Annotated in this window: 791 protein-coding genes, 3 tRNA genes, 1 other RNA gene, 5 pseudogenes and 1 riboswitch (1 of these 801 only partly in view); of the genes and pseudogenes, 404 read left to right on the forward strand and 396 right to left on the reverse strand. The window is 45.4% G+C overall.

The window, feature by feature from the left end; translation table 11 throughout:
• The 10 genes from FOT42_RS00230 to FOT42_RS17985 all read right to left on the reverse strand — a co-directional run.
• Positions 1-101, reverse strand: the 5' portion of a protein-coding gene (locus tag FOT42_RS00230; RefSeq protein WP_151888568.1) for a DUF6175 family protein. It extends 835 nt beyond the left edge of the window; 101 of the gene's 936 nt are visible here — the first part of the coding sequence; its start codon is at positions 99-101; its stop codon lies off the left edge, out of view.
• Entirely contained in the window at positions 98-559 is a 462-nt protein-coding gene (locus FOT42_RS00235) for a hypothetical protein (protein ID WP_151888569.1), read from the reverse strand. The genes FOT42_RS00230 and FOT42_RS00235 overlap by 4 nt, the downstream gene beginning before the upstream one ends.
• A 1-nt stretch (position 560) precedes the next feature.
• The gene (locus FOT42_RS00240; RefSeq protein WP_192938282.1) at positions 561-1,418 is read right to left on the reverse strand and encodes a CsgG/HfaB family protein; all 858 of its coding nucleotides are present in this window, start codon (positions 1,416-1,418) and stop codon (positions 561-563) included.
• A 57-nt stretch (positions 1,419-1,475) separates the two neighbouring features.
• On the reverse strand, positions 1,476-2,408 hold the full coding sequence (locus FOT42_RS00245) for a WG repeat-containing protein (RefSeq protein ID WP_151888571.1): 933 nt from the start codon (positions 2,406-2,408) through the stop codon (positions 1,476-1,478).
• A 2-nt stretch (positions 2,409-2,410) separates the two neighbouring features.
• On the reverse strand, positions 2,411-3,370 hold the full coding sequence (locus FOT42_RS00250; RefSeq protein WP_151888572.1) for a hypothetical protein: 960 nt from the start codon (positions 3,368-3,370) through the stop codon (positions 2,411-2,413).
• Entirely contained in the window at positions 3,367-5,127 is a 1,761-nt protein-coding gene (locus tag FOT42_RS00255; RefSeq protein ID WP_151888573.1) for an ABC transporter ATP-binding protein/permease, read from the reverse strand. The genes FOT42_RS00250 and FOT42_RS00255 overlap by 4 nt, the downstream gene beginning before the upstream one ends.
• Before the next feature lie 6 nt (positions 5,128-5,133).
• Complete coding sequence (locus FOT42_RS00260; protein WP_151888574.1) at positions 5,134-5,952, reverse strand: M48 family metallopeptidase; 819 nt, start codon at positions 5,950-5,952, stop codon at positions 5,134-5,136.
• A 201-nt stretch (positions 5,953-6,153) separates the two neighbouring features.
• Positions 6,154-6,822 (reverse strand): response regulator, encoded by a 669-nt coding sequence (locus FOT42_RS00265; RefSeq protein ID WP_151888575.1) that lies wholly within the window; start codon positions 6,820-6,822, stop codon positions 6,154-6,156.
• Positions 6,823-6,831: 9 nt separating this feature from the next.
• On the reverse strand, positions 6,832-8,502 hold the full coding sequence (locus FOT42_RS00270; protein ID WP_151888576.1) for a tetratricopeptide repeat-containing sensor histidine kinase: 1,671 nt from the start codon (positions 8,500-8,502) through the stop codon (positions 6,832-6,834).
• 317 nt (positions 8,503-8,819) lie between these two features.
• A complete protein-coding gene (locus FOT42_RS17985) occupies positions 8,820-8,978 on the reverse strand; it encodes a hypothetical protein (protein ID WP_192938283.1) in 159 nt (52 codons plus the stop codon).
• A 135-nt stretch (positions 8,979-9,113) separates the two neighbouring features.
• On the opposite strand from FOT42_RS17985, the gene FOT42_RS00275 reads away from it, so the two are divergent.
• The gene (locus FOT42_RS00275; RefSeq protein ID WP_151888577.1) at positions 9,114-9,893 is read left to right on the forward strand and encodes a hypothetical protein; all 780 of its coding nucleotides are present in this window, start codon (positions 9,114-9,116) and stop codon (positions 9,891-9,893) included.
• Between the two features lie 6 nt (positions 9,894-9,899).
• On the opposite strand, the gene FOT42_RS00280 is transcribed toward FOT42_RS00275, so the two are convergent.
• Positions 9,900-13,412: a glycerophosphodiester phosphodiesterase family protein gene (locus tag FOT42_RS00280; RefSeq protein WP_151888578.1), complete on the reverse strand. Its 3,513-nt coding sequence runs from the start codon at positions 13,410-13,412 to the stop codon at positions 9,900-9,902.
• 232 nt (positions 13,413-13,644) lie between these two features.
• Here FOT42_RS00280 and FOT42_RS00285 point away from each other — a divergent pair, with 232 nt between their 5' ends.
• The 6 genes from FOT42_RS00285 to FOT42_RS00310 all read left to right on the forward strand — a co-directional run bounded on the left by FOT42_RS00285 (position 13,645) and on the right by FOT42_RS00310 (position 16,980).
• On the forward strand, positions 13,645-13,944 hold the full coding sequence (locus tag FOT42_RS00285; RefSeq protein WP_151888579.1) for a hypothetical protein: 300 nt from the start codon (positions 13,645-13,647) through the stop codon (positions 13,942-13,944).
• Complete coding sequence (locus FOT42_RS00290) at positions 13,941-14,357, forward strand: hypothetical protein (RefSeq protein WP_151888580.1); 417 nt, start codon at positions 13,941-13,943, stop codon at positions 14,355-14,357. The genes FOT42_RS00285 and FOT42_RS00290 overlap by 4 nt, the downstream gene beginning before the upstream one ends.
• 370 nt (positions 14,358-14,727) lie before the next feature.
• Positions 14,728-15,009: a hypothetical protein gene (locus tag FOT42_RS00295; RefSeq protein WP_151888581.1), complete on the forward strand. Its 282-nt coding sequence runs from the start codon at positions 14,728-14,730 to the stop codon at positions 15,007-15,009.
• Positions 15,010-15,160: 151 nt separating this feature from the next.
• A complete protein-coding gene (locus FOT42_RS00300) occupies positions 15,161-15,481 on the forward strand; it encodes a hypothetical protein (protein WP_192938284.1) in 321 nt (106 codons plus the stop codon).
• A gap of 17 nt (positions 15,482-15,498) precedes the next feature.
• Entirely contained in the window at positions 15,499-15,861 is a 363-nt protein-coding gene (locus tag FOT42_RS00305; protein ID WP_151888583.1) for a hypothetical protein, read from the forward strand.
• Between the two features lie 144 nt (positions 15,862-16,005).
• On the forward strand, positions 16,006-16,980 hold the full coding sequence (locus FOT42_RS00310; RefSeq protein ID WP_151888584.1) for a Kelch repeat-containing protein: 975 nt from the start codon (positions 16,006-16,008) through the stop codon (positions 16,978-16,980).
• A 574-nt stretch (positions 16,981-17,554) separates the two neighbouring features.
• On the opposite strand, the gene FOT42_RS00315 is transcribed toward FOT42_RS00310, so the two are convergent.
• From FOT42_RS00315 to FOT42_RS00325, 3 genes are all read right to left on the reverse strand, one after another.
• Positions 17,555-18,451: an alpha/beta fold hydrolase gene (locus FOT42_RS00315; protein WP_192938285.1), complete on the reverse strand. Its 897-nt coding sequence runs from the start codon at positions 18,449-18,451 to the stop codon at positions 17,555-17,557.
• 153 nt (positions 18,452-18,604) lie between these two features.
• Complete coding sequence (locus FOT42_RS00320) at positions 18,605-18,991, reverse strand: DoxX family membrane protein (protein ID WP_151888586.1); 387 nt, start codon at positions 18,989-18,991, stop codon at positions 18,605-18,607.
• A complete protein-coding gene (locus tag FOT42_RS00325) occupies positions 18,988-19,266 on the reverse strand; it encodes a VOC family protein (RefSeq protein WP_226789754.1) in 279 nt (92 codons plus the stop codon). The genes FOT42_RS00320 and FOT42_RS00325 overlap by 4 nt, the downstream gene beginning before the upstream one ends.
• A 90-nt stretch (positions 19,267-19,356) precedes the next feature.
• Between FOT42_RS00325 and FOT42_RS00330 the strand changes: the two genes are divergently transcribed.
• Positions 19,357-19,569: a DoxX family protein gene (locus tag FOT42_RS00330; protein WP_417937523.1), complete on the forward strand. Its 213-nt coding sequence runs from the start codon at positions 19,357-19,359 to the stop codon at positions 19,567-19,569.
• A gap of 8 nt (positions 19,570-19,577) precedes the next feature.
• Positions 19,578-20,183: an FMN-dependent NADH-azoreductase gene (locus FOT42_RS00335; protein ID WP_151888588.1), complete on the forward strand. Its 606-nt coding sequence runs from the start codon at positions 19,578-19,580 to the stop codon at positions 20,181-20,183.
• Positions 20,184-20,328: 145 nt separating this feature from the next.
• Here FOT42_RS00335 and FOT42_RS00340 read toward each other — a convergent pair whose 3' ends face one another.
• Complete coding sequence (locus FOT42_RS00340) at positions 20,329-21,297, reverse strand: hydrogen peroxide-inducible genes activator (RefSeq protein WP_151888589.1); 969 nt, start codon at positions 21,295-21,297, stop codon at positions 20,329-20,331.
• 144 nt (positions 21,298-21,441) lie between these two features.
• On the opposite strand from FOT42_RS00340, the gene FOT42_RS00345 reads away from it, so the two are divergent.
• Entirely contained in the window at positions 21,442-22,431 is a 990-nt protein-coding gene (locus tag FOT42_RS00345; protein WP_226789755.1) for an alpha/beta hydrolase, read from the forward strand.
• 279 nt (positions 22,432-22,710) lie between these two features.
• Entirely contained in the window at positions 22,711-22,938 is a 228-nt protein-coding gene (locus FOT42_RS00350; protein WP_151888591.1) for a hypothetical protein, read from the forward strand.
• 107 nt (positions 22,939-23,045) lie between these two features.
• Here FOT42_RS00350 and FOT42_RS00355 read toward each other — a convergent pair whose 3' ends face one another.
• Both FOT42_RS00355 and FOT42_RS00360 read right to left on the reverse strand, forming a co-directional pair.
• Positions 23,046-24,179, reverse strand: coding sequence for a zinc-binding dehydrogenase (locus FOT42_RS00355; protein WP_151888592.1), 1,134 nt, complete (start codon positions 24,177-24,179; stop codon positions 23,046-23,048).
• Between the two features lie 3 nt (positions 24,180-24,182).
• Complete coding sequence (locus FOT42_RS00360; RefSeq protein ID WP_151888593.1) at positions 24,183-24,767, reverse strand: helix-turn-helix domain-containing protein; 585 nt, start codon at positions 24,765-24,767, stop codon at positions 24,183-24,185.
• A gap of 191 nt (positions 24,768-24,958) precedes the next feature.
• Here FOT42_RS00360 and FOT42_RS00365 point away from each other — a divergent pair, with 191 nt between their 5' ends.
• Positions 24,959-26,248, forward strand: a complete 1,290-nt coding sequence (locus FOT42_RS00365; protein ID WP_151888594.1) for a DUF5690 family protein — start codon at positions 24,959-24,961, stop codon at positions 26,246-26,248.
• 8 nt (positions 26,249-26,256) lie between these two features.
• Here FOT42_RS00365 and FOT42_RS00370 read toward each other — a convergent pair whose 3' ends face one another.
• The 5 genes from FOT42_RS00370 to FOT42_RS00390 form a co-directional block, all read right to left on the reverse strand.
• Positions 26,257-26,820 (reverse strand): RNA polymerase sigma factor, encoded by a 564-nt coding sequence (locus FOT42_RS00370; RefSeq protein WP_151888595.1) that lies wholly within the window; start codon positions 26,818-26,820, stop codon positions 26,257-26,259.
• 147 nt (positions 26,821-26,967) lie between these two features.
• Positions 26,968-28,713 carry a RagB/SusD family nutrient uptake outer membrane protein gene (locus FOT42_RS00375; protein ID WP_151888596.1) on the reverse strand — a complete coding sequence of 582 codons (1,746 nt, stop codon included), beginning with the start codon at positions 28,711-28,713 and terminating at the stop codon, positions 26,968-26,970.
• 13 nt (positions 28,714-28,726) lie between these two features.
• A complete protein-coding gene (locus tag FOT42_RS00380) occupies positions 28,727-32,206 on the reverse strand; it encodes a TonB-dependent receptor (protein WP_192938288.1) in 3,480 nt (1,159 codons plus the stop codon).
• A 146-nt stretch (positions 32,207-32,352) separates the two neighbouring features.
• Positions 32,353-33,285 (reverse strand): FecR family protein, encoded by a 933-nt coding sequence (locus FOT42_RS00385; RefSeq protein WP_151888598.1) that lies wholly within the window; start codon positions 33,283-33,285, stop codon positions 32,353-32,355.
• Between the two features lie 155 nt (positions 33,286-33,440).
• Complete coding sequence (locus FOT42_RS00390; protein WP_151888599.1) at positions 33,441-34,880, reverse strand: calcineurin-like phosphoesterase C-terminal domain-containing protein; 1,440 nt, start codon at positions 34,878-34,880, stop codon at positions 33,441-33,443.
• A 111-nt stretch (positions 34,881-34,991) separates the two neighbouring features.
• Here FOT42_RS00390 and FOT42_RS18235 point away from each other — a divergent pair, with 111 nt between their 5' ends.
• Positions 34,992-35,126 carry a multidrug resistance efflux transporter family protein gene (locus tag FOT42_RS18235; RefSeq protein ID WP_226789756.1) on the forward strand — a complete coding sequence of 45 codons (135 nt, stop codon included), beginning with the start codon at positions 34,992-34,994 and terminating at the stop codon, positions 35,124-35,126.
• A 4-nt stretch (positions 35,127-35,130) separates the two neighbouring features.
• On the opposite strand, the gene FOT42_RS00395 is transcribed toward FOT42_RS18235, so the two are convergent.
• The 5 genes and pseudogenes from FOT42_RS00395 to FOT42_RS00415 form a co-directional block, all read right to left on the reverse strand.
• Positions 35,131-35,697, reverse strand: a complete 567-nt coding sequence (locus FOT42_RS00395; protein ID WP_151888600.1) for a hypothetical protein — start codon at positions 35,695-35,697, stop codon at positions 35,131-35,133.
• A 169-nt stretch (positions 35,698-35,866) separates the two neighbouring features.
• A complete protein-coding gene (locus FOT42_RS00400; RefSeq protein ID WP_151888601.1) occupies positions 35,867-36,715 on the reverse strand; it encodes a DUF4249 domain-containing protein in 849 nt (282 codons plus the stop codon).
• 4 nt (positions 36,716-36,719) lie between these two features.
• Positions 36,720-39,128 (reverse strand): TonB-dependent receptor, encoded by a 2,409-nt coding sequence (locus FOT42_RS00405; protein WP_151888602.1) that lies wholly within the window; start codon positions 39,126-39,128, stop codon positions 36,720-36,722.
• Positions 39,129-39,623: 495 nt separating this feature from the next.
• Positions 39,624-40,646: a helix-turn-helix domain-containing protein gene (locus tag FOT42_RS00410; RefSeq protein WP_151888603.1), complete on the reverse strand. Its 1,023-nt coding sequence runs from the start codon at positions 40,644-40,646 to the stop codon at positions 39,624-39,626.
• A 1,133-nt stretch (positions 40,647-41,779) separates the two neighbouring features.
• A pseudogene (locus FOT42_RS00415) lies at positions 41,780-42,103 on the reverse strand (tyrosine-type recombinase/integrase); the annotation flags it as partial.
• A 219-nt stretch (positions 42,104-42,322) separates the two neighbouring features.
• Here FOT42_RS00415 and FOT42_RS00420 point away from each other — a divergent pair.
• Positions 42,323-42,955 carry a response regulator transcription factor gene (locus tag FOT42_RS00420; RefSeq protein WP_192938289.1) on the forward strand — a complete coding sequence of 211 codons (633 nt, stop codon included), beginning with the start codon at positions 42,323-42,325 and terminating at the stop codon, positions 42,953-42,955.
• Here FOT42_RS00420 and FOT42_RS00425 read toward each other — a convergent pair.
• Positions 42,945-45,806: a sensor histidine kinase gene (locus FOT42_RS00425; RefSeq protein WP_151888606.1), complete on the reverse strand. Its 2,862-nt coding sequence runs from the start codon at positions 45,804-45,806 to the stop codon at positions 42,945-42,947. The two genes, FOT42_RS00420 and FOT42_RS00425, sit on opposite strands and share 11 nt — an antisense overlap.
• A gap of 416 nt (positions 45,807-46,222) precedes the next feature.
• Here FOT42_RS00425 and FOT42_RS00430 point away from each other — a divergent pair, with 416 nt between their 5' ends.
• The 10 genes from FOT42_RS00430 (at position 46,223) to FOT42_RS00475 (ending at position 61,698) form a co-directional block, all read left to right on the forward strand.
• Entirely contained in the window at positions 46,223-48,916 is a 2,694-nt protein-coding gene (locus tag FOT42_RS00430; RefSeq protein ID WP_151888607.1) for a beta strand repeat-containing protein, read from the forward strand.
• 75 nt (positions 48,917-48,991) lie between these two features.
• Entirely contained in the window at positions 48,992-53,065 is a 4,074-nt protein-coding gene (locus FOT42_RS00435; protein ID WP_192938290.1) for a DUF8202 domain-containing protein, read from the forward strand.
• 125 nt (positions 53,066-53,190) lie between these two features.
• Entirely contained in the window at positions 53,191-54,426 is a 1,236-nt protein-coding gene (locus tag FOT42_RS00440) for a gliding motility-associated C-terminal domain-containing protein (RefSeq protein WP_151888609.1), read from the forward strand.
• Between the two features lie 10 nt (positions 54,427-54,436).
• Positions 54,437-55,351 (forward strand): PorP/SprF family type IX secretion system membrane protein, encoded by a 915-nt coding sequence (locus FOT42_RS00445; RefSeq protein ID WP_151888610.1) that lies wholly within the window; start codon positions 54,437-54,439, stop codon positions 55,349-55,351.
• Positions 55,352-55,366: 15 nt separating this feature from the next.
• Positions 55,367-57,583 (forward strand): OmpA family protein, encoded by a 2,217-nt coding sequence (locus FOT42_RS00450; RefSeq protein WP_151888611.1) that lies wholly within the window; start codon positions 55,367-55,369, stop codon positions 57,581-57,583.
• 92 nt (positions 57,584-57,675) lie between these two features.
• Positions 57,676-58,272: a nicotinamide riboside transporter PnuC gene (pnuC, locus tag FOT42_RS18465; RefSeq protein ID WP_151888612.1), complete on the forward strand. Its 597-nt coding sequence runs from the start codon at positions 57,676-57,678 to the stop codon at positions 58,270-58,272.
• Positions 58,273-58,620: 348 nt separating this feature from the next.
• Positions 58,621-59,001 (forward strand): DUF2116 family Zn-ribbon domain-containing protein, encoded by a 381-nt coding sequence (locus FOT42_RS00460; RefSeq protein WP_151888613.1) that lies wholly within the window; start codon positions 58,621-58,623, stop codon positions 58,999-59,001.
• Positions 59,002-59,108: 107 nt separating this feature from the next.
• A complete protein-coding gene (locus FOT42_RS00465; protein WP_151888614.1) occupies positions 59,109-60,245 on the forward strand; it encodes a TlpA disulfide reductase family protein in 1,137 nt (378 codons plus the stop codon).
• Between the two features lie 482 nt (positions 60,246-60,727).
• Positions 60,728-61,456: a hypothetical protein gene (locus FOT42_RS00470; protein ID WP_226789758.1), complete on the forward strand. Its 729-nt coding sequence runs from the start codon at positions 60,728-60,730 to the stop codon at positions 61,454-61,456.
• A gap of 2 nt (positions 61,457-61,458) precedes the next feature.
• The gene (locus FOT42_RS00475) at positions 61,459-61,698 is read left to right on the forward strand and encodes a hypothetical protein (protein ID WP_151888616.1); all 240 of its coding nucleotides are present in this window, start codon (positions 61,459-61,461) and stop codon (positions 61,696-61,698) included.
• A gap of 72 nt (positions 61,699-61,770) precedes the next feature.
• Here FOT42_RS00475 and FOT42_RS18240 read toward each other — a convergent pair.
• Positions 61,771-62,021: pseudogene (locus FOT42_RS18240) on the reverse strand (transcriptional regulator); the annotation flags it as partial.
• Here FOT42_RS18240 and FOT42_RS00485 point away from each other — a divergent pair.
• A pseudogene (locus tag FOT42_RS00485) lies at positions 62,020-62,271 on the forward strand (transposase); the annotation flags it as partial. The pseudogenes FOT42_RS18240 and FOT42_RS00485 sit on opposite strands and share 2 nt — an antisense overlap.
• 221 nt (positions 62,272-62,492) lie before the next feature.
• Here the strand turns inward: FOT42_RS00485 and FOT42_RS00490 are convergent.
• The 11 genes from FOT42_RS00490 to FOT42_RS00540 all read right to left on the reverse strand — a co-directional run bounded on the left by FOT42_RS00490 (position 62,493) and on the right by FOT42_RS00540 (position 75,223).
• Entirely contained in the window at positions 62,493-63,950 is a 1,458-nt protein-coding gene (locus FOT42_RS00490) for an NAD(P)/FAD-dependent oxidoreductase (RefSeq protein WP_151888617.1), read from the reverse strand.
• Between the two features lie 173 nt (positions 63,951-64,123).
• Positions 64,124-65,161 (reverse strand): cytochrome d ubiquinol oxidase subunit II, encoded by a 1,038-nt coding sequence (cydB, locus tag FOT42_RS00495; protein ID WP_151888618.1) that lies wholly within the window; start codon positions 65,159-65,161, stop codon positions 64,124-64,126.
• 12 nt (positions 65,162-65,173) lie between these two features.
• Positions 65,174-66,520: a cytochrome ubiquinol oxidase subunit I gene (locus FOT42_RS00500; protein WP_151888619.1), complete on the reverse strand. Its 1,347-nt coding sequence runs from the start codon at positions 66,518-66,520 to the stop codon at positions 65,174-65,176.
• An 86-nt stretch (positions 66,521-66,606) separates the two neighbouring features.
• The gene (locus FOT42_RS00505; RefSeq protein ID WP_151888620.1) at positions 66,607-67,935 is read right to left on the reverse strand and encodes an MBL fold metallo-hydrolase; all 1,329 of its coding nucleotides are present in this window, start codon (positions 67,933-67,935) and stop codon (positions 66,607-66,609) included.
• A 53-nt stretch (positions 67,936-67,988) separates the two neighbouring features.
• Positions 67,989-68,654: a peroxiredoxin gene (locus FOT42_RS00510; RefSeq protein ID WP_151888621.1), complete on the reverse strand. Its 666-nt coding sequence runs from the start codon at positions 68,652-68,654 to the stop codon at positions 67,989-67,991.
• A gap of 611 nt (positions 68,655-69,265) precedes the next feature.
• The gene (locus FOT42_RS00515; RefSeq protein ID WP_151888622.1) at positions 69,266-70,291 is read right to left on the reverse strand and encodes a cytochrome-c peroxidase; all 1,026 of its coding nucleotides are present in this window, start codon (positions 70,289-70,291) and stop codon (positions 69,266-69,268) included.
• A 55-nt stretch (positions 70,292-70,346) separates the two neighbouring features.
• Complete coding sequence (locus FOT42_RS00520) at positions 70,347-71,207, reverse strand: MbnP family protein (protein WP_151888623.1); 861 nt, start codon at positions 71,205-71,207, stop codon at positions 70,347-70,349.
• A 32-nt stretch (positions 71,208-71,239) separates the two neighbouring features.
• Positions 71,240-73,222: a TonB-dependent receptor plug domain-containing protein gene (locus FOT42_RS00525; RefSeq protein WP_417937760.1), complete on the reverse strand. Its 1,983-nt coding sequence runs from the start codon at positions 73,220-73,222 to the stop codon at positions 71,240-71,242.
• A gap of 4 nt (positions 73,223-73,226) precedes the next feature.
• Positions 73,227-74,153 (reverse strand): hypothetical protein, encoded by a 927-nt coding sequence (locus FOT42_RS00530; protein ID WP_151888625.1) that lies wholly within the window; start codon positions 74,151-74,153, stop codon positions 73,227-73,229.
• A gap of 142 nt (positions 74,154-74,295) precedes the next feature.
• The gene (locus FOT42_RS00535) at positions 74,296-74,637 is read right to left on the reverse strand and encodes a hypothetical protein (RefSeq protein WP_151888626.1); all 342 of its coding nucleotides are present in this window, start codon (positions 74,635-74,637) and stop codon (positions 74,296-74,298) included.
• A gap of 256 nt (positions 74,638-74,893) precedes the next feature.
• A complete protein-coding gene (locus tag FOT42_RS00540) occupies positions 74,894-75,223 on the reverse strand; it encodes a hypothetical protein (protein ID WP_192938291.1) in 330 nt (109 codons plus the stop codon).
• Between the two features lie 343 nt (positions 75,224-75,566).
• Between FOT42_RS00540 and pnuC (FOT42_RS00545) the strand changes: the two genes are divergently transcribed.
• The 3 genes from pnuC (FOT42_RS00545) to FOT42_RS00555 all read left to right on the forward strand — a co-directional run bounded on the left by pnuC (FOT42_RS00545) (position 75,567) and on the right by FOT42_RS00555 (position 79,005).
• Positions 75,567-76,160, forward strand: a complete 594-nt coding sequence (gene pnuC / locus FOT42_RS00545) for a nicotinamide riboside transporter PnuC (RefSeq protein ID WP_192938292.1) — start codon at positions 75,567-75,569, stop codon at positions 76,158-76,160.
• On the forward strand, positions 76,141-77,160 hold the full coding sequence (locus tag FOT42_RS00550; RefSeq protein WP_226789759.1) for an acyl-CoA dehydrogenase family protein: 1,020 nt from the start codon (positions 76,141-76,143) through the stop codon (positions 77,158-77,160). Before pnuC (FOT42_RS00545) ends, FOT42_RS00550 begins: the two co-directional genes overlap by 20 nt.
• 261 nt (positions 77,161-77,421) lie before the next feature.
• Positions 77,422-79,005, forward strand: coding sequence for an amidohydrolase family protein (locus FOT42_RS00555; RefSeq protein ID WP_151888628.1), 1,584 nt, complete (start codon positions 77,422-77,424; stop codon positions 79,003-79,005).
• A gap of 126 nt (positions 79,006-79,131) precedes the next feature.
• On the opposite strand, the gene FOT42_RS00560 is transcribed toward FOT42_RS00555, so the two are convergent.
• The 5 genes from FOT42_RS00560 to FOT42_RS00580 form a co-directional block, all read right to left on the reverse strand.
• On the reverse strand, positions 79,132-80,424 hold the full coding sequence (locus tag FOT42_RS00560; protein ID WP_151888629.1) for a M20/M25/M40 family metallo-hydrolase: 1,293 nt from the start codon (positions 80,422-80,424) through the stop codon (positions 79,132-79,134).
• A 143-nt stretch (positions 80,425-80,567) separates the two neighbouring features.
• Positions 80,568-82,514, reverse strand: a complete 1,947-nt coding sequence (locus FOT42_RS00565; protein WP_151888630.1) for an OmpA family protein — start codon at positions 82,512-82,514, stop codon at positions 80,568-80,570.
• A gap of 35 nt (positions 82,515-82,549) precedes the next feature.
• On the reverse strand, positions 82,550-83,479 hold the full coding sequence (locus tag FOT42_RS00570) for a PorP/SprF family type IX secretion system membrane protein (RefSeq protein WP_151888631.1): 930 nt from the start codon (positions 83,477-83,479) through the stop codon (positions 82,550-82,552).
• 35 nt (positions 83,480-83,514) lie between these two features.
• Positions 83,515-86,643: an Ig-like domain-containing protein gene (locus FOT42_RS00575; RefSeq protein ID WP_226789760.1), complete on the reverse strand. Its 3,129-nt coding sequence runs from the start codon at positions 86,641-86,643 to the stop codon at positions 83,515-83,517.
• Positions 86,644-86,968: 325 nt separating this feature from the next.
• Complete coding sequence (locus FOT42_RS00580; RefSeq protein WP_226789761.1) at positions 86,969-87,451, reverse strand: CAP domain-containing protein; 483 nt, start codon at positions 87,449-87,451, stop codon at positions 86,969-86,971.
• A 262-nt stretch (positions 87,452-87,713) separates the two neighbouring features.
• Here FOT42_RS00580 and FOT42_RS00585 point away from each other — a divergent pair, with 262 nt between their 5' ends.
• The 4 genes from FOT42_RS00585 to FOT42_RS00600 are packed head-to-tail and all read left to right on the forward strand — an operon-like array spanning position 87,714 to position 90,638.
• The gene (locus FOT42_RS00585) at positions 87,714-88,235 is read left to right on the forward strand and encodes a 5' nucleotidase, NT5C type (RefSeq protein ID WP_151888634.1); all 522 of its coding nucleotides are present in this window, start codon (positions 87,714-87,716) and stop codon (positions 88,233-88,235) included.
• Positions 88,236-88,257: 22 nt separating this feature from the next.
• The gene (locus FOT42_RS00590) at positions 88,258-88,971 is read left to right on the forward strand and encodes a carboxylesterase family protein (protein WP_151888635.1); all 714 of its coding nucleotides are present in this window, start codon (positions 88,258-88,260) and stop codon (positions 88,969-88,971) included.
• Positions 88,971-89,696, forward strand: coding sequence for a M15 family metallopeptidase (locus FOT42_RS00595; RefSeq protein ID WP_226789762.1), 726 nt, complete (start codon positions 88,971-88,973; stop codon positions 89,694-89,696). The genes FOT42_RS00590 and FOT42_RS00595 overlap by 1 nt, the downstream gene beginning before the upstream one ends.
• A gap of 15 nt (positions 89,697-89,711) precedes the next feature.
• Positions 89,712-90,638, forward strand: a complete 927-nt coding sequence (locus tag FOT42_RS00600) for an alpha/beta hydrolase (protein WP_151888636.1) — start codon at positions 89,712-89,714, stop codon at positions 90,636-90,638.
• Here FOT42_RS00600 and FOT42_RS00605 read toward each other — a convergent pair.
• The 5 genes from FOT42_RS00605 to tsaD all read right to left on the reverse strand — a co-directional run bounded on the left by FOT42_RS00605 (position 90,635) and on the right by tsaD (position 95,412).
• Positions 90,635-91,819 carry a class I SAM-dependent methyltransferase gene (locus tag FOT42_RS00605; protein ID WP_151888637.1) on the reverse strand — a complete coding sequence of 395 codons (1,185 nt, stop codon included), beginning with the start codon at positions 91,817-91,819 and terminating at the stop codon, positions 90,635-90,637. The genes FOT42_RS00600 and FOT42_RS00605 overlap by 4 nt on opposite strands.
• Positions 91,820-91,826: 7 nt before the next feature.
• Positions 91,827-92,927, reverse strand: a complete 1,101-nt coding sequence (locus FOT42_RS00610) for an AI-2E family transporter (RefSeq protein ID WP_151888638.1) — start codon at positions 92,925-92,927, stop codon at positions 91,827-91,829.
• A gap of 6 nt (positions 92,928-92,933) precedes the next feature.
• The gene (locus FOT42_RS00615) at positions 92,934-93,581 is read right to left on the reverse strand and encodes a DUF4159 domain-containing protein (protein ID WP_151888639.1); all 648 of its coding nucleotides are present in this window, start codon (positions 93,579-93,581) and stop codon (positions 92,934-92,936) included.
• Positions 93,582-93,650: 69 nt separating this feature from the next.
• Entirely contained in the window at positions 93,651-94,355 is a 705-nt protein-coding gene (locus FOT42_RS00620) for a 16S rRNA (uracil(1498)-N(3))-methyltransferase (protein WP_151888640.1), read from the reverse strand.
• A 28-nt stretch (positions 94,356-94,383) separates the two neighbouring features.
• Complete coding sequence (gene tsaD / locus FOT42_RS00625; protein WP_151888641.1) at positions 94,384-95,412, reverse strand: tRNA (adenosine(37)-N6)-threonylcarbamoyltransferase complex transferase subunit TsaD; 1,029 nt, start codon at positions 95,410-95,412, stop codon at positions 94,384-94,386.
• Between the two features lie 129 nt (positions 95,413-95,541).
• Here tsaD and FOT42_RS00630 point away from each other — a divergent pair, with 129 nt between their 5' ends.
• The 4 genes from FOT42_RS00630 to FOT42_RS00645 all read left to right on the forward strand — a co-directional run bounded on the left by FOT42_RS00630 (position 95,542) and on the right by FOT42_RS00645 (position 103,011).
• Positions 95,542-99,939 carry a translocation/assembly module TamB domain-containing protein gene (locus FOT42_RS00630; RefSeq protein WP_192938316.1) on the forward strand — a complete coding sequence of 1,466 codons (4,398 nt, stop codon included), beginning with the start codon at positions 95,542-95,544 and terminating at the stop codon, positions 99,937-99,939.
• 131 nt (positions 99,940-100,070) lie between these two features.
• Positions 100,071-101,057 (forward strand): 6-phosphofructokinase, encoded by a 987-nt coding sequence (gene pfkA / locus FOT42_RS00635; protein WP_151888643.1) that lies wholly within the window; start codon positions 100,071-100,073, stop codon positions 101,055-101,057.
• 24 nt (positions 101,058-101,081) lie between these two features.
• Positions 101,082-102,083, forward strand: coding sequence for a type I glyceraldehyde-3-phosphate dehydrogenase (gene gap / locus FOT42_RS00640; protein WP_151888644.1), 1,002 nt, complete (start codon positions 101,082-101,084; stop codon positions 102,081-102,083).
• 76 nt (positions 102,084-102,159) lie between these two features.
• On the forward strand, positions 102,160-103,011 hold the full coding sequence (locus tag FOT42_RS00645; RefSeq protein WP_151888645.1) for an N-acetylglucosamine kinase: 852 nt from the start codon (positions 102,160-102,162) through the stop codon (positions 103,009-103,011).
• On the opposite strand, the gene FOT42_RS00650 is transcribed toward FOT42_RS00645, so the two are convergent.
• Positions 103,004-103,384 carry a RidA family protein gene (locus FOT42_RS00650; RefSeq protein ID WP_151888646.1) on the reverse strand — a complete coding sequence of 127 codons (381 nt, stop codon included), beginning with the start codon at positions 103,382-103,384 and terminating at the stop codon, positions 103,004-103,006. The genes FOT42_RS00645 and FOT42_RS00650 overlap by 8 nt on opposite strands.
• A gap of 41 nt (positions 103,385-103,425) precedes the next feature.
• Positions 103,426-106,116, reverse strand: coding sequence for a putative LPS assembly protein LptD (locus FOT42_RS00655; RefSeq protein ID WP_151888647.1), 2,691 nt, complete (start codon positions 106,114-106,116; stop codon positions 103,426-103,428).
• A 130-nt stretch (positions 106,117-106,246) separates the two neighbouring features.
• Here FOT42_RS00655 and FOT42_RS00660 point away from each other — a divergent pair, with 130 nt between their 5' ends.
• The 9 genes from FOT42_RS00660 (at position 106,247) to FOT42_RS00700 (ending at position 117,092) form a co-directional block, all read left to right on the forward strand.
• Positions 106,247-107,458: an N-acetylmuramoyl-L-alanine amidase family protein gene (locus FOT42_RS00660; RefSeq protein ID WP_151888648.1), complete on the forward strand. Its 1,212-nt coding sequence runs from the start codon at positions 106,247-106,249 to the stop codon at positions 107,456-107,458.
• Positions 107,459-107,527: 69 nt separating this feature from the next.
• Entirely contained in the window at positions 107,528-108,496 is a 969-nt protein-coding gene (locus FOT42_RS00665) for an MlaD family protein (RefSeq protein WP_151888649.1), read from the forward strand.
• Complete coding sequence (locus FOT42_RS00670; RefSeq protein ID WP_151888650.1) at positions 108,497-109,822, forward strand: (Fe-S)-binding protein; 1,326 nt, start codon at positions 108,497-108,499, stop codon at positions 109,820-109,822. It begins immediately after the preceding gene.
• Between the two features lie 10 nt (positions 109,823-109,832).
• On the forward strand, positions 109,833-110,618 hold the full coding sequence (locus tag FOT42_RS00675; RefSeq protein WP_192938293.1) for a (Fe-S)-binding protein: 786 nt from the start codon (positions 109,833-109,835) through the stop codon (positions 110,616-110,618).
• 1 nt (position 110,619) lies between these two features.
• Positions 110,620-111,102, forward strand: a complete 483-nt coding sequence (locus FOT42_RS00680; RefSeq protein WP_151888651.1) for an ABC transporter ATPase — start codon at positions 110,620-110,622, stop codon at positions 111,100-111,102.
• 91 nt (positions 111,103-111,193) lie between these two features.
• Positions 111,194-114,106, forward strand: a complete 2,913-nt coding sequence (locus FOT42_RS00685; protein WP_151888652.1) for a glycoside hydrolase family 3 N-terminal domain-containing protein — start codon at positions 111,194-111,196, stop codon at positions 114,104-114,106.
• A 118-nt stretch (positions 114,107-114,224) separates the two neighbouring features.
• Positions 114,225-115,367, forward strand: coding sequence for an N-acetyl-alpha-D-glucosaminyl L-malate synthase BshA (gene bshA, locus FOT42_RS00690; protein WP_151888653.1), 1,143 nt, complete (start codon positions 114,225-114,227; stop codon positions 115,365-115,367).
• 2 nt (positions 115,368-115,369) lie between these two features.
• Positions 115,370-115,804: a hypothetical protein gene (locus FOT42_RS00695; RefSeq protein ID WP_151888654.1), complete on the forward strand. Its 435-nt coding sequence runs from the start codon at positions 115,370-115,372 to the stop codon at positions 115,802-115,804.
• Between the two features lie 118 nt (positions 115,805-115,922).
• Positions 115,923-117,092 carry an OmpA family protein gene (locus tag FOT42_RS00700; protein WP_151888655.1) on the forward strand — a complete coding sequence of 390 codons (1,170 nt, stop codon included), beginning with the start codon at positions 115,923-115,925 and terminating at the stop codon, positions 117,090-117,092.
• Between the two features lie 90 nt (positions 117,093-117,182).
• Here FOT42_RS00700 and FOT42_RS00705 read toward each other — a convergent pair whose 3' ends face one another.
• From FOT42_RS00705 to FOT42_RS00725, 5 genes are all read right to left on the reverse strand, one after another.
• Positions 117,183-118,568: an AMP-binding protein gene (locus tag FOT42_RS00705; RefSeq protein WP_151888656.1), complete on the reverse strand. Its 1,386-nt coding sequence runs from the start codon at positions 118,566-118,568 to the stop codon at positions 117,183-117,185.
• 21 nt (positions 118,569-118,589) lie between these two features.
• Complete coding sequence (locus tag FOT42_RS00710; protein ID WP_151888657.1) at positions 118,590-118,829, reverse strand: acyl carrier protein; 240 nt, start codon at positions 118,827-118,829, stop codon at positions 118,590-118,592.
• Between the two features lie 9 nt (positions 118,830-118,838).
• Complete coding sequence (locus FOT42_RS00715; RefSeq protein ID WP_151888658.1) at positions 118,839-119,495, reverse strand: acetyltransferase; 657 nt, start codon at positions 119,493-119,495, stop codon at positions 118,839-118,841.
• Positions 119,496-119,538: 43 nt separating this feature from the next.
• On the reverse strand, positions 119,539-120,144 hold the full coding sequence (locus FOT42_RS00720) for a sugar transferase (RefSeq protein ID WP_108424742.1): 606 nt from the start codon (positions 120,142-120,144) through the stop codon (positions 119,539-119,541).
• Between the two features lie 159 nt (positions 120,145-120,303).
• Positions 120,304-121,638, reverse strand: a complete 1,335-nt coding sequence (locus FOT42_RS00725) for a phenylacetate--CoA ligase family protein (protein WP_151888659.1) — start codon at positions 121,636-121,638, stop codon at positions 120,304-120,306.
• Positions 121,639-122,039: 401 nt separating this feature from the next.
• Between FOT42_RS00725 and FOT42_RS00730 the strand changes: the two genes are divergently transcribed.
• Positions 122,040-124,121: a fibronectin type III domain-containing protein gene (locus tag FOT42_RS00730; protein WP_151888660.1), complete on the forward strand. Its 2,082-nt coding sequence runs from the start codon at positions 122,040-122,042 to the stop codon at positions 124,119-124,121.
• A 74-nt stretch (positions 124,122-124,195) separates the two neighbouring features.
• Complete coding sequence (locus tag FOT42_RS00735) at positions 124,196-125,584, forward strand: tyrosinase family protein (protein WP_226789764.1); 1,389 nt, start codon at positions 124,196-124,198, stop codon at positions 125,582-125,584.
• Between the two features lie 75 nt (positions 125,585-125,659).
• On the opposite strand, the gene FOT42_RS00740 is transcribed toward FOT42_RS00735, so the two are convergent.
• Together FOT42_RS00740 and FOT42_RS00745 are read right to left on the reverse strand one after the other, a co-directional pair.
• Positions 125,660-126,022, reverse strand: a complete 363-nt coding sequence (locus FOT42_RS00740) for a heavy-metal-associated domain-containing protein (protein WP_151888661.1) — start codon at positions 126,020-126,022, stop codon at positions 125,660-125,662.
• Positions 126,023-126,032: 10 nt separating this feature from the next.
• On the reverse strand, positions 126,033-128,270 hold the full coding sequence (locus FOT42_RS00745; RefSeq protein WP_151888662.1) for a TonB-dependent receptor: 2,238 nt from the start codon (positions 128,268-128,270) through the stop codon (positions 126,033-126,035).
• A gap of 308 nt (positions 128,271-128,578) precedes the next feature.
• On the opposite strand from FOT42_RS00745, the gene FOT42_RS00750 reads away from it, so the two are divergent.
• Positions 128,579-128,821: a hypothetical protein gene (locus tag FOT42_RS00750; RefSeq protein WP_151888663.1), complete on the forward strand. Its 243-nt coding sequence runs from the start codon at positions 128,579-128,581 to the stop codon at positions 128,819-128,821.
• 45 nt (positions 128,822-128,866) lie between these two features.
• The gene (locus tag FOT42_RS00755) at positions 128,867-130,243 is read left to right on the forward strand and encodes a phenylacetate--CoA ligase family protein (RefSeq protein WP_151888664.1); all 1,377 of its coding nucleotides are present in this window, start codon (positions 128,867-128,869) and stop codon (positions 130,241-130,243) included.
• A gap of 23 nt (positions 130,244-130,266) precedes the next feature.
• Here the strand turns inward: FOT42_RS00755 and FOT42_RS00760 are convergent, their stop codons facing one another.
• Together FOT42_RS00760 and FOT42_RS00765 are read right to left on the reverse strand one after the other, a co-directional pair.
• A complete protein-coding gene (locus tag FOT42_RS00760; protein ID WP_192938294.1) occupies positions 130,267-131,400 on the reverse strand; it encodes a glycosyltransferase family 4 protein in 1,134 nt (377 codons plus the stop codon).
• A gap of 128 nt (positions 131,401-131,528) precedes the next feature.
• On the reverse strand, positions 131,529-133,148 hold the full coding sequence (locus FOT42_RS00765) for a hypothetical protein (RefSeq protein ID WP_151888666.1): 1,620 nt from the start codon (positions 133,146-133,148) through the stop codon (positions 131,529-131,531).
• Between the two features lie 525 nt (positions 133,149-133,673).
• Between FOT42_RS00765 and FOT42_RS00770 the strand changes: the two genes are divergently transcribed.
• Together FOT42_RS00770 and FOT42_RS00775 are read left to right on the forward strand one after the other, a co-directional pair.
• Positions 133,674-134,951, forward strand: a complete 1,278-nt coding sequence (locus FOT42_RS00770; protein WP_151888667.1) for a nucleotide sugar dehydrogenase — start codon at positions 133,674-133,676, stop codon at positions 134,949-134,951.
• Between the two features lie 11 nt (positions 134,952-134,962).
• On the forward strand, positions 134,963-135,544 hold the full coding sequence (locus tag FOT42_RS00775; protein WP_151888668.1) for a serine O-acetyltransferase: 582 nt from the start codon (positions 134,963-134,965) through the stop codon (positions 135,542-135,544).
• Here the strand turns inward: FOT42_RS00775 and FOT42_RS00780 are convergent.
• On the reverse strand, positions 135,537-136,829 hold the full coding sequence (locus FOT42_RS00780) for an O-antigen ligase family protein (protein ID WP_151888669.1): 1,293 nt from the start codon (positions 136,827-136,829) through the stop codon (positions 135,537-135,539). The genes FOT42_RS00775 and FOT42_RS00780 overlap by 8 nt on opposite strands.
• Positions 136,826-138,361, reverse strand: coding sequence for a lipopolysaccharide biosynthesis protein (locus FOT42_RS00785; protein WP_151888670.1), 1,536 nt, complete (start codon positions 138,359-138,361; stop codon positions 136,826-136,828). Before FOT42_RS00785 ends, FOT42_RS00780 begins: the two co-directional genes overlap by 4 nt.
• Positions 138,362-138,481: 120 nt before the next feature.
• Between FOT42_RS00785 and FOT42_RS18440 the strand changes: the two genes are divergently transcribed.
• The 3 genes from FOT42_RS18440 (at position 138,482) to FOT42_RS00800 (ending at position 141,172) form a co-directional block, all read left to right on the forward strand.
• On the forward strand, positions 138,482-139,018 hold the full coding sequence (locus FOT42_RS18440; protein WP_151888671.1) for an acyltransferase: 537 nt from the start codon (positions 138,482-138,484) through the stop codon (positions 139,016-139,018).
• A 14-nt stretch (positions 139,019-139,032) separates the two neighbouring features.
• A complete protein-coding gene (locus tag FOT42_RS00795; protein WP_151888672.1) occupies positions 139,033-140,103 on the forward strand; it encodes a glycosyltransferase in 1,071 nt (356 codons plus the stop codon).
• 73 nt (positions 140,104-140,176) lie between these two features.
• Entirely contained in the window at positions 140,177-141,172 is a 996-nt protein-coding gene (locus FOT42_RS00800; RefSeq protein ID WP_192938295.1) for a glycosyltransferase family 4 protein, read from the forward strand.
• 12 nt (positions 141,173-141,184) lie between these two features.
• Here FOT42_RS00800 and FOT42_RS00805 read toward each other — a convergent pair whose 3' ends face one another.
• The 4 genes from FOT42_RS00805 to FOT42_RS00820 form a co-directional block, all read right to left on the reverse strand.
• Positions 141,185-142,849: a glucosamine inositolphosphorylceramide transferase family protein gene (locus FOT42_RS00805; protein WP_151888674.1), complete on the reverse strand. Its 1,665-nt coding sequence runs from the start codon at positions 142,847-142,849 to the stop codon at positions 141,185-141,187.
• A 38-nt stretch (positions 142,850-142,887) separates the two neighbouring features.
• Positions 142,888-144,222: a UDP-glucose dehydrogenase family protein gene (locus tag FOT42_RS00810; RefSeq protein WP_151888675.1), complete on the reverse strand. Its 1,335-nt coding sequence runs from the start codon at positions 144,220-144,222 to the stop codon at positions 142,888-142,890.
• 36 nt (positions 144,223-144,258) lie between these two features.
• Positions 144,259-145,260: an SDR family oxidoreductase gene (locus tag FOT42_RS00815; RefSeq protein ID WP_151888676.1), complete on the reverse strand. Its 1,002-nt coding sequence runs from the start codon at positions 145,258-145,260 to the stop codon at positions 144,259-144,261.
• Between the two features lie 132 nt (positions 145,261-145,392).
• Complete coding sequence (locus tag FOT42_RS00820; protein WP_151888677.1) at positions 145,393-146,421, reverse strand: NAD-dependent epimerase; 1,029 nt, start codon at positions 146,419-146,421, stop codon at positions 145,393-145,395.
• A 355-nt stretch (positions 146,422-146,776) separates the two neighbouring features.
• Here FOT42_RS00820 and FOT42_RS00825 point away from each other — a divergent pair, with 355 nt between their 5' ends.
• From FOT42_RS00825 to FOT42_RS00840, 4 genes are read left to right on the forward strand one after another with little or no spacing between them, the layout of a single operon-like run.
• Positions 146,777-147,910, forward strand: a complete 1,134-nt coding sequence (locus tag FOT42_RS00825) for a DegT/DnrJ/EryC1/StrS family aminotransferase (RefSeq protein WP_151888678.1) — start codon at positions 146,777-146,779, stop codon at positions 147,908-147,910.
• Positions 147,907-149,847: a polysaccharide biosynthesis protein gene (locus tag FOT42_RS00830; protein WP_151888679.1), complete on the forward strand. Its 1,941-nt coding sequence runs from the start codon at positions 147,907-147,909 to the stop codon at positions 149,845-149,847. Before FOT42_RS00825 ends, FOT42_RS00830 begins: the two co-directional genes overlap by 4 nt.
• Positions 149,848-149,856: 9 nt before the next feature.
• A complete protein-coding gene (locus FOT42_RS00835; protein ID WP_151888680.1) occupies positions 149,857-150,633 on the forward strand; it encodes a polysaccharide biosynthesis/export family protein in 777 nt (258 codons plus the stop codon).
• A gap of 52 nt (positions 150,634-150,685) precedes the next feature.
• Positions 150,686-153,043 carry a GumC family protein gene (locus FOT42_RS00840; RefSeq protein ID WP_151888681.1) on the forward strand — a complete coding sequence of 786 codons (2,358 nt, stop codon included), beginning with the start codon at positions 150,686-150,688 and terminating at the stop codon, positions 153,041-153,043.
• On the opposite strand, the gene FOT42_RS00845 is transcribed toward FOT42_RS00840, so the two are convergent.
• Entirely contained in the window at positions 153,044-153,787 is a 744-nt protein-coding gene (locus FOT42_RS00845; protein WP_151888682.1) for a tyrosine-protein phosphatase, read from the reverse strand.
• A gap of 262 nt (positions 153,788-154,049) precedes the next feature.
• Between FOT42_RS00845 and FOT42_RS00850 the strand changes: the two genes are divergently transcribed.
• The 8 genes from FOT42_RS00850 (at position 154,050) to FOT42_RS00885 (ending at position 160,532) form a co-directional block, all read left to right on the forward strand.
• Positions 154,050-155,324 (forward strand): sensor histidine kinase, encoded by a 1,275-nt coding sequence (locus FOT42_RS00850; RefSeq protein WP_151888683.1) that lies wholly within the window; start codon positions 154,050-154,052, stop codon positions 155,322-155,324.
• Positions 155,317-156,018 (forward strand): response regulator transcription factor, encoded by a 702-nt coding sequence (locus FOT42_RS00855; protein WP_151888684.1) that lies wholly within the window; start codon positions 155,317-155,319, stop codon positions 156,016-156,018. Before FOT42_RS00850 ends, FOT42_RS00855 begins: the two co-directional genes overlap by 8 nt.
• Before the next feature lie 65 nt (positions 156,019-156,083).
• Positions 156,084-156,317 carry a hypothetical protein gene (locus FOT42_RS00860; RefSeq protein WP_151888685.1) on the forward strand — a complete coding sequence of 78 codons (234 nt, stop codon included), beginning with the start codon at positions 156,084-156,086 and terminating at the stop codon, positions 156,315-156,317.
• 63 nt (positions 156,318-156,380) lie between these two features.
• Positions 156,381-157,475, forward strand: a complete 1,095-nt coding sequence (locus tag FOT42_RS00865) for a sensor histidine kinase (RefSeq protein WP_151888686.1) — start codon at positions 156,381-156,383, stop codon at positions 157,473-157,475.
• A 5-nt stretch (positions 157,476-157,480) separates the two neighbouring features.
• Positions 157,481-158,800, forward strand: coding sequence for a sigma-54-dependent transcriptional regulator (locus FOT42_RS00870; protein WP_151888687.1), 1,320 nt, complete (start codon positions 157,481-157,483; stop codon positions 158,798-158,800).
• 166 nt (positions 158,801-158,966) lie between these two features.
• Entirely contained in the window at positions 158,967-159,392 is a 426-nt protein-coding gene (locus FOT42_RS00875) for a GreA/GreB family elongation factor (protein ID WP_151888688.1), read from the forward strand.
• Between the two features lie 41 nt (positions 159,393-159,433).
• Positions 159,434-159,778, forward strand: a complete 345-nt coding sequence (locus FOT42_RS00880; RefSeq protein ID WP_151888689.1) for a hypothetical protein — start codon at positions 159,434-159,436, stop codon at positions 159,776-159,778.
• 115 nt (positions 159,779-159,893) lie between these two features.
• Positions 159,894-160,532 carry an MCP four helix bundle domain-containing protein gene (locus FOT42_RS00885; RefSeq protein ID WP_151888690.1) on the forward strand — a complete coding sequence of 213 codons (639 nt, stop codon included), beginning with the start codon at positions 159,894-159,896 and terminating at the stop codon, positions 160,530-160,532.
• Positions 160,533-160,534: 2 nt separating this feature from the next.
• On the opposite strand, the gene FOT42_RS00890 is transcribed toward FOT42_RS00885, so the two are convergent.
• Positions 160,535-161,017, reverse strand: a complete 483-nt coding sequence (locus FOT42_RS00890; RefSeq protein WP_151888691.1) for a DinB family protein — start codon at positions 161,015-161,017, stop codon at positions 160,535-160,537.
• Between the two features lie 14 nt (positions 161,018-161,031).
• The gene (locus FOT42_RS00895) at positions 161,032-161,853 is read right to left on the reverse strand and encodes an alpha/beta fold hydrolase (protein WP_226789765.1); all 822 of its coding nucleotides are present in this window, start codon (positions 161,851-161,853) and stop codon (positions 161,032-161,034) included.
• Positions 161,854-162,142: 289 nt separating this feature from the next.
• Between FOT42_RS00895 and FOT42_RS00900 the strand changes: the two genes are divergently transcribed.
• Both FOT42_RS00900 and FOT42_RS00905 read left to right on the forward strand, forming a co-directional pair.
• Entirely contained in the window at positions 162,143-162,904 is a 762-nt protein-coding gene (locus FOT42_RS00900) for a hypothetical protein (RefSeq protein ID WP_151888693.1), read from the forward strand.
• Between the two features lie 43 nt (positions 162,905-162,947).
• Positions 162,948-165,506 (forward strand): M1 family metallopeptidase, encoded by a 2,559-nt coding sequence (locus FOT42_RS00905; RefSeq protein WP_151888694.1) that lies wholly within the window; start codon positions 162,948-162,950, stop codon positions 165,504-165,506.
• 9 nt (positions 165,507-165,515) lie between these two features.
• Here FOT42_RS00905 and mnmE read toward each other — a convergent pair whose 3' ends face one another.
• Positions 165,516-166,886 (reverse strand): tRNA uridine-5-carboxymethylaminomethyl(34) synthesis GTPase MnmE, encoded by a 1,371-nt coding sequence (mnmE, locus tag FOT42_RS00910; RefSeq protein WP_151888695.1) that lies wholly within the window; start codon positions 166,884-166,886, stop codon positions 165,516-165,518.
• A gap of 86 nt (positions 166,887-166,972) precedes the next feature.
• Here mnmE and FOT42_RS00915 point away from each other — a divergent pair, with 86 nt between their 5' ends.
• Complete coding sequence (locus FOT42_RS00915; protein ID WP_151888696.1) at positions 166,973-167,332, forward strand: DUF4870 domain-containing protein; 360 nt, start codon at positions 166,973-166,975, stop codon at positions 167,330-167,332.
• 56 nt (positions 167,333-167,388) lie between these two features.
• Here FOT42_RS00915 and dnaN read toward each other — a convergent pair whose 3' ends face one another.
• The 5 genes from dnaN to FOT42_RS00940 form a co-directional block, all read right to left on the reverse strand.
• On the reverse strand, positions 167,389-168,507 hold the full coding sequence (gene dnaN, locus FOT42_RS00920) for a DNA polymerase III subunit beta (protein ID WP_072879164.1): 1,119 nt from the start codon (positions 168,505-168,507) through the stop codon (positions 167,389-167,391).
• Between the two features lie 119 nt (positions 168,508-168,626).
• A complete protein-coding gene (gene gldG / locus FOT42_RS00925; protein WP_151888697.1) occupies positions 168,627-170,291 on the reverse strand; it encodes a gliding motility-associated ABC transporter substrate-binding protein GldG in 1,665 nt (554 codons plus the stop codon).
• Positions 170,288-171,019, reverse strand: a complete 732-nt coding sequence (gene gldF / locus FOT42_RS00930; RefSeq protein WP_151888698.1) for a gliding motility-associated ABC transporter permease subunit GldF — start codon at positions 171,017-171,019, stop codon at positions 170,288-170,290. Before gldF ends, gldG begins: the two co-directional genes overlap by 4 nt.
• On the reverse strand, positions 171,019-171,321 hold the full coding sequence (locus FOT42_RS00935) for a putative quinol monooxygenase (RefSeq protein ID WP_151888699.1): 303 nt from the start codon (positions 171,319-171,321) through the stop codon (positions 171,019-171,021). The genes gldF and FOT42_RS00935 overlap by 1 nt, the downstream gene beginning before the upstream one ends.
• On the reverse strand, positions 171,322-172,152 hold the full coding sequence (locus FOT42_RS00940; protein WP_151888700.1) for an SAM hydrolase/SAM-dependent halogenase family protein: 831 nt from the start codon (positions 172,150-172,152) through the stop codon (positions 171,322-171,324). It abuts the gene before it with no gap.
• Between the two features lie 119 nt (positions 172,153-172,271).
• Here FOT42_RS00940 and FOT42_RS00945 point away from each other — a divergent pair, with 119 nt between their 5' ends.
• From FOT42_RS00945 to acs, 5 genes are all read left to right on the forward strand, one after another.
• On the forward strand, positions 172,272-173,231 hold the full coding sequence (locus FOT42_RS00945; RefSeq protein ID WP_072879408.1) for a PhoH family protein: 960 nt from the start codon (positions 172,272-172,274) through the stop codon (positions 173,229-173,231).
• A 1-nt stretch (position 173,232) separates the two neighbouring features.
• The gene (locus FOT42_RS00950) at positions 173,233-174,192 is read left to right on the forward strand and encodes a phosphoribosylaminoimidazolesuccinocarboxamide synthase (protein WP_151888701.1); all 960 of its coding nucleotides are present in this window, start codon (positions 173,233-173,235) and stop codon (positions 174,190-174,192) included.
• Between the two features lie 73 nt (positions 174,193-174,265).
• A complete protein-coding gene (locus FOT42_RS00955; RefSeq protein ID WP_151888702.1) occupies positions 174,266-174,520 on the forward strand; it encodes a DUF4212 domain-containing protein in 255 nt (84 codons plus the stop codon).
• Complete coding sequence (locus FOT42_RS00960; protein WP_151888703.1) at positions 174,520-176,295, forward strand: sodium:solute symporter family protein; 1,776 nt, start codon at positions 174,520-174,522, stop codon at positions 176,293-176,295. Before FOT42_RS00955 ends, FOT42_RS00960 begins: the two co-directional genes overlap by 1 nt.
• Positions 176,296-176,356: 61 nt before the next feature.
• Positions 176,357-178,264, forward strand: a complete 1,908-nt coding sequence (acs, locus tag FOT42_RS00965; RefSeq protein WP_151888704.1) for an acetate--CoA ligase — start codon at positions 176,357-176,359, stop codon at positions 178,262-178,264.
• 1 nt (position 178,265) lies between these two features.
• Here acs and FOT42_RS00970 read toward each other — a convergent pair whose 3' ends face one another.
• The 3 genes from FOT42_RS00970 to FOT42_RS00980 all read right to left on the reverse strand — a co-directional run bounded on the left by FOT42_RS00970 (position 178,266) and on the right by FOT42_RS00980 (position 181,020).
• The gene (locus FOT42_RS00970; RefSeq protein ID WP_151888705.1) at positions 178,266-178,943 is read right to left on the reverse strand and encodes a 3'-5' exonuclease; all 678 of its coding nucleotides are present in this window, start codon (positions 178,941-178,943) and stop codon (positions 178,266-178,268) included.
• Positions 178,943-180,868, reverse strand: a complete 1,926-nt coding sequence (locus FOT42_RS00975) for a DUF294 nucleotidyltransferase-like domain-containing protein (protein ID WP_151888706.1) — start codon at positions 180,866-180,868, stop codon at positions 178,943-178,945. Before FOT42_RS00975 ends, FOT42_RS00970 begins: the two co-directional genes overlap by 1 nt.
• Before the next feature lie 78 nt (positions 180,869-180,946).
• Positions 180,947-181,020: transfer RNA gene (locus FOT42_RS00980), tRNA-Met, on the reverse strand.
• Positions 181,021-181,158: 138 nt separating this feature from the next.
• On the opposite strand from FOT42_RS00980, the gene FOT42_RS00985 reads away from it, so the two are divergent.
• Entirely contained in the window at positions 181,159-181,542 is a 384-nt protein-coding gene (locus FOT42_RS00985; protein WP_151888707.1) for an START-like domain-containing protein, read from the forward strand.
• 54 nt (positions 181,543-181,596) lie between these two features.
• On the forward strand, positions 181,597-182,451 hold the full coding sequence (locus FOT42_RS00990; RefSeq protein ID WP_151888708.1) for an aminotransferase class IV: 855 nt from the start codon (positions 181,597-181,599) through the stop codon (positions 182,449-182,451).
• On the opposite strand, the gene FOT42_RS00995 is transcribed toward FOT42_RS00990, so the two are convergent.
• The 5 genes from FOT42_RS00995 to FOT42_RS01015 form a co-directional block, all read right to left on the reverse strand.
• Complete coding sequence (locus tag FOT42_RS00995; RefSeq protein WP_151889306.1) at positions 182,444-183,004, reverse strand: YqgE/AlgH family protein; 561 nt, start codon at positions 183,002-183,004, stop codon at positions 182,444-182,446. The two genes, FOT42_RS00990 and FOT42_RS00995, sit on opposite strands and share 8 nt — an antisense overlap.
• A 124-nt stretch (positions 183,005-183,128) precedes the next feature.
• The gene (locus FOT42_RS01000; RefSeq protein WP_072879184.1) at positions 183,129-183,401 is read right to left on the reverse strand and encodes an HU family DNA-binding protein; all 273 of its coding nucleotides are present in this window, start codon (positions 183,399-183,401) and stop codon (positions 183,129-183,131) included.
• 177 nt (positions 183,402-183,578) lie between these two features.
• Positions 183,579-184,544 carry a methionyl-tRNA formyltransferase gene (gene fmt / locus FOT42_RS01005; protein ID WP_151888709.1) on the reverse strand — a complete coding sequence of 322 codons (966 nt, stop codon included), beginning with the start codon at positions 184,542-184,544 and terminating at the stop codon, positions 183,579-183,581.
• Positions 184,522-186,417 carry a RecQ family ATP-dependent DNA helicase gene (locus tag FOT42_RS01010; protein ID WP_151888710.1) on the reverse strand — a complete coding sequence of 632 codons (1,896 nt, stop codon included), beginning with the start codon at positions 186,415-186,417 and terminating at the stop codon, positions 184,522-184,524. The genes fmt and FOT42_RS01010 overlap by 23 nt, the downstream gene beginning before the upstream one ends.
• Complete coding sequence (locus FOT42_RS01015; RefSeq protein ID WP_151888711.1) at positions 186,417-186,980, reverse strand: AAA family ATPase; 564 nt, start codon at positions 186,978-186,980, stop codon at positions 186,417-186,419. Before FOT42_RS01015 ends, FOT42_RS01010 begins: the two co-directional genes overlap by 1 nt.
• Before the next feature lie 88 nt (positions 186,981-187,068).
• Here FOT42_RS01015 and FOT42_RS01020 point away from each other — a divergent pair, with 88 nt between their 5' ends.
• The 3 genes from FOT42_RS01020 to murA all read left to right on the forward strand — a co-directional run bounded on the left by FOT42_RS01020 (position 187,069) and on the right by murA (position 189,418).
• A complete protein-coding gene (locus FOT42_RS01020; RefSeq protein WP_119619264.1) occupies positions 187,069-187,356 on the forward strand; it encodes a DUF493 family protein in 288 nt (95 codons plus the stop codon).
• An 86-nt stretch (positions 187,357-187,442) separates the two neighbouring features.
• Positions 187,443-188,096, forward strand: a complete 654-nt coding sequence (locus tag FOT42_RS01025) for a DUF4290 domain-containing protein (RefSeq protein WP_072879194.1) — start codon at positions 187,443-187,445, stop codon at positions 188,094-188,096.
• A gap of 14 nt (positions 188,097-188,110) precedes the next feature.
• Positions 188,111-189,418 (forward strand): UDP-N-acetylglucosamine 1-carboxyvinyltransferase, encoded by a 1,308-nt coding sequence (gene murA / locus FOT42_RS01030; protein WP_151888712.1) that lies wholly within the window; start codon positions 188,111-188,113, stop codon positions 189,416-189,418.
• A 49-nt stretch (positions 189,419-189,467) separates the two neighbouring features.
• On the opposite strand, the gene FOT42_RS01035 is transcribed toward murA, so the two are convergent.
• The 5 genes from FOT42_RS01035 to FOT42_RS01055 all read right to left on the reverse strand — a co-directional run bounded on the left by FOT42_RS01035 (position 189,468) and on the right by FOT42_RS01055 (position 196,086).
• Complete coding sequence (locus FOT42_RS01035; RefSeq protein WP_151888713.1) at positions 189,468-191,474, reverse strand: tetratricopeptide repeat-containing sensor histidine kinase; 2,007 nt, start codon at positions 191,472-191,474, stop codon at positions 189,468-189,470.
• A 140-nt stretch (positions 191,475-191,614) separates the two neighbouring features.
• Positions 191,615-192,619, reverse strand: coding sequence for a pirin family protein (locus FOT42_RS01040; protein WP_151888714.1), 1,005 nt, complete (start codon positions 192,617-192,619; stop codon positions 191,615-191,617).
• A gap of 132 nt (positions 192,620-192,751) precedes the next feature.
• Positions 192,752-194,179, reverse strand: coding sequence for an amidohydrolase (locus tag FOT42_RS01045; protein WP_151888715.1), 1,428 nt, complete (start codon positions 194,177-194,179; stop codon positions 192,752-192,754).
• Positions 194,180-194,269: 90 nt separating this feature from the next.
• On the reverse strand, positions 194,270-195,583 hold the full coding sequence (locus FOT42_RS01050) for a cryptochrome/photolyase family protein (protein ID WP_151888716.1): 1,314 nt from the start codon (positions 195,581-195,583) through the stop codon (positions 194,270-194,272).
• Positions 195,584-195,588: 5 nt separating this feature from the next.
• The gene (locus FOT42_RS01055) at positions 195,589-196,086 is read right to left on the reverse strand and encodes an SRPBCC family protein (RefSeq protein ID WP_151888717.1); all 498 of its coding nucleotides are present in this window, start codon (positions 196,084-196,086) and stop codon (positions 195,589-195,591) included.
• A 177-nt stretch (positions 196,087-196,263) separates the two neighbouring features.
• Here FOT42_RS01055 and FOT42_RS01060 point away from each other — a divergent pair, with 177 nt between their 5' ends.
• Positions 196,264-197,115: a DUF2911 domain-containing protein gene (locus FOT42_RS01060; protein ID WP_151888718.1), complete on the forward strand. Its 852-nt coding sequence runs from the start codon at positions 196,264-196,266 to the stop codon at positions 197,113-197,115.
• 49 nt (positions 197,116-197,164) lie between these two features.
• On the opposite strand, the gene FOT42_RS01065 is transcribed toward FOT42_RS01060, so the two are convergent.
• The 5 genes from FOT42_RS01065 to FOT42_RS01085 form a co-directional block, all read right to left on the reverse strand.
• Positions 197,165-198,874, reverse strand: coding sequence for a sodium:solute symporter family protein (locus tag FOT42_RS01065; protein ID WP_151888719.1), 1,710 nt, complete (start codon positions 198,872-198,874; stop codon positions 197,165-197,167).
• 111 nt (positions 198,875-198,985) lie between these two features.
• Complete coding sequence (locus FOT42_RS01070) at positions 198,986-201,517, reverse strand: PIG-L family deacetylase (RefSeq protein ID WP_151888720.1); 2,532 nt, start codon at positions 201,515-201,517, stop codon at positions 198,986-198,988.
• Between the two features lie 234 nt (positions 201,518-201,751).
• Complete coding sequence (locus FOT42_RS01075) at positions 201,752-202,351, reverse strand: Maf-like protein (protein ID WP_151888721.1); 600 nt, start codon at positions 202,349-202,351, stop codon at positions 201,752-201,754.
• Positions 202,344-202,871 carry a KdsC family phosphatase gene (locus tag FOT42_RS01080; protein WP_151888722.1) on the reverse strand — a complete coding sequence of 176 codons (528 nt, stop codon included), beginning with the start codon at positions 202,869-202,871 and terminating at the stop codon, positions 202,344-202,346. Before FOT42_RS01080 ends, FOT42_RS01075 begins: the two co-directional genes overlap by 8 nt.
• On the reverse strand, positions 202,855-203,616 hold the full coding sequence (locus FOT42_RS01085; RefSeq protein WP_151888723.1) for a Rossmann-like and DUF2520 domain-containing protein: 762 nt from the start codon (positions 203,614-203,616) through the stop codon (positions 202,855-202,857). Before FOT42_RS01085 ends, FOT42_RS01080 begins: the two co-directional genes overlap by 17 nt.
• Before the next feature lie 135 nt (positions 203,617-203,751).
• Here FOT42_RS01085 and FOT42_RS01090 point away from each other — a divergent pair, with 135 nt between their 5' ends.
• The 4 genes from FOT42_RS01090 (at position 203,752) to bshB1 (ending at position 210,492) form a co-directional block, all read left to right on the forward strand.
• A complete protein-coding gene (locus tag FOT42_RS01090) occupies positions 203,752-206,919 on the forward strand; it encodes a cytochrome c biogenesis protein (RefSeq protein WP_151888724.1) in 3,168 nt (1,055 codons plus the stop codon).
• Between the two features lie 226 nt (positions 206,920-207,145).
• Entirely contained in the window at positions 207,146-208,558 is a 1,413-nt protein-coding gene (locus tag FOT42_RS01095) for an MATE family efflux transporter (RefSeq protein ID WP_151888725.1), read from the forward strand.
• A 36-nt stretch (positions 208,559-208,594) separates the two neighbouring features.
• Positions 208,595-209,764: a trans-sulfuration enzyme family protein gene (locus FOT42_RS01100; protein ID WP_151888726.1), complete on the forward strand. Its 1,170-nt coding sequence runs from the start codon at positions 208,595-208,597 to the stop codon at positions 209,762-209,764.
• Positions 209,765-209,769: 5 nt separating this feature from the next.
• Positions 209,770-210,492: a bacillithiol biosynthesis deacetylase BshB1 gene (bshB1, locus tag FOT42_RS01105; RefSeq protein ID WP_151888727.1), complete on the forward strand. Its 723-nt coding sequence runs from the start codon at positions 209,770-209,772 to the stop codon at positions 210,490-210,492.
• Here the strand turns inward: bshB1 and FOT42_RS01110 are convergent, their stop codons facing one another.
• Positions 210,493-212,583 carry a tetratricopeptide repeat-containing sensor histidine kinase gene (locus tag FOT42_RS01110; protein WP_151888728.1) on the reverse strand — a complete coding sequence of 697 codons (2,091 nt, stop codon included), beginning with the start codon at positions 212,581-212,583 and terminating at the stop codon, positions 210,493-210,495.
• 260 nt (positions 212,584-212,843) lie between these two features.
• On the opposite strand from FOT42_RS01110, the gene FOT42_RS01115 reads away from it, so the two are divergent.
• From FOT42_RS01115 to FOT42_RS01125, 3 genes are all read left to right on the forward strand, one after another.
• Positions 212,844-212,919 (forward strand) — tRNA-His (locus FOT42_RS01115).
• Positions 212,920-213,124: 205 nt separating this feature from the next.
• On the forward strand, positions 213,125-217,843 hold the full coding sequence (locus tag FOT42_RS01120) for a hypothetical protein (RefSeq protein ID WP_151888729.1): 4,719 nt from the start codon (positions 213,125-213,127) through the stop codon (positions 217,841-217,843).
• Between the two features lie 131 nt (positions 217,844-217,974).
• Positions 217,975-220,017: a fibronectin type III domain-containing protein gene (locus FOT42_RS01125; protein WP_151888730.1), complete on the forward strand. Its 2,043-nt coding sequence runs from the start codon at positions 217,975-217,977 to the stop codon at positions 220,015-220,017.
• 374 nt (positions 220,018-220,391) lie between these two features.
• Here FOT42_RS01125 and FOT42_RS17990 read toward each other — a convergent pair whose 3' ends face one another.
• Entirely contained in the window at positions 220,392-220,643 is a 252-nt protein-coding gene (locus FOT42_RS17990; protein WP_192938296.1) for a hypothetical protein, read from the reverse strand.
• Between the two features lie 2 nt (positions 220,644-220,645).
• Between FOT42_RS17990 and FOT42_RS01130 the strand changes: the two genes are divergently transcribed.
• Together FOT42_RS01130 and FOT42_RS01135 are read left to right on the forward strand one after the other, a co-directional pair.
• Positions 220,646-224,107 carry a T9SS type A sorting domain-containing protein gene (locus FOT42_RS01130; protein WP_192938297.1) on the forward strand — a complete coding sequence of 1,154 codons (3,462 nt, stop codon included), beginning with the start codon at positions 220,646-220,648 and terminating at the stop codon, positions 224,105-224,107.
• Positions 224,107-226,305, forward strand: coding sequence for a TonB-dependent receptor (locus tag FOT42_RS01135; protein WP_151888732.1), 2,199 nt, complete (start codon positions 224,107-224,109; stop codon positions 226,303-226,305). Before FOT42_RS01130 ends, FOT42_RS01135 begins: the two co-directional genes overlap by 1 nt.
• Positions 226,306-226,366: 61 nt before the next feature.
• Here the strand turns inward: FOT42_RS01135 and FOT42_RS01140 are convergent, their stop codons facing one another.
• On the reverse strand, positions 226,367-227,932 hold the full coding sequence (locus tag FOT42_RS01140) for a M28 family peptidase (RefSeq protein ID WP_151888733.1): 1,566 nt from the start codon (positions 227,930-227,932) through the stop codon (positions 226,367-226,369).
• Positions 227,933-228,196: 264 nt separating this feature from the next.
• Between FOT42_RS01140 and FOT42_RS01145 the strand changes: the two genes are divergently transcribed.
• Together FOT42_RS01145 and FOT42_RS01150 are read left to right on the forward strand one after the other, a co-directional pair.
• Positions 228,197-229,453, forward strand: a complete 1,257-nt coding sequence (locus tag FOT42_RS01145; RefSeq protein WP_151888734.1) for an NAD(P)/FAD-dependent oxidoreductase — start codon at positions 228,197-228,199, stop codon at positions 229,451-229,453.
• A gap of 86 nt (positions 229,454-229,539) precedes the next feature.
• Positions 229,540-230,460: a hypothetical protein gene (locus FOT42_RS01150; protein WP_151888735.1), complete on the forward strand. Its 921-nt coding sequence runs from the start codon at positions 229,540-229,542 to the stop codon at positions 230,458-230,460.
• A 26-nt stretch (positions 230,461-230,486) separates the two neighbouring features.
• Here the strand turns inward: FOT42_RS01150 and FOT42_RS01155 are convergent, their stop codons facing one another.
• Positions 230,487-231,131, reverse strand: a complete 645-nt coding sequence (locus tag FOT42_RS01155) for an alpha/beta hydrolase (protein ID WP_151888736.1) — start codon at positions 231,129-231,131, stop codon at positions 230,487-230,489.
• Positions 231,132-231,191: 60 nt separating this feature from the next.
• Between FOT42_RS01155 and FOT42_RS01160 the strand changes: the two genes are divergently transcribed.
• The 14 genes from FOT42_RS01160 (at position 231,192) to FOT42_RS01225 (ending at position 246,790) form a co-directional block, all read left to right on the forward strand.
• Positions 231,192-231,614 (forward strand): PaaI family thioesterase, encoded by a 423-nt coding sequence (locus tag FOT42_RS01160; protein ID WP_151888737.1) that lies wholly within the window; start codon positions 231,192-231,194, stop codon positions 231,612-231,614.
• Positions 231,595-232,653 (forward strand): chorismate-binding protein, encoded by a 1,059-nt coding sequence (locus FOT42_RS01165; protein ID WP_151888738.1) that lies wholly within the window; start codon positions 231,595-231,597, stop codon positions 232,651-232,653. Before FOT42_RS01160 ends, FOT42_RS01165 begins: the two co-directional genes overlap by 20 nt.
• Before the next feature lie 54 nt (positions 232,654-232,707).
• Complete coding sequence (gene menD / locus FOT42_RS01170) at positions 232,708-234,444, forward strand: 2-succinyl-5-enolpyruvyl-6-hydroxy-3-cyclohexene-1-carboxylic-acid synthase (RefSeq protein ID WP_151888739.1); 1,737 nt, start codon at positions 232,708-232,710, stop codon at positions 234,442-234,444.
• A 38-nt stretch (positions 234,445-234,482) separates the two neighbouring features.
• Positions 234,483-234,824 carry a DUF2853 family protein gene (locus tag FOT42_RS01175; protein WP_151888740.1) on the forward strand — a complete coding sequence of 114 codons (342 nt, stop codon included), beginning with the start codon at positions 234,483-234,485 and terminating at the stop codon, positions 234,822-234,824.
• A gap of 81 nt (positions 234,825-234,905) precedes the next feature.
• On the forward strand, positions 234,906-235,736 hold the full coding sequence (locus FOT42_RS01180; RefSeq protein WP_151888741.1) for a CvfB family protein: 831 nt from the start codon (positions 234,906-234,908) through the stop codon (positions 235,734-235,736).
• Between the two features lie 155 nt (positions 235,737-235,891).
• Positions 235,892-236,491, forward strand: coding sequence for an SPOR domain-containing protein (locus FOT42_RS01185; RefSeq protein WP_151888742.1), 600 nt, complete (start codon positions 235,892-235,894; stop codon positions 236,489-236,491).
• Positions 236,492-237,400 (forward strand): 1,4-dihydroxy-2-naphthoate octaprenyltransferase, encoded by a 909-nt coding sequence (gene menA / locus FOT42_RS01190; RefSeq protein WP_151888743.1) that lies wholly within the window; start codon positions 236,492-236,494, stop codon positions 237,398-237,400.
• 33 nt (positions 237,401-237,433) lie between these two features.
• Positions 237,434-238,186: a LytR/AlgR family response regulator transcription factor gene (locus tag FOT42_RS01195; protein WP_108424654.1), complete on the forward strand. Its 753-nt coding sequence runs from the start codon at positions 237,434-237,436 to the stop codon at positions 238,184-238,186.
• Between the two features lie 547 nt (positions 238,187-238,733).
• Positions 238,734-240,695: a sensor histidine kinase gene (locus FOT42_RS01200; RefSeq protein WP_151888744.1), complete on the forward strand. Its 1,962-nt coding sequence runs from the start codon at positions 238,734-238,736 to the stop codon at positions 240,693-240,695.
• 80 nt (positions 240,696-240,775) lie between these two features.
• A complete protein-coding gene (locus FOT42_RS01205; RefSeq protein WP_151888745.1) occupies positions 240,776-241,828 on the forward strand; it encodes an o-succinylbenzoate synthase in 1,053 nt (350 codons plus the stop codon).
• Positions 241,819-242,757: a CPBP family intramembrane glutamic endopeptidase gene (locus FOT42_RS01210; RefSeq protein WP_151888746.1), complete on the forward strand. Its 939-nt coding sequence runs from the start codon at positions 241,819-241,821 to the stop codon at positions 242,755-242,757. The genes FOT42_RS01205 and FOT42_RS01210 overlap by 10 nt, the downstream gene beginning before the upstream one ends.
• Complete coding sequence (locus FOT42_RS01215; RefSeq protein ID WP_151888747.1) at positions 242,735-243,817, forward strand: AMP-binding protein; 1,083 nt, start codon at positions 242,735-242,737, stop codon at positions 243,815-243,817. Before FOT42_RS01210 ends, FOT42_RS01215 begins: the two co-directional genes overlap by 23 nt.
• 111 nt (positions 243,818-243,928) lie before the next feature.
• Positions 243,929-245,377: a carboxypeptidase-like regulatory domain-containing protein gene (locus FOT42_RS01220; protein ID WP_192938298.1), complete on the forward strand. Its 1,449-nt coding sequence runs from the start codon at positions 243,929-243,931 to the stop codon at positions 245,375-245,377.
• Between the two features lie 66 nt (positions 245,378-245,443).
• Positions 245,444-246,790: a M24 family metallopeptidase gene (locus tag FOT42_RS01225; RefSeq protein WP_151888749.1), complete on the forward strand. Its 1,347-nt coding sequence runs from the start codon at positions 245,444-245,446 to the stop codon at positions 246,788-246,790.
• A gap of 6 nt (positions 246,791-246,796) precedes the next feature.
• On the opposite strand, the gene FOT42_RS01230 is transcribed toward FOT42_RS01225, so the two are convergent.
• Positions 246,797-248,425, reverse strand: a complete 1,629-nt coding sequence (locus tag FOT42_RS01230; RefSeq protein WP_151888750.1) for an acyl-CoA carboxylase subunit beta — start codon at positions 248,423-248,425, stop codon at positions 246,797-246,799.
• A 62-nt stretch (positions 248,426-248,487) separates the two neighbouring features.
• Here FOT42_RS01230 and FOT42_RS01235 point away from each other — a divergent pair, with 62 nt between their 5' ends.
• The 3 genes from FOT42_RS01235 to ettA all read left to right on the forward strand — a co-directional run bounded on the left by FOT42_RS01235 (position 248,488) and on the right by ettA (position 251,446).
• Positions 248,488-249,471 (forward strand): Gfo/Idh/MocA family protein, encoded by a 984-nt coding sequence (locus tag FOT42_RS01235; RefSeq protein WP_151888751.1) that lies wholly within the window; start codon positions 248,488-248,490, stop codon positions 249,469-249,471.
• Between the two features lie 72 nt (positions 249,472-249,543).
• On the forward strand, positions 249,544-249,720 hold the full coding sequence (locus FOT42_RS17995) for a CAL67264 family membrane protein (protein ID WP_164731607.1): 177 nt from the start codon (positions 249,544-249,546) through the stop codon (positions 249,718-249,720).
• A gap of 34 nt (positions 249,721-249,754) precedes the next feature.
• A complete protein-coding gene (ettA, locus tag FOT42_RS01240; RefSeq protein ID WP_151888752.1) occupies positions 249,755-251,446 on the forward strand; it encodes an energy-dependent translational throttle protein EttA in 1,692 nt (563 codons plus the stop codon).
• A gap of 9 nt (positions 251,447-251,455) precedes the next feature.
• On the opposite strand, the gene FOT42_RS01245 is transcribed toward ettA, so the two are convergent.
• Both FOT42_RS01245 and FOT42_RS01250 read right to left on the reverse strand, forming a co-directional pair.
• Complete coding sequence (locus FOT42_RS01245) at positions 251,456-252,124, reverse strand: hypothetical protein (RefSeq protein ID WP_151888753.1); 669 nt, start codon at positions 252,122-252,124, stop codon at positions 251,456-251,458.
• A gap of 68 nt (positions 252,125-252,192) precedes the next feature.
• Entirely contained in the window at positions 252,193-252,984 is a 792-nt protein-coding gene (locus tag FOT42_RS01250; protein ID WP_151888754.1) for an MBL fold metallo-hydrolase, read from the reverse strand.
• Positions 252,985-253,152: 168 nt separating this feature from the next.
• Here FOT42_RS01250 and FOT42_RS01255 point away from each other — a divergent pair, with 168 nt between their 5' ends.
• Complete coding sequence (locus FOT42_RS01255; RefSeq protein ID WP_151888755.1) at positions 253,153-254,040, forward strand: hypothetical protein; 888 nt, start codon at positions 253,153-253,155, stop codon at positions 254,038-254,040.
• Positions 254,041-254,317: 277 nt separating this feature from the next.
• On the opposite strand, the gene fumC is transcribed toward FOT42_RS01255, so the two are convergent.
• The 5 genes from fumC to prfB form a co-directional block, all read right to left on the reverse strand.
• Positions 254,318-255,715, reverse strand: a complete 1,398-nt coding sequence (gene fumC / locus FOT42_RS01260; protein ID WP_151888756.1) for a class II fumarate hydratase — start codon at positions 255,713-255,715, stop codon at positions 254,318-254,320.
• A 516-nt stretch (positions 255,716-256,231) separates the two neighbouring features.
• Positions 256,232-258,718 carry a TonB-dependent receptor gene (locus FOT42_RS01265; RefSeq protein WP_151888757.1) on the reverse strand — a complete coding sequence of 829 codons (2,487 nt, stop codon included), beginning with the start codon at positions 258,716-258,718 and terminating at the stop codon, positions 256,232-256,234.
• A 100-nt stretch (positions 258,719-258,818) separates the two neighbouring features.
• On the reverse strand, positions 258,819-259,298 hold the full coding sequence (locus FOT42_RS01270) for a hypothetical protein (protein ID WP_151888758.1): 480 nt from the start codon (positions 259,296-259,298) through the stop codon (positions 258,819-258,821).
• 66 nt (positions 259,299-259,364) lie between these two features.
• The gene (gene arsC, locus FOT42_RS01275; RefSeq protein ID WP_151888759.1) at positions 259,365-259,706 is read right to left on the reverse strand and encodes an arsenate reductase (glutaredoxin); all 342 of its coding nucleotides are present in this window, start codon (positions 259,704-259,706) and stop codon (positions 259,365-259,367) included.
• Position 259,707: 1 nt separating this feature from the next.
• Positions 259,708-260,803, reverse strand: a protein-coding gene (gene prfB / locus FOT42_RS01280) for a peptide chain release factor 2 (RefSeq protein ID WP_151888760.1) whose coding sequence is annotated in 2 segments (ribosomal slippage) — positions 259,708-260,739 and positions 260,741-260,803 — 1,095 coding nt in all. Because the reading frame shifts where the segments join, the coding sequence is not laid out codon by codon here.
• 382 nt (positions 260,804-261,185) lie between these two features.
• On the opposite strand from prfB, the gene FOT42_RS01285 reads away from it, so the two are divergent.
• Both FOT42_RS01285 and FOT42_RS01290 read left to right on the forward strand, forming a co-directional pair.
• Entirely contained in the window at positions 261,186-263,588 is a 2,403-nt protein-coding gene (locus FOT42_RS01285) for a zinc-dependent metalloprotease (protein WP_151888761.1), read from the forward strand.
• A gap of 16 nt (positions 263,589-263,604) precedes the next feature.
• Entirely contained in the window at positions 263,605-264,630 is a 1,026-nt protein-coding gene (locus FOT42_RS01290) for a threonine aldolase family protein (RefSeq protein ID WP_151888762.1), read from the forward strand.
• 130 nt (positions 264,631-264,760) lie between these two features.
• On the opposite strand, the gene FOT42_RS01295 is transcribed toward FOT42_RS01290, so the two are convergent.
• Positions 264,761-265,087 (reverse strand): YbaB/EbfC family nucleoid-associated protein, encoded by a 327-nt coding sequence (locus tag FOT42_RS01295; RefSeq protein WP_151888763.1) that lies wholly within the window; start codon positions 265,085-265,087, stop codon positions 264,761-264,763.
• A gap of 143 nt (positions 265,088-265,230) precedes the next feature.
• Between FOT42_RS01295 and FOT42_RS01300 the strand changes: the two genes are divergently transcribed.
• The 3 genes from FOT42_RS01300 to FOT42_RS01310 all read left to right on the forward strand — a co-directional run bounded on the left by FOT42_RS01300 (position 265,231) and on the right by FOT42_RS01310 (position 269,783).
• The gene (locus FOT42_RS01300) at positions 265,231-267,291 is read left to right on the forward strand and encodes a S9 family peptidase (RefSeq protein ID WP_417937583.1); all 2,061 of its coding nucleotides are present in this window, start codon (positions 265,231-265,233) and stop codon (positions 267,289-267,291) included.
• A 66-nt stretch (positions 267,292-267,357) separates the two neighbouring features.
• Positions 267,358-268,398, forward strand: coding sequence for a cysteate synthase (locus FOT42_RS01305; RefSeq protein WP_151888765.1), 1,041 nt, complete (start codon positions 267,358-267,360; stop codon positions 268,396-268,398).
• Positions 268,399-268,523: 125 nt separating this feature from the next.
• Complete coding sequence (locus tag FOT42_RS01310) at positions 268,524-269,783, forward strand: cysteate-C-fatty acyltransferase (RefSeq protein ID WP_151888766.1); 1,260 nt, start codon at positions 268,524-268,526, stop codon at positions 269,781-269,783.
• Between the two features lie 137 nt (positions 269,784-269,920).
• On the opposite strand, the gene FOT42_RS01315 is transcribed toward FOT42_RS01310, so the two are convergent.
• The 3 genes from FOT42_RS01315 to FOT42_RS01325 form a co-directional block, all read right to left on the reverse strand.
• Positions 269,921-270,340 (reverse strand): DoxX family protein, encoded by a 420-nt coding sequence (locus FOT42_RS01315; protein WP_151888767.1) that lies wholly within the window; start codon positions 270,338-270,340, stop codon positions 269,921-269,923.
• Positions 270,341-270,352: 12 nt separating this feature from the next.
• On the reverse strand, positions 270,353-271,471 hold the full coding sequence (locus FOT42_RS01320) for a GTP cyclohydrolase (protein WP_151888768.1): 1,119 nt from the start codon (positions 271,469-271,471) through the stop codon (positions 270,353-270,355).
• 68 nt (positions 271,472-271,539) lie between these two features.
• Entirely contained in the window at positions 271,540-272,523 is a 984-nt protein-coding gene (locus FOT42_RS01325) for a transporter (protein ID WP_151888769.1), read from the reverse strand.
• Between the two features lie 85 nt (positions 272,524-272,608).
• Here FOT42_RS01325 and FOT42_RS01330 point away from each other — a divergent pair, with 85 nt between their 5' ends.
• Genes FOT42_RS01330 through FOT42_RS01345 form a run of 4 tightly spaced genes read left to right on the forward strand, consistent with a single transcriptional unit; the run spans position 272,609 to position 278,057 of the window.
• Positions 272,609-272,869 carry a DUF4834 family protein gene (locus FOT42_RS01330; RefSeq protein ID WP_151888770.1) on the forward strand — a complete coding sequence of 87 codons (261 nt, stop codon included), beginning with the start codon at positions 272,609-272,611 and terminating at the stop codon, positions 272,867-272,869.
• 24 nt (positions 272,870-272,893) lie between these two features.
• The gene (locus FOT42_RS01335; RefSeq protein ID WP_151888771.1) at positions 272,894-275,329 is read left to right on the forward strand and encodes a YfhO family protein; all 2,436 of its coding nucleotides are present in this window, start codon (positions 272,894-272,896) and stop codon (positions 275,327-275,329) included.
• Positions 275,329-276,597 carry a glycosyltransferase family 4 protein gene (locus tag FOT42_RS01340; RefSeq protein WP_151888772.1) on the forward strand — a complete coding sequence of 423 codons (1,269 nt, stop codon included), beginning with the start codon at positions 275,329-275,331 and terminating at the stop codon, positions 276,595-276,597. The genes FOT42_RS01335 and FOT42_RS01340 overlap by 1 nt, the downstream gene beginning before the upstream one ends.
• Positions 276,597-278,057, forward strand: coding sequence for an oligosaccharide flippase family protein (locus tag FOT42_RS01345; protein ID WP_151888773.1), 1,461 nt, complete (start codon positions 276,597-276,599; stop codon positions 278,055-278,057). Before FOT42_RS01340 ends, FOT42_RS01345 begins: the two co-directional genes overlap by 1 nt.
• 50 nt (positions 278,058-278,107) lie before the next feature.
• Here the strand turns inward: FOT42_RS01345 and FOT42_RS01350 are convergent, their stop codons facing one another.
• From FOT42_RS01350 to uvrA (FOT42_RS01370), 5 genes are all read right to left on the reverse strand, one after another.
• Positions 278,108-279,283 carry a hypothetical protein gene (locus FOT42_RS01350; protein WP_151888774.1) on the reverse strand — a complete coding sequence of 392 codons (1,176 nt, stop codon included), beginning with the start codon at positions 279,281-279,283 and terminating at the stop codon, positions 278,108-278,110.
• Between the two features lie 128 nt (positions 279,284-279,411).
• Positions 279,412-281,352: an OmpA family protein gene (locus FOT42_RS01355; RefSeq protein ID WP_151888775.1), complete on the reverse strand. Its 1,941-nt coding sequence runs from the start codon at positions 281,350-281,352 to the stop codon at positions 279,412-279,414.
• 12 nt (positions 281,353-281,364) lie between these two features.
• Complete coding sequence (locus tag FOT42_RS01360; RefSeq protein ID WP_151888776.1) at positions 281,365-282,318, reverse strand: PorP/SprF family type IX secretion system membrane protein; 954 nt, start codon at positions 282,316-282,318, stop codon at positions 281,365-281,367.
• 50 nt (positions 282,319-282,368) lie between these two features.
• A complete protein-coding gene (locus FOT42_RS01365) occupies positions 282,369-287,198 on the reverse strand; it encodes a gliding motility-associated C-terminal domain-containing protein (protein WP_151888777.1) in 4,830 nt (1,609 codons plus the stop codon).
• 576 nt (positions 287,199-287,774) lie between these two features.
• Positions 287,775-290,552, reverse strand: a complete 2,778-nt coding sequence (gene uvrA, locus FOT42_RS01370) for an excinuclease ABC subunit UvrA (protein ID WP_151888778.1) — start codon at positions 290,550-290,552, stop codon at positions 287,775-287,777.
• Between the two features lie 250 nt (positions 290,553-290,802).
• Between uvrA (FOT42_RS01370) and FOT42_RS01375 the strand changes: the two genes are divergently transcribed.
• Positions 290,803-291,384, forward strand: coding sequence for an RNA polymerase sigma factor (locus tag FOT42_RS01375; RefSeq protein ID WP_151888779.1), 582 nt, complete (start codon positions 290,803-290,805; stop codon positions 291,382-291,384).
• 249 nt (positions 291,385-291,633) lie between these two features.
• On the opposite strand, the gene FOT42_RS01380 is transcribed toward FOT42_RS01375, so the two are convergent.
• Positions 291,634-292,296: an endonuclease III domain-containing protein gene (locus FOT42_RS01380; protein WP_151888780.1), complete on the reverse strand. Its 663-nt coding sequence runs from the start codon at positions 292,294-292,296 to the stop codon at positions 291,634-291,636.
• A gap of 55 nt (positions 292,297-292,351) precedes the next feature.
• Between FOT42_RS01380 and bcp the strand changes: the two genes are divergently transcribed.
• The gene (gene bcp, locus FOT42_RS01385) at positions 292,352-292,804 is read left to right on the forward strand and encodes a thioredoxin-dependent thiol peroxidase (RefSeq protein ID WP_151888781.1); all 453 of its coding nucleotides are present in this window, start codon (positions 292,352-292,354) and stop codon (positions 292,802-292,804) included.
• A 212-nt stretch (positions 292,805-293,016) separates the two neighbouring features.
• On the opposite strand, the gene FOT42_RS01390 is transcribed toward bcp, so the two are convergent.
• A complete protein-coding gene (locus FOT42_RS01390; protein ID WP_151888782.1) occupies positions 293,017-294,468 on the reverse strand; it encodes a TonB-dependent receptor in 1,452 nt (483 codons plus the stop codon).
• An 89-nt stretch (positions 294,469-294,557) separates the two neighbouring features.
• On the opposite strand from FOT42_RS01390, the gene FOT42_RS01395 reads away from it, so the two are divergent.
• The gene (locus tag FOT42_RS01395; RefSeq protein ID WP_151889307.1) at positions 294,558-295,322 is read left to right on the forward strand and encodes an MBL fold metallo-hydrolase; all 765 of its coding nucleotides are present in this window, start codon (positions 294,558-294,560) and stop codon (positions 295,320-295,322) included.
• Positions 295,323-295,484: 162 nt separating this feature from the next.
• Positions 295,485-295,988 (forward strand): hydrolase, encoded by a 504-nt coding sequence (locus FOT42_RS01400; protein WP_151888783.1) that lies wholly within the window; start codon positions 295,485-295,487, stop codon positions 295,986-295,988.
• Between the two features lie 613 nt (positions 295,989-296,601).
• Here FOT42_RS01400 and FOT42_RS01405 read toward each other — a convergent pair.
• The 11 genes from FOT42_RS01405 to FOT42_RS01455 form a co-directional block, all read right to left on the reverse strand.
• Positions 296,602-298,338 carry a BspA family leucine-rich repeat surface protein gene (locus FOT42_RS01405; protein WP_151888784.1) on the reverse strand — a complete coding sequence of 579 codons (1,737 nt, stop codon included), beginning with the start codon at positions 298,336-298,338 and terminating at the stop codon, positions 296,602-296,604.
• A gap of 1,281 nt (positions 298,339-299,619) precedes the next feature.
• Positions 299,620-301,455, reverse strand: coding sequence for a BspA family leucine-rich repeat surface protein (locus tag FOT42_RS01410; protein WP_151888785.1), 1,836 nt, complete (start codon positions 301,453-301,455; stop codon positions 299,620-299,622).
• A 1,752-nt stretch (positions 301,456-303,207) separates the two neighbouring features.
• Positions 303,208-303,867, reverse strand: coding sequence for an alpha/beta hydrolase (locus FOT42_RS01415; protein ID WP_151888786.1), 660 nt, complete (start codon positions 303,865-303,867; stop codon positions 303,208-303,210).
• A 10-nt stretch (positions 303,868-303,877) separates the two neighbouring features.
• Positions 303,878-304,201 carry a DUF4870 domain-containing protein gene (locus tag FOT42_RS01420; protein WP_151888787.1) on the reverse strand — a complete coding sequence of 108 codons (324 nt, stop codon included), beginning with the start codon at positions 304,199-304,201 and terminating at the stop codon, positions 303,878-303,880.
• The gene (locus FOT42_RS01425; protein WP_151888788.1) at positions 304,188-305,453 is read right to left on the reverse strand and encodes a dihydroorotase; all 1,266 of its coding nucleotides are present in this window, start codon (positions 305,451-305,453) and stop codon (positions 304,188-304,190) included. The genes FOT42_RS01420 and FOT42_RS01425 overlap by 14 nt, the downstream gene beginning before the upstream one ends.
• Positions 305,450-307,372, reverse strand: coding sequence for a BatA domain-containing protein (locus FOT42_RS01430; RefSeq protein ID WP_226789766.1), 1,923 nt, complete (start codon positions 307,370-307,372; stop codon positions 305,450-305,452). Before FOT42_RS01430 ends, FOT42_RS01425 begins: the two co-directional genes overlap by 4 nt.
• Before the next feature lie 128 nt (positions 307,373-307,500).
• The gene (locus tag FOT42_RS01435) at positions 307,501-308,508 is read right to left on the reverse strand and encodes a glycosyltransferase family 2 protein (protein WP_151888789.1); all 1,008 of its coding nucleotides are present in this window, start codon (positions 308,506-308,508) and stop codon (positions 307,501-307,503) included.
• Between the two features lie 42 nt (positions 308,509-308,550).
• Positions 308,551-308,943 carry a hypothetical protein gene (locus tag FOT42_RS01440; protein ID WP_151888790.1) on the reverse strand — a complete coding sequence of 131 codons (393 nt, stop codon included), beginning with the start codon at positions 308,941-308,943 and terminating at the stop codon, positions 308,551-308,553.
• A complete protein-coding gene (locus FOT42_RS01445; protein WP_151888791.1) occupies positions 308,940-309,638 on the reverse strand; it encodes an SGNH/GDSL hydrolase family protein in 699 nt (232 codons plus the stop codon). The genes FOT42_RS01440 and FOT42_RS01445 overlap by 4 nt, the downstream gene beginning before the upstream one ends.
• Positions 309,639-309,668: 30 nt before the next feature.
• Complete coding sequence (locus tag FOT42_RS01450) at positions 309,669-309,935, reverse strand: hypothetical protein (RefSeq protein WP_151888792.1); 267 nt, start codon at positions 309,933-309,935, stop codon at positions 309,669-309,671.
• Between the two features lie 133 nt (positions 309,936-310,068).
• Positions 310,069-311,553, reverse strand: coding sequence for a S10 family peptidase (locus FOT42_RS01455; RefSeq protein ID WP_151888793.1), 1,485 nt, complete (start codon positions 311,551-311,553; stop codon positions 310,069-310,071).
• A 144-nt stretch (positions 311,554-311,697) separates the two neighbouring features.
• Between FOT42_RS01455 and FOT42_RS01460 the strand changes: the two genes are divergently transcribed.
• Together FOT42_RS01460 and FOT42_RS01465 are read left to right on the forward strand one after the other, a co-directional pair.
• Entirely contained in the window at positions 311,698-312,837 is a 1,140-nt protein-coding gene (locus tag FOT42_RS01460) for a Gfo/Idh/MocA family protein (RefSeq protein ID WP_151888794.1), read from the forward strand.
• Positions 312,838-312,995: 158 nt separating this feature from the next.
• On the forward strand, positions 312,996-313,811 hold the full coding sequence (locus tag FOT42_RS01465; RefSeq protein ID WP_151888795.1) for a hypothetical protein: 816 nt from the start codon (positions 312,996-312,998) through the stop codon (positions 313,809-313,811).
• Between the two features lie 69 nt (positions 313,812-313,880).
• Here the strand turns inward: FOT42_RS01465 and FOT42_RS01470 are convergent, their stop codons facing one another.
• Together FOT42_RS01470 and FOT42_RS01475 are read right to left on the reverse strand one after the other, a co-directional pair.
• Complete coding sequence (locus tag FOT42_RS01470; protein WP_151888796.1) at positions 313,881-314,645, reverse strand: TIGR02757 family protein; 765 nt, start codon at positions 314,643-314,645, stop codon at positions 313,881-313,883.
• 1 nt (position 314,646) lies between these two features.
• On the reverse strand, positions 314,647-315,315 hold the full coding sequence (locus FOT42_RS01475) for an ABC transporter ATP-binding protein (protein ID WP_151888797.1): 669 nt from the start codon (positions 315,313-315,315) through the stop codon (positions 314,647-314,649).
• A 159-nt stretch (positions 315,316-315,474) separates the two neighbouring features.
• Here FOT42_RS01475 and msrA point away from each other — a divergent pair, with 159 nt between their 5' ends.
• Genes msrA through FOT42_RS01490 form a run of 3 tightly spaced genes read left to right on the forward strand, consistent with a single transcriptional unit; the run spans position 315,475 to position 316,955 of the window.
• Positions 315,475-316,026: a peptide-methionine (S)-S-oxide reductase MsrA gene (gene msrA / locus FOT42_RS01480; RefSeq protein WP_151888798.1), complete on the forward strand. Its 552-nt coding sequence runs from the start codon at positions 315,475-315,477 to the stop codon at positions 316,024-316,026.
• Positions 316,026-316,625, forward strand: a complete 600-nt coding sequence (folE, locus tag FOT42_RS01485; RefSeq protein WP_151888799.1) for a GTP cyclohydrolase I FolE — start codon at positions 316,026-316,028, stop codon at positions 316,623-316,625. The genes msrA and folE overlap by 1 nt, the downstream gene beginning before the upstream one ends.
• 42 nt (positions 316,626-316,667) lie before the next feature.
• Positions 316,668-316,955: a hypothetical protein gene (locus FOT42_RS01490; protein WP_151888800.1), complete on the forward strand. Its 288-nt coding sequence runs from the start codon at positions 316,668-316,670 to the stop codon at positions 316,953-316,955.
• Between the two features lie 48 nt (positions 316,956-317,003).
• Here FOT42_RS01490 and FOT42_RS01495 read toward each other — a convergent pair whose 3' ends face one another.
• The 9 genes from FOT42_RS01495 to FOT42_RS01535 all read right to left on the reverse strand — a co-directional run bounded on the left by FOT42_RS01495 (position 317,004) and on the right by FOT42_RS01535 (position 325,359).
• Positions 317,004-317,558, reverse strand: a complete 555-nt coding sequence (locus FOT42_RS01495) for a type 1 periplasmic binding fold superfamily protein (protein ID WP_151888801.1) — start codon at positions 317,556-317,558, stop codon at positions 317,004-317,006.
• A gap of 15 nt (positions 317,559-317,573) precedes the next feature.
• On the reverse strand, positions 317,574-319,964 hold the full coding sequence (locus tag FOT42_RS01500) for a TonB-dependent receptor (protein WP_151888802.1): 2,391 nt from the start codon (positions 319,962-319,964) through the stop codon (positions 317,574-317,576).
• Positions 319,965-320,057: 93 nt separating this feature from the next.
• Entirely contained in the window at positions 320,058-320,393 is a 336-nt protein-coding gene (locus tag FOT42_RS18250; protein WP_151888803.1) for a hypothetical protein, read from the reverse strand.
• A 52-nt stretch (positions 320,394-320,445) separates the two neighbouring features.
• Entirely contained in the window at positions 320,446-320,961 is a 516-nt protein-coding gene (locus FOT42_RS01510) for a DUF6787 family protein (protein WP_151888804.1), read from the reverse strand.
• A 32-nt stretch (positions 320,962-320,993) separates the two neighbouring features.
• Complete coding sequence (locus FOT42_RS01515) at positions 320,994-321,452, reverse strand: DUF6146 family protein (protein WP_151888805.1); 459 nt, start codon at positions 321,450-321,452, stop codon at positions 320,994-320,996.
• Positions 321,453-321,519: 67 nt separating this feature from the next.
• Positions 321,520-322,161, reverse strand: a complete 642-nt coding sequence (locus FOT42_RS01520) for a DUF937 domain-containing protein (RefSeq protein ID WP_151888806.1) — start codon at positions 322,159-322,161, stop codon at positions 321,520-321,522.
• A 78-nt stretch (positions 322,162-322,239) separates the two neighbouring features.
• The gene (locus FOT42_RS01525) at positions 322,240-323,190 is read right to left on the reverse strand and encodes a D-2-hydroxyacid dehydrogenase (RefSeq protein ID WP_151889309.1); all 951 of its coding nucleotides are present in this window, start codon (positions 323,188-323,190) and stop codon (positions 322,240-322,242) included.
• Positions 323,191-323,197: 7 nt separating this feature from the next.
• Positions 323,198-324,262 carry a 3-phosphoserine/phosphohydroxythreonine transaminase gene (serC, locus tag FOT42_RS01530; RefSeq protein WP_151888807.1) on the reverse strand — a complete coding sequence of 355 codons (1,065 nt, stop codon included), beginning with the start codon at positions 324,260-324,262 and terminating at the stop codon, positions 323,198-323,200.
• A 71-nt stretch (positions 324,263-324,333) separates the two neighbouring features.
• Entirely contained in the window at positions 324,334-325,359 is a 1,026-nt protein-coding gene (locus FOT42_RS01535) for an acyl-CoA reductase (protein ID WP_226789767.1), read from the reverse strand.
• 97 nt (positions 325,360-325,456) lie between these two features.
• Between FOT42_RS01535 and FOT42_RS01540 the strand changes: the two genes are divergently transcribed.
• The 7 genes from FOT42_RS01540 (at position 325,457) to FOT42_RS01565 (ending at position 333,757) form a co-directional block, all read left to right on the forward strand.
• Positions 325,457-325,810 carry a 4Fe-4S dicluster domain-containing protein gene (locus FOT42_RS01540; RefSeq protein ID WP_151888809.1) on the forward strand — a complete coding sequence of 118 codons (354 nt, stop codon included), beginning with the start codon at positions 325,457-325,459 and terminating at the stop codon, positions 325,808-325,810.
• A 49-nt stretch (positions 325,811-325,859) separates the two neighbouring features.
• Positions 325,860-325,988 (forward strand): hypothetical protein, encoded by a 129-nt coding sequence (locus FOT42_RS18385; protein WP_262884001.1) that lies wholly within the window; start codon positions 325,860-325,862, stop codon positions 325,986-325,988.
• A gap of 57 nt (positions 325,989-326,045) precedes the next feature.
• A complete protein-coding gene (gene ychF / locus FOT42_RS01545) occupies positions 326,046-327,140 on the forward strand; it encodes a redox-regulated ATPase YchF (RefSeq protein WP_151888810.1) in 1,095 nt (364 codons plus the stop codon).
• Positions 327,141-327,207: 67 nt separating this feature from the next.
• Complete coding sequence (locus FOT42_RS01550; protein WP_151888811.1) at positions 327,208-328,110, forward strand: DMT family transporter; 903 nt, start codon at positions 327,208-327,210, stop codon at positions 328,108-328,110.
• A gap of 107 nt (positions 328,111-328,217) precedes the next feature.
• Positions 328,218-330,077, forward strand: a complete 1,860-nt coding sequence (locus FOT42_RS01555; protein ID WP_151888812.1) for a DNA topoisomerase IV subunit B — start codon at positions 328,218-328,220, stop codon at positions 330,075-330,077.
• A 25-nt stretch (positions 330,078-330,102) separates the two neighbouring features.
• Positions 330,103-332,730 (forward strand): DNA gyrase/topoisomerase IV subunit A, encoded by a 2,628-nt coding sequence (locus tag FOT42_RS01560; RefSeq protein WP_151888813.1) that lies wholly within the window; start codon positions 330,103-330,105, stop codon positions 332,728-332,730.
• A 70-nt stretch (positions 332,731-332,800) separates the two neighbouring features.
• Positions 332,801-333,757, forward strand: a complete 957-nt coding sequence (locus FOT42_RS01565) for a sterol desaturase family protein (RefSeq protein WP_151888814.1) — start codon at positions 332,801-332,803, stop codon at positions 333,755-333,757.
• A 13-nt stretch (positions 333,758-333,770) separates the two neighbouring features.
• On the opposite strand, the gene FOT42_RS01570 is transcribed toward FOT42_RS01565, so the two are convergent.
• Positions 333,771-334,148 (reverse strand): DNA topoisomerase IV, encoded by a 378-nt coding sequence (locus FOT42_RS01570; protein WP_151888815.1) that lies wholly within the window; start codon positions 334,146-334,148, stop codon positions 333,771-333,773.
• A gap of 31 nt (positions 334,149-334,179) precedes the next feature.
• Positions 334,180-334,575, reverse strand: coding sequence for a helix-turn-helix domain-containing protein (locus FOT42_RS01575; protein ID WP_151888816.1), 396 nt, complete (start codon positions 334,573-334,575; stop codon positions 334,180-334,182).
• A gap of 280 nt (positions 334,576-334,855) precedes the next feature.
• Here FOT42_RS01575 and FOT42_RS01580 point away from each other — a divergent pair, with 280 nt between their 5' ends.
• The 3 genes from FOT42_RS01580 (at position 334,856) to FOT42_RS01590 (ending at position 337,076) form a co-directional block, all read left to right on the forward strand.
• On the forward strand, positions 334,856-335,959 hold the full coding sequence (locus FOT42_RS01580; protein WP_151888817.1) for a M14 family metallopeptidase: 1,104 nt from the start codon (positions 334,856-334,858) through the stop codon (positions 335,957-335,959).
• Positions 335,960-336,059: 100 nt separating this feature from the next.
• Complete coding sequence (locus tag FOT42_RS01585; RefSeq protein ID WP_108425583.1) at positions 336,060-336,539, forward strand: Lrp/AsnC family transcriptional regulator; 480 nt, start codon at positions 336,060-336,062, stop codon at positions 336,537-336,539.
• 18 nt (positions 336,540-336,557) lie between these two features.
• Entirely contained in the window at positions 336,558-337,076 is a 519-nt protein-coding gene (locus tag FOT42_RS01590) for a DinB family protein (protein ID WP_151888818.1), read from the forward strand.
• A 1-nt stretch (position 337,077) separates the two neighbouring features.
• Here FOT42_RS01590 and FOT42_RS01595 read toward each other — a convergent pair whose 3' ends face one another.
• Positions 337,078-337,410, reverse strand: coding sequence for a hypothetical protein (locus FOT42_RS01595; RefSeq protein ID WP_151888819.1), 333 nt, complete (start codon positions 337,408-337,410; stop codon positions 337,078-337,080).
• A gap of 93 nt (positions 337,411-337,503) precedes the next feature.
• Positions 337,504-338,559 (reverse strand): 3-dehydroquinate synthase, encoded by a 1,056-nt coding sequence (gene aroB, locus FOT42_RS01600; RefSeq protein ID WP_151888820.1) that lies wholly within the window; start codon positions 338,557-338,559, stop codon positions 337,504-337,506.
• Between the two features lie 91 nt (positions 338,560-338,650).
• Between aroB and FOT42_RS01605 the strand changes: the two genes are divergently transcribed.
• Entirely contained in the window at positions 338,651-339,823 is a 1,173-nt protein-coding gene (locus FOT42_RS01605) for a proline dehydrogenase family protein (protein WP_151888821.1), read from the forward strand.
• Here the strand turns inward: FOT42_RS01605 and FOT42_RS01610 are convergent.
• The 5 genes from FOT42_RS01610 to porX form a co-directional block, all read right to left on the reverse strand.
• Entirely contained in the window at positions 339,820-340,194 is a 375-nt protein-coding gene (locus tag FOT42_RS01610; protein ID WP_151888822.1) for a DUF4258 domain-containing protein, read from the reverse strand. The genes FOT42_RS01605 and FOT42_RS01610 overlap by 4 nt on opposite strands.
• A 6-nt stretch (positions 340,195-340,200) precedes the next feature.
• On the reverse strand, positions 340,201-341,400 hold the full coding sequence (locus FOT42_RS01615; RefSeq protein WP_151888823.1) for an alanine dehydrogenase: 1,200 nt from the start codon (positions 341,398-341,400) through the stop codon (positions 340,201-340,203).
• Between the two features lie 43 nt (positions 341,401-341,443).
• Entirely contained in the window at positions 341,444-341,779 is a 336-nt protein-coding gene (locus FOT42_RS18255; RefSeq protein ID WP_226789768.1) for a hypothetical protein, read from the reverse strand.
• A 608-nt stretch (positions 341,780-342,387) separates the two neighbouring features.
• Positions 342,388-342,804, reverse strand: a complete 417-nt coding sequence (gene tsaE, locus FOT42_RS01625; protein ID WP_151888825.1) for a tRNA (adenosine(37)-N6)-threonylcarbamoyltransferase complex ATPase subunit type 1 TsaE — start codon at positions 342,802-342,804, stop codon at positions 342,388-342,390.
• 7 nt (positions 342,805-342,811) lie between these two features.
• Complete coding sequence (porX, locus tag FOT42_RS01630; protein ID WP_151888826.1) at positions 342,812-344,356, reverse strand: T9SS response regulator signal transducer PorX; 1,545 nt, start codon at positions 344,354-344,356, stop codon at positions 342,812-342,814.
• A 36-nt stretch (positions 344,357-344,392) separates the two neighbouring features.
• Here porX and FOT42_RS01635 point away from each other — a divergent pair, with 36 nt between their 5' ends.
• The 22 genes from FOT42_RS01635 (at position 344,393) to hisIE (ending at position 364,065) form a co-directional block, all read left to right on the forward strand.
• Positions 344,393-345,619: an HD domain-containing protein gene (locus FOT42_RS01635; protein WP_151888827.1), complete on the forward strand. Its 1,227-nt coding sequence runs from the start codon at positions 344,393-344,395 to the stop codon at positions 345,617-345,619.
• A gap of 23 nt (positions 345,620-345,642) precedes the next feature.
• Positions 345,643-346,683 (forward strand): UDP-3-O-(3-hydroxymyristoyl)glucosamine N-acyltransferase, encoded by a 1,041-nt coding sequence (gene lpxD, locus FOT42_RS01640; RefSeq protein WP_151888828.1) that lies wholly within the window; start codon positions 345,643-345,645, stop codon positions 346,681-346,683.
• Positions 346,664-348,076 (forward strand): bifunctional UDP-3-O-[3-hydroxymyristoyl] N-acetylglucosamine deacetylase/3-hydroxyacyl-ACP dehydratase, encoded by a 1,413-nt coding sequence (locus FOT42_RS01645; RefSeq protein ID WP_151888829.1) that lies wholly within the window; start codon positions 346,664-346,666, stop codon positions 348,074-348,076. The genes lpxD and FOT42_RS01645 overlap by 20 nt, the downstream gene beginning before the upstream one ends.
• On the forward strand, positions 348,077-348,862 hold the full coding sequence (gene lpxA, locus FOT42_RS01650) for an acyl-ACP--UDP-N-acetylglucosamine O-acyltransferase (RefSeq protein WP_108425573.1): 786 nt from the start codon (positions 348,077-348,079) through the stop codon (positions 348,860-348,862).
• 4 nt (positions 348,863-348,866) lie between these two features.
• Positions 348,867-349,433 (forward strand): elongation factor P, encoded by a 567-nt coding sequence (efp, locus tag FOT42_RS01655; protein ID WP_072881962.1) that lies wholly within the window; start codon positions 348,867-348,869, stop codon positions 349,431-349,433.
• Between the two features lie 3 nt (positions 349,434-349,436).
• On the forward strand, positions 349,437-350,372 hold the full coding sequence (locus FOT42_RS01660) for a UDP-3-O-(3-hydroxymyristoyl)glucosamine N-acyltransferase (RefSeq protein ID WP_151888830.1): 936 nt from the start codon (positions 349,437-349,439) through the stop codon (positions 350,370-350,372).
• A 61-nt stretch (positions 350,373-350,433) separates the two neighbouring features.
• Positions 350,434-351,306: a succinate--CoA ligase subunit alpha gene (gene sucD, locus FOT42_RS01665; protein ID WP_151888831.1), complete on the forward strand. Its 873-nt coding sequence runs from the start codon at positions 350,434-350,436 to the stop codon at positions 351,304-351,306.
• A gap of 107 nt (positions 351,307-351,413) precedes the next feature.
• Complete coding sequence (gene fabG / locus FOT42_RS01670) at positions 351,414-352,163, forward strand: 3-oxoacyl-[acyl-carrier-protein] reductase (protein WP_151888832.1); 750 nt, start codon at positions 351,414-351,416, stop codon at positions 352,161-352,163.
• Between the two features lie 5 nt (positions 352,164-352,168).
• Positions 352,169-354,199 carry a vWA domain-containing protein gene (locus tag FOT42_RS01675; RefSeq protein ID WP_151888833.1) on the forward strand — a complete coding sequence of 677 codons (2,031 nt, stop codon included), beginning with the start codon at positions 352,169-352,171 and terminating at the stop codon, positions 354,197-354,199.
• 11 nt (positions 354,200-354,210) lie between these two features.
• Complete coding sequence (locus FOT42_RS01680) at positions 354,211-355,026, forward strand: prohibitin family protein (protein WP_151888834.1); 816 nt, start codon at positions 354,211-354,213, stop codon at positions 355,024-355,026.
• A 203-nt stretch (positions 355,027-355,229) separates the two neighbouring features.
• Positions 355,230-356,087: an ATP phosphoribosyltransferase gene (hisG, locus tag FOT42_RS01685; protein ID WP_151888835.1), complete on the forward strand. Its 858-nt coding sequence runs from the start codon at positions 355,230-355,232 to the stop codon at positions 356,085-356,087.
• 9 nt (positions 356,088-356,096) lie between these two features.
• Entirely contained in the window at positions 356,097-356,534 is a 438-nt protein-coding gene (locus FOT42_RS01690) for a GNAT family N-acetyltransferase (protein ID WP_151888836.1), read from the forward strand.
• On the forward strand, positions 356,531-357,820 hold the full coding sequence (gene hisD, locus FOT42_RS01695) for a histidinol dehydrogenase (RefSeq protein WP_151888837.1): 1,290 nt from the start codon (positions 356,531-356,533) through the stop codon (positions 357,818-357,820). Before FOT42_RS01690 ends, hisD begins: the two co-directional genes overlap by 4 nt.
• A 34-nt stretch (positions 357,821-357,854) precedes the next feature.
• Entirely contained in the window at positions 357,855-358,901 is a 1,047-nt protein-coding gene (gene hisC, locus FOT42_RS01700) for a histidinol-phosphate transaminase (RefSeq protein ID WP_151888838.1), read from the forward strand.
• Between the two features lie 2 nt (positions 358,902-358,903).
• The gene (hisB, locus tag FOT42_RS01705; protein WP_151888839.1) at positions 358,904-360,040 is read left to right on the forward strand and encodes a bifunctional histidinol-phosphatase/imidazoleglycerol-phosphate dehydratase HisB; all 1,137 of its coding nucleotides are present in this window, start codon (positions 358,904-358,906) and stop codon (positions 360,038-360,040) included.
• Positions 360,040-360,624 carry an imidazole glycerol phosphate synthase subunit HisH gene (gene hisH, locus FOT42_RS01710; protein ID WP_151888840.1) on the forward strand — a complete coding sequence of 195 codons (585 nt, stop codon included), beginning with the start codon at positions 360,040-360,042 and terminating at the stop codon, positions 360,622-360,624. The genes hisB and hisH overlap by 1 nt, the downstream gene beginning before the upstream one ends.
• On the forward strand, positions 360,625-361,041 hold the full coding sequence (locus FOT42_RS01715) for a GNAT family N-acetyltransferase (RefSeq protein WP_151888841.1): 417 nt from the start codon (positions 360,625-360,627) through the stop codon (positions 361,039-361,041). It begins immediately after the preceding gene.
• Between the two features lie 3 nt (positions 361,042-361,044).
• Entirely contained in the window at positions 361,045-361,791 is a 747-nt protein-coding gene (hisA, locus tag FOT42_RS01720) for a 1-(5-phosphoribosyl)-5-[(5-phosphoribosylamino)methylideneamino]imidazole-4-carboxamide isomerase (protein ID WP_151888842.1), read from the forward strand.
• The gene (locus FOT42_RS01725) at positions 361,769-362,284 is read left to right on the forward strand and encodes a DinB family protein (protein ID WP_151888843.1); all 516 of its coding nucleotides are present in this window, start codon (positions 361,769-361,771) and stop codon (positions 362,282-362,284) included. The genes hisA and FOT42_RS01725 overlap by 23 nt, the downstream gene beginning before the upstream one ends.
• A 34-nt stretch (positions 362,285-362,318) precedes the next feature.
• Complete coding sequence (locus tag FOT42_RS01730; RefSeq protein WP_151888844.1) at positions 362,319-362,597, forward strand: GIY-YIG nuclease family protein; 279 nt, start codon at positions 362,319-362,321, stop codon at positions 362,595-362,597.
• A gap of 38 nt (positions 362,598-362,635) precedes the next feature.
• A complete protein-coding gene (gene hisF / locus FOT42_RS01735; RefSeq protein ID WP_151888845.1) occupies positions 362,636-363,391 on the forward strand; it encodes an imidazole glycerol phosphate synthase subunit HisF in 756 nt (251 codons plus the stop codon).
• Positions 363,392-363,468: 77 nt separating this feature from the next.
• Positions 363,469-364,065: a bifunctional phosphoribosyl-AMP cyclohydrolase/phosphoribosyl-ATP diphosphatase HisIE gene (gene hisIE / locus FOT42_RS01740; RefSeq protein ID WP_151888846.1), complete on the forward strand. Its 597-nt coding sequence runs from the start codon at positions 363,469-363,471 to the stop codon at positions 364,063-364,065.
• A gap of 13 nt (positions 364,066-364,078) precedes the next feature.
• Here hisIE and FOT42_RS01745 read toward each other — a convergent pair whose 3' ends face one another.
• The 5 genes from FOT42_RS01745 to FOT42_RS01765 all read right to left on the reverse strand — a co-directional run bounded on the left by FOT42_RS01745 (position 364,079) and on the right by FOT42_RS01765 (position 367,871).
• A complete protein-coding gene (locus FOT42_RS01745) occupies positions 364,079-364,801 on the reverse strand; it encodes a head GIN domain-containing protein (protein ID WP_192938299.1) in 723 nt (240 codons plus the stop codon).
• 184 nt (positions 364,802-364,985) lie between these two features.
• The gene (locus FOT42_RS01750) at positions 364,986-365,651 is read right to left on the reverse strand and encodes a hypothetical protein (protein ID WP_151888848.1); all 666 of its coding nucleotides are present in this window, start codon (positions 365,649-365,651) and stop codon (positions 364,986-364,988) included.
• A gap of 72 nt (positions 365,652-365,723) precedes the next feature.
• Positions 365,724-366,809, reverse strand: a complete 1,086-nt coding sequence (locus tag FOT42_RS01755; RefSeq protein ID WP_192938300.1) for a DUF4097 family beta strand repeat-containing protein — start codon at positions 366,807-366,809, stop codon at positions 365,724-365,726.
• Positions 366,793-367,332 carry a hypothetical protein gene (locus FOT42_RS01760; protein WP_151888850.1) on the reverse strand — a complete coding sequence of 180 codons (540 nt, stop codon included), beginning with the start codon at positions 367,330-367,332 and terminating at the stop codon, positions 366,793-366,795. Before FOT42_RS01760 ends, FOT42_RS01755 begins: the two co-directional genes overlap by 17 nt.
• Positions 367,332-367,871, reverse strand: a complete 540-nt coding sequence (locus FOT42_RS01765) for an RNA polymerase sigma factor (protein ID WP_262884002.1) — start codon at positions 367,869-367,871, stop codon at positions 367,332-367,334. Before FOT42_RS01765 ends, FOT42_RS01760 begins: the two co-directional genes overlap by 1 nt.
• A gap of 183 nt (positions 367,872-368,054) precedes the next feature.
• On the opposite strand from FOT42_RS01765, the gene FOT42_RS01770 reads away from it, so the two are divergent.
• From FOT42_RS01770 to FOT42_RS01785, 4 genes are all read left to right on the forward strand, one after another.
• Positions 368,055-370,460 carry a TonB-dependent receptor gene (locus tag FOT42_RS01770; protein WP_192938301.1) on the forward strand — a complete coding sequence of 802 codons (2,406 nt, stop codon included), beginning with the start codon at positions 368,055-368,057 and terminating at the stop codon, positions 370,458-370,460.
• Between the two features lie 3 nt (positions 370,461-370,463).
• Positions 370,464-371,312, forward strand: a complete 849-nt coding sequence (locus FOT42_RS01775) for a DUF4249 domain-containing protein (RefSeq protein WP_151888851.1) — start codon at positions 370,464-370,466, stop codon at positions 371,310-371,312.
• Between the two features lie 124 nt (positions 371,313-371,436).
• Positions 371,437-372,600, forward strand: a complete 1,164-nt coding sequence (locus tag FOT42_RS01780; protein WP_108425548.1) for a vWA domain-containing protein — start codon at positions 371,437-371,439, stop codon at positions 372,598-372,600.
• 7 nt (positions 372,601-372,607) lie between these two features.
• Complete coding sequence (locus tag FOT42_RS01785) at positions 372,608-374,077, forward strand: MoxR family ATPase (RefSeq protein WP_151888852.1); 1,470 nt, start codon at positions 372,608-372,610, stop codon at positions 374,075-374,077.
• An 8-nt stretch (positions 374,078-374,085) separates the two neighbouring features.
• Here the strand turns inward: FOT42_RS01785 and FOT42_RS01790 are convergent, their stop codons facing one another.
• The 3 genes from FOT42_RS01790 to epsC all read right to left on the reverse strand — a co-directional run bounded on the left by FOT42_RS01790 (position 374,086) and on the right by epsC (position 376,392).
• The gene (locus FOT42_RS01790; protein ID WP_151888853.1) at positions 374,086-374,568 is read right to left on the reverse strand and encodes a hypothetical protein; all 483 of its coding nucleotides are present in this window, start codon (positions 374,566-374,568) and stop codon (positions 374,086-374,088) included.
• A gap of 155 nt (positions 374,569-374,723) precedes the next feature.
• Positions 374,724-375,608: a cysteine synthase CysM gene (gene cysM / locus FOT42_RS01795; RefSeq protein ID WP_151888854.1), complete on the reverse strand. Its 885-nt coding sequence runs from the start codon at positions 375,606-375,608 to the stop codon at positions 374,724-374,726.
• Positions 375,601-376,392 carry a serine O-acetyltransferase EpsC gene (gene epsC, locus FOT42_RS01800; RefSeq protein WP_151888855.1) on the reverse strand — a complete coding sequence of 264 codons (792 nt, stop codon included), beginning with the start codon at positions 376,390-376,392 and terminating at the stop codon, positions 375,601-375,603. The genes cysM and epsC overlap by 8 nt, the downstream gene beginning before the upstream one ends.
• A gap of 92 nt (positions 376,393-376,484) precedes the next feature.
• Here epsC and FOT42_RS01805 point away from each other — a divergent pair, with 92 nt between their 5' ends.
• Entirely contained in the window at positions 376,485-377,165 is a 681-nt protein-coding gene (locus tag FOT42_RS01805) for a DUF2461 domain-containing protein (RefSeq protein ID WP_151888856.1), read from the forward strand.
• Here the strand turns inward: FOT42_RS01805 and FOT42_RS01810 are convergent.
• Positions 377,154-377,567, reverse strand: a complete 414-nt coding sequence (locus FOT42_RS01810) for a glyoxalase (protein WP_151888857.1) — start codon at positions 377,565-377,567, stop codon at positions 377,154-377,156. The genes FOT42_RS01805 and FOT42_RS01810 overlap by 12 nt on opposite strands.
• A 164-nt stretch (positions 377,568-377,731) precedes the next feature.
• On the opposite strand from FOT42_RS01810, the gene FOT42_RS01815 reads away from it, so the two are divergent.
• From FOT42_RS01815 to FOT42_RS01835, 5 genes are all read left to right on the forward strand, one after another.
• A complete protein-coding gene (locus FOT42_RS01815) occupies positions 377,732-378,496 on the forward strand; it encodes a 3-keto-disaccharide hydrolase (protein ID WP_151888858.1) in 765 nt (254 codons plus the stop codon).
• Positions 378,497-378,598: 102 nt separating this feature from the next.
• Complete coding sequence (locus tag FOT42_RS01820; protein ID WP_151888859.1) at positions 378,599-379,048, forward strand: hypothetical protein; 450 nt, start codon at positions 378,599-378,601, stop codon at positions 379,046-379,048.
• 219 nt (positions 379,049-379,267) lie between these two features.
• On the forward strand, positions 379,268-379,720 hold the full coding sequence (locus FOT42_RS01825) for a hypothetical protein (RefSeq protein WP_226789769.1): 453 nt from the start codon (positions 379,268-379,270) through the stop codon (positions 379,718-379,720).
• A 38-nt stretch (positions 379,721-379,758) separates the two neighbouring features.
• Entirely contained in the window at positions 379,759-380,658 is a 900-nt protein-coding gene (locus FOT42_RS01830) for a DUF72 domain-containing protein (RefSeq protein ID WP_151888861.1), read from the forward strand.
• Between the two features lie 166 nt (positions 380,659-380,824).
• Positions 380,825-381,235, forward strand: coding sequence for an acyl-CoA thioesterase (locus FOT42_RS01835; protein ID WP_151888862.1), 411 nt, complete (start codon positions 380,825-380,827; stop codon positions 381,233-381,235).
• A gap of 3 nt (positions 381,236-381,238) precedes the next feature.
• Here FOT42_RS01835 and FOT42_RS01840 read toward each other — a convergent pair whose 3' ends face one another.
• Complete coding sequence (locus FOT42_RS01840; protein ID WP_151888863.1) at positions 381,239-382,522, reverse strand: dipeptidase; 1,284 nt, start codon at positions 382,520-382,522, stop codon at positions 381,239-381,241.
• Positions 382,523-382,651: 129 nt separating this feature from the next.
• Between FOT42_RS01840 and FOT42_RS01845 the strand changes: the two genes are divergently transcribed.
• Complete coding sequence (locus FOT42_RS01845) at positions 382,652-383,428, forward strand: hypothetical protein (RefSeq protein ID WP_151888864.1); 777 nt, start codon at positions 382,652-382,654, stop codon at positions 383,426-383,428.
• A 13-nt stretch (positions 383,429-383,441) separates the two neighbouring features.
• The gene (locus FOT42_RS01850) at positions 383,442-383,795 is read left to right on the forward strand and encodes a hypothetical protein (RefSeq protein ID WP_151888865.1); all 354 of its coding nucleotides are present in this window, start codon (positions 383,442-383,444) and stop codon (positions 383,793-383,795) included.
• Between the two features lie 398 nt (positions 383,796-384,193).
• On the opposite strand, the gene FOT42_RS01855 is transcribed toward FOT42_RS01850, so the two are convergent.
• The gene (locus FOT42_RS01855) at positions 384,194-385,057 is read right to left on the reverse strand and encodes a sigma-70 family RNA polymerase sigma factor (RefSeq protein ID WP_151888866.1); all 864 of its coding nucleotides are present in this window, start codon (positions 385,055-385,057) and stop codon (positions 384,194-384,196) included.
• A 247-nt stretch (positions 385,058-385,304) separates the two neighbouring features.
• On the opposite strand from FOT42_RS01855, the gene FOT42_RS01860 reads away from it, so the two are divergent.
• Positions 385,305-386,816, forward strand: coding sequence for a DEAD/DEAH box helicase (locus tag FOT42_RS01860; RefSeq protein WP_151888867.1), 1,512 nt, complete (start codon positions 385,305-385,307; stop codon positions 386,814-386,816).
• 178 nt (positions 386,817-386,994) lie between these two features.
• The gene (locus FOT42_RS01865; protein ID WP_151888868.1) at positions 386,995-388,233 is read left to right on the forward strand and encodes a glycosyltransferase; all 1,239 of its coding nucleotides are present in this window, start codon (positions 386,995-386,997) and stop codon (positions 388,231-388,233) included.
• 50 nt (positions 388,234-388,283) lie between these two features.
• On the opposite strand, the gene FOT42_RS01870 is transcribed toward FOT42_RS01865, so the two are convergent.
• The 6 genes from FOT42_RS01870 to FOT42_RS01895 all read right to left on the reverse strand — a co-directional run bounded on the left by FOT42_RS01870 (position 388,284) and on the right by FOT42_RS01895 (position 395,924).
• Positions 388,284-389,324: an agmatine deiminase family protein gene (locus FOT42_RS01870; protein WP_151888869.1), complete on the reverse strand. Its 1,041-nt coding sequence runs from the start codon at positions 389,322-389,324 to the stop codon at positions 388,284-388,286.
• On the reverse strand, positions 389,324-390,211 hold the full coding sequence (locus FOT42_RS01875) for a carbon-nitrogen hydrolase (RefSeq protein ID WP_151888870.1): 888 nt from the start codon (positions 390,209-390,211) through the stop codon (positions 389,324-389,326). The genes FOT42_RS01870 and FOT42_RS01875 overlap by 1 nt, the downstream gene beginning before the upstream one ends.
• Positions 390,212-390,392: 181 nt before the next feature.
• Positions 390,393-390,977, reverse strand: a complete 585-nt coding sequence (locus FOT42_RS01880; RefSeq protein WP_151888871.1) for a porin family protein — start codon at positions 390,975-390,977, stop codon at positions 390,393-390,395.
• 277 nt (positions 390,978-391,254) lie between these two features.
• Positions 391,255-392,709, reverse strand: a complete 1,455-nt coding sequence (locus FOT42_RS01885; protein ID WP_151888872.1) for a Gfo/Idh/MocA family protein — start codon at positions 392,707-392,709, stop codon at positions 391,255-391,257.
• A 525-nt stretch (positions 392,710-393,234) separates the two neighbouring features.
• Entirely contained in the window at positions 393,235-393,567 is a 333-nt protein-coding gene (locus tag FOT42_RS01890; RefSeq protein ID WP_151888873.1) for a hypothetical protein, read from the reverse strand.
• 185 nt (positions 393,568-393,752) lie between these two features.
• The gene (locus FOT42_RS01895; RefSeq protein ID WP_151888874.1) at positions 393,753-395,924 is read right to left on the reverse strand and encodes an endonuclease MutS2; all 2,172 of its coding nucleotides are present in this window, start codon (positions 395,922-395,924) and stop codon (positions 393,753-393,755) included.
• Between the two features lie 228 nt (positions 395,925-396,152).
• Here FOT42_RS01895 and FOT42_RS01900 point away from each other — a divergent pair, with 228 nt between their 5' ends.
• The gene (locus tag FOT42_RS01900) at positions 396,153-396,818 is read left to right on the forward strand and encodes a uracil-DNA glycosylase (protein WP_151888875.1); all 666 of its coding nucleotides are present in this window, start codon (positions 396,153-396,155) and stop codon (positions 396,816-396,818) included.
• A gap of 2 nt (positions 396,819-396,820) precedes the next feature.
• On the opposite strand, the gene FOT42_RS01905 is transcribed toward FOT42_RS01900, so the two are convergent.
• The 5 genes from FOT42_RS01905 to FOT42_RS01925 all read right to left on the reverse strand — a co-directional run bounded on the left by FOT42_RS01905 (position 396,821) and on the right by FOT42_RS01925 (position 400,964).
• A complete protein-coding gene (locus FOT42_RS01905) occupies positions 396,821-397,669 on the reverse strand; it encodes a substrate-binding domain-containing protein (protein WP_151888876.1) in 849 nt (282 codons plus the stop codon).
• A 44-nt stretch (positions 397,670-397,713) separates the two neighbouring features.
• Positions 397,714-398,598, reverse strand: coding sequence for a nucleoside phosphorylase (locus FOT42_RS01910; RefSeq protein ID WP_151888877.1), 885 nt, complete (start codon positions 398,596-398,598; stop codon positions 397,714-397,716).
• 4 nt (positions 398,599-398,602) lie between these two features.
• Positions 398,603-399,535: a DUF1835 domain-containing protein gene (locus FOT42_RS01915; RefSeq protein ID WP_151888878.1), complete on the reverse strand. Its 933-nt coding sequence runs from the start codon at positions 399,533-399,535 to the stop codon at positions 398,603-398,605.
• 143 nt (positions 399,536-399,678) lie between these two features.
• Positions 399,679-400,008: a translation initiation factor gene (locus FOT42_RS01920; RefSeq protein WP_151888879.1), complete on the reverse strand. Its 330-nt coding sequence runs from the start codon at positions 400,006-400,008 to the stop codon at positions 399,679-399,681.
• Between the two features lie 5 nt (positions 400,009-400,013).
• Positions 400,014-400,964, reverse strand: coding sequence for an isopenicillin N synthase family dioxygenase (locus FOT42_RS01925; RefSeq protein ID WP_151888880.1), 951 nt, complete (start codon positions 400,962-400,964; stop codon positions 400,014-400,016).
• A gap of 110 nt (positions 400,965-401,074) precedes the next feature.
• Here FOT42_RS01925 and FOT42_RS01930 point away from each other — a divergent pair, with 110 nt between their 5' ends.
• The 7 genes from FOT42_RS01930 to FOT42_RS01960 all read left to right on the forward strand — a co-directional run bounded on the left by FOT42_RS01930 (position 401,075) and on the right by FOT42_RS01960 (position 408,110).
• Positions 401,075-403,051, forward strand: coding sequence for an alpha-ketoacid dehydrogenase subunit alpha/beta (locus FOT42_RS01930; protein WP_151888881.1), 1,977 nt, complete (start codon positions 401,075-401,077; stop codon positions 403,049-403,051).
• A 132-nt stretch (positions 403,052-403,183) separates the two neighbouring features.
• Positions 403,184-403,627, forward strand: a complete 444-nt coding sequence (locus FOT42_RS01935) for a lipocalin-like domain-containing protein (protein WP_226789770.1) — start codon at positions 403,184-403,186, stop codon at positions 403,625-403,627.
• Positions 403,628-403,737: 110 nt separating this feature from the next.
• Positions 403,738-404,430, forward strand: a complete 693-nt coding sequence (locus tag FOT42_RS01940) for a YiaD family glycine zipper/OmpA-like lipoprotein (RefSeq protein ID WP_151888883.1) — start codon at positions 403,738-403,740, stop codon at positions 404,428-404,430.
• Positions 404,431-404,599: 169 nt separating this feature from the next.
• A complete protein-coding gene (locus tag FOT42_RS01945; RefSeq protein WP_151888884.1) occupies positions 404,600-404,932 on the forward strand; it encodes a hypothetical protein in 333 nt (110 codons plus the stop codon).
• Between the two features lie 115 nt (positions 404,933-405,047).
• The gene (locus FOT42_RS01950) at positions 405,048-405,965 is read left to right on the forward strand and encodes an EamA family transporter (protein WP_151888885.1); all 918 of its coding nucleotides are present in this window, start codon (positions 405,048-405,050) and stop codon (positions 405,963-405,965) included.
• 67 nt (positions 405,966-406,032) lie between these two features.
• Positions 406,033-406,593, forward strand: a complete 561-nt coding sequence (locus FOT42_RS01955; protein WP_192938302.1) for a DUF4251 domain-containing protein — start codon at positions 406,033-406,035, stop codon at positions 406,591-406,593.
• Positions 406,594-406,910: 317 nt separating this feature from the next.
• Complete coding sequence (locus FOT42_RS01960; protein WP_151888887.1) at positions 406,911-408,110, forward strand: PQQ-dependent sugar dehydrogenase; 1,200 nt, start codon at positions 406,911-406,913, stop codon at positions 408,108-408,110.
• A 5-nt stretch (positions 408,111-408,115) separates the two neighbouring features.
• On the opposite strand, the gene FOT42_RS01965 is transcribed toward FOT42_RS01960, so the two are convergent.
• Positions 408,116-408,568 (reverse strand): hypothetical protein, encoded by a 453-nt coding sequence (locus tag FOT42_RS01965; protein WP_151888888.1) that lies wholly within the window; start codon positions 408,566-408,568, stop codon positions 408,116-408,118.
• A gap of 309 nt (positions 408,569-408,877) precedes the next feature.
• Here FOT42_RS01965 and FOT42_RS01970 point away from each other — a divergent pair, with 309 nt between their 5' ends.
• The gene (locus FOT42_RS01970; protein WP_151888889.1) at positions 408,878-409,255 is read left to right on the forward strand and encodes a hypothetical protein; all 378 of its coding nucleotides are present in this window, start codon (positions 408,878-408,880) and stop codon (positions 409,253-409,255) included.
• 21 nt (positions 409,256-409,276) lie between these two features.
• Positions 409,277-409,726 carry an HAD domain-containing protein gene (locus tag FOT42_RS01975; RefSeq protein WP_151888890.1) on the forward strand — a complete coding sequence of 150 codons (450 nt, stop codon included), beginning with the start codon at positions 409,277-409,279 and terminating at the stop codon, positions 409,724-409,726.
• A 222-nt stretch (positions 409,727-409,948) separates the two neighbouring features.
• On the opposite strand, the gene FOT42_RS01980 is transcribed toward FOT42_RS01975, so the two are convergent.
• From FOT42_RS01980 to FOT42_RS01995, 4 genes are all read right to left on the reverse strand, one after another.
• The gene (locus FOT42_RS01980; protein WP_151888891.1) at positions 409,949-410,419 is read right to left on the reverse strand and encodes a hypothetical protein; all 471 of its coding nucleotides are present in this window, start codon (positions 410,417-410,419) and stop codon (positions 409,949-409,951) included.
• Entirely contained in the window at positions 410,409-410,948 is a 540-nt protein-coding gene (locus FOT42_RS01985) for a helix-turn-helix domain-containing protein (protein WP_151888892.1), read from the reverse strand. The genes FOT42_RS01980 and FOT42_RS01985 overlap by 11 nt, the downstream gene beginning before the upstream one ends.
• A 3-nt stretch (positions 410,949-410,951) precedes the next feature.
• Positions 410,952-411,443: a hypothetical protein gene (locus FOT42_RS01990; RefSeq protein WP_151888893.1), complete on the reverse strand. Its 492-nt coding sequence runs from the start codon at positions 411,441-411,443 to the stop codon at positions 410,952-410,954.
• A 190-nt stretch (positions 411,444-411,633) separates the two neighbouring features.
• On the reverse strand, positions 411,634-412,254 hold the full coding sequence (locus tag FOT42_RS01995) for a JAB domain-containing protein (RefSeq protein ID WP_151888894.1): 621 nt from the start codon (positions 412,252-412,254) through the stop codon (positions 411,634-411,636).
• Positions 412,255-412,642: 388 nt separating this feature from the next.
• On the opposite strand from FOT42_RS01995, the gene FOT42_RS02000 reads away from it, so the two are divergent.
• From FOT42_RS02000 to FOT42_RS02070, 15 genes are all read left to right on the forward strand, one after another.
• Positions 412,643-413,188 (forward strand): carboxymuconolactone decarboxylase family protein, encoded by a 546-nt coding sequence (locus tag FOT42_RS02000; protein ID WP_151888895.1) that lies wholly within the window; start codon positions 412,643-412,645, stop codon positions 413,186-413,188.
• Positions 413,189-413,226: 38 nt separating this feature from the next.
• Positions 413,227-413,685, forward strand: coding sequence for a YHS domain-containing (seleno)protein (locus FOT42_RS02005; protein WP_151888896.1), 459 nt, complete (start codon positions 413,227-413,229; stop codon positions 413,683-413,685).
• A gap of 59 nt (positions 413,686-413,744) precedes the next feature.
• Positions 413,745-414,161 (forward strand): nuclear transport factor 2 family protein, encoded by a 417-nt coding sequence (locus FOT42_RS02010; protein ID WP_226789771.1) that lies wholly within the window; start codon positions 413,745-413,747, stop codon positions 414,159-414,161.
• 157 nt (positions 414,162-414,318) lie between these two features.
• Positions 414,319-415,200: a helix-turn-helix domain-containing protein gene (locus FOT42_RS02015; RefSeq protein WP_151888897.1), complete on the forward strand. Its 882-nt coding sequence runs from the start codon at positions 414,319-414,321 to the stop codon at positions 415,198-415,200.
• 83 nt (positions 415,201-415,283) lie between these two features.
• Complete coding sequence (locus FOT42_RS02020) at positions 415,284-415,607, forward strand: ArsR/SmtB family transcription factor (protein ID WP_151888898.1); 324 nt, start codon at positions 415,284-415,286, stop codon at positions 415,605-415,607.
• A 2-nt stretch (positions 415,608-415,609) separates the two neighbouring features.
• Positions 415,610-416,074 (forward strand): SRPBCC domain-containing protein, encoded by a 465-nt coding sequence (locus FOT42_RS02025; RefSeq protein WP_151888899.1) that lies wholly within the window; start codon positions 415,610-415,612, stop codon positions 416,072-416,074.
• A 92-nt stretch (positions 416,075-416,166) separates the two neighbouring features.
• A complete protein-coding gene (locus FOT42_RS02030; RefSeq protein WP_151888900.1) occupies positions 416,167-416,544 on the forward strand; it encodes a DoxX family protein in 378 nt (125 codons plus the stop codon).
• 48 nt (positions 416,545-416,592) lie between these two features.
• Positions 416,593-417,081, forward strand: coding sequence for a hypothetical protein (locus tag FOT42_RS02035; RefSeq protein WP_151888901.1), 489 nt, complete (start codon positions 416,593-416,595; stop codon positions 417,079-417,081).
• Positions 417,082-417,085: 4 nt separating this feature from the next.
• Positions 417,086-417,667, forward strand: a complete 582-nt coding sequence (locus FOT42_RS02040) for a YdeI/OmpD-associated family protein (protein ID WP_151888902.1) — start codon at positions 417,086-417,088, stop codon at positions 417,665-417,667.
• Between the two features lie 21 nt (positions 417,668-417,688).
• Positions 417,689-418,042, forward strand: a complete 354-nt coding sequence (locus tag FOT42_RS02045) for a VOC family protein (protein ID WP_151888903.1) — start codon at positions 417,689-417,691, stop codon at positions 418,040-418,042.
• A complete protein-coding gene (locus FOT42_RS02050) occupies positions 418,039-418,662 on the forward strand; it encodes a YdeI/OmpD-associated family protein (protein ID WP_151888904.1) in 624 nt (207 codons plus the stop codon). Before FOT42_RS02045 ends, FOT42_RS02050 begins: the two co-directional genes overlap by 4 nt.
• Positions 418,663-418,723: 61 nt before the next feature.
• A complete protein-coding gene (locus FOT42_RS02055; protein ID WP_151888905.1) occupies positions 418,724-420,001 on the forward strand; it encodes an aminotransferase class V-fold PLP-dependent enzyme in 1,278 nt (425 codons plus the stop codon).
• 50 nt (positions 420,002-420,051) lie between these two features.
• On the forward strand, positions 420,052-422,064 hold the full coding sequence (locus FOT42_RS02060) for a M13 family metallopeptidase (protein WP_151888906.1): 2,013 nt from the start codon (positions 420,052-420,054) through the stop codon (positions 422,062-422,064).
• Positions 422,065-422,195: 131 nt separating this feature from the next.
• Positions 422,196-422,798, forward strand: a complete 603-nt coding sequence (locus tag FOT42_RS02065) for a YkgJ family cysteine cluster protein (RefSeq protein WP_151888907.1) — start codon at positions 422,196-422,198, stop codon at positions 422,796-422,798.
• Positions 422,799-422,953: 155 nt separating this feature from the next.
• Positions 422,954-423,382 carry an FKBP-type peptidyl-prolyl cis-trans isomerase gene (locus FOT42_RS02070; RefSeq protein WP_151888908.1) on the forward strand — a complete coding sequence of 143 codons (429 nt, stop codon included), beginning with the start codon at positions 422,954-422,956 and terminating at the stop codon, positions 423,380-423,382.
• A 60-nt stretch (positions 423,383-423,442) separates the two neighbouring features.
• Here FOT42_RS02070 and FOT42_RS02075 read toward each other — a convergent pair whose 3' ends face one another.
• Entirely contained in the window at positions 423,443-423,685 is a 243-nt protein-coding gene (locus tag FOT42_RS02075; RefSeq protein ID WP_151888909.1) for a hypothetical protein, read from the reverse strand.
• 200 nt (positions 423,686-423,885) lie between these two features.
• On the opposite strand from FOT42_RS02075, the gene FOT42_RS02080 reads away from it, so the two are divergent.
• Positions 423,886-424,092, forward strand: a complete 207-nt coding sequence (locus FOT42_RS02080) for a helix-turn-helix transcriptional regulator (protein ID WP_151888910.1) — start codon at positions 423,886-423,888, stop codon at positions 424,090-424,092.
• A 43-nt stretch (positions 424,093-424,135) separates the two neighbouring features.
• Here the strand turns inward: FOT42_RS02080 and FOT42_RS02085 are convergent, their stop codons facing one another.
• The 5 genes from FOT42_RS02085 to FOT42_RS02105 form a co-directional block, all read right to left on the reverse strand.
• Complete coding sequence (locus FOT42_RS02085) at positions 424,136-424,966, reverse strand: hypothetical protein (RefSeq protein WP_151888911.1); 831 nt, start codon at positions 424,964-424,966, stop codon at positions 424,136-424,138.
• Between the two features lie 57 nt (positions 424,967-425,023).
• Positions 425,024-425,536 (reverse strand): hypothetical protein, encoded by a 513-nt coding sequence (locus FOT42_RS02090; protein ID WP_151888912.1) that lies wholly within the window; start codon positions 425,534-425,536, stop codon positions 425,024-425,026.
• A 183-nt stretch (positions 425,537-425,719) separates the two neighbouring features.
• A complete protein-coding gene (locus FOT42_RS02095) occupies positions 425,720-426,478 on the reverse strand; it encodes a universal stress protein (protein WP_151888913.1) in 759 nt (252 codons plus the stop codon).
• 138 nt (positions 426,479-426,616) lie between these two features.
• Positions 426,617-427,987, reverse strand: coding sequence for an aldehyde dehydrogenase (locus tag FOT42_RS02100; RefSeq protein WP_151888914.1), 1,371 nt, complete (start codon positions 427,985-427,987; stop codon positions 426,617-426,619).
• Positions 427,988-428,191: 204 nt separating this feature from the next.
• The gene (locus FOT42_RS02105) at positions 428,192-428,980 is read right to left on the reverse strand and encodes a hypothetical protein (RefSeq protein WP_151888915.1); all 789 of its coding nucleotides are present in this window, start codon (positions 428,978-428,980) and stop codon (positions 428,192-428,194) included.
• 157 nt (positions 428,981-429,137) lie between these two features.
• Between FOT42_RS02105 and FOT42_RS18000 the strand changes: the two genes are divergently transcribed.
• Positions 429,138-429,281, forward strand: coding sequence for a hypothetical protein (locus tag FOT42_RS18000; protein ID WP_192938303.1), 144 nt, complete (start codon positions 429,138-429,140; stop codon positions 429,279-429,281).
• 54 nt (positions 429,282-429,335) lie between these two features.
• Here FOT42_RS18000 and FOT42_RS02110 read toward each other — a convergent pair whose 3' ends face one another.
• Positions 429,336-429,590: a MoaD/ThiS family protein gene (locus FOT42_RS02110; RefSeq protein ID WP_151888916.1), complete on the reverse strand. Its 255-nt coding sequence runs from the start codon at positions 429,588-429,590 to the stop codon at positions 429,336-429,338.
• A gap of 214 nt (positions 429,591-429,804) precedes the next feature.
• Between FOT42_RS02110 and FOT42_RS02115 the strand changes: the two genes are divergently transcribed.
• Complete coding sequence (locus FOT42_RS02115; protein WP_151888917.1) at positions 429,805-430,887, forward strand: vWA domain-containing protein; 1,083 nt, start codon at positions 429,805-429,807, stop codon at positions 430,885-430,887.
• Positions 430,888-430,957: 70 nt separating this feature from the next.
• Complete coding sequence (locus FOT42_RS02120) at positions 430,958-431,905, forward strand: 3-keto-disaccharide hydrolase (protein WP_151888918.1); 948 nt, start codon at positions 430,958-430,960, stop codon at positions 431,903-431,905.
• A gap of 53 nt (positions 431,906-431,958) precedes the next feature.
• Here the strand turns inward: FOT42_RS02120 and FOT42_RS02125 are convergent, their stop codons facing one another.
• Positions 431,959-432,570 (reverse strand): 3-keto-disaccharide hydrolase, encoded by a 612-nt coding sequence (locus tag FOT42_RS02125; protein ID WP_151888919.1) that lies wholly within the window; start codon positions 432,568-432,570, stop codon positions 431,959-431,961.
• 151 nt (positions 432,571-432,721) lie between these two features.
• On the opposite strand from FOT42_RS02125, the gene FOT42_RS18005 reads away from it, so the two are divergent.
• Positions 432,722-432,889, forward strand: coding sequence for a hypothetical protein (locus FOT42_RS18005; protein WP_192938304.1), 168 nt, complete (start codon positions 432,722-432,724; stop codon positions 432,887-432,889).
• Positions 432,890-432,987: 98 nt separating this feature from the next.
• Here the strand turns inward: FOT42_RS18005 and FOT42_RS02130 are convergent, their stop codons facing one another.
• From FOT42_RS02130 to FOT42_RS02150, 5 genes are all read right to left on the reverse strand, one after another.
• Positions 432,988-433,452: a hypothetical protein gene (locus FOT42_RS02130; RefSeq protein WP_151888920.1), complete on the reverse strand. Its 465-nt coding sequence runs from the start codon at positions 433,450-433,452 to the stop codon at positions 432,988-432,990.
• A gap of 14 nt (positions 433,453-433,466) precedes the next feature.
• On the reverse strand, positions 433,467-434,912 hold the full coding sequence (locus FOT42_RS02135) for a M14 family zinc carboxypeptidase (protein ID WP_151888921.1): 1,446 nt from the start codon (positions 434,910-434,912) through the stop codon (positions 433,467-433,469).
• Between the two features lie 106 nt (positions 434,913-435,018).
• The gene (locus FOT42_RS02140; protein ID WP_151888922.1) at positions 435,019-435,678 is read right to left on the reverse strand and encodes a peptidoglycan recognition protein family protein; all 660 of its coding nucleotides are present in this window, start codon (positions 435,676-435,678) and stop codon (positions 435,019-435,021) included.
• Entirely contained in the window at positions 435,675-436,109 is a 435-nt protein-coding gene (locus FOT42_RS02145) for a 3D domain-containing protein (RefSeq protein ID WP_226789772.1), read from the reverse strand. Before FOT42_RS02145 ends, FOT42_RS02140 begins: the two co-directional genes overlap by 4 nt.
• A 40-nt stretch (positions 436,110-436,149) precedes the next feature.
• Positions 436,150-437,022, reverse strand: a complete 873-nt coding sequence (locus FOT42_RS02150) for a pirin family protein (protein WP_151888923.1) — start codon at positions 437,020-437,022, stop codon at positions 436,150-436,152.
• A 51-nt stretch (positions 437,023-437,073) separates the two neighbouring features.
• Between FOT42_RS02150 and FOT42_RS02155 the strand changes: the two genes are divergently transcribed.
• Positions 437,074-438,408 carry a serine hydrolase domain-containing protein gene (locus FOT42_RS02155; protein ID WP_151888924.1) on the forward strand — a complete coding sequence of 445 codons (1,335 nt, stop codon included), beginning with the start codon at positions 437,074-437,076 and terminating at the stop codon, positions 438,406-438,408.
• 753 nt (positions 438,409-439,161) lie between these two features.
• Here the strand turns inward: FOT42_RS02155 and FOT42_RS02160 are convergent.
• Positions 439,162-440,004, reverse strand: coding sequence for a 1,4-dihydroxy-2-naphthoyl-CoA synthase (locus FOT42_RS02160; RefSeq protein WP_119620429.1), 843 nt, complete (start codon positions 440,002-440,004; stop codon positions 439,162-439,164).
• A 310-nt stretch (positions 440,005-440,314) separates the two neighbouring features.
• Between FOT42_RS02160 and FOT42_RS02165 the strand changes: the two genes are divergently transcribed.
• On the forward strand, positions 440,315-441,058 hold the full coding sequence (locus FOT42_RS02165; protein WP_151888925.1) for a DUF2268 domain-containing putative Zn-dependent protease: 744 nt from the start codon (positions 440,315-440,317) through the stop codon (positions 441,056-441,058).
• A gap of 142 nt (positions 441,059-441,200) precedes the next feature.
• A complete protein-coding gene (locus FOT42_RS02170; protein ID WP_151888926.1) occupies positions 441,201-441,605 on the forward strand; it encodes a thiol-disulfide oxidoreductase DCC family protein in 405 nt (134 codons plus the stop codon).
• A 126-nt stretch (positions 441,606-441,731) separates the two neighbouring features.
• Here FOT42_RS02170 and FOT42_RS02175 read toward each other — a convergent pair whose 3' ends face one another.
• The 3 genes from FOT42_RS02175 to aroC form a co-directional block, all read right to left on the reverse strand.
• The gene (locus tag FOT42_RS02175) at positions 441,732-442,904 is read right to left on the reverse strand and encodes a flavohemoglobin expression-modulating QEGLA motif protein (protein WP_151888927.1); all 1,173 of its coding nucleotides are present in this window, start codon (positions 442,902-442,904) and stop codon (positions 441,732-441,734) included.
• Between the two features lie 86 nt (positions 442,905-442,990).
• Complete coding sequence (locus FOT42_RS02180; RefSeq protein ID WP_151888928.1) at positions 442,991-444,310, reverse strand: dicarboxylate/amino acid:cation symporter; 1,320 nt, start codon at positions 444,308-444,310, stop codon at positions 442,991-442,993.
• A gap of 56 nt (positions 444,311-444,366) precedes the next feature.
• Complete coding sequence (aroC, locus tag FOT42_RS02185) at positions 444,367-445,431, reverse strand: chorismate synthase (protein ID WP_151888929.1); 1,065 nt, start codon at positions 445,429-445,431, stop codon at positions 444,367-444,369.
• 194 nt (positions 445,432-445,625) lie between these two features.
• On the opposite strand from aroC, the gene FOT42_RS02190 reads away from it, so the two are divergent.
• A complete protein-coding gene (locus FOT42_RS02190) occupies positions 445,626-446,543 on the forward strand; it encodes a UDP-2,3-diacylglucosamine diphosphatase (RefSeq protein WP_151888930.1) in 918 nt (305 codons plus the stop codon).
• On the opposite strand, the gene FOT42_RS02195 is transcribed toward FOT42_RS02190, so the two are convergent.
• A complete protein-coding gene (locus FOT42_RS02195) occupies positions 446,514-449,420 on the reverse strand; it encodes an FAD-binding and (Fe-S)-binding domain-containing protein (protein WP_151888931.1) in 2,907 nt (968 codons plus the stop codon). The two genes, FOT42_RS02190 and FOT42_RS02195, sit on opposite strands and share 30 nt — an antisense overlap.
• Before the next feature lie 89 nt (positions 449,421-449,509).
• Here FOT42_RS02195 and FOT42_RS02200 point away from each other — a divergent pair, with 89 nt between their 5' ends.
• On the forward strand, positions 449,510-450,010 hold the full coding sequence (locus FOT42_RS02200; RefSeq protein WP_151888932.1) for a hypothetical protein: 501 nt from the start codon (positions 449,510-449,512) through the stop codon (positions 450,008-450,010).
• A 103-nt stretch (positions 450,011-450,113) separates the two neighbouring features.
• Entirely contained in the window at positions 450,114-451,229 is a 1,116-nt protein-coding gene (locus FOT42_RS02205) for a DUF4369 domain-containing protein (protein WP_151888933.1), read from the forward strand.
• Between the two features lie 70 nt (positions 451,230-451,299).
• Here the strand turns inward: FOT42_RS02205 and FOT42_RS02210 are convergent, their stop codons facing one another.
• On the reverse strand, positions 451,300-451,950 hold the full coding sequence (locus FOT42_RS02210; protein ID WP_151888934.1) for a rhomboid family intramembrane serine protease: 651 nt from the start codon (positions 451,948-451,950) through the stop codon (positions 451,300-451,302).
• A 52-nt stretch (positions 451,951-452,002) separates the two neighbouring features.
• Here FOT42_RS02210 and FOT42_RS02215 point away from each other — a divergent pair, with 52 nt between their 5' ends.
• The 3 genes from FOT42_RS02215 (at position 452,003) to FOT42_RS02225 (ending at position 454,584) form a co-directional block, all read left to right on the forward strand.
• Positions 452,003-452,899, forward strand: coding sequence for a lysophospholipid acyltransferase family protein (locus FOT42_RS02215; RefSeq protein ID WP_151888935.1), 897 nt, complete (start codon positions 452,003-452,005; stop codon positions 452,897-452,899).
• Positions 452,900-453,015: 116 nt separating this feature from the next.
• Positions 453,016-453,999 (forward strand): sterol desaturase family protein, encoded by a 984-nt coding sequence (locus FOT42_RS02220; RefSeq protein ID WP_151888936.1) that lies wholly within the window; start codon positions 453,016-453,018, stop codon positions 453,997-453,999.
• 72 nt (positions 454,000-454,071) lie between these two features.
• Positions 454,072-454,584: a YybH family protein gene (locus FOT42_RS02225; RefSeq protein WP_151888937.1), complete on the forward strand. Its 513-nt coding sequence runs from the start codon at positions 454,072-454,074 to the stop codon at positions 454,582-454,584.
• On the opposite strand, the gene glmM is transcribed toward FOT42_RS02225, so the two are convergent.
• Complete coding sequence (gene glmM / locus FOT42_RS02230; protein WP_151888938.1) at positions 454,581-455,972, reverse strand: phosphoglucosamine mutase; 1,392 nt, start codon at positions 455,970-455,972, stop codon at positions 454,581-454,583. The genes FOT42_RS02225 and glmM overlap by 4 nt on opposite strands.
• Positions 455,973-456,063: 91 nt before the next feature.
• On the opposite strand from glmM, the gene FOT42_RS02235 reads away from it, so the two are divergent.
• Genes FOT42_RS02235 through FOT42_RS02250 form a run of 4 tightly spaced genes read left to right on the forward strand, consistent with a single transcriptional unit; the run spans position 456,064 to position 460,297 of the window.
• Positions 456,064-456,657, forward strand: a complete 594-nt coding sequence (locus FOT42_RS02235; RefSeq protein WP_151888939.1) for an acyl carrier protein phosphodiesterase — start codon at positions 456,064-456,066, stop codon at positions 456,655-456,657.
• On the forward strand, positions 456,645-458,327 hold the full coding sequence (ggt, locus tag FOT42_RS02240; protein WP_151888940.1) for a gamma-glutamyltransferase: 1,683 nt from the start codon (positions 456,645-456,647) through the stop codon (positions 458,325-458,327). Before FOT42_RS02235 ends, ggt begins: the two co-directional genes overlap by 13 nt.
• An 11-nt stretch (positions 458,328-458,338) precedes the next feature.
• On the forward strand, positions 458,339-459,265 hold the full coding sequence (locus tag FOT42_RS02245) for an ATP-grasp domain-containing protein (RefSeq protein ID WP_151888941.1): 927 nt from the start codon (positions 458,339-458,341) through the stop codon (positions 459,263-459,265).
• A gap of 36 nt (positions 459,266-459,301) precedes the next feature.
• Positions 459,302-460,297, forward strand: coding sequence for an SMP-30/gluconolactonase/LRE family protein (locus FOT42_RS02250; RefSeq protein ID WP_151888942.1), 996 nt, complete (start codon positions 459,302-459,304; stop codon positions 460,295-460,297).
• Positions 460,298-460,302: 5 nt separating this feature from the next.
• Here FOT42_RS02250 and FOT42_RS02255 read toward each other — a convergent pair whose 3' ends face one another.
• Complete coding sequence (locus tag FOT42_RS02255; protein ID WP_151888943.1) at positions 460,303-461,055, reverse strand: XRE family transcriptional regulator; 753 nt, start codon at positions 461,053-461,055, stop codon at positions 460,303-460,305.
• Positions 461,056-461,274: 219 nt separating this feature from the next.
• On the opposite strand from FOT42_RS02255, the gene FOT42_RS02260 reads away from it, so the two are divergent.
• The 3 genes from FOT42_RS02260 (at position 461,275) to FOT42_RS02270 (ending at position 464,380) form a co-directional block, all read left to right on the forward strand.
• Positions 461,275-462,537 (forward strand): putative DNA modification/repair radical SAM protein, encoded by a 1,263-nt coding sequence (locus FOT42_RS02260; protein ID WP_151888944.1) that lies wholly within the window; start codon positions 461,275-461,277, stop codon positions 462,535-462,537.
• 111 nt (positions 462,538-462,648) lie between these two features.
• Positions 462,649-463,422 carry a TIGR03915 family putative DNA repair protein gene (locus FOT42_RS02265; protein WP_151888945.1) on the forward strand — a complete coding sequence of 258 codons (774 nt, stop codon included), beginning with the start codon at positions 462,649-462,651 and terminating at the stop codon, positions 463,420-463,422.
• 124 nt (positions 463,423-463,546) lie between these two features.
• Positions 463,547-464,380 carry a hypothetical protein gene (locus tag FOT42_RS02270; protein ID WP_151888946.1) on the forward strand — a complete coding sequence of 278 codons (834 nt, stop codon included), beginning with the start codon at positions 463,547-463,549 and terminating at the stop codon, positions 464,378-464,380.
• Between the two features lie 2 nt (positions 464,381-464,382).
• Here the strand turns inward: FOT42_RS02270 and FOT42_RS02275 are convergent, their stop codons facing one another.
• Positions 464,383-464,904: a hypothetical protein gene (locus tag FOT42_RS02275; protein ID WP_151888947.1), complete on the reverse strand. Its 522-nt coding sequence runs from the start codon at positions 464,902-464,904 to the stop codon at positions 464,383-464,385.
• 180 nt (positions 464,905-465,084) lie between these two features.
• On the opposite strand from FOT42_RS02275, the gene uvrA (FOT42_RS02280) reads away from it, so the two are divergent.
• From uvrA (FOT42_RS02280) to FOT42_RS02300, 5 genes are all read left to right on the forward strand, one after another.
• Entirely contained in the window at positions 465,085-467,946 is a 2,862-nt protein-coding gene (gene uvrA / locus FOT42_RS02280) for an excinuclease ABC subunit UvrA (RefSeq protein ID WP_151889314.1), read from the forward strand.
• A gap of 18 nt (positions 467,947-467,964) precedes the next feature.
• Positions 467,965-468,651 (forward strand): LOG family protein, encoded by a 687-nt coding sequence (locus tag FOT42_RS02285; protein ID WP_151888948.1) that lies wholly within the window; start codon positions 467,965-467,967, stop codon positions 468,649-468,651.
• 11 nt (positions 468,652-468,662) lie between these two features.
• The gene (locus FOT42_RS02290) at positions 468,663-471,500 is read left to right on the forward strand and encodes a gluzincin family metallopeptidase (protein WP_151888949.1); all 2,838 of its coding nucleotides are present in this window, start codon (positions 468,663-468,665) and stop codon (positions 471,498-471,500) included.
• A 159-nt stretch (positions 471,501-471,659) separates the two neighbouring features.
• A complete protein-coding gene (locus FOT42_RS02295; RefSeq protein ID WP_151888950.1) occupies positions 471,660-474,071 on the forward strand; it encodes an alpha-ketoacid dehydrogenase subunit alpha/beta in 2,412 nt (803 codons plus the stop codon).
• Between the two features lie 99 nt (positions 474,072-474,170).
• The gene (locus FOT42_RS02300) at positions 474,171-474,548 is read left to right on the forward strand and encodes a DoxX family protein (RefSeq protein ID WP_151888951.1); all 378 of its coding nucleotides are present in this window, start codon (positions 474,171-474,173) and stop codon (positions 474,546-474,548) included.
• Positions 474,549-474,550: 2 nt separating this feature from the next.
• Here FOT42_RS02300 and holA read toward each other — a convergent pair whose 3' ends face one another.
• Positions 474,551-475,552, reverse strand: a complete 1,002-nt coding sequence (gene holA, locus FOT42_RS02305) for a DNA polymerase III subunit delta (RefSeq protein WP_151888952.1) — start codon at positions 475,550-475,552, stop codon at positions 474,551-474,553.
• Positions 475,553-475,578: 26 nt separating this feature from the next.
• On the opposite strand from holA, the gene FOT42_RS02310 reads away from it, so the two are divergent.
• The 3 genes from FOT42_RS02310 to FOT42_RS02320 all read left to right on the forward strand — a co-directional run bounded on the left by FOT42_RS02310 (position 475,579) and on the right by FOT42_RS02320 (position 478,008).
• Positions 475,579-476,025: a type I restriction enzyme HsdR N-terminal domain-containing protein gene (locus tag FOT42_RS02310; RefSeq protein ID WP_151888953.1), complete on the forward strand. Its 447-nt coding sequence runs from the start codon at positions 475,579-475,581 to the stop codon at positions 476,023-476,025.
• 12 nt (positions 476,026-476,037) lie between these two features.
• Positions 476,038-477,039 carry a glycosyltransferase family 2 protein gene (locus FOT42_RS02315; RefSeq protein WP_151888954.1) on the forward strand — a complete coding sequence of 334 codons (1,002 nt, stop codon included), beginning with the start codon at positions 476,038-476,040 and terminating at the stop codon, positions 477,037-477,039.
• A gap of 96 nt (positions 477,040-477,135) precedes the next feature.
• Positions 477,136-478,008 carry an OmpA family protein gene (locus FOT42_RS02320; RefSeq protein ID WP_151888955.1) on the forward strand — a complete coding sequence of 291 codons (873 nt, stop codon included), beginning with the start codon at positions 477,136-477,138 and terminating at the stop codon, positions 478,006-478,008.
• Between the two features lie 52 nt (positions 478,009-478,060).
• On the opposite strand, the gene FOT42_RS02325 is transcribed toward FOT42_RS02320, so the two are convergent.
• A complete protein-coding gene (locus FOT42_RS02325) occupies positions 478,061-478,681 on the reverse strand; it encodes an L-threonylcarbamoyladenylate synthase (protein ID WP_151888956.1) in 621 nt (206 codons plus the stop codon).
• 230 nt (positions 478,682-478,911) lie between these two features.
• Between FOT42_RS02325 and FOT42_RS02330 the strand changes: the two genes are divergently transcribed.
• Complete coding sequence (locus tag FOT42_RS02330; RefSeq protein WP_151888957.1) at positions 478,912-479,676, forward strand: hypothetical protein; 765 nt, start codon at positions 478,912-478,914, stop codon at positions 479,674-479,676.
• Here FOT42_RS02330 and FOT42_RS02335 read toward each other — a convergent pair.
• Positions 479,673-482,003: an ATP-dependent helicase gene (locus FOT42_RS02335; protein WP_151888958.1), complete on the reverse strand. Its 2,331-nt coding sequence runs from the start codon at positions 482,001-482,003 to the stop codon at positions 479,673-479,675. The two genes, FOT42_RS02330 and FOT42_RS02335, sit on opposite strands and share 4 nt — an antisense overlap.
• Before the next feature lie 141 nt (positions 482,004-482,144).
• On the opposite strand from FOT42_RS02335, the gene FOT42_RS02340 reads away from it, so the two are divergent.
• From FOT42_RS02340 to FOT42_RS02360, 5 genes are all read left to right on the forward strand, one after another.
• Positions 482,145-482,684, forward strand: a complete 540-nt coding sequence (locus tag FOT42_RS02340; RefSeq protein WP_151888959.1) for a DsrE family protein — start codon at positions 482,145-482,147, stop codon at positions 482,682-482,684.
• Positions 482,685-482,695: 11 nt separating this feature from the next.
• Positions 482,696-483,982, forward strand: a complete 1,287-nt coding sequence (locus tag FOT42_RS02345) for an amidohydrolase (RefSeq protein ID WP_151888960.1) — start codon at positions 482,696-482,698, stop codon at positions 483,980-483,982.
• Positions 483,983-484,093: 111 nt separating this feature from the next.
• Positions 484,094-485,668, forward strand: coding sequence for an FMN-binding glutamate synthase family protein (locus FOT42_RS02350; RefSeq protein WP_151888961.1), 1,575 nt, complete (start codon positions 484,094-484,096; stop codon positions 485,666-485,668).
• Positions 485,669-485,694: 26 nt separating this feature from the next.
• Entirely contained in the window at positions 485,695-486,468 is a 774-nt protein-coding gene (locus FOT42_RS02355; RefSeq protein WP_151888962.1) for a coiled-coil domain-containing protein, read from the forward strand.
• Positions 486,469-486,541: 73 nt separating this feature from the next.
• Positions 486,542-487,063, forward strand: a complete 522-nt coding sequence (locus FOT42_RS02360) for a DUF7935 family protein (RefSeq protein WP_151888963.1) — start codon at positions 486,542-486,544, stop codon at positions 487,061-487,063.
• Between the two features lie 89 nt (positions 487,064-487,152).
• Here the strand turns inward: FOT42_RS02360 and FOT42_RS02365 are convergent, their stop codons facing one another.
• Positions 487,153-488,067 carry a patatin-like phospholipase family protein gene (locus tag FOT42_RS02365; RefSeq protein WP_151888964.1) on the reverse strand — a complete coding sequence of 305 codons (915 nt, stop codon included), beginning with the start codon at positions 488,065-488,067 and terminating at the stop codon, positions 487,153-487,155.
• Entirely contained in the window at positions 488,064-490,151 is a 2,088-nt protein-coding gene (locus FOT42_RS02370; protein WP_151888965.1) for a M1 family metallopeptidase, read from the reverse strand. Before FOT42_RS02370 ends, FOT42_RS02365 begins: the two co-directional genes overlap by 4 nt.
• Before the next feature lie 46 nt (positions 490,152-490,197).
• Here FOT42_RS02370 and recG point away from each other — a divergent pair, with 46 nt between their 5' ends.
• Positions 490,198-492,303: an ATP-dependent DNA helicase RecG gene (gene recG, locus FOT42_RS02375; RefSeq protein ID WP_151888966.1), complete on the forward strand. Its 2,106-nt coding sequence runs from the start codon at positions 490,198-490,200 to the stop codon at positions 492,301-492,303.
• 29 nt (positions 492,304-492,332) lie between these two features.
• Here the strand turns inward: recG and FOT42_RS02380 are convergent, their stop codons facing one another.
• Genes FOT42_RS02380 through FOT42_RS02390 form a run of 3 tightly spaced genes read right to left on the reverse strand, consistent with a single transcriptional unit; the run spans position 492,333 to position 494,158 of the window.
• Complete coding sequence (locus FOT42_RS02380) at positions 492,333-492,704, reverse strand: nuclear transport factor 2 family protein (protein WP_151888967.1); 372 nt, start codon at positions 492,702-492,704, stop codon at positions 492,333-492,335.
• On the reverse strand, positions 492,701-493,288 hold the full coding sequence (locus tag FOT42_RS02385) for an FMN-dependent NADH-azoreductase (protein WP_226789773.1): 588 nt from the start codon (positions 493,286-493,288) through the stop codon (positions 492,701-492,703). Before FOT42_RS02385 ends, FOT42_RS02380 begins: the two co-directional genes overlap by 4 nt.
• A 45-nt stretch (positions 493,289-493,333) precedes the next feature.
• Positions 493,334-494,158, reverse strand: a complete 825-nt coding sequence (locus FOT42_RS02390) for a sigma factor-like helix-turn-helix DNA-binding protein (protein ID WP_151888969.1) — start codon at positions 494,156-494,158, stop codon at positions 493,334-493,336.
• A gap of 261 nt (positions 494,159-494,419) precedes the next feature.
• Here FOT42_RS02390 and leuC point away from each other — a divergent pair, with 261 nt between their 5' ends.
• The 4 genes from leuC to leuB (FOT42_RS02410) all read left to right on the forward strand — a co-directional run bounded on the left by leuC (position 494,420) and on the right by leuB (FOT42_RS02410) (position 499,202).
• Positions 494,420-495,829: a 3-isopropylmalate dehydratase large subunit gene (gene leuC, locus FOT42_RS02395; protein WP_151888970.1), complete on the forward strand. Its 1,410-nt coding sequence runs from the start codon at positions 494,420-494,422 to the stop codon at positions 495,827-495,829.
• 87 nt (positions 495,830-495,916) lie between these two features.
• Complete coding sequence (gene leuD / locus FOT42_RS02400) at positions 495,917-496,513, forward strand: 3-isopropylmalate dehydratase small subunit (RefSeq protein ID WP_151888971.1); 597 nt, start codon at positions 495,917-495,919, stop codon at positions 496,511-496,513.
• Positions 496,514-496,534: 21 nt separating this feature from the next.
• Positions 496,535-498,052, forward strand: coding sequence for an alpha-isopropylmalate synthase regulatory domain-containing protein (locus FOT42_RS02405; RefSeq protein WP_151888972.1), 1,518 nt, complete (start codon positions 496,535-496,537; stop codon positions 498,050-498,052).
• Positions 498,053-498,143: 91 nt separating this feature from the next.
• A complete protein-coding gene (gene leuB / locus FOT42_RS02410; RefSeq protein ID WP_151888973.1) occupies positions 498,144-499,202 on the forward strand; it encodes a 3-isopropylmalate dehydrogenase in 1,059 nt (352 codons plus the stop codon).
• A 74-nt stretch (positions 499,203-499,276) separates the two neighbouring features.
• Here leuB (FOT42_RS02410) and FOT42_RS02415 read toward each other — a convergent pair whose 3' ends face one another.
• The 11 genes from FOT42_RS02415 to FOT42_RS02465 form a co-directional block, all read right to left on the reverse strand.
• Positions 499,277-500,869, reverse strand: a complete 1,593-nt coding sequence (locus tag FOT42_RS02415; protein ID WP_151888974.1) for an NADP-dependent glyceraldehyde-3-phosphate dehydrogenase — start codon at positions 500,867-500,869, stop codon at positions 499,277-499,279.
• Positions 500,870-501,030: 161 nt separating this feature from the next.
• The gene (gene ilvA, locus FOT42_RS02420; protein ID WP_151888975.1) at positions 501,031-502,296 is read right to left on the reverse strand and encodes a threonine ammonia-lyase; all 1,266 of its coding nucleotides are present in this window, start codon (positions 502,294-502,296) and stop codon (positions 501,031-501,033) included.
• 16 nt (positions 502,297-502,312) lie between these two features.
• Positions 502,313-503,788, reverse strand: coding sequence for a ketol-acid reductoisomerase (gene ilvC / locus FOT42_RS02425; protein ID WP_151888976.1), 1,476 nt, complete (start codon positions 503,786-503,788; stop codon positions 502,313-502,315).
• A 22-nt stretch (positions 503,789-503,810) separates the two neighbouring features.
• Positions 503,811-504,338: an acetolactate synthase small subunit gene (ilvN, locus tag FOT42_RS02430; RefSeq protein ID WP_151888977.1), complete on the reverse strand. Its 528-nt coding sequence runs from the start codon at positions 504,336-504,338 to the stop codon at positions 503,811-503,813.
• Between the two features lies 1 nt (position 504,339).
• On the reverse strand, positions 504,340-504,897 hold the full coding sequence (locus FOT42_RS02435) for an O-methyltransferase (RefSeq protein ID WP_226789774.1): 558 nt from the start codon (positions 504,895-504,897) through the stop codon (positions 504,340-504,342).
• Positions 504,898-504,922: 25 nt separating this feature from the next.
• Positions 504,923-506,656 carry a biosynthetic-type acetolactate synthase large subunit gene (gene ilvB, locus FOT42_RS02440; protein WP_151888979.1) on the reverse strand — a complete coding sequence of 578 codons (1,734 nt, stop codon included), beginning with the start codon at positions 506,654-506,656 and terminating at the stop codon, positions 504,923-504,925.
• 48 nt (positions 506,657-506,704) lie between these two features.
• Entirely contained in the window at positions 506,705-508,381 is a 1,677-nt protein-coding gene (gene ilvD / locus FOT42_RS02445) for a dihydroxy-acid dehydratase (protein WP_151888980.1), read from the reverse strand.
• 371 nt (positions 508,382-508,752) lie between these two features.
• Positions 508,753-509,592 carry a 5-oxoprolinase subunit C family protein gene (locus FOT42_RS02450; RefSeq protein ID WP_151888981.1) on the reverse strand — a complete coding sequence of 280 codons (840 nt, stop codon included), beginning with the start codon at positions 509,590-509,592 and terminating at the stop codon, positions 508,753-508,755.
• Positions 509,585-510,319 (reverse strand): 5-oxoprolinase subunit PxpB, encoded by a 735-nt coding sequence (pxpB, locus tag FOT42_RS02455; RefSeq protein WP_151888982.1) that lies wholly within the window; start codon positions 510,317-510,319, stop codon positions 509,585-509,587. The genes FOT42_RS02450 and pxpB overlap by 8 nt, the downstream gene beginning before the upstream one ends.
• Positions 510,316-511,059 (reverse strand): 5-oxoprolinase subunit PxpA, encoded by a 744-nt coding sequence (pxpA, locus tag FOT42_RS02460; protein WP_151888983.1) that lies wholly within the window; start codon positions 511,057-511,059, stop codon positions 510,316-510,318. Before pxpA ends, pxpB begins: the two co-directional genes overlap by 4 nt.
• Positions 511,060-511,177: 118 nt before the next feature.
• The gene (locus FOT42_RS02465; RefSeq protein WP_151888984.1) at positions 511,178-512,374 is read right to left on the reverse strand and encodes an Nramp family divalent metal transporter; all 1,197 of its coding nucleotides are present in this window, start codon (positions 512,372-512,374) and stop codon (positions 511,178-511,180) included.
• Between the two features lie 169 nt (positions 512,375-512,543).
• Between FOT42_RS02465 and FOT42_RS02470 the strand changes: the two genes are divergently transcribed.
• Positions 512,544-513,002, forward strand: coding sequence for a hypothetical protein (locus FOT42_RS02470; RefSeq protein ID WP_313788411.1), 459 nt, complete (start codon positions 512,544-512,546; stop codon positions 513,000-513,002).
• On the opposite strand, the gene FOT42_RS02475 is transcribed toward FOT42_RS02470, so the two are convergent.
• The 7 genes from FOT42_RS02475 to FOT42_RS02505 form a co-directional block, all read right to left on the reverse strand.
• On the reverse strand, positions 512,999-513,409 hold the full coding sequence (locus tag FOT42_RS02475; protein WP_151888985.1) for a hypothetical protein: 411 nt from the start codon (positions 513,407-513,409) through the stop codon (positions 512,999-513,001). The genes FOT42_RS02470 and FOT42_RS02475 overlap by 4 nt on opposite strands.
• Positions 513,410-513,573: 164 nt before the next feature.
• A complete protein-coding gene (locus FOT42_RS02480; RefSeq protein WP_151888986.1) occupies positions 513,574-515,109 on the reverse strand; it encodes a YifB family Mg chelatase-like AAA ATPase in 1,536 nt (511 codons plus the stop codon).
• Positions 515,110-515,229: 120 nt separating this feature from the next.
• A complete protein-coding gene (locus FOT42_RS02485) occupies positions 515,230-517,623 on the reverse strand; it encodes a penicillin acylase family protein (RefSeq protein ID WP_151888987.1) in 2,394 nt (797 codons plus the stop codon).
• Positions 517,624-517,705: 82 nt separating this feature from the next.
• The gene (locus FOT42_RS02490; protein ID WP_151888988.1) at positions 517,706-519,685 is read right to left on the reverse strand and encodes a protein-disulfide reductase DsbD family protein; all 1,980 of its coding nucleotides are present in this window, start codon (positions 519,683-519,685) and stop codon (positions 517,706-517,708) included.
• A complete protein-coding gene (gene tilS, locus FOT42_RS02495) occupies positions 519,682-520,989 on the reverse strand; it encodes a tRNA lysidine(34) synthetase TilS (RefSeq protein WP_151888989.1) in 1,308 nt (435 codons plus the stop codon). Before tilS ends, FOT42_RS02490 begins: the two co-directional genes overlap by 4 nt.
• Positions 520,990-521,209: 220 nt before the next feature.
• A complete protein-coding gene (locus FOT42_RS02500; protein WP_151888990.1) occupies positions 521,210-522,499 on the reverse strand; it encodes an anthranilate synthase component I family protein in 1,290 nt (429 codons plus the stop codon).
• Positions 522,500-522,506: 7 nt separating this feature from the next.
• A complete protein-coding gene (locus tag FOT42_RS02505) occupies positions 522,507-523,040 on the reverse strand; it encodes an NADPH-dependent FMN reductase (protein ID WP_151888991.1) in 534 nt (177 codons plus the stop codon).
• Positions 523,041-523,170: 130 nt separating this feature from the next.
• On the opposite strand from FOT42_RS02505, the gene FOT42_RS02510 reads away from it, so the two are divergent.
• Positions 523,171-524,367: an acyltransferase family protein gene (locus FOT42_RS02510; protein ID WP_151888992.1), complete on the forward strand. Its 1,197-nt coding sequence runs from the start codon at positions 523,171-523,173 to the stop codon at positions 524,365-524,367.
• A gap of 64 nt (positions 524,368-524,431) precedes the next feature.
• Here the strand turns inward: FOT42_RS02510 and lpdA are convergent, their stop codons facing one another.
• The 4 genes from lpdA to FOT42_RS02530 form a co-directional block, all read right to left on the reverse strand.
• Positions 524,432-525,835, reverse strand: a complete 1,404-nt coding sequence (gene lpdA, locus FOT42_RS02515) for a dihydrolipoyl dehydrogenase (protein WP_151888993.1) — start codon at positions 525,833-525,835, stop codon at positions 524,432-524,434.
• A gap of 255 nt (positions 525,836-526,090) precedes the next feature.
• Positions 526,091-527,977, reverse strand: coding sequence for a BspA family leucine-rich repeat surface protein (locus FOT42_RS02520; RefSeq protein WP_151888994.1), 1,887 nt, complete (start codon positions 527,975-527,977; stop codon positions 526,091-526,093).
• Positions 527,978-528,584: 607 nt separating this feature from the next.
• Positions 528,585-529,796: a BspA family leucine-rich repeat surface protein gene (locus tag FOT42_RS02525; protein ID WP_151888995.1), complete on the reverse strand. Its 1,212-nt coding sequence runs from the start codon at positions 529,794-529,796 to the stop codon at positions 528,585-528,587.
• Positions 529,797-530,027: 231 nt separating this feature from the next.
• Positions 530,028-530,489 (reverse strand): Lrp/AsnC family transcriptional regulator, encoded by a 462-nt coding sequence (locus tag FOT42_RS02530; RefSeq protein ID WP_151888996.1) that lies wholly within the window; start codon positions 530,487-530,489, stop codon positions 530,028-530,030.
• Between the two features lie 149 nt (positions 530,490-530,638).
• On the opposite strand from FOT42_RS02530, the gene FOT42_RS02535 reads away from it, so the two are divergent.
• From FOT42_RS02535 to ribB, 8 genes are all read left to right on the forward strand, one after another.
• The gene (locus FOT42_RS02535; RefSeq protein ID WP_151888997.1) at positions 530,639-531,838 is read left to right on the forward strand and encodes an aminotransferase class I/II-fold pyridoxal phosphate-dependent enzyme; all 1,200 of its coding nucleotides are present in this window, start codon (positions 530,639-530,641) and stop codon (positions 531,836-531,838) included.
• 228 nt (positions 531,839-532,066) lie between these two features.
• Complete coding sequence (gene nhaC / locus FOT42_RS02540) at positions 532,067-533,545, forward strand: Na+/H+ antiporter NhaC (protein ID WP_151888998.1); 1,479 nt, start codon at positions 532,067-532,069, stop codon at positions 533,543-533,545.
• A 115-nt stretch (positions 533,546-533,660) separates the two neighbouring features.
• Complete coding sequence (gene tpx / locus FOT42_RS02545) at positions 533,661-534,167, forward strand: thiol peroxidase (protein WP_151888999.1); 507 nt, start codon at positions 533,661-533,663, stop codon at positions 534,165-534,167.
• Positions 534,160-534,525 carry a diacylglycerol kinase gene (locus FOT42_RS02550; RefSeq protein WP_151889000.1) on the forward strand — a complete coding sequence of 122 codons (366 nt, stop codon included), beginning with the start codon at positions 534,160-534,162 and terminating at the stop codon, positions 534,523-534,525. Before tpx ends, FOT42_RS02550 begins: the two co-directional genes overlap by 8 nt.
• A gap of 62 nt (positions 534,526-534,587) precedes the next feature.
• Complete coding sequence (locus FOT42_RS02555) at positions 534,588-536,969, forward strand: DNA translocase FtsK (protein WP_151889001.1); 2,382 nt, start codon at positions 534,588-534,590, stop codon at positions 536,967-536,969.
• 4 nt (positions 536,970-536,973) lie between these two features.
• The gene (gene lolA1 / locus FOT42_RS02560; RefSeq protein ID WP_151889002.1) at positions 536,974-537,621 is read left to right on the forward strand and encodes an outer membrane lipoprotein periplasmic chaperone LolA1; all 648 of its coding nucleotides are present in this window, start codon (positions 536,974-536,976) and stop codon (positions 537,619-537,621) included.
• Between the two features lie 3 nt (positions 537,622-537,624).
• On the forward strand, positions 537,625-539,136 hold the full coding sequence (locus tag FOT42_RS02565; RefSeq protein ID WP_151889003.1) for an LptF/LptG family permease: 1,512 nt from the start codon (positions 537,625-537,627) through the stop codon (positions 539,134-539,136).
• Positions 539,136-540,275 carry a 3,4-dihydroxy-2-butanone-4-phosphate synthase gene (ribB, locus tag FOT42_RS02570; RefSeq protein ID WP_151889316.1) on the forward strand — a complete coding sequence of 380 codons (1,140 nt, stop codon included), beginning with the start codon at positions 539,136-539,138 and terminating at the stop codon, positions 540,273-540,275. The genes FOT42_RS02565 and ribB overlap by 1 nt, the downstream gene beginning before the upstream one ends.
• A gap of 244 nt (positions 540,276-540,519) precedes the next feature.
• On the opposite strand, the gene FOT42_RS02575 is transcribed toward ribB, so the two are convergent.
• Positions 540,520-541,713, reverse strand: a complete 1,194-nt coding sequence (locus FOT42_RS02575) for a DegT/DnrJ/EryC1/StrS family aminotransferase (protein WP_151889004.1) — start codon at positions 541,711-541,713, stop codon at positions 540,520-540,522.
• 11 nt (positions 541,714-541,724) lie between these two features.
• Positions 541,725-542,483: a sulfite exporter TauE/SafE family protein gene (locus FOT42_RS02580; RefSeq protein WP_151889005.1), complete on the reverse strand. Its 759-nt coding sequence runs from the start codon at positions 542,481-542,483 to the stop codon at positions 541,725-541,727.
• Positions 542,484-542,584: 101 nt separating this feature from the next.
• On the opposite strand from FOT42_RS02580, the gene FOT42_RS02585 reads away from it, so the two are divergent.
• Positions 542,585-542,669: transfer RNA gene (locus FOT42_RS02585), tRNA-Ser, on the forward strand.
• Between the two features lie 62 nt (positions 542,670-542,731).
• On the opposite strand, the gene FOT42_RS02590 is transcribed toward FOT42_RS02585, so the two are convergent.
• A complete protein-coding gene (locus FOT42_RS02590; RefSeq protein ID WP_151889006.1) occupies positions 542,732-543,931 on the reverse strand; it encodes a TlpA family protein disulfide reductase in 1,200 nt (399 codons plus the stop codon).
• Positions 543,932-544,054: 123 nt separating this feature from the next.
• Between FOT42_RS02590 and FOT42_RS02595 the strand changes: the two genes are divergently transcribed.
• Both FOT42_RS02595 and FOT42_RS02600 read left to right on the forward strand, forming a co-directional pair.
• Positions 544,055-544,438: a DoxX family protein gene (locus FOT42_RS02595; RefSeq protein WP_151889007.1), complete on the forward strand. Its 384-nt coding sequence runs from the start codon at positions 544,055-544,057 to the stop codon at positions 544,436-544,438.
• Between the two features lie 63 nt (positions 544,439-544,501).
• Positions 544,502-544,840, forward strand: coding sequence for a tRNA-binding protein (locus tag FOT42_RS02600; RefSeq protein ID WP_151889008.1), 339 nt, complete (start codon positions 544,502-544,504; stop codon positions 544,838-544,840).
• A gap of 9 nt (positions 544,841-544,849) precedes the next feature.
• Here FOT42_RS02600 and FOT42_RS02605 read toward each other — a convergent pair whose 3' ends face one another.
• Complete coding sequence (locus FOT42_RS02605; RefSeq protein WP_151889009.1) at positions 544,850-546,334, reverse strand: potassium/proton antiporter; 1,485 nt, start codon at positions 546,332-546,334, stop codon at positions 544,850-544,852.
• Positions 546,335-546,660: 326 nt separating this feature from the next.
• Here FOT42_RS02605 and FOT42_RS02610 point away from each other — a divergent pair, with 326 nt between their 5' ends.
• A complete protein-coding gene (locus FOT42_RS02610; protein ID WP_151889010.1) occupies positions 546,661-547,509 on the forward strand; it encodes a TolB-like translocation protein in 849 nt (282 codons plus the stop codon).
• 691 nt (positions 547,510-548,200) lie between these two features.
• Positions 548,201-548,845: a response regulator transcription factor gene (locus FOT42_RS02615; RefSeq protein ID WP_151889011.1), complete on the forward strand. Its 645-nt coding sequence runs from the start codon at positions 548,201-548,203 to the stop codon at positions 548,843-548,845.
• Positions 548,846-548,922: 77 nt separating this feature from the next.
• Here the strand turns inward: FOT42_RS02615 and dnaK are convergent, their stop codons facing one another.
• The gene (gene dnaK, locus FOT42_RS02620; protein WP_151889012.1) at positions 548,923-550,842 is read right to left on the reverse strand and encodes a molecular chaperone DnaK; all 1,920 of its coding nucleotides are present in this window, start codon (positions 550,840-550,842) and stop codon (positions 548,923-548,925) included.
• 233 nt (positions 550,843-551,075) lie between these two features.
• On the opposite strand from dnaK, the gene FOT42_RS02625 reads away from it, so the two are divergent.
• The gene (locus FOT42_RS02625) at positions 551,076-552,500 is read left to right on the forward strand and encodes an L-serine ammonia-lyase (protein ID WP_151889013.1); all 1,425 of its coding nucleotides are present in this window, start codon (positions 551,076-551,078) and stop codon (positions 552,498-552,500) included.
• Here FOT42_RS02625 and FOT42_RS02630 read toward each other — a convergent pair.
• The gene (locus FOT42_RS02630; protein ID WP_226789775.1) at positions 552,497-552,976 is read right to left on the reverse strand and encodes a nuclear transport factor 2 family protein; all 480 of its coding nucleotides are present in this window, start codon (positions 552,974-552,976) and stop codon (positions 552,497-552,499) included. The two genes, FOT42_RS02625 and FOT42_RS02630, sit on opposite strands and share 4 nt — an antisense overlap.
• Positions 552,977-553,046: 70 nt before the next feature.
• On the opposite strand from FOT42_RS02630, the gene panB reads away from it, so the two are divergent.
• Positions 553,047-553,865 carry a 3-methyl-2-oxobutanoate hydroxymethyltransferase gene (gene panB, locus FOT42_RS02635; protein WP_151889014.1) on the forward strand — a complete coding sequence of 273 codons (819 nt, stop codon included), beginning with the start codon at positions 553,047-553,049 and terminating at the stop codon, positions 553,863-553,865.
• A gap of 26 nt (positions 553,866-553,891) precedes the next feature.
• The gene (locus tag FOT42_RS02640; protein ID WP_151889015.1) at positions 553,892-554,593 is read left to right on the forward strand and encodes an RluA family pseudouridine synthase; all 702 of its coding nucleotides are present in this window, start codon (positions 553,892-553,894) and stop codon (positions 554,591-554,593) included.
• Here the strand turns inward: FOT42_RS02640 and FOT42_RS02645 are convergent.
• Positions 554,590-556,134: a hypothetical protein gene (locus FOT42_RS02645; RefSeq protein ID WP_151889016.1), complete on the reverse strand. Its 1,545-nt coding sequence runs from the start codon at positions 556,132-556,134 to the stop codon at positions 554,590-554,592. The two genes, FOT42_RS02640 and FOT42_RS02645, sit on opposite strands and share 4 nt — an antisense overlap.
• 146 nt (positions 556,135-556,280) lie before the next feature.
• Between FOT42_RS02645 and FOT42_RS02650 the strand changes: the two genes are divergently transcribed.
• Positions 556,281-557,453, forward strand: coding sequence for a 2-isopropylmalate synthase (locus tag FOT42_RS02650; protein ID WP_151889017.1), 1,173 nt, complete (start codon positions 556,281-556,283; stop codon positions 557,451-557,453).
• A gap of 48 nt (positions 557,454-557,501) precedes the next feature.
• Positions 557,502-558,620 (forward strand): 3-isopropylmalate dehydrogenase, encoded by a 1,119-nt coding sequence (gene leuB, locus FOT42_RS02655; protein ID WP_151889018.1) that lies wholly within the window; start codon positions 557,502-557,504, stop codon positions 558,618-558,620.
• A 105-nt stretch (positions 558,621-558,725) separates the two neighbouring features.
• Here leuB (FOT42_RS02655) and FOT42_RS02660 read toward each other — a convergent pair whose 3' ends face one another.
• The gene (locus tag FOT42_RS02660) at positions 558,726-559,949 is read right to left on the reverse strand and encodes a peroxiredoxin family protein (RefSeq protein ID WP_151889019.1); all 1,224 of its coding nucleotides are present in this window, start codon (positions 559,947-559,949) and stop codon (positions 558,726-558,728) included.
• Between the two features lie 130 nt (positions 559,950-560,079).
• On the opposite strand from FOT42_RS02660, the gene pheT reads away from it, so the two are divergent.
• A complete protein-coding gene (gene pheT / locus FOT42_RS02665; RefSeq protein WP_151889020.1) occupies positions 560,080-562,494 on the forward strand; it encodes a phenylalanine--tRNA ligase subunit beta in 2,415 nt (804 codons plus the stop codon).
• 7 nt (positions 562,495-562,501) lie between these two features.
• Here the strand turns inward: pheT and FOT42_RS02670 are convergent, their stop codons facing one another.
• A complete protein-coding gene (locus FOT42_RS02670; protein WP_151889021.1) occupies positions 562,502-563,038 on the reverse strand; it encodes a fasciclin domain-containing protein in 537 nt (178 codons plus the stop codon).
• A gap of 212 nt (positions 563,039-563,250) precedes the next feature.
• On the opposite strand from FOT42_RS02670, the gene FOT42_RS02675 reads away from it, so the two are divergent.
• Positions 563,251-563,970: a hypothetical protein gene (locus tag FOT42_RS02675; protein ID WP_151889022.1), complete on the forward strand. Its 720-nt coding sequence runs from the start codon at positions 563,251-563,253 to the stop codon at positions 563,968-563,970.
• Here FOT42_RS02675 and FOT42_RS02680 read toward each other — a convergent pair.
• On the reverse strand, positions 563,967-565,595 hold the full coding sequence (locus FOT42_RS02680; protein WP_151889023.1) for an ABC-F family ATP-binding cassette domain-containing protein: 1,629 nt from the start codon (positions 565,593-565,595) through the stop codon (positions 563,967-563,969). The two genes, FOT42_RS02675 and FOT42_RS02680, sit on opposite strands and share 4 nt — an antisense overlap.
• Before the next feature lie 314 nt (positions 565,596-565,909).
• On the opposite strand from FOT42_RS02680, the gene FOT42_RS02685 reads away from it, so the two are divergent.
• The gene (locus tag FOT42_RS02685) at positions 565,910-567,157 is read left to right on the forward strand and encodes a TlpA family protein disulfide reductase (RefSeq protein WP_226789776.1); all 1,248 of its coding nucleotides are present in this window, start codon (positions 565,910-565,912) and stop codon (positions 567,155-567,157) included.
• A gap of 129 nt (positions 567,158-567,286) precedes the next feature.
• Here FOT42_RS02685 and fsa read toward each other — a convergent pair whose 3' ends face one another.
• The 3 genes from fsa to ffs form a co-directional block, all read right to left on the reverse strand.
• Positions 567,287-567,943 carry a fructose-6-phosphate aldolase gene (fsa, locus tag FOT42_RS02690; RefSeq protein ID WP_151889025.1) on the reverse strand — a complete coding sequence of 219 codons (657 nt, stop codon included), beginning with the start codon at positions 567,941-567,943 and terminating at the stop codon, positions 567,287-567,289.
• Between the two features lie 39 nt (positions 567,944-567,982).
• Positions 567,983-568,792, reverse strand: a complete 810-nt coding sequence (locus FOT42_RS02695) for an SDR family oxidoreductase (protein ID WP_151889026.1) — start codon at positions 568,790-568,792, stop codon at positions 567,983-567,985.
• Between the two features lie 23 nt (positions 568,793-568,815).
• Positions 568,816-568,914: signal recognition particle sRNA small type (gene ffs / locus FOT42_RS02700), an RNA gene on the reverse strand.
• Positions 568,915-568,989: 75 nt separating this feature from the next.
• Here ffs and FOT42_RS02705 point away from each other — a divergent pair.
• The 8 genes from FOT42_RS02705 to FOT42_RS02740 all read left to right on the forward strand — a co-directional run bounded on the left by FOT42_RS02705 (position 568,990) and on the right by FOT42_RS02740 (position 575,859).
• Complete coding sequence (locus FOT42_RS02705) at positions 568,990-570,054, forward strand: glutaminyl-peptide cyclotransferase (protein WP_226789777.1); 1,065 nt, start codon at positions 568,990-568,992, stop codon at positions 570,052-570,054.
• Positions 570,054-570,443, forward strand: coding sequence for an acyl-CoA thioesterase (locus tag FOT42_RS02710; protein ID WP_151889027.1), 390 nt, complete (start codon positions 570,054-570,056; stop codon positions 570,441-570,443). Before FOT42_RS02705 ends, FOT42_RS02710 begins: the two co-directional genes overlap by 1 nt.
• Positions 570,444-570,859: 416 nt before the next feature.
• Positions 570,860-571,594 (forward strand): LytR/AlgR family response regulator transcription factor, encoded by a 735-nt coding sequence (locus tag FOT42_RS02715; protein WP_151889028.1) that lies wholly within the window; start codon positions 570,860-570,862, stop codon positions 571,592-571,594.
• Between the two features lie 143 nt (positions 571,595-571,737).
• Complete coding sequence (locus FOT42_RS02720) at positions 571,738-571,920, forward strand: hypothetical protein (protein ID WP_151889029.1); 183 nt, start codon at positions 571,738-571,740, stop codon at positions 571,918-571,920.
• Positions 571,921-571,941: 21 nt separating this feature from the next.
• Entirely contained in the window at positions 571,942-572,151 is a 210-nt protein-coding gene (locus FOT42_RS02725; RefSeq protein WP_151889030.1) for a hypothetical protein, read from the forward strand.
• 208 nt (positions 572,152-572,359) lie between these two features.
• Positions 572,360-574,339: a tetratricopeptide repeat-containing sensor histidine kinase gene (locus tag FOT42_RS02730; RefSeq protein ID WP_151889031.1), complete on the forward strand. Its 1,980-nt coding sequence runs from the start codon at positions 572,360-572,362 to the stop codon at positions 574,337-574,339.
• A gap of 22 nt (positions 574,340-574,361) precedes the next feature.
• The gene (locus tag FOT42_RS02735) at positions 574,362-575,030 is read left to right on the forward strand and encodes a response regulator transcription factor (RefSeq protein WP_151889032.1); all 669 of its coding nucleotides are present in this window, start codon (positions 574,362-574,364) and stop codon (positions 575,028-575,030) included.
• 175 nt (positions 575,031-575,205) lie between these two features.
• Positions 575,206-575,859 carry a hypothetical protein gene (locus FOT42_RS02740; protein ID WP_151889033.1) on the forward strand — a complete coding sequence of 218 codons (654 nt, stop codon included), beginning with the start codon at positions 575,206-575,208 and terminating at the stop codon, positions 575,857-575,859.
• Positions 575,860-575,883: 24 nt separating this feature from the next.
• On the opposite strand, the gene glyA is transcribed toward FOT42_RS02740, so the two are convergent.
• Positions 575,884-577,158, reverse strand: coding sequence for a serine hydroxymethyltransferase (gene glyA, locus FOT42_RS02745; protein ID WP_151889034.1), 1,275 nt, complete (start codon positions 577,156-577,158; stop codon positions 575,884-575,886).
• A 238-nt stretch (positions 577,159-577,396) separates the two neighbouring features.
• Here glyA and FOT42_RS02750 point away from each other — a divergent pair, with 238 nt between their 5' ends.
• Positions 577,397-578,581 (forward strand): hypothetical protein, encoded by a 1,185-nt coding sequence (locus tag FOT42_RS02750; protein WP_151889035.1) that lies wholly within the window; start codon positions 577,397-577,399, stop codon positions 578,579-578,581.
• 36 nt (positions 578,582-578,617) lie between these two features.
• On the opposite strand, the gene ytxJ is transcribed toward FOT42_RS02750, so the two are convergent.
• A complete protein-coding gene (gene ytxJ / locus FOT42_RS02755) occupies positions 578,618-579,007 on the reverse strand; it encodes a bacillithiol system redox-active protein YtxJ (RefSeq protein WP_151889036.1) in 390 nt (129 codons plus the stop codon).
• 143 nt (positions 579,008-579,150) lie between these two features.
• Here ytxJ and clpB point away from each other — a divergent pair, with 143 nt between their 5' ends.
• The 5 genes from clpB to FOT42_RS02780 all read left to right on the forward strand — a co-directional run bounded on the left by clpB (position 579,151) and on the right by FOT42_RS02780 (position 585,505).
• Positions 579,151-581,751, forward strand: a complete 2,601-nt coding sequence (gene clpB / locus FOT42_RS02760) for an ATP-dependent chaperone ClpB (RefSeq protein ID WP_151889037.1) — start codon at positions 579,151-579,153, stop codon at positions 581,749-581,751.
• A 151-nt stretch (positions 581,752-581,902) separates the two neighbouring features.
• Positions 581,903-583,216, forward strand: a complete 1,314-nt coding sequence (locus FOT42_RS02765; RefSeq protein ID WP_151889038.1) for a gluconate:H+ symporter — start codon at positions 581,903-581,905, stop codon at positions 583,214-583,216.
• Between the two features lie 4 nt (positions 583,217-583,220).
• Positions 583,221-583,688, forward strand: a complete 468-nt coding sequence (locus FOT42_RS02770; RefSeq protein WP_151889039.1) for a RidA family protein — start codon at positions 583,221-583,223, stop codon at positions 583,686-583,688.
• Positions 583,689-583,692: 4 nt separating this feature from the next.
• A complete protein-coding gene (locus FOT42_RS02775) occupies positions 583,693-584,757 on the forward strand; it encodes a dipeptidase (RefSeq protein WP_151889040.1) in 1,065 nt (354 codons plus the stop codon).
• A gap of 151 nt (positions 584,758-584,908) precedes the next feature.
• Complete coding sequence (locus tag FOT42_RS02780) at positions 584,909-585,505, forward strand: TetR/AcrR family transcriptional regulator (protein WP_151889041.1); 597 nt, start codon at positions 584,909-584,911, stop codon at positions 585,503-585,505.
• Positions 585,506-585,509: 4 nt separating this feature from the next.
• Here FOT42_RS02780 and FOT42_RS02785 read toward each other — a convergent pair whose 3' ends face one another.
• The gene (locus tag FOT42_RS02785; RefSeq protein WP_226789778.1) at positions 585,510-586,907 is read right to left on the reverse strand and encodes a PorP/SprF family type IX secretion system membrane protein; all 1,398 of its coding nucleotides are present in this window, start codon (positions 586,905-586,907) and stop codon (positions 585,510-585,512) included.
• A 117-nt stretch (positions 586,908-587,024) separates the two neighbouring features.
• Here FOT42_RS02785 and FOT42_RS02790 point away from each other — a divergent pair, with 117 nt between their 5' ends.
• Positions 587,025-587,549, forward strand: coding sequence for a SixA phosphatase family protein (locus tag FOT42_RS02790; RefSeq protein WP_151889043.1), 525 nt, complete (start codon positions 587,025-587,027; stop codon positions 587,547-587,549).
• Here the strand turns inward: FOT42_RS02790 and FOT42_RS02795 are convergent.
• On the reverse strand, positions 587,546-588,289 hold the full coding sequence (locus FOT42_RS02795; protein WP_151889044.1) for a DUF6503 family protein: 744 nt from the start codon (positions 588,287-588,289) through the stop codon (positions 587,546-587,548). The two genes, FOT42_RS02790 and FOT42_RS02795, sit on opposite strands and share 4 nt — an antisense overlap.
• Before the next feature lie 81 nt (positions 588,290-588,370).
• Here FOT42_RS02795 and smpB point away from each other — a divergent pair, with 81 nt between their 5' ends.
• Positions 588,371-588,832: an SsrA-binding protein SmpB gene (gene smpB / locus FOT42_RS02800; protein ID WP_151889045.1), complete on the forward strand. Its 462-nt coding sequence runs from the start codon at positions 588,371-588,373 to the stop codon at positions 588,830-588,832.
• A 176-nt stretch (positions 588,833-589,008) separates the two neighbouring features.
• On the opposite strand, the gene FOT42_RS02805 is transcribed toward smpB, so the two are convergent.
• The gene (locus tag FOT42_RS02805) at positions 589,009-589,650 is read right to left on the reverse strand and encodes a protein-L-isoaspartate(D-aspartate) O-methyltransferase (RefSeq protein ID WP_151889046.1); all 642 of its coding nucleotides are present in this window, start codon (positions 589,648-589,650) and stop codon (positions 589,009-589,011) included.
• A gap of 114 nt (positions 589,651-589,764) precedes the next feature.
• Between FOT42_RS02805 and FOT42_RS02810 the strand changes: the two genes are divergently transcribed.
• The 8 genes from FOT42_RS02810 (at position 589,765) to FOT42_RS02845 (ending at position 597,213) form a co-directional block, all read left to right on the forward strand.
• Positions 589,765-590,733 (forward strand): Gfo/Idh/MocA family protein, encoded by a 969-nt coding sequence (locus FOT42_RS02810; protein WP_151889047.1) that lies wholly within the window; start codon positions 589,765-589,767, stop codon positions 590,731-590,733.
• Between the two features lie 92 nt (positions 590,734-590,825).
• Positions 590,826-591,713: a 3-hydroxyacyl-CoA dehydrogenase family protein gene (locus FOT42_RS02815; protein WP_151889048.1), complete on the forward strand. Its 888-nt coding sequence runs from the start codon at positions 590,826-590,828 to the stop codon at positions 591,711-591,713.
• A gap of 5 nt (positions 591,714-591,718) precedes the next feature.
• The gene (locus FOT42_RS02820; protein WP_151889049.1) at positions 591,719-592,954 is read left to right on the forward strand and encodes a DUF1015 domain-containing protein; all 1,236 of its coding nucleotides are present in this window, start codon (positions 591,719-591,721) and stop codon (positions 592,952-592,954) included.
• 3 nt (positions 592,955-592,957) lie between these two features.
• Positions 592,958-593,617: a YggS family pyridoxal phosphate-dependent enzyme gene (locus tag FOT42_RS02825; protein ID WP_151889050.1), complete on the forward strand. Its 660-nt coding sequence runs from the start codon at positions 592,958-592,960 to the stop codon at positions 593,615-593,617.
• Positions 593,618-593,632: 15 nt separating this feature from the next.
• Positions 593,633-594,964, forward strand: a complete 1,332-nt coding sequence (locus FOT42_RS02830) for an exonuclease domain-containing protein (protein ID WP_151889051.1) — start codon at positions 593,633-593,635, stop codon at positions 594,962-594,964.
• Positions 594,961-595,803, forward strand: a complete 843-nt coding sequence (locus FOT42_RS02835; RefSeq protein ID WP_151889052.1) for an ion transporter — start codon at positions 594,961-594,963, stop codon at positions 595,801-595,803. The genes FOT42_RS02830 and FOT42_RS02835 overlap by 4 nt, the downstream gene beginning before the upstream one ends.
• Positions 595,800-596,723, forward strand: a complete 924-nt coding sequence (miaA, locus tag FOT42_RS02840; protein WP_151889053.1) for a tRNA (adenosine(37)-N6)-dimethylallyltransferase MiaA — start codon at positions 595,800-595,802, stop codon at positions 596,721-596,723. Before FOT42_RS02835 ends, miaA begins: the two co-directional genes overlap by 4 nt.
• Positions 596,716-597,213 (forward strand): gluconokinase, encoded by a 498-nt coding sequence (locus FOT42_RS02845; protein ID WP_226789779.1) that lies wholly within the window; start codon positions 596,716-596,718, stop codon positions 597,211-597,213. Before miaA ends, FOT42_RS02845 begins: the two co-directional genes overlap by 8 nt.
• A 68-nt stretch (positions 597,214-597,281) precedes the next feature.
• On the opposite strand, the gene FOT42_RS02850 is transcribed toward FOT42_RS02845, so the two are convergent.
• The 13 genes from FOT42_RS02850 to FOT42_RS02910 form a co-directional block, all read right to left on the reverse strand.
• Positions 597,282-597,995, reverse strand: coding sequence for a response regulator transcription factor (locus tag FOT42_RS02850; RefSeq protein ID WP_151889054.1), 714 nt, complete (start codon positions 597,993-597,995; stop codon positions 597,282-597,284).
• Between the two features lie 9 nt (positions 597,996-598,004).
• The gene (locus FOT42_RS02855; protein WP_151889055.1) at positions 598,005-599,585 is read right to left on the reverse strand and encodes a sensor histidine kinase; all 1,581 of its coding nucleotides are present in this window, start codon (positions 599,583-599,585) and stop codon (positions 598,005-598,007) included.
• Positions 599,586-599,655: 70 nt separating this feature from the next.
• The gene (coaE, locus tag FOT42_RS02860) at positions 599,656-600,243 is read right to left on the reverse strand and encodes a dephospho-CoA kinase (RefSeq protein ID WP_151889056.1); all 588 of its coding nucleotides are present in this window, start codon (positions 600,241-600,243) and stop codon (positions 599,656-599,658) included.
• A complete protein-coding gene (locus FOT42_RS02865) occupies positions 600,240-601,199 on the reverse strand; it encodes a CdaR family protein (protein ID WP_151889057.1) in 960 nt (319 codons plus the stop codon). Before FOT42_RS02865 ends, coaE begins: the two co-directional genes overlap by 4 nt.
• On the reverse strand, positions 601,199-602,206 hold the full coding sequence (locus FOT42_RS02870; RefSeq protein ID WP_151889058.1) for a glycosyltransferase family 2 protein: 1,008 nt from the start codon (positions 602,204-602,206) through the stop codon (positions 601,199-601,201). The genes FOT42_RS02865 and FOT42_RS02870 overlap by 1 nt, the downstream gene beginning before the upstream one ends.
• Before the next feature lie 145 nt (positions 602,207-602,351).
• Positions 602,352-603,164, reverse strand: a complete 813-nt coding sequence (locus FOT42_RS02875) for an enoyl-ACP reductase FabI (protein WP_072882617.1) — start codon at positions 603,162-603,164, stop codon at positions 602,352-602,354.
• Positions 603,165-603,311: 147 nt separating this feature from the next.
• On the reverse strand, positions 603,312-604,964 hold the full coding sequence (gene recN / locus FOT42_RS02880) for a DNA repair protein RecN (protein WP_151889059.1): 1,653 nt from the start codon (positions 604,962-604,964) through the stop codon (positions 603,312-603,314).
• Between the two features lie 46 nt (positions 604,965-605,010).
• The gene (gene porD / locus FOT42_RS02885) at positions 605,011-605,901 is read right to left on the reverse strand and encodes a type IX secretion system protein PorD (RefSeq protein WP_151889060.1); all 891 of its coding nucleotides are present in this window, start codon (positions 605,899-605,901) and stop codon (positions 605,011-605,013) included.
• Positions 605,894-607,099, reverse strand: coding sequence for a bifunctional phosphopantothenoylcysteine decarboxylase/phosphopantothenate--cysteine ligase CoaBC (gene coaBC / locus FOT42_RS02890; RefSeq protein WP_151889061.1), 1,206 nt, complete (start codon positions 607,097-607,099; stop codon positions 605,894-605,896). Before coaBC ends, porD begins: the two co-directional genes overlap by 8 nt.
• A gap of 3 nt (positions 607,100-607,102) precedes the next feature.
• Positions 607,103-607,429, reverse strand: a complete 327-nt coding sequence (locus FOT42_RS02895) for a DNA-directed RNA polymerase subunit omega (RefSeq protein ID WP_151889062.1) — start codon at positions 607,427-607,429, stop codon at positions 607,103-607,105.
• 24 nt (positions 607,430-607,453) lie between these two features.
• The gene (locus FOT42_RS02900; protein WP_151889063.1) at positions 607,454-608,287 is read right to left on the reverse strand and encodes an outer membrane protein assembly factor BamD; all 834 of its coding nucleotides are present in this window, start codon (positions 608,285-608,287) and stop codon (positions 607,454-607,456) included.
• A 107-nt stretch (positions 608,288-608,394) separates the two neighbouring features.
• The gene (gene dapA / locus FOT42_RS02905) at positions 608,395-609,285 is read right to left on the reverse strand and encodes a 4-hydroxy-tetrahydrodipicolinate synthase (protein WP_151889064.1); all 891 of its coding nucleotides are present in this window, start codon (positions 609,283-609,285) and stop codon (positions 608,395-608,397) included.
• Positions 609,286-609,831 (reverse strand): DUF6913 domain-containing protein, encoded by a 546-nt coding sequence (locus FOT42_RS02910; protein ID WP_417937686.1) that lies wholly within the window; start codon positions 609,829-609,831, stop codon positions 609,286-609,288.
• Between the two features lie 49 nt (positions 609,832-609,880).
• Between FOT42_RS02910 and FOT42_RS02915 the strand changes: the two genes are divergently transcribed.
• Both FOT42_RS02915 and FOT42_RS02920 read left to right on the forward strand, forming a co-directional pair.
• On the forward strand, positions 609,881-610,651 hold the full coding sequence (locus FOT42_RS02915) for a 5'-nucleotidase C-terminal domain-containing protein (protein WP_226789780.1): 771 nt from the start codon (positions 609,881-609,883) through the stop codon (positions 610,649-610,651).
• Between the two features lie 154 nt (positions 610,652-610,805).
• Positions 610,806-611,717, forward strand: coding sequence for a metallophosphatase (locus FOT42_RS02920; protein ID WP_151889067.1), 912 nt, complete (start codon positions 610,806-610,808; stop codon positions 611,715-611,717).
• A gap of 233 nt (positions 611,718-611,950) precedes the next feature.
• Here FOT42_RS02920 and FOT42_RS02925 read toward each other — a convergent pair whose 3' ends face one another.
• The 4 genes from FOT42_RS02925 to FOT42_RS02940 are packed head-to-tail and all read right to left on the reverse strand — an operon-like array spanning position 611,951 to position 615,703.
• Positions 611,951-612,244 carry a hypothetical protein gene (locus FOT42_RS02925; RefSeq protein WP_151889068.1) on the reverse strand — a complete coding sequence of 98 codons (294 nt, stop codon included), beginning with the start codon at positions 612,242-612,244 and terminating at the stop codon, positions 611,951-611,953.
• A complete protein-coding gene (gene ligA, locus FOT42_RS02930) occupies positions 612,241-614,241 on the reverse strand; it encodes an NAD-dependent DNA ligase LigA (RefSeq protein WP_151889069.1) in 2,001 nt (666 codons plus the stop codon). The genes FOT42_RS02925 and ligA overlap by 4 nt, the downstream gene beginning before the upstream one ends.
• 29 nt (positions 614,242-614,270) lie before the next feature.
• A complete protein-coding gene (prmC, locus tag FOT42_RS02935; protein ID WP_151889070.1) occupies positions 614,271-615,218 on the reverse strand; it encodes a peptide chain release factor N(5)-glutamine methyltransferase in 948 nt (315 codons plus the stop codon).
• Positions 615,218-615,703, reverse strand: a complete 486-nt coding sequence (locus tag FOT42_RS02940; RefSeq protein WP_151889071.1) for a GNAT family N-acetyltransferase — start codon at positions 615,701-615,703, stop codon at positions 615,218-615,220. Before FOT42_RS02940 ends, prmC begins: the two co-directional genes overlap by 1 nt.
• Positions 615,704-615,732: 29 nt before the next feature.
• Between FOT42_RS02940 and ribD the strand changes: the two genes are divergently transcribed.
• From ribD to FOT42_RS02965, 5 genes are all read left to right on the forward strand, one after another.
• Positions 615,733-616,782, forward strand: coding sequence for a bifunctional diaminohydroxyphosphoribosylaminopyrimidine deaminase/5-amino-6-(5-phosphoribosylamino)uracil reductase RibD (ribD, locus tag FOT42_RS02945; RefSeq protein ID WP_151889072.1), 1,050 nt, complete (start codon positions 615,733-615,735; stop codon positions 616,780-616,782).
• The gene (locus FOT42_RS02950) at positions 616,779-617,381 is read left to right on the forward strand and encodes an HAD family hydrolase (protein ID WP_151889073.1); all 603 of its coding nucleotides are present in this window, start codon (positions 616,779-616,781) and stop codon (positions 617,379-617,381) included. Before ribD ends, FOT42_RS02950 begins: the two co-directional genes overlap by 4 nt.
• Positions 617,382-618,245 carry an EamA family transporter gene (locus FOT42_RS02955; protein WP_151889074.1) on the forward strand — a complete coding sequence of 288 codons (864 nt, stop codon included), beginning with the start codon at positions 617,382-617,384 and terminating at the stop codon, positions 618,243-618,245.
• A 186-nt stretch (positions 618,246-618,431) separates the two neighbouring features.
• Positions 618,432-620,498 carry a BspA family leucine-rich repeat surface protein gene (locus FOT42_RS02960; RefSeq protein WP_151889075.1) on the forward strand — a complete coding sequence of 689 codons (2,067 nt, stop codon included), beginning with the start codon at positions 618,432-618,434 and terminating at the stop codon, positions 620,496-620,498.
• 30 nt (positions 620,499-620,528) lie between these two features.
• Positions 620,529-621,137 carry an IMPACT family protein gene (locus FOT42_RS02965; RefSeq protein WP_151889076.1) on the forward strand — a complete coding sequence of 203 codons (609 nt, stop codon included), beginning with the start codon at positions 620,529-620,531 and terminating at the stop codon, positions 621,135-621,137.
• Between the two features lie 278 nt (positions 621,138-621,415).
• Here the strand turns inward: FOT42_RS02965 and FOT42_RS02970 are convergent, their stop codons facing one another.
• On the reverse strand, positions 621,416-621,814 hold the full coding sequence (locus FOT42_RS02970) for an acyl-CoA thioesterase (RefSeq protein WP_151889077.1): 399 nt from the start codon (positions 621,812-621,814) through the stop codon (positions 621,416-621,418).
• Between the two features lie 203 nt (positions 621,815-622,017).
• Between FOT42_RS02970 and dnaA the strand changes: the two genes are divergently transcribed.
• The 3 genes from dnaA to FOT42_RS02985 are packed head-to-tail and all read left to right on the forward strand — an operon-like array spanning position 622,018 to position 624,646.
• Positions 622,018-623,442, forward strand: coding sequence for a chromosomal replication initiator protein DnaA (gene dnaA / locus FOT42_RS02975; RefSeq protein ID WP_072882584.1), 1,425 nt, complete (start codon positions 622,018-622,020; stop codon positions 623,440-623,442).
• Between the two features lie 18 nt (positions 623,443-623,460).
• Complete coding sequence (locus FOT42_RS02980; RefSeq protein WP_151889078.1) at positions 623,461-623,913, forward strand: low molecular weight protein-tyrosine-phosphatase; 453 nt, start codon at positions 623,461-623,463, stop codon at positions 623,911-623,913.
• A 4-nt stretch (positions 623,914-623,917) separates the two neighbouring features.
• Entirely contained in the window at positions 623,918-624,646 is a 729-nt protein-coding gene (locus FOT42_RS02985; RefSeq protein ID WP_151889079.1) for an SAM-dependent methyltransferase, read from the forward strand.
• A 48-nt stretch (positions 624,647-624,694) separates the two neighbouring features.
• Here the strand turns inward: FOT42_RS02985 and FOT42_RS02990 are convergent, their stop codons facing one another.
• The 4 genes from FOT42_RS02990 to dapF all read right to left on the reverse strand — a co-directional run bounded on the left by FOT42_RS02990 (position 624,695) and on the right by dapF (position 627,836).
• Complete coding sequence (locus FOT42_RS02990) at positions 624,695-625,339, reverse strand: lysozyme family protein (RefSeq protein WP_151889080.1); 645 nt, start codon at positions 625,337-625,339, stop codon at positions 624,695-624,697.
• Positions 625,340-625,499: 160 nt separating this feature from the next.
• Positions 625,500-626,543 (reverse strand): endolytic transglycosylase MltG, encoded by a 1,044-nt coding sequence (gene mltG / locus FOT42_RS02995; RefSeq protein ID WP_151889081.1) that lies wholly within the window; start codon positions 626,541-626,543, stop codon positions 625,500-625,502.
• Positions 626,533-627,066, reverse strand: coding sequence for a GNAT family N-acetyltransferase (locus tag FOT42_RS03000; protein ID WP_151889082.1), 534 nt, complete (start codon positions 627,064-627,066; stop codon positions 626,533-626,535). Before FOT42_RS03000 ends, mltG begins: the two co-directional genes overlap by 11 nt.
• A complete protein-coding gene (gene dapF / locus FOT42_RS03005; RefSeq protein WP_151889083.1) occupies positions 627,054-627,836 on the reverse strand; it encodes a diaminopimelate epimerase in 783 nt (260 codons plus the stop codon). Before dapF ends, FOT42_RS03000 begins: the two co-directional genes overlap by 13 nt.
• Before the next feature lie 134 nt (positions 627,837-627,970).
• Here dapF and FOT42_RS03010 point away from each other — a divergent pair, with 134 nt between their 5' ends.
• From FOT42_RS03010 to FOT42_RS03045, 8 genes are all read left to right on the forward strand, one after another.
• The gene (locus FOT42_RS03010) at positions 627,971-629,365 is read left to right on the forward strand and encodes a S1C family serine protease (RefSeq protein ID WP_151889084.1); all 1,395 of its coding nucleotides are present in this window, start codon (positions 627,971-627,973) and stop codon (positions 629,363-629,365) included.
• Positions 629,366-629,498: 133 nt separating this feature from the next.
• Positions 629,499-630,947 carry a glyceraldehyde-3-phosphate dehydrogenase gene (locus tag FOT42_RS03015; protein ID WP_151889085.1) on the forward strand — a complete coding sequence of 483 codons (1,449 nt, stop codon included), beginning with the start codon at positions 629,499-629,501 and terminating at the stop codon, positions 630,945-630,947.
• Positions 630,948-631,062: 115 nt separating this feature from the next.
• Positions 631,063-631,671, forward strand: a complete 609-nt coding sequence (locus FOT42_RS03020; protein ID WP_151889086.1) for a tRNA (guanine-N1)-methyltransferase — start codon at positions 631,063-631,065, stop codon at positions 631,669-631,671.
• A 102-nt stretch (positions 631,672-631,773) separates the two neighbouring features.
• Entirely contained in the window at positions 631,774-632,448 is a 675-nt protein-coding gene (gene trmD / locus FOT42_RS03025; protein ID WP_151889087.1) for a tRNA (guanosine(37)-N1)-methyltransferase TrmD, read from the forward strand.
• 138 nt (positions 632,449-632,586) lie between these two features.
• Complete coding sequence (rplS, locus tag FOT42_RS03030) at positions 632,587-632,937, forward strand: 50S ribosomal protein L19 (RefSeq protein ID WP_151889088.1); 351 nt, start codon at positions 632,587-632,589, stop codon at positions 632,935-632,937.
• 616 nt (positions 632,938-633,553) lie between these two features.
• Positions 633,554-635,776, forward strand: a complete 2,223-nt coding sequence (locus tag FOT42_RS03035; RefSeq protein WP_151889089.1) for an NADP-dependent isocitrate dehydrogenase — start codon at positions 633,554-633,556, stop codon at positions 635,774-635,776.
• 116 nt (positions 635,777-635,892) lie between these two features.
• Entirely contained in the window at positions 635,893-638,292 is a 2,400-nt protein-coding gene (locus tag FOT42_RS03040) for a TonB-dependent receptor (protein WP_151889090.1), read from the forward strand.
• Positions 638,293-638,296: 4 nt separating this feature from the next.
• Positions 638,297-639,190, forward strand: a complete 894-nt coding sequence (locus FOT42_RS03045) for a DUF4249 family protein (RefSeq protein WP_151889091.1) — start codon at positions 638,297-638,299, stop codon at positions 639,188-639,190.
• Here the strand turns inward: FOT42_RS03045 and FOT42_RS03050 are convergent, their stop codons facing one another.
• Positions 639,191-640,510, reverse strand: coding sequence for a GntP family permease (locus FOT42_RS03050; RefSeq protein WP_151889092.1), 1,320 nt, complete (start codon positions 640,508-640,510; stop codon positions 639,191-639,193).
• A 56-nt stretch (positions 640,511-640,566) separates the two neighbouring features.
• Here FOT42_RS03050 and FOT42_RS03055 point away from each other — a divergent pair, with 56 nt between their 5' ends.
• Positions 640,567-640,803 carry a DUF6095 family protein gene (locus FOT42_RS03055; protein ID WP_151889093.1) on the forward strand — a complete coding sequence of 79 codons (237 nt, stop codon included), beginning with the start codon at positions 640,567-640,569 and terminating at the stop codon, positions 640,801-640,803.
• Here the strand turns inward: FOT42_RS03055 and FOT42_RS03060 are convergent.
• On the reverse strand, positions 640,800-641,504 hold the full coding sequence (locus tag FOT42_RS03060; protein WP_151889094.1) for a DUF4294 domain-containing protein: 705 nt from the start codon (positions 641,502-641,504) through the stop codon (positions 640,800-640,802). The two genes, FOT42_RS03055 and FOT42_RS03060, sit on opposite strands and share 4 nt — an antisense overlap.
• A gap of 291 nt (positions 641,505-641,795) precedes the next feature.
• On the opposite strand from FOT42_RS03060, the gene FOT42_RS03065 reads away from it, so the two are divergent.
• Both FOT42_RS03065 and FOT42_RS03070 read left to right on the forward strand, forming a co-directional pair.
• A complete protein-coding gene (locus FOT42_RS03065; protein ID WP_151889095.1) occupies positions 641,796-642,884 on the forward strand; it encodes a M42 family metallopeptidase in 1,089 nt (362 codons plus the stop codon).
• Positions 642,885-643,079: 195 nt separating this feature from the next.
• Positions 643,080-643,628, forward strand: a complete 549-nt coding sequence (locus tag FOT42_RS03070) for an NUDIX hydrolase (protein WP_151889096.1) — start codon at positions 643,080-643,082, stop codon at positions 643,626-643,628.
• Here FOT42_RS03070 and hisS read toward each other — a convergent pair.
• The 5 genes from hisS to rpsF all read right to left on the reverse strand — a co-directional run bounded on the left by hisS (position 643,612) and on the right by rpsF (position 647,094).
• A complete protein-coding gene (gene hisS / locus FOT42_RS03075) occupies positions 643,612-645,213 on the reverse strand; it encodes a histidine--tRNA ligase (protein WP_151889097.1) in 1,602 nt (533 codons plus the stop codon). The genes FOT42_RS03070 and hisS overlap by 17 nt on opposite strands.
• A gap of 205 nt (positions 645,214-645,418) precedes the next feature.
• Positions 645,419-645,889 carry a DUF6495 family protein gene (locus FOT42_RS03080; protein WP_151889098.1) on the reverse strand — a complete coding sequence of 157 codons (471 nt, stop codon included), beginning with the start codon at positions 645,887-645,889 and terminating at the stop codon, positions 645,419-645,421.
• A 99-nt stretch (positions 645,890-645,988) separates the two neighbouring features.
• On the reverse strand, positions 645,989-646,441 hold the full coding sequence (gene rplI, locus FOT42_RS03085) for a 50S ribosomal protein L9 (protein WP_151889099.1): 453 nt from the start codon (positions 646,439-646,441) through the stop codon (positions 645,989-645,991).
• 13 nt (positions 646,442-646,454) lie between these two features.
• The gene (rpsR, locus tag FOT42_RS03090) at positions 646,455-646,751 is read right to left on the reverse strand and encodes a 30S ribosomal protein S18 (RefSeq protein WP_072882551.1); all 297 of its coding nucleotides are present in this window, start codon (positions 646,749-646,751) and stop codon (positions 646,455-646,457) included.
• A gap of 4 nt (positions 646,752-646,755) precedes the next feature.
• The gene (rpsF, locus tag FOT42_RS03095; protein ID WP_151889100.1) at positions 646,756-647,094 is read right to left on the reverse strand and encodes a 30S ribosomal protein S6; all 339 of its coding nucleotides are present in this window, start codon (positions 647,092-647,094) and stop codon (positions 646,756-646,758) included.
• 236 nt (positions 647,095-647,330) lie between these two features.
• Here rpsF and FOT42_RS03100 point away from each other — a divergent pair, with 236 nt between their 5' ends.
• The gene (locus FOT42_RS03100; RefSeq protein WP_072882548.1) at positions 647,331-648,023 is read left to right on the forward strand and encodes a LytR/AlgR family response regulator transcription factor; all 693 of its coding nucleotides are present in this window, start codon (positions 647,331-647,333) and stop codon (positions 648,021-648,023) included.
• 7 nt (positions 648,024-648,030) lie between these two features.
• Here FOT42_RS03100 and priA read toward each other — a convergent pair whose 3' ends face one another.
• Genes priA through nadC form a run of 4 tightly spaced genes read right to left on the reverse strand, consistent with a single transcriptional unit; the run spans position 648,031 to position 652,754 of the window.
• A complete protein-coding gene (priA, locus tag FOT42_RS03105) occupies positions 648,031-650,487 on the reverse strand; it encodes a replication restart helicase PriA (RefSeq protein WP_151889101.1) in 2,457 nt (818 codons plus the stop codon).
• Positions 650,488-650,490: 3 nt separating this feature from the next.
• Positions 650,491-650,901, reverse strand: a complete 411-nt coding sequence (locus FOT42_RS03110; RefSeq protein ID WP_226789781.1) for a DUF2147 domain-containing protein — start codon at positions 650,899-650,901, stop codon at positions 650,491-650,493.
• A 13-nt stretch (positions 650,902-650,914) separates the two neighbouring features.
• On the reverse strand, positions 650,915-651,895 hold the full coding sequence (locus FOT42_RS03115; RefSeq protein WP_151889103.1) for a YihY/virulence factor BrkB family protein: 981 nt from the start codon (positions 651,893-651,895) through the stop codon (positions 650,915-650,917).
• 1 nt (position 651,896) lies between these two features.
• A complete protein-coding gene (gene nadC / locus FOT42_RS03120; RefSeq protein ID WP_151889320.1) occupies positions 651,897-652,754 on the reverse strand; it encodes a carboxylating nicotinate-nucleotide diphosphorylase in 858 nt (285 codons plus the stop codon).
• Between the two features lie 651 nt (positions 652,755-653,405).
• Between nadC and FOT42_RS03125 the strand changes: the two genes are divergently transcribed.
• Complete coding sequence (locus FOT42_RS03125; RefSeq protein ID WP_192938307.1) at positions 653,406-655,193, forward strand: BspA family leucine-rich repeat surface protein; 1,788 nt, start codon at positions 653,406-653,408, stop codon at positions 655,191-655,193.
• A 322-nt stretch (positions 655,194-655,515) separates the two neighbouring features.
• Positions 655,516-655,989 carry a 23S rRNA (pseudouridine(1915)-N(3))-methyltransferase RlmH gene (gene rlmH, locus FOT42_RS03130; protein ID WP_151889105.1) on the forward strand — a complete coding sequence of 158 codons (474 nt, stop codon included), beginning with the start codon at positions 655,516-655,518 and terminating at the stop codon, positions 655,987-655,989.
• 96 nt (positions 655,990-656,085) lie between these two features.
• On the opposite strand, the gene serA is transcribed toward rlmH, so the two are convergent.
• Together serA and FOT42_RS03140 are read right to left on the reverse strand one after the other, a co-directional pair.
• Entirely contained in the window at positions 656,086-657,978 is a 1,893-nt protein-coding gene (gene serA, locus FOT42_RS03135; protein WP_151889321.1) for a phosphoglycerate dehydrogenase, read from the reverse strand.
• A gap of 393 nt (positions 657,979-658,371) precedes the next feature.
• Positions 658,372-658,824 (reverse strand): methyltransferase family protein, encoded by a 453-nt coding sequence (locus FOT42_RS03140; protein ID WP_151889106.1) that lies wholly within the window; start codon positions 658,822-658,824, stop codon positions 658,372-658,374.
• 59 nt (positions 658,825-658,883) lie between these two features.
• On the opposite strand from FOT42_RS03140, the gene FOT42_RS03145 reads away from it, so the two are divergent.
• The 4 genes from FOT42_RS03145 (at position 658,884) to FOT42_RS03160 (ending at position 663,996) form a co-directional block, all read left to right on the forward strand.
• On the forward strand, positions 658,884-659,465 hold the full coding sequence (locus tag FOT42_RS03145; RefSeq protein ID WP_151889107.1) for a non-canonical purine NTP diphosphatase: 582 nt from the start codon (positions 658,884-658,886) through the stop codon (positions 659,463-659,465).
• Between the two features lie 142 nt (positions 659,466-659,607).
• Positions 659,608-661,371 carry a DEAD/DEAH box helicase gene (locus tag FOT42_RS03150; protein ID WP_151889108.1) on the forward strand — a complete coding sequence of 588 codons (1,764 nt, stop codon included), beginning with the start codon at positions 659,608-659,610 and terminating at the stop codon, positions 661,369-661,371.
• Positions 661,372-661,446: 75 nt separating this feature from the next.
• Positions 661,447-662,226: a carboxypeptidase-like regulatory domain-containing protein gene (locus FOT42_RS03155; protein ID WP_151889109.1), complete on the forward strand. Its 780-nt coding sequence runs from the start codon at positions 661,447-661,449 to the stop codon at positions 662,224-662,226.
• Between the two features lie 87 nt (positions 662,227-662,313).
• Positions 662,314-663,996: an alpha-amylase family glycosyl hydrolase gene (locus tag FOT42_RS03160; RefSeq protein WP_151889110.1), complete on the forward strand. Its 1,683-nt coding sequence runs from the start codon at positions 662,314-662,316 to the stop codon at positions 663,994-663,996.
• A 3-nt stretch (positions 663,997-663,999) separates the two neighbouring features.
• Here FOT42_RS03160 and FOT42_RS03165 read toward each other — a convergent pair whose 3' ends face one another.
• The 3 genes from FOT42_RS03165 to FOT42_RS03175 are packed head-to-tail and all read right to left on the reverse strand — an operon-like array spanning position 664,000 to position 665,609.
• Positions 664,000-664,380 carry a VOC family protein gene (locus FOT42_RS03165; protein WP_226789782.1) on the reverse strand — a complete coding sequence of 127 codons (381 nt, stop codon included), beginning with the start codon at positions 664,378-664,380 and terminating at the stop codon, positions 664,000-664,002.
• Positions 664,381-664,385: 5 nt separating this feature from the next.
• Entirely contained in the window at positions 664,386-664,910 is a 525-nt protein-coding gene (locus FOT42_RS03170) for an SRPBCC family protein (RefSeq protein ID WP_151889323.1), read from the reverse strand.
• Between the two features lie 45 nt (positions 664,911-664,955).
• Complete coding sequence (locus FOT42_RS03175; RefSeq protein WP_151889111.1) at positions 664,956-665,609, reverse strand: TrmH family RNA methyltransferase; 654 nt, start codon at positions 665,607-665,609, stop codon at positions 664,956-664,958.
• A 205-nt stretch (positions 665,610-665,814) separates the two neighbouring features.
• On the opposite strand from FOT42_RS03175, the gene nhaA reads away from it, so the two are divergent.
• Positions 665,815-667,176 (forward strand): Na+/H+ antiporter NhaA, encoded by a 1,362-nt coding sequence (gene nhaA / locus FOT42_RS03180; protein ID WP_226789783.1) that lies wholly within the window; start codon positions 665,815-665,817, stop codon positions 667,174-667,176.
• Between the two features lie 12 nt (positions 667,177-667,188).
• Positions 667,189-667,887, forward strand: coding sequence for an SIR2 family NAD-dependent protein deacylase (locus FOT42_RS03185; RefSeq protein ID WP_151889112.1), 699 nt, complete (start codon positions 667,189-667,191; stop codon positions 667,885-667,887).
• On the opposite strand, the gene FOT42_RS03190 is transcribed toward FOT42_RS03185, so the two are convergent.
• Positions 667,871-668,323 carry a heme-binding domain-containing protein gene (locus FOT42_RS03190; protein WP_151889113.1) on the reverse strand — a complete coding sequence of 151 codons (453 nt, stop codon included), beginning with the start codon at positions 668,321-668,323 and terminating at the stop codon, positions 667,871-667,873. The genes FOT42_RS03185 and FOT42_RS03190 overlap by 17 nt on opposite strands.
• 33 nt (positions 668,324-668,356) lie before the next feature.
• Between FOT42_RS03190 and FOT42_RS03195 the strand changes: the two genes are divergently transcribed.
• Together FOT42_RS03195 and purB are read left to right on the forward strand one after the other, a co-directional pair.
• Positions 668,357-668,929 (forward strand): hypothetical protein, encoded by a 573-nt coding sequence (locus tag FOT42_RS03195; protein ID WP_151889114.1) that lies wholly within the window; start codon positions 668,357-668,359, stop codon positions 668,927-668,929.
• A 47-nt stretch (positions 668,930-668,976) separates the two neighbouring features.
• Positions 668,977-670,320: an adenylosuccinate lyase gene (gene purB / locus FOT42_RS03200; protein WP_151889115.1), complete on the forward strand. Its 1,344-nt coding sequence runs from the start codon at positions 668,977-668,979 to the stop codon at positions 670,318-670,320.
• 230 nt (positions 670,321-670,550) lie between these two features.
• Here purB and FOT42_RS03205 read toward each other — a convergent pair whose 3' ends face one another.
• The 6 genes from FOT42_RS03205 to FOT42_RS03230 form a co-directional block, all read right to left on the reverse strand.
• The gene (locus FOT42_RS03205; protein WP_151889116.1) at positions 670,551-672,116 is read right to left on the reverse strand and encodes a poly(ethylene terephthalate) hydrolase family protein; all 1,566 of its coding nucleotides are present in this window, start codon (positions 672,114-672,116) and stop codon (positions 670,551-670,553) included.
• A gap of 187 nt (positions 672,117-672,303) precedes the next feature.
• Positions 672,304-673,119 carry a mechanosensitive ion channel family protein gene (locus FOT42_RS03210; RefSeq protein WP_151889117.1) on the reverse strand — a complete coding sequence of 272 codons (816 nt, stop codon included), beginning with the start codon at positions 673,117-673,119 and terminating at the stop codon, positions 672,304-672,306.
• Between the two features lie 135 nt (positions 673,120-673,254).
• On the reverse strand, positions 673,255-673,794 hold the full coding sequence (locus FOT42_RS03215) for a DUF4252 domain-containing protein (protein WP_151889118.1): 540 nt from the start codon (positions 673,792-673,794) through the stop codon (positions 673,255-673,257).
• Between the two features lie 113 nt (positions 673,795-673,907).
• Positions 673,908-674,447, reverse strand: a complete 540-nt coding sequence (locus FOT42_RS03220) for a DUF4252 domain-containing protein (protein ID WP_151889119.1) — start codon at positions 674,445-674,447, stop codon at positions 673,908-673,910.
• Between the two features lie 12 nt (positions 674,448-674,459).
• A complete protein-coding gene (locus FOT42_RS03225) occupies positions 674,460-674,894 on the reverse strand; it encodes a hypothetical protein (RefSeq protein WP_151889120.1) in 435 nt (144 codons plus the stop codon).
• Positions 674,881-675,390: an RNA polymerase sigma factor gene (locus tag FOT42_RS03230; RefSeq protein ID WP_151889121.1), complete on the reverse strand. Its 510-nt coding sequence runs from the start codon at positions 675,388-675,390 to the stop codon at positions 674,881-674,883. Before FOT42_RS03230 ends, FOT42_RS03225 begins: the two co-directional genes overlap by 14 nt.
• A 207-nt stretch (positions 675,391-675,597) precedes the next feature.
• Here FOT42_RS03230 and FOT42_RS03235 point away from each other — a divergent pair, with 207 nt between their 5' ends.
• Positions 675,598-677,091: a S41 family peptidase gene (locus FOT42_RS03235; RefSeq protein WP_151889122.1), complete on the forward strand. Its 1,494-nt coding sequence runs from the start codon at positions 675,598-675,600 to the stop codon at positions 677,089-677,091.
• A gap of 32 nt (positions 677,092-677,123) precedes the next feature.
• On the opposite strand, the gene FOT42_RS03240 is transcribed toward FOT42_RS03235, so the two are convergent.
• Positions 677,124-678,986 carry a TonB-dependent receptor plug domain-containing protein gene (locus tag FOT42_RS03240; RefSeq protein ID WP_151889123.1) on the reverse strand — a complete coding sequence of 621 codons (1,863 nt, stop codon included), beginning with the start codon at positions 678,984-678,986 and terminating at the stop codon, positions 677,124-677,126.
• A 69-nt stretch (positions 678,987-679,055) separates the two neighbouring features.
• Positions 679,056-679,275: riboswitch (cobalamin riboswitch) on the reverse strand.
• Between the two features lie 55 nt (positions 679,276-679,330).
• Here FOT42_RS03240 and FOT42_RS03245 point away from each other — a divergent pair.
• Genes FOT42_RS03245 through FOT42_RS03265 form a run of 5 tightly spaced genes read left to right on the forward strand, consistent with a single transcriptional unit; the run spans position 679,331 to position 684,015 of the window.
• Complete coding sequence (locus tag FOT42_RS03245; protein WP_151889124.1) at positions 679,331-680,482, forward strand: ABC transporter substrate-binding protein; 1,152 nt, start codon at positions 679,331-679,333, stop codon at positions 680,480-680,482.
• On the forward strand, positions 680,483-681,514 hold the full coding sequence (locus FOT42_RS03250; RefSeq protein WP_151889125.1) for an iron ABC transporter permease: 1,032 nt from the start codon (positions 680,483-680,485) through the stop codon (positions 681,512-681,514).
• Positions 681,514-682,293 (forward strand): ABC transporter ATP-binding protein, encoded by a 780-nt coding sequence (locus FOT42_RS03255; protein WP_151889126.1) that lies wholly within the window; start codon positions 681,514-681,516, stop codon positions 682,291-682,293. The genes FOT42_RS03250 and FOT42_RS03255 overlap by 1 nt, the downstream gene beginning before the upstream one ends.
• Positions 682,294-682,333: 40 nt before the next feature.
• Positions 682,334-683,638 carry a DNA recombination protein RmuC gene (locus tag FOT42_RS03260; RefSeq protein ID WP_151889127.1) on the forward strand — a complete coding sequence of 435 codons (1,305 nt, stop codon included), beginning with the start codon at positions 682,334-682,336 and terminating at the stop codon, positions 683,636-683,638.
• Between the two features lie 11 nt (positions 683,639-683,649).
• Entirely contained in the window at positions 683,650-684,015 is a 366-nt protein-coding gene (locus tag FOT42_RS03265; RefSeq protein ID WP_151889128.1) for a 6-phosphogluconate dehydrogenase, read from the forward strand.
• Positions 684,016-684,346: 331 nt separating this feature from the next.
• Here the strand turns inward: FOT42_RS03265 and FOT42_RS03280 are convergent, their stop codons facing one another.
• A complete protein-coding gene (locus FOT42_RS03280) occupies positions 684,347-684,745 on the reverse strand; it encodes an endonuclease domain-containing protein (RefSeq protein WP_151889129.1) in 399 nt (132 codons plus the stop codon).
• Positions 684,746-684,794: 49 nt separating this feature from the next.
• On the opposite strand from FOT42_RS03280, the gene FOT42_RS03285 reads away from it, so the two are divergent.
• Positions 684,795-685,340 (forward strand): acyl-CoA thioesterase, encoded by a 546-nt coding sequence (locus FOT42_RS03285; protein WP_151889130.1) that lies wholly within the window; start codon positions 684,795-684,797, stop codon positions 685,338-685,340.
• Here the strand turns inward: FOT42_RS03285 and pgl are convergent.
• On the reverse strand, positions 685,321-686,046 hold the full coding sequence (pgl, locus tag FOT42_RS03290; RefSeq protein WP_151889131.1) for a 6-phosphogluconolactonase: 726 nt from the start codon (positions 686,044-686,046) through the stop codon (positions 685,321-685,323). The genes FOT42_RS03285 and pgl overlap by 20 nt on opposite strands.
• Before the next feature lie 48 nt (positions 686,047-686,094).
• Positions 686,095-687,627: a glucose-6-phosphate dehydrogenase gene (gene zwf / locus FOT42_RS03295; protein ID WP_151889325.1), complete on the reverse strand. Its 1,533-nt coding sequence runs from the start codon at positions 687,625-687,627 to the stop codon at positions 686,095-686,097.
• A gap of 167 nt (positions 687,628-687,794) precedes the next feature.
• Between zwf and gndA the strand changes: the two genes are divergently transcribed.
• From gndA to arr, 4 genes are all read left to right on the forward strand, one after another.
• Positions 687,795-689,207: an NADP-dependent phosphogluconate dehydrogenase gene (gene gndA, locus FOT42_RS03300; RefSeq protein WP_151889132.1), complete on the forward strand. Its 1,413-nt coding sequence runs from the start codon at positions 687,795-687,797 to the stop codon at positions 689,205-689,207.
• Positions 689,208-689,236: 29 nt separating this feature from the next.
• Positions 689,237-690,091 carry a ChaN family lipoprotein gene (locus tag FOT42_RS03305; RefSeq protein ID WP_151889133.1) on the forward strand — a complete coding sequence of 285 codons (855 nt, stop codon included), beginning with the start codon at positions 689,237-689,239 and terminating at the stop codon, positions 690,089-690,091.
• Between the two features lie 135 nt (positions 690,092-690,226).
• The gene (locus FOT42_RS03310) at positions 690,227-690,592 is read left to right on the forward strand and encodes a VOC family protein (protein WP_151889134.1); all 366 of its coding nucleotides are present in this window, start codon (positions 690,227-690,229) and stop codon (positions 690,590-690,592) included.
• Positions 690,593-690,602: 10 nt separating this feature from the next.
• Positions 690,603-691,043 carry an NAD(+)--rifampin ADP-ribosyltransferase gene (arr, locus tag FOT42_RS03315; protein WP_151889135.1) on the forward strand — a complete coding sequence of 147 codons (441 nt, stop codon included), beginning with the start codon at positions 690,603-690,605 and terminating at the stop codon, positions 691,041-691,043.
• 108 nt (positions 691,044-691,151) lie between these two features.
• On the opposite strand, the gene FOT42_RS03320 is transcribed toward arr, so the two are convergent.
• From FOT42_RS03320 to FOT42_RS03335, 4 genes are all read right to left on the reverse strand, one after another.
• Complete coding sequence (locus FOT42_RS03320) at positions 691,152-692,579, reverse strand: TolC family protein (RefSeq protein WP_226789784.1); 1,428 nt, start codon at positions 692,577-692,579, stop codon at positions 691,152-691,154.
• Complete coding sequence (locus tag FOT42_RS03325; protein WP_151889137.1) at positions 692,569-695,826, reverse strand: efflux RND transporter permease subunit; 3,258 nt, start codon at positions 695,824-695,826, stop codon at positions 692,569-692,571. Before FOT42_RS03325 ends, FOT42_RS03320 begins: the two co-directional genes overlap by 11 nt.
• A gap of 23 nt (positions 695,827-695,849) precedes the next feature.
• Entirely contained in the window at positions 695,850-696,932 is a 1,083-nt protein-coding gene (locus FOT42_RS03330; RefSeq protein ID WP_151889138.1) for an efflux RND transporter periplasmic adaptor subunit, read from the reverse strand.
• Between the two features lie 147 nt (positions 696,933-697,079).
• On the reverse strand, positions 697,080-697,484 hold the full coding sequence (locus FOT42_RS03335) for a hypothetical protein (protein ID WP_151889139.1): 405 nt from the start codon (positions 697,482-697,484) through the stop codon (positions 697,080-697,082).
• 230 nt (positions 697,485-697,714) lie between these two features.
• On the opposite strand from FOT42_RS03335, the gene FOT42_RS03340 reads away from it, so the two are divergent.
• From FOT42_RS03340 to FOT42_RS03360, 5 genes are all read left to right on the forward strand, one after another.
• A complete protein-coding gene (locus FOT42_RS03340) occupies positions 697,715-698,302 on the forward strand; it encodes a Crp/Fnr family transcriptional regulator (RefSeq protein ID WP_151889140.1) in 588 nt (195 codons plus the stop codon).
• A gap of 66 nt (positions 698,303-698,368) precedes the next feature.
• Positions 698,369-698,809, forward strand: a complete 441-nt coding sequence (locus FOT42_RS03345; protein WP_151889141.1) for a carboxymuconolactone decarboxylase family protein — start codon at positions 698,369-698,371, stop codon at positions 698,807-698,809.
• Between the two features lie 107 nt (positions 698,810-698,916).
• Positions 698,917-699,498 carry a hypothetical protein gene (locus FOT42_RS03350; RefSeq protein ID WP_151889142.1) on the forward strand — a complete coding sequence of 194 codons (582 nt, stop codon included), beginning with the start codon at positions 698,917-698,919 and terminating at the stop codon, positions 699,496-699,498.
• 148 nt (positions 699,499-699,646) lie between these two features.
• Positions 699,647-700,432: a DUF7151 family protein gene (locus tag FOT42_RS03355; RefSeq protein WP_151889143.1), complete on the forward strand. Its 786-nt coding sequence runs from the start codon at positions 699,647-699,649 to the stop codon at positions 700,430-700,432.
• Between the two features lie 52 nt (positions 700,433-700,484).
• On the forward strand, positions 700,485-701,738 hold the full coding sequence (locus FOT42_RS03360) for a hypothetical protein (protein WP_151889144.1): 1,254 nt from the start codon (positions 700,485-700,487) through the stop codon (positions 701,736-701,738).
• 49 nt (positions 701,739-701,787) lie between these two features.
• On the opposite strand, the gene carB is transcribed toward FOT42_RS03360, so the two are convergent.
• Positions 701,788-704,640, reverse strand: a complete 2,853-nt coding sequence (gene carB, locus FOT42_RS03365; RefSeq protein WP_151889145.1) for a carbamoyl-phosphate synthase large subunit — start codon at positions 704,638-704,640, stop codon at positions 701,788-701,790.
• 95 nt (positions 704,641-704,735) lie between these two features.
• Positions 704,736-704,894, reverse strand: a complete 159-nt coding sequence (gene rpmH, locus FOT42_RS03370) for a 50S ribosomal protein L34 (RefSeq protein WP_072882462.1) — start codon at positions 704,892-704,894, stop codon at positions 704,736-704,738.
• A gap of 164 nt (positions 704,895-705,058) precedes the next feature.
• Here rpmH and FOT42_RS03375 point away from each other — a divergent pair, with 164 nt between their 5' ends.
• Positions 705,059-705,574, forward strand: a complete 516-nt coding sequence (locus FOT42_RS03375; protein WP_151889146.1) for a DUF2892 domain-containing protein — start codon at positions 705,059-705,061, stop codon at positions 705,572-705,574.
• Positions 705,575-705,696: 122 nt separating this feature from the next.
• Positions 705,697-706,299: a zinc-ribbon domain-containing protein gene (locus FOT42_RS03380; protein ID WP_151889147.1), complete on the forward strand. Its 603-nt coding sequence runs from the start codon at positions 705,697-705,699 to the stop codon at positions 706,297-706,299.
• Between the two features lie 82 nt (positions 706,300-706,381).
• On the opposite strand, the gene FOT42_RS03385 is transcribed toward FOT42_RS03380, so the two are convergent.
• Together FOT42_RS03385 and FOT42_RS03390 are read right to left on the reverse strand one after the other, a co-directional pair.
• The gene (locus FOT42_RS03385) at positions 706,382-707,347 is read right to left on the reverse strand and encodes a lytic transglycosylase domain-containing protein (RefSeq protein ID WP_151889148.1); all 966 of its coding nucleotides are present in this window, start codon (positions 707,345-707,347) and stop codon (positions 706,382-706,384) included.
• Between the two features lie 46 nt (positions 707,348-707,393).
• Positions 707,394-708,056, reverse strand: coding sequence for an alpha/beta fold hydrolase (locus FOT42_RS03390; protein ID WP_151889149.1), 663 nt, complete (start codon positions 708,054-708,056; stop codon positions 707,394-707,396).
• A gap of 163 nt (positions 708,057-708,219) precedes the next feature.
• On the opposite strand from FOT42_RS03390, the gene FOT42_RS03395 reads away from it, so the two are divergent.
• On the forward strand, positions 708,220-708,513 hold the full coding sequence (locus tag FOT42_RS03395) for a GNAT family N-acetyltransferase (protein WP_151889150.1): 294 nt from the start codon (positions 708,220-708,222) through the stop codon (positions 708,511-708,513).
• A gap of 52 nt (positions 708,514-708,565) precedes the next feature.
• Here FOT42_RS03395 and mtaB read toward each other — a convergent pair whose 3' ends face one another.
• On the reverse strand, positions 708,566-709,909 hold the full coding sequence (mtaB, locus tag FOT42_RS03400) for a tRNA (N(6)-L-threonylcarbamoyladenosine(37)-C(2))-methylthiotransferase MtaB (RefSeq protein ID WP_151889151.1): 1,344 nt from the start codon (positions 709,907-709,909) through the stop codon (positions 708,566-708,568).
• Between the two features lie 187 nt (positions 709,910-710,096).
• Here mtaB and FOT42_RS03405 point away from each other — a divergent pair, with 187 nt between their 5' ends.
• The 4 genes from FOT42_RS03405 to FOT42_RS03420 all read left to right on the forward strand — a co-directional run bounded on the left by FOT42_RS03405 (position 710,097) and on the right by FOT42_RS03420 (position 715,082).
• Positions 710,097-712,142 carry an amidohydrolase family protein gene (locus tag FOT42_RS03405; protein ID WP_151889152.1) on the forward strand — a complete coding sequence of 682 codons (2,046 nt, stop codon included), beginning with the start codon at positions 710,097-710,099 and terminating at the stop codon, positions 712,140-712,142.
• 106 nt (positions 712,143-712,248) lie between these two features.
• On the forward strand, positions 712,249-713,124 hold the full coding sequence (locus FOT42_RS03410) for a polysaccharide deacetylase family protein (RefSeq protein ID WP_151889153.1): 876 nt from the start codon (positions 712,249-712,251) through the stop codon (positions 713,122-713,124).
• A gap of 198 nt (positions 713,125-713,322) precedes the next feature.
• A complete protein-coding gene (locus tag FOT42_RS03415; protein ID WP_151889154.1) occupies positions 713,323-714,291 on the forward strand; it encodes a hypothetical protein in 969 nt (322 codons plus the stop codon).
• A 383-nt stretch (positions 714,292-714,674) separates the two neighbouring features.
• A complete protein-coding gene (locus FOT42_RS03420; RefSeq protein ID WP_192938308.1) occupies positions 714,675-715,082 on the forward strand; it encodes a lipocalin-like domain-containing protein in 408 nt (135 codons plus the stop codon).
• A gap of 136 nt (positions 715,083-715,218) precedes the next feature.
• Here the strand turns inward: FOT42_RS03420 and FOT42_RS03425 are convergent, their stop codons facing one another.
• Together FOT42_RS03425 and FOT42_RS03430 are read right to left on the reverse strand one after the other, a co-directional pair.
• Positions 715,219-716,394 carry a GlmU family protein gene (locus FOT42_RS03425; RefSeq protein WP_151889156.1) on the reverse strand — a complete coding sequence of 392 codons (1,176 nt, stop codon included), beginning with the start codon at positions 716,392-716,394 and terminating at the stop codon, positions 715,219-715,221.
• Positions 716,395-716,488: 94 nt separating this feature from the next.
• A complete protein-coding gene (locus FOT42_RS03430; RefSeq protein WP_151889157.1) occupies positions 716,489-716,749 on the reverse strand; it encodes a type B 50S ribosomal protein L31 in 261 nt (86 codons plus the stop codon).
• A gap of 158 nt (positions 716,750-716,907) precedes the next feature.
• On the opposite strand from FOT42_RS03430, the gene FOT42_RS03435 reads away from it, so the two are divergent.
• From FOT42_RS03435 to FOT42_RS03465, 7 genes are all read left to right on the forward strand, one after another.
• Complete coding sequence (locus FOT42_RS03435; protein WP_151889158.1) at positions 716,908-717,429, forward strand: DUF4199 domain-containing protein; 522 nt, start codon at positions 716,908-716,910, stop codon at positions 717,427-717,429.
• A gap of 42 nt (positions 717,430-717,471) precedes the next feature.
• The gene (locus FOT42_RS03440; protein ID WP_151889159.1) at positions 717,472-718,419 is read left to right on the forward strand and encodes a glycosyltransferase family 2 protein; all 948 of its coding nucleotides are present in this window, start codon (positions 717,472-717,474) and stop codon (positions 718,417-718,419) included.
• Between the two features lie 53 nt (positions 718,420-718,472).
• Positions 718,473-720,179, forward strand: coding sequence for a phospho-sugar mutase (locus FOT42_RS03445; protein ID WP_151889160.1), 1,707 nt, complete (start codon positions 718,473-718,475; stop codon positions 720,177-720,179).
• Between the two features lie 4 nt (positions 720,180-720,183).
• The gene (locus tag FOT42_RS03450) at positions 720,184-722,010 is read left to right on the forward strand and encodes an ABC transporter ATP-binding protein (RefSeq protein ID WP_151889161.1); all 1,827 of its coding nucleotides are present in this window, start codon (positions 720,184-720,186) and stop codon (positions 722,008-722,010) included.
• Positions 722,011-722,158: 148 nt separating this feature from the next.
• On the forward strand, positions 722,159-722,701 hold the full coding sequence (locus FOT42_RS03455) for an RNA polymerase sigma factor (protein WP_151889162.1): 543 nt from the start codon (positions 722,159-722,161) through the stop codon (positions 722,699-722,701).
• Between the two features lie 33 nt (positions 722,702-722,734).
• Positions 722,735-723,265: a hypothetical protein gene (locus FOT42_RS03460; RefSeq protein ID WP_151889163.1), complete on the forward strand. Its 531-nt coding sequence runs from the start codon at positions 722,735-722,737 to the stop codon at positions 723,263-723,265.
• Complete coding sequence (locus FOT42_RS03465; RefSeq protein ID WP_151889164.1) at positions 723,258-723,698, forward strand: hypothetical protein; 441 nt, start codon at positions 723,258-723,260, stop codon at positions 723,696-723,698. Before FOT42_RS03460 ends, FOT42_RS03465 begins: the two co-directional genes overlap by 8 nt.
• Before the next feature lie 16 nt (positions 723,699-723,714).
• Here the strand turns inward: FOT42_RS03465 and FOT42_RS03470 are convergent, their stop codons facing one another.
• Entirely contained in the window at positions 723,715-724,746 is a 1,032-nt protein-coding gene (locus tag FOT42_RS03470) for a WD40/YVTN/BNR-like repeat-containing protein (RefSeq protein WP_151889165.1), read from the reverse strand.
• Between the two features lie 59 nt (positions 724,747-724,805).
• On the opposite strand from FOT42_RS03470, the gene FOT42_RS03475 reads away from it, so the two are divergent.
• The 5 genes from FOT42_RS03475 to FOT42_RS03495 all read left to right on the forward strand — a co-directional run bounded on the left by FOT42_RS03475 (position 724,806) and on the right by FOT42_RS03495 (position 732,477).
• Positions 724,806-726,017, forward strand: a complete 1,212-nt coding sequence (locus FOT42_RS03475) for an RsmB/NOP family class I SAM-dependent RNA methyltransferase (protein WP_151889166.1) — start codon at positions 724,806-724,808, stop codon at positions 726,015-726,017.
• A 128-nt stretch (positions 726,018-726,145) separates the two neighbouring features.
• On the forward strand, positions 726,146-726,988 hold the full coding sequence (locus FOT42_RS03480) for an SDR family NAD(P)-dependent oxidoreductase (RefSeq protein WP_151889167.1): 843 nt from the start codon (positions 726,146-726,148) through the stop codon (positions 726,986-726,988).
• A 56-nt stretch (positions 726,989-727,044) separates the two neighbouring features.
• Positions 727,045-727,947, forward strand: a complete 903-nt coding sequence (locus FOT42_RS03485; protein ID WP_151889168.1) for a helix-turn-helix domain-containing protein — start codon at positions 727,045-727,047, stop codon at positions 727,945-727,947.
• Positions 727,948-728,351: 404 nt separating this feature from the next.
• On the forward strand, positions 728,352-732,032 hold the full coding sequence (purL, locus tag FOT42_RS03490; RefSeq protein WP_151889169.1) for a phosphoribosylformylglycinamidine synthase: 3,681 nt from the start codon (positions 728,352-728,354) through the stop codon (positions 732,030-732,032).
• Positions 732,022-732,477, forward strand: a complete 456-nt coding sequence (locus FOT42_RS03495; RefSeq protein ID WP_151889170.1) for a GNAT family N-acetyltransferase — start codon at positions 732,022-732,024, stop codon at positions 732,475-732,477. Before purL ends, FOT42_RS03495 begins: the two co-directional genes overlap by 11 nt.
• 16 nt (positions 732,478-732,493) lie before the next feature.
• On the opposite strand, the gene FOT42_RS03500 is transcribed toward FOT42_RS03495, so the two are convergent.
• Positions 732,494-732,781, reverse strand: a complete 288-nt coding sequence (locus FOT42_RS03500; protein ID WP_151889171.1) for a type II toxin-antitoxin system RelE/ParE family toxin — start codon at positions 732,779-732,781, stop codon at positions 732,494-732,496.
• A complete protein-coding gene (locus FOT42_RS03505; RefSeq protein WP_151889172.1) occupies positions 732,768-733,013 on the reverse strand; it encodes a ribbon-helix-helix domain-containing protein in 246 nt (81 codons plus the stop codon). Before FOT42_RS03505 ends, FOT42_RS03500 begins: the two co-directional genes overlap by 14 nt.
• A gap of 207 nt (positions 733,014-733,220) precedes the next feature.
• Between FOT42_RS03505 and FOT42_RS03510 the strand changes: the two genes are divergently transcribed.
• From FOT42_RS03510 to FOT42_RS03540, 7 genes are all read left to right on the forward strand, one after another.
• On the forward strand, positions 733,221-734,990 hold the full coding sequence (locus tag FOT42_RS03510; protein WP_151889173.1) for an AMP-dependent synthetase/ligase: 1,770 nt from the start codon (positions 733,221-733,223) through the stop codon (positions 734,988-734,990).
• 136 nt (positions 734,991-735,126) lie between these two features.
• Positions 735,127-735,573 (forward strand): MarR family winged helix-turn-helix transcriptional regulator, encoded by a 447-nt coding sequence (locus FOT42_RS03515; protein WP_151889174.1) that lies wholly within the window; start codon positions 735,127-735,129, stop codon positions 735,571-735,573.
• Between the two features lie 19 nt (positions 735,574-735,592).
• Positions 735,593-737,998: a 3-hydroxyacyl-CoA dehydrogenase/enoyl-CoA hydratase family protein gene (locus FOT42_RS03520; RefSeq protein ID WP_151889175.1), complete on the forward strand. Its 2,406-nt coding sequence runs from the start codon at positions 735,593-735,595 to the stop codon at positions 737,996-737,998.
• 31 nt (positions 737,999-738,029) lie between these two features.
• Positions 738,030-738,395 (forward strand): four helix bundle protein, encoded by a 366-nt coding sequence (locus tag FOT42_RS03525; RefSeq protein WP_151889176.1) that lies wholly within the window; start codon positions 738,030-738,032, stop codon positions 738,393-738,395.
• Positions 738,396-738,439: 44 nt separating this feature from the next.
• Positions 738,440-739,630, forward strand: coding sequence for an acetyl-CoA C-acyltransferase (locus FOT42_RS03530; protein WP_151889177.1), 1,191 nt, complete (start codon positions 738,440-738,442; stop codon positions 739,628-739,630).
• A gap of 38 nt (positions 739,631-739,668) precedes the next feature.
• Positions 739,669-740,025, forward strand: a complete 357-nt coding sequence (locus tag FOT42_RS03535; protein WP_151889178.1) for a four helix bundle protein — start codon at positions 739,669-739,671, stop codon at positions 740,023-740,025.
• A gap of 40 nt (positions 740,026-740,065) precedes the next feature.
• Positions 740,066-741,877, forward strand: a complete 1,812-nt coding sequence (locus tag FOT42_RS03540) for an acyl-CoA dehydrogenase family protein (RefSeq protein WP_151889179.1) — start codon at positions 740,066-740,068, stop codon at positions 741,875-741,877.
• A 57-nt stretch (positions 741,878-741,934) separates the two neighbouring features.
• Here the strand turns inward: FOT42_RS03540 and FOT42_RS03545 are convergent, their stop codons facing one another.
• A complete protein-coding gene (locus FOT42_RS03545) occupies positions 741,935-743,734 on the reverse strand; it encodes a glycoside hydrolase family 15 protein (protein ID WP_151889180.1) in 1,800 nt (599 codons plus the stop codon).
• Positions 743,735-743,837: 103 nt separating this feature from the next.
• On the opposite strand from FOT42_RS03545, the gene FOT42_RS03550 reads away from it, so the two are divergent.
• The 13 genes from FOT42_RS03550 to FOT42_RS03610 all read left to right on the forward strand — a co-directional run bounded on the left by FOT42_RS03550 (position 743,838) and on the right by FOT42_RS03610 (position 757,970).
• Positions 743,838-746,048, forward strand: a complete 2,211-nt coding sequence (locus FOT42_RS03550; RefSeq protein WP_151889181.1) for a bifunctional alpha,alpha-trehalose-phosphate synthase (UDP-forming)/trehalose-phosphatase — start codon at positions 743,838-743,840, stop codon at positions 746,046-746,048.
• Positions 746,045-747,568 (forward strand): nuclear transport factor 2 family protein, encoded by a 1,524-nt coding sequence (locus FOT42_RS03555; RefSeq protein ID WP_151889182.1) that lies wholly within the window; start codon positions 746,045-746,047, stop codon positions 747,566-747,568. The genes FOT42_RS03550 and FOT42_RS03555 overlap by 4 nt, the downstream gene beginning before the upstream one ends.
• Positions 747,569-747,609: 41 nt before the next feature.
• Entirely contained in the window at positions 747,610-748,941 is a 1,332-nt protein-coding gene (locus FOT42_RS03560) for a M28 family peptidase (RefSeq protein WP_151889183.1), read from the forward strand.
• A gap of 25 nt (positions 748,942-748,966) precedes the next feature.
• Complete coding sequence (locus tag FOT42_RS03565) at positions 748,967-750,580, forward strand: M1 family metallopeptidase (protein WP_151889184.1); 1,614 nt, start codon at positions 748,967-748,969, stop codon at positions 750,578-750,580.
• Position 750,581: 1 nt separating this feature from the next.
• The gene (locus FOT42_RS03570) at positions 750,582-751,154 is read left to right on the forward strand and encodes a YdeI/OmpD-associated family protein (RefSeq protein ID WP_151889185.1); all 573 of its coding nucleotides are present in this window, start codon (positions 750,582-750,584) and stop codon (positions 751,152-751,154) included.
• A 5-nt stretch (positions 751,155-751,159) separates the two neighbouring features.
• Entirely contained in the window at positions 751,160-752,581 is a 1,422-nt protein-coding gene (locus FOT42_RS03575; RefSeq protein WP_226789785.1) for an amidohydrolase family protein, read from the forward strand.
• Between the two features lie 161 nt (positions 752,582-752,742).
• Complete coding sequence (locus FOT42_RS03580; protein ID WP_151889187.1) at positions 752,743-754,665, forward strand: S9 family peptidase; 1,923 nt, start codon at positions 752,743-752,745, stop codon at positions 754,663-754,665.
• Positions 754,662-755,354, forward strand: a complete 693-nt coding sequence (locus FOT42_RS03585) for a DUF2490 domain-containing protein (protein WP_151889188.1) — start codon at positions 754,662-754,664, stop codon at positions 755,352-755,354. The genes FOT42_RS03580 and FOT42_RS03585 overlap by 4 nt, the downstream gene beginning before the upstream one ends.
• Before the next feature lie 75 nt (positions 755,355-755,429).
• Positions 755,430-756,014 carry a superoxide dismutase family protein gene (locus FOT42_RS03590; RefSeq protein ID WP_151889189.1) on the forward strand — a complete coding sequence of 195 codons (585 nt, stop codon included), beginning with the start codon at positions 755,430-755,432 and terminating at the stop codon, positions 756,012-756,014.
• Between the two features lie 70 nt (positions 756,015-756,084).
• On the forward strand, positions 756,085-756,282 hold the full coding sequence (locus tag FOT42_RS03595) for a (4Fe-4S)-binding protein (protein WP_226789786.1): 198 nt from the start codon (positions 756,085-756,087) through the stop codon (positions 756,280-756,282).
• 19 nt (positions 756,283-756,301) lie between these two features.
• Positions 756,302-756,604, forward strand: a complete 303-nt coding sequence (locus tag FOT42_RS03600; RefSeq protein WP_151889191.1) for a GNAT family N-acetyltransferase — start codon at positions 756,302-756,304, stop codon at positions 756,602-756,604.
• A 40-nt stretch (positions 756,605-756,644) separates the two neighbouring features.
• Positions 756,645-757,172: an RNA polymerase sigma factor gene (locus FOT42_RS03605; RefSeq protein ID WP_151889192.1), complete on the forward strand. Its 528-nt coding sequence runs from the start codon at positions 756,645-756,647 to the stop codon at positions 757,170-757,172.
• 3 nt (positions 757,173-757,175) lie between these two features.
• Positions 757,176-757,970, forward strand: coding sequence for an anti-sigma factor (locus FOT42_RS03610; RefSeq protein WP_151889193.1), 795 nt, complete (start codon positions 757,176-757,178; stop codon positions 757,968-757,970).
• Between the two features lie 75 nt (positions 757,971-758,045).
• Here the strand turns inward: FOT42_RS03610 and FOT42_RS03615 are convergent, their stop codons facing one another.
• Both FOT42_RS03615 and FOT42_RS03620 read right to left on the reverse strand, forming a co-directional pair.
• Entirely contained in the window at positions 758,046-758,693 is a 648-nt protein-coding gene (locus tag FOT42_RS03615) for an OmpW/AlkL family protein (RefSeq protein WP_151889194.1), read from the reverse strand.
• Between the two features lie 137 nt (positions 758,694-758,830).
• Positions 758,831-759,811, reverse strand: a complete 981-nt coding sequence (locus tag FOT42_RS03620) for a CorA family divalent cation transporter (protein ID WP_151889195.1) — start codon at positions 759,809-759,811, stop codon at positions 758,831-758,833.
• 82 nt (positions 759,812-759,893) lie between these two features.
• On the opposite strand from FOT42_RS03620, the gene FOT42_RS03625 reads away from it, so the two are divergent.
• Entirely contained in the window at positions 759,894-760,424 is a 531-nt protein-coding gene (locus tag FOT42_RS03625) for a mechanosensitive ion channel family protein (protein ID WP_226789787.1), read from the forward strand.
• 87 nt (positions 760,425-760,511) lie between these two features.
• On the opposite strand, the gene FOT42_RS03630 is transcribed toward FOT42_RS03625, so the two are convergent.
• Positions 760,512-761,795 (reverse strand): tetratricopeptide repeat protein, encoded by a 1,284-nt coding sequence (locus FOT42_RS03630; RefSeq protein ID WP_151889197.1) that lies wholly within the window; start codon positions 761,793-761,795, stop codon positions 760,512-760,514.
• Between the two features lie 341 nt (positions 761,796-762,136).
• Here FOT42_RS03630 and FOT42_RS03635 point away from each other — a divergent pair, with 341 nt between their 5' ends.
• On the forward strand, positions 762,137-763,327 hold the full coding sequence (locus FOT42_RS03635) for an LETM1-related biofilm-associated protein (protein ID WP_151889198.1): 1,191 nt from the start codon (positions 762,137-762,139) through the stop codon (positions 763,325-763,327).
• 91 nt (positions 763,328-763,418) lie between these two features.
• On the opposite strand, the gene FOT42_RS03640 is transcribed toward FOT42_RS03635, so the two are convergent.
• The 7 genes from FOT42_RS03640 to FOT42_RS03670 all read right to left on the reverse strand — a co-directional run bounded on the left by FOT42_RS03640 (position 763,419) and on the right by FOT42_RS03670 (position 767,750).
• On the reverse strand, positions 763,419-764,174 hold the full coding sequence (locus tag FOT42_RS03640) for a LytR/AlgR family response regulator transcription factor (protein WP_151889199.1): 756 nt from the start codon (positions 764,172-764,174) through the stop codon (positions 763,419-763,421).
• 66 nt (positions 764,175-764,240) lie between these two features.
• Positions 764,241-764,573 (reverse strand): 2TM domain-containing protein, encoded by a 333-nt coding sequence (locus tag FOT42_RS03645; protein ID WP_192938309.1) that lies wholly within the window; start codon positions 764,571-764,573, stop codon positions 764,241-764,243.
• 2 nt (positions 764,574-764,575) lie between these two features.
• Positions 764,576-764,893, reverse strand: coding sequence for a 2TM domain-containing protein (locus FOT42_RS03650; protein ID WP_226789788.1), 318 nt, complete (start codon positions 764,891-764,893; stop codon positions 764,576-764,578).
• A complete protein-coding gene (locus tag FOT42_RS03655) occupies positions 764,884-765,186 on the reverse strand; it encodes a 2TM domain-containing protein (RefSeq protein ID WP_192938310.1) in 303 nt (100 codons plus the stop codon). The genes FOT42_RS03650 and FOT42_RS03655 overlap by 10 nt, the downstream gene beginning before the upstream one ends.
• Before the next feature lie 44 nt (positions 765,187-765,230).
• Positions 765,231-765,509, reverse strand: a complete 279-nt coding sequence (locus FOT42_RS03660) for a 2TM domain-containing protein (protein WP_151889202.1) — start codon at positions 765,507-765,509, stop codon at positions 765,231-765,233.
• A gap of 285 nt (positions 765,510-765,794) precedes the next feature.
• Positions 765,795-767,123, reverse strand: coding sequence for a 2TM domain-containing protein (locus FOT42_RS03665; protein WP_151889203.1), 1,329 nt, complete (start codon positions 767,121-767,123; stop codon positions 765,795-765,797).
• A gap of 6 nt (positions 767,124-767,129) precedes the next feature.
• Positions 767,130-767,750, reverse strand: coding sequence for a tetratricopeptide repeat protein (locus FOT42_RS03670; protein WP_151889204.1), 621 nt, complete (start codon positions 767,748-767,750; stop codon positions 767,130-767,132).
• Between the two features lie 197 nt (positions 767,751-767,947).
• Between FOT42_RS03670 and FOT42_RS03675 the strand changes: the two genes are divergently transcribed.
• Positions 767,948-768,556 carry an FMN-binding negative transcriptional regulator gene (locus FOT42_RS03675; protein ID WP_151889205.1) on the forward strand — a complete coding sequence of 203 codons (609 nt, stop codon included), beginning with the start codon at positions 767,948-767,950 and terminating at the stop codon, positions 768,554-768,556.
• 3 nt (positions 768,557-768,559) lie between these two features.
• On the opposite strand, the gene FOT42_RS03680 is transcribed toward FOT42_RS03675, so the two are convergent.
• A complete protein-coding gene (locus tag FOT42_RS03680; RefSeq protein WP_151889206.1) occupies positions 768,560-770,359 on the reverse strand; it encodes a PorP/SprF family type IX secretion system membrane protein in 1,800 nt (599 codons plus the stop codon).
• Between the two features lie 267 nt (positions 770,360-770,626).
• Here FOT42_RS03680 and FOT42_RS03685 point away from each other — a divergent pair, with 267 nt between their 5' ends.
• Positions 770,627-771,130, forward strand: coding sequence for a GNAT family N-acetyltransferase (locus FOT42_RS03685; RefSeq protein ID WP_151889207.1), 504 nt, complete (start codon positions 770,627-770,629; stop codon positions 771,128-771,130).
• A gap of 100 nt (positions 771,131-771,230) precedes the next feature.
• Positions 771,231-771,653 (forward strand): DoxX family protein, encoded by a 423-nt coding sequence (locus tag FOT42_RS03690; RefSeq protein ID WP_151889208.1) that lies wholly within the window; start codon positions 771,231-771,233, stop codon positions 771,651-771,653.
• A gap of 1 nt (position 771,654) precedes the next feature.
• On the opposite strand, the gene FOT42_RS03695 is transcribed toward FOT42_RS03690, so the two are convergent.
• Complete coding sequence (locus tag FOT42_RS03695) at positions 771,655-773,817, reverse strand: TonB-dependent receptor (protein WP_151889209.1); 2,163 nt, start codon at positions 773,815-773,817, stop codon at positions 771,655-771,657.
• Positions 773,818-774,029: 212 nt separating this feature from the next.
• On the opposite strand from FOT42_RS03695, the gene FOT42_RS03700 reads away from it, so the two are divergent.
• Both FOT42_RS03700 and FOT42_RS03705 read left to right on the forward strand, forming a co-directional pair.
• Complete coding sequence (locus FOT42_RS03700) at positions 774,030-774,449, forward strand: DUF2141 domain-containing protein (protein ID WP_151889210.1); 420 nt, start codon at positions 774,030-774,032, stop codon at positions 774,447-774,449.
• Between the two features lie 122 nt (positions 774,450-774,571).
• A complete protein-coding gene (locus tag FOT42_RS03705; RefSeq protein WP_151889211.1) occupies positions 774,572-775,513 on the forward strand; it encodes a LysR substrate-binding domain-containing protein in 942 nt (313 codons plus the stop codon).
• Between the two features lie 27 nt (positions 775,514-775,540).
• Here the strand turns inward: FOT42_RS03705 and FOT42_RS03710 are convergent, their stop codons facing one another.
• Complete coding sequence (locus tag FOT42_RS03710; protein ID WP_151889212.1) at positions 775,541-775,738, reverse strand: hypothetical protein; 198 nt, start codon at positions 775,736-775,738, stop codon at positions 775,541-775,543.
• Between the two features lie 216 nt (positions 775,739-775,954).
• On the opposite strand from FOT42_RS03710, the gene FOT42_RS03715 reads away from it, so the two are divergent.
• Positions 775,955-777,142 (forward strand): D-alanyl-D-alanine carboxypeptidase, encoded by a 1,188-nt coding sequence (locus tag FOT42_RS03715; protein ID WP_226789789.1) that lies wholly within the window; start codon positions 775,955-775,957, stop codon positions 777,140-777,142.
• Here the strand turns inward: FOT42_RS03715 and nudK are convergent.
• The 5 genes from nudK to FOT42_RS03740 form a co-directional block, all read right to left on the reverse strand.
• Positions 777,136-777,723: a GDP-mannose pyrophosphatase NudK gene (gene nudK / locus FOT42_RS03720; protein ID WP_151889214.1), complete on the reverse strand. Its 588-nt coding sequence runs from the start codon at positions 777,721-777,723 to the stop codon at positions 777,136-777,138. The genes FOT42_RS03715 and nudK overlap by 7 nt on opposite strands.
• Positions 777,724-777,731: 8 nt before the next feature.
• Entirely contained in the window at positions 777,732-778,385 is a 654-nt protein-coding gene (locus FOT42_RS03725) for a DUF2461 domain-containing protein (RefSeq protein ID WP_151889215.1), read from the reverse strand.
• Between the two features lie 46 nt (positions 778,386-778,431).
• Entirely contained in the window at positions 778,432-779,940 is a 1,509-nt protein-coding gene (locus tag FOT42_RS03730; RefSeq protein ID WP_151889216.1) for a S41 family peptidase, read from the reverse strand.
• Between the two features lie 108 nt (positions 779,941-780,048).
• A complete protein-coding gene (locus FOT42_RS03735; protein WP_151889217.1) occupies positions 780,049-780,849 on the reverse strand; it encodes a TIGR00266 family protein in 801 nt (266 codons plus the stop codon).
• Positions 780,850-780,964: 115 nt separating this feature from the next.
• The gene (locus tag FOT42_RS03740; protein WP_151889218.1) at positions 780,965-781,420 is read right to left on the reverse strand and encodes a DUF4442 domain-containing protein; all 456 of its coding nucleotides are present in this window, start codon (positions 781,418-781,420) and stop codon (positions 780,965-780,967) included.
• Between the two features lie 167 nt (positions 781,421-781,587).
• Here FOT42_RS03740 and FOT42_RS03745 point away from each other — a divergent pair, with 167 nt between their 5' ends.
• From FOT42_RS03745 to FOT42_RS03780, 8 genes are all read left to right on the forward strand, one after another.
• The gene (locus FOT42_RS03745; protein WP_151889219.1) at positions 781,588-782,070 is read left to right on the forward strand and encodes a DUF4870 domain-containing protein; all 483 of its coding nucleotides are present in this window, start codon (positions 781,588-781,590) and stop codon (positions 782,068-782,070) included.
• 26 nt (positions 782,071-782,096) lie between these two features.
• The gene (locus FOT42_RS03750) at positions 782,097-782,522 is read left to right on the forward strand and encodes a nuclear transport factor 2 family protein (RefSeq protein ID WP_226789790.1); all 426 of its coding nucleotides are present in this window, start codon (positions 782,097-782,099) and stop codon (positions 782,520-782,522) included.
• Between the two features lie 207 nt (positions 782,523-782,729).
• Positions 782,730-783,059: a PadR family transcriptional regulator gene (locus FOT42_RS03755; protein ID WP_072882137.1), complete on the forward strand. Its 330-nt coding sequence runs from the start codon at positions 782,730-782,732 to the stop codon at positions 783,057-783,059.
• Positions 783,060-783,068: 9 nt separating this feature from the next.
• The gene (locus FOT42_RS03760; RefSeq protein ID WP_151889220.1) at positions 783,069-784,793 is read left to right on the forward strand and encodes a PspC domain-containing protein; all 1,725 of its coding nucleotides are present in this window, start codon (positions 783,069-783,071) and stop codon (positions 784,791-784,793) included.
• 158 nt (positions 784,794-784,951) lie between these two features.
• Positions 784,952-785,674: a head GIN domain-containing protein gene (locus tag FOT42_RS03765; protein ID WP_151889221.1), complete on the forward strand. Its 723-nt coding sequence runs from the start codon at positions 784,952-784,954 to the stop codon at positions 785,672-785,674.
• Positions 785,675-785,785: 111 nt separating this feature from the next.
• The gene (locus FOT42_RS03770) at positions 785,786-786,796 is read left to right on the forward strand and encodes a dipeptide epimerase (protein WP_151889222.1); all 1,011 of its coding nucleotides are present in this window, start codon (positions 785,786-785,788) and stop codon (positions 786,794-786,796) included.
• The gene (locus FOT42_RS03775; protein ID WP_151889223.1) at positions 786,796-787,842 is read left to right on the forward strand and encodes a pyridoxal phosphate-dependent aminotransferase family protein; all 1,047 of its coding nucleotides are present in this window, start codon (positions 786,796-786,798) and stop codon (positions 787,840-787,842) included. The genes FOT42_RS03770 and FOT42_RS03775 overlap by 1 nt, the downstream gene beginning before the upstream one ends.
• A gap of 103 nt (positions 787,843-787,945) precedes the next feature.
• The gene (locus FOT42_RS03780; RefSeq protein WP_226789791.1) at positions 787,946-789,085 is read left to right on the forward strand and encodes a C40 family peptidase; all 1,140 of its coding nucleotides are present in this window, start codon (positions 787,946-787,948) and stop codon (positions 789,083-789,085) included.
• Between the two features lie 74 nt (positions 789,086-789,159).
• Here FOT42_RS03780 and FOT42_RS03785 read toward each other — a convergent pair whose 3' ends face one another.
• Both FOT42_RS03785 and FOT42_RS03790 read right to left on the reverse strand, forming a co-directional pair.
• The gene (locus FOT42_RS03785) at positions 789,160-790,641 is read right to left on the reverse strand and encodes a SusD/RagB family nutrient-binding outer membrane lipoprotein (protein ID WP_151889225.1); all 1,482 of its coding nucleotides are present in this window, start codon (positions 790,639-790,641) and stop codon (positions 789,160-789,162) included.
• 10 nt (positions 790,642-790,651) lie between these two features.
• Positions 790,652-793,774, reverse strand: coding sequence for a SusC/RagA family TonB-linked outer membrane protein (locus tag FOT42_RS03790; RefSeq protein WP_151889226.1), 3,123 nt, complete (start codon positions 793,772-793,774; stop codon positions 790,652-790,654).
• Between the two features lie 294 nt (positions 793,775-794,068).
• On the opposite strand from FOT42_RS03790, the gene FOT42_RS03795 reads away from it, so the two are divergent.
• Positions 794,069-794,512 carry a hypothetical protein gene (locus FOT42_RS03795; RefSeq protein WP_108423076.1) on the forward strand — a complete coding sequence of 148 codons (444 nt, stop codon included), beginning with the start codon at positions 794,069-794,071 and terminating at the stop codon, positions 794,510-794,512.
• A 69-nt stretch (positions 794,513-794,581) separates the two neighbouring features.
• Here FOT42_RS03795 and trxB read toward each other — a convergent pair whose 3' ends face one another.
• The 22 genes from trxB to FOT42_RS03905 form a co-directional block, all read right to left on the reverse strand.
• Positions 794,582-795,553, reverse strand: coding sequence for a thioredoxin-disulfide reductase (gene trxB, locus FOT42_RS03800; protein WP_151889227.1), 972 nt, complete (start codon positions 795,551-795,553; stop codon positions 794,582-794,584).
• Positions 795,554-796,060: 507 nt separating this feature from the next.
• Positions 796,061-797,434, reverse strand: a complete 1,374-nt coding sequence (gene rimK / locus FOT42_RS03805; RefSeq protein WP_417937766.1) for a 30S ribosomal protein S6--L-glutamate ligase — start codon at positions 797,432-797,434, stop codon at positions 796,061-796,063.
• Between the two features lie 9 nt (positions 797,435-797,443).
• Positions 797,444-798,229, reverse strand: a complete 786-nt coding sequence (locus FOT42_RS03810; protein WP_151889229.1) for an RMD1 family protein — start codon at positions 798,227-798,229, stop codon at positions 797,444-797,446.
• An 8-nt stretch (positions 798,230-798,237) separates the two neighbouring features.
• Positions 798,238-798,651, reverse strand: coding sequence for a VOC family protein (locus tag FOT42_RS03815; protein ID WP_151889230.1), 414 nt, complete (start codon positions 798,649-798,651; stop codon positions 798,238-798,240).
• A complete protein-coding gene (locus tag FOT42_RS03820; protein WP_151889231.1) occupies positions 798,617-799,063 on the reverse strand; it encodes an NUDIX hydrolase in 447 nt (148 codons plus the stop codon). Before FOT42_RS03820 ends, FOT42_RS03815 begins: the two co-directional genes overlap by 35 nt.
• Before the next feature lie 115 nt (positions 799,064-799,178).
• The gene (locus FOT42_RS03825) at positions 799,179-799,478 is read right to left on the reverse strand and encodes a hypothetical protein (RefSeq protein ID WP_313788413.1); all 300 of its coding nucleotides are present in this window, start codon (positions 799,476-799,478) and stop codon (positions 799,179-799,181) included.
• A gap of 20 nt (positions 799,479-799,498) precedes the next feature.
• Positions 799,499-800,473: a deoxyhypusine synthase family protein gene (locus tag FOT42_RS03830; RefSeq protein WP_151889232.1), complete on the reverse strand. Its 975-nt coding sequence runs from the start codon at positions 800,471-800,473 to the stop codon at positions 799,499-799,501.
• On the reverse strand, positions 800,463-801,404 hold the full coding sequence (gene speB / locus FOT42_RS03835; protein ID WP_151889233.1) for an agmatinase: 942 nt from the start codon (positions 801,402-801,404) through the stop codon (positions 800,463-800,465). The genes FOT42_RS03830 and speB overlap by 11 nt, the downstream gene beginning before the upstream one ends.
• A gap of 18 nt (positions 801,405-801,422) precedes the next feature.
• Positions 801,423-802,877 (reverse strand): arginine decarboxylase, encoded by a 1,455-nt coding sequence (locus tag FOT42_RS03840; RefSeq protein ID WP_151889234.1) that lies wholly within the window; start codon positions 802,875-802,877, stop codon positions 801,423-801,425.
• A gap of 454 nt (positions 802,878-803,331) precedes the next feature.
• Positions 803,332-805,533 (reverse strand): xanthine dehydrogenase family protein molybdopterin-binding subunit, encoded by a 2,202-nt coding sequence (locus FOT42_RS03845; protein WP_151889235.1) that lies wholly within the window; start codon positions 805,531-805,533, stop codon positions 803,332-803,334.
• Positions 805,534-805,557: 24 nt separating this feature from the next.
• On the reverse strand, positions 805,558-806,013 hold the full coding sequence (locus tag FOT42_RS03850; protein WP_151889236.1) for a (2Fe-2S)-binding protein: 456 nt from the start codon (positions 806,011-806,013) through the stop codon (positions 805,558-805,560).
• Between the two features lie 174 nt (positions 806,014-806,187).
• Positions 806,188-807,021 carry an endonuclease/exonuclease/phosphatase family protein gene (locus FOT42_RS03855; RefSeq protein ID WP_151889237.1) on the reverse strand — a complete coding sequence of 278 codons (834 nt, stop codon included), beginning with the start codon at positions 807,019-807,021 and terminating at the stop codon, positions 806,188-806,190.
• Entirely contained in the window at positions 807,018-808,646 is a 1,629-nt protein-coding gene (locus FOT42_RS03860; protein ID WP_151889329.1) for a sulfatase family protein, read from the reverse strand. Before FOT42_RS03860 ends, FOT42_RS03855 begins: the two co-directional genes overlap by 4 nt.
• Before the next feature lie 6 nt (positions 808,647-808,652).
• Positions 808,653-810,920 carry a beta-glucosidase BglX gene (bglX, locus tag FOT42_RS03865; protein ID WP_151889238.1) on the reverse strand — a complete coding sequence of 756 codons (2,268 nt, stop codon included), beginning with the start codon at positions 810,918-810,920 and terminating at the stop codon, positions 808,653-808,655.
• A 25-nt stretch (positions 810,921-810,945) separates the two neighbouring features.
• A complete protein-coding gene (locus tag FOT42_RS03870) occupies positions 810,946-812,709 on the reverse strand; it encodes a discoidin domain-containing protein (RefSeq protein WP_151889239.1) in 1,764 nt (587 codons plus the stop codon).
• A gap of 3 nt (positions 812,710-812,712) precedes the next feature.
• Complete coding sequence (locus tag FOT42_RS03875) at positions 812,713-813,501, reverse strand: carboxylesterase family protein (protein ID WP_151889240.1); 789 nt, start codon at positions 813,499-813,501, stop codon at positions 812,713-812,715.
• 80 nt (positions 813,502-813,581) lie between these two features.
• Complete coding sequence (locus FOT42_RS03880; RefSeq protein ID WP_417937740.1) at positions 813,582-814,958, reverse strand: glucoamylase family protein; 1,377 nt, start codon at positions 814,956-814,958, stop codon at positions 813,582-813,584.
• Entirely contained in the window at positions 814,948-816,318 is a 1,371-nt protein-coding gene (locus FOT42_RS03885) for a glucoamylase family protein (RefSeq protein WP_151889241.1), read from the reverse strand. Before FOT42_RS03885 ends, FOT42_RS03880 begins: the two co-directional genes overlap by 11 nt.
• Positions 816,319-816,348: 30 nt before the next feature.
• On the reverse strand, positions 816,349-818,061 hold the full coding sequence (locus tag FOT42_RS03890; protein ID WP_151889242.1) for a LamG domain-containing protein: 1,713 nt from the start codon (positions 818,059-818,061) through the stop codon (positions 816,349-816,351).
• A 24-nt stretch (positions 818,062-818,085) separates the two neighbouring features.
• Complete coding sequence (locus tag FOT42_RS03895; protein WP_151889243.1) at positions 818,086-819,630, reverse strand: RagB/SusD family nutrient uptake outer membrane protein; 1,545 nt, start codon at positions 819,628-819,630, stop codon at positions 818,086-818,088.
• A gap of 10 nt (positions 819,631-819,640) precedes the next feature.
• Positions 819,641-822,679: a SusC/RagA family TonB-linked outer membrane protein gene (locus FOT42_RS03900; RefSeq protein ID WP_151889244.1), complete on the reverse strand. Its 3,039-nt coding sequence runs from the start codon at positions 822,677-822,679 to the stop codon at positions 819,641-819,643.
• A 231-nt stretch (positions 822,680-822,910) separates the two neighbouring features.
• A complete protein-coding gene (locus tag FOT42_RS03905) occupies positions 822,911-825,664 on the reverse strand; it encodes a helix-turn-helix and ligand-binding sensor domain-containing protein (protein WP_151889245.1) in 2,754 nt (917 codons plus the stop codon).
• A gap of 351 nt (positions 825,665-826,015) precedes the next feature.
• Between FOT42_RS03905 and FOT42_RS03910 the strand changes: the two genes are divergently transcribed.
• Entirely contained in the window at positions 826,016-827,014 is a 999-nt protein-coding gene (locus FOT42_RS03910) for a transporter (protein ID WP_226789792.1), read from the forward strand.
• Positions 827,004-828,545, forward strand: coding sequence for a vanadium-dependent haloperoxidase (locus FOT42_RS03915; RefSeq protein WP_151889246.1), 1,542 nt, complete (start codon positions 827,004-827,006; stop codon positions 828,543-828,545). Before FOT42_RS03910 ends, FOT42_RS03915 begins: the two co-directional genes overlap by 11 nt.
• A 6-nt stretch (positions 828,546-828,551) precedes the next feature.
• On the opposite strand, the gene FOT42_RS03920 is transcribed toward FOT42_RS03915, so the two are convergent.
• The 5 genes and pseudogenes from FOT42_RS03920 to FOT42_RS03940 form a co-directional block, all read right to left on the reverse strand.
• Entirely contained in the window at positions 828,552-829,163 is a 612-nt protein-coding gene (locus tag FOT42_RS03920; protein ID WP_151889247.1) for an alpha-ketoglutarate-dependent dioxygenase AlkB family protein, read from the reverse strand.
• Complete coding sequence (locus tag FOT42_RS03925; protein ID WP_151889248.1) at positions 829,144-829,395, reverse strand: Ada metal-binding domain-containing protein; 252 nt, start codon at positions 829,393-829,395, stop codon at positions 829,144-829,146. The genes FOT42_RS03920 and FOT42_RS03925 overlap by 20 nt, the downstream gene beginning before the upstream one ends.
• A 3-nt stretch (positions 829,396-829,398) precedes the next feature.
• Complete coding sequence (locus tag FOT42_RS03930) at positions 829,399-830,112, reverse strand: 2OG-Fe(II) oxygenase (RefSeq protein ID WP_226789793.1); 714 nt, start codon at positions 830,110-830,112, stop codon at positions 829,399-829,401.
• A gap of 59 nt (positions 830,113-830,171) precedes the next feature.
• Positions 830,172-831,019, reverse strand: a pseudogene (locus FOT42_RS03935) (bifunctional helix-turn-helix domain-containing protein/methylated-DNA--[protein]-cysteine S-methyltransferase).
• An 80-nt stretch (positions 831,020-831,099) separates the two neighbouring features.
• Positions 831,100-832,062 carry a helix-turn-helix transcriptional regulator gene (locus FOT42_RS03940; RefSeq protein ID WP_226789800.1) on the reverse strand — a complete coding sequence of 321 codons (963 nt, stop codon included), beginning with the start codon at positions 832,060-832,062 and terminating at the stop codon, positions 831,100-831,102.
• A gap of 233 nt (positions 832,063-832,295) precedes the next feature.
• On the opposite strand from FOT42_RS03940, the gene FOT42_RS03945 reads away from it, so the two are divergent.
• Positions 832,296-832,790: a DinB family protein gene (locus FOT42_RS03945; protein WP_151889250.1), complete on the forward strand. Its 495-nt coding sequence runs from the start codon at positions 832,296-832,298 to the stop codon at positions 832,788-832,790.
• An 11-nt stretch (positions 832,791-832,801) separates the two neighbouring features.
• Positions 832,802-833,020, forward strand: a complete 219-nt coding sequence (locus FOT42_RS03950) for a hypothetical protein (protein ID WP_151889251.1) — start codon at positions 832,802-832,804, stop codon at positions 833,018-833,020.
• A 133-nt stretch (positions 833,021-833,153) separates the two neighbouring features.
• Here the strand turns inward: FOT42_RS03950 and FOT42_RS03955 are convergent, their stop codons facing one another.
• Positions 833,154-836,168 (reverse strand): hypothetical protein, encoded by a 3,015-nt coding sequence (locus FOT42_RS03955; RefSeq protein ID WP_151889252.1) that lies wholly within the window; start codon positions 836,166-836,168, stop codon positions 833,154-833,156.
• Between the two features lie 270 nt (positions 836,169-836,438).
• On the opposite strand from FOT42_RS03955, the gene FOT42_RS03960 reads away from it, so the two are divergent.
• Positions 836,439-838,838, forward strand: coding sequence for a hybrid sensor histidine kinase/response regulator (locus FOT42_RS03960; protein ID WP_151889253.1), 2,400 nt, complete (start codon positions 836,439-836,441; stop codon positions 838,836-838,838).
• Between the two features lie 6 nt (positions 838,839-838,844).
• The gene (locus tag FOT42_RS18010) at positions 838,845-839,000 is read left to right on the forward strand and encodes a hypothetical protein (protein ID WP_192938311.1); all 156 of its coding nucleotides are present in this window, start codon (positions 838,845-838,847) and stop codon (positions 838,998-839,000) included.
• Between the two features lie 25 nt (positions 839,001-839,025).
• Here the strand turns inward: FOT42_RS18010 and FOT42_RS03965 are convergent, their stop codons facing one another.
• From FOT42_RS03965 to FOT42_RS03985, 5 genes are all read right to left on the reverse strand, one after another.
• Positions 839,026-839,685 (reverse strand): SDR family NAD(P)-dependent oxidoreductase, encoded by a 660-nt coding sequence (locus FOT42_RS03965; RefSeq protein ID WP_151889254.1) that lies wholly within the window; start codon positions 839,683-839,685, stop codon positions 839,026-839,028.
• Between the two features lie 103 nt (positions 839,686-839,788).
• Positions 839,789-840,688, reverse strand: a complete 900-nt coding sequence (locus FOT42_RS03970; protein ID WP_226789794.1) for a helix-turn-helix domain-containing protein — start codon at positions 840,686-840,688, stop codon at positions 839,789-839,791.
• 54 nt (positions 840,689-840,742) lie between these two features.
• A complete protein-coding gene (locus FOT42_RS03975; protein WP_151889255.1) occupies positions 840,743-842,212 on the reverse strand; it encodes an efflux transporter outer membrane subunit in 1,470 nt (489 codons plus the stop codon).
• A 10-nt stretch (positions 842,213-842,222) separates the two neighbouring features.
• Complete coding sequence (locus FOT42_RS03980; protein ID WP_151889256.1) at positions 842,223-845,396, reverse strand: efflux RND transporter permease subunit; 3,174 nt, start codon at positions 845,394-845,396, stop codon at positions 842,223-842,225.
• A gap of 138 nt (positions 845,397-845,534) precedes the next feature.
• Entirely contained in the window at positions 845,535-846,740 is a 1,206-nt protein-coding gene (locus FOT42_RS03985) for an efflux RND transporter periplasmic adaptor subunit (protein WP_151889257.1), read from the reverse strand.
• 405 nt (positions 846,741-847,145) lie between these two features.
• Between FOT42_RS03985 and FOT42_RS03990 the strand changes: the two genes are divergently transcribed.
• Positions 847,146-848,804, forward strand: a complete 1,659-nt coding sequence (locus tag FOT42_RS03990) for a sulfatase family protein (protein ID WP_151889258.1) — start codon at positions 847,146-847,148, stop codon at positions 848,802-848,804.
• A 187-nt stretch (positions 848,805-848,991) separates the two neighbouring features.
• Here the strand turns inward: FOT42_RS03990 and FOT42_RS03995 are convergent, their stop codons facing one another.
• Positions 848,992-849,177, reverse strand: coding sequence for a CsbD family protein (locus FOT42_RS03995; RefSeq protein ID WP_151889259.1), 186 nt, complete (start codon positions 849,175-849,177; stop codon positions 848,992-848,994).
• 234 nt (positions 849,178-849,411) lie between these two features.
• On the opposite strand from FOT42_RS03995, the gene FOT42_RS04000 reads away from it, so the two are divergent.
• The 3 genes from FOT42_RS04000 (at position 849,412) to rpiA (ending at position 851,515) form a co-directional block, all read left to right on the forward strand.
• On the forward strand, positions 849,412-849,651 hold the full coding sequence (locus FOT42_RS04000; protein ID WP_151889260.1) for a Rho termination factor N-terminal domain-containing protein: 240 nt from the start codon (positions 849,412-849,414) through the stop codon (positions 849,649-849,651).
• A gap of 63 nt (positions 849,652-849,714) precedes the next feature.
• Positions 849,715-850,737 carry an AI-2E family transporter gene (locus tag FOT42_RS04005; protein ID WP_151889261.1) on the forward strand — a complete coding sequence of 341 codons (1,023 nt, stop codon included), beginning with the start codon at positions 849,715-849,717 and terminating at the stop codon, positions 850,735-850,737.
• Between the two features lie 103 nt (positions 850,738-850,840).
• Positions 850,841-851,515: a ribose-5-phosphate isomerase RpiA gene (gene rpiA / locus FOT42_RS04010; protein ID WP_151889262.1), complete on the forward strand. Its 675-nt coding sequence runs from the start codon at positions 850,841-850,843 to the stop codon at positions 851,513-851,515.
• A 362-nt stretch (positions 851,516-851,877) separates the two neighbouring features.
• Here rpiA and FOT42_RS04015 read toward each other — a convergent pair whose 3' ends face one another.
• From FOT42_RS04015 to FOT42_RS04065, 11 genes are all read right to left on the reverse strand, one after another.
• Positions 851,878-852,945, reverse strand: coding sequence for a DUF3137 domain-containing protein (locus FOT42_RS04015; RefSeq protein ID WP_151889263.1), 1,068 nt, complete (start codon positions 852,943-852,945; stop codon positions 851,878-851,880).
• A gap of 4 nt (positions 852,946-852,949) precedes the next feature.
• Positions 852,950-853,753 carry a DUF1266 domain-containing protein gene (locus FOT42_RS04020; RefSeq protein ID WP_192938312.1) on the reverse strand — a complete coding sequence of 268 codons (804 nt, stop codon included), beginning with the start codon at positions 853,751-853,753 and terminating at the stop codon, positions 852,950-852,952.
• A gap of 9 nt (positions 853,754-853,762) precedes the next feature.
• Entirely contained in the window at positions 853,763-854,326 is a 564-nt protein-coding gene (locus FOT42_RS04025) for a LemA family protein (RefSeq protein WP_151889265.1), read from the reverse strand.
• A gap of 2 nt (positions 854,327-854,328) precedes the next feature.
• Complete coding sequence (locus tag FOT42_RS04030) at positions 854,329-855,639, reverse strand: PA3715 family protein (RefSeq protein WP_151889266.1); 1,311 nt, start codon at positions 855,637-855,639, stop codon at positions 854,329-854,331.
• A gap of 20 nt (positions 855,640-855,659) precedes the next feature.
• The gene (locus tag FOT42_RS04035; protein WP_151889267.1) at positions 855,660-856,028 is read right to left on the reverse strand and encodes a hypothetical protein; all 369 of its coding nucleotides are present in this window, start codon (positions 856,026-856,028) and stop codon (positions 855,660-855,662) included.
• Between the two features lie 4 nt (positions 856,029-856,032).
• Entirely contained in the window at positions 856,033-856,611 is a 579-nt protein-coding gene (locus FOT42_RS04040; RefSeq protein ID WP_151889268.1) for a hypothetical protein, read from the reverse strand.
• A 24-nt stretch (positions 856,612-856,635) separates the two neighbouring features.
• The gene (locus tag FOT42_RS04045) at positions 856,636-857,412 is read right to left on the reverse strand and encodes a hypothetical protein (protein WP_151889269.1); all 777 of its coding nucleotides are present in this window, start codon (positions 857,410-857,412) and stop codon (positions 856,636-856,638) included.
• A 1-nt stretch (position 857,413) separates the two neighbouring features.
• Positions 857,414-858,277 carry a hypothetical protein gene (locus FOT42_RS04050; RefSeq protein WP_151889270.1) on the reverse strand — a complete coding sequence of 288 codons (864 nt, stop codon included), beginning with the start codon at positions 858,275-858,277 and terminating at the stop codon, positions 857,414-857,416.
• Between the two features lie 265 nt (positions 858,278-858,542).
• A complete protein-coding gene (locus FOT42_RS04055; RefSeq protein WP_151889271.1) occupies positions 858,543-860,243 on the reverse strand; it encodes a cadherin domain-containing protein in 1,701 nt (566 codons plus the stop codon).
• A 260-nt stretch (positions 860,244-860,503) separates the two neighbouring features.
• Positions 860,504-861,241 (reverse strand): LytR/AlgR family response regulator transcription factor, encoded by a 738-nt coding sequence (locus FOT42_RS04060; RefSeq protein ID WP_151889272.1) that lies wholly within the window; start codon positions 861,239-861,241, stop codon positions 860,504-860,506.
• Positions 861,238-863,292 (reverse strand): tetratricopeptide repeat-containing sensor histidine kinase, encoded by a 2,055-nt coding sequence (locus tag FOT42_RS04065; protein WP_192938313.1) that lies wholly within the window; start codon positions 863,290-863,292, stop codon positions 861,238-861,240. Before FOT42_RS04065 ends, FOT42_RS04060 begins: the two co-directional genes overlap by 4 nt.
• Positions 863,293-863,890: 598 nt before the next feature.
• Between FOT42_RS04065 and FOT42_RS04070 the strand changes: the two genes are divergently transcribed.
• Positions 863,891-864,271, forward strand: a complete 381-nt coding sequence (locus FOT42_RS04070) for an integrase core domain-containing protein (protein WP_151889274.1) — start codon at positions 863,891-863,893, stop codon at positions 864,269-864,271.
• Positions 864,272-864,299: 28 nt separating this feature from the next.
• Here the strand turns inward: FOT42_RS04070 and FOT42_RS04075 are convergent, their stop codons facing one another.
• From FOT42_RS04075 to FOT42_RS04100, 6 genes are read right to left on the reverse strand one after another with little or no spacing between them, the layout of a single operon-like run.
• On the reverse strand, positions 864,300-865,193 hold the full coding sequence (locus FOT42_RS04075; RefSeq protein ID WP_151889275.1) for a diacylglycerol/lipid kinase family protein: 894 nt from the start codon (positions 865,191-865,193) through the stop codon (positions 864,300-864,302).
• Positions 865,190-867,157 (reverse strand): LTA synthase family protein, encoded by a 1,968-nt coding sequence (locus tag FOT42_RS04080; protein ID WP_151889276.1) that lies wholly within the window; start codon positions 867,155-867,157, stop codon positions 865,190-865,192. The genes FOT42_RS04075 and FOT42_RS04080 overlap by 4 nt, the downstream gene beginning before the upstream one ends.
• 53 nt (positions 867,158-867,210) lie before the next feature.
• Complete coding sequence (locus FOT42_RS04085) at positions 867,211-868,704, reverse strand: DUF3570 domain-containing protein (RefSeq protein WP_192938314.1); 1,494 nt, start codon at positions 868,702-868,704, stop codon at positions 867,211-867,213.
• 7 nt (positions 868,705-868,711) lie between these two features.
• Complete coding sequence (locus FOT42_RS04090) at positions 868,712-868,921, reverse strand: DUF4266 domain-containing protein (RefSeq protein ID WP_151889278.1); 210 nt, start codon at positions 868,919-868,921, stop codon at positions 868,712-868,714.
• Between the two features lie 8 nt (positions 868,922-868,929).
• A complete protein-coding gene (locus FOT42_RS04095) occupies positions 868,930-869,961 on the reverse strand; it encodes an FAD:protein FMN transferase (protein ID WP_151889279.1) in 1,032 nt (343 codons plus the stop codon).
• A 7-nt stretch (positions 869,962-869,968) separates the two neighbouring features.
• The gene (locus FOT42_RS04100) at positions 869,969-870,415 is read right to left on the reverse strand and encodes a thioredoxin family protein (RefSeq protein WP_226789795.1); all 447 of its coding nucleotides are present in this window, start codon (positions 870,413-870,415) and stop codon (positions 869,969-869,971) included.
• A gap of 110 nt (positions 870,416-870,525) precedes the next feature.
• On the opposite strand from FOT42_RS04100, the gene FOT42_RS04105 reads away from it, so the two are divergent.
• Genes FOT42_RS04105 through FOT42_RS04115 form a run of 3 tightly spaced genes read left to right on the forward strand, consistent with a single transcriptional unit; the run spans position 870,526 to position 874,576 of the window.
• Positions 870,526-871,047: an RNA polymerase sigma factor gene (locus FOT42_RS04105; protein ID WP_151889280.1), complete on the forward strand. Its 522-nt coding sequence runs from the start codon at positions 870,526-870,528 to the stop codon at positions 871,045-871,047.
• Positions 871,048-871,096: 49 nt separating this feature from the next.
• On the forward strand, positions 871,097-872,008 hold the full coding sequence (locus FOT42_RS04110) for a FecR family protein (protein ID WP_226789796.1): 912 nt from the start codon (positions 871,097-871,099) through the stop codon (positions 872,006-872,008).
• Positions 872,009-874,576 carry a TonB-dependent receptor plug domain-containing protein gene (locus FOT42_RS04115; RefSeq protein WP_151889282.1) on the forward strand — a complete coding sequence of 856 codons (2,568 nt, stop codon included), beginning with the start codon at positions 872,009-872,011 and terminating at the stop codon, positions 874,574-874,576.
• Position 874,577: 1 nt separating this feature from the next.
• Here the strand turns inward: FOT42_RS04115 and FOT42_RS04120 are convergent, their stop codons facing one another.
• The 16 genes and pseudogenes from FOT42_RS04120 to FOT42_RS18015 form a co-directional block, all read right to left on the reverse strand.
• Complete coding sequence (locus FOT42_RS04120) at positions 874,578-874,853, reverse strand: Arm DNA-binding domain-containing protein (RefSeq protein WP_151889283.1); 276 nt, start codon at positions 874,851-874,853, stop codon at positions 874,578-874,580.
• A gap of 432 nt (positions 874,854-875,285) precedes the next feature.
• Positions 875,286-876,425 (reverse strand): type II secretion system F family protein, encoded by a 1,140-nt coding sequence (locus FOT42_RS04125; protein WP_151889284.1) that lies wholly within the window; start codon positions 876,423-876,425, stop codon positions 875,286-875,288.
• Entirely contained in the window at positions 876,425-876,895 is a 471-nt protein-coding gene (locus FOT42_RS04130) for a prepilin-type N-terminal cleavage/methylation domain-containing protein (RefSeq protein WP_192938315.1), read from the reverse strand. The genes FOT42_RS04125 and FOT42_RS04130 overlap by 1 nt, the downstream gene beginning before the upstream one ends.
• Positions 876,873-877,217, reverse strand: coding sequence for a hypothetical protein (locus FOT42_RS04135; RefSeq protein WP_417937755.1), 345 nt, complete (start codon positions 877,215-877,217; stop codon positions 876,873-876,875). The genes FOT42_RS04130 and FOT42_RS04135 overlap by 23 nt, the downstream gene beginning before the upstream one ends.
• Entirely contained in the window at positions 877,205-878,467 is a 1,263-nt protein-coding gene (locus FOT42_RS04140; protein ID WP_151889287.1) for a bactofilin family protein, read from the reverse strand. The genes FOT42_RS04135 and FOT42_RS04140 overlap by 13 nt, the downstream gene beginning before the upstream one ends.
• Entirely contained in the window at positions 878,454-878,924 is a 471-nt protein-coding gene (locus FOT42_RS04145) for a hypothetical protein (protein WP_151889288.1), read from the reverse strand. The genes FOT42_RS04140 and FOT42_RS04145 overlap by 14 nt, the downstream gene beginning before the upstream one ends.
• Complete coding sequence (locus tag FOT42_RS04150; protein ID WP_151889289.1) at positions 878,921-879,616, reverse strand: hypothetical protein; 696 nt, start codon at positions 879,614-879,616, stop codon at positions 878,921-878,923. Before FOT42_RS04150 ends, FOT42_RS04145 begins: the two co-directional genes overlap by 4 nt.
• A 3-nt stretch (positions 879,617-879,619) precedes the next feature.
• Positions 879,620-880,318, reverse strand: a complete 699-nt coding sequence (locus tag FOT42_RS04155; RefSeq protein WP_151889290.1) for a hypothetical protein — start codon at positions 880,316-880,318, stop codon at positions 879,620-879,622.
• A 183-nt stretch (positions 880,319-880,501) separates the two neighbouring features.
• Positions 880,502-881,071, reverse strand: coding sequence for a hypothetical protein (locus tag FOT42_RS04160; RefSeq protein WP_151889291.1), 570 nt, complete (start codon positions 881,069-881,071; stop codon positions 880,502-880,504).
• 43 nt (positions 881,072-881,114) lie between these two features.
• The gene (locus tag FOT42_RS04165; protein WP_151889292.1) at positions 881,115-881,480 is read right to left on the reverse strand and encodes a hypothetical protein; all 366 of its coding nucleotides are present in this window, start codon (positions 881,478-881,480) and stop codon (positions 881,115-881,117) included.
• Between the two features lie 343 nt (positions 881,481-881,823).
• Positions 881,824-882,120: a DUF1493 family protein gene (locus tag FOT42_RS04170; RefSeq protein ID WP_151889293.1), complete on the reverse strand. Its 297-nt coding sequence runs from the start codon at positions 882,118-882,120 to the stop codon at positions 881,824-881,826.
• Between the two features lie 2 nt (positions 882,121-882,122).
• Entirely contained in the window at positions 882,123-885,962 is a 3,840-nt protein-coding gene (locus FOT42_RS04175; protein WP_151889294.1) for an RHS repeat domain-containing protein, read from the reverse strand.
• Between the two features lie 12 nt (positions 885,963-885,974).
• Positions 885,975-891,383: a PKD domain-containing protein gene (locus tag FOT42_RS04180; protein WP_151889295.1), complete on the reverse strand. Its 5,409-nt coding sequence runs from the start codon at positions 891,381-891,383 to the stop codon at positions 885,975-885,977.
• Position 891,384: 1 nt separating this feature from the next.
• Positions 891,385-892,008, reverse strand: a complete 624-nt coding sequence (locus tag FOT42_RS04185) for a hypothetical protein (protein WP_151889296.1) — start codon at positions 892,006-892,008, stop codon at positions 891,385-891,387.
• A 12-nt stretch (positions 892,009-892,020) separates the two neighbouring features.
• On the reverse strand, positions 892,021-892,461 hold the full coding sequence (locus FOT42_RS04190) for an OmpH/Skp family outer membrane protein (protein WP_262884003.1): 441 nt from the start codon (positions 892,459-892,461) through the stop codon (positions 892,021-892,023).
• Positions 892,462-892,558: 97 nt separating this feature from the next.
• Positions 892,559-892,826: pseudogene (locus FOT42_RS18015) on the reverse strand (hypothetical protein); the annotation flags it as partial.

Raw genomic sequence — 892,826 nt, forward strand, 5'->3', positions numbered from 1 at the left:
CTCGGTTGAACGGTAAGTACGTCGCAGTCGCTTTGTGCAGTCAACTTTTGAAAGGAGCATAGGGCAAGCACTGTTATCGTGAATAGCTGTATTGTTTTCATAGTCCAAATTTTTTGATTACCTGTTTATCCTCAAGATCTTGCCTCAATGCCCTTAGATTTACGGTAAGGGTTATATTGGCTTTTCTCTGACCACCTTTTACCTTCTCAACTTTTTCCCTTGAGTTCAATATGAATGACTCCATTCGGTTTTGATAAAAATCAGATAGGTAATCTTTGTGTTTCTTATATTCTTCTTGCTCATTTATACCAATCAAGGGGTCATTAAAGGGCGAACCAGCCACGCCCCTAAAAAACAGATTTTGAAACGTTAACCTTTTTGCATTGTAGATGGCCTCTTCATTATTGCTGCCATAATCCATACTATTGACCGTAATGGTGTTTCTTGCCTCATTGCCCATGTACCTGACCCTTGCCGAAGCTACCTGTGCATTCTGGTTTGTGCTTTTGCACGATCCAGCAATTAGGGCCAAAAGAACTAATCCTACTAATTTTTTCATCTTAATCGATTTTACAGATTAGTTTTGCACCGGACTCATAAAGTTCCTTTAGCTCCTTGCCACCTTTGTCCACTTTGGCCGTAGACAACTTTTCACCTTCGACAGCTGCTACCTTAAGGTCCGCAATCCACTTTTCCCGAATGACATCCTCTCCATCTACGTTTAGCGTGGATATTTCATAAACTTTTAATTTGTCATTCTTTTTGGTATTGGTGGCGGAACCGGAATTGATGAGTACCATCGAGGCTTCATCCCCCTTTTCTTCCTCAATGGAAACAAGCTTGATGGAACCGCCACCGGATTTGTTCAAAAAGTCACTCAGCTTGTTATTGAGCGACTTGGAATTCAATGCTGCGCTAAAGGCTTCATCTTCTGTTATGCCACCAACATTGTCTGAAATTGTACCTATGGAGAATTTTTCAGAATTGACCGTCGCACCCGTTTCGGTATCCAAAATGTCCACCGAGAAACTGAATATGGCACGTTGCATGCCCTCTTTCTTTGAACTGTCGCCCAAACCAGGTATTTTGAAACCAATTGTTTTATAGGTGACATTGAATAGCTTGCTCGCTACTATAAATTCCGCTCCTTTGATCCTGCCTTGTTCAACAACCTCCGCATTAATGGAGGTGATCTGTTTTTGTACCTCTTGTTCATTGATGACATAGCCCAAGGCTTCCCGATCCAGAACCTCATAGGTCCCGGTGCTCAATATCAGTTCTTTGATCTTTTGGCAAACTTGCTCGGCCTCCACAGCTTCATCAATGCTCAATGCTTGCGTTGATTGCAGTCCAATGGTCGATTGTTGCCCATGGACCAATGAAGAAGCAAATAATAAGATGGATAAATACTTTTTCATTTTCATAATTTTCATTTTTGTGTATAGTTGTGTTAAGGTTTTAATTTTTGGCCCTTCTTAGTCGATGTCATAAAAAGCATCCACATAATCGTATTTGAACTTTATGATAATTTCTTGATCCTTGTTGATAAACCCTTGTTGGCCATCAACTTTTACCGGAGCCAAGCCGTTTAAGAATACAAATGCATCCTCATAGGTGGGGCCGATGACCTCTTCACCTTTTCTATTGATAAAACCCCATTTCCCATCAATCTTTACTGGGGCCAAATCTTCAGAAAAACCCCAGGTCTGTTCATATTTTGGTTCCACGATGACTTTTCCGTTCTTGGCGATGAACCCCCATTTCCCGTCTTTGCTCACGGGTGCCAACCCTTCGGCAAAGGGCAGGACAAAGTCGAATCTGGGCGGTACTACCATTATATTGTCCTTGTTTATAAAGCCTTCCTGCCCATTTACCCCGACTGGGGCCAATTTTTCAGAGAACAGATAGGCACTGGAATAGGTGAAGGGGATCACAACTTCTCCAGATTTGTTGATGAATCCCCATTTCCTATCTTTTTTTACAGCGGCCAAGCCTTCTGAAAATGAAGTGGCATCGTCATATTCTGCTGCTATGATCATATTGGCATTGTGGTCAATGAACCCCCATTTTCCATCCCTCTTGATGGCGGCCAAACTATCGGTAAAGGGCAGGGCATCCTCATACAAAAGGGGAATTTTTTTAAGATTCTTTTTGTCTATGAACCCCCATTTGCCATTTTTTTTCACCAAGGCCAACCCTTCGGACATTTTCCAGGCCATTTCATATGTAAATGGAATGATCTCTTTGCCCTCTTTGTTGATAAAGCCCCAATTTTTTCCTTCTCGTGCCAAGGCAAGCGCTTCGACGCGGTTGCTGATGGAGAAATACAAATAACCGCTGACAAGGAGCAGCAGTACTGCTGAGAGTATCAGAACAGGAATTTTCTTTTTTCTTTTTTTGGATTTCATTTTTACCGGTGGTGTGTTTTGTATCCGTAGGGTTGTCCATTCGCTGTCCACTTAGGTTGACCATTAAGGAAACCAGGACCAAGCTCAAGACTACCAAAAGGATAGCCGTTGATATCAAATTCTTTTGAAAAGGGGATTTGAAAACCATATTTTTCTATCCGGATCATCACATATCCCGAACCTATATATTTGTTGGTTTCATCATTGAAAAGACCACCGCTCAAATTGTGGAGCAGGTTAAGATTGTCAGTTTCTACATCCAAAGGAACTTTGACGGTCTTAAGGCTTGGTGAGTCAATGATGCTGTCCAAGACACCTTTTAGGACCACCCTGTTGGTCCGTTTGGATTTTAGTGAAAGCTGGATTTTTTCGATCTTATAATCAAAGGATTGTTTGTTTTGAATTGTCACCGTGACGCGCATGGTCGAGTTGGTGGGATTGCCCAGGGAAAATGGGTTGATACGTTCAATTTCTATTTGATCAAAGAACACATCGTTGTCCAAAAGATGCTCACCGATAAAATTCTTTATGTTGTACGGAATCTTAATCTCAAACGCCCTTTTAATCTTTTTAATGGGGTGTACAGCAAATGCTTCTCCGACAAAATAAAAATCAACGGTTTCCCCAGCTAGGATCTTCCCATGCTTTTTTTGGAGTTGGGCCAAACTAAGATTACACTGAAATGGCAATGAAGTGGTATCTTTTGGAGTCAACTGTTTTGGAACGACCAAGTTTCCGTTTCCCATCATTTCATTATCGTAGTTGATATCAAACACCAACTCTTTCAGTTGGTACTTGAAATGGGTTGGGTTGTACACCCTTGCATCGACTGAAAACAGAAAAGTGGAGTCGCTTACGCCTTTGAATTGTAGGTTATCATTGGAAACGAACACGGGTTCGGCCATACTGCAGGCACCAAGCATGAGGGTAATGATCAATATAGCAAGCATACACTTCTTCATATACTGTCTTTTTTGTTCAGTGAAATAAAGATCAACAGATACATGATCAGGCTCAGTATCACTACTGCAATGGCATTGGCCGTAAAGTTGTTGAAAGCATTGCCGATCAGTACACCTTTGTCAATCAGGTTTTCGTCGTAGAGCCCCAATTGGTCCAATGCACTTGCGGCTTCACATTTGCAATCGTTTTTATGGTAACCATCCGGATTGAATTCGGGAATCAAGACGCTTTCTGTCGCGATGTCCATATTTTTAAAATAATCATCCTGTAACCGGGCAAATCCTTCGGTGCCCCATCTTCCTAGTGTAAAAAAGCTCAAAATTTCGATAAGGCGGGTGTCCAGTTTTGTCATTACCCCCGCCAGCATGATCTGCGGCATAAGGGTTATGGGCACAACGGTCATTACCTTTTCGGTGGTACTGAAATATGATGATAGGAAGAGTCCTATTAAAGTGGCAGAACATGAGACCATAAAAAGGAACCCAATACTTTCCCAAAAAGGCCTTAAATAGGTTTCAGGAAATTCTGGAATGGCATTGAGTTTAAAATTTATATGGATGATGGCTACAAAGACCACAACTTGGACCAATGCTATCAAGGAAAGGACCAACAGTTTCGAAATGATGTAGGTGTTGATATTCAGGTTGAACATACGCTCCCGCTTGTATATGGCCATTTCACCCACAATCTCCTTTGCAGAATTGCTCACGCCAAACCAAATAGCCGAAATGGCGGTCAGAAAAATGACCCCTATCCTGAACTCCGTAAAAACAAGACTGACCAGCCCTCCTATGATAATTGGCTGTAAAAGCAATAACAAAAGGTTGTTGAAATCGTTGAGTTTTATGTTTAGGTACCGGTTCGCCAGCCAATACAGTTGGCGAATACTGGAGTCTGGTTTGGTTTTTTTCAGTTTTGGATTTACCCTTGCAGAAACGGAACCATCTTTTGGTGCGGTGTAATAGTTTTTCACTTCATCCAGGTGACTCATCTTGCTATACACCTCAATGATGGTATCCACCCTAAAATGCTCCGTTATTTTTTGGGGTGCCCCTTTGTATACCAAATGCCCCTTCACCCCCAGAAACACAATCTCATCAACATAATTGAGGTCTTCTGGTTTGTGGGTTACCATGACAATGGAAGTGCCTCCTTCGGCCAATTCCCTTAGGCTTTTTAAAAAACTGTCAATGGTCTCGGGATCCAATGGTGAGGTGGGTTCGTCCAAAAACAAGATGGACGGTTCGGTCAACAATTCAACGGCAATTGAAATTCTTTTGCGCTGCCCTCCCGACAATTCCTTTACTTTTTTGTCCTTTATATCCTTTTGTCCTTTTGGGTTGCCCTGGTCGTGCTGGTCCAGCTTAAGGCTCTTCAAGACCTTGTTGATACGCTGGTCAATTTCCTTCTTTGTGGTATCATCCGGTAATCTCAGCTTTGCGGCATAATAGAGCGTTTTATAAACGCTCAGTTCCCTATGGATGATATCGTCTTGGGGCACATAACCAATATCCTTTTTGACCAGATCATAGTTCTCGATCAACGAAAGCCCATTGATAAAGACTTCACCTGAAGTTGCAGGATTGTCCCCGTTCAAGCATTTGAGCAAGGTGGATTTTCCACAACCTGATGGCCCCATTAAAGCGACGAAGCTCTTGGGTTTTATTTCCAAGGACATGGGCTGTAGCCCAATTTTGTTCTTCGGGTATTTTTTGGTGATCCCAATAGCCTGTATGGATAGCTCTTTTTCTTTCATGGGGTCTTAATTGGCTATGTAATTTTCCAAACACCTTATTCGGTCACTGGAAAAGGGATGGGTAGAGTTCAACTTTGTCAGGATGGATTTGTTTTCGCTTTTTTCAAGTTTTTTGAAAAAATCAGCAAACCGGTTGACATCATATCCGGCATTCTTTGCAATTTCAAAGCCATATTCATCGGATTCATACTCATTTATTTGATCGAAGGGAGCGGAAAACTTGTTGTTCAAATCCACGGCAATCTTTGTAAAATCCTCCACGCCTGTTTTCCCAAAAAATGAAGAGGTAGCCATGATTTTTTTGATCTTTCGCTCTAAATGGAGTTTTTCATGGTGACCAATTTCATGTCCAAGGATAAAAGCCAGTTCGTCCATGGAATCTATGTAGTCCAATAGACCCGATGTAAGGTAAATATGCCCTCCGATCATCGTAAAGGCATTAATGTCGGTTGAGGCTATGACATGCAATTTGAACTTTGTGGGGCTATGGGCCGTATTTTTGATGTTGGCAAAGGTTTGAAGCACACTTTCCTTATGCCGGAAGTCGTCCATTAGTTTATATTTTTTCAGAACCTGTTCATAATTGGCCTTGCCGATTTCCCGTTTTTGTTCTTTGGTCAGGGAGAACATATTGTCCAGCGATTTGTTCTCCAACTGTTTGATGTAATAGGAAGGTCCATCAAAAAGATGTCCGCAGTTCACAATATGCCCACTCGGGTTGAATTGGTCAGCATTGGTTGGATATGGGGCTGTTTGACCATGTATTGCACCTATGTAAAACACAAGGCATAGGGGAGCCCATAAATGGATTTCCTGAATTTTCATTGGTGTTGTCGTTGGTGTTGTCAATGCAAGGGCGTGCGGCTACATAGTTTCGTGTCATACGACTTTCAATAGACCAAATGCCTTGTTGAACAAACCTAGCACCCATTACCAAGTTACCCTTACGGGAAACCGTAATCAGAAGCGGATAAAATCTAAATTCGCCTAAATGTCAAAAAGATCGTTTAATGGAATTTCGTATTGTCAGATTAATCCTAAATCTTTGGCATTTGCCACAAGTTGAATGGTATTTTTGGCCTTTAGTTCATCCTTTAATCTGTTGATTCTTTTTTCGATGGAACTTAGGCTGCAGGGGGATATGTCGCTTTGGTTAAAGATGCGGGCTATTTCTTCTTGGGTGAGCCCATTGGATAAATGTGACAGGAGCATTACATCGTAATCCTCAATCTCAAACAACTCTTTTTTTGTGTTTATATTGGACACTTGTGGGGAAAGGTATTTATCCCCTTCATAAATGGATTCAACAGCTTCCCTTAGGTATCTCAGCCCATTTCTACTTTTGACGACGTAACCTGAAATATCATGGGTCTGTACCATTTTTTTTACGGCAGTAGGCTTTTCCTCTACCGAAAAGACAATGATGGGTGTCCGGTACCCCAAACCCCTGATTTTATTGATGAACTGTTTTCCATTGGCAATTTTTTCAATGCGATGGTCCTCATTGAAGGATAGGTCTGTAATGAGCAGGTCATAGGGAGTCTGGTCATGTACGGACTTGATGTACTTCAAATAGGCATCCCCACAATATTGGGAAAGTACAACTTCCTGCACACCAAGTTCTTGTTTTAGCATTATCGATATGCCATATCCAATACTGTCCAGATCCTCAACGACCAAAACTTTTTTAAACATATTCTTTGCTTAGATGGGAACTGTAATTTCTATGGCAGCCCCGATTCTTCTATTCGGAATAAATTTAATCGTGCCGCCACAACCGTGGATACGGGAAACCGTATTTTGCAATCCGACCCCATATTTTATATCCAGGGGAAAACCGATTCCATTGTCATTGTAATTGATTCGAATCACATTTTTTCCGTACGAAAATCTCAGCCCAAGCAATGTTGCCTTACTGTGCTTTTTTAAATTGACCAACAATTCATTGAGGGACCTGTGGAGTGCCACACATTTTTCTTCACTCAAGACCTCCCAATCGATATCATCGAGGCCTTTGGTCACAATGGTCACCCCACTCCCTTGAAATGTCCGTATCAAGTTTTTCAATTCCTCCAAAAATTCCGTTCCAATGCGAATGGGGCTGTTCTCATGGGAAATTTCCCTTGTCCGGGAATAGATGTTTTCAAGACCATCCAAAAGTTCATTTTTATGGAAATCCCCCTTGTTTTCGATTCCTGTCATAAGACTAAAGATGTCATTCGCCAAACCATCGTGCAAACGCTGACTGATTCGTTTTTCTGTATTGTAAACTTCCCGTAACTTTTCCCTTTTATGCCTTTGACGCATTAAAAAGTAAAGGGAGGTGCCAGCGATCAGAAGGATGGAACTTAATGATAGCAATAAAACACTCTGGGTCTTCTCCTGCGCCAATTGTACCTCTTTTTGGGCCGTTTCAGCTTCCAATCGCAATACGTTCGCCTTTTCCTGTTCATCGTCGTATTTCATTTTGGCGAACTGTGTCTTTACCTTTAGTTCCTGTTGGGATAGGCTGTCCTTTAGAAAGATATAGCGGTCCCGTATCATTGCATTATCGGGTTCAAGTCTATGTAGCGTCTTTAGCGCATCGATTTCACCCCCGGGCATTTTTATCTTTTTAGAAATCCATATGGACGAATCCAAGTATTTTTTGGCCATGGTGGGTTTGGTACGGGAATAGAATTCCCCCATGGAAGAATAACTGGATACCAATCCTCTTTGGTCCTGATTCTTTTTTCGAAGCCTGATGGCATACAATAGCATGGGCTCAACGTTCTCATCCCCATTTTTCCATTTGACATAGGCCAAATTGTGCATGATTCTGGCGTAGCGATTGGAGTTGCGGCCTAAAATGGAGTCCTGCAATACTGCTTCCAGAATTTCTATTGCTTTGGGAAAATCGGCTATGTCCCGGTAAGCAAGGGCAAGATTGTTCTTGTAACCTGTTATGGCCACGTCATCCTTGGATATCCCAATCGCTGTCCTATGGTAATCGATCGCATCCTCAAAATTCAATAATAGCCGGTTCAAGGTTCCTAAAATATCATTGGCACGTGATATTTGTGACGTATTATTTGAATTTTCAAGGTATTCCAATGCTTCTACAACAGTTTCCTTTGCACCAAAATGGTCATTGAAATCACTTTGTATGTGTGCCATGCTCAGTAACCTTCTAGCAGCCCTTAGGCTGTCCCCCGACTCAAGGGCGTACTTTTTTGATAGGTTGAAATAATGAAAAGCGCTGTCGTATTGCTGTTTGCCATCCAAGTCAAGACCAATGTTGTTACTGGAAGTTGACATATAAAGCGCATTATTGGATTTGGTGGCCATACGCAAAAGCAGTCTATCGTAGTATGCAGCACTGTCTTTTTCACCCAAATTGTACAGTAAGTTGCTTTTTTTTAAGATTAGCTTTAATAGGAAGGTGTCAACTGATTTCCCAGTTCGACTTTGTAGTGCACTATCCAACAAATCCAATTTCACTTCGGACGCAATTTGCGCTGATTGTAGTTTTTCAAAGAAAATGAGCTCGTTTTGGGAAAGAGCATTGCCAGCCTGTTTTTTTCTGGAACAACACAGGAGGATGATACAGACTGAAACTAATGGAATTAACTTTTTCAAGGGTTGATTGGTTTGGTAGGAAATATAAACAATCCACCTGGAAAACAGGTGGATTGTCCATCCAAATTCAGGTGTTATTCTCCTTCATCCCTCTTATCGGGATCTTTTTCATCATCCCCTGTATTTGCAAGTTGGATGCTAAGTTCCGTATCGTCATCAACGGAATCCCGTGTACAGGAGAAAATTGAGAGTGAAGTCAATAACAGCATCAAATAAATCATTTTTGTTCTCATAATATCTGGTGTTTTTAAGATTATGAATCAAAAGTGATTGATGTTCAATGACTTATATTGACATGTCCAGACATGTCCGGACACAAAACGGAAAGCATATGTGAAATGGCCGTGTCATTTTTATACTTTTACAGTATGGGCTTTACAAAACTTACTGAAGATTACCTGCCGGGCTTTATATATGTAGTGGACCGTATTATAGAGGAGGAGTATGATTTGGACTACAAGGAGATTGCTGATAAGGAAACCAAAAATGGGGAGATTGTGGTCCCCCGCTCCATAGACAGGGCATTTGAACTCCGCCGAAAATTGGTCGATGGTTGGGAGGGAATTGAACAAAGACCGGGACGCCCTCAAAAGAAAACCTTGGATGTGCTTGTTGCTTTTTTGGAAAATAGCCCGAAACTATCTTTTTTGGAGTATTGTATTGAATATAAAGACAATATTGAGGCCCATTTTGTCTTGAACAGACCAGATAAAAATTGGGTAGACGCACTCTTTGGTAAAAGCAGGGGAAGGGTAAGGGAGAAAATCGCTGCTATGGAGGACAAAAGGGAAGAACTTATGGATGTTCTGGACAACTATACGCTTGAGGAGCTTAAGCAAGTTTTGGGTCCAAGGGCAAAAGAGCAGCTTGCATTGCTTTTGGAAGAATGGAAAAGCGATGAATTGGCGCCTTTTTTTGAAAATATATTGGAACAACGAATCAAGAAATTGGAAAACAAGATATCGGCTTCCAAGAGATTGCAAAGACGGTTGGGCATCCTGTCCTTGTTGTTTTTGCCTCAGGATGATGAATTGAACTTTGAAGATGACTTCTTTACGGCTATTGAGGAATATCAGTTAGATGTCTCCAATGGGACAGGGATGGAAGAGCCCCTTATGGATATCATTTCCAAATTCAGCGGTCAATAGATCCATTTATTGCTCAAGCAATGTTTTGAGCATTTTTGGATCATCGGTAATGATACCGTCGATATTTTTTGCGGTAAGCCGTTGCATCGAGCTTCGTACATTGACGTTCCATGTATAAACGATGCCAAACTTTCTTTTCAACCTTTCATAATAGGATTCCAAAAATAATATGCTGTGGTATTCCACTCCTACGGCATCTACTTTTGGGAGGTTGTTCACAGCGGGGAAACCATAAATGAAGACACCAACGGTAAGTTCGGGAAACCTGACCTTTAGTTCGTCGCAAAAGGACTTGTTGAAGGAAAAGACCATTACCTGCTCTTCCATATTCCGTTTCTTAATACTCTCGGTCAAACTTTTAAGAAGGCGGTCATAGTTTTTATCGGTTTTTACTTCAATGAGCAATTTGGTCTCGTGAGGCGATATCAGTTCCAAAACCTCGTCAAGGGTGGGAACGGTTTCGATTTTGGTACAATTCTTTAAGCGCAATTTTTTTATTTCATCCAAATCAAGATTGCCCACCTTGCCTTTTCCATCTGTGGTTCTATCAACACGCCTATCATGCATGACCACTAGATGACCATCTCTCGACATTTGTATGTCTATCTCCACCATGTCCACCCCCAATTGTAGCGCATTTTTGATGGCCTCCATTGAATTCTCAGCGGAGAGGACCGCCCCACCCCGATGTGCCACAATCTTTGGTGTTTTCATTGCGTTGTCCATATCTTCAAAAGTAATATTAAATCGTCCTGAATTGTTTTCCCACTCGATATCGTTGACGGCGGTTTCCAGGACATCCCCATTTTTTACAATAAAGTTCAAATAATACGCATTGTTACCCAAATGGATAAGGTCATTTTCTGGAAAACTGATCCAAGCTCCATCGTTCTTTCTAAAGGCAAGACTACCGTGGTTTAGATTTTCCATGCCCGGAATGTTCCAGGTGTCGCCCAGACTCATGCCCAAGAAGCCGGAATTTGTGCCACTGGGAGGAACGAAACCAATGAAGGAGCCTAATTTTACTTTTCCATTTGCATTGATCCTTATTGTCTGTGTGGAATCTTTGGCTATACCTCGTATCACAAACTTGTTCTTTGATCCCTTTTCATGTCTTACGTACTCACTTTGAATGTCCACGTTGAACCCTTTTTCATTTTGCCAATGGGATTGGTTCTGGAATCTGTTGGTCAATTTAAGTAAAATCGGGACAGCGAGTAACAGTACCAATGCTGTGGGGAGCAGGACCAGCATAGGGTGTTTTGTTGTTTTTTGTAGAGGCGTCCCTTTATAATAATCACGCAAGGAAGGGTGGATGAATTCAAAACCCGAACCAACGGGTCTTACAAAACCTACTTCGGAGAGCTGAAGCATAAAAGAACTTATTCGAAGGGGGAAACCTTGTTCAATGGCCATGACCATGCGGAGCAGCCAATGACATATGGCATCCAGCCCACCAAACCAAGCAAAGGCCAGAACCCCGAAACCCAATGCGGTCTTAAGTGCCTTGAAGACAGCATTCGCCTCCATTTCGGTCAGACCTATATAGCTGCCCAGAACAGCGCCGATGACCAAACAGGAAACTAGGGCGGATTTCAACCCATTCACAAAAGATTTTGTGATGGGGCTTCTTTTGGAGAACGCCAGTTTTTCCCGTTGTTCCAGAATGACCTTGTTGCCGTGCAGAAAACCAAAGAGCCCAAAAAAAAGATAGCCCAAAAAGAAACTGGCAAATCCCGCGAACAAGTATTTGTTTTCCACATAAAGATTTTGGTTCAGCCAGGCATTGATGGTTGAGGCGTCCTTTGTGAAGATATTAAAAAGGTAAAAAATCGGAACCACGATGATGGCCAATAAGAGCCCTCCCATAAAACCTGAAATAAAATAGTTCTTTAGGCTTCCTTTAATGCGTTCCACTGGTTTAATGTCAAAATTGTTTTTTTGCCAATTGCTGCGAATGCCAAAAAATATGGAGAGCAGAAGGCCTACAATGATGCCCACCAGTGCTTCGGATGTGGAAAAAAGCCCGTAGATCAACATTTCCCCACCATATTTTGGAGATCTTGGCGTGGTAAACCCGTAGTAGATTCCCAATATGACTATTAATGGAATGGTTCGATTGATGATCTTTGAAATTGGAGGAAGCTGTCTATGCCCCGTGGCTCTAAATAACCATTTCCTGGTGACGGGTACGGAAGTTAAGTAATGCTTGAGAAGATCGATCGTAGCTATGGCCAACCCGCCTATGATGGCAGCGTCCCAAAAATTGAAAGGCCCTGCGAGAAACAAACCTGCTGCCATGGAAACCAACAGGGAGGCGGATAACCTGGATCCGAGGTAATAGAGTGCAATCGACCATTTGGTATCCAAATAGGAGGGTTGGAGTTCTTCAGGGAAGAACAACCCGGAATTTAGGGCCATTTTTCGCAACCAGATTTTTAGATTTTCCTTTTTCTTGCTAATTGGGAAGTTTGGGGAACCAAACATTTTTAATTCGTACCATTTCCATATTTGATTGAAAAACTGTTCGTGGGAGACTTTATGCGTTCCTAAGTTCTCTTTAATGAATTTTGAATCCATCCCTGCAAGAAGGTTCAAGAAAATAGGGTATCTGCACAGAAATTTAAACTTGGGGTTGGAACGGAAAATCTCGAGTTTTTGATGATCGCCATTTTCCGTAAGTATGGATTCGACCAATTTGGGTTTCAAGGTCTTCAGTTCGATAAGATGAAAGGGAAGTTTCCAAAATGCATCCACATCCGTGTATTCCCTATGTAGCTTCTGGTAGGTTTCGGTCTTCATAACGATGGCCATGGGTGTTCTTGAGGCCATTTTCATCAAACTTTCAAATAACGGTAAGATGTGCTCATCCTTGACGCGGTCCAACCCATCGAATATGGGGAAGAAAATTCCTTTGTCCAGTCCGGTCCCCAGGTGGTCCTTGTCCAAATGGTAAATTTTGGAAGCTTTGTTCACGGTCCAATTGGTCAGTGATTTCTGCGGGATCCAATCCGATAGGGCAATGAATATGGGTGTGAAATCGGCATCGGCTTCGATTCGTTTATGGATGTAATCGAACACGGCGAATGTTTTCCCAACCCCGGATTCGCCAAAAATGATGAAATTGTTCTTTTGTTTGGGCTTTACTGCCGATAGAAGATCAAAGAGCGTTCCCTGGTGTCTCTCCAATTGGCCGTGGTCGTTATGCAATTGCCAATTGAGACGTTCTATATAATCCAGATTGTTGTTCCCCGAAACCCTGAGCATGTTTTTGCTTTGGGCCATGGCTTGGCTTCGAATGGTATCCTTTATGAAATTCTTTTTTGTGGGAGTAAAAATGTGATCATCCAGACTGGTTTTCTTTTTTAGGGAAAAGAATTTTTTTTTCAGAAAGCTTGCCAAAAGGAAACTCACGATCCATAGAAGAATCGATAGAAATTCTTCGTTCAAGAGATAATATTTAACAAAAAACAATGTCAGTACCGCAATGGCAACAACCCATGTGTTTTTAATTTTCATTCCAATGTTCCCGGTTTATTCTTATGCTATGGTATCGGTTGCCTAAGTCAAAAACAAGGTCAGTAGGGAAGATTGTGGAAAAGTGTTTCCGATCGTACTCAATTCAATCAGAGGTTTTTCCTGTTGGGGAATTGCCAATTTCCATCAATTTGTAAAGATATGCAAGTAATTACGGAAAGCCGTAAAGACTTTCTGGTCGATCAGGCTAGGTTTGTTGACAAACGATACCGATATGATGAAATATAAAACGACCCTTTACACTATTCTTGCCGTAATGCTTGTGTCGTGCTCTTCCATGGAAAGCGACGCGGAAAGAATGGCAGAACTACAATGTGAATCAATGCGAATAACCATGGATAACACCTTGGGAGCCATTGAGAATGGAAATATTGATACCAAATCCATTGAGGAACACGGGGAAAAGGTCCAGAAATTTGCTGAAAAGATGATGGAAAAATACCAAAGTTCCGAAGAGATGCAGAAGTTTCAAGCATTGGTCGTGAAAAAATCAATGGAAATTTGTAGGGAATGATGGAGGCAATACAAAAAGATTTCAAAAAAATAGACTGGGGAAAGGCATTATTGCGTGTTTTGGAATTGTTGATCATTAAACCGTTTACATTACCCCTCAAAATCTATATGAATTCATTGAAAAATCTATCAAACGCCAAACTTGAAAATGGTGAAGTGACTCAATTGTCAGATGACTTTCCATTATATGTGTGGCTGATCAGCATTTTTGATGCTTTGATTTTTTTGATTTATCCAATCGGGGTTATTGTTGCCATAAAAAGTGCCAATAGCTATTTTGGTGGTTTTGGTGTTTTCATGGGGGTGTTGTCGATCACCTATTTTTGTCCCTTGTATCTAAGTTTGATCCGCGAGTTTGCCCAAATTTCACTTAAGGTTCTGTTGTTTTTGAAAATTATGGCTTCAAAAAAGTGAATCAAATCAAGATTATAATGGATGATTGAATGATTGTCGAAATATCATATTTCGGAGAAACAACATTTGATGGCAGGGCCTTGAAGATATACTTCTTACGAACATGTAACGTAAAAGGCAATTTCCTATCGTAAAATGTACACCTTGAACGGGCGGTAACTAGAACAATGGTTATAATATCTTTTTCCTAATACCAAAGGTTTAAATTTTAGTTTCTAAACCATACGCTAATTGCAGGAATCCAGTAATTTGATGTTCGTTTGAAATTGGATTTGTTTATCCTCACTCTATTTGATAGGCAACATCCAGGTTTATTCTTTGGGACATCTGCTTAGATAGTTAGAACTGATACGTTAGTTGAAAAGCGGTTATGCGTGTAAATGACATGAACAATCTTAAAGGGCTACTGATCGGATTATTTCTGTTGGGATTGATTTTATATATCATTTCAGGAAAGATGAAGTATAGGGCGAGCAAATACGAATTTGAAAACAGGACCGGTGGAGGGGTCGTTGAATTCGATAGTTTTGAAAGTGCCAACAAACATCAAAACAAAGGGTGTTTTGCACAGTTGTTGGGCGTATTGGGAATGTTGCTCATGGGTGGAAGCGGTGTTCTTTTGGCCCTGATCTTTGCAATGGAGGGTAATTGAGCACAGCACAGAGTATGGAAATCGTTACGAAGTGCTTGGTCATGGTAAGATACTTTTTTTATCGGGTTCCGATCATCAGAGGGAAGATGGGTGTATCCGAAGAGGCAACAATTTATAGAAGGACATTCAGCTGTAATTTCAAACGCATATGATGCAATATCTTTTTTTTACATTTTTCGTGCTCCTACCGCTAATGTCTTGCAGTTCGGATGGCTACAAGGAAGAATTCATCGGAACATGGAAAAAGGAAAATTCATCCAATAAACTTCACTTTTCCAAAGCCGACAATGATCAATTGAGATTGGAATATGAAAAGTTCAGTGGGAACAGCGGGCATATGATGATGGAATTTGAAGATGGAACTACGGTCAAAAGTACCATGGGGGAAGCCCATGCATCGTATTATACTTACAAGCTTATAAAGGAAGTTGGCATTACCGATATTGTTCACTATACCACCAACGACAAATAGTTTAAAATCAATTGAGCATGGAATTTTTTACAATCATCATCATTGTAGTGCTGGGAATCATTGGCTATCTATTTTTGAAGGGCTTTTTAAATACAAGATATACAGTGAACGAGAGCGAATTCAAACAAGGCGGGGTCACGGTCAATTTCAAAGATCGGACAATCAATATCAATGGCCACTCCTTTGGTGTCGACCAAGTTACCGGGATGAGGTACAGGTCCTTTAGCTCTAACAGTAAGGCAAAAAATGTCATTATAGAAATCGATGATTTTAAAAGACCAAGACATAAGATTGTATTTCTTACCAGTGGCCAATCTGAAAAATTCATGCAGCGCTTATCCACAGCATTGCGAAAAGCCGGGGGACCGAGTTTTAAATAAAATACGGATAACCGTTATGTGGGTCAAAAACCGGCTTAGGCTACTTGTAAAATCCCTATCGCATTTCAACCGGCCCGTATTACCAATATTAGTAACCGATTGCAGCTCACTTGATGTCAGTGCTGCTATACTTTTAGTCAAACCATGAAAATTACAAAGTGCCTGATCAAAGCTTTCCTAGTGTCCATTTTGTTCACAACGTCCTGTGAACCGACCGATTCCAATGAAGATGTTGGGCCTCCCCAATCGTCGCAATGTTCCTTTATCAATAGGCTCGATAATGCTCAATTCCCAAAAATCCATGACCATACCACAACTTTTTTTAAAGGAAAGATATGGTTGATCGGTGGACGAACGTTCACCCAAGGTGCGGATATGGTCTATAACGATGTTTGGAGTTCGGATAATGGTATTGATTGGAGTTTGGTAAACGATGATCCAGGTTTTGATGAAAGGTTTGGGCATTCGACCATTGTATTCAATGATAAATTATGGGTGATCGGAGGATTGCCGGGTGACATTTGGAGCTCATCCAACGGCGAGGATTGGATTCAGGAGACGGATAATTCCAACACTCCTCCCATATTCAATTTTACCGCGGTTTCATTTAACGGTAAAATTTGGTTGTTCGATGTTGGACAAAGCAACATACCAAATATTACTCGGACATGGAGCTCCCCAGATGGTCAAACTTGGACCAAAGAGGGGGATATTGCAAATCACCCGCAAAGATTTGGTGGTTCAACCACAATATTCAACAATAAAATATGGATAATTGGAGGTTCGGGACCGCTTTCCAGTAAGAGTCTGAATGATGTTTGGTCAAGTGAGGATGGTTTGAACTGGACAATGGAATTAGCGAGTGCCCCTTTCTTGCCAAGACGGGACCATTCATCGGTTGTATATGAAAATACGTTATGGTTGATTGCCGGGTCAGGTGATTCCAGTGATTTAACCGATGTTTGGAGCAGCGAGGATGGGATTGATTGGCAATTGTACTGTGAAGATGGAATGCCCAAACGCTCTGACCATACGAGCATTTCATTCAATGGGAACCTATGGAACATTGGAGGTTCTGAAGTCTTGGAACCTTTCAATGATATCTGGACAATTAAATAATACGGCAAATACCATGTGTAAATGATTGTCATGTACCTGGCTACTTGGGAAACTGAAGGATTTTCATTTGTTTCATGCCGTGTATTGTGGGATAGTTTCAATACATATGCCATCTTGTTTGTAAAGGATGGCCATAGTGCCATGTTCTGATATAAGTTTCCTGGTCTGGAGTTCAGTGCAGGAGGTGGATGGCTGATCTGGGTTGGAGGGTTGTCTTTGGGGCGTGTCCCAAAGGTCCGGGCTTTCCGTTGCAAGGCCTGCCCAAGGGAGGGCTTTTCACTGCAATCCCTCACGCGGGGGAGTGTACTTATAAAGGTCTGAGCATATAGAAGTGATATTCCATAGCAAAGGGGGAATCGATTTCTATTTTCGGAAAGACAGTGAGTTCGGTATTTTCAAACGTATCAAAGCATTTTCTGATATTGGTCTTCCAAGCATCCGATTTGGAAACAAACCTTGATAGATTGGAATCTATTCCCCAGTGTTTGTCAAATTCAATTTTCTTTTGGATGTCCCAATGGGCTATAATTAAAATGAACAGGTCGCTTTTTCGTTCCTCAAGGGCCCTCTACCCTTACCGTGCCCCTTTTTCCATGATCGATCCAATGGCCTTTTCCAAAAGGGCATTGAACCGTTTGCTGTTTTCGATCATGGGATAATGGCCGGTAGTGCCCATGTTCAACAGGTGATAGTCGATATGGTTTTGCTTAAAGGCCAGGGTGTCCGTGGGCTGGTAATCACTGTTGATCAGGTAAAGGGGCTGTTCCAGGGACTGTAACTTTTGTGCAAAGGGATATTTGTCCAGGTTTTTGAGACTGGCCACGGCAATGGCGGGATCGGCGCTGGAAATGTCCCTGAGGACCCTTTTTTGTACCGCAGGGTCCGTGGTGGGGGAGAACAGGAACTTGCCCTCCTCGGCCACACTCCGTTCAAAGTGCTTTTCCATGGTGGCATAATGGGTATCCCATTCCCTTTCCATTTCAGGGGTCATGGCAAAGCCGATGGCCTTCATGTTATCGACCCCGACGAGACCGATGATGCCCGAGGGATGGGCCCTTGCCGCTTCAACGACTATCGAACCGCTCATGGAGTGCCCTATGAGGATGACCTTTTTGAGTTCCAGTGCTTCCATGACCGCTTTGATATCCCGGGCATACGCCTCCACGGTCCAGGAGGTCCTGTTCCTCCCGGAGGTGCCAAAACCGGGCAGGTCGATGGTGACCACGCGGTAGGCCTTGGAAAAATAACTGGTTTGGCTGTCCCAATAGGTGTGGTCGATGCCCCATCCATGGACGAAAAAAAGGACGGTTTCACCTGCCTTGCTGTCCGTATAGTGGATGTCGACCCCGTTGTTGTCCACGGTTCCCTTTGTCATTTGCGAAATGGTCGTTGGGTTTGTTCCACGGTCCCTGCAAGCTGCAAATTGTAGCAACAGCAGGAACAGTAGGATAGGTTTTGAGGGTCTTTGCATGGACATGGTTCAGGAGGGTATACAGCTTGTCCATCCGTTGGACGCTGTTCAGCATAGGCCGGTGTCAAACCGTATTTTTGCTTCTCCTTTTATTTCATATCAAATGTAACGCATAATCCCCTTGTTTTCTAGGTAGGAGTTACCTCTTTTGACTCAAGATTTAGGGGTAATCAAGGGTACATATTTTGCTCTATGTTCAACGATCACCCATAGGTTGATCAGAAAAAGTGTCGCTGCAAGGGGAAGACCTGATGGTACATGTACAATACTTGTGAGCAGAATGCCCACCATTATGGGAAGGATGACGATGGCACCCAATGCCCTGGTTTTGGGGATTATGAAAAGTATACCACCGATCACTTCGAACAGACCTACCAAGGGCATCAACCAACCAATGGTGGTAAAGGCTTCGGTCACCTTGAGCATACTTTCGGGGAGGTCATCCGGTAGGGGCAGATACTGGAAGAATTTGTTCAAACCGGCATTGACGAACATTAAGCCAAAAAGTAGGCTTAGGACAAACATTATTTTAGTTTTCATTGGTTTCTGTTTTGAAAGTTAATCATCCAGTTGATACCATATTTGTCCGTAAAACTTCCGTAATACGCACCCCAAAACATATCTTGAATTGGCATTTCTATTTTGCCATCAATTGAAAGTTCATCAAACAGCCGTTGTGCTTCTTCTTTTGAATCGGGTTCGAGTTGGATGTGCATCGTATTGCCTTGTGTCAGAGTGAACCCCATTTCTTTAGGTGCGTCAGTCCCCATTAAAATGTGTCCGCCCAATAATGGTAGTTCAATATGTAAGACCATTTTTTTTACGGGTTCTGCAATGGGTGGGTGGCTGGGGTCGGCAGGAAGGTCCCCAAAACGTTTGATACCATTGCCAAAATCATTGGTGCTGTGCTGCTGATTGCACCGGTGAAGGACCGGATCAAGGATTGGGCATATGCCGGGTTTGCCTTTACGTTTGTGTCTGCTGCCTTGGCGCACATCTCGGTCGGAGACCCGATTGCTCTTTGGCTTGCCCCATTGGTGTTCTTGGTCCTACTTACCATCTCCTATGCCCTTTTTGTTAAAGGGGTACACCGCATCAAGAAATCGAACAATCAATAAATCCAAATATGAAAAGAGTATTGCATATCAAATCAAGCATTAATGGCAATCAATCCTATAGCTCAAGATTGGGTTGTGGACTGGTGCATAGACTTAGGGACCTTTATACGGATATGTATGTGGTGACAAAGGATTTGTCCGAAGAGGATTTTCCGCATTTGGGAGGGGATACCTTTGCCGCTTTTTTTGTGCCCAAGGAAGAATTGTCCCCGGAACAGGAAATCCTACTGATGGCATCCGACAAGGCCATAAAGGAAGTAATGGAAGCGGATATCCTGATCATAGATGCCCCTATGTATAATTTCGGGATTCCATCCCAGCTCAAGGCATGGTTAGATCATATCAGCCGTGCGGGCATAACCTTCGAATATGGGAAGGATGGACCTAAAGGGTTGATAAAGAATACTAAAGCCTATATTTCCATGGCCTCGGGAGGGATTTATTCCAAGGGTCTGGCCAAACAAATGGATTTTGTGTCCCCATATCTAAAGACCATTTTTGGCTTTTTGGGAATTACCGATATCGAAATTGTAAGGGCCGAGGGTACCGCCATGGTCGAAACCAAAGAAGCATCCATTGAAATGGCCCTTGGGCAACTCCAATTGATGGATTAGCAAAAATACTGTGCCAACCTTGGAGGACAGTGGAGATTTAAAGCCTTAGGTCAGAGGATAAGTTCTTTCTTGACATTGGTTTCCCCATTTTCCCCAAAAATTGAAATTGTCCATCAAGGTTGTTTTTCCATTACCCTTGAATAATCTATTGTTTGATTTTCTTTGAGAAATACGGGGAATCGTCCCATCTCACCTTTTTATATGTCGTATTCCCTTTAAAACTATCCGGTAGACTGGTCCATATCGCTTGGCTCATTTTTTCCACCAATAGTTTTTTTGAAAACGTATCCGAAGTCACCAGACTGATCTCACGTGCGGGTTGTGGTGCACTAAATGGGATGCTTCGAGCCTTTGTTTCTCCGTTTTGCCCAATGGTGGACAATAGGGGGACAATGGCAAATCCAAAACCTTGCCTGACCATGTTCTTGAGTGTTTCAATGGAGTTGATCTCATAGGAGAAATTGTGGAAGGAATTGGAAGTGTCCAAGCTACAGATATCCAACAATTGGGAGTTGTAACAGAATTCCCCCTCCAAGATGAGCAGATTAGCCCTGTCTTGATCATCCAGTTCATAGGAGTCCTGCTCGGAACTTTTATGTCCCAAGGGCAAATAGGCCATAAAGGGCTCATCAAAAATGGGAAATTCCCTTAAGCTGGGATTGCCCGTGGGCGTGGCCATCAAAGCGACATCCAGTTCCCCAGTCTCCAGGGTTTTCATCAGCCCAACCGTGGAGTCCTCGGAAATGATGAATTCCACTTCGGGCAAGGTTTTTTGAAACTCCCTCAAACAGAGGGGAATCAAGTAAGGGGACAAGGTGGAAACCACGCCCAGATGTACCTTTCCTGATAGAATGTTCTTTTGTTCGATTACAAAGTCGCGAACCGTGTCCACTTCACGTAATATCCTTTTGGCCTTTTCAATGATTTCAAGCCCTAATAGGGTTGGTTCTAACGGAACTTTGGATCGATCAAAGATCTTGATGCCGATTTCCTCTTCCAGTTTTTTCAACTGAATGGTCAGACCAGGCTGCGTGACCAAACATTTTTCGGCAGCCCGAGCAAAATGTCGTTCTTTTTCAAGGGTCACAATGTACCGGAGCTGTTGTATAGTCATACTTATAAATAAAAGTAATTAATACATAAAATTATTAATTTGATTTATATATACCAAATGATAAATCTTTGTGCCATCAAAATGAAATAACCTTTAAAAAGTATCACAATGAAAACAATTTTTAAAACTTTAATTCTAACAGTTATGAGTACAACAGTTAATGCACAGGTACAAGATTATGCCACCGATGCACATCTTGATCAAGGCGTAAAGGATTTTTTAACCGTATTGAACACATCCGGTGGACCAGGTCTTGAAACCCTTTCCAAAGAAGATGCCCGCCAAGTATTGGTAGGAGCCCAACAGGCTTTTGAAGTAGACCTTAGCGGTATCGATGAATCCGAAAAGACCATCCATGCCGATGGGTATGAGGTAAAATTGAATATTGTACGGCCAAGTGGTGTGAAAGGGGAACTTCCTGTATTCGTGTTCATCCATGGTGGTGGATGGATCTTGGGAGATTACCCAACCCACAAAAGATTGGTCAGGGATCTAGTGGTCCGCTCTGGATATGTTGGGGTCTTTGTAAACTATACCCCTTCACCAGAAGCACAATTCCCAGTGGCCATCAACGAGATCTATGCCGCAACCAAGTGGGTAGCCGAGCATGGTAAAGAAATCAATGTGGACGGAAAACGTTTGGCGGTGGTAGGTAACAGTGTTGGTGGAAACATGACCGCTGTGACAGCCCTGAGGGCCAAAGCAGAGAACGGACCTGAGATCAAGGCACAGATTCTTTTGTGGCCTGTGACCGATGCTACTTTTAGTCAGGAGTCCTACCAAAAGTTTGCTTCTGATAGGTTCTTGACCGTACCCATCATGAAATGGATGTGGGATCAATACACCACCGACCCCAAAGAAAGGAAATCTATTTATGCTTCACCATTGCAAGCCAGTATCGATGAATTGAAAGGGTTGCCCCCTGCAGTGATCATGGTCGCTGAGAACGATATCCTTAGGGATGAGGGTGAGGCCTATGGTCGTAAATTGGACCAGGCTGGTGTCGAAGTGACCACGGTTCGCTACAATGGGACCATCCATGACTTTGGATTGTTGAACGCCTTGGCCAATCAACCCTCTACAAAAGCCATGTTGGACCACGCCGCTGCCGAATTGAAAAAATATTTGAAATAACAATTTATAATTGATGTTGGTTGTGATTTTGATTGATGGGGCCGGAGTCTTGATTCCGGCCCTTTTCCATTTATATGCGACAGTACCGCTCAAAAGCTGAAATGGGTCAACACGGAATAAATTAAATTTTACAGGGCCCAAAAAGGATAAATCAAGTCAGAGCGCCGAAAAGCTCAAGATACTTTTTATGACCCCCACGTTTTCAATTTGAAGGCAAGAGCGTTCCAGTGAAACATCAAAAGGGATATATTTTTTGAACCGCATTTGAAATTCTGGGAGTTGTACACCAATTGCCCGGACAAGATCGGTGAAATGGCCGAAAGAGTGTTTACCATGGGCAGCGACCATGCCACTGTTTTACCAATCTATTCCGACCATGCCCAAAATATGCCTATGTACAAGTACCTCGATATGGAATATCGGGCCAATAAGAGAACCGACCTGGGCGAAAATGCTCATGGATTTACCCTTAAGCCCCAGGGATCGATGATTGGTGCGGACAAATAGATATGGAAGCATGAAATTACGATTGATTGGAAGATGGATATAAATGTATGCCGTTCATTGCTCTTTATTTATCTGTTATCCTTACTTCCCTAATTTTTGGGGTACATTTATGCCGAGGTTTCTGTTGACCTTTCAATCGGCATCTTTTTTTTGTTTGTAGGAGTGGGATATATGCCCACTCTATAGGCTTGTCCCTTGTCTGCTAATTCAAATGCTTTGTCCAACTCCTCCAAAGGGTACTCAACGCTAACCAAACTTTCAAAAGGATATTTGTGTTTAGTTGCCAGCATAAACCTGATGGCAATATAGAGGTCTTCAGGGACATAGTTATGTAGCCCTCTAATGGTAAGAATTCTCCGAACAATGGTCTCTGCATCTATGGATAGGTTTCGTTGAGAATAAACAGCACCAACAATGATACAGGAACCCCCGATGTTCAGTAACGAGATTCCGTTTTCAATTACCGTTGGATTACCACTGGTGTCCAAAATTACATCCAGACCTCCAAGTCCTTTAACCGTCAATGCCCATTCTTTTATATCTTTTTGTGAATCGATGGTGGTATTGGCTCCAAATTGAAGGGATTTGGCCAGCCGCTCCGTATTCAAGTCTATGGCCACCACATTTGCGGCACCGTTTTCACGTGCCATGGCGCAAGCGGATAGCCCCAACATTCCGACCCCGATAACCGCGATGTTTTTTCCTTTTACATCACCTGCCATTCGCAACGCACCTACCATTGTGGCATGGGAACAGTTCAATGGAGCCGCTTCCTTGTCACTTATTTTGTCTGGAAGGGAATAGATGCAGGTTCCTTTCTCTAACAAACAGTGGGAAGCGAAACCACCATTGAGATTGTTGTTGGCGCTAAATTTTTCATGTCCGTATTTGTAAAGGTTTTGGGACTTTTGAGGGTACCCTTTTAAAGCTGTTGGGTCATTGTGGTCATATGCATATACCGACCATGTGATCCTATCACCTCTCTTGATTTTTTTTCCCGAAAAATCACTGGCGCCTCCAAGTCCTACCGCAATTACCCTGCCCATGATTTCATGTCCCAAAATACAGGGGCAAGGTGATTCTCTCCTCCCAAAAAAGCTATGAAGATCACTGGTGCAGATAGTGGAAAAGCTGATTTCTACCAATACTTCACCTTCGAGAGGTTTGGGCAATTCTACATGATATGGGGCAAAGGGTATTTCTACGCCTTCAAACACCATGGCCTTGGCGGTATGTTTCATGGTTTAATTGACAGTTAAAAAGTACATCAACAATAAAAAGGCCTCCTCGGCGGTTTTGTTTTCGGGCACATGCTCAATTCCGCCGTCAAAGAAAAGGGAATCTCCTTCCTCAAGTGTCAAGGTTTCCTTGCCTATGTGGTAGACCACCGAACCTTTCACCACAAATAAGAACTGAAAACCATCAGTAGAGACCTTTTCACGGCTTGCTCCGGGACGTAATGTCAATACTGAAATTTCAAGGGCCGACTTTTCAATACTCCTGGTAAGGACAAGTCTATAATCAAAACCTTTGGCCTCTTCCTCTTTTTCAATGGATCGATATTCATTTGATCTGAACAAAAGGTAACCAGAGAATTCATTTTCCTTGGGCAAATCATTGAAAAAGGTGTTCAGGTTAAGGTCCAATGCAGTAAAAATCTGGAGTAAGGAATGCCAAGTGGGAAACACCCTGCCATTTTCAATTTTGGACAGCATGGCAATGCTGATCCCTGTTTGCTGCGAAAGGTCGTTCAATTTTAGGTCCTTGTTCCTTCGGATTTCCTTGATTTTTGAACCTACCCACATCACAATATATTCAGTTTGTCCCATTTGATTCTGGTTTATTGGCTAAACTATAATTTTCTTTATAAGAAACAAATAGTGAATGCTATTGTTTTCATTTTAGTAAAACTTATTTAACCTAATGAAAATTTCTTTATTTGATAACTTTAAATATAGGTGAAAGGCGAAGTACTGTGATATGTTTGTTTTGAAAAGAGGTAATATTAAATTTTCTTTAAATGAAAAAAATAGCAAGGGGGAGAATCTGTGTTTCACGAAACGATATTTATCTCATGATCGCTGCATTTATCTGTTATACCGGAATGTATGCTGTGCGCAAATCATTTCTTGCGGCCCAGTTCAATGAGCAGTTGTTGTTCGGTTTTGATTACAAGACCGTTTTGGTTTTGAGTCAGGTCTTTGGCTATATGCTCTCGAAATTCATTGGGATACGGTTGGTGTCTGAAAGTAAAGGAAGAAAAAGTGAAAGGATGCTGTTGGGCCTGGTTTCTGCTGGCTTGCTTTTTTTGTTACTAATGGTTTATTTGCCCATAGCACTTCGTCCTGTTGCTATGTTTTTCAACGGACTTACCTTAGGGATGATTTTTGGGCTTGTGCTCTCTTTTTTGGAAGGAAGACGAAATACTGAGCTTCTGGTGGCCGCTTTGAGCGCTACTTTCATTTTCTCCACGGGATTTATAAAAACTACCGGGGTTTGGTTGATGCAAGACCTTGGTGTGAGTGAAATTTGGATGCCATTTGTTACAGGTCTTCTGTTTTTTCCGTTGTTCATAGGTTCGGTCTTCTTGTTGGGCGGCACAAAGGCGCCTGATGAGATGGATATCCAATTGAGAACAGAAAGATTGCCTATGGATAAATTGCAGCGAAAAGGCTTTATTAAAAAGCATGGATTACTGTTTTATGGTTTAGTGCTTGTCTATGTTTTTCTTACCGCTTCCCGCGATTTTAGGGATAATTTTACTGTGGAATTTTGGTCAGAGTTGGGCTATGCGGACAAACCTAAACTAATTACATTGACGGAGATTCCCATTGCAATAGTGGTATTGATAATCGCTGCTTTGGCCGTACTGGTCTTCAACAATAAAAAAGCTTTTGTTTGGAGCATGGTGGCCGTATTGGTCGGGGCTTTGCTTTTGTGGGGATCATCAATCTTGCTGGAAAAGGGATCACTTTCCCCTATTTTTTGGATGATTGTCTCCGGCTTTGGCATCTATTTGCCGTATATACTATTTCACTGTGTAGTTTTTGAACGACTGTTGGCCCTACTTCGATATAAGGGTACCATAGGATTTTTGTTTTATGTGGCAGATGCCTTGGGGTACTTGGTAAGTGTTGCGATTCTTTTGGGAAAGGAGCTCTTCGATTATAATGGCAGTTGGTTGGGATTCTTTCTGCAATTGAACACCTATGTTGGGGCTGGAATGGTAATTTTGACAGGATTTGTTATTTGGAAGGTCTACACTATTAAGGATGAAAGTGCTACTGTCGATGCTTTGCCGGCCAAGTGAAAAATTCCCTAATTACAAAAAAGGAATAGCAAAATAGGGAGAAAGCTATTATTAAAATGTATCCTGAACAGACTTAGCGCATTGCTTATATGTGTTTCCACGGTACGAATGGAAATGTTCATTTCTTGGGCAATCTCTCTATTATTGTAACCTTGTACACGACTTAGATAGAATACTCTTCTACATCGATTGGGGAGTTTTTCCATGGTTTTTTGAAAGAGTTCACTGGATTCAAGATAGTCCATATGTTCTTCTGTGCCTTCCTTTATGGGGCGAAGCTTGAGCTCTTCTTCTGCAGATACTTTTCGTTGTTCCAACTTTAAATGGTTAATGGCCCTATATTTTACTCCTCTGAAAAGGTAGGCCTCAATTTGTTCAATGGAAGTGGTCGCAGACTTTTCCCAAAGGCTAATGAAGATTTCCTGAACCAGATCTTCAGCGATTTGATGGTCTCCCGTAAGACTGTGTGCGTAAATGTAGAGACGTTTCCAGTAGCGATCAAAAATAGTTTCGAGTGCTTTTTCCTGTCGGTTTTTCAGCGCTTCCAGCAACAACTTTTCGTTCTCTGCCATTGAGTCCTTCTTGGGGGTTAAAAAAGTCCTTTCCTACAAAACTATTGGGTGAAAGTCAACTGATCGCTTGTAGAATATTATGCTTTTGTTACTAAAAAGTATCCCCGGAAACACCTTGTCTTCCGGGGATACAAAATGGTTTTATTCTTACCAATTGGGGTTTTGCACTAGGTTGGTGTTCAACTGCAATTCTTGGGTTGGAATGGGGAGCAAGTAATCCCTGTCCTCATTAAAAGTTCTGTCGTTGAAACCGGGAAGTGGGTCTATTAGATTATCTGGACTTAAATTAATATCGGTGCCTAGCTGAAAGTATTTGGCCCCTTCAATTTGACCAGATGGAAGCTCACCTTCAAAAACAACCAAATCAATGGCCCCGTTATCGTCCAAATCGTATTCACCGGCACCGGGCAAATAGATTCCACGCAACGGCAACGTGATGGATTGTCCGGCTTTCCAACGTCTAACATCGTTCCAACGATGTCCTTCCATATACATTTCGATCCTTCGCTCTCTTCTGATTTCCAAAATAAGACCTTTGTTGGCCCCACTTACATTAGGATAGAAGGTTTCTTGATAAACATCTGGATTGGCATTTGCCTCAGCAAGGGAAAGCCCAGGCATTCCGACCCTGTTCCTGAGCAATCCTATGGAGTTGTCCATGTCAGTTTGGGTAGCTGTTCCCAGTTCCGCTTTCGCCTCGGCATAGTTCAACAACACCTCTGCAAAACGGAATACGGGCAAATCATTGGTGTTTTGGTTGATACCGTCTGAATTGGCACCTGTGACAAACTTGGTCAAATGGTATCCAGTAATGCTAAAAGAAAGGTCTGGAGCCAACTCCACACTTTGTCCCACCCTTGTGTAGCCAGATGTGCGAATGGTCTGTGACAATCTTGGATCACGATTGGCAGTTTCCATGGCAAAGGGAATGATGTTGTAATCCGGTTGGTCCGTAAAACGGCTGCCATCAGCGTTTAGGTACGAGTTTACCACAGATTTTGGCATACCCGGTGTTCCTTGGGAACCGGTCAAGGTGTAATAATTTGCCCGGTGTCCGTTGGTCAAGGGTTCTGTGTATTCCCTAGCTAGAATGATCTCTGTGGTCTCTGCCGTTTCTGCCCTGAACAAATTGGCATAATCGGCCTCAATATTTCCGGTGTTGTACAATCCGTAAGGACTATTGTCCATCAACTCTTGTGAAGCATCTATGGCGGCTTCCAAGTATTTTTCGTATCCTGGGATACCGTGGTATTTCCCAAAAGTGCCTTCAAAAAGCCCCACTCTGGATTTTAATGCCAAAGCGGTATACTTGCTCACTTCATAGGCATATTGTTGGTCACCCATGTTGGCAATGGCCCAATCGAGGTCTTCCATGATCATGTCCACTACAAACTGTCTGTCGTCACGAGCTTTATACAGATCTTGATCATCGGCCTCCATAGTTTTGTCGTACCATGGTACATCACCAAAATTCATTACCATATTAAAATAGAAATAAGCCCTAAAAAAACGAGCTACCCCACCGTAACGGTTTTTTGCGGTTTCATCACTGCACTTCTCGTAGTTTTCCAAGAAGTAGTTGATGTTACGCAGATTGGTCCAGCTCCACCCACCACCAGTAGTGGGGACAATGCGGGAGCTGTTCATAAGATCACTTACGGTATTAAGGACAATCTCTCCGCACTGACTATCCGTGGTGAAAATCTCATTTCTATTGGAGCTGTTTGGTAGCAATAGGTAGAAACCGTTGGTGTACAGTTCCAGATCTGAAGCAGTTAGAAAAAAACTTTCCTCACTGACATCGGATATGGGATTTTTGTCCAAATAGTCATCACTACAATTCACCAAAAGCAAACTGCTCAAACTTATCAATGCAATATATATTCGTTTCATCATCATAATTGGTTTAAAATTGAACTGAAATACCCAAAGAGTAAGTTTTGGACATTGGGGCTTCCTGTCCTCTGGAGTCGTAGATGTAAGATCCAGAGGGGGAGTTAAGATTTACCTGGTTGCTGGCAATCTCAGGATCAATGTAATCGGTCAGTTTGGTGAAGGTTAGAATGTTCTCCCCACTGAGGTATAGTCTAATCTTATCAAAAGGTGTTCTATCCAATACCGATTTTGGCAGGTTGTACCCAAATGTGAGGTTTTTTAATCGCAGGTAAGAGATATCCTGGAGGTAACGGTCGTTGGTATTGTACAGGGAATTTCTCCCACTTAGGGCGATATATCCAAATCCTCTGGGGTAATAGGCACCTGTATTGTCCGGGGTCCAAATGTTGTTGGCCAAGTCTTTTCGGACAAATGAAGCATACGGACGGCTGTATGGCCCCCAGAACAACTGGGAATTGTAACCGGGATACCAATCTTGCTTGCCCACACCTTGAAAAAAGGCGGATAGGTCAAATCCCTTCCAACTGGTGGACAACCTAAAATTGTATAGGTATTTTGGCGCTACGTTGCCCACGATTTTTTGATCCCCTGGATTATCCAGCGTATTGGTGCCTGCATCCACTACACCGTCCCCATTAATATCGACATATTTTACATCTCCAGGTTGAAGGCCGCCCCGCCCTGAAATTCGTGCACTTACATAGGATTGGTCCACATGGGCGGCGATTTCTTCTTCGGATTGAAAAAGCCCTTCAATTTCATAACCCCATAGGTCGCCAATGACCATACCTTCGTAGAAGGAGTTCAAAAGTTTCTCTGGATTGTCAAATCGGGTAATTACGGTTTCTGAGTTGGAAAGTCCAGCGCTCAAACTAAATTGGAAAGGGGAGCCGCCAAGGGTAAAGTTATCACTGTATCCCAAGGAAAGTTCAAAACCTTTTGTCTCTAAGTCTGCTGCATTTTGCTGTGGTGCAGCTGCTCCTAGGGTTGCAGGAAGTACTTGTCCGGCCGTAAGCATTCCCAATGTCTCTCTTTTGAACCAATCAAAATTGGCGGTCAATTTGTTCCTGAAAAACCCAAGGTCTGCACCAAAATCAAGGGTCCTGACCTCTTCCCAGGTAATATCAACCGGGTTCAAGGCAGGGGAGGAAATATATTCCAATGGACTGCCATTCAATGAAAATGCTTGGTTGACCGACCTTGATAAAACAGGCTGATAGGCATAGGGCGAGATTTGTTGATTCCCTAATGAGCCATATGATGCCCTTAGTTTCAGTTGGCTAAGGGTTGGGTTTAGGCTTTCCATAAACCCTTCATTATGAATGGCCCATGCTGCAGATACTGAAGGAAAGAAACCCCATCTGAAATCTGAAGGAAATCTGGAGGTTCCGTCATATCTACCGTTCAATTCCAAAAAGTACTTGTTGTCAAAATCATAAGAAACCCTTGAAAAAACACCTTGCAGTGCCCATTCGTATGCGCTTCCATTGGCATCGTCAGCAGTTGTGCCCAATCCTAAGGAGTTCAGGTCATCAGAAATCAATCCCTGGGTACTGGCCTGGATGGTCTTGCTATACATGGATTCTTGACCAAAACCAACCATGGCATCAAAATGATGTTTCCCAAAACGTCTGTTGTAATCCGCATAAATGTTGAAGGCATCGTATTCCGCAGCGGTGTTGAATTCCGTCAATCTATCAATTCCCGAGGTCTGGATTTCCCCAACATAAATGCTATAGGGATTTAAGGTAGACCTTTGGTAGATGTTCTGGTTCATTTTCCTAAAAGCGTAGCTTGCCTTTACAGTAAGGCCATCAGTAGGGGTAAGTGTAGCGGTGATGATGTTCGAAAATTCGGAATCCTCTGTTTCTTGTTTGGATTTACCATTTAAAAGGGAAGCATACAGCCCATCACCGGCATCATAGTTGTTCAATTCACTTCTAATAAAAAAAGTGCCGTCGGGGTTGATGGGCGAATACCAGGGCATGGCATGGTTATAAACCAAATAGTTCCAATAGTTTCCGTGCCATCCACCTCTATAACCTCCATATTGAAGGTCGTTATATTTATTGAACTGCATGTTGTCGGTAATAGTGATCCAATCGTTCAACTTGAACTCCAGCTTGGCCCGGTAGTTCTCCTTTTTGAAAAGATCTTCTTGAACCTTAAGGATGCCGATTTCACGATAGTTTCTGTACGAAAAGTAGCCTTTTAATTTTTTGCTGCCACCACTAATCGATGCATTATAGATTTGAGATGGTCTGCTTTTCCTGAAAAAGGTGTCCCACCAATCGGTCTTGGCGTAATGCACATACTGCTCCCGGCCGTTTCTGGTATCTGTGATCACACGAGCCAAAGATGGGTTGGCAGATACTTCTTGCAAGGCAGCAAGATCACTTTCGGTATACCCAGAATAGGAAGCCCCACTACTGGCCTGAAAAAAGCTATCGGCAATTTGTATGGCCTCATAGGGGTCGGTAACAAAATCTGTATTGGTGGTAACCTGATTGATGGCAGTTGTGGCCTCAAAACTTACCTTAAGATCTCCTTCCCTGGCTTGTTTGGTGGTGATCAAAACAACACCAAAGGAAGCGCGGGCACCATAAATGGCTGCGGCACCCGCATCCTTCAAAACACTGATATTCTCTATGTCATTTGGGTTAATGTCGTTGATGTCGCCTTCCACACCATCAATGATAATAAGGGGATCACCACCGTTGATAGAGGTAAATCCACGGATGTTGATGTTTGGGGTATTGGTAGGTCTACCGTTGGATCGTGTAATGGTGAGCCCTGGGGTCAATCCTTGAAGTGCAACCGCGGCATTGCTCACAGGACGTTCTGCCAAGGCACTCACATCTACTTTACTTACTGCGGCACTTAGTGATTCAATGGATTTTTCACCATATCCGATGAGAACAACTTCTTCCAACTGTTCACTATTTACATTTAGTTGAATGTCAATTGTTGTTGTATTTGGAGCAATGGTAAAAGTTTGGGTTTCCATCCCTATGTATGAAAACTCAAGAACTTCCCCGGTATTTGCCTGGATTTGAAAAATTCCATCAAAATCGGTAACAACACCCCGGTCCGTGCCCAACACCATTACGTTGGCGCCTATCAGTGGTTCCCCGTCTACATCTTTTACGGATCCCCTGATAGTTTGCTGAACAGATTGTACGTTCACTTGATTGAGGTAAACTGTAATGTTGTTTTTTTGAATTTTATATCCCAATCCGTATATCTGGGCCAAATGGGCCATAACGGTGTTTAGTGACTCATTGGTGTAATTGACGTCCACTTTACGTTTGAGCTGCTTTACCTCATTGTTGTAAATGAAGCTCACAGCCGCTTGTTCTTCAATCTTATGGAATAGGGTTACTAGATTGATTTGGGTTTGGTGAAGGCTGATATTTGGGGAATTCTCCGTTTCAGCCTGTGCCGGCAAAGCAAAAAACTGCACTGCCCATAACATCATGATGGTTTTCATAACGTTTCCGTTGAAAAAAAATAGTAATTTTGGTTTCATTATTTCATACTATGTATTTGGTGAATATGTAGTTATACCAGCCTTTTCTGTTGGCGCAGAAGAGGCTTTTTTTGTTTGTCTCGTTTTTTATATCATATCTAGAAGTTTTAAGGTTCTACTTGGGTTTCGTAAATGATTTTGGAACCGGTCAACAGTTCCAAACTTTGTATGGTCTCTTCCAGCGTAGGGTCAATGAATCTACCGGTAATGGTTGGAGCATCGGATTTTTTATCGACCACATGGAGTTTCACATTGAACCATCTTTCCACGATTCTAACGGTCTCCTCCAGCGAATGATCATTGAGTTTAATGATATTGTCCAGCCATGAAATATCATTGTTGGTGCTATGGGTCTCAATTACACAGTCTGATGTGGTCTTATTGTAGCGTAATTGCTCATCTGGTTTTAGGGTGGCCATAATCCTATCAGCTTTACTGATTTGTATGGAACCTGTGGCCAGACTAATCTTTATTTCAGGACCATCATCGTAAGCTTTTATGTTGAATGATGTACCCAGCACGCGTGTACTGAGTTTTGATGCTGTGACCAAAAATGGCTTTTGGGGGTCATGGGTTACCTTAAAAAATGCTTCACCGTTCAATTGTACCTCCCGGGTATTCCCATTGAAAGATTCTGGGTAGGTAAAGCTGCTTCCTGCATTCAGGGTGACCAATGAACTGTCTGGTAAAGTAACTTCCTTTTTTTCACCTAAATTGGAAACTACGGTTATAAGCTCAACCTGTTTTTGAGGTAACAACAGTAAGGATGTAATACCAAGAGCAATCAGAATGGAAATGGAAGCTGCAATGCGGAGCATGGTCCTTCGCTTTCGTTTCTGAGCCAAGAGCATGTTTGATTTTTTTATTTGGGCCGAGACGCCTGAATACAACTGCTGTTTGGTTTTTTGTTCCGATGTTTCAACAAACAATAGTTGTCCATACGTTTGGTAATACTCTTCCAATTCAGCCTCTTCTGCTTCAGAGCAGTTATGGTCCAAGTGTTTTTCCACTAGTTCCAGAAATCGTTCCCGATCAATCATAATTTTTATTTTCGGTCCTTGCTGTTAAGTCAATAAAAAAGGCCTTGCCACGTAGTGTGGAAGGCCTGTTCTGGATATTGTTAACGTTTTCTTTATAAGGCTTAAATTGACTTAACGATCAGCTAACAATGTTGGGAGACTATTTGCTCTTTATTTTAATTTGGCGATACGGTCTCAACAAATGTGTTGCCAAAATTATCGGAAACCTCAATGGTGATGTTGTTAATGTCGCTGGGCTCAAAGAAAAACATGTGGTCTGTGATCGCAGGCTCTGCCCAAGGTCTTCGTTCTGGTAATTTATTGCCCAAATGAAGTTCATTGCTCAAGGGATCGGTTGTGTTTACTTTTCTGATATGGGATTTTCGCTCCCCGTTTTCGTACCAACAAACGCTCCAGTTGGGGTCCCAGTTCCAGATATTCAATACACAGGAATTTGGAAATTCTTCATGGGCTCCTCTTTCGTAGAATCTAAATTGATGCGATTTGTCTTTCCCTACAGATTTATAATACCAAGAAAGTTCACTGCCATTGACTTGGTAGACCCCATATCCATTCGGCGTGCCATCAACACAGATGGGGCCGCTCCACCATGCTCCACAAACAGCGCCATGAACGTGTTCATAGCAGTTTTCTTCAACATAATTGTTGGATCTGTGGGTGTGCCCCGAGAGAATATGGGTCTTGTATGGCGACAACAATTCATATAAATGTGCTTTGTTCTTCACATGGAATATTGGAATGTGAACACAAAGCACCACAGTACGACCTGCTTCAATGTATTTTAAATCCTCCTCGAGCCATGCCAATTGGTTTTCGGTGATGTAACCAATATATTCCCTTTCTACTCCAGTAAAAAAAACATCGTCCAATACAACATAATGAATCTCTCCTCGGTTGAAAGAGTAATATGAAGGTCCAAAGAGACGGTTAAAGGTCCTTGTGGTGGCCTCATCGGTACGAGAGTCCAAGTCCATATCATGGTTTCCAATGACTTGGAAGAATGGAATTTCCGTGGCTTTGATGGATTTGTTGTACTCTTCAAAAAGATGGAGTCGATCATAGACTAAATCCCCACATCCTACCCCAAAAGTGTTTGGGTCGTTCAAGTCCTTAATGGTTTGAATAAAATCAGGAGTGGAGGTGCTCAACAATTGCTCTACTTCATATTCATTTTGAATTTGAGGGTCGGCCAACACCAAAAGGCTGTGCTTGTCGTCATTTTGTTGTACTGGTTTCAATTGGAACAAGATTTCATTGCTTGAACTGTTCAAATCCAAAGGCTTAAAGAAAGATGCTGATCCATTGGCGAGTTGATCTATTTGAAACCCGGATGGTATGCTCACAAAAACAAACGGTTGTTTGCTCGTGCTCCAAAAGTCAAAATTTCCGTGCTGGTCAGTCAAAATGACGGTTTCCCCATCTGAAATGGCAACTTTGGTCAATCCCTTTCTTCCGTTGGCCACTTTTCCTTTGACCCTTGTGGGTTTGCGCCATAATAGGGGATTTTGCAATCCCAATACATCGGTTGTGGCCAAAAGCGATAGCGAGCCTGTGGCCAATCCCATTTTCTTTATAAATGCTCTTCGGTTTTCCATGATACGGTTTTTTATGGTTCTTTATACTGAGTCAAAAAAAAGAAGGGTTACACGTAGTACAATTCTCAATTTATTTAAAAATCTCGGAACGTGGACCAAATAAATTTTATAATGATGATACTTGTCGTTTGCAGACCGGATGTATATCAAGGGATACCGGGCATGCTGATCGCGAGTTTGCCATTTTGGCTTTTATTGAGCGAGTATGACCTGATCATTGAGCATAGGGTACAATCTTTACGTTAGTTTATTAAGCACTTTCTTGTTGATGTGGTATAAAGGGAATATCAAACAACAGATTTTTAGACTTTTTGTCTAAGATTGGATGAGCCGGATGGTTGAGCCCACCAAAACCGGAAAATTTGAGCCATTCAATATTGGGTGTTAGTGACTTGAAATTCAGATTTTTGTGTCGTGTTGGAAGGTGCTCAATTTTCTCCGACGAGAATGGTATACGATGTCCAGCGTTTCCACTTCTGAATTGTACAAATGCCCTTATGGACTTTATTGGATTTTTGAAGGGATTCCGCGGAAATGCAATGACTTGATCGACATTCTCATAATTTTGATACAGTTGGGAAGCATAAGATTGGTTCACCAGCAGATCGATCTCGCTGTTCGGGAATGTGGATTCCAACTCTTGGACCAAAGGGGAAAGCAACAGTAAATTTCCCAATCGATGGTTCGGTCTACAAATGAGGATACTTTTTATTTCATCATTATTACCGACCGTTTCACCTATCTTGTTTGTAAAACAACCTGAAAGAAGCCCAAATGCCTTCCTCTTTATGGTGATGATGATTTTTTTCGGATCCATTTCTAAAATTTATGTGTTGAGCTTCCTGCGAGTCCATGGGATTCCCTCGTATTCTTCAAACAAATCTGTCTGCGGAAAGCGGCTGGAAAATAAAGGTGGTTCAGGATGCGTGTACAAATCATCAAAAGTTCCGAATACGCAATTTTGTTCCTTAGAACCACCTTATATCCTATTGCTGTTCAATTGTATATGATGTAGTGTCAAATTGACCCAACCTAAAAAATCCCAATACCTCTTCGTTGGGATCGTTGACATTGGTACAGTTTCCTTTTAGCTGCACCGGGGTAGTTGGAAAAGGCCCGTTTTCATCGCTTCCCGATTGTTGGATAAAAATGCTCAAATAGTCATAATAGCGTTGGGAGACACCGTACAAATTGATAGCTACAGTGGCTCCGGCAACATAGTTTTCATTATCGTTCTCAATGAAATTTTCGTTGCCATCCGTAAACTCATCGCTGATGACCGCAAGGGACGGTATGGGTAGATTGGATGGAATAAATTCGCCCAAATAATAATTTTCAACAGCTCCGAGGTCGTCAAAAAATACTTGAAGCTGAATTTCCTTGTCATCATCGGAACCTTCAACGGTTTGCACAATTCGATTGATATCTGGTGCCGCAATCAAGGTTTCGGTTGCTGTGTAGGAATTGCCGTTGTACAGGATTTCCAAAGTGTACGACGCATTCAATTCCGGAACAAAGTCGGTTGCCGTGTAACTGCCATTGTTCTGGTCGGCAAACACAACTATCGACCCGTCGTTTTGTTTGGTCACCGTTACTTCTGCACCCGTGACAGGGACATCTGGATTCTTATCAAAATAAGCAGTTGATTCCCTGAGATGAATGGTCTGTGTTTCTCCCGAGGTACCTTTTTGCCACTTGATGGACGCATCGACCACCAATCGTGCGCCGGCATTGGGGACATTGACATCTATGACATCGGTACACGAGTTCAAGAATCCCAGTAGTATGAGCAGGGCACCTAATTTGTTGTATATGGTTATAGTTCTATTTTTCATTGTTTTAAAATTTAAAGTTGTAGGTTACTGATGGGACAATGCCGAATATGGCAGTACGTGTGGCTTCATTTACGCCGGTTTCTTGATTTTGGCCAAAGGAAATAGAGGCTGCGTTCATTCTGTTATAGGCATTGTAAATGCCAAATACCCATTCGCCTTGCCATTTCCTATCTTTATTTTTTCGAGGTGTCAGGGTTGCGGAAAGGTCCAATCTGTGGTACGCCGGCAATCGGTCTGCGTTCCTTTCGGAATACGTCGCTACGGATAGTCCATTGAATACAAACTGCCCGTTGGGATAGGTGACAGGTCGCCCGGTCTGGAATACCATATTGGCCCCAAATCGCCATTTTTCGTTGAGTTTGTAACTTCCGGTAAATGAAAAGTCATGGGTTCTGTCCCAGTTGGAGTTATACCATTTCCCGTTGTTGATGCCCAATCCGCCTGCTGCTCCGCCTGGAGTGCGCTGTTGCGATTTTGACAATGTGTACGCCACCCAACCTGTAAAATCGCCTTTGTTCTTTCGCACCAAGAACTCCAGTCCATAGGCACGGGCCTCACCAGATAAAATTTCGGTTTCAATGGTGTTTTGTGCTATGAGTTCAGCGCCATTGATATAATCCACCCGATTGTCTACCGTCTTGTAATAGGCTTCGGCTTCAATGGAAAACATATTTTCCCTGAAATTTCTGAAGTAACCTACAGCATATTGGTCTGCAATCTGTGGTTCAATAAACTTTCCGCTGGGTGCCCAGACATCCAATGGTGTAGCTGATGTGGTGTTGGAAATCAAATGCAGGTATTGGGCCATCCGGTTATAACTTGCTTTCAAGGAAGACTTCTCGTTAAGTTGATAGGAAAGGGCAAACCGAGGTTCCAGATTATTGAAGGTAGCTATGCTTTTTCCCTTGCCGTAATCGGTACTGGAAATTGGGTCGGCACGCTCATAAATACCCAATTCTTCGTTGAAGACCACGGGTAAATTATTGGCGTAATTGTTTAAGGTTTGTTCACCCAATCGATTGAAATAACTGAAACGTAGGCCATATTGGGCGGTGAGCTTATCCGAAATTTTATGTTCCAAACCTGCATACACTCCGGCTTCCAAGGCAAATTTGTCGTCCAATTTCTCTGGGTTGACGCCCGAATCTTCATCCAAAGGGTTGAGCTTGCCCGGATTAAAGTTGTAATAGATACCATTTACCCCAAAATCAAACTTTAATTTTTCGCTGGCATAATATCCTAGGTCATAGCGCACATTATAATTGCTGATATCAGAGGTCCAATCAATTCCCTCAATGGGGATTTCCAGGTTGTAATTATAGCGGCTGTATATTAGGGATACATTGGAAAACAACTTGTTGTTGAAAATATGGTTCCATCGCAAGTTTCCTGAAAGGTTCCCGTAGGAATTCGTGAAAATTCCTGACAAGTTAAAGTTGTCATTACCAAAATAACCGGATAGGTACAGTCGGTTCTTTTCATCAATTTCATAATTTGTTTTCAGGTTCAAATCGTAAAATCCGGCCCTGCTATCTTCGCCGCCCAAGGCCAAGAATATATTGGCATAGGCAGCCCTACCGGCCATTAGGAACGAACCTTTGTTCTTGAACATGGGCCCTTCCGCCGCCAAACGGCTGGAAATGGCACCAATACCGCCAGTGAGTTCAAACTCCTTACTATTTCCGTCTTTTTGACGTATATCCAGAACCGAAGAAGCTCGCCCTCCAAAACGTGCGGGAATGCCCCCTTTATAAAGTTTAACATCCTTAATGGCATCAGCATTGAATACCGAAAAGAAACCAAACAAATGGGAAGCGTTGTAAATAATTGCTTCATCCAAAAGAATTAGGTTTTGGTCTTCCGCACCACCGCGTACGTTGAAGCCCGATGCACCCTCGCCGGCGTTGGCAACACCAGGCAATAGTTGTATGGACTTTATCAAATCCACCTCACCCAAAACAACGGGTATCTGTTTGATCTCGTTGGTCGAGAGCTTTGCCACACTCATCTGTGGTGTCTGAAGGTCTACTTTCTTTGATTCTTCAGCGGTGATGACCACTTCATCCAATTGGGCGGCATCCTCTTTGAGTTCAATGTCGAGATTTTGGTCAGCACTAAGCTGTACACCCTGTTCAAAAGTTGTAAAACCTAAATAGGAAATGGTCAAGGTATAAGTACCTTCAGGCGCCGTGATGGAATAAAAACCATATTCGTTGGTCGTGCTTCCAATGGAAGTGCCTTTTAAAAGGACAGTCGCTCCCAAGAGTGTTTCACCGTTGGCCACATCCTTGACCACACCACTGATGGTATATTTGGTCTGTGCAAAAAAGAATACGGGACACAACAGTATCACCACCAAAAAGGCCTGCCTTTTTTTGGACCTTAAGGGTTTTAATCGCTTTGTTTTTGTCATAATTGTTAGATGTTTTTTGATTAAGGTTTTCGTTCAACCGGGGTAAAATTAGACCTGCATCCAAAGCGTTAAAAGTTAAGTAGGTCTTGAATCCGCCTTCAGTACCTGTTTATGGTGATTATGAATTTAAATAACTGATTTTTAGGTTATTAAAATCAATGTGCAGTGTGGTTTCAAAAGGTTCTAAATGCGTTTTTCGTACTTGGAAAGATGCCAACAGTACCATTTGGGGCTGTTTTTTGTTTTTGGCGAAGTGAAAATTGATAGGTTCAGGTTTTGGCTTAATAACCTTAGGAATGCAAAAAAACCGTTGCAGATTGGACAGTACCATTTGAAGCTATCGATTCCAAATAGCCTTCCTAAACTCTGCTGTACCAATTGTAGGTAAGGGAATAATCCAATTTCTGGAAAAGGAAACTTCTTTAACTTCTTAGAGGCTTTTGAAATCGGATTTGCAATGGCATTCTTCCGAAAAGAATTAGAGGGAGGTTGAATCTAAATTGCCGAAGCCAATGTCTTTTTAAACTCACTGGGTGTAACCCCGTAAATTCTTTTAAAGGTAGTGTTGAAAGAGGACTTGGATTTGAAACCTACTTCGTTGGCAATACCCATGATGGAGTAATTCTTGAACTTTTCATCCTTGAGACATTCTACAAATTCTTCGGCCCTGTACTTGTTCATGTAGTCCTGAAAATTGGATTTTAAGTACACGTTCAAGACTTCGGATAGGTACTGTCTTGGAATACCCATCCGTTGCGCCACTTGGTTGACCGTTAGGTTACTATTGATATAAAGCTTCTCTTTATCCATAAGCTTCAGAAACTCCCCTTTATATGCCTCTGCCTTGGATTTAGTGAGACTTGAAGTTTTATAGGCCTTGATATCGGCCTTTGGAAGTACGGATGTTGGGGAGACGACCAGCTTAAATAGTATCATGTAGAGCAATACCGCAGATATTCCAATAATGCCATAACTTTCCAAGAAGGAAAAATTATCATGGCTGCTTGTTACAATAAATGAAACTTCGTCTATTAAGTTCAGAAAAGCATAGGGCACTATAAAAAACAGCATCCATCTTTCCGTTTTGTTTTTGACGATAGTATAGATGGTATCCCCTAAATAGACCAATAGCGTTACACCTGCCAGAATTTCGCCTATCATTAACCATATGTTCTTACCTAAGCCATTAACGTCATCTATGATTTGAAGCGTGATAAAAAACACATACGGAATAAAATAGAGAAAATCCCTGTTTTGGAACTTATCTTGTTTGGAATGGTGATACTTTATCAGTAAAAAGAACAGTGTAATGATCAATGGGGACTGGAAAAAATACCAGTTCGCGTTGGAAAAAAACAGGTTGAAATCATCATCTCCGACAATGTTCAAAAGCATTGCAATAATGGATCCAAGGAGCAGTATGAAATTTACCCGTTTGTAGCTCTCTTGTTTGACGAGCAGAATACTTAAAAGGAACAAGCCCTGGATAAGGGCGATTATTTGGATTATTTCCAACATAAATAATGGAGCACTTTCTTCGGATAGGCTAAAATAATTCAATAAAAAACGAAAATAGATTGAAAATTTATTAAAAAATACTAAAATTTAACATTCTCCCATTAACCTGATTTCTAATCAATTTTCTTGAACTATTGTACAGATTTTAAAATTCGTACCTATGTTAGGTAACGGAAATTTTGAAGAACAAGTATGATTAGGTATAAATGTTTTTTCGATTTGAACTTAAGGTTTTAATCTGTTTCAGATGGCTGAGTGTCGGTTCCGCTTTTCAGTGTAGATAATCAATGCTTTGAAATAAAGATTGATTTGAGTATTAATAATAAAGCAAATTAAATTGGAAACCAATAACTAGAATATTATCACTATTTTTATTGATAGTTGAGCACAAGAAAATTGTGCCCAAAAGTTGTTTTTTGCTATCCGTGTTCTTAGCGGGAATGCCCTTAAGGTTTAAGCGTTAAAGTATTGATAATTAGATATATATAATCGGATGTGGTTTCTGCCACTCCTAACGAAGACAATCCATTGGATGTATATGCCAAAAATTCTGTGGTAACCTTAGATATTTGTGATGAACAAGGTATCAGAGACAACTACAAAAAGAAGTTTATCATATTAGGCTAATTGATAATTTGAAAAGTTTTAATGATTGCTTAAACGTAGCTGGTTCAATAAGTAATTTAAGTGTTTCTGGAGCAGAAATAATAAGAGAATGGAACGAAACGGGATTACTGAATTTTGAAATTCAATATCCAAAAGTTTTAAACAAGAGGGATTAAACTAAAATTATTGTAACAGCAAATTTTATAGATAGTTTTATTTTAGATAATGAATACTGGGAGACGAAATCTAACAATCATTCAGGTGATAATTTTAAGGTAATTGTGAGATTTCCTAAAAATAGACCACCGAGAAATTGGTATCGTCAAGATAAAATCGGATCAAAATATTTTGACAAAAACAAAGAAGGAATAGAAACATATGTGGAAACTGGTAGACAAATTATCCTTTTTCAATTGGACAACCCCGTTCATCATATGAATTACATACTAAAATGGAATTGGTGAACTAATGCCCATAAAAGGTGTATAATTCGCAATAAACATAAAATCATTGTGAAATTTAAGCTGTCAAATTGTCCTTGCAAACTCCAATAGGGCGGGGTCATTCTTCAATTTTTCCATATCTTCCGAAATTTTACTATCCAATACCTTGGCATAGATTTGGGTCGTCTTCAAAGAGGTATGACCAAGCATTTTGCTCACAGACTCGATTGGTACTCCATTTGAAAATGTCACGGTCGTTGCAAACGTATGTCTGGCCAAATGGGTGGTCAGTGTCTTTTTGATCTTGCATGCCGCGGCAATTTCCTTCAAATAAGAATTGGTACGCTGATTCGTATAAACCGGCAGCAATATCTTTTTTTCGATTACCCTGGGATGTTCTTCGTACTTTCGATAATGACTTCTGATATGGGCAGGTTTTCAAAATTAACTAAATGGGCCGTTATTACGGTACCTATATATTTCCAATTATAAAGCGGTTGAGGAAACCAAATTTTGTATTTTTGGTAACCTGATTGAATGGGAACTTTTAGAGGACCTATTATTCATAAATTAATAGAAAGTAGGATAAGATTTTAGACTTCATTGTTCAATAAGGAAATTAGATTTTTGATTGTAGATGACCATTTTGTGGTCAGGCATGGGACTAGTTTAATCCTGAATCAAGCTTATAAAAAGGCAGCGATAGATCAAGTGGACAACATTTGTGATGCTATTTCCAAAATAAAGGAAACGTCCTATGATATTTTTCTTCTTGATATTGCCTTCCCCAAAGGAACTGTCCAACAGTTGTTGGATCAGATAAAGGTTTTTCAGCCTAGGGCCAAAACACTTATGTTCTCAGGGCTGGACGAAGAAATATATGCCTTACCTTACTTAGATTCCGGAGTGGATGGTTACCTACATAAATTGAGTTCCGAGGAAGAAATCATCCATGCCGTTAATTCAATTCTGAAAGGGAATAAATATCTCAGCGAATCGGTAAAGGGAAAAATAATCAACAGGGCGTTGGGCCAAGAGGTCCACAATCCTTTGAGTCAATTGTCAGGCAGGGAACTGGAAGTTGCAAGATATTTGGCCCAAGGAATGGGGAACCAGGAAATTTGTAATAATCTTAATCTCCAAAAATCAACGGTCAGTACCTACAAGAATAGGATTTTTGAGAAATTGAAAGTCAAAAATGTTGTTGAGTTGATAGCGGTCTTAAATGCAAGTTCTGGGACGCATGGATTTAATGGTTGATGTTGAACGAGATACTTACCAAGGTCCCTTTTCCTACCTCGCTCTTAAGGGTTATGTCTCCTTCAAGTAACATTAGTAACTCCATAACTATGGATAGACCAAACCCTTTTTGTTTAAATTGTTGTTTGTAGGAACCGTTTGCAATGGACATTTTTTTGGCATATAGATATGCTTTGGTTTCTGCTGTCATCCCTGACCCCGTATCTTCAATGTTTAGAGTTAGCCTATCCTCCTCTTTCTGGTGCCAAAAAACGATTTTGCCATCGTAAGTATGTTTGATCGAATTATCAAGTAGATTGTGGATTATTATGGAAAACAGTTGTTGGTTGTATGATAAGGAGAGAGAGCTGGGAACTTGGTTGTCAACCTTTAATTTCCTCGATGCAGATATGTTTTCAAAAAATTTGATTTTTTCTTCGATCAAATCAAATAAAGAGAAAGTGTCCTTGTTCAATTTTTCGCTATCCAAGGAGATAAAGCTGTAGTCAAGAACGTTTTCTATAAAATGGGATAACTGATAGGAGGAAGTATACATTGCCTTTACGGATTCATGGAACTCACCATTGCTCAGTCTTTTAAAATTGTCAAATGAATACTTACTGGTGAGTGTCAGGAACCTTAAGGGCGTTTTTATGTCATGGGTTATTGCGGTAACGAGTTTTCTTTGTTTTGAAACTTGATTCTTCAAATCTTCCTTTGCTTCCCGCAACATATGAACAGTGTGCTGGAGTTGCAACGTGTGTTCATTTATCTTCTTTTTTAAATGGACATTTTTTTTGATGACATAGCGGGTTCTTAATACAATGGTCAAATAGGTGATGGAGCACAATAGTAAAATTAATAGGGCCTTAAAGAAGGTGGATTGCCAAAATGTTGGAGCCACATAGATGCTAATGCCGGTATAGCGATAGCCGGCGTTGAACCCCGCTAATCTTCTGGCGCGAATAAAATGTTGGCCGGGATCTAGGTTTGTATAGGATAAGGTTTGTGAGGTGCCTGTAGGTTCCCAGGCCCCATCATCCATTTGAACCTCGATTTGACTGTTGTACGGGTTGCCGAAAAAAGGACTTGTAACTTTAAAAATGATACGATCCTTTTTTTTCAAAGTAATTGTATCTCCCACAAATTTGTGTTTGCCATCAACAATTATCTCATCGATGTAAAGGTCGTTATCAGGGACTTTCGGGTTTACGCTTGAGGGATTGAAAAAAACCAAACCATCAAGTGAGGGAAAGACAATATCCTGGTTGGGTAATTGAACCCCACAGGGACAGCCGCCCCCGTTGAATTCATTATTGGAGAAACCGGAGATCTTGTCATAGTAATGATAATAGATGGGTTTAGCATTGTTTTCCAAATAAGCAATCAGATCATTTTTATGCACTTGAAAAAGCCCCTTATTGGTGGTGATCCATAAATACCCCTTAATATCTTCGATGATACAATGCGCTGTGGCCAAATATCGATTTTTGTCCAAAGGGAAGGACCATATTTGGGAGTCCCTGTAAAGAAAAAAACCGTCTTCATAAGTGGATATCCAAAGTTCATTTTCTGATGGGTACATACTTCGGATATAAGCTTTCTCCAAACCCTTGACAAGAGACGTCCGATGGTCTTTTTGATTGAACCGATATAGACCTTGGTGGGTTCCCACAAACATGATGGAATCGCTTTCTTTTGCAAGAGAGGTTATCATTTGTGGGGTTCGAAGAATTGGTGTAGGGGCAATTTTTGGGTTATCAAGGTCTTGTACAAACAGTATTCCTTGACCATTTTTGTTTTTTTCCGGCCCGGTGCCTATCCATAAGTTATTCCCTTGGATGAGAGCCGATCTGATTTTTTCGCTTAGTTGAATAGATTCATAGTTGGTATAAGAGCTATTTGCATAAAATTTGCTCAGTGTTTCCCCCTTGGAAATCCATAGGTTTTTTGAGGAATCCAATTGTGCAATATATCGTAGGGAATTTTCGGTTATCATTTCATATTGCACCACCAGCTTACGGTTTAGAATTTCAACCCCAGTGGCAGTCACAAGTGTGCTGTCATTCAGCTTATTGATGCCATACTCAATAGCATCCTTTGTTTTGGTGTTTGTGGGAATGTTTTGAAAATATTGCTTTTTCGCTATGCACAAACCGCGGGTTAAGCTCCCTAGGTAGGTTATTTCATTTTTTTGGTCATAATAAACGGAATAAATCCTTGAGGTATTGAAATCAATTCCTTCGAATATAATTTTTCCTGATACCGTTTTGCCCGTGAATGTAAGATCATATAGTTTGTCATTGGAATACAAGAATACTTGATCGGCAACATTGTTTGCATAAATGAGCGCATTGGAATCGAATGGAAGATCTGCATGGATCGGGACACTCCTGTTTTCTTTGAACATGGTGAACCCGCCACTCTTGTCCAATGCGAATAGGTTATCGTCCTTCGTAAAGAATTGAATGGAATCGGAAAAGGTATTGTTGTGGGTGGATATCAAAGTACCTGACTTGCTATATTTTTTTATCGCGTTATTCCCCACTAAAAAAAAGGATTTATCACGTAGTACGTGACGCATAAAATTATTTTTAACCAATTGGATGGGTTGTGGTGGAGGGGTGTTCCAATAATTTTTGAGTTTTCGAAATAACGGTTGAAAATTGTGCGACTGGTCATTGGTTACAGTTGCCCTCCGATTGTGTATCAATATGACATTCCCTGCATTGTTAACGGAGAATAGACTGTCCGTTTCCATATTTCCTTCAAAGAATTTCATTCTATTGGAGTCCAACCCTTTGATGTTGGTGTCATTGAAGAGCTTAAAATTTTGTCCGTCATACCGGACCAGGCCATTCTCAGTTGACAACCAAATGAATTTATGCTTGTCCGGGAATATGTCTTTAACGCTATTTTGTGGAAGGCCCTCGCTATCGGAAAACCATTTGACACTATAAAAGTTTTGCCCAAGAACAAAATTGGTAAACAATAGGAACGAAAAGAGTTTGATTATTCTTGGTTGGGGCACTTTTTAAACAATCGATTATGTAAACCGCAGTCTAAAATATCACATTTTTTTCCTTTTGCCCGTAATCCCATGTAGAATTAATTCTACATGTAAAAGGAATTTTGTCTACAAAGCATGGTTGGGGAATGTGCTTTCTTCGGTTGGGCTTTTTTTAGATCGGGCCCTTATTGTCCGAATACAGGACAAGTACTAACATAGATAGGATTTTTATGATAAAAAGATTACTCGTTCCAATAGTTATTTTTCTTTTTAGCTACATGTCATACACACAGGTCGGTGTAGGGACACAATCCCCCAATGAATCTGCACAATTGGATGTTGTTGCGGGGGATAGGGGTGTTTTATTGCCTCGTGTACAGTTAACAGGACGAAACGATTTGACAACTATTTCTTCTGGAAATGTGGAGAGCTTATTGGTGTTCAATACAGCTACCACTTCGGATATGATGCCAGGATATTATTACTGGCACAATAATGCGTGGAATAGGATAAGTATTGAAGGAGAGGGAGGTTCTGGCAACATTGAAACTGGATTGGGTTTGCCCAATGATGGTATCGATGACCCAATTGCACCTACCGATGGACAAATTTATATAGATACAGGAACGGGAGATACCTATGTATATGATGAAAGCACGGATTCATGGGATATTGTTACGAGCCATGTGGTTAGTCCAAATATAGATAACCTTATAGTGGAAGACGCCAATGGCCTGGCTTATTTATCAGCTACCGTTGTAAACTCGTTGGAGACGCTGACGAGCTTGGCACAGGACGCCACGGCGGGGACGATCACCTATACGGACGAGGACGGAAATGATACGGTGCTGGCCCTGAACGCACTGGTCTCGGATGCGGAGACCCTGACGAGCTTGGCGCAGGACGCCACTGCGGGGACGATCACCTATACGGACGAGGACGGAAATGATACGGTGCTGGACCTGAACGCACTGGTCTCGGATGCGGAGACCCTGACGAGCCTAGCGCTGAACGCCGACGGTGTGAACCTTGACTATGTGGACGAGGCGGGGAACACCACACAGGTGAACCTCGGCACCCTTGTTGCCGCCCAGGAGACGCTGACCGTAATGATTGATAATGGTGATGGAACTATTAGTTATACAGATGAAGACGGGGTGGCTACCGATATTGACTTGAACACTATCGTTTCGGCTGCCGAGACTCTGACGACCTTGGTTGATAACGGTGATGGAACCATTACCTATACGGACGAGGACGGCGTTGCAACCGACATTGACTTGACAGCAGCTGTCGCGGCAGTGGAGACTTTGACCACCTTGGCCGACAACGGCGACGGCACCATCACCTACACGGACGAGGACGGTGCTGCCACTGATATCAATTTGAATACCATCGTCGCGGTAGCAGAGACTTTGACCACCTTGGCCGACAACGGCGACGGCACCATCACCTATACGGACGAGGACGGTGCTGCCACTGATATCGATTTGAATACCATCGTCGCGGTAGCAGAGACTTTGACCCCCTTGGCCGACAACGGCGACGGCACCATCACCTATACGGACGAGGACGGTGCTGCCACTGATATCGATTTGAATACCATCGTCGCGGTAGCAGAGACTTTGACCACCTTGGCCGACAACGGTGATGGCACCATTACGTATACGGACGAGGATGGAAATGATACAGTCTTGGATTTGAATTTGATGGATATCGATAATCAAGATTTGAGCTTGAGCGGGGTCAATTTGAATATCACGGATGGAACAGGGATCGACCTGACCCAAAAAATAACTCTTCCAATGCTTGCTGCCGGGACGAATCCAAATAATGGAATTTTCTGGGATGGCACACAATGGCTATATCAAAGGAGAGTGAAAACAGTGAACAATATTGTTCCAGATTCAGATGGTAATGTGGCCCTGCCAGTTGGAAATGTTTATACAGGTCCAACCACAACAACGGCTGATATTGATGTAAACGAAATAGGAGGTACACCCAATGAAGGGGATATATATATAGTGAATAGTTCTGCAGCGGATGCTACACAAGTGGGACGCACCTATATTTATGACAGCGATACTTCAAGTTGGGTGGAGATTGACCCGTTCAATGCCGCCTTATATGATCCTCGATATGTAAATATTTCGGGTGATACCATGACCGGGGACTTGGATATGGGTTCCAGTTCCATAACAAACCTTGCAGCTCCAGTTGCTGGATTGGATGCAGTAAACAAATCCTATGTGGATGGTTTCGATATCACTGATTTGATAGTCGGAAATAAAGTAGCGACTGTAACAGAAGCTGATGGAACAAGTTATGATATCAATGAAACGATTACCACGGTATCCCAGGATAATACTACAGGGGTGATCACATTCACTGATGAAGCAGGGGATTCTGATGATGTAGTCAATTCCGGGGAATTATTGAATGTGGTAAGTGAAGAACCTGTCAATGGTAATGCGGTCAAAGTGGGGGCAGATGGTGGTGCTTATATCAATCCATTGGTAAAAGAAGTATATAGTGCGGAGTATGCGGGAGCTACATTATATGCAGATGGAACGGACAATATTGGGGTCTTGACTTCAGATAATACAGGGCCTACTGGCAACTATATGAATTACTATGAATGGTCTAGTGGTGAGGCTACGGTACAGGACTATGATGTTATTTTTCGGTTCACCCTGCCCAATGACTTTACAAATTGGGGGACAATACCCATTGAAATCGATTTTCAGGCACAAGGAAGCGCAACATTCTCAGCAGCAATGTTCCTCGAAGACGGAACACCCCAAGGCTCAATCAGTCCTGCATCTTCTGCAAATTGGACAACGGCTTCGATGAGCCCTACCACCATGAGCGCTGGACAAACAGCCGTCATAGTATTAAAGATGACAAGTGCGGCCAATGACGGGGATCAAAAAGTTAGGATAGGGGACATTACCCTTAACTATCTTAAATAAAATATATCCATGATAATGTGGGATTTTAAGATGAGTATCAAGATAAAACCATTTGGCGTCTTTTTAAAAATCATTATGCTGTGGGTACCAATGGTGGTCTGTAATGCAGCAGTTTTTACAGTCACCAACACCAACGATTCAGGAGTCGGTTCTTTGAGACAAGCTATTTTGGATGCAAATTCTTCTGGAGCGGGACCGCATACCATCAATTTTGATGTGTTGCTGAATGGCCAAACAATCTTTTTGTCATCAAGTCTTCCACAAGTGACCGTTTCTGATGTTACCATAGATGGGGATATTGATGGTGATGGTACTGGTGATATTACCATTGATGCTGGATCTGGCGATAATAACAGAAATATTTTTAGGGCCAACGGAAATGGAAATAATGCTACTTTCAAAGGATTTATATTGCAGGATACGGGTTATGAACCCTTTCGTTTTGATGGTAGTCCATCGGGCATTACCATACAAGATATTGTTTCATTGCACAATGACGGAAATTATTTCAACCAAGCCATATTGTTTGCAGGGAACGCAGTTGGCCTTACTGTGTTGAACTTCACACACAATAATCCACAATCCGGTCAGCACGGTATCCAAATTACAGGGACCGCGGACAACATTTTGATAGATGGGTTCAATTACCAAAATGGATCGGGAGGCACTGCCATAGCCATACGTTTTGTTGGGGCCGCAACCAATGTTACGATTCGTAATTCCTTACTTGACCTTGATCTTTTTGGATCGAACAACGATGGTGATTACGGAATATATTTCCAAAACTCGGCGTCGGACATAACCCTGGAAAATGTAACCATCAATGAGGCCGATGTTGATGGGGTCCGGGTTTTGGATGCCGATAATTTTACCATTGACGGTAGCTCCTTTATCAATTGTTACGATGGGATTGAATTTTACAACAATTATGCCCGTACAAACAATGTAATACAGAACAGTGTTTTTGACAACAATGAGAGGGCTGGCCTAGTAATCAATGTGTCAAATGCGATTACCCAATATGACATATCCGGTAATACCTTTTCCAACCATTCCACTAATGATGGTAATGGTGTTTGGTTGTTCAGTACAGGAGGGGTGAAAGCTATCGAAATAACCACCAATACTTTTTTTAACAACAATGTTGGGATATACAATGAACAAGCCGATGACATTCTCTATTCACAAAACTCCTTTTACAATAATGGGACTGGAATTGATAATGTTGGCAACAATGGAAACAATGGTTATGAACGAGCAGATGGCGAAGTCCCTGTTTTTGTTTCATCAGAGGATGTCGGTGGAGGAAATTATGAGGTTACGTTTACCTTACCTGCGTTCTGTACGGATTGTGATGTCGAATTCTATACAAATGAGTCATCGGATATTGTAGGCAACGCACGCAACTATATTCAAACTGTCAATAGTCTTGTAAGTGGAAGCCATATGGTTACGCTAAATAGTGGAGGAAATACTACAGGTTATTGGACCGCGCTGTTGACTAACAATGACAATGGTTCCACATCAGAATTGAGCGACGCATTTGGTATTGTTCCAATCGGACCTGGAGGTGTTAACACAGGGCTTTCCGCTTGGTATGTTTCAAATTCACTGTCCACGGTTTCATTATGGAAAGACGAAAGTCTGAAGGGGATTGATGTGACTGCCACGGGAATTCCCACCCTCTTAGAATCATCCATCAATTTTAATCGAGCGTTTGATTTTCCTGGAAGCCGATCAGCGTTCTTCAGCAATTCGTCGAAATCCCCCCTCACATCCGGCTCGGACGCAACAGTGTTCTATGTAGGTTCCACACACAGAGTAAATGGAAATTACGATGTAGCGGTAGGGTTTAATGGCTCTGATGCCGAAGATCCATCCATTGGATTATTGAATAACGGTTTTTTTTATTATGACAATAATTCCAATACTTCGATTGCCAATGGCCCCACAGTAGGGGTGGATTCCCCGTACATTCAAGGCCTCTCTTGGTTAAATAATAGTAGTGGTGAATTTCTAATTAATGGGGCAACTTTTCAGCCCATAACACCCTATAATATCACTACAGCGGATGGGGGGTTTAGAATTGGCTCTGATGGGCCAAGTGGTGTCGATGAATCCTATTTCGGTTCAATAGCGGAAGTTATAGTATATAATGAAAAACTGGCTCCGGCAGATGTGCAAAAAATCGAGACTTATCTGGCGATTAAGTTTGGTATTACGCTGTCAAGCGATAATGATAATAATGGTTCATCTTTTGAAGCGTCCAACGGGGATGGGATCAACGAAGGGGACTATGTCGCGGAGGATGGTGTCACGGTAGTGTGGGATGCCAGCGCAAACCAAACCTATCATAATGATATTGCTGGGATTGGCCGGGATGATTTTCAAGCCTTGGGCCAAAAACAATCCAAATCCGTAAATGGGGATGCGATTGTGACCATTGGTTTAGGTGAAATAGCAACAAGCAATATAGCCAATCCCAACAATTTCACAACAGATAAAAGCTTTTTGTTATGGGGAAATGACGATGGCAACACGGCCCTTCAAACTACGGAAATACCGATTGGTGCTTCTGCTGTTTATCGTATGGGTAGGGAATGGAAAGTACAGGAAACGGGAGCTGTTTCCAATCTTGCCCTGACATTTGAAATCAATCCTACCGCATGGGATCCAGAGCTTTATATAGATTCCGATGGCGATGGCGATTTTACCAATGCTACTGTTGTCGGTGGTACGGTTGTCGATGGAAAAGCTGTGTTTTCCGGCGTTGATCTTAATGATGGGGATTTATTTACAATTGGATATTCTGTTGCTTCTCCCGGAGGGGTTGTCAGTAACCTAACAGCATGGTACAAGTTCAATGCCGGGGTTTCGAGTGGGGGGGAAGGAACTGCAGTATCAGCGATAGCAGATATGAGTGGGAATGGGCTTGATCTTTTCGAAAGCAGTGCAGGGTCTCAACCAACTTATGTGGAGAACAGCTTGAATTTTAATCCAGGGGGTGACTTTGACGGTGGGAATGACCGATTGAACGGACAGTATTTGAATTTTGTGGACGAAACGGACCCTGTAACATTGATTTCGGTTTCCGTGCCCACTTCATTTGGAGGTGAACGGCGTACCATTAGTATCGGTGGGGGTTATGACCGTCCAGGACTTGGTTACCAAGGCGCAGGTGGGAACATGCAAATCCGGGTAACCGATGGTAGTCCAGCAACCATTGAACATTCCGTTCCATTGACCTTGAACACACCCTATATTTTATGGAGTTCCATAACCAATGGTTCCAGTCCTGGTGAGGCATTGTTGTCCTACAATGGCATGAACAATGAGGAGTCTACCAATTTGGCAGATGGTATTTACCCACTGGCAAACGCTAGCTCTGAAGGCTATATCGCCCTAGGTAATGAACCTAATACCTATTCTGACGATCATGTGGGGCTTATCAATGAGGGCATCGTTTACAATCGTGTACTTGAACAGTATGAAAAGGAGCGTGTCTATTCCTATCTCGCCATAAAATATGGCATTACCCTGAACCAAGACTATTATGCTGGGGATTGGGACGGATCCACGGGAACCCGACTGTGGGATATGACGTTCAATGCCTTGTACAACAATGATATTGCCGGTATCGGAAGAGATGATAGTTGGGCCTTGAATCAGAAGCAGTCCCAATCAGTCAACGGGGATGCTTTGGTAACAATCGGTTTAGGGGGAATAGAAGCGGATAATGTTTCGAATAGCAATGTGTTCAATACCGAAGAGAGCTTCTTGCTTTGGGGGAATGACGATGGTACCACAACGGTTGTAAATGCCGGAATCCCGCCGGTCTTTGCTGAAAAATTAACCAGGAATTGGTTGATCGCTGAAACGGGGTCGGTCGAGGATGTAATGGTCCGCATACCAAGTACGCTGGCCAGTGGTTTTACCGATGCTTCGGACCTGGCTTTGGTGGTAGCGGATGATGCGAATTTTTCCTCCAATGTACAATCCGTTCCCATGACCTTGAATGGAAGTTATTTGGAAGTGCTTTTCAATTTTGAAGGGACCAAATACTTCTCATTCGGAGTCATAAGCTCAGGGGATTTTATGCGTCATGGGAAATATTTTCAAGGTGGAGTGGAAAAACCAATGAAGTTCTAGCATCTATGTTTCCTTAACTGTTGTTTGGTTGACAATAATTTGACTGTGGTTTTACCAATGCTAGGCGAAAGAGGAGCAAGGGGGAGGGAAACTTCCTTTCCCCACCCTCTTTTAAAACATAAAAAATGAACAAAAAAAGAAATTTACTAATACTTGTTGCATTGTGTACCGGTGTTTTTATCTGGGGTCAAACTTCCAATTCAGGTGTGCTTGCCATTTTGCCGGATACGGAGCTTAGTGTTCTTGATGACCTTGAAAATACTTCTTCAGCAACGCTTTTCAATGATGGACAACTTTACCTCTTCGGAAACATTGGGAATGAAGGGGATTGGACCTATTCATATGATACGGGTACGACCCACTTTGTAGGGTTGCTTGACCAGCATGCTACAGGAGGCCAGATGTATGAATTGTATAATAACGTATTCGATATGGTCGGTGCAGCAAGGAAGATTATTGTTGATGCCACATGGAGTTTAAATGGAAATTCTGATTTTATCAATGGTGTTGTTCAGAATAGATCAGGAGGTGTGATCGTCTTTGAGAATGGTGCCACTCACAATGGGGCCAGTGATGCCAGTTTTTTGGATGGTACGGCATTAAAGGCAGGTAATGAGGCCTTTGATTTTCCTATCGGACACAATCAATATCACCGCAATGCACAGGTTTCTGCGCTGTCAAACATAACGGATTTGGTTTCCGCTACCTATTACTTGGAAAATAGCAACGAAATCCATCCACATGATTTGGCTGTTGGCATCATCGAATTTATAGATGATAAGGAGTATTGGGTCTTGGAACAGGTGGAAGGCAATGCCCCTGTTGTTTTGACCCTTGGTTGGAGCCAAGAGACTACAGCCGACGAATTGTTGGCCGATCCATCGGCCATCCATATTGTTCGTTGGGATCCCGATCAAGGTTTTTGGGTAGATGAAGGGGGTGTTGTGGATGTAAACAGTGAAACCGTTACCACAATCTCCGAGATTTCAGGGTATGGGATGTTCACATTGGCACGAATCAAGAAAGAAGAATTGTTGCCGGAAAATCTGGTGGTGTACAATTCCATTACGGCCAATCAAGATGGAACCAATGACTTTTTCTTCATTGATGGGATTTCCAAATATCCGGATAATGAATTGGTGATATTCAATCGGTGGGGAACCAAAGTGTATGAGGCCAAGGGCTACAATGAAACGCACAACGTGTTTAGAGGTTACTCACAGGCTCCTACCACTTACAAAAGCGAAGAAAAACTGCCGGCAGGGACCTATTTCTATGTATTGAGATATAATTATGGGAATGACGGAGAAATCCGAATAGCCAAAAAGGCCGGTTACTTATACATTAATGCGAATGACTAATCAATTGATAATGAAAATAAAGCGCCATACTGTTCTGGCCCTGTTTTTTTTGATGTTTTTGGGAACAGTAAAGGCTCAGCAGGATATACAGTTCACGCAATACATGTACAATACGGTCCTTGTAAACCCGGCGTATGCGGGAAGTTGGGACGATTTGAGCATAAGCGGCACATATCGTTCCCAATGGGTCGGCCTGGATGGTGCGCCAAGAACGCTCTCATTTTCAGCCCATGGTCCCGTAAGAAATCGTTTGTCTTTGGGAATTTCAGTGCTAAGGGATGAGATTGGCCCCTCTATAGAATCTTCTTATGTGATGGACATGTCCTACACCCTGTATTTGAATAAGGTGCGATTGGCGTTTGGGCTCAAGGCCGGATTGTCCAACTTGGATATCGACTTCGGCCGTTTAAATACCTATGATCCCACGGATGTGGAACTTTCCCAGAACATCAATCAAATATCTCCCCAAATAGGTGCGGGGGCCTACCTCTATTCACAGCGTTGGTATTTAGGTATTTCGTCACCAAATGTACTTGAAACGGACCACTATGATCAAGTGGCAGTTTCCACTGCCATGGAACGGTTACATTTCTACGCCATTACGGGATATGTGTTCGATCTTAATGACCATATCAAGATCAAACCTGCCGCCCTCCTGAAAATGGTTTCTGGAGCACCATTGTCCCTTGATCTTTCAACCAATGTCATGATAGAGGAAAAATTGATTCTGGGAGCATCGTATAGGTGGAACGCATCGGTCAGTGCCCTTGCCGGGTTTCAATTGACCGACGATTTGATGTTGGGCTATGCCTATGATTTTGATACGACAGAAATTTCAAGGTATAATTCAGGCTCCCATGAAATCTTTTTGCGCTTTATCGTTCGAAATAGTAAAAGTGGAAAAGTTTCACCAAGATTTTTCTAAAACCCAGTGAAGCAAATGAAAAAAATATTTCCAGTTGTCCTTATCTTGTTTTCGATGATTTCCATGGGTCAGGAACTTAAGTTGGAGCGAGCCGATGAAGACTTTGATAAGTTAAATTATATCGATGCCGAATCCATTTATCTCAAAGTGGCGAACAAAGGATTTGCCTCCGAAGAACTGTTCAAAAGACTTGGTGACATTTATTATTTCAATGGGAACTATAAAGAAGCCGAAAACTGGTACGAAAAACTCTTTGATGGATTCGAGGTTTCCGACCCGCAATATTTTCTACGGTATTCCCAAACGTTGAAATCCTGCGGGAATGATAGTCTGGCAGCGTCTACTTATGATCTTTTCTTGCAAAAAGCCGGTATACGGGCCAAAGATCTGGCATCCTCATTGGACTATGGACAAATTATAGCCAAAAATGCTGACAGGGTGGATTTGGTGCCAATTTCTTTCAATTCCGATGATATCGATTTTGGGACATTTGTCCAAGGGGATTATATCTATTTTTCATCTTCCAGAAGCAAAGGCCGCACAAGAATGATAGATACATGGAGTAGTTATCCCTTTCTGGATATCTATAAAGTGGAAATAAAGCAAGGGAATTTTGAGTTTGGAACGCCCAGGCCCATCAAAGGTGTGGTGAATGCCAAATATCATGAGTCAAGCCCGGTAATCACCAAAGATGGAAACACCATCTATTTTACAAGGACCAATAGTTCCCCAAAGATGGATAGAAAGAAGCATGAAGTTGACCATTTGAAAATTTATAGAGCAACTATGGTCAAGGGGAAATGGAAAGACGCTGAGGATCTTTCCATCAATGGGGATAATTACTCAACGGCGCATCCAATGCTCTCTCCAGATGGCAATACGCTTTATTTTGTGAGCGATATGCCCGGGGGAATAGGGGAAACAGATATTTATTCCGTAGTTATCAAGGGTGATGGGAGTTTGGGGAAGCCGGTCAATCTTGGACCTTCCATCAATACCAAGGGGAGGGAGTCCTTTCCTTTCATCACCGACGATTATGGGCTTTATTTTGCTTCTGATGGGCATTTTGGCTTGGGAGGCTATGATATTTTTTATGTGGACCTTAAGTCGGACAAAAAAGGATTGTACAATCTAGGTGAACCTACCAATGGCCCGTTTGATGACTATGGCTTTTGGATGGACGATACGACCAAAAAGGGTTATTTCAGTTCCAATAGGGAAGGGGTGGACAATATTTATGGGTTTATCGAAAAAAGACCGGTGACCAATGCTTTTGAACAAGAACTTACAGGAAGGGTTTCGGATATCAAAACAGGGGAACCCATTCAAGGGGCGACCATAACCCTATTGAGTGTAAATAGGAAAGCTTTGGGAACAGACCATACCGATGAAGCGGGAAACTACCACCTGTCAAGAAATTTGATGGAGGATTATACCATTCGAGTGGACAAGGAGGGATATGATACAACGGATAAATATGTGCCCAAAGGCACTGGGTCACCTCTAGACCTTAGTTTGACCAAGAGCGTTATAAAACCTATTGGTGGAGAGAACCAAACTGACCTTTCAGATGTACTTAACTTGAACAAGATATATTTTGATTTTGACGACTATACCTTAACATCTGAGTCTATTGTGGAATTGGAGAAAATTGTTGAGGCCCTTAAACTACATCCTCAAATAAAAATCTCGATTAGATCCCATAGTGATAGTAGGGGAGCGGCATCTTATAATTTGAAGCTGTCGCAGCGGAGGGCAAAGGCCACTTTCAACTACTTGGTGAAGCAGGGGATTTCCCCATCTAGATTGACTTACATTGGATTGGGAGAAAAGTACCTATTGAACGATTGTAACGAAAAAGCAGATTGTACGGAGGAACAACATCTTAGGAATAGGCGCACAGAATTTATTATTGGACATGGAACCAACATTGATCTTGAAAATCGAAAACTGGAAGAAGGTATGGATGGTGATGCCTACGGATGGCAACTCGAGGAAGATGTCATGAAAGGTTTCTATTTGATAGCCAATGTTTTCAAAACGGAAAAGTATTTCAAATCCTTTATGGATGAATTACAGAATAGGGGTCTGCAACCAAAGGTTATTGAAAAAGATCATCTTCTATATGTGTACTTAGGATACTTTAAAACTTTTAAAGAAGCAAAAGGGAAACTGAATCGTTTGAATAACGGAGAATACCGGGAAAAGCTTTGGATTTATGAAGTAGATTAAATTATGGGTAATAATCCGAAGGCAGGTTTGTCAGTATAGACGAGCACCATTTTTTTGGAGAGCAGAGGGATTTGGTCAATAAATCAATAGCAATGGAGCCATACATCGAAATCTCTTTTTTACAGTTTCCTGTATTGCCCTTTCTTATATTCCAAGTACTATTGGCAAGAAAGGTCAGTATATATAACTATCTTTTCGGAATAGGTTCCATTTTGATCTTAGTATGGGAGCTTTGGCAATCTCGATTATATGGGGAGGTTGGAATAAATCTCATCTTTTTGGGCGTAAACATTTACGGTTGGAGTAGTTGGCTCATAAGAAAAAGACAGCCAACATCATTAATTTTGTATTCCACCTGTTTTGAGCACAGGGCATCGAACTTGGTTGTCCTGTGTTGCCTTTTTGGTTTCTCATATCTATTGCGTCATTTTACAAACTCTGGGATGCCATATTGGTGTGCGATGATCTATTCGTTTTCCTTTACAGGAATGTGGTTGATGGCTAAAGGAAAGATAGAGAGTTGGATTTATATTACTATTGGTAACTGCATAGCAATCACGCTTTTTGTATATAGGGAGTTGTATATATGTGCGGGACAGACAATCGTATTATGTGTTATTGGAATTTTAGGGTATCTTAAATGGCAAAGAAAATCATCGATTGTAAAAGATATGGGTTTTGATGTGTAGTGGATGGGACGGATGGGCGAGACCACCAAAAATGGAAAATTTGAGCCATCCAATATTTGGTTGTAGTGTATTGAAAGTCATTTTCTTGTATTTTAAGGACGGGTGCCCAATGTTATTCGGCGAGGGTGGTATACTATGTCCGGCGTTTCCAGTCATGCACGAACCAAAAGACGGTGGCTAGCCGTTAATATCCGGTAAATTTATTTTCATCGCCTAGGCATCCCCTATACACACGCCCGTTAAAGGCAACAGGAGGCACGTTTTCGGGAACTTTACCTTGGAAAACCATCAGATTGCGGGCATTTCCCGACAATTCCCAAAAATCCCTATTTTTGGAAGGAAAGGAAAATGGAAAGGCACTGTCTATATTGCAACGAACCCATTCAGGGCCGCTCGGACAAAAAATTCTGTGACGACCAGTGCCGTAGCACCTACAATTACAACAAAAACAACGAACACTCCCAATTGGTGCGTAGGATCGTGGGTATCCTGAAAAAGAACCGACAGATCATCAAGGAGCTCAATTGGCGGAGTTCCGGAACAACCAAGGTGGGCCGGGAGGAGCTATTGATCAAAGGGTTTGACTTTTCCTACTATACGAACATCTATCGGACCCGGGCAGGGGACGAATATTACTTCTGTTTTGAGATGGGCTACCTGTTTTTGGAGGACGATAAACTATTGCTCGTGATCAAGGACAACCATCCCCTGCAGGAGAAGGAAGATTGAGCTGGCAAAGCTTGGATCTTGATCACAGGATAAAAGTGCCCATGTAAACTGATCACGGCTGTCCAATAGGATAGTCCAACGAAGTAGGTAAAATGTAAAACTGTAAAATGATAAAATCCAACGTATTTCTTGCCATGATGGCAGTGGCCTTGTTCATTTCCTGTAACACCAAGACGAAACAACCGGAACAACACGGTTTCACCATAGATGGAAAGGTACAGGGCTTTCCAAACGGCACAAAGGTCTATTTGACCAATACCACGACCGAAGCCGTTTTTGACAGCACCGAGGTACAGCAAGGTCACTTCAGGTTCGACGGGAAGCTGAGCGCCCCGCCGGAACAACTGTTTTTAAGCGCCACGGTAGAAGGAAAGCTGGTGTATGCATTTCTGTTCATGGGCAATGATTTTGTCAAGATCAGTGGAGACAGATCCGATTTCCCCTGGAGGGTGAAGGTGTCAGGTTCCAAGGTCCAAGAAGGGTTCAACGACCTTGCGGACCTTACCAAGGAATATGATGTCAAAAGGGATTCCATGACCCATGCGTTCATGGCCCTTACCCCAGAAGAGCAGGAGCAAAAAGGAGCGGAGATATGGAAGGAGATCGGAAAGATAGATAGTGTCAGTGACGGGCTAAGGATGCGCTATGTTAAAACGCACAATGATACCTACGCCAGTATCATATACCTGGGGTACCTCAAAAAAATGATGCCCAAGGATTCCGTCCGTGCCATCTATAACCGGTACACCAAGGAAATCAAAGGGAGCAAATATGCAAAGCTGGTCGAGGTCTATTTGACGGAAAACATCCTGGAAGAAGGGGACCGGTACCAGGACTTTGAAGGAATCGACCAAACGGGAAAGAACGTAAAGTTCTCCGAGGAACTGGGGGAGGAATATACCTTGCTGGACTTTACCTCGGCTTTTTGTGGTGCCTGTATCCTTGCCGCGGATGAACTGGAGGAAATCAACAAGACCTATCCGGATATATTGAAGATCGTCGAATTTTCAGGGGACCCCAACAAGGCAAATTGGCAAAAAGCCTTGGAGAGGGACCATGTGGCCTGGACAAGCATTTGGGACGGAAAGGGGAGATATGGTGAGACCTCGATCAAATATGGGGTCAACGCCTTCCCCACCTTCGTATTGATAGGCCCCGATGGTACCATCGTGGACAAATGGATCGGCTATAATAAGGGCAGCCTGAGGGGGAAACTTGGAAAACATTTGGAGCCAGGCCAGTAATGAACCGTTCCAAAGGCTTAGGAACGTACAAGGGTAAAGGATGAGCCACAGCAAATTTATGCACTAATTTTTCGGTTTGGCACAGTCTTAAATTGAATCTACGAAAAAGCCATAGATGAAGTACAAACGCTGCTATGGGCTCATATACAATGTTGGCAACATTCTTTTTATTTCTGCGATTCCAACATCTTCAATTGTTCAATTGCCTGTTCATTTTCAGGGTTTAATTCCAAACTTTTTTTATAATTTTTAATCGCTTCTTCTTTCTGTCCTGCTTGTAGTTGGAAATCAGCCAAAAAACTATAAGGGTACCATTGTGGATGAGTCGAATGGTTGAGACCACCAAAAACGGAAAATTTGAGCCATTCAATATTGGGTGTTAGTGACTTGAAATTCAGATTTTTGTGTCGTGTTGGAAGGTGCTCAATTTTCTCCGACGAGAATGGTATACGATGTCCAGCGTTTCCACACTGGGAAGGTGGATGAAGTTGGATCCCTTGGCGGAGCAGATGAGAAGGCACAGTCCGTACAATTATGCTTTTGATAATCCTAAATTCTTTATTGATCCCGATGGAATGAAACCGAGAGGTTCAAATGGTTCGGGGCCTGGCGATGATTTAATAAAGAAGGCTAAAGAAGCCTCAAATAAAATAGCTAATTCCGTTGCTAACTTTTTTTCCGTATTTACAGGAACCAAGGGTGATCTAAGTAATTTGCGAAGTCAAGGTGATAACTCATCTGTTGGTGGGGATAGTGAAAATGTAGGTTATGGAAGTGATGAGAAAAATGCGATTGCCAATTTGACAATAACAGTAAATGAAAATGCAGGTGATGTTGCTATAGGAGCGGCATATATGATAGGGGAAGAGTTGGATAAAAATGGAGGGGAGGTTGCTAAGAATGCTTCAATGGTAACCTTGGCATCAGGAGGAACAACTTCAGAGGTAACCGTTCCACTTGCCGCTGCTGGAGGAACAACATCAATGATTGGAAAAGGTATAAAGGCGACAGTTCTTTTTACAACTGGTAACAATGAGGCTGGACTAGATGAAACAACAGATTTGGCTGTTGATGCTGCTACAACGTATATAGGAGTCAAGGGAAGTGAAAAGCTTATTCCCACCAAAGCCATTACCAAAGACGATTCAAATATATTGTCTGCAGCATATAATTTAATGATGTCTATATTTACATCAGATAAAGAGGATTAAAAATGAAGGGATTATTGAGGGATTTTTTTCAGTATTGTTTTGATATTCTAAAGAATTATCCGATTCTAACAGGGATTCTTATTTTGATTGCATGTGTCTATTTGATAGGTGTTGCATTGCCAAAAGCATATGGTGGGAATAGAGAATATTTATACCCTTACCACTCAAAATTAGGATTAGGTATAGCTTTAATATTCTTTTTATTACTCATGCTATTGGTGGTTATAGGAAAAATAATTTAATATGAAAAAGTTAATCAGACTAAAAAAAGCCGCCTCTTTGGGCGGTTTTTTAATGCTTTGGTTTGAACGGGATCACTTGCCCATGAGCTTTTCAAGGTAGGCGACCTTGTCCTTCTCCGCCTGCACTAAGCGTTCGTAGAGTTCAACGACCTTGTCCAGAGGGTTGAAGTTGCAGTGGTGTGCGTTGAAGGCCCCGTTGTTGAAGCTGTTGTCGTAAAAGCTGTTGAAATAGTTGATGGCGGGGTCTCCTCGTTGAAGTTCTCGATGGCCTCCTTGGTCACTCCGAGTGCCTTGGCCACCCGTTCGAGCTTCTCCGTCTCCAACTGGGAGGACCTTACCGTGTTCTACGAATTCCCCGTCGAGATACGGAAGATCATATATACCACCAACCTTATAGAGAACCTGAACGGGAAGATCAGGAAGTACACAAAGAACAAGCTTTCCTTCCCCACCAACGATGCGGTGATGAAATCCGTATATTTGGCCACAAGGGAGGCCACAAAGAAGTGGTCCATGCCCATCAGGAACTGGGGCATCATTTTAAACCAGTTCCCAACATCTATGAAAAAAAGGGCAGACTCTAACAAAGTCAAACCCCCGTTATTTTCAACTTACACACTTATTGGGATAGTGTCAAATTAGATAGTTGTTCAATTGATCTCTCGGGTCCCCCCATGTCCACCAGCGACTACAATCATTATTTTGATGCTCAAATAGATGAACTTAAAGAACTGTATTATTGGGTTCATCATTAGAAATCGTTTGTATTTGGATATTCTTCGTGTCATAACTTTCTATTCAGGAATCAACCACCAAAAGGGTTTCATTTTTGCTTTATATATGAAGGCATGGTGCAGGGCCAACTTAAGCCAGTGACCTGCAAGACCTATGGTACCAAAAGTCTTGCCTAGTTTCCTGCCCTGGGTATCTGGATACTTATTGTAATCGGGCACAATGGGATATGTGGTGATGCTCACGCCGCTTCCCTTGGTCATACCAAAACCTGCTGAAGCGATACATGCAGCACCCATGTTGCCCATTGATCCTTTATGATGAAGTTCATTATTAGAGTGTTTGATCATCTCGATGATGTTATCTGCCACCAATTTGGCCGTAATACCCGATGGCATTCCGGTTCTTGGAGGAGCAGGTGTAATATCTGTTCCATTTTTGCTCTGCCGTGGTTTGGAAATGCCGTGAGGCGGTGCAAAGGCAATGCCTGGGGCAAAAATATTAGGATACGATGGATTTTGATAGGTTTCCGGCCAATCCTGTACACTCCATTCCTCGTAGGGTTTGGGTGTATAATCCGCATCCACGATCATGAACCCTTTAAAAAGTTTGTTCGTTATATCTTCGCCACCCTTATTGTAGGCCTTAAAACCATGACCCGAAAATGAAGGGATGAGCATGGCAAAATCATAACTTTCCGTTTTATAGTCGCCTTCCAAGGTTTCGTATTGGGCTACACCATCTTCTATTTTATTGACCCCGGCACCTAAAATCCAAGAAATTCCCCTGTCTTCAAAAATCATTTCTACCATCTCACTGGATTTCATGATATTGCTGCCATAACTCATCAACATGCCATCCATCCCAAAATCTCCCAAATGATATTCATTGGAAATCCAAGTAATCTGGGCCATATCCCTCACTTTGTGCCTTCTCAATTCTTGCTCTACATTTAAAATATATTCAAATGCCGCGCCTTGACAGGTGGCTTTTGGATGACCTGTTCCAATAAGTATTTTAGCTTTTTTCCCCTGTTTCATTTGTTGAATCAGATCATTCAATGCGTTCCAGGCCTCATCGGCATGGGTATAGGTACAGACGGAATGTGTTTTGTTCTTTCCTGGAGAAAGTCCTTCGGTGGCCTCGAAGTTTAGTTTTGGACCGGTGGCATTGATCAGATAGTCATACATCACTTTTTCCGTGGTTCCTTTATTTGCTCCTGCCACGTATTCTGCCAGCACGTAAGGTTTTACCTCCTCTGCATCTCCTTCCGGGTAAAAACTTATGGCTTTGGCCTGTTTATAATCGATATGCTTTTTTGCATACAAAGGTGCCAATGGGAACAAGATGTCCTTTGGTTTCATTCTACCGATTCCTACCCAAATATTGGATGGGATCCATTGGTAATTGCTGTTTGGTGAAACAACGACAACCTCATGCTCTTTGGGTAGTTTTCTGCGTAAGTGGGAAGCGGCTACATGCCCTGCAATACCTGCTCCTAAGATTACAATTCTAGACACTTTTATTCTATTTTTAATAAAATTAGATTAATTGTCCTACTTCTACAGTAACCTTTGTTACCCATGAACAAACTGTTCACAGGGGTTGCTTTGCGGACCAGCTATGCATAATGGAAAACAACAATGGATGTTGTTTATCTTAAGACATACGAGGTGTTGAATTTTGAGCTGTATCAATAGCTTGTATCGTCCAATTTGACCTTACCATGGAAAGTCTTATATAAAAAAAGAAAATACCCAGCCAAAAGCGGTGCTCCAATAAGGACTATGGTCAACATTATACCTAGGGACTTCTGTGAAGAGGCAGCATTGTAAATGGTAACACTATGTGCTGGGTCTATTGTGGAGGGCAGTAAAACCGGGTATAGCTGAAAAGCAACCAACATCAACAAAAAAGCCATGGTCAATGAGGAAAATACCAAGGCGGGTGCATATTTCTTTTTGGATACGAGTCTAGGTACATTGGCAACGGCCAAAAAAGCCAAGATTGGCAATATGAAAAAAACTGGGTTTGCTTTAAAATTATCGGTTACACCAGGAAGATAGATAAGGGTGTAAAATGATGTAAACGCAAAACTAAGTATAAAGAAAATCATGCCTTTTTTAAGTAGAAATGTTAATCTGGCGTGCAAATGTCCTTCGGTTTTCAACAACAAAAAAATAGCGCCTTGCGTCATGAATATTGATAGTGTTGTTAAGCCGACCATAATTGCGTAGGGGTTTAGGAAAGAGAAGAAAATACCACCTTGGTAGCTAAAATTTTCGCCGATTTCAAAACCCTGTAATATATTTCCCAGTACCACACCTAATAAAAAGGCAATGAGTATGTTGGAGGTAAAGTAAATGACATCCCAAGTTTTTCGCCACCATTTCATTTCTTCCGCACTTCGGAATTTTATGGCGGCAGAACGTAGCACCAGCAACATTAAGAAGAGCATAAAGGGAATGTACATGGCAGATAGCATAGTGGCATACATTACGGGAAATCCGGCGAACAACGCACCACCACCAATAATGAGCCATACCTGATTGGCGTCCCATAAAGGTCCAATGGCGTTAATGGCGATACGACGGCTTAAGTCTTTTTTAAAGAACAGGTGCCATGCTCCGGCACCGTAATCAAATCCCTCCAAAATGGCGTATCCGGAAAATAAAAGGCCTACAACTAAGTACCAAAGCGTTGGATAATCTATACCTAAAAAAGTTTCCATATGATTCTCTTATTAAATGATTTCTAATGCATTTTTAGCTTCATCGTAGGGCCCTTGTTTTATTTTTTTGTTCAAAGAATACATAAACAATAGAAAGAGTAAGGTATAGACCACAAGGAACAGTATCAGCGAAAATAGTATTTGATTGGAAGAGACTTCTTGGGAAAAGCCCTCGCTTGTTCTTAAATGTCCGTAGACAATCCATGGCTGTCTGCCCATCTCTGCGGCAAACCATCCCACCTGATTTGCTATTTGGGGCAAGAGCACGGAAAATGCAAAAATTCGCAGTAGCCATTTTTTATCAAATAGTGTTCCTTTCCACCAGAGATAGCTGGCATATAGGGTGAGGCCTATCAAAAACATTCCAATTGAAATCATGATGTGATAAAATTGAAAAACGGCATTCACCTGACTCGGCCTATCTTCCTCAGGGAATGCATTTAAACCCGTCACAGGCTCCTCAAAATCCTGATGCACCAAAAAAGACAGACCGCCTGGCACCTTAATACCTGTCACTTCCTGCGTTTGGTTGTCCACCCACCCAAAGAGGTATAGGTCTGCTGGAGCAGAGGGTTCGTAGTGTCCTTCCATTGCAGCCAATTTTGCTGGCTGGTTCTCTGCAACGCCATCCGCGGAACTATGGCCTGATACCAATTGTGTCAACGAGATTAAGGTTGCCACCCCCAAGGCTATTTTAAATGCCTTCTTGGAGATTTCTATATATCTGCCCTTCAAAAGGTAATACGCATGTACACTTAGGACTAAAAACGCCCCTGCCAAAAAGGCTCCTTGCCACACATGAACAATTCTATCAACACTAGAGGGATTAAAAACCATGGCCCAAAAATCGGTGACCTCTGCTCTTGCATTAAACCCCTCACCAACGATGTGATAGCCTGCTGGAGTCTGTTGCCAGCTATTGGCCACTACAATCCAAACGGCTGAGAACATAGATCCCAAAAACACCCCTATTGCCGATATAAAATGTACTTTGGGAGATACGCGATTCCAACCAAATATCAAAACCCCTAAAAATGCACTTTCCAAACCAAAGGCAAATAATCCCTCAGCAGCTAAGGCACTACCAAAAATATCGCCAACGTACCTAGAGTATACCGCCCAGTTGGTCCCAAATTCAAATTCCATGATAATTCCGGTAGCCACACCGATACCAAAGGTTATGGCAAATATTTTTAGCCAAAAGCGTGTGAGAACCTCATAATGTTTGTTTCCGGTTTTAAGGTAAAGCCCCTCCATAATCACCATAATAAGGCCAATACCAATACTAAGGGGTGGATAGATATAATGAAAAGCTACCGTGAAGGCAAATTGTATCCGAGCGAGGATTTCAGTTTCCATAGTGTTGAAAATTTGACTCAAAGGTATTTGGCATGGTGTTTATATCAAGTAACCCCAGTTACATAAAACAGGTAAAAGTGAACTTTTTAAATGAAATCCTTAACGTTTTCACTGAGGTCAAAAATGGTTGTATTCCTAAGTCCATGCTCTAGAATACTGCTTCCCGCCGCACTCCTGTAGCCACCTGCGCAATGTACCACAATGGGCTTATTTGTAGGTATTTCATTCATCGTATCCCTCAATTCGTTCAAAGGATGTGCAATTGACTGCTCAAAAAACTTTCCATCATTTAACTCACTTTGGTTTCTAATGTCAACAATAGTATAATTAGATGGGTTGTTTTGAAAATCCTCCAGATTCAAAATGGCGCTTTTTACCAAATGTTCCTTGCCCAATGTAATGATGGATTGTAATTGTGTTTCGTACCCAATCTTGGATACTCTTTCCAAGATATTGGATAAATCCTTTGGATTTCCGATAACCAAATGAAACGGCTCTTTAGGCGCTACGATTGAACCCAGCCAAGTTTCAAATTTATCATTTTCGGAAACCGCCATAATGTTGATGCTTCCCTGCAGGTGGCCTTTTTTAAATTGGCTTTCATCCCGTACATCCACTATTAAGCCATCCGTATCGGTATTTAATCGAAGGGGTATTTTGGCTAGGGAGGTTCTCAGATTTTCAGGACCTTGTCTGTTGGTGTCCACATTGAACCCAAAATAGGATGGGATAAAGGGCTGACTGTCCAAAATGGTATGTACGAATTCTTCTTTTGATTGTGGTTTAAATGCCCAGTTGCCCATTCTTTCATTGCCCAGGGTGCTGCTGTTGTCGGAGCTAAGGTTTTTTCCGCACAAGGATCCCGCGCCATGGGCAGGGAATACCAGGGCTTCATCGGGTAAGTCCTTGAATTTATTTTGGATGGTATCGTACATCATTTCGGCCAGTTCTTGACGCTTCGCGGTCATATTACCTGCTTTTTCGCGTAAATCTGGTCTTCCCACATCCCCAATAAAAAGGGTGTCACCAGTAAATAGTGCGGTTTTTCCATCTTTTTCTGCAACAATGGTAATGCTGTCAGGAGAGTGCCCTGGGGTATTCAAGGCCGAGATTTTGATATTACCTACCATAATGCTTTGGCCTTCATCAAAAGGTTCGTGTTCATAGTCGGCACCCAAATCTTTACTGTGATAAATAGGGGCTCCTGTTTCGTTGTGTATTTGTAAATGGGAACTCACAAAATCGGCATGTGGATGGGTTTCTATAACCGCGGTTATTTTGGCATCATGATCCTTCGCAAAAGCATAATACTGCATCGGATTTCTTTCAGGATCTATAACGGCCATTTCACCATTGTCCACGATGGCATAAGAATAGTGGGCCAAGGGTTTGTATTCAAACTGTTTTATTTCCATAGAATAATGTTTTAAAGGGCACCTTAAAAGCAAGATGCCCATGATGAAAGTTATTAAATTGTTTTTTTAGCCAAGTACCAATCCACTTTTTCCAAGGAATCATCTGCCAAACGCGCATTCAGTTCATCCAAGGTTTTTGGAGCGCCCACAATTACCTTGTCTCCTTTTTTCCAATCCAATGGCATAGCGACTTTATGCTCATCAGAAGTTTGAAGGGCCTCCAAAGCTCTGAGAATCTCGTCCATGTTACGTCCAACGTTCAATGGATAGTACATGACCAATCTAATCTTTTTGGATGGGTCGATAAAGAATACCGCCCTTACCGCGGCAGTTTCGCTCTCGTTGGGCTGAAGCATTCCGTATAATTTGGAAACCTTCATGTCCAAATCAGCAATAATCGGAAAATCAAAATAAACACCCGTGTTTTCCCTAACACTATGCACCCAACCCAAATGGGCGTGGATACTGTCGATGCTTAAACCAAGAAGCTCGGTGTTCAAAGCCTCGAATTCAGGTTTTCTTTGTGCAAAGCCACTCATTTCGGTAGTGCATACAGGTGTAAAATCTGCGGGGTGGGAGAACATTACGGTCCATTTATCCTTGGCAAATTCCGAGAACTTGATCTTACCTTTTGTGGTCACGGCTTCAAAATCGGGTGCAAAATCCCCAATCCGTGGCATCTGATTTACTTTTTCCTTTTCTACATAAGAGTTTTCCATAATAATATAAGTATAATTTATTGTAATTATTTTACATGATAAAATTAATCTATTGTTATGGTGGTGGCAGTAACGTATGTTACACAAACTTTTTTCTAATTGTTAATCAATCAGCAAGCAAGATGGAATAGGAACTTAAAAAAAATCACGGGGTAACAGCTCATTTGAGGAAAAGGTTGACATTGCGAAATAACGTTACTGTTTTTAAATGGCAACTTATGTATTTGAGAGTATCTTATTTATGCAATAAATCTCTTAAATCCATTTTTTTAAGAAACGCTTGATAAATATTTCTTTTAATATTTTATGATTAGATTTGTTATTTACGAAAGGAGATTGCTCATAGTGGTCTGTAATTCGGTTAGTAACAAAACATCAGCAAGGTAAAAGCCTAATAAAAATAAGGGGTAGCGAATGGAGTTCAAATCCTTCCGCGATCACTAGTAAATACAAGGCCTTGGAGAGTTTCTCTTTCTGAGGCTTATTTTTTGTGCGGAATTTGAAGGCACATCGATCAACTTTTGATCGATGTTGACACAGAAGCTACATTGATGAAAAGAAGATCTAAAGGTTTGTGACACTTGCAGGGCCCTTAACTATAGATTAGGTGTTTAATCTTGAACGAATTTAGAATCACTCAAGGTTTTCATAAATGCAATCAGATTTTCTTTTTCCGCATCAGATAAAGCAATACGGTTACCATTGCTTTTAAAAGTATCATCCAGATTTTCCGAAAATAAGACACCTTCATCAAAGTAATCCAGAACATCCTTTAAGGTGGCGAATTGTCCAAAACTTCCATAGGGAGCCGTAAATTCCACATTGCGCAAGGAGGGTACCCTAAAACTCATATAATCTTCCATATTTCCAGTGACCCTGGCTCTTCCCGCTTCATTGGAGTCTGTGTTTATGGGAAAGCCAATGTTTCTGTAACTTTGGTCCGTAAACAGTTCTGTGCTGTGGCAACTTGCGCATTTTTGCTGAAAAGTTTCGTAGCCTTGTGCTTCACTTTCGGTAAAAGAAACACCATCATTTCGTATGACCTGGTCATAAACACTGTTGGAAGAGATCAATGTGTATTCGTATTGGGCAAGGCTGGCATAAATCCGATATGGCGTTATTTCGTCGTCTCCAAATGCTTTGCTGAACATTTCCACTATTTCTGAATCCTCTTTCAGTTTGCCCATAACCTCTAAAATGGAAGAATCCATTTCTTCATGTGTAATAATGGGTACCAAAGGTTGATTCTCCAATTCCAGCTTGCTTCCATCCCAATTATAGAAACGCATAAACGCAAGGTTTTGAATGGGCGGTACATTCCGTAGACCAATCCTGCCTTCCACGCCAATGGCCTGGGGCTTGTTATCTGCAAAGGCATTGCTGGGTATATGACAACTCGCACACGAAATGGTATTGTCCGTGCTGAATCGTTTGTCAAAAAACAACTTTTTCCCGAGGGAAACACCATATTGGGTGGGTGCGTTGGCATAAAAAGCATTGTTCACCTCAGGGAAATTCTCTGGTATGGACAATATCACCTCCGGGTTTTCGAAAGGGATGGTTACCGGGTTATCTGTACTACATGAAACAAGGAGTAGGAATCCGATATACCCGATTAAGAATTTAAATGCTTTCATACATCAAACTTTGGGAATAAAGGGCTGCTTTAAGCAAGCAGCCCTCTGTACATTTTTAGTTTTCTACACTTTCAATGGAGAACATTCCCGTTGTATCGGAAGTTCCATTGCCCCCTAGGTTATCCACGAACAATACCATATTGGCAGCTGTGTGGATACTGGGTGTTGCATTGCCCTCTCCCAAAATAATGGTGTTGGTCGCACCACTCAGGAGCATATCAAAATCTGCCTTTATGGTAATAGTGGGTGCACTGCTGCCAACCGTGGCATTTGTGGGCAGGTCCAATGCAATTTCCCGATAGGCATCCACACCCTGTGTATAGGTGGATTCATCATCAATGGTGCCTTCTACGGTACTTCCTGTGTGGATTGAAAGTGTTTTGTCATCAGTGTCATAGAAACCTTCAATTTTGGTGAAACGGTATCCAGTACCCCATTCCCAATGCATTTCGGTATCGTTTTCCCCCGCCAGAGCATAAAAACTAGGGAAACTCACCTGATCTAAAGTATTGAGGTTGCTTCTAACCCCAAGCCCAAATTTGATCTGGTTGTACTCACCCGATGGAATCGTGTTCAACACATAATTCAAGGATGATGGATTTGATAGATTCACCACCGTGGCACCATTGTCCAAATCGTTGATGTTATAGGGGATTTCTGTTCCATCAACTTGGATCAAACGAATGTTGCTGATCACGTACTTCACCTCTGCAAAATGGTGCACCTGTCCTTCGGACGATGTATTTTCAGTTGCCGTTGAAGAGGTGGCATCACCCAAAACAATGGTCTCGTCCCCAAAGGTATTTAGGAATTTCAATGTCACATCGTTTGCGACGGGCGCATCATCACTATCGCTGCAGGATAGCATTGCAATTGAAAACGTGAATAGTAAAAGGATGTTCTTAAAATTTTTCATGATTTAATTAATAGTTTATTTATGGATTCTTTTTAAAAATTGATTTGTAAAGAGGTGAAAAAATTTCTCCCCATTCGTGGTATATTTCCCCAATCCGCATAGGTGCTGTAATATTGGTTCAATACATTTTCTGCTCCTACTTGAAGCACAGTTTTATATGTGTTCAGTGTAAATGAATAATCCGCTGAAAGGTTTAGGATGGTATAAGCGGGCGTTAGGTCTTCACCGTATTCCGGGCTATAGTGTTCTTGCTCAAAATCTCCGTTCAACGTGGTTTGGATCCCCAACGCCCCATTTTGGAAATGCAACGAAGTTTGATAACTTAAGGGTCTGATGAACGGTAGATTTCCCTTGTCATTGTCCATCCCACGCGCATACGCCAAGGTGCCTTTCCAATGCAGATCACTGGTGATGGCATAGGAAGAGTGCAATGAAAAGTTGAACAAGGTGGCATAGTCCAAGGAAGTGTATCCCTTAACGCCTACGGATTGGTAGTTCATGGGACTCCCCAAACTCAAAATCCGACCGATGATATAGTCCTGGATATAGAAATAATTTACGTTGGCCCCCAGACTGAATTTTTCACTTCTAAAGCCCGCGCTGGCGTTCAATTCATAGGAGACCTCATTCTTTAAATCTGGGTTTCCTATATAATCATATCGATCAAAACTATTGTAGATGTAATAGCCGTACCCTTCCGAGACCGATGGCGCCCTATGGCCATAACCAGCTCCAATGGAAAAATCAAATTGATCCAACTTATGTTTATAGCCAGCATATAAACTGGGCAACCAACGTGTTTTTTCCTGGGATGCCCCTGGATAGAAAATCCAATTGAAATCCACATACTTGGAATGGTTGTAGTTCACACCCAAAGACCCACCAAAATCCACGACGCTTTGCTCTGATACTTCCAGTGAGTTGTTCACGGAAAGTCCTGCGTATTGCGTAGTAACCCAAGGCCAGCTGTAGGCGAACATGGTGCGCTCGCTTCTGTCCTGCGGATACATTCGCATTTCGGCAATGGACAGATTATCATAAGCATTCAGCTGAACCTCCGAGCTTAACCTGTTCTTTTGCAGGTGGATTTTGGATAACAATCCGTAGGTCGTACTCCAACCGGGCATGTCCATATGCACCAAATTTTCAGGTCTGGTGGTATCGTCCATGTAATGTTCGATAGCGTTGTAGTAGACTTTGGCATCCCACACCTTTGCTATTCCGTCCTCAAAAAATTGCTTGTAAGTGGCTGAAGCTATAAGCGCACGGGAAAGCCACAGATCCATGGGCAAAGCGGGATATCCCACATCTTTGGCCACATCAAAAATGGCATCTACCCGAACCGATGATAAATCACCTGTCTTATAGGCCAACCCTACGGAAGTATTGAACTTTTGGTATTGGGAATGGTCCACAACCTCGTCATTCCCATCGGTGTAATTTTCTGCCTTGCGGTAGGAAATGCTTCCCTCGGCCACAAAATTCCGACTGGAATAGGCCATATTCCCCTGATTGTAGAACTGTTCATTGTTCAGTTCAAAACCCGTTTGATAGGTGCCCGCCCAGTTGGGTTGCATACTAAAGGGTGTACTCTTCCTTTTTAGGTCCACGCTGCCTGCAATGGTGGCCCCATTGGAACTTCCCTGCTGCCCGGATGTGATGTCCACCGCTGCAAGGTTGTTGCTTTCCACATAGGAGGTAATAGGGTCCATTTTATCGGTACAGGCGCCAAAGATGTGCATACCGTCAATGGTGATGGTAGACCGTTCCATGCCCATGTTGTTCAGCAAAGGTTCCCAAGCATAGGCACCTCTTTTGATAAAACTTATATTATCCGAGGAGGCTAAAAATTCATCGACAGAAACATTCATTTTCATGGCCGTTTCAATCTTCTTTTTTAGGGTTGCCGTAACCTGGACTTCCTTCAGTTCCTGTACACTATCCAAGGGTGTTTCTTGCTCTTGACCCATAATTTTCAGGGTCGCCAGAAGAAAAACTGCTATTGAAAATCGCATCATATTAAAATAGTATATCGATATGAAGTTCACTTTTCTCGCCTTCCACACCTGGGGTAAAATCGGTGGGAACCTCAGTACCTTTGATTACATCGCCATAGGAACTCTGCAACATAAAATTCAGGGTCCAATTGCCGGTCATCGTATAATTGACCACCCCATGGTACAACCCATCCTCACCTTGTATCAGATCTTGATTGTTTGGTGATGAATGATTGCCCATGGAAGGTTCCGGCATTCGTGGATCTAGCAACAACGTCGCATTCTGAACCTTGCTGAAGGAAAACTGCGATGGGTCAGGGAAATCCCCGGCGGCTACTTCAGGCTGATTGTACCTGAATATGCCCGCTATCAATTCATTCTCTGCCACTCCGGGACTCACTGGAGCGATCAACGCGATGTAGTATTGCCCCCCATCATTGCCAGTAAAAGCCGTCATGTTCAGGTTCATGTTGGGCTGCGGCTCCACCGTAATCTCTTGTTGAACCGAAAAGAATTCATCACCAATGGTTATGGTGAGAAAAACCTCCCATCGGGCATCGGCAGCCGTTTCATGGTCAAAAACCGCATATCCCAAATAGTGATCATTGGCAGCCTCATAGGCTAGCTCATACCTGTGCGGACATGAATAGGCCACGTCATCTGCGTCCGTCCGAACAGGCAAGAATGTTATATTGGCATTTGGGACCACCTGATCCGTTGCGGTATCTGTGATGTTGAACCGGAGTTCATTATAGCCCTTGAAAAAAGTGCCGTTCAAAGCCTCCAAGCTAATTTGATACCCATTGCCACTGAGTGATAACGCTTCTTCAAACTCATACTCATCCGTGACAACAGCGCCCAATTCCGCTTCGTAATCTGTTTTGTCAAGCGTACAGGACATCATAGCAGCAATACAAATCACCGTTATGACAAGATTGAAAATCTTCATTATTGATGTATTTAAAACTGTTGGAAATCACCATCTATGCGCTTTGCCAAACACTTTATATGGATGTGGAAAAGTGTAAGGCATAGGCAAAAAGGTGCTTTTAAGTGAATAGCAGTAGGAGCAGCACCATTCACATGATGTTTTAAACCGATCGGATGGGTGGGCGGAGTAAGTTGGCTACTCTTAAGTGATCGTAAAAAAGATCGTAATACCCAGAGATTTTGGATTTTAGGTTGAGAAAATGGTTGTCCACACCTAAGCCTTTTGTGATTTCTTGGCAAAACACAACGGAGGTCTCTATGGAAAAAGTTTTTTTGTCCTTTGTGTCTTTTTCCTTTTCGGAGGCTTTGGCCAATTGTTTGGCCAGATAGCATTTGCCATCACATTTCAATTCTATTTTATCCTTGTTGACGCAAAGTTCATTTTTGATATAATCATAAAACACAATGTATTCCACGATGGGAACCATTGGTTTGAGTAGCATGTACAATGCAAATATGATTATATAGTTTTTCATACAAGTGCGATGCCCAAAACAAAGGTTTTAGGCCATTCTTTTCTTGAACGGTTTGGGATAAATAGTCGGTTATGAAGGCCGTGTGAATTTATTTCATTACATCTAGGCCATTCATAAGTCTATATAGAGGAATCTTTAGCTATACAGTATGAGGAATGTTACATAGGCCCAGCAAAAATGCATGACCAATGGACGTCCTGTAGCTGAAAAGCACGGAGATGACCTATACCAGAGTTGTGGTAACATCTGAAATGGGTGGTTTCAGTAGGTGCTGTGAAAACGAATAGGAATACTCGTTATTTGGAATAACAAAGTTTTTTTTCTCGTGGTTCCCTTGGAAATTGGCAAATGCCACATGTAAGGCTTCCTGAAAATAAAGGGGAATGAACAAGAGATCCAATTGCGCAACAGGTATGCCTTTTTCAGGATTGTTGGTCTCACTTTCGGCAAGCATTTTGGCCAGATAACATTTGCCATCACAGTTCAGTTTCGGTTTTTCCTTGTTTACACATAGAACCGTTGAAATGTAATCGTAGTTAAACGCATATTCCACGTATGGAACAATGGGTTTAAAGGAATGGATTATAAATAATATGGCAAGTGTTGTGTGTTTCACGCCTCCTTTTAAACTATGCAAAAATAATATATAAATCAATCAAGACCTAAAAATTGATTGCGATAAAATCCATGCCCTATACTTTTTCAAAACCCAGACGAATCCATATCTTTGTCAATATATGGGGTGTCCTGTGTTTGCAGGGCTGAGATCATACCCGGAAGTCGACCACTTCGCACCTGATCCAGGTAATACTGGCGTAGGGATTTGGCATGGCCGTTTGGCAGAATTCCATTTTGGGTACCCCATGTTTTTTTGTAACCACGGATACCCAATTGAAATGGAAATCTTTTTACAATTGACTTTTTTGCAATGGCTGGGTACGGCCTTTGGTGTGGTCCAAGTACTTTTGGCCAGACAAAATAATGTCCACAATTATCTTTTTGGTATTGTCGCCATTTTGATCAGTATCTGGGTGATGTACCAATCCCGTCTCTATGCCGATATTTTGCTCAATCTATATTATTTGGTCATGAGCATCTATGGTTGGTTCTATTGGAAAATAGGCAGACAGCGAAAAGAGGCCCCTATTTCATTTGCAACAAAAAAAGAGCAGGGTATCGCATTGGGGATTGTCCTCGGATGCTTTATATTGATGGCCTACTGGCTGTCAGGGCACACGGACACCGATGTTCCTTACTGGGATGCGGTCGTCTGCGCCTTCGCTTGGGCGGGCATGTGGTTGATGGCCAAACGGAAAATAGAGAACTGGATCTACCTGAACATCAGCAATCTGATATCCATACCCCTTTTGATCTATAAGGAACTCTATATCTATGCCGGACTTACTGCATTTCTTTTCGCAGTGGCCGTTTCCGGATATATCAAATGGAAAAAAATACTGAAACGCGAAGATGAATATGCAGGGGCTTAAGGGGCTTTGTTTTGGCCAGGAGGAGTTGCCAAAGGAAGTGTTGGACTGGATTGCCCAACAAAACCTTTGGAATCTTTGGGTGCCCAGATGTTATGGTGGCCTGGAACTGTCACTGACCGAAGGGTTGGAAAAATTGAAGGAACTGGCCCGGATAGATGGAAGTCTTGGATGGACGGTGACCCTTTGCAGTGGGGCCAATTTCTTTATCGGAAATCTACAAAAGGAAGTGGCGGCCGAAATCTTCATGAACGGAAAAAAACCGATTTTTGGAGGCAGTGGGGGTGTGTTCGGTACCGCAGATCGGCAAGGCAATGGTTATGTGGTTTCAGGAAAATGGAAATACGCCACCGGTGCCCGCTACCTGACCCATTTTACGCTCAATGCCAAAATACGGGAAGAAGGCAGGGAGGTGCTTACAGATGATGGGGTCCCCTTGGTGCGTTCTTTTGTCCTTGAACGGGACGACGTTGAAATCTGCAGGGATTGGGATACAATGGGACTGAGGGCCACGACCACGGAATCTTTTACCGTGGAATCCCAATGGGTGGATGGCCGCTATACATTTTTATATGATGAACTGCATCAGCCACATCTGATTTTTAAAGTACCCTTTTCGGCATTTGCAGACCTTACCCTATGGGTAAATTATATTGGGATGGCCCAACATTTTCTGGAAGAGGCGCAAAACATAGTTGGGCCTGAGCCAACCCTGAACAAACTCCTGTCCATCACAGCGAGTGCAGCACAGTTGGCCAATGAACTTGCACAGCGTGTGGAACAACTGGTCCATTCTGGGAAACAAGTGCCAGAAGAAATGGAACTCGAAATCCATCAAGAAGCTTCTGAATCGGTGCGTTTGCTTTCTGGGGCAATGATTGGGGCTTACCCTTTGTTGGGGATTAGGGCATCCAGTATGCAAAACCCCCTGAACCAGATATTCAGGGATTATTTTACCGCTACGCAGCATCATATTTTCAGTGCTGGGGGAAAGAGAAGCTGATCTCAACTTCACCTGTGACATACAGCCAAAATCATGGGACTATCTAACGAGCTCTTGGTTTCCTAAATCTTCAATGGTTTTTGGTGAAAATTAGGGTTTGTTCAAAAAAACCAAACTTTTGTCACCCCTAACAAAGATTTTTACAACTTAAAATTGAGAACCTGATTTTTTTGGATTGGAAAACAAGTTTGAGCAACGCTATTTTCAATCATCCGGATCATGGGGACCAAAACTCAATTAACCAACCTTTAATTCTTTTTTATGAAACATTTTTTATTGACAACCTTCTTGATTGTACCCATGTTGTTGGGTGCTCAAATGATGGGAGGACCTGACCGGAAGCCCGGTGAGGGGGAAGGACCTTTTGACAGGCTCATCATACGTGGCGTAACCTTGATCGATGGGACCGGGGGGCCACCAAGAGGACCAGTGGATATTGTGGTAGAGAAAAACAAGATAGTCGATGTGGTGGGCGTAGGTGCTCCCCATGTACCTATTGATGAGTCCAAACGTCCCAAATTGGGCACGGGCAACACGAAAGAAATCGATGCTACAGGGAAATATCTAATGCCCGGCATCGTAGATCTTCATGTCCATACGGGTGGGGTGCCAAAGGCACCAGAAGCAGAGTACGTGTACAAATTGTGGTTGGCCAATGGGATCACCACCGTGAGGGGAGTCCCTTTTGGAGATTTGGAGTGGTCCCTCAAGGAACGCGAAAGGAGTGCCAAGAACGAAATCGTTGCACCACGAATGGTCTCATTCCATCGCATCGGCAATGGAAAAGAATGGCAAGGCCGCAAGATCTTGACTCCAGAAGTAGCTAGGGAATGGGTACAATATGCCAAGAAGAAAGGGGTTGACGGATTGAAATTGGGTGCACATGAGCCATCCATCATGAAGGCGGTCTTGGAAGAAGCCAATTCTTTGGGAATGGGCAGCACCGCCCACTTGGCACAGAGCGGGGTCGCACAGATGAACGCCATTGATGCTGCCCGACTTGGATTGACCAGCATGACACACTTCTACGGACTGTTCGAGTCCATGTACGAGAACCACGATGTACAACCTTTCCCCATAGATATCAACTATGGCGATGAACAGCACCGTTTTGGACAAGTGGCCCGGCAATGGAACTTGGTGAAACCGGGTGGTGAAAAGTGGAATGCCCTTTTGGACGAATTCCTGAAATTGGATTTCTACATCAACCCGACCATGACCATCTATTCCGCAGGGAGGGACGTGATGCGTGCACGCAACGCCGATTGGCACGAAAAATATACGCTGCCCTCCCAAATGGATTTCTTCGAACCAAGCCGTAAGAACCATGGTGCCTATTGGTTCGACTGGACCACCGAGGATGAGGTGGCATGGAAGAAATACTATCAGGTATGGATGCAGTTCCTGAACGAGTACAAGAACATGGGCGGAAAAGTGACCGTGGGCTCCGACTCCGGGTTTATCTACCAATTGTACGGTTTTGGGACCATTTTGGAATTGGAGATGTTGCAGGAAGCAGGTTTCCATCCCCTTGAAGTGGTCCGTGCCGCCACCATGCACGGTGCCGAGGAGGTGTTCAAGCCCCTCAACAAGCCCATCGAGTTCGGGGTAGTGCGCCCTGGTCTTTTGGCCGATATGATCCTTGTGGACGAAAACCCCCTTCAAAACTTCAAAGTGCTGTATGGCACTGGCGCCATACGTCTGAACGATGAAACCGGAAAACCTGAAAGGGTGGGAGGAATCGAATATACCATCAAGGACGGTATCATATACGACGCCAAGCAATTGCTACGTGATGTGGAAGCCATGGTGGACAAACAAAAGAAAGAAAGAGCAGGAAAATAACCGACCAAACCCTCTGAAGATCACTATTTCTAAGCAGGTGGACATCATGCAAATGATGCCACAAAACAAAACCCCCTTTGTTGGCTAAAGGGGGTTTGTTCTTTTATTTGGGTATGATGGATTCATTTATTTTCTCAATCCGGCTTGTGCCAAGGTGATCAAAAGTGCCAGTTGTATGGATTCATCACCAGGTTCATCATTAAGGAACCATTCGTGCAGTGAGTGCGCTCCGCCTCCCTTTCCGCCCCGGCCGATGCACACGGAAGGTATTCCTTTGGAAACGGGAATATTGATGTTCGTGGACCCACGTCCCAAACTTGGCGTTGCCCCAAAATATTGTGTGGCGGCCATGCTCCTTTGGATGAGGGGCAGGGAAGGGGAAAGCTCTCCAGAGGGCCTATCCCCAATCTTGATGAGTTCGTAAGTCACTTCATCCCGTACACCACTATTATTGTACTCCACAATGGCCTTTTCCACCGATTTTTTGAAAATAGTTTCAATTTCATCCAAATTTTTTGGGTCCACGGCACGCATATCCACTTCCATCCACGATTCGAAGGGAATGGAATTCACCGAGGTTCCCCCACCGATACGGCCCACATTGAAACTGGTCCTTGGAATATCTCCCGAAGTATAGTCCCATGCATCCTTGGAAAAAATAGCAATGACCTTTCCCAGGGCATGGTGCGGGTTGGCAAGCCCAAAGGCACCCCACGAATGCCCGCCAGGACCTTTTATGGTCAGTTTATATCGTTTGGAGCCCAATCCGGCATTGCTTATCCGCCCCAAACTTCCCCCGTCGATAGCTATCCACGAATCGATGTCCAGCCCAGATTCGTTAAAAATGTGCTTCATTCCCCTGAGGTCACCCAAGCCTTCTTCACCGACTGTTCCCACGATAAGAATGTCTTTTTTGGTCTTTATCTCTGCCTTGTTCATGGCCTTCAGCATGCTGATGAGCATGGCCAATCCGCGGGTATCGTCCCCAATGCCGGGAGCCTTCAAGGTGTCCCCGACCTTTTTTACGGTAACATCGGTCCCTTCGGGAAAGACCACATCCAAATGCGCATCAACGCCCACGTAGCCCGATTCGCCAGGACTTCCTTTCCGCAGACCGATCACATTGCCGACCTTGTCGGTCCAGATGCTGTCCACGCCAGCTTCCTGGAGCATTTTGGAGAAAACCTTTCCACGTTCATCCTCCATAAAGGGAGGTGCCGGTACTTCGGTGAGTGTGATCAAATCTTGAGTGGTTTCATCTTTTTGCTCTTTGATAAAATCAAAAGCGGCCTTGACCTGTTTTGTGCTGGCCAAGCGTTCCACTTCCTTGGTATATTTGGCTTCGATTTTTTCTTGGGCCATTGTCGAATATGACAATAATCCGAAGGTCATTAGCAGGCCCCATGCGATTTGTTTCATGATCGGTGTTCTTTTTAGGTTTAGTTTGATGATTGACAGTTTTAAACACAAAAGCGCAAATACATGCGCTTTTGTGACCGTAATCCCTGTGAAGGTAACGGTTTTCCCAAACTAAAACTAAACCAAGCTTTACCTTTCCATGCTTATCGCTGAACGTTTTCCAAGGTTTCCCCTTTTTCCACGATGACAAAGTCGGAACGCCTGTTCACCAAGTGTTCCTGTTCGCTGCACTTCACTCCGTTGGAACATTTGTTCTTCAAGCGATACTCGCCATAACCGTTGGCACTCACGATCCGGTCCGGTTCCACTCCTTTGGAGATCAGATACCACATGGTGGATTTTGCCCTATCGTCCGACAACCTAAAATTATATTGGTCCGATCCCCTGGAATCGGTGTGCGACTCAATCTTTATTTTGATACTGGGGAATTCCTTCATGGCAAAAAGGACTTTTTCCAGCTCGATTTCGGCCCTTGGGGTGATTTCCGATTTGTCATAATCAAAATAAATGGGATCCACCTTGATTTTTTCCACATCGCCATCCTTCACCACCAAACTCTCGAAAGGGGTGAGGTAGACCATGTTCTCTTCTGACGGACTTTGGGGGTCTTCGCCCGTGTTGATCACTATCTCTTTTTTGGTGAACCGTGGTTTGGAGAACACCAGTTTACTTTCCTTGTTGCAGGGCAATGTCACACTGAAGGCCCCATTGTCGTCCGTCTTCATGCCGGTGACAAATCCAGTGGTGGTGTCATAGAGCTCCACATTGGCCAAGGGTAGGGGTTCGTTGGTCTTTTCATTCAGCACATAGCCCGAATAGACCAAACAATTGACGGGTTTGGCTTTTTTGATGCGGTAGATGTCATCATCCCCAACACCGCCAAAACGATTGGAGGCATAGTACCCATTTCCGGTTTCACCGCGTAGGATCATGGAAAAGTCATCCATATTGCCATTGATCGGTGGGCCAATGTTCTCGGGCAACGTATAGCTGTCCTTTGATTGGATGGTGGTGGAAAAAATATCCAATCCCCCAAGACCATAATGACCATCGGATGAGAAGTAAAGGGTGTTCCCATCTACATAGGGGAACATCTCCCTACCTTTGGTATTCACATTGGGCCCCAAGTTTTTGGGAGGGGTGAGGGCATCCCCATCAACACCGAGTTCCACCATATAAAGGTCACTCTCCCCATATCCGCCCGGCATATTGGAGGTGAAATAGAGGTATTTTCCATCTGCACTCAGGGCCGGGTGTCCGCATGAGTAGTCCTTACTGTTGAAGGATAATGAGCTCACGTTCACCAATTCATTGTTGAGGATACTTCCCTTGAGGATTTGCATGTTGGACAGCCCGTCGCTATTGGCGTTCAGCTTGTCCTTTTTCAAATAGTTCCGGGTAAAATAGATGGTCTGAGTCCCGGGTACGGCGGCCACGTTGGCATCGTGGTAGGAGGATGCCAGGTTGTCCAAAAACTTTTCGGGAACAAAACGGGACACATTGGGATTGGTCACATAGAGGTCCAGATAGGGCTGGTTGTTCCATGGATACAGCTTTCCGCTGGATTTTACGGTGTCCCTGGCCGATGCAAAGACCAAAAGGTCCTCATAGAACGAAGGTGCAAAATCCGATTTTTTGCTGTTGAAGGCCAAATTCTGGACTTCAAAGCTGGGATCGTTCATTAAAAGGCTATCCAAGTATGCTTTTTGGGCCATCATCATGTCCAACTTTTTTTGGTCGGAATAAAAGTCTCGGAGCAGCTTGTCCGCCTCCTCGTTTTGCATATCGGCCTTTAGGCACTGCACCAACTTGATGATGTTGCCCTCTCCCGTGTTTTTCCCTTCGGAGGCATAGAGCTTTGCATACCATTCCTTGGCCTTTTGGTATTCGCTCATGTTGAAATAGCTGTCCGCCAATCGTTGCACCACATGTAAGGGTGGGTTTGATTTTTCCGCAGCCAGATCTTTATAGAGGACTATGGCCTTGTCAAACTTAAAGTCATTGAACAGTTCGTCCGCCCTTTCAAGCTTGTTCTGTGCCATTGTACCGATAAAGGAACAGAACGCTATAAGAAGTATCGTTTTTTTCATGGGTATTGAATTTTGTGACATTCAAAGGTTTTTCTTTAGAAAAATCTTGGGGAGAGTGCCCTTTTGTTTACATCAAAAACACTGTATTTCAAGATGATCTCATGGGAGCCATCGTTATAGTTGTCCAAGCCGGTCAAGGAATAGTCATAGGCATAGCCCACGAAGAACCTCTTGGCAAAGTGGAGCCCGGCCAGTATGCTCACGGCATCGTCATATCTATAGGCCACACCAAGGCTTACCTTTTCCTGCAAAAGGAAGTTTGCTGAAACATCCAAAGTGAGCGGCGTCCCTGCAACATGCTTGGTGAGCATGGCCGGCTTGAACTTGACACTGCTGGAAAGGTCCATAACATAGCCTGCCATAAAGTAGTATTGGCTTTTTCTGTCCGTTACCGCTCTGTCATCATCACTATAGATTTCCGAATTCAGAAAATTGTCCGTGGACAGTCCAAGGTACCAACGATCACTATAGAAATAAGCACCCACTCCGAACATGGGCCTGGTCTCATTGAGATTTTCACTGAAAACAGGGTCCAGATCGTCTGAATAGATCCCTTTTGACCAATCAATATTGAGTATGTCCAACCCGGCATTCAACCCAAGTGAGAGCTTGGTCTTTTGACCTGTTGGGAGCTCATAGGCAAAATGGCCGTTCACTTTCACATTGTTGGAGGCACCGATATTGTCGTTCACTGCGGTCAGCCCAAGCCCGATCCTTTTGCCAGTCCTGCCCTGTATGGTGAAGGACTGGGTCTCAGGTGCCCCATCCAGGCCCACCCATTGCGTACGGTAGAGGACATTGGCCTCAAAATTGGCGCTGGTCCCCGTATATCCAGAGTTTAGGACCGTTGTATTGTACATGTATTGTGTGTACTGTGGGGCTTGCTGTCCTTTGACCCCGGTCCATTGCAGCGCCAACGTGAGGCACAGTATAGCTCCTATTCTGTTTTTTATGATCTGTATCATTGCTAAATGGTATTGTTTGATTTTGAAAAGTGCTTTTATCGGGCCAGTTGTAACCAACCTACGAGGTTCCTGTTCAGTTCAGGAATATTGATGACGTAGTAATAGGTGCCGGAGGGCAGGTGCTCCCCTTTGTTGAGGATACCGTTCACGTTGGCTATCCCGTCCCAGTTGTTCTGATAGTCCATGGCCTCAAAGACCTTGTTCCCATTTCTATTGAACACTTTTATGTTATTGGCGTAGTCTTCGATGCACTCTATTTCGAAAAAGTCGTTGAAACCATCATTGTTCGGAGAGAACTCGTTGTAGACCCTCAAGCAGAATTCCTCTCCCAGAACGCACTCCACAACGGCAACATCCAATTGGAATGTTTCAACAGGGTTGCAGCTGGCCGGATCTTCATACCCCACGCTGATGGATGTGCCCTGAAGGCTATCCCAGGTAACGGTCACAAAATCGTCCGTGGCAGTTCCTCCAGCCACAATACTTCCTCCAGTAACAGTCCAAGAGTAACCCTGTTTCCCGGTCTCGGTGGTATAGGTGTATTCTTCCCCATTGCGGCAGGCCTCTTCGGTCTGACCTGTCAGTGTGATGGGTCCACCATCATCAACCACAACCGCAATCTGCAAACGGATGGAGCTTTCACATCCACTGGTTTCCCTTATGACTGCATAGTAATTGCTACCATCCACCAAAGGTAAGGAGGCATCCAGTTCCTGACCTCCGGATGGGCTGTCATAGAAAACGATGTTCGCTTCGTTCACCTGTATATCGGCAATTGTGGGATCTGCATCGGCACAGAAGGCTTGGTTGGCAGACATGGTGGTAGGGGTTTCTCCCTCCACGGCCACAGCTATCTGCAGTCTATTGGTGCTTTCACATCCATCGGAATCCCGGATGGCTCCGTAATAGTTGGTTCCGTTGGCCAAAGCTGTTGATGGTGCCAGTTCTTGGCCCCCAGTTGGACTGTCGTAAAAGATCACATTGGGTTCGCTCACTTGGAGATCTCCCACAGTGGGGTCATCACTTGCACAAAAGGTCTGTGTACTGGATGTGGTAGTAGGTGTTGGAGGATTGATGATGTTCACGGTAATGCCCACTCTGGCCAACACCGATATGGGAACACCCAAAATCCCTGCAAAATAGACCTCTCCGTCCACTAGGGGGGTGTCAAGGTCGAGCTCCACAACACTGTCAAGACTGTCGAAAAGCGAAATGTTACTGTTCACTTCCAAATCGAGTAATGTGGGATTGTCCGAGGCACAGAATATCTGGAGCAGGTCGTCCACGATCAACACAGGAATGTCTATGTCGATGTCGCCAGTCAGTGAGCAAAGCCCCCCGTTGATGAATACCTCAATGGCTGTATCGGGATCGAGTGCCAGATCCGATCCATCAACGTCAATGTCAAAATCCAAATTGGCATCCAGCACCCCATTATAGGTTTGACCATTGATGGTGAGCGTAATGGCATCTCCAACGCTTGCATCACCGGTAACACTACCTGTAACCGCATAAGTTGGTGTTCCCAAAAAGAAGTCGATCAAGTTTTCCAGTGTGATGATGGGAGTGGAAAGAATGCTCACACTGGCTCCTGAATCCACAACTTCAACATTGGCCACTTGAAGGTCACCAGGGGCATTTTCACAGCCCGCTGTGGCTTCGGTGACCCTTACATAATAAGAATATGGGCTGCCCGCTTGGTCCAATCCGTTGATGATGAGCGTTCCATCATCTGGGTCGATGTTGTATGTCACCGATCCCACTACCTGTCCATCCGTGATCTCATTGGTGGCGTTGGCGTCAAAATACCAACTATAAGTGCCATCCACATCACTGGAAGGGATCAATACCACATCATTGGAGGAACAAATGGGATTCTCATCACCAATGATGGTGATGTCGCTGGCAGTTGGAATGTCAACTACGCTCACGAGTACGGGAACTCTAGGAGACTCTTCGGGGCAACCCACTTCTACCGCTGCTACATAATATGTCGTGTTCGTGTTCAAGACAGGGGTTGTATAGGCCACACCGGAGTTTACGGTGGCCAGGAGATTTCCTCCTGTTTCAGCATCGTACCATCGCAATTGGTTGCCCACGGAAGTTGTGGCCGTCAGGTCAACCGATGAGCCATCACAAATGCTTACGTCTTGTGAGTCTGGATCCAATTCAGGCATGGCCGGAGCACGGTATATTTCAAAGAGGTTCAGATTTTGGTCCAAAGAAATGTTGAGTAGGGACGACAGACGGAGTGTGACCCTATCGGCCGGTGCGCCGGGGTCCAATGGGATGGTCACTACTTCCCCGCCTTGCAGAAGACCTAATAGATCAACATTTAAAAGACTGGATATGTTTTGTGTAAAGAAGGGAGACTGGGAACCATTTTGAACGATGGCTTCAATATTGTTCAGGACACCTGCCTGCACCAATTCAGGATCTACTCCAAATCGGATATAAAAATTTTCCCCAACTTCGGAAAGGGTGTCAAAGTAAACGGTCTGTTCAATGCTGGCGGCCACACCCAAGACACCTAGTCCCAATTGGGAAGAAGTCCCCAAGTCCCCATCTATGGCCAGATGGGGATTGGTTACCCCTGCCCCAAGATTCAATAGGTCCAAGGTAAGCCCGCTCCCATCAAATGAAGTATATGTGGGGGTTCCGCACAAAGCGGGATCGGCACCGTGGAAAGCCCCAAAAACACTCAACTCCCTGGTGTTGTTCAGGCCAATCAATGATCCTATGTTGTTGGTGAGCCTCACCCTGTTGTAGTCCGAGTTTGGAGACATGGCCAAAAAGTAATCGTTATCCACATTGGTCACGACCCTTAACATGTCTGTTGTAAAGGGATTGGCATCGCTTGAGGATTCTTCCATCACCGTTGCGGCATTGTTCTTGACAGTGACCGTGAATTCCTGGTTTCCGATAAGTACTGTGCCCAAGATGTCGGATAAAAGCCCTCCAAGATTACCTCCCAATAAAATGGGAAGCAAATCTTCTTCGGTTTCCAGTTTCACGTAGGAAGTGGTGTTCGATGTCAAAGTAGAAGGGAATTCCACTTCCAAATGACCGGTGTAGGCACCGATTCCCAATGCGATGCCGGTACTTGCCCTTACTGTTGCAGATGTGGACAGATTACCATCAATCGCGTTGGCCGAATTGTCCACTTCATCTTCACTTATAATGTTTGTTGCAAAGGATTGTCCATTAACTGAAAAAGCCGATAAAACAAATAAAATAAGGAAAAATGATTTTTTTAAATAATGTAATAATTGATCCATAACAAAAGTCATAATTTTTTATATATAACTTAATTATTTATCAATTATTTTGTTTCGTAGTCTAATTCTGAATAAAAAAGAAAGAAAATATGATTTATATCATATGTAATATCAAATTAAATTTGCATACAAATACTATTATATATAGTTAAAAATATGTATTTAAAGTAGGTATTGGATTATTAATTGGAATATCAAGGCGCAATCAATACTATTTGTAGAAAAGCTGGGTGAAGTAGAGGGTGCCCGATCCATCCGCCTGTACACTCACGGCCGTATAGAGAAAATCCCCTTCCATTACTTTTCTGTGGGTGTCACTTTTGATCCATGCCTGGACTATGGCCTTGGCAGTCGTGTAGTTCTTTCCCACATTTTCGGAAACATAGTCCGCATGGGCATCTTGGGCCAGATTGGAGGACCGTACATCAAAATTATCATGGCTTATTTTGCCTTCCGAGATCATCTCTTCCGTATGCTGGGCCGCATAGTCATAGGCGATACCATCAAACTCCAAAACATTCAATCCTTTGGACAATCGATACTCGTTCACAAGTTCAATGATTTCCAGTTCAATGTCCGTCGCCATATTTTCGGGAGAAAGTACGACCTCATCTTCCAATGACGGGGCACTGCAAGAGGCTATAAACAATACGAATGCAATGAGGGTAAAGAGGGGAAATTTCTGCTTTTTCAAAACCACTTTTTTTAAATTCGGGTGCAAAAGTATCCCGACAATTCCCCTAGTTAAAGACCACAGGGATTCTTTATGTGAAGTGGCCATTATCCTCGATGAAAGACCCGTATTTTGCCCAAATCCACTTTATGTGGGATCGATGTAAAACAGTTATCGGGAAAAGCCTTCACATCATCGTGGCCCTTTGTAAGAGAAAGATTATAGGGTGGGATTTTTTTGAATAACTCACAAGTTTTGACGTACTTCACCAAAAAACAAAAGCATGACCATTTTTGTGGATATGGACGAGGTGATTGCCGATGCATTTGGAGCACACCTTGACCTGTACAATGAGGAATTCAATGCCCAACTCAAAAGGGAGGATTGTTATGGTAGGGAAGCGTGGCAATGTGTACCCGAGGAGCACCAACAATCCATAAGGGACCATACTTGGCGGGACGGCTTTTTCAAAAACTTGCAAGTGATTCCAGATAGCCAAGAAGTTCTGTTTGAACTCAGCAAAAAGCATGACGTCTATATCGCATCTGCCGCCATGGAGTTTCCGCAGTCCCTTCGGGAAAAATCGGATTGGTTGGACGAGTTCTTTCCATTCATCCCTTGGCAATACCGAATCCTGTGCGGTAACAAGCACGTTTTGAAGGGGGATGTCCTGATCGATGACAGAAGTAAAAACCTAGGTCCGTTCGAAGGTAGGTCCATCATGTTCACCTCGCCACACAATACGAATGTCACCCTCTTTGAGCGTGCCAATACTTGGAAGGACATAGCCGACAAACTTTTGTAACTTGTAGGCCAAAACGTTTCAGATGTTATCCCGGATATTTTTTATGGCCACTCTTTTTTTGCTCCAAGCCTGTGCCGCACAATCCCAGTTGGTACAGGATGAACTGGAGACCGTGACCAGGGAGAACCTTAAATACTACCTTTATTATCCTGAAGGATATTCCCCAAATGGAGACAAAGAGTTCGGGATTCTGCTCTTTCTGCATGGTGGTGGAGAATCCGGTGGGGAATTGGGATGGGTAAAAAGAAATGGTCCGCCCAGACTTTTGGCTCAGGGCAAACAATTTCCTTTTTTGATCTTGGCCCCGCAAAATCCCCACGAAAAAAAATGGTGGAATGCCCAGGCCGTGATGCAATTGCTGGACTCTGTCGTCGATAACAGTAATGTAGATAGCAAGCGCATCTATCTGACGGGGCTCAGTAGGGGAGGAAGTGGAGCTTGGGAACTGGCCACGCAATACCCTGATAAGTTTGCGGCCATGGCCGTGGTCTGTGGCATGGCGCCTTTGCCATATGCCCATTGGATTGATAAGGAAATGCCCATATGGGTCTTCCATGGGGACAAAGATGATGTCATTGCCGTGGATGAATCGGACCAAATGGTGAATAAATTAAAGGAAATGGGATATGATGTGCGCTACACCAGATATAAAGGGGTGGGACATAATGCATGGGACAGGGCCTATACCACTGATTCCCTATATACTTGGTTTGCGAAACAAAAACGTTTAGATTGATGACGAAATATATAATGCCCTTTTTGGGTCTTGTAGCCCTTTTGGCCTGTCGTGGGAAACAGGAGGGAGAGAAAAGCATTGAAAAGGAAATTGTTGAAGTAAAAAAAGAGACCACCTTGCCGATCATGGACTCAATTCCCCAAGAACCAAAGCTGAAGACTTTTCAGGGACTGGCCGATACCACTTTTGTCCGTTTGGCCGATTTCAGTGATGATTTTGCCTACGACCTTCGCTATGCCACGGAAAACAACTTTTTAAAGGCCAAGGTCTATGACTGTGCCGAATGTTACACCCGGGTCAAAACGGCCAAGGCACTCATTGCCGCCAACAAGGATTTTTTGAAAAGAGGGGTCAAGATCAAATTCTTTGATTGTTACAGGCCCAATTCCGTGCAGTACAAGATGTGGGAAATTGTGCCCAATCCGCAATACGTGGCCAATCCGGATAAAGGGTCCATCCACAACAAGGGAGGCGCTGTGGACATCACTTTGGTGGATATGGATGGAAACGAACTGGATATGGGTACCGATTTTGACTATTTTGGCAAAAGGGCCTACCACGACAATACAGATTTGCCCAAAGAGATCTTGGAAAACAGAAAACTGTTGAAAGAAACTATGGAATCACATGGGTTTTGGTCCATCCGGACCGAGTGGTGGCACTATAATCTGTCTGCGGCTTCCAATGACAAAGTGGCCAACTTCAAATGGAAATGCAATGACTGACCCTTATTTGGATATATGAAAACAATCGGAAAAACAACTTTGATTTTTACATTGATGACGATTGCAATGTCAGCACAGGATACGATAATGCCCCTATGGCCGAAAGCAATTCCCAACCAGATAGAATCTGAGGAAAAGGAAGTTGTGGAGCATACAGATGATGGGATAACCTGGGTCACCAATGTCCAGACCCCCACATTGGAAGTCTATTTGCCTGCCCCAAAACATGCGAACGGACAGGCCGTGCTTATCTTTCCTGGAGGCGGATACCATGGACTGGCCTACGATTGGGAGGGGACGGACATTGCGAAGGCCCTCACGTTAAAAGGAGTGGCCGGTATCGTGGTAAAATACCGTTTGCCCGGGTCTAAGTCCATAACCAAAGGCAAAAATGTAGTGCCTTTGCAAGATACGCAGCGGGCCATCAGGTTGGTGAGGTCGAAGGCAGCGGAGTGGGGCATCGCACCCGGCAAGATCGGCATCATGGGGTTTTCGGCAGGAGGACATCTGGCCTCTTCATTGGGCACCCACTATAAGAATAAGGTGTATCAGTGGCAGGATGCGGCCGATGATCTCTCCGCACGACCTGATTTTATGGCATTGATCTACCCGGTCATTACGTTGGGGCATCCAAGCACCCATACAGGGTCCAGAGCTTCACTATTGGGTGGGAATCCTACGCAGGAGGAAGTGGACTACCTCTCCAATGAAAAGCATGTTGATGGCGAAACCCCTCCAACATTTCTGCTGCATGCCATGGATGACAAAGCTGTTCCTGTAGAGAACAGCACCTTGTTCTTTGCAGCACTAAGGCAGCATCAGGTACCTGCAACCATGCATGTGTATCCCTCTGGCGGACATGGTTTTTCTATGGCTTTGAACGACGAGCGATTGAAGAATTGGATGGACCTGCTATTCGATTGGCTCGCCAATTTGGATTAGTCCATGGTTTTTGTACACTGTAAAACCAAAAGCGAGTCATTGAGGTCCTTCGTGAAGAAAAGATAGGTCTCACCACCATCCTTGATATTGTGCTTTTTGCGGAGATCGGCCACGGACATCGGAAAATTGCGAGTGGTGATGTTGGCTTTGGTGACGCCTAGTGCTTTTATGGAACTTTTGGAATAGGGAAGAGCCTTTTCAATCACAAATGACCTACCCGGGAAATCCACCAGCGTGGGCGAAGTATATAAATGGGAGTGAGGGTGTAGCTTATGGAACTGGTAGGTGGCACCAATCGATTTGAATCCCCCGGATTTCATGATGGCCGCATTCGGTTCATAGAGATAGGTCGATGGTTCTCCGAATACGACAGCGTTGTTCTGTTCTTCTTCTAGCATGAATCGGAATTTGTCCTCCTTGCCGTTGATGATGTTCACCGCTTGGATGGCAACGTCGCCCACAAAATCTCTTTCAAGCACGAACAGGAGTTCTTTGACCTCATTGTTGAGGGCGACAATATGCACCTCTTTTACATAATTTAGTTCACTGATGCCTTGTTTGATGTCGAGCAGCGGAGAAGTTTTCAATAACACATGCCGGGTTCTCTGAAAAACCAGATCTAGATTTTCCGGTAGATTGGGCAAGCAATCGGCAAGTAAAAAAACCTTTCCCTTTTTGTCGTTCCGTCTTGAGGGGTCGATGTAGATCCAATCAAAATTTTGTGTGGCTGTCTTCAGAAAATCCATCCCATCCGCAGCGATGCATTGTATGTTTTCCCTGCCCAGGACTTTGAAATTATGTGCGGCAATTTCACTCAGTTCCGGATTGATTTCACAATGCACTACGGAGTCCATTTTTCGGGAAAAAAAATAGCTGTCCACACCAAACCCACCCGTAAGGTCGACAAGCGATTTTCCACTCACGATTTGGGCCTTGTACTTCGCGATAGCTTCCGAACTGGTCTGCTCTATATTGAGCTTGTTGGGATAATAGATGTTGGCTGAATGGAACCAAGTGGGCAGTTTGTCTTGGCTCTTTTTTTTTGCTTCAAGCTGGGCAACCAGTTCTTTTTGGGATACCCCTTCAAATAGGGGTTTCTGCAGTAAAACTGACATCATGTCAGTATTGAAATTTTCTGATATAAATGATTGTGGACCAGTATGTAATAGTGATTTATTCAAACCGATACTATAAGCCTTTGGTCAATTTTTTTACAAAGGTGTTTTCGGCCAAAAATTCCTTCAAGATGACCTTAATGGCGGTATATCCAGGTACTGCAACGACCATCCCGACCACCCCAAAAAGCAATCCGGCAATAATGATGATCAAGAAGATTTCCAACGGATGTGATTTCACACTGGTGGAAAAAATAAAGGGTTGGGAAAAGAAATTATCCACCAATTGGCCAATGCCCAGACCGATCAAAACGTAAAGTGTTTTGGACAATATGACAGTGCTGAAATCGGCACCCAAAAAACTGGTCATGGTGAGCGTGACCATGATGGCCCCCCCAATGAGCGGACCTATGTATGGGATAATATTGAAAAGGGCACAAAGGAACGCGATGACGATGGCATTTTCCACGCCCACGACCAAGAGTGCAACGGTATAGATCACAAAAAGGATGAAAAGTTGCAACAATATCCCAGCAAAATATCTGGAGAGCAACCCATTGATCTTATCTATAGTTTTCACCAAATTACTTTCCTTATTGTCGGGCACAAAGGTGAGCATTCCATTTTGGAACAATTTGCTGTCCTTCAAAAAGAAAAAGGAAATGAAAAGCACAGAGAACAGTCCGATGCTAAAATTGCTCAGGGTATTGACGAAGGAGTTGAGAAAATTCGGGATGAACTTCAGGTCGAGGCCCTGCAGCACGCTTTCTTCGATCTTGGAATCCGTTATCAGGTCATCGACACTCCTTGTTGAAGCCCCGAAGTAATCCAAAATTTGAAGGTATAGGGTATTGATGTCCGCTTTGAGCGAGTCAATGTCCAAGAGGGAAAGGTTTTTGCTCTGCTCTGAGATCAAAGGAATGAAAAGGGCCAAGATGCCCAGAAAAATAGAGAGCATGAAAACCATGGTGGCCACCACGGCAAGCATGTTCGGAAATCTCAGTTTCCTTCGTAAAAAAAGCACTATGGGCCGACCCAGCAATGCAATGACGGCCGCTATGGCCAAATAGGCCAATACGGACCGAATCTTATAGACGAAAATGGCCATAAGGGCCACGCCGACCATGATGGCCACTGCACGTAATATTCCGTTGGCAATTGTCTTTGAGTTCATGAAAGATCAGCTTTTAAAAGCATATTCAACTATGTTGGCACCCATTTGGAGCGCTTTCTGTCGGACTTCTTCGGGATCGTTGTGCACGGCGGGGTCTTCCCATCCATCACCAAGGTCACATTCGAAAGTATAGAGCAAAATCAATCTTCCATTGTCAAAAATACCAAACGCCTGGGGCCTTTTTCCATCATGCTCATGGATTTTGGGAAGACCATTGGGAAACTTAAATTTTTGATCAAAGATGGGATGGTCCGCTCCCAATTCCTCCAATTGCTTGTCAGGGAAAAGTTTTAGGAGCTCCCTTTTGAGGTAGGGCTCCATGCCGTAGTTGTCGTCGATGTGCAAAAAACCGCCGGAAAGGAGGTAGGTCTTCAAGTTTTGTACCTCATCATCCGAAAAAAAGACATTTCCGTGTCCCGTCATGTGCAGAAAAGGATATTTGAACAAGGTAACACTGCCGGCCTCTGCGGTCTCGGGTTGTGGATCTATCTTGGTACCAAGATTGATGTTGCAAAACTGTATCAGATTGGGAAGTGCCGTAGGGTTGGAATACCAATCACCACCACCGCCATACTTCAATACGGCAATCTGTTGGGCATTGGAAGAAGCCATGACAAAAATGAAAGCAATGGTCAGCAGGAATGTCCTTTTCATTTAAAATGTACCGATTGACTCAAAAGTAAGGCATTCAGTCCACAAATAGGGAAAAAATCCTTTTTTTGGTCAGCTGTTGATCATGGATACCGTTGAGCAGGCCACAATGGCGGCCGTTTCAGTGCGTAGGCGGTTGTTGCCAAGGGAGATGGGCACAAAGCCTTTTTCTTTGGCCAGATCTACTTCCTCTTTTGAAAAATCCCCTTCTGGCCCAATGAGGATGACGAGGCTCATATCGGCGATCACCCTTCGTTTCAGCTCCATTTTTTCGCCATTGTGGCAATGTGCGATGAACTTGAGCCCCAAAAATTCCTTTTCCATGAATTCATTGTAGGATATGGGTGGGTTGAGTTTGGGCAGAATGGTCTGGAGGGATTGTTTCATGGCGGATTGGATCACGCGTTCCATTCGCTCCGGTTTTATGGTTTTTCGCTCGGAATGTTCACAGATGATAGGGGTGATCTCGTCCACACCTATCTCTGTCGCTTTTTCCAAAAGCCACTCGTACCGATCGTTCATTTTTGTAGGGGCCACGGCCATGTGCAGACTGTACCTCTTCGGGATGGCCTTGGTGCGCGATATGATTTGGGCCACGCATTTTTTTGGGTCTGGAAGCAAAATCTCGGCCTCAAAAAGATGACCCTTGCCGTTGGTGATCTGGAGCAGGTCGCCTTCGGTTTTCCGCAACACTTTCACAATGTGCTTGCTCTCCTCGGGGGAAAAGGTGAACTGCTTAACGCTGTTGTCCAGTGAAGGGTCGTAAAAAAGTTGCATGGCTTCTGTATTTATAAGGTTGAAGGACTTAGCTCCCTATGGCATATCGGGCTTTTGCCGCAACACGCTGGTCCGTGAACTGTCCTTTTTCAAATTTAAGATAACCGACGATACCGATCATGGCGGCATTGTCCGTACAATATTCAAATTTTGGGATATAGGTTTTCCACCCCAAGGTTTCCTCTGCCTCCTTGAGCCTGGCGCGTATGCCCGAATTTGCGGCAACGCCACCTCCAATGGCCACTTCTTTGATGCCGGTCTGCTCCACGGCCATGTGCAGCTTTTCCATAAGGATTTCCAGAATGGTATGCTGTACCGAGGCACAGATATCGTTGATGTTCTCGGCAACGAAATTGGGGTTTTTTTGTGTCTCCCTTTGCAGGAAATACAAAATACTGGTCTTCAATCCGCTGAAACTGAAATTAAGACCATCCACCTTGGGTTTGGGAAAATCGAAGGCAGAAGGGTTGCCCAATCGCGCATGTTTGTCCACCAACGGTCCTCCGGGGTAGGGTAGGCCCATCAGCTTGGCACTTTTGTCAAAAGCTTCGCCTACGGCATCGTCCAAGGTCTCTCCCAACACTTCCATGGTAAAATGATCGGAAACTTTTACAATCTGGGTGTGTCCGCCACTGATGGTCATGCCCAAAAAGGGAAATATTGGTGATGCCCCATTTTCATCATCTATAAAATGCGCCAGGATATGGGCTTCCATGTGGTTCACCTCGATCAAGGGAATGTCCAGCCCCAAGGCCAATGACTTGGCGAAAGAGGTGCCCACGAGCAATGAGCCCATCAATCCCGGGCCTCGGGTAAAAGCTATGGCGGATAGCTCTTTTTTATCGATATTTGCCTTGGCCAAGGCTTGGTGTACCACGGGAACGATATTCTGTTGATGTGCCCTCGATGCCAACTCGGGGACAACACCTCCATATTGCTTGTGGATTTCTTGTGTAGCTACCACATTGCTCAGTACTTTTGCATCACAAAGTACGGCAGCGGAAGTGTCATCGCAGGATGATTCAATGGCAAGGATATATTTTTTTATGTCTGTCACAGGTTTTGGAACAAAAATTGGTCGTCAAAGGTAAAACATAAAAGCCCTATCAAAAAACTTCGCAAAATACTGTTGCGTTCCCTCTTGGCCATCCTAGTGCTATTGGTATTGGTCTCATTGGTACTGTCCATGCCCGTGGTGCAGACCAGATTGGCCAAATACGCCATGGATTCGGTAAACAAGGAGTTCGGCACGAACATGCAGATCGACAGGGTAAGCCTTTCTCTTTTCACGCTGAATGCGGGCATCAAGGGAATTTATGTGGAGGACTACAAAAAGGACACACTTTTTTACATCCATAAACTCAGCACTTCCATTCTCAACCTTAGGAACATGGCCAATGGTAAGATGGAGTTTGGCGATATCGAGGCGGATGGGTTGATCTTTAACCTAAAGACTTACGAAGGCGAAGACGATACCAATCTGGATGTTTTTGTGGCCAAATTGGATGATGGCAAGCCCAGGGACCCGGGAACACCGCCTTTTTTTATGGCCTCTGATGAAATACAGATCAATAATGGAAAGTTCAGGTTGATCGATGAAAACCTCGAATCTGAAAAAATACTGGATTTTAACGATATCAAGATCCTTGCCGAGGATTTTCAGGTTTTGGGACCAGAGGTGACCTTGGACATCTTGGGACTTACCATGGAGGCCAAGCGGGGAATCGTGTTGGAGAAGTTGGCGGCCAAGTTCAAATATACCAAAGAGGAGATGCGATTTGATTCGCTCCTGATCGATACCGAACAATCGGAGCTCAAGGGCAATTTGGTGTTCAAATATAATCGGGAGGACTTTGCCGAGTTTTTGGATAGGGTGAATGTGGAGGCGGATTTTACGGAATCCACCATTTCGCTCAACGAGGTGAATGCATTTTTCGATGAGTTCGGTCAGGATAAGGAAGTCACTTTTACAGGGAATTTCACTGGAGTGCTCAATAAACTTCAGGTAAATGACCTGTTCCTGTTTACGGACAATACGGGGATCAGGGGTGATTTCGAGTTCGATAACCTGTTCAGCGAACAGGCCCCTTTTGTATTACGGGGCGATATCGATAACCTGACCTCGAGCTATTACCAATTAAGGAGCATTCTACCCAACATACTGGGCAAGAACATCCCTGAATCGGTACAAAAATTAGGGCAGTTCACCGTTCGGGGAGATGCCGAGGTGACCGAAACCTCCTTGGATGCCAAGGTCAACCTGAACACTGCCATTGGGAGCAGCTACGTGGACCTTCAAATGACCAATATCCAGACCATAGACGATGCCTCTTATATTGGGTTCATATCGTTGATTGATTTTGATCTTGGCGCTTTCACCAATGATGACCAGTTGGGGCTCACCTCTTTGGACATGAACGTCGAGGGAAAAGGTTTTGTGGCCGAAAGCCTGAACACTGAGGTTATCGGGGAAATCTATAAGTTGGAGTACAACGGTTATGAATACAACAAGATCAAGGTGTCCGGAATTTTGAAGGAGCAGCTGTTTGACGGGACCCTTTTGTGCAACGATGATAACTTTCGGTTCGATTTTAAGGGATTGGCCGATTTCGGGGGAAGGGAGAACAAGTTCAACTTTATCGCCGCCGTGGACTATGCCGATCTGAAAAAACTCAATTTCATTGACGACAGTATCTCCATTTTCAAGGGGTACGTCAATATGGACATCGAAGGCGGGAACCTGGACGATATCGTTGGTCAGATGAATTTCACCAACACCACCTACCAGAACAAGAACGATACCTATTTCTTCGAGGACTTTACCGTGAATTCCTCTTTTGATAAAGATACGGTGCGGACAGTGGAAATCAATTCGCCCGATATCATCACCGGGTACATGCGGGGGAAATTCAAGGTCAATGAAATTGGAAAACTGGTCCAGAATTCCGTAGGGAGCATCTACACCAATTACAAACCATTTAAGATTTCCAAGGGACAGTACCTGGATTTCAATTTCAAGATCTATAACAAGATCGTGGATGTCTTTTTCCCGGATGTGGCCTTTGACCCCAACACCTTTATCAGGGGAAATATTGTGGCCGATGAAGGTGACTTCAAACTTACTTTCAAATCCCCGAGTATCGAGGCTTTTGAAAATAAGTTCGACAACATCGAACTAAAAATAGACAACAAGAACCCGCTTTTCAACACCTTTATTTCCGTGGACGACATGTCCACGGTGTATTATGACATCAAGGACTTCAGCCTGATCAACACCACGCTGAAGGACACCCTGTTCTTTAGAACGGAATTTAAAGGGGGCAGCGAATACAACGATAGCTATAACCTCAATTTCTACCATACCTTCAACGAGAACAACAAGTCTGTCATCGGCCTGAAAAAATCGGAGGTCAGCTTTAAAGGGAGCACATGGGTCCTGAACAAGGACGGGAACAGCAAGAACAAGGTCATCTTCAACAGTGCCCTGGACAGCATTCTGATCGAGGATGTGGTGATGGACAACAACAATAAGGAGCAGATTCGGTTGAGGGGAGAATTTGCGGATTCCACCTACAAAGATCTCGATCTTCAGTTCAAGATCGTCTCCCTGAACAAGATCACTCCGGCCATTGACAGTCTCAAACTCAACGGATCGGTGGACGGTTTTCTCAATATCCTTCAAAAGGACGGGAAGTACCTGCCTACGTCCAGTCTCAATATACGGGACTTTAGTGTGAACGACATCCGCTTAGGTGATTTGGAAGTGGGGATATTTGGCAACAATGACCTTACGGAATTTGGGGTGAGCACTTGGCTGAACGACAACGGGAAGGAAAAATTGAGCGTCAATGGGAAGGTGACCAACTTCAACAACAAACAGAACCTCGATCTGATGGCCAATTTGATGGATTTTGATATGGAACCCTTCAGCCCCTTGGGAGAAGGCGTGGTTTCCAACATAAGGGGCAAGGTGAGTGGGAACGTAAAGATCAGTGGCGGTGTGGAAAACCCCTCCATCAATGGAGATCTTACCCTGAATGAGGCCGGTATAGGCATTCCCTACCTCAATGTGGATTATGATTTTGCACCCTATTCACGGGTACGTCTTTTTGATCAGACTTTCTATTTTGAAAATGTAGGTCTTTCCGATGTGGACGAGGGAACAACGGCTATCTTGGACGGAACGATAAGCCATACGAATTTTGATGATTGGCACCTAGGGTTGGATGTGGATACCAGGAACAATCGGTTCCTGATCCTCAACACGGATTACAATGAGGAGTCGTTGTACTACGGAACAGGCTTCATCAACGGGACAGGGAGTATCTATGGGCCTACGGATGCCCTTACCATTTCGGTGGATGCCACTACGGCGCGGGGAACCTCGTTGAAGATACCGCTGAGCGATGTGACCAGCGTGGGCGACTATTCTTTTATCAATTTTATTGAAAAGGGCGAATCCAATTCTTTTGAGAAGGAAAGGGTGCTGGAGGATTACCAAGGCCTGGAAATGGCCTTCGACCTTGCGGTGACACCTGACGCAGAAGTGGAGATCGTGGTGGACAGGAGCTCTGGAAGCTCCCTGAAAGGAACTGGGGAAGGAATTCTGTTGATAGAGATCAATACCAATGGCAAGTTCAATATGTATGGGGAATTTGTTGCGGTGACAGGGGAGTACAACTTCAAATATGGAGGGGTCATCGATAAGAAATTCAAGGTACGTCCCGGAGGTACCATCCTTTGGGAGCGAGATCCATTGGCGGCCCAATTGAACCTTGAAGCGGTCTATTCCCTCAATGCCAATCCAGGCCCTCTTCTGGACAATGCAGGCTTTACGGGAAGGATCCCCACCGAGGTGGTCGTCCGATTGGATGGGGAACTGGAAAGCCCCAATATTAATTTTGATATTGATTTTCCCGGGACCAATTCCGTGGTACAGTCCGAACTCCAATACAGGTTGCAGGATCCCACGGTCAAGGAACGGAACGCCTTTTTCCTACTTGCCCAAGGCACCTTTGTGAACGCCCAAAGCGGGATCAACCAACAAGCGGTCACTGGGAACCTGATCCAGACGGCTTCGGGGCTGCTCAACCAGATTTTGGGCAGCAACAACGACAAGTTCAATCTGGGGGTATCCTATGAGCAGGGACTTTTGGACCCCAATGCCGATATCCGCACGGAAAACAGGATTGGGGTCACCGTATCCACGCAGATATCCGACCGTATTCTGGTGAATGGAAGGGTAGGGGTCCCAGTGGGTGGGGTGTCCGAGACCGTAGTGGCAGGTGATGTCGAGGTGCAGGTACTCTTGAACGAGGAAGGCACCCTTAGCGCCAAGATATTCAACAGGGAGAACCAAATACAGCAGTTTTTGGCCGAACGTCAAGGCTATACCCAAGGGGTCGGACTTTCCTATCAAGTGGATTTTGACAGCTTCAAGGAATTGATGCGGAAAGTATTCAAGAAGAAGGAAGATAGAGTAGGTCCGGCAACACAAAAACAGGCCTCCGAAGAGGTCATGGGCAAGGATAGTTTGATCCGCTTTTTGCCCAAGACGGTAGATTCTTCAAAATCCATGAATTAAGTTTGTTTTTTTTGACATTTTTTGATTGTTTTTTTACGAAAACGTTTGAGAAATTCCCCGAAAACAAATAAATTATCAAGGCATTCATTAATTGGATAAAGTTTCCTAGTTTTGACCTCTTAAAATTTTTAATGGCTTCAGAAATTAAGAAAATAGGGGTTTTTACCTCAGGTGGGGACTCGCCGGGAATGAATGCTGCCATTCGTTCCGTGGTCCGTACCTGTGCGTATTTGAAGATAGAGTGCGTGGGTATCTACAGAGGATACCAAGGTATGATAGAAGGGGATTTCAAGACCCTCGATGCAAGAAGTGTGAACAATATCATCAATAAGGGAGGGACCATCCTAAAGTCTGCCCGCTGTGAAGAGTTCAGGACAAAGCAAGGAAGACAAAAAGCTTACGACCAATTGATCAAGGAAGGCATCGATGCCTTTGTGGTGATCGGCGGTAATGGAAGCTTTCATGGCGCCATGTTGTTCAACCAAGAATTTGGCTTCCCAGTGATGGGAATCCCTGGCACCATTGACAATGATATTTTGGGAACATCATATACCCTGGGCTTTGACACCGCCATCAACACCGTTGTGGAGGCCGTGGACAAGATCAGGGATACGGCGAGTTCGCACAACCGTCTCTTCTTTGTGGAAGTGATGGGAAGGGACGTGGGACATATCGCCCTCAATGCAGGGGTTGGCGCAGGTGCCGAGGAAATATTGATCCCAGAGCAGAATTTGGGTCTTGAACGCCTTTTGGAATCCCTCAAACGCAGTAAGGCATCTGGAAAATCTTCCAGTATTGTCATTGTGGCCGAAGGGGACAGGACCGGCAAAAATGTGTTCGAGCTCAAGGAATATGTGGAGCAGCATTTGCCCATCTATGATGTCCGGGTATCGGTATTGGGGCACATGCAGCGTGGAGGCAACCCCACCTGCTACGATAGGGTATTGGCCAGTAGGATGGGCGTAAAGGCCGTGGAAAGCCTCTTGGAAGGCAAATCCAACTACATGGTGGGCATCAGGGATACCAAATTGGTGCTTACCCCGATTGCCGATGCCATCAAGGCACATACGGAAATTGACGAGGAACTCTTGAGGGTATCCGATATCATGACAACATAAAACGTAAACATAAATAAAGTAGAAATGTCAAATTTGAAAATAGGGATCAACGGATTCGGTAGAATTGGAAGGTTGGTATTCAGGGCAACCGTAAAAAGAGGCGATGTAGATGTTGTGGCCATCAACGACTTGTTGGATGTGGACCATCTTGCCTACTTGTTGAAGTACGATTCGGTACACGGTGTGTTTGATGGTACCGTGGAAGTAAAGGACGGCCATTTGGTCGTAAACGGAAAAACCATCAGGATCACCGCCGAGCGTGACCCGAAAAATTTGAAATGGGATGCCGTAGGTGCTGAGATCGTTGCGGAATGTACCGGTATCTTCACCACTTTGGAAACTGCGCAATACCATATTGATGGTGGTGCCAAAAAAGTGGTCATCTCCGCTCCTTCAAAAGATGCCCCCATGTTCGTTATGGGTGTGAACCACAAAGAAGTGAAGCCAACCGATACCATCATTTCCAATGCTTCCTGTACCACCAACTGTTTGGCCCCCATCGCAAAGGTGCTCAACGACGAGTTTGGCATTGCAGAGGCCTTGATGACCACGGTACACGCCACAACAGCTACCCAGTTGACAGTGGACGGACCTTCCCGAAAAGATTTCAGGGGTGGTAGAAGTGCCCTTTTGAACATTATTCCAGCCGCCACAGGTGCTGCCAAGGCAGTGACCAAAGTAATCCCATCCTTGGAAGGAAAACTTACCGGTATGGCGTTCAGGGTACCCACAGCGGACGTTTCTGTGGTGGACCTTACCGTGAAATTGGAGAAGGAAACTTCCTATGAAGGTATCAAAAAAGCGATGAAAAAAGCCGCTGATGGCGAATTGAAAGGTATCTTGGGCTACACTGACGAGTTGGTGGTTTCCCAAGATTTCGTGGGTGATGTAAGGACCTCCATTTTTGATGCCGATGCAGGTATCGAATTGAACTCCACGTTCTTCAAGGTGGTTTCTTGGTATGACAACGAAACAGGTTATTCCAACAAATTGGTTGACCTTGCCTTGCATGCGGCAAGCCTTTAATTAAGTAGCTTTTTAAACATATTTATAATCCCAAAGGAGTAAATGCTCCTTTGGGATTCCATAAAAATATCAACCTATGATCTTGATCGTGGATAGTGGCGCCACCAAGTCCGATTGGATTGCCTTGGATGAAAAGGGAGAACAATTGTTCCTTACCCAAACCTTGGGGCTTAGCCCGGAAGTATTGACCAGGGAGGTCATCGAAGACCGATTGGCCAACAACTTTGAGCTTTCCAAAAATAAAAGCGCGGTAACCCAATTATATTTCTACGGGGCAGGTTGCGGCACCGATCGGATGAAAAGGTTTTTGAAGGAGATTTTTAAGGACTTTTTTCCCAATGCCAAGGCTGAGGTTAGGGAAGATACCTATGCGGCCATATATGCCACTACGCAGATTGGACGACAAGGAATCGTTTGTATTTTGGGCACAGGTTCCAACTGCAGTTATTACGACGGCCACCAATTGATCCAAAAAGTGACTTCTTTGGGCTATATTTTGATGGACGATGGCAGTGGCAACTTTTTCGGAAGAAAACTGCTACGGGATTACTACTTCCACAAAATGCCACAAGACCTTGGGATGAAATTTGCCAAGGAGTATGACCTTGATGCGGATGTGATCAAGGAGCATTTGTACAAACAGCCCAACCCCAATACCTATTTGGCCACTTTTGCCCGTTTCATCATAGAGAACAAAGAGCATCCCTATTGCAAAGGCGTCATCGAAAAAGGGTTGCAGCAGTTTGTGAACAACTACATCATGCAGTTTGAGCTGGCCACGAAAGTACCTGTGAGCTTCGTAGGGAGCATAGCACACTTTTTACAAGATGAATTGACAGCTTGTCTGGAACGAAATGATCTGATCCTGGGGGTTATCCGCAGAAGACCCATAGAAGGTTTGGTGGAGTTCCACCGAAAGACTATTTGATCGCTATCATAGAGATTTCGACATTGACAAATCTTGGGAGATTGGCCACTTCAACCGTTTCCCTAGCAGGTGCCGTATCAGCATCAAAATAGCTGCCATATACCTCGTTTATCTGGGAAAATTGATGCATGTCCTTGATGAAGATGGATGCCTTTACCACATCCTCAAAACCCATTCCGGCCTCTTCCAGAATCGCTTTCAGGTTTTCCATGCACTGTTGGGTCTCTTTTTTGATGTCACCTTCCACTAACTTTCCTGATGTTGGGTCCATCGGAACCTGACCGGAGACATATAGGATACCGTTTACGAGTATGGCTTGGTTGTACGGGCCTATTGGGGCCGGGGCCTTGGAGGTATTGATGATTTTTTTCATGGTCTGTACTGAATTTAGGTGCTGAAAATTATACAAAAAAACTATCTGTTGTTCCTAAAAGGCTGGCTCCTGTTTTCCCATTTTAGGTCTTGGAGTATGGAGCTTTTTATACCTACAAAGAAATACCATCTTTCATACCGTCCGAAAGGGGTCCAGTCAAAACTTAGCCTAAAACTTCCCAAATCTCGCTTGAAATTGAATCGGGTGTCGGCAAACCCTTGATTTTTAAGGTCATACCCTGAATTGAAACCGACCTCCCATTTGGGGGACAATTGTATGTTCCCTGAAAACATAAGGGAGTGGTTGGTAATTTCGCCCTGTCTGTTATTGTTGTTATATGTGGCCACATAGGTAAACCGTGCATCCCAGGGTAGACTAGTGTTGTATATGGGATTCTCGACGTCACCGCCTTCGGCATCCCCCTTGTTGAAATGGGGTTCTCCTGTCCGCGCGCCATCCAGTTCAAAAGGGTTGGCCCCATAATCGGGTTCCTCTTGCTCATTGGGGTCTTTTTTCTTCCCTCCCTTTTGGAACATCTCACTGTCCAGTGAAAAACCGGTATTGAATCGGGCCGAGGTCAATCGGGCCAGGCCACCCCCATTTTTGATGTTCAGGGTGTTTATCCTCCGCCCACTATTATCAATGGCATAGGGGTCAAAGGTGGCCGCAAAGTTGATGGGGACATTTTTGATGATTTCGGTGGCACCGCTCATGTTTATGGGGCTCAGCTTGAGGGAGTCGGCCTCTAGGTTATAACTTGCGGAAAACGTGAGGTTACTCAAAATGCTAACCTTTTTGGGTTCCGTTGCGGTCGAATCCTTATCCCGGACCTTGGCCTCCAAGGAGTTCTTCAGAGAGAAGCTAAGAGAACTTCCCTTGTTCAAAGAAGGCCTCGTATAAACACTTGTCTCGAAGGGCGTATACTGGACTTCGTTACCATTTTTATCCAAATAGGTTTCATAGAATTGCTCAAAGGAAGGGGTGTAGTTATAGCTCACCGACGGACTCATAACGTGGCGAAGGGCCTGTATCTTCTTGCCCTCCCCAAAATTCCAGGTACCATACATAGTGGTACCGATACTCGCTCCAAGATTATATCTGTTGAAACGGTCAAATCCTGGGATGGTATCCGTTATCACCCGTTCCTCTTCCATATTATATTGCCTGCGGATGGTCTCCAAGGTCCAAACATCCTCATAGCTCCCGTTCAAGCTCACACTAAAATATTTGGCCACCTTGAAGTTGGTCCCGATGGGAATCCTATGCCGCGCCCCGACCCTTGCATCATCGAACATCTTGCTGGTAAAAAAGTCCTCTTCCGTAGTGGTGATGCTATTCTGGGCGTTTACATCGTATTGAAAGTTCACGTTTTGGATGACCCCCTTTTTGATGCCGTCCCGTTTGGCAAATGGAAAAATACGCTCCATGCTCGCCTGAAAAGTGGGCAGTGACATATTGATCTGTTGCGTCCTGGAGTTCTGGGTATGGCTCAGCGTCAAACTGGTGTTGACCGAAGGATAGGCAGGAAAAGTCTTGGAATAACTAATGGACGAGGCAAAGGTGTTCGTTTGTGTATTGTTTCGGTTTATCTGGTTGAGCGAGTTCGTATAAAATTGGCTACTCCCAAGATTCACAGAAGCTGAGAACCTCGAATTTGGACTTGCCTTTGGGTCTTGGGTGTGCGATATCCGGATGTTATAGTTGCTCGTTCTGCTGTAGTCGCTGAAACCAAGTTGACTCTGGATAAGGTTTTCGTAGCTCACATTGACATTGCCCCTGAACTTGTAACGTTTGGAGTAGATGGACTGTCCCCTGAACCCATAGCTTCCGTTGGTATAGAAATCTCCTGTTACAGCCAAATCCACATAATCGCTGATGGGCAGGTAGTACCCCCCGTTCTGGATAAAATATCCCCTTTGGGGATCGTTCCCGAAAGTGGGGAATATCAGACCCGGTGCACGGCCCGTGGTCAGGGGAAAATAGGCAAAGGGCAGCGCAATGGGCGTGGGTACGTCCACGATGTACATGTTGCTGTATCCGGCAATGATCTTCTTTTTGGGCACAAACTTGGCCTTCCGCACCCTGATGTAATAGTCGGGATCAACGGTATCCTTGGAGGTGGTGAGCTTTCCTTCGTATAAAAAGTACACGGAATCGTTCTCCTTTTTGGTGATTTCCGCATAGACCTTCATGGCATCACTCCCCAATTGGCCCAAGCCGGCTTGCTGTTCGGTCCTGGAGTTCCAGATGAGTGCCTTTTGGGTATCAAAGTTAAAACGGATGGAATCCGGTCTCACCTCGTTTTCCCCCTGTTTGAAATAGGGCAGTTGGGTATAATTGCCCAAGGAGTCCTTCATCCGTCCGGCATAGACCTCATTTTTTACATAATCCATCACAATGACCCCGGCTTTTAATTCGGTGTCCTGATAATAGATTTCTGCCTCATCGTAGAGGTAAATTTTGTTGTCCTTTTGGCTGAGCTTTACATAATCCTTCGCCTTGTATTTGATCTTGTCCAGCAACAAAGGCTGTTTTTTAGGGACGGTATCGGTTTCAACAGAATCGGTGGCAACCGTTTTTTTAAGGAAATCTGCGGGGATAAGGGGAGCGGTCAAGGTATCGCCCACGGCCTGGATGGGCAAAGGTACAATGGGGTTCTCCTGAGCTATTAGCGTTGCCTTGCCACATAGAAGAACAAATAGGAAAACTAAAAGATGTTTATTTGCTTGCAACGTGATAAATCCTATTTTTGTGCTAGTTTGGCCCAGTTTTTGGCCTCAAACTTACATATATTTTTTGGTCTACTTACGGCGGATTACAATATTTTTAACCTTAACGGGACACTATAATTACTCACTTCATATGAATAAAAGTCGGTCTGCATTTCTAGTTTTCATCCTTATGGTACTTCCGTTGCTCTCTTTTACCAAAAATGAAACCGAAGAGCCGCCCCAGGATGAATTTGTGGTGGTACTGGACGCTGGCCATGGCGGCCATGACCCAGGAAATATAGGCAATGGCTATCTGGAGAAGGATATTTCACTCGCCATTGTACTCAAGATTGGGGAAGAGCTCAAAAAACACCCGGGTATCAAAGTGGTGTATACTCGGAAAGATGACACTTTTATTGACCTTTTTGTCCGCGGAAAGATTGCCAATGAGGCAGGGGCCGACCTTTTTGTGTCGGTACATTGCAATGCACACAGTTCGGATGCCTATGGTGCGGAAACCTACGTATTGGGACTGCACGCCAATCGACAAAATTTTGAAGTGGCCAAAAAGGAGAACTCCGTGATCTACCTGGAGGACGACTACGAGCAGCGCTATGCGGAATATGACATCAATTCCCCGGAATCTGTAATCGGGTTGACCATTATGCAAGAGGAATTTCTGGACCAGAGCATACAGTTGGGAAAAAAACTTCAGGACAATTTCACCAAAAAACTCAGCAGAAAGGACCGGAAGGTAAAACAGGCAGGTTTTATCGTGCTGCACCAAACTTTCATGCCCAGTGTTCTGGTGGAAGCTGGGTTCTTGACCAACAAGAGCGAAGGTGGATATCTCAACTCCAAGAAGGGACAGGACGAAATGGGAACGGCCATCGCCGATGCCATATTGGCCTACAAGGCCGAAATGGGCATAGGGGGCGATGCAAGTGTCGGTACCCCGGCGATCAAAGAAGCCAAGACACCCACAACTGTTCCAGAAATTGTTGAACAGAAGGAAGAGACCGCTGCCAAGGAAGTGCAGCAAGAGAAAGAAACCACAGTGGCCACTGTTCCGGTCAAGGAGAAGGAGGGAGTGGCAATCGATTCCAAAACGGACGTCGTGTTCAAGGTACAACTTATGGCCAGCGCGAAGAACATTCCGTTGAAGGGGGAAAATTTCAATGGATTGGACCAACTGTCCAAGGAACCCTACAAGAACCTGTTCCGTTACCTGTACGGCAATGCCAGCACCTTGGAAGATGCCAAACGCTTGAAGGCCAAGGCAGATGCCAAAGGCTATACCACCTCCTATATTGTTGCTTATAAGAACGGTGACCGAGTGCCCTTGGCCCAAGTCCAGGAGTAAGAGAAAAAATATCTGTGGATACCTTGTAAAAAATATTCCTAAATTTGTTTAAATCATAAACCGAATCTTTTGAAACTATCCAGGGAAATTAAAACTGGGATTATCGTGATTGTAGGGATTGTGGCCTTTATTTTTGGGCTTAGCTATCTAAAATCCTCCCCACTTTTCGAGAATAACAAAACATTTTACGCTGTTTATGAGAACGTGGGCGGGTTGCAGGCCGGTACACAGGTTTCCATCAATGGCTATGGCGTTGGCAACGTCACCGGAATCAATTTTAAGGACAGTTCAGGTAAACTTTTGGTCACTTTTACCGTGAGCAACGAATTTGATTTTTCTGAGAATAGCGTGGCGGAACTTTTCGATACGGGTATTATCGGGGGCAAGGGCATACAGATTATCCCTGTTTTTGATCAAGCGCCCAATGCCAAGTCCGGGGATACCCTGCAATCCAAGATCAAACCGGGACTCACCGATCTGGTGCAACAAAAATTGACCCCCTTGCAGCAAAAGGTGGAAGGAGCAGTATCGCATGCCGATTCATTGCTGATGAACGTCAACGATATATTGGACGACCCCACCAAAAGGGAGCTCAAGGAGACCATTGTATCCCTCAACCAGTTGATCGGGGCCTTCAAGGGCAGTGCGGACAAGCTGAACGTGCTTTTGGAGAACAACAAGGAACAGTTGGACAATTCATTGAAGAATGTGGACAACATCACCTCCAACTTTTCAAAACTTTCCGATTCCTTGGCCAATGTGGACCTTGCCGGCACCCTTACCAACTTCCAGACCACAGTGGACAAGCTGAACGGTATCTTGGCAAAAATTGAACAAGGGGAAGGCTCGTTGGGCAAATTGCACAAGGACGATGCACTCTACAACAATTTGGCCGCGGCATCCAGGGAACTGGACCTTTTGTTGCAGGATTTCAGGCTTAATCCCAAGCGATACGTGAACGTGTCCGTATTCGGGAAAAAGCAAAAGGAATACACACTCCCCGAGGACGACCCGGCAGAGGAAAATCAAGAAAATTAAATGGAATATCTTCCCAACATAGTGTTTGCCATAGCCCTTATTGTGGGCATTGGGTTCTTTGTGCGCAACGTGAAGAAGCTCATCAGAAACATCAAGTTGGGCAAAAAGGTCGATGTGGGGGATAACAAACCCCAACGATGGAAGAACATGGCAAAGATTGCCTTGGGGCAGACCAAAATGGTGGTGCGTCCCATTGCGGGTCTTATGCACATCATTGTCTATGTGGGCTTTATCATTATCAATATAGAAGTCCTAGAGATTATTTTGGATGGTATTTTGGGAACCCACAGGTTGTTTTCCCCAATCGGGCTATTGTATAATATTTTGATAGGCTCCTTTGAGATATTGGCCTTTCTCGTCATAGTGGCCGTGACCGTTTTTTGGGTACGAAGGAACATCATCAAGCTACAACGGTTCATCAAACCAGAGATGAAGGGCTGGCCCAAAAAGGATGGGAACATGATCCTTTACATAGAATTTGTATTGATGGTCCTTTTCCTGACCATGAACGCCGCCGATTTTCAATTGCAGCAGATGGGGGCCGATCATTATGATCAAGCCGGGGCTTTCCCCATCAGTCAATTCATAACTCCTTTGTTCGATGGGCTCTCAATATCCACTTTGACAGGAATCGAAAGGACAGCTTGGTGGTTGCACATTTTGGGCATATTGGCCTTTTTGAATTACCTGTACTATTCCAAGCACCTCCATATTCTTTTGGCCTTTCCGAACACCTATTATGGTAAACTGAAACCCCAAGGGCAGTTCAACAATCTGGAATCGGTGACCAATGAGGTGAAATTGATGATGGATCCCAATGCGGACCCCTTTGCAGCCCCGGCCAATCCTGATGCAGCTGCCCCAGAAAAGTTCGGGGCATCCGATGTGATGGACCTGAATTGGGTACAACTGCTCAATGCATATACCTGTACCGAATGTGGTCGGTGCACCTCCGAATGCCCTGCCAACCAGACTGGTAAAAAACTATCGCCCAGAAAGATCATGATGGACACCCGCGACCGTTTGGAGGAAGTTGGGAAAATCATGGATGCCAACAAGGGCGAGTTTGTATCGAATGGCAAACAATTGCTCGACGATTACATCAGCAGGGAAGAGCTTTGGGCCTGTACCACCTGCAATGCATGTGTGGAAGCCTGTCCTGTAAGCATCGACCCCTTGTCCATCATTGTGGAAATGCGAAGGTATTTGGTGATGGAGCAGTCCGCTGCACCCATGGAACTGAACAACATGATGTCCAACATCGAAAACAATGGGGCACCTTGGCCATACAACCAAATGGACCGTTTGAACTGGGTAAACGAATAAAACTGGCACTATGGACGAACAATTGAAGGTGAAGACCATGCAAGAGTTTATGGCGGAAGGCAAACAGCCCGAAATTTTGTTTTGGGTAGGTTCGGCCGGAAGTTATGACGATAGGGCAAAAAAAATATCCAGGGCATTTGTGAGGTTATTGAACAAGGCCAATGTCGATTTTGCCGTGTTGGGCCAGGAAGAAAGCTCAACGGGAGATGTGGCCAAACGGGCAGGCAATGAGTTCTTGTTCCAAATGCAGGCCATGATGAACATTCAATTGTTGAATGGCTACGAGATCAAACGCATAGTGACCTGCGATCCGCATTCCTTCAATACCCTCAAAAATGAATATCCAGGATTAGGAGGTACTTACGAGGTGGTCCATCATACCCAATACCTGAAAGAACTTTTGGATCAGGGCCGTTTGACCTTGCAAGGGGAAACCTATAAGGGAAAACGCATCACGTTTCATGACCCATGCTATCTGGGCAGGGCCAACTCCGTCTATGAGGCTCCCAGAGAGGTTCTCGCCAAGACCAATGCGGAATTGGTGGAAATGAAACGCCACAAGAAAACCGCACTGTGTTGTGGGGCAGGAGGGGCGCAAATGTTCAAGGAACCCGAAAAAGGGGATATGGACATCAATGTTTTGCGCACAAAGGATGCCTTGGAAACGAACCCAAACATTATTGCAACGGGTTGTCCTTACTGCAATACGATGATGACAGATGGTATAAAGGCACATGAAAAAGAAGACAGTGTTACAGTCTTGGACGTGGCCGAACTTTTAGCAAACTCTATTTGATATGTTGGTAGATTTTAATGAATTACCGGAACACTCAAGGATTTGGATCTATCAATCCAATCGTAGTTTCACGGATGCGGAGCAAGAGGAGATCAAGGAAGAACTGGACAGTTTCCTAAAGGAATGGACCGCTCACGGAAGTCATTTGCACGCTGGGTTTGAGATCAAATACAAACGATTTATCGTGATTGGATTGGACCAGACCAATGCCAGCGCATCAGGGTGCTCCATTGATGCATCGGTCCATTTTGTGCAGAGTTTGGAGAAAAAATATAACGTGGAGTTGTTGGACCGCATGAACGTATCCTTCAAACAAGGTGAGTTTATCGCCTACAAACCCTTGAAAGATTTCAAAAAGATGGCCAAGGACAAGTCCGTTTCCCCCAATACCATAGTGTTCAACAATTTGGTGGCCACCAAACAGGAATATCTCGAACATTGGGAGGTGCCCGCCAGCGAAAGTTGGCATTCCCGGTTTGTATAGGACAATCTTAAAGTATCTTAATTTCTGTGCATTTCTCGACCAAATGCAATATTTTTACCAGCTATAAGTTCATGTCCTAGACAAGATATTTATGCGGTCAACCCTATATTTTCCCCTTTTCATATTACTTAGTTTCCAAGTTTTTGGTCAAGAGAATCCTCTACAGACCCAAGATTCCCTTGCCCAAATGGCTTGGGTGGAAAACAGGTACAATAGCATGACCCTGAATGAACGGATCGGTCAATTGTTCATGGTGAGTGTAGCGTCCAATCAAGATAAGACCTCCACGGACAAAATCCAGAAACTTGTGGACGAAGAGGGTATTGGCGGGGTTATTTTCTTGAGCGGAACTCCTGTACGCCAGGCGAAATTGACCAATGAATACCAGTCAAAATCCAAAATTCCATTGTTGATCGGTATGGATGCGGAATGGGGTCTGGCCATGCGTCTGGATTCCACCTATGCATTCCCTTGGAACATGACCCTAGGGGCCATTCAGGATAGCACACTTGTGGAAAAAGTAGGCCATCAGATTGGCAAACATGCCAAACGTCTTGGAGTGCATATTAATTTTGCACCCGATCTGGATGTGAACAACAATCCACAGAACCCCATCATTGGCAACCGCTCCTTTGGTGAAGACCCCATCAATGTAGCGAAAAAGGGAGCGGCCTTTTTGAAGGGAATGGAGGCGGCCGGGGTGCTTTCCTGTGGCAAACATTTTCCCGGCCACGGAGACACTGCCACAGACTCGCACAAGGCACTTCCCATCATCAGTTCTTCCAGGGAAGTATTGGATTCCATCGAACTATATCCCTTCCAAAAAGTAATGGAACATGGGTTGAGTTCCGTGATGATAGCCCATTTGGATGTACCCAGTCTGGAGAGCAGGGAAGGACATCCATCATCCCTTTCCAAAGACATAGTCACTGGGTTGTTGCAAGAAGAAATGGGTTTTGAAGGCTTGATATTCACCGATGCCCTGAACATGAAGGCGGTTTCCCAATTTGCGGAAGAAGGGGAGGTGGAACTGGAGGCCTTTTTAGCAGGAAACGATATGTTGTTGATGCCCGAAAATGTGTCCAAGGCAAAGGACAGGCTCATTTTGGCCTATAATGAGGGTACCATTACCGAAGAAAGATTGGCATTGTCAGTCAAAAAAATATTGATGGCAAAATACAAGGTGGGGCTCAATAACTACCAGCCCGTGAAATTGGAAAATCTATACGATGACCTGAACACTCCAGAAAACGATGTGATCTATGAAGAGGCAATCGAGGGAGCGATGACCGTGGCCAAGAACAATTTTTCCCTGATGCCCATCAGAAAACTGGACAATAAGAAGGTAGCCTATGTCCAGTTTGGGGACGATTCTGGTTCTACCTTTTTGGAAACCATGAACAAGTACTACAAGGTTACCCAGATCAAGGCGAAAGATATTGCAGCATACAAAAATGAACTGTCCCATTACAATCTGGTCATCATCGGTCTGCACAAAAGCAATGAAAGCCCATGGAAGGGCTACAAGTTCTCCAAAAACGAACTCTTCTGGATGGAGGAAATATCCAGGTTACGCACGAGCAATACCATTTTGGCCTTGTTTGCAAAACCCTACGCACTTTTGGATGTGCTCAATTTTGATACCATGGACGGGGTGGTGGTGGCTTATCAAAACAGCAATATTGCCCAAGAGAAAGCGGCAGAGGTCATTTTTGGGGCCATAGGGGCCAATGGCAAGTTGCCCGTATCCGCACATACCGAATTTCCAGTTGGAACAGGGGTCAAGTTGGAAGCCATTCAGCGGTTGGGATATAGCATTCCTGAACGGGTGGGCATGAGTTCCGAGAAACTGGCCCAAGTGGACACCTTGGTACAACAGGGGCTTGATTCCTTGATGTTTCCTGGTGCCCAAGTGTTGGTGGCCAGAAAGGGAAAGGTCATTTATAACAAGAATTTTGGCAAGCCCACGTACAATTCAGACCAAATGATAACGGAAGAATCCGTTTATGACCTTGCATCTTTGACCAAGATCCTGTCCACGCTGCCCATCATCATGAAGATGGAGGAGGAAGGAAAAATTGCGCTCAACGATACGTTTAAAGATTTGATTCCCGGATATGCGGACACCGAGCTGAAAGACGTGACCGTTTTAAAGGCCCTGTCGCATTACGGTAGGCTTCCGGCCTGGATCGCTTTTTACATCGACACCTTGACCAAGGACAGAAAGCCTTCCCCGGAATTTTACAGCAACAATCCTTCGGAGGCTTTTCCGTACAAGGTTGCGGAGCATTTGTACCTTACTAGATCTTACAAAGACTCCATCCATAATCGGATAGGAAGACAAAGTTTAAAATCCAACCGCTATCGGTACAGTGATCTAGCCTATTATGTATTCAAGGAATATATTGAGAACACCTATCAAAGACCGATAAACGAATTGGCGGATGAGTTTTTCTACAAGCCCATGGGACTGCAACGAACCATGTTCAACCCGCTGAAAAAAATTCCAAAAGAAGAGATAGTTCCCTCCGAAGAGGACGACTATTACAGATATCAGACCGTGCAAGGCTATGTCCACGACATGGGAGCGGCCATGCAAGGCGGGGCAGGTGGCCATGCAGGACTTTTCAGTACGGCCAATGAAGTGGCGAAGATCATGCAGATGTACTTGCAGGGTGGATATTATGGAGGAGAACGCTTTTTGAACGAGCGGACCATCAAAAAATTCAACACCTGCTATTTCTGCAACAATGATGTGAGAAGGGGAGTGGGCTTTGATAAGCCCCAACTCGGAAGTAGTGGTCCCACCTGTGGTTGTGTGTCCCGAAAAAGTTTTGGACACAGTGGCTTTACGGGTACGTTCACGTGGGCAGACCCAGACGCGGAACTGGTCTATGTTTTTTTGTCGAACAGGACCTATCCATCGGCGACCAATACATTACTGATAAGCTCTGGATTGCGTACGCGTGTGCAGAAGGCTATTTATGATTCCATTATTAATTAGACAATAAATATTGCCTTAGATTTGTTTCGATAAAAAGCCCTTCCTCATGGAATGGCCTGTTCATAATGGACAATGACATGGCATAGCATTGACCATACCAAAAAATAAAAACTGACAAATGAAAATTGCGATTGTTTGTTACCCCACCTTCGGAGGTAGTGGAGTGGTTGCCACGGAATTGGGCATCGCCTTGGCACAGAGAGGGCATGAAGTACACTTTGTGACCTATAAACAACCGGTCCGTTTGGGACTTTTGGACAACAATATCCATTTTCATGAAGTGCACGTACCCGAATATCCATTGTTCCATTACCAGCCCTATGAACTCGCATTGTCCAGTAAGTTGGTGGATACCATCAAACAATATGATATAGAGTTGTTGCATGTGCATTATGCCATTCCCCATGCCTATGCAGGATATATGGCCAAAAAGATGCTACAGGAATATGGTATTTTCATTCCTATGATCACTACCCTTCACGGTACCGACATCACTTTGGTGGGGAAGCATCCATTCTACAAGCCAGCGGTAACGTTCAGCATCAATAAATCCGATGTGGTGACCTCGGTTTCCGAAGCCCTTAAAAAAAGCACCTTGGAGTTGTTTGACATTGAAAGGGAAATCGAGGTGATCCCCAATTTCATAGAAACCTCTAAGTACAGCCCGGATTATTCCGACTGCCAGCGAAGCTTGATGGCCAAGGCAAATGAACGCATCATCACCCATATCAGTAATTTTAGGAAGGTAAAGCGTATTCCCGATGTAATCAATGTATTCCACCGCATCCAAAAAGAAATTCCAGCAAAACTGATCATGGTGGGCGAGGGACCCGAAAAGGAAAAAGCAGAACAATTGTGCGATAAGCTGGGCTTGAAGGAAAAAGTATTGTTTTTGGGAAATAGTACCGAAATAGACCGTATCCTCTGTTTTTCAGACCTGTTCCTATTGCCTTCCGAGACGGAGAGCTTCGGGTTGGCCGCTTTGGAGGCCATGATCAACAAGGTGGCCGTGGTTTCCAGCAACACAGGAGGTATTCCGGAAGTGAACGTGGATGGGGTATCTGGATACCTGTCCAATGTGGGCGATGTGGAGGACATGGCGGCAAAGGCCTTGCAGATATTGAGGGACGATGCGGTCCTGGAACAATTCAAACAGAATGCCTACAATGTGGCCACTAAGTTTGACATTGTCCATATTTTGCCACTGTATGAGGAAATCTATGAAAAAGCATATAAGTCACGCTTTAAGAACACCTTTTGATCATGAAACGTTTTCTGTTCCTGACCTGCATATGTCTGCTCTCCTGTAATGCCCAGAAAAATATGGGTGAGGAGATTGAAGATTTGGTCTTGGTGGAACAGGATGGTTATTCTGGGATAGAGGTCTTTGAGGCCAAGGAAATACGGGAGACCAAATCACTCAATAGATTTTATTCCCAGATCAACAAGACCCGAAAGCCGGGACTTCCCGTGCCCATGATCGATTTTTCCCAAGAAATGCTACTCTTGATATGCTTGGGCGAACAGCAGGGAAAACCATCGGTACAGCTGTCCAAAATTAAAGAGACTGGTGCCGAAATCTTCATAGGAGTGGTATTGGAAATAAAAGAACAGGACCCATTGGCCACACAAACACCCTTTTACCTGTATAAAATGCCTCTCACCGACAAAACGATTGTTTTTCAATTGGTTGATTGATAGCATAGTAAAATCCTTTACTGCTTCTTGTCGAATAAAACCGCACTTGAAGGTACAAAATTTAGCTTTGTTGGTGCTTCACGTAGATTTGTAGTCGATAAACCTCAAATCGAGCATCATGAATATTTTTAGACCTGCCCTAGTGGCCTTGGCTTTTTGTTTTGTGCTATCAACCTCCGCACAAGAAATTGAACTTACCAAAAAGGACAGTATTGTCCAGAGTTTTTGGTTGGTATCGTTAGGAACCAATATCGTGGACGATTCCGGTGATGAATTTGGAAACCTTTTTGACCTCAAGGAGGGCTGGAACATGGTTCCCTATCCTTCAAGGATCAGTGTGGGACGCTATTTTAAAAATGGCCTTGGACTGGAGGCCATAGGAACCTACAATAAATATAAAGAAGGGAAGATTGTGGATAATGTAGAAAACCCAGAAGATGTGGACTATTTTGGTCTGGATTTTAGGGTGAGCTACGATTTGAACATGATCTTGGGAGAGACCGGTTTCTTCGATCCATACATTGGTATTGGGGCTGGCTACACCGATGCCAATAACCAAGGTAGAGGCACTTACAATGCCATTATCGGTTTCAGGACTTGGTTTTCCGATCATTGGGGATTGGATTTCAACTCTACTGGAAAGTGGGCCATGAGTACCGAGAATGCCACCAACCATATCCAACATGCACTGGGAGTTGCCTATAGGTTCGAGGTAGAAAAGGGACTTTCCAGAAAAGGGGAGGAGAAATTGGCCCTTTTGGAAGAAATGGAGAAAGAGCAGCAAAGGGTACAGGATTCCATAGCCAAGGCGGACGAAGAAGCCCGTTTATTGGCTGAACGCTTGCAAAAAGAAAAGGAGGCTGCTGAGCTTGCCGCTTCCGAAAAAGCCAAAAAAGATGCAGAAGATGCTAGGCGTGCTGCACTTCAGAACAAGATCAACAACTTGGGCAATGTCTATTTCAAGTTGAACTCTTCATATCTTACAACCAAGGATAGGGAATTGTTGGACCAACTAGTGTCCATTATGGAAAGTGAACCCAGTATTGCCATTAAAGTGACGGCACACACAGATTCACGGGGAACGAACCAATATAACCAATGGCTATCTGAGCGTAGGGCAGAACGTACGGTAGAGTATGTAGTGTCCAAAGGAATTACAGAGGACAGGATAAACCATGAAGCTTTTGGGGAGACTCAGTTGGTGAACGAGTGTACGGATGGAGTGTATTGTACTGAAGAAAAGCACGGAAAGAATAGGAGGTCGGAGTTTTTGATCACGAAATTTTAGAAGATAAAACAGCTCTATAATAAATGGGCCCGATCTATTTAGATCGGGCCCATTTATTTATAGTTGCATCGGGACAAGTTGTCCGTGAAATCAGTCTTTGTCAGCAGTTATTTTTTTGTAATCGACTTTGCCATTGCTTGTGAGGGGCATTTCATTGAGCAATTGTACTTTAACCGATGTTTGGTGGATTTTGAACTTCTCGAAAAGGGCTTTCTTGATTTCTGTATCATCCATTTGGTTTTCACAGTGCGAAACCAGTATGAACTGATCTTCAATGCCAATACAAGCTACTAGGCCTATATCCAAGGTGGTTTTTAAGAATCGCTCGATCTCGTCCAAATTAACACGATTTCCAAAAATCTTCACAAACCTTTTCAACCTACCTATGATAAAATAGAAGCCATCTTCATCCATTTTGGCCAAATCGCCGGTCCTTAATACTTCAATGTCCTCCCAATTTGAGAGGTCTTGTTTCTTTTCGCTATAGCCACCAAAAACATTGGGCCCACTATAAAGTAATTCGCCTGTTTCAGGGTCTAAGCTAAGCTTACCATTTTTAATGGGGATTCCAATGGATGTGATTTTGCTTTCCAAGGATTCCGGCGGCACATATGAAATTCTGGCGGAGGCTTCTGTTTGGCCATACATCACATAAAAGTCCATTTCGTTTTGTAGACAGTAGTGGTTGAATTTCTCCTTAACATTGTGGCTTAGATTGCCTCCTGCCTGGGAAATATATCGAAGTGAAGGATATTGCTTTTTTAAGAATCCTATTCTATTGAGCATTTCATAGATAAACGGAACCCCGGCAATGGAAGTGAATCCATGTTTGTCCATTAGATTCCAAAAATCCTTTTGCAAGATATCAGGAAGGCCACAGACCATGGTCCCACCCGAAATAGCATTGGTGTGCAGTACGGAGAGCCCATACGAATAGAATAAAGGGAGATTAAGGGGGGTTATGTCCTCTCTGGTGATCGGTAGATATGCGCAAATGGATTTGGCATTCTCCAAAAGATTGCTCTCGGATAGCTTTACAAATTTTGGTGATCCTGTTGTTCCTGATGTGGACAACAAGACTTTGCAATTTGGATGTACCCGTGTCGGGGAGTGATCACCGATAAAAAGCGTTGTCGTAGACCAGCTGTTCTTCAAAAAATTTTGTTCATATCCATGAATGGCCGGACGTGTTTGATCAAAAATAGCAGAAGGGGTGTATTCCGCTTCCAGACTTTCTTTTAGCGATATGTCAAGACCATTGCTCAGTAATACTGTTGAATGTCCAGTCCCTAAAAAGCTTAGATATATTGCTGTTGATTCAATCTTATTGTCAAGGTATAGAAACACCAAATGCTTGTCAAAGGCACCTATTTCAGGTATTGCAAAAAACATTTCCTCCAAAGAAAACGTATTGCCGGTAACAACATCCAAAAAGTTCAGATGGTCATTATCGGCCATTTGTTTTAAGAGTCCCATCTATTTATTTTATGGTCAATATCAAAGATTATATTTTGAAAGTATTTCCTTCGTTTTTTGAAAACTGTTCATTTCAAGTACATCGTCAGCATCGATTTCAATATGGAAGGTGTTCTCAATTTCACTGATCAAGATCATATGTGTAATGGAATCCCATTGTGGAATCCCTTGATATTCAAGATGGTCGTTGACCATGTTTTTTTCTATTTCCAAGGCATTTGCAAATGCATCAATGAGAAGTTCGGTATTGTTATCGTTCATGAAAGTAAATTAATTTGATGAAATCATTCGTCTTGCAGGGTTGCCAAAGTATGTGCCTGGTTCCAGTATATCTTTGATGACCACGGCCCCAACGCCAATGTGGGTATTGTCCACAACATTGAGGCGGGGGGATATGGTGGCCTTTGTGCCCATAAATATGTTGTCACCGATAATGGACCCTCCACCCACATCTACGTGCGGCATGATGGAATTGTTTTTTCCGATTGTTGAATCATGCCCGATAATGGTGTCAAGGTTGATTATGCAAAATTCCCCAATGGACACATTGGAACCGATTTTTGCGCCAGGACATATGACAGATCCTTCACCCAACTTGACATTTTTTCCGACCAATGCGGTGTCCGATACGTAAGTGAAAAAAGTTACCTTGTTTCTAAGGAGCTCCACAATCTTCATTTTTGCCTTCAGATCGGCAATGGCGATCAAGACCATATCCCCTTCTTGAAAATCGTAGGTATGCACATTTCCAAGTATTTGATAATCTGAGCCCACATTCTCCAAGGCATTGGGATTATCGTCAATATATCCCATCAATTCCCAGTCGACCTTTTCTTTGGGATGTTGGTCCAGATAGCTTTCCAATTGCCTTCCGAAACCACCTGCGCCAATGATGTAGAGCTTTTTCTTTCGTTTATGGTTTTCCATATGCTAAATTATCCTAATATAATTGTTGGTTAAGGGAAGTTGTTTAGGCAGTGCCCTGAAAGCGTTCCATGGTCACTTCCGCCGAAGCAGATATTCCTTCGGATTTGACCACTTTTAGAACCGTAAGCCACATGATTTTCAAGTCCAGTAAAAGCGAAACATGATCTACATACCATACATCCAGTTCAAATTTTTTTTCCCAAGAAATGGCATTCCTTCCATTGACTTGTGCCCAACCGGTAATTCCAGGTCTCACTTCATGGCGTCTGGACTGTTGCGTGGTATATAGCTTGAGATAGTCCACTAGGAGAGGTCGCGGGCCAATAAGGCTCATATCACCCTTGAGGACATTGAATAATTGTGGAATCTCATCAAGAGAGGATTTTCGTACAATGCCACCTATTTTTGTGATCCTGTCCTTGTTGGGGAGCAAGTTGCCTTCACTGTCAGTTCTATCGTTCATTGTCTTGAACTTTATGATCTTGAATACTTTGCCATTCTTCCCAGGTCGATTTTGGAAGAAAAATGGCTTTCCACCATTTGAAAAATAGAGAAGAATGATCAATAAGATCAATATGGGCAAGGAAATACAAATAAGTATAAAAGCTATTATGGCATCGATGAACCGTTTGAAAAAACCAGCGTACATATGTTTAGGATTGGTGTTGTATAAATGTTGACCAAAATTGGCACAAAATTATAAGACAGAAAAACAATATGGATTAAAGTCCAATAAAGGAAGTTAAGATACCATGTTCCAATCTACATGTTCCCTGTTCATAAAAAGCCCATTTGTGTCGGCAAGGGGCTATACGGTCATCATTTTTTCTTTTGATGGCCTATTTTTTTCAACAAGTAAATTTCTGGATATTTTTTGCTTTTTTGAGCTTAACGAAGGTATTTCATCAACATAGTCAACAGTAATGTGGGCATCAGTTCCAACATATGACCTGAGAATCGAGCTAAGTTCAGTTTCTCTGTGAAACTTCCCATCATTGTTCACCTTGACCGTGTACTTGGATATGTCAGTCTGGATTACTTGCAATTGTCTTACTTCGGGAAAATCCAGTACAATACTCATTATCTTAAACGGGCTGACCAATGCTCCCTTGGTGTCAAAAAGAATGTCTGACTGTCTTCCTTCGACTGTGTTCAGGACAGGAAAAGGATGTTCAGGTTTTATGGACATAGACCCTACATCCCCTGTATCGTATCTGATCATCGGGGTAGCCTCGTTGAACAGGTCCGTTATCACGATTCGACCAAGTTCTCCATTTTTCACAGGGCTATCTTCATTGAAATCCAATATCTCTACTATATAGCTTGCCCAATTTATGGTAAAATGGTCACTGCCCATAGGCTGTTGTGCCAATATCCCATTTTCGGTATTCGAGTATCTGGATACCATGGGAACTCCAAAATAATGTCCCATTTTACTTTTGACATGCCTACTCAGGTTTTCCGATATCCCGATTATTGATCCAATGTTACAGTCCAACGGTCCGGAGTTTGTTGAATCAAGATAATCGCATATTTTTTCCAATCCGGAAGGATATCCCAGCCATCCCTTTTTGGAATTATCTTTTTGAAGCCTTTTCAATAAATCTTTTATCTGCTGTTCTTCTAGATTTTCTATATCCAGTTGTACGATATTCTGAAGCGTTGCCAGAAATCTTTTTTTCTTCAATTTTTTTGACCAGAGTCTTAGATAGAGCAGTTTGTCCCCTAATACATATCCGGCCCTACCGGCAAAGTACAAGGTATCGGCAGTATTTCTACTTTTTTTCTTTTGGGTCTGATGCACCATGAAAGGAGTACCAGTGGAGCCACTGGTGAAAACGGTGTGGGACGATGTATCCATCTGTAGGTCATCAAAATTGGCCCTAATGACATTCTTGTCCACAACAGGGAAGTTATGGAGGGATTCTTGCCCCTTTAGATGTGCATAGAATTTAGTTTTTGAAGTGGCTTTTTTCAACAGTCCATGAAGATACTTGTCGTTCTTTTTCTCAAGGGCCTGAAAAGATTCCAAAGCAAAAGACTCTTCAATGTCCTGTAGGTTACTTTTGATTTCCCCACCCTTTATGGCATCTTTTGCCCAAAAAGCAAATTGCCTTATTTGGTTTGAAAGACTAGTCTTCATACTTGAGGTTAATGTTTGGGGTTTGAAAAATAGGGCTTTATTTTTTGTAAAAGTACTCAATAAGCTGGTAATTTCTTAGAAACAATTTCAATGGTAATGTCACATTTTCATCAAATTTTTGATGATAGTACATACCTGCATACATACGATCCAAATTGAACAATGGATTACAAACTCTTTTTACTTCTGATTTTTAGCCATACTTGGACAAGGGTTTCTGTCCTTTGAAAATTTCAGTAAAGGAATATTTCAACCTGGTATGATTTTCTTTTTTTGGTCTGTCACTCAAAGTGTTTTTTTGCGTTTCATCGATATTATCCATCAAAAAAACCTCTCTAGCTGTAGTGTGCTATAAATTTGTTTATGAATAGATATACAACTTGTTAAAAAATCAACCTCCCATGAGTAAAAAGCTACTTTTCTTTTACTTTTTCATATTTAGTGTCACAGGTACATTCGCTCAGAATTTGCACTCACATGCCAATGCGGCATCAATTGGCAATGAGGCCAACTCAACGACGGGATGGTCAGGTACAGGTAATATCACTTCATCGACGACCAATCCTTTTCAAGGTACCTATGCCATAAGTTTGGTAGCTACGCAGGGTAATGCTTCCTCGGGCAGGGATATGTCCTACACTTTCAATGCGGTGGTTGGTCAAGTATACAACATCAGTATTTGGGCCAGACAGGGTAACCTTGCGAATAGTCCTGCATTTGCCAATTGGACTGGTTTTGCAGGCTTTGCGACGACTACAATAAACTCCCCAACTTGGACAGAATACACCTGGTCCCTTACCGCCACTAATGCTAATCCAGTGATAAGTGTTTACTCGTCGCCTAGAAGTGGTAGTCAGGCAGGTAACCAAGTACTTATAGATGCTGTTTCGATCACAACGCCCAATTCAGATACTGAAGCACCCACTGCTGTTGTAGTTTCATCTTCCAATACGACCATGAACGGGACTCAACTTTCATGGACCGCATCTACGGATAATGTTGGGGTAGTGAACTACGAGGTCTTTCAAAATGGGAACAGTATTGCCAACACAGGAACCACTACTGGACTCAACGTGACTGGACTTTCTCCTGGAACAAGCTACAATTTTACCGTTGTTGCCCGCGATGCAGCAGGAAATTCTTCATCCTTAAGTAATGTTGAGACGATAAATACAATCGGGGATGGCCAAGCTCCCACTGCCGTTGTTGTCTCATCATCCAACACTACTTCGACCGGGACCCAGCTTTCTTGGACCGCATCGACTGATAATGTTGGAGTAGTGAACTATGAGGTTTTTCAAGATGGAAACAGTATAGCCAATACGGGTACCACCACTGGTTTTATTGTGACTGGACTAACGCCGAGTACAAGTTATAACTTTACAGTGGTCGCTGAAGATGCTGCAGGAAACCTTTCGCCCGTTAGCAATATTGAAACGATAAATACCTTGAGCCCACCCGATACACAGGCACCAACAGCTGTTGTACTTTCTTCTTCGAATACCACAACAACGAGTACGGAGCTTTCATGGACCGCATCTACCGATAATGTTGGGGTGGTGAACTATGAGGTTTTCAGAAACGGGAACAGCATTGCCAATACGGGTACAACCACAGGTTTAAGTGTGACCGGGCTTGCACCGAGTACAAGCTATAATTTTACAGTAGTGGCCGAGGATGCAGCAGGTAACCTTTCTCCATCAAGTAACATTTTGAGCGTGACCACGGATGGAGTTCCAGACAATGAGTCTCCTACAGCCGTTATTGTCTCCTCATCCAACACTACTTCGACTGGGACACAGCTCTCATGGACCGCATCGACTGATAATGTTGGAGTAGTGAACTATGAGGTCTTCCAGGACGGGAACAGCATTGCCAATACCGGTACCACCACTGGGTTCAATGTAAGTGGACTTGTACCGAGTACAAGCTATGATTTTACGGTGGTGGCCGAGGATGCAGCAGGTAATCTTTCTCCTGTAAGCAATACGGAAACCGTAGTGACTTCTGTTGGTAATGGAATTGTTGACTATACTTCCGAAAATGCCAATATTGAAACAGTGGATTGGACAGCAAGGGACTTATTCGCCGATAGGAACATTGGTATAGGAACAACCGATACTCAAGGATATAGATTGGCAGTGGCAGGGAATGTGATAGCCGAAGGTGTGAAAGTGGAATTGCAAGGGAACTGGCCCGATTTTGTCTTTGAGAACGGATTTGATTTAATGGACCTTTGGAAGGTAAGAGCTTTTATCGCAGAGCATGGACATTTACCCAATATTCCAAGTGCCGAAGAAGTCCAGAAGGAAGGTATAGATCTTGGTCAGATGAATGCCAAATTGTTGCAGAAAATAGAAGAACTCACACTGTACATTCTGTCCCAACAGAATGAAATTGAAATATTGAAAAAAGAGAATTCACAGATCAACGACATTTTGAAAAGAATCGAAGAGTTGGAAAAAGGCCAGCAAAAGAGATGATTTTTGAATCATTTTTTTTAAAGATGAGATTCCAAACCATAACAGAAAAATAAATGCCCAGTATATCTTGCTCTATGATGAAAAAATACTTTTTCTACATCAACGCCATTTGCTACTTGTTCTGTTTGCAAGTAAGTTTCGGACAAAGTATCCGAAAAAGTTTTGACGAAATGACGGACTATGAGATAACAGAATTGGTCAATGCTTTTTACGAATTGAGAAACGGACCGGATCTATTCAACGATTTGGCTCAGTTCCATGCCCAGTTTTTCAATTTTGATGAAACAGCTGATCCTACCCGATTGGATTTACACTTTAATCTTCCCGATGAATCCGAAAGGGAGATTTTCTTAGCTTGGCACAGAAGGCAAATGTTCGAAATGGAACAAGCGGTAAAAGAAATAAATCCTGAGATTAGTCTTGCTTATTGGGATTCTTCGGAGTACCAGTCACCAACAGATGCACTTTGGGATGAAGAACTTTTGGGAAGTTTCAATGTGAATTGGAATTTGAGGAGGAATTTGGCCAGTAATGGACCCTTACCAACAGCGCAAAATATCAGTACCCTCATGGCCATGGATAATTTTTATGAATTCTCCAATGAACTTGAAAGGCGTCCTGTTCACAGGGGTGCTCACGTATGGACCGGTGGTGCCATGCCCACTCCATTATCACCAAGAGACCCTGTGTTTTATTTTCACCATTCATTCGTGGATAAAATATGGAAGGATTGGGAGGACATGCATGGGACTTCATCATATGAAACAACATCCATGTTGAGATATGATGGGACTTATGTGTTTGACGGGGAAACTTTACCTTTGGTCGACCCCAATGATATTACGGATTCCAGGGTATATGGAGTGTTTTATGGGGAGGATGGACTTGCCGAATTGGACAACTATATTGTGAGCAATACGTATAACCCAGAAGAGATTTTCTATTATCAATTCAATATACAAGCAGGTAATAATTTCATTGTGCCTGCCGGTACCGTTGCCAGATTTAAATCTGTGAACGAGATCAATCTTGTTCCCGGTTTTGAAGCGTTGCCCGGATCTTCGTTTGAAGCTATTATTGATACCGAAAACGGAGGTATGATGAATAGATCTTTTTCCAAAGGAGCCATCACCCGTGCCAAGAACCCTTACCCTTATTCGGAGTTAATCAATAAGCCTATTGTCTGGGAAGAAGGAGGAGACCTGTTGGATGACAAACCTATTATCCTTACGGCAGCACCAAACCCGTTTACAGAGAAGATAACCGTAAAGTTGAACAAGCGTACGGATTGTGTGATAGAGGTGTTCAACATGATGGGTATGCTGATCAGGGAAGAGGCCTTCCAAAATACGGATACCATGGTCATCAAAAACCTTTACGGACTGTCTTCAGGATTTTATGTAATCCGGGTAACGGATGCCAATGGGGAGATATTGGTGGTAAAAAGGATAATAAAGATGTAAAAACTGAAATACCGATACAAAAAGGGGAGCAAATTTTGCTCCCCTTTTTTCTGTCTACTCATGAATATTTTATGCTCAATGCTTGCCATGATCCATATGCTGGGTCTCTGGATCACGATACTTACAGCACTCGGGCAGATTGTCGTAAACTTCTTCGGGAGCTGTATATCCATCCGAATCGTGTCCCACTTCAGCGATTCTTTGTTGAATATCGCTGATGCTACATTTCCTTTCGTCAATAACTGCGGTAAACTTTTTGGTTTCAGTGTCCCATGAAGCGAACTTGACTCCTTTCATTTTTATGGCAGCTTTTTCAATGCGGCTCTTGCACATCCCGCAATTGCCTTTTACCTCAAAGCTGACCGACTTGTTCTTTTCCTGGGCATGGCCAATTCCCATTACAACCAGAGCCAAAAGTGTAAGTAGTGTTGTTTTCATTTTATCAGAATTAAATTTTATATCTAAACCCTGCGTAGTAGGTACTCCTTAGAACGGGAGCATACAAAAGGGTACTGTCAAAATAAGTACCAAAGGGATCATTGCTCGACAAAATGGGGGAATCTTGTGTAAAGTTCCCCATGTTCTCACCTCCTACATAGCATTCAAACTTATTGGAGAACACTTTGGTGACCTGTGCGTTCATCAACATATACGAGGATGAGTGGGAGGGGAGCTGAAATTCTTCTGGATTGGCAGTTGTGTTGGGCAATCGCTGTCTGCCCAACCAGTTGGTGGTGAAATCAAAACGCCATTGGCCCCCCTCGCGTATTTTGGGCGTTTCATAGCTGAGATTGACGAAAAAACGATACGATGGTTGTAAGGGCTTGTCCAAGGTGCCACTAGTGTAATCTGTGGCCACATCAAAGAACTTGTAAGTGGATCTCAGGTGAAAATCCTGAAGTACTTCGTAGTTCAGATCTATCTGGAGGCTATTGGAATAGCTTTTTCCTTCGAGATTATAGAATGATATCTCCCTGGGGTTTTCCCAATCGACCACAATCTGGTCTTCGAATTGGGTCCTGTAAAAATCGACGGAGAAATCCAACACCCTGTTCCAAACATACAGTTTTTGGATAAAGCTGACCCCATAGTTCCATGCTTTTTCAGGATCCAGCCCATAATAGTTACCGCCCGATTCATCAATTACGATTTGTCTAGACGAGGCGAAGAGTTGTTGGTTCTCGGTAAAAATATTGGCACCCCGTTTCCCCCTGCCAAAAGAGGCCCTGAAGGTGGCCTTGTCCCAAAGGGAATACCTCAAATGAAACCTAGGGGTCAAGAAATTGCCCAAGTTGTTATGGTGGTCTGCCCGAAGGCCTGCCTCAAAGCCCAAACCCTCCAAGTTGTCAAAGGTATACTCGAAAAAGGCACCTACGGAATTGTCCGTACGGCCATAAGCTGTGGTATTTACCATTTCGCCAAAGGTGTCATGGGTATAACTAACACCTGTTTTGAACTTATGCTGGGTGCTTCCGATGATGCTGTTGAAAATAAGATTGGAATAAAAGGACTTATGGTTGATGTCGTACAGGTTAAGACCGTAATAGGAATCCTGGTCATGTGCACTGTAAGCTGTTTGGAACCCAAAACTTTGATAGGGTAGGTCTGGGAACACATAACCCAATTTGGCCGAAAGATCCAGTCGGGACGTATTGATCTCGCTCCCCCATGCATTTGTGGTGAGTTTATCAGTATCAGGGTCAAAATCCGTTTGCCCCATTTCTTTGTCATCAGCGAGGTACTGGATGTTGGCATAGGCCACCCAACCATTTTCGGGGTTTAGGTATTGCCATCGGTTCATCAAATTGACCTGGTTGGCCAATGGGGTATCCAAGAACGAATCCCCATTGTCATCGATATAGCCATTCCTCAAATTGGCATGGACATATAGGCCTACCCCTAGCTCATCCGTGATATTGTGGTTGAACCGTGAGTTGAATTCATAGCGCTCATAATTGTTGGCATACATGTTCAGGAAGAATCGCTTGTCTATGAGCGGTTTCATGAGTTCGGTATTGATATGACCGGAAATGCTCTCAAAACCGTTCAGCACACTGCCTGCACCTTTGGTGATCTGAATGCTCTCGATCCATGATCCTGGGGTGAACGACAGTCCAAAAACCTGGGAGGCTCCTCTGATGGAAGGCATATTTTCTTGGGTGAACATCAAATAAGGGCTGTTCAGTCCCAGCATCTGTATTTGTTTGGCCCCTAAAATGGCGTCGGAAACATTCACATCCACAGTAGGGTTGGTCTCAAAACTTTCGGAAAGGTTGCAGCAGGCTGCCTTGAGCATTTCCCTGCTATCCACGGCCACCACGTTCTGTACCTTGAACAATGATTTTTGGATGGGGGCCACTTCTTTTTCCACGACCACCTCGTCCAGGACCACATTGGGATAGAGTACAATGTTCCCTAAATTGGGTCGGTTGACCGGAATGGTATCCGAACGGTATCCCATGGAGCTGATGACCAATTGTCTTATGTTCGATTGGTAGGGAGTGTTGAAGTTTCCTTCAAAATCGGTAGTAGTGCCAATCGTACTGGAGAGCCAGTAAACGCTTGCATTGGCCACAGGTATGGTTTTCCCCTTCTCGCTATACTCCAAAACCCTTCCAGAGACCTGGAATTGGGAATAGCATAAGGCATTGATAAAAAGCAGGAAGGTGACCAAGGGAAATCTCATCCTCAGTGGATTATATTTGTCATAAAACTACACTTTTCGTGATTCATAAATCGATTATTTCCACTATTTTAACACTGGATCGCAGTTCATAGATTTTTTTGGCTTTTGGCAGAATTAAAAATCATGATGAGTTGTCAAACAGTAATTTTAGTATCGCATTTTATGGATGGATTATTGTGCTTGAAATGGTAAAAAATTATGCCATTACTTTTTTGGGTGTTGTTTTTTGTTTTCTTTTTGCGTGTAGCGCAATTCCCCCGAAGAATACAAAGACCCAAATTCGGGTAATAAACAACAGCAGTTTTTTCTTGAGCCATGTATCATTGTTTTCAATGACCTTTGGAGATTTAAAACCCAAGGATACATCAGGTTACAAAGAACTCAGTTATGACCCATTAAGGCACGATCCCCTTATCTATTGCATCATTGAAGAAACCAATTATGGTAGATACCTGAAAATCCCGGAGGAAAGTACGAAGTACTACACCTATGTGGTGGACAGTTTGAACAATGGTATAATATATGTCAGCTCTTATGCTGGCGACAAATAATGAACAATTTTTGACAAACTTCTGAGACTTAAAAGTTTACAGTATATGGGAATATTGCACAAACTCCGAAAAAGCGCCTTTTGGTTCGTTGACACTTTGAATGGAGGGAAAATCAGAAAACATTTTGATGAGATCAAATGGGTCTTGGAAAATCCGGAATCTGATATGAGCAAGAAAATCAAGTCACAAAACTTATACAATGTCTTGGAACACTCTGCAACCACGGTACCGTATTATTCCAATATTTCCCACGACTCGTTGAGCCTTCATGATTTTCCAATTATAGACAAGCAAACGGTGAGGGATAATTTTGAACTCTTTAGGAGTCAAACCTATACCAATGCATATGCCCATGAAGTTACTACCAGCGGATCTACCGGAAAGCCGTTCAAGATTTTGCATGACAAGAACAAAAGGAAAAGAAATACGGCCGACACCTGTTTTTTTGCCGAAAAAGCTGGATATGAGTTGGGAAGTCGGCTTTTCTATTTAAGACTGTGGGACAAACAGTACCAAAAGAAGAAGATGTTGGCCAAGATCCAGAATATTGCCGCTTACTCTGTGGATGATCTTACCGAAGAAAATTTGGCCATGATGGTGTCGGAGATGGAAAATTATGGTTCCAGTGTGAACATCATTGCTTATTCCTCTGCCCTGGACACGGTTTGTAAATATATCGAAGAACATTTGGGCAGACCCCTCAACTGTAAGGTTGATTCCATCATATCCATTGCGGAGGGACTAAGTCCGGACTTAAAGGGAAGAACGCGGAAATATTTAGGTGAAGACCCTGTTTCGAGATATTCCAATAGTGAAAATGGCATATTTGCCCAACAAAAGACCAATAGTGATACGGGAAACTTTGAGATCAATTGGGCAAGTTATCATATAGAACTTTTGGATTTTAATGAAGATAAACCGGTAAAGCTTGGAGACAAAGGACGAATAGTCATCACAGATTTTTTCAACTACAGTATGCCTTTGATCAGGTATGATACGGGCGATGTTGGTGTCATGGAAAAGGATTCTGTTACCGGAAGTTTGGTATTCACTAAAATTGAAGGTAGAAAAATGGATATGTTCACCAATACCAAGGGTGAATATGTTTCGTCCCATATCATACATCATATTCTACAATACTCCGGCATTGACCAATTTCAATTTATTGAAGACGAGAAAGGGGAGTACACCATTAAGTTGAAGGTGACACCCTCTTATGATCACAAGGATGAAAAAAATATTCTTGAACAGTACAAAGGATATTTTGGACAAAATGCAATAGTCAATGTTGAATATGTGGACAATATATCCCTATTGCCCTCTGGCAAGCGAAAATTGGTCATCAACAACTACAAGCCCAGTGAAAACAAGCTCAATGAGAAACCGAATGTGCCATCAAAATGCAGTGATGCCTTGATTTAATGGTTTTCTCCCAGAAGAGGTTCTCATTTGAGTTCTTCAGAAAGAAGTGAAATCAATTTGGCATTGATGATCTTAACATCGAATTTTTGCTCGGCCAATTCTCGGCTTTTGGAACCCTTGATCTCAATTTGCTTGGGGTTTTCCAAGAAAAACCGCATGGCTTCCACCAGTGAGTCCAAATCCTGTGGGGCAACCAATATCCCATTTTCTCCTTTCACCACAGTTTCCCTACAACCGGGAGAATCAGTGGTGATTATGGGCATTCCTACAGAAAGTGCCTCCAATATGGAACGGGGCACGCCTTCCCGATAAAATGTGGGCAATACAAAAATATCTGAGTTGAAAAGGAACTCGGCAACATTCTTTTGCCGTCCATGATATACAATGGTGCCTTGTTCATTGAGTTTGTGCAATTGTTCCAAATGAATCGCGGAAGGTGACTGATCCGGTTTTCCTATGACGTGGAATTCCGCATTTGGAAATTCCTTTTTAAGCAAACTTGCCGCCTCGATGAACAAGTGGATACCTTTTTCCCTGATCAACCTGGCCACAAGTATGAAGATTATTTTATCCGTTGTTTTATTGTTGACGCGGGTAGGGTATGAGTTAAGGTTTACTCCGGAACCACTGACAAAATCAACTTTGTTGTCTTCTTTGATAATGTTTCTTTCTAGAAAGAGTTTATGGTCATCCCTGTTTTGAAAAATGACCAGCTTGTTCTTTCTGATGGAAACTTTGTAAAGCAATTCGGTTATTTTTTGCAATGTCCTTGCTTTTTTGGATGTGCCAGTAAAAGTAAAGCCCAAACCGGTAATCAATGAAACAGCAGGTATTTTGGACATATTGGCTGCAATGGACCCATATATTACAGGTTTTATGGTGTAAGGAAAAACCAGGTCAATGTCATGGGCTTTGATTATTTTTTTCAGTTCGAGAATGGATTTAAGATCGTTGAATGGGTTCATGCCAGTCCTTTGTAATTGGTATTCCAGTGGAATGGCTCCCATTTCTGTCAATTTGCTGTGGATTTCCTGGCTCATGTCTGGTGCCGCCCCATACACCATAAAACCGTTCTTCAGTAAATCGGCAATAAAATCTCCCCTAAAATGTATCAAGGAGTTGGCATATGAGCATATGATCAGAATTTTTTTTGGCATAAACGAAAGCAGATTTAAGTTAAAAACCATCCATTTCCAAGATGCGAGCTGGAATTGGATGGTTAAAAATAAACGTTAGTAATGGACAGAATAGTGCCTTACACTAATAATAAATTTACTCTATTTGCTTATTGATTCAAAAATTCTTCGATGTTTGTGTAGCCGTCTTTATCGAAATCTCCATTGTAATCTTGTGACAAGTCTCCAAATTCACGTATTTCCCAAGCATCAGCCATGCCATCATTGTCAGTGTCATAGGAATCAGGTCTTATTATGGAAGGAATTGATGGCAATTGCCAATCATTTATGTTCCCTGTCCTTTTCATGGTGTTGCTCTTTATATCATTTATTCCATCTTCATCAAGAGGGTCCATATAATATTTAATTCTTCCTTCATCATCCATATAGTGACAAGCACCAACATTTCCTTGATTTATCAGGCTTTCAAAAGCGTCGTAAGCAGATAGGCCCGTATCTGAATTGGGAATGCCGTTATGTGGTGATGCTACCAACAAATCCCTGTCAATTGGTGTGTCATTGCCCACACCTCCTAACCTGTAGGTCCAAATGGGTGCATTACTGTCTTTGCCCACCTCGGAACCATTCAGTACAAAACCATTTTTATTTTCATAGACATTTCCTTGGGTATAAAGTCTTAGTTCTGTATATGGGGACCCTTTTGAATTGTATTTCCCATCCGACCTTTGAAATTCATTGGTTTCTGTAGTTCCTGATGGTAATCTGTAATAATTGTCACTCCAGTTAATGTATGCATTGTCTGACCATTGGATGACACCAAATTTAGTCCCAGTGGTTTGTATAACGTTATTTTTTACTTCTACATAACCTCCTGTCCCTCCTATGTTTGGAGTTCTATTTGAGCCTCTCATAAAAACATTGAGAATACATGATATGTAATCTCTTTTATTGAAATTAGCAGGGTTTTGCATTGACATCTGCATGTATGTATGGGAATTGGACACAATACTTCTTTGAACAGTATGCCCCATTTGGCTGACATCTTGATTTGTTCCTACAAGTATGGCTTTGTCGCCACCCCAAGAAGCTGTAACATGGTCTAAGATAATATTGTTACCTCCATTAACCTTGAAGCCATATGTGCTCTGGTCATCAGATATCTCGCCCGATGAATCATAGGAACCCGTAGACCCATTTCTGGAACGGATATATCTCATTATAATGTTGTTCACACCATTGAACTGAATATTATCCCCATGGATAGTGATACCACCTCTAGGTGCAGATTGGCCAAAGACTGTTATATCATCTCTTGAAATTGTTAGGTCGGAACCAGAAATGTCAATATTTCCAGATACATTGAATACTATATATCTCGGGCCAATATTTTGTGATAAGGCAGCCCTTATACCCCCACTATATGTGTTTGAAGACGAGTCATATACCAAAGGAGCTCTACTGTCCAAAGTGTTTACCATGACCAATACCCCACCACGACCGCCAGTTGCATTGGATCCACCTCCATATGCCCCAGGAAAAGCTTTTAGGGTATTGTCATCTAAATCTGGATTTGTGGTTCCAGAATCATCGTCATCTGAACCATCATTATCTGGATTATCGGTACCACCATCGATATCATCATCAGTATTGTCGGCAATGTCATCATTAATAATATCAGTAAACAAGTCATTGTCTTTGGCACAAGACGAATTGAGAATGATAAAAAGTGAGAAAAAGATTATCCGGACCAAGGGCAAAACATTTTTCATGGGGTATCTGATTTGGAAGCTAAAATTATTCAATAAATGTTTGTACTCGTTTAAAAGCAATTTTTTTTCGATGAAATGCATCAATTTAATTAGTTGAAAAGTTAAATTTTGTATCTGCGTCTAGATTTATAACGGCTAATTACGCACTTGGTCGATAAAATGGATTACTTGGACGATTTTTTTAACATAAAAGGGATGATAAATCGATGAAATACCATTTTCTTTAACATCCATACCATCCTGTCTGTCTGTCTGTTGAGAAAAAGTCGATTGTTTTTAGGCCTCCTTTTTAAAGTCGGATAAGGGGTATTGTTATTGGGCATGGCATTCAGCGTACACTTTACCTTTAGAATAAAACTTAGACCAATAAGTTTTACCGTTGTACGATTTTTTTTTGATAATGCCACTGTTATGATGTTCTTTGCACAAGTCTTTAAAAATGGTTTTATAGGGTTCAATACACCACCCATGAATAGTTTTGAAAGATTATATATTATTATAACACTCAACCATGAACTTTAAAAGATGAAGGAACATAAAATTGCCATTATAGGTCTTGGCTATGTAGGACTGCCATTAGCTCGCTTGTTTGCCACCAAGTACAGTGTGGTCGGGTTTGATATCAACCAGAGTAGGGTCATCGAGCTCAAAAAAGGTAACGACAGTACTTTGGAAGTATCTGATGAACTTTTACAGGAGGTTTTGGTGGACAAGCCTGGAAGCAAAGGTCTATTCTGTTCAGCCAATGTCAACGATATCGCAGATTGCAACTATTTTATTATAACTGTTCCTACCCCCGTGGACAATACTAAGCGTCCAGTTTTAAAACCCCTACATATGGCAAGTGAAACTGTGGGGGCGTTACTCAAAAAAGGAGATGTCGTGGTTTACGAGTCTACGGTATATCCGGGAGCTACTGAAGAAGAGTGTGTTCCAAGGCTTGAATTAAAAAGTGGTTTGATATTTAACAAGGATTTTTATGTTGGGTATTCGCCTGAACGAATCAATCCTGGAGACAAGGAGCATACCGTAGAAAAAATATTGAAGGTCACCTCCGGTTCTACTCCGGAAATAGGGAAGGAAGTTGACGAATTGTATTCGTCTGTTATTTCGGCAGGCACGTATTTGGCCCCCACGATTAAAGTAGCAGAGGCAGCAAAGGTCATTGAAAACTCCCAAAGGGATATTAATATAGCATTCGTGAACGAATTGGCTAAAATATTCAACCTCATGGGTATAGATACCAATGAGGTTTTGATGGCCGCGGGCACTAAATGGAATTTTTTACCATTCAAACCAGGGTTGGTCGGTGGGCATTGTATTGGAGTTGACCCCTATTACTTGGCCCAAAAGGCACAGGAATATGGATATCACCCTGAAATTATCCTAGCGGGAAGAAGGTTAAATGATGGAATGGGCAGTTATGTTGCTAGTGAAGTGGTAAAACTCATGATCCAGAAAGATATAAAGGTCAAAGGAGCATCTATTCTTGTTCTTGGTGTTACTTTCAAGGAAAATTGCCCAGATGTAAGAAACACAAAGGCAGTGGATGTCATAGAGGAATTGGAAAGTTATGGAGCAAATGTGACCATTTATGACCCATGGGCCGATCCAGAAGAGGTTATACATGAATATGGCCTTAAAATTGTGGATGAAGAACCTACCCAAAAGTACGATTCTGTAGTGTTGGTCGTCGCTCATAAAGAATTCCAAGATATTGACATATCCTATAAATTGAAGCCCAATGGTGTTGTATATGACGTTAAGGGAATATTGAAACATCAGGTGGACGGTAGATTATAAAGATACCATAGATGATATCATCCAAAGCAGAATATAAAGCATATTTACTGGCCGACAAGAAAGCGCTCAACATTGGTAATGGAAAGCTCATGTGGGCAAAACAGCTGATTGCTCCTGATTATATTTGGAAATTTCAGAAAGGACTCCGTAAATTGGAATATTACAAAAACTGCAGAAAGGATATACTCGGAAAGGTTTATTATGCCCTTATCAAGTTGCGACATAGAAAGTTGGCCCTTAAATTAGGATTTTCAATACCCGAGAATGTTTTTGGGCCAGGGCTATCAATAGCCCATTACGGGACTATAGTGGTTAATTCCAGGGCAAGAGTAGGCAAAAATTGTAGGATACATGTCTGCACCAATATTGGAGCGTCAGGAGGAAGCCTTGAAGCACCAATAATCGGTGATAATGTCTATATAGCACCTGGAGTGAAAATTTTTGGAAACATACAAATAGGGAACAATATTGCTATTGCCGCCAATTCGTCTGTGGGGAAAACGTTTATTGAGGAAAATATATTGATAGCAGGTTCCCCTGCAAAGAGGATAAAAGAGGTAGAGATAAAAAAATTAATCCCCCACGCTAATTAGAGCTTAATTTTTCTTTTCTCGCCCGCTCTTTTATTTCATTGGCATAGCCTATAAGGATCAAAACCATTAGATAAGGGTAATCTGCATATAGTATGAAATTGTTGTGGAAACTTGTATGAACCAAATATCCAAATAGCGACAATAAGAAGAGTATTTTATAGTCCCTAGGAAGTTTTAGCGTGCGTTTAAGAAGAAAGTATACAAAAGCCCCAAAAAGAATATATCCAAAAAAGGTGTATTGGAACCCAACATTGATCAATCCGTTATGTGAGGTCAGATGGAGAATGGATGAATCTCCTGAAACTTCGAACATGGCCTGTCTAGTCTTGTCATAGTCTGTTTTTGTTACACCAAATGGGTTTTCAACAACTGCCAGTATTCCTGTGGCCCAAAGCATAGGTCTGTTATCGGACCCTCCACCAGTTCCATCCGCACTGGTAACCCTGGAGTCTATTGAGGTTATTGAGCTTGAAACTAAAGCCAAAATCAAGATTGAAAACAGTGAGGCTACGAATAAATTGAATTTATACCGCGCATTTTTATTCTGAATGATGAGAAAATACCCTGCCGATATTATGAACAAGCCCAATATCAGTGATCGGGTTTGTGAAAGGAAGGCAGTTACGATCAATAAGCCCAATACCACCAAGTAAAATTTTTTCCTGGTTTTCATGAACAGGTATAGGTTTAAGATAAAACTACTTATTGCGAAATAAGAAAAGGTGATTGCAAATGCAAAAGGACCTGATAACCTAAACCTGTTGGCCAGCCCATGTTCGATATATGTCTCTTCGTTGCTTAAATCTGCTTCACCCATTTGTGAATCGTTAGAGGTTAGTAGGATTTCCTTGAAATCTTGGACCTGGCCGGCAATCGGAGAAAGAGGATGGTGCAGTAAGGAAAATATAAGTATGGCCAAGTGGACCCATGATATTACTCTCAAATATTTAGTGCCTTCTTTGATTATAATCACAAAAAGAAAGGAAAAAATAATGAAAGTGAACCCTTTGAAAAGATCACGGACAATATCCAGCGACTCAATCTCTCCAAGGGCCAAAAACCTTAGGTTCATCAAAAACTTAAGGATGATGAAAACCATTAGAAACTGACAGAACTTTTTAAAGAATGAATTTGTTCTTAATTCATTGAGAAAGCTTTTGAAAAAGAGAATGAATATCATTATTTCCAAAAGGCGGTCTACACTTAAGAAGCCTATCCTTTTGGAAACAAAAACATTGTCCACAGCAATAAGAAAAGCAATCAAGTAGTATATCCAAGTCTTCATTTCTTTGTACTTAATTTGCTGATAATACTTTCAATTTTTCTTTGAGCCTTGTATAGCATTTTGGCTGCTGGTTTTGGAAGATTGGAAACCACTTGATTATACAAAACTTTATTGCTCTCTGTGAGTACCATACTTTGTTTTCTGAACAAAATGAATAGAAAAATGGGCAAGAGAACCATACTGATCAGTAATAGTGTCCAAATAGGTAGATCAAAATAGTATGAAACAGCCCAACAGAACACCAATATAGGAATGTTGAATACAAGGAGGTCCTTGAAAAGAGCCAGATTTAACTTTCTGAACATTTTTAATAGCCTACTCAAATATACATATACAACCATGAAAAAGAGAATGGAAGAGGAGAGTACACCTATTGCCAGCCCTGGCAGTCCATAAAGTTTAACGCCCACAACGCTGAAAATAGCAGTACTTAGAAAAAAGATGACTTCATAGACCACACCTTTATACACAAGTCCAAGTGACTTTAAAAAGGATCGGTTTATGCGATAGCCAAATCTGAATGGAAGGCTCAAAATCAAGATTTGCAGTATAAGAATGGCGTCTTCCCATCCTGGCCCCAATACGATTTTGATTATGAGCTCAGCATTTAGTGCAATGACTACACTCATGGGCATCAAAAAAAGGAGGCAAAGTGAGATACTGAAAAAGTAAAAGTCCCTAAGCTTGGCCTCATCACTTTTTCTTTTGGCAAGAATTGGAAACATGACCGAATCATAAACACCTCCAAAAATACCCGCAGGAATGGCGTACAACTGGTAGGCCTTTGAATAAATACCCAAAGCTTGCGCCCCTATGAACTTGCTGACCACTAAATTATCTATCGTATCCGAGAAATAACCCAAGGTTGTATTGAATGTAAAACCACTGCCAAAGAAAAGAAGTTCGTTCACTTCACTTTTAACCCACTTGAAAGTGAATTTTGGAAAATGGTATATGCTGGCATAGACACATGAAACCACTAGCATGGCCAATTGGCCATACAACAGGGCCCAATATCCATAATCAAAAAAGGCAAAGATGATGGATACCAATGCATATCCGAAAACAAAAGAGCTTAATGTTATTTTCTCTGCCACATCGAATCTTAAGTCTCTGTTCAACAATGCCACGCTAACACTGTTCAAAGATTTCAAGGGAAACATAAAAGCAAAAAAATGAAGGCCATCTATAATCTCTTCCATGTTAAAGAAGATGGCCAAATAAGGAGTGACAAAATAAAACGATACAGCCAAGATTAATCCAAAAAAAAGCGACAGGTTATAACCTGTACGAATCTGTCGGTCCGATACATTGTTCATCTGTATCAATGCACCCCCTATGCCCATTTTGGAAAAAAGATCGGTAAAGCCAACCAAAATCATGATAAAGGCCACATAACCAAAGTCGACCGGCGAAATTAACCTTGCAAGAACCGCTAGCATTATAAATTGGGCGAGTATCTTCAAAAGGGAACCTGAAGTTCTCCATACTGCTCCTTTTATACCCTCTTTGGTCAGGGATTTTTTGCTCATATCGCGATGTTGAAACTATTAATACTTTTTTGGTCTTTGAGACGTTTTGGTCTATGAAAACCTTATATTTCGTGCAAGTTAATCATAGCTTTTGTTAGCTTGCTTCAAAAATAGACCAAAATGAAAAAGATTTTCCACTATCTTAAAACGACAATAAAAAAGATTAAGTATTCCGGGTCTGATTATGCAAGAAGCCTAGGGGTTGAAGTAGGCAAGGATTGTAGAGTGCTCACCACAAACTTTGGTTCTGAGCCATGGCTAATCAAAATTGGGAACAAGGTCACCATTACATCTGGAGTAAAGTTGCTCACGCATGATGGTGCTGCTTGGTTGGTAGAAGATGGTAAAGGGAGAAGGGAGCATTTTGCCAGGGTGAACATAGGCAACAATGTTTTTATTGGTATAAACTCTATTGTGATGCCAGGGGTGACCATTGAGGACAATGTGATAGTGGCTGCAGGAAGCGTAGTGACCAAATCGGTACCCAGTGGCTATATTGTAGGCGGAAACCCTGCAAAAATTATTGGAAAATTTGAAGACTACAAACAAAAAGCTTTGGATACCTTCGTGTCCCGAAATGATATGGACTTTAGTCTAGATTTTAAGGAAAGGATTAACCAAGTTATAGATCCAGAAGTCAAAAAATATCTCCAATAATTCAATCTTTTATTTTGAAAAAAATTTGTTTTGTTCTGCCTTCACTCAGGGCCGGGGGAGCTGAGAGGGTCATTAGCTTTTTGGCGTCCAATTTGGATAAGTCTGAATTTAAGGCCTCATTGATCATTATTGGAAACAAGGTCGATGCAGCATATGATATCAAAGATGTCCCTGTATTTTTTTTGAACAAAGATAGGGTCTTGAAAGGTTCATGGCCACTAATCAGAATATTGGTAAAGGCCAAACCTGACATAGTAATGTCCTCAATAGGCCATTTAAATACACTTTTGGGCTGCTTTTCGATATTCTTCCCAAAAACTAAATTTATAGGTAGGGAGGCTAGTGTTATAAGTGTCTTTAATTCTTTTTCAACAAGAAGGAATCTTTTCAGTAGGGAACCCTTGTATCGTTTTGCGTATAAACAAATGGATATGATAGTTTGCCAGTCCAGGGATATGTACGAAGATTTTAAGAGCACTTATAAGTTGTCGGACAGTCAAATGACAGTCATAGCCAATCCGGCCCCAGAGAACATGCAACTTTCCGATAGGGACATGGCTTCTTCCGAAATTAAAAAACTGATTACCATTGGTAGACTTAGCCCAGAAAAAGGCCATATGAGGTTATTGGTCAGTTTGTCAAAAGTGGATTTTCCATTTGAATATACCATTATAGGAAGTGGTGTGGAAGAAAACAAAATAAAAGACAAGGCAGAACGATTGGGACTATCACCTTACATTAAATACATTCCGTTCACCAAAATGATCAATGAGCAACTTATTGCGCATGATGTATTTCTGCAAGGTTCTTATGTTGAAGGGTTTCCAAATGCAGTGATGGAGAGTTGTGTTTCCGGTATCCCTGTTATTGCCTATAATGTGCCAGGAGGGACAAAAGAAATTTTGGAAGAGGGAATCAATGGTTACATGGTTGAAAGCGACGAGGAGTTTGTGGAAAAACTGAATACTATGGTAGGGATGGATTGGAACCCCACCATGATCAGAGAAAGTGTTTATAAAAAGTTTAGGTCTTCCATTATTATTGGAAAGTATGAGGCTATGTTCAGAAAAATGTTAACAGAATAAGATGAAGGAAATAACAATAGTACACCTGATCACAGGTTTGGGTGGAGGTGGTGCGGAACAAATGGTACTGAAGTTGGGTGTTGAAGCCAAGAAACATAATGCAAAGACCTTGGTTATTCCCATAAGTGACATCAACACCATTGAATCAAAGTTTAAGGATGCCAAACTGGAATACCACTTTTTAAGCATATCATCTTTTTCAAAAATAAGAAAAGGGCTTATAAGACTTAAGGATATTTTGAAAGAAGAGAAAAATCCGGTATTACATTGCCATATGTTCCATGCACTTGTAATCGGAATTTTGTTCAAATTGTTCTTCAGGAGCGTCCCTATTGTATTCACACTTCACAATACAAACGTCAACCATGCCTATAGGGCATATATATTGGGTGTTTCCAAAGGTTTACGTAAGGCGGATATATTGTTTTCCAAAAGTGGTACACAGTGGTTTTTAAAGAACTCAATAATTATTCCCAATGGGCTGGACATTTCAAACTTTGAAGTTGCTGCAAATGTGAGAAGTGCCGATTTGACCAACAAACCTTTTCATTTTTTGTTCTTGGGTAGCCTTACCGAGCAGAAAAATCCATTTATATTGCCAAAACTGGCTAATTTTTTAAGGTCTAAGGGGCTGGAAAACTTTAAAATAGATGTTTTAGGGGATGGTCCTATGCGAGAGCAACTTCAGGAAAAGATAAAAACGGAGGGGCAATCTGATAAAATCATTTTACATGGGTTTTCCAATAAGGTTGTTGAATATTTGAAATCTTCTCATTGTTTGATCATGCCATCCCATTGGGAAGGTATGCCTGTTGTGATATTGGAGGCCGGGGCTGCCAGACTTCCCATTGTTTGTACTCCAGTGGGTTCCATTCCTGACATCGTTTCGGAAGAGAATGGATATGTGGTCGAAATGGAACAGTTTCCTGAAGCCATGGCGAGTGTAATGGAAGATTATGTTCATGCGCTAGAGAAGAGTGATGCATTCTATGAGCATGTTGTTGGAAATTATTCCATCCAAGAAGTCTTTAATCGACATCTTGAATTGTATAGGTCAGTATCCAAATAGGAAGCGGAGACACTATTTTCTCCTTTTTACCAGAGCATCAATAACGGTTAGTTTACCGGTTTGGTTGATGGTATGTGTTGAAACCAGATCTTTTTCCCAATTTGGATAAATGGATTGCAGATTGATTTCCTGATAATCCTCCTTGGTAAGTACTTTTATCATCTGAAGCTGCATACCATGGCCATAATGCTTTGCGCAATTTTGTGACGGTCTTATCAAATGCCCGTTATATTCAAAAATCTTACCGGCAGGTCTAGAAGAACTTACATCAGAAACAATGGGGTTCTTGGGGTGGGGAGTCCAATTATTGGTCACGAGATTGTCCGCGTAAAACAAAAATAATTCATTGGAAGTGGATGAACCTTCGTTTTCTTTGATGTTGCAAAAAAGCCAGTAGGTATTTTCATGGGATATTATTGTGGTATCCACCGCTTGTACATCCTTCATTAACACCTTTTCCAAGCTCCATTTTAAAGGGAGCTGATCACATTTATACAATTCAATCTGTTTGTTCTCTGCTGTTTCAGGAATCATATAAAGGTTGCCATTGTCCTCTATTAAAAAAGGATAGGACAAATGGTAATCCTTTTCCAAAACAATTTTTGGTTCAGAATAATTGCCTTTTTCATCCAATTCCAAAACGGAAATATTGCCCAACCCATTTTTGTAGATCAATTCCTCAAAAAAAACATAATATTTTCCGTCCTTTTCAAAAATGAAGGGGTCTGCCCAGAAACGGTCCTTAGGGGGAACAATTCTTTTAAATCTGAAAAAAGATTTTGACAGTTGCTCCTTCTTTTCGAAGCTGTACATCAAGATCCATTGGTTGAAAAAGAAAATCCTTTTTACCCACCCTTTGAAAACACCGGTATAGATTTTAAGTAGCGCCTTAAGAGCTTCGCCATTTGTCGGAGCAACGAACAAACGGTTGTAATATATCTGCGGTTTGGCATTGTCCCGTAGCACTTCATCCATGAATACCGTACCACCTTTTTTGTGGAGCTCCGCCAGTTTTCTGGTAATTAATGAAGTGGCACTCCAATAATAGTTGTTTTTGTTACGGTTGATACTAACGGAGTCGGTAGAGGCTCGGGTTTTTGCCAAAGTAAGGCCACCATCAAGATCCTCTGTAAGTATTTGAAGAACAGCTCCGGTATTGTGCCATCCTTCATAAACTTCCCAAACGCCAGGAGGGCCACCTCTATTTATATCGTTATCACCATGATGGTAGGACCAAACACCGAATTTAGAGCTTTTAAGGATTTCTCCTCTCAATATCCTAAAACCGAATCGGATGAAGACATCGATATTGTGTTCACGAATTTTAGAGATGTCTTCTGCACCTATAATATCACTGAACTTGGTCTCCTTTGGGGAAACTACTATTTCTGGGCACTCAATTAATTCTTTTAGGTCTTTTGCCTGAAAGGCATTTGGACGCGGTTTAAAGAGTTTGTTTTCCAGTTTGCCGTGCAGAAAGTAAAGAAGACTGTTCCTGACCTTCCACAAGGTTTTTAGTTTACCATCTTTGTTGGTCCCGGCCATACTTTTCTTTCGAACGATAAGGGCAACTTCAGAATGATCGGATGCCAAGATGTTCTGGACCATTCTGTATTCCCAAAGTGGTATTCTGTAATCGTTTATAAGTATCCCGATCTTCAGTTTGTTTGCAGCCATCTATTTCTATGGATATAGAATTTGTTCCCTTGCAAGGATCAATATCTGGTTTTGCCTATTTGATAATATTCAAAACCCATTTCTGACAAGATTTCATCATTGTATTGGTTTCTTCCGTCAAAAATTACAGGTTCCAGCAATTGTTTTTTTATTTCGTGGAAATCTGGGGAACGGAATTCTTTCCATTCGGTAAGAAGGATCATGGCATTTGCCTCTGAAATGGCTTCGTATTTGGAGGAATAATAAGTTACATTTGGCGTGTCTTTCAAGTAAAAATGTTTGGCTTCCTCTATTGCCTTTGGGTCATACGCTTTTATGATGGCACCTCTTTTGACCAATTCGTTTATGATGTAAATGGACGGAGCTTCCCGCATGTCATCGGTTTCGGGTTTGAAGGAGAGACCCCAAACGGCAAATACTTTACCGTTCAGGTCGGCTCCATATTTGGCGATTATCTTATGGGCCACTACCAGTTTTTGTCTATCGTTCACATCTTCAACAGCTTCAATAAGTTGGGGCTGGTATCCATATTGCATGGCCGTTTTTTTCAAGGCTTTTACGTCTTTTGGAAAACAAGAGCCCCCATATCCGCTCCCGGGATAAATAAAGCTATATCCGATTCTGCTGTCGGATCCAATCCCAATTCTTACTTTGTTCACATCGGCTCCAACTAGTTCACAAATGTTGGCAACCTCGTTCATAAACGAAATCTTAGTGGCCAACATGGCATTTGCCACGTACTTTGTCATCTCGGCAGACCTGACATCCATGGTAATCAGGCGGTCCATGCTGCTCCTAAAGAATGGTGCATACAATGAGCGCATTTTTTTTGTCGCTTCCGGATTGTCCGATCCAATTACAACCCTATCGGGTTTCATGAAATCATTGATGGCATCCCCTTCTTTTAAGAACTCGGGGTTAGAAACTACGGTAAAAGGCATGGATGCGCCACGTTTCTGAAGTTCATTGGCAATGGTCTCATGGACTTTATCCGCTGTTCCCACAGGTACAGTGGATTTATCCACAACTATCAACGGGGCGGTCATGTGGGAACCTATTTGTTTGGCAACCTGAAGCACATACTGTAGATCGGCTGAACCGTCTTCCCCCATTGGGGTTCCAACTGCAATAAAGGCAATGTCACAATTGTCAAGGTGACTTTGCAAAGAAGTGCTGAAATGGAGTGTTTTTCCGGCAACATTACGTTTCACCATGGCTTCTAGACCAGGCTCATAAATTGGGATAATGCCATTTTTCAGACCATCTATTTTTTTTTGGTCAATATCTATACATGTTACGTTGTTTCCCATTTCGGCGAAGCAGGTCCCGCTAACAAGGCCCACATATCCGGTTCCGATGATAGTCAGATTCATACGTTTGATTTATTCTATTGATAGTTGTATTTATTCTTAGTTTTTTAGATTTTCCCAATACCAATCCACTGCTTTTTCCAATCCTTTGGAAATATCATATGTTGGGGCATAACCCAGTCTTTCCTTTGCTCTATGGATGGAGGCCAATGAGTGGGGGACATCTCCAAGTCTATTGGGACCATAATTTGGTTCAATTTCAGCAATTTTTGAATCATATTTTGATAGGTTCTTTTTGAGAAGCCCAATCAATTGATTAAGATCAGTTCTTTCCCCAAAGGCTACATTGTAAACTGTATTTACGGCATCTGGATTAGTGGTTGTAATTGCCCTTAAATTCATTTCAATAACATTTTCAATGTAGGTGAAGTCCCTGGAAAAGCTTCCATCACCATTGATTGTTGGTGACTCATGTTTCATCAACTGCATTACAAATTTAGGTATAACGGCCGCATAAGCACCGTTGGGATCTTGTCTTTTTCCGAATACATTAAAATACCTTAGGCCTATTGTTTCGATACCATATGTTTTTGAAAAAACATCGGCATAAAGTTCATTAACATACTTTGTTATGGCATATGGCGAGAGAGGTTTTCCTATATTTTCTTCAATCTTGGGCATCTGTTTGGAGTCACCGTATGTTGAACTGCTTGCAGCATATATAAAACGTTTTACGTTGGCATTTTTGCTGGCTACAAGCATGTTCAAAAATCCTGACACATTGACCATGTTACTGGTGATAGGGTCTTTGATGGACCTGGGAACAGAACCCAATGCTGCTTGGTGCAAAATGAAATCAACGCCATTGCAAGCGTTTTCACATGTCTCCAGATCTCTTATGTCCCCTTCTATGAGTGTAAAATTCTTATTGTCCAGAAAGGGCTTTATGTTCTCTTTTTTACCTGTGGAAAAATTGTCCAAACAGGTTACCCTATTTCCATTTGCAAGTAATGTTTCGCAGAGGTTGGAACCAATGAATCCAGCTCCACCCGTGACTAAAATATGAAGTTCCTTGTTGAGGACAATATCGTTCAGTGCCATATACGGTTATGATTTTCTAGTTTTGGTGGGCAAAATTGATAAAAACTTTCCATTGGCTCAGGAAAACTATGTTAATGACCCATAAAATCGGTTAAAAGGTATTACTGCCCAAAGATGGAGCCAATCTGATTTTTATTGTATTCGATAGTGTTTTTTGTACCAATCCACAAAGTTGGAAATGCCATTTTCGATAGATGTGTTGGGACTATATCCATAATCCCTTATCAAATCATCCACATTTGCCCATGTTTTTTCGACATCTCCAGGTTGCATTTCAAGAAACTGTTTTTCTGCAGTTGTGGAGAGTTTATTTTCCAAAGCGGTCACAAAATCTAGAAGTTTTACGGAATTATTGTTACCTATGTTATAGATGTTATAGTTGCTTCTGGGGGATTCTTGACCTATATATTTGTTTTCGATGATGCGTACAACTCCCTCAACAATATCATCTATATAGGTAAAGTCCCTTTCCATATTTCCCTTATTGAAAACTTTTATTGGCTTTCCCTCCAAAATGGCCTTTGTGAATAAAAACATTGCCATATCAGGTCTGCCCCAAGGACCATAAACTGTAAAAAAACGTAGCCCCGTTGTCTTGAACTTGAACAAATGGCTATAGGTGTGTGCCATCAGCTCGTTACTTTTTTTTGAAGCCGCGTACAGGCTTATGGGATGGTCCACATGGTCTGAGGTCTCAAAAGGGACTTTTTTATTGGACCCGTAAACACTTGAACTACTGGCATAAACCAAGTGTTTTATGTTATTGTGGCGGCAACATTCGAGGACATTCAAAAAGCCAACAATGTTACTATCTATATATGTTTCAGGATTCTCCAAACTATAGCGAACGCCCGCTTGGGCAGCCAAATTACAAACAGCATCAAATTTTTCATTGGAAAATAATTGAGGTAGATGATCTCTGTCTTCTAGGTTCATCCGAACAAAGCTGAATTTATCATGGGAGTTACTCTCAACAATTTGATTGAACTCCTTTGCAGATTCAGTCATGATTCCAAGTTGTTCTAATCTTGAAAACTTTAAGTTTACATCATAATAGTCATTTATGTTATCAAGACCAACTACTATATGTTGGTTTTCCAATAACCTTTTACAAACATGGTATCCAATAAATCCAGCGACACCTGTGACAAGAAATTTCATATTGAAGTTTTAGTGGCTACAAATATTACAAATGTTGACCATATGAAGGCCCAGACACATAAAAAAATAAGTTATGTTGTAGATTGCCCCAATACAAAAGCTTGATGAGCCTTACTTTCTTTGGCTTATCAAAACCTTTTCTTCATACTGTTTGACCAACAACATTTATTTACTTATTGGTCCATCAAATCACTTTAAGGCATTTAGAAGTATTCCTTTTGCATATTTACACTTAATCGATTTTTTTTTGCCTTGGGCGAATAGTGGGTCAAAATAACCTTTGAGGCCAATTTTACTGTTACTTTTACTTTTGAGAACTAAAAATCTCGCCTACTTATATCAACCCAAAACTAAAATGGAAACCACTGTCTTGAAAAAAATTTGGTTATCTCCGCCTCACATGGGAAACAATGAGGAAGTCTATGTGAAGGAAGCCTTCGATACCAATTGGATCGCTCCCTTGGGGCCCAACGTGCAACGATTTGAACAATCCATAGAAGAATTTGTTGGTAATGATGTCCATGCGGCATGCCTAAGCTCAGGGACAGCAGCCATACATTTGGGGCTGCAGTTGCTAGGGGTAAGTGCAGGGGATGAGGTGCTTTGCCAAAGTTTTACTTTTGCAGCATCTGCAAATCCCATTATGTACCTTGGCGCATCTCCCATTTTCATCGATAGTGAGGAAGATACGTGGAACATTTCGCCCATATTGTTGGAACAGGCAATTAAGGATGGATTGGCCAAAGGGAAGAAACCGAAAGCCATAGTGGCGGTCCACTTGTATGGAATGCCCTATAAGGTGGATGAAGTCCACGCCATAGCCCAGCAATATGATATTCCTGTCGTTGAAGATAGTGCGGAAGCCCTGGGAAGTTCTTACAAGGGTTTCAACTGTGGAAGTCTGGGTGACATTGGTATTTTGTCCTTCAACGGGAACAAGATCATTACCACTTCGGGTGGAGGAGCAATGCTGTGCAAGGATAGGGCGCTGAAGGAAAAAGCGGTCTTTTTGGCCACCCAAGCCAGGGACAATGCACCACATTATCAGCATTCGCATATAGGACACAATTACAGGATGAGCAATGTTCTGGCCGGGATCGGCAGAGGGCAGATGGAAGTGCTCCAGGACAGAGTGGATGCAAGGAGAAGCAATTTTGAATATTATATAGAACACTTATCGGGCATTCCGGGCATTACGTTTGCCATGGAACCCAAAGGTAGCTATTCGAATAGATGGCTTACCTGCATTTTGACCCCTTCTTTTGAGGATAGAGAGAGGATCCGAAAGGCTTTGGAGAACGAGAACATAGAGTCAAGGCCTCTGTGGAAACCCATGCATGCACAGCCTGTTTTTGAAGATGTCATATCTTACGTCAACGGCGTGAGTGAGGCACTTTTTGAAAAAGGCCTGTGCTTGCCTAGCGGTTCCAGTTTGATGGAAGAAGATTTGGAAAGGGTTTGCAACATCATAAAAAAAGAGCTTAGATGATCAAAGAATACTTTTTTAGAAGGGGCAGGCGTTACGCATCCAAATGGACGGTACTTTTCATAGACCTATGTATTGTTTCGGTCTCCTTTATTTTGGCTTATTTTATTAGGTTCAACCTCAGCTTTAACTTTGATGTACAGAGCCTGTGGGCCCAGCTTCCAGTGGTAGTGTTCCTGTTTTTGTTGGCTTTCCTTATTTCAGGAAGTTACAAAGGAGTGGTACGGCACACCGGAATCAAAGATGTTTATGCCATATTCAATGCGGTGTGTTTGGCGAGTATCGGGGCTATCGGAACCGTTCTGGCCAACAGATATTTGGAGGTTGTGGATGGGTTTACCATTCCACTATCCATTATTATTATCAATAGTTTGTTGACCTTCATCACTTTGGCGACATCCCGATATGTGTTCAAAATCTGTTACGAAAACTTGATGAACAACAATACAGGCCCTACAAAGAACCTTATTATTTATGGTGCCGGTGAATCGGGTATCATTACATATAATACCTTAACGAACCATTCCCAAATGGGTGTCAAGGTAATAGGTTTTGTGGACAACAACCTTCAAAAGGTCGGAAAGCAGATCAATGGGGTGAAAGTATTCGACAAGAGTATTCTCACCAGGGAATTTGTTAAGTTCCACAATATCTCCGAAGTCATATTTTCCATTCAGACCATCAGTCCCAAACAGTTGAGGACCTTGGTCAACGAGATAGTGGACCTTCCTGTGAAAGTGAAGATTGTTCCACCTGTTGAGGATTGGATCAATGGAGAACTCAAAGTCTCCCAGATCAAAAGGGTACAGATAGAAGACCTTTTGGATAGGCCTCCCATCGAAATCAAGAACAGCAAGGTCATGAAAGACTTTGATGAGAAGGTAATCATGGTGACAGGCGGTGCTGGTTCCATTGGGAGCGAACTGGTAAGGCAGATTTGCAAGTACAATTACCGATCGCTTATTGTGATCGATCAGGCCGAGTCTGCACTTTATGACCTTCAGCAGGAATTGAAACAAGCTGGTTTCTTCAATTTTTTGCCCATTGTTGGCGACATACGGGACAAGAACAAGATGCGCGTACTGTTTGAGGAACATAGACCGGATAGGATTTTCCATGCCGCTGCATACAAGCATGTGCCGCTCATGGAGCAAAACCCATACGAGGCGGTCAAGATCAATGTGGCGGGTACAAAGACCATTGTTGACCTTTCCGTGGAATACAATGTGGAGAAATTTGTCTTTGTCTCTACGGACAAAGCAGTGAACCCTACCAATATTATGGGGGCCACTAAACGAATTGCCGAAATGTACATCAGTTGCAGACAGCAAGAAGGAAAAACCAAATTTATCACCACCCGTTTTGGAAACGTATTGGGATCTAATGGGTCTGTGATACCATTATTCAGAAAACAGATCGAGAAAGGCGGACCTTTGACAGTGACCCACAAGGACATCACCCGTTATTTCATGACCATTCCCGAGGCCTCACAATTGGTACTGGAAGCAGGAGCCATGGGCAAGGGAGGGGAAATCTTCATATTCGATATGGGTGAATCCGTGAAGATCATGGATTTGGCCAAGAACATGATTCGATTATCAGGATTGCACTACCCAGATGATATCGATATCAAGGTAACAGGGCTCAGGCCAGGTGAGAAACTCTATGAAGAGTTGCTGGCCAATGGAGAAAATACTCTGCCAACATACCATGACAAGATCATGATCAGCAAGGTCAGGGAAATAGATTATTCCAAGACCAGGACCATGATCGATGAGCTTTGTATTTCAAACCTGTTCTTCAAGGACAATGTGGTGCAATTGATGAAAAGTATTGTGCCAGAATACATATCCAACAATTCCGATTTTTGTAAATTGGACAACAAAAAGGATCAAGACCTTGGTCAGAAAAAGCCATCAAAGGCTGAATATCTCAACTAAACACTAAAAATGTATACATCAATGTTTCAAAAATTAAAAGTAGCATATTATGTTGCCATAGTATGCCTAGTAGCCTCTTGCTCATCATCCCAAGGCGTTGTTTATTTTCAGGATGCAGACCAGTTTGAAACCTTGGTGGACGATAATAACTTCACGACCAAATTCAAGGTGGACGACTTGGTGAGTATCCACATTTCTACCTTGGATCCAGAGGCCAGTGCCCCGTTTAATCTTTTTAGGGGTTCTGAAGAGGGTGGGATCCGCCCTGAACAAGTTAACTACCTAGTTGATAAAAACGGAGAAATAGATTTCCCTGTCATCGGCAAAGTAAAGATAGAAGGGCTTTCTCCTAGTGAGACACGTGAACTTCTTAGAGAAAGGTTGGCAGATTATCTAAAGGACCCTATCATAAACATCAGGATAAGAAACTTTACGGTAACAGTTTTGGGCGCGGTCAATAGACCAGGAACATATCCCATTAACGGTGAGCAGATCACCATTATGGAAGCGCTCGGATATGCTGGGGATATAAATATAAAGGGTCGCCGCGATAATATCATGGTCATTAGGGATTTTGACGGGACAAAGGTGTATAACCGTATCAACCTCAATCAAAAAGAATCGTTGAAATCTCCGGTATATTATTTGACACAAAATGATGTGGTCTATGTCGAACCCAATAAATCAGGAAAAACCCAATCCAATCTAGACCAAAGGGCTTCAATCGCAGTTTCGATTGCTTCAATCATCATAACTTCTACAGTGATATTGTTAACGAGGAATTAATCAACAATAAGAATAGTTTTTAACAACCTACAATAAGTATTCCCCATATAAAATGAACAACTCAGTATCGGAATTGAAGGATATATTGAATTCTTATTTGAAGCATTGGAAATGGTTTGCGCTTAGCATTTTACTGACAGGTCTGATAGCGTTCATTTATCTTCGCTATACAGTACCAAAATATAGTGCTTCGGCTAAGGTGCAAATATTGGAGAATAAGGGTGCTTCGTCGGAATTGAGTGTTTTGCAGGACCTTGACATTTTTTCAGGTGCAAAGACTCAAATTGAAGATGAGGTTGAACTTCTTAAAGCAAGGGACAATTTCGTTCAGCTTGTAAAAAAGCTGAAATTGAATGTGCGTTATTTTGTAAAGGGGAACATTAGGGATAGTGAACTTTATGGGACCAGTTATCCCTTTAGCATCAATTTTTTATCTGCAGATTCAATTGTCAACAAATCCAAGCATCATTTCTTCATTGACCTAAATTCTGAAACTTCTTTTCAATATGGAGAAGAAGAAGAAGCTCCTTTTAAGTCTTACGATTTTGGATCAAAAATAAAAACTAAGATAGGTGATGTCATTTTGATACCTAGTACAGAAGACTTAAAAGCCTATAAAAACAAAAGGGTTAAAGTTGTTATCGATCCAATACCAGATGTAGCCTCTGGGTATAGGGATAAGATTGTGGTAAGCCCTGCAAATAAGCTTTCAAACATTATTAATATTTCCCTTACAGATCCAATACAAAAAAGAGCTATAGATATTGTCAACGAACTCATATTGGTCAATAATGCAAATGCGGTAGCAGACAAAAAAGCTATTGCAGATCGTACTTCAAAATTTATTGATGATCGAATATCTGAAATTTATACCAATCTTTCCTCTGTCGATGAGAGTGCCGAGTCTTTCAAGGAAAGTAGGGGAATTGCAGATTTGGGCTCCCAATCCAATGTTAATTTTAACCAAAGTGCTGCAAGTGAGCAACAACTGCAAAGTGTCAGTATTCAGTTAAACATAGCGAACTCGATGCAAGATTTGATCAATGATCAAGAAGGATTTGATTACATCCCCACAAACGTTGGGTTAAATGATGCTGGAATAGCAAATGCGGCGCAACGATACAATGAATTGATCGCTCAACGACAACGGTTATTGGAAAGTTCCAATGAGAAAAATCCCGTTATTGTAAAATTGGATCAACAGTTGGACGGTTTGAGGAAAGGTATGCAATCCAGTTTGAACAACGTGACCAACAACTTGGACCTGCAGGTAAACAGCCTAAGCAAGCAGTTGTCCCAAATCAATTCCCGAATATATGCAGCTCCAAGTAATGAAAGGGCTTTGAGGGACATATCAAGACAACAGCAAACTACAGAATCCCTATACTTGTATTTATTGCAAAAAAGGGAGGAATCACAGATCACATTTGCTTCAGCAGCGCCTAAATCAAAGATTGTGGACGCAGCTTATGGATCTTCCCTTCCAATATCACCCAAACCTAAAATTGTATATCTGGCAGCCATAATTTTTGGATTACTCATCCCTTTTTCCATAATTTACGCCAATGACCTTTTGGACAATAAACTGCATAACAAGCTGGAGCTGGAAAAAATTGCTGGTGATATACCCGTGATAGTTGAAATCCCCAAGCTTGGAAAGAAAGAGTCCAAACTGGTTCAGAAGGACGATCGATCGGTATTGGCGGAATCTTTGAGAATACTGAGGACCAATCTCAATTATATACAGCGGTCCAAAAAATCAGAAGGGAACAACCTCATATTTGTCACCTCGAGTGTACCTGGCGAAGGAAAGACATTGGTCTCCTCCAACTTGGCCACTATTTATGCAAATACCGGCCAAAAAGTATTGCTGATAGGAGCGGATATCAGAAATCCGAAATTATACAATTTCTTTTCTGAAGATAAAAATCAGACAGATTTAAAGCCTAAGCGCAGTACCAAGAATGGACTTACCGAATATTTGATAGACTCTAATCTCGAGGTTCGGGATATCATAGTTCCAGCACAGGTGAATGACAATCAAATAGATATCATTTTTTCTGGAAAAATACCACCAAACCCAGCCGAATTATTGATGGGGGACAGGGTAGAGGAATTGTTCTCCAAAGTTACTGGGCTATACGACTACGTGATTGTGGATACCGCTCCCTTGATGGTGGTCACCGACACCTTGTTGATCAGTGAACACGCAAGTCAAATTTTGTATGTGGTCAAAGCAGAGTTTACAGAGACTAAGGTCCTGGAATTCCCCATTAAACTCAAAAACGAAGGCAAGCTCAAGAACCTTTCCTTCGTGGTCAACGGGGTAAAACAATCCAACCTCGGGTATGGCGGAAAGTATGGCTACGGCTATGGAAAGACCATCAAAAAATGGTGGAGCTTTTCTTGATCAATAAAAAGTCTCGATCGTATTTTCGATGACGGGAAGCAAAAGGTTCAAAGTTTTGTTCTGAATCCTGATTTCCTTCAAAAGTTCCAGTTGTCGCACATTGTGCACATCTGAACCCACAAAATCCACCAAATGGTCCTGTAAAAGTTTCAGGGCCATTTTTTGTACACCGCTTCCGTAAGATTCGTGTGTAAGTGATAACAGGTTCAGTTGGAACTGGATGCCATTGGCCTTCATTTTTTCATAAGTCCCATATTTTTGGTGAAAGTACATGTACCGCTCCGGATGGGCTAGGATGGGAAAATATTTGAACTTGGCCATCTTCTCCACGGCAATGTCAAAATTGAACGAAGGCTGTAGGTACGACATTTCGACCAAAAGAAAGGAATCCTTCAATGCTATGACCTGCCCGTTTTCCAGGATCGTCTCGAAATTGTCATCGATCATGTGTTCGGCCGAATAAGCTATGGAAGTCCCGGAAAGGTTACTCTTTTCCAAGGTGGCCATCAGGGTCTTATAAGCCTCTTTGATGGTCTTCGGCGTGTTGTCATAATGGTTGTGCATGATGTGTGGCGTGCAGATAAAATGGGTCACGCCCATTTCACCGAACCCTTTGAGCAGTTCCATGGAGTCATCCACCGTTTTTGCCCCGTCATCAATGCCGGGAAGGATATGGTTGTGCATATCCACAAGACCATGTAGATAATCCACCAGATAGGTTTTCTTCTGAAAAAAACTGAACATGCCTAAAATTTGGAGTGTAAAGATAAACGATAAGAAGTTATATGAACACCCAATGTGGCCAAAGGTACAAACAAAAAACCGACCCTTTAGGGTCGGCTTGATGGATTCGCTACTTTGTATGTATTGTATCTAACTAAACTCAGGGACAAGATAGGATTCTGGGGGATAGGAATGGATTAAGGAAAAGACAAAAAGACTAATGAAAGATTAATACGCTTAACCAAGGCGTAAATAGCTGGTGTTTTTTTGTTTATTTAGCACCATGCTGACCAAGAGAAATCTGTATGTTTTTGTTTTTGCGGTGTCCGTGGTGGGCCTTTTCGTGGTTCAGTACCAATACTTGAGGGTTGGTCTGGGACTGGCCAGGGCACAGTTCTCGGAAAAGATGGATGGGGCCAGGGCAAATATCGGCAAGGAACTCTCCGAGTTCAACTCCTTGACCTACACCATTGGGAACACCATTAGAAAGGACACTTCGGAAGTGAAGATAGGCTTGGACAGCCTCCAGAAGGCATCACGGTTCTATCTCAACGATTACATTTCCTATCAGTTGGGCGTTTCCGGGATAGATGCTCCGTTCACTTATTCACTCTTTACCAGGGATTCCACGGAATATTTTGGCTCGGCCAAACAACACCTTAGAGGGGAGGACATGCTTACCTATCCCATTAAAATCGAGGGGTATCTGCCGGAACTTTTGCAGAAAGAAGTTATTTTGGAACTTGGTTTTCAGGACCTGAACAAGTATTTCTTGGGGCAATTAAAGGGACTCACCATCCCGAGCCTTATTTTTCTTGTTGCAATCATACTGGTCGTGATCTGGGTATTGAGATCCTTTTATTGGCAGAGCAGTCTGATCACCACCACTAACGATTTTATCAACAACTTGACCCATGAACTAAAGACCCCCGTGTTTTCCATAGGATTGGCCAGCAAGATTCTGGAAGAGGATGTCACGGAAGCTAAAAAGCCCGTTGTGGAGCTCATCCGAAGGGAAACAGAACGGTTGAAAGGACATATCGATAAGGTATTGGAACTGTCCAGCCTGGAATCAGGAAGAAAACTCATGCAGTTCACCGAACTTGATTTTAGGCCAGTATTGCTCAAATTATGTGAGGATTTTGCCCTGCTCGCCAAGCACGAGAATGTTGATTTTGGTTATCAACTGCAAGAAGGCCCTTTTTCCCTACGTGCCGAAAAGTTCCATTTGGAAAATGTGATCGGGAACCTATTGGAAAATGCAAAAAAATACTCCGATGACCCTGTGGTGCGATTGGAGGCCTACAAACAAAAAGGAAGGCTGCACATAAGCGTATCGGACAATGGGCAAGGCATTTCGAAGGAGGACAGGAAGAAAATATTTCAGAAATACTACCGGGTGAAAAACGGTAATGTACATAAAGTGAAGGGACATGGACTGGGCCTTTCCTATGTGCAAAAGATAGTGAGGATGCACCGTGGAAAGATCACGGTGGATAGTAAACTGGGAGAAGGCACCACATTTGTCGTTTCCTTAAAATTGACCAACAATGGATAAAAAATACAACCTGATCTTGGTAGAGGACGATGCTTCGCTGGGATATCTACTTTCAGAATATTTGGGAATGAAAGGATTTGTGGTCACCTGGGCAAAAAATGGCCAGGAAGCACTCCTGAAAACCGAGACCAACGTCTTTGACCTTGCCATTTTGGATGTGATGCTGCCGGACATGGATGGTTTTGAACTTTCCCAAAAGATAAAGGGCATCAACCCTGAACTACCTTTCATCTTCCTTACCGCCCGATCGCTCAAAATTGATGTGCTAAAGGGATTTTCGCTTGGTGCAGTGGACTATTTAAAGAAACCCATTGACGAGGAAGAGCTTGTGGTGCGTATCAATGCATTGTTGGCCCGTTTGGTGACGGAGACCGAAGAAGTCCCCCAGCTTTCCCATTATGAGATAGGGGACTATACCCTGAACACGGAGAATTTCGAACTTAGGTACAAAGGGGAGATCGTGAAGTTGACCGGCAAGGAATTTGACCTGCTTGCCCTTTTGGCGATGAATCAGAATCAACTATGCACCCACAAGGAAATCCTAACCACCATTTGGGACAAGAACGATTACTTCAACAAAAAGAGCCTCAACGTTTTCATATCCCATTTGCGGAAACATTTGGGAAGAGATCCCCGATTGAGCATTGTGAATGTCAACCGAAGGGGATTTATGCTTCGTGTGGAAGAAAAATAAACGAATGAACATGGCTTGGTTTTTGTGGCCAATTTGGGTGGCCGAACCAACCTTAGTTTTTTATAATGTTCAATTTTTTTCGAAATAGCTCCAAAAAAACCTCATTGATACAATTGGACCATCTCTATATGAATGCCATATCCAAATTGTCCGTCAATGAGAAGATCGCATACTGTCAAAGGCTGATTGAAAGTTCCGAGTACCAATTGGCACAGTCGTGCCCCAAAAAGGACGTACCCCACCTGAAGAGTCTTATTACGGCCGCAGATGAGGAAATCCATAAGCTGCGATCCCGATAGGTCCTGGCGCCACATTCCATTTAATGGATTGGAATTCGTAATTTTCCATCAAAGAGAATACCCGTGCATACCGTAGAGCAGAAATTAAAGGAACGCATCAAGGAGTTGACCTGTCTTTATGAAGTCACCTCACTGATCGTGAACAGTGATTACGAGCAGATTGAAGAAGTCCTTCGGGCCATAGCAGCATGCATGCAAAGGGCATGGCAGTTCAATGAGGAAACCTATGTGGAGCTAAAAACCCCTTTGACCACCATAAGGACTGAGAAGAAAGCAGAGGAATTCGTATTTCTCCAATCTCCCATAAAAGTGTTCAATGAAGAACGGGGATATATAAAGGTAGGATACCCATCTCCCAAATATACCCCGGACGACTTTTTGGTAGAGGAAAAACAATTGCTGGACAACATATGTCTTGAAGTAGGGAACCTGTTGGAGCGAAAGGAAATCAAAGAAAACCAAGAAGCGATCCGTAGGCAGGTTGAACAGGGCGACCGATTGCGTATTCTTGGTGAGATAACCGCTGGGATTGCCCACGAACTCAATACCCCATTGGCCAACATATTGGGCTTCACGGAATTGCTGAAAGAACGGGTGGAAGGGGATTCAAAGGCCGAAAAGGACTTGGATAAGATCATCACCAATACCATTTTTTCACGGGAAGTGGTCAAAAAGCTCATGTTCTTTGCCTGCGAAATGCCCCAGGAGCGAACCAGCCTGAACATTGTACCCGTAATCGAAGATGCCATAGACCTGTTGCGCACCACATTGCGACAGAACGATATCAACTGTAAACTCAATACCGACAAAAAGGAAATTGTCCTGAAAATGGACAAGATCCAACTCACCCAAGTATTGTTCAACCTTATCGTGAACGCTATTTATTTTTCCCCGCCGCAGAGCACTATTTTGGTCGATGTGAGGGAGAATAACGGAAATGTGGTCCTGAAAATATCCGATGAGGGCAGTGGCATACCCAAGGACAAGGCGGAGACCATTTTTGCCCCTTTCTTCACCACCAAACCCGTAGGGGAGGGGAGCGGATTGGGACTCAGTGTGGTGCACGGCATTGTGAAGAGCCATCAAGGAACAATCGGGCACGCCCCCAATAAGCCCAAAGGCACTATCTTTACCATCAAATTTCCCAAAACCGTTTGACGGCCATGCTCAAAAAGGAGAACATATTGCTGGTGGATGATGATATCCAGATCTTGGAACTCTTGCACCGACACCTAAATTCCATGCATTACCACACCTATAGCGCGGTTTCGGTAAAGGAGGCCCTCTACATCCTCAAGGACACTGAAATTGATTTGCTCATCACCGACATCAATATGCCGGAGATCAACGGGATCCAATTGATCAAATACACGGCCGAGCATTTTCCTGATATGCCCAAGTTGGTCGTCACGGGCTTTCCTTCGATCGACGATGCCATGGACGTTTTCCGATCTGGGGTAACAGAGTATCTGACCAAACCCTTCACCAAGAACGAATTGGCAGATGCAGTGAAGAAATCCTTGGAAAATAGGGCAAAGAAGGCATCTGTTAGGAAAAGTGTACCAAAAGGGAGCACTGGTTATGGGGAAATGATCGGGGCTTCCGAAGCGTTTTCGGAGATTGTTGAGATCATCGAACGGGTAAAGGACAACCACGCCACCATCTTGATCCAAGGGGAAAGTGGAACAGGTAAAGAACTCGTTGCACGATCCATTCATTATTCGGGAAGGTTTGCCCGGGCACCTTTCATCCCGGTCAATTGTGGGGCCATTCCCGAAAACCTCCTGGAAGCCGAGCTTTTTGGCTACACCAAAGGTGCTTTTACCGGGGCCAATGAGACCCGGAAAGGCTTTTTCCAAGCAGCGGACAATGGCACCATTTTTTTGGACGAGATTGGAAATGCATCCTTGGCCGTTCAAGGAAAATTGTTGCGCGTGCTCCAAGAAAAGGAAGTGACCAAAGTGGGGTCACAGAAACCCGAAAAACTCAATGTAAGGGTCATAGCGGCCACGAACAGTAATCTGGAAGAGCTTATCCAAAAAAAACTATTTCGGGAAGACCTGTACTATCGGTTGACGGTGGTCTCCATTGTGGTTCCCCCACTCAGGGAGCGGGTCACGGACATTCACTTACTGGTGGACAGGTTCCTTCAAAAATATGGCGTTGAATATAGGGACCGTTTGGTTCGAATATCACCAGAAGCACTGAAGATCTTGGAACGTTATCCCTGGCCGGGCAACATTCGGGAACTGGAGAATGTCGTACAGCGGGCCGTTATCATGTGCGACGGACAAGTAGAGGTCAAGCATTTGCCGGAACAGGTAAAGTATAAGATCGATTTTTCGGAAGAAACCTTGAGACCTTTGAAAGAGGTCGAAAAGGAACATATCACCAAAGTATTGGCCTCCACAGGAAACAATAAGACCAAGGCTGCCGAAATTCTTGGCATTGACCGCAAGACCCTTCGGGAAAAACTCAAATAATACACCGGGTAAAAACTCCCCATGCGGGTAAAAATTCCCCAGTCCATTTATCACATTTGATTTTTTAATTATTTATAATTAACTGGTTTTCAATTTATTAAAATCAGGTATTCTTTCCTTTCCTTTTTGGGCATACGGTTTGCCTATCTTTTGCCAAAAACCGACCATGAAAAGGAATGATCTGATGATGGAAAAATCGGATTATGTGGCCATAAAAAAGGTATTGAACTTTCACAAGCACTACCAGGACTATGCCCACAAAGAGACCTTGGACGCTCTGAGGGAACAACTGGAAAACACCACGGTATGTAGTGCTTCCGAGCTGCCCAAAGGCGTGGTACGGCTCAAGTCCAAAGTGACAGTGGCCTCCAAGTCGGGCTGGTGGAACACTTTCCAGGTGATGTTGCACGATGATGGAGACAACAAGGAAGGACAAATTTCAGTGAAGAGCACCTTGGGAGCCGCACTGATAGGGAGGAGCATAGGCGATGTTGTGCTGGTGGGTATGCCCAATAGCCCTCTGAGCCTCGAGATCAAGGAAGTGAAATGGGCCATAAATGAAGACGAAGAGCTGGCCATACTCAAGGAATGAACATTTAAATTCAATTATATAAACCTTAAATTCTGTTAGTTATGAAGAAATATCTTTTGTTTTTGGGATTGTTTATAGCAGCCATCAACCTTCAGGCCCAAGATGTGGCCGTGGGGGATACTTTTGAGATAGGAAGACCGGATTCACCTCAATATGCCCATCTGGAATTTCCCAGGGCCAATTTTATCATCAAAAGAGGTGGAATTGCCAACTATAAAAGTGTACAGGGGCAAAAAGTCGTTGTGACTTCCATTAAAGAGAAGAAGGACGGCACCAAGGTCATCAAGATCAAAAGGGCCGATGGAAACCGCTTTTTTGGCAGCCACTGGCAAGTAGCCGCCAATGTTGAGAAAGCTCTGGAATCCGGAGAGTTGCTCAAAGTATAGATGAATTGATGTGATTTACTGTTCCCGGCTCTCCGTTCTCTTTTTGGATTTGCTCAAAGGGGGCCGGGATATACTAACACCTGTTCGGAAAATGATGATTTAAAAAAATGTCGATTTGTTTGAACCCAAGATCATATCGGGAGGATCCAAAAAGCGCCGTTCGAAGTTCGCCATGGTGTTGGGAATCTCCTTTTTGTTGATTTTGGTCGCCAACCTGATCGATTACAAGTATCTCTCCAATGTGCGCCACAATGTAAATTCCGTATATAACGATCGGGTCGTGGCGCAGGACTACATCTATCAGCTCAACAACCTGTTCCACCAAAAGCAGTTGTCCATGGGCAAAAATGGGGGCGACCCATACCGGAACGGTCAAAATGATTCCATCGACCGATTGCTGTTCCGTTTCTCCAAGACCGAACTTACCCGAAGCGAGGCTGGCTTTTTTTTCGACCTTCAAAAGAATTACACCGAACTCACGTCCCTGGAGAAGTTGCTCTCCAATGAACCAAAAGGTCACAAACAGGCTATATGGCAGGACATCAGTCGGGAACTATATGAAATCCGAACGAATTTGGACGACCTGGAAAACGTGCAGTTCAAGGAAGGGGCACAAATGACCCAAAGTTCCAACCGTTCTCTGGGCATGAATGCCTTTTTATCCAAATTGGAGCTCGCCTTTTTGATTGTTAATGGTGTCGTGATCCTTTATATGGTCCTTTTGGGGACCAACCTGATGGGGAAGGTGAATTAAATCTACCTATTGATATCCAGTAGTTTGATCGTAATCCCGATTTGTCCCAAATGGTATAGGTCGTGGTGAACAATCCCTTCTACCAGATATTTCAGTGTGTGACTTGGTTTGTAAGTGTTGTTCTCCAAGTAGTCATCATCCTTATCCGATAGAAAAGCGATCAACTCCGCTTGGCTCTCCCGCAGATCTGTCTTTAGTTTTTTCCATCCGATTTTTTTAAGTTCCTCGTTGCTCTTCCAGTTTTCAGGACTATCCACGCTCAGGTTGGATTCCTGCCCTTGGAGCAATTTGATCCCATGCATGCGCCACACCCAAATGTGGGAAATCAATTCCGCCACACTGTGGACCCCAGGAATAGGTCTTTCAAAGGCCTGTGTTTCCGAAATGGGTTCAATTTTGTTCTCCAAGTTGTCATCGTACCAGGTCTTTCCATTTTGGATGTCCCTTAACTGAAAGATGATGTTTTCTACAATTTTTCTACTCATCTGAATACCTATGTTTATTTTTTGTCCAAAAACTTTTCAATCATGGGAACAACAAGTTGATTTTCTTTGAAATCAGGTTGGATTGTGGTGATTTCACCGATATATTCCCCATGTCCGCCCGGGATGATGGCCAGTTCCGAATGGGCGATCTGTCGGTGGAGTTCTATGGCGTGTTCAGGGGTGATGATGTCCTTGTCGCCAATAATGATCAGTGTAGGAGCTTGAATGGCTTCGATCTGCTCGTCAGGAATGTCCTTGAAATGCACCATCCGTTTGGCGTCCCTATCATGCATCAGCTGCAAGTCAGTGGTATCGGATGCCACTTCTTTGTATGCAGTTTGGAGCTGTTCGGGCATGTGTTCCAGTTTTGACTGCTGCATAAAACCCCAAAACCATTCGGGAACCCCATTGCGTTTGACAAGTGCAGAACCCAGTACCATTTTGTGGACCAATTCCGGATGGCGGATGGCGATCTGCAAAGTCGTTGTCCCACCATTGCTGAAACCGAAAAAGTCGGCTTTGTCCACTTTTAGGTTATGGAGGAGTGTTGCAACATCGTCGGCATCCTGCTCAAAGGACGAGTCCGTACCCCTGTCGTTCGTGCGCCCATGCGCCTGAAGCTCCATGGCGATCACCTGTCTGTTTTTGGCAAATAAAGGGATAACTTTCCCAAAATTGGAGGGGATAGTGGAACCACCCCCATGGATCAGGACAAGGGCTTTTGCCTGCCCACCCGCCTGACCGGCTGGCCGGTAGATCTCATAATACATTTTTAGGCCGTTCACTTCGGAATATCCGCTGGCAAAGTCCAATTCTTTTGTTGCTTTGGGTTCCATTTCTTTGGGTTCTGTTTTGGTGTGGTTACATGTGGTCAAAATGAAAAGCAGGGAACCGAGAAGTTGGAAAGGTTGTTTCATTTTTATCGATGGGTTATTATGCTGTTGGTTGTACTGACCGTTCATAGACCGTTCGAAATTGAAAAAGGGTGAATGAATCTTGGCTCTCTACGTATAAATTATAAAACCCATTCACACCCACCAATTTACCATAAAATCAATAAAAAACACTAAGTTTAAAAAGGGAAAGCCACACACGCTTCCCGTTCCATAAAACCATCATCAACCCATGAAAAAATCCATTCTCCTGATCCTATTATTAGCCTTGAGTTTCACCGTTTCCGCCACCGAGACCAAACTGATGGTCAGGGCCAAGGCCAAGGACGCCAAGTTTATCGGAAGCTCCATTGGTGGGGCCTACGTCATTGTTAGAAACACTGTGAACAACCAAATACTGGCCGAAGGAATTACCACAGGCAGTACCGGGAACACCGACCTCATCATGAAGACCCCCATTGACCGTAACACCCAACTCACAGACGATAAGACGGCGGGCTTTTTGGCGGTAGTTGACATAGACGAACCCACCTTTGTGCGTGTGGAGGTCATTTCACCCTACAACAAGAAAAATGCGCAGGTACGTGCCAGTACCGAACTGTGGCTCATCCCTGGTAAGGACATTTTGGGGGATGGCGTTGTGGTGGAAATCCCAGGTTTTGTCATCGATATCCTTACGCCCAACACCCATCAATACATTTCGAAACAATCCATTGGGGAGGGGTTGGACATTCGTGCCAATATGGTGATGATGTGTGGTTGTCCCATCGAAAAAGGGGGCATTTGGGACTCAACGCCCATGGAAGTGGTGGCCATCCTGAAAAAGGACGGGACCACTGTGGCAACAATACCCATGGACAACCCCTCGCGAAATATTTTTGAGGGTAGGATGCAGGTCACGGAGAACGGGTATTATGAAGTGACGGTGTATGCTTATGATTCCAAAACGGGCAACACGGGGGTGGACAAGGTCAATTATGTGGTAACCGATTGATTGCATATTGCACCAAACCTTTATAAAACAATTGAACCAACAAATGAAGAAGACCATTTTACCGTTCCTCGGAGTTTCTCTTTTCTTGCTGGCCTGTCAGCAGCCCAAGCACATCGATCTATTGGATGTGGGCATACCCCTTGCGATGGCCGAGTATCGCAAGGAACAGGTTACCGATGTGGTCTATGGCCTTTCTTTTGACATTCCAGAAGATAAAACACAGCCAATTCCCTCAAAACTGAAACTGGATCTGGAAATCCATGACCTTTCCCAGCCACTCTACCTTGATTTTAATGCAGATGCCTCGCTGTTGAAACAGCTTACCATTAATGGTAAGCAGCAAGAGATCCACCATGAAAAAGAGCACTTGCTCATCTCAGATGGTCTCCAAAAGGGCAGCAATACTATCGAAATTTTGTTCGATGCAGGCGAGCAGTCCCTGAACCGAAACGAGGACTACCTTTATACCTTGTTGGTGCCGGAACGGGCGAGTACTTTATTTCCCTGTTTTGACCAGCCCAATATTAAGGCGAAATATGTTTTGGACGTGACCGCGCCCAAAGATTGGAAAGTGCTTTGCGGTGCTACTTTGGAAAATAGGACAGAGCAGGCTGGCAAGGTTCACTATCAGTTTGCGAAGAGCGACCCCATGAGCACCTATCTTTTTTCGATGGTCGCGGGCAAGTTTGAATCATCCACGGAGAACCCGGGCATCTTCGATATGACTTTTCTTTTTAGGGAGAGCGATACGGCCAAGGTCAGGCCCAGTTTGCCCATTGTGTACGACCTGCACCAGCGGTCCATTGATTTTTTACAGGGATACACCGAATATGAATTTCCATTCCAAAAATTGGATTTTGCCGCCATTCCTGGTTTTCAATATGGGGGCATGGAGCATGTGGGAGCCATACAGTATCGGGAATCCTCCCTGTTTCTGGATGCGAGTGCCACCGAACGGCAGCACTTAGGTAGGGCCAAACTCATTGCACACGAAACGGCCCATATGTGGTTTGGCGATCTGGTCACCATGGATTGGTTCAACGATGTGTGGATGAAAGAGGTATTTGCCAATTTTATGGCGGACAAGATCATCAACCCGACTTTTCCCGATGTCAACCACCAATTGCAATTCATGACCGCACATTACCGGGGTGCCTATGCGGAGGATAGGACCCGCGGCACCAATCCCATCCGCCAACAACTGGACAACTTGAAGAATGCGGGCAGTCTGTATGGAGGTATCATCTATAACAAGGCCCCTATCATGATGCGGCAACTGGAAGCTGCCATTGGTGAGACAGGGTTTCGGGAAGGCATTCGGGAATATATCTCCAGATTTGCCTATGGCAATGCCACATGGAAAGACCTGGTGGAAATCTTGGACAATCAAACGCCCGACGACTTGAAGAAATGGAGCGAGGTGTGGGTGAACCAATCCGGGAGGCCCATTTTCAATGAGGAGGTTACGTATGAAAATGGAAAAATAAAACAACTAGCCATTTCGCAACGAGCGGAAGATGGCAGTGACAAACTGTGGCCCCAATCCTTTGAGATCACCCTGGTCTACCCGGACAGTGTGCTTGTGTTTCCGGTTACCATTGCGGACAGTACGGTCATCTTGCCCCAAGCTGCCGGAAAACCCAGACCAGAGGCCATTCTCTACAATTCCAACGCTTTTGGCTATGGGGTGTTTCCGATAGCGACCTCGGATTTTCCTATTATCAAAGACTTAGGGGATGAGGTGGCGAGAGGGCATGCCTACCTGAATACGTATGAAAATATCCTTTCGGGCAATATTTCACCCAAGGAAGGATTGGATTTTTTTGCAAAAGGCATTCAGAATGTACAAAATGAATTGATACATGGTATGCTTTGTGGTCAAATCAATGGTCTTTTCTGGAGCTATCTTACAGCAGAAGAGCGCAACAAAGAGCAGCCTTCGTTGGAAAAAATGCTGTGGGAAGAACTGATGAACAGGCAGCATGCACCCAATATCAAGAAAAATCTTTTTGGTCTATGGAAAGGATTGGCCTATTCAGATGTGGCCAAAGCAAAGCTTTTTTCCATTTGGAACAAGGCAGTGACCATACCGGACCTTAAATTGAACGAAGATGATTTTACCGATATGGCGATGACCTTGGCACTTTTTGGACAGAAGGACGCCCAAAAGATCATGGATAGGGCAAGGGCCCAATTGTCCAACCCAGACAAGGTAAGACGTTTTGACTTTTTGAGGCCTACACTCTCCGCTGATGAATCGGAACGGGATGCCTTTTTTGTGTCTTTGAGTGATGCGAGCAACCGTGAAAAGGAATCGTGGGTACTTACCGCCTGTGGTTATATCCACCATCCATTGCGACAGGAGTCAGCCATCAAGCATGTGCCTCTGGCCTTGGAACTGCTCGAAGAAATCCAGAAAACAGGAGATATCTTTTTCCCCAAAGGATGGCTCAGTAACACGGTGGGCCAATACCAATCCCTGGAAGCCTATTCGATGGTGGAACGTTATTTGGCCGAAAATCCAGATTTGAATGAATCACTCCAAGGAAAACTGTTACAGGCCACGGACAATCTGTACCGTTTTGTGGAGATGGGAAAATAAGCTATGCTTTTATTTGCCGATACAGAAATTGGAAAATATATTTCCCAATAGATCATCGGTCGTCACACTTCCTGTAATCTCACCTAGGTGAAAGAGCGCTTGGCGGATGTCGATGGACAAAAGATCGCTGGAAACATCCATGTCCATACCTTCTTTTACTTTTTGGATTTCTTCCAATGCCTTCAGCAGTGCATCATAGTGCCTGCTATTGGTAATGATGGTGCTATCGCCACTCAATGCTCCGGAATCCACAAGGTCAAGCAGCTTCTTTTCGAGCTCCTCGATTCCGATTTTATGTTTAGCGGAAAGGAAGAGCACATTGGGAATCTGCGTTTTCAATAACTGGATCTGTTCCTCGTCCAAGAGGTCCACCTTATTGCAAATGGGTAATAACTGTTTGTTGGGATACCTGTTCTGGATCTGTTCCAATTCTTTCCTATCAAAATCGAGTCGGTCAAAAAGATAGATGATCAGTCGGGCCTTTTCAATTTTGTCAAAAGTCCGTTCGATCCCAATTTTTTCGACCACATCCTGGGTTTCCCTGATTCCTGCGGTATCGATGAACCTAAAATTGATGCCCTTGATGCTGATATGGTCTTCCACGGTATCCCTGGTTGTCCCGGCGATTTCACTGACGATGGCCCGTTCTTCATTCAGCAGCACATTGAGCAGCGTGGATTTCCCCACGTTTGGCTGCCCGACGATGGCCACGGGGATGCCATTTTTGATCACATTGCCCAGTGCAAAGGAATCAATCAGTTTTTTAAGGACTTCGCTGATTTTGGTCAACAATTCATTGAACTGTGTTCTATCGGCAAACTCCACATCCTCTTGGGAAAAATCGAGTTCCAGTTCGATCAATGAAGCAAAGTTCAAAAGTTCTTGTCGCAACTGATGTATCTCATTGCTGAAACCTCCCCTCATTTGCTGCATGGCGATGTCATGGGCCGCTTCACTGTCACTGGCAATAAGGTCGGCAACAGCTTCGGCCTGGCTCAAATCCATCTTGCCATTCAGAAAGGCACGCAGGGTAAACTCCCCAGCGGAAGCGGTGCGGCAACCATTTCGCAGCAAGAGTTGGATGATCTGTTGTTGGATGAAGGGAGAACCGTGGCAGGAAATTTCCACTACGTTTTCGCCCGTGTAGGAATGGGGTCCCTTGAAAATGGACACCAAGGCTTCATCCAACACCTTTTTTCCATCCACGATGTGTCCCAAATGGATGGTATGGGTTTTCTGGTCTTTCAGTTTTTTTCCTTTGATGGACTGGAAGATAATGTCCACCAAAGCGATGGCATCGGGTCCCGAGACCCTAATTATCGCAATGGCTCCCGTTCCCGAAGGAGTTGCCAAGGCCACTATGTTATCTGCGTACGACATGGGCACAAAAGTACGAATAAGTGGAATGCTGTAACATTTTTGGAAATTTACATACTGATAAGTTGAATCATCAAAACAATCAAAAAATGGAAGTCATCAATCACACCACCGTTAGAAAGGACACCACTTTGTTGTCCGTTGCACATCTTACCCAGCTTTTGCACTACGTGACAGGCTTTGGGGGATTCATTGTTCCGCTCATCATTTGGCTGGCATCCAGAAAAAGTGTCGAGGGCATGGACGAACATGGTAGGGCCATCATTAACCTACAATTGAGCTTATTGCTTTACATCATATTGAGCATTCCGGCCATATTATTGCTGGGGTTGGGCATATTGGGCCTGATTGCCGTAGGTATTATGGGATTTGTACTTCCCATTGTCAATGCGGTGAAAGCGGCCAATGGGGAATCACCTTCGTATTTTATGACCATAAAATTTCTCTAAAAGAAAAAGCTGGAAATTGTTTTCCAGCTTTTGTCTTTATATAGTATAGTTTTTTATCAACTATTTAGCATCACGGGCATTACCAACATGGTCACATGCTCTCCTTCATCCAATCCATCGATCGGGGTAAGGATCCCGGCTCGGTTGGGCAGACTCATCTCCAAAGAAACATCATCCGAGGAGAGGTTGTTGAGCATTTCCAACAAGAACCTGGAGTTGAAGCCTATCTGCATATCGTCCCCTTGGTAGGAACAGGAGAGTCTTTCCTCGGCCTTGTTGCTGTAATCCACATCCTCCGCAGAAATATTGAGCTCTGCTCCGGCAATCTTTAAACGGATTTGGTGCGTGGTCTTATTGGAGAAAATGGAAACCCTACGCACCGAGCTCAAGAACTGGTTCCTGGAAATGGTGAGCTTGTTTGGGTTTTCCTTTGGAATTACTGCTTCGTAATTGGGGTATTTTCCATCGATCAACCTACAGATGAGTACCGTGTTGTCAAAAATGAATTTGGCATTGCTGTCGTTGTACTCTATGGTCACTTCGGACTCCGAACCGGCCAAAATTCCCTTCAAAAGGTTCAAAGGCTTTTTGGGCATGATGAACTCGGCGACCTGGGAAGCACTCACATCCTGACGTTGGTATTTTACCAATTTGTGTGCATCTGTAGCCACAAACGTAAGGTTCTCGGGAGAAAACTGGAAAAACACACCGCTCATCACGGGACGAAGGTCATCGTTTCCAGCGGCAAAAATCGTTTTGTTGATGGCCGTCGCCAAAATATCACCCAAAAGGGTAGTGGAGCTTGGATTGCCTACTTCCACTGCTTTGGGGAACTCGGCACCATCGGCATAGGCCAAGGCATATTTACCGTGGTTGGAGCTGATTTCCACTGTATTGTTGTCCTCCACCACAAAGGTGAGGGGCTGCTCGGGAAACGTTTTCAAGGTATCCAGCAACAAGCGTGCGGGCACGGCAATGGCACCTTCGGCATCGGAATCCACTTCCAGCACAGAGCTTATGGTGGTTTCAAGGTCCGATGCGGAAACGGTCAATTGGTTCTTTTTCAGGTCGAACAAAAAATTGTCGAGGATGGGCAGGGTATTGCTATTGTTGATAACTCCTCCCAAAACCTGCAATTGTTTCAATAAATATGTACTGGATACGATAAACTTCATCAAAGAAATTCTTTAGTATTGTTGGCCATCCGGTCGATATTTCCCTGAACAGGCCTTATAAAATAGATAAAAGCAAATATATCCCAAAAGGGATTAGTAAAGAAACAAAATTATTAACATTAAGCGCTGAATTTCCGCTTTCGGTAAAAGCTGAAGAACACGCCAAAAATCAAGGTCAAAACCACTGGAAATCCAATGTTTATCAACTGCCATTTTGTTTTTTGGGCCGCAATTTTTTCAACATCAAGCAGGGGAATGGACACTTTTCGGTTCCTAATGTTTATAAGTCCGGTATCGTCCAAGAGGTAGTTGGTGCTGTTCACCAGGAATTCCTTGTTGCCATAAAAGCTATTGGTCCATTTGTCATAACCCAGTTCCAAGGGTCTGCCGTTCCGCAATTGGTTTTTGATAAGATCACCGTCGGAAATCACCAGCATTTGGTTGGCTGGGCCATCATCCAAAGAGTTCCGGAGATCCAAAGGCTTCACCCTGTTCTTGTACATGGAAGAAAAATTACCTTCGACCAAAACGGCCAAGGGAAGATTGCCATTGTTGTACAGCTCTTTGTTGGGCGGAGTGTTGAGAATGTCCAAACTGACCTGTCTGGGCACACCGTCTGTTTTTGAAAGGGGAGAACTTTGCAACAAGACCGTTTTGCTGTAATCATTTTCCAGTAGCTCAATGGTGCTGGCAAACTGGAAGCGAACGGCCTCGATATTGGTGTTGATGGGATGATCGTTCCTGGAAAAGACCATGGGATAATAATACCAGGGCAATGGGTTGTACTGGGAATCATTGCCTTCGCCTGTTGCCAGAACAATCTGGGTGAAATATAAATCATTGACCAGAACAGGATCTATCCTAATGCCATAGGAAAAGAAAAGATCCTTCAGGTTCAACTCGCGGGGAAGGGCGAAGGCACTGCCACCTCCGGCATAGATGCTGTCCATTTCCATGGCCACCTGATCCATCAACCAAATGGATTTACCGCCCTGCACCATAAATTGGTCCATCACAAATTTTTCCTCATCCGTAAATGCTTGGGTCGGCTTGGCAATCACCACCAAATCAAAACCTTTAAGTTGGTCCAGCACCTTCTGCGGATTGTTGGCCACGGAATCCAAAGTGATGGCCCCAATGTTGTAATAATCCCGAATCGTGGTCAGATAATCGGCCATTTCCACGTCCCGGAGTTCCCCGTTGCCCTTGATGACAGCAATACTTTTCTTCTCGGTGATGCTCAATTTGGTGAACGCATCGGCGAAGGCATATTCCAACTGCTGTACCGAATTGTTGATAAGGTCTTCCGGTGTTGAGCCCAATTTGTTCTTCAACAATGGCACTTTCACGGTCTGATCTTTATAATTGACCATGGCCCAAGGAAAGACCAGTTCGTTGGAGACCTTTCCACTTTCCACTATGTTCACATTGGCAGGTTGCAAACCAAGACCTTGGAGCTCCGCAATGGTCTGTTGTACCCGCTCCTCATCTTCCAGAGGGTCCACCAAGTTGTATTTGATGTTCGCATTCTTTGAAGCGAAGGATTCCAGCAATTGGACGGTCTCAGTTTTGAGTCGGGAAAATTCCGGCGGAATATTTCCATCCAAAAGAATATCAATTATCACTGGGGAATCGAATTTTTGGGCCACATCCACTGCTGGTTGCGAAAGCGTATAACGTTTGTCCTCCGTAAGATCGAAACGGGCGTAGGCATAACGGGCCAAAATGTTCAGGACGACCACTGCAACAATGGCCACAAGCGCTGAAAGGAGTAATTTTTTCATCGGGGCAATTGTTTTAAACGTTGAAAGGTGAGGTACAGGAACAAAGCGGTCAATGATATAAAATAAACCAGGTCACGGGTATCCATCACGCCCCGGGCGATACTGTCAAAATGGGACCTGGCACCAAATCCCTGAACCATTTGTTGGGTCTCTCCATTGGCGAACAAGGAGGAAACGGCATCAAATCCATTAAAGATCAAAAAGCAGAGCAGGATGCCCACAATGAACGCAATGATCTGGTTGTCGGACAGGGTAGAGGCAAAAACGCCGATAGCGGTATAGGCCGCAATCAAAAAAAGCAAGCCAAAATAGGACCCCAACACCACACCCAGATCATAATTTCCCTCGATCACCCCAAGGCTGGAAATGGCAAAAACGTAAACCACCGTAGGAACGATGGCGATGATACAGAGGAGGAAGGCTCCCAAGAACTTGCCCGACACCAATTTTCCGATAGATATGGGTTTGATGAGCAAGAGTTCCAAAGTGCCCATCTTGCGTTCTTCGGAAAAGCTTTTCATGGTGATGGCGGGTACCAGAAATATAAAGATCCATGGGGCCAAAAGGAAAAAATTGCCCAGATCGGCAAAGCCGTAATCAAAAATATTGTAATCGCCCTTGAACACCCATAGGAATAGCCCATTGAGCAAAAGGAACGCACCCACGATCAAATAACCGATGGGCGATGTAAAAAAGGACCTGACCTCTCTCTTAAAAATTGCGAACATCAAGATGGGTTTGTTGGTTGGACTTTGTTGACACTCCAGGCCTCGGCCTTTTCCGAGAACAGTTTTTTGGTATGCGACCAGACTTCCTTGAAAAAATCGGAATTTCGATAGTTTTCCAGATCACCCTCCTTTTCCCACAGGCTATAAGTGAAAAAAATGTTGGGATCATCGATGTCCCGGTACAAATCGACGCTGTTGCAGCCCTCAAATGCCAAGATCCTGTTTTTGGATTCATCAAAGATTTGCTCAAAACTAGGAATATTTTCGGGTTTAAAGGTGAGTTTGACGATGCGTATCAACATTTAAAGGAAATTTACGGTTACGGTGTCCCTGTAATTCAACCCAAGTAGGGAAGAGGCCCCACCCACCGAGTTCAGGTCGCTTTTAAAAATGGCCAGTTCCATATATCCCGCCGAATTGAAAAGTGCGAGGGCATCGCCCGGACCCTTGCGCTGGCTTCTGTCCAGGTCGTAGTTGATGATGCCGTTGTAGCTATGGTGTACCTCCTTTATTTTGGTGGTGCGTGCATTGATCTCAAAGCTCCGCCCATTACGATAGGCTTCAAAAAGGCTCTTTTGGATGTTGGTGACCACATTCCCATAATTGTCGATATAGATGACATTTCCGGAAATGGTCCTTCCTTCATTGAGAATCCTTGGCTCAAATTCGCGCAGTTCCCGAAGCTCATCGAACGGTTTACCAACAACTTCCAGTTTTCCCCCACGGGCAATATGGCAGGCCACTTGGACAAAGACGTTCAGCACGGGAAATGAACCGGGATTGGCATTGGGAAGGCGTATCTCCACTATTTTTTCAGGGGGTATTTCCGAAGTGATCAACGACATGACCCCATTGTTGGAACTTACAAAATAATGTCCGTCCACCTGCACCACAAGATGCTGGTTTTCAGGTGAAAGTTCAGAATCCACCCCAACAATGTGCACGGTTCCCTTTGGGAAGGCTGTATAGGCGTTCTTGAGGATATAGGCACATTCCTGGATGTTGAAAGGGCTTATCGAGTGGGAAATATCAACAATATGGGCATCGGGAAGATTGGTCAGTATGGTCCCTTTTACAGCACCAACAAAGTGATCCTTATGGCCGAAATCTGTAGTTAAGGTTATGATTGCCATGCAATACTGTTGATATGTTTTTCCGTCCTCAAATTGATTTTTGGTTAAGTTTGTGTGTAAAATTAATTAAAAAAGAACGAATACGATTCTTCAAAAACAACCATAACACCTCACTTTTTTTGAACGAACTTATAATAGAACTTACCGACATCAGCCCACAGGATTTTTTTGGGCAACAGAACGAGAACATAGAGCTCCTTAAGAAATATTTCCCCAAACTCAAGATCGTTGCCAGGGGCAACAAGATCAAAGTGTATGGCGATGAGGAACTCTTGGAGGAGTTTGACAAGCGATTTGATATGCTCACCAGCCAGTTTGCCAAGTACAACAAGTTGGACGAGAACATGATCGAACGCGTACTCACCAGCAATGGGCAGGAAGAGTATACATCATCCAGCAGCAGCGGCGATGTTTTGGTACATGGTGTCAGCGGCAGATTGATCAAGGCACAGACCGCCAACCAAAGAAGATTGGTGGATGCCTGCAAAAAGGATGACATGGTCTTTGCCATCGGTCCCGCGGGTACAGGAAAAACCTATACCGGTGTTGCCTTGGCGGTGAAAGCCTTGAAGGAAAAACAGGTCCGACGTATCATTTTGACTCGTCCGGCCGTGGAAGCCGGGGAGAACCTTGGTTTTTTGCCCGGTGACCTCAAGGAAAAGCTAGATCCCTACATGCAACCATTGTACGATGCGCTCAGGGACATGATCCCAACCGAAAAACTGGCCAAGTACATAGAGGACGGTACCATCCAGATCGCACCCATGGCCTTCATGCGAGGGCGTACCCTGGACAATGCCTTCGTGATCTTGGACGAGGCACAGAACACCACCCATGCCCAAATGAAGATGTTCCTGACCCGTATGGGCAAGAATGCCAAGTTCCTGCTGACAGGTGACCCAGGACAGATCGACCTGCCCAGAAGGGTGATCTCTGGACTGAAAGAGGCCCTTTTGATCCTGAAAAACATCGATGGCATCAGCATCATCTATTTGGACGAAAAAGACGTTATCCGGCATAAATTGGTCAAAAAGGTCATAGATGCCTACAAAAACATAGAGCACCAAAATCAATTTTGACATGGGGCAGAACACATTGATGTCCACGGATTTTCATTTTCCGGGACAAAAATCCGTTTATAAAGGGAAGGTAAGGGAAGTCTATACACTACAAAACGACCTATTGGTCATGGTGGCCACCGATCGTCTATCGGCATTTGACGTGGTCATGCCCAAGGGCATCCCGTACAAAGGACAGATCTTGAACCAGATTGCCACCAAGATGATGAAGGACACGGAAGATATCGTGCCCAATTGGTTGTTGGCCACCCCAGACCCCAATGTGGCTGTGGGCAAGGCTTGCGAACCTTTCAAGGTGGAAATGGTAATCCGAGGATATCTTTCCGGTCATGCCGCCAGGGAATACAAAGCAGGGAAAAGAATGCTCTGCGGCGTTCCCATGCCCGAAGGTATGAAGGAAAACGACAAGTTCCCGGAACCCATCATCACCCCGGCCACAAAGGCTGAAAAGGGCGATCACGACGAAGATATTTCCCGGGAAGACATTCTAAAACGTGGTATTGTTTCCCAAGCCGATTACGAGGTATTGGAAAAATATACCCGCGCCCTCTTCCAACGCGGAACCGAAATTGCCGCAAAGCGGGGGTTGATCCTTGTGGACACCAAATATGAATTCGGAAAGACCAAGGAAGGGAAGATCGTGCTCATTGATGAGATCCACACCCCGGATTCCTCAAGGTATTTCTACACGGAAGGATATGAGCAGCGGCAGGCCAAGGGCGAACCCCAAAAACAACTTTCCAAGGAATTTGTGAGGCAATGGCTCATCGCCAATAATTTTCAGGGATTGGAGGGACAGACCGTACCCGAAATGGATGACGCTTATATCGACTCTGTTTCCGAAAGGTATATTGAACTGTATGAGAGCATCACAGGCGATACCTTTGTAAAAGCGGATGTCTCCAATATCCATGAACGCATTGGACAGAACATTTTCAATTATTTGAACAATTTTCAGTAAATACTTTGTATTCTTCTATTTTTTTGATGTTTTTTGTGTTGATATTATATATTTCCCACATCAACCTTGACAAATGGATAGCCAGCATCGAAAAAAATATTGGAAAGAAAACCTGAAATACCTTACCATCCTAATTTTCATATGGTTCGTGGTCTCCTACGGCTTCGGAATCCTTTTTGTGGATGAACTCAATACCATCCGCATGGGAGGTTTCAAACTTGGTTTTTGGTTTGCCCAGCAGGGTTCCATCTACGTTTTCGTCCTTCTCATCTTTGTCTATGTCCGCTTGATGAACAAATTGGACAAAAAATATAAGCTCGACGAATAATGGACATACAAACTTGGACGTTTCTCATCGTCGGCCTCACTTTCGCATTATATATAGGTATCGCCATTTGGACCCGGGCCAAATCCACCAAGGATTTTTACGTGGCCGGGGGCGGAGTTTCCCCATTGGCCAACGGATTGGCCACAGGTGCCGATTGGATGTCCGCAGCCTCCTTTTTGGGCATGGCCGGCATCATTGCCTTTTCGGGCTATGATGGTTCGGTGTACCTGATGGGCTGGACGGGTGGATACGTATTGCTCGCCCTCTTATTGGCTCCTTATCTCCGCAAGTTCGGTAAGTTCACCGTTCCCGATTTCATTGGGGACCGTTACTACAGCAATGTGGCCCGAACGGTGGCCGTGATCGCTGCGCTTTTTGTTTCCTTCACTTATGTTGCCGGACAGATGCGGGGCGTTGGGGTGGTTTTTTCCCGTTTTCTGGATGTTGAAGTGAACACCGGGGTCTATATTGGGATGGCCGTGGTGCTTTTCTATGCCTTTTTAGGTGGTATGAAAGGAATCACCTATACCCAAGTGGCACAATATTGTGTCCTCATCTTCGCCTTTATGGTCCCGGCGATCTTTATTTCGCTCATGGCAACAGGAAACCCGATCCCGCAGATCGGTTTTGGTTCCGCAGGAGAAGATGGGGTCTATCTTTTGGATAAATTGGATGGATTGATGACCGATTTGGGCTTCACGGCATACACCGATGGGACCAAATCCACCATGGATGTCTTCTTTATCACTGCCGCCCTGATGATGGGTACCGCAGGTTTGCCCCATGTGATCATCCGCTTCTTTACGGTGCCCAAAGTTCGAGATGCCCGAAAATCGGCAGGTTACGCCCTGTTGTTCATAGCCATTTTATACACCACGGCCCCTGCCATAGCCGTCTTCGCCCGCACCAATTTGATGGAGACCGTTCAGGATACGCCTTATGAGGAAATCCCGCCCTGGTTCACCAAATGGGAGAGTACAGGGCTTATTGCATGGACCGACAAAAACGGGGATGGAAAGATTCAGTACCTACCCGGTTCGGCCATCGATGGGGGTCAGCCCCAATTTGTGGAAAGTAGAGGCAGTTCGGGCCAACGCATGATCTCCAATGCGAGCACATCGCCCAATGAACTTTATGTGGACAGGGACATCACTGTTCTGGCCAATCCAGAAATTGCGAATTTGCCCAATTGGGTCATTGCCCTCGTGGCGGCAGGCGGTCTGGCAGCAGCATTGTCCACCGCAGCAGGTCTTTTGTTGGTGATTTCCACTTCAATTTCCCACGATTTGATCAAAAAGCAGATAGCTCCCGATATTTCCGACAAGAAAGAATTATGGATAGCCCGTTTTTCGGCCATGTTGGCTGTGATCGTGGCTGGATATTTTGGCATCCATCCTCCCGGATTTGTGGCCTCCGTAGTGGCCCTTGCTTTTGGGCTGGCAGCTTCTTCCTTTTTCCCGGCCATCGTGATGGGTATTTTCAGCAAACGGATGAACCGGGAAGGAGCCATTTCAGGAATGGTGGCAGGCCTCGCCATCACCTGTTACTACATTGCCCGTTTCAAGCTGGGTTGGATAGGAAATCCAGAAACGGCCACAGAAGCCAATTGGTGGTGGGGCATTTCCCCCGAAGGCTTTGGCACGGTGGGCATGTTGGTCAATTTCCTGATAGCCATACTGGTATCCCGATTTACCCCGGCCCCTCCTGAAGACGTTCAGGAAATTGTGGAGAACATCCGCATTCCCAGTGGTGCTGGAGAGGCAATCGGACATTAGGACTGTACTAGGATTGCCCTCTTTTTTCGTATTTTTAAGCACATAAAATTTAATAAGCAGCATGAGTAATTACCACATCAAACATTTGGAGGAATATTTTCAGGTCTATCGTAAATCTGTCAGAAACCCTGAAAGTTTTTGGGAAGAAGTAGCCGAGGAACATTTTCATTGGAGAAAGCGGTGGAACTCTGTTTTGGAGTGGGATTTTACAACGCCGGAAATCAAATGGTTTGATGGGGCCGAGCTCAATATTACCGAAAATTGCATCGATCGCCATTTACGCATTCGTGGGGACAAGACGGCCATCATTTTTGAACCCAATGACCCCAAAGAGGCTGCCGAACATATCACCTATACCCAGTTGCACGAGCGTGTGTGCAAGTTTGCGAACGTGCTGAAGGACCAAGGTGTCAAAAAAGGGGATAGGGTCGTGGTCTATTTGCCCATGATCCCGGAACTGGCCATATCCATATTGGCCTGTGCGCGTATCGGAGCGGTCCATTCCGTGGTTTTTGCCGGATTTTCATCCACCGCTTTGGCCACTAGGATCAATGATTGTGGGGCCAAGATTGTTTTGACCTCTGATGGTTCCTACAGGGGGAACAAGACCATCGACCTCAAAGGTATTGTGGACGATGCCTTGGAACAATGTCCTGGCGTGGACACCGTTTTGGTGAAAAAGCGAACCGGGGAAAAAGTGGAAATGAAAGCGGGACGTGACCAATGGATAGAGCCCTTGTTGGACAAGGCCTATTCCGACTGTGTTCCTGAAATTGTGGATGCCGAACATCCTTTGTTCATATTATACACCTCTGGTTCAACGGGTCGCCCCAAAGGGATGGTCCATACTACTGGTGGATATATGGTGTACACAGCCTATACCTTCAAAAATGTGTTCCAGTATAGGGAAGAGGATGTCTATTGGTGTACGGCCGATATTGGTTGGATAACCGGCCACTCCTATATTGTGTATGGCCCATTGGCCAATGGAGCCACCACGGTCATGTTTGAAGGTGTTCCTTCCTATCCAGACCATGGAAGGTTCTGGGAGGTCGTGGAGAAGCATAAGGTGACCCAATTTTATACCGCCCCAACGGCAATAAGGGCCTTGGCCAAAAAGGACTTGGACTTCGTTACCAAATATGACCTTTCCAGCCTTAAAGTGTTGGGAACTGTGGGAGAACCCATCAATGAGGAAGCATGGCACTGGTACAATGACCACGTAGGGAACAAAAAGTGCCCCATTGTGGACACCTGGTGGCAAACGGAGACAGGAGGTATCCTGATTTCTCCCATCCCATTTTCGACCCCCACAAAACCTACCTATGCCACCTTGCCCATGCCAGGTATACAGCCGGCATTGATGGACGAAAATGGCAAGGAAATCAAAGGCAACCAGGTTGATGGCCGACTGTGCATCAAATTCCCGTGGCCTTCCATTGCGCGTACTATTTGGGGAGACCATAAAAGATATAGGGACACGTACTTTGCTGCTTTCGAGGGCATGTATTTTACAGGTGATGGGGCTTTGAGGGATGAAGTGGGCTATTACCGTATCACCGGAAGGGTCGATGATGTGATCATTGTTTCCGGGCATAATTTGGGTACCGCACCGATCGAGGATGCCATCAATGAGCACCCAGCGGTCGCCGAATCGGCCATTGTTGGTTTCCCACACGATATCAAAGGGAATGCGTTATACGGCTTTGTCATCTTGAAGGAGACTGGGGAAGGACGGAATCGGGAAAACCTTGAAAAGGAGATCAATCAACTCATTACGGAGCATATTGGTCCTATCGCCAAATTGGACAAGATCCAATTTGTGGAAGGCCTGCCCAAGACCCGTAGTGGTAAGATCATGAGGCGTATCCTTCGTAAAATAGCATCCAAGGACACCGATAATTTAGGGGACACTTCAACTTTGTTGAACCCAGAAGTAGTTGAGGGCATTATAAAGGAAAGCAAATGATCTAAAGACCGAATTTTGGAGGGTCTTGTTTTTTAATGAGATCCTTTAAATTTCTTGGGGTCAATTTTTCCACAATCCGTAGAAACGCGATTGCGGTGATGAGTGCATCACCGAGAGCCGTGTGTCTGTCCTTTTTTGAAATGCTGAACTTTTCGGCCAGCTCGTCCAAGGCATATTTTTCTTTTTTCTGGAGCACATTGGAAATGAGGAGGGTCCTTTTGTAGAGCAGTCCTGTGTCCAAGGTTTTGTTTTTTAGTTTGGGAAGCCCGTTTCTTCTGAGTGCCGCATTCACCATGTTTACGTCAAACATCACATGGTGGCCGACCAACACATGGTTTTTTATGTAGCCGAGAAACAGTTTTAGGGCTTCCAACTCGGAAATGCGCTCTCGTTTGCCCTTCCTGAGTATACCATGGATTTCCGCACTTTCGGCATCGTAGTGTTCTTGATGGATATAGACTTCAAAACTGTCCTTCACAGCTATGCTGCCGTTCATCAATTTCACTGCACCGATACACAACATTCGGTCCCTGTCCAAACGGAACCCCGTGGTCTCGGTGTCCCAGACGACAAAGGTATTCTCCTGTACCTTATCTGGAAGTTTTTGATGGAAACCATCCTCATATTCCCACCAAAATGGAGGAAGTTCCAGTTGTTTTTTTGAGGAGAACGGCCACATCACCTTAATAGGGTTTTGACTTGGAACCGTATTTCGATCAACGATTGGATTTCTTTGATGGTCTTGAAGGTCCTTTTCAGTTTGATCTTTTCCTCTTTGTTCAGTTTGTCCAATGCAATGAACCTGCCCGAATCGTTGTGAAGCAAACCATGTTTGGTCCTAAACTTCAAAAGTGCCTTGCTGGCATAGGAGCAGGCGAGATAAACTTCCTTGTTCTGCGGTTCCAGTTCTGCCAGTTTCTCATAACGCTCGGCGGTGTTGTTGATGGATTTCACGGAATGCGAAAGGATCAGTACCCGGGCAGCATCCACCAAAGGCATGAGTGCACGCAGTTTTAGGTCGAAGAAATCCTTGTGGGCACCATCCTGTTCAACCAAAAAATCCCTAAAAAAGCCTGATGGGGAGGGATTTTGCAAGGCACCGCTGGCCAAATGGGTAAGGAACTGGGGGAATTTCTTCACATTGTCAAAAATGTGCAACGAAAGCTGATCGGCCAATGCCTTTTCACCATAGGTGACATTAAAATCAAAAAAGATGGAGGACAGCAGCACTTCATCCGGTCCTGGGTTACCCATCCAATGGGTGGTCACTTCCTTCCATTCATCCAGACTGTGGCACCACAACGGATTGGAGGCCATCATTTCCGCTGGGCAATATTCAAACCCTATCGTGTTCAGTTCCGTGGAGATGATACTACCGAGCTTTAGAAAATAGTCGCGAGTGGCCTCAGACTCTTCATCAGGCACATTTTCATAGAGAATGGCATTGTCTTGGTCGGTGTTCAGCAATTGTTCGCCCCTGCCTTGACTGCCCATGGTGAGCCACGTAAACTTGACAGGCGGTTCCGTTTCCATTTTTTTGATGGAGATGTCGATGACCTGCTTGATGGTGGCATCATTGAGTTCAGAGATGATCTTGGACACCAGCCCAATGGGGATGTTCTCGTCCAAATATCCTTGCAACAAGCTCACGATGTTTTGTCGGATACCTCGCAATCGCTTGGAATCCTTGGCCCTTTTGATGGCCCGTAGCAGTACGGCGGGGTTGTTCCCCATGGCTACCATGACGTCGTGTTTTGAAAGTATCCCGACTGCGGGTGTATCAGTGGTTCCATCCTCGGTGAGCACCAAGTGGCTGATATTGCTCTTCATCATGGCCATTTGTGCCTGCGTCACCGTTAACTCCTTCGGATAAGTGATGGCAGGAGTCGTCATGATGGATTTTGCATTTCCGGTGATGGGAAACAGCCCGGTCGCCACTTTTTCCCGTAGATCTTTATCGGTTATGATGCCCACGGGCAATCCTTCCTTTACCACGAGGATACAACTTACATTGTGCTTGCCCATGGTGTTGGCAATGGTCTTGATCTGGGTGCCCTCGGTACAGGTGACCAAGTCCGAGGAATATCGCACGGGCTGCAGGTCCAACAATTTGGTTTCCGTTCCACCTCCATCCCCCGAGGCAGTGGTGATTCCGTACAGTTTCCCCCGATGCTTTTGCGAGTAGGGATTGCGGGTGTTGGAAGCAAAACTCTCTATCAAAAAGTCTCCGACCCGATGGTTTTGCAAAGCAAGCGGTTTAAATTCCTTGATGGGAATGGCATAGAGGATGGTCTCCTCATGCGCCTTGGCCTCCAGTTTATAGTTTTCGTGGGCCAATAAAGGTCGAAGGCCAAAAATATCGCCCTCGTCACAGATGTCCAAAATCTGGGTTGAACCTTTTTTGGTAAGTGCCACAGCGCCTTTGTGGACCACATAAAAGCAATCGTGGGGAGCTTCTTTTTCCGAAAAAATGATGCTATTGTTTTCCTTGTGCACAATGGTTACCTCATAGGAAAGGGTTTCAAGCTGACCGCTTTCCAATGCACTGAACGGAGGATAGTTTTTTAGGAAATCCGCGACACGTTCGGAAATGGTATTCTTCATGTCACAAATGTATGTCTAAAACCATGAAAGTGAATGGGAGGAAAAGAAAAAAGACCATCAAATTGATGGTCTTTTTTGTAGCGAGAGGGAGACTTGAACTCCCGACCTCAGGGTTATGAATCCTGCGCTCTAACCACCTGAGCTACCTCGCCGTGATTCTGTTAAGCGGGTGCAAATATATAGTTTAATTTTTGCTGAATCAAAATTCGGGATTAATTTATTAATTGACATTTATTTTTTTATCTTCCCAAACTATATCAAATGTTGAAAAGGATAATAAGGACATTATAATGAGCGATAAGGTTAAATTTGAAATTGAATTTGTCATACAAGCATCCCCACAGTTGCTTTACCAATATATCTCCACCCCTTCGGGCCTTTCCGAGTGGTATGCCGACAATGTGAATTCCCGTGGCGAAGTGTTCACCTTTATCTGGGATGGGGCAGAGGAGAAGGCCAAAATGCTGAAACGGAAAAGTGAGGAATTTGTGAAATTTTCATGGGTGGAGAACGAGGATGGTTCCTTTTTTGAAATGCGGATCATCGTGGATGAGATCACCAAGGACGTTTCCCTCTTCATCACCGATTTTGCAGAAGACGATGAAGTGGATGAGGCAAAAATGCTCTGGGAAAACCAAATATCCGACCTGAAACAAGTTCTAGGTTCCAAATAGACCATTTCTCCGTGATACCGTATCTTTGGTCCCGATAAAAACGGGATTTTTTTCATGTTCAATTATAACGGTAAGCTTTTTTCTGACGAGACCCAGGTGCTCTCCCACACCAATAGGGGACTAAAATATGGCGATGCGCTTTTTGAGACGCTCAGATGTGTCCACGGCACCCTCTTTTTCTGGGAGGAACACTATTTTAGGCTGATGGCCTCCATGCGTATCCTCAGAATGGAAATCCCCATGGAGTTCACTTTGGAGTTTTTGGAAGCAGAAATAAAGAAAACCATTGATGGCAACCAGCAGGATAATGCCCCCGTTAGAGTACGGTTGACCATTTTCAGGAACGGGGAAGGTCTCTATGGTCCCGAAACGAACGACATATCTTACCTCATTGAAACCAAAACCTTGGATTCCCCATTCTATCTGGTGAACGAAGGGGAATATGAAGTGGAGCTCTTCAAGGACTATTATGTGAACAAGGATATGTTGTCCAATTTAAAGACCACGAACAAACTGCTGCATGTGGTGGCCAGTGTCTATGCCAAGGAGAATGGGTATGCCAATTGTCTCTTGGTGAACACCGACAAGCTGGTGGTGGAAGGTATCAATGGGAACCTCTTTTTGGTGCAGGGCAATGTGGTAAAGACCCCTCCATTGGCGGATGGTTGCCTGGACGGCATCATCAGGAAAAAAATCATCGAGATTGTTTCAGCGGCCGAAGACATGGAACTGGTGGAAGAATCCATTTCTCCATTCGAACTGCAAAAATCGGACGAGATGTTCTTGACCAACAGCATCGTGGGCATTCAACCCATAAGCAAGTATCGAAAAAAAGAATTTGGGAAAAACATCAGCAAGAGCCTAGTAGGCAAACTGAACGCAAGGGCACGAATGTCCCAGACTAATTAAGGGATGGATTTTCCGGTGCGTTGGACCAAAGAAGATAATCACCGCCCAGTTCGACCATTTTTTCCTTCCAGAACGCTAAGGCCGATTTTTCGAGGATACCGCTTTGATATTCGTTTTGCACCACGATCCAGGATTTTGAGGAAAGTTCTTGATCCAGTTGGCTGGATCCCCATCCAGAATAGCCCAGAAAGAAACGGATGTCCTGTTCGGTAATGACCTTGTTGTTGATCAGTTCTACTGTCTTTTCAAAATTACCGCCCCAAAAAATACCATCGGAAATTTCAACACTATCCTCAATGAGGTGTGGCACTTTATGAATGAAGTAAAGATTGTCCTGTTCCACGGGTCCGCCGTTGAACACTTGGAAGGGAATGGTGATGTCAGAAATGAGGTCGCAAATGGTATAGTCCAAGGGTTTGTTGAGGATAAAGCCCACAGAGCCCTCTTTATTGTGCTCAGCCAGCAGTACCACGGACCTGTTAAAGGATACATCCCCGGTTAGCGAAGGTTCAGCGACTAGCAATTTCCCTTTTTTTGGTTTATGGCCCACCATTTTCATAGGAGTCAAACTTCTTATTTGATGTATAATATACAACATTTATGAAAACTGGAAACCCTATGAACTAAAAAAGCACTTCATTAATGAAGTGCTTTTATATATTAAAAATAATAATTGATTAGTTTACTGCACCGCTCAATTCAGCACCTGCTTTGAACTTTACAACGTTCTTGGCAGCAATCTTGATGGTCTTACCAGTCTGAGGGTTTCTACCTTCTCTGGCACTTCTTTTGGAAACTGACCAAGAACCAAAACCTACCAAGGAAACCCTGTTTCCTTTTTTAAGTGATCCCTCTACATTTCCCAAGAAAGATTCCAATGCCTTTTTTGCTGCTGCCTTAGTGATGCCAGCATCAGCTGCCATAGCATCGATTAATTCTGTTTTGTTCATAATGGAATTAAATTAATTGTTGTTAAAATAATTTTAATGCTAAACAAATTTATACGGATTTGGCAGTAACACAAGTAAAACCTAGGGAAATACAGGTTTTTGTTGATAACTTCAAACGTTTGTTGATAAAGTCGGAAAAAATTGACACTTTTTAGCCAGCCCAATCATAGCAAGGGATTAGCGAAGGTGAGCGCCTTCATCCAGATTCAATCCGTTCAAAACCTCAGTGACCTTCATCCGGCGCTTTCCGGAAAATTGGAGTTCCATCAGATTTAGATAACCATCCTCAACAGCCACTTTCATGGATTTTTTATCTGCAATCAACTTTCCAACCATAAGCCCATGTTGTGCGGGTTCCATTTGGGTCGCATAAATTTTGAGGGGTTCTTCCACACCATTATTGATGATAGTGGTCCACGATCCGGGGTAGGGGCTGAGTCCTCTTATATGGTTATGGATATCTTCTAAAGATGCGTTCCAATCGATTTGGCAGGTTTCCTTATGGATCTTGGGAGCTGGTTTTAGCTCGCCGCTTTCGCTTTGCTTGCTTACGTTGACAGTTCCGGCCGCAATCTGTTTGCAGGTTTCCACGACCAAATTTCCACCAATTTGCATCAATCGGTCGTGCAAGCTCCCCGCATTGTCCTCGGGACTGATTTTTTCCTTGGCCTGAAGGATGATGTTCCCGGTATCTATTTTTTCATCGATAAAAAAAGTGGTGACCCCAGTTTCCGTTTCCCCGTTGATGATGGCCCAGTTGATGGGCGCCGCGCCACGGTATTGGGGCAGGAGCGAGGCATGGAGATTGAACGTGCCGTGTTCCGGCATGTGCCAGACCGCTTTGGGCAGCATCCTAAAAGCCACGACCACCTGCAGGTTGGCATTAAGGCCTTTGAGCTCTTCCAAAAAGCCTTCATTTTTTAAATTGGTGGGCTGCAACACCTTCAATTGGTGCTGTACGGCAAATTCCTTGACAGCGGATTGCTGCACTTTGCGGCCACGTCCAGCGGCCCTGTCCGGTGCAGTGACCACGCCGACCACGTTCAGTCCGGCTTCCAAGATGCGTGCAAGGCTGCCCACCGCAAAATCGGGCGTGCCCATGAACACGATGCGTAGGTCCTTATTTTTTGATACTGTACTCATTTCTTTGGTTTAATTGGACTATCTCGTCCTCAAGTAACCGCTGCAAGGTCTTCAAAAGTGCTTTTTCGTCGGCACCCGTTGCCTTTTCCAACTGTCTTGAAGAACTGGGCGCAATCTGTAACAAGGCCAATACCCGCTCTCCGAGGTTCGGTAACGATCCTTTCTTTTCCTTTCTGGTGCAAATATCGCAAGTGCCACACTTTTCCTTGACGCTTTCGCCAAAATATTTCAACATGTAACTGCTGCGGCATTCCTCTCTGTTGTCTATATACCCCAACATGGCCATCATATTGCTTTGCTTTACCCTGTTGAAATCCCTGATCTTTTTCGCAAATGGATTGATGGTATGATCGTCCTCCCTCGGGACCAAAAAGGTGATTTCGAGATCGCTGGTCGTGTTTTTATAGTCCACCATGCCATCTTCCGCAAGCTGATGCAGTATTTTTTTGAGGCCGGCTTCGCTCTCATTGGTTTTTTTGGAAAGCAGGTACAGGTCAATCTTGGTGTCGTGTTCCGTGATTCCGCCATAAGTACGTAAAATGGTCTGGACCACAGGGGCCGTAGTGCGGTTTTTTCCCAAATAATCAAAAATGGCCGATTTTGGGGCAATGAACCTCAGTATGTTCTTTTCGTTGAAATTGTCTGAGAGCGAAAGCACCGAGTTTTGGTCCAGGATGCGGAATGCATGGAGGGTCATATTGGGATTAAATCCATATCGATGGCAAAACTCATTGAACTTGAATGCCAAGGGTTCTGGGACCAATTCCCCGTAGGAAATCTGGAAAAGGTTGTTCAGTTTGGAATATACTTTTTTCACAAAATCCACATCGGGCAAGGACGATAAAAACTGCTCTTTGGCCCGCTCCTTGTCCTCATTGGAGGTGAGAATGATGGCTGTTGATGGCTTGCCATCCCTGCCGGCCCTTCCGGCTTCCTGAAAATAGCTTTCCAGACTGTCCGGCACTTGATAATGGATAACCAAGCGTACATCTGGCTTGTCCACGCCCATACCAAAGGCATTTGTGGCCACCATCACCCGGATTTCACCACTTAACCAAAGGTTAAGTTTCTGTTCCTTTTCGGACTTGGTGATACCGCCATGGAAAAAAGCGGAGGTGAACCCTTGTTTGATCAAGAAGTTGGAGAGGGACACACACATTTTCCGTGATCGGACATAGACAATGGAGCTGCCCGGTATCTTGCCCATATATTTGTTGAGCTGGTACAGTTTGTCCTCGGTGTGTTTTACTTTGAATGCAATGTTGGACCGGGAAAAAGAATCCTTGAAAACGGTTGCATTGTCCATTCCAAGGTTTTCCAAAATGTCTTCCACTACCTGGGGTGTTGCCGTTGCCGTCAAGGCCATCATGGGAATGCCGGGGGCCAATTCCCTGAGAATGGCACAGCCCAAATAGGCGGGCCTGAAGTCGTTTCCCCATTGCGAGATGCAGTGGGCCTCGTCGATGGCGATGAGGTTTACGTTCATCCCTTGGATACGTTCCTGCACGATGCTCTGCTGCAACCGTTCGGGGGACAGGTACAGGAATTTATAGTTGCCAAAAAGACAATTGTCCAGAAGGTCGTTGAGTTCATCAAATGGGATGCCCCCCGTCAGTGCAATGGCTTTTATGCCTCTTTTTTTCAATTGGGCCACCTGGTCCTGGATGAGGGCCACCAAAGGTGACACCACAATGCAGATACCTTCCTGGGCCAATGTGGGTACTTGGTAACAGATGGATTTTCCTCCACCAGTGGGCATTAGGGCCAAGACGTCCCTTCCAGAAAGCACGGTATCGATAATGGCTTTCTGGGATCCCCGAAAACCATCATGGCCCCAGAACTCTTTCAGAATGGCAGTGGTCTCCTTTTGCACTACATTTTTTTTAGGGTTTCCAGAATAAAGGAAATACGTTCGGGGACAACATCTTTGGGCACTTCGACGGGTTCATAACCATACTGGGAATAGGTGTTCATCAGCGCATGATGGATTTTTTCCGCCTCTTCATAGGTTTCCAGTCGCTCATTGTCCGACACATAGATTTCTTCCCATGGCGGTACAATGAAGACAGAGTCGTATCTATGGTCCTCACAGTATTTCGCGAATTCCTTATCATAGGCCTGTCCGAAGAAATCCATATAGGCAAGTACATCGGGGATGCCCCGATCAAAGAAACTGATGGGCACGTTGGTCTTTAGTGATTCCAGGTAATGAGCCGTCCTACCTTCCAACAGATCCTTGTTGAATTGATGGGCATCATCAACAAAGACCAGCGGATTGGATATGAAGACTTCGGAAAGGCCTTCTCCCTTTGCTTTGGAGGTCATGTCCCTTATGATTTCATGGAAGCAATGGAACCCCTTGTTCTCCAAGCCTTTGATGATGGAAGTTTTTCCCGTTCCGGGAGCTCCTGTAATGACAACTTTGTTCTTGCCCAAATGCAGTATTTTATTCTTTACAAAGTAATGAAATCGCCCGAAGGAAAAAAAATTGTCGGTTAAGCCATATATTTGTAAAAAATACAAGATGGAGAAGGAGAACACGGATGAGTTTTATGCACGGCTCAAGGAGCAATTGCTGGAGAATACCAGTTGGCCCTCCAACTACCTGTACAAGTTCATTGTACCCACGGACGAAGAACGCATCGCGCAGATCCAAGATATTTTTGACAATACGGGTGCGGTCATTGAGTCCAAAAAGTCAAAAAACGGCAACTATACCAGTCTTTCCATTACTGTGAACTTGAAAGACCCTGACGAGGTCATCAAAAAATACAAGGAAGTGGCCGTCGTTGAGGGCGTTATTTCCCTGTAAGCATAAAGATTGCCATAATTTTACTATTTTGCGGACGTTATCGGATAGATACTTCGCCATAACATAACTTCATTAAATCCTTTGATTTGAACCTAGTAGAAAATTTAGAATACAACACCGAACGCCCAAAGCTTTTTATTCCGGAATACGGCCGCCATTTTCAGAAAATGGTGGACCATGCCGTTTCCATAGCGGACAGGGACGAACGCAATAAAGAGGCCAAGGCCATCATCAGCGTAATGGGCAATTTGCAGCCCCATTTGAGGGACGTACCCGACTTTCAGCATAAGTTGTGGGACCAATTGTTCATCATGTCCGATTTTAAATTGGATGTGGACTCCCCATTTCCCATTACTTCCAAGGAAGTTTTGCAACAGCGTCCAGAGCCATTGGAGTACCCACAGAACCATCCCAAATACCGTTTTTATGGCAACAACATCAAACGAATGATCGATGTGGCCGTAAAATGGGAAAAAGGTGACATGCGTTCCGGTCTGGAATATGCCATTGCCAACCACATGAAGAAGTGTTACCTGAACTGGAACAAGGACACTGTTGAGGATTCTGCCATCTTCGTACATTTGAAAGAAATGAGCGATGGACAGATAGATTTGGCCAGAGACGGGGAGAACTTGACCGAGAGCGGACAGTTCCTCAAAAATCGCCCTGCCAAGTCCAATAGGAACAACAACGGTGGAGCAAAAAAGAATCAGCAGCGTAGCCGAAAGAAAAGATACTAAACTCTAGACGGTCCATGGGTACATTTCGAATTGAGGGTGGCCACCAATTACAAGGTGAAATTACGCCCCAAGGTGCAAAGAACGAAGCATTGCAGATTCTTTGTGCCGTATTGCTTTCCGAAGAAAAAATTACCATCAACAACATACCAGACATTGTAGATGTCAACAAATTGATAGCCCTTTTGGAAGATTTGGGTGTCAAGATCCAAAAGAAGGGGAAGGGTTCCTATACCTTCATGGCGGACGATATCAATTTGGAATACCTGCAATCCACCCAGTTCAAGGAAGATGGAAGGGCCCTCAGGGGTTCCATCATGCTGGTCGGGCCGCTGTTGGCCAGGTTTGGCAAAGGATATATTCCCAAACCGGGAGGTGACAAGATCGGAAGACGGAGATTGGATACCCATTTCGAAGGCTTTATCAAACTGGGTGCGAAGTTTCGATATAACAAGGAAGAATCATTTTATGGGGTAGAAGCCGAAAAGCTCACAGGAACCCACATGTTGTTGGATGAAGCCTCGGTAACGGGCACGGCCAACATTGTGATGGCCGCTGTGATGGCCGAGGGCACCACCACCATCTATAATGCAGCTTGCGAGCCCTATTTGCAGCAATTGTGCAAAATGCTGAACCGCATGGGCGCCAAGATTTCAGGGATCGGTTCCAACTTATTGACCATTGAGGGCGTGAAGGTTTTGGGCGGTACCGAGCATACCATGTTGCCCGATATGATCGAAATCGGTAGTTGGATAGGACTGGCGGCCATGACCCGTAGCGAGCTTACCATCAAAAATGTGAGTTGGGACGATTTGGGCCAGATTCCGGCCGTGTTCAGAAAATTAGGTATTACCATCGAGCGTAAGAACGACGATATCTACATTCCAAAGCATGAAAAGGGCTATCAGATCCAGAATTTTATAGACGGTTCCATCTTGACCATTGCCGATGCGCCATGGCCAGGATTTACCCCGGACCTGTTGAGCATCATCCTCGTAGTGGCCACCCAGGCTAAAGGGGAAGTGCTCATCCACCAAAAGATGTTCGAGAGCCGACTGTTCTTTGTGGACAAACTCATAGACATGGGGGCCAAGATCATCCTGTGCGATCCGCATCGTGCCACGGTCATCGGACACGATTTTAAATCGACCTTAAAGGCCACTACCATGACCTCTCCCGATATCAGGGCAGGGATTTCCTTGTTGATAGCGGCCCTTTCGGCCAAGGGAACATCCACTATCCATAATATTGAGCAAATCGATCGTGGGTATGAGAATATCGACGAGCGGTTAAGGGCCATTGGTGCCCATATTGTGAGGGTCTAGTGTAGGCCAAAATCCTATCAATCTTTCCTTGATATTGACAATTGGGGGATTAGGCAGAGGCTTTGTCCTTGTCGCTTGTTTGTTGGTCTTTAGGAATGATAATGGTTACCCGGGTTCCGGTTTCTTTGCCATTGTTGAGGTTCTCTATTTTGATCAACTCTTGATCGGAGAATTTCTTTAGCGCACTGATTCTCTTTTCTGTGATGGACATTCCTCTGGAGATTTTTTTCTCCTTTCCTTCATCGGTCCTCGGATTGAACCCTACACCATTATCCTCTATGGTGCATTCTACAAGGTCATTCCTGTCCATGAACGTGATTTTGAGGTTTTTTTGCCCCTCCTTTGGCATGAGTCCATGGACTATGGCGTTTTCAATGTAAGGTTGTACCAGCAACATGGGGATCTCATTCTGGTATAGATCCAAAGTTTCATCAACATGAAAACTGTAAGTGAAGGAGTGGTCAAACCGAAGTGCCTCGAGCTCCACATAGATTTTCAGCAGCTCTATCTCATCTTTTAATACCAAATTCACATTTACGGAACTTTCCAATACCTGACGGAGCAATTTTGAAAACTTTGACAAGTATTTGAGGGCATTTTCCTTGTCATTCGAGTTGACCAGATGCTTGATGGAGTTCAACGAATTGAAGATGAAATGGGGATTCATTTGAGCGCGGAGCATTCGTTTTTCCAGTTCAACGTTCATGGATTCGATGACCTCGTTCTGATGGGAAATCAACTTGTTCTTGTCCAATAGGGCCTCATTGGATTTTTTCTTTCCCAAGAACAAAAAGTAGAGCAAGCTCGCTGAAAGGAGCGACAACGCGGCAATGATTGTTGTATATACCAGCCTTTTGCTGTTCTGTGAGACTTTGGTGTTGAGCAGGGCCATTTGTAGCTCCCCTTCCTTGATTTCCTTGTCCTTTTGATACACGTCATGCTGTATTTGAAGGTTTTGGATTTCCTTGATCTTGGTTTCGTTTAGGAGACTGTCGCCATAGGCCATGGTCTGCTTCAAGTGATAAATGGCCTCATTGGGTCGCCCTATGGCTTCATGTATCTTGTAGGCCATTTCATGCCCATCACGTTTTAGTAAATAACTGCTCAAGCTGTCCAGCGTAAGCAAGCTTTTGGTGGAATAGTCGAGAGCCTCGTTGAATTTTTTTTGTCGGAACATAAGATCGGCAAGTCTGTACTGGGCTGTGGCAATCTCTTGCTTGATGGAAAGTTGTTCAGCCAAATTCAAGGCCTTTTGGTAATAGTCATTGGCAAGACTCCACTTTTTTAGTTGTGTGTAGCAATTTCCTATGTTTGAATACTGTGCACAAAGTTCAATATTGGTATTTTGCTTTTCGTAATAAGCGCTTGTCTTTAAAAATTTATCCAAGGCAGCTTCGTAATCCTTGTTTTCAAAATCGATTTCGGCCAAATTGGACAAAACCACATTCTTCAACCATGCACGTTCACTTTCATTACCTTTGAAAACATTCAAGGCCATTTCATAGCTTTCGGTGGCTTTTTCATGATTTCCCATCAAACTATACAATACTCCTAAATTGAGATAAGGAGAAGAGATATCTTGATCTAGATTCAAAGAATCTATCAACTTGATTCGCTTGAGGTAATAGTTTTGGCTTTTGGGATAATTCCCAATTCGTTTATAGACAATGCCCATGGAATTGTAGATAAAGTTGATTCTTTCATGGTCTCCATGTTTGGTGGCCAAAACCAGGCACTTGTTCAAATAGTCCAATGATTCTGCATAACTCCCTGTCATGCCATGAGTGAGTCCTAGGGAATAGAGTCCTTTGATTTCACCTTCTAAATAACCAATTTCCTTTGCCTCTTCAACACTTTCAGAAAGAAAGTGTATGGCTTTGTCCTTGTCGAAGGCCCTTAAAAGAATCCCTTTTTTTCTTATAAGATTGACTTTTACGGTGTCACTTGCCGAATTCAATAATTCTTGAAGACTGTCTATTTCCTTGGATTGTCCGAGACAAAAAAAGGTACAGCATAGCAATGCTGGAATGCAAAGAATGGATTGGAACGGTCTCATTGGTTTGGTGGATGATAAACCAATTTATTCTTTTTATCGATTACTTTGTACTTTTGTGATTCTTTTTAGCCACAAAATCAACTATTTATAAGAATTGAATAGCAAGTAGTGTATTATTTTTCTTCAATAGTAATTTCAAATCAATTTTTCTCCACCAATCTTCCATCTGGGTAAAGCGCAAAGCGCCCCCTGTCCTTATCATGGACGTGGTCTGCATAAGGCCAAGGCCATCCTCCAAATTGGGTAAGGCGGTACTCTTCCATGGCCTGTTGGATCTCTTCATCGGTGTTCATCACAAACGGCCCATACTTGGCAACCGGCTCTTCTATGGGCTTTCCTTGCAATAGTATAAAATGCGCCTTTTTATCTCCAATTTTGATGGATACGTCCTGTGCAGGGTCCAATACAATCCCAAAATTTGGATTGATCTTCCGTTCCCCGAAATAAATTTCCGAACCTTCATAAAAATATAGGGAGCGGGTCAGCCCAGAAGTGGCTTCGGGCAAGGTATATTCCGAACCACCATCCACATGGATGTTCCAGATGGCCACATGGTTGTCCGGATCGGCTGCCCACGAATCCGGGGCAGGTGCAGGGGCCACGGTACCCTTATAAGTTCCAGCGATTACCTTTATTTGTGCATGTTCCTCCTGGACAACTGGAATATCCTCATGCCACAACATCTTAAAATGGGGCTCCACGAATTTGCTGGATCGGGGCAGGTTCAACCAAATCTGGAACAGCTCCAAGGGATTGTCCCCATCTTCATTTAGCAAGGGGAACATTTCGGAATGCTGTACACCTCTTCCGGCGGTCATCCATTGCACATCGCCCTCACCAAATCTACCTGCGGCACCCAAGGAATCTGAATGGTCGCAAAATCCCTTGTTCACGATGGTGATGGTCTCGAACCCACGGTGTGGGTGATAGGGAAATCCAGGGATGGTCTGTCCGTGGTACATTCGCCATTTTTCCCTTGGATCAAAATCATTCCCCAAATTCCGTCCATTCAAGAGAGAGGGGTCGGGGCCCATTTCGCCATTTCCTTTGGGAAAGTGGTCCAAATGATATACGCTGAACAGAAAGGGGTCTTTGGTCTGCCATGGTGTACTCAATGGAAAGGTTTGTATTATAGGTGTGCTCATTTTTTAGTGTTTTGATGTATTCATTTCAATCCAAAGCCCTTCTGGATCTTGGATATAGGTTTTTTCGTTGATTTTGAAGTTTGTCGATGAAAAGGTCTAGGCTTTACACTATGTGTTTTCCATTTGCCAAAATCAATTTCCAGGGATGGGTGGGGGACCATCGATCATGGCCTCATATTTTTCATCCCCTTTTTGGGTCTTGAATTCTTCTTTTACTTTTTCCACCAATTTGGGATTCTCAAAAAGGTCCAACATGGTCATTCCCATCGCCTTGGCTGCATATACCATTCCTTTATGACCGATACTCATACCACCACAGGCCACCACGGCCCATGAGTGCCAAGGAGTATCTTTTGGGGCAACGGTAACACCTAGATTGATATTGGGCACGTTCCAACTTACATCGCCTACATCCGTGGAACCACCACCGGGCAGCTCCTCGGTTTCCCGAAGGGGTCTAATTTCAGCATCCATACCCACTTCGGGTTTTCCAGTGGCCTTTTGGATGGCCTTGCCATAGGCAATTTCTTCTTCGGTATAGCTGATAGGTCCCAACAGTTCCAAATTGGCCTGCATGATCTCACCGCCAGCACGGTTCACCAAGGTCTCATAAATACCGGAAACCAGGGATATCTTGTAATCCACATTGGCCATGATGGCGGCCCCTTCGGCCATTTTCTTGACCTGTTCATAGGTGGGCAGCATTACTTTTCGTTTGGGATCACGTACCCTCACCCAAATTTTTGCGTAATCGGGCACTACGTTCACCACTTGGCCACCATCTTGGATATGATAGTGGATGCGGGACGTTGGTCTTATATGTTCCCTATAATAATTAATACCAGTCGTATAGAGTTCCAGTGCATCCGAAGCACTGCGACCGTTCCAGGGATCTGAGGAGGCATGGGCAGCTTGTCCATGGAATTCAACAATGAAATCGATCAATGAAAGCCCGCTTTGCACATCGGCCTCGATTTCTGCGGAAGGATGCCAACTCACATTCACATCCACATCGTCCCAAAGCCCAGCTTGTACCATCCATATCTTTCCAAAGAATTTTTCCTCTGCCGGGGTTCCCAGAAATTTCACGGTTCCTTTGATTTTCCCTGCCTCGATTTGTTCTTTGATGGCAATGGCTGCCCCAAGACTGGCCGCACCAAACATATTGTGTCCACAGCCATGGCCGGGTGCCCCCTCGATTTTTGGGTCTTTGTTGGGCACAGTGTTTTGGGAAAGGCCTGGCAGGGCGTCAAATTCGCCTAAAACACTGATCACGGGTTTCCCAGAACCATATGTGGCAGTGAAAGCCGTGGGGATGTTTGCCACCCCTCGCGTCACTTGTAGTCCATTCTTTTCTGCATAATCGGCCAAAAGCTCGGCAGAAATGGATTCCTCAAAGGCAGTTTCGGCCAAGGACCAAATGGAATCACTGATCTGTATGAGGTTTTCCTTGTGCTTTTCGATGGAGGCAATGACCTCTTTTTTGGTTTTGTTCATCTTTTGGGCTGGAAGGCTCCATACGGTAAGGGCCAAAAGGAACAACATAGAAACAGTTCTCATTTTAAGAAGGTTTGCGTTAATTGGATGATGCAGGGTCGTAGCCAAACGTGGGACGACACGGCAATGGGTATTAAAAATACTTAAAATGCATCAACCAACGGCCTCTTTGTACACTTTTAGGCAGCGTTCCCTGGCCATTTTATGGTCTACCATTGGGCTAGGGTAGGTAAGTTCCTGGAATTCAGGGACCCATTTGCGGATGTATTTCAGTTGTTTGTCAAATTTGTCCGCTTGGGTCATGGGGTTGAATATCCTAAAATAAGGTGCGGCATCCACTCCGCTACCTGCGGCCCATTGCCAGTTGCCCACATTGCTGGAGAGTTCATAATCCAACAGTTTTTCGGCAAAATAGGCCTCTCCCCACCGCCAATCGATCAATAGGTGTTTGCAAAGAAAACTGGCCACCAACATGCGTACCCGGTTGTGCATATAGCCTGTGGCATTGAGTTCCCGCATACCTGCATCCACAAGCACATAGCCTGTGTTCCCTGTTTTCCAGCGTTCGAATTCGTCTTTATTGTTGCGCCATTCGATACGGTCATATTTGGGTTTGAAGGCATGGTTCACCGTTTTTGGGAAATGCCATAGGATCTGCATGAAAAATTCCCTCCAGATCAGTTCATTCTGGAAGGTCCTGTCTTTTTCGGCGATAGCCTTTTGTACCATTTTCCGGATGGATACGGTCCCGAAACGTAGGTGTGGGCCCAATCTGGACGTACCCTGTTGGATGGCGGGATAATCCCTGGTCTCTTTATAATGTTGGATCAGATCGCCCGATACTTTATAATCTGGCACTTTGATGTCGGCAGTTTCAAAACCAATTTCTTTGAGGGTAAGGTTGGGAAAAGATGAAGCAGTGTATAGGTTTTTGCCCATCAGCGAATGGGTGTCATAATCCACCAAATGGATGGAAGGGTTGAATGCTTCCTTCCAGCGTTTCATGTATGGTGTGTACACCACGTAAGGGTCTCCATCATCTTTCACTACTTCATTTCTCTCAAATATGACCTGATCCTTAAAAGTTTGTAGGGCCACCCCGTTTTCCTTGAGATACGCTTTCACCTTGGCATCCCGTTCAAGGGCGTAGGGTTCATAGTCGTGGTTGGTGTACACTTGCTGAACTTGATAGGCTTCCACCAATTTTTTGTAAATGGACAAAGGGTCGCCATGGTACAGTGCTATGCCACTTTGATGGTTGTTCTGAAGTTGGTTGCGCAATTTTTGGAGCTGGAGATGGATGAAGGATACCCTAGGGTCCTTTTTGGGAAGATTGCCCAGAATCTCAGGGTCAAAAATAAAGATGGGCAATACGGGGAAATTGCCTTGGAGCGCTTGGTAGAGTCCCACATTGTCCTCCAACCGTAGGTCGCGTCTAAACCAAAAAATGGAGATCTTTTCCTTCATTATAGTTAGATGGTTTTTATGGTAAGCGAGCTATTCTCACCATGAATTGTACCAAACAACTGGGATAGTTTTCGTTCGCGGTAGCGGAAAATTTCCAAAAGCTGTTTTTTAACAAGTATGGGATGAAACAGAGCCCCTATAAAACCAAGCGGCAATTTGTAATCGATCACATCCTCCATTTCAACACCTTGATCAACCGGTTTCAAAAAATGCTTGTGGTGCCAAAGGGCATATGGTCCAAAGCGTTGTTCATCCACAAAATAACTGCCTTCCCGCACATGGGTAATTTCTGTTACCCAACGGGTTGTCATGAACGGAAATGGTTTCACGATGTATTGTATGATCTGGCCTGCATGCATGCTTTTCTCTGCACCAGATAGAATATGAAAACCCATTTGGCTAGGCGTAATGACCTGCAGATTCTTAGGGTCAGATAAGAATTCCCAAGCTTCCTCGATGGAAATGGGGAGGACTTGTATGGAACGGAGCTGATAGAGTTTCATCAAACACTTTTCATCAAATATACATTTTGTTTAAAAAAATATAAATTAAATTAAACAAAATATTATTTTTGACATATATACTGTCCTTTGAATCAAATTTCTTTTAAGATTTCCTTAACAATTGTAGGATTTCTTTTGGTATAGCTTTGTTGCGCTAAACAATTAAACACTATTCCTATGAAGAAAATTTCACTATTTTTTTTAATTGCGTTGTTGTCGATTTCCGTTGAAGCACAGATTCAGACTCCCGCACCCAGCCCTTTCTCCAAATTGGAGCAAAAAGTGGGCCTTACCGATGTGGTTGTAGAGTATTCCCGACCTTCCATGAGGGGAAGAAAGGTATTCGGGGATTTGGTTCCTTTCGATGCCATTTGGAGAACAGGTGCCAACATGAACACAAAAATCACTTTTAGTGATGATGTTGTAGTGGAGGGAAAAGAACTAAAGGCAGGTACTTATGCCATCTACACCAAACCGAACGAGGCTGTTTGGGAAGTCTTCTTTTACACCGATACCAACAATGGTGGACTACCGCAAGAGTGGGATGCCTCCAAAGTTGCTGCCACGGTGAAGGTAGAAGCTTATCCAATTTCCGAATCCATTGAGACCTTTACCATTACTTTTGATGACCTGCACAATAACGGGGCCACCCTCGGATTGCTTTGGGAAAAAACCTATGCTGGGGTGAAATTCGTCGTTCCAACGGTGGACAAAGCCATCAAGAGCATTCAAGAGACCATGGCAAAACCAGACCTTACTGCCAATGATTACTTTGCTGCAGCATCTTACTACTACAGTGAGGGGATGAACATGGAGCAGGCAAAGGAGTGGGTGGACAAAGCTGTTTCCATGGGCAATGGCACCGAATTTTGGATGATGCGCGCACAATCCTTGATTTATGCCAAACTGGGGGACAAGGAAGGAGCCATCCAAGCGGCCAAAAAATCCTTGGCTGCTGCTCAAGCTGCAGGAAACCAAGATTATGTGAAAATGAACAAGGAGTCCCTACAAGAGTGGGCAGGACTTTAGGATTTTTATTTGATGAAAAGAAAAGGACCCACTATTATAGTGGGTTTTTTTATGCCTCTTCGGGTGAGTTTCCGAGGAAATTGTCAAAAAGCTGTGTGATGATGGACAATCCAATAACCAGCACACAACCAAATGCATTCAGCCATAGGTAGGACATCCAATCAAGGTTATAGCCTATGATGACAATGATCTGCGTGGCGATTGCGGCCACAAACACGGCATTCCCTTTCACGAACTTGAAGAAGAAAGCCAACAGGAAGATACCCAGTACATTGCCATAAAAAATGGAACCTATGATGTTCACCAATTGGATAAGATTGTCAAAAAGGCTGGCCACATTGGCAATGGCAATGGCGAGTATTCCCCAAAGCAGGGTAAACCCTTTGGTGGCTAGAAGGTAGTGTTTTTCGTCGTGCTCCTTTTTGACGTTCCTTTTATAGAGGTCAAGGGCTGTAATCGTTCCCAGTGCGTTCAGCTCGGATGCGGTGGATGACATGGCTGCGGATAGGATCACGGCCAAGAGCAGGCCAATCAGACCCACGGGCAGGTTGTGCAGTATGAAATGGATGAACACATAGTCCTTGTCGTTGGTCTCCACTTTCGTATTGGCTTTGGATATCAAAGCTTTGGCAGCATCCCTGCTGGCGTTTTCCTTCTGGTTGATCTTGATGATGTTCTGCTCCGCCTGTTGTATGGCATTGTACTCTTTAAGTTCCAAAGCAGCGGAAAAAGAATGTTGTGCCATTCGTTTCTCCATCTCCAATTTTTTGTGGTCCTCCTCCAGGGCCTTGTATTCATTCGCGTATTCGGATTTCATCACGGCTTCGGTGGCAGCGGGGTTGAAATTGAGCGGAGAAGTATTGTACTGATAGAAGACAAAGACCATGGCTCCTACCAAAAGAATGAAAAACTGCATCGGAATTTTAAAGATCCCGTTGAATACCAGTCCCAATTGACTTTCGCGTATCGATTTTCCTGAAAGATACCGTTGTACCTGGCTCTGGTCCGTCCCAAAATAGGCGAGTGCCAAGAAAAACCCACCGGTAATACCGCTCCAAAACGTATAACGGTTGTCAGTGTCGAAGGTAAAGTCCAGAATGTTGAGTTTGTTGTTTGCTCCGGCTATCTTCAGTGCCTTTCCAAAGGAAACATCTGAGGGTAGGGCACCGAGGATAAAGAAAAAAGCAAAGAACATGCCCAACATGATGATGAACATTTGCTGTTTTTGGGTAACGCTTACCGCCTTGGTCCCCCCGGATACGGTATAAATGATGACGGAGATCCCTATAATAATATTGAGCGTCCTCAAATCCCAACCCAAAACCGCGGAAAGGATAATGGAAGGGGCAAAAATGGTAATTCCCGCGGCAAGCCCTCTTTGAACCAAGAAAAGTAAGGCAGTGAGGGTCCTTGTTTTCAGGTCAAACCTGCCTTCCAGCATTTCATAGGCCGTAAATACCTTGAGCTTTTTGTAGATGGGGATAAACACCAAACAGATCACGATCATCGCCAAGGGCAGTCCAAAATAAAATTGAACGAAACCCATACCGTCATGGAACGCCTGTCCAGGGGTGGACAAAAAGGTAATGGCACTGGCTTGGGTGGCCATAACGGAGAGGCCTATGGTCCACCATTTTACATCATTGCCACCGCCGCGAACATAATCGTCCACGTTTTTGCTCCCACGGGTTTTCCATACCCCATATGCAACAATGAAGAGCAAGGTACTGCCAAGAATGATCCAATCTAAATAGGCCATTAAGGATTTTAGTTATTAAAAATCATGATCAGGTAAAAAGCCAAAACATAGATGATGTTCAGGAGTAGGACAATGGAGTACTCCTTTTTCCATTCTATTTTTCCGAGCATTTTATCCTTTGACATTACTTTCCTTTTTAACTTCATCTTTTCCTACTGAAAGCATGTTTGCAAACAGTTTGTAGGCTCCGGAGACACCTGCGGGCAGCTCCCTGAAAAAGCTCAACCCGGTGTAAATATAATGACCTTTGCCATATGGCGCCACCAAGAGGCTGCCTTTTGATTGGGGTTCACCTTCATCCCCCATGGAAAGCACTGGGGTGAATTCTTGGCTCCAACGGGTCGGGAAATATAGTCCTCTTTCCTGTATCCAACCCTCAAAATCCTTTTCTGAAATGGTGTTTGGGAAATTGACGAGGGAGTTTTGTGGAGACACTATGCCCACTTTTGAATTTTCATCGGTGACTCGTTCGCTGGAAAGAATTAGGTCATACGGGGCAATGTTTTCAAATTGTGCCGCCCACCTACCTGCGGTATTGTACTGGACGATCATGTTCCCACCGTTTTTCACATAGTCGAACAGGATAGGCTGTTTGAATTTGAGTGACTCCACCACGTTATAAGCACGGATGCCGACAACGACGGCATCGTACTTGTCCAAGGAACCTTTTTCAATTTTATCTGGGTCTATGATGTGCACTTGATAACCTATTTGTTCCAAACTTTCAGGGACCATGTCGCCTGCTCCCATGATGTAACCGATATGCTCCCCGGATTTTCTGATGTCCATGCGTACCACTTTGGCCTTGGAGGGCAACAAAATGGATTGCCTTGGGATATGGTCATAGTTGATCTCCACAAGTTCCTTGCCATAGGTGTTGTTTCCAATGGTGATAATGGGTGAAATTTCACCTTCACTCTCGGTATTGGGTGGGGTGACCATAAAGGTCACCATTTGTTCCTGCCCCTTTTGGACTATGGAAAAAGGTATATTAGAGGGGGTCACCGTCCAACCTGTTGGGTGGCCCAATGCCACATTTCCATTGACATTGTCCTTACCGGCCTTTATTTTGACATGGATTGCCTTGGTCTTTTCATCGGCAAATATCAAAACCTTTTCGTCAATCTTAGAAGTGGCTTCCGGCAAGACGGCGAACGGCTCGTACAATTCCCCTTTTTCAGGTCTGGAAAAGCGGTGGACCACGGGTTGTTCAAAAGCGATTTCCGTTCCGTTGAAATCCAGGATGAACTTCACCTTGAAGGCACTGGTCGTTTCCGGTTGCCCTATCAATTTTTGGTCATTGACCGTGTAGATGCCCAAAGCACCAGGTTCATTCAACCAGTAGGGGCTGGAATATGGAGTGTTTTCGGGAACTGTGAAGCTGATGTCGAATTCCTGTTTTCCATTGTCGGTCAACATTTTGTTCGGAGCTATTATGGCATCGGCCCCTACAATCTGGATTTCTTTTAGAAAAATGTTCTGCGAGCTCCTGTTCAAGGCCTCAATGTTCACTTTTGCCAAACTGCCCGGAGTAGTGGAGGCGCCATCGGAACTTGCTTCGAGGTATAACCCAGCACAGGCCAGGATGATGGATTTCAATTCCTCCGACTTTAACTGTTTCCAGTGCTCATCCTTGATTTTTTGTAAAAGTCCATATGCCATTACTAGGTCTGGGATGTGCTTTGAAGGATTTTTAAAATCAAAATTCTTTTCAATGGCGTACAAAATGTTTCCAACAGCTTCGCCGCCTTCCACTCGGGACCAGGTGGTGTTGATACCATCAAATAAATCGTTCCCTTTTGGAATATCCCCCTTGAGGAGTTCCAAATATTCCTCTGATGTACCTCGTTCCGTCAATCTACCAAATCCTTGGCATAGGTGTTGGCTACGGGCCAGGGCGGCAATCTCGTTATTGGACAGGCCAAGTTCCGGGTAATACACACCTATGTCCACATGCAACATATTGGACTTGTCCGCTTCGTCAAATGCTTCGCGGCTCCCATATTGCCACCAAGAAGTGTTGTAGAACGATTTTTTGGGCTGCCAAACAGATGTAATTTCCAATTGTTCTGGGTAGGCATTGGCATTGTTGGCAAGGTCAAAGGCTTCCATGCTCAAAATGGCCGAAGAGGTATGATGTCCATGGGTGGAGCCTGGCGTCCTATGATCAAAACGGTTGATGATGATGTCCGGTTTAAGTGTACGGATAGCCCAGACCACGTCCCCCAACACCTTATCCTTGTCCCATATCTTGAGGGTTTCGTTCGGGTGTTTGGAAAAACCAAAGTCGTTGGCCCGTGTGAACCGTTGTTCCCCGCCGTCAACACCTCTTGCGGCCAACAGCTCCTGGGTTCGAAGTACACCCAAGAGTTCTTGGAGTTCGGGGCCGATCAAGTTTTGTCCTCCATCCCCACGGGTCAAGGAGAGATATATGGTCCTGGCCTTTTTGTGATTGGACAGATAGGAGATCAAACTGGTATTCTCGTCATCGGGGTGGGCCGCAACGTAGAGTGCCGTTCCCAAAAAGTTCAGTTTTTGCAGCTCATGATGGATCTCGGCAGATGTAGGCTTGGCAGGTTTTTGGGCAAAGGTTTTTGGGAAATACAGGGTTATGGCTACAAAACAAGCCCAAAGGTATCGCATAGTTGGTTTTTTAGTGGCAAGGCCAAATATAGAAAGTTTGTTAGCAGTGCTTACGCTATTTAGAAGAGTTTTAACAAGGCCCATACGCTTCGGTTAAAAGGTTTACAATCCCAAACTGACCCTTAAAAATAAATCATTGTTTCCATGTTGGCCCCAAAACCATTCCCCTGGTTTTTACGTTTCAACTTTCAATGGAATCTGGAATTGATTCCCTCAAAGTTAATCATAGAAAATTTAGGAAACCATATCCATCAACGTCTTGTAGACCAGATGGGTAGGCAACCCCACGACATTGGTGTAGGAACCCTTGATTTTGGAAATCCCGATCATTCCTATCCATTCCTGTATGCCATAGGCACCCGCTTTGTCAAATGGAAGGTAATTGTCCACGTAATATTGGATTTCATCCTCGGAAAGCTTCTTGAGCTTGACCTTGGTGACGGAGCTTACGGTTTTTTGGGAATCCTTCGTTGTAAAACAGACCGAGGTAATCACCTTGTGCCAGTCCCCGGACAGGGTGCGCAGCATTTTGGCGGCCTCTTCCTTGGTTTCCGATTTGGCCAAAGAGGCTCCCTTGTGCCAGACCACCGTATCGGAAGTGATCACGATCTCATTGTGTTGGAGTTCTTCCTTAAAAGGTGTGGCCTTCAATCTGGCCAAATATTCGGATATTTTCTTGCCCCGCAGTCTTTTGGGATAGACTTCGTCCACCGACTTTGGTCGGACCTCAAAATCCAGGCCCAGTTCTTCCAAAAACTGTTTTCGCCGCGGCGAACCGGAACCCAGAATGAGTTTATGGGCTTTCAGGTTTTCCTGCAAGGGGTTTTTAGTCATTTTTGGCACTGAAATTATCGTACCAGTCTCCTCGCACCTTCAATACTTGCTCAATGATATCTCGTACGCAGCCGTCCCCACCATTTTTATGGGAAACATAGTCGGAAATGGTCTTCACTTCCGGCACTGCATTTTGTGGGGAGGTGGCCAATGCTACCAGTTTCATGGGAGGGATGTCCGGAAGGTCGTCCCCCATATATACCACGGTCTGCGGATCAATGTTATAGATGTCCAGATATTCTTTAAGAGGTTCTTCCTTGTGGTGGGCGCCCATGTAAAAATCGGTCACGCCAAGACCTTTTAGCCGCTCTTTGACCCCTTCATTGGTGCCGCCAGTGATGATGCAGACATTGTATCCCTTCTGTATGGCGGTCTTTACGGCATATCCGTCCTTGACGCTCATTTTTCGGAGCAACTGCCCATCGGAAGTGATCAGGACGGACCCGTCCGTGAACACCCCGTCCACGTCAAAGACAAAGGTGGTGATGTTGCTCAAAAGCTCTTTATAATTCTTTTTCATAGACTTGTTTTATGGCCTCGCTCATCAAATTATAGAGCGCAATATGTTTGTCGTTGTTCAAAAGTTTCAAGTGGTCCTGTATGCTTTTTTGATCGTTCCTTCGGGCAGGGCCGGTCTGTGCCTCTTTGGGAGACATGGATTGGATTTTCTCCGCGGTTTCCAAGATCAAGGGTTTCAAAAGGTCAAAGGGTAACCCTTCCTTCTCACAGATCTCTTCACCTATACCATAAAGATGGTTGGTGAAATTGTTCACAAAAACCGCCGCAAGATGCAATTTTTTTCGTTGGTCCGAATTGACCTCATGGACATTTTGGGATAAGGTGAGGGCCAATGACCTCAATAGGGTCAATGACTGCTCTTCTTTGGCCTCGATACAGATGGGCACTTTTCCAAAATCGATGTGCTTACCTTTGGTAAAGGTCTGCAACGGATAGAAAACGCCTCGGTTTTCAGGGGTCAAGGCATCCATTCCGACAGCTCCGGAAGTATGCACCACCACACCATTTTTTTTATTAAGTTGATGGGAAATCCCTGCGATGGCATCATCTTTTACGGCTATGATGTACACGTCGGCATCCTTGATGGAAGTGGTTTCTGTAGTAGTGGCAACCTGCTCGGAAAAGGAGCGCAGACTTTCGGGATTTCTGCCCACGACCTGCACCACCTGTGCCCCAGTGGTTGCTGAAAAAACCCTGAACAAGTGCATGGCCAGGTTTCCGGTTCCCAAAATAACGACGCTGAGCATGTTCAAAATTACAAATTTAAGGGAGAAGCATCACACCGACAATTAACAATTCCATTTGATCTTTTATTATCGATATAAACCAACTAAGTTGTAAAAAGGCCGTATTTTTGCAAGCCGAAAGTAGACCGAATTTCCATGATCGATATCCTAAAGAAAACCTTATTCTCCACAAGACTTATGGCTGTTCTATTTTTGGTCTTTGCAGCGGCATTGGCCATGGGAACTTTTGTGGAAACCTGGTACAGTACCGAAACCGCACGAATTTTCATTTACAACACTACCTGGTTTGAGGTCATCATGGTCTTTTTTGTGATCAACTTCTTCGGAAACATATACAGATACAAACTGCTACAGTGGAAAAAGTGGCCTGTATTGGTGCTCCACCTGTCCTGGATCCTGATCATTTTCGGGGCCTTTGTGACCCGATATATCAGTTATGAGGGAATGATGCCCATTCGTGAAGGGGCCACGGAAAACCAGTTCTATTCGGACAAGACCTATTTGACCGCCTACGTGGACGGTGACATCAACGGGGAAACCAAGCGACGCATTTTGGAAGATGATATCCTTGTGACCCCGGAGGGAAAACGTACCAGCCTGCCTTGGAAATCCGATTTCAACGGACAACCGTTTACCATTTCGTATGTGGATTTCATCAAAGGAGCTGAAAAAGGATTGATTCCTGATGAAAATGGAGCCGAATACCTCCAGATCGTGGAAGCAGGCGATGGCCAGCGTCACGAACATTATCTGGAAAATGGAAAGATCGCCAGCATACACAATGTGCTTTTTGCCCTGAACAACGATACCGAAGGGGCCATCAACATCTACGTCACCGAAGAGGGGGATTACCAAATAAAGACCCCTTTTGAGGGGAATTTTATGCGGATGGCGGACCAATTTCAGGATCAAGTGACCGTGGACAGCATTCAACCCTTACAATTACGGTCGCTTTACTCCATGGCCGGGATGCAATTCGTGGTCCCCGAGCCCATGGTCAAAGGAAAATACGGTATAGTGAAGATTCCTGATGGCGAACCCACCGAAATGGCGCAAGATGCCTTGGTCGTTGCCATCTCTGCAAATGGGGAGACCCAAGAAGTGAAATTGCTCGGCGGCAAGGGCACGACCAATTTTTCAGATAAGATACAAGTGGGGGGGCTGGACTTCTCGCTCAGTTATGGATCCAAGGTCTATGAACTTCCTTTCTCCATTGAACTCAATGACTTTATTGCCGAAAAATACCCCGGAACCGAAGCAGGTTACGCATCGTACATGAGCAAGGTGACCGTGCACGACGAGCGTCCATTCGATTATGATATCTACATGAACCACGTATTGGACCACAAAGGATATCGTTTTTTTCAGGCCAATTTTGACCCTGACGAAAAGGGAACGGGGCTTTCGGTAAGCCACGATTTTTGGGGAACGTGGATCACCTATATTGGTTATTTTCTGCTTTATATTGGTTTGATGGGCATTATGTTCTTTGGTAAAACACGTTTTAGGGATCTACAGACCATGCTCCAAAAAATAAAGGAAAAGAAAGCCGCAATGACCACCATTGCACTGTTCTTTGCATTGGTCTCCGCAAATGCACAAGAAGATGCGCATGGACATTCCGTACTGCCCACTCAGGCACAGATAGACTCCGTGATCCAGGCCACAACAGCAGCAAAGGAACATGCGGAAAAGTTTGGGGCATTGGTCGTACAGGATGAAAACGGTCGTATGAAACCCATCAATACCTTCGCATCCGAATTGCTGCGAAAACTGAGTGGGGATGACAAATACAAAGACCTTTCCGCCAATCAGGTATTCCTTTCAATGATGTTGAACCCTGGGGTTTGGGCCAATACTGACATTATTGCATTGGGTGATAAGGGAAATGATAGTATTCGTAAGGTTGTCGGTGTTCCCGAAGGTACGGAGTTTGTGAAGCTTACCGATTTCTTCGATGCCAAGGGAGAATATAAGCTAAAACCATTTTTGGAGAGGGCTACGTCCAAGGCCAATCCCAATAAATTTGAAAAGGATTTTAAGAAAGTAGGGGAGCGATTGAGTTTGCTCAATATGGCTTTGACCGGAGGTATCGTGAAAATATTTCCCCTATTGGACGATGAGAACAACAAATGGATCTCTGCCGTGGAATACCGGGGCGGGCAATTTCAGGTACAGGATTCGTTGTATTCCAATTTTATCAGAAATGCAATGCCCTTTTACCTGAGCTCCTTGCAACAATCCATCGCTACAGGCGATTATTCACAACCAGACCGACTGTTGGAGGCCTTCAATCAGAACCAACATAACCACGGGGCAGAGGTGCTCCCATCCGACCAAAAGGTCAAAATAGAGATCATCTACAACAAACTGGATCTTTTCAACCGGTTGTACAAGTACTACGCCATGGTTGGTTTGTTGTTGTTCTTTGTGTTGATTGCCAAGATCTTTAAGGAGCGCAAGATTCTTGATGCCATTGCGTATGGATTGAAGGGGACCATCATCTTATTTTTTATATGGCATACCATTGGTCTGATTCTACGTTGGTACATTTCGGGCCATGCACCTTGGAGCGATGCCTATGAAAGTATTCTTTATGTGGCATGGGCTACCATGGGCATAGGTTTGGCCTTGGGCCGAAAAAGTGAATTGACCATAGCCTCCAGTGCTTTTGTGACCTGCATGCTGTTGTGGGTTGCCCATCAAAGTTGGGTGGACCCGGCCATTGCCAACCTGCAGCCGGTATTGGACAGCTACTGGTTGATGATCCACGTGGCCGTCATCGTAGGTAGTTATGGTCCGTTGACCGTCGGGATGATCTTGGGCGTGGTCGCCTTATTGTTGATGGTACTGACGACCAAAAAGAACAAAAAACGGATGGACATCAATATAAAGGAGCTTACCGTAATCAACGAACTCGCACTTACCGCCGGTTTGGTCATGCTCACCATAGGTAACTTTTTAGGTGGCCAATGGGCCAACGAAAGCTGGGGCCGTTATTGGGGCTGGGACCCCAAGGAAACCTGGGCATTGGTCTCTATCATGATCTATGCATTTGTATTGCACATGCGATTGGTGCCGGGTCTTCGTGGCAAATGGATCTACAATTTTGCCAGTATTGTGGCCTATGCCAGCATCATGATGACCTATTTCGGGGTCAATTTTTACCTAGTGGGCCTTCATAGTTACGCGAGCGGTGACCAGGTCATCACACCAACTTTTGTGTGGTACACCGTTCTGGGCGTCTTTGTTCTGGGTGGAATCAGTTTCTGGAGATATCGGGTACACTACGCCAAAGAATAATCGTTTGTTCTATTTGTATGTTTCAATAAGCAAAGTGGATGAAGGGAAAGAAATTGCACAAATTTCATTTTCTTTTTGAAAAAAATTGCATATTTGTCCCATCATGAAGTTATAAGAATTATGTACGCTATAGATGTCACGTTTGGCTTTACGCCAAAAAAGTAACCGAAGACTTTTCGGTTGAGTTGACATTTTCTCTTTTTTCCAAACGTAATTCTTGACAATAATGACACCATCCAATAATACCCTTACTTTCAAAAAACTCATTCAATACTTCTGGATTGCCGTATCTGGAAAAGAAACAGAGTTCACTTCAGGCAGCATCCGAAAGGCCATTTTCATGCTTTCCATCCCCATGATCTTGGAAATGCTTATGGAATCCATTTTTGCTTTGGTCGATATCGCCTACGTTTCCAAAGTGAGCGTGAATGCCGTGGCGACCATAGGTCTTACGGAATCTGTGATCACATTGGTCTATGCGCTCGCCATCGGTCTGAGTATGGCCGCGACCGCTGTTGTGGCTCGACGCATAGGCGAAAAAGATGTGCAAGGCGCACGCGTTGCCGCTGTGCAGGCTATCAGTTTGGGCATCTTGATCTCCATTGTCATTGGTGTAATCGGAATAATCTACGCCAAAGAAATTTTGGCCCTCATGGGTGGAGAACCTGATTTGATTGCCGAAGGATATGGCTACACCCAAGTGATGATAGGAGGCAACATAACGGTTGTGCTACTTTTCTTGATCAATGCTATATTCAGGGGCGCGGGGAATGCTTCCATTGCCATGTGGGCCTTGGTGCTTTCCAACGGGCTCAATATCATTTTGGACCCCATGTTCATCTTCGGATTTGGGCCTATTCCCGAATTTGGGGTGATGGGAGCTGCCATTGCCACCAATATTGGTCGGGGAACAGCCGTTATTTTCCAATTGGCCGTTCTGTTCTTCGGTTGGGGAAAAATCAAATTGGCCCTTCGGGATTTGGCCCTCAATTTCAAAGTGATGATCAATTTGATCAAAGTTTCCTTGGGTGGTATTGCCCAGTTTTTGATCGGCACATCGAGCTGGATTTTCTTGATGCGGATCATGTCCGAGTTCGGTAGCGAAGTGCTCGCAGGCTATACCATCGCCATCCGTGTGATGATGTTCACTTTGATGCCCTCATGGGGAATGAGCAATGCAGCGGCCACTTTGGTGGGGCAGAACCTTGGGGCCAAACAACCGGACAGAGCCGAAATATCGGTCTGGAAAACAGGCAAATACAATGCCATTTTCATGGGCACGGTTTCCTTGGTATATCTCATTTTCGCCAAGAGTATTGTTTCATGGTTCAATACCACTCCGGCAGTGGTCCAAAATGGGGCACTCTGCCTTCAGATCATTGCCTTGGGCTATGTGTTCTATGCCTATGGTATGGTGGTCAGCCAAGCATTTAATGGGGCAGGGGACACCCGGACCCCTACCAAGATCAATCTGGTTTCATTCTGGCTCATCCAATTGCCCTTGGCCTATGTTGCGGCCCTTGTTCTTGGCTGGGGTGCCATGGGTGTTTTTGTGGCCATCACTTTTGCAGAGGTCTTATTGGCCATCATTGCCATGGTGTGGTTCAAAAAAGGAAAATGGAAGCAGGTCCAAGTATGATGGGTTTTGTATCTTTAGCCTAAAGATTTTTTTCTCATGGACAAAGCAAAAAAAGGCATCAACACGGTTTGTACCCACGAAGGGGAGCTTGTGGACAGCCAGTTCAAGGGAGCGGTTTCTCCCTTGTATATGAGCACTTCCTATGAGTTCGAGGACGTGGATGTAAAACGGTATCCCAGATACTTCAACACCCCTAACCAGGAAGCACTGTGCAATAAACTGGCGGCATTGGAACATGCAGAGGCCGCATTGATATTCGGAAGTGGCATGGCCGCTATAAGCACGGCCTTGATGACCTTCTTGAAAGCGGGGGACCATATTGTTTTGCAGCAGACCATATACGGGGGCACATATCACTTTGCCGTGACCCAGTTTGAAAAATTTGGAATCCAGTATTCTTTCACGGACGGATGGTCGGTAGCGGATTTTGAGAAAGAGATCAAACCGAACACTAAGGTGATCTACGTAGAAACCCCATCCAACCCTTTGTTGACGATAACAGATATTGCCGGAGTGGCCCAATTGGCCCAAAAACATGGTATCCTTTCCATGATAGACAACACTTTTGCCAGCCCCATCAACCAAACTCCCATCGATTTTGGGATTGATGTGGTGCTGCACAGTGCTACAAAATATATGGGAGGGCATTCCGATATCTGCGCAGGCGTGGTCGCGGCTTCCAAAGAACACATGGACAAGGTGTTCCAGACCGCCATTTGTTTTGGGGGAAGTTTGAGTGATTATACGGTGTGGTTGCTGGAACGCAGCATCAAGACCATGGCCATACGGGTGAAGGCCCAAAATGACAACGCCATGCAGATGGCACTGTACCTGAAAAAAAACAAGGATGTGGAAAACGTCTATTACCCAGGGTTGGAAGACCATCCGGACTATGCATTGGCCAAAACACAGATGCACGGATTTGGGGGGATGCTCTCTTTTGAAATGGATTCAAATATAGATGTATCCTTGTTCTTCAAACAGTTGAAACTCATCAAACCATCGATGAGTCTTGCTGGGATTGAAAGTACTTTGGTCTCCCCGGTGATGACCTCGCATGCGCTCATGAGTCCGGAGGACAGGGAAAAGCAGGGAATCAAAGATTCGCTGATCCGTCTGTCATTGGGCATAGAAGAAATAGAAGATTTAACAGCAGATATTGAACACGCCATTGCCAAAGTAAAATCAATGACCGTGACCGCATAAAAAGTATGAAATTAGACATTTTAGTATTTGGAGCACATCCCGATGATGCCGAACTGGGCGCTGGGGCCACCATAGCCAAGGAAGTTTCCAAAGGAAAAAAAGTAGGGGTCGTCGACTTGACCCGCGGAGAACTCGGCACACGGGGCACGGCGGAAATCAGGGATCAAGAAGCAACCAAAGCAGCAAATATATTGGGTCTGTCCGTTCGGGAGAATATGGAATTTGCGGATGGATTTTTCACCAATGACAAAGAGCACCAGTTGGAGCTGATCAAGGTCATCCGAAAGTATAGGCCAGAAATCGTGCTGTGCAATGCGGTGGACGATAGACACATCGATCATGCGAGGGGAAGCAAATTGGTGAGCGACGCTTGTTTTTTGAGCGGACTCGTTAAAATTGACACCAAGATGGACGGGGACGATGAATGGCAGGCACCATGGCGACCCAAGGTAGTGTACCGTTACATCCAATGGAAAAATTTGGAACCCGATTTTGTGGTGGATGTCTCAGGGTTTATCGACAAAAAGACCGAAGCCATCATGGCGTACAGTTCCCAGTTCTACGACCCAAAAAGCAAAGAGCCTGAAACTCCGATCAGCAGCAAAAATTTCACCGATAGTGTGATCTATCGAGCCAGGGATTTGGGTAGAATAGTGGGTGTGGAATATGCCGAAGGCTTTACCGTGGAGCGATATGTTGCGGTAGACAATTTGGGAGACCTTATCTGATCAACTCGCTTTCTGGTACCTTTTTTCGGCCTTTGGTAAAGTAAAGTAAAAGGTGGTTCCTTTGCGAAGCATACTTTCCACCCAAATGGAGCCTTTGTTCTTCAACACCATTTCCTTGCATAGGGACAACCCAAGACCGGTTCCCTTTTCGTTATTGGTGCCATAGGTGGTAATGTTCGTATAATCCTCAAAAACCTTTCGTTGCATTTCCTTGTTCATACCAATCCCAGTATCGCGTATCGAAATTTGCCAGGCATTGGGTTTCTCTTCCGCCTCTATGGTGATCAAACCGTCATTGGGGGTAAATTTGATGGCATTGCTGAGCAGGTTCCTTACCACAATATCAACTTGGTTCTGGTCTGCCCAAATTTGTGGATTATCAGGTAGTTGGTTGATGATTTTGATGGACTTGCTCTTGGCCAGTTCGGACAACAATCGGATATTGCTCACCACTATTTTCTCCAAAGAAATCCTTTTAGGTCTTGTCACCGCTCCGTTGAGCTGATTTTGCCCCCAGGACAATAAGTTATTGAGGGTAAATGAAATGTTCTCGACATCGCTCTTGAGCTTGGGGATGAAGGAAATGAATTCGTCTTTTCCTATTTCACCTTCCATGAACAGTTTGAGCAATTCCTGCAAAGCCCCAATAGGTCCTCTAAGATCATGCCCGATGATGGAGAACAGTTTGGTCTTGGTCCTGTTGATCTCGTTCAGCTCCGACTCACGTTCAATGACAGCTATGGATTTTTCCTTCAGTTCCTTGTTCAGTTTTTTCTGGATTTTTTCACTACGCCGTACCACCAAGATGATAATGCTCAGGATGAGCAGCACGATCACGGAAAAGTAAATGTAGTTCCGTTGCTTTGCCAATGCGACTTGATTGGACTCGATGAGTTCCTTTTTTTCCTGCTCATATTGCAATTTGGTCTCCAATAAGGACAAACTTTGTTTGTTCTTGTCCCGGAACAAGGAATCCGAAAGGGACTTGAAGATTTCCAGATATTCCAACGCAGCGGTGTTGTTTTCCTTTTTCTTGTGGAGTTTGTACAAGGTCTCCGAACAATCGATTTGCCCTTGTAGTGATTTTATTTTTTTGGAGAGTTCCAGTCCTTCTTGCGCATGTAGGAACGAAAGACTGTCCTTTTCCAGACCAAGGTACACTTTGGCCATGCCGTTCATCAATTGGATCTTTATCCGATCGTCCTCGATCTGGTGTTTGAAGAGCATATTGCTTTGGTCGAACCAATAAAGGGCCCATTGATATTTTTCCTGCTCAAGGTATATGTTTCCCTTTACTTCGTAGGCATAGGCAAGCCAGTCGTATATCTTGTTTTTTTCAAAAGTGATGATGCTCCTGTTGATGTTGAACATGGCATGCTTGAAATCTTTGGCATCCATATATAAGGAAGCCATATTGCTCTGTGTCTCCGCATCGATGACCTCGTTCCCTAGTTTTCTGTTGATTTTTTGAACGGTATCATAGAACATCAGGGCATTTTTAAAGTCCTTTTGTTCGGCATAGAGGCCGGCTATGTTCTCATTCAATATGGAAAGCATTTTTTGGTCATCGATTTTTTTGGCAAGGTCGATGCCTTTCAGGTTCAGGTTGAGTGCGTCTGCATAATTGCCCTCAAAACTATAGTTTTGTGCCAAGGTGTTGATGATGGAGATCTCGCAACGGATATCGTCCAGTTCTTGTGCCAAATGAAGGGCTTCCTCGAAAAGGGGCATGGATTTTTTCCTGTCACCCTTATCGTAATAATAATTGCCCAACGCATCCAATCCCTTTACTTTGCCATAGCCATAATCAATGGCCTCACTATATTCAAGGGCCCTTTCCGCTATGGAATATAAACTGTCACCATCCAGATATCTGTAGGAAAATGCAAGCCTGATCAACAAATTGATATGGGTTGTGTCCTTTGGATTGAACCGATTGGTGGATTCCAGTCGCTGCAACTTAAAGGCCAAGCTATCATTTTTGCTGGTCTGCGCGGAGAGAGATAGGGACAAAAGGAAAAAATAGGTAAAGACCGTTGCCCCCGCAAGCAGGTTCTTGTAGTTGGATATAGAGGTTTTTTTGGACAGCAAAGACGATATCTATTTAGGTGCTAAAATAATTTTAGGCCAGTTTTTTGGAAATTAAATGTTGTGAAACGCCAAAAAAAGTGTGTTTGGTCCAAATAAAGATGTATTTCATCGATGATTTGTACTAAACACCAAAACAGGTGTTGGATTTTTATTCGGGACAATGGACAGGAAGAAAGCCTCTTATAAATTTTTACAGTTGTAATCCTCAAAATATTTTGGTTGAATCAATACAAAAAAGTATTTTTGCATCCGCTTTAAATGGTGGTTGTAGCTCAGTTGGTTAGAGCGCTGGATTGTGGTTCCAGAGGTCGCCGGTTCGAGCCCGGTCTTCCACCCAAGCATTGACAAATCCCAAGCCGAAAGGTTTGGGATTTTTTTGTTTTCTACATTTCCTTTTTTCAAAGCGTCCATCCAGAATACTCATCCATCAATTCAAAAGGGGCATTCGTCAATTCTGTCACCCATGGCTTGTCTGTTTGCCTTACTTTCCCTCCCAACCTCTACATTTTTTATTTCATCACTTTAAAAGAAGTTGGAATTTATGGGAAAAAGAGTGTTGTGGCTGTGTTTGGTCGGACTCATTTTACATCAATCGGTCTTGGCCAAAAACGGTACGGAAAAGGATTCATTATCCACTGAACAACCTAGCACGGAACAAAAAAGTATCATGAGGCACTTCAAAGGATTGGCCAATGATTTCTCGAATGTTCATTTCCCCCAAACACTTCAAAGCGAGTTTGATGATTCTTATTTCCAGCAAAACTTCTCACTGGATACTACCACGACCCAGATTGTCCAAACTGCAAGGTCGGTCTTCGAAGAGCTGGATTTTAACCAAAACTATGTGAACCTGATTGCACCGAATGACATGGTCACCCTTCCCATCGGGGTCAAGAAGGAAATCGGGACCATTACATATACGCTGGCAATCAGCAAGGCCAAAATTTTTCCGGAACACATGGAAGTCACAGCCTTTGTCCATATCGGTATTCCACAATCCGGTTCAAATGGCGAACCTATTGAACTTTTTTTTGGTGCGGAGGGAATCAAGATTTCCCATAAGGGAGGCATCTATGGCGATGCCAATTTGGTGCTATTGGGGGACATTGGCATTCCCATCAACGGTGGAAATGGCCTTGTTGCCCTTCGTGGAGGTTTCGATATGGGGTCGGGAAATGTTGACAATCTTACCTATGTTACCATTGACTGTGGAGGGTTTAAGGAATTGGGCATCACTGCCGACTTGATGTTTCCGAGAAGCATGTTGGAGCCGGTGGATTCCAATTATAAAGTGATCCAAGATGAAAATGTAAAGGTTGAAGGACATTTCCAGACCATTGTCAGTGATTGGAACGATATCCTTGTGGAAGTGGATCTCCCAACGTTTCAGTTGACCAAACAGGGGAGTGCCGATGGCACAGGGAAAGCGGGTTTGGTCTTTGAACTGAATAAGGCTGTTTTCGATTTCAGCGACCTAAGGAATTCCCCCAATGTTAGATTTCCTGAAGGCTATCAGCAGTATTTGATTCCCGGAAATGAAAAATTGTGGCGGGGGGTCTATGTGGATGCCTTCACGGTCGTCTTGCCAGAACAGTTCAACAAAAGAAGTGGAGGGGAACGTGTTCAATTTCAGGCTTCCCATTTACTGGTGGATGGAATGGGTGTTTCGGGAAATTTCTCCGTGGACAACATTTTGCCGCTCCATGAGGGCAATGCATCCAATTGGCAATTTTCCGTAGATCATATTGAGGCTGAATTCGTGACGAGCAACCTGATAGGGGCCGGCTTCTATGGAAACATCGTACTTCCCGTTTCCAAAGAGGTGACAGCCACAGAACTATCTAATGAAAATGCAGAAACCCTACGACGGAGAACGCTGGCGTATCAAGCCATTATAGACCCTGTCAACAATGAGTATATCTTATCGGCTTCGGCCAATGAAGCTATATCGTTCAATGTGTTCAAGGCAACCGCCACACTCACGGAGAATTCTTATGTGGAACTCAAAGTCAAGGAAAAAAAGTTCAGGCCCAAAGCAGTTTTGCATGGAAGCCTCGAAATACGCGGAGACAATTCCGAATCGGAAATCGATAATCCGCTGATCAATTTTAAAGGAATCACCTTTCAAAACCTTCAATTGCAAACGGAAAGTCCTTATTTCCAAGTAGATTATCTAGGGTATAATGGAGAAGTAAAGTTTGCCGACTTCCCGGTGACCCTTTCACAAATTGGGTTTACTTCCAACGGTTCCATGGCAGCGCTCTCCTTCAACCTCGATGTGAACATGATGGAAAAAGGGTTTGCTGGAAACACCACCCTTTCCATTGTGGGAGGATTTAATGAGGATGTGGGATTGCATCGTTGGCGCTTCCAAAAAATCGAACTCGATCAAATCTATCTGGAAGCCGATTTGGGAACCATCCAGATCAGTGGTATGGTGGACATTAAAAGGGACGACCCCGTTTACGGAAATGGATTTTATGGGGAGTTGGGGGCTACTTTCAATGGGATTGCCGTGGACGCCTCGGCATGGTTTGGAAGAAAAGATTTTAGGTACTGGTTCGTGGATACGTATGTGGATTTATCCAATTCTTTGACCCCCTCTTATATTGGTCCGGCAAAAGTAAATGGAATAGGCGGTGGTGCATATTACAAAATGTCCAAAAAACCAGGCACCTATTCTGCAATGATTCCTTCAGGACAGTCCTATGTGCCAAACCACAACAATGGACTAGGTTTCAGGGCTCTTCTTGGTTTTGCACTCACCAATGAGAAGGCGTTCAACGGAAAGGTGGGCTTTGAAATGGATTTCAATGACCACTATGGATTGAACCGTGTGATGTTCTTTGGTGAAGGCCATATTGTCAAAGCGTTGGATTTTGAGTTTGGCGACAAGTTCAAGCAAAAGTTGAAGGGGATGGAAGAGCAAATCAATTCTTTTGGTGAGAACAATCCCACGATGGAACGTTTGAAGGAAACCAACTTGGTGGATTACAGTAAAGTGAGTTTCCCACAGGATGGATTGACCTTTGATGTGGGCATCGATGCCCATTTTGCCATGGAAATGGATTTTCAGCACAAGACCTTTCATGCCGAGTTGGAAATTTACGTGAACACCCCTGGAGGCTTTTTTCAGGGAGTTGGTCCCAAAGGAAGGGCTGGATGGGCCGTTTTTCACATTGAACCGGATGAATGGTATCTCCATATAGGCACGCCCGAAGATCGTATTGGTCTAAAACTAGGGTTGGGCAGCTTCAATCTAAAAAGTACTTCTTATTTGATGATCGGGGACAATATTCCTGGAAGTCCGCCACCACCTTCCATTGTTGCTGAAATATTGGGGGTTGAGTTGTCGAGTTTGGACTATATGCGTGACCTGAATGCCCTTGAAAGTGGAATGGGCTTTGCCTTTGGCTCCGATTTCAGTATCGATACAGGAGATATGACCTTTTTGATATTCTATGCCCGTTTTCAAGCTGGATTGGGCTTTGACATCATGATAAAGGATTATGGGGAAACGGCCTGTAAGGGAAGTGGACAGATCGGTATTGATGGTTGGTATGCAAATGGTCAAGCCTATGCCTACTTGCAAGGGGGACTAGGCATCAACATCAAACTGTTTTTTGTACGGAAAAAAATACCCATCATCAAAGCAGGTGCTGCGGTATTGTTACAGGCAAAGCTGCCAAATCCAGCTTGGTTCAAGGGATATTTGGGGGGGCATTTCAATCTTTTGGGCGGATTGGTCAAGGGCAGGTTCCGTTTCAAGATAGAGTTAGGCGAGGAATGTGAAGTCATTGGGGGCGCACCATTGGGTGGGTTGAAGGTCATTTCCGATGTGACCCCACGAAACGGGTCCGGAGAAATGGATGTCTTTACCGTTCCCCAGGCCGCTTTCAATATGCGTGTCAACCACCCCTTTGAACTGGAGGATGATGAAGGAGTGAAAACGTATCGCATTCTTTTGGATGAATATAGTGTTACAAAAGACGGCAATGCCATCACTGGGGAACTGAAATGGAACGAAAACAATGATCTGGCCAACTTTGTGTCCCACGATATTTTACCTCCCCATTCTCCCATCCATGTCAAAGTAGCTGTAAGTTTTCAAGAATGGCGGGGTGGTAGGTGGATTACCCTGACAGAAGGCGGCAAACCGGCCAAGGAAATCGAGGAGCGCAATTTTACCACAGGCGAGGCTCCGGATTATATTCCACTTACCAATATTGTGTATTGCTACCCCGTAATCGATCAGCAGTATTTCTATCAAAATGAAAGAAGGTCAGGATATGTGAAATTGGAGAGAGGGCAACCTTATCTGTTCGCACCGGAAACCGATTGGGTACAATATACGAGCTTCATCACGGAAACAGGGGAAGTACAAACTAATGGTGTGTCGTACAACCAAGCAGAAAAGATGGTTCGGTTTGATTTCCCATCGCTAAAGAACCAAAAAGCCTACACTTTTCAGCTACTGAGCAGTTCAACTGAAGAGGCTACGGCAGGAAGCACCAGCGAAAATTACGCTGCCCAAGACACGGGCCAAGAAGGAAACTCCGTAGAGGTCAGGAATAGGGAAATAACAACAACGGCACAAATAGCGGCAGAGACCGAAGTCTTGGTATATGACTTTTCCACAAGCCAATACAACACCTTCAAGGAAAAGATATCGGACAAAAGAGCGGACAAGTATTTATTGGACCCCATTTATTCCAATGTGCATGCATTGCAAGTGGATGTAATACCCTCTGAGCGTTTTGGAAAGGAGGAACTATTGGGGGATAAATACACAGCCGATTTGCCGATGATTACCAGAGAGGCGGTTCTGAGTGACAGCTATTTCCAAGAGGTCATCGATCCCCTCATTTATGAAGGATATCCCTTGGAATCCCGCTTCACTGTCGATAGGGATGTAATGGAGCTTGGCCTGCCCCCAAAAAAGGGAGTGGATATCATGACATGGTACATCTCTTATCTGGAGTCCAATCCCAATTATTCCTTGTTGGATAAAAGAGTTCCCTATCGCTATAATTTACCTTTTTACTACAAACAGGATTTCATCGACATTCAATACAAAGTGGTCAATGAATACCTGCATGAACCTGACAAATTCCAATCACAGATCAGCAGGTACAATTACATTATAAATGGAACAATGCCGCCCATCCGCACAGGGGATTACAAAGTAATGTTCCAATATATGCTTCCTGGAAATATTCCCGGGACCTCCCAAATCTTCATGTATAACAACCCTTATTAATGGTAAGATTAATGAAAAGACCTTCGATTTCAAGAAGTTTCCCCTTTGCTGTTTTATTGGGTTGTTTGTGTGCGATACAAACCTATTCCCAGCAGGATTCATTGATAGTGGACAAGCCACAAATTGTTGTTATGGCCCGTCCGCGACAAGACGGTAAGATCATGCTACGATGGGCGGTGACCACACCCCTTGCATGGCGAAAGCTCAATGAACATGGCTATGAGTTGAAACGCTATACCATAACCCGAAACAACACAACACTTGCCCAGCCCGTTGAAAAATCCATAGGTGTTTTTAGGCCCCGCCCATTGGAGGAGTGGATGCCTTTCGTTGAACAAAACGACAATGCCGCGGTAATGGCCCAATCTCTTTACGGGGAGAGTTTTGATGTGGAAGGCATGGATCAGCTTTCTACCTTTGTCAATTTGGCGGAAGAGCAGGAACAACGGTTCACTTGGGGTCTGTATGCGGCTGATCAAAATTATGAAGTGGCGCAAATGGCAGGTTTGGCGTATGTTGACATGGAGGTGTACCCCAATGAAAAATACTTGTACAAAATCACCTCAATGGTTCCCGAAGATGTTTTGGAAATTCAAGAGGGCGGTGTGTTCACTGGGCTTCAAGATTATGAAGATTTGCCCAAGCCGCTGGATTTGGCCGTCGTTTTCTTTGATGGCAAATCCATGCTCAGTTGGAACTATGCCATACATAACCAAGTTTATAACAGCTATTTCGTGGAGCGTTCAGAAAATGGCATTGATTTTCAGCGATTGAACGATTTGCCCCTAACCACTCTCAACAATAGCGAAAAAACAGACCCTTTGCGGATGTTTTATACGGATTCCATCACCAATGGCAAAACATACCATTATCGAATCAGGGGGAAAACCCCTTTTGGGGAGGTGAGCCCAGTTTCGGAAGTGGTTTCGGGTAGTGGAGAAAAGCAACTGGCCTATGTGCCCCACATTACCTCCAAATATTATGAGGATGATAAAACAGTGTTGTTGGAATGGGAGTTTTTGGAAGAGGGGAATGACCTGATCACGGGCTTTGAGCTCAACAGAGGAGATAATGTGGATGGCCCGTACAAAGTAGTGGTAAAAAACATCCCACCCGAGGCGCGAAAGGTACGTTACGATAGTTTAATGCCCACTAATTATATGACCATTAGTGCACTGGGCAAAAATGGCGGCAGCAGGACTTCCTTTCCTGCTTTGGTGCAACCCGTGGATTCCGTGCCGCCCCATAAACCCAAAGGGTTTCATGGACTCGTGGACAGTCTGGGGGTGGTGACCTTAAGTTGGGAAGCCAATACCGACGAGGATATTCTTGGGTACCGGATTTTTAAGGGACATAACAGGAATGAGGAATACTCACAGATTACGGTCTCACCACACCAAGCGAGTATCTATTACGACAGTGTTTCGGTAAAGAACCTGAACAGTAAGGTGTATTACCAACTCATTGCCGTGGACCAACGGTTCAACATGTCCGAGCCTTCGGATGTTTTGGAGATCAAGAAACCGGACTTTATAAAACCCACCCAACCCGTATTCAAATCGTATGAGATCAAAGAAGGAAAAGTACACCTGACCTGGGCGAATAGCTCTAGCGACGATGTCGTGAAGTATCAAATATACAGACGGGAAAAAGACAGTGAAGGTTGGATGTTGATATATGAAATTGACAATCGGCAGTCGACAGTCGACAGTACGCAAAATGTCGATTCTCTGTCCACTGCCCAACTACCTACTGAAAAACTGCCTACTGCCTACTGGATAGACGAAGACGTAAAAGAAGGACAACAATACAGCTACACCATAATAGCTATCGACGATAGCACCTTGGAGTCCGACCCGGCACCGCCTTTGACAGTCATTGTACCCAAGACCACTTTATACCCACCTTTGGAAGGATTATATGGAGAAGCGGACAGGGAAAAGGGCAGCATCACCATTCGCTGGAAAGCGTATAACGAAACCAACGCCACCAAAATAGCCATTTACAAGGGAACGGAAGGCAAACCGAAAAATTTGTTGAAGGAAATCCCAGTGGATACCAAAGGGATTGTGGACAGCAAATTAAAACCGAACAATACCTATGAATATCTTTTTCAGGTGGTTTTCACCGATGGTGGGGTGAGTGGGGTAGCAGAGTTGAATGTTAAATATTAGATTGATGAAAATTAAAGTTTTATTTATCCTATTTGGATTGTGCTTTTATGTAGGTTCTTCCCAATCAACCCTATTTGTACATTCAAAGAAACCGGAAAATACTTCACCTGCTTATTGGTGTCAAATTGGAGATTATGAATATCATTATTACCTATCTCATGAAATGGGAGTTTTTCCAATAAATGATGTGGAGGTATTGGTCAGCGTGGATTACATAGAAGGATATAATGATGATCCTGGAAATAACTGTAATGGTCCCTGTGGGCAATTCGATTGGGGCTGTGACTTTCCTGACGATATGGAAGAGGAAGTTTTACAACCGTTTGAAACATTGATTGTTGAATATAATGGACCTGATGTGATTGAATGTGGGTCTAGCGGAGATAGCTGTCTCCCAATTGATTACCAAGCAATTTTATTGCCAAACTTAAACCCTGGAGACGACGAACGGTGTTCAACACAACTGCTTTTTGAACAATATGAAGATGGACAAGATCATTTTGTGGAAGGGTTGAGATGGAAATATCTTGGTTTGTTTGGTTGGCAGGATATACCAAACTATACCAATCGTTATCCACTAAATGTAAGTATTGAAGACATTTTTGGGCCTGATTATGAAACTTCATTTATGGGCAATTTACAATTGACTTATGAGGTTACAGCCCCATTCAGCAATATTGTGCTTGAATCAGGAGTATATTTTTCATTTTCTTTGATTGGCTGCTCCCCCGAACTCCTTAACCTAACCCCTCACCAAACTACCTGCCCGGGAGCCGATGACGGCAATTTCACCATGACAGTGAATAGGAATTTGAATGAAGGGGAAGAACTGGTGGTTGCGGTCTATGATGTAAATTTTCCAGATGGAGGGAGTCTGCGGCAAGAACCCACGACAGTTTTATTTGATAATGGAGATACGACCTATTCCTATGTGTTTCCTTATGTTTTAAGTTCAGGAAACTATTTTGTTAAGTATCAAACTCATCCCACAGGCGAAGACATTGAAGATGAGTCTTGGAATAGTCTAGAGTTTTCAGACCCATTCGAAATCTTACCCCCACCTGAGGTAACCTTCACCCTCCAAAAACTTAACGATGCCCGTTGCCACGCCGGTAGCGATGGCCGAATCGAAATCGAAGCTACTGGAGGTACTGGAGCAGGTTATCAATACCGGGTCAACAATGAAGTGGATTGGCATAATTTCAGTAATGGCGACAGCCATGTTTTTGAGGGTTTGCCGGCAGATGACTACGAAATCGAGGTCAGGGACGGTAACGAATGTGAAGGTACAAGTCAGGATAATTCCGAGACCATTGATGAACCATCGGACCCATTGGTGGTTGATGATGCCGTGGAATTTGTGGAACCTACGGCCTACAATTTCACCGATGGAAGCATCACTGTGGATGTATCTGGCGGCACGCCCCATCAAAACAACAGCTACAATTATACGTGGCGTGACGTAAACAATAACATCGTCAACACCACTTCCGCGATATATGAAAATAATCTATACCGCATCACTTTGGAAGACATTGCGGCAGGAACCTACACCTTGACGATAAGGGATGCCAATTACAATCAAGCAGACGATAAAGGTGGCTGTACGCTTATCGAGGAATTTGAGTTGACAGGTCCGCCCGAGCTGCAATTGAGCATTGAGGAAACCATTTCCATATCCTGCAACAGTGCCAATAATTACAGCAATCCGTCCAACGATGGGCAATTGATGGCAGTTGCTTCTGGTGGAGTGCCTTTTGACCCCTTGATCGATGGCCAATATTCATATCTCTATACTTGGAAGAAAAAGATTGGGCCGAACACTTGGCAGGATATTCCCAACAATGGTTCCAATATACTTAGCAATCTGGAAGCGGGCGAATATGCCGTCAATATTGAGGATGCACACGGAATTGTCATCGGAACCTATGTGAACAACCAATTGCAACAGGTCAATGACGTGGTGTACGTCTTGGAAGAGCCCGAACTGCTCACTGTCCAAATAGAAAAAACGGATATCAACTGCTTTGGGGGAACTGATGGAACAGCAACAGCCATAGTCAGTGGAGGGACCCCGCCCTATGAATATATATGGTCAACTGCGGCAACGACTGAAACGGCCGAAGGTCTTTGGTTGGGCAACCATTCCGTTTATGTGGTGGATAGCAGAGGTTGCGAAGCCGAGGCAGAAGTCACCATAGAGCAGCCCGATACACCCGTTTCCATTTCAAACCTGCAATATGTACAACCCACCGCAAATGGTTTTACCAATGGCAGTATCACGGTAGAGGTAAATGGTGGCACGCCCTTTAATAATAATAGCTATAATTACGAATGGCGGGACGAACAGAACAACATTATCAACACCACTTCGGCCCAGAACACGCCCGATGGCTATGCCATACAAGCTCACGATATACCTGCAGGTGCCTATACCATTACCGTGACCGATGCCAATTACGAAAATGCCATCCAGAAAAGCGGGTGTACCTATGTTGCTGAATTCATTTTGGAAGAGCCACCCGCTTTGGAGGTAAGTGTGGAACAGACGATTCCTATCTCTTGCAATGGCGGCAACCAGTTCAATAACCCTTCGGATGACGGTCAACTCGTGGCCATAGCATCAGGCGGGGTGCCTTTTGATCCTTTGATCGATGGGCAATATGCCTACATCTACACTTGGAAAAGGAAAGATGAACAGAACATCTGGCAAATCATACCTAACGTTACAGGAAATGTATTGGACAATGTGGGCGCAGGGGAATATGCTGTAAACATTGAAGATGCAAACGGGATCATTTTGGGGATCTATGTGAACAATATGTTGGATGTGCCCACAGACTATCTCTATCCCGTGCAGGAAACGGACCCCATTATGCTTCAAATCGAAAAGATGGATGTCAGTTGTTTTAATGGCAACGATGGTTTTGCATCAGTATCCATCGAGGGCGGTATGCCGCCTTACGATATTTCGTGGTCATCAGGAGCTTCTGGTGAAATTGCGGAAAACTTGACAGCAGGCAATTATTTGGTCTATGTCAAGGATTTCTATGGTTGCGAGGTAAGTGGCCAAGTGGCCATAGAGCAACCCGAAGAATTGGAAATCAACATAGTTGATACTGTTGTTCCTACTTGTTACGATGTCAACAATGGTAGCTTGATAGTGGAGGTTTCGGGTGGAGTGCCTCCCTATACGTATTTATGGAATACAGGGGAAAACTCGTTGTCGCTGGGCAATCTGGGTGAAGGTGTCTATACTTTCGAAGTGATGGATGCCATTGGATGTTCCATCACAAAGGAAATTGTTTTGGAAGCACCTTACCCCACCCAAGTCGATCTAGGGGAGGACCGAACGCTCTGCAACGGGCAGGAACATTCTTTGGACATTTCGGTGGATGATTCCGCCGCGACCTATTCTTGGACCTCCAATAATGGGTTTTCCAGCAACTCACCGCAGGTCACTTTATCCGAACCAGGAATTTATACCGCTTCGGTGACCAATAGCTTGGGATGCTCTGGGGTCGATACCATTGAGATATTTACCACCGAAGTAGAAATGGATGCCCAATTTTTGATTACATCCCAGGCTTTCGCAGGCGAAGAAGTGGTCTTGGTGAACACAAGCAATCCCATTGGCACCAACGGAGCATGGGTTTTTCCGAATGGCGCTGAGGTTGTGGAGCAGGGGAAGGGTGTGGCAATCCTACGATTTGATGTACCGGGAGCCTACGAAGTCATTCTAAGGAACTATCAGGGTGATTGTTATCAAGATGTGGCCAAGACCATCATTGTGGCGGAGGCAAGGGAGCTTCCCGATGCGGGAGAGGCCATATCACCGTTCATCAAGGATTTCAAGGTCTATCCCAATCCATCCTCGGGATCATTTTCGGTGATGGTCTCGCTTCAAGAAGTATCAGTTGTGTCATTGCGGTTGTTCGGACTCACCACGAACCACATTCACGATGAAAAACAATTGTCAGGGAAAACAATTTATGAAGTGTACTACACCATGAACCTGCCCTCCGGAGTGTATCTCTTATTGTTGGAAACGGCCAAAGGAAGTGAGGTCAGAAAGATTGTGATTTTGTAATGCGTAGCCTAAAAAACATAGCTTTTGGTGGGTTGGTAGGGCTTCTGATGTCTTGTGCTAAAGAAGTGGCATTGCCCATTGATGCGAATTTTGAAGTTGAGGTGGTGGATAACGATTATTCGGTACCGGTCTATGTAAAGATCCATAACCAAACCGAAGGTGCCGATACGTTCCAATGGACTTTTGAAGGCGGGGAACCCTCCCAATCCACCGACAAAAACCCAGGAACGGTACGTTACAGTACCGAAGGGGAATATTCAATTCGTTTGAAAGCGACCAATAGGGATGGAGTAGAGGAAGAGGTGAATCATGGATTGATAATCGATGAAGCCATTGTGCCCGGTTTTATCATCACTATTGAAGGTGATGATTATGCCCCCGTGACCATCAACATTGAGAATACTACAACTGGGGCAACCACATTCGATTGGACGTTTGAAGGGGGAGTTCCATCGAAATCCAAAACACGTACACCGGGAAAAATTGTATTTCAAAAGCCAGGGGGCCATTTGGTAACCCTTGTTGCAGGTAATGGACGGGAAACCCAGATTTTTTCCGATACTATTTCTGTCTTGCAAGATGTTTTGGCCGATTTTGAGATTGAACCCACTTTTGAAGATGATGATTTTCAGGCCCCCGCCACCTTGAACCTAGTGAACAAAAGCGTCAATGCCACAAGTTTTGAATGGACTTTTGAAACGGCGGAACCGACTTTCAGCACAGCAACCGACCCAATGATCACTATAGCTGAACCTGGGATACATCAACTCAAACTCAAAGCTTCCAACAGCAAGCGCAGTCATACCATCATCAAGGAGGTGACCATTTTTGAGGATACCAATCTCAGGGTTTGGGAGAATGTGGAACTGGGCATCGGCTCGGCCCATAATGCCAATCAAAAGGGAGCCCTATATTCAACAATGATGAGACAAGTGTATGATGCCGCCAGTGTTCCTGTGGATGATGGCAACGAACAAACGCTCCCCGCTTTTCGGCGGATGGGGTATGGTTTGAAAGTGGGCTATGAACAAGAACGATATAGCATCGGAGTTACAACTTTCTATGCGGAGGACGACCTCAACTCAATCAACAACGTGCCCGATGAAAAGGAAGTGACCCCCAAGGAAAATATGGTATTGGGCCTGGAAGGCTCCTATAAAATTTTGGAGAACCTACAGCTCAACGCAGAATATGCCACCTCGGCAATGACCCAAGATCTAAGAGTAGTTGAAATTGACAATGCACAAGGAAATTTGGCAGGTCTTGTAATGAACAGTAGGGCGTCCACCGAATATTTCGACGCTATCCGCGCCGGATTGGACTACCGTTTTGAGAAGTCAACCCCTGGCGTTGGTTACGAGCGCATCGCCCCTGGTTACGAAACCCTTGGCGCTTATTTTTTCAACAATGATTTTGAAAACATCACGTTGAATACCGGCACGGTTTTGTTCAACGACAAATTGAACTTGGCATTCAACATCGGATACCAGCGGGACAATCTGAAAAATCAAAAGGAGCGGGCCATGAACAGGACGGTGGGTTCTGTCAATGCCACATATACTGCCTCGGAATCGTTGGCCATAACAGGTTCATATTCCAACTTCACCACATTTACCAATTCCAGATTGGACCAGTTTGAGGTCATCAATGACGACAATCTATTGGACAATGCGGAAGAGGTGTTGAACTATAAACAGCTTTCCCAAAACGCCAATGTGAACATCAATTATATTCTTTCCAAAAAGGAAAGCCTCCAACAGAACCTGAACCTCAATTACGCCTTGGCCGATGTTTCCAACGAGGAGGACGGGGTGGTTCGGTTGGGAAATGCCTCCACGTTCCATAACGGGAATCTTTCCTATACCGTGGGTTTCCCGAACAAGGGCATGAATATCACCACTGCCTTGAACGGAACCATCAACACCATTGGTATGGACAATTCATCCACTTGGGGCCCCACTCTGAACCTCAACAAAAAGTTTTTGGACAACACCCTTAACACCAATCTTGGGGCTTCCCATAATAGCAGTAATTCCAATAGGACCAATACCCATGTCACCAATTTTAGATTCAATGCCACTTATGTTTGGAAAGAGAAGCACAATTTCCATTTCAACCTTATCCAATTGTTCAGAAACCTCTCCACGGGCAGTACCCGGGACCTTACCCTCACTTTTGGACACAGCTATACTTTTTGATAGGGTACGAAAAAAGGCCCTTATAAAATAAGGGCCTTTTACTTTTTATCACGGTTGAATCTTATTCCTCTGTGGCCGGTGCCTTGTCAACCACTAATCGCTTGTCCTTGTTGGCTATCTCCCAAGCGGTGTAGAAAACAAGTCGTGTACGGTTCTCCAAAAGATCATAGTTGATCTTGTCCGGTGTGTCCCCAGGCCGGTGGTAGTCTGCGTGCGTACCGTTGAAGTAGAAGATGATCGGAATGTTGTTCTTGGCAAAATTGTAATGATCGCTTCGGTAATAAAACCTGTTTGGGTCGTTCTCGTCGTTATAGGTGTAGTCGAACTCAATATTGGTGTATTTTTTGTTCACTTCTTCGGAAAGATTATGGAGTTCGGTACTCAATTTGTCCGACCCGATCAAATACAGATAGTTTCTGGCCCCTTTGTAATTGGGATCTATACGTCCGATCATGTCAATGTTCAAGTCCACAACCGTCTGGTCCAATGGGAAAATAGGATCCACGTCAGTATAGTATCGAGATCCCAAAAGTCCCTTTTCCTCACCGGTCACGTGCAGGAATACAATAGATCGTTTAGGTCCATGGCCCGCATCGGCCGCTTTTTTGAATGCTTGGGCAATCTCCAACAACGCCACGCTGCCCGAACCATCATCATCGGCTCCGTTGTTGATCTGTCCATCTGAGGTTACACCAATATGGTCCAAATGGGAAGAGATGATCACATATTCATCGGGTTTTTCAGTTCCCTTTAGTATGGCGACCACGTTTTCAGAGCTTACCTTATCGTTCGCACTGGTGACGTTGAGTGACAGGTTGGTTGCAATGGTTTGGGGTGTATCTTCGGATTCAATGTCGCTGTATATGGCCTTGGCGGAATTTTCGTCAAGAATGATGAGAATGGTTTCTGACTTGTCTTCTGCCAATTGCATCCTTCCACTGTTGTTGGTCTTCATGAAACCGAAATAACCTTTGTACCTTGGAAAGTTTTGGGAATCAAAGTAAAGCACGCCTTTGGCCCCTTTACTTTGTGCCAGTTCACCTTTTTTCCCCATACCCTCTGACATGTTGCTCCAAACAGATTTTTCGGCACTTCCTGAAATCACGTAGTTTCCATTGGCATCAACAGGTTCCCCAGCCTTTATGAGCACCAATTTTTCAGTAACGTCGAGGTTTTTGTAATCTGAATATTCACCTTCCTCAATGCCGTAACCAGCATAGATCACGCTGTCGTAGTTACCTTCGGCAGATGAAAAGGTGACCACATTTTCTCCCAATTCAAATACAGTATTGTTGATGGAAATGCTTCCTTCCGGCACCTTGGACACTTCCAACGGCACTTCTTGAAAATAATCGCCGTCAGCTTTGGCTGCAGGAATTCCCAAGGATACATAGTGTGCCTTAAGATATTCAACGGCTTTTTTCTGGCCTGGCTCCCCAGTTTCCCTTCCTTCAAATTCATCGGAAGCGTAAGTAAATAGATGTGCTTTGAGGTCGTCTTGGGTAATGGATTCCGCATAGACCACAGGATCGGCCACTTTTGCGACCTGTGCAGGCTCCGATACCGCTTTTTGCGAGGAATTGCAAGCAAACACAAGTCCCAGAGCAAGAATGGATAGTTTTCTCATTTGTTAGTTGTTTTTCAAAATCTCCCAAAAGTAGTCAAAAGATTGGTAATGGAATGTGTATATGGATTGAAGGGATTTGAATTTGAAAAAAGTGGCTTTAAGGTTGCATTATGGCTATATAGTCAAGTTTCAGGTTTCAATCTCCAAATTTTAAATAACCCAATAACAAATAACAGAATAACCCATGCTAAAAGTTCAAAAATTCTCATGCCTTTGTTTATCTTGGTCCCTAAATTCAACTTCATATATCGTAAACCACGGAATATGGACAGTAGTAAAAGTGTTGTTGTCGTAGGAGGCGGAATTGTTGGGCTTTCCACGGCATATTTTTTACAGAAAGAAGGTCACCAAGTGACTGTTTTGGACAAATCGGAGATTGATTCCGGTGCATCCTTTGTGAATGCGGGGTATCTTACTCCGAGCCACATCATCCCATTGGCCTCGCCGGGAATGATCACCAAGGGGTTGAAATACATGTTCAATTCGGCCAGCCCCTTCTACATGAAGCCACGATTGGATGTGGAGTTCTTCAAATGGGCCTGGTACTTTAAAAAATCATCCACCAAGGCCAAGGTTGAGAAGGCCATGCCCATCATCAGGGATATCAACTTGTTGAGCAGGGAACTTTACGAGGACATGAAGGCCTCGGGAGACCTTGGAGACTTTCTGATAGGGGACAAGGGACTCTTGATGGTGTACCAGACCGAACAGGCCAGGGACCATGAAATGGAAGTGGTAGAAAAAGCGGGCAAAATGGGACTCATCGGCAAGCATTTGTCCAAGGAAGAATTAAAAAAAATAGAACCCGATGTGGATTTCAATGCCGAAGGAGCCATACTCTGGGAATGTGATAGACATACCACCCCACCACTCATCATGAAAAAGTTGTTGGAACATTTGGCCCAAAGCGGAGTGACCATCAAAAAAGGGGAGGAAGTACACGATATTTCGGTTTCGGACAGAAAAATTACCAAAGTCGCGACCAACAAGTCCAGTTACCAAGCGGATGAAGTGGTCTTGGCGGCGGGATCCTGGACCTCACAATTGTCAAAGAAATTAGGACTTCCATTGCCTTTGCAGGGAGGTAAGGGGTACAGGATCAATGTGGAATCCCCGACCGGAATCACCATGCCCGCCATCTTGATGGAAGCAAAAATGGCCGTGACCCCAATGGAAGGTTTTACCCGTTTTGCGGGGACCATGGAGTTTTCCGGGATCAACCATACCATTAGAAAAGAAAGGGTGGAAGCCATTGCAAGAGGAGCGGAACGGTACTACAAAGGGCTCCAGATATCCGAAGAGGACAAGAGCAATGCCCAGTGTGGTCTGCGCCCAGTGACCCCTGATGGCCTACCGTACATTGGACGGCCCATCAAGTTTGATAACCTGACCATAGCTACAGGACACGCCATGATGGGATGGAGTTTGGGGCCGGCGACGGGCAAACTGATCACCGAGCTGATTTCCGAAAAAAAACCATCCATGGACATCGCTCCTTTTGATCCGGATCGCAAATTTTAGGGAAACCCGCATTTTCTTTAGGTTAATTTGGGCATAGTATGCGCCATAAATTTTTTAATTGCCTTAATTCGAAGTAATTTTGTAGTATGATTAAGCACTACACCACCCTTTTTTCTTTTTTTTATCTCTTTGGCCTTCATTCCCAAGAAGTCCAGATATTTAACGTGGGAGATTTTGACCTGGAAGGTAAGGTCAAGTCGTGTTTGGTCATTACCGATTATGGCAGGGAACTGTTCGAGTTCAACAAAAATGGCATTCTTACCAAAACCATTACCCAATACAACGATTCGGACCAGGACATTACCTACTACAAATACAAGGAAGGTGAATTGTTGGAAAAACGAATGGAAAGTTATAAGAAGAACGTTTTGGACGAATCCACTTCCATGGCGAATTTCTATACCATAGACACTGTGCCAAATAGGAAAGTGGTGGAAAAGATTGTTTCCTATGACAAACAATTCTTGGAACAACAGGTATACCTCTATGGCGAAGAGGGCAAATTGCAGAAAATGGTTTCCTCCAATATAGACGGAGTGGACGAGACCACTTTTGAGTACACACCTTTCAAGGATGGAACCACTGTGAGCACCTATACCAATGGCATTTTGGAGAAATCGGTCAGGACCTCGGAACGAAAAGGGCCCAAGGGAACCCAAAAATCAGTGCTCACCAAGGAATACATTGACGGCGAGCCCAACCGCGCGACCGAGGAGGTCTATAATGATAAAGGTAAACTGGTCACCCATGAGGATTTTATCTACAATGTGGAAGAGAAGGAATTTGTCTCCCAGAAAAAACAGTTCTACCACTACAAGGAAGGCGTCTTGGACAGGGTGGTCACGAAGACCTTGACCACGGAATCCACCAACAACTACATTTTTCAGTTCGACAGCCATACGCCAAAGAACTGGGTGAAGCAGATTGTGACCCCTAACAATACCTATACCACAAGGGTCATTAAATACTATCCCGAAGAAGGAGAAAAAACCGATGTCAACCGATAGATACTTTGTATCTATGGTTTGATGTTCTACACCAAACTTTTGATGATTTTGGGCTTTACCTCGTGTCCGCCAGAAAAAGTTATAATTTCTGCCTTTCCTCTAAATAGCGTATCGATTTTGACTTTTTCGGTCTTCAATCGGTCCGGGGTCAAAAACTCATCCGCATCCCCATAGATGATCTTGACGCTGGTTGCATCGAAATCAAGGAAATCAAAATCTTCCTTGGTCAGTTCGTTGGGAATGCCCCCGGCATAGAGCACCACTGTCTTGTAGGCAATTTTTCTATGGGCCAGCCAACGCATGGCAATGGAAACCCCTTGTGAGAAACCAAAGAGTATAAAATTAAGACCTTTTGGAAGGTTCTCCACTTGCACCACCGCATCGATATAGTTGAGCACGTTGCCAATTTCCATTTGGGTGTTCTCCTTGGTGAGCCAACTGGCCCCCACATACTTGTATTCGTTCCCCAAATAATACTTGGAAGGGGCCTGTGGCACAATGATGTAATTGGTCTCCGGATCTAGTGCATTGAAATATTTTACAAAGTAACGGCTTAGGTATCCGATGCCGTGGAACACCAACCATACATTCTTGGTACTACCGGTGATGGTGTTTTGGGTGAGATAGGAGTTTTCGGTGATGTAGGCGACCGTTTTTTCACTGTGGGGCATAATCATGGAGTTTGATTCGATATTGCCATCGCTTTATGTAATTTTACAAAAAATAAGAGGATGAACGAGCATAAAGAGAAAATTCTGGCTGTCTGCAACGAAATCAGCAAGGGAACTTTGATGGAAACATTGGACATCACCTATATCGATGTGGGCGAGAATTTTCTTCTGGCACGCATGCCCGTTACGCCAAGAGTGTACCAGCCCGATGGAGTTCTGCACGGCGGGGCATCCGTGGCCTTGGCCGAGAGTGTGGGCAGTGCCGCCTCCTATATTTTCTTGGATGGAAAGGAGTTTTTTGTGCGTGGGATAGAGATTGCCGCAAACCATGTGAAATCCGTGAAAGAGGGATATGTGTATGCCCGGGCATCCATCCTTCACAAGGGCCGGACCACCCAACTTTGGGAGATCAAGATCACCAATGAAGAAGGCGATCTCATTTCCAACTGTAAATTGACTACCATTGCATTACCCAGAAAATAAAGAGCTTCAATACCTATTCGGCAAAGTCGAAAACCAGCTGAAAAATGACCTTCCCTTTGCAATCTATCGAAAACCGGAACAGGAAGAACTTGTCGGTGTTTTTCAGATGGACAAAGAACTCCGTTTCACCAATTTTCAGGACAGGGGATTTGTTTTTGCGCCGTTCGATCTCACAAAAGGGGCCGTCCTGATTCGACCTGATGAAATTGTAACAGGAACCCATTCGTTACAAAAGAAATTGGACAGAGCCGAAGTCGCCCTTTCTGATGAGGGAAAAAAGGAACATTTGGAATTGGTTGAAAAGGGGATCCAGGAAATTGGGAAAGGAAACCTGAAAAAAGTGGTCCTTTCCAGAAAAATGGAAGTGGCCTTGACCAAAAGTCCCCTTGCCATTTTTAATGATCTTTTACAACAGTACCCCAACGCATGTTGTTACCTGTTCCACCATCCCGAAGTGGGCACTTGGTGCGGGGCAACACCTGAAACCTTGGTAAAGGTCAAAGGCGGGGAGTTGTGGACCATGTCCTTGGCCGCGACCTTGCCCTTCGAAGGCAACGAAGACCCGACATGGGGCAGTAAAGAGATAGAGGAACAGGATATGGTGTCCGATTACATCCGGGAAAAACTGCACCCTGCCCTGGAACGGTTGGAAATCGATGAGGCAAAATCCGTCAGGGCGGGCAACCTTTGGCACTTGAGGTCCGAGGTAAGGGGAAGGATGAAGCCTGAAACGGACATTCAAAAAGTGATCATCACATTACACCCAACTCCTGCTGTTTGCGGCATACCCACCCAAGATGCCATGGATTTCATCATGCGGAACGAAAATTACCAGCGCACCTTTTACACTGGTTTTTTGGGCGAGCTCAATCTCTTAGGTCCAAATGATGTTTCGCTGTTTGTGAACCTCAGGTGCATGGAACTCAATGGGGACAAGGCCTCCATTTTTGTGGGCGGTGGAATCACTTCGGCCTCCAATCCGTTGAACGAATGGATTGAGACACAGAACAAAAGCAAGACCATGTTGGGCATCCTATAATTTGCTGTCCCGGATTTTGGGGGAATCCCATTTTCAAGCGTATTTTTGTACTCCATGATGTATTCCAATATTCCCGCCGCACAAACATTGGTCCTGTATTTTAAGTCCAAGGGAATCAAACATATAGTGATTTCACCGGGCTCACGGAACGCCCCATTGACCATCGGTTTCACCAAGCATCCATTTTTTACTTGTTATAGTGTTGTGGACGAGCGCTGTGCCGCTTTTTTTGCCCTTGGCATGGCCCAGCAATTGCAGGAACCCGTTGCGGTGGTCTGCACATCGGGGAGTGCCCTGCTCAATTATTATCCGGCAGTGGCCGAGGCTTTTTACAGCGATATTCCCTTGGTTGTCGTTTCTGCGGATAGGCCAAGTTACCGAATCGATATTGGCGATGGCCAGACCATCAGACAGACCAATGTACTGGAAAAGCACATCGGATATGCTGCCAATCTGAAACAGGATATTTCCCATGCAGCAGGTACGGTCTCCACCCTCGGCAAAGACCTTTTGGTGGATACGCAGGAAGACATCCAGGCATTCAATGAAAAAGAATTGGCAAAGGCACTTCGCATGGCATTTGTGGAGAAATCGCCAGTGCATGTCAATATTCCGTTTGAGGAACCGCTATACGGCCTGTTGGACGAACCCACGGTACAGCTCTCGGTGCCTGAAGAGGACACTGAGAAAGTGTCCGAAGGGGTGGATTATGCCAAGTTTGCCTCCATTTGGAACAATAGCCCCAGAAAAATGGTCTTGGTAGGGGTGGACCAGCCCGATACCATAGATCAGGAGGTTTTGGAAGCCTTGGCAAAGGACGGCCATACGCTGGTGTTCACCGAAACGACCTCCAATCTGCACCATCCTGAATTTTTCCCCAGTATTGATAGTATCATTGCCCCGATTGAAAAATCATCGGACAGGGAAGAACTTTTCAAAGCGCTCCGGCCCGATCTGCTCCTTACTTTTGGCGGGATGGTCGTTTCCAAAAAGATCAAGGCATTTTTGCGCAAGTTCCAGCCCAAGGTCCATTGGCATATCGACCCTAAAACCGCATACGATACGTTTTTTTGTCTCACGGAACATGTGAGGGAACAACCCAATACCTTTCTAAAAGATATCCTTACGCCTTCGGAAATGGAAAGTGCCTATAAAAAGAAATGGAAGCAGGCCAAAGCGGCCTACGAGAGTGGTAGGGCCGCTTATTTGGAACAGATTCCCTTCTCGGATTTTATGGTTTTTGACGAAGTTATAACGCACATACCCAAAGGGTATCAGGTACATTTGGCCAATAGTTCCACGGTGCGTTACGCCCAATTGTTCCCCATGCACCCATCGTTAAAAGTGTTTTGCAACAGGGGCACCAGTGGAATTGACGGAAGTACGTCCACGGCCGTAGGGGCCTCTGTTCACAATGAAGGCCCTACGTTGTTGATCACCGGGGATTTGAGCTTTCTGTATGATAGCAATGCCCTTTGGAACAACCATATCCGGCCCGATTTCAGGATCGTCATCGTCAATAATGGGGGAGGGGGTATTTTTAGGATCCTTCCTGGTAAAGAGGATACGGATGAGTTCAATACCTTTTTTGAGACCCAGCACCGACTCAATGCAGAACATTTGGCAAAGATGTATGGGTTTGAATACAATCAAGTTTCGGACAACAAACAATTGAGGGACGGACTGGAAAATTTTTATGCAGTATCTGATAAACCTAAGATTTTGGAAATCAATACCCCACGGGAACTGAACAATAAAATTTTGCTCGACTATTTCGATTTTATATCTTAGACCATAAACTATAAATCCAAAAAAGACACTGATCGATTATGAGCAGAAGAGACGAACTCATCGAAAAATACGCAGACGACATCAAGACCAAATTTGGGGAAACCCCGGACATGGACCTGCTGACCAAGGTAACCATAGGTCTAGGTCCGGCCATATATAATTTGGATGCTTCCAAAGTTTCCGGGTCGGATGAAAAGGAACTGGAGACTGTAAAGAACAATTTTTTGATCAAGAAATTAGGCCTTGCCGATAGTCCAGCGCTCATGGATGCCATAAATAGTGTGATCGATAAATATGGCCAATCTGAGAAAAACAAGCAACGGGCCGTCATTTATTATATGTTGGCGAAACATTTTGGCAAGCAATCCGCTTATAATTAGATAGATATAGTACAAATTGCATTTGGCTGCTCTTTTAGGGCAGCTTTTTTTATACCCACAAATTCCATCTACCTTTGCCTTATGATAGAACTGGGAAATTACAACACCCTAAAAGTCCTTCGCAGTACCAGTGTGGGCCTTTTTTTGGGGGACGATGAGGGGACCGAGATCCTTTTGCCGAACAAATACGTGCCCGAGGATTTTGAGATAGACATGGAAATGGAGGTCTTCTGCTATTTGGACAACAGCGAACGGCCTGTGGCCACTACCCTGAAACCTTATGTGGTCCGTAATGGCTTCGCCTTTTTGAAAGTTGCGGAAGTTGGGGCATATGGTGCGTTTATGGATTGGGGGTTGGAGAAGCACCTGCTTGTTCCTTTTAGGGAACAGACCCAAAAGATGGAACCAGGGAAGAAATATGTGGTGCACTGCTATTTGGATGAAGAGAGCATGCGGTTGACCGGTTCCAGCCGAGTAGAGAAGTTCTTGACGAAGGAAGGGACGGAATATGCGGCCAATACCGAGGTGGATCTGTTGGTGCACCGGAAAACGCCTCTGGGTTGGGAGGTGATCGTGGACAACAAACACAAGGGACTCATTTTTGATAGCGACATCTTCAAACCGATTTCTGTGGGGGACCGTTTGAAGGGGTTTGTGAAAAACGTTCGGGACGACCACAAAATAGATGTTTCCCTACAGCCCATCGGTGCCAAAATGTTGGAACCCACCGCAAAGATCATCCATGATAAACTGCAGGAAAACAATGGTTTTTTGCCTCTCCATGATAAATCTTCGCCAGAGGAAATCCAAAAAACCCTTCATTTGAGCAAAAAGGCATTTAAAAAAGGAGTGGGCATTCTCTACAGGCAACGCAAGATCAATATCCAGGATGATGGGATACATCTGTTGTAAAAGATAGGATAATTGATATTTGTCGCTTTTTGACATTAATTTCATACCGCTAAGTTTTTTTCTTTAACTAAAAATTTTACATTTGTAGATATACCGATTAACTTATTGACAACGACGTTATTAGCATTGCTGATAATTCATAACCCCTTGACAATATGCCTTTTATTGAAGAAAGCGATTTGTTAGATCTACATAAGGACATTGATAAGGCCCAGATCATCAATGAAAGATTGCTGGACCAGATAAAATATAAGAACAAAGATCTGCGAAAACTGAAGTTGCAGCGAAACGTGCTTTTGGGCTTTGTGGGCCTGTTCGTCATCGGTACGTTGGCCATTACCTCATTCACGGCTGGTTTGAGCACCAAGCAATCCTTTGAGAACCAGAACAACCTTTTGGTATCGATAGACAGTTTGGACGCCATAAAGAACAGGATAGACAATCTCAAAGTGCAGAACGAGGAGCTCAGTCTGGTAAAGGAGTTCTACTTGGCCAAGGAATTCCTCAACAAGGAAAAGATCTATTCCGTTCAGGTAAAATCGTTTGTGGACAACAATGTCACCCTCGCTTCAGAGGCACTTACCAACACTCTTTTCGTAAAGACCCATCCTTTTTACGCCTATTCTTTGGGGAATTATGAAACCTTGGAAGAGGCACAAAAATTCAGGGAATTTTTGGTGCAGATGGGTTTCAAGGATGCATTTGTGGCATCGTACAAGGATGGAAAAAGGATTAAGATAGAAGAACCTTTCTAATTGGGAAAAACAAAGACTTGGGTGCAGGCCGCTAGACTGCGGACGTTGCCCCTATCCCTTTCCGGAATTATAGTAGGCACTGCCATGGCAGCCAGACAAGGTTTTTTTGAACTGGATATTTTTATACTTGCACTATTGACCACCGTAGGTTTTCAGGTGACTTCCAATTTTGCCAATGACTATGGCGATGGGGTAAAAGGAACCGATAACGAGGACAGGATAGGCCCGCAAAGGGTACTGCAAAGTGGTCTACTTTCTAGAGCTGAGCTCAAAAAGGGCATCATTGTATCCATAGCCATATCCATGATTTTCGCCATTGTTTTGATTTACAGCGCATTTGGATTGGAGAATCTGGCCTACATCGGTATTTTTTTCCTGCTGGGCGCCATGAGCATTTGGGCCGCCATCAAATATACCATGGGATCCAAACCTTATGGGTATAGAGGATTGGGCGACCTTTACGTATTTCTGTTTTTTGGTTTGTTGGGTGTTTTGGGCAGCATGTTCCTCTATACAAAAGCATTGGATTGGCATTCGATATTGCCCGCAATCGGGCTGGGACTCTTGTGTGTGGGCGTACTCAATCTGAACAACCTCAGGGATGTGGTGTCCGATCAGAAACATGGGAAGATTACCCTGGTGGTGAAAATGGGGTTTGAGAACGGAAAACGATACCATTTTCTGCTCATTGCCATTGCCTTTTTGTGCTTTCTGTACTATATTGTAGTGGAGGGGATGAGTTGGAAACAAGGGTATTTTATGTTGGCCTTTCTACCCATTTTTGCACACCTGGTAAAAGTGCTGAAAACACACGATCCAGGACAGCTTGATGGAGAGCTTAAAAAATTGGCACTCAGTTCTTTTCTGCTTGCCATACTCTTCTTTTCCGCAATCAATATTTTTTCGTAAATTTGATTAACAACCAGATAAACTTTAGGGAGCTTGGAACATCCAATTAGAATTTTGATCGTAGAGGACAATGTCATCATAGCAGATGATATGCAGTCCATGCTTGAGGAAATCGGCTATGAAATCGTGGACAATGTGATTGTGTACGAGCAGGCCGTTGACGTGTTGAAGAACAACCATGTGGATTTGGTGTTGATCGATATCATCTTGGCATCGGACAAGACTGGGATAGACCTTGGAAAGCACATCAGGGAGGCCTACAACATCCCGTTCATATTTGTGACCTCCAACTCCGATAGGGCCACAGTGGAAAATGCGAAGACGGTGAAACCAGATGGTTATTTGGTAAAACCCTTTGAGCAACAGGACCTGTACACTTCCATTGAGATAGCCTTGTCCAATTTCAACTATAACAAAAAGGATGCGAACAGGGACCTTGATGATGTGGGAGAGAGCTTTACTTCCAATTCCGTGCTGAAGGATTCCATCTTCGTAAAAAAACAACATCTGTACTATAGGATCCAGTTCAGTGATATCCAGTTCATCAAAGCGGACAACGTATATCTGGAGGTGAACACAGCCGACAAGAAATTCCTGGTCCGTTCCCCATTGAAGGATTATTTGGAAAAGCTGCCTGGGAACAAGTTCTACAGGGCACACAAGTCCTACATTGTGAATGTGGACCATATTGACGCCATCAATTCCAAGGATGTGGTGATCAACAATAATCTGATCCCGATTTCCAAGGACTTTAAGGAGTTCATCCTTTCATCGATGAACAGTTAGTCCCTTTAAAATCCATAGGACACAAAAACTTAGGAGTGCCCCAAAAGGGGGCACTTTTTTTATGCCGTATATCCAATTCATCCAGATGACCACAACTTTTGTAACGTTCACAACAATGTTTTTGGTCTTGGGGAGGTCGTCTGTACTTTAGCAGTGTAATAATTCAGAAAGTAATTTTTTCATTTTCATATAGTGTTCTCGTAAAAGGGTCTTGTGGTAAAAAGCAGGGCCTTTTTTAGTTTTGGAGGTCTTGATTTTATTGGTCAATTCCATGAAATGCACAAAACATCGGCAAAATACCTCTTCACATACGCAATACGCCTTTTCACAACAGAAAAAGCCTATTTCACAACAATACTGGACAAGTCTTTTGGTTTGGATTTAATTTTGAAGCTAAACTGACGTTCTCTATATACCCCATACTAGTTTTCGGTCGTGCCCAGTGCATTGCTGAAACACTATAGGTTTTAGGGCGAAAGGAGATATAAAAAGGGCACAAATTTATGGGGCCGGGGATTGTCCTTGGGCTTCCGTATCAGTTAAATTAATGGGACGTTACGTAAGACTTTTATTCACCGCGATATATTTTGTTTTTCTTTCCAGTGCATCGGCTCAAAGCTTAACAGGCGGTGAGCAGAGCGCGTTGAAGGAATTTGAAGCTGTTGGCAGTCCTTCACAAAGGTTCGAGGTTTTCTTCAACTCGGTCAATAGGTACAATGTGAATTCGGCCTACGATTGGCTGGATACCGTCAAAATATATTTGGCCAATTCCCAAAAGACCAACGATTCTGTTGCCACAAAGCTCTACAAAGTTATGGAGGCCCAGTTGTACAATGATCTGGGCGAATACGACAAAAGTATTGCACTGGCAAAGGAGCTGCATGAGGACAAGGACTCTTTGGACATAGACCTCCACAAGATAGTTTTGGATGTGTTGGACAACAACTACGCCAACCTACAGATGTACGACAAACAGATAGAGGTCCGTAAAGAAAAACGCGAACTCGGGATCACCGAGAACGTATCTTTCTACGACATCTACAGCAATTTGGGCCTCTACAGAAAAGCGAGGGACCAGTACATCATGGAGGTGAAGCCCACCATTGCTGACAACGAAACCTACAAACTGGCCCAATACCATAGCAAAGTGGGCAACTATTTGCGATTGGACGATTCGGCACCGACCGCATTGAGCGAACTAAAAAAAGCGAAGGCTTACTTGGAGGTGTACCTCAATGACATTTCTGCCCAAAAGAGTGAGCAGGATATTTTTGAGAGCGAACTCCTTAAAGCTGAAATAGAAGGGAATATTGCCAAGTGCCACGTGATGATGGGAGAATACGAAACCGCCATTCCCCTTCTCGAAGAAAGCATTGAGGCCTTGGAAGCATCTTCCAAAAACGGCCATCGAAGCGAAATTATTGATAACACCCTGTGCCTGGCCCAAGCCAATCTGCAATTGGAGCGTTTCAATGCAGCAAAAAAATACCTCGACATTGACTTTGAGGACATCAACATCCTACAGACCATTGAGCGAAACAGTTTGTTGGCCGCATTTTATGATAAGGTGGAGAATTTCAAGAATGCCACCATTTACTACAAACGCAACGAGCGGATAAAGGATTCTTTGGCGCAAAAGCAATCGGCGCTTATCAAACAGCAACTGGTCACCATCGTGGCCAATGAAGACCTTCAGAATTCCCAACGGCTCATTGATGAACAGAAGCGGATAAACGAACAGGTGCGTAGCGATATGAAGGCCAAGGACGAGCGGAACAACCTTGTGTTTGTTTCATTGATATTCACCTTGTTGGGGTTTGTTGGACTGGTCTATGCCTATCTGAAAAGTATCAAGAACCAACGTCTGATCTCGGAGCAAAAGCATATCATTGAGAATGCACTGGTGGAGAAGGACTCTCTTCTGAAGGAAATCCACCATAGAGTGAAAAACAACCTGCAAATGGTGTCCAGTTTGTTGAGCCTTCAGACCAAGAACACTCGGAGCAAGGCGGCCATAGAGGCCTTGGAGGAAGGGAAGAGCCGAGTGAAGGCCATGGCATTGATCCATCAAAAACTGTATCAGAACGACGACCTTTCCGTCATAGAAATGCAGGGGTACATCGAAAGTTTGATCAACAGTGTCCAGTCCGTCTATAAAAAAGGAGGGCACAACATCAGCATCACCATTGATGCGGAGGGCACCGAACTGGACATTGACCGTGCCATTCCCTTCGGACTAATTTTGAACGAACTCGTCTCCAATTCGTTCAAATACGCTTTCCCTGATAATGATGATAATGGAAAGATCTACATCCATTTGCGCAAGAATGGCGACCAAGGCTATTTTGAATACACGGACAATGGGGTGGGACTTCCCGAAGATGCCGAGGAGCGCGCCCACTCCTCCATGGGCATCCGTTTGATGAACCGCTTGGTGAACCAACTCCAATCCAAACTGAACATTGACCGGGATAGCGAGGGTGTGCGCTTCTGGTTCCATTTCAGTTAAGTTCTTTTTTGTTTTCCTGCGTTAACGGGGCCAATGATGGCAGCCAAAATTCAAAATATGGTTACATTTGGTGCCATTCCATGGAAGCAAACTACAAGAAGTACACCCTTAATTTTAAAGTCCCCAGCGGTACTTCCCGTGGCGTATTGACCCAGAAGGAAACCTGGTTCTTGGTGCTTGGGCACAAGGGACGTTTTGGGATAGGGGAATGCGGCATTCTACGCGGACTGAGCATTGACGATGTGCCAGATTATGAGGAAAAACTGGCATGGACCTGCAAGAACATCCATTTGGGCCTTGGACCATTGCTGGACGGATTGACGGAATATCCCTCTATCCAATTTGGGCTGGAGCAGGCATTTCTTTCGGTGGAAGCCAACCATCCCTTTGAACTTTTTCCATCGGATTTTACCCAAAAACAAACACCTATCCTCATAAATGGGCTCATTTGGATGGGCGATGAGGCATACATGCTCCAACAACTGGAACAGAAGATCAAGAATGGGTTCCGGTGCATCAAAATGAAGATCGGGGCCATTGAATTTAAAAAGGAACTTTCCATACTGAGATCTATCCGAAACAACTTTTCACCGGATGAAATTGAACTCCGGATAGATGCCAATGGTGCTTTTTTGGTGGGGGAAGCTATGGAAAAGTTGCAACGATTGTCAGCGTTCAGCATCCATTCCATTGAGCAGCCCATACGGCAAGGACAGTGGGATGCCATGGCAGAACTTTGCCAGAACACACCTTTGCCCATTGCTTTGGATGAAGAATTGATCGGCATTTTTTCTGTAACACAAAAGCAGAAATTGCTACAAACCATACAGCCGCAATATATTATATTGAAGCCCAGTTTGGTTGGTGGTTTTTCTGGGAGCCAACAATGGATACAACTGGCGGAAAAGCAACAAATAGGGTGGTGGGTCACAAGCGCCTTGGAAAGCAACATTGGCCTGAACGCCATTGCACAATGGACATTCACCCAAAACAACAGTATGCCCCAGGGATTGGGAACGGGGAGTTTGTATACCAATAATATCGAAAGCCCATTGCAGGTTGTTGACGGAAAACTGAAATATGAAATCTCCAAGGAATGGAATATGGATTTAATAAAAAAAATATGTACATAGAACAAGGGTATAAGGGAAACGACGGTCTTTGGAAGTACTTGGTGCTTCCATTGGGCTTTATTGGTTTTATGGTGTACAATTATATTGTCACCGTCAATTCAGACATTGATATTGAGGCGATGATGCAGCAGATCATTGACCGATTTGGCTCAAATCTGGTGTTGATTTCCCTTTTGGCACCTTTGGTGGCCGGTTTTTTTGTGGTTTTGGGATGGACAGTATTGGTCCATCAACAATCCATAACTTCTTTGACCACTTCAAGAAAAAAAATTGACTGGAAGCGGATTTTTTTCGCTTTTGGATTATGGAGCATGATCACGATTGTGCTTACAGGGATTGACATCTATTCTTCTCCCGAGGATTATGTACTGAATTTCGATTTGATGAAGTTCATTCCCTTGGCCATCATTGCCATCCTTTTGATTCCGTTGCAGACCAGTTTCGAGGAATACTTGTTCCGCGGACATATGATGCAAGGATTGGGGCTTGCGGTCAAGAACCGATGGTTGCCCTTAATAATCACATCGACTTTGTTCGGGTTGATGCACATCGCCAATCCGGAAGTGGAGAAATTGGGGTATAGCCTACTCATCTATTATATTGGCACAGGATTCTTTTTAGGGATTTTGACACTTATGGACGAAGGTTTGGAGTTGGCTTTGGGCTTTCATGCTGCCAATAATTTGATCACTGCACTCCTGGTCACGGCCGATTGGACCGCTTTTCAGACCAATTCCATCTATAAAGATGTTTCGGAGCCAAATCTTGGGTGGGACGCTCTCATCCCAGTATTTGTTGTTTTCCCCATATTACTGCTTATTTTTTCCAAAAAGTATGGTTGGAAAAACTGGAAGGACAGGCTTTTTGGAAAAGTATTGAGCAAGGAAGAATTTGTGGCCCTCACTGATGGAGAATCCAATCTGGCATAACATCCATCCCGATTTCAGGTTCAACGGGAGTCCCCTGGTTTTTGGGGATCTGCTCGAAATGGGTCATGGTCTGACAAAGGAAGGAGCCCCGTTTGAAGTCCCATTGGGCGAGTTTTTAGTGGACTGGGCATCGGATAAACCTACTTTGGAAGTCAATACTTCAGGCTCAACAGGAAAACCCAAAAAGATTGTCCTCAAAAAAGAACACATGGTCAATTCGGCCTTGGCCACAGCGGCCTATTTTCAATTGCGTCCGAAACAGACCGCCCTGTTATGCCTTCCTTCCACAGGCATTGCCGGAAAGATGATGCTTGTCCGCGCCATGGTGCTCGGCCTGCATTTGGATGTGGTGGAACCCTCGTCCACACCGTTGGCCAACAACGGCAAGCGATATGATTTTGTGGCAATGGTGCCCATGCAGGCCCAGAAGTCGTTGGACCAATTACATCGGGTGAGCACCTTGATCATTGGCGGGGCCCCTGTCGATCTTACATTAAGAAATCAGTTGGAGCTGCTTCCCATCAAGGCTTATGAAACGTATGGCATGACCGAGACCATCACCCATATAGCCGTAAAGGAAATTGCCCCAGGGCCGCGAACTTATTTTGAGACTCTGCCAGACATCGAGATCACTAGCGACAAAAGGGGATGTTTGGTCATCGATGCTCCCAAGATTTCCGAGGAGAAAGTCATCACCAATGATTTGGTGGAACTGGTCGCAGAAAACAAATTTAAATGGTTGGGACGATACGATTCCATCATCAATTCAGGGGGCATCAAGCTGGTTCCCGAAGTCATTGAAGAAAAATTAGCTGCCATCTTGAAAGCCCGCTTTTTTGTTGCCGGAATACCTGATGAAACTTTGGGCCAACAATTGGTGCTGGTCGTGGAAGCCGAGCCTGAACCCTTTGAGGAAAATACCCTTTTGAACCAAATCAAAGGATTGAAAAGTCTCTCCAAATACGAGGTGCCCAAGAAAATTTACTTTGTAAGGGCTTTTTCTGAGACATCCACGAAAAAGATAGATCGTTCCAAAACGCTGGCAACGATTATTCGCTAAACTCACCCAAAAGTTGCGTTCACGTTACAATCGTTGGGGGTAACTCATTCTGGATTTTCCCTTATGGTTTTTCATGATAGGTTAGTGGTAAATCTAAAAACCGTCTCAATTATGAAAAATCAAGTTTTACTTTTTCTGCTGGCGTTTTGCCTACAGGTCACCGCACAAGAGCATCTGGTTTCAGGTGTGGTGACTGATGCTACCAATACCCCGATTCCCGGAGTGAATGTGACCGTGAAAGGAACCTCAAAAGGAACTACAACCAATTTTGATGGTGAGTACAGTATTGTGGCCCAAAAAGACCAGACATTGGTTTTTTCCTTCATCGGTTTCAAAACCTTGGAAGTAAAGATTGGGGAGAGCAAAACAGTCGATGTACAAATGGAAGAGAGCCACGAAGTATTGGAAGAAGTCGTGATTATGGGCTATGGCACGAAAAAAAGCGAAAGATCATTAAGTTATGCTGTTTCAGATGTGGTGGAAGGAAAAGTTGCGGGGGTGTCCGTTACAAGAGGAGGAGACCCAAAAGGATATGGAAATTATAGGTCGGGAACCTTGACGGCCGGGGAGATCAACGATATTGAAAATTTTGATGAATGGCAGGATATCATCCGCGAAAAAGAATTTCAAAAAATCAAGAAGGATTGGGGCTTTTACCTTGAAAATAAATTGATTGTCACCGTAAAGGATAAAAATGGAAATGGTATCAACAATGCCAAGGTTTCCTTGTACTCCGCAAATGAGCTAGCAAACACCCCTGAAATGACCGCAAAAACAGATGTGTTTGGCAAAAGCATATTGTTCAAGGACGCTAAATGCAATGACAACAGTGATTATTACTATGTTCAGGTAATTCACAATGACAAACTGTTCGGAAAAAAGATAAAGTCCAATGTCAAGAAAGTAGACTTTTCAACAGAGGATTTGTCCTCCTGCAACAATTTGGATATTATGTTCACCATTGATGCAACTGGTTCCATGGGGGATGAAATGGAATATCTGAAGGAAGAACTGAGGGACATTATTGGTAGAATTGACAATAATGTTGGTGAAAAAAGGATTGCGATGACCTTTTACAGGGATGAAGGTGATGAGTATGTTGTAAAGGATTTTGATTTTACCTCTAACTTGAATGAAGCCCAGATCAATTTAAACAAACAATATGCCAGTGGAGGCGGGGATTATGAAGAAGCCGTGGAAAAGGCGCTGAAAATGGCCATGTCCAAGTCTTGGAATGAAAATGCCCGTGCACGATTGATGTTTTTGCTTTTGGACGCTCCGCCACATTTGACGGAAGAAAACATTGAAACCATACATCAACAAATAAAAATAGCACAGAAAGACGGTATCAAAATAATCCCTGTGGTGGCAAGCGGTGCAGACAAAACCGTTGAAATGCTAATGAGGTTTTTCAGCATCTCAACCAATGGAACCTATGTTTTTCTGACGGATGATAGTGGTGTGGGAAACCCTCACCTCAAACCCACAACATCCAAGTATGAGGTTGAAAAGCTAAACGACCTGATTGTGCGGTTGATAAAAAAATATGCAAATGTGTGATATAAAGTGCCTCAGGGCACTTTTTTTATGTCTGCCAAAAGCTGTATTTTCAGCTAAAAATCAACCATGCGAAAAACCATTCAACTCATTCTGTTAGTGTTGCCTACTATTATGTTGTCCCAACAAATTCTTCCCGAAGTGGAGCGTGCCAGGGTAGTGGATGAAATCCTGGAAGAACGTTTCAACCATTTGCTCCCAGAGTTGATGGACAGTACCGGCATCGATATGTGGATCGTCATTTCCAGGGAATACAATGAAGACCCAGTCATACGCACCATGCTGCCCGCCACATGGTTGAACGCCAGACGAAGGACCATCCTTCTTTTTTACCGCAACACGGCAACGAATACCATTGATAAGTTGGCCGTGGCCCGTTATGATGTAGGCAAGAGTATCCGTTCTGCTTGGGATAAGGAAAAGGAACCTGACCAATGGAAAAGGTTGATGCAATTGATAGAAGAGCGCAACCCGAAGAAAATCGGCCTTAATTTTTCAAAGGACCATAACATTGCCGATGGTTTGGACAAAACGGATTATGATGAATTCATGGCCAATCTTCCCAAAAAATTCCATTCCAAAGTGGTATCAGCAGAGCAGTTGGCCGTACGTTGGATAGAAACCCGGACCCCAAGGGAAATGGTCATTTATAACCAGTTGGTGGACATTACCCACGACATTATTGCCGAAGCGTTTTCTGAAAAAGTCATCACACCGGGGATTACCACTACCACAGAGGTAGAATGGTGGATGCGTCAAAAAGTGACCGATCTAGGCCTGGAAACCTGGTTCCATCCCACAGTGGATATCCAAAGGACAAGTGAGGAATTGGTCAGCCATCTCTATTCATTTTCTGGGAGGCCGGACAATATGGTGATCCAACCGGGAGACTTGCTGCATTGTGATTTTGGAATCACTTACCTACGGCTCAACACCGATTGCCAGGAATTGGCCTACGTGCTCAAGCCAGAGGAAAAGGAAGCCCCTTCTTTTTTGGTGAATGCCTTGAAGGACGGCAATAGAGTGCAAGATTTTTTGACCCAGAACATGGTCGAAGGGAAAGTGGGGAACGCTATTTTGGCCAAAGCATTGCAAGAAGCAAAGGATGCAGGGCTTCGCCCTTCCATTTATACCCATCCCTTGGGAACTTATGGCCACTCCGCAGGAACAACCATCGGAATGTGGGACGCACAAGGGGGCGTCATGAAGGATGATGGGGAGAATTATCCCCTCAACCCGAACACTGTGTACGCCATAGAACTCAATACCACGGTCCACATCCCCGAATGGAAGCGCGATATCCGCATCATGCTGGAAGAAGCAGGTTTCTTTGGTGAGGACGGGTTCCGCTATGTAAATGGACGACAAAGCGAATTGCTATTGATCCCCCGACCCAAACCGCAATTGGGCAATTAAGCTAGATCAGACCTGCAACACGCCCAAATTGAATTGTTTCTCAATGGGTGCATGGTTGGCCGCTTCGATTCCCATGGAAATCCATTTTCGGGTGTCCAAAGGGTCTATGATGGCATCCGTCCACAATCGGGATGCGGCATAATAGGGTGAAATTTGGTCATCATACCGTTGTTTGATCTTGTCAAAAAGGGCTTTTTCCTTTTCTGGATCTAAAGGCTCCCCATTTTTCTCCAAACTGGCCTTCTCTATTTGCATCAGTACTTTTGCTGCGGAATTACCACTCATTACAGCAAGTTCCGCACTGGGCCAGGCCACGATCAACCGAGGATCATATGCTTTTCCGCACATGGCATAGTTCCCGGCGCCATAGCTGTTGCCGATCACGATGGTAAATTTGGGCACCACGGAATTACTCACGGCATTCACCATTTTTGCGCCATCCTTGATGATGCCGCCATGTTCACTTTTGCTGCCCACCATAAAACCGGTGACATCCTGAAGGAATACCAACGGGATTTTCTTTTGGTTGCAATTGGCAATAAATCGAGTGGCCTTGTCCGCAGAATCGGAATAGATGACCCCGCCAAACTGCATTTCGCCCTGTTTTGTTTTGACTACCTTTCGTTGGTTCGCCACAATGCCCACGGCCCAGCCATCGATGCGGGCATATCCGGTCAAAATGGTCTTGCCATAGCCTTCCTTATATTGTTCAAAGTCGGAATCGTCCACCAGTCGCTTGATGATTTCCAACATATCGTATTGGTCACTTCGCGAAGAGGGCAAGATTCCATAGATGTCCTCTGGGCTTTCCAAAGGCTTTTTGGCCTCTACACGATTGAAACCCGCCTTTTCAAAATCCCCGATCTTGCTGACAATGTTCTTGATCTTATCGAGGGCATCCTTATCGTCCTTGGCCTTGTAATCGGTAACACCACTGATTTCGGAATGTGTCGTGGCACCGCCTAAAGTTTCATTGTCAATACTTTCGCCAATGGCCGCCTTCACCAGATAACTTCCTGCCAAGAAAATACTTCCCGTTTTATCCACGATCAAGGCTTCGTCGCTCATAATGGGCAAATAGGCCCCACCGGCGACACAACTCCCCATGACCGCAGAAATTTGGGTAATGCCCATGCTGCTCATCACCGCATTGTTCCTAAAAATGCGCCCAAAATGTTCCTTATCTGGAAATATTTCATCCTGCATGGGCAGGTAAACCCCAGCACTGTCCACCAAATAGATGATGGGCAACCTGTTCTCAATAGAAATTTCCTGTGCCCTGAGGTTTTTCTTTCCTGTGATGGGGAACCAAGCTCCAGCTTTTACAGTGGCATCGTTGGCCACCACTACACATTGTTTGCCCTTCACATAGCCAATCTTCACCACAACCCCTCCGGAAGGGCAACCACCGTGCTCTACATACATGCCATCACCAGCAAAGGCGCCTATTTCAATGGAAGCAGAATTCTTGTCCAACAAATATTCGATACGCTCCCTGGCCGACATTTTACCTTGGGCATGCAGTTTTTCAATCCGCTTTTTGCCGCCACCGAGTTTCACCTCGGCAAGTCTTCTTCGTAAATCGGAGAGTTTTAGTTTATTATGGTCTTCGTTTTTATTGAAGGTAAGGTCCATTTTTGTCCAAATTCGTTTAGTCGGCTAAAGATAAGGAGTTATAATCATTACTTTTGGGATATATGGAAAGCAAAATCAGATGGGGCGTTGTTGGCCCGGGAAAAATAGCAAGGAAATTTGCATCGGACCTGCAATTGGTTGAAGATGCCATACTCTCAGGAGTTGGGTCGAGAAATTTACAAAGGGCAAAGGAGTTTGCCGATGAATTTGAGGTGCCACACGTTTTTGACAGTTATGAGGAATTGTTTCAATCTCCTGAAGTAGATGTGCTTTATATTGCCACGCCACATAATTTTCATAAAGATTTGGCCATAATGGCCATGGAACACGAGAAACATATTCTGTGTGAAAAGCCATTGGGGATAAGTAGAGCAGAAGTGCAAGAGATGGTGGAAGCTTCTAAACGAAACAATGTTTTCTTGATGGAGGCCTTGTGGTCTCGCTTTAATCCTACCATCCAGAAGGTAAAGCAGATGATTGATGATGGTGAACTGGGCAAGCTTTGCTACCTACACGCAGATTTCGCCTTTTATGCCTTGGACAGGGATGAAAGTTCCAGAATTTGGAATCTAGATCTAGCTTCAAGTTCTTTACTGGACATCGGAATCTATCCCATTTTTCTTTCCTATTTATTATTGGGAATGCCGAAGAAGATTTTGGCCACTTCCAATTTTCATCCCAACGGAACGGAACTACAGACCAGTATGATTTTTGATTACGACGAGGCACACGCGGTATTATATTCTGGATTGACCAGTCGGTCTAGCATGATTGCCGAAATTTCTTGTACCGAAGGAGAGTTGCTTTTAAATTCCAGATGGCACGAAGCAGATGGGTACAGACTGTCCAAAGATGGGGACGAAGAAGAATTTCCAATGCCATTGACCGGGATTGGTTACTATTATGAAATCTTGGAAGTGAACAAATGTCTCAAGGCCAAACAGATTGAAAGTAAGCTCTGGTCGCATCAAAATAGCCTCGATTTATTGGAATTACTCGACACTGTGCGTGAAAAATGTGGAATTACCTTTCCTTTTGAAACATAATCCAAGGCTTAGTCTTTGCATTATTTCATTTTTTACGATATTTGGGCTTCTTCAGAACAATTACTAATGGGAATGAACAAGAACACGGTGCTCGCTTGGGCCACATGGATCATGATTTTTGTAGGACTGGGAATGATTGCACTGGGTGCCTTCAAATATGATGAGGTTGCCGGATATGGCTTCGGAGCGGTAGGTATCGGTTTTTTTGCCATCGCATGGGTATTCAATGCCCTCAAGGGTCGTGTGTGACCTCTGTTTTCACTAATAATTAAAAATACAGCCAATGTCAGACGATAAAAAGGTCATTTTTTCAATGTCCGGGGTCACCAAGACCTATAAAACGGCCAATACACCAGTACTCAAAAATATATACCTGAGCTTTTTCTACGGAGCCAAAATTGGGATCTTGGGTCTCAATGGTTCCGGTAAATCCACTTTGCTCAAGATCATTGCCGGGGTGGACAAAAACTATCAGGGCGATGTGGTCTTCTCCCCAGGATATACTGTGGGCTATTTGGAGCAAGAGCCACAGTTGGATGAGAACAAGACCGTTCTCGAAGTGGTCAAGGAAGGTGTGGCAGACACCGTTGCCATTTTGGACGAGTACAATAAGATCAATGATATGTTCGGTCTGCCCGAGGTCTATGAGGACCCGGACAAGATGCAAAAACTGATGGACAAGCAGGCTGCGCTCCAAGATCAGATCGATGCTTCCAACGCTTGGGAACTTGACACCAAGTTGGAAATAGCGATGGATGCGCTTCGTACCCCCGAATCTGACAAGAAAATCGGTGTTCTGTCCGGAGGGGAAAGAAGAAGGGTGGCCCTATGCCGCTTGCTGTTGCAGGAACCTGATGTTCTTCTGTTGGACGAGCCCACCAACCACTTGGATGCAGAATCCGTGCATTGGTTGGAGCACCACTTGGCACAATATAAAGGAACGGTGATCGCCGTGACCCACGACCGTTACTTTTTGGACAATGTGGCCGGATGGATCTTGGAGTTGGACAGGGGAGAGGGCATTCCATGGAAAGGAAACTATTCGGGCTGGTTGGATCAAAAGGCCAAGCGTTTGGCACAAGAGAACAAGCAAGCTTCCAAACGTCAAAAAACCTTGGAACGCGAGCTGGAATGGGTCAGACAAGGGGCCAAGGGAAGGCAGGCCAAGCAAAAGGCCCGTTTGAGCAACTATGACAAATTGCTCAGCCAGGACCAAAAACAAGTAGAGGAGAAGTTGGAAATCTATATCCCCAACGGACCAAGATTGGGCACCAATGTGATTGAAGCCAAGGGAGTAAGCAAAGCTTATGGCGATAAGTTGCTCTATGAAGACCTGAACTTTAAACTGCCCCAAGCGGGCATTGTGGGAATTATTGGCCCGAATGGTGCCGGTAAGACCACCATTTTTAGGATGATCATGGGAGAGGAAACACCTGATAAGGGAGAGTTCATCGTCGGCGATACTGCCAAGCTGGCCTATGTGGACCAGAGCCATTCCAACATTGACCCGGAGAAATCCATCTGGGAAAATTTCAGTGACGGACAGGAATTGGTGATGATGGGAGGGAAGCAGGTGAATTCCAGGGCCTATCTCAGCCGTTTCAATTTTTCTGGAAGTGAACAGAACAAGAAGGTGAACATGCTTTCAGGAGGGGAAAGAAACCGACTCCATTTGGCGATGACCTTGAAAGAGGAAGGAAACGTATTGCTTCTGGATGAGCCTACCAACGACCTTGATGTGAACACACTTCGGGCTTTGGAAGAAGGTCTGGAGAATTTTGCGGGTTGTGCGGTGATCATCTCCCACGATAGATGGTTCCTGGATAGGATCTGTACGCATATCCTTGCCTTCGAAGGCGATTCACAGGTATATTTCTTTGAAGGTTCTTTCTCTGATTATGAGGAAAACAAAAAGAAACGCTTGGGTGCGGATATTATGCCCAAGCGTATCAAGTACAAAAAACTGACGAGGTAGAGAAGTTATTTATTCCCCACCCATATTTTTCAATCCGGTCTCCAAAAGCTTTTTGGCTTTGTCCAAATAGGCTTTTTGGTGTGCTGAAAGACTATTAGGGTCATTGTTCCCATCTTCGGGGGTTGTTCCAATGGTCTTGGACAGTTCCACGAGGTTTTGAATGGCCTGTTCTGCGGATTGTAACTTATCGCTGGCGTGCTTTTCAAAGACCTTGATCATTTCGAGTTCCATGGAATTGGCACCGCCGTTTTCCTGCACTACACTAGGAGTAGCCTCATCATCCACAGCAACTGTGGTGGTTGACACACCTAAAGTGCACTGATCTATAAAGGTGATGAGTTCAGTAATCTCGGCCATGCCCTTCTTGGTGAAGAAGCGACCGGCTTCCCAGTCGGCAGGCTCTATGGCCTTGTCCAGAGTTTCCATCGCATCGATGGTTTTGTCCTCTGTTTTGGCACAATCACATTCATCCATAAAGGATTTGGCATTTTCCAATGCCTCCCAAGCCCTTTCGGCGTAGTACATCTGATGCTCGAAATTGGTGGCCGTCATTGCTTTTTTGCAATGGTTGAGGGCATAGGTCACCTTGGAATAAAAATTGTCACATTGGTTGGGGTAAGTAGCCTGTATGGCCAAAAAGAAGGCCAAAACTACTAGAACACGGGATTTGGGAGCCATGGTCAAGTATTAGATTTGGTTAATAGTTTGTTATGTAAACGGTAAAATGTTATGATTATTTCGTCCCGTCAAAAATCATCGTTGGGATACCAGTCCAATTGCACCACTTTGATATCGGGATTTCCTTGGTTGACGATTTGCTTGAACTTGGCTACATCGCTTACATCGGGCCTGCCCCTAAAATGATAGGGATAGACCTCTTTGGGTTTGAATTCGAGAACGGCATCGGCTGCACTTTCCACGGTCATGGTATAAGGTAGGTTCATGCACACAAAGGCCTTATCAATATTTTTCAGGGCACGCATTTCTGGAATATCCTCCGTGTCCCCGGAAAAATAGATGCGCTCTTCACCAAAGGCGATCACATAACCGTTGCCTCTGCCTTTGGTGTGGAAGTCCAATGCCTCTTCCCTCAAGTTGTACATAGGGATGGCCTCTATGTCTATTCCGGCAAATTCTTTTTCCTCTCCATTGGCCATTACCTCAAGACTTAAGCCTGAATCCTCGGGAATTTGGTCGGCCACAGCTTGTGGTAGTATAATAATGGCATCGTTTGTATCCAGTTCTTGAAGGGTTTCCAAATTGAAATGGTCGCCATGTATGTCAGTGATCAAAATCAGGTCTGGGGATTTTTGTCCATCAAAAATGGATTTGCCCCCGACAGGATCTATATATAAGGTAATATCCCCCAGTTCCAAAACCGCAGTGGCGTGTTCGATGGGTATGATCTTGGCTTTGGCCATTGTTTCCATTTCTTTTTGGGTTTCCACTTGGGCGGCCTCCTCTTTTTGAGGTTTGTTCTGCTTGCAGGCAAAGCCGAGGCCAACTGTTAGGACCAGTACAATTATTTTTTTCTTCATGATACTACGCTCTTGAGATTACTTTAAAGTTAAGGTATATGTATCACAAGGAAGATTTTTTAATATATTTTTTTTGATGGATGATCCAAATTTTGATCTAAAGCGTATATAAACCAAACACAATTGATTAAAAAACCTTAAACGAGAAATCAATTAACACAAAAAGTTATGACTGAAACAAAGAATAACAACGGATTGAAGGTAATAGCAGGATTGTTGGGTGTGGTTCTTTTGGGAACCATTATCTACACCGTGAGTCTATACCAGGATAAGAAGAAAACTACAGATGCTCTTACACAGGAGAAAGAATTGGTTGTTGCTGACTTGAACAACTTGAAGTCTGAATATGACAAAGCCATTTTGGAGAGCAATGCCACCAATGAGGAATTGGTAGCTGCTCGTGACAACATTGCAAAGTACATTGATTCTGTACAAGGAATGAAAGCGGATATCGCTTCTTTGTCTCGCTACAGAAGGCAAGTTGACGTACTAAAAGCTGAAAGGGAAAAACTATTGAAGCAAGTGGATTCCTTGACACAGTCCAACAGCTTGTTGGCCATGCAACGTGACAGCACGTTCACTGAATTGGAAAAACAGACTGTTTTCAATGATTCCCTAGTAGTACAGAACACCCAATTGGCCGATGCCGTTGAAAGAGGTTCAGCTCTTAGTCTCTCCAGCTTTAGTGTAGATGCAGTTAAGGAAAGAAACAGTGGTAAATTGGTATCCACTTCCAGGGCCAAAGCAACTGACAAGTTCAAAGTATGCTTTACCGTGGCCGATAACGTAATCGCCGAGGCTGGTGATAGGGAATTCTATATCGAGGTTCTTGATCCACAAGGCAACGTTTTGGGAGATAGCTACACCAAATCCACTGAAGAAGGTGCCAATATCACCTACAGCAAAGGAACCAATTTCTACTACGAGAACAGCAACTTGGATGTTTGTGACTACATCAACAAGCCAGGTGATGAGTTCCCTAAAGGAAATTATATGGTAAATGTATATGACAACAAATTGAAGTTGTTGGGCACCTCCAAATTCGAGTTGAAATAATTACACACTATCCATAAATGCCAAAAAGCCCGTCCAATTGAGGACGGGCTTTTTTTGAATATATTTTTGCACAAATGACCTGTTGGGTATTTTGACTGAAATTTGTCAGTTCGAGTGATTTTTCGGAAGAAAAATTTTATCGAGAACCAAATTTTCAGTCTCAAAACCGATTAGCTAAACTGAATTTTCGATTTCTCGATACAAAATTCCTTTTGGAATTTCACTCGAATCGACGGTTTTGACATAAGAAACCTTTCAAAATGCATGCGTGCACAATCTATTTCAGGCTGCCCACCATATCCTCAGGACGCACCCATTCGTCATACTCTTCCGGGGTAACATACCCTAAATTGACAGCCTCCTCACGCAAAGTGGTCCCATTCTTATGGGCCGTGTTGGCAATCTCGGCCGCTTTGTAGTAACCAATTTTGGTATTCAAGGCCGTTACCAACATCAACGAATTGTTCAACAAGGTTTTGATTACTTCATGGTTGGGTTCTATGCCCACTGCACAGTTTTCATCAAAGCTCACAGAAGCGTCGCCCAACAATTCGGCAGATTGTAGGATGTTTGCCGCCATCATGGGTTTGAATACGTTCAACTCATAATGTCCCTGCGTACCACCCACGGCTATGGCCACATCGTTGCCCATCACCTGGGCGCACACCATGGTCAAGGCCTCGCATTGGGTGGGGTTCACTTTTCCGGGCATGATGGAACTCCCCGGTTCATTGGCTGGGATAATGATCTCACCAATTCCCGATCTAGGACCGGAAGCCATCATCCGTATATCGTTCGCAATTTTATTCAGGGAAACTGCCAATTGTTTCAGGGCGCCGTGGCTCTCCACAATGGCATCGTGGGCCGCAAGGGCCTCGAATTTATTTTCAGCAGTGACAAAGGGAAGTCCAGTGAACTCGGCAATATATTTGGCCACAAGCACATCATAGCCTTCAGGGGTGTTGAGGCCAGTACCGACGGCTGTTCCGCCAAGGGCGAGCTCTGCCAGGTGCGGCAAGGTGTTCTTTAGTGCCTTGATTCCATGTTCCAGTTGGGACACATAGCCCGAAAATTCCTGTCCCAAGGTCAGGGGAGTGGCATCCATAAGGTGGGTACGGCCTATTTTGACCACATTCTTGAACTCCTTGGACTTTTTATCCAAGGTGTTCTTGAGTTGCTCCACTCCTGGAATGGTCACTTCCACAATTTTTTTATAGGCCGCAATGTGCATGCCGGTGGGAAAGGTGTCGTTGGAGGATTGGCTCTTGTTCACATCATCGTTGGGTTGGATCGTTTTCTCGCCCTCGCCGATTTTTTTGCCAGCAATTTCGTGGGCCCTGTTAGCGATGACCTCGTTCACGTTCATGTTGCTCTGCGTGCCGGAACCTGTTTGCCAGATGACCAGGGGAAATTGGTCGTCGTGCTTCCCCTCAAGGATTTCATCGCACACTTGGGCGATGAGGTCCCTTTTTTCAACGCCCAGTACGCCCAGTTCATGGTTGGCGTAGGCCGCTGCTTTTTTTAGGTAGGCAAAACCGTAAACAATGTCCAAGGGCATAGATGCAGATGGACCAATTTTAAAATTGTTGCGGGAACGCTCGGTCTGGGCCCCCCAATATTTGTCCGCGGGCACTTTCACCTCGCCCATGGTATCCTTTTCAATCCTAAAACTCATTTTTTCAAAATTTATACCCACAAAGGTAGTGGATAGGGCTTTTATTTGGTAGGAGATTAAGGTAAATGCACTTTTTTTTCATTTGTGATTTGTTTTTTTTCGGAAGAAGAAGGTATCTTTGTTGTACTTAAAGGAAGAAAAATGTTTGAATTTGACCAGTATCTAGGTTTTTTAGCTTTTTTGACAATTTTGACCATTGGTTTTTGGTTGATGATTTTCTTGTTGACCTTTGTGGTCCCTTACTGGTTGATAGGCAACCTACGGGAAATGTATAAAGAACGAAAAGAGGCCAAACGGGCCCAATTGAATAAATAACAAAAAAGAAGCCGATTTGGCTTCTTTTTTGTTTTAGGGCATTTTTGATTATTCTTCACAAAATCAATATCATATGCCATTTTCTGATTTCTTGGAGCAGCAAAATCTTGATGGATGAAAGAAGAACATACGGACACTACCGAATAAAAAAAGAAGCCAAGTTGGCTTCTTTTTTTTGTCTTGGATTGATGGTCTTTCTCTTTAAAACTGCCCTTCACCTTCCTCAAAATCCCCTTGTCTCTCTTGATTCTGACGGTTGTTACGTTCCTTGGCTTGGTTAAACCTATAGATCAAGGAAAGGTTGACCTGTCTTTGTCTCCATTGGAACTCACTGTCCGAAGTAAAGGTAGGTGTTTGAGTAAAAGATCGGCGTTTTCTGGAGTTGAACACATCGCTCACATTCAATGAAAGGGTGGCCTTGTCCTTAAACAGGTCCTTGCTCATGGCAAGGTTCAAGGAGAACATGGCCTTGTCCTTGGTCTGTGCATTCTGCCTCGGACCCATGTAGAACGAATTGGCTTGTAGATCTATCTTGGCCGGAAGGGTAAACTTGGAACTTAACCTAGCGAACCAACTGGAATTCTCCGTACCATAATCCACTCCGTTGAAAAATCCATCGGTCTTGAACGTGAAAAAGTTGAAGCTACTGTTCAAGCGCAACCATTTTACTGGGCTATAGATCATCCCTGCTTCCGCACCGATGCGCTGATTGGTGGAAAGGTTGATGGGTATGGATCGGATGATCTGGATACCATCAGAGGTCAATTCCCCAGTTTCTTCCTGTATGCGCTCGAAGGAATTGGTCTCCCTTTGGTAATATACCGATGAAGTGAAGGTAAGCTCTTTCCATCGTTTCAAGTATCCAATATCAAACGCATTGGCATAGGCGGGGTCCAAATCGGGATTCCCTTGAAAAACATTGGTCCTACTTGATCGGGAAGGGAAGGGGTTGATGAACCAGCCCCTTGGCCTGTTGATCCTTCGGTTGTAGCCAACGGAAACATTGGCGGTTTCTGAAATTTCATAAATAAGGTTGACGGTAGGGAACAGTCCAAGGTAGTTTTTGTCAAAATTCAGGTCCACATCCTCGCCCAAAATCTCTTCCAGTGCCTCACTATCAATTTCAGAATCCACACTACCCTTCATCTGGGTGTTTTCCAAACGGAGACCCAAGAGCATGGAAAATTTGCCATACTTGTTTCCATACTGGGTATAGAGTGCATTTACGTTCTCATGATAGGTGAATACGTTGGTAAGGTCCAAATTGGTCTCAAAATTTCCTGTTCCTTGGTTCAAGGTGTCCAGTTGGTAATCGTTGATCTCTTTTTCAAAAGTACCTCGGTATCCGGCCTCAAATTGGGCTTCGCCCATGGGCAGCACATAATCGATCTGGGCCAGGATGTCATCTTGGGTCTGGATCTCATTGATGTTCTCCAGTGCCAACAAATTTTGGTTGGGCACCACATTGTTTTCCTGGATTTCGGTGAAGACGGATTCATCATCATAGGAATATTGGAAATCCGCGGTCAGTTTATGCCCATCATCATTGAAATTATTGGTATAGTTCAAGGAGACTTGGTAACTGTTGTCATTTTCGCCTTGATCCTCACTCCTGAATGTCCGACTGTTGAGGCTACCGTCAGCAAAACGTTGGTTGTCGTTTTCGGTCAGGTCGTTTTCGTCCGACCATCGATAGAAAAAACTACCGGTAACCGATGATTTTTCCGTGAGGAAGTATTCCATGCCAATGTTCACGTTGAAACCTTCATTCTTTCTGGTAATATCCCTGTCCTCTATAATCCTATCAAATTCGCTGGCATCACTGAGGTAAGTATTGTCAAAACGACCACCTCCAGGGGATTCACTCCGAAAATACCCCAAGGTGTTGAAAATATTGAACTTATCCGTCCTTAGGTTGAAGTTGGTAGTTGTCCTTGCATTGAAGGGCACTCCCACAGTGGCATTGACAGAACCGTTGATGCCCAAGGTCTTTTCCTTTTTAAGGACGATATTCAGGATACCTGCCGTTCCTTCTGCATCATATCGGGCAGAGGGACTGGTGATCACCTCTACTTTTTCGATGGCATCCGCAGGCAGTTGCTGCAGCACATCGGTGGAACCAAACCCGGCAAGGGCAGAGGGTTTGCCATTGATCAAGATTCGAACATTGTCATTTCCCCTAAGGCTTATCCCTCCTTCCACATCCACGGATACGGATGGGATATTGTTCAGGGCATCACTGACATTTCCGCCGCTGGTAGTGATATCTTTTCCAATGTTATATATTTTTTTGTCCAATCGGACCTCCACAGTGGTCTTTTCCCCGACAACTTCCACTTCTTGTAGTTGTGCCACGTCGGGTGACAACCTTATGGAACCAAGATCTATGGACGAGTTATAGGTCTGTCCATCACGGGCATAGGTCTTATAGGAAATGTATTCCACGCGGATATTATAGGTGCCAGGAGCCGTTTCAATCTCAAATGAACCACTAGGGTCGGTGATTCCGCCGGTGACTTGGTTGGGATCGTCCGCTTTTTGCAGTACAAATGTGGCGTACTCCAAGGGCTGCCCGCTATCGGAATCCAATATTTTTCCTGTGATGGTTATATATTTTGGGTTTTGTTGTGCTTGCCCTGTGAATGGAATAAGGGCCAACAGCAACAACGGGATAATAATCCTGTGCATAGTTTGATTTTAGGTGGCAAAAGTGGGTGGAAAAAAAGAGGTGAAGAAATTATTGTCCCCCAACAACGGATTTGGGCCTGTGAATGACCTTAAAGATTTGTTAATCCTTTTTCTTTTTCTTCTTCTTGACTTTTTTGGTGTTGAACCTGTTTTCCTGAAGTTCCAGGAATGCATTGTATTTATCTTCGGGAAGCCCGGCCTTTAGTTCTTCGTTCTGTCTTCTCTCGATTTTTTCGATTTCCTCCTTCATTTGCAAAGGCTCCAGTTGCAAGATCTGAAGTTCTATCCGTTGCTGGACGGATTGCACCAAGGAGGTCCTTACCACTGCCTGTTCAAAGGGATCTAAGCCCAGTGCCTCGGTAATGGAAGGCATTTGATCGTCCACGATTTCATCAGCTGTGGGAGGGGTCTCGTCTTTTTTGGATTCTGTTGGTCCTGCTTGTGGAACCATGTTCCGTTGTCTTCCATACCTACTGCCATAGCCATAGGGCGAACCATAACCATACTGGGCAACCAGATCGTTCATGGAAAGTAGCCCCAACAGAAAGGCAAGAAAAAATATGGTCTGGATTCGTTTCATAATTTTAAAGATAAGATTTTGGCCGTATTTATGGGGCTATCTTGTGTTAAATTCAAGAATATAAAGTCAAAGTAAAGTCTTGATGGTTTCCGGCGGTCGGCCAATAACAGCTTTGTTTCCCTTCACCACTATGGGCCGTTCAATGAGCTTGGGATGTTCAACCATGGCCCGAACTATCTGGTCGTCAGACAGTTTTTTTTCCTTGTAGTTTTCCTTCCAAATGGCTTCGTTTGTCCGTACCAAATCAATGGGGGCAATGCCCAGATAACCGATCAACGACTTGAGCTCTTCTTTCGTGGGAACATCATCCAGGTATTTGACAATCTCAAAATCCTTTCCCGATTTTTCTAAAATTTCCAGTCCTTCCCGCGATTTTGCACATCTGGGGTTGTGGTATATTTTCAACATTTTATTCTTCTTTTTGCCCCATCATCATCAGATAGGCCTTTAAAAATGGATTGATTTCACCGTCCATCACGGCATCCACGTTTCCGGTTTCCTCACCGGTCCGAACGTCTTTCACCAATTTGTAGGGGTGCATCACATAGTTCCGGATCTGCGAACCCCACTCGATCTTCATCTTGGAGGATTCAATTTCCGCCCGGGCTTCCTGTTTTTTCCGCAGTTCTATCTCGTACAACTGGGATTTGAGCATTTTCAAGGCAGTTGCCCTGTTATCGTGCTGGGAACGGGAATCGGAACAGGAAATCTGTATGCCCGTAGGTTTGTGGAACAATTGCACCTTGGTCTCCACCTTGTTCACGTTCTGTCCACCTGCGCCACTGGAGCGTGCGGTGGTGATCTCTATATCCGAAGGGTTGATCTCAATTTCAATGGTATCGTCCACCAGCGGATATACATAGACGGAAGCAAACGAGGTGTGCCGTTTGGCATTGCTGTCAAAAGGGGAGATGCGCACCAACCGGTGCACGCCATTTTCACCCTTGAGCCATCCAAAGGCATATTCCCCATCAATCTCCAAGGTTACCGTCTTTATGCCCGCCACATCACCTTCTTGGTAGTTGAGTTCCTTTACGGTGTAGCCACTTTTTTCGGCCCACATAAGGTACATCCGCATGAGCATGGATGCCCAATCGCAACTTTCCGTACCTCCGGCGCCAGCCGTTATCTGTAGGACCGCAGTGAGTTCGTCACCTTCATCGGAGAGCATGTTCTTGAATTCCAGGTTCTCGATGGCCTCCTTCGATTTTTTGAACTGGTTGGTCACTTCTTCTTCGGAAACCTCCCCTGCCTGTTGGAATTCCACCAGAACTTCGAGGTCCCCGACCAAGGTTTTGGCCTCTTCATAGTCCTCCACCCATTTTTTCTTGAACTTGAGGGATTGCATCTGTTTCTGGGCTTCTTGCGGATTGTCCCAAAAACTGGGAGCGAGGGTCTTTTCTTCCTCGTTCTCTATTTCAATAAGCTTGGCATCGATGTCAAAGATACCTCCTTAACGCACCAAGGCGCTCCATAAGATCTTTCTGCTGATCTGTAGTTACCATGTAATCTATTTTCGGCAAAAATAGGTTTCTTTCGGCACATAGCCTTAAAAATAACCAAAGAGTCAGATTCAAGTATCAAGTGTCAAATTCCAAATTCCAAATCCCAAATCTCAAATCTCAAATTCCAATAACCCAATGACCAACTTCGGATATCAAGCACAATTTCAAGTATCAAATTCCAATAATTTATTAAATCAGCAGGCAGTATGCAGTTGGCAGTTGGCAGGGAATAACCTCACAATAAATAACTCAATAACCGACTTCGGATATCAAGCACAAGTTCAAGTGTCAAGTTCCAGGTTGCAATAACATACTAACTCAATAACAGAGTAACTCAATGTAAAATCATTTACATATTTTTAAGGTCTATTTCAAACCAATTATGAAGAACACCATCAACCTAGTTGCATCATTCCTTTTAGTGGGATCGGCCATGATGGCCCAAACTTTTGAAAAGACCAAGGATTTCCAAAAGTTCAGCGGTTATTTTAATTTCTTTTATGATGATGGGTCGGACAAGATTTATTTGCAAGTGGATGACCTGGACAAAGAATTTTTGTATGTCTATTCCCTGAGCAGCGGTATTGGAAGCAACGATATAGGTCTGGATAGAGGGCAATTGGGGAACGAGCAGGTAGTTTTCTTCAAAAAGGCAGGCAATAAGTTGCTTCTGGTGCAGCCGAACCTCACTTTTAGGGCGATTACCGATAATGAACTGGAAAAAAAATCAGTGGAGCAGGCCTTTGCCAAGTCCGTTTTGCATGGGTTCAAGATCGAAGAGGAGTCCAAAGGAAGCTATCTCATCGATTTCACCGATTTTCTGATGCGTGACGCCCATGGCGTTTCCAATAGACTGAAAAGAAACAAGCAGGGTACCTATAGTTTGGATGCAAGTAAAAGTGCCTTGGCCTTTGACCGAACCAAGGCATTTCCCAAGAACGTGGAGTTTGATGTCACCCTTACGTTCAAGGGCAATCCTGAAGGAGCATGGATCCGATCGGTGACACCGGACCCCAGTTTGGTGACCGTGGCACAACACCATTCATTGGTCGAGTTGCCGGACAATAAATACAAAAAAAGGGCCTTTGACCCTCGTAGCGGATCATTTCCTTTTTCATATTACGATTATGCCACACCCGTTCAGGAACCTATCCTGAAACAATTTGTGAGAAGGCACAGGTTACAGAAGAAAAATCCATCCGCAGCTATCAGTGAAGCGGTGGAGCCCATCATTTATTATTTGGACAATGGCACCCCCGAACCCATCCGTTCCGCATTGTTGGATGGCGGAAAATGGTGGAACCAGGCCTTCGAGGCCATCGGGTACAAGGATGCGTTCCAAGTGAAGATCCTTCCAGATGACGCAGACCCCATGGATGTCCGTTATAATGTGATCCAATGGGTGCACCGTTCCACGAGGGGATGGAGCTACGGCGCCAGTGTCATCGACCCGCGAACAGGGGAGATCATCAAAGGCCATGTGAGTTTGGGAAGTTTGCGGATCCGTCAGGACTTTATGATTGCCCAGGCGCTTATGAACAAGCCTTTTGCGGAGCGGGACGACAATTACCAGCCCATGTTGGACCTTGCTTTGGCCCGCATCCGTCAATTGTCTGCCCACGAAATTGGTCATACCCTTGGTTTCGCTCATAATTTTGCTGCAAGTCCGAACGACAGAGCTTCGGTTATGGACTATCCACACCCGCAATTTGAGTTGAATGGCAACACCATCAGTTTTGCCAATGCCTATGATACGGGCATAGGGGAGTGGGACAAGGTGATCGTTGCCTATTCCTATACCGATTTTCCTTCGGGAACCAACGAGCGGGATGCTCTGAACGGTATCTTGAAAAAGGCACAAGACGACGGACTGCGCTATATCTCGGACCAAGATGCCCGCCCAACCGGAGGAGCCCATTTGCTCGCCCATTTGTGGGACAATGGGAAGAGTCCCAGTCAAGAACTGGAAAGCATGCTGAAGATCAGGGAAAAGGCCATCGCCCAATTTTCCATTGACAATGTCAGAACAGGAGAGGCATATTCCACCTTGGAAGATGTTTTTGTGCCCGTATATTTTTTCCATAGGTACCAGACAGAGGCCGTGTCGAAGGTGATAGGAGGTCTGGATTACAATTATGCCGTAAAAGGGGATGGGCAGACACCTGTGAAACCCGTGAACCAGGCCGTTCAGGAAAAAGCATTGGAATCCATACTGAAAACAGTGGACGCCAAGACCATTGCCGTACCTAAGGACAAACTGGACCTTTTCCCGCCACGTGCCATTGGTTTTTCAAGGTCTAGGGAATCCTTCAAGGGCAGGACCGGGGTAAGTTTTGATGCCCTTTCCGTGGCCGAAACAGCTGCTGATATGACCTTGGGGTTATTGTTGCACCCAGAACGTGCTTCCCGATTGATCCAACAGAAAAGTCTGGACAAAAACCAATTGGGTCTTCAGGAGGTATTAGACGAGACCATCAAGGGTACTTTCGATCTTTCCCACAGGGATGCCTATGAGGAAGAAGTGCAGAACACCATCAACTTCAGGGTGCTGTACCATATCATGAACTTGGCCGCACATGACGATGTACACCCCCAAGTGAACGCCATCGCCAACGAGACCTTGAAAAGTTTGAAGACCCAGTTGTTGGGCAAAGGGAAGAGTGCCATTTCCGCAGAAATGGTGAAGCGTATCGATAATTTTATGGAAGAACCTTCGGAGTTCAAACTGATTCCGGTACCAGATATTCCCGATGGCTCGCCCATTGGAATGGATTGTATGGACTAGCATGACGATTTAGTATATGGAGATAAATTTGATCAGTGACACGGTCACCAAGCCCACTTCCGGCATGTTGGAGGCCATGATGAACGCCAAAGTTGGTGACGACGTTTTTAAAAACGACCCAACAGTGAACGAATTGGAGGCCAAAGTGGCCAACTATTTTGGGATGGAAGCCGCCCTGTTTTTCCCAAGTGGGACCATGACCAACCAAACGGCCATCAAGATACACACACAACCCGGAGATCAATTGATCTGCGATAAATATGCGCACATCTATAATTATGAAGGTGGCGGGGTGAGTTTCAATAGCGGTGTGTCCTGCAGGTTGGTGGACGGCGATAGGGGCATGATGACCGCCAAGCAGGTGGAGGAATCCATCAATCCCCCTGATTTTTACCATAGCCCATTGACCACTTTGGTCTGTATCGAAAACACCACGAACAAAGGGGGAGGGGCCTGTTGGGATTTTACGGAGCTCCAAAAAATCAGGAAAGTCTGTGATGACCACCATTTAAAATACCATTTGGACGGTGCCCGATTGTGGAATGCCTTGGTGAAAAAAGGGGAAGATCCAAAAGCTTATGGAAAACTCTTCGATACCATAAGCGTCTGTTTTAGCAAGGGCATGGGGTGTCCCGTAGGTTCTGTTTTGGTAGGATCAAGGGAACTTATTGACAAGGCACTGCGCATCCGAAAGGTGTTTGGCGGGGGCATGCGCCAATCTGGATATTTGGCGGCGGCCGGGGTCTATGCCATGGACCATCATATTGACCGCTTGGCCGATGATCATCAAAAAGCTGAGGAAATAGGAGCTGTTCTCAATGCTCTGGATTTCATCAAAAAAGTGGAGCCCATCGAGACCAATATCATCATTTTTGAGATCGATGAGTCCCAAATGACCTCCAAGCGATTTCTGGACCAATTGACGGAAAACCAAGTTTCCATTATTGGCATGGGGCAGGGAAAACTGCGCATTGTGACCCATTTGGACTATACCGACGAGATGCACCTACATTTTTTAAAAGTCTTGAAAAGTATAGGATAATTGTCACTTCTATTGGGGTCGATAAGGTCTCGACTGCCTGCCCGTCCGACAGGTGGGTGCCCAACCTGACAGATTCAAAAATGTCCCCTTGAGGCCTGCTTGCCGAAGGCAGGGGACTTTAGGGGTGTTATTACTTCATAAAAGCATCCATCCCCGGGATGTTGGGCATGCCTTCCTTGGCGACGGCCGCCAATTCGGCCTCGTTTACCTTGGTCGCCTTTTCAATGGCCTTGTTCAGGGTGAGTATAAGGTAGTCTTCCAATTGTTCCTTGTCCGTAAGCAAGGAGTTGTCAATGGAAATCGATTTGATCTGCCGATTGGCCGTGAGGGTCACTTTCAACGCCCCATCCGAAGATTGCTCATCGATCATCACGGTGTTCAATCGTTCTTTGGTGGCCTCTACTTTCTTCTGGGTTTCTTTGAGTTTTCCCATCATTCCCATCAAATCTCCAAACATAGTTTCAAATTTTATCGTGTGTAAGGGCAAAAGTAGTAAATTGGCGAAAATCAAAGCGAATGGTACAGTCTGTTTCAAAAATTTGTATTCTGGTTTTATGCCTTACTTTTGCATGCTCTTGCAAAAACAGTAAAGAAGAATCAATGAACATAGTTCCACCAGTGGCGCCCAAACATCCAACAAAGTTGGAAAAGCATGGGGATGTGCGGATAGATGACTATTATTGGATGAACAATAGGGAAGACCAGCAGGTCCTTGACTATTTGAACGCCGAAAACGAGTACTACCAAAAAATGACGGCCCACACGGTCAAGTTCCAAGAAGATCTTTTTCAAGAAATGAAGGGGCGCATCAAGGAAGATGATTCTTCCGTGCCCTATAAACTGGATGGATACTGGTACATCACCCGTTATGAAGAAGGTAAGGAATATCCCATCTATACCCGGAAGAAGGAAAGTCTGGAAGCAGAGGAGGAGCTCATGTTCGACTGTAACCAAATGGCCGAAGGGTTTGAATATTTCAACCTAAGGGGCGTATCCATCAGTCCAGACAATACTCTGGCTGCCTTTGCCACCGATACGGTATCCAGAAGGCAGTACAACATCCAGGTGAAGAACCTCCAAACCGGGGAAATCTATCCGGACATCATTGAAAATACCACGGGAAGTTCTGTTTGGGCCAATGATGGAAAAACCCTGTTCTATACGAAGAAGGATCCGGTTACCCTACGTTCCGACAAGATTTTCAAGCACGTTTTGGGCAAACCCTCTGCAGACGATGAGTTGGTTTTCCATGAAAAGGATTCCACCTATAATACCTTTGTCTATAAGACCAAGTCCAGAAAGTTCATTGTGATAGGTTCCTCCAGTACGCTTACTTCCGAGTATCGTTTCTTGGACGCCAATGATCCCAACGGAGAATTCAAGATATTTTCCCCACGCGAAAAAGGGGTGGAGTATTCCATTTCGCATTACGATGGAAACTTTTACGTGCTGACCAACAAAGATGGGGCCACCAATTTCAAGTTGATGACGACAGGTGAAGATCGTACGACATCGGACAATTGGAAAGAATTTATACCGCATCGGGAAGATGTGTTGTTGGAAGATGTGGAAATTTTCAAGGATTATTATGTGCTTTCCGAACGTGAAAATGGTCTCAACCAAATGAAAATATCCCGTTGGGACGGTTCGGACAGCTATTACTTGCCTTTTGATAGCGAAACCTATGTGGCCGGACCTTCGGTAAACTTGGATTTTGACACCAAAGAGCTTCGTTATTATTACAACGAAATGGGGTCACCCTACGCCATCATTGACTTCAATATGGAAACCAAGACCAAAAAGGTCTTGAAGGAACAGGAAGTCCTCGGGGGCAAGTTCGATAAGAACAATTACAAAACGGAACGGCTTTGGGCCACCGCCCGCGATGGGGTAAAAGTGCCCATTTCCTTGGTGTACCATAAGGATACGCCCTTGGACGGCACCAGTCCCTTGTTGCAATATGGTTATGGGTCGTATGGCGCCACCATTGACCCTTATTTCTCATCCGTGAGGTTGAGTTTGTTGGATCGCGGGTTCATCTATGCCATAGCACACATCCGTGGAGGCGAATATTTGGGAAGACCCTGGTATGAAGACGGTAAACTTTTGACCAAGAAAAATACATTTACCGATTTTATCGACGTTTCCAAATTCCTTATTGAACAAAAATATACCAGTGCCGATCATTTGTATGCCATGGGCGGCTCAGCAGGTGGATTGCTGATGGGGGCCATCATCAACATGGAACCTGAACTGTACCATGGTGTGATAGCTGCAGTACCTTTCGTTGATGTGATCACGACCATGTTGGACGATACCATCCCGCTCACCACGGGCGAGTATGACGAATGGGGCAACCCCAACGATAAGGAGTATTACGATTACATCAAATCCTATTCGCCTTATGACAATGTGGAAAAGAAAGCCTACCCCAATATGTATGTGTCCACCGGATTGCACGATTCCCAAGTACAGTACTGGGAACCAGCCAAATGGGTCGCCAAACTGAGGGAATACAAAACGGACGATAACCTATTGTTCCTGGATACCAACATGGATGCCGGACACGGTGGGGCCTCTGGTCGTTTTGAGGCTTTGAAGGAGACGGCGAAGGAATATGCTTTCATTTTAGATCTGGAAGGAAAAGCCCATTTAAAATAAAATGTTACTTTTGCATGGAGCAATTTTCTAAAACTTTAGTAATTTGCTCCTTACCTAATACCAGTTATGAAGAAACAGATAAATGCGCATAGCAGTATCCTAGACTTAATTGGAAGTACCCCCTTAGTCAAGCTAAACAGAATAGCGGCCCCCCTTACCGGAAACTTCTACGCCAAGTTGGAATCCTTCAATCCAGGGCATTCCTCAAAGGACAGAATTGCAGTCCATATCATTGAAGAAGCGGAACGTCAGGGCATTTTGAAACCGGGCAGCACCATCATTGAGACCACATCGGGCAATACAGGCTTCAGTCTGGCCATGGTAAGTATTATAAAAGGTTACAAGTGCATCTTGGCCGTAAGTTCAAAATCCTCACCGGACAAAATCGACATGCTCCGCTCCATGGGGGCCAAGGTATATGTATGTCCTGCCCACGTGAGTGCGGACGATCCACGATCCTACTATGAAGTGGCCAAGACCTTGCACAGCGAAACACCGAACTCCATCTACATCAACCAATATTTCAACGAACTGAACATTGAGGCCCATTACAAGAGCACTGGTCCCGAAATTTGGGAGCAGACCAATGGACAGATCTCCCATTTGGTGGCCTGTAGTGGAACAGGGGGAACCATTTCAGGGATTGCCCGCTATTTGAAAGAGCAGAATCCAAACGTAAAGGTTTTGGGAGTTGATGCTTACGGTTCCGTTTTGAAAAAATATCACGAGACCGGTGAGTTCGATCACAACGAGGTATATCCCTACCGTATAGAAGGCCTAGGCAAAAACCTTATTCCAGCCGCAACTGATTTTAACTGTATAGACCGCTATGTCAAGGTAACGGATGGTGAAAGTGCCCATATGGCGCGGAAATTGGCCCATACCGAAGGTATTTTTGCAGGCTATACCAGTGGAGCTGCCATGCAGGCCCTCTACCAATTGGATACCGAGGGAGAATTTACCGCAGACAGTAATGTCGTGGTAGTATTCCCGGATCATGGATCAAGGTACATGAGCAAAGTCTATAGCAACGATTGGATGGAAAACCAAGGGTTTTTCGATATCCAGAATGCCGAAGTACCAGAGAAAATAGAATACATTAAGTAAAATGCATACATAGAAATTGAAAGAAACGGCAATGCAAAACATTGTCGTTTTTTTGTACAAAAATTTCGTTGTGTGAGCTACATAAAAATATATACTTTTGCACTTGAATCAAATTTAAAAGGTAGATGAGAGATTTATTTGATAGAATCATTGAGAACAAAGGACCCTTGGGAAAATGGGCCTCACAGGCCGAAGGATATTTCGTGTTCCCGAAATTGGAAGGTCCCATTTCCAACAGAATGAAATTCCAAGGAAAGGATGTCATAACGTGGAGTATCAATGACTATCTGGGTCTCGCCAATCGACCGGAAATCAAAAAAGTGGACGGTGAAGCCGCTATGGAGCATGGTGCCGCCTATCCCATGGGTGCCCGAATGATGAGCGGACATACCGATTTCCACGAGCAGTTGGAAAAGGAACTTGCCGAATTTGCACACAAGCAAGCATCATATCTGCTGAACTTTGGTTATCAGGGATTTATGTCCGTCATAGACGCATTGGTATCCAAGGATGATATCATTGTTTACGATGTGGATTGTCACGCTTGTATCATTGACGGGGTCCGTCTGCACATGGGAAAACGTTTCACTTTCAAGCACAACGATCCCGAAAGCCTTGAAAAGAACCTCGAACGCGCCACAAAAATGGCCAACGAAACTGGAGGGGGCATTTTGGTCATTTCCGAAGGGGTCTTTGGAATGAGGGGAGAACAAGGTATCCTTAAAGAAATCGTGGAGCTGAAGAAAAAATTCAAGTTCAGGTTCTTGGTGGATGATGCACACGGTTTTGGTACGTTGGGAAAAACAGGTGCCGGAGCAGGCGAGGAGCAAGGTGTACAGGATGGTATTGACGTCTATTTGGCCACTTTTGCCAAATCCATGGCAGGAATCGGTGCCTTTGTTGCCGCAGATAAAGAAATCATTGAATATTTAAAATACAACCTCCGTTCGCAAATGTTTGCCAAATCTTTGCCAATGGTCTACGTGAAAGGCGCATTGAAAAGGTTGGATATGTTGCGTACGATGCCTGAACTGAAGGCAAAACTTTGGGAAAACGTGGACGCTTTGCAAAATGGTCTTCGTGAACGTGGATTTGACCTTGGAACAACTTCAAGCTGTGTAACCCCCGTTTATTTGAACGGAAGTATCCCCGAAGCGATGGCCTTGGTAAAGGACCTTCGCGAAAACCATGGTATTTTCTGTTCCATTGTGGTGTATCCTGTAATACCCAAGGGATTGATCCTATTGCGCTTGATTCCTACGGCCACCCACACCATGGAAGATATTGTCGAAACTTTGGATGCCTTCTCATCGATTAGGGAAAGACTTGAAAACGGTACCTACAAGCGACTTTCTGCTGCTGTTGCGGCCGCGATGGGGGAATAAATTATAATCTCACAAATTATATATAGAGTATAGGCATAGGTTCGCTTCGCTCGGACACTGTGCCTTTATTTTATTTTCACGACTTTGGTCGCAAAAACGCTTGGCTCCCTCGTATTGATTTTTTTATATCTACCTCGCTAAAGATAACCGTCCACTTCCAGATATTTCTCCTTTAGGGTGCTTAACGCAAAAGCTGCGGCAGAAGCGGTATAAACAGAAAAGTCCAGCGCACCTTTTATTCCAGTGGAAAAAGTCATGGAAAGTGCAAAAAGCAATAGAAGGAATCCGCTCAATTTGGCGAAGAGTTCAGTTTTAAAGCCAATGAGGATAAAAAGGGCAAAAATAATCTCAGCTCCGGTAGCGATTGTACCAAGTGTAGGGATAAGCAAACTTGGAACCCACGGGTTGATGACCTGCGTGTAGTCCAAAAAATTTTCCCAATTTCCCCATACCGAAACCTCTTTGCCCCACATACCAAATCTATCGGCCACAGCGGATAAAAAACTGATAGAGAGTCCAAGACGTAAAAAGAGCTTAATAGAGATGATGTTGTTCATGTGGGATTGTTTTTATAAATCCTTGCGGTAGGTACGTCTCCGCTTGTGTGTCATGGGATCAAAATGCTTCCACATCTGCCGAATGGCCACATTGTCCTCCAGTTCAGGTGTACGAATGCAGTTCACGATGCCCTTTTTGGTGAAGGTGTGGTAAAACTCGTTGAAGATAATGGCCGTGACCCCTTTGTTCTGATAGTCGGGGTGGATGCCGATCAGGTAAAAAATCACATCCTTGCTGTTCTTCCTAGCGTTCAATAAATGAAAAATGCCAGTAGGGAACAGTTTACCGTTCGCCTTTTGCAATGCTCTGGAAAAAGAGGGCATCACAATGGCAAAAGCCACCAAATTGTCATCCGAGTCCACTACAAATTTGATGTACTCCGGGTTGATGAAACTGATGTACTTTTTCTTGAAATACTCTTTTTGTACATCCGTGATCCGTACAAAAGAAGACAGTTTGGAGTAGGTTTCATTGAACAGGTCGAACATCTTGTCCACCCAGGGCATGATCTCCGAGCTCCTTTCAAAGTTCATCTCCTTCAGCCCGTATCGCTTCTTTATCAAAAGGTTGGCCTTATAGAAAAACTGCGGATCTGCCTTTGCGGCCAAAAACTTGTTTTCCAGATATTCCTTTTCCTTTACAAAACCATGATGTTCATAATGTGACTGATAATAGGGATGGTTGTACCACGTGATCATGGTCCCGATATGGTCAAAACCTTCAATGAGCACTCCCACCTTGTCCAAATTGGAGAAACCCACGGGCCCTTCCATATATTCCAATTGGTGTTGTTGGCCGATTTCCTTCACCTTGTCCAGCAACGCCTTGGACACTTCTAGGTCGTCCACAAAATCGAACCAACCGAAACGCATCTTTTTGAGGTTTTGGTCGTTCACCTCCAGCCAATTGATGATGGCAGCGATTCGCCCGACTATTTTGTTGCCCCTGTAGGCCAAGAAAAAAGAAGCTTCGGCATTTTTGAACACGGGATTGATATCCTTGTCAAAGGAATCCATTTCATCCTTGATGATGGGCGGCACCCAATATGGGGAACCTTTATAGAGCGAGAACGGGAATTTTACAAACTGCTTGAGGTCTGCTTTGGACCGGACCTGTTTTATGGTGACCATACATCAATTTTTGCAAAGCCAATAATAGGGAATATTGGTTACAGTAGAAAAAATGAAACAATCAAAAATTAGAAATCGATATCATCTTTTTCTTTCTTTCTGTCTTTTTTGGATTTTCGCTTGTTGGCGTTCTTTTTGATGCTGCCATTTTGCCCGGAAGGTTGTTCGTCTATGGCCTTCATTTGATCTTTGTGGAAATCCAATCGATAGGAAAATCCCAATACGGCAAAAATGCGGGAAGGTGAATTCTTGAAGCCAGAACCCAAATGAAAATCGGCCTGAAAGTCAGGGTTGATGAGGCGGGCGACACCCGTCCTAAGAATAATATCGGAATAGCGGTCCCCCGAAATACCTTGACCTTCCACAAATATGCTCCATCTGGGATCTCTGAAGGCATGGGTCACGGAAAGGGCGTAGCGCCATTCCGGAAAATCCGTCCCAATCCGGTCATAGGCGATGTTGGAGATCAGCACCACCCTCGGGGACAATCTGCTTTGCGTATTCACACCTCCTCTATACGAAAGACTGGGATCTCCTGGATAAAAAGGGTTATCGCCAAACAAGAAATTGGCCCCACCATACAGGGATACAGCCGGAATCAGGTTTTTCCATTGGAACACATTGTTGGCCCTCCAGCTATACAGGTTGGGCTTGTTGCGCTCCGGATTTTTATAGGGGTCGTACACCAAATATTTCAGGCCCAGACGGTTCCGTGAAAAATTGGTCAGGTTCCCTTCAATGCCAAAATCGGGATAGGTAATGTTCTGGCTCATGAAAGACCCTTCCAAATTGATTTCCAGTTCCTCGAAAAGCAATCCGTATCGAAGGGCGTAATCCGTCCCAAAAATATTGGAATCAGAGTTCAAATCCACATTGTCCTGCTGCTCATAGAAGAGCCCCACCTCTGCCTGCGCCACGCCTTTGCCCACGGCATAGGCACTTACGGCCCTTCCCGGCCTATTGGAATTGATGACGTCCGTGTACTGTGCGCTGAGAAGCGTTGGGAGTAGAACAAAAAAGAAAATTGACCTTTGGGCAATGGAAAAATCCATATAACTGATTTTAATACTATTTTAAGATACGTTTCCGGGGTTTAGTGGACCAACAGTGTAATTTTGTTACAATAACGAGAGCTATATGGTTTTACTACAAACGATTTTAATCATCATATTAGTATATTTTGGGTTGAAATTGCTCCTAAAATGGTTGGCCCCCAAATTGCTCAATTATGCGATCAAGAAAACCAGTGAACGATTTGGGCAGCAGTTTGGAGGTGCTCAGGATTTTAGCGGGGATAGGACGCATGAAGGGGATACCACCATTGTCAAAAAGCCGTTCAGAAGATCTAACCCCTCAAAAAAAGTTGGAGAATACATAGATTTTGAAGAAATTGACTAATATTTGTCTTTTCAAAACCTATCCATGAATCTCTCCCCAAAAGCCATTATCACCCATATTTGTGTAATCGGTTTGTTCGTCCTTGCCTCATTGCTCTATTTTTATCCAGTGTTGCAGGGCAAGGCCATTTTCCAATCGGATATTGCCCAGTACAAGGGCATGGCCAAGGAACGGGATGCCTACAAGGAACTGACAGGGGAGGAGTCTTACTGGACCAACAGTGCGTTTGGCGGAATGCCCACCTATCAATTGGGGGCCAACTACCCGAACGATTATGTAAAAAAACTGGACCGCACCATCCGATTTTTGCCCAGACCTGCGGATTATCTGTTTCTGTATTTTATTGGCTTTTATATTTTGCTGCTCTGCTTGAAGGTCGATTTTAGATTGGCGGCACTGGGGGCTTTGGCCTTTGGTTTTTCCACCTATCTCATCATCATTCTCGGTGTGGGACACAATGCGAAGGCACATGCACTCGGGTATATTCCCATGGTCTTGGGCGGGATTGTGCTTGTTTTCAGAAAGAAATACTTATTGGGGTTCATATTGACGGCTGTGGCCATGGCACTGGAAATCACTGCCAACCACTACCAAATGACCTATTACTTTATGCTTCTGGTGTTGCTTCTGGGTCTTGTGCAACTCATTTATGCCATCAAGGAAAAGCAACTGAAACATTTTTTTGTTTCTGTGGGCATCTTGATTCTGGCCGTTGTACTGGGTGTTGCCACCAATGCTACGGGGATTATGGCCACCAAGGAATATGCGGATTGGAGTACCAGGGGAAAATCGGAACTCACCATCAACCCTGATGGCAGTCCAAAGGAAGCGACCAATGGTCTGGATAAGGAGTACATTACCCAATACAGTTACGGCATCGCGGAATCCCTCGACCTTTTTGCGCCCCGATTGTTCGGGGGAACAGGGCAAGAGAATTTAGGCAAGGATTCCAAAGTTTATCAATATTTTGTGGATCAAGGGCTGCCGCCCAGCCAGGCCCTCGAAGTGTCCGGGCTTTATCTGTACTGGGGCCCACATCCATTCTCCGGTCCTGCAGCACCGGCCTATATTGGGGCGATTATCGTGTTTTTATTCGTTCTTGGGCTGTTTTTGGTCAAGGGAAAGAAAAAATGGTGGTTGTTGGCAGGTGCATTGATGTCGCTTTTGCTTTCATGGGGTAAGAACTTCCCATTGCTCACGGATTTCATGATCGACTATTTCCCGCTCTATAACAAATTCAGGGCGGTATCCTCAATCCAAGTGGTTTTGGAACTCTGTTTTCCCGCATTGGGAATTTTGGGGCTCAGGGAACTGTTCCGGTCAAATGTGGGTCAAAAGGAAAAAGTAGCAGCCTTGAAATGGAGTTTTGTCATCATCCTTGGATTGGTCGCTTTCCTCTTTTTGTTGATGGGCATTTTTGATTTTTCAGGGGCCAATGACGATCAATACCGTCAATATTTCGGCGATGCCGTATTGGAAATCCTCAAAAGCGATCGCAAAGCGGTTTATGTGAACGATACCCTACGATCTTTGATCTATGTGGTGCTGGCCGCGGCCACGCTATGGTTCTTTATCAAGGAAAAAATGGGAAGGAATGCCTTTGTCTTTCTATTGGGCGGATTGATCTTGTTCGATTTGGTGGGCGTGGACCGTCGCTATGTGAACGAGGATAATTTTGTGCGCCAACGTCAAATGAGCGAACCTTTTCAGGCCAGTCAGATAGACCAGATGATCCAGCAGGACGATTCCATTTTCAGGGTGTTCGATCCACAAGAAGGGATAAACGGGGCGCGTACCTCGTATTTCCACAATTCCATTGGGGGCTATCATGCCGCCAAACCCCGCGCGCTTCAAAACCTGTTCGAGTACCATCTGTACCAAAACAACCTTCAGGTGCTGAATATGCTCAACGTAAAATATATTATCCAGCAAGATGAAGAGGGCAATAGTTTTCCCGCCATCAACGACGATGCCAATGGGAACGTTTGGTTTGTTGAACAATTGATTCCGGTTTCCTCTGCCAATGAAGAAATTTTGAAGTTGAAGGATTTCAATTCCAAGACACAGGCCATTGTGAACACCAAAACCTATCCGAAGTTGACCAAACTCCGATACGAGGTGGATTCACTGGCCCAAATCGAGGTAGTGGATTATCGTCCCGATCATATCAAGTACCGTTCTTCCAACCCAAAGGATGGTTTTGCGGTCTTTTCGGAAATGCACTATCCCTCAGGGTGGTATGCCTATGTTGATGGAGAGGAACAACCGCACTACAAGGTGGATTATGCCTTGAGAGGGTTGAAGATACCTGCTGGAACGCATGAAATCGAGTTCAAGTTCCAGCCCAAAGTAGTTGAAACAGGCAGTCAAATTACCTTGATTTCCAGTATTTTATTGGGATTGGTCATTGTGGGCGGCATTGGTTATTCATTCGTGCCCAAAAAATCCAAGGACTCCTGATGCGAAAGGTTTTGGTCATAGCATACTATTGGCCTCCAGCCGGGGGACCAGGAGTGCAGCGATGGCTAAAATTTGTAAAATATCTTCCGGAATTTGGGTTTGAACCGATAGTGTATGTCCCAAAAAATCCGAATTATCCCATTGTGGACGAAAAATTGATGGATGAAGTCCCCAAAGGCGTCAAAATCATCAAACAACCCATCAAGGAGCCTTATGGGTTGGCATCGCTGTTGTCCAAGAAAAAGACCAAGACCATCAGTTCGGGGATCATTCGAGAGAAAGACCCTTCCTTTTTGGAGAAATTGTTGCTGTGGATCCGTGGCAACTTTTTCATCCCCGACGCCCGTAAATTTTGGGTAAAACCATCGATTTCTTTTTTGGCAAAACTCATTGCTGACGAAGGCATCCAAACCATCATCACCACAGGACCGCCCCATAGCCTACACATGATCGGAATGGGGTTGAAGAAAAAATATAATGTCCAATGGATTGCCGATTTTCGGGATCCCTGGACTTCCATTGGCTATCACAGCAAATTGCGTTTGACCCAATTTGCACACAAAAAACACTTAAAACTGGAAAAGGAAGTATTGGTTTCTGCGGATAAAGTGGTAGTGACCAGCCGTACGACCCAAAAGGAATTTGAGGCCATCACGCCCAAGCCCATCAAGGTGATCACCAACGGTTTTGATGATGAACTACGGCCTGTTGACTTGGACTCGGAATTCACGATTTCCTATATCGGGTCGTTGCTGACGGGGAGAAACCCTTTAGGGTTTTGGCAGGCTATCAGCGAAATGGTTCAAGAAAATGCTACGTTCCAAAAACTGGTAAAGATACAGTTGGCCGGAGTAGTGGGCGAGGAAGTCCTACAATCCATCAAGGATTTTGGTTTGGATGCCTATGTGGTGCAAATGGGTTATCTGTCCCATGAAGAGGTATTGGAAGTACAGCAAAAATCGCAGCTACTTTTGTTATTGGAAATAGATTCCGAAGAGACCAAAGGCATCATCCCAGGCAAACTTTTCGAGTACCTGAATGCGAAACGTCCCATTTTGGCCATCGGGCCCGACGGATGGGAAGCGGGCGACATGGTTTTGGAAGCACAAGCCGGTATGGTCTGTTCCCATGCCGATGTCACTTTGTTAAAAAATGTACTTTTGGATAGTTTCACACGCTATCAACAAGGGAATTTGGAATGTGGCTCTGTGGACATTGAAAAGTACCACCGAAGGGCGTTGACGGAATCCTTGGCAAAATTTATCTAATGGGAATTGTTCTCAAACAATCAGTTCAGAACGTTGTGTACACGTATATCGGCTTTTTCATTGCCGCTATCAATACACTTTTCCTCTACACGAAAATATTGCCCGATGCCTATTATGGTCTCGTCACGTTCATTTTAGCTTCGGGTGCCATTTTGATGCCGTTGATGGCCTTTGGGGTACACAATACCATGGTAAAATTTTATAGCAGTTGCCCCGAAGAGGAAAAAGATGGTTTTTTGACCCTCATGGTCCTAGCTCCATTATTTGGGGTGGTTCCTGTGGCATTGCTCATCCTGTTTGGTTATAATCCTTTGGGTGACCTAATTTCCAAGGTGAACCCTATCGTCAAGGACTATTTGTGGTACATCTTTTTGGTTGGGCTTTCCATGGCCTATTTTGAAGTGTTCAATGCCTGGTGCCGGGTACATATGAAATCTGTGTTCGGGAATTTCATGAAAGAGGTTTTTATCAGGGTAGGGGTGTCCATCTTGTTGGCCCTGTTTTATTTTGAGATGATATCCTTGGATACTTTTTTGAAGCTTTTGGTGGCTCTGCACCTGTTGCGGACAGTCATTATCAAAATATATGCGTTTACGCTTCGGTATCCCAAATTGGATTTTCACTTTCCAAAGCATACTAGGGAAATACTGTACTATTCCCTTTTGATTATTCTGGGAGGTTCGGCCGCATTGATCTTATTGGAAATCGACAAGGTGATGCTGAACCAATTTGTCAGCATAGAAAATGTGGCGTATTACAGTGTGGCCGTCTATATTGCCACGGTGATCATTGTCCCTTCGCGGGCGATGCACCAGATCACCTATCCCTTGACAGCGGAACTCTTGAATTTGGGTGATATGGCTGGGTTGAAGAAACTGTACCAACGAAGTTCGCTGACCCTTTTTATCGCTTCGGGGATTTTGTTCGTGCTGATCATACTGAACCTGAACGACCTTTATCTATTGATCCCTGAAAATTATAGGAGTGGCTTTGTCATCGTGTTTTTGATAGGTTTGGCCAAAGTGTTAGATTCCCTTTTGGGGAACAACAATTCCATTTTGTACAATTCGCACTATTATAAGACGGTTTTGGTATTTGGGGTAGGGCTGGCCATCTTGACCATCGTGCTCAATTATTTGTTGATCCCCCGTATGGGACTGGAAGGTGCAGCACTGGCCAGTTTTGTATCGATTTTCATCTTCAATCTGGTAAAGCTTGTTTTTGTACAAATGAAATTTGGCATTCTTCCCTTCACCCAAGGAACTTTTAAAGTGTTGGCTGCATTGATGGTATTGTCAGTGCTGTTTTACTTTGTGCAGTTTCCTTTCCATCCCATTTTGAACATTATCCTAAAATCTGGACTGATCGTACTGATGTATGCGGGGATTTTGTACCGTTTCAACATTTCGGAAGATGTATCCGGTCTGCTATCAAAATGGTTGAAAAAGAATGCCCCGTAGCGGATAAATCCAACCACGGGGCAAACAACTAACCAACCTAAAAACTATTTTTAATTATTTCCTCTTGAGCTTCTGGAGGAAGATGTTCTGGCACTGCTACTTCTCGCTGTATTTCCAGAGCTTCTACTCACTGTGCTCCCAGAACTCCTGGATACTGATGTTCTCTTGGTATCATTTCCCCTGCTCACCGTTGGCCTACTGCTGGATGAACTCCTTGTTTCAGGCTTTTTGTAGGTGGTCGTGGATCGCGATACCGTTTTGCGTTCTGGGGTCGATGTGACCTTTCTTTGGGTAACGCTCCTTGTGTTGGGGGTGCGCTCCACCTGTTTTTGGGTCACTGTCCTGCTACTGTTCACATTGCTCCTTGAAGCACTGCTGCTGCGTTGCACAGTTCTTTGTGATGTAGCCTGCCTTTTCACATTATTGTTAGCATTGTTGGAACGAACGGCCGGGCTTCCATTTCGTTGGCTATTTTGGGCCACGGACCTATTACTTCTACCAGAGTCGGAACGTCTTACAGTGTTGTTGTCACGGACGGCGACCCTACTATCGTTTCGGTAAATGTTCTCCCTTCTGTAACGGTTATCGTTTCTATATACTTTTCCAACATGGGCATAAGCTCTACGTACATTGTTTCTGTATGGGGCATAATAGGTGTATCGAACAGGGGCGTAGTATCTCCTGTAGGGTCTTGTGTACACATTACAGAACCCGATTGCCGGTCTTATAAAGTACCTATGGTAAGGCATGTACACATAGTGCCTGTTATAGATGTTGATATATCCGTTATAGTGGCTGAAAACACCTCCATTGTAGTAAATATGCAATCCACCGATTCTGCGGACCCTACCGTTGTTATACCAAATGTCCACATTTCCTATTTGGGAAACACGTCCGTAATAGTCATAGAATATGGGAATGTTCTCTACTTGGATCACTGCACCATAGTCATCATATTGTACAAACGGGTTATAGTCGTAGCCAGAGTTGAAGGTGATGCCTACATTCCCAATCTGGGCACCGATTCCCACATTCACCCTGTTGTCCATGTAAAAGTCGAACTCACCATCGGGATAAACTGAAAAAGTTACCCCATCTTCCACAAAGATGAATGAGTTACCGTATCCACGGACAAAATTTGTCTCAATCGTGTTTTCTGTCTTTGCTGCTTGGATGTTTGGGATTCCAAGTGCAACCGCTGCTATTATGAGTACTAACTTTTTCATATTACAAGGTTTTAAGTTCCAGATACAATTATTTGTATCCAACCAAGTAATATCAATCAGCGTGCCAAAAAAATGGATAAAACTGCAACCTTCTATTTATCAGAAAGTTGCAGTCTGCTTAGGATGGTTTAATTCTTTATGAGGAACATGGACCGTCTATTGAGTTGATGGTCTTGTTCTGAACAATTTACCCCATTGGAACATTTGTTCATCAATTGTGATTCGCCATATCCCTTGGCGGTCAACCTGTTCCTGTCCACTCCTTTTTTCACCAACCACTCTAATGTGGATTTGGCCCGTCTGTCGGAAAGTTGCATGTTATAACTATCATCTCCTCTGGAATCGGTATGGGATTCTATATGGATGACCAATTGAGGGTATTCTTTCATCGCCTGCAGAATCTTGGCAAGTTCCACTTCGGCATCTGGTCTGATATTGTGCTTGTCAAAGTCAAAATAAATGGGTTGTAGATCCAGTCGGCATCCCAGGTCATTGACCGGACAATCGGGTGGGGTAAGGGCCAGATCTACCTGTGTGGCCATCATTCCAACTGGTGTGGTCAAAGTCTTTTCCTTGGGTTGGTAGTCCATTTCATTGTTGGAGGCCCTAACAGCGTATTGTGTGCCGCAATCGGCTATGCCCTCAAAACTGTAGGCGCCATTGCTTTGAACGGTCTTTTGGGAAACAACCTCATTGTTTTCATCCAAAAGGGTGACCAATGAGCCTTCAAGGGGTCTACCGGTTTTTTCATCAGTGACAATTCCTTTGATGATGACACCACAATTCTCATTGAAGGCATATATATCATCGGAAATACTGCCTTCAATACCTTCCCTATTGGAGGAAAAATAGCCTGTTTTACTGGATTCATCTATGATGAAACCAAAATCATCCTGGCTGGAGTTGATGGGGGCTTTCAGGTTGGTCACTGTTTTGAACTGACCATTGCCGTTCAATGAAACCACAAAAACATCAAGTCCGCCCAGACCCATATGCCCATCACTGGAAAAGTAAAGGTTATCATTTCCACTCACAAAGGGAAAGCTTTCCCGCTCTTCCGTGTTGATTTTTGGCCCAAGATTAACGGGTTGACCATATTGTCCGTTCGCCATGATGTCCACATACCAAAGATCTGATCTTCCAAGGGAACCTTCCATATCCGAAGAGAAATATAATCGGGTCTCATCATTGTTCAGTGCAGGATGGGCCACAGAATATGAATTGCTATTGAATGGCAATTCTTCCACATCTCCCCAAGTATTATCATCTTTTTTAACGGCCTTGTATATTTTCAGGCTGACCAGACGTTTTTTGTCCCTTTTCTTTTTACCATCGATGTAATTGTTCCGCGTAAAGTACATGGTCTTGCCATCTTTGGTGAATGTGGCAGAGGATTCATGGTATGGGGAGTTGATGTCACCATGAAGTGCCACGGGATTTTCCAAAGTTCCATTTTCCCCTATTTCTGCCTCAAAAAGGTCCAAATAGGGGAGACCGTTCCAATCATGGGTCTTGCCTCCTTCGGTATTTTTGGAAGAGGATGCAAACACAATTTTGTTGCCGTGGAAAGTAGGTCCAAAATCTGAACTGGAAAGCCCCTCGGTGATGTTTATGGCCCTATACTTGCCAGCTTTTATATCTGTCAGGTCCTCTAGGGAAACCATGGTGTTCTGCAGGTTTGCAGCCACCTTGCTGTTACCGGACAAGGCTGTATATTTCTCCATCATTTTTTCAGACTCACTATACTCCCCAATGGTTTTCAACGATTGTGCCGTGCGGTAATAATACTCCGGTTCCACCTCATCGGGATAATTTTGCACCAGTTTTTTGTACCATTTTGCCGCTTCGGTATACTCGCTGTTGAAATAATAGGTGTCCCCCAATTTCTTGAACACTTGTGCAGATTCATAGCCATCTTCCACAACGTTGAGATATATCTTTCTGGCATCGATGTAAGCGTAGCTGTCAAACTGCTCATCCGCTTTTTTGACCTTGCCTTCTTGTGCACTCAAAATACTGATGGACAAAAGTGCAATCAGTGTGATGTATCTTATATTTCCTGTTTTCATCCTAAACTATTTTTAAAAGAACCTTGGGGTTACTATCCTGTCCGATCTGTTGAAAATATCGAAGCGGAGAAACACCTCATAGGAGCCGTCACTATACCGTTCGATGTTTGTGGATTGGTAATCGTAGGCCAATCCTGCAAAAAAGGAATCTGTGATTTGAAATCCAGCCATGGCACTTACGGAGGCGCTCCATCTGTAGGATGCTCCCAAAGTGAACTTTTCATTGATCAAGAAATTTGCGGACATGTCCCATTGCAATGGTGAACCACTTACATATTTAAACAATGTAGCAGGTTTGAACTTCAAGTTTTCGTTCAGGTCAAAAACGTAGCCAGCAATCAAGAAATAGTGCAAACGCTCAATGGCAATATCATTTACATTGGCATTTTCCAACGAACTCTCATCATAATGCTTGGAATTCAGAAAATTTGGAACGGATAGCCCTGCGTAGAATTTATCGGTGTAGTAGTACATTCCCGCCCCGACCTGTGGTTGTAGCCTATTATCCACATTGTTTTGGAAATGGGGGTCATTGGCATCAAAGATGTTGAGTTTGCTGTAATCTACATCCAACATGTCCAGACCCGCCTTCAACCCAAGCACCAGTTTGGCTTCATTGAGAAAACGGATGGAATAGGCATAGTCCACCGCCACGTTGGATTCCACTGCGGGGCCTATCCTGTCATAGACTACGGAAAGGCCGAGTCCCATGTTATCATAGAGCCCCACCGGGGAATTGACCGTAAACGTTCCCGTTTCCGGAGAACCTTCAAGGCTTACCCATTGGGTTCGGCCCAGTAATCCAAAGCTTAACGCCTCCCTAGAACCTGCATAGGCAGGGTTTACGACTTGGGTATTGTACATATATTGCGTGTATTGTGGGTCCTGCTGGGCAATACCGGAAAACAGGACAGCAAAGAGGGCAAAGGCAGATAGCCAAAGGTTCCTATGTTTGTTCAAAATCATCTTCTTGTCTAAAAATTCTTGGTTTTTCATTATTGAAATGCTCCGTTGTATTAGTCCCTATTGATATATAGGTATCCTGAGTAGCTATCTTTTCCTGGATTGGTCCCTGTGAAGGTCAATATGTAGAAATAGGTGCCGCTTGGGAGTTCCTTATCCTTTTGGAAAGTGGCCCTACCTTCAGAGATGCCATAGAACAGATTATTGCCTTGGCCATATTGCTCGCTTTCATAGACCAGCACTCCCCAACGGTTGTATATCTTCAATTGGTTATCCGGATAGTTTTCGATGCCGAGTATTCGGAAATAATCATTGGAGCCATCGCCGTTTGGTGTGATACCGTTGAAGATTTCAAACCCTATTGGAGTACCACCATCCGTACAAGCGTCACTTGGAACAATGGTTTCTGTCATCTCGTTTTCAGTATAGCTGTCATTGTCGGACAAATCCATCAACTGAATATCAAATCCAACTGGTTCCCCAGTAACAACGGCTTGGTTCAAAATGTTGCCATTGTCAATATCAGCTTGTACTAGGTAATAGTTGGCTTCGTATGTCCAGGTTTCGTTGGCGGACAGGATACCGTCGTTGTTGTCATCACTTCCAATTACAGGACCTGTGACCTGACCACCCAAGAATGGGTCCATCAGAACTATGTTATCAATTGAAGCACTTGGACTATTATTCGTTACAGTAAAGGTGTAGCGTACTGTTTCGACACAACCATCAGCATTGGTATCCAGAAGTACCCCTTGTTTGATAAGGCCTAGACTGGCACCTCCATTGGTACAGGCATTTGCTGGAACAGGTGTACTAGTGGGTTCATTTTGTGCCAAACTGTCATCATCCGATAGGTCGAAGACTTGGTTATTGGATCCTTCGACGACCGCCGTTACAGTAGCTTGGTTAACCACGACCCCATTATCAATATCATCCTGTGTAATGGCATATACAACTTCATACGTCCATGTCTCTCCTACGGAAAGGATGCCATCCTCGCCCTGATCGCTGCCTGAAATAGGACCTAACACATTATTTCCCAATAATGGATCCTGTAGGGAAACATCCACAAGATTTGTGCTGCCCGTGTTGGTAACTGTGAAGACATAAATGATACTATCAATACAAGCATTTTCATCGAGGTCCACATTGATGAGCGTTCCTTCTTTGATCAATCCAATACCTGCCCCGCCATTGGTGCAGGCATCATTAGGAATTGCTGTGCTGGTCATCTCGTTTTCCAACAAACTATCATTATCCGACAGATCGAAAACCTGATTATCAAAGCCGACAGGTTCCGCAGTCACCGTGGCTTGGTTGTTGATCACGGCATTATCGATATCCTGTTGTGTTATGGCATATAGGGTTTCATAGATCCAAGTCTCCCCTACGGAAAGAATACCATCATCATTTGTATCCGTTCCATTTAGGGGTCCAGGTATTTGACCTCCAAACAATGGATCTTCCAAGGAAACTTGATCCAAGTCGATACCGCCCGTATTGGTCACGGTAAAATTGTAAAGCACACTTTCGACACATCCATCCCCATTGATGTCCATCAAGTTGCCTACTTTGATGAGTCCCAATGTGGCCCCGCCATTGGCGCAAGCATCATTAGGAATTACTGTGCTGGTCATCTCGTTTTCCAACAAACTATCATTGTCAGATAGGTCAAAAACTTGGTTGTTAAAGCCAACAGGTTCAGCGGTCACCGTGGCTTGGTTGTTGATCACGGCATTATTGATATCCTGTTGTGTTATGGCATATAGGGTTTCATAGATCCAAGTCTCCCCTACGGAAAGAATACCATCATCATTTGTATCCGTTCCATTTAGGGGTCCAGGTATTTGACCTCCAAACAATGGATCTTCCAAGGAAACTTGATCCAAGTCGATACCGCCCGTATTGGTCACGGTAAAATTGTAAAGCACACTTTCGACGCATCCATCCCCATTGATATCCACCAATATACCTACTTTGATAAGTCCGATTTGGGGGCCATCGGTGCAGGCATCATTGGGAACAGGCGTCTGTGTTGGAGTGTCCTCCAAAAGACTATCATCATCGGACAGGTCCTCCACCAAGGTGTTCACATTGGTAAATCCTGTTGCTGAGGCTTGGTTGTTGACAAAAGTATTGTTGATGTCTTGTTGCGTAATGGCATAAAGTGCCTCATACGTCCATGTTTCCCCTACGGATAGTACACCATCATCGTTGGCATCCGTTCCATTGACAGGACCGGGTATTTGGCCTCCGAACAAGGGGTCTTCTATAAAGACCCCATAGAGATCCACATCTCCCGTATTGGTCAAGTTGAAGGTGTAGAGTATACTTTCCATACAACCATCGGCGTTCACATCAATGACCAATCCTTCCTTGATCAGTCCCAGTCCTGGATTTTGGCAATGGGCCAAACTTACCACTGTTGGGTCGTCTTCTGTTGGGCTGTCATTATCCGATAGGTCGGATGCTGTTTCGCCAGGTTGGCCTTGAACATCAGCAATCACGTCAGCTTGGTTGATTACCTGTCCATTTATAATATCTGCCGGGGTGATGTTATATGTAGCGTTGTATATCCATATTTCGCCCGGATCGAGGAAAGTATCGTTGTTGTCATCCCCTGAGTCTGGACCTGACAGAGCCCCACCCAAGAGAGGATCATTGAGAACTATATTTTCCAATGTATAGATCCAACTGGAGTTCACCACTTCAAAACTGTATTGGATTACATCACAACCCTGCCCTCCCGATATGGATAATGCTTGTCCTGTCTTGATCACGTACACCCCTGGGTTGCACGGTGACAAATCGACTATGGTAGGTTCATCTTCCAATGGGCTGTCATTATCCGATAGATCGAAAACGGTTTCACCTGGCTGTGCTTGTACATCAGCAGTTACCGTAGCTTGGTTTAGCACCTGCCCGTTTGTAATATCCGCCTCTGTAATATCATAATTGACCGTAAATGTCCATGTTTCGCCTGGGGCCAATATGCCATCATCGCCTACATCCTCGCCTGGATCTGGACCTGTCAAATCTCCGCCCAACAGTGGATCATTGACGACTACATTATCGAGGGAAAAGATCCAACTGGAATTGACAACCTCTATCGTATATCGGATGATATCACAACCTGGGGCCCCTGAGAAATCCAGAGCCTGTCCGGTCTTGATTGCGTAAACACCAGGTTGGCAAGCGGAAAGGTCAACAATGGTCGGGTCGTCTTCCAGAGGGCTGTTATCATCGGAATCATCCGAAACCATGACACCTGGAAGGCCTTGCACATCTGCAGTGACCGTCGCCTGATTGACCACTTGTCCATTTGTAATATCTGCTTCCGTAATATTATATAAGGCAGTATAAATCCAGGTTTCATATGTTTCAAGTATATTATTGTTATTGGTATCACCTGAATCCGGTCCTGGTAATACCCCGCCCAAGAATGGATCATTAAGGACAACAGTGTCCAAGTCATAGAAGATACTGGTATTGTTTACTTCAAAGGTATATTGGATCACATCACAACCAGGGGCCCCTGAAAAGTCCAGAGCTTGTCCCGTTTTGATCAAAGATATACCTGCTTGGCATGCCGAAAGGTCTATTACTGTAGGTTCATCCTGCAACGGACTGTCGTCGTCGGATAGATCAGAGACAATTACATCCAGAAAACCTTGTACATTGGCTGTTGCTGTGGCTTGATTGACCACTTGACCATTGTCAATGTCATCTGGGGTAATGTTATAGATTGCAGAATAGAGCCAAATCTCACCTGGATCAAGAAGTCCATTAGTGTTAAGATCGCCGAAATCAAGGGTGGGGGAGGTATTTCCCAGTAACGGATCCACAACCTCCACATTATCAAGCGCAACATCACCTTCATTGGTTACTGTAAACTGATATATGATAATGTTGCATCCAGGCATACCACCATCAATATCCGCAACGGCTGTTCCAGCTTTTACAATTGAAATGGCTCCTTGGCAAGGGGTAAGATCTAGTACTGTTGGGTCATTTTGCAACGGACTGTCATCGTCGGAAAGATCAGATACCACGATACCCGGAAAATCTTGAGATCGAGCTGTTACCGTAGCTTGGTTGACTACTTGTCCATTTATAATGTCTGTTGATTGAATGTTATAAACCGGAGGTGTATATATCCAAACTTCTCCTGGGTCAAGGAACCCCACGTTATTGTCGTCTCCAGAACTTGGTCCACCCAAGTCACCTCCAAGAAGTGGATCGTTAAGCACCACGTTTTCCAATATTTGAAAGGTTCCTTCATTGGCTACCTGAAAGCTGTATTGCGCAGTGGTACAGTTTGCCCTTCCAAGTATTTTGATGACAGATATTGCTGGTTGGCATGCGGTCATGTCCAATGCCGACTGTACCGAATCAGAGACCGTAACGCCAGGTTGTCCCTGAACATCTGCAATGACATTGGCCTGGCTGACTATCTGTCCATTGATAATGTCATCCTCCAGAACAGTATAGAAAATGGTATAGGTCCACACCTCATTGGGATCCATTTCATTGTCATTGTTGATATCACTTCCTGGGTCTGGCCCTACTATTGGAGGCACACCGAGAAGGTCAACATCTACCATTATGCCACCCAACACTTCAGCATTGGTACTGGTGTTGGTAACGGTAATCGTGTATTCGATACGGTCACAGCCTGGCCCTCCCGACAAGCTTCTTGCAACACCTGTTTTCACAATGGAAATAGAAGGAGCGTAAAGTTCCTCTTCCATATTGAGGTTTGGGGTCTTGTCCCGATTTGCCAAAAGACCCCCAAAGTAGATTGTTGATATCAAGAGGCCCAGTAAGGCCCAAATTTTTTTAGGTTGTCCCAAGGGTAGTTTCTTAAAACCGATTTTTTTCATAATATTTTTTTGGTTTGGAAGAATTACAATTACTCATTGCCCGAACCCCTTTATACTTTTGCATGGAATTGGTTATGAGGCAATAAGCAGTTTATTTACAATTGAATGTTATAGGTCTTTCACACCTTAAAAATTCTGTGCAAATGAAGTGAATTGAAAAATTGGAAAAGGTGTCCAATTGATGGATGGGCTAGCTGGATTGATGGATCTAGGGTTTGGATCCACGGATGAAAAATGGGAAATCGAAATAAAGGGTTGGGCCTTGGAATTTGTAGGACTTTTAATTCAAATACATGAGATCAAGTAGGCAGTAACCTTTCCCATCCATACCAAAAGGAAGAATTCCCTCCCAATATTGAGATTTTTTTGAACATTCCGTGTCTTCAGAATATAAAGTATGGGGCTATGATGTAATCCAAGCGCCAATGATTAGTCAGGACCCAAAAGCTCAAGTCCAAGTTTCAAGTTCAAGGTTAGGCAGATCAGTAGGTAGTTTGCAAAATAACTCAATAACAAATAACTCAATAACAGAATAACCTAGATCTATTCTCTATTGTCTAATTTCTATCGTCTATTTTAGAGCTTCTCCCTCAAATAGCTGGCTGTATGGGAGTCCTTGTTCTGGACAATTTCCTCCGGGGTACCCTCGGCGATAAGGTGTCCACCATCTTCCCCGCCTTCTGGCCCAAGGTCGATGATGTAATCTGCACATTTGATGAGCTCGATGTTGTGCTCGATCACAATGATGGAATGTCCTTTGGCAATCAGTTCATCGAATGATTTCAATAATTTTTTGATATCGTGGAAATGAAGTCCGGTCGTAGGTTCATCAAAGATGAACAGGGCCTTTTCCTTCGTGTTTCCTTTCACCAGAAAAGAGGCCAGTTTGATACGCTGTGCCTCGCCGCCGGAAAGGGTGGAGGAGGACTGCCCCAAGGTAACATACCCCAGTCCCACATCTTGCAGTGGCTGCAATTTGCCCACGACCTTGTCCTGCTTGTGTGCCTCGAAATGGGCAATGGCATCATCAATGGTCATGTTCAGGATATCATCGATGTTTTTACCTTCAAACTGCACTTCCAAAATATCTTTTTTGAAGCGTTTGCCATTGCACACATCACATTCCAAATGCACATCGGCCATAAACTGCATTTCTACGGTGATCTCACCTTCTCCCTTACATTTTTCACAGCGACCTCCGTCCACATTGAATGAGAAATGTTTGGCCTGATAGCCTCGTAATTTGCTCAGCTTCTGCGATGCGAAAAGGTTTCGGATGTCATCGTAGGCCTTTATATAGGTCACAGGATTGGAACGTGAGGAACGCCCGATGGGGTTTTGGTCCACAAATTCCACATGCTTGATGTGCGAATATTTTCCCTCAACGGAAGTAAACTGACCTGCCTTTTCACCATATCCGCCCACTGCCTGAAGGATGGTGGGGTAGAGGATTTTTTTGACCAAGGTACTTTTCCCACTTCCCGAAACCCCAGTGATCACGGTAAGCACATTCAGTAGAAAAGTGACATCTATATTTTTAAGGTTGTTCTCCCGTGCCCCTTTGATCTGGATGTAGTGTTTGGAATTTCTACGCTCTTTGGGCACGGCTATTTCCAAGGTTCCGTTCAGATAGGCAGCGGTAAGCGAACTGGACTTCAAAATGGCTTCCATGTTGCCCGTGGCCACGACCTCACCACCCAAGGTACCCGCTTCAGGGCCTATGTCGATGATTTCGTCCGCAGCTTTCATAATGTCTTCATCGTGTTCCACCACAATGACGGTATTGCCCAAATTCCGAAGGGATTTCAGCACCTCGATGAGATTTTCAGTATCCCGGGGATGAAGGCCAATGCTGGGTTCGTCCAAAATATACATGGAACCCACCAAACTGCTGCCCAGCGAAGTGGCCAGGTTGATCCGCTGGCTTTCCCCTCCGGAAAGGGTATTGGATTTTCGGTTGAGGGTAAGGTAACCTAGCCCCACTTTGTCCAAAAACTCCAATCGGGTGGTGATTTCCTGAAGCAAGCGTTTGGCAACCGTCCTATCGTGTTCCGAAAGTTGAAGCTCCCCAAAAAAGGGCATCAACCGTTTGATGGGCAGTTCAATAAGGTCTGAAATGGATCTTCCGCCCACTTTTACATAATCGGCCTCTTTGCGGAGCCGTTTCCCCTTGCACACGGAACACTTGGTCTTTCCCCTATAACGGGAAAGCATCACACGGTTCTGTATTTTATAACTCTTTTCTTCAAGTTGTGCGAAAAATTCATGGATCCCTGTAAAATGCTCATTCCCGTCCCAGACCAATTGTTTTTGTTCCTCCGAAAGTTCAAACCAAGGTTTGTGAATGGGAAAATCAAAGGTGTAGGCCGAGTTTACCAACTGGTCCCTGTACCAACCCATACTTTCTCCACGCCAAGGAAAAACAGCGTTTTCATATATGGAGAGAGCAGTATTCGGGATCACGAGATCTTCATCGATGCCGATGACATCCCCATAGCCTTCGCACTTGGGACATGCACCATACGGATTGTTGAAGCTGAACAAATGCACATTCGGTTCCAAAAATTTCATGCCGTCCAGTTCAAACTGGTTACTGAAGGATTGGGTTTCCCCGGTTTGAAGGTTCTCAATGGCGCAGACCCCTTTCCCTTCAAAAAAGGCATTGTCCACCGCATTGGCCAATCGGTTATAAAAATCCTCATCGTCCTTTACAATGATCCGGTCCACCACAAGGTCAAACTCCCTTCCAATATCGTTGGGAGCCTGGTCTATCCGTAAGACCTCACCTTTATATTTGATACGGGCATAGCCCTGCTTGGAAAAAAGCTCCAACGATTTGATGGCATCTCTATCCTCTTTAATGGTGACCGGGGCCAAAAGCAATAGTTTGCTTCCCTCTTCCAATGCCTTAATATGGTTGATGACATCCGATACCGTATGCTTCTTCACTTCCTTGCCAGAAATGGGGGAAATGGTCTTGCCGATGCGGGCGTAGAGCAACTTTAGGTAATCATAGATCTCCGTGGTGGTCCCTACCGTTGATCTCGGGTTGGTGGAATTCACCTTTTGCTCAATGGCAATGGCAGGGGCTATACCTTTAATATAATCCACCTTGGGCTTGTCCAGCTTGCCCAAGAACTGGCGGGCATAGGAGGAAAGGCTTTCCACATACCTCCGTTGGCCTTCCGCATAAAGGGTATCGAAGGCCAAGGTGGACTTGCCCGAACCCGATAGCCCGGTGATCACCACCAGTTTGTTCCTGGGGATCACCACATCTATATTTTTCAGGTTGTGCAGTTTGGCACCTTTGATAATGATGTGCTGCTTGGGATCGAGGTCAGTTATGGCCGCCATGTGTTAAAATTAGGGTCTCAAAGATACGATACACAACACTTAATACGTATATTGCACCAGTTAACATATAAAATTTAGCAACTCACAACATAGTTTTTTAGGTCGCCTACCTAAATATCTATATTTGAAGTGTAATTAAAAAACTGAATAGGCCTATACAGCATAATTACTTTTTAAGATTAAAAACTAAATACCTGAAAATCTTTCCTGAAAGGGAAGGGTGATGATTTTAACCAAAAAAGTAATTTGTATGGAACTACAGATTAATGACTCGATTTTAGTAAAGAACTACATTGCCGGAGATGAGAAGGCGTTGGAAATACTCATCAACAGGCACAACCAACGAATCACCAGTTTTATTTATTCAAAGGTCATGGACAGGGATGTTGCAGAGGACATCTTCCAAGATACTTTCATTAAGGTGATCAAGACCCTGAAAAGGGGATCGTACAGTGAAGAGGGCAAATTTCTTCCCTGGGTAATGCGGATCGCCCACAACCTGATCATAGACCACTTCCGTAAGAACAAAAGAATGCCCAAGTTCGAAGGCAGTGATGACTTCAACATCTTTTCCGTGATCAAGGATGAAAAACTGAATGTTGAGAAACAACTCATCAAAGACCAGATCGAGAGCGATCTTACCCTTTTGATCGAGGAATTGCCCGAAGACCAAAAAGAAGTGCTGATCATGAGGATCTACAAGGACATGAGTTTCAAGGAAATCTCCGAAAACACTGGTGTCAGCATCAACACGGCCTTGGGTAGAATGCGCTACGCACTTATCAACTTGAGAAAAATCGTTGATCGCAAGAACATCGTTTTAACGAATTAATAGCGCATTACGTCGAACGTTGCAATATTTCCATTTTACTGGCGTTATCTATTTGAAACATTTACGCTAGAATATGGAAAATATTTACTCTGAAGAACAAAAATCCGTGAAAACGGTACGAGCTAGCCAAAAGACCGTAAATTTTTTGCTTAGCTACTCCAAATCGATTCATGTAGTTGACTACAAAAAGCATCAGTTTGAAGTAACCTTAAATTAATTTAAGGATCAAACTGACAGAAAGAGCCGCAATTAGCGGCTCTTTTTGTTTTTATAATATTCGTCGATCACCGTTTTTCGGCCTATCGTCTTGGTGATGATGTCCTTTTCCAGATCCCAGCCACGGGCCGGGGAATATTCCCTTCCATACCATATGATCTGCAGGTGCAATCTGTTCCAAATTTCCTCTGGGAACAAACGCTTGGCGTCCCGTTCCGTTTGCACCACATTTTTTCCGTTACTGAATCCCCATCGGAACATCAATCTGTGGATATGGGTGTCCACAGGAAATGCCGGAATGCCAAAGGCTTGGGAAACCACTACGCTGGCCGTTTTGTGGCCCACGGCCGGCAGTTCCTCCAATAGTTCAATGTTCCGTGGCACCTCCCCATTGTACTTGTCCACCAGAATATGGGAAAGACCGTGGATTCCTTTCGATTTCATGGGGGAAAGCCCTACGGGTTTTATGATTTCCCGTATCTCTTCCACGGAAAGTTTGATCATATTGTACGGATTGTCCGCCTTTTCAAACAAGAGAGGCGTAATCTGGTTCACCCGAACGTCAGTGCTTTGGGCCGATAACAGCACAGCGATCAAAAGGGTATAAGGGTCTTTGTGGTCCAATGGAACGGGAATGGTAGGGTAAAGCTCATCCAAGGTCTGAATGGTGAAATCAACCTTTTCTTGTTTGGTCATATTTGTTTAACTTTGCATCTAATAAGATTAAACATAAATTCAATACAGAAAGCGCATGAATATATTAAAAGTAGGGGATAAAGTACCTGAATTTTCTGCAAAAGACCAAGATGGCAACACGATTCATCTCAGCGACTACAAAGGAAAGAAACTGATCGTCTTTTTCTATCCAAGGGCCAATACACCGGGTTGCACCCTGGAAGCCTGCAATTTGAGGGACAATTATAAAGAATTGCAAAGTCAAGGTTACGAGCTTTTGGGCGTAAGTGCGGATTCTGTGCGAAAACAGGCCAATTTCAAGAAAAAATATAAATTCCCTTTCCCGTTATTGGCTGATGAAGATCATACCGTGATCAATGCCTTTGGGGTTTGGGGGCCAAAAAAATTCATGGGAAGAACATTCGACGGCATCCATCGCACCACGTTTATGATCGATGGGAATGGAGTTGTGGAAAAAGTCATCGACAAGGTCAAGACTACGGACCACGCTGCGCAGATTCTTGAATAGAGCGGCTTTTTATAGAAGAGACAAGAGGAACATAGACGATAGAGAATAGACTTTATCGTTCGGTTATTCTATTATTGAGTTATTGGTAATTGCTTATTGTAAACGGAATCATTGGAAAAACCTGAAACTTGAAATCTTAAACCCAATACACGCATTCCACAATCCTGTCCAACGCTGAACCTGATTCTTGTACTTGGGCTTAAAACTTTGTTTTACTCTTTCTCCTCAAGCACTTTTCGGGTAAAAAGGTGTTTCTGCTTGATGATCTCGGCAATACCTTCTGGCAACTCGTCCTCCCAGCCCTCTTCGTTGTTGATGATCTTCTTGAGCACATCCCTGGAGAAGATATGCAGCACTTCCGGGTCGTAATCTATGATGTCCATCACCTTCCCGTTGTACTTGAAGAATTTGTACAGCTCCTTCATCCTTGGGTGCACCTTCACATTGTTGCTGGTCAAGATTTGCCCAGTGTTGGGGTCCTTCATGGGGTAGAGGTAGACTTTTAGGTCTTTGAAGAACAATTTTCCAAAGGCCTCCAAAATGCCACCGCTCAAGTGTCGATAGTATTTCTCGTCAAAAACGTCCACTAGGTTGTTCACACCCATGGTAAGCCCGATCTTGGCCTTGGTGTAGTTGTTGAAATATTCCACCAGTTTGTAATATTCCTGGAATTTGGAGATCAATACCGTATGCCCTAATGAACAGAGCAGTTCCGCACGGTCCATAAAATCCTGCTCATCAATTTCCCCCGAAGCCTTCAGGTTGGAAAGCGTGATCTCAAAAACAACGATGGTATTTTCATATTCCACCGTTTGTTCCCTGATGAAAATATCATACGATTTCTGGAACATGTCCATGTTCACCTTGGTGACGGGCCTGAAACTACCCCGAAGTGCCAAAATGCTCTTTTTGTAGAGTACGGCCGCGGGAAGAAGGTTGTTGCCATCCGGCCCGAACATCACCGCATCCGTCATATCGTTCTTGATCAGCTGCAAACTCATCAACCTGTTGTCCACATCGGCAAAGTTGGGCCCGGTAAAGTTCACCATATCAATTTCCAAGGTGTCCTTGTCGATATGGTCATAGAGGTATTTCAACAGTTTTTTGGGCTTATGGAACTTGAAAAAGGCCCCATAGATCAGGTTGACCCCCAAAATGCCCAAGGTTTCCTGCTGCAATCGCGCTTCGTTCTGTTTGAACCGTATGTGGAGCACGATCTCGTCATATTCCTTCTGATCGGGATCCAACTGGAACCGGATACCTACCCATCCATGCCCTTTGTACCTTTTGGAAAAATCGATGGTGGCCACCGTGTTCGCATAGGTAAAAAACAGATAGTTGGGGTTGCTCTCCCTACTGATCCGTTCCTCCACCAGTCGCATTTCATGGTCTAGCATCTTCTTCAATCGGGACTGGGTCACGTACCTTCCGTCTTCCTCAATCCCATAAATGGCATCACTGAAGGACTTGTCATAGGCACTCATGGCCTTGGCAATGGTCCCCGAAGCACCTCCGGCCCTGAAAAAATGCCTCGCGGTCTCCTGTCCGGCCCCGATTTCGGCAAAGGTTCCGTAGATATTTGGGTTTAAGTTGATCCTCAGCGTTTTTGCCTTAATGGAAGGTATGTTTTCGAAAGCATTTTCTTTGCTCGGTACGGTAGGCATATTCGAAAATTTACGATGTCACAAAGTTACACTCTTCGTTCAATCTATTACATAAATATGTTATAATTTTGGTTTTCATGGATGACAGGATGACCATCACTTTTTTGGGAACGGGAACCTCACAAGGTATCCCTGTGATTGGTAGTGACCATCCTGTGTGCAAGAGCAAGGATCCAAAGGACCAAAGGCTGCGGGTCTCCGTGCTGGTTTCTTGGAAATCGTACAACTATGTGATCGATTGCGGCCCCGATTTTCGGCAACAGATGCTGAAAAACCCCATAGAACAACTGGATGGTATCCTCTTTACACACGAACATGCCGACCATACGGCAGGTATAGACGATATTCGCCCCTTTTTTTTCCGACAGGGGGACATTCCCATCTATGCCCACGAGCGGGTCATCCACTCCCTGAAAAGAAGGTTCGATTATATTTTTGCGGATGAAAATCGATATCCTGGAGCTCCTGCGGTACAAGTGTTCCCAGTGGAAAAGGACAGGCCCATCCATTTGGGCGATCTGGATGTGATCCCCATCGAAGCCTACCACAACCGGCTGCAGGTATTTGGCTACCGATTTGGGGACTTTGTGTACCTGACCGACGTGAAACGGGTAGAGGAGGAGGAGGTCAAAAAAATAAAAGGTGCCAAGGTCTTGGTGGTCAATGCACTGCGGGAGGAGCCCCATCATTCCCATTTCAATGTGGAAGAAGCCCTTGCCTTTGCCGAAGAGGTGGGGGCTGAAAAAACCTATTTCACCCACATCAGCCATATGTTGGGTTTCCATGCGGAAGTGGAAAAAAAACTGCCCAAAAATGTACATTTGGCCTACGATAACCTAAAACTGAAAATATAGGCTATCCTTATGCGTTATCCTATCGTGCCCTGTCAGTTCGAGCGCAGTCGAGAACTAGAGCGCAGTCGAAAGATTGACGAAAACACATAAATACGTGATTATCAATAAGTTGTTTTCAATTCAATACTAAGGGAATTATAGACTCACATAACATATAAATTAATGAAGAACAAAATTTTCCTCTACCTGTTCGTATTTGCGGCCCTTTTGGCCCTTTACCAGTTTGTGGCCGGCAACAAAATGCAAGATGCCCTTAATTCAAAAAATGTGGACATTGACCGTTTGCATGCCGAGATGGAATCTCTCAACGATTCCCTCTTGAAGACACAGCTACGGGTCTTGGACATGCAGTATTTCACTTTGGAAAACAATGATGATGCCCTGGCCTATTATGACCATCTCAACTTGGAAAATCCATCGCGCTATATTCAGGATAAATTGTTGGAGACCAATGAAAAATCAGGGGACAATCCTTTAGTGCCCTACGAAGGGATGGAAAGTGATTTTAAGATCAACAAGATCAAGGTGCTGAACCACAAATGGATCTTGGCCGATTTTTCCGATGGTAAATATTGGGGCGACCTGATCATCAAATATGAGCTCAAGGACGACCTGAGTGTGGATTTTACCTTGCTGGACCATCTGCTCTATGCCCGAAATAACTGATGGTTAAGAGTTGAAGGGTTCCAAGTTCCAAGTTTCAAGTTTCAAGTTCCAAGTTTCAACTTCAAGAACAAAGAATAGGGAGAATAGAAAAAAGACACAAGAAACATGAAACCACTTCCGACTCCGAACATCAAGCACCAAATATTTAAATTCTAAATTCCAATAATATAGTTTGCAGTAGGCAGAGATCAATAACAGAATAACCTAAAACCAAAAACCTGAAACCACAACAAACAGAAAAACCAGTCTATCCTCTATGGTCTATATTCTTTAGTCTCTTCCGACTTCCGACTTCCGACTTCGGACTTCTGACTTCCGACCAAATCCCAATAACCTGAAATCAAAAACCTGAAACAACAACAAACAGAAAAAACCAGTCTATCCTCTATGTTCTATCCTCTTTGGTCTCTTCAGACGTTTCGACTGCGCTCAACGTGACACTTCTGACTTCCGACCAAATCCCAATAACCTGAAACCACAGACCTGGAACGGAAGTGGGCAGTACATCTGTCCATGTTCTATCCTCTATTTTCTTTATTCTGTATCCCGAAAAGAAAAAACCGGAAGAACCCAATGGCCCTCCCGGTCTTTATGAAAAAATTGAGTATGAAACTTAGTTACAAGGAGTATCACTAATGGTCCAACTCCTCTCAGCAAGTAGCGTGGCACGTGCATTACTGTGCGCCATATTGTCACAATCTATGGCTAGATTATCTGCACCCAAAGAAATGTTCGAGGGCAAATTGGGTTGACCGGCCCAACCGACCAAGGTAGCGCCGTAGTTGGTCATACTCATCCCAGAATTATTGAGCATACCGGACATATCTGTCACACTGGATATATCCCAGTCCCCCAAACTTTGGTCAAAAGCGGTGGCCCCAATGAACATGAGGGACATACTGGTCACCTTGGAGGTGTCCCAACCGCTAATGTCCTGGTTGAACGCCAAGGCGTTTTGAAAGATTCCGGACATATTGGTCACGTTGGAAGTGTCCCAACCGCTAATGTCCTGGTTGAACGCCAAGGCGTTTTGAAAGATTCCGGACATATTGGTTACGTTGGAAGTGTCCCAGCCACTGATGTCCCCATCAAAAGCTTCGGCATAAAGGAACATAAATGACATATTGGTCACTTGGGAAAGGTCGGGCATGTCCGTGGCATTATATACCATATTGACACAATAATCGAAAGCACTTACCATGCTCTGCCATTGTCCAGTGCCCCATTGTTCGATGGACATGAGTTTCTCTCCCCTATCGTCAATGTCATGGAACATAAAAAGATGTGGAAACTGCCCCTTGATGGCCACGGTATAGGTGCCGGCGGTGGCATAGATATGAGTGGCATCGTCACTGCTGGTGATCTGCTCCACCGTGCCATCGCCCCAGTCAATCATATAATCATAAGTAAGGTTGCTGTTTGTTCCGATGATGATCTCCTCATTGGCCATAGTGGTCTTCCAAGTGGTGACAAAGGAGGCAGGATCGTCTGCCAATCCTTGGCCGCCCTCGTTCACGTTGGTCACCTTGATGGTGATCTGTGCAGTGGCCGTCTTGTCCCCATCACTCACCCGCACGGTGATGCTATGTTGTGTGGCGGTCTCGAAGTCCAGGGCCTTGCCCGTTTCCAGGGTAAGCACGCCTGTGGTGCCGATCTTGAAAAGGTCGTTGTCGTTGGTCACCATAGTGAAGGAAAGGGCGTCATTGTCCACATCGGTGGCCACCACGGTGCCTATGGTCGCGGTGTCGGCAATGTCCTCGGCCACGGTAAACTCCTGTGGCGCCATCACAGGGGCTGAGTTGGTGGGGTCCGTGCCCTCCTTCACCACTTTTATGGTGATGGCGGCCGAGGCACTGTCCTCCCCGTCGCTCACCTCCACGGTGATGCTGTGCTGGGCCTTGGCGTCAAAATCCAGTGCCTTTCCGGCGGCCAGGGAAAGGTCCCCGCCAGCGGTGATCTCAAAAAGTGCGTCGTCGTTGGTCTTGATGCTAAAAGTGAGTGCATCCTTGTCCGCATCGGTGGCGAGCACCGTACCGATCACCTGGGTGTCGGTGATGGCCTCGGAAGCGTTGAACTCCTGGGCGGCGATCACCGGGGCGGTGTTCTTGTCCGCAGGTGGTGTAGTGCCATCGTCCTTGCCACAGGACCAGAGCAGGGCCATGGCGAAAAGGGCGATACCTAATTNGCCGATCACTTCAGTGTCGGTGATGGCCTCGAAGGCGTTGAACTCTTGGGCGGCGATCACGGGAACGGCATTGCCGGAAGGTGTTGGGCCATCGTCCTTGCCACAGGACCATAGCAGGGCCATGGCGAAAAGGGCGATACCTAATTTCTTGATGATGTGCTTCATAATCAATTTGTTTTGTTGTTTAGAATTAATAATGTGGCAATATCGGGTGATCGGGGAAATGCTCTGGGCACGATCTGACGGATGCAGGGTTTGGGTTGACGGATGGGGTGTTTGGGTTGATGGGGGAAGGGGTCAGAAGTCTGAAGTCGGAAGTCAGAAGTCAGAAGTGTCACGTTGAGCGCAGTCGAAACGTCGGAATGTGGGGAAAAGCCCAAGTGCAAGTTTCAAGCTCAACTGGAGGTTGAACTGTGCTTTTCGGGTTACGGGTTACGGGTTTCAGGTTTCAGGTTACGGGTTGGGGGCGGATGGGTCAACGGCCAAAGGTCAAAAGGCAAGGGAAATCCAATTTACAATGACCAATGGTCAACACAGGAACAACCAAAGTCTATTTTCTATGGTCTANAGCTTTGGGTTGACGGATGCAGTGTTTGGGTTGATGGGGGAAGAGGTCAGAAGTCGGAAGTCGGAATGTGGGGAAAAGCCCAAGTGCAAGTTTCAAGCTCAACTGGAGGTTGAACTGTGCTTTTCGGGTTACGGGTTACGGGTTTCAGGTTTCAGGTTACGGGTTGGGGGCGGATGGGTCAACGGCCAAAGGTCAAAAGGCAAGGGAAATCCAATTTACAATGACCAATGGTCAACACAGGAACAACCAAAGTCTATTTTCTATGGTCTATGTTCTTTGGTCTATTCTGACTCCCGACCAAATCCCAAACCTGAAATTCCAAATTCCAGTATACAGTATGCAGCNCAGGTTTCGGGTTGCGGGTTTCAGGTTTCGGGTTGCGGGTTTCAAGTTCCAAGTTCCAAGTTCAAGAACAAAGAATAGGGAGAATAGAAAAAAAGACACAAGAGACAGGAAACATGAAACCACTTCCGACTTCGGACATCAAGCACCAAATATTCAAATTCCAAATTCCAATAATACAGTTTGCAGTAGGCAGAGATCAATAACCGAATAACCAAAGTCCATTTTCTATGGNGAATAACCAAAACAAAGTTCAAGTTTCAAGTTCAAGATCAGACCGTAAACATTCGGCAACGACGAATAACCCAGTAACAGAATAACCAAAGTCCATTTTCTATGGTCTATATTCTTTTGTTTCTTCCGACTCCTGGCTTCCCTACCTGCATTTCGACAAGCTCAATGACCACGGTAGGCAGGCGACAGCCCAATAACAGAATAACCCAGTAACCCGATCCTCAAATAAAAAAAACCACCGAAAGACCTAAAGGCCTCCCGGTGGCAAGATTATGTTTGTGATTTATCCTGTCCTTTTGAGATCAATTGCAGTTTGGATGATATTGCACATTTCCTTGAAAAGTCCAATTCCACATATTGATCAGGTTGCTTCTGGCGGCAGCGGTACCTGGACATGAAGGGACACCATCTACCCCAATAGTTATCCCTGAGGGGCCGCCATTTTGTTCCACAAAGGCGTTCCAAGCCACTATAGTGGCATTGAAACTGGGTACTGACATCCCAGAATTATCGAACATACCGGTCATCGTAATCACACTACCAATATTCCAATTGCCAATGTTTTGGTTAAACGAGTTGGCATCTAAAAACACAGAGGACATAGAGGTTACATTAGAGGTGTCCCAGTTTCCTATATCCTGGTTAAAAGCAATGGCTCGTCTAAATAAACCTGTCATATCGGTCACATTGGAAGTGTCCCAATCCCCAATTGCTCCATTGAAAGCTTCCGCCCTGAGGAACATATAGCTCATGCTGGTCACTTGGGAAAGATCTGGAGTGTCGGTGGCGTTATAGACCATGTTGATACAATAGGCAAACGCATTCTGCATTGTCCTCCAAGCTATGGTGCCCCACTGTTCTATGGACATTAGCTTGGACGATGTGGTCACCCCATTGATATACCGAATGGCAGGAAATACTCCTACTATAGACACGGTATGTGTGCCTGCAGAAGCATAGATATGGCTAATGGGGTCACTGGTGGTAATTTGCTCTGAAGTGCCATCACCCCAATAAATGGTATAGTTATAATCATAGCTGTTATTGGTCCCTATCACGATTTCCTCATTGTCGGCATCCGTCTTCCACGTAGTGATAAAAGCATTGGGGTCGTTTGACAGGTTTTCTTCCTTGTCAGTCACGTTGATTGTGATTGTGGCCGGCACAGTGTCCATACCATCGGTAACGGAAACGGTAATGGAATGTTGTGTCTTTTTCTCAAAGTCGAGAGTTTTTCCAGCTATGAGAGAGAGATTTCCGGTGGTGGCATCAACCTCAAAGAGATTGTCCAAGTCGGTCACAAGTGCAAAGGTCAGCCCGTTCCCATCTGCATCCGTTGCCTCAACAGTACCGATCACTTCAGTGTCGTTGATATCCTCGGCTACTGTAAACTCTTGGTCCATTATCTCTGGGGCACTGTTCTGTTCCACTTTTATGGTGACTGATGCAGATGCTTTGTCCTTTCCGTCACTCACTTCCACAGTGATGTTGTGCTGCACCTTGGAGACAAAATCGGCAGCCTTTAGACTTTTAAGGGAAATCTCCCCAGTGGTTGGATTGATTTCAAAGAGGCCGTCCGCATCGTTCAGGATTGTGAAAGTGAGTTCATCCCCATCTGCATCTGTTGCTTCCACGGTGCCTATTGTAATGGCATCAGGGATTTCCTCTCCTACGAGCACCGTAAATTCCTGATCCGATATCTCAGGGGCAGTGTTCTCAGTAGGGACCACTTCGTCCACATCCTCCACCTTGATGGTGATGGTGGCATCGGTGGTTTCCGTACCGTCGCTCACGCTCACGGTGATGCTGTGCTGCGTCTTGGTCTCAAAGTCCAGTGCCTTGCTCGCTGCCAGGGTCAGTGCCCCGGCGGAACTAATGGAGAAGAGCGCGTTGTCGTTGGCCTTGATGCTGAAGGTAAGGGCATCATTGTCAGCATCCGTGGCCGCCACCGTTCCTATGGCATCGGCAGGGGTGATGTCTTCTTTTGCCGAAAATTCCTGTGCCGCCATCACCGGGGCGGTGTTCTGGTCTTGGGGATCAGGGGGCGGGGGAGTAGTCGGCCCATCGTCCTTGCCACAGGACCATAGCAGGGCCATGGCGAAAAGGGCGATACCTAATTTCTTGATGATGTGCTTCATAGTCAATTTGTTTTGTTGTTAGAATGAATAATATGGCAAGATCGGGTGATCGGGGAAATGTTCTGGGCACGATCTGACGGATACGGGGTTTGGGTTGACGGATGGGGTGTTTGGGTTGATGGGAGAAGGGGTCAGAAGTCCGAAGTCGGAAGTCAGAAGTGTCACGTTGAGCGCAGTCGAAACGTCGGAATGTGGGGAAAAGCCCAAGTGCAAGTTTCAAGCTCAACGGGAGGTTGAACTGTGGTTTTTGGGTTTAAAGTTTCGGGTTACGGGTTTCAGGTTTCAGGTTACAGGTTTCAGGTTACAGGTTTCAGGTTACAGGTTTCGGGTTGGGGGCGGATGGGTCAACGGCCAAAGGGGAAGGGAAATCCAATTTACAATGAACAATGACCAATGGTCAACACAGGAACAACCAAAGTCTATTTTCCATCGTCTATGTTCTTTTGTCCCTTCGGACTTCCGACCAAATCCCAAAGCTGAAAGTCCAAATTCCAGTATGCAGTATGCAGTTTTGCAGTAGGCAGTGGTCAATAACCCAGTAACAGAATAACCAAAACAAAGTTCAAGTTTCAAGTTTCAAGTTCAAGGTCAGACCGTAAACATTGGGCAATGACGAATAACCCAGTAACAGAATAACCTGAAACCACAAACCTGAAACAACAACAAGCAGGAAAAACCAGTCTATTCTCTATTGTCTATATTCTTTAGTCTCTTCCGACGTTTCGACTGCGCTCAACGTGACACTTCCGACTTCCGACTCCGGACACCAAATTCCAGTATGCAGCTTTGCAGTAGGCAGAGATCAATAACCCAATAACCGAATAACCAAAGTCCATTTTCTATGGTCTATATTCTTTAGTCTCTTCCGACGTTTCGACTGCGCTCAACGTGACACTTCCGACTTCCGACTCCGGACACCAAATTCCAGTATGCAGCTTTGCAGTAGGCAGAGATCAATAACCCAATAACCGAATAACCAAAGTCCATTTTCTATGGTCTATATTCTTTAGTCTCTTCCGACGTTCCGACTGCGCTCAACGTGACACTTCCGACTTCCGCCTCCGGACACCAAATTCCAGTATGCAGCTTTGCAGTAGGCAGAGATCAATAACCCAAGAACCGAATAACCAAAGTCCATTTTCTATGGTCTATATTCTTTAGTCTCTTCCGACGTTCCGACTGCGCTCAACGTGACACTCCTGACTTCCGACTTCGGACTTCCGACCAAATCCCAAAAACCTGAAACAACAACAAACAGAAAAAACCAGTCTATTTTCTTTCATCTCTTCCAAACTACCCAATAACAAAATAACCCAGTAACCAAATAACCCAATAATTGAACAAAAAAAACCGGAAGAACCCTATGGCCCTCCCGGTCTTTATGAAAAAATTGAGTATGCTACTTAGTTACACGGAGTATCATTAATGGACCAACCCTTCTCAGCAATTAGAGTGGCACGTGCATCACTATGTGTCATGTCGTTACAATCTATGGATAGATTAGTTGCACCCAAAAAAATGTTCGAGGGCAAATTGGGTTGACCGGCCCANTTTTAGTCTCTTCCGACCTCGAACACTAAGTGCCAAATTCCAAATCCCAATAGTCCAGTTTGCAGTAGGCAGTGATCAATAACCCAATAACTGAATAACCAAATCACCAAAAGGCTAAGTCTATTCTCTATCGTCTATTTTCTATTGTCTTTTGTCTATTCGGACTCCTGACTTCGGACCACCGACTTCAAACTTCTCACATCAAAGTCGCTCCACGAGCCATTTTCGGAAGGAAAAGAAATTTTGTTGGGAGACCCCGTGGCCAATGGGGAATTCTTCATAGGTGTAGGCAATGCCCAGATGTTCCAGAAAATCTGGTGTTTTTTGCGCCCATTCCAAAGGAATGACCTGATCCACCTGTCCGTGCGAGGCATAAAAGTCTAAGTGGCCCAAATCTTTTTCGGCATAGCCGTCCACTAGGATTTTTTCGTTGATATATCCGCTCAGGGCAATCACGTTCTTGACCTTTTCAGGGTAGGAAAGGGCCACGGCATAGCTCAGGATGGTGCCTTGGCTGAAGCCCAAGAGGGTAATGTTTTTCGCATCCAAATTATAGGCTTCAATGGCCTCATCGATGAACTTCACAATCTTGTCCCGGGATTCCCTTGCCTGTGCATCATCACTCCATTTGCCTTGCTCGGCATCAAAATTGATGGCATACCAGGCATGTCCGAAAGGTTCCAGGTCATAGGGTGCACGTACCGAGATCACCATCAATTCCTCAGGAAGTTCCGGGGCAAAGGAAAACAAATCTTCCTCATTGCTGCCATATCCGTGGAAGAGGAAAATGGCCGGAGGTTTTCCGGTTGTCAGTTGGGAGGGGCGTATCAGGTGTTCCAGGGACAGTGGGGTGGGGGACATTGTTTAGTTTTTATGAAATGAAGGTGAACCATTTTTGAAAATAGGAACCAATCACAGGTAAGGGCTTTGTTTTTCCGTTCAGTGCCTGTACGAAGCCCAGCACCCATAGTACCATATATACAATGTAGGCTATGATCGATACATAGGCCAAGCCCGAATAGGTCAACAGTATGGCCAGCGCATGGAAAAGCAAATGTATGCCAAAGGCCTGTCGGATATGGAACCGGGCAAAAGCATTTTTGGGTTCCAAATTCATGGTGATGGCGATGAGACAACCCACAATGGTGATGTAGGCCACAATGGCCGTCGTTTTTCCGGTCTCAATCCCGCTCATGTACAATGATTTGGTCTTTATTGATGGTTCCGTACACTTTTCCCTTCAGTTCCGTGCCCAGAAACATGCTGTTTTTCGAAGTGGACAGGATATTGCTTTGCCCAAAGGTGTAGGTTTCGTCCGGGTTGAACAGGGTGATATTCGCCTTGGCCCCTTCCTTGAACGAAGGATTTTCTATTCCAAACCGGGAGCGACCTTTGGTCATCAAGGCGATGGCTTCCTTGGTGCCGAGCAGTTGGTTGAGGCTGCCAAATGCAGATTCCAGTCCAAGGGTGCCGTCCATGGCATTGTCAAACTCCACACGTTTGTGTTCTATATCGATAGGTACGTGGTCCGAGGTCACCAAATCGATGGTGCCGTCCTTCAAGCCCTTGATGAGGGCCTTGCTGTCCGCTTTGCTGCGAAGGGGAGGGGATACTTTAAAATGGGTATCGAATCCTTTCAATTCCCCATCCGAAAAGAATAGGTTGTGAATGGCCACGCTACAGGTAACGTCCAGTCCCTTCTTTTTCGCATTGGCAATCAGTTTTACCGATCCGGCCGTGGAGATGGTCGGGATATGGAGTTTCCCTCCGGTGTATTCCAGTATAAAAAGATCACGGGCAACCTGAAGTTCCTCGGCAAGGGCGGGAATTCCCTTCAACCCCAGGGTGGTGGACACTTCACCTTCATGGGCGACCCCTGTTCCCTTGATGCTCCCATCTTGGGGAAAGGAAAAGACCAGTCCATCAAAATTTTGGGCATATAGCAAAGCTATTTTGAGTAGATTGGGATTGGATACCTGTTTTTTAAAGTCGAAAAAGGCGACCGCACCGGCGTTTTTCATGTCAAAAAGTTCAGCCAGGTCAACTCCTTCCGAGTTTTTGGTCAATGCCCCCATCGGGTGTATGTTGGTGGGTTTTCCCAGTCCGCGTTCCTTCAAAAAGACCACATCCGAGCTGGTGTCCGGCACGGGATGGGTACTTGGGTATAGCAAAATATCAGTGAAACCGCTGCTTGCCGCTACCCGGAGTCCGTTGGCGATGGTCTCGCGTTCCTCAAAACCGGGCTCACCAAAACTCACACCACTGTCAAACCATCCTACCGATACGTGGAGGTTCTTGAGGTTGATCGATTTTGTGTTGGCAGGAGCTTCGATGGAAGCGGCCATCTTTTCGATCATCCCATTTTTGATGAGGATGTCCCGCTTTTTCAAGTGAAGTTCCTTGTTCTCCGGACAAACAATTTTTGCAGCCTTCAGCAGAATGTTCATGTAACGAATTTTTGAATGATAACCTCTATCAGTGCCAGAAGCAACGCTAAAATAACAAACCATTTCCAATAAGCGGTGATATTGCTGTCCGCTTCCAATCGGTCAAAAAGGGACGCTATGGAGTCTTGGGTGGTCGTATGTGGCAGATTGTCAACATCCAGGTATTGGAGTTGGCTCTCTTCCCGTGGGTAATTGAAGCTGATATTTTTTAAGGAACGCCCATTTTGTTGGATGGCATAAATGCCATCTTCGGTCGGGTTTTGGTCAAAAGTGAGCCGGACCCGATTGGGAAATACCTGTTGCAAAGGAATAAATTCATACCCTTCCTTGGAAACTTTCAGAATATCATCGTTCCCCAGATTTGCGGCAATGTCGATGGAACTGCTGCTCCCCAAAGTATGGTACAATCCGGGTGCCCGTAGGCTTGAATGGGCCATATTGTAGAAGGTGGGGACGATCAACGGGGAGTTTTTAAAATTGGAGTTCTCCTGCTCCAAGGAAGCCGAGAATACATAAAGCCCATCGTCGCCGGATAAAAAGGCATCCCCTCCCTCCAGCGACAGGATCTTGGGCAGCCTTGATTGTATTTTGAAGTGTTCCTTCACGGTGGGGTATTGGAAATTGGCGACCTCACTTTCAAATACGTTCCTGTACAGCGGATGGTCGTATGCTATGGTGGTCACTTGGGAGGCCCTGGTCACCGTGTCCGTGTAGCGCGTAGCCGCCAAACTTGCCAGCAGTGCGTTGTAGGACGGAAAATCACTCTCCAACGAAGGGGCAATGATCAATGTGCCGCCATTGTCCCTAAAGGTGCGGAGCACGCTTTGCAGATTGTTGGGAATGGCCTTCAGGTTGTCCAGGACCACTACATTTTGTCCATCCAGAGCACTGTAATCCAATTGGTTCAAAGTGAATTTCTTCAATTCGAATTCATCATCGGTATAGAGGCGCTCCAAATAGTCACTGTCCGAACCCATTACGGCAACCACTTTGATTTTTTCCTTGGCGTTGATGTTGAAATAGAAGGTGTTATCGTATCCCAGACCATTGTCCAAAATGGACAATCTGCCATTGATTTCTTGGTTCGATGGAATGGAGAAGACCACTTTGGCCGTTCCGTTGGCTGAAAATTTTGCGGCCGTCTTGGCAATCAGGTCCTGGCCATTGTAGAGCGAAATGGGCAAGGTGCCCTCTTCCGCCCCTCCGGATAGCAGCACACCCAGCGATTCTTGGTCCGTTGTGCCATCTTCCATAAAAACGGAGTCTATGGCCACATTCAGGGCTTCCTCGGGCCTCAAGGGCACCAAATAGGTGTTTTGGGTGGAATCCATGGGGCTACTATTGGAAAGCAATCTTTGCTGAAAATCGGAAATGACGATCAGGTTTTTTGTGGTGGTATTGGAGGTGGAAAAAAGGGTATTGGCTTTCAAACCGATCTCATCCAAAGTGAGTTGTTTGGATGAATAAGGGAGCGATAACAATCGATTCTGTATGTCCTTGATGCGAATGTCTGCAAAAGTCCTTTCATTGGTAAAAAGACTGAAATTGGTTTCCGCATCCAGATTTTTGATCAGGTCCTGTACCGCTTTTTCCAAAAGGGTGAGCCCATTGTCCTTGGCCTGCATGCTGAAGGAGTCGTCCAGATAGACCACGGTTTCCTTTTCTTTCAGGGCGGTCACCATTGCGGTAAAAGGTTGCGCAAAAGCAATGATGATGGCGGCCAACAACAGGAGACGGGTGAACAATAGCAACCATTTCTTCAACGAATTGCTTTTTCGGGATTCCGAAACCACTTTTTGGAGCATGGCCACGTTGGTGAACGGGGTCTTGGTAAATCGGCGTAACTGAAAAAGGTGGATGATGACGGGAATGACCAGAAGAAAAAGAGCCCAAAGAATTTCCGGATGTTTAAACTGCATTCCCAACTTTGATTGGACAAATATAGGGATTAAAATAGTTCGGGGTGAAACTTCTGGGGGCAAACTCAAGTTCAAGAGTCAAGTTCAAGTTCAATAATCAAATAACTGAACAACATAATAACTTTCATTCAACAAAAGAAGAAATAATCCGTCATGGGTTCCTGGCCCAAACTTTGAAAAAAGGCCCTGATCTCTTGTTGGGCAGTTTCGTTGGCCACAGTGACAATGCTTTGTGGGTTGTTCAGTTTTTGCAATGCTTCAAAATGGGCGAGTTTTTTCTTGTAGATTTTTTTACCTATCTTTTTGGGATTGTCGCACAGCCATGTAAAATCCAACCCTTTTTTTTGAAGTCCCCTCGCAATCGCCTTCCCTTTGAAACCAGCTCCCCAAACGACCAAAGGTCGATTCTTGTCATGATCCAACTGTAAGAAGTAATGCAGCTTGATGTCCAAAAAATAATTCTGTGCATAGTGCTCGTGTGTCCGCGAGGTGCGGGTGTCATAATCCCGCCATAGGTGCAGTTCTTGCGCACAGGGGATGACTTTCAGCCCTTGTTCGTAAAACCGGAACGTGAGGTCATAATCCTCTGGATAACGATTGGGATGAAAAGCTCCACAGCGTTCAAAATCAGCTCGGTGCACCATCCAACAAGGGGAGGGGATTACACATTCTTTGTAGATTTCACTATAATTCTTCCCGGTCGCCGTCAATTGGTTCAGCCATTTCTCGTAACGGTCGTAGCCATTGCTGATGCCCCTGTCCGAAAAATACCTTACTTGCCCCACGGCAACATGCCCTTCTCCTGTTTTCAACAAAGATTCCACCATGACCTCGAGCCTGTTGGGTTTCATGATGTCATCGGAATCCATCCGCGTCACAAATCCACCAGTACTTTTTGCATATCCTGTCCGCAAGGCAGGAATGATGCCGTTTCCTTCGTTTTGGAATACCTTGATTCTTGGATCTTTTTGGGCATAATTGGAAAGCAGGTCAAAACTATGGTCACTGGAATGATCGTTCACGGCCAGGACTTCCCAATTCCCGTAGGTCTGCGCCAGAATGGAGTCCAAACAATCGGGCAAAAAATGGGCCGTGTCCTTGAACGGAATGATGATGCTGACCTTGTTTTGTTGCATTTTACAAAGTAACTGAAAAACAATGGCTGATCAATAGAACCATCAAAAAGGAAGCAAATCAGGAGCTACATATTCATTTTTTGCCTTTGGGTCGAAAAATAAATCAAAGCCATAATGTTGATTCAACAATTCCTTGAAAGAAGTCTTCAATCTGGGGAATTCCCGGATGAAATCCGCAAATTGATGGGACTTGGACTTTTGCATAAAATGGTTCACCGTCTTGATGGAGGCCACGGTCAGGGTCGTGTGGAACTTACTGCCATCCCCGTGGAGTGCATCAAAATTCCTAATGCTTTGACACACATTTTCAATGGCCTTTTCTTCCCCATACTGTTTCAAGTTGATCCAAGCCAATCGCAAATGGGCCCCATGGTCGAACAAACTGGGAGGAAAGTTTCCCGACTCAAATGCGTTCAAGAATTCCAGATCGTTCATTTTTTCGAAAGGGTTGTTTGGATGGCTTCCTGCACCAATTTCTCCATCACGGCATAGCCGGCCTTGGTCAGGTGTACTTCATCCGTGGTCAATTCTTTGGGAAGTCCGTTGCGGTCATCGGACATGGCTGAAAAATAATCCAGATACATGACTTTTTCTTGGGCAGCCATCTCCTTGATCATACCGTTCAGTTCAGGAATTTTGATATTGGGTTCTTTTCCGGGCCGCCATGGATAATCGTAAGCAGGCAGCACCGAACAGACAATGGGGGATATGTCGTTGGCCTTGGCCAGTTGCACCATGGAAAGGATGTTGTCCCTGATCTGTGCCAGGGTCATGGGGCCGGTATTTCCTGCAATATCGTTGGTTCCCGCCAATATGACCACGATTTTTGGGTCAAGGGCGATGACATCCTGCCGAAAGCGCAATACCATTTGGGGCGTGGTCTGCCCGCTGATTCCGCGGTTAACATAAGGGTTGTCATTGAAAAAATCCGGATTGGCGCCCGACCAGCCCTCGGTGATGGAGTTGCCCATGAAGACAACTCTATTCCCTTCTGCAGTCGGTGCGGGCAGAGCGGCATTGGCCTCCCTGTACTTTTCCAGATTGGGCCAATCTTGGGCCGTGCTCTTCATCGGGTTCAAAAATCCTAACAATGCGGCCATGGTCCAAATCAAGGTTTGTGTTTTCAACATCTTTGTTTTTTGTTAAAAATAGAAAACAATTTAGGATAGAAGGAGATAGATGCCCAAAATAATCAACACTGTCATCAAAAATGAAACCACCTGGATTTTTAGGTTCCGCTGCTTTTGAAGTTGCATATCCTTTTGGACCCTAAGGATATCTTTGGGAGAGGATTTCTTAAAACTGAGGAAAGTGGAGTTCTTTTTTCCAAAAACATCATCCACGGACTTGAACTTTCTTTTTTTAAGAAGTTTTCTGTTTTCCTTTACACTGTTGACGGCATGCATCATGCTTCCTTCTCCTCCCATAGCGATATGTTTTTTGCATTGACACTTGCTATTTTGCTATAGAAGCAAGAATGTCAATATCTTAAAGATATAAAAAAACGATGATATGAAATTTTCACATCACCGTTCTTAGAATTTTAGTGTGATCTAACTATCAATACTTCGCACTTTTGCCATTGGCCTGTGTGCGTAGGATAAAGGCACGAATATCATCATTGGCGGTTTTGAGGTCCTCTTTTCTGAGGTACATCATGTGTCCGGAACGGTATCCTTTGAACTCGAACCTGTCCTTCATGCGTCCGCTGGGGTCCACTTGGGACATGGTATATTTTGCGGCAAAATAGGTACAGGCTCCGTCATAATAACCGGATTGCACCAATACGTTCAGGTATGGGTTCTGCGCCATCGCTTGGCGAAGGTTTTCACGAACATTGTCGTCATCATTGTTCCATGGGTGAACAGGTCCGAACATGTTATATTTGATGTCTGTCTTGAAACCCAACTCTTCCTGTAAATAATAGTTGATGGCGGGGGTGAAGCTATGCAACCATGAGGTCAGCTCGGGGGCATAATCTGGACGCGAACCGAAAAGTTGTTTGTCAAACCCTAGATAGCGGCTGTCCAAACGTCCAATAGTGTAGCCGCCTTCATCTTTCAAGAGATTTTTCCAGAAGAATTGCGTAGGCACATCCAGGTTGTGGTCCAAAATATCTTTTTCGTTCAAACCGGAGTAATAGGCCATTTTCTTTGCGATGGCGGTGCGTTCTGCATCGGGGATAAAACCTCCCTTGGCAATGGCGGGCAACAGCTCATTGATGGTAAAGGCTTCCGCCTCGGGCAAGATTTCCAATAAATCCTTGCTCTGCAATGCAGCAGGCAGTGCTTTGTGGTGCCATGCGGCGGCCGTAAAGTAGGGGAGGTTCAACGCACTGGAAACAGGGTCGTTGTCCCTAAAAACCTTATAATCCGCAGGCGACACCATGATCACCCCGTTCAGGTACATCCATTGCTGGTTCTGAAGCGCCAAGGATAGTCCCATCACCCGGGTACCGCCATAACTTTCCCCTACAATATATTTTGGGGATCTCCAGCGGTTGTTCCGGGTCACAAAGGTGTTCAGCCATTCGGCCAAATATTTGGTATCGGCATTGATGCCGAAGAATTTTTCGCGATCCACTTCCTTCCCAGTCTCGGGAATAGTGCGGGAATATCCGGTGTTGGCCGGGTTTACATAAACAATGTCGGTGACGTCCAACACGGAATAAGGGTTTTCCTTGGCTCCATAAGGCTGCACAGGATATCCTTCATCATCAATCTTCAGAATACGAGGACCTGTGTAGGCCAAGTGCATCCACACCGAACCTGAACCAGGCCCTCCATTGAAAGAAATCAACAAGGGGCGTGCGGCACGGTCCTTCACATCATTTTTGGTGTAGTAGGTGTAGTGCAACGCTGCAATGGGTTTTCCCAGTTCGTCCCAAACAGGCTGTGTTCCCGTTGTTGCGGTATAGTTGATACGTGTCCCGTTGATGGTCACGGCATGTTGCGTGGTCACTGTGGTGTCCACGGGCAATTTTCGTTCTTGGCCAAAAGAAACTGCGGCATAAAGGCATATGCCAAAGAGATAAAGTTTTTTCATTTTAATTTAGGTTGAATCATTACACGTTGCTAAAAATACATATTTTGAAACTTCCCGATTTGTTAAAAGATTCGTAAAAGAAACCGATAGTGCAGAATTAGGAGCTAATGTCTACCTTTAATACCATCACCAAAACCGCAACACATGAAAACCATTACCCGCCGAAATTTCAACACGGTCATCGCCAAAGGAATGGGGGGTGCCGCCCTACTTTCCGCTGCCCCGTTTGCCTGTGCCATGGGCACCAGTCAGGATAAAAAGAAACTGGGCATTGCCTTGGTGGGGCTCGGCAGTTACAGCACCTATCAACTGGCCCCTGCTTTGCAAGATACCCAACACTGCTATTTGGCGGGGATTGTAACAGGAACCCTTGAAAAGGAGAAGGCTTGGGCCGACAAGTATGGCATTCCCGCAAAAAACATCTATAACTACCAAAATTTCGATGACATCGCCAACAATGAGGACATAGACGTGGTTTACGTAGTGCTCCCCAACAGCATGCATGCCGAGTTCAGCATTCGTGCGGCGCAAGCCGGAAAGCATGTCATCTGTGAAAAACCCATGGGCATTAGTGTGGAGGAGTGCGATGCGATTATCGATGCATGTAAAAAGGCCGGTGTAAAACTAGGAATGGGCTACCGTTTGCATTCCGAACCCTATACGCAGCAAGTGAAGAAATTTGTAAAGGGGAAAACTTTTGGCGACATCCAATTTGTTTCTGCTGAAGCGGCCTATCGCTCCACGGGAAATCCGGACCAATGGCGATTGGACAAATCGCTATCGGGTGGCGGTGCATTGATGAACATGGGCGTCTACGCTGTGCAAAGTGCCATTTATGGCACGGGAGAAAATCCCATTTCCGTTTCGGCGCAGGAGTTCAGTACCCGTCCTGAGTATTTTAAGGACACGGACGAGACCATCATGGCCCAATTTGAGTTCCCGAGTGGTGCCGTCGGCAACATTTCCACCTCGCACAATTTCAACGCCAACAGCATGTATGTTTCCGGGACATCGGGTTGGTTCCAGCTTCAGCCTGCCAACAATTATGGCCCTCTGAGCGGACGCACTTCAAAGGATGACGAGATCAAATTTCCACATGAAAGCCAACAAAAATTGCAAATGGACGATTTTGCCAAGCATGTATTGTTCGGCGAACCCAACAAAGCTCCCGGGGACATGGGCAAACGCGATATGATGATCGTGGAGGCCATCTATGAGTCCATTTCCAAAGGAGGCCAAAAAATTCCTTTGGATTTTGCCCCTGGTTTTGGATTTGGTGGCTGATCAATCTATACTCAAAGTATATGGATTAAACCCTTTGTTCAACTTGTTGTCCTACTGTCGAACAGACACAAAAAACCATTCCACCTGGAAAAATAATGCTCCGAACATATACATTATGAGGAATTTAGCGTTATTTGCATCAACAAATCTTATCCATTATGAAAAAACTGATGATACCTACATTGGCCTTACTCTTGTTTGGTTGCGACAAAGAAGATGTGAAAAACGAGACCCCCTCAGATTCTGCCGTTGATGCTTTGGTGGAGTATGTAACGGTAAGCAAAATATTCCAAGATATAGGGAACAACAATGGCGATGCGATATTGACGGCTGAGAATGAGACAAACGCTTCACAGGCCAAATCCATTGAGACCACTTCTGAAAGCCTGCAGATTACCATATCCCCAGCCGATTTTGTCACATTCCCAAAAACCATCAATGTAAATTTTGGAACAGGGGTTCTCGGCAAGGACGGGGTCACCCGCAAAGGCAGTGTGACCATTGTTTCCACAAATTGGTACGGACAGCCCGATAGTGAACACACCGCCACGTTTACCGACTACTACCATAACGAGTACAAAGTGGAAGGAACGCATGTGGTCAAAAATTTGGGCGAAAATGGAGACGGGAATCTAGAGTACAGTGTGGTCATTGAAGATGGAAAAATCACCACACAGGCCGGAGCCGTAATCGAATATCAAGAAAATTCCACAAGGACATGGATAGCGGGCAGCGACACGCCTCTTTACATCTGGGATGATGAATATTTGTTGGAGGGTTCACAAAACGGGACCAGCTCAGCTGGTCTGGATTACACCTTGACCGTTGAGGACCCTTTACATTTTGTACTGTTCCCACGAAACATTGAAGCAGGTGTTTTGGATGTGGACATTGCTGATATCAAAGATATCAAGATCGATTACTCCAATTCCACCATCACGATTTTAGGGACAACCTATCCGTTTACCAAATAAGAAAAACAAGAATACAAAAAGACCTGCTGATAAATGTTGGCGGGTCTTTTCTTTTTAAAAAAGTATGGCTTAAAACTTCTCAAAAACCCCTAGGCCGAACAGGGCAAAATCATATTTTACAGGATCCGTAGCATCGAGCTTTCGCAAACTTTTGTCCAATTCCTGAAGGGCTTTGGCATCGTTCTGTTTGCGTTCGAGCAATTTCAGCTTCCGTGCCACATTGCCAGAATGCACATCCAAAGGACAGGAGAGTTTGGCGGGATCGATCCCTCTCCAAAGCCCAAAATCCACTCCGGTGCTGTTGTCACGTACCATCCATCGCAAAAACATATTGATGCGCTTTGCGGCAGAACCTTTATTGGGATCCGAAATATGTTTTGTGGTTCGCTGTTCATGTTCCAGTTCAAAGAACACTTCCTTAAAATGGAAAATGGCACCCTGCATGGAATCCACAGTTTGGTATTGGGTAAAAACATTTTCCAGGCCACCATGGTTTGTGTAGATATTTTTCAGACTGGTTACAAAGTAACCAAGGTCGAACCCATTAAAAGTACGGTGTACAAAAGGGACGAGTTTTTCAAGATCATTTTCGGAATGGTTCAGCACAAAGTCATAAGGTGCGTTGTCCAAAAGCCCCATCAATTTTGTGGCATTGTTGATGATGCTCTTCCGATTGCCCCACGCAATGGTAGCCGTTAAAAAACCACTGATTTCGATGTCTTCCTTTTTGGAAAATCGGTGTGGCACCTGAAGCGGGTCATCCTCCAAAAATTTGGGATGGTTGTATTCCTGCACTTTGGCATCCAAAAAATCCTTTAGGTCCGCTTTGGTCATATCAATTTTTGGAAACGATCAGACCATCCACCATGGTGAGCTTGCGGTCGGCCATATCCGCCAATTCAAGGTTATGGGTCACCAGAACAAAGGTCTGCCCAAATTCATCCCGAAGTTGAAAGAACAGTTTGTGCAGGTTGTCCGCACTTTCGGAGTCCAGGTTTCCACTGGGTTCGTCCGCAAACACCACAGAAGGATTGTTCATCAGGGATCGTGCCACGGCAACACGTTGCTGTTCACCCCCGGATAGGGCATTGGGCTTATGGTCGTAGCGATCTTTCAACCCCAAAAAATCCAACAGTTCCTTCGCACGTTTTTCAGCTTGCTCTTTTGGTGTTTTTTTGATAAAGGCAGGAATGCAGACATTTTCCAAGGCAGTGAATTCAGGCAACAATTGATGGAACTGAAAAATGAACCCGATATGCTCATTGCGGAATTGGGCCAGGTTCTTGTCATTCAATTGGTTCACGTCGGTATCATTGATCAACAACGTGCTTTCCCCTTTGTTGGTAGGGGAGTCCAAGGTCCCCAAAATCTGCAACAAAGTGGTTTTCCCCGCACCGGAAGCCCCCACAATGGAAACCACTTCCCCTTTTTGGATTTCAATATCGACCCCTTTCAACACCTTGAGGTCGCCATAACTTTTTTGGATATTTGTAGCCTTGATCATGAAAAACTGCTTCGCTGGGTGAAAGTAATGATTACTGCTGATTGGACAAAGATTACATTTTTATAAATAAAGTTTTTGGTTAGGATACCGACTAAGCCTAAAAACATTTTATTTCAAAATAGACAAAGAACAATCTATTTTGTTTAACTTTGACGAATAATGAGTGAACAAAAAAATGATTCAGTCGAGACCGCCATTTTTGCTGGCGGTTGTTTTTGGTGTACCGAAGCTGTTTTTCAACGACTCAACGGTGTAACAGCAATAGTTCCTGGCTACACTGGTGGAAACATTAAAAATCCGGCTTATCGGGAAATTTGTACGGGTAGGACGGGCCATGCCGAAGCCATCAAGATTACTTTTGATCCTTCCCAAGTTTCTTACACGGAACTTCTGGAGGTCTTTTTTGCCACGCATGACCCCACTACGCTGAACAGACAAGGGAACGATGTGGGAACGCAATACCGCAGCGAGATTTTTTATACGACCCAAGAGCAAAGGTATCTTGCGGAGGAATTCATTGCCCTTTTGGAAAAAGAAGGCATCTTTGCATCACCGATCGTGACCGCCATATCCGAAGAAAAACCGTTTTATTTGGCCGAGGAGGAACACCATAATTATTATAATGATCACAGGCAGCAGCTGTATTGTCAGTTCATCATCGACCCAAAGATCAAAAAACTGAATGCCCTATTATCACAAAAAAACACTTGATGGCACCATATAGAAACCTTGAAGAGTACAACATAGAGATTACCAATGAGGTGAAGGACCACTTCGCCAAGATCATGGACGACCTTGGGGAAGATGTGACCCGTGAAGGGTTGCTGAAAACGCCCGAGCGGGCTGCCAAAGCCATGCTTTTCTTGACGCAAGGTTACAAACAAGACGCCGAAGAAATCTTGAAGGGCGCCATGTTTGCCGAGAAATACGACGATATGGTGATCATTAAGGATATTGAGTTGTACTCCCTTTGCGAGCACCATATGTTGCCCTTCTTCGGGAAGGCCCATGTGGCCTACATTCCCAACGGACATATTGTTGGGCTGAGCAAGATTCCCCGTGTAGTGGATGTGTTTGCCCGTAGGCTCCAGGTACAGGAACGATTGACGCACGATATCTTGGAATGCATCAACAGCACATTGAAACCCAAAGGTGTTGCCGTGGTGATAGAGGCCTCGCACATGTGCATGATGATGCGTGGGGTCCAAAAACAGAACTCTGTGACCACAACCTCCGGTTTTAGGGGACAGTTTGAGAAAATAGAGACGCGCAACGAGTTCCTGAAACTGATCAGTGCCGATTTGTCCTAAACTTCATTTTTTCAATTCAAAGGGAATTCCTATTTTTCCTTTATGGCAGAAGAAAAAGACAACAAGTACCGCAACCTTCTTTTAGGGTTGCTGTTCGATGGCATCGGGATGATATCCTACGCCATCCCTGGAATAGGGGAGTTTTCCGATGTAATCTGGGCACCCGTGGCCGGATGGCTGATGACCCGATTGTACAAGGGCAGGGTGGGGCAGGCCGCCGGTCTCATCACCTTTGCCGAGGAGCTCATTCCCGGTTTGGATGTGATTCCCACCTTTACGCTCACTTGGATCTATACTTATCTGTTGAGCAAAAAGAAAAGCAGCAAGTAAATTCAATTACCTGCTGCTCCAATTGTATCATTAAAATATACAGTTGATTTATTCCACTGTCAACATAAATGTTTCAGTAAAATCTGTTTCACCACCCGCATCGGCCAAGGTTCCGTCATTTGGTTTTTTGGGCTCATGGCGCAAGGTTGCTGCCAATGTTGCATCTCCTGCAGCTCCGGTTACAAGGGTGAACTCCAAACCAACAGGATTGCCATCATCATCCTCATCATCATAGGTCACGCTTTCAATACTACCCGTGGTCACATAAAAGAATTGATGCTCTTCATCCTCTTCTTCAACTTCTTCGGTAATGTTCTCTGCTGGTGATTCCGTTTCGTTCAACAAAACAACAGACCCGCTATAAGTGGTGCTTGCTGCCAGGTTTCCAGATACCGTAATCTCGGGAGCGTTGGGGCCATCACCGTCCAAATCTTGGGATTGAAGGGTTATGGTTGTTCCGCCGCCATCGGGAACCAAAGAAATGGTCATGGTTGTGATGGTCTCTTCTTCGTTGATTACTTCAGGAGCGTCATCGTCACTTGAACAAGCCATGAAGGTTGTTCCTGCAAATGCCAAAAGCGATAGGATTTTAATTGTTTTCATGTTCATAGGAATTAATTAATAATTGAGTTTTAATTGTAGTATAAAATTTCGTCCCAAATCGTCGGCAAACAAGCGTTGACGGTTCAGGTAATCTCTATAACTGGTATTCAATAGGTTGTTGATTGTCAGTGAGGTGGTCAGTTTGGTCCTGTCGGAAATCGGGAACTCGATTTTGGACCTAAATCCCAATAAATGGTATGCCGCTGGTGGTGTATTGATTTCCAATACCACATCTTCTTGCTGTTCTGGCGAAAAAACAGTGATATTTTCGGGGGCTTCATTTTGGCGAAACACATATTGGCTCTCCAATGATGCCTCAAAACCGTTCCATTTTGGCCTTGAAAAAGTTATTGAATTCCTCAGATTGGCGGCAGGCATGTTGATAAGGGGCGTTTCGTTTTCCACATCCTGGCCCTTGACCAATGAAAATTTATGGTTCGTTGTCCACTGCTCCGTCCAATACGAATAGGCAGAAAAATCAATCCCCAACAACCGGGCATCGGTCTGTCGGTATTCCCATACAGGAAATGCACCCCTCACGGTATATTCCACACCCGTGGGCTCCAAAACGATGAAATTTTGAACCCAATTGGCATAGGGTTCAACAAGGATGCCCCAATTTGAAAAGTCTTTTTCAAATGTAGTGGTCACTTTATGTGAGGTTTCACTATCGTTTCTCAAATCCCCAAGTTCAATTCTGGCGGCAGAGTGGTGCAGTCCATCACTAAACAGCTCGGATGGATTGGGGCCGCGTTGGGCCAAAGCATAGTTGAACTTGATCGTAGAGCGATTGGAGGTGACATATTTACCGCCAATGGTTGCAGAAACGTTATGGAAATCCAGGACGGGATTCACCAATAGTTGCGTGCCCAGATCTTCTACGATGAAATCCTGAAACTCATCATCATACCCACGTTCTTCCCAACGTGAGGTCTGGTAATATTTTTGTGCGTTCACCCGATTGTAATCATATCGTAGGCCTACATCCACCAAAAACTGATTGCTGACCCTGTATTCCCCAATCAAAAAGCTTCCGAAATCAACTTTCTCATAGTCAGGGATCAAGCGGCGCACCCCGGTATCGGGATTGGCAAAATTATCTTGGTATCTCCCCATAAGGCCAACGAGTATGTTCAAATCATCTTTGGTGTCCCATTTGAAATCTGTGGACAATGTATGGGTGGTCAATTCCAGATCTATGGATGGCGTGTTGTCCCTTTCGCCTCTACGGATATCGTATTCAAATCTTCTATTGCTTTGAAAGTCATATTGAAGATTAAGTTTTCCCAATCCCTCAAAACGTTTGTAAAATTTAAGTTTTCCCAAATGATGGGTCACATCTTGTCTAGGGTTTTGTAGATTGTGGGTAAAGGGTCTTATAACTCCCGGTTCGCCACTATTAATGCTGCGTATCAAATCATCCACATTGCCAATATGCGATGCGCGCAAAATGGCGATTTCGGTGTTAAAATAGGAATACCTTGCATCCCATCCCCATGTAAATGTATGTTTGCCCAATTGTAGCGAGGCCGCTATTTCGCGTACCCCGGTATTGGACAATACATAATCCGGGGCTTCATGGTCACCCATTATTTTATAAGATCCCTGGGCTTTGACAAACCACCCGGAAGCATACGCCTTGGTCAACTCGGAAACAATATTTCCCCCTCTACCGTTCGATACGCCGTTCAAGATTGTTTTCCCATATAGGGTGTCCTTGGAGGGAATCCGAGCTTGTTCGGCCACGATCACCCCTCCAATGGCGTCACCTCCATATTGAAGCGCAGAGGCACCTTTGATCACGGATACGGAACCAGCGGAATTGATATCGATGGTCGGGGCATGTTCGGCCCCCCATTCCATGTCCTGCATCCGAACACCATCGTTCAATACCAATACACGGCTGCCGTTTAACCCATGAATGGCCGGTTTTACAATATTTGCGCCAGTGTTAAGGGTAGAGACCCCTCCGAGCTCTTTAAGGGCATCACCCAAGTTTCCTGCACTATAATTTTCCAAAGTGTTCAACGTGAGTGTTTCTTCTTGTGCGGAATTCGTCTTGTCCCTTAGAATGTTACCCACTACTTTGACTTCATCCAGCTCTTCCAGGTGATGCTCCAATTTTACATCTATTTTGGTGTCCCCATCGACCTGGATATCCATAAGTATGGTCCTACATTCGGGGTGGGACACCTCCAAGGTATAGCTTCCCGGGCAGAGATTCTCAATGCTGAAATTTCCCTTGGCGTCTGTTCGGCTCTCAAGCTTATTTTGAAAGATAAAAAGAGTGGCACCTTCGAGCGGTGTTTTGTTATGGTAATCGATCACCTGTCCCGACAATGTGTTTTTACACTGTTGGGAATGACCATAAAATGAAAATGCCAGAATGAATGCAATGCTGTACATTGCTTTGAATCTAAATACCAATGAGATGTAATTTTGTTGGAACTCCGTTATTCTCTCTAGAGAGAATGAAAATGATTATCGAAGAATCGGATTTTAGCAAGGTGGAGCGCGTAACGTGCGCATGACACCCTCCACGGGCTCAAAAATAAAAGCATATACTGTTGGAATATGCCCAATTTTAGGTGCATTCAATGCAGTATAGTGGAAAGCCGTATTGAAAAATATTTTATTGACAAGGGTAAAATCTTGAAAATCACAATCCAAGACAACATCGTGGATGTGATTGACACCTTGGGCAAGGCATTGCTTTTCTTGGTTATGCCCATGCAAAGCATGTCCTAATTTTATGAAGGAGGGTGCCAATATTGCCACCACCATCAATAGGGAACCTAATGTAAGTATACGCTTGTAAGGGTCAATACTCATCATCTAACAAAAGTAACCAAGGTACTTGCTCCTTATGTGTTAAAAAAAGCATAAACTATGGAAGCAGGAAGCCCAGACCCATTCGTCTGAGCATTTTTTTCTCAAATTCCCAAAAGAATCTGAACTGCCCGAAGAGCCATCCCACGATGACCAGGATGATTTTATAAATGGGAAGGATAAGGACAATCCGTGCGGTCCAATACAAAACGGGATGTGTCATTTCGCGCCCCAGACCCAACAATTCCACCAATGGCCCGGCCAATTTTCCAGATAGGGATCCGGTTATGGCAAAAACAATGAAAATGGCGATCATTTCCCACTTGTAGGTTACTTTCCATCTGTTCTCCAATTTTTTGAAGCACCATAGGAAAAAGCGGACCAAGCCAAAAGATATCATCGTGCAAAAAGCGATAAGAATGACCCATTCATAGCCACTGTTTTCCACACCAAACCATTTGGGGGAATTCCTGACAATAAGAAAAGCAGCTAAAACGGTCAGCATAATGCCAAGAACAGGGAAAAGTAACTGCCAGTTTTTCTGGATTTCCCAACGCTTTTTCAATTTTTCCATTGCCTAGAAATAGTTGGCACAAAAATAAGACATTAAATCCTAGGAAAGAAAGGGCCTAAACGTTGGTTGTATTTTCGTTGGAAATAGACAAAATAGTTGTAAAGCTTGTAGTTGACCTCATACCCATAATCGATATTGGGGTCGTAATTGATCTGCATTTCGTACAGATTCGGATTGTACATGGAGGGTTGCAAAACCCGTTGGTTCCAATTGGTGACCATAATGGCATTCCGGTTTTCCAGAAAACTCTGGGAATAATAGCCTTCTGGCCTTGCAATGGACTGCAGCCATGTGTAAAACCCGGGCTCAATGATGATGATCTCATATTCGGTCTCCTCATCCTTGATTTCCACAGGCTGTTCATCATCGGAATTGAATACGGCCTGTTCCTCATTCGAAACATCCACGGCCTGCTTCTGGGTTGTGCAGGACACTAAAAAAATGGCTGCAAGCAGAGCGCTCGACAAAAGTTTTAAATAGTTCTTTTCCATATCATTAATATACAAAAAAAGCCGTCTGAATCTTCAAACGGCCCTGTTAAATATCGTTAAGTGGGTCTTATTTCCCGAAAAGTCCGCCGAGCATACCACCCAATCCACTTTTCTTGGTATTTCCGCTGTTCAGTACCATTCCGGCCAAATCATCAATGACGCTGCCATCACCATCGGAATCCAAAAAAGTCTCGATAAGGGATTGCTGTTTTGTGGCCTTTTTGTTTCCCCCCATCAAACCACCCAAAAGACCATTGAGGCCATCAGGGCTGTTCACGTTTTGCTGACGGGTCTGTTTGCCCAGATAACCCAATAGGATAGGGGCGGCAATTTTCAATATTTGGGATATGGTTCCCGCATCCAGACCGGATTTACTGCTCAGGGCATTTTCCACTTGTGGCTGTTTGGATCCCAGCACATGGCCAAGTATGCCTGCACCATCGTTCACCACACTTTGGTCCACTCCGCCACCAAAAAGTCCGCCCAGATCGTTCAAAATGCTACCGTCATGTTTGGAAGACAGGGCATCCATCAGTCCCTGTGCGCCACCCGGTGTTGAAGCGTTTTTTTTCATGGCACCCATCAAAAGGGGCATGGCCATGCTCAGAACGTCCGCGGTCTTGCTCTCAGGTTGCCCCGTTTGGTTGGCAACTCCACTGATCATTTGTCTCCCCATGGGGCTGTTCAATAAATCCAATAATCCTGACATCTTTTCTTTACGTTAAGGTTAGAAGGACAATGTACAAAAAACTAGGTTTTGAAGTTCTAATCAGACAATAAAAAGCAGCTATTTTAGCAATTTGATTACCTGTTGGGCCAATTCTACACTTATGCGTTGCTGTGCCTCGACGGTAGAGGCGCCAATGTGCGGGGAAAGGGAAATTTTGGGATTCATCAAGATCTTGATCTCCGGCTTCGGTTCGGATTCGTACACATCCAGCCCGGCAAACGATAGGTGTCCATTGTCCAAGGCATCCACCAAGGCCACTTCGTCCAGCACGCCGCCCCGGGAAGTATTGATGATTCCTGTCCCATGTTTCATTTTTGCAAGCTCCTTTTTCCCGATGATGTATTTTTCCTGTGCGGGCACGTGGATGCTCACAAAATCGGATTGTTTCAGCACGACATCCAGATCCACCGCTTCCAGATTGAAATTTATGGATTGTCCGTCATAAAAAGAGACGTTCAACGTGACCTTGTCGGTATGGTGATCCGTGAAGAGGACCTTCATTCCCAATGCCAGGGCCATCTTTGCCGTAGCTTGTCCAATTTTGCCAAAACCAACAATACCCAACGTTTTGCCCCGCAGTTCAACTCCGCCTGCATAGCTTTTTTTCAATTGTTTGAACATGCTGTCCCCATCCAAGGGCATATTCCGGTTGGAATCGTGCAGGAACCGAACTCCGTTGAATAGGTGTCCGAATACCAGTTCAGCCACCGATTCCGAAGAGGCTTCAGGGGTGTTGATGACATGGATTCCCTTGGATTCGGCATGCTTCACATCAATATTGTCCATACCCACACCACCACGACCGATCAATTTCAGGCCAGGGCATGCATTTATGGTTTTCTTATCGACCTCCGTGGCACTACGGACCAAAAGACCGCTGATTCCGTTCTTATTGATAAAGTTGGCCAGTTGTTCTTGGGCAACATGCGTAAGGTTTACCTCAAAACCAGCTTTTTCAAGCAAAGAAATGCCTTCATTTGCCAACCCATCGTTGGCCAGTATTTTCATCATTATATTATCCTTTCTTTTCCAATTCGCTCATGATATCCACCAAGACCCCAACGCTTTCCATGGGCAGGGCATTGTACATGGAAGCCCTGTAACCGCCTACGGATCGGTGTCCATTGATCCCACTGATTCCAGCCTCTTTACACATGGTATCAAAAGTGTCCTTCAACGCATCGTCGGTAATGTTGAAGGTCGCGTTCATGAGGGAACGGTCTTCCTTGGCTGCATAACCGGAAAACACAGGGTTAAGGTCAATTTCCGAATAGATCAGGTTGGCCTTACGTTCATTGATCTCCTCAATGGCGGCGATCCCACCAAGGTCCTTGAGCCATTGCAGGGTAAGCATGGACACATAGACCGCAAAAACAGGAGGGGTGTTGAACATGCTCTCCTGCTTTACATGGATGGAATAATCCAGCATGGAGGGAATTTTTCGGGATACCTTGCCCAAAATATCTTCCTTCACCACCACCAAAGTGGCCCCGGCAGGACCCATGTTCTTTTGCGCTCCGGCATAGATCAGGTCAAATTTGGAAAAATCGAGCTGACGGGAAAAGATGTCCGAGCTCATATCGCAGACCAATGGCACATTGGTTTTGGGAAATTCCTTGATCTGTGTACCAAAAATAGTATTGTTGGAGGTCAGGTGTAGGTAATCTAGGTCCGACGGCACGGAATATCCCTTTGGGATATGGTTGAAATTTTGTTCCTGTGAGGAAGCGACTTCCACCACATCACCCAACAAACGGGCCTCTTTGATGGCTTTTTGGCTCCACGTTCCCGTGTTCACATAACCCGCTTTTTTGTCCAAAAGATTGTAGGCCGTCATCAAAAACTGCAGACTGGCCCCTCCATGTAGGAAGAGGGCTTGGTACCCTTTTCCCTCAAGACCCAATAGCTCCAATGCCAAGGAACGGGCCTTGTCCATTATGGCCACAAATTCCTTGCTGCGATGCGAGATCTCAATGAGTGAAAGACCGATGCCATCCAGTTCCAGAACGGCCTCGGATGCCTTTTGCATTACCTCTTTTGGCAAAATGCAAGGGCCTGCGCTAAAGTTGTGCTTTTTCATTTCCTTGGTTTAAGGGGTAAAGGTCTAAAAAAAACTTGGATCAAAAAACGAATCCGGTGGTTAGGGTTTCCTTAAAGTTTCAAAAGAAATTCCATGGTGTCCACACCATCGGCATAGTCTTGAAGTTTTGGCTTTTGGGTCTCGCCAAAACCGATGCCTCCTTTTTTGGAAACAATGCACTGGATCTGTTCTTCCTGTGCGTTCAATTCCTGTTCCAACGTTTCTTCCGCATCATAATATGCATAAAAAAGGACCGAAATAGGAGAGGCTTGTCCATCATCTTCCTTCAATATCAAAAAGCCATTGTCCAGGATCTTGAAATTGCTCATCAGATATACCGCCTTGTTGTAATCGTAATTGTTGGCATACTTGTGCTGGTCGACGATGTCCTTATATGAGAAAATGGCATTGAAAAAAGGTTCAAAATCATAGCCCTTCGGCACATAGATCTTGGACACGTTTCTGCAGCCCAGACCATAGTACCTAAAAATATCCTCTCCGAGAGCGGTAAGCTCCTCGGTAGATTCCTTTCCAGTCAATATGGCGACCGAGTTCCGGTTCTTTCGGATGATGTTCGGTTTTTTTCCGAAATAGTATTCAAAATAGCGGCTGGTATTGTTGCTCCCCGTGGCTATGACTACATCAAAACCTTCCATTTTTCCTTCCGTAAACTTAATTCGAGTGGCCAGCGAGGGTTCTTGTTGTATCAGATAATTTGAAAGATAGGGCAACAACACCTTATCGTTGGACGACAGTTTCGCCAATACGTTGTTCCCGGAAAGCAGCACGCACAAAAAATCGTGAAACCCGACCAGTGGGATGTTTCCTGCCATCACAATGCCCACCGTTTTCGGTGAAGATGTTTCCTTAATAGGGTAGTGGGACAGCCAATCCGTAAGGTTTTCTTCGGTCAACAAAGCACCCCATTGCGCCAGTGCATGCAGGATATTGTCTTTGGTGAACCAACCGTTCATCTGCCCGGCCCTTGTGACGACTTCGTTGAAATCCGCATCCAAATTTCCATCATTCGAATAACATTTTTCACAAAAATCCGTTAGGTGTTTTCCGAGTTTAACAAAAGCTTGGATGGTTTCCATATACGGTGTCATTATATTTGTACACTAAATTACTAGGGTTTATTTTTGTCAAAAGTAAGCATGCTGAAAAGAATCAACCCAAAAGGAAAGGAAAATTATGGCGATAATTATAACAGATGAATGCATAAACTGTGGTGCTTGTGAGCCAGAATGCCCAAACACTGCAATTTATGAGGGTGCGGACGAATGGAGGTACAGTGATGGCACTTCCCTCGAGGGAGATGTGGTCCTGCCCAATGGAAAAGCGGTGAACGCCGAAGAGGTGCAAGAGCCCGTCAGTGACGAAATATATTATATTGTTCCCGATAAATGCACAGAGTGCAAGGGTTTCCACGAGGAACCCCAATGTGCGGCGGTCTGCCCGGTGGATTGTTGTGTGCCCGATGAGGACCATGTGGAAAGCGAAGAAGTGTTGCTGGGCAAGCAGCGTTTTATGCACCCGAACGGATAAGCAATAAAAAACATGTAATTTAGCCCCGGACCTTAGTTCGGGGTTTTTTATGGAAGAAACAGAAAAAGAATACGGCGGAATATGGAAACAGGCAGGGTGCATCCTGTCCTTGGTGGCCATTCTGGGGATCATTGTCCTGTTCGGTATAGGCATCTATCTTTTACTGAAAGGATTTTAAGTCCCTATACCAAAACTTCAACTTATATTTGCAGCCTCAAAAATAGAATAGTATCCAATGAAAGCCGGTATTGTAGGATTGCCCAACGTAGGAAAATCAACTTTGTTCAATTGTCTTTCCAATGCAAAGGCACAAAGTGCCAATTTCCCATTTTGTACCATTGAGCCCAATATTGGCGTGGTGAACGTGCCCGACCAGCGTTTGGAGAAACTGGAGGAGTTGGTCCACCCCGAGCGAGTGGTTCCTGCAACGGTAGAGATCGTGGACATTGCCGGATTGGTCAAAGGAGCCAGCAAGGGCGAAGGTTTGGGCAACCAGTTTTTGGGAAATATCCGCGAAACCAATGCCATCCTACATGTGTTGCGCTGTTTTGACAATGACAATATCGTTCACGTGGATGGTTCCGTAAACCCGATCCGTGACAAAGAGACCATCGATATGGAACTCCAACTCAAGGATCTGGAAAGTGTGGACAAAAAACTTGAAAAAGTAAAAAGGGCCGCCAAAACTGGGAACAAGGAAGCCCAAAAGGAAGAGGCGGTGCTCAATGCCATCAAACAAGGCCTGGAGTCTGGAACTTCGGTCCGTGCTATTGAAATCAGTGAAGAAGATCGTGACGAATACGTCAGCCCCATGCAATTGATCACCGACAAACCCGTCATGTACGTGTGCAATGTAGATGAAGGTTCAGCCACTACGGGCAATGCCTATGTGGAAAAGGTGAAGGAGGCCGTGGCCAATGAAAATGCCGAGGTCATCTTCCTGGCCGTAGGGACCGAAGCCGACATCACCGAGTTGGAAACCTACGAAGAGCGCCAGATGTTCTTGGAAGATTTGGGCCTTTCCGAGCCAGGTTCGGCCAAACTCATCCGTGGTGCCTATAAATTGTTGGATCTGGAAACTTATTTCACTGCTGGTGTAAAAGAAGTGAGAGCCTGGACCATTCCCGTTGGTGCCACTGCGCCCCAGGCCGCAGGGGTCATCCATACCGATTTTGAAAAAGGCTTCATCCGAGCCGAGGTCATTTCGTATGATGACTACATCAAATATGGTAGCGAATCCAAAGTAAAGGAAGCTGGCCGTATGCGGGTCGAAGGCAAGGAATACATTGTGAAAGATGGTGATATCATGCACTTTAGGTTCAATGTGTAAGCACTGACCGTTGTAATTCCACCCATTTCCATTCGCCAAAAATTTAGACCAAGCATAGCTTTGATGTATGTCAGTCAAAAGCTTGGGTATTTTCTATGGGATTTTTGGGGTGATTCTCTTTTCCTCCAAGGCCGTTATGGTCAAATTGGCCTACGAATACCATGTGGACACCTTGGACCTGCTCTTGTTTCGAATGCTCTTTTCACTTCCATTTTATCTTTACATTCTCTTTCTGATACGAAAGAAAAAACCATCTGTCGAAATCAAACCAAAGGATTATGCGTGGCTGTTCCTTTTCGGGTTTGTGGGCTATTACCTGGCCAGCTATTTTGATTTTTTGGGACTGAATTACATCAAGGCAGGGTTGGAACGGATCATACTGTTTGTATACCCCACCATTGTCGTATTTCTCTCTTGGCTATTTTTCAAACAGAAAATCACCAAAGTCCAGACCGTCGCCATTATTATCACCTACATTGGCGTGGTCATCACCTTTTGGAACGAATTGGACATCAGCGGTAACGGGGTGTTATGGGGAGGCTTTTTGGTATTGCTGAGTGCCATCACCTATGCTTCTTATTTGGTGGGCAGTGGTTGGCTGATCCCTAAATTTGGGATGTTGCGTTTTACGTGTTACGCCATGATTGTTTCAACCTTTTGCATTATGATCCATTACCTCATTGCAGGAAACTGGCAACTTTTGGAATATCCTTTACCGGTTTACTTATACGGCATTGCCATGGCCATTTTGGCGACTTTGGTCCCTTCTTTTCTGGTCTCGGCATCCATAGAACGCCTGGGAGCCTCCAATTTTTCCATCTTGGGAAGCTTAGGTCCGGTTTCCACCATACTTTTGGCTTTTGTATTTTTGAACGAAAGATTGACGTATGGTCAATTACTTGGAATGATGGTGGTGATTTTTGGGGTCACCTATCTCTCCATACAGCAAAAAAAGAAGGCCAAGGCTTGATGTATATTAACAATTGAAGGTTTTCATTGTTGATTACTTTCTTGGTTCTTCGCCTTAATTTTTGCCCCTAAATTTTATATTAGCAAGGATTAACCCTTATTAGATTCATGGCAGAAACCCAGTATACAGAGGATAATATCCGTTCCCTGGATTGGAAGGAGCATATTCGTATGCGCCCCGGCATGTACATTGGTAAATTGGGCGATGGATCGTCCGCAGATGATGGCATCTACATATTGCTCAAAGAAGTGATAGACAACTGTATCGATGAATTTGTCATGGGTGCAGGAAAGACCATCGAGATCACCATAAAGGACAATTTGGTGAACGTGCGGGATTATGGACGGGGCATTCCTTTGGGCAAAGTGGTGGATGTGGTCTCCAAAATGAACACCGGGGGCAAATACGATACCCGTGCCTTTAAAAAATCTGTCGGATTGAACGGGGTAGGTACCAAGGCCGTAAACGCCCTATCTTCTTTTTTCAAGGTGGAATCCAATAGGGATGGGCAATCCAAGTCTGCGGAATTCAACATAGGAAACCTCGTCAACGAAGAGCTTTTGGATGAGACCTCCAGAAGAAGGGGCACCAAGATCAGCTTTACGCCGGACGATACCATTTTCAAAAATTACAAATATCGGAACGAGTATGTGGAACGCATGCTCAAAAATTACGTTTACCTCAATCCCGGGCTCACCATTATTTTCAATGGAGAAAAATATCAGTCCGAGAATGGGTTGAAGGACCTTTTGGAGGACAACAACAACGAGGACGACTTCCTCTACCCGATCATTCACCTGAAAGGGGAGGATATCGAAGTGGCCATGACCCACAGCAAGACCCAGTACAGCGAGGAGTACCATTCCTTTGTGAACGGGCAGCACACCACACAGGGCGGAACGCACCAAGCTGCTTTCAGGGAAGCCGTGGTAAAGACCATCCGCGATTTTTATGGCAAGAATTATGATGCTTCGGATATTCGAAAATCCATCATTTCCGCCATTTCCATTAAGGTGATGGAACCTGTTTTTGAAAGTCAGACCAAGACCAAACTGGGTTCCACCGACATGGGCGGTGACCTCCCCACGGTCCGCACCTACATCAACGACTTTTTGGGCACCTATCTGGATAACTACCTGCACAAGAATCAACAGACCGCTGAAGCACTTCAGCGAAAAATCGTCCAGGCAGAGCGGGAACGAAAGGAACTGTCCGGAATCCGGAAATTGGCTCGTGAACGCGCCAAAAAGGCCAGCCTGCACAACAAAAAATTACGCGATTGCCGTGTCCACCTTCAGGATATGAAAAGCGACCGACGATTGGAGAGCACCCTTTTCATCACCGAGGGCGATTCCGCATCCGGATCCATCACCAAATCAAGGGACGTGAACACCCAAGCCGTGTTCAGCCTTCGTGGTAAACCGTTGAATTCCTACGGGATGTCCAAAAAAATCGTCTATGAGAACGAGGAGTTCAACCTGCTACAGGCGGCCTTGAACATCGAGGAGTCCATGGAAGACCTGCGATACAACAATATCGTGATCGCTACCGATGCCGATGTGGACGGGATGCATATCCGTTTGTTATTGATCACGTTCTTTCTCCAATTCTTTCCGGAATTGATCAAGGAAAACCACCTCTACATTTTACAGACCCCACTTTTTAGGGTGAGGAACAAAAAAGAGACGATCTACTGCTACAGCGAAGAGGAGAAAAGGAATGCCATCACAAAATTGACCGGAAAACCAGAAATCACAAGGTTCAAGGGATTGGGTGAAATTTCTCCGGATGAGTTCAAGCATTTCATAGGTGACAATATCCGTCTGGAACCTGTAATGCTCGACAAGGCGATGAGCATTGACAATATGTTGGAGTTTTATATGGGAAAAAACACTCCGGACAGGCAGGAATTCATCATAAACAACCTTAAAGTAGAACTTGACCTGATTGAAGAAAACCAACTATAGAACAAATAAATGCACATCCTTCTAAATGGAAGAGAACGAAGAACTGAACGATGAAGGCCTAGGAAACCCCGACAATTCCCAGGACAGCTTGGTGAAGGTGACGGGCATGTACAAAGACTGGTTCTTGGACTATGCCTCCTATGTGATTTTGGAACGCGCCGTGCCCGCTATTGAGGATGGCTTCAAGCCGGTGCAGCGCAGGATCATGCATTCCCTCAAGGAACTGGATGATGGAAGGTATAACAAAGTGGCCAATGTCGTGGGCCACACCATGCAGTACCACCCCCATGGCGATGCCAGTATAGCCGATGCCATGGTGCAGATCGGCCAAAAAGACCTGCTGATCGACACCCAGGGAAACTGGGGAAATATCCTGACAGGAGATGGGGCGGCAGCACCCCGTTACATTGAGGCGAGGCTTTCCAAGTTTGCCTTGGAGGTCATTTACAGTCCCAAGATCACCGAATGGCAACTTTCTTACGATGGCAGAAAAAAGGAACCTGTCAACCTTCCCGTAAAATTTCCGTTGTTATTGGCCCAAGGGGCCGAGGGAATTGCCGTGGGGCTTTCCACCAAAATATTGCCCCACAATTTTGTGGAGTTGATCGATGCTTCCATCAAGCACTTGAAAGGGCAACGTTTTACCTTATATCCCGATTTTCCCACGGCGGGCATTATCGATGTGACCAACTACAACGAAGGATTGAGGGGTGGAAAGGTGCGCGTCCGGGCCAAAATCTCGACCTTGGATAAAAACACGTTGGTCATCAACGAGATACCCTACGGGACCAATACATCAAGTTTGATTGATTCCATCTTGAAGGCCAACGAAAAAGGTAAGATCAAGATCAAGAAAATAGAGGATAACACAGCGGCAGAAGTGGAAATACTGGTCCATCTGCCCCCAGGATTGTCCCCCGACAAGACCATTGATGCCCTCTACGCCTTTACGGCCTGCGAATCGTCCATATCACCATTGGGCTGTATCATCGAGGACAACAAACCTCTGTTCATTGGGGTCAAGGAAATGCTGGAACGCTCCACTGACAATACCGTGGAGTTGCTTAAAGCAGAACTTGAACTACAATTGGATGAACTGGAAGAACAGTGGCACTTTGCATCCCTCGAACGCATTTTTATCGAAAATAGGATCTACCGGGACATAGAAGAAGAGGAAACCTGGGAAGGTGTGATCGCTGCCATCGACAAAGGTCTGAAACCACATACCACACACCTAAAAAGGGCAGTGACCGAGGAAGACATTGTCCGGTTGACCGAGATCCGGATCAAACGGATTTCCAAATTCGATCTGGAAAAGGCCCAACAACTCATCGAGGGCCTCGAAGAAAAGATTGCGCAGACCAAACACCATTTGGCGCATTTGGTGGAGTTTGCGATCGATTACTTCAAGGAACTCAAGAAGAAATATGGTGATGGTAGGGAACGTAAATCAGAGATCAGGATCTTTGACGACATCGAGGCCACCAAAGTGGTCATCCGCAATACCAAACTCTATGTGAACCGGGAAGAGGGATTCATCGGAACTTCCTTGAAACGGGACGAATATGTGGCCGATTGTAGCGACATTGATGATGTCATTGTCTTTACTGAAAAAGGGGAGATGATGGTCACCAAAGTGGACTCCAAGGTCTTTGTGGGCAAAAATATCATCCATGTGGCCGTGTTCAAGAAAAAAGATAAGCGGACGGTGTACAACATGATCTACAAAGAGGGCAAGGGCGGCCCCAGCTACATCAAAAGGTTCAATGTCACCAGCATCACACGGGACAAAATGTACCCCTTGGCGGGCGAAAATGCCTCGTCCGAAGTGTTGTATTTTTCAGCAAACCCCAATGGCGAGGCCGAAGTGGTCACCGTGTTGCTGCGCCAGTCGGGCAGTATAAAAAAATTGAAATGGGACCTCGATTTCGCCGATGTGCTCATCAAAGGAAGGGCATCTAAGGGCAATTTGGTCACCAAATACCCGGTCAAGCGTATCGAACTGAAAGAAAAAGGCGTATCCACCCTTAAACCCAGAAAGATTTGGTTCGATGATATTGTCAGCCGGTTGAACGTGGACGGAAGAGGGGAACTGCTTGGAGAATTCAAGGGCGACGACCTGTTGCTGGTCATTGACCAAAAAGGCACAGTGAAGACCATACCGCCCGATTTGCTCACCCGTTTCAGCGACACCATGGTGGTCCTGGAAAAATGGAATCCCAACAAACCCATTTCCGTTGTGCATTACGAAGGGGAAAAAGAACGCTATTACCTCAAACGCTTTTTGGTGGAAAGCCCCAACAAGGAGGAACTGGTCATCTCGGAACATCCAAAATCCTTTATGGAACTGGTGACCACGGACTGGAGACCCGTTCTGGAGGTTGAATTTATAAAACCTCGTGGAAAAGATGCCAAGCCCAACCTCGAGATCAATGTGGAGGATTTTATATCGGTCAAAGGAATCAAGGCATTGGGGAACCAATTGACCACAGAAAAAGTGAAGAGCATCAACGTAATGGAGCCATTGCCTTTTGAGGAACCTGAGGAGATGCGGACAGAGGACATTGAAGTGGTAGATGAAGAGCGTCTAGACGATCCAGATGACGATATTGAAACAAATAATGACACTTCTGATCAAACCACTTTGTTTTGACGCTTTTTCTACCTATTTTGTCACAAGAGTTACATATACACATCTAAAACAGTTATCTTAAAACCTCTTTATGGATTTCACCAACCCGCTGGTTTACGGCGTACCCGTATTTATTGCCTTTATTTTACTGGAGTTGACATACAGCAAGGCACATGGGGACGACCACATTTACAATTGGAAAGATTTGGCCGCCAGCGGCTTTATGGGAGTAGGGTCCGCCATTTTGGGCCCACTGTTCAAAGTGGCCTTTGCCATAGTCCTGTTCGAAGGCGTCTACGAACTCTGCAACCCTGTGGTCAATGGGACAAGGACCAATTTTTTGGGCTACGAATCCTTTGGCTACGCTTGGTATATCTGGATCATCTGTCAACTTGCGGATGATTTCACCTATTATTGGTTCCACAGGGCCAACCACGAAATCCGCATCCTTTGGGCCGCACATATCGTGCATCACTCTTCGGACAACTTCAATTTGGGAACAGCAGTCAGGAACGGATGGTTCACCATTCTCTACAAACCGTTTTTCTATGCATGGTTGCCCGCCATAGGTTTTCCGCCCGAAATGGTAGTGGTCTGTTTGGGTATCGAAGCCTTGTGGCAGTTCCAGTTACATTCCGTTTATGTGCCCAAATTGGGCTTTTTGGAAAAGTTCATGAACACGCACACCATGCACCAGGTGCACCACGCACAGAATGTGGAATACTTGGACAAGAACCACGGTGGGTTTCTCAGCATTTTTGACAAAATGTTCGGTACGTGGAAAGAACTGGATGATGACATCGATGTGAAATATGGTGTGATCCATTCGCCGGACTCCTATAATCCGATGGTCATTTTGACCCATGAGTTCAAGGATATTTGGAACGATGTGAAAAAAGTGGACAAATTATCGCACAAGTTCATGTATGTTTTTGGCCCTCCAGGTTGGAGCCATGATGGCAGCACCCTTACCGTGAAACAGCAACAACGATTGTGCAAAAAACACAAGGAGGCCAACCCTGAACTTCTGTTCCAACGACCGAATTAGATCCGTTTAAATTTTATTGGATTTTGTGGGCAGTGCCCTTGAATTTCTTAGTGTCCCCAACCACGCCGTATTCGAATGTGTAAGAAGACTCGGTGGTGCTCAATATCTTGATGTGGATGGATTTCTCCTCAGCCTTGTTCTTTGGGTTCAAATTCTTTAGCACATATTCGCAATCATTGATCCATCGGATGGAGGAAGAGTCTTTTTTTCCCTCAAATTCATCCACTTCAATATCCAAAGTCCTATGAAAAGTGGTCATTTTTTCCTCCCCATTGATGGTTGCGGTAAAGATGAACCTGCCTGTTTTAAAATCGGTACAATTGCGTTGGGGAGCTTCTCCACATGCTAAAAGGAACAAAAGGACAAGTCCAGAAAAGAGATATTTTACCATAGCACAAAGAAACGGAAAGAACTCGAACGGGTCAATCTTTTTTGCCCTTGTAGGTTTGAAAAGTCCCGTCCTCAAACAACAGGACAATGGTATGCGGCGTATTGGGGACAATTTCCCTTACGGGTGGTGGCGGAACATCAACCGATTGACCCTCCACCTTTTTCTCAGGCACAGGAATTTTAGGGCTTTCCGGTTTTACATCTTTACTTTCAGGAAAGCTGCCCTCACCCTTTAGTAGCCAATACAGGTTTACTTCAGGGTAGGCGTTGACCAGTTTCATCACAAAATCCAGACTGGGTTTGTTCCTTCCGCTGAGCAAATGTGAAATGCTGGAACGCTGTACCCCGATCTCATCCGCAAAAGCAGAAACCGATAAGCCGTGGTGTGCGATCACAGTCTGAATCCGGGAAATTATTTCATCATCCACAAATGTAAATTTTCGTATTTCAAATGTACAAACCAGATTTCTAAAGTGAGAAATAAATCTTTGAATTATTTTCAAAGACTAAAACAAGTACATCATATAAATTGACACATATGACTGATATTTAAATAATTAGATGTTTTTTGATTTACATTGTTTACAAATGTGGTCAAATCAAGAATATCACTTACCAATAAGTACACATATGTAAATTTTTGAGATATTGAATAATTACAATTGTAAAATAATACATGATTATTTTTGTGGCCAAATAACATAAGAAGTGATTGACCATTCAGTATATAAAGAGCATTCCATAAGCGGCAGGTACATTACCCAAGAGATGTTGGAGGAAAGCTGCTTTTCCAAACTATCCGTTCCTTTGATGGAAATTGGAAATGCTGTCAGCGGCAAAACCCTATATGGCTTCTCCTTGGGGAAAGGCAGCAAAAAGATATTGATGTGGTCCCAAATGCACGGGAACGAGTCCACGACCACAAAAGCAGTTTGGGACATGGTCAACTTTCTACAATCTGATGAGGATGTCGCTGAACACATATTGAAGAAGTGCACGCTCATGATCGTACCCATGCTCAACCCTGACGGTGCCAAGGCTTACACCCGCGTGAACCAAAATGGGATTGACCTTAATAGGGACGCAAAGATGCTCACCCAACCAGAAAGTGTTGCATTGCGCCAACTGTTTGAGGAATTCCAACCTGACTTCTGTTTTAATCTCCACGACCAGCGAACCCTTTTTAGTGCAGGTGCAACGGACAAACCCGCCACGGCCTCCTTTTTATCGCCCGCCAGCAACGAAGCGCGGGAGGTGACCCCCACACGTGAGACGGCCATGAAGATCATTGTGGCCATGGATACCTTCCTCCAAAAGCTCATTCCAGGGCAGGTGGGGAGGTACGATGACGGTTTTAATGATAATTGCGTAGGCGATGCCTTCCAGATGACAGACACACCGACCATCTTGTTCGAGGCGGGGCATTTTCCAAAGGACTATGAAAGGGAAAGGACCCGGCATTTCATTTTTTATGCCCTTATCGAAGCACTGAAAACCATTGCCATGGATCTAGTGGAAAATTTCAGTCCAAAAGATTATTTCAAGATTCCCGAAAACGATAAACTTTTCTTTGATGTTCTGGTCAAGAATCCGAGCGTGCTGAACCCGGAATTGGGCGAAGAAATGGTCGGGATTCGATATAAGGAAGTACTGGAGGGTGAAAAAATCATTTTTGAACCTGAAATCATTGAAATGGGCACGCTTGAAGGATTTTACGGTCATGAAACAATAGAATGTATTGATTTAAAGGATTTTGGACTTGTGCCGGAGCACCATAAAATTGTTAATTTATTGCTCCAAATCAAAAATTAAGTAACTATCCACAAGGCTTTCTTGCATTTTATTTAAAAAAGAACCAATTTTATTACGTAAATTTCCTCAATTCACTAATTTTGCTGAAAATTTCAAGATAATGAACAAAGTTAAGTTAGACGAAGTCGACCACCAGATATTGGACATGTTGATAGACAACACCCGTACACCCTTTACCGACATTGCCAAAAAGTTGTTGATTTCGGCGGGCACGGTCCATGTTAGGGTCAAAAAAATGGAAGAAGCAGGAATCATTCGTGGTTCTTCACTTACCTTGGACTATGTGAAACTGGGCTATTCCTTTATCGCATATGTGGGCATTTTTCTGGAAAAGACCCATCAGACCAAATTTGTGCTCGAAAGGCTCAACCAGATTCCATACGTCACCGTGGCCCACATCACCACAGGAAAGTTCAACATTTTCTGCAAGATCAGGGCCAAGGATACCACCCATGCCAAGAACATCATCTTTAAGATCGATGATATTGATGGTATCAGCAGAACGGAGACCATGATTTCGTTGGAAGAGAGCATCAACGACAAAAAGCGTTTGATGCACACGATCTTTAACGAGATGTAATTTACTTACCAAAGGACCATGTTTCTTTCAGAGTTGCCCACGTCTGAGTACAATCCTTTTTACCATACCTATATCATGGCATTGGGGGAAGTTTCCCTAATGGATGCTTTGATGGATGGAAAAGAGGAATTGTTGTCCCTTTTGGGAAAAATCCCTGAAAGCAAGCTCTCTTTTGCCTATGCGGAAGGAAAATGGACCTTGGCCGAAGTATTGGTACACATCATAGACACCGAGAGGATTTTTCAGTATCGTGCGCTTCGTTTTGCCCGTAACGACAAGGTTGACTTGCCTGGATTTGATCAGGATCTCTTTGTACCCTATTCCAACGCCAATGGCAGGAAGGTTCAGGACTTGATGGCGGAGTACAAGGCCGTTCGGGATTCCACCATCACCCTTTTCAAATCTCTTGATGAAGAGGCGCTTAAGCGCAAAGGGTTTGCCAGTGGCTCACCGATGAGCGTAAGGGCGATGGGGTTCATTATAAGCGGACACCAAGCGCACCACCTTCGGATAATCAGGAAACGATACCTGGTTTAGCTCAATAGTCGTCGTTGTCCATCTCTTCGGATTCGAAGGTCGAATCGGGAAGGGGGTCCTCATCCATATCGGCAACAGGTTCAAGGTCAAATTCCCTGTCCAGTTCCTTTTCGATAGCTTCCTCAAAATTGGCCATGAAATTGGAGAGGCTCTTGCTGATTTTTACCAAGTAAATGGTGTCATCGGTCCTCACTTCCACAGCTTCTATGATTTCCCCATTGGGCTTTTTGATGGTCAGGAGGTCATCGTCCCCATACCCGTGAGGGTAGGAATCAATCAAGGCAGCGGCCACCTTGTGGTCCATCTTTTTGTAGTCGATCAATATTCGTTTCATAATGGTCAGTTATTTATACTGACCTAAACTATGCTTTTTTGTAGTGGGGCAATCAAGAGAGTTGCCAACTGAAAAATTCAGTACATGTAACTATCATTCCGCGTAGTAATCGAACGCCTTACGGAAGAGTTCTTCGGGCACTTTGATGTCCGTGACCGCATCGCCAATGGACTGGAGGAGTACAAAATTGATGTCCCCATGCGAATTTTTCTTGTCGTATTTCAAGAGTTTCAGAATGGAGTCAATATCATCCTTATCAAAAACCACTTTTTCAAAATAGTGTAAAAACGTTTCCTTGATCTCGTCAAGCGCCAATTTTGGCAAACCTTTCAATTCATGGGACAGATAACCTTCCAAGATCATGCCGACGGCGATAGCCTCACCGTGCAGAAGGGTTTTCTTGTTATGATTTTCTAGACAGTAGGATTCAATAGCATGTCCCAAAGTATGGCCAAAATTCAAGATTTTGCGCAATCCCTTCTCAGTGGGGTCGATCAACACCACATCATTCTTGATGAAAATGGATTTTTGAATACTGGAGGCGTCCGTGAAATTGTTTTTCTCCTTTAAATCAGCCCAATATGCAGCATCCCTGATGAGTCCATGCTTTAGCATTTCCGCATACCCGCTCGTGACCTGTCTTGGATCTAGCGTTTGTAAAAATTCAGGGAACACCAATACCATTTGAGGTTGGTTGATGACCCCGATCTGGTTCTTCAAGGCTCCAAGATCAACGCCGTTTTTCCCGCCAATGGACGCATCCACCATGGAAAGCAGGGTAGTGGGAATGTTGATGAAATCGATGCCCCGTTTAAATGTGGAAGCCACAAACCCGCCAAGATCGGTGAGCACACCACCGCCAAGATTGATCAAGAGGCTTTTTCGGTCCCCATCAAAGTTGGAAAGATGTTCCCAGACCTGAAGACAGGTATGGATATGCTTGTTTTCCTCGCCGGGGTCAATTTCGAAAATGGAATCAATGGGCGCACTGAACATTTTCTTGAATGCCGGCAAACAATGTTTCTTGGTGTTGGTATCGACCAGCAAAAAGATCTTGGAGTAATTTTTTTTGGCAATATGCTGGTTCAGGGCCGCTTGCGCCAACTCCCCGATATGTACTTCGTAGGTTTGTGATTTGACCGATTCCATAATTTCAATTTCACCACTAAATAAAGACTATTTTTATAGAAAAGGTTATAGATTCCGTACTTATATTTGGATCTTAAATAGATTACAAATAATGCTGCCGAATTTTGAGAATACCGCAATAGCTTTTGAGCTGAAGACCGACTCCCAATTGGAGCGCGCCTACTTCCTTTTTAAGATGATAGCCAATGAACCCTTGGTGCGCATAGGCACTGCAGTGACCAATTTTGCCATAAAGGCCCACCTACCTGTTGAAGGTCTGATCCGGGCCACGGTATTTGACCATTTTTGCGGTGGGGTAAATGAAGAGGATTGTCTCCCCATTATTGATAAAATGTATGAAAAAGGCGTCTGTTCCATTCTCGATTATTCCGCTGAGGGTAAGGAGGTGGACAACCAGTTCGATTTTGCCATGGAAAAGACCTTGGAGGTGCTCGATTTTGTCAAGGAAAAGGATGCCATTCCCTTTGCGGTGTTCAAACCTACCGGTTTTGGTCGATTCAAACTGTTTGAGAAAGTGAGTGCAGGCCATACGTTGAACGATAGCGAAACAGCGGAATGGGGCCGATTGGTGAACCGGTTTGACAGGGTATGTAAAAAAGCCCATGACCTGGACGTTTCGCTGCTCATCGATGCAGAAGAAAGTTGGATGCAGAATGCCGCCGATGACCTGGTGCTGGAAATGATGCGCAAATACAATAAACAGAAGGCCATTGTGTTCAATACCTTCCAAATGTACCGTTGGGACCGATTGGATTATATCAAAAAACTAAGGGATATTGCCGCTTCGGAACAATTTAGCATCGGCGCCAAGGTGGTGAGAGGAGCCTATATGGAAAAAGAGAACGACAGGGCCAAGGAAAAAGAATACCCAAGCCCCATCTGTGCCTCCAAAAAAGAGACCGATGAAAACTTTGATGCCGCCATTGACTACATGATGGACAATTTAGATCGATTTGTACTCTTTGCAGGGACCCACAATGAGCAGAGCTGCCTCAAATTGATCTCAAAAATGCAGGAAAAGGGCATAGAGCCATCGGACAGTAACATTTGGTTTGGCCAGTTGTTCGGGATGAGCGACCATATAACCTACAATTTGGCCGCACTGGGTTACAATGCGGTGAAATATGTGCCCTATGGCCCGGTACGTGATGTGATGCCTTATCTGATACGCCGGGCAGAGGAAAATACATCGGTAGCCGGGCAAACGTCAAGGGAGTTGGCATTGTTGCAAAAAGAACGAAAGCGCAGGAAGTTGGAGGATTAATCCAAAAGGGCTGTTTCCTCAACAATCAGTTCTTCTTGGCAATTTCTGATCTGTAGTTCCATATTCTGGTCCGCAATCTTTTTTGAAACATAGTAGACCTTACAGGGTTCTGCCTTGGTGTCGCTTTTCCCAAAATCCACATTGCCATCGGTCAAAATGGATTTGACCATGATTGTGTCCCTTAATTCTTGTGGAACGGCATCTCCAAAGGAGATGGGTTTGGAGCGCATGTCTTTCAACACCCTGCAATTGGGAAAATAACAGAAATCCATGCCTTCACCACCTGATTTTTTCTTCAAGAAGAACACCAAAAACACAATTCCAATGGACAGTCCAACTAAATACCATCCCAATCGCCTTAAAAATCCCATGCGTATTTAAAAAATAAGAAAGTTAATATCGCTGTAACTCAGTCCAAACCATTCCCCCACCGATTTATTGGTGAGGATACCGTGATACATGTAAAGCCCGCTACGCAATCCTTTGTCGAAACGTAGCGAATGCTCCAAGCCGCCATCCTCACCAATTTTCAGTAGATAAGGGGTGAAAATATTGCTGATGGATATGGAAGAGGTCCGCGGATAACGGGACGGAATATTGGGCACCCCGTAATGGATGACCCCATATTTTTCAAAAGTAGGTTTGGTGTGCGTGGTCACCTCAGAAGTTTCGAAACAACCGCCCATGTCTATGCTCACATCAATGATCACGGCTCCTTTTTTCATGTTTTCCACCATGGAACTGCTCACCACAACCGGGGAGCGGTCCTTGCCCCTCGTGGCACCGATGGCCACATCGCACCGTTTCAAAGACTTTATCAGGTTTTTGGGTTGGATGGTGGAGGTATAGACGGTACGGTTCAGATTGATCTGTAAATTCCTGAGTTTGCTGATGGAGTTGTCGAACACCTTGATGTTGGCCCCAAGTCCCAAAGCGGAACGGGCGGCAAATTCCCCAACGGTACCTGCTCCTATGATCACTACTTCCACTGGTGGCACCCCACTGATGTTCCCGAACATCAGCCCATTGCCCTTGCCCGTGGCGGCCATCAATTCTGAAGCAATGAGGATGGAGGAAATGCCCGCAATCTCGCTCAGGGAGCGTACGGCCGGGTAGTTGCCATCATCGTCCCGAATGAATTCAAAAGCGATGGCGGTCAGCCTTTTTTTGGCCAAGACCTCAAAATATTCTTTTCGCTGGGTCTTTATCTGCAATGCAGAAATGACAATGGTCTGGGGATTCAGCAAATCGATTTCAGATAGGGTGGGGGGCTCCACTTTTAGGATGATGGGGCACGAAAACACTTTTTTGGTATCCCGTGTGATCTCTGCTCCTGCATTGGTATAGTCAATGTCCGAAAAATTGGCACCATCCCCGGCCCCGGATTCCATGAGTACCCGGTGGCCATGTGCCGTGATGGCATTTACGGCATCGGGGGTAAGGCAGACCCTCTTTTCCTGGTATTGGTTTTCCCTTGGGATTCCTATAAATAGTTCGCCCTTTTGTTTAAGGACTTCCAAAGTTTCTTCTTGGGGCAGCAATTGCTGTTTGCTAAAGGGGGAAGAAGGCTGGTTCATAAGCAGTAAATCTGTTCAGCATACCATCAGGTATTTAACAAATTTACATTTTTTTTGAAAGGGTCTTTTGCCGTTGTTCGAGTTTCTCCCGTTCCTTACGCAATTCCTCTTTTTCCTTCAATATTTGGAGTTCGGTGTCCATGGCATCCAGATCTATGCCATGCACATGTTTGTCCACAAGTTTCAACCTGATGAAATAGACTACGGGTACCACTACCATGGTAACGGCGACAACATACAATATTTCATTTTCATCAATTTTACTTGAACTATAGTTCAGTACGGTAAAAAGTTGAAAACTATACATGGAAATCGGAATCAGTATAGCGTGGTACCACCAGTTCTTGGAGGTGATAAACCATATGACCAAAAGAAGCAAGGGGACAATTTTATTGAAGTAATAATAAAATGCATCGCTTATATCATTAAAACCATTCGAAGTGAATTCTATGCCTAAAAAACTCCAAGACTGGCTGTCAATTGGCAAGTATTTATAAAAATAAAACATCAAAGGAGAAATGGCTATCAAGAGCGATATAATTCCTTCGATAATGAGCTTTTTCCTAATGGTAGTTTTGTCCTTCATTACTCTAGTAAACTAAAAAAATGAAGGAATATTGTGTAAAAAAATAATCCCTTCGCTAAAAGGGATTATCAGATTTGTCGATCGAAAAGAAATCTACAATTTCTTAAGATCCCTTTTCTCGATGCTAACGGTTTGGTTCTTGTCAATCGTTACTGTTGTAGAAACAGCGGTCATTGCCAAAAAAGCAACAGCTAGCAATCCAAAAAAAACTTTTTTAGTGTTCATCGTAAAAGAGTTTTTGGTTAATAAATGAATTCATTCACAGGGCAAATGTAGGAAAATATTTCAACCTCACCTACGTTTCATCGATAAAATTAGTTTTTTAACGCAAAAAATAGTCCTTTTATCGAAAAATGGTTGCTCTGTACAATAATCTGGTTTGAAGATAGATGAATGAGTTGTTAAGAAACATTTAACTCGATTGAGCGTGTGTTTTCATCGACAAAGTGCAGGAATACGCCCACAGCATCTTCAGGGATCAACGACTCGATTTTTTCCGGCCATTCAATGAACACCCATGTATCTTGTGCCAAGTAGTCCTCAAAACCCATGTCCAGTGCTTCCATTTCATCGTTCAACCTATAAAAATCAAAATGAAAGGCGATAAGTTTGTCGTTTTCACCGCGATATTCGTTTACCAATCCAAAAGTGGGGCTATTGGCCTCGTCCATGGCACCGAGTTCTTTAACCATGGCCTTGACCAGTGTGGTTTTTCCCACGCCCATATCCCCATAAAAACAAAGGATCTTTCCCGGTGTGGTCCCAATAATTTCCTTGGCCACTTCCCGGATTTCGTTCAATTGAAAAGTTTTTTTCACCAGTGCATTATTTTGCTTCCAAAACTACGAAAGGAACGATCATTTCTTCCAAGGAAACCCCTCCATGCTGGTAGGTATTCCGGTAATAGCTCACATAATGGTTGTAGTTGTTGGGGTAGGCGAAGAAGAGGTCGTTTTTCGCAAAGATGAAACTGCTGCTCAGGTTGATGTTGGGCAGGTGAATTTCCTGCGGATTTTTGGTGGCCAGCACTTCTTTTTCCTCGTAGGTAAGGCTTTTCCCTGTTTTGTAGCGCAAGTTCAAGCTGGTTTCCCTGTCCCCGATCACTTTTGAGGGCTGTTTCACATTGATGGTACCATGGTCCGTGGTCAGGATAAGCTTCATGCCCAAAACCTGTGCCTGTTGGATGATCTCCAGCAAGGGGGAGTTCTTGAACCAACTCAATGTAAGGGAACGGTAGGCCTTGTCGTTGGATGCCAATTCCTTCACCACCTCCATTTCGGTCTTGGAATGGGACAGCATGTCCACAAAATTATAGACCACCACGGTGAGGTCATTTTCCTTTTGGGATTTGAAGTTTTGGGCCAATTGTTTGCCTTGTTTAAGGTTGTTGATCTTGTGATATTCCCATTTCAGGTCGAGTCCCAATCGCTTTAGTTGCGCCCCGAGGAACTCGGCCTCAAAAAGGTTCTTGCCCCCATCATCCGTGTCGTTTTTCCACCAATTGGGATACTGTTTTTCCATATCCAGCGGCATAAGCCCTGAAAAAAGTGCATTACGGGCATATTGCGTAGCGGTCGGAAGAATACTGAAATAGGCACATTCCTGCTTCTTTTTATAATGTGCGGAAAGAATCTCTTCAAAAGCCATCCATTGGTCGTATCGAAGGTTATCGATGACCACCATCAAGGTTTTGCCTCCTTTCAGTTCGGGCTGTACCTTGCTCCGGAACAGGGTGTGTGACATGATGGGTGCATTCCCTTCCTTGAACCAGCTTTTGTAGTTTTTGTCCACAAATTTGCCGAATTGGGAATTGGCCTCCACTTTTTGCGATTCCAAGATCTCGAACATCCCGGTATCCTCTATATGTTCCAATTGAAGTTCCCAATAGATCAATTTTTTGTACAGATCCACCCATTCCTCATGGGAATTGACCATGGAGAGGTCCATGGCTATCTTTCGGAATTCCTGCTGGTAATTGGAGGTTGTCTTTTCCGAGATCAATCGGGAGTTGTCCAAACTTTTCTTCAGGGAGAGTAAAATCTGGTTGGGGTTCACGGGCTTGATCAGGTAATCTGCAATCTTGGAGCCAATGGCCTCATCCATGATGTACTCCTCCTCGCTCTTGGTGATCATGACCACTGGGATGGAAGCATCATACTTTTTGATCTCGTTCAAGGTTTCCAGACCGGATATGCCCGGCATGTTCTCATCCAGAAAAACAATATCGAAAAATTGTTCCCTGATCTCTTCCAGGGCATCTTGTCCGCTTTGGCTGGTGACCACCTCGTAGCCTTTGTCCTCCAAAAAAAGTATATGTGGTTTGAGCAGATCGATCTCATCATCTACCCAAAGAATTGTAATCTTGTTCATATAGTGATTATCTTTGTGGGATAAAAACAAAAATCCTTGGTAAAAACCAATAAGCTTAACGTTTTTAACGACCCAATTTACGGTTTTATTGGAACTCCCAACGAACTAATTTTTAGACTCATCGCCCATCCTTATTTTCAAAGGTTGCGGAGGATATCCCAAATGGGTCTTTCCTATTTGGTGTATCCAGGGGCCCATCATACCCGATTTCACCATGCTTTGGGAAGCATGCATTTGATGACAAGGGCGATTCAGGTCCTGAAGATGAAAAACGTTGAGATCACGGAGAAGGAAGAAAACGGACTGCTCTGCGCCATACTGTTGCACGACATGGGCCACGGCCCATTTTCACATGCGCTGGAAGGCGTAGTTGCAAAAGACCTGAGCCATGAAAAGCTGTCGCTACAGTTCATGAAAGCCCTCAATGATGAATTTGAGGGTCAACTTGATACCGCTATTTCCATATTCAAGGGCGATTATCCCAAACCTTATATGAACCAACTGGTGTCGAGCCAATTGGACATGGACCGTTTGGATTACCTGAAAAGGGACAGTTTCTATTCGGGGGTCACCGAGGGCAACATCAATTCCGAGCGCCTCATTTCCATGCTCAATGTGGCCAATGGCAATTTGGTGGTGGAGGAGAAGGGAATCTATGCCGTGGAGAAGTTCCTCATGGCCCGAAGGTTCATGTATTGGCAGGTATATCTTCACAAAACGGGTCTGGCTGCAGAGCAGTTGTTGATACGGGTCATGCAGCGTGCCAAGATATTGCTCGCCAAAGGCGAAGAGCTTTCAGCGAGCCAATCGTTGTTGTTTTTTCTGAAACAGGAAGGAGCCATTGCCTTCAACACGGAGATTCTTGAAAAATTTGCCCAACTGGATGATGTGGACATACTGGGTGCCATAAAATCATGGCAGTTCCATGATGATTTTGTGCTTTCGAAAATGTGCCAGATGCTGCTGAACCGAAAACTATTGCACATCAAGATCAAAAACCGTCCCTCCGAACCAGAAAAATTGAACGGAAAATTGGAAAGAATCATGCAAAAACACGATCTTTCACTTGAAGAAGCCTCCAACTTTGTATTTGAGGGAGAAATATCGAACAAGGCCTATAGTATGGAACAACAGGCCATTTACATTCTCAAAAAGAGTGGAAGAATAACCGATGTGCTCAAAGAATCCGATCAGCTCAGCTTGAAGGCACTTTCCAAAACCGTTACCAAATATTACAGCTGCTACCCGAAGGAAGCTGTTTGACAAATTTTGTTACTTTTGCACAAATGAAATTTACAGCTACCCAAATTGCCGGAATCCTAGAGGGGGAAGTTGAGGGAAATCCTCAAATCGCTGTCCATAAATTATCCAAGATCGAAGAAGGCGAAAAAGGGTCGCTGACCTTTTTGGCCAACCCAAAGTACACCTCTTACATCTATTCCACAAAGGCGTCCATAACCATCGTGAACAAAGACTTTGTGCCGGAACAGACCTTGTCCACCACTTTGATAAAAGTGGACGATGCCTATAAGTCGTTCTCCAAATTGCTGGAATATTACAACCAAGTCAAGAAGAACAACAAAGTTGGGATTGAAAACCCGGCTTTTGTGTCTGAAAGTGCGGTCTATGGTGAAGGTTTTTACTTGGGCGCATTTTCCTATTTGGGCGACAATGTGAAGATTGGCGACAATGTGAAGATATATCCCAACGTATATATAGGGGACAATGTGACCATAGGCAACAACGTTGTGGTCTTTGCCGGGGCCAAGATCTATTCGGAATCCTTGATCGGGAACCATTGTGTCATCCACAGTGGAGTGATCATCGGGGCCGACGGTTTTGGTTTCACCCCCAATGCCGATGGGGAGTACAGTAAAGTGCCCCAAACAGGGAACGTGATCCTGGAGGACAATGTCGATGTAGGCGCAGGCACCACCATAGACAGGGCTACTTTAGGCTCTACCATATTACGAAGGGGCGTGAAACTGGACAACCAGATACAGATAGCCCATAATGTTGAAATAGGGGAGCACACAGCCATTGCTGCTCAAACAGGCATAGCAGGTTCCACAAAGATTGGCAAGAACTGTCTCATTGGGGGGCAAGTGGGCATCGTGGGCCATATCACCATAGGTGATAGGGTGAAGATTCAGGCCCAATCGGGAATCGGAAGAAACGTAAAGAATGATGAAGTGCTCCAGGGGTCACCGGCCCTTAGTTATGGGGACTTCAACAAATCATATGTACATTTTAAGAATTTGCCCAAGCTGGTAAATCAAATCTCCAACATAGAAAAAAAGGTTGAAGGTGAGCAAAACAAGCAATAAACAACGCACCATTGCAAAAAAAGTGTCCCTACAGGGCGTGGGCCTGCATACAGGGGAGAATGTGACCATGAGTTTTTTACCTGCAAAGGAAAACCATGGATTCGCATTCAAGAGGATAGATCTGGAAGGAGAACCCATCATTGAGGCCGATGCCAATTACGTGGTCAATACACAGAGAGGCACCAATTTGGAGAAGAACGGAGTGAAGATCCACACTTCGGAGCATGTTCTCGCTGCATTGGTAGGATTGGAAATAGACAATGTCCTTATAGAACTGGATGCTCCAGAGCCCCCGATCATGGACGGTTCCTCAAAATTCTTTGTGAAGGCTTTGGAAGAGGCCGGCATTGTTGAACTGGAAGAAGAAAGGGAAGAATACATCGTGAAAGATGTCATCTCGTACAAGGACGAGGCTACGGGCAGCGAAATCACGGTTATCCCATCCGATGAATACCAGATAACCACCATGGTCGATTTTGGGACCAAAGTATTGGGCACCCAGAATGCGACATTGGAAAAAATGAGCGACTTTAAGGAAGAAATTGCCGAAGCCAGAACCTTTAGTTTCTTGCATGAGCTGGAAATGCTATTGGAGCATGGCCTCATAAAGGGGGGTGACCTCAATAACGCCATTGTATATGTGGACAAGGAAATATCCGAATCCACCATGAAAAAATTGGAAAAGGCTTTTGACAAGAAAAAGCTGTCCGTGAAGCCCAATGGAATACTGGACAACCTTACCCTACATTATCCCAACGAGGCCGCACGCCACAAACTGTTGGATGTGATGGGTGATTTGGCTTTGGTGGGTTCCCGGATAAGAGGAAAGGTCATCGCGAACAAACCCGGCCACTTTGTGAACACCCAGTTTGCAAAGAAACTTTCTAAAATCATCAAGATCGAAAAAAGAAACAAAGTACCCACTTATGATCTGAACCAGACCCCATTGATGGATGTCACCCAGATTATGAACATGTTGCCACACAGACCGCCATTCTTGTTGGTGGACAAAATATTGGAACTTTCCGACTCCCATGTGGTGGGCGTAAAGAACGTGACCATGAACGAACCTTTCTTCGTGGGGCACTTTCCCGGAGCACCTGTAATGCCTGGTGTTCTTCAAGTCGAAGCCATGGCACAGACAGGGGGGATCCTTGTGCTGAGCACGGTCCCCGACCCTGAAAACTACTTGACCTTCTTTATGAAGATTGACAATGTGAAGTTCAAGCAGCAAGTGGTTCCCGGGGATACCTTAATATTTAAATGCGATTTGATTTCCCCTATCCGTAGGGGCATCTGCCACATGCAGGCCTATGCCTATGCCAATGGGAGATTGGTGTCTGAGGCCGAACTGATGGCACAGATCGTTAAAACAAAAAACACAGACTCGTAGATGAACCAACCTTTAGCATACGTTCACCCAGGGGCCAAGATTGCCAAAAACGTGGTCATTGAGCCCTTTACCACTATCCATAACAATGTGACCATTGGAGAGGGGACTTGGATAGGTTCCAACGTGACCATCATGGAAGGCGCGCGGATCGGCAAAAACTGCAACATTTTTCCCGGAGCCATAATTTCAGCCATGCCGCAAGACCTCAAATATCAAGGAGAGGAGACCACGGTTCATATTGGCGACAATACCACGATCAGGGAGTGCGCCACCATCAATAAAGGTACCTCGGACCGCATGAAAACCGTGATAGGCAACAACTGTCTCATCATGGCCTATTGTCACGTCGCCCACGATTGCGTAGTGGGTGATGGTTGCATTTTTAGCAACAACTCCACTTTGGCAGGACATGTCACCATAGGAACCAACGTAGTTTTGGCCGGAATGGTAGCCGTACACCAATTCGTATCCATTGGCAACCATGCCTTTGTGACCGGGGGCTCCTTGGTCAGAAAGGATGTACCCCCTTATGTGAAGGCGGCAAGGGAACCCTTGTCCTATGTGGGGATCAACTCCATAGGGCTACGAAGAAGAGGGTTTGAAGCGGACAAGATCAGGGAAATCCAGAATATCTACCGAATCCTTTATCAAAAAAACTACAACAATTCACAAGCGGCATCCATTATAGAAGCAGAAATGGAAGCCACCCCAGAGCGTGATGAGATCTTACAGTTCATCAAAGACTCGCAAAGGGGCATTATGAAAGGCTATTTCAGTACAAATTAAATATATGGCAAATACTTCTGATATACGAAAAGGGTTGTGCATCCGATACAACCACGATATCTTCAAGATCATCGAGTTTCTTCATGTGAAACCAGGCAAAGGCCCAGCCTTTGTGCGTACAAAACTAAAAAGTGTGACCACGGGAAAGGTCATTGACAACACTTTTTCCGCAGGACATAAAATAGAGGATGTAAGGGTAGAGACACGTACCTACCAATACTTATATCCAGAGGGCGATACCTTTCATTTTATGAACACGGAGGACTATAACCAAATCTCTTTGCCAAAGGATTCACTTGATGCACCAGATTTGCTAAAAGAAGGGGAGGTTGTAACCATTATCTTCAATGCTGAGGATAACAGTCCGCTGTCCGTGGAAATGCCTGCCAGTGTTATTTTGGAAGTGACCCATACCGAACCAGGAGTGAAGGGCAATACAGCGACCAATGCCACAAAACCCGCTACAGTGGAGACCGGGGCCAGGATCAATGTGCCACTTTTCATCAACGAAGGGGACAAGATCAAGATCGACACCGAGAAGGGTGCCTATCTGGAACGTGCTAAAGAATAGGGAATGAAATTTCCCAGGACCCATTCATTAAAGGAGATTGCCGAAATCATCGGTTCCGGATTTGTCGGGGATGAAGCATTTCCGGTTTTGGGGATGAACGAGATCCATGTGGTGGAAGAAGGCGACATTGTGTTTGTGGACCATCCCAAATACTATGACAAGGCCTTGCAGTCCAGAGCTACTGTGGTGCTCATCAACAAAGAGGTGGAATGCCCCGAAGGCAAGGCGCTCTTGGTCTCCGATGATCCCTTTAGGGATTTCAACAAATTGACCAAGCACTTCAAACCCTTCAAAAGGGCGAACAGCAACATTTCGGAAACCGCTGAAATAGGCGAGGGTACCATCATCCAGCCAGGGGCCTTCATTGGCAATCATGTAAAGATTGGCAAGAATTGCGTCATCCATCCCAACGTTACCATTTATGATGGCTGCGTGATCGGGGACAATGTCACCATTCATGCGAACACGGTTTTGGGGGCGGATGCATTCTATTATAAAAATCGACCCGAAGGGTTTGACAAATTATTGTCAGGTGGAAACGTCGTCATTGAAAACAATGTGGATATCGGGGCCTCTTGTACCATAGACAAGGGAGTGACTGCGGCAACGACCATCAAGGAGGGATCTAAACTGGACAACCAGATCCAAGTGGGCCACGATACCATCATCGGGAAAAAATGCCTGATCGCATCCCATGTGGGTATTGCAGGCTGTGTCGTGATCGAGGACGAGGTCACCCTTTGGGGGCAGGTTGGGATTACCAGCGGTGTCACTATCGGAAAAAAAGCCGTCATTCTGGCCCAGAGCGGGGTATCAAAATCCTTGGAAGGAGGAAAGAGCTATTTTGGAAGTCCCGCCGAGGAAGCACGCGAAAAGCTAAAGCAAATGGCCTCCGTGAAAATGATTCCGGAAATCTTTCAAAAACTCAAAAAGAATTAAAAAATCGATAGATAAAAACCATTGCAAACCGTATTTTTGCACCTATTATTAAGTTAAACCTATGAGCGTCTTAGTAAACAAAGATTCAAAAATAATTGTACAAGGATTCACTGGTAGTGAAGGAACCTTCCATGCCGAGCAAATGATCGAATATGGAACCAACGTGGTCGGCGGGGTCACCCCAGGAAAAGGTGGTCAACAACACTTGGGCAAGCCCGTTTTCGATACTGTGGAACAAGCCGTTAAGGAAGTAGGTGCCGACACCACAATTATTTTTGTGCCACCCGCATTTGCTGCGGACGCCATCATGGAAGCCGCCAGTGCTGGTATCAAAGTGATCATTACCATCACTGAAGGTATCCCTGTAGCTGACATGGTAAAGGCCAATGACTATATTAAAGGTATGGACTGTACCTTGATCGGTCCCAACTGTCCGGGTGTCATCACCCCGGGAGAGGCCAAAGTGGGTATCATGCCCGGATTTGTCTTCAAAAAAGGGAAAGTGGGTATCGTATCCAAGTCAGGTACCCTTACCTACGAAGCTGCGGACCAAGTAGTACGCCAAGGTTTGGGCATTACCACCGCCATTGGTATCGGAGGGGATCCCATCATCGGGACCACGACCAAAAAAGCTGTTGAACTTTTGATCAACGATCCTGAGACCGAATGTGTGGTCATGATCGGGGAAATCGGAGGCCAACTGGAAGCAGAAGCCGCTAGATGGTACAAAGAAAGTGGCAGTAAGAAGCCCATTGTTGGTTTCATTGCAGGGGAAACCGCACCTGCCGGACGCACCATGGGACACGCCGGAGCCATTGTGGGAGGAAGTGACGACACGGCACAGGCCAAGAAAAGGATCATGCGTGAATGTGGCATCCATGTAGTGGATTCCCCCGCGGAAATCGGAGCCAAAGTAAAAGAAGTGGTTGGATAACCAACCGTTAAATCCTATACAAATCCCGTTCAATGCGGGATTTTTTTTCGTCTAAACGTAAAACAACAGCTATATTTGGTGGATAACCATTCAAACACAATCATCTTATGAAACTTTTGGAAGGGAAAAATGTGATCATTACCGGGGCAAGCCGGGGAATTGGAAGAGGAATTGCCGAAGTCTTTGCAAAGCACGGGGCCAATGTGGCCTTCACCTATAGTTCCAGCGAGGCACCCGCCTTGGAATTGGAAAAAGAACTTACTGGCATGGGCGTAAAGGCCAAGGCATACAAGAGCAATGCTGCCAGCTATGCAGATTCCGAAGCCCTCGTGGCCCAAGTTTTGGAAGATTTTGACGGACGTATCGATGTATTGATCAACAATGCGGGCATCACCAAGGACAATCTGCTGATGCGCATGGGCGAAGAGGATTTTGATTCCGTGATCGAGATCAACCTGAAATCCGTTTTCAATATGACCAAGGCCGTTCAGCGTACCATGCTGAAACAGCGCAAAGGATCCATCATCAACATGAGCAGTGTGGTAGGGGTGAAGGGTAACGCCGGACAGACCAACTACGCCGCGTCGAAAGCAGGTATGATCGGGTTCACCAAATCCGTGGCACTCGAATTGGGATCTAGGAACATCCGTTGCAATGCCATTGCACCAGGTTTCATAGAGACCGAAATGACCGATAAATTGGACGAGAAAACAGTCCAGGGCTGGAGGGATGCCATTCCGTTGAAGAGAGGTGGATCTCCCGAAGATGTGGCAAATGCCTGTCTGTACTTGGCGTCCGATCTTTCCGACTATGTTACCGGACAGGTGCTGAACGTGGATGGTGGCATGCTAACCTAGAATGAATGGAGCTGTACACGGTGTTCCTTATTGTTCTTGCCGCGATCATCGCGCTAGGCGTTGTATTTTTTCAATACTACTATAGGAACCCGAGAAAAGGTCCGCTTAAGATCATATTGGCCGCATTGAGGTTCATTGCCTTGTTTTGCGGCCTTTTACTTTTGATCAACCCCAAGTTCGTGGACAATGATTACTATCTGGAAAAAGCGAACCTGATCCTGATGGTGGACCATTCCACTTCCATGAAAGAGGCCACAACGGAGAGAAATCTTTCCGAAGTATTGGATAAAATCAAGGGAAATCCACAACTTCAAGATCGTTTTTCCATTCATGGATTTGGTTTTGGCAATGCAGTGGCACAAACCGACTCCATTGTCTTCAACCAACGGAATACGGATATTTCCAACGCCCTTTCCACTACCAATGAGCTTTTTTTGAACGGTGCCAATGCGGTCGTATTGATCACGGACGGCAACCAGACACTGGGAAGGGATTATGAATATCTCAATTTGGGTGGGAATCTATCCGTAAACCCCGTTGTGGTGGGCGACACCACCCAGTATGAGGATATTTCTGTGGGGCTCATCAACACCAACACCTATGCTTTTCTGAAAAATAAGTTCCCTGTGGAAACCACCATTCGCTACCAGGGTTCGGCCGCCGTTTCCAAAACGGTGACCATTTCCATTAATGGAAACAGGGTCCATCAACAGCGTGTGGAACTGGACGCCTTGAAGAACAGCCAGACCCTGAACACCCTTGTGGAGGCCCAAAGCGTGGGGATAAAGACCATCAAAGTAGAGGTTGGGACCTTGGAAAATGAAAAGAACACGACCAACAACGTAAAGGAAGCGGCCATTGAGGTAATCGATGAAAAAACCAATGTGGTGATTGTTTCGGACATGCTCCACCCGGACATCGGGGCACTGAAAAAATCCATTGAGGCCAATGAGCAACGATCGGTCTCCATCACCAAACCCACTGGAACCGCTCAAGAGTTGGAAGAAGCGGATATTCTGATCCTGTACCAACCCAATAGGAATTTCCGTCAGTTATATGAGTTGCTACAAAATTCAAAAGCCAATTATTTCACCATTACAGGAAGTAAAACAGATTGGAATTTTTTGAACGGGGCACAGCAAAGTTTTTCAGTGGAAAATAGCCAATCCGAGGAAATCCTGCCCATTTTGAACAATGCCTTTGGAGTTTTTGGCCTTGGGGATTTCAATGTGGACGATTTTCCGCCTTTGGTGGGTAATCTTGGTGATATCGAACTGAAGAAAAGCGGAGAGACCATCATGTACCAACAGATTCGCGGAGTACATCTGGACAAACCCTTGTTTTCCATCCTTACCGAAGGAAAGCAGCGAGAGGCCGTGTTGTTCGGGGAAAATATGTGGAGATGGCGAGCCCAGACCTATCGGAACGATCAGAGTTTTCAAAAGTTTGATGATTTCATGGGGACCCTAATGGTCTATTTGACCTCCAATGACCAACGGAGCAGGTTGGATGTGGACTACGCGCTCGTGTTTGAAAATGCCAGCATGGCCAAGATCAGGGCCTCCTATTTTGACGAAGGCTATCAGTTTGACCCCAATGCCCGTATTTCCATCCAGATCGTGGGAACGGACAATGGTTTCAACCGCGAATCGCCCATGTTATTGAAAAGCACCTATTACGAAGTGGACCTGGGCGACCTTGCATCTGGTGAATATCGATTTACAGTTTCCGTAGAAGGCGAAAACCATAAACGTTCGGGATCTTTCAGAATCTTGGATTTTGATCCCGAAAAACAGCTTACCTCCGCAGATCATAAAAAATTGGGGCGTTTGGCAGAAAAAACCAATGGAAAATTGTACTATACGGACAATGTGGAGGCATTGGTGAGCGACCTGTCATCATCCGAGCAGTATCTTCCTGTCCAAAAGAGCAGAAAGAATGTGGTATCTTTAATAGATTTCCGTATTTTACTCGGACTGATGGTACTTGTCCTGGCGGTAGAGTGGTTCATCAGAAAATATAATGGATTAATGTAAAAAATATACACATGGATAAATTACCCAAGATTGCATTACCTGCCATTGCAGGTATCATTATTCTCATCATCTTCATCTCAAAATCCGCAGTGACCATAGGCTCTGGTGAAGCCGGCGTGCTCTATAGGACATTTGGAGGAGGGGTGGTCACTGATGGGCCCCCACTGGACGAAGGTTTTCATATTGTGGCCCCATGGAACAAGGTTTTTATCTACGAAGCCCGTCAACAAGAAAGGCTGGAAAAAATGAACGTGCTGTCCTCCAACGGATTGGATATCAAATTGGAAGCTTCGGTATGGTTCCAACCCAAATACAACGAGTTGGGTAAATTGCACCAAGAAAAAAGCGAGCAGTATGTAGATCGTGTGCTGCTTCCTGCCATACGCTCCGCGGCCCGAAGCGTTGTGGGACGATACACCCCGGAACAGCTCTATTCCAGCAAGCGGGATGCCATTCAACAGGAAATTTTTGAGGAGACCCAGAAAATTGTGGAGGACCAATACATCCAACTCAATGAAGTTTTGGTAAGGGATGTGACCCTGCCGCCCACCATCAAGGATGCCATTGAGCGCAAATTGAAGCAGGAACAGGAATCCTTGGAATACGAATTCCGATTGGTGACCGCGCAAAAGGAAGCCGAAAAGGTACGAATCGAAGCCCAAGGTAAAGCGGATGCCAACCAAATATTGAGTGCTTCCCTCACAGACAAAATTCTTCAAGATAAGGGAATTGAGGCGACTTTGAAACTGGCCCAGTCCCCAAATGCCAAAGTGGTCGTGGTAGGATCAGGCGATGATGGGCTTCCCCTTATTTTAGGAAATAACTAAATTCCCCTTTTTTGATAAAAAAATATGTCCTACATTTGACACGTAATGAGAAATAACACAGTACATCATCACCATTTTTATACTTGCCCTCAAGCGAGATAGAAGTGTATTGTTGTATCTAAACTATATTCTAACCCGTTTGAGAAATCAAGCGGGTTTTGTTTTTATGCCCATTTGGTTTTTTGAACAAAACTATTGAACTAATGACAAAAATTCGGATTGCTGTACAAAAGAGCGGTCGCTTGAACGAGGATTCCCTTCAGATCTTGAAGGATTGTGGTATTTCCATCGACAATGGAAAGGACCAATTAAAGGCCACTGCCAGAAACTTTCCTTTGGAAGTTTTCTATCTGCGGAACGGGGACATTCCCCAATATTTAAGGGATGGGGTAGTGGACATTGCCATCATAGGGGAAAATGTATTGGTGGAAAAAGGCAATGACATTGCCGTGGCCGAAAAACTGAATTTCTCCAAATGTCGCGTGTCCCTTGCAGTACCCAAAGGGGTCAAGTACAATTCCGTCAAGGATTTTGAAGGAAAGAAGGTCGCGACCTCTTACCCAAACACGGTGAACGAATACCTCAAATCCAAAGGAGTCACGGCGGAATTGCACATCATCAACGGTTCGGTGGAAATAGCCCCCAACATTGGCTTGGCCTATGGTATTTGCGATATCGTTTCAAGCGGCAGCACCCTGTTCAAGAACAATTTGAAGGAAGTGGAGGTCATTTTGCAAAGCGAGGCCGTACTGGCCGTTTCGCCCACAATATCCGAGGAACGAAGGGAAATCCTGAAGAAAATACAGTTCAGAATCCAATCCGTGCTTCAGGCAAGACAGAACAAATACATCCTGCTGAACGCCCCAAATGACAAACTGGATGAAATCATTTCCATTTTGCCAGGAATGCGCAGCCCCACGGTATTGCCCTTGGCCGAGGAAGGTTGGAGTTCCGTACACTCCGTCATCACTAGGGATACCTTCTGGGAGGTCATCGACGAACTGAAGCAAGCAGGTGCCGAGGGCATTTTGGTCTGCCCCATCGAAAAAATGGTCCTTTAGGTTTGGAAGATGGAAGCGCAGTACACCATAAAATGGATTCCGAAGGAAAAACTCAAGGACATTTTACCGTTGGCGTATATCCTCAACCGAGAAAAAATTCCTCTGGAAGTATTGGAAAAACGATTGACTGAAATGATTCCGATGGGCTATAAATGCATCGGGGTATATGACCAAGAAGAATTGATAGGCATTTGTGGCGTATGGGTACTCAACAAACTCTATGCGGGAAGACACGTAGAGCCCGATAATGTCATGATTTCCCCGAACTATCAAGGGAAAGGTATTGGTCAGCTTATGATGGATTTTTTGTTCAATTATGCCAAAGAAATTGATTGTGAGACTGCTGAAGTCAACTGCTATGTGCAGAATACCAGAGGAAAGAAGTTTTGGGAGACCCATGGATATGTTCCGATGGGCCATCACATGATAAAAAAATTGAAAAAATGAACAGAGTCAATGACCCCAAAAGAGAAGACTGGCCCGAAATACTCAGACGGCCCACACAAACGGTGGCCGATATTGAAAAAATTGTGGAGTCTATTTTTGAGGAGGTAAGAACAAATGGAGATAGAGCCATCAAAAAGTATACAGACCAGTTTGACCGGGCCCAATTGGATACTTTTTTGGTGACGGCAGACGAAATTAAGGAGGCATCCGATTCGGTTCCCTCCGAACTGAAAAAGGCAATTTCCTTGGCGAAATCGAACATTGAAAAATTCCATGCCGCCCAAAAAACGACCAAAGTGGAACTGGAAACCATGCCCGGGGTGATGTGCTGGCAAGAAAAGAGACCCATCCAAAAAGTGGGACTTTACATTCCCGGAGGAACAGCGCCCCTGTTCTCGACCATTTTGATGTTGGCTGTTCCTGCGAAATTGGCGGGTTGCAATGAAATTATATTGTGCACACCGCCGGACAAAAAGGGAAATGTCAATCCGACCATCCTCTACGCTGCCCAACTTTGTGGGGTAACAAAAATATTCAAAGTAGGTGGCATTCAAGCCATTGCAGGAATGACATTCGGAACGGAAACCATTCCCAATGTGTACAAAATATTTGGCCCGGGCAACCAATTTGTGACGGTTGCAAAGCAATTGGCCACCAAATATGGGGTTGCCATTGACATGCCAGCCGGACCAAGTGAGCTTTTGGTCGTGGCTGATGATTCTGCCAACCCAGCCTTTGTAGCTTCGGATTTGTTGAGTCAAGCTGAGCACGGAACCGATAGCCAAGTAATCCTGGTTTCCACTTCGGAAAAGTTGATTAATGCCGTGGAACAAGAAATTGAATCACAGATCAAAGAATTGCCAAGGATGGCCATCGCAGAAAAATCGATCGGGAACAGCAAGCTCATCTTGGTGAAAGATGATGAAACGGCTATGGATTTGATCAATGATTATGGCCCGGAACATTTCATTGTCTGTGTGGAAAACGAGGCGTTTTACCTCCAGAACATTCAGAATGCCAGTTCCGTTTTCATTGGCAACTATACGCCCGAAAGTGCGGGTGACTATGCATCTGGAACCAATCATACTTTGCCCACAAACGGATATGCAAAGCAGTATAGCGGTGTAAATCTGGACAGTTTTATGAAGAGCATGACCTTTCAAAAAATATCCAAAGAAGGAATGGAAGCGATTGGTCCTTCCATCGAATTGATGGCAGAGGCCGAAGGATTACAGGCCCATAAAAACGCGGTGACCCTTCGCCTAAATGCAATAAAATCAAACTAAATGTCAGGTCGAGCGCAGTCGAGACTTCAAGAATATGACTAAAACCTTCAACATAAACAACATCGTCAGGGAATCCGTAAAGACCCTAAAACCGTACTCTTCGGCACGGGACGAATATGTTTCCGATGGATCCACCATGATTTTTTTGGATGCCAACGAAAATCCGTTCGAAAATGGGGTCAACCGTTATCCCGACCCGTACCAAAGGAGCTTGAAAGCGGTGCTTGCCGAACAAAAAGGGGTTTCCGAGAGCAACATGCTTTTGGGCAATGGCAGTGACGAGGTTTTGGATTTGATCTACAGGGCCTTCTGTGAGCCCAACCAAGATAACATCATCACCTTGCCGCCAACGTATGGCATGTACAAGGTTTTGGCCGGAATCAATGCCGTGGAGAACAGGGAGGTTTTGCTTACTTCCGATTTTGAACCGGATGTCCCAGCTATTTTATCGGCTGTGGATGAAAACACCAAACTGATTTTCATTTGTTCCCCCAACAACCCAACGGGTAATTCCTTTAAAAAGGAATATGTGGAAAAACTATTGGAATCCTTCAGCGGGTTGGTGGTCATTGACGAGGCGTATATCGATTTTTCAGAGCAGGAAAGTTGGTTGAGCAGTTTGAACAACTATCCCAACCTGATTGTTACCCAAACCTTGTCCAAAGCCTATGGTTTGGCCGGAATCCGGTTGGGCATTTGCTGCGCATCGGAAGAGATCATTGCCATTTTGAACAAGATCAAACCACCCTACAACGTTAACCAATTGACCCAACAAAAAGCCTTGCAACGTGTTCTGAACGAGGATGCCGTGCAACAGGAAGTGGTCCAAATTTTGGAAGAACGGGCGAATCTGAAACAGGCTTTACAGGAATTGGACTTTGTGGAGCAATTATACCCCTCCAATGCCAATTTTGTGCTCGCCAAGGTTGATGATGCCGACAAACGTTATCAACAATTGCTGAACCAACATGTGGTGGTGCGAAACCGAAGCACCCAACCCCTTTGCGAGAACACGTTACGGTTTACGGTAGGGACTCCAACGGAAAACAAAGCATTGATAGCCATTTTAAAGAAACTATAAATATGGGCAAAAAAGTATTATTCATTGATCGCGATGGGACCATCATCAAAGAAACCGTTGATGAACAGATTGATTCCTTTGAAAAATTGGTCTTCTATCCAAAGGCATTCACGTATTTGGGGAAAATTGCCAAGGAACTGGATTATGAACTGGTGATGATCACCAACCAAGATGGTTTGGGAACCGACATTTTTCCAGAAAACACTTTTTGGCCCGTACACAATTTCATCATCAACTCTTTTGAAGCCGAAGGAGTTATTTTCGATAATGTTTTTATCGACAAAACCTTTGCAAAAGACAATGCCCCGACCCGAAAACCAGGAACCGGAATGCTCACAACCTATTTTTCGGAAGAGTATGATCTTGCCAATTCCTACGTGATCGGGGACCGTTTGACCGATGTGGAGCTGGCCAAAAACCTTGGCGCGAAAGGGATCTACATCAACGATGAAACCCATTTGGGGACGGGTGAGATTACCGTAAAAAGGGAAGAATTGGACCCTTACATCGCCTTGGAGAGCAACGATTGGGAAAAGATCTATGAATTCCTGAAACTGGAAAACCGTGTTGCCGAGATCAGCAGAAAGACCAACGAAACGGATGTCCAAATCAAGTTGAATTTGGATGGTACCGGTAAAAGTGATATCAAAACCGGATTGGCCTTCTTTGATCATATGTTGGACCAGTTGGCCCGTCACGGACAAATGGATTTGACCATTAAGGTAGATGGCGATCTGGAGGTGGACGAACACCATACCATTGAGGATACTGCCATTGCTTTGGGCGAAGTGTTTGCCAAAGCCCTGGGCAACAAATTGGGTATCGAGCGCTATGGGTTTTGCTTGCCCATGGATGATTGCTTGGCACAGGTCGCCATTGATTTTGGAGGAAGGAACTGGCTGGTTTGGGATGCCGATTTCAATAGGGAAAAAATTGGTGAAATGCCCACGGAGATGTTCTTTCATTTCTTCAAATCGTTCACGGATGGGGCCAAGGCCAATTTGAATGTAAAAGCGGAAGGCACTAACGAGCACCATAAAATAGAAGCCATATTCAAGGCCTTTGCCAAATCCATCAAAATGGCGGTAAAGCGGGATGTGGAGAAAATGGTATTGCCATCAACCAAAGGAATGCTCTGATGAAAATAGTAATCATTGATTATGGCGCTGGAAACATCCAAAGCATCATCTTTGCCATTAAACGGCTGGGATATGATGCGGTGCTTTCCCATAATGTCAAGGAAATCCAAGAAGCGGACAAGGTGATTTTTCCAGGAGTGGGAGAGGCCAGTTCGGCCATGGCCAAATTGAGAGCAAGTGGTTTGGACGTCGTCATACCAAAATTGAAACAGCCCGTTTTGGGCATTTGTCTCGGCATGCAGCTCATGTGCCGTTCATCCGAAGAGGGAAACACAGAGGGACTTGGCATTTTTGACCTTGATGTGAAGAAATTTTCAAACCAGGTAAAAGTGCCACAGATTGGCTGGAACCAAATTACCAATCTGAAAACCGATTTGTTCAATGGGATTCCTGAAAAATCCTATATCTATCTGGTGCATAGTTTTTATGCTCCATTGGACACGGAAACCATTGCCAGTGCTGAATACGGATTGAAATATAGCGCCGCCCTTCAAAAAGACAATTTTTATGGGGTACAGTTTCACCCCGAAAAAAGCAGTGAGGCGGGCAGTACCATTTTAAACAATTTTCTAACGGTCATTTAGATGGAATTTTATATTTCAGAAGACAAGGCTAAGTTGGACATCGAAAAAGTCCATAAAGAAATCAAGGCCACTTATTGGGGTGGGTACAGAAGCCCGGAGGAAACCAAACGAACCATTGACAACAGCATTTGCTTTGGCCTTTTCAACTCTGATGACGAGCAGATAGGTTTTGCCAGGGTGCTGACTGATTCCGTGGTATTTGCCTACATCATGGACGTGGTGATATTCGACCCCTACAAAGGTCGGGGATTGGGCAAAATGCTGATCAAGCACATCATGGACAGACCCGATGTGCAAACTGTAAAAACAGTGGCCCTGAAAACCAAGGATGCCCATGCGTTATATGAGGCGTTCGGTTTTGAAAGAGTAGGAAATTCAGAAATGTGGTTGGCCATCGACCGCGCAAAATATGATTAAACTATGAGATTGATTCCGGCCATAGACATTATCGAGGGAAAATGCGTTCGGCTTTCCAAAGGAGATTATGGGACCAAAAAAGTCTATAATGAAAATCCGTTGGAAGTTGCCAAACAGTTTGAATCCCACGGTATCCAACACCTCCATTTGGTGGATCTAGATGGCGCCAAGTCCAAACACATTGTCAACCATAAAGTATTGGAAAGCATAGCTTCCCGAACCAACCTCAAAATTGATTTTGGAGGAGGATTAAAATCGGACGAAGACCTGAAAATCGCCTTTGAAAGTGGAGCTTCGCAAATTACTGGAGGCAGCATAGCTGTTAAGGGCAGGGACACCTTCTTGGGCTGGTTACAGACCTATGGCCCAGAAAAAATCATTTTGGGAGCTGATGCGAACAACGAAAAAGTGGCCGTGTCGGGCTGGTTGGAAGAATCCGAACAGGAATTGGTTCCATTTATCCAACATTATCAGCAGGAAGGCATTCACTATGTGATCTGTACGGATATTAGCAAAGATGGGATGTTGCAAGGACCTTCATTCGATTTGTACCAAAAAATCCTGTCCCGATCGGCAGCAGGGTTGAAATTAATAGCCAGCGGGGGCATTTCTACCTTTGGCGAACTTCCAAAGCTTGCCGAAATTGGGTGCGAGGGAACCATTATTGGCAAGGCCATTTATGAAAATAGAATCAGTTTAAAACAATTGGAACGATACATTCTTGAAAATGGACAAGGAACAAGAGCTTAGGGATGAACTGATCTGGAACACGGGCTATCGAATGAACGAAAGCCTTCGTATGATCAAAATCTGTTTGGATAAATTGCCCGAGGACAAGATTTGGCAGAAGCCCAACGAGTCCAGCAACAGCATTGGCAACCTGATCCTGCATTTGTGTGGCAACATCACCCAATATGGGATTGCTTCCATCAAAAATGAGGAGGACAACCGAAAAAGGGACGAGGAGTTTGAAGCCACATCGGGGTACACCAAAGCGGAACTGATCCAAAAACTGTCCGACACCATTGACGAGGCAAAAAGGGCATTTTATGAAGCTCCCTTGGATGAACTGCTGCGTAAAAGATTTGTGCAGGGATTTAATTTTTCAGGGGTGGGAAACATCATCCATGTCACAGAACACTTGTCCTATCATACGGGGCAGATTGCCCTTTGGACCAAACTATTGGAAAACAAGGATTTGGGCTTTTATGATGGTGTGGATTTAAATGTAAAGAACGAATAACGTCATGCCGAATTTGTTTCGGCATCGCATAGGAATGGAACAAAGCTTTATTTACATCATGACCAATACGTACAGAACAACATTTTATATTGGGATGACTTCAAATTTAACCAAAAGGGTAGTGGAACACCAAGAAGGAAGTGGCTCAAAGTTTACTAAAAAGTATAATCTGACAGATTTGGTGTATTTTGAAGTTTTCTCGGATATCGATCAAGCAATTGCAAGGGAAAAACAATTGAAGAACTGGCACCACGATTGGAAAGTTAATTTGATCAAAGAACAAAATCCAACATTACGAACATTGGATTACTAAAATGAGACCCTGAAGCAAGTTCAGGGTGACGATAAATTATGCTCACAAAACGAATCATACCCTGTCTGGACATCAAAGACGGACGCACCGTGAAGGGTGTCAATTTTGTGGACCTTCGGGATGCCGGAGATCCTGTGGAATTGGCTTCCATTTATGCCAAGGAAGGTGCAGATGAATTGGTCTTTTTGGATATTTCCGCCACAGAGGAAAAGCGAAAGACCTTGGCCGAACTGGTCTATCACGTAGCGGAGACCATCAACATACCATTTACGGTGGGCGGTGGTATTTCTTCGGTGGAAGATGTGGATATTTTGCTCAAAAATGGAGCGGACAAAGTTTCCATCAACTCTTCAGCAGTAAAAAGACCGGAGCTCATCAACGAGCTGGTGGCCAAATTTGGTTCCCAGTGTATTGTGGTCGCCATCGATGCCAAACAGATTGATGGGGTTTGGAAAGTGCACTTGGTGGGAGGAAAAGTTCCAACCGAGATCAATCTATTTGAGTGGGCCAAAGAAGTGGAAGAGCGGGGAGCAGGGGAGATTTTGTTCACTTCCATGGACCACGATGGCACCAAAAATGGGTTTGCCAACGAAGCCTTGGCCAAGTTATCCGAATTGGTGAACATTCCCATCATTGCATCGGGCGGTGCCGGGACCATTTCCCATTTTACCGATACCTTTGTGGAAGGAAAAGCAGATGCCGCCTTGGCAGCCAGTGTCTTCCATTTCAAGGAGATTGAAATACAAGATTTAAAGAACGAATTGAAGAAGGAAGGGATTCCTGTTAGAGTATAGTTGATGGTCACATCTAGATGTCATCCTGAGCGCAGTCGAAGGAGCTGTCGAGATGTGGTTTCAAAAAACAATAGCGTATGAAAATAGATTTCGACAAAAACCCAGAAGGCCTGGTACCGGCCATCATCCAGGATGCGAAGACCAAGAATGTGCTCATGCTGGGCTATATGGACCAAGAAGCATTCGATACTACCCAGAAAACGGGAAAAGTGACCTTTTTCAGTCGGTCCAAGCAACGGCTTTGGACCAAAGGCGAGGAAAGCGGCAATTTTCTGAACCTGGTCGACCTAAAGGTCGATTGCGACAACGATACCCTTTTGGTCAGCGTGAACCCCGTTGGGCCTACCTGTCACACAGGAACAGACACGTGTTGGGCGGAGGACAACGATGAAACCTATGGCTTTTTGTCCACCTTGGAAAACATTATCGAATCCCGAAAAAATGATCCCGACAATCCAGATAGCTACGTGGCATCCTTGTTCCGAAAAGGCATCAACAAAATAGCCCAAAAAGTAGGGGAGGAAGCTGTGGAGACCGTTATTGAGGCCAAGGACAACGACGACGACCTTTTCCTGAATGAAAGTGCCGACCTATTGTTCCACTACCTCATCTTGTTGAAGGCCAAGAACTTTAAGCTCAGTGACGTGGTCAATATTTTGGAGCAGCGACACTGACCACGCCAATGATTCAATTTTTTTTAGTGACATGGGAAGCACCGGACAGCTCACTTTTCAATATGGCCGCATTTCCTTTATAATTTAGGGTACTGGCACCAGAGGCCTTCACCCTGATGGTTTCTTCCACGGAGAGAAAGGCGGTACTGGCACCCGAAAGGTCAATGTCCAAATTGGAAATATCGAGACCAAAATCCAATAGGTCGCTGCTTCCCGAAAGCTCCGCATCCAAGAATGAAACACTTCCGGACACATCGATGGAGGAAGCCCCATCAAGGTCCACCTCCAATCGGTCGGCGATTACCTCCCCGCTGAAATCCGAGGCCCCGGAAACCCCAATTTTACCGTCCTGCACTTCCCATTGATCGTCCAAGGTCAATCTAGACGCCCCGCCAAGACGAAACGCAGAAAGATCTGTGGTGGTAATGTAAGCGTTCATGACTGCCTTACCTTGTATCGAGGTATGGCTTTTCAATCGGATGACCAATTCATCCCCGTCTTTTTCGACCACAATTTTGTCATGCAAGTTGTCATTGGCCGCAATGCGGATGCCTTGGTCAACTTCGGAAAAATGGACATAGACTTGGAATGCATCTGAAACCCGCAACCTAGTATAACCCTCAATGTCGTGGTAAACAGAGGTTACCTCGCCATGGGCATGGATGGTGTCATGATCGCAGGAAGAAAAAAGGGCCAACAGCCCACCGAGCAGTATAGCGCTGATTTGTGTTTTCATTTTGTTCGATTTTTGATTGATGTGATGACTATTTGAAACTACTACTGATTGATGGATGGGACTGAGACCCATTGAAATGGAATGGCCGACCAGTCTTTCTTTCCATTTTGTGTAAATACCTGTTCGTTTTTTGAATAGACCCACAATGTGTTGATCGGATGGTGAAAGCGATTGAAATTCCCCATTAGTCCAGTTGTTTTCGATATCGGTTACGCCCCATGTTGAAGACTCCCAGTTTTACTCCGATTCCTCCGGAAAAACCATTGATGCGTTCTAGCGGACTTTGTGCGAGGTCGATTTTACTGGACATTCTGTATCGTATTCCTGCTTCCAATTGGACATATCGGGATACATTGAACAGAACGTTCATGCCAGGTTCCAATACAAATATGGCGTCGATGTCATCATCGTCGAGGTCCACATTTTCATCCCTTCGCACGGCATCATGGTCCACATAGCCCATACCACCGCCACCGATCAGCAGAGGAAACGACAGACTCACCCTGTTCTTTCCAAAAAGAATGGGTTCCAAATGCAATCCTCCATATACGGCAACAATATCATCGTTGTTGACCGTCCGTGGATTGAAAATATCCTGTTGGGAATAAAGGATGTTGGCCATAAAACCGACCTCGAACTGTCGGTTGGCAACATAGGCCACTTTTAGCCCCCCGATGTAGGTGTCCTCGCCCTCTATTTCCCCAAAATAGGTGGACAGGCCCAAATAGACGCCATGGACCACATTCTTGCGGTCGTTGAACGTGATGTATTCCCCATCATCATCCTGGGCAAAGCCCAATAGGCCCCAGAATAGAAAGAGTAGGGGCAAGGTCGTTTTTTGATTGATCATATGCATGCGATTCTTGATTGATTTTTTTCTAAAGACAATGTATTCACCAAAAGGTTGCACCATTGGTGTTATTTAATCGTTCAATGTTACAATTCCCTTTTGGCCTTGGATGGAAATGCTTCCTTTTTTCTCCGAACCATAAGTGGCTACAATCTTTCGGAGCCTACGTCCCTTGTCTAGCATTTCTGAGTCCACATTCTCAAAGGATTTGGGCAGGCGAACCACTCCTTCCTCTAAAGTAGCGGTGAAACGGTGGGAAAAATTGGCGACCGACAATGTGATATCTGCCGATTCCTGTTCTATGGATATTTCTGCGGAAGGGTTGGTGACCTCGTACACCCTAAAATCCGCAATCTTCATCTTAAGGTCCACTTCTTGGGCCAAACGTTCCAACTTGAATGTGGTGAATTCCAGGCTTCCGTACAAAGTGCCCGCCTCGCTCACCGAAATATGGTCCTTGTTGGAATAGATTTCCAGTGAACTGACCGAATGGATGTTGATTTCGGTTCCATCACTCCGCAAACGCAGACTTTTGGAATCTTCCATGTCCAGTTCTCCATTTTTTAGGTCCAGATCGGCATAATTCAGGTTCTTGGCCCTTACTTTCCCATATTTTAAGATAATGTCCGCTTTGTTCAAATTTTCGCCGATCCACAGATTTCCGTGCTCGATCAAAGCAGTCAAGGGACCATTGCAATTTTCCAGGACCACATCCCCAAAACGGTTGGTGACCTTTATCCCTGCCTTTGCGGGGAGATAAATCTCGTAATCGATCTGCACATGGCTTCGGTCAAAATCGATGGGATTGTTCCGATTGAAAAAGTCGGCGAACCAACCTGTATTCTTATTGGATATTTCGGAAACAATGGAAACATAGCTATTGCTTGCCTTGATCTCGGGATTGATCCGCTGCAACAGATCTTCGGCATTTTCCTTCTTGCGATGGTTCACCTTGATCGAAATAGCTACGGAAACCTTGTTCTGGTTCCATCCTTTTAGGGTAATGTTCCCATATTTGTTCTCCAGTTGCAGTTCACCGGCGTCCGTCAGCGGAAAACTCTTCTCGATGGTCTTTTGTACCCTTTCCTGTGCTTTTGCCACATGTACCGTGAACAGCACCAAGGCCATCCACAGTGCTTTTTTACAATGTGTACCCATAATCATCATCCGGTTTTTTAGAATCGTTCAACTGCCGTAATAAATTCTCAATGAGTTCAATGCGCTTTTTATAATTGCCCACAATGGCTTCCAGCACCTGCTCATTGTCAAGGTTCTTTTGCATTTCTTTTTTTAGGACATCATATTCTGCATCCAACTCATCCATAAAGGACAGGAACTCGGCCTTGTTCTCTTCGGAAAGGCTGGGATTGTTCTTGACCAACTGCACTTGATAGGAGACCAGATCCTGGTAATACATGTCTATCTCCATCAATTCTTCGGAAGCATATGGGTTGTGGTCCGCTCCTTGTCCCAATCCCATCAGCCAGACAAATGAGGTAAGGCCTACCAAGAGCAAAACGGATGCCGCTATGCGGACCATGGGCCTTCTCCAGAGGGGAATCACTTTCGGTTCTTCCTTGTTCAGCTCCGCAGCGATCTTGGCCCACATTTTGGCCCTGTCCGCTCTGTGTTCGTCAAATTGGCCAGCATTCTGCCTGATATGTTTTTCAAAATTGTCCATTACAATTCATTGATGATTTCCAATAATTTTTTCTTGGCCCTGTGGTATTGGGATTTGGATGTACTGGTAGAAATGCCCAAGATTTCCCCGATTTCCACATGATCATATCCTTCAATCAAATACAGATTGATGATCTCCCGATAACCGTCCGGGAGTAGGGCAATGCCCTTTTTCACTTTTTTGATATCCGTTGCCTCGGCCTCTATGGGCTCTTCATCCGCCAAATGGAACTCGTGCCCCTCCATGGGCACTACGGGAATACGTTTGGCTTTCAAATGGTTGATGCTTTTATTGATGACAATGCGCTTGAGCCAGGCACCGAAACTACTTTCGTACTTGAAATTGTCCAGGTTCTTGAAGGCATCCACAAAACTGTCCTGTACAATATCCTCCGCATCTTCCGTATTGCCCAAAAACCGTAGCCCCACGTTGTACATGGCATCCACATAGCGGGAATACAACTCATATTGCGAGCTGGCATTTCCTGCTTTGCACTGTTCCACTATGGATCTATGCGTAAAACGGATGTCTGTTTCCAATGGCTTAGGTTGATGCCTTGTTTGAGCTAAAGACAAATGCAAAAGTAAATGGTTGCACCAGTGTGAAAAAAATTTATCGAATGCTTAAAAAAAAGTGCAAATAAAAGAATCCGTGCAACCCTTCATTTTTTATGCTGTCTATGGCTCTGAACAATAAAAATACAATCATCAAAACATCAAAAAATGAACAGAAGATCACAATTGGGCCCAGTGACCAAAAGCACCGTTTGGTTACTGTGGCTTTTCCTTTTGGGCTGTGCACTGGCCATGGGACAGAACAGCTACACCGTAAGCGGGACCATTACCGACAAAAGCAACGGGGAAACCCTTTTTGGGGCTTCGGTGCTCTTGGCAGGGACCTCAATCGGGGGGATAACCAATGAATATGGTTTTTATTCCATCACGGCCCCGGCCGGAGAATACACCCTACGGATTACGTACATGGGCTACAATGAAGTCCAGATGAAGATCAACTTGGTCCAAGACCTGAAAAACGATGTGGAAGTCTCTGAATTCTCCACCGAATTGGACGAAGTCGTGGTCACCGCAGACGAACCGGAACGTGCCCTATTGGGCAAGCCCGAAATGAGCGTGGTGAAGATGAACATGGGTACAGTCAAGCAAATGCCCGTAGTGCTCGGGGAAGTGGATGTGCTGAAATCCCTGCAAATGCTGCCCGGAGTCACCAACAATGGGGAAGGTACAGGAGGTTTCCATGTTAGGGGAGGGGCCCAGGACCAAAACCTGGTATTGCTCGATGAGGCCATCATCTATAATACTTCGCACATGTTCGGTTTCTTTTCGGTGTTCAATGCAGACGCCATCAAGGACGTGAAACTCTACAAAGGAGGCATCCCGGCCCGCTTTGGGGGTAGGGTCTCCTCGGTATTGGACATCCGTCAAAAGGACGGAAACAACAAAAACTTTGCTCTGACCGGAGGTATTGGTCTCATATCCAGTAGATTGACTGCCGAGGGGCCTCTTTTTGGCGATAAGGGTTCCTTTTTGGTTGCGGGCCGCCGTTCCTATGTAGATCTATTGCTCAAAGCCGCAGGGGAGGACAATAGTGTCAGCTTTTATGACCTGAACCTCAAGACCAATTATGCCATCAATGCCAACAACAGACTTTTCTTGAGTGGCTATTTTGGTCGGGACGCCTTTAAATTGGGGAACAGTTTTGACAGTAGCTACGGCAATGCCTCGGGCAACCTGCGTTGGAACCACATCTTCAACGATCGTTTGTTTTCCAACCTTTCTGCTATTTGGAGTCGATATGACTATGATCTCGAGTTTGCCCAGGATGAATTTGAATGGGTCTCTTCCATCACCAATTACAACCTTAAGTATGATTTCAAATATTATTTGAGTGATGCCTTCAGCTTGGATTTTGGGGCCAATGGCATCTATTATGATTTTGATCCAGGAGAGGTGAACCCAACGGCAGATACATCTCCTGTAAATCCTTTGAAACTGGACCAAAAAAGGGCGTTGGAAAGTGGCATCTATATCAATGCAGAGCATAAACTGACCCCCAGCCTGACCTTACAGTATGGTATGCGGTACAGTGCCTTTTCGCGCTTGGGCGGACAGCCCATCTCCGAATATGCGAACGATCAGCCCGTGGTGTACAATTCCCTATTGGGCATTTATGAGCGGGGCGAGGTCATTGGGGAAAAGGAGTATGCCAAAAATGAGACCATCGAGACTTTTGGCAACCTTGAGCCCCGGGTTTCCTTGGCCTATCTTCTCAATGAAGACTCGTCCATCAAGGCCGGGTATTCTAGAACGGCTCAGTACATTCATCTGCTGTCGAATACTTCTTCGGTGACCCCATTGGATGTCTGGACGCCCAGTGGCCCTTTTATCAAGCCGCAATTGTCCAACCAATATGCAGTGGGTTATTTCCGCAATTTTTTGGACAAGGCCTATTCCTTGGAAGTGGAGACTTATTACAAGACCGTGGACAACCGAATCGATTATATAGACGGGTCTGACCTGATTGGCCAAAATACCATAGAAACCGAAATTTTGAACGGCGAAATGCGGGCCTACGGACTGGAACTCCTACTTCGCAAGAATGAGGGCGATTTCACCGGATGGATTGCCTACACGCTTTCCAAATCTGAACAGCGGACTTTGGGAGGGAACGCAGGTGGTCCGGGCATCAATGATGGCGATTGGTACAATTCCGCTTTTGATAGGACCCACGATGTTTCCGTTTCCGGGGCCTATCAGTTGAACGATCAATGGAGCTTTGGGACCAATTTGGTCTTTCAAACTGGGAGGCCGGTGACCTATCCGAATGGACAATATGTGTATGAAGGTCTGTCCATAGCCAGTTATGCGCCACGAAATTCAGACCGTTTGCCCGCCTATCACCGGATGGACGTTTCGGTGAACTACAAACCCAGAAAATATCAGAACAAACGTTTCAAAGGGGAATGGGTGCTCAGCATCTATAATCTCTACAACCGAAAAAATGCTGCATCAATTTCCTTTGGTCAAAATTTGGAGACCGGGGCCAACCAAGCGACCCGAACGGCCATTTTTGGTATTGTTCCCTCATTGACCTACAACTTTAAATTTTAAACCATGAAAACATTCAAAAAAATTATACTCGCTATTATCGTTATTGCTTTTACGTCGTGCGTGGACGTGGTGGATGTAGAGGTCCAAGATGGTCCCACACGATTGGTGGTGGAGGCATCCTTGAATTGGGAAAAGGGGACCACAGGGAATGAACAGACCATCCGTTTGAGCGAGTCCTCTCCTTTTTTTAGCACGGGTGCCATCACGGAAGTTACTGGTGCCTCCGTGGTCGTGACCAATGATACGAGCGGTGATGAATTTGTTTTTGCGGACCAGGGCAACGGGGAATATCTTTCCACAACTTTTGAGCCTGTTTTAGGGAAATCCTATTCCTTACGCATCGAACATGATGGAGAGGTATATACCGCCATCGAGACGATGACCCCCGTGACCGACATCACCGACATTTTTCAAAAACGGGAAGAGGGGTTCAATGATGAGGAACTTGAAGTCCACATCGTGTTCACCGACCCCGAAGAGGAAGGCAATAACTATCTCTTCAAATTTCAGCGAGAGGGCGATTTGCTGCCAGGTTTGGAAGTGGGCGAGGACAGGTTCCTGAATGGAAATGAGATTGATTGGTGGTACGAAATCGAGGAGGACGAAGATGAAAACATCGAACCCTTTCAGCCTGGAGATGTATTACAGATTGAAATGTACGGGATTTCACGTCCCTATTATGACTACATCAAGATTCTGGTCGAACAATTGGGCGGCACAAGCCTCTTTGATTCCACTCCGGTAGCGGTGAAGGGGAATTGTATCAATGAGACCAACCCTGAAAACTATGCCTTTGGCTATTTCAGGTTGACCCAAGTGGTAAAGGCCAGTTACACTTTTGTGGAAGAATGAAAATGATTTAGGTTGGCTTGATGCCGAAGCGTCGGGTTCCTAGGGCCCGGCGCTTTTTTTATGCCCTGCGTTAAGATTTTTCTAAAGCAACGGCCCTTCCATAGAAATGTCTTAATTTTATGTGATGGCTATGAATACAAGAAAAGGATTTCGTTTTACTACTTACGAAGCTCCCGACCAAACCCCGTTCGAAAAACTCTTCGAGATTTTTCAGGAACTTGTCACACACACCTCGGGCGATGTGGAGGAAGCCTTGGACTGGCTCCGTGAGCTGGACAAGGAATATGAGCTTACCGATGACGATTACACCATCGACGATTTTATAGAAGACCTCAAGGCCAAGGGATACATCCGTGAAGAATTTGACATGGATGGCGAAAAAGGCGGTGATGGGGAAGAAGGTGATGAAAAAGGCGGTGGCGGAAACCTTTCCATAACGGCCAAACTGGAACGCATGTTGCGCCAGCGTGCCTTGGACCAAATCTTTGGGAAAATCAAAAGAAGTGGCTCCGGCAACCACAAGACTGGAAAATCGGGCAGGGGAGATGAGCACACGGGAGAGTTTCGGGAATACCGCTTTGGGGATTCCCTGGAACACATTTCCATGACGGAAAGCCTTCGGAATGCCCAAGTGAACCACGGATTGGACAATTTCTCCTTGAGTGAGGAAGACCTAGTGGTCGAGGACACCCAGTACAAGGCACAGATGAGCACCGTACTGATGATCGATATCAGCCATAGTATGATCTTGTACGGCGAAGACCGCATCACCCCGGCCAAAAAAGTGGCCATGGCCCTGGCAGAGCTCATCACCACCCGTTATCCAAAGGATACCTTGGATATTTTGGTGTTCGGGAACGATGCCTGGCCCATCCCCATAAAAGATTTACCCTACTTGAGGGTGGGGCCCTATCACACCAATACGGTGGCCGGACTTCAATTGGCCATGGACATGCTCCGCAGAAAACGGAACACGAACAAACAGATTTTTATGATCACCGACGGAAAGCCCTCTTGTTTGCGGCTTCCCAACGGGGATTATTACAAGAACAGTGTGGGGCTGGATGACTATATTGTGGAAAAATGCTATGCAATGGCCCAACAGGCCAGGAAACTTCACATCCCCATAACCACGTTTATGATTGCCGAAGACCCTTACCTAATGCAATTTGTGCAGGAATTTACCAAGGCCAATAAAGGCAAGGCCTTTTACACAGGGCTGAAGGGATTGGGCGAAATGATATTTGAAGATTACGAACAGAACAGAAAACGAAGAATTAAAGGATAAAGACCACATGAAATTGGATCATACCAACATAAAGACCTTAGGTGAATTGAAATCTGCTGGATACAAAAGCAGGAGCATCAAGGATGAATTGCGTGAAAACCTATTGGCCAAGATTTCCAAGAAAGAAGAAGTGTTCGAGGGCGTATGGGGTTATGAAAACTCCGTGATCCCAGAGTTAGAACGAGCGATTCTGTCGCGACACAACATCAATCTTTTGGGACTCCGCGGACAGGCCAAAACCCGTTTGGCCCGTTTGATGGTGCAGTTGTTGGACGAATGGATGCCCATTGTGGCCGGTTCCGAAGTGCATGATGACCCTTTGAAGCCCATTTCCAGATTTGCGATGGAACTCATTAAGGAAAAAGGGGACAACACCCCAATTGAATGGGTCCATAGAAACGAGCGTTTCTATGAAAAATTGGCCACGCCGGATGTTACCGTGGCCGACCTGATCGGGGATGTGGATCCCATAAAAGCAGCCAATCTAAAGCTGTCCTATGCCGATGACCGCGTGATCCATTTCGGGATGATCCCCAGGGCCAACCGTTGCATCTTCGTCATCAATGAATTGCCCGATCTACAGGCCAGGATCCAAGTCGCCCTGTTCAATATTTTGCAGGAAGGTGACATACAGATCCGTGGTTTTAAATTGCGATTACCGCTAGATATGCAGTTTGTGTTTACGGCCAACCCTGAAGATTATACTAACAGGGGGAGCATCGTGACCCCATTGAAGGACAGGATCGGTTCACAGATTTTGACGCATTACCCCGAAACTGTGGACATTGCCAAAAAAATCACCAAACAGGAAGCAAAGTTGGATCAACGACAATCAGACAAGATCTATGTGCCAGAGATTGCCATGGATGTGTTGGAACAGATCAGTTTTGAGGCAAGAAAAAGCGAATATGTGGATGCGAAAAGTGGTGTGAGTGCCCGTATGAGCATCACAGCTTTTGAAAACCTGTTGAGCACAGCCGAGCGCAGGGCCGTCTTGGCCGGGGATACCCAAACCGTGGTCCGTCTGAGCGATTTCATGGGGGTGATCCCATCCATCACTGGAAAAATCGAATTGGTGTATGAAGGAGAACAGGAGGGAGCCGGCTTTGTTGCCGAAACCTTGATCGAGGAAGCCATTAAATCACTCTTCTCCGAATATTTCCCCAAGATAGACAAGCTCCAGCGAAAAGATGCACAAACGGAATACGATGAGTTGATCCATTGGTTTTTTGAAGGGGAAGGATTCGATCTTTTGGATGATGACACCGATGCCGCTTACCAAAGTAAATTGGATGGCATTGCCCCGCTCAACAATTTGATCAAAGAATATCGACCTGAAACGTCCAAAGAGGATTCCTATTTCTTGAAAGAGGTATTACTTTGGGGATTGGTGGCCCACAACAAATTGAGCAAACACCGCTTTGTTCAAGGTTTTCAATTCAAGGATATGTACGGAAGCTATATCCGCGGGCTATAAAAGGCTTCTTATTGCCAAATATTGAGGTTGTCGTTGTAATTTTCAAAGTTGTATACGCCAACATACCTTTTTCTGAGCCAGAAGGTGTATATCGTCAATATGGGTAGGATACTGTACAGCACCAATGTAAGGGTTGCCACTGGTTTAAAAGTCATGGGAATGACATGCTCTTCATAATGTTTCACCGAGCCAAGGATTTGGGCACTATCATAGATCTTGAACACATACACGATCATAATGACATAGAGTACATACTCGATGTTCCGCATTTTGGGATCTGGAAGCTCCCCCTCAGAAATTTTGAACCATACCACATACAGGTATAATAAGTGCACGGAGGCCAAAACGGGAAATATATAATTATCGGCTTTTAGGAAATAGAACTTGTTGGTATACACACCATAAAAGTCCAATACGATCAAGACCAACAAAACGGCCAAGGAGGTCAGTATGTTTCTTTTCCAGGTGATGATTTTTGAAATTGTATTCATATCAAACTGAGATTTGGGACTCTAATTTGACATAAAGAACGGGGTTTGAAATGACATTATTTTAAACAAATCGATGAACCGCTGGCAATGTTGGATAATCAGAAAAATCTGATATGAAACCTCGAATATGTGATAGTAAAACGAGTAGGGAACTTTTAATCAAAAAGGTCCGATGAAAGGTATCGGTCCCCCCGGTCACATACAATGGAAACAATGGTTCCACTCTCCAAAGTCTCGGCCAACCTGAAGGCCACTGTGGCTGCACCGCCACTGCTCATCCCTGCAAAAATGCCTTCTTCTTTGGCCAATTTTTTCGCCATTAGCGCGGCATCCGCTTCACTGACTTCCATCACCACATCCACTTTTTGCGGATCAAATATTTTGGGAAGATATTCCTCCGGCCACTTGCGGATTCCAGGGATTTTGGAATCGTCCGTAGGCTGCACGCCCACAATCTGGATGTCCGGATTTTTCTCCTTCAAATAGGTGGAGGTGCCCATAATGGTGCCTGTGGTTCCCATACTCGAGACAAAATGGGTGATTTGTCCTTCCGTATCACGCCAAATTTCGGGTCCGGTGGTCTTGTAGTGGGCCTTCCAGTTGTCCTCATTGGAGAATTGGTTCATCATGATATACCCTTCATTCGCGACTTTGGCCTCGGCATAATCCCTTGCTCCCTCAATGCCCACATCAGCAGGGGTCAGGGTTACTTTGGCGCCATAGGCACGCATGGTCTGCACCCTTTCCTTGGTCGAGTTTTCAGGCATCACCAATTCAATGTTCAATCCAAAAAGGCTGGCGATCATCGCCAATCCAATCCCCGTGTTTCCGCTAGTGGCCTCAATCAATTTGGAATCCTTGTAAAAATCCCCTCGTTCCAGACCGCTCTTGATCATGTTATAAGCGGGCCTATCCTTGACGCTTCCGCCAGGATTGTTGCCCTCAAGCTTAAAAAGTACTTTTACGTTGGGATTGGTGTTCAATACCTTGGCCTCCACCAAAGGTGTGTTGCCAATCAGGTCTAATATGGTTTTAGACATTGGGTGTTGTCTTTATTTTGATTTCGGGGGTATGGTAAACCGTTGAATTGGGGGGCACTGAAGATGTAATCCACGCATTTCCACCTATAATGGAGTTTTCGCCAACCACTGTATCCCCCCCTAGAATTGTGGCGTTGGCATAAATGGTGACATTGCTCTTTATGGTAGGGTGCCTTTTCGTCTTCTCCAAGTTTTTGGCCACGTAGAGCGCACCAAGTGTTACCCCTTGGTAAATTTTTACATTGTCGTGAATAATTGCCGTTTCGCCAATGACCACACCCGTGGCATGATCGATGAAAAACGATTTTCCAATCTTGGCTCCCGGGTTGATGTCCACACCCGTCTGTCTATGCGCATACTCTGTCATCAATCTGGGAATCAACGGTACGCCCTGTACATATAGTTCATGCGCCAAACGGTAGATGGCAATGGCATAAAATCCTGGATAGGCCATATAGATCTCCTGCAGGGACAATGAAGCAGGGTCACAGTTCAAAATTGCCTCTGCATCCAAGTTCAGTTTTTCCAAGATTTCGGGCAAATGGGAAACATATTCGTCCCACAATTCATTGTTGGGCCTTTCAAGTTCCCAGCAGGCCATGTCCAGCAAGTCGTTGAACTTTTTCTCCAACAACTCCAAGTTCACAGCCACAGGGGTGTTGGAGTCGAAGAGGGTATAAAAAAGGGTGTCTGTGAAATCTTCAGTATCTTGTTTCAATCTGAAATCCAGATGGGGCAACTTCTTGTGCCGGTTCAGTTCCGAAATTATTTTTTTCTTGTCCATACTGCACTTTCTAGTCTTAAAATTAGATAAATCCTTACCATACGCAGATAGAAAAAACTAACTTTAGTTTAAAAATAACATATTATAAAAATATGCCGGACAATAATACGGTTTCCAAAGCGACTTTCGATTTTTTGAAGGAACTGGAAAAGAACAATAATAAGGAATGGTTCGAGGCAAACAAGGCCACTTTCAAATCGCACGAGACAGCAGCGAAGTCCTTTTTTGAGATGATTAGTGACAAGTTGAGCCATCATGATGAGATCGAAAAAATGAAAATGTTCCGCATTTACCGCGACGTGCGCTTCTCCAAGGACAAAACGCCGTACAAGACTCATTTGGCCGCTTCCTTTTCCAGATTGGGGGCCCAACTGCGAGGCGGGTATTACATCCACCTAAAGCCTGGTGGGTCTTTTTTGGCCACTGGATTTTGGGACCCGAACAAGGAAGACCTGTTCAGGATACGAAAAGAGTTGGAAATGGATGCCGAAGAATTCAGAAAGACCATCAACCAAAAATCGTTGAAATCCGTCTGGGGAGAGATACAGGGAGATGCCTTAAAGACCATGCCCAAAGGCTTTGACAAGGAACACCCCGACATCGACCTCATCAAGCTCAAGCAGTTCATCTTTGTCCGTAATTTTACGGACAAGGAAGTGTTGTCGGGTTCTTTTTTGGAGGAAGTGGACAAATCATACCGTGCCATACGGCCTTATTTTGACCTGATGAGCAACATCCTCACCACCGACCTTAATGGAGAATCAGTGCTGTAAGAGGACTTCGTGGTCCAAAAGTTGCACTTGGTCCTTCAACCGCTCGATCACCATGTTCATCATCCGCTTGTTCAGTGCCGAGGAATTGGAGATATAGTCCCGGTACTCCTCAACAGTGAACTGGCCAATGACCATTCCTTTGAGCGAGTTCCTGAACTTGATGTCCTTTTGGATGGCCCGTTCAATGTACTGGAGCTTTTTTTCGAGGGGAAGGTCATAAAAAACACCTTTGTGCTTGCCCACATAATTTTTGAAAGCCTCGATCAGCAAATCGTTCTGAATCTTGATCACAGGCCGTAAAGTTTGGTTCTGAAAGCGTTCATCAAAACCCATTTCGCTGTTAAAATGTGATGGTTTAACGTCCGGACGAATGTCCAAAAGACTCTTGGATCGTGAATCCATGGCTGAAGTTTTAATAAAGTTACATATTCAAAAAGGCTATACTTTTTTAATGGACAATAATTGTCAACGATGTTATGAACAGTTTCATTTTCATTACCAGACGAATCGTATGTCCCAATTTGAGTATCTTTAACCTCAACCAAAACAATTAAAAATCAATACCCATGCGTATACATTTTCTTGGCCCAGTCATTTCCATTTTTTTGATCGTGGCCTGCAAGAATGACAAACAGAAACAGGAATCTGAAACTTGGCATACCAAGAAAGTGGCTCTGGAAAACGAAACGCACAACCAACTGCTCGACATCGAAAAGGAGCAGGGGTGGGAGCTGCTTTTTGATGGCAAGACGCTGAATGGATGGCACCTGTACAATGCGCCTGGTGCTGATTTGGCCTGGGAGGTCAAGAATGGGGAACTCTACTGCAACGCCAAGGATGAAAGCAAGCAGCAGGGGGACTTGGTCACGGACAAGGCCTATGAAAACTATGAACTGATCTTGGAATGGAAAATCTCCAGCCGGGGCAACAGTGGCATCTTTATCAATGTACAGGAAAAACCGGAACTCGGCGCAGCTTGGCAGAGTGGACCCGAATATCAGATTCTAGATCCTGACCACATGGACCATGATGTTGCTGTCAAAAAATCAGGGTGTCTCTATGCTTTTTCGCCACAGGAAAATGAGGCCGACACCAAATCTGGGCAATGGAACCAAACACGTATCAAGCAAGTGGATGGGAAAGTGGAGTTCTACCTGAACGGGACACTCACGGCGGTCCAAGACTTTACCACACCGGAATGGCAAGAAAAAGTGGCCGCTACCCATTTTAAGAACCATCCAGAGTTTGGGAAATATACGCAAGGAAAGATAGCCCTTCAGGATTGGTATTTTGAAGTCTGGTTCCGGAATATAAAGATCAGGGAATTATAATGAACTAGGGCTTAGGTACGCCCATTATACAATTGAAATGTATTTTTTGTCACGAACAATACACAACCAAATCCAAAAATTGTGTCTATCTAAAAAGTCTCCATGAAAATTCGAGGTCTCATTTTGCTTATTATACTGAAAACATTCACTTGCTGCCAAAATGATGACGCTTGTACGGACAGAATTCTGAACACGGCTAGCCTTGAATCGGAATACGGGTGTGCAAACACCAAATACCAAATGGAGATTGACTTGGTCGATGAATTTACCATCATCCGTAGCCAGTCGAGTTTTGAGGCATTGGTCACGGGCAGTTGTCAACCTCAAATTGACTTTTCAACCTACGATCTTGTAATCGGCAAAAGATCTCTCTCCAACGGAAATACTTCCATAGATTACAAGTTGGTTGAAGATTGTGAAACCGGGGATCAGGTGCTTATGGTCACTTTTCATCAAAATGATACTACCGAAGCCCCTAATTTGACTTATCACGCACTCATTCCTAAACTTGGGGATGAACAAGGTCTGAGCATTGCCATAACCATTGTTTAAAAATCTTTCTCCAAAGTCATTTTTGAAACATTGGATAGCTTTTTGTTCTGAATCGGACCCGTACTCTGGATATCAATCGCTCTGGTGTTCTTAATTCAGTATATTTACAAAAGTTGACTAATTTAAAGGGCTGTAGAATACCTGATATTGAACATGAAGAAAATTAGTGTCCTTCACTTGTTTATACTGTTCGCAAGTTGTGCGACCAACCCCAAGAAGTTGGTTGAACAGAATAAGTCCCTGGAAAATCAATTGAACGCCGCCACATATACTCTGACATTACCAGAAAATTGGCATCCCTATCTGGACCTTCATAATGAACTTAGCTACAAACCTGTTAAGTATCAAGAAAAGTATCCAGAAGTGGAAATCTATATCCGTAGCACCCCTGCCGATATCCCTTTGAATAAACTGGTGGATGAAAGGATTCAAATATTTGCATCCCTAAGCGACTATTCCAAGAAAATATCTCAGATCCAATCCAAGTTTGGAGAAACTTATATCGTTGACGAAAAGTTCAAACTGAACATGAGAAATTATGTGAACAGAACCACCTACTTTGAATATAAAGGGGAGTATTACCATTACAATTATAGTTCAATCCCGCGATTGTTCAACAAATATATCGATGACTATGCTTCAATATTTGAAAGTTTGGAGTTCAAAGAATAGTCCTAGTTTTGTAGCACAAAAAGAATACTTTCAACATTATGAAATTCGGAAAGGTAGAACATCCAGAGCTTATCGACTTCACCATCCCGGAAGACCATCCCGACACGGCGGCCGTTCTTTCAAAATATAAGGAGGATGGCGATACCCAGGTCTATGTGGGCTGCGCGAAATGGAACCGACAGGACCTGAAGAATTTTTATCCTTGGGGCACCAAGGACGAGTTGGCCTACTATTCCTCCCAGTTCAATTGTATTGAACTCAACGCTACTTTCTACCGTATTTTTCCTCCGGACACCTACGAAAAGTGGTATGAAAAAACTCCGGAAGACTTTAAGTTCTTCCCCAAAATGACCAATGAGGTGAGCCATCTTCGTCGCCTCAATGAGCAAGTATATCCCGTGGTAGACCGCTATTTGGAAGTGACCGCATTGTTGAAGGAAAAACTGGGCACCATTTTTTTGCAGATGCACAACAATTTTGGTCCCAAAAACTGGGACAGGGTAGTGCGGTTTGTGGAATATTGGCCCAAAGAGTTTCCCTTGGCCATGGAATTTCGGCATACGGGATGGTTCAATGACGAAAAAGTGGCACAGGAACTTTACCATTTATTGGAAGAGAACAATATTGCCAATGTGCTTGTGGATACGGCAGGAAGGAGGGACCTCATGCACATGCGCCTTACCAACAATGAGGCCTTTATTCGCTACGTGGGGGCAAACCATCAATCCGATTACCCGCGGTTGGATGACTGGATTGAACGGTTGGCCACATGGAAATCCCAAGGGTTGAAAAACATTCACTTCTTCGTGCACCAGAACATGGAACTCGAATCCCCTTTGCTCTCGGCCTATCTCATCAAGCGGTTGAATCCGGCGCTGGGGTGTGACTTGCACATCCCCAAAAATACCTTGGACACCTTGGGCGATCTGTTCGGTTGACCTCTGAATCATCAATTTTGAGATCTGGAGCTTTCAATTTTATCGACTCCGTACTCTCTGATATTGAAATATTTCAAATTGGCAATTACGGAAAATTCACTCCCTCGCCAAAGAAAACCTTTGCTATATTGCGCTACCTTTGTTCCAAATTTTAAAAGTTTCAACCATGCGGTTTCATACAAGGAAATGGGTAAAACCAGAAGATTTGAACGCCAATGGAACTCTTTTTGGCGGCAGGGTACTGGCCTGGGTGGATGAGGAAGCTGCCCTCTACAGTATCATTCAGTTGGAGAACAAGAAAGTGGTCACCAAATATATGTCCGAAATCAATTTTATGAGTACCGCCGTGGAAGGCGACATCATAGAAATTGGTATCGATGTGATCAAGTTCGGGACGACCTCCATATCCCTGAACTGTGAAGTCAGGAACAAAATGACGCACGAAAGCATTGTTACCGTGGACAACATCATCATGGTCAACCTTGATGAAAAGGGAAATCCCAAGCCCCACGGCAAGACCAAAATTGAGTACGTAAAGGATCGGTTGGCCAAAAAGGAAAAGGAGGAAAACTCCTGATCCTTACTTGAGGGTCTTGGCCACGGCCTGGACTTCGTCCAGCACGCGCAATAGGTTTTCGCCCCACAATTTGGCAATGTCCTCTTCGGAGTAGCCACGTTTCACCAATTCCAAGGTCACGTTGAAGGTCTCGGAAGCATCCGACCAACCTTCAATACCACCGCCTCCGTCAAAATCGGAGCTGATGCCGACATGGTCTATCCCTATCAACTTCACCATGTGGTCGATATGGTCCACAAAGTCTGAAACATTCACGGCAGGCGGTACGTTCGGGTCTTTTTGGGCCAATTCCTCGCCAATCTCACGCACTTTGCCATAATTTTCAAAGAATTCCTGACGTTGTTCAGGAGTCAACGAAGCAAACTGCGAACGTTCGTACCATGCTATCCCTAGGGAATCGGCCACTTTTTGGTACACCCCTTTCATATATTCGGCACGCGCCTCATGCTTTTCTGTATTCAAATAGGAGCTAAAAGCGACTGTTTGAACCACACCACCGTTCTCCTTCAGCATCAAAAGCTGCTCGTCGTCCAGGTTACGGCTATGTCCGCACAACGCGCGTGCGGAGGAGTGGGAGGCAATGATGGGAGCCTTGGAAAGCTCCACCATCTGTACCATGGCCTCTTTGGAAGGGTGCGAAATATCGATCATGATCCCCAATCGGTTCATTTCGGCAACTGCTTGCTTGCCCAGTTCACTGAGTCCATTGTGCAACCAAATGCTGTCCTGCTCTCCCGTATTGGAATCGCTGAACTGGCTATGGCCATTGTGCGCCAATGAAATATAGCGTGCGCCCCGTTTATGGTATTCTTCAAATTTGGACATATCCTCTCCGATCGGATAGGCGTTTTCCACACCGATCATGGCCACTTTTTTTCCTGCGGCAACAATCCGTCTCACATCTGCCGAGTTCAGCGCCAACTCTATCTGGTCAGGGGCGATTTCCTCGCACAGCCTATGGATGGCATCAAACTTGGAGATTGCATTCTCGGATGCCCTGGCATAACCTTCGGCGTTCAGGGAATCCTGTCCGGTGTAAACGATCAACCAGACCACATCCAATCCGCCCTCTTCCATTTTGGGAAGGTTCACCTGGGTATCCAGTCGCTGGGTATAGTTGATGCTGTCCGTGAAATTGTTGATGTTGATATCATCATGCGTGTCAATGGTGATGACGGAATCATGGATCCGTTGTGCTTTTTCTTCCAAGGTTTCAACTTTTTTGGTTTGTTTTTCCCCACAGGAAATGAATAGGATCAGGCTACAGAAAAGATAAAAGTGTTTCATGGTTGGTTTTTTACACCTACAAATAACGCAATTTGACAACAAAATCCGAACCCTACGGAACAATAAATTGCTCTCCCTTGGTTTTATCTGGATTTTTAGTATGAATATTAACTTTTTACCCGTACAACTTTGGGAACACGAGAACTGCTTTCATACTTGGAAAAACTGGAAATAGGATTGAGCTCTTTTTCTTATGAGGAACTGGGCACGGTCGAGGCCGGCGAACTAAAGAAATCCTTTGAAATGTTCAAACATGGACTGGAAGACAAAGTCTTTGGCGTGAGCGAGATCAAACAGCTCGAAGAAATATGTCAAAGAGCGGGCATCCAAGGACTGGGCGCCCCTTCTTCGGACCAACAAAGAATGTCCTCCAAGCAACTAACTTTTATAAAATTGGTCAATGCCTTGGAAAACACCCCACTGAACAATGCGCAACGGGAACTGGTAAAGGCACTGAGGACATTGGCCCACGGCCAAGACAATAAAAAAAATATAGGAAACTCTATGCCAGCATATTTTCAGACCATAGAAAGAAACCTCGATCCCGCGGCAGATCATAGCATAAGCCTGAAATCTGTTTTGCAGGAATGTATGGGCCAAATGGACCTTATGGAAGAATTGGTCCGGATGTTCCGGCAAAATGTACTGGAATTCATTGGCGGTGCGAACGTTCACATCAAAAATGAAGATCACGAATCCTTGGACCTGGCCTGCCAGAAAGTGGTGCCCAACCTTCGGATGATGAAGACCTTCGGGCTGTTGGAAACCGTACAGCAAATGGCCATCCTTTGTCGAACGGACAAGGACATGAAACACCTTTCGTTCCTGTACAACCAGTTTTTGGCGGAGTTCCCGAATGTGGACGAACAAGTGGATTTCGAAATGCAGGTACTCAGAACCATTTAAAGAAATAATCGCCATGACCGAAAACGGACTTCCAACCTATTTGCAAAGCGTTTTTCACCCTTTGTTCCAGCACGCCAAGGACCTGGAGTGCCGATTGATGCTCATGGACGAAATGCTGGAAGTGGGGGACAAAAAGGAAATCCCGTTCCTCACCGAACTGGAGACCCACCAAGATCCCAGAATCAGCAACAAGGCCTTTGAAATCAAATGTGCCCTTTTGTCAAAGTTGGGAATGATCACGGAGAGCGAGCGCAGAAGATTGCCCATGAACCTTTGTTTCATCTATGACGAATTCAGCATTAGGCCGAGCAAGGTAGATCCCGATCTTGACTTTGAAGTGGCACTGGATATTTTGGAAACAAAATGAAAACGAAATTTCACAACCATTGTCCCGCATTTCGCCACAATTTGTTGTCACACCATAATCTTTGAACTAGATTCACGTTATAACCAAAACCCCCATAAACCAACGACAGCGATGTTATACGACACCTACGGAGAAGAATACTTGGCATTCCTTCAAGAACTCAACGAGATACTGAGCATCAATGAACTTGCCGAACTTGATTATTTATAATTGACTTAACCCCAACTGTTGATCTATGAAAAATTACAACCAAGAAAACACCGCCTACATTAACTTTATTAGGGATTTGAACGAAATGCTCATTGATTCTGATATCAATCAACTGAGCCACCCATAAGTGTTTATGGATATCATGGAAAAGGGGATGCAAAACTGCATCCCCTTTTCTATTTTTAGGGTCACCCCAAATACGATTTTAATATTTTGCTCTTGGAGGTATGCCTCAGTTTCCGGATGGCCTTTTCACGTATCTGCCTCACACGCTCCCGGGTCAGGTCAAAAGTGGTCCCGATCTCCTCTAGGGTCATGGAGGGCTGATTCCCGATGCCATAATACAACCGCACCACATCAGCTTCACGGGGCGATAGGGTGTCCAATGCCCTGTTGATCTCCGTGTTCAGGGACTGGTGCATCAGTCCCTTGTCCGGTTTTGGGGAATCCCCGGCCCTGATCACATCATACAGGTTGGACGTTTCCCCTTCCTTGAGCGGGGCATCCATGGACACATGTCTGCCTGTGTTTTTCAAGGATTGTTTCACCTCGGTAACGGTCATGTCCAGTTCCTTGGCGATTTCCTCTGCGGATGGTGGCCGCTCATGGGCCTGCTCCAGATAGGAAAATGTTTTTTTGATCTTATTGATGGAGCCGATTTTGTTCAAGGGAAGCCGGACTACCCTTGATTGCTCCGCAAGGGCCTGAAGAATGGACTGTCTGATCCACCAAACCGCATACGAAATGAACTTGAAGCCCCTGGTCTCATCAAACCGTTTGGCCGCTTTCACCAAGCCCACATTACCCTCATTGATCAGATCGGGCAGCTTGAGCCCTTGGTTCTGGTACTGCTTTGCCACGGATACCACAAAACGGAGATTTGCATTGGTCAGCTTTTCCAGGGCCAATTGGTCTCCGGCCCTGATCTTTTGCGCAAGTTCCACCTCTTCCTGTGCAGTTATCAAATCGATCTTACTGATATCCTGCAAGTATTTGTCAAGTGATTTGGATTCACGGTTGGTGACCTGTTTGATGATTTTTAGCTGCCTCATTCGCGTATATGGTTTCTTAGTGTTATAAGCTTACAGTATACATTTTTATGCCCTATTTTCCAAACCGTAAATGTTATTGTTATCAAAATGTTATACCCAAAATCAATGATTCGGTAAAATCACTTTTCCAAACGCATTGTTGATAGTATCTTGAAAGAAAAGCTAGGTCACCTCTTCCCTGTAGCCCAAAAAACCCCTAATTTTGTAGGGTTTTTTAATTTGGAGCCCATCCACAACCTATTTTCCCTTGGAGGTAAAAAAAGAAGTCAACAAGAAAACCTTATACGATTACCAGCAAGAAGACCTGCGAAAGATCTTCAAGCACTTGGATGAACTCCCGGAGGGAACCAACATTCTGTACCAATTGCCCACGGGCGGTGGCAAAACGGTGGTATTTTCCGAAATTACCCGAAGGTTCATCCAGAATACCGGAAAAAAGGTAATGGTGCTTACCCACCGGATTGAGCTGAGCAAACAGACCTCCCAAATGCTCCACGGCTTTGGTGTAGCGAACAAGATCATCAACAGCGAGGTAAAGGAACTTCAGGACCAAGCGGACTATATGTGTTTTGTGGCCATGGTGGAGACGCTCAACAACCGGCTACAGGAAGAAAAGGTGAAAATTGACAATATAGGCCTTGTCATCATCGATGAAGCACATTACAATTCCTTCCGAAAGCTGTTCAAATACTTCGAGGGATCTACCATCCTCGGGGTGACCGCAACACCTTTGAGTTCCAACATCAAGCTCCCCATGAAGGACCATTACAAACACTTGATCATTGGGGAATCCATAAAATCATTGATCGAAAAGAACTTTTTGGCCAAGGCCAAGCTGTACAACTACGATGTGAGTCTCAAAACCCTCAAACTGGGCATTCACGGGGACTATACCGTTAAATCTTCCGATGAGTTCTATGGCAACCACAGTATGCTGGGCAAACTGCTGTCCGCCTATGAGGAAATCGCAAAGGGAACCAAGACGTTGATCTTCAACAATGGGATCAACACTTCGCTGTATGTGTATGAAACCTTCAAAAAGGCCGGATACAACATCCGTCACTTGGACAACAAGAACACCGCAAATGAAAGGCGGGAGATCTTGGACTGGTTTGCGGAGACCCCAGATGCCATCCTGACCTCTGTGAGCATACTCACCACAGGTTTTGACGAGCCCACGGTGCAGTCCATCATCCTGAACCGGGCCACAAGATCGCTCACCCTATATTTTCAGATGATCGGGCGGGGATCTAGGATACTGCCCAACAAGGATGAGTTCAATGTGGTGGACATGGGGAACAACATTGCCCGCTTCGGGCCCTGGGACTCACCTGTGGACTGGCAGGAAATTTTCCATTTCCCTGATTTCTACTTGGAGAACATCAAGAACGATGAGGACATTGAGCGTGATTTTGTCTATGAAATGCCCGATGAGCTTCGGGCCAAGTTCAGCAAATCCGACAACATCACCTTTGACATCAAGGAAGAATACAAAAAAGTGTTTGCCGAAGGGAAAAAATCCAAATTGGTCCTGGAGCGGAGCATAGAGCAGCATGCCCAGATCTGTGTGGAGAACAGCGAGGATGTGTTCGATGCCCGTCTGTTGGCCAAAGAGCTCAAGGATGAGATTGCCTATCGGGTGAAACAGTATTCCTATTGCATCATGAACAACACCAAAAACTACAAAGAGTGGCTGGAGGAAGACTATGAGCGGAAACTGCGTTCCAGTATCTCCCAGAAATTTGCCGCACGCATGTAGTTGGTTATTGGGTTACTGAGTTACTTAGCTATTGGTATTTCAGGTTTCTACCTTTTGTCCATTCTCTTTATTCTGGTTTCAGGTTTGGTTATTTGGAATTTGAAGCTTGGTGTTTGAGAAAATTTGTGCAATTCGTGTCGATGCGTAGATTTGGCACTTGTAGTGAAAGTCCTTTTGTATGGCAAAAAAACTTCTCGTCATCGGCCATGTCTGGCCAGAACCGAAGACCACAGCTGCCGGTAGCCGCATGCTGCAATTGTTGGAGACCTTCATCAGTTTTGGTTATGAAATCACTTTTGTATCCACTGCGGCAAAAACCGGATTCAGTCTGGATTTGACCAGTTTGGGCATAACTGAGGCAACCATTACCCTTAACCATTCCAGTTTTGATGACTTTTTGGTCAAACTGAAGCCGGATATGGTGATTTTTGACCGCTTTATGGTGGAAGAGCAGTTTGGTTGGCGGGTCGCTGAATTTGCTCCAAAGGCTTTACGCATATTGAACACTGAGGATCTTCACTCCCTTCGAAAGGCTAGGGAAGAGGCCGTGAAAAAAGAACGGGAGTTTACTTTGGACCAATGGAAAAACCATCCGATGACCCTTCGGGAGGCAAGTAGCATTTATCGGAGCGACATCAACCTGTTGATTTCCCCTTATGAAATGGATCTGTTGGAACAGGAATTGAACATACCCAAAGCCCTACTGTTCCATCTGCCATTTATGGTGGACCCCATTTCCCCGGAAACTGTCCAACAATGGCCAAGTTTTGAAGAGCGTAGCGATTTTGTCTGTATCGGCAATGGAAAACATGCGCCGAATATGGATTCCATCAAACTGTTGAAAAACACCATTTGGCCACTCATCCGAAAGGAACTGCCCAGGGCCAATCTCTACATTTATGGGGCTTACCTCCCACAAATGGTCAAGGACATGCACCATTCCAAAACCGGATTTCATGTGAAAGGCTGGGCCGAGAATGTCGGGGAGGTGCTACAAAAGCACCGATCGCTATTGGCTCCCTTACGGTTTGGGGCGGGCATCAAGGGCAAGTTGTTGGACGCGATGATCCATGGCATTCCAAGCGTCACAACCTCCATCGGGTCGGAAGGCATGCACGTTGGGCTACCTTGGAACGGAACCGTTACGGATGATTGGGATGCTTTTGCTCAATCTGCCATACAACTTTATCAACACGAAGAAAATTGGACTGCTGCCCAAGGCAACGGAATTGTTCTGATCAATAGCTTATATCAAAAAGAAATTCTCCAAAATCAACTTATCATACATTTAAACGAGGCGACTGAACACTTAACCGATCACAGAAACCGTAATTTCATAGGGCGACTACTGCACCATGAAACCTTGACCAGTACAAAGTACTTGGCCAAATGGATAGAGGAGAAGCATAGAAAATAAAGAGCATACATCACCGATGCATTTCTTTTATTGTTTAATAAACTTTACATTTATTTTGGTATCTGCTGGCTCAAACAATGTAAGGTCCCAAATCCCCAGATCAAATCTATGGCACTGATACCTATGACCTCCCGATCAGGAAAAACACTCGCCAAGGTGTTCAAGGCCTCGCGATCACGGGAATCATTGAAGGTGGGCATCAGCACGGCCTTGTTGAGCATCAAGAAATTGGCATAACTGGCCGGAAGCGTTATCCCTTCAAAATCGATTCGTTTGGGCATGGGAAGCGTCACCAATTTGGGTCTTTTCCCATTTTCCAAAACAGCTTTCTCCAATCGTTTCAGGTTGTCCTGAAGTGGTGCATAGTTGGCATCCGAGGTGTCCGATTCCACAACGGTGACAATTGTATTTTCATTGACAAACCGCGCCAAATCGTCGATATGCCCATGGGTATCGTCCCCTTTGATGCCATCGCCCAACCAAATCGTGTTGGTAACGCCGAGATATTCTTTGAATATGGTTTCGTAGTCCTCTTTGGTGAACCCTGGGTTCCGGACTTGGATCTTGGGATCCAACAAACATTCTTCGGATGTGATCAGGGTTCCTTTTCCATTCACATCAATGGCCCCGCCTTCAAGTACCACAGGCTTCCCTTTGTAAGTCACCTGTTCCAAAGGAACGTTCAAAAAGTCGGAGACCTTCTGCGGAACGTGTCTATCGAGTTTGTAATTGGAATATTTGGCCCAACCGTTGAAGTTGAAGTTCAAGGCCTTTCGCTGCGTTCCATTCTTTACAATGATGGGGCCGGAGTCCCTCATCCAACTGCGGTTGGTCTTGTGGACAATAAAAGATACCCTATCGGTGTCCACGTGTGCCAACTTGAGCATTTCATGGACCTTTTCCTTGAGTTTTTCAGAGGCGACTACGAGGAAAACCTCTTCAAAAGTGGCCACTTTTTTGATGAATTCCACAAAGGCCCATTGAATGGCTCCATACTTACCGGGCCAGTCGTTTCCATTGTGCGGAAAGCACAGTAAAATGCCGTGTTGTTTTTCCCATTCAGCGGGAAACCGCCAAGATGTTGCCGCCATCAGTCAATAGCTCTTTTGGTGATGGCCCCGTACATATCGATGCGTCTATCGCGAAGGAAAGGCCAGTTTTGGCGAACGTTTTCTTGTAGGTCCAAATCGATTTCTGCCAACAATATTTCTTCTTGATCGGCAGAGGCCTGTGCCAAGATCTCGCCTTGAGGTCCGCAAATGAAGGAAGATCCCCAAAACTCAATGCCATTCGTATCGGGAAGGTATTTTTCCAATCCGATCCGGTTGGCTGCGGCCACATAGACCCCGTTGGCCACGGCATGTCCTTTCATCACGTTCATCCAGGCACCTTGCTGTTTTTCCCCAAATTCCTCTTTTTCCTTCGGATGCCAGCCTATTGCCGTAGGGTAGAAGAGTACCTCCGCACCTTGGAGGGCGGTCAAACGGGCCGCTTCTGGGTACCATTGATCCCAACAGATCAGCGTGCCCACTTTCCCTTTTTGGGTGGGTATGGTCTTGAAACCCAGATCCCCTGGGGTAAAATAGAATTTCTCATAAAAATGAGGGTCGTCGGGAATGTGCATTTTTCGGTACAACCCTGCCTCGGAACCGTCAGAATCAATGATGTAGGCACTGTTATGGTACACCCCGGACATGCGCTTTTCAAAAAAGGGCACTATGATGACCACGCCCAACTCCTTGGCCAGGGCACTGAAAGCTTTGAAAGAAGTGCCGTACAAAGGTTCAGCCAGTGAAAAATTGTCGGTGTCTTCACTTTGGCAGAAATAATGGCTGCTATAGAGTTCGGGGAGTGATATGACCTCGGCACCCTTGGCCGCTGCCTTTTTTACCCACTCCATGCATTTTTTCAGATTGTTCTCGGGGGTATTGTTCAGATTCAGTTGTATGACCGAAATGGTATAGGTATTCTTTGCCATGCTCAATTTTTCGAATGTTCTTAAAAAACCAATGTAAAGATAGTTTTATTGATTTCAAAGAAGAGCCCTTTTTTATTGAAATTGACCTTGTTTTCATATCAATCAATGTAACGTCCTCCCATAAAAAACTCCATCTAAATAGATGGAGTTCCCTCATTTTCTTTTTCTGATTTTATCTTTCTTAGAACATAAATCCAAGTCCAGCGGAAAATACGGAGTTATGGATGTCCACATCCTCAATCATTTCGGAGAAACCGTAGGAATATCGCCCTTGGATAAAAAATCCGGAAGGAAATTTATATTCCACACCTGCAGCTCCCTGAAAGTCGAAGCTATTGATGGAATCCGAATCAAAATCACCGGAATCCTCACCCGGGTTGAAATCCACTTCCTCGTTTACCTTAAAACCAAATTGTGGTCCTGCATGAATGTTCAATCCATCCGCGATGTAGAACTTCAAAAGCACCGGTACTTGGATGTAATCTACCTGGAATTGTGCATCCGGGGTATCGGGTTCGTCAGTGATATCAAAACCTTGTGCCGAATAAAAGACTTCTGGCTGCAGGGAAACATGATCGGACAAAGGAGCCTCGGCCAATAGACCCAAGTAGAAAGAGGTCCTCGAATCCGGGCTATCGAAATCATCCCCCGCCACAGTGGCAAAATTGGCACCACCACGTACACCTAATTGTACATTGTTCGTATTCTGGGCAAAGCAGGTCACTCCTGTGAGAAAAGCCACTATAATCAATACATTCTTTTTCATTTTGTAAAATTTAAGGGTTTCTAAACGGTGACTAAATTAGCGTTTGATATCTGCATGGTTTAATGCGAATCATCTAGATATTGACTCAAAAGAACAGTGCCCATGGTCCAAAACCGGGCCATACATCCAAATGACTGACCTTGCGAAGGGTTTGGGCATTCATTTTCGATAGGAGGGGAATAGATGGAAAATCTATTTTGGTAAAAATCTGTGAACATATAAAAGGGCCGTCAAAGACGGCCCTTATTGTTTATTGCTGGTGTGTAGATTAGAAGTATTACACCTCCCATCCTTCGCGGTAGGTACGGGTAACGAACTGGTTGGCGTCCTCAAAATTGGTGACCTTCATGTTCTCACCATCCCATAGCAGCTTTTTACGGCCATAGAATTCAAAGTTGCCCTCGGCATTCGGTCTGCGCAACATATAACTGCGGATGGCCAAGTTGCCCATGAGAACGGTTTCGGTCATAGGTCCTGCATAATCAAAGGAGGAAGTCAGATCCAAGTGCTCCTGACTGCCAAACCCGGCTTTACAGGCATCCACCCATTTGCGTTGGTGGCCATATTCGGGCTCTGGCATATCCTCTACCTCAGGACCGAACTCTGTGGTGCCATTGTTCAGGTAGAGTTTGGGCGTCAAAGGCGAACTGTCATTGATGTTGGTGGAAATGACTCCATTTTCCCCATGGATAAGTACACCGTTGTAACTACCCGGTCCACCAATGTCGCTGTCCGCAGGAATGATCTCTGGATGGGAGGGACGTATGCCCCCATCGCTCCAAGTCATGATCAATGGTGCGCCTGTTTTTTCGGTCGCTTCGTAGTTCAGGGTGATGAACGATGTGGCCGGACAACCTTCAGGATGGTAATCGGGGTTCCACATTTGGGAGAAAACCGTTCCCACACTACATTCTGCAGCGGTAGGGTAGCCCAGTTTCAAGGTTCGGTACGGAATGTCCACCAAATGGCATCCCACATCGCCCAAAGCCCCGGTTCCATAGTCCCACCAGCCTCGCCAGTTGAACGGATGCAGGTTGGGGATATAGGGTGTCTCGGGGGCAGGGCCCAACCAAAGGTCCCAGAACAGGTCTTCAGGTTTGCTTTCGGGATTGGGTTCGGGCATGGCGTAGCCTTGCGGCCACACAGGACGGTTGGTCCAAATTTCCACTTTGGTGATCCGGCCCAATGCACCGGAATCCACCCATTTCTGTACCAGGCCCAAGAGCGGGTTAGAACCCCCTTGGTTGCCCATTTGGGTCACTACTTTTTTGTCCCTCGCCATCTGGGTCAACACCCGTGCTTCGCGGATGTTGTGGGTGAGGGGTTTTTGGACATACACGTGCTTTCCACGCTGCATGGCATAGGCCGCTGCAGGTCCATGCACATGGTCCGGGGTACTGATGGTCACCGCATCGATGTCCTTTTCCTTATCGAGCATTTCGCGATAGTCGTTGTAGAGCTTGGCCTTGGGGAAAAGCTCCACCGATCGTTTGGCCGATCCGGAAAAATCCACATCGCAAAGGGCCACTACGCGTTCGCGCCCGTTCACGGACGCATTGGCGATATCACTGGCCCCTTTACCGCCCGCACCGATTGCAGCTAGGTTCAAACGGTCGCTGGGGGCCAAAAAGCCCGGCCCGCCCAACACGTGGCGGGGTACGATGAAGATACTGGAAGCCATTGCAGTGTTCTTCACAAAGTTTCTTCTACTTGAGGATGATTTTTTCTTCATTTTTTGTTTACGTTGTTTTGGTCATGAATTGCCAAACAAGATAGGAAAAAAATGGACGGGAAGGTTTATTGGTTGGGCCGGGATAACAAAATGATAAAGAAAAGTGGGGTTTCGTTATCGGTTTTGTGTATGGCTCGTTGCGTGAAAATCCGCGAGGATTTTCCGCCGTAAACCGAAGATAGCAAATTTGCAATGAATTCCGATTAGGAATTCAGCCGCAATGAGCTATACACGGTGTTGTAACACGTTTTTTTTATTTATAAAGTACATAATTCCGCTAACAATAATCAAAGTCAGAATTATGTCTATAATCAGATTGTTTAAATTCCATCCGTAATTTGGATTTGGGCAGTCAATCATAAATTCCTCGTAATATTTAAATGGAAATCCAATTTCTAAAGATTTATATCCGACTGTTTTATTAACAGGCGAAGTCAAATGACTTATTACAGTTAAAAATGACGTTGACAAAAAAGTCAAAATTGATAAAATCAGCGTTATGATTAGTTTCTTTCCCATTTTAATTTACCCGAACATTGCCCAAAGCATTGACATTAATGAGTCAAATGTGCTTTGTTCTTTTTCTGGTTCACAATATTTTTTAGATAAGTATTTCAACGATTTTTTATTCCAATTACTATCAAATATTAAATTCAGTTCAGATTTGTGATTTTGTATTTCTGATTCCGAAAGTTCTTTCCGTTTTATTTTGTATTCAGTTTCTATTAATTCCGTTATTTTCTCAAATTCTCCATTTTGAAATAATTCCTTTTCTTTTTGAGTTCCAACATTTTCTAAAGAAGATTTTTTTCCTTCGTAGGTGTTGTAAATTCCCAAATGTTTTTTAGTTAATTTCAATTTTTCTTGGTTTGGTCAAATGTGTTACAACGTTAGAGATATGATTCGTTTTTAAATGAATTATATCATCCGATAACGAAGTTCACCGAAAAAATTATAAAAAACAATACGGTAAGTTGTTGATTTATGAGTAGTTGTCAACATTCTAAAAAAGGGATTCCGCATCAAGTGCGGAATAAAAGTGCCTACTTCTTCGCTTCCACCAACTCCAACTGCTCCACACCCACATTGGTGGTGAACATCCCGTAGTTCACCACGGCCTTGCCCTTTTCCAGACTGTCGATGCTGCCCACGGCCTTGCCGTCCATCAAACGTACGCGGTCGCCCACCTTAAAGACAGGTCTGGGCTTGTTCTTTTCGGCCTGGACCTCTTTTTTCTTTTTCTCCTTTTTCTCCACCCGCACTTTTTGGATCTTTTGCTCCAGCTCTTGGGCCACCTGTTGCTGTTGTTCCTGCTTTTCCTTCGCTTTTTTGGCCGTGGTCTTTTTCCGCTTGCTGTTCTCGGTCTCCACGATCCGCAGCAGTTCTGAGATCAAGGGACGTTTTTTGTTGTCGATGAAATAGCGCTCCGCAATGGTGTTCACCTTGTTGCCCAATTGGATCATCCGCTGGTTGTGGTCATATAGTTCCTGATAGCTCTCCAGCTTGGATTTGATCTTGGTGTTGAGCTGTTCCAGGCGTTCGGATTCTTCACGGGCCTTGGTTTCCTCTTCTTTGAGCTTGGAGCCGGTCTCCACCATTTTGCTCCGTTCCTTTTGCAACTTGGCAATGGTGGCATCAAACCGGACCTTGCCGCGTTCTATTTTTTTCTTGGCCTTGTTGATGAGGGAGTAGGGGATGCCGTTCTTCTGCGCTACCTCAAATGTAAAGGAGCTTCCCGCTTCGCCTAGCACCAGTTGGAAGGTGGGTTCCAGGGTCTTGGCGTTGAAGAGCATATTCGCATTGGTGGCATGGGGCAGTTCGTTGGCCAACGCCTTCAGGTTGGCGTAGTGGGTGGTGATCACGCCATAGGCCCCACGCTCATAGAACACTTCCAAAAAGGCTTCCGCCAAGGCACCGCCCAGTTCGGGATCACTTCCGGTGCCAAATTCATCGATCAAGAACAGGGTTTCCTCATTGCACTTTTTCAGGAACTGGTTCATGTTCTTTAACCGATAACTGTATGTACTCAGATGATTTTCAATGGATTGATTATCCCCAATATCGGTCAAGACCTTTTCGAACAGACAGACAGAGCTGCGTTCGTGCACGGGAATGAGCATACCGCTCTGGAGCATGACCTGCAGTAGGCCAATGGTCTTCAGGGTGATACTTTTCCCTCCGGCATTGGGGCCAGAAATCACGATAATGCGGTTCTCCTTGTGCAGTTTGATGGTCTGCGGCCACGTTTTTTGCTGTTTTCGCTTGTTGGATAGGTAGAGCAGGGGATGGTAGGCATCCCTTAGGAACAGTTCCCGCTCCCCGTTGATCTCGGGCAAAACGGCATTCATTTCCGAGGCGTATTTGGCCTTGGCCGCCGTAATGTCCGTGTCCACCAAATAGGCCTGGTAGGTTTTTAACAGTTCCAGATAAGGTCTGACCTGGCCTGTCAACTGGTTCAATATTCGTTGGATTTCCTCTTTCTCTTCAAATTCCAGATTGTTCAGCTCGCGGGCATAGGTCAGGGTGGCTTCGGGAACAATATAGACGATGCTGCCTGTTTTTGAGGCACCCATCACACTGCCTTTCACTTTCTTGCGGTGCATGGCCTTCACGGCCAATACCCTTCGGTTTTCCATTACGGATTCCCGGATTTCATCCAGATAGTCCAAGGATTGGCAACGTGCCAATGCAGCACCAAAACTCTGGTTGATCTTGCCCCTGACCTCATTGATCTGGCTACGGATCTGTCTCAAATCGGCAGATGCTGAATCCTTGATTTCCCCAAACTTATCGATAACAGCATCAATGGCTTCCGAAATCTCCGAATTGGGTTCCAGTCCTTCCGATTTTTGGAAGAGCAATGGATAGTATTCCTTGAATTTTTTCAGAAATTTTTGATGGATGGCCACTGTTTTGCAGATGTTCCCGATTTTTCGGAAACCTGTAATCTCCAAAGTGCTGTTGTCTATCTTCAACAGCCCAAGTTCCGGATTGATTTGATCAAAACCATGGTTGGGGATGCGGTTATCGTTGGAAAAAGAGGCCAGATATTCGGAAGTTTGCCCCAAAACGTCCATCAATTCCTCCTTGTCATCGATGGGGACAATGTGCAGGGCATGTTCCTTGCCGAGTTCTGTGTTGCAGCGGGCCGATATTTGGTTCAGGACCGTTGGAAATTCGAGGTCTTGTAGTGTTTTGGGGTGAATGTTGCGCATCTTTTTCCGTTAGCAGGACAAATATAGGATTTTGCAGTTTTTGTTCGGGCCGTAAAAAGTAAAACCATGGCAATGCGTACATTTGACCATATGTCCAATCCTTATCCTAAAAGATAGGCAATGAGAAATGATCATACCTTAATTTATGTGATTGCGGGAGTCATCCTGATTCATTTTATTATTGGGATTGGGTATTTGATCTATAAATTGACCAAAAAGAAATAGCATATGGATGTTGCCATCGAGCCCAGTTGGAAGGCCCATTTACATCAAGAGTTTGAAAAGCCCTATTTTCAACAATTGACCCAATTTGTGAAGCAGGAATATCAACACTATACCTGTTACCCAAAGGGTAAGGATATTTTTGCCGCTTTTGACCATTGTCCGTTCCAAGAGACGAAGGTGGTCATCATTGGCCAAGACCCCTATCATGGTCCCGGCCAGGCGAACGGCCTCTGCTTTTCTGTAAAGGATGGTATTCCCCATCCACCTTCCTTGGTCAATATCTTTAAGGAAATCAAGACGGACGTGGAAAAACCCTATCCGAAGAGCGGCAACCTGGAGCGCTGGGCCGACCAAGGGGTGCTCTTGCTGAACGCCACCTTGACGGTACGGGCGCACCAGGCGGGAAGCCACCAGAACAAAGGTTGGGAAACGTTCACGGATGCAGTTATCCGAACGGTATCGGAACAATTGGAAGGGGTTGTTTTTTTGCTTTGGGGTGGGTTTGCCAAAAAGAAATCAGCTTTGGTCGATCAACGGAAACACCATATCCTGACTTCTGGACATCCCTCGCCCTTGAGTGCCAACCGCGGACTCTGGTTTGGGAACCAACACTTTAGCAAAACCAACGGATTACTGGCCCAAATGGGCAAGACGGGTATTGAGTGGTAGGTTTATCTCCAAAGAAAACGCGAAGACTCTTTGATCTCTTCAATCAAATTGAGTTGAAAGAGACGTGATTGGATGTCTTCCAACGTTTTTGGGGCCATCTGTTCCTGCCCCCAGGTGGTTTTTCCGAGCCACTCCTGAATATCTTGCAATTGTTGCCCATATCGATTGGAAAGGGTCCTGTCGATACTTGGAATCTCCCTGAATTCCAACGTATAGGTGTTGATGATGTCCAGAATGTGACCCAAAATCCCTCTATTGTCTTTCAGGAACGAATCGGTGGCCGCGATCACAAAACAGGGCCAAGGAGTAGGGCAGTCGCCCAATCTTTTAAAGGTCCCATTGTCCACCAAAGGTTTTGTGGTGAAATGTTCCCACATGAAATAGGCATTCGAGCCTTCGGTCAGGTTTTTTACGGCACCATCCAGATTGTCCACGATTTCAAATTGGAGCTTTTCTGTGTCCCAACCCTGGTTTTGGGCATTCACATAGGCCATCAAATGGCTCCCGCTTCCCATTCGGCTTATGGCTACTTTGTCGCGCTGCAATGAAGCTATGGATGTTCTTTCACTGTCCGCCGCCACATGGATGCCCCAGAGCAGGGGCGATGAGACAAATTCTTGGACAATCTTGCTGGGATTCCCTTGGGATATGCTCTTGATGATGCCCTCTGTTAGAATGATGGCCATATCGGCCTCTCCGGTTTCCAGCAACTGGCACATTTTTCCTGTGCCTTCGGGGACATCTGTCCAATCGAGCGATATGCCCCTGTCCTCAAATGCCCCATCTTCCATGGCCAAATGCCAAGGCAGGTTAAAATGTTCCGGTACCCCGATGATGTTCACGTTTTTCATCTCTTCGTTTTGATTAGGCAAAAATAAGGGTTCCGCACGGTATTTTATACCGATGGGTCATTCACAAGCCGTTCCAGGGCGAATTTGATCAAGGAATCGATGGTCTTGCCGCCATCCGTTGAGAATTCCCCGGTGGCCCGATTGGCCAAAATGGCGTTCAACGAAACGGCTTTGTGCTCCATCAATTTGGCAAGTCCATAAATGCCCGCTGTTTCCATTTCCAGATTGGTGATGTGCTGGCCTTCAAAGGAAAAAGAAGCCAATTTGTCCTGAAAATCCATCACTTTTGGAGCTAAGCGGAGTACTCTTCCCTGAGGGCCATAAAACCCTGAATTGGTGACTGTTATTCCTAAATGGACATTGGGGGAAATGAACACTTTTTTCAAATGCTCATCGGAGTCCACTGCATAGGGTACAATGTGGTGTCCGTCCCAATCCAAATGCTTGATGAGCGCCCTTTCCATAGCTTTGTTTCTGGGGTCGGAATTTCCATAGAAATGCAGGAGTCCATCAAGGCCAATGGCCGAAGTGCTTACTAGGAACGAATCAATGGGAATTTCAGGGCGGATGGTGCCCGATGTACCAATCCGTATGATACCAAGTCGTTTTTTTTCGCTCTTGACCTGTCTTGAAGGAAAATCGATATTGGCAAGCGCATCCAATTCGTTCAGCACAATGTCGATATTGTCCGTGCCGATGCCCGTGGAGATCACTGTGAGGCGTTTTCCCGACAAATATCCGGTATGGGTCAGAAACTCACGCTTACCCTTTCGTATTTCGATGCTGTCGAAATATTTGGATACTTCGTGAACGCGTTCTGGGTCACCGACCGTAATAATGGTTTCCGCAATATCCTCGGGCAAAAGATTGAGATGGTAGATGCTGCCATCAGGGTTCAGAATAAGCTCTGAGCTTCCTAATGAAGACATCCACTTAAAGTTTTAAGATGCGGTTGGTGTCAGTATTGTACAGGAAGTTATACTTTAAAGAACCACCTAAATACAATTGATTATCACGTATTTGTGAATAATAATTTGATTTGTTCTCCAGTACTTCCTTCCCTTTTTTGGTCAATTTGACAGGATTGAAGGAATTGAAGAGCGGTTTTAAGGAGGTTATGATGCGTTCGTATTGCGTGTCGCCAAAACCATAATACCCTTGGTCGGACAACAACTGTCCCATGAGGGCGTTCCTTGATTCAGGTTTCTTGGCCACCGCGGTTTTCAACACATGGTTTTCCAGTTCGTTAAGGCCATTTTTTATGGTTGGGAATCGCTTGAGGTGGGTTTTCAGGGCGTCGTTCAGATACTCAAATTGGAAATCGTTGTTGGCCAACTGATTTTCCATGCGTATGGGGTTGTCACTGCAATAGAGTTGCCAGATGTAATCCGCATATTCAATATCATCTTGGGAAAGCAGGGTACGGCTTTCATACAACTGCAGCAACCTTTCATCACTCAGCTCATTGAGTCCGTACAGCTTGCCACTTTCATCTTCCTTGCCACTGCACACCAGTGAAATCTCGGCGTGTCGCCTGTGCTCCTTCAGCCAGCTGAGTACAGCCAGCATATTGATTTGGCAAAAAAGGTCGTATTCAAACCACAAAACGATATGGTCCTGCTGTTTATGGTTACAAAGAGACCGGTATTCCTTGAGTGTCTTTTCTACGAACCAAGACTTGGTGACCTTGTAGTTTTTGTTGAGGAATTCAAAGCGGGTCTTCCAGAAAGATTCGCTTCCCACAGCGCAAAGGGTCTTGCCTTCACATAGCATTTCCCGCCATGTGATGATGTCGCCCTTTAGTTGCAAGGACTGCAATCTGGACGTGAAACTGTCCCCGTTGGTAATGTGCAACAGTGATTTCATTTTCAGCTTTAGTTTTTGTTGGTTAGGAAGAATAAAATTAAAACTTATACCAAGAACACAAAAATTTTTTCACAAAACATTGGTTTTCAGTATCTAATTTTAACACGTAAAAGCCTCGTACTTTCATTTTAGGGAAATTTCCATCATCCCCCGACCCGTTTCACTGAAAAACCATTCTCTTTCAGAAAGGCCATGATCTTATCCCTGTAATCGCCTTGGATAATGATGGTGTCGTTCTTGAAACTGCCGCCAACGCCCAAAAATGTTTTCAGGTCCTTGGCCAGTTTTTTGAAGTCGCTTTCGGCCCCATTGTAGCCTTCCAGAATGGTAATGGGCTTACCCTTACGCTTTTCATATTTGCAGATAATGGGGTCATCCTGCAACCAATAGGATGGGGCATCACTGTTTTTTTTGGGCTCCTCTTCGGGCTCGTGGTCCGGAAAGAGATTTTTGAGCTGGTCGTGTAGATCCACAGTGCTTATTTTTTTACCAATCCGAGTTCGATGAGCCTTTCGTGCAAAAATTCACCTGCGGTAATGTCCTCGTAGGCTTTGGGGTGGTCTTCATCAATACAGTTCTCCAAGCAGTTCAATGGCATTTCGCTGATAGGGTGCATAAAGAACGGAATGGAATATCTGGATGTGCCCCACAATTCCCTTGGAGGGTTTACCACCTGATGGATGGTGGATTTCAATTTGTTGTTGGAGAGACGGGAGAGCATGTCCCCCACATTGATCATCAATTGGTCGGGTCTGGCAATCGCATCCACCCATTCGCCCTGATGGTTCTGCACCTGCAGTCCCTTTCCGTGCGCACCCATGAGCAGTGTGATCAGGTTGATGTCACCATGCGCCGCCGCCCTGACCGCATTTTTGGGCTCCGTAGTGATGGGAGGATAGTGGATGGGCCTCAGAATGGAGTTTCCGTTCTTGATATAGTCATCAAAATAGGTTTCCTCCAGGCCAAGGTGCAGGGCCAGTGCCCGCAACACATATTTGGCCGTTTTTTCCAGCATTTGATAGGTTTCCTTACCTACCGCGTTGAATTTGGGGAGTTCCTTCACCATCACATTGGCCGGATATTCGGCTTCCAGTTTCGGGTTGTCCTCCACATATTGTCCAAAATGCCAAAATTCTTTCAGGTCACCCTCCTTTTTACCTTTGGCGTGCTCCTTTCCAAAGGAAGTGTACCCCCTTTGACCGCCAATACCCTCAATTTCATATTGGTCCTTGACCTCTTGGGGCAGTTGGAAGAATTTTTTGATCTCGGAATAGAGGTCGTCCACCAATTCATCGGATAAAAAATGTCCGCTTAGGGCCACAAAGCCGATGCCTTCAAAAGCGGCACCTATTTCCTTGACAAACTTTTCCTTTCGGGCCGGGTCCCCAGAGATGAAATCCTCTAGGTTCACACTTGGAATCGCACTCATATCTAAATGGTTTGTAATAAGGTCAAAAGTAAGGAATATTGCCGAAGCTTTTTGAAATTTACGGAAAGATGGGGGCGTTTTACTACTTTTAGGCCGTTGAATTTTATCGTATGAGGTATCATATTGGCGACCTGGACCAACAGAAATTGCTTGACCTGTACACCGGGATGCTCAAACCCCGAATGATTGAGGAAAAAATGCTGATCTTGCTGCGACAGGGCAAGGTTTCCAAGTGGTTCAGCGGCATTGGACAAGAAGCCATTTCTGTGGGTGTGACCCAAGCCCTGAAGGAGGATGAATACATTTTGCCCATGCACCGCAACCTTGGGGTCTTCACTTCCAGGAACATCCCCTTGAACCGATTGTTCGCGCAATGGCAAGGAAAGCAGAGCGGTTTCACCAATGGCAGGGACCGTAGTTTCCATTTCGGCACCCAGGAATATAAGATTGTGGGCATGATTTCCCATTTGGGTCCCCAATTAGGGGTGGCAGATGGTATCGCTCTGGCCGATATGCTTCGCAGAAAGAAAAGGGTTACTGCTGTTTTTACGGGAGAAGGGGCCACCAGTGAAGGCGATTTCCACGAAGCGCTCAATGTGGCATCAGTATGGAATCTGCCTGTGCTCTTTTGTATTGAAAACAACGGCTATGGACTTTCCACGCCCACCAACGAACAGTACAATTGTGAGAATTTAGCGGACAGGGCCAAAGGCTATGGCATGGAGTCCCGCATCATAGACGGCAACAACATTTTGGAAGTGTATGCCAAGGTGGACGAGCTCTGTAAGGCCATTCGAAAAAGACCAAGGCCCATACTTTTGGAGTTCAAGACCTTTCGCATGCGCGGGCACGAGGAGGCCAGTGGCACCAAATATGTTCCGGAAAAGTTGATGAAAGAGTGGGAAAAGAAAGATCCCATTGCCAATTATGAAGCTTTTTTGTTGGAAAATGGATCGCTGTCCGAAGAAAATATAGAACAGTTAAAAGGCAGTATTTCAGATGAGATCGATGAAAATTTGAAACTTGCTTTTGACGAACCATCGATTTCATTTAATGAAACCAAAGAGTTAGGTGATATTTACCAACCATTTGACTATCAAGAAACAAAACCAAAAGAAGAGACAAAGAATATCCGCTTTGTTGATGCCATTTCGGAAGGATTGGAGCAATCCATGTACCGCCACAATGAACTGATCCTGATGGGTCAGGACATTGCGGATTACGGTGGTGTCTTCAAGATTACCGAAGGTTTTGTGCCCAAGTTTGGGAGGAGCAGGGTACGTAACACACCCATCTGTGAATCCGTGATTGTTTCCGCGGCCATGGGGCTTTCCATCAACGGTATGAAGGCCGTGGTGGAGATGCAGTTTGCCGATTTTGTGAGCACGGGATTCAACCCCATTGTGAACTATTTGGCCAAATCACATTACCGCTGGAACGAAAAGGCGGATGTGGTGATCCGCATGCCCTGCGGGGCAGGAGTAGGGGCTGGACCCTTCCATTCGCAGACCAACGAGGCCTGGTTCACGAAGACGCCGGGGCTCAAGGTGGTCTATCCTGCTTTTCCCGCAGATGCCAAAGGATTGTTGAACACGGCCATCAACGACCCAAATCCTGTATTGTTCTTTGAACACAAGGGACTGTACCGAAGTGTGTATGGCGAGGTACCTTCCGATTATTACACGCTACCTTTTGGCAAGGCCAATTGGGTACGGAAAGGCGAGGCCATTTCCGTGGTCACCTATGGTGCCGGGGTGCATTGGGCCATCGAAGTATTGGAAAAACATCCAGAAATCGATGCGGATCTCTTAGATTTGCGTACACTTCAACCTCTGGATTTTGATGCCGTCAAGACTTCTCTGAAAAAGACGGGAAAATTGATCATTTTGCAAGAAGACACCCTTTTTGGGGGCATTGCGAGTGACATTTCCGCCATGGTCATGGAAGAATGTTTTGAGTATTTGGATGCCCCCGTAAAGCGCATTGGCAGCCTGGAAACACCGGTTCCCTTTGCGAAGGAACTGGAGGCAAACTATCTGCCCAAGAAGCGGTTCGAGGCAGCTCTATTGGAATTGTACACGTATTGATTTGCAGCCATTTAATCATTTTTTTGATGGATAAAACAACTTTATATTGACCCATTTCGTATCTTTTATTGAACATTAACTTTAAATCTTATGGTAAAACGATCATTATTATTCGTCGCAATAGCAAGCCTTTTGCTTGTTTCCTGCTCCGTATCCAAAAGTGCCCGCTCCCAAAGGGATATTTTCAGCGGTACGTGGAATTTGGACAATGTGTACTACGAAAACAATTCCGGCAATTTCAAGTCGGTCATCTTCAACGATGCAGAGGACATCTGCTTCGAGGACAGTGAATGGTTCTTTAGGGACAACAACAGTACGGGAAGGTACACCATCAAACAGAGTTCCCTCTGCCAAGGTGGCGACCGTTTTTTCCGGTGGTCCGTAGTGGAACCCACAGCCAATTACTCCAGCCAATTACAATTCAAGTTCATCGATGAAAACCGCAAGGACATTTCCGGAGGTTATGGATATCGATTGAACATCGTCAGCCTTACAGAGCAGGCCATGACCCTGAAATCCAACGTATCCGTGGACGGACAGCCCGTGACCGTAGTCTATGAATTTTCAAGAAAATAAAACAATATGAAACCGACATGACCAAAATAATCTTTAGAGGCATAGTGCAATGATTATTTTGGTCATCAAAGGTTCCATGTGACCATTGAAAAAACAATAAAAATAAACACATGAAAAATATCCTATTAAAAAGTACAACCGCATTCTTGGCCCTGAGCCTTATCCTGAGCTGCGATGCCGTGAAAAATGCAAACAACACCCAAAAAGGTGCCGCTATCGGTGCCGGGGGTGGTGCCGTTATTGGCGGTATCATCGGGAACAATGTTGGAAAAGGAAATACGGCCCTAGGCGCCATCATCGGTGCCGTGGTCGGCGGTGCGGCCGGTGGCTATATCGGTAACCGCATGGACCGTCAGGCCGAGCGAATCGAGGAAGAGATCCCCGGTGCAGAAGTGCAACGGGTGGGAGAGGGCATCAACGTGACCTTCAGTGGAGAGAACGGTGTCTATTTCGATACCAACAAAGCTGATATCAAAGGTGCTTCTGCCACTACCTTGGACAAATTGGCCGGAATTTTCAAGGAATATCCAAAGACCAACATTCTGGTGGAGGGCCACACGGATTCCGATGGTGCCGCAGAGTACAATTTAGGACTTTCACAACGCAGGGCACAGGCCGTGACCAACTACTTGGTGAGCAAGGGCATCTCCAGTGGCCGATTCACCACCAAATGGTACGGTGAGGACCAACCCATTGAAAGCAATGATACAGCCGCTGGCAAAGCCAAGAACAGAAGGGTGGAACTGGCCATCGTTGCCAGTGAGGAACTGAAACAAGAGGCCTACGAGGAAACCAACAATTAATGCATCACACCGATGACGTTTGATCTAAAGGCCCGGTGCAAATGCATCGGGCCTTTTTGTTGGTAGAAGTTGACGAAACCATTAAATGAAAGTTAATCCCGATCCAACTATCACCGTTATTTCGTAACTTAATGGACACAAGCAACTTCCTATCCCTAAACACTGCGCCATGGAGCATATCAGTTCAAAGAACACCTACCACAAACAAGAGTTGCTGATCCGCATGGAACGCAACCACGAGGTCATCCAACGGCTGTCCAAAAAGCTATGTTCGTACACCTACGAACCCAAATGCCCCTCCAGCTTTGAGAAATACAACGACCTAAAGCGAAACTTCAAGCTGTTTGAAAAATACCAAAAGAACCTCATGGATATGATCCACAGAAAAAAAGCTGGTGCCGTTCAGGGTCTTGAGCGGGAGGTCCAGCTCCATCTGAAGCGCTTTAGGGAATTGGAAGCGGACATTGCCGCCTATTTACTGGACACCTTGGAACATTCTTGATTATTACTTTCCACTCGAAAAAATGACCAATTATTTTAATGTAAAAGATGCCCGTAAAGTATTTTTTACTCCTACAAACATCCGTAATATTGCAGGGCCATAAACTTGCGCTGGAATGGGAAAATCCTCTACATCCGTCTTGGTCATCCTTGCTTTTTTTGCCATCTACGTGATCTGGGGATCCACCTATCTCCTGAACAAGGTGGCCGTGCAGGAACTGGAGCCTTTTATGCTGGCTTCTTGCCGGTTCACCACGGCCGGAATCTTGATATTTATTCTGGCCAAGATCATGGGCATCCCCTTGAGCATCACCAAAAAACAGCTGTGGAACACGATTATTGCCGGTATCCTTTTTCTCAGCTTCGGGAACGGGGTAGTGGTGTGGGCCCTGAAATATGTGGACAGCGGGTTTGCCGCTTTGGAGATTTCCGCCCAACCGCTCATCATCCTATTGCTGATGCGGGTGCTGCAGGGCAAAAAGATACAGCCCATGTCTGTCATCGGGGTGATCCTGGGCATTGTGGGCATCTATTTGTTGGTGAGCCAGAAACAGATCATCGCCAAGGAAGAATCCATCACCGGTATGGTCATGATCTTCTTTTGTATGTTGAGCTGGGCCTACGGCAGTCTTTTTGTGGCCAAGGCAGACCTCCCCAACAACTATTTTGTGAACACCGGCTACCAAATGTTCACCGCCGGAATCACCTTGGCCCTGATGAGCTTGGCCTTTGGCGAAACCTGGTCGGCACCGCTCAGTTGGAGTGGGGGCGTGCAGCTCTCCATGGTTCTGCTCATCGTTTTCGGGAGTATTTTGGCCTTCACCTCGTTCAATTATCTGTTAAAAGCGGTCTCCCCTGAAAAAGTGGCCACCTCCACCTACGTCAACCCCATTGTGGCCCTTTTGTTGGGCTGGTATTTTTTGGACGAACAGATCACGGCCCAATCCATTATCGCCGCCACCATTCTGCTCACGGGCGTTTATTTCATCAACACCAAAAAGACGCTCGCCATTTTTGAACGCTTCAAACGTTAATGTTTTCGGAGGACTCTGGGAAATGAGCCCGAGAATCCGTATTTTCAACAGGCTTAATCCTTTGATGATGAAAACCCGGACAACATACGGCTTTGCCCTCTTGATGCTGCTTGCCATGGCTTGCGCCTCAGGACCTAGGTCACAGGCCACTCCGGCCGAGTTGGCCGCTTTTGAGAAATTGATCTCCGATAAAAGTTTCCAGATAGATGCCAGTTGGGCGCAGCCCATGGCCAGCCAAGGGCTGAACAGCATTGCCAATGCAGGTCTGTTGCCACGTGGCAGCACGGCCAGCAGAATAGATATTGGCGGTTCCGGGGGATACCTTCGTATCGTGGGAGACAGCGTCATGGCCGATCTTCCCTATTTCGGGGAACGGCAGATGGGTGGGGCCTACAATCCACAGAAAGGCGGTATCCAATTCAATGCCATTCCCAAGGAGTTCACCTTAGAACCCAACAAAAAAGGAGACGGAAAAACAGTACGCTTCAACATCACGCATGACCAGGAGGCCTATCGGGTGATTGCCCAGATCTATCCGTCCAATTTTAGCTCCATCACCATTGCCAGCACCCACCGCACCACAATTTGGTACCAGGGAACCGTTTCCGAATATAAACGGGAGAAGTGAGTAGGTCAAATTACCAAGCACCATATTCTAAATACCAAATTCCCTATTCCTGATATCAAATCCCAATCACCTGAAACCACAGACTTGGAACGGCACTGGGCAAAAAAATACCAGTCTATTTTCTATTTTCTATGTTCTTTCGTCTTTCGGACACGAATGGCACAAATGCTCACGAATAAATGTTCCGACTTCTGACTTCCGACTCCCGACTCCCGACTCCCGACTCCCGACTTCTGACTTCGGACTCCCAACTTCCATCTTCCATCATTTTGTCTTAGCTTTATGGGTTTAGAAACCAAAAACACCTATTCATTCCCATGAAGATGAACCATTTGCCCAAAAGCTCCATTTTTTTACTGATGCTTTCCCTCGCCGTGCTTTCCTGCAACGGCAAAAAGAAAGGGGACAACCAAGAAAATGCCGATGAGAAGACCCAACAGGAAACGGATACGTCACAATATGAGGCCTCCCTGCCCTTGGACCGCCTAAAACTTCCCAAAGGCTTCCAGATTGAGATTTATGCCGAAGGCATTGACGGCGCCCGTTCCATGGCCATGGGCGACAACGGGACGCTTTTTGTGGGCACCCGAAACGAGAACAAGGTCTATGCGCTGCGGGACGAGGACGGTGATTTTTGGGCCGAGAAAGTGTTTGAGGTGGACTCGGACCTGGAGCAGCCCAACGGGGTCGCCTTTCGGGATGGCTCCTTATATGTGGCCGCTGTCAGCCGCTTGTTCAAATACCCAAACATTGAGCAACAATTGGCCAGTCCGCCCGAACCCGAACTGATCTATGACGATTACCCCACAGAGTTCCACCACGGATGGAAATACATTGCCTTTGGCCCGGACAACAAACTGTACGTGCCCGTGGGCGCGCCCTGCAACATCTGCGACCGTACCGATGAGGACGAGCGCTTTGCCACCATCACCCGAATGGATGCCGACGGCAGCAACCGCGAGATCGTGGCCCGTGGCGTGCGGAACACCGTCGGCTTTACATGGCACCCGGACACCAACGAACTATGGTTCACCGATAACGGTAGGGACATGATGGGCGACGATGTGCCCCCCTGCGAACTGAACCGCCTCGCCGAGGTGGGCCAACACTTTGGCTATCCTTTTTGCCACGGGGGCACCATCAAGGATCCCGAATTTGGCGATAAGCGTCCCTGTTCCGACTTTGTGGCTCCCGTGCAGGCCTTGGGCGCGCACGTAGCACCCCTCGCCGTCAAGTTTGATACGGGCAGCATGTTCCCGGAAAGTTACAAGGGCCATGCCTTTATTGCGGAACACGGCTCTTGGAACCGCGCATCCAAATCCGGCTATCGGGTCACTTTGGTGAAACTGGACAACAACAAGGCGGTGAGCTATGAGCCCTTCATTGAAGGATGGTTGGACGAGGAAAGCCAAGAAGCCTTTGGCCGCCCGGTGGACCTGTTGTTCTTGAAAGACGGATCGCTATTGATCTCCGACGATGTGGGCGACGCCATTTACCGCGTCACCTACAAGGGCTAGACCCTTCATAAAAAATCTCCTAAGTACTTGGGAAATGGCCTTTCCTCCATTTTCCAGGTACTTTTTTGATTGTCCCTGTCCGAGACCTCCAAAAAAATATGGGTCGTGCCATGGTCACCTTTCGAGACGATGCGCTCCAGGCTGTAGGTGAGGTCACCATCCTCGAACACATATTCGGTCTTGTCCAAACTGGGACTTTCCGTACACTTTCCATTGCGGATGACCAAGCTGGGCCTTTGCAAGATCCCCCTGGGCTTTTGCCAGCAGAGGTAGCGGATTTCGCCGTCCGTGTGTTCATCCACCCTAATGGTATAATGCTGGTTGTGGCACAGGATCAGAAAGCGTTTTATGCTCGGGTCTTGGGGAAGAATGGCTCTTGTAGGTTTAAGTTTGGTTTGGGCTTTTATTGAAACGGCCCTTACCGTCCCGTATTGTGCTAGATCTTGTTTCTTTTCCACCAGCGGGCCCCGTGGAGGAATCCCAATAGGTAAACAATGAATGCGATGAGCACCAAACAGATTTTCTGTAAGAGGTTTATGGTTTCCAGAGTCGTCATTTTCTTAAGTTTTGGGCTAAACTAATTGTTGCGTAGGATTTTTACGCATCCAATTGACGGATGACGGGTTTGAATTGACGGATGGGGGATTTGGGTTGATGGATGGCGCAAACTCGGTGTGCAGATTTTTCTTTTTTTTTTGGTTCTGGGATTACAACAGCACAATGCGTTGTTTCAAAAAGTATATATTGGAGGCCTTAATTTGTCCCAAATGCAAGAAATTGACCGACTTATTGTTCAAAAATTGTTGAATTCCAATGAATTGGAGTTGACATCGACCCAAAAGGCATTGTGCCTGCCCATCCTACAACGGATATATAAAAAAATGAAACTTGGAATACAGTTTGATGGCGTAAAAGTGAAAAATTCACGAATTGTGGATGGTCACCATAGATACATTTGCGCCCAACTCGCAGGGGTCAAAATCGAGTATATGGAGTGGGAAATCGCAAAAGGTGCCCCTGACCATGAATGGTCCAAAATGAATATAGTGGAGGAAGATTATGAAGATAGTGACCAAATCAAGGAACACCATAAAAGGGATGCCGAGTTGAACGGTGTGGACGAAAGTATTTTCAAGGATTTGTGAAATATGAATTAACTTTGCAATATGTTGATATTATTGGACATAGACGGTGTAATGGTTCCCAACAGCAACTGGAAAAGGCCCGAATTTGAAGATGATGGTTTTCCAAGGTTCAGTAGCAGGGCCACCAACAGCCTTCAGAAAATTATTTCTGAAACAGGCGCAGGGATTCTATTGACCACATCGCACAAGTCCAATTATCCCATAAAAACATGGCGGAACATTTTTTCCACCCGGGGACTGGACAACGTGAGCATCCAAAAACTCAGGACAAACACCTTGCAGATGGACCGAAAGGAAGAGCTGATACGATGGTGGAACAACAGGAACGAAGATCACTTTGTGATCATTGACGATGACAAGACCCTGAACAGCCTGCCGGCCCCCATAAAGGCCAAACTGGTGCAGCCCAGCGCCACGGTGGGGCTTAACGAAGAGCTGGCCGATACTGCCATACAGATTCTAAGATCGTAAAAAGAAAGATCCGTCAGTTCGAGTGCATTTTCACCGCAAGGTGCAGAAAATGTGTATCGAGAACTTTATAGACCCGCTTTTTGGCGGGTTTTTTGTTTCGCCCCAATAAATAACCTGATCAAGACCACTGGGCTACCGGAACTGTATGTACCGTAGGTAATTTATAGTTGTAAGAAGATTAAAAAAGGAGGGGCGAAGGGTCTTCCTTTTTAATATCAAGAATTAATTATCTTCCTTCTTCATTAAGGATAAGTCAAGTAATGGCAGGGTAATATGGCGCATTTCAGTATTAACAAGTTTAGCTGCTAACATTCCTCTTATTCCTCCAATACTAATATTTAATAATTTTTTCATGAATTCATCGGGTGCAGTTACTTTACCGTCATCATTCACAATATCATCAATCTCTGGAGTTTTGAATATAGATGTGCTTTTTATTCCAAATAATCCTTGAGTATCCGCCTCACCATCAATTATCAAGTAGCTATCAAGCTCTAATTCAACTTTAATTAGCTTCTCATCTATATTAGTAGAAGAAACAATATTCAAGCGAAACTCTAAATCTCTTTGTTCAATTTCGGATGGTTCAATCTTATCTAAATCTTGGATATAGAAGCCGCTCGGAGTGCATTCAATAATTTGAACCTTAATGGATTTTTTCTTGGACTTGTTTTTTTTCTTTTTAGCAGTCATTATTTGCATTCATGATTTGTTTGGATATTTTCAAAACGCTAGATGTTTCTGGAGTAATCTCCACAGCGTCCTTATATCCAGATATAATAAAATCCGCTAAATATTCTTCGACTTCATTTTTAACTACAGTTGTCATTGCAATGGAAGAAAAAGAAAAAGATTCTTGAACACGAAAAAGACCATGATAAATTGTGCCTTCAGTTGATTTCATTTTTTCAAGCTCTTCAGTAAGCTCATTTATTTTTTTCTCATATCCTAAAATTTTTAAGGAATAGGGAACAAGAATTTGTCTATCCAAGGCTTTTTCAATCTTGGTAATTGTTTTCAGAGTAAAATTATGAAGGCCGGTTAACCACTTACTTATCTCAGATTCAGACTTGTTGAGCATTTTTGCTAAATCCGCAGGGCGTAAATTTTTCTCTTCCAAAATAAGATGAATTTCATTGGCGATATGCAATGAACTTACAACCTCATCTTGAATATCTTGAGGAATGTTTTTTAATGCATTTAGATATGCTTCAGAAGCCATGTTTTATTTCTTGTATGTTAATTTGAATGATTTACTTCTTTTCAACATTTTACCTTTGATTTGTAGATGTCCATCCGATAACATTTTTTGAATCTGTGAGGCAATGTTGGATGCGAATTGAAACTCTTTCCAACACGACGGGCTATCTCTAGTGGCGTCACTCTCCTTAACACCACCATTTACCAATATAACGATTTCAGGACTTAGTAATATACAGTAAAGGCGTAAATGCATATTTTCTTCGTCGATTTGTTTATCGATACTACGAATTAAGGTAGTGGGTGGGGGTAATGCTTTAGCATTGTCTTCGGGTCTAAAAAATCTTGATTCTGCTCCATATTTCTCTCCGATTTCGGCTAGCCACATTTTAATATAGTTTATACTTTTAGAATGTCCTGGTTGATATTTGTCATAGAACTTTTGTAATTCTTGAATATCATCTTCGAACTTCAAAGTATAATATCTGACTTTGGTGAAGTCTAGATCTTTTCTCATTACTATCTTGACCTCCGACTTCACTTATAAGTTAACTGTGTAAAATTAGTTTTATTTTCCAAACTGGCAAATATATCATAGAAACTATAGCAAATCCTTAACTTTCAGGTGACTGAAAACTTAGTTAATTGTTAAAAATAGTAATTTTTAGGACTTTGAAGAATTTTTTGAATACGGTATCGGAAATAAGCTACAACCCCCCAATCACCTTCAAACTCAACCCCGTAAGTTCTTTAATAGTGGTATCGTCATAACCTTTTGCCTTCATCTTTTTGGCAAACCTTATTCTCTCCTCTTTTATAGCCCGTTTTTTCTCGGTATCAATCTTAAACTGTTCCAATTCCTGCTTTTCGGGGCCCATGATCTCAAACAGTCCACTTTTGCGTAGTTCGTCCATCACGCCCTGGTCCCCAAAACTGGTGTAGTCGGTCTCGGTGATCACCAAATGGTCCAGCACTTCTATCTGTAGCAGTTTGCCCGCCTTTAGCATATGGTCGGTAAAGAGGATGTCGGCATCCGTCACCTTGAGGTTGCCGCTGGGGTGGTTGTGCACCAAAATGAGCTGGGAGGCCAGTTTGTAGATCGCCATGCGGAACACGTCGGGCGGGTCGGCGTTCACCCGGTTGTGCGCGCCCAGGCCAATGAGCTCCACAAACAGCACCTTGTTGGCATGGTTGAGGCCCACCACCCAAAAATGCTCTTGGTTGCGGCGTATCTTGTTCTCCCGCAGCAACACCTGTTGCATGATCGCATAAATGTCCGTGGAGTTCAGCACTTTGATCCGTTGTTCTTTGGTAAGCCGTACGTTCATGGGTAGGTGTTTGTAAATTTTGGGTAGGGGAAAGGTAGTCCAAGCTTTTGAAAAAAACAACAATGGCCTTGGGGTATACAAAAACCGCCCCCACAAATCGCAAGGGACGGTTTCAGACGGCAACAATACCGTATCGCGATGCCATTCAATTTCTGCACCCGGGCCTCAAAGTTTTTGAAGTTTTGGCATGCACGGGAAAAAAGAAAGTGTTTGGAGTGATGGTGGGGGGAAGGACAAGGGTCAAACCAAGGTTTGGCCCTTTGTTTTTTTCGGAATAGGGCCATTTCGGGAAAAATGTCCAAGAGGATGTGACGTTTGTCCATTTTATCCCAGCAGGCCGCACCGCAACTTTGTGCCATCAATTATTTACTAATTAAAAAACAAAATTATGACACGTTTACAAGCACTAGATCCAAAGGAGGCCACCGGACAAGCAAAGGAGTTGTTCAACGGCATCCAGAGCAAATTGGGAATGGTTCCCAACATGATGCGCACCATGGGGAATTCCCCAGCCGTGTTGCAAGGGTACCTCAACCTAAGTGACGCACTGGGCAAAGGTTCCTTGGGTGGTCGATTGGGCGAACTGATCGCCTTGGCCGTGGCCGAAGCCAACAGTTGCAATTACTGTCTGTCCGCCCATTCCTTTATCGGGGAGAAATTGGTCCTCATTGATACCGATACCCTGCACATGGCCCGCGAAGGGAGAAACAAGGACCCTAAAATTGCCGCAGCGCTGTTTTTTGCCCAAACCTTGGTGGAAAAACGTGGAAGGGTAGGTTCCGAAGATGTTGACACCGTTAAAGCTGCCGGCTATACCGACGGCGAAGTGGGTGAGATCGTGGCACATGTGGCCTTGAACGTTTTTACCAACTATTTCAACAACACCGCCAACACCGATATCGATTTTCCGGTAGTTGAAGCGGAAACCGTTTGATCCAGTAATCACAAGTCCAATCCAAAATCATGAAAACAATGAAACAATTATTTCTATTGGCAATGGCCCTGGTGTGGGGAATTGTCGCACAAGCCCAAGTTGATCCCGTTGGCAAGGATGGCGTAGCCATTGGCGGGTATGATGTGGTATCCTATTTCTCTGGCGCGGCCAAACAGGGCAACAAAACCTATGCCGCCAAGCATGATGGGGCAACCTATTACTTTGCCAGCAAGGCCAACAGGGCCAAATTTGCCCAATCGCCCAGCATGTACCTGCCCCAGTTTGACGGGTATTGTGCCTGGGGTGTGGGTGAAAAGCAGGCCAAGTTTCCCATTAACCCAGAAACCTTTGATGTGATCGACGGTAAACTCTATCTGTTTTTCAATGGCGATTTCAATGGGGAGCCTTTTAACACCTTACCCGATTGGAGTGCACGAACTTCCGAATTGAAGAAGGCGGCCCACGCCAATTGGCCAAAGGTCAAAAACAGCAAATAATTTGTTAAGGGCAGGTTGAAGTTTCAGCTTGCCCATTTTTCATCTTAAAAACCAACACAATGGCAATAGAACAGAAATTTCCGCTACCTCCCTTTACCGAGGAAACGGCCCGAGAAAAAGTACAGTTGGCCGAAGATGCCTGGAACAGCCAAGACCCCGAAAAAGTATCCAAAGCCTATACCGTGGACACGGAGTGGCGCAACCGCTCCCAATTTGTGAACGGTAGGGAAGAAGTGGTCGCTTTTTTGTCCGACAAGTGGAAAAAGGAAAAAAACTATAAATTACGAAAGGAACTATGGGCCTTTACCGACAATAGAATAGCGGTTCGTTTTGAATACGAATACCAAAATGCCGAAGGAGCTTGGTTCCGCGCCTATGGAAATGAGAATTGGGAGTTCAACGAGCACGGCCTTATGCAAAAACGTTACGCCAGCATCAACGACTTGCAGATAACCGAAGCCGAAAGACGACTTTAATAAATCAATGTGTCAGGTTGAGCCTGCCTTTGTCAGCAGACAGGCGCAGTCGAGACCTCATTTTTGAGCTGTTGGGATTAATGACTTCCCGATAGCTCCTTCGCCTGCGCTCAGGATGACAGCTCGAAGTGACATATTCAATTCACAAAATCAAAAAATGGACGTATTCAACACCAACACACTCATCAACGAACAGACCGGAAACCTTGCGTTTAAACTTTCCAGTTTTGAGGACGATTGCCAGTTCTGTTCGCTACAACGACTCAATTATTATTCCCTGATCTGGGTTAAAAAGGGGAGTGGTACTGCTAAAATAGATTTTACGGAGTTTGATTTTACGGCGGATACGCTATTTGCCATAACTCCCTACCAACCCTTCAGCCTAATGGAAAAGGAAAAAATAGAGGGTGTGGTGCTGCATTTTCATCCTGATTTTTTCTGTATCCATAAACACCAAGAGCAAGTGGCCTGCAATGGGGTGCTGTTCAACAATATTTACAGACCCCCCTATTTTTGTGTGGACGATGACATCCGCAGCAATTTTGAAATGGTGCTGGAACAGATGCGTACCGAAGTACAAAAAGCGGAGTTGGCCCAATATGAATTGTTGGTGTCCTACCTGAAAATATTCCTGATCATTGCATCACGGGCCAAGGCCAAACAACAACCGGAATCCCTAAAAGACGCTCCAGATGAAAAAGAGCCGTTCATCATCCAAAACCTGAAGGACCTTATTGAAACGCACTTTAAAACCAAGCATTCGGCAGGGGAGTATGCGGATCTATTGAACATCAGTCCCAAAGCTTTGGCCAAGATTACCAAGAACCACTTCAACAAGACCATGACCAATCTCATCTCTGAACGTATCATTATTGAAGCCAAGCGGGAACTGTACCTCACCAACAAATCCGTGAAGGAGATCGCTTTTGATCTTGGGTATGATGATGAACACTATTTCAGCCGTTTTTTTAAGAACAATGCAGATATTTCACCCAAGGTGTATCGTGATACTGTGGGTTTTGCAAGGGCCATGGCTTGATTCTTAAGCCGCTTAAAGTTTTTTGTGATTTTTTTGCGCAGTCAAATAACTGCACGTATATTTGCAGTCAAATAGCTGCATAAATGGAATTGCGTAGAGATGTATTTCAGGCCATTGCCGACCCCACCCGGCGGGCCATTATTGCCATGGTGGCCCTGAACGCCATGACACCGGGGGCCATAGCCGCTGAATTTGATTCGTCCCGGCAAACGATCTCCAAACACATACAGATCCTCACCGAGTGTGAACTACTGACCCAGGAACAGCAGGGGAGGGAGATCCATTACCACTTCAACCCCATCAAAATGAAGGAAATAGCCGATTTTATCGCGCCCTTCCGTGATATGTGGGACGACAGGTTCAACACCTTGGAGGCCATCATGAAAAAACAACCCCCTAAAAAATAACAATGGAACGAAAAACAAAGGTCCACGCGGAAGATGGAAAACAGGAAATCTGGATCACCCGGGAATTTGAGCTGCCGTTGGAATCCCTTTTCAGGGCCTACGAAGACCCGGAAATTGTGTCGCAATGGATGGGCACCCAAGTCCTGAAACTCGAAAACCGCAGACATGGCAGCTATCAGTTCGAAACCACCGACCCCATGGGCAACAAACACCGGTTCAACGGGACCATACACGAATTTGTGCCCAACCAAAAGATCATCCGCACCTTTGAAATGGAAAACGGGCAGTTTCCCGTGCAATTGGAGTTTTTGGAATTTGTGGCCCTGACCGAGACCACGAGCAAGCTCACCATCCATATGGTCCAAAAATCGGTGGAGGACCGGGACCGCATGCTCAAATTGCCCTTTGCACAGGGCATCAACATGGCGCACGACCGCTTGCAAGAGATAATGCACAATATAAGATGACATCCTAAAATCAGAATGTTTTTCCTGTCACATTGAGCGCAGTCGAAATGAAGGGAAAAGGGAGTACAATCACAAAATCAATACAACATATCATGACAAAAAGAAACAAAATCATCTATTGGGTGGCCACGGTTTGGTTGGCCTTGGGAATGGCTTCCACTGGCATTGTGCAACTAATGGGCATGGAAGAGGAAACGGCCATGATGGACCATTTGGGCTATCCCATCTACTTTCTGACCATAATCGGAATCTGGAAACTTTTGGGCGTAGTGGCTGTATTGATCCCCAAGTTCCCCTTGCTCAAGGAATGGGCATACGCTGGGTTTGTCTTCACCATGATAGGGGCGATAGCGTCCCATCTGGCCGTCGGGGACCCTGCAGTTGATCTTTTCGGCCCCACCCTGTTATTGGCATTGTCCATAATTTCTTGGTATTTTAGACCAATCAACAGAAAAGTTGCCCTAATATAATATCAACAAGCGTCAACCTCAAGATCAATGTTAATTTTTAAAAACAGTATGAAGAAGAGGTTCAATGCGTATGACAAGACCACTGATGAGTTTTTGGACAATATCTTGGTCGTTTGCCCGAATTGTGGAAATAAAGCTATTGTCCGTTTGAAAAACACCCATGAAAAAGACACCAAAATGAGTTGTACCTTTTGTGGAGCGAACAAATACTATGTGGATGTCCCCAAAGAAAAATATGTTTCAGAACGAAGCGGTCTTGTGCATGAAATTGAGGACGTAATCCTTGGAAAAAACATAGACCCTTACTTCCATCTTCCCTTATGGCTACAAAAAGAAACATCCAAAGGGATTGTATGGGCCTATAATTACGAGCATTTGGAATATATGGAGAATCATATAGGGGCCGAATTAAGGTATCGGGATGCCACGCACAACCATTTTAGAAGCTTGGGAGCCATACTCCCAAAATGGATGACCGCCCAAAAAAACCGAAAAGAAGTACTCAACACCATCAAAATGTTGAAGCAAAAAAAGTAGAGACATGAACCCAAAAGTCGATTTTTTCTTTGAAAAGCCCTCCCAATGGCAAGATGCCTATCGACAGTTGCGTAAAATTGTTCTGGACACAGGCCTTGCCGAGGAACTGAAATGGGGCGTGCCCTGCTATACCTTTCAGGGCAGCAACATTGTTTTGATCCACGGTTTTAAGGAATACTGCGCGCTCCTGTTCCACAAAGGAGTTCTGCTGAAGGACACCGAGGACATACTCATCCAACAGACCAAGAATGTACAATCGGCCCGCCAGATCAGGTTCACCGATGTAAAGGAAATCCTGGACCTGGAAAAAGTGTTGAGAGCCTATATCCACGAAGCCATTGAAGTGGAAAAAGCTGGCCTGGAAGTGAAAATGAAGAAAACCTCCGAGTTTGACATGCCGGAAGAGCTTCAGGTAAAACTGGATAGTGACGAAGAATTCAAAACTGCCTTTGAAGCCTTGACACCGGGACGCCAACGCGGGTATATGCTCCATATTTCCCAGGCCAAACAATCCAAGACCCGCATATCAAGGATCGAGAAATCCGTTCCCAACATTTTTGAGGGAAAAGGATATAATGAAATGTAAACCGTGACCACACCCTAAACCATGCGAAGAATTGTCCCCAATATCTATTCCGATGACCTAGCAGCGAGCAAATCGTTCTATATCGATTTTTTGGGAATGGATATGGCCATGGACCTAGGGTGGATCGTAACGTTCGCCTCGAAGGAGAACCCAACGGCCCAAATCAACATTTTTCAAAACGAAGAGGGCAAAAACCTGGATAACGCATCCGTTTTCCTTTCCATAGAACTGCCCGATGTGGACAAAATGTACGAACGGGCAAAAGAATTTGGCCATAAGGTGGTTTATGACATCCGAAATGAAAATTGGGGCGTGCGGCGGTTTTTTGTAAAAGACCCGAACGGTGCCACCATCAATCTATTGACGCATTTATGAACCCCGAAATCGATGTTTATCTACTCGAAGGTTGTGGCCGCTGCCCTTTGGGCGGTACTCCGGAATGCAAGGTCCACAGTTGGACAGCGGAGTTGAAATACCTGCGGAGGCTGGTGCTGGAGTGCGGACTTACCGAAGAACAGAAGTGGGGTGTGCCCACCTATACCCATAACGGAACCAACTTGGTCATGGTGGCCGCTTTTAAGGACAATTGCACCCTGAGTTTTTTTAAAGGGGCCCTGCTGAAGGACGACCATCAGATTTTGGAAAAACCAGGGAAGAACACCCAATCGGGCAGGGTGGTCCGGTTTACCGATGTGGCGCAGATCACCAAGCTGGAATCCGTGTTGAAAAGTTACATCTTTGAGGCCATTGAAGTGAAAAAAGCAGGTTTGAAGGTGCAACTAAAGTCGATTTCGGACTACGAAATCCCCGAAGAGTTCCAACAGCGATTGGAGGAAGACCCCGAACTGAAGGAAGCCTTTGAAAACCTTACCCCTGGGAGACAAAAAGGATATCTGCTCTATTTTTCCGGAGCGAAACAATCAAAGACCCGGGAAGACCGCATCGAAAAATACATCCCCAAGATCATGAAGGGTTTGGGGTTCCACGATAGATAACCTACTGGCTAGGGTTTTGTCTCCAATATTCCTTACATTAGGAGGGCCAACCCAAACCGATATGGAACAGCGTAGAAAATTTTTGAAACAAGGTGCCATGGCCATGATGTCCATGCCCTTGCTGTCCTTTGATCCCCAAAAAAATTGGTCCCTTGCACCCCTCAAAAATGCCGCTCCCACGGATGAGGCCTATTGGAAAATGGTCCGAAAGCAATTTCCATTGAAAGAGGGGCAGACCTATTTCAACAATGGCACCATGGGCCCAACTCCTGGCTATGTATTGGACAAAATGTTCGACCATATGATGCACTGGAACGTGGAGGCCGCGACCGTGGACTACAAGAACGGTTCGGGACCAGAACTGCTGACCGGATACTTTCCCTATGAGGAACTGCGGACCAAGTTGTCCAAGATCATCAATTGTGATTTCAAGGAGATTTCGTTGGTCCAAAATGCCACTTTTGGGATGAACTACGTGGGCATGGGCCTCGACCTGAAAAAAGGGGACGAGCTTTTGAACACGAATCAGGAACACGGAGGAGGTTTTGGGGCATGGCAACTCTTGGCCAAACGCAAAGGCTGTATGTACAAGCAGGCCACTATGCCAGAACCCGCCAACGACCCCCAGGCCATTTTTGACGCCATCTTTAAGGAAGTGACCCCAAAGACCAAGGTCATCGCCATACCGCATATCATTTCTGGGTTCGGGACCGTGATGCCGGTCAAGGAAGTCTGTGCCGAGGCCAGAAAACGGGGCATTTTTACCGTTCTGGACGGTGCGCAGTGTGTGGGCCATGTGAAGGTGGACGTGAAGGACATTGGCTGTGATGCCTATTATTCCAGTCTGCACAAATGGCTGTTGGCCCCGGCCGGTAGCGGTTTGTTGTATATCAATAAAGATGTGGTGGGCACTATCTGGTCCACCATTGCCAGCTACAACTGGGACAACCAAGAAGACCCCGGATTCCGGTTGATGCAGAACGGAACGGGCAATGCCGGGCTCATGGCAGGCTATGACGCCGCTGTGGATTTCTTCAACACCATTGGCCACGATGTTTGGATCGGGAGGATCAAGGAATTGGGCATGCACCTTCGGGATGGCCTGAAACAAATGAAACACGTAACTATCTTTTCATCCACCAATGAAGAATTGGCAGCCGGAATCACCACCTATGGGGTGGAAGGCATGTCAGGGCCAGAGCTCCAAAAAACCATGTGGGAACGCGAAAAATTGCAACCCCGATCGGTGGGGGACAAGATGATCCGCCATTCCGTGCACATCTACAATTCAAAAGAAGAAATAAACAGGGCTTTGGAAGTGGTGGGAAGTCTGGGATAACATTAATTTAGAAATTTGAAAATACCATTGTTTATATATTCTACGATCACATGAAAAACCTCTCTCTAACTGTACTTTTCGTCTTGCTCCTGGCTTCCTGTAAAAAAGAAGTAAAGCCGACCGAATCCCCCAAAATAGCCTATACCGGAATCACAGAATCCATCAGACCGGGCGATGATTTCTTTATGCGCGTGAACAAGATCTGGTACGATTCCATCCAAATCGCCGAGGACCAGGTAGGGGTGGGGTCCTATAGTTTTTTGAACATTCCCCAAAAGCAATTGCTTCAAAATATCTTGGAAGAAGTTTCCGCCACGGAACATGAAGCGGGAACGGTAGAGCAGAAGGTGGGCGATTTCTATGCTTCGGGCATGGACACGGCGCAGATCAACAAAAGGGGATATGAGCCCATAAAACCCATCCTTGAAAAAATTGATGGGATTGCGGACACCAAGGCCCTCATGCATTTTGTGACCAGCGAGATGCAATCCGGCAACAATTCGTTCATCGGCCTCAGGGTAGGGCCGGACAACAAGAACAGCAGTGTGAACATCCTCCATGCCGGACAATCGGGACTCGGACTTCCTGATCGGGACTATTACTTCGAAACGGATTCGTCCACCGTGGGCATCCAAAAGGCCTATCAAAAATATCTGGCCACCCTGTTCGAGCTTACAAATCAAGAAAATGGGGCCGAAAAGGCGGAAACGGTATATGCCATCGAAAAACAGTTGGCCGAGGTCCACAAGACCCGTGTCGAACGAAGGGATATTCAGGCGAATTACCACAAACTTTCCGTGGCGGACCTCACCAAGAGCAACCCGAACATCCATTGGGCAACTATGTTGGAACAACTCCAAATGGAAGCTGATTCCCTGAATGTACAGCAACCCGCTTATTATGACCAACTGGACAAAATGCTCTCCTCTGTTTCTCTGGAGGATTGGAAAACCTATCTCAAGGCCCACACCCTGGACAATTATGCAGGTTTTCTGAGCACGCCCTTTGAAATGGCGGTTTTTGAGTACAACAAAATACTGCTGGGACAGTCGGAACAACAGCCCCGTGCCCAGTTGATGGTGCAACAGGTGGACCGCATGCTCGGTTTTGCCTTGGGACAACTCTACGTAAAGCGCTATTTTGACGAAGAGGACAAGAAAAGGGTATCCGATCTAGTGGACAACCTTCAAAAAGCCTTTGAGAACCGGATGTCACAGTTGGACTGGATGAGCGACAGCACCAAGGCCAAGGCCAAGGAAAAACTGTATGCCATCACCAAAAAGATTGGCTACCCCGATGTTTGGAGGGAATATGATGTGACCATGGAACGGGACAACTATTTCGAGAATGTGGTGGCATTGCGCAAAAATGCCTACGAGTATGCCACCAAAGACCTGAACAAGGCCCCCAACAAAGAGGATTGGGGCACCACGCCCTCAACGGTGACGGCCTATTACCGGGCATCGCACAACGAGATCGTGTTTCCTGCCGGGATACTCCAATTTCCCTATTTTGACAAAGAAGCGGACGATGCGGTGAACTATGGCGGCATCGGGATGGTGATCGGGCACGAGCTCACCCATGCCTTTGATGACAACGGCTCCCAATACGACAAGGACGGGAACCTGAAAAACTGGTGGACGAAGGACGACCTGCAAAAATTCAAGGCGAAGACCCAACAGCTCATAGACCGTTACAGCACCTTTACCGTTCTGGACACTGTGCACGTGAAAGGGGCCATGACCATTGGGGAGAACACTGCGGACAACGGAGGCATTGCCATTGCCTACGACGCCTTCAAAATGACCGAACAGGGGCAGGACACCACCCGAATTGGGGGATACACGCCCGATGAACGTTTCTTCATGTCCATAGCCCGTATTTGGAGGGTAAAGGTGAGGGATGAGTTCATGCGCAATTATGTGAACACCAATTCCCATTCCCCGGCCATTTGGCGGGTGAACGGTCCGTTGATGAACTTTACGCCCTTCTACGAAACGTTTGACCTCCAACCAGAGGACAAAAACTTCAAACCCGAGGAAGAACGCATCAAGATTTGGTAGAGAAGATACAATCTAATAAATTGTTTTTCAGTTGATTATAAATTAAATCAAAGGTATTTCAGCAAGCCTGATTTTTCCAAAAGAATTTTGGCCCGCGTGTCCAAATTAGATATACCTTCGGCGAAAAATCTGTGACGTTAGAGCAGAAGGTCCGAAGGGTCGAGGAGCTATTCGGGCAATTGGAAAAGGAAACCGCCCAGTTTCAGCAAAAGTCTGGTTTGGGCTGTGTTTCAGGCTGTGGCAAATGTTGTAACTACCCCCATATAGAGGCCTCTCCCTTGGAGTTTTTACCTTGGGCCTTCCATCTTTTTCTGAAGGGCGAGGCGGAGACCACTTTGGACGCCTTGGGCGGAAACCAAAACCCTACCTGTTTTTTGTTCGCGCCGCTCTCCGTGGTGAACCAGGGCCATTGTGGCACCTACCCGTATCGGGGGCTCATCTGCCGTTTGTTCGGTTTTGCGGCCACCCGCGACAAATATGGCAGCCTGCGCTTGGCCACCTGCAAGATCATAAAAGAAGGCCAGGCCGAGCAGTACCGCTCCGTTTCCGAGGCCATTGCCCAAGGGCTGTACGTCCCCGTTTTCACGGATTACTACATGCAACTGAAACAGATAGACCACCTATTGGGCAACAAAATGATGCCCGTGAACAAGGCGTTGAAAATGGCCCTAGAAGAAGTCTTGCAATACTACACCTACAGGCCCATTCCCGATGCAGGGAAGTGGTGCGTTTAGGTATATGGTGCTTTGTTCCATCATAGGCCGGTCCATTCCTAAAAATTTTCTTAAAAGTTGCGCTTTTGGCAAAAGCAATGCCCATCTCGTTCTTTGAACCATTTTGTACCCTATATATTTGCAACGATTTGATTTTAAATCTATAAACAAATATTATGAGCAAAGTAAAGGAAAACGACACTGTGAAGGTGCATTACACGGGCAAACTGACCAACGGACAGGTTTTTGACAGTTCATTGGAAAGGGAACCATTGGAAGTCGCCTTGGGGCAGGGTCAACTTATCCCTGGATTTGAAAAAGGACTGATAGACATGGCCGTGAACGAAAAGAAGACCATCACCATAGACAAGGAGGAAGCGTATGGCGAGGTGAACGAGCAGCTTTTTCAGAAAATCTCCAAATCGCAGTTGCCGGACGACCTGAAGCCCGAAGTGGGCATGGGCTTGGTGGGTGCCAATGCCGAGGGACAACAGCAGCAGTTCCGTGTTGCCAAAGTGGAAGAAAATGATATTATCCTGGATGCCAACCATCCGTTGGCGGGCCAAGACCTGGTATTTGACCTTGAGGTGGTTGCGATACTGTAACGTAGCAATTACATATACAACAAAGGCGCCCTGTCACCACGACGGGGCGTTTTTTTTGGCCTATGGCCTAAGGGGAAAACATTTTGCCTGCTGTGCCACATGAATGTCCATCACCGCCCCTTTGAGTTCCATAAGCACATGACAGACATTTTGGCGCTCCGTTGCTGAAAAAGCATCCGCAGGAAGGTAATGGAACATATAAATGGCCTTGTCCAACCATTGCGTAAAGGAAAGCAGATCTCCTTCATGGCATTCTTCAAAGTAGGAGAGGAGGGGGAGTAGGTCATTGGGCCGTAAGCTCATTTTGGGACAATTCTATGTGTATTTGGAATATAAATACAGATTATAACAATATAAATATAGGTTTTATTTATAAATCTGAAAATTAAAATCATTGTTTTATTATATACAAATATAGTTTAAAACAATATTTATATAGTTTTCATAAAGAATCTGAAAATCCCAATATTGCCTCAAACATTGATTATGCCTAGTTTTAGGCTATGTCTGAGCGAATAAATAGGATAAAAGAAGTGCTCGTTATTAAAGGAATGAGCCAAAAGGAATTGGCGGTTAAACTTGACCGAAATCCAAATACAATTACTTCAATTTGTAATAACAAATCCCAGCCGCATTTAAAAGATCTAAAGAAGATTGCTGAAATTTTGGATGTGGATATTAGGGAGCTTTTGGTGTCTACAAAAGGATGATTAATTTTTGTGATAAAAGGTGATTTCAATGAAGGGTAATTTTTTAATAGCCCTTATTTTTCTTCTTTTTTTTGCCCTTATTTTTTTGCTCTTCGTTACTTTCAAGAGAATATTTTACAAGAATTGTCCCTAAAAGCAGATAACATATAAGAGGTAGTGCATTTAAAATTTTAGGTATGTTTCTTGCGGGTTTAATATCCCCATATTTAAATCCCATAAAGGCCTCAACCCAAAATTCTGAATACGGTATATCAAAAGTATTCTCTTCTTTAAATTCAATAAGTCTCTGTAAATCTTCAATTTTTCTATCCATGCTATTCAAAATTGAAAATTTTTCAATAGCAGGATCAACCTTTCGGTAAAAAATTTCAGTTTTGAAAGAATCATTTTTTGAGATTACGAATACCCTTTTATCAGTTAATCCTGATGGCGTATTATCAAAATCATATCTTTCTGGAATTTCAATAAACTTTAGAGTATCTATAAATGGTGTAGATTCTAAATAATTCTTTATCCTTCTCAAATCATTTAGAGGTATTTCATTTTTAATATTATCCTCAATATATACTTTTTCATTTTCTAAAAAGGACTCACTAATTTCATAATTCTTCTCATTTTTGAGATATAAAAAATAAGCCAAAGTTGGGTAAACCCAAATCAAAAAAAATAATACCCCTAAGAAGATGGGAAGTTCTTTGTATCTAGACCTAAAACGGATTGCCAAAGCTAAAAAGGAAATAAAAAGTAAAACACCAAAAGTCCAAAATGGCATATGGTAAGCCCCACCTAATGCGGTAACACCAATCAATATCACATAAATCAACAAAACACCCGTTAATCCATATAAAATAACATGTTCAGGCTTTTCTGCCATATCAAACTTAGTGGTTAATAGTAAGCATCAAAAAAAAGTTTTACTTCACAATTACATTTATTTGTCTAAAAAATGTAAAACAGATTTTAGTTCATCAACTATTTTTTGAACTTCTTGTTTATAATATTGAGAGCCATTTGGAGATAAAATGCCCAATGGGCAGTATTCATTATCAAAACGGCCGATAAAAAGTCTAAGTTCAGAATTCAAACTATCATCTTGCTTGAAATGGTCTACATCATATTTTATATGGTAAAACAAGTTAATCATTGTGTTTCTAATATTATATAAATCTCTTATAATGAAAGAGTCTTCAACCCAATTGTCATCATTATAAAAAGCTAAACAATGAGCAATATGCCTAACAAAAACACCACCATACTGTTCATTATCTGATTCTAATAAAAATACATTCAATTTATGATTATAGTTTAATTTTATGTTTGATTTTAATCTTGAATTAAAATCATCTAAATTAAGACTCACAATCTCCAACTGTTTGGTGTGGAATTCAAAGTTAGATTCCTGAACCCCTTTGGAATCATAAATGATATTTTGGCTTAGTTTCATATTGATTGTATTGAACATCAATGTAGGAAAAATTAGCAAGCATCAAACCATAACGGATTTTAAGCTACACTGATTTTATATCAAATAGCACAGCTATACGCAATTTGGTACACCACATATTTGTTCTATAATCCACATTATGTAAAATAGTAAATCAGCAAACCCACTATTACTTCCTATCCGCTACGCTAAAATCATCAACGGGATCTTGGCTTTGTGCAGCACTTCCCGCACCGCATTCCTTTGGAATGCAAAAGTTCGGCTTGGTCCCTTGGGCATGCAGAGCAGTTCCGTCTGCGTCCGGTTCACATAACTGATCAGCGCATCCAAGGCCGTCGCACTTTGCGTAAACACATACGGAATGGTCCGTTGCCACGGATATGCCGGTTTTTCCGTTTCCCCGGTCTGCGGATTAATGTCAAACAAACGCACTGCGCTCAGGCTGTCCCTCTTCAGCTCCATAATAATGGATTTTCCCTTTTCGTTCAGGTTTCGGCCAAATACCCCCAAATGCAGCTCATCAAACGAGCCCAACCGTTGGCCTTCGCCAAAAACAAAGATGTTGGTGGCATTCGTCTGGTCGATCACAAATTCGGTGATGCTCTCCCCCAAGATGCCCATTCTGTTCCGCCGCTTGCCCATCACCAGCACATCGGGCTTCACCAGGGCCAGATAATCCCGGATGCGGTGCTTCACATTGCCATATTCCAGTCTGTGGCCAATGGGTAGCCGTTCCCCATGCTTTTGCTGCTGCGCAATCAGTGTTTCGATCTCCGCAAGCGCATCCGTTGTGCTCTGCCCCGCGGATTTCACATGGAAAACCTCCAAAGTGCCGCCCAGCCGCTTTGTGAGTTGCACCGCATTGTACAGCACGAGCTCTGGGTTGTCCGACAGCTCCAATAAAACGGAAACACGGTAATCCGGGGTGTTTTGGGCCTCCATGACGTTCAATTTTAGGGGTTTACACCTCTTAAGTTAGAACCAAATCCATTAACAATCAGCTATTTAACGTTTCGTTGGCAGAAAAATACGGACTTGTCAAAATCTGGGTGTCAAAATTGGGAAAGGCGCAATTTTCCCCTAGAAAAGATGTTTGAATTTCTTCACCCAACGGATGGGAATCTTGTACGGGGCGTAGCGCATCGGCACATCCAGCCAAGTGCCCCGCCTCACCAGCGATTTTTTGTGTGAGAACAGGTCAAAGGAATGCTTGCCGTGGTACCCGCCTATGCCAGAATTGCCCACACCGCCAAACGGCAGGTCCTTGTTGCTGATATGCACCACCGTGTCGTTGATGGTCCCGCCGCCGAAGGGATATTGCGCCATCATGCGCTTTTGGAACTTTTTGTCGCCGGAAAACACGTAAAATGCCAACGGTTTTTCATAGCGGGACAGGTTTCGGTGCAGTTCTTCCTCGGTTTCGTAGGAAATGATCGGCAATATCGGTCCAAAGATCTCCCCTTCCATCACAGGGCTGCCCCAATCGGGTTCGTCCACCAAAGTGGGCTCCACAAACCGCTGTCCATCATCGCAATGTCCCCCAAAAAGGATCCGTTGCCCTTCAAGCATCGCTTTAAGTCCCTGATAATGCTTTTCCGTGGTAATCCGTGCAAAATCAGCGGATTGTTTGATGTCCTGTCCGTAAAATGCAGTGATTTGAGCCTTCATGGCCTCCACAAAGGCTTCTTTTTGGGTGTTGTGCACCAAAATATAATCCGGGGCGATGCAGGTCTGCCCCGCATTTATGAACTTGCCCCACGCTATCCGCTTTGCGGCCAGGGACACGTTGGCAGTTCCATCCACAATACAGGGATTTTTTCCGCCCAGTTCCAAGGTGACCGGGGTCAGGTGCTCCGCAGCGGCCTTATAAACGATCTTGCCCACCTGTGTGCTGCCAGTGAAAAAAATGTACTCCCATTTTTCGGCCAACAATTGGGTGGACACCTCCACTCCCCCTTCCACCACGGCCACATATTCCGGCGGAAACACCTTTTGGACAATGGCCGATATGATCGCGGACGTATGGGGACTGAGTTCGGACGGTTTCAACACTGCGGTGTTGCCAGCGGCCAAGGCCCCGATGAGGGGTGAAATGGTGAGCATGAAGGGATAGTTCCATGGAGCCATGATCAACACTTTCCCAAAAGGCTCGAGCTGTATCCACTCCTTGGAAGGAAAATTGGTCCACGAAGGGGCAACACTGGTCGGCCGGCTCCACTCCTCCACCTTTTTGATGGCATGCCTCAGCTCGGCAAGGACCAATTGGGTCTCGGTGGCCAGGCTCTCGAACCGCGGTTTTTTGAAATCGGCATAAATGGCATCACAAATGGCATCTTCCTGTGCCAGGATCTCCTGCTGCAACCGTTTCAGGTATTGCTTTCTAAAATGTACCTCCTTTGTCCGCTGTGAGGCAAAAAAGGTGTTCTGGAACTGGACCAATTGTTCGACCATAAACTGATTTTAGATTCGTTTAAAGATAGTCGAACTGGTACAAAATGAAAAACCGTTTAAAAAGCAATAAAATTTCGATTTTGTCAGGTTGAGCGCAGTCGAAACCCATTGATTCTCGACAGGTATTAAGTTTTCGACTGCGCTCAAACTGACAGATAACCAGCTTTTTAAACGGCTTCCATCAACAATATTGCCCCAAAAAGTTTATAAGGTAATTTCCTCACTGGCCCCGTTCGGATAGATCAGCGTGGCCTTGTCATCACATTCGCCGTTGCCAAAGTCCACGGTCACGGCCAGTCCGTTCTTGGAGACCACCATGCTGCCGCTGGACACATATTCGCAAGGTGAGGTCACCTGAAGGTCTTCCAAGGTCTCCACTGCATACACGTTCTCATCGATCTGTACGGCCCAATTTCCTGATAGTGTCAAGGTGAAGCTGCTCAAATCGTCACCGAAAATAAAACCAAAGGTTTTTTCTCCCGTTTCACTTATCGAAGTGCCATCTTCCAGTTCCACCGACATATCGCTGGTCACAGTGAAGGAAACCGAATTTTGGTCGGCACTGGTGTTCACCACAAAGGTGCGGGTACCGTTCATCTTGATGGTCCCTACATAAAAATCAGTAAAAGTTGCCGTGAAGGAGGCACTCCCCTCTCCCACTGCGTAGGTCACGCTCACGGTACCGTCCACATTTTCGGTCCTGTTGAGGACACAATTGTTGAAAGTGGCCACAAACCCGGTATCGGAATATTCGGCCGTATAGCAGTCATTTCCCTTTGCCGTGAAGGATTTGGCGGTATCGCCCATGTACAGTTCCGCAAGGGCACTATCGGCGGCCCCCGCAATGTCATCGGTCATCAGAATCGTCTGTAATTCCTGCGAAGTAAGTGCTTCCCCGTCACCCGGCATACTGTCCTCACTACAGGATTGAAAAGCAATAAAGGCCATACCCAAAACGGCAATGGCTTGAATTTTTTGTGCAAATCTGTTCATTAGTAACTTTAGTTAAGGTTTTGTAGGATTAACGGCTCACCTCTCAATTTAGTGCGTGGGATGGACCGGAGATCGATGAAAGGTTAATTTTTCGATAATGTTCTGATTGTCAAAATAAAAAAGAGGTAACTTTCGTTTAGGAACAAATTGTATTCCCATGCAGTACCTGAACAAACAGATCGAAGCGATGGTCAAGCGGAAAAAATCCAGTTCTCTGATCAAAAGACAGATTTCCTGCGGTATTTTCCAGGATTTGGAAACCGTTGACAACGATTTGAAGAAGACAGAAAACAAGGATTAAGACTCCTTTTTTCCATGGTTTGAACCCCATTCAACCATCTGCCCCCCCCTCCCATTACCTTCCATTCACGGGAGGAATAAGCGCAATTTCGTCATAAGAGTTGATGATTTCATGGTCCTCTGCATAATTATGGTTCACCGCCACGGCCATGGAGGATAATTTATTGAGTTCCGGATAAGTTCCCGATAAGAAAGTCTTCAACTCCCCAACGGTCTTTGGTATTTTTTTTCCCGTTATGCTGGATGTGGGAACCGATAATGTGGGACTGCCCACAATGTCCTTTGCGATTCCGAACAAAAGTATTGTCATATATCAACCTATTTTTCTGTTAGTGGTCTTTGGTTAGATAGGTTGGTATGGTATGTTCAATTGATGGGTTGAAATTACCAAAAATTATAGTGGGCATCCCCATTTTAACAGGAACGGTATATTTTTAACTTTTCTTTAATTTAAATGTACGGCATCGAAATACTTTTAGATAAAATTGAGCGTTGTGCATGAAGAACCTTAACTTCTTTTGAAAATGAAACACACACTTCAATATTTCTTGCTCTTTTCCCTTACGCTTGTTCTTTTCTCTTGTGGCAATGCCGATGATGATGTAAGTTTTGACTTCAACGATAACGAACTGGGCATTGGCAAGGAGCCCGATGATTGTCTGGGTTTTGATGATAATGAACTCCTTTTGTCCATCCAAGATGAATTCACTACCCTGCCGGGCAAGGTTTCCATCCTCTTCAAGGTTTCCGACCTTCAGGGAAATCCGATTTCCGGATTGACCGCGGACCAGTTCACCATATACGAACAAGGTAGGAACGATGACTGTTTCAACCTGATCTCCTCTTCGGAATCACAGGCACGGATTTCACCAAACTCCCAAGTGTTCAACAACAACACCCTTTTGGTATTGGACCTGAGCAACAGTGTATTGGAAAGCAGTTTGGATGAATTGAAGGCCGCTTCCATCAGTTTTGTCAACAATGTGATGCCTTCCCCCGCAACGGAATCCTTCCAAATGGCCATTTATTGGTTTGATGGCGAGGATGAACTACACCTATTGAACCCCCTATCCTTTTCTGCGGAGGAACTAACGGCTTCCATCGAAGGGATTACGGCGGACATCAGCAACGACCCCTCTACGGACCTCTATGGTGCAGTCATCAAATCCACCCAGAAGGCCAAGGAGTTGCTTAAGCAAGATTCGGATGTCATTGGAGCCGCTTCGGTCGTCCTTTTCACCGATGGAACGGACCAAGCATCCCGATACAAGGAATCCGATGCCCTAAAAGCCGTTAGGGAAGCAGATAGGAACATTTCGTATTTCACTATTGGTCTTGGCGCGGAAATCGACACGGAAGTACTGACCGAGATCGGTAAGACCGCCAGTGTCTTTGCCGCCAACAAGGAAGAACTGGAAATCACCTTCAACCAGATATCGCAACGTGTTGCAGAACAAGCAAATAGCTTCTACCTGTTCGAATACTGCACACCCAAAAGGGACGGCAGTGGGGAGAGCAACCTTGTGATCCAACTTACCGATGGCAGTCTCCAAGGTGCGGTACAGACCAAATTCAGCGCCAAAGGATTTATGGGAGGTTGTGAATGATCCGTGTGTTTTGAACGTTCACTTTTTTGGATAAATCCCTATCTTGGGCATCCATTAAACTGAACAAACTATGACATTCTTAAAAAATTCCCTGCGTATTTTTATATGCACCTTGATCATGGGCGCAACACTTGCCCTTCATTCCCAAAAATCATATCCTTTGGAGGGTAGATGGGACTTGGAGATGGATTTTATGGGAAAGACCGCCCCATCGTGGTTGGAAATACGGCATTCGGGCAATGCAACCTTGATCGGGCGGTTTGTGTTCGCATTCGGGAGCGCAAGGCCCATATCGGAGGTCAAGACCTATGGTGACAACAAATTTACCTTTAGTATTCCCAACCAATGGGAGCCCAAGGGAAGTGACATGATCTTTCATGGGGAATTGACCGACGGAAAACTGAAGGGCACCCTAATTTACACCGATGGCTCCGTTCTTAACTGGACCGGGGTGAAGGCACCCGAATTGGCCTACACCGAAAATCCGAAGTGGGACAAACCCAGGAACATTTTCAATGGAAAGGACCTGACCGGATGGCATGTGGATGGCGAAAAGAACCAATGGGTCGTTAAGGATGGTATCTTGACCAGCCCAGAATCCGGTTCCAACCTGATCACTGACGAAAAATTCGAGGATTTTAAACTGCATGTGGAATTCCGCTATCCTAAAGGGAGCAACAGCGGCATCTATCTCCGCGGCCGATATGAACTCCAAATAGAAGATGACAAGGGGTTGGACCCGATGGACATCTATATTGGTGGCGTATATGGCTTCTTGGAACCCAATGAGAATGCGGCCAAGGATGCGGGTGAATGGCAGACGTACGACATTACATTGATCGGTAGAAGGGTCACGGTGACCTTGAACGACAAGACCGTGATCACTGATGCGACCATCCCTGGAATCACTGGTGGGGCTTTGGACAGCAAGGAAGGGGAACCCGGACCGTTCATGATCCAAGGAGACCACGGGCCTATTGAATACAGAAGCTTTGTGGTCACCCCAAGAAAAAAATGATATAAAACTGTTATCAAGCAAAAGCCCGATACTAAAGTATCGGGCTTTGTTTTTTATTCGACTTCCGCAGGTTTGATCTTGATGTTTCTCCATTTCACACGAATGCCGCCGCCGTCGTGAATCTGAAGGGCAATGGCCCCTTCTCCCTTTCCAACGATCTCATCGGTCAGGTGCACCATTTCCACTCCGTTCAACCAAGTGATCACATCTGGGCCGTTCACACGGATTTTCATGGTGTTCCACTCCCCCATTTTCAATACCTTTTCTTTTTCAGGTTCCGGTATGGCAAGCCAATTGCGGCCATAGGATTCGTAGATGCCGCCCGTGTGCAGCCCTGGAGGTGCCACCTCCACTTGCCATCCACTTACGATGTTCCCGTCAAATGTGGAACGGATAAAAACCCCACTGTTGCCGTCAGCTTCTTGTTTGAATTCCAAGGAAAGTTCAAAATCCTTATAGAAATCCTTGGTGGACAAGTAGCCATAGTCCGCTTTTGGACCACTCTCGCAAATAAGTTCGCCATTCTCGACAAACCATTTTTCATCACCATGCTTGACCCAACCGTCCAAATTTTCACCATTGAACAGGTCTTTGGTAGGTGTTTGCGCCCAACTCCATTGAAGGGCCAAGACAAACAGGGTCGTAGATAAAATCAATTTTTTCATAAATATTAGTTTGATTAAGGAAGGTCAAGTTATGTAAATCCCTACAAAACAATCAAAAATATAGGGTTTTTAGCCCAACAGTTGTTCCATATATACAAACGACAACTAATTACCTCTTAACAACCAGAAAAAAATTCAAACTCAAAAGACTATGGATCTTGTAAAGGAAATCATTCAGAACAGTGCCATTGGTCCACTTCACAGCACCTACAAAGGCATCGTGGTGGCGTTGTTCATCAGTATTGTTGCTGCATTATTGATCATGCTGACCTTGTTGCTCTTATATGGATCAACGCTCACTTTTCATTATGGGTATTAGTGATATACTGATTATCTCAAAAAAAAGCCGCCCATTATAGTTGGATGGACGGCATAATCATATGGGCAGAATTTGAAAATTCTTTTATAAATCTACTATTATTGATTCAAAAGAAAGGGAGAATAATCACCCCCCAGTTTTTTAAGCATACTGCTTTGAATGGAAATAATCTTGTTATTTTCCTGAATAATGGGCAAAATTATTTTTCCGTCACAGACTACAAAATAAACATGGTCAAATTTCGAATAATTTTTTTCATATTGGCCAATAGTGTTAATGTTGGATTTTCTAGCCTCATCAAAGGTGAACAATTCATATTCCAAGCTACATCCTTCTTCCATTGTATCCTTTATCGATGCAAAGTTTTCCTTGAAAAAGGCCAAATACTCCGGATTTGATTTGATGTCTTCACCCAAATCGAGGAACTCTTCTATTTTGTCAATTTTTCCCGAGATAACTATTTCATCAACAAAATTTTCAATCAGAGTACTCGATTGGTGATTCGCACATGCACCAATCAGTACATTGGAAATAAAAGTTAAAAAAATCATGATTGTTTTCATATTAACATTATTTATCACCGAAAGATCAACCCATTCCCAAAATGCTGTTCTTCAATGGGCCGGGACAGATCCAATAAGGACCCATTGATGACGGCATGGGTCAGCTTGCCATCCTTTTCCAAAAAGAAGGTGGGGTTTGCCCCGGGCCACAGTCCAAAGGGTCGCAGTTCAAAATCCTGGTCCACCAAAAATAAAGGAGCCTCCGTAAAAGCCTTTTTTTCGGGCAAGGCAGTTTTGACATAGGCCACTCCCTCCTTTAACAATACCAATGGCTTGGCGATGTTGCTCGTTGTGGCCATTTTCGGGGGCACAATTTTATACCCTGTGGCATCAAAGGTCTCGTAGCCATAAAAAGTGGAAAGATCACCTTGGTCACCCACGGAACCCCTATAATAAAAATCGTCATGCCCGTTCAGGTCCACCTCGTTCCTGAAAATCCCGAGGTCGATGATGTAGTCCTTCCCCAAAAGTTCGTAAGTGGCATTCTCGATCTTTAGGTCGAACAATTGACGGTCGTTATGGGGTATTTTTTCATAATCTTCTACTGGAATGTCCTTATAGTTGCCTTTTGCAATGGTATATAACGCTGACAAGATGGACACATAGTTCAGTTTACGGATTTCCTGCTTCTCGGGATCATTGGTGTAGCCCCCGGATTCAATCAGGATGAGGCTGGTACCCCACTTGGCAATGTTGTCCCCAAAGGCCCGTGGTTCAAAATCGTCGCTGTACCTTCCCACCTGCCCTGGCGCATAATTTTGGATGATCTTGTTCATATACACGATTACTTTCATCGCATTGGCCCGCACCTCGTTGATGTCCTTTTCATAGTTATAGGCCGTTGCCAAATAAGAAATGGTGGCCGGTTTTTCGGTGAGTTCCGCGTTATAATATTTGCTCTGGTCGTGCAGGTTGAACCCAAAGCTGGCATCCAGACTGTCCCGGATACGTTTGAGGACCTGCCCCTCGGGCGATTGTAGCCGCAGTGCGTCCCTGTTGATATCGATGCCCAAGGCATTTCTGCGTTGGAAGGTCTCCGCTCCATCTGGATTTACCATAGGTAAAAAATGAAGCTTCAATCGGGAAAGGATCACCTCTTTTTCTTCCTTGAAATCTGGTGCATCCAAAAAATGGAGGATGTCAAAAATCGCCTGTGTCGCCGTGGGCTCGTCCCCGTGCATTTGCGACCATAGGAAAATATTCTCACTGCCCGTTCCCACGCTGATCAAGTGCAGGTCGCGTCCCTGTATGGACTCCCCCACTTTCTGCACTTCAAACTTGGGATTGGCCTTGATCTTTTGGATCAGGGGCTGGATATCACTGTGCTTGATACGTCTATCATTGAGTGAAGGTTCCTTGAACTGCCCATAGGTTTCATATAGTTTGGAGGTGAGTGCATCTTGCGCGCTGACCGATAACGAAAAGAGCGTAATTGCCAGTGATACTATGTTTCTGATCATAATTTATTTGGAGTTGTGTTAGATGATTTTTGAAATCCCATTGGTTATTGGGTTACTGAGATATTGATCTGTTGCATATGGCCAAATAACCTAATAACCAGTATACTTAGATTTTGGGAACAGGTTTAAAGTTATATTTTTTCGTGGCTTTTCGCACTTTCTCCATAAAATCCATTCCGGGGTCGGTCTTGGTCGTGCGGTAACCATCGTCCACTTCCAGCCAGAGCGGGTGTCCTTCAAACTGGGTATATTCCTGATGTCCGATGACATATTCGATATCGTATTTGGAAGCCAGGTATTCCACAAGGAAAATATTGGCCTTTAGCTGCTTTTTGGTCAATGGAAGCTTTTCGCCGCCGCCTACATTCTCGATGCCAATGGCACAGTGGTTCAGGCCGATGGTGTGTCGGGCCATAGTGGTTTCCGGCATCAATCGGTAAATGGTCCCGTCCCGGTCCACCAAAAAATGGGAAGAGACATTGAGACCACTCACATTTTCCAGATCGGGCCGCCAATTGGGCAATGTGGTCCTGTTGAACGCCTGAAAGGATTTTTCCAAGGTAGGAATGGACGTCCAGTGCAACACGACCATTTTGGGAACTATCTGGGTGGAATCATTTTCCAGTCCATAGCGTTGGGCCATATATTCTTCAGTGAGTTCAATGCGTTGGTCATCAAAAATGATAGGGATGTCCACGATGTATTTTTGGGTGCCGCAGGCCCCGAATAGCAATGTTGAAAATGCAATCAGTCCAGTTTTTTTCATTCAAAAGTGTTTAAAGTAATAGTGGTTGAATCCATGGGAACGGCATAGCAGATCATCAGTTTTTTTCGGCCCCATTCCCTGGCTTTTTGTATATCCTTTCCCATATAAATATCTATACGGTTCCGCCATCGCCAATGCATTTTGTCCTTGACATAGAACGTATCCGGAAAAGTATCGATTTTCACCATGGTGTTGTGCGTCAACCCCAGTTTGATGAGGTCCCTTGACACGGCAATACTCTTCATCCCTGGTTTTAGGGTATCGCCCCAAGCGGCCACGGAAGGATTGATGCTGTCCGTTTGCCAAAACACGGAGTTGTATGCCGAAGCCGTGACTTGGTGCCCATACCATTGGTGAGTGGCCGGCTGCGGGGTTTCCAGCTCTTTGGCGCAGGAAACGACAATCATACAACTGAGGAGTACTTTTTTCAATAGGTTCGGTGTTGTACCTAAAGGTACATATTATTGTGGTTTAGGACGGAAGCGGCACATAGGTATCGTCATTTTCCATCATGGGGAACGTTTTGTCCGCCCATGCCTTTTTGGCCTGCTCAATCTTCTCTTGGTTGGATGACACAAAATTCCAATAAATGAACCGCTCTTCCGGGAAGGCCTCTCCACCAAACAGCAACAAATGGGTATTTGGTTCCATGATGATATTGCAGGTATCCTCTACTTTGGAGACCAAGATGTTCCCTTTTTCCACTGTTTCACCACAGGCCTTGATGCTTCCCTCCACGATGCAGATGCCTATTTCCCCTTTCAGGTTGCCGTTGACGTTCAAGGTGTATTCGGCGGTATTTTTTATCTCGACCATAAAAAGATCAGAATGCACGGGAACGGGGGATTTTTTTCCATATCCATCCCCGGCGATCAAGGTGAATGTTGCACTGGCATCGGTCCATTTTGGAAGGTCTTTCCCCTCAATATGGTGGAATTGCGGTTCCATATCCTCCAATTCCTTGGGCAGGGCCACCCAAATCTGGTAACCGTGTGCGGTAAAAGTGTTTCCATTTCTCAGGTCCGGAGGTGTACGCTCGGTATGGGTCACCCCTTTTCCGGCTGTCATCCAGTTTACGGACCCGGGACGTATGCGTTGATGGGTACCCAGACCATCCTCGTGCATGATCTCGCCCTCCAGCATAAAGGTAAGGGTGGAGAGCCCCATGTGCGGATGCTGGTCCACATCCATGTATTTTGAGGGACCCAGTTGTGTTGGACCCATATGATCTATAAAAATGAAGGGGCCAATCATCCGTTTTTTTCGGAACGGGATGAGACGCCCTACCAAAAAGTCACCGATATCCCTACTGCGTTCTTCGATGATCAACCCGATGTTGGACATATGTTTAATGTTTATATTTAGGAGCAGAAAGTTACAAATACATCCAAAACCATGAAACTACTGAAGCGTGTTTTACTGCTCCTTGTCCTGATCATAGGAGTTGTCGTTTATCTAAATTATCCCAAACTGAACATTATTTCCGGTTATGCGGCCAAAAATGTGGCTTCCGGGGTCTATGTGGCCCACCGTTCCGCGGCAAGCATGAACCAATTTGACAACAAGGCCCCTTTGATTGAGCTGGCGTCCACCGAACTGGACGAAAGCAAGCAAGCGGCCTCTTCCACCGTCTATGGGCTGATGAAACGCACTGCGGTGTACCGGGATGGCCTGGGAGCCGTGTTGGTGAATGACGATTATGACTCCACAAAACTCACCATTCGACCCAACCGAAGCAAAACCATGGACACTATCCCCTACCCCTACGGACAGGCAGACCCCTTGGACACCATTTTACCGGAAGTGGACATGGATTTCATCAACAAAGCGGTGGCCATGGCCTTTGCCAACCCGGAAACTCAGAAAACAAGAACCTTTCTTGTGTTGTACAAAGGCCATTTGATCGCGGAGCGTTATATCGATGGGTTTGACAAGGATACCCCTATTTTGGGTTGGTCCATGACCAAGAGTGTGTTGGCCACTTGTTTCGGGGTCTTGGAACACCAAGGCAAACTGGAGATGGATTGGCCGGCCCCCATTGCCGAATGGAAGGATGACGAACGCAAGAACATCACCTTGGACCACCTACTCCGCATGCAGAGCGGACTGGAGTGGGACGAGGACTACAGCTCCATTTCCGATGTGACCCGAATGCTGTTCCTGGACAGCGATATGACGAAGGCCCAAAAAGACAAAAAAGCCATAGCGGAACCTACGGAAATCTGGAACTACTCCTCGGGTACTTCCAACCTACTTTCGGGAATCCTTCGCCAACAGTTCAGGAGCCATCAGGAATATCTGGATTTTCCCTACGCTGCCCTCATCGATAAAATAGGGATGCAGTCCATGGTCCTGGAGGCCGACATCGCTGGGAATTATGTGGGCTCGTCCTACGCGTGGGCCAGTACGCGCGATTGGGCCCGTTTTGGACAATTGTACCTCAATAAGGGCCATTGGAACGGCGAACAGGTCTTTGCCCCGGAATGGGTGGACTACATCACTACGCCAACCATCCATTCAAATGGCACCTATGGGGCCCACTTTTGGTTGAACGCCGAAGGAAAATACCCCGATGTGCCCAAAGATCTCTTTAGTTGCAATGGCTATGAAGGGCAGCATGTGTTCATCATCCCTTCCAAGGATTTGGTGGTGGTGCGGACCGGATTGGCCGAAGAACCCTATTTTGATGTGAACGGCATACTGTCAAACATCGTGAAAGCCGTACCTTAAATCGAGCTGATGGTATAAAAATGGAGCCTAACCACAACAACGGGACAGTTCACAACAATAATTTCATTTGCGGGAACACTGGTGGTACATTTACCGTGTAATTAATTCCGAAAGTAATTTTTTCATTTTCATATAGTGTTCTCGTAAAAGAGTCTTGACCCAAGTGGCAAGGCTCTTTTTGGTTTTGCACATTCCTGATGGACACGAATTGCACGAATGACACGAATCCATTGTCAATTGTTCATTGTGTATTGAGTCCGTTTGTCATTCTGAGCAGAGCGAAGAATCTCTTCACTGTTTATTCAAAAACCAAGAAAAATAGGGATGGATTTCACAAAAATGCGGGATGACCACAATTCCGAGGAACTTCACAACAATAATTTCATTTGTGGGTATATCGGTGGTACATTTACCATGTAATTAATTCTGAAAGTAATTTTTTCATTTTCATATAGTGTTCTCGTAAAAGAGTCTTGACCCAAGTGGCAGGGCTCTTTTTGGTTTTGTACATTCCTGATGGACACGAATTGCACGAATGACACTAATGGCTCTTTTGATTCAGAAGAATGGTCTATTTTCTATCATCCAATCTCTATTGTCTCAGTTGACACGCCCACCTGCCGCGATCATTGAGCCGTCACCATGAGCGCAGTCGAAGGGCTGTCGAAATGCAGGCAGGAATTGTACAAATGTCACAAATCCCTACTCATCAGGAATTAATTGTCAATTGTTCATTATTTATTGAACACTGAATTACGGAATCCACTTATCCTTGCCGAAATCGGGTTTGCGCTTTTCCAAAAAGGCATTGCGACCTTCCTTGGCCTCGTCGGTCATGTAGGCCAAACGGGTCGCTTCCCCTGCAAAGACCTGTTGCCCCACCATACCATCGTCCGTGAGGTTCATGGCGAATTTCAGCATTTTGATGGACGTCGGCGACTTGGCCAAGATCTCCTGCGCCCATTGGTAGGCGGTGTCCTCCAGTTCGTCATGTGGGATCACGGCGTTCACCATGCCCATTTCATAGGCCTCCTGCGCGGAATAGTTTCGTCCCAAAAAGAAGATCTCACGGGCCTTTTTCTGTCCCACCATCTTGGCGAGATAGGCCGAACCGTATCCCCCATCAAAACTGGTGACATCGGCATCGGTCTGTTTAAAAATGGCGTGTTCCTTGCTGGCCAGGGTCATATCGCAGACCACGTGAAGGCTGTGCCCTCCCCCAACGGCCCAACCGGGCACCACGGCGATGACCACTTTGGGCATAAAACGGATGAGGCGCTGCACTTCCAGGATGTTCAGGCGGTGATAGCCATCCTCGCCCACATACCCCTGGTGTCCACGGGCTTTTTGGTCGCCCCCGCTACAGAAGGCCCATTTGCCGTCCTTGGACGAAGGTCCCTCGCCGGAAAGCAGCACCACGCCGATACTGGTGTCCTCCTGCGCATCGTAGAAGGCCTTGTAGAGTTCGCTGGTGGTCTTGGGCCGGAAGGCATTGCGTATATCGGGGCGGTTAAAGGCGATACGGGCCACGCCGTTGCATTTTTTATAGGTGATGTCCTCAAATTCCATGGCGGTCTGCCAGTTGGGTGATTCCATAGGTGTATGTTTTGTTGGATTACAAAATAACGGAAAATCTGTATTATGCGGGTTTTGAAGGGAGCAGCAACTGCAAACTCATCTGTACCAACAGGTTAGAGTTAACAAAAATGATTATGAACATGTTTAATTTAAAAGGATTTTTGAAGGAAATTTCAGCGAACTTCATTATCGGTCGATACAATTCGGTAAAACGAATCACTTATACGCGGCCGTTCTACCCCTGCTCTTTCATCAACACGCCGCCACTACTTTTTCGCTTGAAGTAACAAATTTGGATTTCATTAGTCTACAAGTGAAACGAATATCAATGAAATTAATCAAAATCCTAGTGCTTTTTGTGGCAATTATTGCAATAAGTAATTGTAAAAGTGCTCCCAACACCAACGAATCCTCAAACACTATCGTCACTTTTACCGAAGAGGGTAAAAGATTCACGCCACCCCAAAAAGAGTTGATCCATAAAATTGTATTGGAATCGGAAAATGAAATCCGGGATCTCTTGCCCACCCTGCCCGATAGCATCAACGTTTCCTTGGAAATTGTGGATTGGGATCTTGATGTGGTCGGGGGAGTTACCGGACGCACGGAAACCAATTCCCCACCCTTAGTGCTAATTCAAATCTCTGATAATTATCCAGGGGGTATAACCAAAGCCGTGCAAACGGTACTTAAGCTTACGATTTACCACGAATTCCATCATTTGTACCGAGGTTGGGCCATTCAGGATAATAAATTTGCCCCAGGAATTGATATTGCCGCGATAAACGAAGGCCTGGCCGTTGTTTTTTCCGAAGAGTACACAGGTAAAGCGATGGATGCGGTCAGTCCGCCAGAAGACCATATTGCGGAACAATGGGTTAAGGAAATAAGGGAATTGCCCAAAAACGCCAACTATCAGCATTGGATGTTCCAACACCCTGATGGCAGACAGTCCATTGGTTACCAAACCGGAAACTATCTAGTTAGAAAAGCAATGACCCGTTCCGGCAAAGATGTGCTAGAACTTGGTGAACTTTCCCCAAACGAAATTTATCAATTAGCGGGGTATTAAGCCTACTAACCTAGGCCCCATCTTCAAGCTAGGCTTTAACTGTAAAGCTGCGTATCTTTGGAGTAAAGAAATTGGATTCCCGCTTTTCTGCCCGTCCCTGCCTTGCAGGCAGGCGGCAGGCGGGCGTGGGAATGACAGCACTATGGAAAAGAAAAAAATAATTTTGTTCGATGGAGTCTGCAACCTCTGCAACAACAGTGTACTGTTTGTGATCAAACGGGATAAAAAGGACCTGTTCCGCTACGCCTCGCTTCAAAGTGAGGTTGGGCTGCAACTCGTCCGTGAACGTGGCATCGACACCGGCCAAGTGGATTCCATCATCCTGATTGAGCCCGGGGTGGCCTATTTTACCAAATCCGATGCGGCCTTGGAAATCGCCCAAGAACTTGGTGGCCTGTGGAAGCTGTCCGCAGTCTTTACATGGATTCCAAAATCCATCCGGGATGTGGTGTACGACTTTGTGGCACGTAACCGCTACAAATGGTTCGGCAAAAAGGATGCCTGCATGGTCCCCACCCCTGAGTTGAGGGCCAAGTTTTTAGGGTGATGCTTCAATTACTTCTCGATACGATTTTCTTCGAAAATCACTCGAAGTGACAAACTCCCCTTGAACATATTTCAGTTCGAGTGTTTTCCCGAAACGAAGTGGAGGGAAAATGTATCGAGAGCCCTATTATTTCAAGTTGTTCAAGATAAAATCCAAGGTCTTGTTGGTGTTCAATTTCTGGTCGAACGAATAACTTTTATGGGTTATGGGGTGCGCCAATCCCAACCCTTTCAGGTAGTTGATGGTTTCCTCGTACTCCAGGGCCACTTTGCCCGTCAGCAAAGTATCCATGGATTCCTCCCTTAGATAACGCTTGTAGATCTTTCGCAGTCCGCTCAGGTACAGACGGTCTTTTGTGAAACCTCCACCCCTGTGCACACGTAGCGTGATGGTAAAAGCGTCGTCCCGGTTCAGTTTGTACTGCCCGTGGATCAGGTCGAACGTATCGGCAAAAGAGTAACCTTTGATCAAGCTGTCGGCGGCCAACACCCGATAAGCAATCTCCTTAAGGCGTTTCAAGGTCAGTGCACCACCCATATACTCGCTAAAAACCGCCAATCCTTCCTGGGTCTCCACATTTTTGGGCAAGCCGTTGGAGAAAATCTTCAGGGGCTGTTGCAGGCCATTATAAGTGGTCACCAAATGCACGCCGATCTCGTGGTTGGCAAGGGTAAGCAGTTGGTTCTTGCTGAACTTGGTGTTCTTTTTGATCAATAGCGATTGGGTACTGTTGCTCACCATGGCCTCTGCGGCGATACTGGTGGAATATTTGATGTTCAGCGGGAAATTGTACTGCTGCACAAAATCCTCAAAATAGCTACGGGCCTCTTCGGCCGAGAATACCTTCTCCATGTCGGGAACCACTGGCTCATCGGCAAAATGGAGGATGAAACGGGCATTCTGTACATCCTTTTCGGTAGGGGTACCATAGACCCGAAGCGAATTGTAATAGAAATTCCGACTCTTCCCTATGGTCTCAATGCACTGCACCATGTTGGAATAGTAGTAAATGACATCTTGGTACAATTTGCGGAGATGTTCGTTCCGTATCCGTTCCAGGCGTTGGGAAAAGAACAGGCGGTGCAGTTTATAGGGATCAAACTTTAGTTTTGGGTATTTGAACTCTGGCTCCACGGAATATTTTGAAGCAAAGAACCGCTGCTTTTCCTTCTCAATGTTCTGTGGGTTGATGTAGCTCAGCAACTCTATCTTCCGCACCAATCGGTCCAGATTGGCATCTATTTGGAAGACATAGGGATATTGTTGGAGCAGTTGTTCTGCTTGTTTTTCACCGATCATACCTTTTCTTTTTCAAATGCACATAGCCCTTTGGGAACAAAACTTTTGATTGTTCCTTCGTCAAGCATAGCTTACCAAGGTTTTTGCTACTTTTTCAGGTTATCGTCCCAGTTCTTCACCTTCGGCTCCCCAAGCTTACCCACGGATTTGGCCACCATCATGGAAACTGTGGCATCACCCGTAACGTTCACAATGGTCCGGCACATGTCCAAAGGTCGGTCCACCGCAAAGATCAATGCCAGACCAATGGCGAGTTTGTCCGAAGGAAAACCAATGGATTCCAAAACTATGACCAACATCACCATGCCTGCACCGGGTACTGCCGCCGATCCAATGGACGCCAACAGTGCGGTAAGCACAATGGTCAATTGACCAGTGAACGTAAGGTCAAAGCCCAATGCCTGTGAAATGAAGACCGCGGCCACACCTTGATAAAGACTGGTACCGTCCATGTTGATGGTCGCCCCGACGGGCAACACAAAACTGGACACTTCCTTGTCCACACCAATGTGTTCTTCCACCCTTTCCATGGTCACGGGCAGCGTTGCCGCACTGGAACTGGTGGAAAAGGCCAACAATTGGGCCGGACTCATTTCCTTCAAGAACCACAATGGATTTTTCTTGGTGAAAACGGACACCATGATGCAGTAAAAAACAATCATCAAGGCCAAACCAAGCAATACCACGAGGGCATACTTCAACAGGGCCAACAATAGATCGGGGTCGCTGGAAGAGACCACAACGCCGGCCAAAAGGGCAAAAACGGCGTATGGCGCGGTGAGCATGATAAGATCCACCATTTTGAGCACCACTTCGTTCATGGAATCAAAGAAATCCTTTAGCGGTTTTGCCTTTTCCTCTCCGATCAACAACATGGAAATGCCCAAAAAGATGGTGAAAAAGATGACCTGGAGCATCAAACCGTTGTCGCTCATGGCAGCAAAGGCATTATCGGGCACCATGTCCTCCAAAAACTGTAAAGGGCCACTGTTCTGCTGTCGCGATGCCTCTTCGATCTTTGAAGTAACACCGGCATCGCCAGCGTAGGTATCCGTCAGTTTTTGTACGGTTTCCTGCGAGATTCCCTTGCCCGGCTGCATCAAATTGACCAGTACAAGTCCAATGGAAATGGCAAAAACCGTGGTGATGATATAGATGCCGATGGTACGCAGCCCTATATTCCTGAATTTTGAAATGTCCTTGAGGTCGGAAATGCCTTTTACAAGGGATGCCACGATAAGGGGAATGGCGATCAGTTTGAGCAATTTCACGAAGATCGTGCCCAGTGGTTGGATCCAATCGGAAACAAAATCCTTGCCCCAATCCACGTAGGTCATTGCAAAACCGAAGAGAATACCCAAAAGCATCCCGATAAGGATTTGCCAGTGTAATTCTAATTTACGCATAAGTGATTTTTAGGAGAGGAAGATACTATTTTGATCGGAAACTCCCTAAAATGCCCTCAGATTTTGTTGGCGCGCGCCAAAAGGGCGTAATCGGCAAGGAGCAGTGCGGCCATGGCTTCCACAATGGGCACTGCCCTTGGCACCACACAGGGATCGTGCCTGCCCTTGCCTTGGGCCGTTACCCTCTCCCCTTCCTTGTTGATGGTCTCGTAGGATTGGAGTACGGTCGCCACAGGCTTGAAGGCCACGTTGAAATAGATGTCCATTCCATTGCTGATGCCCCCTTGGATTCCCCCACTCCGGTTGGTTTGGGTGGTCCCATCCGTGTTGTAGGCATCGTTGTGCTGGCTGCCCTTCATTTTCACGCCTTCGAACCCACTACCATACTCAAACCCCTTCACGGCGTTGATGGACAGCATGGCCTCTCCCAAACGGGCATGGAGCTTATCAAAAACCGGCTCTCCAAGACCGACCGGTACATTTTGAATCACACAAGTGATGACCCCACCAATGGTATCCCCTTCTTTTTTTATGGCCTTGATATATTCTTCCATTTGTTGGGCCATTTCAGGGTCGGGACAACGGACAGGATTGGACTCGATCAGTGAAAAATCCAGTTCTTGGTAAGGTTTGTCCAATTTCATTTCCCCAACTTGGCTGACAAAGGCATTTATTTGGATCTGGTTCAAAAATTGCTTTGCAATAGCTCCTGCCACTACCCTGCTCGCCGTTTCCCTGGCAGAACTCCTGCCTCCTCCGCGGTAATCGCGGAAACCATATTTTTGGTCGTACACATAATCGGCATGTGATGGACGGTAAGAGTCCTTGATATGCGAATAATCCTGGGATTTTTGATTGGTATTGTGGATGGCAAAACCGATGGGGGTTCCTGTCGTCTTTCCTTCAAAGATACCGGAATAGATTTCCACGGTATCTGGTTCCTTGCGTTGGGTGACAATGGCAGATTGTCCGGGCTTTCTTCTATCCAGTTCTGCTTGGATTTGATCTATATCCAACGGTATCCCGGCGGGACAACCATCGATTACGCCCCCAAGTGCCTTTCCGTGCGATTCACCAAAGGTGGTGAGCCTAAAGAGTTGTCCAAAAGAATTTCCTGCCATTCGGTATAAAATTGTACGAACTCCAAAGGTAGATTTTATCGCTGGAATTCAAAAACAACGGGGACACTTAATGTTAGTGTAACATTTTGTCATGGCGATTGATGATTTTTTAACAATAATGTCATGTATTGATGATTTGGATTTGATTTTAAGTTTATACCTACTGTTTTAATTTGCAGTCAAACCTTATTCAATTGAAAAAAAGGAAGATAGAATTGGCCGTGATTTCCGATGTCCACCTAGGGACCTACGGTTGTCACGCCGACGAACTCATTGCTTATCTGAACAGTATCCAGCCCAAAAAACTCATCTTGAACGGGGACATCATTGACATTTGGCAGTTCAGCAAACGGTATTTCCCCCCTTCCCACCTCAAAGTGCTCCGAAAGATCATCGGGATGGCTTCAAGGGGCACGGAAGTGTACTACATCACTGGAAATCATGATGAAATGCTCCGTAAGTTCAGTGATACTTCAATGGGGAATTTTAAGATTTCCAACAAGTTGGTCCTCAATCTGGACGGTAAAAAAGCATGGATATTCCACGGAGACGTGTTCGATGTGTCCATCCAAAATGCCAAATGGCTCGCCAAACTGGGCGGGTATGGCTACGATCTGCTCATTGTGATCAACAGCTTCGTGAACTGGTGGTTGGTGAAAATGGGGAGGGAGAAATATTCCCTGTCCAAACGCATCAAGAACAGTGTGAAAAGCGCCGTGAAATACATCAACAATTTTGAAAGGACCGCTGCGGACCTGGCCATCGAAAATGGATATGACTATGTCATCTGTGGCCACATCCATCAACCCAAAAAAGAAATCTACGAGAATAAAAATGGGAGCTGTACCTATCTGAACTCCGGGGATTGGGTAGAAAACCTGACCGCATTGGAGTATTCGTTCAAACGTTGGAAAATTTACCACTACAACCACGATAGGCTCTCCCCTTTCTTTGTGGACGAAGACCTCAAGGAAATGGACATGAACGAACTCATCGCCTCCATAACCGACAAGGAAGTGGATGTGGAAGATCTGACCGAAGACTACCTCGACGATGCGGAGGAAACCCCGAACACGAAGACCTTAGACAACCAAGGCTTCTCTCAGGATTGAGACCGGGTGCTGCGCCTCCCGTTTGGTGCCGTCCTTAATCTGGTGCCTACAACTGGTGCCGTTGGCCGCAATGATGGTATCCTCAGTGCTTTTGACCACCGCGGGGAACAATTTCAGGTTGCCCACTTGCATACTGGTCTCGTAATGTTCCTTTTCATACCCGAACGACCCCGCCATGCCGCAACAACCTGATGCAATGATGGATACCTTGTAGTTTTTGGGCAAATTCAATACATCAAAGGTCACTTTTTGGTTGCTCAATGCCTTCTGATGGCAATGGTTATGGATCTTGACCGTACGGGCTTCTTCAGTGAAACTATCCGCCGTGATATGCCCTCCTGCAATTTCCAAAGCCAGAAACTCTTCGATCAATAGTGAGTTGACGGCCAATTTTTTCAACAGTTCCTTATCGTCGTGCAAACGCTGGTACTCGTCCCTAAAAGAAAGAATAGCGGAAGGTTCGAGTCCCACTAGGACAACATTAGCATCCAGAAGTGGTTTCAACTTTCCCATGTTCTTGTCCACCAATCTTTTCGCCTCTTTCAAAAATCCTTTGGAGAGATAGGTCCTACCACTTTCGGCATGGAACAATTCCACATCATAGCCCAATTTACAGAGCAGTTCTATGGCATCCCTGCCCACTTCCACATCCAAATATTTTACAAACTCGTCCACATAGAGCACCACTTTCTTTTTGGTTGGTCGTCCCTTGAACTTGTTCAAATGGTTTTCAAAATTGAACCGGTGCACTTTGGGCAGGCTTCTTTCCGGGGCTACACCAGCAACTTTCTTCACCAATCCACCCAAAATACCTGAATCATAAACAGAATTGGTCAACCACGAAACTTTGCTTCCCATGGCATTCAAACGGGTATTGTGCGCAAACAATTTGCTCCGTAGCGGGTATCCGTTCGTCTCTTGGTATTGGTAGAGGAATTCCGCCTTCAGTGCCGCAATGTCCACATTGCTGGGGCATTCACTGGCACAGGCCTTACAGCTCAGACACAAATCAAAGACCTTTTTAAGTTCCTGATGGTCAAACTGATTGGGTTTTTCAGAATGGGTCAAAAACTCCCGTAGCGCATTGGCCCGGCCCCTTGTCGTATCCTTTTCATTTTTGGTGGCCTGATAACTGGGACACATGGCCCCGCTCATGTGGTGGCTCTTTCTACAGTCCCCACTTCCGTTGCATTTTTCGGCCGCTTTCAGGATTCCCTCACTATCCGAAAAATCCATCAAGGTCTTGATCTCGGGCTCTTTTCGGTCCACCACGTAGCGCAAGGATTCGTCCATGGGGAAGGCGTCCACTATTTTTCCGGGGTTGAAGATGTTATTGGGGTCAAAAAGGGCTTTTACCCTTTTCAACAATGCATAATTCTCCTCCCCTATCATCAACGGGATAAACTCGGCCCGGACAATACCATCCCCGTGTTCGCCACTGAAACTTCCATTGTACTTTTTAGTGAGTTTGGCCACATCGGTCGTGATGGAACGGAACAGGACCACATCTTCCGCCTTTTTGAGGTTGAGGATGGGACGCAGATGCAGCTCCCCTGCCCCGGCATGGGCATAGTACACCGCATCTTGATGGTATCCCTTCATGATCTGGGAAAACTCCCCGATAAAATCCTTCAGGTCTTCCAAGGCCACCGCAGTGTCCTCGATACAGGCCACGGCCTTTCGGTCCCCGACCATATTGCCTAAAAGTCCAAGTCCTGCTTTGCGCAGCTCTATGGCCTTATGGATATCATCTCCGTAAAGCACAGGGCTGGCATAGCTCAGGCCCGACTTTTCTATGGTCACCAACAGTTCTTCCAGCTGTTTTTGCAGGTCTTCATCGGAATTTGACCGCACCTCTAACATCAAAATGGCTGCCGGATCGCCATCCACAAAAAAACGGTTGGCCAACTGGGCCCTATTGTTCTTGGTGCAGTCCAGGATCACCTTGTCCATCATCTCACAGGTATGAAGATTGTGCTGCATCACAGGTGCCACATCACTGAGGCAATCCTCCAAGGTTTTGTAATGTGTGGCCACCATGGCAGAGAAACGCGGTGGAAGGTCATCCAGTTGCAAGGTCACCTCCGTGGTGAAGGCCAAAGTGCCCTCACTTCCGGACAACAGCTTGCACAGGTTGAAATCTTCCTGGCCATTTCCGAATATATCGTTCTTCAGAAGTTCGTCCACGGCATATCCTGTATTTCTTCGGTGTATGCTGGGCTTGGGAAACTCCGTTTCAATGTTCTTTTGGGTCGCCTCATTGGAAAGTTCCTCGAACAAGGTGGCGTAGATTTTCCCTTCCAAAGTGGGTTCCGATCTCTTTTTTTCAAATTCCACCTTTGAAACAGCTCCAAAGAAAGCTTCGCTCCCATCGGAAAGAACACATCGCATGGCCACCACTTTGTCCCGGGTCACCCCATATTGGATGGATGTGGTGCCCGAGGAATTGTTGCCCACCATACCCCCGATCATACATCGATTGGATGTTGAGGTGTTGGGTCCAAAAAACAACCCGAAGGGTTTTAGGTATTGGTTCAGTTCGTCCCGGACAACCCCAGGCTGAACGGTCACTTGTTTCTTTTCCTTGTCCAGTGCAATGATCTTGGTGAACTCACGGCTGACATCCACCACAATGCCATCTCCCACACATTGTCCTGCCAAAGAGGTCCCGGCCGTCCTTGGGATCAGCCCCAACTTGTTTCTATTGGCAAAAGTGATCAACAGCTTGATGTCCGCTAAATTTTTAGGATAGGCCACCGCAATGGGCAATTTGCGATAAACAGAGGCGTCGGTAGCGTACAAGGCCCTGCTCAGTTCGTCCGTCAATAGGTCACCTTCCAAGCTTTCGGCAAGGTCTTTGAGCTGATATTTATTCAATTTGAAATAATTTTGGGAAACTAAATCTGCTTTTCAAACGTAAATCTATTACAAAACTATCTCTAATTTTTAACTTAAAAGAGAAACACATGAAGATTACCACATTATTTGCAGCACTTTTTTTGTTTGTAACAGCATCCATGAATGCACAGGAAATTTCCAACCACGCCCTAGGACTTCGATTGGGTGACAGTGACGGCTTTGGCGCCGAAATTTCTTATCAAAAAGCTATAGGAAGCTCCAACCGTGCGGAATTTGACCTTGGCTGGCGAGATAGCCGCCATTTTGATGCGTTCAAACTGACTGGAGTGTACCAGTGGGTACGTCCATTGGACGGAGACTTTAACTGGTATTATGGCGTAGGTGGTGGATTGGGCAGTGTGGATTTTGACCATCCAGATCCTGATTTTGATGATGACAATGATGGTCTATTTGTATTTGCCGCCGGTAACATCGGTATTGAATACAATTTTGACATTCCCCTACTCTTATCGCTGGATTTCAGACCTGAACTGGGCCTAGTGGGCTACGATGGGTTCGACAATGATTTTGATTTTGACATTGCACTGGGTATAAGATACCAGTTCTAATACGTAAAATCCTATGATTATATGCCCTTGGCACTCCTTAGAAGTGCCAAGGGTTTTTTTATGACCTAAGGAATGAATACCTTAGCACCTTAAATAGCAACAAATGAAAAAAATATCAGCGATTGTCCTTGGAATACTGTTTTTGGCAGCTTGTAACTCAGACCCCAAAGGATACACCTTGAACGGCACAATCAATGGAGAACCTGAAAATGGCACCAAGGTATTTCTAAAAACCACGGACACCCTGAACCAATTGGTGGAAGTGGATACCGCAACCGTAGAAAACGGGAAGTTCATCTTTACAGGTAACCAAGTAGAGCCCAAATTGCACTACATCTTTATGGAATCCAATCGCGGCAACATTCCCGTGGTGTTGGAAAACGGCACCATCGAAATGGAATTTCAAAAAGATAGCTTGAACTATGCCAAATTGAAGGGGACCGAGCAGAACGAATTGTTCATGGAGTTTTTGGACGAATCGAGAAAATTGTCCGAAAGGGCCATTTCCATGCAGAACGACATGCGCGATGCCGCACAGAAAATGGATACGGCGACCGTTAGTTCCCTACGCGAAGAGTTTATGGAATTCCAGGAAGAGGCCAAGAACTTCAACGTGAATTATGCAAAGGAAAACCCAAACGCATTGATCTCTGTATTGATCATCGGCAACCTGATGGCGAGCAAGGCCCTGCCCTTGGATGAAGTGAAAGCCCTTTTTGAAGCACTTACTCCCGAAATGAAGGCCACAGAGCCCGGAAAAAAAATCAAAGAACAACTGGATACCATGAAATCCACCGAAATTGGTTCCACAGCTCCTGATTTTTCTGCACCGACACCTACTGGGGACCTATTGGCCTTGAGCCAAGTAACGGACAAATCCAAACTTACACTGGTTGATTTTTGGGCCGCTTGGTGCAGACCTTGTCGTGCCGAAAACCCAAACATTGTCTCCGTTTATGAAAAGTACAAGGACAAAGGGTTCAATATCATAGGGGTTTCCTTGGATACCCGTGCAGAAGATTGGACAGGAGCCATAGAGGCCGATGGGCTTGCTTGGAACCACATTTCCAACCTTCAGCGTTTTCAGGACCCCATTGCCAGATTGTACAACATCAACGCCATACCAGCCGCTTTTTTGTTGGATGAGAACGGGGTGATCGTGGCCAAGGACCTAAGGGGACCTGCCCTTGAACAAAAAGTGGCCGAACTGCTGAACTAGGTCTACTTATAAAATCATAAAAAAAGCCCGGCATTTCGTCCGGGCTTTTTTTATGATTCTATTTTTCTTTTTAAATCTTGCCCATTTTCTCCAACACAAAAAGTATGATGATGGGGATGGCCAACAGCACAACGATCAATGTGTCCGTAACGAACAGTTCCGGCTTGAACAACAAGGTAGTGGCATATCCACCAATGGCTCCGCCGAAATGCGCCGTGTGCCCAATGTTGCCCAACCTGCTCCGCATTCCATAAATGGAATACAATAAATAAGCAATGCCCAGCACATAGGCCGGCAATGGAATGGGGATGAACATAATGCCCAATTGCATATCCGGATTCAATAAAATGGCGGCATAGAGAATTCCTGTAACGGCCCCACTGGCACCTACTGCACTATAAAAAGGTTCATCCTTATGAAAAAACAGGGCCAAAAGGCTACCTCCGAGCAAACTGACAAAATAGATGATCAAAAATTTGCCCGGGCCAAACCAACTGATGACCACATTGGCAAAAAAATACAGGGTGAACATATTGAAGAAGAGATGGGAAATATCCACATGAAGGAACCCAGATGTGGCCATCCGTTCCCGCTGCCCTGCCTGTATGCCCCCGATGCTGAACTTATATCGATCAAAAAAAACGGTATCGTTGAACCCCCGAAGGGAAACCAGCACATTGGCAGCAATGATGGCAATGGTGGCAATATGTAAATTGTACATGCAATAAAAGTTTGGTTTCAAATATAGCTATATTTGCACAGAAGAATCGCTTATGCAGTTGGCCATATATATCCTCGTTTACCCATTGCTCTGGTTGGTCTCCAGGCTCCCTTTCCCCATTTTATATGCAATCTCCGATGGTGTCTACCTATTTCTCTACTATGTCATTGGATACCGCAAAAAAGTGGTGCGCAACAACTTGGCACTTGTTTTCCCTGAAAAATCAAAGGAGGAAAGGCTACAAATAGAGAAAAAATTCTATCGCCATATGTGCGATATCTTTTTGGAAATGATAAAGACTTTGGGCATCAGCACCGAAGAAATGCAAAGGCGCTTCAGCTACACAAATATTGAAGTGCTCCAAAACCTTGAAGCGGAGGGAAAGAACACTATGATCATGTTGCCACATTATGCCAGTTGGGAATGGGTATTGTCCCTCAACACCAGAATAACATCGAAGGGCTATGGCATCTACCAAAAAATCCAAAACAAATATTTTGACAGATTGGTCCGTGGCATCAGGAGCAAGTACGGCACAACATTGATCGCCACCAAGGAAAGCAAAAAATTGTTGAAAGCGGCAAAGGAAAGAAGGGAATTGATGATGGTGGGGATCATCAGCGACCAATCCCCCATGGTCCAACGTGCGCGCCACTGGACAAAATTTATGGGCATCACGGTTCCGGTGCATGTGGGAGGTGAGGAAATCTGCAAGGCCAATGATTTTGTCCCCGTATATCTCAAAGTGAGAAAAACGGGCCGGGGACTCTACAGCAGCACATTTATTGTCCTTGCTGAAAACCCTACAAAGGTGGAAGATTATAAGATCACCGAAATCTTTCTAAAGCATGTGGAGGAATCCATACGGGAGGCCCCGGAATATTATTTCTGGACCCACAAACGGTGGAAGCATCGGAACAAGGTCCCAAAGGCTTTTCAGAATCCATAAATTTCCTCAAAACATCTTTTTTGGAGGTATAGATAGCGCCTGGACTGCCATTGGTCGAAATTTTATTTAAATTTTTCCTTATTTTTCTATTTTCTGTACCAATTGAACAAACTCAAATGGAATTTTTACAGACACTTTTCAATGAGGTCATAGGTTTTTTGGGCATTTCGCAGGCCTTGGAAATCCTACGATCTGGCGACTACTCCTCTTTCACCACGTATGACGGTATCGTTTCCTTGATCTATCCCATCATTCCATTGCTCCTCCTCCTCGAACTCATTTTGGGATTGATCTACAAGAAAGCCCAGACAAAGGTCTATAAAGTGAATTTCTTGATCTATATCTTCAATCGGTTTGTAGGTCGTTTCATCGCCATTGCCATGGTTGCCCTATGCATTGGCCTGTTTCAGCAATACGCTCCGTTCCAGACCACCATGAAGTGGTATTGGATCGTTTACGGATATGTGGTCTGGGAGCTTGGGCATTTTGTCTATCATTACTTGGGGCACAAGGTGCGTCTGTTCTGGTGCCTGCACTCCACCCATCATGCCCCTGAGGACATGAACCTGTCCGTGACCCACGCCCATTTCTTTCTGGAAGCACCCTACGCCGATACCATCCGGACCACCATCTGCATTCTTTTGGGCGTACACCCGGAGCTGTTGTTTTTGATCATGTTCATTGATGGCACCTATGGTGCGTTCATCCATATTGGGGAAAATCTGTTGAAAAACGGTCGGTTGGGTTTTTTGAACAAGATCATCCTCACTCCTTCCCACCATCGGGTGCACCATGCCAAGAACCCACTCTACATGGACACCAATTTTTGCAATCTGCTGAACATTTGGGACCGGGTGTTCAAAACCTATCAGGAAGAACAACACGACATAAAGATTGAATACGGCATAACCCGGGAAATGAATTCGGGAAACTTCATGGATGTGTATTTTGGGGAAATAGCGGCCTTGGCCAAAGATGTGTGGAGGGCCCCAGGGCTAGCCAACAAGTTCCGCTACCTCGTAATGCCCCCCGGATGGAGCCACACCGGCGAACACAAGACCGCCAAAGTGACACGGAAAGCCTATCTGGAATCTTTGTGAGTTCGTTGCGTTTTAGTCGATTTGGTTTTACGGATATTTCATAACTTCAGCACACTTCAAAATCATCAGAAAATGAAACAGTCCATCCTAACAGCAGTTATATGTTGCCTTAGCTTGTTTTCCTTCGGACAGACTTCGGATGAAATTCGTGAAGAGATAGAAAAAGACGTATGGATTCCTTTCATGGAAGCCTATGACGAATCGGACCCGGAAAAATTGAAATCCATCCACACCAAGGACATCATTCGGGTGATCATGGAGCAAGGTGAAATCAAAACAGGTGAAAGCTATCTGGAAAATTTTGCGGATTTTGTGGCCACCAACCGTGTGGGCATCGCTTTTGCCATCCTTTCCACTTCGGTGGACCCAAATGGTGAACTGGCCTACCAAAATGGGTATTATCGTTTCAGCTCCAAAGGCGACACTGATGAAAACCTTGTGGTAAGGGGTTACAGCGAATTCAATGTGGGGCTGCGCAAAGAGAACGGTTCATGGAAAATTTGGTTGGACTCGGATAAACGCACTCCCATTTCCCATGAGGAATTCAATTCAAAGAAAATCGTTTATAAATTGATCGAGGACTAGCTCAATCCTGCTACCTCTTTTATTTCTCCAATGATTCGATCTGCCAAGGTATCCGCTTCTTTTTGCGATTTGGCCTCGGTATAGATTCGGATGATGGGTTCCGTGTTGGATTTGCGAAGATGCACCCAATTTTCAGGAAAATCGATTTTCACCCCGTCAATGGTGGAAACCTGCTCGTTCTTGTATTTGTCGTGCATGGCCTCAAGTAGGGCATCCACATCCAGTCCGGGAGTAAGTTCTATTTTCTTTTTGCCCATAAAATAGCTGGGGTAGCTCGCCCGAAGCTCTGCCACGGTTCCGCCCCTTTCGGCCATCAACATCAAGAACAAAGCCGTCCCGACCAAAGCATCACGCCCATAGTGGCTCTCAGGATAAATGATACCGCCATTGCCCTCGCCACCTATTATGGCATTGCTCGCCTTCATTTTGGCAACCACGTTCACTTCGCCCACAGCAGCAGCTTCGTAGGTTCCGCCATGCTTTTCGGTGATATCCCGAAGGGCACGTGAAGAGGACAGGTTGGACACCGTGTTGCCCTTGGTCTTGCCCAGCACGTAATCGGCACAGGCCACCAAGGTATATTCCTCACCGAACATTTCCCCATCATTGCTGATAAAGGCCAAGCGGTCCACATCCGGGTCCACTACAATGCCAAAATCGGCCTTTTCTTCCACTACTTTCTTGCAGATGTCCCCCAAATGTTCCTTCAAGGGTTCTGGATTGTGCGGAAAATGGCCCGTGGGATCACAGTAGAGCTTTACCACTTCCACCCCCAATTCCTGAAGTAATTTGGGAATGGCAATGCCCCCTGTGGAATTCACACCATCGACCACTACCTTGAACCCTTTGCCCCTGATCACATCGGCATCCACCAAGGGTAATTCCAAGACTTCATCAATATGGATATCGATATACGAATCATTTTTGGTGATTTCCCCCAAATCGTCCACTTGGGCAAATTCAAAATCCTCTTTTTCGGCAAGTTCCAAAATCTTGGCTCCTTGGGCCGCATCCAAAAACTCTCCTTTCTCGTTCAATAATTTAAGGGCATTCCATTGCTTGGGGTTGTGGCTGGCGGTCAGGATGATACCCCCATCAGCCTTTTCCATAGGAACGGCAATCTCCACGGTTGGTGTGGTGGACAATCCCAAGTCCACTACATCGATTCCCAATCCCACCAAGGTGGATACCACCAGACTTTGGATCATTTCGCCCGACAAACGGGCATCCCTACCTATGACAACGGTCAATTTCTCTTTCTTGGAATAGTCCTTCAACCAACTCCCATATGCTGCCGCAAACTTCACAGCGTCCAGTGGGGTCAGGTTATCGTTTGTTTTTCCGCCTATGGTTCCTCTAATTCCAGAAATCGATTTGATCAGTGTCATAATTGTTAAAAAAGTTTGTGCAAATATAACCCAGCATCCTCTATTCCATGTTTTGAATTTGTAAATTTCGACACAAAAGGATTTTGCCCCGATGAACTTCTTGGCACATATTTACCTTTCCTTTGATGATAAGGAAATCACTTTGGGCAATTTTTTTGCCGATCATATCCGTGGGAACCGCTACAAACACCTGCCCGAAAAAATCCAAAAAGGTATAATGCTGCATCGGGAAATTGACACTTTTACGGACGCCCATCCCATAGCAAGACAGAGCAGTAAAAGACTGCACAAAAATTTCAGCCATTACAGCCAGGTGATAGTAGACATCTTTTACGACCATTTCTTGGCCAAAAATTGGAGCGATTATTCAGAAACGCCCTTGGCGGAATATGTGGAGAACTTTTACGACCTATTGGAAGAAAACTACGAGTTGCTTCCTATGGCCACCAAACGGATGATGCCCTACATGATTGCGGACAACTGGTTGCTGAACTATGCAAATCTCACCGGAATAGACCGTGTTCTCAATGGCATGAACCGAAGGACAAAAAACAAATCCAGGATGAATTTTGCCATTTTGGACCTTGAGGAACACTACACGGATTTTGAAAACGAGTTCACCGCTTTTTTTGAAGAATTGATTACCTTTTCCCGTCAAAAATTCATTTCCCTATGCGAAGACTGATACTGCTTCTGCCCTTCATCCTTTTCATCAATTGCAAACAACAATCCGCAACTCCCACGGGACTTGTCACGGAAAAGGCCATGGTGGTCTCAGCCCGCGAGGAAGCATCCCAAATTGGGGTGGACATCATGAAAAAAGGGGGCAATGTCTTCGATGCCATGGTGGCCACAGAGCTGGCCTTGGCCGTTTCCTTCCCCTTTGCCGGAAATTTGGGCGGTGGGGGCTTTATGATCTACCGAAAGAGCAACGGCGAGGTAGGTGGCATCGATTATCGGGAGAAAGCGCCTATGGCGGCCCATAAGGACATGTACCTGGATTCGCTGGGCAACGTCATCCCCGATATGAGCACCACGGGCGGGACCGCTATTGGGGTGCCCGGCACGGTGGCCGGCGTCATGGAAGTACACAAAAAATTTGGTTCCCTGCCCCTATCCGAGATCATGAGACCCGTCATTGCCTTGGCCAAAAAAGGGGTTGTGGTCACCGAAATGCAGGCCAAACGATTGGAAGGCTATCGGGAAAGTTTCATCAAGGCGAACAGGGACAGTACCAAATTTGCAGGCCCTTTCAAGGCCGGGGACACCATTAAATATCCCGAATTGGCACAAACCTTGGAAATCATCATGGAAAAAGGAAAAGATGGATTCTACAAAGGTGAAGTGGCCCAAAAACTGGCCGCCTTTGTGCAGGAAAATGGCGGTTATATCACCGAGGAGGACCTTTCTCGGTATGAGGCCAAGTGGAGAGATCCCATCGAATTCGATTACAAGGAACTTCATGTGATTTCCATGAGTCCACCTAGTAGCGGCGGCGTCACCATCAACCAGATTTTCAAGATGATGGAACCTTACAAAGTGGCCAAGTTTGGACACAATTCCGCCAAGACCATCCAACTGTTCACCGAGGCGTCCCGTCGTGCCTATGCGGACCGGAATTACTTCTTGGGCGACCCCGACTTTGTCGATATTCCCTATGATGTACTTCTAGATGATGCCTATTTACAAGAGCGGATGGCCAATTTCTCTTTTGACAAAGCAACGTTGTCATCCGATGTGAGCCATGGTGAGGTGGAGATCATCGAGAGTGCCGAAACCACCCACTATTCCATCGTGGACAGCGAGGGCAACGCCATTTCTGCCACCACCACCTTGAACGGCGGCTATGGTTCCAAACTCTATTGTGCCGAACTGGGTTTCTTTTTGAACAATGAAATGGACGATTTCAGCGCCAAACCCGGTGTGCCCAATATGTTTGGGTTGGTCGGTGCCGAAGCGAACAGCATTGCCCCGGAAAAGCGGATGCTGAGCAGCATGACGCCTACCATTGTGGAAAAAGAAGGAAAACTGTACATGGTTGTGGGAACCCCGGGCGGCTCCACTATCATCACTGCGGTGGCCCAGACCATTTTGAACGTTTACGAATTCAACCTGAGCATGCAGGATGCGGTGAACGCCCCCCGTTTCCATCACCAATGGTTGCCCGATGCGGTCATTTTTGAGCCCGAAGGGTTTTCCGAGGAACTCATATCGGAGCTGAAATCCAAAGGATACATCATCAACGAGGAACGTACCCCCATCATTGGCAAAGTGGATGCCATCCGTGTGCTGCCCGATGGCAAACTGGAAGGTGGTGCAGACAAACGGGGCGACGATACCGCTGTTGGATTTTAAATTTTTCTGTTATGGAGTTTGATATTGTAGTCTTGACGGACCATCGATATGTGTCACCCCAAAAAAAGACACCCTATATCGAAAATGTACTGTTGGAAGACCGTTTGGTAGTGGAAGCTTTGCAGGCAGAAGGTTTGAAGGTCGTCCGAAAATCGTGGGATAATCCCCATTTTGATTGGTCCACCACAAAATTGGCCCTCTTCCGCACCACTTGGGACTATTTTGACCGATTCCCTGAATTTTCCAAATGGTTTGAAAACACCTCCAAACTGACCCAGTTCATCAATTCCAAAGAGCTGATCATATGGAACATAGACAAACATTACCTCCAAGACCTTTCCAAGGCAGGCGTCGCCATTCCCAAGACTATCATTGTGGAAAAGGGGACCCAAACCACATTACAGGCTCTTTTTTCCACTGCGGTGCAAGACCATGGTTTCAGGAAAGAGCAATTTGTGTTGAAGCCCTGTGTATCTGGTGCGGCCCGACATACCTACAAGATCCATACAACGGAGGTTTCAAAGTACGAAGCGCTGTTTGGACAATTGATTTCCGAAGAAGCGATGATGCTACAGGAATTTCAAGAGAACATCGTTTCCGAAGGGGAGATTTCCATGATGCTGTTCCATGGGGAGTTCACCCATGCCGTGCTCAAAATTGCCAAGCCTGGTGATTTTCGGGTGCAGGACGATTTTGGCGGTAGCGTCCACGAATATGACCCGTCCAAGGAACAGATTGCTTTTGCAGAAAAAGTGGTCAATGCCGCTCCCGAACTTCCCGTTTATGCACGGATAGATCTATTTCGGGACAACGAAGGAAATTGGGCCCTGGCCGAATTGGAGATTTTTGAACCAGAGCTGTGGTTCCGACGTAATCCATCAGCAGCAAAAAAGTTGGCCAAGACCATCAAGGACACCTGTTTGTCCGTCAAAGTCTAGACCATTGAGACAATACATAACGATAACTATTTCAAAATGAAAAATTTAACCCTCCTATTGTTAAGCATTGGCTTAGGGTGTACCGCCCAACAGAAAACCACTGGCAAACTAGTTGCTTTGGATGATGCTTTTTATGATTATATAAGCAAAGACGCAAAAATAGAAGTGCTAGCCAAGGATTTCATATGGTCCGAAGGTCCTGTTTGGGTCAAGGAAGGTGAGTTCCTCCTATTTTCGGACGCTCCACAAAACACCATTTTTAAATGGGATGAAAAGGAAGGGCTCACGCAATTTTTAGAACCTTCTGGCTACACCGGAATACTACCTTACAGCAAGGAACCCGGCAGCAACGGACTCATCATCAACAATAATGGGGAACTGGTGGCCTGCGAACACGGCGACCGAAGAATTTCTCGGATGCCACTATCCTTCGGCGGAAAAGTAACGGTGGCCGACAAATGGAAGGGCAAGCGTTTCAATAGCCCAAATGACATCGTACAGACCTCTAAAAGCATCTATTATTTTACCGACCCTCCGTATGGCCTGCCAGAGCAGGAAAATTCCAAAACTCGGGAAATTGATGCATTTGGTGTCTTCAAAGTTGATAATGAGGGTAAAGTTGATATGGTGGTCGGCAACCTTTCACGCCCAAATGGGCTTGCGCTTTCTCCAGACGAAAAAATACTATATGTGAACCAATCGGATGGCAACGCGCCTTATATCATGGCATACAACATCCAAGATGATGGGTCATTGGATGAGGGCACTATTTTCTTTGATGCCACTGAACTACGGAAAGAAGGATTGGTTGGCTCTTTGGATGGTCTTAAGGTGGCCAAGGATGGCACTATTTTTTCCACAGGGCCGGGCGGAGTGCTGATCATTACCTCCGAAGGAAAACTTTTGGGTCGCATTGAAACAGGACAACGGACGGCCAACTGCGCATGGGGCGATGATGGTTCGACCCTATATATGACGGCTCATGAATTTTTGATGAGAATCAAAACAAAAACTACAGGTACAGGTTTTTAACCCCGTTACTTGGCAATCTGTTTCTTTAATTCTTCCATGGATTGTTGCAGTTGTCGCAAAAGCCCTGTTTCGGTCGTGGCATCCACATTAAAGGTCAATTTGCTGCTCACTTCCCAGATTTCCTGTATCTGAAATGGCTTGATTTCATAAGGAGGATAGGTCTCGTTCAAAGAAACCAAAGTGATGTTGTTGGAGTTGGGCCTTCGCTCTATTTTCTTGACCATTACGGAATCCTGGAGCACCACCACATACATTTTGTTGGGGCTCACATGATCAATATGCTCAATGGCACGCGCCAACACCCAATCATTGGGCCTAAGATTTGGCAACATGCTGTCCCCTTCCACCTGAAACCCCCTGTACGTGGCATTTCGGAATTCGGGTATGGGCATGTCAAAGGCGGGCAACTGTTGGTACCAGCTCGTATCGGAAATGTTCTGCGGATAGCCCGCAGCGGCCTTGGCATTCACCAATACCATATTGTCCTGATCGGAATTGTCCACGGTGACCACTTTGGGAATCACACTGGTTCTGGAGGTGTCCAAGTATTTTTGGTCACTCTCCCCGAACAGCCACATGGGGTTGATTTTAAATTGTTTCAATAACTCCGATACCACTTTTCCCGATAGTTTGGTCCTCCCCCGTTCAATATCAGCCGTGGTGTTCTTCACGCCCAACAATTCCGCAAACTCGGCCTGTGTATGGCCCAGCTCCCTTCGGATGTCCGTAAATCGTTTCAGTGTCAGTTCGTTTTCCATCCTAGATACATATTGCTGTCAGGTCGAGCGCAGTCGAGACCTAATAAACGTTTCTTAGGTAAGACCTCTCGATAGCTCCTTCGACTACGCTCAGGATGACGCCTCGAGGAGCCAATACCTCCTCAAATATAGCTAATTTGGATTATTTCCAAAACTTTTTATGGATTATTTCCATTTATTGGATTATTTCCATATTTTTGATTGGAATATTTCCAAGTTATGGATTTTGATAGAATACGGGAAAAACTGAACATTCTGGCCGATGCGGCCAAATACGACGTGTCATGTGCCAGTAGCGGAAGCGACCGGACCAATACCAACAAGGGACTCGGTAATGCTTCGCACATGGGAATCTGCCACAGCTATACCGAGGATGGACGTTGTATTTCCTTATTGAAAATCTTGCTGACCAACCATTGCATCTTTGATTGCGCCTATTGCGTCACCCGCAAAAGCAACGATGTAAAACGAGCGGCCTTCAAAATCCAGGAAGTGGTGGACCTGACCATCAATTTTTACCGGAGGAACTATATCGAGGGATTGTTCCTGAGTTCCGGGATATTCAAAATTGCGGATTATACCATGGAGCGTTTGGTAGCCGTGGCCAAAAAACTACGGGAAGAGGAAAATTTCAATGGGTATATCCACCTGAAATCCATACCCGGGGCCAGCGATGAACTCATGTACGAAGCGGGACTCTATGCGGACCATCTTTCCGTTAATATTGAAGTGCCTACCATTTCTGGCCTAAAACTCTTGGCTCCCGATAAAAAGCATGAAGACTTCACCAAACCCATGCTCAAGGTGAAGAATGAGATCGTGCGCTTCCAAACCGAACGAAAGATCATCAAAAGCACTCCCAAATATGCCCCGGCCGGACAGAGCACCCAAATGATCGTGGGCGCTTCAGGGGAAACGGATAAGGACATCATGTACTCCGCCACCTATTATTACAAGACCTACCAAATGAAACGGGTATATTATTCTGGTTATGTGCCAGTTGCAGATGATACCCGATTGCCGGCCATTGGTTCGCAGGTGCCCATGCTCCGGGAGAACAGGCTCTACCAGACCGATTGGCTCTTGCGCTTCTATGGTTTTGCCGTGAACGAAATTTTGAGCAAGGAGCACCCCAATCTGGATATGGACGTAGACCCCAAGCTTTCGTGGGCGTTGCGCAACCTGTACCATTTTCCAGTGGATGTGAACGCGGCGGACAAACGTCTCTTGGCCCGCATACCCGGTATAGGCATGCAATCCGTGGAAAAAATAATAAAAGCCCGAAAATTTCGAAGGCTGAACTGGGACCACCTCAAAAAAATTGGAGTGGCCCTCAACCGCGCCCAGTATTTCATGGTATGCGATTCCCGCCATTGGGAACGCCGTGATCTGGATGCGGAGAAAATCAAGGGGATGATCTTGCAGACGTCGTCCGGCAAGTTCAGGAACCAATACAGTAACCAACTGTCATTATTCAATTAACAATGAGCAGTTTACAATGAACAATGGTGTCATTTCGAGGGAGTTCATAATGGAAGAATCCAGATTGTCCACTTTCGTTGGAAATGCCTGCAAAAACAAAATTCAAGCGTTATGAATGCTTCAACAACCTTAATTTATGACGGCAGCTTCAACGGCTTTCTTACGGCTGTGTTTGTTGCTTTTGACGAAAAGATCAATGTGGCCGACATCCAAAGGAACGGTCAGTGCCAAAATGGACTGTTTTCGGACACCGAGACCATTTTCACCCACGTGGAAAAGGCCAAACGGGTCTGGAACGGCATCAAGGGCAAAAGCCACAATGCCATTTCCAATGTGTATTTTGCCTTTTTGAGCGAAACCGAAGGGGTGGAAATGATGTTGTACACCTACATCCAAAAACTGATGCGCACCCAGACCGGCAAGTATCTGGACTATTCGGACGGTACGGTGCTGCACATCAGCCAATTGGCACGAAAGGTGGGCCGGGAAAAGCACCGCATGGAGGCCTTTGTGCGGTTCCAGTTGACGAAGGACAACATCTATTTTGCGAACATAGAGCCCGATTTTGATGTGCTGCCCCTGATTTCCAAGCATTTTCGGGACCGCTATGCGGACCAGCAATGGCTCATTTACGACGTGAAGCGCAAATATGGCATCTATTACAACTTGGACCATGTGGAAATGGTGTCCCTGAACCTACGGGAAGTACATTTCAACAAAATCCATAAAAGTGATGCTTTCCTGAGCGAGGAATACGATTACCAGACCCTTTGGAACGATTATTTCAAAAGCACGGGCATCAAGTCCCGGATCAACCCCAAATTGCATACGCAGCATGTGCCCAAACGGTATTGGAAGTATCTTTCTGAGAAAAAAGCAAGTTAGGCAACGTAATCCCGATGTGGGTAACCTTTGACCCAGATATGCAACATGGGGCCTGAGCGAAGTCGAAGGGTTGAGTGTAATAATTGTTTAACTTAACTGAACGAATTTGAATCTTGATTGAAACATGCAAAAGAAAGATGTTGAAATATGGCAAAAATCCTTCTCCATACTTGGTCAAATTTTTGTCCCTGTTATTGCCTCTAGTTTTATTATAGACCCCATCTATGCCCAAGGAGCTTCAACATTTGCTCTCCAAATGTTGAGCCTAGCTCAATCTGAAGTAAAACAAAAAAGAGTTGAGTCCCTAATGTTTGGATTGGAGGACTTATTAAAAAAGCATGATGAAAATTTCAAGTTTGAAAAAGCGAATGTTCAAGAAGTAAGGGATTTATTAGAAACTGCAATAATAAATGCCAGTAGGGCGAGTTCAGAAACGAAAATAGATCGCTTAAGGAAAGTTTTATTCGGCCATATCATCGACCCACAACCCATTGATTACACTTCTAGATTTCTTGATTTAGCGGTTAGACTAAATGATGATCAGGTGAAAATTTTAAACGTTTATTTCGATACGGAATACCAACTAGCACCATTGAGAGAAGAATTAGCCAACATTGGTGAAATATTGAAGAAATCAGAAAAAGTTGAATTAAAAATCGTCAATCCAAATTTAGGAGCATCTATTAAACAAAAGGAGATTTTTTTGAAAAAAAAGAAGGAGACAGAAAAAAGGCAAGATGATTTACAACTTGAATATGAAAATATAATTAATACAAGAAGACGATATAATTCGAAATATGACCCAGATACTTTTCAATTTTTATTTAATGATATGAGAGTTTTAGGCATAGTCTATAATCCAGCCGAGGGAAGAATAAGTAATACGGGGGATTCTTCATACTATCACTGTACAGCTCTAGGGAAAGGTTTCGTCAAATATTTAAAAGAAGAAGTTTAGCCTTACTTCCCCTTCTCCCCCACAAAATGGTCGCTCTTGTTTTTAAAGAGCACATTAAAACTGGTCAAACTGCCATAAATGCGGGTGATGTATTGCTGTAGGTCAATTTTATCCTGATCGTCCAGGTTACTGCTGTTGATCTTTTGTTCCATCACACGGATACGGTCGCGCACCATCACGATCTTGTGGAAAAAGGTATCGATGGGCATTTCCTTGTTCTGGGTGGCATCCCCGGGATCCAGGATCAGTTTACCACCCTTCCACTTATCGGCAATGGCCACTTTCTCGTGGGTATCGCTCCATTTTTCCAAAATCTTGACCAAGGAACGTTCCACTTCAAAAAAGCTGACGGTGTCCACTTCGTCCTCCACCGCCTCGATCACCTCAAAATCGGCATCAAGTTCAATGGTTTCCAGTCCACTTTCCAAAAAAGTGACCCAATAATGTTTTGAAGATACGTTGGTCACCACCCCTTTTCCGTGTTCGGGATGATCAATGCGAGAGCCAATGCCCAGTAGTTTCATGCTTTAGAAATTTTAGTGTCAACTTCCGCAAAAGCGGAAGTCTTTCGTTCATGGATTCCCACATCCGCGAGAATGATAAATAACTTCGTAAAAATAAGCCATCAAATAACAATAACGAAAACCAAACCTCCTTCTTTTTTACGTGTCAAATCGCTATTTTTGAAGCTTTGCTATGAATTTATGATCCACTACGAAGAACATATTGAGGTCAAGGGTGCACGGGTGCACAACCTGAAGAACATTGACGTCACCATTCCACGCGAAAAACTGGTGGTCATCACCGGGCTTTCGGGCAGTGGAAAATCCTCTTTGGCCTTCGATACCATCTATGCCGAGGGCCAACGCCGCTACATCGAGACCTTTTCCGCTTACGCCAGACAGTTTTTGGGCGGGCTGGAACGCCCCGATGTGGACAAGATAGATGGTCTATCTCCCGTAATCGCCATAGAACAGAAGACCACTTCCAAATCCCCACGATCAACCGTAGGCACCATCACGGAGGTGTACGATTTTCTCCGCCTGTTGTTCGCACGTGCCGGGGATGCCTACAGCTATAACACGGGCGAGAAAATGGTGAGTTACAGTGACGAACAGATCAAGGAACTCATCATTGAATCCTACCTCGACAAAAAAATAAATGTGCTGGCCCCTGTAATCAAATCCAGAAAAGGCCATTACCGCGAACTTTTTGAACAGATTGCAAAGCAAGGATTCGTAAAAGTGCGGGTGGATGGTGAGATCATGGACATTACCAAGGGCATGAAAGTGGACCGCTACAAGACCCACGACATCGAAATTGTGATCGACCGACTGAAGGTTACTGATAGTGAGGATTTTCACAAACGCTTGGCGGAGACCATCAACACGGCCATGTACAGTGGCGACAACGTGCTGATGGTGTTGGAAGAGGGCGAGACCGTGCCCCGCTATTTCAGTCGTGACCTGATGTGTCCCTCCACGGGCATTTCGTACCCCACGCCGGAACCCAACACCTTTTCGTTCAACTCGCCCAAGGGCATGTGTCCCGATTGCAGTGGTCTGGGCCATATCTACGAAGTGAACGAGCGGAAAATCATCCCCAATCCCAAACTGTCCATCAAGGCGGGCGGACTTGCCCCGCTTGGCGAATACAAGAAATCCTGGGCCTTCAAACAGTTGGAGACCATCGGGCAACGGTATGGGTTTGACCTTTCGGATCCCATTGAAAAAATCCCCGAAGAGGCCATGGACATCATCCTCAACGGAGGAAAGGAAAGTTTTGAGGTAGATTCCAAATCCCTTGGCGTAAAAAGGCAGTACAAAATTGATTATGAAGGCATTTCCAACTTCATCAGGACCCAATTTGAAGAAGCCAATTCCACTTCCCTAAAACGATGGGCGAAGGATTACATGGACAAAATAAAGTGTCCCACCTGCGAAGGTGCCCGCTTGCGCAAGGAATCGCTCTATTTTAAAGTGGGCGAAAAGAACATTGCGGAACTGGCCCAAATGGACATTGCCGAACTGTCCACTTTTTTCAACAACTTGGAAGAAACACTTGAGGGCAACCAAAAGAAGATAGCGGAAGAAATCATCAAGGAAATCAAGGCGCGTATCGGTTTTTTGTTGGATGTGGGGCTGGACTACCTTTCCTTGAACCGGAGCTCCAAATCCCTGTCCGGGGGCGAGGCTCAGCGTATCCGACTGGCCACCCAGATAGGGTCGCAATTGGTAGGGGTACTCTATATTTTGGACGAGCCCAGCATTGGACTTCACCAACGGGACAACGAACGCTTGATCCATTCCTTGGAATCACTCCGAGACATTGGAAATTCCGTGATCGTGGTGGAACATGACCGGGACATGATCGAACGGGCCGACCACGTGATCGATATCGGTCCAAAAGCCGGGAAACATGGCGGGGAGATCATTTCCGAAGGAAAACCCTCCGAACTGAAGGACCACCACACTCTGACCGCCCAATACATTTCGGGCGAACTGGAAATTCCTGTCCCTACCACTCGAAGAAAGGGAACGGGCAAAAAAATTGTGCTTTCTGGGTGTACTGGAAACAACTTGAAGGATGTCACCGTGGAGTTCCCTTTGGGAAAACTCATCGGCGTCACGGGCGTATCGGGCAGCGGAAAGTCCACCTTGGTGAACGAGACCCTCTACCCTATCATGAACGCCCATTATTTCAACGGGGTCAAAAAACCGATGCCCTATAAAAAAATCACCGGGCTACAGCATATCGACAAGGTCATCGACATCAACCAATCGCCGATTGGGCGTACACCACGATCCAATCCGGCAACCTACACTGGGGTTTTCAGCGAAATCCGAACCTTGTTTGCCAAAACGACTGAAGCGACCATCCGCGGATACAAACCGGGGCGATTCAGCTTCAATGTGGCCGGAGGGCGCTGCGAAACCTGTCAAGGTGGAGGGTTGAAGGTCATTGAAATGAACTTTCTTCCCGATGTGTACGTGGAATGTGAGACCTGCAATGGCAAACGGTTCAACAGGGAGACCTTGGAGATCCGGTATAAAGGCAAATCCATTTCCGATGTGTTGGAAATGACCATCAACGAAGCGGTCGATTTCTTTGAGAACATTCCCAAGATCCATCGAAAACTGAAGACCATCAAAGATGTGGGTTTGGGCTACATCTCATTGGGACAGCAGTCCACTACCCTTTCCGGCGGCGAGGCCCAACGGGTGAAACTGGCCACCGAGCTTTCCAAACGCGATACCGGAAACACCTTTTACATACTGGACGAACCCACAACCGGACTGCACTTTGAAGATATCCGGGTGCTCATGGAGGTGCTCAACCAACTGGTGGACAAAGGAAATACCATCTTGGTGATAGAGCACAACATGGATGTGATCAAAATGATGGACCACATCATAGACATAGGTTATGAAGGGGGGCGCGGCGGCGGCATGGTTGTTGCTACAGGAACCCCGGAGGAAGTGGCCAAGGACAAGAAAAGCTACACGGCCAAATTTTTGAAAAAAGAACTGGAAAACACAAAAGAAAAGATTGCAAAGGCAGTCTGAAAAGCATAAATTAAGCGAATGAGAAAAGAACAGCACTCGAAAGGGTGGAATGAGATCAAGACGAACGATTCGTGGGCCATATTCAAGATCATGGGCGAGTTCGTCAACGGGTTCGAGAAGATGAGTGTCATTGGCCCCTGCGTGTCAATTTTTGGATCCGCGCGGGTACGTGAGGGCAACCATTACTATGACCTAGCGGTAAGGATTGCACAAAAAATCGCCGAAGCCGGCTATGGGGTCATCACTGGCGGCGGGCCTGGGATCATGGAGGCCGGGAACAAAGGGGCCAATCTGGCCGGGGGAACATCGGTGGGGTTGAACATCGACCTTCCCTTTGAACAGCACGACAACCCTTATATCGATGAGGACAAGAGTCTGGATTTTGATTACTTTTTTGTCCGTAAGGTCATGTTCGTCAAATATTCACAAGGCTTTGTGGTGATGCCCGGAGGGTTTGGCACCTTGGACGAACTTTTTGAGGCCATCACCCTTATCCAGACGCATAAAATACATACCTTCCCTATCATATTGGTGGGCACCGATTTTTGGAAAGGCCTCCTCGACTGGATCAAGAATACCATGCTGGAGGCTGGAAACATCAGTCCGCGGGACTTGGACCTGATTCAATTGGTGGACACCGAGGACGAGGTGGTGGAGATCATCGATGCCTTTTACAAGGGTCGTAACCTTAGTCCCAACTTTTAATCCGTACCCATTTGATAATACAACGGTCCCTTTTGCGGTTTCCATTGCTGTTGCTCATCCTGTGCTCCCCTGTTCGGGGACAGCACAAAAATGAGATTGTGGCCACCTTGGACGGCCAAACGCAGCAAATCAGGATACGCCAGCACTTCACTTATGTGAACCGTTCCGATAAAGGGCTTACCAATCTGTATTTCAACGATTGGAACCATGCCTACTCCAACAAGAGCACGGCCCTTGCCAAGCGTTTTGCCGAAGAGTTCAACCGGGGACTACATTTGGCCAAGGACAGGGAAAGGGGGCAGACCACCATCAAGACCCTAGTGGATGATAATTATGGGGGATTGGATTGGAAAAGGGTCGAGAACAGGGATCTTATCTCTGTTAGTTTGAACGAAATCTTAAAGCCCGGGGAATCCATACAATTGTTCTTCACCTATACCGTAAAACTTCCCTCGTCAAAATTTACCTCTTATGGCTTTACACCGAATGGAGGATACAATCTGAAGGATTGGTACCTAACGCCCGCCGTTTTTGATGGCGAGGATTGGAGATTGTACGACAACATGAACTTGGACGACCTCTATACGGATGTGGCCCAGACCACCATCAACCTGACCTATCCCGAAAAGTTGTTCATGGCCACCAATTACAGACAATCCAGTGTGGCCCGGTTTCCTGGAGGACAGCATACACAACTCTTTGGCGACAACAGAAAAAGCTGTGAGATCATCCTTACCGTCGAAGAGACTTTTACCAAACATGTCACCGCTCCGCTGACAGTGATCACCGATATCGAATCCAACAAATATGATAAAATATCCCAAGGAATATCCATTGAAAAGACAGCCCACTTCCTCCAAGAGAATTTGGGGGAATACCCACATGAAAACCTGCTGGTAAGTGATTTTGATTACAACAAGTCCCCTTTGTACGGCATAGGACAACTCCCCTCTTTCATTAGGCCCTACGAAGAGCAGTTCCAGTTTGAGATGAAGTTCCTGAAAACGGCCATCCGTAATTATCTGGAAGAAACCCTCTACCTGGATCCAAGACAAGAACGATGGGTCAATGACGCCATTGGCTATTACTTGATGATCAAATATGTGGAGGAACACTACCCCGATCAGAAGCTCATCGGTAAACTCTCCAGGATCTGGGGCGTCAAGAACTTCCATTTGGCCCAAATGGATTTCAACGAACAGTATGCCCTCTTCAGCATGTTATCCGCCCGAAAGAACATTGACCAAGCATTGACCACACGGAATGATTCCCTGATCAAGTTCAATGAAAAAATAGCCAATGGCTATAAGGCGGGACTTGGCATGTCCTATTTATCGGCATATTTGGATAAGACGAAAGTGGACAGTAGTATTCTTGACTTTTACCGAAACCACCGATTGAAACAGGACGTTACGGCGCAAGATTTTAGAAAGACCCTAGAAAAATATGCGGACAAGGACATCGATTGGTTTTTTGATGAATACGTCTCCACGGACAAAAAGATTGATTTCAAGATCAAAAAACTACAGAAGACAGATGATTCCATCACCCTTACCATCAAGAACAAAAGGGGAACCGATGTTCCCATATCTCTTTTTGGACTCCAGAACGACACTGTAGTCTCCCAGTATTGGTTTTCTGGCATCGATACGACAAAGACGGTCACTATACCCCGAAACGGTGAGGACCGATTGGTCCTCAACTATGACCAGAAAATCCCGGAATTCAACCAAAGGGACAATTGGAAGACCTTGAACGGTTTCTTCTCCAGCAACAAAAAGTTGAAGTTCCAATTTTTCAAGGATACCGAAGACCCATACTATAATCAGGTTTTCTATGTGCCAATCGCCAATTTCAATATTTATGATGGGGTGACCCCGGGGATGCGACTTTACAACAAAACCTTTCTGGAGCGGCCCTTCCAGTACGACATTTCGCCCACCTACTCCTTTTTGGAACGTACCTTGGTGGGCAAGGCCAGCTTCAAGTACCGTAAATACCATCAAAAGACCGGGCTGTTCTATACCGACTACTCCATTTCGGGATCCACCTCCCATTTCCAAAAGAGTTCGCGCTTTTCGACCCTCACCCCTGCCGTTAGTTTTGGATGGCGCCCAAATGACCTCTTGTCCAACCGCAGACAATATTTGACCTTCAGGTACAGAAACGTTTTCAGGAACATCGATGACAATTTGGTGGGTGAAATAGACACAGACCCAGATTACAACGTAATGAATGTCCGGTTTGTAGATGTGGACAATAACATCCTCAATTATATTTCGTGGTTTGTGGACGCACAGCATTCAAGCGATTTTACCAAACTGGCCTTTGAAATGGAATACCGGAAATTGTTCCATAGTAACCGACAGTTCAACCTTAGGTTCTATGCCGGAAAGTTCTTGAGGAACAAGACCGAATCCGACTTTTTCAGCTTCGCCTTGGACCGCCCTACCGACTATATGTACGATCTTTCCTATTTGGGCCGATCGGAAAGTTCCGGGATATACAGCCAGCAGATCATCATTTCCGAAGGAGGTTTCAAATCCAAATTGGAAAACCCCTTTGCCAACGATTGGATCGCGACCACAAACGCCAGTACCAATATTTGGAGATGGGTAGAAGCCTATGGCGACCTCGGGCTCATCAAAAGCAAGGGGGAAAACACCCGTTTTGTCTATGACGCTGGGGTGCGACTGAACTTGGTCACCGACTATTTTGAACTCTACTTTCCCGTGTATTCCAATTTAGGTTGGGAAATTGCACAGGACAATTATGGCCAGCGTATACGGTTTGTGGTCACCATCAGCCCCAAAACACTTACTGGGCTGTTCACCAGGAAATGGTTCTGAATTTATCATATTCACAAAAAAATGATGTTAAAAATATGATTATTTAACTATTATGTTTTAATGCGGTCTATTTTTTATCATATTGTTATTTTATTAACGCTCGTAGCTATTGCTGGTTTGATTGTATTTTAGTACTTTCGCAAAAACCAGCAACGGCACATGAAACCCGACCCAAGTACAAGCAACGACATTTCTTTTGAAGATTTCAGAGCGCAGATCCTCCAAGATTATGAGATTGCCGTAATGAGCAGGGAATGTAGTCTGTTGGGGAGACGCGAAGTACTCTCGGGAAAGGCAAAGTTCGGGATTTTTGGTGACGGAAAGGAACTTCCTCAACTGGCAATGGCCAGGGCTTTTCAAGATGGGGATTTCAGGAGCGGCTATTATCGGGACCAGACTTTTATGATGGCCCTTGGTTTTTTGAATCCGAAGGAGTTTTTCCATGGGCTCTATGCCACCACCGACCTAGAAAAGGAACCTATGAGTGCCGGAAGACAAATGGGTGGCCATTTCATCACCCACAGCCTGAACGAGGACGGTACATGGAAAAACCTTACCAAACAAAAGAACAGCAGTGCCGATATCTCCTGTACCGCAGGACAAATGCCCCGTTTATTGGGATTGGCACAGGCTTCCAAAATATATAGGAACGTAGATGGACTGGACCAGACCAATTTTTCCAACAATGGGAATGAAGTGGCCTGGGGCACCATTGGCAATGCCAGCACGAGCGAGGGGCATTTCTTTGAAACCATAAATGCTGCAGGCGTAATGCAAGTACCCATGGTGATCTGTGTTTGGGACGACGAATACGGAATTTCGGTCCCGGCCGAATACCATACCACCAAAGGTGACATCTCCGAAGCGCTCAGTGGGCTGCAACGGGACGGGGAAAATGACGGTTATGAGATCCTGAAAGTAAAGGGATGGGACTACACCGCCCTTATCCATGCCTTCGAAAATGCATCGGACATAGCACGCGAGGGCCACGTTCCTGTACTTATCCATGTGACGGAACTTACCCAGCCGCAGGGACATTCCACTTCTGGCTCCCATGAACGTTACAAATCTGCCGAACGGTTGGAGTGGGAACGTGAAAACGATTGCAACAAAAGGTTCAGGGAATGGATCTTGGAAAATGGCATCACTACGGAAGAAGACCTCAAAAAACTCGACAGGGAAATAAAACATAAGGTCAGGGCCGCCAAAAAAGATGCCTGGGCAGAGTTCCTAAAACCCCATTTGGAAGCGAAGAAGCAGCTCGTCCAATTGCTGGACAAGGCCGCGAACAGCAGCTCCAACCGCAATTTTATCCTAAAGATAAAAAATGATCTGATTGCCGTCGAAGAACCCTTGAAAAAAGATTTGGCCGCCAAGTCACGCCAAGCGCTCAGGTTTCTGATCGGGGAAACTTCCACTGAGAAAAAAGAACTGCAAGCGTGGATCAACCGGTTTTTGGACGATAGCGAATATAAATTCAGCTCCCATCTGTACAGCGAACTGAACAACAGGGCCACCAATATCAAAGCAGTGCTCCCCTCCTATTCCAATGATGCAGAGGAAGTGGATGGCAGGGTCATCCTGAGGGACAACTTTGATGCACTCTTTAAAAAATATCCAGAAGCATTGATCTTTGGCGAGGATACCGGGAACATTGGTGATGTGAACCAAGGACTGGAAGGTCTCCAAAAAAAATATGGTGAGCTTCGGGTCGCTGACACAGGGATCCGTGAAACCACTATCATAGGACAAGGTATTGGAATGGCCCTTCGAGGCCTAAGGCCGATTGCCGAGATACAATACCTGGATTACATATTATATGCCATCCAGACCTTGAGCGATGATCTGGCCACCTTGACCTACCGAACTGTAGGCAAGCAAAAGGCCCCACTCATTGTCCGTACACGTGGACACCGATTGGAGGGTATCTGGCACTCAGGTTCCCCCATGGCCGGTCTCATCCATTTGTTGAGGGGAATGTACATCTTGACCCCAAGAAACATGACACAGGCGGCCGGTTTTTACAATACCTTGATGAAGAGTGACGAACCTGCTTTGGTCATAGAAAGTCTGAATGGGTACCGATTAAAGGAGAAAATACCTTCCAACCTTGGAGAGTTCCATACCCCTATTGGAAAGGTGGAAACACTAAAAGAAGGAACGGACATTACCTTGCTGTCTTATGGCTCCACCTTACGTATCGTGGAAAGAGTGGCACAGGAACTTTTGGAAGTCGGCATCGATGCCGAGGTCATCGATGCGCAGTCCCTTTTGCCGTTCGATTTGGAACACGATGTGGTGAAGAGCCTCCAAAAGACGAACAGACTGCTCATCATAGATGAGGATGTGCCAGGTGGGTGTTCGGCATATCTCCTTCAGGAAATTCTGGAAAAACAGGGTGGATACCAATATTTGGATAGTGCCCCTCAGACTTTGACAGCAAAGGCACACCGGCCGGCATACGCATCGGATGGGGACTATTTCTCAAAACCCAACGCAGAGGATATTTTTGAAAAGGTTTATGATATCATGCACGAAGCAGACCCTGAATCCTATCCCCAATTAAGATAGTTTTCCCTCATCCGTAAAACTCAGAACCGCATTTCGTCAATTAATGTTGTGTTATTCGGAACATAATATTTATTTTCACGACAACTAAATCCCCCGTGAATGAAAAACAATACGTTGGTACATTTGGGCTTGGCACTTTTAAGGATTGTTCCTTCGGCATTTATGCTGACACATGGCTACCCAAAACTCATGAACCTTATCAATGGAAATACTGAATTTGCCGATCCTTTTGGTATTGGACAGGCACCTACCCTATTCTTGGCCGTCATCGGTGAGTTCATTTGCCCCCTTTTGATGATTATCGGATTCAAGACGAGGTGGGCTGCCATTCCTACAGCCATCACTATGTTCGTGGCGGCATTCATGATACATGGTGCCGACCCTTTTGGAAGAAAGGAAATGGCTTTGCTCTACCTGACCGTTTTTGTGGTGGTCATGCTGTTGGGTCCCGGAAAATATAGTGTGGACAAAAGCTAGTTTCAAACAATTTCCGCCAAGAGCTCCTTCAACAGGTCAGATTGGTCCATATTGTTGGCACCAACACCTTTTCCCTTTAAATCCAAGATTCGAAGGCTTGAAATGATGCCACTCACCCTTTTCATGGGATAATTTTTGGCGGCGACGGAAAACTCGCTTACAAAGTAAGGGTTAATGCCCAGCACCTTTGCCACATTACCAGGGGAATGGTCGTTGAGGCCATGATATTGCAATAGTTGGGTAAAGAAGGTGTTCAAAAGAGTGACCGTGACCACAAATGGATTGTCCTTCGGGTTCTGCGAAAAATAATCGATGATTCGGGAAGCCTTCTTCACATCCCTTTCCCCGATTGCCTTTTTCAGCTCAAAATTGTTGAAATCCTTGCTGATGCCTATGTGCTTTTCAATCAAATCGGGCGTGATTTCCGTGGTAGGCGGCACCACTAGGGCCAATTTGTCCAGCTCATTGCTGATCTTGCTCAGGTCGGTCCCCAAAAACTCCACGAGCATTACGCAGGATTTGGGCGATATGTTAAAATTTTTTCCGGCCAGGGTCCTTCGTACCCAATCCGCCACTTGGTTCTCGTATAACTTGTTGCTCTCAAAAAGTACCCCGTTTTTCTGGATGGCTTTGTAGAGCTTCTTTCGCTTGTCCAGTTTCTTGTACTTGAAACAGATGACCAGAACCGTTGTGGGCTGCGGGTTTTCCACATAGGAAAGAAAGTTCTCAATGTTTCGGGAGAGGTGTTGGGCCTCCTTCACGATAATGACCTGGTGATTGGCCATCATAGGATATCTTTTTGCATTGGAAACCACTTCTTCCACACTGGTATCCTTTCCATAGAGCACCATTTGGTTGAACCCTTTTTCATCCTCCGTCAGCACATTTTCTGCAATGTACTGGGAAATCTTATCAATATAATAGGGCTCCTCCCCCATCAAAAAGTAGATGGGTTTGGGGGTTCCTTTGTTTATTTCCGCTACGATCTCTTTTACCGGGTCCATTCAGAAAAAATCATCAATTTTGTGGAATGCAAGCATTGAACTTTCCCAACTATACCTTCCGAGTCAAAAATAGCCAAAATAGACAGTACATCTTTGATGGCATCCGTAAAAAATTTGTGGTGCTGCAACCTGAGGAATGGGTAAGGCAACACGTGCTGCATTATCTGGTGTTCACGAAAAAGTTCCCAAAAAGCCTTATCAATGTCGAGAAACAATTGATGGTGAACGGGTTGAAAAGACGTTACGATGTAGTGGTCTTCAATCCTGATGGCTCCATTTTTCTTTTGGTGGAATGCAAGGCTCCGGAAGTGAAAGTGGAGCAGGCCGTTTTTGACCAGATTGCCCGCTACAATTACCAATTGAAATCAACGTATTTGATGGTGACCAACGGTCTGGAACATTACTGCTGCGAAATGGACCACGAGAATGAAAAATACAGGTTTTTAAAGGAAATTCCTGATTTTAGCCGTTAATTTGCCACCGTTTTGAAAGTCGCCGTAGTCATACTCAACTGGAACGGGGAAGCCTTGCTCAAAAGGTTCCTGCCCTCCGTCATGGAACACTCCAAAGGTGCCGATATCTATGTGGTGGACAATGCCAGCACCGATGGGTCCGTTCCTTTTTTGGAAGCAAATTATCCCACCATCGGCATTGTGCGCAATACGTCCAACGGAGGCTTCGCCAAAGGCTACAACGATGGACTGAAACACATTGAAGCTGACATCTACTGTCTCCTGAACTCCGATGTGGAGGTTACGCCGAATTGGTTGGGTCCCATCATGGAGGGTTTTGAAACCATCCCCGGGGTTTCCATCATCCAGCCCAAGATCTTGGACCTGAAGCAAAGGGACCATTTTGAATATGCCGGTGCTGCAGGCGGGTTCTTGGATGCGTTGGGCTATCCATTTTGCAGGGGAAGAATCTTTCAGTCCATCGAAAAGGACCAAGGGCAATACGATGATGTCAGGGAAATCTTCTGGGCCACGGGGGCCTGTATGTTCATCAAAAGCGAAACTTTTTGGGCATTGGGTGGTTTTGATGAGGACTATTTTGCGCATCAAGAGGAGATAGACCTTTGCTGGCGGGCCCAAAACGCCGGACACAAAGTATATTATGTGGGCCAGAGCCACATATTCCACTTGGGAGGTTCCACTCTATCCAACATGAACCCAAAGAAGACCTATCTCAATTTTAGGAACTCCCTGTACTCCATCACCAAGAACCTGCCCCGGAAAAAAGCATTGCCCATTGTCTTCCTACGCTTGATATTGGACGGTATAGCCGCCGCCAGGTTCGTTTTCCAACTGAAAATCAACCATTGTCTGGCCATTCTACATGCCCATATCAGTTTTTATGGTAACTTTAGGAAGATGTACAGAAAGCGGGAAAAAGCTAATTTTATATTAAAGTACCATGTGGTGACATCCATAGTTTGGTCCTATTTCGTACATCAAGTAAAGAATTTTAACATTTTAGTAAAAGATTAACGAAGCCGAAATATGGAAACCTTGCTTTTTATCTAATTTTGGCCAACATTGATTTACATTGACATATCTAACAATCCTTAAATTATATTCTGAACTATGAAAAAAGCTTTTCTAGGAACACTGGCACTGACAGTTCTATTGTCTTCATGCGTATCACAAAAAAAATATGCTGAACTGGAGGCCAAGCACAAAGAAACACAAGACCTATTGAATTCAGCCACAGTTAAACTTAACGACTGTCTGGAAGAAAAAGCAACCGCAAGTTCAAGGTTGAAGACCCTTGAAGACCAAAACGCTTTCTTGAAAGCCAACAACCAAGAGCTCATCAACAATATGGGCAACTTGACAACCCTTACCACCAAAGGTGCTGAAAACCTTGAAAAATCATTGGAGAGTCTTAAAGAAAAAGACCTTACCATCAGAAAATTGCAAGATGCCGTTACCCGTAGGGACTCTGTAAACCTTTCTTTGGTACAGAGCTTGAAAGGTGTGCTTGGAAATTTGGATGATGAGGACATCGAAATCAGCGTGGAAAAAGGCGTTGTATTTGTTTCCATTTCCGACAAACTGTTGTTCAGAAGCGGAAGCTACAATGTGACCAATGCCGCAAAAGAAGTGTTGGGCAAAGTGGCCAAAGTGGTGAACAACAAGCCTGATTTTGAATTCATGGTGGAAGGACACACGGACAACGTGCCGATCAAAACTTCTGAACTAGCCGATAACTGGGACTTGAGTGTGAAGAGGGCTACAGCTGTGGTCAGGATTCTTCAAAATGACTTCGGTGTGAATCCTGCTAGGATGACCGCTGCCGGACGTAGTTACTATGTCCCCCTTGTTGACAATGACACGTCTGCAAACAGGGCCAAGAACAGAAGGACCCGTATCGTTGTACTTCCAAAAATCGACCAGTTCTATAACATGATCGAGGAAGGAATGAAAGATCCATCTATCGGAGGCACTGGTAAATAATCCAATAAAATATAGATAAGAAAAAGCGGCCCAAAAGGCCGCTTTTTTATTGCTAGAATATTTCCAGACTCCCCTTTCCTTCCCTAACGACCACTGGTTCGCCTTCCGAAAGATCGATTACCGTAGAGGCCACATTGCCCCCATATCCACCATCAATGACAATATCGACCAAATTCTGCCATTTCTCAAAAATGAGTTCGGGATCAGTGGTGTATTCCAAAATATCGTCCTCATCGCGAATGGAGGTGGAAACAATGGGATTGCCCAGTCCGTTCACCAAGGCCTGTGCGATTGCATTATCGGGAACCCGGATACCCACGGTTTTCTTCTTTTTGAAATCCTTGGGAAGATTATTGTTTCCTGGAAGAATGAAGGTATAAGGTCCTGGAAGCGTTCTCTTCAAAATCTTAAAAGTAGTGGAGTCTATCTGCCGAACATAATCGGACAGGTTGCTCAAATCCGCACACACGAACGACCAGTTGGCCTTTTCCAACTTGATTCCCTTGATCCGCGCAATGCGTTGTAGAGCTTTGGAATTGGTAATGTCACATCCCAAACCATAAACAGTATCGGTAGGATAGATCACAAGTCCGCCCCTTCTGAGCACTTCCACTACTTTTTCCACCTGGCGTGGGTTTGGATTTTCTTCGTAAAGTCGTATAAGTTCTGCCATGTTCCATATGAAAGCCGTATGCCTCCCTCCCAACAAATTAACAAATATTATGGCTAACTGTCATGGTACGTTAAATATTCTTTAATACACCCAACCACAACTCCTTCGTTGCATCTATTGCTTGAAATGGTCCATTGGTCAATCCAAAAGGGCCATTCGTGAATTGCTTCGAAAAATTAAATTTAAAACTTTCAATTTTGTACCATAAAAACACATCAAAAGCCCAAAAGATGATTTTCAAGTATTCCCTTTTTACCATCTTCATACTAGGGTCCGTCATCATAGGTTGTGAAAACATGGCCCCCGATAAAACAAATACCGCCATAACAGGGGAAGATGTGCTAGCCACTTTGGACAGTCTTTCGTACAGATTGTCAGCAAATGGAAAAGCCCCTATTGCTTCAGAAGAAGTGATACAGATAAATGAAGATATGCGCAGGACCGTGGAAAGCATTCGAACTCCCCATCTATTGACCGAAATGGCTGAAATTTATGCTCATCAGAAGCATGCTTTTACTTTTACCCTCTCCGAAGACCAAAAAATAGGGGTGTTTTCTTGGCACACCAAAATGGATGCCACAGGAAATAGGATCAAAAATATTGCGCTCTATGACACCGGAAATGCCATTGAACCCACCTCACTGTATGACACGCCCATAACTTATAAAAAGATCCACCAAGTGAAATCACACAAAGGCGAAGATCTATATATCCTACATGGACATTTGAATTCTGGGGACAGCCATTATTTCCGTCTGAATGCCTATACCCTGAGAAATGGATACATGGAGGAGGCACCCATTTTCCCCAACAGTGAAAGCTCCCTGTCCATTGCCCAAATCTCCAATAGTCCTGAATTATCCGACTCTTTAGGGTTTAGGGTGGAAATGAACGGAATACGGATACTGTTGCCTGAAATACAGAATGTCCCCGTAATCGGACGCTCCCTTGCCTTTAATGGAAAAAATTATTCGCCTGAACCGAAGAGGAACTAATCTCCCAACACTTCCAACTTGGCGAAACGGAGCAATAGTTTCTTTACGCCACCTTGCTCAAACAAGATTTCAGCTTTTTTATCGCTTCCCACCCCTTCGATATTGAGGATCTTGCCCCTGCCAAACCGAGTGTGGTTCACCAAGGTGCCCTCTACCAGTCCTGGGTCTATGTCGTTGCCGCTTTTTGTTGGGGCGGAAAGTTCGGGCTTTAACTTTCGTAGCTTTCGCAACTGGTTTTCATTGGGTCGTTGCACTGAGGGCGGTGTCCCATTTTGGGGCTTCACCTGGCGTAGTTTGCTCTTGTCCACATCTCCGAAGATATCTACATTGATCATGGATTTGTACCGATACCCGTCATTGACCGGGGTGAGGTTTTCCACATATTTTTCATCAATCTCTTCCAAAAAACGGCTCGGTTCGGCATCAATGAGCTTGCCCCATCGGTAGCGGTTCTGGGTGTAGGTAAGGTAGGCCTGTTTTTCGGCACGGGTGAGGGCCACATAGAACAATCTTCGCTCCTCTTCCAGCTCGCTACGGGTGTTCATGCTCATGGCAGATGGAAACAGGTCTTCCTCCATTCCCACCACATACACATAAGGAAACTCCAAACCCTTAGCCAAATGGATGGTCATCAGGGCCACGCGGTCTTCATCACCGACTTCCTTGTCCATATCGGTGGCCAGGGCCACATCTTCCAAAAATTCGGTAAGACTTCCCGTGGCATCCACCAATTCTTTTTGCCCTTCCACAAAATCCTTGATCCCGTTCAAGAGTTCCTCAATGTTCTCCATTTTGGCAATGCCCTCGGGCGTACCATCTTTTTTGAACTCCAGCAACAGCCCTGTTTTTTTGGCCACATGCTCCGAAAGCGTGAAGGCATCCACTCCTTCGTTCATGACCTGGAAACTCTTGATCATGGTCACAAAATCATCCAATTTGCGCTTGGTCCCAGCATTGATGTTGAGATTCAGTTTGTCCAAATGCTCCATCACCTCAAAAACGGAACGTCCGTATTGGTTGGCCGCCACAACGAGCCTGTCAATAGTGGTCTGACCAATGCCCCTCGCAGGAAAATTGATGACCCGCTTCAACGCCTCCTCATCCTTTGGGTTGATGACCAACCGCAGGTAGGCCAACACATCCTTGATTTCCTTACGCTGGTAAAAAGAGAGCCCACCGTAGATCCGATAAGGAATGTCGCGTTTCCGCAAGGCATCTTCAATGGCCCTTGACTGTGAATTAGTGCGATACAGCACTGCAAAATCCCCATTTTGGAGCTGGTGTTGCATTTTGTTCTCAAAAATGGAACCCGCCACATACCTTCCCTCCTCCGCATCGGTCACACTTCGGTGTATGATGATCTGTCCGCCATCGTCATTGGAGGTCCATACATTTTTCTCCAACTGGTTCTTGTTGTTGGCGATGATGGAATTCGCAGCATTGACGATGTTTTTGGTAGATCGATAGTTCTGCTCCAACCGATATACGGCCACATCGTCATAATCGCGTTGAAAATTCAGGATATTGCTGATGTTGGCTCCCCGGAACGAATAGATACTCTGCGCATCGTCGCCCACCACACAAATGTTCTGGTACCGATCGGACAGGGCCTTTACAATGAGGTATTGCGAATGGTTGGTATCCTGGTACTCATCCACCAAAATATATCGGAACCTGTCCTGATACTTCATCAAAACATCCGGAAAGCGGGTCAGTAGTTCATTGGTACGCAGCAACAGGTCGTCAAAATCCATAGCACCGGCCTTAAAACAGCGATCCACATAGTTTTGATAGATTTCTCCCATACGCGGTCGCTTGGCCATGGCGTCGGCTTCCACCAATTCAGGGTTTTGCAGATAGGCCTTGACAGTGATCAGGCTGTTCTTGTAGGAGGATATGCGGTTCTGGACCTGCTTGTACTTATAAATATCCTTGTCCAACCCCATTTCCTTGATGATCGATGCTATCAACCGTTGGGAGTCCTGGGTATCGTAGATTGTAAAATTACTGGGAAAGCCCAGTTTGTCTCCATCAAAGCGTAGCAATTTGGCAAAAACGGAGTGGAATGTCCCCATCCAAAGGTTTTTGGCCTCGGAATTGCCCACAATGGTGGCAATCCGCTTTTTCATTTCGCGGGCAGCCTTGTTGGTAAAGGTCAGGGCCAGAATATTGAAGGAATCCACCCCTTGCTCCATCAAATGGGCTATCCGATAGGTCAACACACGTGTCTTTCCAGAGCCGGCGCCCGCAATCACCATCAACGGGCCATCCTTGTGAAGGACAGGGGCACGCTGTGCGTCATTCAATTCATCCAAAAAAGTACTCAATCGCCAGGTCTTTAAAAAGTAGGCGTGAAATTAACCAATAATGGCCTTTTGCTAAAATCATCCTTTCAATATTTATAAACACTGGGAGCGTTTGTTCTCCATTTTTAAATATATTTAGGCCTCAACCCTTATTGACCCTATATGAACCGTCATTACTTTCCACTAGTCTTTTTCATTCTTTATTGCCTTTCGGGCCTTTCACAAGAAAAAAAGGCGGGGCCCATCATAGAAAAATACGGAGAGGTCTGGACGATAGAAAACCCTGACTTTAAAACGGATACTTCCCAAGAGTTCAAAGTGGTCTTCGATGTGATGGACAGTCCAAGTTCGCATGAAGAAATCAATAAAAAATTGGAGACCGCTGCCCGCTTCCTCAACATGCATGCCCAAAGTGAAGTGCCCAAATCACAACTCAAAGTCGCTATAATTGTCCATAATCAAGCCTCGAAAGATATTACCCAAGACGAGGCATACCGTGCCAGGTTCGGTGTCCCCAATCCCAATTTAGGTCTTGTCAAGGCCCTGTTGGATGCTGATGTAGAGATCATCTATTGTGGGCAATCCTCATTTTCTCGGGATTTTCCAAAAGAAGATTTGATACCCGGCGTAAAGATTGCATTGTCCGCCATGACGGCGAGCATTCAACTACAGAATGAAGGATACCGACTTATCAAACTATAAAACAGTGATCTATGAAAATTTTCATTTCTTACACCTTCCTTTTGATCAGCTTTTCCATACAGGCCCAAAACCACGGTCTGGAAAAAGATATTGCAGCAGTGGAATCCAAAGTGATCGAATGGCGGCGGGACATACACCAACATCCAGAACTGAGCAACCGGGAGTTCAAGACTGCAGAAAAGATAGCCGAGCACTTAAGAGCTCTGGGTATTGAAGTGCAGACAGGAGTGGCCCATACAGGCGTTGTGGGCTTACTGAAAGGCAACCGTCCGGGAAAAGTGGTGGCCCTCAGGGCGGATATTGATGCGCTTCCTGTCACTGAAAGAAATGACCTTCCCTTCAAGTCCACGGTAACCTCCGAATATTTAGGTCAAGAGGTGGGCGTGATGCATGCCTGTGGCCACGATACCCACATTGCCATTATGATGGGGGTCGCCGAAGTACTTTCCAAAAACAAGGACAAGATCCGCGGTACGGTGAAATTCATTTTCCAACCTGCGGAAGAAGGCCCGCCACCTGGTGAGGAGGGTGGTGCCGAGCTCATGGTGAAGGAAGGTGTTTTGGAAAATCCAAAAGTGGATGCTATATACGGGCTCCATATCGGTTCTTACCTTCCTGTGGGGCAGATTGCCTACAAACCGGGCGGTGCCATGGCCGCAGCACAGCGTTTTGTGGTGAACATCAAAGGAAAACAGACACACGGCTCCGCTCCTTGGGGCGGTGTGGACCCTATTTTTGTGGCCGCCAAAATCGTGGACGGTTTCCAATCCATCATAAGCCGTGAAATGGAACTCACCAAGGAAGCAGCGGTCATCACTGTTGGAAAAATTAGTGGTGGCGTGCGGAACAACATCATCCCGGAAAGTGCAGAGCTGATCGGCACCATCCGTACGTTGGACTACGACATGCAAAAACAGATCAACGAGCGTATGAAGGAAATGGCCATCACCATTGCCAAGGCATACCGGGCCGAAGCCACTGTGGAAATTGACAAAGGTGTTCCCATCACCTACAACGATCTTGCCCTTACCGAAGCCTCGCTTCCCAGCCTGAAAGAAGTGGCCGGAGATGGCAATGTGCATCTGATCAAGGCCATTACGGGAGCTGAGGATTTTTCGTTCTACCAGGAAAAAATACCCGGATTTTTCTTCATTTTGGGAGGAAAGGACCCCGATGCCGGACCCAACGACCATTTCCCACACCACACCCCTGATTTTAAAATTGATGACAGTGGGTTATTGTTGGGTGTAAAGGCTATGACAGAAATTGCATTGGATTATCTGGACAGGACCAAATAGGGCAAAACGACCAGTATTTACAACAAAAACATTCCGCCCCCCTTTATTGAGATTTATTTGGATTTTGGACCGTGGGGCTTGATATTTGTATCCATTACCTGAAAACTTTGCATGGAAGCAATCTTGGATTTTTTGTCGTCGATCTCTTGGTGGGGATGGATTCTTATCTTTTTATTGATCGTCGCTATCCGCGACATCTTCTTTCAAAAAGCACATACCATAAGCCACAACTTTCCGATAGTGGGCCATTTGCGCTATTGGTTGGAAAGTATTGGCCCGGAAATGCGCCAATATTTTGTGGCCAACAATCGTGAGGAGTTGCCCTTCAACCGCATTGAACGCAGTTGGATATACGCCTCTGCCAAAAAGGAAAACAATTACGAAGGTTTTGGAACGGACAGGGACATCTATGCCCACCAGCACATTTTTGTCAAGAATGCCATGATCGGGTTTCAGGTCCCAGAAAAACACCCCAACATTGCCAATCCCTATTTCCTGCCTTGTGCCAAGGTGATGGGGGCCTACAACAAACGCAGAAAGCCCTATCGGCCCGCATCGGTGATCAATGTGTCCGCCATGAGTTTTGGTTCCCTATCCGCAGCGGCCGTGGAATCCCTCAACAAGGGAGTGGAAAAATGCGATGCCTATCACAATACAGGTGAAGGTGGACTTTCCCCATACCACAGAAAAGGTGGGGATGTGATCTTTCACTTTGGGACGGGTTATTTTGGGGTCAGAAACAAGGAAGGAAACTTTTCCATGGAAAAAATGAAGATCTTGGTGGATGAAAATCCCTGCATCAAAGCCGTGGAGATCAAATTGTCCCAAGGGGCCAAGCCCGGAAAGGGCGGTGTGCTTCCAGGAGCCAAAATCACCAAGGAACTTGCCGAGATCCGTGGGGTGGAAATCGGAAAGGACGTAATCTCCCCTCCTACGCATAAGGCATTCAGCAATATTCCTGAGCTTTTGGAACTTATTGAAGCCATTGCCGAAGAAACAGGACTTCCTGTGGGCATCAAGGGCGCTGTCGGGAAGGTGGAACAATGGGAAGAGTTGGCCGACCTGATGAAAAAAAAGGGCAAAGGACCGGATTTCATCACCATTGATGGTGGCGAAGGGGGAACCGGTGCTGCGCCTCCCAGCTTTGCGGACCACGTTTCCCTGCCATGGACCTATGGCTTCACTTCAATCTATAAAATCTTTTTGGACAGGGGCCTCACGGACCGCATCGTGTTCATCGGCAGTGGTAAATTGGGCTTTCCAGCCAAAGCGGCCATGGCCTTTGCCATGGGAGCGGACTGCATCAATGTGGCCCGGGAGGCCATGATGAGCATAGGCTGCATCCAAGCACAGGTTTGCCATACCAACAGGTGCCCTTCGGGCGTGGCCACCCAGAACAAATGGCTCCAGAACGGGATCAATGTGCCCTTGAAATCGGACAGGTTGGCCCAATACTTCAAAACCTTCAGAAAAGAACTATTGGAAATTACCCATGCGGCAGGTTACGAACATCCGTGTCAATTTCATATGGAAGATATTCAAGTGAACGTGGACGATGATTATCTTAGCAGCAATTTAAGAACGGTCTACAAATACCAGAAAGAGCAAGTAGGGTTCCACTCCATGCAGGAACTTTACGATTGCCAACACCTAGGTGGTAAACCAACATATGAAAAAACATTATAACTTAGCCCCCAAATATTTTACCTTTTATGAAGACTAAATCATCCATCATACTATTGCTTGTCCTTTCCACAGGAGTGTTCGCACAGAAAAAAAGTGAGCTCATTGCCGAGATCGACAACCTGAAATCCAAAATATCCGAAGTGGAACAGGAGCTGGCCAAGGCCAAGCGGGAAATTTCGTCCAGCAATGCCAAGGCAGAGACCCTGGAAACCGAAAACATTGGGCTCCGCGATGCGAACACCACTCTTTTGGGCAACTTGAGCAATTTCTCCGAGCTCTCCAAGCAAAACTCGGAAAATGTGAACAGGGCCATGGCCGCACTGGCCCGTAAGGAAAAACAACTCAGTGGTATCAACGACATGATTTCCGCCAATGATTCCACCGCCATTGTTTCGCTCACGAGAATCAAACAGACCTTGGGCGAAAATGCCAACGTCAATGTGGCCGAAGGTGGCATCGTTATTTCCAACAAATTGGACGATCTTTTTGGATCGGACACTTCCACAAAGCTTACGGAGGCTGGAAAGGCCTGGTTGGTGAATGTGGCCAAGGTCATCAAGTCCAATCCATCCTTCAGGACCCAAGTGGAAGGACTCAACATTACCGGGGAGTTCGGCACCACTTTCGACCAAGCTGCGGCCGTTGCCAAGGAGTTGGTCGGTGTTCTACAGATTCCTTCGGACCAAATCAACATTTCTGTAAAGGATGGCAACTTCAAGGAAGGGATCAACATAAGACTACAGCCCGATTACAAAGGTTTTTATGCCAAGGCCAAGGAAAGTGCCAAAGCGGCACAATAAGGCACTCTGAAATACTTTTTGGGATTTTGGTGCGTTCATGGTAGTGTAAAATCAATAAAAAACCAACTATCCTATGAGTGGAGATGACATCCTTCAGCTTTTTGCCTATTTATTGCCTGCCGTGGTGACCGGGGTGGTCGCATTCTATTTTTTCAGGTTGCACACCCGCAACGAAGAAGGCCGAAGACGCTTCCTGTTGCACAAGGATTCCCAAAAAGATACACTTCCGGTGCGACTACAGGCCTATGAGCGAATGGCCCTTTTTTTGGAGCGTATCACCTTGAACAGTCTTGTGGTAAGGGTAGCCCCAAAGAGCAAAAGCAAAAGTGATTACGAAAATTTGTTGGTCAAACAGATTGAGACCGAGTTCGAGCACAATCTTTCACAACAGATCTACATGTCCGATGAATGCTGGAACATTATCAAAACGGCTAAAAATGCCACTATCCAGATCATCCGCTCTGCCGGGATGAGCGAGACCGACTCTCCTGATAAGCTTCGGGAAGACATCCTCAACCAGACCATGGAGAAACAATCGCCCTCCAATACCGCTTTGTCCTATGTGAAAAAAGAGGTCGGCGATCTTTGGAACTGATGGGGCGTGCTAGATTCAAGTACCAAACTCAAAGCACCAAATTCCAATGGTTCAATACGCAGTTTGCAGAAACATATTGACCTAATAACTTATTCCTGCTTATCCGGGTCGATAGGACTGGTTTCATCGTTCTTGTTCTTGGCATACAGATAACCCCGTTTCCACCACAAGGTCATCCGTTCCTTATTGAATATGAGTGAGTTGGTCGTGAGAACGGTAGGTGTATAATAAAAATTGATGATGGCATTCTTTTGATTGGCCACCAACTTACCGATACGGATATTCTGGTTCTCGATCCTGTCCAACATAAAACTGAAAATGGTGGTAATCAGGTCGAACGGGTTTTTAGAGGACATGCGGTTCATGTAGTTTACCTCGGTGTGCAAGACCACCACATCCACTTCGGTCGCCCCGCGGCTCAACGCCTCTTCGATAGGCACCAGACTGCCCAGACCGCCATCAGCATATTCACAGCCATCTTTCTTGACCAAGCTCATAAAAGGAGTATAGTTGGAGGAAATCCAGATCCAATCACAGAATTCGTCATAGGTGCACTCGTTCACGGACTTGTATTCCACTTGGTTCAGTGAGAGATTGGACACCGTGACCACCACATCCGCATGACTTTCCTTGAGTTCGTTGAACTCTTCCACAGTAATGGACTGTCGAATGAGTTTTCGAAGGTTCTCGCTTTCCCCAAAGGTCTTTTTTCCTCGGATAAAATTTTTCACCACGTTCCAGTGGTTGATGGCAATGACCTCCACCCCATTCCTCTTCTTGATGACAAACGGACAGTTGTTGAAAATACTATCTTGATTCACAGAGGAATAGATTTCCTTGATCTTGTCCAATTTGTTCAGTGCCAAATGAGAGATCAAAAGACTGCCCGTGGAAGTGCCCACAAAAAGATCATATTTGTGCTGTGCCTCTTGGATCAGGAATTGGGCCACACCCCCTGCAAAAGCACCTTTGCTTCCCCCGCCTGAAATGACCAATGCCCTCATTCTCCCAAAGTTTTGTCCAAATATTGCTTTTCTTGTTGATTCAGCAAAGGATATATTGCCTTTACCTTGGCCAAACCGTCCTTGTTCTTTAAAAATTCCTTCAAAATGTCCCTAGCTGATTTTTTAAAATGCCACACATGGTGTCCGCAGGCCTCCACCAAATTTTTCAAGGTCTCATCGTTGTATCCTCCAATACTGCTCAAATACTGGAACACCAACAACCGTGTTTCAAAATGATGTTCAGGCCCCGAATATCCGTTCAATTCCTCAAAATAGGAAGGTTTCATTCCGGTATTGTATCCTGGCGTCACCAAGGCCAAGGTCAACCACAGTACCCGAAGGTTCTTATTTGGAAATCCCTCCAATTCTTCGGTCTCATCAAGATACTTTTCCCTGTTGTCCGGAAAATCTCCCCACAGCTTGTACAACGCACTTTCAATCGTGGTGTAACTCTGGTCCAGGAGAAGGCTTTCCGTTTCTTGTTGTAGTTCCGCAGGTATTTTTTCAAGGGAAACAATAACGGCCTGTCTCACTTTAAGGTCGCCCCTCTGGAGAATGGTCGATAGGAACTGGGGCGAAAAATGGCTCCCATATTCCAAGACTAAGTGTTGTTTCAGTTGGCTGGACTCCAAGGAGTCCCAGATATCCTTCAAATGATTTTCCGCAGTTTCGGCTTGTTCGCCTATTTTTTCCTTCAATTCAAAAAAGCGCTTGATGGAGGTATTTTTTTGCATCAAAAACGATTGGACTTCGGCATATCGGAAATTGGGGTCTTCCAGCCACTCCTGTTCAAAATTGGAAAGGTCCATGCCTGAAACACTTTCCATTTCCTGCATAAAATCGGGGATGGTCACATTTTGGTAGGCGTATTTTTGGAGATAGTTGCGGATGCCCTGCTTGAAATTGGAGTCCCCTACCCTTTCATGGAGCATGGCCAAGGCCCAGGCCCCTTTTTCATAAAACGTAAGGCTGCCCGCCCCTGGGTTTCTGAGTGCCTCCCCTTGGTCATCCTCGGAAAAACTTTTCAATGCTTCGGCCGTTCCCAACAAATGCCAATAGAAATGATCTTCTCCAAATAAATCTTTTTCGGCCAAATAGGCATAATACGTAGCAAACCCCTCGTGCAGCCAATGGTGCTCGCTACTGGTTTCGGTGACCAGATTTCCGAACCATTGGTGGGCCAGTTCATGCGCGTTGACATTCACGTAGTTTTTGTCCACAAAAGCCGTGGAATCGATCACGTATTGGTTGGAAAAAATGGTGCAGGTGGTGTTTTCCATACCCGCATATAAAAAATCCTGAACGGGCACCTGTTTGTAGTTCTGCCAGGGATAGGCTACGCCGATTTCCTTCTCCAAAAAATCAAAAATATGTTGGGTATGGCGATAGGTAGGCTCCACCTTTAAGTTATCCTTGGGTTCGTAATACAGTTCAATGGGTACTCCGGAAGAGGATTTGAGCTCTTGTTTATCAAAATTGCCTATGGCAAACCCGACCAAATAGCTGCTCATGGGTTTTTTCATGTCAAAAAACCAATGCTTAGTATTTTGAATGCTCTTAAAACTTCTATCCAACTTTCCATTTGAAATTACATTATATTGCTCTGGAGCAACAATGATAAGATCAAATTCTACTTTTTCGGTCATATCATCCAAACTCGGCAACCAATGGCTGGTATATTTGCCTTGGCCCTGGGTCCAAACTTGGTCATTGCCCGGAATGTCATCATCCCAGCCTAAAAAATATACCGTCTGTTTAGGTTGTGTTTCATATTGGATAAATAGTTTATTCTTTGTTGAAGGTTTTAATTTCTTATGGATTATCAACTTCTTTGTATTGTACAAATGGTCAACTTTTTTTCCGTTCAACTCTACTTTAAAGATTTTCATGTTTTGAGCATCGAGAAAAAAAGTATCAAGCTGTGAAGTAACATCAAATGTATATTCCACTGACCCTTTTATTTTCAAACTATCAACATCCACATAAAAAAATGGCTTGGCATGGATAAAATCCACCTTGTCCTGAACTTGGGCGCTCAGCAATTGCACAAATAGGAAAAAAATAAGAGTCGGGTTCAGCTTCATGCCATCATCGTATCAAAAGTCCTTCCAAATTACATATTTTAGTTCGATGAATCCCAATTTTCTACAAACTCCCATAGCCTATCTTAAAGGTGTCGGTCCCAACCGGGCCGATGTTCTAAAGGCCGAACTGGACATTGAGACCTATCGGGACCTGCTCCATCTCTTCCCTAATCGCTACTTGGACCGCACCAGCTATTACAAGATCAACCAATTGCAGCCCAGTGGTGCCGATATGCAGGTGGTCGGGAAGATCATCCACCTCAAAATGGTGGAACAAAAGCGCGGCAAGCGCCTGGTGGCGACCTTTGTGGATGAAACGGGACAAATGGAACTGGTTTGGTTCCGAGGTCATAAATGGATCAAGGAAAGTCTGAAGATCAACGAACCCTACGTGGTTTTCGGTCGGGTTTCGCAATACGGCAGCACATTTTCCATACCCCACCCCGAAATGGAGCTGTTGCACAAACACCAGCAAGGGCTGAAAATTGCCATGCAGCCCATCTACCCATCCACCGAAAAGCTGAGTGCTTCGGGCATTACCAACAGGGTGGTCTCCAAAATGGTGCAGCAACTTTTACTAGAGTCCAAAGGGTATTTTCCTGAATCATTGTCCAAAGACATGCTGGAAGAGCTTCGGCTGATTCCGAAGGCGGAGGCATTGTTCAACATCCATTTTCCCAAAAACCAAGAGCTGTTGGCACGCGCCCAATTCCGATTGAAGTTTGAGGAACTGTTTTTTGTGCAGATGCAATTGATTTCCAAAAAAATGCTCCGCAAACAAAAAATTAAGGGTTTGCCGTTTGAAAATGTGGGGGAAAATTTTACCACTTTTTTTGAAAAACACCTTCCCTTTGAACTCACGGAAGCCCAAAAACGGGTCATCAAGGAAATCCGGAACGATATGGGCAGCAATGCACAAATGAACCGCCTGTTGCAGGGCGATGTGGGATCCGGAAAGACCATCGTGGCCCTGATGTGCATGCTATTGGCCATCGATAATGGGTTCCAGGCCTGCTTGATGGCCCCCACGGAAATCCTGGCCACCCAGCATTACAACGGACTCAAGGAGCTTTTGGTCAACATGGACATTAAGATTGCCCTGTTGACAGGTTCCACAAAAAAATCAGAGCGGACCCTGCTGCACAACCAGTTGGAAAACGGGAACCTGAACATTTTGGTGGGCACCCATGCCGTTTTGGAAGATAAGGTCCAGTTCCGCAACCTAGGACTGGCCATTGTGGACGAGCAACACCGCTTCGGGGTGGCGCAGCGTTCGAAGCTGTGGCATAAAAATGATATACCTCCACATGTGTTGGTGATGACGGCAACCCCTATTCCCCGAACCTTGGCCATGAGTCTGTATGGGGATTTGGATGTTTCCGTAATCGATGAACTCCCTCCCGGTCGTAAACCCGTGACCACCGTGCATCGGTTTGACAATAATCGTCTAAAAGTGTTTGGCTTCCTCAAAGAGGAAATCAAAAAAGGGCGACAGGTGTATATCGTGTACCCTTTGATCCAAGAATCGGAAGCGATGGATTACAAGGACCTAATGGATGGCTACGAGAGCATCGCCAGGGATTTTCCGCAACCGGAATACCAGATTTCCATTGTACACGGACAAATGAAGCCTGCGGACAAGGACTATGAAATGGAACGTTTCGTAAAGGGTGAGACCCAAATCATGGTGGCCACTACCGTCATCGAGGTCGGGGTGAACGTACCCAACGCCTCGATGATGATCATTGAAAGTGCGGAACGCTTCGGACTCTCCCAATTGCACCAGCTACGTGGGCGGGTGGGACGTGGCGCGGAGCAGAGTTTCTGTATCCTGATGACGGGCCACAAACTGTCCGAAGACGCCAAAACACGCCTTCAGACCATGACCAGCACCAACGATGGCTTCGAAATTGCCGAGGTGGACCTCAAACTTCGTGGTCCCGGGGATTTGATGGGCACCCAGCAGAGTGGGTTGCTTACCCTGAAGATTGCGGATATCGTCAAGGACAATCAAATTTTACAGACCGCTCGGTATCATGCCCTGCAATTGCTGAAAAATGATCCCAAACTGGAAAAAGAGGAAAATGCACCCGTGCTCCGGGCCTTTACCCGAATGATGGCGCAAAAGACGATTTGGAACTATATCAGTTGAGCAAACCCGGTGCATCCCAAAAATAGGCCTTATTCTTTTCCAACAATTTTAGGAAAGTTGTTCAATATCTGCCAATCTGAACTTTCCCTGACGACCACGATCACAGAATTGAACAACAGCGCCTCACTTTCCAAAGCAACGTTCACCACAGCTAAATGGCTTCCGTATTCTTCAATGGAATGGACGGTGATTGTTCGGGGTACTCCCCCAAACGTTTTTTCCCCTACCAATCGTTTATATTCCTTCTTGGAGAACTGGTATAGGCCCGGCTTATCGAAAAAACCATCTTGCACATTTTGATAATCTTTGTGCAACACCCGATCCAGTAGTTGGATATCGTTCGTGTCCCCTGCCCCGATAAAGTCTTTTACGGCCTGTTCTATTTGAATAATCTGATTCATATCATTTGTTTTACTTGATTTGTGTAATGTATTTCTTGGCCCAAAATGAAATCCGCCGATGCGGTTCCGTTTATGGAAACCATTTTAACGTCTTCAATCCCGACAAAGCCCAATAGTTGTTGTAGGTATTGCTCAAAAGGTTCGGATATTTCTGGATCGGTCTTTTTTCCTCCCATGGAAGTGATCACATAGGCCTTTTTGTTTTTCAACAGGCCCTCATAGCCTTGGTCGCCATGATATCGAAACGTTTGATTTACCCTAATGATATGGTCAAAATAGGATTTCAGTGTGGAAGGAATCCCAAAATTGTACATCGGACAGGTCAGCAGCAACACATCACTTTCCCTTATCTCATCACAGAGCATATCCGATGTCTCCAACACTCCATCATCTTGGGTGCCACCAAAAAAGGCCTGTGTGACTTCTTGGGTCAAATGGGGTATCCGTTCCTTGTTGAGGTCCCTGTAATTGATTTTTGAACCAGGGTTCCTTTCTTTCCACATTTGAATAAAAATGTCCCCATACTTGCGGCTAAACGATCCTTCTTCCCGTAGGCTACTGTCAATTCTTAATAAAGTTTGCATCATGTTTTTTATTGAAGACAATCCCAATGAAAAAAACGTGACAGCTCACCGGACTTTTAGCAATTTTAATTTTTGGGGATCTACAATGGAGTACAGGCTGGCAATGCGATGGTTATCGCAAACCAAGATCTGGCAATTATAGACCTTGTCATTTTCATGGAAGACGACCGCAGGTTGATGATTGATTTCGGTGATAAAGTATTTTTTGTCCTGCAAGAACAGTCCATAGACATTTTGGAGCAGCTTTGCTGTACTCTTGGCCCCGACCAAGCTTCCTGTGATGACCTTAACCGTACTGCCTCCGTCGGCCATGAGTTCGATATCCTCTACCAACAATGATTCTAGCTTGTCCAGATCTGCATTTGCAATGGCATTGATGTAGGCTTTCAACACTTCTGGCTCCGTCCGCTTTTCAATATAATTGGTCGTCTTCAGTGATTTCTTTGCCCGAAGAAACAACTGCCTCGAGTGATCGGTCTGGATATCCAATACATCCGCAATCTCTTTGTGCTTATAGGCAAAACCCTCTTTTAAGATGAAAACGGCACGTTCCAATGCGTTCAGCTTCTCCATCAGCACCAAAAGGGAATACGAAGCTGTTTGTTCTTTTATGATATGGCTATCGGCCTGGTTCAGGTCCACAGGGTCGGGAAGCCATTCGCCATATTTGGACTTGTAGGATTTTCGTTTTTTCAGGTTTATGGCGTGGTTCACCACAGATTTGATAAGATAATTCCGTTCATCCTCAACATGTGACCTATCGGCTCCTATGTATTTTTCAATAACATCCTGAACCACATCCTTGGCATCCTCCATGGAGCCTGAAATATTATAGGCATAGGTTGTCAGGATTCTATGAATGTTTTCCATTGGGGTTTTATATAGGAAAACAAGATAGCAGTATAAAACGTGACAACATAATCGTTTTTTTTCAGGAAAAGGGCCTTTTTATGTGAAAAAAGGGAGGGTCAATTCTTCAGCTGTGATAATTTGCATCTGGACAGAGGCATTTGTTAACATTCCGAAAATTTCATTGAAACAGCCGTTGAACATCGTAATTTTAATGGGCTTTAAAAAATAGATTTGCATTCATATCTTAACTTTGAAAGCTTACAAAATTTGATTGATACAATGAGCAAGACGCTATTTGACAAAGTGTGGGACTCCCATGTGGTAAAACATATTGAAAATGGCCCGGATGTGCTGTTCATAGACAGGCATTTGGTACACGAAGTCACCAGTCCCGTGGCTTTTTTGGGATTGAAGAACAGGGGCATCAAGGTGCTGTATCCTGAGCGGACCTTCGCGACCGCCGATCACAACACCCCAACACGGAACCAACATTTGCCTGTGCAAGATCCATTGTCGGCCAACCAATTAAAGGCCTTGGAGGAAAATGCCGCAGCGCACAACATCCCTTATTGGGGACTTGGGCATGAGAAAAATGGCATTGTCCACGTCATTGGTCCGGAAAATGGAATCACAGCTCCCGGCGCGACCATCGTGTGCGGGGACTCACATACATCAACACACGGCGCTTTTGGCGCCATTGCCTTTGGGATTGGGACCAGCGAGGTGGAAATGGTGCTCTCCACGCAGTGCATCATGCAGCCAAAGCCCAAGAAAATGCGCATCAACATCAACGGAAGCCTGAGCAAGGCCGTAACACCCAAGGATGTCGCGTTGTTCATCATCTCCAAATTGACCACTTCCGGTGCCACCGGTTATTTTGTGGAATATGCCGGAGATGTGTTCAAGAACATGTCCATGGAAGGCCGTATGACCGTTTGCAACCTCAGTATCGAGATGGGTGCCCGCGGCGGTATGATCGCTCCCGATGAGAAGACCTTCGAGTACATCAAAGGTCGTGAATACACGCCCAAAGGAGCTGATTGGGACAACGCCATGATATACTGGAAAACCCTGTATTCCGACAGTGATGCTGTTTTTGACAAGGAACTTACTTTTGAGGCTTCCGAAATAGAACCCATGATCACGTATGGCACCAACCCGGGAATGGGTATGGGCATCAAAAATGATATTCCATTGGCCGAGGCCGTGGAAGGCGGTGTGGCCACCTACAAAAAATCATTGGAGTATATGGCGTTCCACGAAGGGGATGCCATGATCGGCAAACCCATCGACTTTGTGTTCCTGGGAAGCTGCACCAATGGTAGGATCGAGGATTTCAGGGCATTTGCTTCCATCATCAAGGGAAGAAAGAAAGCGGAAAATGTGACCGCTTGGCTGGTACCCGGTTCGCACAGGGTGGAAGAAGCCATCAAGGAAGAGGGCATCTTGGACATCCTTCACGAGGCTGGATTTGAACTTAGGGAACCCGGTTGTTCCGCTTGTTTGGCCATGAACGATGATAAAATTCCCGCAGGCAAATACGCGGTCAGTACGTCCAACCGAAACTTTGAAGGAAGACAAGGTCCAGGCGCCAGAACCCTATTGGCAAGTCCATTGGTGGCTGCTGCAGCGGCCGTGACCGGAAAGGTGACCGACCCAAGGGAACTCATGGAAGAAGCTTACGCATAACAATTTACAATGAACAATGACCAGTGAACAATTAGCAATAAAAATCCATTGTTGATTGAATATTGATAACTGATAATTGATTAAAAAATGGCATACGATAAATTCAACATATTGACAAGTTCAGCGGTACCATTGCCCATAGAAAATGTGGATACCGACCAAATCATCCCTGCCCGATTCCTAAAGGCCACTGAGCGAAAAGGATTTGGCGATAACCTGTTCAGGGACTGGAGGTATAACGCTGACGGAAGTCCAAAAGAGCATTTTGTACTTAACAACCCCATCTTCTCCGGAAAAATCTTGGTAGGTGGCAAAAACTTTGGTTCTGGTTCATCCAGGGAACACGCGGCATGGGCCGTTTACGATTATGGGTTCCGATGCGTGGTTTCCAGTTTTTTTGCAGATATTTTTAGGGGAAACTGTCTGAATGTTGGTGTGTTGCCCGTTCAGGTGAGCCCCGGTTTTCTGGACAAGATCTTTACCGCCATCGAGGCCGATCCCAAAACAGAACTGAAAATAGACCTGTCCGAGCAGACCATTACCATTTTGGCCACCGGCGAAAGCGAAAGTTTCGAGATCAATGGGTACAAAAAACAGAACATGCTCAATGGTTTTGATGACATTGATTATTTGTTGAACATCAAAAAGGACATAGAGGTCTTTGCCGAGAACACTCCCCTTTAAATTGGGCGTACTGCATAACGAATGAAAAAACGTACCATTGAAATCATGGACACCACCCTCCGGGATGGTGAACAAACCTCTGGGGTCTCCTTTTCAGCTTCCGAAAAACTCACCTTGGCCAAGTTGCTATTGGAAGAACTCAAGGTAGATCGGATTGAAGTGGCATCTGCCCGCGTATCCGAAGGAGAACTGAAAGCAGTCCAAAACATTACGGAATGGGCAGCCTCGGAAGGATACCTTTCCAAAGTAGAGGTGCTCACTTTTGTGGACAATGGCGTATCCTTGAATTGGATGATTGAGGCGGGTGCGAAGGTACAGAACTTGCTCACCAAAGGCTCAATCAATCATTTAACACATCAGCTTAAAAAGACTCCAGAACAACATTTTATAGAAATTGAAAGTGTAATCTCTCAAGCCCAAGAACTCGGTATTGAAACCAATGTGTATCTAGAGGATTGGAGCAACGGAATGCGAAATTCCAAGGCATATGTTTTTCAGTTTTTGGACTTTTTGACCCAGCAACCCGTCAAGCGGATTTTACTGCCGGACACCTTGGGAGTGCTCACACATACGGAGACAGGTTCATTTTTCCAAGAAATCATTGAAAGATACCCCAACTCCCATTTTGATTTTCATGGACACAACGATTACGACCTAAGTGTCGCCAATGTCATGGAAGCGGTAAAAGCAGGAGTACATGGATTGCACCTGACCGTCAACGGTATGGGTGAACGTGCAGGAAACGCCCCATTGGCCAGTGTTGTGGCCGTGATCAACGATTTTCTGCCGGAAATCACCATAGGTGTCAAGGAATCCTCACTGTATAAAGTAAGTAAACTGGTATCCGCATTTACCGGTTTTGGCATACCTGACAATAAACCTATCGTCGGGGATAATGTTTTTACACAAACTGCTGGAATACATGCAGATGGAGACAGTAAAAAGAATCTTTACTTCAACGATTTATTGCCGGAACGTTTTGGCAGGAAGCGGAAATATGCCCTAGGAAAAACCTCCGGGAAAGCCAATATCCAAAAGAATTTGCAGGAGCTTGGACTGACCTTGAACGACGAAGAACTGAAGAAGGTCACCGAACGCATCATTGAACTGGGTGACAAAAAAGAACGGGTCACCAAGGAAGATCTGCCCTACATCATTTCAGATGTATTGGATAGCAACTTGTACCAACAAAGGGTTTTTGTGAAATCCTACGTACTGACCCACTCCAAAGGCCTAAAACCCTCCACTACCCTTTCCATTGAGATTGAAGGGAAGCTGTACGAGGAAAGTTCCCAAGGCGATGGTCAGTTTGATGCTTTCATCAATGCCCTCAAAAAAGTGTACAAAAAAGAGAACCGGGAGCTTCCCAAGTTGGTGGACTATGCCGTGCGCATACCTCCGGGGAGCAATTCCGATGCCCTTTGCGAGACCATAATCACTTGGCAAACCAAGGAAAAGGATTTCATCACCCGTGGATTGGATTCCGACCAAACGGTATCGGCCATAAAGGCCACGGAAAAAATGCTGAATCTAGTATAACGGACAGAAGTTCAAGGCACGAGTTCAAACACAAGGACAAAAGACTGATTGGAATAACCAAATAACTCAATAACACAATAACCACAGATAAATGAAACTGAACATAGCCCTCTTGGCCGGGGATGGAATTGGCCCAGAAGTGATCGACCAAGCCGTAAAAGTATCTGATGCCGTAGCTGCAAAGTTCGGACATGAAATCAACTGGACACCGGCCCTTACCGGAGCCGCTGCCATCGATGCCGTTGGAGAACCCTATCCCGATGCAACCCACGAAGTGTGTGTGGCCGCTGACGCCGTGTTGTTCGGGGCCATCGGACATCCACGTTTCGACAACGACCCATCCGCCAAGGTCCGTCCCGAGCAAGGTTTGTTGAAAATGCGCCAAAAATTGGGATTGTTCGCCAATGTCCGCCCCACGTTCACTTTCCCATCCTTGATCGATAAATCGCCCTTGAAAAAGGAACGCATTGAAGGTACCGACTTGGTCTTTTTGCGTGAATTGACCGGAGGTATCTATTTTGGAAAAAGAGGTCGCGAAGACAATGACAATACCGCATACGACACTTGCACCTATACCCGTGCCGAAGTGGAGCGTTTGGCCCGAAAAGGTTTTGAAATGGCGATGCAACGTTCCAAAAAACTGTGTTGTGTGGACAAAGCCAACGTATTGGAAACATCACGCCTATGGAGGGAAACCGTTCAGAAGTTGGAAAAGGAATATCCAGAAGTACAGGTTTCCTACGAATTTGTGGATGCCGTAGCGATGCGTTTGGTGCAATGGCCCAGTTCCTATGACGTGTTGATCACCGAAAACCTATTTGGGGACATCCTCACCGATGAAGCATCCGTAATCTCTGGCTCCATGGGATTGATGCCCTCGGCTTCCTTGGGAGAAAAGACCTCTTTGTTCGAGCCTATCCACGGATCTTATCCACAGGCAGCCGGGAAGGACATTGCCAACCCATTGGCCACCGTACTTTCTGCAGCCATGATGTTCGAGACCGCTTTTAGTTTGAAGGACGAGGCCGAAGCCATCCGTGAAGTGGTAAACAAATCACTGTCCGAAGGCGTAGTCACCGAAGACCTTGCCGATGGCGGAAAAGCCTACAAGACCAGTGAAGTTGGGGACTGGCTGGCGAAAAATATTTAATCAACCCCCACATAGACCAAAAAAGAAAGCCCCAATAGTTCGGGGCTTTTTATTTTACTACGGTTTTTACTTTTCTACAAAATATAATCCGTACTCAAGAAGTTGCTCACCTTGGCCTCCAACAACTGCTCCACGGTTTGGGTATTCACTTCATTATCCTTGAAGGCCACAAAAGTTCGGACAGAAAAGGACCTCAAAGCATCGTGCACACTCAATGTAGCCTGTGCCGAATCCTTTCTCCCCGTAAACGGATAGACGTCAGGTCCACGTTGGCAAGAACTGTTCAGGTTCACTCGGCACACCAAGTTGGCCAATGTATCGATCAACGGTGACAAGGTATAGACATCCTTGCCGAACAAACTCACCTGTTGTCCATAGTTGGACTCGGCCATATCATCCAAAGGCTCTTCTATATCGGTAAATGACAATACGGGAATGATGGGACCAAACTGCTCCTCCTCATATACCCTCATATCCTTCGAAACGGGGTAGAGCACTGCGGGCCAGATGTAATTGTCATAATGCTTTCCACCCTTTTTGTTGATGACCTTGGCACCTTTTGCTTTTGCATCGTCCAACAATTCTTGGATATAGGCAGGCTTGTCCGGCTCTGGAAGTGGCGTAAGGCTCACTCCATCGTCCCATGGATTTCCAAATTTCAGAGCATCCACTTTTTCAGAAAAACGTTTCAAGAATTCATCCTTGATATCCTCATGCACATACACCACTTTGAGTGCAGTACAGCGTTGCCCATTAAAGGACAGCGTACCGGCGATACATTCGTTGATGGTCAGGTCGAGGTCGGCATCCGGCAGTACAATGGCCGGGTTCTTGGCCTCCAATCCCAATACCAGACGAAGTCTGTTGCTCTTTGGGTGTTGGTCCTGTAGTGCATTGGCCGATTTACTGTTGCCGATCAAGGCCAGGACATCTACCTTCCCGGTTTTCATTATAGGAGCCGCTACGGCCCTTCCACGCCCAAATAGTATATTCACCACTCCTTTGGGAAAACTGCTCTGAAATGCCTCCAAAAGTGGCGTAATGAGCAGAACCCCATGCTTTGCCGGCTTGAAAATGGTCGTGTTCCCCATAATGATGGCCGGAATGAGCAGGGCAAAAGTCTCGTTCAAGGGATAATTGTAGGGGCCAAGGCACAAAACTACGCCCAGTGGACCCCTGCGAATATGGGCATACACCCCATCGTGCTTATCAAACTTGGCGCTATTGCGGTCCAATTGCTTGTACTCTTCGATGGTGTCATAAATATACTCAACGGTACGGTCGAATTCCTTGTATGAATCCGGCTTGGATTTTCCGATTTCCCACATCAGCAGTTTGACCACTTCCTCCCTTTTCTTCTCCATCTTTTTCACAAAGGACTCCATGCACTCGATGCGGTCCTTGACCTTCATGGTGGGCCAAATCCCTTTTCCCCTGTCATAGGCCGCCATTGCCGAATCCAAAGCCTGTAAGGCCTCTTCTTCGCCCATGTCAGGAATACTGCCCAAAACTGTCGGGGCATATTCCTTGGTGGATGATATCGTGGAGACCACGGGAGTTGTCGCTCCATTCCATTTGCGGAGTTCCCCGTTTACCAAATAGGTCTTTTGATGGATCTCTTCCTTGATTTGAAATGCTTCTGGTATTACGGTCTTGGCTATTGACATAAATTGTTGTTTATAGAATTAGTGTTCTCAAAAAAATGGTCGGCAGGACTTCACAAAGCTAACATAAAAATGCTTGGAAAAGACCTCATTTCCTTGGGTTTTACTTCGAAAACGATGTAACTGTACCGATATCAAAACAGGCCCTGAAATTGTTGTGGAAATCACACCAAATACTGGAACAGGTCGGGTTTGTCGTTGAGATAGTCCCCAAAAAAATTGTTCGCCTTCATGCGCTGGATCAGCGGCTCCAGGTCATCGGCAGATTTGAGTTCTATCCCCACAACGGCGGGTGCATTCTCCCTGCTCGACTTTTTGGAATATTCAAAATGGGTGATGTCATCGTCCGGACCCAAAATATCGGCCACAAATTCCTTTAAGGCACCAGGTCGCTGCGGAAACCGAACAATAAAATAGTGCTTTAGATTCGCGTAGAGCAACGCCCGTTCCTTGATTTCGGCGGTACGGGTGATATCGTTGTTGCTTCCACTGATGATACAGACCACATTTTTTCCTTTGATCTCTTCCGCATAATCGTCCAAAACGGCAATGGTCAAAGCACCGGCCGGTTCCACCACAATGGCATCACGGTTGTACAGGTCCAAAATGGTCTGGCACACTTTCCCTTCGGGAACGGTGGATACCTGGTAAAGATAATCCCGGCAAATGGGGAACGTCAACTGCCCCACTTTTTGCACCGCAGCACCATCGATGAACTTATCAATATGCTGCAACTCGACCAATTCCCCTTTTTCTATTGATTTTTTAAGTGAAGGAGCCCCTTCTGGTTCCACACCTATGATTTTGGTCTGGGGCGAAAGCGCCTGAAAAGTTCCGCAAAGTCCGGAAGCAAGGCCACCACCGCCAACAGCGGCAAACACATAATCAATGGGCTCATCGGATTGCTGAAGGATCTCCAATCCCACCGTAGCCTGCCCCTCAATGATCTTTTCATCATCAAAAGGGTGCACAAAGGTCTTTCCTTCTTGCTCACAAAACAATTGGGCAGCTTTGTTGGAATCATCAAACGTATCGCCTTCCAACACTACTTTCACCCATTCCCCACCAAACATATTGGTCTGATCGATTTTCTGTTTTGGGGTCACCACGGGCATGTAAATGGTGCCTTTAACCTGCAAATGGCTGCAGGCAAACGCCACACCTTGGGCATGGTTTCCCGCACTGGCGCAGACCACTCCCCTTTTTAGTTCCTCTTGGGTCAATGAGCTGATCTTATTGTACGCCCCGCGAATCTTATAACTACGGACCCGGTGCAGATCCTCCCGTTTTAAAAGGATATTGGCCCCATATTTTTTGGAATAGCGGATACTTTGCTGCAAAGGCGTCTCGTCAGCAACCTGCCGAATCGTTTCTGCTGCTTGATAAATATCCGCTATTTGTGGAAAATAGGTGTCCACTGCTTTATTCATGGGGCCAATCGATTTTTTATCCGATGGGCTTCATAGCCGTCATGGAAGCGCGCAAACGGGCTCCAACCACTTCCACATCGTGTGTACGGATGGCCTTGTTTACAGCGATCAATTTGATGTTGTCCACACCATTGTCCTTTCCTTCGCCAAATTTCTTCCCGATGACATCCGTTTCGATTTTCTTCATGAAATCAGTCAACAAAGGCTTACAGGCGTGGTCAAACAGGTAGCAACCATACTCAGCGGTATCGGAAATGACACGGTTCATCTCGAACAATTTCTTTCTGGCGATGGTGTTTGCGATCAATGGGGTTTCGTGAAGCGACTCGTAGTAAGCCGATTCGCCAATGATTCCGGATTCTGTCATGGTCTCATAGGCCAATTCAACCCCAGATTTCACAAAAGCGACCATCAACACACCGTTGTCGTAGTACTCCTGCTCAGAGATTTTCACATCCCCTGCTGGAGTCTTTTCAAAGGCAGTTTCGCCGGTAGCGGCACGCCAATCCAATAGATTTTTATCGCCATTGTCCCAATCTTCCATCATGGTTTTGGAAAAATGACCGCTCATGATGTCATCCATGTGCTTTTGGAACAACGGACGCATGATCACTTTCAATTCTTCGGCCAAATCAAAGGCCTTTATCTTGGCAGGGTTAGACAAACGGTCCATCATATTGGTAATCCCACCCTGTTTCAATCCTTCGGTGATGGTTTCCCATCCGTATTGGATCAATTTGGACGCATAGCCCGCATCCACACCCTTTTCAATCATTTTATTGAAGGAAAGGATAGATCCTGTCTGCAACAGACCACAAAGAATGGTCTGCTCTCCCATCAAATCCGACTTTACCTCGGCTACGAAGGAAGATTCCAACACACCAGCTTTATCGCCACCAGTACCGGCAGCATAGGCCTTGGCTTGCTCCAAACCTTTCCCCTCCGGATCATTTTCCGGGTGAACGGCGATCAAGGTCGGAACTCCGAATCCTCTTTTGTACTCTTCACGCACCTCAGAACCTGGGCTTTTTGGCGCCACCATGATCACGGTGATGTCCTCACGGACCTGCATTCCTTCTTCCACAATGTTGAATCCGTGGGAATAGGATAATGTGGCCCCTTTTTTCATCAACGGCATAACGGTACTTACCACATTGGTATGTTGCTTATCCGGGGTCAGGTTGATGACCAGGTCTGCAGAGGGGATCAACTCCTCATAGGTTCCAACCGTAAAATTGTTCTCCTTGGCATTTTTAAAGGATTGTCTTTGTTCTTTTATGGCGGCGGCACGGAGTGCATAGGAAATATCCAATCCTGAGTCCCTCATGTTCAAACCTTGGTTCAAACCTTGGGCTCCACAGCCAACAATTACAATTTTTTTGCCTTTTAGGGCGGTAACACCATCAGCAAACTCACTGGGGTCCATAAACCTACATTTTCCCAATTGGGTCAATTGCTCGCGAAGCGATAGTGTGTTGAAGTAATTTGTCATTTTTAGTATCTGATTTTGCTATTTATTGATTTTGAAACTCTGCCAAGAGGTTGGTAATGGGCATGGCGGCCTTGCTGACGGCTATCCGGCCCGTGCGCACAAATTGCATGATGCCATAAGGCTCCAATGCTTCGTGCATTTCGTCAATCTCATGCCGACGTCCGGTTTTTGCCAACACAAAGAACTCGCGACTCACCGTAACGATCTGTGAGTGGTGTTCTTTGATGATATTTTGAATTTGGCGTTCATCAAACAACAAAGCAGAGGCTATTTTGAACAAGGCAGACTCTTGATAAATAGTCTCCTCATCCGTATGGTAATAGGCTTTGATGACCTCTACCTGCTTTTCAATTTGATTGACGATCTTTATGGCCCAATCTTCGGTGGAAAAAATTACAATCGTGAATTTTGATACACCTTCAATCTCTGATTTTGAAACATTTAAACTTTCTATATTGATGTGTCGCTTTAAGAATATCCCTGATATCCTGTTCAGCAATCCCACATGATTTTCGGAGTAAACCGAAATGGTAAACCATTCTTTTTCCATGCTATTTTATTTTAACTGCAACGATAAGTCCTGTGGACCAATCCATCTTTGTAAGTGTTATATCTTCTCTCTTTTCCAGTATTTGAACCAATTCCTTGGCTTTTTCTTCGTGTCCTGATGGCCAATTGGGCTGTTTGCGCATGTCATCAATCACATAAAAACCACCCGTTTTCAGCAATTCCAATGCTTTATCCAAATGGCTATACTTTCCGGGCCAAGCATCTGCAAAAATCAAATCGAAAGCTGCTCCATTGTAGGATTCCAACCATTCTCCACCATCGGTACAAACCAATTCCAATCTAGACTCACCATCAAAAAAAGTATTGGCAATCTGAATGAGCTCCGGATCGTTGTCAACACTGACGATTTGGGAATTTTCATCCATGCCTTTGATCATCCAAGCCAAGGACAGTCCGATTCCCGTACCCAACTCCAAAAAATTTCCATTGGGCTTGGAAGCCACCAGTGTCTTCAGCAATGTGCCAATGTACACGTCGGAAGGCATGCCAAAACCTATTTCCCTCGATTTCTCAAGCAACGCCGGATACCTACCTGGCATTTTTATAATATTGGCCTGGTCCATCTTACTTCAATAAGATATCGGAGATGGAAGCTCCTGTCGGAACCATTGGGAACACATTGTCTTCCTTCTCTACCCGAACCTCCAAGAAATAAGGGTCTTTGGACGCCATCATTTCCTCCACGGCTTCCTTCAGATCGGAACGCTCCACTACCCTTCTGGCCTTGATGTGATAGCCTTCGGCGATTTTCACGAAATCAGGATTGGTCATTACGGTTGAGGCGTAACGTCTTTCAAAGAAAAGTTCCTGCCATTGGCGCACCATCCCCAAGTGATCGTTGTTGAGGACCACAATTTTAACGGGAAGATTGTGTTGGAAGATAACCCCAAGCTCCTGAATGGTCATTTGGTACCCACCATCGCCGATGATAGCAACAACTTCACGCTCCATGGCGCCCATTTTGGCACCGATGGCCGCTGGAAGGGCAAATCCCATGGTGCCCAAACCACCAGAAGTGATGTTACTTTTGGTCTGTTTGAACTTGGCATACCGACAAGCTATCATCTGGTGCTGTCCCACATCGCTAACAATTACAGCCTTATGTCCAGAAGCCACATTGATCTGCTCAATGACTTCACCCATGGTAAGGCCCGGCTTGGTGGGATAGATATCCTTGTCAATTACGGTATCGTATTCGATTTGTCGCTTTTTCTCAAACTCGGCCACCCACTCCTTGTGCTCATTCTTGTTGACCAAGGGCAACAAAAGTTCCAAGGTTTGCTTGGCGTTGCCCAAAACGGCAACATCCACCTTTACATTTTTATTGACTTCCGCTGGATCTATCTCAAAATGAATGACCTTAGCTTGTTTGGCGTAGGTTTCCAGATTCCCGGTCACCCGGTCATCAAACCGCATCCCGATGGCAAGAAGCACATCGCATTCGTTGGTTAGCACATTGGGGCCGTAATTTCCGTGCATGCCCACCATGCCCATGTTCAGCGGGTGGTCGGTATCCATGGCTGAAAGTCCCAAAATGGTCCAAGCTGCAGGGATTCCCGCTTTTTCGACCAATGCCTTCAGTTCTTCCTCGGCCTCGCCCAAAATAACACCTTGTCCAAAAACGATATAGGGTTTTTTGGCGTTGTTGATCAATTCCGCTGCCTTTTCAATGGCTCCCATATCTGGCTTTGGAGCTGGTTTGTAGCTTCTCACCCCCGTGCATTTCTCATACACGAAATCCAACTCATCAAACTGGGCATTTTTGGTGATGTCCACCAATACGGGGCCTGGGCGTCCCGACCTTGCAATGTAGAATGCCTTGGCCATGATTTCGGGGATTTCATCCGCCCGGGTAATCTGGTAGTTCCATTTGGTCACCGGGGTTGAAATGCCTACGATATCGGTTTCCTGAAAAGCATCTGAACCCAACAAATGCCGTGCCACCTGCCCGGTGATACAGACCATTGGCGTAGAATCTATCTGGGCATCGGCGATACCTGTCACCAAGTTCGTGGCTCCGGGACCGGAAGTGGCCATGGCCACCCCCACTCTTCCGCTTACCCTTGCGTACCCCTGTGCAGCATGGGTCGCCCCTTGCTCATGTCGGGTAAGGATGTGGGTAAGCCTATCCTGAAACTTGTACAATTCGTCATACACGGGCATGATGGCCCCTCCGGGATACCCATAGATCAAATCCACACCCTCTGCCAACAAACAATGGATGATGGCCTCAGCTCCGGTGATACGGATCGCTGTCTTTTTTTTCGTGTCTTTCTTTTCCGCTTTTAATGTTTCCATAAGCCTATATTTTGGGGTTGTCCCGCTATGCTCTTCTGGAGCTCGTTTTTATATCAAATCCGTTACACATCCCTTGGATGCTGATGAGACCGTCTTGGCATATTTGTACAAACTGCCCGATTTCACTTTCAATTCCGGCTGTTTCCACTCTTTTCTTCGCTTTTCCAGTTCTTCATCTGAAATGTTCATGTTGATGGTATTGTTTACGGCATCGATGGTAATTTCATCACCATCCTTCACCAAGGCAATTCCACCACCCACTTGCGCTTCAGGGGAAACGTGACCCACCACAAACCCATGGGAACCACCAGAAAAACGTCCGTCGGTGATCAAGGCCACGTCCTTTCCAAGACCAGCACCCATGATGGCAGAAGTCGGTTTCAACATTTCGGGCATACCGGGCGCGCCTTTGGGCCCTTCGTAGCGAATGACCACTACGTCACCTTTCTGCACTTTTCCATTGTGGATGCCTTGGTTCACTTCAATTTCACCATTGAAAACCCTTGCGGTTCCAGTGAAACTCAATCCTTCTTTTCCTGTGATCTTGGCCACGGCACCTTCTGTTGCCAAATTGCCGTACAGGATGCGGATATGCCCTGTTTCCTTGATGGGCTGCTCCAAAGGCTTGATGATATCCTGACCTTCTGCCAAATCGGGAACATCCAAGAGGTTTTCTGCCAATGTTCTGCCCGTAACTGTCATACAATCCCCATGCAGCATGCCTTTCTTCAACATATATTTCAATACTGCCGGCACACCACCAATTTTATGAAGGTCTTCCATCAAGTATTTCCCACTGGGCTTCAAATCGGCCAACAACGGGGTCGATTCGCTGATACGTGTGATGTCTTCCAAAGAGAAATCCACCTCAGCGGCATGGGCAATGGCCATAAAATGCAATACGGCATTTGTGGAACCTCCCAAAACCGTCACCAACCGAAAGGCATTCTCCAACGCTTTTTTGGTCACGATGTCCTTGGGCTTCAAATCCATTTCCAAAAGGTTCATAATGGCTTCTCCTGCGGATTCACAATCAGCACCTTTGGCTGAGTTAACCGCTGGAATGGAAGAGTTAAAGGGCAATGACATGCCCATCGCCTCAATGGCCGAGGCCATGGTATTGGCGGTGTACATACCCCCACAGGCCCCAGCTCCCGGACATGCCTTGTGGATAACTGCCTTGAATTCTGTTTCATCTATGGTTCCCGCCACTTTTTGGCCATAGGCCTCGAAGGCAGAAATGATATCCAATTTCTTATCGTTATGGCAACCAGGGGCAATGGTGCCTCCATAGACCAAAATTGAAGGCCTGTTCAGCCTTAATTGGGCCATAAGGGCTCCGGGCATGTTCTTATCGCAGCCCACAACGGTCACCAGTCCATCATAATACATGGCCTGCATCACTGTTTCGATGGAATCGGCGATGATGTCCCTCGATGCCAAGGAATAACGCATTCCCGGAGTTCCATTGGAAATTCCATCACTAACGCCGATGGTATTGAAGATGAGTCCGACCATATTGGAAGCCTCCACTCCTCTTTTCACCTCTTTGGCCAATCCGTTCAAGTGCATGTTACAAGGGTTCCCCTCATAACCGGTACTGGCTATTCCAATAAATGGTTTTTGTAAATCTTCATCTGTGAGCCCCAATGCATGCAACATGGCCTGGGCGGCCGGCAGCGTAGGATCTTGGGTCACGTTCTTGCTAAACTTGTTCAATTCCATTATCAAATTTCATTCTAATGCAGCGTTCTACTGAATTTATCTCTGCAAACCAAAGATAGATGTTTAAAAAGCCTTAGATTTTTAACAGAAAAGGGCTGTTTAAATCCATTTGGAACATAATAAACTTTAATTGCTGTAAATCAACTACTTAAGCCATTTTAAAATCCAATATTCAATTATTTTCACCGGTAAAGAAAAAGGGCCTGCATCAGCTTTTGATACAGGCCCTTTCCATCGACAGCACGTCTGTATCATTCCAGATTTGGAACAATAATGACCACGCTGATGACTGGATTATTTCTTTTCATGCTCCAATGTTACGAAAAATTTGGGTGTTATTCCACCATCCGATCAAAAAAAAGAATTGGAACTCACACCAGTTTGAAGGTAAGCTTGTCCCCTGACTTTTTCTGGGCCAGGGTACATATCGAATCTTCTGAAAGTTGCAAGACACGCGGATACCCTCCGGTGGTCTGCCCGTCCTTCATCAAAACGATCAATTTTCCGGCCGGAGTGAACTGCACCGTACCCGGCAAAGTACCCGAAGTGAGCATGGAATGGGAGTGCCCGGCTATGGTCTCCGAAAGTTGGTAGGCCATTCTATTGTTTTCCTTGGAAACGGTGAATGTCTTCGTGAAGATCTCGGTGAGTTGGGCATCGGACAGGATGGAAAACTCAGGCCCCTTATACACTTCCAAATAGTTTTTATGGAAGTGCTCCTCTATCTTCACCTCGGAAATAATGGGACTGTACGAAAGCATTTTGCCATATTTCACCTCATCGCCGTCCTTGAGTCTTTTTTTCTTGGTCACGGGAACAAATTGCGAACGGCTCCCCAAGACCACATCCGTCTGGAAACCTCCTTTTATGGCCAAATAGCCCCTAAAACCATCATCCAACCTGCCATAGGACAGGATATCCCCTTTGTCCACTTTCACCACATGATAGTTTTCTATGGGTTGATTGTTCAGGGTGGCGGAAATATGGGCACCGGACAGGCAGATGTAGGTAGGCTCATCAAATTGGAGCGTGGGGCCTGTCATGGTAATTTCCATCGCAGCGGCATTGGGGTCGTTTTCCAACAAGAGATTGGCCTTTTTTACAGATAGTACGTCCATCGCCCCCGAAATTGGAACACCGATGTCACGGTATCCGAACCGCCCCAAATCTTGAATGGTCACAAAAAAACCGGATTTCAACACTTTAAGCATCCAACGCTACTTTTTCTGGTTTATAAATGCCCACTTCTCCTTCTATTTTGTGCAGTTCGTATTCAGCTTTCGATATTTTTTCAAACTGGATTTTGTCCCCGACCTTAACAAAACAGGGTTCTTTTGCATTGGGGTCGAACAAGGTGACCGGACAATTCCCGATGATGTTCCAGCCTCCCGGGGAGTCCTGCGGATAAATGCCCGTTTGTTTTGCCGCCAATCCCACGGAGCCTTTGGCCACCGCCAAGCGAGGTTCGGCCCTCCTTGGAATTTCAAGGGATGTAGGGAGTCCGCCCAAATACATGAAACCCGGCAAAAATCCGATGCCATAGACCACATATTGATGGGAAGTATGCTGATGGATGAGTTCTTCTATAGACAAACCCAAGGTTTTTGAAACTTCTTCGATATCGATCCCAAATTCCAGGTCGTAGCATACTGGAATGGTCCACAAATGTCGTTTTCTTTTGATGGCTGGGCTTACTTGTTCGGCATAGCAGTCCAAAATGAGCTTTTTGACCTCTTCGAAATCCAAATGGTCCTCATTATAAACCATGGTCAGGGAATTGTAGGCCACGGACATCTCCCAACCTTGTATTTTGCGTTGCTTGAAGGCATCCATGAAATCGAGAATGTCTGCCAGAATGGATTCTTCAACTTTGTTGGGCCATTCGATCAAGACGGCCCGTTCTCCAAATGGTTTGATGGTGATGGGGTAACTTTTCACTTTTCTAGGTTCACCTGATGTTTGGGTAATTCCCGTGAAAGATACATCAATATTTCCAATGCCGAAGGAGTATCCCCGTGCACACAGAGGGTTTTTGCCTCTATTCTTCGGATTTTTCCATCCACAGCGGCAACAGTGCCTTCTTTTATTATGGGCAATATATGGTCCAAGACCTTTTTAGGGTCTTCAATCAGGGCTTTTTCACTTTTTCTGGACACCAAACTCAAGTCAGGATTGTAGTTTCTGTCCGCAAAGGCTTCGGGCCATACCTCAAAACCTATGGTCTGGGCCTTACTTGCCACCACAGACCCAAACGGGGCATACACAATGGTCGTGTTCTTATATTCCTTGATGGCCTCCAAATAGACATCGGCAGCCCCGGCATCTTTTGCCGTTTGGTTATACAAGGCGCCATGCGCCTTGATATGATGCAGTTGGTCACCTTCCTTTTTTAGGATGCTATTGAATGTGTCCAATTGATCTCTTATACTTTGTATAAGCGCATCCGCAGGGATGTCCATCACTTCCCTTCCAAAATTGGCCTTGTCGGGGTACGATGGATGGGCACCTATTTTCACACGGTACTTTCGGGCCAATAGGATGACTTCCCGCATGCTCTGGACATCGCCCACGTGTCCGCCACAGGCAATATTGCATGAACTGATGAAGGGAAAAATATCGGCCTCATTGCCTATTCCTTCCCCAACGTCACAGTTGATGTCCATTTTCCATGTTTTCATTTGATGGGTTGATATGTTATTGGGGTATTATGTTATTCATTTATTGGTTATTCAGTTATTGGTCATTGGTTATTGACCATTGGTTTCAGGTTTCCGTCTTCTAACTTTCGATTTCAAATCAAAACACTCCTGCTACTTTAAGGATGCTTTTTATCCCCAGAAAAATACTGAACAGCACTATGGCCAGTCCGAAGGCATTCTGAAGCATCGTGTTCTTGAACTGGCCCATAACGGACCTTTTGTTCACCACCCAAAGCAACAATAGGGCCATGATTGGAAGCAACAGCCCATTGGCCACTTGGGCAAATTGTATCACTTCGATGGGTTTGATGTCGAAAGACAATGAGACAACACCACAGAAAAGCACAAAGGCCCAGGTCCATTTGAATCGCTTGTCCTGCATGCCACCAGACCATCCAAAACAGCTACTAGCCACATAGGCCGCCGCCAATGGCGCGGTGATGGCCGAAGTAATCCCTGCGGCCAATAGTCCAACGGACATAAAGTAAACGGCCATTTTGCCGAAGAGGGGTTCCAGCCCCTTTGCCATGTCCAAAACTTGGTCCACATTGGCAATGGGAGCTGCTGAAGCGGTCACCAAAATGGCAATGGACACGATACCTCCCAAGGCAATGGATACAATCGTGTCCCATTTCACCTCCTTGATTCCGGTTTCTGACTTCCACTTCTCCTTGACCAAGGATGCATGTAAAAAAAGATTGTAGGGCACCACCGTGGTCCCGACCAAAGCGATGACGGTGAACAAACTCCCTTCCGGAAGGCTGGGCACGAACATCCCTTTCGTTATTTCCGTCAATGAGGGTTTGGTGATGATGGCACAAAGGACAAAACTAGCTCCCATGATGCCCACCAAGCCTACAAAAATGCGTTCCAATATCTTATATGTACTGAACCAGAGCAACAGGAATATGAAAATCCCGATCAACATAGGCAAGTACGGTTTTGCCCATTCCTGGCCAACAAATTGTTCCAATCCCAAGGTCGCCCCACCTATATTCCCCGCCTCGTAGGCAGCGTTGCCGATGAGTATAGCCGCTAAAACCACGGTGATCACCGTTTTCTTCATCCAGGGTACTTTCAGCTCTTGACGTACCACATCCACCAGTCCACTTTGGGTGACCACTCCTATCCTACCTGCCATTCCCTGTAGCACAATGGTGGCCAAAATGGACACGGCCAAGGCCCAGATAAGGGCATATCCGAAGCGTGCCCCGGCCAAGGTGCACATTGCTATGGTTCCCGGTCCCACGAAGGCCGCTGCGACCAATACCCCCGGTCCTATTTTTTTAAACATTGCTCAGTTGGTTCATGCAATGAATTTAACAGGATATTGGGACAAACCATGTATTTCGTCCAAAAAAATGTATTTCGTCTAAAAAAGGGATGTTTTACATCGACCGATTATACGAATTTGCAAAAGCGAAAGTTATTATGATTACCAAATCGTACTACAAAACTTGAACTTGACTAACACACTTATGACCTGTAAGGATTGTGGCAAAAGTATTGATCATCATCAGTACCGGGCATCCATGGATTCCCTTGGTGTTCAGCTTTGCGAAAGACATACTCGACTTATCAAAAAAGTCATCCTTGACAACGATACTCCCCCAGAAGCCGTCCAACTCTTTTATGCTTTGAAGGAAGCCGGTGCCCATCCCATGTTGGAATGGTGGGACGGCAAAAAATCGGTCGATATTGCCATTTCAAGGGTAAAACTGAACATTGAAATAGATAGGGATTATAGTAGGATAACCCACGAACAGGCCATAAGCGATCTTGAAGATGCCATGCACTCGTTCAAAAATGGGTTCACCACTATTCGAATTCCCCATTTGGCCATCACCTATTATTTGGATGAAACCGTACAGAACATTTTGGGGATCATCTCCGGGCTCAAGGCAAACATCAAGGCCATCTAGTCACAAAACTGCAGACTATTATCCTTTTTGGTGAGCTTGTATTCCAAAATATTGATGATGATGGGGTGTTCGCCTATGTTCTCCAGATCGTTCACATAGTTTTTGCCCCTGTACTCAAAATATTCCGTATCCCCGGGATCCAGTTTTATCATGTCTATTTTGCCGTTTCCGTACCGGGTAAGGGCCAATCCCCCCGTAGTGCAGACCCAACCATAGTTGGTATTGTGCCTTCGGAAAGGAATTCGTTCGCCCGGGGCCAAATGCAGATCCCAAAGCTTGACACTTTCGTTCTCAAATACCAATCTATTACTCAAAGACCTTGTTATATCTTGATGCAGCAACTCATCGATCTTCTCCTGCTCCCACGGGTCAAAGTTGCCCACTGGGTTCAATTCCACACATTGCATTCTTATGAATTTTGAAAAATGGGTGCAAAAATACTCCATAACATACTCAAATCCAGATCGGTAAGGATATTTAACGTATTTTTTACACTTATTCCCCAAAAGGGTCATTCCATTGCCAATTCCATGGCCAAGTCCCTAAAATTTTGGATTTTTCAAAAATGGGTTTATCCCAACCAGCCTTCCCTATCCAAACTTCTGTATTGGATGGCTTCCGAAATATGGTTCTGGTTGATGTTCTCTGCCCTTTCCAGATCGGCAATCGTCCTGGACACCTTCAGGATCCGGTCATAGGCACGTGCCGAAAGATTCAGCCGTTGCATGGCATTTTTCAGCAATTCCTTGGAAGATTCGCCCAAAGGGCAAAACTGTCGTATGTGCTTGGTGTCCATCTGGGCATTGTAATGGATGCCTTCCCATTCGGAAAATCGGGCAGTCTGGATGTCCCTTGCCACCTCCACCCTTTTCCGGATCTCCATACTGCTCTCCCCTTTTCGTTCTTCGGAGAGTTTTTCGAAAGGGACTGGGGTCACTTCAATATGGATATCGATCCTGTCCAGCAAAGGTCCTGATATCCTGCCCAAATAACGTTGCATCTCCGCAGGTGAAGAAGTGACAGGTGCGTCGGGGTCGTTAAAATAACCGCCTGGACTAGGGTTCATGCTCGCTACCAACATAAAACTGCTGGGATAGGTGACCGTGTATTGGGCCCGTGCAATGGTGACCTCCCTGTCTTCCATGGGTTGTCGCATCACTTCGAGGACCCTGCGCTCAAATTCGGGAAGCTCGTCCAAGAAAAGCACGCCGTTGTGCGATAAGGAGATTTCCCCGGGCTGTGGATAACTGCCACCACCGACCAGGGCAGCACTACTAATGGTATGGTGCGGACTCCTGAACGGGCGTTGGCTCATCAACCCCTTGTTTCTCACTTTGCCCACCACACTGTGGATCTTGGTGGTCTCCAAGGCTTCATGCAAGGTCATTGGAGGCAAAATGGAAGGCAACCGCTTGGCCAACATGGTCTTTCCTGCTCCTGGCGGACCTATCAAAATGATATTGTGTCCACCCGCTGCGGCAATTTCCATACAGCGTTTGATACTCTCCTGGCCTTTTACATCGGCAAAATCATGTTCCGGAAAGTTGAGATGTTCATAAAACTCTTGGCGGGTATCCACATAGGTCCGTTCCAAAGGGATTTCCAAATCAAAGAAATCCATCACCTCCTTGATGTTCTCCACGCCATAGACCTCAAGGTCCTTTACAATGGCGGCCTCGCTGGCATTTTCCTTTGGAAGTATAAATCCTTTGAAACCCTCTTGTTGTGCCTTTATGGCAATGGGCAGGGCTCCTTTGATAGGTTGGAGGCTGCCGTCCAACGACAACTCACCCATGATGATATAGTTTTGGATGCCCTCCGACCTGATCTGGCCCGAAGCGGCCAAAATGCCCAATGCCAAAGTGAGGTCATAGGCCGAGCCTTCCTTTCTGAGATCGGCCGGGGCCATGTTGATGGTTATCTTTTTTCCCGGGATCTTGTACCCATTGTTCTGTAGCGCGGCAGCTATGCGGTAATTGCTTTCCTTGATGGCGTTGTCGGGCAGTCCCACCAAATGATAGCCTATACCCTTGTCCACATTCACTTCCACTACGACAGTGGTCGCCTCAATGCCGAAAACGGCACTGCCATGAATTTTTATCAGCATTTGGAAATTTTGTCAAATCAGGGCAAAAAATAGGCAAAGCCTATTTACCAAAAGCCCATTGATTGACAATAGCGCGGTTTGAATTGATGGATAGCCCTTCCCAACCAATGGATGAAAAAATCACTCTTTGGTGAAGGTGAGTATGGACTCGGCTTTTTCCTCGATTTCCTGTTTGTTCATCATCATTTTTCGGAACTCTCCCTTCACGTACATTTCAGCCTGGTCCTTGTAATGCTTGCTGAACGGATTTCCAGATTGTCCCGTGGGCAATATGCTGATACTGTTCTCAATATCCGAGAAATCAACAATCCTTCGTGTGGACGGTCCAGAACTTACTTTGTAAAATCCTGTGTCGTCATAAGGAAACGACAGGTTATTGATGACCTCACGGGTGCCTTCAACAGGAAATGGCCCCACATTGAAATACTTGCGAAGGGATTCCACTTGACCAATGGGGTGTTGGTGTTCCAAGGTGTGTACCTTGTTCCAGGTCCATTCGCTTGGGTCTGCCCCAAAATCGCTGACCAGAGACTCCCATGCATCGGCAAAGGATTTCATCACGATATCTTTTCGTGTTTCCACAACATCCTTGGTATGGACATTGTCCCACCATTTTCCACTTTCCATTTTGGCGCCCCAAGCAATTTGTCGCTTGAAAATGTGTGTGGCCAAAAACTGGTTGAACATTTCCGTGCCCAGTTCGTCCTCCATGGTGTTTTTGACCATATAGTATTCGCTTCTGTGGAACAATGTGGGACTGGTACTTGTCAACGTATATTCCCCGTTCCAGTTTTCAAGGGAATCCACCAACACCAACTGCTCTTGGGTCAAGAGGGACACATCGAACAGTTTGATCAGTTCGGTCACCAATTGTGTGTTAACAGGAGAAGTCACGTCCAAGATCATCTCGGAAACAGCCTCTTTGTCCCAATCATCCTTGGTATCCAAAAGCTGCACGATCCTTCTTGCCCTGTTCTCGGGCAGGTAATATCCGGGATACAGCATCCCTGCAATGGAATCGGGCTGGTTATTTGCGGAATAAACGTAGTTCCACGGCGGATTTTCTGCACTTGGGTTTTCTGAAAAATCCAAATAGCGCAATGGTTCTTCTTTCCCTGAGGTGCCGTCCAAAATATACTTGGTGGACAGGCTGTCCGGCATTTGATAGAGTTTTGCCGTGGCCCACCAGCCTACGTTGCCCTCGGCGTCACCGTACATCACATTCAGTCCAGGGGCATGGATCTTGGGCAATGCATTTTTGAATTCTTCCAGATTGGTGGCGTGGCTCAGTCCATAAAGGGCGTCCATCACCTCGTTCTTGGGTTTGGTGTATATCCACGACATGGACACGGGCCTTTCCCCTGAAATCTGATCGGCAATTTGGTTCAACACAGGTCCGTGCTGTGTTTTTCGGTAGGTGAAGGAAACATCTTTCCCATCCTTTACCTTGATGGTCTTGGTCACATACCCGTATTCTTTCCATCCTTCGGCGGTCTTGTACTTGGTGCTGTCGGATGGATGTGTTTCCTCGTAATAAAAATCAATGTCGTCATTCTCGAACATGGTCAGCCCGTAGGCCAAATTCCTGTCGTGCCCCAATAGCGGAAATGGCACACCGGCCAAATGATAGCCATATTTTTCATAGGTGGGCGTACTGATATGCGCTTCGTACCATACGGATGGTTGGGCAAACCCGATGTGGGGATCGTTGGCCAGGATCACCTTGCCGTTCTTGGTCTTCTGTGGGGCAATTACCCAACTGTTGCTCCCCTCAAATTGTGGAATCGGCAATTTTTCCAAGGCTGCCGTCACACTGGTCGTAATATTTGAAGCCAGCGAATCCGTGTTGATCCCTTTGTAGTTCTTGATCCAGACCGTTGAGGTATCGGAACCTATGGCAAGGTCCTTCATGTATTCCTCACCCAATTTTTTCCTCATACTGGTCAGTAGAGGGTCTGTTTTGTGCGCCATGGCGAAACTGAAGGCCATGTAGCCCACTGCATTGTGAATGTCCTCCAAAGAAAAAGGTTCCTTATCCAGTCCAGTAAGGTAAAACTCGATGGGTGTGGGGCCCTTTTCGATAAATTCGTTGATTCCGTCCAAATACGCTTGTGAAAGGATGGCGGTTCTGCCATTCAAGTCTGTATTGGACACTGTTTCTGCCGAATTGTCATCAATACCCAAGGAAAGAAAGAATTTATCGGTTTTCAAGAGGTCTTTGCCAAATACTTCGGAAAGCCTACCCTTGGCCACTCGTCTCAACAGTTCCATTTGCCACAAACGGTCCTGCGCATGCACGTAGCCCAATGCCCTAAGGGCATCTTCTTCTTTGTCCGCATATATGTGGGGGATTCCGTAAGTATCATAAAGTACTTTGACCTCACTGTCCAATCCTGTCAATGTCTTTTTTCCACTGTAATCAGGCTTGAGGCCGTTCAAGAAAATGGCAATGCCAATGAGAGCCAACAGAATCAACCCTGCAATAAACAGAAGTACTTTTTTTAGTTTTTTCACTACCTTTTAGGTTAAGTCGATTACCTCCCTAAGGTAAAACTAATTTCCTGACCCTTTAAAAAAAAGTAAAAGGACTTACCAATTATTTGTCCATGGAAAGATGGTGCTTTTCCAAGCCCGATCTTAGCCATTCCCCGTAGGTTTCCACATCCACATATTGGACAGCGTCGTTCAAAATTTCGAGATTGGGAGAAAGTAGCACGTAGTAGGGTTGCGAGGCCGCATTGAAGTTGATGGTCTGGAAAGTCCCCCACTTTTGGCCCACGGTCTCAATGGCCTTTATCCGTCCGGAATCGTATTTGAAGTCGAACCTTTCTTCTTCGGGAAGTTCCTTTCTGTCGTCCACGTAGAGGGAGATCAGCACATATTCGTCCTTCAAAAGGGGATAGATGCTACTGTGGCTCCATACGTTTTCTTCCATCTTTCGGCAATTCACACATGCCCACCCCGTGAAATCGAGCAAAATGGGTTTGTTCACGGCTTTGGCATGGGCCACACCTTCTTCAAAGTCCTTGAAACAATCCAAACCAAGGGGGCAATCGCTTTCGGTTTCGATTACACTGTAAAAATCCGGGGGCGGAAATCCACTCAATAATTTCAAATGGGTCACCTGGAAAAGGCCCAGTATCAAATACACCGAAAATGCCAAACTCAATACGCCAAAGATTTTTCGGGTCGTGGTCAGTTTTTTCTTTGGACCATCATGCGGAAAACGAAACAGCCCGAACAAATACAGGGTCATCAGCATAAAGAGCACTATCCAGATACCGACAAAGATCTCTCTTTTCAACAATCCCCAATTGCCCACCAAATCGGCATTGGAAAGGAACTTGAAGGCTAGGGCCAGCTCCAAAAAGCCCAAAACGACTTTCACGGTGGTCATCCATCCGCCCGATTTGGGCAAGGAGTTCAACCAGGCCGGGAACATGGCAAACAATGCAAATGGCAGGGCCAAGGCCAAACCAAAACCGACCATTCCCGCCGATAGGTTGGTCGCGACATTGCCTTCAGCCAGCGTAGTGCTCCCCAGCAGTCCGCCCAAAATGGGGCCGGTGCACGAGAAGGACACTATGGCCAAGGTCAGCGCCATGAAAAAGATACCCAATCCCCCTCCTACTTTGGACGAGGCGGAGTCCATCTTGTTGGCCCAAGAGCTGGGTAGGGTCAGTTCATAATAACCGAAAAATGAAAAGGCAAAAAAGACGAAAATGATGAAGAAGAACACGTTGAGCCAAACATTGGTGGCAATGGTGTTCAGTATCTGCGAGTCCACCGAATTGAACAAATGGAAGGGCAAGCTCAGCAAGAAGTAGATCAAAACGATGAAAAATCCATAGAGAACGGCATTTCCGATGCCCTTGGACTTGTTCTGCGTATGTTTGGTGAAAAAGGAGACCGTCAACGGGATCATGGGAAACACACATGGAGTCAACAAGGCGATGAGCCCGCCCAAAAATCCAAGCCCAAAGATCATCCATAGGTTGGATTTTCCTTCAGCGTCCATTTGTGCTCCCTGGTTCAAAAGGTGTTTGTTCTTCAAGTCCACCTTCAACGACTCCCCCAAGGCCACACTTCTTTCGTTCAACTCCTTGTTCTCTGCCACAAAGGTGCTGCCATCCAAGGAAATCTGGAAAAGATGGTCCATGGGAATACAGACTTCCTTGCAGATTTGGTAAAACAGGTTCACCGAAATCTGGTTGACCTCTGGGTTGAGCAGTTTTATCTTTTGGGTGAAGATGGCCTCTTTCTTGAAGAAAGTCTCATCCACTTCAAAAATGTCACTGTACTCGGTGATGGTCTCGCTTTCCTCAGTTTTACCTACGAGTTCGTAATCCTCCCCTGCTTTTTCAAAAGTGAATTCACTGGGCAGCGAACCTCCTTCGGCCGTGTATTGGGAATAGACGTGCCATCCGTCCATGATTTTTCCCGTGAAGACCAGTTCGTATTCCGTGTCCGATATTTTATGGACTTCGTGGCTCCAAACGGCAGGGTTGGCCTCTGTTTGGGCAAATGCGACCAGATTGATGAAGATTGATCCTAAAAAAAGTAAAAATGACCTCATGTAAGCTGTGTGATCTTTATAATTTGTCGGGTTGAATCCCCCACCTTGAAACGTTCGTCTGCCCTTCGGCCCACCACCCAAACAATATCGTTGTCCGAGCAAAGCAGCCATTGCTTTTCCTTTGATATGACATCCATTTTCTCGTCCTTGAAAAATTTGGACAGTTTTTTCTTCCCTTGCATACCGAAAGGATAAAAATAGTCGCCTTTTTCCCAATTTCTTAACACCAACGGGAAGTTTAACTTTTCCTTATCGATAAAGATGGTGTCCTGCCCTGATTTTTCAATGCTTTTAACGTTTTCCAGATTTAGTTTGAGGGGCAAATTTGGCTGTTCTTCATTTTCAAAGATCAAATATGGTCTTTTTGGTTCGCCCTCCAATTCTGAAAGGATCAAATGCTGCCTGTCCTTCACCAATCTATGGGTCTTGGAAACCACTTCCTTACCACTCATAGCAGTCAAGAGATGCTGTACATCGTCCCATTCCGTGAAGCCGTATGCTTTAAAAAGTTCGTACACATAGGTTGCCGTAGGTTGTAAATGCTCCAATTCCCCTATATCTATCGTAATGCTTCCTCCATTTTCCACAAAAAGCTTTGCTTTGATGCTCTGGATATGGTTGTCCACCAAAGTATGGGTCTGGAGCAGATGGGATTGGGTGCGTATAAAATTTTGGAGAAACGTGGGATGCAGCTCCTTCAGTTTGGGCACGAGTTCGTGCCTTATCCTGTTGCGAAGGTACTTGTTGCTGGCATTGCTGCTGTCCTCCCGCCATTGGATGTGTTCAGACTGGGCATATGCCATCACTTCTTCCTGTGAAAAGACAAGTAGGGGGCGGACAGTTTTCCCGTTCACTTCGGGAATTCCCAAAAGACCTTCGATGCCTGTGCCCCGGGAAAGATTGATCAGGAAAGTCTCCAAGTTGTCATCGGCATGGTGGGCCGTTACCAAAAAATCAAAGCCCTCTTTTCCCAAAACCTCTTGGAACCACTGATAGCGTAGGTCCCTTGCCGCCATTTGGATGGAACCCCGGTTCTTCTCTGCATAGGCTTCCGTGTCGAATCGTTTGACCAAGACTTCCACGCCCAATTGTTCCGCCAATTGGCTCACAAAATCCTCATCGCCATCACTTTCCGCACCACGCAACCCAAAATTGCAATGGACCAAAGCCATGTCCAGCCCCAATTTTCGGCATAAATGGGCCAAAACCACACTATCCACTCCCCCACTACAGGCCACCAACAACCGCTTTCCCTTCAACAAAGGCAGATTAAGGTCCACATGCTTTTTAAACTTTTCCAGCATACCACAAAAATACGATTCGTTGTTGAGTTATTGGGTTATTCAATTACTGAGTTATTCAGTTATTGGAATTTGGCGACTGATGCTTGGAGCTTCAATTTTTCGTAAAGATTCGTGATTTTCGTGTCCACTCTATAAAAACACCTCTAAAGTCCCCTCAAAGGGACAGTTGTTCTTGTTTCTTAAAACTTGAATTTGAACTTAAACCTGAAAACCTAAACCTCTAGCCTTCAATCCCTCCCTCCAAAACGCTACGCATGGCCCTAGCCTTCAACAAGCATTCCTGATATTCCATTTCGGGGTCGGATTTTGCGGTGATGGCACTTCCCACGGAATAGGAAACGAACCTATTCTTTTCGTTGTACAAAATGCTCCGTATGACCACATTGAAGTCGAAATTACCCTCTGGGTCAAAATAACCCACTGCCCCACTGTACAGACCTCGTTTGGTCTCCTCCAATGCTTCGATGATCTTCATTGCAGATATCTTCGGTGCGCCGGTCATACTGCCCATCGGAAAGGTTTCCGTTATCAGGTCAACAGGGTTTGCGCTTGGATCCACTCTTGAAGTGATGGTCGAGATCATCTGGTTTACTTGTTTGTATCCATAAACTTTACAAAGTTCTTCAACCACAACACTTCCTTTGATGGCACTTTTGGAAAGATCGTTCCTCACCAGATCGGTGATCATGATGTTCTCCGCCCTTTCCTTTTCATTTTGGGCCAGTTGTTTCCGTAGGCGCAGATCGTCGTCAGCTTCCTTTCCCCGTGGCGCAGTGCCCTTTATGGGCTGTGAAATTACTTTCTCTCCCTGCTTTCTCAAATACCGCTCCGGGGAGGCGCACATCAAATACCTTTCGTCCAAGCGCATGTAGGCCGCAAACGGGGGTTCGGATATGGAATTCAGTTTTTTGTAGGTCTCCAAAGGAGCTATTTGAACGTCTTGGGCATAAAACTCCTGACAAAAATTGGCCTCATAAATATCCCCGCGATGGATGTGTTCCAAAAAACGGTTCGCTTTTTCAAAATAGGCATCTTTGTGGATGCGCATCTTTATGGGAACGGGGGAGGTATTGCTATTGTTGGTGTCATCTTCGCCCATCAACGAGACGATGGCCTCAAAATCCTTTTCAATGTCATCCGCATCCAAATACAAAAAACTGAGTTGGTCCCCATCCAGTATGACAATTTTTAGGGGCTGAAAAAAATACAGGTCCGGGAACCCTACACCATCCGCGTTATGGGAAACCAAATCCTCCAACTGGTTTTTTAGGTCGTATGAAAAATACCCGAAGAGCCAGTCAGGTTGGTGTGCAAAATGTTTCCTGAGTTCTTCCAAATTGGAAAACTCCCTGGATCTGCCCACAGCCAGACAGGCTTCGAAGGAAGAATAATTGCCCCGATGCCCATTGCTGTCCAACCACACCGCGTCGGTGTAGTTCTTGGACCATTCCAAAAGGGCGCTTTTACTTTGTAAAGGTGGTGTTATTTTAAAGGAACGCTGTGTACGCAATGTCCAATCATTTTAACGAGCTCAAAAAGGTTTGGAGTGCCTTTTGGTGCTCTGCTTTCAAGGATTCATCCAAAATCCCATCCTCTGAAAAATTATCGTGGAACGAAGGCAGGGAAAACGTGGCGATGATTTCCGCGCCGAACCTTGGCAACATATTCTGGATCACGCCCAAAGAGCCCATACCCCCTCGCTTGCCTCCCGATGTGGACATGAGGAGCACCTTTGTCCCCTCCAAAAATTTTCGGTCCAAACGCGACAACCAATCCAACACATTTTTGAAATAGGCCGATGGGTTGCCGTTATGCTCGTTCACGGAGAGTATAAGCCCATCCGCATTCCGAATATCTTCCTTCAACTCCACCAAAGCATTGGAATACCCTTTTCTTTTTTCATCATCCTCACTGAACATGGGAAACGGGTATCTTGTCATGTTCAACAATCGAAGGTCGTGCCCTTCCACCAAAGAAGTGGTCAATTGTACAAGTTTGAAGTTAATGGATGTTGAAGAATTGCTTCCGGCCAATGCCAAAATCGATGCCATAGAAAAAAATCATTGATTGTTTCGCTAAAATACCCCAATTGGGGCAGAGTTGTGAGTATTTTGTATAATTTTGCCACGGAAAGCATCCAAAGTACTTGCAAAACAAGTATATAGGAACATATCGAACCGAATGACAGCTAAGACCAACAGGTTATTTTTTGTAGATGCCATGCGTGCTTGGGCCATATTGATGATGCTCCAAGGGCATTTTATCGATGGGCTTTTGGAACCTGCCTTCAGGGACCTCAACAATGGCGGCTTCCGTGTTTGGCTCTATTTTCGGGGAATCACCGCACCTGTTTTCTTTACGGTTTCCGGATTCATTTTTACGTACTTGCTTGTCCGGGTGCCCCAAAAAGGGATGGACAATCCAAGGGTGGCCAAAGGCATTCGCCGTGGACTTCAACTCATTTTTATTGGCTATTTGCTGCGTTCCAATCTATTTGGACTGCTCAAAGGGGAGATTTACCCCTCTTTTTACTTTGTGGACGTACTACATTGCATCGGGCTTTCCATTTTGGCCTTGATCGGGGTCTATCTGTTGACCATCAATAGAAAAAAGCATGTTTTCCCATTGTTGCTATTGACCATTACCGTAGTCCTGTTCCTATTTGAACCGCTTTACAAACAATGGTCGTTTTCTTTTTTACCGGAATTCTTTGCCAATTATTTTACCAAGGCCAATGGTTCTGTGTTTACCATCATTCCTTGGTTGGGATATGCCACCATCGGGGCTTTTATCTCCATCCTCTTTTTGAGGTTCAAGGATTTCAAATTCCTCTATCCTGCGGCCATTGCCATTTCGCTGGGACTTGGCGCCATTCTGTGCTACGCGTTGTCACCAACCTTCCTTGCCATTTACGAATGGACAGGGGTGGAGCTTTTCAACTTGCTCCAGATCAACAACTACCTGTTCGTCCGATTGGGCAATGTGTTTGTGGTGTTTGCCGTGTTCATGTTGCTTCGGCAGTTTATCAACAACCGGACTATCCTGAATATTGGATCTAGCACCCTTTCCATCTATGTGATCCACTACATGGTCCTTTATGGAAGTTTGACTGGATTGGGTCTCTATCGGTTCTTTCACCACTCGCTGAGCCCTTCCGTGGCCATAACCGGAGCAGTGCTTTTTATGTTCGTCTGCACCTTTTTGGCACTGAAGTATAGCCAATACGAAGAGGATATCAAATCCAGTATTGCCTGGGCTTGGGATACTGCAAAGAAACAAACGCTCGAAATCAAGGAAATTTCATTTTCCGTGTTGAAGGAACTGTTGTCCAGGGCAGGTCTGGTACTCAAAAGACTCTTCCGCACTGTAAAAGGCTAACCCCAACAAAAAAGGCATCCAATCCTAAGACCGAATGCCCTTTTATCTTTTTATTATCCATTGACTAACTATGTATCGACCTTTTGTCCGTTGCATCCAAGGCTGCTTCCTTTACAGCTTCGGCATAGGTCGGGTGTGCATGGCTCATCCGTGCAATGTCCTCGGCAGAAGCCCTGAATTCCATTGCGGTAACGGCCTCTGCGATCAAATCGGCACAACGTGCTCCCACCATGTGGACGCCCAACACCTCATCGGTCTTTTTGTCCGCCAAAATTTTCACAAATCCGTCCAGATCCATACTGGCACGTGAGCGACCCAATGCCCTCATGGGGAACTGGCCCACTTTATAGTCCACACCTTCTTCCTTCAATTGTTCCTCGGTCTTGCCCACTGCGGCCACTTCTGGCCAGGTATAGACCACCCCGGGAATAAGGTCGTAGTTGATGTGTGGTTTTTGTCCGGCCAAGAGTTCGGCCACCAAAACGCCTTCTTCTTCGGCTTTGTGTGCCAACATGGCCCCTTTGATCACATCCCCAATTGCGTAAATGTTGGAGACGTTGGTCTGTAGGTGGTCGTTCACCGCTACCCTGCCCCTATCGTCCAGTTTTACCCCGGCCGCTTCAAGGTTCAATCCATCGGTATAGGGCCTACGTCCCACACAGACCAAGCAGTAGTCGCCGGTCAATACCACTTCCTCTCCCTTTTTGTCGTCTGCCTTCACAATGACTTCTTTTCCTTTGCGCTCCACCGCTTTTACCTTGTGGGACAGGTTGAAGGACATCTTTTGTTTTTTCAGCACTTTCATCAATTCTTTGGAAAGGGCGGCATCCATTGTAGGGATAATGCGGTCCATATATTCCACAACGGTCACTTCGGAACCAAGACGTTTATAGACTTGTCCCAATTCCAGACCGATGACCCCTCCTCCGATAACGATCAGGTGTTTGGGGACTTCCTTGAGTTTGAGCGCTTCGGTGGATGTGATGATGCGTTCCTTGTCCAGTTGGATGAACGGCAAGGTGGAAGGTTTGGATCCCGTGGCAATGATGATGTTCTTTGCCTCGATGGTCTCCGTTTTTCCATCTTTTTCAATATTGATGTGCGTTGCATCCTTGAAACTTCCGAGTCCGTGGTGGACATCTATCTTGTTCTTGCCCATCAAAAACTCGATGCCCTTGGTGTTCTGCTCCACAACATCCTGTTTGCGAGCGATCATTTGCTTTAGGTTCACCTTCACTTCCCCAGGAATATCGATCCCATGTTCGGCGAAATGTTTGATGGCGTCCTCGTAGTGGTGCGATGAGTCCAAAAGGGCCTTGGATGGAATGCAGCCCACATTGAGGCATGTGCCTCCCAAGGTATCGTACTTTTCAATGATTGCGGTTTTCATTCCCAATTGGGCGCATCTAATCGCTGCCACATAGCCTCCGGGGCCCGAGCCAATGACAGCTACATCATATTGATTCATATTGTATGGTTTGTAAGGATAATCCGTTCTTTAAAACAGGTGTAAAAATACGAATGTTTTTTCGTTGGAACGTCGGGATGGTGAAAGTTTCGGGTTTGGAGATGGAAGGCGAATGGCCAAGGGTTAGAGGGAAAATCCAATTTACAATGAATAATAACAGCATAACCCCTTAACCAAATAACCCAATCATCAAAGCAAAAAACCGGAAGAACCTTTTGGTCCTCCCGGCCTTTGAAAAAATGTCTTAAAATTAATTCAGAAGCATTGGCCACTTTCGTCGTTGATGGTCCAACCTCTGCCAAGAGCCAAACCTGTATAGGCATTTGCCCCGGTATTGCTACCACAAACGCTGAGACCTGCGGCACCTAATACAATGTTATCGGGGGTATTGGGCTGGTTGTTCCATCCATTCAATGTGAAACTATAATTTAATGTACTCATCCCACAATTGTCCAGCATGCCCGTCATATTGGTCACACTGGAAATATCCCATGCACCCAAGGTTACATTAAAAGTTGTGGCCCCATTGAACATGTAGGCCATGTTGGTGACATTGGAAGTATCCCATCCTGTTACATTCCTGTTAAAAGATGAGGCCCCATTGAACATGTTGGACATGTTGTTGACTTTGGAAGTGTCCCAACCTGTTACATCACCGTTAAAAGCAGTTGCATCTCGGAACATGCTGCCCATAGTGAGTACATTGGAGGTGTCCCAAGTGTTAATGTTCTGGTTGAACGAGGTTGCCCCAGAGAACATTCCGAACATATTGATAACATTCGAAGTTTCCCATCCCCCGATGGGTTGGTCAAAGGTAGTGGCTCCCTTGAACATACTGGAAAAGCTGGTAATACCCGAAGTGTCCCACCCACTGATGTCCTGGTTAAAGGCAGTGGCATTTTCGAACATACTTTCCATTCCAAGTTCGGTCACATTGGAAGTGTCCCATCCACCAATGTCCTGGTTAAAGGCAGTGGCATTTTTGAACATACTTCCCATTCTGGTCACATTGGAAGTGTCCCAGTCCCCGATATCCCCATTAAAGGCAGTGGCATTTTCAAACATTGACCTCATGTCGGTCACCTGGGACAGATCTGGCACATCGGTGGCCTTATAGGTCATCTGCGTGCAACCTCTAAATGCAAAGCTCATGTCCTCCCATTGGATGTTGCCCCATTGGTCTATCGAAAGGAGCTTCGTAGCATCACCATTATCCATATATATGTGAGGGAACTGCCCCAAGATGGCCACGGTATGGTCGCCCGCGGTGGCATAGGCGTGTGAGGGGGGCGCGCTTGTGTTGATCTCCTCCACCGTGCCATCGCCCCAGTCTATCGTATAATCGTAAACGTAATTTAAAAAGTCATCGTCATCTGTGCCAATGACAATCTGCTCATTGGCCGCAGTGGTCCTCCAAGTGGTGACAAAGGCGTTGGGGTTGCCGGCCAGCTCGTCCACGTCCGTGACCTTAATGGTCACCGTGGCCTGTGCGGTGGCAGTGCCATCGCTCACCTCTACGGTGATGCTGTGCTCCGTGTCGGTCTCAAAGTCGAGGTTCTTGCCAGCTGCAAGGGAGAGCTCCCCGGTAGCGGGATCGATTTCGAAGAGATATTTGTCATTGGCCACGATGCTGTAGGTCAGTTCATCTCCATCAACATCGGTGGCCTCCATGGTGCCGATCACTTCGGTGTCGGCAATGTCCTCCGCTACGGTAAATTCCTGGTCCGCTATCTCGGGAGCAGTATTCTGTGGAACGACCTCTGTCACCTTTATGGTGATGGTGGCCGAGGCGGTGTCCTCCCCGTCGCTCACCTCCACGGTGATGGCGTGCTGTGCCTTGGTGGCAAAGTCAAGGGATTTTCCTTGCGCCAATGTCAGTGCCCCTGCGGCAGTGATGGCGAAAAGGTCGTTGTCGTTCGTCTTGATGCTGAAGGTCAGTGCATCCTTGTCCGCATCGGAGGCCACTACCGTTCCGATGGCATCGGCCGGGGTAATGTCCTCCATGACAGTGAACTCCTGTGCGGCGATTACCGGGGCAGTGTTCTTGTCGGATGGCGGTGTTGGGCCATCGTCCTTGCCGCAGGACCAGAGCAGGGCCATGGCCATAAGTGCAATACCTAATTTTTTAAAAGTGTTTTTCATACTCAATTTGTTTTTATTGTTAGAATGAATAATGCGGCAAGATGGGGCATTCGTAGAAAAGATTTGGGCACGATCTGACGGATGCGGGGTTTGGTTTGACGGATGCGGGTTTTGGGTTGAGGGGAGAAGAGGTCGGAAGTCCAAAGTCGGAATGTGGTCTAAAGCCCATGTACAGGTTTCAAGTTCAAAAGGAGCTGGAGCTGTGGGTTTTGGGTTCCGAGTTTTGGGTTTCAGGCTTCAGGCTGGGGATGTGTCAGTATGCGGTATGCAGTGGACAGCTTACAATAAGCAATAATCGAATAATCCAATAACCGAACAACCAAATCACCTAAATGCTAAGTCTATCCTCTATGGTCTATTTTCTTTCGTCCATTTTGACACGAATTTCACCAATATGCACAAATAAATTTTTGGACTCCTGACTTCCGCCTTCCGAGGTTTCGACTACGCCTATCTGCCGACAAAGACAGGCTCAACGTGACACTTGGGACTTCCGACAACCCATTAACCCAATCATCAAATAAAAAACCACCGAAAGACCCAAGGACCTTCCGGTGGCACAAACAGCTCAAAAAAAATAAAAACAATAATCTAGTTCAATGCAATTTTATTGACAGGCCACGGGGCCGTCATCATTGATGGTCCATCCATTTTGGCCTATCAGGACCGTATTTCTGAAATAGGTAGTGTCAGCATCATTACAGAACGTGATACCAGTGGCTCCCAATACAATCCCATTGGGGATGAATACATTGCCTTGGCCGCCCCAACCCTTCAAAGTGCTACTGTAATTTATAGCATTCATTCCTGAATTGTTGAACATATTGGTCAAGTTGGTAATGCTGGACAAGTCCCAGTCCCCCAGGCTTTGATTAAATGAGGTGGCCCCGGCGAACATATTGCCCATGTTGGTCACTTTGGAGGTGTCCCATTCCCCAAAGGGTTGATTGAACAATGTGGCTCCGTTGAACATATTGAACATGTTGGTGACGTTGGATATGTCCCAATTTGCTATGTTTCCATTGAAGGAAGAGCATCCATTGAACATACTTTCCATATTGGTCACATTTGAAAGATCGGGGATGTCCGTAGCATTGTACACCATATTTTCACAGTGAAGAAAGGTGGCTTGCATACTTTTCCACTGTATATCTCCCCATTGTTCAATGGACATCAGTTTCTTTGCGTTATCAACACCATCAAAAAAGGTGTTGAAGTAAGGGAATTCCCCTTTGATGGCAATGGTATATGTACCCGCAGTGGCATACACATGGGAAGCACCCTCGTTGGAAGTGAGCTCTTCCACTGTGCCATCCCCCCATTCAATGGTATAATCATAGGTATAGCTCCCGTTTCCATATAAGGCGATCTCTTCTCCATTGGATTCGGTTTTCCAAGTGGTAACAAAGGAAGCCGGGTCGTTGGCCAAGGATTCGTCCACGTCACCTACTTTTATGGTCACCGAGGCAGTGGCCGTTTTGTCCCCATCGCTAACTTGTATCGTGATCACATGCTGCGTAGCGGTTTCAAAATCCAATGCTTTTCCAGTGGCAAGTGAAAGGTCGCCAGCCGCAGTGATCTCAAAGAGATTGTTGGCATTGGTCTTGATACTGAAGGTCAATGCATCTTTTTCCACATCAGTGGCCTTTACCATGCCAATGACCTCGGTATCGGCTATGTCCTCATCCACGGTGAATTCCTGTGCCAAGATGCTGGGGGCAGTGTTTTTGGGCGGGGTGGGCCCATCATCTTTGCTGCAGGACCATGTCAGAGTGGAGACCAAAATTACAATCCCGAAACTCTTCATTACTTTTTTCATAACAAACTTTTTAGATTAAAAACTACCGCAAGGTGAGCAGTTTTTATCAAATTGAAAGAGACGATCTGACGGATGCGGGGTTTGGATTGACGGATGGGCCTTTTGAATTGACGGAGAAAATTTGGAAAGTGTAAAATCTGGACTGTGGACGTTCAAAACAAAAGCAGGTGCAGAGCCATTGCTGCAATAATAACAACTGAAAAAGCAATAACCCGAAAATTGAAAAGCAGTTTAACCAATGTGCACCGATGGGGTGTTCTTCACTTCGCTGATCACAAACGAACTCTGTGTGTTCCCTATATTATTGATAGTGGTAAGCTTGGTGAGCATGAATTCCCGATAACTTTTCATGTCGGCCACATTGATCTTTAGGATATAGTCGTAATCACCTCCTACGTGGAAACATTCCGAGACTTCTTCAAGTTTCAGCACTTCCCGTTCAAACCGCAGCACATTGTCCTTGGTGTGCTGCACCAAACGGATGTGGCAAAGCACCGTGAAATCCTTTTGCAGTTTCTTTTTGTCCACCAAGGCCACATATTGGGTGATCACACCCGTGCGCTCCAATCGACGGATGCGTTCATAGACCGCAGTTTTGGAAAGTTGGAGCATATCTGCGTAGTGTTTTGTGGTCTTTTTGCAGTCTTCTTGGAGCAATTTTACCAGTTGTTTGTCCACCAAATCCAGTTCCATACTGATTATTTTTCGGTTCAATGCTTTTGAGTTGGATAAAAATAGAATTAATATCTAAAATATAAGTTTAAAGACATCTAAAATTCTATATATCAACAATTATATTGACTTTAGGACTACACTTGATTAGTTTTACAAAAAATCATATCATGGACTACAAAGCAGCGGAACATATTCAAGATCTTCAATATTTTGGCGAATTCGGAGGGGTAAACCCTTCCATATCAGATTCTTCCACTTATACCTTTCTGTCAGCAAAGACCATGTTCGACACCTTTGAGGGAAACACGGAGGGTTGCTATTTGTACAGCCGTCACTCTTCCCCGTCCAACTTATATCTGGGGGAAGCGATGGCCCAGTTGGAAGGAACCGAATCCGCCAATGTCTATGCCAGTGGTATGGGGGCCATCACAGCCGTTATCCTTCAACTTTGCGATGCCGGCGACCATATCGTTTGCAGTAGGACCATCTATGGCGGCACCTACGCATTCCTGAAAAACTTCGTGAAGAAATTCAACATCTCGGTGTCCTTTGTGAACATAACAGATTTGGACACGGTCGAGAAATCTATCACGCCAAAGACCAAAATGATCTTTTGCGAGGCCATCAGTAATCCGCTGTTGGAAATTGCAGATATCCTTTCGCTGTCCAAAATTGCAAAAAAGAATACTATGCCCCTGGTGGTGGACAATACGTTTTCACCACTTACTATACACGCGGCCCAATTGGGTGCAGACATTGTGGTGCACAGTCTCACGAAATTCATCAATGGGACCAGTGATTGTGTGGCAGGTGCCGTCTGTGCCTCCATCGATTTTTGTTTGGGTTTGAAAGATGTGAACCACGGGGCCGGAATGCTCTTGGGCAGTACGTTGGACAGTCTGCGGGCGGCATCCATCCTTAAAAACATGCGCACGCTGCACATCCGCATCAAAAAGCACAGTGAAAATGCCCATTATCTGGCCGAAAAATTTGAAAAGGACGGACTCAAAGTGGTGTACCCCGGTTTGGAGAGCCACCCCGGACATCAACTTATGAAAGCGCAGATGAACCATGAGTATGGGTTTGGCGGTATGCTCACCATGGATGTGGGATCCGTGGAGCGGGCCAACGCCTTGATGGAACTCATGCAAGAGAAAAAGTTGGGCTATTTGGCCGTAAGTCTAGGGTTCTACAAAACCTTGTTCAGTGCTTCGGGCACATCCACTTCCTCCGAGATTCCTTTGGAAGAGCAGGAAGAACTCGGGCTATCACAAGGCCTTATCCGATTCTCCATTGGTTTGGACAATGACATCCACAAGACCTATCTGTCCATGCGGAGCTGTATGGAGCAATTGGGAATTATCTGATAAAGAGACATTGGAAAATAGACCATAGAGGATAGACTTGGTGATTTGGCTATTGAGATTTGGTGCTTGAGGTTGGAAGTCCGAAGTCGGAAGTGGTTTTTTTGTCTGTTCTTGCACTTGAAACTTGCACTTGTACTTTTTAGCAGATTTCTGACCGAACTGAAAAATTATGTTTTTGGAGAACAGGGTTCAAAATCGTAATATTACCCTTTAACAAACCCAGACCATATGCCAAACAAAGAGGAAAAACCAAAGTACAGGGAAGACGAACACATTGTAGAGGACAAAAACCTCACCATTTTCCAAGCACTCATCCCTGTTTTTGCCCTCGTGGCGATGTTGGCCTACAATGTCTTTGTTTTTGGGGATAATGCACTGAGCGGTTCCAATCAATTCATTTTGTTGATGGGCGGAGCAGTGGCGGCCATCGTCGGTTTTTTCAATAAGGTCTCCTACGAACAAATGATCGATGAGGTGGCAGAGAATGTCCGTTCCACCACAGGGGCATTGCTCATTCTCCTCATGGTGGGCGCCCTTTCGGGTACGTGGCTGGTGAGCGGCATTATCCCCGCCATGATCTATTACGGATTACAGATCCTGAACCCAACCATATTTTTGGCGGCCTGCGTGATCATCTGCGCCATCATTTCCGTGGCCACGGGCAGTAGTTGGACCACTTCGGCCACCGTGGGCATTGCGCTCATCGGTATCGGCGACGCCTTGGGCATTTCCCTGGGCATGACCGCAGGAGCGGTGCTTTCCGGTGCCTATTTCGGGGATAAAATGTCCCCCTTGAGCGACACCACCAATCTGGCCCCGGCCATGGCGGGCGGTGACCTGTTCTCGCACATCAGGTACATGGCCCTGACCACGACCCCGACCATCATCATCACCCTTGTCGTGTTCATCATTATGGGCTTCACCATTGACACAACGGGCGATGCGGACACCAGTTCCATCTTAACGAATATTGGTGCTACCTTTAACATCAATGGATGGCTCTTTTTGGTGCCCTTGGCCGTTATCTTTCTAATAGTAAAAAAAGCACCTCCTTTGATGGCCCTGCTTGTCGGGACATTATTGGGCGGATTGTTTGCCCTTATTTTCCAGCCGGACATTGTCGCCACCATAGGTGGAAGTTCCCAATTGACCTTCGAATCTGCTTACAAAGGCATTTTAAATGCCATCACGGTTGATACCCAGATAGCTACACAGGACCCTGCACTGAACGATCTTTTCTCTTCGGGTGGAATGTCGGGCATGTTGGGCACGATATGGCTCATTGTCTGCGCGATGGTCTTCGGGGGCATCATGGACGGCATCGGGGCACTGGAACGCATTACCGAATCGCTTCTCAAATTGGCCAAGACCACTTTTGGTTTGTTTGCCAGCACCGTAGGGAGCTGTTTGGCTCTGAACATCACCGCTTCGGACCAGTATCTGGCCATTGTGGTCCCTGGTAAAATGTTCTCCAAGGCCTATGCCGAACGTGGATTGGCTCCAGAAAACCTGAGCCGTTCCTTGGAGGATTCGGGAACAGTCACCTCGGTATTGGTCCCCTGGAACACATGCGGCGCCTACCATAGTGGGGTGCTCGGTGTAGGTGTCGGGGAATACTTCTTTTATGCCATCTTCAACTGGCTGAGCCCTTTCATGACCTTGCTGTTCGCCGCGTTCAAGATCAAGATCAAGCAGTTGACCCAATAGATGCTCTCCGAAACAGCCATTTTTCAAGAGGTGTCATTTTTATCAACAACATGGTACAGCCACCCGAAGGAAGGTTTTTTTTGAGTATTTTTGACCCTCAAACAAAAAATAGATCATGGCAACAGTCACCCTCAAAGGAAATCAAATACACACACTTGGCAACCTTCCTGAAAATGGTTCCCAAGCCCCTGACTTTAAGTTGGTAAAGAACGACCTTTCCACCGTATCCCTTTCGGATTACAAAGGACAAAAGTTGGTACTCAATATTTTCCCCAGTGTGGACACCGGGACCTGCGCACAGTCGGTCCGTCAGTTCAACCAAGAGGCCGCAGAATTGGACAATACCAAAATATTGTGCATCTCCAAAGACCTTCCATTTGCCCAAGCCCGTTTCTGTGGAGCCGAAGGCATAGACAAAGTGGAGACCCTTTCCGATTTCAGGGACGGTAATTTTGGCACATCATATAATGTGACGTTTGTGGATGGCCCATTGCAAGGGTTGTTGTCCCGATCCGTTGTGGTATTGGACGAAAACGGCAAGGTGATCCATTCCGAGCAGGTTTCCGAAACGGTGGACGAACCCAACTACAAAGCTGCGCTTGAAGCGTTGATGGATGCCTAGGGAATCTTTCTTGAAGAACAGGATCCGCAGTGTGGGCTATGCACTAAAGGGCATGTTCCTGCTCCTGAGGACGGAGGCCAGCATCAAGATCCAGTTTTTTATCGCACTTTTGATGACGGCCGCTGGGTTCTTTTTCGAAATCTCCAGTACCGAATGGATCGTACAATTATTGTCCATCGGGATGGTCATGGGAGTAGAGGGAGTCAACACTGCCATTGAAAAACTATCGGACTACATCCAGCCCCAAAGGGACCCAAAAATCGGTTTGGTCAAAGATATTTCGGCTGGGGCCGTGATGATCGTGTCCGTCATTGCCAGCATCATCGGACTCATCATCTATATCCCCAAGCTGCTATAAAAACGTCCAAGGAATGTTGGAGTACGTAAATTTGTAACTTAGCCCCGAATTAAAAACCATTGATGGCAAAGAAAAGGACCACATCAAAATCCAAGACTGCAACTACCAAGAAGAAAATCTCGCTTAGGCCCTCCAAGCAGAACAAGATTATTTTTGGAAGTCTTTTGATCGTTCTCAGCATTGCGCTCTTCTTCTCCTTCATGTCGTTCTATTTTACATGGCAGGAAGACCAGAGCATGCTGTCCGAATTCGCGAACCGGAACGCAGAGGCCAGCAACCTGCTGAACAAGTTCGGGGCCAGTGTGAGCCATTTTTTCATGTACCAAGGTTTTGGGCTCGCTTCCTTCGCTTTTCCTTTGTTGTTGGCTGTAACAGGACTCTACCTCTTTTTGGGATTGGAGGCCAAAGGGCTTATCGGGAAATGGGTATGGGGACTCACGGGCGTTATTTGGCTGTCCGTTGCATTGGGCTTTTTCGCTGCCGATTTCCCCCTTTTGGGTGGACTCATTGGTTTCGAGATGAACGATTTCCTTCAGGACTATACGGGCAAAATTGGGGTGTTCCTGATATTGTTGTTCGTGTTGATGGTGATTTTGGTACGGTTGTTCAACTTTACCCCGGAAGGCTTTGCCAATTTCTTCCGTTCCCAAAGGGAAAAGATAAAATCCGATTTTCAAGGAACGGAAACAAACCCCGATGAAGAAACATACATAGAGCATGAAGATGGGGGTATCGAATTGAAGATGGACGACCCTGCACCGGAAAAGGTGGACACCTATACCCACAAAAAGGACATTCCCCCACTCCAGACCGCAGCAGGACTCGATGTCAACCTTCCAGAAGAGGAGGAGTCCGATATTGACCTGACCGTGGAAGAAACCCCAGTGGAAGAGGAAACCGAGGTAAAAGCAGCCAAACTGGTCAAGGATTTTGGGGAGTTTGACCCCAAATTGGAACTTGGAAATTATAAGTTCCCTCCCATGGAACTACTGGATGACCATGGAGCATCAGGTGGTATCACCATCAACCAGGAAGAACTGGAGGAGAACAAGAACCGTATTGTCAGCACCCTGAAAAACTACAAGATCGGCATTGCGCAGATCAAGGCCACCATCGGCCCAACGGTGACCCTTTATGAGATAGTGCCCGAAGCGGGAATCCGTATTTCCAAGATCAAAAATCTTGAGGACGATATCGCCCTCTCCTTGGCGGCACTGGGTATTCGGATCATCGCCCCCATACCCGGAAAGGGAACAGTGGGTATCGAAGTGCCCAACAAAAAGGCCACCGTGGTCTCAATGAGGTCGGTCATCGCCTCCAACAAGTTCCAGAAAGCGGAAATGGAGCTGCCCATTGCCTTCGGGAAGACCATCAGCAATGAAACCTTTGTGGTGGACCTTGCCAAAATGCCCCACTTGCTCATGGCGGGTGCCACGGGTCAGGGTAAGTCCGTGGGATTGAACGCGGTGATCACCTCCCTGCTCTATAAAAAGCACCCGGCTGAGGTAAAGTTCATCTTTGTGGATCCCAAAAAAGTGGAACTTACCCTCTACAATAAAATCGAGCGCCACTTTTTGGCCAAACTGCCCGACTCGGACGAGGCCATCATAACGGACAACACCAAGGTCATCAATACGCTGAACTCGCTCTGTATTGAAATGGACAACCGCTACGAGCTGTTGAAAACGGCCATGGTGCGTAACATCAAGGAATACAATGTAAAATTCAAGGCGCGGAAGCTCAACCCCAATGACGGACACAAGTTTCTGCCCTATATCGTCTTGGTGATCGATGAGTTTGCCGACCTTATCATGACAGCGGGCAAGGAAGTGGAAACGCCCATTGCCAGATTGGCACAGTTGGCACGGGCCATTGGCATACACTTGATCATTGCCACGCAAAGACCTTCGGTGAACGTGATCACGGGGATCATCAAGGCCAACTTCCCGGCCAGGATAGCTTTCCGAGTGACCTCAAAAATAGACTCCCGCACCATTTTGGACGCCCAGGGCGCCGATCAGCTTATCGGCCGTGGGGACATGCTCTACACACAAGGGAACGATGTCACCCGTTTGCAGTGTGCCTTTGTGGACACGCCCGAGGTGGGCAAGATCACAGAGTATATCGGTTCCCAACGTGCCTATCCCGAAGCCCATTTGCTTCCCGAGTATGTCGGTGAAGATTCTGGCACAGGTATTGATTATGATATTTCGGAAAGGGATGATATGTTCCGCGAGGCCGCTGAGGTGATCGTTACGGCCCAGCAAGGTTCGGCATCCCTGATCCAACGGAAATTAAAATTGGGATACAACAGGGCCGGAAGGATCATCGATCAATTGGAGGCGGCCGGAATTGTGGGCCCCTTCGAGGGCAGCAAGGCGCGGCAAGTGTTGATCCCAGATATTTATTCTTTGGAACAATTTTTAGAAAATGAATCAAAATAAGACCATGATCAAGAAACATATCCTTTTTATCGCACTTTTTGCTTCGGCAGTTTTTTCATACGGACAGGGTTCGGATAAGGCCAAGGCGCTTTTGGACGAAGTGTACAACAAGGTGAAGTCCTACAAGAACATCTATATCGATTTTCAGTCCACCATTGAAAATACAGAGGCCGACCTGAAACAGGACACCAACGGCAACGTTACCCTAAGTGGTGAAAAATACGTTTTGAACTACCTGGGCGCACAACAGCTCTACGATGGCAAAAAGGTATATACCATCGTTCCCGAGAACGAGGAAGTCACCATTGAGGACGTGAACGAGGAGGACGACAATGTGAGCCCATCAAAAATGCTCACCTTCTACAAGACGGGGCACAACTACCAATGGGACATTGAACAAAATGTGGGTGGCCGGAAAATCCAATATGTGAAGTTGACCCCAATCGACTCCAATACCGAGATCAAATCGATATTGTTGGGCATCGACACGCAGACCAAGCACATCTACAAGCTCATCCAAACGGGGAACAATGGCACAAAGACCACCATTACCGTTAATTCTTTCAAAACCGACCAACCCATTTCGGGGGCTATGTTTACCTTTAACGAGAAAAAATACGAGGACAAAGGGTATTATATCACAAGAAACTAGACATTGAAAATACTAGACCAGTATATATTAAAAAGGTTTCTATACAATTTTTTCAGTTCCTTCTTCATTCTGATTGTCATATTCATTTTTCAGGGAATATGGCTTTTCATCGATGATTTGGCAGGAAAAGGGCTTGGCATTGTCATCATTGCCAAGTTCATTTTTTATTTTATACCCACCCTTATCGACAAGGTACTCCCCTTGACCGTACTGCTGTCCTCCATTCTCACTTTTGGCACCTTTGCCGAAAATTATGAGTTTGCGGCCATGAAGGCTTCCGGCATCTCATTGCAGCGCGGCATGCGTAGCCTTATTGTTTTTGTGCTGTTTTTGGGCGTGGTCACTTTTTTCTTTGCGAACAATGTGATACCCAAATCCGAACAGAAAATGTTCAACCTAAGGAGGAACATTGCCAAGGTCAAACCGGCAGCGGCCATCACCGAAGGAGTTTTCAGTGATTTTGAAGGCACTGGTGCGGGCATGAACATCAAGGTGGACAAAAAATATGGGGAACAAGACCGGTTTTTGGACAATGTGATCATCCATAGAAAAACCGACCAGAACATCAACAACACCGTAATCAAGGCCAAGTCTGGCGAACTCATCAGCAGTGAGGAGTCCGACATCATCCAATTGGTGTTGAAAGATGGCAACTATTACGAGGAACTGGTTTCCAAGGACCCAAAGGAGCAGCGTAAGAAACCGTTTGCCAAAGCGGACTTCAAGACTTATACCATCAACATCGACATCTCCGAACTGAACGATCAGGACATGGAGGAGGACCAGAACATTACCACCAACAAGATGAAGAATGTGAGCCGATTGATCAAGGATATCGACTCCCTCCGCGAAAACAATCTCGAAAAGGTGGAGGCCTTTTCAAAGAACATCGTCAACCGTATGGGCGCTTTTCCAATACTTCCCAAAAAAAATCTCCAAAAGGCAGAAAGCCCCAAACTGGAACTCATCCAAACAGAGGAACAGAAGAAGAAAGAGATCCAAAAGGATTCCATCAAGGACATTGAAGGCCTATTGGACCATCTTGAGGAGTGGCAACGGCTACAGGTGGTAAAGAACGCCAAGAATTCCGTTTCGGGCATCATGAGCACCGTAACGGCCAAAAAGGACGAACTGCAGAGCAGGTACAAGTTCTACAACAGCCATATCCTGTCGCTCCACCAAAAATATGCACTCGCACTTTCCTGCATCATCCTATTCTTCGTGGGGGCCCCGTTGGGTGCCATCATCCGGAAAGGAGGGCTTGGATTGCCCATGGTCATTGCCATTGTCTTATTTTTGACCTATTATTTCATAGGGGTATTTGCAGGGAACTATGCCAAGGAAGGCAACATACACCCTGCCATAGGAGCCTGGCTGTCCACCCTGATCATGTTGCCCTTGGGCGTTTCGCTCACCAAAAGGGCCACGGCCGACAAGGGACTGTTCGGGCTTGGTCATATTTTTGACCGCATAAAATCGATATTTAAAAAGAAGAAAAAAGATTCTGAAGAATGATGGTCGCCAAGGATAAAAAAATACAACTGCACGCCATAGAAGAAGCCATTGAGGACATCCGTCAGGGAAAGGTCATCATAGTGGTGGATGATGAAAACAGGGAGAACGAAGGCGATTTCATTGCAGCTGCCGAAAAGGTCACCCCGGAAATGATCAATTTCATGGCCATGCACGGTCGGGGACTCATCTGTGCCCCATTGACCGAAAGCCGATGTGAAGAACTACAACTGAACATGATGGTGCAGAACAACACCGTACTGCACCAGACCCAGTTTACCGTATCCGTGGACCTGTTGGGACATGGGTGCACCACGGGCATATCCGTACACGACAGGGCCAAGACCATCAAAGCTCTCGTGGACAAGGATACCAAGCCCCATGAATTGGGGAAACCTGGACATATTTTCCCTCTCAGGGCCAAGAACGGAGGGGTATTGAGACGTACCGGGCATACCGAGGCCGCCATAGATTTCGCCCGATTGGCCGGACTGGAACCTGCAGGGATCTTGGTAGAGATCCTGAACGAGGACGGGACCATGGCACGTTTGCCCGAGCTCCTAAAAGTGGCCAAAAAGTTTGACCTAAAGATCGTTTCCATCGAGGACCTGATTGCCTACCGTATGGAGCACGACAGTTTGATAGAACTCAAGGAAGCCTTTGACATCAAGACCCGTTTTGGTGATTTCAGGCTACGCGCCTATCAGCAGACCACGAACGATCAGGTGCATATTGCCTTGGTAAAGGGAAGTTGGAAATCTGGCGAACCGGTTCTTACCCGAATCAATTCCACTTTGGTGAACAACGATATGCTGGGTACCTTGACCAACAATCCGGATGAAGCGTTGCAGCGGATGTTCGATGTGCTCAATGCCGAGGAAAAAGGTGCCATGATCTTTATCAACCAAGGCAATCAGTCCACCAATCTCTTGAGCCGCTTGTCAGAATTGAAGAAACTCCAGGCCCAGAGCATCCACAAGGCCCCAAAAATTGATATGGATGCCAAAGACTTTGGCATCGGTGCACAAATCCTGCACGACCTCAACATTTCCAAGATCCGCTTGTTGAGCAATTCCGGTCAGACCCGTCGCGTGGGAATGGTGGGTTACGGTCTTGAGATTGTGGAATACGTGAATTATTGATTGTCCATTCGGTTACTTGGATATTTAGTTATTGGGTTACTGTCCGCCGAATCATTATGATTTGACATTTGATGCTTGATGTCCGAAGAGACCAAAGAACATGGACCATAGAGGATAGACTTTGGTTGTTCTGTTATATAATTATTGGAAACTGCTTACTGCTTACTGCTTACTGGTTCAATGGAATTTGGAATTTCAGGTTTGGAATTTGGCACTTGAAACTTGAGCTTGAACTTTTACCCGACTAGAGAACCTTTTTAATGGCCTCCACCATTCTTTGGGCCCTATCCGCTACTTCTGCTTCGGTCCATCCCAGTTTGACCAAACAGGAAATGGTCCTGCCCATCCAATGGTCCGATTCCGAAAAGTCGGCCTTGGAATAGTCAGGAAGGCTTTCCTTCACTTCTTTTGGCAGTTGGCCCAGCGATTTCAGTTGGGTGAGGTGTTCCCACTTTTTGTAGTAATGCCAATTGTTGTTGTACCAATAGAAACAGGCATCGACACCATTTTCTCCCAGTGCCTTGTGGGCCTTTTGCGCCTTTTCTTCTGAAGGAAGGAAAAAACTGAGGAACGAATAGTTCTCTTCCCCACCATCAGGCACACTTCGGAACACGATTTCAGGGATTTGTGACAGGGCATCCCTCAAAATGGAATAGTTCCTTTTTTGGATGGAAAGAAATTCGTCCAATCGGGACAGTTGGGCCAAACCGACTGCCGCGTTCATTTCGGAAATCCGGAAATTGTATCCCAAAAAAGGATGTTGCTCCGCTCCTCTATCCTTCCCGATATGGTCATGCCCATGATCGGAGTATTTATGGGCATTTTCGTAGTAATCTTTATTGTTGGTAATGATGGCGCCTCCCTCGCCACAAGTAATTGTCTTGACATAGTCAAAGGAAAAGCAGCCCAGATCCCCAATGCTTCCCAACGGCTTACCCTTATAGCTCCCGCCGATGGCCTGGCAGGCATCTTCAAGCAACAACAGGCCGTGTCTGTCACAAATGACTTTCAGGGCATCCAAATTGGCCATGGAACCGCACATGTGAACGGGCATGACCACCTTGGTCCTCGGCGTTATGGCCTTTTCCACAGCGGATGGATTTAGGGTCAAGGTCTCATCGATGTCCACTAAAACAGGAACGGCCCCAAGTGCCAAAATGGACTCGAAACTGGCCACAAAGGTGAATGTGGGCATGATCACCTCGTCCCCTGCCCCCACTCCGGCACTGGCCAGGGCCACTGTCAACGCCGCCGTGCCGCTGCTCACCAAATGGGCATGTTGCACTTGCATTCTTTTGGCAAGGGCGCTTTCGAGCTGCTCGGCCTTCCAGTGTCCGTTCCGCATGCCGTCGAAACCATAGCGCATCAACACTCCTGAGTCCAATACATCTTGTACTTCCTTTCTTTCCTTATCTCCAAAAAATTCAAATCCAGGCATTCTCTAAATATTTATTGATCAAAAAACCATAGTTTAACCGCCATAATGACAACTACCACTACCAGAAAGGTCTTGATGAACCCATCTCCTTTCTGAACAGAGAACCGACTTGCCACCCAAGCCCCCGATCCATTGCCAATGGCCAAAATAAGCCCCATTTTCCAGTTGACTTTGTCATTCAGGGCAAAAACCGCCAAGGCGGACAACATGTAAATGAACACGACCACTACTTTGGTGGCATTGGAGCGCACCAAATTCATTCGGTTGACATAGTGGGTGTACAGCATCATCAAAAAACCAAGTCCTGCATTGATGAACCCGCCATAGATGCCGAAAAGGAAAAACACCACGACACTTACCCAAAGATACTTTCCCGTGAGCCTTTCTTCCATATCTTCTGCCCGCATCTTGGGCTTGAAAATGATGATGATGACCACTGCCAACATCACCATGGACAAAATCCTGTTGAAGGTCTCCCCGTTGATGTCCACTGCAATATAGGCACCAATGATGGAACCCAAAAAGGAGGCAAACCCGAGATATACATTAAAAGGATAGGTGGATACGCCCTTGCTCTTGAAACCGGCCGTGGACATAGCGGTCTGTACCACAATGGCCACCCTGTTGGTACCATTGGCCACGGCTGCGGGCAAACCTAAAAAAATGAGCGTCGGCAAGGAAAGTAGCGATCCACCGCCAGCCACTGTATTGATGAAGCCCACTGCAAAACCTACCGCCACCAAAAGCAAATAGTGATACCATTCAAGCATATGGACAAAAGTAATGGGTATTGTTCAATTGACCTTGACAAAAATAAAGTCGTCGGTTTTTTCTCAGAATTAAAAAGGTTGTTATATTTGCACCCGCATTGGGAGAAATGGCAGAGTGGTCGAATGCGGCAGTCTTGAAAACTGTTGAGGGTCACACCTCCGGGGGTTCGAATCCCTCTTTCTCCGCAAAAGCAAATGAAAAGCCCCTTTTTAAGGGGCTTTTGTTTTTAGGTTGCAGAACCACTTGTTCATTCTTTAGCAGGTCCTGTCATATAGGTATCCACAAAGTGGATAAGTTGCGTCCCATGTAAGTTTTTGGCCAGCACCCTACCCTCAGTGTCCAGTAGAAAGTTGGCAGGAATGGTTCTCAACCGCAGGGCATCCATCAACGGATTTTGGTCGCCCAACAAATGGGAGGCGTGCAACCATCTGTCGACCCCGTCACGTTCCATGGCATTTACCCATGCTTTTTCGTTGCTTTCCAATCCATAGGCAAGTATCTGGAAGCCATTGGGGCGGTACTTTTCCCAAAGAGGAAGCAGCACATTTCGGTTCTCGATACGGCAGGGGGCGCACCAAGAGGCCCAAACATCCAAAAGAAGCAGTTTTTCCCCTTTCAACACCTCTCCCAAAAGCAAAGTTTCCCCACTTCTCATGGGGAATTCCAAACTCGGCATCAAATCGCCCATCAAAATGGGCAAATTAGCCTTGTCCGCTTTTAGAACCAATTCTTGCACCAAGGGATGATCGGGATACAATGCACCCCATTCTTGGGCCTGCGCAAACAAAAATTCGGCAACCCGTTCGTAATCCCCTTCGGGACTCACCCATCTGATGGCCAACAGTGCGGCCAATAGCTCTTCAGTACTGTTGGCAAAATCCATCAGTTCAGTCTGGTAATCGAGCAACTTCCCTTCCCGGTCCAACAGTGCTTCATCTGCGTCACTGACATTGGAGGAACTTTCCTTGTATTCATCAAAAGCCCGTAATCTTAAATCCCGTAACCGCAATATCTCTTTATTTGTTTCTGACGGGGATTCCATGGACAAGCTGGCCTGAAACTCATCGATGCTTGCCTTTATTGTTATTCGCTCCCCTGTCTTCCAAACCAAGGGAACGTAATTGTCAGTGCGGGGGTCTTCGTTCTCCAACAGATTGGCAAAGCCCACTCCTCTTTTTTGAACAGCCAATTCCAACAATGTGGGATTTTCCATATGGGGCAATCCGGAAAAACTAAAATAGCCATCCTTGCCCACAACGGCCGAATCCAAAGCACGGGCCACAAAACTTTGGCCCACATCACTCCATTTCCCGGGTTGGAGAAGATATATCTTTGGTCGCCATTCACTCCCGTGGGAAAGGTCGATAGTACCCGAGATTGGGTGTGGCTTTGAACAGCCGTCCATCAAAAAGGCTAGGAGCACTACTAAGGGGAACACGGATCTCATCCTGTAAAATTAATGATTTACGGATCTTCTTCTTTTCATAAAAACCGGTAAAATCATTTAAAAGCCTCGAAGTTATGTGAAGGTCTATTTTACGACCAATCGGGATAATCACACACTTTCTTCATGAAAACCAAACGAATTGCCTCAGCCCTGCTCCGGATCGTTCCCGCAATCATTCTTCTGCAAACATTGTATTTTAAGTTTACCGCCGCCCCGGAATCGGTGTTCATTTTCAAGACATTGGGATTGGAACCTTATGGACGCATCGGGTTGGGTGTTTTGGAACTCATTACCGCAGTGCTCCTCCTCGTTCCCCGGACCACTTGGATCGGTGCGCTGCTGGGAATGGGAATCATGGCAGGTGCCCTTTTCTCCCACATCACCACGCTTGGGGTGGTCGTTCAGGATGATGGTGGCACCTTGTTCATCCTGGCCCTGATCACTTTTGTGTGTTGCTCGGCTTTGGCCTGGATACAACGTGGACAGATTCCTTTCTTCAAAAGATAATCCCACATTAGGATAGCGGTTTTGTCAAATTGAGGTTATTTTTAATCCCTCAAAAAAAATACAATGTCTGATAATTTGACCTGGAGCGATTTTATGAAAGTGGAAATGGTAGTGGGTACCATCCTGTCGGCCGAGACGTTTGAAGAGGTACGGAACCCCGCTTACAAAATGCTCATCGATTTTGGCCCTTTGGGCCAGCGAAAGACCTCTGCACAGATCACCAAACTTTACCAACCTGACGAACTCATCGGAAAACAGGTAGTGGCCGTGGTCAACTTTCCGCCAAAACAGATTGCCAACATGATGAGTGAGTGCCTGGTCTTGGGCGGCGTGGGCGACAATGGTGAAGTGACCCTCATCCAACCCGAAAGAAGTGTGGAAAACGGAACACGCATCGGTTAACCGACAAATTTATCCTTCGGCCACATTGGCCCCCGACAAGGAAAGGGACTCATAGACCTTCTCCAATATCTCGGGTTTGTCCGTGAGCACCACCAGCCTGTCGTTTGCCTGCAGTTCCGTTGAGCCATTGGGAGTAAGGTAATTTCCATCGCGTTCTATCATGGCGATGATGGCCTTCTTCGGAAAGTTCAGGTTCACGATCTTCAACCCCACCGTGGGACAACCTTCTTGTATGGCAATCTCCTTCATGATGGCCTTGGGATGTTCCGTGAGAAGTTCATCCGTGGGCGATAGGGGTTTTGCCTTTTCCGGTAGGCCCACATGGAGCCATTTGGCCACTAGGGACAACGTGCTGCCCTGTATAAGCACAGAAGTCAATGACACGAAGAACACGATATTGAATATCATATCGGCCTTGTCTATGCCTGCCAAGAGCGGATAGGTGGCAAAAACGATGGGCACGGCACCCCTCAACCCTACCCAGGAAATGTAGAACCTGCGCCTTAACTTCATCCGGAAGGGCAACAACGAGATGAGCACTGCCACTGGACGGGCCACAAAGATCAAAAAGAGGGAGATCATCAACCCTATTCCTATAAAAGGTACAATTTGCGTAGGAAAGACCAATAGGCCCAATGTCAAGAAGAGGGCTATCTGCATCAGCCAGGCCAGACCATCGAACATCCGCATGATGGTCTTTTTGTGTATCAGGTTCTGGTTCCCCAGATATACCGAGCAGATGTATATGGCCAAAAATCCGTTACCCCCCACGAAGTCGGTCGCCGAAAACGTGATGAACATGAGGGCGATGGTCAGAACGGGATAGAGTCCTTCAAAATCCAACTGGATACGGTTGATGATGATCTTGCTCAGCTTCCCGAAGAGAAACCCTGCAATACCTCCGATCACCATTTGCATAAAAAACAGGGGCAGAACGGAAAGGATACTTTTATCAGGTTCTTGCACCAATGACAGGAAAGCGATGGTCAGCACATAGGCCATGGGGTCGTTACTTCCGCTCTCCAGTTCCAATGTCGGTCTCAGGTTCTTTTTGAGGGCAAGGTTCTTTCCCCTTAATATGGAAAACACCGCTGCCGCATCCGTGGAGGACACAATGGCGCCCAACAATAAACTTTCATACAGCCCAAAATCGGTGATCAAATACACAAAATAGCCCAAACCCACGGCCGTGAGCAAAACCCCCAAAGTGGAAAGGGCCACCCCCTCCTTGAGCACGGGCTTCACCGATTGCCAGTTGGTGTCCAGCCCTCCAGAAAACAGGATGAAGTTCAAGGAAACCACGCCCACAAACTGGGCAATCTTGGGATTGTCAAAATAGATGCCGCCAATGCCGTCCGATCCCGCCAACATCCCTATGGTCAAGAACAATAACAGGGTGGGAACCCCAAAACGATAGCTGGTCTTACCGGCAATGATGCTGATCAAAAGCAATACAGAGCCAATAAGGATGATGTTCTCTATGGTAATGTTCATATGTTCAGGATAGTGGCTGTAAAATGTACCAAACTATTTGTTTTGGCGTTTATCGAAATGGCTAATTTAATCGAATTTGACCGATTTATGGCGAGGATAGCCTTCCCAGATTTGGACTTTGTTATGGATCTAGTTTTCAGTCGTCCATCGGTGCAAAAAGTTCGTTTACTGGTATTTTTGAGTTCATTCGCCTATTAAAAGACTCAAATTTATTCGATGAAATACACTTTTTAGTCGTTAAAAGTCAAAACCTATGAAAAATTGATAAGTATTTGCTTGGTTTCTTTTTGATCTTTGTCATGTATTAACCCCCAAATCTATACATCATGACACGATCTACAATTTACAGCCTACTTGTTTCAGGAATGATTCTTGCCACCCAAAACACTTTTGGGCAAATGGCAAAAGAAATGATAGATGAGAACATAAACGGAGGTGTTTCCACCGTAGATGGTTATGTACCCTCCATGTCTGTCACCCAGGATGGAAAAATTGCCTACTTCAGCAAGGCCACCTATCAGAAACCACTATATGGGGTGTTCTCCAAAAAAGAATTGATCCACGAGATCTACCGCACGGAATACATCAACGGTAAATGGACCAATATCACCAAAATGGATGTCTGTCCCCAGCACTACTCCGCCAAGCACCCCACTGTTTCCGATGATGGAAAGCGACTGTTCTTTGCCTCGAACATGAAAGGCAGTTATGGCAAATATGACATTTATGTGGCCGACATCAATAAAGATGGCAGTCTTGGTGTCTCCAAGAACCTAGGCCCAAAAGTGAACACCAAAGAGGACGAACTCTACCCCAACATCTACAACGGTACCTTGCTCTTCTTCGCTTCCGAAGGACGCGATGGTTACGGTGGATTGGACCTGTATGCCACCCAAGTGGTACAGAACACCCTTACCCCTTCCGTTAACCTCGGTAACCACATCAACAGCGACAGCGATGACTATGCCATCCAACTTAGCCCAGAAAAGAAATTGGGGTTGGTAGTGTCCAACAGAGGCTTCAACAACACCATATCCCAATACACGGTGGCCTACGGACGTCCTGAAAAACAAGATGATTATAAGGATATTGCTCAAAGGGACATGGACCTTCAAACGGCAATGAATGTAGGTTCTGAATACAAATACACAGATACCTCCTTCGAGGACAAATAAAAATATAATGACTAAAAATCGGTCAACTACCTGGTAAAGTGTCAACTGATGCGTTTCATAGCCGAGAATTCGAAACACTCATGACCATGATAAGAAAGACAGGGGGAACTGACAGTCTATCATAGAAAGCGGGTTGTATTATTTCAATCTGACCGATTTTTTCACCAAGAATAGGATGCTCTCAAAAGCATCCTATTTTTTTTGTTTATAGTTTGACAAACAGCCAATTACAAACTTATTCTTTTCATATCAGCCTTCATTCTGGACTTTGAGGAGGGTACAAGCAAGTGCATTTGAACGAAAAGCACTACAAAAAATTCTATGCAATGCAAAAAAATTATACTTTAACTCTTGAAATAATACAATCCCAAATCTATTAGTCATGAAAAAAAACTACAACTCTCGGAAAAAAGGCATCCCTAAACCTCATTTGGATCCTTCATTTTAAGAAGGCAACCTACCTCTTCTAAACTTTATTTTTTGACCTGATCCTTTGGATCTCACCCGGACTGAAAGTCTAGGAATGGGTCTGTATTGCACATGTTTTTGGTCGTTCAAGAGCATGGATCGGCATATTGCACCCTTTTTCCAACCCTTTCAAACTGTGGAACGGGCTCTTTATGCCCTATGGCAAACCTCTAAATTCAAAGAAAAATGTAAAAGTTATCAATCCCCCCAAATCTTTCTTATCATGAAAACAAATGCATTAAAAATTGCCATCATCGACAACGATGAGGCACTCGACCCTATTTATCGGCTTTATTTCAGCGAACATGTCGGGTATGAACTCCATGGAGTCTACAAATCGGTACAAGGGCTGCTCTCCAGTTTCGGCCGCACACACCCGGACATTATTATCTGTGAGGCACAGCTCAACGGCATCTCTGGAATAGATGGCCTGGATTACTTTCTGAAGAAAAATGAAGATCTCAAAGTACTGATGATGAGCAAAAAAAATGATTTCAAGCTCATCAAGGAGGCCTTTAAGAAAGGAGCTTCGGGCTACCTGATCAAACCCCTCTCCAAGGAAAGGTTTTTCAATGCTTTGGAAGCCTTGCACCTACATGGTGTGGCCTTGGAGCACGATGTAGCCAAAAAGATCATCAACTCGTTCCAGACGAAGAGCTTTGAGTCGTTCTCCCGAAAGGAAAACCAGATCATAGAATTGCTCACCCAAGGTTTTACCTACAAGATGATTGCCGATAGGCTCTGTGTAACGCCCAGCGCGGTGAATTTCCACATCCAGAACATTTACGTCAAACTGAATGTGAACTCCAAATCGGAAGCTTTGCAAAAGTTAAAGGAAATGGAGATTCGCCAACTCAATGCGGCTTAGATCTGTATTTTGAACAAAAGCAAAAGGCCCCGACATAAAATGTCGGGGCCTTTTTTGATTATTTGATATGGGAGAAATTATTTCACTTCCTCGAAGTCAACGTCTTCCACATTATCGCCTTCCTTGGCTCCGCCTCCTGCTGCGCTATCCGCTCCGGCAGAAGCACCTGCTGCACCGTTGGCCTGCGCCGCATCGGCTTGAGCCTTGTACATTTCCTCGGAAGCGACTTTCCAGGCTTCGTTGATTTTGTTCAACGCAGGCTCAATGACCGCCAAATCCTTGCTCTCATAAGCCTTTTTCAATTCTTCCAGAGCATCTTCAATTGGCTTTTTCTTGTCATCGGACAATTTATCGCCAAACTCCTTCAACTGCTTTTCAGTCTGGAAGATCATGCCGTCGGCCTCGTTCAACTTATCGGCGGTTTCCTTCGCTTTTTTGTCCGCTTCGGCATTGGCCTCGGCTTCGGCCTTCATCTTTTTGATTTCTTCCTCGGTCAAACCAGAAGATGCCTCGATACGGATATCTTGGGTCTTGTTCGTGGCTTTGTCCGTTGCAGAAACCTTGATGATACCATTGGCATCGATATCGAAGGTCACTTCAATCTGAGGCGTACCCCTTGGTGCCGGTGGAATACCGTCCAAGTGGAACCTACCGATGGTTTTGTTGTCCGCTGCCATAGGGCGCTCTCCTTGCAATACGTGGATTTCCACCGAAGGTTGATTGTCCGCCGCAGTGGAGAACACTTGCGATTTCTTTGTTGGAATGGTGGTGTTGGACTCGATCAATTTGGTCATTACACCGCCCATGGTCTCGATACCCAAAGAAAGTGGGGTAACATCCAACAAGAGTACATCTTTCACATCCCCGGTCAATACCCCTCCTTGGATAGCGGCACCTACGGCCACTACCTCATCTGGGTTTACCCCTTTGGATGGCTTTTTTCCGAAGAATTTCTCAACCGCTTCCTGTACCGCAGGAATACGGGTGGAACCACCTACCAGGATAATCTCATCGATATCGCTCTTGGAAAGTCCGGCAGATTTCAATGCTTTTTCACAGGGCTCAATGGTCCTTTTGACCAAATCGGCGATCAATTGCTCAAACTTGGCCCTTGACAAGGTCCTTACCAAGTGCTTGGGCCCTGAAGCAGTCGCCGTTACATAAGGTAGGTTGATCTCTGTCTGTGCAGAAGATGACAATTCGATCTTGGCCTTTTCGGCAGCTTCCCTCAAACGTTGAAGAGCCATGGGATCCTTGCGAAGGTCCATGTCCTCATCTTTCTTGAACTCCTCTGCCAACCAATCGATGATCTTTTGGTCCACATCGTCACCGCCCAAGTGGGTATCCCCGTCTGTGGCCAGTACTTCGAACACACCGTCACCCAACTCTAGGATGGAAACGTCGTGCGTACCTCCACCAAAGTCAAATACCACAATTTTTTGGTCCTTGTCCTTCTTATCCAGACCATAGGCCAAAGAGGCTGCGGTCGGTTCGTTGATGATTCGCTCCACGGTCAGTCCAGCAATCTCACCGGCTTCCTTGGTGGCTTGACGTTGCGAATCGTTAAAATATGCTGGAACGGTGATGACCGCCCTAGTCACGTCTTGTCCTAAGTAATCCTCGGCAGTTTTCTTCATTTTTTGAAGAATCATGGCCGAAAGCTCTTGTGGGGTGTACAAACGACCATCGATATCCACCCTAGGGGTATCGTTGTCGCCTTTTACCACTTTGTAAGGCACCCTTTCCGCTTCCTTTTGCGACTCGGAATACTTGTTCCCCATGAACCGCTTAATGGAATAAATGGTCTTATGGGGGTTGGTCACCGCCTGTCTTTTTGCAGGGTCACCGACCTTAATCTCTCCGCCTTCCACAAACGCGATCATGGATGGGGTTGTGCGCTTTCCCTCTGCATTGGGGATCACCACAGGTTCGTTACCTTCCATTACAGAGACGCAGGAGTTGGTCGTACCCAAGTCTATACCTATAATTTTGCTCATCGTATCTAAAAGTTATATCTGTTTAAAAATTATTTTCTTGTCCTTGGTCATGAAGTGTCAATGATTATGCCATGACCGAGAATATGACAAGGTGTCAGCAAATTGAAAAATCTTCAGTAAGAGTCCTTTAAAATAATGTGTGATCGATCATACCGAAAAATATACGTGTCCTTAATCGGATATTCTCAATTTATTTCCCTTAGCTTCCTATATTTGAAACCATAATCCAAACTATGGAATGTATCAGTGTGTTCGATATGCTCAAGATTGGGGTGGGGCCTTCCAGTTCGCACACCCTTGGACCTTGGCGTGCAGCAGAGCGTTGGATCGGTGAACTGAAGGAGCAACAACTTTTTAATAACGTAGAAGCCATTTCCGTTTTCCTGTATGGCTCCCTCTCCCTCACCGGAAAAGGGCATGCCACAGATGTTGCCGTGGTCATGGGGTTGATGGGCACCGATCCACAAACGGTTCCCATTGACAGTATTTCAGGAAGTATTGACAGGGTGAAGGCAGAAAACCTTCTGAATCTTTCCGGTGAACGCAACATCCCTTTCCATTTTGGGAAAGACATTGTCTTCAAAAAGGAATTTTTGCCCTTCCATGCCAACGGCATCCGGTTTGAGGCCAAATTGACGAATGGAAATACCGTTTCAGAAACCTACTATTCCATAGGGGGCGGGTTTGTGGTGAAAGAAGAACTCATCAACTCCAAAGAGAACAAGGAAACCTTCAAAAGTTTTCCCTTCCCGGTACAAACAGGCAGTGAGCTTCTGCATTATTGTGAATCGGAAAATAAACGCATTTCAGAAATCGTGATGGCAAACGAACTTTCGCTACGGACAGAAGCGGAAATCGATGAAGGTCTCCAACGCATTTGGAACACCATGTTGGAAAGCATGTATGTGGGCTGCCACACCGAAGGGAAACTGCCCGGAGGCCTGAACGTGAAGCGAAGGGCCTTTGAAATGCACCAAAAACTCAAGGGGGACATCCCCTACTCCAATCCGCAGGAATGGCTGGAAAGCATCCGGGAGACGGAGGTAAAGTTCCGACAGATCATCAAATGGGTGAGCTGCTTCGCCCTCAGCGTCAATGAAGTGAACGCTTCCCTTGGGCGTGTGGTGACCGCGCCCACCAACGGGAGCGCCGGGGTCATTCCCGCTGTGTTGATGTATTATATGGTCATCGAGAACCACGATGCAAACTTTGATGATGTCCGACAGTTTTTGTTGGTGGCCAGTGAGGTAGGTAGTATTTTCAAAAAAGGGGCCACCATATCCGCGGCCATGGGAGGGTGCCAGGCAGAAATAGGAGTGTCATCGGCCATGGCCGCAGCGGGATTGACCGAACTCATGGGCGGAACCCCCGAACAGGTGCTCATGGCCGCAGAGATTGCCATGGAACACCATTTGGGACTTACCTGTGACCCGATTGGAGGATTGGTGCAGGTGCCCTGTATCGAACGGAACGCCATGGGGGCCATCAAGGCCATCAATGCTGCGGAACTTGCGCTGGACAGCGACCCCAAGGAGGCAAAAGTGCCCTTGGACAAGGTGGTCAATACCATGTGGGAGACCGCAAAGGACATGAGTTCCAAATACAAGGAAACTTCCGAGGGAGGCTTGGCAGTGGGCGTCTTCTTGAGTGATTGTTAATCCAAACAGCCTTCCTTACCTCTGGTATCGATAAGGTAGATGATCTTCCATTCCCCGTCAAAATTGACAAGTTGGAACGAATTGATGCCGCAATGACTGAAATTGCCGTTGAGCCAAAACTCATACCCCACCCATGCATTGGCCATGGTGCGATCCACTTGGATGGAAAACGAAGTCAACTTCTCTTCAAACTGGATGCTGTCCGGAATATTGACAATCGAATGGATGAACTTTGAAAATTCCTCTGTCCGAAACAAAGTTTTTCCTTGGGGATTCCTTCCGGTGGTCTGGAGCACCACTTGATCGGCCACAGTGGAATTGATGATGGTGGAATCTTGTTTATGGAAACCTTCAAAAAAGGTCTCTATCACTTTCTTTACCTCTTCTTTTGAAGTTGCATTGGAGGCATCGGATACTTGGGCCTGTACGGAAACACCCAAAATCAACAGTGCCATAAGGCAGAACAGCTTTCCCATTCGTTAAGTTTTTTGATTGAAGTCCAAATTAAACAAATCTGCTTACATTTAACCGCTAAAGAAGAACATAATGTCTGTTGCAAAAAAAGAATACAAGAGAATTACGGTGAAATCCTTGGTGGAAATGAAACAGAATGGCGAGAAGATCAGTATGCTCACCGCTTATGACTATTCCATGGCAAAGATCGTGGACGCTGCCAACATTGACGCCATTTTGGTGGGCGATTCTGCCAGCAATGTGATGGCAGGCCACGAGACCACCCTTCCCATAACCTTGGACCAAATGATCTACCATGCCTCTTCAGTGGTCCGTGCGGCAAAAAGGGCCTTGGTGGTGGTGGACATCCCGTTTGGAAGCTACCAAAGTGATTCCAAGGAAGCACTGCGTTCCGCCATCCGAATCATGAAAGAAAGTGGTGCCCATGCCATCAAGGTGGAAGGCGGCAGCGAAATCAAAGAATCTGTGAGCCGTATCCTCCAAGCTGGCATTCCTGTGATGGGACACTTGGGCCTTACCCCACAGTCCATCTACAAGTTTGGGACCTATACCGTCAGGGCCAAAGAGGAAGAAGAGGCCCAAAAACTGAAAGATGACGCCAAACTGCTCGAAGAACTGGGCTGTTTTGCCATTGTCCTCGAAAAAATTCCCGCCAAACTGGCCAAGGAAGTCGCAGAAAGCGTGTCCATCCCCATCATCGGTATTGGAGCTGGTGGACATGTCGACGGACAGGTCTTGGTCGTGCACGACATGCTGGGCATGACCCACGAGTTTCACCCAAGGTTCCTTCGAAGGTATTTGGATCTATATGATGAAATGAGCAAGGCCGTTTCCCAATATGTGAACGATGTGAAAAGCAAGGATTTTCCGAATGAGGAGGAATCTTATTGATTCAATCAGGAATTAACAATAAACAATTGTCAGAAAGTACCCAGCATTCCACCCCATCCAACCTCCAAGTACTCTTTGAGGACAACCATATCATTGTGATCAACAAAAGGGTCGGCGATATTGTCCAAGGCGACAAGACCGGGGATTCGCCCTTGAGCGATGTGGTGAAACAGTATCTCAAAGAAAAATATAACAAACCCGGCAATGTGTATCTGGGCGTGGTGCACCGACTGGACAGGCCCACATCGGGCATTGTACTATTTGCCAAAACTTCCAAGGCACTGCCCCGATTGAACAAACTGTTTTCCGAAGGAAAGACCAAAAAGATTTATTGGGCGGTTGTGGACAATGCTCCTCCAAATGAAAGTGGGACCCTGACCCATTGGTTGGTCCGCAATCCTAAGCAGAACAAGTCCTATGCACACGACAAGGAAGTCCCGAACAGCAAAAAAGCCGTTTTGGAATACAAACTCCTAAAAAAACTGGATCGATATTTTCTTCTTGAAATCGATTTAAAGACGGGCAGACACCATCAGATCAGGGCACAATTGGCTGCCTTGGGGTGCCACATCAAAGGAGATTTGAAGTACGGGGCAGACCGAAGCAACAAAGATGGCGGCATACACTTGCATGCACGGTATCTGGAACTGGAACATCCTGTTCAAAAAGAGATCATCCCATTTATGGCCCCACCACCAGATGACCCCGTTTGGAATGCATGTCTTTAACGGGTAACGGCCAAGGCTTTCTCCCGAATGATCTGCCCGACCGGTTTGTTCTCCAAATGACTTTCGAGCCAAGAAAGGATGTCCAAATAAAGGAACGCCCTTTTCTCGTAGGGGTGGTTCTCGTATTTTTTCAGTTCGTTGTAGAGTTTTTGGAACTCGTTCCGCAATTCGTGCGGATAAATCTCGCCCAATCCCCTCAAGAATTTGATCATTTCTTTCTGTACGGCGTGTAAGTCGTTCATTTTCAGCAAGAACTTATACGTGCTTTTAAGTTGCACTTCCAAATGGTAGTCCATACCCGCCTCATAATGGGCCACCAGACTCAATACACGTGCAAAGCACATGAGGTCTTCCCGCATTTTGAGGTTTTTGTTGGAAATGATCTTTTTGAGGTAAACAATACAGTTCTTATTGTCCCCATTGCCAAAATACAGACAGGCAATCTTGTAGTAAAGCAACATGATATGGTGCTCGTCTATCCGCTCCCCATGTTTCTTGATGCCGTATTCAATGATGTTCACCAAATAAAGCCCCTTATCAAAAGTGCCTTCCAAAAAATGGAGGTTAAGTTTGTTCGTGTTGAGGTACAAAAAGGCCAGGGAGGCAATATTGTCATTTTGGGGAAATTCCGGACTCTCCACTTGACGCTCCAATCTGTCCAAGGTTTCCCGGAATTGGGACGCGTACTTCACAAAAAAGAGGGATTCCAAAAGGTAATGGTTCCCCTTCAGGAAGAATACGGGATTCAACGGGATCATGGTCTCGTTCTCATAGAAAAGATCCACCCATTTGCTGGCATATCTGTAGGCGGACAAAAAGTCCTGTGTCAACAAGCTATACCACAAATAGGCCTTATAAAGCCATAACTTTTCCCGGAATCCGAGTTTGTCCAGATCGTAGGCGGGCAAATGGGTCTCAAAATAGGTCTTCACCGTGTTGAGGTCCTCATCGCTGCGCACATAGCCCACTTTCAACATCATCCCATAGAGTTGAAGGGAGAGATTGGACAGCTTGCTGGTCATCACATTATGGGCGGAAAGTTCCTTGGCCTGCACGGCCAGTTCATCTGCCCTGTCCGGAATGCTACGGGTAATATATTGTGTCTCAATGACCTTTTCCAGCTCCACGATCTCGTAGGCCACATTTTTCTCTTCATTTTCGATGGCAAAACTTTTCGCCTTGTCCAAAATCTTCAAGCTTTGCTTGTAAAGCCCTTTTTGATACAGGATCGTGGCAAAATCCAACTGCTCCCTGATCTGGATGCGTACGTTCTGATTCACCGGGTTCAAGCGAAGACTCACCAATATCTGTTTGTACAAATGCGCCTTCAGGTTGGAAAGTTGTGCCTTGGTGACAATGCCACTATCCAAAATTTGGTGTTCATCATACTTCCGCATTTTGTCCAACAGGTTAAAAAGGGCCAAAAACTTCGCATCCGTGTTGACCCCCAAACGGCCAACATAGAGTTTGAATTGACGCTTTTCCGATTTGGACAGCGATTTTATCAACACAAACAACGCATCCTTATGGGCATTTGTCATCGTAAAAAATATTATTTAAAGTGTTGTTTTACAAGTTTTTAAGTTACCCCTGTTGTTATTAAACGTTGTAACAGGTACTGGCTTACTTTTATTCTTCGCCCCCTCTTCTCTATTTTCGTATGTCTCAGAATAAACAGATTGGAATAATGGGTAAAGATAAGGTACAAATTTTTGATACGACACTTAGGGATGGAGAACAAGTTCCAGGATGTAAGTTGGACACGGAGCAAAAATTGGTCATCGCCAAACGCTTGGATGAGCTAGGGGTGGATGTGATCGAGGCCGGCTTCCCCATTTCGAGTCCCGGGGATTTCAAATCCGTCCACGAAATTGCAAAATTGGTCCAAAACGCAACGGTCTGTGGATTGACCCGTGCCGTTAAAAAAGACATCGAAGTGGCCGCCGAGGCCATCAAAATAGCGAAAAAACCAAGAATACATACCGGAATCGGAACTTCCGAATCGCACATCAAATACAAGTTCAACTCCACCCAGGACAAAATCATAGAACGCGCTGTGGAAGCGGTATCCTATGCAAAATCCTTTGTGGAGGATGTGGAGTTCTATGCGGAAGATGCCGGACGTACGGACAATGAGTTTTTGGCCAGGGTATGTGAGGCCGTCATCAAGGCCGGGGCCACTGTGCTCAATATCCCTGATACCACCGGATATTGCCTTCCAGAGGAATATGGGGCCAAAATGAAATATTTGAAGGAGAATGTAAAAGGTATTGACAAGGCCATTCTTTCCTGCCATTGCCATAACGACCTTGGACTGGCCACTGCGAACTCCATTGCCGGTGTCATCAACGGGGCAAGACAGATCGAGTGTACCATCAACGGTATCGGGGAACGCGCCGGGAACACCTCTTTGGAAGAAGTGGTGATGATCTTGAGACAGCACCCCTACCTGAACCTTGACACCAACATCAACAGTAAGCTGTTGTGGGATACCAGCCGAATGGTTTCCCAGAAAATGGGCATGCCCGTGCAGCCCAATAAAGCCATCGTGGGGGCCAATGCTTTTGCACACAGCTCCGGCATACACCAAGATGGGGTGATCAAACAACGTGAGACTTACGAAATCATCGACCCTAAAGATGTGGGTGTGAATGAATCTTCCATCGTATTGACCGCAAGGAGCGGACGTGCCGCACTGGCCTACCGTGCCAAAAAAGTGGGTTACGAACTCACCAAAGTCCAACTGGATTCCGTTTACGAAAACTTCTTGAAGTTTGCAGACCGCAAAAAGGAGATTTTGGACGAGGACATCCACCAAATCATTGAGGTCAGTAACATTCGTATACAGAGTATTGCTTAAATTCAATAGTCCGTCTGCTTCAAAATACAATTTGCCTAAAGCTTCCTTATGAATCTGAACATAGCTTTGTTACCTGGTGATGGTGTTGGACCCGAAGTGTTGGCCCAGGCAGTCAAATGTTTGCAGGCCGTTGAAGAAACCTTCAACCATGAATTCGTTTTTAAGGAGGCCCTTGTGGGGGCTGCGGCCATCGACAAAAAAGGCAAACCACTTCCACAGAGTACTTTAAAATTGTGCCAAGATGCCGATGCCGTACTTTTTGGTGCCATAGGCGATCCCAAATACGACAATGATCCCGAAGCCAAGATACGACCTGAGCAAGGTCTGTTGGAACTGCGCAAAAGTCTTGGCTTGTTCGCCAATATCAGGCCCGTGCTGTCCCATCCCAGCCTTTTGCACAAATCTCCCTTGAAGAAGGAGATTATTTCCGGGACCGATTTTGTGATCTATCGTGAGCTTACCGGAGGAATCTATTTTGGTGAGAAAAAATTGAACAAGGAAGGCACTGTTGCCTCCGACCTTTGTGAATATTCCGAAACCGAAATCAGTCGTATCGCACATCTGGCCTTCAAAGCAGCGAAGGGTAGAAAAAAGAAGGTCACCCTAGTGGACAAGGCCAACGTTCTGGAATCGTCCAGACTTTGGCGTAAGGTCGTTACCCGAATTGGGGAAAGTTACCCAGAAGTGACCCTCGATTTTTTATTTGTGGACAATGCCGCCATGCAGTTGGTACTGAACCCCACCCAGTTCGATGTCATCCTTACCGAGAATATGTTCGGGGACATCCTTTCTGATGAGGGAAGTGTGATCGGAGGTTCCATCGGCTTGTTGGCATCTGCATCCATTGGAGATGAAAATGCCCTTTTTGAACCCATACACGGTTCATACCCACAGGCCAAAGGAAAAAATGTGGCCAACCCTATTGCTTCCATTCTTTCCGCAGCAATGCTTTTGGAACATTTTGGGCTCATGGAAGAGGCAATGGCCATCAAACTGGCCGTGGACAAGTCCTTACGAAAGGGTATCGTGACCCCTGATATCAAATCCAAAAGCCAATTTGGCACGCAACAGGTCGGTGACTATATCGCCCATAGCATTGTGGATATCGAGGACAATTTCCGCGTGAACGATGAAAACATCGATCTAGGGAAGTCCACGATTATCTGATTTCGAGTTCAAGTTTTCAAGCCCAAGTTCAAATATCAAGCTCAAACTCAAATAGCTCCTAATACCAATAACCAAATAACTCAATAACCAATTTAGGATTTAGACCTATTCATTGGCCAATTCCCGTATTGTTTCTGCAAACTGTTCTTTGAACTGTTCATATTTTTCCCCAGTGGCCGGACCGTTGAAACCGGTGTGTATTTTACTGACCTCTCCTTTTTTATCGATATAGATCGTGGTGGGATAGGAAAGAATATGGTTGAGCATGGGCAGTTTTTCATTGGCCTTTTGCTTATTGGAAGTTCCATATTGCGCCAATAAGATGGGATAAGGCACTTCTGCCCTTTCCTGTAGCCTTCCGATGGCCTCGAAAGCTTTTTCCTCTGTTTTGGCATATTCAAAGGCCAACGCCACCAATTCGATGTTCAAATCGGGGTTGTTTTTGAGAAATTCCACATAGAAGCGTGTCTCGTCCAAACAATTGGGACACCACGACCCCATGATCTGCACCAAGACCACCTTATCCTTGAACCTTGGATCTTTGAGACTGACCATTTTACCTTCGGAATTGGGAAAAGAGAAATCAAACTTATCATAACCTTTCCTCAAAAAAGTGAGACTGTCCGCCTCAGGGAGTTCAAACCCCTCGTTCCTTGCGGCCATGAACTCTTGTACGGCATGATTACCTGAATAAAATTTACCATCCAGCGTACTATCACTGACCTGTGCCATAAAAAGGTACACATGCGACCCATCAAACGCGGAAATTTTCAGGCTGTCGCCCGTTACCACTCCATCCAAATACCTATAATCTCCTGTCTTGGTCCTAAAAGTCCCCTTGACCTTGTTCCCATTCTGCATAAAGATGCCCTTGGCCGGGTATTCGTTCGGGGTATTGACATCAAAATACGTCTCCCAAATCCCAGATATGTTGACTTTGGCGTTCTCTTTTACCTCAAAACGTTCTTTCTGTCCATGGACAGCCGTGAAGAACACTTCTCGCTCCTTACTTTCTTCAATGAACTTTCCTTCCATTTCCTTTTCAGAAAAAGTACCCGTGAAATATCCTTCAAATATGGGCATTTGGATACGAATGGAGTCTCCGTCCAATTCAATCTCGTCTACCACGATTTCCTCCTCTGCATTATGGATTTTCATGATATATCCGTCCGTTCCCTTTCCCATGGTAAAATTGAAGGGCAGTTTTTGTGATTCGGACACTTCTATCTTGGCCAGCCAATCCCCGAGGGCCAATTCCTTCTTTTCCTCCTTTTTACAGGACCCTAAAATCAGTGCCAATACCATCATTGACAGCCAAATCCTCTTCATAATAGTGAAAGTTTTTTCCTAAATGTAGAAAATACGACCCAAAACTTACAATACCAAACGGTCTATGACCATTATTTACGTTGAATCTGTTCCCCTATTGTTTTATATTTGTCGATTCTAAAATTGGGGTATGAAGATTTCTTACAACTGGTTGAAACAATTTTTGCATATTGATTGGGACTCACAGAAAACAGGCGAACTGTTGACCGACTTGGGTCTTGAGGTAGAGGGCATTTCCCGTTTTGAATCAGTTAAGGGCGGATTGCAAGGCATTGTCGTGGGCCATGTGCTCACCTGTGAACAGCATCCAAATGCGGACCGATTGAAATTGACCACTGTGGATATTGGCCAGGGAACTCCCTTGCAGATCGTTTGCGGTGCCCCGAACGTGGCCGCTGGGCAAAAAGTCCCCGTTGCCACCATTGGTACCACGCTCTACACCAAGGAAGGTGAGGCTTGGACCATTAAAAAAGGAAAGATACGCGGTGAGGAAAGCCAGGGCATGATCTGCGCCGAGGATGAAATCGGTCTTGGAGAGGGCCACGACGGGATCATGGTGCTGAACGAAGAACTTGTGCCCGGAACCCCCTGCTCCAAAGTCTTCGAGGTGGAGAGTGATGAGGTCTTCGAGATAGGACTGACCCCCAACCGTGCCGATGCCATGAGCCATTTTGGTGTGGCCCGCGACCTAAAGGCCGGATTGGAACAAAAAGAGATCCAAAAAGAGCTGGTGACACCATCCACCAGTAATTTTTCCATAGACAACCGTTCGCTGAAGATCGATGTGGAGGTCAAGAACAGTCAACAGGCACCCAGATATTGTGGGCTCACCATCAGCAACCTTATTGTTCAGGAATCCCCGGATTGGTTGAAGAACCGATTGAGATCCATTGGCCTATCTCCCATCAACAATGTGGTGGATGTGACCAATTATGTGCTCCACGAACTGGGTCAGCCCTTGCATGCCTTTGATGCCTCGAAGATAAAAGGCAACAAAATCGAGGTAAAAACATTGCCTGCAGGCACCAAGTTCAAAACGTTGGATGGTGTGGAGCGTGAACTCCACGAAGACGATTTGATGATATGCGACACCGAAAAGCCCATGTGCATTGCCGGGGTATTTGGCGGGCTACATTCTGGGGTCACAGAGCATACCTCTGCCATTTTCTTGGAGAGTGCCTATTTTGACCCCATCTCCATCAGAAAAACAGCAAAACGGCACGGACTCAATACGGATGCTTCTTTCCGGTTTGAAAGGGGCATCGATATGAACATCACGGAATATGCGCTGAAAAGGGCGGCCCTGCTCATCCGTGAAATAGCCGGGGGGTACATCAGTTCAGAAATCGTTGACCTTTATCCCAAGAAAAACCAGGACAGGCAAGTGTTCCTGACGTTTGACAAAATCAACAACCTGATCGGTCAGGAAATCCCAAGGGACACCATTAAATCCATACTTTCCTCTCTGGAAATCCGCATCAACAACGTTACCGAATCCGGTCTTGGGCTCACCATTCCCACCTATCGGGTGGATGTTACCCGGGAAGTGGATGTCATTGAAGAAATTCTGAGGGTCTATGGTTACAACAACATCGGTTTCAAAGAAAAATTGAATGCCTCCATAGCCAAATCCTCGCGATATGAAAACCACAGGATACAGGATGTAATTGGTAACACTCTTGCTTCCAAGGGCTTTTATGAGATTATGACGAACAGTCTGGTCTCATCCGAAACCGCTTCTGGGGACACTGTGGAACCGGTTCAAATGCTGAACCCGTTGAGTTCCGATCTTTCCGTACTGCGGACATCAATGTTGTCTTCCGGCCTTCAGACCGTACTGCACAACCACAATCGTCAAAAAACGGATCTGAAACTTTTCGAATTTGGCAAAACATACATCAAAGTAGGTGGGGAATATCAAGAAAAGAGGCATTTGGCCCTTTTCATCTCTGGGGAACGTACCCAAGACAATTGGTCCACCGTCTCCAAAAAAACGGATTTCTTCTACCTAAAAGGTATTGTGGAGTCCCTTTTTGCCCGTTTGGGCATCAAGGATGTGGAAACCATTCCCACTAGTGACCCTGTTTTTGCCGAAGGCCTTGGCTGTAGCAAGAATGGAAAGGTCTTGGCCTCCTACGGATTGGTCGGTAAAAGTGTTTTAAAAAAGTTTGATATAAAACAGGAAGTGTTCCATGCCGATTTTGACTGGGATGCCATCTTGGAGTCTGTAGTGACCCAAAACATTGTTTTTAGGGAAATTCCAAAGTTCCCTGAGGTGACAAGGGATTTTGCCTTGCTGCTGGATGATTCCACTTCGTTCCAAAAGGTGTATGACATCGCTTGGAAAACTGAGAAAGATTTTTTGAAGAATGTAAACCTGTTCGACGTATACACAGGGGGAAACCTTCCCAAAGGGAAGAAATCCTATGCGGTGAGCTTTACCCTATCGGATGACAAAAAGACGCTTACCGACAAGCAGATAGATAAAATCATGGGTAAATTGTTGTCCCAATACCAAAAAGAACTGGGCGCCGAACTAAGATAAGTGTCCCTTACATTTGGGTCGGCAATATCACACTGTCGATTTCGTGCACCACCCCATTCTTGAGGTTAAGGTCGGCCGTGGTTATTCTTGCGGTGTTCCCCATTGGATCGGTCAAGACAATGTCATACCCATCCAAATGTGCCACTAATTTTTTGCCCTGTACTGTGGTAAAACTGGCCTTCCCATTCCCCTGGCACATGGCACGCAAGATTTTTGATGCCGTCAATTGACCGGCCACGATGTGGTAAGTCAACAAGGATTTCAACTCGGTTTTATCGTTCGCGTTGAGGAGTTGTTCTATTTTTTCCTGTGAAAACCTTTGAAAAGCCGCATCAGATGGAGCAAAAACGGTAAACGGACCTGATTCCTCCAAAATGTCATCCAGATTTGTGGCCTTTACAGCGGCAAACAGAATCTTATGGTCAACGGATTCATTGGTATTTTGGGCAATGGACTTTAAGCTTGGGGCATTCGTCTGTGCATAGGAAAAAGAGACAAGGGCCATGCAAAGACCGAGCAAGATTTTAGTAACGGGGGCTTTCATTTATGGTTTCTCAATGTTGGGACTTTAGTTGGTTGGCCATGGTTTCGATTAACTACCAAAAACTTCGATAAGTTACATCTTTTTATCCGATTCGCAATTAATTTTTTCCTGCTCAATTCCATTTAACACAATGTTAACGTGATGTTGTTTCGCCAACTTTTTCAATCGCTGACACAAATGATTAACTTTGAGGGAATTGCTAAGAAAACACCATGGTATTTAGAAGTACGGGCATTGAGCAAAAACTGCACCAAACAAGGGGCAGACAGGCCAACGAAGCCCAAATTTTGGCCGAAGTGGAACGGCTATTGAAGCAAGAATCGTTAAAAGAAGGGAACATTAGCAAGCAACTTGCTTCAAAAACAACCATAGACCGCAACGATTTTGTGTTCGACCTGCTGGAAACCGACCACATATTCCATTTGGACCAGATCAAAAAAATCTGCATCGACTACCGACTTCGTTTTTTGGACAGCTCTTTTTTCAAGGGTGAAATCCCGGAAGCGGCCATTTCAAAAATAAAGGAGTTGGAAGTGGCCCACGACACCGAGATCAAAGGATACAAGATCATGGCACCTTCCAAGCTCTTCAAACTGGAGGACAGGGACGACCCCCTACTCTTTGCCCCCATTGGCAACGATTATTTCTATCTGATCCACAAATGGGGAAACGACCTGCATCCCTTCCGAAAGCTGATGGCGTGGCCTTTTAAAAATATCGTGAACCTGACCTTTGTGGTGTTCGTCCTCAGTTATTTGGTGACCCTGATGGTACCCAATGGACTGTTCTCCAAGAACAACTCCGCAGCAGAGTTCTGGATCATTTTCTTCTTTATGTTCAAGTGTATGGCATCCGTGGTGATCTTTTACGGATTCGCATTGGGCAAAAACTTCAATCCTGCCATTTGGAACAGTAAGTATTTCAATGCCTAAGCGGTCACTGCATACATTTTGTCCCGTTGCTCCTTAATGGCCTTGTCCGACATATAATCATCAAAGGTCAAGTAACGGTCAATGGTTCCCTTGGGCGTGAGCTCGATGATTCTATTGGCCACGGTGTGCACAAATTCGTGGTCGTGGGTGGTGAGCATGATGGTTCCCTTGAAGTTCTTGAGCGAATTGTTGAATGCTGTGATACTCTCCAGGTCCAAATGGTTGGTAGGTTCATCCAACAAGAGCACATTGGCGCGTAGCATCATCATTCGGCTGAGCATGCAGCGTACTTTTTCACCTCCCGAAAGTACCGTACATTTTTTCAGGGCCTCCTCGCCACTGAAAAGCATTTTTCCCAAAAAGCCCCTGATATAGACTTCCTCACGCTCTTCTTCGGTCTTGGCCCATTGACGAAGCCAATCCACCAAGTTGATGTTTTCCTTGAAGTAATCCGAGTTGTCCGCCGGAAGATAGGATTGGGTGGTGGTCACCCCCCACTGAAAACTTCCACTGGCGGCTTTTGACTTACCGGAAATGATGTCGTAAAAAGCGGTAGTCGCCCTTGAATCCTTGGACAAAATGGCCACCTTGTCCCCTTTGGCCAAGTTGATGTTGACATCTTGGAAAAGCAAATCACCATCTTCCGAAGTGGCCGAAAGTTTTTCCACATTCAGGATTTGGTCCCCAGCCTCTCGCTCACGATCGAAAATAATGGCAGGATACCTTCTGCTGGACGGTTTGATGTCCTCCACCTTGAGTTTGTCCAACATTTTTTTACGGGAAGTCGCCTGCTTGCTCTTGGCCACGTTGGCACTGAAACGCATGATGAACTCTTGGAGTTCCTTGGCCTTTTCCTCTGCTTTCTTGTTCTGCTGGGCGCGCTGGCGGGCTGCCAATTGGCTACTTTCGTACCAGAACGTATAATTTCCGGAGAAAAGATTGATCTTCCCAAAATCAATATCCGCAATGTGGGTACAGACCGCATCCAAAAAGTGCCTGTCGTGGGAGACTACGATCACAGTGTTTTCGTAATTTGCCAAGAAGTTTTCCAACCAGTTGATGGTCTCATAATCCAGGTCATTGGTAGGTTCGTCCATGACCAGCACATCCGGGTTCCCGAAGAGCGCTTGCGCCAAAAGTACACGCACCTTCAATTTGGGGTCTATGTCCGCCATAGTAGCGTAATGCAGGTCCTCCGATATGCCCAAGTTGGAAAGTAGGGCAGCCGCATCACTGTCGGCGTTCCATCCGTTCATCTCCTCGAACTGTACCTGCAGCTCCCCTATTTTTTCCGCATTCGCGTCGGTGTAGTCCGCATACAGTGCATCTATCTCCTGTTTTATCTTGAACAGGGGCTTGTTTCCCATGACCACCGATTCCAAGACCTGGTATTCGTCATAGGCGTTGTGGTTCTGTTCCAAAATGGACATCCTTTTCCCTGGTTCCAAATGCACATGGCCCGAAGTCTGGTCCACCTGTCCGGACAATATCTTCAAAAAAGTGGACTTTCCGGCCCCGTTGGCGCCAATGATGCCATAGCAGTTGCCATGTGTAAAGGTCACGTTGACCTCATCGAACAACACTCGTTTGCCAAACTGTACGGATAAATTGGATACTGATAACATGCCGCTGTTTAATTTTTTTGCAAAAGTAGCTAAAACCAAACCGAATTTCCAATTTGACCGCACCTTATTGATTCTGATAAAAATAGCAGTAAACAACTTTAACTACCCATTAACAAGGATGGGGCTTGGGTATTCTTACTTTTGGTTGATTAATGGATGGTTCCCTTAATATGGTTAGACTTTTACTCGGCATCTCTTTACTGTCAATTTCTGCGTGTTCAGATAAACCTGGGCAATGTGCCCCCGTTTTTTTTGCAGGGGAGATCGTGAATCCCACGAGCGACTATGTTGTTCTATATCACAACGACACTTACGTGGATTCCGTCAGACTGGACGCCAACAATCGGTTCTCCTTTGACCTTGATGGTATTGAAGAAGGACTTTACCATTTTACCCATTCCCCCCAATATCAAAATGTGTATTTGCAAAACGGGGACAGCCTTTTGGCCCGTTTGAACACCGTTGAATTTGACGAAAGCCTTGTGTTTTCCGGAAAAGGAAGCGAGATCAACAACTTTTTGATCGAAATGTTCCTGGCAAATGAAGTGGAAGAGGAAAACCCTGTCGTGCATGGCTATTATCTATTGGACCCTGAGGAATTCAGCAAGAAAATCGATTCCATGCAGGCCATCAAACTAAACCACCTGAAGGAATTTGCAAAGAGCAATGAAACATCTGATCGGGTCATGACCATGGCTGAGGCTTCCATTGATTACAATGCTTACATCTACAAAGAAAAATACCCTTTCTATCATAAGAAAAAGACCGGTGAGGACAAATTCCATGATCTTAGCGAATCTTTCTATGCCTACAGAAAAGATATAGACCTCAGCAACAAGGACCTTACCTACTACAGGCCCTATTTCAATTTTATGTTGTTGCATTTTGGAAACCTGTCCTACATGACGTGCCTTGAAAACTGTGACCCTGATGCGAAAAACGGGAGCGACCACCTGCATTTCAACAAACATAAGCTCGCCATGGTGGACAGCCTAGTGAAAGAAACAGAGTTGAGGGACATCTTGTTCAGGAATATTGCCATAGATTATTTAGTGAAGGAACGCAACCCCAATGAGGAATGCCAAATATTCATCGACAAGTTCCATGCATTGTCCTCCAATGAGGAGCACAAGAAGGAAATAGATGACCTGTACACCGCCATCAAGAACCTTCAACCCAATGCCGAGGTCCCAGATTTGGCCCTAAGGGATGTGGACAACAACGTGGTACACCTTAAAGATGTGGTGAACAAAAAGAAGAACACGGTGATTTATTTTTGGACGGCTTCGCAAAAACGCCATTTCAGGAATATCAGCCAGCATGTCAACGCTCTCCAAAAGAAATATCCGGATTACCGCTTTGTCGGCATCAATCTAAAGTCCAGCTATCCGCAATGGAAGCTATTGTTGGATGAATATGGCTTGGAGAAGGAAAACCAGTTTTATGGCGAAAACTTCAAGGAAATCCAGACCAACATGGTGGTGGACGGCCTCAACAAATGTGTGATCACAAAGGACACATTGGTGGTTGACGGGTTTGCCAACCTCTACACTTCCCTTTAATAACCTTTGGTTATTTGTTTTATTGAGTTATTATGTGACAAGACCAAAGCTTTTAAAGTAGCAGATACAAAACAGCACATAAAAAAGCCCCGATTTCTCAGGGCTTTATTTTTTGAATCAATATATTCTTTAGGAATTTCCTTTTTTGTAATCTTCCAGGAACTTGGCCAGACCTATGTCGGTCAATGGGTGTTTCAACAATCCTTCAATGGAAGACAATGGACCTGTCATCACATCGGCACCAATCTTGGCACAATCGATCACATGCATGGTGTGACGGATGGATGCGGCCAATATCTGTGTTTCAAAGGCATAGTTGTCGTAAATGAGCCTGATCTCTGAAATAAGATTGAGTCCGTCTGTAGAAATATCGTCCAAACGTCCCAAAAACGGGGAAACATAGGTGGCCCCTGCCTTTGCGGCCAATAGGGCCTGCCCTGCCGAGAACACCAAGGTACAATTGGTACGGATACCCTTGTCCGAGAAATATTTCAATGCTTTCACACCATCTTTGATCATCGGGATCTTGACCACGATCTGCTCGTGCAGTTCGGCCAGTTCCTCGCCTTCTTTGATCATTCCCGCCAAATCGGTGGCAACCACTTCTGCGGAGACATCGCCTTCAACGATATTGCAAATGTCCACATAGTGTTTTAGGATATTGTCCTTTCCAGTGATTCCTTCCTTGGCCATCAACGAAGGGTTGGTGGTGACACCGTCCAATACCCCTAATTCTTGCGCTTCTCTAATTTGATCTAGATTGGCCGTATCAATAAAAAACTTCATTTTTAACTATTTATATGTGATTTTTCAAGAAGTGTAAAGCTACAACTTATAATGGTTGAGCAGCAACTTTTCATAGACTTTATCGGGCAGAACTCTTTTTAGGGTAAGGGAAAACTTCTGTAAAAAAGCCCCGACCGGATTGTGCACTTTGGGCCGTTTTTTGTTGATGATTGAATATATGGCCTTCGCCACTTGCTCGGGATCTCCCCCACTGTCCACGTCCCCGTTTATGGAATCGATCGTTTTCGCATAGTTGTCCTCATATGGGGAACCGTCCAAAACCGGGGCATGGTACCTGCCGGCGGCAATATTGGTGGCAAAATCGCCCGGGGCCACGTTGGTGATGGTCACCCCAAAATCCTTGGTTTCCATACGAAGGGCCTCTGTGATCAGTCCCAGCGCACCTTTGGTGGCCGAATAGAACCCTCGGAACGGCAATCCCATATACCCCGCAATGGAGGTAATGTTCACAATGGTCCCACCGCCTTGTTTGCGCATTTGGGGCAACACGGCCTTCATCATGTGCACAGGGCCATGGAAATTGGTATCGAACACTTTTAGGATCTCTTCGTGCGGCGTCTCTTCAATGGGGCCGGTAATGCCCACTCCTGCATTGTTGATGAGCACATCCAATCGGCCTTCCTTGGAAATCACATGGGAGACTGCATGTTGTATGCTGTCTACATCCCTTACATCCAATTGGATAAGGTCAAATACATCAAAATCGGGATAATTGGCCGGAGTCCTTGTAGTACCGTACACCTTATAGCCTTTTGAGGCCAAAAAGGTTCCTATGGATTTACCGATGCCGGACGAACCTCCGGTGATCAATACTACTTTTTTTTCCATGATAGCTGAGTTCAGGGAACAAAAAACGGCAAGCTACCTACATCGCACCGCTACGACCGCATACCCTTGCTGCGTTCCCACCCTGGGGGATTCTGCAGGAGCTGGTCGTGTAGGACTTGCCGACTGCAAATATACGACCTTTTAAATTTGTGACAATCCCAATTCATTCTTAATTTCGACCTCCAAGGATCAAAACCATGAAACACACACAACGGATGATGTTCAAATTAGCTTCGTTTTTGGGATTGCTGCTCTTTTTTTTGGGCTGCGGAGGGAATACCGATCCCGCCAAACATTTTTCCATCCAACTGGAAAACAAGACCCTACAGCAAAACCAAAAGGTAGGGGTCTCCATCAAGAACCAAAAAGAGGTCGAGATTTCCAACATCCGCTATTTTATGGACGGAAAAGAACTTCCCTTGGAAAATGGCCAACTGACCATGGACATCACCCATTTGGGCAACAAAATCTTGACGGCCAAGTTCGATATTGAAGGGGAAACCGTGGAAATCGAGGAAAAAATAAAACTCTTGGCCGCTTCCGCCCCCGAGGTCTATACCTATGAAATTGTGAACACCTACCCGCACGACACAAAGGCCTACACCCAAGGGTTGGAATTCCACAATGGGACACTCTACGAAAGCACCGGAAAAAGAGGTAGCTCCACGGTAAGAAGGGTCAATTTTGAAACGGGAGAGGTACTGCAACAGATCGAAATGGACAATACCATCTTTGGCGAAGGCATCACCTTGATGAAAGACAAGCTCTACCAATTGACCTGGCAAAGCGGCATGGGCTATGTGTACAACGCCAGCAATCTGGAAAAAATCAAAAACTTCTCCTATGGCAAAAGCAGGGAAGGTTGGGGACTTTGCAACGATGGTAAAAAAATCTTCAAAAGTGATGGTACGGAAAAAATCTGGTTCTTGGATCCAGAGACCCTGGAAGAAACGGGTCACATAGAGACCGTGACCAACAAGTCCATCTTCAACATGGCCAACGAACTGGAATATGTGGATGGGAAGATCTATGCCAACGTCTATCAAAAAGAAAGTATGATGATCATTGATGCCACTTCCGGGGCCATCGAAGGGGTCGTCAATTTTGGCGGGTTGAAAAACAAAGTGTCCAAAGGGGCCGAGTGGGACGATACCAATTCCGTGCTGAACGGCGTGGCCTACCATCCCGAACGAAAAACTTTCTTTGTCACTGGGAAGAATTGGGACAAACTCTTCGAGGTCACCATCCGTAAAAAGGACTGATGAATACGTTTACAGAAATCTTTGATGTGGCCGTGGACGATCTTGATGACCTTAACCATGTGAACAACATCAGGTACGTGGAATGGATCCAGGACATTTCCAAGAAACATTGGGAACAGGTGACTGATGCAGATATCCGAAAAGAAATGATCTGGGTGGTGCGGAACCATAATATTTCCTATCTGAAATCGGCCGTGCTTGGCGATACGGTAGAAGTGACCACCCACATTGAGGCCAGCAAAGGCCCCTTGTCCATACGCGCTGTTGAGATCAAGAACCATAAAACAGGCGAACTGATGGTCAAGAGCACCACGGAATGGTGCCTTTTGGACGCCAAAACCTTCCGTCCCAAGCGTGTTCCCGAATCTGTACAGGAATTATTCAAATAGACCATCACCTTCCGTTTCCAAGCGGAACAAGCTTCCTTTTTTGTGTAGTTCATCGAATTCTAGGGTGTTCCTAGCCAAAAACCGCTCCCATTATTTTGATTCTATGGTTCGTAGTCGTAACATAGTATAAAATCAACACTTCAACCAAATGAACTTAGTAAAAACCACACCAAACTTCACCACTATTTATACATGCACTTCCAGCGTGTTGCCGCATCAACGAACATGCTTCGACACTCGTTCAAAAATGAGATCAGGAAAAGCATAGATTTGTTGCAGGTCGTTACCCTTTAACGAAAATTTAAGGATTTTTGTAAGAAAAATGCCCTTTTTAAAGAGAAACCCATAGTTTTTTTAAGGGAAAACTGCAATGAGTTTTTTGAACTCGTTAGTAACTTGCACTCAGCATTTTGCGTATGGAATATACCTATATCATCATAGACCTCAATGCAGCGACCAAGCTACAACTGCAACTCTATTTGGAGGAGTATGAGGATTTGACCTGTATGGGCGTAGCCGCCAGTGCAGCAGAAGGGCTGGACACCATTCTGAAGTTCACACCGGACCTTGTGCTGATCAATCTTGGTGAAGATGGCATGGAATACTTTCAAATGGTGACGGAACTGAACCAATACATGCAGGCCCTACCCCTTATTATAGGATACTCCACTTCCAAGAAATATGCCTACAATGCCATAAAGAGTGGTTTCTTTGATTATTGGATCCTTCCTCACAACGAATTTGATGTACGCAAGACCATCCTGCGCCTCCGCAAAAGGCATCCTAAACAGGATATGCCATCCACCATCTGCCTTAAATCCTATAACGATTATAGGTATCTGGACACCAAGAATATCCTTTACCTGAAATCGGACAACAACACCACGGATTTTTTCATGAGGGATGGCAATGTGATCAGCGCCTTCAAAACATTGAAGTCGTTCGAGGACAAGCTGCCCAAAGCATTCATCCGCATCCACCAGAGCTATATCCTGAACAGCAGGTACGTGTCCCGCATCAACTATGGCAAATCCATGTGCACCTTGCGACATGGGAACGAGGAGGAACTTCCCTTCTCCAAGACCTATAAGGACAGGATAGATCTTCTGAAGGAAATGCTCTCCAAAACGGCCGTAAAGGCCCTTAATTGACAAAATTCTAACAGTTTATGGTAGTATGCTCACAGAATCCCTACGGATTCTAAATAGTCCATTCTGCAATGGGCCATCCTATAGGTCTTGGGTACTTTTGGTCTAGACAAACCAATTTAATTAACACCCTAAAACCTAATATTATGAGAAAACTACTAAGTATTTTGGCCCTTGCTCTATTGACCGTTGGATTCTACTCTTGCGAAACAGAAACCGATATCCAAGAAACAGAAGCACTTTTCCAACAATTGGATCAAAATGCAAATGCAACTGATGGTGATCAATCAAATGATGATGACCGTGGCGATGACGAAGGACTTAACTAAGATCTTTAAATAAGGTCATTGATGAACAACCTCATACGGTCAATACTCTTATTGTTGATTTTAGGCGGAACTCTGTTCTGTTACAGGGACGAGTCCCCAAAAAAGATACAGTTAGAAGGCAATAGGACCACTGCGCCGGAACAGGCATTCAACCAACGGACACTTTTTGGGATAGACCAAAAAAGGATATTTCGCTTGGAGCAGAGTGCCAACGACGACCGCAGCCTATGACCACCATATAAATTTGAACCAAAGCCCCATCCCCTGAAAAGGTCTGGGGCTTTTTTAGTACCTTGTATCAACAATAAACAACCCGTTGCCATTGAAAAGTTGGTCCCTTTTATCGCTAGTCTTCATCTTTCTTGGGTGTTCCGAACCATCCACAGAGAATACTTCAGTCCAAAGCACAACAGCGGACGCCGTACGTAAATGGGTCAAAATGGCCAAGGACAGCACGCAACTGCCCCTTGAAGAACGAACGCGTTTTTTGGAGAATGCCAAAAGGGAAGCCTTCGCTTCTACCAACGACTCCATAATCTTAGATCAACTTTTGACCATTTCATTGACCTATAAAAGCTTGAAGGATTCCCTTGGGTTCCGGGACACCAACAAACAGATTATGATGATGTCCAAAGAAACGGATATGTTCACTCCACTTGGCTATTCGCACTGGGACATGGCCTCCTTTTTTAAATCGTATGGAGCTCTGGACAGTGCCTTCTACCACTATAAAAAAGCATTGAACAGTTTTGAACAGCTCCCAAAAAGCCCTGAATCAAGTTCCCTGAAAGCTAGAATTTTATACAGTATGGGACAGATCCAGGATTCCTACAAGGACTATTTGGGCGCAGAAATCAGTGCCACCACTGCCCTGAGGATTTTTGATGAATTGGGAGATACCGAAAGAATCTATAATTGCTATAATTTGTTGGGTATTCTTTCCAGTGGCATGGGGGACAGTGAAAAATCTTTGGAATATTACCAAAAAGCCGGCTCATATTTGGATAAGCTAGACTCTTCTGAAGCTGCAGAATTTGCCTGGCAAAATCAAAATAATATTTCAAATGCTTTATTGAGAAATGAAGACTACAACAAAGCCAAAGACTCATTTATAAAATTATTGGAAAATAAATCTTTAGAAAATAAAGATTCTGAATTATATGTACTTGCACTTACAAGCCTTGCTTATGCAATTTTCAAGGATGAAAACAATTTTATTGAATCAGAAAAATTGCTGAAAGAAAGTATCATCGCCAACGATAAATACGGCCATACAGAACACCAAGCCCGGACAAAGCAGTATTATGCCGAATTGTTGGCTGCCAAGGGTGATACGGCCAACGCCCTACAATACGCCAAAGAATCGCGGTCTGTGGCCCAAGAAACCCGCAACAATGACCGGCTGCTGGAAGTGCTCCGGTTGCTCACCCAACTGGACAAGACCAATGCAGCCTCGTACTCCAATGCCTATTATGATCTCAACGAGGTCATCCAAGAAGAAGAGCGCACCAAGCGGGACAAGTTTGCCCGGATACGCTTGGACACTGATAAGATCAAGGAAGAGAACGTGCTCCTTTCCCGAGAAAGACAATTATGGGCCGGGGCCGTACTTGGTCTCGTTGTATTTGGGTTGACCACCACGGTGATCGTTTTACAGTACATCAACAACAATAGGCTCAAGTTCAAGCAAAAACAGCAGGAAAGCAATCAGGAAATCTACAACTTGATGCTCTCCCAGCAGGGCAAATTTGAAGAAGGCAGGCAGTTGGAACAAAAACGCATTTCCGAAGAACTCCACGACGGTATCTTGGGCGAAATGCTCGGCATACGGCTGTTACTGAGCGGTTTGAATGAACGAGGGGACAGCAATTCAGTGGAACAACGGGCTGCGTTCATAGAGAAACTACGGGAAGTGGAGGAAGATATCAGGAGCATTTCGCACGAACTCAACCATGCCTCTTATGAAAAATTTCATAATTTTATCGTGTCGTTGGAGGAACTGGTCAGTGGCTTTCAAAAGTCTTCCGGCATATCGTGTTCTTTCAGTTATGACAAAAAGATACACTGGGACAACCTGTTGGGCGATATCAAGATCAATGCCTATCGGATTGTACAGGAGACACTCAAAAACAGTGCAAAGCACGCCAAATGTAAAAATATCGCCATTTCCTTTGGCTCGGCGTCCGGCATACTGAAGCTGACCATCAAGGACGACGGCATCGGGTTCGATACGACCAAAGGAAAGAGAGGAATCGGCATAAGGAACATCATATCAAGGGTGAAGAAAATAAACGGCGTCTTCGACATTGAAAGTACAAAAGGAAAGGGCACCACGATTTCGGTGTCCATCCCTGCAAAATATATTGAACCCACACAGGCCAAGGACCCCACAAGCTTGAAACCTGTAATGAACACTTAAACCTACGAGAAGCAAAACAGTTATGAAGACATTGAGAATCTTGGCAATAGATGACCACGAAATGACAATGCTAGGATACAAGTTTATCCTGGAGAACATTGATTTTGAGGGCTATGACATCATTGTTGATACCGCCAACACCTTCGAGGGCGGAAAAAAACTCATCGAAGACTCAGTGAACTCCTTCAAGTACGACATCCTCCTTTTGGATGTTCAATTGTTCGCCCCGAACGAGAACCAACCGCATTCGGGTGAAGACCTCGGCATATTGGCCCGCAAATTGGTCCCCGAAAGCAAGATTGCCTTTATGTCGTCTTTCAGTGACAATTTCAGGATCAACAGCATTCTAAAATCGGTGGACCCGGACGGTTATCTGGTAAAAACGGATATTGACCCCAAAACCTTGGAAGATGCCGTGAAGACCATTATCCTGAATCCTCCTTATTATTCATCAAAGGCCTTGTCCGCCATCCGCAAGAAAATGGCCAACGACATCGAGTTGGATGAAAAGGACAAACAGATCTTATACCACCTTTCCATGGGCACCAAGAACAAGGATCTGGAAAAACACATCAGGCTTTCCCCCTCCTCCATCGAGAACAGAAAACGGCACTTAAAGACCCTTTTCGGCACGGAGAACGAGAACGACATGGCCTTGATCATTGCCGCAAAAAACAGGGGCTTCATCTAAGACCCAAACTTCAAAATGTGTTTTTGGTCGAACTCCGTAATTGGTTTTACACATTCTTGACGTAAAAAGCCTACAAACTAAGGGAAACCCATAGAATTTTTAAGGATTTTCTTCAATCCCAACAAAAAGATTCATCCTAACTTTAAGGTTGAAAGAAAATTACAACCCGTAGCATATGTCACTCCCAAGGAAAAACAACACTGATCATCAGCATAGTGGCGCAAAGGTATTTGAGGCCGCAAATGGGCTGGACGAGTTTCTGAAAACCATTGAAAAAGATTTTTTTGCCGAGGTCAAAATGCATTTCAAGCACGACAAGGAAAGCAAAAAAACCGATATGGTCCTAGATCTGCACTTTAACTTCGGTATTACGGAGAGCCTTCATTTCTTTACGAGCGGCACATGGGGCGGCATGACATTCCCCGAAAGGGAGCACAAGGTCTCCTCTACCCTTGGAAAAGCCTTTATGGAGCTGAACTCCAAAAACAACTTTCTTTTGGATATATCGGAAGCCTCATTGCATTTCAAGGATACTTCCATCATTATATCCAGGGTCTATGATCAAAGCATTCCAGACCAAATAGGCAATATCATGCTAAAGGCCAGCGAACACTTCGTGTACTACACCAAGGGCCTTACCGAAATGCCCTATGAAATTTTTGTGCCCGTATACGAATATGGTGCTCCCAACATATTTGAGCCAAAAAAGGAAAAAAGCAGTTATTTTGATTATTGGGGACTTTACTTCGAGGACGAATCCCACCAAGTGATGATCTACTCCCTACACAAAAGAAAAATGTACGAAGTAGATCTGTTCCTTTTTGAATAGCACGAACTTAAGCAAGCATCGATACTAAACACTGAACAAAGGTCGCGATTTCATCAAATCGTTGACCTTTTGTTTTATCTGGGCCAATTTCTCCTCATTCCCAGGGTCCATGATCACCTCGTCGATAAACCCAACAATGGTCTCCATATCCGCCTCTTTCAACCCTCTGGTGGTGATGGCCGGGGTACCAAATCGGATGCCCGAAGTAATGAACGGGGATTGCGTGTCAAAGGGCACCATGTTCTTGTTGGCCGTAATGGCCGCATGTTCCAACGCCTTTTCGGCATCTTTACCTGTGATGTCCTTGTTCCTTAGGTCGATAAGCATCATGTGGTTGTCCGTTCCCCCAGAGATCACTTTATAATCCAGGGCCATGAACGCCTTGGCCATTGCGGCAGCGTTCTTCTTCACTTGGATCATATAGTGCAGGAACTCATCGGAAAGTGCCTCACCAAATGCAACGGCCTTGGCCGCAATGATGTGTTCCAATGGTCCACCTTGGTTACCGGGGAACACGGCAAGATCCAAAAGGGCCGACATTTTCCGTAGGGTTCCGTTCTTCAATGTGATGCCAAACGGGTTGTCAAAATCCTCACCCATCAAAATCAGACCTCCTCGAGGACCTCGCAAGGTCTTGTGGGTGGTCGTGGTCACAATATGGCAGTGAGGGATGGGGTCGTTCAAGATTCCCTTGGCGATCAATCCTGCAGGGTGGGAAATATCGGCCACCAAAATAGCGTCAACACTGTCAGCAATCTCACGGAAACGTTTAAAATCCATATCACGGGAATAGGCAGAGGCCCCGGCAATGATCAACTTCGGCTTCTCCTTGTCCGCAATTTCTTGGATCTTATCATAGTTGAGCATACCTGTTTCCTCATCAACCCCATAAAAAACAGGGTTGTACAGTTTTCCGGAGAAATTTACGGGCGACCCATGGGTCAAGTGCCCTCCATGGGACAGGTCAAAGCCCAAAATGGTATCCCCGGGCTGCAAACAGGCATGATATACAGATGCATTGGCCTGGGATCCGGAATGTGGCTGAACATTCGCGTAGGCGGCCCCGAACAGTTCCTTGGCGCGGTCAATGGCCAGTTGTTCCACTTGGTCCACCACTTCGCAACCTCCATAATATCGTTTTCCGGGATAGCCCTCAGCATATTTGTTGGTCAATACGGAGCCAGCGGCCTCCATCACCTGCGGGCTGGTAAAGTTCTCGGAAGCTATCAGCTCTATGCCTTCAATCTGCCTGTCCTTCTCTTGTGCTATCAGTTCAAAAATCTTATGGTCTCGTTGCATCTGCAAATTATTTTGATAAGCCGCAAAATTACGAATTGGAAGGGGATTTATGCCCAAAAAAAACAACATACATCCCAATTTTATCAAACGGAAATTAACAAAGTTGGAACTATCGTTAAATGCTCTATATTTGAAACTTAAACCCCACCTGCACACTACCTGTGCGACTTTTTCGTTTATAGATAACCGTTTTTGGCACAGCTATTGAACTCGATCAAACAACCAATACACCATCATCATGAAAAAAATACTACTCTTGACCACGATTTTGATGATTGCCGCCTGTGGAGGCGTCAAGAAGACCCAAGAAGCCCTGAACACCGGTAACTATGTTACCGCCATGGACAAGGCCATAAAGAACTTGGCGGAAAACAAGACCAAAAAAGGAAACCAAGAATACATCACACTTTTGGAAGAGGCCTTTGCCAAAAATGCGGAAAGGGAAGAACAGGAAATTGCCTTTTTACAGAATGACGGCAATCCTGCCAACCTAGAGACCATCTACAACAAATATGTGCAGTTGAAACGGATACAGGAACGCATCAAACCATTGCTTCCCCTCCGCATCAACGACCAGGGAAGGAATGCGAAGTTCCATTTTGAGAACTACGACAACGCCATTCTGAACACCAAGGACGAACTCTCCGAACATTTATATGAAAATGCCATCGGTCTATTGAAAAGTGCCAAATACAAAAGTGACTATCGAGTTGCCTATGACGATTTGAAATATGTGCAGGAAATCAGTCCCGGATACAAGGAAACCGTATCCAAAATGGACGAGGCCTACAACAAAGGATTGGAGTTTGTTCGGGTCGAGATCGGAAACCTGACCGAGCAGATCATCCCTGAGCGGTTGGAAAGGGAGCTTCTGGACTTCAATGCCTTTGGCATCGACAATTTTTGGTTGCAATACCACACCAATCCATTGGCCAACGTGAAATATGATTATGCCATGAACTTGGATTTCATGGAGATCAATGTATCGCCAGAGCGCGTGAACGAGACCCAGATCATCAAGGAAAAACAGATCAAGGATGGTTGGGAATATTTGCTGGACCGGAACGGAAATGTGGTCAAGGACAGCTTGGGCAATAAGATCAAAGTGGACAAAATGCGCACCGTGACCTGCAAATTCTTTCAGTTTACCCAGACCAAAAGTGCCCAAATCGGGGCCAAGGTGCGGTTCACCGACCTGAAGAGCGGACAGGAGATCAATGCCTACCCCCTATCCAGTCAATTTGTTTTCGAGCATATCTTCGCCAACTATCAAGGGGACAAGAGGGCCTTGGAGAACGATCTTCTGGTGTACCTGAACGCCCGGGAAGTACCTTTCCCCTCCAATGAGCAAATGGTGTACGATGCCGGGGAAGACCTCAAGGCGAGGCTCAAGGGCATCATAGCAAAATATCAGTTCAACTAGATCCTAAAAGACGAAAGCCCCCAATCGGGGCTTTTTTTATAGGTAATCTTTTAGGTCCAAATCCGCAATGGCTCCATGGGATGTGTGAAAAGTCACCTTTCCATTTTTGATGACCAGCAATTGGGGCGACTCGTGCCTTACCCCAAACCGGTCCGCAATCGCATTGGAGAGATCCCTGTGCGTCTGAATGGTCAAAAAATAGAGGTCACAGTCCAAAGCTGGATCATAGGATCCCTTGAACATCTTTAGCACCATACTACTGATACCGCAGGTGGATGAGTGCTTGAAGATGACCTGTGGCCGCTCCTCGGAACTTGCCTTTATAGTATCCAATTGTTCCATGGACTCCAAAAAAATCCACGGTAATTTCTTATCTTGTATGTCGATTCGCTCCTTCTTTCCGAAGATACTGTCAAATATTCCCATGATGCAAATTTAAGAGATAAGTCGGGAAGGATAAAAAAGCTTACATCTGACGAAATGTCTTGTGTTTTCTGGATTTTCCAGACATTTTGACAGTACTCCGACCGTGGTAGGATTGTTGACATATCAGAAAAAAAACAACGACTATGAACTTTAATAATTTTACCATAAAATCTCAGGAAGCCATTCAACGGGCCCAACAATTGGCCCAAGAACTAGGTCACCAACAAATTGAGAACGAACACCTCTTCAAGGCCATTGCGGAAGTTGACGAAAACGTACTTCCCTTCATCTTGAAGAAATTGAACGTGAACGTGAACCTGCTCAACCAGATTTTGGACAAGGAACTTCAGAGCTTTGCCAAGGTATCCGGCGGGGAGATCATGCTTTCCAGGGAAGCAGGGAAAACCGTGAACGAAGCCAGCATCGTTGCAAAAAACATGGGTGATGAATTTGTTTCCATCGAACACCTTTTGCTGGCCATATTCAAATCGAAGAGCAAAATAGCGCAGATCTTAAAAGATCAGGGCGTCACGGAGAAAGATTTGGCTGCCTCCATCCAGGAATTGCGCAAAGGTGGCAAGGTGACCTCGCAAAGTGCCGAGGAGACCTACAATTCCCTGGATAAATATGCAAATAACCTCAATCGGCTTGCGGACAGTGGAAAATTGGACCCTGTGATCGGGCGTGATGAAGAAATCCGAAGGGTTTTGCAAATCCTGTCCCGAAGGACCAAGAACAACCCCATGTTGGTGGGTGAGCCCGGTGTGGGTAAGACCGCCATTGCCGAAGGCTTGGCTCACCGAATTGTACAGGGCGATGTCCCCGAAAACTTGAAGGACAAGATCATTTACTCCCTGGACATGGGTGCATTGATCGCTGGGGCCAAATACAAAGGTGAATTTGAGGAGCGGTTGAAGGCCGTCATCAAGGAAGTTACCTCCTCCGATGGCAACATTGTGCTCTTCATTGACGAGATCCATACGTTGGTGGGTGCCGGGGGCGGACAAGGTGCCATGGATGCTGCCAACATCCTGAAACCTGCTTTGGCCAGAGGGGAATTAAGAGCCATTGGAGCGACCACACTGGACGAGTACCAAAAATATTTTGAAAAGGACAAGGCTTTGGAGCGTAGGTTCCAAAAAGTAATGGTGGACGAGCCTGATACCGAGAGTGCCATCTCCATTCTCAGGGGCATCAAGGAAAAATACGAGAGCCATCACAAAGTCCGCATCAAAGATGAGGCCGTGATCGGTGCCGTGGAACTTTCCCAACGTTATATCACCAACCGTTTTTTGCCCGATAAGGCCATCGACCTTATGGACGAAGCAGCATCCAAACTTCGCATGGAAATCAACTCCAAACCCGAAGAACTGGATGTACTGGATCGGAAGATCATGCAGTTGGAGATTGAGATAGAGGCTATCAAACGTGAAAACGACAAAGCCAAGTTGCAGACCTTGAACTTGGATCTGGCCAATCTCAAAGAAGACCGCAACGAGATCTTTGCCAAGTGGGAAAGTGAAAAAACAGTGGTGGACAACATCCAAAAGACCAAAGAGGACATTGAAAACTACAAATTAGAGGCCGAACGCGCCGAACGGAACGGGGACTACGGAAAGGTGGCCGAACTACGGTATGGAAAGATCAAGGAAGCCCAGGAGAAACTGGAAAAACTACAGGATGAACTTGCAAGCCAACAGACCGCTGGCACCTTGATCAAAGAGGAGGTCACTTATGAGGACATTGCCGAGGTAGTGGCCAAATGGACAGGTATCCCCGTGACCAAGATGATGCAGAGTGAACGCGAAAAACTCCTGAAACTGGAAGATGTGCTCCACAAGCGTGTGGTGGGCCAAGACGAGGCCATCATTGCCGTTTCGGACGCCATACGAAGAAGCAGGGCCGGATTGCAGGATTCCAAAAAACCCATTGGCTCCTTCCTTTTCTTGGGAACCACCGGGGTCGGTAAGACGGAGTTGGCAAAAACCTTGGCAGCCTATCTGTTCGATGACGAGAACGCCATGACACGGATAGACATGAGCGAATACCAAGAACGCCACTCCGTGAGCCGACTGGTAGGTGCACCTCCGGGGTATGTGGGCTATGACGAAGGAGGTCAGTTGACCGAGGCCGTGCGAAGAAAGCCCTATTCCGTGATCTTGTTGGATGAAATAGAAAAAGCGCACCCGGACACCTTCAACATCCTGCTTCAGGTGCTGGACGAAGGTAGATTGACCGACAACAAAGGCCGGGTGGCGGATTTCAAGAACTCCATCATCATCATGACGAGCAATATGGGCAGCCACATCATCCAAGAGAAGTTTGAAGATGCCGTGGATTTGGAAAGTGCTTCGGAAGCTGCAAGAATTGAAGTGATGGGATTGTTGAAACAAAGCATTCGCCCAGAATTCTTGAACCGAATAGACGACATCATCATGTTCGCACCTTTGAACAAGTCGGACATCAAGGATATTGTGAGGCTGCAATTGGACAGTCTGAAGAAAATGTTGTCCAAACAGCACATTACGTTGGATGCGACCGAGGAAGCCATTGCTTATCTGGCCAAAAAAGGGTTCGATCCACAATATGGCGCCAGACCCGTAAAGCGATTGATCCAGAAAGAGGTGCTGAACAACCTCTCCAAGGAACTGCTCTCCGGAAAAATCACGACCGACAGTATTGTACTCTTGGACAGTTTTGACGACCAGTTGGTGTTCCGAAACCAAAATGAGTTGGTGGAATAATTCTCTCCATCATCCACACAATAAAACCTTCCTCAAGCCAATGGGGAAGGTTTTTTATTTGTCACATTCCAAAGCATGTTGTTTGAAATCCAAAACGATCAGGGCGTATTTCATTTAAATCCTTATTTTAGCTCAAACACATTTCCTAAATATGCCACTCCTCATTGCCGTCTTGGGCATCCTACTGCTCTTTTTGTTGATTGCCAAATTCAAGTTGAATGCCTTTCTGTCCTTTATCATTGTATGCCTTTTTGTAGGGGTCTTTCAAGGAATGGAACTTGGAAGTTTGGTGTCATCCATCCAACGCGGCATCGGGAACACTTTGGGCTTTTTGGTATTGATATTGGGACTTGGCGCCATGTTGGGCAAACTGGTCGCCGATAGTGGGGCCGCTCAACAGATCACCACCCAACTGGTGGCCAAATTCGGCATAAAACATGTGCAGTGGGCCATGGTGGTCACAGGTTTCATTGTGGGCATCCCCATGTTCTATTCGGTGGGTTTCGTGATTCTGATACCTTTGGTATTTACCGTTGCCATTTCCACCGGACTGCCCCTGCTCTATGTGGGGCTGCCCATGCTCACCTCACTTTCGGTGACCCATGGCTATCTCCCGCCCCACCCTGCACCCACGGCCATTGCGGCCATGTTCAATGCGGATATTGGAAAAACATTGATGTATGGGCTCATCATTGCGGTTCCCGCCATTATTGTGGCCGGTCCCGTTTTCGCCCGTACCATCAAAAAAGTGGAGGCCAAACCCTTAAAGGAATTTTACAACCCCAATATCATCCCGAAGGAAGAATTACCATCGACCTTCACCAGTATTTTTACTGCCTTATCACCCATATTGCTGATAGGCATTGCCATTGCCGCGGAACAATTTCTGGAAGAAGGCAAACTCCGGGAAGTGCTCATGTTCATTGGAAATCCAGTGATTGCGCTCTTGATTTCCGTGTTGCTCGCCATTTACACCTTGGGATTGTCCAAGGGTAAGTCCATGTCCACCATCATGGCTTCCGTTTCGGCATCCGTGTCCAGCATCACCATGATCTTATTGATCATTGCAGGGGCAGGGGCGTTGAAAGAAGTGTTGATCGACAGCCATGTGAGCGATTACATTGCCGATAGCCTAAAAGGCTCCAGCATATCTCCCTTGGTCCTGGCCTGGGTCATCGCAACGGCCATTCGGGTAAGTGTGGGGTCGGCCACCGTTGCAGGTTTGACCGCCGCCGGAATCGTGCTCCCCTTGGCATCAGGCACTGGCACAAGCCCCGAACTGATGGTCCTCGCCATAGGCTCTGGCAGTTTGATGCTTTCCCACGTCAACGACACCGGTTTCTGGATGTTCAAGGAATATTTCAATCTTTCGGTAAAGGAAACCCTGTCCACTTGGACCGTTATGGAAACCTTGGTCGGCATTATGGGGCTTATCGGGGTTTTGGTTTTAAATACAATCATCTAAACATATGAACAGTACACCTTCAAAGCGAGTTGAGGAATTGAATCTTCAGCTCCCACCTGCCCCGCCACCTGCCGGGGTGTATAGACCCATATTGGTCGTCGATAATTTTTTATACGTATCGGGTCAAGGCCCTGTCAATCTTGATGGCTCCCTCATGATAGGTCGTGCAGGGGACAATCTGGATGCCGACCAGGCCAAATTGGCGGCCAGACAGGTTGGATTGACGATGCTATCCACCATCATTACCCATTTTGGGAGCTTGGACCGCATCAAAAGGGTCGTAAAAGTGCTGGGGATGGTCAACTCCACCCCAGATTTTGGGAAACAACCCTATGTCGTCAATGGATTCAGTGAATTGATGGCCGATGTTTTTGGAAAGGAAAACGGTATTGGCGTGCGGAGTGCCGTGGGGATGATGCTTCCCGGCAACATTCCCGTGGAGGTCGAGGCCATGTTCGAACTTCATCCATAGCCCCATGTTCATATTTGATGTGCACTTGGACCTCTCTATGAACGCCATGGAGTGGAACCGCGACCTGAGGCTCCCCGTTTCCGAAATACGGGAGCGGGAAAAGGGAATGACCGACAAACCCGACCGTGGCAACAATACGGTCTCCTTTCCTGCCATGCGGGAAGGAAATGTAGGTCTTTGTGTGGCCACACAGATTGCCCGTTACGTAAAGAAAAGCAACCCACTTCCCGGTTGGCATTCCCAGCACCAAGCCTGGGCCCAGACCCAAGGACAGTTGGCATGGTACAAAGCCATGGAAAATGAAGGGGAAATGGTCCAAATCACCAATTTGAAGGGTTTGGACAATCATTTACAACTTTGGCAAAGCGAACAAGAGCATAAACCCATAGGATATATTCTGAGCCTGGAAGGAGCCGATTCCATTGTGGATATGGGCTATTTGGAAAAATCGCATGAAGCTGGTCTGAGGGCCATAGGTCCTGCACATTATGGTCCCGGAATCTATGCTCATGGTACGGATTCTGTTGGGGGCATTGGGGCAAAGGGAAGGGAGCTCTTGAAAAAAATAGAGGAACTCAACCTCATTTTGGATGCCACGCATTTATGCGATATGAGTTTTTGGGAAACCATGACCGCCTATAATGGTCCGGTCTGGGCCAGTCATAGTCTTTGTCGGAAATTTGTGGACCACAACCGACAGTTTACGGATGAACAACTCAAGGAATTGATCCAGAGGGAAGCCGTGATCGGGATGGTGCTGGATGCCTGGATGATGGTCCCTAATTGGATCAGGAGGAAATCTGACCCAAAAGCCATGGGGGTCTCGCTCGAAATCATGGTGGACAATATAGACCATATCTGTCAGTTGGCCGGAAATACAAATCACGTAGGTATTGGCACTGATTTGGACGGCGGCTTCGGAACAGAACAGGGGCCCTATGATGTGGATACGATTGCCGATCTGCAAAAAATCCCCGAACTGTTGTCCCAAAGAGGATATACGGCAGCTGATATTGAAAAAATCACCAGCCAGAATTACCTCAATTTCCTGAGAAAGGTCTGGAAATGATGGTGACATAGCCATCAAAATCCCTATCATTTCATTTTTGAAGCAAGTAAAGCGGTTCAACACTGTTAAAATAATGGCTTTTAAGCCGCTATAATACCAAACAGTATTGTTTTTTTATATCTTCGTTTTACCCGAACCAACCTATACCACCATGTCCAAAAAAGCAGAACGCACCACCGCTTATATCATTGAGACGGTAGCCCCCATCTTTAACAAGCACGGATATATTGGAACTAGCATGAGCGACCTAACCGAGGCGACAGGTCTCACCAAAGGTGCCATTTATGGCAATTTTGAGAACAAGGAAGCCCTTGCCCTCTCTGCTTTTGAATACAACCGGAACCAATTGCTAAGTGCCATAGACGAACAATTGGGCGCCGAGGAAGATTCTCTTGGAAAATTGTTTTCCCTTATCAATTTCTATAAACAATACGATGTCTTCACCCTCCCGATGGGTGGATGCCCCATTCTGAACGTTGGGATTGACGCCCAGGGCAATAACACCCTGTTGGCCGCTGCGGTAAAGGAAACCGTCAAGGACATCGAAGGAAAAATAGCCTTGGTGCTGGAAAATGGGGCCAAACAGAACGAATTGCACCTTCCCGTTCCCCCCTTACAGTTTGCCAAACAGTTGTTCACCATGATCCAAGGGGCCGTTGCGATGAGCACCATTACCCGTGACCGCAAATACCTCATCAATACGCTTACCTATCTGGAGCATTTGGTGCGAAAGGAAATCAAGAAATAGTTTTTCAATTCCCTCTTACCCTGAAAATCCAGGTTTTATCGGGGTATTTCCCATTGAACTTGCTGTCCCTAGCCGTCCGCGCTTCGTCCATCGTATCGTACCGCTCCAAATACACATAATTGTACTTATTGGCTTTTCGATAAAAGGATTTGGGCTCCAATCCCTTTGTCCGAAGGGTCTTCATGAAGTTATCAAAATACTTTTGGGTACCGTACACATTGGCTATCAAATAAAAACCTGGTTCCAGCCCTTCTTCACCTTGCACCTCCTCATATTTTTCGTTGGGCCGCAATTCCACGTTCTGGTTTCTGAGCCTTGCCAGACTGTCCTGCTCCTTTTGCAATGACACCTGTGCGATGCTGTCCTTTCTTTGCTGTTCGCGCAATTGTTCGGCCAGTTTTCTGGCCCGGGCCAATGAATCCCTTTCTTGCTGAAGTGCAGCTTCCCTTTGTAGTGCAAGTTCAGCCTCTTCTTCCCTCTTCAATCGCTCCTGCTCCAAAGCCACTTCCTTTTCCACATCAAAGCCCACCACTTTTTTACGCCCATCCGGTTTTCCAAAGCGATAAGAAGCGATGATCTCAATGGTAGGATTCTCCTCTTCCAAGGAAGAATCCGTTCCAAATTCCATAAGTCCACCAATTGAAAACGCATTGGCCAAGGTAACTCCCAATCCACCCGAAACTCCATAAAAACTATTGTAGCCCCCCTGCAGCCAGAACTTGGATGTGGACAGAAGCCCGTTCAGACCAAATTGGGTATCTCCTTCGGGCACTGACTTCACATAGATCATGGGACGTACAAAACTGTCGCCCAAACCACTGGACAAGATCACTGGGAAATCATGTCCCAAAGTCCCCATGATGGTCTGGAAATTCTCTGTTTCCCCTTCCCCTGAAAGATAAAACCCCACTGCGTTCTCAAAGGCCAATCCCATACTGAACTGGTTGACCAACAAAAGGAACCCCGGTGAAAATGTCATCCGAAAACCTTCAAAATCTTCCAAAATGGTCGGATCTACCTCTCCATTCTGCCCAAAGCGTTCATCGGCCACGGTCTGCTGAAAGGCAAAGACATTCACTCCTGCCAACAACTGGACTTCATCGTCCAACTGAAATGTATGGGTGTAATTGGCATTTCCGCCCGTAAAAAGGAAAATACCTGTATTGTGCTGTAAGAAACCAAGGCCAGCAGTGGACCGAGCATTGATTTGGTGGGTATAATTGGCAAAAATAGTAGTGGGGTCCCCATCAATGTCCTGCCATTGCCATCGGGTCCAGAGGGAGAGGGAATTGGGCCGGTTCCAATCTGGAGCGTAAGAGGCATTCATGAGGCTTGAACCGAACTGCACAAGGGTATGCTGTCTCAAATCGGTGGGCAATTGTGGTTCCTGGCCCCTCGCCATCGTCAAAACCATTGCCCACAGTGTGCAAACGAAAATCCTACGCATACGATAAAATGAAAATTAAACGTTACTTTTAAATCAAATTAAAAAACTCGGGGAACCTTTTAGATCAAAACTATGCGAACCATCAAACCTCTAATTGCCCTTGCAATTTTAATCGTTGGAAGTATCAGCTGCAAAAAAGATACGAAAATTGCGGAAGACCCGATCATATCCACTTTCTATTTTATCCGACACGCCGAAAAGGACAGGACAGACCCCGAAAACCCTGACCCCGAACTGAACCAGGATGGTCTCAACAGGGCCATCAGATGGGCGGAGGTATTCGACCCCATTCCCTTGGACGTGATCTACTCCACCAATTATGAGCGGACTTCCATGACGGCAGCGCCTACATCGGTAAAGAAAAACATCGATGTGAAATATTACGACCCCAATGCTGTGGACATTGAGGAGTTCAAATTGGAGAATGAAGGAAAAAATGTGCTGGTCGTGGGCCATAGCAACACCATACCTGCTTTCGTGAACCGTATGATCGATATGGAAAAATATGAAGACATGGATGACAGCGACAATGGCAGTCTGTTCATTGTCCGGATCATTGACGGTATCCCGACGGATATCCGTTTGAAAATGGATTAATCGTTCCGCACTTTGATATCCATTATCTCTATTTTGGATAAAAGTTCCAATTCCCCTTTGTCATATAGCTTTGCTATTTCCAAAATATCGGAATCCTTGGTCTTGGGCTTATAATTCTCATAATCCACAAAACGGATACTGTCCACGTAACGTTCATTATACGCTTTTCGAAACCGTTGTCCACCTCCATCCACATGAAAGTCATAGGCCAAGTAATCCGGTTTAAAACTTTCCGTATCAAACCAATATAAATAAGTATCTTCAAAGTCGTCACCGCCACCTTGTTGATCAAAGGTCACCTTGATCTTATAGTACTCTTTTCCTCCGACGGATTCCTTACCCAGCAATTCCTTGTTCACGGCCGCATCGTTCAATCCGAAAGGCAAACGCACAAAATAATGCACTGAATTGATGGAATTGGCATATTTGACCGCCATGGAATCGGGAACAGCCACCAAGGAATCGTTCATGTATCTTTCAAAACCAGTGTCCTTTTTCACATCGGTGATGGTCACGGAATCCAATCGGGAAATCCGTTTGAACACCCGCTTTCCGTTTTCATTCCTGGACACATATTCCTTGTCCCTGAAGATAAAAGAGGTGCCATGGTCATTATAGAGAACTCCACCACTGGCGGCAATCGACTTATCCACAATCTCTTGGGCCGTAAGCTCTTCTTTGGAGGTTTCTTTGCAAGCAATGGACAACAATACAAAAAGGAGCAGAAAAATTCTTTGCATGGGGAACAGTTTGGTATATAATCGTAAAATCTAATGCAACATTACAATTTTCTTGCCCAAGAGTTTATATTTTTGCGCACAATGCAGAAAAACATCAACATAAAGAACAAAAGGGCCCGGTTCGATTTTGAAATCCTGGACACCTATACGGCTGGGATCGTTTTGGGAGGTACCGAGATAAAATCCATCCGGTTGGGAAAGGCCAACCTGTCACAGAGCTTTTGCGAGTTCAATGACAAGGGGGAACTTTTTGTGGTGAACATGCAGGTGGACGAATACAGCCATGGCAGTTACTACAACCACAAACCCAAGGCCGAACGCAAATTGCTCCTCAACAAAAGGGAACTGAAAAAACTGCGAAAAGAAGTCACTACCACGGGGCTGACCATCATCCCTCTCAATCTTTTCATCAATGACAGGGGTTTGGCCAAGGTGAACATAGCACTTGCCAAAGGAAAAAAACTGTACGACAAACGGGAGACCATAAAGGACCGGGACAGCAAGCGCAGTCTAGATCGCGTGAAAAAGAGTTTCAACGACTGATTGGTTACTGGGTTATTGAGTTATTGGTTTATTTAGGGTTTGATGTCCAAAGTCGAAAGTCAATTACTGAGTTACTGCCAACTGGATTATTGAGTTCTTGTCTCTTGATTCTTTTCTCTTTGTTTCCTTCTCTATTTTTTGTTCTTGAGCTTGGCCCTTGAACTTGCACTTGTGAATCAATTCTTGTCCTCCAACAAGGGTACAAACCTAAAAGCTCCCAACTCCTGTTTTTGGAATTCCTTCTCGGACTTTCGCACAAAAAGGGTCATGACCTGCTCATCCACCCCAACGGGAATCACCAACCTGCCCCCTACTTTCAACTGTGACATCAAAGGTTTTGGTACTTCGGGAGCGCCTGCCGTCACAATGATACTATCAAATGGGGCCTCTTCCGGCAGACCTTTGTAACCGTCCCCAAAAATCAATTTCTTGGGTCGGTAATTCATCTTATTGAAGAACAGTCGTGTCTTTTTGAACAGTTCCTGTTGGCGTTCAATGGTATACACTTTGGCCTTCAAATCCAACAGAACGGCGGTTTGGTAGCCACTGCCCGTGCCAATCTCCAACACCTTGTCATTGGGTTTCACTTGGAGCAACTCGGTCTGAAAAGCCACGGTATAAGGTTGGGAAATGGTCTGGTCCGCCCCAATGGGAAAGGCTTTGTCCTGATAGGCATGGTCCTCAAAACCACTGTCCAAGAACAAATGCCGTGGTATGGTCTTTATGGCTTCGAGTACCTTTTTATCTGTTATTCCCTTGGCTTCCAACAGTTCCGCCAATTTGTTGCGCATGCCCCTATGCTTGAGCGTATCCTTCATCGTCTTTGGTCTGGTCCACGAATTTAAAAAGTTCCCCAATACTTTACCGCCAGTTCGACCCTATTTTTTATGGAAGAGTGGTATCATATCCTTATTTTTGACAAAAACAGTATTATGCTTAAAGTTGGTGTCCTCGGTGCGGGGCATTTGGGCAAGATTCACCTCAGGCTGTTGAACCAGTCCGAAAAATATGAGCTTGTGGGCTTCTACGATCCCGACGAGATCAACGCAAAAAAAGTGGCTGCCGAATTTGGCTACACCCATTTCGAAAATATCAACAACCTGATGGACGCCGTGGATGTGGTGGACATTGTGACCCCCACCCTCTCCCATTACGAATGTGCTAAAAAGGCCATTGGCAAGGGAAAACACATTTTTATTGAAAAACCCATCACCAACACCTTGGAAGAGGCCCAAGAGCTGCTCCAACTTTCTGAAAAACATAAGGTAAAGGGGCAAGTGGGACATGTGGAACGTTTCAATCCAGCCTTTTTGGCGGTGAAGGACAAAATACAGAACCCCATGTTCATCGAGACGCACCGCTTGGCGGAATTCAATCCCAGAGGGACCGACGTGCCTGTAGTTTTGGATTTGATGATCCACGATATCGACGTGATCCTCAGTGTTGTGCCTTCCGAAGTGAAACAAATCAACGCCAGTGGGGTTTCCGTCATCAGCAATTCACCAGACATTGCCAATGCCCGTATCGAATTTGAAAATGGCTGTGTGGCCAACCTTACCTCCAGCCGCATCTCGCTGAAAAACATGCGGAAATCGCGCTTTTTCCAGAAGGACGCCTATATTTCGGTCGATTTTCTGGAAAAAAAGGTAGAAGTGGTCAAAATGAAGGACGCTCCCGAACAACCTGGTGATTTTGATATGATATTGCAAAATGCCGAAGGGGAGAAAAAACAGATCTATTTTGAAAACCCCGAAATCGATGTGAACAATGCCATCTTGGACGAACTGGAAACCTTTGCGGATGCCATAAACAACGACACAATACCTGTCGTGAGCCTGGAACAGGGAACAAAAGCATTGCAGGTGGCCCTTCAGATCATCGAGTCGTTCAAAAAACAATAAGCTGTTGTCCCGTCCTTCAACTGCCTCCTTCGACTACGCTCAGGGTGACAGTTCTAGATGACAAAACTGACAACACGATAACTACAACAACAATGGAAAAAATAGCAGTGATCGGTGCAGGGACCATGGGCAACGGAATCGCCCACGTTTTTGCGCAAAACGGATTTCAAGTAAACCTTATCGATATTTCACAGGTATCTCTGGATAAGGGACTGGACACCATCACCAAAAATTTGGACCGGATGCTGGCCAAAGAGTCCATCGATGAAGCAAAAAAAGAGGAGACCCTTTCCAACATCACCACTTTTACCGCTTTGGAAGAAGGTGTTTCCGATGTGCAATTGGTCATCGAGGCAGCCACGGAAAACCTCGACATCAAACTGAAGATTTTCAAAGATCTTGATAGAATCTGCAAAGCAGGGGCCATTTTGGCCACCAACACTTCTTCCATTTCCATCACCCAGATTGCCGCGGCCACCCAACGGCCCGAAAAGGTCATCGGCATGCACTTCATGAACCCCGTGCCCATTATGAAACTGGTGGAGATCATACGCGGGTACAGCACTTCGGACGAGGTGACCCGGACCATCATGGAGCTGTCCAAAAAGTTGGGCAAGACACCCACCGAGGTCAACGATTATCCAGGATTTGTGGCCAACCGCATCTTGATGCCGATGATCAACGAGTCCATTGAGACGCTCTATAACGGCGTTGCCGGGGTTGAAGAAATCGACACCGTGATGAAATTGGGCATGGCCCACCCGATGGGGCCGTTACAATTGGCGGACTTTATCGGGTTGGACGTATGCCTTTCCATTTTGAACGTGATGTATGACGGTTTCAAAAATCCAAAATATGCCCCTTGCCCCCTATTGGTGAACATGGTGATGGCAGGAAAACTTGGGGTCAAATCCGGGGAAGGCTTTTACGACTATTCCGAATCCAAAAAAGCGGAAAAGGTGTCGTCCCAATTCAAATAGACTGCATGGCGACCATACGACCGTTCAAAGCCATCCGTCCCACCAAGGACAAAGCTTTTTTTGTGGCCTCGCGCTCCTACGAGGAATATGGCCCGGATGAACTGAATGCCGTGCTCCAGCACAATCCCTTTTCGTTCCTGCACATCATCAATCCAGGGTTCAAGTTTGAAAAGAACATCACGGGAAAGGAACGCTTTCACTTGGTCCGCAACCGCTACTTGGAGTTTTTGGAGGAAAACATTTTTCAAAAAGATGGGGAAGCGGGTTTTTATCTGTATCAAATTGAAAAAGGGGATTTCAAGAGTCTGGGGTTCTTCTGTGCCTGTAGTGTGGAAGATTACCGCAACGGCACCATCAAGAAGCACGAGGACACCATCCAACAGCGTGAGACACTTTTTGCGGATTACCTTCACACCGTTGGGTTCAATGCGGAGCCCGTGCTGATGACCTATCCCGACAATGAACTGATCAATACGATTTTCCAACGAAAAATACAGCGGGAACCCGAGTACGATTTCACCTCCACAGACCGCGTCAACCACAAACTTTGGCGGATTTCCTATCCGGAGGGCATTGAAAAATTGCAAAAGGCCTTTGAGCAGATGGACTCCCTGTACATTGCCGACGGACACCACCGCAGTGCCTCTTCCAATCTTTTGGCGGAATACCGGAAAGCCGAGAACAAATCCCATATAGGAACAGAGCCTTACAACTATTTCATGGCCTATCTGATTCCCGAATCGCAGATCAGGATCTATGAGTTCAACCGCATGGTGAAAGACTTGAATGGCTATGCCACGGATGAATTCCTGATCCAACTGGACAAACATTTCATAATCGAGAAACGGGACGATGGGCTGTGCAGACCAAAACAAAAACATGAATTCAGCATGTATTTGGAAGGTGACTTCTATTCCCTACACCTTCGACAGACCCACTATACCTTTACGGATGCTTTGAGCCATTTGGACACCCAAATCCTGTTCAAGACCGTTCTGGAGCCCATTTTGGACATCAGTGACCTCCGCAACGATGCACGAATTTCCTACGGGTGCGGGAAGGACAACCTCATCCGGATGAAGGAAGGCGTGGACAAGGGCGATTTTGCCGTAGGGTTCAGTCTAGTACCTACTACCATTGAAGAAATCAAGGCCATTGCCGATGCTGGTTTGGTAATGCCCCCAAAAAGCACGTATATTGAACCAAAGCTCCGCAGCGGGCTTGCCATTTATGAACTGTAAGCTATGTCGATAAAAGATAACCTCCACAATATCAAATCCGAATTGCCCGAAGGGGTAACCTTGGTCGCTGTTTCCAAGACCAAGCCCAATGGGGATATTTTGGAAGCCTACGAAGCGGGGCAACGGGTGTTTGGCGAAAACAAGGTGCAGGAAATGGTGCAAAAATGGGAAGAACTGCCCAAGGACATCGAGTGGCACATGATCGGACATTTGCAGCGAAACAAGGTCAAGTATATGGCGGAGTTCGTGTCGTTGGTCCATGGGGTGGACAGTCTCAAGCTACTGAAGGAAATTGACAAGCAGGCCGAAAAACATAATCGGGTCATTCCCTGCCTGCTCCAAATGCACATTGCCGAAGAGGATACCAAGTTTGGATTGGACGCCACTGAACTCGAAGAACTGCTCCTTTCCGATGAGTTCAAATCCATGAAAAATGTGGAAATCAAAGGATTGATGGGCATGGCCACCTTCACTTCGGATGAGGCACAAATCCGAAAGGAATTTGCACAACTGAAATCCATCTTTGATGGTTTACAAAAAAAACTGCCCGGTATTTCCATCCTTTCCATGGGCATGAGCGGCGATTATGCCATTGCCATTGAAGAGGGCAGCACGATGGTGCGCATTGGAAGTAGTATATTTGGGACCAGGAACTATCCATAAAATTCAAGCATTTTCATGTACGCCATACTCGATATTGAAAGCACGGGAGGAAAATACAATGAAGAGGGCATCATGGAAATTGCCATATATCGTTTTGATGGTCATCAAGTAGTGGACCAGTTCATCTGCTTGATCAATCCTGAAAGGGAAATCCAACCCTTTGTCTCCAAACTCACGGGCATCAACAACAAAATGCTCCGCTCCGCCCCCAAGTTCCACGAAGTGGCCAAACGCATTGTGGAAATCACGGAAAATGCCATCATTGTGGCGCACAATGCCCAATTCGACTACAGGATCCTCCGGACCGAGTTCAGGCGTTTGGGGTATGATTACCAACGGAAGACCCTTTGCACCGTGGACCTTTCCAAACAATTGATCCCGGATGCTGAATCGCACAGTCTGGGAAAACTGGTCCGTTCGCTCGGAATTGCCACAAGCGATCGTCACCGTGCCAATGGGGATGCCCAGGCCACCTTAAAATTGTTCAAGTTGCTCCTGGGCAAGGATACGGACAAAAAGATCATCACGGAGGTCATGCGCGAAGAGACCCACGGGGAACTCTCGCCCAACCAATTGGACATTGTTCTGAACCTTCCCTCGGAAACCGGAGTGTACTACATGTATGACAAGGACGGGGCCATTATTTTTATAGGCAAGACAAAGAACATCAAAAAAAGGGTGAACCAACACTTTACCAATGTGGGGAGCCTTGCCAGAAAGTTGCAAAAAGAAACGAAAAAGGTGGCCTTTGAGGCGACGGGCAGCGAATTGGTGGCCGTTTTGAAAGAGTACCTCGAATCGTTCAAGAACAAGCCGAAATACAACAACAATCCCAGGAAAAAGCTTTTCTCGCACATCATTGGACCAGAACAGAACGAATCTGGGTACATTACCCTGAAAATTGAGAAGAGTAGGTTTTTGAAACCTGATAAAATGGGGTTCAATGGATTGGCTTCGGCCAAAAGTTTCTTGGATAAGATACGGTCCGAATTTGAACTATGCCCCTGCTCCATCGATGGGAACAATCAGACCCCAGATGAGAACGGTACCGCTGAAGAGTGCAACACCAAGATCATGTCCGCTCTGGAAAAATACAACATCCTTGACAAGGACATGGTCATTTTGGACCGGGGACGCCAAACCGGTGAGCGCAGTTTTATTTTGATCAAATCCGGTGTGCTTCAGGGGTATGGACATGTGGAACTCAATTATCAGATCAATAATATTCATATCTTGGAATCGATTATGACGCCAATGTCCGGTGATGAGAACACCACTTTCATCATCCAATCCTTTTTGAGAAAGAGCAATGCGCCAAAAACCATTGCGCTAAACCCAAAACCTTGAAAGCGTACAGACCACATAGCGGATGGAAGAGCAAACTTCATGAAATCATCTATGAAGCAGATACTCCTGCGGGAAAACTGTTCGACATTGTACTGTTCTTTTTGATCATCGTCAGTGTAATCCTGGTGATGCTGGAAAGTATCGAGGAGGTGGACCAAAAGTACCACAGATTGCTCCTGACCCTGGAATGGTGCATCACAATATTTTTCTCCCTGGAATACATTGCCCGTCTCATCAGCATAAAAAAACCATGGAAGTACGTCTTCAGTTTCTATGGCATCATAGACTTTCTTTCCACCATCCCATTATATCTTTCCTATATATTGGCCGGTTCGCAAGTGCTTTTGGCGGTAAGGGCCTTCCGGCTGTTACGGGTATTCCGGATTTTGAAACTGGTAAAGTTCATCGGCGAGGCATCCCAACTGCAATCCGCCCTTAAGGCAAGTCGGACCAAAATCGCCGTGTTCATCTACGTGGTGTTGATCCTGTCCGTCATTTTGGGCACCTTGATGTATCTTATTGAAGGGGATGAAGCAGGATTCACCAGCATTCCCCGAAGCATCTACTGGACCATTGTCACCCTCACCACTGTCGGTTATGGGGATATTGCCCCCCAAACACCTTTGGGACAATTCTTGGCCACGGTGATCATGATTTTGGGATATGGGATCATCGCGGTTCCCACTGGGATTGTCACCGCCGAGTTTTCTAGGAACGGCAATAAGGGAAAAGAAGGTTCCAATGTGGTCCACGTAAACACTCAGGCCTGCCCCAATTGTTCCGCCGAGGGCCATAGGGACGATGCCACACATTGCTATAACTGCGGACATCCATTATGAGCCAAAAAGTCCTGTTAGCAGTGGTAGGTCCTACGGCCATTGGAAAAACTTCACTCGGCATCCTCTTGGCCAAGCATTTTCAAACGGAAATCGTTTCTGCGGATTCCCGTCAGTTCTTCAAAGAGATGGAAATAGGCACTGCTGTTCCCTCACCTTCAGAACTGAAGGAAGCACCCCATCATTTCATCCAACACAAGAGCATTTTTGAACCCTATTCCGTGGGCGATTTTGAACGTGAGGCCATGGAACTATTGGAAACGCTGTTCCAAAAACACAACATTGTGGTCATGGTCGGCGGCAGCGGACTCTATGTGGATGCCGTAGTGAATGGCCTGGATGAATTTCCCGAAGTTGACCCTAAAATCCGTGCTTCGCTGGACCACAGACTGCAAGAGGAAGGTCTGGAATCCCTCCAAAATGAATTGAAGCGTCGAGACCCCGAATATTACAACGTAGTGGACTTGGACAATCCCCACCGACTGATCAGGGCACTGGAGGTCTGTATTTCGAGTAATGTCCCCTATTCCTCCTTCTTGGGCCATAACAGACCCGCGAGACCGTTCAAAACGCTTTATATCGGTCTTGAAGCCCCAAGAAACATCGTTTATGAACGAATCAATGCCCGGGTAGACCTGATGATGGAATCCGGGTTGCTGGAAGAGGTTACCAAGCTCCACGCCCATAAAGCATTGAATGCCTTACAAACAGTTGGCTACAAAGAACTTTTTGAATATATTGACGGACATTGTACCCTCGAATTTGCCGTTTCGGAAATCAAGAAAAATACGAGGCGTTTCGCCAAAAGGCAGTTGACATGGCTGCGAAAAAACGAAGGCATACTCTGGGTGGAATACGATGCAGAACCGAACAAAATGATCGAACAGATAACCAACCGACTCAAAACCGTTACCCATGCCTAAAAAGAACATCGTTTTGGTGGTCATGGGAGTGAGCGGTACCGGAAAAACAACTGTTGGGAAATTGCTCTCCGAAAAATTGAAATGCCCATTTTTTGATGGGGACGATTACCATCCGGCGGAAAATATCAAAAAAATGCAGAGTGGCACTCCCTTGGACGATGACGACCGCAAAGGGTGGCTCATTCGGTTGAACCAATTGGCCCTGGAACACAAAAAATCGGGTGCCGTGATTGCCTGTTCCGCACTGAAGAAAAATTACAGAGGACTTTTGAGGGCCGGTTTGGGGAACAATATCCAGTTCATTTACCTAAAAGGGTCTTTTGAACTTATCAAATCCAGACTGGAAAACAGAAAAGACCATTTCATGCCCCTACATCTCCTGCAATCACAGTTTGATACTTTGGAACCTCCCTTGAAGGCTCTTACTTATTCTGTTGAGGACAAACCTTCCAAGATTGTTGGGGAAATCGTCAAAGAACTCAAACAATAGGGATATGTCCATCTCTCCCAACAAAAAAGCCACCTTTAAAGGTGGCTTCTTATTCTCTGATCCATTTCTTACTGGTTTTCGGCCTTGACCACCAAACGGAAACCTTCTCCGTGAATGTTCAAGATTTCCACCATGTCGTCACGCTTGAGGTACTTTCTCAGTTTGGCAATATAAACGTCCATACTCCGTGATGTAAAGTAGTTGTCGTCCCTCCAGATTTTGGTCAGTGCCAATTCTCGGGGCATGAGATCATTTTCATGGAGTGCCAACAAACGTAAAAGTTCATTTTCCTTGGGCGACAATTTAATGGGCTCCTCTTCTTTGAATTTCAGGAAGCGTAGTTTTGAGTTCAGGTGGAAATTCCCGATCTGGAACTCAAACTGCTTACTGTCTGCCAAGGTACTGGACGCTTTTCTTTGAAGAATGGCCTTTAGCTTCATCAACAATACTTCGGAATCGAAGGGCTTGTTCAAATAATCATCGGCACCTGCCTTATATCCCTTCAAAACATCTTCTTTCATGGTCTTGGCGGTAAGGAAGATGATCGGAATGTTCTCGTTCTTCTCCCGGATTTCCCTAGCCAAGGTAAATCCATCCTTGTAGGGCATCATCACATCCAGGATACAGACATCGTAATTGTCCTTCTTGAATTTTTCAAAACCTTCCATTCCATTCTTGGCCAGAACAACATCAAAGTCGTTCATGTTCAAGTAATCTTTTAGTACGATCCCAAAATTTGGATCGTCCTCTACCAATAGTATCTTCTTTTTTTCTGTTTCCATAGTTTGATTTTAAATCAAGGGAAGTTTTATAAAGAACGTGCTTCCTTTTCCTTTTTCGCTCTCGGCGTAAACTTCACCTTGATGATCTTCAATAATTCGTTTCACATAGGCCAATCCCAATCCATGGCCTTTTACATTATGTATGTCACCGGTATGTTCCCGATAAAATTTCTCGAACACTTTCTTCAGTACGGCCTTGCTCATACCTGCACCTTGGTCCTGTACCTTGATGATGATGTTGTTCTTCACCACCTCCGTGAACACATCAATTTTTGGGGTTTCGGGCGAATATTTCACCGCATTGTCCAAAATGTTCACGATCACATTTGTCATGTGCATATCGTTTGCGAGCACATCCGACCTTTCGGCATCCAGATGGGCATTCACATAGCCACCCCTATCCTGCACTATCAACTCCACATGGGCAATGGCATCACCTATAATATCGTGCATGTCCACCCTGTCCTTGTTGATGTCCAATTGGTTCTTCTCCAATTTTGATATCCGAAGGACGTTTTCCACTTGGGCATGCATCCGTTTGTTCTCGTCCCTGATCATCCCCAAATACCGCAGCACTTTTTCCTTGTCCTCGATGGACTTCGGGTTTCGGATGGCTTCCACGGCCAGGTTGATGGTGGCAATGGGGGTCTTGAACTCATGGGTCATATTGTTGATGAAGTCCGACTTGATCTCAGATATCCTTTTTTGCTTTATCAATTGATAGATGGCACTGGTATAGGCTATCATGATGACCAACGTGAAAACCAAGGACAATAGCGCCATTTTCATGATAGAACTGAAAATGAACCTTTTCATGGTCGGGAAGGTCAGCAATAGTGAAAAACTGGTATATCCCTCGCTATCCTCAAAAATAGGGGCCTTATACATCTTCACTCCAGAAAACTTGAACTTTTTCGACCTTATCTTGGTGGGATATCCCTGACTGTAGACCCCATATTCATAATCGATGTTGATGTTTCTGTTTGACAGTTCTTGGCTCAACAACAGTTCCAACTCTTGTTTGGACACTCTTTTGTGTATGGGCCTTGTCTTGGCATATTCCATGAAAACATCTTCCCAAGCCGCTCTTTCTATACTGGTAAGTCCGCCTATCTTTTCCATTCGTTGGATGGGCGTAAGTCGATTGAAACTTTTGCCGTCCAGGCCATACTCTTCCTTGAACACGGCTTTGGTGCGCTTACTCGTATAGTTTCTGAGGGTTGTGGTGTCCTCACCCGTAGTGTTATCAAAGAACGTTGATGATATGTTGTAATCTTCCTCTAGGATTCCATGGGAATAAAAAAGAATCTCGTCGGAGTTCAAATCCCTATCCACGAACAAAAAATTCCGGAACTGTGTGCTCTTCGGCTCGACACTATCCACCATGGAGGCCAGACGATCGGAATATTCTTTCATCTCCATCATCTCCACCCTATCCGCCACTTTACCCAAAATGTCCGTTACCGTCCTTGAGAACTGTTCTTCCTTGTCGTTTATAGATGTCCGTATCCAATAAACCTGAACGAAAATTATTCCTAAAAGGGATAAACTCATCAGAATGACCAGAAGAACGAATAGCTTCTTGTTCATTGTGCCAAAATTAAAAATTTAACATTTAGGCCTTTGGCCGTTTAACCTAACCTTAACAAAAATGTTAAAATTATGTCGCCATTGCCATAAGTTTGGTGTGAAGTTCTTTAACTCGCTCCTTTACGGTTTCCAAATCTAGGTTCTCGATACAGAAATGGGCCAAATCCAATTTGTCCGCATCGTCCATTTGGTTTTTCATCCGTTCCAATACGGCTTTTGGCCCCACGCCGTCCCTTTCCATCACTCGCTTAAGGCGCACATCGAGAGGCGCTGTCACCAAAATGATGTGGTCGTAGTGGTCCTGGGTCCCATTTTCAAAGATCAAGGCGGTCTCCTGTACCACATAGGGTACATTTTGGACCTTGGTCCATTCCCTGAAATGGTTTCTTACTTCGGGGTGCACGATCGCATTGAGTTTTTGCAGCAATTCTGGGTCATTGAACACCTTTTCTGCCACAAAGGACCTGTTCAGCTCCTTGCCTTGGTATGCGGTTTCACCCAAAAGATCCATTATGGCTTTTCTGACCTTGGGAGAGGAGGTCATCAATTGTTTGGCCTCGGAATCGGAATCGTATACGGGTACCCCCAATTCCCTGAACATTCTGGCCACGGTACTCTTTCCGCTGCCAATTCCTCCTGTAAGTCCAACAATTCTCATAACTGTTTCAATACAAAATTGACCGTATTGTTTTCCTGCAACCTTACATCATAGACATTCTCGGGACGCTGGGTTATTTTCAGGAACAGGGTACTGCCTCCGGAGCCGTTCAGTTGGGCATAATCGGCCACTACTTCGAAATCGGCCTTGGAAATTTCCTTCAAACGATCTATCGTTGCCTTGCAGACCACCGTCACCCTATCCGGAAAGGTCTGCACCTGATATCCTTCGGGAATGTTCAACACCTTCACAGGAACCTCAAAAACCTTTTCCGAAAACTTGGCCACGCTCCCCGAAACAACAGCCTTCCCTGCAGAAAAGACGCTGTTTTCCAATCCTTTGGGCAGCATCAAGGACACTTCGCGTGAAAAATCACTGGAAACGTCGTTCATCTGCAGCGCCGACGTGGTAATTTCATTGATGCTATCAATTTCCCATCTTGGCCCTTTCACGACAATATGGTCCGGGGTGATCAAAATCCCTCCTTCCAACAAATAGTTTTGTTGGAGTTGAAGGTTCAGGTTTGCCTTGATGGGCACTTCTTTTGAGGCCACACGGTACATATCCACAACAAGTTCCCTCCTATCCAGATCCATCAACGAGATGCTGGGTGACAGCTGTAGGTCCATTTGCTTGCGAAGCTCTTCACCGGCCAATATGTATTTTCCATTTTGAAATGTGGTTTGGGACACATCCACATCAATGCGCTCCTTAAAAAAGTTATGGTACAGAAACTGGAACCCGCTCGCCCTGATCTTTGCCTGGATCACATCCTCCGAATCCTTGCCCAACAAAAGGGTGTCCGGCAAGTTCCTGTAATTGAGGATGAAATCGGTCCGAGATTCATACGATTCGGACAGGTTGCTGATGAACCACGACAAAAAAGAGCATAGCAGAAAGAGTGAGAACACTTTCACTTTCTTTTGATTGAGCCCGCTCAGCAACTTCTTGAACACTACTTTTTCTTGAAAAACAATTTTGGAAACAGCTCCTCTGGTTCCTTGCTACTAAAAGTAAGCAAGATCGTGGACTTGAGAAAACCTATTCCGTACCCATAAAATTGGGTCAATGCGGCATAAAGGGCCAAAAAGGCCACTTTGACATCCCTGTTTTTGACCCATGCATCGAGAAACAAGGTCAAAAAGTAAACGAGATACAGCATCAGGGGAAGCCACATCCCGAAAAAAGCGAGGATCAAAGACAGACAAAGTCCCAACATAAAAAGCGTGGGGAACCAGTAGGTGGGCCTTGCAGTGCCCGGGTGCCATTTGTTCAATATGGGGCGCACCATGCCGAATTTGTTCACTTGGATATAAAACTTTTCCCAATCTATACGCCTTTTATGGTACACAAAGGCGTTGGGAAACAATCGGGAATCGAAACCTGCCTTCCAGATACGGAAAGTAAGGTCGGGGTCCTCGCCAGGATGTATGCGTCCAAAACCGCCCACTTTGGCAAAGGCCTCACTGGAAATCCCCATGTTAAAACTTCGCGGCTGGAATTTACCCACCGACTTCTTTCCTCCACGGATTCCCCCAGTGGTAACAAAGGAGGTCATCACATAATTGATCGCTTTTTGTACCGTGGTGAACGATTGGTCCGCAGCGTCCGGTCCACCAAAACAATGTACAAACTCCCTTTTCAGTTCCTTGTCCACTTCGGTGAGGTATTGTTGGGGAAGGATGCAATCGGAATCGAGGATGATGAAATAATTCCCCTTAGCCTTCTGCATGCCGAAGTTCCTGGAATCGCCGGGACCGGAATTGGGTTTATAATAGTAGGAAATATGGAGCTTGTCCTGAAACCCTTCCACTACCCTTTCCGAGCTTTCCGAAGAGCCATCCTCAACGATGACCACTTCAAAATTTTCCTTAAAATCCTGTTTCCGAAGGCTTTCCAAAAGCTCCCGGATTTCTTCAGGTCGATTATAGACGGGGACTATTATGGAGAGAAACAGCTGCATTGAAAATAAAGATGGGGTTATCGTTGGAATTGATCACGTGTCACATCGAGCGCAGTCGAGATGTACTTTATGGTGTTTCGCGTTCTCGACTGCGCTCGAACTGACAGATCAACCTTGATTCTCTGCTGTAGAGCAAGTATATTGCTTATTTGCTAAACTCATCGATTACCTCTTGGCTTACCCCGGTGTTCGAGAACCCACCGTCGTGGAAGAGGTTCTGCATGGTCACTTTTTTGGTGAGGTCCGAGAACAGGCTCACGGTGTAGTTGGCGCAGTCATCGGCCGTGGCATTGCCCAAAGGGGACATTTTCTCGGCATAGTTGATGAACCCGCCGAACCCTTTCACACCTTGTCCGGCAGTGGTCGGGGTCGGAGATTGGGAAATGGTGTTCACACGAACCTTTTTTTCCTTTCCGAAGAAATAACCAAAACTTCTGGCCACGGATTCCAAATAGGCCTTGTTGTCAGCCATATCGTTGTAATCTGGAAAGGTCCGCTGTGCCGCCATATAGGTCAGGGCCACAATGCTGCCCCACTCGCTCATGGCGTCGGCTTTGTACAATGTCTGCAATACTTTGTGGAAAGATAACGCGGACACGTCCCAGCCCTTGGCGGTGAAATCGTAGTTCTCGTCCGTGTAGGCCCGTCCCTTTCTTACGTTAACGGACATTCCTATGGAATGAAGGACAAAATCGAGCTTGCCGCCCAAAACTTCCATGGATTGCTCCACCAGGTTCTTCAGGTCTTCTTCATTGGTGGCATCTGCGGGAATGATCTCTGAATTGGTCTTTGCGGCCAGTTCCTTTATCTGCCCCATACGCATGGCAATGGGTGCGTTGGTGAGCACAAAAGTGCCTCCTTCTTCATGGACCCGTTCCGCAGTTTTCCATGCAATGGAATTTTCATCCAATGCTCCAAAAATGATTCCTTTCTTACCTTTTAAAAGATTGTATGCCATATGTTCTTTCAATTGTTGATTGTAGGACAAAGATATTTATTCTGATCCACTATTGCCCAATAAAAGAGCAAAAGACCGCTATGCTGTTAGAGAATAGAAAAAAGAATAGAGCAAAAAGACTCATAACCCTGAACCCCTAACCCATAACTATTGCAAGAGTTCCCGTGCATGCGCCAATGCGGACTCGGATATACTCTTGCCGCCCAACATTTCCGCAAGTTCCCTCACTCGCTCCTCCACGCTCAACTGTTTGATGTGGGTGCTCGTCCCCTGCTCGCTCTCCTCCTTATATACCTTGAACTGGTATTGTCCCTTGGAGGCCACTTGGGGCAAGTGGGTAATGGAAAACACTTGCATGTTCCGGCTCATTTGCTGCATGATCTCGCCCATGCGGTTGGAGATTTCCCCGGAAACCCCGGTGTCGATCTCATCGAACATCAAGGTGGGCAGGTGTTCGTAGGCGGCCAAAATGGATTTGATGGTCAGCATGATGCGGGAAAGTTCCCCACCAGATGCCACTTTCTTCAGCTCCCCATAACTGGAACCCTTATTCGCCGAAAACAAGAATTCGAGATCGTCTTTTCCATTGGCCTTGAAGGTGTTGGATGGGTTTATCTCGATCTTAAAAGTAGCTGACGGCATTCCCAGGGATGCCAGGTTTTCCTGAAGTACCTGCTTCAGTTTGGGAACAATGCCCTTTCTGGCTTTGTGTATGTTTTGGGCCCATGCTTCCACTTGTTGGGTGATCCGGTCCACTTCGCCTTTCTTTTCCGCTATTTTTGATTCGATATTGGCAACAGCTTCCACTTTCAGGGCCAACTCATCACGTAGAACGATCAATTCGGCAACTGTGGCCACGTGATGTTTTTTCTGAAGGTCGTACAGGAGTTGCAACTGACCGTTCACGACTTCCAATCGTGCCGGATCGGCCTCCACGGTATCTTTCAGTTGTTCTATTTCCGAGGCAATATCGTCGGTTTCTATCAAAACGGATTCAATTCGTTCGCCAAGCGATTTGTATGCAGGACCAAACTCGGTCAAGGCCTGAAAGGCACGTCTCAAATCGGCCAATCGGCCCAAAATGCCCAATTGTTCATCGTTCAGCAATTGATGTCCGGTGGAAAGCTGCTCCATGATCTGTTCCACATTGCTCAACTGCTCATACTCCGTTTCCAACTCCTCCTGCATGCCCTCTTTCAACTTGGCATCTTCCAGTTCCTTCAGCAAAAAACTGTTGTATTCGTGCTCCTTGTCCGCATTGGACTGGAACGTTTCCAATTCATTCAGCTCTTTGGCGGCCTTCTTCAGCAGTTGCAATTGCGCCCCATACTCCTTTAGGTTGTCGGCATTTCCGGCCAAGGCATCCACCACCTTCATCTGGAAGTCGTTCTCCGTGAGCCGCATGGTCTGGTGCTGGGAATGCACATCCACCAATTGGTCGCCCAAAGCCTTCAACACGTCCAAAGTGACTGGGGTGTCATTCACAAAGGCCCTGGATTTTCCACTGGGCAGGATTTCCCTGCGGAGAATGGTCACATCTTCATAATCAAGGTCATTTTCCTTGAAAAACTGTTGGAGTTGGTACTTTGAAAGGTCAAACTCAGCCTCAATGACACATTTTTGCTCCTCGTTCTTTAGGGAAGTGAGGTCGGCACGCTTGCCCAGCACCAAGGAAAGACCTCCCAACAAGATAGACTTTCCTGCCCCGGTTTCCCCAGTAATGGTAGTGAAACCTTTGGGAAACGCAACGTTCACATCGTCTATCAACGCATAATTTTGGATGGAAAGATTTGTCAGCAATTCTGAAGATTTTATCCGTAAATATAAATCTCTTTATAGAACTGCACTAGTATTTTATCTCATTCCAGGTGTTGGAATAGAATGGCGCCACTTTGTTGAGGGTTTCCTTCAGTTTGACGATATCCACCTTGGGGCCATCGGAAAAGATGTTCTGGATCTCCTCGGACTTGGCATCAAAAAAGGTTTGGATCAGAAAGGCATTGGGCCTTCGCTGCACCAGGGTCTCAAAAAGCCGAAGGCTTCCCGCGACAATCTGCTTGCCGGTGCTATTGTTGTCCGCCAAAATGTCCAATCCCTTCCTGTGGTAGTTGTACATGGCTATGCGGTATTCCCTGAACGAGTTGCTGAGCAGGTTGTCCACCAGCTCAAACCGGGTGCGCTGCCCTGTTTCCTGGCTCCAACCACTATAATTGGAACTCTGGGCCTGGGTAACAATGTTCTGGGCCCTTCGGTAAAAATCGTTTCCTCCTTCCAATGAAAAGGTATCGGCATCCAATCCCAAAACCATATAAACGTAGTAGGACATCACGGCCACTAGATTGGAATCGAAGGAGTTGGGGTTGTAGACCAAGGGCTGAAACTCTTGGTACTGAAAATTGAAGGCATCGTCCTTATAATTGAACACAGGACTTTCGTAGGAAGTGTTGAACACCGGCCTTGACGACTGGATCTGTATGTTGGCCTCAAAACGGTCCGATTCGTATTGGGTCACCGTGATGAACATCCGCGCATTCACCCGTTCGTTCTCCCGATACGTCCTGTTCGTCCATTTGCTTTTGTTGACAAAATCGTTCAGGGAACGCTCCAATGTTCTGAAAATCTGTTGATTGGTCTGTCCAACCTGATCAGAATTGACTGTCACCACACAATTGAGTTCTTGTGCGGAAATCGACAACGAAATGAAAAGTAAAAAAATGGACAACAGTGTCTTATGCATGGATCTTGGAGATGATTTCTTCCCAAATGTCCGAGGCCACTTCGGGCTTCGTCTTCAATCCAAACGTTTTTATGTGCAAATTCTTATCAATGAAGGTAATTTTATTGGTCCCCGAACCAAAACCTGCACCATCCTCCTTCAGCGAATTCAAAACGATACCGTCCAGGTTCTTGCGTTTCAGCTTGCCCTTCGCATTCTCCAGCTCATTTTCGGTCTCCAGGGCAAAGCCCACCAAAAACTGATGTGTTTTTTGTTCTCCTAGGGACAGGAGAATATCCGGATTCCGTTCCAGCTCGATCTGCATGTCGCCATCCTTCTTCTTGATTTTTTCCGTTGCCACCTTTTTGGGTCGGTAGTCAGCGACCGCCGCTGCACAGATGGCTACATCCATATTTTTGTAGTGGCGATGGCAGGCATCGTACATTTCCCGTGCCGATGTGACCCTGATCAATTCGACAGAGCTATGTTCCAGGTTCAAATAGGTCGGGCCGGACACCAAAATCACCTTTGCCCCAAGGTTTGCTGCCCTTTTGGCCAGCTCAAAGCCCATGGTCCCCGATGAATGGTTGCCCAAAAAACGGACGGGATCTATGGCTTCGTAGGTAGGTCCGGCAGTAATCAACACCTTTTTGCCGCTCAAGGGCAATTCTTTGGCCAGATCTGCTTCGATAAAACTGATAATGTTTTCCGGTTCTGCCATACGTCCCTCTCCATGTAAGCCACTGGCCAATTCCCCGGTTTCGGCAGGTATCATGGTATTTCCAAAGGATTCCAATTTTTCGATGGAGTTTTTGGTCGATGGATGTTTGTACATGTCCAAATCCATCGCGGGTGCAAAATAGACGGGGCATTTTGCGGAAAGATAGGTGGCCAAAAGTAGATTGTCGCAAGTGCCGTTGGCCATTTTGGACAACGTATTGGCCGTTGCCGGGGCAATGAGCATGATGTCCGCCCAAAGACCCAACTCCACATGGTTGTTCCATGTGATGCTCCCATCCTCTTCGTTCACAAAATCCAGCAGAACGGGATTTTTGGACAAGGTGGACAGTGTGAGGGGGGAAACAAAAGAGCTGGCACTCTCGGTCATCACTATTTTGACCTGGGCACCAGCTTTGATCAGTAACCTAACCAGAAATGTGGTCTTGTACGCGGCGATTCCCCCGGAAATACCCAAAAGGATGTTCTTACCGCCAAGCATTTCTTAGGCGTCTTTCTCTGTGTTCCTATAATAGATTTTGTCCTCCAACCACTCCTGAACGGCCAAAGCATGGGGTTTTGGCAATTTTTCATAAAACTTGGACACTTCAATCTGCTCCTTGTTTTCAAAAACTTCCTCCAAGCTATCGCTGTAGGTGGCAAACTCCTCCAGTTTTTCCAACAACTCTTTTTTGATGTCGGAGTTGATCTGGATAGCACGCTTGGATGCTATGGAAATGGCTTCGTAAATGTTACCGGTCTTGGAGTCGAACTCGTTCCTGTTAAGGGTGGCAGTAGAAACCGGAGCTTTGGTATTCTTCAAATCTTGCATAATGTGTGCAGCTTTAAAAACTTTTTATTTTGATACGGTGGCGGTATAGGCGCCCAATTCTTTCTGGATGGCCTTGGCAAGGTCATCCGCCTCGTCCTTGAACTTGCTTTCAGGAAAATAGCGTATTAAATTGTTGTATGATGCAAGGGCGTCTTCCAAACGCTCCTTTTTCTTGTCCTCGGTACTGTTCATCGCCAAATTGGTGGTCGCTTCAATACGGTAATACAGTGCTTCTTCCCTGTAGATGGAACCTGGATTGTCCGAGATAAAATTGTCAAGGGCGGTGATGGCAGAAATCAAAATGGGATAGTTGAACTTGCCCAATTTATTGAACTGCTTGGCTATCTCAATCTCTTTTTTCTCTTTTTTGGTGGTCAGCTCAGTGGCCATGGCATTGGCCTCTTCGAAAAATTCCGACTCTGGGTAGGTGTTGATAAAGACCTGTAGCTTGGAGAGTGCCTTATCGGTATCCGTTTGATCCAGTGTGTAACGTGGAGACAGTTCATAATAGCTCTTGGCACCATAAAAACTGGCCTCTTGTATCTTTTCACTTCTGGGGTAGGATTTCACAAAGCGCTCAAACTGATATCCGGCCAAATAGTAATCCTCGTTTTTGTAATAACAGTCGGCAAAGAAAAACATGACCCGTTCGCCTTGGGGTTTTCCAACGTATTGTGGAGCTATCTGCTCGAACAGTCGAACTGCTCTTTTGTAATCCCCTTCGTTGTAGAGTTTTTCGGCCAAATCGTATTTGGCCTTGGAGTCCGTGTTCTTGAGTACTTTTTGGTACTCACTACAGGACGTTAGAAAAACTACTGCTACGCAAAGAAGGAGAATTGACCTCATTTTCAAAAACATTTTGCAAAATTAGTGATAATGAACGGATTTAAAAAAAACATTTTACCACTCAAAAGTAAGGGTATAGAGGTCACTCCCCAATAATCAAGGGCAATATTTAACGAATTTTAAACACGGGCCGCATCCATCGACTTCAAAAAAGTCTGGATCTTGCCTTTCAAGGATGGACTCGCCTCCACCAAGGGCAACTTCACCACGGCCTTGGAAAGTCCCAGATTTTCCAGCACACTTTTGATGCCCGCCGGGTTTCCTTCCTCAAAAATAAGTCCCATCAAAGGCAGGAGTTGGTAATGAATCTGATAGGCTTCCGTGGCATTTCCTTGGAGACCCAAATCCATCATTTTGGAGAATTGGGAGGGCAATCCTTGTCCCAGGACTGATATCACGCCTGCCCCACCCGCCAAAACGGTCGGAAGTGCCGTGAAATCATCCCCGGAGATGACCAAGAAATCTTTGGGTTTGCCAGCGATGATCTTATCGATCTGTACCATATCGCCACAGGCTTCCTTGATCCCGATGATGTTGGAAAAATCGTGTGCGAGGCGTAATGTGGTCTCGTGTGACATGTTACTTCCGGTCCTCGAAGGCACGTTGTATAGGATAACAGGCTTTGTGGAAGCTCCCGCAATGGCCTTGAAATGCTGATAGATGCCCTCTTGGGTAGGCTTGTTGTAGTATGGGGACACGGAGAGGACGGCATCATATTCCGTCAGATCCAACCTATTCAATTCCTCCACAAGTGCTTCCGTATGATTTCCCCCAACACCCAATACCAAAGGCAATCTTCCGGCATTGGTGCGCACCACTACATCCATGACCAATTGTTTGTCGGCCTTGGAAAGCGTGGCAGATTCCCCAGTGGTGCCCAACACCACCAGATAATCAACACCTCCTTGGATGTTATGCTCCACAATTTGTTGCAGGGCAATGGTATCCACGGATAAATCTTCCCTGAACGGAGTAACCAAAGCGACTCCTGTACCGATCAATTGTTCCATTTATATTTCGTTTAAAACCTTTAAATATTTTTTCAATTCCGCTTTGAACAATTTAAAATCGTTCAAGGGCGTGTTCAAGATCAAATCGTTGATCTGTTGATCCTGGGACCCCAAGCCGACCTTCAAACGTGCCTGTGTCTTGAAGGACAGCAGCTTCATCATCAGGTTGTCCTCCTCATAATAGTTGATGAGCATATCGTACTCCCTGCCCAAAAACTCCAGTACATATCCGTTCTCTATTTGCCCTTTCCACCCTAGGTCCTTATCCGAGAACATTTGGATGGAATAGGGGGAATTCTTGTCATATTCCCTTTTGTACCCCACGATTTTGATGGCATTGGGGCGTAGCGAAAATTCCTCGATCAATTCGTAAAAGAGCTCGGCCTTCTGGAAATTGTCCACATCGACTATACAGCCAACACGGGTAATTCCCCTTTCCCGGTCTATGGGCAGTGGAGGCTTTTGCATTTCCTCCTTCAAATATTTGAGCCCAGATTTAACCTTAAATTTGTCTTGGAGTCCCCTTATGAACATATTTTTGTGCATTTTTACAAAGGTAAATAATCTACCAAGACGACTTAACAAAGATACGCACGTGATTGATTTAAAATTTAAACAAATTGTTGCAATTGTAACTTTTTGTTTTTTATTCTCCTGTAAGAATACTACCGGCGAGCTCGTCGAAATTCAAGGAAAACAGGTTCCCATTGATGCTTCCATCAAACCGACCGAATCCATATCCGAATTTGTCGCTCCCTATAGAAACCGCATAGACGAAGTATTGGACAGCACCCTTGCCTTTGCCCCAGAACCATTTTTATTGGACGATGGCAAACGGAACACTTCCATGGGCAATTTGATGGCGGACATTGTTTTTAAGGAAACGGCACCCATTTTTAAGGGCAGAACGGGAAAAGAACTTGATTTTGTGGTACTCAATTACGGCGGTGTACGTTCCATCATCTCGGCAGGCAATGTGAGCGCACGCAATGCGTATGAGGTGATGCCCTTTGAAAATTACATCGTTGTGGTGGAACTCGATGGTTCTGCCGTGAGAAAGCTCATCGATTTTTTGACCAAGGCCACCCGAAGACATCCCATATCCGGCATACAGATCGTAGTGGACAAGAACGGCGGGCTGGAATCCGTGGACATCCATGGGGAACCTTTTGATGAGTCTCGTATTTACTACGTCGCCACTTCCGATTATTTGGTACAGGGCGGGCCGAGCGTTGGCTTTTTCGATGAAATGATTTCCGTATCCGATACCGATTACCTATTGCGGAACGCCATAATTGACCATTTCAGGAAAGTGGACACCTTGAAGGCCGTGGTGGACGATCGCTTTATACAACTGGAAAATTGAAATGTAAAGAGTTATCAAGTTATTGAGTTAATCAGTAAACGGTTTGTTTCAATAACTCAATAATCCATAACCCAATAACTCTTATGAAAAATAATATTCATAAAAAGTGAAGTCATACACTTAAGTGTATAGTTTCAAGCAACACATGTGACCAATGAAAAGAAGGGATTTTTTAACGAACACCGCAGCAGCCTCTACCCTTATAGGCCTGGGGGGATTGGGGATGAACTCTTGTTCCCGTTTGGGTCAAAAGCACATCACGATTTTGCACACCAACGACGTGCACAGCCACATAGATCCATTTCCTGCTTCCCATTCCGAGTTCGCCAATTTGGGCGGAATTGCCAAAAGGGCCACTTTGGTGGAACAGATACGCAACGAAAATCCGAACACCCTGCTCTTTGATGCCGGGGATATTTTCCAAGGAACACCTTATTTCAATTTTTATGGGGGCGAACTGGAGTTCAAGTTGATGAGCAAATTGAAGTATGACGCATCGGCCATCGGCAACCATGATTTTGATAATGGGATCGATGGGCTGTTGGCCCAAATGCCACATGCCTCCTTTGAACTCCTCTGCGCCAACTACGATTTCACCAACACGGTGATGAACGGTTATGTGAAACCTTACAAGACCTATTTGGTGGACGGCGTCAAAATTGGGGTCTATGGGCTTGGCATCGAACTTGACGGTCTGGTGACCAAAAAACTGTACAAAGAAACCGTTTATCTGAATCCGTATGAGATCGCTTTGGATATGGAGCGAAAATTAAAGGAGGAAGAAAACTGCGACCTGGTCATCTGCCTTTCGCATTTGGGATATGATTACGACAATCCCGAAAGGCCCATGGACACCCAATTGGCCCAACGCACCCATTATACCGATCTGATCATTGGAGGGCACACCCACACCTTTCTGGAAAAACCTGATGTGCGGACCAACCGGAAAGGCAATGCCGTTTTAGTGAACCAAGTGGGTTGTTACGGCATCAATTTGGGACGCATCGATTTCTATTTTGATCCCGATAAAAATGCCTCCGCCGAAGGAGTGAGTATTGTGGTTTGATGTGCTGCGGGAAGTTTCAGGTTTCAGGTTTCAGGTTTCAGGTTTCGGGTTTCAGGGCTAAGTTCAAGAGCAAAAAACCCAATGACCAAGCATCAAATTCCAAATTCCAGTTTGCAGTAAGCAGGGTTTTAGTCGGCAGTAGCAGAACAACCAAAGTCTATTTTCTATGGTCAATGTTCTTTCGTCTCTTTGGACTTCCGACATCAGACTTCTGACTTCTGACTTCTGACTTCTCAAAGATGAGCCTCCACCAAAACCTTGAGTTCTTCGTCCAAACCATATTCCGGAAAAGGCTTGCCCGCCTGTCGGTACCAATAACCCGCATTCCACTTATCCCCTTCCCAGCGATGTAAATACGCATGGATCCAACTGCCCATGGAAGTGTGGATCTCCTGTGCTATGTCGTGCGAAGCATCCCAATCCTCCTTGGCGGCAAACCAAAGGGACCGCAAGGAATCTGGCCAATCCTTGGGCGGAGCGTTCAAATCCAGGCTTTCCTGAAAGGCTTCGTAGGTTTTGGGGATCATGCTTGCAGCTTTTGTAAAAATTCCTGTTCGGAAATGATGGGCACTCCCAGACTTTCTGCCTTGGTTCTTTTGCTGGGCCCCATATTGTCCCCCGCCACCACAAAACTGGTTTTGGAAGAGATGGAAGAGGCTACTTTGCCCCCATTGTCCTCGATCAGCTTTTTCAATTCGTCCCTACTGACGGTCTCAAAAACCCCTGATACCACAAAGATCTGTCCTTTCAATTTATCCGTCTGGTTCTCCAGTTGTTCTTCCGACAAGGAGAATTGCAACCCATAGGATTTCAAGCGGTCAATGATTTCCAAATTGGTAGGCTCGGAGAAAAAATTGACCACACTTTCCGCGATACGCTCCCCTATTTCATCCACGGCCACCAATTCCTCTTGGGATGCGGCCATCAAGGCATCGATGTTCTTGTAGGCCTTGGCCAGTTTTTTGGCCACGGTCTCGCCCACATATCTGATACCCAAGGCAAAAAGTACCCGTTCAAAAGGTATGGATTTGGAGGCGGCCACCCCATTCACCAGATTTTCTGCGGATTTGTCCGCCATACGTTCCAAGGGGACCACCTGTTCCTTCGTCAAGGTGTAAAGGTCTGCGTAGTTGGCGATCAACCCTTGTTTGAAGAGCAGTTCCACCGTTTCGCTCCCCATACCCTCAATGTCCATGGCCTTTCGGGAAATAAAATGCTGGATGCGCCCCGTGATTTGGGTAGGACATCCCGTATCATTCGGACAGAAATGTTGGGCCTCTCCTTCTTTTCGGATCAGTTCAGTGGCACATTCAGGACAATGCGTAATATATTCGGTCGGTTTGGAATTGGCAGGCCGCTTCGTAAAATCTACTGCAATGATCTTAGGGATGATCTCCCCCCCTTTTTCCACGAAAACGGTATCTCCCTCCCGAACATCCAGTTTGGCAATCTGATCGGCATTGTGCAAGGAAGCGCGCTTCACCGTGGTACCTGCTAATAGAACAGGTTGAAGGTTTGCCACAGGTGTTATGGCACCGGTCCTTCCCACCTGGTAGGTGATCTCATTGAGCACCGTGGAAGCCTGTTCCGCCTGAAATTTGTAAGCCATGGCCCATCGCGGGGATTTGGCGGTGTAGCCCAGCTCTTCTTGCTGCTGTATGCTGTTCACCTTGACCACTACCCCATCCGTTTCGTACGGCAAGTGGTGCCGATTGGTGTCCCAATGTTCCACAAACTGCATCACCTCGGCGGTGGATTTGCAGAGCTTGGCCACCGTCGGAACCTTGAAACCCCAAGACCGGGCCTTTTCCAAGATCTCAAATTGGGAAGATATGCCCAAATTGCTGCCCGCAATACTGTAGAGCAAGCATTCCAAAGGACGTTGGGCCACAAGGGCACTGTCCTGCAACTTCAAACTGCCGGATGCTGTATTCCTTGGGTTCATGTAGGGGTCTTCACCAGCCTCTATCCGTTCATGGTTCATTTTGGCAAATCCTTCAAGAGTCAAAATAATCTCTCCCCGGATATCAAATTTAGGGGGATAATCCCCTTTCAATTGCAAAGGGACCGAACGTATCGTCTTGATATTCGTGGTCACATCATCTCCCTGAAAACCATCGCCCCGAGTGACCGCCCTTACCAATTTCCCATCTTCGTAGGTGAGGCTGATGGAGGCCCCATCATACTTCAACTCACAGGTAAATTCGACCTCTGCATCACCCAGAATACGCTGGATACGCTTTTCCCAATCCTCAAGGTCCTCTTTGGAATAGGAATTGTCCAAGGAATACATCCGATGCTCGTGCACCACGGTTTCAAAGTTCTTGGTGACCATGCCCCCTACCCGGATCGTGGGCGAAGCAGGGTCATAAAACTCCGGATGCTGCGCTTCCAATTGCTGGAGCTCTTTGAGCTTCATATCAAATTCATAATCGGAGATGGAGGGTTGGTCCAGCACATAGTATTTGTAATTGTGCTCGGTGAGTTCTTTTCTGAGGGATTCTATTTTTTGTTCTATGCTCATCTGTCTTATTATCCGATTTAAAAACATCCCTAAAGTCCCCTACCATCGGCAGGCAGGCCTTTGGGGACAATTGCTTTTAGCATTCGATCATTGCCAAAGATGTCCTTTCGCAGTTCAATTTCCGAAAAATTATGGGCTTTCAAAAGTGCCTTTGTCTCCTCGCCCAAATACTGGTTGATTTCCAGATAGAGACCCCCCCCTTCTTTCAAACGGGTTCTGCCAAATTGGGCAATGGCACTATAAAAAACAAGCGGGTCCCCATCGGACACAAAAAGCGCCAAAGATGGTTCATGGTCTTTCACATTGTTCTTCATTCCTTCCTTTTCCAACTCCCTGACATAGGGCGGATTGGATACGATGATGTCAAAATCAAGTTTAAGCTCAAGCTCAGGTTCAAGTTCAGGGGCAAGGATGTCGTTTTTTTGAAATGTGATGTCCACCTGGTTCAACCTTGCATTTTCACGGGCGACTTCGAGTGCCTTTTCAGAAACGTCGAGGGCATATACTTTAGCATGAGGCAGGTGTTTGGCCAGTGCAATGGCAATGCAACCACTTCCGGTGCCGATATCCAAAATGGTTAAGGGCGATGGGTAAAAGTCCATGTTTCCAGCTTCCGACTTCCGACTTTCGACTTCTGACTTCCGACTTGCCACATCCTCCAAAATCCACTGCACCAATTCCTCGGTTTCTGGTCTTGGGATGAGTACGGCTTCATTCACGTGAAGCTCCAGATCCATAAAATGGGCCGTTCCCAGAATGTATTGTAGGGGCCGTTCCTGTTTCAATTGGGACAATGCCTCAAACAACGGCTGCTCCTCCTCTTTGGTCAAGGTGAGTTCGGGCTGGATGGCCAAAACAAATCGCTCCAATTTCAGGTAATGTTCAATGCACCGATAAAAAAAGGAATCGATTTCTTCCTTGGGATAGGTCTTCCCCAATTCTTTATGAAAAATGTTCTTGATTTCCTTGAGCAGCATTACAACTTTTTAAGCATCCAAACGGGACAGGAATAGTGCCCTGTGTTCCCCAATGGCGCATCGATATATTCAAAACCATTTTTCTTGTAGAGTTTTTGGGCGGCCTCCATGTAGGGCATGGTTTCCAGATAACATGCATCAAATCCGTACTCTTTGGCCCTTTGCAGACAAATCTGTATCATTTCCGAACCGATGCCCTTGCCCCTGGCCTCTTCCAGAAAATACATCTTTTGCAGCTCGCAAACGTTGCCCTCGAAGTTCTGCAATTGGGCAATCCCAGCACAGCCGATGATCTTTCCATCGTGCTCCACCACAAAATAGGTTGCCTTGGGCACGTTGTATTCGGCATACATATCATCCAGAGCTTTGTCCGCATAGGCGGTGCCCACTTTTGGGACCCCCATGTCCTCCAAGACCTTGCGGATCACCTTGGCCACTTGTTCATTATCTTCGGGCTTGATTTCCCGAATTTTTGCATTTCCCATAATGCCGTTTAATATGCTATTTTTGCTGGGTGAATATACATCAAAAATATATCCTCCGTTGCATGGAACTGGGCAAAAAGGGACTGGGAACCACGGCCCCCAACCCCATGGTGGGATGCGTGATCGTGCATGATGGGAAAATCATCGGGGAAGGCTTTACCAGCCCTTATGGCGGGCCCCATGCAGAGGTGAATGCCATCAACTCCGTCAAGGACAAAAGTGTACTTTCACGAGCTTCGCTCTATGTGACCTTGGAACCCTGTTCGCACTATGGAAAAACACCTCCCTGTGCCGATTTGATTGTAAAACACAACATTTCAGAGGCATTCATCGGGCTGAAGGACCCCCATGACAAGGTAGCCGGAAAGGGCATCCAAAAACTGGAAGAAGCAGGTTGCAAAGTGACCATCGGCATCTTGGAAGAGGAATGTAGGGAGCATCACAAACGATTTCTGACCTATCAGGAAAAGAAAAGACCCTACATCATCCTGAAATGGGCCGAGACGCAAGATGGGTTTATGGCCCCCGACAAGACTAAAAGGAAAGACAAGCCAGAACCGTATTGGATCACGAATCCCTATTCCAGACAGTTGGTGCACCAATGGCGGAGCGAGGAACAGGCCATTTTGGTCGGGACTAATACCGTTTTGGAGGACAATCCGAAATTGAACACTCGGGATTGGGCGGGGAAAAACCCGATCCGAATCGTTTTGGACAAAAATCTGAGGATAGGCCCCGACTTCCATGTGCTGGACGGATCAGAGAAGACCATAGTACTCACCCAGCACACGGACGCTACAAAATATATTGATGGAGTTGCCTACGAAGTCTTGGATTTCAACAAGCCTTTGGCCCAGCAGGTGTGCGATGCACTCCACAAACAGTCCATCAGCAGTGCTATTGTGGAGGGAGGTACAAAAACCCTTCAAACCTTTATTGATGAAGGGCTTTGGGACGAAGCCCGAATATTCACCGGAGCCGTTCGTTTTGGCAATGGGATTGCCGCCCCAAAATTAAAAGCAGTCCTTCAACATAGGGAAACCATCTTGTCCGACATTTTATCCATCTATACCCCATGATCAAAAACATCATCTTCGATTTTGGCGATGTGCTCATCAATCTGGACAAGCGGGCCACCGCAATGGCCATGGTGAAATATGGGTTTCAAGGCATCACTCCTGCCTTGGACAGCCTGTTCAAGGACTATGAAAAAGGAATGATGGATTCGGCCAGCTTTCTTGGCGAAGTGTCCGGGCTTTTCCCCAATGCGGGCATAGCGTACCTGACCCATGCCTGGAATGCCATTTTATTGGATTTCCCTGAGCATCGCTTGGAGTTTCTGGAAAATCTTGCACATGAAAATGAATACCGCCTGTTCCTGTTGAGCAACACCAACCACTTGCACATGGAATGTGTGAGGGAGCAAATGGGCATGGAGCGTTTCAACAGGTTCAAAAATGCATTTGAGGTGTTTTATCTGTCCTACGAAATGGGCATGCGGAAACCCGACGCCGAAATCTTTGAATTTGTGCTGGAAGAAAACAATTTGACTGCCACGGAGACCCTTTTTGTGGACGATGTGAAGGAAAACACGGATGCCGCTGCGCTTTTGGGCATCAATGTTTGGAACCTTAGGGTGGGCCAAGAGGACATCACCCAACTAAAATCGTACCTATAAATGATAGACCTGGCCCTTAGCGTTCTCAGCTCCACCCTGATCTTCGTCGCTTTCAAGCTGTTCGATGTCTATAAAGTACAGACCCTGTACGCCATCATCACCAACTATGTGGTGGCCTGCTTGGTGGGCCTGTTTTTGTACGAAGGGAATGTGGACGTAGCGCAATTGACCAGTACTTCGTGGTATTGGGGTCCCATTGCGCTTGGCGTACTCTTTATCACCATCTTCAACCTGATGGCAAAGTCCACACAAGTTTCCGGGGTTTCCGTGACCTCGGTGGCCACAAAAATGTCACTAGTGATCCCCGTTGTGGTCGGAGTGGCTGTATATAAAGAAGAACTGTCCCTGCTCCAAATCATTGGAATCGTGCTCGCCCTGTTGGCTGTTTACCTGTCATCCCAAAAGGAGAAGGGCATCACCATCAACCGAAAGGATCTCTTACTCCCGTTATTGGTGTTTTTGGGTTCGGGCATTATTGATACCAGCATCAAATATTTTGAAGAAGAACACCTGACCGACCAAGAGATTCCCATTTTCTCGTCCATGGTGTTCGGTTGTGCCGCCCTGACCGGATTGATTTTCATCGGAATCAAGTCCTTCAAGACCCCATTGAGGGTCAACTTCAGGAACATTCTTGGCGGTATTGCCCTTGGGGTGCCCAATTACTTTTCCATTTTCTTTTTGATACGGGCCCTTCGCTCGGACATGCTCAACAGTGCTGCGGTATTCACGCTGAACAATGTGGCCATCGTTATGCTTTCCACCATTCTGGGCATCCTACTGTTCAAGGAACGATTGAGGCCGAAAAACTGGGGTGGTGTTGCTTTGGCCATTCTGAGCATCGTGCTTGTCGCTTTGTTTTAAGCCTCAAAGGAATTTAAATCTTTCAGTACAAATTTTGTCGGGTTTTTCAATGCGATGAAAGCCACTCATTTCACAACGGTCAATTGAAAGGGGAAATCCGTCAACCCAACGGCGGGTTCCATCAGATCATGCCCTTGGTATCCATTGCTTTAGCCTACATTTATCTATTGACCAATAACTCTCCCAATGAAAAACCTACTCTATGTTATCCTGATCACAGGAATGATATTGTCTTGCAGCAAAGATGATGACCCGAAACAACCTCAAAACAGTCCCCCCACCATCAATGCACAGACATTTATTGCCCACGAGAACATCCCCGATGATGAAATCGTCGGTACTGTTATGGCCACTGATGCCGATGACGACGCTTTGACCTTCAGTATCAAGACCAACAGTAATGATCTCTTTGAGGTAACCCCTGCAGGCGCTCTTAGCCTTGCCAATGGAAAGAGGCTCTCCTTTGCCACCGCCCAAACCCATGAAATTGTTGTGAGCGTAAGCGATGGTACCATCGATTCCAATGCAGAGGTCACCATCAATGTCACCCAGAACCAAATCCCCTCCATAGCTGACCAGAGCTTTGAGGCGGCCGAGGACATTGCTGACACATCGGTTATTGGAACCATTATGGCCAATGACCTTGACGGGGATGCACTGGTGTTTTCCATTACGGTAAACGACAATGACCTGTTCGAAATCTCGGAGTCCGGTGAATTAAAACTGATGAACGGATATCACCTTGATTATGAAACTGCTACGGAACATGTGATAACCGTCAGTGTTTCTGATGGGATCAACAGTGTCGAGGCCCAAGTCACCATAACCGTGACCAACGTGATTGATACCCTTGCCGAAGAACCCGACTCCTTTGTTACCAAATGGAAAACCGAAACGGACAATGAGACCATCGTCATTGGGGTGAATGACCTTTACTCCTATGATTACAAAATTGATTGGGGCGATGGCACCGTCGAGGAGATTGCCCACAATTCCAACCCAGAGCATACCTATGTAACCGCAGGTACCTATACCGTGGCCATACAGGGGGATTTTCCTGCCATACAAATGGGCAATGCATCCATTCATGCAGGCAAGCTAGTGGAAATTACTCAATGGGGCACCATTTCTTGGAAAACGATGGAATCAGCCTTTAAAGGATGCCACAAAATGGAATATCACGCAACGGACATGCCCAATCTCTCCCAAGTGACCAACCTTTCCTATATGTTTTGGGGGGCACGTTCATTTAATGGTGCCATTGGCAATTGGGACACAGGCAATGTAACCAATATGTCGGCCATGTTCTATTATGCCGAATCCTTCAATCAAGATCTCAATGATTGGGACGTAAGCAAGGTCCAAACGATGAATTCCCTGTTCGCACATGCCCTTGCCTTTAATGGAAACATCAGTGAATGGAATGTGGGCAATGTCGTCAATATGAACAGCATGTTTTACAGGGCTCTCTCCTTTAATCAAAACATCGGTGGTTGGAATGTGGGCAAAGTGGGGATTATGACGAGCATGTTCCAAGCAGCAGAGATGTTCAACCAAGACCTCAATAGTTGGAATGTAAGCAATGTGGCCGATATGTCAGGAATGTTTCGCTCAGCCACTGCCTTTAACGGGGACATCAGTGCATGGGATGTAAGCAATGTAACAGATATGTCCAGCATGTTCCATTTCGCTGCCTACTTTAACCAAGATATTGGCGGATGGGATGTAAGCAAGGTACAGAACATGGGATTCATGTTTCATTCGGCTGTCTCTTTCAATCAGGACATTAGTGGGTGGAATGTAGGACAAGTCAACCAGATGTCGTCCATGTTCTCCAATGCTGCTTCATTCAATCAGGACATTGGGGGATGGAACGTAAGCAATGTCATACAAATGTATGAGATGTTTGCCAGTGCCATCTCCTTTAACCAAGACATCAGTGGTTGGAATATGGGCAATGTATCAAATATGCAATACATGTTCAACTATGCAAGTGCCTTTGACCAAAATCTTGGGGCATGGAACATTGCAAGTTCAGGGCACTTATATGGCATTTTTAACAATTCAGGGCTTTCCACCGCCAACTATGACAATACCCTTATAGGATGGGCCGCCAATCCCGACACACCCGATAATATTATATTGGGTAATAATAATTTGACCTACTGTAATGGCGCTAATGCAAGGGATGAACTAATCAATATTAAGGGTTGGACCATCATTGATGATGGTATTGACCCCAATTGCAATTGAGCCTAATATAATAGTGGTAGCTTTGCCCCAATGGAAAAAGAGGATACCTATAAAACCATTGGGGCACCCTCCCCGGAAATTTTATATAAGGACAAGAAGAGTAAGTTCTTTGCGTCGGCATTCCCCATTACTTCTGAAAATGAGGTAAAACCGATTGTGGAAGAACTTCGCAAGAAATACCATGCGGCCAACCATGTCTGCTACGCATGGCAGCTGGGCGAGAAAGAACGTTCCTACCGCGCCAATGATGACGGGGAGCCCAACAATTCGGCGGGCATGCCCATTTATGGACAGATTCAGTCCTTTGATGTCACCAACGTGCTGATTACGGTGACCCGGATATTCGGCGGCACCAAATTGGGGGTCGGCGGATTGATACAGGCCTACAAGACTGCGGCGCAAATGGCCCTTGAAAGTGTGGAAATTGTGGAACGTGTCATACAGGACCGGCTTCTGCTCCGTTTTGGCTACCCGGAAATGGACAAAGTGATGCGGGCCATCAAGCAAAAGAACCTCGACATGGTTTCCCAAAAAATGGACATGGATTGTGAGTTGACCATTTCGGTCCGGTCGAGTGAAACGGAACAGGTGTTCCAACTTTTCGATGAAATGCAAGGGGTGGATGTGTCTATTATGTAATGGAACCAAGACCGCTTCGCTTTAAGATATAAGAATAAAGACCTTTTGGTTTCGGGTTTAAGGTTTTAGATTGAAGGCTAATGAAATCTGTACACTAATAGCAGGTGTATTGGAATTTGAAACTTGATGTTTGAAGTCAGATGTCGGAAGTACAAATTGGTTTCCAGTTTCTTGGTTCCTGATTCTTGTCTCTTGGTTGTCCTCCCTATATTCTTTTCTCTATGTTCTATTTTCTTTGTTCTTGAACTTGTCTCTTGTCTCTTGTCTCTTTAAAAAATTCAATTATCCAGCTTTTCCAAGATATAATCCGGGCACTTGATGGGCTTTCCCGTCTTTTTGTCCATAAAGGCCAGAACGGTATGGCCTGTGGCCAACAGCTCCCCTGATTCGTTGAAAACCCTGTAATCAAACGCTATCTTGACGAGCGGCCTGCTCTTCAGGCTGGTCTCCACAGTAAGGAGGTCGTCGTAGAGTGCAGATTTTTTGTAATCGATATGCAAGGATATTACGGGGAGCATCACCCCATTGTCTTCCATACTTTTATAGGTGATACCCAAGGCCCTGAGCCACTCCACTCTTCCCATCTCCAAGTATTGTGCATAATTCCCATGATAGACCACGCCCATTTGATCGGTTTCTGCATAACGGACACGAAAAGAATGTGAATTTAACTGCATACTTTAACTTAAAAATTATATATTTAAAGTCTTGGTTAATTTGCAAGCAACATGCGAAAAAAAAATAGAACATTCAATGACAAATTGATTTTTTTTTTAAAAGAATTGTTCACATATTTGTCGCATCCAAAAGCGTCTAAGATACCCATAGATGCTGCATCAAAAGTGTTATAGCTAACCAACAAAAACAAGGAAAAACTTCTATGAGTGTCACTGCTAATTCCGTATGGAACAACTGTTTGGCTTTTATCCAGGATAACATCCAACCGCAGGCATTCAAGACTTGGTTCGAGCCCATCAAGCCCATCAAACTAACGGACAAAGCACTCAGCATCCAAGTTCCCAGCAAGTTTTTTTACGAGTGGTTGGAAGAGCATTACGTGAAGCTTTTGAAGGTGGCCCTGACCCGCGAACTGGGTAGCAGTGCCAAGCTCATTTACATCATAAAAATGGAGAACAAGTACGGTAACAAGGAACCGTTCACGGAACAGATTCCGAGTTCCAACCGTACGGCGGTCGCACCCCAAGAATTGGATGTACCGATCACCTCCAAAAGTCCTGAACTCAAGAACCCGTTTGTCATCCCTGGCATCCGTAACATCAAGATAGAGTCCCAACTCAATCCCAACTATAATTTCGACAATTTCCTGGAAGGTGATTCCAACCGTTTGGCACGATCCGCAGGTATGGCCGTGGCCAACAAACCGGGAGGAACTTCCTTCAACCCATTGCTTGTCTTTGGCGGGGTCGGATTGGGAAAGACGCACCTGGCCCATGCCATTGGTGTGGAGATCAAGGACAAATACCCGGAAAAGACGGTGCTCTATATCTCTGCGGAGAAGTTTACCCAACAATACATTGAATCCGTAAAAAAGAACACCCGGAACGATTTCATCCATTTTTATCAGCTGATCGATGTGCTCATCATAGATGACGTGCAGTTCCTCTCTGGCAAATCTGGGACCCAGGACGTGTTCTTCCACATATTCAACCACTTGCACCAAAACGGCAAGCAAGTGATCTTGACCTCGGACAAGGCGCCTGTGGACATGCAGGACATTGAGCAGCGGTTGCTTTCCCGTTTCAAATGGGGGTTGTCCGCCGAGCTCCAAAGCCCGGATTACGAGACCCGGGTTTCCATCCTGAAGAACAAACTATACAGGGACGGTGTGGAAATGCCCGATGACATCATAGACCATGTGGCCCGAAACATCAAGACCAATATTCGCGAATTGGAAGGTGCCATCATTTCCTTAATCGCACAATCTTCCTTCAACAAGCGTGAGGTCACTTTGGAACTGGCCCAACAAGTGGTGGAAAAGTTTGTCAAGAACACCAAACGCGAGGTTTCGATTGATTATATCCAGAAAGTGGTCTCCGATTATTTCGAAATGGATGTGGCCACCCTTCAGTCCAAGACCCGGAAACGACACATTGTACAGGCCCGGCAATTGGCCATGTTCTTTGCCAAAAAATTCACGAAGGCCTCCTTGGCCAGCATCGGCTCCCAAATCGGGAAAAGAGACCATGCCACAGTGCTCCATGCCTGCAAAACGGTCGATAACTTGGCCGAAACCGACAAACAGTTCCGAAAGTACATCGACGACCTGAACAAAAAGTTCAGCTAGGAACCAATCCCTTTTTTTATGAAAACCAAAGTCTTGATGGTCTGCTTGGGCAACATTTGCAGATCACCTTTGGCCGAAGGTATCTTGGCATCCAAAGTGGACCCAGACCATGTCTTTGTGGATTCTGCCGGAACCGGGGGATACCACATAGGAAACCCACCTGACCGAAGATCCATTGCCGTGGCCCGAAAATATGGATTGGACATCAGCCACCAAAGGTGCCGACAATTCTCCAAAGCGGATTTTGCAGCGTTCGACCTGATCTATGTGATGGACCGAAGCAATTTTTCCAACGTGGCCCGTTTGGCCTCCACATCGGAAGAAGCCCAAAAGATAAAACTGTTGTTGGAAGAAGTCCCATTGGGCATTTCCGAAGTCCCAGACCCCTATTATGGAGAGGCCGATGGTTTTGAGGAGGTGTACCAAATGATCGATAGGGCTTGCGAGGCTATTGCCAAAAAGCTAAATTGACCCCATGGAAGAGAACAAACCTGGTTTGGTCGTGGGCAAAGTCTATTTGATTCCCACAACACTCGGAGACAATGCCCCTTTGGAAGTGATGCCCATCTCCATCAAGGGAACCATTGAACGCATCGACCATTATATTGTGGAAAACGAGAAAACGGCGCGTCGTTTCATCAAAAGGGTGAGCCCTGGCAAACCACAGCCCAATCTCATCGTCCAGACCCTGAACAAATACACCAACCCGGAAGAGATTCCCTCCTACTTGGACCCCTGCATACACGGTCACGATATTGGTCTGTTGTCGGAAGCTGGCTGTCCCGGCATAGCCGACCCCGGTGCCGATGTGGTCCGTGTTGCCCATCAAAAAAGGATACAGGTGGTCCCGCTGGTGGGCCCCTCCTCCATTTTGATGGCCATGATGTCAAGCGGCATGAACGGTCAGAATTTTGCCTTCAATAGATATTTGCCCATAGACAATGCCGAGCGCAAGACCATGGTGAAGAATTTGGAAAAGCTGTCGCGGGAGAAAGGGCAATCACAGATTTTCATGGAAACCCCTTATCGGAACAACAAACTTTTGAAAGAGCTGCTGCGAATCCTCCAAAAAAGCACCCGCCTTTGTATTGCAAGCGACATTACGCTGCCGACGGAGTTCATCCAGACCAAAAGCGTGCACGAGTGGGGCGAAATTGAACTGGATTTGGACAAAAGGCCCACCATCTATATCATTCAAGCATAAAAAAACCCGGAACAGGTCCGGGTCTTTTATTCTTTTCCTTGGTCGTTCCTAGACCTTGGCGTTCTTTTTCTGCTCAATGTTGGAAATGTCATATCCCGCAAATTTTTTCATGTAGTACGAGATACTACTCCCATAAGCGTCCGTCACATCTTCCTGTCCATAGGATCGTAGATACTTCTTCACGTTTCCAGCCCCGGCCAAATGTGCCGCGGCCAAGATTCCTGATTCCGTAACTTGTACACCGGCTATTTTCTTTCCATTGAAACGCTTGATATCCCTTCGTAAAATCCATTTGTTACGCGCAATATTGGCGGCAAACGCCTTTTCCTGCAATATGGGGTCGTCCAAAAAGGCATCCATGTCATAAATGCCCATAAGATTGAGGGTGCTTCCCCCAAATTGGTACTTCCCCAAATAACCCAATGAATTTACTACGTGATATCTGCCCTGGGACTCTTTGAAGGCAAGCGCCTCCTTGAAACCGTTGTAAGCCTTCCCGAGAAAGGGAGGTACAACTCCTGTTTCACCCACGGACGAAATGGAATCCAGCGGTGCAAATTGTTCTAGACCTGTCTCAACCTTCAATGAATCGGGAACCTTATAGTCCACCTTTTTCATCAGGGTATAGGAACCAAAACTTGTCAAAACTACGATCATGGCAAGATGTAGAACGAAACCTATCCATCTCTTCATAATGTTCATATTTGTGATCTCGATACTATATACGTATCAAAAATCAATTTGGCCGGCAAATATAGGGGGAGTTCATTTAACGGGTTGAGTAAAGCTCCTAAGATTTTCTTAAATGAGGCTTAAAATCCGTTAAAGGGCTGACAATTAACGTCAAACAACATTATCTGAGCACTTTTTGCTCATTCAACCATCGGGTATACTGTACCTTATTTCGGTTGTGTTGCGCCAAAGTTTTGGCGAAAATGTGGTATCCGAAGTTGGAAACGTCCGCCACAAAATAGAGATAATCGTGCTTTTCGGGGTTCAAAACAGCGTCTATGGAAGAGATGTCCGGCATAGTAATGGGCCCCGGTGGAATGCCCGCATACTTATAAGTATTGTAGGGCGAATCCATTTCCAGATCCCGATAGAGCACCCGCTTGATGATGGTGTCGTAATTGCCCGTTTCCTTTTTGATGGCATAGATGACCGTAGGGTCGGCCTGCAACAGCATCCCTTGCTTCACCCTGTTCAGATATACCCCGGCAACCCGTGGTCGCTCATCGGCCTTCACGGTCTCTTTTTGCACAATGGCCGCCAAAGCGGTGACCTCATTGGGGGTAAGTCCAAGGTTCTCGGCCTTTTTTCTGCGCTCTTCGTTCCAAAACCTGTCATATTCCGTCCACATACGCTCCCGAAAACCTTCAGCACTCGTGTTCCAGAAAAATTCATAGGTATTGGGCAGGTACATACCTAGTTTGCCGTCCTCGTCAAAATGGGACGCCTTCAAAAAGGCAGGATCGTTGAATGCTTGTAACAGTGAAAGACTGTCCGCTTCGATCTGTTCTGCTATTCTTCCTGCCAAGGCTGGCAAGGACTCTTGGTTGTTGAAGGAAACCCGCACAGGGAGATTGGCACTGCGAAGGGTATTGATGATCTCGTTGTTGTTCATCCCTTTTTTCAGGGCGTATTTGCCCGGTTTCACATTGGTAGTGTATCCCTTGCGACGGGCAACGGCCTCAAAACTGGAAAGATCCTTCAACAAAGGTTCCAACGAGGTCCTTACATCGGTGAAAATGGCATCGGAAGGAATGTACACATAGGCTTCCTCATTGTTAAACTGGGTGTTCGGGCTAAAAATGGCGCTATAGATCTGGTAAACCACAAATCCACAGACCAAAAGTCCCAAAATGGCAACTGCCCACAAGATTTTTTTAAGATACATCCGAATTTATCTTTTGAAACATGATTTCATTCTTGAACCCTGAACTGGTTCTTATCCATTCCTTTTTTACGCCGATGGGGACAAAGCCCATTTTCTCAAAGAGGTGGATACTCGCTTCATTGTCCTCCAAAATATTGGCGTACAATTGATGAAGGTCCAAAGTGGAAAAAGCATAATCACATAACAGGGACAATGCTTCGGCACCTAAGCCCTTGTTGCGGTCGCCTGGGTTGGTGATCACAATGCCAATGCCCGCTCTTCGGTGCTTGGGGTCAAAATCGAACAGGTCGATCAAACCGATGCATTCCTGGTCTGCCCTGCAAATACAGAGACGAAGCTGTTTCACTTCGTAGATGTCCCGATGAGCGTTCTCCAGATATAATTGGAGCACTTTTCTGGAATAGGGTTTCAACGTTCCACTGATCTCCCAAATGGCCGTGTCGTTCTCCAGTTCGTACAAAAAGTCCAGGTCCGTGGGCTCCAACGCCCTGAGTTGGACTTGCTTTCCTTTTAGATTGAGCATTCCACTTCTCCTTTAAATACTTGATCGGCAGGCCCTTTTAGGAATACATTGGTATATGTTCCGTCCTGCTCTTCAAAACCAATGGTCAAATCACCTCCCCGCGTCTTGATGTTGACGTTGTTGGCGGTCGTTTTCCCCGAGCTGTGCATGGCCAAGGCCACCGCGGTGACCCCGGTACCACAGGAAAGGGTCTCATCTTCCACTCCCCTTTCATAGGTCCGCACCTGGAAGGTATCATCGTTCAATTGCTCCACAAAATTAATGTTGCTGCCCGATTGTCCATACAATCCGTAGCGAAGTTTTTTTCCTTCCTTATATACATCAAAATGTTCCAGATCTTTTACCAATTGCACATGGTGGGGGGATCCCGTGTTCAGGAAACTGTAGTTGCCCTTTTCATGGATCTCATCCACATCCACCATCTTCAGGTTGACGATATTGCCGTCCACATGGGCATGGTGCAAACCATCCACGGCATTGAAGACCGCATCGTTCCCCACAACACCTAAATGATTGGCAAAGGCCACCAAGCATCTACCTCCATTGCCACACATGCTGCCCTCGGCCCCATCTGCATTGAAATAGACCATCCGAAAATCCGACATTTTGTCATTTTCAAGAAGGAGAAGGCCATCGGCCCCTATGCCAAAGCGTCTATCGCAAAGGTATGCCACTAAAGTGGTATTGTTTTTGGGAAAAGTATGCTGACGATTGTCCATCACGACAAAATCGTTCCCTGTTCCTTGGTATTTGAAAAACTGCAGTTTCATGATTGCTTGCAAAGGAACAAATATAGCGTATTCTTTAAGGATATTTTTGCAGTTAAAACAGCGTTAAACAGACCACGTCAAAAATGCAATTCTTTTAAATTTGTTGAAGCTAAATGTTAAATACGTATTGAGTTATGAAGAGAATAGCCAATTTATTCATCGTATCACTTTTTGCAGGCGCCATCACACTCGGCGCATACAAGTTGTTCTTTGAAAAGGACAATTATAAATGGGTAGCCTCTGGACAGGAAATGCCGTTTGTGGCGACCAGTAATGTGCCCGTCTCCGCCAAAGGGGCCGGAATCAATGAGGTTGACTTTACCCTCGCAGCCGAAAAAACGGTCAATGCAGTGGTACACGTCAAAAACCTGACCATAAGCAAAGGCCCCAGTAGCCTTTCTGATTTTTTCTATGGATTTGAACGCCAACAGACCCCTCAAGTGGGAACAGGTTCAGGTGTCATTATTTCCCCGGATGGTTATATTGTCACCAACAACCACGTGATCGCCAACTCCAGCCAGTTGGAAGTCACCCTGAACAACAACAGGACCTACAAAGCTGAACTTGTGGGCACCGATGAAGATTCCGACATAGCACTGCTGAAGGTGGATACCGAAGAGGCCCTGCCCTATTTGGCGTTTGGGGATTCCGACAATGCCAAGATCGGGGAATGGGTACTCGCCGTAGGAAACCCGTTCAACTTGACTTCCACCGTAACGGCTGGAATTGTGAGTGCCAAGGCCAGGTCGTTGTCGCCCTTGAAATCACAATCCTTTATACAGACCGATGCGGCCGTGAATCCTGGTAACAGTGGCGGAGCCTTGGTGAACACCAACGGTGACCTGATCGGGATCAATACCGCCATTACCTCACAGACCGGTTCCTATGTGGGTTATGCCTTTGCCGTGCCCAGTAACATTGCCAAAAAGGTTGTGGAGGACATTATGGAGTTCGGCAATGTACAGAAAGGTCTTTTGGGCATTTCTGCCGCAAACATAAATTCCCCAGCCGCCATAGAAAAAGGCCTTGACCAGTTGGAAGGTGTGTATATCCATAGCGTTGAAGAGGAATCCGGAGCGGATGAAGCTGGACTACAGGAAGGTGATATCATCAAACAGGTGGACAACATCACCATCCATAAGTTCTCCGAACTCAACGGTTACCTTTCCTCCAAAAGACCGGGCGACATGGTGAAGGTGACCGTGGACCGTGACGGCAAAAGTTTTGTCAAAAATGTGACGCTGAAGGAGCAACAATCCGTCACACTTCCTGTGACCAATTTTTTGGTTAAAAACCTTTCCAAAGAGGACAAGAAGAAATTTGGGGTATCCAAAGGGGTCAAAATCATAGCCGTCCCCGAGGCATTCAGCCAATACCAATTGAAGGATAAGGTCATCATTGAGTTGGATGGAGAAGAAATCAACAATATTGATGATGCCGAAGAACATTTCGGAAAAATCTCCAGATATGGCAGAACCAGTTTCACCATGGTGACCGAAGAAGGCGAAAAAGTACGAATGATCCTTTGATAGAAGTGCCTGAAAAACACTTGAAAAGCACCCTTAAAATGGGTGCTTTTTATTTTTCAAATTCTTTTACGAAAACGTTTGAAATATTTATTTTAGCCCAAAATTTTTCAACTATAGAACCGCAACCTATTCCATGAGCAACATCAAGTCTTACGAAAAAGAGCTTGCCTTTCAGGCAGATAGAAGAAAAGCGACCACAGAGTTCATCAAGATCATCAGCGACCTCTGGTATGACAAATCCATTGAGGTCGTCCTGTTCAGAAACCAGGTCATCGATAAGAATGTCAGTGACATCATCAACCTGCACGAATATGCGGGAGAATTTGTCCAGAAACCCATCTCCATTTTTGATTCTGTGGAAATTTTGAGGGCCATCAACGACATCAATCTGCCCCCAGCGAAGCTCGACATTGGAAAATTGACCTACGAGTACCATTCGGACGACAACAACCATCTCAATGTCAAGGCTTTTGTTATAGAAAAATTGAAGGACGCCGAGCATACCAAGGAAATCAAACCCAAGGATGTGGTGCTCTATGGTTTTGGCAGGATCGGGAGGCTCGTGGCCAGGGAACTCATGGCCAAGACAGGCAGGGGAAGTCAACTTCGCTTAAGGGCCGTAGTGGTGCGGGACGAATTGAACGAGGAGATTTTGGAAAAAAGGGCGGCTTTGCTCAAAACCGATTCGGTACACGGACAGTTTACAGGCACTGTGGATGTGGATGCCCAAAATCAGGCACTGATCATCAACGGGACTACTGTAAAATTTATCCGTGCCAACAAACCTGAAGACATCGATTATACGGCATATGGAATCTACAATGCCCTCATCATAGACAATACAGGCGCTTTCCGTGACAAAGAAGCCCTTTCCAGACATTTAGAATCCAAAGGGGCCAGCAGGGTTCTCCTCACCGCTCCGGGCAAGGAAGTCCCCAATATTGTCCACGGCGTGAACCACAAGAGTTTTGACCCGGACAAGACCAAAATCTACTCGGCGGCTTCCTGCACCACCAATGCCATAACCCCTATTCTAAAAGTGATGGAAGATTCCCTGGGTATACGGAAAGGGCATTTGGAGACCATCCACGCCTACACCAACGACCAGAACTTGGTGGACAATATGCACAGCAAATACCGTAGGGGCCGTGCTGCCGCCCTCAATATGGTCATCACGGAAACCGGGGCAGGTTCTGCCGTGGCAAAGGCATTGCCATCCCTTAAAGGAAAATTGACCTCAAATGCCATTCGGGTGCCCGTACCCAATGGTTCCTTGGCCATACTCCACTTAGAGATCAAGAACAAAACCACTGTGGAAAGCATCAATACCATCCTGAAAAAATATGCCCTCGAAGGGGACTTGGTGGAACAGATCAAATATTCCCTGAGCAATGAGTTGGTGTCCTCTGACATTGTGGGCACCTCCGCCCCATCCATTTATGACAGCAAGGCGACCATAGTTTCCGCCGATGGAAAAAGTGTGGTGTTGTATGTGTGGTATGACAATGAATATGGATATTCCCATCAAGTGATCCGGCTTGCAAAATATATTGCCAAAGTAAGGCGTTATACGTATTATTAATGATTATACATAGGTGTAGATACGTCCGGTAAACAGGTTTTTCTTTTGAATTTTGGTTTATTGGTGTAATTTCGTCTTACCCTTAATCTAAATTAAATACGAGAACACTTTGACCATGAAGCATTTACGAATTTTGTTTGCAGTTGCCCTGCTTGCACCCTACTTTTCATCCTTTGCGCAAGAGGAAACCTCCGATGAACCACAGGACATGACCATCAAGGGTCAGTTTGAGGTCATGGAAAGACAATCCACCAACTACAGGTCGGGAAATGGCGTTCCTTATGAAGTCATTAAATTATCTACACTCAATGAGGTGAAGAGCAACATCTTTGATTCCATCAACACGGCTTACGGATCCATAAAGACCCTTTCCGCCACCATAACCGCCAATGAGGCCGAAATAGAGAACCTCAATACCAAGTTAAGGGACACCACCGAAAAACTGAACACCATTACAGAGGAAAAGGACAGCATTTCCTTCTTTGGTCTGCTGATCGGGAAGGGAACCTATAATTTTATCCTCTGGTCCATCATCTTTGGACTACTGTTGCTGCTTTTGTTCTTCATTTATCGATTTAGGAACAGTAACTTCTTGACCCAACAGGCCAAATCCGCTCTGGCCGATCTGGAAGAAGAGTACGAAAGCCATAGAAGAAAGGCCTTGGAACGCGAGCAAAAAATAAGCAGGCAACTACAGGACGAGTTGAACAAGCAGAAAAAATGACCCGAAGGCTTCCCAAAAAGGAAGCCTTTTCTTTTGCGGCCGCTCAAAGTTTATATCAGCTTTCACTACTTTTGGGCCGAGAATCCATAACATCCCTTATCCATGCGGATAGACATTATAACAGTACTGCCTGAACTTTTGACCAGTCCTTTTGAGGCCTCTATTTTGAAACGGGCCATTGAGAAAGGATTGGTAGAGATACACCTCCATAATTTGAGGGACTATGCCTCCAATAAGTACAAACAGGTGGACGACTACCAGTTCGGGGGCGGCGCAGGCATGGTGATGATGGTGGAACCTATTGACAAATGCATTTCAGGGTTAAAGGCCGAGCGCGATTATGACGAGGTCATCTACATGACCCCGGACGGGAAAACCTTGAACCAGGGCATGGCCAATGAACTGTCCCTAAAGAAAAACCTGATCATACTCTGCGGCCACTACAAAGGCGTTGACCAAAGGGTGCGCGACCTATTCGTGACCCGCGAAATCTCTATTGGCGACTATGTCCTTTCCGGGGGCGAGCTGGCCGCTGCCATCGTCTGCGATGCGGTCATCCGACTCTTGCCGGGAGTTTTGAACGATGAGACCTCTGCCCTAACGGACACCTTTCAGGACAACCTGTTGGCACCTCCTGTTTACACTCGGCCTGCCGAGTACAAAGGATTGGAAGTGCCCAAGATCTTGTTGAGCGGAAACCTGCCCAAGATTGAGAAATGGCGGGAGGAACAGGCGCTGGAAAGGACCAAGGAAAGACGTCCCGACCTCTTGGAATGATCATTTTTTTCCAAACTGCCCCAAAAACCACCAAAACACCTTGTCATTTCTAAATATTGCATTATTTTTGCAGTCTCAAAATCAACCTCTGACGAAATACGTGAAAGTTGGTCTTGGTAAACGTTAAAAAAATATACCATGGAATCCTTAGTAAAATTTGTTGAAGACGAATTTGTTCCAAAAAAAGATTTTCCAAATTTTTCATCCGGTGACACCATCACCGTGTATTATGAAATCAAGGAAGGTGAAAAAACACGTACCCAGTTCTTCAAAGGAGTTGTGATCCAAAGAAGGGGAAGCGGTGCAACAGAGACCTTCACCATTCGCAAAATGTCCGGTACCGTAGGTGTGGAACGAATTTTCCCTATCAACATGCCCGCATTGCAAAAAATTGAGGTCAACAAAAAAGGTAAAGTACGCAGATCCAGAATCTTCTACTTTAGAGGTCTTACCGGTAAAAAGGCCCGTATCAAAGAAGTCAGGGGCTAATCCATTGTCCCAAAAAAAGAAAGAGCACCCAAAAGGGTGCTTTTTTTATGAACAATTGTTGATAACCTCGGTTCATACGTTGTTGATTTTTAATCGGTTATAAAATTTGATTATCCCAAGGTTTGTTATACTTTAGTACAAGAGATATGAAAATGATACCATTCAGGACCTTATCTCGATTTTAAAGTTGACGTTCTTTAAAAACCGAGGATTCCCCTTTTAATTGGTAACACTACTGATCACAAAAGGAATTTCAAATTGGGACAGGTTTAGGCAGGTCTCGAAGAGAAATAATGGATTTTATGTGCGGAAGGGAGAGCAATTTCCCCTCTTGATAAGATTTAGGGAATACGGTACACTTTGCATGATGGAGTTTAGTTGAAAAATTAAAAACACACGCAGGGGAAACGTTAAAGATCTGTGGAAGCAATCCAAGATTGCAGGTTTTGCAGCAATGCAGGACAATCCAAGATTCTTTTCTGAAAGCCATATCTATGTTCAGGCACAGATATGGCTTTCGTTTTTTTCACGCATCCGCTTCTCCCTGTTAGTTTTATTGACCGTTCAACGTACATAAAATTGTATATTTGCAACCGCTCAAACATTATACATATAAATGGCTAAAATCTATTACACAAAAACCGATGAGGCACCCGCCTTGGCAACCTTATCTTTCCTACCCATTGTAAAATCCTTTACCGAAACTGCCAACATCACCATTGAGACCAAGGACATCTCCTTGGCCGGCAGGATCTGCGCCATGTTTCCCGAGTATTTGGAAAAGGACCAACAAATCCCTGACGATCTTGCCATTTTGGGCGAACTGGCCAAAACACCTGAGGCCAACATTATCAAATTGCCCAATATAAGTGCCTCCATCCCACAGCTGAAAGAGGCCATTGAAGAGCTACAAAAAAAAGGGTACAAGCTCCCCAACTACCCCGATGAGCCCAAAACCGATGAGGAAAAGACCATCAAGGCCAAATATGACAAAATCAAAGGGAGCGCGGTAAACCCGGTGCTCAGGGAAGGAAACTCTGACAGAAGAGCCCCAAAAGCCGTAAAAAACTACGCCAAAAAACACCCACACAGCATGGGCGAATGGTCATCAGATTCGAAGACCCATGTGGCCAGCATGTCCCATGGGGATTTCAAGTCCAATGAAAAATCACTCACCATGGCCAATGCGGACGATATCCGTATTGAACTGGTGGGAAACAATGGAGAGACCCTTATCCTAAAGGATAAAGTGGCCCTTCAAAAAGAGGAAGTCATAGATGCCACCGTTATGAGTAAAAAGGAATTGGTGGATTTCCTTACCAAAGAGATTGCAGATGCCCGCAAGGAAGGCCTATTGCTTTCCCTGCACTTTAAAGCGACCATGATGAAGGTCTCCGACCCCATCATTTTTGGCCATGCCCTAAAAGTATATTTTGCCGATCTGTTCCAGACATATGGTGACACGTTTGAAAAATTGGGCATTGACCCCAATGACGGTTTGGAAACCTTATTGGACAAAATTGGTCAGCTACCGGCCGACCAGCACAAAGAAATCCAGGAGGCCATTGCCAAAAGCATTGAAAACGGCCCTGATCTGGCCATGGTCAATTCAGACAAAGGAATCACCAACCTGCATGTGCCCAGCGACGTCATCATCGACGCCTCCATGCCTGCCATGATCCGCAGTTCAGGAAAAATGTGGGACAAGAACGGCAAGTTGAAAGACACCAAGGCCATTATCCCCGATAGTAGCTATTCGGACATTTACCAAGCCACCATAGATTTTTGCAAAGAACACGGTGCCTTTGACCCCACCACTATGGGAACCGTTCCCAATGTGGGACTCATGGCACAAAAGGCAGAGGAATACGGTTCGCATGACAAGACCTTCGAAATCCCAAGTGCAGGAACCGCAAGGGTCGTGAGCATTTCCACTGGAAAAACCTTGATGGAACATCCAGTGGAGCAAGGTGATATCTGGAGAATGTGCCAAGTGAAGGATGCCCCTGTACAGGATTGGGTCAAACTGGCCGTTTCCAGGGCAAGGGCGACCGATACCCCGGCCGTTTTCTGGTTGGACAAGGACAGGGCGCACGATGCGGAATTGATCAAAAAAGTAAATCGATACCTCAAAGACCATGATACGGATGGTCTTGACATAAGAATCCTTTCGCCATTGGAAGCCACCAAGTTCACCCTAAAGCGTATAAAGGAAGGCAAGGACACCATCTCGGTTTCCGGAAACGTGTTGAGGGACTACCTTACGGATCTCTTCCCTATTTTGGAAGTGGGTACCAGTGCAAAAATGCTGTCCATCGTACCCCTTATGAACGGTGGTGGATTGTTCGAGACCGGCGCAGGCGGCTCTGCCCCCAAGCACGTGGAACAATTCCTCGAAGAAGGCCACTTGAGATGGGATTCCTTGGGAGAATTCCTCGCATTGGCCGTGTCCTTGGAATTCTTTGGTGAAAAGAACAACAACAAAAAAGCCAAAGTCATTGCAGATGCCCTGGACAAGGCCACCGAGAAATTCTTGGAAAACGACAAATCCCCATCAAGAAAGGTCAACGAACTGGACACAAGGGGCAGTCACTTCTATTTGGCACTCTATTGGGCAGAACAATTGGCCAACCAAAATGAGGATGGCGAACTGAAAGCGACCTTCAGCAAGGTTTATGGTGACTTGTCTTCCAACGAGGCAAAAATTGCCCAAGAACTGATAGATGCCCAAGGAGCACCTGTAAATATCGGAGGCTATTACCTTCCAGATGCAGAGATGGCATCAAACGCCATGCGACCCAGTACAACATTGAACAACATATTGGGTTCCATCGCATAGCACACATCAAGTCAAGAACTTGAAATTAAAGCGCAATTCTGAAAATGGCCAGGATTGCGCTTTTTTTTGTTCAAAATTGATGTGGAGTATGTATTTTTAGGGGAAAACCCTGTTCAATGTCCAAAAGACTTTTGGCTATTTCGGCCTTCCTGCTCCTTCAACACGTTTGTGTCCAGGCCCAGCAAAAATTTACCCTTAGCGGCACCGTTTCCGAAGCCAGCAGTAATGAAACCCTAATCGGTGTCACCATTGCTTTCCCAGAATTGGGCACAGGGACCACGACCAACGAGTATGGCTTTTACTCCATCACCCTTCCAAAAGGCGACTACAGGATCATGGTCAGCTATTTGGGGTTCCAAGATGTGATGGAAAATGTAGCCTTGGACCGAAACATCAAGAAGGACTTTTATTTGGCCGAAGAGGCCGAGGAACTGGATGAGGTTGTTGTCACGGATGATGTGGAACGATTGGACATCCGAAAGCCCCAGATGAGTGTGAACACACTGACCGCACAGACCATCAAACAGATTCCCGTGGTGCTCGGTGAGGCCGATGTCATCAAATCCCTTTTGTTGTTGCCCGGAGTTTCCAATGCCGGGGAGGCCTCATCGGGATTCAACGTCAGGGGCGGTGCCGTGGACCAAAACCTGATTCTTTTGGACGAGGCCACAGTGTTCAATTCCTCACATTTGTTCGGTTTCTTCTCTGTTTTCAATCCCGACGCCATAAAGGACGTGAAATTGTTCAAAGGAGGTATCCCTGCCAGATACGGCGGAAGGGTATCTTCAGTTCTGGAGATTTTTCAAAAGGAAGGGAACAGCAAGGATTTCAAGGTAAATGGCGGGATTGGAGCCGTGGCCAGCAGATTGCTATTGGAAGGACCCATCATCAAGGACAGGACCGCTTTTCTTGTCGGTGGAAGGGCTTCGTACGCACATTTGTTCCTTCCGCTTTTTGATGTGGACAACAAGGCCTATTTCTACGATCTGAACACGAAGATCAACCACAAGATCAATGACAACAATAACATCTACCTCTCAGGCTACTTCGGAAGGGATCTTTTTAGCATCGGGGATCGTTTTGTGAACACCTATGGCAATGCCGTCGGAAACTTTAGGTGGAACCATCTGTTTTCGGAAAAACTCTTTTCCAACCTTTCGCTCATCTATTCGGATTATTATTATGGGTTAGAGCTTGATTTTGTGGGATTTGAGTGGAATTCCGGCATCCAAAACTTCAACCTCAAGTACGACCTGAAACACTACCTGAATGATAAGGTACAAATGAACTATGGATTCCAAAACATCTATTATGTCTTCAATCCGGGCGAAATAACCCCAAATAGCGCAGACTCTGGTATTGTGGAGGAGCAATTGACCAAAAAATACGCCAACGAAAGTGCCATCTATATTGATGTGGAACACGATGTGACCGAAAACCTGAGCATCGAATACGGTCTTAGGGCAAGCCAATTCAACCGATTGGGGCAGGATGAATTCTATGTGTACCGAAACAACAACCCTGTGGAATTTGACCCCTTCACTTTGGTCTATCGCGAAGCAGAACCCATCGATTCCATCAACCCAGGAAGGTCCGGTACCCTGAAAAAATTCTTCAACTTGGAGCCCAGAGTGTCCATGTCCTACAATTTCAACGAAAAAAATGCCATCAAGGCAAGCTATACGCGCTTGTCCCAATACCTGCACCTCCTGTCCAACACCAGCTCCCCTACTCCCCTGGATGTATGGACCCCTAGCGGCCCTTTTGTGAAGCCCCAATTGCTGGACCAATATGCCGTCGGGTATTTTAGGAACATCAAGGACGGGGAATACACGTTCGAAACAGAGGCCTTTTTCAAGGACATCCAGAATAGGATCGATTATATCGATGGGGCCAATCTCATCGCCAACAATGCGATAGAACAGGTGATCCTCAACGGACAGGCCCGCGCCTATGGTCTGGAAATACTCTTTAGGAAAAATGAGGGAAGGTTCACGGGCTGGTTGGCCTATACCCTTTCCAAATCGGAACAACGGACCCCGGGAAGGGATTTGGATTTTGACACGGGCCGACCCAACCTTGAAACAGGGATCAATCTTGGGCAATGGTACAATACCCCATATGACAAAACCCACGACATTTCCCTCTTTGGCAGCTTTGATCTGAATGATAAATGGAACTTCAATGCCAATTTCATCTATCAAACAGGACAGCCCACCAACTATCCCATTGGGCAATTTGAATTTGAAGGAACCACCGTACCCTATTATGGCCTGCGGAACAAGGAAAGATTGCCCGACTATCACCGACTGGACATTTCGGCCATACTCACCCCTAGGAAGAATAGGTCGCGAAAAGTACAGGCCGAATGGGTTTTCAGCATCTACAACCTGTACAGCAGAAAAAATGCGGCCTCCATCAACTTTAGGGAGAATGAGGACACTGGGCGAAACGAGGCCTTGCGTACCTCCATATTCGGCATCATCCCATCTGTGACCTACAACTTTAAATTTTAGCACCATGAAAAACGGAATTCTATATACCATCGGACTTGTATTGCTCTTCGCTTGCGAAGATGTTGTGGATGTCGATTTGCCCGAAGTGGAAGCCAAACTCATTGTTGATGGCCTTTTGCGAGTGGACAAAAGCCAGGAATTTGTGAACGTGGAGATCCGAATGAGGGAAACCACCAATTATTTTGATGAGAACGAGTCCACCCAAGTGGAAAATGCAGTGATTACCTATGGCAAACCCCTGAACGGCGATATTTTTGAAAGTTTGGCCTTCTGTTCCCTCGCCGAAAAAGAGCCGGGAAGCGGCATCTATGTCCCAGACCCCAACTTTTCATCGGACCAACGTATCCGGACCTCCTTTGTGGAACCGGGAATGGTCTTTATCCTCGAATTGACCCATAAAGGCAAAACCTACTATGCGCAGACCGAATATGCCCCGACTGTCCCAATAGATAATTTAGAGCAAGGGGACGACACCCTTTTTGACGAAGAGGAGACCGAAGTGATCGTAACTTTTACGGACGACCCCGATCGCGACGATTTCTATGTATTTGATTTCGGTTTTGGAGAGTTCCTGACCGTGGAGGACCAATTCTTTCAGGGACAAGAATTTGAGTTCTCCTATTTCTATGACGATAGCCTCAATGCCGGACAGGATATCACAGTGAGCATTCTAGGGGCCACCCAAGATTTTTACAACTACATGGACTTGGTCATCGAACAGACCACTAATACCGGGGGTGTTTTTCAGACTCCTGTGGCAACTGCCAGGGGCAATGTGTTCGACATTACAGGTTTGGACAATATTGACATTTTTGACAATGTGGAGCGCCCCAATGACTTTGCCTTGGGCTACTTTGCGGTGGTACAGACGTATTCCCGTACCCTAACTATCGAATAGTCACAGTATGAAATAGAGCAACAGGACCATCAAAATGCCTGTAACCCCTTGTAGCAAGGTCCCCAGTGTATGGCCCCGCAAAGCGGTCTTTACATTGATGTTGGAAAACTGGGACACCACCCAAAAATAACTGTCGTTGATATGGGACACCGTCATGGCCCCGGCACCTACGGCCAATACGGCTAAAGCCTTGTCCGTAAGGGAGAGCAGTCCAAAGGTTTCCAACAAAGGGGCAATGATGGCGGAAGTGGTGATGATGGCCACCGTGGAAGAACCCTGTGCCGTCTTGAGCACGGCCGCGATCGCAAAAGCAATCAATAAGCCCCCTGCTCCCGTACTGGACTCCAAATTGATTATGGATGCAATATCAACGGTCCGCAATATCGCCCCAAAAGCACCTCCCGCACCCGTGATCAATACAATCGCCCCAGCCTGTTTGAAGGCTTCGGACACCCATTCCCCTCTCTCCTTCACAGGCGACTTCCTTCCCAATGAAAAAGCAAAGAACACTCCAATGAGCAAAGCGATCACGGGACTGCCCAAAAAATCGAGCACGCCAAAAACCCACCCCTTACCCAAAGGGTAAGAAGGATAATTGGCCACAGACTTCAATGCAATCAAGATAATGGGGACCAACAAGGGCAAAAAAGCCTGAAAAGGTTTCACCGTTGATGGCATTTCTTCTTTTTCCTCCGTTTTTTCAGCGGTATCTTCTTCCTCAAGGAATCTGGCAATAAATCTGGCCCAAAAATAGCCCGTCAAGGACACGGGTAAGGAAACCAAAAGTCCCAACACGAGCACCAATCCCAAATCAGCCTCCAAAATGGCCGCTGCGGCCAAAGGTCCCGGGGTCGGGGGCACAAAAACATGGGCGGAATACAATCCCGTGGCCAATGCAATGGCAAACACCAGTACAGGAATGCCCGTGCGTTTGCTGATGGCCTTGTTCAAGGAAGAAAGGATGATGAAGCCCGAATCACAAAAAACGGGGATGGAAATGACGTATCCTGCCAAGTTGATGGCCAACGGCGATCGTTTCAACCCTATCAAACCCAAAATACTGTTGGCCAATACCTGGGTGGCCCCAGTTTTTTCCAAATAAATCCCGATGACCGTTCCAAAGGCGATGACCAAACCAATCCCGGAGAGTGTCTTGCCGAACCCCTCCCCGATGGTCTCCATGATGCGTTGGGGAGACAATCCCAAAAGAAAACCTGAGATCACCGCAGCTATGGTCAGGGAAAAAATGGGATGCATCTTGAATTTGACCGTGGCGATGATGATAAAGAGCACCACCGCTCCCAGAACAAATATTTCCATGGTTAATTTTTGTGCATTACCCTCTAAATATAAGCCATTATTGCTACTTTGGTCCCATGAGGCACACCGACAAGGAACTTTTGGTAAAAGGATTGAAATCGTTTGGCTATACGGTCCTGGCCATGTTCGCAGGGCCACTCTTGATCTATCAAGCGTTTAAAAATCAAGACCACCCATTTTATTGGCCCGTATTGATTGTAGGCATCATCTGTGCCGGAACTGCCATTTATTTGGGATTCCGCTCAGTAGGCATTGTCATGGATGCGGTTTTTGGGAAAAAGACCAAAGATTAGTCCTTGGGGTCGGGAGGACGATTCTTCCACTTGTTGGTCAGTTGGGCATAATCGTAGTCCAAAACCGATTTTTGGCGTTCCAACTGATTGGCCACAAAGGCGCGTTGCAAAATATCCTCAATGAGATAGTCCTCATGCACCAACTCCGGATGGAATTCTTCTTTCAGACTGATCTTGAACATACTGGCCGTGGTATTGTACCAAAAGGCACGCCATCCGCTACGCAGTTCCTTTACCAGGTCAAAGGCCGTGGTCCCCGTCTGACGATGGATCAACTTGACCAAGATCTGTCCTTCGGTACGGGTAAGCTTCTTGAGTTCCTCTGAAAATTCCCCTTCGATGTATTTCTGTACCTTTTTGGTATATTTTCTTTGATGCCGCTTCTTTTTGATATGCTTCAGGCTGTCGTTGAGTTCCACCAAACGCTCCGCGGCCAATTTGGCATAGGGATAGACCTTCAATGTCTTTCTGCGCAAGATCAAATAGCGCAACCGCTCTTTACGATCGGCAAAATCGAGCTCCCCAAAAATATAGACTTCGTCAAGTTCAATGGAACTGAGCAGGACGGAATCCCCTTCAAACCGCACATAATAATCCTCAATGGAATCCTTTGGATACAACAACGAATCCTTTTCGGATTCTTGAGAAAATCCAAGGGTGCATAGCACGAGAAAAACGACAAGAAAACTATTGCGCATCATTCGGTCAAATTCTCAAAAGTCCTGCCAAAATTAAGGATAAAGGTATGATTAGGCCATTGATGTACTCCAAACTTTAACAAAAAGTAATATCTCTTTCAAATACCAAAAGCCAAATTCCAATAACCAATAACTGAACAACCTAATAACTAAGTAAGGAGTGTGCAGTATGCAGTTGATAATAACTCATCCGCGACCAAACCACCCAATACCCCTGCAACAAAAAACAAACGAAACTGGAAGATTTTCAAAATAACACTGAATATTCTTAAGTTTGTGGACTAAACGAAATACATGGCCACAACAAAAATCATCAATAAAAAGTCCCTTGAATTTTTAGAAAAATACCTGAACAATCCCTCTCCCACAGGCTACGAATGGGAAGGCCAGAAAATCTGGATGGACTACCTCAAACCCTATGTGGACGAATTCATTACGGACACCTACGGAACGGCCGTGGCCGTCATCAACCCCAAGGCAAAATACCGGGTGGTGATCGAGGGACATTCGGACGAAATTTCTTGGTACGTCAACTACATCACCGACAACGGATTGTTATACGTCATCCGAAATGGGGGGAGCGACCACCAGATCGCCCCATCAAAATGGGTGGACATCCACACCAAGAACGGCGTGGTGAAAGGGGTCTTTGGCTGGCCAGCCATCCACACCCGTGATCGCGCGAAGGAAGAACCGCCAAAATTGGAGAACATTTTTATCGACATCGGCGCCAAGGACAAGGCCGAGGTGGAGAAAATGGGGGTGCATGTAGGCTGCGTGATCACCTACCCCGACCAGTTCCAGATATTGAACAAGGACAAATTTGTGTGCCGTGCGCTGGACAACCGTGTGGGTGGTTTTATGATTGCCGAAGTGGCCCGTCTGTTGCACGAAAACAAGAAAAAATTGCCCTTTGGCCTCTATGTGACCAACTCGGTACAGGAAGAGATCGGTCTTCGTGGTGCAGAAATGATCACCCAGACCATAAAGCCCAACGTGGCCATTGTCACTGATGTGTGCCATGACACCACCACACCCATGATCGATAAAAAGAAAGAGGGTGAGATCTTGATAGGGTCCGGACCTGTGGTTTCTTATGCTCCAGCCGTGCAGAACAAGCTCAGGGAACGCATCATCGAAACAGCCGAAGGCAAAAAGATTCCGTTTCAGCGATTGGCTTCCTCAAGATACACCGGAACGGATACGGATGCCTTTGCCTATAGCAACGGTGGTGTGGCCTCTGCCCTGATTTCACTTCCTTTGCGCTACATGCACACTACGGTGGAAACCGTGCACAAGGACGATGTGGAAAATGTGATCCGATTGATCTACGAAACCTTGTTGACCATCAAAGAGGGAGAGACATTTAGTTATTTTGACTAATTTATAGATTATGGTCATGCTGAACTTGTTTCAGCATCACATACCGTTTGATATGAGACCCTGAACCAAGTTCAGGGTGACGTAGTCATGTAGTTCTGAAATCTTAAGACTGGTTCAAATGGCCTGAAAATCTTCGGAAGAACTATTGGTTTTCTATCTGTGGTCGATGGAACAATTTCTTATCTTTATGAACCTATGGACGAGCTGGTAGATATTTTGGATGAGCAGGGCAACCCGACCGGACAATCCTGTTTGAAGTCGGAAGCGCACCGAAAGGGGCTGTGGCATCCCACCATCCATGTTTGGCTCTACAATAAAGACGGAAAGGTACTGATCCAACAACGTGGAAAGCATAAAGATACGCACCCCCTACTTTGGGACGTGTCGGTGGCCGGCCATGTGGCATCTGGGGAAAACATCCCGCTTGCCGCGGTCAGGGAAGTACAGGAGGAAGTGGGACTCATCATTTCCGAAGCGGACTTGGAGCCCATTGGTACTTTTAAGGCCATCCATAAGATTTCCGAGGATTTCATCGATGCGGAGCTCCACCACCTCTTTTTATGTGAACTGAAAGTTCCCCTCACCGCACTGACCAAACAGGAAAGCGAAGTGGATGCCCTGGAATTGATCCCGCTCTTCCGATTTGCCGAAGAAACTTGGGGACTGGCCAATACGGCCAAATATGTGCCCCACGGCCCCACCTACTACAAAACCATCGTAAAGGAAATCAAAAGTCGGATTTGACAGCTTCTGCGAATTGTGCAAAAGCATCCAGACCATAGGCTTTCTGGTCGCCCGTTTTCATGTTCTTGGCCACAAATTTGCCTTCGGCAAGTTCCTGTTCGCCCAAAAGGACCACATAGGGAACTCCACGCTTATCGGCATACTTGAACTGCTTTTGCATCTTGGCATCCATGGGGTACAGATCGGCCCTCAAGCCCAATTTGCGCAAAGAGGTTACCAATTTGAGGGCGGCCAAACCTTCCTGTTTGCCAAAATTGAGACAGAGCACGTCCAAAGAAGTGTCCAAACTGTCCGGAAATAGACCCAATTCTTCCAGAACGAGATAGATGCGGTCCAACCCAAAGGAAATGCCCACACCACTGACGTCCTTCAAACCAAAGATTCCGGTAAGGTCATCATAACGGCCTCCACCTCCAATGGAACCCATGCTCACGCCCTCGGGAGCGGCTACTTCAAAAATGGCCCCGGTGTAGTAGTTGAGCCCACGCGCCAAGGTCACGTCCAATTGCAATTGGGCGGATTGCAGCCCGATCATCCCCACGGTGGAAATGATCTCTTCCAGTTCCGCAACCCCGAGCATGCCCACTTCAGAGTTGGCAAGCAGGGTTTTTAGTTGCTCCAATTGTTCCGAAGCGGAGCCTGTCATCTCGAACAAGGGCTGCGCTTTGGCTATCGCATTCTCGGAAATGCCCTTTTCCTTCATTTCGGCCTTGACCTTCTCCTCTCCTATCTTGTCCAATTTATCGAGGGCCACGGTAAAATCGACCAACAGATGCTTGGCCCCGATCACTTCGGCGATTCCTGACAGAATCTTACGGTTGTTGATCTTGATGGTGGTGCCTTTCAACCCCAAATCGGTGAAAACGGCATCGTAGAGTTGTACAAATTCCGCTTCCTGCAACAAGGAATTGGCCCCTACCACATCGGCATCGCACTGGTAAAACTCACGGAAACGGCCTTTTTGGGGCCTGTCGGCACGCCAAACGGGCTGAATCTGGTATCTTTTAAAAGGGAAATCAATTTCGTTTTGGTGCATCACCACATAGCGGGCAAAGGGCACGGTAAGGTCATAACGAAGGGCTTTTTCGGATATATCTTTGGCTATTTGTCCAGATGAACTTGATAATATTTCATCAAGAGAATTCTCAATAATTTGGGTGACCCTTAGTTTAAAATAATCTGAGTCAATATCGGTTTCTAAAAGTTCTTCTAAAATTTTTCTATTGGTCGATGATTCATTTAGAATTAAGGCATTTATCTTTTTCTCATCTAAATCATCAATTTTTCGTAAACTCTTGACATATTTGTTGATGTCATTTTCCTTGTTAAAAAGTTTGCGTACGAAATCTATACTGATATTCCTCAAAAAAGGGCCGCTATTCAAAATCTTAAAAATCAACCGATCCCCTTCTTCCCCATATTTACCCATCAACGTGTCCGAATTTTCAAAAGATGGGGTCTCTATCGGCATGAAACCAAAGGTTTCAAAATGCTTTTTGATGTTTTGGATGATATAGTTGCGCTTAGCGACCTCCGCTGGTGAAAAATCCCGGGTTCCTTTGGGTATGGATGGTTTCTGTGCCATGTGGTTTTTAAAATTCTGGTGCAAATATACGCTTTAGGTTGAAGAACAGGTAAACAGGGAACAAGTACAAGTGTCAAGTTCAAGGTTCAAAAAACAAACTCCAATGTTTCAACAACCAAGTGATGATTACCTGACACGAATTGCACGAATCATCACGAATACTTTTGATTTTGTGACTTGCTCTTGCATTTGTATTTTAATGGGGCTACTCCATAATCTGCTCAAACCATTGGTAGAGCTCACCTTTGGTGATGACGGCACCTTGTTTGATGATCTCGAACTTATCCACGTTCTTGTCCTCTCCATAGGCTTTGGACGCGGTAAGGTATTCCACGAAATCGGACTGGAAATTGCGCTTGAACCAATCGAAGCCCACCTTGGTGCGCAGGTCAATTTCCGGGTTCAGCACTTTTACGGAAAGAAGTTTCATTTCCTTCTCCGTAAGGTGGAACAGGTGCATGTGCTGTTCAGAAATGTTCTCCAGGTATTCCACTTTGGACAACACTCCTTCCCAGATCAGGTCGCTGAACACATCGATCTCCTCTTCGGCCATCTCAGGTTTATCTGCTTTCAGGGTGGCCCATTCTTCGGCCGTGATGGACTGGGTAGCCAAAAAGTTGATGAATTCCGGATGTAGTTCCTCCAATTGTTCCTTGGTCAATCGTTTGTACTTCATGGTGCAAAAATAAAAAAGGCTGGTTTTTGATGCCCTCAAAACGGGAACAAAAAAAGGGCCATGCAAGCACGGCCCTCTCAAAATCATGTCAAATTGAGGTTAGTTAGCCTCGGCGATCACTTCAAAAGGGAATTCCAATACAACTTCCCTGTGAAGTCTGATCACAGCCTCATAAGGACCTGTCCTTTTGATGGCTCCACCTTTGATGTTGATGAATTTTCTATCGATCTGGTGTCCTTCCTTGTCCAAAGCGGCAGCAAGGTCAATATTGGTCACCGATCCGAACAATTTGTCTCCGGCACCTGCCTTGGCAGCGATACGGATCTCCAATTGTTTTAGGCCTTCGGCAATTTTGTTGGCCTCATCAACGATTTTCTTCTCTTTGTGGGCCCTTTGCTTAAGGTTCTCGGCCAAAACTTTTTTGGCAGATGGAGTGGCCAATGTGGCCAAACCTTGTGGGATAAGGTAGTTTCTGCCGTAACCGTTCTTTACGGTAACGATATCATCCTTAAATCCCAAATCCTGTACATCTTCTCTTAGAATAAGTTCCATTCTTCGGTATTTTTTATTTCAACATATCGCCAACGTACGGCATTAACGCAATGTGACGGGCACGCTTAACGGCCTGGGCCACTTTTCTCTGGTATTTCAAGGAAGTACCTGTAAGTCTTCTGGGAAGCAGTTTTCCTTGTTCGTTCACCAATTTCATCAAGAAATCCGGGTCTTTGTAATCAATGTATTTGATACCTGATTTCTTGAACCTGCAATATTTCTTTTGCTTGTTGGTCTCGATATTGAGAGGGGTCAGATATCTGATTTCCCCGTCTTTCTTCGCTTTTGCTTGTTGTTCTATGGATGCCATGTCCCTATGCGTTTGCTTTTAGTTTGGTTCTTCTTTTCTCTGCCCAAGCAATCGCATGCTTGTCCAGTTTAACGGTCAAGAAACGCATGATGCGCTCATCTCTCCTGAATTCAAGCTCGTAGGGGCCGATGGCCTCACCTGGGGCTTGGAATTCGAACAAGTGGTAAAAACCACTTTTTTTGTGCTGAATGGGATAGGCCAATTTTTTAAGTCCCCAATCTTCCTTGGAGACCATTTTGGCACCATTCGTAATCAAGAAATCCTCGAACTTCTTGACTGTTTCCTCTATCTGGGTCTCAGATAGAACGGGATTCAAAATGAAAACAGTTTCGTAATGGTTCATATTATATATTTTTAAAGGAGCGCAAAAGTAATAATTATTCCTTCTCCCTGCAAGAAAACCAAAAAAACTTCGTTTAAATCACAAGAGTTATCAACACCGATGAACCCAATAAACCTAAATAACGTAAAAGGTAATATACACAACAAAATAGACCATGTTTACATCTTTTGTTGCTCCTAAGCGTCTTTTTTATGTAATTTGCCGATGATTTAAAACCCTACAAATCACCCCATTCTATGAAATTAAAAAGTATAATTGTAGACGATTCTTCCATGCAGCGGATGGCCGTTGCAAAATTGGTCAACAATCATCCACATCTTGCTTTGGTTGCTGAATACAGTAACGCCATTGAAGCCAAAAATGGCCTGAAAAACCACGACATCGACCTTATCTTTTTGGATGTTGAAATGCCTATCATCAGTGGTTTTGACCTTTTAGAGGCCCTAGAGAACCCACCACAGGTCATTTTGATCACAGGAAAACCTGACTATGCCCTCAAGGCATTTGATTATGACGTGACCGATTACCTTCACAAACCCATCACCTTGGCCCGTTTTGAGGCCTCTGTAAAAAGGGCCGTTGCCAAATTTGAGCAATTGAACCGAGTGGATGAGGACGAAGAGCACATTTTTGTAAAGAGCAACCTTAAGAAACGCAAGGTTATCCTAAACGACATTAAATGGATCGAGGCGCTCGGGGATTATATCAAATTGGTGACCGATGAGGCCAATATCGTGATCTTGTCCACCATGAAATCTTTCGAACAGCAGTTGCCTGCCGAAAAATTCCTGCGCATCCATAAATCGTACATCGTGAATCTGGAAAAAATCGAGAAATTCAACAGTAAAAATGTTGAGGTCGGTGGCAGACAGATCCCATTGAGCAGAAACAAAAAGACTGAGCTGGCAGAAGCGCTCGCCAACGTATAGTCAAAAGCTATATGTGGTCCACATTGTAGACCAGTCTTACACTTTTATACTTTGAAATAGCATTGAAGGATTTTTCAATCCTTTTAATGCTATTTTTTGTTTGTGCCAACGACTGGTTTTTGGGAATCTTGATCAAGATGTTTTTCAGGTAGTCCCGACGTATCCTGCCCACAGGAGGGTATTCCGGTCCCAAAATCTGGTGCCCCAACACATTGCGGAGTGACTCGGCCAGCCATTGGGCGGCCTCGTTCAGTTTATTGAAGTCCCTGTCCTTTAGCGTAATCTTGATGATCCGCACCAAAGGTGGGTATTTGAACTGTTCGCGCTCGTACAACTGCTCGGCGAACATTTTATCGTAATCATTGGTGGTGACTTGCTGCAGGATCTGATGGTAGGGATTATAGCTCTGGATGAGCACTTTTCCCCTTTTTTGGGTCCTCCCTGCCCTACCCGCCACCTGGGTAAGCATTTGAAAACTCCGTTCGTGGGCTCGGTAGTCGGGAAAATTGAGCATGGTATCCGCATTCATGATGCCCACCAAGCTCACATTCCTGAAATCCAGCCCTTTGGTCACCATTTGGGTGCCCACCAATATGTCCATTTCTTGGTTCTCGAAGGCGGAAATGATCTTTTCATAGGCATACTTTCCCCGTGTGGTGTCCAAATCCATCCTACCAGTGGCAACATCTGGAAAAAGTTGTCCCAATTCTTCCTGTATCTGTTCCGTTCCAAAGCCTTTTTTGTCCAAAGTGGGACTGCCACAGGCCAGACATGCTTGTTGCAAGGCCATGTGGTAACCGCAATAATGGCACCGAAGCTGATTGATGCGCTGGTGATAGGTCAAGCTCACATCGCAGTTGGGGCATTGGGCCACGTGCCCGCAGGTAGTGCACTCCACCACTGGGGCAAACCCCCTTCGGTTCTGAAAAAGAATCACCTGCTCCCCTGCTTCCAACGTTTCGGAAATGGCATTGATCAGGGTTTCGGAAAAATGGCCCTTCATCCGTTTCTTTCGGGTGGCCTCCTTGATATCCACCAAGTTGATGTCGGGCATCAGCACATTGCCATATCTCTGATCAATGGAAGCATAACCATACTTCCCCTTTCTGGCATTGTACATGCTCTCAATGCTCGGCGTGGCCGACCCCAAAACGGTATGGGCCTTGTGTAGCGAGGCCAGCACAATGGCCGCATCACGGGCATGGTACCGCGGTGCCGGGTCAAACTGCTTGAAGGAATTTTCATGCTCCTCGTCCACTACGATCAATCCCAAGTTAGAAAAGGGCAAAAAAAGTGAGGATCGAGCACCAATGACAATCTGTGCCTTCTCGGCATTTTTCAGCACATTGTTCCAGACCTCCACCCGTTCATGGATGCTGTATTTGGAATGGTAAACGGACACTTTGTGTCCAAAATAGTCCCTCAATCTATTGATCAACTGGGAAGTGAGTGCAATTTCGGGCAAAAGGTATAGGGACTGTCTGCCCCCATCTAGGCATTGTTGTATCAATTTCACATATACTTCGGTCTTTCCCGAAGAGGTCACCCCATGCAATAACACGGGCTTGTTTTCAGCAAAGCTGTTGTTGATATCCTCCAGTGCCTTGCTTTGGTGTTCGTTCAGGGCAATGTTCCGAGCTTCCTCGGATTCCTCGTTGTACTCCACCCGGTCCTGCCTGATCTGATATTCTTTTAGAATATCTTTATCGATAAGGGTCTTGATCACGGCCTTGGAACTGCCACTATGCTTTTCCAGTTCTGTGATGGGGATGGGTTTGTTGTTCCCACTCCGCAGTTGAAAAAGGGAGAGTACCACCTGGCTTTGTTTGCGTGCCCTGGAGAGTTCGTTCAACAGTTCTTCCAACTGTCGATCATCGTCATATTTCTCGGAAAGTTTCACATAGCGGACCAATTTGGGCTTGTACTGCTCGTAGAGTTCTTCCTTTTGCCGGACCACTCCTTTCTGTACCAGTCTATTGACCAAGGAGAGGACATTCTTTTTGTCCACGATATCGCTGATTTCCTGAACCTTCAAGGCAGACTGATGCCGCAATGCTTCATATACCAGAAACTCGTCGTCACTGAGTTCCATTTCATCTACGCTGGTCTCCTTGTTGGGCAGGATCAAGGTCTCACTTTCCAATAAAAAGGCACTGGGCAGGACACTGCTGACCACTTCCCCCAGAGTGCACATGTAATATTTGGCCAACCATTCCCAATGTTGCAGCTGAAATGGACCCAAAAGGGGGGCATCGTCCAGAATTTGATAGATTTCCTTGGCTTCGTAAGCAGTCGGGGCGTTTTGGTGCACCCGATAGGCCAAGGCCGTATAGATCTTTGATTTCCCAAAGGGAACGGCCACTCGCATTCCCGGTTGGATAAAGCCTGCTTCCTGTTGGGTGATGCTGTAGGTGAAAAGTTTTTCTAGGGGGATGGGTAGAACGACTTCCAAAAAATATTCCATACGCTACTCCTCAATCACTCTGTGCCAGGTCTGTGTTCGGTGCAAAAAGGCCAGGTAGCCCCTTACTTTGAGGCGGTTTTCGTTGTCTTCGTCCAACCAGACCTTGCCCCGAAAGGTCATTCCCTGTTCGGGATCGAACAACCTATCGCCTTTGTATTCCCCTTTTCCGTTATGCTCAAAATCGTCCATGATCTTCATGCCCAGCACCGGTTTGTCCTTGAGCTCGCCATCACACTTGGTGCATAGGGCATCCTGTTTCCCTTCCTCCAATATTTTGACCACTTTGGCATGCATCAGGCCATCTTCCTTATAGATTTCGATGATTGCCTTGGCAATGCCGTTACGGTCGTCCACAGTCTTCCATTTGCCAAAAACCGTTTGCGACCATGCCACCTGAAAACACAGAAAACCCATTATGAAAATCCACTTATTGATTGTTCTGTTGCCTTTCATGTCGCTTTTTTAGTGAGTTGAGGGTTGCATTGAGCTCAAAGCCCAACAGTAATATATTGGAATTTAACCAAATGAACACCATTAGGATCAATAATCCTCCCAATGCCCCATAAAGTTCGTTGTATCTGGCGAATTTTTCCACATAAATCCCAAAAAGATACGAAGTCAAGAGAAACAGTAAAGTGGTCATCAGTGCCCCGGCAGAGAAAAACTTGGCATTTCTTCCTTCGGCAGTCCCAAAATAATAGAGAATGGAGGTGGTAAGGTAGGACAGGCTCAGAAAAAACACGATCTTGGCAATTTGGATCCCAACGTTGTCCCCTTGTTCAACATCGTACCCCAAGGTCCTCCCAAAATACTCATTGGTATACTCCAAAATGTAAAATTCAAAATACACAAAGACCACGGCGCCGATGATCAACAAAATGGAAAGGATGAGCCCCACCACAAGGGCATAGGCATATTGCCTGAAAAAATTTCGGGTAAGTTCCACATGATATGAATTTTCGAACCCTCCGAAAATGGCGTTCACCCCATTGGCCACTAAAAAGATGGACACAAGGAATGCGGACGACAATAGGCCTCCCTGCTTCTGGTCCTTTATCTGCTGATAGATATCCCCAAAATAATCACTGGTGGCCGACGGAAGGAAGGATTCCAAAAAATCGAGGAACTGTGCATCGAAATTTTCATTGCCTACGCTCACATACGGGATGATGAAGGGTATCAATGTCACCAAAAAGATGAGCAATGGGAACAGGGCCATAAAAAGACTGAAAGCAATGGAACTGGCACGGGAGGACAAAGTCCCCTTTACGATGCCCACTAAGTACATTTCGATCACATCATAGAAGGAAAGGCCCTCAAAAGCCTTTAGTTTAATGCGTTTCAACACACGCACCAACCAATTGACCACGGGTATCTTTTCCAATTGCTCTTCTATGGCCACTGACATGCTATACCGCTTTTAAACTTAAATCCATATTGTACACAGAATGGGTCAGCGCTCCGGAGGAAATATAATCCACCCCACACTCGGCATAGGCTCGGATGGTTTCTTCGTTGATCCCTCCAGAGGATTCGGTCTGGCACTTCGCTCCTATCCGTTTTACGGCTTCCCGGGTCTGTTCGTAATCAAAATTGTCCAGCAGGATGCGGTGCACCCCATCGGATTGCAGAATCTCATCGACCTCATCCATATCCCTCGCTTCCACAATGATTTTCAGGTCCTTGCCCTTGTCCTTGAGGTATTTCTGGGTCTTTTGGATGGCCTTGGTGATGCCTCCCGCAAAATCGATATGATTGTCCTTCAACATCACCATATCGTATAGGGCGAACCTATGGTTCTCACCACCGCCTATCTTCACGGCCCATTTTTCCAACGCCCGGATGCCCGGGGTGGTCTTTCGGGTGTCCAAGATCTTGGTGTCGGTGCCATCCAAAAGGGACACAAAATCCCGGGTCTTGGTGGCAATGGCACTCATACGCTGCATGGCGTTGAGCACCAACCGCTCCGCTTTTAGGATACTTTGGGAACTCCCTTCCACATAAAAAACGACATCCCCATATTTTACAGGATTTCCGTCCTCTATCAGCACTTCCATCTTCAATTTGGGGTCGATATAACCAAACACCAACTTGGCAAACTCCACACCGGCAATGATGCCCTCGTCCTTCACCAACAGCTTGGCTTTTCCGGTGGCCGATGCCGGAATGCAGGCCAGTGAACTGTGGTCGCCATCCCCAACATCTTCGCGTACGGCGTTGGAAATGATCAGGTCCAGTTCCTTTTGAAATTGTTCTTCGGATATCATGCATTTGGGTTTCCACGAAAATACTAAAAACATTGGTGTTGTTTTGTTATTTGGTTATTGAGTTATTTGGTTATTGCAAACTGCCTACTGCTTACTGAGCCATTGGAATTTCAGGTTTGGGATTTGATCGGAAGTCCAAAGTCCGAAGTGATTCGTGCCTATTCAAAATTAGTGTCAAAATAGACGAAAGAAAATAGACCATAGAGAATAGACTGGTTTTTTCTGCTTGTTTCCGTTTCAGGTTTGGGGTTTCAAGTTATTCCGTTATTGGGTTATTGGAATTAGGTGCTTGCTGGGAGGAGTCCGAAGTCCGAAGGGACAAATGAACATGGAAAATAGAGAATGGACTTTGGTCATTCTGTTATTGGTTATTGGATCATTAAAAACCGCCGACTGCTTACTGCCTCTTTGTTCTATTTTCTTTCGTCTATTTTCCCTACCCTTGAACCTGAAACCTGCACTTGAACATTTGACCCCATGCCGACTTCGGACTTCGGACTTCGGACTTCTGACCTCTTCCCCCATCAACCCAAATGCCCTATCCGTCAACCCAAACCCCGCATCCGTCAGATCGTGCCCTGAACTCTCCCACAAATGCCCCATCTTGCTGCATTATTCATTATTCATTCTAACAATAAAAACAAATTGAGTATGAAAAACACTTTTAAAAAATTAGGTATTGCACTTATGGCCATGGCCCTGCTCTGGTCCTGCGGGAAGGACGACGGACCCACACCCGTGAATAACACCGCCCCGGTGATCGCCGCACAGGAGTTCACCGTCAAGGCGGATATCACCCCGGCCGATGCCATCGGAACGGTAGTGGCCACCGATGCGGACAAGGATGCACTCACTTTCAGCATCAAGACGAACGACAACGATGCTTTTGCCATTTCATCCTCAGGGGTATTGACATTGGCACAAGGCAAATCACTGCTGATTTTTTTCGACACTCCCAAGCGTTTCATCACCGTGGAGGTGAGCGATGGGGAGGCCAAGGCCTCCGCCGAGATTGCAATAAATGTGACCGATTTTCCCATTGTGAACGTTCCCCCAGACTTAGGAAATTTTGAATTCACCGTGGCTGAGGACATTGCCGATACCGATGTGATCGGTGTCGTTGAGGCCTTCGATGTTGATGGAGATGAACTGACCTACAGCATCGTCGGGGACAACCTCTTCGAAATCGATCTCGCTACCGGGGAGCTCTCCCTCGCCGAGGGCAAGAACCTCGACTTTGAGACCGACACGGAGCACAGCATCACCGTAGAGGTGAGCGATGGCACTGCCGCCGCACAGGCCACGGTGACCATAAAGGTCACGGACGTGGACGAGCTGGCCAGCAACCCCAACGCCTTTGTCACCACTTGGAGGACCACAGTGGCCAATGAGCAGATCACCATTGGCACCAATGATGGCCTTACCTATGACTACACCATCGACTGGGGCGATGGCACGGTGGAGGAGATCACTGCGAGCGAAAGCCCCTCCCATGCCTATGCCACTGCTGGAGACCATACCGTGGCCATCTTGGGGCAGTTCCCACAAATTATAATGGGTGACCATGAGTCAATGGCACCAAAACTCCTGTCCGTGGACCAATGGGGCAACATCCAATGGGAGAGCATGTATGGGGCCTTTGCCCTTTGTTCGAACATGACCTATAAGGCCACGGACACCCCGGACCTTTCCCAAGTCGTGGATTTGGGCTATATGTTCTACAATGCCACAGCCTTTAATGGAGACATCGGTGACTGGAGTGTTGGAAATGTCACCAATATGGCCTTTATGTTCTCTGGGGCCTCCTCCTTTAATGGGAACATCGGTGCTTGGGACGTGAACAATGTGGTCAGTATGGAATTGATGTTCTATCAGGCCACAGCTTTCAACCAGAACATTGGTGGCTGGGGCACCTTCAGCTTGGAATATGTCTCCTATATGTTCGCAGGGGCCACGGCCTTCAACCAGCCCATTGGCAGTTGGGACACCTCCAGCGTGACCAGTATGGAAGGTATGTTCGCCGGTGCCACCTCTTTTAACCAAGGCCTTAACTTGTGGGAAACCTCCAGCGTCACCAGTATGGAGGGCATGTTCCAGAATGCTACCGCCTTCAACGGAAACGTGTTAGGTTGGGACACCTCCAGTGTTACCACTATGGAAAACATGTTCAATGGGGCCACTTCTTTTAATAGTTCTTTGGGTGATTTTGACATCTCCAATGTGACCAACATGGCAGGGATGCTGGACAACACGGCCTTGACTACCCAAAACTACAGTTTTACCTTGGCCGGTTGGAACGGTGACCCCAATACCCCCGATAACATTGTATTAGGTGCCACAGGTCTAAGTGTTTGCGGCAATGCAGCGGGTGAAATTGCTCGCTTCGACCTTGCATCAAATAAAAACTGGATTTTCATCGACAATATTGATTGTAATTAAACGCTGGAAAGAATTGTTTTTGAAATTAATACCGGAAGGACAATAATGCCCTTCCGGTTTTTGTTTTATAGCAAATTGGATTTATATGGGCGATGCCTGTCATTCCAAAAACACGGAGTGTTTGAAAAATCCCCCCAAAGAAGATGCTTCACTTCGTTCAGAAGGATAAAGTCTACTGTAAACTGACACATCCGTAACCTGAAACCTAAAACTTGGAATCCAAAACCCACAATTCCACTTCCCTTTGAACTTGAAACTTGCACCTGAACTTTTGACCACAATCTCACTTCAAACTTTCCCCATAAAGATTTACTTTTGGATCATGCAGATTACATTGATAGCCATAGGAAAAACAGACAGGTCCGAACTGGAGCAACTGATAGCCCTGTATGAGAAACGGCTAAAACACTACATCAAATTCGAGTTTGTGGTGCTACCCGATATCAAGAACAGTAAAAACCTTTCCGAGGCCCAACAAAAGGAAAAGGAAGGGGAACTTATCTTGGCGCAGTTGCAACCCACCGACACCCTTATTTTACTGGATGAAAATGGCAAACAGTACTCTTCGGTGGATTTTGCCCAATTCCTCCAAAAGAAAATGAACAGTGGCCTCAAAAACTTGGTTTTGGCCATTGGAGGCCCTTATGGTTTCAGTGATGCGGTGTATGCAAAGGGCAATGGGAAAATCAGTCTGTCCAAAATGACCTTTTCACACCAAATGGTCCGCTTGTTCTTGGTGGAGCAATTATATAGGGGGTTCACCATCCTGCGGAATGAACCGTATCATCATCAGTGATTGTTGGAGCCATTAGTCAGGAGCCAAGAAAAAACTGTCCTTATTCTTCCTGCCTTCGGCAGGCAAGGTTTCTAGGAGCGCAGCGGTCCGCGTCTATTAATAAAGAACCCTAAACTTGATCGTGTTTTCCACGTTCTTCAGTTCCTTCACCACATCTTTGTCATACTCCCTGTCCAGATCGGTAATCACATAACCCACTTCAGGGTCTGTGGACAGGTATTGTCCGGTGATGTTGAGACCATACTTGGCCAACACTTCATTGATCTTCGCCATGATGCCCGGCACATTTTTGTGGATGTGCAAAAAGCGATGCGCCTTGTTCTGCTTGGGCAACCTGATGTTAGGGAAATTCACGGCATCCACCGTGTTCCCTGAATTGATATAGTCCATGATCTTGCTGGGCACAAAATCGGCAATATCCCGCTGTGCCTCTTCGGTGCTACCACCAATATGAGGAGTGAGTATCACATTGGACAGGCCTTGCAAAGGCGTTTCAAAAGCGCCATTGGCACTTGGTTCGGATGGGTACACATCCACCGCTGCACCGCCCAATTTTCCGCTTTTCAACGCTGATGCGAGTGCATCGATGTCCACCACAAAGCCCCTGGAGAGGTTGATGAGCATGGCGCCATTCTTCATCTGGTTGATCTCGCGTTCGCCTATAAAGTTCTTATTGGCCTTGTTGTCATCCACATGGAGGGTGACCACATCGGACACGGACAATAGGTCTTCCAAGGTGTTGCATTTTACTGCATTCCCAAGGGCCAATTGATCGTTCACATCGTAGTAATACACATGCATACCGATGGCTTCCGCCAATACGGACATTTGCTTTCCGATATTGCCATAGCCGACAATCCCCAGATTCTTGCCCCGGACTTCCCTTGAATTGGAAGCGGTTTTGTTCCACTCCCCGTTATGGATCTCGGTACTGCGTGGGAAGATACTGCGCATGAGCATAATGATCTGTCCAACGGCCAGTTCCACCACAGACCTTGTGTTGCTATAGGGCGCATTGAAGACCACTACCCCTTTCTTTTTGCTGTATTCCAAATCGATTTGCGTGGTCCCGATGCAGAAAGCGCCCACCACCAACAGTTTATTGGCGGCATCCAATACCCTTTGGGTAACCTGTGTCTTGGAGCGGATACCGAGTACATGGACCCCTTTGATGCGTTCCACAAGTTCGTCCTCGGAGAGACTGTGCTTCACCAACTCCACGGAAAACCCATCTTCGGATAGGTTTTCAAAAGCTGCTGTGTGGACATTTTCCAGCAAAAGGATCTTGATTCGGTTCTTGGGATAGGACAGGTTTCTTGGTAAATCGTTCACAAACAAAAATTCATCTAGGTTAGGTGCTACGTGATCGGCATTGTTGGCCGCCTTTTCACGGTGCACGTTTTCAGTGTAGGCAAAAAACTTATGGGCTATCCCGGCCTCGCGCATCACATAATCGCTATAACCGTCGCCAATGACCTGAACCTCGCCTTCCAGACCCAGGTTTTTCAAACATTCTATCTTTCCATTGTGGGAAGCGAGCACATTGGTCTCATCAAACCCAATAATATTTCCTTCTCCATCAAACTTGAAGGTATTGGCATATACCCTGTCCGAAGGAATCTTGTATTCTTCGACTATGGGATCTATGAATTCCTTGAACCCACAGGAAATGACATAGATGTCTTCTGAAAATTCATGAAAAAAATCCTTATTGGCCGCAATGGATTTGGATATCTTTTGACGAAGCTCGGCAACAAGGTCCTGAAGATCGTTCTTGTTCGCATTGAGCAGACGTATCCTTCTTTCCAAAGATTCGGTGAAGGAAATGTCTCCATCTATCCCCAAGTTGGTGATTCGTTGGATTTCCTTTACGATCTCGTCCCTTTTGGGATTTCCCTGAAGGGTCATTTCCGCCAAAACATCCAACGCTTCCACCCGTGTGAGGGTGCTGTCAAAATCGAAAACATATTTGCGGCCCGTTTGCACCATGGATTCCATCAAAAAAATTAAGGCGTAAAATTAAGGATTAATTCCATCCCTGAAATCGGGACCGCCCAAAAACCTTACAGAATTGTCGATAAATCAAAAAACCCTTACATTTTGTTTCAAATGGCACCCAAAATCCAACTTTTTGCAATTAGGCAGGAAAGGCAAGCACCAAACCTAAAATTCCAAAATCCAGCTTTCTTCGGTCAACGCCCAAATAACTCAATGAAAGTAGGCAGTAGTCAGTAAGCAGTTTGCAATGTTCAATAACCCAATAACAGAATAACTAACTCAACCAAGCCTATTTTCTATGGTCTATGTTCTTTCGTCTATTTTGAAACGAATTTCACGAATAGGCACGAAATAATCCTGACTCCTGACTCCCGACTTCAAATATCAAAACCAACGTCGGGTCAGCTTGCAATAAATGCTGTACTCCTTCCCGAACATTTTCGCCAATGCCTCTTCTTCTCCCTTGATCTGGAAACGGTTCATATAGGACACAAAACCTGCGGCCAGAAGGGTATTGAAGGCGTTCCCCAATTTCAGCCCAAAGGCCAAAAGAAAAAGCAACATCCCCAGATACATGGGGTTTCGGGTGTAGTTGTAGATCCCGGAAGTCACCAATTGGGATGCCTTGCCCGGACTGAGTGGGTCCGTGGTGGTCTTGGCCTTGATGAATTGTATGACCGAAATGAAAATCACCACAAAACCCAAGGTCGCAAGGAACAGGGCAAGTTCCCTTCTGCCAAAAAAATCAAAGTCCCCAACGGGCAGGAACTTGGCAAGGACATACATCAATCCCCCAAATAGCAACATCACCAAAGCCGGTGGCAATTTCAATTTCATGCGACGTGTTTAAGTTTCGAAATTACTACTTTTGATCCTCAAATAGAACCCTCCACGCCTTGAAACTTGTTTTTGCCACCCACAACGACCATAAACTGCACGAAGTCCAACAGCTCTTACCCGAATCTTTCGAACTTTTATCGCTAAAGGATATTGGGTGCTTTGCTGAAATCCCTGAAACGGGCCTCACTTTGGAAGAAAATGCAAAGATCAAGGCCGATTTCGTGACCCAAACCTATGGTTTGGATTGTTTTTCGGACGATACAGGTCTTTTGGTGGACAGCCTCAACGGGGAACCTGGCGTATATTCGGCAAGATATGCAGGGGGACAAAAAAATGCTGGGGACAACATGGCCAAGCTATTGTCCAAGTTGGAAAAGAAGGACAACCGTTCGGCCCATTTCAAAACTGTTATACACTTGAATATCAATGGAAAAAGTTTTGCTTTTGAAGGTATTGTCGAAGGTTCCATCACTGAAAGCCAGCAAGGGAACGGAGGCTTCGGCTATGACCCCATCTTTAGGCCAAATGGGTATATAAAAACATTTGGAGAGCTGTCCGCGGAGACCAAAAATGCCATAAGCCACCGAGGCAGGGCCATTCAGAAATTGGTGGATTTTTTAAAAAACAGCACCCCTTAGTATCAGCTGAACAAATTTAATGTACCTTTGCCGCTTTAATAACGCCGCCGGTATGGGCAAGGTGTTGCGATGGGCTTAAAGGGTTATAGAAAAATCGCTCTGTGCAACACAACATATTTGCGATTTTAAGGTATACACCACTATGACAAAATTTGAAGCCTTGGGGTTATCTCAACCCCTATTGGATGCCATTTCCGATCTTGGATTTGAATCCCCCTCCGAAGTACAGGAAAAATCAATCCCCGTTTTATTGGGACAGGACACCGATTTGGTGGCCTTGGCACAAACAGGAACAGGAAAGACCGCCGCTTTTGGTTTTCCCATGATCCAGAAAATCGATGCGGACAGCAGGACCACGCAGGGACTTATTCTATCCCCTACCCGTGAGCTTTGCCTCCAGATCACCAATGAACTCAAGCTCTATTCCAAATATATAAAAGGACTGAACACCGTGGCCATTTACGGCGGTGCCAGTATCACGGAACAGGCCAAACAAATTAAACGCGGCGCGCAGATCGTTGTGGCCACTCCTGGCCGTATGAAGGACATGATCGGACGTGGGATGGTCGATATTTCAAAAATTGATTACTGCGTTCTGGATGAAGCCGATGAAATGCTGAACATGGGCTTTTATGAGGACATCAAGGACATCCTTTCCAATACGCCCCAAGAAAAATTGACATGGTTGTTTTCGGCCACCATGCCCAAGGAAGTGGCCACCATTTCCAAAAAATTCATGCATCAGCCCGTTGAGATTACAGTGGGCACCAAAAATGCTGGTGCTGCCACCGTACAGCACGAATATTATGTGGTGGGCGGCCGTGACCGATATTCGGCACTGAAACGCCTTGCCGATGCCAACCCTGGCATCTTCTCCGTGGTCTTTTGCAGGACCAAGCGGGATACCCAACGTGTAGCGGAAAAATTGATCGAGGATGGTTACAATGCCGGAGCACTTCACGGTGACCTGAGCCAGAACCAACGGGATATGGTCATGAATGCTTTCAGAAAGAAGCAAGTGCAGATGTTGGTAGCCACCGATGTGGCCGCACGAGGAATCGATGTGGACGATATCACCCACGTGATCAATTACCAGTTGCCCGATGAGATAGAAACCTATACCCACCGAAGTGGGCGTACAGGAAGAGCTGGAAAATCAGGGATATCCATGGTGATAGTTACCCGTTCAGAACTCCGTAAGATCAAATCCATTGAGGGTAAGATCAAGCAGGACTTTATTGCCAAAAAAATCCCTTCGGGCATCGAGATCTGTGAAATCCAGTTGTACCACTTGGCCAACAAGATCAAGGAAACCAAGGTCAATAGCGAAATAGAAAGTTATCTTCCCGCCATCAATGACGTGCTGGAAGGCATAGACAGGGATGAACTCATCAAGAAAATCGTTTCGGTAGAGTTCACCCAATTTTACAACTACTATAGCAAGACCAAGGACCTCAACTCTTCCGACTCCGACAGGGGAGAACGTGGCAGTAGTGAGGATAGAGGCGGAGACATCCCTTCAGAAGGTTCCGTGCGCTACTTCATCAATATAGGTGAGCGCGACGGCTACGACTGGATGTCACTCAAGGATTTCCTAAGGGATACACTGAACCTTGAAAAAGAGGATATCTTCAATGTGGACACCAAGGACAGTTTCTCCTTTTTCAATTCCGATGCGCAATTGACGGATCTCATCCTGCAAACCTTTACCGAATTCAAGGTGGACGGACGTTTCATCAACGTGGAAGTTTCCAAAAACCCTGGAGGGTCTGGTGGAGGCAAAGGCGGCAAAAAACGCGACAGGAAACGAGGCCATCGCAAAGGTGGGGACAACCGATCCTTCAAAGGCGGTAAAAAAGGCGGCTTTAGCAAAAAAGGTGGCAAAAAGAGGACTGGCTTTTATTAGTTAATTCTATATTAAATGCTACGGGGGTACTGTAGTTTTTTCTTTGTTTAGTACTTTTATACCTACTAAAATTGCATGAGAAGAATATTACTTACACTTTTCGCCCTTGTTTCCCTTCATGGCATTGCCCAAGATGATTTGGAAAACCAAGAGGTAGGGGAACTTACCGCCACGGTGATCAATGCGCAGAGTGATATGCCTTTGGAAAGTGTCCACGTCATCAACCTGAACCAGGTAAAAGGGACCATCACGAACCAAAACGGAAAATTTACCATTCCGGCAGCGGTGAACGATACCCTTTACCTCTCCTATTTGGGTTTTAAGACGCAAAAAGTAAGGGTCACGAACGATATGTTCAAATTCGGGGACACCAAAATTGCCCTGACCGAGCTTGCCTATGCACTGGAAGAGGTCATTGTAAGGCCCTATCAGCTTACGGGCTATCTGGAAATCGATGTGAAGAACCTTCCCATCAATACTGCGCCACAGTACAGCATCTCGGGCCTCAACACCAGTTATGAAGCCGGGAACAAGAGCCCCAGTGCCGTGACCAAGGTTTTGGGGGCCATACTCAACCCTGCCGACCTTTTGCGCAACCTTTTTGGCAAACAGCCCCGGCAGATGCGCAAATTGCGCCAGATCAAGGAAGACGACAACATCAGGGACCTGCTCGCCTCAAAATTTGACCGGGAAACCCTTACCGAACTGCTCCAATTGGAAAAAGTGGACATCGAGGACATCCTCAACAACTGCAACTATTCCAAGTCGTTCATCAGCACGGCCAACGATCTCCAGATCTTGGATGCCATCTCCAGTTGCTACGAAGAATACAAAGTATTGAACCGAAAACAATAGAACCGTTCATTTTCCAGTCTGGGCCCAGCTATAAATAAATTTTATATTTCCATATGCATTTTATAGCTTTAGACAAAATCCCAATACATGAAAAAGCTACTTGTCGTCATGTACACCATTCCCTTGTTCATCGGCTGTAAAGAGGTTAAAAAACAACCTGAAAAAATACAAGTAGTCCAACAAGAGGCTCCCAAAAAGGAAGTCCCTTTTGTTTGGGAGGCCGCCAATGTCTATTTTCTGCTGACGGACCGTTTCAACAACGGAAATCCTGAAAACGACGTCAATTTTGGACGAACTGAAGAGACGGGTGTGCTCAGGGGATTTATGGGCGGTGACCTGCAGGGCATCACCCAAAAAATTGAGGAAGGCTATTTCACCGATTTGGGCATCAACGCCATTTGGTTCACCCCCGTTGTGGAACAGATCCACGGGGCCACGGACGAAGGCACTGGAAAAACATACGGCTACCATGGCTATTGGGCCAAGGACTGGACCGCCATAGATCCCAACTTTGGCACCAAACAAGATTTGGGGAATTTGGTGAAGGCCGCCCACAAAAAGGGCATCAGAATACTGTTGGATGTGGTGCTGAACCACACTGGACCCGTTACCGATCAAGACCCGGTATGGCCGGACGATTGGGTGAGGACGGGACCCAAATGCGAGTTCACCACCTACGAAAATACCACGGCTTGCACCTTGGTGGAAAACCTGCCGGACATCCTTACCGAATCCAACGAACCCGTGGAGCTCCCAGATGCGCTTTTGGCGAAATGGAAGGAAGAGGGCCGTTTGAGCAAGGAACTCGATGAACTCCAACTTTTCTTTGAACGCACAGGCTACCCAAGGGCTCCGCGCTACTACATCATCAAATGGCTCACCGATTACATCAACGAGTTCGGGGTGGATGGATTCCGCGTGGACACCGTAAAGCATGTGAACGAAGACGTTTGGGGCGAACTGCACAAAGAGGCCAACATCGCCTTCGAAATGTGGAAAAAGAAACACGAGAGCAAAGTGTTGGACGACAATCCCTTCTACATGGTGGGCGAAGTCTATAATTATGGTATTTCCGGGGGACGCCAATTTGATTTTGGTGACAAAAAGGTGGACTTTTTTGAGTATGGGTTCAAGAGTCTGATCAATTTTGAGTTGAAGACCGATGCCGACAACGACTACGAATCCATCTTTAAGAAGTATAGCAACATCCTCAATACCAAATTAAAGGACAAAAGCGTGCTCAATTACCTGACCTCACATGATGATGGGGCACCTTACGACAAGGAACGGAAAAAGGCCATTCGTGCCGCCAACGTGCTACTTTTGACCCCTGGTGCCTCCCAAGTCTATTACGGGGACGAAACATCCCGTAGCCTCACCATTGAAGGTGCCGAGGGCGATGCCACCTTGCGATCCTTTATGAACTGGGAAGAACTGGACAGCCTGCCCAATGTGCAACAGATCCATAAACACTGGCAAAAACTGGGGCAGTTCCGTAAAAATCACCCGGCAATAGGTGCTGGCAAGCACAAAAGATTGGGGAAATCCCCCTATGTGTTCTCCAGGACCTATGTCAACGGTGATTTCAGGGATAAAGTGGTCGTGGGACTGGACTTGCCCAAGGGCAAAAAATCCCTTTGGGTGAAAGGCTTCTTCGGGGACGGCACCAAACTGTACGATACCTATTCGGAAACGGAGGTCATTGTCAACAATGGCAAGGTGATTTTGGACAATGATTTTGACATTGCCCTACTAGAGTTGGTAGAATAGGCCTTACTGTCTTGAATGCAATGCAATCCGATTGCCCTCCGTATCCAAAAACACGGCCATAAAACCTATTTCCTTACTGATTTGGGTCTTGGGCTGCATAATTTTACCTCCGTTAGGCTCAATGCGGTCGAGTTCGTTCTGCACGTCCATACTATTGAAATAGAGCAATGCTCCCTCACTCCTACTAGGTTTGTACCAATCCTTATTCTGGATCAAAGATCCTGCCGCACCAGGTTTTGCATGGTCCGTGGGGAACCAGCCCATTTTTGTGCCACCGAAATCCTGTAGGCTTATTTCTACCTGAAAAACTGCTTCATAAAATGTTTTGGCCCGTTCCATATCCTCCACTGGGATCTCGAACCAGCCCACCATATTGTAATCCATATCTGTTATTTTTCCAAAGTTGTCTTGAGGTTTCTGAGACCTTCCTCAAAATCTTTACCAACGGCTTTGTCCATGCTCATGAACAACATCATAATGGTCATGGGGAATTTGTTATGGCCGGAAAACCCCCAAGTGACCTTGGTCCTGCTCCCATCCAAACTTTCTGTCACCAAATAAGCATCCGAAGTGGATTTGAAGGGTTTTAGGAACCGTAGCTCGGATTCCACACGCTCTCCTTCCACGATCTTTGTGATTTCCTGTTCCCCTTCCCCTACTTGCTTGTTGCCGTTCCAGTAGTTGATAGCCCCAACTTCGCCATCGGTTCCAGTGAATTTTTGCTCCATGTTCGGGTCCCTTCTGGCCCAAGGGGACCATTCATTTTGCTTTTTCAAGGATTTGAGATGGGCAAAGACCTCATCCTTTGGCCGGTTTATCTCTATAGATCGGGAAACGTTGTAGGTCTTGGGTGCAATTGTTGCCAGAATCAAGATCAACAAAACAATTCCGAGGATAATGTAAAGTGCTGTCATCATGCTTGTAAGTGATTGGTTAACAACTAAAAGTACAAAAAAACTTTACTCTGAGCGGTATCTTTTGATGATTCCCTTCACATGGTTGATGGATTTTTTGGTCCAATCCATTCGTTTTTCAAGAATCTCATCCTCAGATAGTTGCCAATCCAACCCAGACCGTCTCACTTTTTGGGCCAGATCCTGTATGATGATGGCCGCCGAAACGGATACGTTCAGACTTTCTGAAAAGCCCACCATCGGGATTTTTAGAAAAACGTCCGCCTGCTGCATCACCTCATCACTGAGCCCAGCCTTTTCCGTGCCAAAAAAAATGGCCGATTTGCTTTCGGGAAAAAAGTCGTTGAGCAGCGTGGAATTGTCATGTGGCGTAGTGGCGATGATCTGATACCCTTCTTCCTTCAGTCTTGTCACGCAGTCCCTTGTTTTCCTGTATTTATGGACATCCACCCACTTTTCGGCGCCCATGGCAATATTCTTGTCCAATTGCTTGGCAAAACGGTCTTCCACCACATGGACTTGCTGCACCCCGAACACATCGCAACTTCGGATAATGGCACTGGTGTTGTGCATTTGGTACACATCCTCAATAGCCACGGTCAAAAAATTGGTGCGGTGTTGCAGCACCTCCAAAAAACGCTGCTTGCGTTCCTCTGTGAGATAGCTTTCCAGATATGCAAAGAGATCATGATCGAACATGGGCCGCAAGATAGACAAATTTGAAATGTGCCGGATCCAACATGGACCATGCAGTCCCTTGTTCCAATGGCAACAGGCAACTCTTTACCCTATGAAAAATGATAAGAACTGTCAAATTCACGTTCGGAACAATAATTATTTTGTTGTTTTGTAAGGCAGGTCGACATCTGGCAAAAAAGCCTGCTTTCCACCAAAACAAGAATTGATGAAACTACAGTGTTGCCAGAGCACCGTTCTCAACCAAAAACGAAAAATGATCAAAAAAATCATCCTGACCCCTTTTCAGAGTTTTGTAAAAATCGAGGGCTTTAGTGGCATCCTATTGCTCATCACGACCATAATAGCACTTATCTGGGCCAACTCACCATTCGGGGACAGTTACCAATCCATCTGGCAATACAAGCTAGGGTTCAGCACTCCATTTTTTGAATTGCAGAAACCGCTCATCCTTTGGATCAATGACGCCTTGATGGCCATTTTCTTTTTCCTGATCGGATTGGAGATCAAAAGGGAATTTTTGATCGGGGAACTCAATTCTGTAAAAAAGATTGCTTTCCCTCTTTTTGGAGCCTTGGGTGGCATGTCCGTACCGGTGATGTTTTACCTCTTCCTCAACCATAATCCAGAAACCCAAGTGGGATGGGGCATTCCCATGGCCACCGATATTGCATTTTCCTTGGCCGTCCTAAACGCATTGGGCTCCCGCGTTCCTTTGAGCCTCAAAATCTTTTTGACCGCATTTGCCATAGTGGACGACATTGGGGCCGTTCTTGTTATCGCCATTTTTTACAGCAGTGACATTGATATTGCCCTATTGCTCTATGCCTTTGGGCTTTTGGCCATACTCTATGCCATTGCCTACAAAGGGATTTACTCCAAATACCTGATTACTTTTTTTGGCATCATCATCTGGACACTGTTTTTAAAGGCCGGCATCCATCCGACCTTGGCCGGGATCCTATTGGCTTTTTCCGTTCCCATCAGACAAAAGGTTGACACCCCTGAATTCATTGATAATCTGACACGGATCACCAAACGCATCAAAAAGGCCAAAGTTTTGGACAAGTCCATTCTGTCCAAAGAACAGATTGGGGAAATCGATGCCCTGGAATATTGGACCGATAAGTACCAGTCGCCCCTTCAACGTCTGGAACACAATCTGCACGGCTGGGTCGCCTATTTCATCATCCCGGTTTTTGCCCTGGCCAATGCAGGGGTATCATTTAGCAACTCGACGGAACTGGATACCCAACTGATCATCAACATGACCATCTGCCTTGTGGCCGGAAACAGTATCGGGATCTCAACCATCATCCTATTGGCAAAAAAAATCAAATTGATCGAGGTGCCAAACGACATCGGGACGCAACAAATCATCGGGGTCGCCTTTTTGGCCGGTATCGGTTTCACCATGTCCATTTTCATTGCGGGCCTTGCCTTTGAAAACGACCCGATCAATATAGACTCGGCCAAAATCGGGATTCTTGTGGGATCGTTCATCTCTGCAGTGATCGGTTTCCTCATTCTGAGATGGAGACCACGCAATGCAACCACCATCAATCCCTAATAATACACAACCATGAGCAAACCAAAAATAGTTGTACTTACCGGCGCGGGCATGAGTGCCGAAAGCGGACTGAGCACCTTCAGGGACGCCAATGGCCTTTGGGAAGGCCATGATGTGATGGAAGTGGCCTCGCCCCAAGGTTTTGCGCGCAATCCCGAATTGGTGCTGGAATTCTATAACCAGCGTAGGCGGCAATTGCTCCAAGTAAGCCCCAACCAAGGGCATTTGGCCTTGGCGCAATTGGAAAACCGATTTGATGTGAGCATAGTGACCCAAAATGTTGACAATCTCCACGAACAGGCGGGAAGTTCCCATGTGGTGCACCTGCACGGTGAACTTTTCAAGGTGCGGAGCACCAAAGATGAAAATCATGTTTTGGAATGGAAGGAAGACCTTGTGCTGGGCGATCTGGATCCACACGGACATCAACTACGGCCCCATATCGTTTGGTTCGGGGAAATGGTGCCCTTGCTCCAAACAGCAGCAGAGATCACCCAACAGGCCGATGTGCTGATCATCATCGGCACCTCCATGCAGGTATATCCCGCAGCCAGCCTGATCCATTATACGGACGGCCAAACGCCCATTTATTTTATAGATCCCAAACCAACTGTGCGTGCATCGGATTTTGGCAACCTGACCATCATCCCAAAAACAGCAGTGGAAGGTGTTCCGCCCCTTGTGGAAGAACTTTTCAGTACTTGGCCCTAGCGCCATCGGCCCAGGTCACCAAAGCGATGATCTGTTCTTGGGTCAATCGGGCATCGCCGTGGGTCCAGGTGTATTCCTTTAAGGGCATACCCCCTTTTTTCACCTCTTCCACCACTTCTTCCAATTTATGGTCCTTCTTTTTGGCCGTATAGTTTTCCCAATCGGAAAAATTGAGGTGTTTCTTTCCATCTTTGATGTGATCGGACAACCAATAGGAAACCGGCGCCACATTGTTGTACCAAGGATACACTGTATGGGCACTGTGGCAATCGTAGCATGCCGATCGCAAAATCTTCTTTACTTGTGCACTGGGCTCGGTCTCCGCCTCAAAAGCAGCTACATAATCGCCTTCTGCCTGGTTCTTTTCAGGTCGGTAAAATTGCATGCCTATCAAGACCACCAATAGGGCAATCGCTATTTTTTTCACTATTTTCATCACGAAAAGGTTTCCATAAATATACTTTTTTTTGTGACTGAAAAAGAACTACTTATCACACTGGACTCTGGAAGGCTTTCCAAGCCCCAAATAGATCGATTGGTGGGCGAGCTTGAAAAACAGCCCGAACTCGCCAAGATTCTCTTTGCACAGGTATTTGTGGAAGACCGGGAGGGCACGTTCAATGCCAGCTGGACCTTTGATCACCTGATGCGAAAAAAGTTGGAATACCTGTTGCCCTTCTTTGATGATTTTGCGGACAAGTTGGCCAAACTGAGGACCGAATCGTGTATCCGTCCCATGGCCCATGTATGCGAAATGGTCTGTATGGCCTATTTTAAAAAGAAGGAACCGGCTTTTACACAACATATTACCGACACCCAACTGGAACAGATCATGACCGTGTGCTTTGATTGGCTCATCAGCCCCATGAACATGGCACCAAAGGTGTTTTCCATGACCAGTCTGTACTATCTGGGGCAAAAATTTGATTGGGTGCACCCAGAATTGAAACAGGTTTTGCAGGACACCTATGCCGATGGAACTCCGGGATATCGGAACCGGGCCAAAAAAACCCTGGATAAGTTGGCCCGATTAGGGCATTAAACTTTGTGAGATTAAGTATCTTTGCTGCTTTCAAAAATTTCTTGACCATGTCTTTGACCCAACTCAATGCGATTTCGCCCATTGACGGCCGATACGGAAACAAAACCAAGGCGCTAAGGGATTACTTTTCCGAAGAGGCCCTGATCAGGTACCGTGTCCTGGTAGAGATTGAATATTTCATTGCCCTTTGTGAGGTGCCTTTGCCCCAATTGGCCGATTTCGACAAAGGATTGTTTCCCAATATTCAAAAAATCTATTTGGAGTTTTCTTCGGAAGATGCTCTGGGCATCAAGGAAATTGAAAAGACCACCAACCACGACGTAAAGGCCGTGGAGTATTTCATCAAACAGAAGTTTGATACGCTTGGGCTACAAAAATACAAGGAGTTCATCCATTTTGGACTGACCTCACAGGACATCAACAATACGGCCATCCCACTCTCCATCAAGGAAGCGATGAACGAGGTCTATGTCCCTTCTTATTTGGAAGTATTTGAAAAATTAAAGGAGCTGGCCAATGAATGGGAAAACATCCCCATGCTGGCGCGAACGCACGGACAACCTGCATCACCTACCCGATTGGGCAAGGAAATCGAGGTGTTCGTGGAGCGATTCAAGGAACAGTTCAATTTATTGAACGACATCCCGAGCGCGGCCAAGTTTGGTGGCGCCACCGGAAATTACAATGCACACAAAGTTGCATATCCAAGCATTGATTGGAGGGCATTCGGGAAACAATTTGTCCAAGAAAAACTGGGACTGCACCACTCCTTCCCCACCACGCAGATAGAGCATTACGATCACATGGCGGCACTTTTTGATGGTCTCAAACGCATCAACACCATTTTGATCGACTTGGACAGGGATATCTGGACCTATGTGTCCATGGATTACTTCAAACAAAAGATCAAAAAAGGGGAAGTCGGCTCATCGGCCATGCCGCACAAGGTAAACCCCATCGATTTTGAAAATTCGGAGGGCAACCTTGGCATTGCCAATGCTGTTTTTGAGCATCTATCGGCCAAATTACCCATTTCCAGGTTGCAACGCGATCTTACGGACAGCACCGTGCTCCGCAATATAGGTGTTCCCTTTGCCCATACCATTGTTGGGTTCCAATCGACCTTGAAGGGATTGAACAAACTGGTACTTAACCAAGAAAAGTTTGAAAAGGACTTGGAGGACAACTGGGCCGTGGTCGCCGAGGCCATCCAGACCATTTTGCGAAGGGAGGGCTATCCCAATCCGTACGAGGCCCTAAAGGGCCTGACCCGAACCAATGAAAAGATCACCCAAAAATCCATTGCCGATTTTATTGAAACCTTGGAGGTTTCGGATGCCATCAAAGCTGAATTGAAACAGATCACGCCAGCAAATTATACGGGGGTCTAATGAGTCTTTACCAAAAAATCCTATTGACTTTTGGTTTTCTCTTTCTCTTCAGTGGATCTCTGATAAAAATTTTGCACTGGGAATTTGGCCCCATCAATGGCGCCCTGTTGATAGCTATTTCCTATCTTCTACTTTTCACTGCAATACTTCTTTACATTTGGCGGAAACCCAAAAAATAGCATTGGCGAATTATGCCAGGGTGTAGAATGTGTTTTTAGTTTAGCGTTGGTTCATTTCTTCAGTTGTTCCAATCTGCTGATGGCGTTCTGGTTTTGGGAATTCAATTCCAACGACTTTTCAAAGCTTTCAATGGCTTTTTCCTTTTCACCCAAATACAGATACCCCTCCGCGAGACTGTCATAAAGATTGAAAGAATTTGGGAAAAGTGTTATGGCCAGTTTAAATACATGGATTCCTTGGGAAGATCTATTTGGATTGAAAACAAGTTGAAGGCCGAGCATGTTCAAATCACCTTCCTGCATTTTGAACGAAGGGTGGCTTTTCAGTATTGAGTCATATAGCTGATGTAGGTTTTCATAGTTTTTGGCCAAAGCCAAATCATTGAAATCCTGAAAATTGAATTTCCTTATTTTTGGTTGTTTGATGGTTTGGGTTACCAGCGACTTTGCCATTCCATTGGCCAAGGGACCATTTTCGATGAATTCGGATGCTTTTTTGTCTTGGTTCAAAGTGGCCTCTATAAAGTTCAAGGTGTAAGCCGCGACCCATTTATAGGATTCCATGATTTCTGGATCGCTTTTGTCCTGTCTAGGATCCCTATGGGCAAAAAGAACGCCCAGTGAGCTGAAGTAACTATGCGTCAAATCATGGAACTTCAAGCGATACGATTTACTGTTTGAAATACTGTCATACAATTGGAATCTTGAGTTCAGTTCCGCATCTATCTGGTCTTCCTTCAAGACGATTTCAGGGATGTCCTTCTGTGCCATATGAATGTAGGGGACATCTATTTTTCCAGCATCAAAAAAAGGGGATCGATTGAGCAGTCCATATTGATACCGCTCCGTTCCGTCAAGACTGACAACGGCTTTTACATGGTCGTTCCGATTCTGCACAATGATATTCGACAATCCACCAAAACTGAAACCCATGATTGCCATTCTATCGTAATCCACCATTGGAAATTTCCCTGCTTCTTTCATCAAAAACTCCACATCTCTGGCTTGGGTCTCCATTTCCTTGGCATTGTTGTTGCCAAACCAGCGGGTTTCGGTTCCCTTACTTGGGCTTGACATGACCACAAAACCGTGACTTGCCAAATATTCACAAAGGGCAAAGTTCTCGATGGATGATGCTTGGAAGCTGGGCGCATAGATGATTACCGGGAATTTCCCTTTTCCAAATTCCGCACTGGCATATGCCGTCGTTTTTTCTTCAAGATGCTTTTGGTTTTCGGGTGTATTGGTATAATAGAACCAGTTCAACAGTTGCTCGTTGGGCAAATGTTCCCACTCCTCTTCTTCTTTCAATATTTCGAAATAATCCACGACCTGTAAGGGTTCCAAACCTTCAACATTTTGCCTGGAAGGGTACCACATACTTACGGAAATTGGCCTTGCCACCTTGGCTTTGGTGTAGTCATATATCCTGCTGTAAGTCCTTGTGCTGTCTGAAGTGGTGTAGTGCCGAAATCCTACATTGTAATGGCCATTTTCAAGGTCGATTTCCTTGAGTGAAGTCTGAGCAGTGATCAGATACACTTGGAAAAGCATCAAAATTGATAGAATGGTCAATCTCACAATAAATAAGTTAGCGTTCACTTTCAAAGATGCCATGATTCCTTCTTTGTTACAGTTTTTGCTCTCTGAATCCAACTTGGTATGATTTCTTGTGTTCAGAATGACATATATCGTGTCAGTTCGAGCGGAGTCGGGAAGGAACTTAATGCCCCTCGATCACAACCATTTTGACACCCCTAAAGCCCCCTAACTTCGGCAGGCAGGCCTCAAGGGGACAACTGTATTACCCTTCTTTGCGGATTTCCACTTGATGGGGATATGGAATCTCAATGCCCGCTGCATCCAGAGCAAGTTTGCAATTCTCATAGGTAGCAAAATACACATCCCAATAATCCTCGGGTTTGCAAAAGGGCCTTACCGCAAAATTCACGGAGCTGTCCGCCAGTTCCAATACATTTACCGAAGGAGCTGGCTCCTGAAGTACTTTTGGATTGGAAGTCAGCACATTCAGAAGTACTTCCTTGGTTTTTTTGATGTCCTCTCCATAACCGACCCCAATCACCGTGTCCACACGCATCTTCCCCTCTGCCGTATAGTTGATGATGTTCCCGTTGGCCATGGCACCATTGGGGACGATGGCCAATTTGCTCTGCGGTGTGATCAATTTAGTGGTAAAGATCTCCACTTCTTTTACCACTCCCAATACACCTTGGGCCTCAATCAAGTCCCCGATGCGATAGGGTTTGAAAATCATGATGAGTACCCCGCCCGCAAAATTGGAAAGAGATCCCTGCAAGGCCAATCCCACGGCAAGGCCTGCAGCGGCAATCACGGCCGCAAAGGTGGTCACATCCACACCCAATCTTGAGATCACAACTATGACAAGGAAAACCTTCAGTGCCCATGAGAACAGGTTCAACAGGAATTTTTGGAGGGATTCGTCATATTTGCTCTTGGACATCATTTTTCTGGTACCCCCGGTAATTTTCTTGATCACCCAGATGCCCACAAGGTAAATGAGTATGGCGGTAATGAGTTTAGGACCAAATTCTTTGGCCAATTCCAGGCCATAATTCATCCATTCTTCAGCTTTTTCCATGATGTTGTTTTAGTTAGTGTTCTTACAATGGGACACTAAGTTAAAAAAGATGGTCACAAGAAGGGGTGAAAAATAGGACCAAAAACAAACGAGGGCGACATATGTCGCCCTTCTTCTATGATATGATGGTCGGTTTTAGCCTTTCAAAAAGTCGCCGATCTCGCCCAGACCCTCCCCCTTGTATTCGGATTTTTGGATGGCCTGCATCAACTGCATGATGTGGGCGGGGTTCATGTCCTTGCCCAGAACGCGCACTAGGGCAAAGCCCTTGTCGTCACTGTCCCCATAAATGATCACTTCGTCAATGGCATCCTCATCGCCAAGGTATTTGATCACTCCTTTGCCGTACTTGGAATTGATCTTCATCAGTTCCACAAACTTGTCGCCTTTGAGGATTTCCTTTACTTTTTTCTTCTCCATCTCAAATTCGGCCTCGTTCTCGGAATTCTTTTTGAAGGCCAACAAATTGAACTTTCGCAAGGATTCCACGGCTTCCTTTTGGGTTGGGGTCAAATCCACGCCGTCCATTTTAAGGATACTGGCCGGAACATCGATGGACAGGAAATTGGGGTTCTCGGAATTGTCCACATAATATTCCTGTAGGCTCTGCTGCGAAGAACAGGAGGCCAAAACGATGGCCATTCCTGCCAAAATGCTTTTAATAATAGATTTCATCTGTACTTTTTTTGATTGATTCGTTAAAAATCAGCATGTCAGCTGACAGTTATTGGTGGTTGGGTACTGCGTTTTGTTACACATCCATCCAAAACTATCAGCTGACAAACTTCTTAGTTGTCCTTTCCTGCTTTGTTCAGTTCTTCGGGTAGGTTCATCTTCTTGGTCAATGAATTGATCTTGTTCAGGTCGATATCCCCCGTCAGTGATAGGATCACCGTCTCGAAGTTACGGCCATCGGCGTTCACATCCTTCATTCCTGTAATGAACATCAACAGTTCGCTCACATGGTCCTCGTCCCTACCTTGTTTGATGTAGAACTTCACGTTGGCGTCCTTGTCCTTCACACGCATCAACTCTTCCATTTTGGAGGAACCCAAATAACTGTTCACGGCGGACTTCATATCGGCACCGATATTTTTGTTATCGGTGGTGAACACCTTCAAGCTTTTTAGGCTACTGGCAATGTCCATAAAGTCCCTGGCCTCTGGATCGTCCACTTCCACATCTATCTTGGCCAACAGGTTGAACATGCTCTTGTTCACCACCACCGAGGTGACCTCGTCCATATCCTCAAACTTGTCAAAAAGGGATTGTGAAAACCCTGCCAAAGGCAACATTGCCATCACTGCGATTAAAATATACTTTTTCATCTTTTTCGTTTTTTAATTGTTGTTGTAAATCTTTTGTTTTGCTTCTTCGAACTCTTTTAGGTAGGCCACTTTTTCCGTGCCCCTCCCAAAATTCTCGGCCAAGAGTTCAAAGGCCTTTTTGGTTTCTTGATAGGCATACTCTGCCTGTTCAAGCTCCCGTTGTTTTCTATCCTGGTATTGTTTTCCAAAATAGATGCCAAAGGTGAGAACCACTGCCGCTGCTACGGATAGCCACTTGTAATAGTTTACTCTAGGTTTTAATGGTACCTGCTTGGTGTACTTTTCTTCCTTGGCATTGGAAAAGTAGTTGAACATGGGGCGGTACTGTTGCAAGTGTGTGGCCACATCATCTTGCGAGAAGTATTCCCTAAGTTTCCGTTCCTCGTCCACGGTGGTCGTGGCTTCGAAATACTTTTCCAATAATTTTTCTATGTTATCCAATTCCATAGTTGTGTTTTTTTATCAATTCTTCCCTTACTGTTTTTCTTGCTCTGGACAGTGCCACTCGCACTGCGGTGGGTTTCATGTCCAATAGGTCGCATATTTCCTCAAATTCGTATTGTTCCACGTCGCGTAGCTGCAATACCATCTTTTGTTGTTCGGGCAGTTCCTTCATGATTCGCTCCATCCATCCCACACTGTCTTCGGCTTCGAGTTGGCGCTGTAACGAGATGTTCTCGTCACTGTAATTGCTGTGCACCAGCTTCAGGTTGCCCGCCTGTTTGGATTTCAATCGGTCCAAACAAAAGTTCTTGGTCATGGTCATGGCAAATGCCTCAACGTTTTTGTACTCACCCATGGACTCATTCTTTGCCCATAGCTTCAGCAAAATTTCCTGTGTGGCGTCTTCCGCTTCCTCCCTGGACACCAACAGGCGTTTCGCGAGTCGGTAGAGTTTGTCCTTAAAGGGCATCACCACGTTCAAAAATTCTGTCTGTTTCATTTGGTTGTCAGTTGTTTTGGTCCTCATTTATCGACCTACACTATCACGACGACACATATCGAAATTTGTTACAAAAAATTTGTAATCTCCTTTTATGTGCCTATTTTGCGTAGTGGTTCTTTCAATTTTACCATACATTCCAAACCCCCATTCCAACCTATTCATCGAATTGGAATGAAAATTGAGGAATTTTTATAAAATTAAGCTATGAAAAAATATTTCTTTCTATTGGGCGTTGCCTTGATCTTTTCTGCTTGTAGCAATGACGACGGAATCAAGAACGGCCCCACTCCAAACCCTGACCCAGACGCCGATGTGACAGCCCAGAACTTTATGTGGCAAGCCATGAACCTTTGGTATTTTTGGCAAGGTGAAGTCGCTGATCTAGCGGATGACCGGTTTTCTTCGGATGCTGAATACACGGCTTTTTTGGAATCCTATACCGATCCTGAAAATTTTTATTATAGTATTTGCAACAAACATAGTCGGATAGTTGGTACTGAAGCTGCCATAGATCGTTTCAGCTTTGGAGATGATGACTACAAAGAATTGGTAAGCAGTCTTTCCGGCGTATCCAAAAGTAATGGGTTGGAGTTCAATTTGATGTACAAATATGCAAACGGGAATGAAATCTTTGGATACGTATTGTATGTACTTCCTGATTCCAATGCTTCTGGCGCCGATATTGTCCGAGGGGAAATGTTTACCCGTGTCAATGGTGTGCAACTAACGGACAGCAACTATATCAATTTGTTATTTGGCTCCAACGACACCTATACGTTGGGCATGGCACACATAGAAAACGGTGATTTTGTGAATGACAGTAAAGAAGTTACCCTGACCAAAGTGGCCAATCAAGTAGAAAATCCTATTTTGGTAGCCAAAACGCTGGACGTAAATGGCACTAAGGTAGCCTATTTGATGTACAACCGTTTTTTGAGCAGTTTTGACGAACAACTCAATCAGGCCTTTGCACAGTTTAAAGCGGAAGGGGCCACCGAACTCGTACTGGATATGCGCTACAATCCCGGTGGCAATGTGAACACTTCACGCCTCTTGGCCAGTATGATCTATGGCACCCACACCGATGAAGTTTATATAAAACAACGATGGAACGATAAAGTCCAAGCCCAATTGACCAATGAATTTTTGACCGATTATTTTGCCAATACCACGGGCACGACCAGCATCAACACCCTTAACCTAAGCAGGGTCTTTGTATTGGCCACCAACGATTCGGCCTCAGCCAGCGAACTGGTGATGAACGGATTGGCACCTCATATGGAAGTCATCCACATTGGTGAGACCACTAGAGGTAAAAATGAATTTTCCATAACCTTGGTGGACGATCCGGATAATACCTTTGTTTATAATAGTAACCGTGAGGACAAAATCAACCCAAACAATAGTTGGGGTCTCCAACCTTTGGTTGGACGTAATGAAAATGCAGCTGGGTTTTCCGATTACACCAGCGGCCTGGTTCCCGATATTGAGTTGGCAGAAGACATTACCAACTTGGGTATTTTAGGAGAAATGGATGAACCTTTACTGGCCCGTGCTTTGTTAGAAATCTCAGGAGGATCTGCCAAAATGGACTTTACTGTTGAAATGCCGGCGGAGCCGTTTACTTCCTCAAGGCTCCAAACACCTATGAGAGACAATATGTACCTCGACAAACCTTTGAATCTCCAAATACAATAAAAAAAGCGGCCTTTTTTGGCCGCTTTTCTTTTTTAAAGGTTCAGGTTGAGACCCAACCTAAAATTTCGTCCCCGGGTGGTGAACCCTATGACTTCTGTGTAATCCTCGTTCAGTAAGTTGTCCGCTGCCAAGAACACATTGAGTTTGTTCGAAATCAACTCGTGCCCCAGATATAGGTTCACCAATGAGAATGAATCCAACTCAACATCCGTAAAGCTTACAAAATCCGTATCGAACCGTTGCCCCGTGTAGGCATAGCTCAACGATACATTTGTTTTCTCGCACAATTGATACCCCAAGGTCACATTGGCCTTGTGTTTCGGAATGCGGATGGCATTGTCCCCTTTGCGTTCCGTAAAGGTATAGTTGGCATCTACGGTCAGGGCATCCAAAGGAAACCATACCGCTTCCACTTCCACTCCATTGGCATCGATCTCATCGGCAATGTTGATGCTCATAAAATTGACATCATACCCAATGGCATTCTTTTCATTTCTGTCAAAATAGACCGTGCTGAACCGCAGCCTATCGTTCACCTTGAATTCAAGTCCTCCCTCGATGGTCCTGTTTTCCTCGGGCTCAAGGTCAGGATTTCCGCCAAATGCACCAAAAAGTTGGGTCAGGTTGGGCGTAATGTATGAAGTGGCATACGAACCGAGCAATTTCACATAGCCATTTGAGGTCGGGAACACATAGGACGGATTCACGTTGTACACCACATGGTTTCCATACTCCGAATGGTTGTTCAAACGCACACCCGCATTCAGGTTCAACCCAAAATCGGAAACATAGACCACATTGGCATAGGGATCCACAATAGTAAAATCCACATCTTCTGAAAAGACAGCTTCATCCTTGATGTAATTCACCCCAAGTATGGTATGCCACTGCTCCCCAAAAACATATTTGTTATAGAAATCGAGTACCCAATTGCTTCCCTCTGAAACACTTTCACCAAAAGTGTCCTTGGAATTGGTCTCATAATCGGTAAGCGCTGCGTTTAAGTGCAGAGAACCTTTTCCATAAGCAAGGGAAGAGGACACCCCCACCCTTTCCTGTTCGTTCCTCCCTATGTTCGGGGCGTCTGCATTCGATGCATCATATTCATTGCTGAACTTGGTCTGGTTGCCATAGACCGACACCTCAAAATCTTTGGAAAACTGGTAGCCCAACCTCACATTGGTACTGTAATGTGAAAAAACATCCTCTTCATTTTCAGGGGTCACCGCTGCAGAGAGCCCGCTTTTGTACCGGTTCGAAAAGTCAACCACATAGTTGAACTTGTTCAAGGTACCATTCACATTGACCGCATTGCTGATGCTTCCCAGATCATAATTTTGATCCTCTGCGGTCTGGTTGGTACCGATACTGGTACTGAAACTGCCCGAAATGTCCTTTTGGGAACTTCTCTTGGTAGTGATGTTGATTACGGCCGTAGCTGCATTGGTGCCATACAAGGTACTCGCAGCCCCTTTGATGATCTCTATGGACGCAATATTTGTGGGTGAAAGCAATCGTAGGTCGTACTCCGCCGAAAATGTGGAAGGGTCGGACACCCTCACCCCATCAATGATCACCAAGACCTGTCTTCCCCGACCGCCGCGGGCATAAACGCCCAAGACATCACCGTCTCGGCCACGGCTACCGGCAATCTCGATACCGCTCTTGGTGTTGATGATCTCCGCGACCGTCTTACCTTGGCTGCGTTCCAGTTCCTTTGCGGTGATCTGTATCACAGTCTTTCCTGAATTTTCTCGTTTCAGTTCAAATTTTGAATCGCTCACAACAACCTCATCCAGTTGCTGCACTTTCAAGGAATCCTGCTGCGTGTTTTGCGCAAGAAGTCCCTTGCCCGCCAATAGGGCGGCCAATAACCAAAAATGATTTTTTTTCATTTCGTTTACGTGAATAAACGGGAGTATAGTATGGTTTCCATACGTAAACTTTTATCCCGAAAGTTTAACATTGTTTGTTTGAATTGGGCAGGTCTCCTGGCTCGTTTTAAGTTGCTTTACCTTCCCATCCGTTTTACGGACAGTGGTATCGAAGAAAACAACATCCCTTCGGGGTGCCTTTATGGGGACACAAACTTACAGTTGCGGGAACAGCTCCGGATTTGCACCGGATTCCCTTTTAATCGTACAGGAAAAATGTCCTGCACGAACCTAAATTCAGCGCGAAAGTAATCATTCCGTTCATTCTTTTTCTGCAAAAGTCAAATAATCTTACTTTTGGCACCATGGGAAGAAAACAGCTTTACATAGGATGCATATTTGCCCTTTTGACCCTCATCGGGTGTGGTAAAAAGAAGGTTCCCCTTGCCGAAACCTCTCCCAAAAAAGACCAAAACATACGGCATGCCACAGGGTTTACCGTGCATTCGGACAATGATGTCACCATTATAGAGGTCACGGCCCCATGGCCCGGTGCGCAGCAGTCGTTCACCTATGCCCTCGTCCCCAAGGAAAAATTGGCGTCCATGACCTTTCCAAGGGACGCATATGATGCCATAGTGGGTACTCCCGTTGAAAAGATGGTGGTCACCTCCACCACCCATATCCCCTCCTTGGAAGCCTTGGACGAATTGGATGTAATCACAGGCTTTCCCAATACGGATTTTATCTCATCGCCAAAAGCCAGGGAATTGGTGGATAATGGACAAATCAAGGAGCTGGGCATGAACGAAAGCATCAATACCGAGATTGCCCTGGCCATGAAACCCGAAGTGGTGATGGGTTTTGGGATAAACGACACCAACAAGGCCTATGAAACCATAAAACAAGCCGGGATTGCTGTGGTCTATAACGGCGATTGGGTGGAGCAGACGCCGCTGGGCAAAGCGGAATGGATCAAGTTCTTTGCACCTTTTTTTCAGAAAGAACAGCAAGCGGACAGTATTTTCAAGGAAATCGAAACATCCTACCTACAGGCCAAACAATTGGCCCAAAAAGCAACAGAAAAGCCGACGGTCCTCACTGGCGGGCTCTACAAGGATGTTTGGTACGTGGCCGGGGGCCAAAGTTGGATGGCCCAGTTCCTGAACGATGCCAATGCCGACTATCTTTGGGCCGACACCGAAGAAACGGGAAGTATCGGACTTAGTTTGGAAGCTGTTCTGGAGAAGGCACAACAGGCCGATTTTTGGCTCAATCCGTCATCACAAACATCATATGAAGAACTCGAAAGCGTGAACGTACACCACAAACAGTTTAAGGCCTTCACCCAAAAGAAAATTTATTCCAACGCGATAGAGAAAGGGGCCAAAGGAGGGCTTGTTTTTTATGAACTTGCCCCACAACGGCCCGATCTGGTCCTAAAGGACCTCATCACTATTTTGCACCCTGGATTGCTGCCCGATCATGAACTCCGATTCATCAAACCGCTACAGTAAATGCAGGGACCAGCACCATATCGCCTTTCCTTTGTCCTATTGGGCATCGCCTTGGTACTCGCATGGTTGCTGAACATCAGCTCTGGGTCGGTGAATATTCCATTTTCCGAAGTGGTTTCCATTCTTTCGGGCACCGCCGCCCAAGTGGATACCTGGAACTACATCATCTGGGACTTTAGGGTGCCCAAGGCCTTCACCTCCATTTTGGTGGGAGGCGGACTTTCGCTGAGCGGACTTTTGATGCAGACCCTCTTCCGTAACCCATTGGCAGGACCTTTTGTACTGGGCATCAGTTCCGGGGCCAGTTTGGGCGCCGCACTGTTGCTTATGGGAACCTCATTGTTCGTTGGGATGGGCTCTATGTCTTTTTTGGGTGATGTTTCCTTGGCCCTCGCTGCAAGCATTGGCAGTTTTTTGGTGTTGGCCGTGGTGATGGTCGTAGCACAACGTGTGAAGGACACCATGGCCCTTTTGATTATCGGGTTGATGTTCGGCAGCATCACTTCCGCAATCGTGAGTGTCCTGGCCTATTTTTCCAGTGCGGAAAACCTCCAACGGTTCATTTTTTGGTCCTTCGGAAGTGTGGGCAACCTCAGTCCGCAGCAGATCCTTTTGTTGACGGGCATTGTTTTGATGGGCATCCTGCTCAGCATCATCTCATTAAAACCATTGAACGCCTTTCTTTTGGGGGAACGTTACGCACAAAGCTTGGGGGTTTCCCTGAAGCGGTCCCGGTTCATCATCATCATCGCAACCGGTCTATTGGCAGGTGGCATTACGGCTTTTGCCGGACCCATAGCCTTTGTGGGGTTGGCCGTGCCTCACCTCACCCGGCAGCTATTTGATACCATGGAACACAAAGTGTTGGTGCCGGCCGTGTTTCTCTACGGCTCCATATTGATGTTGCTCTGCGATATGATCGCGCAATGGCCCAACTCGGCCAATGTACTGCCCATCAATGCCATTACCTCCTTGGTGGGTGCGCCGGTGGTGATATGGCTCTTGGTCCGAAAACGCAAAATGCTATTCTGATGGAAAACAAGAACAAGACCATCCTCTCAACCAAAGGACTGACCATCGGATATGGCCCAAAAATGGTGGCCAAGGACATCCATTTCGTTTTGGAACCAGGGGTATTGTGCGGAATTGTGGGTGTCAACGGCATCGGAAAATCCACCCTGCTCCGTACCTTGGGAAGGTTCCAACCCAAACTATCGGGAAGCATACAACTGGAAGGAAAAAACGTGGAGGACCACTCCCCTTCCGACCTTTCGAAGAAACTGAGCGTAGTGTTGACCGAACCACCCGCTTCCAAAAACCTTACCGTTGGGGAGCTCATTGCTCTGGGCAGACAACCCTATACCAATTGGTTGGGCAACTTGTCCCCCGAAGATCAAAAACAGGTGCAGGACAGTCTGGATGCCTTTTTATTGAACGAACTCAAGCACCGAAAATGCCACGAACTGAGCGATGGGCAATTGCAACGGGTATTGATTGCACGCGCCATGGCCCAGGACACCCCGGTGATCATTTTGGATGAGCCCACCACGCATTTGGACCTCTATCATAAGGTACAGATCTTAAAAATGCTGCAACAACTGGCCCACGACCAACAAAAGACCATTCTTTTTTCTACCCATGAGATTGACCTTGCCATTCAATTGTGTGATAAGATCCTGATTCTGGATGGGGACACCAACCCCTTCGGCGACCCTTGTGAACTGATTGAACAAAAGCATTTTGAACGTTTGTTTCCTATGGAAATGGTACAGTTTGATGCGAAGACCGGTTCATTTAAAATCACCAAATAATGACTGTGATCCGTTATCTTTATCCTTCAGAAACCATTACATGAGCACAGAATTGATCTACGTCATCATCGCAATATTCACTTTGGCCCTTGGGCTTTTCGGGGGCATGTACATCCAAAAACTGAAGACGAAATCCAATATAAGCGATTGGAATAACCGGGAAGAAAAGGCTAATCAAGAGATTTCAATACTTAAAACGGAACTCAAAGAAATACGGAATCAAAAATCCGAACTTGAAATTGCCTTGGCAAAAGAAGAAGTCAAATCTGAAAATTTGGCTGGAAAACTTGTGGAGCAAAAGCAGGAAGTGGAAAAGCTCCAAGAAAAGTTCACCAAGGAATTTGAGAATCTGGCCAACAAGATCTTGGAGGAAAAGAGCGAGAAATTCACCAAAAGTAATAAAGAGAACATTGCAAGTATTTTAACTCCCTTGAATGAGAAAATAAAGGAGTTTCAAGAAAAGGTGGACAAGTCTCAACATGAAAATATTCGAATAAACGCTTCACTCAAACAACAATTGGAAAGTTTACAGCAACAAAACCTCAAAATCACCCAAGAGGCCGAAAACCTCACCAAAGCCCTCAAAGGTGATAGTAAAATGCAGGGGAATTGGGGAGAACTGGTGTTGGAACGCGTATTGGAAAAGTCTGGCCTTGAAAAAGATAGGGAATACAGTGTACAGCAAAGCTTCACACGGGAGGATGGCGGAAGGGTCATGCCCGATGTGATCATCCATCTTCCGGACGGCAAGAAGATGGTAGTGGATTCCAAGGTTTCATTGACGGATTACGAACGCTACACCAATGCCGACGAGGAAGACAAGCCCAAATTCCTGAAGGACCATATCAACTCCCTAAGAAGGCACGTGGAGCAACTCTCCGCCAAAAAATACGAAGACCTATACGAAATGGAAAGTCCGGACTTTGTGTTGATGTTCGTTCCGATAGAACCTGCCTTTGCCATTGCCATCAACGAAGACAGTTCCATCTACAACAAGGCATTTGAGCAGAACATCGTCATTGTCACCCCCTCCACTCTTCTGGCCACACTCCGCACCATCGATAGTATGTGGAGTAACGAAAAACAGCAACGGAATGCCATGGAAATTGCAAGACAGGCCGGGGCACTTTATGATAAGTTCGTTGGTTTCATGGGTGATTTGACACAAGTGGGCAAAAAGATGGACGATGCCAAAGGAGAATACAAAAACGCTATGAACAAATTGTTCGATGGGCGTGGAAATATCATCACAAGTATCGAAAAGCTCCGTACCATGGGGGCCAAGGCAAAAAAAGCACTCCCTGAACCTATTTTGAAACGCGCCCAAGAGGACGATGAAGATTAAACACGCTGACCATGAAAAAATTCCTGACCATCTTTATTGCTGTCATTGTATTGGGGACAGCGGCCTATTTTGCCTTTGTTTACTATGTTCCGTTCAGTGAAGGATACCGCTCCGGGGAGCTTATCAAGTTCAGTCGGCGTGGTGTCATGGCCAAAACCTGGGAAGGGCAGATCAGTCAAGGCCTCGGTGGCACCAATGTATTTTCGTTTTCTGTAGAGGATAAGGAAAAGGAGATCATCGAAAAGATGAAGGAATACCAGGGCCATTACATCAAGGTCACCTACAAGGAACGCTACGCCACCTTTTTCTGGTTGGGCGACACCAAATATTTTATCACAGAGGTAGAGGAAGAAAAATCGCCTCTTTTTAGGAATTAGACACACCCCTTACCCCTCTTTTTAGAGGGGAATAGTGCTTCCCTCCTAATAAGGAACGCTACGCCACCTTTTTCTGGCTGGGCGATAACAAATATTTTATCACAGAGGTAGAGGAAGAAAAGTCACTTCTTTTTAGAAACTAGACATACCCCTTGCCCCTCTTTTTAGAGGGGAATAGTGCTTCCCTCCTAATAAGGAACGCTACGCCACCTTTTTCTGGCTGGGCGATAACAAATATTTTATCACAGAGGTAGAGGAAGAAAAGTCACTTCTTTTTAGAAACTAGACATACCCCTTGCCCCTCTTTTTAGAGGGGAATAGTGCTTCCCTCCTAATAAGGAGGGACAGAGGGAGGTGTAAACCCGTCCGCTTCAAAACCCAAAATATAATCCTCTATCTCCCGTAGGACATTCTCCATATCCTTCAAAACCTGATGGTCCGAAAATCGGAGTACATGGATGCCCAGTTCGTTCAATCGATTCGTTTTTTTCACATCTTTTTCCCAAACTTCCACGATTTCATGTGAATAACCATCAACTTCTATGGCAAGTCGTAATTTGTTACAGAAGAAATCAACGATATATTCATCAATTGGCTTTTGTCGGTGAAAATCATATCCATGCATTTGGTCCCTCTTCAACTTCTGCCACAAGAGCACTTCGGACCTAGTGGCATTGTTCCGCAATTGTCTTGCAAGTTCTTTAAGCTTTGGGTTATATTTGATGATCATTTCATTCCGCCATTGTTCCTTTTCAAAGGGGATTAAATCCCAACAAAATATGAAAAAATTCAAATCGTCCAAGGAAAGCAGGGTATCCATCACCGAACTGATGCTGCCCTCCCATTCCAATTTTGGGGGCAAAGTGCACGGGGGGCACATCTTGAACCTGATGGACCAGATTGCCTTTGCCTGCGCCTCCAAACACTCCCAAAGTTATTGTGTGACCGCCTCGGTGAATCGGGTGGATTTCCTGAACCCCATCGAGGTGGGCGAACTGGTCACGCTAAAGGCCTCCATCAACTACACGGGCAAGACCTCCATGGTGGTCGGGGTACGGGTGGAATCCGAAAAAGTGACCACTGGAGAGGTAAAACACTGCAATTCTTCCTATTTTACCATGGTGGCCAAGGGAAAGGACGGCAAGAACAAGACCGTTCCCGGGTTAATCTTGAAGACCAAACAGGACATTCGCCGTTTTGCCCGCAGCAAGGAACGGAAAGAATCCGCCTTCCAACGGGACAGCAAGTACGAATCGGCCAATTTTAAGGTAAACGATTTTCTGGAATTCCTACAAGGGGAGAACGTTACGATGGATTTTGATTGAGTTGGACCGCGGCCTCCTCATCCAAAAACCAAACCAATTTTCCTGATTTTGGGTTGACCAACGATGCCGGATACACTTCTGACCCTTCCGTTTTTTCAATGATGGCCTCCACTTTTTCCGCTTTTGATGCTCCTGTGACCAAAAAGGCCACTTCCTTGGCCGTGTTGATCACTTTCCCATTGATGGACACCCGTTTCTGGCCAGAATCGGGGTGTGTCGCCACCACGCAATGGTCCGCGGCATCCCAAAGCTCAATTTGATGGGGGAAAATGGAAGCCGTATGCCCATCATCGCCCATACCCAAGATCACCAAATCGAATTGGGGCACTTCCCCCACTCGATCCAAATCAATTTCAAGCAGATTGGCATAGCGCATCGCCTCACCTTCGGGATCCTTTTCACCCAAAATACGGTTGATGTTTTCGTGGGGCAGATCAATCTTGGAAAAGAGATGTTCCACGGTCATTTTGTAATTGCTCTCATCATCCGTTGGGGGCACACAACGCTCATCGCCCCAATAAAAATGCACTTTGGTCCAGTCCACTTTATCGGCAAAGTTTTGGGCCAGCACATCGAACACGATCTTGGGGGTGCTCCCTCCGGAAAGTGCCACATGAAAAGCCTCATGTTCTCCCGCTTTTTCCACAAAATAGGCTGAAAACTGCTCAGCGACTTCGTTTTTGTCTTTATATATTTTTATTTCCATGTAAATATCTTTTGTGTTCCCAACATCTCCAACCTTCACTTCCGACTTCTAACAAATCACACAATACCCCGGATCATCGGCCAAGTTCTCCCCTGGGTTTCGCCAGAATCCTTTTCCATCAAAAAGATCATCAGCATTTTCAGGGCCCCAAACACCAGCGGCATAGCCGTACATGCGAACATCCTTCCCATTTTGCCAATAATTGAGAATGGGGTCCACAAATTCCCAAGCAGCTTCTACCTCATCGGCACGGGCGTACAAAGTGGCATCGCCCTGCATGGCATCCAACAAAAGGCGTTCATAGGCTTCCATCACATAGGTTTCGGCCAAACTTGAATAATAAAAATCGAGATTGGCCCTTTCCACCCTAAATCCTTGTCCTGGGACTTTCACCCCAAACTTGATCAGAATACCTTCATCAGGCTGTATTCTGATAATGAGTTTATTGTCTTTGCGGTGCATCCCCTGCTCGTTGAAGATTTGGTGGTGTGGTTCCTTAAAATGGATGACCACTTCGGTTGCCTTGGTGGGCATCCGTTTGGCCGTCCGTACATAAAAGGGCACTCCGTGCCAACGCCAATTGTCCACATAAAACTTGATCGCGGCGTAGGTCTCCGTAGTTGAATTGGGGTCCACCCCATCTTCTTCCCTATAGCCTTTTACCTTTTCTCCATTTACCACGGATTCTACATATTGCGCCCGTATGGTGTTTTCGAAAAGTACTTTTTCATCCGTCATTACCCTGAGGGATTTCAAGGCTTTCACCTTTTCATTTCGGATTTCCTCCGCTTCTGCCCCAATAGGTGGCTCCATGACCACCAACGATACAATCTGAAGCAAGTGGTTCTGGAACATGTCACGCAATGCACCGGATTTGTCGTAATAACCACCCCGTTTTTCCACTCCAACACTTTCGGCATTGGTAATTTCCACATGCTCGATATAATTTCGGTTCCAAAGCGGTTCAAAAATGCTGTTGGCAAACCGCGTCACCAAAAGGTTTTGCACGGTCTCCTTACCCAAATAGTGATCTATGCGGTATATCTGGGGTTCCGTAAAATATTGATGGAGTCCTTTATTCAGTTTTTTGGCCGTTTCCAAACTATAGCCAAAAGGTTTTTCCACGATCAGACGTTTCCAGCCATTCTTTTGGGTGTTCATTCCAGCATCGGCCAGGTTATGTGCCACGGTCTCGTACAAGGTAGGCGGCGTGGACAGGTAATAAATAATGTTCCCAGAAGTTTCATGGGCCGTCTTCAATTCTTCCACACGTTTGCGCAGACTTTTGTAATCGGTATCATAGCTATTGCCCAAATCTTCATAAAAAAGCTTGTCGGCGAATCCTTTGATTTCATCCTTACCCAGTTTCTTGGTCTTTTCCTTCAGATAATCACTTTCGTAAACCACACGGTCACGGAAGGTTTTATCAGTAAGTTCACTACGGCTCACCCCCAAGACCACAAAATTTTTGGGCAGGTGATTGGCAACGTATAGGTTAAAAAGGGCTGGAATCAGTTTTCTAGCAGTGAGATCTCCCGATGCCCCAAAAATTACGAGCATCTGGTTTTCGGTCTTTTTCATCATCTTTTTTGGTTTCTGGTGGATTGGATCCAATCACCTTCAATGGTTATCCCAATGAAGCCGTTTATTTTTTGAGCATGACGAATATAAGGTTTATTTTAGGTTCGTAATTCAAGAAAGGGCATCCTTAGGGTTGTCTTAACAACGAAAGAAGATAAAAAAACAAAATGGCAGACACGTATGATTTTGGCCTTGTGGGCCTTGGGGTAATGGGACGCAATTTTATTCTGAATGTGGCCGATAATGGATTTACCGCTTTTGGTAACGATTTGGATGAGGAAAAAGTGACAGCTTTGATCACAGAAGGGGGCAATACGGACAAAGTTAACGCTTCCACCGATGTAAAAACCTTCGTAAATGCCCTGACCACACCCCGAAAGATCATGCTTTTGGTACCGGCCGGAAAAGTGGTGGACATCGTCATTGAAAATTTGTCGATTTATTTGGACAAAGGGGATATCATCATCGACGGGGGAAACTCCTTTTTTACGGATACCGACCGTCGTGAGGCCTATTTAAAGGGAAAAGGCATCAACTTTTTTGGAGCCGGGGTGTCCGGGGGAGCCAAAGGGGCCCGACGTGGTCCAAGTATCATGCCCGGAGGGTCCAGAGAAGCCTACCAACATGTAAAACCCATTTTTGAGGCCGTTTCCGCCAAATACAAAGGTGAGCCCTGTGTGGCCTATCTGGGTCCAAAATCAGCAGGAAACTATGTGAAAATGGTGCACAACGGCATCGAATACGGGTTGATGCAACTCACCTCGGAAATCTATGACCTGCTGAAAAAAGCAGGCGGACTCTCCAATGCGGAACTGCACCAAACTTTTGCCAAATGGAACGAAGGTAGGTTGCAATCCTTTTTGGTGGAGATCACTTCTGAAATCTTTGAGCAAAAAGACGATTTGGGCGATGGCGAACTCGTGGACAAGATCTTGGACAAGGCCAAACAAAAGGGAACCGGGAAATGGACCTCTCAAAATGCCATGGACCTCGGTATTCCCGTGCCCACTATCGATGTAGCGGTGAGCATGCGGGAACTTTCCGCCTTAAAGGACGAACGCATCAAAGCAGACAAACTGTATGACCGCCCAACGCCCAACGTGGTGGAAAAAGCCGATTTTATCTCCAAAGCAGAACAAGCATTGTATTTTGCCTTTATCATCACCTATGCGCAGGGCATGCACCAATTGGCCGACGCCTCCAAGGAATACGGCTACGAACTGGAACTAGGTGAAATTGCCAAAATCTGGCGGGCAGGTTGTATCATCCGCGCCGCTTTGTTGGCAGACATTACCGATGCTTATCAAGCCAATGAAAAATTGGAAAACCTATTGCTCTCCCCTTCCTTTGTGGAAAAGGTGAAAGAAACCGTGGCAGCCGCACGGCAAATCACGGCCTATGGGGCCTTGAACGGGATTCCTTTGGCGGGACTCTCCAATGCCCTCACCTATTTTGATGCCTATACCAGCAGCCGATTGCCGTTGAATTTGATTCAGGCGCAACGCGATTATTTTGGTTCACACACCTATGAGCGCGTGGACCGTGAAGGGATTTTTCATACGGAGTGGGAGGACAATTAATGATTAATGATCAATTATCAATACTTACAATGAACAAAATCTTTTTCTCAATAGTCTTCACTCTATGCCTAACCTTTGGTTACGCCCAAAAAGCACCCTATATCATCTACAATGCCAAAGGCAAAAAGGTGTCCTATGAAAAAATGGTGAAAAGCTTGGAGAAAAAGGACATGGTCCTCTTTGGGGAACTGCACAACAACCCTATTTCACATTGGTTGCAGTACGAGCTCACTTCCGACCTTTATGCCAAAAGGCCGCTCATTCTCGGTGCCGAAATGATCGAGGCCGACAATCAGGATGAATTGGACGCCTATCTGGCAGGCACCATCGACTACAAGGCCTTGGATTCCACCGCCCGACTGTGGAACAACCACAAAACTGATTATGCTCCTTTGGTGGATTTCGCCAAGGACAAAAAACTGGTCTTTGTGGCCTCCAATGTACCCCGTCGCTACGCCAGTCTGGTTTACAAAGGAGGTGGTTTTCAAGCGTTGGACACCCTTACCCAAGAGGAAAAGTCATGGATAGCCCCCTTACCGATCGCTTACGACCCGGAACTGCCCGGATATAAGAACATGTTGGCCATGATGGGCGACCATGCCACACCTTCCATAGTAATGGCCCAGGCCATCAAAGATGCTACCATGGCACATTTCATCTTAAAAAATTACAAGGAAGGTAGTATGTTCCTCCACTACAACGGAGCCTACCACTCCAACGACTATGAAGGCATTGTGTGGTACCTGAAAAAAGACCGCCCCGATTTGCAGTACGGGACCATTTCCACCGTGATGCAGGACGATGTGCACCAATTGGAAGCCGAAAACATGGGTATTGCGGATTTTATCATCTGTGTGGACAGCAACATGACCACTACTTACTGACCATCTTTATTCTTCTTCAATTTTAAGAGGAATTATTTCGTATTTTTAGAAATCAAAAACTTACTAATCCCATCCTAGTAAAAAAATCACTCGTCACCTTGCTCCTCTTGGTGGCCATAAACCTTATAAATACAAATGAGCCCAAAATTTGAAGCAGGCATCAATATTGCCATAAAAATCCCAAAAAGTAAATACGACAAGACAGTTGCTTTTTATAGGGATATTTTAAAATTGGAAGTAGAGGAAAAACCCATTGACAACCCAACGGTTTCAAGAACACATGAGGTGAAATTTGGCAACAATATCATATGGTTGGATTGTGTGGACAACTATACACATTCAGAAACTTGGTTGCAACTTACTGTTCCTGATGTGGAAGAAGCAACAAATTATCTAGAACAGAACGGAGTGGAAACTTGTGACGAAATCGAGGAAATCCCACAAAACATGCACTGGATCCAAGATCCCGCGGGAACTGTATTCAACCTACAAAAGAGATAAAAGCCACACATTGGGACAAGACGAAAAAAATCAAAGAACAGCTCAAACTCCTTTTGCCCAAACCTATTTTCACGGCACTAAGGCTGACTTGAAAATCGGTGACACCATCGAACCTGGGTATAATTCAAACTTTGGTCAGCGGAAAAATGCCAAGTACATCTTTCTGACCGCTACTTTGGATGCTGCCATCTGGGGTGCCGAGCTCGCTTTGGGAGAAGGTCGTGAGCGGATTTATCTGGTGGAACCCACCGGAAAAATTGAGGATGATCCGGATTTGACCGATCAGAAATTTCCTGGAAATCCTACTAAATCGTATCGTTCCACCCATCCTTTCAAGGTGGTGGGTGAAATTACTATCTGGCAAGGACATCCGCCCCAGCAGGTCAATGCCATGAAGGGACATCTTGAACACTTAAAAGATCAAGGGATTGATTCACTGAATGATGAATAGCCCTTAAAGCACAGAAATCATATTGAAAAAGCCCATTTACAAATGTAAATGGGCTTTCCTTTGGGTAAAACAATAGCCAATACAGTAGGCCAAGCTGATTTGGAATCCTTAATTCCAGCCGCCGCCCAAAGACCGGTACATCTTTACCTGGGCCAACAACTGGTCTTTTTTGGTCTCCACAAGCTCCATTTTGGACTCCAAGGCCTCCCGCTGTGCCAAAAGCACCTCGATATATTCCACTCGTGCGGATTGGAACAAACGCGTGGAAAGGTCAATGGATTGGGTCAGGGCCTGCACTTGACCGTCTTTCAATTCATAGCTCTTTTTCAAATTGTCGATATTGGACAACTGGTTGGCCACTTCGATATAAGCATTCAAAATGGCCTTTTCATATTCGTACACCGCCTGCAACTGCCTGTCCGTAGCATTTAGATACTGCGCTTTGATCGCATTTCTGTTGATCAGGGGCGCCACCATATCACCCATTACCGAATACAGAACGGATTCTGGCGTGGTGGTCAAATATTTGGTGTCGAATGCTTCCAACCCCACACCCGCTTTGATGGTAAACTGCGGATAAAAACTGGCCTTGGCCGCTTTGGTGTCCAATTTGGCCGCTGCCAATTCCAATTCAGCTTGGCGCACATCGGGACGGTTCTGCAACAATTGTGATGGAATTCCTGCATACAATTGATCAATCGGGGTATCAATAAAATTATCTGAAGTACGATTGATATGCTGTGGTGACCTACCGATCAAGAAATTGAGTTTGTTCTCGGTCTCCACAATCTCCTGTTGGATTTCATATTTATGACTTTGGTTCTTCAACACTTCCGCCTGAAAACGCTGTACCGCCAATTCGGTGGCACGTGCCGCCTGCTTCTGGAGTTTCACCATATTGAGGGCGTTCTGTTGGATTTCCAAGTTTTGGTCGATGATGGCCAATTGGTTGTCCAAGGCCATCAGTTCATAATACGAATCCGCAATCTCAGCTACCAAATTGGTGACCATGAAATTCTTCCCTTCCACGCTGGACAGGTATTCGTACACGGCCGCCTTTTTCTCATTGCGAAGCTTCTTCCAAACATCGAGTTCCCAAGTGGCAAAGGCACCCAGACCATAATTGGTCAAAGGTTCGGGAAATTCTTCCCCTTCCTTCACTTCGAGGTTCTTCTCCACGGCGCCATTGCGGGTATACTCGCCTACTTTTTCCACTTCGGCACCGGCCTGAAAGTTGACAAAGGGCAAATATTCCCCGGTTTTGGCCCGAATCACGTTCTTGGACATGTCCACTTGTTGTAACATGATGTTTAATTCCTGGTTTTTCACCAAGGCCGTATCGATCAAGGCAATCAGGTTGGGATCTTTGAAAAACTCCTTCCATTGCACCAACCCCGAGTTCACGGTGTCCGTGGACTGGTTTCGGTACTGCTCGGGAACAGCCGTGTTCTCGTCCCTGATCTCGCGGGTGGGCACACAAGAATATAGTGCCACTACTGCGAGAATGCCTATCACTATTGATTTACTATTCTTCATCGTCGTCACCTTTTTTCTTTTTGTTTCCATTTCGTGTGGTCATTTTTTTCAACAGTTTGTTCACCTCTCGCAAGCGTGCACGTAGTTTACTCTCCTTGAAGAATTCTTCGGAAATCGGTTCGTCATGCTCATCCTTGATAAGGCTCTTGCCTTCGGACATCTTGGCAAACACAAAATACAATCCAGGGATCAACAATACCCCGAAAATAGTTCCGATGAGCATCCCTCCCAGTGCTGAACCGCCAATGGTACGGTTACCGATGGCTCCGGCACCTGAAGCGACCACCAAGGGGATCAATCCGGCGATAAAGGCAAAGGATGTCATCAAAATAGGTCGGAAACGCTGCTTGGAACCTTCAATGGCGGCTTCCAAGATCGTGGCGCCTTGTCGGTGTTTCTGAACGGCAAATTCCACGATCAAAACCGCATTTTTACCCAGAAGTCCCACCAACATGATCACACCGATCTGTGCATACACGTCATTGGCCAATCCCATCACCTTCAACAGGAAGAAGGAACCAAATACCCCAACGGGCAAGGAAAGGATAACGGCCATCGGGAGCAAGAAGCTTTCGTACTGGGCTGCCAATACCAAATACACGAAGATCAGTACCACGATGAAAATGTAGAGCGACTCATTACCGCGCTGCGCCTCATCGAAAGACAATCCTTCCCAGGCAATATCGTAGCCACGGGGCAGGGTCTGTGCCGCCACTTCCTTAATGGCATCGATGGCATCGCCCGTAGTGTACCCCTTGGCGGGCAGACCATTGATCGCGGCTGAGTTGTAGAGGTTGTAACGGGTGATCTCATTGGGACCCAATCGCTTTTCCATCGTCATAAATGCGGAATAAGGCACCATTTCACCCTCTTCATTCTTCACAAAAAGTTTCTCCAAATCCGATGGCAATGCCCGATATTCGGGTGCGGCCTGGGTATATACCTTAAAGAATCGACCGAAACGGATGAACCCTTGCTCATAGGTACTACCGATGAGGATGTTCAGGTTTTCCATGGCTTTTCCTATGGAAACACCCTTCTGCATGGCTGCCTTATTGTTGATTTTCAGCTCATACTGCGGATAATTGGCCGCGTAGAAGGTAAACAGACCTGTCAACTCCTTACGTTGCCTTAGGGCGTCCATAAAGTCATTGTTCACCTTTTCAAACTCGTGGTAATCGGTACCGTTCGTCTTGTCCAACAAACGCATGGCGAAACCACCGGAAGAACCAAACCCAGGAACGGCGGGGGGCTCAAAGTATTCTATGACCGCTCCCAGGTCTTTGGTTTCTTCCTCTAATTCTTCCATGATCTCGTGTACGGTATGCTCCCGTTCGGACCACGGTTTTAGGTTGATAAGACAGGTACCGGCATTGGAACCCCTACCCTCGGTCATGATCTCATATCCGGCCAAGGACGAAACAGATTCCACCCCCTCGGTCTCTTCGCAGATTTCCTGAAGTTTTCGTGCCACGGCATTGGTACGCTCCAAGGTAGCACCGGGAGGGGTCTGGATGATGGCGTAGATCATTCCTTGGTCCTCATTGGGGATAAATCCGGCAGGCAACACTTGATTGGTAAAAAAGATTCCCGCGCAGAACGCCAAAAGGATTCCAAAAGTGACCACCCTTCGGTTTACGATCTTGTTCAAAACGCCCACATATCTTCCGGTAAGTTTTTCAAACTTGCCATTGAACCAATCGATAAAACGGTTCACAGGGGATTTCCTCCGTTCCTTGCCATGGGTGCTCTTCAACATCATGGCACAGAGTACCGGGGTCAATGTCAATGCGACAATGGCAGAAATCACGATAGATCCCGCCATGGTGATGGAAAACTGTCGGTAGAAGACCCCAACTGGTCCCGTCATGAACGAAATGGGGATGAACACGGAGGTCATTACTAAAGTAATGGCGATGATGGCTCCCCCAATTTCCCCTAAAACTTCATAGGATGCCTTGTACGGCGTGAGGTTTTCTTCGTGCATCTTCACGTGCACCGCTTCCACCACCACAATGGCGTTGTCCACCACAATACCAATGGCCAAAACCAAGGCAAAGAGTGTAATCAGGTTGATGGACAGTCCGAACAATTGCATCACAAAGAAGGCACCGATCAACGATACGGGCACCGCAATGATCGGGATGAGGGTTGAGCGCCAATCCCCCAAGAAGAGGAACACCACAATGGCCACCAAAATGAACGCATCACGCAGTGTATGGAGCACTTGGTCTATGGAAGCGTCCAAGAAGTTGGATACGTCGTAACTGATCTGGTAGTCCATGCCGGGTGGAAGATCGGCTTCCAATTCTTTCAATTTTGCTTTTACCTCCTTGATCACCTCACTACCATTGCTACCAAACGTTTGTTTTAACACAATGGAAGCAGAAGGTCTTCCATCCAAATTGGAATAAATATCGAAAAACTCACTACCGAGCTCCACATCGGCCAGATCGCCCAATTTTAGGATTTCCCCTTCCTCATTGGCTTTAATAATAATATCCTTGTACTGCTCGGGTTCACTATATCGGTCTTGGTAGACCAACACATACTCCAGGGATTGGGCATTTTTACCTGAACTCTGTCCCAATCTACCGGGACGGGCAATGATACTCTGCTCTTCCATCGCCTCCAAGATTTCTTCTGCAGACACACTATAGGCCCGCATACGATCCGGTTTCAACCAAATTCGCATAGCAAACTTTCTACTTCCCAAAATTTGGGCAGTGGCAATACCATTGATCCTTTGGATTTCAGGAATCATTTTGGTGTAGGCATAGTTGTACAGGAACAGCTCATCTGCATTGTCCTCCTTGCTATAGAGGTTTACGTACATCAGCATGCTGGGAATTACCGGGGTAATGATCACCCCTTCCCGCTGCACCAGATCGGGCAACAAGGGCATCACCTGGTCAACCCGCGTTTTGACCCGTACCACTGCTTCGTTGGGGTCCGTGCCCGGTTCAAAAATGATACGAACGGTTCCTTCCCCGGCACTGGTGGCATCGGAAGCGATATAACGCATGCCCTGCACCCCGTTGATCGCCGTTTCCAAAGGAATCAAGGTCGATTTCACCAATACGTCGGCACTGGCACCAGGGTAGGCAATGAATATGTTTACGGTTGTTGGAGCGATCTGCGGAAACTGTGAAATGGGCAATTGCTTGATGGCAAGCAGCCCCGTGAACACAATGATCACCGAGATCACAATGGCCAATACTGGCCTATGGATAAATTTTTTGAACATCTTGTCTGAAGATTTTTAGGTTGTTATTCTGCGTACAGGTCCAGGCTCGTCAAGATCTTGTCCGGTTTCTCGAACACATAATGGATCTTCTCGCCGTTCTTGACCATACGGATGCCTTCCAACAAGACCTTGTCATCCTTGGACAATCCCTTTTCCACCACAAAGAGGTGCTGTAGCTCGGCCCCGATCGTTACTTCGCGTTGGCGCACCTTGTCATCCTTGTCGATAACGAATACGTACTTTTTGTCCAACACCTCAAAAGTGGCCTTTTGTGGAATGAGCAGGACATTTTTTAGGGGAACGGTCATCAAAATGCTCCCGGTCTCTCCATGGCGAAGGATCCTATCTGGATTATCGAATGTGGCCCGGAAAGCAATGTTCCCTGTCTCGTTGTTGAATTCCCCCTCAATGGTTTCCACAACACCGGGTTGATTGAATTTTTTGTTGTTTGCCATCAAAAGTTCCACCTCTTGCTTTTTGTCCTTTTTTGCACTGGTGATGTAATCCAGGTATTCGGCCTCGGGCACATTGAAATAGACCCACATTTTGCTGTTGTCGGACAGGGTGGTCAACAACTCCCCTTCGTCCAAAAGGCTTCCCTCCCTAGCTTCAAGGTGGTCCATGATGCCATCAAATGGGGCGCGGATGTCCGTAAAGCCCAAATGGGTCTCTGCGAGGGCCACTTCGGCCTTGGCCCTGTCAAATTCAGCTTTGGCCATGGCCAGTTCGTTGGATGAGACCACGTTGCCGTCCGCCAAAAGTTGGGTGTTCTTGAATTCAATTTCGGCGACTTCGGCCTCTGCCTTGGCCTTTTGGAGATCGGCCTGATAGACATTGGGCATGATGTGGAACATTTGTTGGCCTTTTTTTACAAACTGGCCCTCATCCACATAAATGTGCTGTAGATATCCTTTTTCCAAGGCCCTTAGCTCAATGTGCCTAATGGAGTGGATCTGGCAGACATAATCTTTGGTGATGGAGGTGTCCTTTTGGATAGGACTGGAAACGAGGTACTTGGTTTCGTCCTTTTTTTCGTGTTTTTTGGATTCGCAACTTGTATAACAAAGCAACACAAGCATGCCAAGGAAGATGGTAACTTTCCTCATGGTTTTTACTGGTTTAGAAATTGATTTGTGTGATGTACTTTAGGAAATCCCTATCGTCGTGATGGGATTGCCCGGTCAATGAAAATGGCCCAGTTGGGCTTGGAAGGGAAAACCGTGGAAATCGGGTCTTCCCATTAAAAGGAAATGCTAAATTCTAAAAACTTGGAACCTAATATGTCGCTTAAGATCAACGATGCTGGAATCCAAGGCCAAATGCCTAGGATTTGTTCCAAGTTCACTGGTATACTGTTCGCCGATGGGAACATAAAAAAAGGCAGTCAAATAACTGCCATGTCCAAAATCTGAATTGTATGAAGAAGTTTCTTCGTCCTTTTCCTCTTTCTCACCTACCTCGGTCTCGGCATAGTGTTTTTTCTCCTGTTCCAAATGTTGCCATCCGATGGAAGAGGCTGGACATTGGTCTTGTTCGTACTGGATGACACAGGCATTCTCCGGCTCAGAATCATACTGCGAATCCGCATACAGATTGATGAACCCTCCCAACAAAAGGACGCATAGGGGAAGAAAATATAAGTTGAATGCCTTTTTCATTTGGGCAACAAAACTAGGTCACCGAAGTTTCTCCAACAAATAGTCTGTGTTAATTATGGTTAAAATCAGAAATCAAGAAATCATTTTTGCCATAAAATTTGTATAGACAAACAATACCTCCATTAAGTGTAAAATAATGGGTATTGTTTTAACAAAAGTGATGATGCTCATCTTATCCACGACCATTTTCCATTTTCCTACGTAACTTGTCCGTTCCAAAAACCATTTTCATGAAAAGGGCAACGCTTGAGTCATTTTTTGGGCACTTATGCCAGTATGTGGCCGTATCGAAAGAAGAGTTTGGCGATATACTTTCCTTTTTTGAAGAACGCAATCTGGCCAAAAAGGAAATCTTGATGCATGCCGGGGGTCCATGCACCCATGCCCATGTGGTCCTGAAAGGTTGCATGCACATGTACTTCGTCAATGAAAAAGGGGTGGAACGTACTGTGCAATTTGCTTTGGAAAACTGGTGGTTGACGGATTTTTTGGCGTTCCAAAACAAGGGAAATACGGACTTTTCCATCCAAGCCGTGGAGAAAAGTGAAGTGCTCTCCATCAGTCTGGACCAACAGGAACGGTTACTCGAAAAATATCCAAAACTGGAACGCTATTTCAGGATGATCTACCAGACCGCTTATGGGGCGTCCCTGATGAGAACGAAATACCTATCCGATTTTTCCAAAGAAGATATCTATTTACATTTCGTGGAGCATTACCCAACATTTGCCCAGCGAGTGCCACAATACCTGATTGCTTCCTTTTTGGGACTCACTCCTGAATATGTGAGCGAGATCCGAGCAAAAAAGCGTTCTTAAACCAGTTTAAGTTCTAGGGACAGCCCCTGGCCTACCTTCGCATCAACAATCCAAAAACAGAAAAAGATGGAAAAAAGAATTCAAATTGATGTGGCGGAACCTTTGGCTTTCAAGGCCATGTTCGGACTGGAAAAATACATCCAACAGAGCCAACTGGACATAATCCATTATGAATTGATCAAGATTAGGGCCTCCCAACTCAACGGATGCGCTTTCTGTATCAACATGCATACCAAGGATGCCCTAAAAATGGGTGTAGATCCCCAACGGTTGTTCCTGTTGGATGCCTGGTGGGACACTGAGCTCTATTCCGAAGAGGAACAAATCATTTTAAAAATGACGGAAGAAATCACCTTGGTGCACCAAGAGGGGCTGAGCCAAGAAACCTACAATCGAGCTGTCCAACTCTTTGATGAACATTATTTCGCACAGATTGTCATGGCCATTGTGACCATCAATGCCTGGAACCGAATTTCCATCAGCACACATAAGCCCTTACAGGATTGAGCATGTATCAAAAGTACATTCAAAGGCCCCGATCGGGGCCTTTTGTTTTTGAAAAACAATTAAACCTTATATTCGTCCCAAAGCTAATACACCACTAAACCATCCTTATGAAAAAAATGGCCCTCCTGTTGTTCGTAAGCCTATCGTTTACGTCCTGCATCGATTTCAAGACAAAAAAATCCAGTTCGGAGCCCAAACCTGAGGATTTCACCACCGTTGTGGTAAATGACAGGTACCAAATAGACATCCCAAGGTTCATGAAGAGCACCACTGGCCTGAACGATGAGGCCTCGCTTCAATACCAAAACCTGTTCAAAGAGGCTTATACCATTATCATTGACGAACCCAAGGATGAGTTTATGGATCTTTTCAAGGAACTGGACAGCTATGACGAAAATCTCTCGCTGATAGAAAATTACAGGGACATCCAACTGCAACTTTTCAATGAACGGATGCGGGTCAACACACAATCTTCGCCCAGGTCATTGAAAATAAACGGTCTTGATGCCCAACAAGTGGACATGGACGCACATGTGGATGGCGTTGATCAGGAAATCTCCTATTTCCTGACGTTCGTCGAGGGACCGGAAAATGTGTATATGATCATGGCCTGGACGCTCAAAAGCAAGAAAGAGGAACACGCAAAAACCTATGCTGTGATCGCGGAATCTTTTGGGTTGCTGCAATAGACATCTTTCCCGCTCTCAATCCCTCTCCGCTACCTCCATTTGGTTTGTGCATTTCACCCGATTTATTGCGCATTCCATCCTTTGATCTATTTCGTTCAACGGCGATTTTTTAAGTTTGTTGGTCGAAATAACATGCAATATTACCCCCATGAAAAAAACCTTATCCCCAAAGCTAGGTGCGCTCCTTTTTATTTTTTTGACTTTTATGGCCTGTAGTTCGGAAGACGGCGCAAATGGCCTTGATGGAATGGATGGCATTGACGGAATTGATGGAACGGATGGAACGGATGGAACGGATGGCCTAACCAGCTTGATCAGTACAACCGTGGAAGAGCCCGGCACTAACTGCGCCAATGGCGGATTCAGACTTGACATCGGATTGGACAGTAACGAGAATGGCCAATTGGATGCAGGAGAAGTTTCTTCCTCCCAATATCTTTGTAACCTTGATCCTGCGGATGGCCTCACCAGTTTGATCGGTACAGTGATTGAGCAACCTGGTGCAAACTGCGCCAATGGCGGATATCGATTGGATGTTGGTTTGGACAGCAATGGCAATGGCGAATTGGATGAGTCCGAGGTGACTTCTTCAGAATACCTTTGCAATGCCGATGCCGCTGACTTCAACTACCAATCCTATGCATCGTTGATAAGCCAGACCGGTACTGATGATCCTGTAAGCAGTGTATTGGATAACAGCCTTGGTCTCAACATTGTATGGGCAAGGGAATCCCAGGGAAGATATTTGGGAACTCTGGATAGGTCCATTGATATTGGAAAAACGGTCATCTTCTTTAGCACTCCCAGCTCGCATACCGGCGTAAGGGGTGAATTGGTGAGCGACAACCAAATTAGGCTGGAACTACAAAACGGTATCAACGTATTTGCCGATAACTTTGAAAATCTTTCTTTCGAGCTTAGGGAGTACGAATAGAAACATCCTGCTCAAAAGCCATTCATTTGAATATATTTCAACCCGGAAAATTATGAAAAATTTCACCCCATTTAGCTTGCTGATCGCGCTTATCGCCTGTGTATCCACCTATGGACAAAACTCCTTTCCCGCATCTGGCAGTGTGGGAATCGGAACATTGACCCCCAACCCTAGTTATGCTTTGGACGTCAATGGAACCGTAAACGCTTCGCAAATTTTTGCGACCCAACTCAATGTGACCGATTTGTTGGTCAACGGTTCAGCTGTGCAAAGTTCACCTTGGACCATCAACGGAAATGACCTATCCTATACCACAGGAAGTGTCGAGGTAAGTACATTGGATGCCACTGCCCTGCTCCTCAACGGAACCAATGTGGTTTCCTCTCCATGGACCATCAACGGAAATGACATTTCATATACAACAGGTGATGTAGATGTAGCAACCTTAAATGCCACCAACATATTACTGAACGGCTCACCTATAGACAGCGGCTCCTCTCCATGGACCATCAACGGAAATGACCTATCCTATACCACAGGAAGTGTCGAGGTAAGTACATTGGAGGCTACTAGCCTTCTTCTTAACGGAACCAATGTGGTTTCCTCCCCGTGGACCATCAATGGGAATGACCTATCCTACACCGCAGGGGACATCGAAGTAGGCTCATTGGATGCCACTAGCCTTCTTCTTAATGAAACCAATGTGGTTTCCTCCCCGTGGACCATCAATGGGAATGACCTATCATACACTGCGGGGGACATCGAAGTAGGCTCATTGGATGCCACTAGCCTTCTTCTTAATGGAACCAATGTGGTTTCCTCCCCGTGGACCATCAATGGGAATGACCTATCATACACTGCCGGAACGGTTGGGGTATCCAACCTGAATGCTTCCGGAAGCGTTGGTATCGGCACAACGAACACGCAAGGGTATATGCTCGCCGTTGCAGGAAATGTGGTAGCAGAAGCCGTAAAAGTGGAACTTCAAGGCAATTGGCCTGATTTTGTGTTTGAAAAGGAATATGACCTGATCGGTTTGTTGGAGACCGAATCATTCATTAAAAAATACGGCCACCTTCCCAATGTGCCCAGTGCAGAAGAAGTAAAGCAAAACGGCATAAGTTTAGGAGAAATGGATGCCAAGCTACTACAAAAAATAGAGGAACTCACTCTCCATACCATCCAACAACAAAAGGAAATCGAGGATTTGAAAGCTGCCAATCAAAAATTGGACGAACAGAACAAATTGATCCAGAACCTACTGGAACGATTGGAAAAAGTGGAAAACGCTTCCAAGAAGCCATAAAAAAAAGCCGCTGAAATTCAGCGGCTTTTTTAGTTGCCCTTCTCGCATTTTATTTGCTCAGATACATCTTTCTTCGCGAGTATAGATTATAGAACTCATCATCCTTCAGACTATCGATGAATAAGATGCTCTCTCCGGTACTTTTCATCTCTGGCCCTAGGTTCTTGTTCACGTTCGGGAACTTGTTGAAAGAGAACACGGGTTGTTTGATGGCGTATCCTTCCAATTGTGGGTTGAACACAAAATCCTTCACTTTTTTCTCGCCCAACATCACCTTGGTGGCATAGTTCACATAAGGTTCTTTATACGCCTTTGCAATGAAAGGAACGGTACGTGATGCCCTTGGGTTCGCTTCGATGATGTACACAATATCGTCCTTAACCGCAAACTGGATGTTGATCAACCCTACCGTGTTCAATGCCAAGGCTATCTTTTTGGTATGGTCTTTTATTTGCTGCATTACAAATTCACCCAAGTTGAACGGTGGCAATGTCGCGTTTGAGTCCCCAGAATGGATTCCACAAGGCTCAATATGCTCCATGATCCCAATGATATACACATCCTCACCATCACAAATGGCATCGGCCTCTGCTTCTATCGCCCCATCCAGATAGTGGTCCAAAAGCAATTTGTTGTTGGGTATTTTTCGCAACAGGTCCACCACATGGGCCTCCAGTTCTTCTTTGTTGATCACGATTTTCATCCCTTGTCCACCCAATACGTAGGATGGTCTTACCAATAACGGGAAGTTCAGTTCATCGGCCAGTTCCAGTGCCTCATCGGCAGTCTCCGCCACCCCAAACTTTGGGTAGGGAATACCGTTCTCCTTCAGCAAGGTGGAGAAACTTCCCCTGTCCTCTGCCAAATCCAGGGATTGAAAACTGGTTCCTATGATGTTGATACCATATTTGTCCAATTTCTCGGCCAATTTCAAGGCGGTCTGCCCACCCAACTGCACAATCACCCCCTCGGGCTTTTCATGCAGGATGATGTCGTATATATGCTCCCAGAACACAGGCTCAAAATACAGTTTGTCCGCCGTATCAAAATCAGTGGAAACCGTTTCAGGGTTACAGTTGATCATGATGGTCTCATAGCCGCACTCGGCAGCTGCCAGTACTCCATGGACACAGCAATAATCAAACTCGATGCCCTGTCCAATTCGGTTGGGTCCCGAACCGAGCACCACCACTTTTTTCTTATCGGTCACCACGCTGTCGTTGGCTACATAACGATGCCCATCGGCTGTTTCTATTTCCTCTTCAAAAGTGGAGTAATAATAAGGAGTTACGGCCTTGAACTCCGCTGCACAGGTGTCCACCAACTTATAGACACGGTTGATGCCCATATCCATACGTTTGCCATGGACCTCGCTCTCCCAACAGTCCAGCATGTGGGCTATCTGTCGGTCGGCAAAACCTTTCTGCTTGGCCTCCAACAAAAGGGCCTTGGGCAGACTTTCTATAGTGTATTTTGAAATTTCCATCTCCAAGAAATGGAGTTCTTCGTATTGCTTCAGGAACCACATGTCTATCTTGGTGATCTCGTGGATCCGCTTCAACGGAATACCCAACTGAATGGCATCATAGATCACAAAAACCCGGTCCCAGCTGGGCACACGGAGCTTTTCCATGATGGTGTCATAATCTTTGTACCCCTTGCCATCGGCACCCAATCCATTTCTTTTGATTTCCAAAGATTGTGTGGCCTTGTGTAATGCTTCCTGGAACGAACGGCCAATGCCCATGACTTCCCCAACGGATTTCATCTGGAGTCCCAAAGTCCTATCCGATCCCTCAAACTTATCGAAGTTCCAACGGGGTATTTTCACGATCACATAATCCAACGTGGGCTCGAACAAAGCCGAAGTGGACTTAGTGATTTGGTTGTCCAATTCATCCAAGGTATAACCAATGGCCAATTTGGCGGCAATCTTTGCAATGGGATAACCTGTTGCTTTGGACGCCAATGCAGAAGATCTTGACACCCTTGGGTTGATCTCGATGGCGATAATGTCTTCTTTCTCGTCCGGGCTAACGGCAAACTGCACGTTACATCCCCCCGCAAAATCCCCGATGCTGCGCATCATGTGGATGGCCATGTCCCGCATACGCTGGAACGTCCTGTCCGAAAGGGTCATGGCTGGGGCCACGGTGATGGAGTCCCCTGTGTGGATACCCATCGGGTCCATATTCTCAATGGTACAGATGATGACCACGTTGTCATTCTTGTCACGCAAGAGCTCCAATTCGTATTCCTTCCAACCCATAAGGGCCTTGTCGATCATCACCTCGTGGATGGGCGATACTTCCAGACCATGGCTCAACATATCGTCAAAATCCTCGGGATCGTACACAATACCTGCCCCGGCGCCACCAAGGGTGAAGGAAGCCCTGATCACCAAGGGAAAACCGAACTCTTGGGCTATTTCTTTTCCTTTTAGGAAAGAAGTGGCCGAGGCCTGGGGAGGCATCCCTATCCCAATTTTAAGCATGAGCTCCCTAAATTTTTCGCGATCTTCGGTAATGTTGATGGCATCGATATCCACCCCGATGATCTCTACTCCAAAATCCTTCCAGATGCCTTTTTGGTCGGCCTCGATACAAAGGTTCAGCGCGGTCTGTCCGCCCATAGTGGGCAGAACGGCGTCCACATTGGGGTGTTTCTTTAAAATCTCAACGATTGATTTGGTGGTCAGGGGTTTTAGGTACACATGGTCCGCCATGGTGGGATCGGTCATGATCGTAGCGGGGTTGCTATTGATCAAGATGGTCTCGATACCATCTTCACGAAGCGACCTAAGTGCTTGGGAACCAGAATAATCAAACTCACATGCCTGACCGATGATGATAGGGCCAGAACCAATAATCAAAATGGATTTTAAATCTTTTCTTTTCGGCATTTTTGTAGGGTTATTGCTTGTTTTTTGCTTTCAGGTCAAAAAAAAGGTGTTACCTAGAAAAGTAACACCTTTAATTTAAATCTGAAATGCTATCATTATTTTTTATGTCTTGGCTCAGAGGAAACAGTTAATCTCTTTCTTCCTTTGGCTCTTCTTCTCGCAAGAACTTTTCTACCATTGGCAGTCGCCATGCGCTCCCTAAAACCATGCTTGTTTCTTCTCTTCCTTTTTGACGGCTGATACGTTCTTTTCATTTCGGAACTTTTTATGGATTTTGTTCGTGGGAAATGTTTTCCCGAAAAATTCTGGGCGCAAATATACGAAGACTTTTTACTTTGGCAAGTCCCAAAAGAAAATATTTAAATTTGTTTTTAGTACTTTTGCCACCTCTAAAACATTCGGTAAAATCTCCAACTCTATGTTCAACAAAAATATCAAACTCGTTATTGCAGGTCTTATCATTGCTTATGCCGTGTACCAGTTCGTGGAGGGCAACATCGGCAATGGCATTGCCCTTATCCTGTTCTCCTTGGTGTTCATTTTCCTGTACTTCAGGAACGAGTTTATCCTCTTGGCCTTTCTGCGCATGCGCAAACAGGATCTGGAGGGCACCCAAAAATGGTTGGAGAAGATCAAGAACCCAGAGGGAGCACTCATTAAAAAACAACAGGGCTACTTCAATTACCTGCACGGGATCATCTATTCCCAAAAGAACCTGACACAGGCGGAAAAATACTTCAAAAAGGCCTTGAAACTGGGACTTACCATGGATTATGACGTGGCCATGGCGAAATTGAGCCTTGCCGGGATCGCCATGCAGAAGCGCAGAAAGCGTGAGGCCACCCAATTGTTGCAAGAGGCCAAAAAACTGGACAAGAACAACATGCTGACCGAGCAGATCAAGATGATGCAGCAGCAGATGAAGAAAATCTAAGGGTATTGCTTAAATAGGGCATAAATCCAACCGTATCGGACATATCTCCCCTTATGCACTAAGGCTCACTAAATTAATCGGAGAGTCAATTGGAAATTATTGTATTTTTCCAATAAAAACCAATGATCATATATGGCGCCAGGGCGGTTCATTTGAAATCAGCCCAATCTAAAAACACTATTTGTCCGAGCTGTAACACACAAGGTTCTTCAGTAATCAGTATTTATAGAAAACACGCTCATATCTTTTGGATTCCCTTATTCCCAATTTCAAAAAATGGCATCTCACAATGTCAACATTGTAAGAAGGTGCTCGAACCCAAAGAAATGCCCGAGCCTATCAAAAGGGAATATGTCAATTTAAAAAATGACGCAAAGGGACCTGTTTGGCAATTTGTAGGATTAGGAATTATCGCCGCATTGATTTCCTGGGGTTTTTATGCAAATGCAGAAGACAAGAAAAAGGAAAGCGCGTATTTACAATCTCCACAAACGGGTGATATCTACAGTTACAAAGTAGAAGGTGGCCATTATTCTACTTTTAAAATTATGAGCGTTACACAGGATAGCATATTCATTTCACCAAATCAATATGAAATAAACAAAATAGGGCGGGTGCACACTATTGATAAACCTGAGAATTATTCAGAGATTTTATATGGTATGTCCAGAATAAAAGTAAAAGAGATGTATGAATCTGGTGAAATCTATGGTATAAATCGGTAATAGCAATCTTTGTTTGATCAAGCCAATCATTCAACAAACCACACTCTAAACAAAAAAGTATTATTTTTTTGGTTACAAAATCCTATTTACCCACACCCCCTACACGATAATACCCCTTGTTCGGGATTTCGATCACATATTTTTTTCGGGAGCTGTTGTTCAAATGGGGCTCCCGCAACCAAGGGTTGTGCCTTTTCAGCACTTTGTAGTTGATCTCGTAGAGCTGGGCAAAGTCGGCCCAACTTGTCACGGCCGTGTCCACTTCCACGGTGAAGGTGGGCACTTTGGTATATAGATCCTCTTCCTCTACCAAAAACCCATACTTTTCGGGGTTGGCAATGATCTCTTTGATGGCCATGATACGGAACACGTAGCGGCCTGTCTCCTCGCCCAATAACAGATCGTAGTAATCCCCGGCCTTCTGGATGCCCATAAACCGTTGGATGCCAGCAGGACCTGCATTGTAAGCTGCGGCAGTAAGTGTCCAGCTGCCAAATCGCTCTTTCCATTTCTTCAGATAGTCACAGGCCACCTGGGTGGATTTCTCTACATGGTAACGCTCGTCCACATTATCGTTCACCTCAAGGCCATATTCCCTTCCGGTATCTTTCATGATCTGCCAAAAACCGGTCGCTCCCGCAGGTGACACCACATTTTGAAGACCGCTTTCGGCCACGGCCAAATATTTGAAATCGTCTGGGATACCGTTCTTTTTCAAAATGGGCTCTATGATAGGGAAATATTTGTTGGCACGCTTCATCAGCAACAAAGCGTTGGACTGCCAGTAGGTGTTCACCAAAAACTCCCGATCTACGCGCTCCATGATCTCCGGGTCGTCCAGAGGAACGGCTTCACCCGCAAAATTGAGGTCTTCGGGAATCTCTATGGCACTGATCCTATAGCCCTGGGCCACATTTTTGTCGTTTTCCACCGCTGCTTCGGGAGTTTTTTCCTCAACAGGTTCAGGGGTCGATTGGACCGCAAAAATAAAGGTGCCGGTCACCGCAATCAATCCAATAAATGCCAATATGTTCTTCAAGTGTTTCATAGCCAAAATTTTTATAGGGTACCGTAAAGATACTATATAGACGCCCTTATCCTAAAATTATTGTGGGGAGATTTTCATTGAACCACCTCGCCCGGTGTATGATCATGGTGTGGGTACCGTTCTTCACCACTATGCATTCCTTGATGTTCGCCAATGGAAAAACACTGTCCTTTTCCCCTTGGATGTGCACCAAGTTCGGGGGCGGCACGGTCTGGTCCCAGTTCACGATCTGATCAATGGACCAATCGATATACTGTTTGTCCCGGACAGAAAGGTATTTTTCATAGAGGTGCAAACGCTTGGTCACTGTTTCGCCAAAGGCATATTTGGCCAAGAGCTCCACATTGGTCACCAATCCCGTCGGGAGCAGTTTGTGCACCTTGGTATATTTGGCAAAAAGCATCCGCTTGGGAAGTTCCGACCTGCTTTTTACCGAGGACACAATAATTACCTTTTTGGGGTGGATGAACTTGGCCATCTCCTGTACCAGCATCCCCCCGAAGGACACCCCCAGCAATACAGGATTTTCATGTTGTATGCGTGTACACATTTGCTGCGCGTAAGCTTCTAGGGACATCCCTTTTTCCGGAATGGACCAATCCAACAAATGGACCTCAAAAGTTTCGGGAGAAAGATGGATGCCCTCAAAAATAGATGGTGCGGCTGCCATTCCCGGCATCAGGTACACATGGGTTTTTGTATCGGGCATATTTCATCAAAGATCGTCAACCACTAGGAAATTAACAATTTTTTGACTAATTTTGTATCCCTTTTGCAGCTGACCCCAGTTATTGAACTATTTTTTTTAGGGGATTGTTAGAATTATCTTTTGGATGATCTAAATCTTACAGAGTCATTAAAAACAGTACTATATGACAGAAATGGAAATTAACGACAATAGTTTCTTGCGCCAGTTTGAAACTAAGGTCAATGGGCATTTAGCCAAAATTGAATACTCTTCCCAGGAGCGCAAGGTATTTTTGACCAAGCTGGTGATTCCTGAGGAAATTGACCAAGAGGGGTTCAAAGAGGACTTCATCAAAGCCGTTCTGCACCAAATCCAAGAGAAAAACCTTCGCGTGGTCCCTACCAGTCCGCACATTGCAGGTTTCTTGAGAAAGAACAGACAGTACAAGGAAATGTTGCCCGTGGGAATCCGCATCTAATACGCAACAACCATCCAAAAAAATCAAAGCCCTCCCTTCCGGAAGGCTTTTTTTATGCCAAAATGGTATCGGTGACAAACTCGAAGCGCACCAGACCATCCTCATCGATCTCGGTAAGCTCCACCTGGTGCAACGTGTTCACCAGTTCAGGGTTCCAAGGTGCCTTTACCTTCACATAATTTTCGGTAAACCCATGGATGTAGCCCATCTTGTTCTCCCCTTCGAACAATACGGTCCTGGTAGTGCCCAGTTGGCTCTCGTAGAAGGCCCTTCGTTTTTTGGCAGATAGGCCACGGAGCATTTTACTGCGCTTGTTCCTCACGTTTTTGGGAACCACTCCCTCCATGTCGACCGCCAAGGTGTTGTCCCTTTCGGAATAGGTGAAAACGTGCAGGTATGAAATGTCCAGTTCGTTCAGGAAATGATAGGTCTCCAAAAAATGCTCATCGGTCTCCCCGGGGAATCCCACGATCACATCCACTCCTATGCAGGCATGTGGCATGGCCTTTTTGATGCGATTCACCCGATCCACATAGAGATTGGAGAGATACCTTCTTCGCATCAACCGCAAAATAGTATCGCTGCCGCTTTGCAGGGGCACGTGGAAGTGGGGCACAAAGGAATTGCTCTGCGCCACAAAATCGATGGTCTCGTTTTTCAACAAGTTGGGTTCTATGGACGATATGCGCAGGCGATGGATACCCTCAATTCGGTCCAGGGCTTTCACAAGGTCAAAAAAGGTATGCTCGTGCCGCTTGTTGCCAAACTCACCCTTTCCATAATCCCCAATGTTCACCCCGGTCAGCACAATTTCCTTGATGTCCTGCGCTGCGATCTCACGGGCATTGTGCAGCACGTTCTCCAAGGAATCGCTTCGGGAAATGCCACGAGCCAAGGGAATGGTACAATACGTGCATTTGTAGTCGCAACCGTCCTGTACCTTCAAAAAAGCACGGGTACGGTCCCCGATGGCGTAGCTGCCCACATAAAAATCCGCTTCCTCGATCTCGCAGGAATGTATTTTGGCCTCCCCTCGACTGCGCTCGGGATGACTCAAAAGGTCGTTCAGGTAATCGGTGATCTTGAATTTCTCGGTGGCACCCAATACCAAATCCACCCCGTCCACAGCGGCCAGTTCTTCGGGCTTGAGCTGTGCATAGCAGCCCACAGCGGCCACAAAGGCCTCTGGATTGGCTTTTTGGGCCTGTTTCACGATGGTCTTGAAGCGCTTATCGGCATTCTCGGTCACCGAACAGGTGTTGATCACATACACATCGGCCCGTTCGGAAAAGTCCACCCGCTCAAAGTCCTCCTTTTCAAAACTCCGAGCAATCGTGGAAGTTTCGGAAAAGTTGAGCTTGCAACCGAGCGTGTAAAATGCGACTTTTTTATTCATCCAACCATCTGACTTTAGGGCCGCAAAGATAATGATTTGTTGGGAGTTATGGGAATGTCTAGAGAGCGTTTCAAAAATCTGTATGTGCACCAATCTTTCCTTGGGACACAGCCATGTCCTCCCATTTCTTGTATGTTCCTATGCTGAAAATCCCTACCTTACTACCTTGATTTCTAAACCCAACCGTATGAAACTTCGCATGTTGTTCCTTGGCCTTATCATTTTGGTAGGCCAATCCTGCAAACAAGAACCCGTTTCTTCCCTTGCCAATTATCAGGGGAACGAAACCTATACCGTGATCGTCGGTGAGAACAAGGTGGGCCATCTCAAGACGACCACCGTGGGTGACACCATCCATGTCGATTACGATTACAAGAACAACGGTCGTGGTCCGACCATGAAGGAAACCATTGTGCTGAACCCAGAAGGCTATCCCATCGATTGGAAAATCACGGGGAACACCACCTTTGGCAATGCCGTGGACGAACATTTCTCCCTTGAGCGCACAAACGCTTCGTGGACGGATGCCACAGGTTCCGGCAATGCGAGCGTGGAAGGCGCCCAACTCTACGTGAACCAGTTCGGGAGTCCCTATTCTTCCGTGCTGGCCGCCAGATTGCTGCTGAACGCCCCCGAGAACACCTTGCCCGTGCTTCCTGCGGGGAACCTGACGCTGACCGAGATGGAGAAAATCAGTGTGCCGCAGCCTTCCGGCGAGGGCGAACTGGCCCTGACCACCTATGCGCTTTCCGGGGCCGAACTGAACCCCTCCTATTTTATCCTGGACGACCAGAAACGTTTCTTCGCCTCTATTGACCCTCGCTACATTGTGATCCGGGAAGGATTTGAAGCCGTGGAAAAGGACATGCGCCAACTGGCCGAAAACTATTCGGCCCAACGCTACGAGACCCTTCAAAAGAAATATGCCCACAACTACGATAAAAAAGTACGCATCCAGAACGTACGGGTGTTCGACCCCAAGACAATGGCACTCACCGACCCGGTTTCCGTGGTGGTGGCCGGTGAAAAGATCACGGCCATCGAGGCGGCCGATGCCACTGGCGAGAACGAAGTGGTCATTGCGGGGAACGGTGGCACCTTGGTGCCAGGTCTGTACGAAATGCATGCCCACTCCGGCGACAACGGTGCCCTGTTGAACATCTTGGCAGGGGTGACTTCCTTCCGCGATATGGGGAACGACAACGAAGTGCTGTCCGACCTTATTGAAAAAATCAATTCAGGTGTATTGGCCGGCCCACGCATCACCCGATTGGGCTTTATCGAGGGCAAGAGCCAGTTCAACGCCAACAACGGGATCATCGTGGAAAGTGAGGCCGAGGCCCTGGCCGCCGTGGACACCTATGACAGTCTGGGCTATTATGGCGTAAAACTCTACAACAGCATGAACGGAGATTGGGCACCCGCCATTGTAAAAAAAGCCCACGAAAAAGGGCTGTTCGTGACCGGGCACGTGCCCGCCTTCTCCAACGCCAATGCCATGCTGAATGCCGGGTTTGACGAAATGACGCACATCAACCAGACCATGCTCGGTTGGGTGCTGGAGCCCGAGGAGGACACCCGTACCCTGCTCCGCCTTACCGCCATGAAACGTTTTCCCGGACTGGACTTGAACAGTCCCAAAGTGCAGGAAACCCTGGACCTCTTCGTGACGAACAAAACAGCCATTGACCCTACCCTCTCCATCCATGAAAAATTGATGCTCTCCCGCAACGGGGAAGTATCGCCCGGCACCGAGGATTACATCGACCATATGCCGCCCAACGAGCAACGCGGCATGAAAGTGGCCCTGGCGCAGATTGCCGATGCGGAGGAGGACAAGGCCTACCGCGAAGCCTACCAAAAAATCGTGGAAACCCTCAAACTGATGAAGGAAAAAGGCATTTTGATCGTGGCGGGGACCGACTTGGGCGGGGCCTTTAACCTGCATCGCGAACTGGAACTGTACACCGAACAGTTGGGCTACACCAATGCCGAGGTGCTGAAGCTGGCCACCCACGACATGGCGCAGTATTTGGGCCAAGCCGATCTTGGCAGCATTGAACCCGGCAAATTGGCCGACTTCTTTTTGGTGCCCGGCAACCCGGTGGAGGACATCAAGGCGATCAAGAGCATAGCCCTGGTATCTCGGGGAGGTACGTTTTACTACCCCACCGAGGTGTACCCCGAGTTTGGCATAGCGCCTTTCACCCAAATGCCGGAAGTAAAGGAATAGTAGGTTTCAACTACAGTTTAAAAAAGCCAGTGACAGAAAATGTTGCTGGTTCTTTTGTTGATAAAAGCCCCTTACCCTTAAAAATTGACACGAAGCGTTTTTGGAAATGAACACAGCACAAAAACTGGGCTTTGATCCCCACGCCAAACTATTGATGATCCATGCGGACGATGCCGGACTCTCACATGCGGAAAACCGGGCCACCATACAGGCCTTGGAAAAAGGTATGGTGAACTCCTACAGCATTATGGTGCCCTGCCCTTGGTTTCATGAAATGGCCCTCTTTGCCAAAAGCCATCCCCAATACGATATGGGCCTGCACCTTACCCTTACCTGCGAATGGGAAACCTACCGTTTTGGTCCCGTGTTGCCCGTGTCGGAAGTGCCCGGTTTGGTGGACGAACATGGACATTTCTTTAGAAAAAGGGAACAATTGCGCCAAAAGGCCACCGCCGAAGAAGTGGAAAAAGAACTAAGGGCCCAGATTGAAAAAGCCCTGCACTTGGGATTACGACCCACCCACTTGGACTCCCATATGTACAGCGTGGGATCCCACTCCGATTTTTTTAAGGTGTACAAACGCTTGGGGGAAGAGTACAGTCTCCCCGTGTTGATCAGCAAACAGATGATGGAGATGGTGGGACTGGACCCCATGGTGCACACAGCCCCCGACGACCTGACCATTGACCATACCTATTTGGGTGCCATTGCGGATTTTGAAAAGGGCCAATTTACCCAAGGGTACCAAGATATGTTGGAAAACCTACAACCGGGCCTGAACCTGATCTTGATCCACCCTGCCTTTGATGAGCCGGAAATGCAGGCCATTGCCATAAACCACCCCAACTTTGGGGCCCAATGGCGACAGATGGACTTTGACTTTTTTACCAGTGAAAAAACCAGGGAGACCCTACGAAAACACCATATTGAACTGGTGACCTGGGGCGAACTCATGGCCCACCGAAACACGTCCCAAATTTAGCTTGATCCCTTTCACGGATTACACGATTTGTTACTGTTTCTATGTTGATAAAACTTGAAAACTAGATGGTTACAGATATTGAAATTGTAGTATTTTTCACAGAACTTCGTTGCAAGTGCTGAACTCGTTTCAGTATCGGTCGATACAATTCATTGAAACGAATCCTATCTTTAGCGTTAGCTGTAATAAAAACCAAAATTGAATTTCATAAAAAACTTATTTAGAAATCATACAGATTATCAAAACTGGTATTTTGAAACTTCTTCAGTGAATTATCTACTAGATGAAGTATTTACTGGTCCAGAAAATAGTTCGATAAAGACTAGAAAACTTCAACTAAAAAAAAGCAGAAAATGGTATATTTCGAATATAACATTATGGGAAATGTTTTTAACCAATAATGAAGAAAGAAGAAGAGAGTTATTCGATTTTTCGAGGTGCCTATTTTATAAAGACTTGATGCCAAGTATTGAGGAACTTTTAATTAACTATATTAATAACGGCTTACCAAATATTGAAAAAAGATACAAGTTAAAATCTAAATCAATTTTCAGTACTCACTGGAAAAAATCTTGTCGGAATTTATCCTACTTTTTTGAACCAGAAATAACTGATTTAAAAAGGCATACCGAATATTATAGATTTTTAGGAGAATACTTTGTCAAAACAAATAATGGATACGTGTTAAAATTTGATGAGAAAATTTCTCTGGATGGTAAAGAATTGGAAATGGAAAATATCCAAAAATCGTTTCAAGAACTTATCTCTGACTTATCGGATAAAGAATATAAAAAACATGAACAGTATATAAATTTATCATTCCAGCTTGTTTTGGTAGTATTTTGCTATGGAATTAACTTTAATCAGCAAATAACAGAAGAATTTTGGGACAAAATTGGAATTGAAAATCCGAATGATAGAATCAGTTATGTTGTAAAAAAAATTCCAGACCTATTTTACAGAGGTCCGATTTCCAACATAGCTAAAATGATTTTATTACAAGCAGATACAAAATCTACAAGAGGAGTTTATTTTGATGCCTTGCATTCGGTTTATATAACTTATAGTGACTTATATTTCAGTGATGACGAACATTTTGATAACCTCAAAAAAACAATAAAAGATCCTAACATGCTTAAAATAAAAAAAGTTAGTGAAGTAATTTAATTACTACAGCTAACACCGTATATAATTTATTGCTAGTTCTAGCTTACTTACGAAAATCCTCGCGGATTTCCAGTTTGGTGTGTATATGCAAAGTTGAGCGTTTAATCACGTGGCCAATCGTAACCCAAATATTTAAAGGATCATTTTTTACTCATTTGTCTTTTCGGAAATACTCGGTTCCTTTTTATTGACCAAGTCCTATTGTTAGTTTGCTGTCATAGAAGTAGATGGTGCTTAACAAAACAATCCAAAGCCAAAGTCTGACCCCTATGCCACTTTTTTCAACAATAATCATTTGGTTCCGTCCGTTCTACTTGCATATTAATCCATAGAAACCTCAACCTACAATGATTTCCAAAAAACTTTTTTTATCTGCGCTTTTCTTGAATTTGCTATTCGTTTCCTGTGAAAATGACGACACAGAAAACGACCCCGAAGATCCCATTGCCGAAACGGAGCTGTTGGGTACGTGGAACTTCGTGGCCTATATTGATGATGAGGGAGAAGAACCCGCAACGGACTGCGAGAAAAACCAAACCTTGACCTTTGAGGAAGATGGGGTTTTTCGCTTTACCTATTATGATGATTCCGAAGGACCTTGCGAGAAAACCCAAGATTCACAAGGTACATGGGAGCTTATCTCCGATGGTGTAATCAAAACGGACTACACGTATGGCGATTATGTAGATCAAGATAAATTTGAAGTTGGTTTTGAAATCTCCGACAATGTTATGACCCTTTCTATTGATGAAGGGGAAGGAGAATACCAAGAACGGTATGAAAAACAATAGAAAATGTAAAACTATAAAAGAGGCCCTTTTCAGGGTCTTTTTTTGTTTAGGTTACCTAAACCTGGAGATTATTTAACCCAGACCAAAGCATTCTATAACTTTAGTTATAGTTTCTTTCATTTGAAAACTGGGGAAATCAATAATTCCGCCACTTCTTCGTGAACTCAAAAACGTGTTCCAAGATGCGGGCCTCCATATCGTTGAACGCCATGTTGCGCCGTTTCATCATGGCCGTGGCCACCTCAAAGGCCTTGCTGGGCAAAAAAGTGGTAAAACCAGCGGCCCCGCCCCAACTATAGCTGGGCACAAAATTCCTTGGAAAGCCTGTTCCAAAAATATTGGCGTTCACCCCTACCACCGTTCCTGTATTGAACATCACATTAATGCCGCATTTGCTGTGGTCGCCCATCATCAACCCACAAAATTGGAGGCCTGTACGGGCAAAGTTCTCGGTCCGGTAGTTCCATAGGCGCACTTCGGCATAATTGTTCTTCAAGTTGGACGTATTCGTATCCGCCCCGATATTGCACCACTCCCCCAGCACCGAATTGCCCAAAAAGCCATCATGGCCTTTGTTGGAGTTGGCGAACAGCACCGAGTTGTTCACCTCGCCACCCAGTTTGCAGCCAGGTCCGGCCGTGGTGGGACCATAAATTTTGGCGCCCATCTTCACAATGGCATCCTCACAGAGCGCAAAACCGCCACGCACCATACTGCCCTCCATCATCAGGGCGTTCTTGCCAATGTAAATAGGGCCTGTGGAGGCGTTCAAGGTACAGAACTCCACCGTGGCCCCTTCCTCCAAAAAAATATTCTCCTGGGCCAACACTCGATTGGTCTCGGAAATGGGTTGACTTTTTCTGCCTGCGGTCAACAGGTCAAAATCGGCCTGCAATGCCTCCCCGTTCTTGGAAAAGATGTCCCACGTATTTTTGACCGTGATGCCTTCAAAGACATGGTCGACCATTTGATACTGCGAAGCGTCAAAAGTACCGTCAAGAGTTGTGGTGGCGTAGGCGATGTACTCGCTGCCATCCATAAGGGCTTCGCCCGGTTGCAACTGTTGGACGGCCCGTACCAAATTTTCATTGGGAAGATAGCTGCCGTTGATCACCACATTTTTATCACTTGTCCGCAACGGGAATTTTTCCGAAAGGTAGTCCTCCGTTTGGAAGCTCAGCGGCGCACCCAGCCATTTTTCCCATTTTTCCCGAATGGTGAGGATGCCGATGCGCATCTCGGCCACAGGGCGGGTCAGTGTAAACGGAAAAAGGTCTTCGCGGTGGGTACCATCGGAAAGAATAAAGTTCATAAGCTATGCTTTTGACTGCCGTAAAAATAAAAAACGCCCCCGAAAAACATCGGGGGCGCTCCTATAAATCGTTAAAAAGAGTGACCTATTCGGCCTACTCCTCTTCTTGCTTGAACTTTTTGTACTTGTTCTTGAACTTATCGATCCTACCAGCGGTATCCACCAATTTGGTCTTACCGGTATAGAAGGGATGCGAAGTCCTTGAGATCTCCAACTTCACCAAAGGATATTCCACACCATCCACAGTGATGGTCTCCTTTGCCTCTGCAGTGGACTTGGTGATGAACACATCCTCGTTTGACATATCCTTAAAAGCCACCATTCTATAGTTTCCTGGGTGTATATCTTTTCTCATCGTCTTAAATGCTTAATCTCAGAATTTTCGAGGTGCAAATTTAATGATTTCTTTGACACGACCAACTCAAAAGACCTAAAAAATAAAAAAGTAACTTTAGCTGTAACAAAAAGCGTGGTCTGCGCACTAATGGACTACAATCAACACAAAAATAAAAAATGGAAGAAAAACAACCAAAAACCGGAAAATTCGCCCTCAATTATGGACTATTGTTGGGCCTTGTCTCTGTGGTGTTCGGCGTAATGCTCTACACCCAAAAAATGCACTATGAGATGAATGCCTCGATCATCGTGGTCTCCATCCTCATTATGGCAGGCGTCCTCTTTTTTGCCGTCAACGCCTTCAAAAAGGCCAATGGTGGCTTTCTGACCATTTCCGAGGCTTTGAAAGTGGCCGTTGGTGCCGCGGTGGTGGGAGCCGTGATCTCCTTGGCCTACCAGTACATCCTGACCAATTTCATCGAACCCGACTTTTTTGACAAGGCCATGGAAATAGCCAAACCCAAGGCTTTTGAGCAAAATCCCAACATGACCGAGGAGCAATGGGACCAAGCTGTGGAAATGCAAAAAGGATTTGCTTGGATCCAATACCCAGTGGGCTTGATCATGAACAGTATCTTCGGCTTGGTCATCGGACTGATCGTGGGACTGATCTTGAAAAAGAGCAAACCGTCCTACTAAGCCAAAAAATACTACTTTTGAAAGGAATTCCAGAAACAAGCAATGCAGATTTCCATTGTAATTCCTTTGCTCAACGAGCACGAATCGCTTAAAGAACTACATGATTGGATTGTACAGGTGATGCAATCCAATCATTTTTTATATGAGATCATCTTTATAGATGATGGCAGTACGGATGGCTCTTGGGAGGCCATTTCCGAGCTTTCCCGGCAGAACGAACACGTTAAGGGCATCCGTTTTTACAAGAACTATGGGAAGTCACAGGCCCTGCATGCAGGGTTCAAGGCGGCCACGGGCGATGTGGTGATCACCATGGACGCCGACCTTCAGGACAACCCCGAGGAAATTCCCGAAATGTACCGCATGATTGTCCAAGAAGGCCATCAAGTGGTATCGGGCTGGAAAAAAAAACGGTACGATTCCATCATCGCCAAGAACATCCCCTCCAAACTCTTCAACTGGGCCGCCCGGAAAACATCCGGTGTGCGACTGCACGATTTCAACTGTGGGCTCAAGGCCTTCAATAGTGACGTGGTGAAGAACATCGAGGTACACGGGGAAATGCACCGCTACATCCCCGTTCTGGCCAAAAATGCCGGTTTTTCCAAGATAACGGAGAAAGTGGTACAGCACCAGGCCCGAAAATACGGTTCCACCAAATTTGGTGCGGAACGTTTCATCAACGGTTTTTTGGACCTGATCACGATTTGGTTCGTCTCCAAGTTTGGCCGTCGTCCCATGCACCTTTTTGGCGCATTGGGTGTGCTCATGTTCTTTGTGGGCCTTTGTTTCTCCGTCTACTTGGGGGTGGATAAACTCTACGTGAACAAAACTGGTCGGTTGATTACCCAACGCCCGCAGTTTTTCATTGCCCTTACCGCAATGATCATGGGTACGCAATTGTTTTTGGCAGGATTCATCGGGGAGATCATGGTACGTTCCAGAAAAAACGACACCCGTTACAATATCTCCGATAAAATTAACCTTTAAGCCTACCCAAACCTATAATCTTTGTATTTTTAAGACGCATAAACACTATACAAATGGATTCCATTACCGCTACCGCACAATCTTGGTTGACCGATTTTTTTGATGAAGGAACAAAAAAAGAAATCCGACATCTCATTGAAAAGGACCCCGAAGAGCTCAAGGACCGATTCTACAAAAATCTGGAATTCGGAACAGGCGGAATGCGGGGCGTGATGGGCGTGGGCACCAATAGAATCAACAAATACACCTTGGGAAAGAGCACCCAAGGCCTCAGCAATTACCTCAAAAGGACCTATACCGACAGTGATATCCGGGTGGTGATCGCCTACGATTGCCGACACAATTCCGATACGCTGGCCAGAACGGTGGCCGAAGTTTTCTCTGCCAACGGCATCAGGGTCTATCTGTTCTCCGAACTCCGTACGACCCCAGAACTCTCTTTTGCCGTGAGACAATTGAGCTGCCATGCCGGGATTGTGTTGACTGCATCGCACAACCCACCGGAATACAATGGATACAAGGTATATTGGGCCGATGGTGGGCAGATCGTGCCACCGCAGGATGGGGAAATCATCTCGGAAATCGATTCCCTTTCTTTTGAAGACATCCAATTTGGTTCGAATGCCGATTTGATCCACCTGATCGATAAAGATGTGGACGAGGCCTTTTTTGAAGCCTCCGTTGCCAATGGAAACTTCCATGCGAAGGGAAAGGACAATTTCAAAATTGTGTTCACTTCGTTGCACGGCACCTCCATTACGGCCATACCCGAAGTGTTGAAACGGGCCGGATACCACAATGTCACCATCATTGAAGAGCAGGCAAAGCCCAATGGCAATTTTCCAACGGTCAAATCGCCCAACCCAGAGGAACCCGAAGCCTTGGCGATGGCCATTGCAAAAGCGGAGGAAATTGGGGCCGATATGGTGGTGGGCACCGACCCTGACAGTGACCGTTTGGGTATAGCTGTCCGCAACCTGGAGGGCAAAATAGAACTGCTGAACGGCAACCAGACCATGGTGTTGATGACCAAGTTTTTGCTGGACCAGTACAAGAAAAATGGATTTAAGGGCAACGAGTTCATCGCCACCACCATTGTGTCCACTCCCATGATGGAGCAAATGGCCAAAGCCTACGGTGTGGAATTCAAAACGGCACTGACCGGGTTCAAGTGGATAGGCAAAATGATCAAGGATTTTCCTGCTTCCAAGTTTATTGGAGGTGGCGAGGAAAGTTTTGGCTACATGGTGGGCGATTTTGTCCGGGACAAGGATGCTGTAACCTCTACCCTACTGGCCTGTGAGATTGCCGCCAACGCCAAGGCGAACGGCAGTTCGTTCTACAAAGATCTTATCGATTGCTATGTGCGGTTTGGTTTTTACAAGGAAAAATTGATTTCCCTCACCAAAAAAGGGATCAGTGGTGCGGAAGAGATCAAACAGATGCTCAAGGATTTCAAGGAAAATCCAGTGGCCTCCGTGCAAGGCTCCAAGCTGCTTTGGGTCGAGGACTACAACACCTCCATGGCCAAAAATGTGCAGACCGGCGAGGAACGGCCCATCCATCTGCCCAAATCCAATGTGCTCATCTACGAGACCGAAGATGGTACCCGAATCGCGGCCAGACCCAGCGGAACGGAACCCAAGGTGAAGTTCTATATCAGCACCAATGCAAAATTGGACAAGGCGGAGGATTATAAATCCGTAAATTCGCAGTTGGAAACCAAGATAGAAGGTATCCTATCCGAGCTGAATCTGTAAGTGAATGAACTACTTTAAAAAGATCCTCCGTTTTGCGGGACCTTACCGTAAATACGGTTATTTGAACATATTTTTCAATGTCCTTTACGCCCTTTTCAGTGCGCTTTCCTACGCTGCACTGATTCCCATGCTGAACGTGCTCTTTGATAAGACCAAACAGATCAACGAGGCGCCAAAGTTTGAAGGGATTGGCAAACTCAAAGATTATTTTGAAGGATACATGAATTACCAGGTGACCCAGTTTTCTGGTGAGGATCCCATGAAAGGGCTGTTGCTGGCCGTTGGGCTGATATTGACCTTGTTCTTTTTCAAAAATGTATTCAACTATCTGGCCATGTATTACATCACCTTTTTACGCAATGGTGTCCTTAAGGACATACGGAACAAGATGTATGAGAAAATCGTGGACCTCCCCATTTCCTATTTTTCGGAAAAACGAAAAGGCGATGTCATAGCCCGGATCACCTCGGATGTATTGGAGATCCAGCATTCCTTTCTGTCCATTTTGGAATTGATCGTACGTGAACCGCTCACCATTCTGTTCACCATAATTGTAATGTTCCTCATCAGTGTGAAGCTGACCATTTTTGTGTTCATTTTTATTCCCATTGCGGGAATGTTGATCTCAAGGATCGGGAAATCGCTCAAGCGAAAATCGGACAAGGTCCAAAAAGAACAGGGCGAATTCCTGTCCATTGTGGAAGAAACGTTGGGAGGCTTACGGGTGATCAAGGCTTTCAATTCGGAATCCAAGTTTTACAATACCTTCAAAAATTCAACGACCCGCTTCTTCAAGTTTTCCAATTCGCTGTTGAACCGTCAAAACCTGTCATCCCCCATCAGTGAATTCCTTGGGATTGTGGTTTTTGGTGTGCTCCTTTGGTATGGCGGACGCATGGTATTGGTAGAGAATGATTTGGACCCAGCATCCTTCATCACCTATATGGGACTTGCCTTTAACATCCTTACCCCCGCCAAGGCCATCAGCAAGGCTTCGTATGGGGTAAAAAAAGGCAATGCAGCAGCAGAACGTGTGTTGGAGGTTTTGGAATCCGAAAACCCCATCAAGGACATGGAAGGGGCTTTGGAAAAGACAGATTTCAGTTCGGGCATCGAATTCAAGGACACTTCTTTCAAATATGAGGAGGATTATGTCCTGAAAAACTTCAACCTAAAGGTTGAAAAAGGGCAGACCGTTGCCCTGGTGGGCCAATCCGGAAGCGGAAAGAGCACCGTGGCCAACCTGATCACCCGTTTCTACGATGTGAACAAAGGGGAAATCGCCATAGACGGGACCAACATCAAGAACATTACCAAAAAATCCCTTCGCGGCATGATGGGATTGGTGACCCAGGATTCCATTCTTTTCAATGATTCCGTGAAGAACAATATTGCCCTGGGCAAGGAAAATGCGACCATGGCCGAGATCATAGAAGCAGCGAAAGTTGCCAATGCACACGATTTCATCATGGAACTGCCCCACGGCTACGATACCAATATCGGGGACGGTGGGAACAAGCTGAGCGGGGGGCAAAAACAACGCTTGTCCATTGCGCGGGCCGTGCTGAAGAACCCTCCCATCATGATCTTGGACGAGGCCACATCGGCCCTCGACACCGAAAGTGAGCGATTGGTGCAGGATGCCCTTGAGAACATGATGAAGAACCGTACTTCCATCGTGATCGCCCACCGTTTGTCCACCATCCAGAATGCAGATTCCATTGTGGTGATGGGCAAGGGCGAAATCTTGGAACAGGGCACCCATGAGGAACTGATGCAGTCTGCAAAAAATTACAAGAAATTGGTAGAGATGCAGTCGATCACTTCTTGATCGGAGTTTGGGTAGGCAGTTTCCCTTTTTCCTAAAAAAACATAGGGTAATTGTTTATTGTCAATTGTTCATTGATTATTGAACATTGGCCATGGAAAAATTAAACCATTTCCCCTTACCTTAGTCATAGCATCAAATCGTACGACCATTGATCGCTGAGGAAACTTTAGTACAGGAACTCAAGAGCAAGGAAAGCCAGGCAAAGGCCTTTGAAGTGTTGGTGAACACCTACAAGGAACGCCTTTATTGGCACATACGGCGGATTGTCCTTGACCATGACGATGCGGACGATGTGTTGCAGAACACTTTTATAAAAGTGTACAGGAACATCGATGGGTTCAAGGGCGACAGCAAACTGTACTCCTGGATGTACCGCATCGCCACTAACGAGTCGTTGACCTTTTTGAAGCAAAAATCAAAAAAAATGGGCATCGGCGACCAAGAACTCAAGGAACGCATGGTGGAAAACCTTCAGGCCGACGTCTATTTTGAGGGTGATGAGATCCAGTTAAAGCTGCAAAAGGCATTGGCCACCCTTCCGGATAAGCAAAAACTGGTCTTTAACATGAAATATTTTCAGGAAATGAAATATGAGGACATTTCCGAGGTATTGGAAACCTCGGTCGGGGCCTTGAAGGCATCCTATCATCTGGCCACAAAGAAAATTGAGGCGTATCTTAGAGCAGATTAAACCTTTGGCACGAATCGAAGTCATAAAAACACCATGAAAAAGAACAACGAAAATAAGTTCAATACCCCGGAAGGTTACTTTGAGAGTTTCCATGACCGCTTGATGGACCGGATCCAAAAGGAAGAAGGCGGCACTGGTTCCAGCATCCCCAATACTGATGGCTTTACCGTGCCGGGAAATTACTTCGAGGAGGTCGTTCCAACGATTCTCTCCAAAACAACAGCAGAAGGCGGGAAGGTCATCCCACTGGGCAGCCGTCGGAATTTTTATTACGCAGCGGCAGCGATTGCGGCCATTTTTCTGTTGGTTTTCGGTATCAACTGGAAGACAGAAACCACTCCTTTGGGTTTTGATGATTTGGCCAGTGCCGAGATAGATGCTTATTTTGAAAATCATGAGATTGGGCTCAGTTCCTATGAAATTGCCGAGGCCATTCCTTTGGAAGACATCCAGTTGAACGATGTGCTGGCCGAGGACCTGACCAACGATATCCTTTGGGAATACTTGGAGGATAATATGGAAGATATTGAGGATTTACATTTAGAAAATGAAGAACATGAATAGAAGAGCACTTGTATTGTTTACCCTGATCTTGACGGTCTTTGGGCTACAGGCCCAAGGTCAGGCAAGGGACCGCATCAAGACCCTGAAAGTGGCGTTCATTACCGAAAAGATAGGGCTTACCAGCGAAGAGGCCCAGGTTTTCTGGCCCATATACAACCAGCATGAAGAGGCCCTGGAAACCATCCGCAGAAAAGAACGCATGGAACTAAGGTCACAGATATCCTCGGCAGAAGGCTTGTCCGAAAGCGAATCCGAAGCCCTGTTGGGCAAAATGCTTGCCCTCCAAAACGAGAGGCACGGCGAAGAACAGGATTTCATGGCAAACATCCGAAAGGTGATCCCCGCCAAAAAGGCACTCTTGCTGATCAAGGCCGAGGAAGATTTCAAAAGGCAGTTATTGCAACAGTACCGCAAGCGAAAAGGCGGTGGATGACGAACAACTACATCAACTAATTGAACTCCAATTTGGCGATACGCTTGCTTCCTCCGGCATAAGCGGTGGAATCATTCAAAAAGCGCAGGGTAAAGAACGGTTCTTCACTCAACTCCTTCCAGTTTTCACCACCATCACCCGAATAAGAAATGCCCGTAAACCCAATGGCGACAAGCCCCTTCCCTTCCGAATTGGGCACAAACTGCACACAACTTTTATAATCCGGTTCCTTTCCATCGGCAATCAGGTTCCATGTTTTTCCACCGTCCACGGTTATGATCTTGTTCTTTTGGTTGAACTCAGGTGAAGTGTAGTCCCCTCCAATGGCAAACCCCACATACTCGTCATAAAAATCCATGGAATAGATGCCCTGGGTAGGCTCTTCGTGAATGATGGGTGTCTGTTGGATTTCCCAAGTGGCCCCATTATCCGCAGAGTAATAGATCCTGCCTTCAGTGGTCCCGATCCAAACCTTGTTCCCAGCTATGGCTATGTTGCTATTGCTGGCCGCAAAGGCTCCCTCACCTTCTATACCTTTTGGCAAACTGGCACAAGGCAGTTTGCTCCACGTCTGTCCGCCATCTTTGGTAAGGATGATGGAAAGGCATCCATCTACCGTATCGCCTACCGCGATACCAAAGGTATCGTCCCAAAAGGCCATGGCGTCATAGAACACCCCTTCCCCTTCTTCTTGGTACACCACTTCCATTTTTCCACCGCTGCCGGTCTTGTACAACAGTGCAGGACTCTCTATGGACAGCATAAAAAAATCGTTGGTGGTCTTGCCCACCGCCCTAAAACTGGGCGTCAACGAATCGTATGTCTGCATATTGGCGCGCACTTTGTGCGAAGTGACATCCACTGTTCCGTACATTCCATTGCTCCCGGCAAAGGCCAGCGTTCTACCGTCCAAAAACGTGATGGCACGGATGCTCACCGAATCTTCATAAACAGGTGTCACGGTCACCGATTGGAACGGCTGGTACTTTTGTTCTTCGGCACAAGAGGCCAAAACCAAGACCATCAAAAGAAAAATGGAAATCCTCATTACATTTATTTTCTTCAAAAGTAAGGAGAAATGGTACCTTTGCAACCTTATTTTGTATCATGCGATTGCACCGGAACCTAGTTTTTGCCGTAATAGATGCCTTGAAGCAGATTTTCAACGATGGGGAATATGCCGATAAGGTAATAGAAAAAGTACTTCGATACGATAAACGTTGGGGTGCCCGCGATCGTGCTTTTATTGCCGAGACCACTTACGACATTGTGCGTTGGAAGCGCCTCTACACCGAGATAGCCGAAGCGCATGAACCCTATAGCCGCCAGCATTTGTTTCGACTTTTTGCTGTATGGTGCGTGCTGAAGGGCATTTCGTTGCCCGATTGGAAACAATTGGAAGAAACCCCGGAGCGAAGGATCAAAGGGAAGTTTGACGAACTGTCCAAGATCCGAAAGTTTCGGGAATCCGTTCCCGATTGGATGGACGAACTCGGAGAGAAATCCCTGGGCAACAAGCTCTGGACCAAGGAAATTGCCGCACTCAATCAACAAGCGGATGTTATTCTGAGGGTGAACACACTCAAGATCACCAAACCACAGCTCAAGCTATTTTTGGCCAAAGAAGATATCGAAACTGTGGATATCGACGGGTATCCAGACGCCTTGAAATTGAAGGAGCGCAAGAACGTGTTCACCACGGAAGCCTTCAAGGATGGGCTTTTTGAAGTGCAGGATGCCTCATCACAATTGGTCGCCCCCTATCTGGAAGTGCAGCCCGGGCAACGCGTGGTGGACGCCTGTGCCGGTGCCGGTGGCAAGACCTTGCATCTGGCATCGCTCATGCAGAACAAGGGACAACTCATCGCCCTTGACATTTATGAGAGCAAGTTGAAAAAACTCAAGATCAGGGCCAGACGGAACGGGATCCATAATTTCGAGACGCGACTTATCGACTCCACCAAGGTCATCAAAAAACTGCACAACAGTGCCGACCGATTGCTGTTGGACGCCCCCTGCTCCGGCTTGGGTGTCATCAAAAGAAACCCTGATTCCAAATGGAAGTTGGAGCCTGAGTTCATCGATAGGATCATGGGCGTGCAGCAGGACATCCTTCAGAACTACAGCAAAATGGTAAAAAAAGGGGGGCAAATGGTCTATGCCACTTGTTCCATACTTCCCCAAGAGAACACCGAGCAGGTCAAAAAATTCCTGGAATCGGAAAACGGCAAGGAATTCGAATTGGTAAGAGAACAGAACGTTTATGCCTCAGAAACCGGTTTTGACGGTTTTTATATGGCATTGGTGAAAAAGATTTAATTCTGTCAAGAGCCTTTTACACCCCTCTATAAATTTCGACTACAACAATCGTAGATTAGGCTACATATATCCCTTCGTTTCAGGGCAACTTTGCTGTGTCAATTCTTAACAATCAAAATTCTACAAAAATGGACACAAAAAAAGTATGGTTGGTCACCGGAGCTTCCAAAGGTTTGGGGCTTACTTTGGTAAAAACACTATTGGATCAAGGTTATCGAGTGGCGGCCACATCACGAAGTTTAAGTGCATTGGAAAATGCCGTGGGAAAACATGAGGCTTTCCTGCCGCTGCAAGTCGACCTGATGAGTGAAGAAAGTGTGAACACTGGCATTTCACAAGTAATGGGCCACTTTGGCCGTGTGGATGTGGTGGTCAACAATGCCGGTTACGGGCAAAATGGGACCTTGGAGGAAATTTCGGATGCTGAGGCACGACAAAATTTTGACGTGAATGTCTTTGGCATGTTGAACGTTATTCGAAAAGCGATGCCCCACTTACGGGAGCAAGGGTCCGGACACATTTTCAATATCGCCTCGGTGGCGGGTGTGGTCGGCAATTTTCCCGGATTTGGGATTTACTGTGCCACGAAGTTTGCCGTGGTCGGTTTGACGGAGGCCCTGTCCGTGGAAGCGAGTCCCTTCGGAATCCATACCACTTTGGTGTATCCTGGGTATTTCCGTACCAATTTTCTATCGGATGATTCCCTAAAATTGGCCAAAAACCGAATGGATGTGTATGCCCAGGCCCGTGAATCGGAACGCTTGCACAAAGAAGAGATTGCCGGAAACCAGTTGGGTGACCCCGAAAAGGCCGCAGAGGTGCTCATCAAAGTGGCCGAAAGTGATGATCCCGCCCTACATTTGTTCCTGGGCAGCGATGCCTATGGTATGGCCCAACAAAAATTGAAAACCTTGGAAACTGCCTTGGAAACCAACAAGGAACTAAGCCATTCCACGGATTTTAAAAATTAATATGTAATTTCAGAAGGGGGGAAGGCTTTGCCTTGCCCCTTAACCTTCAATAGATCATGCACACGTTCAATACCCTAAGCGAGTTCCATAAATTTTGTGCACTGCCCAAACCTGAACACCCTTTGATCAGTGTGGTCGATTATGGCCAAGTGGATTATCAGACCGTCGAAAACCAAATCACTTGGACGCAAAATTTTTATTCCATCGGATTGAAACGGAATGTCTCTGCAAAGGTACGGTATGGACAACAGGAGTACGATTTTGACGAAGGGCTGTTAACATTTATTGGCCCGAGACAGGTATTGCAATTTGAAATGCTGCCTTCGGAGAAGAAACCTTCGGGCTGGCTGTTGCTCATCCATCCTGATTTCTTGTGGAATACCCCATTGTCCAAGGCCATCAAAAACTATGAATTCTTTGGTTATGCCATCAATGAGGCCTTATTTCTTTCCGAAAAGGAAGAAAAGACCATGGTTGACATCTTGTTGCACATCCAGCAAGAATACCGGTCCAACATCGATAAATTCAGTCAAAACATCATCATTGCCCAACTCGAATTACTGCTCAACTATGCCGAACGCTATTATCAAAGACAATTTCTTACGAGAAAGATCAATAACCACGAGGTTTTGGTTCGGTTGGAGGATTTTCTCGGCTCCTATTTCAACGGAGAGGAAGCCATCAACAAAGGGATACCGACCGTCCAATTCGTAGCGGATACCTTGAATGTTTCCCCGAATTACCTAAGCAGTCTGCTCAAAGTACTGACCGGACAAAGCACCCAACAGCACATCCATGACAAACTAATTGAGAAGGCCAAGGAGCAATTGTCCACCACCCAACTTTCGGTCAGCGAAATTGCCTATACCCTTGGTTTTGAGCATTCCCAATCGTTTAGCAAATTGTTCAAAAACAAAACAAATCAATCGCCAGCCGCCTTTAGGGCTTCCTTCAATTGAACTGATCATGCACAAACATTTTTTTGAGTAGCCTGGGGTGGGTTTTGATAGATCAAAAAAGGTTTCTGATGAGATTTTTCAGAAGGTGGCGCAGAAATTGGACCCAATCCGTTTCTTGTGAGCAAAGATAAATGGCCATGATCAGTAAAAAGAAGAGAAACATGAGCATTTCCTTTCTTCCAAACCAATTTTTCTTATCAGCCATAGCTAATATCTTTAGATCTTGCACTTTCAAACTTAAGAATAAGGGTTTTATCCGATGATTGTCAATTGATGAATGCCCGTTTTGGATTGACGGATCCAATATCAACACCGATGGTTCAAAACTCTGTGGGAAGAAAGCAGGAATTCCACTCCAAAATCGTAAATTTGCACTTTCTTAAACCGCTCAACGCATCACTAGTATGATCCATTTTTTTGGGGACAAGGCTACTAAGGTTTTTGCCGTCCAGACCGCTCAGGAAATCGCTCAGGAAGACAACAATAAACTGACATGGTTGTTCGGCAACCAACCCAAGATAGAAGCGGCGTCACTCGACGCCTTTTTTGTTGGCCCACGCGCCGCCATGGTGACCCCGTGGAGCACCAACGCCACCGAGATTACACAGAACATGGGCATTTCGGGCATCATCCGTATTGAGGAGTACCATGCTGTCTCCGAAGACTTTACGGATTATGACCCCATGCTCTCCCAAAAATATAAGGGTCTGGGACAGGATATTTTCACCATCAACATTGTTCCCGAACCCATTTTGGAGATTGAGGACATAGCTGCCTACAACCAAAAGGAAGGCCTGGCCTTGAGCGAGGAGGAAGTGGAGTATCTGGAGGGTCTTGCAAAAAAACTTGGAAGAAAATTGACAGATTCCGAAGTATTTGGTTTCAGTCAAGTGAACTCGGAGCACTGCCGACATAAAATTTTCAATGGAACTTTTGTGATTGATGGCGAAGAGATGCCTTCTTCCCTATTCAAATTGATCAAAAAGACTTCCGAGGCCAATCCCAACGATATCGTTTCTGCCTATAAGGATAACGTGGCCTTCATCAAAGGCCCCAAAGCAGTCCAATTTGCCCCAAAAAGTGCCGATAAACCCGATTTTTACGAGGAAAAGGAGTTTAATTCCGTGCTTTCCCTAAAAGCGGAGACCCACAATTTTCCCACTACCGTAGAACCCTTCAATGGTGCCGCAACAGGCTCTGGGGGCGAAATCCGCGACCGTTTGGCAGGTGGAAAAGGCTCCCTGCCCTTGGCTGGGACCGCAGTATATATGACCTCTTACTCCCGTTTGGAAGAAAACCGTCCGTGGGAAAAAGGAATGAAAGAACGGGATTGGCTGTATCAAACCCCAATGGATATTTTGATCAAGGCCTCCAACGGTGCATCCGACTTCGGGAACAAATTTGGACAACCCCTGATCGCGGGTTCCGTTTTGACTTTTGAACATCAAGAAGAAGCTCGCAAATTAGGCTTCGACAAGGTCATCATGATGGCTGGTGGAATCGGGTATGGCAAAACCGAACAGGCATTGAAGGACACCCCAAAAAATGGAGACAGAATAGTCGTTCTAGGTGGTGACAACTACCGCATTGGAATGGGCGGAGCGGCCGTGTCCAGTGCAGATACGGGCGAATTCAGTTCGGCCATCGAGTTGAATGCCGTACAGCGTTCCAACCCCGAAATGCAAAAAAGGGCTTCCAATGCCATCCGTGGCTTGGTGGAAAGCCATGACAATCCCATCGTTTCCATCCATGATCACGGAGCAGGTGGTCACTTGAACTGCCTGTCCGAATTGGTGGAAGAAACCGGTGGAAAAATCGATACCGACAAACTACCCGTAGGCGATCCTACCCTATCCAAAAAAGAATTGATCGGCAACGAATCCCAAGAGCGTATGGGATTGGTGATTGGCGAAAAAGATATGGCATTGCTTGATCGTGTGGCGGCCCGGGAGCGTTCGCCCATGTATCAGGTGGGAACTGTTACAGGCGACCATACATTCACCTTTACCTCTGGTACCACTGGTGAAACCCCCATGAATTTGGAACTTTCGGATATGTTCGGAAGTTCTCCCAAGACCGTTATGGCAGATACCAAAGCCCAGCAAACTTATCCTGCCCTCTCCTATTCGTTGGAGCATTTCCACGATTATTTGGAACAAGTGTTACAATTGGAGGCTGTGGCATGTAAGGATTGGTTGACCAACAAGGTGGACCGCTGTGTGGGTGGCCGCGTAGCCAAACAACAATGTGCGGGACCACTGCAATTGCCTTTGAACAATGTTGGGGTGATGGCACTTGATTTTAAAGGCAAGGAAGGGATTGCGACCAGTATTGGGCACTCCCCTGTCTCGGCCTTGATCGACCCAGTTGCGGGAAGTAGAAACAGCGTCGCAGAATCCTTGACCAACATGGTTTGGGCGCCTTTACAAGATGGTTTGAAATCAGTTTCCCTGTCCGCCAACTGGATGTGGCCTTGCCGCAACAAAGGCGAGGATGCACGTTTGTACGAAGCGGTAAAATCCCTTTCGGATTTTGTGATCGAGCTGGGCATCAACGTTCCTACCGGAAAGGATTCCCTTTCCATGAAGCAAAAATACAAGGACGGTGAAGTATTGTCTCCAGGAACCGTAATCATTTCTGCAGCAGCACATTGTGATGACATTACCAAAATTGTGGAACCTGTTCTACAAAAAGAGGGTGGGGACATTTATTACATCAATTTATCCAAAGATGCCCACAAACTGGGTGGATCATCCTTTGCCCAAATCTTGAACGGTATTGGGGATGAAGCCCCATCCGTTTTGGATGCAACATATGTAAAAACGGTTTTCAATACGCTTCAACAATTGATCAAAGACGGGCAGATTTTGGCCGGACACGACATTGGTTCGGGAGGTTTGATCACCACTCTACTTGAAATGTGTTTTGCCGATAACAACTTGAGTGCCGAACTGGATTTGACCACTATTGGCGAGTCGGATATCATCAAACTGTTGTTCTCTGAAAATATTGGGGTCGTGCTTCAATCCAAGAATAGCTTTATCGAAAACGTTTTGGCTTCGGCTGGAATCGAATTCAACAAAATTGGAAGTGTTTCCGCTGGCAACATTTTGTACATCAAAAACAATGGTGTGGAAATCGGCCTGAACATTGAATCGCTTCGGGATACCTGGTTCAAAACCTCCTATTTATTGGACAACGAGCAAACCGCCAATGGTTTGGCCAAAGACCGCTATGCCAATTATAAGGAGCAACCACTTAAATATGTTTTTCCTTCCCATTTTACAGGAAAACTGTCATCTCGAGCGCCGTCGAGAGGTACTGAAAGGCCAAAAGCAGCTATTCTTCGTGAAAAAGGAAGCAACTCGGAACGCGAAATGGCCAACGCCATGTATTTGGCCGGGTTTGATGTGAAGGACGTGCACATGACCGACCTCATTACGGGCAGGGAGACTTTGGAAGATATCCAATTTATCGGTGCCGTGGGAGGCTTTTCCAACTCGGACGTGCTTGGCAGTGCCAAAGGTTGGGCAGGTGCCTTCAAATACAATGAAAAAGCCAATAAGGCCTTGAAGGATTTCTTTGCCAGACCCGATACCCTTTCGGTGGGCATCTGTAACGGTTGCCAGTTGTTCATGGAGTTGGACCTTATCAACCCAGAGCATGAGACCCATGGAAGAATGACCTATAACGATTCGCACAAACACGAAAGCAATTTTACTTCGGTAAAGATCCAGGAGAACAATTCCGTGATGCTGTCCAACATGGCCGGCACCACCTTAGGAGTATGGATCAGTCATGGTGAAGGAAAATTCAGTTTGCCACATAGCGAAGACCAATACAACGTTGTCGCAAAATATGGTTATGAAGGCTATCCTGCCAATCCCAACGGAAGTGATTTTAACACGGCCATGCTCTGTGATAAAACTGGGAGGCATTTGGTGACCATGCCGCATATTGAACGTTCCACTTTTCCATGGAACTGGGCCCACTATCCAAAGGATAGACAGGATGCCGTTTCCCCATGGCTACAAGCCTTTGTGAATGCAAAAGAATGGTTGGATGCCAAAAAGAATGAACATTAGAAGAGCGACACCCGCTGATGTCCCCCACATAATCCAAATGTTGGCCAACGATGAGTTGGGCAAGCTTCGGGAAGATTTCCGCAATCCCTTGCCCGATACCTATTATAAGGCTTTTGAAAACATTGTCAACGACCCCAACCAAGAATTGGTGGTGATTGAAAACGAGGATGGTGACGTTATCGGGACACTCCAATTGAGCTTTATCCAATACCTTACCTATCAAGGCGGAATCCGCGCACAAATCGAAGCAGTGAGGGTTCATGAACAGTATCGAAAAAAAGGCATCGGAAGACAATTGTTCCTATGGGCCATCGAACATTCAAAAGAAAAAGGAGCCCATGTGGTGCAGTTGACCACTGACAAGAAAAGACCCGATGCTTTGGAGTTTTACAAATCCTTGGGTTTTAAGGATTCCCACGAGGGGATGAAATTACATCTACTCTAAAAGTACCGAATATATTTCACAGAACATTATCCAAATCCTGTCTCCCAACAATTGCCATTATTTCTACGATGTCACCATTCATTCTGAAGTAAATACTGTCGGCTCCGCAAACACAACGTCTATAGCCCTTTTTGATATAGTCCACCGATTCAAATGAATATGGGCGTTGGGCAATCATTTCAAAATATTCAAAGAAGGAATCGAAGTATTTATCGGCCTGGGAGATTCCAAATTTTTTGATTCCATAATGATGAATACGGATCAAATCATTCTTGGCCTCATTGCTCAACCTATATTTTGTCATCAAGCAAAGACTTTGACTTTCTCAGAATTTCATCTTTACCCTCATTTGTGAATCCACTGTCTTCCGCTTTCTCCAACTTTGTCCTGATCCAATCAACTTGTACCTGCTGTCTTCTAGCCTGTCTGATCAAATCGTTGACAAGCTCACTTTTGCTCGAATACTCTTTATTATCCACCTGCTCTTTTAGCCACTCATCATTTGGCTTCGTGAAAGAAATGCTCTGTCTTGTCATAATCGATATACAGTTTGATGTAAAATTACACCAAAATTGAACCATTCGCAAATTTGAATCCTCTATCCCGATATATCACGGATTCCCGCGAGGGCTTGAAATTGCATTTACCTTAAAATTGGCAAATAATTATAGCTGTTTTTAAAAAAGTCGTTTTAAAATACGGTTTCCTTTCCCTATTTTGCAATTACTTTTCAGAAACTTACTATGCAAAAAGTTACCCGTCTATTTGATTTTCCCTACCATCAGTTGGAAAATCTGCCCCTACAGAAGTCATTGGTCACCAAATACAATGGCAAATGGGTGGCGACCTCTACCCAAGAATATGTGGACAAGGCCAATGCCGTGAGCAGGGCCCTCTTGCGCCTGGGCGTGAAACCGAACGATAAAATCGCCGTTATTTCCATGACCAACCGAACGGAATGGAACATCATGGATATCGGCATACTTCAAATAGGCGCCCAGAATGTGCCCATTTACCCCACCATTTCGGAAGAGGATTACGAATACATTCTGAACCATTCGGAGGCCAAATACTGTTTTGTTTCCTGTGAAGAGGTCTTGGAAAAAGTGCTTACCATCAGTTCCAATCTTCAAAATTTGAAGGAAGTTTATTCTTTTGACGAACTGGGCAACTGCAAGAACTGGAAAGAACTCTTGGAATTGGGTACCGACACTTCCAACCAAGATGAAGTGGAACAAATAAAGGACAGCGTACAACCGGGTGACCTGGCCACATTGATCTATACCTCAGGAACAACAGGAAGGCCAAAGGGGGTGATGCTCTCCCATGATAATATTGTGTCCAACGTCATCTCCAGTGAGAAACGTGTCCCGTTCGAATCCGGTGGAAGCGCACTCAGTTTTTTGCCCATTTGCCACATTTTTGAGCGAATGATCCTCTACCTCTATCAATATTGCGGTATTGAAGTTCACTTTGCGGAAGGGTTGGACAAGATCAGTGACAATGTGAAGGAAGTGAAGCCCAACGTTATGACCGTGGTTCCCCGCCTTCTGGAAAAAGTATATGAGGCCATCATTGCAAAAGGGACCAACTTAACGGGCATCAAAAAGAAACTGTTCTTCTGGTCCGTGGAACTTGGGCTCAAGTTTGAACCTTATGGAAAAAATGGCTGGTGGTACGAAAAACAATTGGGCATAGCCCGAAAGTTGGTTTTCAGCAAGTGGCAAGAAGGTCTTGGCGGAAACTTATCTGTAATGGTTTCGGGCAGCGCGGCCCTTCAGCCCCGGTTGGCAAGGGTCTTTGCCGCAGCAGGCATGCCCGTGATGGAAGGCTACGGACTTACGGAAACCTCCCCTGTCATTGCGGTGAACGACCAGCGCAACAAAGGTTGGAGAATCGGAACGGTCGGCAGAATCATTGATGGTGTTGAAGTAAAGATTGCTGAAGATGGCGAAATCCTATGCAAAGGGCCCAACGTGATGCTGGGCTATTACAAAGATCCTGAGAAAACGGCAGAGGTCATGACGGGCGATTATTTCCATACCGGAGATATTGGCGAAGTGGATACCGAAGGCTTTTTGAAAATCACCGATCGTAAAAAAGAGATATTCAAGACTTCGGGAGGCAAATATGTAGCCCCCCAATTATTGGAAAACCGCTTCAAGCAATCCCGATTCATTGAACAGATCATGGTGGTGGGGGAAGGAGAGAAAATGCCCGCAGCACTCATCCAACCCAACTTTGAATTTGTGAAACAATGGGCCAAAAGACATGGCATCACCCTAGAAAATAATGCGGATATGGTCAAAAATGAAAAGGTCATAGCCCGTTTCCAGGAAGAAGTGGACCTTGCCAATGAAGATTTTGCCAAATGGGAAAAGGTAAAACAGTTCCGGTTGACTCCAGACGTCTGGAGTGTGGATGACGGACACCTCACCCCTACCATGAAATTGAAGCGGAAGATTGTCAAGGAGAAATACTTGGATCTCTATAATGATATTTATGGGCATTGATGCCCAACTTACATAATCAATACAAAACACGGCCCACATAATTTTGTGGGTCTTGTTTTTTGGTCGATCAATTAACCGTTATTTATTATGCATGCATAATAAATTTTATTATATTTGAAAACACCAAACCTGTTCCATGAAAGATTTGACCATTGATTATGCCCTCAGGGCCACATGGCAAGCCGTTATCAAGATGTATAATGAAGAGGCCAAGAACTACGGAGTCACCATGGCCATAGGGTTCACCCTGCTGAGCATCGACCCAAAAGGTGGCACGCCGAGTACCGCCCTGGGGCCAAAAATGGGAATGGAGGCCACAAGTTTGTCAAGGATCTTAAAAAATATTGAGGAAAGGGGATATATTCAAAGAAAGCCCAACCCCAACGATGGAAGGGGCGTTCTCATCCACCTTACCCCTTTGGGGCTCGAAAAACGGAAAGAATCCAAAGATGTCGTGCTCCGTTTCAACGATGTGGTCAAAGAGCATGTCTCGGATGGGGACCTGGCCGGGTTTTTCAAAACAATGGAAGTGATCAACAAACTCATTTCAGACAAAAAAGTCTATATCAAAACAACGAAATAATTAAAATACAAACCTGCACATGAAAAGGCATATAAACAAAGTTGCCGTAATAGGCTCCGGTATCATGGGAAGTGGCATTGCCTGCCATTTTGCCAATATCGGTGTCGAGGTATTATTGTTGGACATTGTTCCACGCGAACTCAACGACAGGGAAAAGGCCAAAGGACTTACACTTCAGGACAAAGTCGTCCGGAACCGCTTGGTGAACGATTCGTTGGCCGCTGCACTCAAATCAAAGCCCTCCCCCATCTATCATCCCAAATTTGCAGACCGAATCACTACAGGAAATTTGGAAGATGACATTTCCAAAGTGGCACAAGTGGACTGGATCATTGAAGTCGTCGTTGAGCGTTTGGACATCAAAAAACAGGTTTTTGAAAATCTGGACAAACACCGAAAAAAAGGCACCCTCATCACCTCCAATACTTCGGGCATTCCGATTAAATTCATGAGCGAGGGAAGAAGTGAGGATTTCCAGGAACATTTCTGCGGAACCCACTTTTTCAACCCGGCCAGATACCTGAAACTGTTCGAGATCATTCCTGGTCCACATACCTCCCAAGAAGTTCTGGACTTCCTCAACGGATATGGGGAGCAGTTCTTGGGCAAGACCTCCGTAGTGGCCAAGGACACCCCTGCATTTATTGGAAACCGGGTCGGGATTTTCAGCATCCAAAGCCTTTTCCATGCGGTAAAAGATCTGGGCATGACCGTTGAAGAAGTGGACAAGCTCACGGGGCCCGTTATCGGTAGACCCAAATCCGCCACCTTCCGCACCGTGGATGTGGTTGGTCTGGACACTCTTGTCCATGTAGCCAACGGAATCAGTGAAAACTGCAAGGACGATGAACGCCATGAACTGTTCCAGTTGCCCGATTTCATCAAGACCATGGTGGACAACAAGTGGTTGGGCAGTAAATCCGGGCAAGGCTTCTATAAAAAAGTTACAGGTGATGATGGTAAGAGTGATATCCTCACTTTGGACTTGGATACTATGGACTATCGTACCAAAAAAAGCGCAAAGTTTGCCACCCTGGAACTCACCAAGACCATCGACAAGGTCATTGAACGTTTTCCCGTTTTGGTGAATGGAAAGGACAAGGCAGGCGAATTTTACAGAAAGAGTTTTGGTGCCCTTTTCGCTTATGTTACGCACAGGATTCCAGAAATATCGGATGAACTTTATAAAATTGACGATGCCATGAAAGCCGGCTTTGGTTGGGAACACGGTCCTTTCCAAATATGGGATGCCGTGGGACTGGACAAAGGCTTGGAACTCATCAAGGCCGAAGGCCAGGAAGCTGCCCCGTGGGTCGCTGAAATGAAGGCTGCCGGAATCCATTCGTTCTATACCGTAAAAGATGGCGCCACGTATTACTATGACATCTCCAAAAAGGCCATGGAAAAAGTGCCCGGTCAAGACGCCTTTATCATTCTGGACAACATTAGAAAGTCCAAGGAAGTGTTCAAAAACAGTGGGGTGGTGATAGAAGATTTGGGCGATGGCATCCTAAATTGTGAATTCCAGTCCAAAATGAACACCATCGGCGGCGATGTGCTCGCCGGTCTGAACAAGGCCATAGACCTGGCCGAAAAAGACTTCCAAGGACTCGTCGTCGGCAACCAAGCAGCGAACTTCTCTGTTGGGGCCAATATCGGGATGATATTCATGATGGCCGTGGAGCAAGAGTATGATGAGCTGAACATGGCCATCAAAATGTTCCAGGACACCATGATGCGGATGCGCTACTCCTCCATCCCCACCATTTCTGCCCCACACGGCATGTGCTTGGGAGGTGGATGCGAACTTTCGCTCCATGCGGACAAAATTGTGGCCGCTGCCGAGACCTATATCGGCTTGGTGGAATTTGGTGTCGGTGTGATTCCTGGCGGGGGTGGTTCCAAGGAAATGGCCCTTCGGGCATCCGATACTTTTAGAAAAAATGATGTGGAACTGAACGTGCTCCAAGAATATTTCCTCACCATCGGAATGGCCAAGGTATCCACATCGGCATACGAAGCCTATGATTTGGGCATCCTTCAAAAAGGAAAGGACATTGTGGTGGTAAACAAGGACCGTCAAATCGCAACGGCCAAGGCCCATGCCAAGCTCATGGCCGAAGCAGGATACACCAAACCCGTAAAACGCAAGGATGTAAAAGTACTTGGAAAACAAGCTTTGGGCATGTTCTTGGTGGGAACGGACTCCATGGAGGCCGGTCACTATATCTCCGAACATGACAAGAAGATTGCCAACAAGTTGGCCTACGTGATGGCCGGAGGAGACCTATCGGAAGCTACTTTGGTCACCGAGCAATATCTTTTGGACCTTGAGCGTGAAGCTTTCCTCTCCCTGTGTACCGAAAGGAAAACTTTGGAGCGTATCCAACATATGTTGAAAACGGGGAAACCACTGAGAAATTAGACATAAGACTTTTTGACGTAAGACATAAGAAATGGCGGCAAAACATAATTTTAGAAAGTTAACCATTTGGAAGGAAGGCATTGAATTGGTCAAAGAAACCTATAAGAGCACCAAAATTTTTCCCAAATCAGAGATCTATGGGCTATCCAATCAAATGCAGCGATGCTCCATATCAGTTCCTTCAAATATTGCAGAGGGAACCAGTAAAGGTTCAACAAAGCATTTTTTACAGTATTTGGAAAATGCTCTTGGTTCTGCATTTGAATGGGAGACACATCTCATTATTGCATTCGAAATTGGGTATGTTTCAGAAAGCACTTTCAATCATTTGGAAAATAAAATTCAATCAATACAAAAGATGATAACCCGGTTCATGGAAAATATTGTAAACCATTAGTCCTATGTCCTACGTCTTATCGTCATAAATCAATTAAAAGCAAGATGAAAACAGCATATATCGTAAAAGCATACAGAACAGCAGTGGGCAAGGCCCCAAAGGGACTGTTCAGGTTCAAGAGACCGGACGAACTTGCGGCCGAGACCATTGAACACATGATGAAAGAACTTCCGCAGCTCGACAAAAAACGCATTGACGATGTCATTGTGGGCAACGCCATGCCCGAAGCCGAACAAGGACTCAACATGGCCAGACTCATCTCCTTGATGGGCTTGGACATCGATGACGTACCTGGAGTGACCGTCAACCGTTACTGTGCATCGGGATTGGAAACGATTGGGATCGCCACGGCCAAGATCCAATCCGGAATGGCCGATTGCATCATTGCCGGAGGAGCAGAGAGTATGAGCTACATCCCCATGGGCGGTTACAAGCCCACCCCCGACTATGCCACGGCCAAAGAAGGGCACGAGGATTATTATTGGGGCATGGGGCTCACCGCAGAAGCAGTGGCCAAACAGTTCAAGGTGTCCAGGGAAGACCAAGATGTTTTCGCCTACAATTCCCATATGAAAGCCTTGAAGGCCCAAGAAGAAAACAGGTTCCAGGAACAGATCGTTCCCATAGAAGTGGAGCACACATTCGTGAACGAGGCGGGCAAAAAAGAGACCAAGACCTACACCGTGAACAAGGATGAAGGGCCACGCAAGGACACCAACATCCCTACATTGAACAAGTTAAGACCTGTTTTTGCTGCTGATGGAAGTGTCACTGCCGGGAATTCCTCCCAAATGAGCGATGGAGCGGCTTTCGTCATGGTCATGAGTGAAGACATGGTCAAGGAACTGAATTTGGAACCCATTGCCCGATTGGTCAACTATGCTGCAGCAGGTGTGGAACCGAGGATTATGGGAATTGGCCCCGTGAAAGCCATTCCAAAAGCATTGAAACAGGCAGGGTTGAAACAAAGTGACATTGATCTAATAGAGCTGAACGAAGCCTTTGCATCACAATCCTTGGCCGTGATCCGCGAACTGGACCTCAATCCGGAAATTGTGAACGTGAACGGAGGCGCCATTGCCTTGGGCCACCCCCTCGGATGTACTGGGGCCAAGCTTTCCGTCCAGCTTTTTGATGAAATGCGCAAGCGCAACATGAAAGGCCAGTACGGCATGGTGACCATGTGTGTGGGCACAGGTCAGGGAGCTGCGGGGATATTTGAGTTTTTGAACTAATCACAAGAACCGGGAGCCAAGAAACAAGAACCAAGACGATGGGAAGACATAATTTCAAAAAACTCAAAATCTGGCAAGAAGCAATGGACCTGGTGAAGGAAACGTATAAAATAATTGGTGGATTTCCCGATGTAGAAAGATTCAACCTTTCTTCCCAATTAATTCGTTGCGCTGTTTCAATTCCTTCAAATATAGCGGAGGGAACCAGCAAATCAACAAACAAGCATTTCAATAAATATATTGAGAATAGCCTTGGTTCTAGTTTTGAGTGGGAAACGCAATTAATTGTTGCATCGGATCAGAATTATATTTCCAAAGAAAAATTTGAACTTTTAGAGTCTAAAATCCAACAACTACAAAAAATGATCTCAAGGTTTCAAGATGGTTTAAAGTAAGTCCTGATTCTTGTCTCCTGAATCTTAAATCTTATAAAGTATGAGCACAGAAACAACAAACAAAGACATCCTCAGAGGTGGTCAATTTTTGGTCAAGGAGACCAAGTGCGAGGATATTTTCACCCTCGAAGACCTCAACGAAGAACAAAAAATGATGCGCGAAAGCACCAAGGAATTTGTGGACCGCGAACTTTGGGCACATTGGGAACGCTTTGAGAAAAAAGACTATGCCTACACCGAGGAATGCATGCGAAAAGCCGGGGAGCTTGGGCTGCTCAGTGTTGCCGTTCCCGAATCCTACGGCGGCATGGGCATGGGATTTGTTTCCACCATGCTGGTCTGTGATTACATTTCGGGGGCCACTGGTTCTTTCAGTACCGCATTTGGGGCCCACACGGGAATAGGCACCATGCCCATCACCTTGTACGGGACCGAGGAGCAGAAACAAAAATACGTACCCAGATTGGCCTCTGGGGAATGGTTCGGCGCCTACTGTTTGACCGAGCCAGGGGCAGGTTCCGATGCCAATTCGGGCAAGACCAAGGCCGTGCTTTCGGAAGATGGGAAATATTATAGCATCACCGGACAAAAAATGTGGATCTCCAATGCAGGGTTCTGCAATATGTTCATCGTCTTTGCCCGAATCGAGGACGACAAATACATTACAGGTTTTATTGTGGAAAATGACCCGGAAAATGGCATCACCTTAGGTGATGAAGAGAAAAAACTGGGCATCCACTCCTCCTCTACCCGCCAAGTGTTCTTCAATGAGACCAAAGTGCCGGTAGAAAATATGTTGTCCGAAAGGGGAAATGGTTTCAAAATAGCCATGAATGCTTTGAACATTGGACGGATCAAATTGGCGGCGGCCTGTTTGGAAGCACAACGTCGTGTGCTCAATGAGGCGACAAAATATGCCAATGAGCGTATCCAATTCAAGACCCCCATCATGAATTTTGGTGCCATAAAGGCCAAAATTGCCGATATGGCCACCAATGCCTATGTGGATGAAGCTGCTTGCTATCGAGCCGCCAAGAACATTGAGGACAGGATTGCCATTCGAGAGTCAGAAGGCAACTCGCACCAAGAAGCGGAACTCAAGGGTGTCGAAGAATACGCCATAGAATGCTCCATTTTGAAGGTGGCCGTTTCCGAACACGTGCAACACACCACCGATGAAGGTATCCAGATTTTTGGCGGAATGGGCTTCAGTGCCGATACTCCCATGGAATCCGCTTGGAGGGATGCACGAATCTCCAGAATTTACGAGGGAACGAACGAAATCAACAGAATGCTGGCAGTGGGCATGCTCATCAAGAAAGCAATGAAGGGCCATGTGGACCTCTTGGGGCCAGCTACAGCCGTTGGTGAGGAATTGATGGGCATTCCTTCTTTCGACACGCCCGATTTCTCCGAACTGTTCGCAGAGGAAAAGGACATGGTGGCCCGCTTGAAAAAAGTATTCTTGATGGTTGCGGGGAGCGCCGTACAAAAATTTGGGCCCGATCTGGACGAACACCAAATGTTGTTGATGTCAGCCGCTGACATCCTCATTCAAGTCTATTTGGCCGAATCGGCCATCCTTCGCACCGAGAAAAACGCCAAACGTTTTGGCGAAGAGGCACAAGTTGCACAGATAGCCATGTCCAAACTGTATCTGTATCGAGCCGTGGACATCATCAGCCAAAAAGGAAAAGAAGCCATCGTTTCATTTGCCGAAGGGGATGAACAACGGATGATGCTGATGGGACTGAAACGCTTTACCAAATATACAAACCAACCCAATGTGGTGGCACTGCGCACACAAATTGCCGACAAAGTAGCCGCTGACAATGGGTATACCTTTGACTAATTGAAGATTGCCGAAACAAAGCAAATTTCGATGAACGCCCCTTTTAGGGGCGTTTTTTTATCCCAATGATTCCAAGATTCGTTCCTCGCTCTCTTTCTTTGAAAAGTTGATGGCGCACTCTATCAATGCCAAATGGGAATAGGCCTGCGGGAAGTTGCCCAACAACCGTTTGGATTTGAAATCGATGTCCTCACTGAACAGCCCCAAATGGTTGCTGTAGCTGAGCAAACGTTCAAAATGTTCCAATGCCTTTTCCTCCTCCCCAATTTTGAACAGACTGTTGATGAACCAAAACGTACAAATGGTAAAAGATGATGAAGGGAGTCCAAAATCATCCTCATTCTTGTACCGATATAACAGACCATCGTTGCTTAGACCTTCCTCAATGGCCTTTACGGTGCTCACAAACTTGGGGTCACGGGCGTGGATGAAACCATAGGATTCCATCAACAGCACCGATGCGTCCAAATGCCTCGACCCATACGATTGTACAAAAGCATTGATGTCACTGTTCCATGCATTTTTATGGATGTCTTCCTTGATTTCCTGTTCCAAGGCCGTCCACTTTTCAATTTTCCGGGTCTTGCCGAACATTTTGGCCACCTTTATGGCCCTGTCCAATGCCACCCAGCATAGCACTTTGGAAAAAGTGAAGTGTTTGTCCTCACCACGGAACTCCCAAATACCCTTGTCCGGCTCCTTCCAGTGCATCCCCACGATCCAGACGATGCCTTTGGTAATGCTCCAAAGTTCCTCCCCATTTTCGATATCGTTGCTGAATTTCACCAATTGCTCGTAGATCACGTCCATCAGAATACCGTAGATGTCGTTCTGTTTCTGCTTGTAGGCCGCATTGCCCACACGAACGGGCTTGGAGCCTTTGTAACCTGCCAAATGGTCCAGAGATTTCTCTGTCAGTTTCTTTTCCTTGTTGATACCGTACATGATCTGGAGCTTTTCATCCTTGTCCGGCATAAGGTCGATGATAAACTGCAGATACCTTCGGGCCGAGTTCATGTGTCCCAGTTCGGAGACCACTTTGATCACCATGGAGGCATCCCTTATCCAGCAAAAACGATAGTCCCAGTTTCTCACCTCACCAATGGTCTCTGGCAACGAGGTCGTGGCAGCGGCAAGTACCGCCCCTGTCTTGTCATAAGTGAGCAATTTCAGGGTGATGGCGCTCCTAGTGATCTCATTGTTGAATTTTTTATAGGTTGGGGCCTTGTGCACCCAATCCAGCCAATACACCTTGGTTCTTTCAAGCTCCAGGCCCATTTTTATGGTAGTGGGCTTCAGTATCTTTTCATTGTAACAGATCAGAAAATAACCATCTTCTTCCAAAATCAGTTCCTTGGAACCTATCACCCCTTCCTTATCAAAGGAAGTATAGAGGAAAAGGGTGTCATACTTTTCCTGATGGGTAAGGCTGGCCACAAAATCCTCCTTGATATAGGTCAAGGTCTCCCCCATGGCATATTCCAGTTTGGGGTCGTACGTGATGCGCAGTTTGGGCCTTCCGGAAATATATTTGACATATCGCACGATTTCAGGGGGGGCATGGTATTTTCCATTTCTCTTCAAATATCTGGGCATAAAGTCCATCACTTCAAAAACATTGTCCCCATCGGCATAATGGGTTGTCAATATGGCAGTGTCCCTATAATATTTTTGGTCTATCTGATAATTGCCCACGGCCTCAATCCCAAAGCTCCCTCCTTTTTTCTCATCCAATAGTTTGGCAAAAACCGAGGTGGAATCGAATTCGGGCAAACAGCACCAATCCAAGGAACCTGTCTTGGAGATCAAAGCCGCACTTCTGCAATTGCCAATAATTCCATAATTTAAGTTATCCATACATCAATTATTCTGAAAAGGTTTCGTGTGAATTGTTTTTGCGGTCGAATTTCCCGAAATTTAAAGAAACTTAATTTTAAAACCTTTCAAAAACCTTCCTTTTATGGGCAAAACTATCATAATCTCAAATCGGCTACCTGTTCAATTGCAAATCAGCAATGGCTCCATCAATGCCATTCCAAGCGTTGGGGGGCTTGCCACAGGGATGAAATCCGTGCACAGTGGAGGTGAAAGCCTATGGATAGGTTGGTCTGGGCTAACGGACGAGGAAACGCCGCCCGAACTGGAAGGAAAAATTGACCAGGCCCTCAAGGAAAATGGTTGTGCCAAGGTCAAATTAAATGCAAACGACATTGATGGTTTTTATTATGGTTTCAGCAACCGTACCGTCTGGCCATTGTTCCATTATTTCTTGGAGTATTCCGAGTTTGAACTCGATTTTTGGGAAACCTACCGATCCGTCAACCAAAAGTTTGCCGATGCCATCATCGAAAAATCGGAAGAGGGCGACACGATTTGGGTACACGACTACCAACTGATGCTGGTTCCCCAAATGGTGCGGGAAAAACGACCGGATACTTCCATTGGTTTCTTTTTGCACATTCCCTTCCCTTCCTATGAGATCTTTAGGACCCTGCCCTGGAGGGAAGAAATTTTGGAAGGATTGTTGGGCTCGGACCTTATCGGGTTCCATACCTATGACTACGAAAGGCATTTTTTAAGTTCCGTGAGAAGGTTGTTGGGACTGGAAGTGAGCTTCAATGAGATCTATATGGACAACCGGGCCATCAAAGTGGATTCTTTCCCTATGGGAATCGATTATAAGAAATTCCATGATGCGGCCCTTGCACACGAACAGAACTACAATGAGGAGAGAAGTGATTTCCAACTTCGGTTGGACCATCATAAGGCCTCGGCCCCGGACACCAAATTGATCCTTTCCATAGACCGATTGGATTACAGCAAGGGAATCGCCAAGCGACTCAATGCCTTCGAATATTTTTTGAAGAAATATCCCCAATACCAAGAAAAGGTCCGCTTGATCATCCTTGCCGTTCCCTCAAGGTCCAATGTGCCCCAATACCAATTGCTCAAAAAGGAAATCGATGAATTGGTAGGTAGGATCAACGGGGAGCTTTCCACCGTCAATTGGACACCGATATGGTATTTTTACCGCTCTTTGCCCTTCGAGAACCTGATCGACCTCTATACCTCTAGCGATATTGCCTGGCTTACGCCCCTTCGGGACGGAATGAACCTGGTGGCGAAGGAATACATAGCCACGCGAACAGACAAGACCGGAGTGTTGATCTTGAGTGAAATGGCCGGGTCTGCCTATGAAATGAACGAGGCTCTCCTCATCAACCCCAATAATTTTGAGGAGCAGGCAAATACCCTGCAACAGGCCATTAACATGCCCAAGGAGGAGCAGATCAATCGCAATACCTTTCTCCAAAACCGTTTGGAACGTTACAATGTAGAGGTGTGGGCCAATGAATTTATGAACGCCCTGAACGAAAAAAGGGATTTGGGACGGGCCTTTGTCTCCGAAAGAATGTCCAAGGAAATCTTGGCCCGAATTGCGGACCGATATTCCAAGGCCAAAAAACGGCTCTTGTTCCTGGATTATGACGGCACCCTGGCCGGTTTCCACAAAGATCCCCAAAAGGCTTCCCCAGACGAAGAGCTCTATGAACTGCTGGACCAATTGCACGAACAGGACAATACTACCTTGTTTTTGATCAGTGGTAGGGACAAACAGACCTTTGGCAAATGGTTCCTTCCCAAAAAATACAACATGATCGTGGAACATGGGGTCTGGATATCCAAGGATGGCGAAGATTTTAGAATGTTGGAACAAGTGAAGGGCGACTGGATGGGAAAAATACGTCCCGTCCTGGAATCCTTTGTGGACAGAACCCCCGGCTCCTTTATCGAAGAAAAGAATTATTCCTTGGCCTGGCATTATAGGAACACGGACCCTGATTTTGGTGAAAAAAGGGCCACAGAATTGAACACGGTGCTCAGAAGTCTCATCGGTAATGACGATATTAGCGTGCTCAATGGCAACAAGGTCATGGAAGTGAAGAGCAGCAATGTGAACAAAGGAAGGGCGGCCGTTCGGATGATGGGTGAGGACAATTACGATTTTGTCTTTGCCATCGGGGATGACTGGACGGACGAATTCATGTTCCAAGAGCTACCTGATTCGGCCATTACGGTGAAAGTGGGACTGAAAAAGACCCAGGCCAAGTACCATGTGGAGAGTACCAAAAAAGTAAGGGAACTTTTAAAACGGTTTGTGGAACCATGATCCAAAGACTTTTAATCACAGTCTTCATTTTGACATATGCCTTGGCAAATGCCCAGGCCAACACGGAAGTTTATCTTTTTGACCTCACCCTGAAAAATGGGACCTTGGTATTGTCCAATCCAAAGAACATTTCCAACAATGAAGGCTATGACAACCAACCTTCCTTTTGGGACGATGATACCGTTATCTTCTCATCCACAAGGGAAAACCAGACCGATGTGCTGAAGTTCAACATTACACAAGGCAGCACCACATCTTGGCTGACCAATACCCCGGCCGGAAGCGAATACTCCCCTTTGAGGGTTCCTGGCAAAAATGCCATCTCTGCCATTCGTTTGGATTTGGACGGACTTCAGCGTTTGTATGAATATGACCTAAAAACTGGAGACTCAACCCCAATCACCAATCTAAAGATTGGGTACCATGTTTGGGTCAACGACCATATCCTTGTGGCAACCGTATTGGTAGAAAATCGTATGGATCTTGTGGTGATTGACCTAGATAGAAATTCCACCACCACCGTGCACAAAAATGTGGGCAGGTCGCTCCATAAAATTCCGGATACCGACCTTGTGGGTTTTATAAGCAAGGGAAGTAAAAATTGGGCCATAAAATCCCTTGACCCAACAACGGGTATGACCACAAAAATCACGGACACCTATCAAAATGAGGAAGATATTTGTTGGGTCGCTGAAAATACCCTCATCACGGGAGCGGGAAAAACATTGCTGACGCTGGACATTACATCTAGTACGGATTGGGAACCTATTATGACCTTCCCACAAGAGGAGATCAACAACATCAGTCGTATTGCCGTAAACCAAGGCAGAACCCGTTTGACCTTTGTGGCGGACGAATCCCCTGCCAAAATCGTCCAAAAACAAGTGGAAACGTTCAATAAACGAGATTTGGAAGGTTTCGTTTCCTGTTATTCCGACAATGTCTTAGTGCAGCGGTTTCCCAAAGAGACCATGTATATTGGAAAAACCAAAATGACGGAAAGTTATGAACGGTTCTTTGCCAACACTGTCAAATCCAATGTGGAAGTGGTCAGGCGTATCGTCATCGGCAATAAGGTGATCGACGAGGAAACCACCATGGTGGATGGCAGACAAGGACATCAAGCGGCACTTTACGAAGTTAAAAATGGCCTCATCACCTCCATGACCTTTATATTTCCGGACCAGCCTACTGCCGATGCGGAGACCATTGTCCAGGAGCAATTGGATGCCTATAACGCCAGGGATATCGATGCATTCATGGACACCTATTCGGACAATATCAAATTATATGTGTATCCGGACAAGTTGCTCTCGGAAGGCAAGAAAGCAATGAAGGCACAGTACCATGGATTTTTTGAAAACACACCCGACCTGAACTGTACCATCAAAAACCGAATCGTGATCGGCAACAAGGTGATAGACGAAGAGTCCGTGACCGCCAATGGAACCACGGAATCTGCCGTGGCCATCTACGAAGTGGAAAATGGCAAAATCTCAAAAGTAACTTTCATTCAATGATTTTTTATAGATTCTCACCTCAAAAACCAACCCCAACTATCATGAAATATTTTTTTACAATTCTTTTCGCAATATTTTCTTCCTTAGGTTTTGCACAGACCGACTTGCGTGTTTACGACATCATCAATTCGGTATCCGCAGATCGTATTGGCAAAGATGTGGAAACCCTTGCCAATTTTGGCACAAGGCACACCCTGAGCGACACCGTTTCCCAGACCCGTGGCATTGGGGCCGCCAGACGATGGATAAAATCGGAATTTGATAAAATTTCCTCCAATTGCAACGATTGTTTGGAGGTCTTCTATCAAAAAGATCTCGTGAAAAAGGGAGACAATGCCCGAATCGTTCACGATGTTTGGGTGGTGAACGTAGTAGCCATCCAAAGAGGTACAAAATATCCGAACCGTTTCATCATCATGAGTGGTGACATCGATTCCCGGGTGAGTGATCCTGCCGATTTCACTTCGGATTCGCCAGGGGCCAACGACAATGCCAGTGGAATGGCGGGCACTATTGAAGCGGCCCGTGTACTTTCCAAATACCAATTTGAAAGCAGCATCATTTATGTTGGGCTATCGGGTGAAGAGCAAGGTCTTTACGGCGGAAAAGGATTGGCGGCCCATGCCAAGGAAAAGGGATGGGACATTGTGGGCATCCTGAACAATGACATGATCGGCAACATCACTGGAGTGGATGGCGTGGTCAGCAACCGGGATTTCAGGATTTTCTCCGAACCCGTACCGCCTACGGAGACCGAACAGCAAAGAAATGCCAGGCGGTTCTATGGTGGCGAAGTGGATGGTATTTCCCGCCAACTGGCGCGTTATGTGTACCAGACCACAAAGACCTATATGCCCGAAATGAACCCCATGATGATCTATCGATTGGACAGATTCGGGCGGGGCGGACACCACAGGCCCTTCAACGATGCTGGATTTGCGGGCATCCGAATCATGGAAGCCCATGAAAACTATACGCAACAACATCAGGATATCCGCGTCGAAGATGGCATTGCCTATGGCGATGTGTTGGAGCATGTCAATTTTGACTATGCCAAAAAACTAACGGCCGTCAATGCCATCAACCTGGCGTCCATCGCTTGGGCCCCTCCAGCGCCGGAAACCGTAGAAATTGGTGGAATTGTGGAGCCCAGTGCCAAATTGAGATGGAGCAAGGTGGACGGTGCCGTAGGATATAAAATTTATTGGAGGGACACCACCTCCCCTACTTGGGACCATTACAGGTATGTGGGAAATGTGACCGAGCATACGCTGGAAGGTATTGTCATCGACAATTACTTCTTTGGAGTAGCGGCTGTTGGGAAGGATGGGCATGAAAGCCCTGTGGTTTTCCCCAACAAAGTGTTCAGATAGCATACATAATACATTGATACTACATATGAAGCATTTTTATTTCGCATCCCTCCTCCTATTAGGATTGAGTATGGCATCTGCCCAAAATTTTACGAGACAGGATACCCTTAGGGGCAGTATAACCCCCGAACGCGAATGGTGGGACCTCAACCATTATGACCTGAATGTTAAGGTAGAGCCTTCCAAAAAATTCATTTCGGGCCACAATGTGGTCAGATATAAGGTATTGAAGGAGGCCGAAGTGCTTCAGATCGATCTTCAAAAGCCCATGCAGATCACCTCCATCACCCAAGATGGGAAAAAACTGAAATTTACTTCGGAAGGCAATGCACACTTCATTCAATTGAAGAAAAAGCAGGTCCCCGGTGAATTCAACGAGCTCAAAATCGAATATTCGGGACATCCAAGGGAAGCAGTACGTGCCCCTTGGGATGGTGGTTTTTCGTGGAAACAGGATGAGAACGGCAATCCCTTTGTGGCCACATCGTGCCAAGGATTGGGAGCCAGTGTCTGGTGGCCCAACAAAGACCACATGTACGACGAAGTGGACAGCATGCGCATCAGCGTGACCGTTCCCAAAGATCTGATGGACATTTCCAACGGGCAATTGGAGAGTGTTGAGGAAAAAGGTGATTTCACCACCTACAATTGGGTAGTAAAAAATCCCATCAACAACTACGGTGTAAATGTAAATATTGGCAACTATGTACATTTTGACGAAGCATACGAAGGTGAGAATGGCCCTTTGAAACTGGATTATTATGTATTGCCCGAAAATCTGGAGAAAGCCAAAAAGCAGTTTGTCCAGACCCCGATGATGCTGCAGGCTTTTGAGCATTGGTTTGGCCCCTATCCTTTTTATGAAGATGGGTTCAAACTGGTGGAAGTTCCCTATTTGGGGATGGAGCACCAAAGTTCCGTTACCTATGGAAACCGATACGAGAATGGTTATCTGGGCAGGGATCTTTCAGGTACGGGCTGGGGGCTTCAATTCGATTTCATCATCATCCACGAAGCAGGCCATGAATGGTTTGCCAACAACATTACCTACAAAGACATTGCGGACATGTGGGTGCACGAAGGATTTACCGCCTACTCCGAAAACCTTTACCTTGACTATCATTTTGGCAAAAAGGCATCCGCTGAATACGTCATTGGTACACGTGCCAATATACAGAACGACCGACCGATCATAGGGCCTTATGGGGTCAATCAAGGAGGGTCGGGAGATATGTACTACAAAGGGGCCAATATCCTGCATACCTTGCGCCAATTGGTGGAGGATGATGAGCAATGGCGGCAGATACTACGAGGGCTGAACAAGGATTTTTACCATCAAACGGTGACCAGCCAACAGATTGAGGACTACTTGAGCAAAAAAACAGGCAAGGACCTCTCGGCATTTTTCAACCAATACCTGCGCACCACCATGATACCCACATTGGAATATCAGTTGGAAAATGGTTCCATCAAGTATCGGTATGTGGATGTGGTGGAAGATTTTGACATGCCCGTCCGTGTTTTTGTCGATGGAAAGGAAAAATGGTTGTTCCCGAGTGCGGAATGGAAAACGGAATCCATGGACAGTACAGAACTAAAGTTTGATGTCAATTTTTACATAGAGACCCAAAAAGTCTGATTTGGAAAAACACCCCGAACATTACTTTAAAAACGATGCCGAGTGGCGCGAATGGCTGCATGAGAACCATTCCACCTATACCGGGATCCATCTTATCTTCTATAAAGTGGACCACCATAAGGAAAGTATGCGCTGGGAAGAAGCCGTGAGGGTGGCACTTTGCTATGGGTGGATCGACAGCACGGTGAAAAGCCTTGGGGATGGGAGACGGAGACAGTATTTCTGCCCCAGAAAACCCAAGAGTACGTGGAGCAAAGTGAACAAAGACCACATCAAGGAATTGGAAGCCGATGGGTTGCTGCACAGGAGTGGTCTGGAAGCCATAGCACTGGCCAAAGCGAACGGCTCTTGGACAGAACTGGATGATGTGGAGAACGGCGTGGTCCCGCAAGATCTTCAAAAAGCATTCAGCAAAAACAAAAGGGCTTTCACCAACTTCCAAAGTTTTACCCCTGGCCAACAAAAAAGCTACCTCTATTGGCTGAACCAGGCCAAGCGGGAAGAAACACGGGAAAAACGAATCCAAGAAATCGTGGAACTCTCCGCAAAGAACATCAAGTACAGAAACCAATGAAACCCATGAAAACCAAACTCACAACCTATTGTTTTGCACTTTTGACCCTATTGTTGACCGCCTGCCAGACCGAGACCAAGGAAAAAGTGGACCTAGCCATCACCAATGCCTATGTCATCCATTTGGAAACAGGGAAAGTAGAGCTGCAGGACATTTACATTTTGGACGGCAAGATCAAGGCCATCAAAACGGCACAAAGTGAGCAAACGTTTGAAGCGGATTCCACCATCGATGCCACAGGAAAATACGTATTGCCCGGTTTTTGGGACAACCACATCCATTTGAGGGGCGGCGATTCGCTCATAGCCAACAACAAGAACTTTTTAAAGCTCTTCATTGCGAACGGCGTCACCACAGTGCGTGATGCCGGGGGCGACCTTACCCCTTCCGTTATGGATTGGAAATCGCAGATTGCCAAAGAAAAACTCATAGGCCCCACCATTTTCACCGCCGGGCCCAAAATTGACGGTCCCAATTCCACTTGGGCAGGTTCGTTGGAGGTCCAATCTGATGAAGATGTTGAAAATGCCTTGGACTCCTTGGAAAAATTACAGGTGGATTTTGTAAAGCTCTACGACAGCAGGATTTCTGCGGAAAACTACCTCAAATCCATAGCACGGGCCGAAGAAAGAGGTCTGGTCGTATCGGGACACATGCCCTTTACCGTAACCTTGGACGAGACCATCGAAGCTGGGATGGACGGCATCGAGCACCTGTACTACATCATGAAGGGCTGTGCCAACAACGAAGTGGAGGTCACTGAAAAATTGAAGAACGGGGAAATGGGCTTTTGGGGCGCCATGCCCGCCCTTATGGACGCCTATGCGGACAGCACTGCCCAAAAGACATTCACCCAGTTGAAAGAGAACGACGTTTTTGTGGTGCCCACCCTCCACATTGGAAAAACCCTAAGTTATTTGGATGAAGTGGACCATTCCAACGATCCTTACTTGAAATACATGGGCAAAGGTATCATCAAAACCTATGAAGGAAGGATCAAAGGTGCCCTGAATGCCTCCGAGGAAGCACGGGAAAACCGGAAACAACTGGATGCTTTTTTCGGGGAATTGGCCAAATCCCTCAATACCGCCGGTGTGTCCATGTTGGCAGGCTCCGATTGTGGCGCCTTCAACTCCTATGTCTATCCTGGAATTTCACTGCATAAGGAACTGGAAGCCATGGTGGCCAACGGTATTTCCCCATTGGACGCTTTGCGCACATCCGCCCATCATGGAGCCCAATTTTTGAAACAGACTGAAGATTATGGCGGCATCTCCGAAGGAAAAGTCTCGGACCTGGTCATTTTGGAGGGGAATCCGTTGGAAGACATCACCCATACCCAAAAAATGTATTCGGTGGTCAAGGGGACCCAAGTATTTTCCAAACAACAACTTCAGGAGTTTCTCAACAATGCCGTCATGGACTGACCTCCTTACACCTTTACTCCGTTAACATGTTTTTAAGAAATACGGTCAGTGTTTTTGGTATCTTTAGACGAAGAAACAACCTTAAGAATGCGAACCACGCCCCGCTGTACTGATATTTTCAGGTCAATTTTCCTTTTTCCAACAAAATCAACTGAAGCAAAATGAAAAAAATCATGATGATTGCCCTTGTGTCCCTGGTCTGGGCCTGCAAGGAAGAAAAGAAAGAACCGTCCATAGCGGAAACCATGCAGACCTACACCATTGCCCAGATGATGGACAATGAGGCTATCGGCGGAGGAAGTTTCTCCCCTGACAACAGTAAATTGCTGATCTCCAGCAACCGTTCCGGCATCTACAACATGTACACCATCCCAACTTCGGGTGGCGATATGCTGCCCGTGACCCAATCCGACAGTTCGTCCGTGTTCTCCATTTCCTATTTTCCAAAAGATGAGCGCATGCTGTTCCGAATGGACAACAATGGGGATGAAATCTACCACATCTATATGCGGGAGACGGATGGTAACCACAAAGACCTGACCCCTGACGAAGGCGCACGATCATTGTTCTACGATTGGGCAACCGACGATACTTCCTTTTTCTATGCTTCCAACAAAAGGGACAATCGGTTCATAGACCTCTATGAAATGGATTTGGAGACCATGACCCCTACCCTGATCTATCAAAACGACGATGGGTATGACATCAATGTCATTTCACCGGACGAAAAATATGTGGCACTCAGCAAATCCATCAATACCAATGACAGTGACCTGTTCCTGTACAACCTGGAAACCAAGGAACTTGTCAAGATAAACAAAAACCAAAGTGGCAACAGTGGACAGGATTTCTCGCCCGATGGCAGTGCGTTCTACTACACCACCGATGATGGCAGTGAATTTTCCTATTTGATGAAGTACAAATTGGACGATGGTTCCTATGAAAAGGCCATGGCACGGGATTGGGACATTGTCGGAATGGGCTTTACCGATAACGGGACCTACCAAGTCACCTATATCAACGAGGACGCCAAGAACACCATCGAGGTGATGGAAGTGGCCACGGGAAAAAACATAGAACTTCCCAAGATTGAGAACATGGAGGTCACCAGTGTGGCCTTTTCCGATGATGAAAAACTGATGCGCTTCTACGCAGGGGGCTCGCACACCCCTTCCAACCTCTATGTGTACAACTTGGAGACCAAGGAACAGAAACAGCTTACGAATGTCCTCAATCCTGAAATTCAGGGGCAGGACCTCGTCAAAGCAGAGGTGATCCGTTACAAATCCTTTGATGGGGTGGAAATTCCGGCCATCTATTACAAGCCCCATCAAGCCTCCGAAGAAAATCCGGCACCTGCCTTGGTGTGGGTACACGGTGGTCCGGGCGGGCAATCGCGCCAAAACTTCAGTGCCTTCATCCAATATCTCGTCAACCACGGCTATGCCGTATTGGCGGTGAACAACCGCGGAAGTAGCGGATACGGAAAAACGTTCTACCAAATGGACGACCTCAACCATGGCGACAAAGACCTCAAGGATTGTGTGGAGGGCAAAAATTGGTTGGCCCAACAACCAGGCATCGATGGCGAAAAAATCGGTATCATCGGAGGATCTTATGGCGGTTACATGACCATGGCCGCCCTCACCTATGCCCCGGAAGAGTTTGATGTCGGCGTGAATCTCTTCGGGGTGACCAACTGGATGAGGACCCTGAAAAGCATTCCACCATGGTGGGAATCCTTCAAAGATGCCCTCTACAAGGAATTGGGAGACCCCTACAGTGCGGACTCCGTTCGGTTGAAGCAGATTTCCCCACTTTTCCATACGGACAAGGTGACCAAACCGCTCATCGTGCTCCAAGGTTCCCAAGACCCTAGGGTTCTCCAGGTCGAATCGGACGAGATAGTGGCCGGGGTCCGTAAAAATGGTGTGCCCGTGGAGTACGTGCTCTTTGAGGACGAAGGGCATGGATTCGTGAAAAAAGAGAACCAAATAGAAGCGTATAGCAAAATATTGGAATTTTTGGATGTGTACCTGAAAAAAGAAGAACAAGGTGCAGCTATTAAAGATGGAAGTTTATGATCAAAAAAGTATTGCCCCTATTCTTATTGTTTATATCGATGGTTTCAAACGCCCAACAACCTGGAGAGGATGAGTGGGGAGCTTGGTACATGTACTTTGGCACCAACAAGGTTTCGGAAAAGTTCAGCATTCATACGGAGGCGCAGGCCCGGTATTATGAGACCACCAGCAATTTCAACCAATTGTTATTGCGGACAGGGCTAAATTACCATATCGACCCCAATGCCATTGCCACGTTTGGTTATGGCTACATCGATACGGACAATTCCTTTGGGGAAATACCCGGTGAGGTCAATAGCATAGAACACCGGATTTTTGAACAGTTTATTCTAAAGAATAAGGTCTGGGAATTTCTTTTTGAGCACCGCTACCGCTTGGAGCAACGCTTTTTGGATTTTGGCGATGCCACGGACACACAGCATAGGGCCCGTTATCGCTTACAGATGACCTTGCCCCTTACCAATACCTTCTACCTGAACTTTTACGATGAATTGTTCATCAACCTTCAGGACGATCTCTTCGGTCAAAATCGACTTTATGCAGCCGTAGGTGTGAATGTTACGGAGAACAGCAGTGTGCAGTTGGGATACCTTCGCAACCAGTTTTCCAATGCGGTGTATGACCGCTTGCAGGTCGCCGTTTTCTACAACCCAGACCTAAGAGGACTGTTCGCTAAAAAGAAGCCTTGAGAAATACAATGGCCAAAAGGGTTGACACCTCCCTAAATAATGAGTAACTTAGTCATGAACCTAAAAATTCTTACAATGAAAAAATTACAAGCAATAGCATTTGGACTTATATTGACCATGTCCTTTAGCTGTAAGCAAGCCAAAAAAGAGGCAGAAGAAACCACTTCGGAAGTCGAGGAAACGGTGGAAGAGGTAGTTAAGGAAGAGCCCAAGAGCATAAGTTTTGAAATGGAGCCGAAAAGCGAGAGCAACGTGACGGGCGAAGCCACCTTTACAGAAGAAAACGGAAAAGTGGTCATGAAGGCAACGTTCAGCGGTCTTTCGGAAGGCGAGCATGCCATACACCTCCACGAAAAGGCCGATTGCTCCTCAGCGGACGGAACATCAACCGGCGGTCACTGGAACCCGACTTTCCAGCCCCATGGCAAGTGGGGAGCCGAGGATGGCTACCACAAGGGTGATATCTGTAACTTTGTAGCTGATGCAGAGGGCAACGCCACCGTGGATTTTGCTACCGATGAATGGTGCATTGGCTGTGATGATGAAACCAAGAACATTTTGGGCAAGGCGGTGATCGTGCACCAAGGAGTGGATGATTACACCTCACAACCCAGTGGGGATGCCGGTGCCAGGATTTCCTGTGCGGGCATTATCCAATAGACAATATAGAACAACAAGGGCTGCCCGAGGGCAGCTCTTTTTTTAGGCTTTCATACAAAACATGGAAATCATGAAAGAATATACAAACGGGGAAATTTCCGTGATATGGAAACCCGAGCTCTGCCAACATGCGGGGATATGCGTAAAAATGTTGCCCAAGGTCTACAATCCCAAAGAGAAACCTTGGATAAAAGTTGAAAACGCCACTTCCGACGAGCTGAAGCACCAAATCTCAAAATGCCCATCGGGAGCACTGAGCTATCATTAACGACCCACCCAAAAGCGCCATGGAAAAGAAACACCAACTTGTGGACAACGAGGCCGCCAAACGGTTCCAGTTTGAACTGGACAATGGCGACATTGCAAAAATCGAATACATCAAGGCACAGGAAAAGATATACCTTACCCATACCGAAGTCCCCATAGGTTATGAAGGGCAAGGCATTGGGTCGGAACTCATCAAACAGACCTTGGAACATATCAAGGAACAGGATTGGACCCTGATTCCCCTATGCCCCTTTGTGGCCAAGTACCTCCAAAGGCACCCCGAATGGAAAGTATTGGTGATGAAAGGAATCAACATCGGATAACTTGGACATCACTTACTTTTCATATCTTTAGCCATAGGCTATGCAATTGGACAACCTCATAGAACGATTTCAAAAAAAGGATAGAGCTGCTTTTGAAGCACTGTACAATATGTACGCAGAAAATCTATGTGGGGCCATCAATGTCATCCTCAAAGATCCTGAACGCTCACAGGAACTTTGTCAGGATGTATTTGTTAAAATCTGGACCAAATCCGACCAATACGACACCTCCAAAGGCCGCTTTTTTACCTGGATATTGAACATCGCCAGAAATGCCGCGATCGATGAACTGCGCTCAAAAAGCCATAAAAACCAAAAGAAAAACCTCTCTGTGGAATCTCTCGTAGGTATCTATGAAAACAGTGAGGATCTGAACGATAAAGTAGATACTATTGGCCTGATGTCCCTATTGAAAGGGCTCAAGGATAAATGTATCCTGTTGATAGACTTGCTTTATTTCAAAGGGTACACACAAAAGGAAGCCGCGGAGGAGCTCAAAGCACCAGTTGGCACCATAAAAACTCGTATTAGAAGCTGTCTTTCCGAGATCCGGAAGAATATGGCGTAAGTTATGGAAGTTGAAAAATACATAGCATCAGGTATTTTGGAACTCTATGTCGCAGGGGCACTTACCCCTGAAGAAAACGTAGAGGTACATCGGTATGCGGAACAATATCCAGAAATAAAAATGGAAATTGAGGCCATTGAGGCCACCATTATGAAACTCTCCCGTACCGCTTCTCCTGAGTTGCCCAAGGATGGTTTCAAGAAAATCGAGGCCGAACTGGACGATGTGATCACATTTGTTCCGCCCACATCCAAGAAGAAGGCCCCTTGGGGCAGCTATTTGGGCTGGGCCGCTTCTTTGTTGCTTGCCGCTGGCCTATTGTGGGTCTATACCGAAAACAACAACCTCAAGTCAGAAATAGAGGTGTCGACCCAAGAAAAGCTGGACCTGGAAGAGACATTGTCCAACATCAAGAAGGAGGCCGCCCGACAAGAGACGTTTTTGGACATGTTGAGAGATCAGAATGTCACCGTGATCGCCCTAGGTGGACAGGCCGTCTCCCCGGAATCCTATGCCAAGGCCTATTGGGACAAGGCAGAAAACAAGGTGGTCATCGACGCAAAGGGATTGCCCGAACCCCCAACAGGATTCACCTATCAGGTCTGGTCCTTGAAACTGGATCCGCTCACTCCTACCAGCATTGGTCTTTTGGATGATTTTGTCTCAACCGAGGATAAACTTTTCACGCTCGATAACGCCAACGAATCCGAGGCATTCGGAATCACATTGGAACCTGAGGGCGGAAGCGAATCCCCCACGTTGGAGCAGTTGTATACCTTGGGAGCTGTGGGCAGGTAACGAATCTAAAAAAAGAAAGCAGCCCAAAAAAATTTGGACTGCTCCCCAACCTAAAAAAAAAGCGTGATACTCCAACTATAGTTTAAGGCCCACTCCAAATCCAAAGATCCATGGGTCAATATCCACATCTGCTTCTACGGTAGCACCCAAAGCTGTGGTGGCATCAACTGTGGCCGTGGTATTCAAAAAGAGTTTTTTGATGTCCAGGTTCAAGAACCACTTGTCGTTCAACATAAAATCGAAGCCGCCTTGCAGGGCAAATCCCACTGCCGTATCATATTCCACATCATTGGCCACAGGTCCTTCGTCCACACCATAAAAAAGAGTAAGGTTGACCCCGGCACCCAAATAAGGGACAAAGTTACTGCCCGTAAAATGATACTGTCCTGTCAACGTTGGGGGCAATAGCCAAACGCTTCCCAAATCGATATCCCCTGCAGCAGTGCCGATGGCCTCCACATCGTGTTTCGTGGTTCCCAAAATGAGTTCCGCCGACCAGTTTTCCGTAAAAAAGTAGGTAATATCAAATTCGGGGACAACAGCAGTGGAAATGGAAACGTCCCCGCCTATGGCCTCAATTTCCGCACCTTCGTCCGGAGCCACCACAATGCCCCTCAATCGAAACTGCCATTTTCCAAAATCACTGGTGGGTGAATCCTGGGACATTACGAAGTTTGAAAATCCCATGAATACCGCTACTGCAAAAAGTATTGTCTTTCTCATTTTACTGTTGTTTAAAGATGGGACAAAACTAGCCTTAGAGGTTTTCCGGATATATGATGTTTGTCATTGGATAAAAAACAGAAAGCGTGTATCCCAAGGGAAACACGCCATAAAAAAGACTTTCACAGCCTATGGTTTTAGAACCACTTTTTCCGCTTGAAAATGATGATGGAAACAATGGTGACAACCAGCATCAACCCCAAAAGAACGAAGTAGCCGTTGGGCCATCGAAGTTCTGGAATGTTTTCGAAGTTCATCCCATAGATCCCGGCCAAAAAGGTAAGGGGTATGAAAATGACCGAAAAAATGGTCAGGGTCTTCATCACCTCGTTCAACCGGTGTCCCTGGATACTGAAAAACAGGTTGATCTGGCTTTCCAACTCGTGGATATCCGAATCGATATCGTTGGTCAGACCATTGATCTGCTCCCTGAGCTCGCTGAAATACTTGTTGTGGAAACCCTTCATTTCCGCTCTTTCCAGTTTGATGATGATGTCCCGAAGTCCAAGGGATGCCTTTTTGAACTCGTTGATCATGGATTTCTTCTGCTCCACCTCGAACATGAATTGAGGGGTCGGTTCTTGGTTTAGGATGGCATCCAGGGTATTTTCCATCAAAACAATTTCCTCGTATTTGTCCTTGTAATTGGTGATCAAAGTTTCCAAAATAAAGAACAACAAGTAGTCCGCTCGCTTTTTTCGGATGATGCCCTTGTTCTCAAAGATCCGTTGACGGATCCAATCAAAATGGTCGCCCCTTTTTTCCTGGATGCACCAAATGAAATCCTTGGCCACCACAAAGAACATCTGCTCCGATTCCAAACTCTCATGTTCCGTCTTCACGATCCTAGCGGCCACAAAGAGTTGTTCCTCGAGTTCGATCACCTTGTTGCCCATTTTTTGGTTCAAGAGGAGCCTGAGCAAAAAGTCGTCCAGATTGTTTTCCAGCACCATCTGCCTGAACTCATCCATGTATTCAAGGCCATAGGTATTGACCCATGTGATGGATTTGTCCCCTTTGGAGAGGATGATGTCATCCTGCAAGGAGAATTGATGGCTATTATAGTTCTCCGGGGAGTAATTGATCACCCATGTATTTTTTTCAAATTCTGTCTCCATTGTTATACAAGTGAAATGGGTTATTTGTAGTTTAGAGCATAAGTTAATCCAAAAATAGCAAGAACACCCCATGATAGACCCTATGTCTTTTAAAACCGAGATTCTGTTCACGGTTATCCTACTGGCCTTCATACTTTTACTGAACACGTTAACCAAAAGGGGCATTAGAAGATTCGGCAAGAGCAGTTCCATCGACATGAACAGCCGGAAAATCATTTTCTACCTCAGCAATTTGATTTTTTACCTATTGGCCTTTGTCGGGATTTCGTTGATCTGGGGCGTCAAGTTGGAGGATTTTTCCCTTTTCCTGTCCTCGGTGCTCGCCATTTTGGGCGTTGGCTTTGTGGCCCAGTGGTCCATACTGTCCAATTTGACCGCCAGTGTGATCTTGTTCTTTAGCCATCCTTTGCGATTGGGCGACCGGATAAGGGTCATGGACAAGGATTTTGACTGGACCGGACGAGTGGAGGACATCAGTGGTTTTTATCTGTTCATGCGCACGGATGATGGGAGAAGGATAACCATACCCACCAACCTTGTCATCCAAAAAGGGATAGAAATTTTGAAGGATATCGAGGAAACTTCCGATGAGGAGGAGATTATCGAAAATTGATCAAGGGCGCCCAGCTACGCCGAACACCCTTGAAAACAACAACCAAGTCCAAACTTGGAAACCACTCGTTGCAAAATTTAAAATGCCTCATAGGCTCACTATCCCTGATTCTTTCAGTGGACCCAATTCATAGACGGCGCCCAAGAGTTCTTTTTTGATTTCCTTGACTTTCTTTTTGTGTCCGTTTGCCTTGTATATTTCAGCGACGCAGAACAGAATTTCAGGTTCAAAGGTTTGTCCATCGACATGGTTTTCCACCAATTCCAACGCCTGTTCCTTTTCGCCCCTCTTCAGCAGACTATAGGCCAGCCAACCATAGGTTTCTGGGGTGGGTCTGTTCCTCACTTCCTGTTTGGCCAACTGCAGCGCCCTGTCCATGACATCCATATCCAGATAAAAACCCACGTTATAGGCGTTGTACATCTGCCCATAGTCTTCCTGCACCACTCCTTTGTAATAGTTGTCCAAAGACTGTATACGAAGTGTCTCATCGCCCGTGTATGAAGCTATTTCGGCTTTCAGCAGATGGTATTCGGGCGATTTGTTTCCCTTGATGATGGAGTCCAATATCCGAAGGGCCTCTTCGCCATTTCGTTCGTGGGAATATACGATCCATGCTATTCCTCTTTTTGCATCGGCATTTTTGGGGTCTATTTGCAACGCTTTCAAATAGAATTGATAAGATTCCTCAATGCGCCCCGCATGTCCGTACAGATTGGCCAAGTTGGTATAGGACAAGAGCAACTGATTGCTGTCCTTGGAGGATTCCGCCTTCTCACTTGCCATTTCCATACAACGGATCGCCGCTTGCATATCTCCTTCGTGATCGTTCCATTTTGCCACACGGACCAGATATCCAAAATCGTACTGGTTCCGAATGCTGTCCAAGTACATTTGCGCCTGCCCATAATTGCCCAGTTCCATATGGATATCGAACAAAAGGTTCTGGGTGGCATTGACACCACCTTTTATTTTAACGGCCTGGCTGGCCAACTCCAATGCTTCTTTGAAGCGGTGCTGGGAAATATAGTTTCTCGCCAGAGCCCTTAGGTACTCCACTTTTTCAACATTTGCCATCTTCACTGCTTTTTTCAAGGATTGTTCCGCTCTCTTCAAATGCTTGATGTCCCCTGTTTCCTGAAAAAAACGGGTATATTCATCGGCCACATACCCCAAGCTCACCAATTGTGTGCTGTCCTGCATGATTTGGTGGTCCCAGACCTGAAAATCTTTGGAGGTGGTCTTGACCGGTTCTGTTTTCAAAAATGGGTCATAGTCCTGCCTGTTCGTTTTGAACCCTTCCTCCTGGATACAGGAAAAAAAGATCAGACCCATGAAAAGCAGACAGAGGTACTTTTTTGTTGTTTCCATATAGTGTTGTTGTTTTATAAAAGGGAAGGGATTTCTCCCCTCCCTCTCCTTTTCATAGCAATTACTCAGGATTTCCCAACCAAGGGAAAGTTGTAAATAGTGATTCCAACTGTTGATGGAGCGTCGATATAGTATGCAGCCACCAGTCACAATGGACAGCACTTTTATGCATTTTAATGTTTTTCATTTCTGTTCCTACGCTTATACCTACGGAACCCTTTTGGGTTGGGTTTGGAATTGAAGTGTTAAAAAAAACTTAATGAAATTTTAATGCACCGATTCTTCATACTTTCCGATAATTCCCATATTTTGTTTTACTTTGGAGCTCAAACCATGCATGAATGAACCCTTCTGCCTCTGGATGGATCAACAAATTTGGTCATCTTGCCAACAAAGAGAACGCAGGTTTTTCCGATTTCGAAAGCCTGTACCTGGAGCTCAAGAAGAATGGGTTCGTATATGGGGTACACTTGGACATTGCCCCGTTCATTGAAGTGGAACATACACTGAGCGAAGACGAGATTGCCAAGATCAACCTGCTCACTGCGCTCTACTATACCTATACTTTTGAAAAGGGGAAAACGGACTTTACCGATTTTGTCAACACGGTTTTCGAGTATTACAAATCCCTGGACGTGGGGCGGATATCGTTCCTCAACAAAATACTCAGCGGTTCCAAAACCGAGTCGCAGCTCGAAAAACTCATCGACTCCCGAATATATTTGGGGGGCAACGCCTTCAACCGTGCCTTTGGAAACAGCCTCACCAACTCCTTGCTCTATGTGGATGTGCTCATTTTTATGGTATATCTGAACGGAAAAGCCGACGTAAAAGGACATGCCCAACTGCTCGAATATGTGACCATCAACATTGCCTACCATGCCCTCAATTCCAAAGAGACCGACGGGAACGATGCCAAGCTCATCCAACTTTTGGCCTCATCCCTTACCTATGTCAACCTCGGTGAAACGAAATTCGATGGCTCCTATCTTGATCTTTTGGACAACAAATTCACCCGGTTCGAGAAGGACTATTTTTTGGATATGGCCTGCTTGACGATCTGGGAAGACAAGTCACTTGACTACACAGAATCCGATTACATTTTTGGTCTTGGAAAGGACTTGGGCAAGTCGGAAGAAGAGGTAAAATTGGAGCTGGAATTTGTCAAACATTTCTTTGATGGAAACAAGGAAAAGGTACCTTACCTGAACGACAAAAATTTGGCCGTACAGTTCTATGAAGGCATGTCAAAAAATGTGAGCAAACTCATTTTGAGGAACAGCAAAAGACTCAAAAAAGAGTTGACCCAAAGTCGGGAACTGGTATCACTTTTGTCCAAATCCACCGTCAAAGATCTAAGTGAGGAAGAAAAGAAAAAAGTACAGGAACAATTGGTGGACATTTTTAAAAGTATTCCGTCATTGGCCATTTTTATGCTGCCCGGCGGAGCCGTTCTTTTGCCTATTTTCATCAAGCTTATCCCCAAGTTGCTCCCCTCTGCTTTTGACGACAACAGGGTGGAGGAAGATTGACTCTTTTTCAGCAAAAAAGCCACTATAAGAAAAATTTATAGTAGCTTTTAAATTATATTTAACATTTTGGTAATCAATTTTTTGAATTAATCTACTCCAACCATAACTTAAAGTCCTTTACCCGCTCCCTGCTCACGATGATTTCTTGCTCATTGAAGCGTTTCAACTTGATCTGGAGCCTTGAATTTGTATAGGAAATGATGTCCCCGATGTGGTTGATGTTCACATAAAACTTGCGGCTTATCCGGAAAAAAACTTTGGGTGAGAGCTCCTCTTCCAACTGTTCCAAAGTGGTGTCCAAAAGGTAATTCCTGCCGTCCGAAGTGGCCGCATAGGTACCCTTGTTCTCACTGTAAAAACATTCCACCTCATCGGCATTGATGATCTTGAGGTGCTGCCCCACTTTTACGGTAAAGCGTTTTTTGTATTCCCGTTCCAGGGGGTTCACCAATAGGTTTTTGATGTCGTTGAAATCGACCGAAATTTTCCTGCTCTCCGGCTTGAAGTTCCTGTACTTTTTCACGGCACTTTCCAACTCTTCATCATCTATGGGTTTCAACAAATAATCGATGCTGTTCAACTTGAATGCCTGGAGCGCATATTCATCATAGGCGGTGGTGAAAATGATGGCACTCTTCACATCGACCACATCAAAAATCTCGAAGGAAAGACCATCGGACAATTGGATGTCCAAAAAGATAAGATCGGGGTGGGGGTTGTTCTGGAACCACTCGATGGATTCGTCCACCGAATGGAGCATGGTGGAAACTTCCAGGTCCAAGTCTGCCAATAATCTGGCCAACCTTCTTGCGGCCGGTTTTTCATCCTCAATGATGATCACGTTCATGGTAGTTCGGTTTTGGTTGTATGGTTTTTGATATCGTTCTGTTTATGCATTTTGAACAATGCCCGTTCATTTGTATCTGTCCATTTCATTCCTGTCCTCGTCCATATATTTTTGGATCTGGCGTTCCTCCCATTTTTTGAAGAACGGGAATTTCCCTCGATAAACAATTATCGCATGCACAAGCAATATAATTCCCCATATGGCAATATTGGCATTGACCCAGTCAAAATAATAGGTCTCCGTTGGGAAACCTTCCGGCATGAAGGGGTGCAATACCCCACTTTGGAGCAGGAACAGAAATCCATTCACAGCGATAAAGATCAGTATGTGCCTGTAAAAACCCTTCAGCTCCTTGATCCGCTTGTTGGCTCTTTCCAGGCTTGTTCCACTTTGGTCCATGGTCATTTGTATTTGTCCATTTCCTTTTTATCCTCGTCCATGTACTTCTGGATCATGCGTTGTTCCCAATTCTTCCCCAACATCGGGTTGAACCCGAACACATACACGGCATGGAACGCCATACCCAATCCCCATGAGAACAGGGTGACAAAATGGGGCCATTGCCAAAAATTGTCCGTTCTAAGATACACATTCACCAAAATAAATGCATTGACCACAATATAGATCGCCAAGTGAATGTAGAACCCCTTAAGTTCCTCTACCCGCTTCTTGGCCCGTTTGTACTTGTCTGTCTTGATGTCTTCCATGATCATTTCCATTTTTGGGTTTTGTCGTCCTCGTTCATAAACTCCTCAATCTTACGCTGCTCCCATTGTTTTCCAAAAAATGGGTTAAGGTCGAAGGTCTTCAGGGCGTGAAAAATGATTCCGATGCCCCAGCCAAATGCGGCCCAAAGGAACCACATGTATCCAAATCCTGTAGTGAAGTAGTTGACCAGTGCCAGACCGGATATGACCACGATGTAGGAGAAAAGGTTGCCGTAGAACTTTTTAAGTTCCTCCACCCTTTCCTTGGCCCTGATGTACTTGCTCTGTTTGTCAAAATTTTCCATAGTGTTGTTTTTTAACGGAATGTGACAGTTAAATATACTCATTGTTAAAATTCTTTGTTGTCCATTAACTCCCTGATCTTACGCTCTTCCCATTCTTTTCCAAAAATGGGGTTGTAGCCATGGGAGGTCATCCAGAGGCTCACAAGTCCTATTCCCCATCCCACGGTCGGGAAAATGGCCCAAAGGAAATCCGTTGTCCTAGAGTTGAGCCACCACAGAAATGGGATAACGAGACAGTAGGACACCAGGCTATAGTAAAAAGATTTCAGGTCCTCCACTCGCCTCTTGGCCCTGTCATAACTGTATTGTCTTGAATCTTCCATTGTTCGATTGTTTTTTGATTACACTGTAAAATTCGCAATACGCCTCGAGGAGTGAAAAAGTAGTTTCCTGGACTGTTGTTTTTGGGGGATGAACTGTGGGGTCTAGGGTCTAGGGTCTAGGGTCTAGGGTCTAGGGTCTAGGGTCTAGGGTCTAGGGTCTAGGGTCTAGGGTCTAGGGTCTAGGGTCTAGGGTCTAGGGAAAATACAAAATTGGAAGAAACGAACTTGTTCTTGACATTTTAGTTGAACTTGAGCTTGAAATTGGACCTCCCCTTTAATCCTTCCTCAAAAATCGTCCTTTTCCATGAGTTCCCGAATCTTTCGTTCCTCCCACCGCTTGCCCCAAAGTGGATTGTAGCCAAAGGCTTCCATGCCGTGCATCAACACGCCAAAGCCCCACCCCAAGGTCGGGAAGATGGCCCAGAGGAAATCCGTCGTCCTGGAGTTGAGCCACCACAGAAAGGGGATGACGATACAGTATGCGGTCAGGTTGCCATAAAAGTCCTTAATGGCCTTTACCCGCTCCTTGGCCTTGATGTAGCGTTTTTCCTCAATATAGCTTTGCTGGGTCTCCACCACGGAGAACTCTTGGGTGAGCATGGGCAATTCCACACTGAAGTCCGAAACCGTTTTGTTGATGACCACCCCACGGTCGGTCAGGATATTGTAGCGCTGCTTGATGTTCTGCAATCCCACCCCACTGCTTTTGTTCACCACTTGTTTTTCTTGGAGATTGTTGCTCACCACCAGCATGGATCCTTTTTCGAACACCTTGATGTGCAACGGTCTGGATGCCTTGACCACATTGTGCTTCACCGCATTTTCCAACAGGAGTTGCAATGACAAAGGGACAATTTTTGCATCGGGCACAGAGCACTTTTCAGGAATATCAAAGACAATACTGTCTTCAAAACGCATCTTCAACAGCCCCACATAGGTCTTGGCAAAATTGAGCTCCTCGTCCACCGTCACCAAATCCTTGTTCTTCTGCTCCAAGACATATCGGTACACTTTGGACAGCGAGGTGGTGAATTTCTGGGCCTGCTTTGGATCTTCCTCTATCAGGCTTGTGAGCACATTCAGGCTATTGAACAAGAAATGGGGGTCCAATTGGTTCTTAAGCGCATCGAAACGCGCCGAGGCCGTACCCGCTATGATTTTCTGCTCCTTTACCTGTTTCTCTTTGTAATATTTGTAGTAGTAGGCGGCATAGAACAAAATGGCCACGACCATGGAAATCAAAAAAGAGGTCAAATAATATTGTGGGCGTTCCCCAAAAAGAAATTGGTCCAACGGCACTTTATGGACCAACACCCGAACCACCAACCGGGAAAGAAAAATACCCAAAATGGAGGCGGTTATGTTTCCAGCCAAGCCATAGGCAATGTACTTTCGGGTGAACAGTTCCTTGCCGTATTTCCGCATCAACAGGATGAAAGAACATGCATTGCACAGGTAAATGATGATGGAAAAGAGCATGGTCTCCAAAAAATCGTCCCAAAGTTCTCCTGCACTAAAATCCCAGCCATTCACAAAATAGATAATGAGGAAGACCACATAAATGGCCATCCCCACTAAAATGGATTTGAAAAGTTCCTTGAAAAAGAGTTTCATCCGATCTTATTTACAACTTGCCAAAACCTCCTCTGCCCTTTCCTTGCCCCAAGAAGGGTAAAACGGGGTTTCGGATTTAAAGGTAGCAAAAAGTTCCAACGCCTTTTCCACATCCTTGCAATACGGGGCCGTATCCTTTCCAAAATACCGGGCCGCACCCATGTCCCATTCCGCCTTTGATAGTACGACCCTAGGGTTGTCCGGGGCCAGTTCCATTGCCGTTTGGTAGAGTTGGACGTTCTTTTGGGACATCGTCATGCCGTAGGTGGCACCATCAAAAGCGATCCAAGCCGTATTGATGAGCGCTTCCTGGATCAAAATCTCCGGATTGTCCGGCGAAATGGCCTTTGCCACGTCCAAGAATTCCTTGGCCTTTTCCAACTGCACAGTCAACTTTTTCTCATCCTTTTCGCCAAAAGAGATGACCGTGTTGACCTGCGAAGCATAGTAATAGGGCAACCAATTGTCGGGTTCTGCCGTGGCTATCCGCTCAAAGAGATTGGAGGCCTCCCCCGTTTGTCCGCTCTCCCACAATTGGAAAGCCTTTTCCATTCCTTTGGTGTAACGGTCCTGTGCGCTGGCCGTAAAAATTACAAGAAGTACAAATAAAGAAGTTAGTTTTCTCATGACTGTCGTTTTTTGATTCCCGTATTGGGCATCCATTATTGATTGTTTGTGATTATCGTGCCACAAAAGTGCACCAACGGAGCCGGCAAGGAAAAGAAGGTTTACCGAACTGTGGTTTTTAAGGGATGAATTGAAAAACCAAACCACATGGGCAGTATTTCATACTTTAGCAGAAAGAAGAACAATCCCTAAAATATATGTACACCCCGCCTCACTATCAAAACAACGACATTGCAGAGATCAAGGATTTCTTGGTCCAAAACAGTTTTGGCATTCTCATCAATATCATCGACAACAAACCTTGGGGCACCCACATCCCTTTGGAACTGGAAACGGATGGAAATGGGCATGATGTCTTGGTTGGGCATATCGCAAAGGCCAATCCGCAATGGAAGGGTTTTGATGAAGAAGCGGAAGTGCTTTGCATCTTCAACGGGCCGCATGCCTATGTTTCCTCTTCATGGTACAAGGAAGAGGAAGTCCCCACCTGGAACTACATCGCCGTGCACGTCTATGGCAAATTGAAGGTCTTGAGTGAAGCGGAGACTATGCAATCCATGCACCGATTGGTGGAAAAATACGAGCATGACTCCAAGGACCCCATATCGCTGAAAAATATGTCGGTAAAAACCCTTCGACAGGTAAAAGGAGTGGTCGGCTTCCAAATCCAGATTACGGACATCCAAGCGACTTACAAGCTTTCCCAGACTCGTGTGGAAGACCACCCCAAAATCATTTCCGAACTTGGCGAAAGGGATGCCGGGAGCAAGGCCATTGCCCAAAAAATGGACGCTAAAAACTCTTAGGGTCTACTCAACATCTTGAAAAATGGCATCTGCCCAATTGGAGTATCTAGGGTTTTCCACGTGCATGATCCAAAGCTCATCAGTATATTTTCCTTTCATTTTGGATCTATAGGCTGCATAGGCATCTTCATTTTCCTGATATTTGGCCAAGTACACATAATTGAGACCGTTGTCCGGATTCTTGAAATATTGTGCCTCCAAGCCTTGCTTCTTCAGTTTTCCCATGAACTCCCTTAGGTAATTCTCATTTTTGAAAACATTGGCCACAATGTAGTGTCCTTGCCCCACTCCGTCCAGATTGATGAATTTCTCGATGGGTTTGAAGGCACCTCCATGGAAGGTTCCCTCCTTCTCCTTTTCCACTTCTTTTGGAGTGTTCTTGGTCTTGGCATTTTGTACCAACGCAGTACTTTCCATAGAACCGTAAATGGAATCCAGGTCATCGCTGTCGGCCAAATAGAGTTTTTGTGCCTTTGCTTCTATTTCGGGTGTTTTGTCGCCTGTATGCCGTTTCACGATGCGCATCACCATTTCAAAACGCTTTTCCATATCACGTTCCCTGTTCCTCTCCAAGGAGTCCATACGATAGACCAGTTCGTTGATCACCGCATAATTATCCTCCTGCTGCTCCCTTAACTGGGCAATCTGCTCCTCCCAGAACGCCAAGTCTTCCTTGTTGGTGGGACGCAATGTGGTCTGGGCATCCAGCTTGCCCCTTGACCCGTCCTTTTCCTTGTTGTCCTTCTTATCGGCAGCTGCCACAAAGGTTCCTTCTATCGGTTTTTTGGTCTCCCCATCCGGATTTTCCTCATTGGAAACGAAGGTGTTTTTGGAAAGTGTGGGAACAAAGGAGTAGGCAATGGAGATTTCGTGCGTTACCCCAAGATTGGCAATACTGTTGCTGATGTTCTTTTCAAAATTATAGCCAAAGGAAAGTCTTCTGTTCAGATTGAAGCCGGTTCCGGCCGAAGCACCGTACAATTGATCGTACCCGCCTTGAATCCAACCCAACTTGGGAAGGTCCAGAATGATCCCTCCGCCAAAAATGGGGTCTTCCACTCCATCAAAACGTGCCCTTGCCAAAGGCAACAGCCTGCCATCCTCAAAGATTCCCGCACCGTTTGCGAACTCATGGGTGAATTGGATGTGGCCCGAAAAAGTCTTTTGGCCCAACTCGGTCAAAGATTTGCCCGAGTTGATGTTGTAGTCCACCAAATTTTGGGCAAACACTCCAAAATCAAACTTGCCCAAGGACAGGTTGATGCCGGGCTGGAAAGAAAGGATGGAGTTCTGGGAAGCATCCCTCAACAAGGGATCGTCTTCCAGGGCCACCGCGCGACTGGGATCATAACTGCTTACGTAATAAGGGATGTTTACCCCAAAGGTGAGGCTGCTCTCTTTTCCCAATTTGATGCCATGCGAATAATTGGCCATCACCCCCAAGTTGGAGATCACCCCTTCTTGTTGGTTGTAAAGGCTAAAGCCCAGACCGATCATGTCGTTGATCCTTCCGCTATAGCTGAGAAAATAGTTCTGCCTATTGTTATCAAAATCAGCACTTTGACTTCTGTGAAATAGGTTGATATACGATTTATCCTCCCTCACTGCCGAAAAGGTGGGATTGATCAAGAACCTGTTGAATTTCAATAAGTTCTGAAATGGAACATCGTAGCTCACGTAGGGGTTGCTCTCTTGGGCAACAGTTGTCTGGCCCATCATCAAGCTGACTGCCAGAACATAAAAGACCCGCTTACATTTAGGTAGGGGAAATTTTTGGGGGAATAAAAGTAGTTTTACATCCATAGCCGATTGGATTTTGTAGGTTAAGTTTCCTGTTTGGGACAGGGTTGTTTTTTTGATTCGGTCTCATTAGCAAGATTTGGGAACTTGTAAGAGTTTTATTACTAATTACAATGTAATATTACGCAAAATATCGGCTAAGCGCCAATTTTTTCGTTGAACGGTGAGGTGAATTGAATATTTAACGTATTAGTCCTCAAAATATTGGGTGAAATACCCAAAAAAAGCTAAAAAATCCTCTTAATTTTGAGTAAGACATATACATCCTAAATGACAGAGCCAAACACCTTATCCATTGTCCCCTATTCCGACATTCACAAGGATGCCTTTAAGGCGCTTAACGAGGCCTGGATCACCAAGTATTTCAAGATGGAAAAGATGGATTATGCCTCACTCGACCATCCCAAGGAATACATTTTGGACAAGGGCGGCTATATTGCGGTGGCGGTTTTGGACAGCCAAGCTGTTGGGGTGTGCGCACTGATTCCCAGCCAAAAGGAAGGATATGATTTTGAACTGGCCAAAATGGGTGTGTCCGAGCATGTACAGGGCATGGGAATAGGCAAATTGCTGGGACAGCACATCATTGAAAAAGCAACGGAAATGGGTGCCAAAAAACTCTATTTGGAGAGCAATCGTGTCCTCGGGCCCGCCCTTTCCCTCTATCAAAAGTTGGGTTTCAAGGAAATGGTCGGGGCCACTTCCCCTTATGAGCGTAGCGACATCCAGATGGAACTGGACCTTCGTTCTTCGGATGAATCATCCCTATCATGATTTCCCCTTTCCGCCATAAATTTGCCATCGTCACACTTCTTGTTTCATATCTCATTAAAAATGAGTACCTTAATACTGTTCAACCTAAAACCTTTCAGCCATGGGAACAGTAAAGAAATTGAACAAATGGGCCAATGCCCACACCTATTATCCGTTGGATTTTTTGCGGGTGGCCCTTGGAATATTCCTTTTCATCAAAGGAGTGGAATTTATGGCCAATCATGCGGAAATGGCAGAAATGGCCAAGCCCTTTGAAGGTATACCAGGTGGCATGATCATTCTCCATTACATTGCCCCAGCACATTTTGTGGGCGGGATATTGATCGTTGTGGGACTGTTGACGCGCTGGGCGGCCATTGCACAGCTACCCATTCTGTTCGGGGCCATCCTTACCAATTTCCTGGGCACCATGGATGTGGGAAATCTATCCATGGCGATGCTTGTCCTGCTTACCTGTCTCTTCTTCATTGTCTATGGGTCAGGGAAACATTCGGTGGACTATTATCTCAAAATGGAGAAATAACCTAAAGGTTATCCAACTGGTTGCTCTTTCCGTCTGAACTGATGGTCCAAAAGAAGCCCACGAAGAAAAAACTGTCCGCCGCAGGGGTAATGGCATGTCTATCAAAGGTCCCATTCATGTTGGGAGTGTCCGCATATTGGTAATTGCTGATATTGTTGAATCCCAACATATTGTTCACCGAAAAGTAGAGGATTTTCTGTTGGTCAATCAAATACGCCCAATTGAAGCTCAGGTTATTGAAGGACCTGGTCTTTTCCGCCATAAATTCCGGGGTGTTGGGATTGTGATAAGGCCTTCCCGAACCGTAGGAATACGTAAACCCGACCTGTGAACGAAGCTTGTCCACCCAATATTTGGTCACCACGGACAGGTTGTGCTTTGGGGCGAAATTCGGCGTGGCCCTTTCGCTAAAATTTTGATAATCCCTTTCCGTATCCAAATACGAATAGGAAACCCAATAATCCAGATATTCAATGCTTTTGTTATCCCGCCAGAACAGGTCCAGGCCACTGGCATATCCGGAACCGGAGTTGGCATAAACGGAGCCAAATTCGGGCATTTCGGTGTCGTATTTGATCAAATTGTCATAATCCTTATAATAGGCCTCAGCCCTAAAAGTCTTGCCATTGCCTATATATTGATAGTTCAAGATATAGTGGGATGCCTTTTCAAAATGTACGCTCCCATCAAACTTGACCACATCTGAAACTGGTCTTTGGTAAAAATCGCCATAGGCCAAGGAGAACTGTCCATTTTCACCTGGCTTGTAGGCCAACGATACCCGCGGTGAAACGTTGAAATCATCCAACAGGGTGCTGTGCTCTCCCCTGACCCCAAGTTTCATGGCGAACCTATTGCTCAAAAAGATGTCGGATTCCGCAAAGGTGGCCCAAAGTTGCCCATCATAGCCAGTTCCAAAAACAGTATTTTCCGTATCGGTATAGGTTTCTTCAAAATCCGAAATGAAAACCTCCGCCCCGACACTCAGACCAAATCGACTGTTGAAGTTTTTCCCGGCCTTCACCTTGATATGGGATGCCGTTTCCTTAGTGTCGATTTGGTTCTCTTCAACCCCTATGTCATTGGTATCCCAAGAGATGGAAGCCCCGGAGACAAGGCTCCAGTTATTTTCAAAAAAATACTTGTACGAAGAGTTAAAGTAAAGGTTGTTGTTGGTCATCTGAAAGCGTACAAAATCAGTATAATTGATATCTTCCTGTTCTATATCCAAATTGGCGTGGTTGAAGCCCGTGTAGAGCTTGAACATACTTCTTTCCCCCTTGCTCCTAAATACCGCTTCCCCGGAAATGGATTCGTAAGGTCTATTCCAACGAGTCCCATTTTTGGAAGGGATCAAGGCTTCATAAGGCGCCAAGTTGATGTAGGATGTGTTCAGGCTCAGGGATTGATCACCCCAGATCTTTGTATGGCCCACCCCGCCCCCTACGGACATGATGGAAATATCCGTTTTCTCCTGTTCGGGCACATCGGTGGTGTTCAGCAAAAGTACACTGGACAACGCCTGTCCGTATTCAGCGGAATACCCTCCCGTACTGAAGGTGATCCCCTTAAAAAGAAAAGGGGAAAACCGGCCCCGGGTGGGAATGTTGTTGGCCGTGGCACTGAAAGGCTGAAAAACCCTGAGCCCGTCTATGAACACCTGGGTCTCCCCTGCTGTTCCACCACGAACGAACAAGCGCCCATCTTCATTGATGGTGGTCGTTCCCGGCAATGTCTGGAGTGCAGCCACAAAGTCACCTGCAGCCCCGGCCGTGGTCACAATGTCCAACGGTTTCAGCACCGACACTTTGGAATTATCGCCCGCTTCAAAGGTTCCCGCGGTCAAGGTGACCCCCGACAATGAATTGATGGCCTCCACCAACTGGATCTTTAAATCCTTGAAGTAAGCAATGTCACCGATCTCGTAATGAGATTCGTAGGACAACATGGAAACCACCAAGGTCTGGGTTCCCGTCTCCGGGGTTTCAAAGCTAAAGTGACCGTTCTTGTCGGTGGATGCACCATCATAAGTGCCCTCCACATATACATTGGCCCCCTCGATGGGATTCTTCTTGGCATCGGTCACCGTACCCGATACCGTTGTCTGGGCCATCATAAAACCGAAGTTGAAAAATAGAGTGAATACAATAAGAATGTTTTTCATGACTGTTCGTTTGATTGATGCCACAAAATTGTCCCTTAACCATCAGCCTTGCCAAAAGGAAATACCCAACTGTGGATTTTTCACGATGGATCGGGATTCCGTTTTGCCCATTACAGTTCAGCCCAAAAAACCGACAGTTCAGTACTTCCCAATTTTTGAAAAGGGAATTGCGACCGAGATTTGTGGGAACATTAACTTCAAAAACAATCCTTATGAAAACTGTTACCCTAGCATTGAGCTTTTTTTTGGTGGGCCTGATATCCAAAGCGCAAGAAAAAACAGGTATAAACATTACCGTTACCATTGACAATGTGACCAGCAATGAAGGAAAGGTCATGGCCGGGCTTCATACCGCAGAGACCTTTATGAAAGGACCAGGCGTCCAAAACCTTGAGAGCACCATCGAAAATGGAAAGGTGGTACTGACCTTTACGGATGTTGCTCCGGGCTCCTATGCCATCATGGCGATGCACGACGCCAACGGAAACAACCGAATGGACTACGAGTCCAACGGGATGCCCAAGGAGAGTTACGGCTCCTCCGGAAATGATATGTCGTTTGGACCGCCCAATTTTTCCACTTCCAAGTTTGAGGTCGGGGAAGAGGACCTGGAGCTGACCATACGATTTTAGCATCTCTTTCAACCTAAAAAAGCCTGCTTCGAGCGGGCTTTTTGCTTTTTCCCAATCCAAGGACTTTCGTATAGATTATCCTGATGGTTTTTCATACTTTTATATTTCAAATTTATTGTTAGATGACCATCACCCAGCTTCAATATGTACTAGCGGTTGCCGAGCATAAAAATTTCACCTTGGCCGCCGAGAAGAGTTTTGTTACCCAACCCACCTTGAGCATGCAGGTGCAAAAATTGGAAGATGAACTCGGGGTACTCATTTTCGATCGTAGCAAAAAACCCATTTCCATCACCGAGGTGGGCAAGAAAATTGTGGCCCAAGCCAAAAATATTGTAGCGGAAGCAGAACGCATCAAGGATATTGTGGACCAGGACAAGGGGTTCATCGGCGGGGACTATACTTTGGGCATCATCCCAACGGTAATGCCCACCTTGCTGCCCATGTTCCTGAACACCTTCATCAAAAAATATCCAAAGGTGAACCTCATCATCAAGGAGCAGTCCACAGATAACCTGATCAAGAACATCATGGACGGCCACTTGGATGCCGGAATTGCTGCCACTCCTCTGGAAATAGAGTTCATCAAAGAAAGGCCGCTCTATTATGAGCCATTTGTAGGGTATGTGCCCAAAAGCCACCGATTATCCCAAGAAACGGAATTGACCACCGACCATTTGGATGTGAACGATGTGCTTTTGCTACAGGACGGACACTGCTTCAGGGACGGGGTCATCAATTTGTGCAAAGCGTCCAAAAACATGAACGGGGAACATTTCAAAATAGAAAGTGGCAGTTTTGAGACCCTGATCGGTCTGGCCGATGAGGGTATGGGCATGACCTTGTTGCCCTACTTGAACACCCTTCAATTGGGGCAGCAAAAAAGGGAAAGCCTGAAACCGTTCAAAAACCCTTCCCCTGCACGGGAAATAAGTCTGATCTACCATAAGAGTGAACTGAAAATCCAGATCACGGAGGCCCTGAGGGACGTGATTTCCAGCATTGTTAGGGGTGCCATCACCTTTCAGGACGTGAAGATCATCAGCCCGTTGGCCAAAAATTAAAAGGGCCGCATTTCTGCGGCCCCAGTTTTAAGCTTTTAACAATAGTAATGTGGGTTGCAACTCTGGTTTGTCCACAATATAAAATTGCAACCAGATTTTAAGTTCCTCAATTTCACTGGGCAATAGCCTTGAAATAGCTTTCTTCAATTCCTTGGTGAAGAGTTTTGCATCAAAACTTACCTTTTGAAGGATGGTTTTGGTGTAATCCAACATAGCTCTTGGCATAGAAATTTTATTAAATTGGGTCATTGGTTGTGCTCTAAATTAGCGAAAAAACCTTTTTGAAAAACCAAAAATCCAGTTAAAAAATAAATAACTTCGTGTTAACCACAACGTACAAAGTGCATGGATATTTCACCTGACAACCACCTCCAAAAAACGATTTGTCTCCTTCCCTTTCTATTTGCCCTCCTCGCCAGCTGCTCCCCTACACGTAAGTTTGTGAACAGCGAATTGGAGAAGGAGAGTCTCACCAATTCCTTCCATGGCTTGGTCGTTGTAGATGCAAAATCGCAAAAAACCATTTATGACAACCATGGGGACAATTACTTCACCCCGGCCAGCAATACCAAGATCGTTACCTTCTACACAGGCGTGAAACTGTTGCCCAAAAATATCCCCACCTTAAAATACGCTGTTGCCAATGACACCTTGTTCATTGAAGGGACTGGCGACCCGTCGTGGCTGCAACCCCATCTGAAGGACAGTACGGCCGTCCACTGGCTGAAAAACCAAGGGGCCATTGCCCTCTATACCAAAAATTCGGAGGAGCTCCGCTTTGGACCAGGTTGGGCATGGGAAGATTATGACACTTATTTTTCCCCCGAAAAGACCACTATTCCCTTATATGGTAATGTCGCTACCATTTCCAATGCCGGAAAACTGGAAGTGGCCCCTTCCTTTTTCCTTGATTCCACGGAAGTCAGGGAAAATCCGTTTAGAAGGGACGAGCTTACCAACCATTTTTACATTGCCCCCACAGAACAGGACACCCTGGAAGTACCCTTCATCACCAGTGACAGCCTCACCAAACAACTTCTGGAAAGAGTGCTCCAAAAAAAGATTGCATTGGTGGACCATTTTCCCAATACGCCCAAAGAGACCTTATATGGTATGGAAACGGATTCCATCTTTAAGCAGATGCTGTTCAAAAGTGATAATTTTTTGGCCGAACAGTTATTGATGGCTTCCTCTTCCATGCTGTCCGACACTCTGGGGACCCAAAGGGCCATCACCTATATGTTGGAGCATGATCTGGCCGATCTGGAACAACAGCCCCGATGGGTGGACGGTTCCGGGCTTTCGCGCTACAACCTGTTCACTCCACGTTCTTTTGTGCAAATTCTCCAAAAACTTTATGCAGAAGTGCCCGAGGAACGCCTCTTTGGCATATTCCCGATGTGGGGGCCAACAGGTACTGTGGAAAAATGGGAAGACCCCAGTACGGAGCCCTTCCTGTTCGCCAAATCCGGGTCGTTTGGCAACAATTACAACCTGAGTGGTTATATCAAGACCAAGAAAGGTAAATTGCTCATATTCAGCTTCATGAACAATCACTTCAAGGTGCCTTCCTCCGAGATACGGAAAACCATGTACTCTGTGCTCAAGGAACTCCACCTCAACTATTGACCAAAAACAGCATTGATCTGTGCATATTGGAGCAGCATGATGGTCTTGGCATCCTTGATCTCGCCTGTTTTCACCATTTCGAATGCTTCATCAAATCGGATTTCCAGCACTTCAATGTTTTCGGTCTCATCTTCCGCCCCACCTCCTTCACTGACCTTCATGGAGGCTTCGTATTCACCAATAAAGAAATAGAGGATCTCGGTGACGGATCCAGGGGACATGTAGGCCTCGAACACCTTTTTCACCTTGTCTATCTTATAGCCTGTCTCCTCCTCTACTTCCATTTTTATGGTCTGCTCGGCATTTCCTTTTTCCAAGAGCCCCGCACAAGCCTCGACCATCATGCCATCCGCGTTTCCGTTCAAATAGGTGGGCATCCGAAATTGACGGGTGAGCACCACGGTGCCCTTTTTCGTATTGTACAACAAAATAGCAGCCCCATTACCGCGGTCGTAGGCTTCCCTGGTCTGGGTTTCCCAAGTCCCGTCTTCCCGTTGGTACTCAAAAGTGACTTTGTTGAGGGTGTACCAATTGTCGGACAGCAACTCTTTTTTGATATTCCTAATGTTTCCGTATTTCATAGGTGGGTCTAAACGGTTACAGTTTTGTTCAAATATCGGCGGAATGGAAGCATTTCTTTATAAACCTCCACTATTTTTTCCTTGAAATCGGGTCGGAACACTTCTTCCCGTGAAAATTCATGTGCCACGGCAAAAGTCTTGTTCTTCAGCAAATCGATATGCGGATGGTCGTTGGAAAACCCTTTGGGGACGTTGGTCAGTTTTTCATCTTCATACAAACTGCCAAACGTCTTTTTGAACGAAGGTTTGTCCAATATTTCCTGCAACACCTCCCCATCATAATCGATACCTTCCCGAATGCTTCGCAGCGTGTTCGGATCGGGCCGCCAAAAACCACCGGCCAACAGACACTGTTTCAATCCAATCTCGATGTAGAAATCGGCCGAATGGGGCGCTTTGTCCAACCCTGCACCAAAATGATCTTTGTACACCGGTTTATTGGGGTGGAACATCAAATTGTTGTTGATACGGTTGATTCCTTTCTTGCCCGGGGTCGGATAGTAATCGTCATGCAATTGTGCCATAGTGAGATCAAGGTCGTCCAACCACGATACAAAATCGTTCCGAAGGGTGCGGTACCATTTGCGGTTCGCATCCATCCATTCCTTATTGTTGTTTTGTTGCAGTTCTTCCAAAAATTGGAACAGGTCTTTGAAATTCATGGGCTTGATGGTCAATGTTTGATACGACCTTATGTACGGTATGATTTTAGTTGGTTCCCTTTATGATACTTTTCAATTTTTCCAGTTGCGTGTCGGATTTCCAAAGAATCTGATCCATGTCCCTTTCAATTTTGATGTCGGGCGCTGTACCAAAACCGTCAAGGATTTTTCCGTCTTTTTGAAAGGAGACCATTGTACTGATCTTTCCAAACAATTTGGAATTGGGCAAATCGAACCAATCACTATTCCCACTGGAGCCATCAGTTGTTGTGCCCACAATGGTGATGTTGGGAAGGCCTTTGAATACAGAGACGAAAATGGATGCCGCACTGAAAGTCTTTTCATTGGCTAGGATATAGACAGGCTTGTCATAATAAAAGGATTGCCCGGTCAATTTTTTCCCGTTCAACAGGCCAAAATAATATTCGCTGTACTTGGTGTCATCCATTTCATATATCGGTTTGAAGGTGTTCAAAAACGTATTTACAGTTGTCCGCTCCCGTCCCGTCAATTCCGACATTGGATACAAAAATCGATTGTTCAAACTCTGCTTGTAGTCTTCTGGTAATGGAATTGGTCCTCTCTGTCTGGTAACGTTCACCACATGGATGGAATCGGGGTGTATCACATATTTTGCAAATTCATAAAGCAAGTCACGGGTCCCACCACCATTGCTCCTCACATCGATGATCAATGCTTCGCTATCGTCCTTAATGGATTTCATAAATGAATTGAACCGCTCAAAAAGAAGGGGCGCCTCTTCTTTGCTCGCCATTTCAGGGAGCTTGATATACGCAATGCCGTCTTCTATATCGAATAACTTTTCAATGACTTCGGGCTTGTTGTAATCTTCATCTTTTACAAAAAGATATTCCACTCCAAACTTCTCGTCCCACGGCCGTAATCGTTCCGACCTGTCAACTACAGGTACCATCACGACAGTATCCTTTTGCCAATTGCCATCGGAAAGTGTCAACTTGATCTCTTTGGGCAAGGGTTTGTTGAGCAGCCTGTAATTTTTTTCAATGTCCCGAATATCCCTCACGGCCAAAGTGAAATAGGTTTGCTTCGGGGCAGTTATATCTTCGGGGCGCGTCTTTTGCAGAAAATCCTGGATATCGGTTCCATCGACTTTTTTGAGAAAAGGGAATCGGGGGTAGCGTATTCCCAATTCGTTGTCCTTGCCCATATTCAAAACAACGACCTTATCATGGAGCGGCGCATAGATGAATGGCAAAAAGAGGGATTCATTCAGATCATAACCTCTTATCGTAGCCATAGAGGAATGTCTGTCCCCAATTTTCCCCAGCGTTTGGCTCAGAAAAAGGCCAAAATCTTCAAGTTGGGTGGAATCCCCTATTTTCTTCAGATAGCCGTCAAAATCACTGTTGAAATCATAGCCATTCAGATACACATAGGAAGACTTGTCGTCAAGCGTCTTTCGTAAAAATTCAATATCACCTTGTATCTGTTCCTTGGTCAACACATCATCCTGAGCAAGGGAAATGAAGACATTCAAACAGCAAAAGATGGTAATCAGGGTTTTCAATTTCATCAGGAAGTTTCTTTTTTAGAATTATTGGTAATTGGTTTCCAGAGGGTTTAAATGAAAAATTGGATGTCAAGTTTTGAAACCTAACATCCAACTTCTTTTGATCTAGTTCTAAAATCGGTTGTCCCCGTCCAGCAAATTGCCCAATCCGCCCAAGATACTACCCTCGCCCTTGTCCTTTCCGCCCCCTTTTGGAGCGGCGGCCCATACGCGGCCGGCCAATCGGCTGAATGGCAAGGATTGGACATAAACGGTTCCTGGTCCACGAAGTGTGGCAAAGAAGAGGCCTTCCCCGCCGAACACGGTATTTTTGATGCCACCCACAAATTCGATGTCGTAGTCCACGGTCTGGGAAAAGCCCACGATACAGCCCGTGTCCACTTTGAGCACCTCACCTGGGGCCAATGTTTTTTTCGCCATGGTCCCGCCTGCGTGCACAAAGGCCATACCATCGCCTTCCAGTTTTTGCATGATGAAACCTTCACCGCCAAAGAAACCCCGGCCCAAGCGTCTGGAGAACTCAATCCCTACGGAAACACCCTTGGCCGCGCAAAGGAAGGCATCTTTTTGGCAGATGAACTTCCCTCCTTTTTCCGAAAGGTCTATGGGTATGATCTTGCCCGGATAGGGTGAAGCAAAGCTTACGTTCTTTTTGCCGTGGCCAATATTGAGGAAAGCGGTCATGAACAAGCTTTCACCCGTGAGCAAGCGCTTGCCCGCGGAGAACAGTTTGCCCAAAACCCCAGTGTCCTGATTGGAACCGTCCCCGAAGATGGTATCCATTTTGATATCGGAATCCATCATCATAAAACTGCCCGCTTCCGCTATGACAGCTTCTTGGGGATCCAGCTCGATCTCCACATATTGCATTTCCTCCCCGTAAATGTGATAGTCGATTTCGTGTGCGTTCATTTTTTGATCGTTTTTTGATTATTGTTTATATGTTGGTCGGTTAGGCGTTTTGTTACAACCATCTGTATAGAAAGGTGCATCATCTTTTCCTAATTACCATCACCTTTTACCATATCTACCCCTTCACCTTCACCGTCCACTCAAAATGAAAGGTGGAGACCTCCACCCCATCTGCATTTACCCCTACGGATTTCATCCAGCAGGTTTGTCCTTCCCCGGTTTCCACTGTTCTGCGGATGGCATCGGCAATCAATGGGCCATCTTCACAGGTAAATGAAATGCGTCCCGTGGCCTTTTTGGTGAACGTGGCCTTGTTGTTGGCCACAAGCATGGACACTTTTTTGCCGCTTTTTTGGATCTCGTTCATCACCAAAGCACCCGTGCTGAGTTCGGCAGCCATGCCCTGCACGGCCCAAAACATGGATTTGAACGGATTTTGATTGATCCATCTGTGCTTTACCGTGGTGATGGCCTTTTGCCCATCGATGTATTTGAGACGAACCCCGCACCACCAGGCCGAGGGGAGTTTCAGAAATGTAAAGGTGTTGATTTTACTGGGTGTCAGTGCCATAAACTAAGATTTAGATGCCTAAAAATAGGTAAAAACCTGCTATTTTAAATTGTTAAAAAAAAGTTAATTATTAGTACTTTGTTTTGCATAGTACTGTCTTTTGGATATATATTTGCATCGTAAGCTAATAGGTTAACCCTTTTATACATCAAAATCATCAATCAAAAATGGCAGCAACATTGACCAAACACGAACGAAACTTATCCGCGATCATCCATGCGTCCACGTTCTCGAAGTATTTCATTCCCTTTGGGAACTTCATCGTCCCCTTGATCTTGTGGATGTCCAACAAAAAGCAGTACGACTTTGTGGACTATAACGGGAAGCAGGCCCTCAACTTTCAGATCAGTATGTTACTATACTCCATAGTGGCGGGCTTGATCACCATTCCCTTTTTCATTGGGTCCATGCCCGGTCTGTTTGATTGGGATGTGTTCGGGTTTCACCGCTTGAGCGATCTCAACAATCTGAACATCCATATCGACAGTGACGATTTTCGATTTGGACGTTTGTTCTGGCCCGTCGGAATAGCCGGGGCCATACAGGTGGGGTTGGCCATAGCTAACATTGTGTACAGCATATTGGCCACCATCCGAACCAACGAAGGGCAATATTTCAAATATCCGTTCACCATTAAATTCATCAAGTAATGCGTTGGACAACATCAATATCGATCATGGCTTTCATTGGCGTTTCAACTTTGGTGAACGCACAGGTTGAGGAAAACTCCGAACTATACCGGGCCATTGTACGCATGGATAGCATTTATTTCAATGCCTACAATACCTGTGACATGGAAAAACAGGCTGAAATCTATGATGCGGATTTGGAGTTTTATCATGACATGGGTGGTCTATCCAAGGACAAGCAAGGTATTTTGGAAAGCATCGAAAAGAATATTTGTGGAAAAGTGACCCGGGAATTGGTTCCTGGCAGCATAGAAGTGTACCCAATCAATGGTTTTGGAGCCGTTGAAATGGCACTGCACAAGTTCCATAACAAGGAAGAACCAAATGCACCATCCCATCCAAGTAAGTTCATCGTTATTTGGAAGCAAACTGGGGACGATTGGAAAATAAGTAGAGTTGTGAGCCTACATTAAATCAGACCGTATAAGAGTTTATCATCAATCAAAGAATAGGAGTTTAATCATCGATCAAAAAACGAAAAGTTCATCAATCAATCAATCAATCATCAATCAAAAAACGTTTCCACTCCCCTGCTCATCACAGGGGACGGAGTGGGAACAAGGCCAGACCCGTTTTGGCAGATCAAAAACGAACAGTTAATTTAATAGACCCATGAAGTTATGAACATAGAAAACACAAAAGCACAGATGCGCAAAGGGGTCCTGGAATACTGCATCCTGTCCATCCTAAAGGATGACGACAAGTATGCCTCGGAGATTCTGGATGCCCTGAAGGACGCAAAGATGCTGGTGGTGGAAGGTACCATATACCCTTTGCTCACAAGGCTGAAAAATGCCGGATTGCTCAACTACCGTTGGGAAGAATCCACATCGGGGCCTCCCCGCAAATATTACGCGCTGACAGAAACAGGGCAACTGTTCCTCAAGGAACTCAACGGCACCTGGGATGAACTAAGAAATGCAGTCAATCTGGTAACCAACACAAAATAAGTATCAAAAATGAACAAGACAGTTAATATAAATTTGGCAAATACGCTCTTCCACATAGACGATGATGCGTACAACAAGCTGAGACGCTACCTGGAGTCCATCAAACGATCGTTTGCGGGCACCAAGGGAAGCGATGAGATCATAGCCGACATCGAGGCAAGGATCGCCGAGCTCTTTTTGGAAAAAATGGAAAACGAGCGACAGGTGATCACCCACAAGGAAGTGGACCAGGTCATCGATGTGATGGGACAGCCCGAAGATTATATGGTGGACGAGGACATTTTTGAGGACGACCCCAAAAGGACCCATGCCGAACCCAGTCCGAAGGCCAAAAAACTGTACCGCGACATCGATCATAAGTATATTGGTGGGGTGTGTGCCGGTCTGGAGCACTACTTGGGGCTGGATGCACTATGGATCCGGATCATTTTCCTCCTTTTGGCCGTTTTCACCTCCGGCTTTGGGCTGATTGCCTATATCCTACTGTGGATCTTGGTCCCGGAAGCGGCCACTACCTCCCAAAAATTGGATATGCGGGGGGAGCCCGTCAACATCAGCAATATAGAACGCAAAGTTAAAGAGGGGTTTGATGATGTTGCCGACAAGGTAAAAAATGTTGACTACGAAAAAGTGGGCAACAAGGTCAAAAGCAGCTCCAAGACCTTTTTTGATACCATCGGGGACATTATCCTGTTCCTGTTCAAGGTATTCGGCAAGTTCATAGGCATATTGCTCATCATCATCGGGGCATCCACACTCATCGGTCTGTTCTTCGGACTGTTCACTGTGGGCATGTTCGATGCGGTTCATTTCCCAGGAGTGGATTTCTACGAGATCGTGAACACCACGGGAGCGCCTGTTTGGGTGGTTTCCATACTGCTTTTCTTTGCGGTCGGCATTCCTTTCTTCTTTGTCCTTTATTTAGGATTGAAGATTTTGGTGAACAACCTGAAATCCATCGGGAACATTGCCAAATTCTCCCTTTTGGGGCTTTGGTTGATCTCCGTTGGGGCCTTGATCGCCCTTGGCATCCGTCAGGCTGCGGAATTTTCGAACACGGGAAGCGTGCACGAACAAGACCAATTGGTCCTGGAAAACGTGACCGATACGCTTGTCATCCGAATGAAGAACCCCGGCTACGAATACACTAGGGATGATATCCATTTTGGACGTATGTCCTTTGCCTATGACAAAGATGACAATAGGGTACTCATTTCCGATGAGGTGCACATCAACGTGAAAAAAGCGGAGGATTCTGTTGTTTCCCTGTCCATACGAAAGGATTCCAACGGCAGTTCCTCACGGACCGCCCGGGACAGGGCCAAAAACATTACGTATGGCTACGAACTTTTGGGCAATGAGATCATTTTGGACGAATACCTTATCACCGATATTTCCAATAAGGCCAGAAACCAAGAAGTGACCACCACCATCCATATCCCCGAGGGCAGTATGGTACGGTTCGAGGAATCCACAAGGTACCATATAGGCAGGGGTATTGCCAATGATAAGGATTATTACAGAAGTAGTATTGTTGGCCACATTTGGCTCATGGGCAAAGATGGAGAGCTAAAGTGCCAGGACTGCCTTGATGAAGATAATGACGAAGAAAGGAATGGGAATGGCAAGATCATCATCAATGAAGACGGAATAGACATCGATATCAAGGATGCCCAAGATTCCTTTGAAATGAAGATCAATGAGGATGGCATCAAGGTAAAGGCCGGGAACTAAAAACTACAATTGGGAGCTCAAATTCCACAATTGGGTAGTATAAAATTCAAACAATACGCTTAAAATAAGACATTTACACTGTTGAATTTCAGTGCAGATCACAACTAAATCAATCAATAACAGCTGTCCGGTACAACTGGACACAAAAAACAACAATCATGACAACACTAGCAAGATTAGCAATCGCAGTACTATTATCCCTGTTCGCGTCCTCCTGTATGATGGACATGAACTTTGGGAGCGGCAAGACCGGTAACGGCGAAGTCGTAGAGGAAAACCGCAACGTGGATGAAGATTTCACAGTGGTATCCGCTTCGGAAGGAATAGACGTATTCGTGACACAGGGCGCGGAGTACAAGATCACTGTTGAGGCCGATGAGAACATCATTGACCTGATCGGAACTGATGTCAAGGATGGAAAATTGAAAATCCATGCCATTGAGAACATCGGAAGGGCCACCAAGAATGTGTACGTGACCCTTCGCAACGTGGATGCATTGGAAAGCTCCAGTGGGGCCGACCTTATCGTCCAGAACATCATCGAGACCGGGAAGATAGACCTTGATGCCAGCAGCGGGTCCGACCTTCAGGTAGAAGTGGTGGCCGATGAAATCTCTGCCAATGCCAGTAGTGGTGCGGATATCCGAATAGCAGGAAAGGCCGATATGCTCTATGCCGATGCCAGTAGCGGTTCCGACATCAAAGCCAGGGACCTTACCGTGAAGACCTGCCACGCCGATGCCAGTAGTGGGGCCGACATTTCCGTGAACGTATCCGAGTCCTTGGTGGCCGATGCCAGCAGCGGTGCGGACATCTCCTACACAGGGGATGCCAGTGTGGAGACCAAAAAATCGGTTTCGGGAAGCGTGCGTAAATATTGATCCAATTCTCTTTAAATATGCAAAGGCCCGCCGAGTTTTTCGGTGGGCTTTTGTCTTTAATAAGTATAGGCGAAACCCTATCTTAGCAGGATGATAAAAAAAGAAAGATCCATGCAGATAGCAATCAAAAAATACACCTTACAACTTGCCCATACCTTTACCATTTCCAGGGAATCGCACGACACTCAGGATACTATGATCGTGGCCCTTTCCCATAAGGGAAAGACCGGATATGGCGAAGCCACCTCCAATCCCTATTACAAAATCACCGTCGAGAGCATGACTGCCGAGATTGAAGCGGTCAGAGAGGCTATAGAAGAATATGATTTTGATAATCCGGAAAATTTCTACCGGCATTTGGAATCCTTAAACCTTGAAAAGTTCACGTTATGTGCGTTGGATCTTGCTGCCAATGACCTATACGGAAAGTTACTGGGCAAACCTCTTTATGAAATCTGGGGCACTGACAACAGCCACTACCCGATCACCAATTATACCATCGGCATAGACACCGTTGAAAAAATGGTGGAAAAGCTTCAAGAAATGCCATGGCCCGTTTATAAGATCAAACTGGGTACCCAAGACGATGTGGCCATAGTTCGGGAGCTCCGTAAACATACTAAAAGCATTTTCCGCATAGATGCCAATTGCGCATGGACTGCCGAGGAGACCATCCAAAATGCACCACTGCTGAAGGACCTCGGGGTCGAATTTTTGGAACAGCCCCTGAAGGCCGATGACTGGGAGGGCATGGCAAAAGTAAAAGCACATTCCGCACTGCCCGTGATCGCCGACGAAAGCTGCATTGTGGAAAGCGATGTGGAAAAATGTGGCCCTTATTTCCACGGCATCAATATCAAACTGACCAAATGTGGCGGTCTTACCCCTGCTAGACGGATGATAAAAAAAGGGAAGGAACTGGGACTAAAGATCATGGTGGGCTGCATGACGGAATCCTCCGTCGGAATTTCCGCCATTGCACAATTGACCCCCCAATTGGACTACGTGGACATGGACGGTTCGCTACTGCTCAAACATGACATTGCCCGCGGTGTCCAAATTTTGGATGATGGAAAGGTCATTTTTCCCAAACTTCCCGGAAGTGGGATAGAACTGTTGTAATGTCGCATTCCATCGCCCGCATACCCGACCGATTGGTCCAAGTGGAAGGCAAGACGTACTTCTATTTTGGGGGCACCGCCTACCTTGGGCTTCAATCCTATCCTCCCTTTTTGGAGATTTTCAGCAAAAATGTAGAGAAATGTGGCATGCACTACGGGGCATCGAGAAAATCCAATGTCTCTTTGGACATCTATGGAATTGCGGAGGACTATTTGGCAAAATGGGTCGGGGCGGAAAGCTGCCTTACCCTGTCCTCGGGATATTTGGCCGCCCAATTGGTCATCCAGACCTTATTGCAGCAAGGACACTCCTTGTTTGCCGCTCCCAATGCCCACACTGCGCTCCATTTAGTCGGAGTGAACAAAACGGAGAGCTTTGAAGATCTTAGTGATCGCCTCCAGAAAGAAATCAATCGAGGTGGCCCAATGCCAGTGCTGCTTTTTGATACCATTGACTTTTCAGGGAAGCAGTTCCCGCATTTTCATGCCCTGAAAAAGCTTCCTTTGGAAAAGATCATGCTCGTAGGTGATGATTCCCACGGCATCGGTGTTGTCGGAAAAAATGGGGTTGGTTGTTACGACCTGCTCAAAACGTTGAACCCAGCCAAGTTGATGGTCTGTTGTTCCTTGGGCAAAGGTCTGGGCATTCAGGCCGGAGCCATATTGGGAAACGCAGCGGATATGGAACTGCTACGCAATACTTCCTTTTTTGGAGGGGCGAGCCCTGCCCTACCCGCTTTCATGGGTACACTGCTGGATGCCACCGACATCTATGCCGAAAGGAGGTCCAAACTCATGGAAAATGATGCGTTTTTTAGAAATGTATTGCATCATCCTTCCCTTTTCAAACACATGGAAGGGCATCCTACGTATGAGTTTGAAGATGCCGATTTGGCAAGGACCTTGGAAAAAAATGGTTTCATCACCACCTATTTCAATTATCCGGATGCGTACGGGCCCATAGTAGGACGTATTGTTTTGAGCGCCTATCATGACAAAGAGGATATCCAACAATTGGCCAACTGTTTGAACGCACTTCAAGACTAGTTGATGAGTGCATTTATAAATAATTAAACCGAGTTCTACAATGAAAATTCTATTCTCCCTTCAAAAAAGATGCTGTTTTTATGCTTTGCTGACCCTTGTTTTCATGGCATGTGAAACAAAGACCGATACGGGGCCCAATAAAGTTGAAGAAGCCATTTCTTCCATTAAAAGCACCTACGCTCCCGATACGCGGGTGGTCCTTTTCGATATCGAAGCGATACAAAGCCCTGAAGGATATACACTAAAAGGGGGCACAAGCCTTCCAGAAGCTTTGGATGCTTTACGGAAACAGCTGGAACAGGAACAAATTACGTTTCGGGACAGTGTTGAGGTACTTCCTTCGGCAAGTCTGGAGGGAAACATATATGGTGCCATAGCACTTTCAGTGGCGAATTTAAGGTCCCGTCCCGCCCATTCCGCAGAAATGGTAACCCAAGGAACTTTGGGAATGCCCGTAAAAGTGTACCAAATGCATGGTAGCTGGTACCGCATCCAGACCCCGGACCACTATTTGGGGTGGGTGGACAGCAGAGGAATTGAGTTGATGGACAAGACCCGTTTCCAAGATTGGCAAGATTCGGAAAAATTGATCTATACCCAAACCTATGGACATGCTTTTGCCGAAGCAAACTCAGCTGCACAAGTGGTATCCGACCTTGTTGCAGGCAATATCCTAAAGTTGATTGCAGAAGATGGAACTTTTTATCAGGTGAAATACCCTGATGGAAAAAATGGTTTTGTTCCCAAATCCGAAGCATCTCCATATCTGGATTGGAAATCAAACCTGTCCTTTAGCAAAGAAGCCTTGGTGGAAACCTCCAAAACGATGCTGGGTGTACCCTATCTGTGGGGAGGCACCTCCACAAAAGGTGTGGATTGCAGTGGTTTTACCAAGACCGTGTATTTTATGAACGGCATGATCATTCCGCGTGATGCCTCGCAGCAGATACATGAAGGGAGTTTGATAGATGATTCAAGGGAGTTCGACAAGCTCATTCCCGGAGATCTGCTCTTTTTTGGAAGAAAAGCCACTGATTCTACTTCGGAAAGGGTGGTCCATGTAGGGATGTGGATCGGGAACAATGAATTTATCCATTCCGCCGGGAATGTGCACATCAGCAGTATGGACAAAAATGCAGACAATTTTGACGAGTACAATTATGACCGCTATTTGAGAAGCAAACGTATTCTGAACCAAAAGGATGAAGGTCTCCTGTACTTGACGGAGCAAGATGTTTTCTAAAATCCAGTGAACAACCATAAAAAAGGCCATCCGATGGGATGGCCTTTTTGCATTTATGACTAACTCGTCGGATCCTATTCATCCCACCAAACGGGAACCACGGGATCCTGCTGGTTGGCCAATACATTAGCCTCATTCCTAGTTAGCTCGGTAGAAGGATAATTGGCCCTTCGGAACCATTGTCCTGGGAACTCGGTGTCGGCACTTTCTTCTTCACTCCTAATCTGCAATCCAGTGAAAACCTCATCGGAGAAATCATATCTCCTGTAATCCACAAAAGTCTCTGGGTTTAGGAAGTTATGGATGTATTTTTCCTTCATGATGTGGTGTAGCATAAGTGCTCCTTCTCCCACATCGATGGCGGCGTCGGCCATATAGTCCGCACCATCCACATCATACATTTCCATACTGGCAGCTATACCGTCCATGTAAGCGGCATAAGCAGTGGCGTTGGAACCTACACTGGTCGTTGTGCCCCCATTGGCCAAAAATGCAGCTTCAGCTTTTATAAAAAGTACTTCAGCATAGCTGATGAGGATGAGTGGGGAGTCCACACTGGTATAAAAACCATCTTCCCTAAATCTTGCATTGGCATCAGTGCCATCGGGAGCTATACCTCCACCACCACTGACGAATCCTTTGTACTCGGCCTCATCTCCATTTTCAGCAAACAAGGGCAGTCGTGGGTCGATTTCCACAACACCACCCAAAAAAGGATAGTAATCACCGTTCATTGAACTCACCAATTGGCTGGCTATGTCCTTGCTCAGGTTACCTGTTTCCCTGGCCAGTATCTCTTCGGAATACCATGGGTTGATGTTCTTCTCATTGTAGTACATGGCGAAGTTGTCGTCATTGGACGTAAAGCCATTTTCAACTGTTGAAAGTACTTCTGCTGCGGTAACCACTCCTTTGTTCACCAAATGGAGCTGATAACGGGCTTTTAGGGAATAGGCCGCTCTCAGCCATTTTTCCACATCGCCATCATAGATCAAATCCGATGCACCCAGCCCAAAACCAGAGGTATCGGGTGCGCTCAATTTTGCTATGGCACCATCCAATAGGGTGAACACCTCGTCGTAAATTTGCTCTTGCGTATCAAAACTCGCAAAGTTATTATCAGGGCCTTGCGTAGCATCGGAATAAGGAATATTGTCCCATGTATCCGTGGCCATACCAATATTGGCTGCAATAAGGATATCTGCTATGGCCTCAATGTGCGTGGCTCCATTCTCTATCGCCTTTTGCTTGGCAGCTTCAAGATTGGGCAACACATAGAGATAGACCTGACTCCATAATCCATCGGCAGAGGTCTGTCCTGCCGCGCCACCACCCGTGGTCACAAAGTTCTGCACGTAATTGCCAAAAGCAAGCTCTGCAGATCGTTGTCCCTCCAATGTACTGTGAATGGCCGGGGCCATGAGGTCCTGCATGCGCAAATCTTCCAATGGTGCTGTATTGGAAGGCGTGTTCACATCAAAATAATCTTCGCTACACCCCACATAGGCCACTGTGGAGAATAGTAGAAATGCCTTTATTATTTGTATTTTTTTCATAGTTCTTTTTTTAAAATGCAATGTTCAATCCAAAAGAATAGCTTTCGGCCAAGGGTATGTTCAATCCAGTGAACCCATATACGTTACTGCCCGCACTGTATTGGTTGCCCTCTGGGTCATATCCATCGAAAGGTGTCCAAAGAAGGATGTTGTTGGCACTGGCAGATATGCTTACCTTATCCAGATTCAGGTCTTTAATGAACCTACTCTGAAAATCATAGGACAAAGAAATGTTCCTGAGTTTTACCCAAGAGGCATCCTGTACCAAAATTTCAGAAGCGCGGTTATACACATTGGAATCCCTATAGTAGTTCTCGTCTATCAGGGCTTCGGTGGTATTGGGCACAAAACCACCGCTTCCGTCATCCATCACACCGTCCAAGACTACATTGACATATCGCTGTATGGTACTTGAAGGGGTACCGTTCCGGATGGCATTTCGAATACCTGCATCATACAAATCTCCTCCTTTTTTCCATTCCAATAGGAAGTTCAAACCAATTCCCTTGTATTTGAAATTGCTCCCCAAAGAGGAAATGAAATCCGGGAAAGCGTTTCCGACCACTACCCTTTCGTCTATGTTGATGACAGGGTAACCGTTGGCCCCGATGTATCGCTCCCCATTTTCATATCGCCATTTGTAGCCGTACAGGTTGCCCATTTTGTCCCCGGCCCTTACTTCAGAGGTTATACCAGTAAATCCAGAATCGGCAAAGACCACGGATTCAATGTCCTCGGGAATTTCCAGTACTTTTCCTTCACTGGTGGACCAGTTGAGGATCACTTCCCATCTTAGGTCTTGGTTTCGGATGATGTCCGCGCTCAACAGGAACTCGTGTCCGAAGATTTCGTAATCCCCAGCATTTCTGGTGATTCCCGAAAGTCCTGAAGAATAGGCAGTCCCCACCGTAAATATCTGGTCTTTGACCCGTGTGTTATAGTAGGCATAATCCAATCGGATCCTATCGTTCAAGAACCTGAGGTCTGCTCCAAATTCGGTAGATTGGTTTCTTTCTGGCACGATGTCCAAATCTCCCAACAGGGTGCTTCTTCGGTAACCTCCGACACCTCCGAACGGAAAGTCGCTATCTACGACAAAATACTGTCCAATATCCCCAAATCCAGGTCCTTTACCGACCTCGGCCCATGAGGCCCTAAGTTTTCCAAAAGTGAAGATGTCGTTTTCCCCAAAGAGGCCAGAAACATCATAAGCCAAGCTCACCGAGGGATAAAAGAACGATCTGTTCTCTTTTGGCAAGGTGGAAACCCAGTCATTCCTGCCGGTCAGTGAAAGGAACAGTTTATCCTTGTACCCAAACTTGAGTTCGCCAAACACCCCAACATTTCTGAGCTGGACTATTTCCTTGTTAATGAAAAAGTTTGTGGTATTCCCAATTTCGTTTACCCCAGGTACGTTCAGGCCTTCTCCCCTTGCTTCCAAATAAGATCTTTTGGAATCGGACAATTGGTGCCCCAAGGTAAGGTCTGTGGTGAAATCATCGGACCAAGCTTTGTTCATGGCCACCAAGAAATTGGATTCCAGACCTGTGAAATTTACATTTTGTTCCAAAATGAAACCGCCTACTTGTGAACCTCCGTCCAAATCAGGTCCCACATATCGGTTCCTTGCATCGGAATAGTTGTCTATCTGTGCCGCGTAGGTGATGGTTACCCAATCCTTGGGAGACCATGTAAGGGTCGTGTTTCCTATCCAACGGTTCACATCGTCCTCCAAGGTACTGGTTTCCAACAAGTACCTTGGGTTATCAATGATTCCAAAGGAATAATCCCTTTCACTGCCATCGGCATTCTGATAATCGTTTATGGGGAATGTCCCTGCAAAATAATACAGGGCACTCATCACGGATTTATCACCTCCATTGGCCCGCTTCCCCCCAGAATTGGTAAAGGAGATGGAACCGTCTATGTTGAAGTTGTCCGTGACTTTATATCCGGCCTTCAACCTGAAATTGGTCTTTTTGTAATCCGTGTTGGGCAATACCCCTTGCTCGCTATTGTTGCCCATGGAGAAATAATAGTTCAATCGCTCGCCCGCCCCACTCAGGTTCATGTTGAGTTGGGAATTAAACCCTGTCCTGAAGATATCGTATGGACTATAGAACCTATCATCGGAAAGATCAACAATGTTTCCTTCGCCCAGATCATAAGAATCCAAAGCATATTCCGGGCCCCATGAATAGAAAGACGTGGAGTTCTGGACCCTGTTGAACCCTGTTTCGGAGGTAGGGTCATAAAGTGTCCTTGGCGCACCACCAAATCCTTCCCTATACTTAGTTTGGAGCGATGGCGTTGTTTTTACATTCCGGAAAGTTGTTGAGGCCGAGATATTGATCTTTGCCTTTCCTTGCTTCCCTTTTTTTGTGGTAATGATAATGGCACCATTGGCAGCCCTTACCCCATAAAGTGCAGTGGCGGCAGCCCCTTTAAGTACGTTGAAGCTCTCTATATCCTCAGGGTTCAAATCACCGGCCCTATTTGAAAAGGCGAACTGTTCCGAACTGTTAGGTGAATTAGAACCTGCACTGGGCCTAACTTCCCCGGAAAAGGTGTCATTGTCCAGAGCGAGACCATCAACAATGATCAACGGTTGGTTGCTCCTGTTGGGGTTCACGGAAGTCACACCCCTGATCAGAATGTCAACACCACCTCCCGAAGTACCGGAAGACCTGTTTATCTGTACCCCGGCAACTCGACCTTGAAGGCTTTCAATCGGGTTGGACTGGCCAGCCAGATTAAGATCCTCGGTGTTTACCTTCGTAACAGAATATCCCAAGGATTTCTGCTTTTGCTCCACACCAAATGCGGTAACCACCACCTCATCGAGCTGTGTGGAGTCTTCTTCCAACACCACATCGAGCGTGGTTGACGAGCCAACCGTTACATCTTTGGTGATCATTCCCAAATAGGAAAATCTAAGTACCTGCCCGCTAGAGGCATTGATGGAATATTTTCCATCAAAATCAGTAGTTGTCCCGTTGTTCGAGCCACTTACCACAATGGTAACCCCAGGCAACGGTGTGCCCGAAGTATCGGATACCGTACCTGTGATGGTCTGTCCAAAAGCGGCAATGCAAGAAAACACTGCAACAAATGTTAAATAAATGCTTTTCATTTCTTTAGTTTGTGTTAATACTTCTGAAAATTGCCCAAAAAATTTTACAAATCAAACATTTAAGTAAAAAAATGTTTATCACTTAAAAATAATGCTGTTTTATGCAATTATTATTAAATCATCCGCAAATCTTTTGAAAAAGACATTTTGCCCTAATCTTTATAAGACTTTATATCTCATTCTATCTGAAAATACAATTAAACATATGTTAAAATTTTAAGTCTTAAACTTAGATTTTGACAATAATTATCACTACCTTATAGATATTCTTTAACCTCCTTAACGTCAATCTCTATGAAAAAATCAGTTTTTATCATTGCATGCTTTGTCGTTTTCTTAATGGCCGGGAGCTTTAAGGGAATGGAACAAAATCGTCCCTCCATCGAGGGTACGTGGGAATTACAGAGTTTTTATAGTTATGACGGTGAGAACATCACGGATACTATTGAAAAATCTGATGGATATCGACAGGTCAAAATGTACTCCAAGGAAAAGATCATGTGGACCAGATATGTGCCCGATGACCCCAATGGCAGATTTGGCTATGGCTCGTATAGGACAACGGATTCTTCCCTGATAGAAGTAATTGAATATGGGGACGATGAAATGATGAAGGCCCTGGACACCATGCGCAACTTCACTTTTGAACTGGTGCTCACAGCAGATTCTTTTAGCCAGATTACCGTGGACAATGATGGCAACAGGACCTTTTCTGAAAACTACAAAAGAATCGACTGAAAAAATATCCAAAAAAGAAAAAGGCGCTTTTGACAGCGCCTTTTTTATAATGGGTATTGTATTCTCTGCCTAAGAAGAGGCCAGTATTTCCTTGCTCTCCACAGCGGCCAAATACCGTTCGGCATCCAAGGCGGCCATACAGCCCGTTCCCGCAGCGGTAACTGCCTGTCTGTATATTTTGTCCTGGGCATCTCCACTGGCAAATACACCAGGTTTATTGGTCTTGGTGGACTTGGCTTGGGTGATGATATACCCTGTTTCGTCCATATCCAACTGTCCCTTGAAAATATCCGTATTGGGTTTGTGCCCAATGGCAATGAACAATCCGGTCACGGCAATATCCTCTTTTTCACCGGTCTCGTTATTCACCATTCGGATACCTTCCACCACTTGGTCCCCAAGCACTTCATCCACTTCGGTATTGTATCGGATCTCGATGTTGTCTATGCTGTTGACCCTATGCTGCATGGCCTTGGAGGCCCGCATGTGGTCCTTGCGTACCAGCATAGTCACCTTTTTACAGATATTGGCCAAATAGGAAGCCTCTTCGGCAGCGGTATCCCCTGCCCCTACTATGGCCACTTCCTGGCCTTTGTAGAAAAATCCGTCACAAACGGCGCAGGCCGAAACTCCACCTCCCCTTAATCGTTGTTCACTGGGAATGTTCAGGTATTTGGCCGAAGCCCCTGTTGATATGATCACGGTCTCCGCCTCTATCACCTTGGATTCGTCCACGGTCACCTTATGGATGCCCCCAATCTCATCACTGAAATCCACAGCCGTCACCATACCTATCCTAACTTCCGTACCGAACCGTTCGGCTTGCTGTTGTAGCTGCATCATCATGGTTGGTCCGTCTATCCCTTCGGGGTATCCAGGGAAATTGTCCACTTCGGTAGTGGTGGTCAACTGCCCGCCTGGTTCCATACCTGTGTACATAACAGGTTTCAAATCTGCCCTAGCGGCATAAATAGCAGCCGTGTACCCGGCCGGTCCCGAGCCAATGATCAATGTTTTTATTCTTTCCATCTGTTCTGACATATCAAAAATCTTCCTCTGTTGGTTCACTTACAAAAGTAGGTTTTTTGCATAAAAACTTACACTGTGGGATTTCCATGTTTTCTTAAAAGATGTGAACAATTGGAGTTGACCAAAAGAAAAAGGAGCCATTTTCATGGCTCCTTTCCAAATAAAAGTAGGTCAAATTTACGGGAACATATATTTTGACTTTGAAACCGTTACGGCCGAGGGGGCTCAACCTCAAAAACCCCCTGGCGCAACGTAAACCTCCTTTTGATAAGATATTGGGGGAAAGAACACTAGAGTACCCTACTATCACCCCATCCTATTAGGTGGCTTTCTTTTGATTTCGTGACAAACATACTACTGGATTTTATTATTTATGGGCACCAATTAACGGATGGGGCTTTTGGCTTAACGGATGGCCGTTTTCAATTCATATTCAAAAAAAAATCCGTACTCGTAAGAAAGTACGGACTAAATATACAACTGTTTGATAATAAACAGGTTACTTTAAAATCGATGAAATCAGGAATTGTATTTGAGTTTCCGCTCAATGGTCTCGATCATCACATTGGCGATGTCCATTCCCGTAGTATTCTCGATTCCTTCCAATCCGGGCGAAGAATTTACTTCCAAAAGCAAAGGCCCTCTATTGGAACGGATGATATCCACCCCTGCCACGTCAAGATTTAGCACTTTTGCCGATTTGATGGCGAGTTTTCGTTCTTCTGATGTGATTTTGATCAAGGATGCAGCCCCACCTTGGTGGATGTTGGCCCTGAATTCCCCTTTTTGGGCCTGACGCTGCATGGAGGCCACTACCTTGCCATTCACGACAAAGCAGCGGATATCCTGTCCGTTGGCTTCTTTGATAAACTCCTGCACCAATATGTTCGTCTGCACGCTCTTAAAGGCATTGATGACACTCTCGGCGGCCTTGTTCGTCTCGGCCAACACCACACCCTTGCCCTGCGTACTTTCCAATAGTTTGATGATCAAAGGTGCCCCGTTCACCATTCGGATCAGGTCCTTGGTGTCCATCGGGGATTTGGCAAATCCCGTTATGGGGATATGGATATCATTCTTGGAGAAAAGTTGTGAGGCGAACAGTTTGTCCCTGGATTTGCTGATGGCATCGGCCGTGTTCAGGCAATACACCCCTAGGGTATCGAACTGTCTCAACAGGGCGCAACCATAGAAAGTGACCGATGGCTTGATCCTTGGGATCACCGCATCGAACTTATCCAAAATATTCCCTCCCCTATACCTGATCTCTGGTGAACCGGCGTCCAGTTTCATGTAAACGTTCTCCACATTCAAAAAGACCACTTTATGCCCTCTCATCTCCCCGGCCTCAATGATTCGTTTGTTGCTGTACAGTTCAGGGTTACTGGCCAAAAGGCCCAAGGTCAATCCAGACTTGTCCGATTTATAGGGACGGTACTTGATGGCCATTTCTTCCGGGGAGATATTGCCCATGCTAAAACTTTTGGAGGGGTCCACCAAATACCTCTCGTTGATGGCCTCCCGCCCCAACAGCATACGATATTCCATGGTGTCCCTATTGGCCAAGGTAAGTTCAATATCGAAGATCTTTCCCCCAAGGTTCACGGGCGTCTTTATCACAGGCCGTTCCTCGGATATGCCCTGCGAACTTTTCACACTACGCATATCCACCAACTTGGACTGGCACAATATGGAAATGCTCCTGTTGTCCTGCAATGGGTTTACCTCAAACCTCACCCAATCTTCCAGCCCTTTGGTAAAGATTTTGATCTTGCTGGCTTGGATCGATGATGTCTTTGCGCCGGAATCCACCCTGGCCTTGATGGCAGGTATCCCAAGTTCCTCAAAACGGCACCATTCCTCGCTGCCCAATATGTCCAAATTGTCCAAAATAAAATGCTTTTAATTGATTATACGCATGATGAAAAGGTCCAACACTTCGACCAAAATCAGCAAAATAATGATCCATTCCAGCCTACTGCTCTCCCTGTGGTCCATGATGTCCTTGAAAAGGCTTAGGTTCTCTTTGATGATGTATCCCTGTTCCTTGATGGTCCTATAGCGTTCCTTCAGATCAAAGATCTGTTTCAAATTCCTGTCCAACCGATCGAGGGCCTCATCTTCCCACACCACTTCCGGGGAATCAAAAATATAGAGGTTTTCAGAAATCTGGTTGTTGATGTTCAGGACCCTGGCAATGTATCTTTTGAGTTTTTTGCCCCCTAGGTCCAACCGACCGTGGTGTTCCAAATAATTGGTGTGCTCCCGGGTCTCTTTCATGATTTGGTCCGAAAGTCCGGCAAAGTGATCCAATGCCACGGACTGTGATAGGTGCAGCAGGGCCAATCGCATTCCTTCCACATTGGATTTTTGCAGTTCTATCTTGTTATTGGTCACTTTGGATGGCTCTTCATCGGAAACAAGTTCTATCTCCATTTCATCCGTAAGCTCAGATCGGTTCCAACCTTCACAAAAAGGTTTCAGGGCTTCCAAAACTTCATTCATCAAGTTTTCGTCAAAACCATAAAAGGAGACAATCCCGTACCTGAAAACATACAGATATTGTGGACCATCGGCATAGAAAAGTTCGTCCCTGTCGCCAAAGATGAGTTTTCTTCCAATGGCCTGTCTGTAGGCAGAAATGTCTATGTTCCCTGCAAGGTGCAGGGCTATGGCTTTTGAATCCATGGTATCTATCAGGTTGCGAAAATCTCCTCTGGGTCCCTAAAGCTCTTGAACTCCACCATGTAGCCGTTGGGATCTTGTATGAAAAAGGACAGGTGCTCACCGACCTTGTCCTGCATGAACGTGGCCTCGGTGGTCACCTCGAGGTCCAACTGGAACAGCCTTGAATACAACTCTCCCCAGACATCTACGGGAACGATCACCCCAAAATGGAACGAGGGCAGGATATAATCCTCCAAGCGGTAATTCTTGAAATCAAAGTTGAAGTTTCCCGATTGGGTAAAGGTGAGCTGGTTGCCAAAGAGGTCAACATCCAGCCATTTTTCAGTATGTCTGCCCAAATTGGCCTTGATTACATCTTGATAAAAGACACGGGTCTCTTCAATATCCTTACATGGCAAGGCGAGGTGGAACTTTGTATCCATTTTCTTTGTTTGTTTTTCTTCCTAAACTTTTAAAATAGGACCGAACGGCCATCCGGTCCATTTTGTCCATAAAGGGCAAGGCTTCTTTCCATTCCAACCAAAGGGCTTCTTCAAACTTGTATTTTTCCTTTACTTTTATGGCCCTTGGTTTCATTTGGACCAAAAAATAATTTTTCACCATGTTCCCCATCTTCCATTTTTTCGTGTGGGAAAGATAAAAACTCAACTGTGCTTCGGACAGTTTCAACTTTATTTCCTCACCCACTTCGCGAACCAGCGTTTCACTTTCCGTCTCCTTCTTTTTCTTCACACCACCGGGCAAAGTGTACCTTAATGGACCGCCCACTTTTCTTAGCACGAGAACCTTGTCCTTGTGTATGGCAATCAATCGGGATTTGACTGTTTTTTTCATAAGGCTCCTCTTTACTTAAGGAATGTAGATGGAAATTACGCATATATAGTCTGGTTTCAATGCATCCAACCTATATTTTTTCCTCCATATGTTGTACAGTCTTTAAAGGATGGGGCTACTCATCCTCCTCGTCACCCTCCAGACCTTCAGTGTCCAAGGAGCTTTCCTCTTCTGAATCGGAATCGGTGTCGACGTCCTCATGGACTTCCATGGCCATCACCAAACGTTTGCTCACTTTCACGAGATATGCGGTGTCCTCTGTACGTACTTCGATGCATTCCACCACTTCGTTGCTGGCATTCCGGTAGGTGACAATATCATCGTCATCATACCCATCCGGAAATTTCTCCACGAGTAGGTTCAATATATGGTTATCGAGTTTTTTATAGTCCACGATAACACGCTTCAACGTCATTGGTTGTCTGTTCTTCATCATTACATGTCTAGGAGGTAGGCAAAAATTAGGGGCGCCACAATGGTCGCATCCGATTCCACAATGAACTTGGGGGTGTCTATATCCAATTTCCCCCATGTGATCTTTTCATTGGGCACGGCACCGGAGTAGGACCCGTAACTTGTGGTGGAATCACTGATCTGACAGAAATAGCTCCAGAATGGGGTATCTGTCTGCTCCAAATCCTGATAGAGCATGGGCACCACACAAATGGGGAAGTCCCCCGCAATGCCCCCCCCTATTTGGAAGAAACCGATACCTTTTTCAGAGTTTTTCTGGTACCAATCGGCCAAAAAGGTCATGTACTCGATTCCTGATTTCATGGTGCTCGCCTTCAGCTCGCCCTTGATCACATAACTGGCAAAGATGTTCCCCATGGTGCTGTCCTCCCAACCTGGGACCACTATGGGCAGGTTTTTCTCTGCAGCGGCATACATCCAGGAATCCTTGATGTCTATCTCATAATATTGCTCCAAAACGCCCGAAAGCAGGAGCTTGTACATAAATTCATGGGGGAAATAGCGCTCGCCTTTGTCATCGGCATCTTTCCATATCTTGTAAATGTGCTGTTGCAAACGCCTAAAAGCTTCCTCTTCGGGGATGCAGGTATCGGTAACACGGTTCAGTCCCTTTTCCAACAGTTCCCATTCTTGCTCTGGGGTGAGGTCTCTATAATTGGGCACCCTTCGGTAATGGGAATGGGCCACAAGGTTCATGAGGTCCTCTTCCAAGTTGGCACCTGTGCACGAGACGATGTGCACTTTATCGGTGCGTATGATCTCGGCAAAGATCTTGCCCAGTTCCGCCGTGCTCATGGCCCCGGCAAGGGACACCAACATTTTGGAACCCTGCTCCAACTGGGCCTCATAGCCCTTGGCGGCATCCACCAATGCGGCAGAGTTGAAGTGCAAAAAATATTTTTGAATGAATTGTGATATTTCTCCTTTATTGTTCATCGTAATCGTCAATTGGGTTTACGGATTTCTTAAAGTTATCATTGTTTTCCTCAAATCCGTCCTCTAAGTAATCATTCTTTTTTAAAAATTTATAGCTCAACATTTTGTAGTACAGCTTTGCGGCCAAAAAATCGGAAGACCTTTCCTGTGTGTTGGGGCACAGTTCCACAATATCAAAGCCCACTACGTTTTTCTCCTCAAAGACCCTTTTCAGGAAATCCAAGGTCTCGTACCAGAAAAGCCCTCCTGGTTCCGGTGTCCCGGTAGCTGGCAATATGGAGGGGTCAAAAGCGTCCAGGTCAAAACTGATGTAAACGTTATCTGTCATCAGATCTAGAGCGGTGTCCGTCCAAAAATCATCGGTGACCATTTCATGTGCAAAGAACACCTTGTCCCGGTCCATGACCAAAGTTTCCGAATGGTCCATACTTCGGATGCCCACCTGCACCAAATTGGTGATTTCGTTGGCTTCTCGCATGGCACAGGCATGGTTGTATGGGGAACCGTTGTATTCCTTTCTCAGGTCGGCATGGGCATCCAAGTGCAGAACGGTAAGGTCCTCAAAACATTCATTGAACGCCCTGATGCCCCCAATGGAAATGGAATGCTCCCCACCGATCATCGTGACCAGTTTGTTCCTTTTGATGTATTCCTTTACGGTTTTATGGACGGCATCCACCATCTGTTCAGGGGAATCCAGCGCATCGATGGGATCGGCCAGATAAATGCCCTGTCTGTAGGCTTCGGTATCGGTTTCAATGTCATACCACTCCATATTCTCCGATGCTTCCAAAAAGGCCTCGGGACCTTTGTCGGCACCCTTTCCCCATGTACTGGTGCCATCATAGGGCACGGGCAACAATACTACTTTGGCTTTTTCGGGAGATGCGTATTCCTTTGGAATACCGGCATATATTCTATTCGTTTTCATTTGGGATCATTGTTCATATCAATTTTTGCTGGGCACGGGCAGCTTCTTCGAAGCTACTAGGCTATCCGATGATTTCTTCGCCCCATAACCGAGTATGGAAAGGAATTCGCCCGCAGTTTGTTGTTCAGCAAAGACAGAGGTCTTCAACTTCCCTTCCTTGTCCTTGTTGATCAATATATGCTTGGGGTGCGGGATAAGGCAGTGCTGTAGCCCCCCAAACCCACCAATGGTTTCTTGGTAGGCACCCGTATTGAAGAATCCGATATAGAGCGGCCTGTCCTTTCTGTATTTCGGAAGATAAATAGCGTTCATGTGCTGCTCCGAGTTGTAATAATCGTCACTATCGCAGGTGAGTCCACCCAACAGCACCCTTTCATATTCTTCGTTCCACCTGTTGATGGACAGGGTAATGAACCTTTTGCTGATGGCCCACGAATCGGGCATGGTGGTGATGAACGACGAATTGATCATGTTCCACTTTTCCCTGTCGTTCTGCTGTTTTTGATAGAGGACCTCATAGATGGTGCCGCCACTTTCGCCCACCGTGAAACTTCCAAATTCGGTGAAGATATTGGGCACCTCCACTCCGGCCTCCTCACATGCCTGTTTGATCTGATGGATGATCTCATCCACCATGTACTCATAATCATATTCGAACGCCAAGGAGTTTTTTATGGGAAACCCACCGCCAATATTGAGGCTGTCCAAGGTTGGACACACTTTTTTGAGGCTAATGTACACCTTCAAACATTTCAAAAGTTCGTTCCAATAATAGGCCGTGTCCCGGATGCCCGTATTGATGAAAAAGTGGAGCATCTTCAGCTCGACCTTGGGGTTCTCCTTTATGGATTGGTTGTAGAAAGGGACAATGTTCTTGTAGCCGATGCCCAACCTAGAGGTATAGAACTCAAATTTAGGCTCCTCCTCGGAAGCGATTCGGATTCCGACCTGGAAATTATCCTCGATGGCTTCTCCCAACAATTCTATTTCTTCATAATTATCGATGATCGGAATACAGTTTTTGTGGCCATTGTTGATCAAACGGGCTATGTTCTGTATGTATTGATCCCTTTTGAAGCCATTGCAGATCACATAAGTATCCTTGGTAATCTTGCCACTTTTTCTCAAATGCTCGACGATATCTATATCAAATGCCGAAGAGGTCTCTATATGGATGTCATTTTTCAGCGCTTCGTTCAGCACATGCTCAAAATGTGAGCTTTTGGTACAGTAGCAATAGTGGTACGAACCTGCATAATTGTGCTTTTTCATGGCCTCGCCGAACCATTTCTTCGCCCGTTGGATGTTGTCCGATATCTTGGGAAGATAGGTAAACTTCAAGGGTGTTCCATAGCGCTGTATCAAATCGTACAGGTCTATGCCGTGAAACTGTAATTTGTTGTCCTGTAGTGTGAATTCCTCTTGTGGAAAATCGTAGGTCTGCTCGATCAGATCGATATATTTTGTTTTCATTTAAATTTCGTATTGATAAAAAAACTGATAAATAATTTTTGGTCAAATGAACAGCAAGTTCTCAGATACGAAACTCAAATACGGTATAGGCAACAAAGAAGGGAGTCCGTGAAAAATCACGGATGATGGAATGTTTTTCGGAAGTCGTCCCTAAAATCCGGTGTCTTGACCTGAAGACGGCTTTTTGGGTTGACTTCCTTGTTCCCAAAAGCCCGAACATGAAAAAAGTTTTCAACGCGATTAGGTGATGTGCCCCAATATTCTGGACTCATTCAGGGGTCAAACATAAACAAAAAACAAATACGTCAACTTTTTTTATAAAAAAAAATAAACCAGCATAACACACTGAAAAACAGAGGATTAAATTTTAATAATTCCATCACCCTGCTGCTATTTGCTCCAAAGGCAATAAAATAAGAACCTGAATACCTCCATGGGCATTCCAAATTTGATGTTACCCCACTAAGGGCGGTCTCTCGTTGATGAAGGGTTGGCTGTAATGCCGTCTGCCCGTGGCTTTGTACAAGGCGTTGGACAGGGCTCCCACAATGGGCGGCAATGAGGGTTCGCCCAAACCGGTTGGGTCGATGCCATTGTCCACAAAATAAGTCTCAATTTCCTTGGGGGCTTCGGCATTCCGTATCAATCTGTACCTATCAAAGTTGGATTGCTCCGGTTTTCCATCCTTGAACGTCATGGCACTATAGGTAGCGTGGCCTATGCCGTCCACAATGCCTCCTTCCACTTGGTTTTTGGCACTCATTGGATTTATAACTATCCCGCAATCCACGGCACACCATACTTTGTCCACTCTTGGTATTCCATCACCATCTTCCAGGTCCAAAACTTGGGCTACATAGGAATTATGGCAATAGTATGCTGACACACCTCTCGATTTACCGCTATCTGTACCCCAGTTGGATTTTTCTTTTACCAATTTGAGTACGCCGGCATAACGCTCGGGGTCGTAATCGTTTTTCTCGGGTTCGCCCACAGGACTGTTGATGGCCCTATCAAAAAGCTCCAATCGAAACTCGATGGGGTCTTTTCCTGAAGCTTCGGCCACCTCATCCATAAAGGCCTGCTCCGCTCCTGCGATAAAGTTGGAACGGGGGGCACGCCACGCTCCAGTGGTCACATTGGTCTGTAAGCTATGCTTCTCGGCCAAATAGTTGTCCACGGCACCTGCTGGAAAACGGTTTTCAAAGATAAGGTCGTCATTGGTACCCGCTCCCCTTACATGCCAAGCAATAAGGTTGCCGTTTTCATCCAGTCCTGCTTTATATTTTACTTTATAAGCCGGTCTATAAGTTCCTTGGGTCATATCGTCTTCCCGGGTGTAGACCAACTTGACGGGAGCATTCATTTTTTGGGAGATGACTGCCGCTTCCACGGCAAAGGTTCCGTAAAGCCGTCGACCAAAACCACCGCCCATTCGGGTCATCATCACATCTATCTTTTCCACGGGCATGCCCAATCGGGACGCCAAGGTCAGCTCCAAAAACTCTGGGGTCTGTATGGGCCCCAACAGTTCTGCTTTTTCGGGAGTGACATGGGCAAAAAAGTTCATCGGCTCCATGGTATTGTGCGCCAAATAAGGAGCGGAATAAGTGCTCTCCACAATCTTTGCTGCCTTTTTGAAGGCCGCTTCCACATCCCCGTCCTTACGTGCCGGTTGCTCGGGTGCTTTCTCCAACAATGCGGTCAGGGCCTCATCATGGTAAGCCGTGCTTTCGAGTTTGGAATCTTCTTCCCACTCCACTTCGAGGGCTTTCTTGGCCTGCATGCATTCCCAGGTACTGTTGCCCACAATGGCCACAAGTTCGGGAATCCCTCCCCCATCGGACCATTGCTTTTCCGTGTCTTCCTGATACACCTCAAAATGGAACACATCTTTGATTCCGGGCATCGATTTCACGGATTCGGCATTCATTCCCTTATATTTCATCCCAAAAGCAGGAGGGTGTACGATCATTGCGGTCAACATTCCTTCGCGCTGTACGTCCAGACCGAACAATGGCTTTCCGGTAACAATTTTTTCGCCATCCACATTTTTCTTGTCCGTCCCTATGATCGAAAAACTCTTTGTCTCTTTCAGTTCTACTTCCTGAGGCACTTCAATATTGGAAGCGGCAGAGGCCATTTCTCCGAAACTGGCCGACTTGCCACTGGCCTCATGCATCAACTGTCCTTCTTTTGTGGTGATTTCACTGGAAGGAACCTGCCAGGCCTGTGCAGCGGCCTCTTTCAACATATGACGGGCGGTTGCCCCGGCCATGCGGAGGCTTTCCCAACCTTGTCGGATGGACTGGCTTCCTCCAGCCAATTGTCGTGTAAAAATTGCGGTGTTCAAGGGAGCTTGTTCCACAATGACATCTTTCCAGGCCACATCCAGTTCTTCCGCAATGATCATGGGCATTGCAGTCTTTACGTTCTGGCCAATCTCGGGGTTGGGCGACATGATGGTCACCAAACCATTGTCCCCTACCTTGAGGAATCCATTCAGCTCGAACCACTCCTTGGGCAAACTCCTGACCTGCTCCGGGGTCATTTTGCAAGATGCCAACCAGTTGAAGCCCAGAACCAGCCCTCCACCGGCCAAACCTGTATTTCTGATGAAGGCCCTTCGGCCAATTTTTGTCCTTACGAGTGTCATGATGTTTTTTTTTGATGTAGTGGATTACGATTTTGCGGCAGTTTTCACGGCTTTGCGTATTCTGAGGTATGTGCCACAACGACAGATGTTTCCGTTCATGGCACTTTCGATTTCTTCATCCGATGGATTTGGGTTGCTCTCCAAAAGCGCGGATGCCGTCATAATCTGACCGGCCTGGCAATATCCACACTGGGGTACATCTACCTCCAACCATGCTTTTTGTACGGGATGGTCGCCATTTTCGGACAGTCCTTCAATGGTCGTGATCTTTTGCTCTCCTATGGAAGATATGGGAAGAATACATGATCGGGTCGCCTTGCCATCCAAATGTATGGTACAGGCACCACATTGGGCTATGCCACATCCGTATTTGGTGCCGACCAAGCTCAAATGATCGCGCAAAACCCATAGGATGGGCGTGGATGGATCTACGTCCACCTCTTGTTTTTTTCCGTTGATGTTGAGTGTATATGTCGCCATGATGTAAAAAATTCCTCTTGAAGGTAAAGATTTCCTTCTAAAAATGGCTCACTTTCCTTGAACATCGTTAAAAAATTAACATCGATTTTACGTTTTGGAAGGTTACTTAAAATCGATTTAAATAAGGAACCTCTTTCTACATATGGTTTTCCAGGTACTGAATACGATCCAATCCTATCGAAACTGCAAGCGGGCAAGGACAGGTAGGTGGTCCGAAGGGTACCTGCAATCTTTGGAATCGCTCAAAATGGCACTTTTGAGCACTTCAAATTCATCGGAAACAAAAATATAGTCTATCCTTCGCTCCACAGGTTTGTTGAACTCAAAACCATTGAAAGTTCCTGTGGGTCCAAAGGCATTTTCACCTGCGGCCAGATGGGCATCGGCCATTTCCGTGAGAATCACCTGAACCCCGGGACTATCGCTTTCCAAGTTGAAATCTCCCGTCACCACGACTGGAAGATTGTCAGGATTCAGTTCCTTTATTTTTTTGAGGATGAGTTTGGAGCTCTCCTCCCTCGCCTTTACCCCAACATGGTCAAAATGGGTATTGAAGACCATAAACTTGTTGCCATCTTCTTTGCTTTCAAAGAGTCCATAGGTGCAGATACGCGGCAAAGCGGCGTCCCATCCTTTGGATGGGGTTATTGGTGTTTCGGACAACCAAAAGGTGGATTGGTCCAACAAATTGAGTTTTTCTTTATTATAGAATATAGCGGTAAACTCCCCCCTGTCATCCCCATGATCACGCCCTACACCAAAATAGGTATAGTTTCCAAGTCCGTTGTCAATGTCCTTCAACTGATGCACAAGCCCTTCTTGGGTGCCAAAGACATCAGGTGCATGGAAATTCAGTTGGGAAATGAGAAACTCTTTTCGGTTGTCCCAATTATTAGGTTTGTCATCGGGGTTGTCATACCGAATATTATAGGATATGACATCGATTGTTTGACTTTGGACATTGAATAATGTGCCTATTGCAAAAAGGGCTATGTAAATATTTTTCATTGGATGGGTGTTCCTCTCAGTTTTTTAAAAGCTTCATACGTTTTGTCCACTTTTTCCTTGGGAGTGGTCTCAAACTCTTTCTCGGTCACTTTGTAATAGGTCTGCAAGCTATCCAATTTTTTGTGCATTGCCGTTATGATATCTTTATATTCTTCATCATTGATGGCATTGTGCTGTTCTTTGGGATCTTTTTCCAGGTCATAAAACTCCCATGCATCGATATCGTCATAAAAATGGATGAGCTTATACCTTTCCGTCCGTACCCCATATTGCCGTTTTACCATGTGGAAGGCCGGAAAATCATAATAATGATAGTAAACGGCATCGTTGAATTCATTTGTGGCCCCTTCCAAAACATCCCGGAACGACCTTCCCTGCATTTCCGAAGCATATTGGGTTCCTCCTGCCAAATCCAAGAAGGTCGGTGCAAAATCCAGATTCTGTACCATGGCATCGATTTTCGTGCCCGGTTTGATGACACCCGGCAACTGCATCAACAAGGGCATTTTCATGGATTCCTCATACATAAAACGCTTGTCGAACCAACCGTGTTCCCCTAAATAAAATCCTTGGTCCGAGGTATAGACCACCAAGGTGTTTTCGTCCAACCCGGTCTCTTCCAAGTAATCCAAGATTTTCCCAATACCCTCATCCACAGCCTTTACCGTGGCCAAATATTCATGCAGATACCGTTGGCCCTTCCACTCCGCCAGTTCCCTTCCGTGGAGGTTGGCTTCCCAAAAGGCATTGTTCTTTGGCAGATAGGCCTCGTCCCAAATTTTGCGTTGTTCGGGCGTCATTCGTTCAAAATCTGTGGTCCACGGGTTATGGGCCAACTCGGTACTTCCGTGCGCTTTGCTCAATTTCAGGTCGTGCCCCTCGTACATATCCTTATAAATGGTCTGTTGTTGCTCGGCCGCCGCCTGTTGGGCCACAAATTCAGGAAAATAGGTATCCGGCAACGGAAATGTTATCGAATCATAGACATTCAGATGACGCAAAGCGGGCATCCAATTGCGGTGTGGCGCCTTGTGGTGCACCATTAAATAGAACGGTTGCTTCAAACTGTCCCGTTGCTTCAACCATTCCAGACTTTTCTCCGTGATGAGATCGGTAGCGTAGCCTTCCACCACGGTAGTGTCCTCTCCCTGTATGAATTCCGGGTTGTAATAGTTTCCTTGATCGTTCAAAATTTCCCAATGATCAAAGCCCGTGGGCTGACCGTGTAGGTGCCATTTTCCGATGATAGCGGTTTCGTAACCCAACTTTTTCAAATGTTTTGGCAAAGTGGGCTGACTGTTGTCGAACCGCTCCCCGTTCATCCGAAAACCGTTGATGTGGCTGTGTTTTCCCGTTAGGATGACCGCCCTGCTCGGGCCACATATCGAATTGGTGCAGAAATTGTTCTGAAAGATGGCCCCGTTTTTGGCAATACGGTCAATATTGGGCGTGGGCGCCAATTTGCCCAGTTCGTGCCCATACGCACTGATGGCCTGAAAGGCATGGTCATCCGACATGATGAAGATGATATTCGGTGGGCCTTTGGCCACTTCCTCCTTTGGTTTTTCCTGTTGTTTGCAGGCCAAAACCAATACCAAACCTGCCAATATCCATCCAGTTCGCATCATATTCTATTTTAAAGTGAATGTTTTCGATAGCTCTGCATCTGAATTGGTGCCGACAAAAACCTCGAAATCCCCAGATTCAGCCACAAAATCCAACTGACTGTTGTAAAATTTCAGGTCGTCCGGCGACAAGGTGATGGTGATTTCCTTCTTTTCCCCTTTCTTCAAAAACACTTTTTGGAAACCTTTCAATTCCCGTTTTGGTGGGGTGATGCTTCGGACAACATCCCTCAAATACAACTGCACCACTTCTTCCCCATCATAATTTCCTGTATTGGCCACGGTCACCGTTGCGGAAATCGATTCTCCCTGACCAATGCTCGACTTATCCAATTTCAAATTGGAATATGCAAACTTGGTGTAGCTCAGACCATATCCGAAGGGTAATAATGGAGAGTTGGGTGAATCCAGATAATTGGACCTGAACTTTTGGAATTCATCATTTTCAGGAGCTGGTCTGCCCGTATTCTTTACGCTGTGGTAAATGGGAATCTGTCCCACACTTCTGGGCCAAGTCGCTGTTAATTTTCCTGACGGATTGTAATCGCCAAAAATTACATCAGCAATGGCGTTACCTGCTTCCACCCCGGGATGCCATACTTGCAGAATGGCTGCGGGCAGTTCAAATTCTTCGGGGATGGTCAATGGTCTGCCACTCATCAACACCAAGGCCACGGGCTTGCCTGTTTCAACCAATGCCTTGATGAGTTTCTTTTGACTATCCGGAATCGAAATATCGGTACGACTTGCTGCTTCTCCGCTCATTTCGGTGGCCTCCCCCACCACGGCCACGACCACTTCGGAGTTTTTGGCCAAATCCACGGCTTCTTTCAGCAGGGTTTTAGGGGAACGTTTATCGATTTCGATACGGGGACCGAATACGTTCACTTTTTTGGCAAATTCAGCATCATCCGAAATATTGGCTCCCTTGGCATATTGGATAGTGGCATTGGGAGCCACATTTTTAAAACCTTCCTGAATCGTCACGGCCAAACTCACATCTCCCGTAGGTGCCCAAGTGCCCAACATGTTGTTCCGGCTATCGGCCAACGGCCCGATCAGGGCAATCTTTTTGTTTTTTTGAAGGGGCAATAGTTGGTTTTCATTTTTCAACAACACAAAGGAACGGGCGGCCAATTTCCGGGCCAACGCCCTGTTTTCAGCGGTGAGAATGTCTGTTTCGGGGCGTTTGCTGTCCAAATAACGGTAAGGATCTTCAAAAAGTCCGGAAATGTATTTGGCCTCCAACACCCTTCGGCAGGCATTGGTGATTTCCTCCTCGGTCACTTTGCCTTCATCCAAGGATTTTTTCAAGGTGGTCAAGAATCCTTCGCCCACCATATCCATATCCAACCCAGCTTTGAGTGCCAAGGCGGAAACAGCCTGCAGGTCACCAAGACCGTGTGCAATCATTTCGTTGAGGGAAGTGTAATCAGAAACCACAAAACCATCAAAACCCCATCTGTCACGAAGCAAATCGGTCAACAACCATTTATTTCCTGTGGCGGGCACGCCATCAACATCGTTAAAAGACGTCATCACACTGGCAGCCCCGGCATCCACAGCGGCTTTGTAAGGTGGCAAATACTGATTGAACATCTTGATCTTGCTCATATCCACCGAATGGTAATCCCGGCCCGCTTCCGCTGCACCATAGAGTGCAAAATGCTTCACACAGGCCAGCATGGTGTGGGCCGAAGCCAAATCATCACCTTGGTATCCCTTCACCATGGCCTCGGCTATCTTGGAACCCAAATAGGGGTCTTCGCCCCCCGTTTCGGCTATTCTTCCCCAACGTGGATCACGGGCAATGTCCACCATAGGGGAGAAATTCCAGTTGATGCCATCTGCAGTGGCTTCCCGAGCGGCCATCTGGGCAGCTTGTTTTACCAAATCCATGTCCCAACTGGCCGACAATCCCAAAGGGATTGGGTAGGTGGTCTTGTAGCCATGGATCACATCGGAACCAATGAGCAATGGTATGCCCAATCGACTTTCCTTAACGGCCAATTCTTGGGCCACCCTGACTTTATCGGGTCCGGCCACACCAAAAAGTCCCCCTACTTCGCCTGCTTTGATCTTTGCTTCCACATTTTTGCTGACCACTTCACCCGTGGCCACACCTCCTCCGGGGGTCAAAAGGTTGAGTTGGCCTATTTTTTCCTCAATGGTCATCTTTTGCAAAAGTGCCTCCACTTCGGGGATTCGCTGTTGGGCATTTGCTCCCCAAAAAGAGAGCGCAACTAGGGCTATCACTATTTTTTTTGTGGACATGATTCGGTTGTTTTGTTTTGGTATTTTATTCTGATTTGACAATGGCTGTCCGCTCGGAGATTCCATTGTTATTAAAAGCCTCTATCTGAAAATAGTAGGCATCGGTCCGGTCCATTCCCGAGAAATAATATTCGTTTTTCCCATAGACCATGATACTTCCGTAGAGCTTGTCCTTGGATTTTCCAAAATAGATGACATAGCCATCGGCAAGATCGTTCTGTTTCCAGCGGAGCCAAGAGTTCCTCCGTTCCCCAAACTTTTCCGGACTGGAGCGCAACACGACAAAGTCTTCAACAGGTTGTGGTTTTTCACCTGCACCCTTACCAAAAACCCGAAAACCGCTCAGGGCGAACTTGCCCGTGGGCATTTTGATGTTCTCGATTTTGAGGTATCTGGCCTGTGCTGCCTTTTTCAATTCGATATAGTCATGGGGCACATCGGTCTGGTTCTTGCTTTTGTCCACCAGAACAGACCATTTTTTCCCATCATTGGATGCATAAATCTTGTATTGATGATAGACGCCCTCGGATTTGCCCAAAAACTCCACATCTTGATCGGCATAATTGATCTGTATGGCATGGATAGTGGAAACTTCCCCAAGATCGGTCTGGAACCACTCACCCTTATTCCCTGTTTTGGCACTCCAATAGGTCTTCATGTCCTCATCCACGGCAAAATTGGGTTGATAGCCTCCCAAAGTGGAAGAGGTTTGGACGGGTTTGTTGTAATTCAACAGCATCCAACCTGTGAACAGTCCTTGGATATGATTTGCATCTTCCTTTGGAAGATAGGTCGGGTAATCGCCATAAGCAGTATTGCAATACATGACATCGTCCTCATCAAAACCTGCTGGCCAAATACCGATTCGGCGTTCAAAACTGTTCTTTTGATTCAGAATTATGGTGGAAACGTGCCACCAGTTTCCAAACGTATCCTGATAAGTTGCGCCATGGCCTGCTCCCCTAGCAAAACCGCCTGGCTTGTATGAAAACGGATTGTGGTCTTGATACGCAAAGGCGTCCAAGGGCTTATCGCTCACATACACCCCATCGGCATAACCGCTGAACTCGGTACCTGGCGCTCCATATTGAAGATAATATTTTCCGTTGTGTTTGGTCATCCAGGCCCCTTCCATAAAAGGTTGGAGAAAGGTATTGTCGTTGTGCTCGCCAAACCGTTCCCAACCATGGTCTTCGGGAACCAAGGAAATCAAAGGTTTTACGTAGCCTTCGGATTGCAGGGTCTTGGTGTTGATCTCGGTGCCCAAAATGGGGAACACGTTGCTGGAACCCCAATACATATAGAGCTTGTCCGTATCCTCTTCGTACAAGAATCCGGGATCCCATGCACCTGCTTTTAAGGAATCTACGGCAATTTCCCAATTGTCCGTGGTGGGGTCCTTGCTCTTCCACATGGAGAATGCTGGCCCGTGGGTGGAACCGATCAAGTACAGTTCATCCTTCATCACAAAGGCCGCTGGGGCGCACAGTTCGTCATAGACCTTATTCCTCTCCCTCAGAAACTTTCGAGGGATGAATTTCCAGTCATACATATCATCGCTCCACCAATAACCCCATTGGTTGGTGGAAAAGAGAAAATATTTATCCTTGAAGGTGACAATCACGGGGTCGGCCGTGGCCCTGTGTTTGCCATGCGTGGCAAAATTGGGTATGGGCGTGTAACCATAATCGATGTTGATGGGGTTGCAATAGGTTTTTTGTTGCGCATTCAGATTTTTTGAAAATCCAATCAACACAAAAACTCCTATGACCAACAATCTTTTCTGCATGATCTATGGGGTCGTTTTTTTATGTGAAAACAACCAGGGCAATAGGTCAGGTTCCGCAAAAGCTGGGTCCCAACTGCCGTGATTGGCAAAATCATATAGGGTGAATTTTGGATAAACCCCTGCCTTGAGCAGAGCACTGACCATTTCCATGGACTGGAGCGGGTTTACCACATTGTCCTGTGCCCCGTGGAATACCCACAAAGGGGTGTTTTTGGCATAACCAGAAACCGAATTGGGGTCACCTCCGCCACAAATGGGAATGGCCGCCGCAAAAGTATCCGGCCTACGGCTCAACAGCTCGAAGCTGCCCATTCCGCCCATGGAAAGGCCCATCAGGTAAATCTGGTTTTCATCGGCATAGGCTTGTTGGATGGTGCTGTCCAACAGGTCCATCACCATTTTCAATGGCTTGGTGGGGCCACTATCATATTTAAAATTGAGTTTTATGGGATATGTGCTTCGGTCCACATCCACATTGGACCAATAGCTTTCCTTGGGACATTGTGGAAAAATGACAATGGCGGGATAACGCTCCTGAAGATAATCCGTGGCAAACAACTTGCCTCCATGGACCAATTGGCTCTCATTATCGTTTCCCCGTTCCCCGGCTCCATGCAAAAAGAGGATGACGGGATAGGTTTCCGTTTCCTTGAAATCTTTGGGGTACATGATCCGATATCGTAAGGTATCGTTTCCATCGACCAACTCCTTTTTTTCATACTTGGATTGCCATTGGGCCGAAACCAAAGTGCCCAACAATAGCATTAACGGTAGAACTAATTGTTTTTTCATCTGTTCAATATTATAAGGTTACAAAAAATGAAGAAACAAAAAAACCAGCGAATGTACAGACTGAGTGATGTATTTTCATATCAAAATCCGAGTTTGGTGAGTCCTGCCTGTACATCTTCATTGGCCATAAACAGATTCCAGAGGAGTCCTGTGCGATGGTTTTCGATCATGATGATCTGAGGTCCTTGATCAATGGCCAAATAGGCCTCAGCCACCCAAAAATTGTACTCTGGACTGAAGGCATCGTAAAAACCGGCAGGCCCCAGCAGTTTGTCTTTGTTTTTGTAAAAATAGTGCATGGCCTTCAAAGATTCCTGAGGAGTGTAGGGAATGGAGCTTATGGCCGCAGTGGGCGATATGACCCCGATATCGTTGGATGGGCTGTGGGCATTGTAACCCATGCTCCCATCGTTGTTCCTGGAGTAACTGGCGGTAAGCCCCCAACAGTCTTCCCCATAATCCTCAAATCCTTTTGGATTGGCAACACAATACTCATAATTGATCTTGGAATGGTTGACGTTTACGTTCCAATAATCCACATACTCATCGGAAAGGGTTTTGGGGTTGAGCCCCAAATAGGAATAATGCGCCCAAAACAAAGGGCCCCCAAATTGTTCGTTGCCATTGTGTTTTACCAGCAACGGATACCCATATTGGGTGTTGGATGATTTGATGCCCCCATTTGAGGCCCAACCGTTGGCATACACTTCCTTTTCAATGCCAAAATCGGGTGAGGCCGCGGCCAAAATATAGGTGATCAGCACTTCATTATATCCTTTTAGCTGTAGATTGATGGCGAAATCGTGGTTGGGGCTCCAATGCCAGTATAGCACATTTTGTCCTTGGGTGTACCAGTCCCACTCCACACCTTTCCAAAGCTCATCAGCCTTTTGGGCCAATGCTTGTTCCTCAGCCGAGCCATTTTTCAAATATTCCTTGATGCAGATCAATCCCTGGGCCAAAAAAGCGGTTTCCACCAAATCTCCCCCATCATCCAAAGAGCTAAAGGGAATCACAGCCCCGGTGGAACCATTGATCCAGTGGGACCATGCGCCATGGAAACGATCTGCATTTTCCAAAAAATCCAAAAGCGTGGTCAATCGTTCCACACCTTCCGTCCTGGAAATAAAGCCACGTTCGATCCCTACCAAAATGGCCATCAATCCAAAGCCAGTACCGCCTGCCGTCACCACCTGCGAATCCCTGTTCGGGTCATCGGGATGGTACCTTTCCTTGGCACCTCCCGAGTTTTGTTCCGCAAAGTCCCAAAAGTACTTGAAGGTTTCTTTCTGCACCAAGTCCATCAGCTCATTGTCGGTGATGGTCGGCACGTCATCATCCGAGCCATCGTCGGGAATCTCGGGAGTTGTTGGCACATAGGTGTAGTCATCACCTCCGCCGCACGAGACCACTAGGGCCAGGAGAAAGATGAGAGCGTATGCTTTTTTAATCATCATTCTTTAGGTAAGGGCTATCAAAGCCCAATTTTGTCAATCCATTTTTCACTTCTTCGTTTGCCATGAACAGTTTCCACAAAAGACCACTCCTATGGTTTTCTATCATGACGGGTATGGGCCCTTGATCTATGGCCAAGTATCTGGGCAAGTACCAATCCTTTTCCAAACTGAAGGCGTCATACGGACCGTACTTTCCGATCAAACTATCCTGCCGGGTGTACATATACCTTAAAAACTGTGTACTCTCTTTGGGTGTGTAGGGCATGGAGGAAAGGGCGGCGGTTGGCGATATCACTCCCAAGTCCTCGCCTGGCCTGTGGCCCGCATATCCTTTGATGGAATAGCTTGAGGTCAATCCCCAGCAATCTTCCCCATAACCTTCATATCCATCTGGATTGTCCACCGCATATTTGTAGTGGATCATGGCATGGTTGGTATTGAGCTTCCAATAGTCCCCGAATTGATCGGTAAGACCCTTTGGGTCCAATCCCAAATAGGAATAGTGCGCCCAGAAGAGTGGCCCTACGGGAGCATCATCGTGCTCAAAGTGGTTGAGTTCGGTCTCCAGACCATAATAAGTAGTGTCTTTGGCTATCGCGCCATCCAACGCCCATCCTTTTTCATAAACACTTTTATTGATGGAGTGTGTCGGGGATGCTGCTGCGAGAACGTACATGATCAGGCATTCGTTGTACCCCCCAACGGGAAAGTTCATTTCCCATCCATATTCGGGACTCCAATGCCAATAGAGTACATCTTCGCCACCTTTGGTGTACCAGTCCCACTCGACTCCTTCCCAAAGTTCTTGGATCTTTTGCGCCAATTTTTGTTCGCGCTCGTTCCCATCCTTGAAGTATTCCTTTACGGTCAAAAGGCCCTGTACCAAAAATGCCGTTTCCACCAAGTCACCTCCATTGTCCTTTGGACTGAAAGGGGTCACTTTTCCCGATGGCAACAACCAATGGGGCCATGCTCCATGAAACCGATCGGCCTTTTCCAAAAAGTCTACAATCTTTTCATATCGCTCCAAAGCCTGTTCCCGAGTGATGAACTTGCGCTCCACACCTACTAGGATGGCCATAAGGCCAAAACCAGAGCCTCCTGTTGTGATGATATCCTTGTCGTGGTTGGGATACTCGTTATCCATGTGGAAACGCTCCCTTGCCAATCCTGAAACTGGCTCTGCACCTTCCCAAAAATAGTTGAAGGTCTGGTACTGGACAGAGTCCATCAATGCCTCATCCGTGTAGGAGATGGCATCCTCGCTTTTGCTTGTTGAATCCCCTTCTTTTTTGTTTTTATGGCCATTGCACCCTATAAGTAAGGATGCAACAGCCATTGGAACTAAAATTAACCTCATATAAAAACTAAACTAACTCGACTAAACTAATTATTGTATCAAATTTTGAATTTCCTCTTGTGTGAGTGCTTTGCTATATAGCCTTAACTCATCCATTTGTCCTTTCTCTGTTTTGTGGTCCCACCCACTAAAATTGGGGTCGCCGGACATGATCACCAAATCTCCCACACCTGTCCAGTCTATTCCGGTAAAAGCAGTTTCTCCAACCAATTCCCCGTTCATGTACAGTGCTGCATTGGTTGCCGAAATCGAGATTCCAAAATGTACCCACTCGTCAAGGGTCGGGTCTATGGTGGCCGGGGCTCCTGGGTTCACCCAGGTGGCATTGGTGCCATTGCCCACAAGAAGTATGAATTTCTGTGCGTCCGCACTTCCTTCGCGGATCAATCCGAACCCACTGGGCTTATCGGATGGAGATGCCGGTTCTGCTGGCGCAATATTGATTATTCCCGCCCTTGTATCCGATGGGTCGACTTTCAACCAGAATGTGGCACTGAATTCATTTCCTTGGGCCAAACCGGTTGATGGGAACCTCAGATAGGAATCCGCAGCCCCTTGGTATGCATTTCCTGATACCCCACCAACAAGGCTCGGAAATCCCACTTCGGTAGCATTTTCACCACTTAGGGCTTCAGTATAGCTTCCATCAAAGGGTAAATAGAATGTAGAACTCGACTCCGTGACCTGCTTTTGAATTTCCTGTTGCGAAAGTGCTTTGTTAAACAGCCTCAACTCATCCATTTGCCCTTTCTCTGTTTTGTGGTCCCACCCATTAAAATTGGGGTCGCCGGACATAATCACCAAATCTCCCACACCTGTCCAGTCTATTCCGGTAAAAGCAGTTTCTCCAACCAATTCCCCGTTCATGTACAGTGCTGCATTGGTTGCCGAAATCGAGATTCCAAAATGTACCCACTCGTCAAGGGTCGGGTCTATGGTGGCCGGGACTCCTGGGTTCACCCAGGTGGCATTGGTGCCATTGCCCACAAGAAGTATGAATTTCTGTGCGTCCGCACTTCCTTCGCGGATCAATCCAAACCCACTGGGCTTATCGGATGGAGATGCCGGTTCTGCTGGCGCAATATTGATTATTCCCGCCCTTGTATCCGATGGATCGATTTTCAACCAGAACGTGGCACTGAATTCATTTCCTTGGGCCAAATCGGCTGATGGGAACCTCAGATAGGAATCCGCAGCCCCTTGGTATGCATTTCCTGACACCCCACCAGCAAGGCTCGGAGATCCCACTTCGGTAGCTGCTGTAATGGTAACCTGCTCATTAAAATCGCCATCAAAAGGCATATAGAACATTTCTCCATCATATATAGGTACATAAGGTGGTGTTTTCTCAAAATCAATAGAAGATGTGGTGGTTTTTCCATCTATGTCCGTAGCCGTTATGGTCAATGTGTGTACCCCCGTGGTTACATTGTCATATACCAAATCATCCTTTATAAAGTAACGGTAATCCAAGAACCCCGTATAACTGGCAATTTCGGTCCCATCCATTGCAACAGAAACAGTGCTGATCTCTATATCATCCCTAACTTCAAAATCGATAGTGATAGCTGCAACAGCTTCTGGTACTTTTAACTGAAAACCATCTATAGGTTTGTTAATGACTATTGAAGGTGCCGTTTCGTCCACTCCCGCATCCACTGCGGTAATGGGATCTATTCCCTCATTACAGGAAACCACCAGAAGTCCCAAAAGGAACACTATGGATTTAACTGTGTATTTCATCTTTCGTAGTTTATTTGGTTAATGTTAGTTGCCCCCGTTTCCCAGGGTTGGCAATGCGTCCACCTGGGCCTGTGGGTAAGGCAGCAATTGTTTGTCCGCTGAAAAGGTCCTTCCATCGTAGCTCAGTTCGGAGAAATTGTCCAAACGGATCATGTCGTAGTACCTGATCCCCCATTCCAAGGCCAGTTCGGCAAACTTTTCATCCATGACCTGATCACTGGTAACACCGGACAGTCCGCCCAAACCTGCGCGGCTTCTGATGAGATTTACAGCTTGGTCCGCTGTCATACCGGTACCACTGGCACCACGTGTCAGGGCTTCGGCGTACATCAACAATATCTCGGCATAGCGGATGACGATCATATTCTTGCCTCCTCCATAATCATTACGCCCCGTAGTGATCTGAACGGATGGCAGATAGTGTTTTCCGCTGGAAAAAAGTGCCCGTGCATAATCGTTGATGACGTCCCCATCTCTTGTGGTATTGTTCACAAAGGCAGGTAGACTTGCATAATTGGGATCGGTCTGAAGTTCTGCGATACCTCGGTTCGTCCAAAGGACACTGGTCTCCAACCTGACGGTTTCATTTCGGTCCAACATGAATTTGATGAACTTCATACTGGGCTCATAAAAACCCCATCCATCTGAAGCATTTGCCCTTGCCGGAGTCCATCCTTGGGGACCAAATGGGCCATACAAATGATAGAACGTATCCCCAGTACTGGAACCATAATCGGAAAATTGCATTTCGAGCAAACTTTCATCACTCAACTCACCTGGTTTCTTGAACAGACTGTAAAAATCAGGATACAATGTAAACTTATTGGAGCTGATGATGGCCCCGCAGGCATCGGCCACGCCTTGGTAGTTCTCCATTTCCAATTGGGCCATGGCCTTCAAGGCATAGGCCGTATATCGGGTCACCCCACCAGGTACATCGGTCCTTTCGTTGGGTCTCAAATTGGGCAACAACGGAATCGCTTCGTCCATTTGATCGGATATGAACTGCATGACCTGATTCTTGGATGCCGGTCCGTCTGCAATCTCAGTATCCGGTGTGGTTGTCTGGATGATGAACACATCGCCCCAGACCCTTGCAAGATTGAAGTGCAACCATGCTCTCAGCACTTTGATCTCAGCTATGTACTGGTCTGCAGTGGCCTGTCCGTTTTCATCGGCAAAGCTCTTAAAGTTTTCTATCAGCCCTATTTCGGTGTTGAGGCCGACAATGTCACCGTAGTGGATGTTCCACAAGGAGTTGTACATCCAATAATCTTGCGTATATACAAAATTGTCAGTGTCCGCAAAGGGCTGCTGATCGCCCAATCCACCCGCATTGACATCATCCCCACGGACGGAGAGCAACAAGGGCTCTTCCCATCCCCTAGTGGCAAAAATGTTGTAGGAACCTGCCAAGGCTTGGATCATATTTTCGGTGTTCGAGTAATCCAGGTCATCTGCATTGAGCTGTCCTTCTATATCGTCGAACTTGTCACTGCACGATTGGATGAAAAACATCGCAATGAGTGCAAACGTCCATTTGCTGATTGTGTTTTTCTTATTTTTCATTTCAATTTTTTTATAGTTTAACATTGACACCTATGGTGTATACTGCCGGTACCGGATATGTTTGGCGATCCACCCCATTGGAAACTTCTGGGTTGAACCCGTTGTAGCTGAACAAGGTAAGAGGTCGTTCGGCTGTGAGGGTAAATTTGAAGTCAGGTGCATTACCTTTGAGCTTATCGCCCCTTAAGGTATAGGCCAACTGAATGTTCTGGATCCTGAAAAAATCCCCATCCTCTACCCAGAAATCACTGAGACGTTGGTTCCAACTGTTGCGAAGGCCCGCTGATGATGGGTAGGTATTGCTGGTACCTTCCCCGTGCCAACGGTTTTTGGCGAGATCGGCGTCCATATTGGTATCACTGGTGAAGATGATCTCTCCCCGTTTCCTGTTCAATATTTTATTGCCTGTTTGTCCATAGAAATTCATGGAAAAACCAAAATCCTTGTAGTTGACCCCAATATTTCCACCATAGGTGAACTCGGGTAGGAAAGATCCTAGGACTGTTCTATCTTCATCCGTGATGCTACCATCCCCGTTCCTATCGTTATAGATCAGATAACCAGGCTGGATATTCTGTCCATTGTTTATGGCATTCTGCGCTACCGGATCGGCATCTATCTGGGCTTGGTTTTGATATACCCCGGTAGTTTCATATCCATAAAAGGCATATAATGGCTCCCCAACTATGGTCCTTTGACGGAATTCGGCAGATCCCGAGTCGATATATCCACTCTCATTCTCAATTTCAAGGGTTTCATTCTTGACTGTGGTAAAATTGGCCCCTACAGTATAGCTCAGGTCTTCCGAGATGTTATCGCTCCAGTTTAGGGCCACTTCCACCCCCGAGTTTCGGATGACCCCTGAGTTTCTGTCAATGGTGACATTGGCTATGGGGATGTAAACGGGCATAATGGCATTCTCCGTATCCCTGATATAGTAGTCAGCCTCCAACGACAAGCGGTTGCTGAGTGTGGTAAGGTTGATACCAAAATCAAGTTCTTCCACCACTTCCCAACTCAAGTCGGAAAAATTGCTCGTAGCTGTGATACCGGTTACCGGGTTGTCCCCCAAATCCACGGTTACATTGCTGATGGTGTTAGATCCAGAACTTGCGTTGACATTGTCATTCCCCAAGCGGCCCCATGCGGCCCTCAGTTTCAAGAAATCGAAAATGGAGTTATCCTGCATGAACGGTTCTTTTGAAATGACCCATCCGGCACCCAACGCAGGGAAGTAACCCCATTGGTCTTTCGTGAACTTGGATGATCTATCTGCCCTAAATGTTCCATATAATAGATATCTGTCCTTAAAGTTATAGGAAACTCTTCCGAAATAAGATTGACCATACACCCTTTTGTTTTCTTCTTCCACATTGTTGTTGAAGGAGAGTGGGTCGGCAAAATCCAAGTACCAAGAGGTTTCATAGTTGATTCCCGCAATATCCGTACCTGTGGCCTCGAACCTGTTCGATGCCTCGTCCCTGTATGAAGCACCTGCCATTATGGTAACATGGTGGTCCTCATTGTAGGTGTCGTTATAGGTCAAGATATTGTCCCAGATCTGGTTGTAGTAGTTGTTCTGTTTTCTGTTGATGTCCGAAAGACGCTGATCGCCGAATCCCATATTGTAGGGCAAATTCACATAGCGCTCTTCCAAGGCAGAAAAATCTACATTATAGGTGGTCTTGAAGGTCAGTTTGTCCTTGATGAAATCCGTCTGTAGATAAATGTTGGCCAACAACTTTCTTATTTTCAACCTATTGTTATTGTACTCCATGTCTGGAAATGGGTTTTGTGTACCCCTGTATCCCAATGCCTGTGCATTGGCATAGCGTACGGGAGTGGCAGCTGTGTTCAACTCATCAAAAACAGGGAGTATCGGAACTGCAAAGTATGCCTTGAACCATGCCGAGTCTTCTGGCGTAAACTGTGTGGCATTACTGAACACGGTGTTCACCCCCACTTTTACATTATCAGAAACATCCACATCCAGTTTGGAGCGGATATTGAACCGCTCGTATTTATTCTTCATATCGAGAAGACCTTCTTGGGAGAAATAGTTGGTCCCGATCGAGTAAGCTACATTTTCCGTACCACCGGTTACGCTCAACCCATGGTTTTGAATGATCCCATCCCTGATGATCTCATCAAACCAGTCCGTATTCACATTGGGCACATTGGGGTTGACGCGGCTTCTTCCATAGCGCTGCATGGCATTGAGCACGAATTGGACATCTGCAGCAGAACCTGATTCCACGGCCATGGTCGCAAATTGCTCTGCGTTGGCCATCTGCAATACATTTTGGGCGCGTTGTATACCTGTGTAACCGTTATACTCGATTTGTGGTTTCCTGTTCTTACCACCAGATTTGGTCTCAATGATGATGACCCCGTTGGCGGCCCTTACCCCATAAATGGCAGAAGAGGAGGCATCCTTGAGCACGTTCATCGTTTTGATGTCATTGGGGTTCAAAAAGTCGATGTTGCTGTAGAACATCCCATCCACTACATATAATAGTTCTGTTGCATCAGAATAAGTTCCCAATCCTCGAATCCTGACGGTTGGTGATGCTCCAGGGCTTCCTGTGGTCACGATCTGTACCCCGGCCACTTTGCCCTGCAGCGACTGCACCGGGTTGGCAGATGGGGTTTTTTCAATCTCCTCGGCATCCACCGTTACAATGGAACCTGTCAAATCGGCCTTTCGTTGGGTACCATAGCCCACAACGACCACTTCATCCAGACTTTGGGTGTCTTCCTGCATGTTGACATCAATATTGGCCCTGTTACCAACTGGAACTTCTTGAGTGGCAAAACCTATATAGCTGAACACCAAGGTTCCGTCCCCTGGCACATTGTCCAAGCTATAGTTACCATCAAAATCTGTTTGGATTCCCGTTGTTGTACCTTTTAAGATAACACTGGCCCCTGGCAACGGTTGGCCCTGATCGTCCATTACCGTTCCCGAAACCGTGATATTGTTTTGGGCAAAAAGTACTGCCTGAAACAACATAAACGAGATTAGCAAAAGTTTGCTTTTAATTTTCATAATTGTGCAAAAATAGAGTTAGATTTTTACTAAATTAACAAAACCTTAAATGGTTGGCGTACAGAGGCAATACATAATAAATACATCATTAAAATACCCCTGAAAAGGCCTTATTTCACTGTATTTGCAGTAGTTTACCTGTAATGACTGTGAAAAATATTAACATTGTGATGTAGTGATGATGTAATTCCAAAAAGTAGGAATTTTACCTTAAAACCATGTGCTATAGGCCTAGAAGGTGATAAGGAAATTAGAGAGGTTTTCTGAACTATCAATTTCCAGTTTTTTCCGTAGTCGATACCGATGTATCTCTACACCCCTGACCGATATGGCCATGAGCGGGGCAATTTCTTTGGTGGAAAGGTTCATTTTGAGATAAGCGCAAAGTTTGAGATCCTTGGGTGTCAAGGTAGGATATGCTTTCAACAGTCTCTCAAAGAAATCTTCGTGGAGTTCCTTAAAATTGACCTCGAACCGTTTCCAATCCTCTGTGTCCTCAATGGAACTGTCCAATTTTTTGATGAACGATCGGTACCGCTGTGAATTGGAAAACTTGTCCTTGTTCACCAAAAGCATGTTCTTGATCTCCAGCATCATCTCATTCTTCTTGGCAATGTTCAGGGTGGTACTCGCAAGTTCATTCTGTTTCAGCCGGATTTCCTTGGCGAGTTCCTCCTTTTCAAACTGGGCCAATCTTTCCTGTTGTTCCTTCTCCATTTGCTGTTCCAGTTCCCGCTGTTTACGCCCCAATTTCCTTCTGTTGTACCTGCGCACCAAGATTATCGCCAAAATGGCCAGCACCCCATACAGGACCAGACTTAAGGTGGAAAGGTACCAAGGGGGCAAAATGGTGAATTTCAATATACTGGGTTCTGAAAGTTGATTGTCCATACCTGCTGTGTGGACCTTGAAAGTATATTCCCCAAAGGGCAGGTTCTGGAAATTGATGAAACCGTTTTCCACGTGTTCCGAGTATTCTTTGGGGCCCTTCAACTCAAAATGATAATGGGGAGAAATATAATTCGGGGAAGCCACCTCTATGGTGATGGCCTGGGAATGCCTAAAGGACAGTTCCATTTGTTCTTGCCCAATGGGGTGTGTACCCTTTTGATCGCGCAATACAATGATATTGGGCACAGGAAGTATCAACTGCTGTGATTGGCCCTTCAACATGGACTGGTTGACCCGCGCAAAACCATCGCTCAGTGTAATATAGGAAAGACTATCGTTCACCTTGACCACCTTTTGGGAGTCAGGGGCCAATCGTTCCCGCAATGGCAGGTCGGTGACCATCAGGCTATCTTGCTTAAGATTGGTGAATATGATCGCTTTTTTGTCTTCTCCATCCACAAACCAATAATGCTCCTCATCAAAGAAAAGGAGTTCCTTATCCTTATACTCCTTGAACTCTTCAAAAGTGACTATTTGGTCACCAATGGGATTGTACCAATACCATTGGCCCTCACTGTTCAGCACAATATGGTTCTTGATGTTGTATATCTTCACATTGTACTCACTTGGTGCTCCCTCGCCATCAAATTGCTGTACACTCCCTACCCTATCGTAATTTCCACCATCAAAATGGATCCTGTAGAAACCTTTATAAGGATGGGCCGCCCATAGTATTGTTGGGGTCTCAAAACAAAGGTGCTTTACCGGAAAATCGAATCCTTCAATCTTGGTGATCTCCCAGTCCCCATCGTCCTTTTTCACGAATTTTGAAAGCCCGTTGTAGGTACCCTGAACATACAAGGCATTTTGTCCAGGCACCTTTATGGTCTGATAGCCTCCCGTAATGGACCCCAAAGGAATAAAGCCATCTTCCTCCACTTTGTATGTACCCGTATTGTGCCCGCAAAGCAGGTCACCTTCCAGTTCCACCAAATCCCATACATGGCCTTGTGAACCGTTCACGAACTTGAGTTCGTTCCCTTCAAAATAAAAAACACCGGTATTGCTCCCCAAATAGAGTTTGCCTTTGTACGCGGCAATATCATATACCATTCCCAGAGCCCCTGTATAATCGGTATAGTAGGAAATGGGATTGTTGAGTTTTACACGGGCAATACCATTGTCGAGTCCCAACCAGAGTTGGTCGTTATACAATAATATGGAAAGGACCGTATTGTTCTGCAATCCAGATTCCCTGTTCAATATTTGATAGCCTCCCGTGAACGAGTCATAGAGGTACATCCCATTTTTGATGGTACCAAAACCTATCCGGTCCCTACCAAGCAAGGACATCTTGTTCAATTGGTGCTGTTTGAGTTCTTCGTTGATCTTGGCCGACCATGGACGGAGGTTTTTTCCATCAAAAAGGTAACATCCACTGAGCTTGGTACCTACCATCAAACTGCCCTTGAAGACCACCATGTCGGTAATCGTTTTCCCCATAAGCAAATCCTGGTCGGGCAAAGGTACCAACTCCTTGCCCTTCAGCTCAAAAAGACCGAGAGGCCCGGAAGCGACAATGAGCTTATCATTGAATTCGATAAAATCAGATACAAAATTGGGAGGGTCCACCACTTCTATTTCATTTCCATCATAACTATAAATAGCCGAGAAGGAACGGAACAGTACTTTATTATTGGATGGGAATATTTCCCAAAACTCCTCGCTGGTGAAGGTATGGTCCGTGATCAAATGTGTAAGCGAGGTATATTGGAGTTGCCCAATTTCATTTTTCACCCAATAGCCAAACTCTTCATACGATCCGGTGTACACCCGGTCTCCAATGGATTCTACCGATCTGATGATGGTATTGTTGGGCAGTTTGTTGAGGGTCCATTGTTCCCCATTAAAATAGAGCAATCCCTTGTTATTGGCCACAAAAAGCTCCCCGTCATCGTTCACCGCAACATCCCAGTTCTTGCTCGCCCCTTTATACTCCAACAAGCGGTAGTTATAAATGGGCGGGAGCATGTTCTGTCCACATAACCATAGAGGGAAGAAGAGGATACAAGTCCTTATGAACCTATAAAGCATATTGTTCGATTAACCTACCACCAAAGGTCTTTCCTTTCCTTTAATATACAAAACAATGTGGATGACAATGCAAATCTTTTCAGGAACACGCCCCCATTGTGTTTCAAATACGGGAAAGTACTCACAAATAACTGTTCTCGAATAATTGAGCTGAACGTATTTTTCTCATTTACAGGACTATTTAACATTTGACAACCTATTTTAATCTTTTCCTAATCTTTTTTCCTTTTTCATAACCTTTATTGTTTTCTCCTTAATCCGTGGCCATATTCCACAGATCTATTTTAGCGCAATAATACACCAAGGGGTTAGAACAGACTTCTTGGCACCATATCCAACCAAATTTAAACTATGATTCAAGTAAAATGTACTTGCGCCAATACACCCTACAAGTCAGGAAGAGCTTTCCGTCGGACTTGTTTATTGGTATTTGCCTGTATGGGTCTTTCGCTCCAGGCACAGACACCCAACGATGCCCTGATGATGCCTTCCAAAAACATCTGCGTGCTTCTATCGTATGACTTTGGAACTTTTGACCGCTATTGGGAGGGATCTTTATTAAGGTCCAATGAGACCATTGCCACAGTGGACCAAAAAACCATCATGCCCATGGCCGCCATCGGTATTTTGGACGACCTTAATTTTTATATCAGCCTACCCTACATCAATACCGAATCATCCGAACCCAATGGAGGAAAATTTGCCGGTGCCAAAGGATTTCAGGATATCGGGCTTGCGCTTAAATACCGTGCCATACACCGAGATCTGGGCGCTGGAAAGTTCACAGCCCTCGCCACGGCTGGTTTTTCAACCCCTTTCACCAATTATCTTTCGGATTACAGGCCCTACAGCATTGGGGCGGGTGCCCCTGAGTTTTCCTTGCGAGGCATAACCCAATACCAATGGAACAACGGTTTTTATGCCCGTGCCTCCCTCGCCTACCTATGGCGCGGATATACCGAAGCGGAACGGGACTATTACTACAACAATGGCAGCTACTATTCCGCCTGGATGGATGTGCCCAATGCATGGACCTATGAGGGCATCATCGGGAAATGGCTGCTCGATAGGTCTTTGAAACTTGAGATGAGCTATTTCAGCCTTACCTCGACCAGTGGTGATGATATCCGGGCATACAATGCGGCACAACCCACCAACAAAGTGGAATCCGACCGCATAGGTTTTTCAGCGCAATACTTCTTCAAATCGTTGAAAGGATTTGGGATAGTGGCCTATCACAACCGAGTGGTGGACGGAAGGAACGTTCCCAAGCTGAGCAATACGGGCTTTGGCATCACCTACCAATTCAATGTCATTAAAAAACAAACTGAAGCGACCGATGAACAATAAGATATATACCCTATTATTGGCCGTGGGCCTCATTACCTTGGCCTCTTGCGAAAAAGATACCCCACAGTACCTTCCGTATGAAAGTTATGCGTACTCCGAACCTGATGAAGATGGTGGCGATTGGGTTCCCGTTCTTCAAGAATCTGGAGCGGCCATTGAGATAACGACACCAGAAGCGACCGATTCTCAATCCTATTTGGATGAGCTCGAAGATATGAAAGAAGCCATGGCCAGTATGACCTCTGAACAGAAAAAAGCGGTAAAATACTGGACCAACAACCCGGCCATTCGTTGGAACGAGATTGCCCTGGAACTGATCGCCAAATATAATCTCATCCCCGGGCCCAATGCTGACGGCACCTATACCCTGCCCAACCCTTCCAACCCAGAAGGACCACCGGCATTTCCCTTTGCCCATCCACCCTATGCGTGCAGGGCGTTGGCCTATATGTCCGTGGCGCAATTTGATGGGCTCATCAGTGCATGGCACCACAAATACAATTACAACAGACCAGCACCTTACCAACTGGATGAAAGCATCGACTACGCCTATGAGGACAATGATATTCCCTCCTATCCTTCGGATGGTGCGGTGGTTGCAAGGGCATCAAGGAACATCCTAACGGCCATGTTCCCTTTGGAAGCCGAATACTTGCAAGAACTAGAGGAAGAACATTTGGAAAGCCTGATGCTTTCTGGGGGCAATGTGATGAGTGACATCGATGCCGGAGTCGAAATCGGCGATGCGGTATCTTCCACAGCCTTGGCACGTGCCGCTAATGATGGCATGAAGAATGCACAGACCCCAAAGGCCGTATCGGACTCCATTAAGCAGGCTGCTCTCGATAGGTTTGGCTGGGCTTGGGACAATCTGGAAATCCCAGTGCGCCCCGTGGGCCTCACCCCGCTCTTTGGCAAAGTGACCATGTGGAGCATTGACGATGTGGAAAGCGTTCGTCCCATAGCCCCTCCTCAATTGGATTCACAGGAATTTTTGGATGATATAAAACTACTGAAAGACTACGCCGACAACATGACCGACGAACGCCGTAGGATCGCCAACTTTTGGCAGGACGGGCTTGGCACCTATACACCTCCGGGACACTGGAACCGTATTGCCAATGAGCTTATGGTGGAATATCGGTTGAACCCCTTGCAGACCACTAGGACCTTGGCCTATATGAACATGGCCATCATGGATTCCGGTATTAGCTGCTGGGATGCCAAATACTATTACCACTATCCCAGGCCCATACAGATGATCGAAGGGTTCAAGACCATTGCGGGTACGCCCAATTTTCCGAGCTATACCTCTGGACACAGTGTGTTTTCGGCTGCGGCATCGGAAGTCCTTTCCTATGTTTTCCCAGAGGAAGCATCCAAGATGAGGGCTTGGGCAGAAGAAGCGGCGATTTCCAGAGTGTACGGCGGCATCCACTGGAGTTTTGATGCCACTGTGGGCACGGAACAAGGACGTAACGTGGCCCAATACACCATTGATAGGGCCAAAGCAGATGGTGCCGACCAATGATTTTAGCTAAACGCTGACTATTGTTCTAAAAGTAAGGTTGATTCTCGGCGTTTTCACCAACTTTGTTGGTGGCAAACGATGCAACCAATGGCTCTGGGTATATCCCTTCATTACCAAGAGACTCCCATGGTCGAGGATCAGCTCTACTTTTTCCTTGGTCTGCTTGTGCTTGAACGCAAATTTACGTTCGGCCCCAAAACTTAGGGAAGCTATGGCCCCATTCCGCTTCAGGTCCTTCTCCGCGTCACTGTGCCAGGCCATCCCTTCCTCCCCGGAATGGTATAGATTCAGTAAACAGGAATTGTAGGTCTCCCCAGTGCGTTTTTCGGCCAATGTCTTCAACTCCAAGAGGGCTTTTGTCCATGGCAGTGCCTTTTTGGTATGGTTCGAATAGGTGTATTCAAAGGGTTGGTCCCCATACCAAGCCACTTTACGTTTGGTCTCTATGCGCTTGCCATAGATGATGGCCACATCGTTGGTCCAGGCAATATTCGTCAAAAGTTCTTGAAAATAGGCATCCGCAATGTTTCGGGCCATGACAGACCCATAATAATTCACGGTACCATCCTTGGGCAACCAATTTTGACCCAGATCTATTTCAGAGCTGAACAAATCCATCTTTCCATTGTTTATAGGCCTCCTTCATGCAGTGTCCGCAAGGTCGGAACCCCATTTTACGTGCCTCGGTATCTGATTTAAAAAAAACTCTGTTCTCCCGCTTCATACGTTTGCCCGAAGCACACCCCAAGGTACCATATATTTTCAACCTTTTGTTCCCACCCAGCACAATCTCCCCTTTTCGGATCATGTTCAGGACTTCCTTTTTATCGGTATCGGAATGAAGTACCATTTCTCAACTGACGGCATCGTGAAAAATGATGCCTAGCGTATATCTTTCACCATGGTGCAGTTCGCTCACCCCATGCCTCATATTCACCCGATAATATCCCCTTGTGCCTTTTACCGGTCTAAAATTCGTGGTGAAGAGTACCATATCCCCTTTCTTGGGCCTGAGCACAATGGCTTTGGATTGGGCCCTGGGTGTCTGCTGGGTCATCACGAATTCACCTCCTTGGTAATCGGTATCAGGGTCGCTCAAAAAAAGTACGGCCTGGACGGGAAAATAGACTTCTCCGTACAGATCTTGGTGCAAAGTATTGAACCCTCCCTTTCCATATTTTAAAATAAGTGGGGTAGGTTTCAACTGGTTCAGCTCCTTACACTGATCTATCAATTCCTGATGGGTCTGTGGAAAAACCCTTTGTATGTTCAACGCTTTCATCCAAAGATTGGCAACGGGCACCAAATGTGGGTACAATCCTTCCCTGAGTTCTTGGATGGGTTCGGGCAATGGATAATCAAAATATTTGTATTCCCCCAACCCGAAGCGATAGCGTTCCATGACCACGGTCTTCCTGTACCCTTCTTTCCGATCGTATAATTCCTTCAGGGCATCGCACCTATCTGGTTCCAAATAATCGGAAACCAAGGCATATCCCTTGTCATGCAGACTTTCTTCCACTTGGTCCCATTTGACCTCGGAACTTTGGTGCATTATTGTATTCATGTTGACTGTTCGTTTTTTGATGGATGATGGATTGTATTGTTCTTTTTTTGATGGATGTTTTACTCGGCTGGGGCCATTTGTGCAGCTTCCCACCCTATGATGGCACTTTTTCGGGTGCTGCCCCACATATAGCCTCCCACTTTTCCGGTCGATTGGATCACCCTGTGGCATGGGATCAAAAAGGCTACGGGGTTTTTCCCAATGGCCGTGCCCACGGCGCGGGACGCTTTCGTCTTTCCATTTTATGCGCAATGGATCCATATACTTCCAGGCTGCCGGTCGGGATCTTGAGCAGGGTTTCCCATACTTTCAATTGGAAGGGCGTACCATGCAAATGCAGTTTGATCTGTTCCTGCTTGCTCCAATCATCCCTAAAAATGGCCAGTCCGTCCTGCTGGTTCTTGTCCAACAACTGTCGATAGGTTGCATTGGGAAAACGGGACTTTAAATCCTCGAACCCCTCTTTTCCATCATCCACAAAGGCCATATGGCAAATGCCCTTGGGCGTGGAGGCAACGATCAGTTTTCCAAAGGGGCTTTCCGCAAAGCTAAAGTTGATTTCCAAATTCTCTCCCCCGTTCTTGTATTCCCCCGGGGTCATCCCTTCAATGTTGACAAAGAGGTCGTGCAATCTTCCCGTCCCTGAAAAACCTGTTTCCATTGCCGCTTCGGACAAGGTGACCTGTGTTTCCTTCAACATTTTCTTGGCATGTTCGACGCTGATGTACTGCATGAACTTTTTGGGACTTACCCCGGCCCACTCCGTAAAGAGCCTTTGAAAATGGTATGGACTCAAATGAACGGATTCCGCAATCTCGTTCAGGGAGGGTTGCTCCTTAAAATTGCTCCGTATGAAGCTGATGGCCTTTGCCACCCTATCGTAATTGAATTCTGCCTGCGTGTTCATAATTATCATATTTGAACCAAAAGTACATGGCTCAACTTGAGGATAAAACCCGAATCTTGCTGACTATTGATCGGGAGTACTTACCCCGCCAACATTTCCTGGCTTTTCTTCAGGATGTCGGCCACCCTCTTTTTCAGCGCATCGGGTTCCACGATTGTGGCATAGTCCCCGAACATGAGGTACCATCTGGCAAAGCCATTTTCCATATCGGCGGTCATAAAGGTCATTTCCATCTGTCCGCCCACAGGTTTTTCCGAAACAAAGCCATAATGCTTTCTGCCTCCCCGAATGTATTTGGCCACGGATTTTTCCACCAAGATCTTCACCTTGGTCTTTTCCACCTCTTCCCTTTTTTCACGGTGTTCGTCCATGGTCCCGTGCTCCAGCATAAAATCCATCGAGGTCCTGGCGATGTGGTGTATCCTGTCCGTCCGGAAATGTCTGTAGTCCATCCGCAGGTGGCAATAACCCAGAATGTACCAAAACCCGTTTTCATTGAAAAGGCCCACGGGCTCTATCCTACGTTCCGATGGGGTTTCTTCCCGGAGCGATTCGTACTTTAAAAAGACCTGTTTCCGCTCGGCAATGCTCTCGAACAGGATTTCAAGGGCGTTGGGCACCTCTTCGTTGAACAGCACTTGGCCCGGCACGATGGATACCTGTGACTCCAAGGCTTCCACCCAATCCTTTTCCTTGCCCCGAAGCACCGATTTCAATTTGTACATGGCCGACTCGTAGTAGGCCCCGAGGGACTTATCGGTGAACTTTTGCATGAGTTTTTCCGCCGCCACAAAACTTCCGGCCTCTTCCCGGGTGAACATCACCGGGGGCAGACGATACCCTTCCATAATGGAGTAGCCCACGCCCGCCTCACTGACTATGGGCACACCGGATGCCTCCAAGGTCCTGATGTCCCTATATACGGTACGAAGGCTCACATCGAAGCGGTCTGCCAGTTCCTGTGCCTTCACAATCCGTTTGGACTGCAGCTGTATCAAAATGGCGACTATCCTATCAAAACGTTTGGCGGTGTCCATTCCCATAATTGCGTGAGCTATCTCCCAAAGATAGGATTTCAATCCAAGGACCTGCGTTCTTTTCTTTCCCATCTTGATTCATTTATAATATTATTATCCTTGGCAAAGCTAGGCCCACATGGTGACAACGGCTTGTCAAGAACTTTTTTTTCGGTCGATTTTTTTTCTACTGACAAAGGGCTGTCACACCCCCCTTCTAATTTTGGTTTCAGAAATCATAAACCTTTAAATAAAACGTCATGGAAAACAACGTAAAAAATCAAACTGAAGCACAAGTCATCTCCCCTGCCCAACTTTTGGAGCACTACCAAGGCCACCGCGGTCTTACCAGAAGGGTAATCGAAGCGTTTCCAGAGAAGGAATTCTTCAACTACAACATTGGGGGAATGCGCACCTTTGCCGAAATGACCATGGAGCTTTTGGGGATAGCCGTTCCTGGGCTGAAGGAAATCGTGACCCGCGAAACCACAGAACTGCAAGAACATTTTGAGCACGGGAACCAAAAGGCCAAGATCTTGGAAAGATGGGACCAGGACACGGAAGAGATCAACAAACTTTGGGGGCAGATCGAATTGGAGCGCTTCCAAGACCATATAAAACTCTTCGGCCAGTATGAAGGCACCGTGCAATCCTCCATTTTCTATTTTATGGACAATGAAATCCACCACCGGGGGCAGGGCTATGTCTATCTGAGGGCATTGGGCGTTGAACCTCCGTTTTTCTACGAGCGCTAAAAACGAATGTAATGAAAACCGTTTTGGTATTTAGGACTTCGGTATTGGGCAAGGGTCACATCAGGACACTTAGACCCTTATTGAACCAAGTGATCGACAGGAACGGGTATTGGAATTTTGACCTGGAGGATTGTGACAACATTCTCCGGGTCGAAACCCAAAATGTACAGCCACACACTATTTCAACTTTATTGAAAAAAAATGGATTTAGTTGCGAAGAACTCCATTGAAATTGTTTCCCGAAAAACGACCGATGATAAAGAAATCGGGCATGACCTTCGATCAAGGGATGTTGACCGAGTGTTCCGATTTTGGACCATTCGTCCCCCTAAACAGCATAAGCCGGCATCCTGATCTTTTGGATCAGATGCCCGCTTTTTGTTTAAGTTGGTTGAACTGGGACAATAGCTCCTGATAACGTTCCTTTTCTTCTTCTCCCGGCTTTTTGTCACTTCCACCCAAAATGTTGTTCAGATACGATATTTGGGCCACCATCATCTGCTGGGGATAGGCTCCTTCCTCATTTTTCAATTGTGGCAACAGCTTCTTGAGGTCCTCCAATTGGGTTTCGTCGGTCTTGTCCTTTTCCAGCTTTTTAATTTTTTCCTCCACATCGTCCTGCAATTTTCGTGCATCGGACAATAGGTCCATCACTTTTTGTTGTAAAGCCAGTTGCTCTTCCATATCCGATAGGGAAATGCCCTCTTCCTCCAACTTGGGGTCGATAAGCACCTCAAAAGGTTTCTCAAACGATTGTCCATCCACCGTAAGTTTCGCGGTATAGGTGCCGGGGAGCACCATAGGTCCACCCTTATAGCGTCTTCCCTTGCGCTTGTCCCAAGGCCCTTTTTGGCGAAGGTCCCATTGGAACCGGTTGATGCCTTTTTTGGTTTCCAACTTGCTGTCCAGATAGACAAAGGTCATGCTAAGGCCCATATCTTCCACTTTTTCTTCCGTCGATTCCAGTTGGGTTGAGTCGCTCACAATGGTGGCCACTTCTTTGCCCTGCCCGTCCAAAATTTGGAGACTGACCCCTTCTTTTACTTCTTTGGGCAAATAATAATCAATGACAACGCAGGTGGAGGGATAATTTGGAAAATCCCCACCTCCCCAAGGCGTTCTGTACCGAATGGTGTTGTCCGGTTTGAACAAGACGGGCTCATCCTTCAATTGGTCCATATTTTTGTCCTGAAGGGCCGTGACATTGTCCAAGATCCAAAAACCGCGCCCCATGGTGCTCAGGATCAAATCGCCTCGGAAAAGAATGATGTCCGTGATGGGCGTCACGGGAAGGTTCTGTTGGAATTCCTTCCAGGTTTTCCCATCATCAAAGGAAACAAACATGCCAAATTCCGTTCCTGCATACAACAATCCTTCACGAACGGGATCTTCCCGTAGCACACGGGCGGTGTAATCCGAAGGTATGCCATTGGAATCCGTGCTGATGAGTTCCCAACTTTCCCCGTAATTCTCCGTTTTGTAGAAATAGGGCTTCGGGTCCCCCAACAAATGTCGGTCCACCGCCACATAGGCCTTTGCCGGATGGAACTGGGAAGGCTCCACGGACTCCACCCTTCCTCCTTTGGGCAGTTTCTTCGGGGTTACGTTTTTCCAAGTCTTGCCACCATCTTTCGTCACGGAAATGACCCCATCATTGGAACCGGTCCAGATAACTCCTTGGCTGATCTTGGATTCCCTGATGGAGTACAATGTGCTGTAATATTCCTCACCGGTGATATCGCGGGTAATGGGATTTCCCGAAATGACTTGTTTGTCCGGCTCGTTCGCTGTCAGATCAGGGGAAATGGTCTCCCACTGCTGTCCGCCGTTGTTCGTTTTGTGCAGGTATTGTGACCCCATGTACACCACTTCGGGATTGAAGGGCGAAACATGGATGGGGGCCACCCGCTGGAAGCGATATTTTAAATCCTTTGGATTGTGTCCATAGATATTGGACGCCCCGATGGAATACTCCCTGTCCATTCCCGTTTTTTTGCTGTACACACTGAAACGTCCCTTACAATTGTTGTACACGATGTAATGGTTGCCGGGCATGGGAATAACCGGTCCCGTTTCGCAGCCCCCTACGTCCATCATCATCTGGGTTCCCTGCGTACCCGTGGCAGTCGGAGCCCTACTCGGGATGGCCAAAGTGGTGTTGTCTTGCTGTGCCCCGTACACCCAATAGGGATATTGATCGTCCACGGCAACTTGATAGATCTCGGCCGTGGGCTGGTTGAACTGGGTGGACCAGGTCTTGCCACCATTGTGGGACACGTTGGCACCGCCATCGTTACATTGGATCAAAAGATCTGGGTTGTTGGGATTGAGCCAAATGTCATGGTTGTCCCCATGCGGAACGCTCATCCGTTTCCACGTCTTTCCACCATCCGTTGATTTCACCAAGGGATTGGCATTGGAATAAATAATGTCTGGATTGGTAGGGTCCAATTCAATGTTGGTGTAGTAAAATGGCCTGTTCACCAAATCCTCATTGTCCGAAACGTGGGTGAACGATTTGCCTTGGTCCACGGATTTGTATAGCCCCCTATCCTCTCCCGGGGCTTCAATGACGGCATATAGTATACGTGAATCGACCGGGGAAACTGCTAGATCGATTTTGCCTAGGAGTCCTTTGGGCAATCCTTTTTCCAGTTTTATCCAGTCTTTGCCCCCATTGATGGACTTGTAGATGCCCCCTTCACTGTTCTCCCCACCAGAATCGATGGTCCATGGGGTGCGACGGGCCTTCCATGCCGCCGCATAGACCACGTTGGGGTTTCCGGGAAGCAGCTCCAGGTCGGCAAAACCTACCTCATCGGACACAAAGAATACCTTTTCCCAGTGCTGTCCACCATCCGTCGTTTTGAAGATACCACGCTCACTGTTCGGTTTGAATGCATTGCCAATGGCCGCCACCCATACCGTGTTATGGTCCGTAGGATCTATTTCCACAGCACCGATCTGTCCCACATTTTCCAGTCCGATATGCTCCCAAGTTTTTCCTGCATCGATGGACTTATACACTCCTTTTCCTTCGATGATGTTACTGCGGATACCGTCCGACCCCGTTCCCACATACACGATGTTGGGATCGTTGACGGCCACTTCGATGGCCCCGATGGACGGCGTCTTGAAATAGCCATCGGATACATTGTTCCAAGTGGTGCCATAATCGTCCGTTTTCCACACACCACCACCAGTAGCTCCCAAATAGAAGGTTCCGGGCAACATGGGGGTTCCCGTGACCGTGGTCACCCGTCCTCCCCGAGAAGGTCCGATGGTACGGTATTCGAATGCCTTGAAGTCTTGCGCGACCAAAGCGCAGGTAACAAAAAATGATAGTGTAAAGTAAAAAGAGCGTAGTTGTAATGCCATGAGTCAGTTAAAGTTGTTCGATTCTGACCAAATCTAATAAATACTGCTCAATATAACGTCCGAGGGTAGGAAATTACTGTCTTTTATATTTTGGTAAAAAAACAGTTTCAACATCAAGAAACTGCCAAACATCGATGTATTTTGCAGGACATCCCCAAATATTGGGGAAAAGTAGGGGTTTGGCTTTCTTTAGTTTAATTGTATCGAAGGATATATAAACAAGTACGATCCTGTCTTCCCAAAGGGCGGTATCTACTAAAAGCCTACTTTATGCGCCACTCAATTCCATTTCTGTCCATGATAGCGGGTGTGCTTTTGCATGTCGCTATTTTCGTGTTGCCCTTTATTTCCAATGCACAGTTCGATAAAAAAGATAACATTTCAGGTGCCATTTCGCTCCGCTCCCAGGCATCCATTCTTTTGACCGGGAAGAAAGACCTCGCATTCGATGCTATCAGAAGCAATACCGATCTGCCCTTTGTCCCTCTTTCCAGTTTGGAGGAAAACATGGGTTTTTCCCATGAAAGTTATTGGATCAGGTTCACTTTGGAAAACCCCGACCGGACAGCTTCTGAGTATTATCTGGAGACAGCAAGGCCCATTACCGACATTGTAGATCTTTATTTGGTGGACGAAGATGGCGATGTTCAGCGACAGCATAGTGGAGATAAGATTCCGTTTTCAAAAAAGACCGTGGCACACCGAAAGTCCATTTTTGACATTAGTTTGGAACCCTTTCAAAAAATGGAGGTCTATATCCACTTGAAAAGTGATGGTGAAGTAGTGATGACCCCGCTGCAATTGTATCCAAAGAATACGTTTTTTGAGCTGACCTATCAGGAACAGGTTTTTTACGGCTTCTTTTATGGGATATTGATACTGGCCTGCATCATCTACCTTTTTTTCTTTTTTGCACTGAAGGACAGTGCCTTTATATATTATGGCCTTTATGTACTCTTCATAGCCCTGATGCAGTTTTCGCTTGATGGATTTTTCCATCAATACTTTACCCCACAAGGTGGTTGGCTTTCCGATAGGGCGGTATTGCTCACCGCCTTTGTCTCACTTTTCTTCTTTGGAAAATATGGGGATACCTTTTTGAACTTGAAAAAGCATAGCCGATTATTGCACCTATCGGGCAAAGCTTTGGGCATTGGGACACTTGCGGGAATCGCCATCCTCTGTGTGTCTCCGGCCTTACCCGCTTTTTGTTATCCACTTGCCAATGGCGTGGGCATCTTGGTCTTGGTCCACATGATTGCTTCACTAGTGATGGTCAAGATGAAAAAGGTGAAAGTGGATCCCTACTTTGTCATCGGTATTTCTTTTTTGGTGCTTGGTTTTGTCATTTTCATCCTCAACAACTTCAATACCATAGAAAACTCTTTCTTCACCAACAATGGGGCAAAGTTTGGTATTGGACTGGAAATCATTTTCCTGTCCATCTCCATGAGCAATAGGATTCGGGACCTTCGCATGGAGAATGAAAGGAACCAGCTATTGGCCCTTCAACGTGCGGAGGACATGAACGACATCAAATCGTCGTTTCTTTCAAACATCAGCCACGAACTGAGAACACCCCTAAACCTAATCATGGGCATGGCAACATCGCTGCAACAAAACAAGAAAGAGACCGATCTGGAAGAAAAATGCAAACTCATTTTGAGTTCTTCCAAGAACCTTTTGGGATATATTGAGGACATCCTGGACTTTACCGTGATTGAGAAGGGTACCCAAGAACTGAAGCTGGTCTCTTTTGAACTTCCATCAACCTTATCAAAAGTCATGGAGGCACATCAGAAAAAGGCGGAGGCAAAGAACTTGGAGTTCGACTTCTCCTTCCAAGGATCCTTGCCGTCGAGAATCATTGGGGACAAGGGAAAACTGGTCCAGATATTGAACCATCTTCTTGACAATGCCATCAAATTCACCAATACCGGAAGCATAACCGTGGCCCTAAACTGCAAATACAAGGGCAAGAGCGGGGTGGTCTTGGATTTTTCCATTGAGGACACCGGCATTGGGATTTCCAAGGAAAAGATGAGCACTGTGTTTGAATCGTTTACCAAAAAATCCTTTATGGACAAGAGGGAGTTCAGTGGTCTTGGTCTTGGTCTGTATATTGTTAAAAATTATGTGCACCTACATGGGGGGACAATCAACATCACAAACAATGCACAACAGGGCACCACTTGCGAGCTGAGCCTAGGCTATGAAATGGACGACACAGAACTGGTGCTGGACCAAAATAAAGAGATGGCCGCAACGGATAGTTTGGGCACACGGGACATTCTACTTGTAGAAGACAACAAAATGAACCAAACCGTGGTGAAACTATTGTTCAAAAAATGGGAAGACATCAACCTCACCATTGCAAATCATGGGAAGGAAGCCTTGGAAATCATGAAAGAGCAAGCTTTTGACCTTGTGCTAATGGACCTGCAAATGCCCGAAATGGATGGTTTTGAAACAACCTCCAGGATCCGAAGTGGAAAGGCCAGCTGTGATCCCCAAATCCCCATTCTTGTGGTTACGGCTGACAGTACCAGCAAGACACGAAAGGAGATATTCAGATTGGGGGCCAATGACCTGATCACCAAACCAATCAACGGAGCATTGTTGTTTTCCAAAATGAAAAAGAACATCCCCAAAAAACCATATGTAGCCTAAGGTCCTATGAAATTTGCTGGATACCACTATGCAAACAAGAGCCTTCACTACAGTGAGAATGCAGCAATGAACATCTTCACACTTGACCAAGCCGAACGGATGCAATATGTGCTGAAAAACCATACCGGGAGGATGAGCCTACTGACGGGTCCGGCCCTTTGACGACCGCCTTTATGCAGGGCCGTGCCTATCTGATCATGGAAATGAACTCGTCCTTGACACCTTCGCCGATGACCACGGAGTTATAAGTGCAATTTTTCATGGCGACGGGGTCAAAACTGTACATCTTTATTTTGGAGGGCTTGAACTCCTTGCATTGCAAGTGGGTGAACATGTTGAGTGCCGCTTTGGAAGTAGAGTATGCGGTAAGACTGTATCCTGAATAACAAAAAGATTCATCCTTCATCTTGCTGATGTCTCCCAACGAACTGGTAATGTTGATGATACGGGGATCATCACTTTTCTTTAGCAAGGGCTTGAGTGCTTGAATGACGCGTATGACAGAAAAGAAATTGATTTCGTAAACTTCTTTGATATCGTCTATGTTGATCTGGTCTATTTTGTGCCCAAAACCATTCACGATTTCCGCGTTGTTGATCAACAGGTCCAACTTCCCATAAGATTCACAAATGGTCTTTTCGAATGCTGCAAGGCTATCCGGGGACGTAAAATCAACTTCAAGGAGTTTAAAATCCCTTGGCCTTTCATCTTGGGCAATGAGCTTAGCATAACTCTCCTTGCAAGCAGCGATCACAACCTCATAATGGTTGTCTTTTAGGATACTTGCAAATTTCTTGCTCAATCCATTACCTGCTTCCGTGACAACAGCAACATTCTTCTCATTCATTACAATCCATTTAAAACATTTTACAAATTTAGCATATGGTCTTTCATGGTTAAAAACATAGTGTTCAAAATAATTTGGTCGGTCCGGTCATTCCATCACTGCATTACATCCTCCTAAACTGATTGGGGGTGAGCCCACTTAAATTCTTGAAGAACCTCGTAAAATGTGTCGGTTCTTGAAAATTCAATCTGTAGGCAATCTCCGCAATGTCCAATCCCGAGTATTTCAGGAGGCTCTTGCTTTCTATCAAAAGTCGTTCCTGAATAATATCCTTGGCACTTTTGCCTGTCAATTTTTTTATGGTCGTTGTCAAATAGTTGGGGGTAATGTTCAGCTCTTCCGCATAGTCTCCCACATTTTTGGTGTCCACATACATTTTATCCACCAATGCCTCAAACTGGTTTGCAATGACCTGTGCCCTGGACAGATGGTTCTCGGTGGTCTTGTGCCGCTCATGGATGGCCTTGCAAAAAAAGAGCAACGAGCCCAGCATGCCTTCCAGCATCCTTTCTTGGTAGGGATGCGGGTTCTTGAACACGGAGTGCATGCGTTCCAAATCCAGGTTCAATGATTCATGTTCCTCTTCGGTGAGCATCATGACACTGTTTTCCGTCATTTTCAGAAAGGGGAAATCATGGGTCAAATCCGGGAACGAATTCATCAAAAACTCCTTTCGGAACATCACAAAAAAACCAGAGATGTTCTTGTCCCTAAACCACGAAACGACCTGCCCCGGAACAACGAACCAAAGTGGAAGTCCATCAAAATCCAACAAATGTGTATTGAGGTTGAACTTACTTTCCCCTGTATAATTGAGCAATCCGATCTGATAAAACCCTTGTCGATAAGGGGGCATACAACTTCTGATGGAGGGTCCCATATCCTCTACCTGAAAAACATCAAAGTTTGGAATATGACTTTTATGAGCAAAGCCGATCGCCTCATGATGATCATGTGGGTTTTCAAAAACAGGAATATCTGCCTTGCTCAAATTTTTCTCCATATCATATAGATGGACCATGTATTAGTCCATATCAAATTGACAATCTTACACTTTTCAGTCTTGCTTGGCCCCTATGAGGTCCATGGCCTCCATTTTATCGTCCAATTCTTCCTCGGAAACGATTTCCCATCCCCCGCCCAAGGCCTTATAAATGGCGACCAAGGATCTTGCAGAGGATATTTCACTCAAAGCCAAGGTGTTTTCTGCCTGCAACAAGGCATTGTCAGCACTAAGGTAATCAATGAAATTATCCAGTCCGGCATTAAAACGTTGCTGGGCAAAGGTGGCCGCCTCGGCACTGGCCTTGGACGATGTTCTCAGGATTTCCCTTCTTTTGAGCTCTTGCGTGAAATTGCTCAACGAGGTCTTGATTTCCTCCAATCCTTCCAAAACTGTTTTTTCATATTGGTTGAGCGCTGCCAAAGTTAGCGCATCGTCCCGTTTGATCTGCTGTCTTACCCTTCCCAGATCAAAGGCGGCCCAACTTATATTGGGGAAAATACTCCATGTAAACGATTCCTTGCTCCCAAAGTTCGAAAAATCTATGGCCGAAAAACCAATGGACCCTCCAAATGCAATCTTTGGGTACAGGTTGGCCACGGAAATATTGTACTGGGCTATCCGTTGCTGTAATAGGGCTTCCGCACGCCTTACGTCCGGTCTGCGACGCAACATTTCGTCAATATCGCCGAGAGCCACGGAGGCTGGCAAACTGGGCAAAGGCTGCTTGTTCACCACCGAAGCATCCAAATTTCCGGGAACGCTGCCCACTAGGACGCTCAGGCTATTCTTCAGGGCTTCTATCCTTGCCTCTATCGGGGGTATGCTCGCCCGCGTCATTTCCAACTGTGCCAATGCCCGCGATACGTCCAAACTATTACTGGTACCGGCCTCGGATAATTTGACCGTCAGATTATAGGTCTCTTGCTGCCCTTCCAGATTCCGTTTGGCGATGTCCAATAAATATTGGTTGCCCCTCAGCTCGAGATAGTTGTTCGCCACTTCGGCAAAAATACTGATGTACACCCCGTGCATATCGGCCAAGGCCTGTTGTCTGTTGGCATAGGCCCCTTTGATCCTGTTGGACACCCTTCCAAATACATCCACTTCCCAGAAAGCATCAAAACTTGCATTGTAGGTACTGTAGGTGGGGTTGACTCCCGACACAAAAACATTTTCCCCCAATCGCGTTCGTGTATAACCGCCATTTGCGGTGATGCTTGGCAAGCGGTCCCACTTGGTTTCCTTGAGCATGGCCCTGGCTGCCTGAAAATTGGCGACCGCTGAGTTGATATCCAAATTGTGTGCCCTCGCCCTATTGATCAGACTGTCCAATACGGGATCGTTGAACTCCGACCACCATTCCGTTGCAATGGCAGTACTTTCAAATGTTGCATCTTCCAATTCGGTCTTGAGAAAATCCTTCCGTACCGAAATGATATCCCCTGTGTCGTGCGTCCTTTTCTGTATCCCACACGAGCTGATCAACAGGGCCAGGACCATCATTACATATATATTTTTCATCATCTTACTTTTAAGCGTTCAGTGCATTGGGCACCTGTTCTATTTCTCTTTCATTGCTACGGGTCGTCCATTTCCTTCCCAAATAGTAGAATACCGGGGTAAGGAAGACACCGAACAAGGTCACTCCGAGCATTCCACTGAACACGGCAATTCCCAAAGAAACCCTTAGTTCAGCGCCTGCACCTGTGGCCAAGGCCAAGGGTACAACGCCTAGAATAAAGGCCATTGCGGTCATCAAAATGGGTCGCAACCTCAGTTTGGATGCTTCTATTACCGCTGTTTTCAATTCGGTTCCCTGCTCTTCCAATTGTTTTGCAAATTCCACGATCAAAATGGCATTCTTGCTGGCCAGACCCACGAGCACCACCAACCCTATCTGCACCATGATGTTATTGTCCAATCCGGCAAGGTCTATTCCCAAGATGGCGAACAACAGTACCATGGGCACAATAAAGATCACGGCAAGCGGCAGGACCAAACTTTCAAATTGTGCCGCGAGCAACAGAAAGACAAAGACCACGGCCAAAAGGAATGCTATCCCGGCCGTATTTCCGGCCTTTTTCTCCTGATAGGCGATTTCTGTCCACTGGAAGGAAATGCCCGGGGGCAGTATCTCTTCGGCCAACTGTTCCATACGTTCCAATGCCTGTCCGGAACTGTACCCCGGTGAAAAATCACCGTTCAAAGAGGCGGATGGGTACAAATTGAACCTAGGTATCCGCGAGGCACCGGCAATGTTCTCCTGCTTGGCAATGGTCCCCAAGGGCACCATGTCCCCGGCATTGTTGCGTACCCTGATCTTGGATATGTCCTCCGGGGTCAATCGGTTTGGGGCATCGGCCTGGGCGGTCACCTGAAATGTCCGTCCCAGATAATTGAACTCATTGACAAACGCAGAACCCATATAAATTTCAAGGGACTGGAATATTTCCTCAACATTGACCCCTAATTTTTCTGCCTTCACCCGGTCTACGTCCAAGTACAATTGAGGTGTTTGGTTGTTGAAGAAGGTAAAGACGTTGCTCAACACGGGATCTTGGTTGGCAGCCATGGCAAGTGCATTTGTGGCTTCCAATAGCTTATCCGTACCCAAGTTTGCCCGGTCCTGCACCATCATCTTGAATCCTCCCGCATTACCAATACCACTTACGGATGGGGGTGGTATCACAAACACAATGGCATCATCGATTTGGGACAATTTTCCACGCATGGTCGCCAACAGTTCCTCATACCCAATTCCCCTGTCGTTCCTTTCCTCAAAATCATCAAGGGTCTGGAACACTGCTGCTGAATGGGACGCATTGGTAAACGATGCAGGATCGAAGCCTGTAAAGGAAACAGCGGTATCAATACCATCGATTTCCAAGGAAATATCCAATACATCCTGCACCACTTCATCCGTTCGTGATAGGGATGACCCAGGGGGCAATTGGATCAAGGTGATGAAATATTGCTGGTCCATGGCAGGAATGAACCCTTTGGGCACCCTGCCAAACTCCAATCCGGTGAGCAAGATGAGTCCAAAATAGACCACCAATACCATTACCGATGTCCTTACCAATCGCTGGACCCCTCTTCCATATCGTTCCGAAAGGTTTTCCATGAACTGGTTGAACTTGTTCCCTATATAAGCAAAAGGTTTGAGCAAGGGAATGGTCTTCCTTCCCTCCTCCTTTTCTTCGTGGCGCATCAACAAAGCAGCCATGGCGGGACTCAAGGTCAATGACACAAAGACTGAAATTGCCGTGGCCACCGCAATGGTCACCCCAAATTGTTTATAGAATTGACCGGATATGCCTTCAAGAAAAGCCGTTGGAATAAAAACGGCGATCAGCACCAGACCTATGGCCACCAATGCGCCACCAACTTCATCCATGGTCTTGAAAGCTGCCTCTTTGGGCGAATAGCCTTTCTTTAGATACCGTTCCATGTTTTCCACCACCACAATGGCGTCATCGACCACAATACCAATGGCCAGCACCAGACCGAACAGGGTCAAGGTGTTCAGGGAAAACCCAATGGCCTGCATCACGGCAAAGGTTCCTACCAGGGAAACAGGGATGGCCAAAATTGGGATGATCGCCGCACGCCATGATTGCAGGAACAGCAGAATGACCAATACGACCAGGATGATGGCCTCAAATATGGTGCGATAGACCTCATCCACCGATTTTTGGATAAACTCGGTCGGGTTATAGGCAATCTCATACTTCAGGTCCTCCGGGAAATTCTTTGAAAGCTCTTTCATTCTGTCCTGGATCTCTGCAGCAGTTTCCAAGGCATTCCCTCCCGGTTGCTGGAAAATGGGCATGGCAATGGCGGGATTTTTTCCCAAGTAACCGCGGGTGGCATAATTTTGGGCACCCAGTTCCGCTCTTCCCACATCCTTTAACCGAACGATACGGCCATTGTCCTGGGATTTGATGATCACGTTTTCGAACTGTTCCGTTGTCACCAATTTGCCCTGGGTCTGAATGTTCACCTCAAAGGCAGTTTGGCTCCCCGAAGGCAATGCATTGAGCGTACCACCGGCAATCTGGACGTTTTGGGCGCGTAAGGCGGCCACTACCTCTGCCGCTGTCATATCGAGGCTGGCGATCTTATCGGGATCCAGCCAGATCCGCATGGCATATTCCGCGGCCCCAAAAATCTGAATGTCCCCGATTCCCTTGATCCTGGCCAACTCATCCTTCAATTGTAGTACGGCATAGTTGCCCATATAGATTTGATCGTACGTATTGTTGGGGGAATACATATTGACCACCATCAACATATCAGGGGACACTTTTTTGGTCGTGATCCCCAATCTTCTCACGGATTCTGGCAAACGGGGCTCCGCTATGGCCACCCTGTTCTGTACCTGTACCTGTGCCTTGTCCAAATCTGTACCCAACTCAAAGGTCACCTGTAGAATGACACGTCCGTCTGCAGATGATTGTGAGGTCATATAGATCATGTCCTCCACCCCATTGATTTCCTTTTCCAACGGAGCCGCAACGGTTTCCGAGAGTGTCTTCGCGTTCGCGCCCGGGTACATGGCCACCACCTCTATGGTAGGGGGCGCCACATCGGGAAACTGCGATGTGGGCAAGGACATGTATGCCAATCCTCCAACGATCAGTATGAGCACACTCAATACTGCTGCAAAAATTGGTCTTTTTATAAAAATGTGACTAAACTTCATAATTCTAGATCATTTGAGATTGGGCAATAGGATTCCCTTGCTCCCTTATGTCCAAACCCATTGTGACCTGGCGAAAAGGAGCTCCCTATCAAAAGGGGCAATCTGTTTTTTTAGTTTTTACTACGTATGTCGATTTGGTCAGTGGGCTGATGCCAAATCTGCTTTCTGGGGACTGATGGTCGATTCCCGAGGATTCACCACCATGCCTGGCCCAATTTTTTGGAGGTTGTTGGTAATGATCTTGTCGCCGGGAGAGAGTCCTTCCCTAACAATCCGCAACCCATTGGAATGCAGCGGTCCCAAAACCACGTTCTTGCTCGTCACTTGGTTGTTTTCTCCCAAAACGTAGACAAAGCGCAGTGATTGATTGGTGCCGATGACCTCATCTGGAACCATAATGGCCTCATGCTCGTCACTACCACTGATCCTTGCCTTCCCAAACATACCGGGTTCCAACAAGTGATCTTCATTTCGTAGGACGGCACGGCTTTCAATGGTGCCCGTTTGGCTATCGATCTCATTGTCCACAAAATCCAGTGTGGCCTCGTGCAAAAATTCGTCCTCATCCAAAAGTTTGATCTGTACCGGTAAACCTTCAGATCGTGCAGAACCCCGTTTTCCATCTTTGGCCAAGCGCACATATTTCAAATAATCGGATTCACTCCCGGTGAAATAAAAATGTATGGGGCTTGTGGCCACTATGGTGGTCAACAAGGTTGAATTGGCGCTGCCGCCATCCACCAAGTTCCCTTCGTTCACCTTGTCCCTGCTCACCAAACCGGAGATGGGGGCTTTCACTTGGGTAAACTCCAAATTCAGTTCGGCATTTTCAACGGTTGCCCGGGCCAACTGCACACTTGCTTCTGCATGGACCAGGGCCTGTTTGCGGCGATCGTATTCTTCCGTGGAAACAGCACCCGTTTCTCTCAAGGATTCCACTCTTTGGAAATTGTCCCGTGCTGTTTTGAGGGATGCAAGCGCTTGTCCATGGTTCGCTTTGGCCTCGTCCAAGGCAATTTTGAAAGGTCTTTGGTCAATGGTAAAAAGAATCTGGCCTTTATTTACGTGCTGTCCATCCTCAAAATTCACTTTTTCCAAAAAACCACTGACGCGGGCACGGACCTCTACCCTGCTACTGGCTTCAAATCTACCTGTATATTCATCCCATTCCGTGATGTTCTCGTGGACTGGGAGTGCCACTTCTACCGGGAGGGCCGCCATTTCGGCTTGGGGAGCTTCATTTCCACTGTCCGCTGTGGTGAAGGCATAGATGAATATGGTTATCGCCAAGAGCATCAGACCAATGGTCAGGTTTTTCTTCGTGTTGAAATTTAATTGCATCATGATCTTATACTTTGATTTTAATTTACATGACAAAATTATAGGGGAAGGGAGCCATGGGGATAACCATAATGGTTTCAGAAATGACCAAAATCTTAACTACTGGGCAAAAAGGCGCTTTTATGGTCTTTTTTTATGAAAAATCTATAAAAATACCAAGTGGCCCATCATGCAGTTTGTCCAATTTTCGAAAACAAGGAACAATAATACACTGAATAACTGTATATTAGTATTGAGCCCTACACATAGGGCCGACCAGCAAAAAGGTTTCGTTCCCCAAACAATACTTGAAAAGACTGGACTATGGAGTTAAAACTTATGCGCATCCCTCGGATTCTCCATTCACGGGCCAACTTCGTAAGATTCACCCATTTTGGAAAAACCTTATCATACCAGCAACAAACAAATATGAAAAACTTATTTCCCGCCCTCCTTGCTTTTTGTTTGGTTGCATCTTGTGGCGACAAAGGTTCCAAGAAAGAGGAACAACAAGATGAAAATCCAAAAAGGCCCAATATAGTCTTCATCATAAGTGATGACCATGCCTATCAAGCGATCAGTGCCTATGGCGGCAGGTTGGCCCAAGTGGCCCCCACCCCCAACATTGACAGAATTGCAGAAGATGGCATGTTGTTCGAGAACTGTTTGGTGACCAATTCTATCTGCGGCCCTTCACGTGCCGCCATACTTACCGGCAAGTATAGCCACCTCAATGGATTCATCGACAACACCATTGGTTCCAAATTTGATTTTGATCAGCAGACCTTTGGTGAATTGCTACAACAGGCGGGCTACAAAACCGGCGTTTTGGGCAAGCTCCATTTGGGGGACACACCTTCAAAAGGATTTGATTATGTGGACATTCTACCTGGACAAGGCTCCTATTACAACCCGACTTTCATCAACAAGGAAGGACAATATGAACTGGAGGGATATACAACGGAAATCATTACGGAAAAAGCCATACAATGGATGGATTCCGTTAAATCCGAAGAACAACCATTCATGTTGTTCCTTGGCCACAAATCACCACATAGACCATGGCAACCCGGCCCCAACGAACTGGGCCTGTACGAAAATGTTGAGATTCCGGAGCCTGAAACCTTATTTGATGATTATTCCGGGAACCGTGACATTGCCGGCATGAACTATATGTCGATTTCCGAGGCCATGAAAATTGAACAGGATCTTAAAATAACTGATGGTCCCCAAGCTGGTTTTACCAAGGAACAACAACAAAAATGGGACTCCATTTATCGTCCAATAAACGAAAAATTCAAAAAGGAGAACCCAAAAGGGGACGACCTTATCCGATTCAAATATCAACGTTATATGAAGGATTATCTGGCAAGTGTTGCCGGGGTGGACAAGGGTGTGGGCAAGGTATTGGACTACTTGGTGAAAGTTGGGCTGGACAAGAACACCATAGTCATTTACACTTCTGATCAGGGGTTCTATTTGGGGGAACACGGTTGGTTTGACAAACGTTGGATGTACAAGGAATCACTGAAAACCCCATTATTGGTGAAATGGCCAGAAAAGGTGGCTCCTGGAACCATCAACAAAGACCTTGTTTCCAATCTGGACTTTGCCGAGACCTTTCTGGATATCGCACAAACCGAAATTCCCAGGGATATGCAAGGAAAAAGTCTAGTGCCCATTTTGAAGGGAAAAACGCCCAAGGATTGGAGAAATGCGCATTATTACCATTATTACGAACATCCTTCCGAACACGATGTAAGACGACATTACGGCATTACCACAGATCGTTATAAGTTGATCCATTTCTACTATGACTTGGATGTATGGGAACTGTATGACCTTAAGAAAGACCCCAACGAAATGAACAACATTTATGGAGACCCTGCATATGCCGATATTCAAGAAAAGCTTCACAAAGATTTGGATGGATTGAGGCTAACATATGGGGACAATGACTCCTTGAGCCAAAAATTCATTGATGAATACCATGAAAAGGTCAAAGAAAATCCTTTGATTGAATATTGGAAACTTTCCCCTGATGAAATGAAAAGGTTATATCAAGAATATTTAAAAACACAGAACTAGTGTATCGGTCTTTACCTCTACATTTTTGGCTTTGCAATCTGATTGGGGAGCAGTGAAGGGGCAACTTTTGGGCAAAGTACATGGCATTGATATGGAAAATTCCATGTAGGATGAAATATTCATAAATACAATGGCCCTTTGTTGATTCAAAGGGCCATTGTATAGGATAACACAAAAAGGTTGGCCATTAAAGGCTTTCTATTTCCCTTTTTAATTCATCCTTTGCCTTACCGGTCTTTTCTTGTAGTTTGCCCAACATCTCCTCAAACTTGCCTTCGGAGTATGCAAGGTCGTTATCCGTAAGCTCACCATATTTTTGTTTGAACTTACCTTTCACCTGTTTCCATTTTCCTTCCAATCGATCGTTGTTCATAACTTTTGCTTTTAAATGTTTATACCCCTAAGATAAAATCCTTCACCGAGCTCCATTGACCTAAAAAATTTAAATCTTGACCCTAAAGCACATAATGGTATCATTTTGAGTGACCAACTCATTGATAACTGTTTACAGGCAAGAAAAATGGCAATCGGGGCAATGGCCAAGATTATATTTCATGAAATTTGATGGCAACTGATGACTTTTTCATTGAACATAAAAACTGATATCATGCCAAATCCGAGTATAAAAGATGAAGAAAAATATGAGGCCCTGCGTGAAAAAGGGTACAGCAAAGAAAAATCCGCACGAATAGCCAACACCCCCGATGCCGGCAAGAAAGGTGGCAAGGCACGGCCCTATGAGGAGTGGACAAAGGAGCATCTTTACAACAAGGCCAAAACAGTGGGAATCGAAAACCGTTCAAAGATGAACAAGGCCGAACTGATCTATGCCCTTCGAAACAATTGACATGAACCATACAAGGCTTTTTTCCCTTCAAACTAAATGTATTATGCCCCATACCCATCCCCTATGAAAACAATAGACCCCAGCTTGATCCGACAGATTTTTGTGCTCCTTTTGATCGTATTGATAGGTGGGCTCATTGCATTCGAAATGATACCTTACCTCTCTGGGGTACTTGGCACGATCACCATGTACGTAATTTTGACAAAACCTATGAAATGGTTGGTGGGCAAAGGGTGGAATCAAAGATTGGCGGTAGTTCTGCTGATGTTTGCCTCCTTTATCATGATCTTAATGCCCGTGAGCGGGGCAATCCTGATGTTGGGGAACAAGATCGGCAACGCGGTGAAAAACTCCAAAAAGGTGGTCTCCGCCCTCAAGGGACAAGTACAGGAACTGGAATCCTATGTGGGATTTAAGTTTATTCCAGATATAGATGCCACAGGTACTTCCGATTGGTTATCGGATAGCCTGCAGGGCCTTGCCGGGGGTACCTTCAACACGCTCATTGCCATCTCCATCATGTATTTTTTGTTGTACTATATGATGACCAATCGTACAAAACTCCAAGATTCCCTCTTCAAATATGTTCCCATGAGCGATGAAAACCTAAAGCTCATTGGCAATGAGGTCACCGATATTGTTAGGGCCAATGCACTGGGCATACCTTTGGTGGCCTTGGCCCAAGGTACCGTGGCATTGATCGGCTTTTTGATTTTTGGGGTCGAAAGTCCGTTTTTCTGGGCAGTCATAGTCACCATAGGGTCCATGATCCCATTTGTGGGAAATTTTTTGGGGACCATTCCCGTGTTCATACTCGCCCTGTCCAATGGAAATACGTTCCAGGCTTGGGGCATTCTTTTGTACGGGATCGTTGTGGTGGGGTCCACCGACAATCTGATCCGACTCTATGTACTGAAAAAATTGGACAATGTGCACCCACTGATCACCCTGATCGGGGTCATTGTGGGCATTCCGCTGTTTGGGTTCATAGGTTTGATATTTGGTCCTTTGCTGGTGAACCTATTTCTCGTGGTCCTTTACATCTACAGAAGGGAATATGGCAAAAAGGACGAAGAGCAACTGTAATCGATTCTATTTTATCGAACCTATTTATCACCACCAAGTATTTTGACTTCATTAAAACTTGCCATAATTTGGTGAACCGATCTTAAAAAGATAGGGGCAAAATATGTCCAGTACAACAAATGAAAAAATCATCGCGGCCAAAGCTGCCTTAAAACTGGTAGAACACGGAATGGTCGTTGGGCTTGGTTCAGGCTCCACATCGGCCATTATGATTGAACTGTTGGGAAAAGCTTGCAGAGAAGGCTTAAACATCAAAGGTGTTGCTTCTTCCGGCATCTCAGAGAAATTGGCAATCAAAGAAGGTATTCCTGTCATATCTCTCGATGTGGCTCCCAAAATCGACATCAATATTGACGGTGCCGATGAGTTTGACACAAAACTACAGCTCATTAAAGGGGGAGGCGGTGCGCTGTTGCGTGAAAAAATAATCGCCCACTTTGCTTCCAAAAATGTGATCATTGTAGATTCAAGCAAAAAAGTCGAACAGCTGGGGAGCTTTCCATTACCCATCGAAGTGATTCCATTTGCACAAAGGAAAATCATGGATGAATTGGGCCAAATGGGTCTAAGCCCTCAAGTAAGACTTCACAATGGCAAAGAATATAGGACCGATCAGCATAATTCCATCTTAGATCTGGACATCCAAGGGCAAACAGACCTTGAAACATTGCAGTCAAGCTTGATCAACATTCCTGGAATTGTGGAAACGGGACTCTTTTTGAACACCACAAACCTGATCATCATGGGGTCAGGTAATGAAACCAAGACTTTTCAATAAGCAAAATCCATTGATATACAAATATTTAGCATGAAAAGCTATATGTCTCAAGAAGTCATCCGAAATTACAACATATAGTATACTCCCGATAAGAACACGCTTTATATGATTTTAGTTGATATATAAAAAAAATACAAGACGCTGAAAATCAAAATATCAACAGTTTTTTTATCATGTTTAAAAAGGTTAAGTCTGGATAACAGGAAGAAAGTTAATTTCATAACATTATAACAATCAGTGTTTTAAACTATTATAAAAACCGATCAGCCTAACTTTAAACTGTCATCAGAACAGTTTCAATAGTAATTGGCTTATTTGAACCAAATCTCAAATAGAGTCAATTTTGACCAAGGAAATATCATCTACAACTTTAAGTCTTCTGAGATTTCCAAGGCTGTTTCGATTTCCTTTACCAACTCCTCAACCATCTTGATCCCTTCCAGCTTTCCCGAAGGGAATGAAAACAACCCATTATCATTCATGACTGCCAAATACATCTGTCTATCCTGAAATGATAAATATAGGGGACGGTCAAATCTTTCCTTTAAGGACACTATGCGTTCCATAAGCGAAGAGGACAAGACATAACGGGCTTCCACCTGGTCTGTCCCATACACCACAAAATCCTTGGTAAACCTTGGGTCCTCCAAATGCATTTTATGTTCTTCCTTGAAGTTAGAACTCACCAATCTGTCCCATTTGGGCATCTGAGCGTTGGGCAAAACCACGGTATGCCCGTCCAGTTTCTTTGTGAACTTAAGCCAACAGAACATACCTCGATATGTGAAATAGTGATTGTCCGCCGATGTATTTGAAACCATGTTCCTGAACACATATCCATAAAGCACTACCAACAGGTTCAGGATGGGAATGCGCATTAAACCTCCGGTCACCTTGTTGGATATATTTTGTTCCACAATTCCGATATCCGCGATGTTAATGGTTGAATGGTCGACCTTTCCCCTTATCTGCCCATAGCTATATATTGGCGTATCCTTTTTTACCCATGCAAAGAGTTTGCTATGGACGATCTCTTTTATGGGAGCGGGAAGGCCTTGGCTAAATTCCACCTGTGGGAACAGCATTTTTATCATTTTCGCTATGGTCTCCTTTTCCCTAAGTTTGAATCTTTGAAAAGCTCTGGCAAAAAGAACAGTGGTCGGGTACAGCAAAGCCAGCAATCCTACGATTGGGTAGATATTCGCATATGGGTTGTCCTGGGTGGGCAGATAGGGTTCTAAAACAGACCGAAAACCGAAGTTCAATGTCGGAAAATAATTGCTTGCCCATAGCAATATCATCCACAAAACATATAAACCCGTAACGCCCCACATTACTTTTTGAAAAAAGAGGGAGCGTTTCCTCTTTTTGTAAATGTCGTTGAGCGCCGCGCTGGTTTCGCTATATGCTTTTTGTATAAGGTGCTGCATGGTCTTACCTTGGCCAGTCCATAGTGTTCCAAGGGCTATTGGGGTTTTCCAGGACCTGTTTGTAGATATGGTAGACTTGTTCCTTATAGGAATCGTAATCAGCCTTCATATCCAAGGCAAAACCAATGGCGAAGCTTTTCCCGAATTCTTCCCACGATGAAAAATGGCGCAATGCCAATTCCTTGGCAAAATGGATGACCTTCCATGCATCCTTTTCAGAAATCAGACCTCCAGTATATGCCTTTCTGGCCTGCCCCACCAACACCGCTGCATCGTAACCCGCTACGCCAAGCTCCAATTCGGAGTCGAACGTTAAAATGCCTTTTTGCTTCAACGTGCCCAACGCTTCACCATTATTTAACCACTCCAAATAGCGGTGTGCACGCTCATTATTGCCAAACTTTTCATCCATTAGTCTCTCCCACTGCTCTTTTGGCTCTTTTTGAATCATAGGATAGATGAAATCGAAATACCAGCGACGTCCATCTTTCATAAAATACTCGGTCAATGACCAATAACCTTCAGGCGTATCTATCCCCCACCCCTCCAAATAGGGTTTTATATCATTCGCTTGAAGAAATGTAAGTGTGTTGAAGTCGGCCTTCCACCATTCTGAAATTGGAGTGTACAGGGCAAGGGCAAAGCGTTGTTCCTCATTCAGGTTGCTGTTGGATGACTTTTTGAATCTTGCTTCCTTTAACTCTGGGGCATCATATTCCTCCTTTCCTGTTTTGAAATAGCGATAGGCATATGAGGCAATCGCCAATACCAGGATTACGTAACTGTACCAAGGTAGATTTTCGAACATTTGCATGGTTTATGGATTTAATAGTTGGTCAATGTCTATTTCTTTCTGTTCCGCTTTGGGTATTTCCAGCAATACGGCAGCTTTGTCCTTTCGTAATTTTGCCATCAGGTTTACCGGGAACATTTGGATTTTGGTATTGTAAACCGTTACTGCCGCATTGTAGGCCCTACGCGCCGCCGAAATATGGTCCTCGATATCGGTAAGTTTATCCTGAAGATCAAGGAACTGTGTATCCGCTTTAAGGTTTGGATAATTTTCCACGTTCAGGTGAAGGCCGCCCATGATCTTTGTCAGCTCGTTGGACGCCTGTATCTTTTCCTTTGGTTCCGAGGCCTCATGTATTTGGCTGCGAAGCTCGGTCACTTTTGTCAATATTTCCTTTTCGTGCGCCATATACTTGTTGAGCATGGCCACAAGGTTCGGGATAAGGTCAAATCGCTTCTTCAGATAGATTTCAATACTGCCAAAGGCTTGCGCTACTTGGTTCTTCCTAGAGATGATCTGGTTGTTGGCGATGATGGCCATTAAGCCAATAAGTCCCACAACGGAAATGATGATAATGATGATTTTCATACTCAAGTTTTATTCGTTTTGTATTCTTTCCCATTGAATTTCAACACCGTGGTTTCAGTTGAAATTGTTTCTTTGGCAAGGCAATCCCTATTTTCATCTTCTTCGTTTTTGGTTTCGGTAATCTTGCTTTTCACCAAAATATCAAACCAGCCGTTGGTCCGCTCTTCGGACAAAAGGAGTGTCTTTTCCGTACGGGTAAATTTACCCTGACAATCGGTATCCCATTCGCCGCCATAATCCATGACACTATAATTGCTCAGGATTTTTTGTAGCTCGTGACCAGATTTCACAAAAAGTGAAAGGGTCTCGTTCTCATAGGGGTTTGCACTGGACATTCCATGATAGCGTATCCGTATGCCAAAAGCCCTTTTTCCTTCGGATAGATCGTACGGGGCCGTATCTATCTTGATTTCCTGAAGTGCTATCGCATCAGAGACCCAATGGTTGGTTTTGGCACTTTCAAAGAAACTGTGCGTGATGTCCCCAGTTTGATAATCGACAATGACGATATGGCTGTTGAGTTCAAAATAGTGTTCTCCCCCATCAACAATTTCGGGAATGACAACGATTTCCCCATCTGGGTATTGGTTCAAGTTTTTTGAAGCTATCAAATCCGTTTTCACCTCCAAAGGATGAAGCCCAAGCGCATTCAAGACAGATAAAATCAGGGGATATTCCGAAAGGGTTTCACTTAAGATCTTGGAATCCGTTGCTTCTATGCTTCCATCACTTTGGATGCTGTATTCTTCTTGTTGGATCTCCTTTTTTTCTGTCCATAAAATACGGTTCAATGTAATTTTGTTCTCGCTTATCCTCGATTCCATTCTGGACATGCCTTCAGCAATCTCATCGTACGCAATCAATTGATGGTCGATGATGTTCCCTTCTAAATCATAATTGACCAATGTGGATTCCATTTCATGATCCCCTTTTTTGAAGGTCACCACCACTGTGTGAAAGTTTGGTGACAATTCAACTTTGTACGAGTCCATCGCCTGATATTTGGAACCTTCGGTATAGAAATCGGGATATATCCTTTCTATGCTTAAAGCTTGGGCATTTACACTTTTGATATCACCTTCATCAATAAAATGGTCAAAATTTGTAGTATCGATATAGGGCAACGCCTTGGTTTTGGTATGGGAGATCACCTCATCAAAACTTAGCGTGGTTTCCCCGTTGTTGGTTATGGTCTCCAAATGGGTCGCCTGTTTATCCTGTTCATTTTCAATAATTTCCAATTTCTTTTCCGTTCTTGGATTTTGATTGCAGGAGAACAACAAGATCATTACGGCCGCATACATTGGTTTCATCTCTTCAAATGGTTTTGCTTTTATATAAGGTCAATGGTTTTTTCCATCAGATAATGTAACGTGGCCACAACAACTAGGATAATCGATAAGGCCAGCATACGAACCAATACTTTATTCGTGCCAAAAATCTGTTTCTTTCGAATCAAAAAGACATCGGACAGTATAAAGAGGGTTGCCACTATGCTCCCAATAATCAATCCAATGCGGACTAGCCCGAACAGGTATATCTTTCCAAAGAAAAAATCCCAAAGGTTGGTTGCTTCGGGCAATGGCCCCAAAACAAGGTACATATAGCCGATGCCCAGAAGTAGGGCGGCCATGGTCCACCAAGCATATCCCAAAACAATTTTGATCCTCTTTCGACTTGATTTGATTCCTACCTTGTTCATTTTTCTACGGGATGACCAAAATTTCTGTTCTTGAAACCTCTCCTTTCTTGAAAAAAATCAGTTTGCCACAATAAAGATCTTGGTCATTTTCACAAAGATCCATTTGGAACGTTGCCAACAGAAAATCCGAATACATGGACAATTCTTCCACGACAAAACCACCGAGATCTTCCTCATTTTCCAAAAAATAGGCCGTTCCCGCATCTGCAAAAAGATTGATGCCCCAACTCTTACTGTATTTATAAAAACGGAATATATAGTTTGATGCGCCTTCGACCTTTTGATTCCCCAATCTTTGGTCCACATGCTCCAATACAAATTCTTTGATGGAAATATCCAGTCCATTTCTGTCCTCCAGCGGATTTTTGATCAAGTACAGGTCGGGATACACCTTGGATTGGATGAATTGCATTTTTTTAAAAAAAATGTGGTTGACACCCACAACCAAAACGACCAAACCACAAGCGGAAAGGGTTACCACGGTATGCCCTTTACTTTTGAACATGAACCTGAGCAGTTTGTAACCCAGGAATACCAGAACAACCAACAACAAAATCAATAAGGCAAGGATGATTATCTCCATTTTGAATGATTAAGGTTGTACCCGTTACTGTTCATTGTAATGGTTTTTGACCTCGGTCAAGATGGCATACAGGACCTTGTCATTTTTTTCTATTTCCCTTCGTTTCCAAAAGGTGTATTTCCAATATTGGCGATGTATGTTTCGGGTATCCGCTTTAAAGTACAGGTCTTCAAAAAAAGCCTCCTTATTGTTTTGGCCCGATATTTCTTCATGGGCGGACAACAATTCGTCCACTTGCTGTTCAAATACTTTTTGGTACAGACTTTTGGTAATGCTTTTGAATAGATCGGCCTTGTATCGATCAAATGTCTGTTGCAAATTGCCTGGGTTTCGATACCTGTTCAAAAAACCAAGGCTGAGGGCATTCGCCAACGAGGGACGTTCCGAAAAGAGATTGCGCAAAAACGTAGGATCCAGGGCAAGATTGTCATAATCGATACTGGAGCCGATCAGGGCATTCATAAAGCCCTCTTCCCCAAAATCATCGACCACCACATCCAATACTTCATTTAAACACAGGGCATCCCATTTTCCGCTGGCATGAAAGTCTTGCATACAAGGGTTGATGACTGCATACTCGGGTTTCGTGAGATCAATGGATTGATAGATGATGCTATTGCCATAGGTCAAATCCTCCTTGGCCGATTCGTCCGCAATCATTTCGTTCTCAAGGATTACTTCGTTGAGATAATCAACTTCCTGCTTTTCTTCAATCAACTTGAGCGATTCCGATGAGAAATAATAGGCCACACCTACCCATCCAAGACCAATGACCAACAAAATGACAACGGCTTTTTTCATTTCAATCTTTATAATGATTTTGGATCTCCTCTAAAATACCATACACCTCAGCAGCATTGTCTTCCGCGAAACGACGGTCCCAAAAGCTGAATGGCCAGGAATACGCAAAAGAACTGGTATATTCCAGGGATGGAAAATCGAGGAAAACATCATCCGAAACATCGTACATCCTATAAAACTCTTCATAGTTCAGTGTTGCGGTTATGGTGTCATATACTTCCACTAAATCGTCCACAACTTGTTTGCAGAGCTTGTCGTATTTCTTTTTCGAGAAAAAAGTATAGATATGGGATTTGTTGTGATCCCATAGGTTACCAATATTTTCCGCAGATCGGTCAAACGATTTTATCCTTTGGCCGATGTACAATAGCTGGCTCATCCGTTCAAAAAAAGCATAGTTTCGCGCATCGTTCAAATCACCGTAATCCACTTCCAGGTCTGGCTGTTCATAAACAGCGGGCACAACATACAATGCCCCGTAGTCTGACCTGCGGAACTCTTTGGTATTCCTGTCGTATTCAAACGGGATCTTCAAAACAGTGTTCCAATACGTTTCCCCATATTCTTGGCTTTCCAAACTGGCCATTATTTCATCCCTTAGGGTGTTTTTATAGGAAACAGAGCCCACGTTCATGCCCAAATCCAATAGGAATGCAGCGTATCCGTTCAAAACATTTCGATATTCTTGAAAGTGCTTAAAAGCGTCAAGTGCATTTTCAGTGGGGTCATTTTCATGAGGTATTTCAAGAACGCTCATTGCTTGAACAGTATAACGTTCCTTTCTTTTTTGATAGGCCGAATATTCTATATAAGCATAAAATGATGTTGCCGTAAGAAAAAGTCCGGCCATTACAAGCAATGTCACGGTAACGAATCTCTTTTTTGATAAGATCAAAAGCCCCATTATCAGCAGACAAAAAATAGCCGATGCGATAAATAGTATTTGGACAAGTGTCATTATTTTCTGTTTACCATTCTATTCTGCACTTTCCATACTCTTCCTTTATTTACCAAGCTGGGTTGCAACCAAATTTGTTCACAAACAACACCTTTTAACAAAACCTGTTATGTGTTCGATTCCATAGAACAAATACCTCCGACAACTGCTGCCGGAGGTGTTTGATTTGCAATTAATTGCCAAGGTCAAATTCCCTGATTGCCCTAACATGGAGCGGAATCGACTTTTGTTCGCTGCCTTCAAATCCATTAAAGGCTTTAAAAAGGGCAAAGCCGGGTTCAATATTGTCTTGGGTGGAGCTCCAATACGTCGAATTGGTAAAAGAATTTCCTCCATTGGCGGTTATGGTCGGATTTACAATGCTTCTGTTTAGATACAATTCATTAAGCTCGTCCATACTTGGTAAAAACCAATCATCAAACCCATTTAGGGACAGTTCTGCGGCGAGTTTTGCCGCAATTTGTACTTCGGGGCATGCGGATACAATCTCCGTAGTATTGGTTTGACCATTACCCAATGCGGTTCCCGTAGCACCATTTACAAAAACACTTTCGCAGCCCCACTGCACTGCACCTTGGTCAGCAATTGAAGTAACCAAACCATGGTTGTTGTCTGCGGGGTCTACCCAAAAAATAACCCCACCATGATTAAAGTCACCAACCTCATTGGTGTTTGTCAGGGCAACAAACGCATTCGCCGATACCGAATAAGTCCCATTATCTACAGAAATAGTCGCAAGCATGTTGGGGTTGACCTCATAATCGAACAAGGTTTCGTCAGCAACGGTCAACTCTCCAGTGTTTTGGTCTATGCTGAAAGCACCTGCCGGGTTTTGGAACGTAATGGTATAGGTGAGACTTGAACTGGCCGTAGCCTGTAGGGTTCCAATGCTATCGCCATTGGCTGGGTTTTCGTCAATGGTAAAGTTGCCCTGCTGTACGGTTATTTCATCCACATCGTTCAGATTGATGGTCACCGTAGCGGGATTTTCGGCATCATCCACGGTAACGGTCGCCGTGATGGTGGGATTTGTTTCAAAATCGAACAGGTTTGGGTCGACTACGCTCAGTTCTCCCGTTGCGGCATCGATATTCAATGCCCCATTTGGAGTTTGCGAAGCGATATTGAAATTTGTTGCGGCAGCCCCAGATGTTTGAACGGTACCAATGACCTGACCATCGGTTGGGTTCTCATCCACGGACAGGTTAATATCTTGAACAGATACTTCAAATACATTGTCAAGGTTAACCGTTACAGTCACAGGGTTTTCGGCATCCTCAATGGAAATGGTCGCCGTAAGGGTCGGGTTGGTCTCAAAATCGAACAACGAAGCATCAGCAACAGTCAGCTCGCCCGTAGCGGAATCAATGGCCAAGGCACCTGCCGGAGTCTGGGAAGCGATGGCAAAACCTGAAGCCGTACCTGTGGTCTGTAAAGAACCGACAACATCGCCGTTACTGGGGTTTTCATCCATCGTCACTTCCAAGGCCTGTGCGCTTACCTCGTTTACATTGTTAAGGTTGATGGTTACCATTACCGTATTTTCGGCATTTTCCGCATCGATTGTTGCCGTGATCGTCGGGTTCGCTTCATAATCGAACAATGACGCATCGGCCACGGTAAGTTCGCCCGAACTGGAATCTATGTCCATGGCCCCAGCAGGACTTTGGGACACAATACTGAAGTTCAACGCTGTTCCGCCAACTGTTTCCACCGTGCCGACCGTCTGGCCATTGGTTGGGTTTTCGTCCATGGTCACTGCCAAATCTTCAAGACTGATCGGTGTGCCCGCATCGTCATCATTGCTACATCCAAAGCTGATCAGCAAGATGGTCAAAATAAATACATAGGTTAATTTGCTTGTTTTGTTCATGATCTAAGGTTTGATGATTTCCACTAAAATTTTAAGTTGATGCCATTTCAGGCTCAGGACCGCCCAAGGAAAAGTGCAATTGCTGTAGGTAATCCTTAGTAAGAAATGGTTTTCGCAGGTTAAAACTGCAACAAGGAAATGGTCAAAAAAATAGCCAATATATATTCGCCAACTTTCAGCACATATCTGCGAGGTTCAAATGCTTATGTGTTTTTCAAAAGAGGCAACTATTTTAAAATCAGAGTCTTTACGATTGGAATCTAAAAACCATTGTATTTTAGGAAAGTGGTTAGGAACGCTTCTTTTTTTCGTAAGGAAACAGGTATCTTTTTTCCATTTTTTAAATGGATAATGCCCGATCTATCATATTTGTCTATGAATTTCAGGTTCACCATAAAGGATTGGTGCGGCCGGGTAAAATTTACCTTTTCAAGGTGTTCCTCATATTCTTTCAACGGTTTGGAAGCGATATATTTTTTGCCATTGGCCAAGTGGAAAGAGGTGTAACCCTTATCGGATTCGCAGTACAACAACTCTTGCAAGTCTATCACCTGAAAACTATCACTAAGTGATAGCACCAATGTGGAGTCATTTTGGTACCAGGCTTGTTTGGCCGTTTTTAACTGTTGCTTCTGTTCCTTGGTGGGCAGTGTCTTGACCTTGGCAAGGGCCAATTTGAGTTCTTCAACATCCACGGGCTTCAACAAATAATCAACGGCCCCGATCTTGAGGGCCCTGATCGCATATTCCTCGTAAGCGGTGATGAAAATGACCTTAAAATCCAAGTGCTCGGTCTGGTCCAAAAAATCAAAACCTGTGCCGTCCGAAAGGTTGATGTCCAAAAAAACAAGTTGTGGCTTGCAGGTATTGGCGACCACGACCGCATCTTTCACAGACCCACATTCTCCTATGACCTCTACATCAGTTTCCATGGATTGCAATAAATGGAGCAGTCCCTTTCTGATGTATTCCTTGTCCTCTACCAACAATGCTTTCATGCCGTTTCCAGTTTTTCATGGGGCAAAACCAACGTCACCACAGTTCCTTTTTTATTGTACTTGGCCCTATCCTCAATGGCAACCGACCCTTTCATTTTGAAATAGGTGGATAAAATTTTCAATCGCTCGGAGGTTATTTGTGTCGCCAATGATTTTTTGCCGTTTCCGTTCTTTTCCTTTTGGGAATCTATGCCGATGCCATTGTCCTTAATGATGCATACCAATTCTTCATTCAGATATTTTAAGTGCATCTCAATCTTTCTGTCCGTGGTTTGTTTGGCAAAAGCGTGTTCTATGGCGTTTTCAATGAATGGTTGTATGAGCATTGGGGGTATTTTGAACAATGAACCGTCTATGCCTTCATCTATAGTGATCGAAAATTCATAAGCGTCATTTTCCAGGTTCTGAAGGGCCATGTAGTTTTCAACAGCGGCCAGCTCCTGTGAGAGCAACACCATTTTGTCCCTTGAATTTTCCAAGGTTATCCGAAGCAATCTGGAGAATTTGGCCAAATAATCGACTGATTTTTTCTCTTCCTTGTTCAATATCATGCCCTGCAAAACGGAAAGTGAATTGAACACAAAATGCGGATTCATTTGCGAGCGCAGCAATTTTTGCTCCGTGATGATGCTCTGGTTCTTGACCTTGATAGTGTTGAATTTCTGATAAAAGATCATGGAGCCCAAGAAAATCGAGACCAACAAAATACCTATAATGGCCCAAAGTAGATTTTGGTTGGAGCGATCCAGGTCTTGGGAGGTTGCGAGAACGGTTTTTGTAAGTTTCAATTCCCGGATATTGGCAGAATCAAGGGCCTGTTTGTATTTGTATTCATATTCGATTTGCGTGATTTTTTCAATATTCTCTTTATTGAACAAACTATCGTTCAAGGCTTTGAACTGTTGATGACTTTCCAATGCCTTTTTATAGAGATGGGTATTCTCGTAAATTATGGTAAGGAGTCCTGCCGCCTTTTTCTGGTTTTCAAGTAGTTCCAGTTCCTCGGCCATCTGTTTGCCTTCATTGACAAATGCAAGTGCTTCGCGGTATTTCTTCTCAAAAACATAGGTTTCTGCAATACCCAAGAGACTGGTTGGCAAAATATCCCTGTTGCCCGTATTTAGACAAATGTCCCTTGCTTCCATAAAGTTTGTACGGGCCTGCACAGGTTCATCCAACAATAGATTGACTTCTGCAATATTGTTGTAACAGATTGCGGTATGCCTTACATTCTCGATTTGACGACTGGTTTCCAGTGATCTCTGATAATTTTCAAGCGCTTTGGAATACGCTTTTTCATCTTTGAAGATGTTGCCGATACTGGCCTCGTTCATGGCCATGAGTCGTTTGTTCCCGATTTTTGTCGAATAGGCCAAAGATTGCTGGTGATACCTTAGGGATTTTTCATTGTCTTTTAGCGAGTTGTACACTTCACCCAGGTCATGCAGCTTGATGGCCATACCCAGCATGTCGCCCGTTTTCTTGTCAAAGTCCAGTGCTTTGTTCAAATAGTCAATGGCCAAGGGGTAATTGCCCTGTTTTTTATATACAACACCCAAATTGGTATACACGTAAGAAACTCCATCCTCATCGCGACTGTCTTCACTCAATTTCAGGGCATGCTTATAGTTTGAAATGGCATCATTGAAATTTCCACTTTCGGAATAGGCGTTTCCACTGTTTATCAGGCAGGTGACAAGTTCCGTAGTATCTTTTAGCGCTGCATAGATTTCGGAAGCTTTTTTATAGGCTTCTATAGCTTCATCATATTGGGACAGATCGTAATGGGTAATCCCAAATGCGGTATAAATGGATGCAATTCCAGCTTTGTGGTTTATGGATTTGTAATAATCCAACGATTGTTGAAAATAGTCCAGACTTTTCCCATATTCGGATCTTGTATTCTCCAGAATGCCCTTAAGATATAAGACCCGTGCCTTGCCAGCGTTGAAATCCAAACTATCGCTCAAGACCTCCGCTTTTTGCAAATAATCGTTGGAAATTCCCAAATCGGTCCGGAAATGTTCAAAGGCTAGATAATAAAGTAGCATTACTTGTGTCGAATCACTTTCCGTGTGCTTTTCCAATGCTGTTTTAAGACTATCAATTTTCTTGGTTTGAGCCTGTACGTTACCTTGAAAAAACAATACAAAGAGCACTAAGAACCAATGGCAATATCTAAGGGAATGCAACAAAACCCTGTTCAAAAAGACTTTTTTTATTGGATTGGATGAGCAAACCTTAGCAAGCGATGCTTTATGCCGAGAAAAGGTTTGTTCCTTTAAAATCATTGGTCGTATTGAGGTCAATTCTGGACAAAATACGGCTTTTATGTCTCCTTTGAAGGGGAAAAGATGACTTTTCTTTAAGGCGGTCGCACATCAATGTATATCCGTAATGTTTGGATGAATATTTGCGGGGGCAGGGTGGTTATTGGCTTAACAAATTTCCAACTTTTTTCGTCGGGATGACTGAATCACCCATATGATTGTATGTTGTTGTAAATCAGAAACAAGCACAGGTCTGTAAATCAGACTCTGTCTGAGGTTTTAATTCCATTGCGGCTAGCCCCAGTGGAATTAGCGTTTATGACAGGGGTATCCTGTTTCCAAATTTAATATAAAATTGTTGTATGGTCAGGCTCCAATTATGCAGGGGTGCTGTCCATTTCTTCTCGATGTTTTTGGTGGCCAGATAGACCTGCCAAAGACCATATGCCGCGACAACGGTCCGGAGTTCATATCGAAGACCCTATCAAAATGGTGCAAGGGCAAACGGGTGGAGCTCCAGTTCATCCAGCCCGACAAGCCCATGCAGGACGGATATATGGAACGCCTGAACAGGTTTTATAGGGAGGATGTGCTCGACGCCTATTGGTTCAACCACCTGCACCAAATAAAGGCGCTGACCCAAAAATGGATGGAGGATTACAATACAAGGCATCCCCATTCATCAATCGGGGGGAATACAAGAACCGTTTCGGGGAAGAATTCTTCCCCGAAACAGACCACATTAATGATAATTTTATGAATTTAGCGATATCCTAAAATGGGTAAGGCTACAATTGTTCAGGCACTATGACGGTCAAGGCTTTCTTTTCAATACCGATGAAAATGGTATTGTCCTCCACGACATGGAATTCCCCGTCAATCTGGGAATCAAAATGGGTGCCTGGGAGACTTGACAGAGCTAGGGTCGTAGTTTGAAAATGCCTTGCCTCCTTGAGCAAGTGCGGCCGATTCATCAAGAGCAAGACGCCCAACACCAACATTTTGACCCTGTTGACCTTGGTAACGACCAACACATCCAAAAGTCCGTCCTGCAAGGATGCTTGGGGTGTAAGGCTCAGATGGTACCCCATCACATTGGTATTGGAAACAAACACCAAAAAGGGGTTCGTCTTCCATTTCCTGCCATTGGCCTTTATTTCGATCTCCTGGGGTTTCGTCAATTGCTTTAAGGAGGTTATGCACGCAGCCAGATACCCAGATAGGGTACGCCTATTGGACGATTCGTAATTCTTGATGACACTGGCATCAAAACCGACTCCCGTATTACTGAAAAAAAAGCGACCGTTCATCCGCCCCACATCAATTTTGGTCATATGGGCATTCCGCAAAAGTACCAGTGCCTCACACAAGTTTTTAGGGATATCGAGGTTGGAAGCCAAACCATTTCCGGAACCAAAAGGTATGATGCCCAAGGGGATGTCGGTTCCCACAAGACAGGAAGCCACCTCGTTTATGGTCCCATCTCCGCCGCAGGCCACAATAATATGGGCTCCTTCGTGCAAGGAAGCCTTGGTCAATTCCGTGGCATGCCCTGGATAATTGGAAATTTTAAGACATAAATCAAAGTGTTTCGCCTCAAAATACTGCGACAACAATACTTCGTTGATCGTGGAGTCGCCCTTGCCTGCAATGGGATTTACAATAAAATGGACATTCTTCATAGGTTTACTTTTAGATCCAGCCCATTATGGTTGTAGAGGTAATCGGCAAGTTGGTAATAGGAAATGGTCTCGTTCAAAAACGCAGTGTCCATTGGTTCTTTCGATAGGCTGTTATTTTTTTGGTCCCAGTTATATTGATTGGCGGTCTTTCCATCGCCCAACACCATCAATTCATCCTTCTTTAATAGGCCCAATTTTCTGTAATTGCCCACAAATGCACGTTGGTCTTCTGGTTTCATACTGAACACATCGCGACCAAAAAAATTGTTATTATAGTTCCAGCCCAACAAGGAGAAGAGCGTTGGCATCACATCTATCTGGGAACATTGCCGGGTAATCTTATATCCTTTACCCCCTTCCAGATTTACAATAATGGCAGGGATGTGATAGTTGTCCACATCCAATTCCCACTTTCCTGCACTGCTTGCACAATGGTCTGCCATAATCACAATCACCGTGTTGTTATACCACGATTTGGCCTTGGCCTGTCTCAAGAATTGACCAATGGCGAAATCGGTATATTTTACGGCCCCACTTCGCGATGTGCCCGAGGGGATATCGATTTTACCTTCTGGGTAGGTATAGGGTTTATGGTTGGACGTGGTCATGACAAAATCAAAAAAAGGTGTGCCCTGCTCTACAGATTTGTCTGCCTCCTTCAAAACCTTATTGAAAATGTCCTCATCACAAATGCCCCACGCATTTTCAAAAGTGACCTCATCATCTTCAATGTTCTTACGTGAAGTGACAATATCCCGAGAGGGTAAAAATCCACGTCCTCGGTCCACAATGTCAAACCCATTACCACTGAAGAACTTGTCCATATTGTCAAAATACCCATCGCCGCCATAAAAAAAGGTTCTACTGTACCCCTTTTCTTTGAAAACCTCACCGATGGTGAACAGGTTTTGGTTATGCTTGCGTTTTACAATGCTCCTGCCCGGAGTTGGGGGAATGCTCAAGGTAATGGCCTCCATGCCCCTCACGGTACGGGTGCCGGTGGCATACAGGTTAGAGAAATAGGTCTCCGCCTGCGCAATGGAGTCCAGATTTGGGGTCAAGTGATTTTCATTCCCAAAAATGCCCAGATAGTTGGCACTCAAACTCTCCACACAAATCAAGATGATATTCGGTTTTTTTTCAACACCCCCTTTTATGGCGCGAAGAATATTGTCTTCGGGTTCCAGCAGACTGTCCAAAGGACCTGTTACCTGCTTTTGCACCTTGTTAAGGGCTTCTTTTTCAGAAATGGTTTTGTAAAAATCGGTGTAGCTGAGCTCATTGTTCCGAAACGCTGCGAAGAAGGAATATATCCCTGCTTTCGAAAGCTCATTGTTATATCTGTTTTCTGAGGTTTCTGCAGAATCGTTCTCAATGGAAACAGTGTAAAATGACATCACCAAAATGGCCATGGCAAAAGGAACCAACTTCACTTGAAATCCATCATGTGCCGAAAATACCTTTTTGAAAAACCCTTTACGTGCGAAAAGCCAAACTGTAGTTGTAACTAAAATGACCATACCACCGATCAAAAGTGGTAAGGGATAGGATTCGTTAATGTTTTTGACCACTTCGTAGGTGTAGATGAGGTAATCCACCGCAATAAAATTGAACCGTCTTTGGAATTCATCCCAAAAGGTGATTTCCGCAAAAAAGGAAAAGTAAACAACGAGCAATGCCAGGGAGAACCCAAAGTAGACCAAGATTCTATCCAACAAAGAACCATAAAACCGTTTGGGAAAAAGCAAAAAGTACAGGGAGGCCGAAACATAGAAAAAGGACACGGTTCCCAAATCAAAAAACAATCCTGTAAAAAATATCTTCAGCAAACTAAATAGGGAGTGTTCCACTTCCGCAAAATCTAGGATCAGAAAAGATAGTCGCATCAAAAATGACAGTGCCAAAAAAAGAAGGGCAAAGGCATTGACCAGGGCGTAACGCGAGGGAAATAATTTTAACTTCATGGGTATTCCAATTAATTCAATATGTAAATGAGCTTTGTTTTATAGCTTACTCTCTAATTCATTTCAAATTTGAATCCGAGACCAAAATAGTTGGCCTTTAGGCCCGTGGTCCGGTGGTAGTTGTTGTACTTCACATCAATGCTCTTCAATCCAAATCCCAAGGTCTTGAATTGGGTAAAAATGTCCGTATACGTGATTCCAAAACCAATCTGATGGGCGTCGTAAGCCGAAAGATCATAGTCTGAGGTATAATATTGACTTGTGGACAAATGCTCATCAAAAGGAGCGAAATAATCGATCTGGTTCTGGGTGTAATAGCGATAGGATGGATAGAAGGTAAAATTCTGCCCTACTTTCACCGGGATTTCCACACTCGCTGTATGCGACTGCAATCCCCAGTCATCAAAATAGTAGCGATAATAGGTGCGAACCGTCAAAATCTCATTGATATAATGATTCAAACGGATGCCCACGGGTATTTTGAACCGGGTATCGGGCAGTCGTTCCATATCATCGGCCAACATAAACACATCCCTGTTCTGTGCAGAGGTGTAGAACGGAATACTGGCAGGATTTCCAATAAAATAGTTGGGGACATCGGCAAAATAGACCCGCTGCATGGGGTTAGAGAGCCATCCCTGCTGTTGGACCACATCGGCGAAAATTGAAATTTGGGTGTTCTTGCCCAATATCTGCGACAACGAGACTGACAATGCAAAACTGTTCCGCTTTTTGTCCGAAATCAAACTGAAACCCTCCACAGGACGCCAAGTCAATGAACCATTCTTATTGGTTACCAATCCGTTTCTGTTCAAAATATTGACCCCTGAAAAGAAGCCGGCGTTCAAATTGCCATCCACTTCCACATAGCTGTCCAATTCGGTAGGGTATCTAGGGTTCCATTGGTCCAAAAACACACTGCCCTTGAGGCTTAGCTCCGTATTTTTTTCGTTGAAAAGTCGCGTATACCCTCCACCAAAACCAATGGAGGTATAATCATACTCCGTGGCAAAAGACACATTGCCACTCACTATTTGATCGCGGTCGTCCGAACTATGGGAATACCCAATATTAACACTGCCCCAAGTATCCTGTCGGGATGCGCCGGAAGAGGCCACCCATGGACTTCCAATGGCACCGGAATAGCCTCCACCATTGTTGTCATCATCCTCTTCGTCGTCATCATCTCCGCCACCACCCCCACCGCCACCGCTGGAAGCTCCACTTAAACCACCGGAGCCCGTCACATCAAATGGGTTTAAATTGCTGGAAGAGGCAGAAGTGTAGGTTGAAATACCCACATCCACGCTCAGCACATCGTCGTCATTTAAGGGAACGCTCACCACAATGGATGGTGCCACATCCGTAAGCCGCTCATTTCCGATACCACCGGTAACGGATGCATTGTTTCCAGTTTGTTCATAGTAACTGGAGAGGATATCCACTTCGGTGGTTTCCAAGACCCGCTTTTTATAGGAATTGACATTTTCCTGTTGGGCCACCCCAAGTATTGGGATGCATAAAAGTATCAGCCAAAATCTATTCATGCTCTTGTTAATTGCAACCACAACCGCCTCCTGTTTTTCCTCCATTTCCGCCAGAAGCACCCTCGCGGTATACTTGATAACTCGTTTCGAATTTTGCCAGTTTTTTATCCGCCAAAACCATATCTGGATCATTGATATTGACCTTTTCATACTCGTGCAGGACCGCACAAGACGACAGGCTTAACAAACTGTATAGGGCAATTGCTACTTTCTTCATAGTTGGGTTTATCTACTTTGGGTTTCCACGCCTTTCAAGGCAATATTTTTGGAAGTGATGATTTTATTATTGTCGTCGACTAGGATACATTCCACGCCTTTTAATTGATTCACGAAATCCAAGCCGGTATCCACGCCCATCACAAAAATTGAGGTGGCAAGGGCATCGGCCAATTCAGCATTTGCCGTAAAAATGGTGGCGCTCCGCACTCCTTTGCTGGGATAGCCTGTTCTTGGGTCGATGATATGGGTATAGCGTTCCCCGTTTAGAATGACGAACTTCTCATAATTACCAGATGTCACCACCGCTTGGTCCTTTACCGGCAACCAAGAGAAGACCTTATCCTTGTTGAGCGGGTTTACGATGGCCACCATCCAATCCTTGCCATCGGGTTGTGCGCCCCACGCATTTAAATCGCCAGAGGCATTGATGATTCCAGAGGCAACCCCATTTTTCACGAGTAATGCCTTGGCCCTATCCGCTGCATATCCCTTTCCAATGGCTCCGAATCCAATCTTCATGCCTTCATTCTTCAGGAATACGGTCCCATTTTCTTGATTCAAGACAATATTTTGATACCCCACTTTGGCAACGGATTGCTTTATGGCTTCCTCCGAAGGCATTTTCATGACGGAACCGTCAAATTTCCAGATGCGGTCCATGGAAGCATAGCTGATATCGAATGCCCCTTGGGTCAATTTTGATATTTTAATGGCCCTTGTAATCAGGTTGAAAAGTTCTTGGTCCACTTTTACTGGGGCCACTCCTGCATTTTGATTGATTTTAGAGGTCTGCGAATTGGGGTCCCAAGACGAGATCAAGCGTTCAATGCGTGAAATTTCCGCAATCGCCATATCCAGATAGGCATCGCCCTTGGTTTGATTTTCGGCTACCACAGTCAAATCAAACCGGCTACCCATCAATTTTAGGGTACGCTGAAAGACTTGGAGCTGAGTTCCATCATCAATCCCTTGGGAATACCCAGAAATCACAAAAAGGAAAAGGGTCGCACTCAATAAAAATCGATTTATCTTGGACATCTTCAGATTATTGGAATGCGTTCAACTTGTTGAAATAGGCTTTTGGTGTAGTTTTTTCATACCCAGCTTCACCTAGCATCTTCCCAGAAGCATCCAACACCACCACAAAAGGGAAGTATCCGTTGGGATTGTATTTGGAAGCCAACATTTTGTTGTGCTCCTCTTGTGCTTCGGGCAATCTGTTTTTCTGCTTTCTGGGGAAATCGGCCTTGAGCATCACAAATCGGTCCTTGGCCAAATTTTGGAATTCATCGGTACTCCAAACCTCGCGATCTAACTTAATGCAAGGCGCGCACCAGTCAGAACCTTGAAAAACCAAAACAATATTGTTATCGTTCTTTTGGGCCAAGTCTTTGGCCTTTTCAAAATTGGTTTGCCACTCTTGGGCCGAAAGATTTTGTATCAGTAAAAAACAGCCTATCATCAAGGCTGTCAACCATTTTTTGCAATGCATAGTTCAGGTGTTAAAATTCTTTTTCATTACTAAGACAGGCAAAAAACCATACACCCTATTTTTTCTAATTATTTTTGTGCCTTATAAAATAGTTTCGCCCTAATCAGCACATGACAGAGGAAGAACCATCCATTTGCGAGCAAAAAATCTACAATCGAATTTTTCGCACCCATTATGCGGCGGTGACCCGATACATTTATTATAAATGTGGCGACCTGCAACAGGCGGAGGACATTGTGCAAAATGTTTTTGTGAAACTTTGGAAATTGTGCGCCACCGTTTCCTTTTCTAAAGTGAAGGCGTACCTCTACCGCTCGGCCAGCAACTCATTTTTCAATGAAAAAGAGCATGAAAAAATCGTATTAAAGCACTTAAAAAGGACCAATGCTTCTGTGGACCATGAAAGTCCGGAATATTTGATGCAGATGGACGAGTTCCATGAAAAATTGAAGCTGGCCATTGCCTCTTTGCCTCCAAAAGAACGGGAAGTGTATTTATTGAGCCGAATAGAAAAGAAAACCTATCCCGAAATTGCCGAAATGACCGGGGTCGGTGTAAAGGCCATTGAACGAAGAATGGGCAAAGCTTTGCTTCAACTCCGTGAAGTTTTGGGAAAAGAATTAAAATTTTAATAGGGTGAAAGTGGAATCAACTGTCCTATAAATAAGAGCGATTATGCCTATGGATGAAAATTACGCCAACGAAGATTTTTTGGCCCGATGGATTGCCGGAGCGTTGACTCCGGAGGAACAGGCAGGGTTCGAGGCATCTGATGTCCACAGGCAACTTATGGCCATTGATAATGCTGCCAGCTCGCTTAATGGCCCAGACATAGATGTGGAAAAGGCATTGGCTTTGGTGACAGAAAAAAATCAAAACGTCCAAAAAGAACCTACGGTAAGACGCTTATGGTGGGTGGCAGCAGCAGCATCCATTGCTTTGTTATTTGCCGGGTACACCTATTTCTTCGGATATAAAACCTATTCCACTGGTATTGGCGAAAAAGAGACCGTACTTCTTGCGGATGGCTCTCTAATTGAGCTAAATGCCAACTCCAAATTATCCTACAAGCGATTTGGTTGGGAGGAGGACCGCATCGTGGATTTTGAAGGGGAAGCTTTTTTTGATGTGCAACCCGGTGGGGATTTCAAGGTGAGGACCAGCAAAGGAACCGTTTCCGTATTGGGCACCCAATTCAACATACGGGATCGGAAGGATTTCAAAGTACAATGCTATGAAGGTGCCATTGTCTTCACGCCATTGACCAAGTCCAACCCCACCGAACTCTCGCAAGGAATGATGCTTGAAATAAAAGAAGGTCAAATTCAGGAAACCAAATTTTCTGGTGATGCTCCCGATTGGAAAAAAGGGTATTCATCTTTTGTAGAACAGCCTTTTTCAACAGTTCTGGAGGAACTTTCCGTTCAATTTCCGGTTACTTTTGAGTTGAATTCGGTTCAAACCGACCGTCTTTTCACTGGAAGATTTACGCATAAGAATCTTGAAAGCGCCCTTAAGACTACCATGGAACCCATGGGCATCAAATATCATATTTCGGCAGACAAAAGAATTGTTACCTTGTCTATTGAATAGATGAGGCACTTAAAAATCCTATTGTCATTACTCTTTTTGGGCATTTCCATGACCTATGCCCAAGAAAATCTATTTTATGAATTTGAGAACACCTCACTCAAAGAAGTAATTCAGCAATTAGAAGCGGACACCCAACTCAGTTTTTCTTTCGCAGAGGATGTGGTGGACGAAAAAAAGGTTACGGTTCAGGTGGACGGACTCACCCTGCTTGAACTCCTTGCCGTACTCGAAGCACAAACCGGACTTCATTTCGAGAAAATTGAGGGACAGCCTCAAGTCATCGTTACGCCGATTTCAAATTCAAATCAAATCTGCATTGCTCTGCTAGACCAAGAAACCCGATTGCCCATTACGGAAAACCAGGTTGTGGTCGACTCAACCTTGGTACTTGAAACCAATCAAAAAGGGTTGCTTCAATTTGAAAATAAAGGACAATCCAATTATCTGCTTCAAGTTTCGGGTTATGGTTCTGTGAGTATTCAACCTTCGGAGAATTGCGTCCCGATTTATCTTTCTCCCGTCTACAAGCAACTCAAGGAAGTGGTGGTCACTTCCTACATCACCACCGGGATAGATCGTAATCGGGATGGCTCCATCACCCTGACCCAAAAACCTTTGGGGCCCATTCCCGGGCAGACCACGCCAGATATCCTGCAAAGCATCCAAATGATTCCCGGGGTTACGAGTCTGGACGAATCGGCTTCGGAGATCCAAATCCATGGGGGAACTTCAGACCAGAATTTGGTGCTGTTCGACCATATTCGGGTGTTCAATTCAGGGTATTTGTATGGGATGTTCTCAAGGTTCAATCCGTATGCCACCGAAAAGGCGATAATCTACAAAACCGGGACCAGTGCTGTTTATGGAGACCGCGTTTCCGGAGTCATTGACATCACTACCGACGATACCGTAGCCCAAAAGGTTTCTGGAGGGATTGGGATTGATGGCTTGAGTGCGGATGGCTATTTAAAAATACCCTTGTCCCAAAAATCCTCACTGTCCCTTTTTGCGCGAAATGCCTATCTGGATGTATTTGAAGGACCCACCTATGAAGCCTATGAACGAAAAATTTTCAACAATACCGGTACCATAACCGACAGCAGCAGCAATCCGTTGAATGTGAACACGGATGATGATTACACTTATGAGGATAGTGACAATGACTTTCGATTCTATGACCTGAATGCCAAGTATGTGTATCAACCTTCGCCGAAAGACAAGATTGCCATCAGTGCCCTCATGACCCGAAACCGCACCCAATTTTCCTTTATGAATGATGGAGAAACCAAAAAGGACTCCCTTACCACTGGGAATGGTGGGGTGAGTGCCAACTGGACGCATCATACCTCCCCAACCCAAACGGAGGAAATCACTGCCTACTTTTCGTCATATGACTCTTATTATAAAAACGAAGAACTGTTTGGCAATGAATTGGAGGAGACCAATATTCGAGGTAATAGGATCAGCGATTTTGGCTTGGAATTGAAATCAGATAGAACTTTTAAGAATGATGACCGATTGAGCTTTGGATACCAACTCTCCAATACCAATTTGGAAATTGACCTGAGTGCCATATCCAACGTTGAACCGGAAAACAACATCAGTCTCCCCGTACACGAGAGTAATTTTAAAAACGTACTGTTTGGCGAATACACCATTACCAAAGCCAATTCGGGCATCTATAAATTGGGGCTTAGGGCGGTGCATTATGGAAGTTTAGGAAATATTTATCTGGAACCTCGTTTGAATCTGGAACTTCCCATTTCCAAATCTTCGCGGATTCGGGCTGGATTGGAAAGACGGAACCAGCCTATTTCGCAACTGATTGAATTCAACCAAACTGAACTTCGATTGGACAACAACATTTGGCGGCTTTCGGACGATGTCAATTTTCCACTTTTACAAAGTAATCAGATTTCAGCAGGGCTTCTTTTTGATAAAAAGGGATGGACCTTGGATGCGGAAGTTTTCCACAAGCGGCTCACTGGGCTAACCACCTATAGCCAAGGGTTCAATTTGCCCCGGCCAGAACTCAGTGAAGGCAAAAGTCGCATTTTAGGAATGGACTTGCTCGTTAAAAAACGTATCCAAAACTATCGCTTTTGGATGGGCTATTCTTTCAATGATGTCAATTTTACCTTTGATGCGGTTCAAGAAGACAGTTTTTCTGGAAACAATGACATCACCCATAGTTTTCGAATATCCAACAGCATACAATTCAATGGTTTACAATTATCGTTGGGATGGCAATACCGCACTGGTCTTCCCGTCACCCTCATTGAAAATTATGATGAGGAGACCCAGCAAGTCAATTTTGGACCCTTAAATGCGGGTCGTTTGCCCGATTTTCATCGCTTGGATGCCTCGGTGGTCTATCAGTTTGGATTGGGAGAACGTAACTCCAGAATGCAATTGGGCTTTTCATTGCTCAACATTTACAATCGCATTGTCCCGCTTTCCATCATTCACCGAACCTCTCAACAAAATGGCGAGCTTATTTTGGAACAGGTCATCCACAGACGTTCGTTGGGGCTTACCCCAAACTTTACGATAAGGGTCTTTTTTTAGGCTAATTGCATCTTGTCCCAATGTGCAACTCCCTATGAACATTGAGGATTTCCCCGTAAACGGTATCCAGATATGCGTTCAAATCTTCCATGATTCTACTGGTCGGGAACGCTTTTCCCCGCATTTTATCCCAATTGCACACCGGAATGTCCCGTTTGATACTGATTTCTGCACGCTCCTTTTTGACCGTTATACGAACATATATATCATACATGTTCGGGTCATTGCGCTTTTTTCTGACGAAGAAATTGATTCCTAAAGTACTGTCTGTCCGCATGTTGTAATCATTTTAATTGAACAATTGTTATTGGTCGGACTGCCCTTTAACCTCAATCGTTCATACATAAAACTACAACAATCTGTGTACCAGTGTGCACACCTTATTGCACACCAAAAATATGGTTTCAAATGATATCAGATGGAATCATAAAAAATGAAAAGCACTGATAATCATACAATTAACAGTGCTTTGTTTCTGCCAAAATGGCGGTTCGTCGGGATGACTGGAAGAAAGCAGTATTTCCAACTAACTTACAGTCAACACTTTATACTGTGCTCCAAAACTGATTAACCGAACTCTAAACTGTAATCAAAACAGTACATTTAGAGGCAAAACTTATGGTGTTTGCTGTCCTAAATATAATCAATCTCTTTGGCAACCCGCTTTCTTAAATTTAAAAATGTACTGTTATTTGTAATATAAAGTTGGTCAACCTCCCAAAACGCTGCCCAATTTGAACATTGGCAAATACATCGCCACCAAAATTACTCCTACACATACACCAACCACCAAAATAATCATTGGTTCCAATAGTGTGCTCAACAATTTGGACTTTTGGTCAACCTCAATGGAATATTGTTGATTTAACCTTTCAAACATGTACTCTGTTTGATTGGTCTCCTCAGCAACCTTGACCATTGAAATCATTTTATTACTAAAAATGGCATTGCCCCTTAGACTATCACTTAAACTTTCTCCGCGTACGATTTTCTCTTCAACTGAAATCAAGGCATCGTTCAGCGGATAAAAATCTATCATTTTGCTTGCAAGCTCAATACTATTTAATACAGGGACCTTGGACGCAGATAATAAACTGATTGCCCTTGTAAACTGGGACAAATAAACTGCTTTGAGAAAGCTGCCCAAATAAGGGACTCGCATCATAAGATAATCCATTTGCCTTCTAAACCATCGATTGTCAAACAACGTCTTTTTTAAAAATAGGGCGGTTACCAAAAACAATAAAATCCACCAACCATTATGACCAATGAAATCCGAAAGGGATACAATAAAGCGTGTAATCCACGGCAATTCTACTTGGTTTTGCTTAAAAATGTCCTGGAACATGGGAACAACCATTCGCAACATAAACACAACTACCAACATTGCAGTGACCATTATAATAATAGGATAGGTCAGTGCATTTACCAGATTCCTACGCTGTTCGTTTTTTTTTGCGTAAAACAATCCCAATTCTTTGGTTATGGTTTCCAAGGTTCCCGATTCCTCCCCTATCTTGATTGAATAATATTCGTATTCCGTAAACTCCTTCCTATTTTTGATGGCTTCCGAAAAACTGAACCCTGATAATAGGCTTTCCCCGATATTGGCCACTATTTTTTTTTGGGTCTCTTTCTTTTGGCCCTCCTCAATGAGTTTCAAAGCCTCTTTTAATGTTATCCCAGCTTTGAGCAATACGCCAAGTTCTGTGTAGAAATCCTCTTTTTTTTTGTTTGAAAATGGTTTGCTGAACCAAGTAAGTTCCCTTTCCAAAATTGGAATCCTATCCTCAACGGATTTCCTTTGATTTGCGGAAACTTTTTCTATATCTTCAAGCTTAAACCCCATCACTTCATAAAATTTTCAGCAGAGTTCTTTTTGAAGAAGAAAAGCCCCGCATTACCTTCATTGCTAGAAATGGACAGTTCTAGGGCATCGATGGATCCTTCATCCACCTTGCTTCCTTTAAAATACAATTCTTTGATGATAAGGTCCGTATAAAATGTATCTCTATCTTTAAGTATATATCCTTGTTTAAAAGAATATGCGGTTTGCTGTAATTCACCATCAAATTTCAATTCCCCACTTCCAGATATCCATTGAATTCGGGAATAGGAATTAAAATCAATCCACAAAGCCTGCTTCAATTGGTTATGTTCCGTCTTATTGTCATAGGCTTTCTGAATTCCCAGCATTTGCCTTTGAACCAGGTTCAATATTGCAAAGGCAAGCCCAACTACAATTACTGTCAATAGCAATACTACCAACATTTCACTCAATGTGAATGCCTTAATTTTATTTTTGGGGTTGTCCTTCATAAAAAACATACTCCAATTTTTTGATCCCGGTTTCCAATTCCTTTTCTGCCATTATTCTAACAATTCCATTCATTTCAGGATTATTGATGCTTATTTTCCACCCATCCCTTTCTTCATAATAGGGAAGCGCTATCTTTCCATTGGCACGCAAATACTCCAATTTATCCATATAATTGTCCAAGGAGGCATGATTCTCTTGCATTTTGGCTGCAAACAAAGAATTCATAATAAGACTGGCCAACATGAAAATTACAATTATCAATACCGTTGCCACCATGGTCTCCATCAAGGTAGATGCCTTAATCTTTTTCAATATAACCATTTTACCACCGTTTTTCCCGCATTGGACAATAGTCCACCATATTCCTCAGGCAAACCATTCACATCTATATGGCCATTGAACAGATGGTTTTGATAAATACTACCGTTCTCCATGGCAATAAAACTATCCGTGGTCACCTTACCCAAGACATTCCCTTTGAGTTCAAGTGATTTTTCACAATATATTTCTCCGCGAATAGAAGCACCTTCGGCCACACTTATCTGGGGATAAAAAACATTCTCTTGATGGTTCCCCAAATACCCCACCACTCCATTGATCGTGGTTCCTTCTCCAATTAGAATATTTGGGGCTTTTCTACTCTTTTCATACGGTTTATCATCCCTGTCCACCATCAATGCAGATGGATATTCCAAGTACGCTTTTTTACCGATTTGGATTTCATCCAAGGCCAACGCCTGTAAACTGCCCTTAAAACCTTCTTCCACAATAATCTTTGGAGCCATAAAAACCACATCCTTTATATTGCATCCTTTCCCGATGCTAATGGAGCTAGAGGCTTTTACCAAGATATTTCCCCTTAATTCCCCTTCGGAAAAACGAAGTACATCCCCAAAAATGTATTGGGTTGGGGATTCAAATGAATTGATTGCCCTTAAATCCGGCTTGTACCTCAGCTCGTTGCCTTGTATCCCTATCTGGTCATTGAGCAGTAGTTGTTTTAGTTGACTTCTGAACCCACTATCCAAATAAGGCATTGTCTTTACACTTTCTTTTACTTGGCCATAGACCAAGGCTTCATATTGATAGAAACGACCACTGATTCCCCCAGGCCGTATACCTTGCTTGGGCAACAGGACAGTCCCTATAATCTTTGCACTACCCGCAATGATTATAGGTCTATCATTATCTTTTACATACAAGGCGGGAAAGTTCTGCTCTAACTGCCCACCAATTAAAGCAATCTTGCTAAACTCGATTTTTTTAAATCTTGATAGTGCTGTATATCTTTCAAAAATGCCCCAATAGGATTTTGAAACCGTGACCTCAATACCATCATCCATACCTAAATTCAATGTGGTGGATGAATTATTCTGAAAATCTTCCCCCATAGCGTAGCGAATGCCCATATCCGCCCTTTTGATTACCTCCACCACTTTGGAAGTTTTTTTATCAAATAGCCCTTGGGTATGATGGAGCAATACGAAAGTCATCAACAGCACGGCTATAACGGCCCCTATGAACAACACAAACTGTAATGCCCCTGCCCTGATTTTTTTATGGAGTTTCATTGGCCAGTGTTACTGTTTTCACTACTCCTTTATAAGCAACCCTTATGTTTTTGGATGTACCACTTACTAAAGTCACTCCATTTTGTTGGGTTCCTCTTTTCATAAGGTATTGACTTCCCCCTATGGTCACAAAATAGATATGGTCCTTGGTGTGCGCACCCGAAACCAATCCTGTATATATAATATTGGGAAATTCTATACTTTCCTTCTTGACCGGAGCACCCTGTTTTTTCTTTGGCCGGGACGTGTTCCACGTTCCCAAAAAGGGATCCCTATAATTGGCCAAAAGGCTGAATGTATCCTTTTGCGCCCTATTCTTGGACTTAAAATTTGTGGTCTCCATAAAAGTTACCGGTTCGGGGTCTGGAGAAAAGGCACTTATCAATTTGTATCCAATGATGCCCCAAATCACCAATACAAGTCCCAACAATATGTATGTTTTGGTGTTTTTGCTCAATCCGCTACAGTAAAATTAAAGGTGGAACTGGCATCGCTCTTATTCCCTGCGGCATCGAAAGCTCTAACATACCAATAAAAAGTGCCCGATGCCAAACTGGTGGTATAGGTTTTATTGGCCCCCAATGCCTTGGTGGTCAAAGCAGTCAGACTTTCATCCGAAAAAATATAGATGCTGTCCCGTTCAGCTGTTCCAGATATATCCTCCCTGGTCCAGGAAAAGCTTACCGAAGACTGGGTTAAAGATGCTCCATTGGCCGGAGTGGCCAGTTGAGGTGTATTAGGTGGGGTGATATCCAGTTCTTCATCCCCATCCACCTGAAAACTGCTGACGGTAAACACCGTTTCATAATCACTGTTCAGGGCCTTTACCCGCCATGCATAGTTACCGTTTACCAAGTCTTTATCAATACGGGTGACTACATTCCCCAAGGTATCCTCCACAATTACACTGTCCAAAACCATTTGGCTGGTATTCTCAAAATCTGGGGCTGCAATCTGCACTTTGTATGAGGTGGCTTCGTCCACTTTTTCCCAGTTGAAACCTACCGCATTGGTGGTCACCACACTACTGTCCATGGGAGCAAGGATGGTCACCGTTGCATTTGAAATATCGGGTACCTCCAAAATGTCCTCACAGGCCCATCCCAGGAGTAAGACTAGACCACATATCCAGAAAACTCTACTTTTCATGTATTAAAATTTTAAATAGGCTTTGTCCCCGTTCACTTTGGATGCCTTTAAATGGGTTCCCTTTGGGCACTTTTCCCCTTCAGAGATCAAATTCTCAATGATCAGGTTATGATAACGGTCCTCTCCCCAACAAAAGCTGTTGTAATGGTAGCCAAACACTTGAAGCTCGGAGAAAAAATATTGTTTCTCAAATTCGCCATTGATGACCACCAATATAATATTTCCCAATTTATCCTTTTGCAATTGTACGGCTTCGGCCTGGGTAAAGGTAAGCATCTCGGTCTCTGGCACGGTCACATCCAAACCCGTGACCAATTTGTACGCATCATCCTTGGAGGCATAGGACCGTAACCCATCGTTTGTTTCATTATTAAGCTGTTTGGTAAGTCCCAACTTGTCCAATAACTGCAACCGAAGATACTTGGGTTTGTAGGGCAAAGAATCATTATAGGAAATGCTGTTGATCTTTCCGGCCCGTTCTGCATATTTGGCATAATCGGAATAACTTACCTTATTAAAAGGCAGTTGTTGTGCCTGAACCTTGAGCACGGACCAATTGGGAACCCCTACTTGTTCCACTGCACTGTACCACAAATCCCCTTTGGTCTTGATCAGCGTACCCAATTCGGGGAAACCCAATAGGGCCTCTTGTTTTTGGGCTTTGTAAGTAGAACAAGAAAACAGGATTAAAAATCCAAGCATAACACTTGGTGCAAAATATTTTGTCATAGTTTAAAAATATGAAAACACAGTGTATTTTCAATAGTGAATTATAGGAATAATGAAACATGCTTTAAAGTGTTTTCCTCTTGATAGTAGGTGCCCAATATCTTTTCATACACTTAACATAAACTGGAAGGCCCAATTCATAGATTAACCACCAAGTTATTTTAGGATTGCTTTATTGTACTCCCTTATCCAACGGGGCAGATTTTCATCAACATCATCACGTTTAGTATCCTTAATATGCTGTAATAATACGGTAGGCGCATTGGGAAAGAACTCTTCTGGGTCTTTTAATAGTTTCCTGTCCTTTACCAAAACAACTTCGCTCCCTTTCTTGATAAAGTATTTGTTGTCGATCCAAACGGAAAAACCTGACCCTGGCAGGTTTCCCGTGTACCTAATAGAATGACGGTATAGGGAAAGAGGAGTACCTTCTTCCATTGCATACATCAAGCTCTTTTCTCCTTTATCAGAAAGGAGCGATCTGTATATAATAGTATCGTTGATCACCACCTTGTCCAAATTCTTGGGGTACAATTTCATCTCTTTTCCGTCCCTATGTAATCTGAATCCTCCTGTAATGAGATATGTCCCATGGTAGTTTTTGATATAGCCCACAATCTCCGATCCACTTTGGGTAGTGGCCACACATTTGGCCTGTTCTTGGGCCATTAGGACCAATGGCCCCACCAATAAGGAGCAAACAAAAGCTATTATTCTTTTTTTCATAATCGTGATTTAAAATGATATCCCAGTCCCAGTTTTACCACATTTACCTGTCGGTTGTAGTACTATCGTCCAGGCTACCATATTCGGAGTTGTTCATATAATCGTATTGGGCCTTGACAAAAAGACCCATAAAAATATCCAGTGAGGCCGCAACATTCACATTGGGTCCATTGGTCTTGTCCTTTACTTTTTTTGTTTGGCCCGGTTCCAAGGCATTCTCCATACTAAAGGTAGCAAAACCATTACCGGCGCCTTCCTGTTCCCTACAAATTCCTGCTACCAACTCCCCGAACAACCGAGGCTGTATAAAAGTACCGTTAATGTCCGGTTGCGCCGTAAAGTTCTTGTTCTCGAAAGCATAGAATCCCACATTTATGGAAGCTCCCAGATTGATTACCTCACCGGTCATGAAACGAAATTGGGGCCCTAGATCCACATTGCCCTTGTAATAGTCATTGAAATGATTTTCCCAATAGGTATAGAATAGGACACTTCCGCCGAGATTTTCCCTTTTTGGGCATGCAACCCTAAAGCAATCATAAAAACGACATAGGTTTGAATAAGTTTCATATTGGATTATTTCTGTTTAAAAGTGTTTTCCCTCTTTGAGTTATGTATATCAATCGTAACCACTAGTCGTAGAAGACTAGCGGGAGTGGGGCTACGCTTCGAAGAGTCAAGCTATCCCTCTATCTGGTGGAGCATTTATACTCAAACCTACGCGTTTTATAAAGTGCATTAAACCCATTCCATCAAGGGTCAAACCATTTTCCTCGTTCTGCGACTTTAATTAAATGGTTAAAGGAAAATCGCTTTTTTTTTCCCCAATATTTAATAGTGTTTCCCAATGTCTTGATAAAAGGATTTTCCCCTAAAAAGTACCTGTCAAATTCAAAACCAGTCATATCAATATCAAACTCTTTTTCAAAGTCGATGAAGAAAGTTTCTGCATCGAGTCCGTCCACACCGATTGAATCAAATGGTTTATCAATATCAATGACTTGATACCCTAGCCTATCCTTGATAAAAGCAATTAATTTTTCTTTCATGATTAATTTCCTGAGAAATCCCTATAAGTTGATGTACCTCCAATGACTAATTTCATTCCTGCATTCTTATAAGCATTATTTAACATCTGTCTGCCCATTGTCGTTGCTGCATTAGAACTATATAAAGTCCTTATAGGCAATCCTTTAAATATCCTTCCAACATTATTGTGGATTTGAACCCAAACACCTGCTTGGTTTCGGACAACTGTGGTAGAAGTTTTGTACCCCATTTCTATTGCCTTTTGTGTAAAATAACTAGATGTTTTTGAAGCCCCGTCTGCCACAAAACTTTTGGGTGAACCTCTAAAAATGTTATAAATGTTTTTTGCGGCACTTCCCAATGTTAAAATATCAAAGAAAATATTGTTTTCTTCAATCCTTCCCATTCCAGTAGGCAAAATATCTCCTGTAACAGGATGTTGCAAATAAATACCTCCTCCAGTAAGCTGCTGGAATTCATGATACTTTTTTGCACCAAGTTCATAAAAATTTCTTACGTCACTACCATCCCAATTATCGAAATAAGTATTAGGGTTTAGAACATCTGCCGTATTAAATACTGCAACAAAATTGAGGCCGTCATTGAAATTCCCAGTAGCAATAGCTGTTTGACCGCTATATTTGTGTCCTTCTCCGAAATGGAAATATTGTACATTGTCGCCCCCTTTATTACTTAACCAAGTTAAATTGCCATCGGCATCCACCGCCCACTCATCGTTTGTCTTTCCTCCATCAGGATCGGTAAGACTAATAGGATTATTACCTATTCCTAAATATGGGCTTACAAATTCACTATATGGATCTGGAGTCAACCATCTCCCAATCCTTGCATCCCATAATCGTAACTCAAAAGCCTCTTTACCCGTTTCCGGGTCCTTTTCCTGCCCTTGGTAGGCATAGCGGTACGTATTGGCATCTATACTATTGCGCTGAGGCATCATCATCCCAAAAGGGTAGTAATCGTTATGATTTTCATTGGTGGTACTGCTACCGCTCTTTTGGAAAATGGCCCGTACATTGCCCAAATGGTCCGTAAGCTGGTAAGTGGCCACATTGCCCGGGCGGTTGTACACTGCAATACGCTGGTTACCGTAAATGGGCTGTTCCTGTAAGGTACTGCCATTGTATATGGCCATAACGCTGCCCGCTACATCCCGCACATAATAGGTGTTGGCCACTGGGGAGCCACCGCTATAGGTTTCCTTACGCACCCTGTGGTTGCGGTCGTTGTAATAGAACTTTACCATGGTCACATTGTTCTTACGCACCTCTGTAACCAAACCACTGGCATTGTAATAGTATTTTATGCCTTCCTGTACATTCTCCACTAACTGCCCAATCTTGTTGTACACATAGTTATTACCATTCTGGTCCGCAATATCATCGGCCCCGGCCACATCGCCCGCAGCATCATTTACCCGCAACAACTGGTTGGGACCATCCTGCGGGTCGGTCTTATAGGTATAGGCCAGATCGTCCATGGCATTGCCGCCACTGGCATCCTTGTTCCGCTTTAGGGTCTGGATGTTCCCGTTGGCATCGTAGGTAATGTTGGTGACATCATAATCCCCACTGCCCACTTCGTTGAAACCACCCGCAATTTTGGCCGTAAAGGTACTGCCGCTCTGCGCATGGAACCCATTTTGTAGGGTAATGCTATTGCCCGCCTCCAAAGTAGTGGTAGTACTGCTGCCATACACCGAACTATTGGTGATATCCTCTTGGGCAGGCTCATCTCCATTGTTCACTTGGCCATAATCCGCCTGGGCCAACCAATTGTTCCTATCATAGGCAAAGGCGAAGGTACTTTGTTTGCCACTTACCATAAAGGGATCATTGTTCCAACGTATCCCCTTTATATTTCCGTTCAACTGATCCACACCATAGCTTGGGGTGGTAATGTTATTGGTGGTCTTACGGGCATAGTCGTTCTTGTTATAATCCAATTGCATCCCAAAAAGGTCGTTACTGTCCCCTCCGGGGTCATCAGAAGCGCTTAAACTGGGATGGTTGATGCTCTTTAGCTGTCCGGCCAAGTTATACACATAATCAATTCCTTGGGCACCTCCGGCCAATTCAGTGCGTTTTAAAGCACCTGTTTCATAGTATTCGTACTCGGCCTGGGAGGTGTAGGTACTTCCATTGGTAGAAGTCTCCACCTTGATCAATTGGTCTGCATTGTTATAGGTGTATCTATGATAGAACTGTTCACTGGTCACCCCTTTTTGGTAGATGACCTGAGTGACAAGACCCGTAATGGGATCGTATTCATAATCCACTGTTTTGGTACCCAATCCTTGAACCTCCTGCACCAACCATTCTACCCTACCATAAATGTCATAGCTGTACCAGGTTTCACTATAGCCATTAGCCGTATACACCACATTACCCGCCGAAAAATCCAAGGAAGGGTAATTGGATTGACGCGTTCCCAAACTATAGGTCTGTGCCGTTTCGTCGTATTCGGTATACTGTATCTCTGTACGGGTACCGGAAACCATGGCGCCATCGGGGTCCGCAGAAGAAAAGCCGCTATTGGCCACCACCCCACTTTCAATGGGGCGCCCGAAGTTGTCATAATTGGTATATGAGAACTTGTTCGCATCCTTTTGCACACTGTTTTGGGAATACCTGATCTGCCCATCCTTTCGATACTTGAACCATGCCTCGCCTTCATCGGGGCTCTTTGTGTAGGTCAACTGCCCTAAGGTATTGTACTGATAAGTGGTCTTGGGCTTGGTAGCCTTGGTAGTTCCCAAAGGCTGGTAGGATGCAATGAGCCTTCCGGCCTTGTCATATTCATTAAGGCTGTAGTCGTAATAATTCTCCTTGTAGTTTACCGTAACCGGATTAGCAGGGTCATAGTTTTCCACATCATTCACAGCCACCCTGTAAAACCCATTGGGTAAGCTTGTTGAAGGGCTTACAGTAGCCTCAGTAATTAGGTTATAAGTGGTCACCGTATTGCCATTCGTAGTCACCGTAAAGCCCATGCTGCTCCCTTGTGGTACATGGATATCCACAAAACCTTGCTCCAAAATATCAATGCTCATGTTCCTTGCCGTGCTTCCACCGCTGCGCGCCGCAGCCAAAGGCTTGCCATCACTATCAGCAAACACCACATTTTCATTCCCATGCACATCCCTACCCACAGTTTTGTGAATCTTATAATCCGTTGCTGCATACTTGGTCTCCCCAAACGCCACGGTTTGGGAAAGTTCTTGCCCCGCCCGCATGGTAAAGGAATATCCTTGTGGCCATTCTCCGTTGATTTTATTGCCTCCTATGGATTTTAGGGGGACACCAGGGTTCAAGGTACTATAAATGGTCCTGGAAAAAGGGTAGGATGTAATATCCATATAACTGTTTCCCGGATAATCATTATTGTCATTGGATGTGCTATAATAGTTTCCCAAAGTATTGGACGCTGTTCCTACCGTACTTGGATTTCCGGGATTGGATTCAAAGTCCGCTGTGGAATAGGCACTATTTCCCGAATCCCGCATAAAACTGGCCTGGAAGCCAAAAGTGGTTCCAAATGGAGCGCTCAAAGTGGATAGGGCAGCCCTTCCCTGATAATCGTACAATGTTTGGTTGGCCCAAATTTTACTAGTTAAAATGTCCTTGCTCTGTACTTGTTGGACCTTACCCAGTTCATCAAAAAATGAAACGCTACGGCTTTTTACATCACCGTTGACATCAAAACTCTCTATACTGCTCCAGTTCCTATTGGTAGGCAGGGCATCAAAGCCATCTTGACCAAATGCAACCCCACTTACAAGTAAAAGAAGAAGGCTTCTTATCGCAGTCTTTGTTCGATTGTTGTTTATACGACTTTCCATTTGTTATTTTTTTTAAAATGAACTTTTGCTTACCGATGTAGAAACCGTACCACAATCGTTAGGTTTTTCAATTCTAAGGGATATTGACCCTGAGCCTCCACCGCTTGAACTTAAACTAAGGATACAACTAACGGAACCTGAACCAGGAAATACCCCTGCACTGACATCTGTTACACTGCTTCCTACTGTTGGTAGCGAAGAACTTACACCGTTCACAGATACATATCCACTAAATCCTGAACTGGATCCTCCCATATTGGCCGAATAAATGATAGGTGCCCCCGGGGTACCATTTAGAGTTACTGTTTTATATCCATTCCCATTATCTGACGCATTGGTAAAGGTAGGTGAAGCCGTTATTGATACATTCGCAGTATAAGATTGTGATCCATTAAGGGTCAATGTAACCGTTTTACTCCCTGTTGTGCTATAGGAATGGGAAAGTACTGTGGGTGGGTTGTTGGTTCCATTCTGGGAGGTTCCATCTCCAAAATTTACATTCCAACTGGTAACTCCTCCTGACCCTGTAATATCAAAGTTTATGGCACACCCCGTTGTAGCGTCTGATTTGTCAGCCTCAATACTTCCTGAAATATTGCTACAGGTACCCACATCCCCATTTTTATATTGGAGCCTACTTCTGGATATGATCTTGAATCCTCCAGTCACACCTGTTTGGTCCGCCACTTCAGCATATGTACTACACAATTGGCCTCCTTCATTATAAATATATTGCGTAGCGAGGTTATTTGCCCCAATAATATAGGTTAATTCGTCCCACTCATTGTAGACATAGGAACTCATGGAAGATTGTACCGGATGAACCCTAAAGTCATCAAAATAAAGAGTTCCTGAATTTGCCCTAACATATATGGTTTTATTGGAGGAACTCAAATCCACATAATGGTTCAGCAATACCCAATCCCCAGCAATGATTTTTTCTCCATTAAATGATTTAAGGCTAAGTCCATCATATACTCTTGCATTTGCATAATTGTCTTTGGATGCCCACACGGAGATTTTATATTTTCCTGTACGATGCCCGGACATTATTGTCTTAAACCCTTGTTCCGTAGTGACCTTGATTGCATAGCTTCCAGTATGTGAACGTTCTGTGGTTCTTCCCACATCATCTATTCCATCATCAAAAGTATTACCATCCAAATACTCTGCACCACTGTAATACATCTCAGCCAAAGGGGCATTGGCCGTGGCAATGATTTTTGTATCGTCATCACCCATTTTGGTTGCTGCCTTATTACCATTAATGTCTTGAACTTCCAAAACCATGGAATAAGAATCATAGGCATTGATCTGCGAAACCAATTTCCAATCAGTGGGTTGCGAGCTAGCAGAAGTACTCCAATTAAAACCATCATAATCCCCTGAGTATCCAATAAAGAAACCATTACTGTCACTAGCGCCATCCCAAATAAATGATTTATGCTTTCGCCAAACCTTGGTGGTGCTTCCTCCATTACTTGGATTGTATGTCCAAGGAGACCACGTTTTGATTCCGGCCCCGATTAGCTTATAGGCCCCATTGTCCATTACAAAGGTTTTATTCATCGCCTCTTGCACCATCATATTTTTATAGGCGGGATTGGTAACCTTACTACCCATCTCAGCATAACGTGTATAGGCCGGGATTGCCTCAGTTCTAAACTCTGTACCATCACTTTGGATTGTAGTTGTTTTGAGCAACTGACCAGAATAAGGATCATGCTGGTCAAAATAGGTTGTGCTGGTAAATCCTCCTTGTGTAACTGTGGTACTGAGAAGGGCACTGGAATATGTGGTTCTTGTTGAACTGTTCACGTACCATTTATCAGTAATAGAACCACTATTGTAATCCAATATTTTATATTGCTGATAAGATTCCCTTGTGGTACCTTGTGGAGCATTATCCGGTAGTGCATAATTATTTATGGTCTTACTCATCAATTGTCCATAACTATTATAACTGGACGTGGAAATCAATTGCCCCAGACTTGCGGTATTATCCCTAATGTTAAATTGGGCCACTGATACCGACGCATTTGCTCCCGAATTTGAAAAAGTTTCTTCATCCTTTGAAATTTGAATAATGTCCCCTAAAGTGTTAATGTTTGCATTTTTTGGCAAAGATTTAAAAACATATTGGGTATAACCCAAAGACACATTATTGGTACCATAGGCAGTGGTTTTAACATGGGAATACATGGGAATTGGAGGAGGCAGTTCCATACCGTATGGAATTTCCTCATCAGCATATGGGCCAAAAGGAATATAAGGCACTATACCTGAACTTTGGTTTGTTCCCGGAATATTGTAATCATATACTGTTTTATACGAATCCACACCATTGGTGGTCGTCAATGACTTAACCCTGATCGAGGTCGAATAGGCGGCATCAGAGAGATCTACCCTTGTATAAGTATTCCCTGAAACCAAACCATCACAATGTACCCCATAAAACTGGGAGTTTACTGTGGAAGGAGTTCCATTAAATTGAAGTCTCAATTTTTGGGGAGTCAAGACATTTATCACCTTTGCAGTCCCATCAAACATCTCCATACTATAGGTATTTGTAGCATCGCTACAACTTAAAACCTTTCTATGGGTAACTGGCACATCATCATTAAGGCCCACTTCAAAATTGGAAAAATCCACATTCGAAGTAACTTCGAATATATAATTACTATCAGGGTTTGTTGTGGCAAAACTAATGTTTTGACCTAGAGACGCTGAAAAAGTGTCCGCATCGTAATCTATAGTCAATTTTCCTCCTGTTGGCATTGTGATTTCTTGCAAGCTCCATTGATCAGGATCATACTTGTCATAACCCCATTCATCCTTATCCGCCAATGTATATGGTTTGTTTATATAGGAAAAGATATAAGGGGGTATGAGTTGATTGTCCCCTTTACCTTTGAAGGTGACATTCTTCAATGTCAATCTTCCAGAGGCAGATGTGTAGGGTGCTCCCGAAGCTAAGCTATAATCATAGACAAATGAAACAACCTTCGCCGATTTGCTCTTCAATCCCGCCCAATTATTTCCATCTTTGCTATCAAGAACATAATCTTGACGGCTACAGTTAATATTTTTTATACCACCATCATCTGATATATCATCGAACCAATTAATAGTGTAATTGGTATTGGGACTAGGTGTGGAACTCAAATTGGTTGCATTGTTTTTGGTGATGGTCCCTAAGTCTAAGTTTTTGATCAGAACTATTTCTTTAAGCCTTAAAAGACTTTGCTCTTGAAAGTTGAAAGTTCGGGTGGAAGTGTTTTTATCCTTTCGGTGTTTGTATGTCAACTGCTTGCCCCTTGCATCACTACGTTCCTCCTTAACAAAAAGTGCGGTATGGGTTCTAGTAATCACTTTATCCAAATAATAAATCTCTTTGCGTCCCCATGAATAATTTTTTATTTGGTCATTCACTCCGCTCTCCTCATATTCCTCACCATGGGGATTATACCAAATATATCCGTTACTCCACTTTCCATAATCGAAGGCCACCCAATAACCATAATCTGAATCATCCGGAATCTGATTATTGTTCATATCCACATAATCTGGTCCCGTCACTGCGGTCAATAACCAATGGGTTGCAAATTGTTTCAACTGTCGCTTTTCATAAAAAGCATCATCTTCATTGGAATATTGTGGATCCATTCCATATTGCCTAGCGATAACCTCATAGTTATAAACAGGGATGGTGTAGTGATACGTTTTTCCATCAGGTGCCACTATTTTAAAGGCGCCTATTCCATCTGGTTCATGCGCTCCTCCACCATAAGCTGGAAGGCTTGAAATAGTCTTTAAAAGACCTTGGTCAAATCCTATGCCCATCGCAAGTTCAGCATTGGTATAATAGTCCACATACCTGCCCGTAACTCTTCTCGATAAAGACAGGTTTGATGTAGAGGTCAAATAATTAAAAATATTGGTGCTATTTGCCGAGCTGCCATAAAAATTCTTTTGGGTCTGCAGCCATGAAGAGGCATAATCATTATCAAACTGAAAATCGGGCATTTGAGTAAAGTCTGTTGCCGTAGAATAGGAAGATCCCATACCAGGCAACTCATGCGTCAACGTATAGTTTACAAATTGTTGTTCTACCTCTTTATTTAGCCCAATCAAAGCTCCATTTTGGTGTAATCGAGGCGTAATGGACCCTCCTATACCCTGTCCTGTAACACGGTATCCATCATAATTGGGATATACTCCATTATTCGCATTGGAATTGAACGTACTTGATGTGGACACCCCATATATATCTGAACTTACATGTACGTTAGAACTATTTTGTCCTAATGCAGTTCTATTATTCTTAAAATATAAAGGTCCATTGACAATATTGTCTTCTAGGTTATCAAGGTCTATGGTGGTTTTTTGCTTTCCGAATCTAAATGATAGTATCCCACCAGGTACTGGAACAAAGAGTGGAATATTGTATCCACTTTGTTTCACATTCCAATCACTGGCTGAAACCGATTGTGAAAATGAAGAGATACTAGCTCCAGTTCCGAAACCTTTGATTCCTGCAGAAACACCAACACCATGAGACGAAAAATTTACTTCCATACTATTTTTTTTGTTTCCCTCACCCGCCGAGTAGGTTGCATTTGCCGAAATATCCCCACTCCAGTTTGAGCTTATACCGAGGCCTATAGATTGTGTATAACTATTCCCTGTTATATTCGGGTCAAATCCAAAACTCCCCCCTAAACTTATGCCATTGGCCCCAATACTTCCTCCAATGCCAAAACCACTGTTCCCTATAGGAATACCGCCATTGATTGATACACCAGAAGTCCCTACGGACAATCCAACATTCCCAACATTTGTTGTTACATCTCCGACAGTTTTTAGAATACTGGTCCCAACGCTTACCGAACCACCAAAAGCACGGCTATCTCCCCAAGCAAGGTTAAGTCCTATAGATGTTCCTCCGCCCGTAGGGGAAAAGTCAATACTGGCAGAATAGTCTGTATACGTTGTTCCCTTGTTATAAAAATATTCTTTGAATGTCCCTTGGTCCCAGTCATCTGGGTAACCATTTACAGAACGTGTAATTACTCCTGGGTTTACATTCCAACCCAAACCTGCCCAGGTAGCTTCTTGATCCATTGCAATACCTGCATGATAGGCCAAGGACAAGGGATAGCCCCCCTCTGGGGAGGGTACATTCAACAAGGGCAGGACATAACTTAAGTCTCCTGTGGCCAGATTTACCATATCTGTGGCATCGACAGGTTCAAAACTGGATGCTTCTGGTGCGGTAGGCCCGTTATTGGAGGCCAAAAGCATATTCATGGGAAGTAGGCTTGGCAGAAAGACCAGCAATAAAAATGTCGCTACTATTTTGTGGGAAAATTTGGTTTTCCCATTCTTTTCTTTTTTGGAATGGTGAATTGGTCGTCTCATTCTATAGGGTATTTTTAAAATTCAATTTTGGTTGCTCTTTCAGTTTTTTAGAGGAAATTTTGAACCCTACTTCTCCAGTATGAAAGCCCAAATCCTCAATGGTGAAATGAATGTAGTCTCCATTTAATAGCTCCTTGTCTTTGGGATACACCAATAATATGTTGGTGTTATTGGACATCCCATAAATCCTTGGATAGATATAGTCTGCCATGGGAATGGTATCTCTCTTTTGACTAATGAGATGTACTCTTTCCGCCATGCCAAAAACCAACTGATCTACCATAGATCCAAAGGCGGTTCTATCACCAGCCATGCTGTTCAATAATTCTTGTCCATTGGCACTCATACCTAAGTTGAAATAGAGATAATCACCATACTTTTCCCTAAGGCTATCCACTTCTTCTTCTGAATAAATATCCCCAATCGCTTGTTGTACCAGCACGTCTGTTGGTCTGAAAGTCAATGTATAGACAACATTACCAATCTGCCTTTCATAATAATAACCATTGTCCATATCTTTGACATAGGACAATAACTCAGCCTCTGTATCAAAGGTGTTTTGCCTACAACTGCCAAAGAGTATGGCCAAGAGTATCACAATAGCGTTAATTCCTGCTTTGCTCATAGTAAAAATTTCTTAACTGCCCTGATATTCAGCATTGATTCCTTCCAATATGGTTTGGGTCAAATCGGAAACTTCATCTGCGTACATAATGTTACCACCTCCCTTGGCGCCAAAAATGATACGGTATCCTTCCTTTTCTCCATATTCTTTTACATAATCATTGATATCATTGATTACCGTTTGGGTCATTTTTTGATCTTCTTCCTGGATTTGCTTTTGGATGGCCTGCTGATAATTATTAATCTGTTGTTGTTTATTTTGCAGTAATTGTTGTTTCAACTCCAATTCTTTTTTTGTCATAGATGCACGTTCCTTCTCATAATTTTTTAATTCATTTTGCCAATCCGTTAATAAGCTATCCACATTGGCTTTCATTGCATTGGCTTTTTTATTGAAAGCATCGCGTTCGACTTTTGTGCGTCTATACCCCTCAACCAACTTGTTGATGTCCACGTACACCAGTTCCGATTTAGATTGGGTATAAAAAAATGTGGCAATACTTGCTAGGAGTGCCATGAGCGCAATGGGCAATGTGAGTTTGTTCATAGATTTAGTTGTCATTTGCCTGTTTAGGTTTGTTATTTACTTGGTTGATTACGATTAGCTTTTCGAGGTTGTTCAATCTTCCTTCCAATCTTTTATTTTGCTCTTTTTGCTCTTTCAATTCTCTCTGCTGCTGAATCGTATACAAGGTCAACTCCTCAATCTTCTCCAACAACAACTTGTTCATCTCCCCCAATTCAATACCATTTGCTTCCACTTCCTTTGCGGAGGGTATGTTGAGTAGATGGCCCTTTTCTTTAATGTGCCGCTCAACT

Source organism: Flagellimonas hadalis, from assembly GCF_007785775.2.
GTDB classification, from domain to species: Bacteria; Bacteroidota; Bacteroidia; order Flavobacteriales; family Flavobacteriaceae; genus Flagellimonas; species Flagellimonas hadalis.

Bases quoted from the DNA above. Each gene is read 5' to 3' on its own strand.
- FOT42_RS00235 (WP_151888569.1), bottom strand. From the start codon at position 559: ATGAAAAAATTAGTAGGATTAGTTCTTTTGGCCCTAATTGCTGGATCG.
- FOT42_RS00240 (WP_192938282.1), bottom strand. From the start codon at position 1,418: ATGAAAAAGTATTTATCCATCTTATTATTTGCTTCTTCATTGGTCCAT.
- FOT42_RS00245 (WP_151888571.1), bottom strand. From the start codon at position 2,408: ATGAAATCCAAAAAAAGAAAAAAGAAAATTCCTGTTCTGATACTCTCA.
- FOT42_RS00250 (WP_151888572.1), bottom strand. From the start codon at position 3,370: ATGAAGAAGTGTATGCTTGCTATATTGATCATTACCCTCATGCTTGGT.
- FOT42_RS00255 (WP_151888573.1), bottom strand. From the start codon at position 5,127: ATGAAAGAAAAAGAGCTATCCATACAGGCTATTGGGATCACCAAAAAA.
- FOT42_RS00260 (WP_151888574.1), bottom strand. From the start codon at position 5,952: ATGAAAATTCAGGAAATCCATTTATGGGCTCCCCTATGCCTTGTGTTT.
- FOT42_RS00265 (WP_151888575.1), bottom strand. From the start codon at position 6,822: ATGTTTAAAAAAGTTTTGGTCGTTGAGGATCTGGACAGTATTGGATAT.
- FOT42_RS17985 (WP_192938283.1), bottom strand. From the start codon at position 8,978: ATGAGAACAAAAATGATTTATTTGATGCTGTTATTGACTTCACTCTCA.
- FOT42_RS00275 (WP_151888577.1), top strand. From the start codon at position 9,114: ATGGGCTTTACAAAACTTACTGAAGATTACCTGCCGGGCTTTATATAT.
- FOT42_RS00280 (WP_151888578.1), bottom strand. From the start codon at position 13,412: ATGAAAATTAAAAACACATGGGTTGTTGCCATTGCGGTACTGACATTG.
- FOT42_RS00285 (WP_151888579.1), top strand. From the start codon at position 13,645: ATGATGAAATATAAAACGACCCTTTACACTATTCTTGCCGTAATGCTT.
- FOT42_RS00290 (WP_151888580.1), top strand. From the start codon at position 13,941: ATGATGGAGGCAATACAAAAAGATTTCAAAAAAATAGACTGGGGAAAG.
- FOT42_RS00295 (WP_151888581.1), top strand. From the start codon at position 14,728: ATGCGTGTAAATGACATGAACAATCTTAAAGGGCTACTGATCGGATTA.
- FOT42_RS00300 (WP_192938284.1), top strand. From the start codon at position 15,161: ATGCAATATCTTTTTTTTACATTTTTCGTGCTCCTACCGCTAATGTCT.
- FOT42_RS00305 (WP_151888583.1), top strand. From the start codon at position 15,499: ATGGAATTTTTTACAATCATCATCATTGTAGTGCTGGGAATCATTGGC.
- FOT42_RS00310 (WP_151888584.1), top strand. From the start codon at position 16,006: ATGAAAATTACAAAGTGCCTGATCAAAGCTTTCCTAGTGTCCATTTTG.
- FOT42_RS00315 (WP_192938285.1), bottom strand. From the start codon at position 18,451: ATGCAAAGACCCTCAAAACCTATCCTACTGTTCCTGCTGTTGCTACAA.
- FOT42_RS00320 (WP_151888586.1), bottom strand. From the start codon at position 18,991: ATGAAAACTAAAATAATGTTTGTCCTAAGCCTACTTTTTGGCTTAATG.
- FOT42_RS00325 (WP_226789754.1), bottom strand. From the start codon at position 19,266: ATGGTCTTACATATTGAACTACCATTATTGGGCGGACACATTTTAATG.
- FOT42_RS00335 (WP_151888588.1), top strand. From the start codon at position 19,578: ATGAAAAGAGTATTGCATATCAAATCAAGCATTAATGGCAATCAATCC.
- FOT42_RS00340 (WP_151888589.1), bottom strand. From the start codon at position 21,297: ATGACTATACAACAGCTCCGGTACATTGTGACCCTTGAAAAAGAACGA.
- FOT42_RS00345 (WP_226789755.1), top strand. From the start codon at position 21,442: ATGAGTACAACAGTTAATGCACAGGTACAAGATTATGCCACCGATGCA.
- FOT42_RS00355 (WP_151888592.1), bottom strand. From the start codon at position 24,179: ATGAAACATACCGCCAAGGCCATGGTGTTTGAAGGCGTAGAAATACCC.
- FOT42_RS00360 (WP_151888593.1), bottom strand. From the start codon at position 24,767: ATGGGACAAACTGAATATATTGTGATGTGGGTAGGTTCAAAAATCAAG.
- FOT42_RS00365 (WP_151888594.1), top strand. From the start codon at position 24,959: ATGAAAAAAATAGCAAGGGGGAGAATCTGTGTTTCACGAAACGATATT.
- FOT42_RS00370 (WP_151888595.1), bottom strand. From the start codon at position 26,820: ATGGCAGAGAACGAAAAGTTGTTGCTGGAAGCGCTGAAAAACCGACAG.
- FOT42_RS00375 (WP_151888596.1), bottom strand. From the start codon at position 28,713: ATGAAACGAATATATATTGCATTGATAAGTTTGAGCAGTTTGCTTTTG.
- FOT42_RS00380 (WP_192938288.1), bottom strand. From the start codon at position 32,206: ATGAAAACCATCATGATGTTATGGGCAGTGCAGTTTTTTGCTTTGCCG.
- FOT42_RS00385 (WP_151888598.1), bottom strand. From the start codon at position 33,285: ATGATTGATCGGGAACGATTTCTGGAACTAGTGGAAAAACACTTGGAC.
- FOT42_RS00390 (WP_151888599.1), bottom strand. From the start codon at position 34,880: ATGGAAAACCGAAGAGCATTTATAAAGAAAATGGGATTGGCCACAGGC.
- FOT42_RS18235 (WP_226789756.1), top strand. From the start codon at position 34,992: ATGATGATACTTGTCGTTTGCAGACCGGATGTATATCAAGGGATACCG.
- FOT42_RS00395 (WP_151888600.1), bottom strand. From the start codon at position 35,697: ATGGATCCGAAAAAAATCATCATCACCATAAAGAGGAAGGCATTTGGG.
- FOT42_RS00400 (WP_151888601.1), bottom strand. From the start codon at position 36,715: ATGAAAAATAGAACTATAACCATATACAACAAATTAGGTGCCCTGCTC.
- FOT42_RS00405 (WP_151888602.1), bottom strand. From the start codon at position 39,128: ATGACAAAAACAAAGCGATTAAAACCCTTAAGGTCCAAAAAAAGGCAG.
- FOT42_RS00410 (WP_151888603.1), bottom strand. From the start codon at position 40,646: ATGTTGGAAATAATCCAAATAATCGCCCTTATCCAGGGCTTGTTCCTT.
- FOT42_RS00430 (WP_151888607.1), top strand. From the start codon at position 46,223: ATGTCATACACACAGGTCGGTGTAGGGACACAATCCCCCAATGAATCT.
- FOT42_RS00435 (WP_192938290.1), top strand. From the start codon at position 48,992: ATGCTGTGGGTACCAATGGTGGTCTGTAATGCAGCAGTTTTTACAGTC.
- FOT42_RS00440 (WP_151888609.1), top strand. From the start codon at position 53,191: ATGAACAAAAAAAGAAATTTACTAATACTTGTTGCATTGTGTACCGGT.
- FOT42_RS00445 (WP_151888610.1), top strand. From the start codon at position 54,437: ATGAAAATAAAGCGCCATACTGTTCTGGCCCTGTTTTTTTTGATGTTT.
- FOT42_RS00450 (WP_151888611.1), top strand. From the start codon at position 55,367: ATGAAAAAAATATTTCCAGTTGTCCTTATCTTGTTTTCGATGATTTCC.
- pnuC (WP_151888612.1), top strand. From the start codon at position 57,676: ATGGAGCCATACATCGAAATCTCTTTTTTACAGTTTCCTGTATTGCCC.
- FOT42_RS00460 (WP_151888613.1), top strand. From the start codon at position 58,621: ATGGAAAGGCACTGTCTATATTGCAACGAACCCATTCAGGGCCGCTCG.
- FOT42_RS00465 (WP_151888614.1), top strand. From the start codon at position 59,109: ATGATAAAATCCAACGTATTTCTTGCCATGATGGCAGTGGCCTTGTTC.
- FOT42_RS00470 (WP_226789758.1), top strand. From the start codon at position 60,728: ATGAAGTTGGATCCCTTGGCGGAGCAGATGAGAAGGCACAGTCCGTAC.
- FOT42_RS00475 (WP_151888616.1), top strand. From the start codon at position 61,459: ATGAAGGGATTATTGAGGGATTTTTTTCAGTATTGTTTTGATATTCTA.
- cydB (WP_151888618.1), bottom strand. From the start codon at position 65,161: ATGGAAACTTTTTTAGGTATAGATTATCCAACGCTTTGGTACTTAGTT.
- FOT42_RS00500 (WP_151888619.1), bottom strand. From the start codon at position 66,520: ATGGAAACTGAAATCCTCGCTCGGATACAATTTGCCTTCACGGTAGCT.
- FOT42_RS00505 (WP_151888620.1), bottom strand. From the start codon at position 67,935: ATGGAAATAAAACAGTTTGAATACAAACCCTTGGCCCACTATTCTTAT.
- FOT42_RS00510 (WP_151888621.1), bottom strand. From the start codon at position 68,654: ATGGAAAACTCTTATGTAGAAAAGGAAAAAGTAAATCAGATGCCACGG.
- FOT42_RS00515 (WP_151888622.1), bottom strand. From the start codon at position 70,291: ATGAAAGCATTTAAATTCTTAATCGGGTATATCGGATTCCTACTCCTT.
- FOT42_RS00520 (WP_151888623.1), bottom strand. From the start codon at position 71,207: ATGAAAAATTTTAAGAACATCCTTTTACTATTCACGTTTTCAATTGCA.
- FOT42_RS00525 (WP_417937760.1), bottom strand. From the start codon at position 73,222: ATGCGATTTTCAATAGCAGTTTTTCTTCTGGCGACCCTGAAAATTATG.
- FOT42_RS00530 (WP_151888625.1), bottom strand. From the start codon at position 74,153: ATGAAGATTTTCAATCTTGTCATAACGGTGATTTGTATTGCTGCTATG.
- FOT42_RS00535 (WP_151888626.1), bottom strand. From the start codon at position 74,637: ATGCTACTCAAACCAATGGTTCCCATCGTGGAATACATTGTGTTTTAT.
- pnuC (WP_192938292.1), top strand. From the start codon at position 75,567: ATGGAAATCTTTTTACAATTGACTTTTTTGCAATGGCTGGGTACGGCC.
- FOT42_RS00550 (WP_226789759.1), top strand. From the start codon at position 76,141: ATGAATATGCAGGGGCTTAAGGGGCTTTGTTTTGGCCAGGAGGAGTTG.
- FOT42_RS00555 (WP_151888628.1), top strand. From the start codon at position 77,422: ATGAAACATTTTTTATTGACAACCTTCTTGATTGTACCCATGTTGTTG.
- FOT42_RS00560 (WP_151888629.1), bottom strand. From the start codon at position 80,424: ATGAAACAAATCGCATGGGGCCTGCTAATGACCTTCGGATTATTGTCA.
- FOT42_RS00565 (WP_151888630.1), bottom strand. From the start codon at position 82,514: ATGAAAAAAACGATACTTCTTATAGCGTTCTGTTCCTTTATCGGTACA.
- FOT42_RS00570 (WP_151888631.1), bottom strand. From the start codon at position 83,479: ATGATACAGATCATAAAAAACAGAATAGGAGCTATACTGTGCCTCACG.
- FOT42_RS00585 (WP_151888634.1), top strand. From the start codon at position 87,714: ATGACCATTTTTGTGGATATGGACGAGGTGATTGCCGATGCATTTGGA.
- FOT42_RS00590 (WP_151888635.1), top strand. From the start codon at position 88,258: ATGTTATCCCGGATATTTTTTATGGCCACTCTTTTTTTGCTCCAAGCC.
- FOT42_RS00595 (WP_226789762.1), top strand. From the start codon at position 88,971: ATGACGAAATATATAATGCCCTTTTTGGGTCTTGTAGCCCTTTTGGCC.
- FOT42_RS00600 (WP_151888636.1), top strand. From the start codon at position 89,712: ATGAAAACAATCGGAAAAACAACTTTGATTTTTACATTGATGACGATT.
- FOT42_RS00610 (WP_151888638.1), bottom strand. From the start codon at position 92,927: ATGAACTCAAAGACAATTGCCAACGGAATATTACGTGCAGTGGCCATC.
- FOT42_RS00615 (WP_151888639.1), bottom strand. From the start codon at position 93,581: ATGAAAAGGACATTCCTGCTGACCATTGCTTTCATTTTTGTCATGGCT.
- FOT42_RS00620 (WP_151888640.1), bottom strand. From the start codon at position 94,355: ATGCAACTTTTTTACGACCCTTCACTGGACAACAGCGTTAAGCAGTTC.
- FOT42_RS00630 (WP_192938316.1), top strand. From the start codon at position 95,542: ATGCCCGTGGTGCAGACCAGATTGGCCAAATACGCCATGGATTCGGTA.
- pfkA (WP_151888643.1), top strand. From the start codon at position 100,071: ATGGCTTCAGAAATTAAGAAAATAGGGGTTTTTACCTCAGGTGGGGAC.
- gap (WP_151888644.1), top strand. From the start codon at position 101,082: ATGTCAAATTTGAAAATAGGGATCAACGGATTCGGTAGAATTGGAAGG.
- FOT42_RS00645 (WP_151888645.1), top strand. From the start codon at position 102,160: ATGATCTTGATCGTGGATAGTGGCGCCACCAAGTCCGATTGGATTGCC.
- FOT42_RS00650 (WP_151888646.1), bottom strand. From the start codon at position 103,384: ATGAAAAAAATCATCAATACCTCCAAGGCCCCGGCCCCAATAGGCCCG.
- FOT42_RS00660 (WP_151888648.1), top strand. From the start codon at position 106,247: ATGAATAAAAGTCGGTCTGCATTTCTAGTTTTCATCCTTATGGTACTT.
- FOT42_RS00670 (WP_151888650.1), top strand. From the start codon at position 108,497: ATGGAATATCTTCCCAACATAGTGTTTGCCATAGCCCTTATTGTGGGC.
- FOT42_RS00675 (WP_192938293.1), top strand. From the start codon at position 109,833: ATGGACGAACAATTGAAGGTGAAGACCATGCAAGAGTTTATGGCGGAA.
- FOT42_RS00680 (WP_151888651.1), top strand. From the start codon at position 110,620: ATGTTGGTAGATTTTAATGAATTACCGGAACACTCAAGGATTTGGATC.
- FOT42_RS00685 (WP_151888652.1), top strand. From the start codon at position 111,194: ATGCGGTCAACCCTATATTTTCCCCTTTTCATATTACTTAGTTTCCAA.
- bshA (WP_151888653.1), top strand. From the start codon at position 114,225: ATGAAAATTGCGATTGTTTGTTACCCCACCTTCGGAGGTAGTGGAGTG.
- FOT42_RS00695 (WP_151888654.1), top strand. From the start codon at position 115,370: ATGAAACGTTTTCTGTTCCTGACCTGCATATGTCTGCTCTCCTGTAAT.
- FOT42_RS00700 (WP_151888655.1), top strand. From the start codon at position 115,923: ATGAATATTTTTAGACCTGCCCTAGTGGCCTTGGCTTTTTGTTTTGTG.
- FOT42_RS00705 (WP_151888656.1), bottom strand. From the start codon at position 118,568: ATGGGACTCTTAAAACAAATGGCCGATAATGACCATCTGAACTTTTTG.
- FOT42_RS00710 (WP_151888657.1), bottom strand. From the start codon at position 118,829: ATGAACGATAACAATACCGAACTTCTCATTGATGCATTTGCAAATGCC.
- FOT42_RS00715 (WP_151888658.1), bottom strand. From the start codon at position 119,495: ATGGAAAACCATAAACGAAAGAAAAAGCTCTACATCATTGGCGCAGGT.
- FOT42_RS00720 (WP_108424742.1), bottom strand. From the start codon at position 120,144: ATGTACGCTGGTTTTTTCAAACGGTTCATCGATGCCATAATAGCTTTT.
- FOT42_RS00725 (WP_151888659.1), bottom strand. From the start codon at position 121,638: ATGAAGACTAGTCTTTCAAACCAAATAAGGCAATTTGCTTTTTGGGCA.
- FOT42_RS00730 (WP_151888660.1), top strand. From the start codon at position 122,040: ATGAGTAAAAAGCTACTTTTCTTTTACTTTTTCATATTTAGTGTCACA.
- FOT42_RS00735 (WP_226789764.1), top strand. From the start codon at position 124,196: ATGATGAAAAAATACTTTTTCTACATCAACGCCATTTGCTACTTGTTC.
- FOT42_RS00740 (WP_151888661.1), bottom strand. From the start codon at position 126,022: ATGAAAACAACACTACTTACACTTTTGGCTCTGGTTGTAATGGGAATT.
- FOT42_RS00745 (WP_151888662.1), bottom strand. From the start codon at position 128,270: ATGAGATTTCCCTTGGTCACCTTCCTGCTTTTTATCAATGCCTTATGC.
- FOT42_RS00755 (WP_151888664.1), top strand. From the start codon at position 128,867: ATGGGAATATTGCACAAACTCCGAAAAAGCGCCTTTTGGTTCGTTGAC.
- FOT42_RS00760 (WP_192938294.1), bottom strand. From the start codon at position 131,400: ATGCCAAAAAAAATTCTGATCATATGCTCATATGCCAACTCCTTGATA.
- FOT42_RS00765 (WP_151888666.1), bottom strand. From the start codon at position 133,148: ATGAAAAATGTTTTGCCCTTGGTCCGGATAATCTTTTTCTCACTTTTT.
- FOT42_RS00770 (WP_151888667.1), top strand. From the start codon at position 133,674: ATGAAGGAACATAAAATTGCCATTATAGGTCTTGGCTATGTAGGACTG.
- FOT42_RS00775 (WP_151888668.1), top strand. From the start codon at position 134,963: ATGATATCATCCAAAGCAGAATATAAAGCATATTTACTGGCCGACAAG.
- FOT42_RS00780 (WP_151888669.1), bottom strand. From the start codon at position 136,829: ATGAAGACTTGGATATACTACTTGATTGCTTTTCTTATTGCTGTGGAC.
- FOT42_RS00785 (WP_151888670.1), bottom strand. From the start codon at position 138,361: ATGAGCAAAAAATCCCTGACCAAAGAGGGTATAAAAGGAGCAGTATGG.
- FOT42_RS18440 (WP_151888671.1), top strand. From the start codon at position 138,482: ATGAAAAAGATTTTCCACTATCTTAAAACGACAATAAAAAAGATTAAG.
- FOT42_RS00805 (WP_151888674.1), bottom strand. From the start codon at position 142,849: ATGGCTGCAAACAAACTGAAGATCGGGATACTTATAAACGATTACAGA.
- FOT42_RS00810 (WP_151888675.1), bottom strand. From the start codon at position 144,222: ATGAATCTGACTATCATCGGAACCGGATATGTGGGCCTTGTTAGCGGG.
- FOT42_RS00815 (WP_151888676.1), bottom strand. From the start codon at position 145,260: ATGGCACTGAACGATATTGTCCTCAACAAGGAACTTCATATTTTAGTC.
- FOT42_RS00820 (WP_151888677.1), bottom strand. From the start codon at position 146,421: ATGAAATTTCTTGTCACAGGTGTCGCTGGATTTATTGGATACCATGTT.
- FOT42_RS00825 (WP_151888678.1), top strand. From the start codon at position 146,777: ATGGAAACCACTGTCTTGAAAAAAATTTGGTTATCTCCGCCTCACATG.
- FOT42_RS00830 (WP_151888679.1), top strand. From the start codon at position 147,907: ATGATCAAAGAATACTTTTTTAGAAGGGGCAGGCGTTACGCATCCAAA.
- FOT42_RS00835 (WP_151888680.1), top strand. From the start codon at position 149,857: ATGTATACATCAATGTTTCAAAAATTAAAAGTAGCATATTATGTTGCC.
- FOT42_RS00840 (WP_151888681.1), top strand. From the start codon at position 150,686: ATGAACAACTCAGTATCGGAATTGAAGGATATATTGAATTCTTATTTG.
- FOT42_RS00845 (WP_151888682.1), bottom strand. From the start codon at position 153,787: ATGTTCAGTTTTTTTCAGAAGAAAACCTATCTGGTGGATTATCTACAT.
- FOT42_RS00850 (WP_151888683.1), top strand. From the start codon at position 154,050: ATGCTGACCAAGAGAAATCTGTATGTTTTTGTTTTTGCGGTGTCCGTG.
- FOT42_RS00855 (WP_151888684.1), top strand. From the start codon at position 155,317: ATGGATAAAAAATACAACCTGATCTTGGTAGAGGACGATGCTTCGCTG.
- FOT42_RS00860 (WP_151888685.1), top strand. From the start codon at position 156,084: ATGTTCAATTTTTTTCGAAATAGCTCCAAAAAAACCTCATTGATACAA.
- FOT42_RS00870 (WP_151888687.1), top strand. From the start codon at position 157,481: ATGCTCAAAAAGGAGAACATATTGCTGGTGGATGATGATATCCAGATC.
- FOT42_RS00875 (WP_151888688.1), top strand. From the start codon at position 158,967: ATGAAAAGGAATGATCTGATGATGGAAAAATCGGATTATGTGGCCATA.
- FOT42_RS00880 (WP_151888689.1), top strand. From the start codon at position 159,434: ATGAAGAAATATCTTTTGTTTTTGGGATTGTTTATAGCAGCCATCAAC.
- FOT42_RS00890 (WP_151888691.1), bottom strand. From the start codon at position 161,017: ATGAGTAGAAAAATTGTAGAAAACATCATCTTTCAGTTAAGGGACATC.
- FOT42_RS00895 (WP_226789765.1), bottom strand. From the start codon at position 161,853: ATGGAACCCAAAGCAACAAAAGAATTGGACTTTGCCAGCGGATATTCC.
- FOT42_RS00900 (WP_151888693.1), top strand. From the start codon at position 162,143: ATGAAAAAATCCATTCTCCTGATCCTATTATTAGCCTTGAGTTTCACC.
- FOT42_RS00905 (WP_151888694.1), top strand. From the start codon at position 162,948: ATGAAGAAGACCATTTTACCGTTCCTCGGAGTTTCTCTTTTCTTGCTG.
- mnmE (WP_151888695.1), bottom strand. From the start codon at position 166,886: ATGTCGTACGCAGATAACATAGTGGCCTTGGCAACTCCTTCGGGAACG.
- FOT42_RS00915 (WP_151888696.1), top strand. From the start codon at position 166,973: ATGGAAGTCATCAATCACACCACCGTTAGAAAGGACACCACTTTGTTG.
- dnaN (WP_072879164.1), bottom strand. From the start codon at position 168,507: ATGAAGTTTATCGTATCCAGTACATATTTATTGAAACAATTGCAGGTT.
- gldG (WP_151888697.1), bottom strand. From the start codon at position 170,291: ATGAAAAAATTACTCCTTTCAGCGCTTGTGGCCATTGTTGCAGTGGTC.
- gldF (WP_151888698.1), bottom strand. From the start codon at position 171,019: ATGTTCGCAATTTTTAAGAGAGAGGTCAGGTCCTTTTTTACATCGCCC.
- FOT42_RS00935 (WP_151888699.1), bottom strand. From the start codon at position 171,321: ATGTTGATACGCATCGTCAAACTCACCTTTAAACCCGAAAATATTCCT.
- FOT42_RS00940 (WP_151888700.1), bottom strand. From the start codon at position 172,152: ATGGCAATCATAACCTTAACTACAGATTTCGGCCATAAGGATCACTTT.
- FOT42_RS00950 (WP_151888701.1), top strand. From the start codon at position 173,233: ATGGGGCAGAACACATTGATGTCCACGGATTTTCATTTTCCGGGACAA.
- FOT42_RS00955 (WP_151888702.1), top strand. From the start codon at position 174,266: ATGGATAGCCAGCATCGAAAAAAATATTGGAAAGAAAACCTGAAATAC.
- FOT42_RS00960 (WP_151888703.1), top strand. From the start codon at position 174,520: ATGGACATACAAACTTGGACGTTTCTCATCGTCGGCCTCACTTTCGCA.
- acs (WP_151888704.1), top strand. From the start codon at position 176,357: ATGAGTAATTACCACATCAAACATTTGGAGGAATATTTTCAGGTCTAT.
- FOT42_RS00970 (WP_151888705.1), bottom strand. From the start codon at position 178,943: ATGTGGCCGTTCTCCTCAAAAAAACAACTGGAACTTCCTCCATTTTGG.
- FOT42_RS00975 (WP_151888706.1), bottom strand. From the start codon at position 180,868: ATGAAGAATACCATTTCCGAACGTGTCGCGGATTTCCTAAAAAACTAT.
- FOT42_RS00985 (WP_151888707.1), top strand. From the start codon at position 181,159: ATGAGCGATAAGGTTAAATTTGAAATTGAATTTGTCATACAAGCATCC.
- FOT42_RS00990 (WP_151888708.1), top strand. From the start codon at position 181,597: ATGTTCAATTATAACGGTAAGCTTTTTTCTGACGAGACCCAGGTGCTC.
- FOT42_RS00995 (WP_151889306.1), bottom strand. From the start codon at position 183,004: ATGGTGGGCCATAAACCAAAAAAAGGGAAATTGCTAGTCGCTGAACCT.
- FOT42_RS01000 (WP_072879184.1), bottom strand. From the start codon at position 183,401: ATGAACAAAACAGAATTAATCGATGCTATGGCAGCTGATGCTGGCATC.
- fmt (WP_151888709.1), bottom strand. From the start codon at position 184,544: ATGAGTACAGTATCAAAAAATAAGGACCTACGCATCGTGTTCATGGGC.
- FOT42_RS01020 (WP_119619264.1), top strand. From the start codon at position 187,069: ATGGAGAAGGAGAACACGGATGAGTTTTATGCACGGCTCAAGGAGCAA.
- murA (WP_151888712.1), top strand. From the start codon at position 188,111: ATGGGTACATTTCGAATTGAGGGTGGCCACCAATTACAAGGTGAAATT.
- FOT42_RS01035 (WP_151888713.1), bottom strand. From the start codon at position 191,474: ATGAGACCGTTCCAATCCATTCTTTGCATTCCAGCATTGCTATGCTGT.
- FOT42_RS01040 (WP_151888714.1), bottom strand. From the start codon at position 192,619: ATGAGCACACCTATAATACAAACCTTTCCATTGAGTACACCATGGCAG.
- FOT42_RS01045 (WP_151888715.1), bottom strand. From the start codon at position 194,179: ATGAGAACTGTTTCTATGTTGTTCCTTTTGGCCCTTACCGTATGGAGC.
- FOT42_RS01050 (WP_151888716.1), bottom strand. From the start codon at position 195,583: ATGAAGGAAAAGATCTCCATTTTTTGGTTTAGACGCGACCTACGGTTG.
- FOT42_RS01055 (WP_151888717.1), bottom strand. From the start codon at position 196,086: ATGAAACTCTATCAGCTCCGTTCCATACAAGTCCTCCCCATTTCCATC.
- FOT42_RS01060 (WP_151888718.1), top strand. From the start codon at position 196,264: ATGAAGAAAATTTCACTATTTTTTTTAATTGCGTTGTTGTCGATTTCC.
- FOT42_RS01065 (WP_151888719.1), bottom strand. From the start codon at position 198,874: ATGGCCTATTTAGATTGGATCATTCTTGGCAGTACCTTGCTCTTCATT.
- FOT42_RS01070 (WP_151888720.1), bottom strand. From the start codon at position 201,517: ATGCGATACCTTTGGGCTTGTTTTGTAGCCATAACCCTGTATTTCCCA.
- FOT42_RS01075 (WP_151888721.1), bottom strand. From the start codon at position 202,351: ATGACTAAAAACCCCTTGCAGGAAAACCTGAAAGCCCATAAACTCATT.
- FOT42_RS01080 (WP_151888722.1), bottom strand. From the start codon at position 202,871: ATGAAAAAGAATTATAAAGAGCTTTTGAGCAACATCACCACCTTTGTC.
- FOT42_RS01085 (WP_151888723.1), bottom strand. From the start codon at position 203,616: ATGCTCAGCGTCGTTATTTTGGGAACCGGAAACCTGGCCATGCACTTG.
- FOT42_RS01090 (WP_151888724.1), top strand. From the start codon at position 203,752: ATGATCGATATCCTAAAGAAAACCTTATTCTCCACAAGACTTATGGCT.
- FOT42_RS01095 (WP_151888725.1), top strand. From the start codon at position 207,146: ATGACACCATCCAATAATACCCTTACTTTCAAAAAACTCATTCAATAC.
- FOT42_RS01100 (WP_151888726.1), top strand. From the start codon at position 208,595: ATGGACAAAGCAAAAAAAGGCATCAACACGGTTTGTACCCACGAAGGG.
- bshB1 (WP_151888727.1), top strand. From the start codon at position 209,770: ATGAAATTAGACATTTTAGTATTTGGAGCACATCCCGATGATGCCGAA.
- FOT42_RS01120 (WP_151888729.1), top strand. From the start codon at position 213,125: ATGGGAAAAAGAGTGTTGTGGCTGTGTTTGGTCGGACTCATTTTACAT.
- FOT42_RS01125 (WP_151888730.1), top strand. From the start codon at position 217,975: ATGGCCCGTCCGCGACAAGACGGTAAGATCATGCTACGATGGGCGGTG.
- FOT42_RS17990 (WP_192938296.1), bottom strand. From the start codon at position 220,643: ATGAAGTTTCATAATCAGGCCCAAAAATGTCTTCAATACTTACATTTA.
- FOT42_RS01130 (WP_192938297.1), top strand. From the start codon at position 220,646: ATGGGCAATTTACAATTGACTTATGAGGTTACAGCCCCATTCAGCAAT.
- FOT42_RS01135 (WP_151888732.1), top strand. From the start codon at position 224,107: ATGCGTAGCCTAAAAAACATAGCTTTTGGTGGGTTGGTAGGGCTTCTG.
- FOT42_RS01140 (WP_151888733.1), bottom strand. From the start codon at position 227,932: ATGAGAAAACTATCCATTCTTGCTCTGGGACTTGTGTTTGCTTGCAAT.
- FOT42_RS01145 (WP_151888734.1), top strand. From the start codon at position 228,197: ATGGACAGTAGTAAAAGTGTTGTTGTCGTAGGAGGCGGAATTGTTGGG.
- FOT42_RS01150 (WP_151888735.1), top strand. From the start codon at position 229,540: ATGATTAAGCACTACACCACCCTTTTTTCTTTTTTTTATCTCTTTGGC.
- FOT42_RS01155 (WP_151888736.1), bottom strand. From the start codon at position 231,131: ATGCCCCACAGTGAAAAAACGGTCGCCTACATCACCGAAAACTCCTAT.
- FOT42_RS01160 (WP_151888737.1), top strand. From the start codon at position 231,192: ATGAACGAGCATAAAGAGAAAATTCTGGCTGTCTGCAACGAAATCAGC.
- menD (WP_151888739.1), top strand. From the start codon at position 232,708: ATGATGTATTCCAATATTCCCGCCGCACAAACATTGGTCCTGTATTTT.
- FOT42_RS01175 (WP_151888740.1), top strand. From the start codon at position 234,483: ATGAGCAGAAGAGACGAACTCATCGAAAAATACGCAGACGACATCAAG.
- FOT42_RS01180 (WP_151888741.1), top strand. From the start codon at position 234,906: ATGATAGAACTGGGAAATTACAACACCCTAAAAGTCCTTCGCAGTACC.
- FOT42_RS01185 (WP_151888742.1), top strand. From the start codon at position 235,892: ATGCCTTTTATTGAAGAAAGCGATTTGTTAGATCTACATAAGGACATT.
- FOT42_RS01200 (WP_151888744.1), top strand. From the start codon at position 238,734: ATGGGACGTTACGTAAGACTTTTATTCACCGCGATATATTTTGTTTTT.
- FOT42_RS01205 (WP_151888745.1), top strand. From the start codon at position 240,776: ATGGAAGCAAACTACAAGAAGTACACCCTTAATTTTAAAGTCCCCAGC.
- FOT42_RS01210 (WP_151888746.1), top strand. From the start codon at position 241,819: ATGTACATAGAACAAGGGTATAAGGGAAACGACGGTCTTTGGAAGTAC.
- FOT42_RS01215 (WP_151888747.1), top strand. From the start codon at position 242,735: ATGGAGAATCCAATCTGGCATAACATCCATCCCGATTTCAGGTTCAAC.
- FOT42_RS01220 (WP_192938298.1), top strand. From the start codon at position 243,929: ATGAAAAATCAAGTTTTACTTTTTCTGCTGGCGTTTTGCCTACAGGTC.
- FOT42_RS01225 (WP_151888749.1), top strand. From the start codon at position 245,444: ATGCGAAAAACCATTCAACTCATTCTGTTAGTGTTGCCTACTATTATG.
- FOT42_RS01230 (WP_151888750.1), bottom strand. From the start codon at position 248,425: ATGGACCTTACCTTCAATAAAAACGAAGACCATAATAAACTAAAACTC.
- FOT42_RS01235 (WP_151888751.1), top strand. From the start codon at position 248,488: ATGGAAAGCAAAATCAGATGGGGCGTTGTTGGCCCGGGAAAAATAGCA.
- FOT42_RS17995 (WP_164731607.1), top strand. From the start codon at position 249,544: ATGAACAAGAACACGGTGCTCGCTTGGGCCACATGGATCATGATTTTT.
- ettA (WP_151888752.1), top strand. From the start codon at position 249,755: ATGTCAGACGATAAAAAGGTCATTTTTTCAATGTCCGGGGTCACCAAG.
- FOT42_RS01245 (WP_151888753.1), bottom strand. From the start codon at position 252,124: ATGGCTCCCAAATCCCGTGTTCTAGTAGTTTTGGCCTTCTTTTTGGCC.
- FOT42_RS01250 (WP_151888754.1), bottom strand. From the start codon at position 252,984: ATGAAGAAAAAAATAATTGTACTGGTCCTAACAGTTGGCCTCGGCTTT.
- FOT42_RS01255 (WP_151888755.1), top strand. From the start codon at position 253,153: ATGACTGAAACAAAGAATAACAACGGATTGAAGGTAATAGCAGGATTG.
- fumC (WP_151888756.1), bottom strand. From the start codon at position 255,715: ATGAGTTTTAGGATTGAAAAGGATACCATGGGCGAGGTGAAAGTGCCC.
- FOT42_RS01265 (WP_151888757.1), bottom strand. From the start codon at position 258,718: ATGCACAGGATTATTATCCCGTTGTTGCTGTTGGCCCTTATTCCATTC.
- FOT42_RS01270 (WP_151888758.1), bottom strand. From the start codon at position 259,298: ATGAAACGAATCCAGACCATATTTTTTCTTGCCTTTCTGTTGGGGCTA.
- arsC (WP_151888759.1), bottom strand. From the start codon at position 259,706: ATGTTGAAAATATACCACAACCCCAGATGTGCAAAATCGCGGGAAGGA.
- FOT42_RS01285 (WP_151888761.1), top strand. From the start codon at position 261,186: ATGAAGAACACCATCAACCTAGTTGCATCATTCCTTTTAGTGGGATCG.
- FOT42_RS01290 (WP_151888762.1), top strand. From the start codon at position 263,605: ATGGAGATAAATTTGATCAGTGACACGGTCACCAAGCCCACTTCCGGC.
- FOT42_RS01295 (WP_151888763.1), bottom strand. From the start codon at position 265,087: ATGTTTGGAGATTTGATGGGAATGATGGGAAAACTCAAAGAAACCCAG.
- FOT42_RS01300 (WP_417937583.1), top strand. From the start codon at position 265,231: ATGAACATAGTTCCACCAGTGGCGCCCAAACATCCAACAAAGTTGGAA.
- FOT42_RS01305 (WP_151888765.1), top strand. From the start codon at position 267,358: ATGAAGAAACAGATAAATGCGCATAGCAGTATCCTAGACTTAATTGGA.
- FOT42_RS01310 (WP_151888766.1), top strand. From the start codon at position 268,524: ATGAGAGATTTATTTGATAGAATCATTGAGAACAAAGGACCCTTGGGA.
- FOT42_RS01315 (WP_151888767.1), bottom strand. From the start codon at position 270,340: ATGAACAACATCATCTCTATTAAGCTCTTTTTACGTCTTGGACTCTCT.
- FOT42_RS01320 (WP_151888768.1), bottom strand. From the start codon at position 271,471: ATGGTCACCATAAAACAGGTCCGGTCCAAAGCAGACCTCAAGCAGTTT.
- FOT42_RS01325 (WP_151888769.1), bottom strand. From the start codon at position 272,523: ATGGATTTTTCCATTGCCCAAAGGTCAATTTTCTTTTTTGTTCTACTC.
- FOT42_RS01330 (WP_151888770.1), top strand. From the start codon at position 272,609: ATGGTTTTACTACAAACGATTTTAATCATCATATTAGTATATTTTGGG.
- FOT42_RS01335 (WP_151888771.1), top strand. From the start codon at position 272,894: ATGAATCTCTCCCCAAAAGCCATTATCACCCATATTTGTGTAATCGGT.
- FOT42_RS01340 (WP_151888772.1), top strand. From the start codon at position 275,329: ATGCGAAAGGTTTTGGTCATAGCATACTATTGGCCTCCAGCCGGGGGA.
- FOT42_RS01345 (WP_151888773.1), top strand. From the start codon at position 276,597: ATGGGAATTGTTCTCAAACAATCAGTTCAGAACGTTGTGTACACGTAT.
- FOT42_RS01350 (WP_151888774.1), bottom strand. From the start codon at position 279,283: ATGAAAAAGTTAGTACTCATAATAGCAGCGGTTGCACTTGGAATCCCA.
- FOT42_RS01355 (WP_151888775.1), bottom strand. From the start codon at position 281,352: ATGAAAACAGGAAATATAAGATACATCACACTGATTGCACTTTTGTCC.
- FOT42_RS01360 (WP_151888776.1), bottom strand. From the start codon at position 282,318: ATGATTTTGAACAAACATAGGAACCTTTGGCTATCTGCCTTTGCCCTC.
- FOT42_RS01365 (WP_151888777.1), bottom strand. From the start codon at position 287,198: ATGAAAAAAATCGGTTTTAAGAAACTACCCTTGGGACAACCTAAAAAA.
- uvrA (WP_151888778.1), bottom strand. From the start codon at position 290,552: ATGGCGGCCATAACTGACCTCGATCCCAAGCAGCACATCATTATCAAA.
- FOT42_RS01375 (WP_151888779.1), top strand. From the start codon at position 290,803: ATGGAACTACAGATTAATGACTCGATTTTAGTAAAGAACTACATTGCC.
- FOT42_RS01380 (WP_151888780.1), bottom strand. From the start codon at position 292,296: ATGACCAAACAAGAAAAGGTTGATTTCACCATTCAGACCTTGGATGAG.
- bcp (WP_151888781.1), top strand. From the start codon at position 292,352: ATGAATATATTAAAAGTAGGGGATAAAGTACCTGAATTTTCTGCAAAA.
- FOT42_RS01390 (WP_151888782.1), bottom strand. From the start codon at position 294,468: ATGCCTACCGTACCGAGCAAAGAAAATGCTTTCGAAAACATACCTTCC.
- FOT42_RS01395 (WP_151889307.1), top strand. From the start codon at position 294,558: ATGACCATCACTTTTTTGGGAACGGGAACCTCACAAGGTATCCCTGTG.
- FOT42_RS01400 (WP_151888783.1), top strand. From the start codon at position 295,485: ATGAAGAACAAAATTTTCCTCTACCTGTTCGTATTTGCGGCCCTTTTG.
- FOT42_RS01410 (WP_151888785.1), bottom strand. From the start codon at position 301,455: ATGAAGCACATCATCAAGAAATTAGGTATCGCCCTTTTCGCCATGGCC.
- FOT42_RS01415 (WP_151888786.1), bottom strand. From the start codon at position 303,867: ATGTCCCCCACCCCACTGTCCCTGGAACACCTGATACGCCCCTCCCAA.
- FOT42_RS01420 (WP_151888787.1), bottom strand. From the start codon at position 304,201: ATGAGCGGGATTGAGACCGGAAAAACGACGGCCATTGTGGCCTACATC.
- FOT42_RS01425 (WP_151888788.1), bottom strand. From the start codon at position 305,453: ATGAACATTCTGCTGAAGGCTGCAAAAATTGTTTGTCCGGAGAACAAG.
- FOT42_RS01430 (WP_226789766.1), bottom strand. From the start codon at position 307,372: ATGCAGTTTAAACATCCGGAAATTCTTTGGGCTCTTTTTCTTCTGGTC.
- FOT42_RS01435 (WP_151888789.1), bottom strand. From the start codon at position 308,508: ATGCAACAAAACAAGGTCAGCATCATCATTCCGTTCAAGGACACGGCC.
- FOT42_RS01440 (WP_151888790.1), bottom strand. From the start codon at position 308,943: ATGAACGATCTGGAATTCTTGAACGCATTTGAGTCGGGAAACTTTCCT.
- FOT42_RS01445 (WP_151888791.1), bottom strand. From the start codon at position 309,638: ATGTTGAAAACACAAACCTTGATTTGGACCATGGCCGCATTGTTAGGA.
- FOT42_RS01450 (WP_151888792.1), bottom strand. From the start codon at position 309,935: ATGGGAGGAGAAGGAAGCATGATGCATGCCGTCAACAGTGTAAAGGAA.
- FOT42_RS01455 (WP_151888793.1), bottom strand. From the start codon at position 311,553: ATGAAAAAACTTTATCTCTTTGGCATATGCCTTTATGCCGCAGTTTCT.
- FOT42_RS01460 (WP_151888794.1), top strand. From the start codon at position 311,698: ATGAAAACCATTACCCGCCGAAATTTCAACACGGTCATCGCCAAAGGA.
- FOT42_RS01465 (WP_151888795.1), top strand. From the start codon at position 312,996: ATGAAAAAACTGATGATACCTACATTGGCCTTACTCTTGTTTGGTTGC.
- FOT42_RS01470 (WP_151888796.1), bottom strand. From the start codon at position 314,645: ATGACCAAAGCGGACCTAAAGGATTTTTTGGATGCCAAAGTGCAGGAA.
- FOT42_RS01475 (WP_151888797.1), bottom strand. From the start codon at position 315,315: ATGATCAAGGCTACAAATATCCAAAAAAGTTATGGCGACCTCAAGGTG.
- msrA (WP_151888798.1), top strand. From the start codon at position 315,475: ATGAGTGAACAAAAAAATGATTCAGTCGAGACCGCCATTTTTGCTGGC.
- folE (WP_151888799.1), top strand. From the start codon at position 316,026: ATGGCACCATATAGAAACCTTGAAGAGTACAACATAGAGATTACCAAT.
- FOT42_RS01490 (WP_151888800.1), top strand. From the start codon at position 316,668: ATGGCAGAAGAAAAAGACAACAAGTACCGCAACCTTCTTTTAGGGTTG.
- FOT42_RS01495 (WP_151888801.1), bottom strand. From the start codon at position 317,558: ATGAAAACAATTAAAATCCTATCGCTTTTGGCATTTGCAGGAACAACC.
- FOT42_RS01500 (WP_151888802.1), bottom strand. From the start codon at position 319,964: ATGTACAGCATTGCATTCATTCTGGCATTTTCATTTTATGGTCATTCC.
- FOT42_RS18250 (WP_151888803.1), bottom strand. From the start codon at position 320,393: ATGATGAGTATTGACCCTTACAAGCGTATACTTACATTAGGTTCCCTA.
- FOT42_RS01510 (WP_151888804.1), bottom strand. From the start codon at position 320,961: ATGGAAAAATTGAAAAAGCGTTGGGAAATCCAGAAAAACTGGCAGTTA.
- FOT42_RS01515 (WP_151888805.1), bottom strand. From the start codon at position 321,452: ATGGAAAAGAACTATTTAAAACTTTTGTCGAGCGCTCTGCTTGCAGCC.
- FOT42_RS01520 (WP_151888806.1), bottom strand. From the start codon at position 322,161: ATGTCAGGATTATTGGATTTATTGAACAGCCCCATGGGGAGACAAATG.
- FOT42_RS01525 (WP_151889309.1), bottom strand. From the start codon at position 323,190: ATGAAAATACTGGCCAACGATGGGTTGGCAAATGAAGGCATTTCTTTG.
- serC (WP_151888807.1), bottom strand. From the start codon at position 324,262: ATGAAAAAGCACAACTTTAGCGCAGGCCCTTGCATTTTGCCAAAAGAG.
- FOT42_RS01535 (WP_226789767.1), bottom strand. From the start codon at position 325,359: ATGGAAACCATCCAAGCTTTTGTTAAACTCGGAAAACACCTAACGGAT.
- FOT42_RS01540 (WP_151888809.1), top strand. From the start codon at position 325,457: ATGGCGATAATTATAACAGATGAATGCATAAACTGTGGTGCTTGTGAG.
- FOT42_RS18385 (WP_262884001.1), top strand. From the start codon at position 325,860: ATGGAAGAAACAGAAAAAGAATACGGCGGAATATGGAAACAGGCAGGG.
- ychF (WP_151888810.1), top strand. From the start codon at position 326,046: ATGAAAGCCGGTATTGTAGGATTGCCCAACGTAGGAAAATCAACTTTG.
- FOT42_RS01550 (WP_151888811.1), top strand. From the start codon at position 327,208: ATGTCAGTCAAAAGCTTGGGTATTTTCTATGGGATTTTTGGGGTGATT.
- FOT42_RS01555 (WP_151888812.1), top strand. From the start codon at position 328,218: ATGGCAGAAACCCAGTATACAGAGGATAATATCCGTTCCCTGGATTGG.
- FOT42_RS01560 (WP_151888813.1), top strand. From the start codon at position 330,103: ATGGAAGAGAACGAAGAACTGAACGATGAAGGCCTAGGAAACCCCGAC.
- FOT42_RS01565 (WP_151888814.1), top strand. From the start codon at position 332,801: ATGGATTTCACCAACCCGCTGGTTTACGGCGTACCCGTATTTATTGCC.
- FOT42_RS01570 (WP_151888815.1), bottom strand. From the start codon at position 334,148: ATGGTAAAATATCTCTTTTCTGGACTTGTCCTTTTGTTCCTTTTAGCA.
- FOT42_RS01585 (WP_108425583.1), top strand. From the start codon at position 336,060: ATGAACAAAGTTAAGTTAGACGAAGTCGACCACCAGATATTGGACATG.
- FOT42_RS01590 (WP_151888818.1), top strand. From the start codon at position 336,558: ATGTTTCTTTCAGAGTTGCCCACGTCTGAGTACAATCCTTTTTACCAT.
- FOT42_RS01595 (WP_151888819.1), bottom strand. From the start codon at position 337,410: ATGAAACGAATATTGATCGACTACAAAAAGATGGACCACAAGGTGGCC.
- aroB (WP_151888820.1), bottom strand. From the start codon at position 338,559: ATGGAATCGGTCAAATCACAAACCTACGAAGTACATATCGGGGAGTTG.
- FOT42_RS01605 (WP_151888821.1), top strand. From the start codon at position 338,651: ATGCTGCCGAATTTTGAGAATACCGCAATAGCTTTTGAGCTGAAGACC.
- FOT42_RS01610 (WP_151888822.1), bottom strand. From the start codon at position 340,194: ATGGGATTTTTAAGGCGATTGGGATGGTATTTAGTTGGACTGTCCATT.
- FOT42_RS01615 (WP_151888823.1), bottom strand. From the start codon at position 341,400: ATGAACCAGCCTTCTTCCCCCTTTAGCAAACAGCAATTGCTGCCCCAA.
- porX (WP_151888826.1), bottom strand. From the start codon at position 344,356: ATGAACAAGATTACAATTCTTTGGGTAGATGATGAGATCGATCTGCTC.
- lpxD (WP_151888828.1), top strand. From the start codon at position 345,643: ATGAAATTTACAGCTACCCAAATTGCCGGAATCCTAGAGGGGGAAGTT.
- lpxA (WP_108425573.1), top strand. From the start codon at position 348,077: ATGAACCAACCTTTAGCATACGTTCACCCAGGGGCCAAGATTGCCAAA.
- efp (WP_072881962.1), top strand. From the start codon at position 348,867: ATGGCAAATACTTCTGATATACGAAAAGGGTTGTGCATCCGATACAAC.
- FOT42_RS01660 (WP_151888830.1), top strand. From the start codon at position 349,437: ATGAAATTTCCCAGGACCCATTCATTAAAGGAGATTGCCGAAATCATC.
- sucD (WP_151888831.1), top strand. From the start codon at position 350,434: ATGAGCGTCTTAGTAAACAAAGATTCAAAAATAATTGTACAAGGATTC.
- fabG (WP_151888832.1), top strand. From the start codon at position 351,414: ATGAAACTTTTGGAAGGGAAAAATGTGATCATTACCGGGGCAAGCCGG.
- FOT42_RS01675 (WP_151888833.1), top strand. From the start codon at position 352,169: ATGGAGCTGTACACGGTGTTCCTTATTGTTCTTGCCGCGATCATCGCG.
- FOT42_RS01680 (WP_151888834.1), top strand. From the start codon at position 354,211: ATGGATAAATTACCCAAGATTGCATTACCTGCCATTGCAGGTATCATT.
- hisG (WP_151888835.1), top strand. From the start codon at position 355,230: ATGACAAAAATTCGGATTGCTGTACAAAAGAGCGGTCGCTTGAACGAG.
- FOT42_RS01690 (WP_151888836.1), top strand. From the start codon at position 356,097: ATGGAAGCGCAGTACACCATAAAATGGATTCCGAAGGAAAAACTCAAG.
- hisD (WP_151888837.1), top strand. From the start codon at position 356,531: ATGAACAGAGTCAATGACCCCAAAAGAGAAGACTGGCCCGAAATACTC.
- hisC (WP_151888838.1), top strand. From the start codon at position 357,855: ATGACTAAAACCTTCAACATAAACAACATCGTCAGGGAATCCGTAAAG.
- hisB (WP_151888839.1), top strand. From the start codon at position 358,904: ATGGGCAAAAAAGTATTATTCATTGATCGCGATGGGACCATCATCAAA.
- hisH (WP_151888840.1), top strand. From the start codon at position 360,040: ATGAAAATAGTAATCATTGATTATGGCGCTGGAAACATCCAAAGCATC.
- FOT42_RS01715 (WP_151888841.1), top strand. From the start codon at position 360,625: ATGGAATTTTATATTTCAGAAGACAAGGCTAAGTTGGACATCGAAAAA.
- hisA (WP_151888842.1), top strand. From the start codon at position 361,045: ATGAGATTGATTCCGGCCATAGACATTATCGAGGGAAAATGCGTTCGG.
- FOT42_RS01725 (WP_151888843.1), top strand. From the start codon at position 361,769: ATGGACAAGGAACAAGAGCTTAGGGATGAACTGATCTGGAACACGGGC.
- FOT42_RS01730 (WP_151888844.1), top strand. From the start codon at position 362,319: ATGGAACAAAGCTTTATTTACATCATGACCAATACGTACAGAACAACA.
- hisF (WP_151888845.1), top strand. From the start codon at position 362,636: ATGCTCACAAAACGAATCATACCCTGTCTGGACATCAAAGACGGACGC.
- hisIE (WP_151888846.1), top strand. From the start codon at position 363,469: ATGAAAATAGATTTCGACAAAAACCCAGAAGGCCTGGTACCGGCCATC.
- FOT42_RS01745 (WP_192938299.1), bottom strand. From the start codon at position 364,801: ATGAAAACACAAATCAGCGCTATACTGCTCGGTGGGCTGTTGGCCCTT.
- FOT42_RS01750 (WP_151888848.1), bottom strand. From the start codon at position 365,651: ATGATCAATCAAAAAACGACCTTGCCCCTACTCTTTCTATTCTGGGGC.
- FOT42_RS01755 (WP_192938300.1), bottom strand. From the start codon at position 366,809: ATGGGTACACATTGTAAAAAAGCACTGTGGATGGCCTTGGTGCTGTTC.
- FOT42_RS01760 (WP_151888850.1), bottom strand. From the start codon at position 367,332: ATGGACAATTTTGAAAAACATATCAGGCAGAATGCTGGCCAATTTGAC.
- FOT42_RS01770 (WP_192938301.1), top strand. From the start codon at position 368,055: ATGAACAGAAGATCACAATTGGGCCCAGTGACCAAAAGCACCGTTTGG.
- FOT42_RS01775 (WP_151888851.1), top strand. From the start codon at position 370,464: ATGAAAACATTCAAAAAAATTATACTCGCTATTATCGTTATTGCTTTT.
- FOT42_RS01780 (WP_108425548.1), top strand. From the start codon at position 371,437: ATGGCTATGAATACAAGAAAAGGATTTCGTTTTACTACTTACGAAGCT.
- FOT42_RS01785 (WP_151888852.1), top strand. From the start codon at position 372,608: ATGAAATTGGATCATACCAACATAAAGACCTTAGGTGAATTGAAATCT.
- FOT42_RS01790 (WP_151888853.1), bottom strand. From the start codon at position 374,568: ATGAATACAATTTCAAAAATCATCACCTGGAAAAGAAACATACTGACC.
- cysM (WP_151888854.1), bottom strand. From the start codon at position 375,608: ATGTCTAAAACCATATTAGACCTGATTGGCAACACACCTTTGGTGGAG.
- epsC (WP_151888855.1), bottom strand. From the start codon at position 376,392: ATGGACAAGAAAAAAATAATTTCGGAACTGAACCGGCACAAGAAGTTG.
- FOT42_RS01805 (WP_151888856.1), top strand. From the start codon at position 376,485: ATGCCGGACAATAATACGGTTTCCAAAGCGACTTTCGATTTTTTGAAG.
- FOT42_RS01810 (WP_151888857.1), bottom strand. From the start codon at position 377,567: ATGGATTCACGATCCAAGAGTCTTTTGGACATTCGTCCGGACGTTAAA.
- FOT42_RS01815 (WP_151888858.1), top strand. From the start codon at position 377,732: ATGCGTATACATTTTCTTGGCCCAGTCATTTCCATTTTTTTGATCGTG.
- FOT42_RS01820 (WP_151888859.1), top strand. From the start codon at position 378,599: ATGAAAATTCGAGGTCTCATTTTGCTTATTATACTGAAAACATTCACT.
- FOT42_RS01830 (WP_151888861.1), top strand. From the start codon at position 379,759: ATGAAATTCGGAAAGGTAGAACATCCAGAGCTTATCGACTTCACCATC.
- FOT42_RS01835 (WP_151888862.1), top strand. From the start codon at position 380,825: ATGCGGTTTCATACAAGGAAATGGGTAAAACCAGAAGATTTGAACGCC.
- FOT42_RS01840 (WP_151888863.1), bottom strand. From the start codon at position 382,522: ATGAAACACTTTTATCTTTTCTGTAGCCTGATCCTATTCATTTCCTGT.
- FOT42_RS01850 (WP_151888865.1), top strand. From the start codon at position 383,442: ATGACCGAAAACGGACTTCCAACCTATTTGCAAAGCGTTTTTCACCCT.
- FOT42_RS01855 (WP_151888866.1), bottom strand. From the start codon at position 385,057: ATGAGGCAGCTAAAAATCATCAAACAGGTCACCAACCGTGAATCCAAA.
- FOT42_RS01865 (WP_151888868.1), top strand. From the start codon at position 386,995: ATGGCAAAAAAACTTCTCGTCATCGGCCATGTCTGGCCAGAACCGAAG.
- FOT42_RS01870 (WP_151888869.1), bottom strand. From the start codon at position 389,324: ATGGCGGCAACATCTTGGCGGTTTCCCGCTGAATGGGAAAAACAACAC.
- FOT42_RS01875 (WP_151888870.1), bottom strand. From the start codon at position 390,211: ATGGCAAAGAATACCTATACCATTTCGGTCATACAACTGAATCTGAAC.
- FOT42_RS01880 (WP_151888871.1), bottom strand. From the start codon at position 390,977: ATGAAAAAGAATGTATTGATTATAGTGGCTTTTCTCACAGGAGTGACC.
- FOT42_RS01885 (WP_151888872.1), bottom strand. From the start codon at position 392,709: ATGAAGAAAAAATCATCCTCAAGTAGAAGAAACTTTGTGAAGAACACT.
- FOT42_RS01895 (WP_151888874.1), bottom strand. From the start codon at position 395,924: ATGCGCAACATTCACCCCAAAACACTACAAGACCTCGAATTTCCAACG.
- FOT42_RS01900 (WP_151888875.1), top strand. From the start codon at position 396,153: ATGGATGTTGCCATCGAGCCCAGTTGGAAGGCCCATTTACATCAAGAG.
- FOT42_RS01905 (WP_151888876.1), bottom strand. From the start codon at position 397,669: ATGAAAAACGTGAACATCATCGGGGTACCGGAACATTTTAACCTGCCT.
- FOT42_RS01910 (WP_151888877.1), bottom strand. From the start codon at position 398,598: ATGTCTTCATTAGGAAGCTCAGAGCTTATTCTGAACCCTGATGGCAGC.
- FOT42_RS01915 (WP_151888878.1), bottom strand. From the start codon at position 399,535: ATGAAATCACTGTTGCACATTACCAACGGGGACAGTTTCACGTCCAGA.
- FOT42_RS01925 (WP_151888880.1), bottom strand. From the start codon at position 400,964: ATGAGTGCGATTCCAAGTGTGAACCTAGAGGATTTCATCTCTGGGGAC.
- FOT42_RS01930 (WP_151888881.1), top strand. From the start codon at position 401,075: ATGAGGTATCATATTGGCGACCTGGACCAACAGAAATTGCTTGACCTG.
- FOT42_RS01940 (WP_151888883.1), top strand. From the start codon at position 403,738: ATGAAAAATATCCTATTAAAAAGTACAACCGCATTCTTGGCCCTGAGC.
- FOT42_RS01945 (WP_151888884.1), top strand. From the start codon at position 404,600: ATGGAGCATATCAGTTCAAAGAACACCTACCACAAACAAGAGTTGCTG.
- FOT42_RS01950 (WP_151888885.1), top strand. From the start codon at position 405,048: ATGGGAAAATCCTCTACATCCGTCTTGGTCATCCTTGCTTTTTTTGCC.
- FOT42_RS01955 (WP_192938302.1), top strand. From the start codon at position 406,033: ATGAAAACCCGGACAACATACGGCTTTGCCCTCTTGATGCTGCTTGCC.
- FOT42_RS01960 (WP_151888887.1), top strand. From the start codon at position 406,911: ATGAAGATGAACCATTTGCCCAAAAGCTCCATTTTTTTACTGATGCTT.
- FOT42_RS01970 (WP_151888889.1), top strand. From the start codon at position 408,878: ATGCAAGAAATTGACCGACTTATTGTTCAAAAATTGTTGAATTCCAAT.
- FOT42_RS01975 (WP_151888890.1), top strand. From the start codon at position 409,277: ATGTTGATATTATTGGACATAGACGGTGTAATGGTTCCCAACAGCAAC.
- FOT42_RS01980 (WP_151888891.1), bottom strand. From the start codon at position 410,419: ATGACTGCTAAAAAGAAAAAAAACAAGTCCAAGAAAAAATCCATTAAG.
- FOT42_RS01985 (WP_151888892.1), bottom strand. From the start codon at position 410,948: ATGGCTTCTGAAGCATATCTAAATGCATTAAAAAACATTCCTCAAGAT.
- FOT42_RS01990 (WP_151888893.1), bottom strand. From the start codon at position 411,443: ATGAGAAAAGATCTAGACTTCACCAAAGTCAGATATTATACTTTGAAG.
- FOT42_RS01995 (WP_151888894.1), bottom strand. From the start codon at position 412,254: ATGAACGTACGGCTTACCAAAGAACAACGGATCAAAGTGCTGAACTCC.
- FOT42_RS02000 (WP_151888895.1), top strand. From the start codon at position 412,643: ATGACACGTTTACAAGCACTAGATCCAAAGGAGGCCACCGGACAAGCA.
- FOT42_RS02005 (WP_151888896.1), top strand. From the start codon at position 413,227: ATGAAACAATTATTTCTATTGGCAATGGCCCTGGTGTGGGGAATTGTC.
- FOT42_RS02010 (WP_226789771.1), top strand. From the start codon at position 413,745: ATGGCAATAGAACAGAAATTTCCGCTACCTCCCTTTACCGAGGAAACG.
- FOT42_RS02015 (WP_151888897.1), top strand. From the start codon at position 414,319: ATGGACGTATTCAACACCAACACACTCATCAACGAACAGACCGGAAAC.
- FOT42_RS02020 (WP_151888898.1), top strand. From the start codon at position 415,284: ATGGAATTGCGTAGAGATGTATTTCAGGCCATTGCCGACCCCACCCGG.
- FOT42_RS02025 (WP_151888899.1), top strand. From the start codon at position 415,610: ATGGAACGAAAAACAAAGGTCCACGCGGAAGATGGAAAACAGGAAATC.
- FOT42_RS02030 (WP_151888900.1), top strand. From the start codon at position 416,167: ATGACAAAAAGAAACAAAATCATCTATTGGGTGGCCACGGTTTGGTTG.
- FOT42_RS02035 (WP_151888901.1), top strand. From the start codon at position 416,593: ATGAAGAAGAGGTTCAATGCGTATGACAAGACCACTGATGAGTTTTTG.
- FOT42_RS02040 (WP_151888902.1), top strand. From the start codon at position 417,086: ATGAACCCAAAAGTCGATTTTTTCTTTGAAAAGCCCTCCCAATGGCAA.
- FOT42_RS02045 (WP_151888903.1), top strand. From the start codon at position 417,689: ATGCGAAGAATTGTCCCCAATATCTATTCCGATGACCTAGCAGCGAGC.
- FOT42_RS02050 (WP_151888904.1), top strand. From the start codon at position 418,039: ATGAACCCCGAAATCGATGTTTATCTACTCGAAGGTTGTGGCCGCTGC.
- FOT42_RS02055 (WP_151888905.1), top strand. From the start codon at position 418,724: ATGGAACAGCGTAGAAAATTTTTGAAACAAGGTGCCATGGCCATGATG.
- FOT42_RS02060 (WP_151888906.1), top strand. From the start codon at position 420,052: ATGAAAAACCTCTCTCTAACTGTACTTTTCGTCTTGCTCCTGGCTTCC.
- FOT42_RS02070 (WP_151888908.1), top strand. From the start codon at position 422,954: ATGAGCAAAGTAAAGGAAAACGACACTGTGAAGGTGCATTACACGGGC.
- FOT42_RS02075 (WP_151888909.1), bottom strand. From the start codon at position 423,685: ATGAGCTTACGGCCCAATGACCTACTCCCCCTCCTCTCCTACTTTGAA.
- FOT42_RS02080 (WP_151888910.1), top strand. From the start codon at position 423,886: ATGTCTGAGCGAATAAATAGGATAAAAGAAGTGCTCGTTATTAAAGGA.
- FOT42_RS02085 (WP_151888911.1), bottom strand. From the start codon at position 424,966: ATGGCAGAAAAGCCTGAACATGTTATTTTATATGGATTAACGGGTGTT.
- FOT42_RS02090 (WP_151888912.1), bottom strand. From the start codon at position 425,536: ATGAAACTAAGCCAAAATATCATTTATGATTCCAAAGGGGTTCAGGAA.
- FOT42_RS02095 (WP_151888913.1), bottom strand. From the start codon at position 426,478: ATGGAGGCCCAAAACACCCCGGATTACCGTGTTTCCGTTTTATTGGAG.
- FOT42_RS02100 (WP_151888914.1), bottom strand. From the start codon at position 427,987: ATGGTCGAACAATTGGTCCAGTTCCAGAACACCTTTTTTGCCTCACAG.
- FOT42_RS02105 (WP_151888915.1), bottom strand. From the start codon at position 428,980: ATGAACAGATTTGCACAAAAAATTCAAGCCATTGCCGTTTTGGGTATG.
- FOT42_RS18000 (WP_192938303.1), top strand. From the start codon at position 429,138: ATGCAGTACCTGAACAAACAGATCGAAGCGATGGTCAAGCGGAAAAAA.
- FOT42_RS02110 (WP_151888916.1), bottom strand. From the start codon at position 429,590: ATGACAATACTTTTGTTCGGAATCGCAAAGGACATTGTGGGCAGTCCC.
- FOT42_RS02115 (WP_151888917.1), top strand. From the start codon at position 429,805: ATGAAACACACACTTCAATATTTCTTGCTCTTTTCCCTTACGCTTGTT.
- FOT42_RS02120 (WP_151888918.1), top strand. From the start codon at position 430,958: ATGACATTCTTAAAAAATTCCCTGCGTATTTTTATATGCACCTTGATC.
- FOT42_RS02125 (WP_151888919.1), bottom strand. From the start codon at position 432,570: ATGAAAAAATTGATTTTATCTACGACCCTGTTTGTCTTGGCCCTTCAA.
- FOT42_RS18005 (WP_192938304.1), top strand. From the start codon at position 432,722: ATGGATCTTGTAAAGGAAATCATTCAGAACAGTGCCATTGGTCCACTT.
- FOT42_RS02130 (WP_151888920.1), bottom strand. From the start codon at position 433,452: ATGAAAACAATCATGATTTTTTTAACTTTTATTTCCAATGTACTGATT.
- FOT42_RS02135 (WP_151888921.1), bottom strand. From the start codon at position 434,912: ATGATCAGAAACATAGTATCACTGGCAATTACGCTCTTTTCGTTATCG.
- FOT42_RS02140 (WP_151888922.1), bottom strand. From the start codon at position 435,678: ATGAAAAAAACTGGACTGATTGCATTTTCAACATTGCTATTCGGGGCC.
- FOT42_RS02150 (WP_151888923.1), bottom strand. From the start codon at position 437,022: ATGTCCAACATCGGGTTGATCATCGAAGAACGCAGTAGGGATATCGGT.
- FOT42_RS02155 (WP_151888924.1), top strand. From the start codon at position 437,074: ATGAAACTACTGAAGCGTGTTTTACTGCTCCTTGTCCTGATCATAGGA.
- FOT42_RS02160 (WP_119620429.1), bottom strand. From the start codon at position 440,004: ATGGAATCACCCAACTGGCAGACCGCCATGGAATTTGAGGACATCACC.
- FOT42_RS02165 (WP_151888925.1), top strand. From the start codon at position 440,315: ATGAAATTAATCAAAATCCTAGTGCTTTTTGTGGCAATTATTGCAATA.
- FOT42_RS02170 (WP_151888926.1), top strand. From the start codon at position 441,201: ATGGAAAAGAAAAAAATAATTTTGTTCGATGGAGTCTGCAACCTCTGC.
- FOT42_RS02175 (WP_151888927.1), bottom strand. From the start codon at position 442,904: ATGATCGGTGAAAAACAAGCAGAACAACTGCTCCAACAATATCCCTAT.
- FOT42_RS02180 (WP_151888928.1), bottom strand. From the start codon at position 444,310: ATGCGTAAATTAGAATTACACTGGCAAATCCTTATCGGGATGCTTTTG.
- aroC (WP_151888929.1), bottom strand. From the start codon at position 445,431: ATGGCAGGAAATTCTTTTGGACAACTCTTTAGGCTCACCACCTTTGGT.
- FOT42_RS02200 (WP_151888932.1), top strand. From the start codon at position 449,510: ATGAAGATTACCACATTATTTGCAGCACTTTTTTTGTTTGTAACAGCA.
- FOT42_RS02205 (WP_151888933.1), top strand. From the start codon at position 450,114: ATGAAAAAAATATCAGCGATTGTCCTTGGAATACTGTTTTTGGCAGCT.
- FOT42_RS02210 (WP_151888934.1), bottom strand. From the start codon at position 451,950: ATGTACAATTTACATATTGCCACCATTGCCATCATTGCTGCCAATGTG.
- FOT42_RS02215 (WP_151888935.1), top strand. From the start codon at position 452,003: ATGCAGTTGGCCATATATATCCTCGTTTACCCATTGCTCTGGTTGGTC.
- FOT42_RS02220 (WP_151888936.1), top strand. From the start codon at position 453,016: ATGGAATTTTTACAGACACTTTTCAATGAGGTCATAGGTTTTTTGGGC.
- FOT42_RS02225 (WP_151888937.1), top strand. From the start codon at position 454,072: ATGAAACAGTCCATCCTAACAGCAGTTATATGTTGCCTTAGCTTGTTT.
- glmM (WP_151888938.1), bottom strand. From the start codon at position 455,972: ATGACACTGATCAAATCGATTTCTGGAATTAGAGGAACCATAGGCGGA.
- FOT42_RS02235 (WP_151888939.1), top strand. From the start codon at position 456,064: ATGAACTTCTTGGCACATATTTACCTTTCCTTTGATGATAAGGAAATC.
- ggt (WP_151888940.1), top strand. From the start codon at position 456,645: ATGCGAAGACTGATACTGCTTCTGCCCTTCATCCTTTTCATCAATTGC.
- FOT42_RS02245 (WP_151888941.1), top strand. From the start codon at position 458,339: ATGGAGTTTGATATTGTAGTCTTGACGGACCATCGATATGTGTCACCC.
- FOT42_RS02250 (WP_151888942.1), top strand. From the start codon at position 459,302: ATGAAAAATTTAACCCTCCTATTGTTAAGCATTGGCTTAGGGTGTACC.
- FOT42_RS02255 (WP_151888943.1), bottom strand. From the start codon at position 461,055: ATGGAAAACGAACTGACACTGAAACGATTTACGGACATCCGAAGGGAG.
- FOT42_RS02260 (WP_151888944.1), top strand. From the start codon at position 461,275: ATGGATTTTGATAGAATACGGGAAAAACTGAACATTCTGGCCGATGCG.
- FOT42_RS02265 (WP_151888945.1), top strand. From the start codon at position 462,649: ATGAATGCTTCAACAACCTTAATTTATGACGGCAGCTTCAACGGCTTT.
- FOT42_RS02270 (WP_151888946.1), top strand. From the start codon at position 463,547: ATGCAAAAGAAAGATGTTGAAATATGGCAAAAATCCTTCTCCATACTT.
- FOT42_RS02275 (WP_151888947.1), bottom strand. From the start codon at position 464,904: ATGAAACTACTGGGCATTGGCTCTCGCATTGATCATCCCGAACACGGA.
- uvrA (WP_151889314.1), top strand. From the start codon at position 465,085: ATGATCCACTACGAAGAACATATTGAGGTCAAGGGTGCACGGGTGCAC.
- FOT42_RS02285 (WP_151888948.1), top strand. From the start codon at position 467,965: ATGAGAAAAGAACAGCACTCGAAAGGGTGGAATGAGATCAAGACGAAC.
- FOT42_RS02295 (WP_151888950.1), top strand. From the start codon at position 471,660: ATGAAACCCGACCCAAGTACAAGCAACGACATTTCTTTTGAAGATTTC.
- FOT42_RS02300 (WP_151888951.1), top strand. From the start codon at position 474,171: ATGAAAAACAATACGTTGGTACATTTGGGCTTGGCACTTTTAAGGATT.
- holA (WP_151888952.1), bottom strand. From the start codon at position 475,552: ATGGACCCGGTAAAAGAGATCGTAGCGGAAATAAACAAAGGAACCCCC.
- FOT42_RS02310 (WP_151888953.1), top strand. From the start codon at position 475,579: ATGCAAGCATTGAACTTTCCCAACTATACCTTCCGAGTCAAAAATAGC.
- FOT42_RS02320 (WP_151888955.1), top strand. From the start codon at position 477,136: ATGAAAAAAGCTTTTCTAGGAACACTGGCACTGACAGTTCTATTGTCT.
- FOT42_RS02325 (WP_151888956.1), bottom strand. From the start codon at position 478,681: ATGGCAGAACTTATACGACTTTACGAAGAAAATCCAAACCCACGCCAG.
- FOT42_RS02330 (WP_151888957.1), top strand. From the start codon at position 478,912: ATGATTTTCAAGTATTCCCTTTTTACCATCTTCATACTAGGGTCCGTC.
- FOT42_RS02340 (WP_151888959.1), top strand. From the start codon at position 482,145: ATGAACCGTCATTACTTTCCACTAGTCTTTTTCATTCTTTATTGCCTT.
- FOT42_RS02345 (WP_151888960.1), top strand. From the start codon at position 482,696: ATGAAAATTTTCATTTCTTACACCTTCCTTTTGATCAGCTTTTCCATA.
- FOT42_RS02350 (WP_151888961.1), top strand. From the start codon at position 484,094: ATGGAAGCAATCTTGGATTTTTTGTCGTCGATCTCTTGGTGGGGATGG.
- FOT42_RS02355 (WP_151888962.1), top strand. From the start codon at position 485,695: ATGAAGACTAAATCATCCATCATACTATTGCTTGTCCTTTCCACAGGA.
- FOT42_RS02360 (WP_151888963.1), top strand. From the start codon at position 486,542: ATGAGTGGAGATGACATCCTTCAGCTTTTTGCCTATTTATTGCCTGCC.
- FOT42_RS02365 (WP_151888964.1), bottom strand. From the start codon at position 488,067: ATGAGGGCATTGGTCATTTCAGGCGGGGGAAGCAAAGGTGCTTTTGCA.
- FOT42_RS02370 (WP_151888965.1), bottom strand. From the start codon at position 490,151: ATGAAGCTGAACCCGACTCTTATTTTTTTCCTATTTGTGCAATTGCTG.
- recG (WP_151888966.1), top strand. From the start codon at position 490,198: ATGAATCCCAATTTTCTACAAACTCCCATAGCCTATCTTAAAGGTGTC.
- FOT42_RS02380 (WP_151888967.1), bottom strand. From the start codon at position 492,704: ATGAATCAGATTATTCAAATAGAACAGGCCGTAAAAGACTTTATCGGG.
- FOT42_RS02385 (WP_226789773.1), bottom strand. From the start codon at position 493,288: ATGCAAACTTTATTAAGAATTGACAGTAGCCTACGGGAAGAAGGATCG.
- FOT42_RS02390 (WP_151888969.1), bottom strand. From the start codon at position 494,158: ATGGAAAACATTCATAGAATCCTGACAACCTATGCCTATAATATTTCA.
- leuC (WP_151888970.1), top strand. From the start codon at position 494,420: ATGAGCAAGACGCTATTTGACAAAGTGTGGGACTCCCATGTGGTAAAA.
- leuD (WP_151888971.1), top strand. From the start codon at position 495,917: ATGGCATACGATAAATTCAACATATTGACAAGTTCAGCGGTACCATTG.
- FOT42_RS02405 (WP_151888972.1), top strand. From the start codon at position 496,535: ATGAAAAAACGTACCATTGAAATCATGGACACCACCCTCCGGGATGGT.
- leuB (WP_151888973.1), top strand. From the start codon at position 498,144: ATGAAACTGAACATAGCCCTCTTGGCCGGGGATGGAATTGGCCCAGAA.
- FOT42_RS02415 (WP_151888974.1), bottom strand. From the start codon at position 500,869: ATGTCAATAGCCAAGACCGTAATACCAGAAGCATTTCAAATCAAGGAA.
- ilvA (WP_151888975.1), bottom strand. From the start codon at position 502,296: ATGAATAAAGCAGTGGACACCTATTTTCCACAAATAGCGGATATTTAT.
- ilvC (WP_151888976.1), bottom strand. From the start codon at position 503,788: ATGACAAATTACTTCAACACACTATCGCTTCGCGAGCAATTGACCCAA.
- ilvN (WP_151888977.1), bottom strand. From the start codon at position 504,338: ATGGAAAAAGAATGGTTTACCATTTCGGTTTACTCCGAAAATCATGTG.
- FOT42_RS02435 (WP_226789774.1), bottom strand. From the start codon at position 504,897: ATGCCAGGTAGGTATCCGGCGTTGCTTGAGAAATCGAGGGAAATAGGT.
- ilvB (WP_151888979.1), bottom strand. From the start codon at position 506,656: ATGGAAACATTAAAAGCGGAAAAGAAAGACACGAAAAAAAAGACAGCG.
- ilvD (WP_151888980.1), bottom strand. From the start codon at position 508,381: ATGGAATTGAACAAGTTTAGCAAGAACGTGACCCAAGATCCTACGCTG.
- FOT42_RS02450 (WP_151888981.1), bottom strand. From the start codon at position 509,592: ATGCTTAAAGTGTTGAAATCCGGTTTTTTTGTGACCATTCAAGATTTG.
- pxpA (WP_151888983.1), bottom strand. From the start codon at position 511,059: ATGAAAACATGGAAAATGGACATCAACTGTGACGTTGGGGAAGGAATA.
- FOT42_RS02465 (WP_151888984.1), bottom strand. From the start codon at position 512,374: ATGTTTAAAAAAATAGGACCGGGGGTATTGGTCGCAGCGGCCTTCGTG.
- FOT42_RS02475 (WP_151888985.1), bottom strand. From the start codon at position 513,409: ATGCAATGTGTGGAATTGAACCCAGTGGGCAACTTTGACCCGTGGGAG.
- FOT42_RS02480 (WP_151888986.1), bottom strand. From the start codon at position 515,109: ATGCTGATAAAAATTCATGGCAGTGCCGTTTTCGGCATTGAGGCGACC.
- FOT42_RS02490 (WP_151888988.1), bottom strand. From the start codon at position 519,685: ATGAGGTCATTTTTACTTTTTTTAGGATCAATCTTCATCAATCTGGTC.
- tilS (WP_151888989.1), bottom strand. From the start codon at position 520,989: ATGCTGGAAAAGTTTAAAAAGCATGTGGACCTTAATCTGCCTTTGTTG.
- FOT42_RS02505 (WP_151888991.1), bottom strand. From the start codon at position 523,040: ATGGCATCGATTTTGGCATTGGCCGGAAGCAATTCTTCAACATCCATT.
- FOT42_RS02510 (WP_151888992.1), top strand. From the start codon at position 523,171: ATGACAGCTAAGACCAACAGGTTATTTTTTGTAGATGCCATGCGTGCT.
- lpdA (WP_151888993.1), bottom strand. From the start codon at position 525,835: ATGAATCAATATGATGTAGCTGTCATTGGCTCGGGCCCCGGAGGCTAT.
- FOT42_RS02520 (WP_151888994.1), bottom strand. From the start codon at position 527,977: ATGAAAAACACTTTTAAAAAATTAGGTATTGCACTTATGGCCATGGCC.
- FOT42_RS02525 (WP_151888995.1), bottom strand. From the start codon at position 529,796: ATGAAAAAAGTAATGAAGAGTTTCGGGATTGTAATTTTGGTCTCCACT.
- FOT42_RS02530 (WP_151888996.1), bottom strand. From the start codon at position 530,489: ATGGAACTGGATTTGGTGGACAAACAACTGGTAAAATTGCTCCAAGAA.
- FOT42_RS02535 (WP_151888997.1), top strand. From the start codon at position 530,639: ATGGACTACAAAGCAGCGGAACATATTCAAGATCTTCAATATTTTGGC.
- nhaC (WP_151888998.1), top strand. From the start codon at position 532,067: ATGCCAAACAAAGAGGAAAAACCAAAGTACAGGGAAGACGAACACATT.
- tpx (WP_151888999.1), top strand. From the start codon at position 533,661: ATGGCAACAGTCACCCTCAAAGGAAATCAAATACACACACTTGGCAAC.
- FOT42_RS02550 (WP_151889000.1), top strand. From the start codon at position 534,160: ATGCCTAGGGAATCTTTCTTGAAGAACAGGATCCGCAGTGTGGGCTAT.
- FOT42_RS02555 (WP_151889001.1), top strand. From the start codon at position 534,588: ATGGCAAAGAAAAGGACCACATCAAAATCCAAGACTGCAACTACCAAG.
- lolA1 (WP_151889002.1), top strand. From the start codon at position 536,974: ATGATCAAGAAACATATCCTTTTTATCGCACTTTTTGCTTCGGCAGTT.
- ribB (WP_151889316.1), top strand. From the start codon at position 539,136: ATGGTCGCCAAGGATAAAAAAATACAACTGCACGCCATAGAAGAAGCC.
- FOT42_RS02575 (WP_151889004.1), bottom strand. From the start codon at position 541,713: ATGCCTGGATTTGAATTTTTTGGAGATAAGGAAAGAAAGGAAGTACAA.
- FOT42_RS02580 (WP_151889005.1), bottom strand. From the start codon at position 542,483: ATGCTTGAATGGTATCACTATTTGCTTTTGGTGGCGGTAGGTTTTGCA.
- FOT42_RS02590 (WP_151889006.1), bottom strand. From the start codon at position 543,931: ATGAGATCCGTGTTCCCCTTAGTAGTGCTCCTAGCCTTTTTGATGGAC.
- FOT42_RS02595 (WP_151889007.1), top strand. From the start codon at position 544,055: ATGAAAACCAAACGAATTGCCTCAGCCCTGCTCCGGATCGTTCCCGCA.
- FOT42_RS02600 (WP_151889008.1), top strand. From the start codon at position 544,502: ATGTCTGATAATTTGACCTGGAGCGATTTTATGAAAGTGGAAATGGTA.
- FOT42_RS02605 (WP_151889009.1), bottom strand. From the start codon at position 546,334: ATGAACATTACCATAGAGAACATCATCCTTATTGGCTCTGTATTGCTT.
- FOT42_RS02610 (WP_151889010.1), top strand. From the start codon at position 546,661: ATGACACGATCTACAATTTACAGCCTACTTGTTTCAGGAATGATTCTT.
- FOT42_RS02615 (WP_151889011.1), top strand. From the start codon at position 548,201: ATGAAAACAAATGCATTAAAAATTGCCATCATCGACAACGATGAGGCA.
- dnaK (WP_151889012.1), bottom strand. From the start codon at position 550,842: ATGAGCAAAATTATAGGTATAGACTTGGGTACGACCAACTCCTGCGTC.
- FOT42_RS02625 (WP_151889013.1), top strand. From the start codon at position 551,076: ATGGAATGTATCAGTGTGTTCGATATGCTCAAGATTGGGGTGGGGCCT.
- FOT42_RS02630 (WP_226789775.1), bottom strand. From the start codon at position 552,976: ATGGGAAAGCTGTTCTGCCTTATGGCACTGTTGATTTTGGGTGTTTCC.
- panB (WP_151889014.1), top strand. From the start codon at position 553,047: ATGTCTGTTGCAAAAAAAGAATACAAGAGAATTACGGTGAAATCCTTG.
- FOT42_RS02645 (WP_151889016.1), bottom strand. From the start codon at position 556,134: ATGACAAATGCCCATAAGGATGCGTTGTTTGTGTTGATAAAATCGCTG.
- FOT42_RS02650 (WP_151889017.1), top strand. From the start codon at position 556,281: ATGGGTAAAGATAAGGTACAAATTTTTGATACGACACTTAGGGATGGA.
- leuB (WP_151889018.1), top strand. From the start codon at position 557,502: ATGAATCTGAACATAGCTTTGTTACCTGGTGATGGTGTTGGACCCGAA.
- FOT42_RS02660 (WP_151889019.1), bottom strand. From the start codon at position 559,949: ATGAAGAGGATTTGGCTGTCAATGATGGTATTGGCACTGATTTTAGGG.
- pheT (WP_151889020.1), top strand. From the start codon at position 560,080: ATGAAGATTTCTTACAACTGGTTGAAACAATTTTTGCATATTGATTGG.
- FOT42_RS02670 (WP_151889021.1), bottom strand. From the start codon at position 563,038: ATGAAAGCCCCCGTTACTAAAATCTTGCTCGGTCTTTGCATGGCCCTT.
- FOT42_RS02675 (WP_151889022.1), top strand. From the start codon at position 563,251: ATGGTATTTAGAAGTACGGGCATTGAGCAAAAACTGCACCAAACAAGG.
- FOT42_RS02680 (WP_151889023.1), bottom strand. From the start codon at position 565,595: ATGTTATCAGTATCCAATTTATCCGTACAGTTTGGCAAACGAGTGTTG.
- fsa (WP_151889025.1), bottom strand. From the start codon at position 567,943: ATGAAGTTTTTTATTGATACGGCCAATCTAGATCAAATTAGAGAAGCG.
- FOT42_RS02695 (WP_151889026.1), bottom strand. From the start codon at position 568,792: ATGGAAAAAAAAGTAGTATTGATCACCGGAGGTTCGTCCGGCATCGGT.
- FOT42_RS02705 (WP_226789777.1), top strand. From the start codon at position 568,990: ATGAAACACACACAACGGATGATGTTCAAATTAGCTTCGTTTTTGGGA.
- FOT42_RS02710 (WP_151889027.1), top strand. From the start codon at position 570,054: ATGAATACGTTTACAGAAATCTTTGATGTGGCCGTGGACGATCTTGAT.
- FOT42_RS02715 (WP_151889028.1), top strand. From the start codon at position 570,860: ATGGAATATACCTATATCATCATAGACCTCAATGCAGCGACCAAGCTA.
- FOT42_RS02720 (WP_151889029.1), top strand. From the start codon at position 571,738: ATGAGAAAACTACTAAGTATTTTGGCCCTTGCTCTATTGACCGTTGGA.
- FOT42_RS02725 (WP_151889030.1), top strand. From the start codon at position 571,942: ATGAACAACCTCATACGGTCAATACTCTTATTGTTGATTTTAGGCGGA.
- FOT42_RS02730 (WP_151889031.1), top strand. From the start codon at position 572,360: ATGGCCAAGGACAGCACGCAACTGCCCCTTGAAGAACGAACGCGTTTT.
- FOT42_RS02735 (WP_151889032.1), top strand. From the start codon at position 574,362: ATGAAGACATTGAGAATCTTGGCAATAGATGACCACGAAATGACAATG.
- FOT42_RS02740 (WP_151889033.1), top strand. From the start codon at position 575,206: ATGTCACTCCCAAGGAAAAACAACACTGATCATCAGCATAGTGGCGCA.
- glyA (WP_151889034.1), bottom strand. From the start codon at position 577,158: ATGCAACGAGACCATAAGATTTTTGAACTGATAGCACAAGAGAAGGAC.
- FOT42_RS02750 (WP_151889035.1), top strand. From the start codon at position 577,397: ATGAAAAAAATACTACTCTTGACCACGATTTTGATGATTGCCGCCTGT.
- ytxJ (WP_151889036.1), bottom strand. From the start codon at position 579,007: ATGGGAATATTTGACAGTATCTTCGGAAAGAAGGAGCGAATCGACATA.
- clpB (WP_151889037.1), top strand. From the start codon at position 579,151: ATGAACTTTAATAATTTTACCATAAAATCTCAGGAAGCCATTCAACGG.
- FOT42_RS02765 (WP_151889038.1), top strand. From the start codon at position 581,903: ATGCCACTCCTCATTGCCGTCTTGGGCATCCTACTGCTCTTTTTGTTG.
- FOT42_RS02770 (WP_151889039.1), top strand. From the start codon at position 583,221: ATGAACAGTACACCTTCAAAGCGAGTTGAGGAATTGAATCTTCAGCTC.
- FOT42_RS02775 (WP_151889040.1), top strand. From the start codon at position 583,693: ATGTTCATATTTGATGTGCACTTGGACCTCTCTATGAACGCCATGGAG.
- FOT42_RS02780 (WP_151889041.1), top strand. From the start codon at position 584,909: ATGTCCAAAAAAGCAGAACGCACCACCGCTTATATCATTGAGACGGTA.
- FOT42_RS02785 (WP_226789778.1), bottom strand. From the start codon at position 586,907: ATGGCGAGGGGCCAGGAACCACAATTGCCCACCGATTTGAGACAGCAT.
- FOT42_RS02790 (WP_151889043.1), top strand. From the start codon at position 587,025: ATGCGAACCATCAAACCTCTAATTGCCCTTGCAATTTTAATCGTTGGA.
- FOT42_RS02795 (WP_151889044.1), bottom strand. From the start codon at position 588,289: ATGCAAAGAATTTTTCTGCTCCTTTTTGTATTGTTGTCCATTGCTTGC.
- smpB (WP_151889045.1), top strand. From the start codon at position 588,371: ATGCAGAAAAACATCAACATAAAGAACAAAAGGGCCCGGTTCGATTTT.
- FOT42_RS02805 (WP_151889046.1), bottom strand. From the start codon at position 589,650: ATGAAGGATACGCTCAAGCATAGGGGCATGCGCAACAAATTGGCGGAA.
- FOT42_RS02810 (WP_151889047.1), top strand. From the start codon at position 589,765: ATGCTTAAAGTTGGTGTCCTCGGTGCGGGGCATTTGGGCAAGATTCAC.
- FOT42_RS02815 (WP_151889048.1), top strand. From the start codon at position 590,826: ATGGAAAAAATAGCAGTGATCGGTGCAGGGACCATGGGCAACGGAATC.
- FOT42_RS02820 (WP_151889049.1), top strand. From the start codon at position 591,719: ATGGCGACCATACGACCGTTCAAAGCCATCCGTCCCACCAAGGACAAA.
- FOT42_RS02825 (WP_151889050.1), top strand. From the start codon at position 592,958: ATGTCGATAAAAGATAACCTCCACAATATCAAATCCGAATTGCCCGAA.
- FOT42_RS02830 (WP_151889051.1), top strand. From the start codon at position 593,633: ATGTACGCCATACTCGATATTGAAAGCACGGGAGGAAAATACAATGAA.
- miaA (WP_151889053.1), top strand. From the start codon at position 595,800: ATGAGCCAAAAAGTCCTGTTAGCAGTGGTAGGTCCTACGGCCATTGGA.
- FOT42_RS02845 (WP_226789779.1), top strand. From the start codon at position 596,716: ATGCCTAAAAAGAACATCGTTTTGGTGGTCATGGGAGTGAGCGGTACC.
- FOT42_RS02850 (WP_151889054.1), bottom strand. From the start codon at position 597,995: ATGGAAACAGAAAAAAAGAAGATACTATTGGTAGAGGACGATCCAAAT.
- FOT42_RS02855 (WP_151889055.1), bottom strand. From the start codon at position 599,585: ATGAACAAGAAGCTATTCGTTCTTCTGGTCATTCTGATGAGTTTATCC.
- coaE (WP_151889056.1), bottom strand. From the start codon at position 600,243: ATGAGAATTGTTGGACTTACAGGAGGAATTGGCAGCGGAAAGAGTACC.
- FOT42_RS02870 (WP_151889058.1), bottom strand. From the start codon at position 602,206: ATGCAGCTGTTTCTCTCCATAATAGTCCCCGTCTATAATCGACCTGAA.
- FOT42_RS02875 (WP_072882617.1), bottom strand. From the start codon at position 603,164: ATGGCATACAATCTTTTAAAAGGTAAGAAAGGAATCATTTTTGGAGCA.
- porD (WP_151889060.1), bottom strand. From the start codon at position 605,901: ATGCATAAGACACTGTTGTCCATTTTTTTACTTTTCATTTCGTTGTCG.
- coaBC (WP_151889061.1), bottom strand. From the start codon at position 607,099: ATGCTTGGCGGTAAGAACATCCTTTTGGGTATTTCCGGGGGAATCGCC.
- FOT42_RS02895 (WP_151889062.1), bottom strand. From the start codon at position 607,429: ATGCAAGATTTGAAGAATACCAAAGCTCCGGTTTCTACTGCCACCCTT.
- FOT42_RS02900 (WP_151889063.1), bottom strand. From the start codon at position 608,287: ATGTTTTTGAAAATGAGGTCAATTCTCCTTCTTTGCGTAGCAGTAGTT.
- dapA (WP_151889064.1), bottom strand. From the start codon at position 609,285: ATGGAACAATTGATCGGTACAGGAGTCGCTTTGGTTACTCCGTTCAGG.
- FOT42_RS02910 (WP_417937686.1), bottom strand. From the start codon at position 609,831: ATGCACAAAAATATGTTCATAAGGGGACTCCAAGACAAATTTAAGGTT.
- FOT42_RS02920 (WP_151889067.1), top strand. From the start codon at position 610,806: ATGAAAAGAAGGGATTTTTTAACGAACACCGCAGCAGCCTCTACCCTT.
- FOT42_RS02925 (WP_151889068.1), bottom strand. From the start codon at position 612,244: ATGATCCCCAAAACCTACGAAGCCTTTCAGGAAAGCCTGGATTTGAAC.
- ligA (WP_151889069.1), bottom strand. From the start codon at position 614,241: ATGAGCATAGAACAAAAAATAGAATCCCTCAGAAAAGAACTCACCGAG.
- prmC (WP_151889070.1), bottom strand. From the start codon at position 615,218: ATGCTGCTCAAGGAAATCAAGAACATTTTTCATAAAGAATTGGGGAAG.
- FOT42_RS02940 (WP_151889071.1), bottom strand. From the start codon at position 615,703: ATGGGAAATGCAAAAATTCGGGAAATCAAGCCCGAAGATAATGAACAA.
- FOT42_RS02950 (WP_151889073.1), top strand. From the start codon at position 616,779: ATGATCAAAAACATCATCTTCGATTTTGGCGATGTGCTCATCAATCTG.
- FOT42_RS02955 (WP_151889074.1), top strand. From the start codon at position 617,382: ATGATAGACCTGGCCCTTAGCGTTCTCAGCTCCACCCTGATCTTCGTC.
- FOT42_RS02960 (WP_151889075.1), top strand. From the start codon at position 618,432: ATGAAAAACCTACTCTATGTTATCCTGATCACAGGAATGATATTGTCT.
- FOT42_RS02965 (WP_151889076.1), top strand. From the start codon at position 620,529: ATGGAAAAAGAGGATACCTATAAAACCATTGGGGCACCCTCCCCGGAA.
- FOT42_RS02970 (WP_151889077.1), bottom strand. From the start codon at position 621,814: ATGCAGTTAAATTCACATTCTTTTCGTGTCCGTTATGCAGAAACCGAT.
- dnaA (WP_072882584.1), top strand. From the start codon at position 622,018: ATGAGTGTCACTGCTAATTCCGTATGGAACAACTGTTTGGCTTTTATC.
- FOT42_RS02980 (WP_151889078.1), top strand. From the start codon at position 623,461: ATGAAAACCAAAGTCTTGATGGTCTGCTTGGGCAACATTTGCAGATCA.
- FOT42_RS02985 (WP_151889079.1), top strand. From the start codon at position 623,918: ATGGAAGAGAACAAACCTGGTTTGGTCGTGGGCAAAGTCTATTTGATT.
- FOT42_RS02990 (WP_151889080.1), bottom strand. From the start codon at position 625,339: ATGAAGAGATGGATAGGTTTCGTTCTACATCTTGCCATGATCGTAGTT.
- mltG (WP_151889081.1), bottom strand. From the start codon at position 626,543: ATGTATCTTAAAAAAATCTTGTGGGCAGTTGCCATTTTGGGACTTTTG.
- FOT42_RS03000 (WP_151889082.1), bottom strand. From the start codon at position 627,066: ATGCTCAATCTAAAAGGAAAGCAAGTCCAACTCAGGGCGTTGGAGCCC.
- dapF (WP_151889083.1), bottom strand. From the start codon at position 627,836: ATGAAACTGCAGTTTTTCAAATACCAAGGAACAGGGAACGATTTTGTC.
- FOT42_RS03010 (WP_151889084.1), top strand. From the start codon at position 627,971: ATGAAGAGAATAGCCAATTTATTCATCGTATCACTTTTTGCAGGCGCC.
- FOT42_RS03015 (WP_151889085.1), top strand. From the start codon at position 629,499: ATGAGCAACATCAAGTCTTACGAAAAAGAGCTTGCCTTTCAGGCAGAT.
- FOT42_RS03020 (WP_151889086.1), top strand. From the start codon at position 631,063: ATGAAGCATTTACGAATTTTGTTTGCAGTTGCCCTGCTTGCACCCTAC.
- trmD (WP_151889087.1), top strand. From the start codon at position 631,774: ATGCGGATAGACATTATAACAGTACTGCCTGAACTTTTGACCAGTCCT.
- rplS (WP_151889088.1), top strand. From the start codon at position 632,587: ATGGAATCCTTAGTAAAATTTGTTGAAGACGAATTTGTTCCAAAAAAA.
- FOT42_RS03035 (WP_151889089.1), top strand. From the start codon at position 633,554: ATGGCTAAAATCTATTACACAAAAACCGATGAGGCACCCGCCTTGGCA.
- FOT42_RS03040 (WP_151889090.1), top strand. From the start codon at position 635,893: ATGTCCAAAAGACTTTTGGCTATTTCGGCCTTCCTGCTCCTTCAACAC.
- FOT42_RS03045 (WP_151889091.1), top strand. From the start codon at position 638,297: ATGAAAAACGGAATTCTATATACCATCGGACTTGTATTGCTCTTCGCT.
- FOT42_RS03050 (WP_151889092.1), bottom strand. From the start codon at position 640,510: ATGGAAATATTTGTTCTGGGAGCGGTGGTGCTCTTTATCATCATCGCC.
- FOT42_RS03055 (WP_151889093.1), top strand. From the start codon at position 640,567: ATGAGGCACACCGACAAGGAACTTTTGGTAAAAGGATTGAAATCGTTT.
- FOT42_RS03060 (WP_151889094.1), bottom strand. From the start codon at position 641,504: ATGATGCGCAATAGTTTTCTTGTCGTTTTTCTCGTGCTATGCACCCTT.
- FOT42_RS03065 (WP_151889095.1), top strand. From the start codon at position 641,796: ATGGCCACAACAAAAATCATCAATAAAAAGTCCCTTGAATTTTTAGAA.
- FOT42_RS03070 (WP_151889096.1), top strand. From the start codon at position 643,080: ATGGACGAGCTGGTAGATATTTTGGATGAGCAGGGCAACCCGACCGGA.
- hisS (WP_151889097.1), bottom strand. From the start codon at position 645,213: ATGGCACAGAAACCATCCATACCCAAAGGAACCCGGGATTTTTCACCA.
- FOT42_RS03080 (WP_151889098.1), bottom strand. From the start codon at position 645,889: ATGAAGTACAAACGATTGACCAAGGAACAATTGGAGGAACTACATCCG.
- rplI (WP_151889099.1), bottom strand. From the start codon at position 646,441: ATGGAACTTATTCTAAGAGAAGATGTACAGGATTTGGGATTTAAGGAT.
- rpsR (WP_072882551.1), bottom strand. From the start codon at position 646,751: ATGGCATCCATAGAACAACAAGCAAAAGCGAAGAAAGACGGGGAAATC.
- rpsF (WP_151889100.1), bottom strand. From the start codon at position 647,094: ATGAACCATTACGAAACTGTTTTCATTTTGAATCCCGTTCTATCTGAG.
- FOT42_RS03100 (WP_072882548.1), top strand. From the start codon at position 647,331: ATGAAATTAAAAAGTATAATTGTAGACGATTCTTCCATGCAGCGGATG.
- priA (WP_151889101.1), bottom strand. From the start codon at position 650,487: ATGGAATATTTTTTGGAAGTCGTTCTACCCATCCCCCTAGAAAAACTT.
- FOT42_RS03110 (WP_226789781.1), bottom strand. From the start codon at position 650,901: ATGGGTTTTCTGTGTTTTCAGGTGGCATGGTCGCAAACGGTTTTTGGC.
- FOT42_RS03115 (WP_151889103.1), bottom strand. From the start codon at position 651,895: ATGTCAGTGGCCATAGAAGAGCAATTGGAAAAGATACCCGTGGTCAAT.
- nadC (WP_151889320.1), bottom strand. From the start codon at position 652,754: ATGATATCCGAAGAACAATTTCAAAAGGAACTGGACCTGATCATTTCC.
- FOT42_RS03125 (WP_192938307.1), top strand. From the start codon at position 653,406: ATGAAAAACACTTTTAAAAAATTAGGTATTGCACTTATGGCCATGGCC.
- rlmH (WP_151889105.1), top strand. From the start codon at position 655,516: ATGCAGATTACATTGATAGCCATAGGAAAAACAGACAGGTCCGAACTG.
- serA (WP_151889321.1), bottom strand. From the start codon at position 657,978: ATGGTGCAAACGGGCCGCAAATATGTTTTCGATTTTGACAGCACCCTC.
- FOT42_RS03140 (WP_151889106.1), bottom strand. From the start codon at position 658,824: ATGAAATTGAAATTGCCACCGGCTTTGGTGATGTTGCTATTTGGGGGA.
- FOT42_RS03150 (WP_151889108.1), top strand. From the start codon at position 659,608: ATGACAAAATTTGAAGCCTTGGGGTTATCTCAACCCCTATTGGATGCC.
- FOT42_RS03155 (WP_151889109.1), top strand. From the start codon at position 661,447: ATGAGAAGAATATTACTTACACTTTTCGCCCTTGTTTCCCTTCATGGC.
- FOT42_RS03160 (WP_151889110.1), top strand. From the start codon at position 662,314: ATGAAAAAGCTACTTGTCGTCATGTACACCATTCCCTTGTTCATCGGC.
- FOT42_RS03165 (WP_226789782.1), bottom strand. From the start codon at position 664,380: ATGGATTACAATATGGTGGGCTGGTTCGAGATCCCAGTGGAGGATATG.
- FOT42_RS03170 (WP_151889323.1), bottom strand. From the start codon at position 664,910: ATGACAGCACTTTACATTATCCTCGGAATTGTTTTGTTGATCTTGATT.
- FOT42_RS03175 (WP_151889111.1), bottom strand. From the start codon at position 665,609: ATGTTCGATCATGATCTCTTTGCATATCTGGAAAGCTATCTCACAGAG.
- nhaA (WP_226789783.1), top strand. From the start codon at position 665,815: ATGAAACTACAGTGTTGCCAGAGCACCGTTCTCAACCAAAAACGAAAA.
- FOT42_RS03185 (WP_151889112.1), top strand. From the start codon at position 667,189: ATGAGCAAACCAAAAATAGTTGTACTTACCGGCGCGGGCATGAGTGCC.
- FOT42_RS03190 (WP_151889113.1), bottom strand. From the start codon at position 668,323: ATGAAAATAGTGAAAAAAATAGCGATTGCCCTATTGGTGGTCTTGATA.
- purB (WP_151889115.1), top strand. From the start codon at position 668,977: ATGTCTTTGACCCAACTCAATGCGATTTCGCCCATTGACGGCCGATAC.
- FOT42_RS03205 (WP_151889116.1), bottom strand. From the start codon at position 672,116: ATGGCATCTTTGAAAGTGAACGCTAACTTATTTATTGTGAGATTGACC.
- FOT42_RS03210 (WP_151889117.1), bottom strand. From the start codon at position 673,119: ATGGAAAAAGCTGAAGAATGGATGAATTATGGCCTGGAATTGGCCAAA.
- FOT42_RS03215 (WP_151889118.1), bottom strand. From the start codon at position 673,794: ATGAAATCTATTATTAAAAGCATTTTGGCAGGAATGGCCATCGTTTTG.
- FOT42_RS03220 (WP_151889119.1), bottom strand. From the start codon at position 674,447: ATGAAAAAGTATATTTTAATCGCAGTGATGGCAATGTTGCCTTTGGCA.
- FOT42_RS03225 (WP_151889120.1), bottom strand. From the start codon at position 674,894: ATGGAATTGGATAACATAGAAAAATTATTGGAAAAGTATTTCGAAGCC.
- FOT42_RS03230 (WP_151889121.1), bottom strand. From the start codon at position 675,390: ATGAAACAGACAGAATTTTTGAACGTGGTGATGCCCTTTAAGGACAAA.
- FOT42_RS03235 (WP_151889122.1), top strand. From the start codon at position 675,598: ATGAAAAAATATTTCTTTCTATTGGGCGTTGCCTTGATCTTTTCTGCT.
- FOT42_RS03240 (WP_151889123.1), bottom strand. From the start codon at position 678,986: ATGAAAAAAAATCATTTTTGGTTATTGGCCGCCCTATTGGCGGGCAAG.
- FOT42_RS03245 (WP_151889124.1), top strand. From the start codon at position 679,331: ATGGGAAGAAAACAGCTTTACATAGGATGCATATTTGCCCTTTTGACC.
- FOT42_RS03250 (WP_151889125.1), top strand. From the start codon at position 680,483: ATGCAGGGACCAGCACCATATCGCCTTTCCTTTGTCCTATTGGGCATC.
- FOT42_RS03255 (WP_151889126.1), top strand. From the start codon at position 681,514: ATGGAAAACAAGAACAAGACCATCCTCTCAACCAAAGGACTGACCATC.
- FOT42_RS03260 (WP_151889127.1), top strand. From the start codon at position 682,334: ATGAGCACAGAATTGATCTACGTCATCATCGCAATATTCACTTTGGCC.
- FOT42_RS03265 (WP_151889128.1), top strand. From the start codon at position 683,650: ATGAAAAAATTCCTGACCATCTTTATTGCTGTCATTGTATTGGGGACA.
- FOT42_RS03280 (WP_151889129.1), bottom strand. From the start codon at position 684,745: ATGATCATCAAATATAACCCAAAGCTTAAAGAACTTGCAAGACAATTG.
- FOT42_RS03285 (WP_151889130.1), top strand. From the start codon at position 684,795: ATGAAAAAATTCAAATCGTCCAAGGAAAGCAGGGTATCCATCACCGAA.
- pgl (WP_151889131.1), bottom strand. From the start codon at position 686,046: ATGGAAATAAAAATATATAAAGACAAAAACGAAGTCGCTGAGCAGTTT.
- zwf (WP_151889325.1), bottom strand. From the start codon at position 687,627: ATGAAAAAGACCGAAAACCAGATGCTCGTAATTTTTGGGGCATCGGGA.
- gndA (WP_151889132.1), top strand. From the start codon at position 687,795: ATGGCAGACACGTATGATTTTGGCCTTGTGGGCCTTGGGGTAATGGGA.
- FOT42_RS03305 (WP_151889133.1), top strand. From the start codon at position 689,237: ATGAACAAAATCTTTTTCTCAATAGTCTTCACTCTATGCCTAACCTTT.
- FOT42_RS03310 (WP_151889134.1), top strand. From the start codon at position 690,227: ATGAGCCCAAAATTTGAAGCAGGCATCAATATTGCCATAAAAATCCCA.
- FOT42_RS03320 (WP_226789784.1), bottom strand. From the start codon at position 692,579: ATGAAGAATAGTAAATCAATAGTGATAGGCATTCTCGCAGTAGTGGCA.
- FOT42_RS03325 (WP_151889137.1), bottom strand. From the start codon at position 695,826: ATGTTCAAAAAATTTATCCATAGGCCAGTATTGGCCATTGTGATCTCG.
- FOT42_RS03330 (WP_151889138.1), bottom strand. From the start codon at position 696,932: ATGAGGAAAGTTACCATCTTCCTTGGCATGCTTGTGTTGCTTTGTTAT.
- FOT42_RS03335 (WP_151889139.1), bottom strand. From the start codon at position 697,484: ATGAAAAAGGCATTCAACTTATATTTTCTTCCCCTATGCGTCCTTTTG.
- FOT42_RS03340 (WP_151889140.1), top strand. From the start codon at position 697,715: ATGAAAAGGGCAACGCTTGAGTCATTTTTTGGGCACTTATGCCAGTAT.
- FOT42_RS03345 (WP_151889141.1), top strand. From the start codon at position 698,369: ATGGAAAAAAGAATTCAAATTGATGTGGCGGAACCTTTGGCTTTCAAG.
- FOT42_RS03350 (WP_151889142.1), top strand. From the start codon at position 698,917: ATGAAAAAAATGGCCCTCCTGTTGTTCGTAAGCCTATCGTTTACGTCC.
- FOT42_RS03355 (WP_151889143.1), top strand. From the start codon at position 699,647: ATGAAAAAAACCTTATCCCCAAAGCTAGGTGCGCTCCTTTTTATTTTT.
- FOT42_RS03360 (WP_151889144.1), top strand. From the start codon at position 700,485: ATGAAAAATTTCACCCCATTTAGCTTGCTGATCGCGCTTATCGCCTGT.
- carB (WP_151889145.1), bottom strand. From the start codon at position 704,640: ATGCCGAAAAGAAAAGATTTAAAATCCATTTTGATTATTGGTTCTGGC.
- rpmH (WP_072882462.1), bottom strand. From the start codon at position 704,894: ATGAAAAGAACGTATCAGCCGTCAAAAAGGAAGAGAAGAAACAAGCAT.
- FOT42_RS03375 (WP_151889146.1), top strand. From the start codon at position 705,059: ATGTTCAACAAAAATATCAAACTCGTTATTGCAGGTCTTATCATTGCT.
- FOT42_RS03380 (WP_151889147.1), top strand. From the start codon at position 705,697: ATGATCATATATGGCGCCAGGGCGGTTCATTTGAAATCAGCCCAATCT.
- FOT42_RS03385 (WP_151889148.1), bottom strand. From the start codon at position 707,347: ATGAAACACTTGAAGAACATATTGGCATTTATTGGATTGATTGCGGTG.
- FOT42_RS03390 (WP_151889149.1), bottom strand. From the start codon at position 708,056: ATGCCCGATACAAAAACCCATGTGTACCTGATGCCGGGAATGGCAGCC.
- FOT42_RS03395 (WP_151889150.1), top strand. From the start codon at position 708,220: ATGACAGAAATGGAAATTAACGACAATAGTTTCTTGCGCCAGTTTGAA.
- mtaB (WP_151889151.1), bottom strand. From the start codon at position 709,909: ATGAATAAAAAAGTCGCATTTTACACGCTCGGTTGCAAGCTCAACTTT.
- FOT42_RS03405 (WP_151889152.1), top strand. From the start codon at position 710,097: ATGAAACTTCGCATGTTGTTCCTTGGCCTTATCATTTTGGTAGGCCAA.
- FOT42_RS03410 (WP_151889153.1), top strand. From the start codon at position 712,249: ATGAACACAGCACAAAAACTGGGCTTTGATCCCCACGCCAAACTATTG.
- FOT42_RS03425 (WP_151889156.1), bottom strand. From the start codon at position 716,394: ATGAACTTTATTCTTTCCGATGGTACCCACCGCGAAGACCTTTTTCCG.
- FOT42_RS03430 (WP_151889157.1), bottom strand. From the start codon at position 716,749: ATGAGAAAAGATATACACCCAGGAAACTATAGAATGGTGGCTTTTAAG.
- FOT42_RS03435 (WP_151889158.1), top strand. From the start codon at position 716,908: ATGGAAGAAAAACAACCAAAAACCGGAAAATTCGCCCTCAATTATGGA.
- FOT42_RS03440 (WP_151889159.1), top strand. From the start codon at position 717,472: ATGCAGATTTCCATTGTAATTCCTTTGCTCAACGAGCACGAATCGCTT.
- FOT42_RS03445 (WP_151889160.1), top strand. From the start codon at position 718,473: ATGGATTCCATTACCGCTACCGCACAATCTTGGTTGACCGATTTTTTT.
- FOT42_RS03450 (WP_151889161.1), top strand. From the start codon at position 720,184: ATGAACTACTTTAAAAAGATCCTCCGTTTTGCGGGACCTTACCGTAAA.
- FOT42_RS03460 (WP_151889163.1), top strand. From the start codon at position 722,735: ATGAAAAAGAACAACGAAAATAAGTTCAATACCCCGGAAGGTTACTTT.
- FOT42_RS03465 (WP_151889164.1), top strand. From the start codon at position 723,258: ATGAATAGAAGAGCACTTGTATTGTTTACCCTGATCTTGACGGTCTTT.
- FOT42_RS03470 (WP_151889165.1), bottom strand. From the start codon at position 724,746: ATGAGGATTTCCATTTTTCTTTTGATGGTCTTGGTTTTGGCCTCTTGT.
- FOT42_RS03475 (WP_151889166.1), top strand. From the start codon at position 724,806: ATGCGATTGCACCGGAACCTAGTTTTTGCCGTAATAGATGCCTTGAAG.
- FOT42_RS03480 (WP_151889167.1), top strand. From the start codon at position 726,146: ATGGACACAAAAAAAGTATGGTTGGTCACCGGAGCTTCCAAAGGTTTG.
- FOT42_RS03485 (WP_151889168.1), top strand. From the start codon at position 727,045: ATGCACACGTTCAATACCCTAAGCGAGTTCCATAAATTTTGTGCACTG.
- purL (WP_151889169.1), top strand. From the start codon at position 728,352: ATGATCCATTTTTTTGGGGACAAGGCTACTAAGGTTTTTGCCGTCCAG.
- FOT42_RS03495 (WP_151889170.1), top strand. From the start codon at position 732,022: ATGAACATTAGAAGAGCGACACCCGCTGATGTCCCCCACATAATCCAA.
- FOT42_RS03500 (WP_151889171.1), bottom strand. From the start codon at position 732,781: ATGACAAAATATAGGTTGAGCAATGAGGCCAAGAATGATTTGATCCGT.
- FOT42_RS03505 (WP_151889172.1), bottom strand. From the start codon at position 733,013: ATGACAAGACAGAGCATTTCTTTCACGAAGCCAAATGATGAGTGGCTA.
- FOT42_RS03510 (WP_151889173.1), top strand. From the start codon at position 733,221: ATGCAAAAAGTTACCCGTCTATTTGATTTTCCCTACCATCAGTTGGAA.
- FOT42_RS03515 (WP_151889174.1), top strand. From the start codon at position 735,127: ATGAAAGATTTGACCATTGATTATGCCCTCAGGGCCACATGGCAAGCC.
- FOT42_RS03520 (WP_151889175.1), top strand. From the start codon at position 735,593: ATGAAAAGGCATATAAACAAAGTTGCCGTAATAGGCTCCGGTATCATG.
- FOT42_RS03525 (WP_151889176.1), top strand. From the start codon at position 738,030: ATGGCGGCAAAACATAATTTTAGAAAGTTAACCATTTGGAAGGAAGGC.
- FOT42_RS03530 (WP_151889177.1), top strand. From the start codon at position 738,440: ATGAAAACAGCATATATCGTAAAAGCATACAGAACAGCAGTGGGCAAG.
- FOT42_RS03535 (WP_151889178.1), top strand. From the start codon at position 739,669: ATGGGAAGACATAATTTCAAAAAACTCAAAATCTGGCAAGAAGCAATG.
- FOT42_RS03540 (WP_151889179.1), top strand. From the start codon at position 740,066: ATGAGCACAGAAACAACAAACAAAGACATCCTCAGAGGTGGTCAATTT.
- FOT42_RS03545 (WP_151889180.1), bottom strand. From the start codon at position 743,734: ATGGATAACTTAAATTATGGAATTATTGGCAATTGCAGAAGTGCGGCT.
- FOT42_RS03550 (WP_151889181.1), top strand. From the start codon at position 743,838: ATGGGCAAAACTATCATAATCTCAAATCGGCTACCTGTTCAATTGCAA.
- FOT42_RS03555 (WP_151889182.1), top strand. From the start codon at position 746,045: ATGATCCAAAGACTTTTAATCACAGTCTTCATTTTGACATATGCCTTG.
- FOT42_RS03560 (WP_151889183.1), top strand. From the start codon at position 747,610: ATGAAATATTTTTTTACAATTCTTTTCGCAATATTTTCTTCCTTAGGT.
- FOT42_RS03565 (WP_151889184.1), top strand. From the start codon at position 748,967: ATGAAGCATTTTTATTTCGCATCCCTCCTCCTATTAGGATTGAGTATG.
- FOT42_RS03575 (WP_226789785.1), top strand. From the start codon at position 751,160: ATGAAAACCAAACTCACAACCTATTGTTTTGCACTTTTGACCCTATTG.
- FOT42_RS03580 (WP_151889187.1), top strand. From the start codon at position 752,743: ATGAAAAAAATCATGATGATTGCCCTTGTGTCCCTGGTCTGGGCCTGC.
- FOT42_RS03585 (WP_151889188.1), top strand. From the start codon at position 754,662: ATGATCAAAAAAGTATTGCCCCTATTCTTATTGTTTATATCGATGGTT.
- FOT42_RS03590 (WP_151889189.1), top strand. From the start codon at position 755,430: ATGAAAAAATTACAAGCAATAGCATTTGGACTTATATTGACCATGTCC.
- FOT42_RS03595 (WP_226789786.1), top strand. From the start codon at position 756,085: ATGAAAGAATATACAAACGGGGAAATTTCCGTGATATGGAAACCCGAG.
- FOT42_RS03600 (WP_151889191.1), top strand. From the start codon at position 756,302: ATGGAAAAGAAACACCAACTTGTGGACAACGAGGCCGCCAAACGGTTC.
- FOT42_RS03605 (WP_151889192.1), top strand. From the start codon at position 756,645: ATGCAATTGGACAACCTCATAGAACGATTTCAAAAAAAGGATAGAGCT.
- FOT42_RS03610 (WP_151889193.1), top strand. From the start codon at position 757,176: ATGGAAGTTGAAAAATACATAGCATCAGGTATTTTGGAACTCTATGTC.
- FOT42_RS03615 (WP_151889194.1), bottom strand. From the start codon at position 758,693: ATGAGAAAGACAATACTTTTTGCAGTAGCGGTATTCATGGGATTTTCA.
- FOT42_RS03620 (WP_151889195.1), bottom strand. From the start codon at position 759,811: ATGGAGACAGAATTTGAAAAAAATACATGGGTGATCAATTACTCCCCG.
- FOT42_RS03625 (WP_226789787.1), top strand. From the start codon at position 759,894: ATGTCTTTTAAAACCGAGATTCTGTTCACGGTTATCCTACTGGCCTTC.
- FOT42_RS03630 (WP_151889197.1), bottom strand. From the start codon at position 761,795: ATGGAAACAACAAAAAAGTACCTCTGTCTGCTTTTCATGGGTCTGATC.
- FOT42_RS03635 (WP_151889198.1), top strand. From the start codon at position 762,137: ATGAACCCTTCTGCCTCTGGATGGATCAACAAATTTGGTCATCTTGCC.
- FOT42_RS03640 (WP_151889199.1), bottom strand. From the start codon at position 764,174: ATGAACGTGATCATCATTGAGGATGAAAAACCGGCCGCAAGAAGGTTG.
- FOT42_RS03645 (WP_192938309.1), bottom strand. From the start codon at position 764,573: ATGGACCAAAGTGGAACAAGCCTGGAAAGAGCCAACAAGCGGATCAAG.
- FOT42_RS03650 (WP_226789788.1), bottom strand. From the start codon at position 764,893: ATGGAAATGATCATGGAAGACATCAAGACAGACAAGTACAAACGGGCC.
- FOT42_RS03655 (WP_192938310.1), bottom strand. From the start codon at position 765,186: ATGGAAAATTTTGACAAACAGAGCAAGTACATCAGGGCCAAGGAAAGG.
- FOT42_RS03660 (WP_151889202.1), bottom strand. From the start codon at position 765,509: ATGGAAGATTCAAGACAATACAGTTATGACAGGGCCAAGAGGCGAGTG.
- FOT42_RS03665 (WP_151889203.1), bottom strand. From the start codon at position 767,123: ATGAAACTCTTTTTCAAGGAACTTTTCAAATCCATTTTAGTGGGGATG.
- FOT42_RS03670 (WP_151889204.1), bottom strand. From the start codon at position 767,750: ATGAGAAAACTAACTTCTTTATTTGTACTTCTTGTAATTTTTACGGCC.
- FOT42_RS03675 (WP_151889205.1), top strand. From the start codon at position 767,948: ATGTACACCCCGCCTCACTATCAAAACAACGACATTGCAGAGATCAAG.
- FOT42_RS03680 (WP_151889206.1), bottom strand. From the start codon at position 770,359: ATGGATGTAAAACTACTTTTATTCCCCCAAAAATTTCCCCTACCTAAA.
- FOT42_RS03685 (WP_151889207.1), top strand. From the start codon at position 770,627: ATGACAGAGCCAAACACCTTATCCATTGTCCCCTATTCCGACATTCAC.
- FOT42_RS03690 (WP_151889208.1), top strand. From the start codon at position 771,231: ATGGGAACAGTAAAGAAATTGAACAAATGGGCCAATGCCCACACCTAT.
- FOT42_RS03695 (WP_151889209.1), bottom strand. From the start codon at position 773,817: ATGAAAAACATTCTTATTGTATTCACTCTATTTTTCAACTTCGGTTTT.
- FOT42_RS03700 (WP_151889210.1), top strand. From the start codon at position 774,030: ATGAAAACTGTTACCCTAGCATTGAGCTTTTTTTTGGTGGGCCTGATA.
- FOT42_RS03705 (WP_151889211.1), top strand. From the start codon at position 774,572: ATGACCATCACCCAGCTTCAATATGTACTAGCGGTTGCCGAGCATAAA.
- FOT42_RS03710 (WP_151889212.1), bottom strand. From the start codon at position 775,738: ATGCCAAGAGCTATGTTGGATTACACCAAAACCATCCTTCAAAAGGTA.
- nudK (WP_151889214.1), bottom strand. From the start codon at position 777,723: ATGAAATACGGAAACATTAGGAATATCAAAAAAGAGTTGCTGTCCGAC.
- FOT42_RS03725 (WP_151889215.1), bottom strand. From the start codon at position 778,385: ATGAATTTCAAAGACCTGTTCCAATTTTTGGAAGAACTGCAACAAAAC.
- FOT42_RS03730 (WP_151889216.1), bottom strand. From the start codon at position 779,940: ATGAAATTGAAAACCCTGATTACCATCTTTTGCTGTTTGAATGTCTTC.
- FOT42_RS03735 (WP_151889217.1), bottom strand. From the start codon at position 780,849: ATGAACGCACACGAAATCGACTATCACATTTACGGGGAGGAAATGCAA.
- FOT42_RS03740 (WP_151889218.1), bottom strand. From the start codon at position 781,420: ATGGCACTGACACCCAGTAAAATCAACACCTTTACATTTCTGAAACTC.
- FOT42_RS03745 (WP_151889219.1), top strand. From the start codon at position 781,588: ATGGCAGCAACATTGACCAAACACGAACGAAACTTATCCGCGATCATC.
- FOT42_RS03750 (WP_226789790.1), top strand. From the start codon at position 782,097: ATGGCTTTCATTGGCGTTTCAACTTTGGTGAACGCACAGGTTGAGGAA.
- FOT42_RS03755 (WP_072882137.1), top strand. From the start codon at position 782,730: ATGAACATAGAAAACACAAAAGCACAGATGCGCAAAGGGGTCCTGGAA.
- FOT42_RS03760 (WP_151889220.1), top strand. From the start codon at position 783,069: ATGAACAAGACAGTTAATATAAATTTGGCAAATACGCTCTTCCACATA.
- FOT42_RS03765 (WP_151889221.1), top strand. From the start codon at position 784,952: ATGACAACACTAGCAAGATTAGCAATCGCAGTACTATTATCCCTGTTC.
- FOT42_RS03770 (WP_151889222.1), top strand. From the start codon at position 785,786: ATGCAGATAGCAATCAAAAAATACACCTTACAACTTGCCCATACCTTT.
- FOT42_RS03775 (WP_151889223.1), top strand. From the start codon at position 786,796: ATGTCGCATTCCATCGCCCGCATACCCGACCGATTGGTCCAAGTGGAA.
- FOT42_RS03780 (WP_226789791.1), top strand. From the start codon at position 787,946: ATGGCATGTGAAACAAAGACCGATACGGGGCCCAATAAAGTTGAAGAA.
- FOT42_RS03785 (WP_151889225.1), bottom strand. From the start codon at position 790,641: ATGAAAAAAATACAAATAATAAAGGCATTTCTACTATTCTCCACAGTG.
- FOT42_RS03790 (WP_151889226.1), bottom strand. From the start codon at position 793,774: ATGAAAAGCATTTATTTAACATTTGTTGCAGTGTTTTCTTGCATTGCC.
- FOT42_RS03795 (WP_108423076.1), top strand. From the start codon at position 794,069: ATGAAAAAATCAGTTTTTATCATTGCATGCTTTGTCGTTTTCTTAATG.
- trxB (WP_151889227.1), bottom strand. From the start codon at position 795,553: ATGTCAGAACAGATGGAAAGAATAAAAACATTGATCATTGGCTCGGGA.
- FOT42_RS03810 (WP_151889229.1), bottom strand. From the start codon at position 798,229: ATGGATTCAAAAGCCATAGCCCTGCACCTTGCAGGGAACATAGACATT.
- FOT42_RS03815 (WP_151889230.1), bottom strand. From the start codon at position 798,651: ATGGATACAAAGTTCCACCTCGCCTTGCCATGTAAGGATATTGAAGAG.
- FOT42_RS03820 (WP_151889231.1), bottom strand. From the start codon at position 799,063: ATGAAAAAAACAGTCAAATCCCGATTGATTGCCATACACAAGGACAAG.
- FOT42_RS03825 (WP_313788413.1), bottom strand. From the start codon at position 799,478: ATGACGTTGAAGCGTGTTATCGTGGACTATAAAAAACTCGATAACCAT.
- FOT42_RS03830 (WP_151889232.1), bottom strand. From the start codon at position 800,473: ATGAACAATAAAGGAGAAATATCACAATTCATTCAAAAATATTTTTTG.
- speB (WP_151889233.1), bottom strand. From the start codon at position 801,404: ATGAAAACGAATAGAATATATGCCGGTATTCCAAAGGAATACGCATCT.
- FOT42_RS03840 (WP_151889234.1), bottom strand. From the start codon at position 802,877: ATGAAAACAAAATATATCGATCTGATCGAGCAGACCTACGATTTTCCA.
- FOT42_RS03845 (WP_151889235.1), bottom strand. From the start codon at position 805,533: ATGACACTCGTAAGGACAAAAATTGGCCGAAGGGCCTTCATCAGAAAT.
- FOT42_RS03850 (WP_151889236.1), bottom strand. From the start codon at position 806,013: ATGGCGACATATACACTCAACATCAACGGAAAAAAACAAGAGGTGGAC.
- FOT42_RS03855 (WP_151889237.1), bottom strand. From the start codon at position 807,021: ATGAAAAATATTTACATAGCCCTTTTTGCAATAGGCACATTATTCAAT.
- FOT42_RS03860 (WP_151889329.1), bottom strand. From the start codon at position 808,646: ATGCGAACTGGATGGATATTGGCAGGTTTGGTATTGGTTTTGGCCTGC.
- bglX (WP_151889238.1), bottom strand. From the start codon at position 810,920: ATGTCCACAAAAAAAATAGTGATAGCCCTAGTTGCGCTCTCTTTTTGG.
- FOT42_RS03870 (WP_151889239.1), bottom strand. From the start codon at position 812,709: ATGCAGAAAAGATTGTTGGTCATAGGAGTTTTTGTGTTGATTGGATTT.
- FOT42_RS03875 (WP_151889240.1), bottom strand. From the start codon at position 813,501: ATGAAAAAACAATTAGTTCTACCGTTAATGCTATTGTTGGGCACTTTG.
- FOT42_RS03880 (WP_417937740.1), bottom strand. From the start codon at position 814,958: ATGATGATTAAAAAAGCATACGCTCTCATCTTTCTCCTGGCCCTAGTG.
- FOT42_RS03885 (WP_151889241.1), bottom strand. From the start codon at position 816,318: ATGAGGTTAATTTTAGTTCCAATGGCTGTTGCATCCTTACTTATAGGG.
- FOT42_RS03890 (WP_151889242.1), bottom strand. From the start codon at position 818,061: ATGAAATACACAGTTAAATCCATAGTGTTCCTTTTGGGACTTCTGGTG.
- FOT42_RS03895 (WP_151889243.1), bottom strand. From the start codon at position 819,630: ATGAAAAATAAGAAAAACACAATCAGCAAATGGACGTTTGCACTCATT.
- FOT42_RS03900 (WP_151889244.1), bottom strand. From the start codon at position 822,679: ATGAAAATTAAAAGCAAACTTTTGCTAATCTCGTTTATGTTGTTTCAG.
- FOT42_RS03905 (WP_151889245.1), bottom strand. From the start codon at position 825,664: ATGCTTTATAGGTTCATAAGGACTTGTATCCTCTTCTTCCCTCTATGG.
- FOT42_RS03910 (WP_226789792.1), top strand. From the start codon at position 826,016: ATGATTCAAGTAAAATGTACTTGCGCCAATACACCCTACAAGTCAGGA.
- FOT42_RS03915 (WP_151889246.1), top strand. From the start codon at position 827,004: ATGAACAATAAGATATATACCCTATTATTGGCCGTGGGCCTCATTACC.
- FOT42_RS03920 (WP_151889247.1), bottom strand. From the start codon at position 829,163: ATGGATTTGTTCAGCTCTGAAATAGATCTGGGTCAAAATTGGTTGCCC.
- FOT42_RS03925 (WP_151889248.1), bottom strand. From the start codon at position 829,395: ATGGTACTTCATTCCGATACCGATAAAAAGGAAGTCCTGAACATGATC.
- FOT42_RS03930 (WP_226789793.1), bottom strand. From the start codon at position 830,112: ATGAATACAATAATGCACCAAAGTTCCGAGGTCAAATGGGACCAAGTG.
- FOT42_RS03940 (WP_226789800.1), bottom strand. From the start codon at position 832,062: ATGGGAATGGACACCGCCAAACGTTTTGATAGGATAGTCGCCATTTTG.
- FOT42_RS03945 (WP_151889250.1), top strand. From the start codon at position 832,296: ATGGAAAACAACGTAAAAAATCAAACTGAAGCACAAGTCATCTCCCCT.
- FOT42_RS03950 (WP_151889251.1), top strand. From the start codon at position 832,802: ATGAAAACCGTTTTGGTATTTAGGACTTCGGTATTGGGCAAGGGTCAC.
- FOT42_RS03955 (WP_151889252.1), bottom strand. From the start codon at position 836,168: ATGGCATTACAACTACGCTCTTTTTACTTTACACTATCATTTTTTGTT.
- FOT42_RS03960 (WP_151889253.1), top strand. From the start codon at position 836,439: ATGCGCCACTCAATTCCATTTCTGTCCATGATAGCGGGTGTGCTTTTG.
- FOT42_RS18010 (WP_192938311.1), top strand. From the start codon at position 838,845: ATGAAATTTGCTGGATACCACTATGCAAACAAGAGCCTTCACTACAGT.
- FOT42_RS03965 (WP_151889254.1), bottom strand. From the start codon at position 839,685: ATGAATGAGAAGAATGTTGCTGTTGTCACGGAAGCAGGTAATGGATTG.
- FOT42_RS03970 (WP_226789794.1), bottom strand. From the start codon at position 840,688: ATGGAGAAAAATTTGAGCAAGGCAGATATTCCTGTTTTTGAAAACCCA.
- FOT42_RS03975 (WP_151889255.1), bottom strand. From the start codon at position 842,212: ATGAAAAATATATATGTAATGATGGTCCTGGCCCTGTTGATCAGCTCG.
- FOT42_RS03980 (WP_151889256.1), bottom strand. From the start codon at position 845,396: ATGAAGTTTAGTCACATTTTTATAAAAAGACCAATTTTTGCAGCAGTA.
- FOT42_RS03985 (WP_151889257.1), bottom strand. From the start codon at position 846,740: ATGATGCAATTAAATTTCAACACGAAGAAAAACCTGACCATTGGTCTG.
- FOT42_RS03990 (WP_151889258.1), top strand. From the start codon at position 847,146: ATGAAAAACTTATTTCCCGCCCTCCTTGCTTTTTGTTTGGTTGCATCT.
- FOT42_RS03995 (WP_151889259.1), bottom strand. From the start codon at position 849,177: ATGAACAACGATCGATTGGAAGGAAAATGGAAACAGGTGAAAGGTAAG.
- FOT42_RS04000 (WP_151889260.1), top strand. From the start codon at position 849,412: ATGCCAAATCCGAGTATAAAAGATGAAGAAAAATATGAGGCCCTGCGT.
- FOT42_RS04005 (WP_151889261.1), top strand. From the start codon at position 849,715: ATGAAAACAATAGACCCCAGCTTGATCCGACAGATTTTTGTGCTCCTT.
- rpiA (WP_151889262.1), top strand. From the start codon at position 850,841: ATGTCCAGTACAACAAATGAAAAAATCATCGCGGCCAAAGCTGCCTTA.
- FOT42_RS04015 (WP_151889263.1), bottom strand. From the start codon at position 852,945: ATGCAGCACCTTATACAAAAAGCATATAGCGAAACCAGCGCGGCGCTC.
- FOT42_RS04020 (WP_192938312.1), bottom strand. From the start codon at position 853,753: ATGTTCGAAAATCTACCTTGGTACAGTTACGTAATCCTGGTATTGGCG.
- FOT42_RS04025 (WP_151889265.1), bottom strand. From the start codon at position 854,326: ATGAAAATCATCATTATCATCATTTCCGTTGTGGGACTTATTGGCTTA.
- FOT42_RS04030 (WP_151889266.1), bottom strand. From the start codon at position 855,639: ATGAAACCAATGTATGCGGCCGTAATGATCTTGTTGTTCTCCTGCAAT.
- FOT42_RS04035 (WP_151889267.1), bottom strand. From the start codon at position 856,028: ATGAACAAGGTAGGAATCAAATCAAGTCGAAAGAGGATCAAAATTGTT.
- FOT42_RS04040 (WP_151889268.1), bottom strand. From the start codon at position 856,611: ATGGAGATAATCATCCTTGCCTTATTGATTTTGTTGTTGGTTGTTCTG.
- FOT42_RS04045 (WP_151889269.1), bottom strand. From the start codon at position 857,412: ATGAAAAAAGCCGTTGTCATTTTGTTGGTCATTGGTCTTGGATGGGTA.
- FOT42_RS04055 (WP_151889271.1), bottom strand. From the start codon at position 860,243: ATGAACAAAACAAGCAAATTAACCTATGTATTTATTTTGACCATCTTG.
- FOT42_RS04060 (WP_151889272.1), bottom strand. From the start codon at position 861,241: ATGAAAGCATTGTTGGTAGAGGACAAGGAATACATCAGAAAGGGACTG.
- FOT42_RS04065 (WP_192938313.1), bottom strand. From the start codon at position 863,292: ATGCTACTTTATTATCTAGCCTTTGAACATTTCCGGACCGATTTGGGA.
- FOT42_RS04070 (WP_151889274.1), top strand. From the start codon at position 863,891: ATGCAGGGGTGCTGTCCATTTCTTCTCGATGTTTTTGGTGGCCAGATA.
- FOT42_RS04075 (WP_151889275.1), bottom strand. From the start codon at position 865,193: ATGAAGAATGTCCATTTTATTGTAAATCCCATTGCAGGCAAGGGCGAC.
- FOT42_RS04080 (WP_151889276.1), bottom strand. From the start codon at position 867,157: ATGAAGTTAAAATTATTTCCCTCGCGTTACGCCCTGGTCAATGCCTTT.
- FOT42_RS04085 (WP_192938314.1), bottom strand. From the start codon at position 868,704: ATGAATAGATTTTGGCTGATACTTTTATGCATCCCAATACTTGGGGTG.
- FOT42_RS04090 (WP_151889278.1), bottom strand. From the start codon at position 868,921: ATGAAGAAAGTAGCAATTGCCCTATACAGTTTGTTAAGCCTGTCGTCT.
- FOT42_RS04095 (WP_151889279.1), bottom strand. From the start codon at position 869,961: ATGTCCAAGATAAATCGATTTTTATTGAGTGCGACCCTTTTCCTTTTT.
- FOT42_RS04100 (WP_226789795.1), bottom strand. From the start codon at position 870,415: ATGCATTGCAAAAAATGGTTGACAGCCTTGATGATAGGCTGTTTTTTA.
- FOT42_RS04105 (WP_151889280.1), top strand. From the start codon at position 870,526: ATGACAGAGGAAGAACCATCCATTTGCGAGCAAAAAATCTACAATCGA.
- FOT42_RS04110 (WP_226789796.1), top strand. From the start codon at position 871,097: ATGGATGAAAATTACGCCAACGAAGATTTTTTGGCCCGATGGATTGCC.
- FOT42_RS04115 (WP_151889282.1), top strand. From the start codon at position 872,009: ATGAGGCACTTAAAAATCCTATTGTCATTACTCTTTTTGGGCATTTCC.
- FOT42_RS04120 (WP_151889283.1), bottom strand. From the start codon at position 874,853: ATGCGGACAGACAGTACTTTAGGAATCAATTTCTTCGTCAGAAAAAAG.
- FOT42_RS04125 (WP_151889284.1), bottom strand. From the start codon at position 876,425: ATGGGGTTTAAGCTTGAAGATATAGAAAAAGTTTCCGCAAATCAAAGG.
- FOT42_RS04130 (WP_192938315.1), bottom strand. From the start codon at position 876,895: ATGAAGGACAACCCCAAAAATAAAATTAAGGCATTCACATTGAGTGAA.
- FOT42_RS04135 (WP_417937755.1), bottom strand. From the start codon at position 877,217: ATGGTTATATTGAAAAAGATTAAGGCATCTACCTTGATGGAGACCATG.
- FOT42_RS04140 (WP_151889287.1), bottom strand. From the start codon at position 878,467: ATGAAACTCCATAAAAAAATCAGGGCAGGGGCATTACAGTTTGTGTTG.
- FOT42_RS04150 (WP_151889289.1), bottom strand. From the start codon at position 879,616: ATGAAAAGTAGAGTTTTCTGGATATGTGGTCTAGTCTTACTCCTGGGA.
- FOT42_RS04155 (WP_151889290.1), bottom strand. From the start codon at position 880,318: ATGCTTGGATTTTTAATCCTGTTTTCTTGTTCTACTTACAAAGCCCAA.
- FOT42_RS04160 (WP_151889291.1), bottom strand. From the start codon at position 881,071: ATGAAAAAAAGAATAATAGCTTTTGTTTGCTCCTTATTGGTGGGGCCA.
- FOT42_RS04165 (WP_151889292.1), bottom strand. From the start codon at position 881,480: ATGACCGGTGAGGTAATCAATCTGGGAGCTTCCATAAATGTGGGATTC.
- FOT42_RS04170 (WP_151889293.1), bottom strand. From the start codon at position 882,120: ATGAAAGAAAAATTAATTGCTTTTATCAAGGATAGGCTAGGGTATCAA.
- FOT42_RS04175 (WP_151889294.1), bottom strand. From the start codon at position 885,962: ATGGAAAGTCGTATAAACAACAATCGAACAAAGACTGCGATAAGAAGC.
- FOT42_RS04180 (WP_151889295.1), bottom strand. From the start codon at position 891,383: ATGAGACGACCAATTCACCATTCCAAAAAAGAAAAGAATGGGAAAACC.
- FOT42_RS04185 (WP_151889296.1), bottom strand. From the start codon at position 892,008: ATGAGCAAAGCAGGAATTAACGCTATTGTGATACTCTTGGCCATACTC.